This is a genomic window from Paenibacillus sp. CF095 (assembly GCF_900101225.1).
GTDB lineage: Bacteria > Bacillota > Bacilli > Paenibacillales > Paenibacillaceae > Paenibacillus.
Genome location: NZ_FMZN01000001.1, coordinates 1,614,800 through 2,537,545, shown reverse-complemented (window position 1 = coordinate 2,537,545; position 922,746 = coordinate 1,614,800). Strand labels below are relative to the sequence as shown.

General features: G+C 44.5%; 739 protein-coding genes, 3 pseudogenes, 3 riboswitches and 1 other annotated feature (2 of these 746 only partly in view). Of the genes and pseudogenes, 573 read left to right on the top strand and 169 right to left on the bottom strand.

Going from position 1 to position 922,746, the window contains the following annotated elements:
- From BLS69_RS10840 to BLS69_RS10815, 6 genes are all read left to right on the top strand, one after another.
- Positions 1 to 122: the end of a DUF11 domain-containing protein gene (locus tag BLS69_RS10840; protein WP_091031351.1), read on the top strand. 1,570 nt of this gene lie to the left of the window's left edge; the window shows 122 of its 1,692 coding nt (coding positions 1,571–1,692); its start codon lies off the left edge, out of view; its stop codon occupies positions 120 to 122.
- A gap of 155 nt (positions 123 to 277) precedes the next feature.
- Positions 278 to 535, top strand: coding sequence for a YolD-like family protein (locus BLS69_RS10835; RefSeq protein WP_036608707.1), 258 nt, complete (start codon positions 278 to 280; stop codon positions 533 to 535).
- Positions 536 to 635: 100 nt separating this feature from the next.
- Entirely contained in the window at positions 636 to 755 is a 120-nt protein-coding gene (locus tag BLS69_RS10830; protein WP_017688846.1) for a hypothetical protein, read from the top strand.
- Between the two features lie 156 nt (positions 756 to 911).
- The gene (locus BLS69_RS10825) at positions 912 to 1,415 is read left to right on the top strand and encodes a ferritin (protein WP_076217026.1); all 504 of its coding nucleotides are present in this window, start codon (positions 912 to 914) and stop codon (positions 1,413 to 1,415) included.
- 471 nt (positions 1,416 to 1,886) lie between these two features.
- Positions 1,887 to 2,627 (top strand): polysaccharide deacetylase family protein, encoded by a 741-nt coding sequence (locus BLS69_RS10820; RefSeq protein ID WP_091031349.1) that lies wholly within the window; start codon positions 1,887 to 1,889, stop codon positions 2,625 to 2,627.
- Positions 2,628 to 2,675: 48 nt separating this feature from the next.
- Complete coding sequence (locus BLS69_RS10815; RefSeq protein ID WP_091031346.1) at positions 2,676 to 3,587, top strand: hypothetical protein; 912 nt, start codon at positions 2,676 to 2,678, stop codon at positions 3,585 to 3,587.
- A gap of 179 nt (positions 3,588 to 3,766) precedes the next feature.
- Here BLS69_RS10815 and BLS69_RS10810 read toward each other — a convergent pair whose 3' ends face one another.
- The 3 genes from BLS69_RS10810 to BLS69_RS10800 form a co-directional block, all read right to left on the bottom strand.
- Positions 3,767 to 4,366 (bottom strand): response regulator transcription factor, encoded by a 600-nt coding sequence (locus BLS69_RS10810; protein ID WP_036608692.1) that lies wholly within the window; start codon positions 4,364 to 4,366, stop codon positions 3,767 to 3,769.
- A complete protein-coding gene (locus BLS69_RS10805) occupies positions 4,363 to 5,499 on the bottom strand; it encodes a sensor histidine kinase (protein WP_176872676.1) in 1,137 nt (378 codons plus the stop codon). Before BLS69_RS10805 ends, BLS69_RS10810 begins: the two co-directional genes overlap by 4 nt.
- Before the next feature lie 99 nt (positions 5,500 to 5,598).
- Positions 5,599 to 6,657, bottom strand: a complete 1,059-nt coding sequence (locus BLS69_RS10800; RefSeq protein WP_091016855.1) for a Delta(5) desaturase DesA — start codon at positions 6,655 to 6,657, stop codon at positions 5,599 to 5,601.
- A 373-nt stretch (positions 6,658 to 7,030) separates the two neighbouring features.
- On the opposite strand from BLS69_RS10800, the gene BLS69_RS10795 reads away from it, so the two are divergent.
- The 11 genes from BLS69_RS10795 to BLS69_RS10745 all read left to right on the top strand — a co-directional run bounded on the left by BLS69_RS10795 (position 7,031) and on the right by BLS69_RS10745 (position 21,951).
- Complete coding sequence (locus tag BLS69_RS10795) at positions 7,031 to 7,870, top strand: YitT family protein (protein ID WP_062834072.1); 840 nt, start codon at positions 7,031 to 7,033, stop codon at positions 7,868 to 7,870.
- 536 nt (positions 7,871 to 8,406) lie between these two features.
- Positions 8,407 to 9,645, top strand: coding sequence for an ROK family transcriptional regulator (locus BLS69_RS10790; RefSeq protein ID WP_091031340.1), 1,239 nt, complete (start codon positions 8,407 to 8,409; stop codon positions 9,643 to 9,645).
- Positions 9,646 to 9,681: 36 nt separating this feature from the next.
- The gene (locus BLS69_RS10785) at positions 9,682 to 10,734 is read left to right on the top strand and encodes an ROK family protein (protein WP_091031337.1); all 1,053 of its coding nucleotides are present in this window, start codon (positions 9,682 to 9,684) and stop codon (positions 10,732 to 10,734) included.
- Positions 10,735 to 10,783: 49 nt separating this feature from the next.
- Positions 10,784 to 12,007, top strand: a complete 1,224-nt coding sequence (locus BLS69_RS10780) for an MFS transporter (RefSeq protein ID WP_256332275.1) — start codon at positions 10,784 to 10,786, stop codon at positions 12,005 to 12,007.
- A 21-nt stretch (positions 12,008 to 12,028) separates the two neighbouring features.
- Positions 12,029 to 14,272, top strand: coding sequence for a helix-turn-helix domain-containing protein (locus BLS69_RS10775; RefSeq protein ID WP_091031333.1), 2,244 nt, complete (start codon positions 12,029 to 12,031; stop codon positions 14,270 to 14,272).
- Between the two features lie 236 nt (positions 14,273 to 14,508).
- On the top strand, positions 14,509 to 14,883 hold the full coding sequence (locus tag BLS69_RS10770) for a hypothetical protein (RefSeq protein WP_091031330.1): 375 nt from the start codon (positions 14,509 to 14,511) through the stop codon (positions 14,881 to 14,883).
- 395 nt (positions 14,884 to 15,278) lie between these two features.
- Positions 15,279 to 16,880 (top strand): extracellular solute-binding protein, encoded by a 1,602-nt coding sequence (locus BLS69_RS10765; RefSeq protein WP_091031327.1) that lies wholly within the window; start codon positions 15,279 to 15,281, stop codon positions 16,878 to 16,880.
- Positions 16,881 to 16,991: 111 nt separating this feature from the next.
- Entirely contained in the window at positions 16,992 to 17,894 is a 903-nt protein-coding gene (locus tag BLS69_RS10760) for an ABC transporter permease (protein ID WP_062834078.1), read from the top strand.
- A gap of 39 nt (positions 17,895 to 17,933) precedes the next feature.
- Positions 17,934 to 18,806: a carbohydrate ABC transporter permease gene (locus tag BLS69_RS10755; protein ID WP_062834079.1), complete on the top strand. Its 873-nt coding sequence runs from the start codon at positions 17,934 to 17,936 to the stop codon at positions 18,804 to 18,806.
- Between the two features lie 243 nt (positions 18,807 to 19,049).
- Positions 19,050 to 20,756, top strand: coding sequence for a hypothetical protein (locus BLS69_RS10750; RefSeq protein WP_091031325.1), 1,707 nt, complete (start codon positions 19,050 to 19,052; stop codon positions 20,754 to 20,756).
- Positions 20,757 to 20,985: 229 nt separating this feature from the next.
- The gene (locus BLS69_RS10745) at positions 20,986 to 21,951 is read left to right on the top strand and encodes a sugar phosphate isomerase/epimerase family protein (protein ID WP_091031322.1); all 966 of its coding nucleotides are present in this window, start codon (positions 20,986 to 20,988) and stop codon (positions 21,949 to 21,951) included.
- A gap of 133 nt (positions 21,952 to 22,084) precedes the next feature.
- On the opposite strand, the gene BLS69_RS10740 is transcribed toward BLS69_RS10745, so the two are convergent.
- The 4 genes from BLS69_RS10740 to BLS69_RS10725 form a co-directional block, all read right to left on the bottom strand.
- Complete coding sequence (locus BLS69_RS10740; RefSeq protein ID WP_091031320.1) at positions 22,085 to 22,720, bottom strand: response regulator; 636 nt, start codon at positions 22,718 to 22,720, stop codon at positions 22,085 to 22,087.
- A complete protein-coding gene (locus BLS69_RS10735; protein ID WP_176872675.1) occupies positions 22,717 to 25,020 on the bottom strand; it encodes a sensor histidine kinase in 2,304 nt (767 codons plus the stop codon). The genes BLS69_RS10740 and BLS69_RS10735 overlap by 4 nt, the downstream gene beginning before the upstream one ends.
- A 164-nt stretch (positions 25,021 to 25,184) precedes the next feature.
- Positions 25,185 to 27,221, bottom strand: a complete 2,037-nt coding sequence (locus tag BLS69_RS10730; protein WP_176872674.1) for a serine hydrolase domain-containing protein — start codon at positions 27,219 to 27,221, stop codon at positions 25,185 to 25,187.
- Between the two features lie 310 nt (positions 27,222 to 27,531).
- Entirely contained in the window at positions 27,532 to 28,116 is a 585-nt protein-coding gene (locus BLS69_RS10725) for a P-loop nucleotide/nucleoside kinase family protein (RefSeq protein WP_091031308.1), read from the bottom strand.
- Positions 28,117 to 28,399: 283 nt separating this feature from the next.
- Here BLS69_RS10725 and BLS69_RS10720 point away from each other — a divergent pair, with 283 nt between their 5' ends.
- Positions 28,400 to 28,735 (top strand): PadR family transcriptional regulator, encoded by a 336-nt coding sequence (locus BLS69_RS10720; protein WP_017688825.1) that lies wholly within the window; start codon positions 28,400 to 28,402, stop codon positions 28,733 to 28,735.
- Entirely contained in the window at positions 28,732 to 30,069 is a 1,338-nt protein-coding gene (locus BLS69_RS10715; protein WP_091031305.1) for an FtsW/RodA/SpoVE family cell cycle protein, read from the top strand. Before BLS69_RS10720 ends, BLS69_RS10715 begins: the two co-directional genes overlap by 4 nt.
- Positions 30,070 to 30,113: 44 nt before the next feature.
- On the opposite strand, the gene BLS69_RS10710 is transcribed toward BLS69_RS10715, so the two are convergent.
- Positions 30,114 to 31,925: an ABC transporter substrate-binding protein gene (locus BLS69_RS10710; RefSeq protein WP_091031303.1), complete on the bottom strand. Its 1,812-nt coding sequence runs from the start codon at positions 31,923 to 31,925 to the stop codon at positions 30,114 to 30,116.
- 134 nt (positions 31,926 to 32,059) lie between these two features.
- On the opposite strand from BLS69_RS10710, the gene BLS69_RS10705 reads away from it, so the two are divergent.
- The 6 genes from BLS69_RS10705 to BLS69_RS10680 all read left to right on the top strand — a co-directional run bounded on the left by BLS69_RS10705 (position 32,060) and on the right by BLS69_RS10680 (position 39,356).
- Positions 32,060 to 33,679 carry a DUF4153 domain-containing protein gene (locus BLS69_RS10705; protein WP_176872673.1) on the top strand — a complete coding sequence of 540 codons (1,620 nt, stop codon included), beginning with the start codon at positions 32,060 to 32,062 and terminating at the stop codon, positions 33,677 to 33,679.
- A gap of 92 nt (positions 33,680 to 33,771) precedes the next feature.
- Entirely contained in the window at positions 33,772 to 34,122 is a 351-nt protein-coding gene (locus BLS69_RS10700; protein ID WP_176872672.1) for a hypothetical protein, read from the top strand.
- Positions 34,059 to 34,946 (top strand): membrane protein insertase YidC, encoded by an 888-nt coding sequence (yidC, locus tag BLS69_RS10695; protein ID WP_091031298.1) that lies wholly within the window; start codon positions 34,059 to 34,061, stop codon positions 34,944 to 34,946. Before BLS69_RS10700 ends, yidC begins: the two co-directional genes overlap by 64 nt.
- A 289-nt stretch (positions 34,947 to 35,235) precedes the next feature.
- The gene (locus BLS69_RS10690) at positions 35,236 to 37,203 is read left to right on the top strand and encodes an AraC family transcriptional regulator (RefSeq protein ID WP_091031296.1); all 1,968 of its coding nucleotides are present in this window, start codon (positions 35,236 to 35,238) and stop codon (positions 37,201 to 37,203) included.
- Between the two features lie 117 nt (positions 37,204 to 37,320).
- Positions 37,321 to 38,346, top strand: coding sequence for a FecCD family ABC transporter permease (locus tag BLS69_RS10685; protein WP_091031293.1), 1,026 nt, complete (start codon positions 37,321 to 37,323; stop codon positions 38,344 to 38,346).
- Entirely contained in the window at positions 38,343 to 39,356 is a 1,014-nt protein-coding gene (locus tag BLS69_RS10680) for a FecCD family ABC transporter permease (protein ID WP_091031290.1), read from the top strand. The genes BLS69_RS10685 and BLS69_RS10680 overlap by 4 nt, the downstream gene beginning before the upstream one ends.
- 228 nt (positions 39,357 to 39,584) lie before the next feature.
- On the opposite strand, the gene BLS69_RS10675 is transcribed toward BLS69_RS10680, so the two are convergent.
- Positions 39,585 to 40,700, bottom strand: a complete 1,116-nt coding sequence (locus tag BLS69_RS10675; RefSeq protein WP_176872669.1) for a helix-turn-helix transcriptional regulator — start codon at positions 40,698 to 40,700, stop codon at positions 39,585 to 39,587.
- Between the two features lie 129 nt (positions 40,701 to 40,829).
- On the opposite strand from BLS69_RS10675, the gene BLS69_RS10670 reads away from it, so the two are divergent.
- The 13 genes from BLS69_RS10670 (at position 40,830) to BLS69_RS32115 (ending at position 56,033) form a co-directional block, all read left to right on the top strand.
- Positions 40,830 to 41,537 carry a class I SAM-dependent methyltransferase gene (locus tag BLS69_RS10670; RefSeq protein WP_091031286.1) on the top strand — a complete coding sequence of 236 codons (708 nt, stop codon included), beginning with the start codon at positions 40,830 to 40,832 and terminating at the stop codon, positions 41,535 to 41,537.
- Complete coding sequence (locus BLS69_RS10665; protein ID WP_091031284.1) at positions 41,521 to 42,618, top strand: saccharopine dehydrogenase family protein; 1,098 nt, start codon at positions 41,521 to 41,523, stop codon at positions 42,616 to 42,618. The genes BLS69_RS10670 and BLS69_RS10665 overlap by 17 nt, the downstream gene beginning before the upstream one ends.
- 74 nt (positions 42,619 to 42,692) lie before the next feature.
- Entirely contained in the window at positions 42,693 to 42,986 is a 294-nt protein-coding gene (locus BLS69_RS10660) for a hypothetical protein (RefSeq protein ID WP_076214685.1), read from the top strand.
- A 78-nt stretch (positions 42,987 to 43,064) separates the two neighbouring features.
- Positions 43,065 to 44,357, top strand: a complete 1,293-nt coding sequence (locus tag BLS69_RS10655; RefSeq protein ID WP_091031281.1) for an amidohydrolase — start codon at positions 43,065 to 43,067, stop codon at positions 44,355 to 44,357.
- Between the two features lie 192 nt (positions 44,358 to 44,549).
- Positions 44,550 to 45,581 (top strand): dockerin type I domain-containing protein, encoded by a 1,032-nt coding sequence (locus BLS69_RS10650; RefSeq protein ID WP_091031279.1) that lies wholly within the window; start codon positions 44,550 to 44,552, stop codon positions 45,579 to 45,581.
- Between the two features lie 72 nt (positions 45,582 to 45,653).
- The gene (locus BLS69_RS10645; protein ID WP_091031277.1) at positions 45,654 to 47,606 is read left to right on the top strand and encodes an S-layer homology domain-containing protein; all 1,953 of its coding nucleotides are present in this window, start codon (positions 45,654 to 45,656) and stop codon (positions 47,604 to 47,606) included.
- 194 nt (positions 47,607 to 47,800) lie between these two features.
- Positions 47,801 to 49,765, top strand: coding sequence for an ABC transporter ATP-binding protein/permease (locus BLS69_RS10640; protein ID WP_091031275.1), 1,965 nt, complete (start codon positions 47,801 to 47,803; stop codon positions 49,763 to 49,765).
- 29 nt (positions 49,766 to 49,794) lie between these two features.
- On the top strand, positions 49,795 to 50,463 hold the full coding sequence (locus BLS69_RS10635; RefSeq protein WP_091031272.1) for a response regulator transcription factor: 669 nt from the start codon (positions 49,795 to 49,797) through the stop codon (positions 50,461 to 50,463).
- A 2-nt stretch (positions 50,464 to 50,465) separates the two neighbouring features.
- Positions 50,466 to 51,797 carry a HAMP domain-containing sensor histidine kinase gene (locus BLS69_RS10630; protein WP_176872666.1) on the top strand — a complete coding sequence of 444 codons (1,332 nt, stop codon included), beginning with the start codon at positions 50,466 to 50,468 and terminating at the stop codon, positions 51,795 to 51,797.
- Between the two features lie 214 nt (positions 51,798 to 52,011).
- Entirely contained in the window at positions 52,012 to 53,847 is a 1,836-nt protein-coding gene (locus BLS69_RS10625) for a UbiD family decarboxylase (protein ID WP_091031267.1), read from the top strand.
- 284 nt (positions 53,848 to 54,131) lie between these two features.
- Complete coding sequence (locus BLS69_RS10620) at positions 54,132 to 55,223, top strand: HD-GYP domain-containing protein (RefSeq protein ID WP_091031264.1); 1,092 nt, start codon at positions 54,132 to 54,134, stop codon at positions 55,221 to 55,223.
- A gap of 160 nt (positions 55,224 to 55,383) precedes the next feature.
- Positions 55,384 to 55,839, top strand: a complete 456-nt coding sequence (locus BLS69_RS10615) for an SRPBCC family protein (protein WP_091031261.1) — start codon at positions 55,384 to 55,386, stop codon at positions 55,837 to 55,839.
- Positions 55,840 to 55,871: 32 nt separating this feature from the next.
- Positions 55,872 to 56,033 carry a hypothetical protein gene (locus tag BLS69_RS32115; RefSeq protein WP_155985038.1) on the top strand — a complete coding sequence of 54 codons (162 nt, stop codon included), beginning with the start codon at positions 55,872 to 55,874 and terminating at the stop codon, positions 56,031 to 56,033.
- Position 56,034: 1 nt separating this feature from the next.
- Here BLS69_RS32115 and BLS69_RS10610 read toward each other — a convergent pair whose 3' ends face one another.
- Entirely contained in the window at positions 56,035 to 57,255 is a 1,221-nt protein-coding gene (locus tag BLS69_RS10610; protein WP_091031259.1) for an MFS transporter, read from the bottom strand.
- Positions 57,256 to 57,494: 239 nt separating this feature from the next.
- Between BLS69_RS10610 and BLS69_RS10605 the strand changes: the two genes are divergently transcribed.
- Both BLS69_RS10605 and BLS69_RS10600 read left to right on the top strand, forming a co-directional pair.
- Positions 57,495 to 58,076, top strand: coding sequence for a TetR/AcrR family transcriptional regulator (locus BLS69_RS10605; protein WP_091031256.1), 582 nt, complete (start codon positions 57,495 to 57,497; stop codon positions 58,074 to 58,076).
- Between the two features lie 270 nt (positions 58,077 to 58,346).
- A complete protein-coding gene (locus tag BLS69_RS10600) occupies positions 58,347 to 59,315 on the top strand; it encodes a D-2-hydroxyacid dehydrogenase family protein (RefSeq protein ID WP_091031254.1) in 969 nt (322 codons plus the stop codon).
- A 134-nt stretch (positions 59,316 to 59,449) separates the two neighbouring features.
- Here the strand turns inward: BLS69_RS10600 and BLS69_RS10595 are convergent, their stop codons facing one another.
- Positions 59,450 to 60,487 (bottom strand): LacI family DNA-binding transcriptional regulator, encoded by a 1,038-nt coding sequence (locus BLS69_RS10595; protein WP_017688801.1) that lies wholly within the window; start codon positions 60,485 to 60,487, stop codon positions 59,450 to 59,452.
- A 376-nt stretch (positions 60,488 to 60,863) separates the two neighbouring features.
- Between BLS69_RS10595 and BLS69_RS10590 the strand changes: the two genes are divergently transcribed.
- The 13 genes from BLS69_RS10590 (at position 60,864) to BLS69_RS10530 (ending at position 76,827) form a co-directional block, all read left to right on the top strand.
- Complete coding sequence (locus BLS69_RS10590) at positions 60,864 to 61,913, top strand: 2,3-butanediol dehydrogenase (RefSeq protein ID WP_076249528.1); 1,050 nt, start codon at positions 60,864 to 60,866, stop codon at positions 61,911 to 61,913.
- A gap of 181 nt (positions 61,914 to 62,094) precedes the next feature.
- Complete coding sequence (locus tag BLS69_RS10585) at positions 62,095 to 63,408, top strand: hypothetical protein (RefSeq protein ID WP_091031252.1); 1,314 nt, start codon at positions 62,095 to 62,097, stop codon at positions 63,406 to 63,408.
- Between the two features lie 332 nt (positions 63,409 to 63,740).
- Positions 63,741 to 64,844: an NADH:flavin oxidoreductase gene (locus BLS69_RS10580; RefSeq protein WP_091031250.1), complete on the top strand. Its 1,104-nt coding sequence runs from the start codon at positions 63,741 to 63,743 to the stop codon at positions 64,842 to 64,844.
- 397 nt (positions 64,845 to 65,241) lie between these two features.
- Positions 65,242 to 66,585: a beta-N-acetylhexosaminidase gene (gene nagZ / locus BLS69_RS10575; RefSeq protein ID WP_256332274.1), complete on the top strand. Its 1,344-nt coding sequence runs from the start codon at positions 65,242 to 65,244 to the stop codon at positions 66,583 to 66,585.
- Between the two features lie 41 nt (positions 66,586 to 66,626).
- Complete coding sequence (locus BLS69_RS10570) at positions 66,627 to 67,331, top strand: response regulator transcription factor (protein WP_091031246.1); 705 nt, start codon at positions 66,627 to 66,629, stop codon at positions 67,329 to 67,331.
- The gene (locus BLS69_RS10565; protein ID WP_176872664.1) at positions 67,328 to 68,311 is read left to right on the top strand and encodes a sensor histidine kinase; all 984 of its coding nucleotides are present in this window, start codon (positions 67,328 to 67,330) and stop codon (positions 68,309 to 68,311) included. Before BLS69_RS10570 ends, BLS69_RS10565 begins: the two co-directional genes overlap by 4 nt.
- Positions 68,312 to 68,586: 275 nt before the next feature.
- Positions 68,587 to 69,357: an ABC transporter ATP-binding protein gene (locus BLS69_RS10560; protein WP_091031241.1), complete on the top strand. Its 771-nt coding sequence runs from the start codon at positions 68,587 to 68,589 to the stop codon at positions 69,355 to 69,357.
- A complete protein-coding gene (locus BLS69_RS10555) occupies positions 69,332 to 71,290 on the top strand; it encodes an FtsX-like permease family protein (RefSeq protein WP_091031239.1) in 1,959 nt (652 codons plus the stop codon). Before BLS69_RS10560 ends, BLS69_RS10555 begins: the two co-directional genes overlap by 26 nt.
- 173 nt (positions 71,291 to 71,463) lie before the next feature.
- Positions 71,464 to 72,909 carry a 4-hydroxyphenylacetate 3-hydroxylase family protein gene (locus BLS69_RS10550; RefSeq protein WP_091031237.1) on the top strand — a complete coding sequence of 482 codons (1,446 nt, stop codon included), beginning with the start codon at positions 71,464 to 71,466 and terminating at the stop codon, positions 72,907 to 72,909.
- 232 nt (positions 72,910 to 73,141) lie between these two features.
- Positions 73,142 to 73,849: a response regulator transcription factor gene (locus tag BLS69_RS10545; protein ID WP_091031234.1), complete on the top strand. Its 708-nt coding sequence runs from the start codon at positions 73,142 to 73,144 to the stop codon at positions 73,847 to 73,849.
- A complete protein-coding gene (locus BLS69_RS10540; protein WP_091031231.1) occupies positions 73,827 to 75,284 on the top strand; it encodes a sensor histidine kinase in 1,458 nt (485 codons plus the stop codon). Before BLS69_RS10545 ends, BLS69_RS10540 begins: the two co-directional genes overlap by 23 nt.
- A 35-nt stretch (positions 75,285 to 75,319) precedes the next feature.
- Positions 75,320 to 76,399 (top strand): AI-2E family transporter, encoded by a 1,080-nt coding sequence (locus tag BLS69_RS10535; RefSeq protein ID WP_091031174.1) that lies wholly within the window; start codon positions 75,320 to 75,322, stop codon positions 76,397 to 76,399.
- 29 nt (positions 76,400 to 76,428) lie between these two features.
- A complete protein-coding gene (locus BLS69_RS10530; RefSeq protein WP_047842725.1) occupies positions 76,429 to 76,827 on the top strand; it encodes an Asp23/Gls24 family envelope stress response protein in 399 nt (132 codons plus the stop codon).
- 69 nt (positions 76,828 to 76,896) lie between these two features.
- Here the strand turns inward: BLS69_RS10530 and BLS69_RS10525 are convergent, their stop codons facing one another.
- Complete coding sequence (locus tag BLS69_RS10525) at positions 76,897 to 77,742, bottom strand: AraC family transcriptional regulator (protein ID WP_091031172.1); 846 nt, start codon at positions 77,740 to 77,742, stop codon at positions 76,897 to 76,899.
- 201 nt (positions 77,743 to 77,943) lie between these two features.
- Here BLS69_RS10525 and BLS69_RS10520 point away from each other — a divergent pair, with 201 nt between their 5' ends.
- The 3 genes from BLS69_RS10520 (at position 77,944) to BLS69_RS10510 (ending at position 82,292) form a co-directional block, all read left to right on the top strand.
- Complete coding sequence (locus BLS69_RS10520; protein ID WP_091031170.1) at positions 77,944 to 78,948, top strand: aldo/keto reductase; 1,005 nt, start codon at positions 77,944 to 77,946, stop codon at positions 78,946 to 78,948.
- Between the two features lie 264 nt (positions 78,949 to 79,212).
- The gene (mbcS, locus tag BLS69_RS10515; RefSeq protein ID WP_176872662.1) at positions 79,213 to 80,805 is read left to right on the top strand and encodes an acyl-CoA synthetase MbcS; all 1,593 of its coding nucleotides are present in this window, start codon (positions 79,213 to 79,215) and stop codon (positions 80,803 to 80,805) included.
- Positions 80,806 to 81,047: 242 nt separating this feature from the next.
- The gene (locus BLS69_RS10510) at positions 81,048 to 82,292 is read left to right on the top strand and encodes an aminopeptidase (RefSeq protein WP_036608587.1); all 1,245 of its coding nucleotides are present in this window, start codon (positions 81,048 to 81,050) and stop codon (positions 82,290 to 82,292) included.
- Between the two features lie 318 nt (positions 82,293 to 82,610).
- Here BLS69_RS10510 and BLS69_RS10505 read toward each other — a convergent pair whose 3' ends face one another.
- Positions 82,611 to 83,069 (bottom strand): AraC family transcriptional regulator, encoded by a 459-nt coding sequence (locus tag BLS69_RS10505; RefSeq protein ID WP_091031167.1) that lies wholly within the window; start codon positions 83,067 to 83,069, stop codon positions 82,611 to 82,613.
- A 165-nt stretch (positions 83,070 to 83,234) separates the two neighbouring features.
- Here BLS69_RS10505 and BLS69_RS10500 point away from each other — a divergent pair, with 165 nt between their 5' ends.
- Positions 83,235 to 84,395 carry a leucine-rich repeat domain-containing protein gene (locus tag BLS69_RS10500; protein ID WP_091031166.1) on the top strand — a complete coding sequence of 387 codons (1,161 nt, stop codon included), beginning with the start codon at positions 83,235 to 83,237 and terminating at the stop codon, positions 84,393 to 84,395.
- Positions 84,396 to 84,443: 48 nt separating this feature from the next.
- Here BLS69_RS10500 and BLS69_RS10495 read toward each other — a convergent pair whose 3' ends face one another.
- Positions 84,444 to 85,076 carry a nitroreductase family protein gene (locus BLS69_RS10495; RefSeq protein WP_076214767.1) on the bottom strand — a complete coding sequence of 211 codons (633 nt, stop codon included), beginning with the start codon at positions 85,074 to 85,076 and terminating at the stop codon, positions 84,444 to 84,446.
- A 130-nt stretch (positions 85,077 to 85,206) separates the two neighbouring features.
- Here BLS69_RS10495 and BLS69_RS10490 point away from each other — a divergent pair, with 130 nt between their 5' ends.
- Positions 85,207 to 85,446 carry a hypothetical protein gene (locus tag BLS69_RS10490; protein ID WP_017688780.1) on the top strand — a complete coding sequence of 80 codons (240 nt, stop codon included), beginning with the start codon at positions 85,207 to 85,209 and terminating at the stop codon, positions 85,444 to 85,446.
- Between the two features lie 134 nt (positions 85,447 to 85,580).
- Here BLS69_RS10490 and BLS69_RS10485 read toward each other — a convergent pair whose 3' ends face one another.
- A complete protein-coding gene (locus BLS69_RS10485; protein ID WP_017688779.1) occupies positions 85,581 to 86,354 on the bottom strand; it encodes a M15 family metallopeptidase in 774 nt (257 codons plus the stop codon).
- Between the two features lie 461 nt (positions 86,355 to 86,815).
- On the bottom strand, positions 86,816 to 87,178 hold the full coding sequence (locus BLS69_RS10480) for an iron-sulfur cluster biosynthesis family protein (RefSeq protein ID WP_091031163.1): 363 nt from the start codon (positions 87,176 to 87,178) through the stop codon (positions 86,816 to 86,818).
- Between the two features lie 167 nt (positions 87,179 to 87,345).
- Here BLS69_RS10480 and BLS69_RS10475 point away from each other — a divergent pair, with 167 nt between their 5' ends.
- From BLS69_RS10475 to BLS69_RS10445, 7 genes are all read left to right on the top strand, one after another.
- On the top strand, positions 87,346 to 87,930 hold the full coding sequence (locus BLS69_RS10475) for a TetR/AcrR family transcriptional regulator (protein WP_076327883.1): 585 nt from the start codon (positions 87,346 to 87,348) through the stop codon (positions 87,928 to 87,930).
- A 132-nt stretch (positions 87,931 to 88,062) separates the two neighbouring features.
- Positions 88,063 to 88,512 carry a nuclear transport factor 2 family protein gene (locus BLS69_RS10470; protein WP_091031160.1) on the top strand — a complete coding sequence of 150 codons (450 nt, stop codon included), beginning with the start codon at positions 88,063 to 88,065 and terminating at the stop codon, positions 88,510 to 88,512.
- Complete coding sequence (locus BLS69_RS10465) at positions 88,499 to 89,359, top strand: ergot alkaloid biosynthesis protein (protein WP_176872660.1); 861 nt, start codon at positions 88,499 to 88,501, stop codon at positions 89,357 to 89,359. The genes BLS69_RS10470 and BLS69_RS10465 overlap by 14 nt, the downstream gene beginning before the upstream one ends.
- A gap of 221 nt (positions 89,360 to 89,580) precedes the next feature.
- Positions 89,581 to 90,555 carry an ABC transporter ATP-binding protein gene (locus BLS69_RS10460; protein ID WP_091031158.1) on the top strand — a complete coding sequence of 325 codons (975 nt, stop codon included), beginning with the start codon at positions 89,581 to 89,583 and terminating at the stop codon, positions 90,553 to 90,555.
- Positions 90,548 to 92,062: an osmoprotectant update ABC transporter permease/substrate-binding subunit OpuFB gene (gene opuFB, locus BLS69_RS10455; protein ID WP_091031156.1), complete on the top strand. Its 1,515-nt coding sequence runs from the start codon at positions 90,548 to 90,550 to the stop codon at positions 92,060 to 92,062. Before BLS69_RS10460 ends, opuFB begins: the two co-directional genes overlap by 8 nt.
- Positions 92,063 to 92,112: 50 nt before the next feature.
- Positions 92,113 to 93,459: a dihydrolipoyl dehydrogenase family protein gene (locus tag BLS69_RS10450; RefSeq protein WP_091031153.1), complete on the top strand. Its 1,347-nt coding sequence runs from the start codon at positions 92,113 to 92,115 to the stop codon at positions 93,457 to 93,459.
- A 45-nt stretch (positions 93,460 to 93,504) separates the two neighbouring features.
- Entirely contained in the window at positions 93,505 to 94,125 is a 621-nt protein-coding gene (locus BLS69_RS10445) for a DUF1349 domain-containing protein (RefSeq protein ID WP_235200736.1), read from the top strand.
- A 231-nt stretch (positions 94,126 to 94,356) separates the two neighbouring features.
- Here the strand turns inward: BLS69_RS10445 and BLS69_RS10440 are convergent, their stop codons facing one another.
- A complete protein-coding gene (locus BLS69_RS10440; RefSeq protein WP_091031152.1) occupies positions 94,357 to 94,830 on the bottom strand; it encodes an SET domain-containing protein in 474 nt (157 codons plus the stop codon).
- 197 nt (positions 94,831 to 95,027) lie between these two features.
- On the opposite strand from BLS69_RS10440, the gene BLS69_RS10435 reads away from it, so the two are divergent.
- Both BLS69_RS10435 and BLS69_RS10430 read left to right on the top strand, forming a co-directional pair.
- Positions 95,028 to 96,584 (top strand): ABC-F family ATP-binding cassette domain-containing protein, encoded by a 1,557-nt coding sequence (locus tag BLS69_RS10435; RefSeq protein WP_017688769.1) that lies wholly within the window; start codon positions 95,028 to 95,030, stop codon positions 96,582 to 96,584.
- Positions 96,585 to 97,037: 453 nt separating this feature from the next.
- Complete coding sequence (locus BLS69_RS10430; RefSeq protein ID WP_091031149.1) at positions 97,038 to 102,263, top strand: S-layer homology domain-containing protein; 5,226 nt, start codon at positions 97,038 to 97,040, stop codon at positions 102,261 to 102,263.
- Between the two features lie 191 nt (positions 102,264 to 102,454).
- On the opposite strand, the gene BLS69_RS10425 is transcribed toward BLS69_RS10430, so the two are convergent.
- The gene (locus tag BLS69_RS10425; RefSeq protein ID WP_036670680.1) at positions 102,455 to 103,015 is read right to left on the bottom strand and encodes an NAD(P)H oxidoreductase; all 561 of its coding nucleotides are present in this window, start codon (positions 103,013 to 103,015) and stop codon (positions 102,455 to 102,457) included.
- 177 nt (positions 103,016 to 103,192) lie between these two features.
- On the opposite strand from BLS69_RS10425, the gene BLS69_RS10420 reads away from it, so the two are divergent.
- The 4 genes from BLS69_RS10420 to BLS69_RS10405 all read left to right on the top strand — a co-directional run bounded on the left by BLS69_RS10420 (position 103,193) and on the right by BLS69_RS10405 (position 108,407).
- Positions 103,193 to 103,582, top strand: a complete 390-nt coding sequence (locus BLS69_RS10420; protein ID WP_280523071.1) for a winged helix-turn-helix transcriptional regulator — start codon at positions 103,193 to 103,195, stop codon at positions 103,580 to 103,582.
- A 219-nt stretch (positions 103,583 to 103,801) separates the two neighbouring features.
- Entirely contained in the window at positions 103,802 to 105,637 is a 1,836-nt protein-coding gene (locus BLS69_RS10415) for an assimilatory sulfite reductase (NADPH) flavoprotein subunit (protein WP_091031147.1), read from the top strand.
- Between the two features lie 53 nt (positions 105,638 to 105,690).
- Positions 105,691 to 107,412, top strand: a complete 1,722-nt coding sequence (gene cysI, locus BLS69_RS10410; RefSeq protein ID WP_091031144.1) for an assimilatory sulfite reductase (NADPH) hemoprotein subunit — start codon at positions 105,691 to 105,693, stop codon at positions 107,410 to 107,412.
- A gap of 278 nt (positions 107,413 to 107,690) precedes the next feature.
- Positions 107,691 to 108,407: a YebC/PmpR family DNA-binding transcriptional regulator gene (locus tag BLS69_RS10405; RefSeq protein ID WP_036608916.1), complete on the top strand. Its 717-nt coding sequence runs from the start codon at positions 107,691 to 107,693 to the stop codon at positions 108,405 to 108,407.
- 89 nt (positions 108,408 to 108,496) lie between these two features.
- Here BLS69_RS10405 and BLS69_RS10400 read toward each other — a convergent pair whose 3' ends face one another.
- The 4 genes from BLS69_RS10400 to BLS69_RS10385 form a co-directional block, all read right to left on the bottom strand.
- Positions 108,497 to 108,985 carry a DMT family transporter gene (locus tag BLS69_RS10400; RefSeq protein WP_091031142.1) on the bottom strand — a complete coding sequence of 163 codons (489 nt, stop codon included), beginning with the start codon at positions 108,983 to 108,985 and terminating at the stop codon, positions 108,497 to 108,499.
- 14 nt (positions 108,986 to 108,999) lie between these two features.
- Positions 109,000 to 109,698 (bottom strand): Crp/Fnr family transcriptional regulator, encoded by a 699-nt coding sequence (locus BLS69_RS10395; protein WP_091031139.1) that lies wholly within the window; start codon positions 109,696 to 109,698, stop codon positions 109,000 to 109,002.
- Between the two features lie 45 nt (positions 109,699 to 109,743).
- Positions 109,744 to 110,169 (bottom strand): DMT family transporter, encoded by a 426-nt coding sequence (locus BLS69_RS10390; protein WP_036608521.1) that lies wholly within the window; start codon positions 110,167 to 110,169, stop codon positions 109,744 to 109,746.
- Positions 110,170 to 110,692: 523 nt separating this feature from the next.
- Positions 110,693 to 111,490 (bottom strand): Nif3-like dinuclear metal center hexameric protein, encoded by a 798-nt coding sequence (locus BLS69_RS10385; RefSeq protein ID WP_091031137.1) that lies wholly within the window; start codon positions 111,488 to 111,490, stop codon positions 110,693 to 110,695.
- 349 nt (positions 111,491 to 111,839) lie between these two features.
- Here BLS69_RS10385 and BLS69_RS10380 point away from each other — a divergent pair, with 349 nt between their 5' ends.
- The 19 genes from BLS69_RS10380 (at position 111,840) to BLS69_RS10290 (ending at position 149,860) form a co-directional block, all read left to right on the top strand.
- Complete coding sequence (locus BLS69_RS10380) at positions 111,840 to 112,436, top strand: biliverdin-producing heme oxygenase (RefSeq protein ID WP_091031134.1); 597 nt, start codon at positions 111,840 to 111,842, stop codon at positions 112,434 to 112,436.
- Between the two features lie 282 nt (positions 112,437 to 112,718).
- Positions 112,719 to 115,259: a diguanylate cyclase domain-containing protein gene (locus tag BLS69_RS10375; protein WP_091031131.1), complete on the top strand. Its 2,541-nt coding sequence runs from the start codon at positions 112,719 to 112,721 to the stop codon at positions 115,257 to 115,259.
- A gap of 210 nt (positions 115,260 to 115,469) precedes the next feature.
- Positions 115,470 to 117,047, top strand: a complete 1,578-nt coding sequence (locus BLS69_RS10370) for a TerB N-terminal domain-containing protein (protein ID WP_091031128.1) — start codon at positions 115,470 to 115,472, stop codon at positions 117,045 to 117,047.
- Between the two features lie 6 nt (positions 117,048 to 117,053).
- Positions 117,054 to 118,397 carry an ATP-binding protein gene (locus tag BLS69_RS10365; RefSeq protein ID WP_091031127.1) on the top strand — a complete coding sequence of 448 codons (1,344 nt, stop codon included), beginning with the start codon at positions 117,054 to 117,056 and terminating at the stop codon, positions 118,395 to 118,397.
- Complete coding sequence (locus tag BLS69_RS10360; RefSeq protein WP_091031124.1) at positions 118,394 to 120,613, top strand: DEAD/DEAH box helicase; 2,220 nt, start codon at positions 118,394 to 118,396, stop codon at positions 120,611 to 120,613. The genes BLS69_RS10365 and BLS69_RS10360 overlap by 4 nt, the downstream gene beginning before the upstream one ends.
- 147 nt (positions 120,614 to 120,760) lie before the next feature.
- A riboswitch (purine riboswitch) is annotated at positions 120,761 to 120,871 on the top strand.
- Positions 120,872 to 120,978: 107 nt separating this feature from the next.
- Positions 120,979 to 121,932 carry an EamA family transporter gene (locus BLS69_RS10355; RefSeq protein ID WP_091031123.1) on the top strand — a complete coding sequence of 318 codons (954 nt, stop codon included), beginning with the start codon at positions 120,979 to 120,981 and terminating at the stop codon, positions 121,930 to 121,932.
- A gap of 205 nt (positions 121,933 to 122,137) precedes the next feature.
- Positions 122,138 to 122,563: a cupredoxin domain-containing protein gene (locus tag BLS69_RS10350; protein ID WP_165980157.1), complete on the top strand. Its 426-nt coding sequence runs from the start codon at positions 122,138 to 122,140 to the stop codon at positions 122,561 to 122,563.
- Between the two features lie 97 nt (positions 122,564 to 122,660).
- Positions 122,661 to 123,683 carry an SDR family oxidoreductase gene (locus BLS69_RS10345; protein WP_091031118.1) on the top strand — a complete coding sequence of 341 codons (1,023 nt, stop codon included), beginning with the start codon at positions 122,661 to 122,663 and terminating at the stop codon, positions 123,681 to 123,683.
- Positions 123,684 to 123,838: 155 nt separating this feature from the next.
- Positions 123,839 to 131,344, top strand: coding sequence for a fibronectin type III domain-containing protein (locus BLS69_RS10340; protein WP_091031116.1), 7,506 nt, complete (start codon positions 123,839 to 123,841; stop codon positions 131,342 to 131,344).
- Positions 131,345 to 131,471: 127 nt separating this feature from the next.
- Positions 131,472 to 132,182, top strand: coding sequence for a trehalose operon repressor (treR, locus tag BLS69_RS10335; protein ID WP_091031114.1), 711 nt, complete (start codon positions 131,472 to 131,474; stop codon positions 132,180 to 132,182).
- Between the two features lie 173 nt (positions 132,183 to 132,355).
- Entirely contained in the window at positions 132,356 to 135,694 is a 3,339-nt protein-coding gene (locus tag BLS69_RS10330) for a DUF5107 domain-containing protein (protein WP_091031111.1), read from the top strand.
- A gap of 51 nt (positions 135,695 to 135,745) precedes the next feature.
- On the top strand, positions 135,746 to 138,085 hold the full coding sequence (locus tag BLS69_RS10325) for a beta-galactosidase (RefSeq protein WP_091031109.1): 2,340 nt from the start codon (positions 135,746 to 135,748) through the stop codon (positions 138,083 to 138,085).
- A 410-nt stretch (positions 138,086 to 138,495) separates the two neighbouring features.
- A complete protein-coding gene (locus BLS69_RS10320) occupies positions 138,496 to 139,428 on the top strand; it encodes a glycoside hydrolase family 5 protein (protein WP_370739085.1) in 933 nt (310 codons plus the stop codon).
- Positions 139,429 to 139,607: 179 nt separating this feature from the next.
- Positions 139,608 to 141,677 carry a bifunctional aldolase/short-chain dehydrogenase gene (locus tag BLS69_RS10315; RefSeq protein WP_091016717.1) on the top strand — a complete coding sequence of 690 codons (2,070 nt, stop codon included), beginning with the start codon at positions 139,608 to 139,610 and terminating at the stop codon, positions 141,675 to 141,677.
- 19 nt (positions 141,678 to 141,696) lie between these two features.
- Entirely contained in the window at positions 141,697 to 142,968 is a 1,272-nt protein-coding gene (gene rhaA, locus BLS69_RS10310; protein ID WP_091031107.1) for an L-rhamnose isomerase, read from the top strand.
- A 158-nt stretch (positions 142,969 to 143,126) separates the two neighbouring features.
- Positions 143,127 to 144,800, top strand: a complete 1,674-nt coding sequence (locus BLS69_RS10305; RefSeq protein WP_091031104.1) for a ribonuclease J — start codon at positions 143,127 to 143,129, stop codon at positions 144,798 to 144,800.
- Positions 144,801 to 145,045: 245 nt separating this feature from the next.
- Positions 145,046 to 146,029 carry a LacI family DNA-binding transcriptional regulator gene (locus tag BLS69_RS10300; protein WP_091031102.1) on the top strand — a complete coding sequence of 328 codons (984 nt, stop codon included), beginning with the start codon at positions 145,046 to 145,048 and terminating at the stop codon, positions 146,027 to 146,029.
- 346 nt (positions 146,030 to 146,375) lie between these two features.
- Positions 146,376 to 147,851 (top strand): glycoside hydrolase family 32 protein, encoded by a 1,476-nt coding sequence (locus BLS69_RS10295; RefSeq protein WP_091031100.1) that lies wholly within the window; start codon positions 146,376 to 146,378, stop codon positions 147,849 to 147,851.
- 26 nt (positions 147,852 to 147,877) lie between these two features.
- Complete coding sequence (locus BLS69_RS10290; RefSeq protein ID WP_091031097.1) at positions 147,878 to 149,860, top strand: sucrose-specific PTS transporter subunit IIBC; 1,983 nt, start codon at positions 147,878 to 147,880, stop codon at positions 149,858 to 149,860.
- Between the two features lie 184 nt (positions 149,861 to 150,044).
- On the opposite strand, the gene BLS69_RS10285 is transcribed toward BLS69_RS10290, so the two are convergent.
- Positions 150,045 to 150,944 carry a manganese catalase family protein gene (locus BLS69_RS10285; protein WP_091031094.1) on the bottom strand — a complete coding sequence of 300 codons (900 nt, stop codon included), beginning with the start codon at positions 150,942 to 150,944 and terminating at the stop codon, positions 150,045 to 150,047.
- 127 nt (positions 150,945 to 151,071) lie between these two features.
- Positions 151,072 to 152,796 carry a cellulase family glycosylhydrolase gene (locus tag BLS69_RS10280; RefSeq protein ID WP_091031092.1) on the bottom strand — a complete coding sequence of 575 codons (1,725 nt, stop codon included), beginning with the start codon at positions 152,794 to 152,796 and terminating at the stop codon, positions 151,072 to 151,074.
- A gap of 322 nt (positions 152,797 to 153,118) precedes the next feature.
- Between BLS69_RS10280 and BLS69_RS10275 the strand changes: the two genes are divergently transcribed.
- From BLS69_RS10275 to BLS69_RS10255, 5 genes are all read left to right on the top strand, one after another.
- Complete coding sequence (locus tag BLS69_RS10275; protein WP_091031089.1) at positions 153,119 to 153,949, top strand: amidohydrolase family protein; 831 nt, start codon at positions 153,119 to 153,121, stop codon at positions 153,947 to 153,949.
- Positions 153,950 to 154,376: 427 nt separating this feature from the next.
- Positions 154,377 to 155,819: a 6-phospho-beta-glucosidase gene (locus BLS69_RS10270; RefSeq protein ID WP_091031086.1), complete on the top strand. Its 1,443-nt coding sequence runs from the start codon at positions 154,377 to 154,379 to the stop codon at positions 155,817 to 155,819.
- A 424-nt stretch (positions 155,820 to 156,243) separates the two neighbouring features.
- Positions 156,244 to 157,074: a BglG family transcription antiterminator LicT gene (gene licT, locus BLS69_RS10265; protein WP_091031084.1), complete on the top strand. Its 831-nt coding sequence runs from the start codon at positions 156,244 to 156,246 to the stop codon at positions 157,072 to 157,074.
- Between the two features lie 211 nt (positions 157,075 to 157,285).
- Complete coding sequence (locus BLS69_RS10260) at positions 157,286 to 159,175, top strand: beta-glucoside-specific PTS transporter subunit IIABC (RefSeq protein ID WP_091031081.1); 1,890 nt, start codon at positions 157,286 to 157,288, stop codon at positions 159,173 to 159,175.
- A 479-nt stretch (positions 159,176 to 159,654) separates the two neighbouring features.
- Entirely contained in the window at positions 159,655 to 161,124 is a 1,470-nt protein-coding gene (locus tag BLS69_RS10255) for an Msr family ABC-F type ribosomal protection protein (RefSeq protein WP_091031079.1), read from the top strand.
- A 142-nt stretch (positions 161,125 to 161,266) separates the two neighbouring features.
- On the opposite strand, the gene BLS69_RS10250 is transcribed toward BLS69_RS10255, so the two are convergent.
- Positions 161,267 to 161,857: a biotin transporter BioY gene (locus BLS69_RS10250; RefSeq protein WP_091031076.1), complete on the bottom strand. Its 591-nt coding sequence runs from the start codon at positions 161,855 to 161,857 to the stop codon at positions 161,267 to 161,269.
- 112 nt (positions 161,858 to 161,969) lie between these two features.
- Here BLS69_RS10250 and BLS69_RS10245 point away from each other — a divergent pair, with 112 nt between their 5' ends.
- The 5 genes from BLS69_RS10245 to BLS69_RS10225 all read left to right on the top strand — a co-directional run bounded on the left by BLS69_RS10245 (position 161,970) and on the right by BLS69_RS10225 (position 166,388).
- Positions 161,970 to 162,824, top strand: a complete 855-nt coding sequence (locus BLS69_RS10245) for an energy-coupling factor ABC transporter ATP-binding protein (RefSeq protein ID WP_091031074.1) — start codon at positions 161,970 to 161,972, stop codon at positions 162,822 to 162,824.
- Positions 162,809 to 164,572: an ATP-binding cassette domain-containing protein gene (locus tag BLS69_RS10240; RefSeq protein WP_091031071.1), complete on the top strand. Its 1,764-nt coding sequence runs from the start codon at positions 162,809 to 162,811 to the stop codon at positions 164,570 to 164,572. Before BLS69_RS10245 ends, BLS69_RS10240 begins: the two co-directional genes overlap by 16 nt.
- A 148-nt stretch (positions 164,573 to 164,720) precedes the next feature.
- Positions 164,721 to 165,020, top strand: coding sequence for a hypothetical protein (locus BLS69_RS10235; protein ID WP_091031068.1), 300 nt, complete (start codon positions 164,721 to 164,723; stop codon positions 165,018 to 165,020).
- A gap of 165 nt (positions 165,021 to 165,185) precedes the next feature.
- Positions 165,186 to 165,761 (top strand): GNAT family N-acetyltransferase, encoded by a 576-nt coding sequence (locus BLS69_RS10230; protein WP_091031066.1) that lies wholly within the window; start codon positions 165,186 to 165,188, stop codon positions 165,759 to 165,761.
- Positions 165,762 to 165,806: 45 nt separating this feature from the next.
- Positions 165,807 to 166,388 carry a GNAT family N-acetyltransferase gene (locus BLS69_RS10225; RefSeq protein WP_091031065.1) on the top strand — a complete coding sequence of 194 codons (582 nt, stop codon included), beginning with the start codon at positions 165,807 to 165,809 and terminating at the stop codon, positions 166,386 to 166,388.
- A 117-nt stretch (positions 166,389 to 166,505) separates the two neighbouring features.
- On the opposite strand, the gene BLS69_RS10220 is transcribed toward BLS69_RS10225, so the two are convergent.
- Positions 166,506 to 166,865 carry a MerR family transcriptional regulator gene (locus tag BLS69_RS10220; protein ID WP_091031062.1) on the bottom strand — a complete coding sequence of 120 codons (360 nt, stop codon included), beginning with the start codon at positions 166,863 to 166,865 and terminating at the stop codon, positions 166,506 to 166,508.
- A 102-nt stretch (positions 166,866 to 166,967) separates the two neighbouring features.
- Here BLS69_RS10220 and BLS69_RS10215 point away from each other — a divergent pair, with 102 nt between their 5' ends.
- A complete protein-coding gene (locus tag BLS69_RS10215) occupies positions 166,968 to 167,678 on the top strand; it encodes an SDR family NAD(P)-dependent oxidoreductase (protein ID WP_091031061.1) in 711 nt (236 codons plus the stop codon).
- A gap of 597 nt (positions 167,679 to 168,275) precedes the next feature.
- Here the strand turns inward: BLS69_RS10215 and BLS69_RS10210 are convergent.
- Both BLS69_RS10210 and BLS69_RS10205 read right to left on the bottom strand, forming a co-directional pair.
- Positions 168,276 to 169,793: a sensor histidine kinase gene (locus BLS69_RS10210; RefSeq protein ID WP_091031058.1), complete on the bottom strand. Its 1,518-nt coding sequence runs from the start codon at positions 169,791 to 169,793 to the stop codon at positions 168,276 to 168,278.
- The gene (locus BLS69_RS10205) at positions 169,793 to 170,476 is read right to left on the bottom strand and encodes a response regulator transcription factor (protein WP_091031055.1); all 684 of its coding nucleotides are present in this window, start codon (positions 170,474 to 170,476) and stop codon (positions 169,793 to 169,795) included. Before BLS69_RS10205 ends, BLS69_RS10210 begins: the two co-directional genes overlap by 1 nt.
- A gap of 224 nt (positions 170,477 to 170,700) precedes the next feature.
- Between BLS69_RS10205 and BLS69_RS10200 the strand changes: the two genes are divergently transcribed.
- From BLS69_RS10200 to asd, 6 genes are all read left to right on the top strand, one after another.
- On the top strand, positions 170,701 to 172,854 hold the full coding sequence (locus BLS69_RS10200) for a glycosyltransferase family 39 protein (protein WP_256332342.1): 2,154 nt from the start codon (positions 170,701 to 170,703) through the stop codon (positions 172,852 to 172,854).
- 278 nt (positions 172,855 to 173,132) lie between these two features.
- Positions 173,133 to 174,119 (top strand): glycosyltransferase family 2 protein, encoded by a 987-nt coding sequence (locus BLS69_RS10195; protein WP_091031047.1) that lies wholly within the window; start codon positions 173,133 to 173,135, stop codon positions 174,117 to 174,119.
- The gene (locus tag BLS69_RS10190; protein ID WP_091031044.1) at positions 174,112 to 174,504 is read left to right on the top strand and encodes a GtrA family protein; all 393 of its coding nucleotides are present in this window, start codon (positions 174,112 to 174,114) and stop codon (positions 174,502 to 174,504) included. The genes BLS69_RS10195 and BLS69_RS10190 overlap by 8 nt, the downstream gene beginning before the upstream one ends.
- 57 nt (positions 174,505 to 174,561) lie before the next feature.
- Positions 174,562 to 175,434 (top strand): UTP--glucose-1-phosphate uridylyltransferase GalU, encoded by an 873-nt coding sequence (gene galU, locus BLS69_RS10185; protein ID WP_036670734.1) that lies wholly within the window; start codon positions 174,562 to 174,564, stop codon positions 175,432 to 175,434.
- 149 nt (positions 175,435 to 175,583) lie between these two features.
- Positions 175,584 to 176,429, top strand: coding sequence for a class I SAM-dependent methyltransferase (locus BLS69_RS10180; protein WP_091031041.1), 846 nt, complete (start codon positions 175,584 to 175,586; stop codon positions 176,427 to 176,429).
- 189 nt (positions 176,430 to 176,618) lie between these two features.
- Positions 176,619 to 176,895 (top strand) — a binding site (T-box leader).
- A 169-nt stretch (positions 176,896 to 177,064) separates the two neighbouring features.
- On the top strand, positions 177,065 to 178,150 hold the full coding sequence (gene asd, locus BLS69_RS10175; RefSeq protein ID WP_091031038.1) for an aspartate-semialdehyde dehydrogenase: 1,086 nt from the start codon (positions 177,065 to 177,067) through the stop codon (positions 178,148 to 178,150).
- Between the two features lie 210 nt (positions 178,151 to 178,360).
- Here the strand turns inward: asd and BLS69_RS10170 are convergent, their stop codons facing one another.
- Positions 178,361 to 178,879 (bottom strand): MerR family transcriptional regulator, encoded by a 519-nt coding sequence (locus BLS69_RS10170; protein WP_047842784.1) that lies wholly within the window; start codon positions 178,877 to 178,879, stop codon positions 178,361 to 178,363.
- 172 nt (positions 178,880 to 179,051) lie between these two features.
- On the opposite strand from BLS69_RS10170, the gene BLS69_RS10165 reads away from it, so the two are divergent.
- Complete coding sequence (locus BLS69_RS10165; protein ID WP_091031035.1) at positions 179,052 to 179,903, top strand: aldo/keto reductase; 852 nt, start codon at positions 179,052 to 179,054, stop codon at positions 179,901 to 179,903.
- Positions 179,904 to 180,024: 121 nt separating this feature from the next.
- Here BLS69_RS10165 and BLS69_RS10160 read toward each other — a convergent pair whose 3' ends face one another.
- A complete protein-coding gene (locus tag BLS69_RS10160; RefSeq protein ID WP_047842786.1) occupies positions 180,025 to 180,993 on the bottom strand; it encodes a bile acid:sodium symporter family protein in 969 nt (322 codons plus the stop codon).
- A 141-nt stretch (positions 180,994 to 181,134) separates the two neighbouring features.
- Between BLS69_RS10160 and BLS69_RS10155 the strand changes: the two genes are divergently transcribed.
- The 5 genes from BLS69_RS10155 (at position 181,135) to BLS69_RS10130 (ending at position 189,451) form a co-directional block, all read left to right on the top strand.
- Positions 181,135 to 181,605, top strand: a complete 471-nt coding sequence (locus BLS69_RS10155; RefSeq protein WP_143023568.1) for a DUF6376 family protein — start codon at positions 181,135 to 181,137, stop codon at positions 181,603 to 181,605.
- Between the two features lie 324 nt (positions 181,606 to 181,929).
- Positions 181,930 to 182,685 (top strand): SDR family NAD(P)-dependent oxidoreductase, encoded by a 756-nt coding sequence (locus BLS69_RS10150; protein WP_091031030.1) that lies wholly within the window; start codon positions 181,930 to 181,932, stop codon positions 182,683 to 182,685.
- 499 nt (positions 182,686 to 183,184) lie between these two features.
- Complete coding sequence (locus BLS69_RS10140; protein WP_091031027.1) at positions 183,185 to 183,982, top strand: sulfite exporter TauE/SafE family protein; 798 nt, start codon at positions 183,185 to 183,187, stop codon at positions 183,980 to 183,982.
- Positions 183,983 to 185,819: 1,837 nt separating this feature from the next.
- Positions 185,820 to 186,551, top strand: a complete 732-nt coding sequence (locus BLS69_RS32925) for a polyprenyl synthetase family protein (protein WP_371129071.1) — start codon at positions 185,820 to 185,822, stop codon at positions 186,549 to 186,551.
- Between the two features lie 272 nt (positions 186,552 to 186,823).
- Positions 186,824 to 189,451: a PAS domain S-box protein gene (locus BLS69_RS10130; RefSeq protein ID WP_176872658.1), complete on the top strand. Its 2,628-nt coding sequence runs from the start codon at positions 186,824 to 186,826 to the stop codon at positions 189,449 to 189,451.
- A 130-nt stretch (positions 189,452 to 189,581) separates the two neighbouring features.
- On the opposite strand, the gene BLS69_RS10125 is transcribed toward BLS69_RS10130, so the two are convergent.
- On the bottom strand, positions 189,582 to 191,348 hold the full coding sequence (locus BLS69_RS10125) for an ABC transporter substrate-binding protein (protein WP_091031019.1): 1,767 nt from the start codon (positions 191,346 to 191,348) through the stop codon (positions 189,582 to 189,584).
- Positions 191,349 to 191,493: 145 nt separating this feature from the next.
- Between BLS69_RS10125 and BLS69_RS10120 the strand changes: the two genes are divergently transcribed.
- The 3 genes from BLS69_RS10120 to BLS69_RS10110 all read left to right on the top strand — a co-directional run bounded on the left by BLS69_RS10120 (position 191,494) and on the right by BLS69_RS10110 (position 196,858).
- Complete coding sequence (locus BLS69_RS10120) at positions 191,494 to 192,729, top strand: MDR family MFS transporter (RefSeq protein ID WP_091031016.1); 1,236 nt, start codon at positions 191,494 to 191,496, stop codon at positions 192,727 to 192,729.
- A gap of 617 nt (positions 192,730 to 193,346) precedes the next feature.
- The gene (locus BLS69_RS10115) at positions 193,347 to 195,092 is read left to right on the top strand and encodes an ABC transporter ATP-binding protein (protein WP_091031014.1); all 1,746 of its coding nucleotides are present in this window, start codon (positions 193,347 to 193,349) and stop codon (positions 195,090 to 195,092) included.
- Complete coding sequence (locus BLS69_RS10110) at positions 195,089 to 196,858, top strand: ABC transporter ATP-binding protein (RefSeq protein ID WP_091031011.1); 1,770 nt, start codon at positions 195,089 to 195,091, stop codon at positions 196,856 to 196,858. The genes BLS69_RS10115 and BLS69_RS10110 overlap by 4 nt, the downstream gene beginning before the upstream one ends.
- 116 nt (positions 196,859 to 196,974) lie before the next feature.
- Here the strand turns inward: BLS69_RS10110 and cyoE are convergent, their stop codons facing one another.
- Positions 196,975 to 197,904: a heme o synthase gene (cyoE, locus tag BLS69_RS10105; protein ID WP_036608378.1), complete on the bottom strand. Its 930-nt coding sequence runs from the start codon at positions 197,902 to 197,904 to the stop codon at positions 196,975 to 196,977.
- 462 nt (positions 197,905 to 198,366) lie between these two features.
- Between cyoE and BLS69_RS10100 the strand changes: the two genes are divergently transcribed.
- Positions 198,367 to 199,287, top strand: a complete 921-nt coding sequence (locus BLS69_RS10100) for an NAD(P)/FAD-dependent oxidoreductase (protein WP_091034934.1) — start codon at positions 198,367 to 198,369, stop codon at positions 199,285 to 199,287.
- Between the two features lie 297 nt (positions 199,288 to 199,584).
- Positions 199,585 to 202,827 (top strand): bifunctional cytochrome P450/NADPH--P450 reductase, encoded by a 3,243-nt coding sequence (locus tag BLS69_RS10095; protein WP_091031008.1) that lies wholly within the window; start codon positions 199,585 to 199,587, stop codon positions 202,825 to 202,827.
- Positions 202,828 to 203,302: 475 nt separating this feature from the next.
- Here the strand turns inward: BLS69_RS10095 and BLS69_RS10085 are convergent, their stop codons facing one another.
- Complete coding sequence (locus BLS69_RS10085) at positions 203,303 to 204,805, bottom strand: carboxypeptidase M32 (RefSeq protein WP_091031006.1); 1,503 nt, start codon at positions 204,803 to 204,805, stop codon at positions 203,303 to 203,305.
- A gap of 257 nt (positions 204,806 to 205,062) precedes the next feature.
- Here BLS69_RS10085 and BLS69_RS10080 point away from each other — a divergent pair, with 257 nt between their 5' ends.
- From BLS69_RS10080 to BLS69_RS10045, 8 genes are all read left to right on the top strand, one after another.
- A complete protein-coding gene (locus BLS69_RS10080; RefSeq protein ID WP_249910842.1) occupies positions 205,063 to 206,667 on the top strand; it encodes an ABC transporter substrate-binding protein in 1,605 nt (534 codons plus the stop codon).
- A gap of 92 nt (positions 206,668 to 206,759) precedes the next feature.
- Positions 206,760 to 207,710 carry an ABC transporter permease gene (locus BLS69_RS10075; RefSeq protein ID WP_091031001.1) on the top strand — a complete coding sequence of 317 codons (951 nt, stop codon included), beginning with the start codon at positions 206,760 to 206,762 and terminating at the stop codon, positions 207,708 to 207,710.
- Positions 207,711 to 207,728: 18 nt separating this feature from the next.
- Positions 207,729 to 208,655, top strand: a complete 927-nt coding sequence (locus BLS69_RS10070) for an ABC transporter permease (RefSeq protein WP_256332271.1) — start codon at positions 207,729 to 207,731, stop codon at positions 208,653 to 208,655.
- Complete coding sequence (locus BLS69_RS10065) at positions 208,633 to 209,649, top strand: ABC transporter ATP-binding protein (protein ID WP_091030999.1); 1,017 nt, start codon at positions 208,633 to 208,635, stop codon at positions 209,647 to 209,649. Before BLS69_RS10070 ends, BLS69_RS10065 begins: the two co-directional genes overlap by 23 nt.
- Positions 209,627 to 210,616, top strand: a complete 990-nt coding sequence (locus tag BLS69_RS10060; protein WP_091030996.1) for an ABC transporter ATP-binding protein — start codon at positions 209,627 to 209,629, stop codon at positions 210,614 to 210,616. Before BLS69_RS10065 ends, BLS69_RS10060 begins: the two co-directional genes overlap by 23 nt.
- Before the next feature lie 35 nt (positions 210,617 to 210,651).
- Complete coding sequence (locus BLS69_RS10055) at positions 210,652 to 211,905, top strand: M20 metallopeptidase family protein (RefSeq protein WP_176872656.1); 1,254 nt, start codon at positions 210,652 to 210,654, stop codon at positions 211,903 to 211,905.
- On the top strand, positions 211,898 to 213,604 hold the full coding sequence (locus tag BLS69_RS10050; protein ID WP_091030991.1) for a M28 family peptidase: 1,707 nt from the start codon (positions 211,898 to 211,900) through the stop codon (positions 213,602 to 213,604). Before BLS69_RS10055 ends, BLS69_RS10050 begins: the two co-directional genes overlap by 8 nt.
- 23 nt (positions 213,605 to 213,627) lie before the next feature.
- Positions 213,628 to 214,392 carry an SDR family NAD(P)-dependent oxidoreductase gene (locus BLS69_RS10045; protein ID WP_218133564.1) on the top strand — a complete coding sequence of 255 codons (765 nt, stop codon included), beginning with the start codon at positions 213,628 to 213,630 and terminating at the stop codon, positions 214,390 to 214,392.
- Positions 214,393 to 214,432: 40 nt separating this feature from the next.
- Here the strand turns inward: BLS69_RS10045 and BLS69_RS10040 are convergent, their stop codons facing one another.
- Positions 214,433 to 215,362, bottom strand: coding sequence for a LysR family transcriptional regulator (locus BLS69_RS10040; protein ID WP_091030987.1), 930 nt, complete (start codon positions 215,360 to 215,362; stop codon positions 214,433 to 214,435).
- 263 nt (positions 215,363 to 215,625) lie between these two features.
- Here BLS69_RS10040 and BLS69_RS10035 point away from each other — a divergent pair, with 263 nt between their 5' ends.
- The 3 genes from BLS69_RS10035 to BLS69_RS10025 all read left to right on the top strand — a co-directional run bounded on the left by BLS69_RS10035 (position 215,626) and on the right by BLS69_RS10025 (position 218,708).
- Positions 215,626 to 216,213: a TetR/AcrR family transcriptional regulator gene (locus BLS69_RS10035; RefSeq protein ID WP_091030984.1), complete on the top strand. Its 588-nt coding sequence runs from the start codon at positions 215,626 to 215,628 to the stop codon at positions 216,211 to 216,213.
- Positions 216,214 to 216,281: 68 nt separating this feature from the next.
- Positions 216,282 to 217,763, top strand: coding sequence for a DHA2 family efflux MFS transporter permease subunit (locus tag BLS69_RS10030; RefSeq protein ID WP_094030642.1), 1,482 nt, complete (start codon positions 216,282 to 216,284; stop codon positions 217,761 to 217,763).
- A gap of 297 nt (positions 217,764 to 218,060) precedes the next feature.
- On the top strand, positions 218,061 to 218,708 hold the full coding sequence (locus BLS69_RS10025) for a protein kinase family protein (RefSeq protein ID WP_091030980.1): 648 nt from the start codon (positions 218,061 to 218,063) through the stop codon (positions 218,706 to 218,708).
- A gap of 89 nt (positions 218,709 to 218,797) precedes the next feature.
- On the opposite strand, the gene BLS69_RS10020 is transcribed toward BLS69_RS10025, so the two are convergent.
- The gene (locus BLS69_RS10020) at positions 218,798 to 219,775 is read right to left on the bottom strand and encodes an alpha/beta fold hydrolase (RefSeq protein ID WP_091030979.1); all 978 of its coding nucleotides are present in this window, start codon (positions 219,773 to 219,775) and stop codon (positions 218,798 to 218,800) included.
- A gap of 460 nt (positions 219,776 to 220,235) precedes the next feature.
- Between BLS69_RS10020 and BLS69_RS10015 the strand changes: the two genes are divergently transcribed.
- Positions 220,236 to 221,216, top strand: a complete 981-nt coding sequence (locus tag BLS69_RS10015) for an MBL fold metallo-hydrolase (protein ID WP_371129070.1) — start codon at positions 220,236 to 220,238, stop codon at positions 221,214 to 221,216.
- Between the two features lie 51 nt (positions 221,217 to 221,267).
- Here the strand turns inward: BLS69_RS10015 and BLS69_RS10010 are convergent, their stop codons facing one another.
- Complete coding sequence (locus BLS69_RS10010) at positions 221,268 to 221,849, bottom strand: LysE family transporter (protein WP_091030974.1); 582 nt, start codon at positions 221,847 to 221,849, stop codon at positions 221,268 to 221,270.
- 129 nt (positions 221,850 to 221,978) lie between these two features.
- On the opposite strand from BLS69_RS10010, the gene BLS69_RS10005 reads away from it, so the two are divergent.
- Positions 221,979 to 222,533, top strand: a complete 555-nt coding sequence (locus tag BLS69_RS10005; RefSeq protein WP_091030971.1) for a helix-turn-helix domain-containing protein — start codon at positions 221,979 to 221,981, stop codon at positions 222,531 to 222,533.
- Positions 222,534 to 222,673: 140 nt separating this feature from the next.
- Here BLS69_RS10005 and BLS69_RS10000 read toward each other — a convergent pair whose 3' ends face one another.
- Positions 222,674 to 225,091, bottom strand: coding sequence for an arabinan endo-1,5-alpha-L-arabinosidase AbnB (locus BLS69_RS10000; protein ID WP_091030968.1), 2,418 nt, complete (start codon positions 225,089 to 225,091; stop codon positions 222,674 to 222,676).
- Positions 225,092 to 225,475: 384 nt separating this feature from the next.
- Between BLS69_RS10000 and BLS69_RS09995 the strand changes: the two genes are divergently transcribed.
- From BLS69_RS09995 to BLS69_RS09970, 6 genes are all read left to right on the top strand, one after another.
- Positions 225,476 to 229,216, top strand: coding sequence for an alpha-L-arabinofuranosidase C-terminal domain-containing protein (locus BLS69_RS09995; RefSeq protein ID WP_091030965.1), 3,741 nt, complete (start codon positions 225,476 to 225,478; stop codon positions 229,214 to 229,216).
- A gap of 147 nt (positions 229,217 to 229,363) precedes the next feature.
- Positions 229,364 to 230,269: an ABC transporter permease gene (locus BLS69_RS09990; protein WP_091030963.1), complete on the top strand. Its 906-nt coding sequence runs from the start codon at positions 229,364 to 229,366 to the stop codon at positions 230,267 to 230,269.
- A gap of 15 nt (positions 230,270 to 230,284) precedes the next feature.
- The gene (locus tag BLS69_RS09985) at positions 230,285 to 231,175 is read left to right on the top strand and encodes a carbohydrate ABC transporter permease (RefSeq protein WP_091030961.1); all 891 of its coding nucleotides are present in this window, start codon (positions 230,285 to 230,287) and stop codon (positions 231,173 to 231,175) included.
- A gap of 24 nt (positions 231,176 to 231,199) precedes the next feature.
- Positions 231,200 to 233,020, top strand: a complete 1,821-nt coding sequence (locus BLS69_RS09980) for a sensor histidine kinase (RefSeq protein ID WP_256332270.1) — start codon at positions 231,200 to 231,202, stop codon at positions 233,018 to 233,020.
- A gap of 4 nt (positions 233,021 to 233,024) precedes the next feature.
- On the top strand, positions 233,025 to 234,704 hold the full coding sequence (locus tag BLS69_RS09975) for a response regulator (protein ID WP_091030958.1): 1,680 nt from the start codon (positions 233,025 to 233,027) through the stop codon (positions 234,702 to 234,704).
- Positions 234,705 to 235,045: 341 nt separating this feature from the next.
- Positions 235,046 to 236,689 carry an extracellular solute-binding protein gene (locus BLS69_RS09970; protein WP_091030956.1) on the top strand — a complete coding sequence of 548 codons (1,644 nt, stop codon included), beginning with the start codon at positions 235,046 to 235,048 and terminating at the stop codon, positions 236,687 to 236,689.
- A gap of 81 nt (positions 236,690 to 236,770) precedes the next feature.
- On the opposite strand, the gene BLS69_RS09965 is transcribed toward BLS69_RS09970, so the two are convergent.
- Together BLS69_RS09965 and BLS69_RS09960 are read right to left on the bottom strand one after the other, a co-directional pair.
- Entirely contained in the window at positions 236,771 to 237,031 is a 261-nt protein-coding gene (locus tag BLS69_RS09965) for a hypothetical protein (RefSeq protein ID WP_091030953.1), read from the bottom strand.
- Between the two features lie 95 nt (positions 237,032 to 237,126).
- Complete coding sequence (locus BLS69_RS09960) at positions 237,127 to 237,255, bottom strand: DUF4023 family protein (RefSeq protein ID WP_076211791.1); 129 nt, start codon at positions 237,253 to 237,255, stop codon at positions 237,127 to 237,129.
- Between the two features lie 206 nt (positions 237,256 to 237,461).
- Here BLS69_RS09960 and BLS69_RS09955 point away from each other — a divergent pair, with 206 nt between their 5' ends.
- The 4 genes from BLS69_RS09955 to BLS69_RS09940 all read left to right on the top strand — a co-directional run bounded on the left by BLS69_RS09955 (position 237,462) and on the right by BLS69_RS09940 (position 240,931).
- Positions 237,462 to 238,214, top strand: coding sequence for a TrmB family transcriptional regulator (locus BLS69_RS09955; protein WP_091030952.1), 753 nt, complete (start codon positions 237,462 to 237,464; stop codon positions 238,212 to 238,214).
- Positions 238,215 to 238,341: 127 nt separating this feature from the next.
- Positions 238,342 to 239,505, top strand: coding sequence for an MFS transporter (locus tag BLS69_RS09950; protein WP_091030949.1), 1,164 nt, complete (start codon positions 238,342 to 238,344; stop codon positions 239,503 to 239,505).
- Between the two features lie 218 nt (positions 239,506 to 239,723).
- Positions 239,724 to 240,290, top strand: a complete 567-nt coding sequence (locus tag BLS69_RS09945; RefSeq protein ID WP_091034926.1) for a sugar O-acetyltransferase — start codon at positions 239,724 to 239,726, stop codon at positions 240,288 to 240,290.
- A gap of 38 nt (positions 240,291 to 240,328) precedes the next feature.
- Entirely contained in the window at positions 240,329 to 240,931 is a 603-nt protein-coding gene (locus BLS69_RS09940) for a sugar O-acetyltransferase (protein WP_091034923.1), read from the top strand.
- Between the two features lie 166 nt (positions 240,932 to 241,097).
- Here the strand turns inward: BLS69_RS09940 and BLS69_RS09935 are convergent, their stop codons facing one another.
- Positions 241,098 to 242,531, bottom strand: coding sequence for a glycoside hydrolase family 1 protein (locus tag BLS69_RS09935; RefSeq protein ID WP_091030946.1), 1,434 nt, complete (start codon positions 242,529 to 242,531; stop codon positions 241,098 to 241,100).
- A 379-nt stretch (positions 242,532 to 242,910) separates the two neighbouring features.
- Here BLS69_RS09935 and BLS69_RS09930 point away from each other — a divergent pair, with 379 nt between their 5' ends.
- Together BLS69_RS09930 and BLS69_RS09925 are read left to right on the top strand one after the other, a co-directional pair.
- Positions 242,911 to 243,879 (top strand): LacI family DNA-binding transcriptional regulator, encoded by a 969-nt coding sequence (locus BLS69_RS09930; protein ID WP_091030944.1) that lies wholly within the window; start codon positions 242,911 to 242,913, stop codon positions 243,877 to 243,879.
- A gap of 205 nt (positions 243,880 to 244,084) precedes the next feature.
- A complete protein-coding gene (locus BLS69_RS09925; protein WP_036608336.1) occupies positions 244,085 to 244,378 on the top strand; it encodes a DUF3817 domain-containing protein in 294 nt (97 codons plus the stop codon).
- Between the two features lie 79 nt (positions 244,379 to 244,457).
- Here BLS69_RS09925 and BLS69_RS32110 read toward each other — a convergent pair whose 3' ends face one another.
- Positions 244,458 to 244,595, bottom strand: coding sequence for a hypothetical protein (locus BLS69_RS32110; RefSeq protein WP_167350856.1), 138 nt, complete (start codon positions 244,593 to 244,595; stop codon positions 244,458 to 244,460).
- Between the two features lie 118 nt (positions 244,596 to 244,713).
- Between BLS69_RS32110 and BLS69_RS09920 the strand changes: the two genes are divergently transcribed.
- From BLS69_RS09920 to BLS69_RS09895, 6 genes are all read left to right on the top strand, one after another.
- Positions 244,714 to 245,058, top strand: a complete 345-nt coding sequence (locus BLS69_RS09920) for a thioredoxin family protein (protein WP_091030942.1) — start codon at positions 244,714 to 244,716, stop codon at positions 245,056 to 245,058.
- A 180-nt stretch (positions 245,059 to 245,238) separates the two neighbouring features.
- Entirely contained in the window at positions 245,239 to 246,261 is a 1,023-nt protein-coding gene (locus tag BLS69_RS09915; RefSeq protein ID WP_076330992.1) for a LacI family DNA-binding transcriptional regulator, read from the top strand.
- Between the two features lie 117 nt (positions 246,262 to 246,378).
- A complete protein-coding gene (locus BLS69_RS09910) occupies positions 246,379 to 247,368 on the top strand; it encodes an ABC transporter permease (RefSeq protein WP_206105737.1) in 990 nt (329 codons plus the stop codon).
- Positions 247,369 to 247,384: 16 nt separating this feature from the next.
- Positions 247,385 to 248,272 carry a carbohydrate ABC transporter permease gene (locus BLS69_RS09905; RefSeq protein WP_091030940.1) on the top strand — a complete coding sequence of 296 codons (888 nt, stop codon included), beginning with the start codon at positions 247,385 to 247,387 and terminating at the stop codon, positions 248,270 to 248,272.
- Positions 248,273 to 248,309: 37 nt separating this feature from the next.
- On the top strand, positions 248,310 to 249,953 hold the full coding sequence (locus tag BLS69_RS09900; RefSeq protein WP_176872652.1) for a type 2 periplasmic-binding domain-containing protein: 1,644 nt from the start codon (positions 248,310 to 248,312) through the stop codon (positions 249,951 to 249,953).
- A gap of 22 nt (positions 249,954 to 249,975) precedes the next feature.
- A complete protein-coding gene (locus tag BLS69_RS09895; protein ID WP_091030937.1) occupies positions 249,976 to 251,325 on the top strand; it encodes a glycoside hydrolase family 30 protein in 1,350 nt (449 codons plus the stop codon).
- Positions 251,326 to 251,435: 110 nt separating this feature from the next.
- Here the strand turns inward: BLS69_RS09895 and BLS69_RS09890 are convergent, their stop codons facing one another.
- The gene (locus BLS69_RS09890; RefSeq protein ID WP_240767997.1) at positions 251,436 to 251,843 is read right to left on the bottom strand and encodes a hypothetical protein; all 408 of its coding nucleotides are present in this window, start codon (positions 251,841 to 251,843) and stop codon (positions 251,436 to 251,438) included.
- 287 nt (positions 251,844 to 252,130) lie between these two features.
- On the opposite strand from BLS69_RS09890, the gene BLS69_RS09885 reads away from it, so the two are divergent.
- Together BLS69_RS09885 and BLS69_RS09880 are read left to right on the top strand one after the other, a co-directional pair.
- Positions 252,131 to 253,123, top strand: a complete 993-nt coding sequence (locus BLS69_RS09885; RefSeq protein ID WP_143023567.1) for a CgeB family protein — start codon at positions 252,131 to 252,133, stop codon at positions 253,121 to 253,123.
- A 61-nt stretch (positions 253,124 to 253,184) separates the two neighbouring features.
- Positions 253,185 to 254,270, top strand: coding sequence for a glycosyltransferase WbsX family protein (locus tag BLS69_RS09880; RefSeq protein WP_091030929.1), 1,086 nt, complete (start codon positions 253,185 to 253,187; stop codon positions 254,268 to 254,270).
- Positions 254,271 to 254,296: 26 nt separating this feature from the next.
- On the opposite strand, the gene BLS69_RS09875 is transcribed toward BLS69_RS09880, so the two are convergent.
- The gene (locus BLS69_RS09875; protein ID WP_091030928.1) at positions 254,297 to 255,142 is read right to left on the bottom strand and encodes an AraC family transcriptional regulator; all 846 of its coding nucleotides are present in this window, start codon (positions 255,140 to 255,142) and stop codon (positions 254,297 to 254,299) included.
- Between the two features lie 122 nt (positions 255,143 to 255,264).
- Between BLS69_RS09875 and BLS69_RS09870 the strand changes: the two genes are divergently transcribed.
- From BLS69_RS09870 to BLS69_RS09755, 24 genes are all read left to right on the top strand, one after another.
- The gene (locus BLS69_RS09870; protein ID WP_091030925.1) at positions 255,265 to 256,725 is read left to right on the top strand and encodes an alpha-L-fucosidase; all 1,461 of its coding nucleotides are present in this window, start codon (positions 255,265 to 255,267) and stop codon (positions 256,723 to 256,725) included.
- A 283-nt stretch (positions 256,726 to 257,008) separates the two neighbouring features.
- Positions 257,009 to 258,427, top strand: a complete 1,419-nt coding sequence (locus BLS69_RS09865; RefSeq protein ID WP_091030923.1) for an exosporium glycoprotein BclB-related protein — start codon at positions 257,009 to 257,011, stop codon at positions 258,425 to 258,427.
- A gap of 688 nt (positions 258,428 to 259,115) precedes the next feature.
- The gene (locus tag BLS69_RS09860; RefSeq protein ID WP_091030921.1) at positions 259,116 to 264,362 is read left to right on the top strand and encodes a S8 family peptidase; all 5,247 of its coding nucleotides are present in this window, start codon (positions 259,116 to 259,118) and stop codon (positions 264,360 to 264,362) included.
- Positions 264,363 to 264,849: 487 nt separating this feature from the next.
- Positions 264,850 to 266,022: a GntR family transcriptional regulator gene (locus BLS69_RS09855; RefSeq protein ID WP_339312842.1), complete on the top strand. Its 1,173-nt coding sequence runs from the start codon at positions 264,850 to 264,852 to the stop codon at positions 266,020 to 266,022.
- Between the two features lie 224 nt (positions 266,023 to 266,246).
- The gene (locus tag BLS69_RS09850) at positions 266,247 to 267,548 is read left to right on the top strand and encodes a glycoside hydrolase family 125 protein (RefSeq protein ID WP_091030917.1); all 1,302 of its coding nucleotides are present in this window, start codon (positions 266,247 to 266,249) and stop codon (positions 267,546 to 267,548) included.
- 78 nt (positions 267,549 to 267,626) lie between these two features.
- On the top strand, positions 267,627 to 269,006 hold the full coding sequence (locus BLS69_RS09845) for an extracellular solute-binding protein (protein WP_091030914.1): 1,380 nt from the start codon (positions 267,627 to 267,629) through the stop codon (positions 269,004 to 269,006).
- 67 nt (positions 269,007 to 269,073) lie between these two features.
- Entirely contained in the window at positions 269,074 to 269,940 is an 867-nt protein-coding gene (locus tag BLS69_RS09840) for a carbohydrate ABC transporter permease (protein WP_036608294.1), read from the top strand.
- Between the two features lie 22 nt (positions 269,941 to 269,962).
- Positions 269,963 to 270,787: a carbohydrate ABC transporter permease gene (locus BLS69_RS09835; protein ID WP_076211825.1), complete on the top strand. Its 825-nt coding sequence runs from the start codon at positions 269,963 to 269,965 to the stop codon at positions 270,785 to 270,787.
- Positions 270,788 to 270,805: 18 nt separating this feature from the next.
- Positions 270,806 to 273,598, top strand: coding sequence for an alpha-mannosidase (locus BLS69_RS09830; RefSeq protein ID WP_091030913.1), 2,793 nt, complete (start codon positions 270,806 to 270,808; stop codon positions 273,596 to 273,598).
- Positions 273,599 to 273,844: 246 nt separating this feature from the next.
- A complete protein-coding gene (locus tag BLS69_RS09825; RefSeq protein ID WP_091030911.1) occupies positions 273,845 to 274,849 on the top strand; it encodes a Gfo/Idh/MocA family protein in 1,005 nt (334 codons plus the stop codon).
- Positions 274,850 to 274,873: 24 nt separating this feature from the next.
- Entirely contained in the window at positions 274,874 to 275,797 is a 924-nt protein-coding gene (locus BLS69_RS09820) for a helix-turn-helix domain-containing protein (protein ID WP_240767998.1), read from the top strand.
- A 12-nt stretch (positions 275,798 to 275,809) separates the two neighbouring features.
- Positions 275,810 to 276,907 (top strand): Gfo/Idh/MocA family protein, encoded by a 1,098-nt coding sequence (locus BLS69_RS09815; protein WP_091030909.1) that lies wholly within the window; start codon positions 275,810 to 275,812, stop codon positions 276,905 to 276,907.
- Positions 276,908 to 277,059: 152 nt separating this feature from the next.
- Positions 277,060 to 277,773 (top strand): glycosyltransferase family 2 protein, encoded by a 714-nt coding sequence (locus BLS69_RS09810; RefSeq protein WP_091030906.1) that lies wholly within the window; start codon positions 277,060 to 277,062, stop codon positions 277,771 to 277,773.
- A 398-nt stretch (positions 277,774 to 278,171) separates the two neighbouring features.
- The gene (locus tag BLS69_RS09805; RefSeq protein ID WP_091030905.1) at positions 278,172 to 278,924 is read left to right on the top strand and encodes a FadR/GntR family transcriptional regulator; all 753 of its coding nucleotides are present in this window, start codon (positions 278,172 to 278,174) and stop codon (positions 278,922 to 278,924) included.
- Positions 278,921 to 280,132: a M20 metallopeptidase family protein gene (locus BLS69_RS09800; RefSeq protein WP_091030902.1), complete on the top strand. Its 1,212-nt coding sequence runs from the start codon at positions 278,921 to 278,923 to the stop codon at positions 280,130 to 280,132. Before BLS69_RS09805 ends, BLS69_RS09800 begins: the two co-directional genes overlap by 4 nt.
- A complete protein-coding gene (locus tag BLS69_RS09795; protein WP_091030899.1) occupies positions 280,129 to 281,694 on the top strand; it encodes an ABC transporter substrate-binding protein in 1,566 nt (521 codons plus the stop codon). Before BLS69_RS09800 ends, BLS69_RS09795 begins: the two co-directional genes overlap by 4 nt.
- 102 nt (positions 281,695 to 281,796) lie before the next feature.
- On the top strand, positions 281,797 to 282,714 hold the full coding sequence (locus BLS69_RS09790; RefSeq protein WP_017688654.1) for an ABC transporter permease: 918 nt from the start codon (positions 281,797 to 281,799) through the stop codon (positions 282,712 to 282,714).
- Positions 282,715 to 282,730: 16 nt separating this feature from the next.
- On the top strand, positions 282,731 to 283,660 hold the full coding sequence (locus tag BLS69_RS09785; protein ID WP_091030896.1) for an ABC transporter permease: 930 nt from the start codon (positions 282,731 to 282,733) through the stop codon (positions 283,658 to 283,660).
- A 21-nt stretch (positions 283,661 to 283,681) separates the two neighbouring features.
- Positions 283,682 to 285,703: a S9 family peptidase gene (locus BLS69_RS09780; RefSeq protein WP_091030894.1), complete on the top strand. Its 2,022-nt coding sequence runs from the start codon at positions 283,682 to 283,684 to the stop codon at positions 285,701 to 285,703.
- Complete coding sequence (locus tag BLS69_RS09775; RefSeq protein WP_091030890.1) at positions 285,700 to 286,176, top strand: hypothetical protein; 477 nt, start codon at positions 285,700 to 285,702, stop codon at positions 286,174 to 286,176. The genes BLS69_RS09780 and BLS69_RS09775 overlap by 4 nt, the downstream gene beginning before the upstream one ends.
- Positions 286,177 to 286,341: 165 nt before the next feature.
- Entirely contained in the window at positions 286,342 to 286,704 is a 363-nt protein-coding gene (locus BLS69_RS09770) for an Asp23/Gls24 family envelope stress response protein (protein ID WP_091030887.1), read from the top strand.
- Between the two features lie 32 nt (positions 286,705 to 286,736).
- Positions 286,737 to 287,345, top strand: coding sequence for a GNAT family N-acetyltransferase (locus BLS69_RS09765; RefSeq protein WP_091030886.1), 609 nt, complete (start codon positions 286,737 to 286,739; stop codon positions 287,343 to 287,345).
- 252 nt (positions 287,346 to 287,597) lie between these two features.
- A complete protein-coding gene (locus tag BLS69_RS09760) occupies positions 287,598 to 288,203 on the top strand; it encodes a pentapeptide repeat-containing protein (protein WP_036670794.1) in 606 nt (201 codons plus the stop codon).
- A gap of 143 nt (positions 288,204 to 288,346) precedes the next feature.
- Positions 288,347 to 288,730, top strand: coding sequence for a hypothetical protein (locus BLS69_RS09755; protein ID WP_091030883.1), 384 nt, complete (start codon positions 288,347 to 288,349; stop codon positions 288,728 to 288,730).
- A gap of 265 nt (positions 288,731 to 288,995) precedes the next feature.
- Here BLS69_RS09755 and BLS69_RS09750 read toward each other — a convergent pair whose 3' ends face one another.
- Entirely contained in the window at positions 288,996 to 290,501 is a 1,506-nt protein-coding gene (locus BLS69_RS09750) for an MFS transporter (RefSeq protein ID WP_091030881.1), read from the bottom strand.
- Positions 290,502 to 290,640: 139 nt separating this feature from the next.
- Between BLS69_RS09750 and BLS69_RS09745 the strand changes: the two genes are divergently transcribed.
- From BLS69_RS09745 to BLS69_RS09700, 10 genes are all read left to right on the top strand, one after another.
- Positions 290,641 to 291,498 carry a MerR family transcriptional regulator gene (locus BLS69_RS09745; RefSeq protein ID WP_176872650.1) on the top strand — a complete coding sequence of 286 codons (858 nt, stop codon included), beginning with the start codon at positions 290,641 to 290,643 and terminating at the stop codon, positions 291,496 to 291,498.
- Positions 291,499 to 291,533: 35 nt separating this feature from the next.
- Complete coding sequence (locus tag BLS69_RS09740; RefSeq protein ID WP_240767999.1) at positions 291,534 to 292,046, top strand: GNAT family N-acetyltransferase; 513 nt, start codon at positions 291,534 to 291,536, stop codon at positions 292,044 to 292,046.
- A gap of 376 nt (positions 292,047 to 292,422) precedes the next feature.
- A complete protein-coding gene (abc-f, locus tag BLS69_RS09735) occupies positions 292,423 to 293,901 on the top strand; it encodes a ribosomal protection-like ABC-F family protein (RefSeq protein WP_091030870.1) in 1,479 nt (492 codons plus the stop codon).
- A 152-nt stretch (positions 293,902 to 294,053) separates the two neighbouring features.
- Complete coding sequence (locus BLS69_RS09730; protein WP_091030867.1) at positions 294,054 to 294,620, top strand: TetR/AcrR family transcriptional regulator; 567 nt, start codon at positions 294,054 to 294,056, stop codon at positions 294,618 to 294,620.
- Between the two features lie 352 nt (positions 294,621 to 294,972).
- Positions 294,973 to 296,127 carry a glycosyltransferase family 2 protein gene (locus BLS69_RS09725; RefSeq protein WP_091030866.1) on the top strand — a complete coding sequence of 385 codons (1,155 nt, stop codon included), beginning with the start codon at positions 294,973 to 294,975 and terminating at the stop codon, positions 296,125 to 296,127.
- A gap of 37 nt (positions 296,128 to 296,164) precedes the next feature.
- The gene (locus BLS69_RS09720) at positions 296,165 to 297,472 is read left to right on the top strand and encodes an aminotransferase class III-fold pyridoxal phosphate-dependent enzyme (RefSeq protein ID WP_091030863.1); all 1,308 of its coding nucleotides are present in this window, start codon (positions 296,165 to 296,167) and stop codon (positions 297,470 to 297,472) included.
- A 40-nt stretch (positions 297,473 to 297,512) separates the two neighbouring features.
- Positions 297,513 to 298,544: a zinc-dependent alcohol dehydrogenase gene (locus tag BLS69_RS09715; RefSeq protein ID WP_017688645.1), complete on the top strand. Its 1,032-nt coding sequence runs from the start codon at positions 297,513 to 297,515 to the stop codon at positions 298,542 to 298,544.
- An 80-nt stretch (positions 298,545 to 298,624) separates the two neighbouring features.
- The gene (locus tag BLS69_RS09710; RefSeq protein WP_091030860.1) at positions 298,625 to 299,869 is read left to right on the top strand and encodes an MFS transporter; all 1,245 of its coding nucleotides are present in this window, start codon (positions 298,625 to 298,627) and stop codon (positions 299,867 to 299,869) included.
- 303 nt (positions 299,870 to 300,172) lie between these two features.
- Positions 300,173 to 300,766 (top strand): DUF1349 domain-containing protein, encoded by a 594-nt coding sequence (locus tag BLS69_RS09705; protein WP_091030857.1) that lies wholly within the window; start codon positions 300,173 to 300,175, stop codon positions 300,764 to 300,766.
- A 39-nt stretch (positions 300,767 to 300,805) separates the two neighbouring features.
- On the top strand, positions 300,806 to 301,447 hold the full coding sequence (locus tag BLS69_RS09700; protein ID WP_091030855.1) for an HAD family hydrolase: 642 nt from the start codon (positions 300,806 to 300,808) through the stop codon (positions 301,445 to 301,447).
- On the opposite strand, the gene BLS69_RS09695 is transcribed toward BLS69_RS09700, so the two are convergent.
- Entirely contained in the window at positions 301,444 to 302,259 is an 816-nt protein-coding gene (locus BLS69_RS09695; protein ID WP_091030852.1) for an AraC family transcriptional regulator, read from the bottom strand. The genes BLS69_RS09700 and BLS69_RS09695 overlap by 4 nt on opposite strands.
- Positions 302,260 to 302,552: 293 nt before the next feature.
- On the opposite strand from BLS69_RS09695, the gene BLS69_RS09690 reads away from it, so the two are divergent.
- From BLS69_RS09690 to BLS69_RS09680, 3 genes are all read left to right on the top strand, one after another.
- Positions 302,553 to 303,695 carry an NAD(P)/FAD-dependent oxidoreductase gene (locus BLS69_RS09690; RefSeq protein ID WP_091030849.1) on the top strand — a complete coding sequence of 381 codons (1,143 nt, stop codon included), beginning with the start codon at positions 302,553 to 302,555 and terminating at the stop codon, positions 303,693 to 303,695.
- Entirely contained in the window at positions 303,692 to 303,979 is a 288-nt protein-coding gene (locus tag BLS69_RS09685) for a hypothetical protein (protein WP_091030847.1), read from the top strand. The genes BLS69_RS09690 and BLS69_RS09685 overlap by 4 nt, the downstream gene beginning before the upstream one ends.
- Before the next feature lie 215 nt (positions 303,980 to 304,194).
- On the top strand, positions 304,195 to 305,430 hold the full coding sequence (locus BLS69_RS09680; protein WP_091030844.1) for a cytochrome P450: 1,236 nt from the start codon (positions 304,195 to 304,197) through the stop codon (positions 305,428 to 305,430).
- A gap of 98 nt (positions 305,431 to 305,528) precedes the next feature.
- On the opposite strand, the gene BLS69_RS09675 is transcribed toward BLS69_RS09680, so the two are convergent.
- Positions 305,529 to 306,968: a DHA2 family efflux MFS transporter permease subunit gene (locus BLS69_RS09675; RefSeq protein WP_091034919.1), complete on the bottom strand. Its 1,440-nt coding sequence runs from the start codon at positions 306,966 to 306,968 to the stop codon at positions 305,529 to 305,531.
- A 282-nt stretch (positions 306,969 to 307,250) separates the two neighbouring features.
- On the opposite strand from BLS69_RS09675, the gene BLS69_RS09670 reads away from it, so the two are divergent.
- From BLS69_RS09670 to BLS69_RS09615, 12 genes are all read left to right on the top strand, one after another.
- Positions 307,251 to 307,856, top strand: a complete 606-nt coding sequence (locus BLS69_RS09670) for a TetR/AcrR family transcriptional regulator (protein WP_091030841.1) — start codon at positions 307,251 to 307,253, stop codon at positions 307,854 to 307,856.
- Between the two features lie 90 nt (positions 307,857 to 307,946).
- On the top strand, positions 307,947 to 308,480 hold the full coding sequence (locus BLS69_RS09665) for a GNAT family N-acetyltransferase (protein ID WP_091030838.1): 534 nt from the start codon (positions 307,947 to 307,949) through the stop codon (positions 308,478 to 308,480).
- 73 nt (positions 308,481 to 308,553) lie between these two features.
- Positions 308,554 to 309,228 carry a response regulator transcription factor gene (locus tag BLS69_RS09660; RefSeq protein ID WP_091030836.1) on the top strand — a complete coding sequence of 225 codons (675 nt, stop codon included), beginning with the start codon at positions 308,554 to 308,556 and terminating at the stop codon, positions 309,226 to 309,228.
- Complete coding sequence (locus BLS69_RS09655; RefSeq protein ID WP_091030833.1) at positions 309,225 to 310,595, top strand: sensor histidine kinase; 1,371 nt, start codon at positions 309,225 to 309,227, stop codon at positions 310,593 to 310,595. Before BLS69_RS09660 ends, BLS69_RS09655 begins: the two co-directional genes overlap by 4 nt.
- Positions 310,596 to 310,812: 217 nt before the next feature.
- Positions 310,813 to 311,799, top strand: a complete 987-nt coding sequence (locus BLS69_RS09650) for an alpha/beta hydrolase (protein WP_091030831.1) — start codon at positions 310,813 to 310,815, stop codon at positions 311,797 to 311,799.
- Positions 311,800 to 311,925: 126 nt separating this feature from the next.
- A complete protein-coding gene (locus tag BLS69_RS09645; protein WP_091030829.1) occupies positions 311,926 to 312,909 on the top strand; it encodes an alpha/beta hydrolase in 984 nt (327 codons plus the stop codon).
- A gap of 45 nt (positions 312,910 to 312,954) precedes the next feature.
- On the top strand, positions 312,955 to 314,409 hold the full coding sequence (locus BLS69_RS09640) for an alpha/beta hydrolase family protein (protein ID WP_091030827.1): 1,455 nt from the start codon (positions 312,955 to 312,957) through the stop codon (positions 314,407 to 314,409).
- Between the two features lie 35 nt (positions 314,410 to 314,444).
- Positions 314,445 to 316,535: a serine hydrolase domain-containing protein gene (locus BLS69_RS09635; protein WP_091030824.1), complete on the top strand. Its 2,091-nt coding sequence runs from the start codon at positions 314,445 to 314,447 to the stop codon at positions 316,533 to 316,535.
- Positions 316,536 to 316,763: 228 nt separating this feature from the next.
- Positions 316,764 to 317,138 carry a hypothetical protein gene (locus tag BLS69_RS09630; RefSeq protein WP_256332267.1) on the top strand — a complete coding sequence of 125 codons (375 nt, stop codon included), beginning with the start codon at positions 316,764 to 316,766 and terminating at the stop codon, positions 317,136 to 317,138.
- Between the two features lie 2 nt (positions 317,139 to 317,140).
- Positions 317,141 to 318,859: an ABC transporter ATP-binding protein gene (locus BLS69_RS09625; RefSeq protein ID WP_091030823.1), complete on the top strand. Its 1,719-nt coding sequence runs from the start codon at positions 317,141 to 317,143 to the stop codon at positions 318,857 to 318,859.
- 229 nt (positions 318,860 to 319,088) lie between these two features.
- Positions 319,089 to 319,511: a MarR family winged helix-turn-helix transcriptional regulator gene (locus tag BLS69_RS09620; protein WP_036670809.1), complete on the top strand. Its 423-nt coding sequence runs from the start codon at positions 319,089 to 319,091 to the stop codon at positions 319,509 to 319,511.
- Positions 319,508 to 320,587 (top strand): threonine aldolase family protein, encoded by a 1,080-nt coding sequence (locus BLS69_RS09615; RefSeq protein ID WP_091030820.1) that lies wholly within the window; start codon positions 319,508 to 319,510, stop codon positions 320,585 to 320,587. Before BLS69_RS09620 ends, BLS69_RS09615 begins: the two co-directional genes overlap by 4 nt.
- A gap of 126 nt (positions 320,588 to 320,713) precedes the next feature.
- On the opposite strand, the gene BLS69_RS09610 is transcribed toward BLS69_RS09615, so the two are convergent.
- Positions 320,714 to 321,631: an AraC family transcriptional regulator gene (locus BLS69_RS09610; RefSeq protein ID WP_091030819.1), complete on the bottom strand. Its 918-nt coding sequence runs from the start codon at positions 321,629 to 321,631 to the stop codon at positions 320,714 to 320,716.
- A gap of 371 nt (positions 321,632 to 322,002) precedes the next feature.
- On the opposite strand from BLS69_RS09610, the pseudogene BLS69_RS09605 reads away from it, so the two are divergent.
- The 13 genes and pseudogenes from BLS69_RS09605 to BLS69_RS09545 all read left to right on the top strand — a co-directional run.
- A pseudogene (locus tag BLS69_RS09605) lies at positions 322,003 to 322,275 on the top strand (aldo/keto reductase); the annotation flags it as partial.
- 239 nt (positions 322,276 to 322,514) lie between these two features.
- Positions 322,515 to 323,279 (top strand): class I SAM-dependent methyltransferase, encoded by a 765-nt coding sequence (locus tag BLS69_RS09600; protein ID WP_091030816.1) that lies wholly within the window; start codon positions 322,515 to 322,517, stop codon positions 323,277 to 323,279.
- 11 nt (positions 323,280 to 323,290) lie between these two features.
- Positions 323,291 to 323,920, top strand: a complete 630-nt coding sequence (locus BLS69_RS09595) for a pentapeptide repeat-containing protein (protein ID WP_091030814.1) — start codon at positions 323,291 to 323,293, stop codon at positions 323,918 to 323,920.
- A gap of 70 nt (positions 323,921 to 323,990) precedes the next feature.
- Positions 323,991 to 324,089: riboswitch (guanidine-I (ykkC/yxkD leader) on the top strand.
- A gap of 101 nt (positions 324,090 to 324,190) precedes the next feature.
- Positions 324,191 to 324,529, top strand: a complete 339-nt coding sequence (locus BLS69_RS09590; protein WP_091030811.1) for a DMT family transporter — start codon at positions 324,191 to 324,193, stop codon at positions 324,527 to 324,529.
- Complete coding sequence (locus BLS69_RS09585) at positions 324,529 to 324,843, top strand: DMT family transporter (RefSeq protein ID WP_091030808.1); 315 nt, start codon at positions 324,529 to 324,531, stop codon at positions 324,841 to 324,843. Before BLS69_RS09590 ends, BLS69_RS09585 begins: the two co-directional genes overlap by 1 nt.
- A 117-nt stretch (positions 324,844 to 324,960) precedes the next feature.
- Entirely contained in the window at positions 324,961 to 326,361 is a 1,401-nt protein-coding gene (locus BLS69_RS09580; protein WP_091030807.1) for a DEAD/DEAH box helicase, read from the top strand.
- Positions 326,362 to 326,513: 152 nt separating this feature from the next.
- A complete protein-coding gene (locus BLS69_RS09575; RefSeq protein WP_091030804.1) occupies positions 326,514 to 326,870 on the top strand; it encodes an MmcQ/YjbR family DNA-binding protein in 357 nt (118 codons plus the stop codon).
- Between the two features lie 162 nt (positions 326,871 to 327,032).
- On the top strand, positions 327,033 to 327,707 hold the full coding sequence (locus BLS69_RS09570; protein WP_256332266.1) for a hypothetical protein: 675 nt from the start codon (positions 327,033 to 327,035) through the stop codon (positions 327,705 to 327,707).
- A gap of 163 nt (positions 327,708 to 327,870) precedes the next feature.
- Positions 327,871 to 328,752, top strand: coding sequence for an alpha/beta hydrolase (locus BLS69_RS09565; protein ID WP_091030801.1), 882 nt, complete (start codon positions 327,871 to 327,873; stop codon positions 328,750 to 328,752).
- A 257-nt stretch (positions 328,753 to 329,009) separates the two neighbouring features.
- Positions 329,010 to 330,167 carry a type III polyketide synthase gene (locus tag BLS69_RS09560; protein WP_091030798.1) on the top strand — a complete coding sequence of 386 codons (1,158 nt, stop codon included), beginning with the start codon at positions 329,010 to 329,012 and terminating at the stop codon, positions 330,165 to 330,167.
- Complete coding sequence (locus tag BLS69_RS09555) at positions 330,154 to 330,873, top strand: methyltransferase domain-containing protein (protein WP_047842870.1); 720 nt, start codon at positions 330,154 to 330,156, stop codon at positions 330,871 to 330,873. Before BLS69_RS09560 ends, BLS69_RS09555 begins: the two co-directional genes overlap by 14 nt.
- A 6-nt stretch (positions 330,874 to 330,879) precedes the next feature.
- Positions 330,880 to 332,028, top strand: coding sequence for an NAD(P)/FAD-dependent oxidoreductase (locus BLS69_RS09550; protein WP_091030795.1), 1,149 nt, complete (start codon positions 330,880 to 330,882; stop codon positions 332,026 to 332,028).
- Between the two features lie 179 nt (positions 332,029 to 332,207).
- A complete protein-coding gene (locus BLS69_RS09545; protein ID WP_091030792.1) occupies positions 332,208 to 333,398 on the top strand; it encodes an aminotransferase-like domain-containing protein in 1,191 nt (396 codons plus the stop codon).
- A gap of 67 nt (positions 333,399 to 333,465) precedes the next feature.
- On the opposite strand, the gene BLS69_RS09540 is transcribed toward BLS69_RS09545, so the two are convergent.
- Positions 333,466 to 333,891 (bottom strand): MaoC family dehydratase, encoded by a 426-nt coding sequence (locus BLS69_RS09540; protein ID WP_091016472.1) that lies wholly within the window; start codon positions 333,889 to 333,891, stop codon positions 333,466 to 333,468.
- 161 nt (positions 333,892 to 334,052) lie between these two features.
- On the opposite strand from BLS69_RS09540, the gene BLS69_RS09535 reads away from it, so the two are divergent.
- From BLS69_RS09535 to BLS69_RS09495, 9 genes are all read left to right on the top strand, one after another.
- Entirely contained in the window at positions 334,053 to 335,051 is a 999-nt protein-coding gene (locus tag BLS69_RS09535; protein WP_339309345.1) for a LacI family DNA-binding transcriptional regulator, read from the top strand.
- A gap of 117 nt (positions 335,052 to 335,168) precedes the next feature.
- Entirely contained in the window at positions 335,169 to 336,053 is an 885-nt protein-coding gene (locus BLS69_RS09530) for an AraC family transcriptional regulator (protein WP_176872649.1), read from the top strand.
- 85 nt (positions 336,054 to 336,138) lie between these two features.
- Positions 336,139 to 337,404 (top strand): ABC transporter substrate-binding protein, encoded by a 1,266-nt coding sequence (locus tag BLS69_RS09525; RefSeq protein WP_091030785.1) that lies wholly within the window; start codon positions 336,139 to 336,141, stop codon positions 337,402 to 337,404.
- Positions 337,405 to 337,458: 54 nt separating this feature from the next.
- Positions 337,459 to 338,349 carry a carbohydrate ABC transporter permease gene (locus tag BLS69_RS09520; RefSeq protein WP_036608160.1) on the top strand — a complete coding sequence of 297 codons (891 nt, stop codon included), beginning with the start codon at positions 337,459 to 337,461 and terminating at the stop codon, positions 338,347 to 338,349.
- A 15-nt stretch (positions 338,350 to 338,364) separates the two neighbouring features.
- On the top strand, positions 338,365 to 339,246 hold the full coding sequence (locus tag BLS69_RS09515; RefSeq protein ID WP_091030782.1) for a carbohydrate ABC transporter permease: 882 nt from the start codon (positions 338,365 to 338,367) through the stop codon (positions 339,244 to 339,246).
- Between the two features lie 200 nt (positions 339,247 to 339,446).
- Positions 339,447 to 340,856 carry a spore germination protein gene (locus BLS69_RS09510; RefSeq protein WP_091030780.1) on the top strand — a complete coding sequence of 470 codons (1,410 nt, stop codon included), beginning with the start codon at positions 339,447 to 339,449 and terminating at the stop codon, positions 340,854 to 340,856.
- Between the two features lie 41 nt (positions 340,857 to 340,897).
- Positions 340,898 to 342,013: a GerAB/ArcD/ProY family transporter gene (locus BLS69_RS09505; protein ID WP_176872648.1), complete on the top strand. Its 1,116-nt coding sequence runs from the start codon at positions 340,898 to 340,900 to the stop codon at positions 342,011 to 342,013.
- An 18-nt stretch (positions 342,014 to 342,031) separates the two neighbouring features.
- On the top strand, positions 342,032 to 343,207 hold the full coding sequence (locus tag BLS69_RS09500; protein ID WP_176872647.1) for a Ger(x)C family spore germination protein: 1,176 nt from the start codon (positions 342,032 to 342,034) through the stop codon (positions 343,205 to 343,207).
- Positions 343,208 to 343,251: 44 nt separating this feature from the next.
- Complete coding sequence (locus BLS69_RS09495) at positions 343,252 to 343,470, top strand: hypothetical protein (RefSeq protein ID WP_091030773.1); 219 nt, start codon at positions 343,252 to 343,254, stop codon at positions 343,468 to 343,470.
- 85 nt (positions 343,471 to 343,555) lie between these two features.
- Here BLS69_RS09495 and BLS69_RS09490 read toward each other — a convergent pair whose 3' ends face one another.
- A complete protein-coding gene (locus BLS69_RS09490; protein ID WP_091030771.1) occupies positions 343,556 to 344,830 on the bottom strand; it encodes a stalk domain-containing protein in 1,275 nt (424 codons plus the stop codon).
- 182 nt (positions 344,831 to 345,012) lie between these two features.
- On the opposite strand from BLS69_RS09490, the gene BLS69_RS09485 reads away from it, so the two are divergent.
- On the top strand, positions 345,013 to 345,381 hold the full coding sequence (locus BLS69_RS09485) for a hypothetical protein (RefSeq protein ID WP_091030768.1): 369 nt from the start codon (positions 345,013 to 345,015) through the stop codon (positions 345,379 to 345,381).
- Positions 345,382 to 345,399: 18 nt separating this feature from the next.
- Entirely contained in the window at positions 345,400 to 346,632 is a 1,233-nt protein-coding gene (locus BLS69_RS09480) for a sialidase family protein (RefSeq protein ID WP_091030766.1), read from the top strand.
- Positions 346,633 to 346,714: 82 nt separating this feature from the next.
- On the opposite strand, the gene BLS69_RS09475 is transcribed toward BLS69_RS09480, so the two are convergent.
- Together BLS69_RS09475 and BLS69_RS09470 are read right to left on the bottom strand one after the other, a co-directional pair.
- On the bottom strand, positions 346,715 to 347,140 hold the full coding sequence (locus tag BLS69_RS09475) for a hypothetical protein (RefSeq protein ID WP_091030763.1): 426 nt from the start codon (positions 347,138 to 347,140) through the stop codon (positions 346,715 to 346,717).
- Between the two features lie 46 nt (positions 347,141 to 347,186).
- The gene (locus tag BLS69_RS09470) at positions 347,187 to 348,419 is read right to left on the bottom strand and encodes a GAF domain-containing sensor histidine kinase (RefSeq protein WP_091030760.1); all 1,233 of its coding nucleotides are present in this window, start codon (positions 348,417 to 348,419) and stop codon (positions 347,187 to 347,189) included.
- A gap of 163 nt (positions 348,420 to 348,582) precedes the next feature.
- Here BLS69_RS09470 and BLS69_RS09465 point away from each other — a divergent pair, with 163 nt between their 5' ends.
- The 6 genes from BLS69_RS09465 (at position 348,583) to BLS69_RS09440 (ending at position 357,173) form a co-directional block, all read left to right on the top strand.
- The gene (locus BLS69_RS09465) at positions 348,583 to 348,891 is read left to right on the top strand and encodes a hypothetical protein (protein WP_091030756.1); all 309 of its coding nucleotides are present in this window, start codon (positions 348,583 to 348,585) and stop codon (positions 348,889 to 348,891) included.
- Between the two features lie 148 nt (positions 348,892 to 349,039).
- The gene (locus BLS69_RS09460) at positions 349,040 to 349,651 is read left to right on the top strand and encodes an esterase/lipase family protein (protein ID WP_176872830.1); all 612 of its coding nucleotides are present in this window, start codon (positions 349,040 to 349,042) and stop codon (positions 349,649 to 349,651) included.
- A 260-nt stretch (positions 349,652 to 349,911) separates the two neighbouring features.
- On the top strand, positions 349,912 to 352,086 hold the full coding sequence (locus tag BLS69_RS09455; RefSeq protein ID WP_091030751.1) for a stalk domain-containing protein: 2,175 nt from the start codon (positions 349,912 to 349,914) through the stop codon (positions 352,084 to 352,086).
- A 156-nt stretch (positions 352,087 to 352,242) separates the two neighbouring features.
- Positions 352,243 to 353,241, top strand: a complete 999-nt coding sequence (locus BLS69_RS09450; protein WP_091030748.1) for a helix-turn-helix transcriptional regulator — start codon at positions 352,243 to 352,245, stop codon at positions 353,239 to 353,241.
- 130 nt (positions 353,242 to 353,371) lie between these two features.
- Positions 353,372 to 354,166, top strand: a complete 795-nt coding sequence (locus BLS69_RS09445; RefSeq protein WP_091030745.1) for an SDR family NAD(P)-dependent oxidoreductase — start codon at positions 353,372 to 353,374, stop codon at positions 354,164 to 354,166.
- 187 nt (positions 354,167 to 354,353) lie between these two features.
- Positions 354,354 to 357,173, top strand: a complete 2,820-nt coding sequence (locus tag BLS69_RS09440) for a glycoside hydrolase family 2 TIM barrel-domain containing protein (protein WP_091030743.1) — start codon at positions 354,354 to 354,356, stop codon at positions 357,171 to 357,173.
- A gap of 105 nt (positions 357,174 to 357,278) precedes the next feature.
- Here BLS69_RS09440 and BLS69_RS09435 read toward each other — a convergent pair whose 3' ends face one another.
- Positions 357,279 to 358,652 carry a sugar phosphate nucleotidyltransferase gene (locus tag BLS69_RS09435; protein ID WP_091030741.1) on the bottom strand — a complete coding sequence of 458 codons (1,374 nt, stop codon included), beginning with the start codon at positions 358,650 to 358,652 and terminating at the stop codon, positions 357,279 to 357,281.
- Positions 358,653 to 358,669: 17 nt separating this feature from the next.
- On the bottom strand, positions 358,670 to 359,479 hold the full coding sequence (locus BLS69_RS09430; RefSeq protein WP_091030739.1) for a DUF6492 family protein: 810 nt from the start codon (positions 359,477 to 359,479) through the stop codon (positions 358,670 to 358,672).
- 201 nt (positions 359,480 to 359,680) lie between these two features.
- Here BLS69_RS09430 and BLS69_RS09425 point away from each other — a divergent pair, with 201 nt between their 5' ends.
- From BLS69_RS09425 to BLS69_RS09405, 5 genes are all read left to right on the top strand, one after another.
- Positions 359,681 to 360,445, top strand: a complete 765-nt coding sequence (locus BLS69_RS09425; protein WP_105598656.1) for a YheC/YheD family protein — start codon at positions 359,681 to 359,683, stop codon at positions 360,443 to 360,445.
- 196 nt (positions 360,446 to 360,641) lie between these two features.
- A complete protein-coding gene (locus BLS69_RS09420) occupies positions 360,642 to 361,382 on the top strand; it encodes a LytR/AlgR family response regulator transcription factor (RefSeq protein ID WP_091030735.1) in 741 nt (246 codons plus the stop codon).
- Position 361,383: 1 nt separating this feature from the next.
- Positions 361,384 to 362,682 (top strand): GHKL domain-containing protein, encoded by a 1,299-nt coding sequence (locus BLS69_RS09415; RefSeq protein WP_091030734.1) that lies wholly within the window; start codon positions 361,384 to 361,386, stop codon positions 362,680 to 362,682.
- 110 nt (positions 362,683 to 362,792) lie between these two features.
- Positions 362,793 to 364,844, top strand: a complete 2,052-nt coding sequence (locus BLS69_RS09410; protein WP_091030730.1) for a serine hydrolase domain-containing protein — start codon at positions 362,793 to 362,795, stop codon at positions 364,842 to 364,844.
- A gap of 197 nt (positions 364,845 to 365,041) precedes the next feature.
- Positions 365,042 to 366,445 (top strand): PQQ-binding-like beta-propeller repeat protein, encoded by a 1,404-nt coding sequence (locus BLS69_RS09405; protein ID WP_091030727.1) that lies wholly within the window; start codon positions 365,042 to 365,044, stop codon positions 366,443 to 366,445.
- Positions 366,446 to 366,514: 69 nt separating this feature from the next.
- Here BLS69_RS09405 and BLS69_RS09400 read toward each other — a convergent pair whose 3' ends face one another.
- A complete protein-coding gene (locus BLS69_RS09400; protein ID WP_091030724.1) occupies positions 366,515 to 367,189 on the bottom strand; it encodes a class I SAM-dependent methyltransferase in 675 nt (224 codons plus the stop codon).
- Between the two features lie 163 nt (positions 367,190 to 367,352).
- Between BLS69_RS09400 and BLS69_RS09395 the strand changes: the two genes are divergently transcribed.
- From BLS69_RS09395 to BLS69_RS09340, 12 genes are all read left to right on the top strand, one after another.
- Positions 367,353 to 368,015 (top strand): hypothetical protein, encoded by a 663-nt coding sequence (locus tag BLS69_RS09395; protein WP_091030722.1) that lies wholly within the window; start codon positions 367,353 to 367,355, stop codon positions 368,013 to 368,015.
- A 170-nt stretch (positions 368,016 to 368,185) separates the two neighbouring features.
- Complete coding sequence (locus BLS69_RS09390; RefSeq protein ID WP_091030720.1) at positions 368,186 to 369,169, top strand: SDR family NAD(P)-dependent oxidoreductase; 984 nt, start codon at positions 368,186 to 368,188, stop codon at positions 369,167 to 369,169.
- Between the two features lie 236 nt (positions 369,170 to 369,405).
- On the top strand, positions 369,406 to 370,314 hold the full coding sequence (gene murB, locus BLS69_RS09385; protein WP_371129069.1) for a UDP-N-acetylmuramate dehydrogenase: 909 nt from the start codon (positions 369,406 to 369,408) through the stop codon (positions 370,312 to 370,314).
- A 230-nt stretch (positions 370,315 to 370,544) separates the two neighbouring features.
- Entirely contained in the window at positions 370,545 to 371,504 is a 960-nt protein-coding gene (locus BLS69_RS09380) for an ABC transporter permease (protein WP_091016421.1), read from the top strand.
- A 2-nt stretch (positions 371,505 to 371,506) separates the two neighbouring features.
- Positions 371,507 to 372,376 (top strand): carbohydrate ABC transporter permease, encoded by an 870-nt coding sequence (locus BLS69_RS09375; RefSeq protein WP_083679484.1) that lies wholly within the window; start codon positions 371,507 to 371,509, stop codon positions 372,374 to 372,376.
- A gap of 23 nt (positions 372,377 to 372,399) precedes the next feature.
- A complete protein-coding gene (locus BLS69_RS09370; RefSeq protein ID WP_091030714.1) occupies positions 372,400 to 373,938 on the top strand; it encodes an extracellular solute-binding protein in 1,539 nt (512 codons plus the stop codon).
- Positions 373,935 to 375,263 carry a Gfo/Idh/MocA family protein gene (locus BLS69_RS09365; RefSeq protein ID WP_091030711.1) on the top strand — a complete coding sequence of 443 codons (1,329 nt, stop codon included), beginning with the start codon at positions 373,935 to 373,937 and terminating at the stop codon, positions 375,261 to 375,263. The genes BLS69_RS09370 and BLS69_RS09365 overlap by 4 nt, the downstream gene beginning before the upstream one ends.
- A 1-nt stretch (position 375,264) precedes the next feature.
- Positions 375,265 to 377,496, top strand: coding sequence for a glycoside hydrolase family 88/105 protein (locus BLS69_RS09360; RefSeq protein WP_091030708.1), 2,232 nt, complete (start codon positions 375,265 to 375,267; stop codon positions 377,494 to 377,496).
- A gap of 87 nt (positions 377,497 to 377,583) precedes the next feature.
- The gene (locus BLS69_RS09355; protein WP_091030707.1) at positions 377,584 to 379,878 is read left to right on the top strand and encodes an AraC family transcriptional regulator; all 2,295 of its coding nucleotides are present in this window, start codon (positions 377,584 to 377,586) and stop codon (positions 379,876 to 379,878) included.
- A 43-nt stretch (positions 379,879 to 379,921) separates the two neighbouring features.
- The gene (locus tag BLS69_RS09350) at positions 379,922 to 381,979 is read left to right on the top strand and encodes a glycoside hydrolase family 65 (RefSeq protein ID WP_091030704.1); all 2,058 of its coding nucleotides are present in this window, start codon (positions 379,922 to 379,924) and stop codon (positions 381,977 to 381,979) included.
- A 67-nt stretch (positions 381,980 to 382,046) separates the two neighbouring features.
- On the top strand, positions 382,047 to 383,192 hold the full coding sequence (locus tag BLS69_RS09345) for a glycoside hydrolase family 88/105 protein (protein WP_091030701.1): 1,146 nt from the start codon (positions 382,047 to 382,049) through the stop codon (positions 383,190 to 383,192).
- Positions 383,189 to 385,732 (top strand): glycosyl hydrolase family 95 catalytic domain-containing protein, encoded by a 2,544-nt coding sequence (locus tag BLS69_RS09340; protein WP_256332265.1) that lies wholly within the window; start codon positions 383,189 to 383,191, stop codon positions 385,730 to 385,732. Before BLS69_RS09345 ends, BLS69_RS09340 begins: the two co-directional genes overlap by 4 nt.
- 43 nt (positions 385,733 to 385,775) lie before the next feature.
- Here the strand turns inward: BLS69_RS09340 and BLS69_RS09335 are convergent, their stop codons facing one another.
- The 4 genes from BLS69_RS09335 to BLS69_RS09315 form a co-directional block, all read right to left on the bottom strand.
- Positions 385,776 to 388,025 (bottom strand): ABC transporter permease, encoded by a 2,250-nt coding sequence (locus tag BLS69_RS09335; RefSeq protein ID WP_091030695.1) that lies wholly within the window; start codon positions 388,023 to 388,025, stop codon positions 385,776 to 385,778.
- A 30-nt stretch (positions 388,026 to 388,055) separates the two neighbouring features.
- Positions 388,056 to 388,754 carry an ABC transporter ATP-binding protein gene (locus tag BLS69_RS09330; protein ID WP_091030692.1) on the bottom strand — a complete coding sequence of 233 codons (699 nt, stop codon included), beginning with the start codon at positions 388,752 to 388,754 and terminating at the stop codon, positions 388,056 to 388,058.
- Position 388,755: 1 nt separating this feature from the next.
- Positions 388,756 to 389,343 carry a TetR/AcrR family transcriptional regulator gene (locus BLS69_RS09325; RefSeq protein ID WP_091030689.1) on the bottom strand — a complete coding sequence of 196 codons (588 nt, stop codon included), beginning with the start codon at positions 389,341 to 389,343 and terminating at the stop codon, positions 388,756 to 388,758.
- Positions 389,344 to 389,568: 225 nt separating this feature from the next.
- Positions 389,569 to 390,354: a DUF817 domain-containing protein gene (locus BLS69_RS09315; RefSeq protein WP_091030684.1), complete on the bottom strand. Its 786-nt coding sequence runs from the start codon at positions 390,352 to 390,354 to the stop codon at positions 389,569 to 389,571.
- Between the two features lie 266 nt (positions 390,355 to 390,620).
- Between BLS69_RS09315 and BLS69_RS09310 the strand changes: the two genes are divergently transcribed.
- The 7 genes from BLS69_RS09310 (at position 390,621) to BLS69_RS09280 (ending at position 396,048) form a co-directional block, all read left to right on the top strand.
- Positions 390,621 to 390,965, top strand: a complete 345-nt coding sequence (locus BLS69_RS09310; protein WP_017688572.1) for a YojF family protein — start codon at positions 390,621 to 390,623, stop codon at positions 390,963 to 390,965.
- Between the two features lie 23 nt (positions 390,966 to 390,988).
- Complete coding sequence (bshB2, locus tag BLS69_RS09305) at positions 390,989 to 391,663, top strand: bacillithiol biosynthesis deacetylase BshB2 (RefSeq protein ID WP_036608086.1); 675 nt, start codon at positions 390,989 to 390,991, stop codon at positions 391,661 to 391,663.
- A gap of 308 nt (positions 391,664 to 391,971) precedes the next feature.
- A complete protein-coding gene (locus BLS69_RS09300) occupies positions 391,972 to 393,360 on the top strand; it encodes a right-handed parallel beta-helix repeat-containing protein (protein WP_256332264.1) in 1,389 nt (462 codons plus the stop codon).
- Positions 393,357 to 393,938, top strand: coding sequence for a nitrous oxide reductase accessory protein NosL (locus tag BLS69_RS09295; RefSeq protein ID WP_091030681.1), 582 nt, complete (start codon positions 393,357 to 393,359; stop codon positions 393,936 to 393,938). The genes BLS69_RS09300 and BLS69_RS09295 overlap by 4 nt, the downstream gene beginning before the upstream one ends.
- A 28-nt stretch (positions 393,939 to 393,966) precedes the next feature.
- Positions 393,967 to 394,788 (top strand): ABC transporter permease, encoded by an 822-nt coding sequence (locus BLS69_RS09290; RefSeq protein WP_091030678.1) that lies wholly within the window; start codon positions 393,967 to 393,969, stop codon positions 394,786 to 394,788.
- Positions 394,781 to 395,494, top strand: a complete 714-nt coding sequence (gene ccmA / locus BLS69_RS09285; protein ID WP_091030676.1) for a heme ABC exporter ATP-binding protein CcmA — start codon at positions 394,781 to 394,783, stop codon at positions 395,492 to 395,494. The genes BLS69_RS09290 and ccmA overlap by 8 nt, the downstream gene beginning before the upstream one ends.
- An 11-nt stretch (positions 395,495 to 395,505) precedes the next feature.
- Entirely contained in the window at positions 395,506 to 396,048 is a 543-nt protein-coding gene (locus BLS69_RS09280; protein ID WP_091030673.1) for a TlpA family protein disulfide reductase, read from the top strand.
- Between the two features lie 181 nt (positions 396,049 to 396,229).
- On the opposite strand, the gene metE is transcribed toward BLS69_RS09280, so the two are convergent.
- The gene (metE, locus tag BLS69_RS09275; RefSeq protein WP_091030670.1) at positions 396,230 to 398,524 is read right to left on the bottom strand and encodes a 5-methyltetrahydropteroyltriglutamate--homocysteine S-methyltransferase; all 2,295 of its coding nucleotides are present in this window, start codon (positions 398,522 to 398,524) and stop codon (positions 396,230 to 396,232) included.
- A gap of 274 nt (positions 398,525 to 398,798) precedes the next feature.
- Between metE and BLS69_RS32920 the strand changes: the two genes are divergently transcribed.
- Together BLS69_RS32920 and BLS69_RS09265 are read left to right on the top strand one after the other, a co-directional pair.
- Positions 398,799 to 399,041 carry a DUF3888 domain-containing protein gene (locus tag BLS69_RS32920; RefSeq protein WP_371129068.1) on the top strand — a complete coding sequence of 81 codons (243 nt, stop codon included), beginning with the start codon at positions 398,799 to 398,801 and terminating at the stop codon, positions 399,039 to 399,041.
- A 16-nt stretch (positions 399,042 to 399,057) separates the two neighbouring features.
- Entirely contained in the window at positions 399,058 to 399,681 is a 624-nt protein-coding gene (locus tag BLS69_RS09265; protein ID WP_091030664.1) for a hypothetical protein, read from the top strand.
- A 67-nt stretch (positions 399,682 to 399,748) separates the two neighbouring features.
- Here BLS69_RS09265 and BLS69_RS09260 read toward each other — a convergent pair whose 3' ends face one another.
- Complete coding sequence (locus tag BLS69_RS09260) at positions 399,749 to 400,414, bottom strand: MBL fold metallo-hydrolase (RefSeq protein ID WP_091030660.1); 666 nt, start codon at positions 400,412 to 400,414, stop codon at positions 399,749 to 399,751.
- 218 nt (positions 400,415 to 400,632) lie between these two features.
- Between BLS69_RS09260 and BLS69_RS09255 the strand changes: the two genes are divergently transcribed.
- On the top strand, positions 400,633 to 401,103 hold the full coding sequence (locus tag BLS69_RS09255) for a GNAT family N-acetyltransferase (RefSeq protein WP_074095010.1): 471 nt from the start codon (positions 400,633 to 400,635) through the stop codon (positions 401,101 to 401,103).
- A gap of 142 nt (positions 401,104 to 401,245) precedes the next feature.
- On the opposite strand, the gene BLS69_RS09250 is transcribed toward BLS69_RS09255, so the two are convergent.
- The gene (locus BLS69_RS09250) at positions 401,246 to 401,611 is read right to left on the bottom strand and encodes a winged helix-turn-helix transcriptional regulator (protein WP_026081085.1); all 366 of its coding nucleotides are present in this window, start codon (positions 401,609 to 401,611) and stop codon (positions 401,246 to 401,248) included.
- Positions 401,612 to 401,716: 105 nt separating this feature from the next.
- Here BLS69_RS09250 and BLS69_RS09245 point away from each other — a divergent pair, with 105 nt between their 5' ends.
- Together BLS69_RS09245 and BLS69_RS09240 are read left to right on the top strand one after the other, a co-directional pair.
- Positions 401,717 to 402,574 (top strand): arginase family protein, encoded by an 858-nt coding sequence (locus tag BLS69_RS09245; protein ID WP_091030658.1) that lies wholly within the window; start codon positions 401,717 to 401,719, stop codon positions 402,572 to 402,574.
- 138 nt (positions 402,575 to 402,712) lie between these two features.
- Positions 402,713 to 403,891 (top strand): MFS transporter, encoded by a 1,179-nt coding sequence (locus BLS69_RS09240; RefSeq protein ID WP_091030655.1) that lies wholly within the window; start codon positions 402,713 to 402,715, stop codon positions 403,889 to 403,891.
- 86 nt (positions 403,892 to 403,977) lie between these two features.
- On the opposite strand, the gene BLS69_RS09235 is transcribed toward BLS69_RS09240, so the two are convergent.
- Positions 403,978 to 404,790, bottom strand: a complete 813-nt coding sequence (locus BLS69_RS09235; RefSeq protein ID WP_036608062.1) for an undecaprenyl-diphosphate phosphatase — start codon at positions 404,788 to 404,790, stop codon at positions 403,978 to 403,980.
- Between the two features lie 211 nt (positions 404,791 to 405,001).
- Here BLS69_RS09235 and BLS69_RS09230 point away from each other — a divergent pair, with 211 nt between their 5' ends.
- From BLS69_RS09230 to BLS69_RS09210, 5 genes are all read left to right on the top strand, one after another.
- Positions 405,002 to 406,030, top strand: a complete 1,029-nt coding sequence (locus BLS69_RS09230) for an ABC transporter substrate-binding protein (protein WP_091030654.1) — start codon at positions 405,002 to 405,004, stop codon at positions 406,028 to 406,030.
- Positions 406,031 to 406,214: 184 nt separating this feature from the next.
- On the top strand, positions 406,215 to 406,640 hold the full coding sequence (locus tag BLS69_RS09225) for a MarR family winged helix-turn-helix transcriptional regulator (RefSeq protein ID WP_017688556.1): 426 nt from the start codon (positions 406,215 to 406,217) through the stop codon (positions 406,638 to 406,640).
- Between the two features lie 139 nt (positions 406,641 to 406,779).
- On the top strand, positions 406,780 to 407,424 hold the full coding sequence (locus BLS69_RS09220) for an SDR family oxidoreductase (protein ID WP_091030651.1): 645 nt from the start codon (positions 406,780 to 406,782) through the stop codon (positions 407,422 to 407,424).
- Between the two features lie 51 nt (positions 407,425 to 407,475).
- Positions 407,476 to 407,820, top strand: a complete 345-nt coding sequence (locus BLS69_RS09215; protein ID WP_091030648.1) for a rhodanese-like domain-containing protein — start codon at positions 407,476 to 407,478, stop codon at positions 407,818 to 407,820.
- 112 nt (positions 407,821 to 407,932) lie between these two features.
- On the top strand, positions 407,933 to 408,955 hold the full coding sequence (locus BLS69_RS09210; RefSeq protein ID WP_091030646.1) for an NADH:flavin oxidoreductase/NADH oxidase: 1,023 nt from the start codon (positions 407,933 to 407,935) through the stop codon (positions 408,953 to 408,955).
- 131 nt (positions 408,956 to 409,086) lie between these two features.
- Here BLS69_RS09210 and BLS69_RS09205 read toward each other — a convergent pair whose 3' ends face one another.
- The gene (locus tag BLS69_RS09205) at positions 409,087 to 410,010 is read right to left on the bottom strand and encodes an AraC family transcriptional regulator (protein WP_091030644.1); all 924 of its coding nucleotides are present in this window, start codon (positions 410,008 to 410,010) and stop codon (positions 409,087 to 409,089) included.
- Between the two features lie 290 nt (positions 410,011 to 410,300).
- Between BLS69_RS09205 and BLS69_RS09200 the strand changes: the two genes are divergently transcribed.
- Entirely contained in the window at positions 410,301 to 410,879 is a 579-nt protein-coding gene (locus BLS69_RS09200) for a TetR/AcrR family transcriptional regulator (protein WP_091030641.1), read from the top strand.
- A gap of 98 nt (positions 410,880 to 410,977) precedes the next feature.
- Here BLS69_RS09200 and BLS69_RS09195 read toward each other — a convergent pair whose 3' ends face one another.
- Positions 410,978 to 411,391: a MerR family transcriptional regulator gene (locus tag BLS69_RS09195; protein ID WP_091030638.1), complete on the bottom strand. Its 414-nt coding sequence runs from the start codon at positions 411,389 to 411,391 to the stop codon at positions 410,978 to 410,980.
- 192 nt (positions 411,392 to 411,583) lie between these two features.
- On the opposite strand from BLS69_RS09195, the gene BLS69_RS09190 reads away from it, so the two are divergent.
- The 3 genes from BLS69_RS09190 to BLS69_RS09180 all read left to right on the top strand — a co-directional run bounded on the left by BLS69_RS09190 (position 411,584) and on the right by BLS69_RS09180 (position 413,782).
- Complete coding sequence (locus BLS69_RS09190) at positions 411,584 to 412,624, top strand: NAD(P)-dependent alcohol dehydrogenase (protein WP_091030636.1); 1,041 nt, start codon at positions 411,584 to 411,586, stop codon at positions 412,622 to 412,624.
- A gap of 184 nt (positions 412,625 to 412,808) precedes the next feature.
- Positions 412,809 to 413,117 carry an HIT family protein gene (locus BLS69_RS09185; RefSeq protein WP_256332263.1) on the top strand — a complete coding sequence of 103 codons (309 nt, stop codon included), beginning with the start codon at positions 412,809 to 412,811 and terminating at the stop codon, positions 413,115 to 413,117.
- Between the two features lie 293 nt (positions 413,118 to 413,410).
- Positions 413,411 to 413,782, top strand: a complete 372-nt coding sequence (locus BLS69_RS09180) for an iron chaperone (RefSeq protein ID WP_091030634.1) — start codon at positions 413,411 to 413,413, stop codon at positions 413,780 to 413,782.
- A 72-nt stretch (positions 413,783 to 413,854) separates the two neighbouring features.
- On the opposite strand, the gene BLS69_RS09175 is transcribed toward BLS69_RS09180, so the two are convergent.
- Positions 413,855 to 414,835, bottom strand: coding sequence for an aldo/keto reductase (locus BLS69_RS09175; protein ID WP_091030631.1), 981 nt, complete (start codon positions 414,833 to 414,835; stop codon positions 413,855 to 413,857).
- A gap of 413 nt (positions 414,836 to 415,248) precedes the next feature.
- Between BLS69_RS09175 and helD the strand changes: the two genes are divergently transcribed.
- Together helD and BLS69_RS09165 are read left to right on the top strand one after the other, a co-directional pair.
- Positions 415,249 to 417,663, top strand: coding sequence for an RNA polymerase recycling motor HelD (helD, locus tag BLS69_RS09170; RefSeq protein ID WP_091030629.1), 2,415 nt, complete (start codon positions 415,249 to 415,251; stop codon positions 417,661 to 417,663).
- A gap of 221 nt (positions 417,664 to 417,884) precedes the next feature.
- The gene (locus BLS69_RS09165) at positions 417,885 to 418,589 is read left to right on the top strand and encodes an SDR family oxidoreductase (RefSeq protein WP_091030627.1); all 705 of its coding nucleotides are present in this window, start codon (positions 417,885 to 417,887) and stop codon (positions 418,587 to 418,589) included.
- Between the two features lie 116 nt (positions 418,590 to 418,705).
- Here BLS69_RS09165 and BLS69_RS09160 read toward each other — a convergent pair whose 3' ends face one another.
- The 3 genes from BLS69_RS09160 to BLS69_RS09150 form a co-directional block, all read right to left on the bottom strand.
- A complete protein-coding gene (locus tag BLS69_RS09160; protein WP_017688542.1) occupies positions 418,706 to 419,536 on the bottom strand; it encodes a carbohydrate ABC transporter permease in 831 nt (276 codons plus the stop codon).
- A gap of 1 nt (position 419,537) precedes the next feature.
- Positions 419,538 to 420,410: a carbohydrate ABC transporter permease gene (locus tag BLS69_RS09155; protein WP_036670879.1), complete on the bottom strand. Its 873-nt coding sequence runs from the start codon at positions 420,408 to 420,410 to the stop codon at positions 419,538 to 419,540.
- A gap of 67 nt (positions 420,411 to 420,477) precedes the next feature.
- Entirely contained in the window at positions 420,478 to 421,791 is a 1,314-nt protein-coding gene (locus tag BLS69_RS09150) for an ABC transporter substrate-binding protein (protein WP_091016368.1), read from the bottom strand.
- Between the two features lie 206 nt (positions 421,792 to 421,997).
- On the opposite strand from BLS69_RS09150, the gene BLS69_RS09145 reads away from it, so the two are divergent.
- From BLS69_RS09145 to BLS69_RS09135, 3 genes are all read left to right on the top strand, one after another.
- Positions 421,998 to 423,761, top strand: a complete 1,764-nt coding sequence (locus BLS69_RS09145; protein WP_091030625.1) for a sensor histidine kinase — start codon at positions 421,998 to 422,000, stop codon at positions 423,759 to 423,761.
- A gap of 16 nt (positions 423,762 to 423,777) precedes the next feature.
- Positions 423,778 to 425,304, top strand: coding sequence for a response regulator transcription factor (locus BLS69_RS09140; RefSeq protein WP_091030623.1), 1,527 nt, complete (start codon positions 423,778 to 423,780; stop codon positions 425,302 to 425,304).
- Positions 425,305 to 425,547: 243 nt separating this feature from the next.
- Complete coding sequence (locus BLS69_RS09135; RefSeq protein ID WP_256332262.1) at positions 425,548 to 427,533, top strand: methyl-accepting chemotaxis protein; 1,986 nt, start codon at positions 425,548 to 425,550, stop codon at positions 427,531 to 427,533.
- Positions 427,534 to 427,627: 94 nt separating this feature from the next.
- On the opposite strand, the gene BLS69_RS09130 is transcribed toward BLS69_RS09135, so the two are convergent.
- On the bottom strand, positions 427,628 to 428,500 hold the full coding sequence (locus BLS69_RS09130; RefSeq protein WP_091030619.1) for an AraC family transcriptional regulator: 873 nt from the start codon (positions 428,498 to 428,500) through the stop codon (positions 427,628 to 427,630).
- Positions 428,501 to 428,745: 245 nt separating this feature from the next.
- On the opposite strand from BLS69_RS09130, the gene BLS69_RS09125 reads away from it, so the two are divergent.
- On the top strand, positions 428,746 to 429,945 hold the full coding sequence (locus BLS69_RS09125; RefSeq protein WP_091030616.1) for an MFS transporter: 1,200 nt from the start codon (positions 428,746 to 428,748) through the stop codon (positions 429,943 to 429,945).
- 215 nt (positions 429,946 to 430,160) lie between these two features.
- The gene (locus BLS69_RS09120) at positions 430,161 to 430,916 is read left to right on the top strand and encodes a gamma-glutamyl-gamma-aminobutyrate hydrolase family protein (RefSeq protein WP_091034911.1); all 756 of its coding nucleotides are present in this window, start codon (positions 430,161 to 430,163) and stop codon (positions 430,914 to 430,916) included.
- Positions 430,917 to 431,023: 107 nt separating this feature from the next.
- On the opposite strand, the gene BLS69_RS09115 is transcribed toward BLS69_RS09120, so the two are convergent.
- A complete protein-coding gene (locus tag BLS69_RS09115) occupies positions 431,024 to 433,348 on the bottom strand; it encodes an MMPL family transporter (protein ID WP_091030614.1) in 2,325 nt (774 codons plus the stop codon).
- Positions 433,349 to 433,368: 20 nt separating this feature from the next.
- On the bottom strand, positions 433,369 to 434,016 hold the full coding sequence (locus BLS69_RS09110; protein WP_091030612.1) for a TetR/AcrR family transcriptional regulator: 648 nt from the start codon (positions 434,014 to 434,016) through the stop codon (positions 433,369 to 433,371).
- Positions 434,017 to 434,252: 236 nt separating this feature from the next.
- Between BLS69_RS09110 and BLS69_RS09105 the strand changes: the two genes are divergently transcribed.
- The 4 genes from BLS69_RS09105 to nspC all read left to right on the top strand — a co-directional run bounded on the left by BLS69_RS09105 (position 434,253) and on the right by nspC (position 439,929).
- Entirely contained in the window at positions 434,253 to 435,146 is an 894-nt protein-coding gene (locus BLS69_RS09105) for a TetR/AcrR family transcriptional regulator (protein WP_091030609.1), read from the top strand.
- 216 nt (positions 435,147 to 435,362) lie between these two features.
- Positions 435,363 to 436,622 carry a cytochrome P450 family protein gene (locus tag BLS69_RS09100; protein WP_091030607.1) on the top strand — a complete coding sequence of 420 codons (1,260 nt, stop codon included), beginning with the start codon at positions 435,363 to 435,365 and terminating at the stop codon, positions 436,620 to 436,622.
- A gap of 939 nt (positions 436,623 to 437,561) precedes the next feature.
- Positions 437,562 to 438,800 (top strand): saccharopine dehydrogenase family protein, encoded by a 1,239-nt coding sequence (locus tag BLS69_RS09090; protein WP_017688530.1) that lies wholly within the window; start codon positions 437,562 to 437,564, stop codon positions 438,798 to 438,800.
- A 1-nt stretch (position 438,801) separates the two neighbouring features.
- Entirely contained in the window at positions 438,802 to 439,929 is a 1,128-nt protein-coding gene (gene nspC / locus BLS69_RS09085; RefSeq protein ID WP_091030605.1) for a carboxynorspermidine decarboxylase, read from the top strand.
- 184 nt (positions 439,930 to 440,113) lie between these two features.
- On the opposite strand, the gene BLS69_RS09080 is transcribed toward nspC, so the two are convergent.
- Positions 440,114 to 440,887, bottom strand: a complete 774-nt coding sequence (locus BLS69_RS09080) for an SDR family NAD(P)-dependent oxidoreductase (RefSeq protein ID WP_091030602.1) — start codon at positions 440,885 to 440,887, stop codon at positions 440,114 to 440,116.
- Positions 440,888 to 440,998: 111 nt separating this feature from the next.
- Here BLS69_RS09080 and BLS69_RS09075 point away from each other — a divergent pair, with 111 nt between their 5' ends.
- Positions 440,999 to 441,355: a MerR family transcriptional regulator gene (locus BLS69_RS09075; protein WP_091030600.1), complete on the top strand. Its 357-nt coding sequence runs from the start codon at positions 440,999 to 441,001 to the stop codon at positions 441,353 to 441,355.
- A gap of 90 nt (positions 441,356 to 441,445) precedes the next feature.
- Positions 441,446 to 442,318, top strand: coding sequence for a YitT family protein (locus BLS69_RS09070; RefSeq protein WP_036670902.1), 873 nt, complete (start codon positions 441,446 to 441,448; stop codon positions 442,316 to 442,318).
- Between the two features lie 72 nt (positions 442,319 to 442,390).
- On the opposite strand, the gene BLS69_RS09065 is transcribed toward BLS69_RS09070, so the two are convergent.
- Positions 442,391 to 443,062 (bottom strand): cyclase family protein, encoded by a 672-nt coding sequence (locus BLS69_RS09065; RefSeq protein ID WP_091030598.1) that lies wholly within the window; start codon positions 443,060 to 443,062, stop codon positions 442,391 to 442,393.
- Between the two features lie 166 nt (positions 443,063 to 443,228).
- Between BLS69_RS09065 and BLS69_RS09060 the strand changes: the two genes are divergently transcribed.
- The 3 genes from BLS69_RS09060 (at position 443,229) to BLS69_RS09050 (ending at position 446,218) form a co-directional block, all read left to right on the top strand.
- Positions 443,229 to 443,423, top strand: coding sequence for a hypothetical protein (locus BLS69_RS09060; protein WP_017688524.1), 195 nt, complete (start codon positions 443,229 to 443,231; stop codon positions 443,421 to 443,423).
- Between the two features lie 216 nt (positions 443,424 to 443,639).
- Positions 443,640 to 444,773, top strand: coding sequence for a serine hydrolase domain-containing protein (locus BLS69_RS09055; protein ID WP_091030596.1), 1,134 nt, complete (start codon positions 443,640 to 443,642; stop codon positions 444,771 to 444,773).
- Positions 444,774 to 445,075: 302 nt separating this feature from the next.
- Positions 445,076 to 446,218 carry a DUF4309 domain-containing protein gene (locus tag BLS69_RS09050; protein WP_091030593.1) on the top strand — a complete coding sequence of 381 codons (1,143 nt, stop codon included), beginning with the start codon at positions 445,076 to 445,078 and terminating at the stop codon, positions 446,216 to 446,218.
- A gap of 98 nt (positions 446,219 to 446,316) precedes the next feature.
- Here BLS69_RS09050 and BLS69_RS09045 read toward each other — a convergent pair whose 3' ends face one another.
- Positions 446,317 to 447,285 carry a DMT family transporter gene (locus tag BLS69_RS09045; RefSeq protein ID WP_091030590.1) on the bottom strand — a complete coding sequence of 323 codons (969 nt, stop codon included), beginning with the start codon at positions 447,283 to 447,285 and terminating at the stop codon, positions 446,317 to 446,319.
- Between the two features lie 260 nt (positions 447,286 to 447,545).
- Between BLS69_RS09045 and BLS69_RS09040 the strand changes: the two genes are divergently transcribed.
- From BLS69_RS09040 to glyA, 9 genes are all read left to right on the top strand, one after another.
- Positions 447,546 to 448,535, top strand: a complete 990-nt coding sequence (locus BLS69_RS09040; protein WP_091030588.1) for a LacI family DNA-binding transcriptional regulator — start codon at positions 447,546 to 447,548, stop codon at positions 448,533 to 448,535.
- Positions 448,528 to 449,406 (top strand): ribokinase, encoded by an 879-nt coding sequence (gene rbsK, locus BLS69_RS09035; RefSeq protein WP_091030586.1) that lies wholly within the window; start codon positions 448,528 to 448,530, stop codon positions 449,404 to 449,406. The genes BLS69_RS09040 and rbsK overlap by 8 nt, the downstream gene beginning before the upstream one ends.
- Positions 449,406 to 449,807 (top strand): D-ribose pyranase, encoded by a 402-nt coding sequence (gene rbsD, locus BLS69_RS09030; RefSeq protein WP_091030583.1) that lies wholly within the window; start codon positions 449,406 to 449,408, stop codon positions 449,805 to 449,807. The genes rbsK and rbsD overlap by 1 nt, the downstream gene beginning before the upstream one ends.
- 14 nt (positions 449,808 to 449,821) lie before the next feature.
- Positions 449,822 to 451,303 carry a sugar ABC transporter ATP-binding protein gene (locus BLS69_RS09025; protein WP_091030581.1) on the top strand — a complete coding sequence of 494 codons (1,482 nt, stop codon included), beginning with the start codon at positions 449,822 to 449,824 and terminating at the stop codon, positions 451,301 to 451,303.
- Positions 451,304 to 451,313: 10 nt separating this feature from the next.
- Entirely contained in the window at positions 451,314 to 452,276 is a 963-nt protein-coding gene (gene rbsC / locus BLS69_RS09020) for an ABC transporter permease subunit (RefSeq protein ID WP_371129067.1), read from the top strand.
- A gap of 14 nt (positions 452,277 to 452,290) precedes the next feature.
- Entirely contained in the window at positions 452,291 to 453,223 is a 933-nt protein-coding gene (rbsB, locus tag BLS69_RS09015; protein WP_091030579.1) for a ribose ABC transporter substrate-binding protein RbsB, read from the top strand.
- Between the two features lie 325 nt (positions 453,224 to 453,548).
- On the top strand, positions 453,549 to 454,292 hold the full coding sequence (locus tag BLS69_RS09010) for a YggS family pyridoxal phosphate-dependent enzyme (protein ID WP_091030576.1): 744 nt from the start codon (positions 453,549 to 453,551) through the stop codon (positions 454,290 to 454,292).
- Between the two features lie 19 nt (positions 454,293 to 454,311).
- A complete protein-coding gene (locus BLS69_RS09005) occupies positions 454,312 to 455,517 on the top strand; it encodes a benzoate/H(+) symporter BenE family transporter (protein ID WP_091030574.1) in 1,206 nt (401 codons plus the stop codon).
- 25 nt (positions 455,518 to 455,542) lie between these two features.
- Positions 455,543 to 456,787 (top strand): serine hydroxymethyltransferase, encoded by a 1,245-nt coding sequence (gene glyA, locus BLS69_RS09000; protein ID WP_091030571.1) that lies wholly within the window; start codon positions 455,543 to 455,545, stop codon positions 456,785 to 456,787.
- 134 nt (positions 456,788 to 456,921) lie between these two features.
- Here glyA and BLS69_RS08995 read toward each other — a convergent pair whose 3' ends face one another.
- Positions 456,922 to 457,542 (bottom strand): NAD(P)-dependent oxidoreductase, encoded by a 621-nt coding sequence (locus tag BLS69_RS08995; RefSeq protein ID WP_091030568.1) that lies wholly within the window; start codon positions 457,540 to 457,542, stop codon positions 456,922 to 456,924.
- Between the two features lie 45 nt (positions 457,543 to 457,587).
- The gene (locus tag BLS69_RS08990) at positions 457,588 to 459,018 is read right to left on the bottom strand and encodes a MocR-like pyridoxine biosynthesis transcription factor PdxR (RefSeq protein WP_091030565.1); all 1,431 of its coding nucleotides are present in this window, start codon (positions 459,016 to 459,018) and stop codon (positions 457,588 to 457,590) included.
- Between the two features lie 284 nt (positions 459,019 to 459,302).
- Here BLS69_RS08990 and BLS69_RS08985 point away from each other — a divergent pair, with 284 nt between their 5' ends.
- The 7 genes from BLS69_RS08985 to BLS69_RS08955 all read left to right on the top strand — a co-directional run bounded on the left by BLS69_RS08985 (position 459,303) and on the right by BLS69_RS08955 (position 467,739).
- A complete protein-coding gene (locus BLS69_RS08985; RefSeq protein WP_091030563.1) occupies positions 459,303 to 461,408 on the top strand; it encodes a serine hydrolase domain-containing protein in 2,106 nt (701 codons plus the stop codon).
- A 344-nt stretch (positions 461,409 to 461,752) separates the two neighbouring features.
- Positions 461,753 to 463,201: an amino acid ABC transporter substrate-binding protein/permease gene (locus BLS69_RS08980; protein ID WP_076327609.1), complete on the top strand. Its 1,449-nt coding sequence runs from the start codon at positions 461,753 to 461,755 to the stop codon at positions 463,199 to 463,201.
- Positions 463,194 to 463,922, top strand: a complete 729-nt coding sequence (locus tag BLS69_RS08975; protein WP_091030560.1) for an amino acid ABC transporter ATP-binding protein — start codon at positions 463,194 to 463,196, stop codon at positions 463,920 to 463,922. Before BLS69_RS08980 ends, BLS69_RS08975 begins: the two co-directional genes overlap by 8 nt.
- 138 nt (positions 463,923 to 464,060) lie before the next feature.
- Complete coding sequence (locus BLS69_RS08970) at positions 464,061 to 464,423, top strand: hypothetical protein (RefSeq protein ID WP_091030558.1); 363 nt, start codon at positions 464,061 to 464,063, stop codon at positions 464,421 to 464,423.
- Between the two features lie 131 nt (positions 464,424 to 464,554).
- Positions 464,555 to 465,589 carry an NAD(P)-dependent alcohol dehydrogenase gene (locus BLS69_RS08965; protein WP_218133563.1) on the top strand — a complete coding sequence of 345 codons (1,035 nt, stop codon included), beginning with the start codon at positions 464,555 to 464,557 and terminating at the stop codon, positions 465,587 to 465,589.
- Between the two features lie 117 nt (positions 465,590 to 465,706).
- Positions 465,707 to 466,297, top strand: a complete 591-nt coding sequence (locus tag BLS69_RS08960; RefSeq protein WP_091030556.1) for a TetR/AcrR family transcriptional regulator — start codon at positions 465,707 to 465,709, stop codon at positions 466,295 to 466,297.
- Between the two features lie 68 nt (positions 466,298 to 466,365).
- Positions 466,366 to 467,739: an MFS transporter gene (locus BLS69_RS08955; protein ID WP_371129039.1), complete on the top strand. Its 1,374-nt coding sequence runs from the start codon at positions 466,366 to 466,368 to the stop codon at positions 467,737 to 467,739.
- A gap of 67 nt (positions 467,740 to 467,806) precedes the next feature.
- On the opposite strand, the gene BLS69_RS08950 is transcribed toward BLS69_RS08955, so the two are convergent.
- The 3 genes from BLS69_RS08950 to BLS69_RS08940 form a co-directional block, all read right to left on the bottom strand.
- Positions 467,807 to 469,087 (bottom strand): glycoside hydrolase family 27 protein, encoded by a 1,281-nt coding sequence (locus tag BLS69_RS08950; RefSeq protein WP_091030550.1) that lies wholly within the window; start codon positions 469,085 to 469,087, stop codon positions 467,807 to 467,809.
- A gap of 108 nt (positions 469,088 to 469,195) precedes the next feature.
- Complete coding sequence (locus tag BLS69_RS08945) at positions 469,196 to 470,077, bottom strand: AraC family transcriptional regulator (RefSeq protein WP_091030547.1); 882 nt, start codon at positions 470,075 to 470,077, stop codon at positions 469,196 to 469,198.
- A gap of 28 nt (positions 470,078 to 470,105) precedes the next feature.
- Positions 470,106 to 470,717, bottom strand: coding sequence for a TetR/AcrR family transcriptional regulator (locus BLS69_RS08940; RefSeq protein WP_091030546.1), 612 nt, complete (start codon positions 470,715 to 470,717; stop codon positions 470,106 to 470,108).
- Positions 470,718 to 470,855: 138 nt separating this feature from the next.
- Here BLS69_RS08940 and BLS69_RS08935 point away from each other — a divergent pair, with 138 nt between their 5' ends.
- From BLS69_RS08935 to BLS69_RS08920, 4 genes are all read left to right on the top strand, one after another.
- Positions 470,856 to 471,617 (top strand): alpha/beta hydrolase, encoded by a 762-nt coding sequence (locus tag BLS69_RS08935; protein ID WP_091030544.1) that lies wholly within the window; start codon positions 470,856 to 470,858, stop codon positions 471,615 to 471,617.
- A gap of 257 nt (positions 471,618 to 471,874) precedes the next feature.
- Entirely contained in the window at positions 471,875 to 472,309 is a 435-nt protein-coding gene (locus BLS69_RS08930; protein ID WP_091030542.1) for a ribonuclease domain-containing protein, read from the top strand.
- Between the two features lie 14 nt (positions 472,310 to 472,323).
- Positions 472,324 to 472,599: a barstar family protein gene (locus tag BLS69_RS08925; protein WP_091030540.1), complete on the top strand. Its 276-nt coding sequence runs from the start codon at positions 472,324 to 472,326 to the stop codon at positions 472,597 to 472,599.
- A 275-nt stretch (positions 472,600 to 472,874) separates the two neighbouring features.
- Positions 472,875 to 474,569, top strand: coding sequence for an ABC transporter substrate-binding protein (locus BLS69_RS08920; RefSeq protein WP_091030538.1), 1,695 nt, complete (start codon positions 472,875 to 472,877; stop codon positions 474,567 to 474,569).
- A gap of 121 nt (positions 474,570 to 474,690) precedes the next feature.
- Here BLS69_RS08920 and BLS69_RS08915 read toward each other — a convergent pair whose 3' ends face one another.
- Complete coding sequence (locus BLS69_RS08915; RefSeq protein WP_091030535.1) at positions 474,691 to 475,560, bottom strand: AraC family transcriptional regulator; 870 nt, start codon at positions 475,558 to 475,560, stop codon at positions 474,691 to 474,693.
- 148 nt (positions 475,561 to 475,708) lie between these two features.
- Here BLS69_RS08915 and BLS69_RS08910 point away from each other — a divergent pair, with 148 nt between their 5' ends.
- The 5 genes from BLS69_RS08910 to BLS69_RS08890 all read left to right on the top strand — a co-directional run bounded on the left by BLS69_RS08910 (position 475,709) and on the right by BLS69_RS08890 (position 484,014).
- Positions 475,709 to 477,226, top strand: a complete 1,518-nt coding sequence (locus BLS69_RS08910) for a glycoside hydrolase family 43 protein (protein WP_091030533.1) — start codon at positions 475,709 to 475,711, stop codon at positions 477,224 to 477,226.
- A gap of 7 nt (positions 477,227 to 477,233) precedes the next feature.
- Entirely contained in the window at positions 477,234 to 478,784 is a 1,551-nt protein-coding gene (locus tag BLS69_RS08905) for a glycoside hydrolase family 43 protein (RefSeq protein WP_091030530.1), read from the top strand.
- A gap of 125 nt (positions 478,785 to 478,909) precedes the next feature.
- Positions 478,910 to 480,589: an extracellular solute-binding protein gene (locus BLS69_RS08900; RefSeq protein WP_091030527.1), complete on the top strand. Its 1,680-nt coding sequence runs from the start codon at positions 478,910 to 478,912 to the stop codon at positions 480,587 to 480,589.
- A gap of 57 nt (positions 480,590 to 480,646) precedes the next feature.
- Entirely contained in the window at positions 480,647 to 482,404 is a 1,758-nt protein-coding gene (locus BLS69_RS08895; RefSeq protein ID WP_091030525.1) for a sensor histidine kinase, read from the top strand.
- Positions 482,389 to 484,014 carry a response regulator gene (locus BLS69_RS08890; protein ID WP_091030522.1) on the top strand — a complete coding sequence of 542 codons (1,626 nt, stop codon included), beginning with the start codon at positions 482,389 to 482,391 and terminating at the stop codon, positions 484,012 to 484,014. Before BLS69_RS08895 ends, BLS69_RS08890 begins: the two co-directional genes overlap by 16 nt.
- A gap of 124 nt (positions 484,015 to 484,138) precedes the next feature.
- Here BLS69_RS08890 and BLS69_RS08885 read toward each other — a convergent pair whose 3' ends face one another.
- Positions 484,139 to 484,906 carry a helix-turn-helix domain-containing protein gene (locus BLS69_RS08885; RefSeq protein ID WP_036670943.1) on the bottom strand — a complete coding sequence of 256 codons (768 nt, stop codon included), beginning with the start codon at positions 484,904 to 484,906 and terminating at the stop codon, positions 484,139 to 484,141.
- A 274-nt stretch (positions 484,907 to 485,180) separates the two neighbouring features.
- On the opposite strand from BLS69_RS08885, the gene BLS69_RS08880 reads away from it, so the two are divergent.
- From BLS69_RS08880 to BLS69_RS08815, 14 genes are all read left to right on the top strand, one after another.
- On the top strand, positions 485,181 to 486,536 hold the full coding sequence (locus tag BLS69_RS08880) for an extracellular solute-binding protein (RefSeq protein WP_036670945.1): 1,356 nt from the start codon (positions 485,181 to 485,183) through the stop codon (positions 486,534 to 486,536).
- 105 nt (positions 486,537 to 486,641) lie between these two features.
- Positions 486,642 to 489,539, top strand: coding sequence for an extracellular solute-binding protein (locus BLS69_RS08875; protein ID WP_091030520.1), 2,898 nt, complete (start codon positions 486,642 to 486,644; stop codon positions 489,537 to 489,539).
- Positions 489,540 to 489,558: 19 nt separating this feature from the next.
- Entirely contained in the window at positions 489,559 to 490,515 is a 957-nt protein-coding gene (locus BLS69_RS08870) for a carbohydrate ABC transporter permease (protein ID WP_091030518.1), read from the top strand.
- Between the two features lie 2 nt (positions 490,516 to 490,517).
- Positions 490,518 to 491,393, top strand: a complete 876-nt coding sequence (locus BLS69_RS08865) for a carbohydrate ABC transporter permease (protein WP_026081082.1) — start codon at positions 490,518 to 490,520, stop codon at positions 491,391 to 491,393.
- Positions 491,394 to 491,408: 15 nt separating this feature from the next.
- Complete coding sequence (locus BLS69_RS08860) at positions 491,409 to 492,872, top strand: NHL repeat-containing protein (RefSeq protein WP_091030516.1); 1,464 nt, start codon at positions 491,409 to 491,411, stop codon at positions 492,870 to 492,872.
- Positions 492,856 to 493,491 carry a YIP1 family protein gene (locus BLS69_RS08855; protein WP_091016287.1) on the top strand — a complete coding sequence of 212 codons (636 nt, stop codon included), beginning with the start codon at positions 492,856 to 492,858 and terminating at the stop codon, positions 493,489 to 493,491. Before BLS69_RS08860 ends, BLS69_RS08855 begins: the two co-directional genes overlap by 17 nt.
- Positions 493,492 to 493,508: 17 nt before the next feature.
- Positions 493,509 to 496,085 (top strand): DUF5696 domain-containing protein, encoded by a 2,577-nt coding sequence (locus BLS69_RS08850; protein WP_091030511.1) that lies wholly within the window; start codon positions 493,509 to 493,511, stop codon positions 496,083 to 496,085.
- Between the two features lie 53 nt (positions 496,086 to 496,138).
- Positions 496,139 to 496,984: a carbohydrate ABC transporter permease gene (locus BLS69_RS08845; protein ID WP_082219083.1), complete on the top strand. Its 846-nt coding sequence runs from the start codon at positions 496,139 to 496,141 to the stop codon at positions 496,982 to 496,984.
- A 17-nt stretch (positions 496,985 to 497,001) separates the two neighbouring features.
- Positions 497,002 to 497,949: a carbohydrate ABC transporter permease gene (locus BLS69_RS08840; RefSeq protein WP_091030510.1), complete on the top strand. Its 948-nt coding sequence runs from the start codon at positions 497,002 to 497,004 to the stop codon at positions 497,947 to 497,949.
- A 274-nt stretch (positions 497,950 to 498,223) separates the two neighbouring features.
- A complete protein-coding gene (locus tag BLS69_RS08835; protein WP_091030507.1) occupies positions 498,224 to 499,927 on the top strand; it encodes an RICIN domain-containing protein in 1,704 nt (567 codons plus the stop codon).
- A 292-nt stretch (positions 499,928 to 500,219) separates the two neighbouring features.
- Complete coding sequence (locus BLS69_RS08830; protein ID WP_091030504.1) at positions 500,220 to 502,571, top strand: helix-turn-helix domain-containing protein; 2,352 nt, start codon at positions 500,220 to 500,222, stop codon at positions 502,569 to 502,571.
- Between the two features lie 275 nt (positions 502,572 to 502,846).
- Positions 502,847 to 503,701 (top strand): ABC transporter permease, encoded by an 855-nt coding sequence (locus BLS69_RS08825; RefSeq protein WP_091034906.1) that lies wholly within the window; start codon positions 502,847 to 502,849, stop codon positions 503,699 to 503,701.
- A 27-nt stretch (positions 503,702 to 503,728) separates the two neighbouring features.
- Positions 503,729 to 504,658: a carbohydrate ABC transporter permease gene (locus tag BLS69_RS08820; protein WP_091030502.1), complete on the top strand. Its 930-nt coding sequence runs from the start codon at positions 503,729 to 503,731 to the stop codon at positions 504,656 to 504,658.
- Positions 504,659 to 504,730: 72 nt separating this feature from the next.
- Entirely contained in the window at positions 504,731 to 506,338 is a 1,608-nt protein-coding gene (locus BLS69_RS08815) for an ABC transporter substrate-binding protein (protein ID WP_371129066.1), read from the top strand.
- Positions 506,339 to 506,561: 223 nt separating this feature from the next.
- On the opposite strand, the gene BLS69_RS08810 is transcribed toward BLS69_RS08815, so the two are convergent.
- Positions 506,562 to 507,704, bottom strand: a complete 1,143-nt coding sequence (locus tag BLS69_RS08810) for a family 8 glycosyl hydrolase (protein ID WP_091030497.1) — start codon at positions 507,702 to 507,704, stop codon at positions 506,562 to 506,564.
- 290 nt (positions 507,705 to 507,994) lie between these two features.
- On the opposite strand from BLS69_RS08810, the gene BLS69_RS08805 reads away from it, so the two are divergent.
- From BLS69_RS08805 to BLS69_RS08745, 13 genes are all read left to right on the top strand, one after another.
- Positions 507,995 to 509,278, top strand: a complete 1,284-nt coding sequence (locus BLS69_RS08805; RefSeq protein ID WP_091030494.1) for an SGNH/GDSL hydrolase family protein — start codon at positions 507,995 to 507,997, stop codon at positions 509,276 to 509,278.
- A gap of 41 nt (positions 509,279 to 509,319) precedes the next feature.
- A complete protein-coding gene (locus BLS69_RS08800; protein WP_091030491.1) occupies positions 509,320 to 510,093 on the top strand; it encodes an alpha/beta hydrolase in 774 nt (257 codons plus the stop codon).
- A 71-nt stretch (positions 510,094 to 510,164) separates the two neighbouring features.
- On the top strand, positions 510,165 to 510,800 hold the full coding sequence (locus BLS69_RS08795; RefSeq protein ID WP_091030490.1) for a glycoside hydrolase family 11 protein: 636 nt from the start codon (positions 510,165 to 510,167) through the stop codon (positions 510,798 to 510,800).
- A 133-nt stretch (positions 510,801 to 510,933) separates the two neighbouring features.
- Positions 510,934 to 511,773, top strand: coding sequence for a formylglycine-generating enzyme family protein (locus BLS69_RS08790; RefSeq protein ID WP_091030487.1), 840 nt, complete (start codon positions 510,934 to 510,936; stop codon positions 511,771 to 511,773).
- A gap of 306 nt (positions 511,774 to 512,079) precedes the next feature.
- Entirely contained in the window at positions 512,080 to 513,195 is a 1,116-nt protein-coding gene (locus tag BLS69_RS08785) for a response regulator transcription factor (protein ID WP_091030486.1), read from the top strand.
- Between the two features lie 4 nt (positions 513,196 to 513,199).
- On the top strand, positions 513,200 to 514,981 hold the full coding sequence (locus BLS69_RS08780; RefSeq protein ID WP_091030483.1) for a sensor histidine kinase: 1,782 nt from the start codon (positions 513,200 to 513,202) through the stop codon (positions 514,979 to 514,981).
- A 13-nt stretch (positions 514,982 to 514,994) separates the two neighbouring features.
- Complete coding sequence (locus tag BLS69_RS08775; RefSeq protein WP_091030481.1) at positions 514,995 to 516,536, top strand: response regulator; 1,542 nt, start codon at positions 514,995 to 514,997, stop codon at positions 516,534 to 516,536.
- 139 nt (positions 516,537 to 516,675) lie between these two features.
- Positions 516,676 to 518,331 carry a type 2 periplasmic-binding domain-containing protein gene (locus BLS69_RS08770; protein ID WP_091030480.1) on the top strand — a complete coding sequence of 552 codons (1,656 nt, stop codon included), beginning with the start codon at positions 516,676 to 516,678 and terminating at the stop codon, positions 518,329 to 518,331.
- Between the two features lie 112 nt (positions 518,332 to 518,443).
- Complete coding sequence (locus tag BLS69_RS08765) at positions 518,444 to 519,409, top strand: ABC transporter permease (RefSeq protein ID WP_091030477.1); 966 nt, start codon at positions 518,444 to 518,446, stop codon at positions 519,407 to 519,409.
- A gap of 12 nt (positions 519,410 to 519,421) precedes the next feature.
- Positions 519,422 to 520,324, top strand: a complete 903-nt coding sequence (locus tag BLS69_RS08760) for a carbohydrate ABC transporter permease (RefSeq protein ID WP_017688457.1) — start codon at positions 519,422 to 519,424, stop codon at positions 520,322 to 520,324.
- Between the two features lie 282 nt (positions 520,325 to 520,606).
- Positions 520,607 to 520,981, top strand: a complete 375-nt coding sequence (locus tag BLS69_RS08755; RefSeq protein ID WP_091030475.1) for a response regulator transcription factor — start codon at positions 520,607 to 520,609, stop codon at positions 520,979 to 520,981.
- Positions 520,971 to 521,606 (top strand): chemotaxis protein CheC, encoded by a 636-nt coding sequence (locus BLS69_RS08750; RefSeq protein ID WP_074095083.1) that lies wholly within the window; start codon positions 520,971 to 520,973, stop codon positions 521,604 to 521,606. The genes BLS69_RS08755 and BLS69_RS08750 overlap by 11 nt, the downstream gene beginning before the upstream one ends.
- Positions 521,599 to 522,561: a sensor domain-containing diguanylate cyclase gene (locus BLS69_RS08745; protein WP_091030473.1), complete on the top strand. Its 963-nt coding sequence runs from the start codon at positions 521,599 to 521,601 to the stop codon at positions 522,559 to 522,561. Before BLS69_RS08750 ends, BLS69_RS08745 begins: the two co-directional genes overlap by 8 nt.
- Before the next feature lie 446 nt (positions 522,562 to 523,007).
- On the opposite strand, the gene BLS69_RS08735 is transcribed toward BLS69_RS08745, so the two are convergent.
- Positions 523,008 to 523,352: a winged helix-turn-helix transcriptional regulator gene (locus BLS69_RS08735; protein ID WP_074095086.1), complete on the bottom strand. Its 345-nt coding sequence runs from the start codon at positions 523,350 to 523,352 to the stop codon at positions 523,008 to 523,010.
- A 265-nt stretch (positions 523,353 to 523,617) separates the two neighbouring features.
- On the opposite strand from BLS69_RS08735, the gene BLS69_RS08730 reads away from it, so the two are divergent.
- The 12 genes from BLS69_RS08730 (at position 523,618) to BLS69_RS08675 (ending at position 541,916) form a co-directional block, all read left to right on the top strand.
- Positions 523,618 to 524,721: a Gfo/Idh/MocA family protein gene (locus BLS69_RS08730; RefSeq protein WP_091030467.1), complete on the top strand. Its 1,104-nt coding sequence runs from the start codon at positions 523,618 to 523,620 to the stop codon at positions 524,719 to 524,721.
- 115 nt (positions 524,722 to 524,836) lie between these two features.
- A complete protein-coding gene (locus BLS69_RS08725) occupies positions 524,837 to 526,183 on the top strand; it encodes an NtaA/DmoA family FMN-dependent monooxygenase (RefSeq protein WP_091030465.1) in 1,347 nt (448 codons plus the stop codon).
- Positions 526,184 to 526,197: 14 nt separating this feature from the next.
- A complete protein-coding gene (gene nfsA / locus BLS69_RS08720; protein ID WP_091030463.1) occupies positions 526,198 to 526,938 on the top strand; it encodes an oxygen-insensitive NADPH nitroreductase in 741 nt (246 codons plus the stop codon).
- 140 nt (positions 526,939 to 527,078) lie between these two features.
- Positions 527,079 to 527,504, top strand: a complete 426-nt coding sequence (locus BLS69_RS08715; protein WP_091030461.1) for a MarR family winged helix-turn-helix transcriptional regulator — start codon at positions 527,079 to 527,081, stop codon at positions 527,502 to 527,504.
- 287 nt (positions 527,505 to 527,791) lie between these two features.
- Positions 527,792 to 530,107 (top strand): glycoside hydrolase family 95 protein, encoded by a 2,316-nt coding sequence (locus tag BLS69_RS08710; protein ID WP_091030459.1) that lies wholly within the window; start codon positions 527,792 to 527,794, stop codon positions 530,105 to 530,107.
- 592 nt (positions 530,108 to 530,699) lie between these two features.
- A complete protein-coding gene (locus tag BLS69_RS08705; RefSeq protein WP_165980172.1) occupies positions 530,700 to 532,286 on the top strand; it encodes a response regulator in 1,587 nt (528 codons plus the stop codon).
- Positions 532,268 to 534,004, top strand: a complete 1,737-nt coding sequence (locus BLS69_RS08700) for a sensor histidine kinase (RefSeq protein WP_091030454.1) — start codon at positions 532,268 to 532,270, stop codon at positions 534,002 to 534,004. Before BLS69_RS08705 ends, BLS69_RS08700 begins: the two co-directional genes overlap by 19 nt.
- A gap of 121 nt (positions 534,005 to 534,125) precedes the next feature.
- The gene (locus BLS69_RS08695) at positions 534,126 to 535,787 is read left to right on the top strand and encodes an ABC transporter substrate-binding protein (RefSeq protein WP_091030452.1); all 1,662 of its coding nucleotides are present in this window, start codon (positions 534,126 to 534,128) and stop codon (positions 535,785 to 535,787) included.
- A gap of 41 nt (positions 535,788 to 535,828) precedes the next feature.
- The gene (locus tag BLS69_RS08690; protein WP_091030449.1) at positions 535,829 to 537,502 is read left to right on the top strand and encodes an ABC transporter substrate-binding protein; all 1,674 of its coding nucleotides are present in this window, start codon (positions 535,829 to 535,831) and stop codon (positions 537,500 to 537,502) included.
- Positions 537,503 to 537,678: 176 nt separating this feature from the next.
- The gene (locus BLS69_RS08685) at positions 537,679 to 538,620 is read left to right on the top strand and encodes an ABC transporter permease (protein WP_240768124.1); all 942 of its coding nucleotides are present in this window, start codon (positions 537,679 to 537,681) and stop codon (positions 538,618 to 538,620) included.
- Positions 538,621 to 538,635: 15 nt separating this feature from the next.
- On the top strand, positions 538,636 to 539,556 hold the full coding sequence (locus BLS69_RS08680) for a carbohydrate ABC transporter permease (RefSeq protein ID WP_091030445.1): 921 nt from the start codon (positions 538,636 to 538,638) through the stop codon (positions 539,554 to 539,556).
- 98 nt (positions 539,557 to 539,654) lie between these two features.
- Positions 539,655 to 541,916 (top strand): glycoside hydrolase family 3 N-terminal domain-containing protein, encoded by a 2,262-nt coding sequence (locus tag BLS69_RS08675; protein ID WP_091030443.1) that lies wholly within the window; start codon positions 539,655 to 539,657, stop codon positions 541,914 to 541,916.
- Between the two features lie 95 nt (positions 541,917 to 542,011).
- Here the strand turns inward: BLS69_RS08675 and BLS69_RS08670 are convergent, their stop codons facing one another.
- Positions 542,012 to 542,656: a TetR/AcrR family transcriptional regulator gene (locus BLS69_RS08670; protein ID WP_091030440.1), complete on the bottom strand. Its 645-nt coding sequence runs from the start codon at positions 542,654 to 542,656 to the stop codon at positions 542,012 to 542,014.
- Positions 542,649 to 543,851 (bottom strand): MFS transporter, encoded by a 1,203-nt coding sequence (locus BLS69_RS08665; protein WP_091030439.1) that lies wholly within the window; start codon positions 543,849 to 543,851, stop codon positions 542,649 to 542,651. The genes BLS69_RS08670 and BLS69_RS08665 overlap by 8 nt, the downstream gene beginning before the upstream one ends.
- Before the next feature lie 137 nt (positions 543,852 to 543,988).
- Between BLS69_RS08665 and BLS69_RS08660 the strand changes: the two genes are divergently transcribed.
- The 9 genes from BLS69_RS08660 to BLS69_RS08620 all read left to right on the top strand — a co-directional run bounded on the left by BLS69_RS08660 (position 543,989) and on the right by BLS69_RS08620 (position 554,685).
- On the top strand, positions 543,989 to 544,408 hold the full coding sequence (locus BLS69_RS08660) for a DUF3237 domain-containing protein (RefSeq protein ID WP_091030436.1): 420 nt from the start codon (positions 543,989 to 543,991) through the stop codon (positions 544,406 to 544,408).
- Positions 544,409 to 544,650: 242 nt separating this feature from the next.
- Positions 544,651 to 546,231 carry a histidine-type phosphatase gene (locus tag BLS69_RS08655; protein ID WP_091030435.1) on the top strand — a complete coding sequence of 527 codons (1,581 nt, stop codon included), beginning with the start codon at positions 544,651 to 544,653 and terminating at the stop codon, positions 546,229 to 546,231.
- 185 nt (positions 546,232 to 546,416) lie between these two features.
- A complete protein-coding gene (locus BLS69_RS08650) occupies positions 546,417 to 546,908 on the top strand; it encodes an RNA polymerase sigma factor (protein WP_036615805.1) in 492 nt (163 codons plus the stop codon).
- The gene (locus BLS69_RS08645; RefSeq protein WP_091030432.1) at positions 546,908 to 547,879 is read left to right on the top strand and encodes a hypothetical protein; all 972 of its coding nucleotides are present in this window, start codon (positions 546,908 to 546,910) and stop codon (positions 547,877 to 547,879) included. The genes BLS69_RS08650 and BLS69_RS08645 overlap by 1 nt, the downstream gene beginning before the upstream one ends.
- A 198-nt stretch (positions 547,880 to 548,077) precedes the next feature.
- Positions 548,078 to 548,833: a carboxymuconolactone decarboxylase family protein gene (locus BLS69_RS08640; RefSeq protein WP_091030431.1), complete on the top strand. Its 756-nt coding sequence runs from the start codon at positions 548,078 to 548,080 to the stop codon at positions 548,831 to 548,833.
- 128 nt (positions 548,834 to 548,961) lie between these two features.
- A complete protein-coding gene (locus BLS69_RS08635; RefSeq protein WP_091030429.1) occupies positions 548,962 to 549,843 on the top strand; it encodes a LysR family transcriptional regulator in 882 nt (293 codons plus the stop codon).
- 177 nt (positions 549,844 to 550,020) lie between these two features.
- Positions 550,021 to 551,910, top strand: a complete 1,890-nt coding sequence (locus tag BLS69_RS08630) for a beta-glucoside-specific PTS transporter subunit IIABC (protein WP_091030426.1) — start codon at positions 550,021 to 550,023, stop codon at positions 551,908 to 551,910.
- Positions 551,911 to 551,938: 28 nt separating this feature from the next.
- Positions 551,939 to 553,363, top strand: coding sequence for a 6-phospho-beta-glucosidase (locus BLS69_RS08625; RefSeq protein ID WP_091030423.1), 1,425 nt, complete (start codon positions 551,939 to 551,941; stop codon positions 553,361 to 553,363).
- Between the two features lie 131 nt (positions 553,364 to 553,494).
- Complete coding sequence (locus BLS69_RS08620) at positions 553,495 to 554,685, top strand: MFS transporter (protein WP_091030421.1); 1,191 nt, start codon at positions 553,495 to 553,497, stop codon at positions 554,683 to 554,685.
- 59 nt (positions 554,686 to 554,744) lie between these two features.
- Here BLS69_RS08620 and BLS69_RS08615 read toward each other — a convergent pair whose 3' ends face one another.
- Positions 554,745 to 555,311 (bottom strand): GNAT family N-acetyltransferase, encoded by a 567-nt coding sequence (locus tag BLS69_RS08615; protein WP_091030419.1) that lies wholly within the window; start codon positions 555,309 to 555,311, stop codon positions 554,745 to 554,747.
- Between the two features lie 24 nt (positions 555,312 to 555,335).
- The gene (locus BLS69_RS08610; protein ID WP_091034903.1) at positions 555,336 to 556,217 is read right to left on the bottom strand and encodes a LysR family transcriptional regulator; all 882 of its coding nucleotides are present in this window, start codon (positions 556,215 to 556,217) and stop codon (positions 555,336 to 555,338) included.
- Between the two features lie 113 nt (positions 556,218 to 556,330).
- Between BLS69_RS08610 and BLS69_RS08605 the strand changes: the two genes are divergently transcribed.
- From BLS69_RS08605 to BLS69_RS08580, 6 genes are all read left to right on the top strand, one after another.
- The gene (locus tag BLS69_RS08605) at positions 556,331 to 557,725 is read left to right on the top strand and encodes an MFS transporter (protein WP_091030417.1); all 1,395 of its coding nucleotides are present in this window, start codon (positions 556,331 to 556,333) and stop codon (positions 557,723 to 557,725) included.
- A gap of 399 nt (positions 557,726 to 558,124) precedes the next feature.
- Positions 558,125 to 559,489, top strand: a complete 1,365-nt coding sequence (locus BLS69_RS08600) for a cytochrome ubiquinol oxidase subunit I (RefSeq protein WP_091030414.1) — start codon at positions 558,125 to 558,127, stop codon at positions 559,487 to 559,489.
- Entirely contained in the window at positions 559,489 to 560,502 is a 1,014-nt protein-coding gene (locus BLS69_RS08595) for a cytochrome d ubiquinol oxidase subunit II (RefSeq protein ID WP_176872645.1), read from the top strand. Before BLS69_RS08600 ends, BLS69_RS08595 begins: the two co-directional genes overlap by 1 nt.
- Before the next feature lie 14 nt (positions 560,503 to 560,516).
- Positions 560,517 to 562,340 carry a thiol reductant ABC exporter subunit CydD gene (gene cydD / locus BLS69_RS08590; RefSeq protein ID WP_091030408.1) on the top strand — a complete coding sequence of 608 codons (1,824 nt, stop codon included), beginning with the start codon at positions 560,517 to 560,519 and terminating at the stop codon, positions 562,338 to 562,340.
- Positions 562,337 to 564,064: a thiol reductant ABC exporter subunit CydC gene (cydC, locus tag BLS69_RS08585; protein WP_091030405.1), complete on the top strand. Its 1,728-nt coding sequence runs from the start codon at positions 562,337 to 562,339 to the stop codon at positions 564,062 to 564,064. The genes cydD and cydC overlap by 4 nt, the downstream gene beginning before the upstream one ends.
- A 167-nt stretch (positions 564,065 to 564,231) precedes the next feature.
- Entirely contained in the window at positions 564,232 to 564,858 is a 627-nt protein-coding gene (locus BLS69_RS08580; RefSeq protein WP_143023566.1) for a hypothetical protein, read from the top strand.
- 304 nt (positions 564,859 to 565,162) lie between these two features.
- Here the strand turns inward: BLS69_RS08580 and BLS69_RS08575 are convergent, their stop codons facing one another.
- A complete protein-coding gene (locus tag BLS69_RS08575; protein WP_091030401.1) occupies positions 565,163 to 565,438 on the bottom strand; it encodes a hypothetical protein in 276 nt (91 codons plus the stop codon).
- Positions 565,439 to 565,624: 186 nt separating this feature from the next.
- On the opposite strand from BLS69_RS08575, the gene BLS69_RS08570 reads away from it, so the two are divergent.
- Positions 565,625 to 567,241 carry a helix-turn-helix domain-containing protein gene (locus BLS69_RS08570; protein ID WP_176872643.1) on the top strand — a complete coding sequence of 539 codons (1,617 nt, stop codon included), beginning with the start codon at positions 565,625 to 565,627 and terminating at the stop codon, positions 567,239 to 567,241.
- Between the two features lie 28 nt (positions 567,242 to 567,269).
- Positions 567,270 to 569,015: a cache domain-containing sensor histidine kinase gene (locus tag BLS69_RS08565; protein WP_091030395.1), complete on the top strand. Its 1,746-nt coding sequence runs from the start codon at positions 567,270 to 567,272 to the stop codon at positions 569,013 to 569,015.
- A 105-nt stretch (positions 569,016 to 569,120) separates the two neighbouring features.
- Here BLS69_RS08565 and BLS69_RS08560 read toward each other — a convergent pair whose 3' ends face one another.
- The 4 genes from BLS69_RS08560 to BLS69_RS08545 all read right to left on the bottom strand — a co-directional run bounded on the left by BLS69_RS08560 (position 569,121) and on the right by BLS69_RS08545 (position 573,813).
- The gene (locus tag BLS69_RS08560; protein ID WP_036615762.1) at positions 569,121 to 570,011 is read right to left on the bottom strand and encodes a carbohydrate ABC transporter permease; all 891 of its coding nucleotides are present in this window, start codon (positions 570,009 to 570,011) and stop codon (positions 569,121 to 569,123) included.
- Positions 570,012 to 570,029: 18 nt separating this feature from the next.
- The gene (locus BLS69_RS08555) at positions 570,030 to 570,920 is read right to left on the bottom strand and encodes an ABC transporter permease (RefSeq protein WP_036615758.1); all 891 of its coding nucleotides are present in this window, start codon (positions 570,918 to 570,920) and stop codon (positions 570,030 to 570,032) included.
- A 90-nt stretch (positions 570,921 to 571,010) separates the two neighbouring features.
- Positions 571,011 to 572,615: a type 2 periplasmic-binding domain-containing protein gene (locus BLS69_RS08550; protein WP_091030393.1), complete on the bottom strand. Its 1,605-nt coding sequence runs from the start codon at positions 572,613 to 572,615 to the stop codon at positions 571,011 to 571,013.
- 187 nt (positions 572,616 to 572,802) lie between these two features.
- Positions 572,803 to 573,813, bottom strand: coding sequence for an alpha/beta fold hydrolase (locus BLS69_RS08545; protein WP_091030390.1), 1,011 nt, complete (start codon positions 573,811 to 573,813; stop codon positions 572,803 to 572,805).
- A gap of 124 nt (positions 573,814 to 573,937) precedes the next feature.
- Between BLS69_RS08545 and BLS69_RS08540 the strand changes: the two genes are divergently transcribed.
- Entirely contained in the window at positions 573,938 to 574,822 is an 885-nt protein-coding gene (locus tag BLS69_RS08540; RefSeq protein WP_091030387.1) for a LysR family transcriptional regulator, read from the top strand.
- 111 nt (positions 574,823 to 574,933) lie between these two features.
- Positions 574,934 to 575,398: an NUDIX domain-containing protein gene (locus BLS69_RS08535; protein WP_165980276.1), complete on the top strand. Its 465-nt coding sequence runs from the start codon at positions 574,934 to 574,936 to the stop codon at positions 575,396 to 575,398.
- 161 nt (positions 575,399 to 575,559) lie between these two features.
- On the opposite strand, the gene BLS69_RS08530 is transcribed toward BLS69_RS08535, so the two are convergent.
- Positions 575,560 to 575,907: a winged helix-turn-helix transcriptional regulator gene (locus BLS69_RS08530; RefSeq protein ID WP_091030382.1), complete on the bottom strand. Its 348-nt coding sequence runs from the start codon at positions 575,905 to 575,907 to the stop codon at positions 575,560 to 575,562.
- 134 nt (positions 575,908 to 576,041) lie between these two features.
- On the opposite strand from BLS69_RS08530, the gene BLS69_RS08525 reads away from it, so the two are divergent.
- The 8 genes from BLS69_RS08525 to BLS69_RS08495 all read left to right on the top strand — a co-directional run bounded on the left by BLS69_RS08525 (position 576,042) and on the right by BLS69_RS08495 (position 582,677).
- Positions 576,042 to 576,956 (top strand): DsbA family oxidoreductase, encoded by a 915-nt coding sequence (locus tag BLS69_RS08525; RefSeq protein ID WP_091030379.1) that lies wholly within the window; start codon positions 576,042 to 576,044, stop codon positions 576,954 to 576,956.
- A 290-nt stretch (positions 576,957 to 577,246) separates the two neighbouring features.
- On the top strand, positions 577,247 to 578,089 hold the full coding sequence (locus BLS69_RS08520) for a CPBP family intramembrane glutamic endopeptidase (protein WP_091030376.1): 843 nt from the start codon (positions 577,247 to 577,249) through the stop codon (positions 578,087 to 578,089).
- A gap of 179 nt (positions 578,090 to 578,268) precedes the next feature.
- Positions 578,269 to 579,060 (top strand): helix-turn-helix domain-containing protein, encoded by a 792-nt coding sequence (locus tag BLS69_RS08515; RefSeq protein WP_256332341.1) that lies wholly within the window; start codon positions 578,269 to 578,271, stop codon positions 579,058 to 579,060.
- Positions 579,057 to 579,704: a GNAT family N-acetyltransferase gene (locus BLS69_RS08510; protein WP_091030372.1), complete on the top strand. Its 648-nt coding sequence runs from the start codon at positions 579,057 to 579,059 to the stop codon at positions 579,702 to 579,704. Before BLS69_RS08515 ends, BLS69_RS08510 begins: the two co-directional genes overlap by 4 nt.
- Positions 579,691 to 580,710, top strand: a complete 1,020-nt coding sequence (locus tag BLS69_RS08505) for an alpha/beta hydrolase family protein (protein ID WP_091030370.1) — start codon at positions 579,691 to 579,693, stop codon at positions 580,708 to 580,710. Before BLS69_RS08510 ends, BLS69_RS08505 begins: the two co-directional genes overlap by 14 nt.
- 214 nt (positions 580,711 to 580,924) lie before the next feature.
- Positions 580,925 to 581,488, top strand: coding sequence for a GNAT family N-acetyltransferase (locus BLS69_RS08500; protein WP_091030368.1), 564 nt, complete (start codon positions 580,925 to 580,927; stop codon positions 581,486 to 581,488).
- 61 nt (positions 581,489 to 581,549) lie between these two features.
- A complete protein-coding gene (locus BLS69_RS32105) occupies positions 581,550 to 581,693 on the top strand; it encodes a hypothetical protein (protein ID WP_176872642.1) in 144 nt (47 codons plus the stop codon).
- 414 nt (positions 581,694 to 582,107) lie between these two features.
- A complete protein-coding gene (locus BLS69_RS08495; RefSeq protein ID WP_091030364.1) occupies positions 582,108 to 582,677 on the top strand; it encodes a hypothetical protein in 570 nt (189 codons plus the stop codon).
- Between the two features lie 583 nt (positions 582,678 to 583,260).
- On the opposite strand, the gene BLS69_RS08490 is transcribed toward BLS69_RS08495, so the two are convergent.
- Positions 583,261 to 584,754, bottom strand: coding sequence for an arabinosylfuranosidase ArfA (locus BLS69_RS08490; RefSeq protein ID WP_176872824.1), 1,494 nt, complete (start codon positions 584,752 to 584,754; stop codon positions 583,261 to 583,263).
- A gap of 224 nt (positions 584,755 to 584,978) precedes the next feature.
- On the opposite strand from BLS69_RS08490, the gene BLS69_RS08485 reads away from it, so the two are divergent.
- From BLS69_RS08485 to BLS69_RS08465, 5 genes are all read left to right on the top strand, one after another.
- Positions 584,979 to 585,911, top strand: coding sequence for an ArsR/SmtB family transcription factor (locus BLS69_RS08485; protein ID WP_091030360.1), 933 nt, complete (start codon positions 584,979 to 584,981; stop codon positions 585,909 to 585,911).
- Positions 585,912 to 586,141: 230 nt separating this feature from the next.
- Complete coding sequence (licT, locus tag BLS69_RS08480) at positions 586,142 to 586,990, top strand: BglG family transcription antiterminator LicT (RefSeq protein ID WP_091030357.1); 849 nt, start codon at positions 586,142 to 586,144, stop codon at positions 586,988 to 586,990.
- 158 nt (positions 586,991 to 587,148) lie between these two features.
- Positions 587,149 to 589,086 carry a beta-glucoside-specific PTS transporter subunit IIABC gene (locus BLS69_RS08475; RefSeq protein ID WP_036615737.1) on the top strand — a complete coding sequence of 646 codons (1,938 nt, stop codon included), beginning with the start codon at positions 587,149 to 587,151 and terminating at the stop codon, positions 589,084 to 589,086.
- A gap of 43 nt (positions 589,087 to 589,129) precedes the next feature.
- A complete protein-coding gene (locus tag BLS69_RS08470; RefSeq protein ID WP_091030355.1) occupies positions 589,130 to 590,596 on the top strand; it encodes a glycoside hydrolase family 1 protein in 1,467 nt (488 codons plus the stop codon).
- A gap of 172 nt (positions 590,597 to 590,768) precedes the next feature.
- Positions 590,769 to 591,893 carry a phosphotransferase enzyme family protein gene (locus tag BLS69_RS08465; RefSeq protein ID WP_240768010.1) on the top strand — a complete coding sequence of 375 codons (1,125 nt, stop codon included), beginning with the start codon at positions 590,769 to 590,771 and terminating at the stop codon, positions 591,891 to 591,893.
- A 98-nt stretch (positions 591,894 to 591,991) separates the two neighbouring features.
- Here BLS69_RS08465 and BLS69_RS08460 read toward each other — a convergent pair whose 3' ends face one another.
- Complete coding sequence (locus BLS69_RS08460; protein WP_091030352.1) at positions 591,992 to 592,843, bottom strand: AraC family transcriptional regulator; 852 nt, start codon at positions 592,841 to 592,843, stop codon at positions 591,992 to 591,994.
- A 176-nt stretch (positions 592,844 to 593,019) separates the two neighbouring features.
- On the opposite strand from BLS69_RS08460, the gene BLS69_RS08455 reads away from it, so the two are divergent.
- The gene (locus BLS69_RS08455; RefSeq protein ID WP_091030351.1) at positions 593,020 to 594,426 is read left to right on the top strand and encodes a family 4 glycosyl hydrolase; all 1,407 of its coding nucleotides are present in this window, start codon (positions 593,020 to 593,022) and stop codon (positions 594,424 to 594,426) included.
- Between the two features lie 83 nt (positions 594,427 to 594,509).
- Here the strand turns inward: BLS69_RS08455 and BLS69_RS08450 are convergent, their stop codons facing one another.
- Positions 594,510 to 595,397, bottom strand: coding sequence for a LysR family transcriptional regulator (locus BLS69_RS08450; RefSeq protein ID WP_091030347.1), 888 nt, complete (start codon positions 595,395 to 595,397; stop codon positions 594,510 to 594,512).
- A gap of 152 nt (positions 595,398 to 595,549) precedes the next feature.
- On the opposite strand from BLS69_RS08450, the gene BLS69_RS08445 reads away from it, so the two are divergent.
- The 3 genes from BLS69_RS08445 (at position 595,550) to BLS69_RS08435 (ending at position 598,187) form a co-directional block, all read left to right on the top strand.
- Complete coding sequence (locus tag BLS69_RS08445) at positions 595,550 to 596,296, top strand: acetoacetate decarboxylase (protein WP_091030343.1); 747 nt, start codon at positions 595,550 to 595,552, stop codon at positions 596,294 to 596,296.
- Positions 596,297 to 596,310: 14 nt separating this feature from the next.
- A complete protein-coding gene (locus tag BLS69_RS08440; RefSeq protein WP_091030340.1) occupies positions 596,311 to 597,345 on the top strand; it encodes a ketopantoate reductase family protein in 1,035 nt (344 codons plus the stop codon).
- A gap of 191 nt (positions 597,346 to 597,536) precedes the next feature.
- Positions 597,537 to 598,187: a hypothetical protein gene (locus BLS69_RS08435; protein WP_143023565.1), complete on the top strand. Its 651-nt coding sequence runs from the start codon at positions 597,537 to 597,539 to the stop codon at positions 598,185 to 598,187.
- Between the two features lie 42 nt (positions 598,188 to 598,229).
- Here BLS69_RS08435 and BLS69_RS08430 read toward each other — a convergent pair whose 3' ends face one another.
- Positions 598,230 to 599,948 carry an AraC family transcriptional regulator gene (locus BLS69_RS08430; protein WP_091030334.1) on the bottom strand — a complete coding sequence of 573 codons (1,719 nt, stop codon included), beginning with the start codon at positions 599,946 to 599,948 and terminating at the stop codon, positions 598,230 to 598,232.
- A gap of 173 nt (positions 599,949 to 600,121) precedes the next feature.
- Entirely contained in the window at positions 600,122 to 601,075 is a 954-nt protein-coding gene (locus BLS69_RS08425; RefSeq protein ID WP_371129038.1) for an ABC transporter substrate-binding protein, read from the bottom strand.
- Between the two features lie 500 nt (positions 601,076 to 601,575).
- On the opposite strand from BLS69_RS08425, the gene codB reads away from it, so the two are divergent.
- Together codB and BLS69_RS08415 are read left to right on the top strand one after the other, a co-directional pair.
- On the top strand, positions 601,576 to 602,853 hold the full coding sequence (codB, locus tag BLS69_RS08420; RefSeq protein WP_091030329.1) for a cytosine permease: 1,278 nt from the start codon (positions 601,576 to 601,578) through the stop codon (positions 602,851 to 602,853).
- A complete protein-coding gene (locus BLS69_RS08415) occupies positions 602,822 to 604,090 on the top strand; it encodes a cytosine deaminase (protein ID WP_091030327.1) in 1,269 nt (422 codons plus the stop codon). The genes codB and BLS69_RS08415 overlap by 32 nt, the downstream gene beginning before the upstream one ends.
- Before the next feature lie 141 nt (positions 604,091 to 604,231).
- On the opposite strand, the gene BLS69_RS08410 is transcribed toward BLS69_RS08415, so the two are convergent.
- Entirely contained in the window at positions 604,232 to 605,356 is a 1,125-nt protein-coding gene (locus BLS69_RS08410) for a GerAB/ArcD/ProY family transporter (protein ID WP_091030324.1), read from the bottom strand.
- Between the two features lie 130 nt (positions 605,357 to 605,486).
- On the opposite strand from BLS69_RS08410, the gene BLS69_RS08405 reads away from it, so the two are divergent.
- Together BLS69_RS08405 and BLS69_RS08400 are read left to right on the top strand one after the other, a co-directional pair.
- Positions 605,487 to 606,449 (top strand): helix-turn-helix transcriptional regulator, encoded by a 963-nt coding sequence (locus BLS69_RS08405; RefSeq protein WP_091030319.1) that lies wholly within the window; start codon positions 605,487 to 605,489, stop codon positions 606,447 to 606,449.
- Positions 606,450 to 606,534: 85 nt separating this feature from the next.
- Positions 606,535 to 607,062, top strand: coding sequence for a VOC family protein (locus tag BLS69_RS08400; RefSeq protein WP_091030318.1), 528 nt, complete (start codon positions 606,535 to 606,537; stop codon positions 607,060 to 607,062).
- Here the strand turns inward: BLS69_RS08400 and BLS69_RS08395 are convergent.
- On the bottom strand, positions 607,059 to 607,958 hold the full coding sequence (locus tag BLS69_RS08395; RefSeq protein WP_256332258.1) for an AraC family transcriptional regulator: 900 nt from the start codon (positions 607,956 to 607,958) through the stop codon (positions 607,059 to 607,061). The genes BLS69_RS08400 and BLS69_RS08395 overlap by 4 nt on opposite strands.
- Positions 607,959 to 608,039: 81 nt before the next feature.
- On the opposite strand from BLS69_RS08395, the gene BLS69_RS08390 reads away from it, so the two are divergent.
- Positions 608,040 to 609,980: a glycoside hydrolase family 127 protein gene (locus BLS69_RS08390; protein ID WP_091030315.1), complete on the top strand. Its 1,941-nt coding sequence runs from the start codon at positions 608,040 to 608,042 to the stop codon at positions 609,978 to 609,980.
- On the opposite strand, the gene BLS69_RS08385 is transcribed toward BLS69_RS08390, so the two are convergent.
- On the bottom strand, positions 609,910 to 610,254 hold the full coding sequence (locus tag BLS69_RS08385) for a winged helix-turn-helix transcriptional regulator (protein ID WP_091030313.1): 345 nt from the start codon (positions 610,252 to 610,254) through the stop codon (positions 609,910 to 609,912). The two genes, BLS69_RS08390 and BLS69_RS08385, sit on opposite strands and share 71 nt — an antisense overlap.
- 74 nt (positions 610,255 to 610,328) lie before the next feature.
- Here BLS69_RS08385 and map point away from each other — a divergent pair, with 74 nt between their 5' ends.
- From map to BLS69_RS08355, 5 genes are all read left to right on the top strand, one after another.
- Positions 610,329 to 611,069 (top strand): type I methionyl aminopeptidase, encoded by a 741-nt coding sequence (gene map / locus BLS69_RS08380; protein WP_091030310.1) that lies wholly within the window; start codon positions 610,329 to 610,331, stop codon positions 611,067 to 611,069.
- A 170-nt stretch (positions 611,070 to 611,239) separates the two neighbouring features.
- Complete coding sequence (locus tag BLS69_RS08375) at positions 611,240 to 612,478, top strand: DUF418 domain-containing protein (protein WP_091030309.1); 1,239 nt, start codon at positions 611,240 to 611,242, stop codon at positions 612,476 to 612,478.
- Between the two features lie 545 nt (positions 612,479 to 613,023).
- A complete protein-coding gene (locus BLS69_RS08365; RefSeq protein WP_091030303.1) occupies positions 613,024 to 613,395 on the top strand; it encodes a DUF7674 family protein in 372 nt (123 codons plus the stop codon).
- Between the two features lie 81 nt (positions 613,396 to 613,476).
- Positions 613,477 to 614,358: a phosphotransferase family protein gene (locus BLS69_RS08360; RefSeq protein WP_091030301.1), complete on the top strand. Its 882-nt coding sequence runs from the start codon at positions 613,477 to 613,479 to the stop codon at positions 614,356 to 614,358.
- A 98-nt stretch (positions 614,359 to 614,456) separates the two neighbouring features.
- Positions 614,457 to 615,218: a class I SAM-dependent methyltransferase gene (locus tag BLS69_RS08355; protein WP_091030298.1), complete on the top strand. Its 762-nt coding sequence runs from the start codon at positions 614,457 to 614,459 to the stop codon at positions 615,216 to 615,218.
- 193 nt (positions 615,219 to 615,411) lie between these two features.
- Here the strand turns inward: BLS69_RS08355 and BLS69_RS31865 are convergent, their stop codons facing one another.
- Positions 615,412 to 615,630, bottom strand: a complete 219-nt coding sequence (locus BLS69_RS31865; RefSeq protein WP_143023564.1) for a hypothetical protein — start codon at positions 615,628 to 615,630, stop codon at positions 615,412 to 615,414.
- A 41-nt stretch (positions 615,631 to 615,671) separates the two neighbouring features.
- Here BLS69_RS31865 and BLS69_RS32915 point away from each other — a divergent pair, with 41 nt between their 5' ends.
- From BLS69_RS32915 to BLS69_RS08295, 12 genes are all read left to right on the top strand, one after another.
- Positions 615,672 to 615,971 (top strand): helix-turn-helix transcriptional regulator, encoded by a 300-nt coding sequence (locus BLS69_RS32915; protein ID WP_371129037.1) that lies wholly within the window; start codon positions 615,672 to 615,674, stop codon positions 615,969 to 615,971.
- A gap of 49 nt (positions 615,972 to 616,020) precedes the next feature.
- Positions 616,021 to 616,356 (top strand): GyrI-like domain-containing protein, encoded by a 336-nt coding sequence (locus BLS69_RS32910; protein WP_371129036.1) that lies wholly within the window; start codon positions 616,021 to 616,023, stop codon positions 616,354 to 616,356.
- Positions 616,357 to 616,542: 186 nt separating this feature from the next.
- On the top strand, positions 616,543 to 616,989 hold the full coding sequence (locus tag BLS69_RS08345; RefSeq protein ID WP_091030296.1) for a GNAT family N-acetyltransferase: 447 nt from the start codon (positions 616,543 to 616,545) through the stop codon (positions 616,987 to 616,989).
- A 201-nt stretch (positions 616,990 to 617,190) separates the two neighbouring features.
- A complete protein-coding gene (locus BLS69_RS08340) occupies positions 617,191 to 617,796 on the top strand; it encodes a TetR/AcrR family transcriptional regulator (protein ID WP_091030293.1) in 606 nt (201 codons plus the stop codon).
- 280 nt (positions 617,797 to 618,076) lie between these two features.
- Positions 618,077 to 618,844, top strand: coding sequence for an ABC transporter ATP-binding protein (locus BLS69_RS08335; protein ID WP_091030291.1), 768 nt, complete (start codon positions 618,077 to 618,079; stop codon positions 618,842 to 618,844).
- A 48-nt stretch (positions 618,845 to 618,892) separates the two neighbouring features.
- On the top strand, positions 618,893 to 619,924 hold the full coding sequence (locus BLS69_RS08330) for an aliphatic sulfonate ABC transporter substrate-binding protein (RefSeq protein ID WP_091030289.1): 1,032 nt from the start codon (positions 618,893 to 618,895) through the stop codon (positions 619,922 to 619,924).
- A 15-nt stretch (positions 619,925 to 619,939) separates the two neighbouring features.
- Positions 619,940 to 620,734, top strand: a complete 795-nt coding sequence (locus BLS69_RS08325; RefSeq protein WP_091030287.1) for an ABC transporter permease — start codon at positions 619,940 to 619,942, stop codon at positions 620,732 to 620,734.
- 5 nt (positions 620,735 to 620,739) lie between these two features.
- Complete coding sequence (locus BLS69_RS08320; protein WP_091030286.1) at positions 620,740 to 621,573, top strand: ABC transporter permease; 834 nt, start codon at positions 620,740 to 620,742, stop codon at positions 621,571 to 621,573.
- A 35-nt stretch (positions 621,574 to 621,608) separates the two neighbouring features.
- On the top strand, positions 621,609 to 622,955 hold the full coding sequence (locus BLS69_RS08315) for an LLM class flavin-dependent oxidoreductase (protein ID WP_091030284.1): 1,347 nt from the start codon (positions 621,609 to 621,611) through the stop codon (positions 622,953 to 622,955).
- A 200-nt stretch (positions 622,956 to 623,155) separates the two neighbouring features.
- On the top strand, positions 623,156 to 624,601 hold the full coding sequence (locus tag BLS69_RS08310) for a spore germination protein (RefSeq protein ID WP_091030282.1): 1,446 nt from the start codon (positions 623,156 to 623,158) through the stop codon (positions 624,599 to 624,601).
- Positions 624,602 to 624,606: 5 nt separating this feature from the next.
- Positions 624,607 to 625,809, top strand: a complete 1,203-nt coding sequence (locus BLS69_RS08305; RefSeq protein ID WP_091030279.1) for a Ger(x)C family spore germination protein — start codon at positions 624,607 to 624,609, stop codon at positions 625,807 to 625,809.
- 254 nt (positions 625,810 to 626,063) lie between these two features.
- Entirely contained in the window at positions 626,064 to 627,161 is a 1,098-nt protein-coding gene (locus tag BLS69_RS08295) for a GerAB/ArcD/ProY family transporter (RefSeq protein WP_091030274.1), read from the top strand.
- 112 nt (positions 627,162 to 627,273) lie between these two features.
- Here BLS69_RS08295 and BLS69_RS08290 read toward each other — a convergent pair whose 3' ends face one another.
- Positions 627,274 to 628,623 (bottom strand): response regulator transcription factor, encoded by a 1,350-nt coding sequence (locus BLS69_RS08290; RefSeq protein ID WP_091030272.1) that lies wholly within the window; start codon positions 628,621 to 628,623, stop codon positions 627,274 to 627,276.
- Complete coding sequence (locus BLS69_RS08285; RefSeq protein ID WP_091030270.1) at positions 628,623 to 630,332, bottom strand: sensor histidine kinase; 1,710 nt, start codon at positions 630,330 to 630,332, stop codon at positions 628,623 to 628,625. The genes BLS69_RS08290 and BLS69_RS08285 overlap by 1 nt, the downstream gene beginning before the upstream one ends.
- Before the next feature lie 407 nt (positions 630,333 to 630,739).
- Between BLS69_RS08285 and BLS69_RS08280 the strand changes: the two genes are divergently transcribed.
- The 5 genes from BLS69_RS08280 to BLS69_RS08260 all read left to right on the top strand — a co-directional run bounded on the left by BLS69_RS08280 (position 630,740) and on the right by BLS69_RS08260 (position 637,123).
- A complete protein-coding gene (locus BLS69_RS08280; RefSeq protein WP_260632754.1) occupies positions 630,740 to 631,534 on the top strand; it encodes an ABC transporter permease in 795 nt (264 codons plus the stop codon).
- Between the two features lie 18 nt (positions 631,535 to 631,552).
- A complete protein-coding gene (locus BLS69_RS08275; RefSeq protein WP_017688372.1) occupies positions 631,553 to 632,422 on the top strand; it encodes a carbohydrate ABC transporter permease in 870 nt (289 codons plus the stop codon).
- Positions 632,423 to 632,674: 252 nt separating this feature from the next.
- Positions 632,675 to 634,360 (top strand): type 2 periplasmic-binding domain-containing protein, encoded by a 1,686-nt coding sequence (locus BLS69_RS08270; protein WP_091030268.1) that lies wholly within the window; start codon positions 632,675 to 632,677, stop codon positions 634,358 to 634,360.
- A gap of 72 nt (positions 634,361 to 634,432) precedes the next feature.
- Positions 634,433 to 636,151: a discoidin domain-containing protein gene (locus tag BLS69_RS08265; RefSeq protein ID WP_091030265.1), complete on the top strand. Its 1,719-nt coding sequence runs from the start codon at positions 634,433 to 634,435 to the stop codon at positions 636,149 to 636,151.
- A 30-nt stretch (positions 636,152 to 636,181) separates the two neighbouring features.
- Positions 636,182 to 637,123, top strand: coding sequence for a family 43 glycosylhydrolase (locus BLS69_RS08260; protein ID WP_091030263.1), 942 nt, complete (start codon positions 636,182 to 636,184; stop codon positions 637,121 to 637,123).
- A gap of 68 nt (positions 637,124 to 637,191) precedes the next feature.
- Here BLS69_RS08260 and BLS69_RS08255 read toward each other — a convergent pair whose 3' ends face one another.
- The 3 genes from BLS69_RS08255 to BLS69_RS08245 form a co-directional block, all read right to left on the bottom strand.
- The gene (locus BLS69_RS08255; RefSeq protein WP_091030261.1) at positions 637,192 to 637,719 is read right to left on the bottom strand and encodes a DinB family protein; all 528 of its coding nucleotides are present in this window, start codon (positions 637,717 to 637,719) and stop codon (positions 637,192 to 637,194) included.
- Between the two features lie 143 nt (positions 637,720 to 637,862).
- Positions 637,863 to 639,884 (bottom strand): ATP-dependent DNA helicase, encoded by a 2,022-nt coding sequence (locus BLS69_RS08250; RefSeq protein ID WP_091030258.1) that lies wholly within the window; start codon positions 639,882 to 639,884, stop codon positions 637,863 to 637,865.
- Between the two features lie 59 nt (positions 639,885 to 639,943).
- Positions 639,944 to 641,434, bottom strand: coding sequence for a MocR-like pyridoxine biosynthesis transcription factor PdxR (locus BLS69_RS08245; RefSeq protein WP_091030255.1), 1,491 nt, complete (start codon positions 641,432 to 641,434; stop codon positions 639,944 to 639,946).
- Positions 641,435 to 641,581: 147 nt separating this feature from the next.
- On the opposite strand from BLS69_RS08245, the gene pdxS reads away from it, so the two are divergent.
- The 7 genes from pdxS to BLS69_RS08210 all read left to right on the top strand — a co-directional run bounded on the left by pdxS (position 641,582) and on the right by BLS69_RS08210 (position 652,227).
- Entirely contained in the window at positions 641,582 to 642,466 is an 885-nt protein-coding gene (gene pdxS / locus BLS69_RS08240) for a pyridoxal 5'-phosphate synthase lyase subunit PdxS (RefSeq protein WP_200869424.1), read from the top strand.
- Between the two features lie 205 nt (positions 642,467 to 642,671).
- Positions 642,672 to 645,131: a GH39 family glycosyl hydrolase gene (locus BLS69_RS08235; protein WP_256332256.1), complete on the top strand. Its 2,460-nt coding sequence runs from the start codon at positions 642,672 to 642,674 to the stop codon at positions 645,129 to 645,131.
- 203 nt (positions 645,132 to 645,334) lie between these two features.
- Positions 645,335 to 646,567, top strand: coding sequence for a PTS sugar transporter subunit IIC (locus tag BLS69_RS08230; RefSeq protein ID WP_062834547.1), 1,233 nt, complete (start codon positions 645,335 to 645,337; stop codon positions 646,565 to 646,567).
- Positions 646,568 to 646,586: 19 nt separating this feature from the next.
- The gene (locus BLS69_RS08225; RefSeq protein WP_091030252.1) at positions 646,587 to 648,860 is read left to right on the top strand and encodes a beta-glucosidase; all 2,274 of its coding nucleotides are present in this window, start codon (positions 646,587 to 646,589) and stop codon (positions 648,858 to 648,860) included.
- Between the two features lie 229 nt (positions 648,861 to 649,089).
- A complete protein-coding gene (locus BLS69_RS08220) occupies positions 649,090 to 650,172 on the top strand; it encodes an ABC transporter substrate-binding protein (RefSeq protein WP_091030249.1) in 1,083 nt (360 codons plus the stop codon).
- A gap of 262 nt (positions 650,173 to 650,434) precedes the next feature.
- Positions 650,435 to 651,094 carry a TetR/AcrR family transcriptional regulator gene (locus tag BLS69_RS08215; protein ID WP_091030247.1) on the top strand — a complete coding sequence of 220 codons (660 nt, stop codon included), beginning with the start codon at positions 650,435 to 650,437 and terminating at the stop codon, positions 651,092 to 651,094.
- On the top strand, positions 651,091 to 652,227 hold the full coding sequence (locus BLS69_RS08210; protein WP_091030245.1) for an alpha/beta hydrolase: 1,137 nt from the start codon (positions 651,091 to 651,093) through the stop codon (positions 652,225 to 652,227). The genes BLS69_RS08215 and BLS69_RS08210 overlap by 4 nt, the downstream gene beginning before the upstream one ends.
- A 150-nt stretch (positions 652,228 to 652,377) precedes the next feature.
- Here the strand turns inward: BLS69_RS08210 and BLS69_RS08205 are convergent, their stop codons facing one another.
- Positions 652,378 to 652,716, bottom strand: a complete 339-nt coding sequence (locus BLS69_RS08205) for a cupin domain-containing protein (protein WP_091030243.1) — start codon at positions 652,714 to 652,716, stop codon at positions 652,378 to 652,380.
- A gap of 79 nt (positions 652,717 to 652,795) precedes the next feature.
- Positions 652,796 to 653,623: a helix-turn-helix transcriptional regulator gene (locus tag BLS69_RS08200; RefSeq protein ID WP_091030241.1), complete on the bottom strand. Its 828-nt coding sequence runs from the start codon at positions 653,621 to 653,623 to the stop codon at positions 652,796 to 652,798.
- Between the two features lie 203 nt (positions 653,624 to 653,826).
- Between BLS69_RS08200 and BLS69_RS08195 the strand changes: the two genes are divergently transcribed.
- The 6 genes from BLS69_RS08195 to BLS69_RS08170 all read left to right on the top strand — a co-directional run bounded on the left by BLS69_RS08195 (position 653,827) and on the right by BLS69_RS08170 (position 661,238).
- Positions 653,827 to 655,296 carry a sensor histidine kinase gene (locus tag BLS69_RS08195; protein ID WP_091030238.1) on the top strand — a complete coding sequence of 490 codons (1,470 nt, stop codon included), beginning with the start codon at positions 653,827 to 653,829 and terminating at the stop codon, positions 655,294 to 655,296.
- A gap of 6 nt (positions 655,297 to 655,302) precedes the next feature.
- Positions 655,303 to 655,995 carry a response regulator transcription factor gene (locus BLS69_RS08190; RefSeq protein ID WP_047843050.1) on the top strand — a complete coding sequence of 231 codons (693 nt, stop codon included), beginning with the start codon at positions 655,303 to 655,305 and terminating at the stop codon, positions 655,993 to 655,995.
- Positions 655,996 to 656,114: 119 nt separating this feature from the next.
- Entirely contained in the window at positions 656,115 to 657,623 is a 1,509-nt protein-coding gene (locus tag BLS69_RS08185) for an S-layer homology domain-containing protein (protein ID WP_091030236.1), read from the top strand.
- Positions 657,624 to 657,633: 10 nt separating this feature from the next.
- Positions 657,634 to 658,338 carry an ankyrin repeat domain-containing protein gene (locus BLS69_RS08180; RefSeq protein WP_091030233.1) on the top strand — a complete coding sequence of 235 codons (705 nt, stop codon included), beginning with the start codon at positions 657,634 to 657,636 and terminating at the stop codon, positions 658,336 to 658,338.
- Between the two features lie 312 nt (positions 658,339 to 658,650).
- A complete protein-coding gene (locus BLS69_RS08175; protein ID WP_091030231.1) occupies positions 658,651 to 659,364 on the top strand; it encodes a beta-glucanase in 714 nt (237 codons plus the stop codon).
- Between the two features lie 227 nt (positions 659,365 to 659,591).
- Positions 659,592 to 661,238: an extracellular solute-binding protein gene (locus BLS69_RS08170; RefSeq protein WP_371129065.1), complete on the top strand. Its 1,647-nt coding sequence runs from the start codon at positions 659,592 to 659,594 to the stop codon at positions 661,236 to 661,238.
- A gap of 156 nt (positions 661,239 to 661,394) precedes the next feature.
- Here the strand turns inward: BLS69_RS08170 and BLS69_RS08165 are convergent, their stop codons facing one another.
- Positions 661,395 to 663,035: a response regulator gene (locus BLS69_RS08165; RefSeq protein ID WP_017688357.1), complete on the bottom strand. Its 1,641-nt coding sequence runs from the start codon at positions 663,033 to 663,035 to the stop codon at positions 661,395 to 661,397.
- Between the two features lie 11 nt (positions 663,036 to 663,046).
- Positions 663,047 to 664,756: a sensor histidine kinase gene (locus BLS69_RS08160; protein WP_091030226.1), complete on the bottom strand. Its 1,710-nt coding sequence runs from the start codon at positions 664,754 to 664,756 to the stop codon at positions 663,047 to 663,049.
- 146 nt (positions 664,757 to 664,902) lie between these two features.
- Between BLS69_RS08160 and BLS69_RS08155 the strand changes: the two genes are divergently transcribed.
- The 3 genes from BLS69_RS08155 to BLS69_RS08145 are packed head-to-tail and all read left to right on the top strand — an operon-like array spanning position 664,903 to position 671,247.
- Positions 664,903 to 665,853: an ABC transporter permease gene (locus BLS69_RS08155; RefSeq protein ID WP_017688355.1), complete on the top strand. Its 951-nt coding sequence runs from the start codon at positions 664,903 to 664,905 to the stop codon at positions 665,851 to 665,853.
- Between the two features lie 15 nt (positions 665,854 to 665,868).
- Positions 665,869 to 666,747 carry a carbohydrate ABC transporter permease gene (locus BLS69_RS08150; protein WP_076210648.1) on the top strand — a complete coding sequence of 293 codons (879 nt, stop codon included), beginning with the start codon at positions 665,869 to 665,871 and terminating at the stop codon, positions 666,745 to 666,747.
- Between the two features lie 42 nt (positions 666,748 to 666,789).
- Positions 666,790 to 671,247, top strand: a complete 4,458-nt coding sequence (locus BLS69_RS08145) for a carbohydrate binding domain-containing protein (protein WP_091030224.1) — start codon at positions 666,790 to 666,792, stop codon at positions 671,245 to 671,247.
- A 135-nt stretch (positions 671,248 to 671,382) separates the two neighbouring features.
- Here BLS69_RS08145 and BLS69_RS08140 read toward each other — a convergent pair whose 3' ends face one another.
- Positions 671,383 to 672,234: an aldo/keto reductase gene (locus tag BLS69_RS08140; protein ID WP_091030221.1), complete on the bottom strand. Its 852-nt coding sequence runs from the start codon at positions 672,232 to 672,234 to the stop codon at positions 671,383 to 671,385.
- 181 nt (positions 672,235 to 672,415) lie between these two features.
- Between BLS69_RS08140 and BLS69_RS32540 the strand changes: the two genes are divergently transcribed.
- From BLS69_RS32540 to BLS69_RS08120, 5 genes are all read left to right on the top strand, one after another.
- On the top strand, positions 672,416 to 672,544 hold the full coding sequence (locus BLS69_RS32540; RefSeq protein ID WP_240768016.1) for a DUF6254 family protein: 129 nt from the start codon (positions 672,416 to 672,418) through the stop codon (positions 672,542 to 672,544).
- 363 nt (positions 672,545 to 672,907) lie between these two features.
- Positions 672,908 to 674,206, top strand: coding sequence for an NCS2 family permease (locus tag BLS69_RS08135; RefSeq protein ID WP_091030219.1), 1,299 nt, complete (start codon positions 672,908 to 672,910; stop codon positions 674,204 to 674,206).
- Between the two features lie 218 nt (positions 674,207 to 674,424).
- A complete protein-coding gene (locus BLS69_RS08130) occupies positions 674,425 to 674,970 on the top strand; it encodes an RNA polymerase sigma factor (protein WP_091030217.1) in 546 nt (181 codons plus the stop codon).
- Positions 674,945 to 676,591: a DUF4179 domain-containing protein gene (locus BLS69_RS08125; RefSeq protein WP_091030214.1), complete on the top strand. Its 1,647-nt coding sequence runs from the start codon at positions 674,945 to 674,947 to the stop codon at positions 676,589 to 676,591. Before BLS69_RS08130 ends, BLS69_RS08125 begins: the two co-directional genes overlap by 26 nt.
- 164 nt (positions 676,592 to 676,755) lie before the next feature.
- Positions 676,756 to 677,733, top strand: a complete 978-nt coding sequence (locus tag BLS69_RS08120; protein ID WP_091030212.1) for an alpha/beta hydrolase — start codon at positions 676,756 to 676,758, stop codon at positions 677,731 to 677,733.
- A 111-nt stretch (positions 677,734 to 677,844) separates the two neighbouring features.
- Here the strand turns inward: BLS69_RS08120 and BLS69_RS08115 are convergent, their stop codons facing one another.
- Together BLS69_RS08115 and BLS69_RS08110 are read right to left on the bottom strand one after the other, a co-directional pair.
- Positions 677,845 to 678,996: a glycosyltransferase family 61 protein gene (locus BLS69_RS08115; protein WP_091030209.1), complete on the bottom strand. Its 1,152-nt coding sequence runs from the start codon at positions 678,994 to 678,996 to the stop codon at positions 677,845 to 677,847.
- A gap of 129 nt (positions 678,997 to 679,125) precedes the next feature.
- Positions 679,126 to 680,478, bottom strand: coding sequence for an MATE family efflux transporter (locus BLS69_RS08110; protein WP_091030207.1), 1,353 nt, complete (start codon positions 680,476 to 680,478; stop codon positions 679,126 to 679,128).
- 136 nt (positions 680,479 to 680,614) lie between these two features.
- On the opposite strand from BLS69_RS08110, the gene BLS69_RS08105 reads away from it, so the two are divergent.
- Positions 680,615 to 681,298 carry a TetR/AcrR family transcriptional regulator C-terminal domain-containing protein gene (locus BLS69_RS08105; protein ID WP_091030205.1) on the top strand — a complete coding sequence of 228 codons (684 nt, stop codon included), beginning with the start codon at positions 680,615 to 680,617 and terminating at the stop codon, positions 681,296 to 681,298.
- A gap of 36 nt (positions 681,299 to 681,334) precedes the next feature.
- On the opposite strand, the gene BLS69_RS08100 is transcribed toward BLS69_RS08105, so the two are convergent.
- Complete coding sequence (locus tag BLS69_RS08100; RefSeq protein ID WP_091030202.1) at positions 681,335 to 682,267, bottom strand: DMT family transporter; 933 nt, start codon at positions 682,265 to 682,267, stop codon at positions 681,335 to 681,337.
- A gap of 155 nt (positions 682,268 to 682,422) precedes the next feature.
- On the opposite strand from BLS69_RS08100, the gene BLS69_RS08095 reads away from it, so the two are divergent.
- Entirely contained in the window at positions 682,423 to 683,304 is an 882-nt protein-coding gene (locus BLS69_RS08095) for an AraC family transcriptional regulator (protein ID WP_091030199.1), read from the top strand.
- 64 nt (positions 683,305 to 683,368) lie between these two features.
- Here BLS69_RS08095 and BLS69_RS08090 read toward each other — a convergent pair whose 3' ends face one another.
- Positions 683,369 to 683,770: a VOC family protein gene (locus BLS69_RS08090; protein WP_091030196.1), complete on the bottom strand. Its 402-nt coding sequence runs from the start codon at positions 683,768 to 683,770 to the stop codon at positions 683,369 to 683,371.
- A 205-nt stretch (positions 683,771 to 683,975) separates the two neighbouring features.
- Complete coding sequence (locus BLS69_RS08085) at positions 683,976 to 684,635, bottom strand: helix-turn-helix transcriptional regulator (RefSeq protein ID WP_091030193.1); 660 nt, start codon at positions 684,633 to 684,635, stop codon at positions 683,976 to 683,978.
- Between the two features lie 166 nt (positions 684,636 to 684,801).
- Here BLS69_RS08085 and BLS69_RS08080 point away from each other — a divergent pair, with 166 nt between their 5' ends.
- The 7 genes from BLS69_RS08080 (at position 684,802) to BLS69_RS08050 (ending at position 691,400) form a co-directional block, all read left to right on the top strand.
- Entirely contained in the window at positions 684,802 to 686,160 is a 1,359-nt protein-coding gene (locus BLS69_RS08080; RefSeq protein WP_091030190.1) for an MFS transporter, read from the top strand.
- Positions 686,161 to 686,172: 12 nt separating this feature from the next.
- Positions 686,173 to 686,520: a winged helix-turn-helix transcriptional regulator gene (locus tag BLS69_RS32905; RefSeq protein ID WP_371129035.1), complete on the top strand. Its 348-nt coding sequence runs from the start codon at positions 686,173 to 686,175 to the stop codon at positions 686,518 to 686,520.
- On the top strand, positions 686,510 to 686,869 hold the full coding sequence (locus BLS69_RS08070) for a HesB/IscA family protein (RefSeq protein WP_017688344.1): 360 nt from the start codon (positions 686,510 to 686,512) through the stop codon (positions 686,867 to 686,869). The genes BLS69_RS32905 and BLS69_RS08070 overlap by 11 nt, the downstream gene beginning before the upstream one ends.
- 21 nt (positions 686,870 to 686,890) lie before the next feature.
- Positions 686,891 to 687,178 (top strand): HesB/YadR/YfhF family protein, encoded by a 288-nt coding sequence (locus BLS69_RS08065; protein WP_091030185.1) that lies wholly within the window; start codon positions 686,891 to 686,893, stop codon positions 687,176 to 687,178.
- Positions 687,179 to 687,373: 195 nt separating this feature from the next.
- A complete protein-coding gene (locus BLS69_RS08060) occupies positions 687,374 to 688,738 on the top strand; it encodes an MFS transporter (protein ID WP_091030184.1) in 1,365 nt (454 codons plus the stop codon).
- A 70-nt stretch (positions 688,739 to 688,808) separates the two neighbouring features.
- Positions 688,809 to 690,032, top strand: coding sequence for a macrolide family glycosyltransferase (locus BLS69_RS08055; RefSeq protein ID WP_091030182.1), 1,224 nt, complete (start codon positions 688,809 to 688,811; stop codon positions 690,030 to 690,032).
- Between the two features lie 138 nt (positions 690,033 to 690,170).
- Positions 690,171 to 691,400 (top strand): multidrug effflux MFS transporter, encoded by a 1,230-nt coding sequence (locus tag BLS69_RS08050; RefSeq protein WP_091030181.1) that lies wholly within the window; start codon positions 690,171 to 690,173, stop codon positions 691,398 to 691,400.
- A gap of 164 nt (positions 691,401 to 691,564) precedes the next feature.
- Here the strand turns inward: BLS69_RS08050 and BLS69_RS08045 are convergent, their stop codons facing one another.
- Positions 691,565 to 692,539, bottom strand: a complete 975-nt coding sequence (locus BLS69_RS08045) for a helix-turn-helix transcriptional regulator (RefSeq protein ID WP_091030178.1) — start codon at positions 692,537 to 692,539, stop codon at positions 691,565 to 691,567.
- Between the two features lie 105 nt (positions 692,540 to 692,644).
- Here BLS69_RS08045 and BLS69_RS08040 point away from each other — a divergent pair, with 105 nt between their 5' ends.
- Complete coding sequence (locus BLS69_RS08040; RefSeq protein ID WP_091030176.1) at positions 692,645 to 693,127, top strand: GyrI-like domain-containing protein; 483 nt, start codon at positions 692,645 to 692,647, stop codon at positions 693,125 to 693,127.
- A gap of 94 nt (positions 693,128 to 693,221) precedes the next feature.
- On the opposite strand, the gene BLS69_RS08035 is transcribed toward BLS69_RS08040, so the two are convergent.
- The 3 genes from BLS69_RS08035 to BLS69_RS08025 are packed head-to-tail and all read right to left on the bottom strand — an operon-like array spanning position 693,222 to position 696,884.
- On the bottom strand, positions 693,222 to 694,343 hold the full coding sequence (locus tag BLS69_RS08035; RefSeq protein WP_091030173.1) for a Ger(x)C family spore germination protein: 1,122 nt from the start codon (positions 694,341 to 694,343) through the stop codon (positions 693,222 to 693,224).
- Complete coding sequence (locus tag BLS69_RS08030) at positions 694,340 to 695,428, bottom strand: GerAB/ArcD/ProY family transporter (protein WP_091030169.1); 1,089 nt, start codon at positions 695,426 to 695,428, stop codon at positions 694,340 to 694,342. The genes BLS69_RS08035 and BLS69_RS08030 overlap by 4 nt, the downstream gene beginning before the upstream one ends.
- Positions 695,421 to 696,884, bottom strand: a complete 1,464-nt coding sequence (locus BLS69_RS08025) for a spore germination protein (protein ID WP_091030166.1) — start codon at positions 696,882 to 696,884, stop codon at positions 695,421 to 695,423. The genes BLS69_RS08030 and BLS69_RS08025 overlap by 8 nt, the downstream gene beginning before the upstream one ends.
- Positions 696,885 to 697,116: 232 nt before the next feature.
- Between BLS69_RS08025 and BLS69_RS08020 the strand changes: the two genes are divergently transcribed.
- The 12 genes from BLS69_RS08020 to BLS69_RS07965 all read left to right on the top strand — a co-directional run bounded on the left by BLS69_RS08020 (position 697,117) and on the right by BLS69_RS07965 (position 719,842).
- Positions 697,117 to 699,414, top strand: a complete 2,298-nt coding sequence (locus BLS69_RS08020; protein ID WP_091030161.1) for a copper amine oxidase N-terminal domain-containing protein — start codon at positions 697,117 to 697,119, stop codon at positions 699,412 to 699,414.
- Between the two features lie 117 nt (positions 699,415 to 699,531).
- Positions 699,532 to 701,817, top strand: coding sequence for a preprotein translocase subunit SecA (locus tag BLS69_RS08015; protein ID WP_091030158.1), 2,286 nt, complete (start codon positions 699,532 to 699,534; stop codon positions 701,815 to 701,817).
- Between the two features lie 20 nt (positions 701,818 to 701,837).
- The gene (locus BLS69_RS08010; RefSeq protein ID WP_091030157.1) at positions 701,838 to 702,593 is read left to right on the top strand and encodes a class I SAM-dependent methyltransferase; all 756 of its coding nucleotides are present in this window, start codon (positions 701,838 to 701,840) and stop codon (positions 702,591 to 702,593) included.
- Between the two features lie 199 nt (positions 702,594 to 702,792).
- A complete protein-coding gene (locus tag BLS69_RS08005) occupies positions 702,793 to 703,740 on the top strand; it encodes an ABC transporter permease (RefSeq protein WP_091030155.1) in 948 nt (315 codons plus the stop codon).
- Positions 703,741 to 703,753: 13 nt separating this feature from the next.
- Positions 703,754 to 704,623, top strand: coding sequence for a carbohydrate ABC transporter permease (locus BLS69_RS08000; RefSeq protein WP_091030152.1), 870 nt, complete (start codon positions 703,754 to 703,756; stop codon positions 704,621 to 704,623).
- Positions 704,624 to 704,688: 65 nt separating this feature from the next.
- Positions 704,689 to 706,275, top strand: coding sequence for an extracellular solute-binding protein (locus tag BLS69_RS07995; protein WP_091030150.1), 1,587 nt, complete (start codon positions 704,689 to 704,691; stop codon positions 706,273 to 706,275).
- A gap of 93 nt (positions 706,276 to 706,368) precedes the next feature.
- A complete protein-coding gene (locus BLS69_RS07990) occupies positions 706,369 to 708,108 on the top strand; it encodes a sensor histidine kinase (RefSeq protein ID WP_091030148.1) in 1,740 nt (579 codons plus the stop codon).
- Entirely contained in the window at positions 708,108 to 709,718 is a 1,611-nt protein-coding gene (locus BLS69_RS07985; protein ID WP_091030145.1) for a response regulator transcription factor, read from the top strand. The genes BLS69_RS07990 and BLS69_RS07985 overlap by 1 nt, the downstream gene beginning before the upstream one ends.
- A 96-nt stretch (positions 709,719 to 709,814) precedes the next feature.
- Positions 709,815 to 712,046, top strand: coding sequence for an FAD-dependent oxidoreductase (locus BLS69_RS07980; RefSeq protein ID WP_091030143.1), 2,232 nt, complete (start codon positions 709,815 to 709,817; stop codon positions 712,044 to 712,046).
- Between the two features lie 17 nt (positions 712,047 to 712,063).
- Positions 712,064 to 713,272, top strand: coding sequence for an SGNH/GDSL hydrolase family protein (locus BLS69_RS07975; protein WP_091030140.1), 1,209 nt, complete (start codon positions 712,064 to 712,066; stop codon positions 713,270 to 713,272).
- Between the two features lie 199 nt (positions 713,273 to 713,471).
- Entirely contained in the window at positions 713,472 to 718,613 is a 5,142-nt protein-coding gene (locus tag BLS69_RS07970; RefSeq protein WP_091030137.1) for a golvesin C-terminal-like domain-containing protein, read from the top strand.
- Positions 718,614 to 718,951: 338 nt separating this feature from the next.
- Complete coding sequence (locus BLS69_RS07965; protein ID WP_091030134.1) at positions 718,952 to 719,842, top strand: cation diffusion facilitator family transporter; 891 nt, start codon at positions 718,952 to 718,954, stop codon at positions 719,840 to 719,842.
- A gap of 124 nt (positions 719,843 to 719,966) precedes the next feature.
- On the opposite strand, the gene BLS69_RS07960 is transcribed toward BLS69_RS07965, so the two are convergent.
- From BLS69_RS07960 to BLS69_RS07945, 3 genes are all read right to left on the bottom strand, one after another.
- Positions 719,967 to 720,437 carry a ferritin-like domain-containing protein gene (locus BLS69_RS07960; protein ID WP_091030130.1) on the bottom strand — a complete coding sequence of 157 codons (471 nt, stop codon included), beginning with the start codon at positions 720,435 to 720,437 and terminating at the stop codon, positions 719,967 to 719,969.
- 106 nt (positions 720,438 to 720,543) lie between these two features.
- Positions 720,544 to 720,984 carry a CBO0543 family protein gene (locus BLS69_RS07955; RefSeq protein WP_091030127.1) on the bottom strand — a complete coding sequence of 147 codons (441 nt, stop codon included), beginning with the start codon at positions 720,982 to 720,984 and terminating at the stop codon, positions 720,544 to 720,546.
- A 511-nt stretch (positions 720,985 to 721,495) separates the two neighbouring features.
- On the bottom strand, positions 721,496 to 722,857 hold the full coding sequence (locus BLS69_RS07945; RefSeq protein ID WP_143023563.1) for an alkaline phosphatase: 1,362 nt from the start codon (positions 722,855 to 722,857) through the stop codon (positions 721,496 to 721,498).
- A 355-nt stretch (positions 722,858 to 723,212) separates the two neighbouring features.
- Here BLS69_RS07945 and BLS69_RS07940 point away from each other — a divergent pair, with 355 nt between their 5' ends.
- The 8 genes from BLS69_RS07940 (at position 723,213) to BLS69_RS07905 (ending at position 732,608) form a co-directional block, all read left to right on the top strand.
- On the top strand, positions 723,213 to 725,027 hold the full coding sequence (locus BLS69_RS07940; RefSeq protein WP_091030122.1) for a glycoside hydrolase family 43 protein: 1,815 nt from the start codon (positions 723,213 to 723,215) through the stop codon (positions 725,025 to 725,027).
- 237 nt (positions 725,028 to 725,264) lie between these two features.
- Entirely contained in the window at positions 725,265 to 725,579 is a 315-nt protein-coding gene (locus BLS69_RS07935) for an ArsR/SmtB family transcription factor (protein ID WP_091030120.1), read from the top strand.
- Positions 725,576 to 728,044 (top strand): FAD-dependent oxidoreductase, encoded by a 2,469-nt coding sequence (locus BLS69_RS07930; RefSeq protein ID WP_091030118.1) that lies wholly within the window; start codon positions 725,576 to 725,578, stop codon positions 728,042 to 728,044. The genes BLS69_RS07935 and BLS69_RS07930 overlap by 4 nt, the downstream gene beginning before the upstream one ends.
- Positions 728,045 to 728,185: 141 nt before the next feature.
- Positions 728,186 to 728,512: an ArsR/SmtB family transcription factor gene (locus BLS69_RS07925; protein ID WP_091030116.1), complete on the top strand. Its 327-nt coding sequence runs from the start codon at positions 728,186 to 728,188 to the stop codon at positions 728,510 to 728,512.
- 73 nt (positions 728,513 to 728,585) lie between these two features.
- On the top strand, positions 728,586 to 729,881 hold the full coding sequence (locus BLS69_RS07920; protein ID WP_091034885.1) for an arsenic transporter: 1,296 nt from the start codon (positions 728,586 to 728,588) through the stop codon (positions 729,879 to 729,881).
- Positions 729,882 to 729,919: 38 nt separating this feature from the next.
- Positions 729,920 to 730,339, top strand: coding sequence for an arsenate reductase (thioredoxin) (gene arsC / locus BLS69_RS07915; RefSeq protein ID WP_091030114.1), 420 nt, complete (start codon positions 729,920 to 729,922; stop codon positions 730,337 to 730,339).
- Between the two features lie 253 nt (positions 730,340 to 730,592).
- Positions 730,593 to 731,411 (top strand): MerR family transcriptional regulator, encoded by an 819-nt coding sequence (locus BLS69_RS07910; RefSeq protein WP_091030113.1) that lies wholly within the window; start codon positions 730,593 to 730,595, stop codon positions 731,409 to 731,411.
- 24 nt (positions 731,412 to 731,435) lie between these two features.
- Complete coding sequence (locus BLS69_RS07905) at positions 731,436 to 732,608, top strand: MFS transporter (protein WP_091030110.1); 1,173 nt, start codon at positions 731,436 to 731,438, stop codon at positions 732,606 to 732,608.
- Between the two features lie 165 nt (positions 732,609 to 732,773).
- On the opposite strand, the gene BLS69_RS07900 is transcribed toward BLS69_RS07905, so the two are convergent.
- Positions 732,774 to 733,259, bottom strand: coding sequence for a hypothetical protein (locus tag BLS69_RS07900; protein WP_091030109.1), 486 nt, complete (start codon positions 733,257 to 733,259; stop codon positions 732,774 to 732,776).
- Positions 733,260 to 733,412: 153 nt separating this feature from the next.
- Here BLS69_RS07900 and BLS69_RS07895 point away from each other — a divergent pair, with 153 nt between their 5' ends.
- The 5 genes from BLS69_RS07895 (at position 733,413) to BLS69_RS07875 (ending at position 738,348) form a co-directional block, all read left to right on the top strand.
- Positions 733,413 to 733,997: a TetR/AcrR family transcriptional regulator gene (locus BLS69_RS07895; protein ID WP_240768019.1), complete on the top strand. Its 585-nt coding sequence runs from the start codon at positions 733,413 to 733,415 to the stop codon at positions 733,995 to 733,997.
- Between the two features lie 160 nt (positions 733,998 to 734,157).
- On the top strand, positions 734,158 to 735,027 hold the full coding sequence (locus BLS69_RS07890; RefSeq protein ID WP_091030107.1) for an NAD(P)-dependent oxidoreductase: 870 nt from the start codon (positions 734,158 to 734,160) through the stop codon (positions 735,025 to 735,027).
- A gap of 29 nt (positions 735,028 to 735,056) precedes the next feature.
- Positions 735,057 to 736,109, top strand: a complete 1,053-nt coding sequence (locus tag BLS69_RS07885; RefSeq protein WP_091030105.1) for an LLM class flavin-dependent oxidoreductase — start codon at positions 735,057 to 735,059, stop codon at positions 736,107 to 736,109.
- Positions 736,110 to 736,166: 57 nt separating this feature from the next.
- Positions 736,167 to 737,120, top strand: a complete 954-nt coding sequence (locus BLS69_RS07880; RefSeq protein WP_091030103.1) for an alpha/beta hydrolase — start codon at positions 736,167 to 736,169, stop codon at positions 737,118 to 737,120.
- A gap of 259 nt (positions 737,121 to 737,379) precedes the next feature.
- A complete protein-coding gene (locus BLS69_RS07875; protein ID WP_091030101.1) occupies positions 737,380 to 738,348 on the top strand; it encodes an ROK family protein in 969 nt (322 codons plus the stop codon).
- Positions 738,349 to 738,545: 197 nt separating this feature from the next.
- Here BLS69_RS07875 and BLS69_RS07870 read toward each other — a convergent pair whose 3' ends face one another.
- Positions 738,546 to 739,319, bottom strand: a complete 774-nt coding sequence (locus BLS69_RS07870; protein WP_091030098.1) for a helix-turn-helix transcriptional regulator — start codon at positions 739,317 to 739,319, stop codon at positions 738,546 to 738,548.
- A gap of 135 nt (positions 739,320 to 739,454) precedes the next feature.
- Between BLS69_RS07870 and BLS69_RS07865 the strand changes: the two genes are divergently transcribed.
- Positions 739,455 to 740,876: a family 43 glycosylhydrolase gene (locus tag BLS69_RS07865; RefSeq protein WP_091030096.1), complete on the top strand. Its 1,422-nt coding sequence runs from the start codon at positions 739,455 to 739,457 to the stop codon at positions 740,874 to 740,876.
- 194 nt (positions 740,877 to 741,070) lie between these two features.
- Here BLS69_RS07865 and BLS69_RS07860 read toward each other — a convergent pair whose 3' ends face one another.
- Positions 741,071 to 741,982 (bottom strand): AraC family transcriptional regulator, encoded by a 912-nt coding sequence (locus tag BLS69_RS07860; RefSeq protein WP_091030093.1) that lies wholly within the window; start codon positions 741,980 to 741,982, stop codon positions 741,071 to 741,073.
- A 217-nt stretch (positions 741,983 to 742,199) separates the two neighbouring features.
- Here BLS69_RS07860 and BLS69_RS07855 point away from each other — a divergent pair, with 217 nt between their 5' ends.
- The 7 genes from BLS69_RS07855 to BLS69_RS07825 all read left to right on the top strand — a co-directional run bounded on the left by BLS69_RS07855 (position 742,200) and on the right by BLS69_RS07825 (position 751,803).
- A complete protein-coding gene (locus BLS69_RS07855; RefSeq protein WP_091030091.1) occupies positions 742,200 to 743,075 on the top strand; it encodes a fumarylacetoacetate hydrolase family protein in 876 nt (291 codons plus the stop codon).
- A 21-nt stretch (positions 743,076 to 743,096) separates the two neighbouring features.
- Entirely contained in the window at positions 743,097 to 744,563 is a 1,467-nt protein-coding gene (gene gucD / locus BLS69_RS07850) for an alpha-ketoglutaric semialdehyde dehydrogenase GucD (protein WP_091030088.1), read from the top strand.
- Positions 744,564 to 744,579: 16 nt separating this feature from the next.
- A complete protein-coding gene (locus BLS69_RS07845) occupies positions 744,580 to 746,556 on the top strand; it encodes a YjhG/YagF family D-xylonate dehydratase (protein ID WP_091030085.1) in 1,977 nt (658 codons plus the stop codon).
- 62 nt (positions 746,557 to 746,618) lie between these two features.
- Positions 746,619 to 748,235: a glycoside hydrolase family 43 protein gene (locus BLS69_RS07840; protein ID WP_091030082.1), complete on the top strand. Its 1,617-nt coding sequence runs from the start codon at positions 746,619 to 746,621 to the stop codon at positions 748,233 to 748,235.
- A 315-nt stretch (positions 748,236 to 748,550) separates the two neighbouring features.
- Positions 748,551 to 749,774 carry a sensor histidine kinase gene (locus BLS69_RS07835; RefSeq protein ID WP_091030079.1) on the top strand — a complete coding sequence of 408 codons (1,224 nt, stop codon included), beginning with the start codon at positions 748,551 to 748,553 and terminating at the stop codon, positions 749,772 to 749,774.
- Positions 749,771 to 750,418, top strand: coding sequence for a response regulator (locus tag BLS69_RS07830; protein ID WP_091030076.1), 648 nt, complete (start codon positions 749,771 to 749,773; stop codon positions 750,416 to 750,418). Before BLS69_RS07835 ends, BLS69_RS07830 begins: the two co-directional genes overlap by 4 nt.
- A gap of 89 nt (positions 750,419 to 750,507) precedes the next feature.
- Positions 750,508 to 751,803, top strand: coding sequence for an alpha/beta hydrolase (locus BLS69_RS07825; RefSeq protein ID WP_256332253.1), 1,296 nt, complete (start codon positions 750,508 to 750,510; stop codon positions 751,801 to 751,803).
- A 164-nt stretch (positions 751,804 to 751,967) separates the two neighbouring features.
- Here BLS69_RS07825 and BLS69_RS07820 read toward each other — a convergent pair whose 3' ends face one another.
- A complete protein-coding gene (locus BLS69_RS07820) occupies positions 751,968 to 752,324 on the bottom strand; it encodes a DUF3221 domain-containing protein (RefSeq protein ID WP_091030073.1) in 357 nt (118 codons plus the stop codon).
- 171 nt (positions 752,325 to 752,495) lie between these two features.
- Here BLS69_RS07820 and BLS69_RS07815 point away from each other — a divergent pair, with 171 nt between their 5' ends.
- Positions 752,496 to 752,798 carry an immunity 53 family protein gene (locus tag BLS69_RS07815; RefSeq protein WP_249910564.1) on the top strand — a complete coding sequence of 101 codons (303 nt, stop codon included), beginning with the start codon at positions 752,496 to 752,498 and terminating at the stop codon, positions 752,796 to 752,798.
- A gap of 41 nt (positions 752,799 to 752,839) precedes the next feature.
- A complete protein-coding gene (locus BLS69_RS07810) occupies positions 752,840 to 753,571 on the top strand; it encodes a hypothetical protein (protein WP_091030069.1) in 732 nt (243 codons plus the stop codon).
- Positions 753,572 to 753,683: 112 nt separating this feature from the next.
- Here BLS69_RS07810 and sdaAA read toward each other — a convergent pair whose 3' ends face one another.
- The 4 genes from sdaAA to BLS69_RS07790 all read right to left on the bottom strand — a co-directional run bounded on the left by sdaAA (position 753,684) and on the right by BLS69_RS07790 (position 758,058).
- The gene (gene sdaAA / locus BLS69_RS07805; RefSeq protein WP_091030067.1) at positions 753,684 to 754,559 is read right to left on the bottom strand and encodes an L-serine ammonia-lyase, iron-sulfur-dependent, subunit alpha; all 876 of its coding nucleotides are present in this window, start codon (positions 754,557 to 754,559) and stop codon (positions 753,684 to 753,686) included.
- A gap of 44 nt (positions 754,560 to 754,603) precedes the next feature.
- On the bottom strand, positions 754,604 to 755,272 hold the full coding sequence (sdaAB, locus tag BLS69_RS07800; RefSeq protein WP_091030065.1) for an L-serine ammonia-lyase, iron-sulfur-dependent subunit beta: 669 nt from the start codon (positions 755,270 to 755,272) through the stop codon (positions 754,604 to 754,606).
- A gap of 4 nt (positions 755,273 to 755,276) precedes the next feature.
- The gene (locus BLS69_RS07795) at positions 755,277 to 756,719 is read right to left on the bottom strand and encodes a M20 family metallopeptidase (protein WP_091030062.1); all 1,443 of its coding nucleotides are present in this window, start codon (positions 756,717 to 756,719) and stop codon (positions 755,277 to 755,279) included.
- Positions 756,720 to 756,813: 94 nt separating this feature from the next.
- Complete coding sequence (locus tag BLS69_RS07790) at positions 756,814 to 758,058, bottom strand: MFS transporter (protein WP_240768021.1); 1,245 nt, start codon at positions 758,056 to 758,058, stop codon at positions 756,814 to 756,816.
- Positions 758,059 to 758,204: 146 nt separating this feature from the next.
- On the opposite strand from BLS69_RS07790, the gene BLS69_RS07785 reads away from it, so the two are divergent.
- Entirely contained in the window at positions 758,205 to 760,274 is a 2,070-nt protein-coding gene (locus BLS69_RS07785) for a helix-turn-helix domain-containing protein (protein ID WP_091030060.1), read from the top strand.
- Positions 760,275 to 760,297: 23 nt separating this feature from the next.
- Here BLS69_RS07785 and BLS69_RS07780 read toward each other — a convergent pair whose 3' ends face one another.
- Positions 760,298 to 760,912, bottom strand: coding sequence for a TetR/AcrR family transcriptional regulator (locus BLS69_RS07780; RefSeq protein WP_076253168.1), 615 nt, complete (start codon positions 760,910 to 760,912; stop codon positions 760,298 to 760,300).
- A 176-nt stretch (positions 760,913 to 761,088) separates the two neighbouring features.
- On the opposite strand from BLS69_RS07780, the gene BLS69_RS07775 reads away from it, so the two are divergent.
- Complete coding sequence (locus BLS69_RS07775; RefSeq protein ID WP_074095227.1) at positions 761,089 to 761,826, top strand: SDR family NAD(P)-dependent oxidoreductase; 738 nt, start codon at positions 761,089 to 761,091, stop codon at positions 761,824 to 761,826.
- A 125-nt stretch (positions 761,827 to 761,951) separates the two neighbouring features.
- Here BLS69_RS07775 and BLS69_RS07770 read toward each other — a convergent pair whose 3' ends face one another.
- On the bottom strand, positions 761,952 to 762,824 hold the full coding sequence (locus BLS69_RS07770; protein ID WP_091030058.1) for a helix-turn-helix transcriptional regulator: 873 nt from the start codon (positions 762,822 to 762,824) through the stop codon (positions 761,952 to 761,954).
- Between the two features lie 208 nt (positions 762,825 to 763,032).
- Between BLS69_RS07770 and BLS69_RS07765 the strand changes: the two genes are divergently transcribed.
- From BLS69_RS07765 to BLS69_RS07725, 8 genes are all read left to right on the top strand, one after another.
- Entirely contained in the window at positions 763,033 to 769,419 is a 6,387-nt protein-coding gene (locus BLS69_RS07765) for a rhamnogalacturonan lyase family protein (RefSeq protein WP_091030057.1), read from the top strand.
- Positions 769,420 to 769,765: 346 nt separating this feature from the next.
- Positions 769,766 to 771,478, top strand: a complete 1,713-nt coding sequence (locus BLS69_RS07755) for a sensor histidine kinase (protein WP_091030055.1) — start codon at positions 769,766 to 769,768, stop codon at positions 771,476 to 771,478.
- Positions 771,475 to 772,881, top strand: coding sequence for a response regulator transcription factor (locus tag BLS69_RS07750; RefSeq protein WP_091030054.1), 1,407 nt, complete (start codon positions 771,475 to 771,477; stop codon positions 772,879 to 772,881). The genes BLS69_RS07755 and BLS69_RS07750 overlap by 4 nt, the downstream gene beginning before the upstream one ends.
- Positions 772,882 to 773,133: 252 nt before the next feature.
- Positions 773,134 to 774,870, top strand: coding sequence for a type 2 periplasmic-binding domain-containing protein (locus tag BLS69_RS07745; RefSeq protein WP_091030053.1), 1,737 nt, complete (start codon positions 773,134 to 773,136; stop codon positions 774,868 to 774,870).
- Between the two features lie 61 nt (positions 774,871 to 774,931).
- Positions 774,932 to 775,846, top strand: coding sequence for an ABC transporter permease (locus tag BLS69_RS07740; protein ID WP_091030051.1), 915 nt, complete (start codon positions 774,932 to 774,934; stop codon positions 775,844 to 775,846).
- A 13-nt stretch (positions 775,847 to 775,859) separates the two neighbouring features.
- On the top strand, positions 775,860 to 776,753 hold the full coding sequence (locus BLS69_RS07735) for a carbohydrate ABC transporter permease (RefSeq protein ID WP_091030048.1): 894 nt from the start codon (positions 775,860 to 775,862) through the stop codon (positions 776,751 to 776,753).
- A 22-nt stretch (positions 776,754 to 776,775) separates the two neighbouring features.
- The gene (locus BLS69_RS07730) at positions 776,776 to 778,404 is read left to right on the top strand and encodes a glycoside hydrolase family 13 protein (protein ID WP_091030046.1); all 1,629 of its coding nucleotides are present in this window, start codon (positions 776,776 to 776,778) and stop codon (positions 778,402 to 778,404) included.
- Between the two features lie 59 nt (positions 778,405 to 778,463).
- The gene (locus BLS69_RS07725) at positions 778,464 to 780,131 is read left to right on the top strand and encodes a glycoside hydrolase family 13 protein (protein ID WP_091030044.1); all 1,668 of its coding nucleotides are present in this window, start codon (positions 778,464 to 778,466) and stop codon (positions 780,129 to 780,131) included.
- 103 nt (positions 780,132 to 780,234) lie between these two features.
- Here the strand turns inward: BLS69_RS07725 and BLS69_RS07720 are convergent, their stop codons facing one another.
- The 4 genes from BLS69_RS07720 to BLS69_RS07705 all read right to left on the bottom strand — a co-directional run bounded on the left by BLS69_RS07720 (position 780,235) and on the right by BLS69_RS07705 (position 783,919).
- Entirely contained in the window at positions 780,235 to 780,516 is a 282-nt protein-coding gene (locus BLS69_RS07720) for a GNAT family N-acetyltransferase (RefSeq protein ID WP_036615433.1), read from the bottom strand.
- Positions 780,509 to 780,760, bottom strand: coding sequence for a (4Fe-4S)-binding protein (locus BLS69_RS07715; RefSeq protein WP_091030041.1), 252 nt, complete (start codon positions 780,758 to 780,760; stop codon positions 780,509 to 780,511). Before BLS69_RS07715 ends, BLS69_RS07720 begins: the two co-directional genes overlap by 8 nt.
- A 281-nt stretch (positions 780,761 to 781,041) precedes the next feature.
- Entirely contained in the window at positions 781,042 to 782,796 is a 1,755-nt protein-coding gene (locus BLS69_RS07710; RefSeq protein ID WP_091030038.1) for a methyl-accepting chemotaxis protein, read from the bottom strand.
- Between the two features lie 283 nt (positions 782,797 to 783,079).
- Positions 783,080 to 783,919: an alpha/beta fold hydrolase gene (locus tag BLS69_RS07705; RefSeq protein WP_091030036.1), complete on the bottom strand. Its 840-nt coding sequence runs from the start codon at positions 783,917 to 783,919 to the stop codon at positions 783,080 to 783,082.
- A gap of 152 nt (positions 783,920 to 784,071) precedes the next feature.
- Between BLS69_RS07705 and BLS69_RS07700 the strand changes: the two genes are divergently transcribed.
- Positions 784,072 to 784,935: a LysR family transcriptional regulator gene (locus BLS69_RS07700; RefSeq protein WP_091030033.1), complete on the top strand. Its 864-nt coding sequence runs from the start codon at positions 784,072 to 784,074 to the stop codon at positions 784,933 to 784,935.
- Between the two features lie 149 nt (positions 784,936 to 785,084).
- Here the strand turns inward: BLS69_RS07700 and BLS69_RS07695 are convergent, their stop codons facing one another.
- Positions 785,085 to 785,489, bottom strand: coding sequence for a VOC family protein (locus BLS69_RS07695; RefSeq protein ID WP_091030032.1), 405 nt, complete (start codon positions 785,487 to 785,489; stop codon positions 785,085 to 785,087).
- A gap of 418 nt (positions 785,490 to 785,907) precedes the next feature.
- Here BLS69_RS07695 and BLS69_RS07690 point away from each other — a divergent pair, with 418 nt between their 5' ends.
- The 5 genes from BLS69_RS07690 to BLS69_RS07670 all read left to right on the top strand — a co-directional run bounded on the left by BLS69_RS07690 (position 785,908) and on the right by BLS69_RS07670 (position 791,305).
- Complete coding sequence (locus tag BLS69_RS07690) at positions 785,908 to 786,282, top strand: GntR family transcriptional regulator (protein ID WP_062834670.1); 375 nt, start codon at positions 785,908 to 785,910, stop codon at positions 786,280 to 786,282.
- 5 nt (positions 786,283 to 786,287) lie between these two features.
- The gene (locus tag BLS69_RS07685; RefSeq protein WP_091034873.1) at positions 786,288 to 787,148 is read left to right on the top strand and encodes an ABC transporter ATP-binding protein; all 861 of its coding nucleotides are present in this window, start codon (positions 786,288 to 786,290) and stop codon (positions 787,146 to 787,148) included.
- Positions 787,145 to 787,771 carry an ABC-2 transporter permease gene (locus BLS69_RS07680; protein WP_091030029.1) on the top strand — a complete coding sequence of 209 codons (627 nt, stop codon included), beginning with the start codon at positions 787,145 to 787,147 and terminating at the stop codon, positions 787,769 to 787,771. Before BLS69_RS07685 ends, BLS69_RS07680 begins: the two co-directional genes overlap by 4 nt.
- A gap of 267 nt (positions 787,772 to 788,038) precedes the next feature.
- Positions 788,039 to 789,421 carry an erythromycin esterase family protein gene (locus tag BLS69_RS07675; RefSeq protein WP_091030027.1) on the top strand — a complete coding sequence of 461 codons (1,383 nt, stop codon included), beginning with the start codon at positions 788,039 to 788,041 and terminating at the stop codon, positions 789,419 to 789,421.
- Positions 789,422 to 789,565: 144 nt separating this feature from the next.
- Positions 789,566 to 791,305, top strand: a complete 1,740-nt coding sequence (locus BLS69_RS07670) for an ABC-F family ATP-binding cassette domain-containing protein (RefSeq protein WP_091030024.1) — start codon at positions 789,566 to 789,568, stop codon at positions 791,303 to 791,305.
- 139 nt (positions 791,306 to 791,444) lie between these two features.
- Here the strand turns inward: BLS69_RS07670 and BLS69_RS07665 are convergent, their stop codons facing one another.
- Entirely contained in the window at positions 791,445 to 792,209 is a 765-nt protein-coding gene (locus tag BLS69_RS07665; protein WP_091030022.1) for an SDR family NAD(P)-dependent oxidoreductase, read from the bottom strand.
- Positions 792,210 to 792,348: 139 nt separating this feature from the next.
- Between BLS69_RS07665 and BLS69_RS07660 the strand changes: the two genes are divergently transcribed.
- On the top strand, positions 792,349 to 792,921 hold the full coding sequence (locus tag BLS69_RS07660; protein WP_091030019.1) for a TetR/AcrR family transcriptional regulator: 573 nt from the start codon (positions 792,349 to 792,351) through the stop codon (positions 792,919 to 792,921).
- Between the two features lie 262 nt (positions 792,922 to 793,183).
- Here BLS69_RS07660 and BLS69_RS32100 read toward each other — a convergent pair whose 3' ends face one another.
- Positions 793,184 to 793,576 (bottom strand): hypothetical protein, encoded by a 393-nt coding sequence (locus BLS69_RS32100; RefSeq protein ID WP_036671465.1) that lies wholly within the window; start codon positions 793,574 to 793,576, stop codon positions 793,184 to 793,186.
- A 336-nt stretch (positions 793,577 to 793,912) separates the two neighbouring features.
- Between BLS69_RS32100 and BLS69_RS07650 the strand changes: the two genes are divergently transcribed.
- The 5 genes from BLS69_RS07650 to tenA all read left to right on the top strand — a co-directional run bounded on the left by BLS69_RS07650 (position 793,913) and on the right by tenA (position 802,289).
- Positions 793,913 to 795,871, top strand: a complete 1,959-nt coding sequence (locus BLS69_RS07650) for a beta-glucoside-specific PTS transporter subunit IIABC (protein WP_091030016.1) — start codon at positions 793,913 to 793,915, stop codon at positions 795,869 to 795,871.
- Positions 795,872 to 795,931: 60 nt separating this feature from the next.
- Positions 795,932 to 797,374 carry a glycoside hydrolase family 1 protein gene (locus BLS69_RS07645; RefSeq protein ID WP_091030014.1) on the top strand — a complete coding sequence of 481 codons (1,443 nt, stop codon included), beginning with the start codon at positions 795,932 to 795,934 and terminating at the stop codon, positions 797,372 to 797,374.
- Positions 797,375 to 797,391: 17 nt separating this feature from the next.
- Positions 797,392 to 798,351, top strand: coding sequence for a PRD domain-containing protein (locus BLS69_RS07640; protein ID WP_091034871.1), 960 nt, complete (start codon positions 797,392 to 797,394; stop codon positions 798,349 to 798,351).
- A 189-nt stretch (positions 798,352 to 798,540) separates the two neighbouring features.
- Entirely contained in the window at positions 798,541 to 801,213 is a 2,673-nt protein-coding gene (locus tag BLS69_RS07635; RefSeq protein WP_176872640.1) for an endo-1,4-beta-xylanase, read from the top strand.
- Between the two features lie 203 nt (positions 801,214 to 801,416).
- Positions 801,417 to 801,514, top strand: a riboswitch (TPP riboswitch).
- A 112-nt stretch (positions 801,515 to 801,626) separates the two neighbouring features.
- On the top strand, positions 801,627 to 802,289 hold the full coding sequence (tenA, locus tag BLS69_RS07630; RefSeq protein ID WP_091030008.1) for a thiaminase II: 663 nt from the start codon (positions 801,627 to 801,629) through the stop codon (positions 802,287 to 802,289).
- A gap of 221 nt (positions 802,290 to 802,510) precedes the next feature.
- Here tenA and BLS69_RS07625 read toward each other — a convergent pair whose 3' ends face one another.
- From BLS69_RS07625 to BLS69_RS07605, 5 genes are read right to left on the bottom strand one after another with little or no spacing between them, the layout of a single operon-like run.
- Entirely contained in the window at positions 802,511 to 802,807 is a 297-nt protein-coding gene (locus BLS69_RS07625) for a spore coat protein (protein WP_036615415.1), read from the bottom strand.
- A 10-nt stretch (positions 802,808 to 802,817) separates the two neighbouring features.
- The gene (locus tag BLS69_RS07620) at positions 802,818 to 803,018 is read right to left on the bottom strand and encodes a hypothetical protein (RefSeq protein WP_091030005.1); all 201 of its coding nucleotides are present in this window, start codon (positions 803,016 to 803,018) and stop codon (positions 802,818 to 802,820) included.
- Positions 803,019 to 803,049: 31 nt separating this feature from the next.
- Entirely contained in the window at positions 803,050 to 804,186 is a 1,137-nt protein-coding gene (locus BLS69_RS07615) for a zinc-dependent alcohol dehydrogenase (protein ID WP_036615410.1), read from the bottom strand.
- A complete protein-coding gene (locus BLS69_RS07610) occupies positions 804,183 to 804,569 on the bottom strand; it encodes a spore coat protein (RefSeq protein WP_076253189.1) in 387 nt (128 codons plus the stop codon). The genes BLS69_RS07615 and BLS69_RS07610 overlap by 4 nt, the downstream gene beginning before the upstream one ends.
- A gap of 11 nt (positions 804,570 to 804,580) precedes the next feature.
- Entirely contained in the window at positions 804,581 to 804,823 is a 243-nt protein-coding gene (locus BLS69_RS07605) for a spore gernimation protein GerQ (protein WP_076253190.1), read from the bottom strand.
- Between the two features lie 188 nt (positions 804,824 to 805,011).
- On the opposite strand from BLS69_RS07605, the gene BLS69_RS07600 reads away from it, so the two are divergent.
- The 4 genes from BLS69_RS07600 to BLS69_RS07585 all read left to right on the top strand — a co-directional run bounded on the left by BLS69_RS07600 (position 805,012) and on the right by BLS69_RS07585 (position 808,549).
- Positions 805,012 to 805,290 (top strand): hypothetical protein, encoded by a 279-nt coding sequence (locus BLS69_RS07600; protein WP_091030003.1) that lies wholly within the window; start codon positions 805,012 to 805,014, stop codon positions 805,288 to 805,290.
- A 303-nt stretch (positions 805,291 to 805,593) separates the two neighbouring features.
- Complete coding sequence (locus BLS69_RS07595; protein ID WP_176872639.1) at positions 805,594 to 806,679, top strand: L-dopachrome tautomerase-related protein; 1,086 nt, start codon at positions 805,594 to 805,596, stop codon at positions 806,677 to 806,679.
- 352 nt (positions 806,680 to 807,031) lie between these two features.
- Entirely contained in the window at positions 807,032 to 807,298 is a 267-nt protein-coding gene (locus BLS69_RS07590; RefSeq protein ID WP_091029997.1) for a CD3324 family protein, read from the top strand.
- Positions 807,299 to 807,466: 168 nt separating this feature from the next.
- Positions 807,467 to 808,549 (top strand): nucleotidyltransferase domain-containing protein, encoded by a 1,083-nt coding sequence (locus BLS69_RS07585; RefSeq protein WP_091029994.1) that lies wholly within the window; start codon positions 807,467 to 807,469, stop codon positions 808,547 to 808,549.
- A gap of 60 nt (positions 808,550 to 808,609) precedes the next feature.
- Here BLS69_RS07585 and BLS69_RS07580 read toward each other — a convergent pair whose 3' ends face one another.
- Positions 808,610 to 808,849 carry a nuclear transport factor 2-like protein gene (locus BLS69_RS07580; protein ID WP_256332252.1) on the bottom strand — a complete coding sequence of 80 codons (240 nt, stop codon included), beginning with the start codon at positions 808,847 to 808,849 and terminating at the stop codon, positions 808,610 to 808,612.
- A 130-nt stretch (positions 808,850 to 808,979) separates the two neighbouring features.
- Positions 808,980 to 809,774, bottom strand: a complete 795-nt coding sequence (locus BLS69_RS07575; protein ID WP_091029989.1) for an SDR family oxidoreductase — start codon at positions 809,772 to 809,774, stop codon at positions 808,980 to 808,982.
- A 176-nt stretch (positions 809,775 to 809,950) separates the two neighbouring features.
- On the opposite strand from BLS69_RS07575, the gene BLS69_RS07570 reads away from it, so the two are divergent.
- The 8 genes and pseudogenes from BLS69_RS07570 (at position 809,951) to BLS69_RS32090 (ending at position 820,917) form a co-directional block, all read left to right on the top strand.
- Positions 809,951 to 810,832, top strand: a complete 882-nt coding sequence (locus tag BLS69_RS07570) for a LysR family transcriptional regulator (protein WP_091029987.1) — start codon at positions 809,951 to 809,953, stop codon at positions 810,830 to 810,832.
- Between the two features lie 132 nt (positions 810,833 to 810,964).
- Positions 810,965 to 811,590 (top strand): annotated as a pseudogene (locus BLS69_RS07565) (flavin reductase family protein).
- A 323-nt stretch (positions 811,591 to 811,913) separates the two neighbouring features.
- On the top strand, positions 811,914 to 812,063 hold the full coding sequence (locus tag BLS69_RS32095; RefSeq protein ID WP_164783315.1) for a hypothetical protein: 150 nt from the start codon (positions 811,914 to 811,916) through the stop codon (positions 812,061 to 812,063).
- A 393-nt stretch (positions 812,064 to 812,456) separates the two neighbouring features.
- On the top strand, positions 812,457 to 814,052 hold the full coding sequence (locus tag BLS69_RS07560) for a glycoside hydrolase family 32 protein (RefSeq protein ID WP_091029985.1): 1,596 nt from the start codon (positions 812,457 to 812,459) through the stop codon (positions 814,050 to 814,052).
- A 127-nt stretch (positions 814,053 to 814,179) separates the two neighbouring features.
- A complete protein-coding gene (locus BLS69_RS07555) occupies positions 814,180 to 817,983 on the top strand; it encodes a GH32 C-terminal domain-containing protein (RefSeq protein WP_091029982.1) in 3,804 nt (1,267 codons plus the stop codon).
- A 454-nt stretch (positions 817,984 to 818,437) separates the two neighbouring features.
- Positions 818,438 to 819,565 (top strand): NtaA/DmoA family FMN-dependent monooxygenase, encoded by a 1,128-nt coding sequence (locus BLS69_RS07550; RefSeq protein WP_091029979.1) that lies wholly within the window; start codon positions 818,438 to 818,440, stop codon positions 819,563 to 819,565.
- A 37-nt stretch (positions 819,566 to 819,602) separates the two neighbouring features.
- Entirely contained in the window at positions 819,603 to 820,562 is a 960-nt protein-coding gene (locus BLS69_RS07545; RefSeq protein WP_091029977.1) for an NAD(P)H-dependent flavin oxidoreductase, read from the top strand.
- A 208-nt stretch (positions 820,563 to 820,770) separates the two neighbouring features.
- The gene (locus tag BLS69_RS32090) at positions 820,771 to 820,917 is read left to right on the top strand and encodes a hypothetical protein (protein ID WP_165980179.1); all 147 of its coding nucleotides are present in this window, start codon (positions 820,771 to 820,773) and stop codon (positions 820,915 to 820,917) included.
- Between the two features lie 438 nt (positions 820,918 to 821,355).
- Here BLS69_RS32090 and BLS69_RS07540 read toward each other — a convergent pair whose 3' ends face one another.
- Entirely contained in the window at positions 821,356 to 823,014 is a 1,659-nt protein-coding gene (locus BLS69_RS07540) for a PucR family transcriptional regulator (protein ID WP_176872638.1), read from the bottom strand.
- 202 nt (positions 823,015 to 823,216) lie between these two features.
- On the opposite strand from BLS69_RS07540, the gene BLS69_RS07535 reads away from it, so the two are divergent.
- From BLS69_RS07535 to BLS69_RS07510, 6 genes are all read left to right on the top strand, one after another.
- Positions 823,217 to 824,476, top strand: coding sequence for an amidohydrolase family protein (locus tag BLS69_RS07535; protein ID WP_091029972.1), 1,260 nt, complete (start codon positions 823,217 to 823,219; stop codon positions 824,474 to 824,476).
- A gap of 23 nt (positions 824,477 to 824,499) precedes the next feature.
- Positions 824,500 to 825,720 (top strand): amidohydrolase family protein, encoded by a 1,221-nt coding sequence (locus tag BLS69_RS07530; RefSeq protein WP_091029970.1) that lies wholly within the window; start codon positions 824,500 to 824,502, stop codon positions 825,718 to 825,720.
- Between the two features lie 333 nt (positions 825,721 to 826,053).
- Complete coding sequence (locus BLS69_RS07525) at positions 826,054 to 826,986, top strand: ABC transporter permease (RefSeq protein WP_240768022.1); 933 nt, start codon at positions 826,054 to 826,056, stop codon at positions 826,984 to 826,986.
- Between the two features lie 17 nt (positions 826,987 to 827,003).
- A complete protein-coding gene (locus BLS69_RS07520) occupies positions 827,004 to 827,885 on the top strand; it encodes a carbohydrate ABC transporter permease (RefSeq protein WP_091029967.1) in 882 nt (293 codons plus the stop codon).
- A 57-nt stretch (positions 827,886 to 827,942) separates the two neighbouring features.
- Positions 827,943 to 829,436, top strand: coding sequence for an ABC transporter substrate-binding protein (locus tag BLS69_RS07515; RefSeq protein WP_176872636.1), 1,494 nt, complete (start codon positions 827,943 to 827,945; stop codon positions 829,434 to 829,436).
- 16 nt (positions 829,437 to 829,452) lie between these two features.
- Positions 829,453 to 830,415, top strand: coding sequence for an amidohydrolase family protein (locus tag BLS69_RS07510; protein WP_091029963.1), 963 nt, complete (start codon positions 829,453 to 829,455; stop codon positions 830,413 to 830,415).
- A gap of 83 nt (positions 830,416 to 830,498) precedes the next feature.
- Here BLS69_RS07510 and arr read toward each other — a convergent pair whose 3' ends face one another.
- A complete protein-coding gene (arr, locus tag BLS69_RS07505; protein WP_047843187.1) occupies positions 830,499 to 830,915 on the bottom strand; it encodes an NAD(+)--rifampin ADP-ribosyltransferase in 417 nt (138 codons plus the stop codon).
- 387 nt (positions 830,916 to 831,302) lie between these two features.
- Here arr and BLS69_RS07500 point away from each other — a divergent pair, with 387 nt between their 5' ends.
- Genes BLS69_RS07500 through BLS69_RS07490 form a run of 3 tightly spaced genes read left to right on the top strand, consistent with a single transcriptional unit; the run spans position 831,303 to position 832,884 of the window.
- Positions 831,303 to 831,785 carry a MarR family transcriptional regulator gene (locus BLS69_RS07500; protein ID WP_017688279.1) on the top strand — a complete coding sequence of 161 codons (483 nt, stop codon included), beginning with the start codon at positions 831,303 to 831,305 and terminating at the stop codon, positions 831,783 to 831,785.
- 20 nt (positions 831,786 to 831,805) lie between these two features.
- Positions 831,806 to 832,381, top strand: coding sequence for a nitroreductase family protein (locus tag BLS69_RS07495; protein ID WP_091029962.1), 576 nt, complete (start codon positions 831,806 to 831,808; stop codon positions 832,379 to 832,381).
- Between the two features lie 17 nt (positions 832,382 to 832,398).
- Positions 832,399 to 832,884, top strand: coding sequence for a nitroreductase family protein (locus tag BLS69_RS07490; RefSeq protein ID WP_091029960.1), 486 nt, complete (start codon positions 832,399 to 832,401; stop codon positions 832,882 to 832,884).
- 31 nt (positions 832,885 to 832,915) lie between these two features.
- On the opposite strand, the gene BLS69_RS07485 is transcribed toward BLS69_RS07490, so the two are convergent.
- Complete coding sequence (locus BLS69_RS07485) at positions 832,916 to 833,860, bottom strand: NAD(P)-dependent oxidoreductase (RefSeq protein ID WP_091029957.1); 945 nt, start codon at positions 833,858 to 833,860, stop codon at positions 832,916 to 832,918.
- 180 nt (positions 833,861 to 834,040) lie between these two features.
- Here BLS69_RS07485 and BLS69_RS07480 point away from each other — a divergent pair, with 180 nt between their 5' ends.
- The 3 genes from BLS69_RS07480 to BLS69_RS07470 all read left to right on the top strand — a co-directional run bounded on the left by BLS69_RS07480 (position 834,041) and on the right by BLS69_RS07470 (position 836,486).
- Positions 834,041 to 834,601, top strand: coding sequence for a helix-turn-helix domain-containing protein (locus BLS69_RS07480; RefSeq protein ID WP_091021004.1), 561 nt, complete (start codon positions 834,041 to 834,043; stop codon positions 834,599 to 834,601).
- A gap of 215 nt (positions 834,602 to 834,816) precedes the next feature.
- On the top strand, positions 834,817 to 836,049 hold the full coding sequence (locus tag BLS69_RS07475; protein WP_091029955.1) for a CynX/NimT family MFS transporter: 1,233 nt from the start codon (positions 834,817 to 834,819) through the stop codon (positions 836,047 to 836,049).
- Positions 836,050 to 836,054: 5 nt separating this feature from the next.
- On the top strand, positions 836,055 to 836,486 hold the full coding sequence (locus BLS69_RS07470; protein ID WP_091029952.1) for a universal stress protein: 432 nt from the start codon (positions 836,055 to 836,057) through the stop codon (positions 836,484 to 836,486).
- Positions 836,487 to 836,726: 240 nt separating this feature from the next.
- Here the strand turns inward: BLS69_RS07470 and BLS69_RS07465 are convergent, their stop codons facing one another.
- Entirely contained in the window at positions 836,727 to 837,572 is an 846-nt protein-coding gene (locus tag BLS69_RS07465) for an MBL fold metallo-hydrolase (RefSeq protein WP_091029950.1), read from the bottom strand.
- A gap of 284 nt (positions 837,573 to 837,856) precedes the next feature.
- Here BLS69_RS07465 and BLS69_RS07460 point away from each other — a divergent pair, with 284 nt between their 5' ends.
- Positions 837,857 to 838,711, top strand: a complete 855-nt coding sequence (locus tag BLS69_RS07460) for a manganese catalase family protein (protein ID WP_091029948.1) — start codon at positions 837,857 to 837,859, stop codon at positions 838,709 to 838,711.
- A 94-nt stretch (positions 838,712 to 838,805) separates the two neighbouring features.
- Here BLS69_RS07460 and BLS69_RS07455 read toward each other — a convergent pair whose 3' ends face one another.
- On the bottom strand, positions 838,806 to 839,075 hold the full coding sequence (locus BLS69_RS07455) for a WGxxGxxG family protein (protein WP_091029945.1): 270 nt from the start codon (positions 839,073 to 839,075) through the stop codon (positions 838,806 to 838,808).
- A 148-nt stretch (positions 839,076 to 839,223) separates the two neighbouring features.
- On the opposite strand from BLS69_RS07455, the gene BLS69_RS07450 reads away from it, so the two are divergent.
- Positions 839,224 to 839,742, top strand: coding sequence for a DUF3231 family protein (locus BLS69_RS07450; protein ID WP_091034868.1), 519 nt, complete (start codon positions 839,224 to 839,226; stop codon positions 839,740 to 839,742).
- A gap of 428 nt (positions 839,743 to 840,170) precedes the next feature.
- Here BLS69_RS07450 and BLS69_RS07445 read toward each other — a convergent pair whose 3' ends face one another.
- Complete coding sequence (locus BLS69_RS07445; protein ID WP_091029944.1) at positions 840,171 to 841,205, bottom strand: zinc-binding alcohol dehydrogenase family protein; 1,035 nt, start codon at positions 841,203 to 841,205, stop codon at positions 840,171 to 840,173.
- 136 nt (positions 841,206 to 841,341) lie between these two features.
- Between BLS69_RS07445 and BLS69_RS07440 the strand changes: the two genes are divergently transcribed.
- Positions 841,342 to 841,740 carry a winged helix-turn-helix transcriptional regulator gene (locus tag BLS69_RS07440; protein WP_091029941.1) on the top strand — a complete coding sequence of 133 codons (399 nt, stop codon included), beginning with the start codon at positions 841,342 to 841,344 and terminating at the stop codon, positions 841,738 to 841,740.
- Between the two features lie 223 nt (positions 841,741 to 841,963).
- On the opposite strand, the gene BLS69_RS07435 is transcribed toward BLS69_RS07440, so the two are convergent.
- Positions 841,964 to 842,845: a LysR family transcriptional regulator gene (locus tag BLS69_RS07435; protein ID WP_091029940.1), complete on the bottom strand. Its 882-nt coding sequence runs from the start codon at positions 842,843 to 842,845 to the stop codon at positions 841,964 to 841,966.
- Between the two features lie 151 nt (positions 842,846 to 842,996).
- On the opposite strand from BLS69_RS07435, the gene BLS69_RS07430 reads away from it, so the two are divergent.
- Together BLS69_RS07430 and BLS69_RS07425 are read left to right on the top strand one after the other, a co-directional pair.
- Positions 842,997 to 844,049: an NAD(P)H-dependent flavin oxidoreductase gene (locus BLS69_RS07430; RefSeq protein WP_371129034.1), complete on the top strand. Its 1,053-nt coding sequence runs from the start codon at positions 842,997 to 842,999 to the stop codon at positions 844,047 to 844,049.
- Between the two features lie 92 nt (positions 844,050 to 844,141).
- On the top strand, positions 844,142 to 844,993 hold the full coding sequence (locus tag BLS69_RS07425; protein ID WP_091029935.1) for an alpha/beta fold hydrolase: 852 nt from the start codon (positions 844,142 to 844,144) through the stop codon (positions 844,991 to 844,993).
- Between the two features lie 202 nt (positions 844,994 to 845,195).
- Here BLS69_RS07425 and BLS69_RS07420 read toward each other — a convergent pair whose 3' ends face one another.
- Positions 845,196 to 846,752 (bottom strand): glycine betaine uptake BCCT transporter, encoded by a 1,557-nt coding sequence (locus tag BLS69_RS07420; protein ID WP_091029932.1) that lies wholly within the window; start codon positions 846,750 to 846,752, stop codon positions 845,196 to 845,198.
- 451 nt (positions 846,753 to 847,203) lie between these two features.
- Here BLS69_RS07420 and BLS69_RS32085 point away from each other — a divergent pair, with 451 nt between their 5' ends.
- The 4 genes from BLS69_RS32085 (at position 847,204) to BLS69_RS07405 (ending at position 850,524) form a co-directional block, all read left to right on the top strand.
- Positions 847,204 to 847,359: a hypothetical protein gene (locus BLS69_RS32085; RefSeq protein ID WP_176872634.1), complete on the top strand. Its 156-nt coding sequence runs from the start codon at positions 847,204 to 847,206 to the stop codon at positions 847,357 to 847,359.
- Positions 847,319 to 848,065, top strand: coding sequence for an ABC transporter ATP-binding protein (locus BLS69_RS07415; protein WP_091029931.1), 747 nt, complete (start codon positions 847,319 to 847,321; stop codon positions 848,063 to 848,065). Before BLS69_RS32085 ends, BLS69_RS07415 begins: the two co-directional genes overlap by 41 nt.
- Entirely contained in the window at positions 848,049 to 849,677 is a 1,629-nt protein-coding gene (locus tag BLS69_RS07410) for a hypothetical protein (protein WP_091029928.1), read from the top strand. Before BLS69_RS07415 ends, BLS69_RS07410 begins: the two co-directional genes overlap by 17 nt.
- Before the next feature lie 85 nt (positions 849,678 to 849,762).
- The gene (locus BLS69_RS07405) at positions 849,763 to 850,524 is read left to right on the top strand and encodes a pentapeptide repeat-containing protein (protein ID WP_091029926.1); all 762 of its coding nucleotides are present in this window, start codon (positions 849,763 to 849,765) and stop codon (positions 850,522 to 850,524) included.
- Between the two features lie 110 nt (positions 850,525 to 850,634).
- Here BLS69_RS07405 and BLS69_RS07400 read toward each other — a convergent pair whose 3' ends face one another.
- Positions 850,635 to 852,203 (bottom strand): FAD-dependent monooxygenase, encoded by a 1,569-nt coding sequence (locus BLS69_RS07400; protein WP_091029923.1) that lies wholly within the window; start codon positions 852,201 to 852,203, stop codon positions 850,635 to 850,637.
- A gap of 130 nt (positions 852,204 to 852,333) precedes the next feature.
- On the opposite strand from BLS69_RS07400, the gene BLS69_RS07395 reads away from it, so the two are divergent.
- Positions 852,334 to 852,969: a TetR/AcrR family transcriptional regulator gene (locus BLS69_RS07395; protein WP_091029920.1), complete on the top strand. Its 636-nt coding sequence runs from the start codon at positions 852,334 to 852,336 to the stop codon at positions 852,967 to 852,969.
- Between the two features lie 148 nt (positions 852,970 to 853,117).
- Here BLS69_RS07395 and BLS69_RS07390 read toward each other — a convergent pair whose 3' ends face one another.
- Complete coding sequence (locus tag BLS69_RS07390; protein WP_091029919.1) at positions 853,118 to 853,375, bottom strand: GlsB/YeaQ/YmgE family stress response membrane protein; 258 nt, start codon at positions 853,373 to 853,375, stop codon at positions 853,118 to 853,120.
- Positions 853,376 to 853,532: 157 nt separating this feature from the next.
- On the opposite strand from BLS69_RS07390, the gene BLS69_RS07385 reads away from it, so the two are divergent.
- The 3 genes from BLS69_RS07385 to BLS69_RS07375 all read left to right on the top strand — a co-directional run bounded on the left by BLS69_RS07385 (position 853,533) and on the right by BLS69_RS07375 (position 856,494).
- Positions 853,533 to 854,240, top strand: a complete 708-nt coding sequence (locus BLS69_RS07385) for a response regulator transcription factor (RefSeq protein ID WP_091029916.1) — start codon at positions 853,533 to 853,535, stop codon at positions 854,238 to 854,240.
- 71 nt (positions 854,241 to 854,311) lie between these two features.
- Entirely contained in the window at positions 854,312 to 855,664 is a 1,353-nt protein-coding gene (locus BLS69_RS07380; protein ID WP_240768025.1) for a sensor histidine kinase, read from the top strand.
- Positions 855,665 to 855,789: 125 nt separating this feature from the next.
- On the top strand, positions 855,790 to 856,494 hold the full coding sequence (locus BLS69_RS07375) for a hypothetical protein (protein ID WP_256332251.1): 705 nt from the start codon (positions 855,790 to 855,792) through the stop codon (positions 856,492 to 856,494).
- Between the two features lie 123 nt (positions 856,495 to 856,617).
- On the opposite strand, the gene BLS69_RS07370 is transcribed toward BLS69_RS07375, so the two are convergent.
- Genes BLS69_RS07370 through BLS69_RS07360 form a run of 3 tightly spaced genes read right to left on the bottom strand, consistent with a single transcriptional unit; the run spans position 856,618 to position 859,547 of the window.
- Positions 856,618 to 857,925 (bottom strand): sensor histidine kinase, encoded by a 1,308-nt coding sequence (locus BLS69_RS07370; protein ID WP_091029910.1) that lies wholly within the window; start codon positions 857,923 to 857,925, stop codon positions 856,618 to 856,620.
- Positions 857,900 to 858,598 (bottom strand): response regulator transcription factor, encoded by a 699-nt coding sequence (locus BLS69_RS07365; protein ID WP_091029908.1) that lies wholly within the window; start codon positions 858,596 to 858,598, stop codon positions 857,900 to 857,902. The genes BLS69_RS07370 and BLS69_RS07365 overlap by 26 nt, the downstream gene beginning before the upstream one ends.
- Positions 858,585 to 859,547 (bottom strand): phosphatidylinositol-specific phospholipase C/glycerophosphodiester phosphodiesterase family protein, encoded by a 963-nt coding sequence (locus tag BLS69_RS07360; protein WP_091029906.1) that lies wholly within the window; start codon positions 859,545 to 859,547, stop codon positions 858,585 to 858,587. Before BLS69_RS07360 ends, BLS69_RS07365 begins: the two co-directional genes overlap by 14 nt.
- 341 nt (positions 859,548 to 859,888) lie before the next feature.
- On the opposite strand from BLS69_RS07360, the gene BLS69_RS07355 reads away from it, so the two are divergent.
- The 15 genes and pseudogenes from BLS69_RS07355 to BLS69_RS07280 all read left to right on the top strand — a co-directional run bounded on the left by BLS69_RS07355 (position 859,889) and on the right by BLS69_RS07280 (position 875,784).
- Positions 859,889 to 860,317 carry a nuclear transport factor 2 family protein gene (locus BLS69_RS07355; RefSeq protein WP_091029903.1) on the top strand — a complete coding sequence of 143 codons (429 nt, stop codon included), beginning with the start codon at positions 859,889 to 859,891 and terminating at the stop codon, positions 860,315 to 860,317.
- A 1,172-nt stretch (positions 860,318 to 861,489) separates the two neighbouring features.
- A complete protein-coding gene (locus BLS69_RS07345; RefSeq protein WP_091029898.1) occupies positions 861,490 to 862,053 on the top strand; it encodes a GNAT family N-acetyltransferase in 564 nt (187 codons plus the stop codon).
- 96 nt (positions 862,054 to 862,149) lie between these two features.
- Positions 862,150 to 862,725: a TetR/AcrR family transcriptional regulator gene (locus BLS69_RS07340; protein ID WP_091029895.1), complete on the top strand. Its 576-nt coding sequence runs from the start codon at positions 862,150 to 862,152 to the stop codon at positions 862,723 to 862,725.
- A gap of 205 nt (positions 862,726 to 862,930) precedes the next feature.
- Positions 862,931 to 863,971, top strand: coding sequence for an NADH:flavin oxidoreductase (locus BLS69_RS07335; protein WP_176872632.1), 1,041 nt, complete (start codon positions 862,931 to 862,933; stop codon positions 863,969 to 863,971).
- Positions 863,972 to 864,161: 190 nt separating this feature from the next.
- Positions 864,162 to 864,593: pseudogene (locus tag BLS69_RS07330) on the top strand (substrate-binding domain-containing protein); the annotation flags it as partial.
- Positions 864,594 to 864,659: 66 nt separating this feature from the next.
- Positions 864,660 to 865,376: a class I SAM-dependent methyltransferase gene (locus BLS69_RS07325; RefSeq protein WP_091029893.1), complete on the top strand. Its 717-nt coding sequence runs from the start codon at positions 864,660 to 864,662 to the stop codon at positions 865,374 to 865,376.
- A gap of 272 nt (positions 865,377 to 865,648) precedes the next feature.
- Positions 865,649 to 867,580 carry a fructose-1,6-bisphosphatase gene (locus BLS69_RS07320; protein WP_091029890.1) on the top strand — a complete coding sequence of 644 codons (1,932 nt, stop codon included), beginning with the start codon at positions 865,649 to 865,651 and terminating at the stop codon, positions 867,578 to 867,580.
- A 194-nt stretch (positions 867,581 to 867,774) separates the two neighbouring features.
- Positions 867,775 to 868,662: an RCC1 domain-containing protein gene (locus tag BLS69_RS07315; protein ID WP_091029888.1), complete on the top strand. Its 888-nt coding sequence runs from the start codon at positions 867,775 to 867,777 to the stop codon at positions 868,660 to 868,662.
- Between the two features lie 367 nt (positions 868,663 to 869,029).
- Positions 869,030 to 870,247, top strand: coding sequence for a DNA polymerase IV (locus tag BLS69_RS07310; protein WP_176872812.1), 1,218 nt, complete (start codon positions 869,030 to 869,032; stop codon positions 870,245 to 870,247).
- The gene (locus BLS69_RS07305; protein WP_091029881.1) at positions 870,244 to 870,591 is read left to right on the top strand and encodes a YolD-like family protein; all 348 of its coding nucleotides are present in this window, start codon (positions 870,244 to 870,246) and stop codon (positions 870,589 to 870,591) included. Before BLS69_RS07310 ends, BLS69_RS07305 begins: the two co-directional genes overlap by 4 nt.
- 31 nt (positions 870,592 to 870,622) lie before the next feature.
- The gene (locus tag BLS69_RS07300; RefSeq protein WP_143023562.1) at positions 870,623 to 870,961 is read left to right on the top strand and encodes a YhjD family protein; all 339 of its coding nucleotides are present in this window, start codon (positions 870,623 to 870,625) and stop codon (positions 870,959 to 870,961) included.
- 119 nt (positions 870,962 to 871,080) lie between these two features.
- The gene (locus BLS69_RS07295) at positions 871,081 to 872,556 is read left to right on the top strand and encodes a spore germination protein (RefSeq protein ID WP_091034865.1); all 1,476 of its coding nucleotides are present in this window, start codon (positions 871,081 to 871,083) and stop codon (positions 872,554 to 872,556) included.
- Between the two features lie 3 nt (positions 872,557 to 872,559).
- Positions 872,560 to 873,654, top strand: coding sequence for a GerAB/ArcD/ProY family transporter (locus BLS69_RS07290; protein ID WP_091029876.1), 1,095 nt, complete (start codon positions 872,560 to 872,562; stop codon positions 873,652 to 873,654).
- Positions 873,651 to 874,778 (top strand): Ger(x)C family spore germination protein, encoded by a 1,128-nt coding sequence (locus tag BLS69_RS07285; RefSeq protein ID WP_091029873.1) that lies wholly within the window; start codon positions 873,651 to 873,653, stop codon positions 874,776 to 874,778. Before BLS69_RS07290 ends, BLS69_RS07285 begins: the two co-directional genes overlap by 4 nt.
- Positions 874,779 to 874,950: 172 nt before the next feature.
- Complete coding sequence (locus BLS69_RS07280; RefSeq protein WP_091029871.1) at positions 874,951 to 875,784, top strand: SPL family radical SAM protein; 834 nt, start codon at positions 874,951 to 874,953, stop codon at positions 875,782 to 875,784.
- A gap of 192 nt (positions 875,785 to 875,976) precedes the next feature.
- Here the strand turns inward: BLS69_RS07280 and BLS69_RS07275 are convergent, their stop codons facing one another.
- Positions 875,977 to 876,333 carry a winged helix-turn-helix transcriptional regulator gene (locus BLS69_RS07275; RefSeq protein ID WP_036613919.1) on the bottom strand — a complete coding sequence of 119 codons (357 nt, stop codon included), beginning with the start codon at positions 876,331 to 876,333 and terminating at the stop codon, positions 875,977 to 875,979.
- 507 nt (positions 876,334 to 876,840) lie between these two features.
- On the opposite strand from BLS69_RS07275, the gene BLS69_RS07270 reads away from it, so the two are divergent.
- Positions 876,841 to 877,260, top strand: a complete 420-nt coding sequence (locus BLS69_RS07270) for an ester cyclase (protein WP_091029868.1) — start codon at positions 876,841 to 876,843, stop codon at positions 877,258 to 877,260.
- A 134-nt stretch (positions 877,261 to 877,394) separates the two neighbouring features.
- Here the strand turns inward: BLS69_RS07270 and BLS69_RS07265 are convergent, their stop codons facing one another.
- A complete protein-coding gene (locus BLS69_RS07265; RefSeq protein ID WP_091029866.1) occupies positions 877,395 to 878,705 on the bottom strand; it encodes an amidohydrolase family protein in 1,311 nt (436 codons plus the stop codon).
- Positions 878,706 to 878,871: 166 nt separating this feature from the next.
- Between BLS69_RS07265 and BLS69_RS07260 the strand changes: the two genes are divergently transcribed.
- Both BLS69_RS07260 and BLS69_RS07255 read left to right on the top strand, forming a co-directional pair.
- Complete coding sequence (locus BLS69_RS07260) at positions 878,872 to 879,300, top strand: MarR family winged helix-turn-helix transcriptional regulator (RefSeq protein WP_091029863.1); 429 nt, start codon at positions 878,872 to 878,874, stop codon at positions 879,298 to 879,300.
- A gap of 262 nt (positions 879,301 to 879,562) precedes the next feature.
- On the top strand, positions 879,563 to 879,931 hold the full coding sequence (locus BLS69_RS07255) for a nuclear transport factor 2 family protein (protein ID WP_091029860.1): 369 nt from the start codon (positions 879,563 to 879,565) through the stop codon (positions 879,929 to 879,931).
- Between the two features lie 249 nt (positions 879,932 to 880,180).
- Here BLS69_RS07255 and BLS69_RS07250 read toward each other — a convergent pair whose 3' ends face one another.
- Entirely contained in the window at positions 880,181 to 880,438 is a 258-nt protein-coding gene (locus tag BLS69_RS07250; protein ID WP_091029857.1) for a GlsB/YeaQ/YmgE family stress response membrane protein, read from the bottom strand.
- A gap of 198 nt (positions 880,439 to 880,636) precedes the next feature.
- Here BLS69_RS07250 and BLS69_RS07245 point away from each other — a divergent pair, with 198 nt between their 5' ends.
- The 9 genes from BLS69_RS07245 (at position 880,637) to BLS69_RS07205 (ending at position 901,725) form a co-directional block, all read left to right on the top strand.
- Entirely contained in the window at positions 880,637 to 882,289 is a 1,653-nt protein-coding gene (locus BLS69_RS07245) for an extracellular solute-binding protein (RefSeq protein WP_256332337.1), read from the top strand.
- An 81-nt stretch (positions 882,290 to 882,370) separates the two neighbouring features.
- Entirely contained in the window at positions 882,371 to 884,209 is a 1,839-nt protein-coding gene (locus BLS69_RS07240) for a sensor histidine kinase (protein WP_091029852.1), read from the top strand.
- Between the two features lie 3 nt (positions 884,210 to 884,212).
- On the top strand, positions 884,213 to 885,784 hold the full coding sequence (locus BLS69_RS07235) for a response regulator (RefSeq protein WP_091029849.1): 1,572 nt from the start codon (positions 884,213 to 884,215) through the stop codon (positions 885,782 to 885,784).
- 201 nt (positions 885,785 to 885,985) lie between these two features.
- Positions 885,986 to 888,034, top strand: a complete 2,049-nt coding sequence (locus BLS69_RS07230; RefSeq protein WP_256332250.1) for a glycoside hydrolase family 16 protein — start codon at positions 885,986 to 885,988, stop codon at positions 888,032 to 888,034.
- Between the two features lie 370 nt (positions 888,035 to 888,404).
- Complete coding sequence (locus BLS69_RS07225) at positions 888,405 to 890,480, top strand: alpha-galactosidase (RefSeq protein WP_091029847.1); 2,076 nt, start codon at positions 888,405 to 888,407, stop codon at positions 890,478 to 890,480.
- Between the two features lie 100 nt (positions 890,481 to 890,580).
- Positions 890,581 to 892,914 (top strand): glycoside hydrolase family 95 protein, encoded by a 2,334-nt coding sequence (locus BLS69_RS07220; RefSeq protein WP_091029844.1) that lies wholly within the window; start codon positions 890,581 to 890,583, stop codon positions 892,912 to 892,914.
- Positions 892,915 to 893,014: 100 nt separating this feature from the next.
- Positions 893,015 to 894,547, top strand: a complete 1,533-nt coding sequence (locus tag BLS69_RS07215) for a response regulator (protein WP_091029841.1) — start codon at positions 893,015 to 893,017, stop codon at positions 894,545 to 894,547.
- A gap of 300 nt (positions 894,548 to 894,847) precedes the next feature.
- Entirely contained in the window at positions 894,848 to 899,434 is a 4,587-nt protein-coding gene (locus BLS69_RS07210) for an S-layer homology domain-containing protein (protein ID WP_091029839.1), read from the top strand.
- 179 nt (positions 899,435 to 899,613) lie between these two features.
- Complete coding sequence (locus tag BLS69_RS07205; protein WP_091029837.1) at positions 899,614 to 901,725, top strand: alpha-galactosidase; 2,112 nt, start codon at positions 899,614 to 899,616, stop codon at positions 901,723 to 901,725.
- Between the two features lie 68 nt (positions 901,726 to 901,793).
- On the opposite strand, the gene BLS69_RS07200 is transcribed toward BLS69_RS07205, so the two are convergent.
- Entirely contained in the window at positions 901,794 to 903,551 is a 1,758-nt protein-coding gene (locus BLS69_RS07200) for a cache domain-containing sensor histidine kinase (RefSeq protein ID WP_176872630.1), read from the bottom strand.
- A 223-nt stretch (positions 903,552 to 903,774) separates the two neighbouring features.
- Here BLS69_RS07200 and BLS69_RS07195 point away from each other — a divergent pair, with 223 nt between their 5' ends.
- From BLS69_RS07195 to ilvD, 5 genes are all read left to right on the top strand, one after another.
- Positions 903,775 to 904,731, top strand: coding sequence for an ABC transporter permease (locus BLS69_RS07195; RefSeq protein WP_062322050.1), 957 nt, complete (start codon positions 903,775 to 903,777; stop codon positions 904,729 to 904,731).
- Positions 904,732 to 904,759: 28 nt separating this feature from the next.
- Entirely contained in the window at positions 904,760 to 905,650 is an 891-nt protein-coding gene (locus BLS69_RS07190) for a carbohydrate ABC transporter permease (RefSeq protein WP_029880772.1), read from the top strand.
- Positions 905,651 to 905,782: 132 nt separating this feature from the next.
- Positions 905,783 to 907,387 carry an extracellular solute-binding protein gene (locus BLS69_RS07185; protein ID WP_091029833.1) on the top strand — a complete coding sequence of 535 codons (1,605 nt, stop codon included), beginning with the start codon at positions 905,783 to 905,785 and terminating at the stop codon, positions 907,385 to 907,387.
- 232 nt (positions 907,388 to 907,619) lie between these two features.
- Positions 907,620 to 908,285: a GntR family transcriptional regulator gene (locus BLS69_RS07180; protein ID WP_091029830.1), complete on the top strand. Its 666-nt coding sequence runs from the start codon at positions 907,620 to 907,622 to the stop codon at positions 908,283 to 908,285.
- Between the two features lie 15 nt (positions 908,286 to 908,300).
- Positions 908,301 to 909,992: a dihydroxy-acid dehydratase gene (ilvD, locus tag BLS69_RS07175; RefSeq protein ID WP_091029827.1), complete on the top strand. Its 1,692-nt coding sequence runs from the start codon at positions 908,301 to 908,303 to the stop codon at positions 909,990 to 909,992.
- Between the two features lie 453 nt (positions 909,993 to 910,445).
- Here the strand turns inward: ilvD and BLS69_RS07170 are convergent, their stop codons facing one another.
- From BLS69_RS07170 to BLS69_RS07160, 3 genes are all read right to left on the bottom strand, one after another.
- Positions 910,446 to 911,297, bottom strand: a complete 852-nt coding sequence (locus BLS69_RS07170; RefSeq protein WP_091029824.1) for an oxidoreductase — start codon at positions 911,295 to 911,297, stop codon at positions 910,446 to 910,448.
- Between the two features lie 90 nt (positions 911,298 to 911,387).
- A complete protein-coding gene (locus BLS69_RS07165; RefSeq protein ID WP_091029823.1) occupies positions 911,388 to 911,756 on the bottom strand; it encodes a MerR family transcriptional regulator in 369 nt (122 codons plus the stop codon).
- 209 nt (positions 911,757 to 911,965) lie between these two features.
- Positions 911,966 to 912,760, bottom strand: a complete 795-nt coding sequence (locus BLS69_RS07160) for an AraC family transcriptional regulator (RefSeq protein WP_091029820.1) — start codon at positions 912,758 to 912,760, stop codon at positions 911,966 to 911,968.
- A 218-nt stretch (positions 912,761 to 912,978) separates the two neighbouring features.
- Here BLS69_RS07160 and BLS69_RS07155 point away from each other — a divergent pair, with 218 nt between their 5' ends.
- Positions 912,979 to 915,219, top strand: a complete 2,241-nt coding sequence (locus BLS69_RS07155; RefSeq protein WP_091034864.1) for a helix-turn-helix domain-containing protein — start codon at positions 912,979 to 912,981, stop codon at positions 915,217 to 915,219.
- Positions 915,220 to 915,348: 129 nt separating this feature from the next.
- On the opposite strand, the gene BLS69_RS07150 is transcribed toward BLS69_RS07155, so the two are convergent.
- Positions 915,349 to 916,233 carry a carbohydrate ABC transporter permease gene (locus BLS69_RS07150; RefSeq protein WP_091029818.1) on the bottom strand — a complete coding sequence of 295 codons (885 nt, stop codon included), beginning with the start codon at positions 916,231 to 916,233 and terminating at the stop codon, positions 915,349 to 915,351.
- A gap of 420 nt (positions 916,234 to 916,653) precedes the next feature.
- Between BLS69_RS07150 and BLS69_RS07145 the strand changes: the two genes are divergently transcribed.
- The 4 genes from BLS69_RS07145 to BLS69_RS07130 form a co-directional block, all read left to right on the top strand.
- Positions 916,654 to 917,511 carry an ABC transporter permease gene (locus tag BLS69_RS07145; RefSeq protein ID WP_091034863.1) on the top strand — a complete coding sequence of 286 codons (858 nt, stop codon included), beginning with the start codon at positions 916,654 to 916,656 and terminating at the stop codon, positions 917,509 to 917,511.
- A gap of 122 nt (positions 917,512 to 917,633) precedes the next feature.
- A complete protein-coding gene (locus BLS69_RS07140) occupies positions 917,634 to 919,139 on the top strand; it encodes an extracellular solute-binding protein (RefSeq protein ID WP_091029816.1) in 1,506 nt (501 codons plus the stop codon).
- 33 nt (positions 919,140 to 919,172) lie between these two features.
- Positions 919,173 to 920,315, top strand: a complete 1,143-nt coding sequence (locus BLS69_RS07135; protein ID WP_091029813.1) for a glycoside hydrolase family 88/105 protein — start codon at positions 919,173 to 919,175, stop codon at positions 920,313 to 920,315.
- 233 nt (positions 920,316 to 920,548) lie between these two features.
- A protein-coding gene (locus tag BLS69_RS07130; RefSeq protein ID WP_256332336.1) for a pectinesterase family protein crosses the window boundary here: on the top strand, positions 920,549 to 922,746 show its 5' portion. The gene runs 2,887 nt beyond the window's last position; the window shows 2,198 of its 5,085 coding nt (coding positions 1–2,198); the start codon lies at positions 920,549 to 920,551; its stop codon lies off the right edge, out of view.

The window sequence follows — 922,746 nt, the reverse complement described above, 5'->3', positions numbered from 1 at the left end:
AGACGGGGACGCTGCAAGGAGCCTTGATTGCTAGGGACACGTATGAATGGAATGGACAAAAACGCGCTGGCGAAACCCGATCGAATGAGTACAGCATCATTGTGGAGTATGGAGAAGAATAGGGGGTATCACGGTTAACGGTAACTTGCGCCTGAGGAATTTGCTCATTCTGGATGCCATGAGATTACACGAACGTAAATGAATGGTATACTAATTGAATATGAACTCGGCAATCAACCCGTGGAATCGGGACGTCGGAGTAGAGGAGGCAGCCACATTGGCAAAAGCAAAAGTAGCAAAAAGACCTACACGGGATGAGTTTGAACTTGAAGAGTTGGGAAACCAGCTGGTTGAAGCCTTTCGGGAACGTTCGGAAGTACTGTTGACGGTATGGGGCAAAGAAGATCAGGTACAAGGAGTCATCGTCAAAATGGACTCCCGTACACGACTTGTGCATGTAGAGTATACCGAAGAAGAGTTCACAGCGAAGGTGCCTTTTCTGGATATCATGCGTGTGCAATCTCCCCGGTACTGAACGAAAAAAACAGCAATCTGAATAATTAGGGCATCCGCCCTGTCAAAGTCGTTCTTCCTGCATAAGATAACCCATACCTGTTGCAGAGGAGGTACGGTCAATGAGCGAAGTATTAGGTGGAGAAACAAGAGGCTACGGATACGGAGGTTTCACTTCTGTAGGTGCCATTCTGGTTCTGTTCATCCTGTTGGTTATCATCTCCAAAGCGTTCTTGGTATAATTGCATATCTCTAAAGAATGAAAGAAGCTCTGCCATCACGGCAGAGCTTTTTTGTTCGTTCAGTCATTGGCGAATTTTGTAGAAAATCGGTGTTAGTCCTGCTTACGTTATGTTAGAATATAACCATCCCTAGAGAAAGAAAGAGGTGTTTTGATTATGAGCCAAACGTTAACAGAATCTTTAAATGAACAGATGAACTTTGAGTTTTATTCCGCTCATGTATATCTGGCTATGGCAGCCTATTGTTCCAGCAAAAGTCTGGATGGATTTGCGAACTTCTTCATCGTGCAAGCGGAAGAAGAGCGATTCCATGGCATGAAAATATACAAATTCCTGAATGATCGTGGTCAACGTGCCACACTTGCGGCTTTGCCAGAACCGAAGAATGAATATGCTTCGATGCTGGATGTATTTGAACATGGTTATGCTCATGAACAGCAAAACACGAAAAAATTCTACAATCTGGCTGACATCGCTCTGAATGAACGTGAGCATGCAACGATGTATTTCCTGAAATGGTTCATTGATGAGCAGGTTGAAGAGGAAGCATTGTTTGACAACATTATTCAGAAGTTGCGCCGCATTGAAAAAGACAGCAATGCCTTCTACATGCTGGATGCCGAGTTTGGCAAACGTTCGTTCACTGCTCCTGCTGAATAACTTTTACGTAGGAGTCGATAAGATTCCAGCGTCAAAACACCATGTACATACAGCATAAGGTAATGATCCTGAATGCAATGGGGGCAATCTCCTTGCAAGGGATGATGGTTTGATGCCATATGCTGATTGAAGACATAGAAGCCTGCACTTGTGCAGGTTTTTTTGCATGCAACGATATTTAATGATTGTATTGATTTGCTTGAATTGGAGTAATAGTCTATCAAAATTCTGAATTTGGGTAATAGAGGATATGTCACAATTGATCTATCCTGGCGGGATCTTATTTTGCGCAAATCTATCAAATTCGTATTAAATTTTAGGTTTATCTGACAAAAGTGTAACTCTACCGTAGCCTTTGGAGCGAGAACAGGAGCCACTATCTTTGATAGTATTAGGATTAATCGCCAAGGGATGAAGGTAGAAAAACATGGACACCCGGGGAAATATAACACATAAGGGAGACTTTTAATTATGCTACATATTCGTAAATCTATCATGGTCACACTTGCTATTTTACTAATCATTCCACTCTTATTGCCGCAGTCGGTATCTGCCAAATCAGCTGCATCCAAGGATGGTGCAAGCAAAGTAAATTCCAAAATCATATACCTGACGTTTGATGATGGGCCAACCGCTCATACGGGTCAGTTACTGGATATTCTGGATCAGTATCATGCGAAGGCAACGTTTTTCATGCTGGGTCCTCAAATGGAGAAATTTCAGAAGGCTACCAAACGAATCGTAGCTGACGGGCATGGGTTGGGTCTGCATGGTGTGTCTCACGTTCCAAGCAAATTCTATAAATCTGCATATAGCGGATTAAAAGAGATGCAGCAGGCCAATGTAAGTCTGAACAAGGTTGCCGGAGTTAAAACAAGTCTCGTGCGAACGCCATATGGTAGTAAACCTTATCTCAAACCGGCATTCCGTAATGTACTGCTGGGCCAGGGTGGATTCCATCTATGGGATTGGAATGTCGATTCGGAAGACTGGAAATACAAGAAAGATCACCAGAAAGTCTATAACAGTGTAATGAAGCAAATCCACAATGTGCAAAAGAGCGGAACAACACCAGTTGTGCTTATGCACGACCAGGAAGCAACGCTGAAAGTATTACCGCAAGTGTTGAAAACATTGAAGGCAGAAGGGTATCGTTTTGAAGTATTAAGCAAAAAAGTGCAGCCGGTTAACTTCTGGAACGACAAGCGTTAATCTTTTTAATTTTTCTACAGATTGGCTACAACGAAGGAGGCACACATCATGAAGAAACAACCATTATGGATCACGATTCCAGTAACGACAGCCGTTTTACTTGCTCTGGCAGGATGTGGAGGACCGGATTCAAATGCAGCATCTTCAGAGAATAGTTCTTCACCAACGACAACAGTGGGTGAGCAGACCGAGACCGGCAGCGGTGGTGCTGATTTCTCTAATGAAAATGAAACAGGAACCAAAGAGAACACGGGCACAACAGATAATGAAGACACATCAGGATCGAAGGCAAATGACAACCAAGTTGCCACGGGTCAATCAGGTGTGAATGATGTGATCAAGCAAGTTCGCAACCAGTTGAAGATGAAGGATGCAGCGTTACCCACTTCATTCACATTGGACAAGGGTACATCTTTGGGTGCTGCAATACTGTCCAATACTGCTGATGCATTTAAGGTAAACTTCTACGCTACCACTCAGTCTGTTGCCATTAATGATCAATCTTTAACTGCATCCGACAGTAAGATACCTGTACTGGCTTCCTATGAAGTGAAGACCTATAAGGACCCGAATCAGTCAGAAATTTTCCCTGAGACGGACCTGAAAGATATTCCAGCAGATATGGCAGTGGATCTGGGACATGGCATCAAAGGCATCAGTGAAGGTGCCGCAGGCAGTCAATATCTGACTTGGCAAGAAGGTAGATGGACGCTGGAAATTCGTTCGGTTTCCGAAGATGAAATGAATAATCCGGGCATAGCGAAGAAAATGGTGGAGTACCTGGAGTCAAATACGTTGCCTGTACCCAAAGATAAAGGGTATATCAAGGTTGAATATCCAAATGGTGGAAAGTCTGTTCATGTAACGATCTCATGGCAGGACGGTAACCAAATTCATCAGCTTAAGACCGATCAAGTGCCATTAGAAGCTCTTGGCATGGTTGTATCTGTGAAATCCTAAGTGTTTTACGGATATTCTGCAATGTAGAAGAGATGAGTGTTGGATTGTTACGATACACATAAAAAAGCTTGGCCCAGGAAGAAATTGCTGGGCCAAGCTTTTTATTTTGAGTATGTTATCGCAGCTTATGCAGCCGGGACACATGTTTATTTTTGTTTCAATGGGTTAAAGCGGTACTTTCATTTGAACCACCCTTTTTCCTTGGAGCGAGTGATGGCCTCAATGCGGTTACTGGCATTTAACTTGTTGAGAATAATGGAGATGTAGTTACGCACTGTTCCCGTTGTGATGAAAAGATGCCCGGCGATTTCCTTGGTGTTCTTCCCATCTGCCATGAGGCCTAGTACGGCGTTCTCCCGTTCTGTCAGGGGGTTTTCTTCTACATAAGCTTCATCTACCAAGTCGGGAGCGAAGATGCGTCTGCCATTCATAACTTGGCGGATTGACTCGGCAAGTTCTTCAATTGGACTGTCTTTGAGCAGGTAACCACGGACACCGCCCTTCAGGGCACGTTCGAAATATCCAGTCCGGGCAAAAGTGGTCAGGATAATGACCTTACAGCTCATTCCTTTGAGTTCTTCTGCGGCTTCAAGGCCGCTTTTCACGGGCATTTCTATATCCATCAGACAGATGTCTGGTGCAAGCTCCTGGACAAGGGCAAGGGCTTCCTGGCCGTTGCTGGCACGTCCGACGACTTCCATATCTTCCTCCAGATTGAGGAGGGAGGACAAGGCGCCGAGCATCATGCGCTGATCTTCCGCGATTACAATTCTAATCATGATTCTGCCTCCTTTATCGGTTTGCGGACGAGTTTTGGAACATGAATAATGATCGCTGTACCCGGGATGTCTGTCGCAGAGCGAATATCCAGACAACCGTTCACAAATTCAAGTCGTTCCTTCATGCCCAAAATTCCTGTTCCGCGCCGATCCTGTTTGCGAGTTCGTTCTATTCCAACACCGTTATCTTGAACGGTTAATACATTATCCGCTAGGGTTTCCTTAATGATGATGGTACAGGTTGTTGCCTGACTGTGTTTGACGACATTGGTGACGGCTTCTTTCAAGCACATACCGAGCACATTTTCATTTAATTGTGATGTATCCTGTAACTTCGGATTACCTTCCAGCACAAATTCAATCGAAGCGGCCTTCAGAATCTGCTCCGCCCGGAACAGTTCATCGACCAATTGTGTACCACGCATGGTGGTTACCATTTCCCGGACTTCCTTCAGAGCTGTACTTGCCGTTTGTCTGAGGTCGTTCAATTCGATCTCGGCCTGATCGGGATTATTGCGGAGCAGCCGTCTCGCCAGATCGGTTTTCAGACCGATTAGAGAGAGCTTCTGTCCAAGTGTATCGTGCAGGTCACGAGCGATACGCTGGCGTTCTTCCATTTTTACGAGATCATCAAGTCGCTTGTTCGCATTCTCCAATTGGCCTTCCAAATGTTCAGTTTTGTTTTTGTTATACGTACTAATTGGGAGCAGGATGGAGGCCATTAAACTGATGAATACAAACGGAAACTGACTCACGAGCAATGAACTCTGATTGATAAAACCATAATTAATGGTTAGGAAGCTGGCTCCCAAATTCACCGAGTATAGGGTGAAGAAACCGGCTTTATTTTTAATATTCCCAATAAAAAAAGCAAGAAACAATGAGAAGTAGGCATAATCATAGGCGATCGTCATCGTAATGGATATGGCAATGAGCAATCCAATCCACATGTATACCTGCCAGCCTTTGGTGATGAAAGCGAGCAGATAACAGACGAAGAAAACGAGAATGATAATAATACCTGTTACCATCGTCCATAATTTGGAATATTGTGAAATGTAATAGAAGGGCAGGATGAAAAAGACGAGCCATACATAAGGATTTAACCCTGTATTTTTATAAAAAATCTGCATCCACTTTTGAATGTAATTCTCCTCCTTGCACTTGTACTCAACTTTAGCATGACTGTAGCATGACTATGGCTTGAACACAAGAAAACGAATCCGACAGAGTTAAGGCTTCTCTGTCAGACCCGCTGGATTCGTTACTCGGATAGGCGGTTGAACATACGGCTTGCGGGACAAGTTTTTGAGCTGTCTGAAGCTAATAAACTGTTTAGAATCTTCATCCCACAGACGGAAGCGAAGGGCAACCAGACTGGAACGTAGTGTAATAGTAGTTGCTTTTTGCAAGGGTGGTGTTGCGTTATGTGCTTCTTCCAAGAAATAGTTAGGTACACGTGGGCTCAAGTGATGCACATGGTGAAACCCGATATTACCACTGATCCATTGCAATAATTTTGGCAATTTGTAATAAGAACTGCCTTCAACAGCTGCTTTTACATAACTCCACTCATCTTCATGTTCAAAATACGTCTCTTCGAACTGATGTTGAACGTAGAACAGCCAGATACCAAAGAAACCGGAGAAGAAGAAGATAGGTGCCTGCACCATTACAAAAGCCTGCCATCCGACTAACCAGGACATGAATGCATAGAGCACTACGATTAATACTGTAGTCAGATGTGTGTTGATACGTTCTTTACGTCTTGCACCTTTGCGGTTAAAACGGTAAGCCAACAGAAACACGTAGATAGGTCCGATACAAAACAATACAAACGGGTTACGATAAATCCGATAGAAGAGGCGTCCCCAAGGAGAAGCTGCTTTGTATTCGTCAACCGTCATAACCCAGATATCACCTACACCACGTTTGTCAAGATTACTGCTTGTCGCGTGATGGATAGAATGCTCGTTTTTCCACTGCTGATAAGGTGTGACTGTTAATACACCCGTAATGGTACCGAGAATATCATTGGCGCGTTTGCTCTTGAAGAACGAACCATGACAGCAGTCATGGAAAATAATAAAGGTCCGAAGTACAAATCCGGATGCCACCAAAGCAATCGGGAAGGTCAGCCAGTAGGAAACCGATAAGCTAAAGTAAGCTGCAGCCCATAACAAGAAGAGCGGGAGCAATGTATTGATTAACTGACGGATACTTAATCTGAGATCATTTTTTTCGTAAGGGGTAACTTCTTTTTTTAAGGCCATTTCTTTTGATCTGTTCATAAAATTGTGTCCTCCTCAATCGTCATAACTGTAATCAGCTACAACTTGGCGTTTCCCGCTAGACTTTCCTGTAGGAAGCGTTTTTATCATTGTAAAACAATCCGAACATGACAGTAAGTCATAAACGTCAGCCTTCTGTAATGATGAATATCAATGACGGACCATGACATTTGTCATGGGTGTATGATGCTCAATAGCTCTGCAGAAGACGGAAGAGCAGGTTTTACAAATTCCTTTGCACAAATTACGCAACAATTTGTATTATGTATACAAATTTTGTTGAGAGCATGGTAAAATCTATCTTTGAGTGGTTATGACAACTTATGAGACGGGTCGATTAGGTTGATTTCTGATGGATTGGATGGAATGCATAATGAAGAAACGAATTACGGATATCCTATTTATTATGGCAGGTGCATTTCTGTTTGCACTGGCGGTGAACCTGTTTGTCATCCCGAACGATTTGGCTGAAGGCGGCGTCACGGGTATCACGATTATTTTGTATTACCTGTTTGAATGGTCCCCTGGACTGATGAACTTGATTCTGAACGGTATTTTGTTAATTGTGGGATATCGGTTTCTTGATAAAACGACTACGGTATATACGATTATTGCGGTGGTATTCAACTCGTTGTTCCTGCATCTGACGGAGAGTTGGACGATTGCATCGGATGAACTCTGGATCAATACCATTTTTGCTGGAGTATTTGCCGGTCTTGGTATTGGCTTAATTGTTAGAGTGGGAGGCACAACGGCGGGAACAGTGATCCTGGCCCGACTTGCCAACAAATATCTGGATTGGAATATCAGTTACGGACTTCTGTTCTTCGATCTGATTGTGGCTTTCTCCTCATACTTCATCATTGGGCCACAAGGATTAATGTGTACAATTGTCTTGCTGTTTGTCGGAACCAAAACAATGGAGTTCATTATTGAAGGGCTCAATCCGAAAAAAGCAGTCATGATTATCTCTTCCAAACAGGATGAAATCGCGAAGCAAGTTATTGAGAAGATGGATCGCGGAGTAACCGTCCTGTCTGGTCATGGCTATTACACGAAAAATAAGAAAGAAATTTTATACATTGTGATTAGCAAGCAGGAAGTTTCTATGCTGAAGAAGATTGTACGAGCAGAAGATGAGATTGCTTTTATCACCATTCATGATGTGCGTGATGTATTTGGTGAAGGATTTATTGAACTCTCCAAAACTTGATGAATATGTATATAAGGAAGAAAGGAGTTGCGGTGAAATATCACCGCAACTTTTTTGATAGGTTAATGGTATCCGGTATTAATCTAGTTCAAATAGAAAGAACCCTTCTCTATAGAGAAGGGCAAAAGAATATTAATAATGTTTTCTTTTTTTGACTGGACAATATTCAACAGTGACACAACAATGTTTTTTACACTTTGTAGGGACATATTTGATTTTGGTAACACAAGTTTTCGTAATTTTTTTGTAAAAACACTTTGGTCTTGGATGATGACATTTATGATGTTTTCTATACATATTAAAACCTCCCTGATCGTGATAAGGTATTCTATGACCGCGTCACTGTTTCGGAAATGTATAAACGTCTATTATTGTATAATAATCCCTTTATTAGGCTTTTGTGTTACAGGTGAAGGTTGGTTCTTTCTAGTAAGAGAGTGCAATGACAAAAAGCTGTACACCGACCAAGCACGATGATATATTGAATTTAATCAATTTGTTAATAAACCTAACTAACTATTAGAGGAGGCGATAACATGGCTGGCACACCGCAGTATATCCGCAATCTGAATGAAAATCTCATTATGGATGCCCTGATAACTCAGGGAACGATGTCGAGAGCGGATATCAGCCGTCAGACCGGACTTAGTAAACCAACGGTGTCTTTGGCGGTCGAACATCTGATTGACCGTAATCTGGTGAGGGAAATGGGGAGAGCTGACAACGCTCAGGGTCGCAAAGCAACCCTCATTCGTTTCAATGAAACGGCTTATTATGTCTGTGGTATAGATATCGGCGCAACACGTATTCGGATTGCATTATCCGATCTGAATGGAGAGATCATTGCCTATCGAACATATCCCATGGTTGTTCAAGAGGCTTATGAGCAAGCAGAAGCGACGATGCTGGAGCTTCTTCGAAGCCATATGAACGAATTGCTGGATGAGAATCATCTGAAATGGGATCAGATTCAGTGCATCGGGTTTGGTATACCAGGCGTAGTGCTGCCTGATTCAGGGCGTATCCATCGTATTGTGGACCCGTTAGCCGGTCTGGAACAAGCTTTCTCTCTTGAGTCGTTGTCAGGAGCTTTTCCCTGTGAAGTAATCCTGGAAAATGATGTGAATCTTGCAGCGCTTGGGGAGTATCGGAGTGGTGCAGCAGCAGGATATCCCTTGTTTGTTTTTTTCTCCATCGGTACAGGGACGGGCGCTGGCATCATGGTACATGGCCAACTGCTTCGAGGTTTAGGTGGCTTAACTGGAGAGATCGCAGAGATGCTGGTGGACGATGGCCGACGTCTGGAGGAAGTGCTGTCCGCAGATGGTCTGATGCAACTGGCGAATCTTCACCTTAATCCGCACGATGAACTAATGGAAGTAGCTGGTTCTGATATGGACGCGGATGTGAATGGAAAAGTACATATAGTTGCAGATGATCTTCACAGACACCTGACTCCCGAAAAGTTATTTGAAGCTGCACGCAGTGGAGAAGTTGAGGCGTTAGACATTTTACAACAATACAGCCAGAAGATTGCTTCAGCTCTGCGTCAGATTAGCGTTGTGCTTGCTCCAGATCTCATTGTGCTTGGCGGAGGCGTAGGAGGAAACGGTGATGTGTTATTGCCTTTACTGAGGCAGATCATATCTGAGCAATTCCCGGTGCAACCACAGTTAATCTGTTCCAAGCTTGGTGAGCAGGCTGTTGTCACTGGCGCGGTACAGGTAGCCATACAACAAACGATGCTGAACCTTCAGCAGGAAGCCATGGAATAAGAGATTGGATATACAACATGTGAGGAGGGGAAAGGGATGACAGAATCCGTGAAAAACGTAAGTAATGATGATCAGTCCAATCAGGATGGTACGGTTGGAGGTGATCGATCCGGCTGGATTGCAGGTATTGACATTGGAGGCACCAAAACATTAATGCTCTTGTCATCACAACAGGCTGGAAGTGAAGTTCATGAACGTATCTTGCCTACGCTTGCAAGTGATCAGCCGGATGAGTTCTTCCGATGGTTATTCGCTGAATTGGAAACGTTCTGCCGCGAAGTTGGATGCAGTCTGGATCAACTTAACGGTGCAGGCTTGGGATTCCCTGGTGTGATTCTGCAGGAGGAGGGGATACTGCGAAATACTCCAGCTTTTCAGTGGCCTGAGCTAGATATTCGCCCTGTGATTGCGCAGTATTACAGCGGGAATATCATGTTGGACAATGATGTGAATCTGGCCGCAATGGGAGAATATGATCGAGGGGCAGCGCAGGGACATCAACACTGTGTGATGGTCACGGTTGGAACAGGCATTGGAGCTGCTCTTATCCTGAACGGACAACTCTACAGCGGCCAGAATGGAGCAGCAGGTGAGATTGGGCATTTCATTGCAGGAGACGAAGGGCTTCATGCCGGTTACGTTGCTGATGCGGATTCCTTTGGCGTATTTGAGCAAGTGACTTCAGGTACGGGAATTACCGAACAGGCGAGGCGTTATTTTGCTGCTGGAAAGGGGAGTTCCTTATCCCTGATTATGAGTCTGGCAGGAGGGGAAGTGGAACAGATTGAAGCCAGACATGTATTCAGAGCAGCCGAATCAGGTGATGTTGCAGCACTTGAGATTCTGGAACTGCCTATGCGTTATATGGCTAGAGGTCTGGCGAATATTACGGCTTTACTCAATCCTTCCATTATAGTGATCGGTGGTGGCGTAGCTGCATCCAACCCATCCTATTATCTAAATGAAGTGCGCACACGCCTCCAACGTTACACCGTTCTGCCTACACTTTTAGCTGTAGCTGAACTGGGGAACAAAGCAGGAGCAATCGGGGCATTGGCTGCAATCAAGTCGAGTCTGACACGCACATAAAAATAGAGAATAGGCGAAGCAACTACAGAAATAAAGGATGGAGATCCGGATGAGAAGTAGACATATGAAGGCTTACACAGAGAAAACAAAAGCCAATTCCAATGATGCAAAACGTGTTTTACTCCAATTGCAGGGCCTATATCTGTTTATGGGGCTTGCCGGGGGGATGTTTAACCCGTACATTAATCCCATATTGGTAGCACAAGGGTTTTCCAGTAAAGAAACCGGATTTATCATGGCGTTTGGCACACTTGTATCTATTATTCTTCAACCTATATGGGGAATTCTGGTAGATAAGTTTAAAAAGACACGGTTCGTACTGGTCATAAGCCTGCTTGTTCCTGCATCGTTAGCGTACTTCTACAATATTCAAGTGTACATTATATTAATATTGATTTATACTTTATGCACTATATTCCAAGTGACTCAAATACCCGTGGCTGACTCTTATGCGGTTACCGCCGCGAGAGCAGCCAATACCTCATATGGCATGATCCGACTCTTCGGCAGCATAGGAACGGGAGTTGGTGGATTTGCCGCAGGGATGTATCTCTCCCAGTTTTCCATTCACATGTTATGGCTGCCATTTCTCCTGTTTAACGTTCTGAGCACCATACTGGCAAGTACACTTCCCCGGCAGACGAGCATATCCTCGTCCTCGGTAACCTTCTCCGTAGGTTTGGCAAGATTGCTCCGAAATCGGACATTCCTTCTATTTCTAACAGGCTGTTTCCTGGTTAACCAAACGCTCACTGCGTTTAACTCCTTTTTTGTTATTTCATTTCAAATGGCTGGCGGTTCTGTGACCATGACGGGTACAGCACTGTTGCTGGCGTCAATTACTAATGTTCCATCCATGTTGGCAGCGGCATTCATACTCCGAAAATGGGGACATGAACGGACGATGCTGCTTGCAGCGGGGGCGTATATGTTACGTTGGGGGATACAATGGCTATGGCCGACACCTGAGGTCATGATTGGCGTTCAGGTGCTGCATGGGTTATCCTTCGGATTCTTCTATATTGCAGCAGTGGAATATGTGGCTTCCGTTACGGGACGGGAGATGCAAGCCACAGGACAAAGTTTATTTAACATGGTGTTTGCTGGTCTGGGCGGAATTGTTGGTAATATGCTTAACGGATATTTACTCGATTCCGGCGGTCCATCACTGATGTATCTGGCTTGCACGATCAGTGCGGCACTAGGATCAGTGATTCTGTATATCGTCAGCAGGCAGGCCAAAGAACAGAGAAGAGCATACTCATTAGAATAGAGATGGAAGGAGTTGGAGCCTATGAAAGTAAATCTGAAGCGGAATTGGCACACCAAGTTGATGTATTCGTATTTTCCTATTTTTCTGCTTACGATTTCCATTCTGATCTTTCTCTCCTTCCTGATTGTCAACGAACTCTCACGTAACGAAACACAAAAAGCCGACATGATCTCCACCCGCTATATCGTGGATACACTGGAGCGATCGCTAAGTGACATTGAACTTCGCTTGCTTGAAGACATTGGTGCGAACAAAACATATAGTCGCTTTCTGGAAGCTGAACAGGGACAATTATCGAGTCAATTCATCTATGATGCAGCAAGTGGGCTGGGACGTATGCTGGATCAGCAGGATATGATTCAATCCATTTATCTCTATCGCATGTCCGATTCCCAGATTCTTACGCCCAGAGGCATGATGCGTTTGGAAGATTTTGAAGATCGCGCCTATATTGAGCAAGCTTTGAAAGATCGGGAGAATCTCGGTTGGAACTTGCCACGTGATTATAAGGAACGTTCCTTCGACGTACCTTCACAGGTGATTAGCATGAATAAGTGGCTTCCTTTGCCGTGGGGCGGGGAAGGACTGCTCGTCATTACCATCCGCATGTATGCAGTAGAACGGCAGATTGATAACATGACCAATGAAAAGTTATCTGTTCTTCAGGTTCGGGACAAGAGCGACAATCTGATCTATACCGCGCATCAAATGGACCCTTCTGCAGGTGAAATCCTTAATCGTGTGACTGCGGACAAGCTTGGTCTGGTCTTTGAGAGCGGCATTCAATCCGGACAGCTGTATTCATGGGTATCACTTGTCTCTTATGTGTGGATCGGTATTGGATTATTAACGATTGTTGGTGCAGTGGCGGGACTAATCTACATTACGCGCAGAAATACGCGGCCCATCCAGCTCATCATGAATCGAATTCAGGCGTTACAGCCACGTGCTGAGGAGGATGAAGCAGCACCATCCGTCAAGGATGAACTGGCACTCATCGACCGTGCGCTGGAACATCTGATTGCTCAGACGGTTGACTATGAGAAACAACATCATGAAAACTTGCTGATTCATCGCAGACAGTTGCTTGTTGACCTGATGGAAGGAGAGCGAATGGATTCGTTCCGTCAGCGACTTCGCCATCTGCAACCACTAGAGGAACGATTCATGGAACCGAAGAGTGTTGCTGTCCTCATTGCGGAGATGAATGGTGACGATCTCTCGACCAATCAGAATATTCTGAAGATTGCGCTCATGAACGTAGTGGAAGAACTTGTGCAGAATGAGACCCAGTTCGGCGGTTGGGCTGAATGGTTTGGGAACCGCAGGCTTATTGTGGTGATTGCGTCGGATGAGCAGGAAGGACTGGACCGTGAATTGCTTATGGATCTGGCTAAGCAGATGCATATGTGGATTGCGGAAAACTTCCGCCTCCGGTTTACGTTCGGGATTGGACGAACCGTATCGGGCTGGGAGGAGATTACTCGTTCCTATGCGAGTGCAGACGCGGGTTTGCAGCATAGACTTACCCTGGGTAAAGATGCCATCGTTCTCAGTGAGCAACTGCCCGATCGTATTGAGCTGCAATCGTACAAGTATTTGCAGATGCTCGCAGACTTTGTCCGTGAATTCAGACTAACCGGTGATGGTTGGCGGACGCAGCTGGACCAGATGTTTGTTGCGTTCAGCGAAGATCAGATTACAGATAACGATATTCGCATGTTGCTGCAGGCGTTAATCCAGATGTTGTCCCGTGAATTCGGGGAGCTGTCTGAGCGGTTGCAAAGCCAATTTGCCGAGGAAATCCTGACTCGTCTTCGCAGTGATATCCAGCAGGTGGATACACTGGAGGGAATTCAAGAGATTTTGCAAGAGTGGCTTAAAGAGGTTTATCGCAATTATGTATCTGTAAATGAAACGAAAAGTCATCGTGCGATGATCAATGAGCTGCGGATTTATATTGAAGAGCATTTTGATGATCCGGATCTGTCGCTGAAACATCTGAGTGATCGGTTCCAAATCTCGGGCAAATATGCAAGTTATTTGTTCAAGGAAGAGTTTGAGATGAAGTTTGTTGATTTTCTGGTGAAACTGAGGGTCGAAAAGGCCTGTCGTCTGTTGTCTGCATCCGATATGGCTGTTCAGGATATTGCTCTGCAAGTGGGTTATGCCAATGCCATCTCCTTTGGCAGAGTATTTAAACGGATTATGGGCGTGACACCAGGCGACTACCGCAAGCAGAGTGGAAAACAAGGGGATCAATAACGATATGGGTCGTGTTAGAGCATCCCGGTAATGGGTGAAATCCAATTAATCCTAGAGATATCTATGAAATCTCCTGTATGAAGGAATAAGGTCCGTACCTTATCGTCCTTTGCAGGGGATTTTTTGGATGTTGAATACAACATCTTAGGCCCATTAAGCTGGTGCGTTAAGGAATTTTACGAATGACCTATACTAGCATTATGACAATCCATTAATTCATAGGGAAGAAGTTGAAGATGATGTATACATACGGACAGCAAGTGTGGGGATCCGTAGATATCAATAGGCGGGTTACCATTACAGCAAGCAATAACACATTTACATTCCATGTAGATAACTTGTCATATACGATAACTATACCTGTGGGTACCTACACAACAAGTCAACAAAGGCATGAATCCGAACTTATTCAGGCCATTTCGAAGGCAGGGGCGGCTCAGAACATTCCTGTACGATTTATTTTGGGCGGAATGCATTATGATGAGAAGTATAATGTATTGATTTTGGAACATACGGATACGAACAACGAACATGTTATCGATCAATTTGCGGGAAATGCCATCGATACGTTGTTTGGTCAAGTGAAGTTTAATCTTCCACCGAGGAATTAGTGCGTCGAGTCGTTCTACACGTGTTGTTAAACAAGGAGATCACATAAGATGTGGTCTTTTTTTCATTTTTTGAAGAGAAATTCTATGGAAAAAGGATTATTGCAAGATGGGTGATGCCAGATTGGGTATGAGAAATCGACCTTAACACAACATATTATGTTAATATAGTTAACATTAGCGTCGTGAAAATTGTATATTGTCAGGAAATATGTTTATATATCGCGGTGTTTAACTTAAAAATCGTGAATTTTACATTTTGAAAATAGTTTATTGTCTAAATATCAGCTCATATGTAATGATTAGTGACATTCACAGGTGCAACAAAATGGGATGAACAAAGTGGAGTGGCAATCATGTGAATCCATTCAGAGAGTGTGCGAAAGGGGAAAGGTCAAATGAGATTATTTCAAAGACGTAAGGCAGGCAAGGCAAGTTCAATCCTCGCAGTGGTAACAGCATTCACTCTATTATTATCTGCATGTTCGTCGGGAAGCGAATCAACATCTTCATCTGGAGCGTCGGGTTCGGGGGAAAAAACAACTTTGAAAGTAGAAATCTTCGATCGGGGAAATACTCCGGCGGGCTACACCATTTCGGACAGTTATCTGACTCGCTTCATTCAAGAGAAGTTTGGTGATCCAAACAACATCGATGTTCAATTTGTTCCGGTACCACGCTCGGAGGAAGTACAGAAGCTTAACGTTCTGATGGCGAGTGGCTCTGAAGTGCCTGATATCGTCTTTACCTACGATTCGGGAACATTCAATCGGTATGCAGAGCAAGGAGGTCTGACCGAACTTACGGATCTGATCAATCAAAGCGGTCCTAACCTGAAGAAGTTCCTGGGAGATGAAACGCTGGCCTACGGTCAATACGATGGACAACAGTTTGCGGTTCCAGGTAAACGTCTTGTTCTAGGCAAGTACGCATCCTATGTTCGTCAGGACTGGCTGGATGCGCTCGGATTGCCTTCACCTGAGACAGCTGAGGAGCTGCATACAACACTGAAAGCCTTTAAGGAAAAAGATCCGGGTAAAGTCGGTACAGGACTTATCCCAATGGGGATGTCGATTGCCTCGGCTCAATATGAACCCCTGATCTGGTCATTCATTGAACCGCTAACGGAAGAACAAAAATATACATTAACGCAGCAACTGGGTTCCAATGACTATCCAACGTTGTTGCCTGGTTTCAAGGACGCTCTGAAATATATGAACACACTTTATAATGAAGGATTAATGAGCAAGGACTTTGGACTCGACAAAGACAAGAAAAAGCTGTGGGAAGATGTATCTAACGGCAAAGTTGGATTCTACACCGAAGATGCAGGGGAGGTTTACATCTCCGGTACGTACAAAAACTTGCAAACCAATAAACCTGGTGCAGTGATCACACCGATTGATGCATTCAAAAACTCCGAAGGCAAATTCGCCAAACCGGCATATGCTCCCAATGCGATGTATGTCATGATTCCAAAATCGAGCAAAAATGCGGAAGCAGCGATGAAGTATCTGGATTGGATGGCTTCGGGCAACAACCTGTTCGACCTGCAATTCGGTGTTGAAAATGAGAACTATGAGCTCGTGGATGGTGTACCACTGATCAAAGATGATGCTTCACCTGAAATCGCAGGTCGTATCTATAATTCCGGTGACATTGCCATTATCGTTAATGGTAAATACGTTGGGGATGACAAGAAAAATGAAGAGGCTTATGTCGTACAGGTAGAGTCGAAGTATCGGGATGACATGCGCAAGTCGGTAGCCATTTCCAACACGGACACGATTCAACCGGTACGCTTCTCCAAACCGATTGATGCAGAAGCGCGTTACGGTAACGGCCTGAAAGACAAGTTTATGGAGTTCTTCGTGAAAACAACCATTTCCAAACCCGCTGATTTTGAAGCCACGTATGACAGCATGATGAAAGACTACATGGCGAGCGGTGGTCAAGCGATCCTGGATGAACGTACAGAAGCTTACAAAGCGATGAAATAAGCAGAGTAGAGTTCACATCTAATGTGTATGACAACAAAGAACAGGGAATTCATTAGGGCGATGGCAACATCGCCTTGATGAAAAATCCTGAATGACATGGGGGGAAGGTTTATGAAAACAAGCATCTATTTCCGCAGAAACTGGCAACTATATGCGTTGCTCCTACTGCCCATGATCTACTTCATTATTTTCAAGTATGGGCCAATGTATGGCGTGCAGATTGCGTTCAAGGATTTTAACTTCTTTCAAGGGATCTCTGGTAGTGAGTGGATTGGCTTGGATGCATTCAGAGAAGTGTTTCAAAATCAGGGGTTTTACACTGCATTACGCAACACGTTAGTGCTAAACATGCTGGATCTACTGGTTTCTTTCCCGGCGCCACTAATACTGGCCATCTTATTGTTTGAGCTGAAAAAGGCTTGGTTCAAAAAGTTGGCACAGACTTTACTGTACATTCCTCACTTTATTTCGTGGGTCATTATTGGAGGGATCGTACTTCAGGTATTCGGTACACAATCTGGTTTCATTAACAATATCTTAATGAGCATGGGATTTGATCCATTACCTTTCCTTTCAGACAAAAACTATTGGCTCTTTACGTATCTTGCGGTAGGTGTGTGGCAGAGTGCAGGCTGGGGTACGATTCTGTATCTGGCATCTCTGACAGGGATTAACCGTGAGCTGTATGAAGCGGCAGAAGTGGATGGAGCAAGTCGGTTACGCAGAATCTGGCACATCTCCTTGCCAGGCATCAAAACAACGATTGTTACCTTATTGATCATCAATGTCGGCAACATGATCTCTATCGGGTTCGACCGACCATTTATTATCGGAAATGTGGCTGTACGTGAATACTCGGATGTGCTCAGCACGTTTGTCTATCGTGTCGGTTTACAATCCGGTCAGGTCACGCTCGCAACAGCTGTAGGTTTGTTCCAGGCATTAGTTGGACTTGTCTTCATACTCGGAGCAAACTATACGTCCAAGAAATTGACCGATGAGAGCATTATGTAGTGGATTTGATTCACATATGATCTGTAAGGAGTGAGTGAGATGTCTGAAAACACGGCGAATCGAATATTCAACACGGTAAACGTCATTCTTATTATCATTACGATGGTGCTGTGTCTTGCACCATTCATTCATATTATTGCGATTTCGCTCAGCTCAAACCGGGCGATCGGTTCAGGAGAAGTTTCTTTTTTCCCCAAAGAGTTATCCTTTGAGGCGTATACCAAAGTATTTGCAGATGGATCGATGATTCGTTCCCTGATCTATACGATCTGGCTGACCGTCCTGAGTACGGTGTTAAGCATGGCGATGACCATTGCAGCAGCTTATCCACTGGCGAAGAGTAATCTGAAAGGGCGTAAGTGGTTCATGCTTGTCATTGTGGTGACGATGTTCTTCAGTGGGGGCATTATTCCCGAGTACATTCTGATCAAAAATCTGCATCTACTCGACAGCACATGGGGACTTATTCTGCCTGGATTGATTAGTCCATTCTATATGATTATCCTCATCACCTTCTTCCGAGGGATTCCCGAAAGTCTCGAAGAAGCGGCGGGCATTGATGGAAGCAGCCACTTCGGAACACTTATGCGTATTATTTTGCCGCTATCCCTTCCGGTTATGGCAACACTGAGCCTGTTCTACGCCGTAGGACGGTGGAATGGTTTCCAGGATGCACTGATGTATATCACCAAGCCTGAACTATACCCTTTGCAATTGAAATTGTATCAGATGATTCAGCAAAACCAGATTACAGAACTGATGCAGAACGAAGGCATTGGTGCCGTTCAAGTCCTGCCTGAGAGTCTGAAAGCAGCCAGCGTTATTTTCTCAACCTTACCGATCTTGCTTGTGTATCCGTGGTTGCAGCGGTACTTTATCAGTGGCGTAATGGTAGGTGCTGTAAAAGGTTAATAGAGGTTGTTCAAAAAGTTCACTTTTGATTACGAATGATGCCTAGTGGCATCATCAGCATCGAATATGAAATTTAGCCGAAATAGGTTGATGCTTACGAAGTATGTTTCCTTCAGAAACATTGTAGTTGCTCACGTAGTTGTCCTACGCTCCGCTACTCCATTTCTAGCTTAATTCCATCTTCTTGGTACTGAAAACTGATCTTTTTGAACACGCACCTATAGTCTCGGGAGGGCGCATGACATGACACAACGAATGGTAGAAAAGATGTCAAAAGAGCAGCAGTATCTTGTGAATCAGTCCATGTTGATGATGGATAGCTTCTATGACAAGGAATTGGATCTGCTTCGGAGTTTTGAAGAAGAGGATTCATCGCAGCACAGCACACGAGCCAGCGCGCATTATGCGCTTGGGTTGTTGATTCGAAATGAGCCTGGTGATGTGGAACGCGCGATACAGGTGTTCCACAAGGTGTTCGATGTTCAATATGACGCTCCGGATGAGATCTATCACGGAACCTTCGCGACCCGACCAACTGATGTGCATCCACCAGCGGGTCACTATGCTTGGAAATCTTTTGCGCCAGGCACGGCCTATTTCCTGGAACGCACCTTTGAGAAGGTGTCTGCGCAGTTTATCCATAAACTACAGGAAGATGGCTCTCTGCTCACAGAGGCCGCAGATCCCAAACAACTGAAGCACCTGTTTCATTCAGCGGTGAATCAAGTTCTGCCACCGGTCTGGATCAGTTATGATCCCAACTGGCGCGAGTTTATCGCTTGTGTCTGTGTGGTCGTAACTGCCGAATTCGCCGAACTTATGCCGGAGACACTCATGAAACGGATGGACCATGCGATGGATTTGGCTGTACAAGGGTCAATAGAACGCAGGTTATCCGATGTAATCCCCATGAATACGAATATTGAGTTGATGCACATTTTCATCACCCACTACTATGGTCACCGCTTGAACCGGACAGAATGGATTCAGCATTCGGATGAACAGGCAGAAGGGTTGATGAAGGAGTTTGAACAATACGACGGTACATTCGCCGAGTTTAATACGACAACCTATTATGGAGTGGATCTGTCCGTGCTTGGCATGTATCGAAAGTATGGACTCACCGAACGTTTGGTTGATATTGGACATCGGATCGAACACGGGCTGTGGAATAACATTGCGCTATACTACAATGCCAATCTGGAGAATCTCTCCGGCCCGTTCTCTCGGGCGTACGACATGGAGATGCGAGAGCATAGTTCAATCGGTGTATTTATCTATCTTTTGCTTGGTGAAGGGTATGAGTATCTAACAGGAATCAACTGTGAGTCAGGTCATGATCCGCTGATTGCGCTCCTTGGGGTCGATGTGCCCGCAGAAGCCGTACCGTTTTTCAAGGCTCATCAAAAAGATCGGCTTGTGCAGAAACAGTTCATGGAGCTGTGTGAGCGCAATGATCCAACGTCCAATCGGAATCTGTGTACAGCCAAAGCTTGGATCGGTGAGGATCGGATGATCGGGGCCATGTCGGGAAGTGTGAATACCAACGGCCAAATGCATCCAGCCACGATCCACTGGCAGACAGAGACGGGTGAGCGTTATTATCTTCGCTTGATCCGCCGTGAGGTAGGCGAGGGTTGGAACAGTCATCTGCGTGGAGTAACGTTCGATGCGGATCTCACGCCAGATTCGTTAACGATTGATGTGGAATTGGATACAGAGGAAGAAATCGACGTTTATTTTGAAATCAGAGGGCCATCCCTTCGTCAGCAGGATATTACACCAGTGTTATGGCAGTTCCCGGGACTTACGTGTACCATGAAGGCTGAAGCACCTGAACCATCCGTGTTAATGTACGTGAATCATGTGGAGATCATCTATCGTTATGTGGCTGGGAAGACGGCAAACAAGATGAGATTTGAATTGACTCTCCGTGAAGACAACGGATAGAGGAATAAATAGGTATATAAGATGAACTGAACATTTACACGAGAACGAAGAGTGCAGAACGGATCTGAAGAAGCGGAGCGTTCGCCTGAAAGCTTTCTGCAAGAAAGCTGCATCGGAAGATGGTACTGCAATTGGAGTGATCTAGTGTAAAGTTTATTGGTTCAACTTATATAGATAGAGATAAATGGAATATGAATGGGAGATAGAATGAGAGACAGGAGGACCAATCATGTATACAGACAAACAGGAATATTCGTTCTCAACATGTTGGAACATCAAACGTCATACGACCGGACAAGGCATGATTGAAGAGATCAAGTCTCTTGGATTCAGACAGGTGGAGCTGAACTATAACGTTACGGAAGAGTTGCTGAAGACGATAGAACCGATGATTGAACGGGGAGAGATCGGTGTATCCAGTGTGCATAATACATTTCCGCATGTGCCTGATCCGGATTACGGGACGGATTCCGTCCTGCTCGGGTTCGATGATGAACCGCGCCGCAAACGGGCGATTGAGCTGTTACTTCGCTCAGCAGAGTACGCACATCGTTATGGGGCCAAGGCTGTTGTTGTACATCCTGGTGAGGTCCCGTTCGAATACAATATAGATGAAGCGTTGAAAAAGATATACCACGATCAAGGACCGGATTCAACGGCATATCAATCTTTATGGCAAGAGATGCTGGAGAAGCGGGAAGATGGCAGCGCACATTACCTGAGCCGGATTCAGGAGAGTCTGGAAGAGGTATGTAACTTGTCTGAGCAGCGAGGATACGGGGTGAATTTCGGTATTGAGACCCGTTCACGCTGTTATCAGATGCCGACTTTGCACGAAGCAGGAACGATTATTGGACAAATGAAGGGCGCGCCGCTTGGTCTTTGGTACGATATTGGTCATGGTATGATGATGGATCGAATGGGGCTGTACGATAATGTACGTGAGGCTAACGCGTTGATTGATCACGTGGTTGGCGTGCATATTCATGAAACCGTAGGGTTGGCAGATCATTGGTGTCCATACATCCATAGTAAAGACATGACATTTTTTGATTCGTTTTTGGATATTATCGACCGTTCTCCGGTGAAAGTATATGAATTAAAAGCCGCGTGTACACCGGACGAAATCAATGAGAGTCATGGAATAATCACGGCTCGTATTGCTGAACGTCATGCGGCGCGTCAGCGCGGATAGGGAGCACACGCATCAAGCATGAATGCACCTTATAGGAAAGTAAACCAACAGATAGAGCGCTTCAGAACAAACCTAAGGTTGCATTACAGGGTGTTCTAGCGCTCTTTTGTTGTTCTTTTAAGTGTGCATGCTTTTACCGTTTCTCAGGGAGTGTTAGGTCACCTAGAATACCTGCCTGATAGCCTTTGACTACAGCCCCGATTCTGGATTTCACACCAAATTTCTGTGTAATAGAGGTTATATGATACTCCACTGTACGTTGACTGATCGCCAGATCCAGTGCAATCTCCTTGTTGGTCATCTCCAGTGCAATACGGTTAAGCACTTCGCGTTCTGTTGCCGTGAGTGATTCCTCCAGATTAGAGGATAACATGGTCTCAGGAATAAGAACATGACCCAACATACTTTGGTGAATGGCGTTGATAATCTGTCCATACGTTGCTTGTTTCGACAAGTAGGCATGGACGCCCAGATCATAAGCTTTTAACTGGAATTCGTGATAGTTGTATCCGGATAACAATATAATTTTGACGGATAACCCGTATTGATCTTTCAATCTTCTCGCTACCTCGAACCCGTCAAGCTGGGGCATGCGGATATCCATCACAACAACATCTGGTCGCAACGCCTCTACTTCGGATAAAAAAAGCAATGGATCGCTGAATGTTTTCAGTACCTGTATACCGGGTTCGCGGTTTAAGCGGTTGTTGAGACCTTCCATGACCAGGGGGTGATCATCAAGCAGTACGACTGTAATGGGTTCGCTCATTGTTCAGTTGCTCCTTTGGTTAAAGGCAAACGGATGTTGATTGAGGTTCCTTTGCCAAGGCTGGAATGTATGGTGAATTCTCCACCGAGATGCTGAATGCTGCTTTGTATGGATATCAAACCGAAGTGCCCGGTTGCAGTATCAAATGTGGTATGAACATTAAACCCCAAGCCGTCATCCTCTACTTGGAGAATCAAGTCATTATCCCTTGTATGTACCTGAATAGAGCAGAACGACGCCTGTGCGTGCTTCATCACATTCATGATAAGTTCGCGGATCGTCCGAAAGACGGTGGACTTCAGAGGTTCGTGCTTTAACTCTTCAGAGATGACGTTGTAGTGTAGTTCCATTCTGATGCCACTTTGTATTTGAAGTGTACGGATGAGCCATTGCAACGCTTCCTCAAGATCACTTCGATCCATAATATGAGGGTAGAGATCATCACACAATTGGCGTATATCTCTCTGGGAAGCATACAGGCACTCCAGCCAAACAGCCGTTTGATCCTTATGCGTCTCTCCGGTATCGTGTAATTCCTCCAAATCACGAGACAGGAAAATCAGGTTTTGTAGCAGTTGGTCATGAAGGAAATAAGAGGTTTTCATACGCTCTGCCTGTTGGGCTTCCATCATAATATCATTGAACTGCCGATGACGGCGTATCTGGTGTTCATGAAAAGCTGTCTGGTCTACACGGTATTCATATCGCTTCTGCAGATCGGATAAGAGTTTGCCATTGACGAGCATTCGAATTGCTTCCAGCCTGCCTTTATCAATGATATCCTGTTCTTCCGCTGAAAAAAGGGTGCGATTTTCTTTGTGACCAATGCCCAGAAATCCTATCGTCTTCGTAGTGGGTTCACCTGACAGCTCCCAAACCTGTGCCAAATCATATTTCTGTCGTACAACTTCAATATCCAACGCCTCATTATCGATATTCTGAATGGAAGTAAAAATCCCTGTACCTTCCTGAGAATATCTGTGCTTATCATCAATCCATATGACAATCACACCTTCAATATCGAGCATCTTGTGGAACATCTCGGCAAACACGTGAATCATGTCCCGCATGTTTTGCTGCTCAGCCATTCGCACAGTCAACCGCAGTTGTTGGTGTTCCAACCAGTCTTTGTTAAGTTTGTTTTTCTTACGTGAGCGGGTGAGCATGTACTGATACACCCAAGTGATCATTAAAAACGAGACAAACAACAAGCTGGTATGAATGAACAAATGCAGGTGAGAAGCAGCCAGAAACAGTAAAAATACGATCAAAACATATAGTCCATGAATCATCAATCTTGGCATAACCAGTTTGAGGTCAAGCATACTCCGTTGTACAAGTACATAAGTGAACATCCATGATAAAGGCAGAAATCCAATTAATGTGTACTCTACAGGCAATAATGGTTCACCTTGAAGCAGGGTTGGAATAGCAAAACAGATGATGAAGGGAATCAGGCTGACAATAATTCCTGTTAACATGAGCAATAGCAGGTTCTGCTCCTTGCGATTGTAGCTTTTACGATTAACCCATGTCATCCAGATTAAGATCAGAAGGGTTGCACAAAGAATAAAGTTAAGCAGATTGGTTGGACCAGACGGTGCAACAGGAGTACTGACGGTAGTAATGCCTTGATTGAACTGAACATCGGTCATCATCCACTGCTTGATGTACAAAAATACTAGGCCTGCAGAATAAGCAACTGCAATACCTCTGCTGATAAATAGTAACCACCGGAAACGATGCAGGCGGGTACGGAATACAAAAGACACATAAAAAGCAGTTAGACAATAAGGTAACCATGCCGCACAAAAGGCTAGAATATAATTGGATAAAGGCAACTGGGATGTGTATATCGTCAGTATACATATGGCCATGGACAGGTTAAGGAGGTAGAACAGACGCATCACTCGTGAACCGGGTTGGCTAAACAAGGCATAGGTTCCGGTCAGCAACAGCAATAATTCTACAATGGATGAGAAGCCGATGTTGAACCATTCACGTGGTCCAGGCTTCATTGTATGTTCGGATGCCTGACCGCGAGAAGTCTCAACGCCGATGGTGTAGGCTTCAGTCACTAAGAATACACCTTTTTGATGGAGTAACTGGACTTCTCTTTTGGGTTCCAGCGAGATAATGGTGTCACCCGATCTTATTCCGGATGTATAAGCTAACCCTTGCGGATCTACATCATGTACTGCCCAAGAATTGGAGGCATTTGGCGTTAACGAAAGTCCGATATAAGGATTCATAAATGAAGAGATATGGATATACGTGGCAGTCAGTATAAAGCACAACATCGTTACAAACCACACGAAATTAAATTTAGTTTTCATGAATCTATGTAATGAGAGTCTCAGTCGCATGGTAAAATCATCCGTTCTTATAAAATGCATCATTGGTAAAATGAAGTGGAAAAACAAGCCATGTAGCAATGACATGGCTTGCCGAGCATCACTCTATGTTAATGTAGCAGAGTGCCTAACATTTTGTACATCAAAACTGATGATTCCTGCCTAAGCATAGGCTGCTTCGATCTATAATCCACAGCACCGGTGCTGGATACGGATACTTCAGGACCGTAGAGACCTAGAGCAACCACAAACTGAACACCTTCTTCAGCCCAACGATCCTGTGAACCGATGAGATCGGCAGTTACGGCAGGTGAGCCAAGTAGTTGTTGTGCCGTTCTTGATATGATCACCGCGGCCTCTTGCCTTGTTATGGCTTGGTCAGGATGGAACAATCCACGGGTATTACCTTGTACAATACCCAGTTCAAGCGCTGTTTGAATGTAGGCGGCATAGGGACTTGATTGGGTATCTTTAAATTTTGGTGATTGAGCTGAAATGGACATTCCGCTTATGCCCACAACCTGTGCTACAAACTCCCCACGACTAACAGGCTTCTCTGGTTCAAATAGAGATTGATCCTGTGGATACAGGCCAATCTGTGTTAAGCGATAGATGTACGGAGCATAGGGATGGTCTTCTGGCACATCTTCATAAGGTCTGGTTTCTGGCAATTTCTCGGACCAGCTATCTGACTTGTTGTAATAGAAATACGTGATTTCACCTAACTGATTTTTTTTGAAACCAGCAAGCTTGCCGTCCTCATCCATGAACAACATGTCCTTAACGGGGGTTAAGGTGTGAGTGCCATAAGCATCTATAACCTGAAGACCTGTCTCTGTTGCTGAAATATCATACAACCATGCGGGCAAGCGGATATCCCGATATAGTCCCTCATAGGTACGGAGTGAAGACTTGGGTACGCTATAATCACTATAATGCGTCTCGTTGTTTGGATAAAAATGATCCATAAATGCTTGAAAAAGCGCTTCTCGCACATCTGGGCCATCACTGTTGGAGACGATAAATAGTCCAGTCTTCTCGTTAGGTAACAGCCACAGATTCGAGTGGAATCCGTCAAGATCGCCTGCTTTACTCACGACTTTCCGTCCATGATTATACTGCGAATAGGTGGATTCGAATCCGTAACCTGTGCCAGGTATATCCTGGTGTATGGAGACATCCAACGTTTGCATCGCTTGGACGGATGACGGTTCTAGTATACGTGCACCCTGGTACGAACCTTGATTGAGCTGAGCAAGCATAAAGTGAGCCATATCCCGTCCAGTCGTAATTAATCCGCCCTCAGGGGAGCTGTCCGGTACATTGGGATATTGCGGAAGTTCCTGTCCTTCAGCGCCATAAGGAGTTGCGAGTTTACTCAGCGTGTCTTTGCTTAGTGTGAAATGGCTATCCGACATATCAAGAGGGTTGAATATATGCTGTTGTACATAAGTCTCAAACGGAAGTTTGGACTGTTTCTGAACGATGTAGCCCAAGAGTGCATAGCCGTAGTTGTCGTAACGGAAAACTTCTCCTGGATTGCGAACAACGGACGGTTTGTTGTCTTGGATGAATTGCTCAAGCGGATAAGAACTTTCCAGTTCTCTGTCGGAAGCTGCTGCATCTGTGAAATCAAACCCGCTGGTGTGGGTCATCAGATGTTCCAATGTTAACGCTGTTCCGGTATGGTTGGTCAGATGCAAAGCGTCTGTGTATGCGCTGATATCCTGATCAAGCTTTACGTTACCTTGCTCTGCCAATTGCATAATGGCAGTTGCTGTCAGCGTTTTGGAGATGGAGGCCACACGGAATAGAGTGGAGTCGGCGTCGACTGGGAGTTGTTTTGCCACATTGGCATAACCATATCCTTTATTCAACACAATCTGTTGATCGTGAACAACGGTGACTACCGCACCTTTCAGAGCAGACTTCACTTCAGGTTGGGCAAAGAATTGATTGATGAACGATTCAGTTTCCTGAGGGCTTACCTGAGGAAGAGGGAGACTGCTCTCTGCCGATACACTGGTTATTGTGGTGAAACTCAGAGATGCAACCAAGAGGATGTTAGCTACGGCACGTTTCCAATTAGGATTTGATTTGTAGCTGTGTTGTTGTTGAGTTGGACATGTTGCTACGTGAGATTTCATGAAATTCTCCTTTGAGTTGAGAGATGTTGGCTCTCTTACATTTAAGTACATCTATAATCTATCAGTTCGAATGTAATGGCGATTCCGTAGTACGCACTTATTACGGCAGGACTACCGCAAACCTTTTTGCGTGATTCCGCAATTGTTGAGGATGAAGAGTAAGTTTTGAATGATCTTGAATATATGAAAAGAGGTATTTGTCATGATGGACCCAACGGGGATCTCGACAAATACCTCTTTTTGTTTCGTCTTTTTATTTTCCATGCCAAGCGACATCGTGCAAAGGAATTGGGAAGTAGATTTTATAAAACTACTCGTACATCCGTCGTTCAAGTTCAGCATAGGCAATCGCAGGATCATCACTGGAATTATCAATATAAGCGATGGATGCAGAAGGGAGCGGCCAAGCTATTTCTTTTCGGACGAGAGAAGCTCTGAAGGCATCCCAGTTCGCTAACTTCCATTCATCTAATGGGGATTGTCTTGCTGAGATCCGTTTGTGATACAACGCTTCATTCTCAAGATAAATATAGGCAACCCGCACATCCGTATCTTTCAGAGAACGTCCAATCCGTGCGAGTTCCTGCTCGATCCAGTCAGGGGTACCGATTTCCTTGGTAAATGGCCCCACAACGATACTATCGATACCCAACTGAACGTTATCCAGAGCAGCATCCATCGTAATGCGGTACCCAAGATCACGGCATAACCTTTTGTATTCAGGTGAATCTCGGTCGGAGGGATCAAGTCCCTGAAGGGTCATGATCGCCTCAGCTGCAGGACGAAGCAATATATCCATATCAAAGAAAGCCGCTTTATGTTTACGGGAAAGGGCTTTAGCAAGGGTGGTCTTGCCACTTCCGGCCCCGCCGAGAAAGAAAATTAGTTTGCTCATGAATGTAATGTCTCCTTTAATTAGATTCAAAAAATAGGATATGTAATTGAAAAATACATGAGTATATAGATTCATCATTAGAGTTCGTGAATGAAAGGACTTGTTTATTTTAACATAAATAAAGAAGCTTGTTGGCTAGACAGAAAAGGAAGGATAAGGTAATATCATACCTAGTTGTTCTATGCATAGGTTTCCAATGTATATGAAAAGAAGAGCTTTAAAAGTGTATTTTTCGAAATCTAAAACTCTTGCTAAATGAATTGAAAAGGAAGGAGTGAGCGCGTTGCAGGTTAACAAACAAATGATTAAAGGCAGTACCGAAACATTGATTCTGACCCTACTTCAGGAACGACCGTTGTACGGATATGAATTAATTAAGGAATTACATCGTCAATCCGAGGGTGTGTTTAATCTGAAAGAGGGCACGTTATATCCTATTTTGCATGCCATGGAGATTGAAGGATGGGTAGAGTCGTACTGGATGGAGGTTGAAGGCCGTAAACGGAAATATTATTCAATTCGTGACAAGGGGATGGAGGCCTTACAAAGTAAAAAAGCAGAGTGGAATTTGTTCCGTAGAGCTGTGGATCGGGTGCTTGGGGAAGGAGGCCTGACATGACAAATCGAGATGAGCGGATTCAGCATTATCTTGATCACATGTGTGTTCAGGTTAAAGCTCGCGAAGTACATAACGACCTGCGTGATGAGTTGGGAAACCACATGGAAGAGATGATTCTGAATAAAGAACAAGAAGGTTATACAGAGGAAGAAGCAATTGCATATGCCATTGAACAGATGGGTGATCCAGCTGTCGTAGGCAAGAGTATGCACCGATTGCATCGGCATCGAATGCATTGGGGGTTGCTAACGGGACTTGCCAGTTTGCTAATCATTAGCCTGCTGCTGACATGGATTTATACGACAAATATCTCAGTTGAAAAGTTTCAGTTTTTGTATAAAAGTCATTTGCTCTACACTATTGTTGGTTTAGTGCTGATGGTGTTTTTGATGTATTTTGATTATCAAAAATGGAAAAAATCTGCCTGGTGGATCTATATTTTGTTAAGTGGGATGTTGTGGATTAATCCCCTGGTATCACCGTTTGATTATGGTGTACAACGGTTCTGGAGCATATTTGGGTTAACAATTGATCTTACGACGATATCCATGTGGGTATTGCCCCTTGCCATAGGTGCGATTATGATGGATAAGCTGCGTACTAAGTGCGATGTACAATCTGTCTCAACGTATATTCTTCTTGTGGCTTTGCCGTCTTTTAGCCTGTTTCAGGCTTCAGATTGGGTACGATTGTTTCCATTCGGAACGGCAACTATTATCTTGTTTGCCTGGATTACACGAAAATGGTTTTGTACGTTCGTGGGTGCTGCAATTACGGGAAGTGTCACTATGATACAGTTGTTTTTGAATGGTGAATACAGGCGGTTTGAGAGACTCTCTGTTGTGTTGGATCTCCAAAATGACCCGCTAGGACATGGCAGCTATAACCAATCAATTATGAATATTCTTCATTCTGCCGGATGGTGGGGAAACGGTTCTGACACGTCTTTGGACCACTTTACAGGATTTTATATGGACTATCCCGGTGTAATGCTTATTGATGTATTTGGTTGGTTAGCAGGCATAATGCTGTTGCTTGGAATCGTATGGTTTCTTACTAGTATGCTGAAAATGCTACCTCGTGTACTCGATGAATTTGGTCGTATGATCGTGTTTAGTATTACAATGATGTTTGCATTGCAAATGCTTTACTCGCTGGCGATGACTACCGGAAAGGTTCCGATTGTCAGCGTTACTTTCCCTTTTATTGGATTTGGTTCTCATGTGATCTTAGAATACGCCATGGTGGGTTTACTGCTTGGAGTATATCGACGTAAAGATACTATTTCATTGAGAAGCAAACAGGGAGAGCTGATCACGACCATGTCAAAATAAAAAAAGATACGTGATCGGATGGTATAAGTCATATAATACGATGTTTAACCAGACTGATGTGCTCGTGCGTCAGAAGGAAACCAGATATGACGCAGGTTCACCCAGCCCTGGCTGTTGAAAGATAGACCACGTACCGAAGGCAGATAAGCCGTCTCTACCGGTTTTTCAGATAAATGGAACAGTAGGTTCTGGCTTACCAAGAATTGTTCAATGCGGTCTAATTCAGAAGTTCGATCTACTGCGGTGGGAGAGGCGACGATGGTTTGCAAGATCTCATGGATCGTTATACGAGCAGAATCTTCCAGATGCTCAGATAACGTAGAGTAAAGATCATACCTTCGCAGTTCTTCGTCCCTGTCCCGAATGAGAGAGAAGAGAATCAGATCAGATTCCAGCCGCAGGTTTCCTTTGAACTGCTCCATCGTAGCGGTTCGGACGGTACAAGAGAAACCGCACTGCTCCAGTATGGACGCCAGATTTTTAGCATCCCTGCGATATTGTGGAATGGTTGCAATGTGCAGGGAGATGGGACTAGCCGAAGTGAGTCGTTTAGTAATATCTCTAAACCCTTCCGGGTCAACCATTCCGGCATTCACCGCACTAAAATCAGTCTCCACGATCTCAGAGTTATCTGCATGTCCGTCATCTCTATACATTCCAGCAAGGCATGACTGAAGGTGTGCTCTTACTTCCGGATCGTTTAACGGTCCGGTTTTTTGTGTATTACACGTGAGTAATTTATGAACCATTACACCTGCACTAATCTGTGTCCATTCTGCACCCGCAGACGAAGACGGATTATGAACAAGATGAAAGAACGGAGTTTCGATATCTTGGCTATCATCCATTTTTGCCGAGGCACTCCACGGAATCTGCAGGATATCTACCCGGTCCATATGTGCTCTACCCTGAAAATACGATGAAAAGGCTTCAAGTCTGCACAAGTGATCATCCCAGGCAGTGACCTTGAACGGTCCCGTCCCAACAGGTTTTTGCATCCCATGCTCATCACTCGAATGCTTCATCTTATGTTCGTTTGTTCCTGGTGAGGGTACAATCGCTGCACGACTTGTTGTCAGGAAGGACAAAAACAATTCATGAGGATCTTTAAGCTGGAAACACACGGTTAAGGGATCAACCGCTTCAATAGATAGAATCTGTTTACTCACATCACGGTACAATGTCCGGCGATCTGAGGATTGCAGTCGTTCAAACGTATGCACAATATCATGGGCCGTCAGCATCTGACCATCGTGAAATGTAATACCTTTCCGCAAATAAAAGATCCAGGTTTTTCGGTCTTCACTGACATCCCAGGTATGAGCGAGACATGGGAGAATCTCTCCCTGTTCACCCCGCTGAACTAACCCGTCAAAGACATGGCTGGTAACAAAGGATTCAGCTAATAGATTAATGTACAGCGGATCAAGCGCATGAAGCTGTTGGCGCAGGGGCAACCGAAGCGTATCAATTTGCTCATTATTGGTGCCGGCTTCCGTATGATGTCCTGAATACCCAAGCAACCACTGGTTTAGATGATCCTGCATGATTGTTGAACTGGAGAATGCGCTCACCTGCTCGGCAGCTTCCTGTAACTCCCGGCGATTCATGGCCTGCATCATATATTCTGCGGCGATTTGATCAGCCGGAACAAGCAATGTCAGTGAAGAACGCCGACCCCGGCCACGCTGGGAAACCCAACTAATCCAATCATGGGTAACCATCTTTTTGACAATCGTTAACGTATTGCGGTGCGTACAATTTAGCAACTCAGCGAGATCGGCGAGTGTAAGTTCATGTTCTGTTTGGTGGCCGTAATGACGATGCAACAGCAGATATTGCTGATGTAATTTCAAGTGTTGATTCCCTCCTGGAGGTGAACTCTGACGTATTCCTCTAAAATAAGAAGTTTTGTCGATTTTAATTTCTATTTATATTCCTATTTTATCATCTAGAATATAGCATAGAAAGGTTAATGGAGGTTATTCCCATGATTGATAAAATAATGGCTTCACCGCAACGTGCTCTAATCACGCTATTGTCTGCATGGATGCTGGCAATCATTCATCAGTATTTATTCTATGGTAATGAGATTGGAGTATCGTATCCTATTTTTGTAATTCTCTTTTATGTGTTCATGTATCTGTTTGCACGGGACCGCATGAGGTCTTTCAAGTTCATTGATGCTTTTGTAGCGGCTGTAGTGCTATTGTTGTCGCTAACGTTCCTGTTATACGACAATGAACTGCTGTATGTTCTTAATTTTCTGGTTATACCTGGCGTAGTTATCTTACATATGACGTATCTGATGGGCAGAAAACAGAAGCAGTGGTGGGAGATCGGTTTGATTGGTACGGCTATTGACCATTTGCTGCCTCAAGCCATACGTCATTGGGGGACTATTGCTGCCATTGCTGTGAGAGCAGGCGGGCGTGGCATGGGCAAATCACAGAAAACAGTTGTTTTCAAAGTGCTAATTGGTCTTGTGGCGTCCTTGCCTATCCTCATTGTAGTCGTTGCATTACTGTCCTCTGCTGACGGGGTCTTTGATCAATATTTAGCCGGTTTTCCGGAGTGGTTGAATCAGCTGGCTTTTACTCCAGGGATACCAAGAATCATCTGGATTGTCATTGTGGGTGTAGTGCTGTTCGGTTATGTATGGGGATTTGTACAGCCAATGCAATATGAGGCAGAGAAGAGAGAGAACGCACATTGGAAAAATGGAGCAGCATCCACGGTTGATAAGCGTGATCACACCTATATATTCTCTCCTGTGGACCCGGCCACTGAAGGTAAGGTTACAAATAAGATTACACCCGAGCCCGAACGCACTCCGGTTCATCGGGAACCATTCAGATTGGACCCCATCATTGTGGGGACGATGCTGATTGTCATTAACTGTGTGTACGTTTTGTTTGTACTTGTACAGTTTTCGTATCTGTTTGGTGCAGGAGAGGGGCATCTTCCGGTAGATCTGTCTTACGCAGACTATGCGAGAAGTGGATTCGCAGAGTTAATTCTCGTCACAGGTATTAACTTCTTTATTCTTATTGTTGCTTTGCAGTATACCCGTTCGAGTGGCAAAGCGGGTTCCATCGTGCATCAGGTACTTCTCCTGATTCTGGTCAGTTGTTCAGCAATTATGTTGTATTCCGCGTTTATGCGCCTTAATCTGTATGAGCAGGCATATGGATATACGTACATCCGCTTCCTGGTACACGCCTTCATGATCTTCCTCGCACTCCTGTTACTGATTGCTGGCCTTCGTATACGCTACACGTCAATACCGCTGATCCGCTGGTATATTGTGCTTGCGCTCACTGCATATGTTGCAGTCAACTATGTGGGCATGGATCATCGGATTGCCGCGCTGAATATTGAACGTTATCATCAGACTGGCAATATTGATGCAACCTATCTGGCAAGTCTGTCGGCAGATGCAGTTCCGTTACTTCGAGAGTTTGCTCAGGAGGAGTACCCGGATCTCAAGAGGGAAATGCTGGAACGTCAAGCATACCTGGACGTGGATTCATCAGATCGTTCTTGGCCTTCTTATAACGTGGCAAGACACCGAGCTGAGCTAGAAATGTCCAAATTGAGAACGGAATAGCTGAATAGTAGTTGTTTTCACGTACGGATTTATGCAAAAACAATATGTAAGTGTTATAATATAAAAACTAACCTATAAAGGGGGTGAATCCCTTGTTTGAACTGCAGGAGTTATTACCATATTTATTCTCGATTGGACTCATCTTCACCGTCAGTTATGCCTATATTGCCCATCTTCACTGTGGCATGACAGAGTACTGGATGGAAGGTGGCGCCGGTGGTGGACTTGAACCTGTACTTCCCGCCTTATGTTTGGACAGACAGCATAGACAGGAAGACTGGAGCCGCATGATTAGACGAAGAGAAGCGCCCGATGAAGATGAACCAGATTGTCATTCCTCGTTGAACGATTGGTCAACAAATCAACGAGGAGGATATATATGGAACATAAGACTAACAAGGGATTCACTTTTAGATCGGGCAAGGGACGGATCTATGGCCTGATTGCCATTTTGTTTGCAGTCATGCTGCTTGCCGGATGCAGCAACAACGTGTCGGAGATTACTTCATCGACACCGGGATTTTTTAACCACTATGTTGTATTTCCACTGTCGTATCTGATTCAGCATATTGCCACCATATTTAATGGAAGTTACGGGGTCGCAATTATTGTAATCACGCTGGTCATTCGATTAGCACTGTTGCCATTGATGATGCGTCAAGCCAAGTCCCAGCAAGGAACACGAGTCATCATGAACGCCATGAAACCTGAAATGGATGCGCTCAAGAAAAAGTATGAAGGCAAAAATGACCCTGCTGATAAGCAAAAGCTGTCTCAGGAAACGATGGAGCTATACAAGAAACATAAGTTCAATCCGCTGAACATTGGTTGCTTGCCAATGCTCATTCAGTTGCCTATCCTGTCCGGTATTTACACAGCCATCCGACTTACACCGGAGTTGTCCTCCCACTCGTTCCTGTGGTTCAAACTGGGAGCGCCGGACTATGTACTCGCTGTGGTGGTCGCGGTCATATATCTGATTCAAGCCAAGGTATCACAAGCCAATATGGCGCCTGAGCAGCGAAAACAGTTCGCCATCATGGGATATCTTTCCCCATTGATGATGGCATTCTTTTCTCTTACAGCTCCAGCAGCGATGCCGCTCTACTGGACAGTTGGGGGTTCATTCCTGGTACTACAGACATTATTGTTCCGCAAAATGTACCCGGTGGAACATCCACAGGAGCCAGTGGTTGTGGAAGTAAGTAAGAAAAAGAATAAAAAATCGAGTTCATCCAAACCTTCTAGGAAACCTGCAAAGTCTTAATAAAGTTGGTCGCAGTTGGCTGCGGAAACATGGTGATTACGGAAACTTGCTGAACACAAAGAACATAATGAAGAAGCCTGATCCATATGGATCAGGCTTCTTTTTGTACTCTCAGGTGTTCCTTTCTAGTTTTTTTTACGAAAGCGGATGAAAAGCATAACGTCTACTGCCTGTTCCCCAATATCACTTAATGATGATATACTTACCTGATCAAATATGATATTGATAATCAATATCAATTATTGAGTGATGTATACAATGGAAAAAGTGAAACGAGGAGCGCGGATAGATGCAAGAGGAAGAAGCAAGACAGGGATTTACACCGGAGATGATTGATATGATGGCCAGTATCTGGACACGCTCGATCATTACATTAATAGATGTACGCTTTCAGAATGTAGCGTCACAATACCCGTTGGAGCAATATAAAATGCCTAGTAGCATGTTTATCTATGCATATGGGGGAGAAGCGCAAATCCAACTGAATGAAACCACATTTGCAATGGAACGCTTTGGTTTAGTTCACGGCGGGAAGGGGAGCCTGCTCAGTATTACACCTAAAGAGGAGATGGTGAAGACCTTTATGGTGTTTTATAGAGCAGAATCACCTCTCTTTTTCAAGAAACATTTGCAACAATTACTGGAGCAAGTAAATCCATTTGTTCAACAGTTTGGTTATACGCCAAGTAATCCCATCTTGCTACGCGATTGGTTCCAACGGATGATGAATGGCTGGAAACGTGGCAAGGCGATGGATCAACTACAGGCCAAAAGTTTTCTATATCAATTGATTCATGAGGTATACAGGGATTTGGAGGGTGGTGAGATTCGGTATCTCCAGCCAGATCCAGCCTGTTCTGCCAAGATATATCTCGATAAACATTACAGGGAGCCGATTATGTTTCAACAAATTGCCGATATGTTTGGGATCAGTGGTGGACAATTAACGCGGTTGTTCAAAAAAAGGGAAGGGATGAACTTACAGGAGTATCTCATTCAGAGAAGGATTGAAGCTGCCTGTCATGACTTGAAACATACAGAAGCGACGGTTAAAGAAATCGCAACTGGAGCTGGTTTCGCAGATGAGAAAAACCTGTTCCGCATGTTTAAGAAACATTACAAGATGACACCAAGTGATTATCGGAAAATAAACGCACTATCCATGCAGGTTGATGGTATTGATAATGATTCTCATCTCCCTTACGATGAGAGGGAACTAGCGAGTCTAGTCAAGTCTTATAGAGATGGGGAATCAACGATGTTTGGATCATTAAGAAGTAAAGAAATGATTTTGGCGGCGGCGATAAGCATGATGCTCTTATTGACAGCATGTACGTCAGGGACGCCAGCGAATAATGGGGGAACGGCGAATACAACACCTGCTCAGACACAGCAGACGGCACAACAGGAAGGGTCGGAGACAAAAGCTTCGGAAGCAGTCTCGCAGACCAGAACGATAACCACAGTTAAGGGTGATGTTGAGGTGCCTAACAATCCTCAGCGAGTTGTAGTCGATTATTTGGTTGGTGATGTGGTAGCTCTAGGTGTAACTCCTTTAGGTGTGGCTAGAGCTGCACGGGGAGAGACAGAGCCTGTTTATGCTAACCAGATTACAGACTCCATAAAAGTAGCCATGGAGCCGGAAGATATCATGACGCTTGAGCCTGATCTTATCATTTTGGCATGGAGTGATGAGTCGTATGATGATTTATCCAAAATTGCCCCGACCATTTATGTTCCCTATGGTGATATGACTACAGAAGAGCGGATACAATTTATTAGCGATGTTTTGAACAAACAGGAAGAGGCTAAGGATGTTTTGAATGCTTATACCGGAAAAATCGAAGAAGCAAAGCTAGCCTTTCAGAATGCGGGCCTTTCCGATATGACGATTACGGTTGGAGAATTCAGTGATAAAAGTAACTACATAGCTGGAGCCAAGCATGCCGTTGGCGAGCTTGTTTACAATGAACTTCAATTGCAGGCACCTTCAAAAGTCCAAACGGATATTATCGATGCAGATAAATATTGGGGCGATGTCTCCATGGAAGTATTACCCGCTTACTCTGGGGATTATATGATCTTCTTAGGAGATGGAAACGTTGCTTCTGATAATGCAGTGTGGAATGCCATACCTGCTGTGCAACATGATCGGATCGTAAAGGTAGATTCTTCGCTATCTTGGTCCACCGACGTAATGACTTCCAGTGCATTGATTGATTATATTGTTAGTCAATTGCTGGCATTAGCTAAATAAGAGTTAGAACGAAATTTTAATTGAGCACTCCAAATTTTCAAACATGACCAGTCGAATTTATGGACGTTAATATCCATATTCGTTTGGATTGTCAATAGGTGATGAAAGGGAAACGAGATGAAAAGCAAGCCTGAACAAAAACGCCGTGGGGCGATGAACTTCACCATGTACATGGTAGTAGGGCTTGGATTAACGGTTCTCATGTCGGCGGCATCGATTATGTTTGGTGCTGCTGATATGAGGTTAGCAACGGTATGGGAGGCTATTTTCCGATTTGATCCAATGCGCACTGAACATCAAATTATTCAAACCATGCGTCTTCCGCGTACCGTAGCTGATCTGATCGTTGGGTGCAGCCTTGCGGTATGTGGCGCTATCATGCAGGGGACAACGCGCAATCCGCTGGCCGACTCCGGGCTCATGGGGATTAGCTCTGGCGCAGCATTTGCAATTGCACTATGCCTGGCCTTTCTGCCGGGTTATTCGTATTGGCAGATGATGTTGTTCGCTTGTCTGGGAGCAGCGATCGCCACCGGTATGACTTACTTTACCGCATCACTGGGCAATCGCGGAATGACGCCACAGCGGCTTGTACTGGCAGGTCTATCTATTTCAATGTTGTTTGGCGCACTCAGTCAGTATTTGGCGATCAATTATAACCTGGGCAGAGCATTGACATTCTGGACGGCGGGTAGTACAGCGGGTGTCAAATGGGGAGAATTGCTGATTATCTCACCGCTCTTTGTTGGTGGTATACTGCTGGCACTGGCCTTATCCCCTTCCGTTACATTGCTCAGTTTGGGAGATGATGTGGCAAGTGGACTCGGCATTCGTAGCGGACTGGTCAAGATTTTGTCGACCATTATTGTACTTGTGCTGACTGGATTGGCTGTTGTTGTGGTTGGCCCGGTTGGTTTTGTGGGTCTGATCACCCCGCATATTGTGCGATATATGGTAGGTGTCGACTATCGATACATTATTCCGGCAGCGGCAATATATGGTGCGTTGCTCACCGTATCGGCCGATTTGGCTGGACGCTTGATCAATAAACCGTTCGAAACGCCGATTGCCATTATATTTTCTATCATTGGTGTGCCGTATTTTCTCTTCTTGGCTCGAAGACAAAGGAGGGAATACGAATGACCAAGCGGCGTTATACGGTGAAACGAGGCATTAACATCAATGCAGTGCTTATGGTGCTCATCCTTGTGTTTGCTATCATTAGCATGAATTCTGGCAAGATGAATCTTTCACCGTTAGAAGTGCTGAACGTTCTCATAGGAAACGGTACCGATAAGCAAAATCTGATTGTGTTTGATTTTCGTTTGCCACGAATTGTACTTTCGATCTTGGTAGGTCTGGGGATGGGAGCGGCGGGGGTCGTGATGCAGAGTTTGCTGCGCAATGACATGGCTAGTCCGGGAACACTGGGAATTAGTTCGGGATCGGGTTTGTTTGTCCTGTTCTTCGTTGTATTCATTGCACCAACAGGGAAGAGTTCCTTCATTGCTCTGCCTCTGTTGGCTTTTGTTGGCGGACTATTGGCGGCGGGAATGATCTTCTTATTATCGTATCGCCGCGGACGAGACATCTCACCAATCGGTTTAATCTTGACCGGGGTCGCGCTAGGAAGCGGGTATGGGGCGCTGACGACTTTCTTGACACTCAAGCTGGATGATTCGCAGATGAATTTCATGCTGTATTGGCTCGCGGGGAGCCTATGGGGCGATGATTGGGGCTATATTTCCATACTGACACCATGGGTTTTGATCTTAATCGGTTATATTTTTTACAAGGCTCGCGTACTGAATGCCCTCCATCTGGGCAATCAGACAGCACAGGGGCTTGGTGTTTCCGTAAATCGGCAGTTTTTGGGATTGTCAATCGCTGCTGTTGCTTTATCCTCTGGAAGTGTAGCTGTGGGGGGAAGCTTCTTTTTTGTTGGCTTGATCGCTCCGCATATGGCCAGAAAACTGGTAGGTCCCGATCATAAATTGCTCATTCCGGCTGCCAGCTTGGCCGGGGGACTAGTCGTGGTGTTGGCTGACACGATTACGCGCACGGTTAGCCTGGTAGGAGATGTGCCGACAGGAATCGTCATTACAGTCATTAGTGTTCCATATTTTCTTTATTTACTAGCAAAAGCCAAATAACACAATCAATGAAATGGTCTTGATATTTTGTGGAAAAAGGGTTGGGATAACTGCACGCTGCGTTTAAAAGCAGAATGCACGATATGAAGTTCAACGTTCGTAGCTAGCCTGCTACCGCTATGCTTCTTAATCAATAGCATATAAAAAAAGATGCCATTACGAGGATATCGTAGTGGCATCTTTTGATTTTTTCTCATTTGATAGTCAAGTGGATTACTAGGAAATTACTCAGGATTTATATGGCAGGTTTTCCGACAGCTGAAAACGGGAAACGAAATACCAGATGAGCTCGCGACGTGAGGATACCTTGGTTTTGGCAAAAATGGATTTTAAATGATCCTGAACGGTGTAGACAGAAATATGCATCGCAGCAGCAATTTCTTTGGATGAATAGCTGCGGAGCACATATCCGAGCAATTCCCGCTCTCGACTGGATAATCCATGGCTCTCGGCGAGCAAGGGAAGCAAATCCTGCGGCATCGCCTGCTCCAAACGGATGGCAATCTGATCCGGTCCCGCGAGGTGTTGCATAAGACTGGCATGAAGTAGGAGGTAACGCCCATCCGGAAGTTGGATACAGACTTTGGAGGGCGAGTCAGGAGTGAGTTGAGTATTTTCAGCCCGTTCTGCCTGATTCTTGCGTTGCAAGTGGGAACTCACTGCACGTACCGGACGGGGCAGAACATCAGGCCCTACATGTTCCAGCATGCGCAATTGGGACAGCCAATATTGAGCGGAGGCGTTCAGGGATAAGAGCTGGAACGTGTCTGAGGTGATCAAAATTCCGGGTTCCTCGGGACTGTCACTCGTAATCTCATCGATCAGTGTCAGGCTCGTGGACCGCAGCATCGATGCAATAGAAGCGGTCCAGGTCTGAATCAGCAACCGTTCGTCTTCTGTAAAAAAAGAATTCTCACTCTTGCGATACAGCGTCAGGTATCCCCAACAAGCGTCTCCACTGACTAATACAGCGCGCAGTTCATCACCAAACCCAGCTGGCTGAAGAATGTTGATGTACCTTGAGCTTTGTTCAGGGTGTGCATTCACGGATGCATGAAGTAAAGCTGTATGTTCACCGCTTCGTATTAATTCAGCGTATTTATGTATATCTTCTTCCATGTATTCATTGACGAATAACCGATCATGAATGGCCTCAATGCCATCTTCTGTCACGGCTCCTGTGGAGAGAAGAGTCAGAGGATCAACGGTGGTAAAACAGTATGCGTCGTAAGGTACAACCGTATGGATCTGCTTGAGAACAGCTTCCCGATAGGTACGTGAGGTCCAGGTTCCTTTTTCAAGAGAAGTGATAAGTCTGTGGTTCCTATCAATACGTGATGTCAACAAAATTACTCCTCTCTCTGCGCGCATATCCCAATGTTCTGGGATTGTAGGCTCGCCGTATCCTTCTATAATGAAATTAGACGAACAACGAGTCAAGTCTAACTTCAATTCAAGAGGAGTGCGGTGTCCATGAATCACAATCCATCAACGATGAGCTGGGAAACGGCAGATGTTCATCGTTACGAACAATCGATAGCCCTGAAAATTCCGGGTTATTCTCATATGCATGATCTAATGGAACGGCTGCTCGCAGCATCTTTTGCGGATAACAACGATATTCATATACTTGTAGCCGGAGCGGGAGGGGGGAAAGAGATTGCTCTGCTTGGCTCACGCCATACGGAGTGGACAATGATCGGTGTTGATCCTTCACTGCCCATGCTGCAACTTGCTGAGAAACGAGTCGAGGAAGCAGGCATCGGTTCCAGAGTGAAGCTGCAACCCGTCACGGTTGAAGAATTGCCGGAGGATATCGTATATGATGGGGCGACAAGCATGCTCATGTTACATTTCCTTCAGGGGATGGAGGCCAAGAGAATGTTTCTTACCAGCCTCGCAGCGAGACTTAAACCGGGTGCACCATTGATTGTTGCGGCTGTAAATGCCGATCTTCGTTCACTTGCACATCCAATCATGATGCAAGCCTGGAAGGATCACATGTTGAGTGTGGGCGTGCATCCTGAAGAGTGGGAACGGTTTGCTGCTTCCTTGGGCCGTGAATCCGATCCGATATGCTCTGAAGAGATGACTCAGCTACTGACCGAATGCGGTTTCTCACATATTACACGTTACTTCGGGGCGTTCTGGGTGGAGGGGTATTATGCAATTCGAAACTAACGTGAAGCCTATGAAAGATCAGATCTGGGTGGTTGGTGGTTATGGTCAAGTGGGACAGATGATATGTACTCAACTGGGGAAATTGTTCCCGGGTAAAGTATGGGCTGCGGGTACACGCATGAACCGTGCGGAAGAGTTCAGCAGGTCTACAGGTGGCGCTGTACTACCGCTTCAACTGGATGTAACACGACCTGTAGAGCCATCTATGTTAAGGCCAGTGAAGCTGGTCATCATGTGTGTGGACCAAAGCGATACCCGGTTTGTTGAAGCCTGTGCACAAGCCGGAACCGATTATATTGATATTTCTGCAAAATATGATTTTCTCGCCCAGGTGGAACAACTGCACACCAAAATGCAACGTTCCAAATCGACTGCGATACTCAGCGTTGGATTATCCCCCGGAGTGACTAATTTGCTTGTACGTGAAGCGACCATGCATATGGATCAGGTGGAGGAAGCAGACATTACCGTAATGCTGGGACTTGGAGAGAAACACGGAAAAGCTGCCGTGGAGTGGACCGTTGATCAGATGAATGCCACCTACCAAGTGATGCAAAAGGGCAAATCTGCTGAGGTACAAAGTTTCGGAGATGGCAAATGTATTGATTTTGGAGCGGAACTGGGGAACCGAAAGGCCTATCGATTTAACTTTTCCGATCAGCACGTGGTTGCTCGGACGTTACGTATTCCAACCGTATCTACCAGACTCTGTCTGGACTCCCGCTGGATCACAAGATCCATGGCAATCTCCAAACGTGCAGGGTTGTTTTCGTTGCTGCGTATCCCGTCTATTCGGAGTGGAACGGTTAAGGCATTTGGCCTTATTCCTGGGGGAGAGCCGATGTATGCAGTCAAGGTTGATGCCGTAGGGTGGGAAAATGGTGAGCAAATCCGCGTCGAACAACTACTGGTCGGCGCAAAGGAAGCAGATGCAACAGCAGCAGTAGCTGCAGCCGTGGCAGAACGTGTGTATAAAACAGAGATGCCACATGGTGTATTTCATATTGAACAGTGTCTCTCTTTGCAGGACATTCAGGATGCACTTCATACGCCACTAAAGGTGACGACCAAGATCACCTAGTTACATGTTCTTTTGCTGGGAACCGCCGATCTGCTATGATGGAACAATAATCATGGCATGAATGGAGGGAGATCATGAACTGCGTTGCTGTATTACCTTATTACAAAGTACAGAGAGAAGTGACGGGTCTCGCCCAAGAGATTGAGATGAATGCCCGTTCCATGATTCTGTATTCAGATAAAATCGTGACCAAATACCGCGAGTTCAACATCACGGAAGTGTTTGATATGTCATTTCGCCGTATGGGTGACGAAGGTGGATTTTTCTATTTGCACACAAGCACAGGAGTATATCCATATATGGTCGAAATCGACCCCAAACCGTTTATACAAAGTTTCAGAAAGATGACAATTCAAAAATTAAAATGACTTGACCTTGCCGTTACGTGAAGGCTTACCCTCGGATATGGAAGGAACCATAACCAATTCAGAGGAGCTGTGAATGTAATGAGTATACTGATTCAGCAAGCTACGATCCTAACGATGAAAGATGCCGATGCCCCCTTTACGGGGGATATTCGTGTTGAGGGAGATCGCATTACGCAGATTACTGATCACATTTTGCCTCAACCGCAAGATGAGATTATCGATGGACGCAATAAGGTTGCCATGCCAGGACTGATTAATGCCCACCAACATACACCAATGAGTCTGCTCCGGGGATTCTCGGATGATCTGAAGCTGATGGACTGGCTTGAACGCAAAATGTTGCCTGCCGAGGCGCGGATGAACCCGGAAGACATCTATTGGGGTGCCAAGTTATCCATCGCCGAGATGATCCGTTCGGGTACCACTGCTTTTGCGGATATGTATATCCATATGAATGAGATTGCGGAAGTTGTTAAGCAAACAGGTATGCGGGCATCGCTTACACGCGGGATGGTATTCATGGAGGATGATGGGGGACGCAGGTTGCAGGAGGCGATCGATCTTGTACAACGCTGGTCTGGAGCGGCCGATGGGCGGATTACAACGATGTATGGACCCCACTCACCCTATACATGTCCTGTAGAGCCGCTTCGTGAAGTCATTGCCATGGCTGTCACGGAGAATATTCCGCTGCATATTCATCTGGCAGAGACAAAGGAAGAAGTTGTGAAGATTCGTGAGCGCTATGGCATGACACCGACTGAGTATTTGGAAGAGGCGGGTATGTTCGAACAGGCACATGTGTTGCTTGCGCACGGTGTACATCTCAATCGCAGGGACATCGGCAGATTGAATGGCATGCGAGGTGGTGTAGCACACAATCCGGTCAGCAATCTGAAGCTGGGATGTGGAATTGCACCAATTACCGAGATGTTGGCCCAGGGAATTAACGTAGGCATCGGAACGGATGGAGCGGGAAGTGCCACAACCGTAGATATGTTCGAGGAGATCAAAGCTGCCACCTGGCTGCAAAAGCTGGACTATGGCGATCCCACTCGCTTGCCAGCCAAGGTTGTACTAAGCATGGCTACACGCGGAAGTGCTAGTCTGCTTGGTCTACAGGATGAAGTGGGTATGCTTGAGGTGGGGCACAAAGCGGATCTGATCCTGATTGATCTGGCGAAACCACATCTTCAACCGGTACATGAGGTAGAATCGTTACTGGCTTACAGCGTAAATGGAGCGGACGTGGACACCACGATTGTGAATGGTCAGATTCTCATGCGAGGCAGAAAACTGCTGACGATTGATGAGGATGAACTTTACCGTGAGGTGAAGGTTAGAGCCAAACGGATTGTTGAAGGAATTTAATTTTAAGTGAATCTGATCCAAACTGGAAAAATATTTGTGCTCAAAACGCTATGGAGGCTTTCTCTATAGCGTTTTTTGTCGAATTACAACTGGAAATAGTTCTATGGTCCTGTTCAGAATCGGTTCAGAATGACTCGTTATACTGAGCATGTAGTTGTTCAAATTTGAAATGTACACGAGGAGGAACATGAATTGAAGGGGAAAACAAACAAAAAACGGCTTAAGCCGATATTGAAAAAAAGCATGTTGACTGCACTCGGTTTGGGCATTGCGTTGCCTATAGGTGGAGCGCTTCCACAGGTCAATGCGGGAGAACTTGGTCCAGAGATCAAGATTTCGCGACCTGTGCTCAACGAGGATATTCGATGGTTGAATCGTTCATCGGAAGATTCAAATCAGCATTCTCTCGTGTCGTATACACCAATCGAGGCACTGGATAAGACTGTTATCATTGATTTGAATACGCATTTTCCATTCAATGCATACGATTCGGTAGGCGCCAGTTCAGATGATGATAGTGTGGCTCGCGTATACGTAAACAATGAAAATGAATTGGTAATTATTCCCTATAAATGGGGTAAGATCAACATTGAATTGAAAGCCAATTATACTTTATCTGGTGAACCTGTTAAGGATAATTTCGAACTTTATATTAGTAAACAAGGTGATGTGAATAATGATGGCAAAGTGAATTCTGCGGATGCAGCAGCGCTATTGAAACATCTTCGTAACGAATTCAACCGTCGCTCCTATTCTGCTGTTGAGATGAATCGGATGGATGTCAACCGTGACGGTGAAGTTTTTTGGTCTGATCCTCAGGCTTTGCTGGAAGGCTATGCCGTTACAGAGCTTGGTGCCAAGGATAACCGTTATGTATTGACATTCAAGCAAGTGGACGATGCGCCTTATGCATTGAATGCTCAACTAATCGGTGACATGAAGACCGGAGTCAAGATAACAAGTACAGTCGAATACTTTGACGCAGATGGTGATTACCCTAATACAACGCTGTATCAATGGTACCAAGGTTCGGATGCAACGGGAGAAGGTAAGACAGAGATCGCGGAAGCAACAAGCTCTGAGTACACTATTACTGCGAGCGACTTGGGAAAATACCTTTTCCTTGAAATCACACCTCAATCTACTTCCGACGAGCAATTCCGAGGAAGAACAGTAACAATTGTTGGCAAACAAGCTGTTGAAGGACCTCCATCACCCCCTTGACATTAAGTAGGGGATAACAATCACGTTCATCAGTGCCATCTATCAAATAATACAGACTATGGAGGTTATTACATGCTTCAACCGAAAAAGAAACGTCCAAGAATCAGAAAAACAATGTCAGGTTTGATCGCACTGACGTTACTCTCGTCACTCGTATTGCCGAGTGTAGCAGGGGCGGAGCCGATGGAACCATCACAGGTACAGTTTACGGATGTCAGCTTACAGGCTGGGCAGAGTGTGCATGTTCCTGTGACGTTAAAACAACCGCATTATGCGGCAGTTACCGCTTATAATATGCAGATTGATTATGATTCGTCTGCACTGGAGATCGTTCGTATCACTCCTAAATATGTCGGCGGCAATTTTCCATCCATAGTAGAAAACAATGAATCAAATTTTCATTATAAGATTGATAATGAAGCTGGCTGGGTACGGATCATCTGGGCTGATTTGACTGCAGGTGAACATCCAGTACCTATGGAACAGCAACTGTTTGATATTGAGGTCAAAGCCAAAAATAATGCGGCTCCAGGAACGAAAAAACTCACGGTTAATCGGGAAGATGCAGAGCACTGGAGTTTCACAAACGTAGATTATGAAAATTACACTGAATTGTCTGGTGGAACAATCACAATTACAGCAGCAAACTCAGGTGGCGACAATTCTGGTTCGACACCTACACCGAATCCTGGTTCCTCTTCGGGTGGAGGAGGTAGTGTATCACCAACTTCACCCGTCGTTACCCCAGTTCCATCCACTCCAGCGGTAACCAAAGGTGTAGACATCTATGTGAACGGACAGAAACAGGAACAATCTGCGAGGGCTACCACATCAACGGTAAACAATCAGGTTACCACCACGGTTCATGTGGATAATGACAAAGTCATTAATCAGATTGGAAGTGGACTAAGAACACTTCTGCTGCCGATTACAGGTACAGGTAAGGGCGCGGTCGTTGGTGAACTGAACGGCAAGCTGGTCAAAACAATGGAAGGAAGTAATGCCGAAGTTGTCATTCAGACTGACAGTGGTACATACACCCTCCCAGCTAATCAGATTCAGGTGGATCAGATTCATAACCAATTTGGAGGAACGACTCCACTCGAAGATATCACAATTCAAATCGCTATTGCGCCTAGTGCCACATCTAAACAAACAGCAATTCAGGCCGCAGCGGATAAGATGCAGAACACTACGGTGATCGCAGCTCCAGTTGATTTCGAAGTAAAAGCGATCTGGAATGGACAGCAAGTTAATGTAGATCGTTTCAACTCTTATGTAGAGCGCTCCATTACTTTGCCAGAGGGTGTTGATGGTTCAAAGATCACGACAGGAGTTGTGCTTCAGCCAGATGGCAGCCTTCTGCATGTACCGACCAAGGTTATCAAAGGTAATGGACAAGATTCTGCTATTATTAACAGCTTGACAAACAGTACTTACGCCCTGATCTATCATCCGGCAACATTCAGCGATGTAACAAGTCACTGGAGTCGTGATGACGTACAGGATCTGGCATCCCGTCTGATCGTACAAGGTACCGGTGAGAACGTGTTTGCGCCAGACCGGAGTATTACACGGGCAGAGTTTACGGCTGTTCTGTTAAGAGGTTTGGGACTGCACGCACCGCGCAGTACAGAAGCGGCATCGTTCACAGATGTGAAGACTGGCAGCTGGTATGAGGATGAGGTTCAGACGGCTGTATCCTACGGCCTAATCTCAGGTTATGCTGACGACAGCTTCCGTCCGAATAGCGAAATTTCTCGTGCTGAAGCGTTGACTATTGTGTCACGTGCGATGAAACTGGTCGGTCTGGCACAGGCCGACGCGTCAGAGACAACAAGTCTGCTGAGCACATACAGCGATAGCGCTAAAGTACAGGCTTGGGCAGCAGAGCCGGTTGCATCGGCGATTAAACAAGAGCTGGTACAAGGTGCTGATGGCAAACTGATGTCAGATGCAGACATTAGTCGTGCGCAGTCGGCGGCGATTGTGAAAAGGTTACTTGCAAAAGCTGGACTAATCTAATCAAATTTTGGACACCTACACTTACTTGGAATGATTTATTTCAAGCAAGCTGTAGGTGTTTTTTGTATATAGTTCTTTTGAACAACCTCTTATAGGTGCAATGGTCCAGTTCATTATCAGTTCATACTGATTTGTTACGATATGAACATCAAATAGATAGATATTGTGCATGATCAGGAGAGGAAGAGATCCATATGAAAATACTAGAAGTTAAAAATGTGAAGAAATCATACACCTTATATGGAAAAGAAAAAGTTCCCGTACTCCACGGTTTGAACCTGAGTTTTGAGACAGGGGAATTTGTCTCGATCCTTGGCGAATCTGGCTGCGGTAAGTCAACACTGATGAATATCATTGGTGGCATGGACTCCGATTATGAAGGGGACGTCGTTGTTCGTGGCAAGAACTTAAGTGCCATGACAGAGAAGGAAATGGATGATTATCGGAAGAATAATATCGGTTTTGTCTTTCAAAATTTCAATCTGATCCCGCATCTGTCTGTCCTCGAAAATGTGACGATTGCGATGCAAATGACGGATACCAGTGAGAAGGAGCGGAACCAACGTGCTGTTGATATTTTGACAGAGGTCGGGCTGAAGGTTCATCTGAACAAACGTCCCAACCAGTTATCCGGCGGTCAGAAGCAACGGGTTTCCATTGCACGAGCGTTATCCAACAATCCCGATATTATTCTTGCAGATGAACCGACGGGTGCTCTGGATAGGGAAAACGGAGATCAAATCCTCGCTCTGCTCGACAGTATAGCCAAAAAGGGAATGCTGGTGATTGCCGTAACTCACTCGCAGAAAGTCGCTGACTCCGGTACACGTATTGTGAAGGTTGAAGAGGGGCGCATTAGTGACGATATTCACCTGAAAAATCCTTCTACAGCTGTTTACGAGAGTGGTCAGGATTCTTCCCGGAGCCTGAGCTTGCTTGCTTCATTCAAGATGGCACTTAAAAATATGAAACTCAACGGCAAGCGTAATGTACTGGTAGCATTGGGTGGATCTATAGGTATATTAAGTGTACTCCTGATGCTCTCCTTGGGGAATGGTATAACGACGTATATGAATGACGAAATCAATTCAAGTATGGACCCTTTGCTCGTGGATATAACAAAGCCGAGTGAAGAAGCCAAGGATATGCAAGGCCCCGAGGCCTTGATGGCACCAGGTGAACCGTTCACCGAAGCTGATATCGAGACGATCCGAAATTTCCCTAATGTAGATCACGTAGAGACAATTACGACCATTACAGGCCAATCGACTATGGTGAATGAAAAACAAAGTGTGGGACTCACGCAATTAACAACGTTAACGGATGCTTTTGATCCAGCATTGATAACAACGGGTGTTCTGCCGGTAGAAAATGAGATGTTGTTACCCCTCGATACGGCGAAACAATTAAGCGGAAATGTTCAAGCTGAAACCATGATCGGTAAGTCTGTGTTTCTATATATCAACGAGATGGATGGCAATAATAAACCAGTAACTTTGGAGAAAGAAGTAACGATCTCAGGTATCTATGAAGCCGCAGATCAACGATCTCCAATGCAACAATCCCCGGGATACATTTCATCAGGGACGCTAGAGCAAATGTATACGGACAAAGGAATAACAATCGGGCCGATTCAGGTTAACGCCTATGCAACCGACATGAAATATGTCAATGATATCAATGAAGCTGCTGTTGATGCTGGCTTCGCAGGCTCTCAAATGGCCAAAGTTATGGAGAATATCACCACATATGTAAGTATGGCTTCCATTGTACTCGCGGGTATTGCAGGCATTTCGTTAATCGTATCTGGTATTATGATATTGGTTGTACTCTATATTAGTGTCGTGGAACGGACGAAAGAGATCGGCATTCTTCGGGCCATTGGAGCAAGAAAGAAAGATATCAAGCGCATATTCTTCTCCGAATCTGCCTTATTAGGCGTATTTAGTGGTATTATTGCGGTGATCTTTGCAGTGATCATTAGTTATGTATTAAATATTCTATTGGACAATGCGTTTGGAGCAAAACTCATTAATCTCTCGGGATATTATATCTTGTTTGGTATCGTGGTAAGTACAGGAATTAGTATTGTGGCCGGTTTGATGCCATCATCAAAAGCGGCGAAGCTGGACCCGATGGAATCCTTACGATACGAATAAATATCAATTTTGGAAAGGATAATGGCTGCATGAACACAATTCTGGTGGTGGACGATGATTCCCATATCCGCAAATTAATCCGAATCTATCTTGAAAAGAATCATTTCTCCGTGCTGGAAGCACCAGACGGTCAAGAGGCTTTAGATATCCTCTCGCATACGAAAGTTGATCTGGCGATTGTGGATGTAATGATGCCGCGAATAGACGGCATTGAACTGACGGAAGATATTCGGTCCTATCTGGATATTCCAATCTTGATGGTGACGGCCAAGGGAGAATCCAAGGACAAAGTCAGAGGATTTAATGCCGGGTCAGACGATTACCTGGTTAAACCGTTTGATCCTGTGGAGTTAATCCTGCGTGTAAAATCGTTACTGAAACGATATAACAAAAATTCATCAAACATGATTCAGATCATCGGTGTGACGATTGATTTGGGCAATCTGATGGTCATTGCGGATGGACAAACTATCGAATTGAAAAAGAAGGAATGTGAATTGTTATTTTCTCTGGCGAGTTCGCCAGGGAAAATATTCACACGTACACAGCTTATAGATGATATATGGGGTATCGATTACGAAGGAGATGAGCGCACGGTTGATGTACATATCAAACGGTTAAGGGAACGGCTTGAACCTGTACCTGAGCTAGTGATCTCAACGATAAGAGGACTTGGATATCGTCTGGAGCGGACATGAACATGTTTAGGAAAAGCCTGCGACTTCGCATCGTAGCTACGTTTATCGGGATTGTTCTGGTGAGTTTGATTCTCTCCTTTATGTTAAATAACGGGTCCCAGGAGAAGACACCTAATCGGTTTATGGTTACTTTTGCTGAAGATCTCGCTACACTGATTAACCTGATTGATGATCCGGAAAAAGTGAAATCAAGCTTCGATATCTTTGCTCGCTACGGCTTGAATATCACTCCCGTGAATGAACAAAGTGAAGTGTTATCTTCCTTGCCAGAGGACAAAGTTCATTCGTTATTTGAAACGGGTACAACAGATGCCATTTTTTTGTCCAGTAAAGATGGAATTGCAACCATAGGTGTTCCCGGAACAAACGAGGGAATTGGCACATTTCTGATTCAAAGTGATTTTTCCTCTCTTTTTCATACACTGCGAAACACGCTCTTAACCTCACTGTTAACGGTTCTGGTGATTGGTAGCTTATTAATCCTGTTCATGTCCGGATACATTGTGAAACCGATTAAGAGATTAACGATGGCAGCGAAAGATATGTCATCAGGAGATCTATCGGTCCGCTTGAAACATAATAACAAGGATGAGTTTGGCGAACTAATGGAGAGCTTTAATCATATGGCGAGTGAGTTGCAAAAAATCGATTCGGTTCGTGATGACTTTGTCAGCAACGTCTCTCATGAAATGCAGTCTCCGCTCACTTCGATCAGGGGATTTACCAGAGCACTACAAGATGGTGTTATTCCTCTGGAAGAGCAGAAAGAGCATTTGGATATTATCTATGAGGAAACGCTGCGCTTATCGAGGCTCAGTGATAATCTGCTTCGGTTAGCCTCGCTGGATTCAGAGCATCATCCGGTTCATTTCACCGCGTTCCAGTTGGATGAACAATTAAGAAGGGCGATCTTACTGGCGGAGCCGCAGTGGGCGCAGAAGGATATCCAGATCGAGTTGGACTTGTTGCCCTGCGAAATCACAGTGGACAAAGACTTGTTTGATCAGGTCTGGCAGAATTTAATAAACAATGCGATCAAATACACCGGTCCTAAGGGTACCATTCATGTCGAAATTGAAACGTCATCTTCATTTGTGAAGGTATTGATTAGAGATTCTGGACAAGGCATTCCTGAGGAAGCTCTTCCGTATATCTTTGATCGATTCTATATGGTGGACAAAGCCCGAAGCAGCTCGCTTCGAGGCAATGGATTGGGGTTGTCCATTGTGATTAAAATTTTGAAATTGCATCAATGTACAATTGATGTAGAGAGCGAAGTCGGAAAAGGTACGCAGTTTATTGTCACGATTCCCAGATCGGTAATTACATCTTAAGGCAAGTCAAAATAGAGAGAAGCAATATGGAAACAATCGGTCCCTGTGCGTTCAGGATTCAGATTGCTGCCATATTGCTTTTTTTGATATCTGTATTCGCGACAAAATTTCACATATAGTTTTGTTTAGCAGAGGATCATTTGATAAAATAGAAGAGACGTTATGTGAATCTATGAACTTAATCAATTTATTATACACAGAATGGAGCCATCCAATGAAATATCGCAATATGGAAGATTGTATTAACGATCTGGAACAGCACGGTCATTTGATTCGGGTCAAAGAAGAGGTTGATCCTCATCTGGAGATGGCAGCGATCCACATGAAAGTGCACGAGGCTAAAGGCCCTGCGTTATTATTCGAAAATGTAAAAGGCTCAAAGTTCCAGGCTGTATCGAATCTGTTCGGCACGGTGGAACGAAGCAAATTCATGTTCCGCGGTACACTCGAAGGCGTACAACGGGTCATGGCTGTTCGTGACGATCCCATGAAGGCGCTTAAGACGCCATTTCAGCATGTCCGCACAGGTCTTGCTGCATGGCAGGCGCTGCCAAAGCAGAAGTCTATCAGCCTACCCGTGTCGGCACAAGAGATTCAAATCTCGGACCTGCCGCTCATCAAACACTGGCCTATGGACGGTGGGGCATTTGTAACGTTGCCACAGGTGTATTCCGAAGATCCAGATAAGCCAGGCATCATGAATTCCAATCTGGGGATGTACCGCGTTCAACTAAATGGCAATGATTTTGAATTAAACAAAGAAATTGGATTGCACTATCAGATTCATCGCGGAATTGGTATACATCAAGCCAAAGCGGTCAAAAAGGGAGAACCACTAAAAGTTAGTATTTTCATTGGTGGTCCACCAGCACATACACTCTCAGCGGTTATGCCTTTGCCTGAAGGACTAAGTGAGATGACATTTGCTGGTTTGCTCGCCGGACGTCGTTTCCGGTACAGTTACAAGGACGGGTATTGCATTAGCAATGATGCCGATTTTGTCATCACGGGTGATATCTACCCAGGCGAGACAAAGCCCGAAGGTCCGTTCGGGGATCATCTGGGCTACTACAGTCTGACGCATGAATTCCCGCTAATGCGTGTGCATAAAGTATATGCCAAACCTAATGCTATCTGGCCGTTTACGGTTGTTGGTCGTCCACCGCAAGAGGATACGGCTTTTGGGGATTTGATTCATGAGATTACTGGAGACGCGATCAAACAGGAGATTCCAGGTGTCAAAGAAGTGCATGCGGTCGATGCGGCAGGGGTCCATCCATTGCTATTTGCAATTGGCAGTGAACGTTACACGCCGTATCAGGCGGTGAAGCAGCCGACAGAGTTGCTTACGATTGCCAATCGTATTTTGGGTACGGGTCAGCTCAGTCTGGCGAAGTACCTGTTTATTACCGCTGAGGATCAGCAGCCTCTGGACACCCATAAGGAAGTTGAATTCCTGACCTATATCTTGGAGCGTATGGATATGCAGCGGGATATTCATTTCCATACCCATACGACCATTGATACATTGGATTACTCGGGTACAGGGCTGAACAGCGGTAGCAAAGTTGTTTTTGCAGCCTATGGCGACAAGATTCGGGATCTGTGCACGGAAGTTCCAGAGTCTTTGAAAAACATTCGTGGTTATGAGAATCCGCAGCTCATCATGCCGGGTATCGTTTCGATCCAGACATCGGCCTTCACGAGTTATGCGGATACAGCACAGGAGATGCAAGCATTCACTTCTCTATTGAAAGAACAAGGCGATCTGGACGCGTGTCCGATGATCATTCTATGTGACGACAGTTCGTTCCTGAGTGCTAACCTCAGCAACTTCTTATGGGCAACGTTTACTCGAAGCAACCCTTCACATGACATGTACGGGGTTAATAGCGGATATGACCACAAGCATTGGGGTTGTGATCAGGTCATTATTGATGCACGTACCAAACCTCACCAGGCACCGCCGCTGATTCCCGATGTTTCGGTCGAGAAGAGCATTGAACGTTTATTTGTTAAAGGGGCTAGTCTGGGTTCGATCAAAATCTAATTTGAGATGTCTTGAAGAAGTTCAAACGAAAGAGTTTGAACTTCTTTGGCTTACTCTGATACGGCAATGAGGCACAAAAGTGTGTAAAAGTTTAAAACCGGGACTAATTTGGATATTGGAGTGAGGATAAAGTCTTATACGTTCGTATTTACCATTGTGATTAAGGTCGTTTGAACTATGTATGAAATGAAGAATTATAACGATATAAAGAAGTATAGGTATTTTTGTGGCCCCGTTCCGTTGGGTGCTGTTACTATAATGAATTGTTCAGGGGGAATACCGATTTGAGAATCCATATTATGAACCTGCAAGACGGAGACCGTCTAACTGCGGATACATTCAGCGATGCAGGATTACACGTTCTCGGGAAGGGAACTGTGATCAAAGGTGAGGATATCTCCTTGCTTATGCAGCACCGTGTAGATTATGTAGATATTGAATCACGCGAAGAGGAAATCACTGAAGCAGAATTTTTTGCTGCAGCGGCAAAGCATGCTTCCGGGTTAAGTACTAGCACGAAGGAAGAAGTGCCTGAAGAAGAGATGAAGTCCCAATTTATTCAGACTGTACATAATTATCAAAATGCTTTTCTCGAAGCTCTGACCGTTGGCAAGTTCAACGCCACAATGGTGGATGATGCACTGCAACCGATGGTTGAGGGACTGGATGAGCAGAAAGATGTCGTTCATCTCCTGATGATGCTGGAGCGGGATGACGTCAATAACTATACACATTCAATCCAGGTAGGATTGTTGTCCTTCTACCTTGCGAACTGGCTTGGATATTCTCAGAAGGAGAGTTATCAGATTAGTCGCGGTGGTTATCTGCATGACATTGGAAAGTGCAAAGTATCCCACCGGATTCGGAACAAAACAGAACCGTTGACGGCTGATGAGCAGCTTGAAATGCAACGTCACACCATATATGGCCATGAAATTATCAAAAATTCGATGACGGATGAAGCGACAGCACTGGTTGCTCTGCAGCATCACGAACGGGAAGATGGGTCGGGTTATCCGATGCAACTTGAGAAAAGTGAAATTCATCCATATACACAAATTGTATCTGTAGCGGATATCTATATAGGCATGAGATCCGGGAATCACGGAGGAAGCAATCCAAACCTGATCAACAACCTTAGAGATATCTATGGAATGGGATTTGGTAAATTGAATGAAAAACCGGTTCAGGCATTGATGCAACATTTGCTTCCTAATTTCATCGGGAAACAGGTTCTGCTCAGCAATGGAGAAAAAGGTGTTATTGTCATGAACAATACATCTGATATTTTCAAACCACTCATCAAAGTGGAGTCTGAAGAATATCGCGATCTCTCCAAAGAGCGTACGCTTGCCATTGATGAATTGCTTATTTAATCTGAATATGATCTGTATTCCTTACTTATATTGAGAACGGGCCTCCTGTACTAAGACAGGGGACCCGTTTTTTGTTATATCATCCACGATGTGTTGTTCGACCAAGGAAGCAAGCGTATACTTGCAAAGACCTTATTTTTCCTGCCAAGGAGCGATCGCCATGATTGAAGTGACAACCGAGATTACGATACATGCCTCGATTGAACGGTGCTTTGACTATGCCCGGGATATTGATGTACATACTCAGACCGTCTGGCAACATACGCGAGAGCGAGCAGTTGCAGGAGTAACCACAGGAAGAATTGGAGCAGGGGATACAGTTACATTTCAGGCTACTCATTTTGGTGTCAGACAGAAGCTGAAGTCCCGAATTGTGCAGTTTGAACGACCTTTCCTCTTTGTGGATCAGATGGAGAAAGGGGCTTTCAAGAGCATGCGACATGAACATCATTTCAGCGTAATTGGGGATCAGATGACTTGCATGAGAGACACACTTCGATTCGAAGCTCCACTTGGATTGCTGGGATGGGCAACCGAACGACTTGTGCTGAAGAGATACATGCAGGCATTTCTGGAGAGTCGCAATCGTAAGCTCAAAGATATGCTTGAGCAGTAGTCATAATTGAAGGAATAGAGGAGAGAAGACGTTTGATGGATAATGAATATTTTGTAGGTTGGGGCACACTTGCCTTGATTAATGCCGGACTAGCTCAGGGAAAAAACAGAAGTGGTCGGAACTGGTTTCTGATTTCCCTGTTATTTGGTCCGTTAGCAACCCTCTTTATTGTGGTGTGGAATAAACTGGACTAATTCAACGATTGAGATTCCGATGCATATAACGATCGATCATCCAGAACACAAGGGCTGCTGCACTAACGCCAGCACCTAACCAGCATACGGCTGTCCAGCCCGCCCATGCATACACTTGGGTAGAAACGATGGAGCCGGTTGCACTGCCGATGGAATAAAAGATCATATAAGCTGCCGTCAAGCGGCTCTGTGCTTCGGGGCGAACTTCGTAGATTAGGCTCTGGTTGGTAACATGTACGGCCTGCACGGCGAGATCGAGCAGGATAACACCCAGGATCAGGAACCAGAGAGAATGATGGACATAACCGATGGGCAGCCAGGACAAGAGCAGAATGACAAGGGCGACACCGGTTGTTTTCTGCCCAAGGCCCTGATCGGCGAGTTTACCTGCACGGGCAGCGGCCAGTGCCCCAGCCGCTCCTGCCAGACCGAATGCACCTATGACCGTATGAGACAAGGACAGTGGAGGGCTACTTAGTGGCAGTACCATAGAAGTCCACAAGATGCTGAAGGCTGTAAAAATCAACATGGCCAGCACACCTCGTACTCGTAACACACGCAACTCACGGTACAGTTGCAAGACGGAACCGAGTAATTGGATATAGCTTTGTTTCACTTGTGGTGATTGCTGCCTTGGGAGAACAAAAAATAATGCGACAATTCCGAGTAATGTAAGGCTGGCAGAGAACAGATATACCGATCTCCACCCGAGCCAATCGTTCAGTGTACCTGCAACCGTTCGTGCAAGTAAAATGCCAATGACGATTCCGCTGGTTACCTGCCCGACAATGCGACCACGTTCGGACGGGGCTGCCAAGTGTGCAGCAAAGGCAACGAGCGTTTGCGTAATGACGGCTAATAAACCAACGACAGCCATGCCCGTGAATAAAAGTGAGCTGGATTGTGCGGTTCCTACGAGAACCAGTGCAAGCACAGATAAGAGCATTTGAATGATGATCAGCTTGCGGCGATTTAAGAGGTCACCAAGCGGAACGAGAAGGAACAGCCCCAAGGCATAACAGATTTGAGTCACTGTGATGACAATCCCTATGGATGATGGAGAGAGACTGAATTCTTGAGCAATGGAGTCCAGCAGAGGTTGAGCATAATAAATATTGGCGACCGCAAGTCCGCTGCACACGGCAAAGAGAAGAGCAACTAACCGTGACATGGCAGGACGATCCTTATTGGATAATTGTGCATCTGAAGAAGAAGTTTGCATGCGTATTTGTCACCTTTCTATTATGTACTGATCGGTATGTTATGTTTCGGGATAACCATACTTTATTTACGTGAATTCTGTCAACAGAGAATTGGATGAGATTTTCAATTTGGTTAAAAACGTTTTATGGAAGAGTTTTTTTAATTTTAATAATCTTTATTGAGTGATCTTTGACTTATCCATTGGTATGAGGTTAAAATATATAAACATACTGATCGATACATAAAGAGGTGAATTGTATGGTTAGACAACGGGAATTTGATACGGATAAAGCACTCGATGCAGCGATGCATACGTTTTGGGACAAGGGATTTGAAGCGGCATCTTTAAATGACTTGACGACCGCAATGGGCATACAACGTCCCAGTCTGTATGCGGCTTTTGGCGATAAAAAGGAATTATTTGAAACAGCACTTCGCAGGTATACCACTCAGCATGCTGCTCAAGTCAGAGCCAGACTTCAACAGAGCTCCTCCGTGCGAGAAGCCTTTCGTGGACTGTTTGAACATATAGGAGCAGAGGGGAGTGTGACCGAGCCTAGTCACGGCTGTTTTTGCATTAATACGATGGTTGAACTGGCTCCACATGATCCCAAATTCGCTGTCCTTACACGGGAGCATCAGATGTACCTGGGTGTTCTTTTCAAAGAAACGATAGAACGAGGGCAACAGAGCGGGGAATTGTCCCTCCAATTGAACGCGAGTGCGGTAGCACAGTCTTTGGTGGTATCCATGATTGGATTGACTGTTCTGATGAAATCAGGACCGGACCGCTTGTTTGTAGAGCAAAGCATCCAGGTTACACTATCTTTGTTGCAATAATAGGGATTTATTCTGTTTAAAGTGATGCGGAGTTGCTACAATATATACAAATTGAACTTAACATTTACACAAAACGGAGAGAACAGAAATAAGCTGAGGAAGCGCAGCGTTCGCCTTTATCCCCGGATTTTTCCTTTATAAAAAGGAATCGAAGAAAATCTGGGGATAACAGCGATCAGAAGGTTGTTCTGTCATTGGAGTGACCAGTGTAAAGATTCTTTAGACAATTTATACAGATAAGAATTGAGCAGATATAGGAGGAGATCAGAAATGAATACAAAGTTGCGCTGTGCTGTTTTGGATGACTATCAGAACGTTGCGCTGACGTCGGCGGACTGGAGTCCGTTGATGGATCAGGTAGAGATTCAGACATTCAACAACTATATGGGCTCGGAAGAAAAAGTCATTCAGGAATTGCAGGATTTCGATATTGTGGTTCTGATGCGGGAACGTACACCGTTTCCGGAGAAGGTCATTTCTCAGCTCCCTAAGCTAAAACTTCTGATTACAAGTGGTATGCGCAACGCGTCGATAGATCTCAAGGCTGCAGAGAAGAACGGGATCATTGTGTGTGGAACCGAGGGAAGCTCTAATCCGCCGACGGAGCTTACATGGGCACTGATTCTGGGGCTGTCCAGACAACTGGTTACGGAAAATAATGCACTTCGCTCCAATCGAAACTGGCAGAGCACTGTAGGGTTGGATTTGCATGGGAGAACACTTGGATTGCTCGGTTTGGGCAAGATAGGCACTCGCATGGCTGAGATCGCACAAGCATTTGGTATGAATGTGATGGCCTGGAGCGAGAATCTAACACAAGCGAAAGCCGAAAAACATGGTGTCATCTGGTCCGAGACCAAGGAGCAATTGCTTGCACAGAGCGACATCGTATCCATTCATCTGGTATTGAGTGATCGTACGCGGAATCTGATCGGACAAGCCGAGTTTCAACTAATGAAATCGAGTGCGCTACTCATCAATACGTCGCGAGCGGGCATTGTCGATCAGGAAGCTATGGTGGAGGCATTGCAGAGTGGTGTGATTGCTGGTGCAGGTCTGGATGTATATGAGCAGGAACCGCTGCCAGTTAACCATGTGATGCGAACATTGCCCAACGTTCTGGCCACACCGCATCTGGGTTATGTGACTCGTGGCAATTATGAAATCTATTATGATCATACCGTGGAGAATATAGCGATGTTCCTGAAGGGAACACCAATCAGGCAACTGCTTTCTTAGAATGAACGTATGCGGAGTATGACTCGGCTATAATTATATAGAATCAACGACAAATAAGGTGCTGCCAGGAAAGAGTTAGACCTGAGCAACACCTTTTTAGTATATCTGTGTAGCAGAACAAATGAAGGAATAGCTTAACTGTGTGGTCCTCGCTGGGAGGAATGAATCATGGCTACGCTTGATTCACGAACGATTAAGCGCGGTTCAAATTGGATATGTTCGTAATCGGTCGTATTCATCTCCCGAATTCGTTTTAACAACAGCTCGGTAGCAAGTCTGGCGACTTCTTCGCCCATTATGGAGACGGAACTAATCTGAGGAGACGTGACGGTCGTCCATTGATTGTTATCGACACCAACAACAGCCACATCTTCAGGTACACGAACCCCTAACTCCTTGAACCGATTAACCAATCCGATGGCAACCATATCATTAATGGCATAGACGGCATCTGGCATATGCGTAAGTCCATAGAAATAATCTGCAGCATTGGCACCTGTATTCAATGAAAAGTCCTCACCAAAGTAGACGAGAGAAATGTCCACGTGACCTACGGCTTGCTCATACGCACGAAAGCGTTCTTCTATAATGTCCTTCGGTGCTCCTGCATAAGCGATTCGAGTCCGGCCGATTTTGAACAGATGCTCCATCACCAATTTGCCTTCAGGTTGAGACAGAGAGACGATATCTGCCTTCATGCCCGGTTCCAGTTTTTTGCCGTAATTAATCATGGAGATAGGGAGCGGCGCTTTATCAATCAGCCCGGGTAACGTTTTGGGATACGCGAGAGGCATGAAGATCAGTCCGTCCACATGCAATTTTTTGACATTACGAATGGTTTCCAACTCGGTTCTGGCATTGCCTGCCGTATTGATCTGCACGACATGGTACCCATGCTGCTTCGCCGTTTGCTCTACAGACCAGGAGATTTCCGGAATGATGGCGTTACGTATGTCGGGTACCACGAGTGCAATCTGGTGCGTTTGCCGGATTTTCAGACTCTGTGCCGAGGTGTTGGGTACAAACCCCAGTTCTTCAATGGCCTGCATCACTTTATCCCGTGTTTTACTGCTGATGCCTTCTGAATTGTTGATGGCCCGGGATACGGTAGCGATGCCCACGCCGGCACGCTCTGCAACGTCCTTGATCGTAAGTTTCTGTTCTTTCCTCAATGTACGGTTACCTCACTTTATCGGAAACGATTCCGAATTATTAGGAATATGTATGAACTTCACGATAGTTATATAACTTGATTATAACATTTGAACAATGAAGTATCCCGTGAAAGGACCAGATTTATGGCGAGGTATGATTATATTTCATTCAGTCTGCAATATTATTTGCCATGATATATGTTAATAATAAGGATTACATCGTTTTAAGATCACTTGAATTAAAGTATATGCATTCTAAAGTAAACTCGATATGATCACGAAATAGACATATTAGTGGAGAAATATGTTTGACAGCGTATCTAAAATGTGACATATTTAATTTACGGAAACGTTTCCGATTATATCACACATTATGATCTGGGAGATGAAATGAATGAAAGCATTACGTTGGCATGGAGTCAAAGATTTACGTCTCGAAAATATTAATGAACCTCACCCTGAAGAAGGTAAGGTCAAAATAAAAGTGGAATGGTGCGGCATCTGCGGCAGTGACTTGCACGAGTACACAGCAGGTCCGATTTTCATTCCGGCTCAAGCGCCACATCCGCTAACAGGGGAACAAGCGCCTATAGTCATGGGGCATGAATTCTCAGGACAGGTGGTTGAAGTAGGGGAAGGTGTTACACGTTTCAAGGCGGGCGATCGTGTTGTGGTAGAACCCATCTATGCATGTGGACACTGCGAAGCTTGTAAACAGGGCAGATACAATCTTTGCGATCAGATGGGTTTCCTTGGACTCGCTGGAGGCGGAGGAGGATTCTCCGAGTATGTAACTGCTGCAGAAAACATGGTACATGCCATTCCGGATTCAATCTCGTATGAGCAAGGTGCGTTGGTTGAACCTTCAGCTGTAGCACTTCACGCTGTGCGCCAAAGCAAACTGAAAGTGGGAGATACGGCAGCCGTGTTTGGCGCAGGCCCAATCGGACTACTGGTCATCGAAGCGCTTAAAGCTTCGGGAGCGTCGGATATTTATGTGGTGGAGTTATCGGATGAACGGAAAGCAAAAGCCGAAGAGCTCGGTGCCATTGTGATTGATCCTATGCAGTTTAATGTAGTGGAAGAGATCCATCAACGTACACAAGGTGGCGTTAACGTAGCCTATGAAGTAACTGGTGTTCCACGTGTTCTGCAACAAGCCATCGATTCAACACGTATTGGTGGAGAGTTGATGATCGTCAGTATTTTTGAACAGGAAGCACCGATTCACCCGAACTCAATTGTCATGAAAGAACGTACAGTTAATGGCATTATTGGTTATCGCGATGTTTTCCCGGCGGTGATCAGTCTGATGGATAAAGGTTTCTTCCCGGCTGACAAGCTGGTGACCAAACGAATTTCGTTGGATGAAGTGGTAGAGCATGGATTTGAAGCACTGTTGAAAGAGAAAAATCAGGTTAAGATTTTGGTAAAAGCTGAATAGAAATCACAGACAATAAGAACAAGTAGACAGCACATCAACAGATGTGATTGTCTACTTTTTTTGTATAAATAGGGCGGAATTTGTTGCATGTGCGGGTGGTTTTACATAGTATAAAAAGATACAATTTGTATCATCTTGGTGTGAAGGTAATGATGATGAAAAAATGAAGGAGGAAGCGGACATGCAGAGACATACAAAATGGACAGCCGTAATTTTGACCATTGTCGCAGGAATGAGCTGGATGCTTATGGGGAACTCCAAACCGAAAAACACCACGTCAACGAGTCAACCCCCTGCGACGGAACGTGGGCTTGCCAAGGTGTCGAATGCACCGATCAGTTCAGCGGATGTAACATCGAAGATCGAACTGCTAGGAAGACCTTTTACCAAAACACCATATGCTAATAACGTCTGGGACATGCAACTGTACAACGGCAAAATATATTTGGGCCACGGAAATAGCAGCAATCTGGGCGTAGCTCCAAATTCAGGCCCTATTCCAGTCATTTATTATGATACAGCGAACGCGAAATTTAAGACCCAATCGGTGACTAACAGCAACCCGGGCATCTTGCCATCAACGAAGATGTATGTGGATGAGGAACAGATTGATATCTACAGAGTACTAAACGACAAGTTATATATTCCTGGCAATGATTCCGATAGTGAACAGTGGGAACTGGGTAACTTCTATCGTCTGGATGGAGAGGTGTGGACCAAATATCGCAATCTGCCGCTTGGTGTACACGTATACGATTTGGCATCTTATCAGGGTAAGATGTTTGCCGCGCTGGGGACAGATTCCAAACCAACGATATTAATCTCTCATAATGAAGGTGAAACTTGGCAGAAATATGCGACCATTAATACGTTTGGTTTCCGGGCTTATACCATGTTCCATCTTAATGGCAAGTTATATGCATCTGGCATGATGTATCCTGCCAATAAAATATGGAATGACAAAACTAATATTCTGGAGATTAACGAAAAGCTTGAGAAACGGGATGTTGTCATCTATGGCAGCAAAATGCTGCCTGGACTAACCTATCAAACGGGCACGATTCCTTATAATAAAATAGGCAAAAATGTTAACTTCAATAACAAGTTGCTCTATATAGCGGGAGGCGTGTTCAATGATGGGCAGCTGCTGCCCAAATCCTTAAATGTCATGACCGACATTAATCAGGCAAGGCGAGTTAATCTCCCAGATGCCAAGGCGCTTCCTACGGATGTGCTGTTACGAGACGGCAAGGTATATGTGCTTACGTACACTCGCCAAAGTGCCAATCTGTATATCAATCGGGTCTACCAATCCACGGATCTGACCACATGGAATGAGATTTTACGTTTTAATCAGGACACCTATGCCAAGTCTTTCGAAGAGAACGAGGGTGACTTCTACTTTGGTCTGGGTACCGATCCGGATGTGTTATCGACTTCATCAGGGAAATTGCTTCGAGTGAACCGCAGTGATATCCCTGTGAATGCTAATTAAATTCGAAGGAAGATTATGGATTATATACTATGCTACATCCACATTATTGGTGACCAGGAAAATACTTTAAGATGTAGTAGAGTGCATGTCAGACTGCTTCCGTAGTGTGATCAAACAGAGGCTGCCGTAAGGTAGCTTTCTTTTTTTTCTATAAGATACGTTTGAACGCCCAACTTCGAAAATTTGAAAATAAAATTAAGAAACTATAAAATGGATAGAGAAATAATCCTAAACCAGTCAACTGGAGTATACTTGTTACAATATACAAAAGCATGTCGCATTTCATGTGGATGCGGAGTTTCACACTTCCAATTGCAAAGGAGCAATGTACTATGAACGTACCTTCAGCATTATTCAAACCTTTCACCTCGGACAAGCTAACATTGTCTAATCGAATCGTTATGGCACCCATGACTCGCGGATTCTCACCAGAGGGTGTACCTGGACCAGAAGTTGCTGAATACTATCGTCGCAGAGCAGCAGGTGGAGTGGGGCTCATCATAACAGAAGGTACAGGCATTAATCATCCATCTTCGGTTAGTGGAGCCAGTATTCCATTATTCCATGGTGAAGATTCGTTGCAAGGATGGGCTAAAGTAGTGAAAGCAGTACATGAAGCGGGTGGCAAAATCATGCCACAATTGTGGCATGTGGGTACAGCACGTCGTTCCGGTGACTTGCCTAACGCAGAAGCTGAGCCTGTAAGTCCGTCAGGGGTTAGCATGGCAGGTGAACCATCACGTGAACCATTAACCGAAGAGGAGATTCAAGGTCTTGTACAGGCATATGCCCAAGCGGCAGCGGATGCACAGCGAATCGGGTTTGACGGCATTGAACTGCACGGAGCCCATGGGTACTTGATTGACCAATTCTTCTGGGAGCAGACGAATCGACGGACCGACAAATATGGTGGTGATTTGGTACGGCGAACTCAATTTGCAGTTGAAGTAATTGAAGCTTGTCGTGCGGCGGTTGGTCCTGATTTCCCAATTGTGCTCCGGTTCTCCCAATGGAAGATGGGGAATTATGAGGCACGTCTGGTGGAGACGCCAGAACAATTGGAGCAATTCTTGGCACCACTCAGTGCTGCTGGCGTGGATATATTCCATTGCTCTACACGCCGGTTCTGGTTACCGGAGTTCGAAGGTTCCGAGCTGAACCTTGCGGGTTGGACGCAGAAAATCACTGGCAAACCAGCCATTTCGGTTGGATCGGTAGGTCTTGAAGCTGAATTTGTGGACAGAGCAACCGAGAACCAGGGAACAGGGGATGCCCATCTGGATCTATTAAATGAGAAGCTGGAGAACAATGAATTTGACCTGATCGCCTTGGGTCGTGTTCTGCTTAGTGATCCCGAATGGCCTGCCAAAGTTCGTGAAGGTCGCATATCCGAAATCATTCCATTTACAACGGAAGTGTTGCAAACACTCCATTAATAGAAGCCTAGGAACGTTTGGTGAAAGGTGAACCAACGCTGAACGACAACGATTTACAACGAAAAGTAAATAAAACGAACAAATAGGCCGCCTTTGGGCGGCTTTTTGAGCCACCTATACTAATAATTTCAACATATGAAAAATTCACAATAGTAAAACACTTTCCTGCGCCGTTGCTCCTATTGATTATCCCCACACGTCCCGCACGCGCTTGGTCACAACACCATTAAGTTCCATATTTCAGGTTCTATAGCAACCATTTTTTTCGCTGCATATATGTCAGCACAACGATTCGATCCTCAGAAGCGCTCATTTTGAAAATCATTCACCTTGTGATAAGGTTAGGCCTGAACCTTTGAATTACCAAGATGACATTACATAAGGAGGATGAATATCCTTGCACAATTATAGGTACAACTCGAACAATAAATGGAGAAAACCACTGCATATGCTGTGTCTTCTGCTGGGAGTAGTCCTGCTTTTATCGGCATGTGGCCAAGCACAGAAACCTTCCTCCGCAACGGACTCGAATACCGGCGGCTCAAACGCTGGCTCCAACCCAGGGCAATCTTCCTCATCGCCGGAGCAGAATATCGCTCCACCGCAGGAAGAAGTACCAGAGGAACCGCAAGAAGAAGTCGATCCGGTGCAGGAGCAGCTCAGTTCATTAACGTTAGAAGAGAAGATTGGACAGATGATACTGGCCGGTGTTCAAGGGACAACGTTGGATGATCAAGCCAAACAGATGATTACCGATCAAAAGGTAGGGGGCATTATTTTCTATGCCAACAATGTATCGACACTCGAGGGAACAGCCAAGTTTGTACAATCCATCAAGGAAGCGAATCAATCCAATCCGGTACCGATCTTCATGAGTGTGGATCAGGAGGGTGGCAAAGTCAGTCGTATGCCAGAGACGGTGGAATCCATTCCTTCCAGTAGAAAAGTAGGCGAGACGAATGATAGCGCACTTGCTGAAACGATGGGCGAATTGCTGGCCAGACAAGTTCAGCTTGCAGGTTTTAATGTGGACTTTGCTCCTGTGCTGGATGTGAACAGTAACCCGAAGAACCCGGTGATTGGAGATCGTTCATTCGGCAGCTCGGCAGAACTGGTGTCACGTATGGGGATTGCAGAGATGAAGGGACTACGTAGTGAAGGCATTATTCCGGTAGTGAAACATTTTCCGGGTCATGGTGATACGTCCGTGGACTCCCATCTTGATCTGCCTGTTGTGAACAAAACTGAAAAACAACTGGCCGAACTTGAATGGATTCCATTCAAGGCCGCAGTGAAGGAGCAGGTAGAGGCGGTCATGGTTGCACACATTTTGTTCCCGAAGCTGGACCCAGATCATCCGGCTTCCTTATCGGATGTCATTATTGGTGAACATTTGCGTGGGAAGTTCAATTATGATGGTGTGGTCATCACAGATGACCTGAGTATGGGTGCAATCGCGAAGAACTTCAAGTTGGACCAGGCAGCCCTAGCAACTGTTAAAGCAGGAAGTGACATTCTGTTGGTAGCTCATAGTTATGAGAGTGCCAAGACGATTTTTGATACGCTAATAAGTGCAGTGAAGTCAGGCAAGATCACCGAGTCCCGAATTGATGAAAGTGTATATCGTATCCTGGCATTGAAGCAACAATACAAGTTATCGGATGATCAGAAAGCTTCGGGAGACCTGAAGCAATTGAATGCAGATATTATGAATTGGCGTAAGCAAATCGATGCTAGATAATAAATCCTGTGTTATGATTTTGCCAGAGGTGAGATCCAATAATGTATACCATTATGATAATAGAGGATGATCCCAAGATTGCGGGATTATTGAAATCACATATTGAACGCTACGGGGACCGGGCCGTTCTGGTTGAGGATTTTGAGATGATTGTGCAACAGTTTGAGCAGGTACAGCCACATGTGGTACTTCTGGATATCAACTTGCCCAGTTACGATGGTTTCTATTGGTGCCGCCAGATTCGTACGCTGTCCACATGCCCTATTTTGTTTATCTCCGCACGGAGTGGGAAGATGGATCAGGTCATGGCACTGGAGAACGGGGCGGATGATTATATTACGAAACCATTTGAACATGAGATTGTTATAGCGAAAATTCGCAGTCAGCTACGCCGGGTATATGGGGATTATGCTGCACGTGACGAAGAACGCAAGGTGGAACTGGACGGCTTGGTCGTGTACTTGGAAAGACTGGAGATTCAGCTTGGTGATCGCAAAGTGCAGCTGACGAAGAAGGAAACGATTCTGCTGGAAACGTTACTGCGCCGCAGTCCCAAGCTGGTGAGCAGAGAGACAATCTTGGAGAAGCTGTGGGATGACTCTTTTGTAGATGACAATACACTCAGCGTTAACGTTACTCGGGTGCGTAAGCGATTAGCCGAGCTTGGTATTACGGATGCACTGGAAACGGTCAGAGGTTCGGGTTACCGATTGAACAATAACTGGAAAGCTTCTTCTCCATCATGAGATTGTTTATACGAGAACATCTCGCTTTAACGTGCTGGGTTGTTGCCATCTTGTTCACCGTTGTTGCAGTGTTCTGGTATGACGGTTACAACGATTGGGTCACGGCTGCTTATGCCGTAACGCTGGGATTATTTTTGTACGTTGGATATTTGGTGTATCGTTATTATTCACATCGCTCCTTTTATACCCGGATGTCACGATCGATGGATTCGCTGAAGGAATTTGTACCATTGAACGAAACAAGTCCATTATCACTGGCGCTGGAGAAGTTGTTGGATTCACAATACGGCCAGTATCACGCACATCTGCATCGGCTGGAACAGCGACAGCAAGAATATCTGACATTCATGAACCAGTGGGTCCATCAGATGAAGACACCGTTATCCGTCATCGAGTTGACCGTGGAAGGTCAGGAAGATGACGACCCTAGGCTCATAAGCATTCGAGAGGAAGCAGACCAGATGAGGCGAGGTTTGGAGACTGTGCTGTATGTGGCGCGGTTGGATACCTTCGAGCAGGATTTCAGTGTGGAACCTGTGATACTGAAGACCGCTGGGGAAGAAGCGATCCATGAGCTCAAGCGATTCTTTATTCGCAATCACGTCTATCCAGAGATGCATATAGATTCTGCGCTGGTTGTACAATCCGATGCTAAGTGGATTCGTTTTGTCTTGGTACAGTTACTGTCGAACGCAATCAAGTACTCTGCGGGCAACGGACAAAAGATTCATCTGCGTGCGTATGAAGCGGAACGCTCTATCATGCTGGAAGTGCAGGATCAGGGCATCGGGATTCCGAAGTCTGATCTGAATCGGGTATTCCAACCTTTCTTCACCGGGGAGAACGGACGGCATTTCAAAGAGTCCACAGGCATGGGATTGTATATAGCAAAAGAAGTGTTAACGCGGATGAATCATCAGATTGATCTTGAATCCGTGTACGGCGAAGGAACGACTGTCCGAATTACATTCAACTCCTGAAGTGACAGGTTGAAGAAGTGTGAGTGGAGTATGAATTACAGTGTGAGTGTATGTATAGACGTCTATTGCCTGATCGGGGCGAAGGCGTCTTTTTGATTTTCATGATGCAACCTTACAACATTGTCATGTTGATGAAAGGTTAAACCATAGGAGAATGGCCGAAACTTCGATAGACTGTAGTCAGAAGAGTACAGGAAAGGCCACGCACAATACGCATGCACACAGCATGAAAGTAACTTAATTTTGAATTCATACATGACTAAGGAGTTGTAACTATGGAGATTTGTTCTGTCAAACAGATCAGCAAAATCTATAAAGGCGTTGTATCGTATGAAGCATTATCAGGTATTGACCTCAGTATTCAGGAAGGAGAGTTTGTCGGGATTATGGGACCATCGGGTAGTGGCAAAACGACACTTCTGAACATGATCTCTACAATCGATCATCCCACATCCGGAGAACTGCGGATTGCAGGCAAGAATCCGTTTGAACTTGAACCAGACGATCTTGCGCTGTTCCGGCGTAAAGAGCTGGGATTTGTTTTTCAGTCCTTCAATCTGTTGAACACACTGACGGTTAAGGAAAACATCGTATTACCCCTTACGCTTGACGGCGTTTCACTGACAGAGATGAACACACGTGTGGAACGACTTGCGGGCAAGCTGGGAATCGAAAGCATTTTGAACAAGCGGACCTATGAGATCTCAGGTGGACAGGCACAACGTACGGCTATTGCCAGAGCGCTAATTCATTCACCCAAGCTGATTCTGGCTGATGAACCAACAGGTAATCTGGATTCGAAGGCGGCAAGAGATGTGATGGAGATTCTGGAAACCCGCAATCAGGAAGACCGGGCTACGATGCTGCTGGTTACCCATGATGCAGTCGCCGCAAGTTATTGCAGCCGGGTCGTCTTTATCAAGGATGGCAAACTTTACAACGAAATTCACTACGGCGATAATCGTGCAGCCTTTTACCAGAAGATTATTAATGTATTATCCCTAATGGGAGGGTCCGGACATGAATTTTCGCCAGTTCGCCATTAATAACGTTGTTCGCAACAAACGAATTTATCTGGCTCATTTTCTGAGCAGTACATTTTCCGTCATGATCTTCTTTATCTACGCATTGCTCCTCTTCCATCCCGATTTGAAAGAAGGGTTAAAGGGTTCCAATGGAACGGTTACCTTGCTTGCCAACCAGGGGTTTATGATTGCGGAGATCATTATATTCATCTTTTCATTTCTGTTCCTGCTCTATTCGGTAGGTTCATTTCTGAAGACACGCAAGAAAGAGTTTGGTATTTTCCTGATCCTTGGCATGACACCCAAACAGATGAACCGGCTCCTGTTTATGGAGAATATGTGTATCGGATTAGCTTCGATCGTTACGGGCATCGGACTTGGGCTCATTTTCGGCAAATTGATTCTGCTGATCTGTGGCTCCATGCTGGCTGTTGAGAACAGTCTTCGATTCTATTTTCCACTGAAGGGTATTGCCCTGACGGTTGGCGCATTTCTGCTGTTGTTCGTTGTCATCGCGATGTGTTCATCCTTGCTCATACGCAAAGGTTCACTTATTGAACTTGTGAAATCGGAGGAAAAGCCAAAACCGGAACCGAAAGCATCGCGTCTGCTCGCCTTGTTATCCGTATTGTTCATTGGCGGGGGCTATGCTGGGGTATTCACCTTTGTCTGGGTAAGCTTCTCGTTTCCGCTATTATTTGCGAGTGTTATGGTCGTGATTGCAGGTACATACTTACTGTTCACACAGCTCAGTGTGTACGTTATCCGGGCACTCAAAGGCAATTCACGGTTATTTTTCCGTAAAACCAATATGCTCTTTCTATCAGAACTTACGTATCGAATGAAAGATAACGCCATTATGTTTTTCATGGTAAGTATCATTTCGGCTTCTTCATTTACGGGAATTGGCACCATGCTCGCGATTGCTGACCCGGGGTTGTCGTCGATGTCGAATCCGTACGCATTCAGTTATATGAATTCATGGGATACTCCTCAGTCAGACGAACATATTCAACAGATTGAAGAAGCGTTGATTGATCATCAAGTTCCCTACGTGAAGGGCAGTTATGCTCCTGTATCTGAAAATAATAATGGAGAGATTATCAAGTTAAGTGATTATAACCGTCTGGCGAAGGCACTTGGGTATGAAGAACGTACGTTGAAACAAGTCGATGAGTCATTTATGACACCAAGCAATTTGGCGGTTCGCAAGACGTACCGTAAACAGGCTGAACAAGGATTCTCGGGAGGAAAGGTCACTCTGGAGGTGACTAGTGAGCGCGTACCTGTTCAGCTATCGACACCTGGCACCGAGATTGTGATTCCTTTTGAAGGTGAAATTAATCTCTATATCGTAACTGACGAATTATTTAATCAGATGAGGCCTGCGTACAACGAGGAAGTTGGCATGCCTGAAGGTTTCTATTCGAGGCGAACGATCCAATTTATCGTGAAAGATTGGATGGGCACACGCAGTTTTGCTCCTGAATTGATCAAATCGATTGAAGATGATTATTCCGACAAAGGTTATTACGAGGTTAGCGCGCTTGTGGTGGATTGGCTTAATTCCAAGCAGACCAATGGCATCATTCTAATTTTGAGCGGCCTGATTGGCATTGTTTTCTTCACCTTTGCAGCAAGCTTCACCTATTTCAGACTCTACGCAGACCTTGAACGGGATGAAGCGCAGTATCGCATGATTGGCAAGATGGGACTCAGCCGTCCCGAACTCCGCCAGATCGTAACAAGGCAGCTATTACTTATGTTCTTCCTGCCGATTCTGATTGCCGTCATCCACAGTTCGGTGGCCTTTGTAGCGTTGCAGCAACTGGTTGATTTCTCGGTCTTTGGATACAGCCTGCGCATCTTCTTGGTGTTTGCTTCCATGCAGATTTTGTATTTTGCACTCGTTCGCTGGCGGTATCTGCGTCACATGTATTCCAAATTAGTATAAAATAGCATGGCCCAACAGACACCGGACTCTTCGCTCGGTGTCTGTTGACTTTTCTATCTCTGGCACAGTACTATTTTGTTAGATACAGAATGTATCATTACATAGTTTCTCAAGCAGTTAGAAGGATGGAGTTACAGAAATGTCAGGCCGGTGCCTGAGAGGGAGGACATATCATGAGTATCACGATGTCTCGTGGACAAGCTTACATTCAGCGTCTGAATGATGAGCGGAATGTATGGCTGGACGGAGAGCGTATCCAGGTAACTGGGCATCAGGCCTTTCAGGGAACACTTCAAACCATAGAAGGATTGTTCAATCTGGTGGATGACCCGGAGACAAGGGAAACCGTGGCCTATTGGGACGAACAGACGGGAAGTTACGTGCATCACTCTTTTCTTGTGCCTCGTTCACTTCCTGACGTGAACAGCAGGGCGGATGCTTTTCGGCTGTGGGCCGATCGGACGTATGGGGTGATGAGCCGATTGTCTGATTATGCCCGATCCAGGCTGACCGGTTGGTATGCAACACGACATGAGATGACAGCACATGATCCTGCATTTGCAGGTAAAATATCGGCTTATTTTGAACAAGCCAAACGAAACGATGCATTCCTGACCATTGTCCAGCGCGACCCGCAGATTAACCGTTCCTTGCCTGTTGGTGAAGATGAGGATGCCATGCTGCGAATTGTCAAAAGCAATACGGAGGGCGTAGTCATTCGCGGGGCCAAAATGGTGGCAACAGCAGCGCCTTATGCCGATGATATCATTGCTTATCCCGTTCAACGAATTCCAGGCCACCTGCCAGAGCTGGCCCATATGGTAATTGTAGCCGCGGACAGTCCGGGCTTGCACATGATGTGTCGTGAATCTTTTGCCACAAAAGATACAGATAAATCACATCCACTCAGTGCGCAGTATGATGAGATGGATGCTGTATTATTTTTTGACGATGTATTTGTGCCCTGGGAACGTGTATTACTGCACAATAACCCTGAAGCCGTATGGCAGATTCGCTGCAATACAGCTTCGGCCAGTCTGGCCTACCATCAGAGTGTCATTCGATTACACTCGAAACTGGAGTTTATTACAGCCGTGACCTCATCCATTGCCAAGGAGATTGGGGTGGACTCTTTCCTGAATGTGCAGGAACAACTTGGAGAGCTGATCAGTCAGATGCAGACTATCGAGGGACTGATTATTGCTGCTGAAGCACAGTCCAAACCAGACACATTTGGCAACTGGTTGCCGGAATTCAAATATATTGAAACCGCACGTAATCTGGGCAATCGCTATTATCCCCGTGCGGTGGAGATTTTGAAGACCATTGCTGCGGGTGGTCTGATTCAGATTCCTTCAGGTACGTTTGAAATAAATGAAATGATGGGTTCTATGGTAGGCAAATATCTTGGTGGAGTAACGATGCAAGCCCCGGAGAAGATTCGTCTCTTTCAACTCGCATGGGAGCTGACTGGAAGTCCACTCGGAGCAAGGCATGATCTATATGAACGTTTCTACGCGGGTGATCCCGTGCGCAATCGGGCGAACCAATATGTGCAGTATGACAAGGAACGTTTATTGGGAAAAGTTGAACCGTGGCTTCGTTCGCTTAAGGACTGATCTGATGATAAAACAAATGGTCCGAATGAAGATTGTAAAGCCTGAATGAAGAATGAAAAGCTTGAATGTAGGCTGAAAACAGCCCTATTTTAGTTGATGCCTTGGCTTGCGCCAGGGCTCTATTTCTATTTATTTAGATTATCTTTAGAAATGATTTAGGTTGAATTAAGAGACGTAGTATATAGTATTAATGTAGAGATAGGCATAGAGTATAGGAAATGAGAGGAATAACATGAGATACACCGTATTAATTGCAGATGACGAACCAGAAATTGTGGAACTGCTTCAGCTCTATCTGGAGAAGGACTATACGATTAAGACTGCGGTGAATGGAGCCGAGGCGTTACAATGTATACGTTCAACACAGATCGATCTGGTCATACTGGACATTATGATGCCTGTAATGGATGGATTGCAGTTGATCAAACAGATCAGGGCTACACATCACATGCCTGTACTGTTCCTGTCCGCCAAAAGTCAGGATCACGATAAAATCCTTGGACTCGGACTTGGGGCAGACGATTATATAGCGAAGCCGTTCAACCCGCTTGAGATTGTCGCCAGAGTAGAGGCGTTGCTCAGAAGAGTCAATCAATTTGATGCAGCGGAGATCCCCGCAGCGAAAGAACAGAATCTGGTATTAGGTGATCTGACCCTGGATCGATCCCAATGTATCCTTTTTCGTTCAGGAACGCCTGTAACATTGACCTCTACAGAGTATAAAATTATGGAATTGTTGCTTGATCAACCTGGCCGAGTGTTCACCCGTAAAAAAATATACGAAGCGGTCTGGGGCGATTATTATGCGCACGAGGACAGCACGATTATGGTACATATCAGCAACATTCGGGAGAAGATCGAGCGTGACTCCAGACAACCGGAATATCTCAAAACGATAAGGGGACTGGGATACAAAATTGAAGCGCCCATGGAAAGCTAGAGAAAAGCGACTGTTACAGACATCTCTGACACTGGACTTCTTGTTGTTCAACTTCTTTTTGCTGTTACTGGTACTGATCGTGTACCTTATGGTTTCACTTGATGTCGTGGATTTTCGCATTTCGGATCAGGTGGTTGATCCGGATCTGAATGTTGAAGCCCACGTGTATGTGGAAGAGCTGGAGAACGAATTTTATTCCGGTGGAGGTTCGGTGTCGAAAGGCAAAGACACAGAGATTCAACGTCTCAAGGACAGCGGTGGCTGGATTGAAATTCTGGATGCGAATCGCAATGTCATTCGTCATGTGGGAGACAAGCAAGATGTGTTCACACAATACAGTGAAGCCGATCTGTATGATGGACTGGAAAATCGGAGTGACCAGGAATACTATTATTCGATCACTCCTCTCTCGACAGAAGGAGCGGCAGCGTATGTGTTGCTGAAAATCCCGCGTGATCTGGTCAGCGTGCGAATTAATGATAATCAGTTGATTACCAATCTGAAACATCCATTATCCTTTTACATTATGATTGGCATCGGTTTGGTTTTATTATTGATCTTTGTCTATAGCTATTGGGTCGCACGGAGAATCAAAAAACCACTCAGCATCCTCTCCTCGGGTCTTACGCAGATGATACAAGGAAATTATAGTACACGGATGTCGATCTCAGCCGAGAGGGAATTTGTCCAGATAGGTGAGACCTTTAACTACATGGCGGACGTCATTGAGAACACCTCTGCGGAGAAACGTTACGCTGAAGAGAGCAAACAGCGACTGATTGTAGACTTATCACATGATCTGAAGACACCGATAACATCTATACAGGGTTATGCTCAGGCTTTGGTGGAAGGACGTGGAGAGGACAAGGACAGGCAGCAAAGATATCTGGGATACATCTATAACAAGTCGGTTCAAGTTGCACGCATGATACAGAATATGCTGGAGCTGCTCAAGGTGGATTCGCCCGATTTTCGCATGCATATTCAGAGAAGAGAGATTGGAGAATTCGTGCGCGAGATTATGGCAGATACCTATGGGGAGATTGAACAGAAACAGTTTGTCCTCCATGTACTTGTTCCTGATCAGGAGATCTACGCGAGGTATGATCCGGAGCTGTTATCCAGAGTCATTCAGAATCTGATCACCAATGCTCTGTCTTATAATCCACTCGGGACAGAACTGCGCGTCGAACTCATTCCGCTTCATACCCATGTGGTGATAGAGGTGGCAGATAACGGAGTGGGCATACCTCAAGAACTATGGTCAACGATCTTTGACCCATTTGTACGAGGGGATGAGGCGCGGACAGCGACCGGAGGCACCGGACTTGGTTTGTCCATCGCACGACGTAATACAGAGAAAATGGGCGGACGGTTGATCCTTTCCCGGCGTGGGCGAGAGACCACCGTGTTTACCATTGAGATTCCAAATTAAATAAGAGAAGAAATGTCCATGTGGAGGGAAATATTTTGTTCAAAGTAAATACGTTTGTCCGGTTCAGTATTGCACTGGCGCTGATATTGGTTAATATCTATTTATTATCACGTGTAAGCTTCATCTTTCAGCCGCTCGTCACCATGATCACGGTCATTACCGTGCCGATGATGTTGTCGGTGTTCTTTTATTATCTGCTCAGACCGCTTGTGAATTATATGGAGAAAAAGAAAATAAATCGCACGCTAAGTATTTTGCTAATCTATCTGGTTATTGCTATTCTGGGAGTGTTCTTCATCATTGGTTTATGGCCATCGTTACGTGAGCAACTGATCAATCTGGTTGATAACGCACCAAGTCTAATTAATTCATTAAGTGAACAGCTGAGAGAGCTGGAGCAAAATGGTGCCATACAGGCCTTGTTCCCTGAGGGCTCGACACCTTTCTCCCAGATCACGGAGTATATCAACAAAGGATTTAACTTTGTAACCAACTATGTAAGTGGATTCTTCTCACTCGTTTCCAGTTTTGCGATCATCTTGTTTACACTACCCATCCTTTTGTTCTATATGCTGTTACAAGGCGAGAAATTTGGTCGTAAACTGGCACATATCGCTCCAAAACGTTTCCAAAATGACAGCCGTGAAGTTGTACTTGAGATTGATCAGGCGCTGAGTGGTTTTATTGTAGGTCGAGTCTTGGTAAATCTGGCGCTGGGTGTACTGATGTATATCGGTTTCCTGATCATTGGACTGCCGTACGCATTACTGCTCACGGTAATCGCGGTCATCATGAACTTTGTTCCATTTATCGGAGCGATTGTGTCGTCCGTACCTATTGTGATCATGGGTCTCGTGGTATCACCATCGGTTGCCATCTGGTCTCTGATTATTATTCTTGTCGCTCAGCAGATTCAGGACAACCTGGTTGCACCGTACGTATTCGGCAAAAAGCTGGATATTCACCCGTTAACGACGATTATTCTGGTCTTGGGTGCAGGGGACCTGGGTGGAATTATTGCCATCCTGATTATTATCCCGGTTTATATGATCGTTAAAATTCTTCTGGTTCGAATCTATAACATGTTCTTCAAGGACAAATGGCAGAATGCATAGAATTTAAATTATTCGAAGGAGTGGAGCACATGTCTGAAATTATCGAAAAACAATACAATGAACCTGAATATATCGCACCTCAATCTGTTCAAATGGGTACCATTCACATCTCGAACGATGTGTTATCCAAGATCGTGGGGATGGCCGCTCAATCAACGGCTGGCGTATCCTCCATGTCGGTTGGACTGACTGAAGGGATTGCCAAGAGTATCAGCGGCAAGAGCCTGCAAAAAGGGATTGACGTACATGTCAAAGACGATCAGGCAACCATCCAGCTGCGCATCAACATTCAATATGGCAACAAGATGCACGAGGTCTGCCGTGAACTTCAACATAATGTTCAACAGGCTGTTGAACAATTAGCAGGCGTCATGGTCGATGAAATCAAAGTGCAAGTTGTTGGCATATCCATGCCGGAGACGGTATAAACCAATGAAAAGAATGTAAGGAATAACGATAGTAAGGTTAAGCGATTAACAAAAACAGCACCTTCCCAATTAACAACTTAACTGGGAGGGTGCTGTTTTATGTTTGCGGTAGTAGGTGGGCGCTTCACCCATCACTTTTTTGAACATTTTGGAGAAAAGCAATTGATCCGTATAGCCCACAGAACGGGCAATATCACCAATGGTCAGACCGGGATCAAGCGTCAGTTCGGCTGCCCTGCGCATCCGATAATGAACCAGATACGACTGGATGCTGCTTCCCATCTTGTCCTTGAAGAGAGAGCACAGGTAACTGCGCTGCAAACCGACATGGGCCGCGATGGATTGAACGGTAATGGCATTGGCATAGTTCATTTCAATGAAGTCGATTACCTGCGTTACGTACGTTTCCTTCGAATAATCCGGCATGGGTTGAAGATGATCTGAATTAGCCTGATCAATTAAAATGGAGAAGAATTGATACAGCAAACCAGTCATGCTAATCTCCCAGCCTTTGTGGGTATTGCGAGAATTGATCATTCGGTGCAGGCAGGATCGCATCTCGTCATCCTCATTACCCAGCTCAAAAATCGGGTGATGCTCGGACAGACAGGCCTGCTGTAAAAAGGAAGAACTATTGCTGCCTTGAAAAGCAACCCAGCTGTATTCCGATGGATCATCCTGATCTGCTTCGTAATGCACGACGGAATGCGGAACAATCAGAAAACCTTGACCTTTGTGCAGGGTATGCGTTTTGCCACCAACTTCGAAGGTGCCTTTGCCATTCAAAATATAATGAATTTTATAATAGTCTCGCATGGCAGGGCCAAAGTGGTGACCAGGTGTACAGGCTTCCGTGCCATAATGAAGGAGCTGAAGCTCCTGAAAATGATTGTTCTTGAACATATACGTAATCAAGGGTATTCACTCCTGTACGATTTCGTCTCATCTTGCATTTTAACATATTAATTAGTGTGAAAGATGAATAATTTAAGACTAGTTTATATAGATAACAATCATTATTACATATGTTCAAAGTGAAATGCCATATCGTTTTTCCAGGAAAATGTCTAAGATGAAAAGGAATTCAACAAACCTTACAGGAAAGTGAGAATAACGATGCCCTATACTGCGAGTGAACAACGATATGATGAGATGAAATATGTACGTTCCGGCAAATCCGGAATCAGACTGCCGCAAATTGCGCTGGGTTTATGGCAGAACTTTGGTGGCAACCGCACATTGGATATTCAGGAAGAAATGATTTTACGTGCCTTTGACCTCGGAATTAATCATTTCGATCTGGCGAATAACTATGGTCCACCTCCAGGATCAGCGGAAGAGAACTTTGGTGTGATTTACAAAAAACATCTGCGTCCTTACCGGGATGAACTGCTCATTTCGTCGAAGGCAGGTTACCATATGTGGAGTGGACCTTACGGCGAATGGGGTTCCCGCAAAAACCTGATTGCCAGTCTGGATCAAAGTCTTGGTCGGATGGGGCTGGACTATGTGGACATTTTCTATCATCACCGTCCAGATCCGGATACACCGTTGGAAGAAACGATGACGGCACTGGATCACATCGTGCGGCAAGGTAAAGCTCTGTATGTGGGCTTGTCCAATTATAATGCAGAACAGACGCAAGAAGCGGTAACCATTCTCCGTCGTCTGGGTACGCCGTGTCTGGTTCATCAGCCAAACTACTCGATGCTGAATCGCTGGATTGAAGACGGTTTGCAAGACGTACTGGATGAGCAGGGCGTAGGTTCCATTGCGTTCTGTCCACTCGGCCGCGGTCAGTTGACGAATAAATATGTCGATAAGATCAAGGAAGAACGCGCCAATCCAACAGGCAATTTGAAAAAAGAAGCATACACGGACGAACGGATTGCCAAGTTCGATGCGCTTCAGGCAGTTGCCGAGCGAAGAGGGCAGACGATCTCCCAACTGGCTCTGAACTGGATCTTGCGCGGTAACCGTGTAACCTCAGCACTGATTGGTGCAAGCCGTGTGTCCCAGATTGAAGAAAACGTGGCTGCCCTCCAGGCAGCGGATCTGACAACGGAAGAGTTGAATGAGATCGAAAGTATTTTGGACGGAATGGGTAATTATCCGTGGTAACATACACAGTATAGCTGTGTGAAAATTATAGTTAGGTAAAATTAATTTAATATAAATTAAGAATGAAATGGCGCCTACCTGATTATCAGGAGGGCGCCATTTTGTATATGTCATTTTCTTTATAGGATAAGATCTATTATAATAGTTCATTAATTGACCTATGTTTATTTTTTTGGAATGAGCCTAGTTCATAGCACCTGGTCCTAGGATTTAGGGTATAATATATAGAAGCTATACATTTGAACTACGAAGGAGAGGCTCCATTTGAACTTTGAACAGTGGATTTCGCCTGAAAGCTATAACCTGACATCCGAGATGGAGAATCATCCATCAGACCGGATTGCACTTAGATGGCTCAGCGATCAACGAGAATTGGAAGAGATTACGTATGGTGATTTATTCAAGCAGGCGAATCGTCTTGCTGGAGGTATGCGTGAACTTGGACTGGAGAAGGGTGACCGGGTGTTGGTCATGGTACCACGCCGGATAATTGCCTATGTCATTTACATTGCTTGTCTTAAATTGGGGATTGCCGTTATTCCTTCCTCCGAGATGTTACGGGCCAAAGATCTGGAATATCGTCTGCGTCACTCTGAGGCGCGGGCTGTTATTGTATGGTCCGAGACGACCTCGGAAGTGGAAAAGATGGACGCGGATCTGCCATCACTGGCACATCGAATTGTGGCATCACCTAATGGCGAAGTTGGCGTACCTGCTGAAGGCTGGGTTAATGTGCATGAGTTAATGCAGAATCAACCCGATGAGATGGCTACGGTGGAAACACACCGTGATGATACAGCTATTCTTGCTTATACTTCGGGCACAACTGGTAATCCCAAAGGAGTTGTACATAGCCACGGTTGGGGATATGCTCACCTGCGAATCGCTTCTTCATTATGGCTGGATATTCAACCTTCAGATACCGTGTGGGCAACGGCTGCACCTGGCTGGCAAAAATGGATCTGGAGCCCGTTCCTGTCGGTACTCGGAAGAGGCGCGACTGGCCTGGTCTACAATGGATCATTCCAGCCCAAGCGTTATCTGGAACTGATGCAGGAACATCAGATTAATGTCCTTTGCTGTACACCAACGGAATATCGGTTGATGGCCAAAGCCGATGATCTTGGACATTATGACCTGTCCCATCTGCGCAGTGCTGTTTCAGCGGGCGAACCGCTCAATCAGGAAGTCATTGAAATCTTCCAGCGTCACTTCGACCTGACTATTCGAGACGGATATGGACAGACCGAGAGCACGTTGTTAATCGGCAGTCTCAAGGATGCGCCTGTACGTATTGGCTCCATGGGTCAGTCGATTACACCTGGATTGATTGAAATTATTGATGAAGAGGGACAACCTGTTCCTGCGGGTGAAGTAGGAGATATCGCGGTACACAAAGAGATGCCAGCTTTGTTCAAGTCCTATTATCAGGATGAGGGACGGAAGGAAGCCAGTCAGCGTGGCGATTATTTTGTAACAGGGGACCGTGCACGCAAAGACGAAGAAGGATACTTCTGGTTTGAAGGGCGCAGTGACGATATCATCATCAGTTCGGGTTACACGATTGGACCATTTGAAGTGGAAGAAGCACTCATGAAACACGCCAGTGTGAAGGAATGCGCGGTGGTTGCAAGTCCGGATGAGATCCGTGGCAATGTGGTGAAAGCATTTGTCGTACTGCGAGATGTTTCGCTGGCTTCACCAGAACTGATGCGTGAATTGCAGCACCACGTCAAAGAAATCACAGCACCTTATAAATATCCACGTAAGATCGAATTTGTTACGGATCTGCCAAAGACCAACTCTGGTAAAATCCGCCGGATTGAGTTGCGCGAACAAGAAAAACGTAATGTATAAATGAGATTAGGTAACGAATGATTGAAAAATAATAGCATAAGTAGTGAAAGAGAAGGAATCGATTCTGCAGAAGCGATAGCGTTCGTATTTGTCTCCTAATTTTAACCTTTGAAAAATACGATGAAGAAAATTTGGAGACAACGACGATCTAAAGAACGATCCTTCGCTGTAACGGCCACTCAACAGAGTCCAAGTCAATTGCAATCCATGTCATAATATATGAAACAGGAGTGAATACAACCATGAGTCAATTTGAACAAACCTTTGAAAAATCATTGGAACAATACGCAGAACTAGTTGTTAAAGTTGGCGTGAATATTCAAAAAGGACAGGATCTGCTCGTCACTGCACCCATCGAAACGCTTGAATTCACACGTCTGATTGTGCAAAAAGCCTATGCGGCTGGTGCAAACTATGTACAAGTGGACTTCGATGACGACAACATTACCCGCAGTCGTTTTGAACATGGTTCCAATGACAGCTTTGACTATTATCCAGCGTGGAAAGCGGATATGATGGAGAAGTTTGCGGAAGCAGGCGGCGCTACCCTTACGATCAAAGTTCCAGATCCTGAACTGTATAACGGAATTGACTCCGACAGCGTTTCCCGTGCCACTAAGGCAGCTGCACACGCACGTCGGGGATATGCTAAGTATACACGTAATCATGAAATTAGCTGGTGTCTGATCAAAGCACCGACCAAGGCTTGGGCGAACAAAGTGTTTGCCGACATCCCGGAAGAAGACCGAATCAACGTGATGTGGGAAACCATCTTCAAAATGAACCGTGTAGATGGCGGAGACGCCGTACAAAATTGGAGAGAACATCTGGATACCCTGAATACCATGAGTGATCTCCTGAATAAAAAGAACTATAAGAGCCTGCATTACCGTGCGCCAGGTACAGACCTGAAAATTGAATTGGTCCACAACCACATCTGGGGTGGCGGTGGTAGCGAAAATAAACAAGGTGTATACACGGTCGCGAATATGCCAACTGAAGAAGTATTCACCATGCCTAAGCGCAGTGGAGTGAATGGATATGTCAGCAGTACCATGCCTTTGAACCTGAATGGACAGCTGGTAGACCAGATGAGAATCACATTCAAGGATGGACAGGTTGTAGCGTTTACGGCAGCATCCGGTGAAGAGCATTTGAAGAACCTGTTTGCCACCGATGAAGGAGCACGTTATCTGGGTGAAGTGGCACTCGTACCACATGACTCCCCGATCTCCAACCTGAATCGCATTTTCTACAATACGGGTATTGATGAAAATGCATCCTGCCATTTGGCTGTGGGCAGTGCATATCCATTCAACATGAAAGATGGCACAACGATGTCGAACGAAGAGTTGCTGAAGCATGAGTGCAATGTGAGCTTGACCCACGTTGATTTCATGATCGGTTCCGCAGAGCTGGATATCGATGGTGAGTTACAGGATGGTACAATCGAGCCGGTATTCCGTAAAGGCAACTGGGCATTTTAATTTCTAAACTAGTTATCTAAGTTGAACTAAAGATTATTTACACTGACACTACGATGACAGAATAACCTTCCAATCGCTGTTATCCCCAGATTTTTTTGATTCCCTTTTCTCCAGGGAAAAATCCGGGGATAGCATATGCTTCCGATGCAGCTTTCTTTCAGAAAGCTTTTAGGCGAACGCTTCGCTTTTTCAGGTTTTTTCTGTCCTCTCCGTTATCGTGTAAATGATTAGTTCAACTTAAATAGTAAAAGTAATAGTATTAAACAAGAAAGTGACTTCAATCTGAAGTCACTTTTTTTTGTTTCCTCGTAACGTGGATTACACGGGTCTTACAGGCACACATATTTCGCAATAATGCTGATTGAGCAGTGCCCAACGATATCGTTCTATAACCGGCTTGTTGTCCATCAGATAACCACTTGTTTGTAAATGAGGGATGATGATGTTCCATGTCTGCTTAATAGCTTCTGCCGTATGTCTCACCTTACAGATGAGATAATCTCCACCTGATAGCTCGCCAATCTCAACAAACTCATCTTCCAGACGTTCAGATTCAGTGATAAGAATACAGGCATCATATCTACATTTTTCGGGCGGTGTGGTAGTTGGGTCATCTTGGGGTATGCCCAGTAATGTTGCTGATTCATGAAGCAATTGGTTTTTGTCTGCCCATTGTTTCAGCGTATTCATCGCTTGAGCATTGGCTGGACCGTAAGGACCAACCTGTCGAACATAGGCGAGACGATATGACGGGAGGTTTTCGATATACATTTCCATGAAAATCTTCCTCTCTGTACGATTTCTCTTACATGTTGGATGCTAACATGGTATAAAAGAATTTGCTTAAGTAATTGTTGAATCCCGGCGACGAAACTCATAAAATAGGGATAATATGTTGGAAGACTGTTCCATAGAGCAAAACGAGAGGGGGAGGCGTTAGACATGGATATTACTTATGCCTTCACGGATGAACGTTTCAGGCAAGTTGTGTTGGATCGTTTTTGTGATCAGCGGGATTTCATTCAGGAGAGTGACGTTTGTGAGGTTGAGATATTGCAACTTTCCAATCACAATATTAGCAATCTTGATGGAATCGAGTATTTCAGGGGTCTTCAAGAGCTGGAATGTGCCTATAATCAATTGACCGGTCTGGATCTTACTCAGAATCACAAGCTGAGGACGTTACGTTGCAGAGAGAATCAGCTTCTTACACTGGACCTCCGTTCCAATTCGGAATTGCAAGTGCTGGATTGCAGTTTTAATCGACTTCGAAAATTAGATCTTTCTTATAATTCCAAACTTATAACAGTGGAGTGTCATTGGAATATGTTGTCGGAGCTGGCTTCGGAGCACCTTGAGCAGTTGGAGGAACTTAGTTGCAGTTATAACGCTCTTTTCTCACTTGAACTTGAACAGAATAAGCAACTGCGGCGACTTGATTGCGCCAACAATTACATGCTGGAACTTGATGTAACAGGTTGTCCAAACTTGATTGAACTTCGCTGTAATCACAATCATATCAAACAGTTGGATTTTCGTTCAAATATGGTTTTAGAAAGTGTCCGTTGTTTTAACAACCATATAAGGGAGCTGGATATTCGCAATAACGTACAACTAAGAGAGTTGTACTGTTCCGAGAACAAATTAACCAAGTTGGATTATAGCGCTATTCCCAAGCTGGAGAGACTGCAATATGCAGACAATCTGATTTTTGAATCCGATCATGAAGTTCAGGGGATGGGTGTGTTTCAGTATGACGCATCGATGTCCAACTATCAGATGCACTTACATATTCAGGATAAAGAACTGGTAGTCACTGCACAGGTTTCAACCAAGATAGAGATGGAAGCCCTATCCCCATATATGGAAGAGACGTGGAAACGGTGGGACATGCTTGGTGAGCAGGCGCTTAAAACTATTGCCGAGGCTCATCCGGACGAAGATATCAATGAATTGATTTTGGCTGATGTAGAATTTCAGGGAGATCAATACCTCCGATTGGGTTATGATGCGGGGGATACACCTGCTGGTCGACTATACATATATGCGGAGTTTGACGATGAATTTCACATGTTGGATACGTTGATCTATGAAACGTATTAAAGCCACGAGATCGTGGCTTTTTTGCTGTGTCATTTAACTACTTTTATGTTATTCAGCGTGCATTTTGTTGAAGCTAACATATTCGTTAATCGGTTTACGGTAACCGCGTGGGCGCTGTTTGGCTTCCGACTTTTTGCCAATGGTGATCAGCATAACCGGTACGTAATGGTTAGGGATTTCCAAACTCCGTTGCAGTTCTTCCGAGTCAAAACCAATCATTGGACAAGTGTCCCAACCGCGATCCTGAGCGATCAACATCAATTGCATGGCAGACAGGCTGGCATTGCGAATCGCATCCTCACGTTGGAAGAATCTGCCCCGAGATTCGTAAAATTCAGTGACACTTTGGGATTCTTGCTCGTATTGGAAAGGAGTGAGTGCGCCCAGGTTCAACAAGCCTTCGTTAATAGTTCGGATATGATGATGCGCGTTGACGTCGCCCAATACCACGATGACCGCAGAAGCTGTTTTTACCTTATATTGTTGGGAAGCTTCATAGACTTTCTCTTTCTGTTCCTCGTCTTTAATCACAAGATAGTGCGTGTGTTGCAGGTTAAAGGCAGATGGTGCAAATTTGTTCAGGGCAAACATTTCTTGCAGTTCCGAATCCGAAATTTCAATTCCTTCTTCAAAAATAACGGCCGATCTACGGTTTTTGACTAGATTCTCCAACTCACTCATGGTAGTTTCCCTCACTTATGTATGATTTATAAACTGACTATAACACACTTAGTTACTTTATGTAAGTATTATTTTAGAATAAGACAAGGATTGTCTGCCATACGCTAAAATAAAACACTAGAGGTGATTCATGAAAGCACTGATCGCAAGGTATATGGGAGGACATGACCCTCATGAATTTCGGGTATATGTGATCCAATCTTCGACGTTAAAACGTTTTGTAGTCGTGGAGATTATTCTAGGCCCTATCGTGTACAATGTCGCACTTTATTTGTGCCATAATGCAATACTTGCTGGAGTAGGCTCTTGGGCTGGAACAGAAGGTCTGAAGAGACTGCCACTGGTCTTTAGAAAAATCGTTGGGACATGATGAAGTGTGTAAATGAGAGATTGAAGCAGAAGAGGGCCAGTTGCGGCCCCATCTTCTCCTTCAGCCATGTTATCTATAGTCACGCATCTTTTATCTGATCTAATAACTGTCGAAGCTTTGGGTTCAAACCTGCCTTATTTGGCACGTTCCAAATACTGCTCGAGCGTAAGTTTCTGGTTGGTAATCTCACCAGCAATATATACCCCTACATAACGTACATGCCATGGCTCATAGGAGTAACCAGTCAATTTCTCCTGATCTTTGCCATAACGGATGATGAATCCGTACTTGTGGGCATTGGCTTTCAGCCATTTGCCTTCTTTGGTGTTGCCGAAGCTTTGTTGAAGATCATAACCAGCCGAAGCGCTGGAGATATCCATGGCTAGACCAGTCTGATGTTCGCTTTGTCCTGGCCGAGCACTTGTTTTATTGGCAACAGCTTCACCTTTGATGCTGGCATTACGGTCAAAGATCGATTTCTGTGTCGCATAAGAGCGATAGCCAGACACCGCTTTGATATCAATGCCGTCTTTTTTGGCAGCGGCAAATAATTTTTCAATAGCGGTTGCAGCTACTTTACGCATTTGTTTCTTCGGACTGGAACCTGAGAAGCTAAAAGGAATATTAGGTACAACCAAATCTTGTGGTGCATAAGTTGAAGGCAGATTTCTCTTTTTATTGACAAGTACAACTGTACTGGACACATTGGTCACGGTTGCCACATTTTTAATCGTTTTGATCGTACGACCAGGTGCATTATCATGCAGAAATTGAGTGAAGCTAGAGCTTGCAGCAGACGCGACGGGATTCAGACTTGAAGTGATAGGAAACGTAGTAAAAGCAGAACCTGCTACAACAGAGCCTACGAGAATTGTAGATATGATGGATTTACGAGTAAAAGATTTCATGATGTGTGTTCCTCCTCGGATTATATGAATCTATATACCGAGTATACTAGAGGATTATATCCATAGGTTCTCCAATTGTTTCCGAGTTGTAAACAAAGTTTGCTATAAAATCTAACTAGAGGGTATTTACCTTGCCACTTCGATGACAGAACAACCTTACGATCGCTGTTATCCCCAGATTTTACGAATTCCCCTTATAGGGGAAAATCCGGGGATAGCGTATGCTTACGAAGCAGCTTTCTTTCAGAAAGCTTTTAGGCGAACACTTCGCTTCTTCAGGTTTTTTCTGTCCTCTCCGTTTCGTGTAAATGTTTAGTTCATCTTTTATAGAGTCTTTTTTGCAACTCTGATAGAGGCATATAAAGAAAAGAACGTTAAAAAAAAACCGTTGCATTAGATGCAACGGCTTTTGATGTGAAGAGAGATACTGCTAGATTACTTCAAGTAAGCTGGAGACTGTATTACAACATGCAGGCGTCAGATCCACCGGAGCTTCCCACAGTTACGGCACGCGTGTCACGAACACGAACATTGCCGCTGAGCACACCGGAATCACTGCTTAATTTGAAAGAAGGATAATTTTCTTCCGTATCCAGCTTCATGTGTTGTTCTAGGTTCAGCTGCTGCTTCGGATCAACATAGAACGGAACCAGATTGGTTTCAATCTGCGCGTCGAGAGCCCCAAGTTCATCAACAATGATAATAGCGATAACTCCGTTACATCCGCAACCTTCCAAGTCATAGATCACTTTGAAATATCCGGGTTGGTCATTCAGGCTTTCTGTCAATCGTTTTGCAGCCAAATCTGTAATTTGAATATACATATAGGTACACTCCTTTATATGTGGTCATGGTTGTAAGTGGTAAAAGAATTCATTCAGCTTCTATTCACATTATACCACTTTGTCAAAAATCAAAGCATTTATTTTCTTGATTGATCAGTCTGGAAAAGGTATTCTTTATTTAATGAATAGGGAGGTGAGGTCTGCAATTGGGAAGAGCCAAGGAGTTTGACACGGAGACTGTGCTAAGAAAAGCAACGTCTGTATTTGGAGCGTACGGTTATGAAGGTACATCTCTGAGCTTACTGCTGAGTGAACTTGGCATTGCGCGGCAAAGCCTGTATGACACCTACGGAACTAAACATGATTTATTTGTCTCTGCTCTTAAATTCTATATTCAGCAGAAGACAGAGGCGGGGATCAAACTATTAAACGAATGCACAAGTGTGAGGCAAGGCGTGACCGAGTTGTTCAACGAAGCGGTTAACGTGTTGACAGACAACGAACGTCGTAATGAATGTTTCATCATTAATAGCGCGGTTGAACAGGCACCACAAAATCACGAAATCGCAGCTTTTATTCAAACCACTAACCAACAAATGGAAGATGTTTTTCATACTGCGCTGTTACGAGGCCAGAGGAGTGGCGAACTGAGGCACGCAGAGGAAGAATTGCCCGGGCTTGCCCGTTTTCTGAATTATTCCCGACTCTCATTGACCTTTACGGCGAAGAGCGGTGCAAGCGCAGAAGCCCTGCGAGATTTTGTACAGATGACCCTAAGGGCTATGGATTAATGTTTTACATGATTTGAGTAAGGATTCTTTATCTTTTTTTGAAAATGAACGCTTAGGGCGTTTATTTTTTGACTATTATAGACCGATTGGTCTGGAAAAAGAACGCGAAACAAACTGAAGGAGGAAATAAGGATGACACAATCTCAGCAGTTGGAAGCGGGCAATAGTATACCTCATCGGATCATGCATGGTTTTACTCAATTGCTACTGGAAGGAAAACTAAAACAGTGGTTGGAGTTATATACATCTGAAGCTATCTTCGAATTTCCATATGCACCAGCAGGATATCCTCAGAAACTGGAAGGAAAAGCTGCAATTACGAATCATCTTCATAATCTACTGGGGATGATTGAAATCCAGCAGTTTTCTGAACCGGTGATCTTGTCTGATTCCACGAAACAACAGTTTGTGGCTGAATTTACTTGTAAAGGGCGTTCATTAGTTACAGGTCAGCCATACAACCAAACTTACATCTCTGTAGTGAGCCACTCTAATGGGAAAATTACACATTATAAAGACTATTGGAATCCAATGGTCGTACTCGAATCGGACTTAGGAGGTAACAAGCATGATCAAAGATAAACCGTTGACACTTATTACAGGGGCTAATGGTAAGACAGGAAGCCGTGTTGCGGCCATACTTCAAAAGCATCATTATCCGGTGCGTTTGGCAGGAAGAACTAAACCATCTCTTTCTGGCTCTGATGATAACTATGTCTATTTTGATTGGTATGATTCCGAGACATATGCTCCGGCGCTGAAAAATGTGAATCAAGTGTATCTTGTCTTGCCAGTCATGGACATGACCCCAGAAGACGTCATGATTCCGTTCATCAAGGAAGCATTGTGGAGTGGGATTAAGCGATTTGTCTTGCTTGGCAGTGCTTCAATTGATGAAGATGGTCCTATTTTTGGCAAAGTACATCAGTATTTAAAAGCCCATGCTCCTGAGTGGACTGTATTGCAGCCATCCTATTTTATGGAGAACTTTACGGAGGGACCGCATCGGGAGACGACGAAACAACTCGGGAAAATATACAGTGCTACGGGTGACGGGAAAATTGGATTTGTTAGTGCAGATGATATCGCGGCAGTTGCGTTCCGTGCTCTGACAGATGTTGTTCCTCATAATACGGAGCATATCATTACAGGGCCGGAGTCGTTGTCCTATGGACAGGTTGCAGACGTCTTGAGCCGTGTACTGGGTCAGTCCATCCAGCATGAATCTTTGTCCGACGATGAATTGAGGAACAGCATGATTCGCGCAGGAATGTCAGAAGAATACGCTGCTGCCCTCGCAGGACTGGATGTGCCTATCCGGGAGGAGGGGAGAGAAGATCAAACGACAGATACGGTGACAAAAATAACGGGGAATAACCCGATTTCATTCGAGCAATTTATTCAAAATCATATGGAAGTATGGAAATAATGGAAGAAATATTTTCATATCATGAGAAGACGGTGCCTAGTGCCCGTCTTTTTGCATGTCTACCAGCTTGTTGACATCGTTGATTCAAATATGGATCTCTCCCTAACCAGGGACACCACGGAAAAGCAGTGATTATACGAACACACTTTTGGGGAAATAGATGAGGATGAATGTTAGGGCGTGTCTGAGACACGCCCTAGATAAAGGGGCGAAGAGAGCGAATGATTCAGTTCGAAAATGTATCGAAACAATATCCTGATGGAACAACGGCTTTACGTCAGGTTAACCTCAACATTAACAAGGGAGAACTGTTTGTCATGATTGGTCCGAGTGGATGTGGCAAAACCACCATGCTCAAAATGATCAATCGCCTGATTGAGCGAACAGATGGAACAGTGCGCATTAATGAACGCCCAATCGATGAATACAACATTCACGAATTGCGCTGGAATATCGGATATGTGCTGCAACAGATTGCACTATTCCCGCATATGACAATTGCCGAAAATATTGCGGTTGTTCCTGAACTGCGAAGATGGAAGTCAGATCAAATCAAGAAGCGCGTACATACGCTACTGGACATGGTTGGATTGAACGGAGATACGTACAGTGAGCGCAAACCTGCCGAACTATCGGGTGGACAACAGCAGAGAATTGGTGTGTTGCGTGCACTCGCTGCCGATCCCGAAATTGTTTTGATGGATGAACCGTTTAGTGCGCTCGATCCAATGAGTCGGGAGAAATTGCAGGACGATATTCTGGATATCCAGCGTCAGATGAAAAAAACAATTGTATTTGTTACCCATGATATTCAGGAAGCGCTGAAGCTGGGGGATCGCATCTGCATTATGAAGGATGGACAGGTTTTGCAGGTAGGCACCCCGGAAGAACTGATCCGACAGCCAGCTAATGATTTCGTACGTGAATTTGTTGGAGGTCCTAACACCGATACGAGTTCACAATCTGATTTTGATCTCGAATCCATCATGTCACCACTCTCACCGGGTCATGTACCAAAATCAGCCAAAACCGCCGTTCCCGTATCCATTACGTTAACAGAATTAGTTGATATCATGGCTTCCCATGACCATCTGTTGGTTGAACGTAACCGCCAGATTATTGGCGAGATCAGTCGAGTTGATCTGATGAAATACTGGTCTGGTCAGTTACAGGAACGAGGTGAAGGACATGAGTAGATTCGCGGAGGTGTTCAGTGAGCGCAAAGGTCAGTTGTTGTCTGCTCTGCTCGAACATATTCAGATCTCATTTATCGCATTGTTCTTTGCTGTCCTCATTGCTATTCCGCTTGGTATATACCTTACTCGCAAACCAAGAGTGGCTGAACCAATTATCGGGGTCACAGCTGTGTTGCAGACGATACCTTCCTTGGCGCTTCTCGGATTGCTAATCCCTTTATTCGGCATAGGTACCCTTCCTGCAATCATTGCACTGGTGGTGTATGCGCTGCTTCCGGTACTCCGGAACACGTACACAGGCATATCCGAAGTTGATCCTTCCATGGTGGAAGCGGCGAATGCGATGGGCATGAATAGTTGGCAACGTCTAACCAAAGTGGAACTGCCACTGGCGATGCCTGTCATTATGGCCGGAATTCGGACCGCGATGGTCCTGATCGTAGGAACGGCAACACTTGCTGCCTTGATCGGCGCAGGAGGCTTGGGTGCATTAATCTTGCTGGGCATTGATCGGAATGATACGGCACTGATCATCCTTGGAGCTATTCCGGCCGCATTGCTGGCTATTTTGTTTGATGTACTATTGCGTCAATTCCAGCGGTTATCCTTCAAGAAAACATTGGTTACCTTGGGTTCGCTGGCTCTTATCGCGGTACTTGTGATTACCATTCCCTTCGTGGCACGTGGTGGACAGAAGGATCTCGTGATTGCTGGCAAACTGGGAGCTGAACCGGAGATTCTAATTAACATGTATAAATTGCTGATTGAAAAAGATACAGACCTGACCGTTGAACTAAAACCCGGATTAGGCAAAACGCCATTCCTTTTCAATGCACTCAAGTCGGGTGATATTGACATCTATCCCGAATTCACCGGAACAGCCATCTCCGAATTCATGAAGGAAACGGCAGTGAGTACCGATCGGACAGAGGTGTATGAACAGGCAAGAGATGGAATGCTGAGCCAGTTCAACATGGTGCTGCTGAACCCTATGGATTACAACAATACGTATACGTTGGCCGTTCCAAAGAGCATCGCAGATCAATACAATCTCAAGACCATTTCGGATCTCAAACCGGTGGAACAGCAGATGAAGGCAGGATTTACGCTGGAATTCTCGGATCGGGAAGACGGTTACCTAGGCATTCAGAAGAAGTATGGGATTGAATTTCCAAACGTTGCGACAATGGAACCGAAGCTTCGCTATGGTGCTGTTCAACGTGGCGATATCAACCTCGTAGATGCCTACTCCACAGATAGTGAGTTGAGACAATATGAACTTGTTGTGCTGGAGGACGATCAGGAGTTATTCCCGCCGTATCAAGGCGCGCCGATGCTTCGTCAAGAAACGGCAGATCAATATCCACAACTGGTTGAGGTGCTGAATCAGCTTGCTGGCAAAATTACGGATGACGAGATGCGTCAGATGAACTATGACGTGAACGTAGAGGGAGCGAATCCTGAACAGGTTGCAGCAGAGTACCTTAAACAGGCTGGATTGCTGTAACTTCAGGCATCCCTGCAATAGATGTACCAAAAGGATGAGGAGGAACAATGATGACACAAGAAACTTATGACTTGATTGCGATTGGCACAGGAAGCGCGGCAAGTTCTGTAATCACCCGTTGCGCTGAAGCTGGCTGGAAAATCGCTGTAATTGATGAACGTGAGTTCGGCGGAACGTGTGCACTGCGTGGCTGTGATCCCAAGAAAGTGCTGGCTGGAGCGGCTGAGCTGATTGACTGGAATGAACGGATGCAAGGGAAAGGAATTCAGGGACAGGCGACCATCAACTGGTCTGAACTTATGGCCTTTAAACGCACCTTTACCGAAAGCATACCTAGAGCAAGTGAAGATCAATTCAAACAGGCCGGAATGGATACGTTCCATGGTAAAGCTTCATTTGTCGATGAAAATCATATTCAAGTGGGAGAAGAAGTGCTCCATGGCAAACACATCCTGATTGCTACCGGTGCAAGACCTGCGCCACTTGAGATTGATGGCTCAGAGCATCTGATATATAGTGATGACTTTCTGGATCTGGAACAGCTGCCGGATCGATTAGTTCTGGTAGGCGGTGGATACATTGCATTTGAGTTTGCGCATATTGCGGCCAGAGCCGGGACGGAAGTCCACATCCTGCATCGGAGTGAACAGCCTCTGAAGTCGTTTGATGCGGAGCTGGTAGAATCTTTGTTGCAAAAATCAAAAGAGATCGGCATTCATGTTCACTTGAACGCGGAGGTGAAGTCCATACGGCAAGAGGGGAACGCCTATGTCGTTCATGGCACACGTAATGGTGCAGATCACCAGTGGCAGTGCGGACTTGTCGTTCATGGAGCCGGGCGTGTTCCTAATGTGGATGGGCTGGAATTGGAGAGAGCCAACGTCAGCTACAGCAAAAAAGGGATTATGGTGAACGAGTACTTGCAAAGTGAAAGTAATCCGAGAGTGTATGCTGCTGGCGATGTAACTGATACAAAAGGGTTGCCTTTAACCCCGTTAGCAGGTCAGGAATCCCGGGCTGTATCGTTTAATTTGTTGGAGGGAAATCAACACAAACCTAATTATAAAGTGATGCCTTCCATTGTGTTTACTGTCCCTGCCCTTGGAGCTGTAGGTATGAGCACGGAACAAGCCAAGAAAGAGGGCTACGAGGTGCAGGTAAATGATATGTCGAAATGGTATACTTACAAGCGAACTCATGAAAAATTTGCCATGGCCAAAGTGGTGATCGATAAATCAACCGGACGTATTCTGGGTGCGCATGTGCTCGGGAGCAAAACAGAAGAATTGATCAACCTTTTTGCAATGGCGATTCAGTTCAATCTGACTATCGATCAGTTAAACACCATGAATTTTGCATATCCTACTGCTGCATCGGACCTGGGTTCTTTAATTTAGAAGTGATGAAGTGAGGATGAACTCCCCTTTGGGACGGAAGGAAGGATGAAAACAACGATGTCATCGGATTTTATTGGGCTTCATGAAGGCAAGTGGACTAAGGAACCCGTTGCTGCACGGATGGATGGGGATCGTTTCGTTGTGGAAGCTCGGGAAGGCAGTGACTTCTGGGAGAACACATTCTACGGGTTCTGTCATCGGGATGGACATGCCATGCTTGCTCCATGGGACGGAACGGAAGCGATTGAAGTATCGTTTGATCTAAGCTCATTCACCGAATTATATGATCAGGCGGGACTAATGTTATGGTACGGAGAAGACCAATGGATCAAGGCCGGAGTTGAGGTCAATGATGGCGTGGCACATGTTGGAGCCGTCGTGACGGATACGTATTCCGATTGGTCACTCTCTCCTGTGCCAGAGTGGGGTGGACGAATCGTAACAATTAGAGCCTCCTACAGTAACGAGGCCGTTGTCATTCGTGCTCGAACAGATGAGCATCCTTGGCGTACGATTCGGGTTGCACGGTTTGCCTATCCGACGAACAAACATGCAGGTCCATTTTTGTGTTCACCGAAGCGTGCAGGGTTCGAGGTAGCATTTACCAAGTGGAGATCCACGACACCCGATCAAGACTTGCATACAGATCCGCCGATTACGGATTAAAACAAGTTAAGATGCACGATAAACAATGAAACATGAACAGCTGCATCTGGCTTAGAAAGCAAGACAACACAAATAAGCAAGTTTTCCATTAACGGAGGACTTGCTTATTTTTTGTGTTTAAACTTTGGACTGTGAAGAGTCTTCAGTTACTCATTTCATTATTCACCGGGTTCAGCGAGTCCTTTTCGCACATACAACAGAGTGCTTGCGAACTTTATTTGAGTTTAACGTTTATTTACTCGTGTCCGTATCCAGGGACTGGGGTTCGGTCTCTTTTTCACCCTCATCATCATTGGACTTATTGAACTCAAGCATACGCTCCTCGTAATCATCCAGGAACCATAACGGGTCCATGCTGTCTTCCTCACCGTTATAATTGATCACGATTTCTTCGCCAGCTTTGATGTCTGTATAAGCGTAGAAGTCAAAGGTGTGGTTATCAAAATTGATATCGTAAGTAGCGTTAGGTTCATAGGAGTGGTTGATCAGACTGCCGTAACCGAGCAGAATGGCGGTATGATTCGCCCCATATTCGAACACGTAATCTTCCAAAATCGTTTTTTCGACATGCTCATGATCTTCATTTGGGTAAGGCACAACGGGTGCCTGATGGATAAGCGTTCCTTTGGCAATATCAACGGTAGCAAATACCCCGCGGTTAAACTCACCACCATCACCCAACTTGGATTGTTTCACTTCAATCATATTGTTCACCTGATGCTCTTCGAAGAGCTCCGTTCTATATAGTAGTAATTCGTTAAGGCAAAATTTTAACCCATACTTTCATATAAGGCAAATTTCAGACAAAAAGGTGCAATATTTTTTAATATGGCGTTGAGTTGTGCAGGATATAACGCTTATAATATACAAAGAATTAAGTCTATATAGAAAAGGTGTCATGAATGAGCATATTAAATGTAGAAAAATTAAGTCACGGTTTTGGTGACCGTGCTATCTTTAACGACGTTTCATTCCGCCTCTTGAAGGGCGAACACATTGGTCTGATCGGGGCTAATGGTGAAGGTAAATCCACCTTCATGAACATTATTACAGGAAAACTTCAGCCGGATGAAGGCAAGGTGGAGTGGTCCAAACGGATGCGTGTTGGTTATCTGGACCAGCATGCTGTATTGAATAAAGGCCAATCGATCCGTGACGTACTTCGCGGCGCGTTCCAGTATTTGTTCGACATGGAACAGGAAATGAATGATATGTATGGCAAAATGGGCGATGTTACCCCGGAGGAACTCGAACAACTTCTTGAAGATGTGGGTACGATTCAGGATACACTGACAAACCAAGATTTCTACATGATCGATGCCAAAGTGGATGAAACCGCACGTGGTCTGGGTCTGACGGATATAGGTCTGGATAAAGACGTCAATGACCTGAGTGGTGGACAGCGTACCAAAGTACTGCTTGCCAAGCTGCTGCTGGAAAAACCCGATATTTTGCTCCTCGATGAGCCTACGAACTATTTGGATGAATTGCATATCGAATGGCTGAAACGTTATTTGCAAGAATATGAGAATGCTTTTATTCTGATATCTCATGATATTCCGTTCCTGAACAGTGTAATCAACCTGATCTATCACATGGAGAACCAGAATCTAACTCGTTATGTGGGCGATTATGATCATTTCCAGGAAGTTCATGAGATGAGAAAACAGCAACTGGAATCGGCGTACAAACGCCAACAACAAGAGATTGCTGACCTCAAGGATTTTGTAGCGCGGAATAAAGCAAGTGTTGCTACACGTAATATGGCGATGTCCAGACAGAAGAAACTCGACAAGATGGATGTCATCGAGATCGCCAAGGAGAAACCGAAACCGCAGTTCAATTTCCGTGATGCAAGGACATCCGGCAAGCTCATTTTTGAAACCAAAGGTCTTGTAATTGGATACAACGAACCGTTATCCAGACCACTGGATCTGCGTATGGAGCGCGGACAGAAAATCGCCCTTGTTGGTGCGAACGGAATCGGTAAAACAACCCTGATGCGCAGTATTCTGGGTGAAATTCAGGCTCTGGAAGGAACCGTTCAACGCGGTGAACATCTGGAGATTGGTTACTTCCAGCAAGAGATGAAGGATGCCAACTACAATACGTGTATTGAAGAGATCTGGCAGGAGTTCCCTTCCTATACCCAATTCGAGGTGCGTGCTGCACTTGCAAAATGTGGTTTGACTACAAAACACATTGAGAGCAAGGTAGCTGTACTAAGTGGTGGCGAGAAAGCCAAAGTGCGTCTCTGTAAGCTGATCAATAACGAAACCAACCTGCTTGTACTCGATGAGCCGACGAACCATCTGGACGTTGATGCCAAGGAAGAGTTGAAACGTGCGCTCAAGGCTTACAAAGGCAGTATTCTTCTGATCTCCCATGAACCGGAATTCTACCGTGATGTAGTTACGGAGACTTGGAACTGTGAGTCGTGGACCACGAAAGTATTCTAATTAGAGGTTGTTCAATAAGTCCGCTTTTGATTACGAATCACGTGCGAGCTTGCGAACAAGCTCGTAGGGTGAGAAAAGGCGCGAATTTTGCTTGCAAAACAGGCAGAACTCGCGCTTTTTTTGCGTGGTTTTAACGAAAAATGTTTGAGCCCAATTCACAGTTGACAGCTTGAATAAGGCAATAATATAATTCAGGAAAGCGATTACATTTATATACTAAAAACCTGTTTCACTGCATAGGGGCAAAGAAAACACGGTATTCCGTATGGGTATCATTGCACTTAGAAGGGAAGACGGGTCTTTTTTTGCACTTCAATGAAACCGGTTTCATTAAAATAAGGAGGTGGACAAACGCTCGTTACTGACCACTGGTTGCTGAGGATAGGCTGAACAACAACACCGCGTATTCAAGAACCATGCTTTCATCTTTCACGTCAAAGGAGAGAATGAACATTGGATAAACTCAGGAAACCCATGATATTTATGTTATCTGCAACACTTGCGCTGTCTTCCGGACCGTTGTTGCTGCCGAGTAAGGCGTATGCCGATCTGAACAGTATACCCGCCACGTTGCTGCAGGACGATTTTTCGGATGGGGATTACACGGAATCACCTGCGTGGAACGTAAGCTCAGGCAACTGGGAAGTGATTTCTGACCCGACAGATGCGTCCAACTCCACGCTTTTCCAGAGCGATACCAATGAAGGCATCATTTCTACTGGAGACTCCATGTCGGACATGACCGTGTCCATGCGCTTTTACACGGGAGCCGGTCAGGGGTATCCGGGAATATTGCCGCGGTTTCAGGATAAGAGCAACTTTTACTATTTTCAAATGCAGGTTCCCAATAATAAACTCGTTTTCTCCAAAAGGGTGAACGGAACAGATACTACTTTGAAAACGGTGGATTATGCGTTTGCCAAAAATACATGGTACACACTTAAAGTGGTGTTATCAGGTACCACCATTCGCGGGTATATCGCAGAAAACGGCTCCGATCGGTTAGTATTTGATCTGGTCGATCCTACATACGGGTCAGGTACCGTGGGCATTCGGAATAAGTGGCAGTCGGTACATGCAGATGACGTGATCATTGCCGAGCAACCGCCTGGGAACGATATTCAGCTCTCCATTGCGGATCAGACGGCGTCTTCGGTTTCACTGCAATGGTCTGAAATCGCGGGTGCATCAACCTATAGCCTGTATCGGTCCTCTACGCCTGAAGGCGGTTATTCTCTGGTAACCAGTACCGGATCTTTGGAACATACGGATGTAGGGTTAAGCGGGGATACGGTTTATTATTACAAGCTCGCTTATGAATACGGAGGCCTAACCGAATCATTATGGACTGCTCCGCTGGAAGTTCGGACGACTGCGTCGGCACCACAGGCTCCTGGCGAATTAAAGGCCGAAGCACTTAATGCCACAAGGGTGAAGCTATCTTGGTCCGCCGTGGACAAGTCAACGGGTTATCGCGTGGTTCGGGCCGAAGCTGGCAGTGACCAGTATGAGCAGATTTATGAAGGGAAGGGGCTTACTTATACAGACCAGGAGCTTGAGCCCGGCGCTAGCTACAGCTATCGTGTGACGGCCTTTAATGCAGCTGGTGAGTCAGCGCCCACTGTTGCAGAAGCCACGACATACTCCATTGACTCTCCAGCAGAATTCGTTGCCACAGCTGTGACGGACACATCAATCTCTCTGGGGTGGAATGTCTTGCCTGGATCTGATGTAACGTATACACTCTCGAGGTCTACCAGTGCTACGGGTACGTATCAGCAGGTCTATAGTGGCAATGAAAACACGTTTAACGATAGCGGTCTGACGATGGGCACAGGATATTTTTACATCATCCAGGCGACCGTGGACGGCGTAACTTCTCCAGCATCCGCACCGTTGGGTGTTGCCACAGTTCGCACAAGCATTACACCAGGGCAATTGTGGCCAGATCTGGACGGGAAACCGATTGATGCGCATGGGGCTGGGTTTTTCTATGATGAACAGACGGAGACCTATTACTGGTATGGCGAATATCATAAGGGTGGCTGGCCAGCTGTTGGTGTGCGTGTGTATTCATCCAAGGACCTGATGAATTGGACGGATGAAGGCATGGCGCTATCAACACTTCAATCCATGGATGATTTTGACAATGACCCGTTGATCTCCAAATTGTATGCGGGGCGTGAAGACCGCGTGGATATCTGGGCAGATATTCGCAAAGGACGGATCATTGAACGACCGAAGGTCATCTACAACGACAAAACGAAGAAATACGTGATGTGGGCCCACATGGATGGAGACAAGGACCCTTATAACGATAATGCGAACTACGGTAAGGCGAGAGCCGGTTATGCGATCAGCGACTCTCCAACAGGGCCTTTTGTGTATCAGAAGAGTTACCGGATGGACAGAGCTCCGGAAGGGGAGAAAGATTATTTCCCAAGCGACCGGGGTATGGCACGTGACATGACGTTGTTTAAGGATGATGACGGTACCGGTTATCTGATCTACTCCAGTGAGGAAAACCTGACGCTCTATATCTCCAAACTGAATGAAGACTATAGTGACGTAACAGGGTGGCATAAGGAAGGACGAACGGATGACAAAGGTAATCCGGTACGAGATTCCACCTATCAGGCGGAATACGGCGTAGATTACGTGCGTGTGTTCCCGGGAGGGCAACGTGAAGCACCGGCGATGTTCAAGTATCAGGGGAAATATTATATTTTGACTTCCGGAGCTTCCGGCTGGGCCCCTAACGAAAACAAAGTGACGGTTGCGGACAACATCTTTGGCCCATGGTCAACGCAGACCAATCCGTTCGTGCGTACGTTGCCAACAGATCCCGATCCAGGCAAGGCATTTGGCACACAGACCACTTCCGTCATTCCGGTCGATCCTGAAAAAGGCAAGTTCATTTACGTGGGGGATACGTGGAATGGTGGCAACTTCTCGAATGATGCTGCAAAATACGTGTTCTTGCCAATTGAGTTTGGAATAGGCTCGGATATCGCGATCAAGTGGTATAACAGCTGGACACCTGATCTGCTGAATTCGATGGGAAAGGTAGATATTGCTGATCCGTTGCCAGAAGCCGTGGCGCTAGGCAAAGTACCATCCCTGCCAACAACATTGAATGTGCGCGAGGGTGGAGCACTGGTATCAACGCCAGCAGTATGGACGATTGATAACCGGGCCATGACGGCAGAAGATTTTGCTAAGCCAGGACCGCTTACGTTGCAGGTAACGACACCGGAATATAACAACAAAAAGCAGGCGGTTCGTGTAAACGTCATTCCAGAGAATGCACTATATTTTGTGAATAGCGGAGGTTACGAAACGGCTGATTACAATCTCATGGGTGCCTATATGAAAGGAACACTTGCCAACCCGGGAACGGCGGACCAGATGTACGCTCCGGCAGAGGGTCGCAATTGGGGGTATACCAGCGCAGATGCACTGTCATCCGGTTCAAATGGCGGAGATATATTCTCGACCGTACGTTATCTGAACGGTGGCAATGTCAGCAATTCACCTAAAGGCACGGACTTAACCTATAGATTTGATGTGCCAAACGGGACATACGATGTGTACGCCGGATTCAACGATCCGTGGACCAATACATCGCGCAGAGCAAATTTCATCATCAATGGCACCAATACCGGTGCAGTTACTTTTACGCCTGCCAGCGTTAGAGCCCACAAAGGCATCAGCGTGTCGGACAACAAGCTGGAGTTGACCGTGCGCAATACGGCATCGCAGGACCCGATGATTAGTTGGATTATGATCGTTAAACCTGACGCTGTACCACCTGCAAATGATAGTGCTGGCCTTAATGCTGATGCGTTGGATTCAACAAGCGCAACGCTTCACTGGGATGCTCATCTTGGTGCAGCAAGCTACAAGCTCTACCGCTCAGATCGTGAGCAAGGTGAGTACAAGGTGGTCTATAGCGGCAATGGACGGGAGTACACGGACAGTGAACTGGACCCCGGCACGGAATATTATTACAAAGTGGAAGCTTTTGATGCGACGGGACAATCCTTGAGAGGTGTATCTTCCGCTTATCAGGTGCACACGGCTCAGCAGAGCGCTGCCGATGTAGCAACAGGGATTACGGCACTGGAACAGCCTTCCGCAGGTGCAAAAAAACTGAAGTTACCATCCGTGCCACAAGGTTTCACGGTGAAGATCGCTTCCAGTTCGGTACCGTCCGTCATTCAAACCGATGGAACGATTATCCCACCATCTAAGGAAACAACAGTAACATTGGAGTTGGAAATTACTCGAACTTCTGACGATAGTAGAGCCCTGACTGTACCGTTGACGGTGAAGGTGCTTGCATCTGTTCCTTCCCCTGGAGGTACGGACCCTGGTTCGGGCGGTAATCCAGGCGGCAATTCCGGTGGGAATTCAGGAAATAGTTCTGGTTCAGGCAACAATGGCGGACAATCAGGAAGTGGAAGCCCAAGTGCAGAGAATGCTGCACCACAGCCTAAACCGGAGAAAGACCGTTCAGTTCTGGAGTTGCAGGGACAGTCTGACCAGAAGGGTGTAGTGCAGTCCAACGTGGATGTTTCAACGATTAAAGAGGCTTTTAGAGTTGCCCCTTCAATTGATGCGGGTCAGCGCTTGGTCGAACTCCGGCTGAAGCCGGTTTCGGGAGCAACAGCATATGAAGTATCTCTGCCTGCCTCTGCGTTAATAGATCAGGGTGAGTCACATGTGTTCAACATTGTTACAGAGCTGGGGATGTTGGAGCTTCCTGCGACACTATTAACGAAGGATGCCGTTGGTGATGAGGTTGCATCAATCCGATTGGTCAGAACGGAGTTACCAAGAACAGTCGCAGATCAGCTTGGCACGCAGTATGGAGTCCAGCTTGAACTTCAACTGGATGGTCAACCATGGCCATCGGAAAGCCAGTTAATACTTCGTCTGCCTTTCCGATCATCACAAAATGCTCAGCAGGATCGGATTGTAGCATTTGCCATCGGCGCGAACGGTGTGGCAACCCCATTGCCGCAAAGTTACTACGATTTAAACAGCGGGCAGCTTGTATTTTCTGTAACATCACTCACAGGAAATTATGCTGTTGTGCCTGTGGAGCAGACATTCGCAGATCTTGCAGAAGTGCAGTGGGCCAAGAAAGCAATGGAGGCTTTGGCTGTCCGAGGAGTAATTGATGCAGAGTTAAGCGGTGATTCCACGCAGTTACATCCAAAACAGGAGATGACCCGCGGCCAATACATGCAATGGTTGATGACTGCGCTGGGTTTGAATGTTTCTTCCGGGAATGCGTTTTCTGATGTAAACGAAAAGGCTCCGTACTACGAAGCAGTTACAGCTGCGCGTTCGCTAGGTATCACCAGTGGTACCGGTGACGGGCGCTTCTTGCCAGAGTCCACGATCACTCGTCAAGAGATGATGACGTTGACAGTGAGGGCACTTGCGGCTGCTGGACTGGTTGACTCCGAGACGGCTGCAACAGATAACCTTACTCGTTTCCGCGACGTTTCCGAAATTCGCTCCTATGCCAGGGATAGTGTGGCATTACTTGTGGATCTGGGCATCGCCCACGGGTACAACGGTGAGGTGAAACCTCTTGCCGAAGCGACCCGAGCCGAATCGGCTACGTTGTTATATGCGATGATGAGCAAACTGGTATGGAAGAAATGATGATACACCAGAATCGTAGCGTGTGAAAAAGAAGGCTTACTTTGACCTCGGACACAGGTTGGAGTAAGCCTTCTTCATTGTACGCCAGCCATGGGCGAAAAGTCATTTACACAACGAACGAGTATATTAATGTCGTTTTACAGTTGTTATCTGTGATTTAAATGAATGTTATCTGTAATTTTTGCGAATTGTTAATTGTAATGTTTGCCGATTTGGTATGCTTGCTCCAGCAAGCTTTCGATATGTTCTTTGGATTCTGAAATGGTTTCATAGAGGAATTCAACTCGGGATTCCTGCATTCTTGCATAACCCGCGATCCCATTATTCAGATAATTGGAAATCATGTTGTAATAGTCGTATTTATGGAACGAAGCCTCTGTCCCCCCAGCTAGTGCAATCCACAGTGCCTTTTTGGAGTTTGCCTTGTTCAGCAGCCCCATGTTCCATACCTTGTCCAGATAAGCTTTGAGCATGGAGGGAACGTTGTACCACCAGATCGGGAAAACAAATACAATGGCATCAGCCGCAAGCACACGATCCAGCTCTTTGCGAATCACAGGGGCATGCTGTTTGTCGGGATTTTGCCAGTCTCGCTCATCTTCTACACGATATAGGGGATCGAATCCGTCATGATATAGATCGAGGATATCGATTTCATGGGAATTCTCCTGCATACCTTCTATAAAACGATTCATCACGGCAAATGTTAGGGAATCCTGTCTTGGGTGAGTAACGACCAGTTTAACTTTCATGTAGGAGTAACCATCCTTTTTTCTTTTTATTTTGGTTAAACATTCTGACCAATGTTATTATAAGTTTCATGACATCTTCTTGAGAAGTACGCACCTGAGAGTGCTGTAGATACCTTGGGGTTCTTCGGTTACTTTTAATAACGAGTATACATATATGTGAATTATGGGGGAGTACAAGTGGAACAAGAAATGAAAAAATATGAGAGTGGTGTGCAGGCGATGCTGGAACTGGTCGGTGGAAAATGGAGGATTCTTATTCTGCATCAGCTGATATCAGGTAAAAAACGAACAAGTGAACTTCGCAGAGCCATTCCTGGCATTACCCAGAAGGTCCTAACCCAACAGCTGCGTGAACTGGAAAAGAATGAAATCATCCATCGGATCATTCATCCTCAGATTCCGCCCAAGGTAGAGTATGAGCTAACAGAGTACGGCTTGACTCTACAGGACATCATTGACCGCATATGTCTATGGGGAGAGAATCACTTGGACAGAGTATACGGAGATAAAAGCAGAGTGCTAGGAGATCATTTTAGTGACTATATTCCACTTTCAACTTCAACTTGAGCTGGCCGCCGAATTAAAAATAAAACAAAAACCGTCCTTGATTTAAAAAGGAGGTTTTTTGTTGTTTTTTGTCCTTTATCAGCGAAACTGATAAATGCTATAAAATCATTGAAATTGACCCTCAACACCCGGTGTGTTAGGTTTTAGAGAGAAGAAATTAAATTAATGTGATGATTTTAGTCGGAATTAAAATCGAAGCAATGCGCGAGGTGGCAAACAGTGGAACTTCAAGTGACAAACAGCCCTTTTAATCAAGAACAAGTTGAACTGCTTAATCGTCTTATTCCTACATTGACCGATGGACAACGGACTTGGTTGAGCGGATATATTGCAGCAATTCAGGCAAGCGCGAAAATAGCGGCTCCAGCTAACCTGGTACAGGCTGCACCAACAACAGGTATTGCACCTGTGAGTGCTCCGCCAGTATCCCGGGAAGTTACCGTGCTTTTTGGTTCACAAACCGGGAATTCCAGTGGCCTATCGAAAAAGCTGGCCAAGAAACTTGAAGAGCAAGGTCTTCAGGTAACGTTGTCATCGATGGGAGATTTCAAACCGAACGGACTCAAGAAAATTGAAAATCTCCTCATTATCGTCAGTACGCATGGCGAAGGCGAACCACCAGATAATGCGATTCCGCTACATGAATTCCTGAACAGCAAACGGGCTCCGAAGCTTGAAGGACTTCGTTACTCGGTGTTGGCTCTGGGAGATACCTCCTATGAGTTCTTTTGTCAGACAGGTAAGGACTTCGATAAACGATTGCAGGAGTTGGGTGGTACAGCCCTTGTACCACGCGTGGACTGTGATGTTGATTTTGATGAACCGGCTGCGGAGTGGATGAATGAAGTACTGGCTTCTTTAAGCAGTACTTCTGCTGCTGCGAGCACGGTAACCACTGAGGCTGTTACAGCTGCGGTGAGCGGCGGGGAGTCCGAATATGATCGCACGAACCCATTCAAAGCTGAAGTGTTGGAGAATCTCAATCTGAATGGCAGAGGATCGGACCGTGAAACACGCCACATTGAGTTGTCTTTGGAAGGCTCCAGCCTGGATTACGAGCCTGGTGACAGCCTTGGGGTATTCCCTGAGAATCACCCGCGCCTTGTTGATGAATTGATTGCAGCCATGGGATGGAATGCCGATGAGCGCGTGACCGTGAATAAAAACGGGGATCAGGCATCTGTGCATGAAGCGTTGCTGCGTTATTTTGAAATTACAGCTGTGACGAAACCGGTCGTGGAACAACTTGCGAAACTGAATCCTGAGAGTGGCCTGACAGCGTTACTCGCAGATGATTCCGAATTCCGCACAGTCATGAATAGCTGTGATCTGCTGGATCTGGTTCAGGATTATAATCTGAAAGGGATTCCTGCTGCAGAATTTGTAGCTGTTCTTCGCAAAATTCCGGCACGTCTGTATTCGATAGCGAGTAGTTCGAAGTCTTTCCCGGATGAAGTTCATCTTACCGTTCGCTCGGTACGTTATGAAGCGCGTGGCAGAGAACGTTATGGTGTATGCTCGGTACATCTGGCTGAACGAATCGAAGCTGGCGACACCTTGCCTGTATATATACAGCATAACCCGAATTTCAAGCTGCCTGAGAACCCGGATACACCGATCATCATGGTTGGCCCAGGTACAGGTGTAGCGCCGTTCAGATCTTTCCTTGGTGAGCGTGAAGAAACAGGAGCAGAGGGCAAGACATGGCTGTTCTACGGAGATCAGCATTTCGCCACTGACTTCTTGTACCAGACGGAGTGGCAACGTTGGCTCAAAGATGGTGTGCTCACTAAGATGGATGTAGCCTTCTCACGTGATACGGAACAGAAAGTGTATGTACAACATCGCATGCTGGAACACAGCAAAGAACTGTACCAGTGGCTTCAGGAAGGTGCAAGCGTATATATCTGTGGTGACGAGAAAAAAATGGCACATGATGTGCATGCTGCGCTCACCACGATTCTTGAACAAGAAGGCGGTTTATCGCCTGAGCAGGCATCGGAATATCTGACACGGTTACAGCAGGAGAAACGTTATCAGCGGGACGTCTATTAATTACCGGCCCAGCCGGATTGCACCATCCCGCAGAGACGAGAGGAGAAAGCAGCATGGTTTATAATAACTTACTTAACCCACAGCGCATGAATAGCGATGTGGAAGATATAAAGATCAAAAGTGATTACTTGCGCGGAAGTCTGACCGAAACGTTGGCTGATCGCATCACGGGTGCAATTCCAGAGGACGACAACCGTCTGATGAAACACCACGGCAGTTATATGCAGGACGATCGCGACCTGCGTAATGAGCGTCACAAATCCAAGCTGGAGCCTGCGTACCAATTCATGTTGCGTGTACGTGCTTCCGGTGGAATTGTAACCCCGGAGCAGTGGTTGATGATGGATAGGGTAGCGCATAAATATGCCAATGAGACGATTCGTCTGACCACACGTCAGTCTTTCCAACTGCATGGCGTACTGAAGTGGGATCTTAAGAACACCATTCGCGAAGTAAACGATTCGTTGTTAAGCACACTGGCTGCATGTGGTGACGTAAACCGTAACGTGATGTGTAACCCGAATCCGAATCAATCCGATGTGCATGCTGAAGTGTACGAGTGGGCATGTCAGGTGAGCAATCATCTGGACCCTCGCACCCGGGCTTATCATGAGCTGTGGCTTGACGGAGAGAAAGTGATTGATTCCCAGGACTCCGACGAAGAAGTTGAACCAATCTATGGCAAAGTGTATTTGCCACGGAAGTTCAAGATCGGTATTGCTGTACCACCATCCAATGATGTGGACGTCTATTCACAAGATCTTGGCTTTATTGCTATTGTGGAGAACGGCAAGCTGCAAGGCTTCAACGTTTCCGTTGGCGGTGGCATGGGGATGTCTCATGGTGACGCCAAAACCTATCCTCAGGTGTCCAAAGTCATTGGTTTCTGTACTCCGGAGCAAATGATTGATGTTGCAGAGAAAACAGTTATGATTCAGCGTGATTATGGAGATCGTGCAGTTCGTAAACATGCTCGTTTCAAATATACGCTGGACGACCGTGGTGTAGAGTGGTTTGTTGGTGAGCTGACCAGTCGTTTGGGATGGAAACTGGATGCGGCACGTCCGTATCATTTTGAGACGAACGGAGATCGATATGGTTGGGTAAAAGGTAATAATGGCAGATGGCATTACACGCTGTTCATTCAGAATGGTCGTGTAAAGGATGTTGATGGATATCCGCTCATGACTGGTTTACGTGAAATTGCCAAAGTGCACACGGGTGATTTCCGTCTGACTGCCAATCAAAATCTGATCATCGGTAATATTAGCAGCCAGAAGAAGAAAAAGATTGAAGCACTCATTCAGCAGTATAACCTGACGGATGGAGCACATTACTCTGCGCTGCGTAGAAGTTCGATGGCTTGTGTTGCGCTTCCAACCTGCGGTCTTGCGATGGCTGAGTCGGAACGTTACTTGCCGTCTCTGATCGACAAACTGGAGCCTGTACTTGACGAAGCCGGGCTGAGAGACGAAGAGATTGTCATTCGGATGACGGGTTGCCCGAACGGATGTGCTAGACCAATGCTGGCGGAGATTTCATTTATCGGTAAAGCACCTGGGAAATACAATATGTATCTCGGTGGCAGCTTCACCGGACATCGCTTGAATAAGCTGTATAAAGAAAACATTGGGGAAACAGAGATTCTGGACACGCTGACTCCAATGGTGAACCAGTATGCCAAAGAGCGCTATGAAGGTGAACATTTCGGAGACTTTGTCATTCGTGCGGGTTATGTTCCTGAAGTGTTGGATGGTCGACAATTTCACGCTTAATTGACCGGGTAAGATAACTGAAATTAGGACTGATTTAGGGCGGAAGCATTCCTTTGAGGGGTGCTTCTTGTCTGTTATATATGGAGATAATAGAGGTAACGTTAGTTGCTGCTGAGAGATTTATAAGAGGATAAACTGAGGCTAATCTTCAAATGGAGATGGATAATGACCGCAGTTACTCCCATATTTTCGTGGGTATTAACTTGTTGAAGTACGCTCAACAAGATATAATGGCATAGTAGAAAGCAGATTACATGTTGAAAGTGAGCGGAAACGATATGGGTCGTAAGTGGAATAATATCAAGGAAAAGAAAGCTTCAAAAGATGCAAACACGAGCCGGGTCTACGCTAAATTCGGGGTTGAGATCTATGTAGCTGCCAAGAAGGGCGAACCGGACCCGGAAGCGAACCGTGCACTGAAAGTTGTGCTGGAACGTGCCAAAACGTATAATGTACCCAAAGCCATTATTGATCGTGCGATGGAAAAAGCAAAAGGTAGCGGGGATGAGAACTATGAAGAGTTGCGTTATGAAGGCTTCGGACCGAATGGTGCGATGGTCATCGTTGATGCACTCACCAACAATGTAAATCGTACAGCGCCGGAAGTGCGCTCTGCGTTTAACAAAAATGCGGGCAACATGGGTGTCAGCGGTTCTGTTGCTTACATGTTTGACCCAACAGCGGTTATCGGTATAGAAGGCAAAAACTCCGAGGAAGTACTGGAACTTTTACTTGAAGCAGATGTAGATGTACGTGATATCGTGGACGAAGACGATGCTGTAATTGTATATGCAGAACCGGATCAATTCCACGCTGTACAAGAAGCATTCAAAGCTGCTGGTATTACTGAGTTCACAGTAGCCGAGCTGACCATGTTGGCTCAAAACCATATTGAACTTCCAGAGGATGCACAAGCTCAGTTCGAGAAACTGATCGATGCGCTTGAAGACCTTGAAGATGTTCAGCAGGTCTACCATAACGTAGAGTTCGTTTAAGAGAACGAGACGATATGTAGTGGTGTGATTGCATAAAAAGAGTGTCTGACCAATCTGCGGGATTGGACGGACACTCTTTTTTTGTTTGTTTACGAGTCTGACTGCAACGTTCCAGGGGTCTGATCTGATTTTTCCGATTTAGACCCACCGAACTTGAATAACACAATTCCGCCTACAATCACAAGTACTCCGAGCAGTTGATTCCACGAAAAAGGAATTTGCTCCAGACCGAGCCACCCCATGGAATCAAACAATAGAGCAAAACTCAGTTGGGATGTCAGCACGATCGAGATGGCATACGTGGGGCCAAGCAGCTTCATCCCTTGCACGAGACAGAAGACCACGCCAACGCCGATGGCTCCACTGAGCCAGTACCAGGGCTGCATATGCTGAAAGCTGAATGTATTCTTGCCCTCTACTAGAAGAGAGATGAGGAACGAAGCGATGAATCCGGTGAAAAGCACCAGGGTTGTTGTGGACCATGAACCGGTGCGTTCATTGACTTTGCTATTAAAAATCGTTTGCAGACTGACAAGTGCACCTGCCAGCAATGCAAGCGAAATTCCTGTAATTAACATGGTTGTTGAACTCCTTATTCATAAATATTGTGACCTGCTATTTCACGTAGACCCGCTCGATCCTTGATCATAATCAATCCTTGATGTCGTTCGATTAATCCGTCTGCACAGAGTTTCTGGATGACCCTGTTCAGGTGTCGGTAACTGGTGCCTATCAGATTCGCGATGTCAGTCAGATTGAATGCGTCCAGCTCTTCGTGAACGATACTGCCGGCTTCTTCTGTTGAGATGGAGAGCAGGTAGCTGGCTAGACGAACCTCCACAGGGTACATCAGGTTGAAATTGGAAAAGTTCGAGTCAATGTAGAATTTGTGTGAGATGATTTTGAGCAAAAATTTAAGCAAAGGTGCATAATCGCTGGCAAGCTCAGCGAGCCATTGATAATGAATGCGAAGCATCACTACAGGTGACACGGCCTGAACCGTATTAACAATATCGCTTTCACGGACATACTCTATGTCACCGACAACTTCAAGCGGTGTTTTGAAACAAAGCACCAGCGTTTTGTCCTGTGCGGAGGTGGTGAAAATCTTGATTTTACCTTCGACTAGCACGTACAAATATTCGGAAGTTTCCCCTTCACGACAGATCAGTTCACACTTCTCAAAGTGGCATAACGTCATATGTGTACGCAGGGGCTCGTGAAATACAGTTTCGAGTTGATATTGCTTCAGATATTGTATTAATTGTTGCTCGTTATGGATTTCTTGCACGCTGTTGTTCACCCCCGACGATATGTTCCAATCCTTCTTCAAAAACTATAGTTTCATAATAATGACACCAGTCACCATTAAGGCAATGCCTAGAAATTGCGGCAGTTTCATCTTTTGTTTTACCACGCCAAACCATCCGTTGCTATCCACCAGAAAAGTCAGGAACAGCTGCGCAATGAGCAAGGCCGAGATCGTGAATGTAACCCCAATTTGCTGAATGGCTGTCACTTCGCTGAAAATAATGACGGCACCAAAAGCACCTCCAGCCAGGTACATAGGTTTTACTTGTTTGAGTCCTTGAAGGTTGGTGTCTCTAACAAACATTAGGATCAGCGCTGCTAATATGAATCCTGTCAGTTGTGTAATCGTAGCGGCCTGCCATGTGCCCATGTCGGTGCTAATCCGAGTATTGGCAACACCTTGAAGCGTGATACACGCGCCGCCCAGTAATGCAAAAATAATTCCTCTCATATGTACGCTCCTTATCCAATCACTTCGACTTCTATTATTAAATGATAAATTAACTCTGAACGCCAAGGACAAATGTCCTGAGCTTTGAAGTCACAGCATTTAGAGTACTATAAAGAACTCGGTAAATCCAGAAGGGGCATGAAGAGATGCCGGCATATGTGCTCAGTACTCATTGTTCATCATAATCTAACGAACCAGTGACACCTTTTTTTATTGATTCGATTGAATTGATAAATCTAACGAATCTCAGCGACGTTAAATGGGTTATGTCGGGTAGAAATGGGCGGTAAAACAGGGGGGAATGGAGGAATAGGGTGTCTACGATTCGTTACTTTTGAAAATTGGAAAATATCCACTAAATAGAGTGTGTCAGGTTCGTTAGTTAGCTATCCAAGAACTGAAACGAGAGTCTGCCGAGCGTACCCCGGAGCATAGAAAGTATGCAAAGCTCCGGGATACGCTCGGCAACGAGATTAGATGCAATCAGCTAGAAGATCCTCTCCGTACAAATCCAATGATCCTACTAGATCACAGTGTACACAGGCTTCTCGTTTACAAAACGAACAGACAATTCGGGAAAACGTTCTGCCAACCTGTCTGCTAATAGCTTCATTCCCGAAGCCTCGCTCTCTGCATGCCCCATCATGATCAGTGCCTTGGACTTGCCTTGTTGCACAGCATCACGGATATATTCCGGTGTCTCCCATTCGAATCCTTCACCCGCGATGATGAGATCCAATTGCTCATTCTGAATCAAGGGAATCGTCACATGTCCATTACCACGAAAACCTACCAGTACCGCTGCGCGTCTACAGACTATTTCCGCATTGCCTGCTATGCGTACATATTCTATGCCCAGGGAACTTTTCATATGGTGAGCAATAGCTTCAACGGTGCTTCCTTCCGGAAAAGAAAGGATGTCTGCTTCTGGTATTCGTTGCTCCACATAAGAGGACCACCCCAAGGCCTGAATCAGTCCTTCGGTAATGCCATCCGGTTGGAAGCGGTGGATGATATCATGACATCGATAGATGGAAATGCTTGCTTCGTCGATCAACTTTCTTTTGTCCATATAAACCGAATCATTTGCAAGCCAATCGGTATGACTGTGATGGTTATAAAACGGAGATTCATGCGCAATGATTAAGTTAGCACCTTGCTGTATGGCTTGTTCAATCACATATTGTGTGGGCATAAAAGCTATGATAATTCCTGTGACCTTACGATCAAGTGAGCCAGTAATGAGCTGATCCACCGTGTTTTCCGGCAGTGCAATGTTATCTAGGAGATGAAGTACAACGTCTTGAACAGTAAGATCCATAGAATGCATTCCTCCAATGACAGGATATAAAAACAGTGTACCATGTTGACATCTGAAATCTACTGTCTTCCAGATTATAGGGGTCATTTTTATGGTTTTCGGTTAATACTAAAACATGCAGATAACAGTTAGGTAAGATAACAACGGAGAAAAGTGTTAACTATGTACAGATGTTGGATTCGTATAGTTTTCTCAAACAAGAATAAGTATACTTACATAGAGTCTGTATTGCATTTAAATGGAGCTGTTTGCAACAAACCGGTTTCTATTTCAAATATATACTGAGATTCAGTTGAGGATAAGCACTCATATGCAACAACAGAACAGATTGTGAAAGGGGATAACTACGATGACAGCAACAAATATTATGGAACGTCTGAAGAGCGAGACAGCTCATTACCACAGACAAGTAGAACAGAACCCTTATGCAAAAGCCATTATGAATCAAACTGTGACTATAGAAGAATATAAAACATATTTAGAAAAGTTTTATGGATTCCTCAAGCCGCTGGAGGATCAGGCTGTACAGCAGCCTTTCTGGGGAAGTACGGGATTGGATATCGAGATTAGAGGCAAGGCTGGACTACTGGAGAAAGATCTGCGCAATCTTGGTGCAAGTGAAGAAGAAATCAGCCAACTTTCACTTTGCAAAGAACTTCCGGATATTTCGACACCTGCCCGTTTGTTTGGATACCTGTATGTAATTGAGGGGTCCACGAACGGTGGACAGATCATGACCAAACGTTTGTCGCAGTTCCTGTCCATTGAAGCTGATCGTGGATTGGAATATTTCAATGCCTACGGTACAGAGACTAGAACAAGATGGAGCGAGTTTATGGGTTTGCTGCAGCAGTCCATCAGCACTCCAGAAGATCATGACAACATGGTACACAGTGCATCAGAGACATTCCGACTGCTGGATCAGTGGATTAATACGGACAAGTAACATCCCTTTTCATCAACCTGAACGCCTGTAGGGCGGACTTTTTTCATATTTTAAAAGGTATCTATATAAGTTGAACTTATACATTTACACCTAACGGAGAGGACAGAAAAAAACCTGAAAAAGCGAAGCGTGCGCCTTTATAACCGGATTTTTCCCTTTAGAAAAGGGAATCGATAAAATTTGGGGATAACAGCGATTGGAAGGTTATTCTGTCATCGTAGTGCAATGTAAATAATCATTAGTTCAACTTATATAACATCATGAGAGGGGATTTTCCTGGCCATGGCCGAACCGAAGTCCAAGAAAGAACAAAATTTGTTGAACCGCACGTTGCTTCATCAGGGAACATACACAAATGATCCGATAGATCTGAATAACTGTGATAAAGAACCAATTCATATCCCCGGCTTTATTCAACCTCATGGTGTTCTTTTGGCCATTAATACCAGTCTTACGCCAACCATTGTTCAGTGTAGCCAAAATACGGAGGACCATCTGGGTATTGCCTATGAGGATGTTCTGGGCATGCCTTTGGAAAATCTGATTGGTAAGGAAGAAGTAAGCAAACTGTTGGGTAGCAGCTTCAATGCGGATGTAACCTCTGATTTGCATTACATGGATCTGACCATTAAGGTATCCGGTGAGGACCGGGTCTTCTCCTCTGTTCTTCATGAAAGTGAAGGGCTGCTCATTCTGGAGATTGAGCCTTTTTATGAAAAAGAGGGCGTGGAGACTACCGACTTTGAGTGGATATCCCGATTCTTCGGTCGGATCAAAAGTACAGATAGTCGCGTGGAAGCAAGTCAGATTGCGGCTGAACAGGTGAAGGAAATGCTCGGTTATGACCGAGTGATGATCTATGAGTTTGACGAGCAATGGAATGGTAAAGTAATTGCTGAAGCGCGTGAACAAGAACTCGAACCATTCCTTGGCCATCACTATCCGGCTTCGGATATTCCCAAGCAGGCTCGGGAATTGTATCTTCGCAATTGGTTGCGAACCATTGTGAATGTCAATTATAAACCCGTGGAGATTGTGCCTACGCTTCAACCGCTCACTGGCAAACCGCTGAATTTGAGTCTTTCAGTTCTGCGCAGTGTATCTCCGCTTCATATCGAATATTTGCATAATATGGGTGTAGGTGCGACTGTAACGATCTCTCTCATTCATAACAATCAGCTGTGGGGACTCATTACATGCCATCATTATTCGGCTAGATATGTGCCCCATCGCGTACGGAATCTGTGCAATTTCCTGGGCGCGTTCTTCTCGAATGAATTGTTTCAGCGTCAGCAACTCGATGATTATCAATCGGAGATTCAATCACGTGAAGCCGCTTCACGAATTGCCAACATTTTTATCGGTAACACAAGTCCTGCCCGAGTACTTGAGGAATTACAGGGAGAAGAAGAGACGGTGCTGAATCTGATGGGTGCTGCCGGAGCAGCAATCTGTTACCAGGACAAGTTGTTATTGTATGGTGAAACGCCAAACAGTGGACAGATTCGTGAACTGGCAGGTTGGCTTGCAGGAAAGTCCGAGGATTATAGTTATCATACGTCGAAACTGAGTGCAGAGTATGAAACATCCAAAGCTTATCAGGATAAGGCTTCCGGGGTTATTTATGTTGCCATTTCGCCTGGACAGCATAACTACATGCTCTGGTTCCGACCTGAGGTCGTACAGGTTGTCGATTGGGCGGGTGACCCCGCGAAGGCAGTGCTAAAGACAGATGATGGCATGCGGTTATCTCCGCGTAAATCATTCGAGAAATGGCGTGAGGTTGTAAAATCAACTTCGTATCCTTGGACATCCAAAGAGCTTAGCGTGTTACCTTTACTCAAAACCATTGTACGTCGGCAGACAGAGAACCAGTTGGTTCAGGCCGAAGAACAGGCGCTGCAGAATGCTCGTATTTTGCGACAAAATGAACAGCGTTATTTGCAGTTAATGGATTACTCGCCCGTGGCATTTTTTACTTTGACTGACGGTCAGATTATCTACTGTAATACGAAGGCATCCGAGCTGCTCGGGTTCGAGAGTTCCAAAGACCTGATGGGCAAGGACTTCAGGGCGTTTGTACCTGAGCAAACGAGAGTGACGTTACAACAGAATTTTGAGGAATTAAAGCACAATAACACAAGTTTGATTACCAGCCAGTCCTATTTCACCACAGCGGCAGGTACCTCATTGTTGCTTGAAATTACACTTGCTTCTGTTACGCACGCGGGTAAGCCTTCTGTGATGGTCCTATTGCACAGCGGCGCGTCCCACCATGAACAGGACAATTACACTGAAACAACGAGCCAGCTTCAGAACTATCTGACGACAGATCCGTTAACTGATATGCCGATTCAGACGGTGTTCAAGTCACAGCTTCAAGCTGACTGGGATGACTGTTTACAGGAAAAATGCAGTCTGGGACTGCTCATTATAGATATTGATGATTTCCGTTCGTATAATGCTGCATATGGCCTTCAAGGAGGCGACCTGTGTCTGCAATGGATCGGTGAGGTGCTTACGGTGGTTAGCGAACAGCATCATGCCTTGATCTCTCGTCTTCGTGGAGGCACATTCATGTTAAAATTGAAGAGCACAACGTCTGATTATGCAGGAGAACTTGCTGAAGAGATTAGACAGCACGTGCTGGCTCTCCAGATTCAAAGGGAATCATCCGGTCCGAGTGGAATCGTCACAGTTAGTGTCGGTGGTGCAGTAATGGTGCCGGATGAGCATTCCAATGCATCGGATCTGATCGAAAAAGCCAGTCGGGCTTTGGTACAAGCCAAAAGTGAAGGGAAAAATCGGGCAATTGTCGTGTAATTACGCCTGTGCAACGTTCGATTTGAAACGATACTTTCATTATTTGTGAAAAAGTTAAAAATACATGATGAAAAGAGGGCAGAAATGCCTTCTTTTTTGTGTCCAAGAATGTCTAAATTTCGTCACCGCAGACACAGGACAAATGATATAATGATCCCTATGGATACACTTGTTCGTATTCTGTCTTGGAGGAGGGTGAGATAACGTTCTATGAAAGACAACTCAAGACAATTGGAATTTATGGAGATAGATCTGAGTGAAGAACCTGAAACAGCAGCAGTTCCGGTTCCTGATCGTTCAACCATTGTGCAGTCTGCACATGAACCGATGCAGCATCGTGGAGGCATATTATCCTCAGAGAAACGTTTTGTGGAGGAAGCAAAGCAGTGGGCAGAGATGGAGGGTGATGTATCCCCGTGGGTTCCCTTTATGAGTTACTGGCCAACGTATGGCGTGATGAATGAAGCCCAGCGCAAGTGGTATATGTTTTGGAGGAAGGAAGTACGTCAGGGGAGATACCCGGATACCGATCTGTCCTATCTATTTGTTCATATCTACGAGTTAATTAACGGCATTGGCTGGCAGAATCCTCAGGATGGTTATGATCAATTGAAGCAGCTATGGGTGAACTACCGTGAACGGTTGCCCCAATTAAATATATATATGCAAGAGTGGATGGTCGATTATGTGCTGGTCCATCAGATGGAGATGTCCTTATCCGAGGTTATGGGCCTTTCGGGCGGATACCTGCCAGCAGAGATGCTGGATAGGGAGCTGCAACGTATTTTACAGGATAAGGTATCGGATATCTCGCTGAATATGCTGCAAAGATATTATGATTACGATATTACACTTAGTAAGTTCTACAGAGATGGCGGCAAAGAAGTGATGGAGCATTACATCCCGCGCGTCATTGCCCTGGTTGTTTCGTACCTGGAACGTACGCGACAAGTTGGACTGTTGCCTGAGTGTGATCCTAACGATGAACGCACGGTGGAACGCATACTGTTTCGCAAAGCGGTCTATGATGATTCCATCTATGGAAGAGCGGTATCATTCAGCTATATGCCCATAGGTGAACAGGCTGAATTTGTGCAGATGGTTACGCGGATCTATCGATGTACTGAAAATAAACTTCGTGAACTGCTCGGATTCAGAGGCCGATTGCGAGGACAGACTCTTGAACCCGAACTTGCGAATCTGATTGAGCGTTACCTGGACAGAGCATATGCGATCGAGCAGGCGGAGTCTGTGGAACAACCGATGATTCGGATTGATACAGAGAAATTGGCATCGTTACAGCAAGAAAGTGAATACGTGCGATTGGCGCTTACAATTGAGGATGATCACCCTTCTGAAGTGAAGGGTGAAGAGGTTAACAGCGCAAATGTTGCAAGTATTTCAGTAGATGCGCTAGAAGCAAGGGATGAGATCACTCCAACTGAAGATTCCATAGAGCCAGATCCATCTGCAGTAGAGATTGCAACAAGAGTGTCAGCAGAATCGATTGAGTTGCAGTGGGACGAGTCTGCTGAGGCTGATCTGGATGAAGAATGGCTGCTTTTTGCCAAGGAACTATCCCCTCAGCAGGTACAAACGATTCATGTTCTACTTGGTGCAAGTCCAGATACGGAGCTGATGCGTCTGGCTGAGCAATATGGAACGATGCCTACGCTTCTGCTGGATGAAATTAATGATGTGGCTATGGAAACGATCGGTGATCTTCTGATTGATGCTGATCGGATTGCTCCTGATTATATAGATGTGTTCGAACATGTGAAGAGGTGATATTCAGTGACAGAACTTAAAATACCAAAGCGGCTGACCACTGCACTTGTAAATTCATTGACAGCTGGTGTTGTCCCGAGAATTGGACTGGAGCAGATTGCCGTTGGCCGGAAACCGGAAGTGGAAGCCATTTTGCGGGATATGGACAATATTGCGGAGGGTGGAGCAGCGTTTAAACTCATTACGGGTCGTTACGGCAGCGGTAAAAGTTTTCTTTTGCAGATGATTCGTAATTATGCGATGGATCGCGAATTTGTTGTGGCAGATGCCGATCTGTCACCAGAGCGACGATTGGTGGGTACCAAAGGTCAGGGACTTGCCACATACCGCGAACTGATGACTCGTCTGTCTACACGCACACGCCCGGATGGGGGAGCATTGGAGCCGATTTTGCAAAAATGGATCGCCGGGTTGCAACAATCCACGATGCAAAGTCAGAACCTGCGCCCGGATGATCCGGCTCTGCCGCTGGAAGTAGAGAAGCAGATCTATGCGGTGACGGGAGAGATGCAGAATCTGGTTCACGGCTTTGATTTTGCCAAGGTACTGGCTTCCTATTGGAATGGGTACAAGCTCGCTGATGATGATCGCAAACAGGCGGCACTTCGCTGGCTTCGAGGAGAATTTGCAACCAAAACGGAAGCAAAAAAAGAACTGGCTGTTGGTGTAATCATTGACGATGACAACTGGTATGACTACTTCAAATTATGGTCTGAATTCACAGCGCGCATTGGTTACAAAGGATTACTGTTGTTCATTGATGAAGCGGTGAATCTGTACAAAATTACAAACAGCGTCTCACGTCAAAGCAACTATGAGAAATTGCTGACGATGTTTAATGATACGATGCAGGGCAAGGCAGAGCACCTGGGCATATTTGTGGGCGGTACGCCGCAATTTGTGGAGGATGAACGGCGTGGACTATACAGCTATGAAGCGCTTCGCTCCAGGCTTATTGATGGTCGTTATGCAGCCAAAGCGTATGCAAATTATACGGGCCCGATCCTGAAGCTGGCGATGTTATCGCATGAAGAGATTCTAATTCTGCTCCAGAAGCTGCGGCAGATTCATGCCCTGCATTTTGGATACAGTGCAAGTCTGACGGATGAACAATTGGTTGATTTTATGCAAACGGCGGTGAATCGACTGGGGGCGGATGAATTGCTGACCACGCGTGAAGTGGTACGGGACTTTATGGATGTACTGCATACGCTCCACCAGAATCCCGAAGTGACATATACTCAATTACTTGGCGAGCGGGCTGTCAAACCTCAGGAAACGGATAAAGGGCCAGATGCTTCCGCAAATACGGATGATCTGGACGATTTCCTGGCGGAGTTTGAATTATGAGTGAGAATCCGTTCTATCGATTGGCACCATTCGTTCAGGAATTTATATATAAAAAAAGATGGGAATCGCTTCGGCCTGCTCAGATTGAGGCCTGCAATATCTGTTTTCATACTCCGCATCATATGCTGATTGCGGCAGGCACAGCCTCCGGCAAAACGGAGGCGGCTTTTTTTCCTGCATTGACCGAGCTGTATGAACGGCCTTCAAAATCGGTTGGCATTTTGTACATTGGACCGCTGAAAGCCCTGATTAACGACCAATTCGAACGTCTTAAGGATCTGTTATCCGAAGGAAATATTCCGGTTTGGCATTGGCACGGGGATGTGCCTCAGGCGGAGAAAACAAAACTGATGAAAAATCCGTCCGGTGTGCTCCAGATAACGCCAGAATCGCTGGAAGGTCTGCTCATGAATCGACCGAATGCAATCCCGGCGCTGTTTCATGACTTGCGATATGTCATCATCGATGAGGTGCATGCTTTCATGGGAGCGGATCGGGGCATTCAAGTACTCAGCGAACTTGCCAGAATCGAGCGTATGGCTGGCTGTGCACCGCGAAGAGTGGGCTTGTCCGCTACACTTAGTGACTATGATGCGGCTACATCTTGGCTTGCTGCCGGAACGCAGCAGGGGGTGGATGTAGTCTCTTCCCCGGGCGGTCGCAAGCTGCGACTGCGGGTGGAACATTTCTCTTTTCCAGATGCGCAGGACGAGGAGCAGGCGGAGCAGCTTCATAACGCACGCAAAGCCTACTACGACTTCATTTATGAGAGCACACATCGTAAAAAAGCGTTGATCTTCACCAACAGCCGTACCGATGCAGAAGTCACCATTCTTGAGATGCGGCGGGTCGCGGCTCGCAGGGAGGAACGTGATGTGTTCCATGTTCATCATGGAAGTATCTCCGCCATGCTGAGGGAAGAGACGGAAGCTGCCCTACGCACTGGATCAGGGCCCGCGGTTGCTGCGGCAACGGTCACGCTTGAACTGGGCATCGATCTGGGCGAACTGGAACGTGTGGTTCAGCTTGGTGCACCGTATAGTGCGTCCAGCTTTGTACAGCGTCTGGGACGTTCAGGAAGACGAGAGGACATGGCATCAGAGATGCTTTTTGTATGTCCGGAGGAAGAGGATGAGGAAGCGCAATTGCCAGCACGTATGCCGTGGACGTTGATGCGTGCGATTGCTGTTATCGAACTATATGTAAAAACCAAGTGGGTCGAGCCGCTTGAAGCCCGCAAAATGCCCATAGGTGTACTTTATCATCAGACGATGAGCATGTTGAAAAGTATGGGGGAGGCGGAGCCGAGAGATCTTGCAGAAGCCATCCTTTCGCTGGCTCCCTTTGCGTTGATAAGACCTGATCAATATCAGGTTTTCCTGAATTACCTCATTGAGACGGATCACCTGCAATGGACAGAAGATCGAACATTGATTATCGGTCTGACAGGTGAAAAAATCGTGAATAATTATCGCTTCTACGCGGTGTTTAAGGACGATGAGGAACATAAAGTGCTGAACGGCTCGGAAGAGATTGGTTCGATTACAACCGTACCCCCACCTGGCTATTGCTTCTCGCTCGCAGGTAAACTGTGGAAAGTGGAAGAGGTCGATCATAAGCACAAGGCTGTGTATGTGAAGTCTGCAAAAGGTAAAGTAGATACGCTATGGCTTGGAGCGGGAGGAGATATTCATACGTCGGTGGTACAGAAAATGCGTGAAGTGTTGTCCGACTCAGTGATCTATCCCTACCTGTCACCACAAGCCGTCAATCGACTTGAACGGGCACGCCGCTTAGCTCGTGAAAGTGGACTGTTGAAGCAGGTTGTCATTCCGGCAGGGGGAGATTCGATGTACGTTCTTCCTTGGGTGGGAAGTAAATCATTCCGTACATTGGAGCGCCTGATGAAGCATAATCTGTCCAAGAAACTTGCCTTGCGTTCGGTTGTGCCCATGGAGCCCTATTATTTTGTGGTGTCCGGCAAGATCGATGAACGAACATTGTTAGCCGAGATTATGAGTGAGTGTCGGACGGCCGAAGACGCATCTGCGTTACTGGCTGAAGATGAAGCGCCTTATCTGGGCAAGTATGATGAATTCGTCGCGCCGCCTTTGATCCGTGAGGCTTTTGCCGTGGATGGGCTGGATCTGGATGGATTGAAGGAAGGTTTACAGCAAACATTGGAGTGGGACTTCTCAAGCTCCAATCGGACATGATGTTTTTACGTAATCAGTGTGTGTGAAGAATGGTACAGCAATCGAAGCGACTCGGTGTAATAATGTAGTTTAACTTTTTATGCGGAATAGGGTTGACACCATCTCACCTCCCATGTAATATATGAAAAGTCGTCACACACGAATTACATCAAATTGCATATATCATTTCGTATAACCTCGCAGGCCGAAAGTGTACACAGGGCGAGGGTCTCTACGGGAAGCCTATACTTCCTAACTACGATGCCAAGGAATCAATGTATTCCTTGCTCGTAGTTAGGATTTTTTGCATTTAGATGGTGTCTGTGACCTTGGCATGAACCAACATGCGGGCGTATTTTTCTTATCATCAGGAGGTTTATTCACAAATGAAATATTATCTGTCCGTTCTCGCGGGAGCGATGAGTTATGGCATATTATCCACGATTGTGGTTCTGGCGTATGGCGAAGGATATAAACTTGGAGAGGTTGTCGGAACACAGCTGATCACGGGTTTTCTTCTTTCCTGGATGCTGGCGCTATACACAAGATTTAGAACCAAACGCAAGTCACAGGCAAATGGCAAAACATCAGGAGCCGTGGCACAGGTATTCAAACGGTTGACGTGGAAACAACGTCTGTTATTGATGGCTGCCGGAACACCAACGGTAATTACAGGTCTCGTGTATTATCAGTCTTTGCGTTATATCCCTGCTTCACTTGCTATTATCCTGTTGTTCCAGTTCACATGGATTAGCGTATTGATTCAGGCGATTAGCAAACGTCAACGTCCAGACAAAGTCACGTTCCTGACGTTGATCATTCTGTTTGGTGGAACCTTACTGGCAGCGGGTTTCCTGGAACAAGGATTGGGTGAGTTCAACGGTCTGGGTATTGCTCTTGGACTAATGGCAGCCGTAAGTTATTCCCTGTTTGTCTTGTTCAGCGGTAAAGCGGTTCCTTCAGCGCATCCAGCCTTCCGCAGTGCGTGGATGGTTACAGGCGGTTTGATCCTCCTGTGCATTTTGTTCCCGCCGACATTCCTCTTTAACGGATTGATCTGGAGCCAGTTGCTTGTATTTGGATTGCTGCTTGGATTCTTCGGGGCCTTCATTCCACCAGTATTGTTCGCTATCGGCGTTCCGCATATTGGTGGTGACATGGCCGGAATATTGGGTGCAGTGGAGCTTCCAATTGCAGTATTGTTATCCTCAATCGTGCTCCATGAGCATGTCAGCGGATTGCAATGGTTCGGAGTTATTATTGTGCTCATTGGTGTAGCCCTGCCAGAGTTGTATAAATTACGTATGAGACGAAGTCGGAATACACCGATCTATTCCTGAATTATACAAAAAGGGATATTGGGAAGCCTGAACGGGAATAACCGTAGTAAAGCCTGAGAAATCAGGCTTTTTTTATTGAAGGAATACGGCTCAACCACAATAGCCCAGAGGGGTCATTTTCATTGTCATGCGAATCAGGTATGCTTAAAGAATACATCCGTCTGTTGATTGAATATTGATGGGACATCGAATGAGGAGTGTTTATATGAAAAGCTGGTTTGGAAAAACATGGCCTTGGTTAACACTGGGTCTGACCGTTGTTGTACTGCTTGGATCATTTTTGGTTTATTTTATGGGCAAAGACTTATCCCCGGGATCTGGAAGTGCTGTAACTGCACAAGCCGAGACAGCGGAGGATTTGAAGGGATATGAAGTCATTGATGTGGACGTAAGTAACGATGGTTTTGGACCAGACGTTATCGAGGTGAAAGCTGGCGTACCGACCAAAATCAACTTTATTCTGACCCGGTCGGTGACACATGTCAAATCAGTCGGATCACAAAAGCTTGGCATGGATCTATACATGCAAAAGGGACCCAATTATTATACGGTCGACAAAGATCTGCCCAAGGGAGAATACGAGATCCATTGCGGCATGTACATGATATATGCAACGATTAAGGTCGTATAAGCAGAAGGAGCAAGGTTTCGGGTCACCGAGCTTTGCTCCTTTTTTTGGTGCGTGATATCATGGGAAAGTGGGTAAAATCGATCAGGAGGTGGCGAAAATGAAAGCGCTATTTATTGGAGGGACAGGCACCATCAGTACGGCCATTACGGAGATGCTTGCACAGCAAGGCTGTGAACTGTATTTAATTAATCGCGGCAATCATAACGATGACTTACCTAGTGAGGTCAACGTACTTCAAGCGGACATTAATGACGAGCCACGTGTAGCGGAACTGATAGCTGATCTGGAATTTGATGTTGTGGCAGATTTTATCGCTTTTGTACCGTCTCAATTGGAGCGAGATTACCGTTTGTTCAAGGATAAAACAAAGCAGTTTATTTTTATAAGTTCAGCATCGGCGTATCAGACACCCCTAGCTGATTACCGGATCACGGAAGGTACGCCATTATCAAATCCATATTGGGAGTATTCTCGCAACAAGATTGCCTGTGAAGACTATCTGATGAAACAATATCGCGAGCATGGATTCCCTGTGACCATCGTGCGTCCGAGCCATACGTATGGCGACAAATCGGTACCTCTCGGTGTTCATGGCGCTCAAGGCAGCTGGCAGGTTCTCAAGCGTATACGTGAAGGCAAACCCGTTATCATCCATGGAGATGGCACCTCACTGTGGACCATTACGCATAATACTGATTTTGCCAAAGGGTTTATCGGGCTTATGGGAAATATCCATGCCATTGGTGAATCGGTACATATCACCTCGGACGAATCTGTCACCTGGAATCAGATTCATGAGATTATAGCTGACGTGTTAGGTGTTAAACTTCATGCAGTACATGTACCCTCTGAGTTCTTGGCAGCATGCAGTGATCAGGATCTTCGCGGCGGATTGCTGGGTGACAAAGCCAATACCGTTGTGTTTGATAACAGCAAGCTGAAGCGTCTTGTTCCGGAATTTGTAGCAACGACAAGAGCTGATCAGGGCATTCGACGTACGATTGAGCACATTCTGGCACATCCTGAATTACAGACCGAAGATCCGGAATTTGATGTATGGTGTGACAAGGTCGTTGGCGCACTGGACGAAGCGTTATTAAAGATCAGAGATGAGAAATGAGAAGTAAGGCGTTCATGATCAAGTGTTTACATTCATGCGCTTAATCGTTATAATCAAGAAAAAATGACACTTGTTAGGGGAGGCACCCCAACTTAGGACATCGTTCCTTTGTTGGGGTGCTTCCCTTTTTTGTGTGCCAAAAAGGAGAGTAGACGTTGAAGAAATCAGGAAAACGTGTGAAGAAACAAGCGGAACAGCTAACCAAAGTGGTACTGGCATTTGCGTTATTATCACCTCAAGCCCTGTTGCTTGAATGGGGTACAGCCACGGTAATGGCTGAAACGGTTGAAACAATCGGGATTGTATCCGACACGTCCAGCATGAAGGCTGTACAGTCCTCCAAGGTGAAAGTAGAGATGAACAGTGATGGCAAATACAGAATTGTATTACTACCAAACACAAATGTATTTTACGGTGGCGATACAGGGAATGTATCTACGATTATCGACCATAATGGATCACCCGTGAACTTCAAAACATTGCCATTGAATTATTACCGAATTAACAATAATGTGATTGAAATGTCCCGGCAAAAGGACAATGTGGAATATATTTTGCGTGTATCTATCGTTAATGCTACCTCACAAGGTGGGTACATGAAGGTTGAACTGGAAGCTATCAATCGTAGTGGAACGGCACTGAATTTGGGTGGAACATTTTATTGGGATACGATGGTGAATGGCAATGATGCATCTCCGTTTGAAGTCATCGAGAATGGATGGCGCAATTACAGCGGCGGTGTTCAGGTCACGGCTTTTTATGCCAATACGTACAATGTTGTGAATGCAGATCGCATATATATGGGACAGTACAGCGGTCCGGACAATGCGCAGCTAACAGGGGGTTCTTCACCTTCAGCGTTCACTCCAGGCCAGACCGTTACGGCGAGTGATACAGCTGCACAATTTTGGTGGGACGCCAAGACAACAGCGAATCAGGCTTCACGTAAATTTTCAACCATTGTGGGGATTGGCCCCAAAAATGCTCCACCTTCATTTATCTTAACAGCACCCTCTTCAGGTCAAACCTATTACAAAGGCGAGCAACTTCAGATCTCTGGTACAACACGAGATACGGATGTAGGCGACCTGTTGACCGTGAAATGGTCCATTGATGGTGGGTCCGAGAATATTCTGACCCAGATGACCGCAACGGGTTCAAATCAGTCTTTCAACACCAATTACACTTTGCCTGATACCCTGCCAGATGGTACGCACACATTACAAGTATGGGTCATGGATGACAAAGGTGGGGTGTCCTCAGCAGGCACCGTTAACTTTACGGTAAGAAGTTTTGTTGTGCCCGGAACGCCGACATATACATTGGTTAATTCTAATAACATGACGGTGAATTGGGATAAGAAGGCGAATGATGCATCGGTTACGTACGAACTGAAAAATATGACGACAAATCAAATCGTGGATACAGGTGCGTCAAACAGTCGGCAGGTGACTGGGCTCACTCCGAATACCAGTTATTCTTTTGCCGTACGGGCCAAAAATTCAAGTGGTTCCTATACGGGTTACTCCAGTCCAGCTTCCAAGTATACACTGGCCAATCCACCCGCTGCTGCGGCAGTGACACAATCAGGCAACTCCGTTACAGCGAGTTGGAATAATAATGGAAATCCTGCAGGTACGCATTATAAAACGGAAATACGCAGTCCAGGCGGGCAAGTCCTTGCAACGGGAACAACAACTTCCACACGTACAGCGTTTGCCCTGACCGGACTCGCGGACGGAAAATATGAAGTGTTTGTGGCGGCACTGAATGGAGAAGGGATACAGACCCCATTTATATCCGCCGGAGAGATGATGAAAGATACGACGGGTCCAACTGCTCCGTCTGTTATAGTCACTCCATCCTCATGGACCAAGGAAGATGTTCTCGTTACGGTTGAAGAGGGAAAAGATGCCTTGAGCGGAACTCAAAAGACTGAAGTTAAAGTCGGTCTGACAGGAGAATGGCGTGAATACAGTACTCCGTTTACCGTAAGCAGTGAAGGCAACACAACTGTTATGGCACGCAGTATTGATGCGTTTGGTAATACAGGGCAGGAAACAGTTGTGACAGCCAGGGTAGATCGGACGGCACCAACGCCACCTGTTATCTCGTTGAATCCGCCCGAATGGACAAAAGCGGCGGTAATCGTGACATTAACGGAAGGTACCGACGAAGCAAGTGGCATTGGTCTGACACAGTATAAGCTGGGAAGCGAGGGAGAATGGATAGACTACAAGACCCCTCTTACACTCAGTGAAGAAGGAATAACCAAGATTTATGCACGAAGTGTTGATCGGGCCGCCAATGTCAGTGCTTCCACTTCGGCAACAGCCAGAATCGATAAGACTGGGCCTGAGCAACCAACGATTACGTTAAGTGAAGAGGATTGGACGAATCAGGATGTAACTTTTGCAATAAACAGTGGTGAAGATGCAGGCAGTGGGCTTGCCAAGAGCCAATATCGACTTAACAAAGAAGGTCCCTGGATCGATTACACGGGCGAAGTGACGGTTACCGATGAGGGAGAAACGATCGTATATGTACGCTCACTTGACCGTGTAGGTAATATAAGCACGTCCGCTCAGGCTACAGTTCGAATCGACACGACAGCTCCAACCGAGCCGGTGATTAGTTTAAGTCCTTCTGGATGGAGTAAAGAACATGTGCAATTCACTATCGCTGGAAGTGTTGATGAACAAGCGATTTCCTATGAATACAGCATGAATGATGCCTCGTATATGACAGGAAATAGCGGTACAGTTAGTACAAACGGCGCAACCACCATTCGAGCCCGAGCAAGAGATACCGTTGGTAATGTGAGCAAGGAAGTGAGTCGAATCGCCTATGTGGATCAGATGGCTCCAACGATTACATTTGCACCAAATGGACATGGCTGGACGGACATGGACATATCCACTACCATTCAGTATGCCGACGCCCAATCAGGCATTCAAGAACTGGAACGATTCTATCAAGTTACGAACAGTGCAGAATCACCGGAGCATTGGCTTGAAGCTCACTCTGACGAGCATAAAATATCCATCGAATCGGAAGGCATATGGTACATCCATGCGAAAACCATGGACAGAGCAGGTAATACATATGAGACAACATCATCACCTTACCATATTCAAAGCAAGCCCGAGCAACCGAGTCATGTGAGAATGACACAGATCGCTGAGACATCAGCTGAACTTACAGTGGATTTGCCAACAGGGGAAAGGTATACCAATGGATATCAGTATGAGATAACGAATAAAACAACAGGACAGTCATGGACACTGGATTATCCTAACCACAGTATAATCGATAACTCCCTAAGCGGTGGTCAGGTCTATGAATATGAAGTTAGAGTGAGAAACCATACCGGAGTAAGTGATGCAGTAAGTGTTCAAGTATTAACTATCCCGGCAGCTCCCGGAACGTTGCGCGTTCGAAAAGTAGATTCGCAACCCAATTTGGCCGAAATTCAATTTGATTCAGTACGAGGAGCAGATGCTTACCGCATCATCGCGACTACTTCGGACGGTGCCACCGTATTTGATCAGAAGCTATCTGATCCTGGCAGCCTTCCCTATGTCAGCAACCTCGTTCCAGGAACCATTCATAACATTTCGGTAACGGCAATGAATGAAAGTGGCGCAGGTGGTAGCAGTAGGACCGGATTTCTCACACTGCCGGCAATGCCCGGTGAGTTTATGGCCGTTCAGATTCGGGAGCATGATATTTCATTAACGTGGGATACGGTGACTTCTGCAACGTATTATGGTCTTTCGCGTGATGGAACAGCTATATATGAAGGAGAGCAGACGGAGTATCTGGATTCAGGTCTGGATAGTGGCACGGAGTACAGCTATGCGTTAATTGCCGGAAACGAGACAGGACCAGGGCCCTTGGCAGGATTACCTTTGCTCAAGACGTTACCTGGGCAGGTGACCAGCTTACAAGTATCGGATGCTTCCACAACGAGCCTTCGTCTGAATTGGGATGCAGTACGAGGAGCCGATCGTTATGAGTTATGGTTGAATGGAGAGAAGTCCGGAACGGTTCCTGTCGGAACCCAAGAATGGGTCTTTGCGGGCCTGGATTCGGGAACATCATATCAACTGGCTGTTCAAGCGGTGAACGGAAGTGGACAAGGGATGCGCAGTTCGATATCAGGAACAACGCTACCGGAGAGCCCATCGGGACTTCACGTTGTTCAAGTAACTGAACAGGGAGCGATCTTGAGCTGGGAGCCTGTCGTTGGGGCAACGAAATATCGGGTGGTCATCGATGGACAGAGCCATGAGATATCAGATACACAACTCGCAGTTCAGCATCTGTCAAGCAGTCGTGAGTTTACCTATGAAGTCCAGGCGGGCAATGCTGCCGGGTACGGTGCATCCACCAGTAGTACAATTCTTACGCTACCTAGCAGGCCGGAAGGACTGAATGTCACATGGACAGGTGAGACAAGTATGGGACTTGCATGGCAAGCTGTAGATACGGCGAATCTCTATATTGTGAAAATCAATGGAACAGAAGTAGGCAGAACATCAGAACTGACCTACACGGCTGAGGGATTGTTGCCAGGTACAGAGTACGTTTTGGAAGTTCAGGCTGCGAATGCTTCCGGTTCCGGTGAGAGAGCGCAGCTCATCCGATTGTCCAAACCGGTATCGCCTGCCGAAGTACTTGTTGATCCAGGAGTACATCGGGCAAAAGTTTCCTGGTCTGAGGTGGAAGGTGCCGCTGAATATGTGATTGAGCAGAATGGCAAGGAGATCTATAGGGGCATCGAGAATGAAGCAACGATTACCGGTCTACAGGATGGGACGTGGCATCATTATCAACTATGGGCGGTCAACAGACAGGAGACTCGTTCTGAAGCGAAGGATGTATCCTTGCTGACTTTGCCTCAGAAACCCGTTCAGGTTGCAGTATATGATGTGGCAAAAAACAGCCTTGGTCTGGATTTCAGCAACACAGGTGTCCAAGGTGCAGATCATTACGTCATTGAACGGGATGGAAGAGAGATCGCTCAGATGGATTCAAGTGAAACCCAATTCGTAGACAAGGAACTGACGCCAGGAACGAAATATACTTATGCGATTCGGGCAGTCAATGCGAGTGGAACGAGTGCGCCGCTTACTTTCAGTGTAATGACTCAAACGTTGCCATTGGTTGCAGAAAGTATCACAGTGAAAGCCGGAACACATGCGGTGGATCTGGCTTGGGATGTTGTTCAGGGAGCGGCTGTTTATGAAATTCGTAATCAGGTAACGGGAGATGTACAGAGCGTGTCTGAACCGTCTGTACATCTCAATAGTATGCTGGATGGCACAGCGTATGAATTCGAACTTGTTGCGATTAATGAAGATGGTTATCGGTCAGAGTCTATCCAGATTCAGGTTTTAACGAAGCCCATCTCACCTCAGACGGCAGGCATAACACACATCACAGATCAGACTGCGGTACTGGACCTGACTGGAAGCTCCACACGGGGAGCAGAGCAATTCGTCATTATGCGGGATGGCGTTGAAGTCGCTAAGGTTCCAGCAGATCAAGCTTCATTTGAAGATCATGGACTGACACCAGGAGAGCATTACACGTATACCATCAAAACATCAAATGCAACGGGAGAGAGTGATTCCGGTTTCGAAGTTCACTTGCGCACGTTGCCTGCGACCATTAACGAACCTTTACATGCAAGCATGATTGGGGAAAAGGAGGGATTGATCTCTTGGCCAAAGGTGCAAGGTGCGGAGGGATATACCATACGTATCGGAGATCAGATGTTCACCACGATTGAAGAAGGGGATATCACAGAGGTGAGATTAACTCATCTGGAGAGTGCAACCCGATATGATCAGGTACAGATTATTCCTTATAATACGGCTGGTTCAGGAAACCCAATGACCGTGACTCCATTTTACACCTTGCCTCATGTTGATTCACTGGAAATGAAGATATACCCCGAGACTGATCACGCCAAACTGGAATGGGACTTTCCTTATGGGAACGAAACATTCGTTGTATTGCTAAATGGTACTGAAGTATATAGAGGCAAAACAAAAGAGTTTATTGTTGAGCAACTAGATGCAGGCAAGCAGTACCCGATTCAAATCTACACAGAGAATGATCAGGGAGATGCATCGGAGAAGCTGGCGTATTCTGTCCTGACCAAGCCAGCAGCTCCTGTCAAAGTGGAGTATCATTCGGCGAAGGACCACATTCGTCTTCTATTGGAACAGAGCCGGGTCGAAGGTGCCGAGTTGTTCATCATTGAGCGTGACGGTGTGGAGGTTGCTCGTGTTCCTGCAGACGAACTGTTCTATGACGACAAGGGACTTGAACCGGGTGTGAACTATATCTATACAGTCAAGACCATGAATGTCTCGGGCAGTAGTGATGGTGGTTATTACCTTCATGCCATGACTTTGCCCGGTAGTGCTGCTTCACCTCCTGTAGTAGAGGGCCGTTCGATGTATGGTGTAGACATTGTATGGGAACTGATTCCTGGTGCTGCGGGTTATCGATTTTATCGAAATGAAGAGCTTGTGGGAACGACAGCAGAGACATCCATACATGTGACTGATTTAAACAGTGCAGAGCGTTATACTGACTTTGCAATCATTCCATTTAATGAGGCAGGGGAGGGTGAAGTGCTCCAGGTTCCGGAATTCGAGACGCTGCCATCCGAGGATCTGACAGTTGCAGCCGTAGCGCAAGGCACAAGTACGATTAAGCTAACTTGGGAACTGGATTCCATGAATGAGGTGATAGTGATCACCCATAAAGATCGTGAGATCTACCGTGGCACCGAGCGTAGTCATGTATGGTCAGGGCTGAATGCCGAGCAGCATTATGAGGTGGAAGTATGGACGGAGAATTCAACAGGTGAGAAAAGTGAAAGCAAACGGGCCGCAGCCATGACTTTTCCGTATCCACCATCCGCTTGGAGCGGTAGTGGTACAGCTTCAAATCCAGCAGGTACTTCGGTAAAAGCCGATGAGGTGAGTTCACAACCTGAACCTTCTGATGAGCAACCTGAGTTACCTGCGAAAAAAAATATCAAATTTATTGATATCAGCCAAACATTCAATAAAGACCAGATCACCTGGCTGGCGGAACAAAATATCATTCAAGGTGTAAGTGAAACTCGCTTCGAACCACGCCGTCCGATCACGCGTGCAGAGTTCACCGCATTGATCGTGCGTTTGATGGGTGTGGACACAATGGTTAATGAACACCATGGATTTCAGGATGTAAACGATGATGATTGGTTCGCTCCTGAGATTAAGGCAGCCGTTCATCATGAGATGGTTCAAGGGATGGGGAACGGCAAATTCGCTCCGTATGCACTGGTAACACGTGAACAGGCATCTAAGATTATAGCAAATGTTGTTCGTAAAATCAGACCGGAACCGCTTACTTCCCCAAGAGCGTTTACCGACCAGACTGATGTATCATATTGGGCCCAAGAAGAAGTGCAGGAACTTGCGGGTTTGTACATGATTACCGGATATGAAGATGGCAGCTTCCGTCCCATGCAGCATTTGAGCAGATCCGAAGCTGCAGCGCTGATCTTCCGCTTAAATAAGCTGATTCAAGTCATGGATGAGAACCGTACAGATCAAGTGAAGAAAGCGTCAGCGTTTGATCGTCATATCTAAATTGAATTGATTCTTACATGTGATACTGCAAGCATCGCTAGTAACGACATTACCGCTTGATTGGTTTTTAATGCTATAATGGTTGCCAATATGATAAAAAAAGGGTAATGAACAATGGTGATGAATAATGAATAATAAATTTATCCGGATATATGAAGATATTGCAGATCGTATTCGGACCGGAGAGATTGAGGCAGGGACGCTGCTTCAATCGGAACTGGATCTATCGGAAAGTTATCAAACGTCTCGAGAGACTATTCGCAAAGCATTGAAAATGTTGTACGAAGAAGGTTACATTCAGAAGATTCAAGGCAAGGGCTCGATTGTACTGGACATACGCAAGATCGATTTTCCCATCTCAGGTCTAGTTAGCTTCAAGGAATTAGCCAAAAAAATGGGACATCGCGCTCAAACGTATGTGAAGGTTTTCGAGGAGCAACAAGTGGATCAGGCGTTGCATAAGAATATTAACTTTGGTCTGAATGAACAGGTCTGGGCGATCAGACGTGTGCGCAAAGTGGATGGAGAGCATGTCATACTGGACAAAGATTACATTAGCCAGCGGCTTGTTCCTGGGCTCAGTAAAGAGATCTGTAATGATTCCATCTATGAGTACATTGAGCAAGAGCTGGGGCTTTCCATTTCGTTTGCCAAAAAAGAGATTTTGGTGGAAGAACCCACCGCTGAGGACAGGGAACTGCTTGACCTTGAAGGGTTCCATAATGTGGTTGTGGTGAGGAGCCAAGTGTACCTGGAGGATGCCAGTCAATTTCAGTATACGGAATCGAGGCATCGACCGGACAAGTTCAGATTTGTGGATTTTGCGCGTCGCAGATAAGTTAATCAAGAACGATCAGAGAGTACCTTTCACTGCATTATTCAGTGGATAGGTACTCTCTTTGGTTATGTGGGAATCCGAAGATCGTCCATCAAGAACCGCTTAATGTCAATGTTCTTCCTGCATGTCGGAGCGTATGATCACAATATATACGAGGCCGAGGAGTGAGCGAATTGAATCACGTGACAGCGACATCAAATGTTCGCATATGGGAAGAAACCAGAGATATTCCAACCTATCGTACAGGTAAACCGGACAAAAATCCGATGTTTCTTGAAAAGAGAATCTACCAAGGGAGTTCGGGGAAGGTGTACCCGCATCCCGTGATCGACAGCATTGAAGATGATGCCAAAATGAAATCTTATCGATTAGTTATTCTCGAAAATGAATATGTACGTATTGAGATGATGCCCGAACTGGGTGGACGGATCTATCGTGCGCTGGATCTGACCAATAACTACGATTTTGTATATTATAACCGGGTGATTAAACCTGCACTTGTGGGTCTGGCAGGGCCATGGATTTCCGGAGGAATTGAATTCAACTGGCCACAGCATCATCGGCCCAACACGTTTGGTCCAGTCGACTATACATTTAGCAGTAATGAAGATGGAAGCGCTACCGTGTGGGTGGGTGAGATTGATCGCATGTATGGTACCAAAATGACCGCTGGCTTCACATTACATCCCGGGAAAGCCTATCTTGAAATCCATGCCGAGGTATACAATCGCACCAGCGCACCTCAAACTTTTCTATGGTGGGCCAACCCGGCTGTAGCTGTCAACGATCATACGCAATCTGTGTTTCCACCTGATGTAACAGCTGTGCTGGACCACGGAAAACGTGACGTATCCCGCTTTCCCATCGCAACCGGAACCTATTACAAGATGGACTATTCCGAAGGTGTGGATATCTCGCGATATAAAAACATACCGGTTCCAACATCCTATATGGCGTATAAGTCGGATTATAATTTTGTAGGGGGTTATGATCACGGGGTTCAGGCAGGTTTGTTGCATGTGGCTAATCATCATTTTTCTCCGGGCAAGAAGCAATGGACCTGGGGGAATGGGGAATTCGGGCAAGCCTGGGATCGACAGTTAACGGACGAGGATGGACCATATATTGAATTAATGACAGGGATCTATACCGATAATCAGCCTGATTTTACATGGTTACAGCCTTATGAAGCGAAATCATTTTCACAGTATTTTATGCCGTATAAAGGAATTGGTATGGTCAAAAATGCATCGATTGATGCAGCGGCTAATCTGGAAAAGGATGAAACGACCGGAATGGTAACCGTGATGGTATATGCGACGTCGGTTTTTGAACAAGTGACCGTTGAAGTGATAGGTCCAACCACGGTATATCTCCATGAGAGATGTAATATCTCACCTACGGAACTATATAAATATTCGTTCCCGTGGAGCGGACAAGATGAATGGCATCAGTTGAAGTTAAGTGTTCGAAGTGCGGAAGGAAGAGTACTCGTGGCCTATCAGCCTGAACGTTCTGAGATTCAGGAAGTTCCAGATCCGGCCACACCACTCCCGTTACCATCCGAGATTCGTACGAATGAACAACTATATCTGGCTGGTCTTCATTTGGAGCAATATCGGCATGCCACGTATGAACCGGAACCTTATTATCTGGAAGGGTTGAAGCGTGATGCAACGGATATTCGTCTAAACATTGCGTATGGCACATTGCTGCTGCGCAGAGGGTTGTTTCAAGATGCAGAGAAGCATTTCAGACAGGCCGTTCAATCGCTGACGTGGAAAAATACGAATCCATATGATAGTGAAGCATTTTACCAACTCGGTCTGAGTTTGAAACTACAGGGGAAACAGGAAGAAGCCTACGCAGCACTGTATAAAGCCGTATGGTCTGCACAGTATCAGGATACGGGTTATTATATGCTTGCTCAGATCGATACAGCGTTACATCGGGAGCTGGAAGCGCTGGATCACATCGAACGTTCGCTGATTCGTAACAGTAGAAACTACAAGGCTCGGCATCTGAAGGTGTGTCTGCTGCGCAGGTTGGGTCAAGTTAAACGGGCCCTCCAATATGCGTATGAAACGTTGGAACTGGACCCGGTTGAATTTGGAGCTGCACATGAATTAGTCCTGATCTACAGCGGAGCAACTGCACCTTCAGAGAGAGAACAAGCGGAGCAAGCACGTGAACATTTCCATCGTCTGATGCGAGAAGACGTTTATAATTATCTGAATGTAGCCGCAGATTACGCGGATAGTGGGTTGTGGGAAGAAGCACTGACGGTACTCTCGTATGTTGAATCCGAAAATTCACAGCCGTATCCTTTGGTTGGTTATGCTAAGGCTTACTTGTATCGTCAGTTGGGGGATGTGGAGCAGGCCCGGGAATGTCAAAGACAAGGGAAAGCTGCTCCAACGGATTATTGTTTTCCTAATACGTTATTTGAATTCATGGTGCTTCAGGATGCATTGGCAGTGGATTCGAATGATGCGCGTGCTCAATATTACCTGGGAAATTGGTTATATGATCATAAACGATACAAGGAAGCAATCACCCATTGGGAAACTTCACGAGAGGTGGATGCTGCATATTCGACTGTACATCGGAATCTGGGACTGGCTTATTATAACAAGCTGAATCGCCACGATCTTGCACTGGCATCATTAGAGGAAGCTTTCCGGTTGGATACACAGGATGCCCGAATCTTCTACGAGTTGGATCAATTGCAAAAGAAGATAGGGTATTCCTGCGAGCATCGAATCAAATTGCTGGAACAACATATGGAGTTGATTCACCACCGTGATGATCTGTATATCGAGTGGGTGACTTTACTGAATATGCAAGGTAGCCATCAAGAAGCATGGAATGCCCTTCAGACCCGGCGGTTTCATCCATGGGAAGGTGGAGAAGGCAAGGTAACTGGACAATATGTTACGGCACTGACGGAACTGGCGAAGCAAAAACTGGAGAAACAACAACCTGAACTAGCATTGGAGCTGTTGCAGAAGGCATTAGTTTACCCGGAGAACTTAGGTGAAGGTAAGCTGGAGGGTGCCGGAGACAATCACGTTTACTTTTATCTTGGCTGTGCCTACCAGCAACTGAAGAAGAATCAGGCGGCAGAGGAGAATTTCCACAGAGCATCTATCGGTTTGAATGAACCGGCAAGCGCGATGTTTTATAATGACCAACCGCCGGAATCCATCTATTATCAGGGGCTGGCTTGGCAGAAACTTGGCAATGTGAAGGAAGCAAACCGACGATTTAACAAACTCATTGACTATGCGGAAAGACATATGCATGATCACATCCGAATGGATTATTTTGCGGTATCTCTGCCCGATTTTCTAGTATTCGACGACGACTTAGATCAGCGAAATGAAGAACATTGCCGGTATATGCGGGCACTAGGTCTTCTGGGACTGGGTCGGACGAGTGAAGCCAAACTTGAGTTGGAGCGGGTACTGGAGAAAAACCCGAATCATCAAGGGGCAATCCTCCATCGATAATTGATAATCGTTTCAACACATCCCATTTATATCGAAGGAGTTATATAATCCATGAATGATAGTATAGCAGGTAGCCATATTCGCTTTATATTGGATGCGGAAGATAAGGACATTCGTGCGGGTCGTATGACTGGCAGTGGCGGCAAAAGCCCACGAGGGGAATCGTATGATTTTACCAACTATTATATGACTCGTAATGCTAAACCCCATATTCCCCTGGTAGGTGAGTTTCATTTCTCCAGATTCGCTTACTTGCAGTGGGAAGAAGAATTACTGAAGATGAAGGCAGGCGGGGTGAACATCGTTGCTTCCTATGTCTTCTGGAATTTTCACGAGGAGCAGGAAGGGGGATTTAATTGGTCAGGAAACCTGAATTTGCGGCACTTTGTGGATCTGTGTGGCAAGCATGAGCTGCCGCTGATCGTGCGAATTGGTCCATTCTGTCATGGAGAAGTGCGTAATGGTGGAATGCCGGATTGGCTATTCAGTTATCCATTCGAAGTCAGGTCGAACGATGAAGGATATCTGTATTACGCCAAGCGATTATACCGGGAGATTGCCCGTCAGCTCAACGGCTGTTTTTATCAGGAGGGTGGCCCTGTTATCGGGGTACAGTTGGAAAATGAGTACATGCACGCTGGCGCACCCATGGATGCATGGGGGTATACCCGCGAAAAATACATTACCTCCGGCCGGGATGGACGAGAACATCTGAAGATGCTTCGCCATATTGCCGAAGAAGTCGGTATGAAGCCGATGTTCTATACTGCCACGGCCTGGGGTAATGCTGCGGTGCCTGATGAAGGAACATTACCGATGCTGGCGGGGTATGCGTACACACCATGGATTCCCAATCAGCCTCCAAGCCGGGAGTATTTGTTCCGGGATCTGCATATGAATCCTGTGGAAGAAGTGGATTATGACAGTCTGGAGTATCCTGCTGCGTATTGCGAGCTTGCTGGGGGCATGCAGGTCAGTTATCACGCTCGGCCGGTTGTTGATGCGGACAGTGTCGAGGCGATGACCATTGTGAAACTTGCGAACGGCAGCAATCTGGTTGGGTATTATATGTATCACGGGGGGACCAATCCGATAGGCAAAAATTCATATATGAACGAGCAGGCATTGCCGAAAATGACGTATGATTACCAATCGCCACTCGGGGAATTTGGACGTGTTGGTGAATCGTATGACCGCATTCGAAGCTTGTCCATGTTCCTGGAAGCATACGGTGAGTTGCTTGCGCCAATGGGCTGTGTTATACCTGATGGTCAACAATCTATAACCCCGGAGAACACGTTGGAGCTGCGTTGGTCTGTTCGGCAACAAGATGGCTCTGGATTTCTGTTCATAAATAATTATCAGGATCATGTGGCGTTGCCTGATCGAGATATACAATTGGAACTGCATACCAGCAAAGGGACTGCTTTTTATCCAAGAGAAGGAACGATGCAGCTGAAATCCGGCATGGCAGCCATTCTGCCTTTCCATATGAATCTGAATGGAATGAAGATCATTAGTGCTACCGTTCAGCCACTGACCCGATTTATGGTAAATCAGGAGCTCACGGTTGTGTTTTATGCCCATGAAGGTATGGCGCCTGAGTATGTTATTGATGCAACATCTGTTACAAATGTGGATATGCCCGAAGGTACAGTATCTGAGCAAGGAAATGAGGTTGTGATACACCCGATTGCCGGCAAGGACCATCATCTGAGAGTCACAACATCCGACGGTATGGTCATACGTATCATTACATTGACCCGTGAAGAGGCATTACATGCCTACCGTTTCCGTTTGGGCGGAGAAGAAAGGCTTGTAATTAGCAGCAGTCATCTGTATGTACAGAATGAGATGCTCATATGTACATCCGTGGAGCAACCAGAGATGGAAGTATCCTTTTATCCGGCTCCAGAGCATGTTTCAGCTTCTAAATATGCTGTGTCATCCCAGTCGAAGCAGGGAATATTCGGTACGTACACATTCCAAGTTTCGCCTTACGAGCCTGCTGTAGAGGTTGATTATCCCAAAGAGTATGCAGCAACACTGAGATTGGACACAGCGTGGCCGGAACAAGTAGATGACGTGTGGATCGAGATTGATTATGAAGGAGACGTCGCTGCAGCACATATTCATCATCAGATGTTAACAGATCATATTCACTATGGGCACAGCTGGATGCTTGGTTTGAAGCAATCCCGTCATTTGCTGGCTGATCACGCGCTTCGTCTGTCTATAACTCCAATTCGAAAAGGGACGACTGAGAGTTATGTTAATCAGGCTTATGTGGAGCGGTTTGAGGGCGTGGAGATCGGGAAGTTTAATGAGATTTGGGTGAGACCACAGTATCGGGTGGGGGTGGTATTGGCGGGAGTTAGGGAAGACACATAGTCTAAATCAGGGATTAAACAACAGATAAACAAGACTTAAACAAGAGTTAACTGACGTTAATAATACAGAGGGTTCTTTCTCCGAACGATTGTGAGGGGAGAGAGCCTTTTTTGCTGTGTTATGTAAAAACAAATGATTCCTAATCATGGTAAAAAGATCTTGACTAGTAAGCGTTTTCAATTTATTATAACTTCATAACCTTAACGATAAAGTTTATTTAGACTAAATAACGTAACTATAATAAAGTTATTAGTCGTTTATTTACTAACAAAAAAACTTCTATTACCAACGATTTTAGTTAACTTATTGCCTAGAGCAGGGTTAATTGAAATAAAAAAACAAATACAGGAGGTTCCAAACGAATGGTTAATCTGAAAAAGTGTACAATCTTCACGGTTATTGCTGCTCTTATGTTCATGGTATTAGGGAGTGCAGCACCCAAAGCATCTGCTGCCACAGGATTTTATGTAAGCGGTAACAAATTGTATGATTCCACAGGTAAAGCTTTTGTCATGAGAGGTGTTAATCACGGACATTCCTGGTTCAAGAATGATTTGAATACCGCTATCCCTGCAATCGCCAAAACAGGTGCCAATACGGTACGCATTGTTCTTTCGAATGGTAGCTTGTACACCAAAGATGATCTGAACGCTGTTAAAAATATTATTAATGTGGTTAACCAAAATAAAATGATAGCTGTACTTGAAGTACATGACGCCACAGGGAAAGATGATTATAATTCGTTGGATGCGGCAGTGAACTACTGGATTAGCATTAAGGAAGCTTTGATTGGCAAAGAAGATCGGGTCATCGTCAACATCGCCAACGAATGGTATGGAACGTGGAATGGAAGTGCGTGGGCTGATGGTTACAAAAAAGCCATTCCGAAACTCCGGAATGCGGGAATTAAAAATACGCTAATTGTGGATGCAGCCGGATGGGGACAGTTCCCTCAATCCATCGTGGATTATGGACAAAGTGTATTTGCAGCCGATTCACAGAAAAATACCGTCTTCTCCATTCATATGTATGAGTATGCTGGCAAAGATGCTGCAACGGTCAAAGCCAATATGGAGAATGTGCTGAACAAAGGATTGGCTCTGATCATTGGTGAATTCGGGGGATATCACACAAACGGTGATGTGGACGAGTATGCCATCATGAGATATGGTCAGGAAAAAGGGGTAGGCTGGCTTGCCTGGTCTTGGTACGGAAACAGTTCAGGTCTGAACTATCTGGACATGGCCACAGGTCCGAACGGAAGCTTAACGAGCTTTGGCAACACCGTAGTTAATGATACCTATGGTATTAAAAACACTTCCCAAAAAGCGGGGATTTTCTAATCCGCCGATGATACAGGAACACTCTGACGTTCACGTCAGGGTGTTTTTTTAATAATATACCTCAATCTATAATTACTTTTGAATATTTCCGTTTGGTTTTAAAATATTTTGTTTTCAAAATAAAACAAAGATGTTAAACTCGGATTAGGAATAAAACAAACATTATCGGAGGGAAACAAATGGTACAGAGTTTATGGAATGCATCGCAGGCATCTGAGAAAACAACAGGACTTGAGCAGTTGGTTTACCGATCTAATCTCATTGGTTCTGATCGCAGTGTATGTAACATCTACGGTGGTAATACGTCTACCAAAACGACAGTGAAGGATTTTCGTGGTCGTGATGTAGAAGTAATGTATGTGAAGGGAAGCGGCTCTGATCTGGGTTCCATGGAAGCGAAACATTTTACCGGACTTGGGCTCGAAGACATAAGGCCATTAATTGAACGTGAATCCATGTCGGATGAAGAGATGGTTGAATATCTGGGACATTGCATGATTGATGCCAAGCACCCGCGCGCCTCCATCGAGACTCTTCTGCATGCGTTCCTTCCATATAAACATGTGGATCATACGCACCCGGATGCGATTATCAGCCTGTGTTGTGCGCATAACGGCAAGGAATTGGCGAAAGAGATCTACGGTGATCGTTTTGTATGGGTGCCTTACGTACGCCCTGGGTTTACGTTATCTAAAATGATTGCTGAAAGCGTATTCTCGAATCCCAATGCCGAACTCGTACTGATGGAAAAACACGGACTTGTGACGTGGGGAGAAACATCCGAGGAATGTTACGCTCAAACGATCAAGATTATCAATGAAGCAGAAGCTTTCATCGAAGCACGGGTGAACGAAGAAAGTTTGTTTGGTGGTGTGAAACACCCGGCACTCGCCGCTGATGTTCGTCGTCAGATCGTATCACGTGTGATGCCAACGATTCGTGGAGCGGTATCGGATAGCAAAAAAATGATTTTGTCCTTTGATGATCAAGAGGACGTACTTGCTTTTGTGGGCGGAGCAGATTCCCCGGAATTGTCTCAGGTGGGTGCAGCTTGCCCGGATCATCTGGTACATACCAAAGTGGTACCTCTGTTCATCGATTGGACACCGGATGCAGAAGATATTGAAGGTTTAAAAGCCAAGCTGGTAGAAGGTGTGGCTGCCTACAAAGAGCAATATCAACAGTATTTTGAGAGCAACAAAAACGAAGGTGATGTCATGTTCGAAGCGGCACCTCGCGTTATCCTGATTCCTGGTGTGGGCATGATCAACACAGGCAAGAGCTGGGCGCTTTCCCAAGTAAGCGGAGCGTTGTATCACAGAGCCATTGCTGTTATGCGTGGAGCTACTAGCTTGGGTCAATTCGTATCGCTCAGTGCAAACGAGTCTTACAATGTGGAGTACTGGCCGCTGGAACTGTATAAATTGTCTCTGGCCCCGGCAGAAACTGAATTCTCCCGTAAAGTGGCGTTTATTACAGGCGGCGCAGGTGGTATCGGAAGTGAAACAGCGCGTAGATTGGTATCAGAAGGCGCGCATGTGGTGCTCGCTGATCTCAATCTGGAAGGCGCACAGAAGGTAGCACAGGAAATTAATGATCAGTACGGTGCGAATCGTGCTTATGCGCTGAAAATGGACGTGACCGATGAGGAAGCTGTTCAATCTGCTTATGCTGATGTTGCGGTGCAATATGGCGGAGTGGATATCATCGTGAACAATGCAGGATTGGCCACATCCAGCCCATTTGACGAAACTTCCCTGAAAGAATGGAACCTGAACATGAATGTACTGGGCACAGGGTATTTCCTCGTGGCTCGTGAAGCCTTCAAGCTGATGAAACAACAGGGCATTGGGGGAAGCATGGTATTTATCGGTTCCAAGAACTCGGTGTATGCAGGTAAAAGTGCTTCTGCTTACAGTTCAGCGAAAGCGCTGGAAGCGCATCTGGCACGCTGTATCGCAGCAGAAGGTGGAGAGTATGGCATTCGTGTCAACACGATTCTTCCGGATGCCATTCTACAGGGTTCAGCAATCTGGAACGGTTCCTGGAGAAACGAACGTGCAGCGGCATACGGAATTGAACCGGATCAATTGGAAGAGTATTATCGCAAACGGACGACATTGCTCGTGAATATCTATCCAAGAGATATTGCAGAAGGAATTGCATTCTTTGCTTCTTCGAAATCCGAAAAAACAACCGGTTGCATGATGACCATTGATGGCGGTGTACCGGCAGCATTTACACGTTAAAATAGGAGGGTTCTTGCGGATGGATAACCAAGTCAAGCAAGCGTATGAAGCAGCCAAGGCATTGTATGCCCAGCACGGAATTGATACGGACGTGGTACTGAACAAACTCGCGGAGATCAAAGTATCCGTACACTGCTGGCAAGGCGACGATGTCAAAGGCTTTCTGAATAAAGATGGGGAGTTAACAGGTGGCATTTCCGTTACAGGTCAATATCCGGGGGCTGCGACCACACCTGCAGAGCTTCGTAATGATCTGGAGCAAGCTTTTGCTCTGATTCCCGGCAAACATAAGGTCAATCTGCACGCGATTTACACGGATACAGACGAGCAGGTTGAACTGGATCGGATTGAGCCAAAGCATTATGACAACTGGGTGAAATGGGCCAAAGAACAAGGACTTGGTCTGGACTTCAACCCAACATGTTTTTCCCATGAAAAATCAAGTGACGGGTTCACGCTCAGTCATCCAGACCCTGAGATTCGCAAGTTCTGGATTGATCACTGCAAGGCGTCCCGCCGGATTGGTGCTTACTTCGGGGAACAGCTTGGTCAGACTTGTGTAACCAATGTATGGGTACCGGACGGATTCAAGGATAATCCGGTTGACCGGTTGACACCACGCAAACGTCTCAAAGAATCTCTGGATGAAGTATTCGGCGAACCACTTAACCCGGAGCACAACCTGGACGCGGTAGAGAGTAAGCTGTTTGGTCTGGGTTCGGAAGCATATGTGGTTGGTTCTCATGAATTCTATATGGGTTACGGATTGCAAAATGATACGTTGATCTGTCTTGATGCAGGTCATTTCCATCCAACTGAGGTTATTTCCAATAAACTGTCGTCCTTGTCTCTGTTTACAAGTGGCATTCTGCTTCACGTAAGTCGCCCGATGCGTTGGGACAGTGACCATGTGGTAATTATGGACGATGAGTTGCTGGAAATTGCCCGTGAACTGGTTCGACATGATCTGCTTGCGACCACACATATTGGATTGGATTTCTTTGATGCAAGCATTAACCGTGTAGCTGCATGGGTTGTGGGTACACGTAATACGATCAAAGCCCTTCTCCGAGCGATGCTCGAACCGGTGGATGCCTTGAAACAAGCCGAGTTGGAAGGAGATTACACCCTGCGTCTCGCGTTAACGGAAGAGTTCAAATCCTATCCGTTTGGCGCGATCTGGGACTACTATTGTGCTCAGCAAGGCGTTCCAGTTCGTGAAAAGTGGATCACCGATATCAAAACCTATGAACAAGACGTATTGCTACAGCGTGATAAATCATTGGTGTAACCGTATTTATTTTTCGTATAAACCACTGTGGAATGAATATTCCATGGTGGTTTTTTTAGCATAATCACTTTGAAATGCATAAGTAAGGCGATTGCTTCCATACTAGGAATATAGATCCGTATCGCATACGTTTGTCACGCAGAGGAGGAATAATAGAGTTGAATCTAGCCCACAACAAACTGTATATCGCTGCACTTGGCGGCGTAAATGAAATAGGAAAGAATATGTATTTCATCCAGTACAATCAGGACATCATCGTGATTGACTGTGGTTCGAAGTTTCCCGATGAGACATTGCCTGGTATTGATCTGATCATTCCGGATGCAGCGTATCTGCTGGAGAACCTGGATAAAGTAAGGGGTCTTGTGGTTACCCATGGACATGAAGATCACATTGGTGGCATTCCCTATTTGTTAAAACAAATGAACATCCCGGTGTATGCATCCAGGCTCACTCGCGGGCTGATCGAGCTTAAACTGAAAGAGCATGGGCTGCTGCGCAAGGCGGACCTGCACACGATCGATGCTCACTCCAGCATTACGCTGGGAGGGATCGAGGTTTCCTTTTTCGCCACCAGTCACAGTATACCGGATTGTCTTGGTATCTTTTTTCAGACCCCAGCAGGCAATGTTGTGCATACCGGAGATTTCAAATTTGATATGTCGCCTGTACATGGACCTTTCCCAGATCTGCACCGCATGGCCGAGATTGGCAAACAGGGTGTCCATATCTTGCTCTCCGAGAGTACCAATGCAGAGAGACCCGGATTTACACCTTCCGAGCGTGTTGTGGGAGACCACATTCTGGATGCCTTTATCCGTGCAAAACAAAAAGTATTTATCTCCACCTTTGCGTCGAATGTCAGCAGGGTACAGCAGATTGTGAATGCAGCATTTGAGACGGGTCGCAAACTGGCACTGTTGGGCAGAAGTATGGTGAATGTGGTATCGGTGGCCAGTGAATTGGGGTATTTGCAAGTTCCTGACGGATTGTTGATTGAAGCTATCGATTCGGATCAGTTTCCACCTGAACAAGTCGTTGTATTATGCACTGGTAGCCAGGGAGAAGCGATGGCAGCATTGTCACGTTTGGCATCCGGTAAACATCCTCACGTAAGAATTAATGCTGGCGATACTGTTATTATTGCTGCCGGAGCCATTCCGGGCAATGAACGAAATCTAGCACATGTAATTGATAACCTGTATGTTCTCGGAGCACGAGTGATATATGGTTCAAGTGGTGCAGCAGGAATGCATGTATCGGGACACGGCAGTCAGGAAGAACTCAAATTGATGCTTACTCTGATGAAACCGGATTATCTGATTCCGATCCACGGTGAGTTCCGTATGTTGTATCAGCACAGACTGCTTGCTGAATCCGTAGGTATAGAGCGTGATCATGTGTTTATCGTGAATAATGGGGATATGGTACAGTACAAAGACGGCATTGCTTCGCTAGGTCCCAAAATTGCGTCAGGAAACAGTCTCGTAGACGGTCTGATCATGGGTGATGTCGGCAATATTGTACTGCGTGACCGCAGGCAGCTGTCATCCGATGGCATGCTGGTGATTGTGACTACACTGAGCAAAACGGAAAAACAGATGGTCACGTCACCCGAAATTATCTCCAGAGGGTTTATATTCGTTAAGGATTCGGAAGAATTCATGCATGAGATCCATGAGCTTGTTCTAAACCGGATGGATGAGTTGACCGGGGCTGGGGTGAATCAGTGGAATGTGATCAAAAGAAAGCTGAAAGACGAGATCGGTCACTATATTTACGCTCAAACAAAGAGAAGACCTATGATCTTGCCAATTATTATTGAGGTCTGAGTCAGCAGGGATAGGTATTATCCTTGCCCTGATGGTCTGTGCAAACGTGTATATGAAAGTTAAACAGCCTGATGAATGTCGGATCATACTTCTGTATGAACGTCACATTGATATCGGGCTTTTGCTATTACATCGGGAATTTACCATAGACGTGCGATAAATGGAGTTGAATCAAATTCGCCATGGGTTTGTGATTCGAAGTATAATAAAAGGTAAACTAGCTAATAGAAATAAGAGGAGTCTTTATGAATAAAACGATTTCTGATATCGCTCAGATGGCAGGTGTGGCAAAAAGCACGGTCTCTCGCTACCTGAATGGCGGATCGGTTAGTGAGGATACACGCCAGAAGATTGAGCGTATTATCAAACAATACAATTATGTTCCCAACACATTTGCACAGAGTCTGAAGGCAAAGAAGACCAGTATCATCGGTACGGTTGTGCCACGCCTCGATTCTTTTGCGACATCCCAGACATTGATTGGAATTGATGAAGAACTGCGAAGTAATCAGTATCAGATGCTGATCGCTAATACGAGTCAGGACATGCAGCGCGAGATTGATGCCATCTATGATTTTGCACGACAGAAGGTGTCGGGTATTATTCTGCTGGCTGCTGAAGTGACTGAAGCACATCTGAAGGCCGTTGAGGATATACGGATTCCGGTGTTATTGGTGGGGCAGCAGCATGAGCAACTGCACAGTCTGGTTCACAATGATGATCAGGCAGGTTATGAGATGGGCAGATATGTCGTCGAACAAGGTCACCGCAAGATCGTGTATATGGGAGTTAGCGAGAAGGATCGGGCGGTAGGGTTCTATCGTAAACAAGGATTCCAGCGAGCAATCGCCGAGTGTGGTGGATGTGAAGTGAAGTATTATGAGACAAGCTTTAAGATGTCTGAAGCCATCGTTACCGCTGAAGCCATTCTGAAAGAAATCACACCAACGATCATTGTAGGGGCTACGGACAATATTGCACTGGGAGTGATGAAGATTGCGTTCTCCAATAAAATCCGCATACCGCAAGATTTGTCTGTTACCGGATTTGGCGGATATGATATTACGGAGATGATTCACCCCACGCTTACTACTGTGAAGTATCATTATTTGCAGGCAGGTAAAGTAGCCGCGAATCACATTATTCGTCTGGTCAAAGGCGAGTCGGTGGAGGAACGAACAACACTGGACGTAGAACTAATTCCTCGAGAAAGCGTTGACAAACTATAAAAACATCCTTTATGATAATTCCATCGAACCGGTTCCACTATGGATATCCAATTCGGATATGCGGAACGCGGGCAGGCATGAATGCCATATGGAATTATTTTTTTGCGTCCATTGGAACCGGTTCCTATAATTGATTTTCGTATAAGTTAAATAAGAATTAAACATTTACGGAGAGGGCAGAAAAAATCTGAAGAAACGTAGTGTTCGCCTTTATCCCCGGATTTCACCCTTTAGAAAAGGGATCAGGAAATCTGGGGATAACAGCGATCTGAGGATTGTTCTGCCATCGTAGTTTCAGTGTGAAATTTCTTGGTCTAACTTATATAAGCAAGAATGGAGAACAGCTATGAAAATGACTAGAGAGCAACGCTACAGACGAATTGAGCAAGCGGAGACTGGAGAGATTGCGAAGCTTGAAGCACAGATATCCGTATGTCCTTGGCGACAGAGTTATCACATTCAGCCGATAACAGGTCTGCTTAATGATCCTAACGGCTTTGCATATTATCAAGGCTATTATCATCTGTTCTATCAGTGGTTTCCACTTGGAACAGAACATGGCATGAAATACTGGTATCATACCCGCTCGAAGAATCTGGTGAACTGGGAAAATGTCGGGATTGGAATTGAACCGGGTGGCAGGTATGACTCACACGGATCTTATTCCGGCAGTGCGATTGAAAAAGACGGCAAGCTGCACTTGCTATACACGGGCAATACGAGGGATGAGGCTTGGGGCAGACATCCGTATCAATGCTTGGCAGTTATGGATGAAAGCGGTTCAGTAGCCAAACTGAATGATCCAGTGATCTCATCTGTGCCAGACGGATACACGGAACACTTCAGAGATCCCAAAGTGTGGCAACAAGGGGACACGTATTATTGTGTAATTGGTGCGCAGAGAACAGATGAGACGGGATGTACAGTGCTGTATCGCTCAACAGATCTGAAGAACTGGGAGTTTCTTGGTGAAATTCGTACGCAATTAACCTCCTTTGGCTACATGTGGGAGTGCCCGGATTATATGGAGATGGACGGGAGAGGTGTACTTGTCTTTTCCCCACAAGGGTTAGATGGTACGGGAGATCATTATCAGAATATTTTTCAGTCCGGTTATCTGATCGGTGAGCTGCTTAATCTCCAGACGAGAGAGTTCAATCATGGTGAATTTCAGGAGTTGGATCGTGGATTCGACTTCTATGCTCCGCAAACCATGCAGGGTCCGGACGGAAGACGTATTCTGGTTGGTTGGATGGGACTCCCCGACCTGGCGTATCCGACAGACGATAACGGTTGGGCACATTGCCTGACCATTCCTCGGCAATTGTCACTCCGAGACGGCAAGTTAATCCAACAACCTGTTACAGAGATGGTGCAATTGCGTCAGCAGGATAAAGACACACATATTCGCGCAACGATTGACAATGAGAGTCGATCTTTCACTGATTTTAATGGGATTGCCTATGAGCTGATATGTGAGATAAGCCATGTAGATGCACAGGTTGTAGGCATCGAATTCCGGGCCAATGGAGCTGAAAAAACGGTTCTTTTATATGATCGAATTCAGCAGAAAGTTGTCTTGGATCGGACGATGTCTGGTACCAAGCTGGCAGAGCAGAATGGCGTTGTACGACAGTGCACACTTACTGCGGACGTGATTAAGTTCCATCTGTTCGTAGATGCATCCTCGGTCGAGATCTTTGTGAACGATGGGGAAGAGGTCTTTACCAGCCGCATTTTCCCAAGCCGGGACAGCGTGGACATTTGTTTCTTTGCACGTGGAGGCAAAGCTGATTTTGAAGCAACAAAATGGGATTATTAAGTATTTCGTGAGAGGAATGAGATAACATGTCGGAGAATCAACGGATTGCCCAGGAAGTCATTCATGCCATCGGGGGCAAAGAGAATATCGCATCATTTGCACATTGTGCAACACGTCTTCGGATCATGGTGAAAGATAAAGAAAAAATTGATCAGAAAACGGTCGAGAACATCGAGAAGGTGAAAGGGGCTTTTTTCAACTCGGGTCAATATCAGATTATCTTTGGTACGGGAACGGTGAATCGAATCTTTGAAGAGGTCGAGAAGCTGGGAATCGAAGGATCGTCCAAGGATGATGTGAAGAGTCAGGGGAAAAAGGAAGGAAATGCTTTTCAGCGGGCTATCCGCACATTTGGTGACGTATTTGTACCCATCATTCCCGTACTGGTAGCTACAGGTTTGTTCATGGGATTACGCGGATTACTTACCCAGAATGAAATTCTGGCGTTGTTCGGTGCAACACCGGATGATATCTCGGCCAATTTCCTGTTGTTCACTCAGATTCTGACGGATACGGCCTTTGCATTTCTGCCTGCACTTGTAGCGTGGTCCGCGTTCCGTGTATTCGGCGGAAGTCCGGTGCTTGGTATCGTACTGGGGCTAATGCTGGTCAATCCGGCATTACCCAATGCTTACGCGGTGGCAGATGGATCAGCACAGCCGCTGCATATGTTCGGTTTTATACCTGTCGTGGGTTATCAAGGATCGGTTCTGCCTGCGTTCTTTGTAGGTTTGATTGGAGCCAAGTTTGAGAAGGTACTAAGAAGACGGGTACCTGAGGCACTGGACTTAATTCTGACTCCTTTTATTACGTTGACAGTCATGATTACGCTTGGACTATTCGCGATTGGTCCCGTATTCCATTCCCTAGAAGAGTGGGTGCTGCATGGTACAACTGCCGTATTGGATCTTCCATTTGGCATCGCAGGTATTATCATTGGTTTCTTCCATCAGATTATAGTCGTTACCGGTGTACATCACATCTTTAATTTCTTGGAGATTCAACTACTGGAGAAGACGGGATTCAATCCGTTCAACGCGATCATTACCTGTGCCATGGCAGCACAAGGAGCGGCTTGTCTCGCAGTCGGTCTGAAGACCAAAAATATGAAACTCAAAGCACTCGCATTACCTTCTTCCTTGTCCGCATTTCTGGGCATTACCGAACCAGCCATCTTCGGAGTTAACTTGCGTTATATGAAACCATTTATTATGGGACTGATTGGTGGTGGTGTGGGTGGTTTTATCGCTTCCTTGTTCCATCTGCAAGGTACAGGCATGGCTGTAACGGTTATTCCCGGTACACTGCTCTATCTGAACAGCCAACTGCCGTTGTATATCTTGTCTAACGTAGTTGCCATGGCGATTGCATTTGCACTTACCTGGTTCTTCGGATATAAGGATCAACCGGTTGCAGAAGAAGCGGTGAGCCATGAAAACAGTGGAGTAACATCAACTGAAGTTAAAGCAGAGGAATCTAATCCGCGTATTAGTTCAGTTACCGATGCCGTTACAAGCAATCGTCCTAAGGTAGATTTTCTCGAAATCGCTTCGCCAATGAACGGTACCGTCGTTGCTCTGGAGCAGGTTCCTGACCCGGCGTTCTCGGAAAAACACATGGGTGAGGGCATTGCCATTGAGCCATCAGAAGGTAAGGTGTATGCACCGTTTGATGGTGTCATCGCACATGTCATGAACAAGAGTAAACATGCGGTGATTCTGGAGCATGCGACAGGTGTACAGATGCTGGTTCATATCGGAATTAATACGGTTGGACTAAAAGGAAACGGTTTTACCGCACATGTGAATAGCGGAGATCGTGTAACTGCAGGACAATTGTTGATTGAATTTGACATGGATGTCATTCAGGCTGCGGGTCTGCCAGTGATTACACCTGTGTTGATCCCAAGTGGAAACGAAGCGATAGCAACTGTTACAGCGACTTCAACAGGTCATGTTCAAGCCAATGGGGAAGCGGTACTTGTAGTGAAATTTACTGAGCCACAATAGAGGCGTGTAAAGGGAAGCGGGTAGAGATTCATCTCACCCGTTTCCCTTTTTTGTGTGCGCCATAAGAAATCAAAGAAAACAGATCATCAATAATCTAATTAAATAAAGAGTTCCAGCACACAAGGTAACACCAGTTTACGGTTATCCAATCGACGCCCTATAAAAACAAGTGTTAATCGTGATCCTACAGACCAGCGTGACGTTTCAGTCGCTCTGCAATCTGCATTAGATCTTCCGCGGATATCCCTGGCGCAAATTCTTCCGGCAGATCAGGCAGCTCAGGTACTGGCCCTCCATAACCCGGCAAGCCGGCAAAAGCCTCCAGTTTGCCACCATCGGTTGGATGTGTTCCTTTCCAAATCTGAGCAATGCCCTGATAATCTTTGTCGCTGAACGTGTACAGCCTGCGATGTTCTCCCATCGCTTCCCATTTTCTTGTCGTTTCAAAAGCTTTGTTATCCAGTCGAGGAATAGGGAACATCTTCGTTACATCCACACCCGTTGCAATCTCCAATGCTTTGGCATACGCCAGAACGTGCACACCTCCACGTACAAGCAGATAACCAGTCATTTCTCGGGCTGTCTTGTTGTCCGTCATTTCGTAGACTCTCATTTTGTGAGTTCTGGCTCCGCATTCAAGAAAGAAATTATGCAACAGATCAAAGATCAGATTGCCACTGCTCACGACATACGAACCATTCCAGGGTCTTCCCATGGAGTCATAAGGGAGCGCTGTCTGAGCAGATTCGATAAAGTGTGACGTCATCCGTGCGTCTTTACCAACACGCAGTGGTGTGGAGTCTGGGTCACCTGGTGATGTTGAACCTTCAAGCATCAGGTTAATCGTATTGGCAACAAGTTCGACATGGCCGAATTCTTCGGCAGTTATACTGGCGACGATATCGTAGAAGGGACGTAGCTTGGACCTGCCTCTGAAATTGAAAGATTGAAACATATAATTGTTCAACGTTGACATTTCCCCGAACTTTCCACCCAGCAACTCCTGAACCGCGCTAGCTCCATTAGGGTCCGGATTATTCGATATGGGTAGTTCAATGGCAAGACGGTCTACACGTTTAAACATGACATTTCCCCCTCAGTCCTAGTTAGTGTAAAGGTATGAAGGGTTACTTGTACGTTATTCGGTCGTTTATAAAACAAAACGTTCTGCCAGAGCTTTGGCTCTGAACAGAACGTTAGTTAGAACAGTATTATGAAGCTACCCCAACAACACGGGTTCCATTTTTTGTGATTTTGTACGTAATCACATCTCCGTTCCAGAAGTGGAACTTGAGGGTGACTTCGCCATCATTGGTTTCTTTGAAGAAGTTTGGTTTCAGCTCAATCACATTACGTTCGTAATCTGGGCTAAATGTGTAGGAGAATTCTTTGAACGAAGTCCAGTTCTGTGGACCGGCGTTCTCTCCGTTTGCATACGTTGCTTCCATCGTGGCCAGTTGATTCCCGTTAAACGTAGTCGGAATGGCAAATGCACTGGTTGTACCAGTTGCATCGTTCAACTTAGGTGTGTCATATTTAATAATATTGAAGTTCCAGTCAGCACCTTGGTTGAATCCAGCTGTGAGTGTAGCATTTACGCCCAAATCACCAGAGGCTGTCAATTTGGTTAACAGATTGGATTTTAACGTAAGTATATCTTTTTTGACAGTATAGTCTTTACCTCTTACAAGAGGGGTATTGCCATTCTTCAACGAATTGAATTTGTTCCCATTCAGATTGAGTTTTACCTTTTTATCTTGAATAGCTTCATTTTGTTTAAGATATACGAGGTCCGTTTCGGCTGTGGATGAGCGACCTGTCCAGCTGGCTTTCATGGTATCAAATAGTTCCTGATCAGACCAGGTAAAGCTTGTGCGTCCGAAGTGCTGTCCGTTGTCCCATAACATCGTTGTCATCTGTTTTTGACGCAGATATTGTCCAACAAATTCGAAGAATTTCAGCTTTTCCCCTTGCTCAATGACACCTGTGTGCTGGTCAAAACCAAGCAAGCCATACTCACCGACGATAACTGGAGTGCCTTTCGCTGTAAAAGCATTGTATACCCGATCGAATGTGTCGGTAACGTCCTTCTGTACTTCCTCGTTATACTTGGTGTAACCTGCGATGTTCACACTGAATGGCCAAAACCCGTAGTAGTGAACGGTTGCAATAATATTGGTGTCATTCAATTTCTGAATGGTCTTATTCAGTTCATCCAGATCAGGTTGAGCGGAAGAGGTATGCATCGTTGGAAGGACAAGTGGACGTGTCTCGTTGTTTCCACCCGAAGTTCTTACGATCTTGTGAAAAGAAGTATTCAACTCGTCCAGCATGCGATATCCAATCGTTGCATCTGTTGTGCCGCCTTCAGAGAAACGTGGTTCGTTAACGCTTTCGAACATGAGTTTATCGGATGCATCTTTGAATTTGTCCGCAATCTGAGTCCAAGCAGAGTTATAACGTGCAAGCACGTTATCATGGTCTTTCTCCATGTAACTGATCCAGCGCCAGGAATCATGGTGAAGATTGATCATGACATAGAGATCGGCATCAAGAGCCCAGTTTACCACTTCTTGAACCCGGTTCATGTAAGCGGAATCAATTATGTAGTCGGGTGCGTCACCGATGTGGGCTTCCCAGGTCACAGGAATACGGATACTATTGTAGCCCTCAGCTGCGATCGATTGTATTAGTTCCTTCGTAATGCGCGGGTTGCCCCAGGCTGTTTCATCTTCACCAACGGAGTCCAGAGAGTTACCCAGATTCCAGCCAGGCTCCATGGCGTTTACATAGGTCTGCATTTTGCTTGGAGCGGGTGATGCACTGGCCTGTTCGCTGTTGTCAGTCGCAGCTGAAGCCATAGCGGAGGCGAATAGAGATAGAATCAGGGCAGTCACAAGCGTAAGAGATAGGACTGATTTGCGGTTTTTTTTCATTAATATAGTCTCCTTCGAATAGAGAATGGTTGAACGTGAATAGCGGTTAAGCAGGGTGAAAATAGAGCTCAACGCAAACAAAAATTCACTTGTTTAATACTAAAATCACCACCGATTTATGTTCTGAAAGCGTTTTCGTAATTTACTATATCATGATTTAATATTGGACAATACCTGCACAATTGGCATAAAAATCATGTAAAAATCAGTGATTTTGCCATATTTATAGATTGTGTAGTAAGCGTTTATTTCATTGGAAATAAAAATCATATGGTTGCTTTTTAATGATAATTAGATTTAAATACCCTGGGAGGGATCTAATATGAAGCTGGATGCACATCAACATTTCTGGGAATACAATGTCGCCGAGTACGGATGGATTGGCGAAGAGATGAAAACCATTCGTCAATCTTTTCTTCCGGAAAATCTTGAACCTTTATTGGTCCAATCAGGACTGGATGGATGTATTGCGGTACAAGCCAGACAATCACTGACAGAAACCGAGTGGCTTCTGCAGCTGGCAGATCGGCATGAATGTATAAAAGGTGTTGTCGGATGGGTAGATCTTTGTTCGGATGAAGTTCGGAATCAGCTTGAACTCTTCGCGTCCAATCCGTATCTGAAGGGCGTACGTCATGTCATACAGGATGAACCTGATCTGGATTATGTATTGAGAGAAGACTTTCAGCGCGGAATTTCATTGCTAAAAGAATATGATTTGGCCTATGATTTGTTGGTATCCAAGGAGCAACTGCCTTATGCCGTTGAATTGGTTAAGACGTTTCCTGAGCAGCGATTTGTACTTGATCATCTAGCCAAACCCGACATAAAATCAGGTATAATCTCACCCTGGAAAGAAGCACTTGAGTCATTGGCCGCACAACCTAATGCGTACTGTAAACTTTCAGGGATGGTGACGGAAGCAGATTGGGCAAATTGGACTCCAAAGGACTTTACAGCCTATCTGAATATCGCCATAGAAGCCTTTGGTGCGGAACGGTTAATGTTCGGGTCCGACTGGCCCGTGAGCAACGTTTCAGCTACGTATTCTGAAGTATACGGTCTCATTAATTCTCACATTAATGCCCTACCTATATTAGATCAACTGATGATTCTTGGCGGCACATGTGCTGCATTCTATCAAATATCGTAGTGGGCATTCCGAAGCTAAACCGGTTTCAAGAAGTTGACAACTGTTCTGATTCTTGCTAAAGTTTTATCCAATCCGCATAATTGTGATCTGGGAATGTTACCGATATGGGCATAACCTGAGCTGGCTTGTTTACACGTAATCGTGTACCAGGCTGGTTCGGGTTTTTTGTATTTAAGTTGAACAAACGATTTTACACGGGACGACTGCGCGGCCAGAACAATCTTCCAATCGCTGTTATCCCCAGATTTTTTGAATCCCTTTTTAAAGGGGAAATCCGGTGATAAAGGCGAACGCGCCGCTTCTCCAGATTTTTTCTGTCCTCTCCGTTTATGTGTAATCGTGTAGTTCAACTTAAATAGTTTGTCTTATTAATGTTTCTTGCTATTTGAGCGGGTAGCTGAATTACATATTTGGAAGGAGAATGATGATGACGAATTTTAAATTTCCTAAAGATTTTCTATGGGGTGGAGCCATTGCTGCGAATCAGGCGGAGGGCGCGTATCTGGAAGATGGCAAAGGGCTGAGTATCGTTGACTTGCTTCCGACAGGTGAGAACCGCAGAAGCATTATGAAAGGTCATGTTCCGGCTTTTACACCGATCGCTACCGAGTTCTATCCTTCACATGAAGCGATCGATTTTTATCACCGTTACCCCGAAGACATTGCTCTATTTGCCGAAATGGGATTCAAAGCACTGCGTGTCTCCATTGCTTGGGCACGGATTTTCCCGACAGGAGAAGATGCACAGCCAAATGAAGCCGGATTACAATTTTACGATAACCTATTTGATGAATTGTTGAAAAACGGCATTGAACCTGTAGTTACATTAGCTCACTTCGATGTGCCTGTACACCTGATCGAGAAGTATGGCAGCTGGAGAAGTCGTGAACTGGTAACGCTTTTCGAGACTTACGCTACAACGGTATTCACTCGGTACAAAGACAAGGTGAAATACTGGATGACATTTAATGAGATCAACATGTTGCTTCATCTTCCGTTCCTTGGAGCGGGGCTGGCGTTTAATGAAGGGGATAACATCAAGGAAATTCAATATCAGGCTGCTCACCACCAACTGGTTGCAAGTGCACTGGCAGTCAAGGCATGTCATGAGATTATTCCTGATGCCATGATTGGGTGTATGCTCGCCGCAGGAAGCTTCTATCCGTATACCTGTAATCCGGAAGATGTGTTCCAGGGCATGGAAAAAGATAGAGAGTCCTATTTCTTCATCGATGTGCAGTCACGTGGGGAATATCCGGGTTACGCCAAACGTTTCTTCAAAGATCACGGGTTGAACATTGTTATGCAGCCTGGTGATTCGGAAATCTTGAAAAATCATACGGTAGATTATATCGGGTTCAGCTATTATTCAAGTCGTACAACCAGCACCGATCCGGAAGTTGTCAAAAATATGACCAGTGGTAATGTATTTGGCTCGGTAGCCAATCCATATCTGGCGAAGTCCGAATGGGGCTGGACAATTGATCCCAAAGGATTCCGTATTACCGCCAATCAACTATATGATCGTTATCAGAAGCCGCTGTTTGTTGTTGAGAATGGATTTGGTGCCAATGACGTGGTTACACCGGAAGGTGAAGTGGATGATGCATACCGGATTGACTACTTGAAACGACATGTAGCTGAAATGGGTGAGGCTATTCAGGACGGTGTAAACATCATTGGTTACACTAGCTGGGGACCTATTGATATTGTAAGTGCATCCTCAGGTGAGATGAGAAAACGTTATGGCTACATTTACGTGGATCGTAATAATGAAGGTCAAGGTGAGCTGACACGGCTGAAGAAGAAGAGTTTTGAGTGGTACAAAAATGTGATCGAATCCAACGGAACAAACCTGGGTGACGCGTAGTTTATATTTTTCTGAATTAAAATGGTCTTGTACGGCAATAAAACATCGGAAGTTTCATCTATATAAATTGAACTAAACATTTACACAAACCGGAGAGGACAGAAAAAAGCTGGAGATAACAGCGATCGGAAGCTTGTTCTGTCATCGGAGTAGCTAGTGTAAATATTCTCTAGTTCAATTTATATAACCATGGGACTTCCGATTGTCCTCACATTGAAAGCGTTGACATATAGTCAGGTTCGCGCTATACTTGACGCAATTATATCGTTTCTGGGATTGTTACTACTCGAAGTAGGCAAAACCTAAGCACCAAAAAAAGCAGACCACCATGTCTTGTTTATTTTGTGATGCTTCAGGTTTTTTTTGTATGCCCAAAAGACGATGTATAACTGCCAAGAGAGTGGAACGTGACGGGGGGATTGAAGTGAAAATAGCAAAGGTTATCAACAATAACGTCATTAGCATCTATCAGGCGGATGGAGCAGAGCTTGTGGTGATGGGACGTGGGATTGCCTTTAAGAAAAAGCCGGGGGATAAAGTAGACGAGACCCGCATCCAGAAAGTATTTGCATTGAAAAACAAACAAACATCCGATAATTTCAAAATGCTGCTGCGCGAAGTTCCGATGGAACTGATTGAAATTGTGGAAGAGATCATCACGTATGCAAGTGAGAATCTGGGCCGAAAGCTGAATGAGAACATCTATGTATCTCTTACAGATCATATTAACTTCGCCATCGAACGTTATCGGGAAGGCGTGGAGATCAAGAACGCATTAATGTGGGAGATCAAACAGTTGTACAAGCCCGAATTCGAACTGGGCCTGAGGACGCTGGAACAGATCAATACCCGCATGAATATTGAGCTTCCGCCCGATGAAGCCGCTTTTATTGCCCTTCATATTGTCAACGCAGAGATGAACGAAGAAGTTATCACAACGATGAATATTACGAAGTTTATCCAGCAGATTATTAATATAGCGAAATATCATTTCAAAATGGAATTTGATGAGGACTCCCTCAGTTATTTTCGCTTTATCACACATCTGAAGTTCTTCTCCCAGCGTGTTCTCAGCGGTACGCATTACGACAACAACTATGATCATTTCTATGACATGATTAAGGAGAAGCATCCTGATGCCGCAGCATGTACGGAGAAAATTGAGATGTTTGTCAAAAAAGAGTACAACCATGAGCTGACCAATGAAGAAAAATTGTATCTGACGGTTCATATCGAACGAGTGGTTAATCGATAATATTTAAATGTTGACAAAAATGGTTTTATTATAATAATATGTGATTAACAGGAATTGAATACGATTTAACTGGGATTGTTACTGGTTATGCAGGCAAAACCTAAGTCATGAGAAGGTCAGGACCATTGTGTTCCCTTGCTCAAGGCTTAGGTTTTTTGCGTGCAAAAAAATCGGTAAAGGGCCTGTTTGAGAAAAAGTGGGGGTGCAGATCATGAGTCAAGAGAAACTGGCCAAAGAGATTGTAGAACTGGTCGGCGGTGAGAAAAATGTGGAATCGCTGGTTCATTGTGCAACACGGTTACGGTTTGTATTGAAGGACGATGCCAAGGCAGACAAAGCCAAACTGGAGAAAACAGAAGGAATCATCGCAGTCAAAGAAAATGGAGGACAGTTCCAGGTTGTTGTTGGTAACAAGGTGCCTGAAGTTTATAGTGCCATTGGACAGATCAGTAACATTCTGGACGATTCGTCAGATAAAGAAAAACCTCGCAAAGCAGCCAAAGGGCTCGGGGGTATTATCGATATCATATCCAGCATCTTTGCACCACTTCTGGGTGTTATGGCGGGAGCCGGTATTCTAAAAGGGTTATTGTTGATTGCAAGTAATATTGGATGGCTGGAAACGACAGAAACAACATATACAATCCTGTATGCAGCAGCAGATAGTCTCTTCTATTTCCTGCCTCTGTTGTTAGCGGTTACAACAGCACGTAAATTCCAGGGAAATATGTTTGTCGCGATGACGATTGCAGGAGCACTGATCTATCCGTCCATCGTCACGTTGAAATCAGAAGGAACACCAACGGATTTCTTCGGTATCCCTGTCATTTTGATGAACTATTCATCTACAGTTATTCCAATTATTTTAGCTGTCATTGTCATGAGCAAGTTGGAGAAGTTCTTTAATAAGACACTTCACGATAGTGTGAAAAACTTTGTTACACCATTGTTTTTGCTAGTGATTATGGTACCACTGACACTGTTGGTATTTGGACCATTTGGTGTCTACGTTGGTAATGCAATTGCAGCCGGGCTCGTTGCCGCATTTGGATTCAGTCCATTGCTCGCAGGAGCCGTTATGGGTGCAAGCTGGCAGCTGCTCGTTATCTTCGGAATACACTGGGGTCTTATTCCGGTATTTATCAACAACGTTGCAGTGTATGGACAGGATGGCGTTAAACCGGCTGCGACAGCTTCGATCTTTGCTCAAACGGGCGCTGCTTTTGGGGTTATGCTGAAAACCAAGAACAAAAAACTGAAAACGCTGGCGGGATCATCCACGTTGACGGCTTTGTTCGGTATTACGGAACCGGCCATCTATGGGGTAACATTACCACTAAAACGTCCATTTATTGCAGGGGTAATCGGTGGTGCAGTTGGTGGGGCTATCATTGGTCAAGCGGGCACATTGGCATTTGCATCCGGCGCACCGGGATTACTGACCTTGCCAATCTTCTACGGACCAGGTGGACAAGGCTTCCCAGGATTGATTCTGGGTATCGTAGTATCCTTTGTTGTTTCGGCTGTACTCACGTACATCATGGGCTTTAAAGATCCGGTTGAAGAAGAAACAAAAACCGAACCTGCTGCATCTGCCGAGCAACCTGTTCGTGCAGCGAATGCTTCGGACGAAATTGTATTTAGCCCAATCGAAGGAACGATTGTTGAATTGTCGGAAGTTCCAGATCCAGCCTTTGCATCGGGAGCAATGGGGAAAGGGATTGCGATTGAGCCAGCTGTGGGCAGAGTCGTAGCGCCTTTTGATGGTACAGTTACCGTTGCATTCAAGAAAAAACATGCCTTGGCTGTAGTATCAGACACCGGTGCTGAAATATTGGTTCACGTGGGAGTTGATACCGTTAAATTGGATGGGCAGCATTTTGTTTCCCATATCAAAGAAGGCGATCGGGTACAAGCGGGAGATCTGTTGCTTGAGTTCGATATTGCACAGATTAAGGCTGCTGGTTATCATACGGTAACGCCAATAATAGTAACCAACTCAGCCAACTACGAAGAAGTGATTCCACAGGCTACAGGTCAGGTTAGTAGCCAAGAGCTTCTATTAAAATTAAGTAGCGGTAATGGCCAGGAACAAAAATAGATTGATGTACTAATCTGATGGTGTCGTGTTTTCATCGTTCCGTTGACATGGTGGAATTGGAAAATTATAATTAGAATTGTACATCTATTACATGATAATGAAAGGTGGATTATTGAACATGACACATTCGATGAGACTGCGCTTCCTTCCTTTGAATCGGTAATCGAATACGTTCAAAGGCTCTGACTATTGGTTCAGAGTAAACGGGATCAGTCTGTCATTTTCAATCATCCTGACCTTAAAATAAGTGTTATACTCGCTTTCCCGTTTACGTTGAATCACAGGCCGCGGCCTGTGATTCTTTGTTTTTTATCTTAATCAGGTAAATAATTAGGTAAGGCGCTCAATACAGACTACTGGAGGTAACCGCTATGATGACGTTACTGTTCTATTGATACGAGCTGGCACGATAAGCTCGTATCGATAGAAGCGTGCTTCGCTATCGATACGAAATAAATCTTATTTCGGAGGTAGCGAATATGGAAAAGATATGTTTTGAATTAGAACAGGTTGAGATGACCTATATGGATAAAGTAATCCTGAACATTGAGCGACTGGCTGTGCATCAACTGGATCGTATTGGTGTAGTGGGTGGTAATGGTCAGGGTAAAAGTACGTTGTTGAAACTCATTGCGGGACAGATCCAGCCAACAGCCGGAAAGGTAAAACGTTTTGCAGAGTTTGGTTATTTGGAACAAGTGGAACCACCCCAGTCTAACGAAAGTATCGAAGTTGACGGGGCTTTGCTCAGTAAATTAGCCATACCTCAACACGACCAAGCATGGAGTGGCGGAGAACAGACCCGTCTAAAACTGGCTCAAATGTTCACTCATTATCATGAAGTACTGTTACTGGATGAACCAACAACACATCTGGATCAAGAGGGCATTACATTTTTGCTGGATGAATTGCGTTATTACTATGGGGCGCTTGTGATGATCAGTCATGATCGTGCGGTTCTGGATGAACTGGTGACCACGATCTGGGAAATCCATCAAAGTGAGGTTCGCGTATATTCCGGCAACTATAGTGATTATCAGGCACAGAAGAGGCTGGAGCGTGAACAGCAAAATCAGGCCCATGAACAGTTCTCGAAGGAGAAAAGACGATTGGAGCTGGCCGCCCGGGAAAAGATGAAGAAAGCCGAGAAAATAACGCAGGCCGGCAGCATGTCAAAAAAAGAATCCAAGGCAAAAACAAACCGTATGGTTGAAACCAAATCCAAAGGCACCAGTCAAAAAGCGGTGCACCGCGCAGCTAAAGCGATTGAACAGCGAATGCAACAACTTCACGAGGTAAAAGCGGTGCAAGAGGATCGGCCTATGATCTTCCGTCAGCCAAAGACACTGGAGCTGCACAACCGATTCCCGATTATGGCAGATCGCCTTACACTTGAAGTGGATGGAAATATATTGTTGGACGATGTAAGTTTTCAAATTCCATTAAAACAAAAAATAGCGATAACCGGAGCCAATGGCAGCGGGAAAAGCACATTGCTTAACCATGTTTTCCATGTCGGAGATCAGATCATAATGTCTCCAAAAGCAAAGCTCGGTTATTTTCAGCAAATGAGCTATCGTTTCACGACAAAAGAGACCGTATTACAATTCCTGAAAAATCGTTCGCAGTATGAGGAATCAGAGCTCAGAAGTGCGTTGCATGCGATGCAGTTTACAGGTAATGACTTGCTGAAGAAGGTTGGGACATTAAGTGGAGGAGAAGCGATTCGTCTTCAATTATGTCACTTGTTTCTGGGCCAATATAACATTCTATTGTTGGATGAGCCAACGAATTTTCTTGATATGCATGCACTGGAAGCGTTGGAGCGTTTTATCAAGGCGTATGAGGGGACGATTCTGTATGTATCTCATGATCAGAGGTTTATTGAAAATACAGCGGATCAACAATTTCAGATTACAGAGCGTCAATTAATTCAGGTGAATATATAAGTTGAACTAAAGAAGATTTACACGGATCACTTCGATGACAGAACAACCTTAGAAGAAGAGAAGTAACGAAAACCGCCAAAGTGATTTTGGCGGTTTCGTCGTTTTCAAAGATAGGCAGATCAGTTACCTTATGTAGCTTCTATTAAGAATCCGCTTTTATAACCGTTGAATGCATGTTACCTGTGAGACGTTGAGGTGGGAAAACTATGCGCACGGGCGCAATGATTATCGCAGCAAATACAGCCTTGATCAGATCCCCAATTATGTAAGGATAGAACCCTTGAATCATGGCCTCAGGTAAGTCCATTTTGTATGCATATGCAAGCCAAGGGACACCCGAGACATACACGAGCAGTGAACCAAATAGTTCAAATACAACAAAAGCGAGCATGAATCCTGTTACACCTTTGATGTTGATTCGTGCAAGCAACAGTCCAATTAATAATGCGGAGATCGGCCACATCATCACATATCCTCCGGTAGGTCCAAGAAGTACCGCAAGTCCTCCGGTCCCGTGTAGCAAGGGAAATCCAAGAGCGGTGAGCAGAACAACCATCGTGACACTTAGAAAACCATAGAGTGGACCAAGTAACCCTCCAGCCAGCATGACAGCCAAGGTCTGTAATGTTATCGGTACAGGGGAGAAGCCAATGGGAATGCTTATGTAACCAAATAGTACTAAAATTGCGGCCATAAGTGCGCTGAATACAATGCCTCGCAAAGATAATTTCATGTTTGAACAATCCTCTCCATTTTGGTAATATGATTGTTAACCAATTATATAAATGTGGTTAACGATTAGGATCGTACCACATAACAATAGAAAGGGAAAGGACTAATTTACGATGCAAGGCAACCTGCCTATAATTACATTAGAAGATGTTCGAGTGCATTATGCTTCCGAAGGTAGTCAGGTGAGAAAAGCACTGGATGGGGTTTCACTTACGCTGCACCAAGGAGAATGGATTAGTATTGTAGGGGCGAATGGCAGTGGAAAAAGCACACTCGCTGGACTACTGATTGGATTCATTCCACTATCGGGAGGGGTACGGAATATCTCGGATGAACTTACCGTTCGGGGTGTATTGCAGCAACCTGATGCTCAGGTACTTGGAGATACGATTGAAGAGGAGTTTCATTTTGCGCTGTCACCATTGATGGAATCTGTAGAAGAGCAATCGGAGCGCAGGCAGGATGCATTACATACGGTAGGACTTCAATATCCCCCGGAGAAGGCCATTTCACAATTATCCGGTGGACAGAAACAACTGCTTAATATTGCTGTAGCGCTCGCAGCCAAACCGGATATATTGATTCTGGATGAGCCAACAGCCATGCTTGATCCGGGAGCAAGGGACAGGATGGAAGCCATCGTTCAGAAGATTACCCAGCGGGGGACAACGGTGATCTGGATTACACACCATCTGGAGGAAGCAACCCTGTGTGATCGAATCATTGCTATGGAGAGGGGACGTTGTGTGTACGACGGGGAGCCCGAGTCCTTTTTCTATGAAACAGAGCTGAATGAGAAGGCTACTCGGGAAAATGTACAGCTATCTCCCTGTGAACGGTTAGGATTGGACCCTCCTTTTACTGTAAAAACTGCGTTATTGCTCAAGCAAAAAGGTATGATGCCAGAAGCCATGCCACTGCGACCTGAGCAACTGGCTAAGGAGGTCGCACGTTGGAGATCGAATTAACCAATATACGTATAGAAGCATCGGATTCGAGCAAACGTGCGCTGCTTGAAGATGTGAGTGTACAGTTGAACAGCGGGGAAATCACCTTGTTGCTGGGCTGTACGGGTTCAGGAAAAACAACTTTACTACAGACGTTGGCTGGTCTGAGACCGCCCGATGCAGGAAGTATCACATTGGGGAGCACATCTTTCTGGAAAGAAGGAAAAGTGCCGCAGTCGATTTTATTGCAAATGGGACTATTGTTTCAATTTCCGGAACAACAACTGTTTGCCCGAAGTATTCAGCGTGAATTCTCATATTCTCTGCGTCCATATCGACTTTCAGAGAAACAGCAACAAGAGCAGATCACAAACGCACTGAACCAATGGGACCCGCCAGTGTCCTCGGAGTTGGATCGACGTTTTCATCTGGACAGGTCGCCATTTGCTCTAAGTGGGGGAGAGAAGCGCAGGTTAGGTCTTGCTCTCGGAAGTGTGACCAATCCACACTGGCTTCTGCTGGATGAGCCGAGCGCAGGGTTGGAAGCGCAAAGTGTCGGGCTTTTGCTGGATGTATTGGAGCAACATCGTCTGGCAGGTGGTGGGGGCGTGGTAGCAACCCATGATCTGGATACATTCTTGCCTTGTGCGGATCGGGTATTGTTATTGCAAGAAGGTCGTTTAATCGCCGATCTTACGCCGAGAGAACTTCACAAAAGACCTGAACTGCTGGAGCAAACAGGGATCGGCCTGCCACCTTCGATGCGACTGGCACAGCAGTTAAGAGCAGCGGGTCTAGAGCTGCCTTTGACCGCAATGACGCCAGAAGAGATGGCTGAAAGCATTGTTCAGTCTACGTTAATTGAGGTGGGGATTCAGAACGAGTCGATAGAAACATTAGGGACGGTAATGATGGAAGTCAAGAGCGATGCAATGAAGGATGAAAAAGAAGCACTGATGCTGTCGTCCATTAAAACGGAAGATGATCCGAAGCTTCTTCCGAACACATTGACTCATTCAGGCGGATTATATGGTGTCATGGATCCGCGTCTGAAATGGATTTTGTATATTTTACTGGTCACTGCTGCGATGCTTCAACAGCGCTGGCAGGGATTGACTTTAACACTGGTGCCGGTAATAGCAGCACTTGCCGTGCTCCCGCGTCAGACTTTGGCTGGATGTATGAAGTTAATGAAGCCATTATTATTCTTTTTCATCATATCAACGGCGTTATCTGGGACAACTCTTTCAACAGAAGGAGGAGGTCTGCACTTTGGCTTTTCCCTGATGCAGGCGGAGGGCACTTTGCTGAATGTGTATCGTTTGTTTATCGTCACATTGGCAAGCCTTTGGTTTTCGTTGACGACACCTTATGGGCGAATGGTAGAAGGGCTTAACTGGGTACTCGGTATCGGTAAAAAGATCAGGTTGCCCGTAGCTTCGTTTGCTCTTGCTGTATCGTTAATCTTTCGGTTTATCCCGATGATCTGGAGTGAGTGGCAGCGATTCTCACTGATCGTGCGGGCACGTGGAAAGGCAGCTTTAAGACCAAATACCGTTCGAATTCGTGACCTGGGTCCGATGGTGATTCCCTTGTTGATGGCACTGTTCCAACGTGCAGAGGATATGACCATTGCGATGGAAATGCGTAAAGTTAGAGAGCACTCTACGCTCGGAGGACGTTCATCTTTATTGGTATGGTCCAAACGTGATACCTGGATTAGCATGGCTGGCCTCATTGTTTTTGTACTTTTAATATGGATTCGCTAATTGTGATGGCGATGACTAACGTGATTAATCCGGTGATGAATAAGACGATGGATTAGAACCATAAACGCAGTGTTTTCAATAATCATGCATAAATGCGTTTGTCCTCGCTCACAATAAGTCATCTGAAGTGGATCAGGAGGGATAAACGATGAAAGATAAGTTTTTGCGTGAAGAACGGCAAGAATATACCGATGTGCCTACGGTGGAGTCGCAGCGAAATGATATCACACTCGAAGAATTCCCGGAGGGTCCTTACGGTTCATCTCTCTTATCCGAGTCTCTCGGGAAAAGTTCGCCGTGGCGAGTGGATCAGAGGTCTGCACATCGTTTTGATTTTGAAAATCATGAGCTTCACGAGGGAGATGTGCGGGATTATCCAGGTCAGGATGTTTTTGACGAAACGGTACCGGATAACGTGTCCAAGCCTCAATATACGGAAGAATCGTAATGAGATTTTGATATAAAGTAGAGCGTAACCTCCGGCAGGTTTGTCCTGTTCGGGGGTTATTTTCGTTGTGTTTAATGAAAACAAATCTCCACCAATTCCACATTATGGGTTATTATGTTTTTAGCTCGAAGTAAAAATTTGGTTGAATATGCGGGGGGACTTGGAATGAGAGAGATCGATTATAGTCAATATTTCTGGCAGGATGATAAGATCAGATTACGTGCTTTGCGTGAAGAAGATTGGGAGGATCATTATTATAACCGCTTTGATACACCTGCCCGTCGGTTATTGGAGTGTGCAGTAGAGTTGCCGCCAACCCATGTTGAAGCGAAGAGTTTTACGGAAAACTTCTCTGATTTTTCTTTAACCAAAGGAAGGATCATGTTTACAATTGTAAATATGGATGGTGAAAATGTCGGAGGTGTGAATCTGAACAGCATTGATGAAAGGAACGGTACCTTTAGCATTGGCATTCAAATTGACAGGGATCATCGAGGAAAAGGATACGGAACCAGAGCCGTACGAATTTTGCTGAAGTATGCCTTCTTCGAGCGTAGGCTCAACAAATTCAATGATTCTGTACTCGAAGGAAATGAACCTTCCGCAGCGATGATGAGAAAACTTGGATGTATTCAGGAAGGTGTACGTCGCCAGGTGATCTATACGGATGGAAAATACCAGGATCTGATCCTCTTTGGATTAACCAAAGACGAGTTTATGGAAAAAGAGGGGCTTGTTTGAAGTAAAAGCTAATAAGCTGAAGTTAAGTGTGTAGTAGGAGGAATTATGAATCAACCCATACAAACCGATGAATTAATCATCGATTGCAAGGATATTTATTTGCGTGAGTATAGAATTGAGGATTTGGAAAAACTGCAAGAAATTACGTGGCAACCTGAGGTGTATGAATTCCTACCGGGATGGAACGCTACAATTGAAGAGAGGACCCTGTGGCTGACTGAATATGAAATCCCTGAGAATCAGCGTTTTAAACAAGCAGTGATGGCGGGAGGGGATATTGGAGAGTTATGTTTACGTATGGCTATCGTACACAAAGAAAATGATGAGTTCATAGGATGGTGCTGCTCAGGGATCAAGGACGAATTGCCAGCACCCAATCGGGAGATTATGTACGGTATATCGAAACACTTCAGAAATCGTGGTTACACAACGCAGGCACTCAAAGGAATGACGGAGTATTTGTTTGAACATACAAACGTGGAAGTGTTAAATGCCATTGCTTTGACTACCAATCAAGCATCCAATAAGGTGATACAGAAATGTAATTTTGAACGGGTCAGCTTGATCGAGATCGAGGATGAACCCTATATCCATTATCAACTATGTAAGCGCCAAGGTCATTTTTGATTGAACTTTTATCCTCATTGAAAATCGCTATAGGTTCAACATTTCGGATCAGGTTAGACATTTATTGCTGGCTGCCTGATCTTTTTCTGTCATTTAGTTTATTGGACAAGACTTATGTTAATAATTTTCTCCACGATAATAGCGCTCCAGTTTGTTATCCAGATGAACAAGCTGCGCTTTTTTCTCCTCGATATCATTCAGCAACTTTTGCTTTTGATCCTCAATCAGCTTGGTTCTTTCCTTCAGCGTGGAGGTTCCTTCATTGACCTGATCATAATACTTTTTGATGTCTTCTACACTCATCCCGGTTTCACGAAGACATTTGATAAAAACCAGCCAGTTCAGATCCTCCTCCAAATAAAGACGGTTATTCTGCTCATTTCTTGCAGCAGGTTTCAGCAGTCCCTTTCTTTCATAAAAGCGAATCGCTCCAATGGAAATTTCAACTTTTTTCGCTACTTCTCCAATCGTTAACATGTTAATCCCTCTTTTTATAAAAATAATTTGACCTACACTAAGTGTAGCATAGTAACTTATTCATTGTTAAATATAAATCAAATTACGGAAAGAAGGATTCGCATGAAAAAGATTGTTTTTGTAACCGGGGCAAATAAAGGAATTGGATATGAAATCGTAAAGCAGTTGGGTGAAGCAGGTTGGAAAGTTATCCTCGGCGCACGTAGTGTTGAACGGGGTGAAGCAGCTATTTCAGAGTTAACTTCCAAGGGGTTAGATGTAGAATTTGTACAGATCGACATGTGCGACCTGAAGAGCATTGAGCAGGCAGCCGATACGATTCAGAAGACTTATCCATCAATAAACCTTTTGATCAATAACGCGGGTATGCCGGGTGCTTTCTCTCATTCATTCACGGATACAAAAGAGGAAGATCTGCGGAATGCCTTCGAAGTGAACTTTTTCGGCACCTTCCGTTTGAATCAGCGATTGTTCCCGTTAATCAAAGATAATGAAGGCACAATCATTAATGTATCAACCGACATGGCTTCTCTGGACCATATGCAAAATGCGGAATTTACTTTAAATGCCTTCGATTATAATTCATCCAAAACGGCCAACAGTGCCATGACACTTTCGATGGCTTATGAAGTGAAAAACAGCAGGGCGCAAGTCTTTGCAGTAACGCCCGGATTTACATCAACAGATCTTAATGGCAATGCCGAAGGCGGTAAATCAAAAGAAGCCGGCGCTGCGATTATCGTGCGCTATGCGACGGATGGTAAACGCCATAACGGAGAATTCCTAGATGAGAATGGCGTGTACCCTTGGTAATCCACCGTTGCCAAAAGCAGCGATAGAACGGGATGAATTATAGCGTGTATCTTAAAACTCAAACCTAGGCAAGCTATGCGGTGATGGATACCAAGGCCTCAAAAGTCTTGAGGTCCAAGATGGCTGATCCTGACGAATACCTAGACGATTATCTAACGAACACAGAACGTCTTATTCTGCCTTTAGGTACATTTCTTAAATTGTAAGGAACATCAGACACGCTATTTCCCGAAATCCCCTTAGAAAAACGCAGTAAACGGCTGTTTATTCTAATATAACGTGGCTCAGGTTCATTAGATTTCTGCGCGCGCTCCAAATCCTTGAATAAGACGTCTCAGATTCGTTAGCCTGAAAGCGCGAAAGGCTGAAACCAACTGGGTTACTACTCTATACTCTATCAATCAGATACAAAAAGAATCCCCCTTTCATTCCTCAACCGAAATGAGTGGGGGATTCGTCATGCAATGAGAAAGCCGAAATTAAAATAGAAGAAAAGCATCGTTTGGAGAGTTTGACTAGAGCATGAGTAATAATCAAGTAGATCTTACGTAGAGCTGCTTATAACCAAATTATACCTACTTGCAGCCGACGCTCTATTTAGACATCTGCCTTATACAGTGGGATCAAAATCATAAATTCAGTTCCTGAGCCTACCTGACTTCGTACAGTAATTTTCCCACCATACGACTCCACAATCGAGCGGGTAATGGCTAGACCGAGACCTGCGCCACCTTGTTTGCGCGAACGAGAACTGCTTGTGCGGTAAAATCGCTCAAAGATATGGGGCAGATGTTCAGGTTCAATGCCTGTGCCGTTATCTTTTACTGACAATTCAGCCTTATGGTGCGTGGCATACAACGTTATGGAGATGGCTCCATGCTCTGGATCGGTGTGCTGCACCGCGTTATGGAACAGATTCAGTACAACCTGCTTCAGCTTGTAAGGGTCAGCAAGTACATGTACCTCAGCCGTCAGGTCGAGATGAACGGATCTTTGCTGAGCCATCATAGCAAGTTGTGGTTGCATTTCGAGTAGGAGACTGTCCAGCTGAATGACCTCCCGCTCCTGCTTTGGAGCCTGATCGAGCTTGGTTAGTAACAGCAAATCTTCAACCAGCTTGTTAATGCGTACGGATTCGCCGTGCATGCTGTCCAGTGCTTTATACAATTGATCTTGATTGGTCGCTGCACCCCGCTGTAGAACTTCAATGAAGCCGTGTATGGAGGTAAGCGGTGTACGCAGCTCATGAGAAGCATCGGACAAGAAACGCTGCATCTGTTCTTTCGATTCCCGCTCCGCTTCAAATGAGTTCTCCAGCCTTTCAAGCATGCCATTGAATGAAAGCGCGAGCTGATCCACTTCCTCTTGTCCCTGAACGACGGGAAGGCGTTCTGCGAGGCTGCCTGCATCGATCTGCTGTACTTTATTCACCATGTTAGATAGGGGAACCAGCGTCCGGCGTAATACCTTAGTGTATAGAATAAGACCGGCTACCATGGCCAACAGCGATAACATCACAAAGATCAGAAGTTGTTTAATAATCAAGTCTCTCAGTGGCTTTGTAGCCGTGCCCATCTGGACCATAGGTAAACCGCGATTGCGTGGACCGGGTGAAGCGAATACAATCAATTGCTCATTGCCTTGGCTATCCGTGACGATCCGGTAGGGAATGTGTTTTTGTTCTTTCAACTCTGTTGTAATGTCTTGATATTCAACGGTTGATAGATGAGGGGCCTTCAGACCGTCTTCCCCAAAAACATCCTCGAACGTACCTTGGTTATCAAACAGGGCCAGTGAACGGTCAGGAATAAACAGCACCCGATTACCAGACCCGTTTCCTGCCTGTCCACCAAAAGGATTGTTGGAAGATCCGCTACGTGACTGGATTCCAAGCCAAACAGGGGGCATGGACATGAGCTGTTCTTCCATGGTTTTTGCCTGATTCCGGTAGAGAAAGCTTTCCATGATCCAGAATTGCAGGATACCGATTAACAATAACAGCCCAGCAAGCACGAACAGAGAACGTGAGAGCAATTGAGATCGTAATGAACGAGGCCAGATCCATTGGTGCAGACGTCTTAAACGAAGTTTATTTTTCTTACGCAGCGAGTACATCAGAGGTCCACCCTGTATCCGACACCCCGAAGCGTGCGAATGAGTTTATGCTCTTTATCCCCGAGTTTGTCACGCAAGGAACGAACGTATACCTCCACAATATTTTCTTCCCCGCCAAAATCATACCCCCACACCCGGCTCAGAATGGTCGCTTTACTCAGCACAATTCCATGATTAAGCACAATGAATTTTAGCAATTCGTATTCGGTAGGAGATAACTCCAGGACCTGATTCTGATAGGTGATTTCTTTGCGCTGATCATCAATTCGGAAGGGACCGTGGGTGACGGCTCCTATTAATAAAGGAAATTGATTGCGCAGTCTGGCCTGAATTCGGGCGAGCAGCTCGTCAAAGGCAAAGGGTTTGATCATGTAATCGTCAGCACCTAACCAAAGGCCCTTAACCCGATTCTCGACTTCGTCCTTCGCTGTCAGCATAATTACGCCAACCTCGGCACCGGTCTTACGCAGACGCTCGACCACTTCGAATCCATCCATCTCTGGCATCATGACATCCAAAATAGCCATATGTGGCTTGAATTCAAGCGCCAACTCAAGCGCAGCCGCTCCATCCGGTGCGGTGCGCACATCGAAGCCCTCATTGCTTAATCCAAGATCTAGAAATTGTAAAATATGTGGTTCATCATCAGCCAATAGTATTTTAATTCCGCTGCTAAGCTTCATAATGTGCTTCTCTCCTTGCCTGATCCATCTAGATTTTTCCCTCACTTCGGAGGGACTGTATGTTGTATTATCGCTTGCCAAACTGAAATTTAGCTGAAAGGATTGTGAATTATCCTCAGACAACATTCAGCGGGCACTCATCCCAGCTTTATTTTGGCATGTCACAATACTAGACATGAAGAACTTTGAAGGAGTGATTAACATTGAATAACACCAAAAGAAGGATGGATCTTGTCCTTCTGCCGATTGTATTACTGGCGGCATTTCTGAATGGGTACGGTATCTGGAATGATCAATATGCCAATTCCTATTATACGACTGCCGTTGGGAGTATGCTCAGCAACTTCCATAACTTTTTCTATGCTTCACTAGACTCAGCAGGCTCGGTCACTGTAGATAAGCCACCTGTTGTCTTCTGGATCCAGACGGCCTTTGCCTATGTCTTTGGATTGCACGGATGGAGCGTTATTTTGCCGCAGGTATTAGCGGGAATCGGTTCGGTGCTCCTGATCTATTTCATGGTGAAACCTACATATGGACTTGCAGCAGCACGAATCTCGGCACTTGCGATGGCGACTGTGCCTGTTGTGGCGGCAGTCAGCCGGACCAACAATATTGACAGCATGCTGGTGTTTACACTACTGCTGGGTTCATGGTTTTTGTTCAAAGGCAGCAAACAAGGCAGTACTTGGCGCATTCTGGTTGCTTTTGGGTTAATAGGCGTAGCCTTTAATATGAAAATGCTTCAAGCCTACATGATTCTCCCAGCTTTTTACTTGATCTATCTGCTCGCATTTCAGGCGAAATGGAGAAGGAAAATCATCCTGCTGATCGGCAGCACAGCAGTTCTGGCGGTGGTTTCCTTATCCTGGGCGGTCACTGTGGACTCCATACCCGAAGACGAGCGGCCTTATATCGGCAGCAGTGAAACGAACTCGGTCATGGAACTGGCATTTGGATACAACGGTCTGGCACGGCTAACCGGTCAGCAGAATACTTCAGGTAACGCAGGTATGCCAAATGCTATCGGACAGGGCAATAATCGTGGCAATCGTGGGGAAATGTCTGCTGGCAATAATCAGACGGATAGTGGTTCCCTGGGCGCTGGGCAAGATGTCAATGCACCGTATAACGGTAATTCAAATGCTTCAAAAGGCATGAATGCCATGGGCGGCATGAATGGGCCGAATGGCAATTTCCCGAACGGGCAGATGCCAAATGATATGGAAATGCCAAACGGCAGAAATTTCGGCGGAGGCATGGGCGGAATGTTTGGTACAGGGGAGAAAGGTCCTCTGCGTCTGTTCCAGACTGAACTGTCAGGTCAAGCTAGCTGGCTGTTGCCAGTTGTGCTGCTTGGGTGCATTGCCCTATTTGCAGGGTTAAGACGGAGAAATATAACCAGCAAGCACAAGGAGGCCTTGTTCTGGCTGGCATGGCTGCTTCCCGTTGCTGCCTTTTTCAGTGTGGCAGGTTTCTTCCATCAATATTATCTGATTATGCTTGCACCTCCAATTGCGGCGCTGACTGGCGCAGGATTTGTAGCGATGTGGAAGTCATATCGTGATCGCAATGGCTGGCAGGCATGGTTGCTTCCGGTGTCCGTGCTGCTGACGACTCTGTTCGGCTGGTTTATCATGCAGGTGTATAACGATACGATTGGTGCAGGCTGGTCCATTAGTGAATTGATCGCAGGCATTCTGATTACGGTCATCCTAATCGTTATGCTTCATCGCACACATCGATGGAAACAGAGCTTCATTATCGCGGGATTCATGGTGATGCTGATTGGTCCAATCTACTGGGCATTCACCCCAATTACTTATGGCGGCAACAGCATGATTCCGGCAGCAGGCCCTACTGGTTCCAATGGCATGTTTGGTGGGGCAGGAATGGGCATGCCGATGGGTAACGTTGCAGGAGACACAGAAATGCCTGCAATGGGTGGCCGTGGCGGAATGGGTAACCGTAACGAAGAAGTGGATACAGTCACACTGAATTATCTGAAAGAGCACAATACAGGTGAAACGTATCTCTTTGCCACTACGGACTATAATCAGGCAGCACCTTATATCATCGATGAAAGAGCAGGGGTCATTACACTTGGAGGTTTCTCCGGCTCAGACCCGGTGTACACAACAGAGGAACTTGAGCAACTTGTCAAGAGCGGGCAAGTGAAATACTTCATGGTTGGTGGCATGGGGGGCCGCGGAGGGAACTCGGATATTAGCGATTGGATCAAAGAGCACGGAACCGAGATTCCAACGTCAGAATGGAAGATAGGCACAGACAGCGGAGATACGGATAACGGAGACACCGGGAACAGAGCCGGATTTGGATTCGGCGGACAGTCCACCTTGTACGAAGTGAAATTGTAGCTATATAAATTGAACTTACCATTTACACGATAACGGAGAGGATAGAAAAAACCTGAAAAAGCGAAGCGTTCGCCTACAAGCTTTCTGCAAGAAAGCTACATCGGAAGCATACGCTATCCCCGGATTTTCCCTTTAGTAAAGGAATCAAAAAAATCGGGGGATAACAGCGATTGGAAGGTTGTTCTGTCATCGAAGTATGCAGTGTAAATAATCTTTAGTCCAATTTGTATAGAATGAAAATCTCGAACGAAGTCCATTGGAAAAGGGAGGGGACAAACATGGCTCACGCGTACCGATACAGCATTATTATTCCCATGTATAACGAGGAAGCGGTGATCGAGGAGACTTATCGGCGTCTGAAAAAGGTCATGGGCAGTACAGGAGAGAGCTATGAACTGTTGTTTGTCAATGATGGCAGCGTGGATCGAAGTGCACAGATGATCCGTGATTACGCCCGTTGGGACGAGAGTGTGAAGCTGATTGATTTTGCCCGTAACTTCGGACATCAGATCGCGATAACAGCGGGTATGGATTATGCAGTGGGGGATGCGGTGGTTATTATTGATGCGGATCTGCAGGACCCTCCCGAACTGATACTCGATATGATCGCCAAATGGAAAGAGGGTTATGAAGTCGTATATGCCCGTCGCACCAGACGAAGCGGGGAAACTCGCTTCAAGAAATGGTCGGCGAGTCTGTTCTATCGTGTACTTCGTGCCTCAACGGATACGGATATCCCGGTAGACACCGGAGATTTTCGCCTGATTGACCGCAAAGTATGTGATGAGATGAAACGTCTTCCCGAGAAAAACCGGTTCGTGCGCGGGTTGGTCAGTTGGGTCGGGTTTCGTCAGACTGCTATTGAATATGAACGTGATGAACGTCTGGCAGGCGAAACAAAATATCCGCTGAAACGCATGCTGAAGCTAAGCCTGGATGGCATTACGTCATTTTCACATAAACCGCTTAAACTTGCAGGTTATGTAGGTGCGATCCTGTCGGTTGGCGGATTCATCTATATGTTAACGGTTATTGGTTCGGCCATATTTACGGATTCAACGATTAAGGGATGGCCATCCATTGTGAGTATCATGCTGATGTTTAACGGATTCATCCTGATCATGCTGGGCATTCTGGGCGAGTACGTTGGCCGTATCTATGATGAGACTAAGGCACGTCCGCTATACATTGTGAGAGATGTGGTTCAGGCCGAGAGCCTGCAAGCGCCATCCCGATTGACAGCCCGAGTTGCTCATCATGACTAATCGTCTGGTCACACTCTTCAAGTTCGGAATTGTGGGTGTTGCAAATACGGCAGTGGATGCGGTGGTGTTTGCTTTGCTTGCAGTGGTCGGTGTACCGGTTCTGATGGCTCAAGTAATCTCGTACAGCTGCGGTGTTGCGAACAGTTATTGGCTGAACGGCAGGTGGACTTTTCGAGATGCGGTACGAGGGGGTGGCGATAGAACAAAACTTATTCGTTTTCTAATCACCAATCTCATTGTTCTCGCGTTATCCGCCCTCATTCTGATGACTTTGCACGACATGCTGGGTTGGAGTCTCGTGATGAGCAAGATACTGGCGACCTTGATGGGGATGGTTCTGAACTATATGGCCAGCAGATATTGGGTGTTTCGTATCGCTACTTAGCTGACTACAGCGTGCAATATTGGTTATAAAAAGCAAATGAAAGGAGTGTATGATGAAATGCGAATTAAAAAAGCAGTTATTCCGGCAGCGGGTCTCGGAACCCGTTTCCTGCCAGCAACCAAAGCACAGCCTAAAGAGATGTTACCGATTGTAGACAAACCAGCTATCCAATACATTGTTGAAGAAGCAGTACAATCAGGCATTGAGAATATCCTCATTGTGACCGGACGCAACAAAAAATCCATAGAGGACCATTTTGATAAATCGGTTGAACTTGAACATTCTTTGTATGCCAAGGGCAAACAGTCTTTACTGGAAGAGGTGCAGGCGATCAGCGAGATGGCAAATATTCATTTTATTCGTCAAAAAGAACCGCTGGGTCTGGGGCATGCCATTGGGTGTGCACGGCAATTTGTAGGGGATGATGCCTTCGCTGTACTGCTGGGAGATGATATTATGGTGTCTGATCCGCCTGCACTTGCACAGATGGTCCATCTCTATGAAAAAACAGGCAACCAGATCATCGGTGTCCGTCAGGTAGACGCGGCAAATGTGAGCAAATATGGCATCATTGATTCGAATGGTGCTGAGGACCGGGTTCACCGGGTCACCAATTTGGTCGAAAAACCTTCCCTTGCGGAAGCACCATCCCGGACAGCTGTAATGGGACGATATATTCTGAAACCTTCCATCTTTCCAATCCTTGATCAGATCGAGAGAGGGGCTGGAGGGGAATATCAGTTAACGGATGCTTTGAAAGAAGTGAGTCAGGTGGAGGAGCTGTTGGCCCTTGAACTAGAGGGACGTCGCTACGATATTGGTGATCAATTCGGATATATTCAGGCGATCTTGGAGATCGGACTGATGCGCAAAGAATTACAGCCCATGCTGACACCCTATCTTCAGAAGCTTGCAACCCAGTGGGCATAGGGATTGATATGTAGCAGAGGTTTATATCTGCTGTAGGACGGGTTCTCCTCCGTGCCATGGTTCTGCCATAGACTCTAGCATTGTACAATTCTTCCAGTAACGCTACAATGAGCAAGAAGTTCAAGTTGCTCTTTGAGGAGTGAGGAATCATGAATGAATCTATCATCAGGGACCTTATTAAGTATATGGACGTGGAGGACAACGCCGCCACTCAGTACATTCAGACTGAGCATCGGATGAAACTGGGACTCTTTTGGGGGATACAGGAAGGCAGCCGCGTTCTGGAAATCGGTTGTGGTCAGGGAGATACAACGGCCGTGCTTGCACATCTGGTAGGGGAGAAGGGATACGTTCATGGTGTAGATATTGCACCTGAGGATTATGGTGCACCGCTGACCGTAGGCGAAGCGGCAGCCAAGCTACGGAGATCTCCACTGGGTAACCGAATTCGAATGGATTATGATTACGACATTTTAAGTGATCAGGCCCAATTCGCCGAGAATGAGTTTGATGTTATCGTACTTTCCCATTGTTCTTGGTACTTGAAATCGTTTGACGAACTTGCCCAGATTGTTAGCAAGGTTAGGACGTGGGGACATCAGTTATGCTTCGCCGAATGGGATGCACGAGTAACAGATGTGAGCCAGCTCTCACATTGGTTATCCGTTCTGATTCAGTCCCAGGTCGAATGTTACAAGGAGAACAGCTTCTCCAATGTGCGCACGCTTTTTACACCGGAGGACATCCAAGAGCTTGTCTCTGCGGCGGGCTGGACGATTAAGGAAGAGACTTCGATCCATTCTCCTGAGCTGCAGGATGGTCGCTGGGAAACCGAAATGACACTGGCAGAAGCGCCTGTGGAACTGAAACTGCTTCCGATCCCGGACAAAGTAAAAACACTTCTTCTTTCTGAACTGAAATTACTTAGGACACATCATGCCTCGGGGCCTGGGAGCCCACTGGGAACGTATGCGATTATTGCCAAAAAGCAATAATGAAATAGTTATTAGCAGCAATTTATAAGAAAAAAGTCTATCACGCACTTTTCACAGAAGACTGACCATTTAGCTGAAGTTTTTCTTGCGATAATTGAATGGTTCAGCTCCGCTGGAAACATATAAATTCCATGATTTTAAAAAATGTGTTTACTTCATCACGGTAATTTTGATATTATAATCGCAATATCAAATGCGACGAAGAGACGAGTAGATAAAAATCATTCTTTCAAAGAGAGCTCCGGCAGCTGAAAAGGAGTAAAGAACTTTTTATTGAATAAAGACTCAGAGCAGCACATCGGAACTTAGCGTTAAGGGATGGTGTGACAGGAGCTCCTGTTACAGAGCTAGAGTATGAACGGTCTACAGCTAGCAACATGGTTGTAAACCTTTACTTGAAGAGGCGGATATGGTGACATATTGGCGAATCTGGGTGGTACCACGAGAGTTCAATCTCGTCCCTGAGACTATTGTCTTGGGGATGGGATTTTTTGGTTTTTTCGGGGCTGTGACTACACGCTTTGGAATTGCCTGAATAGTGTTAATTAGGAAGTCCATTTCATAATACGTTTTTAGTGAGTTATGAAATTGATCAATGAGAAGAATCACTTAAACCGAAAGGAAATGATGATTGAATGTCAGCAAAATTGAAAGTTGGTATCGTCGGAGGAACGGGAATGGTAGGTCAGCGTTTTGTGGACCTGCTCGATCAACATCCATGGTTTGAAGTAACAGCTATTTCTGCAAGCGCCAATTCGGCAGGTAAAACATATGAAGAATCCGTACAAGGCAGATGGAAACTCGCAGTTCCTATTCCGGAAGCTGTGAAGAAAATCGTTGTTCAGGATGCTTCCCAGGTCGAAGCTTTTGCCAGCCAGGTTGATTTTATTTTCTGCGCGGTTGATATGAAAAAGAATGAGATTCAAGCGCTCGAAGAGGCTTATGCCAAAACAGGAACACCTGTCGTGTCCAACAACTCCGCTCACCGCTGGACAGCAGATGTACCAATGGTAATCCCTGAGATTAACCCGGGACATCTGGATGTGATTGAAGCACAGAGAAAACGTCTGGGTACCAAAACCGGATTTATTGCTGTAAAACCAAACTGCTCGATTCAGAGCTATGTGCCAGCACTGCACGCCTTGCGTGAGTTCAACCCGACTCAGGTTGTTGCTTCCACGTATCAAGCAATCTCAGGAGCAGGTAAAAACTTTACGGACTGGCCAGATATGCTTGATAATGTCATTCCATACATCGGTGGCGAAGAAGAGAAGAGTGAGCAGGAACCACTGCGGATCTGGGGCAGCATTGAAAATAATGAGATCGTCAAAGCATCGGCTCCATTAATTACAACACAATGTATTCGTGTACCGGTAACGGATGGGCATCTGGCGACCGTGTTTGTAAACTTCGAGAAAAAACCAAGCAAAGACGAAATTCTGGAGCGTTGGTTGCAGTTCAAAGGTCGTCCGCAGGAACTGGCTTTGCCAAGTGCACCAAAACAATTCATTACGTATTTTGAAGAAGAGAACAGACCGCAGACAAAACTGGATCGTGACATCGAACGCGGAATGGGTGTCTCCACAGGCCGACTGCGCGAAGACTCACTCTATGATTACAAATTCGTGGGATTGTCCCACAACACGCTCCGCGGAGCGGCAGGTGGTGCGGTTCTGATCGCAGAACTACTCAAAGCTGAAGGATATATTCAGCCGAAATAAGCATAAAGGCATCATGAGCAGCAGATTTCTGAACAGGATATTTCATGAAAAACCATCACTTGTTGATGGTTTTTTTGTTCCAGCAGAGGGTTGTAGTGGCGAAAAACGCCGACAATGTTGTCGGCGTTTTTACTCAGGCTCATTTAGATATATATAATGTAAGAGATAGCCTATATGTTTAGAACATACGTGAGCTATATCATGTGAAGTTTAAGATACTATGCTAGTTTGCTGCTTCATAGCAGCTGCTGGGCACTGAGCCGAAACCTCGGCTTCAGGAAGACTGCGACTTTTTAAACGGGATGCAGGACAACTCCCTTCTTCGTCACGCTTGGTTTCCCAATTGACCGGGTTGGTCATATCCGGGATGCGCTGCTCCAAAATGGCCTGATATTGACGTGCTTTCTCTTCCAAATGGGCTACGCGGCTCTTGGCCTCTTCAAGCTGAATCAGCGCCGCTTCCTTATACTCCATCATAAGTGCGAATCGCTGCGAAACGGTTGAATCACCTTCGAGGCAGAGATCGACGTATGTTTTAATATTTTCAATCGGTAAACCTGTCTGCTTGAGGCATTTAACGCCATGTAGCCAATTGATGGATTCTTCATCAAACACCCGAATATTATTTTTATTGCGTTGAATGCTCGGAACCAAGCCTTTATCCGTGTAAAAGCGAACAGCGTGCTCTGTGAGTCCCGTAAGCTGGGCAGCATCCTGGACAGTATACATATGTACTCCTCCTTCTAAAAAAATATTGGAGACCGCTTGACTTCGTGTAAGACGAAGGAGCTAGGGTTATTGTAACGCAAGTCGGCCGGAAGTGGAATCCTCGCTTCGTTGCTGAATTTCAGGAATACGTGACCACTTGCGATTCACAATTGAACCATAGGAGGAATTGAATATGCAAACTGTAACCTTGAACAATGGAGTGAAAATGCCGATTATTGGCTTTGGTGTCTACCAGGTTCCCGATGCTGATGAATGTGAGAACACGGTATATGAGGCGCCGAAGGCCGGTTACCGCCTAATTGATACCGCTGCCGGTTACCTAAACGAAGAAGCGGTTGGACGTGCAATTAAACGCAGTGGCATAGCGCGGGAAGAACTTTTCATCACGACCAAGCTTTGGATTCAGGATGCAGGATACGAAAGTGCCAAACGGGCGTTAGCCAAATCGTTAAGTAAGCTGCAGCTCGATTATCTGGATATGTACCTCATTCACATGCCGTTTGGTGATTACTACGGCGCATGGCGTGCGATGGAAGAACTATACCGTGAGGGCAAGATCAGGGCTATCGGTGTCAGTAACTTCCTACCTGACCGCCTGATGGACCTCATCGTCCACAACGAAGTTGTGCCTGTCATCAATCAGATCGAAACTCATCCGTTTCAACAGCAGGTCGACAGCGCTGTTTTCATGAAAGAACAGGGGATACAGCACCAGTCATGGTCCCCGTTCGCCGAAGGTCGCAACAATTTGTTCAGCAACGAAATCTTGGTTTCCATTGCCGAGAAACATAACAAATCCGTCGCCCAGGTTGTACTGCGCTGGCTTGTGCAGCGGGATGTTGTTGTTATTCCAAAATCAGTACGCAAAGAGCGGCTTATCGAGAACTTCGATATTTTCGACTTTGTACTAAGCCCGGAAGAGATTGCAACCATTTCCACACTGGATACCAAGGAAAGTCTATTCATGAAGATTGATAATCCTGAAGTTGCCAAGATGCTGGGCAATATGAAAGTGGATTTGTAGCCAGGAACTGATTGCTAGGTTTACGAAACGTAGCAGTATCTTGGCAATAATAGTAACAATAGCAACTCAATGCAAAACGCCGACTAATATGTCGGCGTTTTTAAACATTCCAATATTTTTGTTATGCTGCAGATGTCTTATCTGACTTATGCAGAAGCTGAGAGCGACGACCGAGCAGATAACCTGTCAGGGAAGCGAGCATCTGTTGAAATACCATGCCAAGCACAACCGGGACAGCAACAGGTGGCGGAAAATACGAAACAGCGAGTACTGCGCCTGCGCTGATATTGCGCATGCCTCCATTGAATACGAGAGCGACCTGATCGGCCTCGTTCCAGCCCAGCAATCGGGCGATGAAGTAACTTAGCGCATAACCGAATGATGCCAGAAAAATAATGATGACCGCAAGTCCAGCGAGCTTCCAGTTGAAATCGGCCAAGTAGGGCGCAACGACAGATCCGTTAATAGCAACAACTGATGCCATAAACAATTTGGATAACGGATTCAACCTTGGTCCCCAGACCGGGACAATGGCGCCTTTGGTCCACTCATTCAGCAGCATACCGAGAAGGGATGGTACAACAATCATCCAGAACAGACTGCTCATCATGGCTGCCGTGTCCAGTGTAACACTGGTGCCGATTAACAGGGATAACACCCCGGGCACTACGAAAGGAGCAAGCATGGTATCAATCAGGATGATAGATAGCGTAAGTGCGATATTGCCCCGATAGATGCTGACCCAGATGAAGCTGCTTATTCCTGTCGGAATCACGGCTGCCAGAACAAGGCCCGTTATGGTGTACGCATCTGTAGGGAAGACCAGATGACCCATACCGAGAGCAATTAGAGGCATCGCCAAATGCAAAATAAACAGACATACAAACAGGGGGAACGGCTTCTTCAGCACGTTCACAAAATCCCGTATCCCAAGACTGATACTTCCAGCGAACGTCATGAACGCAAAAAGCCAAGGAGATAAAAAGGTATAAGAAGAAAGAAAACTCCCGCATAACACGCCAATAATAATACTGATTGGGGTAATCAGTGGCATGATGCGGTTCAAGCGTTGGTTCAAGGCTTGAAGCATAATCATGACATCCCTTTACCGTTTGATTTTACTATTATACATGTTAATAACGTTGGCTGCAGACCCATTTGCAATGAAGCAGTCTGAACAGGTATCATGGACTTGGAACAAGGATTCCGATTAGGAGAAGGGGAGATGATCATGTCTATAAGAAAAAGAAAGCACACATTAATGATGACAGGGCTTATTGCATCAAGTATTCTTTTGATTTCGGCCTGTTCAGTCGTGGAACAAGCTAATCAAAGTTTAGATTATGTGAGTGGGGCTACTGATTATATAGAACAGGTATCAAACGCCGGGGCTGATCTGCAAGAGCTTGTATCGGGTGCGGTGAATAATCCGGAGATTACAACGCAGATTCAGGAGAAAATCGATCTGATCCAAGCAGAAGCAAGTGAATTTTCTCAGTTGACTGCTCCTGCAATAGGAGAGAGCATTCATGAGAATCTGGTTAGTTACAATACTCAATTAACAGAAGTAGTGGACAATTTCGAAAATACAATTGCAGAGCAAGGTTTTACGGCAGAAAATTGGGAGAAGACAGGCATTCCTGAACTGATCACCAATATCAATAATTTGAAAGATCCGCTTAGCGGACTTCAGGGTGAATAAATTGAATTGTTCTTAGCACCTTAAGACAATCCAGTTTGTAATCGAATACTTGAGAAGGGCGAGATATCGGAATGATTGAATTACCGTTATGCTCGCTTTTTTATTTTCCGAAAACGGATGCATATTTAATATCACAGGAGCTAGACTATATCATGTAAATAGGAGATGTATATGACATTTATCTCATATTTATGTGAAGATGATCTATGTTTTGACAAGGTTGGGACAGAGGCGTATGATAAGTTTATAAGTTAATAAAATATAGTTACTTACTATAAGTTTTCAACTGTACCTAAATATATTTTGCCAAAGGAGAGCTGAGTCATGACGGAGCACAATGGAAAAGTAATCATTATTACAGGTGGAGCCAGTGGTATTGGTAAAGAGACAGCACTTCAACTTTCGGATCAAGGTGCGACTATTGTTGTCGCTGACTATAATGAAGACGGAGCGAAGAAGCTTGCGGCAGAGATTGAAGCAGCAGGCGGAACAGCGGGCGCGTACAAAGTGGATGTATCCAAAGGGGACGAGATCAAAGCCCTGATTGACTGGACCGTAGAGAAATATGGTACGTTAAGCGGTATTTTCAATAACGCAGGCATTGGACTTGTGAAGCCATTTCTGGAGATGGACCCGGAATCCTATCACAGAGTCATTGATGTAGATCAGCACAGTGTATACTACGGCATGTATTATGGCGCGAAAAAAATGGTTGAATTAAATGTACAAGGTACCATTGTAAATACAGCTTCGATCTATGGAAGTGTTGCTGCAGTAGGCAGCTTCAACTACAACGCAGCCAAGGCTGCTGTTGTTATGATGTCGAAATCCGGTGCATTGGAACTTGCTGAGCATGGAATTCGTGTAGTTGGTGTAGCACCTGGCTTTATCGAAACACCGATTCTGGGTGATGACAAAGCCATGAAAGATGCACTTGCTACTCAACATATGCGTGGAGAGCTCATTCAACCGGAGAAAGTAGCCAGTGTGGTTACATTCCTGTTCAGTGATGCAGCAAGCGCAGTGAACGGAACAACCGTAGCCGTAGATGATGGATTCCTCAGCTTCAAAACCAAATAAAATAAAGTAAGCAACCCTTTTAAGATGAAGAGAACTCATCTCAAAAAACAGAAAAAAACGGTGCAGAACGATTTATTCGTTTTGCACCGTTTTTGTATTTTCATTATAAAGTAATCGTAGCATGTGAGATGGAAATAAGTTTGTCGAATCATCCCGAAAATTCAGAGATCGTGATACAATTAGCAAGGTTGTATCTTTTTATCATTTTGTGGTGTGTCATATACAATTCGAACGCCGAGAGAGCCATAGCTCTCTTCTTTGTAATGACATTGAGAACAGGTTTTGGTCGAGCACAACGCATCGTTATGAACTTGTAATTTTTCGTTGCACTGTGGACATTTATTTTCAAAAAGAGTCTTCAACACGTTAAACATGCTTAATCACTCATTTCGGATTAATTTACTTGGTTTTCATTATAACGGATTATATTCACCTTGTATAGCACTTTTGAGTGGTATCGAGATGAGATTTAAATTGCACGAAAGGAAGCGCATAACCGATGGATCTTCTGCTTTTTATCATCATGTTTATACTGGGTCTGGTCGGTTCATTCTTCTCCGGTTTGTTGGGTATTGGTGGGGCCATTATCAATTATCCGCTACTGTTATATGTTCCATCCTGGATGGGACTGGAGCCATTCTCAGCACATCAGGTATCTTCGATTAGTATGTTTCAAGTGTTTTTCGCTTCACTTGCCGGTGTGATTGCATTCCGCAGAAAAGTAAAAACGGGTAGAAGTGGTGGGGCGATCGTTCACCGCGGTTTGGTGTTGTACATGGGCTCCAGCATTCTTGCTGGCAGTCTGATCGGCGGGTTCATATCCGGTCACCTGGACGGAAGGGTTATTAATCTGATCTATGGCATTCTGGCGATCATGGCGATTGTGCTTATGCTGATTCCCGGAAAGGGAAAGCTTGATACCTCAGCTCCACTGGTGTTTAACCGATGGATTGCAGCAGGTACTGCTTTTGCAGTAGGCATTGTATCAGGAATTGTTGGTGCGGGTGGTGCCTTTATCCTTATTCCCATCATGCTGACGATTCTCAACATCCCCGTACGAACAACGATTGCTTCTTCACTGGCAATTGTATTTATCTCCGCCATTGGCGGCGTTATAGGTAAAATTACGGGCGGGGACATTCCGCTAGAACCCATTATCTATACGGTGATCGGAAGTCTGCTCGGGGCATCCCTTGGTTCACGGGTTAGTTCGATGATCAATGTGAGGGTACTTCGATATGCATTAATCGTACTTATCGCCATCACAGCGGTCAAAGTCTGGTCATCTATTCTGTAAAATCACGTATATGGGAATGAACAGTGACGATTTCGTAACCAAACGGTTGGATCGCCGTATAAAGGTTATGAACATGAGCTGAAGCGTTGGATACACGATCAAATGAGTTCAGTTTTCGTCCATGGAGCACCTCATCTCCTTTCATGGATACATGTTTAACATTAATAGAAGTTGAGGTATCCACCCTATGAATAACGTACTTACAGAACAGGCTGATGCAGGATATCGGCTAGCTGAGCAGAAAGCATCTCAGTATTTTACTTCTCTTAGGCAGCAACTTATGGATAATACGTATACAACAGCACTTACCCAAGATATTCATGTATGGCAAAAGAAACATATTCATCGTTTTGCCTGGCTTTCTCTTCTATCACCTAGCAAAAGAAAACCGGATCCCCGGGATGTTCATAGATATATCCACTGGCTGAATACTACAGGAAAGCTGGATGATTACCTGGATCGGAGTATCTCCTATATTTATATGAGGGATCTGGGGCAAGCCCTTGATTCTCCGGATACGCAGGCCCGAATTCAGCACATTGTCCAGAATACCAAAAAATACTTTATGGGCTCTGCCACTGGGCGCAAAGGACAGCCCGATTATATCAGTCTGGCTGCGTTGTACCGATGGGGACAGAAGGAGCACATTGAAACAGCTGTCATCTGGGTGATGAACAAATTAAAGAATGTAGCATCGAACATCCCGAAGGAGCTGGATGCAGAGCAGGCGCAGCGGAAGCTGATCAAGATTATTCTCGGCGTGGTCCTTCATGTGGACGATGAGATGAATAAGCAGACACCACCTGAAGAACGTGCCCGGAGATTTGATGCGGCGATTCGACTTGGTTATTCTTACGGTTTGACATATCCATTCGTGGATGACTTGCTGGATTCACAGGCTTTGACTGTTCAGGAAAAAGAACAATATTCCCTGATGATACGTGATGCACTTCTTACCGGTGTCGTACCTGATCTGGGGGAGTGGAAAGGCAGCAACCTTGAAGTGATTGAATATGTACATTCCGAGCTTCGGGAAGCATTTGAGTACATTAAGAACTACCAGCATCCAGAGAAACAGCGCACGTTCTTAGAGCAATCCTATGTGTTCTTTCAGTCTCAGGAGATCGATCGCAACAAGAAATTAGCCAATGCAAATTATACCAATGAAGAATTGTACATTCCGATTATTATCAAATCTTCTTCTTCCCGATTAATCGTCCGGTCTGTTCTCAGTGCACAGGTGGATGAAGGATTTGATCTGCGGACGTTTTATTACGGGATATATAATCAGTTGGCCGATGATTTTGCCGATATGTTTGACGATATGGAAGAAGGGGCAGTAACTCCTTATACGTACTATTTGAAGTATCGAGATTTGCGCCCTGATCTGATTAATCCATATGAATTGTATTGGGCAGTCATCTCTCATCTAATCCATGATGTGTACAACTCGGATGCCAAGACCCGTGAGGTCATACTGGATCGTGCGATCAACGGGCTGAAACGTTGTAAAGAACGGTTGGGGCAGCAGAAATATGATGAAGTGATGACGATCTTTGCTTCTGGGCAGCCTGAATTCAATCAACTGGTTCAACAGATGGTGCGAAAAGCGGATGACGTTGATTTTCTTGATAAATTGTTACGGGATCAGGTCGTGCTTCAATTGAAAAATGACAAGCAGGAGAAAGAGGAGTTCAAACAGACCATTCGAACGGTTCGCGAACAGATTAATGTGGAGTTGCAGATTGCCAAGCCCGGTGGTCTTCATGAGATGAAAGAAACGCTGATCGATGCAGCCAATTACAGTTTGCAAGGCGACGGAAAAAGGCTACGTCCGATATTAACTTGGGTTATGGGCGTGCGCGAGTATGGTCTACCTGAGTCATCCATCGTTCCGCTGCTAAGATCGCTGGAGTACATGCACACCGCTTCCCTGATCTTTGATGATCTGCCTACGCAGGATAATGCTTCGACAAGACGTGGACGTTCCACGCTGCACCAGGTACACAATAGCGCCACAGCAGAGCTTACCGGTCTGTTTCTCATTCAGAAGGCGATAGGAGAGCAATCCTCATTGAATCGCTTTGAGGCGGCAACCGTGCTAACGCTCATTCAGTATTCGGCTGAAAAAGCAGAGGATATGTGTATGGGGCAGGCGATGGATCTGAACTCCAAAGGCAAAGTGTTAACTCTTGAGCAGTTGAACATGATCTGTTTTTACAAAACAGGCATTGCCTTCGAAGCTGCCCTGGTCATGCCAGCGATACTTGCCCAAGTGAAGGAACCGGAGATGGCTACACTGAAGAAGTTCGCTTATCATGCGGGGATCGCCTTCCAGATCAAGGACGACTTGCTGGATTTCGAGGGCAATCACCTCATTCTTGGGAAACCTGCAGGTCAGGATGAGCGGAACAACAATTCAACCTTTGTGTCCATTCTTGGTGATGAAGGCGCGAAAAAAGAGATGTGGGAGCATTATTGTCTTGCGACAGATGCATTGAACGAGATGGCGAAACCTATTCCCTTCTTGAGACATTTATTGGATTATCTTGTTGGTCGCGAGCGCTAACCTGTTTTACTAACGATTCCGTGTTGCGTATGACTTATTATGATATATAATGACAAAGGTCGGGATTCCATATGAATGGATTCCGGACCTTGTTTGGTTTTAAAGACACAAATCTCTTAAAAAGATTTGTTTCAATAACTGAAATTCTGGGTATTAAGCAGGTACTGTTGTTTTAAATCTGACTAATTTTTATAGAACATCTTATATCAGTAAAAACTTTAGATTTCGACAATCTTTATATGGAGTCTATATGCCAAAAAGGAGAACTTACAATGCAGGTTCAAAAGGTCGATCATCATGAATTGTTCGAGCAGATATATAACCAAGCGCCTATTGGGATTGCACTCGTTGCTCCAACAGGGCAATGGATGAAAGTGAACCCTGCTTTTTGCTGTATGCTAGGTTATACAAGTGATGAATTAATGAATCTCACGTATCAGGATATTACACATCCGGATGATTCGTCACAAGATATGATCTGTAGTTATGAGTTATTTGAAGGTAAATCAAAAGAAAATCAATACGAAAAACGTTACATTAATAAAAATGGTGACATCTTATGGTGTTCAATACATGTTTCCTTGGTTCGAAGCGAAATTACGGATGAACCTCTTTATTCCGTTTGCCATATTGTTGATATTTCCAATCGTAAACTGTCTGAACAAAAACTTCTCCATAGTGAAGAAATGTTCAAACTTATTACGGATCATGCTCAGGAGATCATCTATATTGCCGATTCAGAGGGAGTTTGTCGGTTCTGCTCACCGTCAGTCCAACAAATATTGGGTTATTCCCCGGACGAAGTCATTGGCCGAAACAATAATGCTTCCTTTCACCCACAAGATCTGGAACGGATCTCACAGATGGATTTGACTAAAGGTAATCTGTTGAATATCAGAGTCCGCCATAAAGACGGGCATTATCTTTGGTTTGAAACCACATACAAGGTCTTTGGTGATGCGGATCATGAACAGCAGATTTTTACAATTGGACGAGATATATCAGAGCGAAAAAAACAAAAGGATATCAGTGCAGAGGCTGAACGTATTGCCTTAATTGGTAGTTGGGAATGGGATATGGTCAAAGACCATATTACATTTTCAGATCAGATCTTTGAGATTTTTGAACTTGAACGCACCTGCAAACCATATCGTATAAGTGATGTTTTTAATGTTATGGATGCCGAAGATATAGCCTCTTTACAAAAACATATTACAGGGGTAAAACAGGGTGAACCGCTCGATTTTGAATACAAACACATCAGCTCTGATGGAAATGAGAAGTATCTTCACCTGCGTGGATTGATTACGCTTGATGAGCATCGTCAGCCAGTCCAGCTAAACGGAACACTACAGGATATCACTGAACGCAAACGCATCGAATTTAAATTGCAGGAATCTGTGGAGCGATACACTTCGCTTAAGAAATACAATCATGACGCCATTATCTCGTTTAACATGGATGGTAATATTATGAATGCAAATCCAGTAGCGGTGAAAATGACGGGTTGTCCCGTGGCTGAAATGATCGGTACAAGCATAAGCAGATTTATCGGAGCCAGTAATCTGGGTCTGATTCTGGGCAGTGATTATGAGATGGCTGAAAAGGAGATCAACGCTGTTCGGCACACGGATGGATCTGAGACAGAAGTCTTGGCTACGCTTGCTCCAATCATTGTTAATAAGTCCAATGTCGGGTTTTACCTGATAGCGAAGGATATTACGGAGCAGAAAAAACTGCTGGTAGCCAAAGAGACAGCGGAGAGAATGAATAAGGCCAAAAGTGAATTTTTGGCGATGATGAGCCATGAAATCCGTACACCTATGAACGGTGTAATTGGGATGACGGATTTGCTCCTGGATACTCCTGGACTTAGCGGGGAGCAAAAGGAATATATTGAAATCATCCAGAAGAGTGGAGATTCCTTGCTTGCCATCATTAATGATATTCTTGATTTCTCCAAAATCGAGTCGGGAAAAACCGATCTGGTAGAAGATCCTTTTGATCTCGTTGAGATCGTGACCGAGACGGTGCAAATCGTAAAACCGCTGGCTCGTGAAAAGAAGCTGGATGTTCGTATGTGCGTAGAAGATGCTATTCCAACTCCGGTGTATGGTGATGCTTATCGTCTTAAACAGGTACTTACCAATATCATTGGCAACGCGGTCAAATTCACTTCAGAAGGCGGCGTGGAAGTTAAAGTTGGGGTTAAGGAGCACTCCGGCAATAACGTGCAGCTTTATTTTCAGGTAAAGGATTCGGGCATTGGGATTCCGGTTGAGAGGAAACAACAATTATTTGAACCTTTCTACCAACTGGACAATTTTATGACCCGCAAACCTCAAGGTACCGGTCTTGGCCTTGCCATTAGCAAGAAACTGGTGGAGCTTATGCAGGGGAAGATCTGGATCGAGGAATCGGATGAACCGGGTACAATATTTATATTTACCGCCCAATTTAAATTAAATAACGGTGAAGAGAGCAAAAGGTTAGATCAACAGCAGAAGAAGAGCAGAACATCAGCCTTGCGGATTTTAATTGCAGAAGACAATGAGGTGAATCAGCTCGTCCTTAGCAGAATCGTTGAGAAAAAAGGGCACTTCGTGGATCATGTGGCGGACGGTGTTGAGGCAGTCGAGGCGGTCAAACACAATTCATATGATATCGTCTTCATGGATGTGCATATGCCAAGGCTTAATGGATTCGAAGCGACAAAAGCGATTAAAAATTCTCTGCACCCCGAGAGTTGTCCATACATTATTGCGGTAACTGCAAATGCGGTAAGAGGAGACATGGAAAACTGCTTGAAGGCAGGCATGGATGCGTATATCAGCAAACCGATCAAAATCGAGTCCATTATGCAAGCATTGGAGACCTATTACATCAAAAATAATCTCTGAGTGTTCTAAAAATCGATTCATGAGCAAAAAAGCTGTTAGCTTATTGTAAATAGGCTAGCAGCTTTTTTTTGCTGTTCCATGATTTTGTCCTCCACCCCTGTATCCCACAGATGCGACTATGGACAAATTCCTAAAGATTTTTGATCCACAGTTTGGAGATGTCCATATATCCGAATTCTGCTGTCTGCATGCCGAAGATGCTCTGATCCAGTTCAGCCTGCTTGTTCATGTGACAGCCATGCAAGATCCAGCAGTGATCACGTAGCAAGGCTTCAGCTTCATCCAGGAGCGCAGTACGTTCTGCCCGATGAAGCTTAGCGAAATGATCCAGTTTGTCATCCAGTAGAGACTGGAATGCAGGAGACATACATATATGAAAATGGTTGGACAGGTTTTTGAAAAAATGAATCATGCCGTACTGCCAATCTTCCTCCAGTATCTCTTCAGCGAGGATCAATTGTGCGTTCGTGGTTTCCTCTGAGTTGAAATAATCCACAACGGCCTGCATGCTGATGTTCAGACCGATGGACGCTGCACGACGTTGGAACCACTCCGCAACGTCTGCATCCTTATTATGCTTGTACGATAATGTTATCTTCTCACCTTGGTACCCGCAGTTATGCAGTAATTCACGAGCATGTCCAAGAGAAGCAACGGTCCAGTCTTGGGCTGCACTTTTCCAGGGAAGGAAGCTGTTGGCCGGTGTGATCCGATTCCCGCCGAGATCTCGGACAAGCGCGACCGAATCATAGACGATACGCAGGGCTTGTCGAAATAGGGGATGATGATGGATGCCTTCCTTGTGAAAATTGAACAGCATATACTGACAACCCAGCGCCGGATAATTGATACTATTCGTCTGATCACAGCCTGTTGTGAGACTCAATCGATCTGTACCCGGTAGCTCATAATAGCGATCATTCGGACTCAGGTCAGGCACAAACCAGAAATGGACTTGATCCAGATGTGGCCGGATGCCGTAGTACGCATCAAAAGCGGTAAGCTTCAGCACATCTTCATTCAGCTCAGAGATCTGAAAAGGACCGGTACCTATTAATGTATTGGTTACATTGTAATCGTAGGGCAGGATTGTCATCCGAATACAACTGAACAGATGCAAGAAAAACCGATTAGGACGATGTAGAACAAACTTGATGCAGTAATCGCCAGCTACTTCCGCTCGTTCAATATCCCGATACAACCAGATGGACGGACTATGCACATCAACCAATCGTTGCAACGTCGCTTGGACATCCCGGGATGTCATGACACGACCATTGTGGAAACGTACACCTTTTCGGAGATAGAAGGTCCATAATCGATGGTCCTCGCTGCATTCCCACATGTGAGCTAGTGCTGGCAGGAATGATTCTGTCTTGGCATCATAGGTGATCAACGTATTACAGACCTGGCTTAATAGGTAGGTTTCAAATGCAGTATAAACAAAGGCTGGGTCAAGATCACCTAACTGGCGTGACCTCATGATGCGCAAAATATCCTGACCTGAGGCAGTTTCATCGTGGCTGTGAAATCCCATCTGTTGATGGAGGGAGAGCATGAGCTGTTCTCGCAGTGAATCATGCATCTGAACGGTTCCGATGAGTTCAATGGCGTCTTTCATTTTGCCTTTAGCCAGAAGTTCGGTAAAACTCGCTTCCAGCGCTTCATTCATGCTTCGCAGCATCGTTAACTCCGAATGATGTCCACGACCACGCCCGGGTTGCCAATGGATGAAGCCTTGTTCCTCCAATTTTCTGAGAATGAATTTCACATTACGTGGGGTGCAGCACAAGGCAACGGACAGGCTATCAATCGTTACCGCTACAGGTTCATGAAGCTTAAATGAAAGCTGTTCGGCCCCGGCGAGCCTTATAAAGTGTGTATGTAGGGTATCCATGGTCATGACTCCTCTATTAAAGGTGAAAAGTATGGTCATATGTTTACACTTTTCTTTCCCCCTTTTATCCTTACAATTATACATTAGAAGAGGTAGTTCAAAAAGTCCGCTTTTGAAGCACTTAGAAAGAATAGGAGAAGTTCGCATGAAGCAATATTTAAGGCAAATTCACCCCTTGGCATGGACCATCATTATCGGAACCATGTTTGGACGTCTTGTGACGTCAATGAGTATCCCGTTTCTTTCCATCTATCTGACACGTGTACTAGAGGCTACACCGACCCAGACCGGTATTACTGTGGCCGTTAGCTCGCTGGCAGGTGTAATGGTCAGCTTTTATGGAGGTTATATTTCGGACCGGATCGGTCGCAAAATCGTGATGTTAATCTCGGTATTTAGCTGGGCAGGTGTATTTTTCATTTTTTCAGCAGCAGAGCATCTATGGGTGTTCTTTGTTGCCAATACGTTAAACGGATTATGCCGCGCAGTATTTGAGCCCACCTCCAGAGCCATGTTATCGGATATTACTTCTCCGGAGAACAAATTGCTGGTGTTCAACCTCAGATATGCTGCAGTTAATCTTGGTGTGGTGTTTGGGCCAATTATCGGATTTCAGCTGGGATCATCTGAATCAACGTTCCCATTTGTGATTTCCGGCTTGATATACATAGCATATGGACTTGTATTATTTCTGCAATTCAAGCTACAGCATGCCAATCTGCCAGAGCGGCATCAGGCAACCGCACCACGTTTGCGTGAAGCACTCATAACCACTGGTCGCGACCGGGTGTTTCTGCCAGTATTAATCGGTACCACATTTTGTGTTCTGGGTTACGGGCACTTTAGTTCTACGTTGGCACAGTACTTGGCGAGGAGCCCGATCTTTGAAAATGGAAGTCAGATGTTCTCGTACATGCTTTCCCTGAATGCGGTGACAGTACTGATTATTCAGTATCCGCTTGTGCGAACCTTTCGAAACTTTCCACCGCTTGTTCCTCTGATTGTGGGTAACCTGCTGGTCGCAACCAGTCTGATGATGGTTGGAATCGCTGAAGGTGTAATCATGATGATGATGAGTGTCATACTATTTACCATTGGGGAAGTATTGTTGTTCACGATGATGGATATGCTCATCGACCGGATTGCAAAGCCGGAATGGAAAGGGACGTATTTCGGTACCATCGGATTCAATAATATCGGTAGTGTCATTGCTCCTGTCATGGGAGGGTTGTTGCTAAGTCAATTTGGAGCGGAGAATGGGCTGGCCGTTTTTGTACCTATTGCGCTGACGACTGCACTGGGAGTACCTTTTCTTCTGATCGCACATAGACGTCTTGTTGTTAGAGAGAAGCAAGCCGAATCCACATCATTGAGTATGTAGCAGGAATTGAAAAGATTAATGACATGAATTAAATAACAATTGAGTTAAAATTATCTTGACGGATGTTAATCCAGCGAATACAATAAACAACAAATATGTGAAACGGGTGGGATGATGATTATGTTTATGCCTATACAGATTTCGAATCGATAACTGAATACGCATGAGCATAGTGACATTAATCCAATTTTTTTGCAATGATCGCGTTGGGACAGTCATGTTTGTGCACCCCTGTCGTGAACGCTCATCATTATTGCGATGCAGAGGAGATACGGGAAATGCTTTGCATTTCATCCGGTCTCTTTTGGCTACAAGCTGTAGATGAACATTAGTTCATCTATGGCTTTTTTGCATGCATTCCACCAATCCGTTCACATGGAAAGGAGCGTTTGGAGCGTTATTTTATAAAAAACTAACTTGTTAAAAAGGAGAGTGTACAATGGTCAACATGCGTTCTACATATCAATTATGGGCGGGAAATCCCGATTTTAATGTCATTATGTATGACTCATCCTAGTGTAGATAACAACGACCAAAAGGTTATTCTGTCATCGTAGTTACAGTGTAATGTTCTTTAGTTCATTTTATATAAATAAACCAATAAAGAGGTGGGACCTGTGCCCAAAACAGAGAAAAGCTCCATGTCATGGCTGCTGCGCTATCTAAAACCAGTCAAAGGACGGCTGGCCTTACTTTTATTCATGTTGCTCACATCAACGGGGCTTCAGCTCTTGAATCCACAGATTATCAAACGATTTATCGATACAGCAGCAAGTGGGGGAGTCCTCACCAATCTTGTTCAGCTCGCAGGAATATTTCTGGTTGTTGCCGTGTTTAATCAACTCATCACGGTAGCGGTCAGTTATTTGGGGAACGACGTGGCCTGGCGGGCCACGAATCAACTGCGCGGAGATCTGCTGAAGCACTGCCTGCGTCTTGATATGCGTTTTCATAATGTGAAAACACCTGGAGAGATGATTGAACGTGTAGATGGTGACGTAACGAGTATCTCCAATTTTTTCGCGATGTTCATTGTGCAAGTGATCGGTAGTTTTGTACTGCTGGCCGGAATTCTCGGGTTCATGTTCAGTGTCAATGTGCCTATTGCTTTGGTTATGACCGTGTTCACATTATTATCGATCCTGTTCATGGTCTTCATCCGAAATCTGGGCGTGGACTCTTCCAAAAATGAACGGGCGGCAAGTGCCTCTCTGTTCGGATTAATTGAAGAACGCATTGCCGGGATTGAAGATGTGCAAGCGAATGGTCATGTGCCGTATGTGATGAACCGCTTTTACCGCACGATGCGCACGGTATTCCTTAAGGGGAGAAAAGCCTGGCTGCTACGGGTTATTCCGTGGAATACCACGGTAGTTCTGTTCGCTCTGGCGGTCACTGCGGTGCTTTTGCTGGGTGTGCATTATTATATGGAAGGTCTAATTAGTATCGGAACATTATTTCTGATCTACCAATATACGCAGATGCTGAATGATCCGATTGAGATGCTTGGAGATCAGGTGCAGGAGTTCCAAAAAGCAAAATCAGGCATGCTGCGCTCCAGAGAGCTGTTGTCCATGCAGAGTGTGATTCAAGAGGGTACAGAGGAGCAATTGCCTGAAGGACCGCTTGGATTGGAATTCAGTCAGGTACATTTCAGTTATAACCAGGATAAACCGGTATTGCAGGATATTACTTTTGCTATTAAACCTGGTGAACGTCTGGGAATCATCGGTCGCACAGGTAGCGGCAAATCGAGTCTTAGTCGTGTTCTTCTCCGCCTGTACAATCTGGATCGGGGCACGATCCGTGTAGGTGGAACGGATATCACAAAGCTTTCATTAAAAGCGCTCTATCGCCGGGTGGGAATGGTGACACAGGATGTGCAGTTGTTTGATGGCACGCTGCGTGATAACCTGACCCTGTTTAATGGAGATGTATCGGATCAGATGATCAAGGAGACGACGGATCGCCTTGGACTTAGCCAATGGATTAATTCACAACCAGAAGGACTTGATACGTATCTGGCTGCAGGTGGAGCTTCATTGTCGGCAGGGGAAGCACAGTTATTTGCCTTAACCCGCGTATTCCTGACCGAACCAAGTCTGGTTATTCTGGATGAGCCTTCGTCACGTCTGGATGCCGCGACCGAAGGTATGCTGCAATCTGCAATTGACCAGTTAATGAAACAATCCACCGGAGTCATTATTGCTCACCGATTGGCTACGCTGGAGAAAGTTGACCGGATTATGGTGCTCGGTGATGGGAAGGTACTGGAATTTGGAGCGAGAGAAGAACTTGCCAGTAACCCGGCATCTCACTATGCCAGACTGCTCATTACAGGCCGAGAGGAGGAATTGGCATGACTGTAGCAGGATTTATAGGCCGTTTATTTCGATTCAGGCCTTTGTTATTTGTAATCAACGGATTGTTATGGTGTATATTTCATTCCTTGCCGCTAGCCATTGGTATTGGAATGCAATGGTTTTTTGATCGCACAACAGTGGGGTCAAATGACTACATGTGGCTTGCTGTGCCGCTTATCTTTATTGCTTTGGTCCGAATGGCACGGGTGGGCACATTTTTTGTAGCCTTCTATGCATGGGTTACGTATCTGTATCATGTTCAGGCGATTTTGCGAACCAACATGCTTGCAGCGATCATGCGCTGGCCGGGGCGTAATCTTCCGGCTTCACCAGGGGAGGCAATGAGTCGCTTTCGGGATGATGTCGATGAAGTCGTCGAGTATGTAGAATCATGGGTGGACTTCTGGGGACGGCTTGTATTTGCTGTTGTATCCATCGTCATTATGGCGAACATTAATTGGCAGATCACATTGGTTGCCGTGCTGCCATTGGTGGTCGTGACCTTACTTAACAACCTGTCCGGAAATCGGGCTCGGAAGTATGCGCAGGTTAATCGTGAAGCGACTGGCCGAATTACCAGTTTTATTGCGGAAACGTTTGGAGCTGTGCAAGCCCTGAAACTGGGTCAGGCGGAAGAGAACGTCTCTTCACGTTTTAACCAGTTGAATGAAGATCGTCGCCAGGCTGCACTGCGAGACAATCTGTTCAAGCAGTGGATGAGATCGATGAATCAGCATGTGTTAAGTATCTGTACCGGACTGATTCTACTGATGTGTGCAGCTGAGATGAAATCAGGGAACTTTACCGTAGGTGATTTTGCCTTATTCACCAGTTATCTGGCTAATATCGGATTTAGCATTTCACTGTTTGGCTATATGGTGTTTCAGCACAAAAGGCTCAAGGTATCCTATGATCGTATGCGTAAGCTATTCCGCCCAGGGGAAGAAGACCAGGTCATGGATTCGAGAGAAATCTACCTGTATGAAGATCCCCCGGAGCTTGTAAGTGAACAGAGAGACCCTACGGAGAAGTTGCAATCTCTTGAGGTGAATAAGCTGACTTATCAATATCCGAATTCTTCAAATGGCATAGAAGAGATCAGTTTCCGTCTGAAACGCGGACAATTTCTTGTGATTACAGGACGGATCGGGTCAGGTAAATCAACGCTCGTACGAACACTTCTTGGACTGTTACCCAAGCAAAAAGGGGACATTCACTGGAATGGAGCAGCTGTTGATCCAGCCACCTTCCTGATGCCGCCTAGAGCAGCGTATACTCCACAAGTACCTAGACTGTTTAGTGATACGTTGAAAGAAAATATCGTTCAGGGGAAACAGGGTAACATGGAGCAAGCGCTTGAAAAAGCCATTCGTCTGGCTGTGATGGAGAAGGATATCAAACATCTGGATCAGGGGCTTGAGACCCCGGTTGGTCCAAGAGGGGTGATGCTGTCAGGCGGGCAGATTCAGCGCGCGGCCACAGGACGCATGTTAATGACGGAGGCGGACCTGTTTATCTTTGATGACCTGTCCAGTGCACTGGATGTGGAGACAGAACAACAAGTATGGGAAGGGCTGTTCCAAGAGCCGGATGTCACCTGCATCGCAGTTTCTCACCGCAGGGCAGCACTTTCCAAAGCAGATCACATTATCGTGATGAAAGATGGACGCATTGAAGCCGAGGGAAGTTTGGCCGAATTGCTTGCCACCAATGAAGAGATGCAGTTGCTGTGGCAAGGGGAGCAAACTCCCGCCAAAGTTGGTTAGCTTTAAAAATTTAGAAAAGATAATAAGAAAACAAAAAAGCCTTACAGACGACTCCTTGAAAGAGTACAGTCTGTAAGGCTTTTTATCGTTATAACGAGTGGAACGATGGAATATTTTTATCTCATCATTTGAGCAATCAGGGAATACGCAATGATCACCAGGAAGATAATAGTGATATGGTTAATGGAGAAGATAAACATCCGTTTGGACCATTTCTCTGTTTCTTTCTTATCAAAGGTAGCCACACTAAGAATGAGCCAGGCCAAGCTGACCAGAAATGCCACAATAGCGACAAATGGGCTCATCGGCCAGAACAAAAAGCTGGAGATCAGTAAAAGTACCAGATACACATTCGTCTGAATGTATGTCCGTCTGATGCCTTTAACGACGGGCAGCATGGGAACACCAGCAGCTTTGTATTCGTCAAAACGACGAATCGCAATCCCGTAGAAGTGAGGCATTTGCCATAAGAGCATTGTAACGACCAATGCCCAGATCTCGAAATGACCCAGTTCCGGTGAAATGGCTGCCCAACCGATGAGCGGAGGCACAGCACCCGAAAGACTTCCCACTTCCGTGTTGTAGATCGTTGTACGTTTGGTCCACATTGTGTAAGGGAACACGTACAGCAACAGACCCAAAATACCAAATACAGCAGCGGATGGGGAAGCGATGTACAACATGATGCCCCCGATGATGGTGATTGCAATACCGAGAATTAGACCCGACTTGGTATCTACGCGTCCCGTAACGGTAGGACGTTTCTTCGTACGTTCCATGATCGCATCAATATCACGATCATACAAGTTGTTAAACACCCCTGCAGCTCCAATAATGAGAGAAGACCCAATAAAGGAAAGGATGATTGGTACAATATTAGCTAAGATTGAAGCATCAAATACATATAAAGCCAAACTTAAACCCGCAAACATGGCGATCAGGTTGGACTTGATGATTCCGATTTTGATCGTATCGAAGAATACTTTCGGAATCGAGCTATACTCCAGGCTGATATTGGTCTGTGAACCATTGTTCAATGTTTTCAAGAACTCACTTCCTATATCTATACTTATATATTATGTCGCTATTATACCATTCAATACACTATGTGATTTAATTAACGTTTTAGTATTTAAAATAATGTCATTTGATTGTGAACAATTTAAAAACAAGGTTTTTTTTAATTGTTAAATAATTATTTCTGTGTTACAGGAGAGAATCGAAAAATCAGGGTATAACAGTGATTTAAAGTTTGTTCTGTCATTGTAGTGTAAGTGTAAATAATCTTTTATTCAACTCACACAGGCTGGATTGAAGAAAGTAGTTAAAGATATATGTTGCAAAATGGTTAGGTTTTGTTTATTGTGGATATAAGATATCTTTAATGGTCTTTTTTTAAAATAGTTCTTGTAATCTCCGAATTATCTTTTTTAAGAGAAAGCGGAGGTTATTTTTAAAACTTTATTAGGGATATTAAATGTCTGGAAAGGGTGAATAATATGAGTAGTATGAATCAACTCTTGGATGTACTTATTATTGGTGGAGGACCAGCGGGGCTTAATGCGGCGCTTGTACTCGGCAGGGCACGTAAGAACGTTGTGGTCATTGATGATGAGACACCGCGTAACTGGGTTACAAGGGAGACTCATGGGTTTGTGACAAGAGATGGGGCAAGTCCACGTGAATTCCGGAAAGCTGCCAAAGAACAGATTGAAGCGTATCCCTCAGTCCAATTTGCATCCGATACGGCAACAGCGATAACAGGTAGCGATGGTGATTTTGTAGTTAAGACTACACAGGGGGCAAGTTATCACACGAAAAAGATTTTGTTTGCGGTAGGTAAGAAAGACCTTCCCTTGGATATTAACGGATTAACAGAGGTCTACGGTAAAAGTGCGTTTGTGTGTCCATATTGTGATGGATGGGAGTTAAGAGACCAATCGCTGGTCATCATCGTTAGTGGAGATAAGGCATTACATATGGCAAAAGTCATATCCGGCTGGACAGAACGTTATACGATCTGTACGAATGGATCAGATTCCTTAACTGATGAGCAGCGTGAAGAGCTGAAGCAGCATCATGTTACTGTATTCGGTGCACCGATTCAATCTATTAACTCTGAAGAAGGGATGGTACAGCAAGTTGTACTAAATGACGGTACAGCGATTCCATGCACAGGAGTTTTCTTCCAACCGAAACTGTTTACCGGATCAGAACTGCCAAAGGCCATCGGTTGTGAAATTACAGAATCGGGAACGGTTATCGTTGATGCTTCAGGAAAAACATCAGTAGCAGGTGTATACAGTGCTGGTGATGCAGCTTCCGAGATGTATCAGGCAATCACGGCTGCATCTCTGGGGGCATTGTCTGCGGTAAGCATTAATAATGAATTGAATTTCGAGAAGTGGGATGAGCCAAGTCATCATTAGAATAAATTAAAACGTCATTGAATCATAACGTCATTGGTTCATACAGTAGGGGATTGCATATGCAATCCTCTATTTGTTGTTATTCAATTTAAACGTTGAACGGTTCAATTGAAAGTAATTCAGCCGGAAGAAAATTTGATATTAAATCAATTTTGGTTTATTGTATTATCAAATGATACAAATTACTATCATTTATAAAATCATCAAAGGAGAGATCACTTATGAATGAAAGCAGAACAGCCATCATATGGCTAACGAATACCTTGCTCCACGGCGCACAGTTAGTAGGTGATCATCATGAGTGATGCAACTTACATTCCACAGCCCAAAATGTATGGACCACTTGGCAATCTGCCTTTGATTGATAAAGATAAACCAACGTTGTCGCTAGGTGTTCTGGCTGAACAGCATGGACCAATATATCGACTTACGGTTCCCGGTTATTCCGGTTTAATCGTATCTGGGCCAGATCTTGTCGCTGAGTTGTGCGATGTGTCCCGTTTTGACAAATATGTATACAATGAACTCGAAAATGTACGTGCCTTTGGAGGCGATGGTTTATTTACAAGCAGAACATCGGAGCCCAACTGGAAAAAGGCCCATAACATTCTGCTTCCCACCTTCAGCAAACAGGCCATGAAAGGTTATCATCCCATGATGGTTGATATTGCCGAACAGCTGATCAACAAATGGGCACGCCTCAATTCCAACGATACGATTGATGTGGCGGATGATATGACACGCCTTACGTTGGATACCATTGGACTATGTGGATTCAATTATCGGTTTAACAGTTTTTACAGACAGGACCACAGTCCTTTTATTGAAAGCATGGTTCGGGCATTAAATGAAGCTATGCAGAAGAGTTCACGTTTGAAAATTCAGAATCTGCTTATGGTGAAAACCAAACGACAGTTCCAGGAGGATATTCAGACGATGTTCTCTCTGGTAGATCAGATTATAGAGGAACGTAAAGCGAGTTCAGCACCAGGAGAGGTCGACTTGCTCGCACGTATGCTGAATGGCAAAGATCCGGAGACAGGAGAAATGCTGGATGATGAGAACATCCGTTATCAGATTATTACATTTCTTATTGCCGGACATGAAACGACGAGTGGTTTGTTATCCTTTGCCCTATATTTTTTATTGAAAAATCCGGAATCACTTCAAAAGGCGTATGACGAGGTAGATCAGATATTGGTCAGTGACTCACCACAGTACGAGGAAATTCTTCAGCTTCCATACATTCGCATGATTCTCAGTGAATCGCTACGTCTCTGGCCAACCGCTCCGGGATTTGACGTATATGCCAAAGAAGACACGGTTATAGGTGGCAAATATCCCTTGAAGAAAGGGGAAAGTTGCAGTATTCTTCTGCCTCAGCTTCACCGTGACAAAGAGGCATGGGGAGAGGATGCGGAACTTTTCCGTCCAGAGCGATTTGAAGATACGACGAAAGTACCTCACCATGCATATAAACCTTTTGGTAATGGGGAGAGAGCGTGTATCGGCATGCAGTTTGCTTTATATGAAGCAACACTTGTGCTTGGTATGGTCCTCAAACATTTTGAGCTGATCGATTACAGCAATTATGAATTGGATGTTAAACAGACGCTGACGTTGAAGCCGGGAGACTTCAGAATCCAGGTGAAAGCGCGCGCCGCTTCGCAAACGATGAATAAGGCTACTTTATATGTAGACGAGAAACCTGCTCCTGTTTTTCATAAAAAAATAGCAAGTGACACCCAGACGGGAGATACCCTGGCCGTTGAAGCAGATACTAACTCATCGCTCCTGGTGTTATATGGTTCCAATCTGGGAACGGCAGAAGGCATTGCCAGAGAGCTTGTGGAGAAAGGTCGTTCGTATGGAATTCCAAGTGAAGAAGCCACTCTGAATGAGTGGGTTGGCCGCATACCCCGCCAGGGAGTAGTTCTCATCGTCACTGCTTCCTATAACGGTAAACCACCGCAAAATGCAGCGGCATTTGTTGACTGGTTGAAGGGAGCGGAGTCAGAGGAAGCGCGGGATGTGAACTATGCCGTTCTGGGCTGTGGAGATCGGAGTTGGTCCGGGACGTATCAGAGCATTCCGCGATTAATCGATGAGAGGCTTGAAGAACTGGGAGGTAAAAGACTGTTATCCCGCGGTGAAGCTGATGCCGGAGGTGATATGGAGAAACAAGTTGAAGCGTGGCAGCATACGTTGTGGCCTCAGATATTGAGTGTCTTGGGGATCAACACGGAAGTAGTGAAGCCAACCCTACCAAGCACAAGCAGACTTCAAATGGAGATTGTCCACGAGAAAACGGATATGCCACTTGCACGAACTTATGATGCCAGCTATGCCACGGTGGTAGTCAATAAAGAGCTTCAGGCGCCGGGAAGTGGAAGAAGCACGCGTCACATCGAAGTATTACTGCCAGAAGGCATGAGTTATAGAGAAGGGGACCATCTCGGTGTGTTGCCTAGCAATCAGAAGCAGAATGTGGATCGGATACTCAGTCGGTTCGGACTACGTGGGGATATTCAGATCCAATTAACTTCGGACGTCAGCCACCTTACACACCTCCCACTGAACCGTCCCGTTAAGGTACATGAGTTGCTCACTCACTGTGTGGAATTGCAGACACCTGTTACCAGAGCGCAGTTGCAGGAGTTAGCTAATCATACGGTATGTCCACCTCATAAGCGTGAACTGGAAGGCATGTTGGACGAAAACAGCTACAGGGATTATATTCTTGCCAATCGAATCACCATGTTGGACCTGTTAGAAAAATATGAGGCGTGTGAGTTGCCTTTCGAAAAGTTCCTTGAACTATTGCCTCCGCTTAAGCCCAGATACTATTCAATATCCAGCTCGCCAAGCCTGAATTCCGAGCAAGCGAGCATAACTGTATCGGTAGTAAAAGAGCCTGCATGGAGTGGCAGGGGCGAATACCTTGGAGTTGCTTCTTCGTATCTCGCCGGTTGCTCATCCGGAGAACGTATACTGACGTTTGCGCGCACACCTGAATCCGAATTTGTTCTCCCGGAAGAGGCTGACGTTCCGATAATCATGGTGGGACCGGGAACGGGGGTTGCACCATTCAGAGGTTTCCTCCAGGCGAGAGCTGCCATGAAACAGAGAGGTTTGCCGCTGAGTGAGGCTCATTTGTTCTTTGGGTGCAGGAATGATTCAGATTTCATATATCGTCAGGAGCTTGAGCAATACGAAAGGGAAGGGATCGTGAAGCTACACACTGCTTTTTCTCGTGCTGATGGCAAGCCAAAAACGTATGTACAGCATCTGATGAAGGGGAATTCCGAACAGTTGATTCACATGCTGATGAACAAAGGAAAACTCTACGTATGCGGGGATGGAAGCCAGATGGCTCCTGCGGTGGAAGAGACTTTGCAGCAGGCGTATCAGGAGGTGCAGGGAGCAACGATGCAGCAAGCAAAAGACTGGCTCATTCAGCTTCAGGCCGAAGGACGCTATGTGCAGGACGTGTGGGCAGGTAATAAACGAACGGTTGAATCCTCCCAACTTATTTATTAAAACTTAAAAATGAAAGAGTAGTTCACATAAATTACATCAAATATTTTCACCATATTATAAATATTACATTTTAATAGAATGATATCCTATATGATTTACCTTCAACTTCAATCAATAGTTTACCCGAAAGTACACAAGTCGTTCCTTACGCACAAAAGTATATAACTTGGCAAACCATTTTACCTAAGTCTCAATTTCCAACGCTTGGTGATATTCCGATGACAGCAAGTTATAATGTAGATCCATATCGGGGACAACTTACACTTCAATCAGTTGATGGTCAGACAGGTTATACATGGACCGTGACCTACGCAGGTTATGTAACCTATTAATTAATAATGGAATAATGCTATTCATCCAAAAACAGCCGCTCGATCTGGAGTTTCACATCCCAAAACGGCGGCTGTTTTGATTGGATTTGTAAAGAGAAGTATGCTGAATAGATAGAACTTATTTGGTTAAATAGGGTCTTAGATCATAGCTCATAGAGTTGCTCGTATTTGTTAGTCAAATATTGGATCAATGGAGCGGAGTCAATTCCCTTCCCAGTGATGGACTGAATTAGCTCATCCGCCGATTTAGATTTACCAAATTGATGAACATGAGTCGTTAGCCATCCGGTAATCGTCTCAATATTGTCCGATTCAATCAAATGATCATAATCGGGAAGATCGCGGCGAATCGCTTCATGTAACTGTGCTGCATACACAAAACCGAGCGTATAGGATGGGAACAAACCAAACCCGGCACTCCAATGTCCATCCTGTAAAACTCCATCCAGATGGGTAGGGGGACGAACCCCCAGATATTCCTCATATTTATCATTCCACGCGTCAGGTAACCCTTCATAATCCACTTCTCCAGCGATAATTGCCTGTTCCAGCTCATACCGAATAATGAGATGCAGGTTGTAGGTAAGCTCATCTGCTTCAAAGCGGTTAAACGTTGGTTTCACTGCATTTAATGCAAAATAAAAGTCATCCAGGTTCACATGGCCGAACGATTCCGGTTTGATTTTTTGCAAGCTGAGATAATTATTTTCCCAGAATCCTTTATGCCTGCCAATGAATTTCTCATAGAAGATCGATTGTGATTCATGAATGCCATACGAAGTGAAGATGCCCAGTCCGGTATGAATCAAGTCGGGATTAATATTCTGCGTATAGAGCGAGTGCCCGCCTTCATGCAATGCACTCCACAGGGAAACACGAACATCATTCTCTACAAACTTGGCTGCAAGCCTTGCATCATATGGATTAATGGCAGAACTGAATGGATGGACAGTGGCACCGAATTGCCCGGCATCAAAATCGTACCGAATGGCATCTAACAGTTCAATTCCAAGCTGTCGTTGCTCTTCTAACGGGAAAGGACGAGTGAATATGGATGTATCCGGTTGCTTGGAGGAAGCCACGACACGGCGGATCAGAGGTAACAGGGCAGATTTCAATTCACTGAAAATGCGGTTTAATGTGACGGTATCCAGATCGGGGTCAAATTGCTGCACGAGTGGATCATATACATGTTTCTCGTACCCCCAATAACCAGCGAACTTCAGGCTTGCATCAAAGATTTGCTTCAAATGCGGGGCGAAAATGGAGAAATGATTGGCGGCTCTCGCTTCGAGCCAAGCGGCATTAGCTAGGCCCTGTTGATGAACAAAAGTCTGATATTCTTCTATGGGAATCGCGCTCCATCGTTTATATGCTTTCAAGTGCTCCGCAACGATTCTACCGGTTAATTCATCAACGTTTTTATTCTGTGTTTCTTCCTCCAGTCTTAAACCAAAATCTGAATCCGTCTGTAAACGAAATAACTCTCCCGCTAAGGTCGCTTTGGCACGTGCAGCGTATGAAGCGCCTTTTTTGGGTGCTCCTGTGCGGGCATCCCAGGCGAGCAGGGTTTGAACCTGCTTATAATGCTCTATTTTTTCGATGTGCTGCTTAAGCGTAGGGTCCAGACGTTCGAGTGTGATCATGAATGATGACTCCTTCCAGATAAAGGATGAAATTTAAGTTGAATATTACCATCGGAATACTTGGATGTATATAATTTTACGCTTTTTTCATAGTTTACAAAAAATGAATTAACACATTAATATTGCTTATTTTACAAAAACACGCCTTTCCCTTAGCCTGAGAATACCAAATTTCACTAATCCGACATGAACACTTGCATATTATTCAGGATCGTGAAAACGGATTAACCATTATGCATGAGAGCGAGAGGGGTTACATGATGAGAAATCGAACCAAACCTGCATTAATCATGATTCTGGCATTCCTGCTTCTGGCAGGTTGCGCATCGGGTGGACAAGATCAGAACACACAAGCCTCTTCAGCAACGGGGGAGAATCCATCCCAACAAACGAGTACTGAAGTCAAGGCGGGCGGAACGTTGAACGTTGGTTATCCAACACAACCGGTCACGCTGGATGCACACGTTTCTTCCAATACAGCGGTCAAGGATATTTCACGTGAGATCTATGAGCAACTGGTGACGTTGGATAAAGACGCACAGGTTATTCCACTCCTGGCTGAATCCTATGAGATCAGTGAAGACAAATTATCATATACATTCCATCTCCGCCAAGGAGTGAAGTTTCACAATGGCAAGCAGCTACAGGCAGAGGACGTAGTGGCTTCTCTGAATCGCTGGATCAAGCTGTCCAGTCACGGGAAGGCGAATTTTGTAGGTGCCGAGGCGAAAGAAACCGATCCATCTACCGTCGTCCTGCAATTAAAGACACCATTTCTATTAACTCTGCAACTCCTTGCCGATCCGATTCCGGCAGCAGCCATTTATCCGAAGGAAGTCGTGGATGAGGCAGATGACAAGGGCATCAAATCCTTCATCGGTACAGGTCCGTTTCAATTGGAGGAGTGGAAGCAGGATCAGTACATTCATTTGAAAAAATATGAGGATTATTCTGCCCGTACGGAGCCAAGTAATGGCGCAGGCGGCAAAAAGGAAGCGCTGGTCGATGACTTGTACTTCCGCTTTGTCACAGACGAGTCGACCAGATTGGCCGGAATTACGTCTGGGGAATATGACATTGCCTTAAATATCTCAGTGGATAATGAACAGCAAATAGCGGGCAATCCGGAGCTGCAGACTTTCCTCAGTCCAGGAGGAATGATTGGCTACTTCTACAACAGCAATGATGGCTTGTTCAAAAACGTCAAGCTTCGTCAGGCTGTTAATGCCATTCAGAATGCGGATGACATTCTGACGTCAGCATTCCGTGATCCACAATTCTATGTGAAGACGTCCTCTCTGGTCCTTCCGGAATATCCGAACTGGTACTCGGAAGCGGGCAAGGAAGCGTACAGCCAGGCTAATGCGGACAAAGCAAAACAATTGCTTCAGGAGGCAGGTTATAACGGTGAAGAGATCAAAATTTTCACAACGAGAGATTATGTGGACCAATATAATGTAGCTGTTGTTTTGCAGCAGGAGTTGGAGTCGATTGGTATCAAGGTCAAACTGGATGTTTATGATTGGCCAACGTTGCAGGAGAAGCTCGGGACAGGTACAGGATGGGATATCTATCCAATGAGTTATGCATTCCGGCCCACGTTCTATCAATACTCGTTCTGGGGAGGCGGAGCGGGGCTGTTAAAAAGCGAGAAGCTAAACGAGCTGCTTCAGGGAATTCGCACGTCAGAATCGGTAGAAGCCGCAAGGCCGCTGATTGACGAATTGCAGCAATTTGTATGGACCGAAGTTCCATTCTCTCAGATCGGACATACGAAGCAGGTTACCGCACTATCGAAAAATATTATTGGATTCCAAAATATTTTGGGTCCTATATTCTGGAATACAACCAATAACAAGTAGCTGAAGCAAAGGGCAACAGGTGAAAAGGCGTAGCATCGCTTTTACAGGAATACGCCTTTCCGTTTGCTAACACGAGAGTGAGGTGCCCTCTTATGGGTGGATATATCGTTCGGCGATTATTATCCTTGATTCCGGTTTTGTTCGTCGTCGCTATTGTCGTGTTCTCCATCATTCATGTCACACCGGGAGATCCGGCTGCCATTCTGCTGGGGGAAGAGGCGACAAAAGCCGACATTGATGAGTTAAGAAGCAAATTGGGGCTGGACAGACCCATCTATGAGCAATTTGGTATTTGGATGCTAGGGTTATTATCAGGGAATCTGGGGGAGTCCATCTTTCTGGACAAACCTGTTACAGAGGCATTTTTTGAACGGCTGGCTCCCACATTATCCCTCGCCATCATTGCACAGGTGATCGGTGTTTTTCTTGCCTTGTTTCTTGGTATTACAGCGGTCAAGCGAAGAGGGACAATCGTGGATCAATCGGTGATGGGATTCTCGATGCTTGGTATTTCAATTCCGAGTTTTCTGCTGGGATCACTATTGGTCATGTTCTTTAGTGTAAAACTACGTTGGTTACCCGTTGCAGGATACCAGCCGCTAAGCGAGGGGCTGTGGCAGCATATCAAATACCTCCTGTTACCAGGCATCGTGCTCGGCATCATTCAGGCAGCGCTCATTACCCGAATGACGAGATCATCCATTCTCGATGTGATGTCCGGCAATTTTATCAAGACCGCGAAAGCCAAGGGAGTCAAAGAAAAAACGATTGTGTATACGCATGCGTTACGTGTTGCGTTCATCCCGATTCTAACGGTGATTGGGGAATCATTCGGTGGGCTGGTTACAGGCGCTGCGGTCATTGAAACGTTATTCAATATTCCGGGCGTCGGGCAACTCATCGTCAATTCGATTAGTCGAAGAGATTATTCTGTTATTCAGGGGTCGGTGCTGCTGGTTACAGTGGCTTATGTGTTCGTGAATCTGATTGTTGACTTGTTGTACGGTTTGGTCGATCCACGGGTTCGATTAAGCAAGAAATAAACGGGAGGTGGAGATCACTTGATAACCAATCCGGGAACTACCATCGCTCCGTCAGGACTTCACAAGAAGGGAAAGAGAAGACGCATCGCATTCAGGCGTTTTATGAATAATCCCTTGTTAACTACAGGGGTGGGAATTTTGTTGGTTGTTGTTCTGCTGGTAATTGTCGGGCCTTTAATTACACCGTACGGCCCGTTACAGATTGATCCGGTGAATCGCCTTAAAGGTCCAAGCGGGCAGCATGTTTTTGGTACGGATAACTTTGGTCGTGATGTATTCACTCGTGCCGTATACGGTTTGCGTATTTCGGTTGCGGTTGGTTTCGCTGTTACGGCATTGGCATCTTTGATCGGTATGATTGTGGGGCTATTATCCGCAAGTTACTCGGTGCTGGACCACATATTTATGCGTATCTGTGATGGCTTGTTTGCTTTTCCATCCATTCTGCTCGCTATTTCCATCATGGCTGCACTCGGTCCGAATCCGGGTAATGTCATTATTGCCTTGAGTATTATCTTCATTCCATCGATGGCTCGAATCATTCGTTCCAAAGCGCTGGTGATTCGTGAGTTGACTTATATCGAAGCGTTGCATGCACAGGGAGCCAGCAGTTGGCGGATTATCTGGATTCATATGGCGCCCAATACAATGTCCCCGCTTATTATTCAATCCAGTTTTATATTTGCCGTATCGATCCTGACGGAAGCGTCGTTAAGTTTCCTTGGCGCGGGTATACCTTCACCGTCCCCAAGTCTTGGGAATATGCTCTTTGACGGGAAAACGGTGATCTATAACGCTTGGTGGATGACAGTCTTTCCTGGCATTTTCCTGGTACTGGTTGTGTTGGGACTTAATCTGTTCGGTGATGGTCTAAGAGATCTGCTCGACCCGCATGCTAATAAGGTGAAAAGGGGGAGACGACGTGGGAAAACAACCGCTTCTTGAGGTGAAGGATCTGAAAGTATCCATCTCAACCGAAAAGGGAACGATTCACCCGGTGGAAGGTGTATCCTTCCACGTCCTTGCTGGTGAGACGCTGGGTATCGTTGGTGAGTCTGGGTGTGGAAAAAGCGTAACCGCCGAATCCATCCTCAGATTGTTTGATGAAGACTACGTAGATTACTCCGGTGAAGTCCTCTACGAGGGAACCGATCTTTTAAGCTTATCGAAAAGACAAATGGAACGCATACGTGGCAATGAACTCTCCATGATCTTTCAAGACCCCATGTCTTCCCTGAATCCAGTACAGACCATCGGTAAACAAATTGCCGAGAGCTTGAAGCTGCATCAGGGCATGAAGGGCAAACAGGCGCGCCTTGCTGCTGTGGACCTGCTGCGAATGACGGGAATCCCTTCACCGGAAAAGAGGGTAGATGAGCATCCGCATGAAATCTCAGGAGGGATGCGACAACGGGTCATGATTGCGATGGCGTTGGCCTGTAATCCCAAACTGCTTATCGCGGATGAACCAACGACAGCACTGGACGTAACGATTCAGGCTCAGATTCTGGAACTGATCGAGAGTCTGCAATCGAAGACGGGGCTGGGTGTCATCCTGATCACACATGATCTGGGTGTCGTCGCAGAGACGTGCACAAGGGTGGCAGTTATGTATCTGGGCCAAGTCGTGGAGGAGGCGAGTGTGGACGATTTATTTTTCAGTCCGCAGCATCCGTACACGTCAGGTTTAATGAAATCCATTCCACGAATAGATGGCGAACAGCATAGTAAACTGCACGTCATAGAGGGAACCGTTCCGGCGCTGCATCAGATTCCTCCGGGCTGCAGGTTTGCTCCAAGATGCGCTTATGCAGATGAACAGTGCCTGCGAGCAGCACCTCCACTGAAACAGGTGGACGAGAAACATTCGGTACGCTGCTGGTATCCCGGAATAGCAACGATTCAGGAGGAGACACATGAACTCGAAATCATTGGTTGAGTCGAAGCCGCTATTGCAGGTGAGCAATCTGAACAAACATTTCCCAGTTCGATCTTCTTTTGGCCGAACCAAGGGACAAGTCAAGGCAGTCAATGGTGTGTCCTTCGACATTCATACCAGGCAAACCTTCGGACTGGTCGGGGAGTCCGGTTGTGGAAAGAGCACACTTGGTCGATCCATTCTAAGACTTGTTGAACCGACGTCAGGGGAAGCATTATATGAGGGTATAGACATTCTCGGATTAAGCAAAAAAGAATTGCGATATTACAGACAACATATGCAGATGGTCTTCCAAGACCCGTATACGTCGCTGGACCCTCGTAAACGTGTGGGATATTCGATTGAAGAACCGCTATTAATCCATAAGAAGGGCAATAAACAGGACAGAATGGAGACAGCTCTGTCATTGCTGCGCAAAGTTGGATTCAGTGAAGAGCATTATGAGCGCTTTCCTCATGAATTTTCCGGTGGTCAACGGCAGCGACTGGGGATAGCCAAAGCGCTGGCCCTTGGGCCAAAGCTGATCATATGTGACGAACCGGTATCGGCGCTGGATGTATCGATCCAATCACAGGTCATCAATCTTTTGGAAGAGGTTCAGGAGGAACTGGGGATTTCCTATTTGTTTATTGCCCATGACCTTAGTGTGGTACGACATATCGCGGATCGCATTGGGGTCATGTATTTGGGCGAAATGGTAGAGCAGGGACCTGCAGAAGCATTGTTCGCCGATCCGCTCCATCCGTATACCAAATCCCTGTTGTCAGCGGTACCCATTCCTAATCCGCGTGTGAAACGGGAGAGAGTGGTATTAAGCGGGGAAATTCCCTCTCCACTGAATCCTCCCTCGGGCTGTGTTTTTCATACCCGTTGTCCTTATGTGATGGAGACATGCCGTCAGGTCGTTCCGCAAAAACGCTTCGTCACACCAGAGCGCGAAGTGCAGTGTCATTTATATAACGAATAATGGTCAACTCAACAAGGAAGAGGGGGAATGAATCGATGAGTTTTCGTGATACAGCCGAAAAGTGGAAGGACGAGGCGATTCGGCTCCGCCGCCATATTCATCAGAATCCTGAACTGGGTCACCAGGAATTTGAAACAGCCAAGCTGGTTGCGCAATTTTTATTGGAGGCTGGCCTCGAAGTACAGACCGGTGTAGGTGGAACAGGGGTGGTTGGACTTCTGAAAGGCGGACGTGACGGCAGAACAATTGGGATTCGCGCCGATATGGATGCCTTGCCTATTGAGGAGAGGACCGGATTGCCGTATGCCAGCACTCGCGAAGGTGTCATGCACGCTTGCGGGCACGATGTGCATACAGCGATATTACTCGGTACAGCAGCGGCCTTAAGTGAGCACAGGGATGAACTTCAGGGAACGGTGAAATTTATTTTCCAGCCTGCAGAGGAAGTACGAGGAGGGGCTACGGATCTGATTAAGGCAGGTGTATTGCAGAGCCCTGAGTTGGATGCGATTATTGCCCTGCATGTATGGCCGGATTTGCCCGCAGGTAAGATTGGATTGCGGAAAGGGGCCATGCTGGCTGCGGCAGATGCTTTTGATATTCGGGTGACGGGAAAAGGAGGGCATGCTGCATATCCGCATCGAACAGTTGATCCGGTTATTATTGCTGCCCAGATCATAACTGCATTACAAACGGTCGTATCCCGCAACCTGTCTCCACTGGATTCTTCCGTCATCTCGATCACGAAGCTGCAAAGCAATAGCAATGCCTATAACGTTATCGCAGGTGAAGTGCAACTCAGAGGTACGATCCGTACGCACAATCCCGAGACGCGTGAAAGCGTGCCAGTATATATGAAGCGTCTCATTGAGACGATTGCGGAAGGTTTTGGCGGACAAGCGGAATTTGATTATTATCGCGGCGGTTCACCCGTTATTAACGATGATCACGTAGTCGACGTGATTGAACAAGCAGCGGAATCTGTGATTGGCAGGGAATCGGTCGTTTATCTGAAAGAACCATCCATGGGCGCCGAAGATTTTGGTGCTTATCTTGAATATGTGCCTGGAGCCATATTCCGGCTCGGAACGGTGGCAGAGGAAGATGCCCGCTCACAGCTTCCCCTTCATAGTGATTCGATTATCTTTAATGAGCAAGCCATTGTCACAGGCATATCGGTTCTTGGCGAAACGGCCATTCATTATTTGAACCAGAGCAGTGATGATGAATCAAGGGTTGCATTGGGCGTTGCAACAGGCAAAGAGGAAAGGGGGAATCCAAATGGCTGAGTTGCAGCAACAAACGGAGTTGAATCTCGTTCTGCATGAGATCAATCGCGATCTGCTGCTTGAATACAATAAAGAGATCGCAAAGGAGATTCGTTTGTCCGGATCTGAAGAAGAACTGCGGGCATTTCGTTATATCCAAGAGCAATTGGAAAGCTTCGGTTTGACCACGGAGCTTACGTTTAACGAGGCCTACATCAGTATCCCGCTCCGAGCAGAACTTTGGGTTGGTGGCAGTTCTTTCAAGGCTATTACACATTCGATGTCAGCCCAGGTGGAACAGTTGAACACAGAATTGAGATTCCTGGATCTGGAACAGGTAGATGAGAACTTCAAGGAAGGACAGCGGATCAACAGCGCGGTGATCGTGCACGGATTAGCCAATTGGACAACCATTCACCGTTTGCAACAGCAGGGTGTCAAGGCAATCATTTTTATCAATAGTGGTGCGTATACGCATGAGATGATCGTTTCTTCCGTTTGGGGCAATCCGACACCGGAGGATGATGGCTATCCTGCCATTCCGGTGCTATCGGTCAATAAGGCTGACGGAGAGCAGATTAAGTCGCTGATATCCGTGTGTGATGGTGATTCCGTAGAGGTTACGCTGCATGCCGAGGTGAGAACTGGTTGGGTCAAGATCCCTACACTGATTGCAGAGATACGAGGCACGGTGGAGCCGGAGTCCTTTATACTTTTCAGCGGACATGTGGATTCCTGGCATTATGGCGCAATGGATAATGGCTCCGCCAATGCGGTCATGGTGGAAGTGGCACGTGTATTATCTCTGCACCGTCATTCTCTGCGGCGTTCTGTTCGTTTCGCTTTTTGGTCCGGGCATTCTCATGGCAGATATGCGGGTTCTGCGTTATATAGTGATCTTCATTGGGAGGATTTGCAAGAGAATGGCGTGCTCCATATCAATATTGACTCTGTGGGCGCCAAGGGTGCCAGTGATCTGGCTGCGGCGAACACAATGGCAGAGACTAAGGGGTTATGTGAGCAGGCAATCCGAACTGTAACGTATGAGCCTTTCCGTGGTTCGCCTTTTGGCAGGTCGGGAGATCAGTCCTTTTGGGGCGCCGGACTTCCGTCGGCTTTCATGGGTTTATCCTATCAGCCTCAAGGCTGGTTTGGCTGGTGGTGGCATACGACGGAGGATACGTTGGACAAAATTGACGGAGATGTTCTGGCACGGGATTGCAAAGTGTATGCAGCAGCAGTCTACCATGCGGCTTCATCTCCGATCATTCCCATTGATCAGAGATCAGCCGTCCAGACTTTATCGGACAGAATCGGCTATTACGCTGACCTTGCCGGGGAGCATATAGACTTTTCACATATAACAAGCAGGGTGCAACATCTTCAGGCTGTTACGGATCGTTTCTATGAACGAGTTGAACGTGGTTTCTTGCCGAATACGTCGGTTAGAGAGGTAAATCGTACGATATTGGCACTCAGCAGATGGCTTGTTCCCATCAATTACGTTCAAGGCAGCCGTTATGATCATGATCTCGCTGGCAGTCATGTGCTGGTACCCGCTCTTGCGGAAGCCGAACAGTTGGCTGCGGCCACAGAGGGCAGTGAAGCCTTCTACAGGTTAAGAACATCACTTGTACGTCAGGTGAATCGTATAGGTTATGAGATTAAACAGGCGATTCTTCTTGTGGCCGAAAGCGAGAGGCATGCCCATTCCAACTGAATTGTATATAAGGAGAGAACATCATGACTGAACGAAGATTTATTGGTAAAAAGGTAGTCATTACTGGGGCTGCAGGTGTATTTGGACGTTGGATTGCTAGAGCCTATGCAGTCGAAGGGGCGAAACTTTATCTGTCCGATATTCGAGAAGACGCCTTAAGGGTTGTAGCGGATGAACTGAAGCAGGAGGGTGTGGAGGTGCACTGGCATGTGACCAACCTTGTTGACGAAGACTCCGTCAATGAATTGGTTCAAGTGGTTGAACACCAATGGAATGCGCCAGATATTGTGATCAATAATGCAGGAATATATCCGTATCGCACACTGATGAACATGACGCTTCAGGACTGGAATGATACGATGGATCTGAATCTGGCGGCGCCGTTTATACTCACACAGCAGTTTGCCAATCAGATGATTGTAAGTGGGGTGGAAGGCTCCTTCATTAATATAAGCTCCGGAGCAGCTTCCACCGCCGGTGTTGGTATGGGGAATTATTCCGTTTCCAAAGTAGGGATTGAGATGCTTACCAAAACCTTCGCACTGGAATTGTCACCATATCGCATTCGGGTTAATGCCGTTGTACCGGGATATGCACCGGGTAGTGAGGTTAGTGTGATGACACAGGCACATACGGAACATATGATTAAAATCACACCGTTAGGTCGGACGTCAGGTCCTGACGATGCTCCTCAAGCCATTTTGTATCTGACCTCGGAAAAGGCTTCATTTATAACGGGCAGCATACTAACGGTAGATGGCGGACGCACGGCAGGCAGACTGAAGTAGCGAATAGGTCCTATACTATAATTGCAGCTGGCAAGTCATTTTATGGCAATGCCAGCTTGGAAGGAAGCTCGAACTCTGGAACATACAGATTACTTTGGAGTAGTGCGGTTCGAATATCCAGCATTAGTTTCTCGCTCGCAGTACCAAGCGGAGTATTTCGTTTACGCAAAACGCCCACGATGGGGCCAACCTTCAAATCGGCAATGGCTTGGATAACCGTTCCCGGAATGGCAGGAGAGATGGTTGCAATGGGAGCAATCGTTATGCCCAATTTGGCTTGTACATAATATTTGTGAGATCGGATATTACTTATTTCGATACCTTGATAATCACTGTCAATTTTCTCGGCCAACAGCTGCTCAATTCGAATTCGAATCGGGCAATTGGGAGGTGTGAACAGAAATGATTGACCCTTCAGATCCTGCAAATGTATTTCAGTAGCTTGAGCGAACGGATGCGTGTTGTACAATAATAAGGCCATGGGTTCAAAAAGTAGAGGGTGAAACTCGGTATCCAGACTGGTTTCTGGAGAAGGGCAGACGGCAAAATCAAGCTGTTCATCCACGACCAGCTCATTTAGCAACTTGCTGTCCCCAATACGGATGCTAAGTCTGATCTTTGGATTTTTCTCCACAAATGAAGACAGAATCGCCGGAAGTCTGTGGCTCGCTGTTGGCTCGGATACTCCGATTCGAACATAACCGGCTTGTCCTTGTTGGATATCCGAGATCGTATTCGTTAAGTACTCATATTCTTTAAGAAGCTGATCGGCTCTGGCGTAAAAAATTTTCCCCGCTTCCGTCAATTTAATCTTCTTTCCTCTGTCAATTAATTTCACACCGAGATCACCTTCAAGCTTCTGAATGTGTTGTGTGATGGCTGGTTGTGAATACTGCAATGCTTCTGCTGCCTGCTGAAAGCTTCCAAGCTTTACAATGGTTTGAAAGGTCTTAATCATTCGCATTTCCATGGCAAACACCTTTCTATAAGTATATGTTTTGAATAATGATTTACAATTTCTCGATTAGTATAGCACGATTAATACATACTATTCCAATTGGATTTTAAATATTTTAATGACCTGACCAAGAGCAGCCGCTTGGTTTATTTTCTTACTTCTGAACTGTTAACGTTTACATTAAAATTTGAAATAAAAATGATTGACAGTGTCGATCTGAGCGAGTTTAATTATATAGACCGATTGTTATAATTATTTGAAGGAAGTGGCTTTCGTTGAGTGAAAAGTCTAATGCTAGAGAGTCCATTGTCAGCACAGCAGCGAGACTGTTTTTTTCACAAGGATATCATGCGACCGGTCTGAATCAGATCATCAAAGAGAGTAGTACGCCGAAAGGGTCGTTGTATCATTATTTCCCGCATGGCAAGGAAGAGCTAGCGCACGAGTGTATTCAAAAAGCCAATGAACATATCCTGCAGACATTTGAGAAAACATTTGCAGCCCATGACAATACGGGGGACGCCATTCAGAGATTTATTCATGATTTGGCTCATGAAACAGAAGCAGCCGGGTTTACCGGATTTCTGCCATTCAGCTTCTGGGCAGCTGTGGAGACATCGTGTATTAGTCAGCAGTTGCGTATTGCATGTCAGGGTGTATTTTCAGATTGGCAGGATGTCATTAAGAAACATCTGATTCTGGATGGCGTTGGTGAAGAGAAGGCGCGGGAGACGGCACTTCTGATCATTTCTTTGATGGAGGGAGCACTGATTATCAGCCTGACAAATCAGGATAAACAGCCTCTGCTGACGGCTGCTGAGTATTTGTCGGTTGTGACGAAGAACGCCAAACAGATTCAATAAGTTATACCAAGAGATAGAGAAAAAGAAAGTTCGATACGTTTGAGGAGGATGGGATCGTGGAGGTTTCCATGAAGGCTGATTCTGCACAGAATCAACAAGAAACTAAGCAATACAAGGTTTTTCCGATTTTGTTCGCAATGCTGCTGAGCGGCTTTATTGGCCTGTTTGGGGAAACGGCATTAAACGTGGCTTTGACACCACTTATGGGTCTGCTTGAAGTTGGACCTACAACGATTCAATGGTTAACCACAGGTTACCTGCTTGTGTTGGGAATCCTGGTGCCGGTATCCGGTATGCTGTTGCAATGGTTTTCAACTAGACAGCTGTTCACAACGTCCCTGATTTTCTCCATTGCAGGCACATTTGTTGCTGCGCTTGCACCTAGCTTCGAAATTCTGTTGGTGGCACGGGTATTACAGGCTGTAGGTACAGCGCTGTTGCTGCCACTGATGTTTAACACGATATTGGTTATTTTCCCGATTGAAAAACGTGGTGCTGCCATGGGATTGATCGGTTTGGTTATCATGTTTGCGCCAGCAAGCGGTCCGAGTATCTCCGGTCTGATCCTGGCTAATCTGAGCTGGCACTGGATCTTCTGGATCTCCTTGCCGTTCTTCATTATCTCACTGGTATGTGGCTTGCTGTTCTTGCCGAATATTTCGAAATTGACCAAGCCCAAAATTGACGTACTGTCCATTATCCTTTCTACCCTTGGTTTTGGTGGTATCGTATACGGCTTCAGTAGCGCAGGGGGACACGGGGAAACTGGCGGAGGCTGGACTAGTCCGGTTGTTGTTGCCACTCTCGTTATTGGTGTGTTGTCCTTGCTGTTATTCAGTATCCGTCAGCTAAGAATGAAGCAGCCAATGATGGATCTGCGTGCATTCCGATATCCGATGTTCACGATTGGTCTGATCCTGATCTTCATCTCGATGATGATGATGCTGTCTTCGATGTTGATTCTGCCGATGTACTTGCAACAAGGTATGGCGGTTACAGCGTTGACTGCTGGACTAGTCCTGTTGCCAGGTAGCTTGCTGAATGGATTCTTGTCTCCAATCATGGGACGTCTGTTCGACAAGTTTGGTCCAAAATGGCTGGTTATTATCGGGATGGCTATCGTATCCGTTGTTTTGTTCCTGTATACAGGCATCGAAGCAACAACTTCCCTTGGCACGATCATTACATTGCACGTATTCATGATGGTTGGTATTTCCATGATCATGATGCCTGCACAAACGAACGGTTTGAACCAATTGCCTCCTGAGTTCTACCCTCACGGCACTGCGATTATGAATACACTGCAACAAGTCTCCGGTGCTATTGGTACGGCTGTGGCAGTAAGTATCCTGAGCGCAGGACAGACTCGATTCTTGAGCAGTGTGGCGAACCCTGAGACCCCGGAGAACCAGTTGGCTGGTTTCACGTCAGGTGTACAAAATGCATTTGTCTTTGCATTGGTTCTTGCCGTAATCGGACTGATCATTTCACTCTTTGTGAAACGGGTCAAAGTGGGAGCGCAAGCTGGACAACAAGGTCCAATGCATTAATTAATGTAAACTACGTAAAATGAAGAGCGATGCGTCCTTACCCATAAGGATGCATCGCTTTTTTCGTTATTTATTCTATCTTTTTTGGTGTTGACGTGAAACGGGTTACAGCCTTTAGAGTAAAAATGTAGCCGGAATACGGCGGTTTAAAGAATGAATTTCAGAGCAAATACTTCATGTTCCGGCAAAATTGTATATGTTCATACTAATATAAAAGGGTAATATAGAATGTATTAGTACAATTTTTAACCAATTCGAAAACGGTTTATATTTTAATTTACTCAAGGAGACATCGTTATGATCATCATCAATCCCATTGGCAATAACATCGAAAAGATGCTATTGCACTACGAAAAAAATGGCCATCTCACTCTACAGGCTTCGCTTATTAGTAATAGCTCGGTTGTATATAGATTGCAAGACTATTGTCTCAAGGTATACGCTTCACGTGCAAGATTGGATGGGGAGATGGAATGTGAAGCACTTAGGTCATTGCAGAGTAATCCTTATGCACCTAAATTGTATGCGTATTCACCAGGTGAGTACACCCTGACGGAGTGGATTGAAGCATTCAATCTGAAACAGTACCGTGAGAGATATGGACACATTCCTCCCAACTTGATATACGATATGTTTACGACGGAACTTCAGCAGATTCATGCTGGATATTGGGACTGGGATGTCATCCGATATGAGAATTTGCTCTGGACCGAGACAGGTGATGTAAAAAGAACGAACTTTTGGCTGTGTGAGCCTGTGAAATCCAGACGTGAGAGCTTATTTAACCAGATCATTCGGAGAATTGATAACATCTACAATGGGGATCGAACCGAAATGGAGGCGATGGAGCACTACTTTTATCGTCATCAGTTGACTTCATCAGAGATCGAACAAGCTTTCAATGATTTCAGGACTCAACGGCCAAGACTGGCGATAGCACAATAAATCTCATACTTAAAACCCCAAAGATATTAGAGATACCTTTGGGGTTTCTTTCATGATATAACATAGCCTTAACTTTAGCAGAGTGTACGTTACTTCTTCACTAGGGCCAATATTTCATCCGCAACGAGGTCAGGGCGATATTGATGGATGTAATGATCGGTATCTTTAATGGTTACCTGTTTTGAATCATCTGACCAAGATTTGAATTCTAATTGTGATTTATCCCATTCGGGTTCACTTGCACCAAGGTAATCAGCCGTCAGTATGGTGAGTGGAAACGCTAAGATTTGCTTGTGATCTACAACCACTTTGGCATTGGCAGCTATTTCACGTAATTCATCCAACGTGTTAGCATTACCATAGTTGTGCAACAGCGCAGTTGTATCCAATTTTTTCAGATCTTCGGGTACAAGTTTCAGTTCATTACGATTGGCATTGGAAGTTTCGACAACCAAGTCAGATTGCATTGAGAGGCGGAATAGTCCGGTTTGGATACGTAATTTATTCGCAAAACCACCAATTGTGTCTGCCAAAGAGTCATCGTCATTTGAATAATATTCGGGGCTTCCGCCATCAATCATGACGATACCCTTGACGAGATCCGGATATTTTTGTGCGAAACGGATGGTTTCCAGTGAGCCGAGTGAATGTCCAACTAATACATAAGGTGGCTTCTGTCCAGATACCTGCAACAACTCGTGTAATTCTTCAGCTACGGTATCGACATCACGTTTCTTATCGGTCTGATCACTGTATCCATAGCCAAATCGATCATATACAGCGAATTTTGTGTTGGGAGCAAGCTTTTCATATAATGGATAATAATCTACATAGGGATTAGCGGTCCCCCAGCCAGAAGCGAGCACTACTGTTACATCGCCTTCTCCACCAGTATATAGATGCATATTGTCTCCATGGACTTCGTACAGCTTTCCAGGGGGTACGAGTATTTTGGCATCCTGCCTTAAACCCACTTGTTGGTAGATCACGCCTGTACCCAGAAGCAACAGAATTACCGCGAGGTCAAATATCAAAAACTTAACTAATCTCTTACGCCATTTCTTCATGTTCTATCACATACTCTCCATGTATTTTCCCTATCATATAACTTCAATCTTATACGAGAGAAAACAGAGTCTTAATTCTATCTTAATTCAGTTTATTTTCGATCATGCGGGGAGGACGTGTTCTGCCGAAAATTGAATATCAACGGCCAATGAATTAATATATAGCTACGGTATAAGTTGAACTAAAGAATATTTACACTGCTCACTCCGATGACAGAATAACCTTCCGATCGCTGTTATCCCCAGATTTTTTTGATTCACTTTTATAACGGTGAAAATCTGGTGATAAAGGCGAGTTTATGCTTACGAACCAGCTTTCCCCAGAAAGCTTTTAGCTCCGCTTCTTCAGGTTATTTCTGTCCTCTACGTTCTAGTGTTAATGTGTAGTTCAACTGATATAGTTGAATATATCTCATCCAAATATTGAACCTAGATTGATTATATAGAACAGAAGGTATGTATAATGACAAAATACGAAAATCAGCTCCCGACATCAGCAGGCATGAACTTCAAGTCCCTGATCAGCATATTGAGAGATTCCATGCGTGGCAATGTAGAGCGGAGGCCATCGGGCACGATGCCAATGGAGATATGTGAACCCGCTGAAACCTTCAGTGCGTCGGATAATCCACAGGTTACATGGTTCGGACATTCGGCTTTTTTGCTTGAGATTGAAGGGCACAGGTTGCTCTTTGATCCGATGCTGGGTAATCGTCCATCCCCAGTATCCTGGGTGGGTACCAAACGTTACAGCACCAATTTACCGATTCAACCGGAGGATTTCCCAACGCTAGATGCAATCATTATATCGCATGACCATTATGATCATCTGGATTATGACTCCATTCGCAGATTAAAGGATAAAACAAAGCGATTTATCGTACCGCTTGGCGTCCGTCGTCGGTTGATTCAACTGGGTGTGCCTTCGGAACAGATTACCGAGCACAACTGGTGGGATGAGTTATCGTTCAAAGGTCTAACATTGGCTTGCACGCCAGCAAGACATTTCTCGGGCAGAGGATTATTCGACCGTAATTCTACTTTATGGTGTTCGTGGGTTATCGCTGGACAACATACTAAGGTGTTCTTTAGTGGTGACAGCGGATACGGTCCTCATTTCAAGGAAATTGGCAGTAAATACGGTCCATTTGACCTGACGTTGATGGAATGTGGGCAATATGACGAGCGGTGGTCCAACATTCATATGATGCCGGAAGAAACAGTGCAAGCACACTTGGATGTGGAGGGTAAGTTGCTTATCCCGATTCATTGGGCAGCATTTACGCTGGCCTACCATGCGTGGAATGAACCAGTTGAACGGATTACGAAGGCTGCACATGCTTTGAACGTTAAGATTGCAACTCCCAAAATCGGCGAGAAGGTTGTGCTTCATACGGAGGATTATCCTACACATCCATGGTGGAGACTGGAATTAGGATAAAAATAAAAGCGTTCAGCTCATCAAATGAGTGGACGCTTTTTCTGTTGCTTTTTACATCAGGATTGATAGTGCACTGTAAATTAACAACATACCCATGACGATATTAACAGGACGCTCGTATCTTAATAAAAAGCTCTGGAATAACATGCCACCGAACGCCCAGGTCATATTGGCACTAATACCGATGAAGGTGAGCAGTAAGGAAAATACAATTAATTGAATATGGGACTGCCCCAGAGGCAGAACAAAAACGGATATGGCAGTAAGCCCATACAGAATAACTTTGGGATTGATGAATTGCAGGGTGAACCCATATAGAAATGAATAATGATTGACCTTGTTTTCTTGCGAATCTGCAGGTTTACTTCGCATGATTTTGAGCGCCAGATAGAGCATGTACACACATCCTAACACGTTTAAAACGGGTGTGATCCTAGGAATATATTGATGAAGAATAAGGTTGAAATAACTGGACAGAAACATAATTAGCAGGCAGCCGGCTGCAACTCCACTGATAAACGGAAGGGTATTGCGGAACCCCCGATTTTTGGCATGCGTCATGGAAATGATATTGTTGGGTCCGGGTGTAAATGAAGCGATGATTGCATAGGTCACTAAAGGTATGATGTTCATGGTTCCTCCACGTTTTCTTAGTTGTATGATATAATGACCTGAAATGTACGTTATAGCGTACGGTCTTTATTATTGTACAACATGTGCGTTATATAGCACAACATAATTATAAAATGAGGAGGGTGGATTTTGAAAAACATTAATAGTATTCTTGCTCAGAACCTGAAACAGCTTAGGGAACAAAGAAAACTTAGTCTGGACAAGGTCGCCGAAATGTCTGGTATTAGCAAGACCATGCTTGGTCAGATTGAACGTGGTGAATCCAATCCATCCATTGCAACCGTATGGAAGATTGCTAATGGCCTGAAAACCTCCTTCACTGCTTTGATCCACGAGCCGAAGTCAGATACTACCGTTGTAACGGGAGATGATATTCAAGTATTGATGGAAGATGAGGGCAGGGTTCGAATATATCCGCATTTTCCTTTTGAAGAAGGACGTCGCTTTGAAATGTACATGATGGAGATGGATGTGGAATCTTCTTTAAGTGCTGAATCGCACATCGAAGGAACTGAAGAATTTATTACTGTTTTTGAGGGTGAAGTTACGATTCGGGTGGGGACGGAAGAATATATGGTGAGTTCAGGGGAGTCGATCCGTTTCCGAGCAGACAAGCCCCATGCCTATATTAATCCCGGAGCTTCGGCTATCAAGTTAAGCATGGTTATTTATTATTCGAAGTGAAGTGACAATAAAGCAGCCTGATGTAACGAACTGCAACTCCCTTGTTAGTCATGTCTAACAAAGGGTTCAGTTCAAAACATTGGCTGCTTTATTGATGTGTGCACTATAGAGCCCAACCGCTTGCGATAGTGGACTCTAAGTTAAGGCTTTTCTTTGGCCTGACGCTGGATTTCCTTGGCTGTTAATGCTTTATCATATACTCTTACGTTATCCAAGCTGCCTTTGTAGAACGGATCAGCCGCATAACGACTCTTGCCTACATAAGCTTCCGTTACCTGCAGATCTTTCGGGTTAAAAGTAATCTCAGAGCTACTAGCAACCGATGTACCATTTACATATAGAGTACCCACATCACCCTGAAGGGTTACAGCCACATGAACCCACTCTTTGGAAGGCAGTGGATTTGCTGCAATCAGGCTCTGATCCCGTCCCTCATTATGAATGGTGAATTGCAATGCCCCATTATGTTGGGAGGGAGTAAGGAACATATGCCTCGTCAAGCCATTTCCAAAGTCGAAAATACGTTGCCAAGACCCGCCGCCGTCCCAATTGACCCAGGCGCTAAACGTGAAATCCGTTGTATCTGTAATGAGTCCAGGTAACTGGATGTAACTGTCAGTCCCATTGAATGCAGCAGCCTGATTTTTGCCACTTGCAGCAGAACTGACCACGTTAAAGGCTTGTCCGTGATATTCGTTTTTGCTGTAATCCTGTGCGACTTTGCCAATTTTCTTGTGTTCAAAAGTATACTCCCCGAGCAATGGGCTTACCGCTTGCTGTGGAATGATAACGTTAAACGTTTTGGAGCTTACCGCAGTTCCTTTACGAATCGTTGCGGTTAATTTCACTTTGGCATCGCCCTTACCAGCGCGTGGTCGCTGCACTACACCTGTAGTGGATAGAGCCGAAGCATTGGAGCTTTTCCACGTAATGTCTGCATCACTTGTTCCCTTGGTAGGCAGAGACAGATTAAAGAACACTTGATCCGTATTGCTAATGCTCAGGTCCTTTTTCACCGCATCTACAATGTCCTGATCACTCCGTTCAACACCTTGACTTCCCCAGATGGCTATCCCGGAGGAGGAGAGGGCGCTAAAGGTCAGAACCGTACTTTGAGATTCAGAATTCCATTCATGTGTGAAAGTGCCTTTGTACACAATGTTATTCGAAGTGATCTGAACCTTGTTGTCTGCACCAAGACTCCATGTTCCTGTCACGGCACCATGAATCTGCCCATCTGCTGTGAACTGTACGGTCTGGGATGGCTTGATGTCCGCCGTGATGTCCTTGCCATGATTCACCCATTGGTACTGACCAGCGATCTCCTGAGTTGTCAGTTGCGTTGTATCTTCTCCCAAGGCCGCATAGCGATACGGAGAAACAACGGGCCAACCATCTGCATTCATATGCATCTCGTGTACGCGAACTTCATGCTCTTCGCCACGCCCTGGAAAGCGAGTATGGAAGATGAGAAATTGTTTGCCAGTCTCCGGATCAACATAAGCAGAGTTGTGTCCTGGCGATACATACCCGCTACCTAGGCCTGTGCCCGGATCACCGATCTGTCTCTCAAACAGGAAGTTCCCCATTAATTTGACTCCAAAAGGCTCAATAGAACGATCGTCAAACAACGGTTTATCCTTGTCCGCTTTAACGTTGATCATATCGTTTCCTTCAGCATCTAGGAAAGGTCCATCCGGTGTTTGGGAGCGAGCAACACGGATGTTGTATCCTCCGTCAGCACCTAGTCCACCGTAAGACAGGTATAGATAATAATAATCGGTTTCCGGACTATAGAGCATGTAAGGGGCTTCAATACGACTATGATTGCCTCCGGTCAGCTTTTTGCCATAACCTTGATTTGGCAGTGGTTTGCCTGTCGTCGCGTCCATCTCCAGAATGAAAATCCCTCCGGAATACGAGCCATACACCATCCATAACTTGCCGTTTTTATCATAGAAGACATCAGGATCAACCACATTGGGATGAATCGTTGCATCGTAAATGGTACCATCTTCACTGATCTGATCCCACATGCCGGATTTCAACAGAATGCCTTGATCCTTATAAGGCCCTTCGATATTGTCTGCGACAGCAATGCCGAGAGCTGATCGGGGAGAGTCGCCTTTACAAGCATTGTAGTACATATAAAATTTACCGTCGGCGAGCTGAATGACATCTGCCGCCCATAACGTATCCGTCTGCGCCCATTCCAGCGCTTCAGCGAATTCCTGGGTTACATTGGGGACAACAGGGTTGTTATCCGTAACACCCGATGCGACCAAATCCCAGTTCAGAAAGTCTTTGGACTTAGCCACTTGCAGGTGTGAACCAAAAATATAAAACGTATCATCCACCTTAATGACAGAAGGGTCATGAACGGAAACATTTTTGAATGATGGAGAAGGATTTGCGAAAGGTGTGGTGGAAGTCTGCGAGTTACCCACGGTTGCCCCTGAATCATTTGCGAACACCGAGACCGGTGCCAAAGTTGTTGCAGTAAGTAAAGTGGTGCTTAGTACAGAAATGTTAAGTACGCGAACCCAATAACGTTTCATACGTTTCCCCTTTCCTATTCCCCGGAATGAAAAATCAACCGATACTTGGCAACACACGATATAAGGTTCGGCAGACCTCCTTTGAGTATTTCGTCATATCAAGCGCTTTCATTTGTTATATTATCAATTGATTTATATGTTTGTAAACCATAAATCTAATGTTTCTAACAGTAAAATGAAAAATAAATAAGAGACGGAAAGAGCCGATAAAGGTCATTACATTCAAATAAACCAGTTGTCTTTCTCAAATTTAGGATTGAAATGGGGATCGATGATGCGATATTATTACGTTTAAGAAATGTGTTTAACTATTTATCAATCATTTTATATTAATACGAATTAAAATGTGAACCGACAATTCCCAACTACATAGGAGGTAAGAACATGAGCACATATCAAAATCAATTAATCGCACAATACACGTTCGAAGATGCCGTTCAGATCGGGAAGGACAGCTCCGGTAAGGGACATGATGGTATAGCCAAAGGTGAGATCCTACCTGTGGTATCCGAGTTGAAAGGTAGAACGGCGGTGACTTTCAACGGGGGAGCGAATGGAACCTCTTATCTGCAATTACCTTCGAATCTGCTTCGAGATGTAAGCGATAACACAGGAGTTACGATTGCCACTTGGGTGTTTCTGGGCAAGGGGTCCAATGTGTGGGAGCGCATTTTTGACTTTGGCAAAGGGGAGAAGGGACCATATTTATTTTTGACACGTCAGCTTCTGGGTACGTTATACGCCGGAGATAATCTGGTTGTCCACCCAAGTCGAGGAGTTGCAAGCGGAGAATGGTTGCATATTGCACTCTCCGTAGCAGGCAGCCAAGGGGGAACGTTGAGCAGTGCGGGTCCAATTGTATATGTGAATGGGGAGAAGGCCGCAGACGGCTCGATCAGTCAGACATCTAGTGGCAATTATGCCAAATTGCGCGAATGGTTTGATTCTTTCACCGATCCCGAAAATTATAGCCAGAATTATATTGGACGTTCCCAGTATGCAGCGGATGTGGATTTTGCAGGTTCGTTATCCGACTTTCGGATCTATGGGTCAGCGCTCACCATGGATGAAGTCATTGAAGTGATGTGTGAGTCACTGACAGATGAAGCGATTGTGAAGCTTGCGGCGGACAAGTACTTGTCCTTCTCCAACCGAATCATCACGAAGGATGTATCATTACCCGCAGACTTGCTGGGTGGTAAAGTGTCTGTTGAATGGAGCTCCAGTAAGCCGGAAGTCTTATCCGAGAGCGGAGAAGTTCAGGTGATCACATCAGCACAAGAGGTTACGCTCCGTGCGCTTCTGAACAGAGGTGATCGTAAGCTGAGCCAAAGCTTTGACGTGTCTGTTGTGCCAGCACATGTCGCTCCCTATACCGTCACCATCCATGGAGATCAGAAGGTGGCTGATATCAGTGAAGTCATGTATGGGCTTTTCTATGAGGATATTAACAACGCGGCAGATGGCGGAATCTATGCAGAGCTTGTTCAGAATCGATCATTTGAATCTTTTGCATTTGATACATACTCGCATGACTCTGGAGAATGTGGTTGTTCGACAGGTCGAAATCGTGAACCTTTGTTTGCCTGGTCAGGCGATACGGAGAAAATGCTCGTGCAGCATACGAATGGACTGAATGTTCACTTTAATGTGGAAGACCCTGAAGTAAATGCTTATTATGTCACGGTTCAGGATGGGGCAACGATTCGAAATCGTGGATTCTCAGACTCCAACCAGCATTGTGCCATGTCCATCAAGCAGGATGAATCATATAACTTTACCGTATGGGCAAAAGCAGAATTGGCAGGAACGATCACTATTCAATTGCAGGATGGAAGTGACACTTCCATCAGTGATTCGGTAACGCTGCATGTTGAAGGCGGGAACACATGGAAGAAATACGGTTTGTCTCTGATCGGAACGGAGACTGTACTTGGTCAACTGGCACTTACGTTTGCAGGTGACATCTCCATCGATATGGTGTCCTTAGTCCCTCAGAATGTATGGGGAGCTGATCCGGCAGAAGAAGGAATATCGTCTACAGCACATGCCAACTACACAGGTAATCCGAACTATCGATTGAGAAAAGATCTAATCCAGGCACTCGCAGATCTGCATCCGAAGTTCTTGCGTTTTCCGGGAGGATGTATCTCGGAGGGGTCATTTATCTGGGATAACGTATATGACTGGAAGGATTCTGTGGGTCCGGTTGAGCTCCGCAAAGAAAATTATAATGTCTGGGGTTACATGATGACGATGGGCCTCGGTTATATGGAGTACTTCCAACTGGCGGAAGATCTGAATGCTGCTCCAGTTCCAGTCATGGCTTGCGGTGTATTGTGTCAGGCACGCTCGGATTATGCTCACCCTGCGGGTGGCGCTTTAAGGGATTATTATATCCGGAACTTTACAGACCTGATCGACTTTGCGCTCAGTACAGACTTTGAACACAACGAATGGGCAGCCGTACGAAGCCAGATGGGCCATCCTGAACCGTTTGATCTTCGTTATCTGGGCGTAGGCAATGAGAACTGGGGCACTGAATTTTTTGCCAACTTCGAAGTATTCAAACGTTCGATAGATGATTACATGAAACAGAACTATCCTGATCATGAGCTGCACATTATCTCGACGGTTGGTGCTCAGGCGGATGATGATGCGTACCAAGAAGGATGGAAATTCCTCAGCGGGAATCTGACCGGATCAGCTCAGGTTGCTTTTGCAGATGGTACTGAGGTGATTGAAGAGACCGTAACCTGGTATGAGAACCAGGAGAATTACATGGATACCATCGCGGATGAGCACTATTATCGATCCAATGAATATCTGCTGAATAACGTAGATCGGTACAACTACTATGACCGGGCCTTTCATGAAGACGGAAGTATCGATTGGAAAGAAACATCCAAAGTATTTGTGGGAGAATATGCTTCCACGGACAAAAACACGCTGGCAGGTGCGGTTGCGGAAGCTGCGATCATGACTGGATTTGAAAAAAACGCGGACGTTGTTCGTTTGGCTGCCTATGCGCCATTGTTCAACAAAGTACTAACGGATGGTACTTACCGCTGGACGCCAGACTGCATCTGGTTTGATGATGAAACAGTATGGTATACACCGAATTATTATGTACAGCAGCTTTTTGCAAAATATGTAGGGGATCAGGTGCTTGAGACTTCATTCTCCACCTATAGCAAAGGCAAACCGCTGAATCTTATTCCTCGTGGGGGCATCGAGATTGCAACAGGTCATGCAGACATCGTGGTGAAGCGAGTCACGGTCACGTCCAATGTGGATGGCACCATACTGCTAGATGAAGATTTCAGGGAACGTACAGAGCCTAGTGAGGCATGGAGACAGATTCCAGGATCGGAAGGATATACGTTAACCGCAGGAAAAGGACTCATCTTGAACGCACAAGCAAGTGGATTAAATGGATTGTACCTGCTGAATGACGAATGGTCCAACTACAAGGTGCATGTTGAGGCTGAAAGAATCTCGGGTGAGGATGGTTTTTACATCGGTGTGGGACTGACGGATATCTCGCCGGAGAACAAGGATGTCATCGAGTACGCAATCAGTTACGGCGGGAACGCAACAGGCGTGAAGGTGTACAAACAAGGGATTGAGGGTTATACACTAGGAGACTATTCATCCAGCTCGGCAGCAGGTAACCTGAGAGCGGCCAATTATGAACCACTCGAGAATGGGACCGACTATACAATCACGGTTAACTATGGTGGGGATACAGGGAAAAATCTGATTTGTTCCTATACAGACGGACGTAATATCAGCAAGGTTCTGGATTACAAGCTGGAAGCTTACAACCGGGAAGTATTCCACTCTGTTACGAAAGATGAACGTCATGTGTATGTGAAACTGGTCAATGCAGATGGTGTAGATAAATCAACCCGGATTTGCCTTCAGGATCTGAAGGTTGATGATTCAGCCAGACTGATTACACTTACTGGAGAAGATCATTTGGTGGATATTCCGAATGTGAATCAGAAGAATGATGAGAAAGTGGTTCCCCAAGAACAGGAGATCACACTGTCCGAGACATCGGTGGTCGTTAACTTAACAGCTCATTCAGTGAATGTATTAGTTATGGATATTCTGAATTAAATTCATATCATGAACAAGAGACCGCGATTATCGCGGTTTTTTGGCGTTCCAGTGCAGAGGGTCAACAAAAGATACCCAAAGTAAATAGCCCACACTATTGCGGTGATCTGGCTGCTCCTATAATTAACGTTGAAGGAGGAGTCAGCTATGCGTTCCAACTACAAACAATTTATCCGAAACGTTCCGCTTCATCTCATGATTCTGCCTGGACTGCTCATTATTATTGTATTCGGTTACATTCCGATGGCGGGGCTCTCTATTGCCTTTCAGAATTTCTCTCCCATTGCCGGATTCAAAAATATGAATTGGGTGGGTTTGGACAATTTCAGGTATCTGTTCGATCTGCCGGGGTTCTCGCAGGTTGTATGGAATACGGTATTTATATCAACGATGAAAATTGTGTCCGGCTTGGTGATCCCGGTGCTTGTAGCCTTATTGCTCAACGAGGTTCGCAAGACAGGATTTAAGCGAACGATTCAGACGGTAATCTATATGCCTCACTTTTTCTCCTGGGTTATTCTGGCGGGAATCATCGTGGATGTGTTATCTCCAAGCACCGGGATCGTTAATATGTTGTTAAAAGCCGTGGGCATTGACCCAATTCAATTCCTGGCCAGTAATGAGTGGTTCCCTTACATACTTGTCATTACAGACCAATGGAAAGAATTCGGATTCGGGACCATTATCTATCTGGCTGCCCTCACGAATATTGATAAATCTCTGTATGAGGCCTCTGTTATGGATGGTGCGGGAAGATGGAAACAGACATGGCATATTACACTGCCAGGCATTCGCCCGATCGTAATTTTGATGGTAACGCTTAGTCTGGGAAACGTACTTAATGGTGGCTTTGACCAAGTGTTCAACCTCTATAATCCATTGGTATATCAATCAGGTGATATTCTGGATACGATGATCTACCGGATCGGATTGCAAGATGCACAGTATTCCGTCTCGACAGCGTTGGGTCTGATCAAATCTGTCGTGTCCTTCATATTTATCGGACTTGGTTATTTCTTGGCCTATCGGTTTGCGAATTATCGGATATTCTAGAAAGGAGGCAGAATCATGCACCACGCTTCAAGATCCTATCGGTGGTTTCTAGGGTTTAACTACGTCATCCTGACGATTCTTGCCTTGTTATGCCTGTTCCCGATTGTGAATATATTAGCGATTTCATTTAGTTCGAGTGATGCGGTCAAAGCAGGCAGTGTCACATTCTGGCCTGTGGATTTTACGTTGTCCTCCTATCAATACATTCTGGAAAATCAGCAATTCCTGAACTCATTCGGCACAAGCCTTCTTCGTGTCGTACTAGGAGTTACGACCAATCTGATCTTCACGATTCTGGTAGCTTATCCGCTCTCCAAAGAGGCTGCCAAATTCCGTTCAAGAACGTTCTATGCCTGGATATTCGTATTCACCATGTTATTCAGTGGAGGATTGATCCCTGGTTATCTGGTGGTTAAGGAAGCGGGGCTGCTGGATTCCATCTGGGCGTTGATTTTGCCAGGCGCTGTTCCGATCTTTAATGTACTTTTAATGCTTAATTTCTTCCGGGGATTACCGAAGGAGCTTGAAGAAGCTTCCTGGATGGATGGGGCAGGACATTTCCGCACCTTATGGAGCATTTATCTTCCAATCTCTCTGCCAAGTATCGCGACCATTACACTGTTCGCCATGGTGGGACACTGGAACGCCTGGTTCGATGGCATGATCTATATGAAGAGTCCGGAAGGTTATCCGCTTGCTACATATCTTCAGTCCATGTTGCAGCAGGTGACGATGATTCAGAGCGAGATGATGACGCTGGAGGATGCAACGCTCTTAAGTCAGGTATCGGATAGAACCACCCAAGCTTCCCAGATCTTTTTGTCCGTTATTCCGATCCTGCTCGTGTATCCGTTCCTGCAGAGGTATTTCGTTCATGGGCTTGTTGTCGGAAGTGTAAAGGGATAAGATCGATAGGAGGAAAACCGATGGATGGAAGGAGCCGATTTCTGGCTCCTTTTTTTGCTATTGATGAGAGAGCGTGAGGAGAGGAGGAGGGAAACATTGCGATTCATCCGGGGGAGATGGAGAGAATCATCCATTGTCGTCAAACTGATGATTGCTTTTGTACTGGTCATTTTGCCCTTGTATGGGATAAGCATTATGATTACGCAAGTCAGCTCCAATCAAATGCAGACGGAGGTGGAGAAGGCGCATGAATCCAAATTGTACTTCTACCATAATCATCTGCAATTCGAATTGGAGCGAATGAGTGCGCTGGTTACCGAATTTTCATTTGATGAAACCATGTCCACACTAAGTACACGAGCCGCAATTATGAGCAGATATGAAGTCACGTCCAGTCTGAACAATATCCACAATAAGCTGGCTCAGATCATGGTGACAAGTCCCTACATTAGTGATGTGGTGTACTATGTTCCTGCTCTACACAAACGGGTCAGTGCCGCGGACGGGATTCGCGACGTGGAGGATAACGAATGGCAGAATCTGCTCGCCTCGATGGGGAATCTGAATGGCGAATTATCATATTCCAATAACGATCTCTATTTCCTGAAAAGTAATCCATATAACATGAATCATGAGGAACCACCCAATTTCATATTAGGGATACGCTTGTCTGCTGAAGAATTGAAGCATCGTTTGCAGCAGCTGTCGGAAACGGGCGAAAGTGAGATTACACTGAGTTTTGGTGAACAGCAACATGTAGTGATCTCTTCTTCAGAACAGCCAGCACCTGTTAACCCGATTCGAACAGTTTCGCCTGAACCGTCCGAGTCCATGCAAGTTACGAAGTTTCAATCTGATCCATATCTCTATTATTCGTTACATGATAAGGATCACTCGTTCACCCTGACAGCCACTATACCGCAAGATGTGCTGAGGGCACCGCTGGAACAATACAACGTATGGTTATGGATGGTCACCTTCATGTCGGTTGTGATTATTATTGTCTTCTCGTTTTCGATCTACAGATCGATTCACCAACCGCTAGCGGTGCTCATTCGAGGATTCCGGATGGCAGAGCAGGGCCAGACAAGTGTACATATTCCTTCATCCAGAAGGGATGAATTCGGCTATTTGTACTCTCGATTCAACCATATGATAGAGCGCTTACATATTTTGATCGATGAGAATTATGTTGCACGGATTCGAACAAGTGAAGCGGAACTTAAACATCTGCAGTCCCAGATTCAACCTCACTTTTTATACAACAGTCTGTTCAGCATCAAGCAGATGGCTGAGGTGGAGAATGTGGAGCTCATTCAGGAATTCACTGACTATCTGGGTCAATATTTCAAGTACATGTCTCGGGATTCTCATACAGAGGTGTCGTTGGGGGCTGAAATTGACCATGCGCTGGTCTATGCATCCATTCAGAAAATCCGGTTTGGTTCGAGGATTCAATTGGAATTGGAGGATCTGGATGTGAGGTACAAAATGATTTCGATTCCCAGAGTTATTATCCAGCCGATCGTGGAAAATGTGTTTGAGCATGCACTAGCCAAACGTAGCCAAGGAGGAATTCTACAACTTTCGTACCAACAGGATCAGGACAAACTGTCCATTCGCATTGAGGATGATGGGGATCAGTTAACCGACGAAACGTTGAATTACCTGCAATCTGCCTTTGAGGAAATAGAGCGGAAACATGGAAACGAAGAGATAACCGGGCTCTTGAATGTGAATCAGCGATTAAGAATCAAATTCGGGGCTGCCTATGGTCTTACAGCGCAGCGAAGTGAGCTCGGTGGGTTGTGCATTATAGTGAAGATTCCATGGAAAGGGGAGTAGCGTTATGCAACGGATGCTTATTGTAGATGATGAACCCGTTATTTTGGATGGATTGTATGCTTTCTTTCAAAAGGCGAACTTTCAGGATATGGAGATTATTAAAGCATACTCTGCCTTTGAAGCCATCGATTGGCTGAACTCGGTCAAGATTGATATTGTACTCAGTGATATCTGTATGCCTGGCATGGATGGCATGCAGTTGATTGAGCAGATTATGGACCGGTGGCCACGATGCAAAGTTCTCTTGCTGACAGGTCATAACGAATTCGATTATGCACACCAAGCCATTCGCAATCCTTGCGTTGTTGATTATCTGTTAAAGACAGAGGGCATGAATCACATTCGGGCTGCGGTAGAACGGGCATTAACACAGATCTCGGAAGAGAATGATTTTCGCTACCAAGCTGCCTGGTTTCGCAGTAAATTGCCACGAGCGCTGCCCCAGTTACAGCGTCAATTGCTGCTGGATGTGCTAAAGCGAACGGATAGACATGATATTGTTTCACTTCAAGAAGAACTGGATGCTGTGCAGCTACCTTTCGAATCCGATCAACTCGTTATTCCAGTGATCATCCGGGTAGAGGAGTGGAACAACTATCAGTCTCAGGCGGATCGCAGTCTCATCCGCTATGCCGTTGCCAATGTTGCAGAAGAGCTACTGCAGGACAAAGCCAAGGTGAAAGCGATTGATCTGGACGCTCAGGTCATCGCGTGTTTTATTCAACCGCAGGAAGAGCTTCATTCACATGTGTCTACTACACAAGTGGAACGAGGGAGTCAGCTGGATAGCTGGGTACAGACCCTTCGTTTTGTCTATGGCACATTGGAGTCTGTGCAGCAATCCTGTGCGGACTGCTTGAACCTGTCTGTATCCATTATGGTCAGCGAGCAGGCGGTAGAGTGGAGCAGGGTTAATCAGGCAATCGGGCAGTTACGCCTGTCGATTCATGAGAGTCCGGGGCTTGGGATGGAGAAGCTACTGCGTGTAAATATCCAGGATGAATTACCTTACGCCCCTAGCATTATGAATCAACAGGGTGTTGTAACACTGCATCTGGATCAGATCAAACAGCGAATAACCGCCGGGGATCGGGAATGGATAGAGTCCTTCCATAAATGGACCGAGGCAGCGAAGGAGGGACTTCCGGATCCGTTCTTTCGCATGAAAACGTATACGGGTGCAGCGAGTGTACTCATTGAAGTCCTGCATGAACTGGGGTTATATGAATCGGCAATGGAAGAAATATCGCTGTCCCGAATGTTACATTTTGATATTCATACCGCATGGACCGATCTGGTCATCTTTTATCAATCGGCATACGAATGGATGATCTCCAAACGAAGCGATGCCCGCCTGAACGACCAATCACAGATTCTGATCACGATCCATCATTATATCAAGCACCATCTGGAGGATGACCTCTCACTCACACGGATCGCACAGGAAGTTTCTCTTAACCCTTCTTATCTGTCGCGTTGGTACAAACGAATTACAGGCAAAGGCATATCCGACTACATCCATGACCGCAGAGTGGAGCGAAGCAAAGAGTTGCTTCTGGGTTCTTCCTGCAAGATGCATGAAATATCCGCGAAAGTTGGATTTAGTGATCAGCATTATTTTTATCGTTTCTTCAAAAAAGCAACAGGCTGCACCCCTCAAGAGTATCGGGATCAGAAAAGTTAGATGATGTCTCAAATGGTAAATCAAAGATACCAGATGTCAACGGGATACACTCGAAGTGATAGCGCTTTCTTTATAAAATAAAAATATATATAAGATGAATACAATTAAACCATGAACGGAGAGAGCAAAAAGAACCTGAAGAAGCGGAGCTAAAAGCTTTCTGTGGAAAGCTACTTCGTAAGCATAAACTCGCCTTTATCAACAGATTTCTCCCTTGGAAAAAGGGATAAAGGAAATCTGGGGATAACAGTGATCGGAAGGTTATTCTGCTATCGGAGTGGTGTTTAATATTTATAGTTCATCTTATATACCTCACGGGAGGAGAAAAAAGGGGGATTCGCATGAATATATCATTCAAGAAGTTCTCATTATTAACATTAACCATGGTACTGGCCACCACACTTGCTGCCTGTTCGTCTGGTGCGGGAAGTGCCGAGAAGGAAGCTGAGTCGAACACACAGCAGGATGCGGGAGGACCACTTACGAAATATGACCCACCCATTAAATTGACTTCCACCATGAATGAAACGGGGAAAGAATCGCTCGCCCAAGGAGATACACACGCCAATAACATCTGGACCAGAGGGTACAAGGATGAACTCGGTATTGATGTAACGTACGAATGGATTGTTCCAGATGCCAATTATAACGATAAGATGAATGTCACGCTGGCGAGTGGTGATCTGCCGGATGTACTGAAAGTGAGTGCTGTTCAATTCGAACAACTGCATGAAGCGGGAATGCTGGAGGATCTGACCGAAGTATATGACAAGTATGCATCCGAACTGGTGAAGGAGTTCATGTCTGCTGAGGATGGAGCAGGTTTGAAACCGGTAACGAAGGATGGCAAAATATACGCCATGGTGAGTTTTCCAGGCTCGCTGGATTCCTCGGATATGATCTGGATTCGTCAGGATTGGCTGAAAAAGGTCGGTCTTGAAGCGCCCAAATCCATGCAGGATGTTATCCAGATTGCAGAAGCTTTTACCTTCGAAGATCCAGACGGAAATGGCAAAGATGATACGTACGGCATTGCGTTGAACAAAGATTTACCTATAAACGCGTTCTTGCTTGGTTATCATGGTTATCTCGAAACCTGGATTGAGGATGCTTCAGGTCAAGTCGTGAATGGGACGATCCAACCCGAAGTGAAAGAAGGATTACGTGAGCTTCAGACTCTGTATCAGAAGGGTGTGCTTGATCCCGAATTTGGCGTTAAGGATTTTGCTAAAATGATGGAGGATGTGAATGCAGGCAAGTCAGGCATGTTCTTCCTGCCACAATGGGCACCTTTTCAGGTTAGCAGCATGATCAAAAAAGACAAAAACATCGACTGGATGGCTTACCCGGTTCAATCGATTGATGATCAACCAGCAAAAACACAGAATCATCTTAGTCTGGGCGGTATATTTGCCGTTCGCAAAGGCTACGAGCATCCGGAAGCGTTAATCAAGTTGCTCAATTTCCAGGCTGAAAAAATGTTCGGTGAGTCTGCCAAGGAAGAACGGGCTGCTTACTTAAATGGACTGACAGGTCTTGGTTTTCATAATGCAACGGTCTCCAACCTGCCAGCCAACAAAAATGTGAAGGCACAGGATGAAGTGGAGCAGGCGCTCAAAACAGGAGATACGTCCGGATTGGAACTGGAAGCGAAGCTATTCTATGACGATATTATGGATTATCGGAATGGGAATCTCGACAAGTGGCATATGGAGCGCATCTTTGGCCCAGAGAGTTCACAAGGTGTGATTAAATATTATCGGGATAACGACCTTATTGTCATGAATGAATTCATCTATGCACCGACGAGAACAATGAATACGAAGCAAGCAACACTGGATAAACTGAGAGCCGAGACGTTTCTGAAAATCATCTATGGTAACTTGTCAATTGACGAGTTTGATAACTTTGTAGCCAATTGGAAGAAACTTGGCGGGGATCAGATCACACAAGAAGTAAATGATACCATCGCAGCTAACCAATAGAAGGACTAATTGATATAATCCAAGAATGAAAAATGAAAAAATGGTGCGCTCCTAAAGGGAGGCACCATTTTTTGATGCTGATCATTTGCGTTTCAATAACAGAACTCCACTGATCGCTGACGTTTTCTGGCGGTACACCACTTTGAATCCAATATCATTGTCCAACAAACAGTTTAATGCATTAATCAGTAATGCACCGGGAACCAGTGTGAATGTACATGGAGACGTATTACCAATCACGCGTACACTTTGGATTCTGCGCGCAGAACCGGGAATGAGCGGATTTCTAGACCAATAAATTAATACCAGATCCGGTTGTGGAACAGCATTGACACGAGCCATACTAATCATCTCTTTTCTATTAAAGGTTCTTAATAGTAGATGAAAAGTAGAGAAAAGGGTGTTAGACGGAAGACATGATGTTTAATAAATAGACTCTACTTATTCGTTGAGTGCTGTTTGGATGGCAACTTGTCCCCTGGCGTTCCCTTGCCGTTGTTTTTATTGTGACGCGCTTTTTCGGCATTTTCGTTAATTTTCTTCACAAAATCTTGAGTACTTTCCATTTAAAATTACAGCTCCTTCCACAAGCAAAATGTGTATTCCCGATTGTTAATATAACCACTGGAAAGTGATTTTATTTTGGTGACATCGCTAAATTTAATTTTGATTCCACATGCTTAGGTCAGTTGGGACATACTGGACATGGGAAGTTCATGCGTCTAAACTAGATAGATCAGACACACTAAGAAGGGATGCGCCGATCCAAACCATGTTGCAGAAATTCGGGTTTACACAATATGAAAGTCAGGTATACGAGGCTATATTTGCGCAGGATGAACCGCTTGATGCCACATCGATTGTAAATTACTCCAACGTTCCCAAAGCTAAAATTTATGAAGTACTTAATCGCCTGATCGACAAGGGAACGGTGCTGACAACGATGGATGGGAAGAAAAAACTATATATGGCTGTGGATTTACAGTCCATTATTCATAAGATCAAGGCTGATTTTGAGAAAGATATTGAGGAATTGAAGAGTTACAAAATCAAACGTACATTTACGGATGAACATATCTGGACGTTAAAAGATGAGTCGTCCATCGCATCGAATATCGAACAGCTTATCGAGGAAGCAGATTCATCGATACTTTTTCTGGCCTGGAATGAGCGAATGGAGAAATATCGTGAACTGCTGGAGCAGAAGGAAAGGCAGGGCGTGTACGTTGAAGTGCTTGCCGTTGGGGGAATGGAGACATCCTTAAACCGGATATACTCGTTGATTCCATTGCTTGATGCACCGGAACCTTCACAGCTGCTTATTGTGGATCATGCGTATTTGCTGTTTGCCGGTGTGGAGCACGATTCATGGCGAGCTATCAAGACGATGTCCAAACCGATTGTTAAAGCAATGACTGATTATTTCTACCATGATGTTGCCCTTACTCAGATTACCAAAAAATACGGTGACCAACTGTTACAGGATGCTGAAATCGAGAAACTGCTCACCAGATTGATTTATTAAAACTATTCTCTTGGAGGGTAGTTTTTTTTGTTATATTTTTGTTTGAAAACAATTATGAAAATAACTATTGAAACTTTCAATATTATGGGTTACTATCGTAGTTGTAACTTTTGAGGAGGATTCAAAAATGAATAAGAAAGTATATGTGCTTGCTATCGCAGCATTTGTGGTCGGAACCGTTGAACTGATCTTGGGCGGAATTCTGGACCTGATTGCTACTGATCTTCATCTTTCCCTGGCGAAAGCCGGGTATTTAATCTCTATTTTCTCACTTGTCTATGCGTTGTCTGCGCCGATTTTATTAAATATGACGGCCAGATTCGAGCGTAAAAAAGTATATATGTGTACGCTGCTTGTATTTCTAATCAGTAATCTGATCTCTGCGTTCAGTACCAGCTTTTATATGCTGATGGCAGGTAGAGCACTCGGAGCCGCAACAGGTTCCCTTATTTTTGTGCTCTCCCTGACCCTTGCAGCGCGCATTGTGGAACCACAGTATAAAGGACGCGCCGTGGGGATTATTACGATGGGAGGCAGTGCATCACTTATCCTGGGTGTACCACTTGGTATCTTTGTAGGTAACTTGGCAGGTTGGCGTGAGGTGTTTATGCTGATTGCTATTCTGACTGCAGTGGTTATGGTAGCCATCTGGATTGCAATGGACCGTGTGCAGCCTATTCCTGCTGTATCCTTGAAGAAACAGCTTACGGCTCTGTGGAATCCAAAAATGTTGGCGATCCATGCTACGACTTTGCTTGTACTTGCTGGTCACTTGACTTTATATGCGTATTTCACACCATTTCTGCAAGAAACACTGGGTGCCAGCGCGACGATGGTTACCTTTATCTATATGATGTTTGGGATCGCCGCTGTTGCAGGTGGAGGCATAGGGGGCATGTTATCCGATCGTCTGCACCCTGCTAAAGCAATAGTCATTGTGCTGATTCCCTTTATCGTGAGTATGGCTGTCATTCCGTTCAGTGTGGGCTTGCCTTTGATCGTCTTCTTACTGCTGTTAAGCATCTGGAGTGCACTGAGCTGGACGGTTACACCTGTACAGAATAGTCTCATTATCAAAACGTCGCCGGAAACAGCTGAAACTCTAATCAGCACCAACTCAGGTATTGCACATGCAGGTATTGCACTGGGTACCTATATCGGCGGCATGGTGATTGATCATTCATCGATTCTGAACACCGGATGGGTTGGTGCTGTTCTGATTTTGCTTGGTTTGGTGTCTGCCATCTATGCCATTAGCGTTAAGGAAAAAACCGTTCAGGCGGTTGCTTAGAATAAAGAAATTAGACAAAAAGCTTGAACCTCTGCATTCCCATAGTTTAATGGGTGTAGAGGTTTTTTGCTGTTTCGCTAGAGTACGCGTCAGTAGATTAAACCATTTTCATATCGAGCAAAACTTGCTTAATTCATGGTAATCTATATAATTAAAAGAGTTTTTAAAAGTATTATTTAATGTTGAATTACATGATGTGTATTGAGGGAGCGGTGATCATGACTACGAAAACAGAAAAACAAAAAATGCTGGATGGCGAGCTGTACTTGGCTTCGGATCTTCAATTGACTGAGGACAGAGAGTATGCAAGGAAAATGACGCGGACGTTCAATCAAACGACGGAAACGGACGGTGAGCTACGCACCAAGTTATTGAAGGAACTGTTGGGATCTACAGGTGAATACCTGAGTATGGAACCTAATATTCATGTGGATTATGGATATAACATTCATGTAGGCAATCATTTTTATACCAATTTTAACTGTACGATATTAGATGTGTGTGAAGTTCGTATTGGAGACTATTGCTTAATGGGGCCAGATGTACATATCTATACGGCTACTCATCCACTCCATCCGCATGAACGCAATACGGGTGCAGAATATGGCAAGCCAGTCACGATTGGCAATAATGTATGGATTGGTGGTAGAGCCGTTATTAATCCGGGGGTTACCATTGGAGACAACGTGGTCATTGCTTCCGGGTCTGTGGTTACAAAGGATGTTCCGGATAATATGATCGTTGGCGGTAATCCTGCTAGAATCATTAGAGAGATTGAGCTTTAATTTATTTTAGACAGAAGATGGGAAGTGCTTACGAAATGATGACTGAAAAAGAAAAATCCCAATTAGGGATTTTGTATAACGCCAATTATGATCAAGAGTTAATTGAAGAGCGTTTACATGCCAAAGGACTTTGTTACGATTATAACCAGCTCCATCCCGCCAAGATCAATGAAAGAGAAGCGTTAATCAAGAAACTGCTGGGGAAAACGACAGACCGTTTCCTGATTGAACAGCCATTTGTATGTGATTACGGCTATAATATTGAAATTGGTGAGAACTTCTATAGCAATCATAATATTGTCATGCTGGATGGAGGAAAAATAAGTTTTGGAGATAACGTTTTTGTTGCTCCCAATTGCGGATTTTATACTGCAGGCCACCCTTATGATGTTGAGCAGCGCAATGAAGGTCTGGAGATCGTTGGACCCATCACGGTGGGCAATAATGTATGGATCGGTGGCGGTGTGACAGTTCTTGCCGGAGTGACGATTGGAGATAATACGATCATCGGCGCAGGGAGCGTAGTCACCAAGAGTATACCGTCTGGCGTGATTGCTGCGGGTAATCCTTGCAGGGTCATTCGCAAGATAACGGAAGAAGACAAAACAAAGTACAGCAGGGATGTAGTGAAGAACATATAGTGAAAATATCATATTAGCCATTGAGAATGCCCGATGTTTATCATCGGGTGTTTTTTAATAAAATCCCCCAGACAGAAAACATGCCAAGGTATCGTATAACCGACACTTTTTCATGTGATTTGCTGGGGGATAGAATAATGTATCTGTTACATTTGCTTAAAAAACCTTAACGCTGCAAACTTTTCCCGTTACTGCTGATCACTTCTTTGTACCAATGGAAGGATTTCTTGCGATAACGTTCGAGTGTTCCTGATCCATCATCATGACGATCCACATAGATATAGCCATAACGTTTTTTCAACTGGGCAGAAGACGCACTGACAACATCAATGCAACCCCATGATGTATAACCCATAATTTCAACGCCATCTTCAATGGCTTCGCCAACCTGAACCAGATGATCATTTAGATACTGGATTCGGTAGTCATCTTCAACTGTTTTCTCGCCGTCAGCACCCGTGATCAACTCATCAACAGCACCAAGACCATTTTCTACAATAAACAGTGGTTTTTGATAGCGGTCATAGAACATGTTAAGGACATAACGCAATCCTTGCGGGTCAATCTGCCATCCCCATTCACTTGCTGGCAGATAAGGGTTAGGTACACCCCCAAGCAGATTACCTTCACCTGCGATTTGTTTCTCCGGGTCTGCTGTCTGACAGATACTCATGTAATAACTGAAAGAGATAAAGTCTACCGTATTCAGCAACATTTCCTCGTCGCCAGCTTCCATCTGAATCTCAATTCCATTTTCACGGAAGTAACGTTTCATATAACCAGGGTAGCGACCTCTTACGTGTACATCACCGAAGAAATAGTTGCTGTGCTCGAATTCCATGACTTTGATCATATCGTCTGGATTTGGTGTCAGCGGGTAGGTCGGCATACTGAGCATCATACAACCAATCTGTGCTGTAGGAATGATCTCATGACAGAGCTTCACAGCGGAGGCACTGGCTACAAACTCATGATGGATCGCTTGATACAGATCTTGTTTGCTAAGTTTCTCCTTCGACGTATAGATACCACCGCTCATGAAGGGTGCTTCAAGGATCGAATTGATTTCGTTAAAAGTAAGCCAATATTTTACTTTGTTTTTATAACGTTTAAATACGGCAGTTACATAACGCTCATAGAATCCAACCATTTTTCGGTTAACCCAGCCGTCGTATTCTTTGGACAAGTGAAGAGGTGTCTCATAGTGGGATAGTGTAACCAGTGGTTCGATCCCATATTTGTGACACTCGTCAAACAGATCGTCGTAGAACTGCAATCCTTCTTCATTTGGTTCCAGCTCGTCCCCTTTTGGGAAAATCCGGGACCAGGCGATGGAAGTACGGAATACTTTGAAGCCCATCTCGGCAAACAGTTTCACATCTTCCTTGTAGCGATGATACAGATCGATACCGATCAGTTTCATGTTATCTTCGGTTGGTTCTTCCGTGATTGGGCCCATGATACCTTTGGGAGCTACATCTTGAGTAGATAATCCTTTGCCGCCTTGATTGTATGCACCTTCAGCCTGATTGGCTGCAATTGCGCCACCCCACAGGAAATTTTCCGGGAATTGATAGGTTTGATTTTGAGAGTTAATCATGTGTATCGCTCCATTCATCAAATTGATTTTAAGAGGTTGTTCGAAAAGCCCGCTTTTGATTACAAAGGATGCCTAACGGCATCATCTGCATCGAATATGGCATTCAGCCGAAATAAGTGGGGGCTTACGAAGTGTGTTTCCTTCGGAAACATTGCGGTTGCTCACGTAGTTTTCCCTACGCTCTGCTACTCCATTTCTAGCTTCATCCCATCTTCTCGGTACTGAAAACCGGTCTTTTTGAACACGCACTTTAAGATGATTCATATATGACATAAAAAAAGCTTAAACGTTGTAACGGGTTACACGTCAAGTTTTACTTTTGACCCAGATCTGAGGCATACTATTATTCTATAGTTCGTTAGCAAGAAGGGAGTCTCCGATGTCCAAGTTTGATGAAATTATGAAGCGGTCGGGTTACTCAAAAGCGACAGTGTCACGCGTGATTAATCATTCTCCGCATGTTAGTGATGAAGCAAGACAGATCATAACGGATATTATGAAACAGTTGAATTATATTCCCAACCGGAATGCAATATCGTTATCTACAGGGCAAACAAAACAGATTGGAATTGTGACCTCTACCACAGGTGAGATCATTCTTACATTCATGAATCAATTCATTGATACAGCCATGGATTTTGGGTTTCAGACGATTATCTATACATCCCGTGGAGATCCGGAGATTGAATTGCAGGCGTTCGAAGATCTGCGCAGTAAACGAGTTGATGGTCTAGTTATTATTGCTTGTGTCAATGATCCTCGGAAATTAAAAGCTTATATGGAGTATGGGCCCATTGTCTCCTGGCAGCGAATGGGGAACGACGAGATTCCGTCTGTCGCGATGGATCAGGCAGAAGGGTATAAGTTAGCTCTGGAGCATCTGGTATCAAGAGGATACACCCGAATTGCCAATGCATTTGGCAGGGCTGAAAGTTTGAATACCCAGAGCCGCCGTAAAGCCTATGAATCTTTCATGAAGAGCAGAGGGTTGCATGTGTGGACGGAAGCATATCAATATTCCGTATTTAGCTCCTCCGACGGCGAAGAAGCGATGCGAAGAATGGCTGAGGGACCAGAACTTCCACAGGCCGTATTATGTTCGAATGATTATGCAGCCATCGGTATTCTGAGTGAAGCACGCAGACGAAATATTCAGGTACCGGAACAACTCGCCATTGTGGGGTTTGATGATATCGAGCTTTCCCGTGTTCTTGGAATCACGACCATACACAATCCGATTGCGGAGCAAGCCACCCAGGCTTTCCATCACTTGTGGGCTGTATTGGGTAAAACAGCGTTGAAGACAGAGCAGCTGACATACCAGCTGATTGAGCGTGAGACAACTTGAATCCATAAGACCTGATGTGGAAATCTGGTTTTATGGATTCAATAATTATTCAAATTTGAAGCATCTTCGAATCGGACACATACGATATACTGAATATGAGCTTCAGAACGACATATCTGTACGGAGATGTGGCGTGAAGTTTTTGTATCATGTTACAAGTTACATATTTCACAAACGATTAGCAGGAAAGGTGAGAATGGACTTTATGAAGACAGTGACAGGCCGATTCAGAATTGCGGGCATATGGGAGGGTGTATCCTTACTTCTGTTGATTTTTATTGCTATGCCTCTGAAATATTTTGCAGATATCTCTTCCGCTGTAGCCGTAATGGGCATGATTCATGGTATTTTGTTTCCTTTGTACCTAATTGCGCTAGTTCACTTGGCTCTGGTCAAAAAGTGGAAGATAACGCGTTGGCTGATGGGTGGACTAGCCGGTCTACTGCCGTTTGGAACTTTTGTATTTGAATCTTATCTTCGGAAGAGAGATTGGAAATAAAAATCAATATGACTAAATGAAAGCAGGCGACTAATTCAGATGTTATCCGAATTGTCGCCTGTTACTTTCTGTACAAGTACTACTTTACTGTACCTTGTTGACGATCAGACAATAAGCTGACTCCAATATCGCCAGAGGCATTCGACACAGGTGCATACGCCGAGAAGGAAGTAACAACTACCAGCGCAGTGAACAGAAACAAGAATGATTTTTTCATACCATAACCTCTTTCATATGGGGATATATTCCATTTGATTCTAACGCACATAGGCTATACTTGAAAAGAGAAAGTTTAAATGAGCAAGCTATTGAATGACTGAAAGGGTTGAGGTTCTATGAAAGATATTCATGAGTTAACTTCCATAGAAATGGTTGAAGAAACTATTCAACAACATGAATTGGTTTTTTTGTATGTATCTCGGCCAGAGTGCAGCGTGTGCCACGCTTTACTTCCTAAGATCAGGACGTTGCTTGAACCTTATCCATCAATATACCTCGGTCACATTAATGCGAACGAAGTGGAAGAGGTTGCATCCAAGTTTCTTATTTTTACCGTTCCAACAATGATCATGCTTGTGGAGCAGAAGGAATATATTCGAGCGGATCGTTTTGTGCGCTTGGAACGTCTGGAAGAGCAGCTGCAACAGATTCACTCCATGTATACCCAAGATGAGGAATAGATAGCTAAAACTTCATGCACGGCGGCTCATACATGAGCCGTTTTTTTGCGCCAGCAGTGGCATATAGCTATGAATAAAGTGCATGATGCCTGAACTCGCAAATTAAAGTGTTGCCATGAAAACGGTTTTATGATAATTTAAACATTATAAAAACGTTTTTATAGTAAAGGAACAAAACTTATGGCAAAGATAACGATTAAAGATGTAGCAAGGGAAGCGGGCGTATCCATATCTACGGTCTCCAACGCCTTGAATGGTGTGGATGTCTTGAACCCGGAGACAAAATCACATGTTCTTAAGGTGGCAGAGCGTTTAAATTATGTGCCCAATCTGAATGGCAAGCTGTTGAAGTCCGGTCAAACCAAAATGCTCGGTTTTTTCACTACAAGTGTATCGGGTCCGTATTTCTATAAGCTGGTAGAGTCGATGTCTCGCGAATGTGATCGTCTTGGGTATGGTTTGAATGTATTTGTGACCAAGGATAAACACGTTATTATGAGTAATATTCTGGGTCGGCGGGTGGATGGTGTCATTATCTACGAAGAGCTTCGGATTGATGAGCAAGATATTATCGCCATGGAGAAAGACAAGATCAAGGCTGTTTTTCTGGATCGGGTCTATCAGAGCGATACGATGGGAAGTGTCATTTTTGACTCGTATGTGGCGGCTTATGAAGCAACCAAGTATTTAATTGGGCTGGGGCACAAGAAAATTGCTTATATTTCGGGTGTGGACACGATGTTTGACAGTGTACAGCGTAGGGATGGCTATCTGGCTGCCTTGCGTGAATACCAGCTTCCAATCGATGAAGATTACATTATACAAGGGTACTTTGAGGAGGAGAGCACGTATAGTGCGATAAAATCTTTTCTTCATTTACACCCCGGCAAGCGGCCTGATGCATTTCTTGCAGGGAATGACTTGAGTGCAATTGGCTGTATGCATGCGTTGAAGTCTGAGGGCTTTGAAGTGCCTCAAGATGTTAGTGTCGTGGGTTTTGACGATATTGATATCGCACAGTATTTTTCTCCACCGCTTACAACGGTAAGAAATCAAATTGCAAGACAGGGTATCCTGGCAATCAATCAACTGGTGGGTATGATCAAGGAGAAAGAACAAGGGGCTGCACAGAAATTGGCGGGTGAGCTGGTGGTTAGAGGTTCAAGCCATGTGAAGATCGACCGGAAAGATTATCGTACATAAGCTGACTCATCTTCTCCGGTCTTTTTTTTACATAAATATAAACAAAGGGGGTTTTTATGTCGAAAAATAAAAACGTTTTTATAAACATACATGCATGATGGAGGGGAGTAAAAAAACGTGGATAAATTAGCCGTAGAGACATCAACCGGTAAAAATACGATCAGTCCCAACGGGAAGAAACCCATTGGACAACGGATTAAAGAATTCATAGTCGATTATCGGAGACAATGGGAGATTCAATCGATGATTATCCCGGGCATTATCTTTATGATTATTTTCTGTTATATCCCGATTTACGGTTTGACGATTGCCTTCAAAAATTACACGGTCATTGATACGCTGGCTACCGCTCCTTGGGTAGGGCTGGATAATTTCAGAATCATTTTATCAGACAAATACTTCTGGGATGCAGTTGTGAATACGCTGGGGATCAGTTTCTTGAAATTAGGTATCGGGTTTGTCATTCCGATCATTCTCGCGATCATGATCTACGAGTTAAACAGCGGACGATTCAAGAAGTTTGTGCAAACGGTTTCATATTTACCTCACTTTTTGTCCTGGATTGTACTTGGGGGAATGCTGATCACCTGGTTTTCAACCACGGGGTTATTTAATCAATTATTGCTTAGTCTGGGAGTGATCTCGCAACCGCAGAACATCTTGCTGGATGCAGGCAAGTACTGGTGGATTGCTACGTTATCGGATATTTGGAAAGAAGCAGGTTGGGGAACGATTCTGTATCTGGCGATCATGGCAAAGATTGACCCAACATACTATGAAGCTGCCAAAATTGATGGTGCAAGCCGTCTCAGACAGATCTGGAATATCACATTGCCTAATATGAGATCAATCATCAGCCTAAATCTGATTCTAACTGTAAGCGGTTTATTAGGGTCGAATCTGGATCAGACGCTGGTGCTCATGAACTCCCAGAACCGCGACAAAGCGGAAGTCATCAATTCGTACGTCTATCGTATGGGGATGTCTCAGGGTGACTTTTCATATGCAACGGCCGTTGGCTTGGGTGTCTCAATCATTTCTGTCATTCTACTCGTCACGGCAAACAAAATCACAAGCAAATTAAACGATAATCAATCTGTGTTGTAAGAAGGAGGCATCCCGCGTGAATGGAAAGGTGGCAAAAGAAGATCTAGATAGTCGGATCTTTGATACGTTAAACATGATTTTGTTAGTCATCTGTACGGTCGTTATTCTGGTTCCACTCTGGAATGTCATCATCTCTTCCTTTAGTTCAGGCAAGGCACTGGCGGAAGGTGGATTCATCTTCTGGTCACCGGAATTCTCGCTGGAGAATTACAGAGCGGTATTCAATGATCAGGGTATCTGGCAGGCATTCTTCATATCAGTTTCCAAAACAACGATTGGCGTTGTTACACATGTGTTCTTCTGTGCCATGGTTGGTTACGGTCTGAGCAAAAAGTACATAAGAGGCCGTAAATTATACGTTGCCATGGGTGTTATTACAATGTTCTTCTCGGGCGGCATGATCCCGACATACCTGTTAATCAAATCACTTGGCCTGCTTAACAGCTTCTGGGTGTACATTATCCCGGCGTTATTCAGCTTCTATGATGTCGTGATTCTGATGAATTTCTTCCGGAATGTCCCGGATTCTCTGGAAGAATCGGCCAAGATTGACGGTGCTGGGGATTGGCATATTTTCCTGAAAATCTTTATTCCACTCTCCATGCCTGCCATGGCTACAATTGCGCTATTTAATGGGGTGGGGCAATGGAACGACTTCATGACAACCAAGTTATACATTACTGATCAGTCACTGTATCCACTCCAGATGATGTTGTATGAGATTATCGTTCAGTCACAGACACAATCCATGCAAAATGTCGGGGGTTCGGCTGTTATTGAAACAACGACCAAAGGTGTGCAGCTAGCCACTATTGTCATAACAACACTCCCTATCGTGCTGATCTATCCCATCGTTCAGAGATACTTTATCTCGGGAATGATGCTCGGAGCGGTCAAGGAATAGGAGCAACAAATACCCCATTTTGAGGAGGAACAAAAATATGTTGAAGTTGAACAAGGCATCAGGCAAAAAAGGGATAAAATTGCTCGCAACACTGCTCACAGCCGTACTTATGATTACAGGTTGCAGTGGTGGATCGGGGGGCTCCAGTGAAGGGAACTGGGTATCCATTGAAGATCGTTATACGGTTGACCCGGAAAAGCCGGCTTGGCAGTTGGATAAAAAGGAAGAGGCTACCGACCTGACATGGTACGTCAATGCTGACTGGTGGAACACTGATTTTGGCAAGGACATTGTTACCAAGAAAATCAAAGAGGATCTGAACATTAATATTAAATTCATCACGGGTGATGATACCAAGTTAAACACCTTTTTCGCGGGTGGAGATATGCCTGACTTGTTGACGGTGTTTGACTCGAATTCTCCAGTGGTGCAAAAAGCTGCAACCTGGGCTATGCCGCTGAATGATCTGGCGGAGAAATACGATCCTTACTTCAATAAAGTTGCGGCTGCCGATACGTTGAACTGGTTCCAATTGGCGGATGGTAAAACCTATGGTTACCCGAACTATTCCAATACACAAGAGGATTATGATAGCGGAAACATTCCTGCCAAAACGGCATTTATCATTCGTAAAGATGTGTACGAAGCTTTGGGTAGTCCGGTCATTGGAACGCCAGAAGAATTCCAGAGTGTGATGAAACGAATTAAGCAAGAGTTCCCTGCGCTGATTCCGTTTGGATTCAACTCTATAGGTGAAGGAACAGGTTCACTCGGGGATACTTTGCAAGATTTCATCGGCGTTCCATTGGAGACCGAATCAGGAGAATTCTACGATCGCAATCTGGATGAAGATTACCTCACGTGGTTGAAAACATTGAACACCGTGTACAGAGACGGCAATATCAGTGATGACAGTTTTGCCGATGATGGAACCGCTTTTGAGGAAAAAGTGAAGTCCGGTAAATATGCGACCATGCTGCTTGACGGTACACCTCAACAAGGAGGAAACCTGCAAATCTACATGAGTGCCAATCCAGGCAAAGAATATGTTGCTATCGATGGACCGCAGAGCACCAAAGGTAATGCACCAACATTGAATCAATCCGGAATAACCGGGTGGATGATCAATTTCATCTCCAAGGATTGTAAAGATCCGGCCAAGGCCATTCAGATTTTCACATACTTATTAAGTGAAGAAGGCCAGACACTCATGAATTACGGGATCGAGGGGGAAACCTACCAAACCAAAGCCGACGGTAGTGTAGAATTGCTGCCAGCGGTGAAAGACCTGCAACTCAATAACGCAGATCAATTCAAAAAGGATTATCGGATGGGTGAATTTATGTTCTTTGGTCATGACCGCCACAAAGCACTCAGTGCAGATGCTTTTCCGGAAGCGATTAAACAGATGCAGGAGTGGGGCCAAGGCAAGCTGAAACCACATTTCATTCTGGAGAATATTAGCCCGGATCAAGGTACACCTGAAGCTCGTGCATTGTCGGCGATTAACACCAAATGGAATACAACACTGGTCAGTATGGTACGTTCCAAGGATGATGCCTCGTATGACAATGCACTGGCTTCTTACAAGTCATTTTTAGGTGAGAACCGTTGGGAAGAGATTGTGAAGGTACGCAGTGAAAAGATGAAATTGAACAAAGAGAAACTAGGTATTCAATAATAGAAATATGAAGGAGAATCCTATGACTACATTCAAAATGTACAAATCTACGGGTGAAGGAGATTTATTCGTGTCTCTATCCCAAGAGCAATTGAAACCACTGGATGCTGATAAGGAGACAACGACCATCCATCTGGATGATCAGCTAACGTATCAGGAGATGGACGGATTTGGTGCTTCTTTTACCGATTCATCTGCCTATTTGATCAACCAGATCTTGAGTGAGGAGCAACGGGATGAGGTCATGACCCGACTGTTCCATCCGGAGAAAGGGATCGGGCTGTCGGTCATCCGTAATCCGATGGGCGCTTCGGACTATGCGAGAACGGTATACAGTTATAACGATATGCCAGAACAGCAGACAGACCCGGAATTGACCCAATTCAGCATTGCACATGATGAAGGGGACGTTATTCCTTTAACGCAAAAGGCGTTGGCATTGAATCCTGAACTGAAACTTTTTGCATCACCATGGAGTGCACCCGGCTGGATGAAAACGAGCGGATCAATGATCACCGGACAGCTGAAGGTTGAATGGTATCCCGTTTATGCTGAATATTTCGTGAAATACATTCAAGCGTATGCAGAGCATGGATTACCGATCCATGCCATCACACCACAGAATGAGGCGCTTTATGAACCAGGGCACTATCCTGGTATGTTGATGCCAGCCGAAGCCCAAGCAGATTTTATCAAAAACCATCTTAAACCAGCCTTTGTGCAAAACGATATTCAAACTAAGATTCTCTGTTACGATCACAACTGGGATCAACCGGACTATCCCCTAACCGTACTGGAACAAGCGGGAGAGGAAGTTGACGGAGTGGCCTGGCACTGGTACGGGGGCGATGCATCTGCTCAAACGAAGGTATATGAAGCTTTTGCAGGTCAAGAAGTGCATTTCACTGAAGGTTCGGGTGGAGAGTGGATTCCGCCATTTGAGCAAGCCTTCTCTAATGTGATGCGAACGGGAATTCAGATTCTTCGTAATTACAGCAAGTCCTTTGTACTTTGGAATATGGCACTTGATGAGAACAACGGGCCAACCGTTCCGGGATTTGGCCGCAGTACGTGTCGTGGGATCGTTCAGGTGAATCAGCAAACAAAGGAACTTACGTATACACTTGATTATTATGCCTTGGCACATTTTAGTGCCTTGATCCGCCCCAAGGCTGTTCGGATCGAATCAACTTCCAGTGATAATGGAATTTGTTCTGTGGCTTTTAAAAATGCCGATGGTTCCGTAGCTTTAGTCCTCTTTAATGATGGGGAGGAGACGGGCAACATACAGGTTAAGCTGCGCGACGATGTATTGATGAAGTTCCAGCTGGAAAGCAAGAGTGTCTTGTCCGTATTAATCACAGATTTATAAATGAACGGAGTTATACCAGGCTTCATCAGAAAAGAAACCAAAAGAAGCGATATCCGGAGTGTACACGGATATCGCTTCTTTTGGTGAATTTCATCTGATTCAGGGCTATATTATACGGGTTGAATGGCGAGATGGGGTGTCCCACTACTTTCATCAACGAACAGTATATATTGATTGCCAGCAGTCCCTGTTAAGACCAGACCGGGTTGACCTGCAACACCAGGATTGTAATATCTGAGTTGTTGCAAAACAGGTAGGGAGACTGGAAGAGTAGGTTGATTAAGTGCCATTAATTGTGTAGCGGCCTTAACGCTATCTCCAGCTTCAATTACTCCGCCTACACCCAAATGGTTGACAATCGAGGAGCTGGCGTTGATTTGAAGGCTGCCTGCTACGGTCTGACTACCATTGACTTGTAGATCGACACCAACGGTTTGATTACCATTAACGTGCAGATTTTGATTTATCGTCTGATTGCCGGTGACAAGGATACTATCAAATGTTGGCAAAGATATCATCTCCTATACAGTATTCATATATTCTATGAGGACAAGATCTGGAATGATCCGGGTGGCCACACATTATATACTTGGGATAAAGCCCCTTTTGCAAAAAAAGAGTTAGCGAAACACTATTTCGTGCATATTGTAGGCAGAGAATGTTTTCGCATGGAACAGGAGGGTTTGTTATCCGAAAGAAGTCAAGAACGCAGGTTAAGTCCACGAAAAAGAAACGTTCAGTTCATGATGCGAACCGGTTATTCCTGAGACAGATGAATGTGGTTCTGAACAGGAAACTCAAATCCATGCGTAAACATATGGAAGTACAACAATTGGAACTGAATCAGCAATGGCTGAAAATGATGCAGGTGGGAAGCATACCTGCCCGAGAAGTGCCAAAAGTGATCTATAAAGAGTTAAATGTGCTTCTTATTACTCCTTGTAATGACCGAGAAATGTCATCACATTGCGTCCTGATTGAACAGAGTCTGAAACATCTCGTGAGAAATGTGAATGAGATTAAATATATCGAATCCGTGTCAGCCTGTTTATCTTCTTATGATGTTGACCTGATTATGGTCATCGGAAGCGAAGAAAACTTGCCGGATGAGAATATCACAGCATTAAGGACATCAACCGTGAAGAAGGCAATCTGGTTGTCTGCCGATCAACAGGTGAATCAAAGCGAAACTATTCTACCGATTTTTGATCACGTGTTTACACAACATTCAACGCAAATAAGCGATGATCAGCAGCATATGCGAAGCACTGGTAGTCATGAACTGTTCATGCCGCCTGATCCACATATATTCTGTCCGCAAGCTGTTCCCCCGGAGTATGAATCGGATGTTTATATCATCGGGGATGCAGAACCGGATGGCATCGTCACCGCAATTGCCAAATCAGGTCTTATGGATAACAAAAAGGTTCGGGTGGATGGAAAGGGTTGGGCACAGATCGGGGATTTCAAGCCTGTTCATACGAATGAAGCTCGTCAGATGTTATATAACGGAAGCAAACTGGTTATTCATAGTGGGGAATCAATCAAAAACGTGATGGAAATTGCCGCATGTGGGACGTTTCAGCTCATAGGCCCATCTGTGAATCAGAGCAACGGGATTGACCTTAGTAACTTTCAACAATACAACTCTTGTGAAGAACTCACTCAGAAGTTTGAACATTACTGGCAGAGTGTTGATGCAAGGAGACTGGCCGCTAGCCATGCTCTGGCATACATGAAATATAATCAATCCCATCTACAAAAAACATTGCGACTGCTGGATATCATTTTCATATAAATCATCCCAAAAATCACAGGAGCGTAGGCTGCATCATGTTGCTGCATTGGAGGAGTTCTGATTGAAGGTAATTGCTCTGCATCTGCCCCAATTTCACCGGATTGAGGAGAACGACCGATGGTGGGGGGTCGGTTTTACTGAATGGACAAATGTAAAAAAAGCCACGTCTTTATATTCGGGTCATTATCAGCCTAAGCAGCCGTTTCAGGGGAACTATTATGATCTTTCCGATCCAGATGTACGAAAGTGGCAAGCGGAAACGGCTAAACAGCATGGCATTTATGGATTTTGTTATTATCATTATTGGTTCAAAGGCAAGCGTTTGCTGGAAAAACCAGTGAATGAAATTCTGGAAAGTGGGGAGCCTGATTTTCCCTTTTGTTTGTCTTGGGCCAATGAGACATGGACAAGAAAATGGGATGGGCAAGAATCCGATATTCTCATGGCCCAGAACTATGGGGATCGAGATGATTGGGAAGAACATTTTAATTATCTGGTAAAAGTATTTAAGGACAAACGATATATTCGAGTGCAAGGTAAGCCTTTATTTCTGATCTATCGACCAGCGAGTATTCCGCAATGTGAGGAAATGATTCAGTTTTGGCGTGAATTGGCTTTGAAGCATGGCCTGAAAGGGATCCATTTTGTGCAGACCATTGGTGGATTCCCTACATTTAATCGTCAGATCTTTGATGCGAGTATGGAATTTGAACCGCATTATACGTTTGCACATGGACATATGAATGGAATCTGGATCGGAATGAACATCAAGGGACAGCAGCATATTGCTGTGAATTACGACAAGGTATGGTCCTCCATTCTCGAACGAACACCACACCGTAACGGAGAAATTGTCTATCCAGGTGCTTTTGTCAATTGGGATAATACACCGCGGAGAGGTGTTGACGGACAGAGTACGCTTGGGGCCACCCCAGAGAAGTTTGGGCTGTATCTGTCCAGACAGATGGAACGAGCGAGGACGCTGTACAAAAGTGAATATCTTTTTGTTAATGCCTGGAATGAGTGGGCGGAAGGGGCATATCTTGAGCCGGATCAAAACTATGGTTATGCTTATTTAAGAGAACTCAAGAAAGTAACTCAGCATGAATCGAACAGAAACAAGTCTATAGGAGGGAGTTCCGAATGAGGGAACTCTCTCTGCTTTGAGCTTATTTATAGACTATGTTTGGTTGTCAGTACTGTTTTTTGTTTGCGGTACTCCGTTGGAGTTAGCCCTGTATGCTTTTTGAACTGTCTGGAGAAATAGTACAAATCACTGAAACCGAGATGTTCGGCGATGGCAGTTATTGTGTTCGGGGTGCAGGCCAGCAACTCTTTGGCCTTATCAATTTTTTTGCCAGTAATATAGAGGATCGGAGGAACTCCGATCTGCTGCTTGAAGAATCGAATGAAATAATTTGGATGCATGTAGGCGATCTGGGCCAGATCCTGAACCGAAATATTCTCTTCGATGTTGGAATCAATATAAGCCAGAATGGTGGACAGTTTCTCCATGACAGGAACGTTAATAAAAGAGATCTGATCCAGATCCAGATTCATTAGATAGTGAGATAGTAACTCGGTCAGTTTGCTCTTGGCCATCATATGGGCATAGACTTCATCGGATTTTGCATATGTAAGGATACTGCTGAAGATTGCTTGAATCAACTCAGGTTGATCTATCGTACAGATGTGTGGGAATTTCAGAATTTGGAACAAATTGATTCCCCCAACCTTTGCGCTAAAGTGACACCAATATTTGAGAAAAGGACTGTCATTAATGGCAGAGTAAGACTGTTTGATCCCCTCTGGCATTAAAATAAGCTGATTAGGCGCAGGATAATATTCTTCATCCCCAATCTTGAGCCAACCTTCACCTTCACATATGAAATAAAACTTGCTGTAATCGGGTGTGTAATCAAGATCCCGCCAATCCGTATCGCACCGATTGTAGTTGACCATGAATAATTCGACTTGTAGATTAGACAGGTAGTTCGTAAGCAAAGTTTGGTGATTCATACTTTTCATCTCCATACAAGGTTATTATTGTCCATCTAAAAGTTAGTGTTCTGCATGTCTATCCTTCGGCCGTAGCACTACAATACAACTACAGACAATAACAGAAGGGATGAGAACATCTCATGGACAAAAACGAATATTTGCAACAGATTGAAGCAACGATTGAGAGTGGTAAATTCAAGGACAACTGGAGTTCGCTTAGCGCCTTTCAAGTACCCGAATGGTACCCAAAAGCGAAATTCGGCATATTCATTCACTGGGGGCTATATTCTGTACCGGCCTATGATAGCGAATGGTATTCGCGAAATATGTACATACAAGGCACCAAAGCTTATGAACATCACCTTGAGGTGTATGGACCTCATAAGGACTTTGGATATAAAGACTTCATTCCGATGTTTCGTGCAGAGAAGTTCGATGCAGATGAATGGGCAACGTTATTCAAACAGGCTGGAGCCAGATATGTTATGCCTGTGGCTGAGCACCATGATGGTTTTCAGATGTACAAAAGCTCTATCTCTCACTATAACACATATGAAATGGGCCCCAAACGGGATCTTCTGGGCGAGATGAAGGTTGCATACGAGAAGCAGGGGCTGACCTTATGTGTGTCGTCTCACCGCGCCGAGCACTGGTTCTTCATGTCTCACGGGAAGGAGTTTGATTCAGATATTAAGGAACCCCTTGAGCGTGGGGATTTCTATTGGCCTGCCATGCCTGAACCCAAGGATCACTTCGACTTGTATGACTCACCTCCAACTGAGGAGTATCTGGAGGACTGGTTGATTCGCTGCTGTGAACTGGTCGATCAATATCAGCCAAAGGTCTTCTATTTCGATTGGTGGATTCAAACGGTTGCGTTCAAACCCTATCTTAAAAAATTTGCTGCCTATTATTATAACAAAGGCGAAGAGTGGGGTGTGCCTGTAGCTATCAATTATAAACATGAGGCCTACATGTTTGGTAGTGCCGTTCCGGATGTGGAGCGGGGACAGTTCGCTGAGCTCAAGCCCTATTTTTGGCAAACGGATACAGCTGTCGCTAAAAACTCATGGTGTTATACGGAAAATAATAACTATAAAACGGCTGAGGAGATCATTCGGGATCTCGTCGATATTGTAAGCAAAAACGGAAATTTACTGCTGAACATTGGACCTAAGGCAGACGGCAGCATACCGGATGAAGATCGCGACATTTTGCTGAGCATTGGCAAGTGGCTGGAAGTGAATGGGGAAGCGATCTATGACACGTCATTCTGGCGTACGTTTGGCGAGGGTCCGACAGAGGTGAAGGAAGGGCAATTCACGGATGGGGATACGAAGATATTTACGAGTGAAGATATACGTTTTACGTTAAAAGAAAGCAGTCTGTATGCCACGGTTCTTGCCTATCCAGATAATGGGGTGGTGCAGATTAAATCCCTGAAGGAAAATTCTCACCATTTTCAAGGGGTCATTCAAGATATTCAGGTACTTGGCTATGAAGAACAGCCGCAATGGGAGAGAACAGCGGACGCACTGACGATCACAACAACAACTGTGAAAAGTAATGCGCCAATTGTTTTCAAAATTAAATTGGACTAATCAACAAAGATAAATTAACTACTGTAAATATAAAAAGGGCGCATCCAGGAGTATTGTACTCATAGGATAGCGCTCTTTAGGTTGGGCTATACACAGGGCTGACTTCCATGCAAAATCCTCTCCATGATAATGGATGCTGCTCCAAGCTGAAAACGGTAATTCGGAAACTTACTTATATAATAATCACGAAATTCTTTCTTGCTAATATACTGATATCATCAAACCAGTGATGTTCGCCTGTAATGGAATGATTGAGACTCACTAAGGAGGATCTGCAAAAAAGATGAAACCAAAGAAACGCATCAGATATGGTTGGAGCGGATTTAAGAAAAAAAAAGCTGAGGACTGTGACCATCCCCAAGAGCAGCACAAAGAACACCATCACGAGCACAATCATCACCACCACAATAACCACCACAATCACCACCATCATAAGTGTTTTGACAAAGAAGCCGAATTGCTTCTCAAATTAATTGGTGAGTTGAAGGGAGCAATTGTACAGGTTTTTGCCAATCCCACGCCTCACAATGTTTCACTTCTGATTGAGGTACTGCGTAAATTACTGGCTCTGGTTCATCATTCGGATTTGAAAAAGGGAACCAAGGCAGATCTCGAAGCGGTCTTGGAGCTTACCATTGTATCTGCAGAGGCCGTTCCATTTTCTCCGATCAGTGTGGGAACCAATTTGCAGCAATTGCTGGATGTGCTCCTATCTGTCGTTTTACAGGGGAATATCGATTCGGCTGAGAAAGATCAACTGGTCATTTTGATCCGGGCGACCGAATTGGCTATCACATCAGGGCTTAGAAACATAGGGAGTCAAGGTCCGGCAGGACCTGCAGGACCAGCGGGTCCTCAGGGCGTACCTGGTCCACAAGGCCCGGCAGGCGTTGCTGGTTCTCAGGGTGGTGTAGGTCCAGCTGGTACACCGGGAGCTGCTGGTGCCCAGGGACCAGCAGGTGCGACAGGTGTTACTGGAGCAACGGGTGCGGCAGGCCCAGCAGGTGGCGCAACAGGAGCGACAGGGGCAACGGGGAGTACAGGAGCTGTTGGGGCAGCTGGACTTGCGGGAGTCACCGGGGCAACGGGTGCAGCCGGAATTGCTGGGGTAACCGGGGCTACCGGCGCAACTGGGATTGCGGGAGTAACTGGCAGCACTGGTGTTACAGGAGCTACGGGTTCGGGCGCCATCATACCGTTTGCTTCTGGCGGACCTGCCATATTAACAACGGTTCTTGGTGGACTGGTCGGAACGACAAGCCTTATCGGTTTCGGCAGCTCGGCAACAGGAGTCAGCATTCTGGGTGGCACCATTGATTTAACGGGAACGATTGTCGGACCACTCATTAACTTTGCGTTCTCTGTCCCACGGGATGGCGTTATAACTTCCATTGCTGCCTATTTTAGTACAACAGCAGCCTTGGCCTTGGTCGGTTCAACGGTGACCATCACTGCGCAATTATTCAGTTCACCTACACCTGATAATGCATTTACTGCGGTTCCAGGGGCCGTCGTTACACTGGCACCTCCACTCACCGGTATTATTGCATTGGGTAGTATCTCCAATGGCATAACAACCGGATTGGCTATACCTGTGACTGCACAGACACGTCTTCTGCTTGTATTCTCCGCAACGGCAACTGGACTTAGTCTTGTGAATACCGTTGTTGGCTATGCAAGTGGCGGCGTGAACATTACATGATGAGATATAAATTTTGATATGAACGACATGAGAGTTCTCATGTCGTTCTTTTTCTTGATTTGAAATTTTGAGTATCAGGTCTTGGTTATATAGAACTACTACAAACTATTATTCATCAAAAACATGCAGGAATACGAAAAATAAGCTGAAATGTGTAAGCGACATGAGACACATAAAAGCATTAAATAGACTTATTTTCTATATTTTTCAATAAAGTGCTTGTATATATCGAATAATGATTTTATACTATACCAATAAAATCCAATTAAATTCCTAATCGACTATTATATGTAATTAAAATGTTTAACTACTCACTCGAATCACGATCGAAAGTCATATCCACCACTCCTTAGCAAGCGTTCTGCTAACGCTCCAGATTACCCTTCCACATGAATGCTTATCGACATTCACTCTCATTGCATTATTCAAACACCCAAACTATTCACTCACATGGTTTAATCCGATTCATTCAATCTCCTAAACTTCCAAGTAAAAAAACATAGACTGATCTGTTATCTCTTCTGACTCATATTGATCCCTAACCAGACCTGTAAAGGAGGTGAGGCTTTATGTGAAATCCAGGGCATCTATTTCGTCCGCAATAAAGGTTATTTTACCGTTTTATTCTGCAGAGAAGGGCATATGTACCAGACTAAATTAAAAAACCGGGTAAAAGGAGTGGAAAAGTTTGATAAAGATTAATCGGTTACGCAAGCCCATCTCCATGGGGCTCTCGCTTCTCCTTGCATTTTCGATCATTCATCCGGTTTCAGCTGAAAACTCCACATCATCCAAATTGGATATGAAATCTGGACTTGCCAAAGTTACGGAGTCCAAAGTAAACGCCAAATTGACCAAAGAATTCGAAGGTAGTGAATATGTTACCTATCTGGTGAAAATGAAGGAACAGGTGGATACAGCAGCAGTCTCCAAACAGGCCCTGGAAAAGGCGACCATCGCCAAACAAACGGCTTCAGCCACAAAGCTGTCCGTTCGTAATTCGGTCGTCAGCTCTCTGCGAGAAACAGCCTCGCGTACACAATATCCATTGGAAACTTATCTGGAAAAGGAAGTTGACCTGGGTAAGGTCAAAGAATATAAAAGCTATTTTATTGTCAATTCATTGGCAGTAACGAGTACCAAAGAAGTCATGGAACAGATTGCGCTGCTGCCTGAGGTGGAGAAGATTCTACCGAATGAGACACGATACTTACAGAAAGCCGAAGTGAGTAAAGAACCGGCGAATGCGGCATCAGGCAAAGATGCTGTCCAAACGCCAGCTAAAGACTCTTCAGTCGGAGTCAAAGACAAGGAGCCTGCTGCCAAGGACAAGCTTGCGACTGAAAACGTGGAATGGAACCTGGATTACATCAATGCGCCAGCCGTGTGGGATCGGGGCATCGATGGAACAGGGATTGTTGTTGCTAATCTGGACAGTGGTGTGGATTATACCCACCCGGCACTTCGCAGCAAATGGCGGGGACTGGATGCTTCGGGCAATATTGTTGATCCCGAACTGAGCTGGTATGATCCGCACAGTAATGCTTCCCTCCCTGCGGACGAAGACGGACATGGTACTCACACGATGGGTACGATGGTTGGCTCTGAAGCAGATGGCACCAATCAGATCGGGGTTGCTCCCGGTGCGAAATGGATTGGTGTACGGATATTCAATCCGGAAACAACGGATGCCATTATTCTGGATGGCGGACAGTGGTTGATCGCTCCAGTCGATGCGGAAGGCAATCTGCATCCTGAACTTGCACCGGATGTGGTAAACAACTCGTGGGGCGGAGGCGCAGGACTGGATGAATGGTTCCGACCGATGGTGCAAGCCTGGCGAGATGCTCAGATTTTCCCGGAATTCTCCGCAGGAAATGTGAGACTGGGTAACCCTGGCGGACCTGGTTCTGTTGCTAACCCGGCCAACTATCCTGAAAGTTTTGCTACAGGAGCAACCGATATCAACGGAAATCTGGCTTCGTTCTCCCTGCTGGGTCCATCCCCGTATGATGAGATCAAACCGGAAGTATCTGCCCCTGGTGTGAATATCCGTTCAGCAGTTCCGGGCGGTGTATATGAGGGAGGCTGGAACGGAACGTCTATGGCAGGCCCACATACAACTGCGCTTGCTGCACTGCTGCTTCAGGCCAATCATTCCCTTACAGTGGATCAGCTGGAGCAGATCATTACAGATACAGCCACGCCGAGAACGGATAGTCAGTATCCGACATCTCCTAATAACGGCTACGGTCACGGCATTATTAATGCCCTTGATGCTGTGGGTTCTGTACTCGAAGGAATCGGCACGGTATCCGGCAGAGTGGTTACAGCCGGAGATGATCTGGAAGAGCCAGTCCTGGCACATACCCCTGTCAATTCAGCCTTTACAGGCATTGATATACCATTAACCGCTCATGTGACAGATAACGTCGCGGTAGTCTCCGTCGAGGCTTTTGCCAAAACGACAGGTACCAACCAGTACGTCTATCTGCCGATGAATCGAATTGCTGGAGATAACAAAGATGGGACGTATACAGCGACAATCCCTGCTTTTCTTATTGAACCGCAAGGTGTGGAGTATTATATCCGCGTGAATGATTACGGCAACAACGGATTCGAAAGTCAGGTATATAAAGTGGCTGTCTCTAATGGTGTTCAGCCAGGATATCTTCAGGATTTTGAAGAAGATCAGCTGGGCTTCACGACTGGCGGAACCGGAAGTACCTGGGTATGGGGAGCACCAAGCAGTGGTCCTGGAAGTGCATACTCCGGTGACAAGGTGATTGCAACCAATCTGCAAGGAACTTATGTGGCGAATAGCAATGCATATCTGCTTGCGCCGCCTATTGATCTAACCGAGAGTCCAGAAGGTGCGTTATTATCCTTCAAGCACTGGTATGACCTGGAGAATAACATCGACTTCGGCAAGGTATACATCGCTTCCGAGGATAGCGATTATGTGTTCGAAGAGCTGTTAACCTTCACGGGTACAGGTGGCAATTGGAAGACACAATATGTGGATCTTCGCGAATACGCGGGACAGCAGGTGTTCATCAAGTTCAATCTGACGAGTGATAATTCAGTGCAAAAGGCTGGCTGGTACATTGATGATTTCGCTGTAGAAGAACTGGATGAGATTGCTCCGGGCGCTCCTGCCGGATTGTCTGCGACGGCCGATATTCTTGGTAATGTAGCCTTGAGCTGGACTGGTCCGAGCGATGAGGATCTCGAATCCTATGTGGTATATCGCTCCACAACCGCAGGTACAGGTTATGAATCCATTGGAACTGCAACAGGAACAACGTTTACAGATACGGCTACGGTGACAGATTCGACGTATTACTATACCGTTGCCGCACTTGATTATAGTGGCAATGAAAGTGACAAATCGAACGAGGTCTCCATTACAGTAGAAGTGCCACAAGATATCTACATCGATCATTTCGATGGTAGTGATGATAATGGTTGGACTCATTCAGGAACCAAAGATGAGTGGGAACGCGGCATTCCGGTAACGGGACCTGCCAGCGCGGTTTCTCCACCGAATGTCTGGGCGACCGATCTAGACAATACGTACGAGAATGGCTCCAACTATTCACTCGTATCTCCGGTTATTGATTTGACGGATGTATCCGAAGGAACACTCACGTTTAATCATTGGTACGAGATTGAGAGCGGATACGACTATGGGTATGTGGAAGTCACCAAGGATGGTGGAACCACATGGTCAGAACTGGGCAAATTCTCACATAGTACAAACGGTAAACAATGGACACCCGTATTTTATGATCTGGATGCACTTACCGGTAATGAAGTTCAATTCCGGTTCCGTCTGACCTCAGACAACAGTGTTGTGAAGACAGGCTGGTTCATTGATGATTTCCGTGTACTGGGTGTTGCTGCGGAGACGGTAACGGAGGACAGTGCGGTTGTGCTTAACAGTGACAAACCGAAACCGTCCTATGATAATCCATGGTACAAAATTTCGCGGACAGACAAAGCGGAATTCAACAAAACGAAACAGCAACAACCGGAAGTTGAAAAACCAGGAACAGGTTCGGTTAATCCACAAAGCCTGCCTGCAAGTGCAACGGTTACCGTACTGGAAACCGGACGTTCGGTGAAGACAGATTCAGCTACAGGCAAGTATAGCTTCACACACGTTGCAGGTGATTACACGTTAAAAGCGGAGGCATATGGATATTATCCTCGAACTCAGCAGGTAACGATCACCGATGGCAGTGGAGCCAAAGCCAACTTTAATCTGGAGGCAATCCCGCATGGACAGATTGAAGGTGTTGTAACAGATGAGCGGACAGGACAACCACTGGCTGATGCTTCCGTTCTCGTGGTGGAAGATGCCAAGGTAGGTGAAGTTCGCACAGGTTCAGATGGCAGCTTTGTTATTCAGGTATTGGAAGGAAGCTATACCCTGTCCATCCGGGCTGCTGATTATTACAGTAAAACGGTTACTGTGACTGTCCCTGGTAATGGTACGGCTGAGGCAAATGTTGCCTTGAAACCATTCATCGGTTTCCCTGGGGAAATTGCTTATGATGATGGAACAGCAGAAAATGCAAGAGCTTTTGTAGCTGCGGATAATGCTTGGGCGGTTCGAATGACACCTGAGCTGGAAACTGCACAGCTTACGGGTGCATCGTTCCGTTTCTGGAACACCGAATGGCCCGTACCAGGAGGTACAGCGTTCCAATATGCCGTCTATGATGCATCAGGTGCCGGTGGAGCTCCGGGACGACAGCTGGCTGGACCATTCGATGGTACTGCACTTCGTAACGATCAATGGACATCCGTTGAATTCCCGGAACCAGTGATCGTAACGGGTGATTTCTATATCGTGTATGTACAGAGTGTAGCCGGAACTGGTGCTCCGGGATTGGCTACCGATGAGAATGGTACGAATGCAGGTCGAAGCTGGCAGCGTGTAGGTGGGGCCTGGAGCACTGCACCTGCAGAAGAAGGCAACTACATGATTCGAGCAGTCGTGAGATATCCGGTAAATGCACCTGTGCTCACAGTACCTGCAAACACGTATACGAATCAATCGACTTTCACTGTGTCGGGAACGTCTCCAGCATCTGGAGCTCAAATCAAGATCTACAACGGCAAGGATCTAGCTGGCACCACAACGGTGGCAAATGGGAAGTTCTCATACGGTGTGAAACTCCGTTCTGGCATTAATGCGATTACTGCGGAGGCAGTGGTGGACGGAAAAACGACCGACCGTTCACTCCCCGTTGTCATTATTCTGGATCAGACAAAACCACAATTGACGATTCTTACGCCAGCTCAGGGGGATCGCATCAATGCAGAAGTTGTTCACGTAACGGGTAATGTCGTGGAACAATTCCTCGATAAGGTAACCGTTAACGGACAAACCGTACAAGTGGGTAAAGACAGAAGTTTCAGTCACCGTGTATTGGTCAATGAAGGCGAGAACACAATTACCATTACAGCAACCGATATCGCTGGTAACAAAACAACCGTAACACGCACCGTCTATGTGGAAACGGCGTTGCCAGAACTTACGAATATTACTCCGGCTGAGGATGTTCGAATCACATCAGGAGAGAGTGTTACCGTTTCATTTGACAGTAAACCTGGTCTGCAAGCCTCTTTCCGGATTCAGCTTCCTTTGAATCTGAATGCCCAAGGGGCAGGAGAGATTCCATTGGTGGAGACTGAACCTGGTCGTTACACAGGTACGTACACAACACCTTCATCCCTTGTTCTGGATGCTGGAGTCATTGTGATTCGAGCTCAGGATGCAGCAGGCAACAAAGTAGAGGCTGAAGCAGCTGGACGATTGTTCGTCAGCGCAGCACAAGAACAATCCGTTCCAGAACCAGATTTGAGCCCTGAAGAGACTGAAACAGAAGTAGATCCACCGTCTGCTGAGGGTCTGCAACCTTAATTATGCAAAGTGTGAAATGGATGATAACTACGTTTTGACCATCTAAGCAAGAAGCCGATAAGCCGAGGTATCAGCGTTTATCGGCTTCTTTTTGTATCAATTCATATCTGACGCCTAAGATTACTCGGCTATCAAATCATTTATCCCTGATACACAGCGAAGTTTGATATGCGACCTAAATGCATCAAAGACGTATAATATCCCTTAAGTCATTATTAGATGGTTAGGGAGATGAACGATGAGAACACAAGTGAGAATATTTGAAAATACAAGTACTGTAGAGTTGGAGAAAGAAATGAATGAATTTTTAAATGGGATATCTACGCCAAATAAATTTAATAATGAACTTTAGAAAATGAAGCATCCATTGGGATGCTTTTTCTTTTGCTCTCACATGACAGCAGGTGAGTTGTCTCCTTTCTTCACATTAATGATATAACATGATATATTAGGATGTAGAACATGAGAAGTATGGGTATTTATGGAGGTGCTTGTATTGGGGAAAGATTCGGCATCCAAGCCGATGTATGAACAGATTTTTGAATCCTTGCGCGAACGGATACAGCTTCATCAATATCAAGTGGGTGAACGTGTTCCTTCGGAGAAGGAATTATGTGATGAATTCGGAGTTAGCCGGATTACAACTAAAAAAGCGCTTGAGATGCTGGCGAGTGAACAATTAATTGTTCGTCAGCCGGGACGAGGTTCTTTTGTAGCCGACACGGCAGATGTGTTGCAAGAAAGACCTAACAGACCTGCTCCGCGTGCTGCGGTTAAAGATCCGGAGAAGAAGCTGCTCATTGGTCTGGTCATTACTAACTTCAGTGATATGTACGGTACAGAACTGTTGTATGGTATGGAAGAAGCTTCGCGAGAGCATGATTGTTTTCTTGTACTTAGACGATCCTTCGGGATTCCCGAGCAGGAGGAACAGAGTATTCAGGAACTGCTGGAACTGGGAGTGGATGGATTGATTATCTTCCCGGCACAGGGTGAATATTTCAGCGATGAAATTCTTAAACTGGTTGTTAACAAATTCCCGTTTGTCCTGATTGACCGTTACCTCAAAGGTATTCCGGCTTCATCTGTAAGTACGGATAACGTAGGCGCGGCGCGAGAAGGGATGAATTATTTGTTCGATCTCGGTCACCGACATATCGCTTTTCTGACACAGCCTCCGGCGAACACGACACCGATTGAAGAACGAATTGAAGGCATCATTGAGGCTCATCATGATCAAGGAGTGCTGGTGAACAGGGAACTGTGGTTAGAATCTTTTCTTTCGACACTGCCAAGTGTGTTTGATCCTCAAGTCGAGGTCCGTGATGTGGAGACACTGGTGGAACATTTACAGAAATACCCCCAGATTACTGCACTCTTTGCTGCGGAGTACCATATTGCTTTACTTGCAGAACAGGCGGCCGATCAGCTTGGTCTGAAGATCCCGGAAGATATGTCCATCATTTGTTTTGACAGTCCAAACGCTGCCGAAGGAAGCCGTGTAACACACATGCGACAAAGCCAGTTTGATATGGGGAAACAAGCATTCGAGATGGTGCTTCAAAGTATGCAGAACAACGAAATGGCAGTGAACAGAGTTGTTTTGCCTGCCCGCTTGGTGAAGGGTAAATCAACAAGTATGGTGAAACAAAAGGGTTAGTTTTAGCGGCTTTATAATCATTGTGTTCAAAGAGGGACTTCGTGGAAACGAGGTCTCTTTTTGTTGTGGATAAAAAAGGGGAACATTAACTTAATTGGTATACTATTTAGTGCGACGAAATGAGAATAACATGCTAATATACAAATAAATATATTGACATAACATTATATTCGTTTTAGGATGATGAAAGCGGTTAACAAACTGGATTACATAAGGAGGACAACATGCTGACACCCAGAAATAATCAAGAAATTTCCCCCTCGATATACGACATGGTTGATCAGGTTAACAAACGTATGCCGGACCATCCGGAACTTAACCAAATGTTCAAAAACTGTTTTACCAATACGATGGCGACCACAATTCAGCGCAAAGAAGATGGAACAACTTTTGTGATTACAGGAGATATCCCTGCCATGTGGTTACGTGATTCTGCTGCTCAGGTCAGACCTTATCTGGTTCTCGCTTCAGAGGATGAAGATATCGCCGACATGATCGCTGGACTGGTTGAACGTCAACTGAATTATATTCTCCTGGACCCTTATGCAAACGCTTTTAATGAGACGGAGAGTGGAAAAGGACATCAGGAAGACCTGACGCAGATGAATGATTGGATCTGGGAACGGAAGTATGAGATCGACTCACTGGCTTATCCGATTCAGCTCAGTTATCTCTTATGGAAGAACACGGGAAGAACAACTCAATTCAATGATACGTTCCGTAAAGCAGCCCAGATCATCATGCAGTTATGGCAAGTGGAACAGCATCATGAGACGAAATCACCCTACACGTTCCAACGTCTGGATGCTCCCGAAACCGATACGCTCACCCGAGAGGGACGAGGTACTGAAACAGCCTACACAGGCATGACCTGGTCGGGATTCCGTCCCAGCGACGATCGTTGTGAATATGGTTATCTGATTCCATCCAATATGTTCGCTGTTGTGGCGCTTCGATATCTTCAGGAAATTGCTGAAGCGGTGTTCGAGGATGAAACGCTGGCAGCGACTGCTCAGCAGTTGGAGGAACAGATCAACAAAGGTATTCAGGATTATGGCACCGTTGAACATCCGGAATATGGAACCATATATGCGTACGAAACGGATGGGAAAGGCAATCACAATCTGATGGATGATGCCAATGTGCCAAGTCTGCTGTCTTTGCCTTATCTCGGATATGTGGAGGAGAACGACGAGGTGTATCAGAATACACGCCGTTTCATTCTTTCCTCGCACAACCCATATTTTTATGAGGGAACAGCAGCAGCGGGAATCGGTAGTCCGCATACACCGGAAGGGTACATCTGGCATATCGCTTTATCGATGCAGGGGCTAACTACAGAGGATCGCAATGAAAAACTACGATTGCTTCAGCTTATCCATAAGACGGATGCGGATACCGGACTGACCCATGAAGGCTTTTCGGCCAACAATCCACATGAATATACACGTCCATGGTTTTCATGGTCCAACATGCTCTTTAGTGAGCTAATTATGGATTATTGCGGCTTCCTCGTACAGAAATAGATAGGAAAGCAAGAGAGAACCTGCGAGTACATCATAACGTTCGGAGTTCGTTGAATTCCGACAAGAGGAGAGCGAATCATGAGAAAAATATCATTGAAAATACCGGTAGCAGCAGTTATGACATCCTTGCTCATTCTAACTACAGCCTGTTCAGGCGGAAGTTCAAGTACAGGCACAACCAGTGATGGCAAGAAGGAAGTAACCGTATCGTTCCGTTCTTCAGGATCGGAAGATACACTTACGAAGTTCTTCCAATCAGGTTTGGTGGATCAATTCGAGAAAGAAAATCCGGATATCAAAATCAACATCGCGCCTGTATTGGCAAGTGAGGGTGATTATACGTCCAAAATGGTTTTGCAGATGAAATCGCCTGACACGGCGCCAGATGTCATTGCCGAAGATACATCCATCATCAAATCCGATGCTGCTGCCGGATATCTGGAGCCGCTGGATACACAGGTTCAGGGATGGCCCGATTGGAAAGAACATATCATCGACAACCTGAAGGCGGGGGTTACCGGAGAAGACGGCAAAGTGTATGGCGTTCCGGCTACCTCGGATACACGCGGAATCTGGTACAACAAGGAACTGTTTCAACAGGCTGGTCTGGAAGTTCCATTCAAACCTGCAAGCTGGGCAGAAGTACTCGAAGCAGCACGTACCATCAAGCAAAAACTGCCAGGTGTGACACCGCTTAATATGATCGTGGGCAAAGCAAACGGTGAAGGTGTCACCATGCAAACACTGGAAATGCTGCTCTATGGTACGGCGGATACGCTGTACGACGACACCACCAAGAAATGGGTAGTTAACAGCCCGGGCCTTCTGGATTCTTTCAAATTCATAGATCAAGTGTTTAACACGGATAAAACAGGTCCGACCATGCAGGTAGCCTTGAATGGACAAGCTGGCAGTATTGCATTCCAGCAACAGTTCCCACAAGACAAACTGGCGATGGCTGTAGATGGTAGCTGGGCAGGTTCGACATGGGCCGAGAACGGTGCTGCTCCAATTGCCAACGTCGAAGAGAAAATAGGCTTTGCACCATTCCCAACACAAAATGGGGAAGAGCCTGGAGCAACTACGATGTCCGGAGGGTGGGCTTGGTCTGTTCCTGCACAAGCGAAGAACAAGGAAGAGGCTTGGAAATTTATCGAGTTCCTGATGAATAAGGAAAATGCGACTGCTCGTGTTGTAGCGGAAGGCAGCCTCAGTCCGCGTAATGATTCCACTGAAGTTGAAGGTTATACGGATCGTCCATATACCAAAGAAGCACAGGAACTCTTGAATGTGGCCCACTTCCGTCCAGCGAACGATCAATATGCAGCGGTATCCGCACAATTGCAAAGCATTGTTGAGAGTATTGCCTCTGGCAAGCTGACGCCGGAACAGGGAATTACGCAATTGAAGGACAACGTATCCCGTTCCCTTGGCGCGGACAGCATCGAAGAGAAATAAGGATATCGATATATTCGGAGGGGGAGGCACAATCTCCCCTTTTTCCGGTTCGAATGGAGAGTGACTTATGAAAAGGAAAGCACCAGGTTCATTTCTGTTTCTCATGCCTTCCGTACTGTTATTACTTGTGTTTTTCATTGTTCCCATCATTCTGACGATCTGCTTTGCCTTTACGAACATGGCTTTGACCGGGGCGGCAGCCAAGAGTTTGGAGTTTGTTGGATTCCAGAATTTCATTAATATGTTCCATGATCCTGACTTTCGCATTAGTGTCTGGCGCACGCTGGTCTTTCTCATCTTCTCCGCAGTGATTGGTCAGGTATTGCTTGGTTTCATTCTGGCTCTTCTAATGAAGGAGAAAAATGTGACGTTCCGTCGGGTCATCGGCATCATCGTCATTGCCGGTTGGGTGACACCCGAGATTGTCGTGGCATTCTGTATGGTGGCTTTTTTCAGTGACAATGGTTCATTGAATCAGATCCTCGGCTGGTTTGGGGCAAATCCAGTCTCCTGGTTGTTCAGTTTCCCTATGGTGAGTGTCATTATCGCAAATATCTGGCACGGAACGGCCTTTTCGATGATGGTCTATCAGTCGGCACTGGATGATATCCCGAAGGAAGTTGAAGAAGCTGCGATTATTGACAGTGCCACTGGGTTCCAGATTGTCAGACACATTACGATTCCAATGGTAAAAGGGTCCATCGTGACCAACATGATGTTGGTTACACTACAGACACTGGGTGTGTTCACGCTGATCTATACGATGACCGGTGGTGGCCCGGGTACTTCAACACAAACCTTACCGATTTTCATGTATAACCAGGCCTTTGTGAACTATCAGTTTGGATACGGCACAGCCATCTCGTTGGTTCTGTTGTTCATTGGTATTATCGCCAGCCTGTTCTACATGCGATCCATGAAAGTGAAAGTGTAACCATGAAGGAGGTTCGATCCCTATGGTCAAACATGGGCTTCAACGCAAAATCCAGTACGGGATTTTAGTTTTTCTAGGGCTCTGTTTTTTATTGCCGCTGCTCTGGATCATTCTGGCTTCATTTGACCCGAACGCGCAGCAGGGCATCAAAATGCCCAGTACCTGGACCATTCAAAATTTCAAGGATGTACTTGGGGATTCGAGCAATCTTCGTTCATTCGGTGTAGGCCTTATTCTGTCGGGAGGGCAAGCGATATTGGTTGTTCTGGTATCGGTGCTTGCTGCGTATCCTTTATCCCGTTACGAAATGAGATTCAAAAAAAGCTTCTTGTTATCCATTCTGTTCATGACAGCTCTTCCGATTACTGCCGTGATGGTTCCGGTATTTCAGATGTTTCTGTTCTTCAAAATGCAAAATAGCATCATTGCCACGATGCTGTTCCTGACGGCATCCTCACTTCCGTACGGCATCTGGATGATGAAAAACTTCATGGATTCGGTGCCGATTGATCTGGAAGAATCGGCATGGATTGACGGTGCGTCCGTATGGAACGGATTGAGACGAATTGTAGCGCCATTGATGTTGCCCGGTATTGCAACGATAGCGATATTTACCTTTTCGGGAAGTTGGGGCAACTTCTTCGTGCCATATATCCTGCTCCAGACACCGGAGAAACTTCCGGCATCGGTCACGATCTATCAATTCTTCGGCAGCCACGGCATGGTTGAATACGGCAGATTGGCTGCATTCTCACTACTTTATACGATGCCTTCGGTTGTGCTGTACATCTTCTCCCAGCGCTACATGTCCAAGGGCTTCAGCATGGGCGGGGCAACCAAAGGTTAATGACAGGAGGTACGCAACATGACAACCAAAAAGACGGCACATCTCATCTCGCATACCCATTGGGACCGTGAATGGTATATGCCTTATGAACATCATCATGTTCTTCTTATTGAGCTGATGGATAAACTGCTGGACACACTTGATCAGGACCCGGAATATCGTTATTTCCATCTGGATGGGCAAACGATTATTCGTGAAGATTATTTGCAGGTTCGGCCCGAACAACAGGAGAGGCTCGACCGTTATATCCGCGAAGGACGTATACATTTTGGGCCATGGTATGTGTTACAGGATGAGTTTCTGACCAGCAGCGAGGCCAACTTGCGTAATCTGCTCATCGGTCATCGTGATGCTCGACCTTTAGGTGTGATATCCAAGACGGGATATTTTCCAGACTCGTTCGGAAATATGGGGCAGGCACCGCAGATTTTGCAACAGGCGGATATCCATAACGCGATCTTTGGGCGTGGGGTGAAGCCCACCGGATTTAATAATGCGGTGGTTGATGCGGATAGTTACGAATCTCCCTATTCCGAGATGATCTGGCGTTCGCCGGATGGTTCGGAGGTGCTCGGCATTTTGTTCGCGAATTGGTACTGCAATGGAATGGAGGTTCCGGTTGATTCGGAGAAAGCCCGAGCATATTGGGATAAAAATCTGGAAGATGCCGAGAAATTCGCCTCGACCCCACATCTGTTGTTCATGAATGGTTGTGATCATCAGCCGATCCAGACGGATCTGCCAGAGGCTTTACGCACAGCAGCTGCCTTGTATCCTGATGTGGAATTTATCCACTCCAATTTTGACGATTACATTGAGGCGGTTACGAAGGATGTTCCTGAGCATCTGGCGACTATTGAGGGCGAGCTTCGCAGTCAGCACACGGATGGTTGGGGAACACTGGTGAATACGGCATCCGCAAGGGTTTATCTGAAACAGTTGAATCAGCAGGGGCAGACGTTGCTTGAAAAAGTAGCCGAACCTCTGGTCGCGATGGCCCATATTGCCGGAGTAAAAGATTATCCGCACCATCTGTTGACGCATGCATGGAAGATGCTAATGCAGAACCACCCGCATGATAGCATCTGCGGATGCAGTGTCGATGAGGTTCACCGTGAGATGGTGACCCGCTTCGCCAAGAGCAGACAGCTTGCAGAGAAACTGGTTTCCCAGAGCGCGCAGGCGATTGCTGAGTCTATACATGTGCAATCTGCTGAGACTTGGGGAGAGGAAGCTGTGCCGTTCACTGTGTTCAACACGAGTGGATGGAATCGAAATGGAATCATTGAGATGGACCTGATTGTGGACAAAGCATTTTTCCCGGAAGGCCCTAATCCTCAGGCACTTGCGCAGAAGGTGGAAAAAGATGCATTGCCAGTGTATCAGCTGGTTGATTCGGATGGACGCACGTATTCGGCGGAAATCAAGGATCTGGGTGCACATTTCGGCTATGAACTTCCGAAAGATCGCTTCCGACAGCCTTATATGGCTCGTAAAGTAAGAGTTACTTTCCAGGCGGTGGATGTACCTTCGCTGGGTTATAAGACATATGCTCTCATTCCCGTTCAGGAGCAAACAGAGATTGCTGAAATGCCCTATACGAGCGACGTCATCGAGGTGCAGGGAATGATGATGGAGAACGGTCAATTGCGGGTGACGGTTGAAGAGAATGGTACGGCAACAATTGAAGATAAAGTCTCTGGTGCTATATACAGGGGGTTGAACTCATATGAGAATACCGGTGATATCGGCAATGAATATGTCTACCGTCAACCGGAGGGAGAGACGACACTGACCACGGAGCATCTGAAGGCAGACCTGCGGATCGTAGAGCAATCTCCGTATCGTGCAGTCATGGAGAGTGTATTACGCTGGGATATTCCTGCTGGAGCAGATGAACTGTTTGAACTGGAGAAACGCCAAATGGTTCCTTTTACAGAACGGAAGGCGCAGCGAGTTAAGAACACCGTTCCGTTGGTGATCACAACAACGTATACATTGGAAGCAGGCGGTAATATGGTCAAGGTAAAGTCTGACTTTAACAATCAGGCCAAGGATCATCGGTTGCGTGCACTCTTTCCATCCGGACTGGTCACAGAGGATCATTATGCAGATTCCATCTTTGAAATTGCCAAACGTTCCAATACACCGGCCAAAGAATGGGTGAATCCGAGTAATGCGCAGCATCAGCAAGCGTTTGTACATGTGACTGATGGTGATCATGGCTTGATGATTGCAAATAAAGGGCTGAATGAATACGAGATTTTACAGCATGCAGAGGGCAGTACGATTGCGGTTACGCTACTGCGCGCCTCTTCGGAACTGGGAGATTGGGGTGTGTTTGAAACACCGGAAGCCCAATGTCTAGGACCTCAGAGCGTGGAATATGCGATTATTCCATTTGCAGGTGATGCCGCACAGTCAGGTGCATGTGCATCCGCCTATGCGTATCCGATTCCGTGGACGACTGTACAGCTAGGGGCATTAGCACGCACGTTTGAGCGGGAAGGTCATGCTGGAGTTGATGGGCAGAAGGTGGAACTGCCTCTGTCCAAGCAATGGCTGGCATGGAATGCACAAGGTTCGTCACTAGCCTTCTCCACATTGAAAATTGCAGAGGAAACCGGAGATTTGATTGCTCGCTGGTATAATCTGAACTCCGAACCGGTTGAGTTGAACGTGCAAACGGGGTTCGAATGTGCCTCCGTATATGAGAGCGATGTGCTGGAACGGGTTAAGGACACGTTGCAGGGTCAAAGCCAAACGGTATCGGGGTACAAGATTGTTACACAAGGGTACGCGTTACGTTAAGTTGATTTTGGAACATCATAGCTATAAGAAACCTCCTGTTCACAGCGCCGTGGACAGGAGGTTTTGTCATGTGCTCCTTTATGTGCACTCACACCAAAGTGTTATGGCAGACTGTATAAATACCTAATGATATTCATGTCGCAATTTTATACATTTATTGTCGTGAGTTTCTATTAAAAATAGATTAAGTCTGTGATAACTTATAGATAAATGTCAGAATATTATATAGTATGGAGGTAAGACACATTGACCATTCGAATTGGAAAAATTAGCTTGTGGCATGTACACGCATGGGATTACATCAAGCAGGCACAGGAACATGAGGATACAGTCATCGCCGCTGTGTGGGATGAAGATGCCAAGCGGGGGCAGGAAGCGGCTGAACGCTTAAACGTACCATTCTATGCTTCGCTTGAAGATATGCTGGCCAAGGATGACATCGATGCCGTTATTGTAGATGCGCCAACCCGCATCCATGAAGAAGTGATCACCGCTGCTGCAAAAGCAGGTAAACATATCTTCACGGAGAAGGTTATTGCGTCGACACAGGCAGGATCCAACAGAATCCTTGATGAGGTGAAGGCAAACAAGGTCAAGATGACAGTTTCCTTACCACGTCTGAATGCAGGATACACACTAACCATTCAGGATGTACTTGACCAAGGATTACTTGGCAAAGTGACGTATGTTAGAGCGCGTTTATCGCATGATGGAGCGATCTCGAACTGGTTGCCTGAACACTTCTATGATCTGAAGGATTGTCAGGGCGGTGCACTGATTGATCTGGGCTGCCATCCAATGTATCTGGCCAAACTGTTTTTGGGTCAGGAAGTAACAGCGGTTAATGCGAACTTCGGATACATTACAGGCAAAGAAGTGGAAGATAATGCAGTTGCAACCTTGTTTACGGATTCCGGAGCAGTTGGCGTTGTTGAAGCTGGTTTTGTGAACAGCCATTCTCCGTTTACGATTGAGGTTCATGGTACGGAAGGTACACTTCTGTATGGAACACCTGATGACAAGTTATTGATTCGTACAAAAGCAGCACAGGGGAAATATAATGACTGGACTGAACTTCCTTTGGCAGACAAAAGAGAAAGCGCATTCAATCAGTGGGTTGCACATATACAGAATGATACGGATGCAACTGAAAACGTGCAGATCGCTATGGAGCTGACCCGTTTGATGGAAGCTGCGAATCTCTCTGCCAAGGAAGAACGTAGAATAGCTCTCAATGAGTTGAAGGGTTAGGTTTTATTAAGGAGGTATGCAATCTTGAGCCTGTATCCTTATGAGAAAATGCTTGAACGGCAGGATCTCCTGGAGAGACTGGATATTCTAATGGTTTGGGGACATTATGAGATTCGCGTGATGCGATTTCATCTGACTTCTTTTCCAGCGGGCCGAGTTGTGGATTTCCATAATCATGCGGAGTTTGAGTTTCATTTTATCCCGAGAGGTAAAGGTAAAGTTATACTCGATGATCAGACACATGCTCTCTCTGAAGGAATGCTGTATTTGACTGGACCGGGTGTCGTTCATTATCAGGAGGCGGATGCCAAAGAGGACATGGATGAACTATGTCTTCATGTGGATATCGTTCACAAGCCAAGAGAACATGTCGATCCCTGGGAAGCAGCAGAATCCGAGGAAACGATTGAAAAGCTGAGAACGCTTCCGCTTACTCCGGTGAATGATTATCATCGGGCGATGCATTGTTTTTTGGAAGCCTATGAGGCATGTGATCAGAAATTGTTAGGTTATTATACGTCGATCAAGCAACTGGTTATCAGCATATTACTCAAAACCGTGCGAGCATACGACACCGGGGGGAATCGACCAGAAGCCCCTGTGCGGGATATGTCGGTGTATCGTTATGAGTATGCAGTGCAATATATGGAGGCGAATCACCCTACAGTGGTCACGCTGGAACATGTAGCAGAGAAACTTCATATCAGCAGCAGACAATTGCAGCGAATCTTCTACCAAGTACAGCCGGAGATGCCGTTCAGCCGTGTGCTGGAGGATATTCGTCTGCGCGCCGTGTGCCGCAATCTGGAAGAAAGTAACGTATCCATTGAACAGATCGCTCTTGCTTCAGGATTCAATAATGCCAACTATTTGCATGCTGTATTTCGCAAACGTCTGGGGATGACCCCGTCGGCTTTTCGTAAAATGAAACAACCAATACTTAAGTGAGGGTGAATATATATGAGTAAAGTATATCGTATCGGAATTATTGGCTGTGGGGGAATCGCGAATGGTAAACATCTGCCAAGTCTGAGTAAACTGGATAATGTTGAACTGGTGGCTTTCTGTGATATTGTTCAGGAACGTGCAGATGAAGCGAAGCAGAAATATGGCTCAACGGATGCCGAAGTCTATACCGATTATCAGGAATTGCTCAAGGATGAGTCTTTGGACATTGTGCATGTGCTTACGCCGAATATTTCTCATGCCGAGATTTCCATTGCTGCCCTGGAAGCAGGCAAACACGTGATGTGTGAGAAGCCAATGGCGAAGACATCTGCTGAAGCACAGCTCATGCTGGAAGCTGCAGAGCGTACCGGCAAGAAATTGACCATAGGATACAATAACCGTTTCAGAGAAGACAGTCAGTATTTGAAGAAGGTGTGCGAAGCTGGTGACCTGGGTAATATTTATTTTGCCAAAGCACATGCGATCAGACGTAGAGCAGTACCAACCTGGGGTGTTTTCCTGGATGAGGAGAAACAAGGTGGCGGTCCACTGATTGATATTGGTACGCACGCACTTGATCTGACACTCTGGATGATGGATAACTATCAACCAAAGGTTGTGCTGGGCACGACTTATCATGAGCTTTCACAACGTGAAAATGCGGCCAATGCCTGGGGCCCATGGGACCCGAAACAATTCTCCGTCGAAGACTCGGCCTTTGGCATGATTGTGATGGAGAATGGGGCAACGATCATGCTGGAATCCAGTTGGGCACTGAACTCACTAGACGTGGATGAAGCGAAATGTAGCTTGAGCGGCAGCGAAGCGGGTGCGGATATGAAGAACGGACTGCGCATCAATGGCGAGAAATTCAGCCGTCTATATACCAATGAGATTGAACTGAGTGCAGGCGGGGTAGCTTTCTACGATGGTAAGAGCGAGAGCGCACCGGATGTGGAGATGAGAAAGTGGATTGAAGCGATTGAGAACGATCAGGAGCCAGTCGTTACACCAAAACAAGCGCTGGTTGTATCTCAAATCCTGGAAGCACTTTATGAATCTGCTCGCACAGGCAAGGCTGTATATTTGAATAACAATAACGAAGCTTAGAACAGACAGAAAACAATAGATTACCAAACCCTTTGTCCCGTTATTTTGTGGGCAGAGGGTTTTTGGTGTTTTGATCACTAGCTATTGGTCCATACCAGACTCTATTTCGGCACATATGATGAGAGAAAACTGAGCTGAAAAGAGGGTATGTCTTGACTAAACACAAAACGAGTCATGGTGTTTCCATTGTGGTATGTACCAATCGGCCGCAATTTTTTGACAACATCCTGCAAAATTACAGTCGGCAGCATTATAAAAGTAAAGAACTGATCATTGTCCTGAATCATGACAGTATGAATCTGGCATTATACCAAAACCGCGTTCGAAATCTTGCCAATGTTCATGTATATCAAATTCCGGAGAGGATTTCATTAGGACAAAGCCTGAACGCCGGCATGACAAGGGCACGCTTTTCGTTGATTGCCAAATTTGATGATGATGACTACTATTCGCCGTATTATTTAACAGAGCAGGTGAGAGAACTTAAACGGACCAAAAGTGATATTGTTGGAAAACATTCGTGTCTCGTTTATTTGGGCGCATCCAAAACATTGTTGGTCAGATCTCCGGCTGAAAAAAATAAACCGGTTGAATTTGTTCAAGGGGGAACTATTCTATTTAAAAGAGAGATCTTGAAAAAAGTCCGCTTCACAGACCGTTCAATAGGGGAAGATGTAACCTTCCTGAGACAATGCAGGAAAAGAGGATTCAAAGCGTACGCGACCTCTCCTTACAATTATGTCTATCACCGTAGACAGAACAAAAAAAGTCATACCTGGAGAGCGGATGATAGCTTTTACCTGGAGGGAAGCAAGAAACTTGCGGTTACAGAGGATTTCAGACCCTATGCTAATAAAAAGTTATAGAGGACAGAGTTAGATATATTAAACTAAACATTTACACAAAACGGAGAGGACAGAAATAACCTGAAGAAGCGGAGCGTTCGCCTACAAGCTTTCTGAAAGAAAGCTACATCGGAAGCATACGCTATCTCCGGATTTACCCCTTTCAAAAAGGGATTCAATGAAATCCGGGGATAACAGCGATCGGAAGGTTATTCTGTCATCGTAGTGGCTCGTGTAAATAACGAAGGGAAGATGCATCTGCTGCGTGTAGATGCGTCTTTTTTGTGCCAAAATGCTTTAATTTGGAGGTGGTGAGAAAAAAAATATGAATTTACTTGAAAAAAAGTATTGCATATAAGTTTAGTCGGAATTATATTAATGGTATAAGGTCTAGACCATATACAGATCGGAGTGTTTAGATGTCCAGTACGTTTTCATTTCGTTTTGAGAAAGTATCCACCAAAAAGGTAAGTGAATTCATTAGGGAACAACTGGAAGAAGCCATTATTTTGAAAGAATTAATGAGTGAAGAACAGCTTCCAGCCGAGCGAGATCTGGCAGAGATTTTTAACGTAAGCCGCATTACCGTTCGCGAGGCACTCTCTTCATTGGAAGAGAAAGGCTTGATTGAGAAAAGGGTGGGTGCCAAAGGCGGAACATTTGTACTGCCTCTGACAGCCAATTCGCATAAACGGACCAGAGAAGAAATTAAACGGGATTGGTCACAAATGCTGAAGGTGTTTGAATATCGAACCATTATCGAGCCGGAGGGAGCTTTTCTCGCTGCTGAGCGGATCACCGCAGGCGAACTGGAGCTGCTTGAGGGCTATATGGAACAAAGTATAGAGCCAGACTGCACAAGGGAATGGTTCAGGGCGCTGGATGTGAAATTTCATCTGACCATCGCCAAGGCTTCGGGGAATCCATACTGCGAGAGAGCCGTCAGACAGATCCGGACGAAAATTAATCCGGCGCTCGACTTGATGCCTTATGATGACCGGATACGTACCGTCAATCACGGTGTACATATGGAGATTCTTGAAGCATTGAAAGCCCATGATAGCATCAAGTCTAAGGAGACGATGAAAAGGCATATCGAATTCTCGGCGGATGCAATCTATGCCCGTTTGGTTTCTGAATCAGATGAAAATGAAGGGAATGACAGCGAATGAATCGTTCAGAACTAATACAGCTGGCTCAGCCACTACAAGCCCAGTTAAGTGCTTGGCGCAGAGATTTACATCAGCATCCGGAAATCGGCTATGAGGAGCATCGCACATCCGCAATCGTAGCCGAGCATCTGGAAAGACTGGGGCTGGAAGTTACACGCAATGTCGGAAAGACCGGGGTTACAGGCCTGCTTCGCGGAGAGACCGATGGACCAACCTTCGCCTTGCGCGCAGACATGGATGCTCTGCCAATCCAGGATCAGAAAGCGGTGGAATACCGCTCGCAAGTGGAAGGCAAAGCGCATCTGTGTGGACATGACGCTCACACCTCCATCCTGATGGGAGCCGCCCAATTGCTTACTGGCCTTGGAAGACCGAAATCAGGTAACATCAAATTTATTTTCCAGCCAGCAGAAGAGGGACTTGCAGGAGCAAGAGCCATGATCCAGGACGGTGTTCTGGAGAATCCGAAGGTTGATGCCATCGCAGGATTACACATGACACCTGGACAGTACACGGGAACCTTGGGTGTGAGTCAGGGCGTTGCGTTCGCTTCAGCTGATCCCTTGATTATCAAGGTGTTTGGCAAGGGTGGCCACGCAGCTCGTCCGCATGAGGGCATTGACGCGATTGCGGTATCCGCTCAGGTCATCACCGCATTGCAAAATATCGTTAGTCGGATGGTTGATCCACTTGAACCGGCAGTAGTCACGATTGGCAAAATCACCGGAGGTTATATGGGAACAGCCATCGCCCCGGAAGTGGAGATGATCGGTACGGTTCGTACACTCTCACCTGCCATTCGTGAGCGGATGCCAGCTTTGATCGAGCAGGTTGTTAAAGGGGTCTGCGATTCTTTTGGAGCAGGATGCGAAGTTGTCTACGGCGATGGATACCCTGTTGTCGTGAATGATCTCGGCATGGTTGACCTGCTAACAGAGACTTGTGATCAGGTTAATGCGGAGAAGGGATGGACTTATATCAAACCCTCCACAGGGGGCGAGGACTTTGCGTTTTATTGTGAACAGATTCCGGGTGTGTTTTTCAGACTAGGATCTGGGAATGATGAGGAACGTACTCGCTATCCACTCCACCATCCCATGTTTGATCTTGATGAGACAGCGATGCCTTATGGTGTGGGCATGTTGTCTGCAGTAGCACTTGAATTTTTGGCACGGAATACAACTTCTGAGGGGGAGCAATCACAATGAAAAAAAGACAATGGACAGGCTTGTGGATCACGTTACTGGCAGTCGTAATGGTACTCAGCGCTTGCGGAGGAAAATCGACAAGCACGAATGACAATGCCTCAACAGGAGGAACGGGCAGTGAAAGCGCAAGTACAACACTGACCGTTGCTGCTGCAACAGATATTGAGAGTTTCGATCCGCACAACAACAACAACACCTCCAGTGAGGCGGTTCTGGTCAACGTTTTTGATTATCTGATCAAAAATGACAGTGAACAGAAAAAAGTTGCGGGACTTGCGACATCATGGGATCAGGTTGATGATACAACGTGGAGATTCAAGCTGCGTGAAGGTGTGACCTTCCACAACGGCGATCCATTCACTTCAGCAGATGTAAAATACACGCTGGAGCGCGTAGCCAAGGACGAGACACTGAAACAAAACAGTTATTTTAAAAATATCGTAGAAGTTAAAGCGGTGGATGACTATACCGTAGATATTATCACGGATGGTCCAGATCCGTTGCTCCTGAATCGTTTGTCCAAAATGGGAGCAGGGATTCTGCCAGCAAAATATATTGCAGACAAAGGATTCGATGCTTTCCTGAAACAACCGGTAGGCACAGGCCCTTACAAGTTCAGTAAATGGACCAAAGATGATCGTGTGGAACTTGTGAAAAACGAGAGCTACTTCGATGGTGAACCAAAATGGAATGAAGTGGTATTCCGCGTTATTCCTGAAGCCTCCACACGGGTATCCGAATTGCTTGCTGGTGGTGTAGATGTGGCGTCTTCCATTCCGTCCACTGATATTGCCCGCATCGAAGGCGAAGCAGACAAAAAGATTGTCAAAGCACCAATCCAACGTGTGCTTCAGTTGATCTTCCGTCAGACAGAAGGCAGCATCACGGCTGATCCGAAAGTACGTGAAGCCATTGACCTGGCTATCGACAAACAAGGAATCGTGGACAGCATTGCCGGAGGAGCAGGTATCGTAACCCGCACATCCGTAACACCAGGCAACTTCGGTGCTGATCCTTCATTGTACAAAACGTCACTTTATGATCAAGAAAAAGCGAAACAGTTGCTGCAAGAAGCTGGCTATGCGGAAGGTGAAGCCGAGATGACCATCTCCGTTTCTGCACAGTACAAAGAACAGGCTGAAGTTGTTGCAGCGATGCTGGAACAAGCCGGATTCAAAATCAACCTGGATGTCCTGGAAGCAAGTGCATTCAGTGAACGTTACAGCTCCAAATCATTCAAAGAAATCTTCATGATTGGTATTGGTAACTCCTTGTTCGATGCTTCGAACAACTACAATCGTTATATGCTGGAAGAAGCAAAAGGCGAGTCGGATTACAACAATCCTGAAGTAGAGAAACTGCTTCAATCTGCATTGGTGAACATGGACCCTGCGTCTCGTGAGAAAGAGTATCAGCAAGTACAACAGATCTTCTCTGAAGAACGCCCAGCCGTATATCTGTACCAAATGGAAGGTGTCTACGGAACAAATGCTAAAGTGAACTTCGCGCCGCGCAGTGACGAGATGTTCTATGCTGACGAGATTACACCTGTTGCACAGTAACATCGGGTATAACAACCGGTCATTGAAAAGATAGGCCGTGAACGGCAGGGACTGGATAACCATGTTCCTGCCGTTCTTTTTTAAAAGGGAGGTGAACAAGGAATGGGCAAATACGTACTTAAGTCATTACTACAGATCATTCCGGTGCTGTTCATTGTTTCATTAATTGTGTTCATTTTGGTTCGAGTCACTGGTGATCCGGTTGCGCTAATGTTGCCTGAAACGGCTACCGCTGAAGATCGTGCTGTCTTGACGCAGGCACTTGGTTTGGACCAGCCTTTATATACGCAATACGTGAAGTTTCTGGGCAGTGCGATACAGGGAGACTTTGGTCAGTCTTTTCGCTACAATCAGCCTGCGTTAGAGCTGGTGCTGGAGAGATTGCCTGCCAGCTTTGAATTGGCGGTAGCCGCCATGTTTTTTGCCGTACTTATGGCAGTGCCACTTGGCGTCATCTCAGCTGTCAAACGCAATACGTTTACCGATCTCATTATTTCAGGAATATCCGTCATTGGTAAGGCGATGCCAAACTTCTGGATGGGGATTATGCTTATCCTCTTGTTCTCCGTCATGCTGGGCGTATTGCCGGTATCCGGTCGCGGAGGATTGTCACATCTGATCTTGCCGGCATTTACACTTGGCGTTGGACTGGCTGCGCAGATGACCCGACTGATTCGCTCCAGCATGCTGGAGATTCTCAACCAGGACTATATTCGAACAGCCCGCAGCAAAGGGCTAGGCCGAATGGTTGTCATTGTGAAACATGCGTTTCGGAATGGACTAATTCCGGTCGTGACGATTATGAGTTTGCAGTTTACAAGTCTGATCGGGGGAACCTTGATTACGGAAACGGTATTCTCCTGGCCTGGACTGGGTCAATTGCTGGTCGTTGCAGTCAACACACATGATATGGCGATTGTACAGGCCGCGGTGTTTGTCATTGCCTTTATCGTTGTAGTAATTAACATCTTGACGGATGTAGCTTACAGGCTACTCGATCCGCGCATCAAATACGACTAGAAGGAGGTGCAATCATATGACAGGCAGCAATGAAATGCCAATTCCGGGTACAGAACAGGAACAAGACAATGGGCGTGCACCAACGGGATTTCGTTATATCTGGCAACAACTGATCATCAGCAAGACCGGAATGTTTGGTGCTGTGCTTGTATTGTTGGTTGTGTTAATTGCCATAGGTGCACCTCTATTGACGAGTCATGATCCGGCAGCGGTGAATCCGCTAAACCGACTAAAACCACCAGCATGGCTTGAGGGTGGAACGGCCGAATACTGGCTGGGTACCGATAATCTCGGCAGAGACATGTGGAGCCGTATTGTATACGGTGCCCGGGTTTCCTTAATCGTGGGTATGGGTGCCGTGATTGTGTCAGGAATCATTGGCGCGATTCTGGGGCTGGTATCCGGATTCTACGGGAAATGGCTGGATGCCGTCATCATGCGTGTAGGTGATGCATTCATGGCGATTCCAACCATCCTGTTCATGCTTGTTGTGATGGCGATTGTTGGCCCGGGTATTACAACGTTGATCTTTGTCATCGGGGTGACGAACTGGGTTCCATTCACCCGTGTGGTAAGAAGTGAAGTACTAAGTATCAAAGAGCGGGATTTTGTTCATGCGGCCAGATCGATTGGCGCTAAGAATGGAAGATTGATTCTCAAACACATTCTGCCGAATATTCTTTCATCCTTTATCGTCATCTGCGGTATGAATGTGGGCACGACCATTATTATGGAAGCTTCACTCAGTTTCCTGGGTCTGGGTATCAAACCACCCGATGTATCCTGGGGAGGTATGCTCAGTGATGGCAGACAATACGTTGCAACAAGCTGGTGGGTCGCTACATTCCCGGGACTAGCCATTACATTTACCGTACTCGGTGTTATTTTCCTTGGAGATTGGCTGCGTGATGTGCTTGATCCACGTACGGAGACAACCCATAAATAAACGGAGAAGGGAGCCATCATTATGAATCAAAGACCAATTCTGCCGGAGGATCTGAGTCACTATCGTTGGATCAGTCAGCCAGTAATCAGTCTGAACGGACAAGTGGCTTATGTGGAACAGACCATAGATCAGGATAAAAACGAATATAACACGCAAATTCGAGGGATTTCCCTCGATGGTGATGAAGATATTGCACTTTCGGATGGAACAAAAGATTCCTCACCTGCTTGGTCGCCGGATGGCACACAGCTCACATTTATTCGCTCAGTGGATGGGGGGAAAGGACTATGGGCGCTTCATTCAGATCAAAAAGAGCCGATCATGCTGATATCTCCCGCACGTAAAATATTGAGTTATATCTGGTCACCGAACGGGCAGTACATTGCGTTTACCAGCAAGGTGCAACCGGAGGACCAACAGAAGAAAGCAGATGTCCAACAGGAGCCAGCACCTGTGTTGCGAGGTAAAGTCTTCGAGCGCACAACGCCGAAGGCGGAAGGATCTGGCTGGTGGGATGGTCAATACAGCCATTTGTTTGTATATGAGCTCAAAAGCGGGGAAATCACGCAGGTGACTTCCGGGCTATGGAATATCAGTGCTCCCGCATGGTCGCCAGATAGCCTGCAGCTTTCTTTCATTTCGAAGCAAGTAGAGGATGAGGAACTTGATGCGGATCTGCTGTACTTTACGGATATATACAGCATTCGATTGGGAGAGAGTGATCTCTTCAAAGTGACGGATTCCAGTCTGGCGATAAACCAGTTCTCCTATTCATCTGATGGGCAACAGCTGATCCTGATCGCCAGTGATCGTGAGTATGGAAGTGGGAGCCACAACAGCTTATACGCTGTCCCAGTTCAGCGGGGTGTACCCAGGATAATTGCACCTCAATTAGATATGCAGATGGGTAACGCAGCACTGGGGGATATGAAGTCGGCAGGTGCATCACCTTCTCCTATCTCGGATGCCCATCATCCGGAACGTGGTGTATATGTACTCGGAACGCACAATGGAAATGTGGACGTGTATCGCATTCAAGATGATGGGAATTGTCAACTCGTAACGGGCGCTGGTGAAAAGGATGTGTATCAGTATACCTTAACGCCGGATGGAACGTCGCTGGTTATCGCTGCGTTGACGGATGGACATCCTGGAGAATTATATCGCGTGAATATCGACAGTGGTGAAATGTTCAGACTCACCCGGCGAAATGATGAATTCATGGCTGAATTGGCTGTAAATGTGCCAGTTCGTGTAGAGTTTACATCCTCCGATGGATGGCCGCTTCAAGGTTGGTTAGCCACACCGGCAATACGTAAGTCCAATGGGAAGCTGCCATTAATTTTGCAGATTCATGGTGGACCCCACGCGATGTATACAGGAACGTACAGTCATGAGATGCAGACACTCGTTGCGCAAGGTTACGCTGTGCTGTGGATCAATCCTCGCGGAAGTATGGGATACGGGCAAGAATTTGCCAGAGCTTGCCGTGGTGACTTTGCCGGAGGGGATTACCGGGATCTGATGGAAGCTGTTGATTATGCCTTGGCTACATACGATTTCCTTGATGCATCACGTCTGGGTGTAGCGGGTGGCAGTTATGGCGGAGTGATGACCAACTGGATCGTGGCGCATACGCACCGTTTCAAGGCGGCTGTAACCCAGCGTTGCATCTCCAACTGGTTATCCATGTATGGAACGAGTGATATCGGTATTTCCTATGTCGAGGGAGTCATCGGTGGTAATCCGGCGGAAAACGCTGAATTCCTGTGGTCCCGCTCACCTCTTGCTCATGCACACCACATTGAGACGCCACTTCTGATCATGCACGGAGAGCAGGACTATCGGACACCGATTGCACAAGCGGAGGAATTATATACTACGCTAAAACGATATGGTAAAAAGACTAAACTGATTCGTTATCCAGGTTCCAACCACAGTTTGCTCAAAAGCGGTAAACCTTCACTTCGGATCGATAGCTTCGAACAGGTGAATGCCTGGTTCAATCAGTACCTCGGGAATGATGAGGAGGGCGAGCAATGAGTCGAACTCAGCTGTCCATTCCTGTAGGGCTTCTTGTAGAGAATGTTCTGACAAGTGGGGAATCAAAAGAAGTGATTATTGAATGTTTACAACGTCGAGACTATTCCCGGTTGTTGCCTCTGGTTAAGGAATCCGCGATGGATTTTGATGAAAGACTACAGACAGCAGCTGATATCGGAGACGATTGGGAAAAGGCGATACGTCAAGGTTATGAGTTCAAGTTTTTGCATATTAACGGGTTGAAACGATTGCTCGATTTCCGGTTTGACCGTAAGGTGGATCGGGACTATGTTCAAGATGAACTGTCACTGAAGCATATTCAACTGACCGCAGAAGAGATTGAATTGCTACAATCGTTAATTGGCAGGCAGTGGATCGTGCAACTAGAAGAAACAGAGGCAGCAGAAGAAGGCAGCAAAGAGAGTGGGTTATCCTCCCGCATTCCTGTCCATATTCAATTGAAGTTCCCTTAATATGGACCAAGAAGAAACCGCGACGATCGCGGTTTTTTTGCTATGTACAGGTAGAAATGTGAGTGAATGAATTCAAAAGTTGAAATCGGACTCCGAATGATTTATATTTTTATTAAATGATACTTTAATATATCAAAAATGCAGGTATAAAGAGGGGGACCTAGGATGTCCATTCAAAATGTTTTGGGAAAAATTCAAATATCGGATGATGTGATCTCCAAAATTGTCGGCAAGATCGCAAATACCACCAGTGAGATTTCCTCCATGTCGACAGGACTTGTAGAAGGCATCACCAAAAAATGGAGTGGGAAAAGTCTGCAAAATGGCATTGTCATTCGCAAGATAGATTCCAGACTGGAGATTAACTTAAAGGTTGTGGTTCGTTATGGAACGAAAGTACATGAAGTCTGCAGGGAATTGCAAAACAATGTGAGATTACATGTGGAACAGCTGACCGGGTTAACCATTGATACGGTGAATGTGATCGTCGAGGGGGTTTCATTCAACCAACCTGCTGCCAAGCTTTAGTCCAACTTCAACTACCTAGAGGAGTGACAGCGATGAATAAGATTTCCATAACAAAAGCCAGTCCACAGTCTTTAGTCGGCGGGCAACTAAATCAGATGGCACTTGAATATATGGCATATTCGCTTGCAGGTACCAAGGATAAAGGCATTATAGAAAAAACATTCAACAAGTTATGGCGCTCGAAACAGAACCGATTCAGTCACCAGTACGCTTATGAAGCCAAAATGGGTAACCAAACGCTGGGCATGATCATGTGTTATCCAACCACTTTAATGAACAAACTCGCTTTGCCAACGTTCTCCAAACTGTTTGAACTTCGTAAATGGGGCCTGATTAAGTATAATCTCCAACATTGGAAAGAGTTTTACTCCATGGTGACATTAAAAGAAGCGGAGAACGACGAGTACCACATCGGAACATTGGCTACGTTGCCTGAAAGCAGAGGACTAGGTGTAGGGACACACCTCATTCATTTTGCTGAGGAGCAAGCTATAACACAAGGTCTGTCCAAATCTTCACTTACGGTTAAAAAGGAAAATCTACTAGCTATTAAACTCTACGAGCGTTTGGGATACCAGAGAGTAGGGGAAATCAATAAACCGTCGTTATCCCTGTACCGAATGTCCAAAATACTGGTGTAGTGCATTCTAATACGAATAGAAAAAAGCAGCTAACTGAGAGTTTCACATAAATAAGCCCACATTGGAACAGTTAAAAGTGTGTGCTGGAGGGACGCTTTATGCGTCCCTTTTTTAGTTTTCAGATTTTTCTCATAAAAAAAGTAACTTGACTTTTGTATGGGTTTAAGCAGGTACTTGACAGGGGTGTGGTATAGTATAAAAAGTTCTTTTAATGAAGAAAGACGGAGAAATATACAATGTGGGGTGTAACCAGTGTATCAATATAAAGATCAGGAATATGAAGCAGTACATTTTGAGGGACGTGATCTGCGCTATGGAGAACTCATAAGTTGTGTTTTCAAGCAGTGTACATTTATGAACGCTTCTATGGAAGAGATTGAGACAAGTAACTGCCGTTTTATCGAGTGTGACTTCAAAGGGGCTTCCATGAATGGTTCGATTCATACGGAATCAGCTTTTGAAAACTGCACCTTTGGTGGTGCGAATCTATTTGCTTCCAAATTCAGTTCTTGCAAGATGACGGGATCGGACTTTTCAGGTGCGCAAATGGATGGGATTACACTAAGCCAGGGCGATTGGTCTTATACGAATCTGAGACATACACGTTTGGGGAAACAGGATCTGCGAGGAATTCGTTTCTTTGAGGCTGACTTTACGGACACGGATTTCACCAAAGCGGATTTGAGAGACTGTGATCTTACTCGAGTTGTATTAAGCAGAGCTAAGCTGCAAGGGGCGGATCTAAGAGGGGCTAATCTGGAAGGCATCGATCTGAAATCACTGGATATCAAAGGCGTACGTTTGGATCGCGAACAAGCCGTTCTGTTTGTACGCTCGTATGGTGCGAAAGTAGACTAAGTTGAGTTGAACATACACAGCATGAAGCCGCCCTTAAGGCGGCTTTTTTGAGTTTGAAGCTTTCCGATTCAGAGAGAATAGGCAGGAAAAAGAGATCTAAACAAGAAGTAGTTAACATAAGTTTCAACTAAAAGGAGGTTATCATGTCCGTCACATTAATTATTTTTGTTGCTGTTATTGTCTTTGGGCTTACAACAGGCACGATCACTACGATTATGGCATTTAAACTGTTACGTAACAATAAAGAGAAACATCACCTTCGCAAGAGCATTCTGATGGACGGAATTCCAACAGAAGCAATAATTCATGATATTGTACAGACATCATCCAGTATGGATGGAAGGCCTGGCGTGCGATTGGATTTGACTGTAACCCAAGTTGATGGCCGCACCTTCCCAACAATTGTAGAGACTTATATTCCAATCACACATATTCCCCACTTTCAGAAAGGAAATGTCATTAACGTAAGATACATTGCGTTGGGGAATGAACGCAAAGTTGAGGTACAGGATGCCTACCTTCCGTGAGGTGCCGCAGGGTGGTAAGCTTCTGTTATCAGGCATATCAAAAACCACTACCTGAAACAACTCAGGTAGTGGTTTTTGATGTTATTTAATTGAAAATGGTAACAAGCTATTTAAGTTATCGACAGTCAGCAGTTAATCCTCTTCTTTTGACATATTTCTAACGATCAGAAAAATCGCAAATATACCTAATAAAATAATAAATCCATTGGTTATCGGAAACCACATGATTCTATATACCTCGCTTTGTTTCATGAAGTGAATTTCATTACGTTTTAACGCTGTGCTTTTGGGCTCTTTTCAAGCGCACGGCAACCCAGCTCATAATCAGAGCAGCAATGAACAGAAATACGGTCACACCTGCAATGACAACAAAGAAAGATTGGTCAAATGCAGCAAAGGCGGCATTTTTGAGCAATTCAGCAGACGCAGCAGGCAAGCTTTCGGCAGCGATAAGCGCTTCATCCAGACTGTCCTTCGCATTGGCTGGCACATGAACTCCCGCAGGAATCTTCATTGCCAGTGTGTAGAACAAGGTCGACATGCTGCCGATAATCGCAATACCGGATGCTCCGCCCAGCTCATAACCTACTTCCTCAATGGATGCTGCCATACCCGCTTTGTGAGGTGGGGCATAACTCATAATGGAATGTGATGCAGCGGTCATGCCTGATCCAAGACCTGCACCAAGCAGTGCCAAACCGATAATTTGCCCAGTGAACCCAGCATTGAAATACATCAGATACGTCCCCATGCCAAGGGCAGCGATGAAGAGAGTGAAGCTTTTGATATATACAACATCCACACGGTGCATAATGGCCCCCGTAACAGGTCCGGCAATGAGTGCTGCAACAGGTATGGATACGGTGAATAGTCCAGCCTGAAGAGGTGACATGCCTTCCACCAGCTGAAGTCGCTGAGTGACCATATATTGCACACCCATTTGTGCAAATAAGCCAACCAGTGCGGTAATAAAGCCGGTACTGAATCTTGGAATTTTGAACAAGGACAGATCCAGCAGTGGAGTCGTACTGTTATTCTGACGGCGAATAAAGATGATCAGGGACAGAAGACCGATCACAGCAGCAATGATAGCGAGTGTGAGGGATCCTTCGCGTCTTGTGAATTCCTTAATGGAATAGATAATTCCAACCATGGCAATCATGATCTGAATGGAACTGGTGAAGTCCCACTTTTTCGACGCATCCCCATGGTGTTTAGGAATCATTTTCAAGGCGAATACAAACGCAAGAATAGCGATAGGCAGGTTAATTAGAAACACAGAGCCCCACCAGAAATGTTGAAGAAGCAGTCCACCAACAATCGGTCCCAGTCCAGCACCACCTGATGCAATGGAACCCCATATGCCGATCGCCAGTGCGAGTTCTCGCTCATTCGTAAACGTAACTCTGATAATCGACAATGTCGCTGGCATCATCATGGATGCACCTACGGCTAGAAGAATTCTGCTCATGACTAGTACAGCCGGTACTGGAGAAAAGGCAGCAGCAAGAGAAGCAGCAGAAAAGACGAGCAAGCCCAGGGTAAATATTTTTTTATGACCAACACGGTCCCCGAGTGTTCCCATTGCAGGAAGAAGACCCGCCATGACAAGGGAGTAACCGTTCAGAATCCATAATTTCTCCGAAGCAGATGCACCGAGATCATGGGTCAAGCTGGGTAAAGCGGTGTACAGGATGGTCATATCCATCACAATGAGTAATAGTGCACTTGAGACAATAACAAGAATCATCCAACGTTTGAATTTTGACATGTTTCCCTCCGACGATATGAATAACTTACAATTTTAGACTAAACTATCGGGTAACCCTATAGTCAAATCTTTATTTACACACTATAATGCATTTATACTTTTATAACTTAGACCACATATGTACACGGAGGGCCCTAAGATGGCTGGACATCACGCACAACACTTTACCACCAGTGAATTTGCCAAGATCTGCGGAGTGACCAAACATACCTTGTTTCATTATGACGAGATTGGGCTGTTAAAGCCTGAATATATCAATGCCAAGGGCTACCGCTACTACGGTATGCAACAAACGTATGTGCTGGATGTCATACATGTGCTGAAGAAGGCAGGAAGCTCACTCCAAGAGATTAAGTCATTTATTCAAAATCAGAATACACCATTGTTAATTGAGCTATTTGAACAGAAATTAAAGGCACTTGAGTTGGAGCAACAACGAATCAAACGTATGCAAAAGCTGCTAAGTGGTGCCATTGAAATGACGAAACAAGCCACGGATGCTTCTCCTGAAGGGCTGCATATTGAACAATGTGAGCTGGAGTATTTTATTGCTGTTCAACTGGAGCAAGGGGATGGAGATAAGGAATTCTTCCGTAAGTTCATTGAATACAGGACCCATTGTGATGAACAGATGATCGACTATGAATTTCCGGTATGGACGATCTTACGTCAGGAGCACTATGAGGCAGGAGAATACTATCCGGATTACTTTGGCAACAAAATAAAAGCTCCCATTTCAGGGGAAACGATATGGATTAAGCCCAAAGGGATGTATGCCGTCATGAATCATCGAGGTTCATACGAAAGCATGCCGGAGACGTATTCCCTCATGAAAGAGGAGATAGAAAAAGAGGGACTGCAAGTCTGTGGACATGTGTATGCACTGGACCTGCTCACTTATTTTGCAGAAAGTAATCCCGATGAGTACATCATCAAAATTTACGTAGAGGTGTGTACGGCTGATAACACAAGCAAAAAACAGAATGGCTTGATTTAGGAGGATTTTTTCTGAAATTAATTAAAACATATGATGTGGATCTAAGTGAAGCATGGTCAGCTCTTCTTCAAGAATTACTTGTTGCCAGTTTTCCAGAGGTTTATCCAAAAGACAGATTGTTCTTTAAGCAAATACCACATGGCAGAGTGTTGGCATTTACCCCTGATAACCAATTAGTTGGGCATGTCGGACTAGATTACAGGATGATGAATTTGAATGGAACACCGATAAGAGTGTTGGGGATAATCGATTTGTGTGTTTCTCCGGCTATTCGCTCTCAAGGAATCGCTTCTTTGTTAATATCCGAAGTGGAAAGGTTGGCCAAAGGGCGTGTTGATTTTGTCCTATTATTTGCGGATCATGAGGAATTGTACATCAAAAATGGATTCAAAACGGTGAGCAACACATGTAAGTGGTTGAAAATTGATCATGAAACCTTAACCACAGTTGGAGTTGGGACTCAAAAGGTAGAGGGGTTAATGATTAAAGAAGTGGGAAGCATGCCATGGGGTGAAGGGGAACTCGACTTTTTAGGATATTTATATTAATCCCTACGCGCCAATATGGGAGAAGGGTGCCTTGACCCATGTTGTATTCCATGTTAAGTTTTCTGTATTCAAATTGTGAGCTTGTAAAGGGGTGATGGAGTGATGACGGAATTAGAGGTTGTAGATGTTTATGTGGACCTGTCAACGAACATGAACAGTGGCATGGTTCACAATATTACTAATCAGAATCCGACACTTTGTCCTCCTATGCATAGATCTACTCGGCGCTAAATGATATATCGCCAGGTTTCTTTATTGTATAAGCGAATCTAAATTCTGATTATGTTCAAATATTAAAGTGAGGGAATCCATGCCATGTTTAATGGTGAAATCCCGTCAGTTTACTTTTATATTTCACATAAGAAGGATGATCTGTATGTCTTTAATTAACGTTACCAACCTGACCTTTGCCTATGATGGCAGTTACGATAATATATTTGAAAATGTTAGTTTTCAGTTGGACTCGGATTGGAAATTGGGTTTTACCGGAAGGAACGGCAGAGGCAAAACAACCTTCCTCAATCTGTTACTCGGCAAATATGAATACAGCGGACATATCTCTGCGAATGTTAGCTTTGAATTTTTTCCTTTCCAAGTAGAGAATAAGGGAGCTATGACCGTCGATGTCATCGGCGAGATTCATCCTGAATATCTGCACTGGCAAGTTGTGCGCGAGCTTAACCTGTTGAAAGTGTCAGAAGATGTGTTGTATCGGCCTTTCGATACGTTATCCAACGGAGAACAAACAAAGGTGATGCTGGCTGCTTTGTTCCTGAAGGATAATCGGTTTCTGCTCATTGATGAACCTACCAATCATCTTGATCTTCATGCGAGACAAATTGTAGGTGATTATCTCCGCAGCAAGAGTGGATTTATTTTGGTATCTCACGATCGATCCTTTCTGGATCACAGCGTGGACCATATCCTTTCCATCAATAAGAGTAACATCGAGATTCAGAAAGGCAATTTTTCCGCTTGGTGGGAAAATAAAAGAAGGCAAGATCAGTTTGAACTTGCGAGTAATGAGAAATTAATAAAGGATATCAAACGTTTATCCGATTCAGCCAAACGGACCGGTGGATGGTCACATGAAGTTGAAAAAACCAAAAATGGTACGAGAAATTCCGGTTCCAAGGTGGATAAAGGATATATTGGGCACAAGGCTGCCAAAATGATGAAACGTTCCAAAAATATCGAACAAAGGCAGCAATCTGCAATTCAGGAGAAGTCCAAACTTCTCAAAAATATCGAGAGTGCAGAACGTCTACAGATTCATCAGCTGGATTTTCACAAGCATGAACTTGTTGAATTGGAACATGTGTCGATCTCATACGGCTCCAATACGGTGTGTAAGGATGTCAGTATCACGGTTGAACAAGGGGATCGTATTGCCCTGTACGGTAAAAATGGATCTGGCAAATCAAGCATTCTTAAACTGATCTGCGGTGAAGATATTGCTTATACAGGTCTTTTCCGAAAGGATCATCAGCTTAAAATCTCGTATGTGTCGCAGGACACGTCCGATCTCGGAGGGCATTTATCTGAGTATGCGGCCATACAGGGGATTGATGAGAGCCTGTTTAAATCGATACTTCGAAAGTTGGATTTTTCCAGACTGCAATTGGAGAAAGATATCTCAACGTTTAGTGCAGGTCAAAAAAAGAAAGTGCTCATTGCCAAAAGTCTTAGTGAGAAAGCTCATCTGCACATTTGGGATGAACCACTCAACTTTGTAGATGTCATTTCACGTATGCAGATCGAAGACTTATTGCTGGAATACTCGCCAACCCTGCTTTTTGTAGAGCATGATCGTGAATTTTGTACAAATATTGCAACGAGAATCATCGAACTGTAAGTAACGGGAAAGATAACGATGCTAAGAGCCGCCAAATGGCGGCTTTTAGTTTTACTCGTGAGGAAGTATGCTATAATTTTATAGTCTAATCCAATCATATGATGGATGATTAGATCAATTGTTGAACTATACTCGCCAAGAGGTGTAATAGAATGAAAAAAGAAATGACTACAATCAAACAAACCAGGCTTCATTCCATTTTGGACGAGGCCACCAAGTTGCTGATTGAAAAACCGAATGCTTCCATGAATGAAATTGCAGAATCTGCAAAAATCGGGATTGCGACGTTGCATCGATATGTGGAAAGCCGCGAACAGCTCATGGTTCATCTGGGATTACGCGCAATCGAGGTGGTCAGTGAGACCATGCAACAAATTCAACTGGATGAGGAGCACTGTGAAAAATACATACCTGAGCTGATCGAGGCGCTGATTCCATTAGGCGACAAAATATATTTTCTGGCTCATGACACCACCGTTAACTATAATCCCGAGATTGAGGGAGCAGATATGAAACTGAGACAACCTGTACTGCATGCGGTCGGTCTGTTACAACAGAAAGGTTACTTCCGCTCCGATCTTGATAAAACCTGGATTGTCGATGTGCTGTATTCCATCATGTTCCTGACGTGGCAGCAGGTTGTAAGTGGTCATATCGCGAGAAAAGCAGCCCCTGCGCTTGTAATAGACACGTTTTATCATGGATTTAAGCAACACTAGGTCAGCGCCAATTGAAGTAAAAAACAATAGATCTAAATACGAAAACACCCCTAAACAGTCAATCGTATCGTTAGATACGCAGACTCTTTGAGGGTGTTTTTTTGCGTTCACAACAGCGTTTCTCAGTGCGCAAGCTTCAAAGACTTGATTTTTACTGAGATTCAAATATTAACAGGGTTCAGAATTTAAGATTTCCAGTTTACAAAAAATGATATAAATTTCTAGTAGATTCAAATCATTACCAAATAAATACAAAATATTCAAACGAGGGGGCCGGACAGAACTACCTGCAATTGTGCAGTTCGAATCAGCTTATGTACTCATTCCATCAACCCAAATCAGGAGGGATTCCATGCTTTACACCATTATTGTGCCAGTCAACCAGGACTATAACATTTTGAACCTGTTCACAGATTCGTTACTCCGGACGGTAAGCCCATCCACTCAGATTATTTTCATCAACGATGGTTCCGGATCAGCAGTCTTTCAACATCTGGATAAACTGAAGCAAGAAGTAAGTGAAGGTGTGACCATCGAGATTCTTCAGCATGATTTTCCACTCGGTTGCGCCGTGTCGATTAATAGCGCACTGAGTCTTGCCAAGGGGGAGTACATTTTCTTCCTGGATTCTGACACCATTCTTCAACCGAACTGGCAACCGATGATGAAAGAGACACTGGATAGCGATATTACGATTGGCATGATTGGAGGGGTTCTGTTGTATCCGCAAACAGGAGGCGTGCAGCATTGCGGCATTGCTTTTGCGGACACCATCGGACGACACCTGTTCCTGAACGCATCTCCTGATGATATACCAAAAGAAACCTTCTCTGTTCAACTGGTGGTGTTCGCCATGTTTGGCATGAAGCGGGAGGTGTATGAGACCATCGGCAACCTCGATGAGAAGTTCTTTAACGGATACGAGGACTTTGATTATCAGATGCGGGCACGAGCTGCGGGATACGATACGGTCATTAACCCGAATATTCAGGCGTATCACTGGGAACGCAGCAGCGGCATTCACCGCAACTTCAACCGCAAGAACAATCTGGCACGCTTCTGGAAAAAGTGGGGCGGTCAAATCGAGGCTGATGTGTGGCCATTCGTTTTCAGTCATTTGAAAACACAGCTGGAAAGCCAAGGGGAATACCAGCATCTGCCGATTGTTGGCATTGACCTTGCCGAGGTTCGAAGTGATGCCGATACATTCTGGACCAAGCTGGAGGAAGCCGAATTTGCAAATGTAGCCGAAGTACGTGACTATTCAAACCGCTTTAATTCCAATGGGGCCATCTGGCTGCCACAGGTACTGGGCAAGGAACTGATTCATAGTGAGAACCGGTTACTGTTTTTGGTGGACAATTTCGCCCGTTTGCTGGAGAACCGCTATTGGATTGAGATGAGACATGCTCATCGAGCCAAGGATCTGATCATTGACCTGTATGGCAATGTGATCACAATGGATCGCATATACGATGGATGCTGGCCTGGAACCAAAGTTCGGTAATTCACTCACAACGAAAATAAACAGGGAGGTACTTAAGGTGAAAGAAAAAGAGAGCACGCTCGATCGTGCCGTAAGATTTACCCGGAATCTGGAGTGGTTGGAACAAGTCGAAAAGGTAATTCCGAGCGGATGCAGCACTTTAGCCAAAGCACCTGAACGTTTATTTCCCGGGCATACACCCGTATGTTGTGCAGAGGCTTACAAATCCCGATTTACAGATATCGACGGGAATGAATGGCTGGATTGCGAGATGGCCATGGGTACGGCGCCATGGGGCCATGCCAGACATGAAGTCCAATTAACCGTCATTCACCAGTTGAAAAAAGGGACAAGCTTTTCTTTGCCTGCCGACATTGAGCTTGAATGCGCCGAGTTGATTCTGGAGCGGTTCGAGGGTCGTTATCCATCGCTTCGCTTTACCAAGAGTGGGGCCGATGCAGTGAGTGGAGCTGTACGACTTGCCCGTGCCGCAAGTGGCAAAAGCAAGGTTATTGCGACGGCTTATCACGGGTGGCATGATTGGTCTGCCTACGGCTATTATGGTGGCCAGACGAAAGAACGGGGCATTCCAGTAGATATCGAGCGTTCAACGATCTGGGTCAACAAACCTACTGCGGAGCGAATTGAGACCCAGATTACCTCATCTCCCGAGGATATCGCATGTATTGTTCTGTGTCCCAACGAGTGGAAAAGGGACGCGCTGGAGGAAACTGTAAACCTATGTCGCTCTCTGGACATCATTATCATATTTGATGAGGTCACTTCCGGTATTCGAATGGGCAAGCAGGCTACAGCAGGAGAATATGACATCTGGCCTGATCTGCTCTGTATCTCTAAAGGTATGGCCAACGGTTTACCGCTCGCAGCGGTTATGGGGCCTGAGCACCTGATGTCTTTGTCAGGACAGGTCAGATTCAGTAATGCCCATTCCAGCGAAACAACAGCGCTCGCGGCAGCCATTGCCTGTGAACGATTAATGAAAAATGCGAAAGTATGGCCGACCTGGCGTGAACCGGCAACCCGGATCATGGATCGTCTGGAATCTGAACTTGTGTTACTCGGATTAACGGATCAATTGGAAGTGAAGGGGACGTATGCAAGCTTCTGCATTCAATCCTTGGCCGAGGATAACTTCCAAACAGATCCTTTCCGCGAGTTCATGGTGAAGGGAATGGCTCACTTCGGCATCTTCACCAAAGGTTACTTTATTTTCTCAGATGCCCATACACGGGAAGAATTGCTGTGGGTCGAGGAAGCGCTGATGCAGATCCTGTCAGACTGGAAAGAGATTCAGAAGCAGGAACATCTTCATGCGATGCAACTTTCGAAAACGTTTGAAGCTTAATCCATAGATTATAATCGACATCGACTAGGAGGAATATTCAATGAAAGCACTCGTATATCAGGATCTCAAACAGGTGACTTACCAGGAGATTGAGGAGCCAACCATTCAAAAGCCAAACCAGGTAAAAATTAAAATCTATGGTTCCGGCATCTGCGGTACAGATCTGAATATTGTCAAAGGCAAAGTGCCGGCGAATAAAGGAACGATCATTGGTCATGAAGGCGTAGGCACCGTGGTTGAGGTGGGCGACGAAGTTCGTGGTTTCAAGATCGGTGATCGGGTATTGGTTGATCCCACGCAATCTTGCGGTACCTGCTCATACTGCCGTGAGGGTCTGTTCATCTACTGCGAGAATTTTGATGACTATCAAGTAGGGATGACGACACACGGAACCTTTGCTGAATATTTTGTTGGGGACGAAAAGTATATCTATGCCATCCCGGATTCCATGAGTTGGGAAACGGCCATGATGATCGAACCACTAGGATGTGTACTTCAGACGTTCATGAAAGCAGGGACTAAGCCAAGCGACTCTGTGCTGGTCCTCGGTTCTGGTGCAATCGGTTCCCTGTGTCAGCTTGTGAGCAAACGGTTAGCAAGGCTTACTGTAGGCACGGAAGTTGATCCATACCGCAAAGAGTTCGCTTCAGGGATCGCGGATCATGTGTTCTATCCTCAGGATCTGACACTGGATAAAGTATACGAGATCAATAATAACAAAAAGTTTGATATTGTAGTGGATGCGGTTGGTAACCAGCTTCATGTAGGGTTTGAGCTGATTGCCAAAGGCGGCAAAATTATTCCTATGGGATATGACGACAGCTATGAGGTGACGTTCAAATCAACAGCCGTGATTAATGATGGCATTAGTATCATTGGCGCGGTTGCTAATCACTCGATGATCAGTACGGCACTGAAATTTGCCCAAAGTATCCCGGAACTGGAACAGATGGTGACAGCCAAGGAACTGCTGAGTGATTATGAACAGGCCTTTAATGGAACGATTGGTTATGACATGCACACTGGAGAGAAATTGCCGATGAATTCAGTCAAAACAGCTCTTATCCTATAAGCATGTAGACATTGGCTGGTTTGCCGCTGCGAAAAGTTGGAATTCGCAGCGGTGAAAACCGCAGAAGGAAGGGATATCGATTGAAATTGCTTCAAGATTTGCCGAAGAATCCACGCTACTCCATTTTACTCGAACCGGTATGGGCCATTCCGGGCACGATCGTTCTCTTCTACGCTCCTTTATATATGAAGGAAGCCGGACTTTCGGACATTGAAATCGGTTTAATCAATTCGGTGAATCTTTATTTTGCCTTTATCTTTCAATTGTTTGCGGGTTCCATCACAAATAAGCTGGGACGGAAACGAACAACGCTGATCTTTGATCTGCTTGCCTGGAGCGTTCCGATGTTCATCTGGGCTTTCTCCCAGAACTTCTGGCTGTTTCTAATCGCCTACTTGCTGAACGCAACCTCCAAGTTTGTAACGGTCGCTTTTAACTGTCTGATCATAGAGGATGTGGAGGAACACAAACGATCCAAAGTGTTTGCCATTCTCAACATGATTATTACAGGGGCTGGGGTACTTACGCCGATTGCCGGAGTTGTCATTGCTGATTTTGGTATTGTACCAACACTGGCCAGCATTTACTTTGTCGGGGGCATCCTCATGACCGCCATGTTTTTCATTCGTAACCGATACACGGATGAGACCGAGGTCGGCAAGGAACTTATGGGACTGCATAGTAAAACCCGCGTACTTCAGAGCTTGGGTTCCAGTCTGCGCCTGTTCGGCAAATCGTTCTACAAACGGAGACTTTTTCCGATTATTCTGATCACGGTGTTGTCCAATCTGATCTTGCAGCTGAACTTCTTTCAGGTCATTTTCTTCAAGGAACAGTTGAAATTTGATGACCGTGTCATTTCGTTTATCCCAGTAGTGACTGCGGTAACCGTCATGCTGCTCTATCTGGTCATCATTCCGCGACTGAAACGGCGTTCGGAAGAAAAGTATGTTGGTTTTTCCATCGTGCTTAGCACGGCCGGAGCCATTCTGTTTCTATTGATCCCTGTGGGGAATATAGGCATGCTGTTTCTCACGTTAATCGTGCTCGCTGCGGGTAACTTCATTTTGCAGACGTACCGGGACTCCCTATTGATGAACCGATTGGGTACGCACGAGAAAGCCGACATGTTCTCGGCTGTGCAGACGGTCATGACGCTGACAGCCATTCCATCCGGTTACCTGACGGGCCTGCTCTATCATCACAATCCAACCCTGTTGTTCAGTGTCATTCTTGGTCTATACATCGTACTCATGGTCATTATGTTCTTCCTGCCAGATCCGCAAAAGCACTCCCAAGTGCTGGAACCTTACAAAAATATGTAGAAAAAGGGGTTTACTGTATTTGGAGCGAATATGTAGTACAGAAAAAATGAGTAAATGCATGTTCAAAAAGAGCGGTTTTCAGTACCGAGAAGATGGGATGAAGCTAGAAATGGAGTAGCGGAGCGTAGGAAAACTACGTGAGCAACCGCAATGTTTCCGAAGGAAACATACTTCGTAAGCCCACACTTATTTCGGCTGAATGCCATATTCGATGCTGATGATGCCACTAGGCATCCTTAGTAATCAAAAGCGTACTTTTTGAACTACCGCTAGAACATATTTTAACTTGGGAGGCTACTAAAAATGACTAACGTAATGACAACAGAAGCGCGGAAGCAATGGAGTTGGATGAACGAGCCCGAAAGCTGGTCCTTTACAGATCAGGGAGGTGTGCTGGTGGAGGCAAATGCGGACACCGACTTTTTCCAGGACCCTGCGGGCAAGCACATTCGTGCAACTGCTCCTTTCTTGTTCATGCCTGTGCCTGGCGATTTTGAAATTACAACCCAATTAACCGTTGATATGAAAAATCAATACGATTCCGGATGTCTGATGGTGATGGCGGATGATCTTAACTGGTGCAAAATTTGTTTTGAGTATGATGGAAAAGTGCCTACCATCGTGTCGGTGGTGACACGTGATGGTTCATCCGATGATTGCAATTCGGTTGAAGTCTCCGTACCTAATCCTTATCTGCGTATACGCAAAGTAGAGGACTGCATATCATTCTTTTATTCACCCGATGGGGATGAGTGGAAACTAATTCGTTATTTCGGCATGCCGATACAAGGGGAACTTCGAGCTGGATTAGTTGTACAATCGCCAACTGGAACGGGCTGTACGTGTCACTTTTTATCTGTGAACGTTACTCATCCGGACTTGACCGCACGTTTCTAATCCGCTCCCCTGGCCGATCATTGGAGGGAGAACAGGTTCATGGTAAAAGCATTTATATTTGATTTTGATGGACTCATTGTGGATACAGAGACGCCCTGGTATTATGCATTTCGCGATATTTATGAAGAGCACGGCGTTGAACTTGGTCTGGAGCTTTGGTCGAAAAATGTGGGGACATCTTTTGAGGAGTTTCATCCATTTCTATATCTGGAGCAGGCGCTCCAAAAAAAGATAGATCATGATCATATAAAACTTCTCTCTGAACAGAAATACGAAGTCTATTTGGGACAGGCCGCCATTCTTCCGGGGGTGTATGAATTGCTTCAGTCTGCGAGGCAGAAGGGGATTCAGCTTGCGGTTGCTTCCAGCTCCACACGGGACTGGGTGCATGGTTACTTGCAGAAATTAGGCATTTTTGATTATTTCACAGTCGTTCATACATCCGAGGATGTGAAGCGAGTGAAACCGGACCCTGAACTGTACCTTCTTGCTCTCCAGAGTCTTGGGATCGAGGCTTCCGAAGCGATTGTGTTCGAAGACTCACCTAATGGCTTGAAGGCAGCCAATGCAGCAGGTATTCGTTGTATCATCGTGCCTAACGAGGTAACGCGTGGTCTGGAATTCGCCATGCATGAACTGCGGTTATCCTCGCTGGCCGAGATCGATATGGAGGCGCTTTAATCCAGATACTGCTTGCGTAGCTCGATAGGGGAGATCCCTTCGTATTTTTTGAACACTGATCCAAAGTAACTGGCACTGTTGAAACCAACAGCTTTGGCTATTTCATGAGCGGTTGTAGCGTCATTTTCGATGAGCATTTCCTTGGCTTTCAACAACCGATATCGCATCAGATACTCCAATGGAGTCATTTGAAATTCTTTTTTGAATATTCGATTGAGGTGCTGCTCGGTAACGTCCATCTGCTCAGCCAACATGGGGAGAGAAATATCCTGATGATAATTTTGTTTGATAAAAGTAATGAGTTCATCCAATCTTAATCGGGCATCAGAACGTTCGTAAGCACTATAGCGTTCACCTTCAATGGTTAATCTGACCAAAAGCATGTACAGTAATGCGGAGACGTGCCAGATTCGATCCTTGTGCCGGGACTGCAGCGCCAACGTAATTTCACGCAACAGGATATGAAGCATTCCATCCGGCTTGAAGGCGCGCAGCTCCCCGATCTGCAAGGTATGCAAGAACCGTGGCAACAAATAGCCATTGAAAGACAGACAATCAAATCGTAATGAATCACTCAGATTGTGGTAACGGTAGGTTACCTCCGGGAACAAAATGAGAGCGGTCCCTTTTTTGATCGAAAATTCATGATTCTTTGCTGCGATTCGCCCTGTTCCTCCGATGCACTGTACAATGCTGTAATCCCGTGAATGGTCGCTCCAATTCATCAATTCATCAACGGTCAACTGGTTTTGCCCTGTAATCATGAGCGGCATATCGGTATCCAGCGGATTCCCCATGCTAGGTTTCGGCATCGTCGTGTTATTCCTCTTTTCGTTAAAGGATCATGTGCGTAAGTGGCGTGGTTACAGAGTTAAAAGAAACCTAGAAAGAATTATATTACATAAATGGAATAATTTTAATTGAATGACGGACGATATATAAAACGTTTTCATATAAATGCTTCAACAATTATTTATTGGATGAATGAGTATGAACTGTAGTCTGATCAGCCTCTATATGGACCTTAAAGTACGCCTGCCTTGCCAACAGAATGCGAAACGTTATACGCTATAACGAATGAGTGATTAAAGAAAGGAATGCAAACATGAAGAAAGTCATCGTAGTTGGATCGGGTATTCTGGGGGCATCAACAGCCTATCAATTAGCCAAACATGGCGCAGAGGTCATCATCATAGACCGAAAAGATATAGGACAGGCAACGGATGCAGCTGCTGGGATCATCTGTCCATGGCTGTCACAGCGACGTAATCAGGACTGGTATCAGCTCGCCAAGGCTGGTGCGCGGTTCTATCCTGGCATCATAGCGGAGCTTGAAGGCGAAGGAGAAACGGAAACCGGTTATGCTCAAGTGGGCGCGCTTAGTATTCATACGGATGTGGACAAAATCAACAAGATGGAAGAACGGGCCCATCTTCGCAAAGCAGATGCACCGGAGATTGGCGACATTACACCTTTTGATGCCAAAGGAACCCGTGATCGTTTTCCTCTACTGGATGAACGTTATCAATCGGTACATATTAGCGGTGCTGCACGTATAGATGGACGCGCGCTGCGCGATGCATTAATCCGGTCTGCACAGCGAAATGGAGCGGAAGTGATCCATGGAGACGCCACACTTCAATTCGAAGCGGATCGGGTCATTGGTGTGGCTGTTAATGATCAAAGCTTTCTGGCAGATGAAGTCATTGTCTGTGCAGGTGCATGGGCCAATGCACTGCTGAAGCCACTTGGCATACACTTTAAAGTGCACTATCAAAAGGCTCAAATTATGCATCTACGTGTTACGGATGGGGAAGATACAGGCCGCTGGCCTGTGATTATGCCCCCGTCTGACCAATATCTACTGGCCTTTGATCAACAGAAGATTGTCATTGGAGCCACTCATGAAAATGATGTGGAAGGTTATGATACAAGAGTAACCGCAGGAGGTATGCAGGAGGTTTTGAATAAAGGCCTGGAACTGGCACCAGGTCTTGCAGACAGTACATTCAAGGAAGTACGAGTTGGGTTCCGTCCGTTCACACCTGGCTTTCTGCCAGTAATGGGGGCTGTCCCAGGCTGGCAAGGTCTGATTACAGCGAACGGACTTGGAGCCTCTGGATTGACCATGGGTCCTTTTATCGGGAGTCAACTGGCGAAACTAGCTATCGGCATGGAGCTGGATATCGATATTGAGCCCTATGCTGTTAGCAAAGCAATGGATGAAATTGAAAGAGGTGAACTATGACATATTCACAACGTTTATCCGATGGGGCGAATTCGTCCGACATCATATATCTGGAACATCAGATCGGTACAACGAAAGAAGAACTGCGCATAGCTTTGGAGAAACAAGAAACATACAAACGCGAATTGTCGGAATTGAAGTCAACACCAATCGGTAATGCATCGGAAGACAGTTCTGAAGAGCAAATTTTAATGGAGAAGGCACGCCACACGCAGAACTTGATTGAAACCTTGTCTGCACAGCTGGATCAGCTACAGGAAGCATTGGCGAAACTAGGCGATTGATCGGTATATATCGCTGATCTCTCTGAAACACCGACAGAAATAATATACGATACGTATAAAACGAAAACTCCTTATATTAAGGGGTTTTTCTGATTTAGTTCAAATGGTTTATATCAATAAATGAACGTATCGTATAAAATGGAATCGGGTGCTGAACTGTCAATTCAGGTACCCATGTAACCAATCACGAAACTATGCTGAGAGGTGGGTTCCAAATGTATAAAGAAGTGATACGCGTTGAGGACATCACGGGGTTTCAGTCCAGATCTGAAGAGTTTTTCCCACTTCACTGGTTTCGAAAAATGCTGTCCGAGCATCCTGTGTACTATCACGAAGATACAGACACCTGGAATGTGTTCAGATACGATGATGTGAAGCAGGTTCTGAGTAATCATGAGTATTTTTCAGCCGAAGGAACCCGGACAACCATTGCCGTTGGAGCAAAGAACAATGAAGGCACGCCTCCAGACAAATTAAACATATCAAGTATCGATCCTCCTCGTCATCAAAAAAGTCGTTCGTTGTTATCGGCTGCTTTTACACCGCGTAGCCTGAAGAACTGGGAGCCCCGCATTCGCAACATTGCAGAGCAGCTGGTAGCCGATATTGAGCCAAATACGACCATTGATATTGTTCAAGCGTTGGCTGCTCCGCTGCCTTCGATGGTTATGGCTGATCTGCTCGGTATCCCTCTCACAGACAGTCATCGCTTCAAGAACTGGGTAGATATTCTGTTTCAACCTACCAATCCGAAGACTGCTGAAGAGAGTGAACTGAAAAAACAAACTGCAGCGCAAGAGTACTATCAATTCCTGTACCCCATTGTGGTACACAAACGGACCCATCCTGGTGAGGATATCATTACCGATCTGTTAAACGTTGATGTTGAGGGGGAGAAGTTCACGGAGGATGAGGTTGTTCGCACGACCATGCTTCTGCTTGGAGCCGGTATAGAGACAACAAGCCATATGGTTTCAAATACGTTCTATTCCTTCCTCTACGATGACCCGAGCTTGTATGGCCAACTCAGGCAGAACCCCGAATGGGTTCCGCTCGCAGTGGAAGAAATGCTTCGTTATCGGTTCCATAATGCCAAGCGACATCGGACAGTGAAGCAGGATAATCAACTGCTCGGAGTGGATTTGAAAAAAGGAGATGTTGTCATCTCCTGGATGAGTGCAGCCAATATGGATGAACAGATATTTGAAGAGCCCTTTGAGCTGAATATTCATCGTCGTAATAACAAAAGACATCTTACCTTTGGTAATGGCCCACACTTTTGTCTAGGTGCCCCACTGGCAAGAATGGAACTCAGCATTGCCTTGACAGCATTTGTGGAGAAGATTGCTCGGATTGAACCGGTAGACTCCTTTGATTTGGAGAATAATCTGGCCACTTCAGCTCCGGGGCAGTCGTTGACCCATCTGCCAGTGAAGATCGTTGCGGAGTGAGAAGGAATCATACGGGATACGATCTAAAAAGCGGCAGATCAGACGTAGACGTCTTGATCTGCCGCTTTGTTATGCAAGCAAGTATGAAACTGGACACCTTAATTTGAATTCATAGAAACTTTTTGTCTTACCACCTGTTTGATTTCTTCCTCTTTGGCTTGTTTGGTACGTTTGATAAAGAAGGAAAGAACCAATCCCACAACAGCGATACCGATGATAACAACATAAGCATCATTGATACCCTGGATCATGGATTCTGTAGCAAGCTGTTTTTGACTGAGACCATTGGCTGCACCAGTCGCCATCATATCCTGTACATGTGCAGTTGTACGGGAGGTCATGACACTTACAAGCAATGAAGTACCTACAGCGCCAGCCACTTGTCTGACGGTGTTGGAGATAGCAGTACCGTGTGCACCAAGTCTTGGTGGCAGTTGGTTAAGCCCCGCAGTCTGAATCGGCATCATGAGCAGAGCCATACCAATTCGGCGGCCGGTTGACATTAATACCAGGTAACCATAACTGGTTGAATCCGTTAAGTCGATGAAACCAATTGTCGTCACGATGGTGATCACCATCCCGATTACAGCGAGCCATTTCGCTCCAAATCGGTCAAACAATTTTCCGGCTACTGGCATCAGGAAGCCCATGACAAGCGCACCCGGAAGGAGTAATAATCCGGACTCCAGTGCAGTGTAACCACGTGCGTTCTGGAGATACAAGGGAAGCAACATCATGTCAGCATACATGATCATTGTAATCGCGATACTGATGACCGTGGTCAGGGAGAACATGTTGTATTTGAAAGCCCGCAGATCAAGCAGCGGAGTTTCAGAAACGAGCTGACGCCATGTAAACAGAGCAAGGGCAACAATACCAGCCGCAATGCAGATAAGAACTTCTGCACTTGACCATCCCAGACTTCCTGCTCTGCTGAACCCGTAGAGCAATGCGCCAAATCCGATCGTGGACAGCACCACACTGATTGTGTCGAACTTTGTGTTGACCCGTTCGGATACATTCTTCAGGTATACAAACGCAAAGGCAATGACAATAAGAGTTAATGGAATCATGCCGTAGAACATCGTTTGCCAAGAGTAGTTCTCAAGGATATAACCGGCAAGGGTAGGCCCGATTGCAGGGGCAAAAATGATGGCAAAGCCAACCATACCCATCGCAGATCCTCGTTTTTCAGGAGCAAACAAAGTCAAAATAACGTGCATCAAGAGCGGCATGATAATGCCGGCGCCAGCTGCCTGAATCATACGTCCTGTCAGCAGTGTGCCAAAGTTATTTGCAAGAGCGGATACGATGGTACCAATCAGGAAAATAAACATGGAAGCTTGGAATAATTGCTTGGTTGAAAAGCGTTGCATGAAGTAGGCCGTAATGGGGATCAGCACTCCGTTCACCAGCATGTAACCTGTCGTTAACCATTGTGCTGTTGCGGCGGAGATATTAAAATCACCCATCAGTTCCGGTGTAGCGACACTCATAATCGTTTGATTCAACGTTGCAAGGAAGGCTCCCAAAATCATGATAAACAGGATGGGGCCTTTCTTTACGGATAATTCTTCTTGTACTCTAGCCTGACTCAATCCTTTTCATCCTTTCAATCCACGCGTGACTAAATTTACAACGTGTTGTATAGTTTACATTGTATTTATTGAATTATATACATATTCGGACAGATTACAATTTACGTTATGACGTGTTTTCGTCGTTTATTTTACAAATAAAATGAATTTGTTGTGTAAATCAAAAATAAACGACTGATCGTTTAAAATTGTAATGTTTAAAATTTGATAGGAGGGATACACGTGAAAGACGAGAAGAAATCAGCCGTGGACCCAAGAATATTGCGAACACGTCAGTTAATTCGAGGTGCATTTGTTGAATTGCTGCAGGAAATGGAAATTGAGAAGTTGTCAGTCAACAAAATTGCCGAACGAGCGACGATCAATCGGGTAACCTTCTACCTGCACTATCGTGATATTACGGATATGATGGAGAAGATGGCCGACGAGATGATTGAGCATATTGAACGTATCGTGGATGAATATGCCCCTCATTTTGAGAAGCATAGGACGGAAGAGGCTTGGCCTGTTTTGGTCAAGTTACTGGAGCATTTTGCAGAGAACGCCTCGTTTTATCAGGTCGTACTTGCTACAAAGCGCACACCGATTTTTACCGAACGACTGCTCAAATTGTTGAGTACGCTGGTCAAAGCCAAGATTGATCGGGTGGAGATGGAGGATGAACTGGAAGAGTCCGGCATTCACAAAGAAATCGCAATCTGGTACGGTTCTTCGGCCCTGATTGGTACCATTGTCGCCTGGCTGCGTAATGATATGCCTTATTCCCCGCATTTTCTGGCGAAACAATTCTCGTTGATTCGCTCGTACTCCTATAATGACCTGATATAATCAAAGTACAATCCGCTGACGGCAAACGGGGGGATATGACAGGGAAATTGCAGCCCATTTCACCTAATGTAATAGAGGAGGAATAATGTAATGAAATATAGTGCAGAACGTATCTATGTAAGATTTTGGAATGTGGAAGATGCCTCTTTGCTTCTGGATCTACAGATTCGTAACCGTACGGAAATCGAGAAAATCACAGCGAGTAATCGGGATGATTCTTTCTACAGCCTGGAAGGGCAAAGGTCACTTATTGAGAGCTGGAACAAGAAGAGAGAAGAAGGAAATCGCTATTCTTTTGGACTTTTTCTACATACAACGGATGAACTCGTCGGTGAAATTTCTTTGTTCAAGATCATATTGGATTCTACCCCAAAATGGATCGTTGGTTATGTGACGGATATTCTACATCAAGGAAAAGGGTATATGAGCGAAGCCCTGCAATGTGTGCTGGAGTTTGCCAAACACGAAACTGAAATTACTCGAATCGAAGCTGGCGCTGTACCTGATAATACAGGCTCCATCCGTGTCCTTCAAAAAGCAGGATTCAAGGAGAATGGGTCACAGCCTGTGCCAATCCAGGGAATGTTGAAAGAACATACGATGTTTGCTGTGGACTTACTATAAGCACGATGTTTTACTATTTACTATAGAAGTTGAACTATATATTTAAACGTAACGGAGAGGACAGAAAAAAACTATGGCTACTATACTCGTTGCAGACGACGATGCGAACATTCGCGAACTCGTTTGTTTATTTCTAAAAAACGATGGATTCACAACGGTGGAAGCTGCCGACGGTAAGGAAGCTCTCACCGTGTATGGCGAAACTCCAGTGGATCTGGTTGTGCTTGATATTATGATGCCTGTTATGGACGGTTGGGCACTGTGCAAGGAACTCCGAAGAGCCAATCCCGACCTCCCGCTACTCATGTTGACCGCGAGAGGAGAGACTTGGGAGAAAGTGAAAGGATTCGAATTGGGGACGGATGATTATTTGACCAAACCGTTTGATCCATTGGAGCTAACCGCTCGTGTCCGAGCATTGCTGAAACGATACAAAATTGGTTCTACACACACAATCCAGTTTGGCAACGTCATTCTGGATCGTCAGACGTATAAGGTGACAAGAGGTACGGAGTCGCTTACGTTACCACTTAAGGAGTTTGAATTATTGTATAAACTTGCTGGAACACCGGGACAAGTCTACACACGTGAGCAGTTGATTGATCAGATATGGGGTATTGATTACGCCGGAGATGATCGAACGATAGACGTACATATTAAGCGCCTGCGCGAACGATTCGCGACTACACCTGATTTTCGGATTGAAACGGTGCGTGGGCTAGGATACAGACTTGAGGTCCATGAATGATCCGATCCATATATATTCGTGTGGTCCTGACCTTTCTGGGGTCTGTCATCGCTGGTACGGTCATTTCATTTTTTGTGTCTACCTGGATATTTGAGGACAAATTGAACCAAAACGCTCAAATTAACTTGCGTAATTTTGGCCAAGACGTTGTGCAGATTTATAAGACCCTGCCTTTACGTGAAGCGGACTTGTATGTAAGTGGAATGAAGCAGCTCAATTCCTATCATATCCGAATTTACGAAGCTTCCGGTCAGTTCGAGTCTTACGGAAAACTTAACGGACATAAGTCTGCTGCTGTGACGAGTGAGCAACTAAAGAAAGTATTAGCTGGGGGCGTTGTTCAAGATACGAGGGATGGGATCGCTACGGTGATTTTAGGGTTGCCTTTGAAAACGGAGATGGGAACCAAAGCGATGTTTTTGGAAACACTCTCACCTCCCTCAGCCACGTTTGTGGTCAAGTGGGGCTTGATCTTTGCAATCAGTTCGTTGATGACAGGAAGTTTGTTAATCCTGGTTGCTTCTGTATATCTGGTGAGACCGATCAAGAAGTTGACCCAAGCAACCAAACGAATTGCAGCTGGAGATTTCAACGTCAAGTTGAACATTAAGCAAACGACTGAGATTGGTACGTTGGCTCGCAGCTTTGAAGAAATGATGCATGATCTGAAGCAGTTGGAGCAGATGCGCAGGGAATTTGTTACAAATGTTTCACACGAGGTTCAGTCTCCGCTCACCTCGATATCCGGTTACGCTTCGGCACTGAAGCAAGTAAACCTCTCAGAACAAGAGCGAAACCGTTACCTGGATATTATCATCTCTGAAGCAAAACGAATGTCCAAAATGAGCGATAGCCTGCTCAAGCTGAGTTTGCTTGAATCGCAGTCACAGCAACTAAGGCTCAATTCCTTAAGCCTTGATGAACAGATCCGGCGGGTCATTGTGGCACTTCAGCCGCAATGGTCTGCGCGCAACATTCATTTCGAGCTTGATTTGGAGAACGTGAAGGTAACGGCTGATCACGACCAGTTAAATCAGGTATGGACAAACATCATAGGAAATAGCATCAAGTTTTCCAAGGATGGCGGTATGATTAAAGTCCGTATCGAAGAGGATTTCAAAAATGTGACTGTTCGAATATCCGACACGGGCATTGGAATTCCCCTGGAAGACCAGAAACGTATATTCGACCGCTTTTTCAAGGCAGATCGTTCCCACAGTCGTAAATACGACGGGAGTGGTATGGGACTAGCAATCGTTAAACAGATCGTATCGCTTCATCAGGGTGACATCGGAGTGGAAAGCGAACCTGGTCAAGGTACGACCTTTATTATCACGTTGCCCATCCATCCACCAACGGATAGTTAGGCTCACAGGATAGGTGAATGAATTAGAATATCCACGGAGTATTTAAACCGAATTTTTATGCCATGTGTAACATGCAAGCTTCCTTGTATGTTACTACATGGCATTTTTTTTGCTTGTTCATATTCCGTTCATATTAAGGTCATTGGGAGTACATTTTTGTTAGTTAGGCTTGAATTAGCGGCCTGTTAGGCCAATATACAGATGAGGATAGGAGCAGATGAATGTGAATCAACATGTAGAGAAAGAAGTACAGAGTAAAAGCAAAATAAAGAAAGTGTTAAACATCTTGTTTAAAGTGTTTGCCGCAATCGTTATCGTAATCCTACTTTTTGTAGCTACCGTGTATACCGTTAACAAAATCAGCAGTTATTCGGAGCAAAAAAGAATGGAACCATATGGTCAACATGTATCCGTAGACGGGAAAAATATGAATGTGTTTATTCAAGGCAAAGGCGAGGAAACGATTGTGCTTCTGCCGGGTTTTGGAACAGCGTCACCTGCACTTGATTTTAAGCCACTTATTTCAGAACTATCCCCCTATTATAAAGTCGTTGTGGTTGAACCTTTTGGTTATGGATTGAGTGATCAGACTGACAAGGAACGCAGCACAGCAAATATCGTCAGTGAAATCCACGAAGCGCTGCAAAGTCTACATATTGATCGGTATATCTTAATGGGTCATTCCATTTCAGGGCTCTATAGTCTGGACTATGTGAACAAATATGCAGATGAAGTAAGTGCATATGTTGGGCTGGACACCAGTGTTCCAGCGATTAGTGAACAGAAGGTTGAAGCATCAGAAATCGTACCGATTACATGGTACCGTAACTTGGGTTTCCCGCGTTTGCAATTAAAAATGAGTGATGATCCATATGCTGGGCTACCGTATGATGAACAAACCAAAGAACAATTGAACATTTTGATACAAAAGAACATGTTTAATTCAACTCAATTAAACGAGATTGTAAGCATGTATTCCAACTTTAAAGCAGCTGAACAGCAAACGTTGCCTGTTAATCTCCCGGTTCTTTTCTTTGTTCAAAAGAATCATCCGGTAGCGGAGAATTGGGTTCCTGAACATGAGAAGTTAATAGAGAATTCTGTGCGTGGTGAAGTGATGCTACTCGAAGCAAATCATTATTTATACCGTTCCCATGCCAAAGAAATCGCTGAAAAATTCAGGAGTTTTATGACACAGCAATAAATATTGATTGACTTATTCATATTCAGTTCATATTGACGTCACGGGGAGTACATTTTCATTGGATAAGATTTCATTAGCAGCAAAGAAGACAACCGAACAAACAGTTCAAGACAGGAGAAGATCAGAGTGACACTACCAGAAGGAAAAAAAGCCAAGAACAGAACCAGGCTCAAGAAGGTACGAAATATTATACTTAAAGTACTGGGCGCAATCTTAATTGCCATTATTCTATTTCTAGGTATTGTTTATATCACAAATGTGATTAGTAGTAATTCAGAGGCGAAAAAGATAGAGCCCTACGGTCAGCATGTATCTGTAGACGGGAAAAATATGAATGTGCTCATTCAAGGTGAAGGCAAGGAAACGATTGTGCTTCTGCCCGGTTATGGAACAGCAACACCAGCGCTTGATTTCAAGCTGCTTATTGATGAATTATCTCCATATTACAAAGTGGTCGCTGTTGAGCCATTCGGTTATGGATTAAGTGATGAAACTGAAAAAGAAAGAACCACAGAGAATATCGTAAGTGAAATTCATGAAGCTCTGCAACAACTTGATATTCATCAGTATATGCTTATGGGTCACTCTATTGCAGGCATTTACGGCATTGATTATGTGAACAAATATCCGGGTGAGGTGACTGCTTTTGTCGGTATCGACAGTAGTGTTTCCACCCAACCTAGTATTACAGATGCGAAGTTCCCATTAAAAACGTTTGCGCTTCTCAGAAATACAGGTCTCTTAAGATTAATGATGAAAGTAAATGCAGACCCCTATGAGGGACTGGCATTTGACGATCACACAGTTGAGCAGATGAAAATGATCTCAAATAAAAACATGTATAATCCCACGTCATTAAATGAGATGGATCATATTTATTCCAATTTCAAAGGTGCTCGAGGTTTAACCTTCCCTAAAGACCTTCCACTTCTTCTCTTTGTACAAGCAAATAATGAAGGTGTTGAAGGATGGATTCCGTTGCATGAAGGGCAGATCAAAGATTCAGTACATGGGAAAGTCATCACTATGGATGGTTCACATTATTTACATCATACTCAATTCAAAAAAATTGCTGAAGATGTAAGAGCATTTATGAACGAAGCAAAATAAATATGGTTTCGGCCGTTGCCGTGATGAAAGAGAGAGGAATTCAACATGAGATTATTTGAGATACTGTTAGTTCTATCCTGTTTTGCTTTACTCGTAGACCTACTATTTATTAAAAGAAGTGCAAAGAAAACAGGATTGGGTTTGGGGATAGGAAGTAGCGTTATACTCGTAGTTCAATTGTTAGTTGAGGGATACAGATGGCAGTTGCTTTTGGTATATATCATGACGGCTCTATTCATAATTATTGTTTTACTCAGACATTCCGAAAAGATGATGAATCTAAAAATAGGGAAGTTCTTGAAATATAGTTTATCTTCCCTGATTGTCATTCTGCTGGTTGCTTCTACTGCCTTGTCTGTATACTTACCTGTCTTTAATTTGCCGAAGCCGGATGGTCCAGAGAAAGTGGGAACTCAAACATTTCATTTAACGGACCAGAACAGAGACGAAAGCTTCACTGAAGATCAAAGCGATAAGAGGGAACTAATGGTTCAAGTTTGGTACCCTACTGAAAATAGGAATAATATCAAGCGTGACACGCTGTTTCCAAATAATAAAGAAATGTTCAAAAAGTATATTCAGAGCTTCTCTGCTTCTTTAAAAATGCCCGAATTTGTACTCGACTACTTGAAGTATAGTCACACCAACTCTTATGAAAATGTAGAAATATTACCTTCCACAAGTCCTTATCCCGTGGTACTGCTATCTCATGGTATGGGAACCAGTAGAGTTCTACAAGCATCACAGGCGGAGAATCTGGCCAGTCATGGGTTTATCGTGGTCACCATCGATCATACGTATAGCACCTTTGCTACGCTTTTTCCAGATGGCCGTGTAACGGATTATAAAAAAAGTACGACTACACTAGATGAACGTACAAAAACAGGGAATATATGGACGAAAGACGTGGAGTTTGTAATCGATCAAATCGAAAAGCTGAATTCAGGTGCAATCGAAAGTCAGTTTAAAGGAAAGATCGATTTAAATAACATAGGCGCGATGGGGCATTCTTTTGGGGGTGCAACCGCGTTTAATGCAACGTATTTAGATCAGAGAATCAAGGCCGGGGTTAATATGGATGGGTCACTATATGAAGTGGAAAATAGAGATGATATAAACAAGCCGTTTATGTTCATCCGATCAGGAAGTTTTGAAGACTGGTTAGCCAATTTTGAAGTGGATAGAAATTCGGATGATGAAGTAACTAAATTTCTTTCAGATGAGCTGCACATCATGAAAAATGTTATCAATCATGGGGGAAATGTGATCTATGTAGAAGGAACCCAGCACTTTAATTTCACGGACCTTCAATTCTATTCGGAGCTGGTTAAACTGTCCGGGATCACAGGAGACATCAATGGTAAAAGAGGATCAAATATCATAAATCAATATGTACTCGATTTCTTTAACAAGCAGCTGAAAGAAACGGGTGGAGATCTGATTCAGGGACCGAGCGATTTGTATCCAGAGGTGAAATTTGTAGACCCAGAAGAACTCTAATAAACAAAACATTTAAAATTCAGGAGATGATGTGAATGGGACGACAAAAGGGAAAACGAACTTCAATCGCTGTGTTAACTCTGGTGTTAACGATGTTAGCTCCAATGTCAGTCATGGCCGCATCAACTGCCGTTAACAGCAGTGACCTGACGTATGAACCAACCAAGAAAATAGTAGCGGAGAAAGCCAAATTACTGACCGAGAAACATGGAATAACTAGCCTGCAATATGCCCTCATTGATGGTGGAGAGATTGTGGTGTCCGGTCAGACGGGTAAAAACGATAAAAACAACAAGGTGCCGCTTACTTCAAATACGATCTATGGTATAGGTTCAACTAGTAAAATGTTCCTCACAGCTTCTGTTATGAAGTTAGTTGACGAAGGCAAGATTGATTTGGATCTGCCTGTTGTGAACTATATACCTGATTTTCAGATGAAGGATCATCGCTACAAACAAATCACACCACGCATGCTGTTGAATCATTCTTCCGGTCTGCTGGGCAGTACTGGCAGCAATGCCACATTGTACGGGGATAATGACACGTATTCACACGATACGTTTCTGGAGCAATTGGCGAATCAAAACCTGAAGGCAGATCCTGGCGCATACTCGGTGTATAGTAACGACGGTTTTACGTTGGCCGAGATTATGGTTGAACGTGTTAGCGGCATGAGTTTTACGGCTTTCATACACCACTATTTTACGGAACCTTTGGACATGAAACATACCAAAACACCACAGGATGTGGTTGACCCGGCAGCAATGGCGGGAATCTATTCTCCTTTGGTTGAGGGTCAGCTTCCACAAGAGAATTATAATGTCATCGCTACTGGAGGCATTTATTCCACCGCTGAAGATCTTGTGAAGTTTTCACAAATCTTCACGGGAGAGGTCCAAGACATTCTTTCCAGTAAGTCAGTCGAAGCCATGGCGCAAGAAGAATACAAAAGAGGCATGTGGCCGGAGGGTGGCGACACGTCTATATCTTACGGGCTAGGGTGGGATAGTGTAAATCTGTACCCATTCAGTGAATACGGCATCAAAGCAGTAACCAAAGGTGGAGATACCATATCTTATCACTCATCATTAATCGTATTGCCGGAATACAATCTGGCTGCAGCCGTTACTTCATCTGGTGGGACAAGTGCCAAAGATCAGTTCATTGCGAGTGAATTATTGCTCAGCGCACTTGAGGAAAAGGGGATTATTACAGAACGGAAGCCGGAAAAATCATTTGGCGTGCCAGTGAAGGCCGATATGCCTGAAGAAATATCTACGTATGCTGGTATATATGGTGCCAATAATTCGGTTAAGAAGATCGAAATGAATCATGCTGGACAACTGACTGTATCCACACTCACAGCTCCAAGTAATCCGGCTCAAACATACACCTATACAGCGGATGGTACTTTTGTTAACGATGAAGGCACGGAAAAGTTGAAATTTGTTAAGGAGAAGAATGGAAGAATTTATCTGTGGTCTCGATCTTTTGTATCCTTGCCAGGACTTGGTCAGTTGGCTTTCTCAGAATATAAAGCGGAGAAGCTGGAAGTCAATGAATTATCCCAGGATATTACGGCCTCATGGGGGCAGCGTGAAGGTAAAAAATATTACCTGGTGAATGAGAAATACACATCAACGGTTTATCTCAATTCAGCACCAATTCTCCCGATTCATTTGGACAAAGAGACCCCGGGGTATATATCCAACACTAAGATTATTGGAGCAAACGAAGCAGTCACGGAGCTGCAAATCCCTGGCCTGGCTGGACGTGATACCAAGGAGATTTATTTCACCGAAAAGAACGGAGTAGAGTACATTACAGCCGTTGGTAGCATATACGCCAGTGAGGAAATGGTACAACCACTATATTCGGGTAAACAATCTCTAGCAACAATTCAAGCAGACGGATATGCCAGATGGTTTTCGATACCAGCAACGGTGAAAGGAAAAGTCATGACGGTTAAAATGCCTGCAACTGGCGCCTTTGCCGTATATGATCAAAAGGGTATTTGTATTAATCACACCGTAGTCAGCGGTCAGAATGAGGTTGTTTTACCAGAAAACGGCCGCATTGTATTTGCAGGTGACGTGGATTCCACATTTGAAATTTCATTGAAATAGTAACAATAGATTTGGTGCAGTGAATGATGATGATTTTTGTAGGAGTAAAAATAGTGAAAAACAAAAGAAGTCGCGAAATCGCGGCTTTTTTCTGTTCAAGAGATGATGAACATACGAGCGCAGTTACTTTATTGGAAAATTTAGGTTGACACTTCTTTTTATCGCGTATACAATCGTATACATAAATGCGTTGTATACATATGTATACACGTAATGGGGGTGGCAAAAATGAGAGATCGTGATCTGAATGAAATCAATGGAAGTGTACGTCAAGGTGAGCGTCCGAAACGTGATGTGAGTGACAATGAGCAACGTGGAGAGCGTTCCAGACGTGGCAGAGGACATGGTGAACATCAGGGAAAACGGGGCCATGGTGCGCAAACATTCCGCCGCGGCCGGATTCTTGTATTTCTGGAGCAGATGCAGAATCGAAGAACAACGCTCGCCAGACAACTTGGTCAGAAGGAGTATGAACATATTCGCCCGATGATCAGTGGAGAGTTGAAAGCTATTGATCAGGTCATCGACGAGTATATCCATCTTTTCGAGCTGCAAAATGAAGATGTAAGTCCCAATAAGGATCTGGAGAGTGAGAGTGAATAAGTATGATTCGTCGTTTTTTTTCGTATTATCGTCCCTATAAAAAACTGTTTTTGATTGATTTTGGATGCGCTGTACTCGCAGGTCTTCTGGAGTTGGCTTTCCCCCTTGCCGTCAGCAAATTCATTAATGAATTGTTGCCAGGTCAGGATTGGCCTCTCATTATGCTTGCCTGTGTTGTGCTGTTATCCATCTATGCACTTAATACGGTATTGAACTATGTCGTTACATACTGGGGACATATGCTGGGCATTAACATTGAGACCAACATGCGTGAGAAGATGTTCGCTCACTTGCAGAAGCTGTCCTTCCGGTTCTTTGATAATCGTAAAACAGGCCACTTAATTGGTCATCTTACGAATGATCTGAATGATATCGGCGAGGTTGCTCACCATGGACCTGAAGATGTATTCATCGCAGTTATGACATTAATCGGATCGTTCTGGCTGATGGCTAACATTAATCTGGAGCTTGCGCTGCTTACCTTTATCATTATCCCAATTATGGCTTGGGTCATTATCGTATTTGGCGGGCGGATGACGAAAACGTATCGGCGACTTTTCGGAGACGTCGGCAATTTCAATGCACGCATTGAAGATAACGTTGGTGGCATGCGTGTTGTGCAATCGTTCGCCAACGAAGAACATGAGAAAGAACTTTTTGCGCTGGATAATCAGAATTTCCGTAAAACCAAACTGCTTGCCTACAAAACGATGGCGAAAAGTATCTCGGTCAGTTATATGATGATGCGACTGGTTACGGTGTTTGTCATGATCAGCGGGGCTTGGTTTTATATCGATGGCAGAATCAATATGGGTGACTTTATGGCCTTCCTGCTGTTATCCAATATCTTCTTCCGTCCGATTGAGAAAATCAATGCCGTCATTGAAAGTTATCCAAAGGGCATCGCTGGTTTCAAGCGGTATCTGGAGATCATTGATACAGAACCTGAAATTGCGGATAGCAAAAACGCCGTTGAATTCGAAAGTGTGAAAGGTGATATTCGCTTTGAGAACGTCTCGTTCGGATATGAATCCAGTCGGCGTATTCTGAGTGATATCAGTCTGTCTGTTCGACCAGGGGAAACCGTTGCTTTTGTTGGTCCTTCGGGTGCAGGCAAGACGACGATCTGCAGCCTGCTTCCCCGATTCTATGAGGTAGAAGAGGGACGTATCACTGTAGATGGCGTCGACATTCGTAACGTTAAGCTTCAATCCTTGCGCAAGCATATCGGAATCGTTCAACAGGATGTATTTTTGTTCTCGGGTACCATTAAGGAGAATATTGCTTATGGTGATCTGAGTGCAACGGATGAACAAATCTGGGATGCCGCCCGTCGTGCCTCATTGGAGGAACTGATCCTCACGTTGCCTGATGGCATGGATACCATTATTGGTGAACGTGGTGTTAAACTGTCGGGAGGGCAAAAACAGCGTTTGTCCATCGCACGGATGTTTTTGAAAAACCCACCCATTCTTATTCTGGATGAGGCAACCTCTGCGCTGGATACGGAAACGGAAGCACTGATCCAGCAATCACTCGCTGAATTGTCGGTGGGCAGAACAACACTTGTTATTGCGCACAGACTGACAACTATCAAGAATGCAGATCGAATTATCGTAGTGAACACAGATGGTATCGCTGAGCAGGGTAACCACGAGGAATTGGTCGCCGCTGGAGGGATATACAGCCGTCTTCATCAGGTGCAATATAGTCACTCTTAATCCATATAAATTGAATTTACATTGGCCACTCCGATGACAGAACAACCTTGCCGCGCATATGCGCGGCTTTTTTTATTGATAGGATAATAAAAATGAAGTTATCAAATTCTATGCAAAAGATAATGTTGACAACGTCCACTAACGTGATTATTATAATGTTGACAATGTCCACTAAAAAGGAGGGTTTGACATCAACTCTCAGTACATAAATCCAGATATACTGGCTGACATGCGACGTTTTAACCGTTTTTATACCAACATACTTGGTGTACTCGACAAGCATATTCTCGGAACAGGGTATTCCTTTGCGGAAGTACGAGTAATTATTGAGATTGGAATTCGGGGAGAGAGCATTGCGAACAATCTGGTAGATACACTGACCATTGATCGCAGTTACATGAGCCGAATTGTGAACAAGCTGTCCAAGGAAGGACTGCTGGTGAAAGTGGATTCTGCTGCCGACAGCCGGGTCAGTCTGATTCGTCTGACAGCCAAGGGTGAGGAACTGTATGCCCAATTGAATGATCGATCCGATCAACAGATCCTGAAGCTGATGCAAGAATTGAATGAAGAAGAGATTCAAGAGGTATACACCTCCATGATGAACATACAAGAGAAGTTGAACAAGAAGGCAGGAGAGACAACACGATGATACGATTTGAATGTGATTATAACGAAGGTGCGCACGAACGAATTTTACAAAGACTGATGGAAACCAACATGGAACAGACGAGCGGGTATGGCACGGATGAGCATTGTGAACGGGCGAGAATGCTTATTCGTCAGGCATGTGACAATGAGCACGCTGATGTTCATTTCTTGGTTGGCGGTACACAGACAAATACAACGGTGATTGCATCTATTTTGCGTCCATATCAAGGAGTGATTGCTGCGACATCGGGACACATTGCGGTTCATGAGACGGGAGCTATTGAAGCTACGGGACATAAGGTGCTCACAGTTCCAAGCGAGGACGGAAAGATCACGCCTGAGCAGGTTAGAGCAGTCTATGATGCGCACATGAATGAATCGTCGCCGGAACACTGTGTTCAACCAGGAATGGTCTACATTTCCCAACCAACGGAGAATGGAACGATGTACAGCAAGGCAGAACTGCAAGCATTGCATACAGTGAGCAGAGCATGTGGTCTTCCGTTTTTCGTGGATGGAGCACGTCTTGGATATGCACTCGCTTCACGCGATTGCGATATGACACTTGCTGACCTTGCACGCTTGTGTGATGTATTTTACATTGGGGGAACCAAGATTGGCGCATTGATGGGAGAGGCAGTTGTCATCCTGAATGATGCACTGAAACCGGATTTTCGTTATATGATCAAACAAAAAGGTGGCCTGCTTGCCAAAGGCAGATTGCTGGGAATCCAATTTGAAACGTTGTTCGAAGATGGTCTTTACCTCGACATTTCTCGTCATGCCGTAGATATGGCCTTGAGAATTCATGACTCACTTGAACAGCAGGGGGTACGCTTCCTGTACGATTCACCAACCAACCAGCAGTTTCCGATTCTGCCTGATCGTTTGCTTGAGAAATTACGCAGCGGTTATACCTTCTCTTTCTGGGAAAAGGTTGACGGTACACACAGTGCGGTGCGGTTCTGCACCAGCTGGGCAACTCGTCAAGAGAATGTGGATGCACTGACTCGTGATATCACTCAATTATTGTACGAAGAGATCCACGTGCCAGAACGGGTCGAAGCATTGGTCTAATCTTGTTCAAAAATGAAGGAATAATCCAAAAGCAATTACGCAGAATTCTGATACTGAAAAAGGACAACCCGTTGTGGTTGTCCTTTTTTGGTTTGTCTTTTTGTGAGATAGGCAGTATATACTCGGTTACTCACTCAAGGCCATATCGTATTTCTCTTTCAGCCGTCGGATATCGGCTCTTGGCGGCGCACCGAACATGCGTGCATATTCGCGGCTAAATTGGGAAGCACTCTCGTAACCAACCCGGAACGCTACATCTGCCGCATCTGCAGATTCGGCCATCAGAAGTCGCCGGGCTTCCTGTAATCTTAATTGTTTCTGGAATTGTAATGGGCTCATAGCTGTAATCTCTTTGAAGTGACGATGGAATGAAGAGACGCTCATACTGGCGGTCTCAGCCAGATCTTCAATGCGAAATGGCTGTTCCCAATGATGAACGATGTACTCAATCGCTTCTCTGATCCGATAAGTGCTGCTACCTTCAACCGCAATCTGCGCCAGTTCTCCTCCGTAAGGCCCTTGAAGGAGGCGGAACAGGATTTCTTTAACGTACAACGGAACCAGAAACGGAATCTCTTCCGGCGTATCCAGCAAACGAACAAGTCGGAGTACAGCGTCCTGAATGGACGATTCCATCTGACCTACAAACATGGCTCGTCTGGCGTTTTCGTTGAATGTTACCTTGATATTGTATTCGTTAAGTACTTCGAGAATTTGGTTCGGTGTGAATTCGAGCTTGAGACTTAAGTAGGGTGCATCAGCGGATGCCTTGATAATCTGCCCGATGACCGGGAGATTCATGGAAGCAATCAGGTAATTGGAAGGTCCATATTCATAACGCTCCTGTGCGAGCAATACTTCTTTCAACCCTTGAACAATCACACAAAATGAAGGTTTATACACTCTGTATGCGGGTTCACTAATCTTGGAATGGTGATAGACAAACAGGGAAGGAACCGCCGTTTCCATTGCACCGTTATGATTGGAATGGCGTTCGATCAGGTCACTCAATTCCTGTTTTGGTAGAAATAATTCTTCGGTCATACGTATCCTCCTCACGGATTTAACCTACTTAAATTATAAAGCTTACCGTACAGAACCAAAAGGGGGCCTGAGAGGATCAGGCAATCAATTAAGACGATTGATATACCGCTTGCAGCCCATGACTCGGCATACTAAGAGTATGTTAACAGAGCCAAGCGATTAAAGTTTATTCGAAAAGTTGGGTGAGTAAGGTGATGAAGTGGTTATCAAACCATGTGAGGCAAATATTGATTGACAGGCTCGAATCACAGATCAAGTTCGAAGAAAATTCCGTACATCGAGAGATATACTTCACATGCTGGTTAGAGCTAGTTACCGAAGAGGTCGAGACAACATCCATTCACAGAACAAATTGAAGGAGAGTGTGAAATATGGAATATGTGAAATTAGGACGTACCGGTCTGGATGTCTCCAGATTATGTCTAGGTTGCATGAGTTACGGTGTACCGGAACGCGGAATGGCTCCATGGTCCCTGAATGAAGAGCAGAGTCGACCGTTCATCCAGAAGGCGTTGGATGCTGGTATTAATTTCTTCGATACGGCCAATATCTATTCGGATGGAACCAGTGAGGAAATTGTTGGACGTGCATTGAAGGACTTTGCGCGTCGGGATGAGATTGTCCTGGCGACCAAAATTCACCATCTGGAGGATGCAATGGCAGCCCTTACGGTGAAGCTGACTGTGGAAGAGATCGGTTTCCTCGAAGAAGTGTATGTACCGCATCCGGTAACAGGCATTCTCAGTTGATCCGAATTCTTAATGTTAAAGTCGCCATTCGGCGGCTTTTTTTATAGTTATCTGATGAGTGAATTGACAGTTCTCTTATATTAAAGTTATTATAGATACATTAGATCCTTAATTGAAAAAGGAGATTATATTCTATGAATAACGGACATTCATCCGGTCAAGCGAACGAATCATGGAGTGGTCATTCCGCTCCTTTTGCAACGTTACAGGAAACACCTATCTTATCCCTGCTCCAGCCATCCCAAGGTGAACGTATTCTTGATGTGGGTTGTGGCAATGGGGATCTGACAGCCAAAATTGCAGCCGCAGGAGCGCTGCCAATAGGTATAGATTTTTCAGAAGAGACGATTAGGCAAGCTAAACAGAAATACCCTGATATGAATATTCAAGTCGAAAATGCTTGTCATTATCGGACAGAAGAAACGTTTGATGCGGTCTTCTCTCATGCCGTTCTGCATTGGATCAAGGATGCTTCAGCTGTAGTACAATCCATACAGTTAGCGCTCAAGACGGGAGGACGATTCGTGGCTGAGTTTGCTGGAAGTGGCAACACGGCTATATTAATAACAGCGGTAAGGGAAGAACTGAATGCCCGTGGATACAAATGGGAAGGACGGAATCCATGGTATCACCCGACCATTGGCGAATATGCTAATCTACTAGAACAACACGGATTTCGAGTTCGTCTGGCGCAGCACGTTGACCAATTTACCCCGTTTAAGCCAGGTGTCAGAAAGTGGTTGACCAGCTTCGCGGAGTATTTATTCAGTGGTATCACGCCTGCGGAACAGGATGTTATTATGGAAGCTGTCGAGAAAAGAGTGCGGCCACAACTGATGCGGGATGGACAGTGGTATCTGGACAGAAGCCGACTGCGAGTTGTAGCTATTAAAGAATAGGGGAATACGGGATGAAAATGGACAAACCCAAGATTCAGGAGCAGTTGCTCGAACCGGAAACGATTGCATTCCTGGAATCCAAAGTGGAGTACAAACACAAACTGATCGAGAACATTACATTGGATCAACAGGAAGCGAGTAAGGTTTCCTTTGAAAATGTTGTATTTAGACATGTGACAATCTCGGAGTCTGCCTTGGAACAATTTGAATTCACCGATGTCCGGTTTGAACACTGCGACTTCTCCAATGTCAATCTCTCTGGTGCCTTCATGCACCGGATCGAATGGCATAACTGCAAGTTTGTCGGAACTGATTTTTCCAATAGCCGATTGCAAAATGTCAATTTCCTTCATGGTCTAGGCGACTATAGCAATTTCCGTTTTGCCCATCTGAAACAGGTCTCTTTCTCGGAATGTACCTTGATTGGTGCGGACTTTGCCTATCTGGCACTGCAAAAAATGGAGTTCAGTCAATGTAACATCGACCAAGCTTCCTTAACGGGGACCAAAATGAAGGATTTGGATCTTAGCGATTGCGAATTTGACTCCTTGGTGCTGACCATGGAAGATCTCAACGGTTGTGTGATTTCACCACATCAAGCCGCCACATTTGTAGGATTAATGGGTTTGATTATCAAATAAATAACATGATCATAATATCAGGGTTGCCAAGATAGTGGAAGTGTGTATAATTGGAGACACATTAGAATAAAAACAGGTTTTCTAGGGTTCCGCGATGTATGTCGGTCTGGTCCGAGAGAAAACCCACAACCTGTTGGTTGTGCCACGGAGGGATAAAAGCCTGGGAGATGAACTGCTACATGCAGTTTGTTTCCCGGGCTTTTTTTGTTTTTACGCTAATGTACCCATACTAGGTGTAAAAAAATGAATCAGAGAAAGGGAGTAGCAGGAATGAATAAAACGTGGATGTCAGTTGTGATTGCTGTATTGTTTGAAGTGGGTTGGGTCATTGGATTGAAACATGCCAGTGGTCTGCTGGAATGGGGGTTTACGTTGGTTGCAATTATCATTAGTTTCTCCTTGATGATTGCAGCTTCGCGGACACTGCCTGTGGGAACCGTGTATGCAGTATTTGTTGGCCTGGGTACCGCAGGTACAGTGCTTGCAGAGATTTTTCTGTTTAATGCACCTATCCAAACCGGAAAAATGGTACTCATTGGTGTACTTTTACTCGGCGTAATCGGGCTTAAAATGCTGAGCAAAGAGAAGAATAAGGAGGTGCAGCTATAATGAACTGGGTATTTCTTATCTTGGCAGGGGTATTTGAGATGATCGGAGTGCTGATGATAAACAAGTTGCACAAAGACCGTAATCTCATTTCACTGGTTCTATTGGTAGCCGGGTTTGGATTGAGTTTCCTGTTCCTGTCCCTTGCGATGGAAACTCTTCCGATGGGGACAGCATATGCGGTATGGACGGGAATCGGAGCTTCCGGCGGTGCTATTCTTGGCATGGTGTTTTACGGAGAACCTCGAAATGCCCTAAGAATTCTGTTTATCGCTATGGTGCTTGGATCGGCAGTCGGTCTTAAATTGGTCAGTTAAACAAAGTGATATTAAAAAGATAATGTACAGATTACGTTTTTAATGGTATCCTTATACGTTACGTGTGAAATAAAAGATGCGTCTTATTGATAGATGTGCGTAAATGAAGGAGACAACATGACATTTAAGGACTTAAATATTATCCCCTCTATTATGGAAGGGTTAAGCAAAGCAAATTATACTAATCCTACCCCTATACAGGAACAGGCCATACCAGCTGTATTAGCTGGCAGAGATCTGCTGGGATGTGCACAGACAGGAACAGGCAAGACGGCAGCATTTTCGGTGCCGATCATTCAATTATTAAGCGAAAGATCCAAAGGACCCAAGTCCGCACGACATATTCGCTCATTAATTTTGACACCAACACGAGAACTGGCTATTCAGATCGCGGATAACATCAAGGTATATAGCCGGTATACGGACATTCGTTGTACGGCAATCGTTGGCGGCGTTTCGCAAAAAGTACAAGAGCGTGCGCTGAATCAAGGTGCAGATATTATTATCGCAACACCTGGCAGATTGAACGATCTGATTAATCAGAAACGTATTGATCTGAAGATGGTTGAGATTCTTGTTCTGGATGAAGCAGACCGGATGTTGGACATGGGCTTCATTCATGATGTGAAAAGAATTATTGCCAAAATGCCGAACAAAAAGCAGACGCTGTTCTTCTCAGCTACAATGCCTCCTGAAATCACCAAAATGGTTAAAACCCTGCTGGTTGATCCAGTCAAAGTAGAAATCACACCGGTATCTTCAACAGTAGACCGCATTGAGCAGTCTATATATTTGCTGGAGAACGGCAAGAAGCAACATATGTTGAACCAAATTTTGGAGGATAAATCCATCGTCACGGCATTGGTGTTCACACGCACGAAGCGCGGCGCTGACCGGGTTACACGTGATTTGGCCAAAGTGAACGTTACGGCACAGGCTATTCATGGCAACAAGTCTCAGAACGAGAGACAACGGGCACTGAACAACTTCAAGAGTGGTGCAACACGTGTATTAGTTGCGACGGATATCGCGGCAAGAGGAATTGACGTGGAGGAACTGTCACATGTCATTAACTTTAACCTGCCTAACATCCCGGAAACGTATGTTCACCGTATTGGCCGTACAGGTCGAGCTGGCAAAAGCGGGATGGCAATTTCGTTCTGTGAGAAGGATGAACTTCCATTCCTGAAGGATATCGAGAAAGTAATCAAAAAGACGATTCCTGAAGTGAAAGGTCATCCGTATCCAATGACAGGTGTACCTGTGTTTGATAAAACCAGCAAAGCAGCAGGCAGTAAACCTTCGTTCAACAAATCGGCTGCTGGCAAACCGGCGAAGTCCAAAGCTAACCCGGCGCGCAAGCCCAAATCCGAATGGTTTGCCAAGAGTGGTAAATCAAACAGTAGTCGTTCAAACGACGGTAGACCGAATAGCAGTAGATCAAACAGCAGTAGCAGTAAATCAAACCATGGCTCCTTCAGCCGCAGCAGCAAAACTAGGAATGATAGAGCCAATTAAGATCTAAATAAATCCAGATAAAACCTTCTCCATTGATATGGAGGAGGTTTTATTATGTGCTTTTATGTGCTTTTATGTGCAACAAGCTTATTTACATACGAACTTACATTCGGTATCATTATATCGTCCACTGGTGAAAGGGAGGTACTGACTTGAAGGATACGATGATTGAATACAGTTTGAAGAAGAAAGGCGCGACCAAGGATTATCCATTTGGTCCTGATCCAGTCGCGATTAAAGTTGCGGGTAAGATGTTCGCGCTTATTTTTGAAAACAAAGAAAAGCACTGTCGCTTGAACTTAAAATGTGATCCCGTTATTGCAGAGAACCTGAGAGAGCAGCATGAAGCAGTTCAACCGGGGTATCATATGAACAAAAAACACTGGAATACCATTACGCTGGATGGTTCATTGTCCGATGAGGATGTCTACGTCATGATCGATCACTCTTATGATATGGTTGTCCAATCTCTTCCGAAAAGGATTCGGGAATCTCTGGCCGAATCGTGAGACATTTCTATTTGATTTAACACACATTTATGTATCGTATAAAGGACGTGCCGAGCTTCGCTAATAAGGTAAGAAAGAAGAAATATATATTATGAGGTATGTAAAAAAGCCACTGGTCTGCTGGCCAAGTAGATTGAATATCATATGGAAATGAAGACATACATGAAGTCCGTGTGGGACCGTTACCTTGGAAATAAACAAGATCGAACAGCCATGATCAACGTTGTATCCCTTGTTATCAATGCTTTGATCGGAATAGGCAAGTTAATCCTGGGAATATATCTGCTTTCCGGATGGTTCATTACAAATGCGGTATATTATCTGATTCTGTGTGTAGCCAAAGGACAGGTGCTTCAAAAATATAAAGTTGCCAAAAGGATGAAGTCTCCAAAGGAAAGATATACATTAGAGCTTACGGTCTATAAGCGCGGTGGTCTTTTCCTGTGTTTTCTGGGCATGTCCTATTCACTGGTCTGCCTGCGAATGTATCTAATCGGCGATGCCTTCATATATGAGGGTAACATCGTGTATATCGTATCTACAGTGGCTTTTACCAAGCTGGTTTTTGCCGTGTATGGTACCTGGGCGAACCGTCATCTCCATAACCCGATCATATCTACATTAAAAATGATTAACTTCACCGATGCGATGGTATCCATCGTGGTGACCCAAGCGACATTACTTACCATGCAAGGCTCACCTCTTGCATTAAAAACCAGTAGCTTGTTTGGCATGGGGTGCAGCGTTTTATTTTGTTTGATGGGGGTCTGGATGATGTTCCACAAAAAACAGGAAACAAGCACGGACCCAAACCGATCTCCTGGCACTGAATGTTAACATTGAAGCATTATGAGCAGGGGAAGGTAATTTTGGTCCACGTTTGAGCATGTTGATCAATACATATCGAATGAATTGCACATGACGGAATAGACGAATGTCATCTATACTTAAGTGACAACGGAAGTAGGCGTATTGGCAATCCACTAAAGGAGTGATATCTATGGATCAACAACAACTGTCAATGGTACAACGTATGCGTCAAAATGTCGTCGGTACAGGTTCAGCTCTTCAACCCAGTTCCACGTATGCTGTCACAGTAGAAGAAGTCATGATTCCTACAACTAAAGGTGATACACGTGTTCTTGTGTATACACCGGATAGGGACCATTCCGCTCCTCTGCCGGTCTTCTTTAATATGCATGGGGGTGGTTTCATCTTGGGACAAGCAGAGATGGATGATCCATGGTGTCGCCTGATCGCTGATCGATCTGATTGTGTAGTCGTTAATATCGATTACAGTCTTGCACCGGAGCACAAGTTCCCAACGGCGGTCCATGAATGTTACGACGTTGTACAGTGGGTCCACGCCAATCCGCAATCCTTATCGGTTAACCCGTCTCTATTTGCTATCGGGGGGCATAGTGCTGGTGGTAATCTTGCTGCAGCAGTGTGTTTACTGAATCAGCAACGAGGAAGCGAGCTGCCAATTGTTCTGCAAGTTATGGATTATGCCGTATTGGATGTGGCTACAGATCCGGCCGAGAAACCGAGTTTTGAAGAAGCCATTCCAGCCGAGATCGCCAGAACGTTTAATGCCATGTACCTTGAAACGCCAGAAGATGCGCAAGACCCGTTGGCTTCACCTGTGCTCGCAACATCATTGCAGGGTCTCCCGGAAGCATTGATTATTACCGCGGAGAAAGATTCACTGGCCCAAGAAGCAAGAACATATGCAGCAAGGCTGGAAGCAAGCGGTGTTAAGGTGACTCTTAAGGAGTACGAGGGAGCCGCTCATGGATTTACGCATTTTGGGGATCTCCAGATGGCTGAGGATGCCTGGTACCGGATGAGTGACAAGATCAGAGAAGCATTTTCCAAATAACGTACATCAGAACGACGTTGAGAAGTGGTTAGAAATTATTTGAGAAAGTTATTTAAAAAGATACCTTGAAGTCGCCTAATGGCGGCTTTTTTTCATTCATTGGTGTGACTGCTTCAATGGCTTGATGAAACCAAGCTTCTGAGCTTGAGGATGTATTAATAAACTGGATTAGGAGCCTTATTGAGATTATAACGATATCGTTAAGGGTAAGAGTTGTTAAATTAGAGGAAATAATGACCAATACCAGGAGGTTTATTATGAACCAATATAACAGTCCATCCGATATCGCGATTCTTGGCATGGGAACGGCTCTACCTGCTCACCCCGTAGCGCAGTCAGATATTGCAGAACTAATCGCTTCTTCTCTTCAGGATCGGCCAGATTTGGCCCGTTTTGCCAGACGAATATTCAAGTCCTGTGGTGTTGAAACACGATATACCGTGGAACCGAGCTATCTGGGTTCACTGGAAGAATGCCGTTATCTGCCCTCTGGTGAGCGTTCAGACATCCCGACAACCGAAGAACGAATGAATACATACAAGCGAGAGGCGCTTCCACTCGGGATTGAGGCGGCAGAGAAAGCCCTGGAGGATTCAGGCGTATCTCCAAAGAGTATCACGCATATCATCACGGTCAGCTGCACCGGTCAATATCTGCCGGGTCTTGATGTTATGCTCATCCGTCATTTGGGTTTGTCTGCCCGAGTTAATCGACTGCCGCTGATCTTTCAGGGGTGTGCGGCAGGGTTGAAAGCCATTCAGATGGCACGAGATGTTGTGCAGGGAGCTCCCGGATCACAGGTCCTTGTGGTCTGTGTAGAGTTGTGCACCATTCATTTTCAGCCCGTACAAGATCGGGAAGCGCTGTTTGCAGCTTCATTCTTCGGAGACGCTGCTTCTTCCTGTGTAGTGGGTACACCAGAACCTCAGCACAAGAATGTTCTGAGTCTGGGCACGGGTTATTCTGTGCTTCTTCCGGATTCGACTGAAGATATGACCTGGGAGGTAGGGAATCTGGGGTATGACCTGTATCTATCCCCTCGTATTCCAAAGCTGTTAGGTGTTCACCTGGAAGAGGAACTGCGTCTCTTATTGCAAAGTGAACAGCTTCCTGAACTGTGGGCCATTCATCCGGGAGGACGTGGGATTGTGGACTCTGTACAGAATGTAATGAAACTGCGAGACGAGCAAACAAAGTATAGCAGGGATGTCCTCAGAACGTATGGTAACTTATCTTCCAATACCATTCTGTTTGTACTGAACGCGATGCGTGAGGACATGAAGGCACAGGTTCAATCCTCTACAGATGGTGTAGCCATGGCATTTGGACCAGGACTCACCGCAGAGTTGATGAAATTCACTTATGTACCCTCATTATCTTCAGTGATGGAGGAGCACGATCATGTCCTTTTTTAGAACATTGTCCATTCGAGCCAAGGAAGATGAACTGATGGATGATTTCTCTCTGGGAGGGGAGGAGCTGCGTGAAGCGCTTAGACATCTGAGACGTCTTAACAAAATATTTGCAGCACCTGGCCCAACTCTGGCTGGTGTAGAGAAGTTGTGGAACTCTGTCGGCAGGCCGGATAAGCTGACTCTACTGGATGTGGGGGCAGGTTCAGGAGATGTGAACCAGAAACTACTGCAATGGGCAGATCGTCAGGGTGTTCAGTTGGAAATTACGCTGGTTGATCTGACGGAAGAAGCGTGTGAGGAAGCGAGACAACTATTCCGTGACGAACCCCGAGTCCGGGTACAACGTGCCGATCTTACACAACTGCCGGATGCTTCAGCAGATATTGTGACAGGTTCCCAGTTCGTGCATCATTTTGACGGAGATCAGCTGGTTGATATGGTTTCTCATATGCTGCGAGCATCCAGATACGGTGTCGTCATTAATGATATTCACCGCCACCCCGTATCCTATAAGGCGGTCTGGATTACTACACGGATGATCTCGCGCAATCGTTATATTCGTCATGATGGGCCTCTTTCCGTAGCCAAAGGTTTTACAGGGAGGGATTGGAAGGAACTTAAACAACGGCTCAATCATGATACGATGACCTATGAATGGAAGCCGTTATTCCGTTACTCTGTTGTTATTCCCACGAAAGGCAGGTGATCTTACGTGTCGAAATCGATAGATGTGATTGTCATCGGAGCCGGAATTGCCGGCAGTACATGTGCAATGCAACTGGCAGGGAAAGGACATCGGACCCTTTTGCTGGATCGCCAGGAGTTCCCGCGGCACAAAACCTGCGGTGAGTTCATGTCACCCGAAACCAAGGAGATGTTAGAAGTTCTGGATATTCACCTTCTGGACCGGTCGAAGAAACCCAGCACCATGGATCATGCCAAAATCGTTATGCCACAAGGCGGAGTGATCGAAGCACCGCTGCCGGGATTTGCATATGGAATAAGTCGATATGAGCTGGACCAGATTTTGCATCAGAAGGCTCTGGAGGCCGGAGCCCAGATTGTGACCAAAGCGACCATAACGAGCATCGAGCAGCTTGAGGATGCCAGTTATGAGGTTCAGGTGAAACAGGGAGATGAGCGGATCAGTTACAGAGCCAAAGCCGTCATCGGAGCACATGGGACCAAGAAACCGCGTGGGATGGCTTCCGCACCTGATCTGCGGGATCAAACCGTATATGTTGGTATTAAATCTCACTTCAGCGGTATCCAGATTCCAGCACGGGTAGAGTTATATTTTTGCGAGGGAGGTTATGTGGGGATTTCCCCGATTGAGGACGGCAATGTGAATGTCGCTGCATTGTTGACACTGGATACCGTTCAGGGAAGTGGCAAGTCTGTCAACGATATTTTACAGGCGGCTTCCCTGACAAACGTGAGTTTGGCAGCCCGTTTAGCCGAAGGAGAGCCTGTAGATGGAACGCAAGTGTCGATTGCGCCGCTGCATCTATCCAATGTTCCTGAACCATGGTCCCAATATCCGCATATTGGGGATGCCATGCTGATGATACCGCCCTTATGTGGAGACGGAATGTCCATTGCCCTTCGCTCTTCACTCCTGTGTGCAAGGTGGACTGACAAGTACCTGCAAGGCGACATTGAACATGCCGATTGGCAGAGTAATTACACACTGGAAGCAAGCCGCGAATTCACCCTACTGCTCAGACGCGCAAGAAGAATTCAAAAGCTGGCTTTTGCCAAAACCAATAAATTCTATCCTGGTCTGGCCCGTATGATCCCCGGTCTAGCCGCTTATGTTGTGAAGGCCACACGGTTATCCGAGATGAACGCAGCGCGCTAATAGGCTGAAATTTTGCTCAATACTTATGCGGAAGAGGTTGCTGACGGCGGCCTCTTTTTTGGTGTATAAACATTAATTTTGTCGAGACAGTTTGGAAATTTGGGAAATGCTCGTATAATAGAATCTAATGTAATGATAGAGAACTAAGTCAGATGAAATGTCGGGAGGCACTATTTAAGATGAATTATTCATTTTCCAATCGTATCGCTGCACTGCAACCATCCATTATTCGAGAGATTCTGAAGGCTTCTTCGGGTCAAAATGTAATTCCATTCGCTGCGGGTAATCCCGCTCCGGAAACCTTTCCTATTGAGGCGATTCGCACGTTCACCCAAACCATTCTGGAGCATGACCCGGTCACGGCTCTGCAATATGGAATTACGGAAGGATATGTTCCCCTCAGGGAAGCATTGACTCAACATTTGAAGACAGGGTTTGATACAGGGACTGCAGCCGATCAATTGTTCATTGTATCTGGAGCGCAGCAGGGGATTGAACTTGCCTGTAAAGTGTTCTGTAATGAAGGGGATACAATTATCTGTGAGAGTCCGAGCTTTATCGGTTCCTTGAACTCCTTCCGGGCATCCGGTGCAAAGCTTGCTGGCGTTCCGATGGAGATGGACGGTATGGATATCGAGAAGTTGGAAGAGGCGCTGCAAACGGAGAAAAATGTGAAACTGATCTACGTGATCCCAAGTTTTCAGAATCCGACGGGTGTAACAACAAGTCTTGCGAAACGTAAGGCCATATACGAGCTGGCTAAGAAGTATGGCGTTATGATTTTGGAAGATAACCCGTACGGAGAACTTCGATTCAATGGAGAAGATGTGCCAACCATCAAATCTATGGATGATGAGGGGCTGGTCATCTATGTTGGATCATTCTCTAAAATTCTGTCGGCGGGACTGCGTGTTGGTTTTGTACAAGCACCACATGAAGTCGTGGAGAAGATGGTTGTTGCCAAACAGGGAGAAGATGTACATACGGCCATGCTTCCACAGATCCTGGCGTACAAGTTCATGACAGAGTATGACTATGCAGGGCATATTAACAGTATTCGTGAGGTCTATCGGAGAAAAGCAACATTGATGATGGACAAGCTGCAAGAGCATATGGGTGAGTCCATTACCTATACCCAACCGGATGGTGGACTGTTCCTCTGGTGTGATCTGCCAGCACATGTGCCAATGCTTGATTATGCCAAGACAGCGGCAGCTCAAGGGGTTGCGGTTGTACCGGGAAATGCATTCCTGGTGAACGAGCAAGACCCTTGTAATGCCATCAGACTTAATTTCTCAACCCCGTCAGACGAACAGATTGTCAAGGGCGTAGAGATTTTGGGGCAGGTATTGAAAGGTTATAACGCTTAAAAATGCTTCAATGTGATACATCTACGAAAAGCCGCCAATTTGCGGCTTTTTTGGCTTTTTCTCAGCCTTAATTATCGATTAATGCACTTAATTCTGCCTGAAATACCTTTTGATTCTTTTGATTGAAAGTACTCAGCAGCACCGTAACAATCCCATTTCCTTTTCGTCTGGGAGACAGTCCAATGACTTCTGCAATGACATGAAGTTCATCATCCGGAAAGACAGGTTTCAGGAATTGAATGTTATTCATCCCGGTGCCCGCCACAACATGCTCTCCATAGACCCCAACCTCAATCCATAATTTAAAGGAGATATTCATCGTTTGCATGCCAGAAGCAATTAAACTGCCGAAGCGGCCTTGCTTGGCCTTTTCCTCATCCAAATGCATGTACTGTGGGTCATAGATTGTGGCAAACTCAATAATATCACTCTTGGATAATGCCAAGGATGTGGTTTCGTAGCGCTGACCTATTACATATTCACTAAATCTCATGAAGGCACCTCGGTTTCTTTAATATGTTTTTTCGTAGTTGATGTTTTGCTAAGAGACATGACTGGACTGACGTGTTAAAATGCTAGTGAACTATCCCGTGTGTATTGCTGTGTTACTGCCATAATTGACTAAACAGATGAAACTGTCTTTGAGGAGTATATATGATGACAACGATTAAAGATGTAGCCAAGATGGCTGGTGTAGCCAGTTCGACCGTATCTTGTGTACTCAACGATAAAGGGAATGTAAGTGAGCCAACAAGACTTCGAGTACTTGAGGCAGCGACTCAACTCAATTACGTTAGGCATGGTCCTGCATCGGAATTAAAACGAAATAGTACACAAACCATTGGTGTTATTGTCCATGACATGTCCAGTCCGTATTTCTCGGATTTGGTGAACGGAATAGAAACCGTCGTCATGAGTCATGGATACGATATGATCGTATGTAGTTCGTTGGGTGGAGAGAAGTCGACAGCCCATCGTTACATTCGTGAAAGAAGAATTGACGGAGCTATTGTTATCGCTCAGAATATTCAAGATCAGTTGCTTGTTGAAGCATCTGAAGCAGGCTTTCCGATTGTTGTCATGGATCGGGATCTGGATGCTCAACATATTGTAAAGGTTTTGATGAGTGATACGCAAGGTGGTTACTTGGCTACCCGTTATCTGATCGATAAAGGGCATCGGACAATAGCTTATATTAGTGGCCCGTCACAATCGGAATGTAATCTCCATCGTTATCAAGGTTATTTGAAAGCCTTGAAGGAGGCAGGCATCGAAGAGAACCCCGAATGGAAAATTGGCGGACAATACATGAAGCAAGATGGCTACAATGCAGCCAAGAAACTGCTTGAAGGAGAGTTGCCATCCGCTGTATTTTTTGCAAATGATGAAATGGCGATCGGCGGCTTGGAAGCCTTCAGGGAGCATGATATCTCAATACCTGAGCAGTTATCCGTAATTGGCTTTGACAATATACCTGCATCTCAGTATATGAATCCACCTCTAACCACATTTCGTCAGCCGAAGAGGGATGCAGGCCAGCTCGCAGGTCATGTTCTCTTCCAACTGCTGAACGGAGAGATCGTAGAGACGTTATATACACTGGACATCCAATGCGTGGAACGTGATTCTGTTCGGCTCCTCAACCTGAGTTGAGGAGTTTTTTGCATTCTATAGAATTTTAAATACTTAAAAAGAAAGGAGAGTAGCCATTCATGCATAATATAAAGACGAGGAGTTTTTTTGCGTTGGAAATAAATGGAGGTTGATACGATGGGCGTACCCACTTTTTTGGAGACAGGCCATATGCAAGAAGGTTTTCCCATTCGGGTAATTCATACAGGAAATCAGTTCAATTATGCTGCACACTGGCATGATGAGGTTGAACTGGTTCTCGTCAATGGAAAGAGCGCCAGAATTGGCGTGAACGACCACGTGTGTGAGTTGGAAAAAGGGGATGTGCTGCTGATCAAACCAGGTGATGTGCACTGCTTTTTGCCGGGGACCGAACATTTGATCATTATCTTGTTCCGACTCGAATTGTTAACCGGCAGTTTCACCACCGAAGCCGAAATTCAGGATCTCGGACAACTTTTCAACAAAACAACAGTTATTCCCTCGGATACAGGAAGTCAGAGCAATCTGACTCAATATATAGATGACATCATTACCGAGAAGAAAAATCAGAAGCCAGGATACCGATGGTTAATGGTATCCAGGTTGTATGATCTCATCATACTTTTATTACGTACAAGATTACCGGTTACCACCGATGAATCTTCATCTTCAGGATGGGCATGTACTTCCTCCAAAAAATTTGAATTCCTTGAATCGGTCTGTGAATACCTGGAGGAGCACTATGCTGAGCCCATTAAGCTGGAACAGGTAGCGGAACATATTAAATTCAGCAAGTTCCATGTCTGCAAACTGTTCAAAGAGATCAAGGGAGTAACACTGATGGAATACTTGAATCATTTTCGAATTATCAAATCCGAGTGGGCCTTATTGTTCCGTCAGGATACGATTCTGGAAATTGCGATCGGACATGGATTTAACAATGTTAACTCCTATAACCGTCTTTTCAAAAAATATAATGACTGTACACCCTCCGAGTTTCGTAAGAAACATCGTACGAATATGACAAAATATGGAGGATAATGCACAATATTTGTGGAGAAAGCCCTCTCCAAAATCAATATACTCTAATAAATTGTAAGCGTTTCCTTTTTGAAGGAGGGGGCCTATGAAGAAGTGGTTTAAGCCAACTATTGTATTTGTATGTGCAGCGATGTTGTTAGCTGGTTGTCAGTTCAGTCCATCGAATCAAACCAAACAACAGGAGATTACCGTGTGGAGTTTTACAGATGAAGCAGGGTACGCCATCGAGAAATTCGAACAGAAATATCCTGACATCAAAGTGAACTTTGTCAACATCCCCGGTAATTTCTATATCACCAAGCTGAAATCTGCGCTACAGACAACCTCGAAGGCTCCAGATGTATTTATGATTGAAAATGCGAATATTCGAGAGCTGATTGACGTTCCATATCTGGAGAATTTATCAGCTTCGCCGTATAACGCCAATGAACTTATCCAAGAACAATATGCTTTTGTTCAGGCCAATGAACAGGACAGTGAAGGAAATGTCAGAGCGATAGGTTATCAGGGAACACCAGGGGGCATCTACTATCGTCGGGATTTGGCGAAAAAATATCTGGGCACCGATGATCCTGAGCAGGTGGGTTCACAGATCGATACATGGGAGAAGATCTTCGAGATTGGAGAGAAGGTACAGCAACTTAGCGGGAATAAAGTACATGCATTGGCGAATTGGAACGCTATATCGAATTCATATGATGGTATACCTTGGGTGAAGGACGGCAAACTTGTCATCGATCCAACTTACTTGGAAGTGCTCGATCTTGTACGTGAAGCACGTGAGCGGAATGTACTTGCCGAGTATGAAGATGGAAGTGCAGGTTACGCTGCATCCATGCAAAAAGGAGAGGTCATGTTCTATCCCGGGGCAACCTGGGCACTGCAATATACGTTCAAGGCCAACGCCCCGGATACCGAAGGCATGTGGGGCTTGGCTCAGGGACCGTCAGCGTTTAGTGCAGGCGGAACTTATATAGCGATGTATAGTAAAAGTGACAAAAAGGATCTCGCCTGGAAGTTTATTGAGTTTTATAACTTTGACCACGACTTCCTGTCCGAGTTAGCGAAAGAACAGGATTATTTCACCAGCAACATGGTTGTGAATGATGAACTTGCCCCGTCTCTCTCATCGTCTTATTTGGGAGGACAGAAGCATTTCGAGTTTTTCTCGGAGGCTGCAAAACGGGTACCTGTATACGAACGCACCAAATATGATGCCACGATTAACAATGATATCTACAAGATTGTACTCCAGTTATATCTCAATAAGGACATTCAGACCAAGGAAGAAGTCGTAAAGCGAATCAAACGTGATGTTACCTTGAGATTTCCGGAGCTGGAAGTGGATTAGCTTATAAGCGAGCGAATGATTATACACATCCGATGATAACTGGGGGGATAGAACATGTTTGCCAAAACGATTCGCAAGGACCATTACGGCTACTACTTCATTGCTCCGTTTTTTATTATTTTCACCACTTTTGGGCTGTATCCCATTTTATATTCGCTTTACATCAGTTTTACCAACTTTGATGGGATCACGACACCTGACTTTGTAGGGATCGGTAACTACGTCGCCGTATTACAAGACCCGTTGTTCTACAAAACCTTGTTTAATACGTTATTCATCTGGGGCGTATCTGTAGTTCCGCAGCTCACAATCTCACTTGTGTTGGCTTTTATCTTGAATGATAAGCTGCTCAAAGGACGGGACTTTTTCAGAGCCGTATACTTTTTTCCCAACATCGTTACGGCGGCATCACTTGGACTACTTGTCAGCTTGATTTTTGACTGGCAGTCTGGTGGACTAAATCATTTTTTGGTGCAGACCGGCATAATACAAGATCCAATTAACTGGAAAAATGATCCCTGGTTTATGCGTCTGATTGTATCATCCATTTTGTTTTTTCAATACTTTGGCTATTCCATGGTCATCTACTTAGCTGGTCTTCAGGGCATTGATCCTTCTCTGCTGGAGGCTGCCCAGATGGATGGCGCGAAAAAGAAACATATTTTCATCCATATTATCGTGCCAATGCTCCGTCCAATTATTTTGTTTCAGATGATTACATCTATTATTGGGGGCATCCAGATTTTCGATCAGCCATTTACACTAACCAACGGCAATGGCGGTCCTGACCGGGCAGCCATGACCAGTATTATGTATCTCTATAATGTAGCATTTCAGAGCACGCGTTTTGGTTACGGCGCTGCCATCGCATTTTGCCTGTTCATCATTATCATATTGTTGTCTGTTGCATCCTTCATCATGACCAAGCGCAAGAGCCGTTCATAGGGAGGGGAGTTCTTCATGCAAACTGCGAAATCAATGGAACAACCAAATGCAGCAATTCAACATTATGCCAACACAAGGCGACTAACGGCGGGTAAGATCATCATATATCTGTTGCTGATTGGTCTAGCCGTACTCTGTATTATTCCATTCTATCTGATGCTCATCTATTCCACACACAATAATGCAACGATTGCTTCGACGTTTACATTTCTCCCTGGATCATTCTTGATTGATAATTATATGAACATGGTATCCAAAATCAACATATGGCGTGGGTTTGCCAACAGCATATTTATTGCTGGAACATCGACCGTATTATCTCTGTATATTGGGGCTTTAACTGCCTATGGATTTGCCAAATTTAAATTCAAAGGACGAAACGGGTTGTTCCTGTTTCTGTTAGCAACCATGATGGTGCCGGGTCAACTGGCTTTGATTGGCGTATATCGACTATTCAGCATGATGGGACTTCTGGATAGCTACGCCGCAATTATTTTGCCTGCTGCGGCTAACGCATTTAATGTATTTTTTATCAAGCAGTTCATGGAGAGCAGCATCCCGGATGAGATTATAGAATCTGCGCGTGTGGACAGTGCTGGTGAGTTCCGGACGTTTAATCAGATTGTACTGCCTATTCTGGGGCCGGCAATCGCCGCCCTTGGCATATTCACGTTTATTGGATCATGGAATAATTTCCTGACACCGCTGGTGCTATTTTTCTCCCTGGATAAATATCCGCTTCCGGTATTGGTTGCGCTAGTGCAGGGGTACTATGGGATGGATTATGGACTCTTGTATTTGGGTGTAGCGATCTCAATCCTGCCTATTATTATTGTATTCTCTGTATTTTCCAAACAGATTATTGGGAGTGTTGCTTTGGGTGCTGTGAAAGGATAGTGATAAATAGAAAATAGGGAATTTCAAAGATCAAGATCAACGAATTCATAGGAATGCAATAGCGTTCTATATCATCAGAGTCGCTCATGAGGGCGGCTTTTTTGGCATTCTATATTTTGCGTATATATCCCATCTGATAAGTAAAGGATACCTTTAACTGAGAATATCTGGACGGAGCGTTTACGGAAAGGGGAGGCGTCATGGACACATCAGCGATAACACAACAGGACCTGCCATTAACCGGACAACTTGTTATTGATCAAGAAATGTTACGCTCCGTTTTTGCGGCTTGCTCGGACGTTATATTTCATACATTCCAAACCGCGTGTCTTACATCAGCGTTATGCGTATATTGTGTTGGTGTATGCGATACGGAGCGGTTGGAACGACAGGTACTAACGCCCCTTCAGGAAACGGGGATCAAAGCTGCGCAAGTTCCCCTGGCTTCTGTTAAGCAAGTTGAAACGACTACTCAGGCAGTACAGGCCATATTTGAAGGAGAAGCTCTGTTACTGCTGGACGGTTCAATAGGAGGAACTACATACCCTCTATACCAAGCTGCAAATCGTTCAACGGAAGAACCGTTAGCTGAATCGACCGTGCGTGGTGCACGGGATGGGTTCACAGAATCGTTGACCATGAATATGTCTTTACTGCGCAAACGTCTCAAGACACCTGTATTGAAGATTCATACACGTAATATGGGAGATCGTACAAACACCAGTATTTCACTTGTATACATGGAGGGGATTATTGACCCCAAACTTGTTAAGGAAGTGGAGACACGACTTGGCGATTTAAAACTCCGAGACGTACTGGAGAGTCAGTACATTGAAGAAGGCATTGTTGATCAGCGATATTCACCATTTCCACAGATGATTGCGACGGAGCGCCCGGATGTCGTTGTTTCCAACTTGCTGGAAGGTCGTTTTGCTATTCTCGTTGACGGAACGCCGTTTACCCTTATCGCGCCAGTGACCATTTTTTCCATGTTACAATCCCCCGAAGATTATTATCAAAATGTGTTCATGAGTGTTTTTGTACGCTGGCTGCGATACATTTTTTTTGTTTTATCCATGCTGCTTCCATCGGCTTATGTAGCGATTACGACGTTTCATCAGGAGATGATTCCTACCGTATTACTTCTCAGTATTGCTCGGGCGAGAGAAGAGATCCCTTTTCCTGCACTGGTGGAAGCACTCATTATGGAAATTGCCTTTGAAGCATTGCGTGAGGCTGGCGTCCGATTGCCCAAGCAGGTCGGATCAGCGGTCAGTATCGTGGGAGCCTTAATTATTGGGCAAGCGGCGACGAGTGCCGGAATTGTCTCAGCCCCCATGATTATCATTGTCGCGATTACCGGTATCGCTTCTTTCATGATCCCTCGCTATGCTGCCAGCATCGCGACCCGTCTACTACGTTTTCCCATGATGTTTCTGGCAGGAACGCTGGGACTCACGGGTGTCATGTTGGGAGTCATCTTGGTTGTCATTCATCTAAGCAGTCTTCGTTCATTTGGAACCCCTTATCTCTCACCGGTAGCACCTACGATGGCTAAGGAACTTAAGGATGTATGGTGGCGTCCATCCCCAAGGAACAAACCACACTAGAACAATCTACATTTCGAGCAAACAAGGGAGCGGGATTACATATGTTGACTGACAAAGGGAAAATATCGGTGACTCAATTGGCATTTATGGTCTTTCCCGCCATTCTCGCAACGGCTATCCTGTCCGTGCCTGGAATTACAATGCACTATGCAGGACATGACATGTGGATGACTCCAATTATAGGTTCTATTGTTGGATTGGCTGCTATTGGTATTTCCGTTGGACTTGATCGTCTGTACCCTGGAAAAACACTCATTCAATCCAGTGTATTGATTATTGGTCGGATTCCGGGCAAGTTATTCGGTCTGATATATATCGCTTTCTTGCCCCACCTGACGGGCTTGATTATTCGGGAATACGGTGAATTCATTGTCAATAATGCACTTCCGCGTACACCTTTGTTTGTTGTGATGGGTACCATGGTTGTTGTATGTGCGATTAATGTCAGACTCGGGATCGAAGTTGTCGGACGAACCTCTCAAGTATTTGTTACCCTGCTGATCGTACTGCTGGCTTTGATCTTTATATTATTGATTGGTGAACTGAATCCTGCCGAGCTGTTTCCTTTTATGGAGAAAGGTCCAATTCCCATTATTACGGGGGCTGCTGCACCTGCTGCATGGTTTAGTGAATATATCGTGTTGGCTTTTCTGCTACCTTATGTGAATGAAAAAAAACGAATAACCCGGGTCATGCTGGGTTCCCTTGTGTTTACAACAACTGCAATGACAGTTACCAATCTGTTTTGCCTGTTTTTAATTGGTGATTTGACGGATACATTTGTATTTCCGGTCATGATCGCAGCAAGATACATAACCATTGCGGACTTTCTGCAGCATATCGAATCCCTTATTATAGCCATCTGGATTTTCGGTATTTTCGTTAAAATTTCCGTTTTTCTATATATCTTTGCTACATCAACCGCGGAATGGTTTGGTTTGCGAGACTACAAACCTGTCGTTGGTCCACTTTCGTTCCTGTGTATGGTATTTGCTTACTGGGTTGTGTCCGGTGGATCCGGTATTTCCAGTTTGGTTAGCGCTTCAGCCAACTTGTATACGATCAGCATTTTATTTATCCTTCCGGCTATGATCTACGGTGTCGCATGGCTGAAGAAAGGGTGGGCACATTTTCGGAAGAATCGAGCGAACACCTGATTGATGGGGGAGGAGCACTTGCGAATATATAGAGTACTACTAATGCCAATATTGTGTTCTGTGCTTTTAAGTGGATGCTGGGATCGTATCGAGATTAACGATTTGGCTATCGTGCTGGCTACAGGGATAGATTATGAAGATGGCAAAGTACAATTGACTTCACAGATTTTCATTCCGCGAAAGGCGAGTGCAGGAGATAGCAGTGGGAGTGGAGGTAGTCCAAGCGGGGTTACAATGATTCGAACAGCGGAAGGACGTACAATTGCGGAGGCATTGAATCGGTTACAACGTAAAGTTCCCCGGAATATGTTCTGGGGCCACTGCGAAGTCATAATCATTAGTGAGCAAGCCGGCAAACGCGGTATTCGCGAGTATATCGATTTCTTCCTGCGTTACCCTCAGTTCAGGGAGCATGCATATGTCTTTTCCAGCGAAAAGGCTGCGAAAGATATCCTTGCGTTACTTGATCCACTGGAGCGAAGTTCTGCCGAATCATTGCGTGAGATGGCCAATCTGAAGTTAGGTACACGTGTTACTGCGCTTGAGCTGGCTAAATCTATTGAAGGTCCGAGCAGTTCCGCCATTTTGTCTCGCATGTTAATCTTACCCCCGGAGCCCGATCAGGATAAACTGACAACTACGCCATATGTGAAAGGTCTGAGTATGTATAAGAAGGATCGTTATGTCAAGACGGTCAAAGAACCACTAAGCGTAGGTGTATTACTACTTGCAAAAGAACTGAACAACATTATCATGCCTGTTGAGTTTGAGCCGTTAGAGGGTTCTTTTTCGATAAGACTCATTGAAAATAAAACCTCCTTGAAGCCGCGAATTGTAAACCAACAGTGGAGTATGAAGGTCGACATCCAAACCAGGGGAGAAGTGGTGTTAAATACGACGGATGCCAATCTGACTGATCCCGCTGTATTAACTAAACTGGAAAAGGAATGGTCGGCTAAGCTCACATCTTTGGCTCATGATGCTTTAGTCATGTCCCAGAAAGAGCTGCGCTCCGATTTCTTCAAATTCGCAGTTGAATTCCGCAGATATTATCCGAATCAATGGAAAGCGCAGGAGAAGAACTGGGAAACCATCTATCCTGATATGGACGTGGAAGTCAAAGTAGATGCACATGTAGTACGTACCGGAAAATCAACAGGACCACAGGGGATACCTAATGAGGACGAAAGTTGAACGTAATTTGCTCCTGTTAAAAGCCTGAGAAGAGAGGTGATTGCATGAAACTAGGCTCAATCCTTGGAATTTTGATGCTGGCGACTGCAATAGTGTATGGAGAGTGGAAGAGCAGCAAAGAAAAGCGAGCCAGAATATTGAGCGCAGGAATTACTACTGTGGCGGCAGTAATTGGGATCATGCTTCTCTTTGAGCCCCGTTTGCCTGGTCCTACCCAGTTTGTGAAGCTTGTATTTGGAAGTGTGGATAAATTTATAAAGTAGGATGATGGGAAAAGAAGGACCAAGCTCTGAGTACCAGAGGCGAGGTCCTTCTTTTATTTAAGTGAGCTGTATCCAGTCAGAATGTTTACTCTTTGATTACAGAAGCATTCACGGCATCTTCCATCTTGGTATTGTAGGAACGGAACAGACCCAGACGCCAGAACGCGGCTCCTTTGAGGTCATAACGTTTGGCGAGACCCAGCTTATCATCAACAGAGGACGGAGTTTCACTGCTTAGACTGATACCGAGCAGAAGTTTATTCTTCGGGACACCGGCCTGTATGGCTAATTGAATTGCCTGATCTACAAGACTATTTGGCTCAGGTACCTGAGATTTGGTGCCAACCGGATTATACTGATAGGCCATAATAATAAGATCATCTGCAATAGAGGCAAGTGTCTTGTAATCATAACCTTTATAAGCACTATTTAGCGGCGGTACCGCCAGAGATAAAGCTGTCTCCTGAGGCAAGGAACTCTTTAGTTGTTTCACGTAAGCATTGAGCAGCTTCTGTTGTTCTACCACATCCAGTTTAAAGCCCAGTCCTTCAAAATCCAGAACAACTCCGCCAAAACCATGCTCTGCGACAGCAGCAGTTATGCCTTCAATCGATTTCTGCCGCAGGCTGCTGTCGCTCAGAACTTTGGTCAGTTCGCCATTTCCATCCAATGCATACACCATGAGCTGCGGTTGGATCTGCTGATCTGCTGCGTCAGCAACGATGGACTGCGGTGTAATATCACCCGCAGCAGCAGGGAGACGGTATTCATCCCCTTGGAGCGTAAACTGACCTTCACGATCAATGCGGCTCCAGCCAAAGGCTACGGAATTCATGGAAGTAATAAGATCCTTTTCTTGAAAGGATTGCAATGCATAAAAGGCTCTCAGGTGCATCTCGCGTTGTGGGGAGATGAGGGAGACCGTCTTGGTTGCCTGATTCCAGCTTACTTGTACACCGAATTGGTTACTGAATGAATTTAGTGGAATAAGTACGCGTCCCTCCCGCTGGACAGGTGCTGCTGCGAGCGTAACTTTTTTTCCATTTACGGTCGCTGTGGTGCTGCCAACTTGTAATAGTACCTCGGTAGTTTGTCCTTTCACAGTGTTCGTTGCTTTTACAGTCTGTGATTTGCTGTTCCAGGTAATATCGATACCTAGGGCTTCCCCGACCGTCCGAAACGGAACGTAAGTGACACCTCTATCAATACGTGGAGCTGCATCAAATTTCAGGGGCACATCATCCAATTGAACTGAGATGGCCGGGGCAGCATAGGCTCCACCGATATTGGGGGTACTTCCAAGGATAGAGAGAGCAATTACAGTAACCGCAGCGATTTTTCCTGCTCTTTTAATAAGCATCGTTTGTGTCCTCCAACTCCGTACATAATAGTAGAATTATATTTTGAACAGAATCTAGTAATCTAACATATGTAGCATAACAAAATTTTCATATCGTTCCAATATAAGAGTCTGGGATATAGTCATACTGGCTGCAGGAATCGTAATATACTTTACTATATATTGCGGAAGGAGTGTGCTTTTTGCCAAACTCTACAGGCTTTATTTACAATCCAACTTCGGGTGAGACCCAATCCACTCAGCTCATCGTGACTTGCATTAATGATTCCCTTAATGTGCCTGTCAGTATTGAGCTGGAAATTTTCAGATGGGACACCACCCAAGCTGCACGCATACCAATTGGTCATGATCTTTTTGAATTACTTCCCCAAGCGACGAGAAGTTTAATCTATCCACTGATCAATGCGGCGTTTTACGAGGTGCAAAGTGATTATTTTAGTGCTACAAGTACGGTCATCCATGTATACGGTGTTAATTCTACAGGTCAGATCATCCAGCGTGTGCTTCAATCGGAGATGACATTAATTGACCGATTCACAAATATCCCTTAAAGGAATCGAGGTGAGCAGATGGTAGTTGTGAATATTACCGGGGCTTTGGCAGGCAGTCAATTTGAACCCTCAATTGCAGTTAATACGCTGAACCCGAATATCATGTGCGTGGTAGCTGTGGATACCAGTACTGGGCCAACATTGACTGGTTTCTATCGTTCCATTAATGGAGGCAGTACCTGGACCACCACTGTGCTTCCTCAACCGGCAGGGTATGCAGGAGCAGAGGCGCCTACGATAGACTATACGTTTCCGAATACCTTTATCGTTACCGTACATTTGTTTAACGGGATCAATGATGGGACGATTGCGAGTTATACTTCTTTTGATGATGGACTCACGTGGCAGCCACCGGTTATCGTCCAAGCGGGGTTCGGTACTATTGTTCATAACGATGAGCCTTTCATAGCTGTTGATCGTTCTCCAGGTAGCCCTTATCGAGGCCATGCATATGTCGGATATACTCCGCTTGCTACCGCATCTTCCGCTATATTTACGCAAAGATCGCTCACTCAGGGGATAACCTGGGAGCCACCTGACCGACAGTCGAATCCGCGAGGAATTCATGACCGGGCTGCGTTGGCTGTTGGATTCTCGGGTCAAGTCTATGCAGGATATATCATTACGGGTCCTGCCAGTCCGTCCGCTTTATTGCGTATTTCGTACGATGGGGGCATTACCTATCAACCTCCTCTGGAAAGACAGGCAACGTTTATTTCATCCGTTGTACCTGCACCTTCGCCTTTACCCGTACCTAATTATGCTTTTCGAGTACAGACCAACTTAAGTTTGGGAGCGGATATATCAAATGGACCTAACAGTGGGACGTTATACGGGGTTTGGAATGATGCACGTGCCGGATATACCGATGTTTTACTCTGCGAATCTCCGGATGGCCTTTTATGGTCAGACCCCATCAGTATCACAGGCGCGCCACCGGGTACACAGAATTTTTTCCCGTCGATAACCGTATCACCTTTTGCAGGGACGATCAGAGTTATTTATTACTCCAATCGAATTGACGGATTCCTGCTGGACGTTTTTGTTGCAGAATCGTTTAATGGAGGTGCGAGCTTCACTAATCGTCGCATCACAACTACATCTTTTAATCCGAATGGCAACTCTCCGATGCCCACAGTACTCATTGGAGACTATATTACTGCGGCTACAGTTAGTCCAGATAATTTGGCAGCTGTCTGGATGGCGACAACGCCGCCTACAGGTAAACTGGATGTTTATTTTGGGAACTAATTCGACTTAAATAAAACACCCCCATACTTTAATCCTATGAACAAACAACAGGATAAATGGTATGGGGGTGAAGGCAATATGCTTAATCCGAAACGATAAATCCGTCGAAACTCTCAGGGCCGACACGAACTGTTCCTAACAAGTTAGTACTGATAAATGCAGTGTACGTGATCTGTGGAGTTATCGGGGGATTATAGTCGTTGGCAGAAAAAACGATAACTTCGGGGACGAGGAGACCGCTCAGACCGTATGTGAAGTTTGCAGAGTATACAATCGGATCGGTAGCCACTGTCCCTCTAACAATAGTAATTCTTACTTGAAAAAGGGCGAGCGGTAATTGCACAGTAATGGTTCCTTTTAACGAAACCCTTGGATTGGATCCAGCTCCAGCCGTTAGCAGACCAATCTGGGCGAATAATTGAGGCGTGTTAATCACTGGAATCGGTATGGAAATGGAATTAAACAACGCAGCATTTTGTGATGATCTTGCATCCAGAAATTTCGTCATCGAATATACCTCCTATCTGTTCCAGATAGAATAATATATTCATCATTCAGATATTCGCATGGACTGTGGGTGCAGTGCTAGAAATATTAAAGACAAACTGACTGCCCAAATCACTGGAATCTTTAAGCCATACAACGCCACCCATTAATTCAGCGAGTTGTTTACAGATGGACAGGCCCAGCCCTGCTCCGCCATACTTTCCTGAATTACCATGAATCTGGGAGTAGGATTTAAATAACAGATCCTGGCGATCCTGCGGGATGCCGATGCCCGTATCCTTTATTTCGTAGGACGCATGGAGGGTACCTTCGGTATCAGCAGTTACCTGAGTAGAGATACATACTTCACCTTTCTCCGTAAATTTAAGTGCATTCCCAACAAGATTGATTAGAATCTGACGAACTTTGTGCTGATCGCCCATAAGCATCAGATGATCATTAATATTATATTCTGCGTACAACCTAATTCCTTTTTTCTGTGCTTCAGAAGAGAATAATTGTAATACATGTTCAACTGTTTCAGTGACACTATAGGGCTTGATCTCCAGAGAGATCGCACCAGCTTCTGCTTTGGAGTAGTCCAGAATCTGATCCATCATCGACAGAAGGCTGGCGCCACTTGACTCAATGACATTAACATATAACGATTGATCCTCACTCAGCCTGGTCGATTGCAACAGATTGGCCATTGCAAGAACACCATTCATTGGCGTCCGGATTTCGTGGCTGAGAACGGCCAGCAAATTTTTCTTTTCTTCAAGCACTTTTGCAGCGGTCTCTTCCGCCTGTTTTAACTGTTGCAGAGTTGTTTCCATCTCAAGAAGACTCGTGAAAAATGAAGATAAGGAGAGTAGTAAATCCACGTCCTTTTGTTGATAGGAATAGAAATCCTGATCAAATGAGCAAAGGGAGCCGTAAATTTCTCCGTTCTCATTATGTATGGGCACACCGACAAATGAGCAGCCACCTACGAATTCGGTTGCGTCCATATGTCTGGTTAATGGATGAGTCAGATTATTATTGATCACCAACGGACCTTGGGAATGTTCAGTCACAAGTGCACAGTATGACTCGGCGTTATCAACGACCAGCCCTTCACCCAGGATTAGTTTGTCGCGATTATATACGTTCAGAACTTTGGTGGATAGATGATCCAACTGGGCAATACAAAACGTATTTGCAGGAATTAACCTGCTTGCCGTGTCCATGACATTAGCAGCCGAATCATATAATTTATGTGAGACTATGGATAGTACATCAATGAATTCTGTTTTCAACATATTGATTTGACTCCTCCTGATTGTAGAAATTCGTTGTGCACTGTATTCAGTATATATGAATTCGAAGAATCGATCATGTATGGTTTTGACAGTGGAAGACGGAAATGAGAAAATATAATGCTGTGCAACATGTATATATTAATAAAGTTTTGGAGGCAAATCAATGAATCAGCGTTTTCGAATTACCCGATCCATGCAAGAAAGCAATGCGGAACAATCCATCTCACTGGAAGAGTGCAAACTCTACTTCGAAACCCAACCCGATTTTACCTATTCACCGGTTCTTAACATAGTCGGAGCAGAGAGCACCATGACCATCGAGGGGGACTTTTTTATGTGGGACCTTGAGGGTGCACAGATTGCTTTTCGTTTGTTTATGGGGGATCTGTATGTAGCTATTTCTAACGAAGCTATTGTACCCAAAATGATTGAGATTGCAACGGAACTACGTGCAGATATCGTTGAAGGATAAGAAGTAGAGAACTAGAGTTTGATAAAAATATAATCATGTTAGTTGTAGTATGCTTTAGACATTCCTGTAAAAATGAGACTAAAGATTCATTTATATTCCATATGTTAGATTGTAATATATGGAATATAAAACATTTTACAGGAGAGTGATTGAAGTGAAAAAGACCAAATTAATACTTGTTGTATTCATGAGTATGATCCTTGCCTTATCAATAACTGGAATAGGATCGAGTTCAAAGGCTTCTGCAGCTACGGCGCGTACACCCATTGTATTGGTACATGGATTGACCGGTTCAGATAGCAATTTTACAGCAATTGAGAGTTATTTGCGTAGCCAAGGGTGGACAAGAGACGAATTATTCGCGATTGACCTTCCTAGCAAACAAGGAAACCAGCTGTTGAACTCCGCAGCAATTAGTCGATTCGTAGATGATGTTCTAAACCAAACGGGTCAAACGAAAGTGAATATTATAGCTCATAGCATGGGTGGAGCTAATAGTCTCTATTACATACTTAACCGTGGAGGCGCTTCCAAAGTGGACAAGTTGATTACCCTTGGCGGGGCTAATCGATTGACCACAACGACAGCTCCGAGTGGAATAAAGGTGACTTCGATCTATTCCACCAGTGACACGATTGTGTCCCCGGTACTTTCCCGGTTGAACGGGGCGAACAACGTTTCGGTTTCCCTCGTATCCCATATCGGTCTGCTGTTTAACTCACGGGTGAATGCTCTGATCAAAACTGCGTTGAACGAGTAGCTCTGAACATACAAAATGTGCATTCTTTCATACTATATTAATGATTGACTTGAACACGACTGACCATTTATGGGCAGTCGTGTTTTCGTATTACCCGGAACTTTAATGAAGTCTTGTTCCCAGCGTTCCACTCGAACTCCATGATCATCCGATATATGTAAATAAAAACAATATAATACCAGAGGAAGTATAGGAAGAATTACTGTAAACTGTCAAAGGCAACAGCCTATCATCTGACATCATGAGGAGACAGCAAGAATATGATGAAACGCACACTTGTTTTAATGTTAACTATTATTTTGGGTTTATCATGTACACCTGTTACAGGGTACGCTGAAGAAGATTCGTTTGATTTTAACGCCACATTCCAAGGGGCTATCATTCTCTCGCTTGGCAGCCCAAACGCAGTCGTTGATAATACGGACACGTTGATTGACCAAACCAATTTTAATATCGTTCCTCTGGTTAAAAATAACCGGACACTGCTGCCTCTGCGTTTCATAAGCGAGAGTCTGGGAGCACAAGTGGCATGGGACTCGAAAACGTCCACAGCTACCATTAAAGCCACAGGTAAATCCATCAAAGTGACATTAGGCAGCAGCAAGATGTTCATTAACGGCAAATCTTTTGCATTGGACGCTCCGGCACAATACAAAGAAGGCAGAGTGTTCATCCCGTTAAGGGCCGTAAGCGAAGCGTTTGGTAAAAAGGTGTTTTTTGACCGCGGCATTATCGTCGTAAGTAATTCCACTATTCTTAATGCAAAACGGGATAGGGAAATCGTTGATTACTTAAAGTTTGTACTTGCTCCTTATTCGAAAGATCCATACACAGGTAAAACATTGTCCACAGAACAAGTTGCCCGTCTGGAACAGAGTGTAGTCATGCTGGAGTCGTATGACAAGGATGATAATTATCTCGGATTCGGTAGTGCCATATCGATCGGATACGGATTATTTTTAACCAATTATCACGTCATTGCTGATTCCAGCAGTTATATGATCCAGACGAGTCAGGACCAATATTATGAAGTACAAGGAGTCGTTGCAGCGGATGAGAATCTCGATTTGGCCATAGTGAAAACATCCATGCGTACAAATATTCCTCCACTTCATGTAGGACTAACGACTAAAATTACTACAGGGCAGCCTGTAGTAGCGATAGGTAATCCTGAAGGACTTCAAAACACGATTTCGACAGGGATCATTAGTGGTATCCGAAACTACGGAGGTGAGAGGCTAATACAGACTACGACTCCCATCACCAATGGCAGTTCCGGGGGCCCATTGCTTAATATGAAAGGTGAAGTCATTGGGGTAAATACAATGGGTATAGAAAAAGGGGATTTGAACTTTGCTATTCCAATTGATTATGCATCCCGTTGGATCAAGAAATACACGGCATTATCCTTTTCGTCTATTCCTGTGCTTAACCAAGATCAATTCAGGGAAACAGCAGTGACGGAACAAGATCCAACTGTAGAACAGCCATCAACTGTTAGCCAGAATGTTCATCTTATGGGGCGAACGGTTCGTGAAGCTACTTTAGATCCTGCTCAATCCGTTATCTTTGCAATTGATGAAAATCAATCGACTATTTTTGCTTATCGTTACGCCGACAACAAGGTTCTGGGAGAGTCCACTGCGTTCAGTACTCCTCCAAGAAAGCTTCTGTATGCAAATGGTGAGATCTATGTCATCTTCAGCAATGCTGATTACAGTTCATACCGCTTTGAAGAGCAGCAGGGAGGACAGATCGTTGTACTTGAAGCTGACACTCTTAAAATCAAAGATCAGTGGGATACCCGTATCGATCCATATGAAATTGAGGTAGATCATTCCGGTCATGTCTACGTTAATTCGGGCTCCGGGCAATGGACCTCTATCATTAGTTATGACCGGGCGACAAAGAAGGAGATCTCCAGTGCAACCATACGAGAAGGAAGTCACATGGTCCTGCATCCATCGGAAGATCGGATCTATGCTGTTGACTCAGACACTTCGCCAAGAGATATTGAGATGTTTCGGTTAATGGATGGCAAGTTTAGTAGCAACCAAGATTCTCCTTATCACGGTGAATACAAGTTCTCAACGGTTATTGGCATTACACCTGATGGTAAGTATGTATTAAACGGAGCCGGAACGGTTTTGTCCGCTACCAATAACTCTGCAAGTAACATGCAATATGCGACTGCAATCGATCCGTTTGACTATGTAGCTGTACATTCAGCGCATAAGGAAACCTTTTTCACAGGAAAAGATCGCATGATTAAACAGTATGATACGAAAACACTTAAAGTGACGGGGACACTAACGACCAAAGGAACAATCCTAAAGCTGTTCATGTCAGATAAACAACTGATTGCAATCACAAAAATAACCTTACCTGGCAATCCTCTGCCGCAATATGCGGTTGAAACGGTTAAAGATTTCTAGAAGAGTAGAAGAGGTCCCTGCTGAACAGCAAGGGCCTCTTCGATTTATGTTATTGTGATGAAAGTGGCTCGCTGAGGTAAGATTCAAAAATAGGTACATCCATTCTATAATTAGAAATCAGAATAAAAATGGAACAAGTTAAAGGAGTCTGTATACATGCAACCTCAACCGAATGATCGAATTAAGGTTCACCCAGGATTTTGGGCTGGATTACATCAATTAGGGATTGGTGCTGATGACATCGCTCGCACAGCACAACTATCTCTTGAGACAATAAATAAACCAGTAGTGACCCAATCTCAATACTTTGCAATCTGGCAGGCGTACTCTGATCTCATTGGGGACACCGCCGAGGGCATCATCAAACTTGCAACCGGATATGAGATATCGAAGTATCCTCCGCCTGTACTGGCAATGTATCATGCTCGTGATTATCGTGATGCGTTGAATCGCATGGTGCGTTACAAGCAAATGTGTCCTCCCGAGAGTTTGCAGATTACCGAAGCAAGGGAGGAATGTATCATTGAACTCGAATGGTTATATAAGGGGCAACCAGGTCCGCCATTACTGGTCGGTATTACGCTGGCATTTCTGATCGAACTTGGACGGAGGGGCACAGGACAGCCTTTGATTGCCAAACGGGTTGAGTTCTCCCAACCGATGGGTGACGTAGCCACCCTTGAGGCCTACTTCGGCTGCCGAGTCGATACGAATTCCAACTATAATCGGCTGACGCTAGAACGGAAAGATCTGAGACTTCCATTTCTATCGTATAACGAGGAGTTACTGGAGATTCTGACCCCGGCTCTGGATCGGTCGCTGGACGAACAAGAGAGCAATCGTTCCGTTACTGAAGTGGTCAAATGGATTATGAAACGCAGCCTCACAGGAAAGCGCCCTGACATCCAGACGGTCGCCAAAGAGCTTCGCATGAGTGATCGTACTTTGCAGCGGCGACTGACGGAGGAGAACACAAACTTCAAGCAATTATTAACCGAGGCCAGACGTGAGCAGGCCCGAGAGTACCTTGCAGATCCTTCACTTGATATCAAAGAAGTGGCATTCCTGGTTGGATATGAAGATCAGAATTCATTCTATCGTGCTTTCAAGACCTGGGAAGGGGATACACCTTCAAGTTGGCGTGTGAGGCAATAATTCTGGCGCAAAGTGCTAGTTACTAGGCCCTTCAGACTGCGTAATATTATATCTATCCGGTGCATGAAGCTGTTGGCAATGTTCAAGAAGCACCTGCCGGATAGTTGTAATCAAGAAGGAGAAATGCAGGATGGATATGGGACTAAAAGAGAAAACAGCATTAGTTACAGGATCAACAAAAGGAATCGGTAAAGCAATTGCCATGGAGCTCGCCCGAGAAGGTGTTCACGTTTTGATTAATGGACGCAATGATGAAGAGGTGGAACAAACCGTTCGCGAAATCAAGTCTACTTTTCCGGAGACCTCTCCGCAAAAGGCCACGGCTGATCTTGTGGATCTGGAGCAAAGACAAGCTTTATTTGAGAAGTTCCCTGAGGTTGATATTTTAGTGAATAGCATGGGCATATATGAGATCATGAGTTATGAAGACGTGAACGATGAAGTGTGGGAGAAATATTTCCGTACCAATGTATTGGCTGCCAATGGCTTATCCCAATTTTATTTACCTAAAATGGTGAAGAATAATGACGGACGTATTATATTTATCGCGAGTGAAGAAGCTCTTATGCCCTCAGGCCAGATGCCCCAATATTGCATGACCAAATCAATGTTGCTGTCATTATCCAAAAGTTTGTCCAAACTGACAGCAGGAACTGAAGTTACGATCAATACGATCCTGCCAGGTCCAACACTGTCCGAGAATGTGCGTGATATCATTGAGAGCATATACCCTGATGAGGCGCTGACTTTCGAGGAAAAAGAGAAAGATTTTATGAAGAGCAATCTGCCTCAGTCTGAATTGCAGCGATTCATCAAGCCAAGTGAAATAGGCAGACTCGCGGCATTTGTATGCAGTCCGTATGCTTCAGCTTTTAGAGGCTCTCCCATCCGTATGGACGGGGGAATGGTTCCCACCATATTTTAAATTTGTTGAGGATTCAGCATATGTATCCATAAGAAGTCGCCAGCATTGGCGACTTTTTTATTTGTAAATGATCTATGCGAGGGGCGTCAATCGAGTTTATAATACAGGTATGTTTTTCGAAAACGGTTTCTGTTCATTGGAAGCGATTACTTTTATCGATTATATGAATCTAAAAGGGGACACTATCATGATAGCTGCAATAAATCTGGAAGGCATATGGAAACTCCAACTCGATGAACATAAGGTGGAACGTGGTCTGAATTTCTCAGACGCTATTACATTGCCAAATACTACATCTCATGCGGCCAAGGGCAAGAAAAACGAGAATGTGTTAATTGGTGCGCTGACGGATGAGTACTTATTTGAGGGTTATGCCTGGTTTTCACGAGAGATTGAAATTCCCGAGCACTTGGCTGGCAAATGTTGCTTCTTGCATCTGGAACGAACACGAGTAACCACAGTTTGGATCGATGGGGTGGAATGCGGAACACAAAACAGTCTGAACACACCTCACCGTTACGAGATTGAGGCAGGGCTATCCGCTGGGACTCATACAATTACCATTCGAGTGGACAATACCAATTATCCAACCAAAGGTGGTCACCTTACATCCGAAGACACGCAGACGAATTGGAACGGCATCACCGGGAAATTGGAACTTCAATTTTCCGAGCGTGTTTTCCTGGATAATGTTCAGGTCTATCCCGATCTTGCGACTCGATCTTTCGAGATCAAGGCAGCACTTGTTGGTGACCTGCAAGAAGTACGAATCGTGGTTTCGGCTGTTGCAGTCAGTGCAGATCCGGTGTATACGACCGAGGAACAGATTTTCGCCCCGGATTCGCAGGAAATACAGCTGACGTACAAGATTGGCGAAGATGCGATGTTATGGAGTGATGATGAACCTAACCTGTACCAACTTCATATTCATCTGCAAGATCAGGACGGCGAAGTGCTGGATTCCACCGAAGTATGGACGGGATTACGGGAATTCCGGGCTGGTGGAGACAAATTCACCATTAATGGTCGCAAAACGTTTCTTCGAGGCAAACATGACGGGCTGATCTTTCCGCTCACGGGATACGCGCCAACAGATGTGGATGAATGGGTTCGCATTCTCGCTATCTCCAAGTCCTACGGTATCAATCACTACCGTTTCCATACCTGTTGTCCTCCGGAGGCTGCTTTTATTGCAGCGGATCTGCTCGGCATCTACATGGAGCCTGAGCTTCCGTTCTGGGGAACCATTACGGATGAATCTTCGGATGGGCATAATCAAGCCGAGCAGGATTACTTGATTAGCGAAGGATTTGCCATGCTGCGTGCTTTTGGTAATCATCCTTCGTTTGTCATGATGTCCATGGGGAATGAACTATGGGGAAGCAAGGACAGATTGAATTCAATCCTGAAGGCATACAAAGCATATGATCATCGTCATCTATACACCGAAGGTTCGAATAACTTTCAGTTTGTGCCGGACATTTTGGAGGAAAGTGAATTCTTCTGCGGGGTTCGTTTCTCTAAAGAGCGCCTGTTCAGAGGTTCGTATGCGATGTGTGATGCTCCGCTTGGTCACGTGCAGACCGACTTGCCAAACACGTTGAAAGATTACGATTCAAACATTGTACCTGAGCAAGGCAGCGATGCTGACCCTTCCGGTCAGACTGGGGACAAAGAGATTCAGATTCAGTATGGGACAGGTTCCAAAACAGTGCAGGCCGAAGCTGGAAGTGACCAACTTGTCTCACACGTACCAATCATCTCGCATGAAATTGGACAGTACGCCACGTTTCCTAATTTCGAGGAGATCAACAAGTATACGGGTTCTCTCAAAGCCAAGAATTTCGAAGTGTTTCGAGAGCGTCTGAATGCCAAAGGGCTGGGACATCTGGCGGAAGCATACTTCAGAGCTTCTGGTAAACTCGCGGTCGCATGTTACAAGGAAGAACTGGAAGCTGCTTTTCGTTCGCAGCAACTAGCCGGGTTCCAGCTGCTGGATCTTCAGGATTTCAGTGGTCAGGGAACAGCGCTTGTGGGTGTACTGGACGCATTCATGGATTCCAAAGGCATGATTACACCTGAGGAGTGGAGAACGTTTTGTTCCGACGCTGTGTTGTTGGCGAGATTCCCCAAATATAATTATCAAGCGGGTGAATTGTTCGAAGCACGCATTGAACTAAGTTACTTCCGGAGACAAGCATTGGATGGACTTCAATTGAAGTGGGAAATTCAAAGCGAGCGGATCGAAGGAAGCGTCCTATTGGAAGGGAAAGCAGACCTGCCAGCGACCCATGGAGAAAATTATGTGAATATCGCGGATCTCAGCATTCGCATTCCTGAAGTCTCCAATATGACCAAAGTGGAGCTTAGACTGTCCATTCCAGGCACGGATATCCGTAAGTCTTACGACCTGTGGATCTACCCGAGTCAACTGGACGTGGAATTGACCGGATTAAATCTCTTTACCGAACTCTCCGAAGCGGCGCTGGTGTTGCTAGAGCAGGGAGAGGATATTATGCTTTTCCCAAATCCCGACCAGATTCAACATGCGATTCAAGGTTTCTATAGCACCGATTTCTGGTCTTACCCTATGTTCCGATCCATCTCGGAGAATATGAAAAGAGAAGTTCCTGTGGGCACAATGGGCTTGTTAATTCAACAGGATCATCCGGCCTTCGAACATTTTGTCACAGAGGAGCACTCAACTTATCCGTGGTGGAGCATCGTGTCCGAGTCGTCATCGATCATCTTGGATGAGTTGGATAAAGACTTGAATCCGATCGTGCAGACCATTGACAATTTTGAGCGAAACCACAAGCTCGGCCTGTTGATGGAGTGTCGGGTCCGGAAGGGGAGAGTGCTGATGGGAGCGCTGAATCTGGAGCGTCTGATGACTACATTGGAGGGCAGACAGTTGTTATACAGCTTCCGGCGTTATGTACAGAGTTCCGCTTACCAGCCAGTTGCACGTCTGGAAGTAGAGGAACTTCGCAAGTTGTTTAACTAAGATATAGGGGAAGAAGCGTCAGGTTTCCCTTAATTATGCCAATGAGCCCCTTCCGCGAATGGAAGGGGCTATAAGACATGCAGATTGAATCGGTTCATTCGCCCATTAAGCGTTAGATGAACCTGCACTTTTTAGGATAACATTCCAATCTTCTTCTTCAAAAAGTATGTTGTCTTTATCCTCTGCTACTCCGATCCGGACCTCAAGGATCACCATCCTGGTTTCAGCCAGAATAGAAAAGAGACTCTCCTTGGTAATTGCGAACTGATTGCCCATACTCACTTGCATGACCTTTCCGTTGACAAGCACTTGCCCACTGCCTGCAAGCACGGTCCATGCTCTACACCCAGTTCTATGCCAGTTCAACCCGATATGTTTGCCCGGTAGAACCGTTATGTTTAATGTGGTTACAGTTGTATTCTCATCTTCTAACGAACCTTCAATGACACGATAACTGCCCCAGGTTGATTCACCATACATCGGTTTTAGTGGCAAGCTACCCAATTGCGCTTTAATTTCATTTGAATTATTTTTGTTGGCAATGAGAATGCCATCCGGACTTGCGGCAGCGATAATACCTGGCACGCCAATGACTTGGATGGGGTAGGGAAGCTCGTTAATAATATAGGAATCGGAGGAAGAACCCGAGATTCCACCGTGTCCGATTACATGGGTATCTAACTGTGCGCACAGCGTATCCCAGCTTCCGATATCCTGCCATACTCCCTTATAAGGCAGGACTACGGCCCGCTGTGCCTTTTCTGCAACATGCTTGTCAAAACTGCGTTCAGGCAACGCTTCATACAGGGACGACAATTGATCATAATGAATCGGCAGCCCCATTTTTTTAATATGGGATATCATAAACGCGACGGTGAATGCGTACACACCGCAGTTCCATAGTGCCCCACGTTGTAGCAGAGTCTCAGCAATGGTGGCTTCGGGTTTTTCTATAAATTGTGTTATGGGCGCATAAGCATTACGTTCTTCCCCACCCGGCATGATGTATCCATACTGTTCTGAAGCATGTGTAGGCCTTGTCCCAATTAAAGCGATATCGGCTTGAGAATGTTTCAATATATCCGGCAGTAATTGGAAGTTGCTGAAAAAATCTTCACCTGCGAACACATCAGCTGGCGCGATACAGATCACATCGTCATCTTTGGCCATTCGGAAGGATTGCAGATATAACGTTGCTAAGGCCGCCGCAGTAAAAGTGCCTCGTTTATAAGGTTCCCCGATGACTGGTATTTTGCCTTGAGTATGTCGAGCCGTAATATTAGCCTGGTCCTGATGTGAAATAATGAGCGTTGAATCGGTTAGGGATGAACCATCAAGCTGGCGGCATACTCTGCTGATCATGGATTCCTTACCTCCAGCGGGTGATGGAAGTATATCTATGAACAGCTTGGAGCGAAGCTCATTGGATAACGGCCAGAGCCTTTTGCCAGAGCCGCCGCACAGCAGTACGATATGCATGGGCTTCCTCCTTAAGCTCAGGGAGCTTTACTATAAATTTTCCGTTTATGAAAGGAAAGAGAACGATATTTAAGAGCCAGCTTGCGGATTTGTTGCTCTTTTAACGAAGAAGCGTTCACATTCAGACTTTTATTTTTGGAACTTCTAAGGACCATGCTGCCTGGGTTTTTCGTATACATAAAATTGGCATACGTTTCATACTCGGAGAAACCAAACTGCTTTTTCTTATTGATATTGGAGATGACCGCTTTGTACCATGGCAGCTTATGAACCGCTTCAATTTTCTGTTTTAAGGCAGCGAGTTTTGATTTGTCGAACAGCATATAATGGGTGACAAAAGAGCGGGGACGCGGAGCTTTCATGCCTAACAACTTGCGGTAGGTATTAAAATATTCCGGCTGGCTCCAGTCACGGCAGTAAAAGACTGTTTTGCCTTCTACAAGAAATGAATGAGGTTTAATCAGTACGGTATCCGCATCCATGACTAGAAAGTACTTTGCCTTCACAATGGAATCTCCGTTCATTTTGAGCAACTGCTGATATAACCAGCCTGACCGATTCCATCGGGAGGACTGGTAGTGTATGTCGTTTTTGGTTATAGGCAGGACGGATCGCTCATTAACAAAAATGCAGTTTTTAAGGGAACAAAGTTTTCTGATTTTGGTGCTGACCGGAGAAACAATATATATGCTTCCAATGGGATGTTTTACATAACGGCGAATGTTATCAATGACGAGGGGAAGGGTAGCCAAATCTTTCTCGATCGCTGGTATAAGAACATCAATCTTAGGTGCATTATTCAACCGGATTCCAGGCTGGACGGACATCTTCTCACTCCTTGCACAAATCGTGATGACTCAGTATATGGTATGTGTGCAAAAGTGTTTTGGTCAGGGCATGTGCAAATATACATTTTTACGAATAGGGGCTTTTGTTGAGGGCTCCTTTATCGGTATTACATATAATGCATGCAGGATCTTGATCAAACAGCGGGCTACGATGCGGTTGCTGAAGGGAGAGTTTACGACATGGGAGTTGATAAATTGCAGCCGTTAAGAAGCAAGTGGTTAAAAACAAAATTGATCATTAATAATGAATTAATTAAACCGTTTATACCCGACACACAGAAATATAATAAAACGAATCTGAAATCCATGATCAGCAAATATGGAATGGTCTATGTCAAACCCGAGAGAGGTACTTTCGGGATGGGTGTTATTAAGGCCGAGATGGAAAGTCATCAACATTTTGTCTATCAGATAGAGCAAAAACGCCTGACGTTTGACAGCTTTGAATCGTTTTATAACAGTCTGACTCGTTTGGTGAATAAAAGAAGTTATCTGATACAGAGAGGAATCCATCTTCTTAAGCACAATAACAGACGTTTTGACATCCGAGTCATGATACAGCTAAGCCCGACCAAACATTGGGAAGCTACCGGAATCATCGGCCGACTGGGTCATCCAAAGAAAATCGTAACCAATTATCATAGTGGTGGTACACCGATGGATATTCACAAGCTGTTACAATCACATGCATCAACAAAACGCAGGAATGAACTGGTTCATGAGATGAATGAGCTTAGCCTGCGCATAGCTCGTCATATGAAAAAAAAGTACCCGTATCTAAAGCAAATTGGTGTAGATATCGGCCTTGACCACAGTCTGAAACCCTGGATTATTGAAGTGAATGTCAAACCTGACCCATATATATTCAATCAATTAAAGGACAAGACGATGTATCGCAAGGTAATACGATATTACCGCCATGCTATGCCCAAAAAAACAGAATAACAGACCGGACTTTTCATAGGAATGGCTGGAAAGGTTTCAAGCTCAAGAGTCGCCAATGTGGCGACTTTTTTTGTTGATCTGCGTTTTAGGGTCGGAATATTGCATTTCATCCCAATTCGACTCCGAAACCTATGCTAAAATAGTATATTCGAGAGTGAAATTCAGAGTCGATGTCGATGAAAGGCGGATGTTCCCCATGTTCAATATTGCAATCTGTGATGATGAGGAGCAGCAACGAGAACGTGTGAAATCCATGCTGGTCTCCTTATCTCTAAAAACCAATTTTGATTTTCAAATTAGCCTATTCACATCTGGTGAACAACTGCTCTCACACTACAGAGAGGTTGGGGATACATTCAATATCCTCATCTTGGATGTGGAGATGGGCGGAATGAACGGGATTCAGACCGCTAAAGAGATCAGAAACATGAAGTTTCTGGATGTACAGATTATGTTTCTGACGAGTTACCCGGAATATATGGTGGAGAGCTTTGATGTCATCACCTTTCAATATCTGATCAAGCCAATCCAGCCGCAAGTTTTCGAGGAAAAGATGATTAAGCTGTGTCAATATTTTCAGGCATTGGACAAAAAGTATGTACTAATCAAATCAGACTATGATGAACTGCTGCTGAAATATGATGATATTCTCTGGATTGAGGTCGTCAAAAGTTTAACAATCAAGAACAAGTTGAATTTTGTGACACAGGAAAATGTACATGAGACCAAAGGCATTTTATCCAGCTATGCTACTGGTTTGAAAGACCATGGTTTCTTACAGATTCATCGCTCGATTATTATCAACCTGATGCATGTTCAGAAGTTTTCCGGTACCCAAGTCGTTATGTTGAATGGAACGGAACTGCCCATAGGTCGATCCAAGGTCAAAGAAATCAAGGATGCCTACACCAAATATATGATCATGAGGATTCAGTGATATGGATAGCTATATGATCTTTTCCATCATCTTTGTGACCTTACTTATGGCATTTCAGGCGAATTTTTATTTTGATTCTGTGTTGGGCAAGTCCAGGCGAAAGCCGCGCAGAGCGATCTATTTCATCGTTTTTATCTTATTGGATTATTTTTATTTGGTTTCTTCCTTCTCTGACATCGTTTCTACTGCTGTTGCTCTGTTATTAATCTTCAGTCTGGCACAATCCTATGAAGTGGAGTTCAAAATCAAGCTTGTTTTTACCATCCTGTATGCGGTTCTGATTACAATGGCAAATACGATAGCTGTATATATTCTCGGAGTTTTGGAATCCACAGAATTCATTTCATGGGAACAGTTCAACGGAGAAAACCACTGGATTCTCTCCAAGGTGATGCTGGTTGGTTGCAGTATTATGTTCATTGTTATTCAAATTGTGCGTTTAGTGGCTAAACGCAGAAGTTTTGCCGTGCATTATCGTTATTATTTGCTGTTTCTTATCGTACCCATTATTACAATCTATCAGATCAATGTGGCCTCCATATATAGTGAAAAAAACATATTCTACGTCTTTTCTGTACTAGGCTCTCTATTTCTCAACGTGTTCATTGTATATGTATTCGATAATATGGTGGAAAAGGTACAGCTTGCGCATGAAAACACCCAGTTACAGCGTCAGATGGACTACCAGGATGCTAACTATGAGAAGACCGTTCACAGTTTCAAAAACATTAAATCCATCATCCATGATATCAATCAGCAGTTTCTGTATATTGATGAATGTATCCAACGTAACGAACTGGCGGCGGCAGGTGACCATATCAAGTCTACATTAAATACCATTGAAGGTGCGTATCAGCGGGTGAACTCCGGCAATCTGGTCATTGATGCACTCGTTACAAATACCTTGGCTATGGGGCAGGCAAACGGGATCAAAATTGACACCAAAATCCAGCTCCACTCGCAACATATCCAGATCGATCGATATGATCTGTGTGTGGTGCTGGGTAACATGCTTGATAACGCAATTGAAGCCTCCAAGAAGGTTAGACAGGCCGAGGATCGATATATCCTCATTGCCATTCACTCCACATCATCTGCACTTGTCATCCAGATTATGAATCATGTGGAGCAGCCGATAGTTGACTTGAAAAGTGAAAAGCCTAATCCGGAGTACCATGGAATCGGTCTAACCAATATATCGAGAATGTGCGAGAAATATGGTGGACATATGAGTATTGAGCATCAACATCGGAAGTTTAACAACATGGTCGTGCTTCCGTTCCACACCGACAATCCCTGAACCTGCCGTTCAGGGGTTGTTTTTTTCCATTCAGGGTCCGTTTACGTTCGAACAGTCTCTTCCCGGATATGATGAATTCATTCATAAGAACATTTGAGGGAGGACATGGGATGAAAAAATTAATTAGTCTTTTATGTACAGCGGTGCTTGTAATTACACCGCTGGCAGATGTCAGCGCAGAGGCGAATAACAGTACAACGATTGAGGCACGGGCGGAGCAGATCGCCAAGGAGATGGTGCAAACGTACGGTGTCACCAGTGTGCAATATGCGATCATGGATGAAGGAGAATACATTTTATCAGATAGTGTAGGACTGCACGATAAGGCATCACAGAAGTCAGTAGACAAGGATAGCATGTATGGCATAGGCTCGGTTAGCAAAATGGTTGTTACGGCAGCCGCCATGAAGCTTGTCGATTCCGGTAAAGTAGATCTGGATGAGCCGCTTACTTCGTATATCAAGGACTTTAAAATGGCAGATGCGCGCTATACTCAAATCACACCGCGCATGTTGATGAATCATTCATCCGGTCTTTACGGTACACATTATGGAAACAGCATGTTGTTTGACGATAATGACACCCGCAATCATGATGAGTTATTGCTTGAACTTCAGTCCGAAAAACTGAAATCCAAACCTGGCGAATACTCCGTCTACGCCAATGACGGTTTTCAATTGCTTGAAATCCTGGTTGAACGGGTGAGTGGATTAAGCTACAGCGAATATATCGCCAAGTACATCAGTGAGCCGTTGAAGTTGGAATCAACGAAGACACCACTAGATTCCTTTGACAGAGCGCAATTATCCGAAACCTATTGGCCTACACTTGAGATGAAGATGCCTACCGAAAATGCAAACATTATCGGCACAGGCGGAGTGTACTCTACCGCAGAAGAATTGAGTCAATTCGGAGAGGTTTTAATGGGGAACAGACCGGATATTCTGTCCGAATCTGCTGTGAAGGCTATGCAATCTCATGAATATCGTAATGGCATATGGGTATCTGATGAGCAAAATACGATCAATTATGGCTTGGGGTGGGATTCGGTTGACCTTGCACCTTTCAGCGATTATGGGATTACCGCGCTTGCCAAAGGCGGGGATACCATGTTGTACCACGCCGTGTTAATCACTATACCCGAACATGATATTTCAATGGCGGTTCTATCATCTGGCGGATCTTCCGTCTACAATCAGATGTTTGCCAGCAAAGTGCTGCTGGACGTTCTCGAGGATCAAGGCATCATCGACGATGTTCAGCCTGATCAGAAATTCTCACCACCTGTCAAAGTGAAGATGCCAACAGAATTAAATTCGTACTCCGGTCTCTATGGTACGGTAGGAGAGACATTGGATATAGCGATTAAGGATGGTGAGATGCAACTGCCTGCTTTGCTGGGAGGAATTATTCCTGAGCAGAACTATGTGTACACAGGCGACGAACATTTTACAACTGCGGATGGCAGTGTGAAAGCTAGTTTTGTGAAGGAACGTAATGACAAGGTATATGTTAAAATTCAGGGTATGATTACGTTACCCGGCATAGGTCAAACGGTAATGAACACGTATGATTATCAAAAACTGGATCATAATGCGCTTGACGCAGCAACGAAAGAGAAATGGACAGCTCGTGACGGCTCGAAGTATTATGCACTGGATGAAAAAATAACGTCGATCTTTTATCTGCTTCCATCGATGCTGATTAAGAACCTGTCTGTTGATACCAAAAATGGCTATGCTAATGGCACGCAAATCATGGATGCAAACAACGCAGAGAATATCGCCCAAATTCCTGTGATGAACGGAAGAGACGCGTTTGATCTGCAATTTTACACGAAGAATGGCGCCGAGATTTTGATCCAGGATGGGCAAGAATACATTGCCGAGGATGCGATTACTCCAATCTTTGGTGGGAAAAAAGGAATTACAACTATTCCGGCAAACGGTCAAGCCCGGTGGTATGCGATCGACGACCGATCGAGTAACAAATCCATCACGGTGGATTCTCCGAAGACCGGAGGTTACGCAGTGTATAATGATAAAGGGGAAATGGTTGACTTCTCTGTAGCAACCAATCAGGAATCGACGAATCTTCCGAAAAGTGGTTTTATCGTTTTTGGTGGGGATGCCGGTGATGTATTCCAGATTGAATTAAAGTAAAGCAGGGACTGCGTTACAAAGTCACATTCTCAACTTGTCACATAAATAATGTCGTATTCAGAAAGTCGCCTTATGGCGGCTTTTTTTGATTTACTTATTAGAATAATTTAACAATCTGGTAACAATTCGACCTCACTGCTCGTTATATTTATGTAGTTATATATCAGGCTCATTTTTAACAGGAGGAATTACTATCTATGATCAATAGACATAAACGTCAAACAACGAAACAATGGAAAATAAGAGCAGGCAGGCCCATCGTTGCAGGCCTTACTGCCGGAATATTAATGGTTCACGGAGTCATCGGCGTATTGCCATCTCAGGCACATGCTGAAGCATCGGATGTATCTATTCGTAACTGGTATTCGTATCAGCAAATCACTGTACCAGAACTGAAACCTTCTTGGACAGCAAAAGTAGATAACTATTTGAATATGAACGAGACGTACATCGGAGCTAATGCCATTGCAGAAGAAGGCAAAGTATTCACGTTTGCTGGATCGAAGTTGGTTGCACTTGATGCGACAACAGGTAAACGGTTGTGGACTTACGGCAAAGAATTGACACCTTATATTACCTATCAAGGCGGCGTCCTCTACGGACTGACCAGTGATCACAAGCCATATGCCTTGAATGCGAAGACAGGCAAAGCAAAATGGCGGTCAGGGGCATCCACCTGGATTGATACGGTTCAACGTACAGAAGCTCTGATTCCAAGCGCGGATACCCTCTATGTTATTAAAGGAAGTACAACGTTTGCACTGGATATCCAGTCAGGCAAACTGCGCTGGAAGGCAGATGAGCCATTAGGCGAAGGTCACGGTACTGAATATCTTGAAGAGTCTAATGGTATTGTACTGAGAACCTTTTTTGTCCAAGGGGCACTTACATCCACTCAGCTTAATGCGTATGACAAGAAAACGGGCAAGAAGTTATGGGGTCATTTTGGTCAGGGGGAAGCTATTCAGATCAAAGACGGACTTGTGTATTCGGTGGATTTTTATTCTCCAATGTTGGAAGATGATGAGTCTTCACCTGAACGCAAATGGAAAGTTAATGCGTACAACCTGAAGACCGGTGTGTTGAAAGGAAGTCAGGAGTATAGGTGGACCATGCCGGGTGACCCACCGTATATGAATGGTAGAGGAGGTATACTTGTCAATAAAGACAAACTGTACATTGCGCAGGGGGACAACATAGCGGAGTACTCGTTGAATACAACCAAGTCGAAAACTACGCCAATTCGAACGTTTCACCAACCTTACGGGGACAAAACGGAGTTACTTGGCATTGTACAGGAACGGGTGGTGTACAAAAACCTCGAGACAGGTGAACTAAAAGGCATTAAGCTGGCTAATGGTCAGGAGGTTCAGTGGCATGGTGATGCCCCGGTTTCTCAGATTGATGTTTACGGTAAAGGAATGTATCGAGCGCAACGTAACGGCACCCTGCTTGCCCTCAACATGATGACGGGTCAGCCAGCTTTTCGAGTCGCTACCGGGGGAGATCTGCATAATAAGACATTGAAGACAAATGGAATGATCATCATCCAAGCCGAAGGCAAACTTCTCGGCGTTAAGCTGCCAGCATCGCTGAAATAAGTGATTCAGAATGAAAAATATGTATGAAGACCGGATCAAGGCATAACTTGCTCATAATCCGGTCTTTTTTTATTTTTGCGCATAAAACACTGCAAAGTCCAAGTATTTGTACATGCAATCTGCCACACGAAACCCCGCTTCCTCCAACCACATCAATTGATCCTCCAGTGTGGCATTGATATCCACCTTGCGTCTTTTGATCGAAGCCGAGATGGCTTCCTTAGACAAACCACTTTGATGAATCGATTCTAACCAGCGCTGGCGGTAATAGGTGTCCGTATCGAGGGTTCTTCCCTGAACCTGATCTGCGTTGATGAAGCATCCACCTGGTTCTAACAGCTTATGTACAGTTTCAAACACCTTTTTCTTGTCAGCGTGGGTCAGATGGTGAATAGACAGGGAGGAAATAATCATATCGTAGGAACTGGTGAAATCGTACTTGGAGTAATCCCCGATCACATACTGTACTTGGTTTGCATCAGCAAATCTTCGACGTGCTGCTTCAAGCATTTGATCACTAATATCGATCAGGGTTAATCGCGCGTTGGGATACTTTTGCAGGACCAATCCGGAGAGCAGTCCCGTTCCTGCACCCAGATCAAGAATACGTGGAGAATCGAGCGGGCTTTCCATTAGATCCAGGGCCATTCCATAAAAATCATCAAAACAAGGGATAAGTTGCTTTCGCTGCACATCATAATCTTGGGCTACCTTATCAAACAGCTGCTTTACTGAGAATTCCATGTGCTCATCACTCCTTGAGGTTTTCTCCATATTTTACAAACTGGAAGGGATCAAGGGAAATACTGATTATGGATAAACTCATAGGTTGGACCTATGGGTTCCGAGTCTCTGCCATGGGTAATAACATGTAAGCGCAGAATATAGACAGGGAGGAATGAACCTGATGTTTCAACCACGTTCTATTATGATGAGTATCTCGTTAATCGTTATAGTTCTAACACTTGCAGCTTGCTCTGGTAGTAATGGACCTTTGCCTAGCCCTCAACCATCAATGCCAGTAGGTGAATCTGCTCCAGCACCTTCAACAGGAAATGAACAACCATCTGAAACAGATGGAACAGAAGAAGCGAATGAAACAGAGCGCCCACAGTCCGAAAGTTTTGAAATGTTGACCGCAGATGGCAATCAATCACTAGAAGCGACCTTGCAACAAGGAAAAGGATTTTCCTTGTACGTATTTGAGAAATTCACATTTGATGCTGCTCAAGGCCGTCTGTCACTGACTAGTAACGCTGACTATTATGTGGATATTGAACCACTGCCTTCGAAGTATAATCTGGCAGAACTGGAGACAGCGGGTAAAGAAGAATTAGAAAAAGCCGGTAAGGTATCCGATTATAGTGGAGAACTGGTAGAACACCCGCTTGGTTATGCCGAGCTCTATCTTCAGGCCTCTGGTGAAAAAGGCATTAGCGATTATATGGTCTGGAAATCAGAAGAAGGGGATGCATTTCTATTCCGTCTTCATAATCCAAAAGGAGAAGAGGCTTCTGATTTCGCCAGCCCGGTCCTTGTTTCGTTATCCACCGTTCAGGGTGATTCGTAACTTAGATGACCATAATCTTTTCAACGAAAGTCGCCAACTGGCGGCTTTTTTTACTTTTGCAGATTGCACGGAGAAGTTGCGAGGTGATGTATTCACTTCCATTTGACTTAGAGTACGCTCTAGGGTGTAGACTTTGAATAAGAAGAAATATTGCCAAGGAGATGAATAGAATGACACAGGAAAATAATATTAGAACTTTACAACATAAAATGGACTCTGGCTTCAATCATAACAGTACAGCGGAGGATGTATTGAGAGATCTGGACTTGTCAGGACAGCTTGCTATTGTAACGGGTGGATATTCGGGTCTCGGGTTGGAGACGACACGTGCGCTTGTTAATGCGGGGGCCCGTGTAGTGGTGGTGACTGCACGTCGTCCAGCGGTTGCGAAGGAAGCACTTTCTGGTCTGGAAGGTGTTGAAATAGATGCATTGGACCTCGCTGATTTATCCAGCGTTCGTACTTTTGCCGAGCGATTTCTGGCGAGTGATCGGAACATTGACATGCTGATTCTTAATGCGGGCATCATGGCTTGCCCGGAGACGCGGGTTGGTCCTGGCTGGGAAGCACAATTTGCAACCAATCATCTGGGCCACTTTGCCCTGACTAATCTGTTATGGCCAGCACTGGCAAGTCAGGGGGGAGCACGTGTTGTTTCCTTGGCATCAGCGGGACATCATTTCTCACCGATTCGTTGGGATGACATCCAATTTGAACATGGCTATGAGAAATTCCCTGCCTATGGACAGTCCAAAACAGCAACGATTTTATTCAGCGTTGAGCTGGATCGTCGAGGTGCAGAGCACGGAGTACGGGCTTTCTCAGTTCATCCAGGCGGAATTATGACACCACTACAGCGTCATATGCCAAAAGAGGAAATGATTGCTCTGGGCTGGATTGATGAATCTGGACAAGTGGCCAATCCTGCTTTCAAAACACCTGAGCAGGGGGCAGCGACGCAAGTCTGGGCAGCAACTTCACCTCAGCTTGAGGGAAAAGGCGGTGTCTACTGTGAGGATTGTGACATCAGTGAATTGGCTCCAGAGGATGGAGGTTTCTATGGGGTCAAGAAGTATGCTATCGACCCTGAGCAAGCTCTTCGTTTATGGGATCTATCGGTCAAGCTGACTCAAACAGACATAGAACTCTCATAATCATGTAGTTGCGGCAACAGAGTAACAGCTTGCTTTCATGCAGGAGCTCAGCTCATCGTCTTATTATCTGGCCCGCATGGCATCACGTCTTCAGGAACTCACGGAAAAGTACAAAATCTAAAGAGAATGCGATTAATTATAATGAAAACAACATAATTTCAAACAAAATCTCCTATTTAGCATATAATAAAGAAGGAGCATCTCATTTTCGCGATGGTGCAATCATTTCTTTATGAATTCAGGGAGAGAAAATCATGAATATTTTTGAGCATCAGATACCTTTGGAAAAAGTGAAATTCAATGAACCACTAAAAAATCACACGTTTATTAAAATAGGTGGCAACGCAGATATTCTCATCCATCCAACAACGATAGACGAAATCACTAAAATCGTGGAAATTGCCAACTTACATCAGTTACCTCTGACGGTCATTGGAAAAGGCTCAAACGTCATTATTAAAGACGGGGGCATCCGGGGAGTAACGATTTCTCTTAGCCACTTCGATCAAATTAAAGTGAATGAGGACAGCATGATTGCGCAAAGCGGCGTTGATATCATTGATGTATCCAGACTTGCTTTGGAGCACAGCTTGACCGGTTTGGAGTTTGCTTGTGGCATTCCCGGCAGCACGGGGGGCGCACTATACATGAATGCTGGTGCTTATGGCGGTCAGATCGCTGATGTAGTTGAACGTGCAACTGTGATCACCAAAGACGGCACAGTGTTGGAGATCCCACGAGAAGAGATGAAGTTTGGTTATCGAAATAGTCTCTTCAAGATGGATCACTATATCATACTGGAGGCCGAATTCGGGCTCCAAAAAGGAAACAAGGATGATATTGCAGGTAAAATGAAGGAATTAACGTTCCTGAGAGAATCCAAGCAGCCGCTTGAGTTCCCCTCTTGTGGAAGTGTATTTAAACGACCCGAAGGACATTTTGCCGGTAAACTGATTCAGGATTGCAACTTGCAGGGCACTCGCATTGGAGGGGCTGAAATCTCCATGAAGCACGCAGGTTTTATCGTAAATGTGGATCACGCCACTGCCCAGGATTATATGGATCTGATCCAATTTATTCAGCAGAAAGTTTATGATACGTTCCAAGTTGAATTGGAAACCGAAGTAATCTTTCTGGGAGAGTAACTTCATTGGAATCATTAGGAGGTCGCCTATGGCGGCTTTTTTTGTTGCCAATGTAGTACCAACCATTCCGCCAGTGAATGAACCGATCCTGCAAACCCGCGTCACGCAAGCGATTGGCTCATGCTATGGCTGATTGAACGATTGTTGCTGACCCCGCTCTCCCTTAACATGTGAATAGAGGAGCCTGCTCGTCATTCACCATCATTCTGTCAAAGGGGGCCCGCGATCATATGGCTGAGCTGTCGGAAACATCAACGTTACAACCCGGGGTTACAGTCAACAAACCCGTCAAACCAAGTTATCTGCGTAACATTCGAAAACACTGGATGTTGTATGTCATGATCCTGCCCGGCATTTTGTTCTATATTATTTTCAAGTACATTCCACTGGGCGGAAGCGTGATTGCATTTCAGAACTTTCAGATTATGAAAGGCATATGGAGTAGTCCATGGGTTGGCCTGGATAACTTCAAATTTATTTTTACGTATCAGGATTTCTATCACGTGCTTCGGAATACAGCTCTGATTGCCTTATACAAACTGGTGATCGGATTTCCTGCTCCCATCCTGCTAGCGCTATTGTTTAACGAAGTGAGAAAAATGCTTGCCAAACGCTTTTTGCAGAGTCTGTTTTATCTGCCTCATTTTCTCTCCTGGGTTGTTGTCGGGGGGATCGTGTTTGAGGTGCTAGCCTCGGGTGGTTTTGTAAACGCTGTCCGTGGATGGTTCGGGTTCGAGCCGATCCTGTATATGCAGCAGGAGCAATATTTCCGACCTATTGTTGTCCTGTCCTCCATCTGGAAAGAGGTAGGGTGGGGAACGATTATATATCTCGCTGCGGTAAGTGGCATTGATCCCACGCAATATGAAGCGGCAGTGATGGACGGAGCGAACCGCTGGAAGCAAACGATCTACATTACATTGCCTGCGTTGTTCCCGACGATCTTAACCCTGTTCCTGCTGAATATCGGCAATTTCCTGGAACTTGGCTTTGATCAGATCTATAACCTGCTGACACCGATGACCTACTCGGTAGGGGATATCATTGAAACGTACGTATACCGCTCTGGTGTCCTGCAAGGGCAATATAGCGTAACAACAGCGATTGGTCTATTTCAGTCGGTGATTGGCTTTATTCTGCTCTGGGTCTTCAATCGGCTAGCGAGAAAATCAGGAGAGGGGTTGTGGTAATGATCAAGCAGACGATTGGAGAAAAGCTGTTCCAAACCGCCAACTACATTTTCCTGACGCTTGCGGCCTTTACGATGCTCCTTCCATTGCTACATCTGCTTGCCGTTTCCCTGAGTTCGCCGGTTGCGGCAGACTCCAAAGAAGTATTTCTGTGGCCCGTCGGCTTTACTTTCGCGTCATGGAAACACATTCTACAAAGCTCAGGCTTATGGCAATCGTTCGGTGTAACCGTATTCATTACGGTAGTGGGTACTGCGCTTAGTATGTTGTTTTCAGTGTTGACCGCTTTTCCGTTATCGCGCAGAGAATTCATGATTCGCAAACAAGTGATGCTGGGCATCGTAATTACGATGATTTTCAATGCCCCGATGATTCCATTCTTTCTGACGGTAAGGGAGCTGGGCATGATGAATTCCATCTGGTCCCTGATTATTCCTGGTGTAATTGGCACATTTAATATGGTCATTCTGCGTACCTTTTTCATGAGCTTGCCCAAAGAACTTGATGACACGGCCCGAATCGACGGTTGCCATGACTTCCGGATCCTGTTTCAGATTTATTTGCCGCTATCCAAGCCGGTTCTGGCTACGGTCAGTCTGTTCTATGCGGTGGGATACTGGAACACGTTCCAGCGGGCGGTACTGTTTCTACGTGATCCAGGGCTCTGGCCTTTGCAGATGAAGCTACGAGCGTATTTAACCAGCCCGGAGGAACTGGCCCAGGTAAATATGTTTCTTGGGGATTACAACTTCAATACAACCACGTTAAAGGCAGCGACGATACTTTTTGCAAGCGTTCCCATTATTTTGGTGTATCCTTATCTACAGAAGTATTTTGTGAAAGGTTCATTGCTCGGATCACTGAAAGAATAAACCATGTTCAGGGGGATGATTCCATGAGAAAACAACTGAGTCGCAAGATGATGCCGCTAATGCTCAGTCTAGCCATGCTGTTGGTCGCTGGTTGTGGCTCTGCTACTACAAGTTCCGGAAATGACGTTGGTAACGGCGAAGGCAGTGGTGGAGCTGTAAAAGTCAAAGTATTCAAAAGCCATATGGGCGTTGGCAGCTTGCCAACTGCGGATAATCCACATGTGAAATACATTGCTGAAAAGACGGGAGTCCAGTATGAACTCATTACAACGCCTCCCGGTTCGGAGCCATCCGAATACTTAAACCTGATGATTGCCTCGGATGAACTGCCAGATATCCTGCGTCCGATTGGAGGCATTGAGCAGACACTGATTCAGCAGGGAGGCGCGTTACCACTGGATGAACTGCTACCTGAATATGCACCGCATGTGTGGGAAAGTATTCCTCAGGAAGCTTGGGATATCGTACGCTCTGCTTCCCCTGACGGCAAAATCTATTATGTGCCCAAGGTATTCCTTGTGCCTGAACGTGCACCATTAATTCGTCAGGATTGGGTGGATAAGGTGGGCATGGAGATGCCAAAGACCACTGATGAATATGTCGAGCTGCTCACAGCTTTCCGTGACAAGGACCCGAATGGCAACGGCAAACCGGATGAACTGCCAACAAGCGGGAGGGAATTCGGCAGATGGATGGACCATCTGTTTGCGATGTACGGGGTAGCGATGTGGGAAGGGTATCCCGAATGGGATGAATACGATGGAAAAATCCAGTACGCAGGGACTACCGACAATATGCGGGAAGCAATCAAGTTCATTCGCATGTTATATGTGGAAAAACTGCTGGACAATGAAACCTTCCTGAACAAAGGGGAAGTGTGGCAGGCCAAAATCAATAATAACCTCGTAGGCAGCTGGTACCATTTGCCTGCAAATGTGCGAGATCGGTACAATGCGATGCTGACCCAGGCTCCAGATGCCTACATTGCAGCAATGCCGTTGCCCAAAGCCGAAGGGTTTGAAGCTTTTGTCACCCAGAAAAGCATGGGTGAACCGGAATGGATGATCCCAGCCACCAAACAGGATAATGCGCCAAATGCGCTGAAACTGCTGGATTTCTTCTACAATCCTGAAAATGATGAGTTCGGTCGCTTTGGTCTTGAAGGTGAGCAGCATGAAGTCAAGGATGGACGCAAAGTCATTCTTCCACCTGCTGACAACAAACCGCTTGCCTTGGGTATGAAGAATCTGACCACAGCAGAAGACATGAACAAGCGGATTGAAGAGACATATCCGGAAGATCAGCAGCAAATGGTCAAAGACATGTTCGAAGTCAGCACTGCTGATGCGCGGCAAATTGCCGGTGACGGTCTGCCAGCCTCTGTGTATGAAGGTTTTCCTGATATCCAGTCTCACAAGTTGTTTCAAGAGGTATTGACCAAGATTGTCATCGGCGAGCTGCCGATCGAGGCTTATGATGAATATGTGAAGAAATGGAATGCTTCCGGGGGCGAAGTGGTCACCCAGCGTGTACAGGAATGGTATGAGAAGGTGAGAAAATGAAAAAGAGATATGCCCTATGCGGGGTCAGCGGCAGAGCATTGGGACAATTTGCAAAACCAATTCATGAGCTATTCTCTCATAATTCAGAGGTTGTCGCCCTGCTGGATAGCGATCCTGCACGGTTTGAAGTCTATCGCGACCGTTTTCCTGAGCACACAGAAGTAGCGGTATATGGCGCTTCGGATTTTGGGGTCATGGTCGATGAGACTCGGCCTGACTGTATCATCGTGGCTGGCAGGGACGATACTCATGCCCACTATATTGTCGCCGCGTTGGAGCGGGATCTCGATGTTATCACCGAAAAGCCGATGACGACTACAGGCGCTGATGCCAGACGCATTCTGGAAGCAGAAGCAAGGAGTAAGGGCAACGTTACCGTAACGTTCAATTATCGGTATATGCCGATCCACATGCGTATCAAGGAATTAATTCAGGAGGGGAAACTCGGTCGCGTCACTTCCATCGACCTTAACTGGTATATCGATACCCATCACGGCTCCAGTTATTTTAAACGGTGGAACCGTGAACGGGCATTCTCGGGCGGTCTGTCGGTCCATAAAAGTACCCACCACTTTGATCTGGTCCAGTGGTGGATCAATCAAAAGCCAGTTGAAGTTTTTGCCTATGGAGCACTGAACTATTACGGGGCTGAAGGTGAATGGAATCCGGCACAGGAGGACGGAAGACATTGCCGAACATGTCATGTCTCAGAAGATTGTGCCTATTATTCCCGCTGGACGTCCCGCAGTCGTCAGATCCGGGTACCGGATGACCATCTGAACCAGCTCGGTACAACAAGCCAGCAGGAGTTTCCGTACACTTCATACCGTCCCGACCAGTGTATCTTCGATTCCACGATTGAGATTGAAGACACGTATGCCGCAACCGTGAAATATAGCGGCGGCGCGCTGATGAGTTATTCGGTCAATTTCTCACTTCCTTACGAAGGGTACCGTTTGGCGATAAATGGTACGAAGGGCAGGCTAGAAACATTGGAGTATCATATGCCGGCCCGGACGCCTTTTCCCACACCCGTCCAGACGATCGATTACTTTCCGCTCTTTGGTTCAAAAGAAACGATCCATGTTGTTCATCGTGAAGGCGGACATGGAGGAGGAGATCCACTGCTGCTGGAGGATATTTTCCTCGGCGAAGATAAGAAACGCCCTTACCGAATTCTGTCTGGCGCTGAAGACGGCGCTTATTCCGTTGCCGCTGGAGAAGCAGTGTGGCGATCTGTGGAAGAGCATCGGCCTATTTCCATAGATGAAGTGCTGGGTGGTTGGAACAGCAGAGTGCCCACACACAAAGGGAGGGAGAAGTGACATGAGCAGACCTGTGTATTTTGAACCGGAGGAGAGTATGGCTTATCACAGTGGTGAAGACGATATGCACGCCCTGATGAGCATTGCGGGAAGGTATATTGGCGCCAATCCTCCGCATCCCCCGGTCTACAGAGTGAGTAGGCCAGGACTTGTGCGCAAGTCCGATGATCACCGCTACGTCTTCCCGCTGGGCGATTTATTTCCCCACATGAGCAAAGGACAACAGGTCTATGCATGGGCCAAACTGTGGAGTGACAGTGATCAGGAATTTGTTTTTCATATCACCTGCTTCGGACCTGTTAGGTTGTTTCATAATGGCGTGCTGATCTATGGTTCTGCACCTGAAGAGGAATATCCAGCGATACCTGTTCTGAAACTGAAATGTGGGCTGGTCAGAGGCTGGAATCACTTCGTTCTTGAATTCAAATCAGGCGAAAATGGGGGAGGTGGCCAGTTTGGCACTGGCTCCCGGAAGAACAAACCACTTCACTTCATTGTACCTTCGCTCGAACGAGATGGGGAAGAAGGCTGGCTCTACAGCGAGCCGTTGGATTTTCCGTTGCAGGAAATTCCTTCTGGCCCCATGCGAGAGAAGGCCACTGGCGTTAACTGGTTGCCTCAGGAGGAAGACCCCGAGAAGGCATCGCCTTATGGGCAGTTGGCACGGATGTATGGACTGACCAGCGGCATGTCTGCGTATGCATGGACGAAGATAAATGGTACCAATTGTGGCAAGGAGACTGTGCTGATCTCCGGTGAGGCCTACAGCCCGATTGAATTCTGGGTGGAGGGTAAGGTAGTATTCCATCAAGAGCAAGCCGGACTTTTCCGTTTCGAACTGCCATTATCTGCTGCTGTGCAAGATCTGACAGCGAACTGTGTATGTGGAGACCGGGATTGGGGATTCCGTATGGATGCAACTACAGATGAGATGTTGACACCCGCACTGGATGTGAAAGGGCATAGAGGCAAGTGGCTGTACCTGGGTCCTTTTCAAGCGGAACAGGAGATTGATCTGGCTTCCTGCCAGAAGATGAAGCGGACTACTCGTAGCGGAACAGGTGAAGACGTATACTGGCGAACAGAGCTGCCATACGGAGAGGTACGTCCATTTCTGGAAAATGAATGGTTCGGCCGATGGAACTATCCCCTGGGCGTCACGTTATACGGATTGCTTCAGCTTGGCAAAGTGGGTCAACGATCGGATATTCGAGATTACGTGCTGAATCACATTGAATTTGCCTCTTCACGTTTCAGCTACTCCTTATGGGACAGAGAACGTTATGGTGCAGCTGGGCTGAATAATCAGCTCTCCCATATCGACAGCCTGGACGACTGTGGATCTTTCGGCGCCACCATGCTGCTTGCCGATCGGGAACGCAAGTTGGACGGCGTTTCAGAGACGGCAGCTCATATCGCTGACTATATTTTGCATCAACAGTCCCGTCTGGAAGATGGCACTTTATACCGCAAGATTGGTGTCTCCAGATCAATGGATAACACGATGTGGTGTGATGATCTGTATATGAGCATCCCGTTCCTGTGTAGATACGCCGAATGGTCGGGTGACGATAAGCTGCTGGATGAAGCGGCAAGACAGGTTCTTTTGTATAAAAAGTATCTGTACATTCCAGAGCTGCAAATTATGTCACATGTATTCGATGTGGAGCGAGGTGAGCCAACACGGACCCCTTGGGGCCGAGGCAACGGCTGGGTGCTGTTCTCCATATCGGAGCTGCTGACGGCCCTTCCTCATGAGCATCCATCCTATACAGTTCTCATTCAGTTCTACAGGGAATTGTGTGAAGGGTACTTGCCATTGCAGGGCAGAAACGGATTGTGGCATCAGGTATTAACGGACCCCGAATCATATGAGGAAACATCCTGTACCTCCATGTTCATCTATGCGTATGCCCGGGGTGTTCGAATGGGCTGGCTGTTAGATCCGAAACCCTATGCACAAGCGGTGGAGCGAGGGTGGAAGGGGCTTTCAGAGCGCACAATTGATAAAAGAGGCAATGTATACGGCGTATGTCGTGGCTCCAGCTACTCCTTCACGAATCACTATTATAAGCATGAACTGGGTTGGAATCTGAATGATACCCATGGGATCGGCATTGTACTTCTTGCTGGGCTTGAAACTATTGCCATGCAAGAATGGCAGACAAACACGCCGGTTTTCGCTACGGAAAGGGTCGGAACACCGGAGAAATTGGAGAAATCATCTTTTTAGAGGGAGAAAATAGGCTATTGGACCGGGTCGTATTGGGCATATGGGAACGGTATAATATCGGTATATTGCATATGAGGTGGGATAATTGTGACCCTTTCCTTCTTAAAGTGGCTAAAATTCAATGTCACCAATACCCAGACCCGGCTGCTGCTGATTCTGACTGTTGTTGTCTTCATGATTATTATTGGGGTGGGGATGACGACGTATTATTCTTCCAAATCGGTGTTACAGCAGGAATTAAGTGAGCCGCAACACCAGATGCTGCGTATCAGCATGAATGATATTGATGAAGTGATCCGGGAAAGTGATCAGATTGCGGTGAAAATTGCACTGAACAGTAATGTATACCGATTTCTCACCAATGAAGTACAGGGATCATACCGCAATATTACGGAACTGGTACAATTTCTGGAAACCTTAATCAGTAGTACGTCCTTTATTAAGAGCGCTTACATTTTTGATATGAATCGGGAGAGCATTGTTGCGTTCCCACAAGGCTACAGCTCCAGCAAAGTTAATTTCCCGGATTCGGATTGGGTTAGCGTTGCCGATGAACTTGAAGATCGTCCCATGCTGGTCAAGCAACGTGAGATTTCCACATCGTCTGGTGTGTCCATGCCGCAAATTACACTTTACCGAAAAATAATGATCGCTGGCGAGTTGAAAGGGATTATCGCAGTTAATTTCAAGACAGAGAAGATGTTCGAGCACATGCTGCTCTCATCAGTCTCCGACCTTGACAGCCATCGGTTCATCCTCGACACCAACAACCAGCCTTTATATGATCTCGGCAATTATGCCGTCGGAGAGGAAGCGGTCAGTCATGTAATCACCCAACTGGATGGTGAAAAACTTGGTGAGTTTAAACATGAAGGTAAGCTTTTACTGGCTTCACAGACTATTTCACCGTACACCGGATGGCGTTATCTGTCCGTGATATCACAAGACAGTCTCCTCGCTAATGCACAGAAGATCCGCAATATTGTTTTTATCGTATCTTTGTTAGCTCTTGTAGCAGGAGCGGTTACGATCACAGTCTACAATGCAGCTGCTTTTAGACCGGTAAGACGCATGAGACAATTGCTCAGCGGGTACGACCAGGAGAGAATCCATCCGGAGCAGATTGATCTGGAGAAAATAACGGGGCAACTGTTAACGGATCATGCTCAGCAGGCCATCAATCTCAGGCAGACCCTTCCGGAAGCTTCATCCAAATTTCTGACGGATATCTATAACGGACATATGACAGGAAGTCGGGAAATTAGCGAGAAATGGTGCCGTTATTTCAAGGATTGGAGCGATGAGCCACTCTATATTGCCATGTTGTCGATTGATAATTATAAGGCCTGGTGTGAGCGTTTTACGAAGTCAGATCACTCCCTGCTGAAATTTGCCATTGGTAATATCATAGCTGAACTGTTGTCTGGACAATGGCGGGTGTTATCAGCTGATCTGGGCAGAGACCGGATGCTCGTGATGCTTCAACCGATTCATTCTGGCGGTAGCAAGAGCGTAGCGACAGCAATACGAGAGACGATTGGCATGATTCCTCGCTTGCTCAAGTTTCAGGTGTCGAGCGGCATAAGCGGGGGGCACGACGGATTCATGCGACTTCAGCGAGCCATGCATGAGGCGGAGAGTGCGCTGGATTACAGATTCTACTTGGGGTATGAACGAGTTATTTCGTTTGAAGAGATCTCGGGTCTGCAACCGACCGAGAATACATTGGAAGAACTTGAATTCATGACTCAACTGACGGAGACCGTCGAAGCAGGCAGGGGTGAAGAAGCCCTGAGGACTTTTGACAAGATAGTTGGTCGAATGACGCACGAGCAATGGCACCCTTCATCAGCGCTGGCCTTTCTTGAAGCTGTTGCAGCTACACTTGAACGAACTCGCCTGAAGCGCGAGACAGAAGGTTGCGGACTCGAAATGGTGGATATGCAGACCATGCATCTGGAGGCTGTCTGTGAAGTGCTGCGAAGCCAGATCGAAGGTTTGGCTGATTGGTTCGGTAGCCTTATGCTTAGCAAGGATTTCATACTGTGCCAACAGATGATTGCATTTATGAACAACCATCTGGAAGACTCGGTAAGCATTCAGGAGATTGCCGAGCATGCCGGGATCGGAAGCAGTTTGGCAAGTCAGTTGTTCAAGCAGGAAATGGGCGATACCATCCACGGATATTTCACTAAGCTTCGCATGGAACGTGCCTGTGAACTATTGCTGGATACGGATTATAGAATTTCCGAGATCGCAACGATGGTGGGTTATCAGCATGAGAACAGTTTTATTCGTGTGTATCGAAAATACAAAGACATTACACCGGGCAAGTACAGGGAGATAATGCGAAGCCGCAGGGGTGTGCTACAGGAATCTTGATCCATACTTGAACCCATAGAATGACAAGGAGGCAGAGCCATTGATGGATCGACAATCGGTCGTCACCAGGAATCATCCGGTATTAACACAGCTTGAGCCCAGATCGCCTTTATCTGTAGGTAATGGAGAATTTGCATTCAGTGCTGATTTTACGGGACTTCAAACGTATCCAGATCTGTATGAAATACCTCTTGGTACACAATCCAACTGGGGTTGGCATTATACGGGCGGTCATCATGTATTCGGAGATGAGGATATTGTCTATCAGGCATTTGAGACGTATGGCCGCAAAGTGCCATACCCCATGAAGCCCGAAGACAAGGAAGAAGCCTATCACTGGCTTAGGCAGAACCCGCATCGACTTCAGCTTGGACGCATTTCATTTCGTTTGCTAGGAGAAGATGGTCAGGAGACGGACGTCACCCATGTCGTCCCAGTACGTCAGGAATTGAATCTATGGACCGGAATTCTGCACAGTGAATTTACCGTGCAGGGGGAAGAAGTACGTGTAGAGACAGCCTGTGACCCACGGCTCGATTGTATCGCCATTTGTGTACAATCCGAATTAATCCGTAAGCAGCGTCTGCAACTGTTTGTTGTATTTCCAGCGCCCGATATGACACACCGGAGCTGGTCAAAATCAGTATTCCCCGACTGGAAGCAACATGACAGACATTCTACTGTGCTGACATCGGCCACTTCGACTTCCGCATCATTAAAACGTGTGCTGGATGAAGATGAGTATACATTGGAATGGATCTGGGACGCAGGCCAACTGGAACAGACGGGAACTCATGAATTCACACTATCTCCCAAGGCCGTACCAGACTCGGACATCTGGTCGTGCAGTGTATCTTTTGCTGCACATAAGCCGGAAACCTTGCCAGCAGATACAGTATTGCGATCAAGCTCGGTCCACTGGAATCAGTTCTGGAATGATGGCGGAGTGATTGATTTTGAAGGCAGTTCAGATCCGCGTGCCGCTGAACTGGAGCGTAGAGTGGTCCTATCCCAGTTTCTGAGTGCGGTGCACAGTGGTGGGTCCATGCCACCACAAGAGACTGGATATATGTACAACAGCTGGTTCGGAAAAATGCATCTGGAGATGCATTGGTGGCATGCAGCGCATTTTCCGCTCTGGAATCGGACCGATCTGTTGTGCAAGAGTATGGACTGGTACCTGACCATCCTGCCAGAAGCACGCGAACTGGCACGCTCTCAAGGTTATGTCGGTGCGCGATGGCCCAAAATGGTGGGCTATAACGGGCATCAGACTCCGTCGCCAGTAGCTCCGGGATTGATCTGGCAGCAACCACATCCCATGGCACTAGCTGAGATGTGTTATCTGTCGCGGCCTGATCCTGCCATGTTAACACGGTATAAGGATATCGTATTTGAAGCGGCTGACTTTATGGTGTCCTATGCCCATTGGGATGGGAAAAGGCAAGTGTATGTGTTAGGTCCGCCGCTTATTCCTGCGCAGGAGAATCACGCCATGAACGATAGTTTGAATCCGCCCTATGAACTGGAGTACTGGAAATTCGGTTTGGAGATAGCCATCCTTTGGGCAGAGCGTTTGAATCATCCAGCCAATCCAGACTGGCGAAGAGTGGCTTCGCACATGGCTAAACCTCGACATGAGAACGGAGTTTATCTCGCACACGAGAATTGTCCGGACACTTACACCGTTAAAAACCATGATCATCCCTCGATGGTTGGAGCACTTGGACTATTGCCAGGTTCATTAATCGATCCGGAGATCATGAGAAATACGTTGCTCAAGGTCAAAGAATGCTGGGACTGGGAATCCGCCTGGGGGTGGGATTTTCCGATGTGCGCGATGACAGCGGCCAGATTGAATGAACCAGAGCTTGCAGTGGATTTCCTGATGATGGATGCCACGAAGAACACGTATTTGCCTAATGGACACAACTATCAGAGAGCAGGGTTGTGGGCATATCTTCCCGGGAACGGTGGTCTCCTAACCGCTGTCGCCATGATGGCCGCCGGCTGGGCAGGAGCGGGAGAACAAGTAAATCCGGGATTTCCACGGGATGGTAGCTGGACTGTGAAGTGGGAAGGTCTTAATCCTTTGATGTAATCATCAGAACGTTGAACCTCGAATGAACGGTACAGATGGCATAATCCATCAGAAGGAGGATTTCGATATGGTTGGAACTTCGACAAAGTCAGTGACACAAGAACGGAAAATGTCTGTCAAAATAGCAGATACCTTGCTTTCCGAATGCCAGAATGGCAATCATCCCAAGATTGCAGGCAAATGGGGCTATGTGGGCGGGATGACGCTGATGGCACTGGAACGCGCCGCCGAATGGAATCAAGAATCCCGCTACGCGGAACTTGTCCAGCGTCACATGGATGACCTCATCGAGAATGACGGCACCATTCGGACCTACCGGTTGAATGATTACAACCTGGATATGATCAATGAAGGCAAAAATCTGTTCAACCAGTGGAAGAATTCCGGCAATGAAAAATATGCTAAAGCAATTTTGCACCTGGTTGACCAGCTTAAAGGACAGCCACGGACAAGTGAAGGTGGATTCTGGCATAAGAAAATATATCCATTTCAGATGTGGTTGGATGGCATTTATATGTCTTCACCTTTTTTGGCGGAATATGCGAGCACCTTCGATCATCCCGAGAGCTTCGATGAAGTGGCACGACAGATTTTGTTGATCGAGCGGAAGACCCGTAATCCGCGTAATGGCTTACTCCACCATGCCTGGGATGAGAGCAGGGAACAACGCTGGTGCGCTCAAGATACTGGTCGATCCGTTCATGTTTGGGGCCGGGCCATGGGATGGTATGCAATGGCCGTGGTAGATGCACTGGAGCACTTTCCCGTGGATCACCCACAGCGCGGACAGATTATGGGCATATTTGAACGAATGGCATACGCGATTGCCCATGCTCAGGATCATGATAGTGGACTCTGGTACCAAGTGATGGATCAGAACGGAAGAGCCGGCAATTATCTGGAAGCCTCTGCTTCCTGTATGTTGACCTATGCACTCGCGAAAGGCCTCAGGTTACATTATCTGGCTGAACTGGACCGTGAAGTCGTTGATCATGCCTATGCTGGAATATTGAAGCAGTTAGTCACTGAAGATGAAAAAGGGGTGCATCTTCACCACATCTGTCATGGTGCCGGACTCGGTGGGAAGAAGTATCGGGACGGTTCTTATGAATATTACATCAGTGAACAGGTTGTTAGCGATGTGCAGATGGGCGTAGCCCCGTTCTTGCTAGCCAGTATTGAGATGGAGAGACTTGGGGCGGAAAAAGCGTGAACCAACACACTGATCACACAGACACTACAGGCATACGGCCGGACAGGAACAAGATGTTGCTGAAATATCCTTCTTCCTGGTGGCAAGGGTTGTGGCGAGAAGCGCTTCCTTCCGGAAACGGTAAGCTTGGTGCTTCAGTGCAAGGTGGAATTCAGACTGAAACTGTGCTCTTGCAGCACAGTGAATTATGGCATTGGGGGCGCAAAGATGAGCTGCCCGATGTCAGTCATACCTTATTAGAAACTCGTAAGTTAATGGATGAGGAACGATATTTAGAGGCAAGCTGGCATCTGACCCGTACACTGCAAGCAGAAGGTTACGCGTCCAAGTTGTCTTCCCGATATCCACTGGCTACAATGACGGTGAAAATGAAGTGTAATAACGCTTTTCGCAAATACCGGCGGCAACTGGATATGGACACAGGGGAAGTTCATGTGCGCTGGCAGGACGGAAGTGACAACTATACAAGAAGTCTGTTCGTCTCGCGTGCAGACGATTGTGTTGTCTATGAGATCGAGACTCATAGATTGAAAGATGGAGCAAGTGCGCAGGGGACAGGTTCGACTGAGCATTCATTGCTGTCGGGGACGATAGGCCTGCAATTCCCGCAGGGCGACCGGGTAAGAGAAGATGATGAGTTCAACGTACTAAAGTCGTCTATAACGATAAGAATTGATCGGGATGATAGTGGAGACTACCTGTGCTATGGGGGGCGAAATGACGATGGGCAGGACTACGGAGCGGTGCTGCGACTGATCCAATTGAACGAAATACCTGGTGCGAGTCATGATCAACAAAAGGAAAGCGAAACTAACAAAGACATGCTTAGCAGGCAACTTCATTTCCAGACCTCTGGAAAAGTGCTTGTGCTTGTTAAAATGTTTACTACGGGCAGACGAGCGCAGGAATGGACACGGTTGAAGCAGGAACTCGCATCGCTTGAGAGCGACTACAATACGTTGCTGGATCGGCATATCTCACTGCATCAACCGCTGTTTCGGTCCGCTGAGCTTGATCTGGATGATAAAACAGATGACGGACGCTGTAATGAAGACTTGCTTCTGGAAGCCTATGAAGGTGAAGCACCTACAGGGTTCGTGCGCAAGATGTGGGCCTATGGTCGGTATCTGTTTATCAGCGGAACCTCTGAACATAGCGGATTGCCATTTGGATTATACGGCTTGTGGGGTGGTGATTATCGCTTGATCTGGGGCCACAATATGGCTAATGAGAATGTGCAAATGATGTATTGGCACACTGACCTAGGTGGTTTATCCAATCTGAATCGTTCGTTGTTCCGCTATTACAACGGATTAATGGATGACTTTCGGGACAATGCTCGCAAGTTATATGGCTGCCGAGGAATTTACATTCCCGCTGGAACAACACCGGGTATCGGGGTGCCTAACCAGATTGTTCCCGTAATCATGAACTGGACGGGAGCAGCGGGATGGATCGCCAGACATTATTATGCACATTATCAGTTCACTGGGGATAAGCAGTTTCTGCTGGAGGAAGCTTTGCCCTTCATGAAGGAGGCCCTTCAGTTCTATGAAGATTTTCTGGTGCTGGGTGAAGACGGCAAATATAAGATATACCCGTCTGTTTCGCCAGAGAATACACCTGAGAATTTTATGCCTAAGCATGGACAGCCACTGGCCCACCCTATGCCTACAGCCATTAACGCCACCATGGACATTGCCATTATTAAAGAACTGCTACAGCATGTCATTGCAGCCAGTCGACTAACTGGAGTGCATGCGACTAAGATTCCGTGCTGGGAAGCCATGCTGGAGCATATGCCCGACTATCTAATTGAAGCGGAGGGAGCTGTGAAAGAATGGCTGCATCCTGCGTTTGAAGATCGACGTGATCATCGTCATCTTTCACACCTGTATCCTGTTTTTCCAGGACAGGAGGTCACCCGTGAAGAACAGCCAGAACTTTTCCAAGCGTTCGAGACAGCAGTTGATCAGAGAAGGCTTGGTGCTCAGAGTGGTTGGTCCCTTGCACATATGTCGTCTATATATGCTCGACTTGGCAATGGTGAGCGGGCGCTGGAAAGTCTCGATATTCTTGCGCGCTCCTGTGTACTGAGTAATGGGTATACCTTGCATAATGACTGGCGTAATATGGGGGTATGTATGTCCATGCCCGCTGCTCCGATTCAGCTGGATGCCAATATGGGCTGGGTTAATGCAGTACAGGAAATGCTGCTCTATGTGTCAGAACAGTGGATCAAGTTACTGCCGGCATTGCCAGAACGGTGGGTACGGGGTTCCATTCATGACTGGTGCATACCAGGAGGTCGAATGTCTTGTACATGGAACCGGAGCTCGGGCTTCTTCCGGGCAGAACTTGTCGCGGACCGGCGGATCAATACGAAGCTTCATATTCCTGAATGGGTGAACGGATGCGAGATGATCAGCAGAAGTGCCTGCTTATGTGAACTTGATGATAATGGCATCTATGAGCTTGAAATTGAAGTTGGTGGGGAACTCACTCTGGAGAGAAAAATGTTTGGGATAAATAATGAATAAAATGCCGCCATCTGGCGGCATTTTTCATAGGGATCTAACCAATCTAATAACTGCCAAGGCTATCGGCGAACTCCATGACTCGCGACTGCTGGAACATTTTTCTTTTAAATAAGGAGACGACCAACTGATATTGAAGCAATATCAGTATGAGGATCAGGATAAGAATCCACCAGTGAATCTGGAACGGGATATAATCCCCGGTCTGTAATGAGATCATGCGCAAGATTGCACGTGCTGCCAGGATCGCAACGGGTACAGTAATCAGATACAGCAGGACAAATAGCGGTTTGTATACATCAATGAGCATACGATTAATGTCTCGATGGTTGTATCCAAGCAATCGAAGGATATGCATATCCTTATGGCTATCCTGAACGTTAAGCAGAATGACTAGATATATCAGCAGGAAACCGACAAGAATCCCTGCCACTTGATTAATGACAGCACTGGATTGGCTCGATACTGCATCGCTACGCAGAGCAGCTAACTTGTCCTCGGCAGTGACCACTCGTGCATTTAAATCCTGAGAACTATCGTTACTGTATTCCCCGTTATGCATGGAGGGGCTAACGTTCATCCACCTCGCTAATTGTGTTTTGGATGTATAGATCGTATCTGCTTCACCATTTCGGCTAATCTCACGGACTGAGACGTTATGGGGGTGATGATTAATAATCAGTTGAACGGTATCTCCGGATTGGATGTCATACAACGAACTGGTCGCCTCACTCACCACGATACCATCCAGCTCAGCAGGCAGAATGTGGGTGCTGTCATGATTCATTAGTTGCACCTGTGTTCCCTGATCATCCATGCCGACCAACTCTCCTGAGAGTTTTTGTCCATCAACTTCCACGAGCTGTACGGACTGTCTGAGGTAGTACATGCTGGACCTATGCGATGTTACTTCATCTTCCTTCAGATTGGGATAACGGATATCGTACCTGTAGTGCATGCCTGTCGTCTGTGATTCCAGGGCGGCACCACTTGATTGATACAACGAAGAACTCATGATAAATAACAAGGTCATCAGAAAAATTGCTGCTGCACTTAAGAAAATGGCGTTCCATTTGCGAAGCACGACGCGCAGAGGAAGCCTTAATCGTTCCGGCAAAAGGCTAATTACGGATTGAAGAGCTGTGGTTAATCTTCCATTCGGAAGAGGCTTAATCGTGTTATGCATGACATGAAAGGTCTCTTGGCGCAAAAAAGGAACGATAGACATCCAGGTGACCAGCACCGTTCCGATGATAGGAATCAAAAGCCCAAACAAGATAGAACGGAGTTCAAGGCCTCGTTCCCAGAAGGGGAAGGAGTACATTTGAGCATACATATGGATTAGGACAGAGGAACCGAAGAAAGCCAAAACCATCCCGACGAGTCCTCCTGCTGTCGATAGGATCAGTGAATAAACGAGTGATGCGTGGCTGATCTGTCTTGCCGTATATCCCATTGCCTTGAAGCAACCGAAATCTTGACGGTGAAGACGGACGAAACGGGTGTAGAACATGTAGAAGATAAACAAAGTAATGAGTGTAAACAAGAAGAGAAAGCTCTGGGCCAGACTTTGATTGGAATCGATTGCGGTCAGTGGTTCGGTGCTGCTCTCAAGTCCAGAATCGAAAGCCAAATATGAGAAGGCGGGATCACTACTTATACGCACTTCAGCTGAGCCGGAGTCCACATCTGGTTTGAACTGAGCTGCATAATAGCGCTCTTCCTGTCCGTTTATCTCATGGTACACATCAGGAGTAACGACTCCAAATGTCGCTTGATTGTAATCCTGTTTCAGGTCATTAAAAGGAATAAACGATTGATAGTCTGGCAAAAACATGGAACCAACAATAGTGAAATCACGGTTTTTAATGGTAATCGAATCTCCTATAGTCAGGGCATGCTTATCCATATACTGCGGCATTAGGGCAATTTCCGTAGAAGCTACCGGTAGTCGGCCTTCCGATAGATAAGGTACATTAAGCTTCTTGGGTGGAGATAGTAGATAATAATTTGTACTGTCTTGTGTAACTTTTTTGAATCTTTTTTCTTCGATAATAGCTTCTGTATGTATCTCCTCTAAAACATGTAAACGATCTGCATCTTCTTGCAATTGGAAGCGGAAATCCTCCAAATGTTGTGTCTCAGCGTATTCTTGAATATGAACCTGATTACGATCCACCGAGAATTCCACAAAAAAATACATAAACGAAGTCAGCACTACCATGAGAAACAAGAGGATGGTGTATCCACGGTTTTGCTTCAATACACGGTACACATGCTTGTTAAGATAGCGCATTAGTCTTCCGCCTTCCCATTGTGAGTATATCTATGCCCAATGCATCTGCGCAGCAGTAATTGGGTGCTCGTTCAATCGATCCTGATAGACGGAGCCGTTCTTGATTGTAATTACACGCTGAGCAGTCTTGGCAATTTCAGGGTTATGGGTGATGAACACAATGGTCACTCCATATTGCTGCCGAGCAAGATGAAGAAGGGTTATCACATTTTTGCTGTTCGCCTCATCCAATGCACCCGTGGCTTCGTCGCAGAACAAGATACGAGGACTCTTAATTAATGCACGTGCGATGGCTACCCGCTGCTGTTGCCCACCAGACAGTTGACCGGGAAACTGATTCAGTATGCCCTCAATCCCCAGAAGTGCAGCAAGCTCCTCAACCGTGTGGTGTTCACTAGTTCCAGAGAGCCCAATGTATATATTTTCTCGAACCGTAAGATGAGAGAGTAGGTGGTAGTGTTGAAAAATGTGCCCCAGATGCAGTCTGCGAAAGTCGGCAAGTGCATCCTCGTTCAGTTCAGTAATGTCCTGGTTATTGATGAAGACGTGACCGTTCGAGGGTCTGAGCAGTCCTGACATTAGATTTAGCAGCGTGGATTTTCCGGAGCCACTTGGGCCAATGATGGCTGTAAATTCACCTTCAGCGAGATCCAGACTGATTTCGCGGAGTATGATTTCATTTTTCTTAAAATGTTTCGTTACGTTCTGAACGGAGATGGCAATGTTCATCTTACACACTTCTTTCATAAAGATGAATTTGGATGAAATCAAGCTGTTCGCGAATAAAATCTTCAGTTAGATCGGTAGACAGGGCAAGCACTCTTAGTCCCTCCAGGAAAATAACAATATGAGCAGCAGCCGTGCGGCTTGCCTCAACCTGTATTTCACCACGTTGGACCCCATAGTCGATCAGTCGACTGAGCTCCGTGATGTTATGATCCTGTTGGCGGTGCAGCAACTCACGATCCTCTGCATTGCGGTGTGACAAGAAAAACTCGTACGCAGCGGTCATAATACTGTCATGGATTTCAGTTAGCTCGATCCGTTGACTTGTCCAGAATGCATCCATGATCTGCTGAAATGGCATATGTGCTTTCATCTGAGCTGAGAAAGCTTCTTGCGTCTGTTTGTTGTTCTCCATCAGTAAGGCTCTGAATATCTCCTCTGTAGAGTTGAAATATCGGTAGAGACCGCCGCGGCTAATTCCGCATTGCTCCACAATATCTGTCATCGTGACAGCATGGAATCCTTTTCGCACAAATACCTGATGTGCACCTGCAAGGATCATCATTTTTTTGGACAACGATTTCTGAGTCATAGCTTCCTCCCAATGTAATAAAATCGAAAAGTGACACTAATGTCGCTTTTTGATCATTTTATGACACCAATGTCGCTTTTGTCAAATGAAAGTGTCACCGATCAGGTGGGGGACATATGTAATGTATATCTCGAGGTGTATTGGCACAGTAAAAAAACAGCGGCATTCGAAGACTTTAGGTACGAGTCTAAGATTGCTGCTGTTTTACGGTTAGAGAATAAATAGTTAACTGGACTTTGAATCATCTGCGGTTCGATTGGCTTTCACATATTTGAGCTGCGCAACGATGATGACACTGATGATGACCAGCAGGAACCATGAACTAATTTTGCTAAAGCTAACCAGTTGCCAGGCATCATGCTGATCAGGGTATTTCCAGGCATTGAAAAATGTAGCGATATTCTCGGCAGTCCAGATGAAGAAACCGACAATGATAAAAGCGAGTGATAACGGCATTCGATAGGTCGTTGCTCGTACCCGGTAGATAATCCAGGTTTTCCAGAAGACAATAAATACAAGCGCCGTCAGCCACCAGCGAAAATCGGGAATAAAATGATGAGTGAAAAAGTTAATATAGATGGCTGCTCCCAGCAGCATGGAAGGTGCAAAACCAGGCCATCCGGTCATGTCCATTCGCAGTCTTCGCCACACTTGACACATAAAACTGGCTACACTTGCATACATGAATCCACTATACAGAGGGACACCCAGGATTTTGGTGTATGCTGGCTCAGGGTAAGACCAAGATCCCATCCATACTTTATAAATCTCCAGAACCAGGCCTATAATGTGAAATACACAGATGACCTTGATTTCATCCCGGGTTTCCAAGCCGCTTCGATACATCAGGTACTGCACAGCAAGTAATACGAGCAGAATGGCATCATACCGATGAAGGAAAGGAATAGGAATTACGCTGGACAGGGCCAGTGTTCCAAAGATCGCTACGGGAAATATACAGCTCATGGCCTGATGATAGCCAAAATGAAGTAGTTGTATTAGAGATTTCAAGTTGAGTTAAACTCCTTTCCAAACATGTTGGAGCAAGATTCATTTAAGATTAAAGGTTCTTCATCACGGACGTTTTTGCCTACACTTCATAATATAGATATGGTCCATGAATAAAAAGAGAAAAAAACGCGCAAATCTGTTCTTGTTTTCAAACTGGAATCATCATGAGAACACTATATAAGAGGCGATAGGGCCACTCCATGTATATTCTCTTCTGGTTATGTTAAAATGAAATTCGTACAATTACATTAGACAAGGAGGCCGCTATGCAACCGATTAAACCTCAAGATATTCAGCTCCGGATCAATAATCTTGCTGATCAGGACTTATACGTACATCTAGAACTTACGTCAGGTGCTTACGCACAACACATGGACAGTACAAAACATCCAGCATCGGCATTCATTACTAATGCGGCCATACGATATACGCAGGGGTCCATTTCAGGTACAGGTCCATACCGTGTTGGTCTGAAAACAACGCAGGGATGGCTTTACGCCGAAGGTCTTACACATATTGATGAGCAGGAACAAGAAAGACTGATTCTTGCCGGTCACGACAGCCAAGGTAAACTAGTTGTGGCGTTACAATTAAGCCGAGAGATGTTCTGATGAAAGCGGAGGGTTGAATAACCATGAATACTACACACAACGAGCATGAGCGCATCTTGGTGGTGTATCCACATCCAGATGATGAAGCTTTCTCTGTATCGGGAACGTTAGCCAAATACATAGATGGCGGTGCCCATGTAACCTATGCTTGTCTAACCCTTGGCGAGATGGGGCGCAACATGGGGATTCCTCCATTTGCCAACCGAGTGACGTTGCCTGCCATCCGTAAACAGGAACTCATCGAAGCTTCTGAAGCGATTGGTATTCAGGACCTGAGAATGCTGGGTTTCCACGATAAAATGCTGGAGTTCGAAGACCCACAGTTACTGGAAGACACCATCATGTCGCTACTTAAAGAATTAAACCCCACGCTGGTCATTACGTTCTATCCGGGGTACAGTGTTCATCCCGATCATGACGCAACGGGAGCCGCTGTTATACGTACAATCGCTAAACTTCCTGTGGATGAACGTCCGATTGTTCACTGTGTTGCGTTCGCAAATAATCAGGAACAGTATATTGGCAAACCGGACGTATTTGTTGACGTATCCGAATTTTTGGATCGGAAAATGGCGTCCATTCGTGCCCATCGTTCACAATTCCAGGCAGCAGAGCTTGTAGGAAATCGTGAGCTGAATAATGAAGAAATCAAGAAACGTTTTGGCAGAGAAACATTTTGGACCTATCCATTTGAATAATATGTTACTTAGAAGTCGCCTATATGGCGGCTTTTTTTGTTTTACATCACAATATCGACACAAAAATGTAGCGTCTATAGCCTAATTGAGCTATATGGAATAAATATCATTTTAAGTACACTGTGATCAGGATTGTGATAACGCTTCATTTATTACGTTGCTTCAATGGATGAGGAACAGATTTTAAGTGGAATGGAGGGATGGTGTGTACAACCAACGTATATTTTGGATTAACGTAAGACCCGTTGAATACATTGTCACAGCAATAAGCAACTTGAACAAGAAGCCAGAATTGCATGGTTTGAATTATGAGTAATCCTTGGGCAGGATTGGGTGCATTCAACAGTTGTAAGAAGAGTCGGGTTAGGGGGTTAATTTTTCTAATCGGAATGATGATGCTCCTACTATCCCTTCCGCACGGTGCAATCATGGCCGCCTCTGGACATCGTGAGCTCATTCCCCTTCAGCCTATGATTGACCGTTCTGCACCTGGAGAAGTCATTGAACTTACATCAGGTCGTTATTCTGGACCCGTGACGATTGACAAGAACATCATCATTCAGGGTGATCCTACGGTCATAGTTGTTAATGCGGAAGCCACCTCTACGATAATGATTCGCTCGGATGGGGTGAAATTGAGCGGTTTTACAATTGAACATGATACGAATGAACAGACTGCAGCGATTCAGGTTGAAGGGAAAAACAGTGAAATAACGGATCTGCATATTCAGACTCAGGGGTACGGGATGATCATTCGGAATTCGAGTCATGCAACGATTCAACGGAACAACATTACATGGATGGGGGCTGATTCTGCTTCCAGTGGCCAGAAGGGCAATGGGATTGATCTGTACAACTCCCATGATAGCTACATTGAAGCCAATGAGATCACCGGCATGAGGGATGGAATCTATCTGGAGAACAGTCGCAAGTCTATCGTGCAAAATAACAGGCTGTTACATACAAGGTATGGCATCCACTGTATGTACATTGACGGCTCTTCTGTCATGGATAATACCGGAGAAGAGAACATGACAGGTGCCATGATTATGGGCGTCAAGAATACGGTAATCTCGGGCAATTCTTTTCGCAAACAAAGTACCAATGTTCATTCCCAAGGGATTCTGTTGTATGACGTACATCAATCCTTTGTTCACAACAATGTAGTGGAAGGTAATCGTGTCGGCATGAATATTGCAGAATCCTCAGGCAATGAGATACATGACAATGCGGTGCTTCGGAATTTTGTTGGCATCCAGCTTGTTCTGGCAGAAGCTAATGAGTTTACACGTAACCGAATGGTGTCTAATGTCATTGAAGCTTCGGCGCTGGATAGCCCTAATAATGTCCTGATTGAGAATTACTGGGACTCTTTTCAGGGGCTCGATCTGAATCAGGATGGAATCAGTGAAATTTCTTATGCGATCAATCCTTTTTATGAGCAACTGGTCAGTCGAAACTCTGCGTATCAGCTCTTTTTCCAATCACCGGGTATGGTCTTTCTGAGTGAGTTGTTTACAGAAGGCAGAGAACAATGGACTACCGACAAGTCGCCACGAATGAGCATGGATACGGAATCTGATCTGCACATGTCAGTGGAAAGGGTAGCAGCTTCCAATCTGGTGTGGATGTTCGGGTTAGTTCTGTTGGGTATGGCAACTTTTATAATCATCTATATGGGGGTATTACGAAAATGAACAAAAGCTTGAACAGAAGATGGTCCATGGTCATGGTACTTATGTTTGGCATGGTGCTGTTAACCGCTTGCGGAACTAAATACGCGGCATTGCCGATCAATGAAGACGTGGATATCTGTGCGATCTGTAAAATGCAGGTGAAGGACGATGCATATGCAACACAGCTCACTACGAAAGACGGCCAAAATTACAAGTTCGATGACATCGGTTGCATGAACCAGTGGAAAACAGAAAATGGCACAGATAACATCGGCATGGACTATGTACGTGATTACAATGACAAGGAATGGATTGAATACAGCAAAGCCACGTATGTATACGACGCTTCATTGCGTACGCCTATGGCCTATGGAATTCTTAACTTTAAGGACAAGCCCTCCGCTGAAGCTTTCATTGCAGAGCAAGGTGTCGGAACCATTATGACCGCTGAGAATCTTGCCTCTCATGACTGGAAACAGAATACAGAGAATATGGACATGATGGGTGAACATGGGCATGGTGAGCACGGACATGGTGAAGAAGGAGACGGTAATGAGATGCATCAGGAAGGTGAGATAGAAGAAGAGTCAGGCCACTAGGAATGACAATAGAAAATGGTGATTAATGATGTCAGATATGATACAGATTGCAAGACGAGAAGTGAAAATGGGATTTCGCAATCCTTGGGCGTATTCGTTTCTGATCCTTTTTTGTACCTTTAGCTTAAGCTTGTTACTTCTGAATTCACAGAATCTGGTTGAAGGATATTCGGGCACCACAGGTTCCATGTTGAATCTCATTCTCTACCTTTTGCCATTAATGACGCTGTTCCTCGGTTCCTTCTCACTAACATCCGAAAAGGAAGACGGTAGCTGGCAACTGCTGTCCACGTATCCCATTGGCACGATGTCTTTTATTGTGGGCAAGTATCTCGGGCTGTCGATTGTTTTGATCACCATTGTTGCGCTTGGATACGGCCTGATGGGGGTCATTAGCGGAGTAATCGGGAATCCACTGGATGTCATGACATATCTTCTCTTTCTGGCATTCTCGTGTGGACTGGTGTTGTTATTTCTGACGCTGGCTCTATTTATCGGTTCGTTGTCGCGCAATCGGTGGCAGGCGTTAACCATATCCGTGACCGTATGGTTCTTCGCTGTCATTGGATGGCCGACGTTATTGCTCTCTGTGCTGGGATTAATGCCTTATCTTTGGGTCAAACCGCTGTTGATTATACTAACACTTATCAATCCGGCCGAGCTGGTACGTTTGTATGTCGTGATCAAACTTGGAGGCGGCTCCATTCTGGGACCAGAATATTATCGATGGGTGGAGTGGGTGCAGCAACCAAGTGGCAGTTGGATCTTCATCGGGATATGCCTGTTCTGGATCACCTGCTCTGTCCTGGCGGTATACGCGATCTGGGAGAGGGGGCGTTCTCATGGATAAAGCGGGGCTCGAAGTGATGGGATTGTGCAAATCCATTAAAAAGCAACCGATTGTTGAGGATATCTCCTTTCACATGAATTCTGGCCAAGTGCTTGCCCTCTGTGGAGGGAATGGCGCAGGGAAAAGCACGGTTCTGCGAATGATCGCAGGAATTCTTCGGCCTACCTCCGGTGAGGTTGCGGTGAACAATGTGCGATGGTTGAAGGAGCGCAAGCGTTATTCAGAGCAGATTGGATATATGCCGGATGATTATCAATTTAATCAGGGACTGAGTGCGGAGGAAATGCTTCTGTTCTGGGCTTCTCTGAGGAAAGTTCCCAAGGAGAGAGTACAGGAAGTACTGACCATGGTAGGTTTGGAAAATCAAAAGAAAAACCGGGTTACGACTTTCTCCAAAGGCATGCGCCAACGTGTGTTATTTGCCCAGGCTGTACTGTCCAAACCACCACTGCTCATCATGGATGAGCCAACAAATGGATTGGACCCATTTTGGATGCAGGAATTAGCTCAGCTGCTCAAGGGAATAAAACAGGATGGTCACATGGTCGTGTTCTCGACTCATCAGCTGGAGATTGCAGACGATATTGCGGATCAGGTGATATTCATGAACCATGGACGTAATGTTGGAGAGGGCTCCACTCATGACTTTTGTGATCAATTCGGTTCGCTCCATGCAGCATTTCATCAAAGTCTTGGTTTAAAGTGAAGGTGAGTTAATTGCAGAAAAAGAGTTTTAAAAGTAGACGTACACTTACAATTTTGATTGGTGTGATCGCATTGTTAGCAGGTACATGGGCCATTTTCGAAAATGTATCGACACCCGAATCTCGGCGAGGTAACGCCATTGAAGCTGGTGCGGTGGCTCCTGAGTTCACAGCGGTTAATTCAGCAGGCGAACAAGTCAAGCTGTCGGATTATCGGGGCAAAGCCGTGATGATTAACTTTTGGGCTTCATGGTGCACACCTTGTGTAAGGGAGATGCCACTCGTTCACCAGATCGCTCAGGACTATCAGAACGACGTGGAAACCCTGTTTGTTAACGTGGGGGAATCGAAGGGCACGATCCGTGAGTTTATGGATAAGCAAGCGTTTGATTTTCCGGTGATCATTGATGTGACGGGCAATATATCAGGTATGTATCGTATTACGGGTTTGCCCGCAACGATGGTAATTGATAAGGAAGGGGAGTTCCGTCATATATTGCTTGGTGAACTGACCGAAGATACACCATTGCAGCAATGGCTGGAAGAGAGTATCTAGTCGTAAGCTTTGGATGGTGATAAAAGGGGCAGGAACGCCAGAGATCGCCATGTTACAAGTGAAATGAATGTATGTTAAAAGTAACTACAAAAATATAACATAAAAAGGCGGACACCCATCTAACGAAGGGGTGTCCGCCTTTGCTACTTTTGCTTTTGAAGATATGCTGCTTCGCAGCCGATTACAATACAGCAGCTGAAGCGTGATTGGTACGAGCGATTCTGGTTGCATCAACCATGTTGCGCAGAGAAGCAACCGTTTCTTCTTGTCCACGGGTTTTCAATCCGCAGTCCGGGTTAATCCAGAACAGCTTCGGATCAAGAACACGCAGGGCACGTTCAATCATGCTGCTCATTTCATCTACACTCGGAACACGTGGACTATGGATATCATATACGCCAAGACCGATACCGAGCTCATACGTATTTTCTTCAAAACTATGAATCAGTTCACCGTGACTACGGGATGTCTCAATGGAGATAACATCCGCATCCATAGCTTCAATGGAATCAATCATGTCATGGAATTCGCAATAGCACATATGTGTATGAATTTGAGTCGTTTCATGCACCGTGCACGTGGAGATACGGAACGCTTTGACTGCCCAAGCCAGGTAGTCGGCTTGTTCATTTTCTTTCAACGGAAGCCCTTCACGAACAGCCGGCTCGTCAACCTGGATCATGCCAATGCCTGCCTGTTCAAGTGCTTCGACTTCCTGTCTCAACGCATACGCCAATTGATAGGCAATCTGCTCACGAGCAATGTCTTCGCGTACGAATGACCAGTTCATGATGGTAATCGGGCCAGTGAGCATGCCTTTGACAGGACGCTCAGTCTGCGATTGGGCATATTTCGTTTCTTCAACCGTCATTTCACCAGTAAACGCAACATCTCCGAAGATGATAGGTGGCTTCACGCAACGGGAACCATATGATTGTACCCAGCCGAACTGTGTAAAGGCAAAACCGGCAAGTTTCTCGCCAAAGAATTCAACCATGTCGGTACGCTCAAACTCACCATGCACCAGTACGTCAATTCCGATCTCTTCTTGAATCTTGATCCAGATATCAATCTGATCCCGGATGAAGGCAGCATACTGTTCGTTGTTCAACTCACCCTTGCGCCACAACTGACGTGCTTTTCTGACTTCAGCAGATTGTGGGAAACTACCTATCGTTGTTGTCGGGAAGAGTGGCAATTGCCATTTGGCCTGTTGGGCTTCATGACGCTCTGCAAAAGGACGGGAGCGCTCTGGCTGTTGAACACTGATGGAAGCAACGGCTTTCTGTACAGCGGTACGGTTCCGATCTTCGGATTGCTGAAGCGCTTGAAGGGTAAGCTCAGCTTCGTCTATTTTGGCGGTAATCTCTGCACTTGGTGAAGATAAGGCTGTAGTCAAAAGAACAATCTCATCCAGCTTTTCATCTGCAAATGCAAGAGCATTTTTCAGTTCGGGTGTAAGTTTTACCTCACGTTCTGTTGTAACTGGCACATGCAGCAGGCTGCAAGATGATTGCACGATGATACGTTCAGGTGTCACGAACTCAGTTAATTCATTCAGCAAGTTCAGTTTTGCTTGAAGGGAAGCTTTCCAGATCCCACGTCCATCAATAATACCTGCACCGAGCACTTTGTCTGCCGGGAAACCGGATGTCCGAATGGATTGTGTGTTACCAGAGAGTCCGTGTACAAAATCAAGTCCTACACCTTGAACTGGCAGTGCAACAATATCGTTGTAGTTTTCGACAGATTCAAAGTACGTTTGCAACATAATATTCAGGCCTGGAACGGCTGCGGCAAATGTTTTATATATTTTATTCAGACGCTGTACGTCTTCATTGCTTAATTTGGTTACCAGGATAGGTTCATCGATCTGCACCCACTGAACGCCTTCGCTTGCAAGTTCTTGAAGCAATTGAGTGTAAAGTGGCAGCAAGCGGTCCAACCAAGCATCTGTCTCGGATTTATCATAACCTTTGGAGAGCTTCAGGAAGGTTAGCGGTCCAACAATAACCGGTTTACCTTCAATGCCGAGTTTTTCTTTTGCTTCACGATAAGCGAGAAGTGGTTTGTTTTCCGTCAGAGTTGGGGAAGCCCCGTCCAGTTCAGGTACTATGTAGTGGTAGTTGGTGTTAAACCATTTTGTCATTTCACTTGCTGCGGCATCTTTTGTTCCCCGGGCAATGCCATAATATACGGACAACGGAACGGAACCACCATCATAAGCAAAACGTTTAGGAATAATGCCAAACATCACGGCCGTATCCAGGATATGATCATAATAGCTAAAGTCATTAACCGGAATGATGTCGATGCCTTTCGCTTGTTGCTTGCGCAAATGATCGATACGAATCTCCTGCAAACGTGCGTGAAATTCTGTTTCCTCCAGCTTACCTGCCCAGAACGCTTCCAACGCTTTCTTCCATTCCCGATCAGCACCAATACGCGGATATCCCAATACACTGCTTTTTGTCATCGTTTAAAACCCCTCTGCTTTTATGTTACACAAAATTTATCACAGATTCAGAGTTATAATGTAATTCCATTAAATTATACCTAGTTATAGCCTGAGGCTATATCCAAAGGTGTATGCTTCATAAGTTGAATTAACGAGTATTTACACTTGCCACTCCGATGACAGAATAACCTTCCAACTCAGCTAAGGATAAATAATAGATCGTAATCATATTTTGTATGCTTTTGCATTCGCTCGGGATAATAGAAAGTAAAAAGGTGGATGAGTATGGTAAATTGCCTGTGAGATTACCAACTATTATCAGGAAAATCATATGCCGGTACCTAGCTACGGGCTATATGATATCCACGTATTGGAACTTAAAAGGTGCACACAAGGTGGTTATAATTTTCGAACGGTTCTGGAAATCAGTACGTTCTACGGTCCACATAACCCGCCAAATGCGAAAGAGATCATTACGTTTGAAATAGACCCCACTAATGTTACAATGATTAACTATGTTCATACGAATGATTGAAAGGAAGGCGGTACGCATGAATCTGTATCACATCCAGTCCACCGTACACGGAGTCAACAGAGTAGCATCATTTCTGGAAGACAATTATATTGGTATTGCTTGGTCAGGTACAGGGGATCTGGAGCAAACGCCCCCGGAGTTATGGAAGGAACAGTTAGTTCAACACTATAGCTTGGATGAAGCAGAATTGGCGAGCACACACGCGACACTACATATGTTTGCTAACCTCATGCAGGATGGAGATTATGTATTAATTAGCGATGATGAATGGACGTATGTTGGGGATATCGGGGATTATTATTACGACGATTCCGCTGGCACAGAAAACGACTTGATCTGTCACCGTCGGGGAATTACATGGTTGGGTCGTATTCCTCTCGCTGAGCTGAATGACAAAGTGCAGGCACTGCAAAATGATTCAGCCATCCTTGCGAAGTTTGAGTATCCCATATCACAAGCACAGCTGGATCGAGGTCTTGCAGTCAGTATAACAGCCGAAGCAACCAACTCTCTCTCAACAGGGGTAGATGAAGCCACGATTCAAACAGCTCTCCAGGTGCTGAGAGAAGCGTTACACAGTGAAGAAGAAGAGCTTCGAATTCGTGCGGCTACAGCCATTTTGCAGTATGCCAAACAATAGGAAGACTATGCTAAGAATGGTTTCTGGGTTTAGACGGTAACCATTCGCGGATCAGCAAATTTACTATTTATAACCCTTGAGTAAGTTCTGAGATCTGTTCATTTACATTCACATGACTTCGTCCACCGTGGTAACAAATCACAGATGAAATGTCGAGTTCCATATACTTTTTCAAGGAGCAACGAGCCGTTTCGATATCCAGCGTAGTAGGTTCATGAATGCCTCCAAGCCTGCCGTCTACACTATACATTGAATCTCCGGCGATGAGCGTCTTGCTGCCCATCAAATATAGACTGATATGACCTGGCGTATGACCAGGTGTATGAATCACGTGAATTCCGCCGCAAAACGGCAGTTCCTGACCATCAATTAGAGTTTCATCTACTTTGCCCTTTGGAGGATGCTCAAGCTGACTGTCTTTCAGAAGAGGGAGCTGTCCCTCAATATATGGCTTATCCAGCTCATGCGCATATATCTTGACTTGTGAGTAACACTCCTGCAAAATCTCGGGAAGACACCCGATATGGTCCACATCCTGATGCGTCAATATCACTGCTTTGAGTCGGCTGATCGGCACACCAATCTTTTCGAGTGCGATACGCAAATCGTCATATTGTCCAGGGAATCCGGTATCAATTAACACGGCCGTTTCTTCATCCCATATTAGAACAGGGTGAATCAAATTCCCCTCAAAATCAAGCTGAAGCATCGTTATTCCCTTTGAAATTTCCATAATATCAGACCTCCGAGAGTTGAAATTCATATACATCGTTGCTTGTTATATTTCTTATGTAAACGAATAAAGACGGCAATAAGATACGTTCGGGTATTTATAGGGTGTACTTATAGAAATATTCAATGAATTGGGGAATTGACGCTTGCTGTTGGGAATGATAATTTAGATATATCATTTAAACCAATAAGTCCAATAAGATAAAGGGGGTATGTGGGATGACACATATCGTGCATGCAGCAGCTGAAGATATTCGGAGCGAAGATTCGCTGTTATTGATCAAGGAACTGAGTGAAGAACTCGGTTTGTTATATGGCGGTGATGGAACGGCGGGATTTCAACTGTCAGACGTTGAGGTGCCACGTGCGGCTTTTATCGTTGCCAGGATCGACGGGTATCCGGTCGGTTGCGGAGCACTTAGACCCCTTGATGATACATCTGTAGAAGTTAAACGCATGTATACACGCAGTGGTTACCGCCGTAAGGGGATTGCCCAGGCGATATTGGCCGAGGCAGAGCGTCTTGCGAACGAACTTGGTTATACCAATCTGAAACTGCAAACAGGGCCCTTGCAGCCAGAAGCTGCAGCGCTGTATGAGCGTGTAGGGTATTACCGAATTCCTGTTTTCAGTGGCAATTGGGACAGAGTGTTGGCCTACCAGAAAGATCTGGTACACGAAAAAGTATAATTCTACGAATTACAGCTTTTATTTCCTGAACGGACAGAGGAACACAAGATAAAAGTAAAAAAGTCGCCGATTGGCGACTTTTTGCATTTTAACATACTGCATTTACTCCAATTATCTCATCTGAAAATACAGACAAAAGCGTTTAATCCGTTGCGCTATTATTGATCGAAGGTTCTTGGTGTTGGACACCCCATTCGCATAGTCCTTCCAAAACGGGCAATAACGTTTCAGCTTTGGCTGTCAGACGGTACTCGACTTTAGGAGGGACTTGGGGATATTCTTTCCGCTCCACCATACCATCTGCTTCCAATTCTTTGAGCTGTGAACTCAGCGTTTTATACGTGATGGCGCCGATCTGTCTTTTAAGTTCATTGAAGCGGACAGGCTGGTTATCAGCCAGAAGATACATAATCACCATTTTCCATTTGCCACCAATAACGGACAACGTGTATCCAAAAGGGGTATCTTGAATATTTTTAACTTTACCGTGGTATTCAGCCATACTCATCATTCACACTATCCTTCCGGGTAGTACCTATCCTAAAAGACCGTACTATTTATTTGTTTGGGCTCAGTTTATACTAACCTTACTTTGAAGTAAAGGGGATTTACGATGACTCAAAAAACAATACGTTTACTTATGCCACAATGGCAAGGTGGAGATAATCCTAACTACTCTTTTGGAGCGGAGCTGCTTGCATGGCTTGCACCTGACAATGATCAACCTCTCATTCATGTTCCTGTTGAGGCTTATGATGGAACATCTCTGGTAAGCGAGAACGGGATAAAAGGCAGAACACAGCTACTTCAGCAATTGCAGGCTGCCCAGCATATTATTCAAGCTCACCAGCCGGATCGCATTGTCATGTTTGGCGGTGACTGTTTGGTTGAACAAGCCCCGTTTGCTTATTTAAATGAACGATATGGCGGAGAACTTGGTTTGATATGGATTGATGCACATGGTGATTTGGTTAGATACGAGGGCTATGACAACGGTCATACTTTACCGCTTGGGAACCTTCTTGGGGAAGGCGATCCGGAGTTTGCCAAACATGTGAGTGTCCCCTTGAAGCCTGAACATGTCTTCATGGCCGGGTTGACAACCCCTACGGAACAGGAAACCGAAGTAATTCAAAGATTGGGTATCCGAACGGCTGGAACTGAAGAATTAACCCATGGCATGGATTCGATTAAGAAGTGGATTAAAGAGACTGGGTTCAAACATCTGGCAATTCACCTTGATCTGGATGTGCTTGATCCCAACATGTTCCGTTCATTGTTATTCGCCAAACCAGGGGAACCTTATGTGTTTTCACCGGCGGGAACCATGCAATTACCTCACTTGCTTCATCTGATCAAAGAACTGTCTAAAGAATCAGATGTGGTGGGATTAGGGATAACTGAGCATATGCCGTGGGATGCCATTAACTTGAAGAATTTGCTTGGAGAAATTCCTATTTTGAACCAGTGATGTAGGATAACAAAAATATATCAGAATACTGATATAACGAGTCAAAATATAGGAAGATTACAGATAAAAATATCAATATTATTATATGGGTGGTTCAAAGCGAATCAGAAATTAAACAAACTGAGGAGAGACACCCAGATGGTCACGTTATTGTTAATCATTATTTATCTCGCATTTATAGGGCTGGGATTACCTGATGCTTTACTTGGCAGTGCCTGGTCCGTTATGAAAAACGATATACATGCGACAACAGAAATGGCTGGTTACATATCGCTAATCATTTCATTTAGTACAGTAGTGTCCAGTCTGTCCGCCAGCCGATTGTTACACCGGTTCGGAACGGGTAAAGTCACATTATTCAGTATCCTCTCAACAACGATCGCGCTGTTGGGATTCTCATTCTCTGAGAATTTTGTGTTTTTACTGATTCTGGCGGTCCCTCTCGGCTTAGGTGCAGGTTCGGTGGATGCGGCACTAAGTAATTATGTAGCCTTGCATTTCAAGGCCAAGCATATGAACTGGTTGCATTGTTTCTGGGGAATTGGCGCAGTGACAGGCCCACTCGTTATGGCATATTGGCTGAATCAAGCAAACAACTGGCGTGCAGGATACGTTACTGTGGGATTGATTTTGCTTGGGATCGTGGTGATCTTATTATCAACATTGTCTCTATGGAAGATTTTTGAGAAGGGAAGAGTAGAGGGGTCAGGCGATGAGAAGAAACGCGTAAGCAACCGTGAGGCCATACGTATCCCCGGCGTGAAAATGTCGATGCTTGCGATGCTCTGTTACAACGGTTCCGAAACTGCTGCCGGTCTGTGGATGGCTTCTTTCTTCATTGTTAGCAAAGGAGTTTCTCCAGGTACTGCCGCAGCACTATCCTCTCTATTTTTCATTGGCATTATCTTGGGACGCATAATCTCAGGTTTTCTTTCGACTCATGTATCCAGCAAAAATCTCATCAGGTATGGTGGAATCATTGGATGCTTCGGATTGGTTATCCTGGTTATGCCCATTCCTTACTGGATTGCCGCTGGGGCTTTATTTATCGTGGGATTGGGAGGAGCACCGATCTATCCGAGTATTGTTCATGCGACACCGGAACGCTTCGGCGAGAAGGCATCCCCAAGTGTAATAGGACTCGAAATGGCCAGTGCCTACACAGGTTCAACACTCATCCCGTTAGGTATGGGGCTCATTGCAAGCGAATGGGGAATGTCAATGGTACCCCTGATTCTGCTGATTCTGTTCAGTGTCATGTACGCGGCAACAGAGCTGGTTAACAGAAGCAACAAGGCTACGCGTCTGACCGTCTAACTCTTGCTATAGGTCATTAAGGTTCTGCCACTATACAACAAAGGAACAACCATCGCTGGTTGTTCCTTTTGGTGTGTGGACTTTTTTTATAAGAAAATCAGCAACAATGTTCCTGCGGCAAAACAGTAATACGAAAAGTATTTCAGGTTGCCTTTGGCCATAATGCCCATAAACCATCTCATGGAGAAATACGTGACAAAAAGTGTCGTGATGAATGCGATCAGATAAGGAATAGCCAGTTGTGATCGATTCGGATCATTGGCAATGTCGGATACACCCATAATGAGTCCACCGATACTTATGGGAATGTACAGCATAAAGGAGAACTTCAAAGCGGTTTCCTGTTTCATGCCGACAGCGATGGACGCAATTACAGTTGCCCCTGAGCGGCTAATGCCCGGAATAAGAGCGACCGCCTGAGCCAGACCTACCAACAGTGCATCTTTCGTAGACAGATCACCGTCTTGCTTGCGCCCACGAAGATTACGAATAAGCCACAAGGCAACCCCGGTGATTAATAACGCGATGGAAACGGTATAAACGGACGAGAAAATTTCTTCAATCCGGTCTTTGAACAGGACTGCAACGACAGCAGCAGGGATCGTACCAATAATTATGTATAAGCAAAACATGAAGTCAGCTCGATATTCTTCTTTACGAGTACGCAGGTAACCCAATGCACCAATAATCAACTTTTTGATATCTTCCCGGAAAATAAAAATAATAGCGATAAGTGATGCTGTGTTTGTTAAAATCTCAAATGACAATCCATTCTGCTTGATGCCCATCAGTTTCTGGGCGATGATCAGATGACCGCTTGAGGACACGGGAATCGGCTCCGTTGCACCTTGAACAATACCTAAAAATAAATACTTTAACCACAATATAATCTCTTCCATGTTGTCCTCCTTGAATACGTTTCATTGGCTTTCCAATGATCTCTCTTTTTAATAAAAGTGACTTGTCTACTCTATTGATGATAGCTGTTTAACTTGGTGACTTGCAAGTTAGAGTTCATAGAGAGAGGGAAATAAACATAGCTTGTCAAATCCTGCATAGCATGATATCGTTGATAACGATTATCAATATCAACGAAAAGGTGGGTTTATTTTGTGTAAACAGATAAAATCAATATGGATCATGATGGCACTCATCTTCCTGATTGTACTTAGTGCATGTGGTCAGTCTGCGACGACCAATAGTACAACCGGTGATAGCGCGAATGCAGCTGCGGAGACAGAAACCAAGACGAACTCGGATTCAGCTTCTTCAGCTGATAAAGCGGCAACTGCCGAAGAGGAACTTGTTACATATCAATCGGATGCAGGAGAAGTACAGGTACCGAAGAATCCTAAGCGCATTATTGATTTGACATCATTTTCGACAGGGTACTTTGTTGCCCTGGATGCACCAGTAGTCGGCGCTTTATCAGGAGCGATGAACAACAAATATATCAAGGATCAACTTGTAGCAGCGGGCACCAGTGATCTGGGTCAAGAGCCTACACCAGAGAAACTAATCAGTTTAAAACCGGACTTATTTATCGTGTACACTGGAACAGAGGGCATCGACAAGCTGGAGCAGATTGCGCCTGTTGTACAGATTGCATATGGTAAGCGCAATTTCAAGGATCTGATGCTTGAAATTGGCAAGCTCACCAATAGAGAAGACGCAGCTAAAGCTTGGAATGCTAAATGGGAAGCGAAGATCAACGAACTGAAGCCCAAGGTTCAGGAAGCTGTAGGCGATCGCACCGTTTCCATACTGAATCCATACGCCAAAGGATTATTTGTATTCGGTCATAACTATGGTCGAGGCGGTGAAATTATTTACGGGGAGTTTGGTCTCAAGGCACCAGCCAAGGCCCAAGCTGAAGCGATTGACAGCGGAACTGGATGGGCTTCAATCTCCATGGAACTATTACCGGAGTATGCAGGTGATATCATCTTTACCAGCCCGTGGTCGGGAGATAAAACTGATCCCAAGATTGTATATGACAATACATTATGGAAGAACTTGCCTGCGGTGAAGGCAAATCATGTGTTCCAGCTTGACCCGACCTCAGACTCATACAACGATCCATTAACGTTGGAAGGTCAGCTGCAATTTATTTCCGATAGCCTGCTTACCGCGAAGTAAGATTACTGCATAAATGGTAATACTGGAGCATTTCCAAAAATCGTTACAAGATGGGGAAATGCTCTTCTTATGAGATTAGAATGTTATATACGTCGATCTTGGATGGATTTTGACCAATGTAATTAAGCTTGATACAATAGGATAACAGCTGATGAACATTAAATATCAAGTGGGGTGATCCAGATTGCAGCAAAAGAGTGAACGTTTGAATGTTTGGTTGGCTTTCTCTAACATTCATACCCATCTGAACGAGAAGCTGGAACAAGCTCTGCTTCAACAATATGACTTATCTTTGAAGGAATTTTATGTGTTAAACTTCATATATAATGCGGAGGGTAAGGAATTACGCCTACAGCAACTTCAAGAACTAGTGGGGTTGAGCCAAAGTGCTACTTCCAGGCTCGTCGTTAGGATGGAAGCCAAAGACTGTGGGGCTCTGGAAAGACATGCATGTGAAGATGACCGGCGTGGCATTTACACTCGTATTACGGAGCTTGGAGAGAATAAATACAAGAAAGCACTTCAAACGTTTAATCAGGTCTTGCAAACTGAATTGGAACAGGATGGATTTGAGACTCGATTAGAGAACCTCACTAAAGAATTGTTCTAAGGCTAGGGTGAATATAGGGTAATGTAATCATTTACCCTATAAGAAGACTTGACACTCATTAAAATATCCATTAAATTAAATGCATGCGCATGAATTTAATGTGGATGCGGTGATTCATGTATAAAGGGGGTATTTGAACATGAAGGTATTCGTCGTTGGATCAAATGGACAGATTGGTCAACAGCTTATTCATCTTTTGAAGAATAGTGAAGAACACACCGTTCTTGCCATGGTACGAAAACAAGAACAGGTAGATTCATTTGCAGCACAGGGTGTGGAAACGGTGCTTGCCAACTTGGAAGGTAAGGTTGACTCACTTGTAGCTGCTGCAACGGGTTGTGACGCAATTGTATTTGCAGCTGGCTCTGGTGGTACAACGGGATATGATAAAACACTCCTCATTGATCTGGATGGTGCCGGGAAAACTATTGAAGCGGCTCAAAAAGCGGGTATTGATCGATTTATTATGGTGAGTGCGATCCAAGCCAATAATCGTGAGAACTGGCATGATAACACCCTTCCATATTATGCAGCGAAGCACTATGCTGATAAATTGTTAGAGATCAGTGGATTAACATATACCATTATACGTCCAGGGATTCTAATGAATGAACCAGGAACAGGTAAAATTTCTGCTGCCGAGAATATCACAACCGGTAACATTGCTCGTGAAGATGTAGCTCATGTGATTTTGGCCAGTTTGAGTGAGAAGAATACCTACAAGCGTTCATTTGATCTAATCGCTGGTGAGGATACAATATCTGAGGCATTGATTAGGCTTTGATGCAAAACAAAATTTTCGACGATATGAGAAGAGTTAAGAGAGGGCTTTACAATGATTATGTTGATGCTTTTGACCTTCATATTAGGTATCTTCATCGTTGTACGTCAAATTTGGCCATTGCGCAATCTTGAATATATAGATTATGAAGTATTTCTCAGACATGAGCGTGATTTTCGGCAGTATAAAGTGATTGATATTCGAGATGCGACGGATTATATGGCTAATCCTACTCCGGATACGATTAACATCTCATTGGGACGGCTTGCTTTCACATGGGAAAAATACCTTCTTCGAGAAGATAACGTAATTATAATGTCACCTGGTATGCTTCAATCCAAAAAGGCTGTCCGTATTTTGCGAAAGCATGGATTTGAATGTCTTTATGTGATGAAGTAAAAGTTAAATGTGAGTTCTAAATCATACGGAGTTATTAATTGTAGGCATTGATTCGATGCTTGCGCATGCATTTTTATTATACGTGATTCATGAAAAGGGGAGTTTTATTTTGATGACAGATTTGTTTAGTCCATATTCTTTTAAAAGCCTAGAGCTTAAAAACCGTGTCGTAATGGCTCCAATGCGCCAATATTCAGTTGAGCAAAAAGATGGTATTGCAACAGATTGGCATTATATGCACTACGTTAGTCGTGCCGTGGGAGGAACAGGTCTCATTATCATTGAAATGACAGATGTGGAACCGGATGGCCGGATCTCAGATTATGATCTTGGACTGTGGTCGGATGAACAGATCCCAGCTCTGAAGCGGATCGTCGATGCGTGTCACAGTTATGGTGCCAAGGTCGGTATTCAGATTGCTCATGCGGGCCGCAAAGCAGAAGATGCCGAAGTTCCAGTTGCTCCATCCGCGATCGCCTTTGATGAGAATTCCAAGCAACCTAGAGCGCTCACAACGGATGAAGTTAAAGGAATGGTTGAAAAATTCCGGAGTGCTGTAGCTCGTGCTGTAAAAGCGGGCTTTGATACAATTGAGATTCATGGTGCACATGGTTACTTAATTCATCAATTCCATTCTCCACTAACAAACAAGCGAGAAGATGAATATGGTCAAGATTTAACTTTATTCGGCCGGGAGATTATTCAGGCTGCGAAGGCAGAGATGCCCGAGGATATGCCCTTGATGATGCGTATTTCAGCCAAAGAATATGTAGAAGGTGGTTATGGCATTAACGAAAGTTCCGAGTTTGCCAAAGCATATAAACAGGCAGGCGTTGACGTATTTGACATCTCATCTGGTGGCGAGGGACCTATTGCTGCATGGGGCAGACCAGGAACTCACGCGGCTTATCAAGTACCTCTCGCTAAAGCAATCAAAGAGGCTCTTGATGTGCCTGTGATTGCTGTTGGAAGACTCGATGATCCTACGTTGGCAAATGCAGTCATCGGCAATGAAGAAGCTGATCTCGTTGCAGTTGGCAGAGGTCTGTTAAGAAATCCTTACTGGGCCTTGGAAGCTGCGACTGCTTTGCGCAAGACAACGGAAGTTCCAAAACAATATACGACTGGTTTTTAATTATTGATAATTTAACGATTAATGATCTTCATTAATACATGAATAAGAAAGGACTCCTCTGACAAAACAGAAGGAGTCCTTTCTGCGGTTAACCCAAGCAAGATGAAGGAACGATACTAACCAGTAACCAGTCAAGAGATGGTAGTCGTTTCATCGGCTCTGCCTCTCAAGCGTTTAATATCTTCTCTGGGCGGATATCCGAACATACGAGAATATTCACGACTGAATTGGGAAGGACTCTCGTAACCTACCTGAAATGCTACATCTGCTGCATCGGTGGATTTGGATAATAACAAGCGGCGAGCTTCTTGCAGCCTCAGTTGTTTTTGAAACTGAATCGGGCTCATGGCAGTCACTTCTTTAAAGTGTCTGTGCAGCGAAGCAGTACTCATATTCGCCAAATCCGCCAGATCCTCGACCCGAAAATTTTTATCAGAGTGATTCATAATATATTCAATAACGTCTCTGATTCGATAGGTATGGCTGCCCTCCATGGTAGCTTGCTCCAGGGCAATCCCATGTGGGCCCTTCAGAACTTTATAGAGAATTTCCTTTTTGAACAAAGGAGCGAGTAGTGGAATATCTTCCGAATGATCTTCCAACAAACGGGCTAACCTGATGACTGCATCCAGCAGAGATGGCTCGGCTTGGCTGACAAACATCGCACGTCTCGTCGTTTTCCGCGGTCTTGCTGGGAAATCAGAATGGTTCAATACTTCCAGAATCTCACTGGATGTGAATTCAAGTTTCAGCGCCAGATAGGGAGCCTCAGACGAGGCTTGAATCACTTGTCCACTAACCGGCAAGTCAACGGTTGCCACGATATAACTTCCTGGACCATACCGGAAACGATCCTGTCCCAGCAGGACCTCTTTTTCACCCTGAACGATAATGCAAAAGGATGGTTCATTAACTCTAAATATAGGTTCAGTAACGACCGATTCACGGATTAGAAATAATGAGGGGATAGCCGTAGGGTGCACCCCGTCCTTGTCAGACAAACGGTCAATGAGTGTGGCTAATTCGTTTTGTTGTTCGTGTATTTGATCAGACATACGTAGTTCTCCTTTTTCGACACAACATAATAAGTTACATTCTATCGTATATAGACCCTGGGCGGTAGAAAACGGATAGGAATAGGCAAACATTTGATGTGAATGGATAAGACATGCTGATTGTTGGTTACATATTCACAAGTACACAGGTCATGATATACAACAAGTACAGAAGATATACACTTACGGATCAGCTAATACATGATCAGATGAGAATGAAAAGAGGTATCTGCATCTTTTATTTACTGATCGTTCCCGATGTGTTAGATTGATTTTAGGAGGGAAGTCGAATGGCTAGAAGTAAAGAGTTTGAAGTGAACGAAGTGTTGGATAAAGCAATGAAGATCTTCTGGGAACAAGGTTACGAGAAAACGTCGATGAGTGACCTGGTTGAGCATATGGGAATTCATCGCAGAAGTATATATGATACATTTGACGACAAACATTCGCTGTTCTTGCAGGCAATGGATCGTTACAGCGGTAAGGTCAGCACCACATTACTTGCAGAAATCAAGGCATCCAAGACGGCAGTGGAAGCACTGCATAAAATTTTCGATGTTATGATCAGTGAAGCAGAGGATACACCATCGGGTTGCTTGATCGTGAACTCGGCGGTAGAGTTAGGCACACGTGATCCGGACGTGGACATCCGATCTCTTGAATCTTTTAGCGAAGCTGAGCGAATGTTCGAGCAGATTATTCAATGGGGACAGCGGGAGGGAGAATTCTCCTCTGATCATGATGCGAAGGAAATGGCAGAGTACCTGCACAATATTTCCGTTGGCATCAGAGCCATGGCGAGAACCTCGACCGATAAGGAAAAATTAAACCGGATTATCGATGTATCGATGAAACTTTTGGAGAAATGATGAGCAGAGACGTACCCATAAAAGTAGCTTGAAATCCGTTAGAGGACTTCAAGCTACTTTTTTTGACGCTAATTTTAGAAAAGAGAAAGCTTAATCCATCAATTGGTGATGGCATTTTCTATCGGTTTAATTTTATGAATCTCTTCGGTCCCAGCCTCCAAAGCTGTTTCATAGTAGGAGCGTTTGTGCTCGATGACTTCCATGGTTTTTCTTAGTTCCTCCATTTGTGCTTCCACAATAGCTTTTCGCTCCGTAAACATGTCATATCTTTGCTTCAGTGTGGAGTCCCCTTCAGAGCACCATACAATGAAGTCCTTAATGTCTTTAATAGGCATCCCGGTCAGCTTCAGACATTGAATGATCTTTAAAAAGTCGATGTCTGAATCTTTGAACAACCGTGTTCCGCTCGTAGTACGTTCTACAAAAGGCATGAGTCCTTCCTTATCATAGTAACGCAATGTATATACCGTAAGGTCTAATTTTTTGGCAACTTCACCGATTGAATAGGGCATTTAGAATGAATTCCTTTCTACTTGGGGTAGACCTCGAGTTAACTCTAGGATTGATCCGAGTGAATTCTAACATGTTGGATAACTGGATGTCAAAGTACGTTGGAGATAAAAAAATAAGATAAACATTTGACCTAGAGTTAACTAGAGGGGGTAAGATAACTTTGAACTTTAAATTACTAGGAGGTTATCCCATTGATTATAGCTAAAGCCAGAGCCGTTGACGGACCAGACCAACAATTCAGAAGTGCTGAAATTAAACGACGTGATCTGGATACCAATGATGTATTAATCGAGATTAAATATGCCGGTATCTGCCATTCTGACATCCATACTGCCCACGGTGAATGGGGTCCTGTGAATTATCCACTCGTTCCTGGACACGAGATTGCCGGGATTGTAACCGATGTAGGAACCGGAGTCTCCAAATATAAGGTTGGTGACCGAGTAGGGGTCGGATGTATGGTGGACTCTTGTGGTGAATGTGTTAACTGTCGCAAAGGTGAAGAGCAATACTGTCTCAAAGGAAATATTCAAACTTACGCTGGAGTAGACAAATACGGTGAGCCTACGCAAGGTGGATATTCAACTCATATTGTTGTCGTAGAGGATTTCGTCGTTCGCATCCCTGATAACATTGCACTTGATGCTGCTGCACCTTTGCTGTGTGCCGGTATTACGACGTATTCACCACTTCATCACTGGGGAGCTGGCCCAGGTAAGAAGGTTGCCGTTGTAGGTATGGGTGGTCTAGGTCATATGGCTGTCAAAATTGCACATGCGATGGGCGCGGAAGTAACGGTTCTCTCCCAATCATTGAGCAAAAAAGAAGATGGACTGCAATTTGGTGCAGATCACTACTATGCTACAAGCGAACCGGAAACATTCGAGAAACTTGCAGGCACATTTGATCTGATGATTAACACGGTGAGTGCGAATATTGACATTAACGCTTATTTCTCATTGCTCACGCTGGATGGTACACTCGTGAACGTGGGTGCTCCTGCAGAGCCTTTAGCTGTTAATGTATTTTCTCTTATTGGTCATCGCCGTTCATTCGCAGGATCCATGATTGGTGGCATTCGTGAGACGCAGGAAATGCTCGATTTCTGTGCAGAACATGATATTGCACCTAACATTGAGGTCATCTCCGCTAACCAGATTGACGAAGCTTACAAGCGTGTACTGGCTTCCGACGTGAAATATCGCTTTGTTATTGATATTAGCACTATGTAAGTGTGAACTGTGTAATAGTGATAGTTAAAGATAGAAGAAAGCAGCTGCCGTCAAGGTCAGCTGCTTTTTGCTTTTCAGTTTGTTAATTGCTGATCATTCTACAACCCGCGCCCTTTTCGCAACGAACAGAAGTGGCATACGTCTAATAACTAGATGAAAAAATGAAAGGAGTGGAATGAGAAAGATGAAAGCATCATTTTCACATCAGCCTGAAGGGTACGAATGTCCATTTTGTCGTATTTGGGGTATCGAGCGACCTGATCAGGGAACTAAACAAATGGATATCATCTATCAGAATGAAAAGGTAACGGCATTTATAGCAGGCAAATGGTGGCCAAACAATAAAGGACATGTTCTTATTATTCCGAATCAACATTTCGAAAACATCTTTGAACTCCCTGCGGATTACGCTGTTGAAATTCACCGCGCGGCTCAGCTTACAGCATTTGCAATGAAAAGTACATATGGATGTGATGGGATTTCGACACGGTAACATAATGAACCTGCTGGCAATCAAGACGTGTGGCATTATCATCTGCATGTTTACCCTAGATACGTGAATGATCAACTGTATCTGTCAAATGGTTCTCAGTCCGATCCAGATGAACGCGCTTTCTATGCGAATAAGTTGCGTTCTTGGATAAAGGAAAACATTTAAAGTCTAGCAGGCTGCTCATTTTTTGTTGAGTTATCGGGCAGATAAGGGTTTTTGAATTTGATATTCATGATAGAATGAGTTTGAATGGGGCAAATTAAATAGTATATTTCATGATATAGGGGGAACCAATGGAGACCTTTGCAGAATTTATAGCACGCATCGATAACCCGGAACAACAGGCACGAACGGAAGAAGTCTTGAACTGGGTCACTGAAAAATTCCCGAATTTAAAACAAAAAATAGCCTGGAACCAACCGATGTTTACCGACCATGAGACCTTCATCATTGGTTTTAGTGTATCCAAGCAACATTTGGCTGTTGCTCCCGAGAAGGCAGGAATTAATCGTTTTTCGGAAGAGATCACGCAGGCGGGTTACGATCATACCAAAGAATTGATACGGATGAAGTGGAAACAGGAGATTGATTTTGAGTTACTTGAGAGAATGATTGAGTTCAATATAGCGGATAAGGCAGAATGTTCAACATTTTGGCGTAAATAAATCGCGATAAAAAGAAGACCCCAACTTCCGGATACGGAAAGATGAGGTCTTCTATATTTTAAGCAAAAGCGATTATTGAGCACCTACAACAGGGTGAGGTACATAGGGCTCTTCAAGGAACGTAACATCTTCTGAGGTCAACTTAACGGAAAGAGCGCCTACCGCATTTTCCAAATGCGATATTTTGGTGGCACCGATAATTGGAGCCGCTACAGTGTCTTTTTGTAGCAACCACGCAAGTGCAATGTGTGTGCGAGGGACACCGTATTTTTCCGCAATGGATGCAACTCGTTCAACAACAATTCGATCTGCATCACTGGTCGCATTGTACTTGGATTTCTGAATTTGGTCTGTCTCGGATCGAAGCGTGGATACGGACCAGTCACGGGTTAATCTGCCTGAAGCAAGAGGACTGTAGGGAGTTACACCAATCTTTTCTTCCTTGCATAAAGGCAACATTTCACGTTCCTCTTCACGGTAGATGAGGTTCAAGTGGTTTTGCATGGAGACAAACTTGGTCCAACCGTGTTTCTCTGCTACATGTAATGCTTTTTGGAACTGCCATGCAAACATGGCTGAAGCGCCAATATATCTCACTTTACCCGACTTCACCACATCATGTAAGGCTTCCATGGTTTCTTCAATAGGCGTATTGTAGTCCCAACGATGAATGATATAGAGATCCACATAATCGGTTTCCAATCGTTTAAGGCTTTTATCAATCTCACTCAGGATGGCTTTTCTGGAAAGGCCAGAACCGTTGGGTCCTTTATGCATTTGTCCGTGTACTTTGGTAGCAATGACAACCTCATCCCGATTTGCATAATCTTTTAACGCCCGACCAAGATACTCCTCGCTTGTACCCAGAGAATATATATTCGCTGTATCAAAGAAATTAATGCCTAGATCCAACGCTTTTTTGATCACGGGGCGAGAATTTTCTTCATTCAATACCCATTCATGAACCCATTTACTGGCGTCCCCAAATCCCATACATCCCAAGCAAAATCGAGATACGTCCAAGCCTGTGTTACCAAGTTTCGTATATTCCATGTTATGTTCAAATCCTTTCTAATGTTTATTATTGCCACCTGTATGGTGATCTATTTACACATTATTATGTCATAACGAATGAACCAGCGTGTACCACATTTCTATCAAAGTTTTGCCTAATCCTATCAGAATCCAATCCTAGAATCTGTTAGATAGAGGACATAAAAAAAGATGCCCCCAGTGTAGCTCAAGGGACATCTATTTAATATAAATTATTTTTCAACTCAGACAGAACAGAAAAAAAGCATTGAACGTGAAAAAAAGCCATGATATAATCTATAGCGCAATTGACATTTCTATTGAATATAAAGGGTGAATCATTATTTCTCCTAATTTAATTTTACATCCGACATTCCGATTTGTCAATGCTCTTTTTTTGGTCCTAATAAATGGAAAAGGGAGTGGACTTATTCATGGATAAAACAAACGATTGGAAGTTGGAAGAGGAAAGATTAGTACAGGTGAGGAACAAGCTTCAGGCAAGACTCGACGAGTTAGAACCGAAGGTTGCCGGACTGCATGAACAGGCTGCCGAAATTCGTAAACGGTTCTGGGAAGAAGTGACGATCAATACGAGTTCGTACAGTGATTTTGAAGATGCATTCTATACCATTAATCAGCAGTCCAGAGTGTTGGCCGAGAGGGAGCGCGGGCACAAGCTGTTAACACAACAATGGAAAAATACAAAGAGACTGCTTCCAACGCCGTATTTTGGCCGTTTCGACTATAAGGAAAAAGGCATGACATTGACTGAACAGATCTACATCGGCGTATCATCCTTCATGGATGAAGATGGATTGAACTTTCTAATCTATGACTGGCGTACGCCAATTGCGAGTCTGTACTATGATCACTCTCCCGGGCCAGCAAGTTATGACACACCTTCAGGACGAATTGAAGGAAAGATGGAGCTCAAGCGTCAATTTCAGATTCAACATGGGCAGCTTCATAGCATGTTTGATTCAACTGAGACGATTGGTGACGAATTGTTGCAGCAAGTGCTCGCCAAGGGTGCAGACTCACAAATGAAGAGCATTGTAGCAACGATCCAGAAGGAACAAAACGCCATTATTCGTGATGACCGAAGCCGAATGCTTATCGTTCAAGGGGCAGCTGGCAGTGGCAAGACGTCCGCTGCGTTACAGCGAGTGGCCTACTTACTATACAAACATCGCCAGACCGTCAAAGCAGATCAGATTGTACTTTTCTCCCCGAATCCGATGTTTACCAGTTATACTTCCACCGTGCTCCCGGAACTTGGCGAAGAAAATATGCAGCAGACGACTTTCCAGGAATATCTGAATTATTGGCTGGATTCCTCCTTACGACCAGAGGATGCCTTTGATCAGATTGAATATGTGCTGACAGCCCAAGAAGATCCGGGATATGAAGCTCGTCTGGAGGCGATTAAGTACAAAGCTTCCGAGACATTCCTGCAAGTGCTCCAAAACTACGGTAAGTGGCTGGGGCGGGAGGGCATGCGGTTCAACGGCATTCAATTTCGGGGACGTGAATTCATCACTTCAGATCGAATCAAGACCCAATTTTACAGTTTGGATCAAAATCTTACCTTGTCCAACCGCATACTTCTTTTGCAGGAATGGTTGCTGAGAGAACTTGTTTCGCTGGAACGTCTGGAACGGGAAGCAGACTGGGTTCTGGAGGAGTTGAATTATCTGGACACAGAAGAGTACGTGGAAGCTTTCCGCATGTTGCACAAAGAAAAGCCTGTGTTTGATGTGGCGGAAAAATACGCAGCACGAGATAACGGGAATAACAGTGCAATGCAAGATGAGGGTGCCTTTAACTTTGCAGTGCAGGAAGAGGAGTTGCTTCGTCAGAAACTGGTGAAAGACATGTTTAAACCTTTAAGGAAGAGTGTGCGGAAATTCCAGTTCGTGGATGTGAAAGGCATATACGAACAACTATTTGTAGATGAAGCCGCTTATCGAGAACAAACGAATGGGGCAATCCCCCCACAGCACTGGCCTGAGATTTGTAAACAGACCAAGGCCATGATCCTTCAGAACAAGCTGTTCCATGAGGATGCTACTCCGTATTTATATGTAAAAGAGATGATCGAAGGCGTCCGGACAAACACAGAGATTCGTTATGTCTTTGTTGATGAAGGCCAGGATTATTCGGCGTTTCAATATGAATATCTTAAAAAGCTGTTTCCTCGTGCCCGCATGACGGTGCTGGGGGATTTCGGGCAAGCGATCTTTATGCAGGCTACGGATTTGGCAGCATCCAACTCGCCACTGGTTCACCTTTACGGAGAAGGCGAAACTACATTGATACGCCTTGTACGCAGTTATCGTTCAACCAAAGAGATTGTTGAATTCACGAGACAGATGTTACCAGGGGGAGAAGAGATAAGACCGTTTGAAAGGGGAGATCAGAAGCCTCTTTTAACAAAATTGAAGGACGAAAATCTGCGTGGTACACAGATTCTCGCAGACATCGCCGCGCTTAAGGCGGAGGGGTTTGATTCCATCGCTGTGATTACAAAGACCGCGGCTGAAAGTCGTGATGCCTATGAAAGGTTGCAAAGTCAAGGCGGCGAAGGGTTACAGCTCATAACAAAGGATACACAGATTTTCGAAAAAGGAATCATGGTTATTCCTGTGTATCTCGCCAAAGGCGTTGAGTTCGATGCTGTCCTGGTCTATGATGCTTCACCCGTTGCTTACAGCCAGGAATATGATCGCAAGCTTCTGTATACGGCCTGCACACGAGCCATGCACCGACTTCATCTATATACAGTGAGTGACTGGTCACCATTTGTGCAGGCGTTACCTGCGAATCTGTATGACATAAAATCATAATCCATATGTAAATCCGTTCTCAATGAAGGACCAAAGAAAGATGCTCGGAGCCTTTTTTCAAAGGTTATCGGGCATCTTCTTTTTATAAAGACATGAATCATAAAAGTTATTCTTTACTGATCGTTCCCGATGTGATAGATTGTTATTGGGAGTTATGAGAATGATCATTCCCATAACAGCTCAAAAATGAATACATTCTCAATGAGAGGGAGTAATAATAAATGAATATTTCCAAACAAGTTGCTATTGTAAGTGGGGCTAATCGAGGGTTGGGCAAGGAACTTGCTCTTGAACTGCTGGCGAGGGGAACCAAAGTGTATGCTGGCGCACGAAACCCTGAATCTATTGATCTGCCGGGGGTTATTCCACTGCAACTCGATATTACGGATCCACAATCTGTCATGGCTGCAGCTGAGGTAGCTAGTGATGTAACCCTTCTAATCAATAATGCTGGTTCCGCTACGGGTGCTTCTCTGCTCACGGGTGAGCTGAACGATATTCACTTGGAATTCAATACACATGTATTCGGGACGCTTTCAATGATTCGTGCGTTTGCACCGGTGATAGAGAAGAATGGGGGAGGGTCGATACTGAATATCCTGTCCGCTCTATCTTGGCTCAGCCTTGGTAACTCAGGTGCATATTCAGCTGCAAAATCCGCTCAGTGGGGAATTACGAATGCATTACGTCTGGAGTTAGCCCCTAAGAACGTTAGCGTTGCCGGATTGCACGTAGCGTTCATGGATACGGATATGACGGCAGGTATCGACGCACCGAAAACGAACCCAACTGATATTGCCAAAATTGCAATAGATTCCATCGAAGCGGATCTCTACGAGATTCTTGCTGATGATACCAGTCGGAATGTACAACAGGGTCTTGCTGGTGGTGTTGCAGCCCTTTACCCACAATTGTTTCAAAAATAGAGAGGTGTAGATACATTTTCTCGCTATAAATAAACAACCCCCACCAGATATGGTGGGGGTTGAGTACGTCATGAATACTCCAATTCTATTCCTTGAGAGCCGTGAGAATATAAGGCTTAACCTTTAACCGCACCGGCAGTGAGGCCGCTGACAATATATTTTTGCCCAAATAGATACAGAATGAATACAGGCAACGAAGTGAGCACGAGATTGGCAAAGATCAGGTTCCAGTCCCGGCTATATTTGCCGTAGAAATTGTAGATCGACAGTGGCATCGTCCATGTGGAACTGTCTGTCAGGAAGTATACCGGAATCGTGATGTCATTCCAGACGGACATGAACACCATGATGGCTACCGTTGCGTTAACGGGCAGAATGAGCGGTGTGACGATGCGGAAGAACACCCCGAACACACTTGCTCCTTCCAGAAATGCCACTTCGTCCAGTGCTCGTGGAATGGTTTTGATGAATCCACTATACAAGAATACACTGAAGGCTGTATTTAACGCGGCGTAGATTAGGATAACACTTGTGATGCTGCCGTAGAATCCCAATCCCTGTACAACACGTATGGTCGTAATAATCGACATTGGCGCAATCAATCCCATGAAGAAATACATGTAGATCGTGCCGGATAGTTTGGTTTCCCGACGTGCCAGAATGAATGCCGCTGCCGAAGAAGCAACGATATTAATGATGGAAGATACGCCAGTAATCAAAATGCTGTTGAAGAACGCTCGCGACAGTCCGCCTTCCTGGAAGACACGAACATAGTTCGAGAACTGCCATGTTTCCGGAAAACTCAAGGAGAAGCTAAGTACTTCAGCACTGGTTTTGAATGAACCAAAGATCAGAATGACAAGCGGCAACAGAACGATAAGGGAGGCCAGAATCAGGAAACCTTCCACGATATAGTTGCGGATGGCGAGTTTGCGTGTATAGCCCATGTTATTCCGTAACCTCCTTACGCCGCATGAAGATCAATAGCGGTATAGCAATAATGGTAACGACCACGAAGAGAAGTGTGTTGACCGCGGTACCGAGTCCCCAGTTGCCTTCGCCGAAAGATCGCAGAATGATCGTACCTACGACCTGGGAAGCGTTACCCGGGCCACCACCGGTCATGACATATACTTCAGAGAATACTTTGAGTCCACCAATCAATGTCAGCATCAGGTTAATATTAATCGCGGGCAGCAAGAGTGGTAGTGTGATTTTGAAAAAACTTCTCCACGAACTTGCGCCATCGATCTTGGCTGCCTCGTAATACTCTTGAGAAATGGACTGCAGACCAGCCAGATAGATAGCCATCTGGAACCCGGCACTCTGCCAGATAGATACGATGGCAATTGTCCAGATAACAATCGATGGGTTAGTAAGCCAAGCTTGGCTTAATGAATGTAACCCTACAGATTCCAACAAATTGTTGATTGTACCTTCGGTACGCAACATGGGAGTGAACAGAATGCTGATCACAAGGATGCTGAGAATGGAAGGGGAGTAGAAGATCGCGCGCAGCAGGTTCTTTGTTCTTAATCGCATGTTAAGTCCTACAGCCAGTAACAAACCGATGACATTTTTGCCAACAACGGTGACGATTGCAAATATCGCCGTGTTTTTCAGCGCCAGAATAAGCGTTTTGTCCGAAAAAATTTTCTGGAAATTATCCCACCCAATGAACTTCAGCTCCAGCCGATCCAGCCGCCAATCCGTGAATGAATAATAGAAAGCGGCGAGAGCAGGCACAACAAAAAAGATGGAGTAGATAATCAGTGCGGGAAATATCATATAATACGAGTACAGATTTTTAGTCCTTTTCATGTCTCACACTCCGTTATAGCCAGGCAGCATAACGGTCGATCTGTTATGCTGCCTTATATTTCACTCTTTAGAAACCTTCTACGCCTTTATCCTGCATCAGCTGACTGAACTTCTCATCCCAGGATTTCAGCACTTCTTCCGGTGACAATCCACCTGCAAATTGATCCTGCAACAATCGGTACAGTTCGCTGCGATCAACCAGCATGTATGCATCCGTTGTCAGCACGGTTTTCTTCGGCGTAATATAGTTGTCTACAATATCCTGCTTGTAAGCCGGCAATTCTGGTGTGGTGACGTCACTGAAATTGGATACGTATCCTTTGGAATCGACGATCTGTTGTGCGACATCCTTGGAAGCAATATAGTCCAGGAACTGTTTGGCTTCATCCAGATGTTTGGATTTCTTCGGAATGAACAGTTGTCCGCCCAGTGGACTTGCACCCAGACTGGCATTATCCGACGATGGAATCGGGAATACGCCCAGTTCCATATTTGGATCTTGCTCGGCAACGCCTTCAATTAACCAATCGCCCATAAACATCATGGCAACTTCCTTGTTCAGGAATTTACCTACGGCCATGTCATAGCTGTCGCTAAGCACATCCGTGTTGGTGTACCCTTTGGTGTAAATCTCATATTGTTGTTCCAGGAATGTTTTGAATTCCGGGATATCAGACCATTTTTTCTTATTACTGTTCAGCTCATCAAAAAAAGTCGGTTCATTTTTGGCTACAAAATCGGCAAAAGCTGCAGCAGGCCAGATATTGGCAGCCCAGGCATCTTTGTAAGGCATGAAGACAGGCGTAATGCCACTTGCTTTGATTTTTTCACAGATCGCCAGAAATTCTTCGTAGTTGGTTGGAATCGACAATCCGAGTTCTTCAAAGATTTGTTTGTTATAAACGACCCCTTGCATCCCCGTATCTTGGCTGACATGGAAGCTGTAGAGATGACCACCAGAAGAGAGGACGTCTTTGTTCACAATTCTGCTCGCCCAAGGCTCGTTATCCAGAATCTCGAAGTTACGTTCAAGGTTCAGGTCCGTGACTGCGCTCGCCAGATTGTACTGAATAATGTCAGGCGTTTCATCCACAGCCAGTTTGGTTTGCAGTACAGTTGTCGTTTGTTCCGCTGGAATCAGCTGCAAATTGACACGAATGTTCGTTTGTTTTTCGAATGCATCGAGAATGTCCTGCTGGATGAAGGCAGAGTCCTGAGAACTTTTAGAGATTGCCAGCTCCAATGTGACTTTGCCACTCTTGCTGTCCCCGCCAGCAGCTGTGCCGGAATCCGTACCTCCTGATCCACAAGCCGTTAATGAGACCGATAATAAACTGGCCAGAATAATAGAAAACGCCTTTTTTCTTTTTATTGTTTTCAATACAAATCCCCCTCTAAAACGTTTAGTGAATCCGTTTACAAGTCCGATTATAGATTCTTTTCTCGCCCCGGTACATGTCTGTGCTTGAACGTTGATGTGTAAAATCCTGAACTTGAAATCGCTATCATTTCATGAAGTACCGTGATAGAGTAGACATGAATGTAAGGGATTTCACATCATGTCAGAACAGGAGGGCATCTCTGAGAATGGCAAAGCTCATACATAAAGCAACTCAATTCAGTTTGCAGACAAAGGTGTTTTTGACATTTCTGGCTCTGCTTTTGTTCGTGCTGGGCTGTTTTATCGTTTATGTGAATGTGATCGTTGTCCGCCCGCTCAAACTGAAAACAGAGCAGGATACGCTCGTGACAGCTACGAAGGTAAGAGAGCAAGTTGATCTCTACGTAGAACAACAGAACCAGATGTCACAGCGAATATTATCCAGCAAAAATATATTTGCAGCCATGGACAAGAGCTCCTCAGCGCATAGTAATTATGAAAGGCTGAAGCAGATTCGGATCATCAAAGACATCATGTTTCAGGCCATCGGGCCGAGTATGAATATCAAGGACATGTCCATCTACGACAATCACGGGGTTCTCCTGACATCATATCTGGGTTTGGACAATCCTCCCGCAATCCTGAACACCATGATGGAGAGTAGTCAGATCGGACGAGATTGGACGGAAAGTGGTTTTGTTCTGCTGCGTCAAGACGATACGATCTCCTTTGTGCGCACGATCAATGATCAGAACGGCAAGGTGTACGGTTATCTTAGCATTCAGATGGAACAGGCCTATATACAGAATCTAACGGAGGGTATTACCGCTGGCGATGTCTATATTCTGAATCAACAAGGGGAGCAGATGACGAGCTCGGAAGCGGGGGTGACATTTACCAATTGGACAAAGCCTTCAGCAGACGAGGGGCTGGATGTGGATAAAAACGACAATTATATCACGCATTCCACTTCACCAAGTACAGGTTGGATCACGTATATCATAACGCCCAAAAAATCTGTCCTGGGTTCGATCCATTCGGTTCAGACGATGTCCATTCTGCTGATTACAGCACTGATGCTGGTTTCATTTGTGTATATATTCCTGTCGACGCGTAACCTGCTGCTGCCTATCCGCAAGCTCCGCGGTCAGATCTGGCGCATGAACTACAGCAATATGAATCTGAAAGTGGATGAAACGCCGAAGAATAATGATCTCTTATTGCTGAATGAAGCTTTTCAGGACCTGATGGAAAGACTGCAGCAATCCATTGACCGGGAAAAATCGGCGCTTCATGAGGAAGTAAAGGCTCGTAATTCGGCGCTGCAAGCCCAGATTGCTCCTCATTTTATTCATAACGTTCTATATCTGATCAGTATTGCTGCCCAAGAGGGGAAGACCAAAGTTGTATCGGATATGTGCAAACATCTTTCGGACAGTCTGCGTTATATTGTCTCTTCACCATACGCGCATGTGACTTTGGCTGAGGAGCTTCAACATACGAGACATTATCTGTCCCTTGTACAACAAAAGTACGAAGAGGATCTGGAGTGGGACATCCGTACAGACGAGCTGGCGAACGAAATCCGATTGCCACGGTTGGTCATTCAGCCGTTTGTGGAAAACTGCATTGAACATGCCTTTGCCAACACCGCGCCGCCTTGGCGTATCCAGATTACCGTGAAGCAATATAACGGATTATGGGCTTTGGAGATCAAAGATAATGGAGAGGGTTTTCCACCGGATAAGATCCAGGAGATTTTAGCCAATATTCAGGCATCGGGTTCTGGAATGAACCAGACTGCCGATGGTGGAACAGCCCTTGGTAACATGGGGATTATCAATAGTGTCAATCGACTCAAACTAATGTATAACAACCGGCTCTTCATTAATATATTTAACAATCATGCGGAAGAGCAACATGGAGCAACGATTCAAATCATCGGCTCACTGACAAAGGATTTTTACTAACTAGGAGGCATAGGCGATGTATAACGTTATGATCGTTGAGGATAGCAAACCGATATTACGTAATATTAAAATGCTCTTGGAAACGCTCAAATTCCCGATTCGTGTATCGGCTACGGCAACGAATGGAGAGGAAGCCTTGGCAGCGTTAAAGCAGGAACCGATTGATCTGCTGTTGACCGATATACGAATGCCGAAAATGGACGGACTGTCCCTGATTGAGCAAGCCAAGCTTGCCAACCCGGATCTGAAGGTCATTCTAATTAGCGGGTACAGCGATTTTGAATACACAAGAAAAGCATTGAACCTGCAAGTGTTTGACTATTTGTTAAAACCTGTCGAACGAGAGGCGCTTGAAGAAGTCATGGGTCGGGTAATTGACCAACTTGATCAACAGATGTCCAAGGAACTGCTGGATTTGCAGGAAATCATTCATCCCCAATGTGAGACTACGCCGAAACAGGGGGAGGAGTTTCCGCCTTTATTCAGCCAGATGATGATCATTATGAGCAAACAGCCTTTTACCGCAGGGCATGAACGATGGGTGGAGGTGGAACTTGAGGGTATAGTGCAGGATTTTTTTGCATTCCATCCTTGTCGTGTGTACACCAGTCAAACCCCATATCAATTTGTTGCTTTTGTTAACAAGAGTGCACTTGAGGTGTACTCTTCCGTACATGAATGTCTTGAATCGTTGCGACGGCATTTGGTTGCGCATGACATCGATGCGATCATTGGAGGACAACTTCTATTCGCTGAGTCTGGTAATCTGCCGGAGCTCTATCACCGCATGTCGTCCATTTTGTCTGAGCAGCAACGGTTGAAACAAGGAATAGTGTTGGATACCGGGAATCCGGTGTCGATGGCCAGATCCGAGACAGGCTGTCTGGATCCGGTGCAGGAATCTGCTTTTGTACGGATGATACAGGCTCGGCAGAAAGAACGGTTTGCTTTCAAGTTATCCCAATTGATGAATCGATGGGCAGAGGAAAATGTACATATGACCGAGGTGGAGCGGTTTATCGGATTGATTGTAGACACGTTTGCTCATCTGTACGAGGAACAGGGCTCGGGCATGAGATTGGGTCTGGAGCTTCGGTCAAGACAATTCGCCCATGCACAGTCCTATGCCGATTTTTGCCGGGGAATGACGGAATGGACGGGACAGTGCTTCGATATGCTGCAATCCCACGTTCGAAAAAGCAAGGCGATCCTGTTCGAACAGATTGACGATTACGTAAAACTAAATAAATACTCTCAATTGTCTATCAACGACATTGCCATGAAGTTTCACGTTAGCCCGTCGTATGTCAGCAGAGTGATCAAAAATGCAACGCAAATTACGTTTGTTCAGTATTACACCCAGCTTCGCATTCAGGAAGCCTGCAGACTGATGGAAAGTCAACCGGACATGAAGTTTAAGGAAGTTTCCGATTTGCTGTCGTTTAGCGATCAGCACTATTTCTCGAAGGTGTTCAAAGAGTATACGGGGCTAAGTCCTACGGATTATAAACAACAGATGTCTGGTATAAAGACCCAATCATAGTTAACAAACCCTTTTTACTTATGCTATAATACTAAACAAATACGGCTTGTTACTGAATTCATTCAGGCAATACCTATGTATATACATGCTCAAAGTTTCTTTGGGTGTGCATATATATGGGTTTTTTTGCGTTTACTGGCCGATTGATTCTACCAAAAATGAATAAAGAGAGGAAGATTGAAATTGAAAAAGGAAAAGAAAAAAAGGTCATTTTATAAGAGAGGAGGAGCCGGTTTACGATTAATGAGCACTAGACTCATTGCAGCTTTCCTCGCGGTACTTATTATCCCGACTGCACTTATCGGATACTTTTCGTATAATAGTGCCAAAGATCAGGTACAACAAAAAATGACAGATCCCATCAATACCATTTTAACCATGACAGGACAGCATATTAACAATCTGATAGGGGAAAAAGCAGCATTATTGAGTTATATAGACAGTATGTATGGCTCCACTCCCAGTCAGGCGAACAACGAAACAGTACAAGTAGGAATCGACCAATTAGCTGATACATATCCTGATCTTCTTGCCATCACTGTGGGCAGCGACCAAGGTGGTGTTATATCATCTCCAGCAATAGAAGATGTAACATATGATCCACGCAGCACAACATGGTACACCAATGGTATGAGTAACAATGGAGCACTCTTTTTTTCGAGTATTATGACAGATCCGGTATCCGGGAAGATTTATGTAGAAATTTCAAAGGCTCTTTCAAATCAACAAGGTGTAGCAAGTATTAAACTTGATCTGGAGCGATTAGCAAAAGAAATATCTTATGTGGATGTAGGAGGTAATGGGAGCCTGATTGTGGTTGACTCCAATCGAACCATCGCAGCTTGGTCTGGTGCCATTGTAAAAGGTGGGGGAGGAGAACTCGGCGGGGCGCTCATCGAGGGAATTCCAGTTCATCCAAATACGGCTTCAAGTTCCGATGAGCCGATGGCATTTTCTCAATTTGTCAGAACGGATCTGGCGTATGATCTAGAGGTATATAACGGTGTTAATGCTTTGACGGGGTGGAATGTCATTGCTTTGATGGGCCATGAAGACTTTATCGCCGCAGCGAAACCCATCATGGTATCGAGTCTAACCGTCATTGCTGTATCTGTATTAATTGCTGGAGTTATTATTTTCTTCATTCTGAGATCTTTTATTGTACCTATGCAAAAACTGAGAAAGGCAACCCGCAGCGTAAGCGAAGGGAATCTGTCCGAACGTGTTAATCTTAAAACCGAGAACGAATTCGGTATATTGGCAAATGATTTTGACCAAATGACCAGTTCCCTTCAATCGGTGGTTGCTGAACTTCATCAGACGTCATCGTTGTTAAGCCGCTCTTCCCAAATGATTCAGGAAAGTACACAACAAACCACCCAATCGGTTCAACATGTGGCTGAAACCATGCAGCAGACTGCGGAATCAGCTATCGTTGGGGCGGAAAATTCGGAACAAACCGCAAATGCCGTAGAAGAGATGGCGAGAGGCATCAGTACAATTGCAGAATCTGCGAGTGCCATCGTTGATTCGGCTGAAGAGACGGAGCGCGCTGTTGCTAATGGTGGGAAAACCATAAACCAGGTCGGAGAACAAATGGAACATATTCTCGGAGCTGTTGAAGAAACCTCAGCATTGATTAATGAGCTGTCCAGTCTGTCCGCCGAAGCCAATCGAATGAATGAAGCGATTGCGGATATCTCTCGGCAAACCAACCTTCTATCACTGAATGCCTCTATTGAAGCATCAAGAGCAGGAGAACACGGTAAAGGTTTTGCTGTCGTTGCTGGTGAGGTGCGCACGTTATCCATGCAATCCAAACAGAGTGCGGACGACATTGGTGCTACCATTGGCAAAATGCTCGATCTGATTGCAAAATCCACGTCCCTTATGAATGATAAAGTTCGCAATCAAGTTGGTGAGGGAATGCGGATCAGCCAAGAAGCTTCCGCAACCATATCCAACATTGAACAATATACAGCTCATATCGTGGATCAAATTCAGGATATTTCCGCTGTCTCCGAACAGTTGTCAGCCAGTACGGAAGAAGTTTCGGCTACAGTTGCCGCGATGAGTCATATCTCTAAAGTGTCGGCTGACAGTGCTCAGACAACTTCAGCAGCAGCCCAACAGCAAATGGCGGCAATGGAGGAGATATCGGCATCATCTGCACAGCTATCCAAAACAGCTGAGAACATGCAAGAATTGGTTCGCCGCTTTAAGCTCTAGAGTAGAAGTGAGGAAATGTGTAAAGAAATATGTAAAGAGATATGTAAAGCACCAGGCGCTCCCCTAATGGAGCGCCTTTTTGCATGTAGTAAGATTAGTAAGAATGTGACGCCTCATCCCCGAACATATCCTTTTGATTCTTTTTTCGGAAACTTCGTGGTGATTCACCAACCGTTTTGCTAAATAAAATTGTAAAGTAATTGGGGTTATCGTAACCGACCAGTTTGGCGATTTCCCATATTTTTTTGTTAGTTGAAACTAATAATCGGGTGGCTTCACCCATTCTTCGTTGAATCAGGTAATGATAAGGAGAAGTGCCATAGTGATTTTTATACATATGAATTAAGTAATAGAAATCGATATGAAATTGATCTGCCAATTCTTTGAGTTTAATGTTCTGCCGATAGTTAGTATCCAAATAGTCTTTAATGCTCTCAGCAAGGGTATTGCTCCCAACGCTCTCCCCACTAGGAAGCTGTTGACGGGACTGCCGATCGATGATTAGAAGTATTGCTTTCAGCACATGCCCAGAGATAGACTCATAACCATGTTCCCGGATTGAAAATTCATTGAAGAGGGTCTGCATTAACGAATGGAGCTCATCGGAATATCGGTTTGCTCGAATGATCGGATTGTTAGAGGGAGGAATGACCCAATCCTGAAGGGTCTGGGTGCCTTCTGTAAAACGAAAGCCACAATAAAAAGTGGATAACGGGAATTCAGGATTGGACTTCTCCTCGTGAAGAGTACCCTTGTTATATATGAGCATGTCCCCTTTTTGAGCCCAGTGTTTGATGCCGTCAATGGTGAACAATCCTTTGCCTTCAGTTACGTAGATAATCTCATGCAGATCGTCATGTTTATGCGTCGGAAAACTCCAATGGGGATTGTCGGCCAGTTTTCCTACATAAATAATGGTGCAATCTCGATTTGGATGCAGTTGGCCGAATTCGTGGTGTGTATTCATCTATGTCTTCCCTTCAGAATCTGTATTGAAAGTCTGTGTTGAAATGACAACATATATAATGTTTTGCAATAAAACCACAACAACCTTGATTGTCGCCATGGTATATCTGACAGTACAATTTCACTATCCAAAATGTACTATATATCGAAAGTGAAGGGATGGGAAAGCAGAAAATACATGAATTAATGATCGTAGACAGAATTGAAGCGCTTGCAACAATAGAAAGGATTAGTGAGTATTGATTTATGACTAGAAATAGAGAGAACCTACTTATTTTAACGCTTACGCTCGTTAGTTTTGTACTGGGAACAACCGAGTATGTCATCGTGGGTGTGTTGAAGGAAATTGAAAGTTACATGAAAGTATCACTTGCTGCCGCGGGTATGCTTGTCTCCGGTTTTGCGATTGCATACGCAGTGGGTACACCATTTGCCGTGGCCTTCTTGGCCAAAATATCCAGAAGAAGTTCCATATTGATTGGATTTGCAATCGTGTTGGCATTAAATCTATTGACCGTGTTCTCAACAACGTTCTCTTCTCTGATGGCCATTCGCATCGTTTCGGCCGTTGCTTGTGGACTTACGATATCACTTTCGATCTCAATCGTAAGTGACGCAGTGAACCGGGAGCGAAGAGGGGAAGCTATCGCTTGGATTTTGGGCGGATTTTCAATCGCTAATGTGTTAGGTGTTCCGCTCGGTACATTTATCGGACAACATCTGAGCTGGTCCATGACGTTTGTTGTTACGGCGTGTATAGGTGTTGTACCGCTGCTGTTCATGTTCCGTATTCTGCCACGCCAAACAACTACGATTGTCGGTTCGTTCAGTGATCAGATGTCTCTCTTTGTGAAGCCGCGCATATTGCTTGCCTGTCTGATCCCTGTACTGGGAAACAGTTGTATTTTCGTGATTTTTACATACATTACACCACTCCTAAGTGAGACAATGGGTGTGCCTGTACAATGGATAAGTGCCATACTTCTGATCTATGGTGCCTGCAGCATCCTGAGTAACTGGATTGGTGCCAAAATAGCGAAGGGTGACTTCCTGCCCAAGCTCAAGCGGCTTTTTGTAATTCAAGCCATCCTCTTCCTAGGAATGAGTTTTACCGTTTCTAATGTGTGGATGGGCTTGGCATTCCTGTTCCTGATTGGATGTCTGTCATCCTCCATGAGCGCGGCATCCCAGCTATATTTGTTTGATGTGTCAGGATCGATCGCGCCGGGGTCCAAAGCATTTGCATCTACACTCCTGCCTGTGGCGGCCAATGTAGGTATAGCGCTAGGCTCTGGTGTCGGGGGAATTGCCGTCAATATGGGTGGTGTCCAGTGGGTGCCTCCAGTTGCTGTGATGCTTGCCTTGCTGGCTTTTGTCGTTACCCTGATATGCCAGCGTTCCATCCAAGTAAATTCAGACGAAACAACCACTGTAAAAGCAGCCTAGATGAGATGATGTTTAAACCAAACGGATGAATGCATATATATGGGATTGGAACTACAAACAAAGTTGCTGTTATGCGGCTTTGTTTGTTTTTTTAGTTTTCCAGCATTCGGGATGAAACGGGTTCGTAGATGATAGAGGTAGGATAATGCAATAATTCAGTGAATTTATAAATGAAGAGATCTGATAAAATGAATGAAAAGCTGGGAGGTAAAGCCATGAAAAAGCCCATGATCGGTGTACTGCCTTTATATGATACTGACAAAAAAAGTTACTGGATGCTTCCAGAATATATGAACGCGATAGAAGGAGCAGGTGGGATTCCAATTATGCTGCCTTTGACAACGGATACCGAGATCATAGCAACGCTGGCTAATCAGTTCGATGGGTTCCTGTTCACGGGGGGACATGATCTCAATCCTGAGCTGTATCATGAGCATGCAGAGGTTACCTGTGGAGAGTTGTGTATTGAGCGCGATATGATGGAATCGATATTATTACAAAAGGTAATTGAGCTTGATAAGCCTGCCTTTGGCATATGCCGTGGACTACAGCTATTTAACGTTATTTTGGGTGGAACGTTGTATCAAGACATTCCGACTAGTCTTCAACTTCATGGGAACAAGTTCGTTAATCATAAGCAAAGTCCGCCGTATACGAATCTTGTACATAATGTACATATTGAGAAAAATAATATCCTATACGATATTTTGCTAACAGATACGATAAAAGTGAACAGTTATCACCATCAGGGAATCAAGGTGTTGTCGGATAAGTTAACTGCCGTGGCAGTCGCTGAAGATGGACTCGTAGAATCCGTGGTCATGCCAAACCGTTCATTTGTTTTGGCAGTGCAGTGGCATCCAGAGTACAGCTACAAAGTAGATGACTATAGTCAAACGTTATTTGCGGCGTTTGTTAATGCTTCTAAATCCCCGTCCTATACTATCCATATTGAAGACATAACCGCATAAAATGTGAAAAAGAAAAAAGACCTCCTGTTTATAAAAACAGAGGAGGTCTTTGTATTGGTGAATGTAGTCGTGATATTAATCGTGGTATCACCATTCTATTGGAATGATTATTTTAATCCAGACTTCGTGTTGGCATGCTCTTCAGCATTCAGGGAAGCAATCAGCTTCTCGCCTTCAACATCCAGGTTTGGCAGAATGCGATCCAGCCATTTTGGAAGTGCCCAAGCTTTGTCTCCGAAAATAGCCATGATGGCAGGGACCAAGCCCATACGGATGATGAAAGCATCAATCAGAATGCCTACAGCCAAAGTGAAACCAATCTGCTTGATCATGACATCATCAGTGAAGATAAATCCTGCAAATACAGAGACCATAATCACTGCTGCGGCAACAACCACGCGACTTACCTGATTGTATCCATGAACAACGGATTCGGTCCCGCGATGACCATGCACATAGGATTCCCGCATGGAGCTAACAAGGAAGACTTGATAGTCCATCGCCAGGCCATACAGGATACCTGTCACGATGATCGGCATAAAGCTCAGCAGCGGGCCGCCTGTATCGAAACCAAAGAGCGAATGCAGCCAGCCCCATTGGAATACAGCAGTTGTGATCCCGAATGTAGCCAGGATACTAAGCAGGAAACCAATCGTTGCTTTGATGGGAACGATGATCGAACGGAAAACGAGTAACAGGATGATCAGCGAGAGCAAGATTATGATACCTACATAAATAGGGAACACCTGCGCCAGTTTGGCTGACATATCGATGTTTACAGCTGTAAGTCCAGTAACTCCAAGTTTCACATCATAGGTCTGTGCGATGCTGGAATCAGCCGCGCGTAGATCAGTGACCAGTGTTTTAGTGAGATTATCGTTAGGACCCGTTTTTGGAATGAGACTGAAAATAGCTAAATCTTCTGTCATACCAAGCGGTGTGACTTGTGCAACGTTATTCTGTCCTTGGAGTTCCATCACCAGACCGCCCAAGAGTTCCGGTGTAACTTTTGCGGATGATTGATTAGGCTCTGCGACCAGAATAAGTGGCCCGTTAAATCCTTCTCCGAAGCCTTCGGAGATGGCATCATAGCTTTGTCTTGCTGTTGTATCCAGATTCGCTGAGGAAGCGCCAGGGATACCCATTTCCATTTTGGTAATCGGCGTCGCGGCAAAACCAAGAATGACGATGATGGCGATAATGGTAGCCCAACGATTTTTGATAACGAATTTCACCCATCTGTCCGCGACTCCGCGGCTAGTGGATTTAGGATGTTTCGTGCTTTTCTCACGAGCTTTGGCGGAACAGATGCGTTCTCCTACCAATCCGAGTAAAGCTGGCAACAGGGTTAAAGCAACGAATACGTTGATGAGTACGGTGGCAGCTGCGACCAAAGCCATCGTAGACAAGAATGTGAGACCGATGACAAGCATACCGCACAGTGCAATAATGACGGTTAATCCGGCAAAAAACACTGCGCTGCCTGATGTGCCAATGGCTCTTGCTGTTGCTTCTTTTGCACTCAAGCCCTGATCAATAATCATTCGACGTTGACGATTAACAATGAAGAGAGCGTAATCGATTCCGACAGCCAATCCAACCATGAGAGCTAGGACGGAAGTGACACTAGGCATTTCGATGAATTTGGAGATGGAGAACGCACCACCAACTCCAATGGCAACACCGAGGAGTGCAGTGATCAGAGGTAGACCTGCTGCAACAACGGAGCCAAGGGTGATCAGCAATACAATGACAGCAATGACCAGTCCGACAATCTCTGCCGAGCCGACTCCAATCGATACCGTTTTGAGCGTTTCGCCCGGTAGCACCTTAATATTGGTTCCTTGCTCTACCGTCATAACAGATTGAATAACGGAATCAAATACATCCTGTGTTATGGCAGACTGCTCAATTGTAAATTGGAACTGGAACAGTGCAATGCTGCCGTCCGAAGAGATCAGCATTCCAGGTACAGGAACACCATCCACCATTAAAGGTCCATAGGGAGGAGGCGTGGTTGTTGCGGATTGCGCCATATCAGTAGCCTGAGCATTCTGAGCCATTTCCGCCTGAGCACCCGAATTACCTGCTTCAGCTGCATAGTCCGCAGGGTTAATGACTTTGTCTAATCCGTAAACTTCATTAACACCTTTCATCATGGCCGCCAAACGTTCAGGCGTATCCAAACGCTCGTTGTCTGGAGCTTTGAACACAACACTTCCTTGACCGCCGGAGGCGGCTGGCAGTTCTTTTGCCAATTGATCCAAAACCTTCTGTGACTCTGTGCCTTCAATCTTCATTTCAGAACTGATGTGAATACCATTGATGCTGATCATGGAGATGACAATTCCCAGAATTAAAACCCAGCCAATGATGAAGTAGGCAGGTTTGCTAAAAGCGGTTTTCCCCACTCTGTATAATAATGTAGACATTTCTCTATTTTACACTCCCTCTATGATGAATGTGGATGGTTGGCATGTTCGAATCCTGCCCGTAAATGATTAAACGTGGTTTCCAAAAATTGATCGAAGGTTAAAGCGCCGGGCTTGGTATCTTCAGTAATGACTTGTCCGGGCAGCAACACATTGAGTCTTCCATCAATTAATGGCAGTATCGATCCATATAGTGCGTTAATCAGAAGATAAGTATAGATCTCGTCATATTTCCCGTTAGATAAGTCTAATAAGGTATCTTGTGCCTGCGTCTGCATCCGGTGCATGGCTCCAAGGTAATGCGGTTCAAGCACAGGATAAGTCTGGGATAGTGAGAGCAGCTGATGAAGCCTTCCAATTAGTTCTGTTGTAAGCTGCATCTTGATCAGGTTATACAGTACGTCAAGCAAGGAGACGTTGTCGGGCATTTCGGTAAGTAACTCTTCGAGTTCCGTTGTATTCTGAACGGATATTGCACCTCTTGCTACGGCTTCCTCTTTACATGTGAAGTAGTTTGCAAATGTTCTACGTGAACAACCCACCTGATGCACGATATCTTCGACCGTAAAGCCATCAAGCCCATGTTCAAGGGTAAGTTCAAATGCAGCACCAGCAAGTGCTTTTTCAGTGGCTTCTTTCTTCAAATGTCGCAAGTTTCTTTTAATCATTATTCTCCGCTTATGCGTTCACCTCCAACACCAATGACTATGGTTTAATTCTTTTTAAGAAGAGCACACTTACTGAATATGCACTTTGTGAGGTTTATCATATCAACAAGTTGCCCATTGTGCAAATTTACTCATTGTGCAATTATTTTATATGACGGCTATAGTGCGAATCAATACTTCAACTCCTGAGGAATGAGTGTTAAAATCAATAGAAAAACTTGGGGCGATAACGAGACATGAGTAGTCGTAAACAAAGTTTATTGGAAACAGCACTTGCACTATTTTTAGAGCATAGCTATGCAAATACAACAATCCAGATGATCCTGGATCAATCAGGTGTATCCAAAGGCACATTCTACAAATTCTTCAGTTCCAAAGAAGACTGTTTATATTCGATTATTGATCAGCGCATGCAAGAGGATGTTTTCATTCGCAAAGAACTTGAACAAAATCACTATACATCGGATTATGATCTGCTCGTAGACCAGATTGCAATTCCTATGTCTGTACCTAATAAAGAGCGAGTATGGGAATTATATTGGACGGGCTTTTATTCCGGGGAGATCAACTCAGCCAAACTGGCTACAGTTCACCTAAAATGGCTGTCCACACGCCTGATTCAGGTGTACGGGAACGACATTAGCTTATATGCCAACGAAGGGGCAATATTGTGCTATGGCATATTACATCAGATTGCCAACACATCAAGAAGTCTAAATACGCAAAAACCGGTATGGAGCGAAGTGGTTCCAAAAGTACTAACGTACATTGAAGTGATCCTAAGAACAATGCACCAGAGAAATGAACATATTTTCGACTTTCAGTCTCTCTATTTCCTGAATGCCGATGAGCGTAACCATGATATGGGTCTGGACATCGATAATGTATTGATCGAATTTGATGAGTTCAACAACCGTGTTCAAAAATCCAAGGAATCTGCAGCATTGAAGCAACTTTCGAAGGGGCTTTTAGCGTTATTACAGGATCAAGAGGATTTAAATATTCCTGTAATCGAAGTGGTACTTCAAGCGTTTCACAAAGAGTACAAGTCCAGTGCGTTTCAATCGGAAGCCAATAGAGTGACCGAAGCCTGTTGGTGGTATTTGGAACTGGTGAAACAACGTAATTAATATGGGGGTTGGCTAATAGCCGACCTCTTTTTTATACTTTTTATGCTTGTAATTATCAATATTATACTAATCGTATATAAATGAAATATTGTTATAACAGTTGTTTACTGCCGTTAAATTTATGATATTTGAAAATAAATAGACGATTAGTATATAATCGAAATGAACATATATTTCCATAGATTTGAATAACTTCACTTCGAAAGGAAGATTATAATGAATCATTCGAATAACCAGACCTCAGAAAAAGTAGAATTTAATTTATTTAGCGAAGAAAATAGTAAAGATCCATTTGCCATGTTTGCACAGATGCGTGCCAAAGGTTCCGTTGTTCCTATACCTAATCCAATGGGTGGAGCAGGGCGAACCTGGATTGTAACTCGGATGGACGTTGCCATGGAAGTGCTGAAAGATCACTCTCGATTTACGGTAGATATGAACTCTATTGATAGTGGCAATGATATTCGAAAGAATCTCTCAGGCGAGCTTGGTTCGTCGGAACCCCAGACTTTTTTTACCGGAAAGTCGATGCTCTTTGTTGATGAACCGGATCATCGTAGACTGCGTAGCCTGGTTTCCAAAGCGTTCACTCCAAGATATATGGAAAGCCTGCGTCCACGCGTCCAGGAAATTGCCGATGAGTTGATTGACCAATTCGAAGGAAAAGGAGAGATGGATCTTGTAAAAGACTATGCCTATCCTTTCCCAATCAACGTTATTTCCGAGATGTTGGGTATACCTCAGGAAGACCGACCTCAGATCCATGTATGGTCTGAAGCCATTGCAAAAGGTCTTGGTTTTGGTAAACAGGACCCTGCAGTAGCGCAGCACTTGCGATCATTTGCAGAGTACACCTCACAGCTTGTGGCGAACAAACGAGTAGAACCTTCAGATGACCTCATCAGTCAATTAATTGCGATTGAGGAGGAGGGGGATCGATTGAATGAAGATGAATTAATATCCATGATCACGTTATTAATATTTGCTGGACATGAGACAACGTCCAATCTGATTGCAACCGGCTCTTATCTTCTTCTGACACATCCCGAACAACTGAAACAACTGAAACAAGATCTGAATCTGGTTCCTTCTGCGGTGGAGGAGTTGTTACGATATAACGGACCCGCCACTTCTTCAGGTCCTCGTTATGCAACACAGGACACGGAGTTGGATGGACAATTGATTCAAAAAGGAGATGTTGTGATTCCCCTCCTGAAATCAGCAAATCGGGACGAACAGCAATTCACTGATCCGGAAGAATTGGATATTGAACGCAAAATAAAACGGCATTTGGCCTTTGGACACGGCATCCATATGTGTCTTGGCGCTCCTCTTGCTCGTGTGGAGGGGGACGTGGCGTTTACTACGCTTTTACGTCGACTACCGGATCTTCAGCTCAGCATTCCTCAGGAAGAGATTCATTGGCACTCTGCTTTGTCATCACAAGGATTGGCATCGTTGCCTGTTGAATTTTAATAGATAAACTTAGTGTGACTCACTGGAGTATGACGAAATGTCGTCATACTCTTTATTTGTATTGATGATAGAATGGAACGAATAGAGGTTAGCCGTGTCATTGAACGATCCTTAATGTGAAGGATAAAATGAGTACATAATTTTTTGTTGTAGAGGTAACTATATGAATAAAGATGAGTTTTTTATGCATAAAGCCATTGAGATTGCTCTGCAAGCTCGCAAAGAAGGAAACGAACCATTCGGCCCATGATCAATTAGCGGAAATTGCTGGTGGCAACATCATGATCGCGTGTGAAGGAGTATTTGACAAAAGTCCTCAAAAGCCTGAAGTAACAGGGGAATTACTTAATACAGAGGGCTTGAAAGTCTTCGAGGGATATCAATTTCATTCCAAGTCGTAATCTGCTCAAAAAAATAATTTTTGATAATTGCTTGATTTTTTTTTCAACGTCTGATAGTGTAAGACCTGTGATTTTGGGAAGTTAATTTATCAATATGAATTAGAGCTTTCCAGCAGATAATTTTGACCACTTCACCAGGAAGTTAAGGCCATACGGACAGCCGGGTCAAACGCCGATTGGCAACTTACGTTGCTTTATTGATTGAGTTCAAAGCTCAAATTTTATAAGTTGGTTACTTTACAACCAGTGCAATTGCACATCAACTTGTGAAACGGTCAATAAGAGTGGTAAAGGCGAATTATTTGCTATATAGACTCTGATCCAATATTGATATACATGAAGGAGCTTTCCGCCAAAGGAGTTCTTGTGAACTTTTTTGGTCATGGAGACTTCACGTCTTTTTTATGATGTATATCGATAAGCAAGTGTGATGATGCGCGATTGCGGGCATTTTTCACCTTGCTTTTTTTGTTGTCTTGTTGTTGTCATCGTATTAAACCAATAAAAAAAAATACATATTGGGATAGGAGAATGTAAAATGGGAAAAGCACTAATCATCGGCGCCGGCGGCGTTGCTTCCGTGGCAGTACACAAATGCGTTCAAAACAGCGAAGTTTTTGAGGAAATCTGCATCGCGAGTCGTACAAAATCCAAATGTGATGAGCTCAAAGCCAAGCTGGACGGCGGAAAAACAAAAATCACGACAGCACAAGTAGATGCTGATAATGTTGACGAACTGATCGCTCTGATCAACGAAGTTAAACCGGATATCGTAATGAACCTTGCTTTGCCGTATCAAGATCTGACAATCATGGATGCTTGCCTTGCAACTAAAACAAATTACATGGACACAGCAAACTATGAGCCACATGATACAGCGAAGTTTGAATACAGCTGGCAATGGGATTACAAAGAGCGTTTTGAACAAGCAGGCATCACTGCATTGCTCGGTAGTGGATTTGACCCAGGCGTGACAGGCGTATTCTCCGCTTATGCCCTGAAGCACTACTTTGACGAAATTGAGTACATCGACATTTTGGACTGCAATGGCGGCGACCATGGTTATCCGTTCGCAACCAACTTCAACCCTGAGATCAACATTCGCGAAGTATCTGCGAATGGAAGATACTGGGAGAATGGTGAATGGATCGAAACGAAACCGATGGAAATCAAACGTGTCTACGACTTCAAAGAAGTTGGCGAGAAAGACATGTACCTGTTGTACCATGAGGAACTGGAATCTTTGGCAAAAAACATGCCAGGTCTTAAACGTATCCGTTTCTTCATGACATTTGGTCAAAGCTACCTGACTCACTTGAAAGCTCTTGAAAATGTAGGCATGACTTCAATCGAGCCTATTGAATATGAAGGTAAACAAATTATTCCACTGCAATTCCTGAAAGCAGTACTGCCTGATCCAGCATCCCTTGGACCACGTACTGTAGGTAAAACAAACATCGGTTGTATTTTCAAAGGTAAAAAAGATGGTCAAGACAAAACATATTATGTATACAATATCTGTGATCACCAAGAGTGTTACAAAGAAGTGGGTTCCCAAGCGATCTCTTACACAACAGGCGTTCCAGCTATGATCGGTGCAGCAATGGTCATGACAGGCAAATGGAACAAACCAGGCGTATACAATGTAGAAGAGTTCAACCCAGATCCATTCATGGAAGAGTTGAACAAATGGGGTCTCCCATGGGTAGAAGACTTCAACCCGGTACTCGTTGATGAGCTGCCAGAAGAAGTTAAAGAATCGGAGCTTGTTCGTTAAAATGCGGTTCGAGCAATTACCGACCCCATGTTTTGTTGTTGACGAGGCGCTTATCGAGAGAAACCTGGAAATCCTGAACGGTGTTATGCAGCGTACAGGTGCCAAAATCGTACTCGCTCAAAAAGCATTCTCCATGACTGCGATGTATCCACTGATTGGAGAATACCTGAGCGGCGCTACGGCGAGTGGTTTGTATGAAGCACGCCTGGGCCACGAGGAAATGGGCAAAGAGAACCATGTCTTTGCTCCGGCATATCGCGCAGAAGAGATCGACGAGATTCTCTCCATCTGCGACCATATTATTTTTAATTCTTTTTCACAGCTTGCAAAATTCAAGGATAAGGCGCTTCAAGCTGGCCGTAAGGTCGGCTTGCGCGTTAATCCTGAATGCTCTACTCAAGAAGGACACGAGATCTACGATCCGTGTTCTCCGGGTTCGCGTTTTGGCGCGAAACAAGAGGATTTCCAAGCAGATCTGTTGGAAGGTGTCTCCGGACTGCACTTCCACACACTGTGTCAGCAAAATTCCGACGATCTGGAGACTACGTTGAACGCAGTAGTTGAGAAGTTCGGACAATGGCTGCCGCAAATGGAATGGATCAACTTCGGTGGTGGACACCATATCACACGTGAAGATTATGATATTCCAAGGTTGGAAGCTTGCATCAAACGTATGCAGAACGACTATGGCCTGGAAGTATATCTGGAGCCGGGAGAAGCTGTTGCGCTGAACGCGGGTTATCTGGTAACTTCTGTACTGGACTTCCATAAAAACGGTATGGACATCGCCATTCTGGATACTTCAGCTACATGCCATATGCCGGATGTGCTTGAAATGCCATATCGCCCGCCGCTGATCGGTTCGGGAGAAGTGGGCGAGAAGGCCCATCTGTATCGCCTTGGTGGACAAACCTGTCTATCCGGTGACGTGATTGGGGATTATTCATTCGATCAGCCTTTGCAAGAAGGCGACCGTCTGGTATTCGAGGACATGGCGATTTACTCCATGGTGAAAACCAATACGTTCAACGGCATGCCGCTACCAGCGATTGCAGTCAAAAGAAAAGACGGCGATTGCGAAGTTGTCCGTGAATTCGGATATCAGGATTTCAAAATGAGGCTGGCATAATTACTTCATTATATAGTAAACATTAATATAGAATTGAAAATAAAACAAAGAAGGGAACCTGGAGACAGGTTCCCTTTTTTACGTTAACTGATGTTTAATGATTAGATTTAATGATGTTTATCAGTGAGGTTAGATGAATGTTTACCGGTATTGAGCCGACTTAGCTTCGACTTCAGTTTTCGGGTTAATTTTGTGGTTTCGAGGCTGCTCTTGCTGCATATGGAAAGATCGGTTCTCTGAGCTTAAAGTCATACGTCAACCCATCCACAATGCCGACTACACTTTCACTGTCATACAACTCCAGCAAAAAACCAGCCATTTGTTCTGCCGTATGGAATTTGGGAACTCTGCCCTCATATTCAAACTCCTCTACATTAAAGGAATGTTTCGCAAATTCCGTCTCGGTTGCAGCCGGAGCGAGCACTTTGGCTTGCATTGCTGCGTTCTTGCCTTTCAACTCTTGCGCAAGCCCTTCCGTAAACGCACTTACATAGAACTTAGTTGCACAGTAGGTTACTGCATCGGCTACAATCGTATATCCACCACCAGAGGAGATATTAATGATCTGTGTGCCATCAACATTTGCATAATCACGTACATACAGGGAAGAAAGAATCGTAAGAGCTTCTATATTTAGATGAAGCATCTGCTCAATTTTGGGCAGGTGTTGTTCGCCCACGGAAGCAAAATTCCCGAATCCGGCGTTGTTAATCCACGTCTCAATGGAGTAAGCTTGAAGACTCTCATAGAAATCATGCACATTAGTTGCAATGGACAGATCCACTGTACGAATGACAACATCCAGATCAGGATTGATTTCAGCTACTTTTGCTTTTAATTTGTCTAATTCATCGGTTCTGCGTGCTGCCAGGATCATATTTTTGCCACGAGCTGCAAAAGCTAAAGCCGCTTCATATCCAATGCCCGAACTGGCACCGGTAATCACTGTGTATTTCATGGGAATTCCTCCTGGATCTGATTTCATTTTTTATTGTGATGTGACCACGAGTTGATTATACTGATTAGAGCTTACTCTAAGTCAAGCGGGAAAATGGAGGGGAGGTTAACCATGCATACCATTGGTGAAGTGGCAGAATTACTCCATATCAGTGCACATACGTTGCGTTATTATGAGAAGGAACAGATTGTAACTCCTCTCCGAGATGCGAGTGGAGACAGGCGGTACAACGAGTCACACCTGAAATGGCTGCAATTTGTAATTAAATTAAAAGAGACTCAGATGCCCATTGCTACCATTAAGAAGTATGCGTCCTTGTTTCAGGAAGGGGAGCATACGGCGGCGGATCGTTTGAAGTTACTGGAGGAGCATAAAGAGTCGATTCAAAAACAGATGCACATACTTAACACAGCAGATGAGATGCTTGAGCATAAAATTTCGTCGTATCGGACGCTCATCGGACAATGAACTAACACACACAAATGACGATCTATTGCCAAAACAGTGATTTTTATTATAGACTGTTTTTTATCGGTTGTTCATCAAGGGGGAAATGCAATGCATCAAAACAGAAAACAAAAGTCAAACAAGTTAAAGATTCTCTCCAAAGTATTATTGATTATCATTGGGGGATTTATAACGGCATATGGTCTCGAAGCCATATTGATCCCGAATAATGTCTCAGATGGTGGTGTCACAGGTCTGAGTATCGTAGGATCACAGCTGTTCGGATTACCACTGGGGATGCTCATCGGGATTATTAACATTCCATTTGTGTGGCTCGGGTACAAGCAAATCGGAAAAAGCTTTGCGTTATATTCGATCATCGGTATTGCTTCACTCGCAATCAGCACCAGTCTGATGCACCATGTACCAACCATCATTGAAGGTGATACCTTGCTTGTTACGGTTGTCGGCGGGATTATTATCGGTTTTGGTATGGGACTTGCATTACGTAATGGTGGCGCATTGGATGGCATAGATATGCTGGCTGTACTCCTTTCGCGAAAAGTACCTTTTGGAACCAGTGATCTCATTCTGTTCCTCAACATGTTTGTATTTATTGTCGTTTCTACCGTGTTTGGTCTGCAAGGCGCGATCTTGTCAGGACTTGCGTATTTCATTGCTTCTAAAGTAATACATATTGTTGAAGAGGGCTTGAGCGGCTCCAAAACGTTTAAAATTATTACGAATCAACCTGAGATTATGGTTGAAACTATTCGTGACCGTCTAGGTCGTGGTGCAACGTACACTGAGGCGTACGGTGGCTATTCTAATGAACAGTTCAAGGAAATCACTTGTGTCATTAACCGGATGGAAGAGAGTAAAATTAAAGATATCATTCACGAAATTGACCCAACTGCCTTTGTAGTCGTATATGATGTAGCTGAAGTCAGAGGTGGTAATTTCAAAAAGAAAGATATTCACTAACATACAAAAACGCGCTGACAGGAGAAATACTCTTGCCAGCGCGTTTTTGTTTAACTTGTGTAAATAAATAAATCAAGCTTCCGTAAAAACTGTACTGAAGCTACTGTCAACACCTTCAATATACAATGGCACAGCATAGATCTTTTCAATTTCAGATAAATCATGGTTTAAATTCATATCCTCAATAAGCAGAATAAACTTGCCATCCACCCGCCCTTTCCCGAGCATAATCTGATGAAAAGTGATAGCTTCATCCACATGAATCACAGAGCCCGAAGAGATCATATCCATCCCAACTGCTCGCAATGAATCAAAAACCATCAGGTAATTTGCAGCATCCGCTGCAAACCCTGGGTTATGATCACTGTAACGAACAGGGTCAGATGACCGAAAATTTCCAAAACCTGTACGTATAAGCAGTAGATCAGAGCCAGCGATCTGGTGTTCATACGGCTCCAGGTCCGCTTTGGTAATAAGTTCATCATCATCTTTGGGAATATCCAGGATGGTTGGATGAGTAAAGATAAAGTAGTCTATTGGAATCTCGCTTATTTTTAGACCTTGCGGATTGAAATGCCAAGGCCCGTCAATATGAGTTCCATTATGGTCGAGAGATGTGATGATAAATTGGTTATACAGATCTCCTTGATCTATGCTGGACTGCTGCTGAATCTCAACAGGAGGGTTATCTTTATAAACGGGAGTATTTACACTAAGAGGATAGGACAAGAGGATCCGCTTCATCTGTTGTTCTCTCCTTTATGTCACACAGTTTCTATATAACGTTTGGTGAATGTATGGACTCATATTATGAAAGGAATCGGTATTTCATGCATAAGTACAGCTCTCTTATGGAAAACTTCTATAGTGCGAATACAGTGCATGATTTCATGTATGGGAGGTTAGCATAGTGACAAAACAAGACCCGCAAGAGCTTTTGAAGCAAAAACACGAGCTGGATGAACAAAAAAGACAGTTCACTAATTTTTCGCGGAATATTTCTGGTCATGGTGAGGTTGAAGCTGGTCAAGAGTTCAGTGTTGACCGGGTACCAGATGATCAAAACCGTATGAAATCGGTTGAGAACAGACGCGGCGAAGTCTAAAACGTTACAACTTAAGCCGATCCTTTCATGGATCGGTTTATTCGTGTGGAGCAGTGTGATGAACAAAGAATATGTATTGTAATTGCACATAGTAGAGTATATAGGTGGTGGTCAATCGTTGTAAAAGGTCGTATATTATTAATATGTCGATTGTGGGATTGAATATGGACCACATCGCAATATGATAAACGATTTTACATAGAAGGACGGGAAAAAATGGATTTTAAACCGCTTGCTTCATTTATTGACCGCATTACATCCTGGCGTATACCGTGGGCAGAGGTGCTGGTGATGCATCGAAATGATACCGTTTTCCATTATCGTAATGGTTACGCCAATCTGGAGGAGAAAACGCCCATTGGTGATGGAGCGATCTTCAATCTATACTCCATGACCAAAATCATGACCTGCGTTGCAGGCTTGCAACTGGTGGAAAGAGGCGAAATGCTGTTAAGTGATCCACTGTCCGATTATCTGCCAGAGTATGCTGATATGACCGTGAAGAAAACGATGGCGAACGGAGAGATTCGGCTGGAAAAGGCGACAAGAGCCATTACAGTGCGCGATTTGTTCACCATGACCGCCGGGTTCTCCTATGACGTGGGTAGTCCAAGCATACAGGAAGCTGTCAAAAGAACCGACGGAACATTGCCGACACGTGACTTCGCGAGAGCGCTTGCAAAAGAACCGTTGCTGTTTGAACCAGGAACACACTGGAATTACAGCATGTGCCATGATGTGCTGGGAGCCTTGATTGAAGTGGTCAGTGGTAAAAGCTTTGGTACGTATCTCCGGGACGAAATCACCGGACCACTGGGTATGAGTGATACAGCGTTTAATCTGAACGATGAGCAGCAGAAGCGCCTGATTCCGCAGTATGCTTATAATGATGAGCTTGAAAAGGCTGTACGTATGGATGGTAATGGATTCCGTGTGGGTACCGAGCTGGAGAGCGGCGGTGCTGGGTTATTGTCAACCGTTAGTGATTATGCACGTTTTCTGAACGCACTTACTGGGCTTGGTACAAGTCCTGAAGGTGTACGCATTTTGTCACAAGCTTCAGTGGAACTGATGCGAACGGATCACCTGAACGAGATGACTCGCGGTGATTATTCGTGGGATCATATGTATGGATACGGCTATGGACTAGGTGTTCGTACACATATCTCCAAAGCAGGCAGTGGTTCGCTGAGCCCACTGGGTGAATTTGGATGGAGTGGTGCTGCTGGTTGTATGGCCATTATTGATCCGGATTCAGAGCTTACGGTCATGTATGCCCAGCATCTGCTCAACAGTCAGGAACCATATGTTCAACGACGCTTACGTAATGTGGTATACTCCTGCCTATAACTCATATCGTATTCGTAGTTACTTGAAGAGCCGCTATATTAGCGGCTTTTTTATGTTATATAGATCGAAAACTATTGATTTAGATTGTTATATATTTCTTTATTAGAAAGGGTATGTTATCATTCTTAGGAAAATAGTACTAGTAGGAGGATATGCTTATTGAACATTAACTTATATTAATTACATAGCTTGATCAAGATTAGGACTCTAGCAAGTACCTGTTTGAAAGTTGAGATTGTATACGATTTAAAATTAGAAAAGAGCTGCTAGATTTTATTTTTTTACTAAAAGGAGAGTCAACGATGATACACCCTAAACACAACGCAAAATGGGCTTCTCTGGCCTTACTTACCTTAATCGGCTATGTTCTGAGCGCATTGCTCCTGCTACCAACTAATGCCGCTGCCAAAGGAGAGCAAATCTCTGCCAAACAGCTCGCAAGTATGAGCCGGCTTTCATTTACACTTCGTGATGCCAAGCAAACGGCTTACACCGTTTATATTTTCGCTTATGATGAACAGAAGAGCACGCTGACCGAAGAAAATGGTTGGACAAACAATAAAAAAGGCGACAAGAGTTATTCAGGAACGTATCGTGCAGCCTTGCTGAAAAAAGGTGCAGCATACGGAACAGTCCAAGCAGCAAAACTGGATCTGAATACGATTATTTTGCCTCAAACCTGGAACTTCGTTGTGAAGAGTAAAGAGGCTAGTACACCAGACATGCTGATGATTACCGATTGGGGAACTTCTAATTTTAATGAAGTGAAAACCTATATTGTTCGTTCCGGGGAATTGCGCCGTGTAACATATGTTGATAATAAGGGTAAAAAAATCGACGATTCCTACTCTGCAAGCAGAGATGATGGAATTCGTACTCTTTCAGGTGCCCGTGTACAGTTCAAAAATTACAACAACCTGCAATTTGTCTATGGAGTTAATACGTTTAAGCTGAATGTGAACAAATTGGAATTGCGTTTGGAAGATACGCGTAACCTCCGTTCAAAAGCTTGGCCGAACTCGGGTGTTGGCGATCGCGCTTACCTGAAAAGCTTGAAGGATGCTGCTTTAAAGGGTGCATTACCAGGCCGGACGGACATCAAGATTGGCATGACGCTTCAAAATGCGCAAAAAAAGCTGGGGAAACCAACCTCTCGTTCAAATGAGGAATGGGGAGCGTTCTATTATTATTCTAAATTCGGCGTCGGATTTGATTCATACATGCACGAGCTTACCAATAAATCACGTATTGCCGTTTTTGATTTGTACAATGAGAAGCAGAATCTGTCACCATGGAATGTGAAAATATGGATGGGGAAACCTTCCTCAGAGTATTACAATGAAGTCGTTGGTGGTTATGAGATGGTATACCAATTGGGTAATCACGCCATTGTATTCAATTATGAGGAAGAAGAGGACTTGATTGACTTTACGAGTATATATTAAGCTATAACATCGCAAGAAACAAAAGTGTGTCGTATTCTTATTTACAAAAAAAGCCGCTAAATAGCGGCTTTTTTGATTTCCATGAGATGGACTGTAGTCTATTTTATTGGAGTGTTATTAGAGCTTTGCACAGAACGCACACGATTGACTAAATAAATGCCGACCGACACGAACAGTAATGCAGCCAGGTTTTTTAGCTCGAAAATCGTTTCGCCTAAGAATAAAGCCGATAATAATGCTCCAAACACAGGGATAAGGAAGTTGTATACAGACACTCTTCCGACCTTATTGTATTTGAGAAGCAGATTCCATAGACAAAATGCAACGGATGACAGCAAGGCCAAGTAAATCAAGTTACTGGTGGATTCCAAGGTGAAATGGGTAACCCGACCACCGAGTAAGAGACCTAATAGCGTAAGTACCAATCCCCCGACGAATAAGCTGACACCTGTGATAATCAGAACATCGATCGTAGCAGTGAGACGTTTTGCGTAAAGGGCCGTAACGGAAAAAACAAGTGCAGCTATAATAACAAACCCTTCACCTGTGAACGAAAAGGAAAAAGCAAGCAGATCCGTATGGAAGTTTACGATGATCACACCGACAAATCCAAGCAAGCAGCCAACGATTTTATTTCTGCTTAACTTGTCGTTTTTATAGATGAAATGGGCCAGAACAACACTAAAAAAGGTCGTCGTTGCATTCATAATGGAGCCTTTGACACCCGTTGTATTGGCTACACCAACGTAAAAAAACATATATTGCAAACCGGTTTGCAATATACCTAGCATGATGAGGCTTGTCCACTGTGGTCTGGACAATTGGAGCTTCTCTTTTCTAACGATACGAGACAGGAGCAAGAGCAGCAAGCCCGCCAGTGTAAATCGGTATCCTGCAAATACATACTTGGAAGCAATATCTTCCGGAAGAATGTTAAATGCGATATATCCAAGTTTGATGGATGGGTACGCACTTCCCCATAACAAACAACACAGGCTTGCCACGAGCATGACAAAAATAGGATCACTAAATTTACTCGGTTTCTCAAGGGTATTTCTCTCTATCACTTTCGATCTTCTCCTCACATTTCATGTACATATGTATGTATGAATCTAATATCTTCACTGACCATATCACATAACGCCAATGTTTGTAATGATAATTAATAAACCGCTTCTCCAGGACAGGAAGAAACCATGATACAGATGAATTCTAGTGCACTTTCGTGTGTACTTGGATAAATTTCCAGTACGAAAACGCTTGTCAAATTGAAAATAATATGATAATTTAATGTCTGTAACCGGTTACACATAGAGGAGAGCAACTTATGACAACAATTAAAGACGTAGCTCAACTGGCTGGCGTATCTGTTGCCACCGTATCCAGAGTCATTAATGATAGAGGTTATGTTCATGCCGACACACGCAAGAAAGTGGAAGATGCTGTGAAGGCGCTTAATTTTTCGCCAAATGAAGTGGCACGCTCATTATATAAACGTAAGTCCAAACTGATTGGCCTGTTGTTGCCGGATATTGCCAACCCTTACTTCCCGCAGTTGGCCCGCGGGGTAGAGGACCGGATGCAGGAACAGGATTACAGACTGATATTCGGAAATAGTGATGAGGATGAACGGAAGGAGCAAGATTACATCCAGACGTTTATCCAGAACAATGTGGTCGGTGTGATCTCTTCAACGAACTACCCTCATTCTTCAATATATGAAAAACTGAAGATTCCCGTCGTGTTTCTGGACAGAACTTCATTGGATCGTCCATCCGTGTATGCGGATGGCAGGGAAGGTGGAAGACTAGCTGCAAGGGAGATTATCAAACGTGGCAGTCGCCGGATCACGGTTATGCAAGGACCGTCACAGATCAGACCGGCTCAGGATCGCTTTGAAGGAGCGATTGAAATCATCCGTGATGCTGGGCTAGACTACCGGGTAATCAAGACAACCTCATTTTCAATTAACGAGGCGGGTGTATGGGCTGAAGAATTATTCAGGAAGTACGCGGACACAGACGGGGTCATTGCCAGCAATGACATCGCAGCCATGGCAGTACTGCATGAGGCATCACGAATCGGAAAAAAAGTTCCTGATGACGTACAAGTGATTGGTTTCGATGATATTCCGATGAGCAGCCTGTTATCGCCGGCATTGTCCACCATCCATCAGCCAGCATACGAGATGGGAAGAGAAGCGGCGGGATTACTTATCCAGCTTGTCGAACAAGCTGCAATAGAGAACAAAAACATACAGTTGCCCGTAAGTTTCATCGAACGGGGCACTACTAGAAAGGTGAAATCAGATGGCTAAAATATGTGTAATAGGAAGCAGTTCAATGGATCTGGTTGTTACTTCGTCAAGACGGCCGGGGGCGGGTGAAACCGTTCTTGGCGACAGCTTCAAAACGGTCCCTGGCGGTAAGGGAGCCAATCAGGCTGTTGCCGCTGCACGACTGGGTGCCGAGGTTGCGATGATCGGCCGGGTAGGCGACGATGCTTTTGGCAAAGATATTTTAGAGAACTTCAGAGCAAATGCTGTAAATACGCAAAATGTGAAACCGGTTACACATTTAGAAAGCGGAACGGCTCATATCATTCTGGCAGAAGGTGATAATAGTATCGTAGTGGTTGAAGCGGCCAATCGAGAAGTCACTCCTGCATATGTCGATGAGGCAGCTGAAGTAATTCGAAACGCAGATATCGTGCTGATTCAGCAGGAAATTCCGGAGGAAACGGTTGTTCATGTAAGTACATTATGTGCAGAATTCGGAACACCGCTGTTGCTTAATCCCGCACCGGCGAGAACATTACCGCAAGAAGTGATCGACAATGCCGCATATATCACGCCGAACGAGCATGAAGCCGAGATTTTGTTTCAGGGTATGAGTCCGGCACAGGCATTACGTCAGTATCCTAACAAGTTGTTCATCACGGAGGGCAGTAAAGGTGTACGTTACTTTGATGGCACTGAGGAAATTCTAGTCCCAACTTATAAAGTTGAGGCTGTCGATACTACTGGGGCAGGAGATACGTTCAACGCCGCATTTGCAGTTGCTTTGGCTGAAGGAAAAGCGTTGCAAGAGAGTATACGCTTCGCCAATCGGGCTGCATCGTTGTCCGTCACCAAGTTCGGAGCGCAGGGCGGTATGCCAACGCGTGATGAAGTAGAGGAGAGCTTGTAATGAAAAGAAATGGCATGTTGAATAGTCACATTTCCAAGATTTTGTCTGATCTGGGCCATACGGACATGATTGCGATTGCGGATGCAGGTCTGCCAGTACCGGACGGGGTACTCAAAATTGATCTGGCCCTCAAACTGGGAACACCAAGTTTTCGCGAAGTGGTGGAAGTGATTGCAGAAGATATGGTCATTGAGAAAGTCATTGTGGCTGAAGAGATTCGCGAAGGTAATCCCGTAGCCATTCAATTCATCACAGAGAAATTCGGGGTAGAAGCAATCGATGCTTCCGTCAGCCATGAACAATTCAAAGCATTAACTCGGCAGGTGAAAGCGGTCATCCGCACAGGTGAAGCCACACCCTATGCCAATTGCATTTTACAATCGGGAGTCCATTTCGGTTAAAAGGAGGTTACGTAATGCACATTCAGATGCAAGACATTCATAAAGCGTTTGGAACGAATCAGGTGCTGAGCGGAGTGGATTTTGAACTAAAAGATGGTGAGGTTCATGCCCTGATGGGGGAGAATGGAGCCGGCAAATCCACGCTGATGAACATTCTGATTGGTCTTCATCAGCGTGATCAGGGAACCATCACCATAGACGGAGAAGAAAACTATTTTGCAAGTCCAAAGGAAGCCGAGAAACTGGGTATCACATTCATACATCAGGAGCTGAACGTATGGCCTGAAATGACGGTGCTGGATAATCTCTTTATCGGTAAGGAACTGACATCATCCATCGGGTTGCTTAATACAAGACAAATGAAAGCGCTCGCCAAAGAACAGTTCGCTAAACTTTCTGTAGACATACCACTGGAACGTCCTGCCGGAGAGTGCTCTGTCGGGCAGCAACAGATGATCGAGATTGCCAAAGCACTAATGACTGATGCCAAGGTCATCATTATGGACGAGCCAACAGCAGCACTTACGGAGCGCGAGATCCAGAAGTTGTTTGGTGTAATCAGCTCGCTGAAGAAGGAAGGCGTATCCATCGTGTATATTTCTCACCGAATGGAGGAGATATTCACGATCTGTGACCGGATTACCATCATGCGTGACGGAAGAACGGTAGACACCCAAGCCATTCCACAGACAAGCTTTGATGAAGTCGTTCGGAAAATGGTAGGTCGTGAACTTACCGAGCGTTACCCTGTCCGGAATCCTTCTTATGGTGAAGTTGTCCTGGAAGTAAGGAATGCAAGCAGCAAAGGGTTATTCGAGAATATTAACTTCACCGTGAGAGCGGGGGAGATCCTCGGATTCTCAGGACTTATGGGTTCTGGACGAACAGAGATCATGAGAACCATCTTTGGCTTGGATACGTTGGATAGCGGTGAAATCTTCATCCGCGGGAAAAAAGTAAACATTCGTAAACCGGCAGATGCCGTGAAACATGGAATCGGGTTTATTACAGAAGACCGCAAGGATGAGGGGCTGGTGTTAGACTTTTCTATTCGAGAAAATATGGCGTTGACGAATCTGTTCAGTTTCTCAAACAAAGGTTTCATTTCAGCTTCGAAAGAACAAGACTTCGTAGATACATTGATCAAACGTCTACAGATCAAAACACAATCCTCCGAAACGGCAGCAAGGAATCTATCCGGGGGTAACCAGCAAAAGGTGGTTATCGCGAAATGGGTTGGTATCGGTCCAAGCGTACTTATCCTGGATGAACCCACACGCGGAGTGGATGTTGGAGCGAAGCGCGAAATCTATGAATTGATGAATGAACTGACAGACCGCGGTGTTGCAATCATCATGGTATCGTCGGAGCTACCTGAAGTGCTTGGCATGAGCGACCGAATCGCAGTTGTGCATGAAGGACACATCAGTGGCGAGGTTGCAAGGGAAGTAGCAACACAAGAACACATTATGACATTGGCCACAGGGGGACAGTGATATGACAACAATGCAGGAAAACAAAACGGCTAAAAGCGGCTTCCGTTTCTCAAGTGTGATACAAAAATTAGGACCGCTGCTCGGTTTAATCATTCTTATTCTCATCGTATCGGTGTTGAATCCAAGTTTCTTGGAACCGCTTAATATCTTAAATTTATTGCGTCAAGTCTCGATTAATGCGCTGATTGCTTTCGGTATGACGTTTGTTATCCTGACGGGTGGAATCGATCTGTCGGTCGGCTCGATCCTGGCTTTATCCAGTGCTTTTGTAGCAAACATGATGTTGTCCGGACTGGACCCGATCTTGTCCATCATTATCGGTGTAGCGCTCGGTGGTGTCATGGGTATGGTGAACGGACTGATGATTACCAAAGGCAGAATGGCTCCGTTTATCGCTACATTGGCAACGATGACCATATTCAGAGGACTGACGTTGGTGTACACGAACGGTAATCCAATTACAGGACTTGGGGATAACCTGTTATTCCAACTGTTCGGCCGTGGTTACCTGCTTGGCATTCCCGTACCTGCAATTACGATGCTGATTACCTTCATGATTCTATGGATTGTTTTGCATAAAACGGCTTTTGGCCGCAAAACGTACGCTATCGGCGGTAATGAGAAAGCTTCCATTATCTCAGGTATCAAAGTGAATCGCGTGAAAATTATGATCTACTCCCTGACAGGTATGCTCGCTGCTCTGGCAGGTGCAATTCTGACATCGCGTTTGAATTCAGCGCAACCAACGGCAGGTACATCCTACGAGCTGGATGCGATCGCAGCGGTTGTATTGGGTGGTACAAGTCTTGCTGGAGGACGAGGACGCATCGTTGGTACACTGATCGGTGTTCTGATTATCGGCGTGTTGAATAATGGATTGAACTTGCTTGAAGTAAACTCATTTTATCAAATGGTTGTAAAAGGTATCGTCATCGCCATTGCCGTCCTGCTGGACCGCAAGAAAACAGCATAAGGAGAGAAGCGAATATGAAAAAGTGGACTGTAACACTCATAAGTATGCTGATGATCATCGTTCTGGCCGGGTGCTCTCTGGAGCCACCGGAATGGGCCAAACCTAACCCAAACAAAAGTAACGGACAGAAGAAAATAGGTTTGTCGATATCTACACTTAACAATCCATTCTTTGTATCACTGAAGGATGGAGTCATGGCTGAAGCCAAAAAACAGGGAGTACAGGTCATCGTGGTGGATGCGCAGAATGATTCGGCCAAACAAACCAATGATGTGGATGATCTCATTCAGCAAGGCGTTAGTGCACTTCTGATTAACCCTGCGGACTCTGCAGCGATCTCCACAGCGGTTCAATCCGCTAATAGTGTGGGCATTCCTGTAATCACGCTGGATCGCTCCGCAGATAAAGGCGAAGTGGCGGCACTAGTGGCATCGGATAACGTTAAAGGCGGACGCATGGCAGCTGAATACTTTGTTGAACAACTGGGTGAGGGAGCAAAAGTCATTGAACTTGAGGGTGTACCTGGCGCTTCCGCAACAAGAGAACGAGGTAAAGGTTTCCATGAAGTGGCTGACAAGCAACTCGATGTAGTTTCCAAACAATCTGCTGATTTCGATCGGTCCAAAGGATTAAATGTCATGGAGAATCTGCTTCAGGGTAATCCTGACGTGCAGGCAGTATTTGCCCATAATGATGAGATGGCACTTGGTGCGATTGAAGCGATTCAAAGCTCAGGTAAAGACATTCCGGTCATCGGATTCGATGGCAATGATGATGCAATCAAATCCATTCAGGATGGGAAATTGACGGCAACAGTCGCTCAGCAGCCTATACTGATTGGCCAACTGGCGCTGCAAGCAGCTCTGGATGTGCTCAGTGGCAAGCAGGTGGAGTCATCGATTCCTGCTGAATTGAAGCTGGTAACCAAGGAAAATGTGAACGAGTAAATCATCATAAAACATGTTTTTCGTTTTGGACATGAACATAGGACTAAACCAAGCCGCTAAATTAGCGGCTTTTTTCATTTCAGAAGAAGCGTGCGGGCATCACATCAATCAGATTATTGACTTTTAAAAGCATATTAAAGGAACCCCAATTGAATTAATGTCCACTTTGTCGTTTTGGACTGCTCAAAAGTAGCATTTTTGGATATGTATATCCAATCCATGCGTTGCTATACTAGCATGAGTTTCCACACAGTCTTCACAATACATAAGGAGGAGCTAATCTCATTGATTCATTCCTGTTTGGAATAGAAAGAAGGTGGCTGACATGAAACATCTAGTAGAAGAAAATCTTCAAGCTGTAAGACAGCAAATGGCATTGGCCTGCCAGGCTTCAGGTCGCAACATAGAGGACATCAAGTTGTTGCTCGCGACCAAGACGGTTCCGTTAGAGAAATTACAAATAGCTATTCAAGCAGGTGAGGTCCTGTTTGGAGAAAACAAAGCTCAAGAACTCCGAGACAAATTCCCACTCATGGAACAAAGCAAGCAGGTGGAATGGCATTTTATCGGACATCTGCAAACAAATAAAGTAAAGGACGTTGTTAAATATGTTACGCTCATCCATTCCGTAGATCGTCTGAAACTGGGTCAAGCGTTACATAACCAGCTTCTCAAAGAGAATAAGACCTTAGACATTCTTGTGCAAATTAATACGTCCTACGAAGAAAGTAAATTTGGTGCCTCTCCAGAAACAGCCGCCAAGCTTGTAGAACAGTTGTCTCAATTCGAGACATTAAATGTGAAAGGTTTAATGACCATTGGAAAACTGAATGCGACAAACGAAGAAACACGACATTGTTTTCGATTGTTAAACCAGATCCGTACACAGATTAAAGAGAAAAATATTCCACGCGTAGAAATGGATATTTTATCGATGGGTATGTCTGGTGACTTCCAAGTCGCTATTGAAGAAGGAGCTACAATGATACGTGTAGGGACAAGTGTATTTGGTCAACGCTATTTACCGGACGAGTATTACTGGAATGAAAACACACGCATCGATGATTAAGTGAGAGGTAGTGTTAAATATGAAGACAGCATCCCCTTCGTTACGTGGCCGTGATTTGATATCGCCGGTGATCGCCGCTTTAATATCCGTAATTGTTAATTACGGGGGTACGTTTATCCTTGTTTTTCAAGCTGCAAAAGTGGCTGGTTTAAGCCCGGAAATGACCGCTTCCTGGATTTGGTCCATCTCGATTGGGGTAGGAGTAACAGGAATCTGGCTCAGTTATCGATATAAGGAACCGATTATTACAGCCTGGTCTACACCGGGTGTGGCGTTTCTCGTTTCAGCATTAGCGGTAACCCCTTATCCAGAAGCTATTGGTGCTTATATGATTTCAGCAGTCGGATTTATTATTTTAGGTTTGTCAGGCATGTTTGAACGTTTCGTTCGACTTATTCCCCCAGGCATCGCCTCCGGATTGTTAGCAGGTATTTTGCTACAGTTTGGAATATCGGCCTTTGGAGGGGCGAAGGTAGATCCTTTGCTTGTGATTGTACTGTTTGCAGGCTATATCGTGCTAAGAAGGTTTACTTCCCGTTACGCCATTGTTGGCATATTGGCAATCGGTTTGATTTATTTGATATGCATGGGGAAAACAGATTTCAGTACAATCCAATTGGCTGTAGCATCGCCTGTATTTGTTGTTCCAGCATTTTCGTTAAATGCTTTACTTGGCGTTGCGCTACCGCTGTTCATTATTACCTTGACAGGGCAGTATATGCCCGGAATGCTTGTTCTGCGTAATGATGGATTCAAGACAAGTGCCAATCCCATTTTAGCTGTAACAGGTTTGGGTTCGCTTCTAGCAGCCCCATTCGGATCACATGCTTTTAATGTGGCAGCTATTACAGCAGCGATTTGTACAGGGAAAGATGCACATGAGGATTCAACGAAGCGGTATATTGCAGGTATTGCCTGTGGTGTTTTTTATATTTTTGTCGGTATTTTTGGCGTAACATTGGCTGCTCTGTTTTTGATTCTTCCTGCTACCTTTATTGCAACATTAGCGGGATTGGCCTTACTTGGAACCATCGGTGGCAGTCTTGCCAATGCATTAACGGACCCTAAGGGACGTGAAACTGCATTGATTACTTTTTTGGCGACAGCAGCGAATGTGACTTTGCTTGGTGTTGGTGGTGCATTTTGGGGACTGTTTGCAGGAATGATGGCACATCTACTGATGAATAGTAAATTTCCCAAAAAACAATTTGGAACGAATAGATAACCGTAATATTGAGAGGAAGATGTTCATGAAACATTTGGGGAAGCAAGATAAAGTCGTAGGAAATGCTATCCAGCAAGAGCTTGCAAGGCAGCGGGATAGGATAGAACTGATTGCTTCAGAGAATTTTGTAAGTCAAGCTGTGATGGAAGCAACAGGTTCGGTATTGACCAATAAATATGCGGAGGGGTATCCTGGCCGAAGATATTATGGCGGGTGTGAGCATGTCGATACAGTCGAAGAGATAGCAAATAGCCGCCTTAAATCACTTTTTGGCGCTGAACATGCGAATGTGCAGCCTCACTCCGGTTCTCAGGCCAACATGGCAGTATATTTTGCCTCGGTTGAGATTGGGGACACAATACTTGGCATGAATCTATCCCAAGGTGGTCATCTAACACACGGAAGTACTGTTAATTTTTCAGGTAGGTTTTACAATTTTGTTCCATATGGTGTCGATGCACAGACGGGCCGCATTGACTTTGACGAAGTACGTAAACTTGCTTATAAATATCGTCCACGCATGATTGTTGCAGGTGGAAGTGCATACCCGCGGACCATTGAGTTTGAATTATTTGCCCAGATTGCCGCCGAAGTGGGAGCTCTTTTCTTTGTAGATATGGCGCATATAGCAGGAATTGTTGCGGCAGGTTTGCATCCTAACCCGGTACCACATGCCCATTTTGTCTCAACTACCACACACAAGACCTTACGAGGACCACGAGGGGGAGCCATTTTGTGCCGTGACTCTTGGGCAAAGGCGATCGACAAAGCTGTATTCCCGGGAACCCAGGGTGGGCCATTCATGCACGTTATCGCGGGGAAAGCGGTGGCATTAGGCGAGGCATTGCAATCCGATTTCACAACATATATTGAAGGTGTTCTGAATAACGCCAATGTATTGGCAGAAACTTTGATGAATGAAGGGCTCACTCTTGTATCTGGAGGAACAGATAATCATATCGTGTTGGTTGACTTACGAACTATGGGCCTTACAGGCAAAGAAGCCGAAGCTTTACTGGATGAAGTAGGGATTACGGCGAATAAAAATGCAATCCCTCACGATACGGCAAGTCCTTTGGTTACAAGCGGTATTCGTTTTGGAACTCCGGCTATGACTTCAAGAGGGCTTGGATCCAGGGAAATGAAAGAAATTGCTCAGCTGATAGGGCTTGCTTTTAAAAATCCAAAGAACTCGGATGTAAAAAATCAAATATCAGGTAATGTCCGTGAAATCACTTCGCAATTTCCTCTATATGAAGGACTTAAATAGCTCAACAGCAGACACAAATAGAGCCTGCAATTGTTCCTAATGGATAACAATTGCAGGCTCGTAATTTGCTTGTTTATATTGAAACTTACTTTTTTGAACGAAGAGATATACCTTAATTGAGATTTAGAGACGCCCTAGTAGGCTATACCTACACGAGACTGTACATAGTCATCAGACATTAATTGCTGATAAGCAAACTCCGCAGTATCGATTACAGATATAGAAGTTCCGCCGTCAGGCAAATAGTCACGCTCAACCCGGTATTTACCGAGAGATTCTCCATCAAATAAGTAGGTAGGACACACGATGGTCCATTCTAACTCTGAAGCCTTGAGAATGTTGTACATCTCCAGATGCTCCTCAGCGCCTCGCGTGGACTTACGTTTGGACTCAGGGGATTGAAAACGTAGCAAGCCAGAATCCGTTCGACTTTCCAATATTCCTGCTGTACCAATGGTAATGATTCTTTTGATACGCTCCTGAGCCATAACCTCAACAATATGTCCCATGGATTGCGATAATGTAGTCGTTCCGTCGGTACTTAAGGAACTAACAACGAGATCCACACCCTGTATGGCGTGATGAATATCCTCTTTGACTAAAGCGTTTCCTTGATGCAGAACAAAATTGTCATCGCTGATTTGTACCTTTTCCGGGCTTCTAACCAGTGCAGTTACATGGTGATTGGAACGTAGGGCATTAGAGACGAAATGACTTCCAACCCGTCCGGTGGCTCCTAACACTAAAATTTTCATTACAAAAAACATCCTTTCGAATCCGATTGGAGAGCATCTTCTCCATCATAATACAATCTTTGCAAGCCGATATATGCCTTCCTCAATCTGATCCTCATCCACTTTTGCAAAACCTAATATCCATCCCTTTCGATGACTCTCCAAGCAATATCTGCTAAGCGGATACACGCGTACACCTTGATCAAGGGCAGCATTCGTCAGCGCTTCTTCGTCAAATGACGTTTCAGATTCTAGAAGCATATGTAATCCCGTTTCCACACCACTTAATGTAAATCGTGAGCCTAGCCCAGAAGCAACAATGGCTTTGGTCATGACTTCGTGTCTGCGTCGATATATGTTCCGAACTCTTCTCATATGGCGCATGAAATGACCACGTTCAATAAAGTGAGTAAGCGTTAATTGTTCCATAATCGGCAGATGACGATACGTTAGTTCGTGTACTTGGGTAAGGCGATCGATGGCTATTTTGGGGCCAATGATAGCGGATAGTCGAATGCCTGGTGCAACCATTTTGGAAAAACTCATCATATAAAGCGTATTCTGAGGTTGCTGACTAAATATAGTCGGAAGCGGATCTCCACGGTACCTAAATTCGCTATCGTAGTCATCCTCAACAATCCAATATCGATGATGAGCTGCCAAGTGCATCAATTGTTGCCTGCGTGGCTCCGACATAATAACACCAACGGCGCATTGATGAGAAGGTGTGACAAATACGAGTTTTGTCTGTGGGTGAATACGATCTACACATAATCCATACTCATCAACCGGAACGGGGTCGACTTGCATCCCTCGGTATTTCATCGCCATCCAAGCGGCAGGGAAGCCGGGATCTTCTACGGAAACTCTGTCTCCCTCACTTAAGAGTGCCTGGGCAATTAAATCAATACTATGTTGTGCACCTGAGGTTAACAAGATTTGATTAACATCGATATGAATGCCTCGTTCAAGTGACAAATAACGCTGAATCTGTCCTCTTAACGCCAGTAACCCTCTGGCATCACCATAAGCCCAAAGATCCAGATTAGGTTCAGTGGAAGCTTGTAAAAAGGATTGCCTCCAGGCTTTTGTGAAACTTTCATCCAGATAAGGCTCGTGGGGATTAAAATCAATTTCTATTTTGCGATTGTCTCTATTGCCAAACCAACTATGCAGATGACCAATCGATTCGTTTAGTGTAGGCAGTTCGGGCGGAATAGGCCCTTGCATCGTGACGTCTTCTGATGAACGAGGTGCATATGTCCAATCACTAACTCTTGTCCCGGCTCGTCGGGAGGTTACCGTATACCCTCGACTGAATAATTCCTCGTACACAATCTGTATGGTTGAGCGTGAAACACCAATTAATTGAGCAAGTTCGCGTGAGGGGAGTAGCAATTCGCCTGGTTGCCATTTCCCGGTTGTGATATTATGAATCGCTTGATCCAAAAGTTGCTGCCAGATCGGGCGTTGGTCATTCCGATTAACTTTTAGCATTGCTTCAACTCCATTACTCATGCTGAATTATGGACTGCATTTATTTATGTACTTAGCCATGTTATTGGCACTCCATTGATTGATATACCATTATAGCAAAAGTTTAATTTGCAAACAAAAAAAGCTGGACTAAAGCGATTTTTACCGTGTGTCCAACCTATTTGGGTTGGTCCTGCTTGGTTCATACTCGATTCATATTCAAGCCACAGACAGTTCATCTTCTTCGGTTACACTACGGGAGTACGAACACAGAGATTCCTAATCCATAGACTAGACAGGAGAAGATGAGATTGACACGAAAGAAACGAACTTCTATCGCCGCCATAACTTTGGTGTTTGCAATGATGTCCCCAATGTCGGCCATGGCCACACCCGCTACCAGTAACGGTAGTAGCCCTACGTATGATCTAACTAAAAAAGCAGTAAGTGCAAAGGCCAAGGTACTCACTGAATCATACGCTACGACAAGTGTGCAGTACGCGCTGATGGATGATGGCGAGATTGTGATCTCCGGTCAGGCAGGCAAAAATGATCTGAAAAACAACATCCCGCTTTCTTCAGATACCATGTATGGCATTGGTTCAACCAGTAAAATGGTGCTCACCACCGCCGTAATGAAGCTCGTTGATCAGGGCAAGATCGATCTTGATGAGCCTGTCGTGAAGTATATTCCAGACTTTAAAATGAAAGACAAGCGTTACCAACAGATTACACCACGCATGTTACTGAATCATTCATCCGGACTTCTCGGAACGTCAAGTAACAGTGCAATACTGTTTGGAGATAATGATACCTACGCGCATGATACGTTACTGGAACAATTGGCGACGCAACATTTGAAGGCCGATCCTGGCGCATACTCGGTGTATAGTAATGACGGTTTTACATTAGCTGAGATTCTGGTTGAGCGGGTTAGTGACATGAGCTTCACAACTTTCATGCACCGGTACATAACCGAACCTCTTGGTATGGCGCATACCAAAACACCGCAGGATATTGTGGACCTTAGCCAGATGGCAGCAACATATGCCCCTTTGCATGAGGAGCAACTCCCATTAGAGACTACAAATATGATTGCCTCGGGAGGCATCTATTCCACTGCTGAAGATCTGGTTCAGTTCTCGAAAATCTTTACAGGTGAGGTTAAAGGTGTTCTTTCGGAGGAATCCGTAGAGGCCATGGAGCAAGAAGAATACAAGAGAGGTATGTGGCCGGAAGAAGGCGATTCGTCTATTGGTTACGGCCTGGGCTGGGATAGCGTGAACCTGTTTCCTTTTAATGATTACGGCATCCAGGCAGTAAGCAAAGGCGGCAATACCATAACCTATCATTCCTCCTTGATTGTACTTCCGGAGTATAATATGGCTGCTGCGGTAACCTCTTCGGGTGGTCATAGCTCAACGGATCAATTGCTGGCAACTGAGCTGTTGCTTGGCGCGCTTGAGGAGAAAAATATCATTCCAGAGCGTAAGCCGGAGAAGTCTTATGATGCACCGGTGAAAACAACCATGCCGAAGGAACTTACACAGCACACTGGCATATACGCTGGTGGGGCAAACATGTTAATGAAGATGGACGTAAAAGATGATGGGCAATTAACGCTATCTAATCTGTCCTCTCCTAACAGTCCTGATCAGACCTATACGTACACCAATGATGGCTCATTTGTTAATGATGCGGCTACGGAAAAGCTGAAGTTCGTTCAGGAAGTCAATGGGAACACATATTTGTGGTCTCGCTTGTATCAGTCTATTCCTGGACTTGGACAAGTTGCTTCGTCGGAATATAAAGCAGAAAAGCTTGAAACCAATGAATTGTCTGCAGAAGTAAAGGCCGCATGGCAGAAACGGGAAGGCAAAGCCTACGTGTTGGTCAATGAAAAATACACATCAACACTGTACAACGCAGCGATGCCGATGATTCCCATTCATACTTTTAATGAGCTGCCTGGTTATATCTACACCAACAAAATTGTTGGAGCTAACCAAGCCGTGAACCAATTGCAAATTCCTGGATTAGCGGGCCGTGACACGATGGAGTTTAATTTCTATGAGGAAAATGGCGTGGAATATGTTACAGCTGGAGGCAACGTTTATGCTGCTCAAGACATCATCAAACCGATCTATGCGGGAAAACAATCGAAGACAACGATTCAGGCGAATGGTCATGCCACATGGTATTCGATTCCAGCATCAGCTGCAGGTAAAGAAATGACCGTCAAGATGCCTGCAAACAGCGCATTTTCTGTATACAACCAAGCGGGTGTAGGGATGAATCATACAGTGGTCAGTGGACAAAACGAAATTGTACTGCCTGAGAACGGAACCATTGTGTTCGCGGGTGAAGTGGGTTCGAAGTTCGAGATTGTATTGACAACCAGATCAAATTAATAGATGATAAAAAACTGTACAATAAAAAGTCGCGGAAATCGCGGCTTTTTTTGAGTTTTAAATTTTAAATAATACGTTTTAAAGTAAATGTACCTTTTTTCAGATTCACAATGTAATATTGGGTTTCGTAAAGCTTACCTAAAGGGTAAGTATTAAGAGGACTTTTACTGGTTGGAAAAAAATGATGGAGGAAAATGTTGCAAGTGGAAAGGCAAAGCATTGATTGTTAATATACAGTAAATAATAACAATCAAATGGGCAGAAGAACGACAAAAAGCATAACAGTAATACCGATTCCAAAGAAAATAATGATTATTCGGACAACACCGAGACGGGGAGGACACATGAAAACAACGAAGATCTCATTTTTTATACTTTCACTGATGCTGCTCCTGGTGAGCGGTCTATCAGGATGGGTAGGGAACGCTGCAGCAGCGTCCGATTCCGGTAAAACCTATGTTATCGGAACTGATGTCACATTTGCTCCATTCGAATATGAAGATGAGAATGGTGATTTTGTTGGTATCGACATGGATTTGCTGGATGCCATCGCCAAAGATCAAAATTTCAAGTATCAAATCAAATCCCTGGGATTTAACGCAGCTGTACAGGCACTTGAGGCGAATCAAGTCGATGGTGTGATCGCAGGGATGAGTATTACGGATGAGCGAAAAGCAAAATTTGATTTTTCTGATACTTATTTTGAATCAGGTGTCGTTATGGGTGTTAGTGCCAACAATGACACAATTAAGAGTTATGAAGACCTTCGTGGGCAGAAGGTAGCCGTGAAAACCGGAACAGAAGGGTTTAGTTTTGCAGAGTCCATTGCTTCAGAGTATGGATTTACGATCGTTCCGTTCGATGAGTCATACCAAATGTATGAGGATGTAAAAACCGGTAATTCCGTAGCCTGTTTTGAAGATTATCCTGTACTGGCCTATGGGGTTAATCAGAACAACGGTTTGAAAATTGTTACCGACAAAGAAGATGGCGCTCCTTATGGTTTTGCAGTAAGCAAGGGGAAAAACCAGGAGCTTCTGGAGATGTTTAATACAGGTCTCGCCAATATCAAAGCTAACGGTGAGTATAAACGCATTACCGAGACATATCTTGGTGAGAACGCTCCGACTGTTGCTAATCAAGGTCGCTGGGAGCTAATCCAGAAATCTCTTCCTGCACTTTTTAAAGGTCTGGGAAACACACTTTTATACACGATTGTGTCCCTGTTCTTTGCGTTTATCATTGGTCTGATTTTCGGATTTATGAAGGTGGGACAGAACAAATTCCTTCGTGGTGTTGCCACTGTATTTGTAGATATCTTCCGCGGCATTCCGCTGATTGTCCTGGCATTCTTTATTTATTTCGGGATTCCACAGGCGATGGGCTTCACGATGCCATTGTTCCTGGCGGCTATTCTGACACTTAGTCTGAATGCAGGGGCGTACGTAACCGAGATTATCCGAGGCGGGATTCAATCGATTGATCGTGGTCAGATGGAAGCTGCTCGTTCATTGGGCCTTCCTTATCGCAAAGCGATGATAAAGATCGTCATTCCGCAGGCAGTGCGGGTTATGATTCCGTCCTTCATTAACCAGATGGTTATCACGTTGAAGGATACGTCAATCTTGTCCGTTATTGGTCTCGTAGAGTTGACACAATCGGGTAAAATTGTTATTGCAAGAACGTTCTCCTCTTTTGATATTTGGTTAACGGTTGCGGTTATGTACCTGATTGTTATCATCACATTGACCAAAATTGCTGATTATCTGGAGGTGAAGGTTCGTCGTGGCTAAAATAAAAGTTGAAGGTTTGAAGAAAAGTTTCGGCACAAATCAGGTTCTCAAGGGAATTGATGTGGCGGTCAACGAAGGAGAAGTTGTCTGTGTCATCGGGCCTTCCGGTTCGGGAAAAAGTACCTTCTTGCGCTGTATCAATCAATTAGATGCCATTACGGCAGGCCGGGTTATCGTGGATGATCAGGATCTGAATGACCCTAAAACCAACCTGAACAAGGCTCGTGAAAATATTGGCATGGTATTTCAACATTTTAACTTGTTCCCTCATTTTAGTGTACTTAAAAACATCATGTTTGCGCCCAGAGAACTCGGGATATTAAATGCCCAGCAGGCGCGTGATACAGCACTCAAATTACTTGAGCGTGTGGGTCTGTCTGATAAAGCAGAGAGCTTCCCAACACAACTGTCAGGTGGACAAAAACAACGTGTAGCTATCGCTCGTGCGCTTGCTATGAATCCGGACGTTATGTTATTTGATGAACCAACTTCGGCGCTCGACCCTGAGATGGTAGGAGAAGTGCTTGGTGTTATGAAAGACCTCGCGAGCGAAGGCATGACGATGATGATCGTTACCCATGAGATGGGTTTTGCCCGCGAAGTAGCTGATCGTGTGATCTTCATGGACGGTGGTTATATCGTCGAGCAGGGCACTCCGGAAGAGATATTTGGAAATCCGAAGAATGAACGGACGATCAGCTTTTTGGAGAAGGTACTCTAGAACTGAATCGAGAATGAACACATTGAAAGTCGCTATTTTAAGCGGCTTTTTTTGTTATATTTATGAGGTGATATTATAGGTAGCGCTCCTTTCTTAAAAGATCAACCAAATAAGCGAAGAAAGCGAGGTCTGTACTCCATGGAAAATGTGTCACAAGAAGTTCAACTGGAATCCATCAAAGCCTTTCAATCAACCATCCGCAAATCGGAAAATGCTCTAGCAAATATGATCCAGAAAAGTTCAAATACTACCTTATTACAAAAACGCCTCAAAGCTCTGCATATCGGCGCAGCGTTATTGGAAAATGTCTGGAATCAAAAAGCTCATTCATACACCAAGGAAGATATAGCAGAAGCCCGCCTTGTCTTGATTGGATTGTTTCCATCCCTTGAGAGCATGTATCTCAAGTCCAAAGAAGGTAGCCCTCAAAAGACTCTACTGGAGAGAAGGATTAAAGCCTTCCGGCTAGCTGTTCAAGCCATGGATGATCTCGCAATTTAATCATTTCAACATTCTAAATCTTCAACAAATGAAACCGCTGAATATATTCAACGTATCCATTGTTTGACAGGAAGATTGGGTATGCGTAATGGACCATGGATACACATATGTCTATCGAATGGAGACTGATCATGGGCGAAAAAACGAATAATGCTGGATTACCCCAAGAACGGGGAAATAACACCATGAATGCATTGGTATATGATACCTACGGAACACCAGAAATCCTTCGATTAGAAAAACTAGCCATCCCTATGCCCAAGGATCATGAAGTGTTAATTGAGGTCCATGCCACTTCGGTAAACTCCTGGGACTGGGATCTCCTTCATGGGAAGCCATTCGTTAACCGCATCGGCGCGGTCCGACAGCCTCGTTATCGAATTCTTGGCGCAGATGTCACAGGGCGTGTAATCGCCGTTGGAGCTTCAGCTACACGGTTCAAACCAGGAGACAAGGTGTTCGGAGATCTTTCCGGTTGCGGCTGGGGTGGATTCGCGGAATATGTATGTGCGGCTGAGAATGCCTTGACACCCAAACCTGCGGGTATCAACTATGTGCAGGCAGCAGCTATTCCTCAGGCAGCCGTTCTGGCTTTGCAAGGTCTACGTGATCGGGGGGAGCTGCAAAAGGGACAGCGTGTTCTGATTAATGGCGCCGGTGGCGGAGTCGGAACATTTGCCATCCAATATGCCAAATTGCTTGGGGCTGAGGTGACTGGCGTTGACAGTGCTGAAAAGCTCGATATGTTACTCGCTGTGGGAGCTGACTATGTGTTGGATTATAGGAAAGCTGATTTCACTGCAAAAGGAGTGCAATACGACCTGATTCTGGATGTTATTGGCAAGCATTCGGTTTTTGCTGTGAAACGTGCATTAGTTAAGGGGGGCAGATATGTGATGATTGGAGGTCCAATGTGGCAAATTCTTCTCAATCTGATGTCAGCTCCTATTGTTGCCAGGCTTAATTATAAGCAAATAATACTTCTCATTCATAAACCGAATCATGAGGATCAAGAGGTATGGAAAGAACTTGTTGAATCAGGCCAAGTCGTGCCGATTGTTTATCGGGAGTACGCATTAAGTGAAGCGGCTCAAGCCATTCGGGATATTGGAGAAGGTCGTGTGAAAGGAAAAGCCGTCGTCTCCATCAAGAAAACGGAAGTATGAACAGAAGGGCATCATGAAGGTAGCTTGTCGATTCGTACCTTGACAACAAAAAACTCTTTAGTTATTATTGCATCAATGACAGTGGTTACTGACATTCAGGAAGGAGGGGATATAGACATGTCCATTAGCAGCAATCTAAGCAGTAAAGAAAAATTAATGTTGACGGCCATCGATTTAATTTCAAAAAAAGGCTATAAAAGTGTGACGACACAGGAAATAGCTACAACAGCCGGACTAAGTGAAAAAACCTTGTTTCGGCACTTTGGAACCAAACAAAACTTGTTAGAGACTGCCTTTGACCAATATCATTATGCAGAAGAGATGACAAGGATCTTCAATGAAAAACTCGTATGGGATCTGTATACAGATTTGTTGCTGATCAGCAAGACATATCATACTATCATGAACCGTAACCGCAAATTGTTTATGATTAGCCTGAAGGAAGTAGAGCATCTACCCGGTTATAGAGAGAGAACGGTAAAGCATCCTCAACAACTTTTGGAGATTCTAACCAATTACTTTAATATCATGTTTGATAAAGGAAAGTTGGTTCAAATCAATCCTGAACTGCAAGCTTTTTCATTCATGTCATTGAATTATGGCGTATTCATAAATAATCTCGAAGAAGATGTGCTTTTTCCAGGGCTCTCATTGGAAGGCATCATTACAGAGAGTGTGTGGACGTTTACTAGGGCATTAACTCCCTAGTTTTTTTAAAGTTTTTAATGACAGTAAGTACTGACAGACAATTTATTTTCAAAAGAATTGAGGAGAGTATGATGAACACCAATAAAGAAGCGTTATTGCTCCGTGTTCTTGTTTTCACACTGATCATATCAGTCATGAATGGAATGATGTTTAATGTTGTATTACCTGTGATTGGCAAAGAGTTCCAACTTACTGCTTCTCAAGCGAGTTGGATCGTTACAGGGTATTTGATTGTATATGCGATAGGTACAGTTACTTACGGGAAACTTACCGATAAATACAGCATAAAGGGTCTAATTTCATTTGGTCTTTGGATATTGGCAGCAGGCTCTCTTCTGGGGATTGTGGCTACAGAGTATTGGATGGTTATTGTTGCACGGATCGTACAAGCTGCTGGTGCAGCGGTCATACCTGCATTGGCCATGATTATTCCCGTTCGATACTTCGCACCGGAGAAACGCGGGCAAGCGTTGGGTACCTCCGCCATTGGTATCGCTCTTGGAAATGCTCTTGCTCCAATCGTAGCCGGATTTGTATCGAGTGCTTTAAGTTGGCAATTTCTTTTTGTAATCCCATTGCTTTCTCTTGCTGCGCTACCTTTTTATCGAAAATACATGGATGATGAAAGAGGCGGCAGTGAAAAAATGGATTATTTGGGCGGAGCGTTATTAGCAGGAACGGTTGCTACACTTTTGCTCGCATTAACCCAATCTAATGCATGGTTCCTATTAATCGGGATGGTCTTATTAATACTGTTCATCATGCGCATTCGTTATGCGGAAGAGCCGTTTGTGAAACCCGCTGTTTTTCAAAACAAAGCATATTCAGCTGGAATGGGAATTGCATTCCTTCTGATCGCAATCAGTCCTGCTATTCCATTTACTACGCCACAATTGCTCTCGGAAGTACATGGTCTATCCCCAGCATTGACAGGTGTCATTATGCTACCTTCTGCGCTCGTAGCTGCATTCCTCGGACGCAAAGGTGGAAGGCTTGCGGATGAAAAAGGGAATCCTTTTCTACTTTATACGGCATCTTCACTACTTGTTGTTGGTTTCATAAGCCTATCATTAGTTGTAGGTGCTACACCTGTCTTGATTTCCTTTTTTCTTGTTTTTGGTGTTCTGGGTCAGTCTTATATGCAAATTGCGATCTCAAATACCATTGCTCAGACGCTTCCCAAAGAGCAAATTGGAATCGGGATGGGGTTGCTATCCATGTTTAACTTCATTGCAGTGTCTGTGTCTACTGCTGCCCTAGGAAAGGTGCTTGACGGGGGAAAAACCACGCTTCAACTGAACCCTTTGATTCAAGATAAGACAGCTTTTGTGTACAGTAATATTTTTATTGTGCTCGCTTTGTTTGTTATTGCGATGACCATGTTATATATGCTGCAATTTGGGCGTAAGTCCAAAACTGTTCATCATTCGAGTGCATCTTAACGATGAACATGAAATGAGAGAGAGGCCTGTCTAATGAACGACAGACCTCTCTTTTTCTTTTGCAAACTTAGGAAAACCGATAGAGACGCACGCCGTGCGCAGGTACAGTAGTAACTAAGGAATTCTCTGTAAATTCAGCTGCTTCTCGGCTCCACAATTCGGTACCTTCGGTAATGCTGGATAGTCCGACCTCATCAATGGATAGATCCACAGGTAGAGAATTCTCACCGATGTTGAATACAGCGACGTAAGAGGAACCATCCGCATGCTGGGCAGTCCACACAATAAGATCTTCTTTACGTAAGGCTTCTTTGGCTCCATAACTCTCGCGATGCATTCGCAGAACCTCACGATTGGTCAACAGGGATAGTGTCCAGTCATCATTATCTCGCAGTTCACCACCAAAAATGAGCGGGGAGCGGAAGATACTCCACAGTGACATCATCGTTAATTGCTCATCAGGCGTGAACCGAGTCCAACGATCTGCTCCACCACCGTCTACAGAACGGATACCGATATGACCCAAAGGCAACATATCACAGTCTGGCCAGCAACCTGCTTGGGGAACGCCCTGCCACGTCCGGCAGCGGTCGAACATATCCAATAACAGCGGCCAAAGGTCCCAGAAATCGTCGGTGACACGCCACATGTTGGCATGATCAGCTAAGAATTCTGAGTATTCCACCGGGGCAGGGCCAGGAGAGAGACTTAGTACCATGGGCCGACCGGAGCGCTCAATCGCTTTGGATATCATTTCGATCTCAGGCTGATGGGTGTCATAGAGCCTTGAAGCAGCAATATCGTCCACCTTCACCAAGTCAACGCCCCATTGTGCATACAGTTCAAAAAGCGAATCGTAGTAGGCTTGTGCGCCTTCTTTTGAGCTATCAACACCATACATATCCGTATTCCACGGACAGATGGAATTTGGATGAGCAATATCGCGCGCAGTGGCAGTTGTACCCAGAATCGGAGTAGCCGCATGTGCAGCTTGACGTGGAATACCGCGCATGATGTGAATGCCAAATTGCAGCCCAAGACTATGAACGTAGTCGGCTAATGGCTTAAATCCCTGTCCACCTGCAGCGGAGGGAAACCGATTCTCGGCAGGCATAAGCCGCGAATATTCATCCATGATGAGTGGAACGAACGGACGATATTGCGAAGAATTGGCCAAAGGCTCGTACCATTGAATGTCGACCGTAATATAACTCCAGCCGAAGTCTTTAAGATGTTCTGCCATGTACTCGGCGTTGCCACGAATTTCGTCTTCCGTAACGGCCGCGCCGTAACAATCCCAGCTGTTCCAGCCAAGCGGTGGAGTTGATGCTGCAAGCGTATGATTCATGGGAATGCTCCTTTATGGATTAATTATTGCTCTCGCTCAATTCATCATAATAAAGGATTTTATTAATATCTACAGTAATGTTGAGTATGAAATAGCAAAATATTGCGGTTAGTCGAAGAACAATTTACGGTACACAAGGCTTTCTCCGCCACTACGAAATTCACCTGGCGTAACGCCGGTTATGCTGCGAAAGGCTTTGATAAAATAACTTCCGCTGGAATAACCGACTTGCTCGGCGATGACTTCAATGCTAAGCGTAGTTCCGCGCAGCAGTTCCATTGCTTTCTCGGTACGTACACGGGTCAGATAAGCACCAGGCGTCAAACCTGTACTGGAGGAAAAGCGACGTATAAAGTGATATTTGGAAAGGGAAACATGCTCCGCAAGGTGATCGATACTGATCATCTTGGAGTAGTTGTTTTCTATGTATTCAACGGCTATTTGAATGTTTTCAGACCAATTCTCCCTGTTGCGCAACGTTGTTTTCTGTAATCGAGTCAATTCTGTCATGAACTGATATACGCTGGATGATGCGATCAGAGGATCGGTGATTCTGCCTGCCGCCGCATCAGTCACGATCATCCGCAACAGTCGGATAGGTGTACAATCAGCGGGAAGATAGGGAACTTCTTCAGCTTCCCGAAGAAATTTTCGCCAATGGGGCAGAATAAGAGTGGGCCTGAACAGCAGGAACAGAAACGCCCAAGGTTCTTTTGATGCTGAATGGTAGTAATAGCGATGAACTCCTGGAATTTCTGCCAAAAAAGCTTGTCCTGCGGTAACATGATGAATGCGATTGTTCGACTCAAATACACCTTCACCCGAGATTGTATATTGGAATAACAGGAGAGGCCCGTCCGAACGTTCGAGTCCATCCCAATGATAAGAAGGATCGGTTATTGAATCACATCCTGCCGCATACAGTACACACAATTGGAGCTCCTTGTCTTCGGCGAATCGAAACCCATAGGTTCCTCTAGGGATATTCATGTCAGCTCTCCTTGTTGCCCTGAAATTTTTACTGCGCTCCGCGAATGAAAATATCTACTAGCTTCTGGCCAAGCGAAAAGTTGGAACCATATTTATGAAGGTTATCTTCCCGATTACCCATTAACATCATAGTCGAGAAGGTCTCTGCCAGGAAAAACGGATCGTCCGTCCGCAGTCTGTTTTCATCCATTGCCCGTTGGAAATGGGAGGCTAACACTTCGTGAATCTGATGCTCCGCGTTGCGTATATCCTGAATTTGAGCTGGTTCAAGAAAAGGCTCAGCTTCTCTGAGCATGGTTTCAATCTCCGCATGTGGATTGCCCAGTCTGGCCTCTGCCAATCGCACAAGCCCCGACTCCAGATTCTCGGCGTGATCAAGGATATGCGAGGTTAACCGGCTCACATTCTGTAGCATTGTTGTAAAAGCAACCTTAAAAAGCTCTGGTTTGCTGGTGAAATGATAATAAATGGTTGGTTTTGATACGCTACATGTTTTGCCAATCTGCTGAAGCGTGACTGTTTCGTAGCCATACTCCATGAATAACTGTGAAGCAGTTTGAATAATGGTTTGCTGAATTGAGATATCGTCGTTGCCATGTTTGGGTCTTCCAGGCAATCGTTTGTGTGTTTTTTCTGTCATTGGACTTCCCTCCATGAATATTTTATGACAAATAACGATAGTAAGCAAAATCAACTTGTAATTATACTTACCGGTAAGTATAATTACGAAGAGTTAAAAAAGACATATCATTATCCTCATACTAAGGTGGTTTTAAGGTTGAAAACAGCACAACGTACAAACAAATGGAAAAAGATAATCATGTGGACGATCCTGTCCATCGTTATCATCGTGGCCGGCGTTTTCGTATATCTCAATTCGGTTACGTATAGTCCTTCTGAACGAGCGGAAACGGCGATGAGAAGTGATGCTCAGGTTAATGTCACTAAGATTAAGGACGGTTACCGATTTGAACCCGTGGGTACAGAGATAACCAAACCGAATATTATTTTTTATCCAGGTGGTCTGGTTGAACCTGAAAGTTATTCTCCACTTGCCAGAGAAATGGCAGAACAGGGTCACCGCGTATATATCGCAAACATGCCAATAAACTTGGCGATTTTCGGTAAAAACAAGGCTGATTCCTTTATCGAGGAACATCCTAACGAAGCGTTTGTTATTGGTGGCCATTCGTTGGGAGGGTCATTTGCATCACGGTATGCTGCGGAGCACAATGAGAAGTTGGAAGGCGTCTTTTTCTTGGCTTCTTATGCAGATGAAGGAGGTAGCTTGAAGAATACGGACTTGTCTATCTTACAGATTACAGGCTCGGATGACGGAGTGCTTAACAGGGAAGACTGGGAGAACTCCAAAGCAAATCTTCCGGAAGACACGACATATGTGAGTATTGAGGGTGGAAATCACGGTCAATTTGGCTCATATGGCATGCAAAAAGGAGATAATCAACCTGCAATTACGGAAGAAAAGCAGTTGGAAGAGGTAGTTATAGCCCTTGAGAACTGGATGGGCAAATTAAAATAATGTATTAAATGAATGTATTGAATGGTAATGATCGTGGTACGATTAAAGTCGCTATTTTAGCGACTTTTTTTGTTGTAGAATAAGAGTAATGCTTCAATGGAGCAGGGTAACAGCCTTTAATGATTGAATTTCAACTCCATAATAGACTTATAGAATTGCTTTAATTACCACAAATCGTTAACATTAGAAGCGTTGTCATCGAAATAGCAGCAAAACGGAAGGCAGCAAGAGCAGGAACATCAAAAGGAGAAAAGATTATGTTTTTCAGAAAATTTGCTTACACATTAGTGATCATCCTCGCTGCATTATTGTTCTCGGGTTGTACGTCAGAGTCTGTGCTTGATCTCGGATCACCTCAAGTTTCGGAGGATATGGGATTTGATGAGGTTGCCAATTATATCTCGGAGCACAATGAACTCCCGCCAAATTACATTACCAAGAAAGAGGCCAGAGAATTGGGCTGGGAACCAAGTGAAGGGAATTTACATGAAGTCGCTCCAGGCAAAAGCATCGGCGGCGACGTGTTCAGGAACCGGGAAGGATTACTCCCCAACAAAAAAGGCCGGATATGGTACGAAGCGGATATAAATTACTCAGGAGGACGGCGCGGAAGCGACCGAATTCTATACTCGAATGACGGTTTAATCTACCAGACGACAGATCATTACAAGTCATTTGAACAGTTAAAATAAACGGAGGAAATGATATGAGCATCATTCAGATTAACGGAAACGACTTTCACAGTAAGGAAGAGCTTCATCAAATTTTGCAGAACCAGCTTGAGTTAGACGAGAGCTATGGAGGCAATTTGGACGCACTATGGGATGTCTTGACTGGGGCTGTAAGTATGCCGCTTACTGTTCAATGGATTGGTTTTGAGAAAAGCAAAGAGATTCTTGGAGATTACGCTGACCAACTCATGGAATTGTTGCGGGATGTGGAAGGTGAGATCCAAGGATTTACGTTGGAATTATATTATTGAAATGTAGGTTTGGCTTTATGAGGCGATGGGCAACCATCGCTTTTTTGGTCTTCACATTTTTACTGAGACTTATGTCTAGATCATGCTATTTTCATGGCTTAATAATCAAGGTTGGGGTTATTAGACTTCCTTATACTTTAAACATGGAATAGGGTAGGCAGGATTGTAATCGTTTATTAACGGTTGAATATGTAAGCGTATACTATTTCAAAGTGAACCATCGTAATGTCTGGATTGGTTATTACGACTAACACCATTTAGGGGGCAGAAAAATAATGAGAGCCGTTTCAAAAATGCTAGGAGCATGTCTCGTAACAATTGTTGTGTTAGTTTCCGCCGGTTGCGGAAACGCTGGAGAGAATTCCGAATCAAATACGAGTGACCCCAACAGCCCGATCACATTTACATTCTTCGGCGCAGATGCAAGTCCGAACTGGAACAAAATGCAGGATGCTGTAGGGAAGAAAATTACGGAAGAAACCGGTGTAAGTATTGATGCAGAATTCGATATTTCGAGCGGAGGAGGAAACGACCGCATTTCCCTGATGGCTGCCAGCGGCGATTATCCGGATTTGATCTTCCCAAAAGGTAACTTGACCAGACTCGTTGATGCCGGGGCAATGATTGATTTGACGGATCTGATCGAAGAACACGCCCCCAATTTGAAAAAGATTTACGGTGAGCACTTCAATCGGTTGAAATACAGCAATGACGATCCTTCAATCTATTGGATTCCAACGAATGGTGCGATTGATCAAGTCAGCTTCGATGCGACGAATGGTACTGCCATTCAACATCGTGTAGTCAAGGAACTCGGGTATCCTGAGATCAAAACCTTAAACGATTTCGAAAAAGTGCTACGTGAATATTACAAGAAACATCCGACCACAGATGATGGCCAACCCACAATTCCGCTGACGCTTAGTGCAGATGGCTGGCGGCGAATGATCACAGTTACTGATCCCGCTGTCATGTCTACTGGAGGACCTGGAGATGGTGAATATTTCATCAATCCGGATACCTACGAAGCCGTTCTGCATTACAAACGTCCCGAGGAGAAGGAATATTTCCGGTGGTTGAACAAGATGTACAATGAAGGCTTGCTGGACAAGGACAGTTTTGTTCAGAAGGATGACCAGTATAAGTCCAAAATCGCCAGTGGTCGCGTGTTATCCTTGCTTGATCCAAGCTGGGGATTCAGTGATGCGGAAAATGCTTTGAAAAGCGCAGGAAAAGACGATATGACCTACGGATTCTATCCGGTAACGTTAGATGAGAGTTTTCAGCGGAAAGATTTCCAAAATATCGGCTTTGATGGTTATGGCATTGGCATAACAGTCGATTGTGAAGATCCTGTCCGTGCCATCAAATTTTTGGATTGGATGTCTTCTGAAGAAGGGCAATTATTGAGAAACTGGGGCGTTGAAGGCGAGCAATATAACGTGGAAGACGGTGTTCGCACCATCCCGGCCGATGTACAGGAACGTAAAAACAAAGACAATAACACATTCACCAAAGAAACCGGAGTAGGCTTGTATTACATTTTTGGTGCTCACTACGGGGATGGCGTTAAAGATTCAACGGATAATTACTATACAACGAATTATCCAGAACAGATTCAGCAAAGTTATTCTGATGAGGAGAAAGAAGCTTTGAAAGGTTATGGCATCACGACATGGAAGGACTTGTTCCCTTCCGAAGAGGAGTTCCCGGTGAAAGAGTGGGGCGCTGCTTACAATATGCCGATTCCTTCGGATAGCGGCGATTATAACGTTGTGTACCAGAAAACGCAGGATATTATTCAGAAACGGATCGCCGAAGCGATTACATCCTCTCCAAGTGCCTTTGAAGGCATATACGACAATATGATTACCGAACTTGATAATGCAGGTGCAGTAGGCATGGAACAGCAGTATACGGAGTGGATTAAAGATCGCGTTCGATTGTGGACAGGTAAAGAGATCAATTAACTTGCGGATATAATCACAGTAATGCACTGTTTGCAGATCTGAAGTATATCAAGAACTTAAAAAACATCGAGCCATGCAGGATGGCTTGATGTTTTTTAGTTTACATTGAATGAGCTTGTCATTATTGTGGCAAAGCTTCCATTGCATCACGTCTTTGTTTGATATATCTACCGGGGGAGATGCCGACCATTTTGGTAAAACTGCGAATAAAATTGGCATAGTCACTAAAGCCCGATTGAAAGCATGCATCCGTAATACTCATTCCTTCTGACAGGTGGAATTTGGCCCGTTCAATACGTCGACCCAAAATGTAGGAACGGATTGTCAATCCAGTATGCTTTTTGAACTGGCGGCTGATATAAGTACTATTCATGTAGAACACTTCGGCAAGTTTGCGAAGCGTAATGTCTTGATTTAGATGTGTTTCAATATAATCCATGGTTTCACGAACAAGTTCAGGCATAATGTCATTGGGAACAAAGGAATTGTTATGGAACCAGACGTTAATCATGACCAACAATTGGGCTACGGCTGCATTTATTTTGATATCGGTGCCATAAGCATCGGAAGCAAGCAATCCTTCCAGTTCGTTCGTACATTGCAGCATCTGCTTCATGTTATAGTCGTCTAAATGTACGATGTTGCCTGTTCCTTTGGGGCGATGATCAAAACATGACGATAGATTGGTTGATGCTGTGGAAAGCTGAAACAGATATGTTTTTTTGAGATTGATTGTAATTCGCTCATACTCAGATTCATCCAGAATAAAGGCTCGGTGCATCTCCTCGGGTGACATCACAAGCAAATCGCCAGGCTGTACATGGTAACATCGATTTTCTACATAAAAGTGAACGTTGCCACGAAGAAACAGGTAGATCTCGTATGCATTATGGCGATGATAGATCGTTTCCAGCTTATACGTCGTTACGCTGTGTAGATATAAGAGCTCAGGCTGGATGGGATCATAAAAACACTCAGAGGATCCACTCATAAAGTACCTCCCGTCATTTGACGCAATAAATAGAGCGGTTAACGCAATGAAATTGTACTCAGCTTACCTTAAAATGTAATCATCCTATCATGTTACCTTTTGTATTGCAAACGCTTTCTCTAAAAACGATTATAGGGGGATTCTTTTGATGAATCATCATTCCACACCACAAGCTGGTGAGCAAAAGCAAGATCAAGCTGCCAATCTGGAGAGTATTCCAGGGGAGATTGGAAAGCTTCGTCCCAACGGTAACCCTTTGGTGGCCCACAAATTCGGAGCCGATCCCTATGCTTTGGTATTTAACAATCGAGTCTACTTATATATGACTAGTGATAAGCTGGAATATGATAAAGACGGTCTTCCTCAGAAAAACAGCTACAGTTCAATCAACCGGATTACGGTCATTTCTTCGGATGACTTAATCAACTGGACCGATCATGGGGAGATCAGAGTTGCTGGACCTCAAGGCGCAGCAACATGGGCTTCACAATCCTGGGCCCCGGCAGCTGCTCATCGAATACTGGATGGCAAGGACTGTTTCTTTCTTTATTTCGCCAACAATGCCAGTGGAATAGGTGTACTGTCTGCACCGACACCTGTAGGTCCATGGATAGACCCTATAGGAAAAGCACTTATTACAAGAGAAACACCGGGAGTGGAGGAAGTAACCTGGTTATTCGATCCGGCTGTCATTGTAGATGATGATCATCAGGCCTACATATACTTTGGTGGTGGTATTCCGCAGGGAAAAGCAGAAAGACCTGATACGGCAAGAGTGATGAGATTGGGAGACGATATGATCAGCGTTGTTGGCATAGCAAAGGTGATTCAGGCGCCTTATATGTTTGAAGATGCTGGGATACATAAATATAATAATAGTTACTACTTTACGTATTGCTCCAATTTTGTGGAAGGTAATCGGCCAGAGGGCAGCCCACCACCTGGTGAAATTGCATATATGACCAGTGTTCAGCCGATGGGGCCATGGACATATCAGGGGACGTTGCTCCAGAATCCAGGCCACTTTTTTGATGTTGGCGGCAATAACCATCATGCTATATTCCAACTGGCCGATCAGTGGTACATTGCCTATCATGCTCAGACATTAAGTCAGGCCATGAATATTCCCGATGGTTACCGTTCAACACATCTGAATCGAGTTGAGCATGATGAGGCCACGGGTAGGATTCAGAAGGTACATGCAGATTATCAGGGCGTAGATCAGATCAAGTGCTTCAATCCCTATGAGCGGGTAAGTGGTTCGACGATTGGCTGGAGCAGCAGAGTAACAACAGAGCAATATCTTGACTCTGCTGAGAGTTCTGCATCCGATTCGAATATCATGTCCGCTAAGCTGCAGAATGACAGTTGGATAGCTATATCCAAGGTGGACTTTGAAAGTGAAGGACCCACAACCTTCACAGCCACGATTGCGAATCAAGGAACCGAAGGTACGTTAGAACTTCGACTTGATCGTGCAGACGGACTGTTAATTGGAGAAATCATTGTTCCGCCTGCGACCGAATCCCTTCAATGGATGGAACTAACAACTAATGTTACGGGTGCGAAAGGTGTGCAAGACTTGTATATTAAGCTTAAAAGTTCAACAGACAGCCCAACCATCCTTTTAAGAGAATGGAAGTTTAATAGAAAAAATGAGGTGTAATTAAAGCATGTATCCGAATCCGATTATTTGGGCCGATTACCCGGATCTTGACGTTATTCGTGTAGAGGACACATATTATATGGTCAGTACAACCATGCACATGATGCCGGGATGTGTCATCCTGCGTTCATATGACCTGATCCATTGGGAAGTAGCCACATATGTATACGACACATTGGACGATACGCCTGCACAACGGCTGGTGGATGGTCATCACGTTTACAGTAAAGGCATGTGGGCTGCATCGCTCCGCTATCATCATGGGATGTTCTATGTGATCTTTGTTGCGAATGATACTCGTAAGACATACTTGTATACATCGACCTCCATCTCGGGAGTTTGGAAGAAGCAGATCGTGGAAGGGTTCTACCATGATTGCTCCTTATTCTTTGACGATGATGAACGAGCATATCTCGTGTACGGTAATACCGAGATCTATCTGACCGAATTAAGCTCTGATCTGTCCGGGCCCAAACCTGGTGGAGTGCATCGCTTGATCGTAAAAGACGAGCAGCCTCATCACCTTGGTTATGAAGGAGCACATTTTTACAAGATCAATGGTAAATATATTGTGTTCCTAATTCATATAACGAAAGCTTCCGGACGGAGAACACAGGCGTTTTATATGGCAGACTCTCTGGAAGATGTCTTCACTGGTGGAGAAGTATTTAATGACGATATGGATTATTTCAATTCAGGTGTTGCTCAGGGCGGGATCGTAGATACGCCGGATGGAGACTGGTATGCCATGCTGTTTCAGGATCATGGGGCTGTTGGCCGGGTTCCTGTTTTGGTTCCGCTACACTTTGATCAAGGTAAACCGGTCTTTGCAAACAAAGCGCCGAAACAGATTGATATCCCAAGCACAAGACCAGAGCACCGTTATAACCCGTTAGTAGGTAGCGACAGTTTCAATTATCAACCCGAAGAAGATGGAAACATCCGACTCCGTGATTTTTGGCAATGGAATCATACACCTAATCATGAACTCTGGTCCGTTACAGAGAAACCGGGGGTGTATCGTGTTCGAACGGGACAGATCAGCCCAAATCTGACATTTGCGGTAAACACACTAACCCAGCGTTCAATGGGGCCCGCTTGCGAAGCAATGGTTACGCTTGACGGCAGTCGTCTGAATGATGGGGATTATGCCGGCTTGTGCTTTCTAATCGGTTCGTACGGTATGATCGCTCTTACGAAGCAGGATAGCAAGTTTTACTTGGTCATGCATGCCAGAGATAGTGAAGATTCAACCATATTTGGCAATCTGATCGACCAGAAGCCAGCCACTGAACATGAACGTATCCCGGTATCAGATCCAGTAGTTAAACTGAAAGCATTTGGAAATTTTGAGAATAATCTGGATGAGTGCTCTTTTGCCTATTTCGATGGGATGGAATGGAGAGATATAGGGATTGTCCATAAAATGGTATATAAACTCGATCATTTTATGGGTTGCCGAACGGGGTTGTTTGTATATTCAACCCAAATAGCTGGAGGAACAGCTGACTTTTCGAATTTCGAATATCGTGTGATTCATCCTGATGAGAAGCAATGAAATATGTAAAAGCCGCCCAACGGCGGCTTTTCGTATTCAATGAGTACAAGTTGTTGTACAATGATATGGATTCATAATTGACAGAGAGAAGAGAGTTGTTCAAACCGAACTGGGGGCATGTCGTCATGTATAAGAGATGTCTGGACATAACAAGATGGACCTTCATTCTGTTCCTTGCTGTGTCCATACCAGCAGGTCATACCGAAGGTAATACCAAACAACATCAACCGCAGCAAGAGGGTCAGCAGATTCAACTTCCCGCTACGTATGAAAAGTATTCTCCTCCCATCGTAGTCTCTTTTGTCAGGGAAACCGGAGATGACCTTGAGCGCATGATTAGTCAGTTACCCGGTGAGACGATACTGGATAATCGCTGGACTCGTTTGTACGAGAAAGAGCTAGGTATTCAAATTCACTATGACTGGATTGCTAATGGAGATGTATACAATCAGAAGTTGGGTGTCTCCCTTGCTGCAGGACGTTTTCCAGATGTAGTGAAAGTTAATCCATATCAACTTAGACAACTGAGCAACGCTGGAATGATCGAAGATTTAACCCATGTGTACCAAGAGTATGCTTCCCCACTTACAAAGAGTATATTGGAGGCGGAGGGAAGAGGAGCATTTGATGCGGCAACCATTGATGGCAAACTCATGGCTATTCCCGAATCATCTTCCTCGATTGAGACTGCGCAGTACCTGTGGATTAGAACCGATTGGTTGGAGCATTTGGGGCTACGGCCGCCTGAAACGATGGAAGAACTTCTCCAGGTTTCGAAAGCGTTTACAGAAGGGGATCCCGACGGGAACGGAGAGCAGGATACGTACGGACTTGCGCTAACGAACCATCTTTGGGATCCAGTTATGGGAGCTGCAGGCTTGATGTCAGGCTACGGTGCCTACCCTAATATATGGGTTAAAGATGCAGAAGGAAACCTCACTTATGGAGGTATACAGCCTGAAGTTCGAGAGGCTCTGAAAGCACTGCAAACGTTGTATCGTGAAGGCCAACTTGATCCGGATTTTGGCTATAAAAGTGGAAGCAAGGCGTTTCGTTTAGTTCAGGATGGAAAAATAGGGATGCTCTACGGCGAACAGTGGACATCCTTTATGCTTCAGAGCACCCGTGATACAGGTATAGATGTAGAATGGCAGGCATATCCCATTGTTGCCAAGTCGGACCGGAGTCTGTTCGTACCGCTACGTTCCAACACGGGGCAATATTTTGCTGTAAAAAAGGGCTTCTCTAATCCGGAAGTTGTTGTAAAGCTCATGAATCTGCATCTGGACATCAACTGGGGGGATCAGGCACAGTATGAAACATACTACAATGACGACTCCCGAGCTGTGTGGATGCTTTCACCAGTAACTCCTTTTCCCGGTAATAAAAATATAGATGCATACAAACAAATTCGGGATGCCAGAAATACAGGAGACTTCTCGGCTCTGCAGAATGAAGCTCTCGCCATTCACAAACGCATTGTGGCCTATGAATTGGAAGATGTAGAGAGCGGATGGGGCTGGGAACAAACCTATGGGCCTTCGGGTGCTTTTAGCATTGCAGATTCTTACGAGAAGAACGGCCAACTACTCTATGATCAGTTCACGGGCGGAATTACGGACACGATGGTTGATCGACAAATTATTCTTCGGGATCTTCAGCTTGAAGCCTATATGAACATTATTCTAGGCAGGTCGATAGATGAGTTTGATCAATTCGTTGAGAATTGGCGCAAGCTGGGGGGAGATCAGATCACATCGGAGGTTAACGCGTGGTTTCGCACCAGCAAGCCAAAGGAGCGCTAATGTTCACTTTATTCTTACAAGGAACCCACTCAGCCTTTGGCATTGGAGGTGAATGCATTGATCAAGATCCCTGCTAAATCATGGTTTAACAGTATATTTGCGCGATTAATAATCACCTATCTGGTATTTGTGCTCCCCCTTATTCTTCTTGGCGTGTATCTGTATCATTGGAGTTATGACAATGCAAGCCAGGAAATATCATTGTCAACGGAAAGACGTTTGAACCAATATGTGGTGGAATTAAACAGAGAGATAGAATGGATGGAATTACAGCAGTTTGATATCGTTGAGGATCGAAAACTCAATCGTCTGGCCATTCTCTGGGACATGATGGATCAGGTTGAGCGGCGTGATACATTAAATTACCTGACTGAACGACTCGCTTCATTTAAGAATAGCACTGCTTATATCAAAAACGTTCATGTACATATCCCTTCTGTTGGCAAGAGTATATCCGCGATCCAAGGCATCGATGATTTCAATAAAAGTTCATATCTATATTTCAGTTCAGGCATGCAAGGAAAAGGTACACGTTTCACTGTGAAAGAGGACGCCTTGAACTTAAGTGCCGTCAGATTGACAGGCACGAGAGGAGAACCCCCGCTTTTTGTCATTCAGGTGGAGCTGGATACATACCATTTTCAGAATGAACTCACACGGCTTAATTTGTACCCGGAGAGTTCAACTTTTCTGATTGAGGACAAAACGGGGCATGCCATCACAGATAAACATCAAGCTAGTGTTATTCTCGCGAATTACCGCGAGCACAGTGTAAAGGGTACACTTGATGGCTTTCGGATGAAAGTCGGGGACACCATGTACCATGTTAGTCAGTTGCATATGGACTCCCTGGGCTTATCCGTAGCTACATATCTACCTGAGGCAATTGTTACCAAGCCACTTAGCAAGTTCTATCATTGGGCTTGGCTGTTTGCAATTACATCATTTGTTGCCATCACGGCGTATCTCTATTCAAGTTACAAGTTGATTCATATCCCGTTACTGTTGTTGGTGAAAAGGTTCAAAAAAATGGAGGGAGGCATGCTTGATGTCCCCATTGCGCATAACCGAAAGGATGAATTTGGCTTCCTCTACACCCGTTTCAATCTAATGATTGAAAATCTTCAATCCCTTATCGACCGTGATTTTAAGAAAACACTGATGATGCAGCGGGCCGAGTTGAAACAGCTCCAATCGCAGATTAATCCTCATTTTCTGTACAATAGCTTCTTTATTCTGAATTCACTCGCAAGGACAGGAGAAACCGAACGTATTGAGCAATTCACGAATATGCTCGGAGAGTATTTCAGGTTCATTACCCGGAATGAAACCGATCATGTGAAGTTGAAAGTGGAAGTTGAGCATTCACGAATCTATACAGAGATTCAACAATTACGATTCTCCAGACGAATCAAAGTTGATTTTGGGTCACTACCTGCGGAGATGGAACATATTAAAGTTCCCAGACTCATTATTCAACCCATTATTGAGAATGCCTACGAACACAGCCTTGAAAAGAATACGGACTCCGGACTTCTAATTATTGGGTTTAATATGGAAGGTTCATATGCCGAGATCACCGTAGAGGATAATGGTAATGAGTTGGAAGAGCAACACATTCAAACTCTTCAACAACGCTTGCATAAGGACGGAGGTACAGACGAAATGACCGCGTTAATAAATATTCATCGGCGTCTGATCCTGACGTATGGAGAAGGAAGTGGCCTTTTCCTATCCAGAAGTGAACTGCAAGGGTTAAAAGTCACAATTCGAATCCAGTGGAAAGAGGGAGAAAACGAATGTATCGACTTTTGATTGTAGATGACGAGGAGATTATTACGGATAGTCTCTATGAAACGTTTGCCAGACATATACCCGACCAGCTTGACGTATGTAAAGCCTACTCTGCTACAGAAGCATTGTCCTGGATGCAGCGTTCGAGAATTGACATTGTTCTAACGGACATCCGCATGCCGGGCATGAGTGGCTTGGAACTGACAGAGCTGATTCAAGCCAGTTGGCCGAATTGTCGCGTCATTTTTCTGACAGGACACAGCGATTTTGATTATGCATATCAAGCTTTTCAGATGGCTAACGTGCGTTACTTGCTCAAAACGGAAGGTTATGACAAGGTGATGTCTGTTGTAGAAGATGTGATGGAAGAGATCCGGCGAAGTCACAGCATGGTTGAGTTGTTGGAACATTCTCATAAAGTCAACTCACAGCTTGCACTGATTCAGCAAAAAGAGTATTTGCGGAAGTTACTTCAAGATTGTACAGCGGTTATAGATTCTACTATGGATATGCAGGACGAATTATCCAAACGAGATATAAGATTACAGATCAACTCGCCTGTTTATCTCATACTGGGTCGGTTCAATAATCTGCCAGAAAAAGGTTCGGACCTCTCACAAGTTCAAGAATCTGTGCGCATTATCGGCTCTTCTCTGATGAATGAACGTACAGTGAGCGCAAGTGTAACGGACCATTATGGGGATACGATCTGGCTGCTTCAGCCGAAGCAGGAGGAAGAGATGACTAATGATAAACTTGTGCGATTTCTAGAAGGAACACTGGAACTGGTACAGGAAGCATGCATGGTATCACTCGGCGTATCCATTGCTTTTTCATTAAGTAGTCGCAGCTGCAATTGGTCCGAGTTAACCAAACAATATGAACGTCTGCGATTACTCCAGTGGATGAAAATTGGGGATGGTGTATCCATGGTACTCACGGATCATCGTAATGATCTCTCATCTGATGTACCCAAAGAATCCATGCGGATCTCAAACCGGATCGAGATTATGTCAGGATATTTGGAAACGGGAAGAATTCAGCCATTTTACGATATATTTGAGGAGCTTGCAGGCGAACTGCTGCAACAGGAAATTACGATGGAACGTGCCATGGAGACATACTACAATCTGGCCTTATTATTGCATTCAACGATCAATCGCTGGGGTCTTCAACAGAAGATCCCGGATCAACGAAGCTTGTTGCACTTAGGGGAGTATACATGCATGAAGGATGCAGTACAATTTCTATATCGTGCTGCCGATGAACTGGTACGCTACAAAAGATCAAATGAACAGGAACGCGCTAACGTTGTAATTCATTCCTTATGCAGTTATGTCAAGGAGAACCTGGAGAAAGATCTTTCTCTGGTGAGATTGGCAGAACTTCATCATTTTAATCCATCCTATCTGTCACGATTTTTTAAGCAGGAAATGGGAATAAATGTGTCAGAGTTCATTGACGACTGCCGAATACGGAAAGCCAAAGAATTGCTTCAGAACACAAATCTTATGGTACGTGAGGTCGCACTTCAAGTGGGGTATGAGGCTGCACATTCGTTTACCCGACTTTTTAAGAAAATAACGGGAATGACTCCCCAAGAATACCGGGAATCCCTTTTGGTACGTTAATGGTGAATACTCTGGAATTGACCAAACCCAAACAACCACAAAAAAACGCAGGAAGAAGAATACATCCTGCGTTTTTTTGTGGTTATTATCTAATTGATAAACAAACCGATTTGGCAATCCACCTTTAGGCCGTGTGGATTTTTTGTCTTCTATAAGCATTGGGACTCGATCCGGCATACGCTTTGAACTTTTTATAGAACCAGTCAATATCCTTATAACCTACCTCAATAGCAATCTCATATATTCGCAAATTCGTAGAAGACAACAACTGCTGGGCCTTTTCCATACGTTGCTGGAGCATATAATCATTGAAAGACATCTTCTCTTCCAGCTTGAACTTCTGTCCAAGGTACGCACAGTTAAAATGAAGCATGTCAGAGATCTTCTTCAGCGTGATTTCATCACTCAAATGATCCCGTACATAGGCCTTGACGATACGAATAACATGACTGGAGTGCATGGGTTTACCATTCATTTGAACGGGTGTTTTGAAGAACGACGACGTTTTGTGTGCCGGGTCGGTTTCAAGGTGAGATCTAAGTGCATGCAGACTGTTAAGTAAAGAAGAGGGACTAACAGGATACGGGAGATAATCATTTACCTGATACGTCAAGGCTTTGCGTACGAACCTGAAGTGATCTCTTCCACCCATAAGGAGAATAGGTATCTGACTTTTTTTTCGAATGTCGTTGCATAACCAGAGCCCCGCGGTATCAAACCTCTCTGTATGTACCATAACAAGGGAAAAGTCTCGTTCTGACAATGCGGTCAAAGCCTCGGCCGATGAGAACACACAATTTGCGATAGTATATTGAGCTTTGCTCCGTAGCAACATCTGTTGCAACTCCCCGCACAAACGACGGCTGAAATCCACAAGTAAAATATCATACATGAAGCAATACCTCACCTTCTGCTGAATTGTAATGCGCTAGGTTAACTGAAATTTGACTTAATTTCATTATGGTAATAAAAGAAAGCGCATACAATGTGCATATTTTTGTAGACAGTGCATTTCTTTACCAATTAAAACCTATAATGCAATTTGCTTGAGTAAAATTACGCAAATCTATATTCAGCCCGGGTAAACATCTGTATTCTGGCAGGTTGTTTGCGCTTTCATTTGGACGATACACTGTGATAGCAAACGACAATCAGGGGGGAAGACGATGAGAAAAAACAAGTTCATGCTACTAAGCCTGGTATTTGCGGTCTTGTTGGTGATTGCTGCATGTAGTTCTGCACCTACCGCTCAACCCGAGCCGGAAAAGACAACACCACAGGAGGAACAAAAACCCGCGGAAACCGAGCCAAAGAATGAAAACTCCACGCCAGAAATGGACTTTGACATGGGCGGCAGAACCATCAAGGTTGTTGCTTGGTGGGACATGGAAATACAGGGGAACAACCCGGACAACATTCAACGCCTTGAGAATCTCGAAGCGCTGAAGAAAAAACACAACTTTAATATTGAATATGTTTCCATCGATTTCGGTGAATATCAGGAAAAAGTAGTTGCTTCCCTGATGGCCGGTGAACCGCTTGGCGATCTGGTGAGACTGGGCAAAAACTATGCGATTCCGGCATTGACCAAACAGGATCTGTTATGGCCGGTGGATGATTATATTAAAAACGACAAGGTATTCAACCAGAAAACAACCAAGGAATACATGCAGTATGAAGGTAAAGGTTACGGCTTTACTGAGGACCAGTCCTCGTTTATCAACGGAATTTTCTATAATCGCACACTCATGCAAGAGCTCGGCTTGAAGCCACTTCAAGAGTATGTGGATGCCGATGAATGGAACTGGGATACGTTCATCAGTGTTGCCAAGCAAGCGAACAAGGATCGAAACAATGATGGCAAGCTGGATACTTGGGGACTCGCTCAAACGGGCTTGCTGGAACCGATTCTGTATTCCAACGAGGCTTCTCTGACCAAAGAAGATAAGCAGAACCTGGAAGATCCAAAAACAAAAGAAGCGTTGAACTTCCTGTCCAAACTGGCTACCGAGAAGGTCGGCAGAGCTTCTGAGGGCGGCGATTGGACAGAGCCATCCACGTTCTTCCGTCAAGGCAACACCTTGATGTATTCAGGTGCTATGTACGAAGTCGAAGGTATTATGACGGATATGCAGGACTACGATATTGGTTTTGTACCGTTTCCAAAAGGTCCAAGTGCAACAGCGTATCACTCCGGTGAGTCACGTTACCAGGCTATAACAATTCCAAAAGCGGTCGAGAATCCGGAACAACTGATGTACATCTGGGAGAAAATTAACGAGATCGATTCGATCTATGAGTATCCGGGACAATCCACACTGGAGACACATCTGACCGATGAAGCAGATATCAACAACGCCAGAGAGGTCGCGGAAGGTATGTTGGTTCTCGACCATAACACATTCCCGTCCTTGCCGTTCTGGGACTTTGATGGGGAGCTCAAAGAAGGGGTGTCCGTATCTACGCTGATCGAGAAATACAAGGCTCCTTTCCAGGCTGCGATTGATGAGGTTTACAAATAAGTATTACTTTACACGGGCAGAACGCACCAGTGAAGGTGCGGTCTGTCCGGGTTAGTCAATCGTTCAGTTCTCTCAACGCTTACAGGAAAGGGGATACATTCAAACATGCGGTCACGTAAGAAAAAGGGACTAATCCTGGTGCTTGTCCTGGCCTTGGTGCTCTCCATATGGACACTATATCCATCGCGGGATCGTAATCCGGGAACCGTACATGCGCTTGAGGACTTTGAGGCGGTATCGGGAACCGAGGATTCATTCAGTTATGAGCATTATCTGACTGCTCATGACAATACGGCCAAACCGGATGAAATTGTACGCATCGAAGGCGAATCTTATGTTCAGGCAGAGGATGGGGAATTTGAAATTGTGCAAGGGTACGCCGGATTAGACGGAAGTGCCGTAATTACGCCGGAAACTGGAACCATTCGCTGGGATGTTCCCGTTCAAGTGAGCGGTTTGTACAACATTCGCATTCACTATTATCCCGTAGAAGGCAAAAGCTCCGGGATCGAACGCAGGCTTGAGCTTAACGGTAAGGTCCCGTTCAGAGGGGCCGATATTCTTCTGTTTGACAGGGTATGGGGGAATCGCGAGGATAACGTCCGGCAGGACGATCGTGGCAACGAGCTTAGACCAAGACAAGTGGAACAGCCCGAATGGCAACTGACTTCCTTCAAGGACAGTGCAGGGTACTTCGAGGAACCGTTTCAGTTTTATTTTGAAAAAGGCAGTCAGCAGTTATCGCTCACTTCATTAAGAGAGAGCATGGCGATTGATTATATCGAGCTGTACCAAGAAGGCGAAGTTCCTTCCTATGCAGAGTTGGAGCAGACCTATGCCTCACTTGGCTTGAAACAAGCGGCTCCTGTCATGCTGAAAGTACAGGGGGAGGAAGCTGTCAGCAAATCATCCCCTACACTGGCACCAATCTCGGACCGATCAAGTCCTTCACTGGAGCCTTATAATGTATCGAAAATTCGGATGAACGCCATCGGGGGCATTAACTGGAAACTGCCGGGCGAATGGATTGAATGGGAAATTGACGTGCCTGAAGACGGACTGTATCAACTGGCGCTTAAGGTGAAGCAGGATCAATTGCGTGGCATCTATGCCACCCGCAGTCTGACGATTAACGGCGAAGTTCCGTTTAAGGAAATGAAACGCATTCGATTTAACTACAGCCCTGCCTGGCAAACTCAGGTGTTGGGATCGGGAGAAGATCAGCCATATCAGTTTCATCTGGAAAAAGGAAAACACCGAATCCGAATGACGGTTACACTTGGCGACATCGCTCCGCTACTGCGGACCGTGGAATCCAGCGTGCTGGAACTGAATGAGATGTATCGCAAAATATTAATGATCACCTCCAACAGTCCGGACCCACTGCGGGATTACCAGCTGGAACGGCGTATTCCGGAGATGACGGAGGTGTTTGAACGACAAGCTGACACCTTGCGCTCCGTTGCAGATTACCTGGAAAAGGCCACGGGTGAGCAAAGTGACAAAGTGGCCGTACTGCACGCCATGGTATTGCAGCTTGAAGATATGGCGGCCAGACCAGAGACGGTTCCCAAACGGCTGGATACGTTCAAAATTAACGTAGGCGGTCTCGGCACATGGATTCTATCGGTACGTGAACAGCCGATTACGTTGGATTACCTTGTCGTATCTCCGCCGGGTGAATCGCTGCCAAAAGCGGAAGCGAGCACTGTCCAGCAGGTGAAGCACGAACTGGGCGCATATGTTGCCTCGTATACCGAAGATTACGACAGCATTGGGAACGTGGAACAAAAGAAGGATACCATCACCGTATGGATCACAACCGGACGAGATCAGGCCCAAGTACTGAAAGGTATGATCGACGATTCGTTTACCCCGGATACGGATGTGTCCGTGCAGTTACGTCTCGTTCCGCCTAATATTTTGCTGCCCGCAACACTTTCGGGGGAAGGACCGGATGTTGCCATGCAGATGGGCGAAGACATTCCGGTGAACTATGCGATGAGGAATGCAACAGCGGATCTGAGCCAGTTCCCCGATTTCGAGGAAATTTCGGGCAGGTTCCGTGAAAGCGGATTGACGCCTTACCGCTACAACGACGGGGTATATGCCCTTCCGGAGCAGCAGCATTTTCCAATGCTCTTTTACCGCAAAGATATTCTGAATGAACTGGGCCTCGAACCGCCGAAAACGTGGCAAGACGTATATAACGCCATCGCCGTGCTGCAGAAGCATAACATGGAGTTTTATCTGCCGATAGAGGATACGCTGAACAATGCCAACCTGGTTCCGAATTCAACCTTTGCGATGTTGTTATATCAGAATGACGGAACGTTCTACACCGAAGACCAGAAGAAAAGTGCGCTGGATTCGGAGATTTCAATGGACGCGTTCAAGCGCTGGACGCAATTTTATACCAATTACAAGTTTCCGCTCAAAGCCGACTTTCCGAACCGCTTCCGTACCGGGGAAATGCCGATCGGGATTGCTGATTACACCACGTATAACATGCTGACGGTTATGGCTCCGGAAATCCGCAATCTCTGGGACTTTACGATTGTTCCGGGTACACAGCTTCCGGATGGGTCCATACGGCATGAAGTGGCCAGCGCTACGAGTGCGGTGATGATGCTCGAAAATGCCGACAACAAGGAAGCGGCGTGGAAGTTCATGAAGTGGTGGACTGATGATCAGACCCAGATTGAATACGGGAGAGAAATGGAAGGTCTTATGGGAGCGGCTGCCCGTTACCCGACGGCCAATATCGAAGCCTTGAAGCAATTGCCTTGGCCTGTGAAGGATTATCAAAATCTGGAGAAACAATGGGAATGGGTGCAGGGAATCCCGCAGCTTCCTGGAGGTTATTTCACGGGACGACATCTGGACAACGCCTTCCGCAAGGTGGTCAATGCAAATGAAAATCCGCGTGAAGCCTTATCGGACTATGTGTTGTACATTGATGATGAAATTGAGTTAAAACGCAAGGAATTTAATCTGAAATAGAGGAAAGGGAGGGTAACGGTTGCAAGCTAAAACTACCAAGACAGCCGCCGCTCCTGCCGTCCATACCCGCCAGGTCGGCTGGTGGTCCCTATTGAAGCGGGATCTGTATCTCAGCAGGCATTATTATGTATTGATGGCACCGTTTATGCTGATTTTTTTCATGTTTACTGTCATTCCGGTCGGCATTTCACTCGGGCTCAGCTTTTTTCACTTCAATATGCTGGAGCTGCCGCGATTTGTCGGCTGGCAGAACTATTCCCGGCTTTTCCTGAACGATGACGTATTTCTGATCGCGCTCAAAAACACGCTCCTTTTTGCCGTAATTACAGGCCCTATCAGTTATATTGCCTGCTTTTTGTTTGCGTGGATCATCAATGAGCTGTCTCCTAAAATTCGGGCGGTCATGACGTTGGTTTTCTATGCTCCATCCATATCGGGCAACGTCTTTTTCATCTGGCTGATCATCTTCTCTGGTGACAGCTACGGGTATATGAACGGCTTCCTGATGCGCCTTGGCGTCGTACTGGAACCGATCCAATGGCTCGCAGATGAGAAGTATGTACTGGCAATCGTCATTATTGTACAGCTGTGGCTGAGCCTGGGAACCAGCTTCCTGGCCTTTATTGCAGGACTGCAAACCATTGATCGTTCTCTGGTTGAAGCAGGAACCGTAGACGGGATCAAAAACCGCTGGCAGGAGCTCTGGTACATCACCTTGCCTTCGATGAGACCGCAGCTGATGTTTGGTGCGGTAATGCAGATTACTGCTTCCTTCGCCGTAGCTGAGATCTCCATCGCACTGGCAGGTTTCCCGAGCGTAAACTATGCGGCACACACAGTTGTCACGCATCTGATGGATTTCGGAACCATTCGTTTCGAGATGGGGTATGCCTCGGCCATTGCAACGGTCCTGTTTGCCCTGATGCTGGGTACAAACGTTCTCACGCAAAAAATGCTTAGAAAGATAGGTGAATGACGATGACCAGCAAAGTACGTGCCGTGTTTGGCATGCCAAAAAGGCTTAATCGGTCATTTACCGTCAGCCTGATGTTATTTGCATTGCTGGGCGTGTTCGGCTCCTTTATGGTGCTTCCGCTCATCTATGCTGTCAACAATGCATTCAAGCCGCTGGATGAGCTGTTTATTTTCCCGCCGCGCTTCTGGGTGAACAATCCGACAACGGAGAATTTTGCCGATCTGATCAACCTCATGGGCAATTCTTGGGTGCCGTTATCCCGCTATATTGCCAACACATTGCTCATTACGATACTTGGCACAGCGGGGCATATCCTTCTTGCATCTGCAGCAGCTTATCCGCTGGCGAAGTATCGTTTTCCGGGTTCCAAAGTGTTGTTCACCATTGTCATTCTGTCCCTGATGTTCTCGCCGCATGTTACGGCGATTCCGAACTACATGGTCATGTCCTGGCTTGGCTGGATTAACACTCATGCGTCCATTATTGTGCCATCACTTGCGTTCTCGCTGGGACTTTTTCTGATGAAACAGTTCATGGAGCAGATTCCCGATGCTTTGCTGGAGGCAGCCAAAATCGACGGAGCCAATGAATACCGGATATTCTGGAGCATTGTGATGCCCAATGTGAAGCCGGCATGGCTCACGCTCATGATCCTGCAATTTCCAGCGTTATGGGGAACGGATGGCGGGAGTTTCATTTACAGTGAAAATCTCAAAACGCTGCATTATGCGCTCAGTCAGATTGTGCAGGGAGGGATTGCAAGAGCCGGTGTAGGTGCGGCTGTTGCCTTGCTGCTGATGATCGTACCGATCACCCTGTTTATCATCTCTCAGAGCAGTGTTATGCAGACGATGGCCACTTCGGGCATGAAAGAGTAGAAAGGAGGCAGCGAGGTGCGGAGAAGCACATGGAAAAAACGTAAATCGATCATCATGGGCATGATCTGCCTCCTGTTGTTCGTTCAAGAGGCGCCCTACGTGAGTGCAGACGGTAAAACGGATGCGTATCATTATTCATTCTGGGGTGACGCAGTTCCGGCACCGGCGGCATATGAGGCAACAACCATTATCACCGGTAAGAAGCTGAACACAACTCCCATGAAAGAGCCAAGCGACATGCATGTTACCTCCAATCAGCACGTCTTTGTGCTCGATTCGGGCAATGGCCGCATCATTGAGATGGATCGCAACTTCAAGCTGGTACGGACGATTGATTCATTTGAGCAGGAAGGCAAGGAAGATCATTTTAAAAATCCACAGGGATTGTACGTCACGGAAAAAGGCCATCTGCTGGTCGCTGATTCGGATAATCACCGGGTGGTACATCTGGATGAACAGGGGAAGCTGGTCAAGATCGTGTCTGAACCGAAATCGGATCTGTTAAAAGCAGACTTCCAGTTTAAACCGATGCGGATTGTTATGGACAAAGGGGAGCGTATCTACGTCATGGCCGAAGGCGTATTTGATGGATTCATGGAGTTCAGCGCCGACGGTACGTTCTCTTCCTTCATTGGAGCGAACAGAGTTCAGGTGGACCCGGTGGAATATCTGTGGAAACGGTTTGCAACACGGGAGCAGCGCAGTCAGATGGTGATGTTCACTCCAACGGAATTTACCAATCTGGATATGGATGAAGAGGGCTTTATCTACGCCACTAGCGGGGATCGCGGTAAAGATCCGGTCAAGAAGCTGAATGCCCAGGGTACAGACATTTTGCGCAGAGAAGGCTATCAGACTCCGCAGGGGGATTTGCTGTATACCCAGGAAGCAGGACCATCCCGCCTGATTGATGTCGATGTGGGTGACAGTGACATGTATTCCGTACTGGATTCCAGCAAGGGCCGAATCTTCACCTACAATGGAGACGGATACCTGCTCCATATTTATGGCGGCATCGGGAACCGGCTGGGCCAATTTAATACACCTGTTGCTCTGGAACGTGCGGGAGACCGGATGTTAGTTCTGGATAAAGCGCTGGGTGAAATCACCGTCTTTCAAACAACTGAATACGGACGTACGCTCCACGAAGCGGTGCGCAGCTACTATAACGGTGATGAAGATCAGTCTTCGGTGCTGTTTGCCCAAGCTGCCGAGATGAACGCTAACTTGGAATATGCGTATGCGGGAATTGGCAAAGCATTGCTTCGTCAGAAGGAATACGCCGAGTCTGCGAAATATTTCAAGCGCAGCATGGAGCCCAAAGGGTATTCCAAAGCTTTTCTTTTGTACCGCAAAGAGCTGATGCGTGAGCATTTTTCATGGATGATGTCCGGTATATTCCTGGCTGTCGCTGCGATTGTCACCGTCGTCATCGTTCGCAGGCAGAAAAGGAGGACTACGAATGCAGGCATCAAGTAAGCAACTATACCAGTACCCGCTGCATCTGATTTTTCATCCGTTTGACGGATACTGGGAATTGAAATATGAACGGAACCAGAGAAACTCACTGCTGATTGCTTTCATGATCCTGGTGCTTCTGGTCATCACCAAAATTTTGCATGCCCAGTACAGCGGTTTTCTCATTAATCTCAGTAATCCAAAGTACCTGAACAGTCTGCTCGAAATGCTATATGTCATTATACCGGTACTGTTTTGGTGTGTGGCTAACTGGTCGTTAACCACATTGATGGACGGGGAAGGCAAGTTCTCCGAAATTTTCATGTCAACGTGTTTTGCACTGGTACCGTTGTTCCTCATTCATTTCCCATGGATCTGGCTGAGTCTTGTGATCTCTGCGCAGGAAACTGCCTTTTATTATTTCTCTAATGCACTCGCCGTTGCGTGGACAGTATATCTGTTATTTGTGGGGAATATGACGGTTCATCAGTACACACCAGCCAAAACGGTGCTCACGATGCTGCTGACACTTGTAGCAATGGCATTTATGGCATTTCTGTGCCTGTTATTCTTCAGTCTTGTACAGCAGATTGTATCGTTTGTCGTAACCATCTATCAGGAATTAGTGCTTCGGGGCTAAGGGAGGAGGAAATTGTTATGAATTATACCGTAGCCAAAAAAATAACAGGAATGCTGCTCGCGGGCAGTCTGCTTCTTGGCGGTTGTCAATTCTCGCCAACACCGCTCGCTCACGAGACAGTGACTGCCGCTGATCCGACGGACTTTCCCTCCCTGCCTCCCGGAGAGAAACTGAAATCATCTTTCAGCGATGTCCGCCTTCCCGGCATGGTAGGCATTGCGCAGAATGCTGCGCTGCAGTTGTTCATTAACGAAGAGACTGCCGAGATTGCAGTGATTCACACGCAGAGCGGCCCGATCTGGCGCAGCAATCCTGCAGATCGTGAGCAGGATGGGGTTGCGGCCGGGATAAACAAAGACCTTTTGTCATCACAAACGAAGCTCAGCTTCTTCAACAGCCTTGGACAGAGCAGCACCGTGAATTCCTTCACGGATAGTGTTGCACACAAGCAGATAAGCTACGAGGTGCTGCCAAGCGGCGTGCGGGTCCACTACCAGTTTGGAAGCACTGAGCGATCCATAGAAGACTTGCCGATGAAGATCAGCAAGGAGCGATTTGAACAAAAGCTGCTTGCACAGCTAGATAAGGCCGGGCAGCGGGCCTTGAAGGTCGGTTATGCGGAAGATAAGGATGAAGGCGCTTACGTCCGGATTGATAAGGCGATGCAAGGATTGCAATTGTCACGGGCCTTGAAGGCTTTTGACACAGCCGGTTACACATCGGAGGATCTGGATCAGGATCATGCCGAGTTTGGCATTGAAGAGGAACGAAGTGGACCACGGCTGTTTATGCTTACGATGGAATATGAGCTGGATGGAGAGGATCTGCTCGTGCGTGTTCCGTCCTCAGGCATTCATTTTCCGGAGGAATATCCGATCAACAGCATATCTGTAATGGATTACTTCGGGGCCGGGGGTTCAGAAGAAGAGGGCTCCATACTGGTGCCGGACGGTTCGGGAGCGCTGATCCATTTTAACAATGGCAAGCTGCAGTATCCTGCCTATCAACAAGATATATACGGACCGGATATGACCATGAAACTACGGGAAGCAAGTTCGAATGAAGCCAGAGCCAGGTTGCCGGTATTTGGACTGATTCGGAAAGAGGGAGCTTTCCTGGGCATTATTGAAGAAGGGGATGCCGTTGCAGTTGTGAATGCCGATATCAGCGGCAAGCTGAACAGCTACAACAACGTATATCCCAGCTTCTATGTGGTGAACAAGAGCGATGTGACGCTTCAGGCAAGTGATATGGTTCGTACACTTCCGAAATTCCAGAAGAAACCGACCGTGTCTGATTTCGTCGTTCGATATGCTTTTGTCGGGGCGGATAAGGCCTCGTACTCGGGGCTTGCATCTCTCTATCGGGATTATCTGATGCAAAACGGCGGACTTCCCGAGTTGAACGCCAGCAAGGAGCAGAGTAACGTTCCCTTTTATCTGCAACTGTTCGGTGGCATGACAACAAGACAGCATATGTTGGGCATACCGTATGATTCAACGGAGGCTTTGACCACATTTGATGAAGCCAAAAACATTCTCTCCGCCTTGACGGAGAAGAATGTATCCAATATTCAGGTGCGCTATGCAGGATGGCTTAACGGCGGACTTCATCATCGACTGCCGGATTCCATCCAAGTAGACGGCGCGGTAGGCGGGAAAAAGGGATTGCGGGAATTCAGCGCATACACACAAGAAGCGGGCATCGGTTTCTATCCCGATATTGCTCTGCTGAATGTGCAATCCAAAAAAGGGTTTAAACCGTCCAAAGAAGCTTCACGCACATTAACTCAGGAACCGGCAGTCTTGTATCCGATGAACCAGGCCATCCAGAGGCGGGACCGGGATCGTTCACCATCCTATGTGCTTTCGCCCAACATGCTGGAGGACGTGACGGCAGACATGTTAGATGAGCTGAGGTCCCTTCAAAAGGATGGACTGTCGCTAAGCCTGAATGATCTGGCAGCTCAGTTAAACAGCGATATGAATCCGAAAAAGCTGGTGGACCGAACACAAGCGCTCGGCTCCGTGAAGAAGGCACTGGAACAGATCGGGCAGCAGGCTGGCTCGCTTGTTGCTGAAGGCGGGAACGCTTATGCCCTGCCGTATGTAACTGGTCTGACAGATGCACCGATGACCAGCAGTCGTTTCAAGCTGGAGGATGAAGAGATTCCGTTCTATCAGCTCGTTGTACACGGCAGCATCGGTTATACGGGGACGCCATACAATCTCTCCACATATACCAATGCAAGGCAATATGTGCTGAAGCTGATTGAATATGGAGCCAGCCCTTACTTTGCATGGTTCAATGCGCCAAACCATGTTGTGAAAGAAACGGATTATGATGATCTCTACGCGGCGAATTATGAACAATGGATCGATCTGGCTGCCGAAATCTACAACGAGGTGAACCAGGTGAACCAACCGTTTGCCGGACGTTCCATGATATCTCATGAATCCCTGGAGGAGGGCGTCTTCCGGACAACATATGAAGGTGGCGGGTTCGTAATCGTCAATTATAACGACTTCCCTGTAGAAGTTAACAACGATACAGTGGAAGCCCAAAGCTATGTGACTGGTGGTGAGCAGCTCTGAAGACGCTCCTGAAATGGAAATGGGGAAGTCGTACGTATGCTCAGCAGAAAGCCATGTGGGGCGTAATCTACGTGCTTCCCTGGCTCATTGGTTTTGTGTTGTTTTTCTTCATTCCGCTGTTAGCCTCTCTGCGATACAGCATGAGTACAATTCAGGCTAACGCGGAAGGCATAGCGATTCAGTTCAACGGTGTTGCCAATTACATTCAGGCGCTGACCGTCAATACAAGCTTTAACCGTGCGTTAATTGAGGCGATCACAGACGTGCTCATCAACGTACCGCTTATCGTAATATTCAGTCTGTTCCTTGCCGTCATCCTGAATCAGAAGTTCAGGGGCCGGGCTGTAGCGCGGTCGATCTTTTTCCTGCCCGTTATTCTGGCATCGGGAGTGATTATGACACTGGAGAGCACCAGCCTGATTGAAGCGGTTAATCAGAGCAGCACAGGTGGAAGCTCACTCGGGACATTTGAACTCGAAAATCTGATGGTTAACGCCGGAGTGAGCGATTGGATCGTTACGTATCTGAGCAGCGCCGTAGATCGGATCTATCAGATCGTCAGTCAATCCGGTGTACAGATTTTGATCTTTTTGGCAGGGATCCAGACGATTTCCCCTCAACTGTATGAGGCTTCGAAGATGGAAGGGGCAACGGGTTATGAAGCCTTTTGGAAAATTACGTTCCCAATGGTCAGCCCGCTTATTTTTGTCAATGCGATCTATACAATCATTGATTCGTTTGCCAATAACGCCATGACGGAACTGATCAGGGATACCGGCTTCGTCAAATTTGACTTTGGATTAAGTTCTGCCATGGCATGGGTCTACTTTCTGGCCATTGCCATCATTCTGGTTATCGTAAACATCATTTTCTCGAAGCGAGTCTTCTATCAAGATTAGAAAGGAGGGTGTCCCACGTGACAACATCACGATTATTATCGCTGGAGCATTGGAAAGGCTGGCTGTGGGCCATGATCCGATTCGTTCTGATTACCGGGCTTTCCTTCGTTATCCTGTTTCCCATATTTCAGAAGGTTTCCACATCCATCAAAGCTAAAGGTGATCTATATTCGGCAGTGGTGGTATGGATTCCACAGAACTTCTCCATCGACAATTTCAAAGAGGCGATACGCGTAATGGATTACTGGGCAACGCTGTTTAATACGTTTGCCCTTTCTGCAACGACTACACTGCTGACTACAGCGTCCTGTGCACTTGCAGGATACGGATTCGCCAGACTGAAATTCAGGGGAAGCAACTTGCTGTTTGCTGGTGTAATTCTGACGATTCTTGTACCGCCAACGACCATTCTCATTCCGGTATACCTGAATCTGAAAAGCTTTGATCTCATGGGGCTTATGACGCTTATAGCCGGCAAACCCGTTAATTTGCTAAACACCTATTGGCCGTTTATTCTGACGGCGATTACGGCCAATTCACTTAAGGCCGGCTTGTACATCTTTATCTTCCGGCAATTCTTCAGAGGTATTCCGAAGGAAGTGGAGGAGGCGGCCTATGTGGACGGCGCGGGCATCGGGCGAACATTTTCAAGAATCATGCTGCCCAATGCCATTCCGTCCATGGTAACAGTCATGCTGTTTTCCTTCGTATGGCAGTGGAACGACAGCTTCTATACGACGACTTATCTGACTTCAAGTAAAGTCATGTCGACCCAGTTATCGTCCCTTCCGTATAATCTGGCCCAGCAGGTTACTGACGGTGCAGCTTCCCAGGCCGATCCGTTCTATCTGAGCATGATCCAGGATACAGGAATCCTTCTTGCCATTCTGCCTTTGATCGTCATCTATTTGTTTGTACAACGATATTTCGTAGAGAGTGTAGAGCGTACGGGAATCGTGGGTTAAGTTAATTTCTCCTGTACGTTTGGAGTGGGATCAGTCTGGAAGAGGAAGGAGGAACTTCATGCAACATTCCATCTGTGAAAAGGGGGCATGTAACGACCTCATGAGCGTCTGCTCACAGCAGAACCGCGATCCTTCCCTGCGTAGGATACCCTGCTAGTGTGGAACGGGCTGCGGGAGCGGGCGCCGACCTGAGCGATCTGTTTGATCAGAGATATTCTGACGGAGCTTACCTCGCATTATTGCAAGGCAATATATCAGATCAGGAGGAATTAAAGTGAAGAAGTTCATGACATCTTGTAAACTTTTACTCATTCTGGCTTTATTGATCACAATTGCTCCATTGGGAGGCAGCCGTGCCGAAGCATGGGTGGGCATGCCGATGGGCAAGCTTCACGTAAACGGCAAAAACCTGGTGAACAGCAACAACCAGCCTGTGCTACTGAACGGTTGGCATCAACCCTCAGGTGCCTACTGGACATATCAGGACAGCAATTATTATCTCAATCTGCATGGCAATAACCGTCATGCAGCTACGCTGGCTTATCTGAAAGACATTACCGATACTTTTGCTGACACCAGCGCGAAGTATGGAAGCAATCATGGCTGGAATATGAATCAAGTACGTCTGTTCATCGATCGTCAGGACATGGGAGATGTGGCTGCTGGTACATATAACTTTGCCGGTGTGCAGACCGTTACGCAAAATGTAATTATTCCGTACATTCAATATGCCAAAACAAAAGGTGTCTATGTTGTCCTGGGACTGGACTTCACATTGAAGGATGATCAGGCGACAACACCTGCCAACCTGCAAAAATTCAACGAAATCTGGGGTTATCTCGCTTCACGCCCGGAGATCAAAAGTGCAGACAACGTTCACTTCGAACTGATCAACGAACCGGTGAAATCCTATGCCAATGGACATTGGGGTGGATACAACGGGGAAAATGACTTTGTGGATCACTGGAATGACTTGCGTAATTTCCAAAATTCCATGATTTCAACAATTCGCAGCAAAGGTGCGGACAATGTCATCTGGGCGGCAGGTCTGGGATACAACCAATTTTACAGCTTGACGGCAAGCCATCCATTGACTGATCCGCTCAATAACTATGGATATGCGGTTCACTGGTACCCTGGTTATGGCGCATATGACAACTTCTCTATCCTGCAAGACCAGTGGAATACCAACGTGAAGGCAGCCGCTGACAAATATCCGATTAACATTACCGAGGTAACCTGGTTCAAAAACAAACCTGGCGATTCGGCCTATTGGAACTTGTTTAATGGCAGCAATGAAGGTTTTGGTACCAATACCAAAACAATCTTCAACGCCGCAGGCAATGTCAGCATTGCAGCTCATATGAACGGATTCATTCTAAGTGAAGGACCACGAAGCTCCTTTGCCGACCCAACGGCTGGACTGAAATGGGATGGAGATGCTTCACGGAGTGCCATGGGACGATTCCTGTTTAACTGGTACCATGAACGTGCTCAGACTTACCCGGGCAGTGGAACAGGTGGACCAACAACAGGTCTTGTATCCGGAGCAACCTATAAAATTGTAGCCCGGCATTCCAACAAGGTTATTGATGTCCCAGGTGGTCTAAACGAAAACAATCTTCAGCTCCAGCAATGGAGCGATCTGGGCGGTAACCCCCAGAAGTGGGTTCTGACTTCGATCGGTAACGGCAACTATACACTGACAAGTGTGAACTCACCGGACAAAGTTATCGACATTCGCAACGGTACCAACACCAATGGGGAAGTGGTCCAGCTCATGAGCAATCTGAACACAACCGCTCAGCATTTTAAGGTCAACGATCTTGGTAACGGGTACTGGAGTATCATCAACGTGAACAGCAACAAAGCGATTGAAGTGGCAAACGCTTCTACTTCGGATGGTGCCAAGCTGCAGCAGAACACCTACACAGGTGCTACAAACCAACAATGGAAATTTGTTGCCGTTAGCAATTAATAAGCACAATGTTAAACAAAACCTCCCCAAGTCATTTCATGTCTTGGGGAGGTTTTTTGCGTTTATTTTTGATACTTTGGGATGGATGTCATGCGAAGGTAAAATACAACTATATTTGTGCGCTAACCCGCAGAGTGACAATTATTTTCATGCAAGCATTGTACGCTGCAGTATGTAAATGTACCATAAGGAAGAAGTTGTACCTTCACCAGGAAGAAATGCCCGGTGTATCATTGAACAGCTACCTTATCACAGAGAAATGTAAGCGCTTGATAAAAAAGGGAGGGTACATATGCAGCTCCTATGGTCCAAATTTTCACCCGTGTTCCGCCGATTCCTTATTTCGTATCTCATCATCCTGATGATTCCTCAAATCGCGGGATATGCCTCTTACCAAGCTTCCATTGAAGCGGCTCGTTCCAGCTCCATTGAGAACAGCTTGAAGTCACTGAGTCTTGGCAAAGAGATCATTGAGCGAAATCTTCTTCAAGTCGAAGCTTTTACCAGACAGCTTGCCGCCAATCCCGATTTGCAAAATTTAATTGCTGGCCCAAAGCCGCATGATCTCTACAATGTCTACGGTATGAACCGTATGCAGCGGAGCCTCTCCATGTACAGCAGTACCAATGATTACTTGTCCCATTTCTTCATTCACATTCCCAACTACAATGCCATCATCACACCAAGAACTGTGTATTATCGTCCAGAGCATTATTATGCTGCTAATCAGTTGGATGGTATGTCGTTTGAACAATGGTATGACCAAATTCTCAAACAACCACACTTTAATGAAATCATACCGCTTCGAAACTATAAACGTGAAATACTCGGCACAGTGCTTGCAGACGTTCCCGCCATTACGTTTCTGCAATCTCTGCCTTTGAACAGCTTTAACAAACCGCAAGCGACGATTGGTGTCATGATTGATCAGAATCAGATGGCCAGTCTTACTCAAAATATTGTGGATCAATATGGCGGCTGGACTCTCGTCACCGATGCGGAAGGGCGGATCATTTTCTCCCTTGGCATTGAACAAGCCGAAGCCGAGCAAATGGCACAGAGTCGCCAGAGAGAAGCTAACGCTGCGGAAACGGAGCTGAACGTGCAGAATGTACAGCCTGGAAGTGATGGTCGGCTGCTGATATCGATACAGTCCAGTCAAAATGGATGGAATTACATGGCAGGGATTCCGGAGAAAGCACTCATGACAAAAGCGGAGCAAATCAAACAAGTCACGCTGGTCTTTACTTTGGCAACCATTGCCTTGGGTCTGTTAATTGGGCTGGTTCTGGCCTATCGAAATAGTGCACCCGTTTACAGATTGTTGGCCTCTTTTCGGGAACAAATCACCGATTCGCCAGGCAGACGGGGCAATGAATATGATTTTTTGGCAAGCCATATTAACAATCTGATTGCAAATAATGACTCACTTAAAAGCGCCATGAATGAGCAGATTCCGTTATTGAGAGACGGTTTTATCAAACGTTTGTTAACCGGAGAAGTTTATACCTCACTTGAGCTGGAGGTTATCTCATCTCAGGCGCACATTTCTCTTCATAGCAGCCAGGGCTTGGCAGGCTTAGTGAAGGTAAACGGATATGCCAATCCAGACAGTGAAGAAATTATTCATGAACTAGGTGTTGCAAGGCTGCTCGTCAAACAAGTACTTACAGAGTGGAATGGGCAACTGCTGATCACGGATTGGGGAACTGACCAGATCGCTTTTGCCTGTCCATTGGATGAGAACCCATTGAATGAAGCTGTTGGGAGATGTGAAAAAGAGCTGAACACGTTGATGGAAGTGATCTACCGGGAGCATCGGATATCCACAACAATTGGCACAGGTGCAGCTTACGAGGTCTGGAATGATGCAGGGCGTTCCTTTGACGAAGCCAAACAAGCTCTGGATTATGCCATTCATATGGGAACAGATCATCTGGTGAGATTTGAAGATACGATGAAGGAAAATGAAATGTTCTATTATCCAATAGAGTCTGAACAGCGCCTGCTGAACACGATCAAAGTCGGTGAGCCTGAAGAGGCGATACGCATTCTGGAGCAATTGTTTCTTCGTAATTTAGAGGAGCGGGAACTGTCCTACGAGATGACACAGCAGTTCATCATGGAGCTGAAGGGGACTTTTCTGAAGCTGGACGAACCAAAATTCAAGCTGGATGCCTCACTGCTGGAGGAATATAAATCTCGTGTGACATCCATTCAGATGACAGAAACGATTACTTCGCTGCGTGCAAAATTCAAACAGTTAACCGAAGACATCTGCGGTGATTTCCAGAGAAGAAGAGCAGGAGCACATGCGGATACTGTAAGCGAAATGATTTGTTTTATCCAACATAATTATGGGGATGCAAACTTGACGATCTACCGGATTGCCGAGCACATGAGCAAGTCCGAGAAGTTTATATCCCAACTGTTCAAAGAACATACGGGAGAGAATCTTTCCGATTATGTAGAACGGGTACGCATTGATGCTGCCTCAAACTTGTTGCACTCCACCTGTCAGACCATTGACGAGATCGCGGAGGCCACCGGGTATAATAGTGCACATTCATTCCGCCGAGCTTTCAAACGAGTGCGCGGCATTTCTCCGAGTGTGTTTCGGAAAATGGACGTTCATAGCGGTTAATGTAGGTTGTTTCTCGGGAACTATATTCGCCTTTTGTACTTTCTCAGCGTAACTGTACCTTTACGCATCCCCAGCGCAATCTTATGATTACTCAAAAAGTAAGCGCTACCAAGTCAAGTTGCAGTTCAGCACGATTTGGAGCCAAGAATGGGGGGATGATTCTGAGAACCACAATGACCAGTGAATCAAAGTCCGTGGAGAAACCAAGTAAACCGTTTGCCTTGAAGCAAGCATTATCCAGAAGCTGGAGGCGACATTGGCAGCTGTATCTGCTGATCCTGCCACCGATTGCTTACTTTATTATTTTCAAGTATGTACCCATGGTGAATGCGGTCCTGGCATTTAAAGATTACAACGTCATCAAGGGGATCTGGGGCAGTCCGTGGGCCGGAACCAAGTATTTCGAATTACTTTTTCAGAATCCGGCGTTTGTCATGCTGATCAAGAACACGCTCTACATTTCGTTTTACAGCCTGATCGTTGGTTTCCCGATTCCTATATTACTGGCGCTGGCGCTGAACGAAATCAAAAACATACGATTCAAAAAAACAGTACAAATGGTGACGTATGCTCCATATTTCATCTCTACGGTTGTTATGGTCTCCATCATTATGCTCTTTCTGTCTCCTAGGCTGGGTATTGTCAACACGATTGCCGGTGCCCTTGGGTTCGAAGCGGTGAATTTTCTCGGTGAGCCCGGACTGTTTAGATCCATCTACGTATTCTCCGATGTATGGCAGGGGATGGGGTACTCCGCTGTGATATACCTGGCTGCTCTGGCAGGTGTTGATCCCTCCCTATATGAAGCGGCCAAAGTGGACGGAGCCAACCGTATACAGAAAATCATTAATGTTGATCTGCCTGGACTACTTCCGGCAGCCGTCATCATTCTGATCTTGAGTGTAGGGAATATCATGGCTGTTGGGTTCGAAAAAATATATTTGCTGCAAAATCCGCTCAACCTGTCTGCTTCGGAGATCATCTCCACGTATGTCTATAAAATAGGATTGCTGAATGCCAATTACAGCTTCGCTACTGCGGTTGGCCTGTTCAACTCGGTGATTAACCTGATTCTGCTATTAATCGTAAACGCGGTCGCCAAGCGACTGTCCAATACAAGCTTATGGTAACGGGAGCGAAAGGAGGAGAACCAACCCATGCCTAACACACAGACAAATGCAGGTCGTTCGCGGATCAAGAGCAGCAGTACAATTCGTGAATCATGGGGAGACCGCGTATTTATAACAGTTGTTTATTTCATGTTGACAGTGGTGCTCATTGCCGTGCTGTATCCCTTGATCTATATTGTGAGTTCTTCGCTTAGCAGCCCTGCTGCCGTCTCCTCGGGAAAAGTCTGGTTGTGGCCCATTGACCTGACGTTTGACGGTTACAAGTCTGTATTGCGGAATGATCAAGTCCTTACCGGTTATGCCAATTCCCTTTTCTATACAGCCTGCGGCACCTTCATCAGCGTGGCACTGACCATTATGATTGCTTATCCATTATCCAAAAAAACGTTTGTTGGTCGCAGCTCGTTAATGATGTTTATTACCTTCACCATGTTGTTCTCGGGAGGTTTGATCCCTACCTATCTAGTGGTGAAAACCATGGGACTGATTGATACCCGCTGGGCGTTGCTGATTCCCAATGCCGTCTGGGTATGGCAAGTCATCATTGCCCGTACCTTTTTTCAGAATTCGATACCGGAAGAATTGTCCGAAGCAGCAGACATCGATGGCTGCAGTGACATCCGGTTTATCTTCAGTATTATCCTGCCACTCGCCAAACCGATTATCGCCGTGTTGTCACTTATGTACGCTGTCGGTCAGTGGAATGCATACTTTGATGCCCTCATCTACCTGAAATCACAGTCGCTCTATCCGCTACAGCTGATATTGCGCAGTATTCTTATTCTGAACAGCAGTACGGGGAACATGGATGCATCGGAAATGATCAAACAGCAGCAGATGGCTGAACTCATGAAGTACTCGTTAATTGTGATGGCCAGCTTGCCGGTGCTAATCATCTATCCTTTTGTTCAACGGTATTTTGTGCAAGGCATGTTGATTGGCTCAGTTAAAGGATAAGTTCATTTTTTCTATCTATTCATGAGGGAGAGGATTGTATTGAAAAAAGCGGGATTCATCATTCTTACCTTTATGCTGTTTACCTCGTTGGTACTTGCCGGATGTTCAAGTTCTGATAAGGGGAACGGGGAAGGCAGCGACCCGTCAGGCAAGACAGCCATTAATGTGTTTGCTCACCAGGGTTCGGATACCAACCTGTCCACTAACAAATTCACGAAGAAAATGGAAGAGAAGTTTGATATTCAGTTCAACTGGACTACTGTTCCATTCGACGGTGCAGCGGAGAAAAGACAGATTTCACTGGCTTCCGGTGATTATCCGGACTTGTATCTGCTCATCCCTTGGGTAGATCGATTCTCCCAGACAGACTTGTTGAAGTTTGGTCAGCAGGGGGTTATTTTGCCGCTGAATGATCTGATTGAGGAGCATGCTCCTAATATTAAAAAAGTGCTTGAAAGCAATGACTATTATCGGGCCATGAACACTGCTCCCGACGGAAATATCTATGGTTTGACGGGTCTAAATGAATGTTTTCACTGTTCATACCCGAACAAGATGTGGGTCAACACCAAATGGATGGAACAACTGGGCCTGACCGAACCCACGACGACAGAAGAATTTAAGGAAATGCTTCGGGCATTTAAAACGAAAGACCCGAACGGGAACGGCAAAGCCGACGAAGTACCGCTAAGCGGTTCGACTGAAAATTTCGGTGTGCACATTATTCCGTACTTGATGAACGGTTTTATCTATGACGACGATCGGAATTATCTGATTGTCAATCAGGGGAAAGTGGAGACGGTAGTGAACAAACCGGAGTGGAAAGAAGGACTTGCCTATATTAAATCCCTGTACGATGAAGGGTTGATTGATCCAGGGGCTTTTACCCAAAATGTCGGGGCCTTCAAAAAAATTGGCGATAACGCCGACGCACAGCTTCTGGGTGCCGGGGCAGCCATGCATCCATCGTTATTCGTAACGACTGCCGAAGGTTCACCTTACGGGAATGATTACAATCCCATCCCTCCATTGAAGGGACCCAATGCTGCTTATGCTACGTACAACTATCCGATTGATCCCGGAGCGTCCTTTGTACTGACAAACAAAGCCAGTGAGGAAACGCAGATCGCGGCCATAAAGCTGCTGGATTATTTCTATACCCAAGAAGGGACCATGGCATCATATCTGGGAGAAGAGGGCGTAAGCTGGCGCAAACCACAAGAAGGAGAAGTGGCGCTCAATGATCAGATTGAGCCGTTATATAAAGCCATTCCGCTTCCTTCTGGAGAAGAACCTCGTAATGACAGTTGGGCTGCATTAAGTCAGTACAATCATCACCGTGCATATCGGGACGCCGAAGTACAGGGGACAGACATCTATGCCAATGATGGTTATGAGCGACGGCTCTATGAGGCGACATTGTTAATGGAGGGCAAGGAACCGAAAGAGGTTTTCCCTCATTGGGCATTGTGGGTAGATCCGTCCCTTGCTGATGAAGCCAGCATGATGCAGACCAATCTCAAGGATTACATCGATCAGAACGCCCTGCAATTTATTACAGGCGCCAAAAATCTGGATAAGGATTGGGATGAATATGTGAAAGGGCTGGAGGGACTGAACATTAATCGATATCTGGAGATTATGCAGTCTTCCTATGATACTTCTTCTGTTTCCAAATAATTAAAGTATCTGAATCATACAGAGCGGGAAAAGTTAATGTCTGTATTTGCACACCCAAACGTTCCCGGTTCGCAATCAATATATGCGAGCCGGGAACGTTTTTTATTGATATAGATTAAATCGTAAATTTCAATGCATCCTTCTTAAAATTCTATGATTGAACCTGTCCTGCAAGCCAAATATTCACAGCACAGATTCAACGGTTCGCGCACATTCCCTTGGTTTAGTACATGCGATATCTTCCGCTTAGAGCCAGCATGCTGAAAAAATACAAGCAATTGTCGTAATAACGTCGCTCTCCCTGACGCAGAGGGTTGTTCCAGAACTTGCGAACGAATGTGTCAGCATGTGGACCGTGCGCAGCCAGTGAAGCCATGGCATTGGTAGCCAGCAAACCTACAGGATGCAGTGAAGGTTCGTCGAAAGGTTCACCTTCTATTGTATAACGACGATAATCGGACATTTCAATATCACTGAAGAAGGACTGAATCCGATTGGATTGTTCGATCTGCCAGTGATCCTTGCGGAACCATTCCCAGTCCAGCGCTACATTTGCAGCAACACGGTAGGCATCACTGTAAAAATGTCTGAAATCACCATGCGGCTGTATAGGAGCCGGAGAGCCGTCATAGTTCGCATATTCAGGTGATAGTCCGGTTACGGGATGGCAGGCTGTATGAAGGTAAGCACGACTAGCGGCCGCCGCTTCTTTCCAGAAGCTCTGATCTTCTTCATCCGCATATTTCGCGAATAGTTCATAAAAATGAGGCAGATGGTAGGAGGGGTCGCTAAACGGTGTTTCTGGTATGAATTTGATCAGTTTTGTTTCCGGGTCCCACATGGGATCGCCTTCGCCGTCTTCGCCCTGATGTATACATGCACGAAGGATCTTGCGGGCTTGTGCCTTGTAATCATAAGGTTCAGCGCCATCGCCCCAGCGGTTGGAGGCAAAAAAAAGCGCCATGGCAAAAAACTCCTCACCATCAGGAGTAGGACCTTGCGAGAGTCGGGTTCCGTCAGGCTTGCAATGCCAGGCAAAATAATCTTTATAACGTCCCGCTTTATGTTGCATAAACGTGTGTGAGAAATTCCAGAGTCGATCAAATTCTTCCTTTCTGTCCATCTGAACAGCCATCATCATGCCATAAGACATACCTTCAGAGCGAACATCGAGATTACCGGTATCCAGCAAATATCCTTTGTCCTCACCCATGGGGTAATATATTCGAGTATTTTCATCGCCATAAAACAGCTCGTTCCATGTTTCTTCCAATCTGTTCGTGATCTCATTCTCATCGTAACCTAGCTTCAAAAACAGATTTGTATATGTACCCGTATCCCACGCGCCTTGACCCGTGATATTCATGAGTATCCTCCTTCATCAATGCGGTTTTTCAAAATTATAACATGGAAATAGTATACAAATTAAAGCGTTTACATGAAAAATTATAGGTGTTCTGATCTGCATGTCATTGTACTCAACTTAAAATGATATATTGGTTAAAATCCTATACTTTGTCAGGTTGTTGTAAAATTATGTAAGGGATACACTTTGGGAGAAGGATCACATCTGATCTAATAATAATACAAGCTGTGATCCTTTAAATGTTGTTTGAGGATGGTCAGAATCTAACCGGAAGGATGTGATGGTGATTTATGCTCCCGGATTCAGGAGATGCAGGTGAAAACACGGAATTCACTGCACCGCGCGATCCAGTTGGAGTGAAAGCGTCGGCAGTCAAGCCCGCAATTGATTTTGAGTCACATAGATATCGCGACATGATTGGCCGATCTCTTCTGAACAAAGGAAATAATGTCAGATTAAAACGAGCCATTGAGAAGGCAAAAAACGGCGAACCTGTCGTTATCGCTTATATTGGAGGCTCCATTACCCATGGTGCTGGTGCAGTACCTATTCATCTCCAAAGTTACGCTTATCGGTCGTATGAGTCGTTCAAATTTATGTTTGCGCTTTCAAAGGATAGTCCGATTCATCTGATTAAAGCAGGTGTGGGTGGAACTCCATCAGAACTGGGGATTGTACGTTATGATCGTGATGTGCTGAGGGGAGGTGCCGTTCAGCCGGATATTGTCATAATCGAATTCGCAGTCAATGACGCAGATGATGAAACCCAAGGTAAATGTTACGAGAGTCTGGTACTCAAAGCACTTACTGCCGATAACAAGCCAGCGGTCATCTTGTTATTCAGTGTATTCGAAAATGACTGGAATCTACAGGATCGTCTCGCTCCGGTAGGCTGGCATTATGATCTGCCAATGGTAAGTGTGAAAGATGCTGTCGTAGATCAGTTCAACAAGACAAAAGGTGAAGGCAACGTTATTTCCAAAAACCAATTTTTCCATGATATATATCATCCAACTAACATAGGGCATCGAATTATGGCCGATTGTTTGGAATATTTGTTCGACGTGACGAATCGTTCTGAGTGGGATGAGAAAGATCATGATATTGAAAAAGCTCCGCTAATTGGAAATGAATTTGTTAATGTGAAGCTGTTGGATCGGAAAAACGGCAATCACATTGCCCGAATCGATGCAGGCTCTTTTTGTAAAACAGACACGGATTTGCAGATGGCTGAGATGGATGCTCATGACTATGGTACACCTCAGTTCCCCAATAACTGGATGCGTACAGGAGAGGAAAAAGAGGATCAGAGCAGCTTTCGGATAAGTTTGCAGTGCAAAAGCCTCATTCTGATCTTCAAGGATTCTGGTAACGACGAATTCGGAACTGCACATATCAAGGTAGATGGGGTATTCGTCCAAAAAGTCGATCCGCGTCAAGTGAACTGGACCCATTGCCATGCCATACTTCTGCTTAACGAAGAGCATGTGGGGGAGCACTCCATCGAGATCGAAATGGCGGAAGGTCATGAACATAAATGCTTCACCATTCTGGGTTTTGGCTATGTGGATTAACTGAAGACTGATAGTCACTCATATGTTCGGAGGAAAAGAGAATGGAATTGATCTCACCAGCAGTAACGGGATATGACCAGTATCGGGAGAATATACCACGTGGAGTCATGGAGACGGTAGAGTATCCTTCCACCACGGTTGGCACTTCCCGTAAAGCGATGGTGTACACCCCACCAGAATTTTCTTCGACAACGATGTATCCTGTACTTTTTCTTTTGCATGGTATTGGTGGAGACGAAACCGAATGGCATACTCATGGTTCTCCCCAAATTATTCTCGATAATCTGTACAACGATAACTTGCTTGAGCCAATGGTTATTGTTTTCCCCAACGGTCGTGCAATGTCGAATGACCGAGCTGAAGGAGACCTGTTTGAACCTGAGAAAATCAAAGCATTTAAACGGTTTGAATCCGATCTGCTCAACGATTTGATACCTTACATGGAGTCGAACTACCCTTTGCATAAAAGCCGGGATAAAAGGGCGATTGCTGGTTTATCCATGGGTGGAGGTCAATCCTTAAATATCGGATTAAGTAATCTAGACCATTTTGCATGGATCGGTGCTTTCTCCGCAGCCCCAAACACCAGAAGTCCGGAGCTACTTGTCCCTGATCTTTCGAAAGCGCCTTCATTACTCTCGCTGTTATGGATCTCTTGCGGTGAACAGGACAATCTTATAGAGATTAGTCTTGGGGTTCACCAATATTTGGCGCAACACGGAGTCCCTCACATTTGGCATGAGGAAAGTGGAGGACATGATTGGCCCGTATGGAAGAACGATCTGTATCTGTTTTCGCAACGTCTTTTCAAGTGAATTTGCTGAAGAACATTCATATCGGATTGTAGCATCAACCTAATCTATTAAAATATCAGGAGGTATTATCTATGTTCAAATTTAGCAAAAAATTGTTAACCGTTGTTCTTGCAGCTTCCATGAGTTTTGGTGTCTTCGCAGCAACATCGAGCGCAGCAACAGATTATTGGCAAAATTGGACAGATGGCGGAGGAACGGTCAACGCCGTGAATGGATCGGGCGGGAATTACAGCGTGAATTGGCAAAATACCGGGAACTTTGTTGTCGGGAAAGGGTGGACATACGGTACACCTAATCGAGTAGTCAATTACAATGCTGGTGTATTTTCTCCATCAGGTAACGGATATCTGACCTTCTATGGTTGGACAAGAGGCGCACTCATTGAATACTACGTGGTGGATAGCTGGGGAACATATCGTCCGACTGGCACGTACAAGGGCTCAATGACTAGTGATGGTGGCACATACGACATTTATACAACGATGAGATATAATGCACCTTCCATTGATGGTACGCAGACTTTCCCTCAATATTGGAGTGTAAGACAGTCCAAGAGACCGATCGGAGTCAATTCTACCATCACGTTCAGTAATCATGTGAATGCATGGGCGAGCAAAGGGATGTACTTAGGCAACAGCTGGTCCTATCAGGTGATGGCAACAGAAGGTTATCAAAGCAGCGGAAGCGCAAACGTGACGGTTTGGTAAAAATGATGTGATGCAGTTCAACGTCTGCACCTGCATTTGAATTCAATTTTCCGGTAGCGTTGAGTAACGTTATTCTCTAGACTAACCGACCTCGACGTTGCCGGATTTAAGCTTAGTAAAGGAGAATAATTGAATGAGGAAGCTGGTATGGTTAATTTTAATCGCTATAGTTGTTAGTCTAAGTGCTTGTTCAGCAAGTAATACCAAATTAAACGATGACTTGGTATTTGTCGAAGGGGGAGCCTTCAAGAGTAGTAAGCCGAGTCAGATTGATAAAAATGAAACGCTGGATTCCTTCTATATTGGCAAATACGAAGTAACTCAAAAAGAATGGATGGAGGTTATGGGGGAAAACCCTTCTGGCTTCAAGGGAGATGACCTGCCTGTTGAAATGGTCAGCTGGTATGACGCAGTGGAATACTGTAATCAAAAAAGTATAAAAGAAAACCTGAAACCTTATTACAATATAGACAAAGACAATCAGGACACGAATAACCACAACGAAAACGACAATATAAAATGGACTGTAACGATCAACGAGGACGCCAACGGTTACCGTTTACCCACAGAGGCGGAATGGGAATACGCTGCAAGCGGGGGTCAAAAGAGCTTAAATTACACATACAGCGGAAGTAATAATCCTGATGAAGTTGCTTGGTACTGGGTAAATGCCGGCGAGAAGATTCTGACGGGTGACTGGAGCTGGCCCGCTATTGAGAGCAACCGTAATCAAACCAAAAAAGTCGGAACTCAGAAGGCAAATGAGTTAGGAATCTATGATATGTCTGGGAATGTGAGAGAATGGTGCTGGGACTGGTACAGTGATTCGGAAAGTCCCAATCAATCCTGGCGAGTTGTAAAAGGCGGAGGCTGGATTGGCGGTGTCAATAACAATGAAATATCATTTCGAGGCAAATTTGATGCAAATGGTTTTGGTCCCGATCAAGGATTCCGTATTGTACGTGGAGAATGAAAAGTCTTTTTCCTGACAATAGATTACTTCTGAGCTAAACCTATACTTTGTCGGGTGAAAACCTATAGTTCAACAGGTTGTTGTGCCAAAATGTAAGCGTTACACTTGAATTGTTATCCCGACGCTTCGCTACAATCAGAGCGTTCTTATAGTACGGTCTGGTGGAAATTTTGTACTCCAAGTTGTGCGAGCAGACAACAATCCTGCTGTTGTTCTGCTGTTTAGCGTTTCTAGAACAACTGGAATCTACCTTAAGATATAGATAAAATACATGCAACTGATCAAGGATAAAAGAGAGGTGAGCTAATGTACAAGGTCATTGTCGCGGATGATGAACCGTTTATGCTAGAAGGATGGAGAACGATGATTGACTGGCGAGCTTGCGGATATGAACTATGCGGAACGGCAACGGATGGGGAGGAAGCACTTGCTTTATTCAACTCGGTTGAACCGGATCTTGTCGTCACTGATATTCAAATGCCTGTTATGGATGGTCTTGGTTTGATTCACACCTTGCGAGAAGATCTCGCCTATACCTCTAAAATTGTTATCGTTACAGGATACTCGGATTTTAATTATGCGAAGCAAGCCATACGGTATCAGGTCGATCAGTATGTGCTTAAACCTCTTGTTCCCGAGGAAATTCACCAAATCCTTATGGAAATGATTGAACCTCTGGACAAACGCAGAAATGAGCAAAAACAGCAAAATGGAGTCATGGTTACAGATGAAACCGATGAGAATCATCTTAATGAATATCGGATAAGCGAAGAATATGATTTAGAGCAAATGATGAACATCTCCAAAGAGATCTTGGCGTTGATTGAATCAGAAAATACGTATTCTATCGATATTGCAGTGAGTGCACTGTTAGAGAAGAGTGAGAAAGCAGAGGTTTCGTTGGAATGGATACATCATGTCATTCGATATATCCATGGGGAGTTGCTACGTAAATATGGAAAAAGAGAGGGTTGCAGAGAAATACTCTGTGAAAAAGAATGGCATGAGGCTGCGAGTTGGTCTTCCGGCACATTGCAAGACCTGTGTTTTCGACTGTCCAAGCAACTTTCACAGTCTGAATTGAAGCAAAAGACGGGTACGGGAGGGCTGGTTGCAGAAGCAGTGAATGAATTGAAGCAACACTATCGAAGTAAAATTAAATTACAAGATGTAGCTAATCGTATTCACGTGAATTCTGCCTATCTGGGTCAACAGTTCAAGCGGGAGATGGGGGTCAGTTTCAGTGACTATGTACACCAGCTTCGTGTTGAGGAGGCCCGTAAACTCCTGCGACGAACCAATATGAAGATCACTGACATTGCATTCAGGCTAGGATATCATGATGCTGAATATTTCACCCAAAAGTTCAGAGCGCATACAGGGGAGCTTCCGTCAGTCTATAAAAACAAAAACCAAGGGTGATCATATGCGTCATAAATTCTGGATGTTCAGTAAGGTTAATGATATTCCTCTCCGATCCAAATTTCTGCTTATTTATGTACTTAGTATTCTCCTTCCTGTAATAACGATTAATATCTTCTTTTATCAACGCACCTCTGCGGATATCAAGATTAGAGAACAGGAAAATCTGCGTAAATCCATCGACAGGGCTGCGGGGGAACTGCTTGGCATGATTGATGAGAGCGTTGCCCTGAGTCGAATTATTGCAGCAGACGATTCGCTCTATGAGGCACTGGATCGGACCTATCACTCCCCCGTTGATTATTACAACGTCTACCATGCATTCCTGCGTGACAAATTAACACGGTATATGTCAGCGAATATTCTGGAGGTGCGTATTTATACGGACAACGATACCATTCAGACGGGCAGTCATTATATTGTAATGAAAGACAAGAATGTACTCCCTGGATTGAAACAGCTGAAATCCACCAGTGGAGGCATTCTTGTCGTTGATTATATTGAGCCATCCGGATTTAACGCGGGAAGAAGAATCAGTGTGATTGGCAAAATGGACACCTATACTTCCTATGCCAATTACAACAAGTATTCCAAGATTGATCTGGAACTTAGCCGGGTGTATAGCATTTTAAATCGTGAATCAGACAGTCTTCAGCTGCGTCTGGTGGACAGCAACAATCGAACTGTCGTTTCAAGTGGAGAGTTCAGCGAAACCGACTTATCCCCCCCTGATAATGAATCAATGCTCAAGGAATCTGGGGATTCTGCTTACACGCTCGAAAAATCGTTGGGGAATCTAGCCTACCTAAAGGGTTGGAAATTGATTGGAGTTGCTGATACGCGTCACCTTGACCACCTGCTGCAAGAAGCCTTTAAATCAATTTTGGGGTTACTCGCATTAAGTATCGTGGTCCCCTCTGTATTGATCTATATTATTTTGCGTTCCTACCACTATCGGATTCGCAAGCTATCCAGACATATGGAGAAGGTTCGTAACGAACGATTCGATCTGATTGAAATTCACGAAGGCCGCGACGAAATTGGCGGGCTTATTCGTACATTTAACATCATGATTGGTAAAATTCATACGCTGATTAATGACGTATATAAACTGGAAATCCGTCAAAAAGATCTGGAGCTGGATCAAGTGAGGACTGAATTGTCCATGCTCCAGAGTCAGATGAATCCCCATTTTTTATTTAACACATTAAATGCCTTGCTGGTCGTTAGTACGAAGAATGGATATACAGAAGTAATTGAGATTATTAAAAGTCTGTCCAAACTGATGAGACAATTGCTCAGTCATTCTGACAATCTGATTCCTTTGCAAGAAGAGCTGCAATTTACGAATCTTTATCTCCAGATTGAGAAGTTTCGCTTTGGAGAGCTGTTTGATTACACCTTCGAGGTTGATCCTGATGCAGCTTCGTTGCTTATTCCACGAATGAGTATTCAACCGCTCGTCGAAAATGCCTGCAAACACGGCTTGCAGGCGCGGAAAAATGGAAGGGAGATCAAGATAACGGCGAGACGAAACACGTCTGAACTGGTTATTCAAGTGATCGATAATGGAATCGGTATGGATGCAGGGAGACTAACCGAGCTCCTGCGAGATATCCGTTCTGAAAGACCCAGGAACGGCGAGCATGTAGGACTCCGCAATGTCTACCGCAGGTTGGAACTCTTTTATGAAGGAAATGCGATATTTGATCTAAGCAGTGTACCTGGAAAGGAAACTATTGCAGGGTACCGGATACCGATCTCCAAGCTGGAACAGAGGAAATAGGAGGTAAACTCTCATGTATAAAGTACTGTTAGTCGATGATGAACCTTATGCCATTGAAGGGTTACAGCTTCTGATCAATTGGGAAAAGTATGGTTTTGAAATCAGAGGCGTGTGCGCCAACGGTGAGGAAGCCATTCGGATGATGGAACAAGATCAACCTGATCTCGTGGTGACAGACATTCGTATGCCTGTGATGAATGGGCTGGAACTTGTCGAAGAAGCAAGGCGATTGGAACATGAGTCTGTGCTGTTTGTCATCACGAGTGGATACAGTGACTTTAATTATGCCAGACAAGCTATTCGATTAGGTGTCTCCAACTATCTAACCAAACCGGTTGACAGTACAGAAGCAGAGGATATGTTGGTCCGTCTGCGTATGCAATTACAGGAGCGTGAAAACCAGGAGCGTATTCGGGAACAGGCAAACGAGCAAAGGATCAAAGCGTTTTTGTCTGCATTGATTAAGGATAAGCAAAATATATCGGAGCAAGAGATGTCAGAGATCCTTCCTCGTTTAAACAAGTCCCATTGGGCATACCTGCGGATAGCCTTTCAGGGAGATATTCAGGAAGTCTGTTTAGTAGCCGAACAAACGGCTGAAGAAACAACTTGCTGTTATGTGATAGACAGAACAAGAGACTCATTGGGACTTGTATGGGGGGAGGAAACGAATGATAGGAATGAGACATTTGAAGCAGTTAAAGCTTTTACCCAGCGTTTGATGAACAACATGCAACATAACGGCTGCGAAGATATTCATATCGCGGTTGGATTAACGGTCAACAAACTGGAGCATTTATCTGAATCCTTCCGCTCCGCTCAGGAAGTTGGGCGTTATTTGTTTTTTAATCAAGAGCGTCTTTTGTTTGCCGAAGATATTCAGCTGGAGAATTGGCAGTTTGATCCGGAAACACTATCAGAAGTGGACCACATTTGCGATTTGCTTGAAAACGGTTCTGTAGAGGAACTCTCGTCTGCGATTCGGAGTGCTTTTGAACTGTTTATACAGATGAAGGCTGCGCCAGAGATTGTACATATTTTCTCTACCCATATTATATTCCGCGGATTGTCCCTGTGTAGAGAATTAGGAGGAGAACCTAATGCTCTAATGAACGAATTGGCGAGTGGAATTCTGGAGAAGGGCCATCGAAATATAGAAGAGGTTGCTAACAATCTGGAACATTTCTGTTTGCAATGCAAGTCAGAACTCGCTATTTTCCGGGAGAGGCAAATGGGCGGCATCCAGGCAACGGTTGCTGAATATGTGCAGATGCATTATAGGGAGACATTTACGATCCAGGAGCTCGCAGAACGATTCTACGTGAATCCTGTCCATTTAGGGCAATCCTTTTTGCGAAAGTATGGTAAGGGTGTAATCGAGGTAGTACATGATCTAAGAATGGAAGAAGCGAAGCGTCTGCTCCAGCAGACGAATCAAACATCCAGTGCGATTGCAGAGCAGGTAGGGTACCGCAGTTACCAGCATTTTCTTAGACACTTCGAAAGACGAACAGCCATGAAACCTGTAGAATACAGGCAAAAGTATGCGAATTGATCCATGAAAAAGAAGAACCCCTCCTGAATAAGACCTACAATTACAGGGGGGTAGACCTTAAATGTATATATTTTGTAACCGCATACATTTCTTCATACTAAAAACAGTAAGACATACCACTTCCAAGGAGGGCAAGTACATGGGGGGACTTAAGAAAAAGAAGCTTTGGGGTTCCGTATCACTCGTTCTGGCTTTGAGTTTGGCACTTGCAGGATGCAGCGGTGACAATGAGAAAACGACTACAAAGGATGGGAAAGAGGTACTGAACATCACGGCCTTTATCGGAACGCCAAATCAGGCGCCAGCTAAAGATAACCGAATCTACAAGAAGATCCAGGATGAACTCGGCGTCAATCTTGAGATGGAGTTTCTTGTGGGTGATCTTCAACAGAAGCTCGGCGTTATGATTGCCGGTGGCGATTTCCCTGACTTGATCACAGCAGATACCAAATTGGTATCAGCCGGTGCGGTTATTCCGCTCGAAGATCTCATTGAAGAGCATGCACCTAATCTGAAGAAACATTTCGGTAAAGACTGGAACCGGATGAAAGACTCCAGTGATGGACATATTTACTGGTTGCCTAACTATGGTGTGTATACAGGGGAGTTCATTAGTAACTATTATTCTGGTCCTGCATTCTGGATTCAAAAGTCCATACTGAAGGATGCCGGGTACCCGACTCCTAAAACGTTGGATGATTTCACAAAGTTGATCCGTGATTATGCAGCCAAGAATCCGACTATTGATGGTCAACCGACGATTGGTTTCACTACATTGGCTTCAGACTGGCGGACGTTCCCTTTGCTTAACCCACCTGAACATCTTACGGGTCACCCCAATGACGGGGGCGTAGTCGTAGATGATAGTGGAGTCGCAACCGTTTTTGCCGACAAAGATATCTCCAAACGGTATTATAAAGAACTAAACAATCTGTATAACGAGGGATTGCTGGATAAAGAAGCCTTTGTTCAGAACTATGATCAATATTTGGCTAAAATTTCTTCGGGACGTGTGCTTAGTATGTTCGACCAGCACTGGAATTTCCAAGCCGGCGAAGACCCACTCGTAGCACAGGGGAAAATTGGCCAGACATACGTAGGCTTCCCGCTTGTCTATGATACAAGTATCACAGATCATTATCTGGATCGTCCGGTCATTAACTTGAACAATGGTTTTGGTATCAGTAAAGATGCCGAAGACCCAGTCGCACTCATCAAATTCCTCGATAAGCTTATGGACGAGAAGTACCAGAAGCTCTTGTCATGGGGTGAAGAGGGTGTAGACTATCAAGTGAATGAAGAGGGAAGATTCTATCGTACACCAGAGCAACGGACAGAGCAGGATGATCCGGCATGGAGATTGGTTAACAAAGCTGAAGGTTTCTACGCTGCTGCACCAAAGCTCGAAGGAACATTTGAAGATGGCAATGCAATTGGAGCGATCAACCAACCTGAGGAATTCTATGACAACCTCAAACCGGAAGATAAAGAACTTCTGGATGCATATGGCTTCAAAACGTGGAGCGACTTCTTCTCTCCTGCACCAGAAAATCCAGTGTACTATCCAGCATGGCAGGTCGATCTGAAAGAAGGCTCTGATGCTGCGGTAGCGAACAAACAAATGACAGACACTTCGTTGAAATTCTTGCCTAAGGCGATCATGTCAAAACCGGATGAGTTCGATAACATTTGGACTGAATATGTAGACGCTTACAAGAAAATTGATGTCAAATCCTATGAAGACCGGATTAATGAACAACTGAAATGGAGAATCGAGAACTGGTCTGTTAAATAAAAAAATGCGGCAATGATTCTCTCGGAAGGTATCAACCAAAGGATTACTCAGGTGAGTGCCTTCCGAGGACATCATGCATAAAGTCGCTGCAAGCCAATAGGAGGAGTGAAAGATGGCGAACACGCCTGGAGCCATACCAGAGCAAACCACCCGTACAGTCGTTACCAAAGCACCACTGTTAAAACGATTGCGCGGACAAAGACAACTCATGTTCATGTCATTGCCCATCGTTGCGTACATTCTCGTATTCTCGTATTATCCCATTTGGGGCTGGGTTATGGCCTTTCAGAATTACAGTCCTGCGAAGAGTTTCGCCCAGCAGGAATGGGTCGGGCTCAAACACTTTAAGTTTTTGCTAACAGACGATGCATTTCTTAACGTGCTTCGTAATACCATTGCGATGAGCGTAATCAATATGGTACTCGGATTTGCGACAGCAATTATATTTGCCATTTTACTTAATGAGATCAAACATAAGTTATATAAACGAACCATTCAAACAATATCGTATTTACCTCACTTTCTCTCATGGATTATTGTGACAGGTATCGTAGCAAGTTCACTATCTGTAGATGGTGGGATTGTGAATGTGGTACTCATGAAGCTGAATATCATTCAAGAACCTATCATGTGGCTTAGCGTTCCGGAATACTTCTGGGGCATTGTAGGCGCATCCCATGTATGGAAAGAAGTTGGCTGGAATGCCATTATTTATTTGGCGGCCATCACGTCTATCGATCCTTCCCTCTATGAAGCGGCAGAGATTGATGGTGCGAACCGATATAAGAAAATGCTGTATGTGACCTTACCCGGAATCAAATCCATTGTTATCATTTTGCTGATCATGAATATGGGCTGGATTTTGGAAGCTGGATTCGAGGTTCAGTATCTGTTAGGTAATGGTGTGGTTGTCGACTGGTCACAGACGATAGATATATTTGTCCTGAAATATGGACTACAGATCGGGAATTATTCTTTGGCTACTGCGGCAGGTATCTTCAAAACAGTAGTTAGTATCACGCTGATCTTTGCGGCGAATTCAATTTCCAAACGGCTCGGGGAAGACCGATTAATATAAGGGGGACTAGAGATGGGAATCAATAAATCTCGGCTTGAACCGATTGTCTTCCATACGTTAAATGGTATACTGATGATCGCAATCGCGATTGTTACCCTGTATCCGTTTGTGAATACACTCGCCGTATCTTTCAATGCCGGTAATGACACCATTCGGGGTGGGATTTATCTGTGGCCTCGGGTATGGACAGATCAGAACTACAGAGCAGTATTTGCAGGAGGGACCATCTTCAGCGCCTTTGGTATATCTGTGGCGAGAACGGTTTTGGGGACAGTGTTAAGTCTATTCTTAACCTCCATGCTGGCTTACACACTAAGCCGAAAAGATTATATATTACGAAAGCCCATTACCATTACAGTTGTTCTTACGATGTATTTTAGTGCAGGTCTTATTCCAACTTACTTCCTAATGAAAGATTTGCATTTGTTAAACAACTTCCTGGTGTACATTATTCCTGGGCTGATCAGTGCCTTTAATATGATTGTTATTCGAACCTATATCCAGACACTACCCGAGGGATTGATCGAATCCGCCAAAATTGATGGTGCTGGAGATTTCAGAACATTCATTTCCATTATTCTACCGCTGTGCCAACCGGTTCTGGCTACTGTTGCACTGTTCATTGCAGTGGGTCAATGGAATTCTTGGTTTGATACGTTTCTGTATGCATCTTCCAAACAAAACCTAAGCACGCTGCAATATGAGTTGATGAAACTATTATCATCTTCTATGAATTCCAACAGCAGTGCAGCCGTCGCCAATGGAGCAGATCTTGGCGCTGCGCGCAACATGGTCACACCTGTATCTATTCGGGCAGCGATTACGATTGTTGCCGCATTACCCATCTTAGTCGTATATCCATTTTTGCAGAAGTATTTCGTTCATGGCTTGCAGCTTGGAGGGGTAAAAGAGTAAACTTAATGCAGTTCCAGATAACCGATCAAAAACGGTCACTAGGTGACCGTTTTTTCATGTTTTTTAAACGGCGGACCGTAGTATGTCAATTGTACACGAATCTAACTTATTCAATAATGTTGTTGACAATTAAATTAAAGTTACTATAATTTATATTTACTTGATTCACCAGTCAGTCTCTTTTCAGGGTGCCACTGCGCGCGAAAGCCCTATATCAAGAACTGTCCACAGCGCCTGACCATCCCGAGCTCTTACCATTTTATCAAGGAGACTGAAGAGAAAATGAAAGTATTAATTGTGGAAGACTCCATTTTCGTACAGAAATTACTTACAAAGCTGATTGTTGATCATATTCCAGAATGCGAGATTCAGATTGCTAACAATGGAGAGCAAGGATACAACCTATTCAAGGAATTTCAACCTGATTTTATAACCACCGACCTGCTAATGCCTGGTTTGAACGGACAAGAAATGCTGCGAACGATTCGAGAAACGGATAGCAATGTCAAAATTATTATCTTATCTGCAGATATTCAGAAGACAACTAGGGATGAAGTTGAAATGTTAGGCATTTCTGGTTTTTTGAATAAACCTTTAACCGCCGAGAAGGCAACTACCATGATTCAACTGATTCAGGCGGCCTATCATGCTGAATGATTTACAGAAGGATTTGCTAACTGAACTAGTGAACGTTTACGTGGGACAAGCGGCTAACATGTTGTCAGAGATTGTAGACAAGCGTATCGTTTTGAATATTCCAGAAGTGGAACTAATCTCTATATCCGATGTTGATCCTGGAGATCGAAGATACAACATTTTCTTTAGTGAAGGTCACCTGTTTAGGTCATCCTTACAGTTTGGATATGAATTTCAGGGAAAAGCATTTCTGATGTTTCCTGTTGAGCAGGCTAAAGTATTGGCAAACATCTGTCTTGGAGAACTGGGTGAGAGCGTTATACCGAACGATCCGAACCTGATGGACACGGACTTGGACGTTTTGAAGGAAGTTAGCAATGTCCTGCTTAACGCCATTATTGGAGAATTCGGTAATTTCCTGGAGATGAAACTGGAATACGTCCTGCCTGATATTGAACTGATCTATGTCACCAATTCCGATCAACAAATATTGCTTCAAAATGAAGTTTATGTCCTGGTTTTACATACCTCGTTTTTACTTGCCGATACGGATGTGACAGGTATCATTGTCATAGCATTAAGTATGAACTCCATATCGAGCCTGCTGGCCAAAATGGACGCTTTGTTGGAGGCGGACAATGGATAATCTTATTTCACAAGCTTTGAACAAAGCCCATATGGGAATAATGATCGTGGACAGGCATTTGAAAGTTGTTGTGTGGAATGCCTGGTTGGAGCGCTTTACTGGCAAGAATGTAGAAGAGGTAATAGGCTTGAATCTGCTTGAGGTCTGCCCGCGGTTTAAGTCGAACATGTATCTAAATATTTTGCAAAATGCGCTGTATCATGGACAGAGCAGATTTTGCTCAAGCGCTTTACATAAGGCATTCATTCTTCCTAATGACGGAGAGGATGGGCAACTATACAGACAAAATATGCATGTTGAACCACTCTATCATGAAGATCGCAGTTATGCCCTTATTCAGATTACTGACATGACAAACACAAACACCCGGGTATATAAACTTAAAAATCTGATTAAAGAACTGGAGACGGAGTACGCCAAAATCAAAATCTCCGAGAAAATCAGCAAACATTTGTCTTTGCATGATCCACTTACAGGTCTGCCTAATCGTCTTGCTTATAATGACCGTCTTGCCTGGGCTATCAGTCATGCTCAAAGAAACCATAATAAACTTGCCATTATGTTTGTGGATGCTGATGGGTTTAAACAAGTGAATGATACATATGGACACCATGTTGGCGATCAAGTGTTGCTGGAGATGGCAAAGCGATTAAGCGAAACGATTCCAAGTACGGACACAGTAGCACGGCTTGGCGGGGACGAATTCATCATTTTAAGCCACCTGAAAGATGATCACGATGCTGAAATTATCGCTAAAAGATTGGAAGCTGCATTCAGTACCCATTTCAAAATTGCCGGAAACTATATCAACCTTTCGATGAGTATTGGTATCAGCCTATTTCCCAAACATGGACAGGAGCCTTCCGAACTTCTGAGACATGCGGATGGAGCCATGTACAAGATTAAAAAGAATGGCAAGAATGGTTACGGAATTTATGAACCTGAAAATGTTTAAGAAATCTAAAAATGCCTTTTAATAAAGTTGCTACAATAGCAACTTTATTTGTCTATACGATTAACATAAGAAAAAATACGTTTTTTCCTCTATTACTGTACGGGATGTCGATTATCTTAATCATAGTGGGGTATTTTATATTCGATTGAGAGCCGCTATATTAGCGGCTTTTTTTGGATTTTATTAAATAAGTAGAAGTCTGAAAGAGGCGATAGTCAGAACAGTGCCAAAAGCAAGGAGAAAAATACCTCTAAACTTGATGCCAATCCTATCGTATTCATGGAGTTCATCCTTCGTACGATTAAAAGGCCATGAATTCGGTCGTCTCAGTGCTCTAACCCCAAAGGAAAAACCAACCATCCCAAGCAACAGAAAGAAAAAGAAGAAAAACATATTATCCCTCCTTTAAACAAAGATAAGTAATATGGAAGCCTAGTTTAAGTTGCTTAGCCGTATTCTTTGCCAAAGTCCTCCATCTTTTCAAGGATCGGTAGTAACTTCATTCCCTTGTCTGTTAACGAATACTCAACTCGCGGAGGAACTTCCGGATATACATCGCGTTGAATAACACCATCATTCTCTAACTCTTTAAGCTGCTTTGTAAGGGAGCCTTGAGACAGATCTCCAAGGAATTTTTTGATATCCGTATATCGCCGTGTTTCGTCTTTTAGGTACCATAAGATAAAATATTTCCAACGCCCAGAAAGGACATTCTGAGTAAAAGCTATGGCGTACATGTCACTTTTCCCATCTATAAACTCTTGTTCAAATCCTTCATTGCAAACTCTCATTCATATCACTCCTGATCCAAAGGTACAAAAAGATGTACTATGTTCATTTAAATTGCCCTCTTTGCTAACAAAACAAATACACCTATGATGGTGTCAACACCAAAACAATTTTAGTTTACCTAAAATGTGAAAGAATAAGAATGTTATCTCGATTAAATAGTTAGCAAGCTAAATAAATATATCATAGAAATGAGTGACTGATAAGGGTTGGAGACAAACCGATATTCGATCATACTGTAAATTTTAACAAGGGAGATGTTTAACAATGAATAAAAAAATTCGTACAGGTATCATAGGTGCTTCAATTAATAACGGATGGGCGAGTGGCACACATATTCCAGCTATTGAGCACCTGGATGAGTTCGAGCTTACAGCGGTTGGGACAAGTAATATGGTGAGTGCAAAGAAAAGCGCAGAAGCTTTCTATGCAGATCACGGCTTTGATAATATGGAGGAGTTGGCTCAGCATCCTGATGTGGATATGGTCGTTGTCAGTATTAACGTCAAGGAACATTATAATGCCGTTAAAATCATCGTACCTGCTGGCAAACCAATCTATTGTGAATGGCCACTGGGGTCGAATACAGAGGAAGCGCTTGAAATGCAGGAATGGGTATCCTCTGCCCAATTGCCAAATGCGATTGGATTACAGGCAAGACAAGCCCCAGCTGTTCAATATGTAAAAGATTTATTGGCAGAAGGTTATGTGGGTAAAGTGTTATCTGCCAACCTGAAGATCTCCATTGATGGCATGGGTGGCGTTGGTGACAAGTCGAGTGCGTACTTGTATGACCGGAAAGTTGGAGGGAACTTGCTGACCATTGTAGGGGGCCATAATCTGGATGCATTTACCTACATGCTTGGGGACTTTACAGAATTGTCTGCCACCACAGCTCAACAGTTTCCAGAAGTAGAATTGGTAGATATTCAGAAAGTCATCAAGAAAACAACGGATGATCAGATCATGATTACAGGAAAATTGACTAATGGGGCAGCAGCCAGTGTTCATATTCAAGGTGGAGTCAAACATCAGACAGGACTCACACTTGAAATTTTCGGAGACAACGGCACGATTGTGCTGAGCGCCCCTGCATCCATTCAATTCGGATCACATCAATTACGCGGTGCAGGATCTACGGACAACGAGCTTCGTGAACTAACCATTCCCGATGCCTATTACTCGGCTCCACATTCTCTATATAACGACTCCGGATTTGTTCTGAACATGGCGCAGGCTTATCGTAAGTTTGCCAAAGATATTCAAGAAGGCACTACCTTAGCACCTACTTTCGCGGATGCGGTGAAACTTCATCAGTTACTGGATGCCGTCGAGAAATCAGCTCAGACAGGTGAACGTCAATATCTATAACCCTCACTAAACGGAACAAATTGATCCATAAATATATTTAGCAAGCTAAATTTTTTTCACACTATAGAAAGGTCACACATATCTGTGCCTGTCCAGAACGAAGGAGAAAATCGTTATGAAAAAAAGAAGTGAAATGCAACTGGCTTTACAGATGGTTTCGGGTTATGGAGCCGAATTTAGCGCATGGAGAATGCCTGGCACGGATCCTGCAGCTTACACCAATATGGATAGTTATGTAGAACGGGCTAAATTAGCTGAACAAGGAAAATTTCAAATGATTTTCATCGCTGACACTCCAGGATTATCCAACAATTTAGGCCCACAGACGCCTATGTCCCCTATGGACCCCATGTTGGCACTGATGGCAGTAGCAAGAGAGACACAACACATCGGGCTTGTTGCTACCCTCTCTACAACATTTAATTATCCCTACAACATTGCACGTCAGTTCAAAGCACTGGATGTTATCAGTCATGGACGTGTGGGATGGAATGCAGTTACCACATCCGACCCCCTAGCGGCGGCTAATTTCGGTGCCCGGGTTGAAAATCGCCAAGAACGCTATGACAAGGCACATGAAAGCATACAAATTGTTCAGGCCTTGTGGGGGAGTTGGGAACAAGACGCTTGGACGTTAAATGTAGAAGGAGGGGAATTTGCGGATATGGACAAAATCCAGCCTATAAACCTTCAGGGTCATTATTATGCATCTCGTGGTCCTTTGCCCATTCCGCCCTCTGAGCAAGGGCAGCCAGTGATTTTCCAGGCAGGGGGAGGAGGTGAAGGATTAGAATTAGCTGGGAAATATGCTTCGGGAGTGTACGCTAATCCTTATGATATTACGTCTGCCCGTGAACACAGACAAGCCATAAGGAAAAGTGCTGCACGTTTCGGTCGAAACCCCGATGATATCAAAATGTTTGCAGGTTTTATGTTTTCTCTGGCTTCAACGGAGGAAGAAGCTCTGGATCGTCGGAAACAGCTTATGAGCTTCAATCCTCAGGAAATCCCCAGCAGGGTAAGTTACCTCGGATCCATGGTTGGTTTACCCTTATCGGTAAACTCCGTAGATATAGATCAACCTTTAGCGGGAGATTTGTTGAAAAATGCATATGCCAATCCCATGGACCCACGTTCTCCGAGAGCCTTAAAGTTATTAAAAGAAGGACTCTCTGTAAGGGATGTTCTCGCTCACGGGGTCATCAATTATCATCCGGTCGTTGCAGGCACCCCGACACAGGTTGCTGACTTCTTGGAAGAATGGTTTTTGGCTGAAGCATGTGACGGATTCTCAGTCGTGCCCGATGTATCTTTTGATGGCGTTGCAGATTTTGTGAATCAGGTAGTACCTATCTTGCAGGAACGCGGTTTGTTTCATAAGGAATATGAAGGAAAAACACTACGCGAGAATATGGGCGTTCCTTACGAATACGGATTGCAGGCAAATGGAATCAACGAATAAAGGAGAGGTTTTTAATGAATAACACACTCGAATTGCTTCATAACCATACATCGTTTCGTTCTTACACATCTCAACCCCTAACTGAGGAACAAATAGATGCAATATTTCAGGCAGCGAATCAAACTTCATCGTTCAGTCTTCTTCAGGCGGTATCTATTATTCGCATCACAGATCCAGTACTTCGAAAAAAACTCAGACATCTCTGTGTCGATCAACCCTATATTGAAGAAGCGGCAGAATTCTGGGTCTTCTGTGCTGATTTCAACCGAAATCATGAAATCGCTCCGAATGTGGATATTGAATATATTGAATTTCTGTTGATTGGTTCATTCGATGCCGGCCTGATGGCACAAAATGCGTTAACTGCGGCTGAATCGATGGGACTTGGCGGAGTGTTCATTGGTGGGGTCAGAGCCAATATAAGCGAACTATCTGACGTATTGAATTTACCTAAATATGTTATCCCTCTGGTGGGATTATGTATCGGGAATCCAGCTGGAGATAAGCCGGAACTGAAACCTCGGCTCCCTCAATCCATGGTATTGCTTGATAATCAATACCAACCAATGGATCAAGAGAAATTAGCAATCTATGATGAGACCATGCTGAAGTATTATGAGAATCGTCCGACGAGAGCTCCTTTCACCGTAAAAAAAGTAAAAGGATGGAGTGACCATATCCAGGATCACCTCGAGAGAAGTATTCAACCGCAAATGATGGCCTATTTGAACAAGCAAGGTTTTGCCAAAAAATAAGGACTAAACCAATCTTTTGGGTGAAACTTGGATAGGAAAAGCCCCTTTTAAAGACGAAACTAAGATGAATTGACACCTATATATCTCCATGATACATTTAGTCTGCTAAATATAATTCGGATGTTAGGGAGGGATCGTTCATGACAGATACAGTAGATTGTGAAATTCGACAGTCTTTAGACCGAATTTCCTCCCAAATGCGACGAAATTATAGTGAATCTCTTCGGGAACTTAATCTCTATGTAGGACAAGATAATTTGTTGTATCGGCTGTGGTTGGGTGATGGGGTAACACAGATGCAACTAAGTGAACATATGAAATGTGAACCACCAACGGTTACAAACATGGTCAAATCACTGGAACAGAACGGATTTATATATCGCAAACGTGATGTACAGGATGCAAGGATCATGCGTATCTTTCTAACCGATAAGGGCAAAGAATTAGAAAAACCGGTTGAGTATAAATGGAAAGAGCAGCAAGAGAAACTCCTTCAATCCATTTCTTCGGAAGATCGGCTGATATTGAGGCAATTCATGCAACAAATGGAGCGAAATATCTTATAACTTATGCCAAGCTTCACGTAAACTAAATGAAATGAACGAAGCAGAGCCGCTATTATAGCGGCTTTTTTTATTGCCAATAGCTATACTTCGTTGCCCAGTACAAGAATTTGTACTGTCAGTTTCGGAATTTACGATTACATCTCTAATGCTGGGATAAGATTGTGATAATTCAAGTTAATTTTGTTCATTTAGATGCTTAAGAGATTACAGTACACTGAAAGAACATACAAACGGAACACACTAAACATGAAAAATGTGAGGAATTATAATTCGTTGGAGGTTTTAACGTGAAGACCAAAAATATCTGGTTTAATCAACCTGCTGGAAGATGGGAAGAGGCATTACCTATCGGAAATGGAACTCTTGGAGGCATGATTTTTGGGAAAACACAGATCGAGAGAATTCAGCTTAATGAAGATAGTCTGTGGTATGGTGGACCGATGCTGCGGAATAATCCTCAAGCACTTGAATCTTTATCTCAGATCAGAAGCCTGATTTTTGACGGTAAGATTAGGGAAGCAGAAGAACTCGCAGCAGATACGCTGGTGGGTGTTCCTGACGGGCAAAGGCATTATGAGCCATTAGGGGACTTCTATATCGCTATGGATCACAGTGAACATGAACCGAACGGATATCAAAGACATCTCGATCTGGAACAAGGCAAGATAAACGTGAATTATACCGCAGATCAATCCATGTACAGCCGTGATTATTTTTCTAGCTACCCGGATCAAGTGCTCGTTGTTCATCTCAAATCTAGCGTGCCTGGAAAGTTATCTTTCTCCACTATTTTTGGCAGGGGAACCGTTCTGGAATCAACACCCTATTCCGATATTCTTAAGCATCCTGTTGGTTTCCAATCCTATCTGGACCGGATCGAGAAGCGTGGAACGCATGACTTGATCATCCGGGGAAGAAGTGGGGGAGAAGAAGGAATTCGATTTTGTTGCGGGATTCGCCTTATATCTGAAGGGGGGCAGGTTCATTATTCAAGCGGTCAGCTTTCTCTGAAGGATGGTAATTCAGCGACTATTCTAATCACGGCTTGCACGGATTTCCGAGTACCCAAGGAACAACTCGAAGTGGAGTGCCTCCGCAGAATTGATGCTGCTTCCGCAAAACCATATAGCGAACTGCTCGCTGATCATGTCTTGGACTATCAATCCTTATTCGAAAAGATGGATATACATCTCGAAGATGAAAATAAAGATGTGATATGTTCCGAACTTCCAATCGATCAGCGCCTTGAGCGGCTTAGAGCTGGTAAGCATGATCCGGAACTGATGAGTCTATACTTTCAATTTGGTCGCTATCTGCTTATCTCAAGCAGCCGTCCAGGTTCTTTACCGGCAAACCTTCAAGGGATCTGGAATAAAGACATGCTTCCTGTATGGGATAGCAAATATACGATTAATATTAATACACAGATGAACTACTGGCCTGCAGAAAGCTGCAATCTGTCTGAATGTCACGTTCCATTGTTTGATTTTATAGATCGACTGCAAGTCCGGGGAAAGGAAACCGCTAGAACCATGTACGGATGCAAGGGGTTTGTTGCTCATCACAACTCGGATATCTGGGCAGACGCTGCTCCGCAGGATGTATGCATGACATCGACGTTTTGGACCATGGGAGGAGCATGGCTTTCATTACATCTATGGGACCACTACGAATACAATAAGGATGTTCAGTTTCTCAAAAAAGTCTACTCCACGATGAAAGATGCGGCTATGTTTATTCTGGATTATCTAATAGAGGATCCTTCCGGTAATTGGGTGATATGTCCTTCATCCTCACCGGAAAATCGCTATATATTAGATAATGGAGAGTCGGGAGCTTTATGTTTTGGTGCTTCAATGGACAATCAGATTATTAGAGAACTCTTCACGCGTTGCATTGAAAGTAACCGGATCTTGCAAGAAGATCAGGAATTTGGAGATGTGCTCCGTAGTGCTTTAACCAAAATACCGGAGACCTCCATTGGCAAACATGGCCAGATCCAAGAGTGGAGTAACGATTATGATGAAATGGAACCTGGACACAGACATATTTCCCATTTATTCGCTTTGCATCCTGGCACGCAAATTACGTTGCAATCAACGCCTGATCTGGCCAAGGCAGCTCGTGTAACACTCGACAGAAGACTGGAACACGGTGGTGGACACACAGGATGGAGCAGGGCGTGGATTCTCAACATGTGGGCACGATTAGAGGAGTCGGAACTTGCACACGATAACATCGTGGAACTTCTACGTTCCTCCACATTACCCAATCTGTTTTGTGACCATCCTCCATTTCAAATTGATGGGAACTTTGGAGGTACTGCAGGTATAGCAGAGATGCTTCTCCAGAGTCATAACGAAGTAATCAGATTGTTACCTGCTTTGCCGGCAGCGTGGCCAAAAGGATATATTCGTGGTATTCGGGCTCGTGGCGGATTTGAAATAGATCTGGAATGGGAAAATGGTCGTCTATTCAATACCAGAATTCGCTCTATTGCAGAATCAAGAGTAACCGTATCCTATCTGGACCAAAAGATAGAATTAACCTTTCCAGGCCCCAATACTTTGATTGAATTAAAAGGAAATAACTGGAATAATTAATAGGGCGTTAACGTTTACCTGAGCGAAGACCGACTGACAAAATTGCCGGTCTTCGCTCTTTTTCTTGGCTGAGATAAGATATAGGCAAGAGTTGGCGTGTTTTTGCTCAATGCAAATAAAATTTATCAAACAGGTATTCTGAAGTCTCATTCATATCAGATATATGACCTCCTTGTCGTTTCGCGCAATAAATATAGCCGTTTATGCAATGAAATTGCAGACGTGAACCTATAAAATGTAACCATCCTAGCATGATGGATACATAATTGCAAGCGTTTACAATCGGGTGTGTGCAACGCGATTGGAGGAAAAGATGGATCTGATTTTCACGGCGCCAAGTAGAACGCTTCTGTCATTCGGAAGGACCGGTCACTGAAAAATATGCGGATGGTACGCCAGCCAGCACCTGGTTTTGCCTGATGCCATGGGCCAGTGGATCGATCATTGAAGGCCTCGTTGGCGACTATTGGGATTATGCGCGCAATGAATGAATTTATTATGCAATAACTACAACAGTCACCATATTAGATGCCGCCGATAGGGAGACATGCTAGCGACGGTTTATTTTCGTTGGAGGAAAGGGGACACACGGATGTTAAAAGTATTACTGGTAGATGACGAGATGTATGTACGAAAGGGGCTGTATGAACTCATAAATTGGATGGATCTTAATATGGAGATTATCGGAGAGGCAGAGAACGGTGTAGAAGCATTAAATCTGATTGAACGCTTGCAACCAGACGTGATTATAACAGATATCCGCATGCCGATCCTGGATGGACTGGAACTTATACGTGCCGTAGAGAAAATGCCACATCTGGAACCTGTGTTCATTATCATCAGTGGTTATCATGACTTCAAATATGCACAGCAGGCAATCCGGTACGGTGTTCATGACTATATCCTGAAGCCTATTGATGATGAAGAACTGACGGCGACGTTGCAGAAGTCAGCTAAACTCATTTGCAATAAAAGAAAACATATCCTCTTGGATGAGGGACAAGCCAGTAACATCATGCTGGAGGATATGATCAAAGGCCATGTACAGAAGGAGGATGAACATCGATATGCCGAGATGCTCGGGATGAATCCTAGCTCCAGTCTGCTCATGACTTTGATTGAACTTCAGACCGGATTAGATGAAATTAAAATCACCATTGAACAGCTACGTGAAGCAGTACATTCTCTGGAAAGTAATTTATGCAAAATGTTCATCAGTGAGCAACAACGCGGCATGTTTGCATTATTACTGTTGTGGCCTAAACACGATCAAGGGGGTTCGGCGTTACAGGATAAACTGCATAGTATTCATATAACACTGAGCAAAAGGCTTAATCTGGACATCGGCCTTTACGCAGGAACACTCGTCAAAGAAATTGGTGATGTCCCACAATCCCTTATGGCGGCTGAAGAAGCAGCCAAGCATAAATATGCTGAAACTGGTGGTGTCGTGCGGTATACGGAGATCAAGGACAAACCGCTGTTTGTTTTCAATGTGTACCAGGACGAGGTGGATCACTTAATTTTGAGCCTGGAAGAAGGGAATAGGTCAGCTTATCACAAGGTCGTAGAAGAGAAATTCAAATTGTTTCATATGAATCGATTTTCTCCTCAAGCTGTATCGGGTTCTCTTTTGCGTTATATAACGGGTATTCTCGCTGTAGTCAACGAAATGGGTGGTAATGATGAAGGGTTGCAGCAGCTGAAGGAGCTGGCACAACAAAGTCATGAAGGTTGGAATTTACGACTATTGAACAATGCTTTTCTCACTGCGCTGGAGGAAGCCGAGGATTATATCTCTCAACTGCGGATGGAGCGATCCAAAGGGGATATCAGCAAGATCAAACGATATATTGATGCAAATTATACCGAGAACATCAATCTCAAAAGCATCGCTGCACTCTTCTATATGAATCCCGTTTATCTTGGGCGGTTATTCCGCAAAAGCTACAATCAATATTTCAATGACTATCTGCTGAACCTGCGGATACATGAGGCGAAGAAGTTATTACGCCAGACGGATCTGAGAATGTACGAGGTCGCTGCACGTGTAGGATTTCAGAATGCGGATTATTTTGTAACCCAGTTTGAGAAACTTGTTAAGTTATCGCCTACAGAGTATCGCAATCTCCTTATGGGAAATGATCAGCGAGGTGCACAATGCCAAGATGGAACCTGAACTACATGAAGCTTCGAGATAAGCTACTGCTGATGTATGTCTTATCTGTGTTTATTCCCATCGTTGTCACCAATGTGGTGTTCTATAATGTCACATCCGCCAATATCCGTAGTCAGAAAACTCGTGATGCCGGCATGGCCTTGAACAATCTGAAGAACGACCTGCGGGTAACCATTGATCAGGGTGTCGGCCTCTCTTATTCGTTATATACTGACCCTGTATTCAACGACACCATCTCCCGTTCATTTCAAAGTCATTTTGAGTACATTGACGCTTATAATTCCTATCTAAAAGGGCAATTCTCCGGTCAAATGAATCAGGGGATTCGCTGGTATCAAGTGTATACCGATAATTCTACCATTTTATCTTCCGGTTATATTGATCGTTTAACTGACGATGTCCGCAACTCGGACTGGTACGTTCAATTTCAGGCATACTCCGCCCCTTATCCGGCACTGATCTCATCGGATCAGATGTTAAGTCTGGTTCAAAGGCTCGACAATCTGGACACTGGGGGGAGAGAGCAGTTACTTAAAATTGACCTGAATATGGATATGATCAAGCAGTATTTTCACAACAGCGGATTTGATGGAAAAGTGTATCTTCTTGATCCGGGGGGACACATCCAATTTTCAAATGATCCTACAGCAGAAGCTCAGATAGGGAAACGTTACAGCGAGATCCAGTTTCCGAACAAAATGATTCCCTTTGAACTTACGTATACAGGCATTAACTATCTGGAAGGGTGGTCCCTGCAGGGAGTGATGGATGAAGAAATTGTGTTGAAGGAGGTGCGGAAATCGCGTTCCTTCGTCGTTTGGCTGGCTTGCATTAATTTTGTCCTGCCTTCTATTATCATCGCGGCGATGTCCAGAACCATCCATGTCAGACTGGTGCGCATTCTGAAACATATGAAAAAAGTAAAAACACAGAATTTCCAGACGATTCCGCCTGAAGATGCAAGAGATGAAATAGGTCAACTTACGATGGAATTTAATCGAATGACCGAGACGATCCGTAACCTGATTCATGAAGTATATCTCGCCGACATCCAAAAGAAAGACCTGGAGTTAAAGCAGCAGCAAGCACAACTTCATGCGCTCCATAGTCAGATCAACCCACATTTTTTGTTTAATACCCTGGAGTCGGTACGTATGCGGAGCCTCATCAAAGGCGAGAAAGAGACTGCCAAAATCGTGCATAACATGGCCAAGATGTTTCGCAAGTCGATTAGTTGGAATCAGAATGATGTGACAGTACAAGAAGAATTGGAACTCATTGAGAGTTTTTTACAAATTCAAAAATACCGCTTTGGAGAAAAACTCCAATATACCATTGAGGCAGATCCTGCGGTACTGATGTACCGAATCCCCAAGATGGTTATCCTTCCCTTTGTTGAGAATGCAAGTATTCATGGAATTGAGTCATCTCCGGGTGTAGGTATCATTCAACTCTTTGTTTCAATGGAAAATGACCAGCTCCATATCAGACTAACGGATAACGGTATAGGGATGTCACAAGCAAAATTGGAAGAGTTGCTAAGTTACCTGGATCAAAACACCGATATGGGAGAGCATGTTGGCATGAAAAATGCGTATAGTCGCTTAAAACTCTGTTATAAAAATCACTTTACATTCGACATCCAGACATGGGAAGGAGAAGGTACACGTATCCAAATTAAGCTTCCACTTGATCCATCAGCCATGCCAGGCGACTAAATATGAAGGATATACTTTTCAAAGTAGGAGGTACACTTTCATGGGTAACTTTGAAAGCGCTATCTTGATATATTGAGAAGGCTTAAAGACAAAAACATTACTTTAAGGGGGCATTTGCTACATGTTTAGAAAAAGAAACATGATAACAGGTCTGGCCATTTTACTGGCTGTAACCCTGGCAGGTTGTAATAAAGCCAGCCCGGAAGCCTCTTATCCTGACAGTAATGACAACACCCCGGTCACCTTTAAATATTTCACGTTTGGTGGTGGCAAGAAGGACATTCTGGCAAGTAGCACGACTATTGGCAAGAAGCTACAGGAACAAACGGGCGTTGACTGGAAGATGGAATATCTGGTCGGCGACGGTGCAACCAAGGCAGGTGTAATGATTGCGAGTGGGGATTACCCCGACATCATCGACTCCAGTGGTGAAATGGCCAAATTGATGGATGCGGGCTCTTTTATCCCGCTGGATGAACTGATCGATCAATACGGGCCTAACATCAAGCGGGTATACGGGCCTTATATGGACAAATTCAGACAGGAGGATGGAAAGATATATTTCTTGCCATATACTGCCAACATCGGTTATGTGTCAGAGCCTAACTTCCAGACCGGCTTTTATATTCAGCGTGCTGTGTTAAAAGAGTTCAACTATCCCAAGATCAAAACGCTGGACGAATATTTTGACTTGATTGAGCAATACAAGCAAAAGCATCCGCAGATCGATGGAAAAGAAACCATCGGCTTCGCCACACTTGCGGGTGAGTCGGGCAGCTTCTTCACCCTGCTAAATCCGGCCATGCATCTTGCAGGTTATCCAAACGATGGCAGTGTGATGGTGGATATGCAGAGTCATGAAGCCAAACTGGTAGCCGGATCTGATTATCAAAAACAATGGATTCAGAAGCTGAACGAGGTTAACGCACAGGGGATGTTTGATCCCGAATCCTTCACAATGAACCAGGATCAGTATCTCGCCAAGCTGACATCCGGTCGGGTGCTGGGATACTTCAGTTACTCCTGGCAGGTTGGAGACGCAACGAATAACCTCAAGAAGGCTGGTATTGACGATAAACGATATGTATCTCTACCGATCGTATTTGATGACAGTGTCAAAGACCAGTATGTGGACCCACCAGGTTTTGTGAACAACTATGGTGTCGGAATTACGGTAAATGCCAAAGATCCCGTGCGAATTATTAAATATTTTGATAATTTGCTCAAGGAAGAAAACCAGATTCTGGTTCAATGGGGTGTTGAGAACGAGACGTATAGTGTGAATGATGAGGGCCGCTTTTACTTTAAAAATGATGACCAACGCAAGGCACATGAAGATCCGGAATTAAGTCGTAAGTTCGGCTTTGACTATTTTAATTACAGCTGGCCTCGTTACGGTAATAACTCCGTACTGGAGGATGGCAACGCCTATGGACCAGGCAATCAACCAGAAGTGGCTACCTTTAGTTACACGGACGGTGACAAGCTGTTGTTAGAGAAATATGGTGTGGAGACATTCACAGAACTATTCAGCACACCGGATGAGCGTCCTTGGTCTCCTGCTTGGTCCATTGCATTGGAGCAAGGCTCTCCTGAACAGATTTTTATCACCAAGGCAGAAGACCTCCAGAAGAAATATTTACCCAAAATGATTATGGATTCGCCTTCCACATTCGAGAACACATGGAATGAATATATGAGTCAATTGAATCAACTGGATAAGAAAACATACGAAGCTACGATAACGCAGGCAGTTAAGGATCGTGTAGCTGGTAAATGGTGAGTGTAATCCATAGAGACCATACGGAACGGGGGAATATTCACATGTTAAAAGCGAAATTTAGAACAGCAAGTTTGGCTGTATTACTGACCGTTTTGCTGGCTGGATGCAGTCAGAACAGTTCGTCATCACCTTCAGCCACAGGTGATGATGAGAACAGTCCAGTCACGTTCTCATATTACATGTTCTCTCCAGGCAAGAAGGATGCTCTGGCAAGCGAAACAACAATCGGTAAAGCGTTGCAAGAGCAAACGGGTGTGGACTGGAAGATGGAATATCTGGTAGGTGATAGTGCTACAAAAGCCGGTGTCATGATTGCCAGTGGAGACTATCCTGATGTCATTAGCTCCAGTGGTGAGATGTCCAAGTTACTGGATGCCGGGGCCTATATTCCGCTGGATGATCTGATTGAGGAATACGGCCCTAATATCAAAAGGGTGTATGGACCATATTTCGATAAAATGAAAAATGCCGAAGACGGAAAAATCTATGCGCTGCCTTATACGGCTAATCAGGGTGAGTATTCAGGTAGTCCAAATGTGGGCGGAGGCGCTTTCTGGATTCAACGATCTGTGCTCAAAGAGTTTGATTATCCCAAGATCACTACATTGGATGAATATTTTGATCTGATTCAGGATTACAAGGAAAAACATCCAACTGTCGACGGTGCAGACACAATCGGATTTGTGTCACTTGCGGGTGTGGCTAATAACTTCTTCACGCTGCAAAATCCAGCGATGCATCTTGCCGGTTATCCGAACGATGGCAGTGTTATGGTGGACATGACTACCCATGAGGCAAAAGTTGTCGCCGGAACAGATGCCCAGAAAAAATGGATTCAGAAGTTGAATGAGATCAATGCTCAAGGCATGCTTGATCCGGAATCCTTTACGATGAACAAAGACCAGTATTTGGCCAAGCTGACTTCGGGTCGTGTGCTGGGATACTTCAATTATGGCTGGCAGGTTGGAGATGCGTCGAAAAACCTGCTCTCGGCAGGCATTGATGAGAAACGTTATGCACCACTTCCGATTGTGTTTGATGAAGGAATTAAGGATCAGTACGTTGATCCTCCCGGCTTCGTCAACAACTATGCAACAGGTATCTCGGTGAATGCCAAAGACCCTGTTCGTATCATCAAATATTTCGATAATTTGCTGAAGGAAGAGAATCAGGTTCTGGTGCAATGGGGAATCAAGGACGAGACGTACAGTGTGGATGATAAGGGCAGATTTTATTTTGCAAATGAGGATCAACGCAAAGCCCATGATGATCTGGAGCTGAGCCGTAAATTCGGTTTCACCTACTTCGGATCAGACTGGCCGCGATATGGCGGTGAATCTACACTTACCGATGGTAACGCTTATAGCCCTGGCAACCAGCCAGAAGTAGCCGCTGCATCTTACACCGAGGGAGACAACAAGTTCCTTGAAGCCTACGGTATCCAAACCTTTAGTGAATTATTTAATAAACCGGAAGAGCGGCCATGGTTCCCCGCATGGTCCATCGCATTGGAGCAAGGATCACCTGAACAGATCTTCACTACCAAATCGGATGATCTGCAACGTAAATACTTACCGGAAATGATCTTGGGAGCACCAGCGAATTTTGATAAGCTGTGGGATGCCTACATTGCTGAATTAAACAAATTGGACAAAGCTGGTTATGAAGCGACCATTACCAAAGTTGTGAAGGATCGTGTAGCAGGAAAATGGTAATACGAACACTTTAAATGCGTGTTCAAAAGCGGACTTTTTGAACAATCTCTTTAAATCAAACTGTTACGTGCGCAGGAGAGACGAAAGAGAATAAACTCCGATTTCTCCTCGCATGATTAACAGCATAGGAAAGGAGCAGGTTCACCGTGGAGAAACCAAATGTCTCCCTTAACTCGATGCCTCCAGCCTCGAGTCCGAAGGGAACCAGAGCACACTCGTTCTTTAAGCGACTTGTGCAGCAACGAACACTTGCCTGGATGTGTATTCCTTTTGTCATCTGGGCTTTTATCTTCAAGTACCTGCCGTTATGGGGATGGACCATGGCTTTTCAGAATTTCAAACCGGCGAGGTCCTTCTCCGATCAGCAGTGGGTCGGCTGGCATCATTTTAGTATCTTGTTTGAGGACAATACCTTCTACCGGGTGCTGCGAAATACACTTGTCATGAGTTCCATTAAACTTGTGTTGGGATTTGTGACAGCAATTACACTGGCCCTTTTGCTGAATGAGCTGAAAAATGTCATATTTAAACGTTTTGTGCAAACCGTCAGTTATCTGCCTCACTTTATCTCGTGGGTTGTTGCTTCCAGCATTGTATTAACAGTCCTGTCACCAGACGGAATTATCAATCTGCTGCTGATGAAGCTTCACCTGATTGACAGTCCGGTACTATGGATGGGGAAAGGAGAGTACTTCTGGGGGATTCTGGGGGCAACTGAGGTCTGGAAAGATGTCGGTTGGAACACCATTATCTATCTGGCGGCAATTACGGCGATTGATCCTGCGCAATATGAGGCTGCCGAGATTGATGGAGCCAGTCGCTTCAAACGTATGTTATATATCACCCTGCCTGGCTTGAAACCGGTTATTGTGATCTTGTTGATCATGAACATGGGAAGTATTCTGGAATCCGGATTCGAACCACAATATCTGCTGGGTAACGGGATGAATCTGGACTATTCGGAGAATCTGGACATCTTTGTACTGAAATATGGATTAGGGATGGGGAACTTTTCCTTAGGTACAGCAGCCGGCATATTCAAAACTGTGGTCAGCTTCATCTTCCTTTTCTCCGCGAACTATATAGCGAAAAAAATGGGAGAGAGCAGACTATTCTAAAAGGAGGCCTATGCCATGCAAAAAGGAAAGACATCCCGCTTGCGAAATAGCAGCACCGGGGATCGAGCGTTTGACACCATTAACATTATCTTCATGGTATGTCTGATGATTGTGACGATCTATCCCTTTGTTAATATGATTGCCGTATCCTTCAATAATGCAAATGATGCCATTCGTGGTGGAATATATCTATGGCCTCGTGTATGGACACTGGACAATTACAAATACATTTTTGGCGAATCCGATATTTATCACGCAACTTTGATCTCGGCCCTGCGAACGGTCATTGGAACCGTGGTGTCCGTTTTCTGTACAGCCATGCTCGCGTATACGGTTAGTCGTCAGGAATTTGTGCTACGCAAGTTTGTTACGATGTTTTTTGTATTCACCATGTATTTCAGTGGGGGGTTGATCCCCGGTTATCTGTTGATTCGAGACCTTGGATTGATCGGTTCCTTCTGGGTATATATCATTCCGGGTGTAATTGGTGTCTTCAATATGATTGTCATCCGTTCATTTATTGAAGGTCTTCCTGAAGGCATTCTGGAGTCAGCCCGTATTGACGGGGCAGGGGAGTTCACGACATTTATCCGAGTTGTCTTGCCGTTAACGATTCCCGCAATGGCAACCGTATCACTCTTTGTAGCTGTGGGACAATGGAATTCATGGTTCGATGTATTCCTGTACAACTCTTCCAATAAAGAATTAAGCACGTTGCAATACGAATTGATGAAGATTCTGCAAACTTCAACGACCTCAGCGACTTCATCAGCAAGTGATGCTTATCAATCTGCCGAGAGCAATGCAACGGCGGTCACACCAACCTCGATTCGAGCGACCATGACCATTATTGCAAGTGTTCCTATTCTGATGGTGTATCCGTTCTTACAGAAATACTTTGTACAGGGTATGACGATTGGCGGTGTAAAGGGTTAGTCATGAACTGCATATAACTTCATTGAATTTGTGAAAACGCAACAAACTGTACCGTAGCAGCGTCTATTCATCCATAGAACACAACAGGAGTGAAACAAATGCATGTAAAATGGATGACAATTATTGGTGCCGTTGTTGGCTCTATGCTTATAGGGGTGGGAACGGCAGCTGCAGAAGAAACGTTTGTTGATCTCAAACATTCAAAGTGGGCAGAGGATGGCATCACGTATATGGCGAAACGGGGAACAGTAGCCGGATATGGCAATGGGATCTTCAAGCCAGAGGCACTTGTGACAAGGGCACAAGCCGTCACTTTTATGGTGCGCGAGCTTTATCCAGATCAGCTTCAAAGAGCAGTGGAAGGCACAACCTATTCGGATGTTCCAACTACACACCCTTTCCATCGAGAAATCATGATAGCTGCTAAAAATGGACTTGCGAGTGGTTTTCCTAACGGAACCTTCCGTCCGGACGCACCGCTTAGCCGCGCAGAGACTGCGGCCTTCCTTACACGGGCCTATTCACTAGCGGAAGGTAAGAACTCCGCAGAATGGACAGATACGGACAGGCATTGGGCAGCAGCACCGATTCTTATTATGAGTTCAAACGGCTTGGTCGGCGGTTATTCAGATGCCACCTTCCGTCCGAATCAAGCTGTAACGCGCGCTGAATATGCCGTATTTATGGCGAGAGTAATTCGCTTCGAACGTGAAGCGGCCATTCGGTCACAAGATTGGGACAAGCTGATATCCTATATGACGGTAAGTGAGCAAGTTGGTCAGATGCTTATGCCCGATATTAGGCAATGGAATGGTAAAGCGACAACGACCGTTAATGAGGGGCTGAAACGCAGTATCCATGATCAAGACTTGGGCGGACTCATACTTTTTGACAAAAATATTGTCGACGTGAGGCAGCTTACAACGTTCACACATGATATGCAAAGAGAAGCAGGTGACATTCCTCTATTTCTTAGCATCGACCAAGAAGGAGGCGTTATTAAGCGAATACCAGGCGGTACGAACCTGCCAGGTCAAATGGCGCTTGGCGCAACTGGAGATGCAACACTAGCCGAAGCAGCCGGTCAGCTGACTGGGGAGGAGCTGAAGGCACTGGGATTGCAGATCAATTTTGCGCCAGTGCTGGACATCAACAGTAATCCAGATAACCCCATCATTGGTATACGGTCGTTTGGCTCGGATGCGGATTTGGTGACACGGCTTGGTCTGGCAACGATAAAAGGGCTACAGCAATCAGGGGTGATGGCGGCAGTGAAGCATTTTCCGGGACATGGAGATACAACGGTAGATTCCCATCTTGGTATGCCTGTGCTTGCCCATAACCGAGAACGGCTTGATGCGGTAGAATTAAAACCGTTTCGAGCTGCAATCAATAATGGTGTAGAGATGATTATGACCGCGCATATTGCTTTCCCTGCCATAGACAACGAACATGTCACTTCGCTCAAAGACGGTGAACGAGTGCCGATTCCTGCTACCTTATCAAAAAAGGTACTGACAGGACTTCTTCGCGGAGAGCTGGGATATGAAGGACTCATCGTGTCGGATGCCTTTACCATGAATGCAATTGCGGAGCATTTTGGGGAGAGTCAATCGGTGGAACGCGCCGTTTCCGCAGGTGTTGATATCATCCTTATGCCAAAAGATTCAGCAGCGGCCCATCAAACGCTGGTGAACGCGGTGAACAATGGAACGATCAAGGATGAAACCATACATGCATCTGTGAAACGAATCTTGAAGATGAAAGCGAAATATGGTTTGTTTGAAGACAGTCAAACTCTTGCCCAAAAGCTAACTCAGCTTAAAGGTATCATCGGATCGAAGGCACACCGAGCAGTGGAGCAGACAATCGCAGAGCGAGCGGTCACTGTACTCAGCAGTCGCGAAGGTGTGCTTCCTGATCCAATTAAACAAGGCGACCGGGTTGTTATTGTTGCAGCCGAGCAGGAACAGGCGAAACAGCTTGAGAAGCAACTGTTGCAAGCCGCTAATAATCTGTCGTTAAAAACTGAAATATCACTTGTTGGTCAAGGCAAAATGAATGAAACGCTCCAGGCAATTGGCAAGGCGAATTATGTCATTCTTGCTTCTTACCAATTCCGTAACGTGGCCAGCCAGTTCGGTTGGAGTGATTATCAAACCTTGATTAATGCGATGAACAAGAGTAATCAGCGATACACGCTATTGTCACTGGGTAACCCTTACGAGATGATCTATCTTCAGAACGTGCGCTCAGGGCTTGCTGTGTATGGTAAGCAGGAGCCCAATACGTCTGCCGGGATCAAAGTTTTACTGGGTCAACTGAAAGCTGGAGGACAGTTGCCCGTACAAACGGATTAAAGCTTAATTCATGAAGAACAAAAAGACGGATTCCAGCATACGGAATCCGTCTTTTTGTTTTAAACTTTGATTTCACCGATCCATCTACCGTGCCATCACTCGGGTAGTTCTTCGCTGCAAACAAATTGGAGTAGCATCTTCACAAATTGCTCCGTCATCCGCATATCCAGTGAATTATCCTGAGCAGCACGAATAGTTACCATGCGCTGGAGCATGCCCATCATCGTTGTGAAGATAAACTGAGCGAGATCCAACGGAGGGGACGGATTCTTAATACTACCGTCAACAACGCCTTGGGATAAAGCGCCCATCAGGAAATGCTTTTCTTTCCCATTATGGTTGAACTTATCATACTCTTCTCTTAGTTCAGAACTAAAATCATACATCTGATAGTTGATATCAAATAATTGAATAAACCGGATGTAGTCTGGATGATCCTGGGCATAAACAACCCATGCATTCAACATGACCGTGAGTTGTTCTCGCCCGTTCATTTCCTTCATTGATGCACGGCTAACCTCATCCGTTAAATGTTCGATCAGTTGCATCTGAATGGCTAGAAGAAGCTCATCCATAGACTGAAAATGTTTATAAAAGGTTACTCTACTAAGTTCAGCCTTCGTGCAGACATCCTTAATCTTCACCTGGAGCAATCCATATTTCAAAAAAAGCTCCTTACCTGCTGCAATCAAATCATCACGATGTTTATTTCCCAATTGTTGATGCCAGTTTTCATTCACTTGTATACCGTTGTCCTTTCTTCGAACGAAATGCGTTCAAGGTAAGTCCGAGAGACGCGAGCAGCATAATTGCACCAAAAATATACGGGAAGTTTATGTTTTTGTCAAACAATAGCCCTGCAATCAGCGGGCCAATCACCGTTCCGAGACTGGAAAATGTAGTATTCAGACCCGATGCATAACCTTGCCGATCTCCTGCATTTTTGGATATTAACGTGCTGACCGAAGGTCGCAAAAACGAATTAAAGGCAAAGAATAAGGCAGAAGCGAACAGCAGAAAAACTAGGTTGACCTTAATTAACATTAACAATAAAGCTATGGGTGTGACTATTAAGGAGAGACGGATCAACTTAACTTCACCGATTCTCTGTACGAACCAATCTAAAAGCCAGATCTGCACAATGATACCGATAATCGCACCCAAGGTAATAATGATGGAGATCGTAGCTGCGTCGAATCCGTATTTTTGCTCTGCAAAAAGAGCGAATACCGTCTCATAACTCATAAGGCCAAAGGTCATAACGAGCAGCACAATCAAGTATTTGAAATAGGGGACTTTAAATGAACTCCAGATTTTCTTGCCCAAGTGATCTCCTTTTTGAAGACGGATGGAGACCGTTCGTTTCTCCGGGGGAAGTGTCTCGGGCAATAGCAGCGTCATTAGGGCCGCAATCAGTCCCAGACCCGCTGCGAAGAAATAGGGCATGCGAATGCCCATCTCGGCGATGAGACCGCCCAGACCAGGTCCGAGAACCATCCCCAAGTTCATAGCTGCGCCGAAATAGCCCATGCCTTTTGCACGTGTCTCTGGCGTTGTAATATCGGCGACATATGCGAGGTTGGCAGGAACCATTAAACCGAGACTGATTCCACCGATAAACCGTGCGACATAGAGGAACGGCAATGACGTCGACAGCGCAAATATGATATCTGAAATGACAGACAGAAACATACCTGCGATGATCAACTTTTTGCGTCCAAATCGATCAGACAGTTGTCCCCCGAGAGGTGAAAAGAAGAATTGAGCAGCACCAAAGGCTGCAACTAAAAATCCTGCTACTGTGCCTCCCGCATGAAAAAGCTTTAAATACTCGGGCAATATGGGGATGAGCATCCCTTGCCCCAATAAAGCGATAAACAGATTTAACATCAGAATGAACAGTGGTAAGCGAACTGATTTTGGTAATGTACTCATGTACGTCATTAACCCCTTCATTTACATCTTGTTAACCTTTAGATTGTGTAAATCATTTTAAATGATTTGAAGGAAATATGTAAATCTTTTTTTTAGTGAGTAGAGTTATAATTGAATCCATATGGAGGTGGGAACACGTGAAATTAGAGGAATTGTTTACGGTACATGTGAACATTGAGAAATCATTTGATTTACAGAATAGCGAAGATGATTCGGTTGTTATGATTACTTTTACAGGCAGCGTAACCGGAAAGTACTTTGAGGGAACTGTGCTGGGTGGAGGAGTGGATACGCAGATCATCGGGAAGGATGCTGGTCCGCATACTCTGTCGGCAAGATACATGCTCCAAGGAACCGACAACTCAGGGCGTTCCTGCAAAATTTATATCGAAAATAACGGAAATATTGATAAAACGCTGAAAACTGCTTTATTTCGTACTTCCCCCAAAATGATTACAGACAGCAAAGCCTTATCCTTCTTGAACCGTGAGACACTTATTGGAGAAGGTCATCCGACGGAGTCAGGGATAGATATAAAAATATACAGGGCGCTATGATAATGCGAGACATGTGATGACTATTTTGTTCATGTGTCTCGGAGCAAGATAGCCTGTGATGTTGATTCAGAGTCGCTAAATAAGCGGCTCTTTTTTGTCGTATGAGACTTTGCGTCAATATTTATATGTATTCTTTTACAATCAATTAACATAGGATGGATACTGCGCAGACACTTCTCACCTATAGTATGATGAGCGAAAATAAACCAATATCAGGCGAAATAAGGAGAAGACTATTCATTATGATGATCAAAAAAATCGGGATTTCAGTAGCATCACTCGCCATTTTAACGTCTGTAAGTGTGTTTGACGTATATGGCGCAGGCTCCAAACGCATGATCGAAGTGTCCGAACAATCGGCTAACGTGGTTGTGAACGGTCAAAGGGTGGAAGGCGAATCGTTTCTCTACAATGGAGTCACTTATGTACCTGCAAGAGCGATTGGGGAAGCCTTGGGGCAAGAGGTAGACTGGGATAACAACACCCAATCGGTGTTTGTTGGACAAAAAATGAACGATCAGCAGGGATACCGCGGTACCAAAACGCCATATCCTTTTAAGGAAACAAGTTATACAAAAGCTCCTAGTGGATATGAACCCATATTTATTAACTACATAGGGAGACATGGTTCCAGACATCTATCCAGTTCCAAGTACGACAAGACGTTATTTGAACTGCTCGACATCGCTGAAAAGGACGGGCAGATCACTAATCTGGGCAAAGAGCTGAAGAAGGAAATTGGCAATCTGATGAAGGTTGAAAAAGATCATTATGGATTGTTATCCACTACGGGTGGAGAAGAACTGAAAGGAATAGGGGCCAGAGTTGGGCAGAATTTCAAAGAACTATTTACATCGGATAAAAAAGTGATTGCTCAGGCAACCTTCAAAGATCGAACGCCGCAGAGCAGAGATCAGTTTATAGACGGGTTAAAGGAAAGCTTGGGAGATAACAAGGTAGACATTCTGGCTTCAGCCTTTGAAGAAGGGAAAGACCCCTATCTACGGCCCTACGACTTGGCTACGAAGTATAACGAGTACGTAGAAGATGGAGACTGGGTTAAGTTATACGAAGATTATGTCACACAGAAAACTGGAACGCGTTATGCAAAAGAGGTCCTTCTGCAATTTTTCTCTGAAGACTTTTATCAGAGATTGAATTCTGGAGAGTTTGAATTGAAGGATGAGAAAGGAAAAGTGAAGCTCAGCAACCCAACCGAGGCTGCTTCTAATCTATATGAACTCTACATCATTTCTTCGAATATTAAAGGAGAAGGTGACTTCGAATTCGGGCGGTATTTCACGGCTAATCAGTTGAAATGGTACGAGAGCGTTGATAATATCAATGACTTTTATGAAAAAGGTCCATCTTTAACGTCAACGGATCTGCCGCAAAATATCATTGCACCTCTGGTCAAAGAGTTGATCGTGTCTACCGACCAGTCCATTCAGCAGAAAGACACGGCTGGTGTATTTCGTTTTGCTCATGCAGAAACCATTATTCCACTATCTTCATTTCTGGATATCGCCGGAGCTAATGTTAGTATCGACAAACCGCAGGATGTAACCAAAAACTGGAACGGCTCGGTCATCTCACCGATGGGAGCAAACATCCAATGGATTCTGTATTCCAATGGTAAGGATGTTCTTGTAAAGATGCTTAGAAATGAAGAAGAAATTGCGTTCCCGATTGAAACAAAGACCTATCCGTACTATAAATGGGATGATGTGAAGACATATTACCAAAACAAACTGCAGAAGGTAGGCGTAGAGCTAGATAGCAGCTTGGAAGATAATATCGAGCTTTTACAGAAGAAATTCTAGTTGGGGATACGATATGCATTTTATATGAAAATAAAGACGAAGATGAAGAAAGCAACTCCGCTCCATGGAGCTGCTTTCTTTTTTTGCATTTTGAATGAAATGGATCAATAAAAAAATCCTAAAACAAAATGTGACCAAATGCCGTCCGTAAGAGTGTTAGAGGTATAAAGGAGGGCATAACAACCATGCAGCGATCAGTGCCCCAGCTGGGCGATCATGTGATGAAAGTTTATGAGACATACGCAGATACGCTGTTCCGGATTGCCATGGTGCACCTCGGCAGACGGGAAGACGCGGAGGAAGCCACTCAGGATACCTTCATCAAACTAATAGAAAAAGCCCCTACGTTCAACGATGCGGAGCATCAAAAAGCATGGTTGATTCGGGTCATCACCAATCATTGCAAATCCTTATTAGGCAGAGGCTGGCGCAAACGGGAGGTCAAGCTGGAGGGAGTAGATCCTCTGACAACGGACAACCCGGAAGATCACGCGCTGATCGAACTTGTGCTGTCACTGCCCGTCAAGTATAGATCGGTGGTTCATCTGTATTATTACGAAGATTATCCAATCCGAGAAATCAGCGAGATCCTGGAGATTAGCGAGTCAGCAGTAAAAATGAGATTAAAGCGAGGAAGACAGCTGTTAAAACTGGAGCTGGAAGGAGAGGAACTGTAATGAACGAAGAACAATTCAAACAAAACTATAAGAAAGCGGTGGATCATATGAAAACAAACGAGCAAATGAAAAAACGGGTAGAGCAATCCTTAAACACGCAACATCAGGGACCAAGACGTCAACGTAAACCACTATACATTGCAGCAAGTGTTGTTATCGCTGCCAGCATTGGATTGGCTGCGCCAAGTGTATGGCAACAATTCAATGGACCAGCCGCACCAACACCACAGGTGGCAGCGGTGACTCCAGGCGCGTCGTTTGACCCGGTCGTGATTCCGAAGATGGAGTTGCCGAATTCACAGGGCAAAGGCGCGATGGCTGATATGATGCAACTGGTTGTGTATGGAGGAAACGTATATACACAGTCCCCAACATTGCTTGAAGGCGTAAATGCACTCAACCTGCGTGGTGAGAAGCTTGGCACTACAACAGGTGGCATCAATGAACTGAGCGGCCAGGAAAAATATACGGAACTTGCTTCCAACATTGGCGAAGCAGACATCTATGCGGTCAATGGCTACGACAAGGACTTCCGCATCATGTCCTACACCGAGATCGATGGTCAGGTGTATGCTCAACTATTTGACAAGAACAACGGGATCACCATTGGTACTGGTGCCGACCTGATCGGCAAGCTTCATCTCGAAGGCAACATCGCCTCGGCGCAATGGGAGACGTTTAATAGCTGGAATAATGGATTGCAGCAGCTTAAACCGTTAGCAGCGGATGAAGCACTGGACAGCTTTATCTCATCACTAAATGCTGCCAAACCGATTGCAACGAGTCCAGAATTGGAAGAGAACCTCTACGGCAAAGAAGATCGCAAGATCATCTATCTCACACTGGAAGACAAAACGCAGGTCCCACTGGTTCTGTTTGGTGATGGTCTGGTGCGTTACGGTAATGTTCCGGCATTCCTGGAAGTGGAGAAAGGCGCGTTCCAATCATTCTGGAACAGCTTGGGCGAGTAAGGCGAAGACAGCAATCTGGCTGCACCAAAAGAGCGAACAGGGCACGCAAGTGCTTTGTTCGCTTTTTTCATCAACAAACAATCATTTGATAGGATTAGGCAATAAAATGATATGAATAGGATATAGATTCTTTTCTTTTTCAATGTAAAATGGGTACACCTAGTTTTAACAAAAAAAGAAACAGGAGGTTTGATGAATATGAATCGAATCGAAAAGAGCCAGGAAACATATAAAAAACTATTCGGCGTTGGGGTTCCAGCGGCATATGCTACACATCCTGAATTTCAGGACATATTGAGTCGCTTCATATTTGGTGAAATTTTCGATCAAGGTGTTCTTGACGATAAGCAACGTGAGCTTATTACTTTGGTCGTACTGGCTACTAATCAAACGTTACCCCAGCTCAAAGCTCATACTCGTGCAGCGCTAAATGTTGGGTTGACACCAGTGGAGATCCAAGAAGCAATCTATCAATGCGCACCTTATTTGGGATTCCCCAAAACCTTAAATGCTATATCGGAAATGAATGAAGTTTTCAAAGAAAGAAATGTTGCACTGCCTCTTGAAAGTCAAAAACGGGTTGAAGAAGATAATCGCTTTGACAAAGGACTCAGTATTCAAAAAGAGATTTTTGGCGATATTATTGAGAAAAACCGGGAAAATGCCCCGTCAAATCAGAAGCATATACAGGACTATCTTTCAGCATTTTGTTTTGGTGACTTCTATACCCGCGGAGGTCTGGATCTGAAAACACGAGAACTTCTTACTCTTTGTATACTAAGTGCACTCGGAGGTGCGGATAGTCAAGTCAAAGCACACGTTCAGGGTAACATCAATGTTGGCAATAATAAAGAAACCATGATCACCGCTCTAACTCACTGCCTTCCCTACATGGGATTTCCCAGAACACTAAATGCTTTAAGCTGCGTTAATGAAATCATTCCAGAGAAATAGTCTTCTTTATTTACAGCAACAGGCAGTTGATTATCCCAATCAACTGTCTTCTTCTGGTTAACAGGAAGGTACAGTAAAGAAATTCATGATTCAGGAGACACTTAAATGAATGTAAATCAGGAGGAATTATGGAGTTAAGAGTACTTCGATATTTTTTGACAGTAGCTCGAGTAGAAAATATCACACATGCTGCAACGATCTTACATGTGACACAGCCAACGTTAAGCAGGCAGTTGGCTGATCTGGAAAAAAATTTAGAAACCCAATTGTTTATACGTGGGAAAAGTAAAATAACACTTACAGATGCAGGCATGCTTCTACGTCAAAGAGCAGAAGAAATTCTCACACTTGCGGATAAAACAGAGAAAGAGTTTAAAGATCAGAACAACCTGGTTGGAGGAACCATATCGATCGGGAGTGTTGAATCATTAACATCCAATGTTATTTTACAATTATTAAAAGACTTCAATATGGAGTATCCGCAGGTTAAATATCACATCTATAGTGGAACGGGGGATGACATAAAGGAGCGCATCGATAAAGGACTGCTCGATGTGGGCATTTTGTTAGAGCCCATTCACATTGAGAAATACGATTTTATCAGACTGCCCCAGAAGGAACGCTGGGGAGTCCTTATGAAGACCTCATCACCTCTTGCCCAGAAAGAATATGTCACTTCAACCGATTTAGCCGGAGTACCTCTGCTCATATCCAGCCGATCTGTCTTACAGAATGAGATTGCAAGCTGGTTTGCCGATGAGTATGCACATTTAAACTTTGTTGCGACCTATAATTTAATATCTAACGTACTAAACCTCGTAGAGGAGGGGTTAGGGACGGCAATTTGTATTGAGGGTTCGCTTGCAATGAAGCAGTCTGACACATTATGCTTTAGACCTTTTCAACCGGAACTTCAGTTTCCAACGGTGATTGTCTGGAAAAAACACAAGGTATTCAGTCAAACGGAGGTACGTTTTTTGGAACATATTAGGCATGCCTTTCAGGCATAATAAAGTATAAATTATAGGTATTGGCTATAGCTGTTTATCAGATGATATTTTAAAGGTGTAATGAATGCTGCCTTTATGTATTACAGATAAATAGCTTTTTTATTGCAAAGAGAAGTTATTTAGAGCGCTTTTGGTCTCATTCATTTAGATGGTAACAACAAGAGGGGGCATTATTGGATGAGCAAGAAATACGAGAAGTTGGCTCAGGATATTGTAGAGAAAGTGGGCGGTAGTGAGAATGTATCCACTCTGACTCACTGTATGACTAGGCTTAGATTTGCACTGAATGATACTAATAAAGCAGATCAAAAAGCGCTTAAATCGTTTGACGGTGTTATTGATGCAGTTGAGAGCGGCGGACAATTTCAAGTTGTCATCGGCACACATGTTGAAGACGTTTACAAAGAAGTGATCAAGCATCTTCAACCTAACGCGAGTTCATCGGGTGAAACAACTGATGTTAAGAAAGTTAGTATTTTGGGGAAATTAATCGATTTCGTCTCGGGGACATTTAGTCCGATTGTTCCTGCTATAGCTGGGGCTGGTATGATCAAGGCATTACTCGCTCTACTTATTTTATTCAACTGGATTTCAAAAGATTCCCAAACCTACTATGTTGTAAGTCTTATGTCAGATGCTATTTTCTACTTTTTACCATTCTTGTTGGCGTTTTCAGCTGCAAACAAACTAAAATGCAGTCCCGTCTTAGCACTCGTTTTAGCCGGTGTTTTACTCCATCCCAACTTGACACAATTGCGTTTGGATGGGACTGATGTAAGTGTTTTTGGAATTCCGCTAACTCTTGTTTCTTATAGTTCTTCTGTAGTTCCAATTCTCTTAATAGTTTGGTCTCAATCATATATTGAATCGTTGTTTAAAAGGATCATTCCGAATGCAGTGAAAGTTATTTTTGTTCCCATGTGCACTATTTTAGTAACGGGAATTCTGGCCTTAACCGTATTGGGCCCACTGGGGTCATTTTTTGGAACGTATTTAGCGATGGGCTTTGACTTCTTGGCCGCACATGGTAGCTGGCTGGTTATTTTCCTGGTTGCAACCTTCTGGCCAATACTGGTTATGTTTGGGCTGCACCATAATATTGTGCCTCTATCCATTGCTCAAATCACCACATCAGGTTATGAGAATATCCTCGGTCCTGGAGCGATGATCAATTGTATAGGTCAAGGTGTTGCGGCATTAGTTGTAGGGATGAGAACCAAGGATAAAGCATTAAAACAAATTTCAGCTTCCAGTGGGATCACAGCATTGATGGGCATCACGGAACCAGCTCTTTACGGCGTAAACTTACCGAAGAGATACCCACTTGTCGCGGGTATGATTGGAGCTGCCAGTGGGGGGCTCTTTGCAGGGCTAATGGATGTTTCTCGTTATGCAACAGGCGCTTCAGGAATCCCGGCGATTCCGCTGTACATTGGTGAAAATATCTGGAATCTATATAACATTTTGATCGCACTTGTTATAACAACTGTCGTAACTGCTGTGCTTACCTATTTGCTCAGTTTGAAATATGAAAAAGACGCACCTTCACAGAACACTATTTCAAATGCGAACGAAGTGAGTGGGGTTGCGGATGAAGTCATTACAATTAAAGATTCCGTTATTGCAACTCCACTTAAAGGTCAGCTTATTCAACTTCAGGATGTACAAGATGTAGCGTTTGCCTCAGAGGCAATGGGTAAAGGAATTGCTATTGAACCCAGCGAGGGGAAAGTCATTGCTCCATTTGATGGCATGATTGTATCCCTATTTCCTAAGAAACATGCTATTGGACTATTATCCGATGAAGGAGTCGAAATTCTTATTCATGTCGGCTTAAATACGGTTAAGCTGAACGGAAAATATTTTGAGGCTTTTGTTGAAGAAGGTCAGAGAATCACAAAAGGACAGACCTTGCTGACATTTGATCTGGACAAAATCAGACAAGAAGGATATGTCACTCAAACGCCCGTTATTGTAACCAATTCGTATAGTTACTCGGATGTGATCGCAGAGACTAGTCCCCAAAATATTGATTTTAACAATACATTACTGGTTGTCAAAGCTTAACAAAACTACAGGTTAGGAGTGTGTTTTAATGACTTTAAGAAAAGACTTTTTGTGGGGTGGGGCAGTTGCTGCTAACCAATGTGAAGGTGGATATGCAGAAGGCAACAAGGGACTATCCACAGTTGATGTAATCCCGGCAGGGAAAGATCGTGTTCCTGTCATGCGAGGACAGTTAAAAATGTTGGAGTGTGATCAAGAGCATTTTTATCCGAGTCATGAAGCTATTGATTTTTATCATCGGTATAAAGAAGACATTGCTTTATTTGCAGAAATGGGCTTTACGTGTTTCCGGTTATCTTTGGCATGGACTCGGATCTACCCTAATGGAGATGACGAGTTACCCAACGAAGAGGGTTTGAAATTCTATGAAAATGTATTTGATGAATGTTTGAAGTATGGCATTGAGCCGTTAGTCACCATTACCCATTTTGATGTCCCTATTCATTTGGTGAAAACAATTGGATCGTGGAGAAGCCGAAAAATGGTGGATTATTATGAGAGACTGTGTGAAACGATCTTCACCCGTTATAAAGATAAAGTGAAGTATTGGCTTACCTTTAATGAAATCAACATGCTGTTGCATTTACCTTTTGGAAGCTCAGGTCTAGTGTTTGAAGAAGGTGAGAATGAGGATGCTGTGAAATATCAGGCGGCTCATCATCAATTGATCGCAAGTGCAAAAGCAACTGAAATTGCACGTAGAATTAACCCGGAAATTAAGATTGGCTGTATGTTAGCAGGTGCCAACACTTACCCGTATACATGTGCACCAGATGATGTCTGGAAAGCCATGACAAGGGATCGTGAGCATTACTTTTTCGTCGATGTACAATCCCGAGGAGAATACCCAAACTATGCCAAGAAAATGTTAGAACGAATGAATATTAACATAGCCATGGAAGACGGGGACGAGGAATGCTTGAAAAATAATACGGTTGATTTCGTTTCGTTCAGTTATTATGGTTCACGATTGACCAGTGCAGACCCGGAAGTAAACACACAAACGGCAGCTAACCTGTTTCCGACACTGCGCAATCCACATCTGAAAACGAGTGAATGGGGATGGCAAATCGATCCTGAAGGACTAAGAATTACAATGAACTCCTTGTATGACCGATATCAAAAGCCACTATTCATCGTTGAGAATGGATTAGGAGCGATAGATACTCCTGATGAGACGGGATATATTGCGGATGACTATAGAATCGAGTATTTGCGTCAACACATCCAAGCCTTCATAAAAGGAGTGGAGGAAGATGGCGTAGAGTTGTTGGGGTACACGTCCTGGGGTTGCATTGATTTAGTAAGCTCAAGTTCTGGAGAGATGAGTAAACGATACGGTTTCATACATGTCGACAAAGATGACGCTGGAAATGGTACGTTGAAACGCAGCAAGAAAAAATCCTTTGAATGGTTCAAAAAAGTTATTCAAAGTAACGGCAAAGAACTCTAATCGACTGAGCAGTAACGTATGAAGTCATCGACTTATGCGTTACTGCTTTATCCATTTATCGCAGCATCAAGGCTAACTACCGGCCATATGGAGCAAAAACAAACATTAGGAGTTGGTTTTTTATAATATCCATGGAGAAGCTTAGAACATATTCGTTATTGTCCGTTGCGTTATTAATTTCTTCAGGTCCAGTGATTGCCGCTAACATTCCTGCGATAGCCAATGATTTTCCAGAGATATCAGCAACACACATAGGATTATTAACGACCATACCTTCATTATTTGTCATTCTTGGTGTGTTAATTGCTAATCGACTTGAACTTCATATTGGCAAGAAAGCAACTATACTAATTGGATTAGGGCTTGTTCTCATTGCGGGAGTATTCCCTGCATTGTATCATGACCTTTTTTCGTTGCTGTTCATTTCTCGCTGTTTGTTTGGGTTAGGTGTAGGATTGTTTAACCGGCTCATCATTCAGATGATCAGTGACATGTATCATAACAATCCAGGTAAACAAGCAACCGTAATTGGCTTAGAAAGTGCCTTTGAGGGATTAGGCGGCATTTGTCTGACACTACTCGTTGGTCAACTATTGAAAATGGGCTGGCACACATCATTTTATGTCTACGCCCTGGCACTTCCTATTTTCATCGCGTTTCTGATTTTCGTTCCTTCTGATAAAAAAGAGCTTAATAGAAGAGAACAGATCACAACGAAATCAAGCCACACAAATAATAAAAAGGCCCTTCAATTTATGATCGGCTACGGTCTCTTATTATTTGTGATTGTAGCTATCTTCATCAATTATAATTTACAGATTACTCCTTTGATTTTGGAAAAAAATATCGGAACTGCGACAAACGGAAGCAACATGATTGCATTTATAGGTTTAGGAGCTTTTGTTGCCGGCTTTTCTTTTGGGAAAGTATACAAAACACTCGGTAACTATATCGTTCCATTATCAATTCTGTTACTTGGAAGCTCGATGTTCGTTACGACGATCTCGCAAAGTATCAAGCTTACTACCGCTTGCTCAATGATCATCGGTTTTTCATTCCGCTGTATAATGCCCTATTTATTGCATACTTTTGCTCAACAAATCGCCAAAATGGCTAAGTTGGGTACCACCATTGTTCTGGTCGCGTATAACTTGGGAGCCACACTTTCACCGTATGAAGGAAGGTTAATTACGCAATTATTACAACTAGATACAGTGCAATCATTAGTCTCGAGTAATGCAATAATCCTATTATGGATTTCAGCAGTAAGTTTGGGAGTAGCAACCCTTCATCGCAAAAAGAAGAATATTCAACAAACATAAAAAACAGGGAACTTCTTGATATGGAGTTCCCTTGTTTTAGATTGAGTTGTATGAACTTTTTAAATAGAATTTTTGTAATACACCAAGTGATCGGTCCATTCATTATTTTCGTGTATAAACCCTTTACGTAGGCATTCAAATTCCATACCAACACTCTCTGCTAGTTTCATGGAAGGGGTATTATCCACATTAATATGAGCTTCTATGCGGTGGAATTTTAGATGTTCAAATGCAATATGAAGAGCCTCATTCACTGCTTCTTTCCCATAACCTTTTCGCCAATACTGATTATGGATCGTGTATCCGAAGCTTCCCCATTGAAAATCATCTCTTGCCAAGGTCGCAATATCAATCATACCCAGATGTGTACCATCATGCTTTCTAAATACTCCAAATACATAAACCGCATCTGTACGCGCTAACTCCTGGTGTCGATCTACGAGATCATGAAACCAATCCAGTGTACATTCACTCATATCCATTTTCCCTTTATCATGGCGGTGTTGGGAGGGCAAGCGGTTTTCAAACTCATATAACCAATTTTCATAGTCGTCTTTCTGTAATGGTCGGATGACTAGCCGTTCTGTCTCTGAAATATGATCAAATTTTTCTGGTTTTAATATCAAAATGACATCTCCTCTGGATTGAATTTATGCTCGTGGCATAGCATTGAAATAGTCCATAACTACGCTGCGAAACTCTAAAGCGGCTTTGGAAATATACCTGTTTTTGTGCGAAAGTAGAGCGATTTCCCGAACGAGTTGATGTTCCTCTACCTGAAGATATCTAATGCGCTCATGCGGGTTTCTGGCTGTGCTAGGTATAAACGCGAGACCGATCTCCGCTTCAACAAGGGCTGTTAATCTTGCAGGCTCATCACCTTCATACACATACTTCGGTACAAAACCAACGGATTGACATACGGAATCTACCATATCACGAACCCCATACCCTTGCTTCACCCCAACAAACCACTCGTCCTTAAGCTCGGTTAATTGAATGCTGGTTCGGTCTGCATATCGATGACCCATAGGAACAGCGACTACAATCGGATCGTCATATAATAACTGACATTCGATATCGTCACCTTGAATCGGAGGGGAGGAGAGACAAAAGTCCACCTCGCCTCGATGTAGAAGTCTGGACATGTTTTCTAACGAAACCATTTGCACATGGAACTGAATATCCGGCTTGTTTTTTCGGAATTCCCGCAGTATGCCTGGCAATGTGCTTGCCGTAGTCACCGCCAATTGCAGTGTACCCTGATCCGGGTTGGAGAGGTCAGCGATTTCCCGCTTTCCTTGTTCCAATTCAAATAAGGCTTTTTCAGTTCGTTGAAGAAATGTTCTTCCAAAGTCGTTTAGTCGCAGCTTTCTCCCGATTCGATCAAATAAAGGGACTCCAAGGTCGTCCTCTAATCGTTGTATCGTTTTGCTCAGGGAGGATTGCGTGACATGAAGCTTTCCCGCAGCTTCCGTAACATGTTCGCATCGGGCCACCGTCAGGAAATATTTTAGTTGAAGAAGTTCCATTTGCACCATTCCTTCATTCCTTCTAGTTCATCAAATCATAACATATAATGCGTTGGAATAAATGAATACGTTCAAGTAAGATAACAGCAGAAGAGAGAGAGAGAGGTGCACCAATGAACGTTCGAAATAAAGGATTGATGTTAGCTGTTGGACTTGGAATTATGTTGAATCCGTTGAATTCCTCCATGATTTCGGTGGCAATCTCCAGGCTACAACAAGTGTATCAACTTAATTTTACAGCCGTTTCGTGGATTATTTTATCATTTTACATTGCCAGTGCTGTCGCTCAACCCGTTATGGGCAAGTGTAGTGATTTGTTTGGCCGCAGGAAGATCTTCCTCATGGGTCTTGTTATTGTTTTTGTATCGTCCATGCTAGCTCCGTGGTCTCCCAGTTTTTCGTGGCTCATCGTATTCCGGATCGTTCAATCGATTGGCACAAGCATGATGGTGGCCGTTGGAATGGCGATTGTCAGAATGAACGTGACTGAAAAACAAGCCTCCGCCTTGTCCGCCTTGGCTATATTCCTTTCAGGAGCGGCTGCAGTTGGACCTTTTATTGGTGGAGTATTGATTCATTGGTGGGACTGGCAGAGCATATTCTTCGTTAATATTCCGTTTGTCATGGCAAGCTTTTGGTTCGCCTGGAAAACAATCCCGAAGGACGAGCAATCTCCGTCTATCTCTGGTCACATGTCCATTCGGCAATGGCTTGCGTTAATTGACGCACCAGGTATCCTGATGTTTACGGTAGCTTTGGTGACTCTGCTCATCGGTTTACTTTCAGTAAGTTCCACAGGAGATATTTCAACATGGCATCTGCTGACAGGGGGGATCGGGTTAATCGCACTCGTCATGTTCATCCGACATGAATTAAAAGCAGGCACGCCTTTTATCCCTCTGCGAACGTTTGCCTCATATCCCGAGATGACTTGGGTGAATGTGCAATACATGCTGGTGAACATCCTGTTTTACGCACTTTTTTTTGGAGTTCCTACGTTTTTGAAGCAGGTACGTCATCTCAACGAAGTTCATACAGGAATGAGCATGCTAGCTTTGGGGTTATGTTCAGTCATTATTGCACCGATCGCAGGGCGCTGGATTGACAAATCAGGATCACGGCCAGCTCTGATTGTATCCGCTTCTTTAATGACATTTGGCTCTATATTGATCGTTATTATGAACGAAACTTCTCCAATCTTCATTGTCATTGTTGCCTTAGCTTTATTTGGAATAAGTAACGGCCTAAACGCGGTCGGCATGCAAGCAGCTCTGTTCAAAAGCACACCCAAAGAAATGATCGGTGTCGCATCGGGTATTTTTAATACATCACGCTACCTGGGAACCATCTTATCGTCGTTATTGATTGGAATTGTTATGGGAGATACATTTAATGTGACAGGATTTCAGATGCTTGGAATCATCCTTACGGTATTAGCTGCATCACTGATCATCATGAGCGTACGTCGCGAGTCAGGTGCGGTGAGTCCGGAGCAAGTAAGCAAGTAAAATAGCGAATCTGCCGTGCAATAGCACGTTTACACCCAATGAATCAATAGCTCCATTGGGTGTATTTTTTGTTTTTCACCAAGTTGTCAGAAAGAGTTGATCCTTTCTTGAACGTTTAGGGTAGAAGACGTGTCTTTGATTGAATTAGGTAAAAATAAAGATATAATAATTTTGATTAATAGGCTTGGTTAGTACTTTAAGTGCATCAATATCAGATTTTAATAGGCATCCAATGCGTGTTATTATCGGGGGCCTACAGGAGTAAACGCATTATAGGTGTGGCAAGATATCGTCATACCTAACTTTGTGAAATTTTTCGCAACTCTGCATTGAGCTTGGCCGAAGCTGATATTGAATGTTACAAAAATGAACAGAGTTTGAAAGGAGGCAACACAAAGAATGGCTATTGATACGGTGTTATGGAGCAGGCTAGTGACTGGTTTGACGCTGGGATTCCACGTGATTTTTGCAACGCTGGGTGTCGGTGTACCTTTGATGATTGCTATTGCAGAGTTCATCGGCATTCGGAAGAAGGATCACCATTACATACTTATGGCAAAGAGGTGGTCCAGAGGGTTTGTCATATCTGTCGCGGTTGGCGTCGTGACAGGCACAGCGATATCACTGCAGTTGGCCTTGGTATGGCCGAATTTTATGAAGCTGGCCGGGAATGTCATTGCACTGCCACTATTTATGGAAGTGTTCGCGTTCTTTTTTGAAGCCATCTTCCTGGGAATTTACTTGTATACGTGGGATCGGTTCAAAAATCCGTATATCCACTGGTTGCTGACTATTCCGATTGTCGCCGGGGCAGGCATGTCTGCTGTTTTTATTACAACAGTGAACGGATTCATGAACCAGCCTGAAGGTTTTGTCATGGAAGCAGGTCAATTCATGGCAGTGAACCCCGTGCAAGCGATGTTGAACACGGCGACGTTCTCCAAAGTATTCCATGTATTAAGCTCGGCTTATCTGACAGGAGCTGCTCTGTTAGCCGGAATAGCAGCCTTTGCGATGCTGAGAAAAGGAGTGTCGGCCTACCACAAAAAAGGCTTGAATCTCATGATGGCCGTTGTGCTGGTATTCAGTTTATTAAATTCTTTAGCTGGAGATGTGTCTGCCAAGTTTTTGGCTGAGCATCAGCCTGAGAAGCTCGCAGCTGCCGAGTGGCATTTCGAGACGGAAAGCGGAGCGGATTTGATTTTTTTGGGATGGCTGAATGCAGAACATGAAATTATAGGCGCTCTTCATTTGCCGAAACTGCTCAGTTTCCTTGCCTTTGGAGACTTTAACGCTCAGGTTACCGGGCTGAATGAATTTCCACCAGATGAACACCCGCCCTTACTTGTGCATTATTTGTTTGATCTAATGGCTGGAATTGGATTTGCTCTACTTGCTATATCAAGTCTGTACTTCCTGTTTGTGTTTTGGAAGAAACGTAATCAGTTTAACAAGTGGATGCTTCGTATGGTTGCACTTAGTGCACCGCTTGCTTTTCTGGCTGTTGAAATGGGCTGGTTCTATGCAGAGATCGGGCGGCAGCCATGGATCATCCGAGGTTATATGCGAGTGGAAGAGGCTGCTACTTCTTCACCGAGTGTAAGAATTTTATTTTTCGTCTTCTTGCTTCTATACATCGTGCTCGGCGTCATCTGTGTTCTCGTATTGAGACGTCTGTTCAATAATAATCCTGCGGAGCTTGAGATGGAGAAATGGTTGGAACAGAAGCATGATCAACCAGCCAAGAAAGGGGATCAGGCCTGATGAGTTATGAATTGATTGGTATATCCGTACTCTGGCTGTTCTTGTACGGCTATCTTATTGTAGCTTCTATTGATTTTGGAGCAGGTTTCTTCGCCTTTTATGCACGCCTGACAAAGCAGGATCACCTGATTAATCGTCTGATCTCCCGTTATCTATCACCTGTCTGGGAGATCACCAATGTATTTTTTGTCTTTTTCTATATTGGCATCGTTGGATTCTTTCCGGATACTGCTTACTATTATGGCTCCGCGCTGCTTGTTCCGGGAAGTATTGCCGTCATTTTACTTGCTATTCGTGGGTCGTTCTATGCTTTCGAGAATTATGGTTCCAAAAATAACGTCGTATATCTGTTTTTATACGGGGCTACCGGGTTGCTTATTCCAGCGTCATTGTCAGTGGCACTGACCCTCTCAGAAGGTGGCTTTATTTTGAAGCAAGGGGATACCGTTTCCCTGGATTACTGGGCGCTGTTTACGAATCCATTATCGTGGAGCATCGTTGGTCTAGCCATCGTGTCCGTATTGTTCATTAGCGGATCATTTCTCACATTTTACGCTTCTCGCGCAGAGGACCATTCGGCATTGAAGCTGATGCGGAACTATGCTTTGTTCTGGAGCACACCGACCATTATTCTCGCGCTGACTGCATTTATATATTTAGGTCAACACAATGAGCGTCATTTTCAAAATATGATGGATTTATGGTGGCTGCTGGCGCTTTCCGTTGCATTTTTCATGATTGCCATGTGGCTGTTATATAACGGACGCCGTTACGGTTTAGCTTTTATATGCATCATGCTGCAATTTTTCACAGCCTTTTTTGCTTACGGGATTGGGCAATATCCTTACATTCTTGATCCATACATCACCATTCAGAGCAGCGCCACACCGCCAACGATGGGTTTTGCACTAGTCGTTGTGTTTATCGGGGGGCTGTGCCTGTTAATTCCTTCTCTGATTCTGGTCTTCAAACTGTTCCTGTTTGATGCGGATTATGTGAAAGGGAAAAAATAAAGGAGGAGCGTTCAATGAAGAGGAGAGCCAAATCCAATCTGATCTCGCAGCAAATGTCTTTACAACGAAAAAACAGGCTTCTCCTTGCGATCATATCGCTGGCGCTTGGTGTAGCTATAATAAGTCAGGCCACCTTGGTGGCTGAAGCAGTCCAGCGAATCTTTGTAGAGAAAGCTTCCTTTTCATCCGTGGTTCTGTTACTGGGCCTATTGCTGGCTGTCATGGCTGTACGTGCACTATTGTCGTATGGAAACGGGAAAGTGGGCTTGCATATGGCAGCACGCGCCAAGACGAATATGCGAGCATCTGTATTGCAGAAGCTGACCCGCGCTTCCATGCCTTCAACCCTGAGTGGACAGACGGGAGGAAAGGTCAGTGTTGCTTTGGATGCTGTGGATGAAGCCGACAGTTATTTCAGTCAGTACATGCCGCGAATGATGGAAGCTGCGATGATCCCGATTCTGATTCTGGTTGTTACGTTTACGCAGCACGCCAACACAGGCTGGATTATGCTGTTTACGGCACCGTTTATCCCGCTGTTCATGATCTTGGTTGGGCTCCAAACGAAAAACAAATCAGAAGAAAAATACGCGCAACTGGCTGAGTTTTCCGGTACATTTCTGGATTCACTTCAGGGACTGGTTACGTTAAAAATATTCGGACGGGCTAAACGTCAGCAACAGGAAATTGAACGCAGCAGTCTGGGGTATCGTGATGCTACCATGGGCATTTTGAAGATTGCATTTACAAATACGTTTATGCTGGAATCGATCGTGATGTTAAGCATTGGTATTGTCGCGCTTGAACTGGCTATTCAATTACTGGTTTTCAAATCGATGAGCTTCCACACGGCCTTTCTCGTGTTGTTACTCGTCCCTGAGTTTTACAGTTTGTTGAAGAATACGGGAACGGCTTTTCACAGCGGGCGAACCAGCATGGGGGCCATTCGCAAGGTGGAACAAATGCTTGAAGAAACAAATATCAAGAGCACACAAACGGAGCCTGAAGATGGATCGGATCAAAGCGAATTAACCGATGTCGATGAAATTGCAAAGACGGAAGAGCTTCGTACAGCTCGTGCCAAGTTGATCACTATGCCACCAACCATTGAACTGAATGATGTCCGATTCCAGTACACACCTGATTCCTTTGGACTTGAGACAGGACAGATCTCGATTGGACCGGGAGAACAGATCGCTATTGTAGGCAAAAGTGGATCAGGTAAAACCACGCTGCTCCATCTCATTGCTGGTTTGCTGAAACCAGATTCGGGAGCAGTTCTGGTTAACGGAAGCCAGCTTTTGCAACATGATGAGGCTGCATGGTTTGAACGTGTTAGCTACATTACACAGCATCCGTATATTTTTACAGGTACTTTTGCCGAAAATATCGCGATTGGCGCGGGTCGGAACGTCTCCAGAGTTGAAATTGAGCAGGCAGCAGAGGAAGCAGGACTTGCTGGCGTTGTTGCACAATTGGAGCAGGGGTTGGATACGTTTGTTGGTGAAGGTGGCCGGGGATTATCTGGTGGGGAAAAGCAGCGACTTGCCTTAGCACGTGCTTTTCTGAAGCGACCAGCTGTCATTTTGTTCGATGAACCCACCGTAGGACTGGATCTGCACACCGAGCGGGTATTGCAACAATCCATTGCGGCATTAGCCAAAACGGCAACGATGATTACGGTGGCGCACCGTTTATATACAATTCAACATGCAGACAACATTTTGTTTATGGACAATGGGGTGTTGGTGGATTCAGGACATCATGAAGCGCTTCTGGCGCGCCTGCCTCAATATGCGGAGATGGTGGATGTACAACGGAAAGGAGGGTTAGCATGAATGAGCTGACGATTCTGTCAAAAGCGATGATTCAGGAGCGCAAGGATATTCTGCTTTCGATATTGGGCGGATTTATCGCCGGCATAGCAGGTGTAGCTCTCTTTTCCGCGAGTGGTTACATGATATCGCAAACGGTATTTGCGCCACCGTTGTACACCTTAATTGTACTCACCTCCATGGTCAAACTGCTTGGTTTCCTTCGAGCGGCGAGCCGCTACGGAGAACGCTTGTATTCCCACAGGGCAACATTCTCCATGCTGAGCCGTTTGCGGACGTCCTTTTTTGCCAAACTGATCCCGATAACCCCAGGTATATTGAACAAAAACAGAAGCGGGGATCTGCTTGCGCGGATCGTGGGTGATGTGGAAAGCTTGCAAAATTACTTTTTGCGGGTCGCGTATCCACCCATCATGGTCGTTATGGTGTTTTTGGCTACCATGCTGTTCACTTCGGCCTTTTCGATCTGGATTGCGTGTTTGTTAGTACTAGGTATGCTGATCACGGCATTTGTTGTACCAGGTATTGTCTTGTTAGGTCAGCGAAAAATACACGGACGTGTCCGCCAGCAACGTGCCTTGCTGTCCACGGAAGTAACCGAAGTATTGTATGGTTTCAGGGATTTGAAAGTATACGGCCAATTGGAACAGCGTGAGCAGCAGCTTCAGCGGGCTTCCGCTGCATTGGCAACGGAACAGAGGCAAGCCGCTTCGCACTTGCTGCGCGGGCAATCCATGCACGTTTTTGTGACGTATCTTGTTACATGGGGAGTGCTGGCACTGAGCGCCTTTTTAATTGTGAATGGAGCATTTGCCGGTGTATTTCTCGCCATGCTGATCCTGGCCACGCAGACCGTGTTCGAAGAAGCTGCGGCAATGGCTATATTACCTCTATATAAGCAGGACAGTGAACACGCCGCTCAGCGACTGGCGGAAACGGTGCCAAGCTCCGATGTGCAACCTGTACAGCCAAGCGGTGAAGTGTCAGCCGATCAGGCGGTTTCGATTGAACTATCCGGTGTTAACTTCCAATATGAAGGGGAATGGAGACCGGCGCTGAGGGAGCTCTCCCTGCAACTTGCAGCAGGCTCCAAAACAGCGATTGTCGGGCCGAGCGGGTCAGGCAAGTCAACGATTATCGATCTGTTACTCAAGTTGCGTGCACCAACGTCTGGCGATATACGATTAAACGATGTTTCGGTGAAGTACCTGAATGAAGAGAGCATTTGGCAAAGAGCGAATGTAGTGTTGCAGCAAAGTCATTTCTTCCGGGGAACCATCCGGGATAATCTGCTGCTGAATGGAGAAGAACATTCGGATGAACAAATATCGGCTGTGCTGGAGAAAGTGCAACTGCCGAATAAGTTGTTGACCGATATGGTGTATGAAAAAGGGGAGAACCTGTCAGATGGCGAGAAGCAGCGGCTGGCTCTGGCACGAGCCATGCTGCGCAAAGGACGGTTATGGCTTCTGGACGAACCGACGTCCTCACTGGATTACGTCACAGAACAACGTGTGCTCCAGCATCTTTTTGCACAGGCCTCCGAAGATACACTTCTCCTGATATGCCATCGGCTTACGGGATTGGAAGAGATGGATCGGATTGTGGTCATGGACCAAGGCATGATTGTGGAATCGGGTTCCTTCTCCGAGCTGATGGAGCAAAAAGGCTATTTTTATGAAATGAAACAAATTGAAAGACAAATGATTGGAGACGCCGGGGCGTGAAAGGAATTTCAGTCTATTGAGTAGACAATGCTGTCGGTTGTCGTTAATGAAGAAAATTTCAATAAATCAATTTTTATAAATTTAACTAAACCCCAAAGGATGCAGTACATATACTCCTTGGGGTTTGTTTTGATATAATAGTTTTTTTATGTCTATGAAGGAGATGGATGATGGGGAAATATAAGTGGGATATTGTTTTTTATTTGGCCGTATTTTTAATTGTTGTGTACATGAAGATGAATGACCAATCTCTGTTTTGGATACTTGGGGTCGTTCTCACCGCTACTCTGATCATGTTTACCATTCGTATTTTTTATCCTCTTGGTTGGGAAACACGCATGGAGCGCGTGGAGGCTTTTCTACGCAGACAGGAGAATACCCCAAAGCTTTATATCTATTACGCTCTTGCAAACAGACTTGATGATGAATTGGAACACACAATAGAGCGCATCAGAAATGAGGACACGAATAAAAGGACACAAGCAGTATATAATGCAGCTTACGGCTCCTATCACAACGACTTGGTAGCTGTTCGTACTGCGGTGCAGAATATGCGTAGATCGGATTATCGTACATATTATGAAACGTATTTGCTTATGGAAGAAGGAAGAAGCGAGCAGGCGAGGGAACACTTGAAATCCATTAACAAGGTCTGGATGAGATCTTCGCTTCTTGCAGCGATCGAACTAAAAGCGGGACAACGCGAGACTGCGATTCAGCAATTACACGAAGCAATGCATGCTGTCAGAGGTGTCCATCGTTATATGATATTTAAGGAATTAGAGAGATACTAGGGCGTGTCTCAAAACTCGCTGAAGTGCATCTTTTATCGCCTTTTCGCCCCCTGCTGCGTCACTTTCCCTTGACGTGCCCCGGCACGCCTGCGGAAAACTTTCTGGCTTGGAACGAAAATTCGGCAAAATCTGCTTCCTTCGGAGTTTTCAGACACGCCCTAAACGTTGAACAAAAATCTTTCTTGGCATTATAGTACAACTGACACGGATAAAAGCTTGTTCCACATAGGAGCAGGCTTTTATCTTTAGTCTTGAAGGATAGGAAGGACAAGAGTATGAGAATCTTAAAGTCGTTTAGTCCCCTTTACATAACAACAGATGATTCAGCCGTTTTATTTTTCTTCGCAAGCGGCTTTTTCCTTAGTGTCCTATCATACAGATATGGCTTTCCATGATAATCCCGTGCATGCTTTTGTTTCTGCTTTTTATGTATATCAACCTTGATCTCCAGATTGGCAACGTTATTCTGGAATTCAGAAGCAACTCGTTTGCACCATTTCAACCCACTTTCTTCAGATGCACTGAAATGAACACGTAATAGATATCCGTTCACCGTTAATTCAAACTTGTATAAATTCATGATATGTATCCTTTCCATACGGTCATTTTATGCTACATCAAATACGATAATCTGATTATAACAGGAACATACGTTCTGTAAAAGTGATATTTATGATACCCGCAATGCAATAAGGTTCGCTAGACATCTTTGCAAGAGTTCGTTTAATGGTAAAATATCTAAAAATGGTTCATGTTGGGGGATATCATGTATAAACTGATGATCGTAGATGATGAATTGCTCATGCGGGTTGGAATTCGTTCCATGCTGAATTGGGAAGAGTACAATTTCTATGTTGTTGGTGAAGCGGGAAATGGGAAAGAGGCATTAAGCCTTGCGCTTGAAGTGATGCCTGATCTAATTATTACTGATATCAAAATGCCGATTATGGATGGGCTGCAGCTTATACAAGAGGCCTCCTGCGTACTGAAAACCTGTAAGTATGTCATCCTGAGTAATTTTGACGAATTTCATTATGTGAAAGAGGCGCTAAAACTTGGCGCTTCAGATTACTTGATTAAAAGCGAGATCACCGAATCCTCCCTTATTGACCTCCTGAGCACTGTTGGACAGAAACTGCAAAGTAAACATGTTCACCCAACCAACACACCCTCTATAACACAGGACTATTCCAAGAGCCTAAGATATCTAAAGGATAGTTTCTTCCAAGATGTTGTAAGCGGATTCATTAGTGAGGAAGATATCGTCACCAAAGCGGAAGAACTGCATTTTCGTATACGTTCGGACCAGTTGGTCGTCATGAAGTTCATCGTGAACTATTACGAGGATGCAAAGCGGAAATATGTTGAGAAGGGGGAAAAGCTGCTCCGATTTTCGATTCTTAATATTATGGAAGAGATCATTCCATCGAAGTGGGAGAAAGAGATTTTTGTTGAAAGTTCCTCTGAATATTGGGTGATCGTCAATGTACTTCCTGAGAGCCAATCTGTACACGCCGACTTGAATAAACTATGTAATAAATTGCTGTCTTCGATCAAGGATTTTATGAATCTGTCGCTCACGGCTGGGGTAAGTAGAATGACTTCCGGTTTCCTTCACATCAGGAAGGCCTGCCAAGAGGCAGAAACGGCTCTAGAACAGGGGTTCTTCACAGGAAGCAACCAGGTGCTGTATTACGATGATATGGTTCAATCCCCAGATCGACATGAAGTTAAGGGGGCTTTAAGCCCGCAACAAGAACGAGATTTGTTGAAGTTGTGGGTAAGCAAAGACAACCAAAAGGCGGAAGAGTTCCTTGAAGGAATCCGATCCAATCTGGAACGGCTACGAGCAGATGAGAATAGCATTCGCAAGCAATATATCATGGTAATGGAAACGATACATTCCCATCTATCCCGAGCTACGGAAAGAGGTGCACCTTCTTTAACAGAGAAATCACCCTATGAAATTGTTCTAAAGGGGGAGTATTGGGAGGATATCCACCAAGATATGCTTGCTCATATTGCGTATTACTTCCAAACCGATTCCCAAATCAAACAGGAGAGCACTTACACCGATCTCGCCACTGAATTGATCGACAAGTATTATGCGGAAGATATCTCGCTGCAAAGTATCGCTAGCCAAATCAGTGTGAATCCGTCGTATCTCAGCCGTGTGTTCAAACAGGAACGAGGAGAGAACTTTATCACGTACTTGACCCGAGTTCGAATTGAACATGCCAAGGCGTATCTATTGAGCAGAGGAATGAGAGTGTATGAAATCGCAGAAAAGGTGGGCTACCATAATTACACGTACTTCAGTAAGATTTTCAAAAAATCGGTAGGGGTCACTCCGGAGGAATATCGAGAATTACAGCAGGGATGAATGTAATCGGTGAATAGAGGTGCAGCATATGAAGCATGTTCGGCCCTTCCGAATCAAGTACAAAATTATGGTGATCTGTATGACGGTCATTATCCTTCCGGTATTGGTGATGACAATCAATTCGTATTACTCCTCAGAGCGGTTGTTGGCACAGAACTATACAACGTTGCTAAACGATCTGGCCAAACAGACGAATATTCGCATTGACGAGTTCCTCAAGGAGATTGAGAAAATTTCGCTGCTAGCCAGCAATGGGCTTAGTGACAATCTGTCTGCGACTCATGAAGGGAGTTTTCCGATCCAGGATTTCCTGCGAGAGGGTGATGAACAACATGAGATTGCCGCATACAATATTCTGATGAATTATATCATGATGAAAGATCGCGTATTCTCCATTTACCTCTACAATATGAACGGGGGGCAAGACCTTTTTGTCAGTCCACATCAACCCATTGATCCAAACTTCAAAGTAGCAAACGAATTGTGGTTTAAAAAGTTCATGCATGATAAGGATCGAACCATTACCCTCACAACACGAATCGATGAGCAATTGGAGAATAAAATACTGGCAGTGTCACACGCTCGCAAAATTCATGATGTGACTAGTGGAAAACTGCTTGGCGTTATCGTTGTCAGCATTGATATCAAATTCATCGAAATCGTCAATCGAAACTTGCAGGAAGGGCTGCGCTCCAGATTCATGATCGTTGATGAGGATGACAAGATCGTATATAACGTGAACGAACGACTAATCGGGACACTGTTCCGGGACAACGTTCGTCCGCCTGAATCACTAAATGTTGTGGTGACCAGTCCCCTTAGTCAGCAAAAATGGACAACTTACTTATATATGCCTTTGGATGAGCTGACTGCTGATGGCAAAATATTAGGCCGTAATCTGGTGACGCTTGCCATTGTCATTGTTCTTTTTGCTGCCGTCATATCCATCTTTTTATCTCACGTGATCACAACTCCCATTAAAAAACTGCTACGGAATATTGCTCTAGTCGAGAAAGGTCAGTTTGAACAAGTTGAACCTATTGGCTCAAAAGACGAGATTGGCCATTTATCCATTCGATTTAACAGAATGTCGCATGAATTGAAGCTGTTGGTCGAACGGATGCAGCAGGAAGAAATAGAGAAAGCCAAGGCCGAGATGCGTGCGCTCCATGACCAGATCAAGCCTCATTTTCTGTATAACACACTTGGGTCAGTGAAATGGATCGCCTCGATGCAGCAGGCTGACAAAATCGTGGAAATGACCGATGCACTAATCTCGATGCTTCGCTATGCAACAAAATCCGATGGAACGCTCGTAACCATTCGTGAAGAACTCGATAATATTACGAATTACGTAACGATTCAAAATGTCAGGTACTATGATTGTATTCAAATGCGATATGAGGTTGAGGATAGACTGCTGGATTATCGCATGCCCAAAATGATCCTGCAGCCCATTGTGGAGAATGCGATATTTCATGGACTCGCTGAACTCGAAGAAGACGGAATCATTACCATTCGGATTCAATCACAGCTGGATGAAGTTGTGATCCAAGTCTGCGATAATGGCGTTGGTATGGATCATCATACGATGCAGAATCTATTGGAAGAGAAGTCCGGTGCAGGTACGGGAACGAATGGGATTGGATTGCATAATGTGCAGCGGCGGATTCAACTCCATTTTGGGAAACCCTATGGAATACAGGTGGAGAGTAAAATAGGTGAAGGTACCATTTTCTCCATTTTGCTGCCTGCCATCATAAAAGCCAAATAGTCATTCATGCTTTCATTTAAGCATCTCATAATGCGGTACAACGATCATAAAAATAAGTTTAGATATAAACAAAGGGCTCGCAGTATGAACTGCAAGCCCTTTTGTTCACCCTTTGACGCTACCTAGCACCAAACCTTTGGTAAAATATTTTTGTAAAAACGGATACACGAGTAAAATCGGAATGGCACCCAAGAACATCTGAGCGGCGCGCCCCGTTCTGGCGTTCATCATGGACAACAGCTGCGTATAATCTGACCCAGATTTCAGCATGATTTGCTCAAAACTTTGCAGGAGGGTCTGGAGGTAGCTTTGCAATGGATAATTGTCTGGATTGTTCATATAGATAATGCCATCGAACCACGAATTCCAGTGGGCAACGATACTGAACAAACCAACCGTAGCGAGAGCGGGCTTGAGAAGTGGGAGTAGAATACGAAGCAATACCTGTACAGGCCCAGCACCATCGATAATTGCTGATTCTTCAATTTCCTCGGGCAGCCCCCGAATGAAATTCATGAGGATAATCATACTGAATACGGGGAGGGCCCCAGGCAGGATCAGAGACCAGATGGAATCGATTAGTCCCATTTTGACAACCACGAGATAGGTTGGAATTAGTCCTCCACTGAATAACATGGTTATTATGAAAAATCCCATATAGATATTACGCCCCATCAATTTTTGTTTGGATTTGGAGAGGGGATAAGCTGTGAGTACGATCAGAACCAGATTCACCAACGTTCCGATAACGGTTCGTTGAATGGCTACCCAGAGAGAGGAGAAAAATGATCCTCCAGTTAATGCAAATTCATAGGCTTTTGTCGTAAATTCCACAGGCCAGAACGTAACACTCCCCGCAGATACAGCCGCGCTGCTGCTGAATGAAACAGCCAGCAGGTTGATAAACGGCAGGATACATAGGAGAGAGATTAGAAGCAATATGGTGTAGTTTATGATAAGAAATACACGCCTGCTCATACTTTTATCATAGATCATAATGTGAGTCCCTCCTTTTTAGAAGATACGATAACCAGCCACTCTGTAAGCCAGGATGTACGATACGGCAACCAGAACACTGGAAATGATCGATTTGAATAACCCGACAGCGGTACCAATTGAATACTGTGCCTGCTGAATTCCCAGACGGTAGACATAGGTATCAATAATATCACCGGTCTGATAGACAACAGGGGAGTAGAGATTATAGATTTGGTCAAAGCCAGCATTGAGTACGTTTCCAAGTGAAAGCACGGTCATTAAAACAATGGTTGGCATGAGGAGAGGCAATGTAATGTAGATAGTTTGCTTCCAGCGTTTGGCTCCGTCGATCACCGCGGCTTCGTAAAGTCCCGGATCAATACTGGTCAGGGCTGCCAAATAAACAACCGTGCCAAACCCAAAGCCTTTCCATATGTCACTCACAATCATCGTCCAAGGAAAAATAGAAGGTGTGCCAAGAAAGGAGATCGGTGCAATACCAAATACACTTAGAAATGTATTGATAATGCCGTCGGAGCTAAGGATATCCAGCATGATGCCGGCCATAATGACCCAAGAGAGGAAGTTCGGAATGTAGACAAGGGTTTGAAATGTACGTTTAATTCCACTGTGGAGTACCTCGTTAAGCAGTAATGCAAAAATAACGGGCACGATTATACCACCGATAATCTTAAAGACAGACATGTACAATGTATTCCAGATCGTTCTTACGAAGTTCGGCTGATTAAATATGTGGGTAAAATTATCCCATCCTACCCATGGCGAGTTGAAGCCTAGGCCCGGATTGTACTTCTGAAATGCAATAATAAGTCCGTAGAAAGGGATGTAACAAAAGATGAAGACCAAGACCAGGCTTGGAATCAACATGAGATGGTAAGGACTCTGCTGCTTCCATTTTCTCAACATACATATTCCTCCGTTCATTGTACGCCAAATGTAATCGCTATCAAATAAAGGGGAGAGATGACCCTCATCCCCTCTTTGTGACAAACGAGATTATTTCTTCCCGTAGGCTTCATTAACTGCCTGGGTTGCATTATCGCCCCCGGCTGCGCGCCAATTCTGGACAATAACATCGAAATAATCGATACTTTCGCTACCCATAATGATCTTGGTGAAACCTTCGGTCAGGATATCATCCAAGGTTGTGCCGTAGCTTGAAAGTATTTCTGGCGTAACACCCCATAAGGCCGTCTTTGTATAGTTCTCGCTGTCCAGTACTTTCTTGGCAAGACCATACGCATTCTTTGGAGCCCCTTGTTGCAAATAATCACCAACTGCTCCTGGGGTTGCATTCTCCATGAATTCCACACTGTTGTTATATTTTTGCCACATTCCCGAAGTCGTGAGTCCACTGGTATCCTTGGATTGGAGGGCAGCGGAGACCGCCTCAAATTGCTCGTAATCGGAATTCGGATTAAGTACACGGAACGCTCCAACAACATGGGCAATATCGTTGTCCAGTAAGGCGGATAACGTTTCTGTGGATTCCTTGCCATTGCCTTCATCCACAATATAAGCATAGTCGTTCAAAATTTTGATTACTTCTTCAGGGCTTTTAAATCCCTTTTTCATAACGATATAATTGTTGTTGGCGAAGAAAATGGATTGTTTGGCTTCTTTTCCATCAACGGTAGGGATGATATAAGGGTAGAAGATAGCGTCCTTACCCAGATTGGATACTGTGTCGACACCCGGATTATAACCCCACCACTGGTAATAAGGCTGCATGCCCACTTTGCCGGCTACAATGTCCGCGTTCATCGCATTAAAGTCTTTGATTGCAAATTCCGGATCAATGATGCCTCGCTTGTACCATTCTGACCACTCAGCCAGCGCATTTTTCATCTCAGGCTGCACGGATCCGTACACGAGTTTTCCATTGCTATCCTCCATCCACATATCCGGATGCGCATTCCATGCAATGGCGAGCAGGTTGAGGTAATCCAACGATTGGTCTACCGCTATACCATAACCACCGTGCTTTTCCATGAATTTTAGTGCGATATTTTTGATGTCTTCCACAGATTTCGGATCTTGGAGTCCCAATTCTTCTTTCCAGTCGTTCCGAATCCAGATGAAGTCTGGTTGTTCAATTAATCCCCAGTGCATCTGTGGTATCCCGTACAGCTTACCGTCCTTCTTTCCAGATTCGTAACTGTCTGCATCTGCTTCCATGTAACCTTTGAGACGATCTGAAGCGTATTGATCAAAGACCTCGGAAAGGTCCATGACCATATCTGCTTCGACTAACTGTCTCAGTTGTGATGGATTAACTCTGAATACGTCAGGAAGATCGTTCGATGCGATAGCCAAATTGAGTTTTGTATCGTACTCATCGCTAACCCAGTCTGTTTTGACGTTGATATTAAACTTCTCTTTGTATCGCTTAATCCATACATTGTTGGTGATATCGTCGCCCTTTGGATATTTTGCTGAAGTGTATTCTGATGTTACGGTGTGAATGGTTGTCGTTCCAGCCTCGTTGGAATCCGTGTCCGTTGTTGAACCTTTATCAGCACCGCTTCCATTGCTACAGGCTGCGAGTAATAAGGTTGACATGCACACAGACAAGACTAAGGCTTTCGTTTTCTTGTTCATTTCTTTTCCCCCTTATCAGTCATATTTCAATAACGCTTTCTTGAAAATATTCTAAACGAGAAAGGGGGGAACGGGATATAAAGGTTATTGACGAGAACCGGTATCTTTTTTTACTTTTGAGTCGTAGCGGAGAAAAGATAAATGAGCTTTGTGCACTTTTTTTACTTTGTACTCCTTCTTTTTTTACTCATGTCTCCAAAAATTGCTTTAGATGACGATCGATAACGATTGAATCCTCTTCGTTTGCTCCGATTCCAAAGCAGTGTCCCCACTTGGACTCTATAGGTTGATACACAGCGTTTGGCATATGCTGAGCATCATACGCACTATCTTCTGGCGTGAAGAACAAGTCACTTGATCCTGGCATAACGAGTGCAGGAGAAGTGATCTTGCTTAATGCCTGTTCGAAGTTGCCGTCATCTACGGGATTATCGCTAATGTCTCCATATATTCCTGTACGCAACATGGTAATCAAGTCGTTAGCATCGAAGGGAAGAAATACCTGATCCCAGTAATCTTCTACATAAGATTTCAAGGTGTCGTAACCCTCAGATTGGTACAATTTCTCCAAATAATACGCTTGCGAGAACCCCCATGGAGCATAAGCTCTTCCCATCGCTGCGAGACCGGCAACCGGAGGGCGCTCATATCTACCATTTTCATAATTTGAATCTGCCTGTAACGCCGCGATCATTGCTTCGAATACCAACTGTGTATGCGGTCTGCTCTTTGCCGTTCCTCCGAAGGGGGCAATACGTTCGACCATCTCAGGATAACTGGTTGCCCATTGATAAACCTGCATGGCTCCCAGAGACCAGCCCACAACAAGTTTAATTTTGGAGATACCAAATTTTTGAGTGATGAGTTGATGTTGGGCGCGCACATTGTCATACATGGAGATGAGGGGAAAGTTGTCCTTATCGTATGGGGCAGGGGTATTACTTGGAGAGGACGATAATCCGTTACCCAACATATTGGGCACAACGATAAAATGACGACTGGGGTCCAGTGCCTTGTCTGTTCCAATTAACCATTCATTATCTGTGTGAATTCCAGCAAACCATGTTGGGACAACAATAACATTGTCCTTTGCCGCATTTAAGTTTCCATAGGTCTTGTAAGCGATAAAAGCTTGAGGGAGCTGTTGTCCCGATAGAAGTAATGTATCTCCAAGATTATATGTTTCATAATTGTTCATAGATTGATTCTCCTTATAAAATAGTAATAACTTGATTTCACTCTACAATACGTCTATTATCAATTCAACGAAACGTTATCGAACATATCATTCATTTATTTTGAACTTAGGAGGTGCCTGATTCATGGAAATACGCCAGCTAAAAACCTTTTGGACACTTGCATCGACCTGCAGCTTTAGTCAAACTGCTGAATTATTGAGCTATGTACCCTCTACCATAACCATGCAAATCAAATCGCTGGAAGAAGAGCTTGGGGTGAAATTGCTGGATCGATTAGGCAAAAAGGTCGTGTTAACGGATGCTGGCCAACAGTTTCTGCCTTACGCCACTAAGATATTAAACGATGTAGAGGAAGCAAAGTGCATATCCAGTCAGCACGGAGAATTGGCGGGAACGGTTGTGATCGGAGCAGATGAAGTGCTGTGTGCATATCTTCTTCCAGCCTTGTTCAAACGCTTCCGAGCGGACTATCCTGGTGTGCGGTTATTGTTCCGCCCCCTGTCTGGGCAAGAGCTTAAATCGAGTCTGAGAGAAGGGCATGCCGATGTCGTTTTTGTATTGGATGAGCCTATGAATTCCAAAGACCTTCAGTCAGAGTTTTTAAAGGATGAGACCTTTCAAATGGTGGTTTCTCCCGATCATATGTTAGCATCGCGTTCCGCGTTGGTCATTGATGACTTCCACAAACAGCATTTTTTACTGACCGAAAAGAACTGTTCGTATCGCACTCATTTTGACCAATCCATAACGAAGAAAGGTGCGGATGCTCTGACAGAGCTGGAGTTTCATAGTGTAGAAGCCATTAAACAATGTGTTGTGGCTGGTCTAGGGATCGCTTTATTACCTGAAATGGCTTTGAAGAAAGAGTTGAGCGATGGGGAAGTGGTTGCTCTGCCGTGGGATTTATCAGATGTATCTTTTTCTGCGCAAATGCTCTGGCATCGGGAAAAATGGATCTCTCCGTCCATGGCTGCTTTCATGGAGGTCGCCAAGAGTGAGTTGATTTGATTGTTCAGAATTTGTTTAGATGTATGTGTTAAAATATTCTTCATGGAGATCGAGGAGTTAAATGGAATCAACCTTCAACAACATGATACAGATATATATGGGGGATTAGCAATGGAAAGAAAGATTAGAAATTCTGCAAAAGCATTGATCATTAAAGACGGGAGAATGCTTGCAATGAAGCAGGATGATAATGATGAAGTCATCTACATCCTGCCTGGTGGGAGCCAGAATGCAGGTGAAACGCTGACGGATGCTGTGAAGCGTGAAGTTGCGGAAGAAATCGGAATAGATGTAGAACCGTTATCACTGGAATTCGTCATTGAAGGGGTATACGGTGAAGCTCTTCATCGTGTAGATTTTGTTTTTTTATGCGAGTACATAGGTTTGATGGACCAAGATAGTTCTATTCTGCCAAGTGACGAAAATCAAGTGGAATATGAATGGCTCGAAATTAAAAATATAAACGAACTACCTTTATTTCCTTCAAAATTACGAAAGCAGATCATTAGATTGGTTGAGGGAGAAAAAACGGTTATGTATTTAGGAAATGAGGAAGATGACGACCTGAATAGTTAGATGTGTACACGTCGTAAACAAGCGGCCGTCTTGTATTTATAAAGGAAAGGCTATTTCAAAGGACATGATAGTCCAGTGAAATAGCCTTTTTACCGTTGAACAAAGTGTACAGAGCGATTCAAAATGAGCATCTATGATAAGGGGTTACATTAGGCCAGGAGTTATATTTCTTGTTGCTTCACACCTGCTGTCATATTTTTCTGACCCCATATTACCATGGATTCAATTAAAGGAACCAATTCCTTGCCTGATTCTGTGAGCGAATACTCCACTCTCGGTGGCACCTCGTTATATTGCTCCCGATGCACGATGCCGTAATGAATCAAATCCTTCAAACAGTTCGTTAACATCGTTCCGGTAATGCCAGGCAGTCTTCTTTTTAATTCATTGTAACGTATACAGTCATTTTCACTGAGGATTGCCAGGATCGGAAGATTCCACTTGCCTCCAATGACCTGAAATGCATAAGTCGCTGGACATAACTGATCGAAATTAAACTCGTATTTCACTTGATACCCTCCAATAGTATACTTTTTGATACTAAGTCAGAAAAAGAATCGTACTTGTTCAGAAGATTGTAGACATTATAATCAAACTAACACAAGAAAATCAATTCATAAGACAAGATAAAGGCGGGATACACGTGAGTAACGAATCTATGATGTGTGATCTGGAAACAGGCGTATGTGGTGTGAGCGAGGAAGAGGCTATGCAAGAAATCAATCTGAATCACGTTGAGAAAAAGATAACTCTTTATTACGCAACAGATCCGATTTGCTCTCACTGCTGGGCGCTTGAGCCTGTGCTTCATCGGTTTATTGAGGAATACGGCCATTATTTTACGCTGCAAATCAAAATGGGTGGGCTACTGGCTAACTGGAATGGTTTCTCGGATGGCGCTAACGGGATTCAGAAACCTTCGGACGTTGCAGAGCATTGGAAGGAAGTGGGTGAGCATTCACGCATGCCCATCGACGGTTCCTTATGGCACGATAATCCAATACTTTCTTCCTATCCGCCATCTCGCGTATTTAAGGTGATTCAGAGTACACACCCTGGTAAAGAGCAGGACTTTTTAAGACGTGCGCGTGAAGCCGTGTTTGCATTTAATCGAAATATTGGAGAAGATGATGTGCTGACGGATATCGTCAATCAACTGGGCTTGAATGGTAAAGAAGTGGTTGAGGCGGCTGCACAGCAATCTGCACAAGAGTTATTAGAGGAAGACTTTGAGAGTGTCGCTAGTTTGGGAGTTAGAGGTTTCCCATCAATTATCATTGTGAATGAAGAGAACCAAGGGTTGAAAATTGTCGGAGCGCGTTCTCTTGAAACATATGTGCAAGCACTTCAGCAGGTGCTGGATGTTGATCTGAAACCAAAACAGATAACCTCGTTGGAGCAGAAAATCAATGAGGGACACCTTCTTTTTTCTAGAGAAATGGAGGTCATGTACAATATCGAAAAGACTGATGTTGAATCATATGTGAAATCTGAATTGGCAGAGCACACATATCGTGTGGGTCATATTTTGAATGAGATGTATATTGAGCATATCTGAGGAAATAACAAGAAATTGAATTAGCACATTTTTACGGAAAGAGTATTATCAATATTGAGATGAGCCTTGATCCAGTGCGATTTAAATATTCGCAGGCTATATGGAGTGAATCTAACGGGCAGGTCACATATGTGGCTTGCCCGTTTTGTGTATCATTGAGTAATAAATAAGTTTAAACAAAACTTACTTTTGACCTAGACCAGAGCTGATAATAATAAGCACATCATAAGCTATAGGGAGACTTGATCACGGGACTTCAAACCATTCAAGTAAGGAGTGTTGGGCCTCAGATGAGGAAAATTATTCAGTTTCCGTTGGTATGGATGTTTGCAGGAGTATTTATTTTGGTAGTGTTTGGCTCAATGTTTAGCAGAATATTTATTGGTTCGGATGGCTTCATATCTATTGTGCTGGCCCTGGCTGGAGGTGTTCTTTCCATCGCTATATACTGGCTTATCATGAGATTTCTGGCAGATCAGCGCAACGTTGAAGAGATAAATAGAAAAAGGGCAGGAACCGAGACCATTTTTGGTGGGTTTGTTGGACTGATTTTTATTGGGGTTTCTGTTGGTGTCATCGTTTTGTTTGGGGGATATACGTTCACATGGTCTACCGAACATTCCATCACGCCCATATTCGCTTTGGCGATTAGTGCGGCTATTGTAGAAGAGTTGGTGTTCCGTGGTTTGTTCCTGCAAGCGATGGAAAGACTGATCGGAAGCTGGATCGCGTTGGCCGTAACTTCGCTCTTTTTTGGTTTAGCCCATCTCGCTAACCCTGGAGCCACTATCTGGAGCTCTATCGCGATATTCATAGAAGCAGGTGTGTTACTGGGGGCAGGATTTCTGTGGCGGCGAAACCTGTGGTTTGTCATGGGACTCCATTTTGCCTGGAATGCGTTTGAGGGCATGTTAGGTATTCCAGTTTCGGGCATGGCATTGGACGGTTTATTTGAAGTTCAAATGACAGGTTCAACACTTCTGACTGGAGGAAGCTTCGGGCTTGAAGCCTCCATCGTACCGATGATCGTCAGTTTACTGATTGCAATCCCTATGCTGATTAACGCTTACAGGAACGGCAATATTATAAGTAAGAAGAGAAAATCTTCTAATTCACTTCATCCCCCCCAATAATATGATTACATTCATTGTAATACCGCCTCGAAAATAGAAATCAAATCCAAAGCAGGTCAGCGATATGACTTGCTTTTTTTGTACATCTGCGAAAAAACTGATTTGAATTGAAAACGAGGCTTGACCTTGGGTCGGACCTAAGGTTTATGCTATGTACAGGAAGAACAGCGAAGGTGGAGATGACAGTGAATGCTGAAATTACAATTAGCGAATTGGCCAAGCTGATGCACGTATCGGTACATCAAATTCGTTATTTTGAGGAAAAGGGAGTGTTGCATCCAGCTTACACAGCTGATAATCAGTACCGAATGTATGGCATGGATGAAGTGTACAGGCTTGCCCATATTTTATTGCTGCGTAAGATGGGGCTGTCCGTTCAAGTGATCAAAGAATGTCTTACACGTCTGACTCCCGAAGAGATCACACTGCTCTTTCATCAGGCATTGACCGATACCGAAGCCGAGATTAAGAAACTTCAGGAGACCAAGCATTTTATGGAGAAGTTATTGGAGGAAAAAGCACATCTTGCAGATCCGGTGGAGACAGCATATAACATCATTCAGCGCGAAGCCACGCCGCTATCGCTATGGTTTGAGATGGAGGCTACTGCCACGCTGAATGCGCAGACACTTGTACAGCACAAAGGCAAGATCACCAATCTGTTTGAAGCAGATCTCCATTATGTCTACGATTCGTCCGGCCTCGTAGGCATGTACACTCCCACTCAGGAAGGAATGCATCATCTGATGCTGCCAGCGGGTACGTATCTCTCCTGTCATCTTTTTGTGGAAAATGAAGAACAACTGGTTGCTCACATTCAGCATTTTTATGCTAACGCCGAAGAGGTGGGATATGTCTGTCAGGGGCCACTACTCATGGTGGAAAAATCGTATTTATCGTTGTTCACACCCGACAAGCTTCATTATGAATTACTGTCACAGATCACAACAGAACAGGAGGTTGCCTTATGACACATCTCGTTCAGATTGAACGCATCCAGCCTGATCGTTACAAAATAGCCAGCGAACTAATGGCTTATGGATTTGGACATAAATTCCAGAGGTCCACTTCAATGTCTTTGTCAGATCTGGCCACAGCCTTTGAGCAGATGCTGCATCATGTTCCCCAAGATACTGGAAATCTGCGCGTGGTCGCACGAGAAGACGATGTTATTGTGGGCACGATGTCGTTGAAGTGGAAGCCAGACTCTCATGAACAGATCGCTGGAAAGGTGAGAGCTTCCCAGGTGTGGTACGCTTGCAATCACATCGGCGCTTGGAGACGCCTTCTGATGTTAACGGGAATTCATTTGCTGAAACACGAACCTGTGACGCAGGAATGTTACATCGAGGATATCGTTGTGCATCCACAACATCAGAGCAAGGGAATCGGCAGACAATTACTCGCATGGGCGCAGCAATACATGCTGCAATCCCCGCAGATGTCGTATCTCAGTCTGCATGTGGCAAGTCACAACCTGAAAGCCATTCAGATGTGCGAACGTCTGCAGTTTCACACACAAAACAGTACAAAAAGCTGGATGACCGGCATGCTTCTCGGTGAACAACAGTGGAATTATATGACCCGCAAAGGAGAATATCATGCTTCAACGTAAAAGAATCTGGATTTCACTACTCGTCTTCATTTTATTAATTGTTGGTACAGGAACGTACATTATTGTGCAACAGGACTACAGTATGGTCGAACAACACATCGAAATTCAAACCCCACAAGGCAAACTGACAGGTACACTGTCTCTGCCTGAGAACGAATCAGGCAAGTTGGGACTCGTGCTTTTCATCCATGGTGATGGTCCGATTGATTCGACACATAGTGATGGATATAAGCCATTGTGGGAGCGCCTTGCTTCCATAGGATACGCTTCGTTGTCGCTGGACAAACGCGGCATAGGTGGTTCCGAAGGCAACTGGCTGAATCAAAGCATCGATGATCGCGTAGTTGAAGCCGAGCAGGCTATCGCTTGGGCGAAAGAGCAACCGATGATTGATGCTTCCAAAATTGGTGTATGGGGAGCGAGTCAGGCGGGGTGGGTCATTCCCAAGCTTGCAGGCAAGGAAAATCTCGCATTTAGTATTCTTGTTTCTCCAGCGATCAATTGGCTGAGACAGGGAGAATACAACACACGGAGTCAAATGGCCCAGGATGGATTTTCGGCCAATGAGATACAAGCACAGGTGGATTACGATAACAAGATCAATGATGTGTTGAAACGTCATGGTTCTTATGAGGAATACATTAGGCTTGCACGTCAAGGTGAGGAGCAGATGATCAAGGATCGTTGGAACTTTGTGAGTAAAAACTTCACAGTGGATGCAACGGAGGATTTGCACAATTTCAAAACACCAGTCCTGCTATTGCTTGGAGAAGATGACGTCAATGTCGATATCAAGGATACCGAGCGTGCATATCGTCAGGAAGTCAAGCCGTCGTATTTGCTTCACAAGAAGATTTTTCAAAATACGGAGCATTCGATGCTTCCTACATCCATTGCAGGCTCGGAATGGAGAATAGGGCTGAGATTCCTGTATGCTCCAAGAAGTATTACCACCGCTGGGTATATGGACGAGATTGAACAATTCCTGACCAAATTGGCGTTATAAAGAGAACAGGTTGAGCACCGATTTTATATTCAAATCGCTATTATTGCGTTCTTTTATTCATTTCATTCGATGTTAAAGGTTTGGTTGGCGATGATATCGGTATTCCTTCCAATGGAACGACTGAAATTCTGTTCTTGCCACATCCGATTCAATCGGAAGGAATATCTCTTACATGTCTTGAAGTCAGTATAATAAAATTCTGGAGGCGAACGAGATGCTGGAATTAGAGTTTACTACTATAGAGGAGTGGGATGAAGCAATGTGGGCACGGATGGAGCGGATCTATCATGAGGCCTTTCAAAGCGGTGCGAAGACAAAAGTGATTCTGCGCAGTATGCTGGACCGAGGGGTTGGTTATTTACACACGGGCGTGCATCAGGGAAAAGTGGTTGCAATGGCTGTTACTGGACTGGAGGGGAAGGCTGTGGACCGCATTCTGATCATTGACTACCTCGCAGTTGATCAGAAGCTGCGCGGGTTGGGCATAGGAACCTGGATGCTGGAGCAGCTCAGAGCCTGGGCATTAAGGGAACATGAGATCAAAGGGATAATTATCGAGGCGGAGTCCGGGACAACGGGGGCTCATCAGGAACGCATTCAGTTCTGGCAACGCAACGGATTCATCCTGACCTCCTATGTCCATCAATATAGAATGGTGCCAGAACCATATCAGGCAATGATGCTGCCACTGGACAGAAGCACGCATGTGCCTGATGATGGTGAGGCACTGTTTCGTTATATCAATGCTTTTCACAAGGTTGCTTACCGAAAGAGTTAGGCCGCTCAAATTATTTCACAATGAAGACGGGCAGAGTGAACAGGCCAGGGAACAACTGCTTTTGATTAAAAAGCAATGGATGCGATATGCGCTGCTTGCAGAAATTGAACGCAGATTGGGTCATCGCGAGCGAGCAATTCAGTATGCTCAGGAAGCTGTGAATGCCTCGAACGACGTCGAGCGTAATATGCTGGTTAAAGAGTAGGAAAGATATAACGCCGCACCTGAACTTATCATACATACGTCACCGGATCACGATGAATGAAGATAGAATACATTTGAATCACACATTGTGGCTTGTGGAGAAACGATTTGGACTCAAAAAACAAAGCGAAGTCTGCACCGGCTAAATTACGTGCGACTGAATTAAATGAAATAATGAGAGAACGGAGCATATACGGAGGTTGAGGTAGGAGATGGCAAAGGTTCCACAAAGCAATCTTTCCATCAATAATTACTCCAATCTAAAAATTTCCAGCATTATCTCGTTGCTGTGTATTTCTATCCAATGAAGCGCTGGTCATTTTTCAATTTCGGCACACGGATGTACTATTCGCACAGGCAAGTCGTCCACCCATTGCGTAGACTGAAGTAGATCAAGTCAAGTGAGGTGAATTCCATGGCTAAAACCAGTGAAATACACGTCCGGGTGAAACGGCTCAAGGATCGCCCAGTCTGCGTGACTCTTCATAATGGCGAAACGTACGTCGGGTACATCTCTGGCGTTAACAGCGAAGGCGTACTGCTTACCGGGGGCGGAAAGCTTACTCAGGCCGCAATCACAGCACCCTCATCTGAAGGCAGTGCTCGCAAAACCAAACCTAAAGCAGGGGCTACGAGAAAAACAGCATCCTCTCGGAACCGTAAACGGGGGAACAGCACTCGTAAGTCGCAGGTGCGATCCCGGTCGATGTCTCGTTCAACGTCTAGGCAAGCCCAGGTATCATCTTTCATGCCTATGCTAGGTTCATTGTTAGGTGGCTTTGGCGGTGCAGGCTCGATTGGAGGTATGTTAGGCGGTGGTATGCGGTTGTTTGGCATGATCCAGAAATTTACACCTGTGGTCAAAATGGGGTATGGCATGATTAAGCAGATTCAGCCATTTATGGGGGCAGTTCAAGGGTTGATGACTCCAGCAAGCCAAGCTGCGGCAGAAGCCGAAGGTGAAGAGGAAGCACAACAAGGTTAATACTTGAAATGAATTCGTGAAATAGAAAACAACCTTCGTTGCATTTGGGAAGGAAGGATTGCTAGTGTAATGGGTGATCTGATCTCTTTCTGTTCTGTTCTGTTCCTTATCTTCTTCTCTGTTCTGTTTCAGCTTCTTCGCTAGATGCTTTACTGCAAGCTGCTCTCCGTACGGCAAACGGAGGGTGGCTTATTTGCTTATGCTGTATATGAGGTTCGAACCAGCTCGATTTCGCATGCTTGCTCAGTGCTAACGAACCTCAGAAACCTTATTCGGGTCAATATCAAGCCATTAAAATTCTAACGAACATGACAAACCCTATTCGCTGCAAAATGTAAGATATAGTGTGAAAAAGGGGCTGATTCTGCAGCATAGCTTCTCCTGTTTTCGTTAAATTCGTTCGTTGCGAGGAATAAAAACTGAGGTTTCCAATACGCGCCAAACGTCTAACTTTGCAACTATGTAGTTGGGCCGACTACCCTCATGCAGCAAAAAGCACCGCGCGCAGGGAGCTGCACGCGGTGCGAAAAGAAATGCTGTATTGCAGAGTGGAAACCGATTCTATTCCGATGTTATTAAGCCTTTATGCCTGTTTGGTTTTGAGGCGAATCACGTTCCATGATGCTTTGTTCAAGACTGCTTGCACTTTACCCTGGTCAACCGTTGTATATCCGCCGTTGTGAGGAACAACGTTACGTGGGTTTTCTTTGGTATTAGTGGCTTTCAAGTCGTTGTTCTCCAGTACGATATGCTCCACAAATGTTGTTTCTCCGAAGGAACGCAGGTCCACATTCAGTTCCATTTGCTCATCCAGATGTCTATTCACCGCAAAGATTGTGATTGCGCCGTTCTCTTCATCATGCACACTGATTGCTTCGAGATAAGGCACATCTGTAAAGTCTTTGGAATCATATTTAGGTGAAGTTGTGATGGATCGCAACACCGTACCACGTCCGAAGTTGGATGCATGCATGAACGGGAAATAGGTCGTCTGGAACCAGATCGCTCCGTTGTTCTCGGTCATGATTGGTGCGATGGTGTTAATCAACTGAGCAAGGCAAGCCATTTTTACACGGTCGGCGTGCTTGAGTATGGTAATCAGGTAACAGCCCACAGCTAGTGCATCTTCATGTGTATACACATCTTCAAACTCTGGAGGCGCAATCTGCCACCGTTCTTCCATACGGCTTGTGCCGATGGATTTCCAGACATTCCATTCATCCAGAGACAGCATTAATTTCTTTTTGCTGCGTTTCTTGGCTTGTACAAAATCACAGATTGAAGCAACACTATCAATAAATTGATCCAGATCCAGCGATGTCGCCAGGAAGTCATACGTGTTGTCTTTGTTGTTGTTGTAATACTGATGCAGGGACAAGTAGTCCACATTTTCATAGGTGAGATCCAGCACGGTTGCTTCCCAATCTGCAAATGTACTCATGTCACGGCTGGAACTGCCGCAAGCCACAAGCTCAATTTCCGGGTCTACCCATTTCATCGCTTTAGCGGTCTCATTGGCAATACGGCCATATTCATATGCAGTCATTGCACCAATCTGCCAAGGGCCGTCCATTTCGTTGCCTAGACACCAGGTTTTGAATTTATGGGGGTCCTTGTAACCGTGAGAGATACGCAGATCACTCCAGTATGTGCCAGATGGGTGGTTGCAGTATTCGATCAGGTTTCTGGCCGCATCAATGCCGCGAGTACCCAGGTTTACAGCCATCATCACTTCGGTGCCAACCAGTTTGGCCCAATCTGCAAATTCGTTTGTTCCTACCGCATTTGTTTCAATCGTCCACCATGCCAGTTCAAGTCTGCGTTTACGCTCCGCTACCGGACCGACGCCGTCCTCCCAATTGTAACCGGATACGAAATTGCCGCCCGGATACCGAACGATGGGTACGTTCAGAGCCTTGATCGCTTCAATGGCGTCCTGACGGAAACCTTGAGCATCTGCCGTGGGATGACCTGGATCATAAATACCGCCGTATACGGCCCGTCCCAGATGTTCTATAAATGAACCATAGACACGTGGATCTACTTCAGCAATCTGAAAGTCTTTATCAATAAGCATTTTGGATGTAAGCAATGGGAAAACCTCCATAGAATTAAATTTAGGTGTGTAATAAACTTTATTTCGAGATGAGTTCGCATAAAAGCAAAATCAACGGATTGATTTGTTATCTAATGTGTATCATAATGCTATTATATTGAGCAAGTTCATTTCGCAGGGTTCGCTAAAAAACGAATCCTAAATCAATAATATATGGATTCTATAGAGATAGGGAAGTGAAGTTCATGATGCTTGGCACGGATGCCACATCCTTAATCATATATGAGGCGCTCGCCAGCGAGGCCCGTTTAAATATCGTTCGTTTATTATTGCAAAACAGGGAGATGCATATTAATGCGCTTGCCAAAGAGCTGTACCTGAGCAAAGCCATCGTTAGTACACATGTAAGCAAATTGCAGAAAGCGGGCATCGTAGGCAGCCGCATGAAGCGCGAGAACGGTGGAACGTATAAATACTGCTTTATTCTGCAAGAATTTATGACTATCAATCTTTCTCCTGACCCAGTAGATGCTCCTTACCATGAAGTCTCTATTCCGGTTGGTCAGTATACGGATTACGAAGCTTGGCCCACCTGTGGCATTGCAACAAGAACGCAAATGATTGGACAATATGACACACCAGCCTGCTTCATGGATCCGGATCGGGTGAACGCGGGAATCCTTTGGATGGCACGAGGTTTTCTGGAATATAAGATTCCCAATTATCTCAATACAGAACAGCATCTCCAGGAAATTGAAATTTCACTCGAACTCAGTTCGGAAGCACCCCAAGTCAATGAAAACTGGCCTTCCGACATTCGCTTTTCACTTAATGGCAATCACTTGGGAACATGGACAAGCCCAGGGGACTTTGGGGATCGGAAAGGCAAGCATACACCGCTATGGTGGAAATTGGACGTCAACCAGTATGGTGTACTGAAAGTACTGCGCATTAACGGAGAAGGGACGTTTATGGATGGCCAGCGCATCTCGGATGTGCGTATCCATGATCTGCAACTGGATTCTTCCACCTACTGGACGTTTGGATTGAAGCCGGAAGAGGGAGTAGCTGGCCGAGGTGGGCTTACCCTGTTTGGCAAAGGTTTTGGCAACTATGATCAGGATATTTTGATTCGGTACTATTATAATGCTCAGGAAAACCAAACTTCGGATGAATAGGATATGCGATTTCATGTTAGTTTATATAGAGGTAATCTCCATATGAACGAAGTGCATAACAATTCCAGAGTAATGGTATTGACAACGATTACATGGCTGGTATAGAATACAGCTAAATAAGGAGTGTCACTGATTCGATCAGGCACCACCACAATCTGGATTTCACAAGTTTGTTTGACTTGTGTTCTGGATCATGGTGGTGCTTTTTGTATATTGGGGGTGAGAACATCATGAGGTTCAAAAAATCGTTAAACAATAACATCGCCCTGGCGGAAGACACGGAAGGTTGCGAAGTCATTGTCATCGGAACGGGTGTTGGCTTCAAAAAAGTGAAAGGACAGCCGATTGAGCAGAGCCAGATCCAGAAAATGTTCAGAATCGGCTCGAATGACAAATATCAGCGAGTCGAGCAATTTCTCAGCGATATCCCTCTGCAAGTCATCGACATTACGGATCAGATTATTGAAGAAGGCAAGACGCTGATTGGAAAAAAGCTGAATGACTCGATCCTGTTAACACTGGCGGACCATATTCATTTTGCGCTGGATCGTTTCAAAAAAGGCGTGGATGTGCAAAATCCGCTTCACTGGGACATTCGCCATCTATATCCTGCCGAATACCGTGCCGGAGAATGGGCAGTTCAAAAAATCAATGAAGCTTTTCTGGTCTCACTGCCATCTGGTGAATCAAGCTCTATTGCCCTTCATTTCGTGAACTCTCAATTCGACTCGGGCAGCATGAACCAAACAATTAAAATTACACAGATGATTAACGACATTATAGGGATCATGACGGAACATTTCGGAATGGTACTGAATCAGGAATCTGCTGATTTTTCCAGGTTCATCACCCATCTGAGATACTTCATTGTACGTCAGTTGAACCGGGAAGTGCTCTCTTTTAAAGATCAGCAATTTCTATATGATGTGTTGTCGGAGCGATATCCTATCAGCTTCCAATGCGCAGTCAAAATAAAGGAGGCGATGGAGAGGCAACGCGGATTCGTGATTACTCCCGATGAGATGGTATATCTCATGATACACATCGAGAGAGTGACATCCCGTACCGATATGGATTAATCTCAATACAACCTGTTTGAAGTTATACCATCATCAATATGAATTGAATATGGAGTGTTACTGATTCGATCAGGCACCACCAAATGTTTCCGACTCCGCATCTGCGGCGGGCCGGTAATACATTTGGTTTTTTTTTCGCCAAAAAAGGAGGAAGCATCATGAATCACCGGGAGTTGTCCAAAGAAATTATTCGATTAACGGGCGGACAGGAAAATATTACGCAAGCTTGGCATTGTATCACACGACTTCGCTTCAATGTTCGAGAGCAAAACAAAGTTCAATTGGAACAGATCAAAGCACTCGATGGCGTGCTCGGTGCACAGTTTCAGAACGATCAGTTTCAAGTGGTAATTGGTAACCAGGTTGCAGCCGTATATGAGCAGATCGAGGATCAGATGAAGCATAGTGGCATATCAAAGCCTGAAACAGACGCGCCGCGCTCTAAAGGGATTAATGCTGTTTTGGATACAATCTCCGGCATTTTCACTCCGATTCTGCCTGCTATCGTAGGTACCGGGATGTTAAAGGGGATTCTGGCACTGCTCGTTACACTTGGCGCGATACAGGAGAAAAGCGGTGAGTATCAAGTTCTGTCCTCAATCGCTAATGCGGCCTTTTATTTCTTGCCTTTCCTTCTGGCTCTATCATCTGCCCGCAAGTTCAAAGTGAATGAATATATCGCCCTGACGCTTGCAGGTACTTTATTGTATCCAACGATTCTGAATGCGTATCTGGCAAACCAGCTTGAACCAATTCGTTTTCTCTCGCTGCCCGTGTCGATTGTGAATTATACCCAGTCCGTTATTCCCATTATTCTGGGTGTGTGGCTTCTGAGTTATGTACATCGCTGGGTCGATCGTTTTATTCCCGGTCCTGTCAAAGTGATCTTTACCTCGATGATTGTGCTAGTCATCACGGTGCCGATTCTATTAATTGCGATTGGCCCCCTAGGGAATTACATGGGCATCTATCTGGAAATGGGTACTTCCTGGCTCTTTGCCCATTCAGGTCCGTTAACCGGCATTATTCTCGGCGGCCTCATGCCTCTGATTGTTATGACGGGTATGCATTATGCGTTCTTCCCAGGCACATTGCAGAATCTGAGCAAACTTGGATATGACGTGCTTTTGCTACCGATCAACCTGATAACCAATATGAGTCAGGCTGGTGCAGTCACGGCTGTTTTCCTCAAGACCAAAGATAAAAAAATGAAATCCATTGCTTTATCCAGTGGCATATCAGCCTTGCTTGGTATTACTGAACCCGCACTGTATGGTGTCACCTTGAAGCTGAAAAAACCGTTTTACGCTTCACTCATTGGTGGGGCAGCAGGAGGTGGCTTTATTACCGCAGTGGGTCTGAAATGCTTCGGTTTTGCTGTACCAGGATTGCTTTCACTTCCGTTATATATTGGCCCGAATGGTGGCATGTCTAATTTCTGGTATGCATTAATCGGAATTGGCATCAGCTTTAGCGTTTCTTTCGTAGTGACTTTGCTGCTCAAGTGGGAAGAGCCAAATACACGCAATTCCGCCATGTCCGACTCAGCACAAACATTAACCGAACAGGAACTGAATACAACTACTGCCTTTTCTCAAGAAACGGTGACACCTGTCACAGTACATTCCATCGAGGAAAAGAAGGGGGAGGTGTTCAGCCCGCTCACTGGTGAATTGGTGCCGCTCGCAGAGCTTCCAGATCAAACGTTTGCTGAGGAAATGACCGGGAAAGGTATTGCAATTCGTCCGCAGGATGGACGTGTTACAGCTCCTTTTGACGGAACCGTCACGTTGGTTGCCAAAAGTAAACATGCGATTATGCTGACCTCATCCAGTGGAATTGACATTCTCATTCATGTTGGACTAAACAGTGTATCGCTCAAAGGGAAATTTTTTGACGTGAAGGTTGTTGCCGGACAAGAAGTGAAGAAGGGTGATTTACTTCTGGAATTTGATATGGATGGCATTCAGGGTGCGGGTATTGACCTTGTGACACCAGTCATCGTAACCAATACGCCGGATTACCTCGATGTAGTACCTGTTCAGGTGAAGGGGGTGATTCCAATGAATGAATTGCTTCTCCTCACCGTTCGTTAACAGCTTCATGAATACCATTTACAAAAAAAAGGAGAGAAACAACATGACAAAAACAATTAAACACTCATTTCCTAAAGGATTTTTATGGGGCGGAGCTACCGCTGCCAATCAGCTGGAAGGTGCATATGACGCAGACGGCAAAGGACTCTCTACCTCAGACATGGCTCCATTCGTTCCTCATGAGGAGCGCAATGGCAAGGATTTCACCTTCGACGTGGATTCTGTTCAATTAGAAGAATATCTGAGCGGTAACACCAACGTATATTTCCCGAAACGGAACGGCGTGGATTTCTACCACCGCTACAAAGAAGACATTGCCTTGTTTGCGGAGATGGGCTTCAAAGTGTTTCGTCTTTCGATCGCCTGGACACGGATCTTCCCTACAGGAGAAGAAGCCGTTCCCAATGAAGCTGGTCTTGCCTTCTATGATAACGTGCTTGACGAACTCTTGAAATACGGCATTGAGCCGCTTGTAACGATCTCTCACTACGAGATGCCCGTAGAGTTAACCCGCAAGTACAACGGCTGGGAAAGCCGCGAGATGATCGATCTGTATCTGAAATTTGCCAATACGCTGTTTGACCGTTACAAAGACAAAGTGAAATACTGGATTACCTTCAATGAAATGAATATGATGCTGACAAGTCTGTATACTGGCGGCGGCATTCTGGAAGATAAAATTAAGGGTACACCAGAGCAAGTAGCCTATCAGGCAACTCATCATCAATTTGTAGCAAGCTCACTGGCTGTCAAAAGTGGTAAAGAGAAGATGCCAAATGCTCAGATTGGTTGCATGATCTGCCGTCTGGAAACGTATGCTGCTTCTAGCAAACCGGAAGATGTGTTGCAGACGATGAAGGAAGATCAGATGAACCTGTTCTACCCAGAGGTGCAGGCACGAGGCGAATACCCATCCTATATGCAAAGATATTTTGAGGAAAACGGCATTGAACTGGTTAAAGCTCCTAACGACGATGCCATTATTCGGGATAATACCGTGGACTTTATTGCTTTCAGTTATTACATGACGTATATCGGAAAATATGACCCCAATGACAACAGCAACTCTGGTATGCTGGTAAGTCAGATCAAAAACCCTCATCTGAAAGCTACCGAATGGGGATGGCCTATTGATCCGATTGGTCTTCGCGTCGCCCTGAACCGATTGTATGATCGTTACCGTATGCCGCTCTTCATCGTTGAGAACGGGCTGGGTGCTATCGACACACCGGAAGAGGACGGGGCAGTCCATGACCCTTATCGCATCAATTACTTGCGCAGCCACATTGAGCAGATGAAAGAAGCTGTCGCGGACGGCGTGGAATTGATGGGTTTCACTAGCTGGGGGCCTATCGATATCATTAGCTGCTCGACTTCTGAAATGGGCAAACGTTATGGTTTCATATATGTAGATCAAGACAATGCTGGCAAAGGTTCGCTTGAAAGAACTCGCAAAGACTCCTTCCACTGGTACAAACAAGTTATTGAAACAAACGGAGAAACGCTGTAATTATAAAAAAATTTTACACGCCGCCCATATGGGCGGTCTTTATTTTGTACTAGTCAAATAAGGGATAATTATGTAAAATTGTTTTATTCAAACAAGAGGAGTGAATTCAATGTCTAACAAGGTGATTATGCTTTAGGTTCACAAAAGGATATTTGCGTTACAGAGATTCCTTTTGTGGACATTGCAGTGCGGGAAACCGTCCAAACAATGTTTACTGGAGGAGATTATTATTAATTTTAACGAAGCTGTTATCATCAGCAATACGCATGTACTGGCATTGGTATCCGAGTTGTTTGACCTGGAGGGTTACAATATTCAGCTTATTCCGCCTCATGAAGGTGGACGTAATGTCGTTTACACATGCGAGCAAGAGGGGCGTGAATCGCTAATTCTACGGGTGTCTTTTTTGCCTGACAGAAAGCGGGAAGATTACATTGCCGAACTGGAGTATGTCCGGTATCTCTTTGAGCACGGTGCAAGTGTCTCGAATGTAGTTAGCTCGAAAAAGGGCTTTTTGTTAGAAGAGATCACTTATGATGAGCATACATTCTTTGTCTGTATGTTTGTGAAGGCCAAGGGAAAGTTGCTGGTAGAGAACCATTATCAGTATCGTGAAGGGGTCCCACTTACCGAATACTATTATAATAGCGGTAAAGTTCTGGGGAAAATGCATCAGCTATCGAAAGGGTACACTCCCGTTCATCGCCGGCATCATTTGATTGACAATTACAGCGGTGAATATATCGATAACCTGGTACCTGAATCATTCCCTCTGCTTAAGGAGAAGATGGTTGAGCTCCTGAATACCTTACAAGGTTTGGATACAAACCAAGAGACATTTGGCATGATCCATTTTGATTATAACGATGGAAATTACTCGATCGATTTTGATACCGGTCAGATCACCGTGTATGATTTTGATAATTCATGCTTTGGTTGGTATATGTATGATCTGGCCGATCTATGGACACACGGAGTCGGCTGGGTTCAATTTGAGCCGGATGCGGATAAACGCAGACAGTTCATGGATGACTATTTTCAAAATGCCCTCGCTGGATATACTTCCGAGACCAAGATCGAAGATTCGATGTTGGAGAAGCTGCCTTTATTTATTCAAGTTACTCTCTTGGAGAATATTCTAGGTCAATTTGAGGAAATGCAGCGTGCTGGCGAAGAACCGGAAGCTGACGAAGCACTGTTGTATCTCATTAAATGTCTGGAAGAGGATATACCGTATAAAGGATTTTTCCATGAGATGTATTCCACTGAAGCTCCTTTTGAGTATGAGGGACGCTGAAGGGACCTGTACGTAAACTAAACCCTGAATAACCAATGATTCATCAAGTATGGAGGCAGCCGGATCGACCGGTTGCCTCTTTGTTTGTCTGCGGCATGTTATTCAAATTTGGAAGGAGGCACGTTGTAGAATTTTTTGAATGCTTTGGAGAACGTAAAGGGATCGGGATAACCCAGAAATCCGGCAATTTGCTGGATCGTATATTTTTTCTCGTACAGATAGTCTCTGGCCCGGTTCATTTTGATCTGATTGATATACTGCCCAGGTGTTATACCGAGAATTTTTTTGAACAAAGAAATAAAATATTTCTCAGAGACGCCGGCAATATCTGCAAGTTCGTTAACTCGGATGGCACGATGCAGATTCTCATCCACGTATGAGAACACATTCTGTAGAACCTCCAGACTTCCTTCGATTTTCCTCAGTTTCCGGTCTTTCAGAAACTCACCGTGATATAAGCCTTGCCCGTGTAATTCCAAAATTTTGGCGATGACGAGAAGCAGAGAGGCTTTCAAGTAAAGTGGACTGGCGGAAGCGCCGCTGCTCTGTTTGAATCTTCGATAGGACGAGGTGAACAGCGTTGATTCCTCTTGAATCAGATTACCAGGTACAATGCCCGGGAGCTGAAACTCGCCGAGAATTCTTTTTTGCTCAGCGATGCTGAAATCAAAGTGCATGTAAACGAATCGGCAAAACTCTCCGGTCGTGGAAGCCATATAGGGCATATCCGGATAAAAAAACACTACGTCACCCGGGTTCGCCATATGCTCGATTCCATCGATGGTAATCTGGACGGAGCCTGCTGTAATGAACCACAGATCATAATCGGAATGAGACTTGTGCTCCGTCCAATTACTGTCGTGCGTTTGTTCCAAATAAGAGCTCATGCGAAGTGTGATATACTCTGAAAGTTCGTCGATTACACTCATATTTACAGTTCCGGCATGCATCTAACCCAACTCATTCCTCTCTACTTTATGACATCCTTTATTTTTCACTATCATATCAAAGGAATTATCTCTTGTTAACTACCGTACGATATGACATGTATTGAAAACTATCACACATTCCGATTCCAGCCCACTCACCTATAATGAACTTATATCGTTACGAGGAGGGGTTATTGATGAATGCTTCAAGCACACAGCATCCAAAGGTAGTTGTTATTGGGGCGGGCAGCCTGTTTTTTGGTCGGCAGTCCATCTGGCAGATGGTAAACTCCCCATATTTGAATCAGGGAACGTTGGCTTTGGTGGATACGGACGAGGAACGGCTCTCGAAAATGGTAAAACTAGCGGAAATGGTCGCCAAGGAGAACAACGTCTCCCTAAAAATTGAGGGTTCAGTGGACCGAAGACAGGTGCTTCCGGGAGCCGACTTCGTTGTGCTCAGCTTTGCGGAAGAATCGGTGAAATATCGAGGCATCGACTGCCAGGTTTCTCTAAAGTATGGGATTCGCATGTGTTCTGGCGATACGATTGGCCCGGGCGGAATCTTTCGCGCGATGCGGGAACTGCCGGTTATTATGGAATGCGCCAAAGACATTGAGGAGTTGTGTCCGGATGCTTGGGTGATCAATTATATTAACCCGTCTACCGTTCATGGCATCGCATTACATCGATATGCTCCGAAGCTTAAATCGTTTGCGCTGTGCGATAGTCATCACATGCCGCATAAGAAAGCCTATTACGCCGTAAGAGCGGGTATCATTGGAGACAATAGCCAGTTCACTGAGGAGATCAACCAGAAATTCGATTTTCGAATCGCGGGTGTCAATCATTTTACTTGGCTGCTCAAAGCCGAGTATGAAGGAAAAAATGTGATGCCCACGATCGCAGAAGCCATGCGCAAGATGGCAGATAACGAGAATAACGGCGGTGATCGCGGCGCAAAAGCTCTTTTTAACGATGCGATCACCTATGAACTGTATGATATTTTTGGAATCATTCCCACTTGTACGGCGCATACGAAGGAATACGTTCGGTATTGGCAGGGTCTTGGCAAAACTGCGGACACCATCCCGCCATTATCGATCTGGGAGACAGAGGACAGATATGAACGTCACGATGAAATGTGGCAGCAAGTCGATGACTTCCTTACAGGGAACATCCCGATTGCCGATTACATGAGCACCTTCGGACCAGATCATGCGACTGACATCATTGAGAATATGGTGGGGAACTTGGGCAAAAAGTTCTTCATCAATACGCTCAATCAAGGCGCGGTAACCAATATGAATAACGATTCGTTCCTAGAACTACTATGCGATGTAGATATGGATGGAGTGAAGCCACTCCATGTAGGCGAGATGCCACGCGGAATTAGAGGTATGCAAGAACTTGTACTGGATACGCATGAGCTTACGGTTGAAGCTGTTCTGGAACAGAGCTACGAGAAGCTGAGAAGGGCGATGCTCACCGACCCGCTCGTGAGTTCCATCAGCGACGCGGACAAGATCATTCATGAATTGTTGGAGCTGGAGCGTAGGATGATTCCGGACGTTTGGTATAAGGACAGACTGCAGTATAGCTAAGAACGATAACGACAAAAGACCAGGTTCCTTCCAAGGAACTAACCTGGTCTTTGTTTTTATCGTTTGTCATGTATAAAGAAATCCTATTCCACTTTAAACAAGCCAGCATGGTCTTCATAATACGAAGTAATAAAATTACGAAATTCTCTTACAGCAGGAGATAACCATTTTTGTTTGACCCAGGATAGGCTAATGGGATATATAGCTGAATCATCTGCAATTTTTACATAACGTAACCCTAGTGTTCTACATACGGAGATCGGAATTAATGCAACACCCTGATTAAGGCTGATAATTTCAAGCAGCGTATGAGAATCGACCTCAAATGCATGATTGGGGAGGAAGCCTGCTTTTTCACAGAGCATGGTGGTAAATCGGCTGTACTCCTTATTATCGGCAAGGGAAATAAAGGGATCATTTGCAACAACACTTAATGAAATGCTTGTCTCTCCACCGTATGCATGGTCCGTGGGCACAACCAAAACAATATCCTCCTCAACCAGGACAACACTATCAATCTCCTCATCCTGAATCGGATGCCCCGTAATCCCCAGATGCATGTCCCCTTTCTTCAAACCTGTAATAATTTCACTGCGGGTCCCAATACCCTGATGAAGCTTGGTTTCGGGGGAAGCGTTAATATAGTCACTAATGAGACCTGTGAGGAACCGAGTATTCGTAATCGAGATCCTGATCGTATTGGAAATTTGCTGTTCCTCCGCTTTAATCTCCATCTCTGCATTTTCAATTTCAATAAAAATCCGGTTTACATGTTTCAATAAAATCTCACCTGAGGAATTCAATTGAATGTTTCGTCCTCTCCTATGAAATAGTGGGGTACCCAGTTCATCCTCAAGTCTTTTAATCGTCAAGCTTAGGGAAGGTTGAGCAATATTCAATTGTGCAGCTGCCTTGGAGATATGTTCAGTATAGGCAACGGTCTGAAAGTATTTGAGCTGAAGCAATTCCATTCACATGCACTCCTTATTTATTCTGATAAATATATATAGTACTTATTATGTATTATATTAAATTTAAATATTGATGTAGAATTTTTTTATGAGATACAGTTCAAATTTTTATATAACAAAACTTAACTAAATTTATGAGGTAGGTGTCTTTGATGAAAATTGATGTGAATAACATAGCTAAAAATCTGAATACACCCTTAACGGCCCCGGCATACCCGATGCCACCATACAAATTTGTGAATCGTGAATACTTGAATATTATTTACCGAACCGATGAAAAAGCCTTGCGGGCAGCCGTACCAGAACCTCTCGAAATTACTGAACCATTGGTTAAATTCGAAGTGATGTGGATGCCGGATGTTTCTGGATTGGGTGCCTATACCGAAGCTGGACAAGTTATCCCTGTGCAATTCAATGGGGAGGAAGGCGATTATTTGCATTCGATGTATGTAGACAATTTCCCTGCGATTGCGAGTGGTCGAGAGCTCACCGCCTATCCGAAAAAGCTGGGTGCACCCAAGTTGTATACCGATTCAGATACACTTGTTGGCACACTTGATTATGGAACGTTACGTGTAGCCACGGCAACGATGGGCTATAAACATGTGGAGATGGATAAAGAGTTGGCTAAACGCGAAATATGCCGGCCTAATTTTATGATTAAGATTGCTACGGACTATACCGGGAATTTAAGAATATGTGATCTGATCCGAACTCAAATTACGGATATCGAAGTGAAAGAGGCCTGGACAGGACCTGCCCGGCTTCAACTGTTCGAACATGCATTGGCACCTCTTGCAGATCTGCCTGTGTTGGAAGTTGTGTCCGCTTCTCATATTCTTACCAACTTAACCTTAAACGCTGCACAACCTGTATACAACTACCTGGAAGAGAAATAAGGAGAAAAAATATAATGAGAATTGCAATTGTAGGAGCAGGATCTTTGGGAACCATCGTAGGCGCATACCTTGCGGATGGCGGAATGGACGTTGAGTTAATTGATGCATATCAGGAACATGTAGATGCTTTAAATCAGACGGGTGCTAAAGTGACGGGTACCACAGAGTTTCAGGCCAAAGTAAAAGCCATTACTCCTGATCAGAAATCAGGAAAGTATGACCTTGTTTTACTTTTAACCAAACAACTCTACAACGATTCCATTCTTCAGGAATTACTTCCATTCTTGAAAGAAGACAGTATGGTGTGTTCTTTGCAGAACGGGATTCCGGAAGAAAAAGTGGCGTCCATTGTGGGTGAAAAACGTGTCATTGCTGGCTCCGTTGAATTTGGCGCTACGCTCATTGAACCGGGTGTGTCGAGCCTGACCATCGAGTACACTCAATTTAAGCAGTATGCTTTTCAGATTGGTGAATTAAATGGTGAAATCACCGAACGAATTCAGCGCGTGAAATCGGTGTTGGACCTTGTAGGTGGAACACACATTTCCGATAACCTGGTTGGAACCAAATGGTCCAAATTGCTGATCAACAATGCATTTAGTGGTTTATCAGCTGCTTTGAATGGGGAATATGGGGACATTCTTGATCAAGAAGCCGGCATTGTGAGTGCAGCTCATATTGCGGACGAGACGATTAAAGTTGCTCGCGCCAATGGGGTCACCCTAGTTAAAATGAATGGATTCGACATCAGTTCACTCGAACTGAACAACGAAGAAGATATCCCTGAACGGGTGAAAACATTACGTTACGTGATGGAGCCCTCCAGATTGCTCAAAGCAAGTATGCTTCAAGATCTGGAGAAGAACCGCAAAACGGAAATTGATTATATTAACGGGGTTGTTTCAAGCAGAGCAGAAGGCACCGGAATTGCGACGCCTTATAATGATTTGGTTGTAAAACTGGTCAAATCTGCTGAAGAAACTCAAACCGTTCCTGATTTTGACACGAACATAAAAGCTTTTGAAGAACTATTAAGTGTTCAAAAATAAATTCAATTATTTCAACTGAAAGTCGCTAATACAGCGGCTTTTTTGTTGTATCAGTAAATCTAGTCAGGCTTGATTTTGCGACAGATAGAATATTCTTCGTGTTTTATGTTTCCTAAGATTATACAAAAAGGGGAATTAAATTTGATATAATATAGACTTGCTGGTTATTTTTCTATTCGAAGGAGATACATATGATGAAATCTTGGGGGGAATTCGTCTTTTATTTGGTGGTGTTTGTCTTTGTTTTATTTATGACCTGGAATGACTATTCACTATTTTGGACAATAGGGGGTGTAGTCGTTACCATTCTTATCGCGTTTATTAAGCATGTTTTTTATCCTTTAGTATTTGATAAGCGTATAGATCGTTTAGAGTCCTTTTTATCCAAGCAGCAAAATACACCTGGGACATACATTATTTATGTTCTTGCAAACAGACTTGATGATGAGGTAGAACTAGTTATGGAGCAAATTATGCAGAAATATAAGCGAAGAACAACACAAGCACAGTTCAAGGCAGCTTACGGATTATATCGCAAGGATATGTTTGCCATTCGGCAAGCTGTACCTCATATCGGCTTATCGGACTACCGTACATATTACGAAACCATTCTACTCTTGGAAGACGGGAAAAGTGAAGATGCGCGTGAAAGACTTCAATCCATTAAAAAACAGTGGATGCGATCAACATTGCTCGCGGGTATTGAACTCAAAGCAGAAAACCGTGATACCGCTATTCAGCACGCGCATGAAGCACTTAACTCTTCCAGAGGTGTTAATCGTTATGTTTTATATAAGGAATACGAAAGAGTATTACCAGAGGTTGTTGGACACATATCGTAAGATGGAGAAAATGTTTTGAAAAAATAAACCGTGCTTCACGGTTTATTTTTTTTCATTTACTAGCATAGGTGTGAGTCCATCCTTAGCAAAAATAGAGGGTAGAATCGTCAATAACCTCTCACGGGTAAGGGGATCATCGTAGTTCCAGCCAGCTTCTACTATATGTACTTTACTGGGTGCCAACATGCCAACCAAACTTTGTAGCGGAGAAGGTATATTTACATTCATCTCCTCCTGAGGTACCATCACGAAGTTTCGGTCTCCACCGTATTGTGTGATTTTATTGTAATCAATTTGTATCCAAGGTCTGCCATTAATGATCAGTTGATTTACGGATTCAGTGGGTCGAAAGCCAAGTGATTCATACACGGTAGCGGCAAATCCCGTCTGTCCCATAACATATATGTTTTTACCCAGCACCAGATAGACAGTTGCTCGTTCTCCTGCAATATAATCATCCGCCAATTGTCGCCGTATCCTCCTGACACTTTCCTCATAGCGGTCGATCCACTGTTCAGCCGTTCTGCTTCGATCGAAAAGATCCGCAATATAACGAAGACGCTCAAAAGTGCTGGTTGTTTCGCGATAGACGATGGTAGGGGCAATGGCGTCCAGTTGAGGTAACTGCTGCTCACTATAGTTGCCAAGCAGTATAAGATCAGGCTTAAGTAAGGAGACTTGCTCCGGTGCACCTTGCAGTCCAATGTCCGGCATGTGAAGCAGTTTGCTTCGATATATGACTTGTGATCTCATTGTTGTTATTCCCGCGCCGACTGGACGGATACCAATAGCAAGCAACTCCCCAAGGGTATGGGTACCTGTGGCCACAATACGAATAGCCGCATCAGGGAGGGAAATCTGCCTGCCGAGGGAATCGGTTATCGTTCTTTGCCTGGTACGTCTTTGTATATTCGCGTATTCCCGTGGAGGGTGTCCTGTGAGCTGGTGAAAACGCCGACTGAAATAATACTCATCCTTAAAACCGACTTGTCTGGATATCTCACGCAAGGTATCGGTAGAACTGGACAGTAGCTTTTTGGCATGCTGGACTCTAAGCTCTGCCAGGTAATCCGTTGGTTTCTTACCAGTAATCACCTTAAACAATTTGCTATATTGCCATCGAACCATGCCGGCCATTTCGGCCAAGAACTCTACGGTTAGATCTTCGTTGTAGTGCTGCTCCATATAGCTGAGTGTAAGCTGTACCGCTTGATCATTTTGCACTGGCGGAGCAGCGCTTTCTAGCTGAGCCATCAGGCTAAGTATCAGTTGCAGCCGGGCCTGAGTAACTGCTGATTTTGAATGATACGTAGGCGTAAATTTCTTCTCCTGCAACCGATTTTGCTTGTTGGATTGCAAAGGCAGCGGAGAAATCCAGTCTTCACTTGCCAACGCAAGTTTTATAGTAGAAAGAGACAGCGTGTAAGGAAAGCCCAGAATAAGAGGAGGGCAAGCCGGAAGCAGAGTCAACTGATCCACTTGAAAAGAAAGAAAGGTCAACCGGGCTACATGCGCTTGCTCTTTTATCGTTTTGAGAATGTAGGATTGCTGAGTAGGGAGCAGAATACAACTTCCTTGGCTCAGATCTTGGGAGATGTTGTTTGTTAACAGCCGAATTCCATGATCCAGAGCAATAAGCAATGTATATTCATTGGCAGCCTTGCTCTTGGTTGATGGATTATGATGATTGGTTTCCTGCAGTGGTGTGAGCTGAAGCAGATCATGCTGCTGCAGTTGGATGTATAGGGAAGCCATTTGCATTCTGGAGCACTCCGATCTAGTGATAATAATTCTCAATTACTAGTTTACCACATTTTACACGTTTGAGAATGTTCCGTTGCAGCCTTATTGCAAGCAGTATAAGTTTACAGAATCAAAAAATCCTCCACAGCCCAAAGGGTTTGGAGGATTTTGACGCCATCATCAATGCGTTATTATCGATTCATCCATTTTGGCAATTCATCAAGCAATTGCTCCAGTGCCAGCAGGTTGTCGGTATTCCAATCGGCAGATGCTGTATAGACACGTCCTTGCTGAACGGCAGGCAACGTTTTCCACAAAGTGCTTTGTAACAAGCGCTCAGATTCAGCTCGGCTTTCGTCATTATCCAGCGTAAGGACAAAGAGGTGATCTCCTGCATAGTCCGGCATTAGTTCTTCCGAAAGTTCGACGAATGTTAGGTCCTTGTCGATAATGTTTTGCTGAATTGCTGGCGGAATTGCAAATCCGTGCTCGCGATACATGACTACACCCAAGGAACGATTCCCCATCACATAAAGCTGTTTACCCAACTGCAAGAAGATGGTCGCTGTCTCGCCCTCTGCCACATTCAGCTTGTCCCACATCGCTTCCGCTTTTGTATCAAATCTGCTGATCCATTGCTCTGCCTCATCCTGTTTGCCAAAAATGTTGCCAAGCTCGCGTACGCGTTCTGTAAATGGTAACGCCGAGTTGAACGGAATCGTAGGCGCAATCTTTGAAAAAGCGGCGTTCCGGTCAGCATCTTGGTTATAACCATTCAAAATCAAGTCAGGCTGCAAAGCCGTTATTGCCTCCAAATCACCAGGGTTCCCGACATCCTCAATACCTTCTAATCGGTCTACAATATAGCTTTTTGAAGCATGAATCAGATTGGCTCCAACGATGGGGATGTCCATTGCAAGGAGATCTCCAAGTGTTGAACCAAGATAGATAACTCGTTGTGGTTGAGTGGGTATTTCAATCACTTCGTCTGTTTGGGTTGTATAGCTTTTTGTCGTTTGTTCGTTGGTCTTCACAGGTTCTTGTGAAGGAGCGCTTTCCGAACGGCTGCATGCTGCAAGGACGGATAGAAGAAGAAAGCATGCTCCCCATATCAATAGGTGTTTCTTAATTGCACTGTTCATCATTGTTTCCCCCTGAGTTCTCTTTTTCTCATTGATAACCATTATCAATTACATGTAATTATAGGTGCCATTTCCGGGGCTTACAATGAAAAAAACGCAGTGAATTTATTTGTACAAATGTCAATGCGTGCATCTATTTGTTCGTTGCATTATTTTCAATCCGCAGGTGTGCTGTCATCGGAGTATGCGTGATCAAAAACAGCTTGCTGTATAAGGAATTAATAATCGTTGGATAATAATGACATTGACAACTGCAGAGTTTTCCAAAATAATAGTATGTAATTGAATACTGGTACCTTTAATTCAGTCCAGAGAGGCTGGCAAGGGCAGCGGATTTCATAATCACGCGAGAATCAAGGGCTTATTCCGTCATGGGATGCTCTGTGTCTTCGCGCGGGTTATGATGCAAAAAGAGGCTACTTGTCAGTGTATATAACTTGACGAGTAGCCTCTTTTTTCTGCTTTTTTTGGTATCAGATACACTTTATGTTGGGGGTATTCTGATGAGCAAACAAGATCAAGAGTTTTCATGGCAAGCTGTGCCGAAATCGCAAAGAAACCACTTTTGGAAGACATTATCGGTCATGCTCGGGTTCACTTTCTTCTCTGCAAGCATGCTGGCAGGAGGCACATTGGGCGTCAGCTTGACGTTCATGGAGTTTATTGGCATCGTACTTGCAGGCAATCTGGTGCTCGGTATCTACACAGGGGCACTGGCACATATCGCTGCCAAAACGGGGCTGTCCACACATTTGCTCGCTAAATATGCGTTCGGTGCAAAAGGGTCGTATCTACCTTCGTTCCTGCTAGGCTTCACACAGGTCGGATGGTTCGGAGTAGGCGTAGCCATGTTCGCGATTCCGGTCGCCAAAGCCATGGACTGGAACGTGTACCTGTTGATTATCGTGTTCGGACTTGCCATGACAGCATCAGCCATCTTCGGTATGAAGTCACTCGTCATTCTCGGATATATCGCGGTTCCTGCGATTGCCATTCTCGGTGGTTACTCCATGTTCGAAGGTGCGGGTTCGCTGGGTGGTCTGCAAGGGTTGCTTGATTACACGCCGACTCAGTCGCTTACCGCGGCGGCGGCATTGACGATCTGTATTGGATCATTCATAAGCGGCGGAACGCTGACACCCGATTTTGCCCGGTTTTCCCGAACATCGAAACAGGCAGTTACCGCAACAGTGATTGCATTCTTCCTGGGTAACTCACTCATGTTTCTGTTCGGTGCAGTTGGTGCGATGGCCTATAACCTGGCTGATATCTCGGAGGTCATGTTCCTGCAAGGATTGATCATCCCGGCAATCATCGTTCTGGGCTTGAATATCTGGACGACCAACGATAATGCACTGTACGCTTCAGGTCTTGGTTTTGCCAACATCACCAAAATTTCGAAGAAATTTTTCGTCATCGTAAACGGCATTGTGGGTACCGTATTCGCCATGTGGATGTACAACAACTTCGTCAGTTTCCTGAACGTACTGGGCGCGGCGGTACCATCCATCGGGGCTATTATTATCGCAGATTACTTCATTGTAAAACGTAGAAACTATAAGCCATTTGCTGACATGTCATTCAAAAATGTAAACTGGGTAGCGATGGTCGCATGGGCCATCGGCGTGGCATTCGCCCAACTGGCTCCTGGCGTAACACCATTGAACGCACTGCTTGGTACAGCAGTGGCCTATATCGTCTTGATGCTGATTGTTCCAGCCAAAGAATCCAAAGAAATGGGGAAAATAAATGATTATACAGAACGCAAAATTGCGGGGTAAAGAAGGACTATGGAATATTGTTGTGAAAGACGGGAAGTTTGAGCGAATCACACAATCGCTGGAAGTGACCGACAATGAGGAAGTCCTGGATGTCAACGGATCGCTTGTCCTGCCACCGTTCATTGAGCCGCATATTCATCTCGATACAACGCTCACCGCAGGCGAGCCGGAATGGAACCTAAGCGGAACGCTGTTCGAAGGCATTCAACGCTGGTCAGAGCGTAAGGCTTTCTTGACACATGAAGATGTCAAAACACGCTCCAAAACAGCACTCAAGTGGCAGTTGGCACAAGGTATCCAGCATGTACGGACTCATGTGGACGTTACCGATCCAAGCTTGATCGCCGTTAAAGCGATGCTTGAAGTAAAAGAAGAAATGGCTCCATATATGGACATCCAGCTTGTTGCTTTTCCACAGGAAGGCATTCACTCTTATCCAAACGGGGCAGAATTGCTGGAAGAGTCACTGAAAATGGGCGTTGACGTGGTCGGGGGTATTCCACACTTCGAATTCACACGGGAATATGGCGTTGATTCAATGAAAGTTGCGTTTGATCTGGCTGAAAAATACGATCGTCTCATTGATATCCATTGCGATGAAATTGATGACGAGCAATCCCGTTTCGTTGAAGTTGTAGCCAAGGAAGCTTATGAACGTGGACTGGGTTCACGAACAACGGCAAGTCACACGACAGCAATGGGGTCATATAATGACGCTTATACGTACAAGTTGTTCCGTTTGCTGAAGATGGCAGATCTGAACTTTGTCTCCAATCCGTTGGTTAACATTCACCTGCAAGGACGCTTCGACACGTATCCGAAGAGAAGAGGGCTGACGCGTGTCAAAGAGTTGCAGGAAGCAGGTCTGAATGTGTGCTTTGGTCACGATGACATCTTCGATCCATGGTATCCGCTCGGTACAGGCAACATGCTGCAAGTACTGCACATGGGGATTCATGCTTCGCAGTTGCTTGGTTACGACCAGATCGTAAATTCAATCGACCTCATTACGAAAAACAGCGCAAGAACGTTACACATTGAGGATGTATACGGTATTGAAGAAGGTAAACCTGCTAACTTCATCGTACTTGAAGCAGAGAACGAATATGAGGCTGTTCGCAAACAAGCCGGCGTACTTTATTCCTACAGAGGCGGCCGTAAAGTTGCGGAATCGAAGCCGCGAGACACATCCATCATTTTTGAAGGCGGAACAGAAAAGGTTACTTTTAATAAATAATGTAGAAAATATACTCCCACTAAAAGTCGCTATTTTAGCGGCTTTTTTGCTTTTTTGTATTGTATACAGAATGCATTTTGCTAATGGAGAGCCAGAAGAACGAAAAGATGCTCCTGAGCACATACAATAAAAACCAAACATTCAGCTTGCCTTAAGTGCTTCACTAGAAGCCTGCTTCCCGCCTTTTTTACGAACAAAACTAATGATCAGCAGTAGCAGTGGTAACAAGCCAAATAAAAAAATGGACATATTGCCAAGAAAATCACCCAAGGCTAACGTTTCCTCCAGGTTTTTAGGCAAGTAAGCAATTACATACAAGACTGGCAACATCGCGAATTGTATGCTCGTAATATTTTTGAGACGAAACAAATCTCGGATTCCGATTGCCGCAAAATAGTGTTTAAAAGCATAGGTTGCAAAGATCTGCATCAGCCAAAACACAATGAACAGCGATTCATAACGCTCAAAAAGAAACCCCTCAATTTCAAAACTTCGAACCATGTCGAACGTCGGCCACATTCGTGTTTGAATTCCTGGCAAAGATAAGTTCCCTACAACGGTAACAATCGTGACCAAATATATGATCGTACAACTAAGTATGCTGTATATAGCAGCTTTATTGCTTGCTTTCACGTCCACCATGTAAGCTGTGATGATGAGTAAAACTTCATATCCAGAATAGGACAGACACGAAGGTTTAAGACCCTTCAACACAGGCATGAATCCATCGCCCAGGAGTGGTCTGAGGTTATTAAGTTCAAACATCTTGGTGCTTAAAAGGAAAACCAGCGCTAGCAACACAAGCGTAACGGGCAACACGATTGAGAAGACCCGGATGATAACCTTAAGACCACCCGTTAACATATAAATACCAATCCACAAACTGACCATAATAGTGACCCAAGTAGGCGTGCGCTCAAGGATGTACATACTTGTAATTTCGGCCATGACTCTAACTTCGAATGAACAAAGAACAACAAAATACACGATAATTAAAAGTCCCAATAGATAAGCAATCCACTGACCTGTGATTTCGGGTATAAATTCGAATACCGTTTTACCGGGGAATCTACGACACAAGGTTACAAGGAGGATGCTGATTGTGGTAACAATTAATCCTGATAAAATGACAGAAATCCATACATCTGGTGTTCCTACTGCTTTACTAATTGTGCGAGGGAGTGTTAGAATTCCAGCTCCGAGTATTGAATTGATAACTACAATAATAACCTCGGAGGTATTAATATTAGATGTGGATTGCTTCATTAGCCTTCGCTCCAAACCGGAGAATATATTTCTAGGTAGTATCGCCCAAGGAAGTTGTTTTATGTAAAATATGCTGTACTGATATAATGTGGAGATATCCAATAATGAACTGAAGATGAGGATGCAGGTTATGCCAAAGAACGATAATATGTTAGCCATTCTATGGATGCTGAATTCAGGCACCAAAGTAACTGCAAAACAAATGTCCGAAAAGTTAGAAATCAATATAAGAACCGTATATCGATATATTGATGCATTATGTGCCAGTGGAGTACCGATCATTTCCGATACAGGTCACAACGGCGGGTATAGCTTGCTGAATCAGCATATCAAAGCACCTCTTTTATTTGATATTGAAGAAAAAAAGGCACTCCTCCAAGCTGCTGTGTTTGCAAAAGAAGCTGGATACCCTTTGAGTGAGGCATTGGACAATGCAACATCCAAATTGAAAATGTATTCAAATCAGGATCAGGAAAACACACTTCGTCGTCATTTAGCCGAATTTAACGTTATCAATCGTATGGGAGACCCATCCATTCAGCCGATCTTGGCGGAATTGGAGCAAGCCGTGGCTAATGATTGGTCTGTCGAAATTGATTATCGCAGAAGCCGTGATGAACAACCCAAGAATAGAGTAATAGACCCGTATGGAATGGTTTACTGGAATAATAAATGGTATACCATTGCGTTTTGCCACTTGAGAAATGAGTTCCGCAGCTTTCGGGCAGATCGTATTCTGCGAATCAAGCTTACTCCGATCCGCTTTAAGCGTTCGCAAGCTTTTTCAGCCCGTGAATTTTTTCTGCAAAATTTGTTACCTGATGTAGGGGGAAAAGAGGGGTTAATTTCCTTGGTTATCAAAGGCCGATCAGAGGCATTGGATGACTTGGGGCTGCATTGGTTTATGGGACATTATCTGAAAGAGCGGACTTCTAATCAAGCCATCTTTTTATTTGATGAAAAATCAATTGATACATACGTCCCCTATTTTCTCCTATCCTATGGGAAATCCATTCAAGTCATCGAACCACAGCGTGTGAAGGACCGACTTGTTGCTGTTGTATCCGAGTTAATGGAATACTATCAACTTTAACAACTTCACTGACAGTAGATGTCAGTGAAGTTGTTTTATAATGATGACAATCTCGGATTACTGAGAAGGAAGGCGGAGTAGACATATGAGTGAACAGACAAAACACAAGGCAGTTTCAGGAAAATATACAAAGAAGGGTACACCTAAGGGAGTTACATCGATTACCCCATTTATAACAGTGAAGGATCCTTCTGAAGCAATTCATTTCTATAAAATTGTTTTCAATGCAAGGGTGAAGGATATCACTGAGCATCCAGATGGAAATGGTGATACGTTTATTGTTCATGCCGAATTAGATTTTGGAAATGGTTTTTTACAGCTGGGAGCAGCGAACCCGGCATATCAATTGGCTTTGCCCCCAGATCAAGATCATGCATGTTATTCTTTAGGGGTTTACGTCATGAATGTGGATGAAACCATTGCAACCGCCGTATCCAGAGGGGCGAAAGTAAGAGAAGAGATTGTTAACTTTGCGTCTGGTGATCGATTCGGAAGTATACTAGACCCTTTTGGTGTACGCTGGTCTATTCTGACCCGGATTGAAGATTTATCGGAAGAAGAAAGTAGTCGGCGAGTCGCTGAGTGGGCCAAAAGCGTCTCCATGAACAGCTAGTTCAGATATTTCTTGCGAAACTGGAGGGGAGATATTCCAACACTTCGCTTGAAGCAGGTAGAAAAGTAAGGGGAATATTGAAAACCCACTTCAGCGGCTATACGATCTATCGACCATTCCGTCGAAACCATAAGCTGCTTGGCCCGCTCAATCCTAAATTGTAATAAGTAATGAACCGGTGTGACATCGTATTTCATTTTCATACAGCGAACGATGTAGCTAGGGTGGAAGTGTAGCGCTGATGAGAGTGTTTCATTGGTGATCTCTTCTTGGTAGTGTTGCTGGATGAAAACAGCTACGTTCTCGGCAAGCCGTGAAGCAGGTGTTTTGGCCATATCTGAGATGCCATTTTCAAGTGTAGCCAGAAAGCGGAATAACAGTTGCTGCTTCTCCCAGAAGGAATCACCTACCGGCAGTTCCAACAGCTTCTGCATTAGATCGAATACGAGTTGGGGACTTAGCACCGTAGTTTTCTTAGGAATCCGTATTGATTTTGGCTTATCGAATGGCGATAACGGAATTACCGCTTCCCATTCTTCGATTAAGGGAATCTGATGCCAGTTCCCATGCTCAAAATGAACCCAGTAAAATGTTGTTTCCTGTTCGCAGGGCCTAAACGAGTAATGCTCACCTTCAGGTAGTAATACCAGTGCATCACCTGTACCAAGTGTCCATTCCGTCCCATTCTCACCGATATGTAGTTCCCCATCAACCACGAGCAATACATCAAACAGACCGAAATTTCTTCGATTAGGATGACGGTCGCCTACACGGAACGTTGAACGACCAGATTCCCAGTAATATGGAAGAGGTGGGGTTTGTAAGGCAACAATTAATTCTTCATTCAATGAATCAACCTCATTTTTTAGTGTCATTTTGTATAGAAAAATGCTCATTCCATTCCTATCCTCACTTTAAGAAAAAGCATATACTCGACTTTGAAAAGAGTCAAATTTTATACTTTTGAGGTGTGTATAATGGGACAGAACCAGATCCAAATTCAAGACCAATTTTGGAATACATATTCCGATCTTGTACGAGAAACGGTTATTCCCTATCAATGGGAAGCTCTGAACGATAGGGTAGAGGACGCTGAGCCTAGTCATGCTATTCGAAATTTCCGTATTGCTGCTGGCTTGGAGCAAGGAGAGTTTGGCGGATGGGTATTTCAGGACAGTGATCTCTACAAGTGGTTAGAGGCCGTTGCTTATTCGCTCCGTCATCATCCAGATCAGAGGTTAGAGAAGATCGCTGATGAATCCATCGAATTGATTGGCCAAGCCCAACATGACGATGGTTATCTGAATACCTACTTCACGATCCAAGAACCTGGGAAGCAATGGACCAATCTTTATGAAGCTCATGAGCTGTATTGTGCGGGTCATTTAATTGAAGCGGCAGTTGCGTATTACCAGGCTACGGGGAAGCGTAAGTTACTAGACATCTCATGCCGATTCGCTGATCTGATTGATCGTATGTTCGGAACCAAGCCGGGACAGATAAGGGCTTACTGCGGTCATCAGGAAATTGAATTGGCTCTGGTTAAGCTATATGGTGTTACGGGAGAAGAACGTTATTTGAATCTAAGCCAATACTTCATAGATGAACGGGGTAAGCAGCCCAACTATTTTATCGAGGAATGGGAACGCGGAAGCCGAACAAATATCTGGTCCCAGGGAGCACCTAATCTTGAGGTCTATCAATCTCATCTTCCTGTTCGTGAGCAAAAGGTAGCTGTTGGACACTCCGTTCGGGCAGTTTACATGTACACGGCGATGGCTGATCTTGCGCGACTAACAGGTGACGAGGGACTGAAGGCGGCGTGTGAACGACTTTGGTCGAACACAACAGGCAAACAAATGTATATTACCGGAGGCATTGGTTCTACACACCTCGGGGAAGCCTTTACGTTTGACTACGATCTTCCGAATGATTCCGTTTATGCGGAGACCTGTGCTTCAATTGGTTTGATTTTCTGGGCACGACGCATGCTTCAATTGGAAGTTAAAAGTGAATATGCGGATGTGTTGGAGAGAGCGCTATACAACAATGTGCTGGGTAGCATGTCTATGGATGGGAAACACTTCTTTTATGTCAATCCACTTGAAGTTTGGCCAGAAGCAAGTCTCAAAAATCCAGATAAACATCACGTAAAGCCCGTCCGACAAAAATGGTTTGGTTGCTCCTGTTGTCCTCCAAATGTTGCACGGTTGCTAGGTTCGTTAGACGATTATATTTACGACGTGTCTGAGGATGGCAGAACGATCTATACCCATTTGTATATTGGAAGTAAAGCCTCGTTCGAGCTTGCCGACACCACAATAACATTGCATCAACGCTCCGAGCTGCCTTGGAACGGCCGCGTTGAATTTTCGGTTCAGCTTCCCAAGGATAGCGAATGTGCGGAGTTCGAGCTTGCACTGCGTATACCGGATTGGTTCCAGAACGGACAGCCCACCTTGAAAGTGAATGGTGAAAAGCAAGATATTCATGTTGAGAATGGTTACGCGAAAATAAATCGCAGCTGGTCAGATGGAAATACAGTGGAGTGGCTGCTTCCGATTGAGCCGAAGTTAGTTGCTGCGCACCCTTTAATTCGGGCAGATGCAGGCAAGGTGGCGATTCAACGCGGCCCGCTCGTTTATTGCGTAGAAGAAGCAGACAACGGGGCACCGCTCACTTCGCTCGTGTTGGCTTCGGAGCCACAATTAACCGCGTATGCTGATCCAGATTTGCTAGGTGGTTGTATCGTGGTAGAAGGGGATGGTTTCGTGACTGACGACAGCTCTTCATGGTCAGATGAGAAGCCGTACCGTTCTTATATTAATCAAAAAAAGGAAGTACGTTTCAAGGCCATACCCTATTATCTGTGGGGTAATCGGCTGGCTGGTGAGATGAGCGTGTGGCTACGCTATTAAAGAGGAAGTAAGGACGCACTTTTACAATTCCACAAAAGGAACCACCAAAAAAACGAGTGCACCCTGAACATGGATGCGCCCGTTTTCTACTATCCGTAATCCTATTCGTCTGTATCGGTTTCGAAGTATCCTCATTGAGCTTCTTATAATCCATTCCCCATGTTTCCATCACACTAATGATGGGTCTCTGCGTATTACCTAAATCTCTCAAGCTGTATTCGACTCTGGCCGGTACCTCCGCATAAAAAAGTTGCGAAGCTTTGCAGCTTTGGATATGATTATCTAAAGTTCAATCAAAAAAATACTTATGTAATCAATTAATGATAAAAGATAGTGAGGTAAGAAAAAATGATCGCAAGAACAGAAGAAGATTTTAATGGCTTGAAGGAAATTGGCAAAATTGTTGCTTCTATTAGAGATGAATTGGTTCAAAGAACTATCCCAGGCATAACCACTAAAGAGCTTGATGATTTGGCAGGAGAGCTTTTTGAGAAAGCTGGCGCAGTTTCTGCTCCAAAAAGTGAATATAATTTCCCGGGATTTACTTGTATTAGTGTTAATGAAGAAGTGGCACATGGTATTCCGGGAGAGCGGGTTATTCAAGAAGGGGACATCGTCAATATTGATGTGTCTGGCTCCAAAAACAGTTATTTTGCAGATACGGGACTCTCGTTTGTCGTAGGCGAAGGTGAAGAAGTATTAACGAAAATATGCGACGTTGTTAAACTGGCATTTGAAGCAGGTCTTAAAAAAGCAAAACCAGGCTCCAAAAAAAGCGGAATCGGTAAAGCCGTATTCCAAACTGCCAGACAGCATGAATTAACGGTTATTAAAAACCTTACCGGACATGGTGTTGGACGTGGAATACACGAAGCACCTGACCACATCTACAATTATAATGATCCATCGGATGATGAATTGTTAAAAGAAGGTATGGTTATTGCATTCGAGCCGTTTATCTCAACTTCAGAAGAAGAAGTAGAACAAACAGGTGATGGCTGGACCTTTGTTACTAAAAACAGCTATGTAGCTCAAATAGAACATACCATTATTCTTACTAAAAATGGTCCGATTATTGTCACTCTTTAAGGTGTTCAAACTGAAAGTCGCTAAATTTAGCGACTTTTTTTGTTTTTGTTTTATTGGTACGTCAAAGTAAATCAAAATATAAACGTTCGCTTATTAATTTATGTTGAAATTATGGAAGGATTTAACGTATATTTAGATCTGATCTTTATGTTATAGACAGAGGTGATTGATTGAGCACATCAAAAAAGCGCGTTCAAGTCATTGATGGACTGCGTGGATTCAGTCTGGCCGGCATTGTGCTGGCGAATATGCTGGCTTTCCAATATGGAATGTATGGCCAGAGTAAACCCCAACTGTTCGGGATTGGCGGAGCAGATCAGGCTTTCCTCTCATTCCTGCTGATCACTGTAGTGGGCAGTTTTATGCCGATTTTTGCATTTATGTTTGGCTTTGGAATGGTTAAGCTCTCAGAAAGCCTAAAATCACGAGATTTACGACCAAAGTGTCATCTGGCACGCCGTTTTCTACTACTGTTTGGAATCGGTTTACTGCACATCATCTATCTGTGGGAAGGGGATATCCTGACATTTTATGGTGTACTCGGTTTCTTCTTGCTCATGTTCCTTAATCGGAAGCCCAAAACGCTGCTCATTTGGTCGGTACTGCTACTCATGGGAGCGGGCATACTTGGCCTCCCGGCATCTAATCCGATGAACCCGCTGGCGATTGAGTCCATTCATATGGAGAACTACATCATTCAAAGTCAGGATGTATACGGTAGCGGCACATACGCGGAAATCAGGAATTTCAGTAATAACGTCGATCCATTCGGCGGGGATTTGGAGGTGTCATTTGCCCTATTGATCCTGCTGTTAGCCCCACTCATGACAGTACCGATGTTCTTGCTCGGCATGCACGCTGCCAGAAGCGGCACGTTTAGCGATCCCCAAACGAAGCGGACTATGTATCTTCGCCGTGCCTCGTTATTAATTCCAGTAGGTTTGATACTCAAAGCATACGGTGTATTGGCGCCACAATTGGGTGCGGAAGGTTGGCTCGGTATCGGAATCGGGGGGACGCTTGGAGGAACGTTGCTTGCACTCGGATACATTTATGCATTTGCACTGTTGTATGCGGGAAGTCGCCGTTCCAGCCTGATGTACAGATTTGAGGCGGTTGGCCGTCTCTCGTTGACGAATTACCTGATGCAGAGCGTAATCTGTACGACAATTTTCTATGGATACGGCCTGGGACTGTTTGGTCGTGCTGGTGTGTTTATCGGAGCAATTATTGCGCTTGCTGTCTACGGCATTCAATTGTGGCTCAGTCCGCTATATCTCAAGAAATTTAGCAATGGTCCTGTCGAGTACCTTCTGCGGATTTGGACATATCTGTCCTGGAAAGGGCAGCCAAGAAAGAAGAAAAGATCGAACTTAGTTACGCATGAAAACGCGCCTGGTGTCCAGTAAGCATAAAGTGTTATCGTGAAACGCAAAAAGAAGCTCGTTCTACCAAAAGAGAGGGCTTCTTTATGCCGTAACGATCATCTTCCTAAAATTAAATCAAGACAGGAATTATACACTTAACGTTGGACTGAAGAATAAGCTATCCCCCTAATGTTTCCTGTTATAATTAGTAATTATTTATAGATCCAACATATCAACCCTAATACATAAGCTAACTAATATAGTGCGGACAGTGGTAAGGTAATGCGAAATGAAATATGAAGCATATACATTCAACTGTTTCCACTCAAGCTTGAAAGGATCATTATTGTGCTAAAAATAATTAATTTTCTTCTTTTCTTGCTGATCATTTGGGTAGTCATCTTTTATCCTTTTCGTTTTGCATGGTTTGAAGGTTTAAAACAGATTCCCGCAGATCTTCATGGTGTTTATTTACTTTTCTTGTTCTTTGGATATCTGATCTGTTCAACTGCTATGGGACTTATGGTTGGCAAGATGTTTTTTAAACCAAAAGAACAGTGATTACGGGTAAGTATGGAGGTTGGAGAATGGACAGTGACAATTTAATCAATCAATTCTTAAAACTTTTTCCTGAATTCCACAATTGTTATATAGAACATTTGGAATTAAATCAAGAGTTTCTAGGACATGTGTTTTTTGGTGATGAAGTGGCTACTTATGTTGATGGATTACTTCGTGAAAATGATGATACAGAACAAATTGAGAAGTTTTTCAATTTTTTTGAATGGATGGCAACTCAAACAAGCCTTTATATTGTACAAGTGTTATCTACTACAATTTTGTATGATTTAGGTGGGCATACAGATATTTTGCAAAAAGCTCAATGTTATATGAAGTTACATACTAAAAGACTTTCTCAAAAAATAGAAGACTTACACTCAGGAAAATATTTTTCATAGAATAATTTGCCTTGATCCATGTATTCTTTTCGCGATCTCGTAATAAAATCGGAAGAAATCTTCCAAAACAGGAGGCGACATATGAATACCATTTTAAAAGTTATAGAAAAGCTAAAGTTGAATGTCTTAAATATCGAAGATGTTCCAGAGTCATTTAGTTCTGATGTATACAAACTTACTCTCGTCAGTGGAGAAAACGTGTTTGTGAAAATCCCTTTTAATAAGGATAAACTATTCCGTGAATTTCAGATGCTTGAACAATTAAAGGGTGTAATACCGGTTCCTAAGGTATTGGACATATGGTACGGGGATGAAAGTGCTGCTGGAGCTTTGCTCCTTTCAGCAATTCAAGGTAAGCCTTGTACAGGAGAGATTGATGAGAAACTTTCTTTTCAGATTGGCGTATATCATGCTATGCTCCATGAGGTTAATACTCCTGGGTATGGTTACCATGTAACCGATGGTTTTAAGTTACTTGACCAAAATAATTGGAGATTACATATCAAAAGTAATTTTGAAAAGTGGAAAGAGCCATGTAAAGAAATTCTCGACTCTGAATTGTATGAGAGATGTATTCATCACTTTGATGGAGTTTTCTCAGCTTTACCGCATCCTGATGGGCCATGCATTGTTCACATGGATTTTAGACCAGGTAATATATTGGTGAATGGTAACGAGGTTGCTGGCATTATTGATTTCGAGAGTGCTCGTAGTGGTTCCTCGGAAATAGATTTCACAAAAGTTAATCGATATATTTGGAAAGTTAATCCGAGAACAAAGACACCGTTCATTAAAGGTTATCAATCGATTCGACCTATGTTGGATCTGGAGAGTGTGCTGCTATTTTACGATTTTTACGATGCTTTCAGCGCAGTTGTTTGGTGTAAAAAAAGAGGGATTGAAAAAAATCATACGTTCCTTCAAGAGAATATTCTTATTTTAAGGAATTCGGTGGAGTGTTGAGTATAGTTGTTTATATAGGATAGGGCGGCAGCCCATATTTTACTATAGAATTGTATGCGCTCTCATAACAGGGTAATAGAAGGGAGATTTGACTTAGTATGAATGAACAAAGTGCTAAGAATAAGGTAGCTTGGGAACATCGGGCATATGAGTTTTGGAACAAACGAGATGGTTCACCTAAGGAAAAAGCACAACAAATATTAGCTAATCCCCTAGCACAGCTTAAAAAACATAAGCAGTATTTTGAACAGATTGCAGGAAAAAGGATTGCTAACCTATGTGGTTCAAACGGAAGAAAAGCAGTCCCAATAGCTTTGTTAGGCGCAGATGTAACCGTATTTGATATATCTGAAGAAAACAAAAAATATGCTCTAGAACTGGCAGATTCCGCTAATGTGTCTATACAATATGTTGTTACTGATATTTATGATATAGACATAGAGAAGTATAGTGGTCATTTTGACATGTTATATTTGGAAGGCGGAATTTTACACTATTTCAATGACATTGAAAAATTCATGTCTCTATTGTTCTCATTACTTAAAGATGATGGTGTAATGATTTTGAGTGACTTTCACCCTTTAAGAAGATGTTTCGTTTCTTCTAATTCTAAAATCGAATACTCAATCCAACAAAACTACTTTGACGAAGAATTACATAGTGGGGATGTAGCATATAAACATTATTTCGATCAGGATGAACAACAAGACTTTCCAGATGTTTCGATTAGGCTGTATACCCTTAGCGATATAATAAATTCCGTTATTACATCTGGCTTTAATATAAAGAAATTTGATGAGCATCGTGGTTGGGAAAATGAGAACATTCCATGGGAATTTACAATTGTCGCTAGTAAATAAACTGAATGTTCTATCCCTAATTAGAACCACTCCTTTGACTGTCGGAGTGGATTCTTTTTTATCATTGGGAATAAGGGAATCAGCACAAAGTTAAAAAACAAAAATGGTTCGTTTAGACACCTTAGCCCGGAAGACACGCACGTAAAAAGTTCTATTATTTTCTACCTGAATACTGTAATGAATGGATACTTTTTTAGGTGAAATCCAACTTATATGTCGATATACTTCGCAACATGGATTGCGCTAGCCTCCGGTTAAGATACGCTGGCAAAACAAGTCCCATCGTCGTACTTCCAGATGATTCGCTCATATCTACTCTTTTTTTGATTACTCCAGTGATGACCCGGTGAACCGTATCATCAATAAGAGCAGTTTTACTGACTTTTTCGTGCAGAAATTGCAAGGTATTCATTATTTATTTCCCATAAAATTACCTTGAAGGGAGGGAATACGATGGATTGGTTGGTCCGGATGAATAGTGCCATGGAATATATCGAAACAAATCTAGCGGACACTATTTCATTTGATAAAATCGCACAGAGAGCCTGTTGCTCTACCTATCATTTTCAAAGGATGTTTCCATTTATTACTGGCGTATCGTTATCGGAGTATATTCGACGTCGACGGTTGACGTTGGCGGCATTCGAACTGCAGACAACAGATTCAAAGGTTATTGATGTAGCAATGAAATATGGATATGATTCGCCGGAGGCGTTTGCACGGGCCTTTAAAAATCTTCATGGCATTATGTGAAGTACCTCAATTTCGTATAAAATGTGATGATGATGGCAGCGTTGATCATATGAACGACTTATTGGGACGTTTTGGTGATACCATGTTACATGCCGCCCTTTATGATCACACTAAAGAATCTTTCAAATACATGATCTGTTATCATGTACCTAAGGGGCTTGAGATTCCGGAGAGATTCACAAAACTTGCTGTCCCAGCATTAACGTGGGCGATTTTCCCGGAGCCGCAGTGTGATATGCAAAAACTATGGGTACGAATCTATTCTGAGTGGTTTCCGACATCTGAATACGAACAGGTTGAAGGCCCTACTTTCGAAATGTATTATGGAATGGCACGGCATGGGAATGTTTCAGGAGAAATCTGGATACCCGTGAAGAAAAAATAATGCTTCCATACGAGTGGAATGCAGGCGTTAACAAAGAAGACAACTGAAAAAATTTAGATTATAATATAAGGTCATCCCCACAAAGGATGGCCCTAAAACTTGCCGTTACAGACAGCGTGGAGAACCTTATCACCAATAGGGTATAGGGGAGATTGTCCGATTTATTTTATCTTGAGGGGGTTTAGTATGAATATTAAAATACGAGAAATTATATCAGATGATTATGCTGAAGTTGTTTTTTTATGGAATGATGTACTTGAAATTCGTAATGTTAATGATGCAGACTTCCGAGTGACTATGGAAGAGATGAATAAGGCCGGGAATTACAAAACATTTGTTGCACTAATAGATAATGATGTCGTGGGTTTTGTAACTATTGTACAGTCATTATCTGTAGGAGTTCCAATAGGTTATCTACATATTCAAGCTCTTGCTGTTAAAAGAGAGCTGCAAAATAGAGGGATAGGCACAAAACTACTAAGACAGACTGAAAATTATGCTAAAGAACGGGGAATATCAAGTATTATTTTATGTAGCGGAATGAAGCGAACCAACGCTCATGCTTTTTATGAGCATAACGGCTATGACAGAGATTCATATTGCTTTGATAAAGTGATTGACTTAACCCATTAATTGCGCTAAAAAGACCCAACACACTCTGTGAACTAAGAGTGGAAGTTGGGTTTTTTCATTGACGGATCACATTTCTGCGGTCCTGAGTGATCGGACATATCTTCGACAACACGACCGAAGATGCTCTGAAAGCTTCCCGGATGAATCCAGCCTGTAAAACGGCTATGCTATAATGAAATTCAGAAAGGGGTTGCAACGTTAATGTCACCTAGAAACATAGAGAAAGACCAACAACAACGGGAAAAAAGAATCAATCACATCCTTGATTCCGCTTTGGAAATCATTGCATTCAAAGGAATCGGTTCAGTAAGCATCAACCACATCGCAGCGGCAGCAGACATGAGCATTGGGAACATGTATCACTACTTTAAGTCCAAAGACGAGATTATCAGCGAAATTCTCAGAAGAGGTCAGACGCGTTACGGCGAACATGTCTCCCAACTCGCTGAGCAATCAGGTGATGCTCTAAATAAACTTTTACTATTGTCTGAGTCATGGCTCGCGCTGGAAAACAATTGGGCTTACACGATTCTTATCCACACAGCGCGGCTTTCGGAATCTTCCTCCGAAGAGATTCGAAGAGAAGTTACAGAACGTTTCACGAATAACCTTGGTCCTGTCGCGAACATAATGGAACAGGGGCAAAAGGAAGGGCTTATCGTCAGTGGTGTCCCCTTGGAGCTTGCCTATTATTTTGTAAGTTTAATTCAAGGACTGACGCTGCAAAAAATGCCCGGCGCTGAAGTTCCGATTCGTGCGCAAGCGCGTTCCATCGTCTCTTTATTTACTGCAAGACATGAGGGGTAAAGGGTTCGGGATCACAAGCGAACAAGGTTTCGAATATGAAAATATGCGTGATCTCTACATAATTCCAAAAGTCTCCAAAAGAAATGATTGACAACAGATACAGGCCACTGCTACAATTTCCCCAACAAACCGAATGATTGCTCGGTTTGTGAACGAGAGTTCGACTGGATAACCAGAGATCGTTCGTGGGGAAAGATATACAAGCAGAAGGCCTTTTTTTATAACCATAAAACCAAGTAAATAGATCTGAAAAATTATTTTAAATTGGAGGTTTCATCTGATGCTGAATATTGAGCGGTTGAACAAAACGTTCGCTGCTCCTACCGGGCCGATTCTAGCACTTAGCAATATAGGGTTGCAGGTTGAGCGGGGACAATTTATTACTTTTATCGGACCCAGTGGCTGCGGCAAAAGTACATTGCTCAAGATTGTGGCCGGGTTGGATACGACATATGAGGGAAAAGTGGAACTGAATGGAATGGCCATTACGGGACCAAGCGTTGATAAAGGGTTTATTTTTCAGGAGCCACGTTTGTTCCCTTGGATGACGGTCGAGAAGAATATCGCGGCCAATCTCTCGCTTCGCAATGCTCAGGTTCGCCATCGAGTTCAAGAGCTAATTGAATTGGTTCGTCTAAAGGGATTCGAGAAAGCATATCCGAAGGAGTTGTCCGGAGGAATGGCTCAACGGGTGGCTATTGCAAGGGCTTTGTTGCGCAAACCGGAGATTCTGCTGCTCGACGAGCCTTTTGGAGCACTCGATGCCTTCACTCGCACACACATGCAAGAAGCGCTGCTGGATATCTGGCAGAACAGCCGGACGACAATGTTGTTCGTTACGCATGACTTGGACGAAGCGGTATTTCTTGGAGAGAAAGTCGTCATTATGAACCCTCGCCCAGGTCATATCCGCAATGTAATTCATGTAGACCTTCCCTATCCGCGTAAACGCAGTGGGAGTTCATTCCAGGAACTTCGCTCCCGCGTTCTAGGCGAGTTCGAAAAAGTGGAACATTCTCCCTTGATAGACAAGGGCGCTGGCATTTAATTGGATACGTATTAACGAATCTACTTTCATAAAAGGGGATGCGAATAGATGATTAAAAAATTGGGTTGGTTTGCAGCCATACTTGTTCTGATACTGGTTGTATCGGGATGCGGCAATGAAAATAACAACGCCAGCAATGGCAAGAATGCCAAGCCAGTAGAAGATAATTCGAATCCGAATGCATCCGATGATGATGTCACGGTGAAGATTGGTGTACAGGGCAAGGGTGGCTTGTTCGGTAAAGCACAAGAACAGAAGTGGTTTGAGGATGCATTTGGAGAGCTGGGGGTAAAAGTGGAGTGGTTGGAGTTCCAGAGCGGTCCTCCAATGATTGAAGCGATGGCCTCTAATCATCTGGACTTTGCTGGCATGGGCAATATGCCCCCAATCTCTGCACAAGCAGCTGGTATTGACTTCAAAATCATCTCACAGCTACTTGATGGCAAGAACAATGTAGCGATCATTGTGCCGAAGGATAGTCCGATCAAAAGCATTGCGGATCTCAAGGGCAAGAAGGTCGCCGTCACGAAGGGCAGCAACGCCTACAACTTCCTTTATCTAGTACTCGAAAAGGCTGGTTTAGGAAACTCCGATATTCAAGAAATTCAATTACAACCTGATGAAACCCAGCCTTCCTTCGAAAGTGGAAAAGTGGATGCCTGGGCCGTCTGGGACCCATACATTACCCTGAATGCACTAAGCGGCAAAGGAAAAGTGCTGGCTGATGGGGAGAGCGAAGGTGTACTATCTCCATCTTTCCAATTGGTTCGTTCGGATTTTGCGAATGAGCATCCGGAGCTTGTTACGCTTTATTTAAAAACATTCGAGAAGGCCCGCCAGTGGGAAGCTAATCATCAAGAGGAAGCGTTTCAGCGCTATGCCGACGAACGAAACATTCCGATTGAGCTGGTGAAGGGCATGCAATCACGGGCGGCAATGATCAATATCCCGGTAAGTGACGAAATAATCGCGGATCAGCAGAACACTGCAAACTTTCAACTTGAATTAGGTACAATCCGCAAGGAAATCAACGTGGCTGACGTGTTCGACAACCAATACATTGAAAAAGCTCTTAAATAAAGTAGGGGTGCGGTTATGCAAATATCGGAAAACAAGCTTATTTTTCGGACTATTCATCTCCTGATCGGGATGTCGGTACCCGCAGCGATATTAATCATTTGGCAGATTGCATCCTCGAGTGGGTGGGTAAATACGGTGTTAATTCCGCCTCCGAAGGACATCGTAGCTGAGTTCGGACGCATGATCTCGTCGGGAGAACTGCTGACCAATCTGCGCAGCTCGACGGGTAGAGCGGCACTAGGGTTCTTGTTTGGCGGTGGCCTGGGATTAGCCGCAGGATTATGGGTCGGGTTTTCGTTAAAGGCGGAACGATTGCTAGATCCGTCGCTTCAGCTGCTTCGGACACTGCCTCACTTGGCTGTTGCGCCATTGTTCATTCTGTGGTTCGGATTTGGCGAGACTTCAAAGATCGTACTCATTGCCAAGGGAGCATTCTTTCCTTTATATGTGAATGCCTTTTTGGGTGTTCGCTCGGTGGATCGTCAATTGTTCGAAGTAGCACGTGTGTTGGAATTCACGAAATTTCAAACCATTACCAAGCTGATTATTCCTGCCTCACTTCCTTCACTGTTTTTAGGCGTACGTCTTTCGATTGCAGTTAGCTGGCTCGGGCTGGTTGTCGCAGAAATGATGGGTTCAAGCTCCGGGATCGGCTACATCATCAATGACGCACGCTCCTTCTCGCTAACGTCTGTCATCTTTGTCGGCATTATTGTTTTTGCGATTGTTGGCAAAGTGACCGATTCACTGGTCAGGTTGGCAGAGAAAAAATCGTTGCGTTGGCAGGATTCCATAGAGGGAGATGGATAACAGTTATGAGTTTGAACGATGTGACATTACAATCGAAGGCTAATGAGAAAGAAATGGGGATGGGAAGGGAACGCCACTGGAGAATGCCGAATTGGCTGTATGGTTGGGTGTTACCGGTTATTATATTAGCTTTATGGGAGGTGGGATCTGCTCTTGGACTGTTGTCTGACTCGGCACTACCAGCTCCATCCCGCATTGCGCGGACATTTTGGCAACTGTGCGTAACCGGCGATATGACACAGCATCTCACAACCAGCACTATTCGGGCAAGCGGAGGATTCTTACTTGGAGCCGCTACAGGATTAATACTTGGTGTGTTCACTGGTCTAGGCAAATGGGCTGAACAGACGCTTGACCCGACGATACAGATGCTTCGGACAGTTCCGTTGTTAGCTGTTATTCCGTTGTTCATTCTTTGGTTTGGCGTAGGGGAATTATCCAAAGTACTGCTCATTGCAATCGGATCGTTTTTTCCGCTCTATTTCCATACACATTTGGGGGTCCGCAGTGCGGACCGAAAGCTTTATGAGGTTACCCGCATCTTGCAATATTCTAAGTTCAGGCTATTAAGCAGGCTAATTATTCCCTCGGCGTTGCCAAACATTCTGCTTGGCATTCGGTTATCTGTTGGTGCCTCCTGGTTATTGCTTGCCGTGGCAGAGATGATGGGTGCAAGCGCAGGAGTCGGCTATATGATACAAGACGCACGTGTATATGCACAGACGGATGTTGTCTTCGTGGGTATAATTCTGTTCGCCTTGGTTGGTAAACTCTCGGATTCGGCAGTCAGACTAGTAGAAAGAAGATTCCTTCGATGGAATAACACATATAAAGGCTGATTATAGATATCTAGAATGAAAGCGGAGGAACGGATATGACGAAAAAACGACAGGGCCAGCTTCATCTTGGTGCATTTATATATTTTACTGGGCATCATCATGCCGGATGGCGTCATCCGGAATCAGGGGTAGAGAAGATGTTCGATATCGATTGGTATAAGCGGATTGCCCAGACAGCTGAGAAAGGCAAGTTTGATATGATTTTTTTTGCGGACTTGCTGCACTTGATCTACCCCAGCCGGGCTGCTGCAGGCATGCTGGACCCGGTGTCTCTACTCTCCGCACTTTCCATGGTAACCGATAAAATCGGGTTGACAGCAACCCTGTCGACGACCTATAACGAGCCGTTCAATGCCGCGCGCCGTTTATCTACGCTCGACCACATAAGCGGGGGAAGGACTGGCTGGAATATCGTCACGTCCCAAGTTGACACCGAAGCTCGGAACTTCGGACGAGATAAGCATCCTGAACACGGAACACGTTACGAGATGGCGCAGGAATTTGTTGACGTCGTTACGGCATTATGGGACAGCTGGCCACAGGATTCAATCGTTATGAATCGGGCATCAGGTACGTTCGTCGATGAATCCAAGCTGCGTATCGCAGATTATCAAGGGAAATGGTACTCGACGCAAGGGCTTTTGAACGTGCCAAGTCCACCGCAAGGTTACCCCGTCCTTATTCAGGCCGGTTCCTCGGATCCAGGTCAGGATTTCGCTGCAAAAGTTGGAGAGGTGATCTTCACGGCACAGACGTCACTCACAGCTGCGCAAGATTTCTATCGCACGGTGAACGAGAAGCTTCTGGCTGTTGGACGTGAGCGTGGCAGCTTGCTCATCATGCCGGGGTTGTCGCCGATCCTCGGTTCAACTGTAGAGGAGGCCCGACGCAAGGAACGGGAGTTGCTAGATCTCATCGATCCCCAAGAAGCGGTAATGATGCTGTCTGGCATACTTCAAACAGACCTCAGCGGATATCCTGCCGACGGTTCACTACCGGACATTTCAGATCTGGTCGAAGCAAGCAACGGAATGAAAAGTCGCGTCCAACTCATTATGGACCTTGCACGTGAAGAGCAGTTATCCATTGCCGAACTCGGACGGAGGCTTCTCGGTGCCCGTGGTCATATGCAATTCGTAGGAACGCCGGAGCAGCTTGCCGACCTCATGGAAGAGTGGTTCAATGGATACGGCTGCGATGGCTTCAATATCATGCCGCCGGTTCTGCCAGGTGATCTCGATGACTTTGTTGAGCACGTCGTTCCTGAGCTTCAGCGTCGCGGCTTGTTCCGTGAAGAGTATGAGGGGATGACGCTGCGAGAGCATCTGGGACTTTCTGAGCCAACTGTTTTAGTAAGCCATAAACAGCAAGTCCACCGTTAATCCATTAAGAAGAACCAATTTTATAGTCGCTTATTTGCTTTTGCCATCTGTGGCAATCAAATAATGTTTAGTAAGAGAAGTCGTAAAATTTGCGACTTCTTTTTCGGTTTTAATTCAGTCAGAGAAGGACATTGCACTTACAACTCAATGATTATATTTCGAATTAGTACCAATACTACATAATCAAGGGGGATTGTGAAATGAAGTTGCAACCCAATTTTTCCAAACAAATCGTTCGCAATATCGATCTTATCTGTGACTTCATGGGAAACAGTTCTGATTTTGTTGTTCGTGAGATCACTATTGGAAGGAATCACGCCGCTCTGTTTTATTTGGATGGCATGGTTGACATGCAGAAGGTACAAGACAATGTGATTCGTCCATTGCATGAATTCGCCTATTCTGATAGCGATGAGATGTCTTTACCATTTTTGAAAAATAGCATTCTGGATGTCGGCGAAGCAAGTTTGGTTCAGAGCTTTGAAGATGCGTTGGATCAAATCCTTTCAGGCGGAGTTCTATTGTTACTGGACGGGATCGATGAAGGATTAGTTATTTCTTTGCCAGGATGGGAAGAACGCAGCATTACAGAATCGAAGGCACAGCCTGTTATCAGAGGTCCGCAAGAATCGTTTACGGAAACGTTACGCACAAATACAACAATGGTTCGCCGCAGGGTTAAAGATACAAGAGTGCGACTAACCAACGTCAAAGTTGGTGAAAAAACCAAGACGGACATATCGGTCATGTATATGGACGGGATCGCTGATCAGGACATGGTTCTGAACTTGATATCCAGATTAAAAAGCATGAGCGTAGATCGTGTGCTTGAAGGTGAATATCTCGAAGAATCCCTCACAGAGAAGAAACAGTTTACTATATTTCCGATTTTCTATAATTCGGATCGTCCAGATTCTATTGCAGCAGGAGTCATGGATGGCAAAATTGCGATATTTGTAGATGGAACTCCCTTCGTTATCCTTGCCCCTGCGGTGTTTGTTGATTTCATTCAATCTGCAGAGGATTATTATCAATCTTATATTTACAGCAGTATTATTCGAATATTAAGATACATCTCCCTGGGAATATGTATGTTGGCTCCAGCCATATATGTTGCGTTGACAACGTTCCATCAGGATATGATTCCAACGGTACTGTTATTAAGTTTATCCGCGCAGCGTGAAGGAGTACCTTTTCCGGCATTTGTAGAGGCAATAATCATGGAAGTGATTTTTGAAATTCTGAGAGAGGCAGGCCTGCGAATGCCAAGAACAGTCGGGCAGGCAGTTTCCATTGTCGGTTCCATCGTTATTGGCCAAGCTGCCGTAGAAGCAAACATTGTTTCACCTGTTATGGTCATTGTCGTTGCCATTACAGCTATTTCAAGCTTTGTCATACCCTCTTACACCATGGCCATTCCAATCCGGATATTGCGATTTGTGTTTATCGGGTTAGCCGCGATCTATGGAGTATATGGTTTGACTGTGGGCATGCTCATACTCTTTGTACATCTGAATAGCCTTCATTCATTAGGTGTGCCGTATATGAGTCCTTCGGCGAATTACAATTCGTTAAAGCAAAGTGATGCCGTATTACGTTTTCCATTCAGGAATAAAACAAAGCAACACAAAAAACAAAAGGAGTAGGCCCCATGATCTCGTACCGATCCAGAATTTTAAAACCTCTTATTTACATATTGCTGATGGTCGTTGTTACGGGTTGTTGGAACAGTAAGGAGCTGAACGAAATTTCCGTCGTGATAGCTTTGGGTATTGATACAGTGGATGATCAATATGAGATCAGTCTGCAAGTTGTTGACCCTTCTCAAATGTCTCGTAATCGGGCTATGGAACGGTCGCCAACAATCGTTTTTTCCAGCCGTGCTGACACGCTATTTGAAGCCCTTCGCAAACTCACAACCGAATCATCTCGGAAAATGTACATGTCACACTTGAAGTTTGTAATCTTTGACGAGAACACAGCAAGAAAAGGCATTAAGAAGCCATTGGATTTTCTGTTCCGGGATCATGAAGTTCGGCCTGATTTCCATTTGGCTATTGTCAGGGGAAGTTCAGCGAAGGATGCCGTTTCTTTTGTAGCTCCAACCGAGGTTTTACCTGCAATGGATATGTATAAAGCTTTGAAAGTATCTGAGAAAACATGGGCACCCACCTCCGCGGTCGATGTCAAAGATCTTCTTCAGCGTTTAACGAAAGAGGGCATCGAGCCTGTTCTTACAGGCATTCGATTGAACAATCTGAATAAAGGTCTTACCATCGATAACGTGAAAAAATCACCTCAACATGTGAATTATTTATTTACCGGAATTGGCGTTTTTCAGGGTGACCGTTTGACTGGCTGGATAGAAGAATCCAAGAGTAAGGCTTTTACTTACATATCCAATCGAGTTTCCAGTACAGTTGCTTCCGTTGGCTGTCCGAATTCCAAAGGGAAGTTTGCTTTTGAAGTCATTCATAACAACGTAAAAATCATTCCAAAAATAAAAAACAATGAGCCACACATTACTCTTGTAGTGGATACAGAAGCGAACATCGGAGAGGTTACATGTAATGCTGACCTGAAGGATGAAAAGACGTTTAATGAGTTTCAAGTGGCAGGCAGAGAAGAACAGGAAAAAATCTTAAAGGAAGGCATTCAAAATGCACAGCATATCGGTTCCGATATATTCGGGTTCGGGGAGGCTTTTCATCGAAAGTACCCATCTGAGTGGCATAAATGGAAAGAGGACTGGACCAGAAAATTTCAACATCTCCAGGTCGATGTTAATCTTCGTTATCGTTTGAACCGTGTCGGAAAAATTACCAATTCCGTCGATTCCTATCAGAACAATTAGGAGTGGATGTATATGTTATATGTAATACTTGTAGGATCTTTTGTCGCAATGGTTATTGAATTTCGAGCATTGAAGGAGAAGCACTACATACGTGAAATCGTATGTGGCATGGTACTCTTTGCTGTTGGAGTTATATTAAACGTTCTGAGGATAGCGCATATTGAACTGCCGAGTCCACTGGTAGGAATTCGGATTCTATTCCAACCATTAAGCGAGTTCATTACAACAATATTATCATAGAAGGGGACTTCGGAGTGAATACCAAGCTGACTGTTCGCCAGGCCATTACATGGTTTGCTCTGTATCAAATAGGAAGTGCATACTTAGTGCTGCCAGCGGCTATTACCTCTGTTGCTAAACAGGATGCTTGGCTTTCCATTCCCATTTCCTTGGCCTTTCATCTGATGTTGATACCTTTGTATACCTCTATCGCCAGGCACATGAAAGGGAGAACTTTTGTGGAGTATCTACGTTGCCTCTTCGGCCCTCTGGGCGGTACTATTGCCATAGTTTTCATTTTTTCCTTTCCCTTTCTTGAGTGTATCATGACACTTCGAAATCTAGGCGACTTTGTGACGACATCTATAATGCCCGAAACACCTTATGACGCCATATATTTCATTATGCTCATAGCCGTATATCTCGCTGTCCGCTCGGGTCCAATCGTTATTGGGCGGTGTGCAGAAGTTTTGTTCTTTTTCTTTCTAGTCCTGTATCTATTGGTCAGAATCACTCTTCTTCCTGAGGCCGAGCTAAACAATCTTCTTCCTATTTTGGAAAACGGTTTGAAACCTGTCGTTCTTGCATCCATCAATTTATTTGCTTTTCCTTATGCAGAAGCGATCCTCTATCTTTTTTTTGCTCATCACTTCTCGGATACAAAACAATGGAGAAAGTCGGTCATTGTGAGTGCTCTGATTAGCGGCAGTATGTACTTTTTCATGATGCTGCAAATCATCACAGTCATCAGCGCTGGTGTAATAGCGGATTTGACATTCCCTACATTTTTTATTGACCGAACCATTAATATTGGCGAGTTTCTTCAGCGATTCGAAATCATCCTGGCAATCGTCTGGTTCGTTACTATTTTTTTCCGCCTTGCGCTACTTCTGTATATTTCCGCACAAGGGCTCGCGGATGCTTTTCGTCTTCGTAACGCTAACTCTCTGTTGATTCCCCTGATCCTGATCATATTAGCCATGACCAATTTCATATGGCCAAACATTTCATTCATAATCGAGTTAAATCAAGTATGGCCTTATTATGCCATGATTTTCGGCATTATGTTTCCTGCTGTGCTTTGGTTGACTGGCAAGATTAAAGGATCGTTAGAATCGATCAAGGAGTACTAATTCTTGTCCTCTGCTGAAGACAAGAATTAGTTTCGCCCTGGTGAATGACCACATCTGCTCTTGAAGAACAGAGCAGACAGTATAGCAAAATCATATCAGCATCTATAGAGTTTCATTGATGGAACATATTTCTGCGGTACTGATAGGGCGTAACTCCGTATTCCACTTTGAACAACTGGATAAAATATTGATTTTTTCGGTAACCAACCATCTGCGCTATATCGTGGACACGGAGTTCCGAATCTTGAAGCAGTTGAGAAGCCTTCTCCAACCTTTTCCTGGATATGTAGTTTGACACATTTTCGCCCGTCTCCTGTTTAAACAGTTTGGAAAAGTAGACGGGATGGAGATGTGCAACTTTCCCCAGTTCATCCAGGCTAAGGCCATGTGACAGATGCTCTTCGATATACGTTTGCACTTTGTCAACGATGGTTTGAATGGACATCTGTTTGTTGTTTCTGATCCGACTGACCCGATCCATGAGAGTTGACGATAGTTCATCAGGATGCCGTAACTGGTTGAACATCCAATTCACGGTCTCATAGGTATCGCGATCCTTATCCGTCAGATATACATATCGAATGGTCTCCATCAGAAAGATTACCTTTTGTTTTCGGAGACGGATTTGATCATATTTTTTAATGATATTTCCGGCTGACTCCCAATCACCGCATGATGGAGAATGGTTGAATATGCCTATGAAGTCTTCTGAGTGTACATCCTCATTAAGGAAGAACCTGTAGAACATCTGACGGGTCACGTTGCGATCAGTCAATGAAAAGGGAGGGGACACGACCGAGTGCTCCAGTTTGATGGTCAGTTCCCCAGCAGCTTCTTCCGGAACAAGACCGAACAGTCGCGTTCCCGCATTCCAAACGAGACGATCCAATTTGTCTCCGACAGCATGTTTTATAACCTCCTCATGTTCCTGTGTAAAACCCTCCAGCTTAAAGCAGCAAAAACGGCGTTTCTCTAAAAATTTGGTATAAGCCTCATATTCCTTACTTAATGTCTCGTTATGACCAAGCAACGATAGCAGAAACGCCAATCCATCAAAGTTCTCCCATGCGATCGATTGAGCGGGATGTGTCTTTGTAATATTATTGATGGCTTTGGACATGGCTTTCTCCACATCATCTTTGTCGACAGGTTTGAGCAGGTAATCGAGCGCACCTAAACGAATTCCTTGTTGCGCATATTCGAACTCGGAGTAGCCCGAAAGGATGATGACTTTGGTTGGCAAGTTATGTTGGTGGATATGTTGAAGCAGATCGATTCCTGAAACCTCGGGCATTCGGATGTCAGTGATCAGAATGTCGATGTGGTTTTGAGTCAACATGTCCCTTGCTTCAATCGAATTGGTCATCGTCTCGATCTGATCAATGCCAAAGGTGTTCCAATCGAGCAAGTGCTTCATATACTCAACGACATAATGACCGTCATCCACAATTAATAATCGCATTAGTTATCTCCTTTCACCTCGGGAACGCTGATGAGCAGCAGGACGGACAAGCCGCCCCAATCATTGGTAGTAAAATGTAACCCGCTAAGTTCGCCATACGTATTTTTCAGACGTCGATTTACATTCCAGAGCCCTACGCCTTTAATTCCTTCAGGCGGGGTATCACTCTCAAGCCGAGCCTCCAGGCTGCGGATATTATCGAGCGAAAGACCTTTTCCGTCATCGGAGACCTTGATCGTTATTGCAGTCTCTGTCTGTTTGACATCAATTGTTACCCGATGCGCACCTTGTTGTCCTTCAATTCCATGTTGAATCGCATTTTCCACCACTGGCTGGATGATCAACGGCATAAGGGGAAGCGAGGCCAGTTCTGGTGGCAGATCAATGCTGTACTCCATTTTTTTGCTGAGAGCCATAATGATCAGGAAATGTTCCGCAAACTGAAGCTCGCTTTCCAGCGTGACTTCATGCCGGTCCAACTTCGTTAAATAACGATAATATTCAGCCAGATGTTTGCTCATGCGCATGACAGAATCAGGTGAAAACTGAGCCACCGACATGATGAAAAACAAACTGTTGTACAAAAAATGAGGATTGATCTGAGCTTGGAGTTGTTGAAGTTCCGCACTTCGTCTTAGTTCCGTTTCAGTCTTCAAGGATACGAACAGATCCTGGATCTCGGTAACCATATGATTAAAACTTCTGAACAGGCTGTAGAACTCTCTATCCGTATTTTCGGTAATACGGGTGTTGTGATTGCCTTGTTCGACCTGTGAAAACTTCCGTTCCAACAAACGAATATTACGGTAATAGTTCCTATAAAACGTAAAGATCACAACCAAACCAAGCGTGAAAACGGCTAAAATGCTGGCAAAAAATACTTTGCGGTTACGGTCAATCGGTTGCAGAAAATCATTCGTCTGTGTATATGTAATCAGGTAGGCGTCGATTGATTCAATATATCGGGAAAGAACATAATAATCGTCCGAATTGGTATGATAATCATATTTCAAAGTGATCTCTGGCTGGGGCGTAAGCATTTCAGTAACCGCTTTCAAAAGATCATTATCGACTTCTTTCTCACTCCATAACTGATGGGAATTAAACCAAAAAAAAGCGTTTGAGCTGTCGTTGTTCACAGCCTTTTTCAGCAGATTTCTCAAATAATCGGTATTCAGCTTTACACCAACGACGTACTGAGTCGGTTCATTTTGTCCGGATTTTTGGATGTAAGGGTAGAGGGCAAAGTAATACAAGCTATTGCCGACAATTTGCCATCCCCGTTGATGAACATCCTTGAACGGAAGTCTCGCTTCCGGTGTATTGTTCGTGGACAGAAACGTTTCTTCAGACTTCCAGTAAATGCCGATCGATTCAATCGATCGACTGGATAGGAGCGTTTGCCGCAAGCGATCAACGATATCGTTTTTCTTCATTTGGGAATCGTAATTGTTCAGCTCGTTAACATGCCTCTGGTAAAACCGGACATCACTGTCTGCCGCATACTGAACCCCGTACATGTTAGCTTCGTATATAATCCCGTCAAGAATGCCTTTCACATAATCAAGCTGGTTTTTGGAAGCGCCAATCAGATTTTCTTCAAGTGTCTTGGAGCTCAATCGGTTCATCACGAAAAACAAACTTAACGTCAGCAGCAGAAAAAAAACAAAGAAATAGATGAATCGCTTCATATACATTTTTCTGATCATATGTGTTTCCTTTCATATCGCCAAACGTAGAAGTTCAAACTCCAGATCGGATTAACTTTAATATAAGCCAAACCTTCGAAAAGCGGAAGGGTAGCATCCGCGATAAATGAAAGCGGTTTTAAAATGGTTCAGGGCGGGGTGATGATCTTGAAATTTTGGCATTTTGGAGTGAGAGCGCTTTTGTTAAGCTTATCTTCAAGGATCGCTTTCGAAAAGCCAACATAGAGGAGGTATGCAACATTAACGAGATTGTGCCCGCCAGATCCGCGAAAAAAACAAAAACAAAGATTCCCCAGCGAATTTCATTCAAAAAGGAACTTAAGAAAAGCTGGCCTTTGTACGTACTGTGTATTCCCGCTTTTGTGTTTGTCTGCATCTTTTCTTATGGCCCCATGGTAGGTCTGCTCATGGCATTTCAGGATTACAAACCATGGCTTGGCATCACAGGTTCACGGTGGATCGGGTTAGATAATTTCGAACGAATTTTCCAGTACAAAGAAGCCACACAAGCGATTGTTAATACACTGATTATCGCCGTTTCTAAAATTATCGTTGGTATTATCGTTCCGATCGTCATGGCTATTCTACTGAGCGAGATCCGAAATATGGGCATTAAGAAAAGTGTACAGACACTGGTGTATCTGCCGCATTTCTTGTCCTGGGTAACGGTCGCGGGGTTGATGATCGACATTCTCGGATTAGACGGAGGAATCAATCACATCTTAACCCGAATTTTCGGGAACGATCCCATTTACTTCTTGGGTGACCCTGATCTGTTTCGGTTCACGGTTGTGATCAGCGATGTGTGGAAGAGCTTTGGTTTTGGCATGATTGTTTATCTGGCGACCATTGCCGGGATTAATCCATCTTATTACGAAGCGGCCGAGATCGATGGGGCCACACGCCGGCAGCAAATTCGATACGTCACGTTACCTAGCATGTTGCCCATGATTATCGTCATTTCTACGCTGAGTCTGGGCAATATTCTGGACGCGGGCTTTGATCAAGTCTTCAATCTGTACAATCCGCTTGTCTACAGTACGGGAGATATCATTGACACCTATGTCTACCGTTCATCCTTGTTAAACGGGCAATACGGCTTCGGAACCGCTGTAGGACTGTTCAAATCGGGGATTAGCTTGATCTTGATCGTTGTCTCTTACAGGCTGGCCTATAAGTATGCCAATTACAAAATATTCTAACAAGGAGGGAGATGGATCATGTACCATAAAACGACGGGCTATAGAGTATTCTCCTATTTTAATTACGCGTTCATGATACTGGCGGGGCTGGCGTGTTTTCTACCACTGCTTCATCTGTTGGCACAATCGCTCAGTAGCAAAGCGGCCATTAGCGGTAATATGGTTTCATTTTGGCCGGTCGGGTTCAATGTGGACGCCTATGTAAAAACGTTCAACAATTCTAATTTCAACGGTGCCATGCTAACATCCATCACTCGAACCGTATTGGGTACAACCATCAGCATGTTTATTCTTACCTGTGCAGGATATGCCCTGTCTAAGGAATTCCGGGGACGCAACGTGCTCATGTGGTTTTTTATCTTTACCATGCTCTTCTCGGGGGGATTGATACCTTCTTACATATTGATCACCGCCCTTGGATTAAAGGACACCATATGGGCGCTTGTACTTCCAGGCGCTTTTGGTGCTTATAATTTGATTCTTCTCGTCAATTTTTTCAAAACGATTCCCAAAGCCTTGGAAGAAGCAGCTTTCATTGATGGAGCGTCCTTCTTTGTAATTCTCAGCAAAATATATTTACCATTATCTCTACCTGGCATCGCGACCGTATCCTTGTTCATTATGGTAGGGCACTGGAACTCCTGGTTTGACGGGATATTGTACATGTCGGATGCAAGTAAGTATCCGTTGGCTTCGTTCTTACAGACGGTCGTTGTGCAGAGCAATATGCAGAATATGGCGATGAGCCAGTCTGAAGTCGCTGCCATGTCGGAACAAAGTATCAAAGCAGCTCAAATTTTCGTCAGCACACTACCGATCATTTTGGTCTATCCTTTTTTACAACGATATTTCGTGAAGGGAATTGTACTAGGTGCCGTCAAAGAATAGTTAGGATGACGAAAAATTGGATCGCTATATAAATTCAACTAAAATTTACACGATAACGGAGAGGACAGAAATAATCTGAAGAAGCGGAGCGTTCGCCTTTATCCCCGGATTTTCCCCATATAAGGGGGATTCATAAAATCTGGGGATAACAGCGATCGGAAGGTTATTCTGTCATCGGAGTGTCAGTGTAAATATGAAATTAGTTGAGCTTATATAGAAAACAAATTGAGTGAGTGAAGGGGGCATGTTTCCATGAAGAAAAGAACTGATTTATGGAAAATGGTAAGTATGGTTATGCTGTCGGCTATTCTTATGGCTGGCTGTAGCAAAGGGGAGAGTGCTTCCGAGACCGCACCGGCATCGGTGCTTAAGGACGGAAAATATGATCCACCGTTTACGATCACCATCGCCAAACAACAGGATGAAAATGCTGGAAAGTACATCAACGGTGAGACGTTAAATGACAATGTATTGACCCGCTGGGGCGAACAAAACCTGGGTATCAAAATCCAAACCACCCTGCTGGGAGGTGATGCTTCACAATACAATACCAAGCTGCGGCTGGCGTTGACGGGTTCCGAGAAGCTGCCAGACGTTCTGCCCGTCTATGACACCATGCTGGTCAATGATCTGATTGAGTCGGGGCAAGTCAAGGAGATTACAGAAGACATCTCAACCTACATGCCTGACCGGATAAAAGAAATATACAAACAATACCCGACCACCTTCAATCCAGTGGTTAGGGAGGGCAAGGTCTACGGGATGGCCATTGCGCCGAATTTGACGGAAGGTGAAGTCATGTTGATCCGCCAGGACTGGTTGGACAGTTTAAACTTGAGAGCGCCAACAACGATTGAGGAGTTTGAACAAGTCATCGCGGCGTTCACTAATGAGGACCCCGATGGGAACGGCAAGAAAGACACATACGGCTTTACTTTTTCAGGTAAAGATTCCTACAATACGGGCTGGGTCAGCGATCCGGTCATGATATTCAGCGCATACACGGGCAAACATCTTCCAAGGCAATGGTATAACGACAATGGCAAACTCACGTATGGATCTGTGACTCCTGGCAACAAAGAGGCACTTGCCAAGTTACGCGATTGGTATGCAAAAGGGTACTTGAACAAAGAATTAGCCACCCAAGGTGCATGGGATGCACTGTCCGATTTTACGGAGGGGAAAGCTGGTATCATCATTGGTCGTCCTTGGCTTTACGACAGTGTGAAGGACGTAGAGAAAAATGTGGAGGGTGCAAAAATCAGTGCTTATCCGACCATTCAAGGTGTGAACGGTGATAAGACCTATCAATCCGCCCAGTTGAACGATGGTGTGTTCATGTTTAACAAGGATTTTCAGAACATGGAAGCCTTCTTCTTGTACTACGATAAAATGTACGACGCGGCGTTCAGCACGGGAGATTTTAAATACGGCTACGCGCAGGGATACGATTACGATATCGTCAACGACGAAGTCACTTTTGATCCAACAAAATTTAATACGCCATTAGAGGCTGTGCAGGGCGTTGGGAAAATGGCATTTACCAAGAATACACCGAGTGTTGATGGTCCTGGCCAATCGTACTACGATCTGGCGAATGGAGTTAAAGCCGACACGGGCGTCCTCATTCAAAGCGCTTCAAAAGATCAAACGACACAGGATGGATATCGGATTTCGTATGAAAACAGAGATGTTTTACTGCCAAATGAGTTTAACGGTCCACCAACACCAACGATGCAAAATGTGTGGGAACAGTTGACTACCATGGAACAAGAGACGTTCACCAAAATCATATATGGCAATGAGCCGCTTGAAGCATTTGATACCTTTGTGAAACAGTGGCATGAAAAAGGTGGAGACACCGTTATCGAAGAAGTTAACGAATGGTACAACCAAGCCAGCGAGACGGATGTAATGACACTGATGAATTTGAAATAAAGTCTAGTTTCACCTGAACCAGCCTTCCGGCAACAGGGAGGTTGGTCTTCTAAAAAAAGGAGATGATGAGACATGATCAAAGGTAAATCGTGGATGGCTATCGTCATTGCATTGATGTTGTTAACAGTACATTTAACGTCCTCAACTCAAACCGTTCACGCTACTGCTGGTGAAGAGACCAAGATCGCTGCAACACTGTTTGTCCTGAAGAATGAATCCAAAGTATCCAATGCCAAAATTCATTGGGCACCTGTCCAGGGAGCGACTGCATACGAGTTATACAGATCCGAGAACAATGCGCCTTATACGTTTTTACAGACCTTAACCGGTACAACGACGGATGATTATGAACTCAATATAGGTAACACATACAAGTATCAAGTGAAGGCATATGGCGGAACTTCCTTGTTAACCTCCGCTGTCTCGCCAGAATATACCCCTTACAGCCTTCCAGAAGACCTCACAACTTTTGATAACACAACGCAATCAACGCTTATGCTCCCGAATGAACTTAAAGTTGGGGATACCTACTACAGGTTTAATTTTGTTCAAAAGCCATCAGGTGGATTTGGAGAAATGATTCAACAGACATCAACAGATGATATCACCTACGGTAACGACAAAGTGGTCCTGTCCTACACGGATCATCCCGATCTGGCGAACTCCAAATTTGAGGGGATTAATATTCTATACCATGCGCCCACAAACAAATTCGTTTTTTGGGCTCACTATGAAAATAGTACAGATTACACGCTTGCCAGAGTATCTGTGGCTTCAGCTACACCTGGAGAAGACTTTACATTTCACAAAAGCTTTCGGCCGGAAGGGAACCAATCCCGGGATATCTCCATTTTCAAAGATGACGATGATTCGGCGTATCTGATCTCTACGGCCAATAATAATTCGGACACCATCTTATATAAGTTAACCTCCGATTGGCTGGATGTGGATCACCAAGTTTCTGTTATTTATCAAAATCAACACAGGGAACTGCCCAAGATGATCAAAAAAGATGGCATTTATTATTTGTTCTCTTCCCAAGCGGCAGGTTGGTACCCGAGTATACCCTTGTATTCATCAGCAAATAGCATAGACGGAAATTGGTCTGAATTACGGACAATTGGCAACACGTCAACCTTCTCGGCGCAGTCGGGTTCCGTCATGCGGGTGAAGCCAGATACGGGTAACAACGTGGTTATGGTTGCGTATCGCTGGATGTTCGGCTGGGCAGGCACGCAAAATGGAACAACGGAGGAACGTTTGCTTCCCGTTTGGTTCTCCGATGGTTACGCATTTTATGATTATTTTGATCAAGTCCTGTACAACACAAGTGATGATGTCGTCGTTCCCGTTCAAAATGGGAAACTGCTGTCACAAGGTAAACCGGCAACAGCCCAAACGGCTACTGGCACAAACCCGGCAAGTTATGCTAATGATGGTAACTATCAAACCGAATGGATCGGCACAGGCAGCTCCTGGCCACATTGGTGGAAGGTCGACCTTGGTTCCGTTCAGCAATTGAATAATGTTCAAATCTCCTGGTGGATGCAAAAAGGCTCCGAAGGTTATTACAAATATAAAATCGAGACTAGTACGGATAATGTAAACTGGACCGTGGCATTGGATAGAACCAACAATACATCTTACGGTTTCACATCAGATACGCTATCGAGCACTGCTGCCAGGTATGTACGAATTAATATGCAAAATGCGGCACTTCATAACAATCCCAACAATTGGTACACGCCAAGACTTTGGGAAGTGAAGGTATTTGGATCGGACACCAATTAACGATGTTCTTAAAAGAAGAGAGGTAACGGTGTGAATAATCAACTAACCAATGGTGGCATCTGGAATGATTCAAGTGGTAATCCAATCCATGCTCATGGTGGACATATGTTGTTTCATGACGATTATTATTACTGGTATGGTGAAGATCGTAGAGAAGATATATATGTGAGTTGTTACCGTTCCAAAGATCTATTCAACTGGGAGTTTCGGAACCATATCTTGACGACCTCTACGCCAGCTGCACCCATTCGAGTTCGGACGAATCTGAGATTAGTGAACGATAAAGGTGGAAAAGTAAATCTCGAACGGCCTAAAGTGCTGTTCAACGCGGTGACAAAAAAGTTTGTCCTCTGGGTTCACTATGAGAATGGTGACAATTACAATGATGCTGCATGTGCCATAGTCACATCTGATTATCCGGATAGCCATTTCGTGTATCATGGCAGCTTTAATCCGTACGGGTATATGTCGCGTGACTGCACGCTCTTTCAGGACGATGACGGGACAGCATATTTTATTTCGGCTGCCAGAGACAATGCGGACCTGCACATCTATCGCCTGCAGGAAGATTACCTTAATGTTGAAAGTCTTGTCGGAAAGCTGTGGCAGGGGGAATATCGAGAGGCGCCAGCCGTCTTCAAGCGGAACGGTAAATATTATATGCTGACCTCATTTTGCACAGGCTGGGACCCCAATCAAGGGAAATACGCGATGGCGGATACGATGGATGGACCATGGGGGATGCTAAGCGATTTTGGCGATGAAACGACGTACCAAACGCAACCAGCATTTGTGCTGAAGCGATCAGAAGAGGAGTATCTATACTTTGCAGATCGCTGGAACGGATCGGATTACTTCCAATCCAGCTATGTGGTCCTGCCCATTGAATTCAATGGAGACATTCCTATTCTGAATCATTATTCCACATTATCTTTGGGAGAGGATACACATCTGATTCATTTTGAACGATAAAACGACTGATGAGAAAAGACTTTGATCCTACTGAGAATGCAGGTTCAAAGTCTCTTTTTGAATGAATTTTATAATTTCAAATCTAACGAATAGCGATCGCGAAGTACGGATAAATGATGGAGCTCATGTCCAGCCATAACAAATGCAATCGATCGAGCTGAAGCAGTGTTATCACTGACGATCCCTTTACAGAGCCATGCTTCCGGGGTGAGGCGACGGAGCATAAGAATGGTTGAGCGACGTGTGACGGTATATTCTTCGCTCAAATCGGCCAGGGTATATGCATTGAAAGGGTGGGTCTGCATAAGCACGTCCTGATCGTAACCGGGATGATTTGCTTGGTCACCTCTGGCGATGCGAAGCAATCGACTGCTCATGATGCGTTCGTTATCCAAAAGGTGGCCGATGACCTCTTTTACGCTCCATTTGTCTTCGGCGTACCGATAATTTGCTTGCTCCTCTGTCAATGAAGAGAGCAAATTTTGTAAGATGTTGGCCTGCTGCTCCAACATTTCAATGATGTTTCCTTCAGGAACAAGCTGGATGTACCCTTCATAATAAGCTGCATATTCATCTGTAGTTGGTCTTTCAACCATGGTAATGCCTCCTTTGTGATCGTAGATCTGGAATATATTGTAGCATATATCCTACAGCATGAAATTAGCCCCTCCGCGTTATGAGCGGAAGGGCTGTTTCATGTTATTTAGGCAGCTTTTCAAGGTTACGTGTTATTCCACTTCTAATCCGTTCGTCGTATCCTCTTATTTTGAACAAACTTCTCTAAAACCGCAAAATCTTCCGTCACTTTTTTGAACGGCAACGTGTCCAGCACTTGTTCCCGGTAACTCTTTTTAGCCGCTGCGCTGAGACGGGAGTCAAGTATGCTGAGTATGCCAAGGTCCGTTTCACTACGGATCAAGCGACCCGTTCCTTGCCGTAACCGAAGAAGCATGTCCGGTACAAACACCTCCATGAACGGATTCTCCGTTACAGATGCCTTATATTCATAAACAGGATCAGAAGGAACAGGGAAGGGCAGACGGAAAATAATGACCTGTGACAGGTCAGACCCCTCGATATTCACACCTTCCCAGAATACACCGGTACCCAGCAGTACACCTTTGCTTTTCCTGAATTCGGCGATGACACTGTCCTGTGATGATCCCTCTTTTTGAACATGGACTGCCCATGTGTATTCATTAGCCCTTGAGATCAACTTTTTGTGAATGTACTTCATGTCCTCTTTTGCTGAAAAAAGGACGATTGTTCTTCCCTGAGTTAGATTACAGAGTTGAACCACTTCGTTGTACGCTGCTTCAAGATAGTTTTCGCGCTGATCGTGGTGGTAATAGGGAACTTTGTTCGAAATATACATCATGGCATGGTTGGTGTAGTCAAAAGGGGAGGGTTGGCGCTCTAGGAAATCTCCCTTATAACCGAGGGAGTGCGTCATATAAGAATATTGTTCCTCCAGCGTATCCCCGCCTTGGCACAGCGTTGCTGATGTTAGGATTACAGGTACCTTGCCATTAAATAAAGCGTATTTCAGAAATTGGCTTATATCTTTGGGACAGATGCTGATTGTGGTTACTCCCAGGGGACTGCTTGCCCATCTGAGATAGTTGTCCTCTATTTCAGCCAAGACATGGATGAGCGTAATGAGCCCATTTATGGCTTCAAAAGCGTCATCGATCTCCCGCTCGTGGCGTGAGGTCAAAATGGAAAGACGTAGACTGAGATCTTTTAATTCGTTCGAGACCTGGTTCAACGGTATTCCTTTGATCTTTGACACTTTGATTCGGTCGTTATCCTGCTTGGCATGGTCGAGAAGATCCGCGTTTACCTGTTTGAAGATGCGCTCAGCGCAGTTTTTGATGAACTTGGATTGTGAGAAGAGACTTTTATCCCCGGACTGTTTCGTTAGAAGCTGCACCGTGGTATCCAGAATGCGGCAAATTCCTCGATAAGTGAACTCAAGTGTTCTGGCATCCCGAACTTTTGCTTCCAGATTATGCGCTTCATCAATGACGATCAGAGCAGGCTGTTCCGAGATGATGCTTTTGGTTCCTTCTTTTTTCTTCATCAAATCCCGTATGAGCAAGTCCTGGTTCACGATAATAAAATCAATCTCGTGAGCTTTTGCATTTAATTTCGCTCTCATATCGTAAAACAAACATGCAGTTTTATGATGACAACGTTCAAATTTGCAATCATTCACGGAAACGTGGGACCATTCAGCATCACTAATTCCAGCTTTAATATCGGCTCTTTCATCAATTTCATAATCTAATATGCGCTGCGCAAGGGTAGACACGGAGGAGTTAGCATCATCAAGACTGATCCATTCCGCTGCTCTACTTCGGCAGGCATACTGACCCATGCCTTTTCCCACGACGGAGCGAACCGTTGAGAATCCCAACCGACTACCAATGATCCTTAAATCTTTATGTATCTGTTCCGAGAGCTGAATGGAGGAGGTAGCTATAATGACTGGTTTCTGAGACATTTGATTCGTGAGCAGGCTTGGGATCAGGTACGCAAAAGACTTACCAATTCCGACACCAGCTTCAATCATGGCATTATGTCCATGGATATAAGCATCGGCGATATCGAGAGACATTTCTTGCTGTCCGATCCGCTCTCTAAGGCCGATTCGGGGGAACCGGTCATATATTCGGAAGATGGCGTTAACCAAAGAACGTTCGATTTCCTTGTCCGGTTCCTGCTTATTAATTTTGTAAAGTTCATTTAACCAATTCATAATGATCGCCCCTCTTCCGAATGATGATCTTCTTGTACTCACTTTGGAGACGATTTACCTCACAATGCAGTTGTAACGGCATTTTTTAATCTGGATACGCCTTCCTGTAATTGTTCATCTGACAAATGTGCAAAAGACAAATAGATACCATACTTCGTACCAACAGACGTTGAACTGCTGACTTCTGAGTATACCACACCTTGTGACCTAGCTGATTCCCGAAAGGCTTCATAAGTGGTCACATTACCTCGCCACCAACCAAACACGTGTAGACCCGCTTCATTCTCCACCCAATCAAACCATGTAGAGAGGTGTTTGTTCAAAAGTTTGAGTAACAGATGGAATTTGCGACTGTATAATCGATTCATTCTGCGCAGATGACGCTCATATTGACCGCTTGTCATGAATGCAGCTAATGCCCGTTGTTCGATCAGGTTGACGGGTCTTGGCTCATATAATGCCTGTGCCTTTCTAAAGGTGTCAGCCAAGGTAGGGGGAAGAACCACATAACCAAGTCGTACTTCTAAAGGCAAGGTTTTTGTAAAGCTACCCAGGTAGATTACACGTCCAGCTTTATCGAGTGTTTTCAGTGGTTCAACATGCATTCCGCGATATCGGAATTCACTATCATAATCATCCTCAACAATCATGGCATCATTTCGCTGTGCCCAGTCCAGCAAGGTTTGTCTGCGTTCCAGACTGAGCATTTCACCAGTAGGAAATTGTCGTGACGGCGTGACAAACAACATACGTGCTTCCCAGTCTTGAGGCACAACGCCCTGACCATCGAGATTAGCTTCAATCAACTTTGCACCCGCAGCCAATATGGCTTTAGAAATTCCGACATAACAAGGACTTTCTGTCACTACATAATCCCCAGGATCTGCAAGTAATTGAGTGAGTAGAGCTATAGCTTGCATGGAGCCTGCAGTTACTGCAATATGATCCGGATCGACTTGAATGCCCCGCATCCTTCGAAGATAGGCAGCAATGGCTTCTCTCAATTTTGGATCCCCGGTTGAACTAACCATGGCAGAAGTTGTTTTCAGGTGATGCTCACGCTGCCTTATCTCTGCATACAATCGATTATTCCATTCATCGTAAGGAAACTTGGAGAAATCAGGTTGATATTTGCTAAAGTCGATCACTTCGTCGCTATTCATTCTGAAATCATGTGTATGAGCATTGGCTGGTGCATTTCTTTGAATCGAATGCTGTTCAAACTGCTGAATACGATTTCCCCAGGCGGATAAGTGATGCGTACAAGCTTTCACGGTGGACGCATTATTGTTCAAATCCAACTGGTAAGCAACAAAGGTTCCTCTTCCATGCTCTGAATGAATGTAACCTTGAGCAGTCAACGTATCATAGACCTGATTCACAGTTCCTCTGGAAATGTGATACGTCGCAGCTAACTCTCTAGTAGAGGGTAACTTCTCACCATGTATAAGATTACCTTCATGAATTGCATCACGAATGGCATGATATAGAGCTTTCATCTTTGTATATTTTCGGTTCAAATATGAACTGTAAGCTACATGAAATTGCATAGGACCTCCAGAGTTATCATTGAAGTGGTACAATAAAAACCAAAAATATTGGATCTTTTTATATGACCATTCTCATTCTATACTAAATCATAGATTAGAGCGATGCCTTTATTGAAAACCACCCAAAAGTTAATTAGGAGGACTACAATCATGCAAACAGGTACAGATCGTGTAAAAAGAGGAATGGCTGAGATGCAAAAAGGTGGCGTCATCATGGACGTTATGAATGCAGAGCAAGCTAAAATTGCTGAGGCGGCAGGGGCAACAGCTGTTATGGCTCTTGAGCGGGTACCATCTGATATTCGTGCAGCAGGCGGTGTAGCTCGCATGGCAGATCCTACCATCGTTGAAGAGGTTATGAAGGTTGTATCTATCCCAGTTATGGCCAAAGCACGTATCGGTCATTACATAGAAGCCAAAGTGCTTGAATCCCTAGGTGTGGACTATCTCGATGAAAGTGAAGTTCTTACTCCTGCAGACGAAGTGTTCCATATCGATAAACATGAGTTTACTGTACCATTTGTATGTGGAGCCAAAGATTTGGGAGAAGCTCTTCGCCGTATTGGTGAGGGAGCATCGATGATTCGTACAAAAGGTGAGCCTGGAACGGGCAACATTGTTGAGGCAGTTCGTCATATGCGTCTAATTAACAGCCAGCTCCGCAAAGTGCAAAACATGTCCAAGGACGAGCTGTACGCTGAAGCGAAAAATCTCGGTGTAGCTTATGAGTTACTGCGCGAAGTTCATGAAAACGGCAAACTTCCTGTCGTTAACTTTGCAGCAGGCGGTGTAGCTACTCCGGCAGACGCAGCATTAATGATGCACCTGGGAGCAGACGGTGTGTTTGTAGGATCAGGTATTTTCAAATCCGATAGCCCTGAGAAATTCGCTCGTGCAATCGTTGAAGCTACAACACATTACACAGATTACAAACTGATTGCGGAAGTATCCAAAAACTTGGGCGCCCCGATGAAAGGGATCGAAATTTCTAAATTGGCTCCAGAAGAGCGCATGTCCAACCGCGGTTGGTAAGATAGCAATCCATCTAGTTGAATAGGTAGTTTGAACATTTATATAGAAGAGCCGATCAATTGAACCTTAATTGATCGGCTTTTTTGTTCTTACTGTTTAGCTTGTTGATATCTTCAAAATGCTGTGGCTATAATAATCGGTATGAAGGAAGGTGCAGACAATTCGCTATCTATATGAGTTTATTCAACATCAGGACGATCTGCCTATGAAACTCTTCGTGAACTCGGTAAAACATATTGATTTCCATTGGCACAAGGAAGTGGAAGTTGTATATGTTCTCCACGGTTCAATCATCATGTATCTGGACCAACAGCAATATACACTGCATGAAGATGATGTGATTGTGGTTAACAGTATGTCCGTCCACAAGATCGAACGAACCAATCAGGACAATGTGTTATTAACATTGCAGTTCGGTCCCGAGTTGATGAACAATAATGCGTTTATCTCCTGTAACTCTGCTATGAACGTGGAACAAAACGCTCCTCGCCTGCAAAGTATTAAACAATATCTTGCGCAAATGGTATGGGAGATCAACAAAAAAACGCCGGGTTATCAAAATTTCACAATGGGCAGATTACAGATGTTATGCGGATGCCTGCAGAGGTATTTTTCCAGTGGAACAAATTCCGCATTGGAAGACGGTAGCAGGGATTATGACTATAAAAGACTGAACAGGGTCCTCACATATATTGATTTACACTACAATGAGAAGATTACACTGCAGGATATGGCGCATTCCGAACATTTAAGTTTGCATTATTTCTCCCACTTCTTCACCGACAAAATCGGGATACCTTTCCAAAAGTATTTGACGCTCATTCGCTTGGAGAAGGCTCAGGCTCAGCTGGCAGCAAACGATAAAAATATCTCGGAGATTGCGCTGGATTGCGGATTTGCCAATGTGAAGCTGTTTAACAAATACTTTAAGGAAAAGTACGGCTGTACGCCCGGTTCCTATCGGGAAGCTTCTCGTACACCGGAACTCCATCAGTTGAATGTGAACCGCAAACCCAAAACATATGAGGAGTCTTCAAGCGGAGATTATTACGAGATGGAAACGTTGAATGCGATTGGTTTACTGTATCGATATCTGGATGTTAAGGTTGACGCTGATCAAGACACGCTTCCTATACCGTCTGTACATCTGTCAGACCAAACTTATATTGAAATTCGTGCGGATCAGACGTCGTCTGTTTACGAAAAGCACTGGAATATCACCATGACGGCAGGGAGAGCCATTGAAGGTTTACGTGAAGATTGGCGGAAGCAGCTCTCCGCGCTGAAAGGAAAAGTACCTTTTCAATATATTCGATTTCACGGCATCTTCAATGACGAGATGATGGTGTACAGCGAGAACGAGCAGGGCACTCCCCTCTATAATTGGTCTTATGTGGACAAGTTGTATGATTTCCTGCTGGATCAGGGTGTTCGGCCATTTGTGGAATTAAGCTTTATGCCGAGCCAGTTGGCGAGATCCAAAGAAACGCTGTTTTGGTGGAGAGGGAATATTAGCCCGCCATCCGACCCTGCCAAGTGGCAGGCGCTTGTTGGTGAATTCGTTCGCCATTGTTTGAATCGTTATGGGGCGGAAGAAGTGAGGCAGTGGTATTTCGAAGTATGGAACGAGCCTGACCTGGCGGGTGTTTGTTGGGCAGGAAGCAAGGAAGAATACTTTACGTTTTACGAATCGACCGTTCATGCCATCAAATCGATTTTGCCGGAACTGAAGGTGGGGGGGCCAGCTATGGGTTACGGATCTCTCTGGAACGATACCTGGGCTGAGGAATTTTTGTCCTATTGCCGCAAGCGGGAAGTGGCTCTCGACTTTTATTCGTTTCACATCTATTCGGAGTATCCAAAGCTAAAAGTTGAAGACGATCGTTTAACGCAAATCATGCCGCCTGCTTTTTATAAAGAGAGTATTGCACTTATGCGGCAAAAAATGAATGCGTCATCGTACGGTCATGTTGAACTTCATGTCACCGAATGGAACTTTTCACTTTATGACCGTAACTTGCTGCACGATACCATGTTCATGGCTCCGTTTGTCATTTACCACACCATGAACACGCTCGGTGACGTGAAAGCGATGGCTTTCTGGTCCTTTACCGATGTATTCGAAGAAAGTATCGTTCCAGCTTCTCCTTTCTACGGAGGTTTTGGCCTGATTAACCGCGATGGGCTGAAGAAACCCAGCTATTATGCATTTGAGCTTATGCAAAAGCTTGGGGATGAGCTGATGGTCAAGGGAGACGGTTATGTCGGAACCCGAAAAAGGGATGGAAGCATGCAATTTTTGTTCTATCACTATGTGCATGTAGACCAGCTGTTTGCAAGTGGGGATTGGTCGGAATTATCCAGCTCAACCCGCTATGACGTATTTGAGGAAAAAGGTAGCAAAGCTTATGGACTTACCCTGAGCAATCTCGAGGGACCTTATAAATGCACCAGTTATCAACTGGATCGGGACCATGGATCGGTATTTGATGAGTGGACCCGCATGGGATCGTCCTATTCCTTGACGGAAGAAGAAATCCTCTTTTTAAACGGGAGGAGTGGACCCGTGATGGGGACAGAGATGATTAGAGATGAAAGTTGGCACAGAGAAATTTTGCTTCCACCGCATGGGGTAATGCTGCTCATTTTGGATAGACAATATTAAAAAAAAGTGCTTTTAAGACATCCTTTCAGTAGTGAAGGGATGTTTTTTGTTGTTTATTTCTTGTTCAGGCTGGCAAGCTAGAACTATAGCGATGGATTGGGCAAAAAACGAACCATGATGCGGCAAGTTCCAACAAGAAAGCGTTAACACAAATCGATATACTATGGTTGTGGCAGCTTAGAGGAAGACAGGGGGAGTTTTGGATGAAGCGTTTCATGAAATGGATGACAGATTCGTTTGCGCCAAGATTGGAGGCGTTTACGAATAATATTTGGGTTTCTTCGATTCAAGAAGCCATCATGGTCGCCATTCCGATGATTTTCATCGGTTCGATTATTACATTGATTTCGATTTTGCAGGATTTCATTCCGGGAATGCCGGACCTGACACCTATCACGACATTCAGTTTCGGTTTGCTTGGGTTGTTTATTGCTTTTTTGACGCCTTATGTCGTGATGGAAAAAAGAGAACGCCACAAAATCAAGTTGCTTGCGGGAATGACGGGGATATCTCTGTTCGTTATGCTGCTTAACCCGACAGTAAACGAAGACGGTACCATTCAGTTCATCCTTGAACGATTTGGTCCCTCGGGGATGATTACAGCACTCTTGGTAGGTGTATTTGTCGCTCTTGTAATGATTATGTGCAACAAATTTTCGTTCTTCAAAAAGGGGTCTTCACTTCCCGAATTCATTATGGACTGGTTCGATTTTCTCGTCCCGATCGCCCTGGTATTAACAACAGGATGGTTGCTTGTATATCAGCTTCATTTTGATATTTTTGGACTGATCGTGAACGTATTTGAGCCGATCAATGCCGTAGGGCAAAGTTTAACCGGATTTTTATTGTTCAACTTTATTGGCGTAGTGCTGTATTCCTTCGGCGTAAGCCCGTGGGTCATGACACCGATCTGGTACGCAATCTGGATACCTGCAATCGAAGAAAATGCAGCTCTTGTGGCAGCGGGACAAGATCCCGTCAATATCAACACATTTGAAACCTTTTTCTCCGGCTGGCTGGGTATTGGCGGTATGGGTGCGACTTTGCCGTTAGTTGTTTGGTTCCTGATGGCACGTTCGAAAAAACTGAAATCTGTCGGCAAGGCGACGATTATCCCGTCCTTGTTCAACATTAATGAACCTGTCGTGTACGGAGCACCGATTGCCTTTAATCCGTTACTCATGGTGCCGATGTGGATTAACTCACTTATCACGCCGGTGATTGTGTACTTGGCTCTCGACTGGGGTTGGGTACGGATCCCGAGCCAGATCTTCCAGCTATGGTACACGCCAATCGGCCTGTCCACCTACATTATGTCCGGACTCAATGGGCTTATCTTGCTGGCGGTCGTCCTGGTGATTGTATTTATTGTCTGGTTTCCGTTTTTCAAACTGTATGATGCACAGGAACTGAAGAAAGAACAGGAACAAAATTGATATTAGAAGGGTGAGTACTATGGATAAATCAATCAATGAATTGTTGACGGCATTAACGCTGGCCGAGAAAGCTTCACTCTGCGCAGGATTGAATATGTGGATGACAAAAGGAATCGAGCGGTTAAACATTCCGCCAGTTCATATGTACGATGGGACAAACGGCATCCGTAAAACAAACAGCGATGAAGAAATGGGGATTACAACGGAAAATGTACCCGCAACCTGTTACCCTACGGGTTCAGCCATCGGTTCTTCGTGGAATACGGATTTATTGTATGAAGTCGGTGTGGCACTGGGACGTGAATCCAAAACCATGGACGTTGAGCTGCTGCTTGGACCTGGTGTCAATATGAAAAGAACGCCGCTTGGCGGAAGAAACTTCGAATACTACTCGGAAGACCCATACTTGACGGGGGAACTTGGAGCGGCGTTTATAAACGGGATCCAAAGCGAAGGCGTGGGCGCTTCTGTCAAACACTTTGCGGGTAACAACCAGGAGTTCGAGAAGATGGTAACCAGTTCGGAAATCGATGAGCGAACGCTCCGCGAGATTTACCTGAGCGCCTTTGAACGTATTATTAAGAAATCCGATCCTTGGACGGTTATGTGTTCTTATAATTTATTGAATGGAACGTATACAAGTGAGAACGAACATTTGCTGAATGACATTTTGAGAGAAGAGTGGGGTTATGAAGGTGTTGTTCTATCCGACTGGACAGCTGTCAATGATCGGATACGCGGACTGAAGGCCGGGCTTGATCTGGAGATGCCGGGTCCCGCCCATTACAATGCCAAAGCGATCATTGAAGCGGTTCAGAACGGAAGCCTTTCTCAAGAACAGTTGGATCGCAGCGTGGGCCGGATTTTGAAACTGGTTGAGCGAGTAACGGGTAAGAAAGACTTGGATTCTTCTCCAGATTCGGACTATCATGCACTCGCGCGTAAAGCGGCGGCCGAGAGTATTGTGCTTCTGAAAAATGAGAACGCGATTCTCCCGCTAGGGCAGGAGTCCATTTCGTCAGTTGCCGTGATCGGACGGTTTGCCAAAAAACCGAGAATTCAGGGAGCGGGCAGTGCGAAGGTAACGCCTACAAAAGTCGATATTCCTTGGGACGAGATAAAAAATCTGGCTGGCGATGCCATGACCATGAATTATGCAGAAGGGTACCCGGAGGATGACTCCATCAATGATGAGCTAATCAAGGAAAGCGTGTCATTAGCCATGAATTCCGATGTTGCTGTATTATTTGTTGGCCAACCAGAATATGCGGAATCGGAGATGCATGATTTGCAAGGCATTGATCTTCCCGAGCATCAAGTGAAATTGATTCTTGCGGTAGCCGCGGTTCAACCCAAGTGTATTGTCGTAACGAGCAGCGGTTCCGCACTGGCGATGCGCCCATGGGTACAGCATGTACCTGGTGTGATTCATTCTTGGTTGTCGGGTCAAGGCATGGGTAAAGTGATTGCAGATGTATTATTCGGACAGACAAATCCTTCGGGCAAACTCTCTGAGACATTCCCTGTCAAACTGTCGGACAACCCTTCACACATGCGAATTCGCGGGGAGAACGGCAAGCTGTATTATCGCGAAGGCCTGTTCGTGGGTTATCGATATTATGACCGGAAAGAACTGGCACCTCAATTCCCGTTTGGACACGGATTGTCTTACACATCGTTCTCCTATACGGATCTGGAAGTGGCTCAGACTCATAACGGTGTTACTGTGTCCTTCCAATTGAAAAATACCGGAAAGCGCAAGGGAAAAGAAGTTGTTCAATTGTATGTTCACGATGAAGAGTGCACATGGACCCGTCCAGAGAAAGAATTGAAAGCTTTTGCCAAAGTTGAACTAGAGCCGGGTGAAAAACGCAAGATTACTTTTGAACTGGAAGAGAGAGATTTCTCATATTACAACACCAAGTATAACCGTTGGGTGGCAGAGACCGGGTTTTTCCAAATTTCACTTGGCAGCTCGTCTAAAGATCTCCGAATTACGGAACGTCTACATTGTGACTTTGGTAAGGAAGAAATCACGTTCCACAAATTCAGTCTGCTCAGTGAGTGGATGAGTGATCCTGTGGCAAAAAAGGAATTGGAGCATTGCCTGAATGAAATGAACGAGCACGTTACGGACAAGGTATATCTTAACGAGGAGTTTGTGGGATTCTGGGCAGATTTCCCGATGATCAAAGTGTTCCAAATGTTCGGCCAACAATGGATGAATGAGCGTTCACCTGATGAAATTATTAATGAACTTATCGCCAAGGTTAACCAGGCACGTAATGAATAGTTAAGTAAAAGAGGAACCAAGTTCAATCCCGTACAGGGGAGATGAACTTGGTTTTTCTGTGAGCCCAAAATAAGAGGCACCATATGAGGGTCTCTTTTAATTCATCAGACGAATGATATTGATTATTGTTCTCATTTACATGCTTCGACATTTACTGTATACTGACAATAGTTATTTTACATATTGGTCTAAACGACAAGAGAGAATTCAAAAGGGAGAGATTATTTACATGTTGGTATCCGTTAAAAAAGGGATGTTTCTTTGTTTGATTACTGCAATTATTCTGGTGCTCGCAGCGTGTTCAAGCAACAATGGTGGAAGCGAAGATGCAAATGGAAGCTCACAGCAAGCTGCGGAGAGCAACGCCACGAATGATGTAACAAATGGGGAACAAACCGATGCAGACGCTTCTGCACCTGCTGAAACAACTTACCCGGTAACCGTTTCAAATTATACAACAGAGAACGGCACATGGGTGAAGAAGGATCAAACGTTTGACAAGGCACCCGAACGAGTGGTTGCCAATACACAAGGTGCAGCCGAGCTGATGATTCGCCTTGGTTTGACAGACAAACTTGTAGGTGTAGCTGCGTTGTTTGGTAGTGTACCTGAAGATATTGCTGACGAGTTTAAACAAATTCCTGTGCTTGCTGAAGGCTATGTAGGTAAGGAAGTGACAATAGGGGCTACGCCTGACCTGGTTGTAGGGCGTGGTGGATTGTTTGAGGATGCGGACTGGGGTGTTGGTACAGTAAGCAGCTTGAATGATATGGGGATTAAAACGTACGTACAAAGCACCAGTGTTCCTGATGCATCGTTAGATAGTCTGTATCAGGATATTACTGAATTAGGTGAGATATTCAACGTACAAGCCAATGCAGCGGCATATATTGAGACGCTTAAAGCACGCGAGAATGCCTTGTCGGCCCGAGCTAGCTCTGAAACGATCAACTATGCATCTTTTTCGGATAATGGTGATGGAACTATTGGAATCTACAACGGAAATGGTGATACGTTTATTGAAAGTGCAATGTCATTAATCAATATGCATAATATGCTTATTAATGAAACTGGCACACTCAGTCTGGAGAAGTTAATCGAGATTAATCCGGATGCGATGATTATTTCGAGGTATGCAGGTGGTATTGATCCTGAGCAGACGATTGAAAAGCTGCTTGCCAACAAACAGGTACAAAACATTAACGCAGTTAAAAACAAAAAAATCTACATTATCGATTTCAACAACTTCTGGGGTTACGGGGATTCCATCTTCACAGGCGTTGAAGGACTTGCTGATGATCTCGGGTTATAAATGAGTACCATTAAAAGTCGCTATTTTAGCGGCTTTTTTTGTTATCAGGGACCCAATTCTTGTTCCAAGCTGTTCCCGGTCAGTCCGCTGAATGATAGTGAGAATGGAGTATATGAATACATGCAACACTTAATATAACGGCGGGTATTTCACATAAATCATTTTATGAGTTTCTGAACACTCTATATTAATACGACTTGACTTGTGAATGTATTATCAGTATAGTGTGAATCAGTTCACGCTTCACATTAAGGAGTAATCTATGCCAAAAAATTCTTTCTTTCGTTTAGATGAAACAAGGCGCGAGGAAATATCGAATAGCGCTATGCATCTTTTTGTTAATAACCTTTACGAGGATATAACTATGAAGATGGTTTTGGATAGTTTGTCCATGCACCCCGGAACATTTTATCGATATTTTGAAGACAAAGATGACCTTTATTGTCAATTAATACGTAATGTGACCCAGAAAAGAGCTGCATATTTTAGTAACAGTAATGAAGATTCCCTTTACAGCTATTTCCTTACTGGCTTATTTGGTAACGTTAATGGCATGGTGACCGAGCCGCTGAATGAGTTGGAAATCAAACTGACTAAAACATTTTCATATATTCCTGAGGACATTTTACTGAAAGTATATGTGAATGTGTTAAAGGGCGAGTCATTCCCCATGATCAAGGACATTTTACGCCGAATGAGGGTTGATGGATATCTCCGACCGGATGTTGACGACGACCTGATTTCTTTTATGTTTGAGTCAATGCAGCTTAATTTAATCTTGTTTTTTAGAGAATTCGATATTAAGGACTCTAAGCTGCAACATAAGATCAGCAAATACTTTGCTGAATTTATGGGCCATGGACTGCTTGAAGATCATAAATATTCTGAAATGGTTAACGATCTCAAGGGGGAAAGAAAATGAAAACCTATGACGTATTTCCAGAACCAATTGGCGGCTATACTGTCGGTCGAACCCAGATGGATTTTGAGTACACGGCATCAGATTACTCCAAAAGAGAACTGACCGCTTTTGTGTATTATCCGTCTGACAGTAGCGAAGGTAAAACTACATCAACGTACATGTTTCCTGAAGTCTACGAGATGTTTAATGAGCAGCCACTTGTCACTGCGTTGAAGGATGTTTTCTCTATAGATATCAAGACCCAGTGTTACGACGACCTTGCTCTCTCCGGGAAGGAAAAGCGCTATCCAGTGTTATTCTATGTTTGCGGTGGAGGCGGTTCTCCAGAATGGGGTACAGTGCTCTGTACAGACTTGGCAAGTATGGGGTATGTTGTGGTAAGCATCGGCCATCAGAATAGCACGATGTATAAACGTAAAGATGGGCGCCTGTTTAATGTATCCAAGGATTTTTCGGATGTCATTACAGCGTTTGGTGAAGATCCGGAGATGCTGGCGTTGGCTGGTAAGATGGAGATGCGTCCTGACGATGAAACTGCCATTGAGATGTGCCGTAACGTGCTTGCACTACCGATACTTTCCAAGATAACAGAGTATAGTGAATCACAGGCAGAAGATGTAAGGTATGTAGCCGATTATCTTTACAAACTGGACTCTGGAGAGCTGAATTCCATCTTTAAGGGCAGATTGCTGCTTGACATCGGCATGGGTATAGTCGGACATTCTTATGGAGGGCCTACGACGGCGATGGTTTGCCGGGATGACGACCGGTTCGCCTGCGGGATTGGCTTGGATAGCGGTGCGTTTGGACTTCTTGACAGCGATCTTAAGAAACCCTTCTTGCTACTGTTTTGTGAACCTAACTATAATATGAATGCGATTATTGGCGCTAACAATAGCATGGAGACCTGTTATTTCTCAGTTGATCGTGTTGCACATTTGGATTACTGTGACATCGTGTTTACCAGTTTTAATGAGGAACTCAGAGGTGAACGGGATGCTATGGAGATGCGAAATATTGTTACAGACTATGCGAAGAACTTTTTTGATCATTACATACTGCAGAAGGCAGCAAGTGTGGAAAGCCTGGCATACGATGGTGTGGAATTGATCAGGAAGACCAGCAACAAGTGACATAACCGAGAGACTACTGATTAATATATGTCAATTAATACATGTCAAAGAACTAGCCGTACAGACGCAGAGCCGATAACCCTATTACGCGGTTATCGGCTCTCTGACTCTGATATTGCAAATTGACATCCTGGTTCCAATAACTGACGCTTATTCGGCCTCAGTTCCGCCAATGTCTACTTCGCTCCCAGGCTCCATTAACATGATATGACATTCCTTTTCGGCAGAAGGCTTGATCTCGACTCCTTTAGGGACAATAAACATCTCATCTTTAGAAAGTTTCACTTGACCATCGCGAAAATCAATTATCATTTCCCCTTCGAGCACAAAAAATAACTTATCTGTCTCTTCATGAACATGCCACTCAAAATCTCCAGCAATCTTAACGATCTTAAATTGATAGTCATTCATCTCACCAATGAGTTTGGGAGACCAAAGATCGTTTAATTTCGCAAATTCCTCATTCAATTGAATAGATTGATAGTGCATCGTCATTCCTCCTGTGTATTAATCCTATATGTTCAGTATACTGATCTAAGCTTTTGTATAACATGGATGCCTATTGAAATCAGGATGGATTATTGATGAACTTCAGACGATACTCCGTAGGAGAAATACCACATTGTTTCTTAAACACTCTGCTAAAATAAAAGGGGTCAGCAATGCCAACGGTCTCAGCAATCTGTTGTACAGACGCATCACTTGCCAATAACATTTGCTGTGCCATGTTTATACGATATTTCAATACATATTCTGCCGGACCCATACCCGCATGTCTTCTAAACACGTAGGAAAGTCGATTTCGATTAACGTTATTTTGTTCTGCAAGCGATGCGACAGTCAGACTTTGATCATAGTATTCTTGGATATAGGTAGAGACCCGTTCGAATAAAACATCTGATTCACCACTATTTTGCCTATGATCAACACATATTAAAGTCTCATTCAGTACATCGCGAAACAGCATCTCGGTCTGAAACTTTGAAATACCTCCACGCTGATTATACACATGCCAAAGACGCGTGATTAATTCGATCAGACGTGGGGACTGACCCGTTGATAATTCAAAATGCTGATGGGAAAAGCTTGTCTCTTCGAGGTCCGAACTACATATCCGGTATAAAACGAGGATGTATTCCCAGTCCGTTCTATGAAACACGGTTTGATCCAGTTTCATTTTCGCGCCCCCATGTACAACTTTTCCTGGTGAAAAGATATAGGGCGTACCATCAAATTGAAATTGTATTTTTCCTGTAAGAGGAAATACAAATCCAGGAAAAGAATCGGTATAGTCAGCCGGGGGAACCCCTGGATTTCTAGCATATCGATATACTCCTTCTACTTGAAAAGGAATGTGTGCAAAATGCGCTGCTAACTGATTAACGTCTACTTTCACATTACGTACCTCATTTCAAAAGTGTTTGCCGGTCATTCTAAGATAAATCGTTGTGCACCTTACTCCAACATTATTGATAACGATTATCACTGTCAACATATATAATGAAAAAGAAAGCTCTTTTTTACATATGGGCAATAGAATCCATCTTGTGTTAACATGTGCACTAACTAATCCAATTGCTTGCTTGAAAAGGGGAAACCATGTCAATTCGAATAAAAATGCTGCTGTCTTTCACGGGCATGCTCGTTATAAGTCTACTGTTCATCCTGCTTACGGCAAGTCTGTATACGATTGCGGCCACAGGGGATCTACAGAGTTTCCGTGATATATACAAGGTACATTATCAGATCAACCCCCTGACTGAACAGGGAGAATCGATCTTTCAAGAGATGAAGTTCCTGGCCAAAAATGACCCGGACGACCTGCAAAACAAGGTTTTGCTGCGTGAATATGATATGAAGCTTCGAGCTGAGAAGTCAGGGCTCTACGTCAGACGGGAGAATAGCCAGATCTTCGAATCGCTGACCTTCAACCAGCCAGAGCTGAAGCAAGCACTGCCTGCCTATGATCTTAACAATTACCAGATTCGGAGCACCTTCAATATTGGTGAGCGATTTTACGCGTATGCAAAATTTGATTTTCAGTATTCAGACGGGGAACGAGGGAGTATCTTTGTCATTCGCGAGAGAAGCCCCTTTGCGGAGCTTACTCGCAAACTGCTACCTGTGATGTCATTCCTGCTTATTGGCGTCCTCATCATTGCAAATCTACTCCTGTTCCGCTGGATCACGCGCAGCTTCATTAAGCCATTGAATCAACTACGAAGTTCAGCCGAACATATTAAAGATGGCAATCTATCCTTTAAGCTTCAGCTAAACTCCAATGACGAGGTTGGTCAACTCAGCGAAGCGTTTGAGAGCATGCGGAATCAATTACAGCTCTCCTATGCATTACGAGAGCAGGACGAAGTAAACCGCAAAGAGCTCATCTCCAACATTTCGCATGATCTCCGTACGCCGATTACCAATATCAAAGGGTATATTGAGGGTATTCGTGACGGAGTGGCTAATACTCCGGAGAAAATGGAGAGTTACGTTAATATCATTCACTCCAAAGCAGTTAGCATGGATAAGCTGGTGGATGAACTGTTTTTGTATTCCAAGCTCGACTTGAACCAAGAACCTTTCCTGTTCAAGACAGTTGATCTCGCCGATTTCCTTGAAGATAGCATCGAAGAGCTGAGATATGATCTGGAGGATAAAGGTGTTGCCCTGGATTGGATTAACCAGGTGTCTGGTCCCGCCATGGCTGCTGTGGATCCAGAGAAGTTAAAACGTACCGTTGTTAATGTGGTGGATAATGCACTCAAATACATGGAGAATGAACACAAACGGTTCGAGATTACACTTCAAGCTGATGAGAAATGGATTACAATGGCCTTTAAAGATAATGGCAGGGGAATACCCGAAGAGGCACTGCCTTATATATTTGAACGCTTTTATCGTGCAGAACAATCCCGCAATTCCTCAACGGGCGGAAGTGGACTTGGACTGGCAATAGCCCGCCAAATCATTGATGGACATGGGGGCTTCATCTGGGCAGAAAGCCAGCCCAATGATGGCACGAGCATATATATCAAGCTGAAACGGCTGAATGAAGAGAGGGACTAATGAGTAATGGCAAACATTTTGATCATTGAAGATGAAACAACGATCGCGGAACTGGAACGGGATTATTTTGAGCTCAACGGATTTTCTGTGGATCTCTGCCATACTGGAGATGAAGGCCTGAAACAGGCACTGGAGGGGGACTATAATCTGATCATTGTTGATCTGATGCTTCCGGGACTCGACGGCTTCGAATGTTGCAGGCGCATTCGCGAGGTGAAGGAGGTGCCCATCCTTGTCGTTTCCGCGAAAAAGGAAGAAATCGATAAGATCAGGACATTTAATCTGGGAGTTGATGACTTTATTACAAAACCGTTCAGCCCAAGTGAATTAGTTGCGCGAGCAAAGGCTCATTTGACCCGATACGAGAGACTACTTGGTAAAAACAAACCAGCTGAGCAGGATGAAATCCACATTCGCGGGCTTCACATTGATAAAGGATCACGCCGCGTTTTTGTTAATGGAGAAGAGGTGGCGATTACAACCAAGGAATTCGAGTTACTTGTATTTCTTGCGAGTCATCCCAATCGTGTATTCAGCAAATCTGATCTGTTCGAGCGGATCTGGGGCATGGATTCCACCGGAGACATTGCAACGGTAACCGTCCATATTCGCAAACTGCGTGGGAAGCTGGAGACAGACCCCAAAAATCCGGAGTATATCGAAACCGTCTGGGGCGCGGGCTATCGGTTTACTGCATAAGTTTCGTGAAAATTTAGACCCAGTTTATATTTTGTTAATAACTTTGTCCTTGGGAGTTTCTTTTTGTCCTCTATTCTATAGATACAGGCAACTACAACCTATAGAGGAGGAATTCAACTATGAATTCTACAACCCGCAAAATCGCTACATTTCTAACCATAACTGCATTAGGTACAGCAGTGTTCCCGTTAACTGCGAATCAAGTACATGCAGCTACATACGTTACTAACATTGCGGCAACAACCACAGAGCTTACCCAACAACAGATTGAAGCTGCTATCAAGGATCTGAATAGCTTGGGGATCATGAACGGATATGCAGATCAATCTATGGGTGAACATCGAGCAATTACCCGTGCGGAGTTAGCTTCATTGGTTTTCAAAACATTTAATTTGGAGAGCAAGACGGGAGAAACCGTAGAATTAACGGATGTAAATCCCAATGCATGGTATGCGCCATATGCGTCAAAGCTTGTTGAACTCGGCATCATGCAAGCTAACGATGGACAATTCAATCCGCAGACTCAAGTGTCGGATGCTGAACTCGAACAAGTCGTATCTAAAGCAATGCAACGTGATGTAAAGTCCGTTCACCATTGGATGAGCGTGTTCTACTCCGAGAACGGTTCAGCAACGCGTGGCGAAACAGCAGTGTTGTTACAAACCGCACACCAAGCTATTCCTTCAGAGCAAGCTCAAATCAAGAGCGTTAGATCACTGAATGCCATTACGTTAATTGTAACTTTTGACAAACCGCTGACAGCAGCGAATGAAGCTTTTGCCAAGGCACAAACGGACTTTGCGTTTAGTGGCGGGATGACATTAACCAATATGCCCCGTTTGAAAACAGGGTCAATTGCGACTTACATCGTTCCAACGTCCGTACAAGATGCTGGTGAAGTGTACAACCTGACTTACAAAGGGCAAAACGCTGGGTCCTTTGAAGGTAGTGGCACGAAAATAAACATGACAACGGCTAGTCAAGTAACGAATGATACATTCGAGATTGAAGCACTGCAAGTGAACGGTGTAGTGGATTACGGTTACATCATTTCGGCTTACAGCGGTGGCCGAGGAGCTAATGCATTTGTGCTGAATGATCAAGAGCAAGCAGGAGGCAAAACGTATCAAATCATCTCTTCCATGCAAGCAAGACAAGTTGTAATTACGCCAGAAGGTGGCGAGCCTATCGTTGCCAGATATGTTCCGTTCACACAATCCACAGATGGTAAACAAGAACCGAAGTTCCGTTTGCCTGAGGGTCAAACGCTGAAATCAGGTGTCACATATACGGTTACTTCGGATTGGGCGAACCTAGAAAATGCTTCATTTACAGCGAAATCGTTTGATTCGTTGGTGGTTGCAAGTGCTCAAGCAGTGAGCGAAACCTCCATTGAAGTTACGCTTGACCAGGACCCTGGGGATGAACTGTTCTCTGGTCGAAGTGTAACGTTAACTTCACCTAGCGGGGATGTTCTGACGGCCACTTATAAATATTCAAGTCGAAAAGGTGCGACGGGTGTATTCGACCTAACAAATGATGGGAAGTTAACTCCGGGTACTACGTATACAATAAACCCAGTTGGGGATTGGAGTATCGCTTCTTCGGTCACCTTAACACTGGAGTAAAGGAGGCAGTATGAGTAAATCGCTGATCATCGTTGTCCTGATAAGCAGTATGTTGATCGTCCAGGGCTGCGTGCCTGAAATGAGAAACGACTCTAACGTGGAGGAAAAGGCCATGACTTCAGCAGATGAACAGCTGTTCAAGGCAGTAGAGGACAGTGATACTGAACGCATCGAACAAATGATTCAAGCAGGTGCCAATATCAATGCTCAAGATCAGAGTGGACGAACCGCTATAATGATTGCAACCTACAATAATGATTCAACATCGGCTAAAGTGTTAATTGAAGCGGGGGCAGATGTGAATATACAGGACGATATGAAAAATACTCCGTTTCTGTATGCTGGGGCTGAAGGATACTTGGATATTTTGAAGCTGACAATCGAGGCGGGAGCGGACCCAGCGATAACGAATCGATATGGAGGGACAGCACTTATTCCAGCTTCGGAGCATGGATATGTAGATGTAGTGCGAGAACTCCTGACTCAAACTTCGGTGGATGTGGACCATGTGAATCAATTGGGATGGACAGCGCTACTCGAAGCGATCATTCTTAACGATGGCAATGCTCAGCAGCAGGAGACGATACAATTACTCATTGATCACGGAGCAGACGTGAACATACCGGATCGTGATGGCTTATCACCACTCAGTCATGCGAAGAATAAAGGCTTTAAAGAAATTGAAGACATTTTGGTACAAGCTGGTGCGAAATAAAACCCTTTTAGGGTGAATAAATTAACAAACATGTTGAGATATATGTAAAAATGGTTTTCATGGAGCGCCTGATTCCTTCTATGCTGAAGGGCAGGCGCTTCATTCAATTAATCTTACGTGTATGAAACTGGCGTACTCTTAACATGACATGATTAGATACAAGAACGAAGATCTTAAAAATTGAATATCTCTGCTTTAAAGTTTACTATAGTGTACCACTATGCTTCCAGATAAAATGGAAATACCAACCATGTAAGCGCTATCTATTATTATACTGCTTTTACATGTTGGAATCATTCATGGAGGTGTATGATGAAGAGGAAGTCTTGGTATACTTTGGCGGTAACTGGTATCATCTCTTTGTTTTTTTCGGTAAGCGCTTTCGCGGGTTATGTTTTCTGGGAACCTCTAACCTATTTTAACGCAAGTACGTGGCAAAAAGCGGATGGGTATTCCAATGGGAGCATGTTTAACTGTACGTGGAGGGCTAACAATGTTAATTTCACAAGTGATGGTAAGCTTAAGCTTGGTTTGACCAGCTCTGCGAATAACAAGTATGATTGTGGAGAGTACCGTTCCACGAATACGTATGGGTACGGCTTGTATGAAGTCAGTATGAAACCTGCCAAGAACACAGGTATAGTTTCGTCTTTTTTCACATACACAGGGCCCGCACATGGCACCCAATGGGATGAGATTGATATCGAATTTTTAGGAAAAGACACAACCAAAGTGCAGTTTAATTATTACACCAATGGGGTTGGTAATCATGAGAAGATTATCAATCTAGGTTTTGATGCATCCCAAGGTTTCCATACGTACGCATTTGACTGGCAGCCGGGACATATCAAATGGTATGTTGATGGGGTATTGAAGCATACGGCAACCAGCAATATTCCTAAAACACCCGGAAAAATCATGATGAACCTCTGGAATGGAACAGGAGTAGATAGCTGGCTCGGTCCTTATAACGGTGCCAATCCGCTCTATGCAGAGTACGATTGGGTCAAATATACGAGTAATTAAGCAGACTGAAGCAGCCGTTAGTGGCTGCTTTTTTCTATATTCTGGAATTGTATTTATTCAATATATGTATTCAATATCCAATATCCTAAATTAATGCAATAAATGTTGCAATATTAGTATGGGCATAAATATCAAACATTCATTATGATTAACCTGTAAGCAACATTACATAGACTGGGGGAACGAAGTTGGACACAAGTAAAAAGAGACGAGTAGGCAGTTTGGTCATGATCGGTGTATTGGCCCTATCTGCAGCCTTGAGTGGGTGTAGTAACGGGAGCGACAAGAAAACAGAATCGAGTACACCAGCGACAACGTTGGAGCTCAAAAATGGGAAGTATGATCCACCAGTATCCATTACGTATTTACGACCATGGGGTCCAGACGTGAAGTTTAAGCCAGGCGAGGATCAGGATAACAACGTCCATACCAAATGGGCTAAGGAGAAACTCGGGATTGAGTTGAAAAACCAGTGGATATCTCCTTCTACCAATAATGCATTTGAGACGAAACTGCGCCTGTCACTGGCTTCTAATGCAGACATGCCAGACATTATTTCGTATCGCGGCGAATTCAATCTGGTGCGTGAATTGATTGAGTCCGGAAAATTTGTCGATGCGGGCGAGTTGTTTGACAAATATGCCAGCGACACATGGAAAGCAGCCGTAAACGAAGATCCTTCCGTATGGTATCCATACATGCAAGATGGCAAAAAGATCGGTATTCCGATTCTGGACTATTCCTATAATGGTGATCCTGTCATGTGGATCCGCGAAGACTGGATGAAGAAATTCAATCTGGAAGCACCTAAAACGATAGATGATCTTGAAGTCATTATGGAAACGTTTACGAATCAAGATCCTGATGGCAATGGGAAGCAGGATACCTACGGACTCACCGTTGGCTTCAAGAACTGGCTGAACACATGGATGTCAGAAGCTGGTTGGGTATTTGGTGCTTATGGTACAATGCCAAACCAATGGAATCTGACGGCAGACGGAAAACTTGAATACGGTTCCGTTACACCTGGTGCAAAACAGGCTTTGGCCAAATTACAGAGTTGGATGAGCAAAGGTTATATCCCGGAAGAAGCCGGTGTGTATGACGAGACGAAAGCAGCTGAAGAATTTACTGCTGGAAAAGCAGGTATTGTGGTAGGTCCTCACTGGATGCCATCCTGGCCGTTGGAGGATGTGAAGAAGAACAACCCTGAGGCTGAATACAAAGCCTATCCGATTCCTTCCGGTCCAAACGGTCAAGCAGGAAGACATGGTACGTCGAATGGAAATGGCGTAATTCTGATTAACAAAGACATGAAAAATCCGGAAGCCTTTTTCACCTATCAGAACTATCTCTTTGATCACTATGCAAATCCTAAAGAGGGCGATGAGTTCGAACATGGATTTGCCGAAGGGTACGATTGGGTAATGGTCGATGGGAAACCATCAACTGATGCAAGTCTTACGGGTGGTTATGCTCCAGAGAAGTACACCTTAACGTTTGATGGAGCGCGTATTCCAAATCTAAGCATGACAACACTTGCCAAGCTCGCGAGCGGTGAAGAAGCAACTACACCGTTTGAGAAGAAAATCAAATCAGGTGTACCAGTACCTATGCTTGATGCAGCCAAGATTGTTTTGGATCAAAAAGATATCGTGTTCAATCAGATGTTTACTGGAGCACCTTCAATGACAATGCAGATGAACAATGATATTTTGACAAAGATGGAGAAAGATACATTCTCTCAAATTGTATATGGCAAAACCTCTGTTGATGCGTTCGACTCATTTGTTGAGAAATGGAAATCTTCAGGCGGAGATCAGATTACGAAAGAAGTTAACGAGTGGTATGATTCCGTGAAAAGCGGAAAATAGTATGACGCAGGGCTGGCTGAATTGATTCATCGCGGCCCCATAAGCACCAAAAAGGCATTGCAGGAGATGAACTCCGGCAATGCCTTTTTGTATTCGATGTAGAGTAGGGGAAACCGGAGAGATTACTAGAACGTCAATTCTGGCCTGAGTACTCTCTTAAACCGGCAGATTTTCCCGATATTCTTGCGGTGTAAGATCATAAAATTTCTTGAAAACTCGAATGAAATATGCGGTATTGTTGTAACCGACAAGTTCTGCAATCTCAAACACTTTGGCGGTTGATGTTCGCAAATGATAGGCTGCTTTCTCCATTCTTAATCGGTACACATAGGCAGTAAGTGCTTCACCTGTCTCCGCCTTGTATACCTTGGACAAGTACACTGGATGCAGATGCACATGGTCGGCAATTGCAGGCAGCGATACATCTCCAGCCAGATGAAGATCGACAAAACTTTTGACGCTGCGCACAATGGTGCTGTGATTGTCTCTAAGCTCTTGTTCAGCATCATCTCGTATGTAATGAAGTGTACGCACGGACCAGTCCTGTAGCTGCTGCGCAGTGGAATAGCTGGGAGCTTGAAAGTAACGATAGGACTCTGCTGGAATCAAAGAAGAGATTTGTTTGCCATTTTTATGAATGATGTACGCAAACGCACCCGCAATAGCAAAATACACCTCAAAGGTTGACTCGGCAATATCATGATGTTCATTGGAATGCAGCAGTTCCTCAAAAATGTGCTCGATTTTCTGTTCGACATCCTCAAAGCGACCAGCTTCGAGCAGGCTAATCAACGTTGGTGGCTGATACAGCGACCTGATCGTATGTAGAGGGTTGGCATCCGTTTCATCGGAAGCGGTGACAAACAAACCTTGCACCTGACCCATCCGTTTACGCATGGACATAACCGTTCGCTCATAGAGTTCTCCAATTTCGTGGGGAAACTTGCCCCAACTGGAGACGGAAATGGAGATTGCACCTTTCAGGTATAACTGAACATTGGTTTGAATCTGGGCAGCATACTGCTCAAGCAATGTCTGAGGCGTCTCACTCCTGCTATAACTCATCGTTGTGGAATGTTTCATGCTTACCAGAACAACAATGTAATCATGAACGTCTCGTGTGTGCCAGATATGAAAATGATTATGCATCACTTCACTTATGATATTACATATCGCATATTCCATTAGGGCCAGGTCGCCGTGTGCCATATCGGATAGATGTTTCTCCATACGGATAATCAGCATGCCGAGATCTTCTCCTACGGAGTAGGGAAGCTCCAGCAGATCAAGCTTGTCTGCCAGCGTCTTCTGATCATAGACTTTTCCAGTCAGCAACTCATGCAGCATCGTGGATTGAAGCAATGGCAGATGATCCTGAAAGGCGTGTAAGGCTCTTTGATGAGATGCTGCGGTTTCCCACTTTTCTTTAATTCGATGAACAAGACGTTGCACGGATTCGATGAGATCTTCATCACTAACAGGTTTCAGCAAGTAATCAAAGCTTTCCTGTGCAATGGCCTGTTTCGCATATTCAAAGTCGGCATGACCTGATAACAGAATCGTCTGCACATGCGGCCACTTTTCATGAATCGCTGTAATCAGTGCAATGCCTGACATTTCGGGCATACGTATATCCGTAATTACAATGTCAATGTCGTGGTTGTCCATAATTTCCAGCGCCACTGCACCGGACAAGGCTTCATGAACTGTACCGATCCCGCAGCTTTCCCACGGAATGGTCTCTGCCAGCGTTTCCACGACGGAACGTTCATCGTCAACTAGTAATATTTGCAGCATGGGTCGTTCACCTACTTGTCTGTATTGTCGTGCCATGTGATGTTAACTTTAATTCCACCCATTGAAGACTGTTCATAGGATAGTCCAGATCCTTCACCGTACAGAAAAGACAAACGCTGATGGACATTCCATGTACCACATCCCATATTCTCATCCAGCGGTTTAAGAAGATTATCCCTCAGATGATCAAGCTGTTTCTCAGACATGCCCAGCCCGCTGTCCTCCACGATAATCGTGTACACATCATCCTCGCAGTCCGCATAGATTTTAATCTGACCATCCACCGATTTGGGCTCCAGACCATGAATAATAGCGTTCTCAATAATAGGCTGAAGGGTTAGTCTGGGAACTGTTTTATCTAAAATATCATGGGGCACGTCGATTGTAAAATGCATTCGTTCCAGACGAAGTGACTGGATTTCCAAATAATTTTTGACCATCGTCAGCTCTTCACGAAGTGTGGCTTGATCCTTTTCGGACCTGGTTATGTATCGGTAATACTCCCCCAGATTCAGTGCCATGGCTACCACGGCCTTTTCATTTTTCATTCGGGCCATGTTCTTGATATAGAACAGACAGTTATATAGAAAATGCGGATTAATCTGCGATTGCAACTGTTTGAGTGTGGCTTCCCGACTTCGTAATTTCTCCTCATATACATTCTCGATTAATTCTTGAATTCGTTGAGCCATGATGTTGAAACGTGCAAATAACAGGCTGAACTCATTGCGTGCAGAATGATGAAGCCGAACGGAAAAGTCCCCGGCGGACAAGCGATTCGTCCCTTTCACTAACTGTAAGAGTGGAAGCTGCACACTTCGGTAGAGTGTATATAATACAACAACGCTCATCACGATCAGAACGGCAATTGAAGCGTAAAAGAGATTCCGGCTGCTCGTAATCGGTTTCAAAATCTGCTGCATTGGCACATAGTCAACATAATACCAGCCCAGGCTCTTGGATTGAATATAGGAGACGTAATATTCCGTTTTGTTTAACGTTGTGGTGAATCCACCGCTGGCTTGCAGTTTTGCTGCTTTCAGGGAAGGCAGGATCGCGTTCAAGGTTTCCTTTCCAGAACTATTGCTGATTAATCCATAATCGGGATGGAACATGAACGGGTCACCTTTATTATTTAATTTGTTTTGATTAAGAAGTGCAGTTAAGTGATGAACTGGAAAACTGATTTTGGTAATCAATCTGGCTTTGCCAGGTCTCGCCATCGCTGTCGTTGGATCGGTAGTGTACCAGATAAATTGATTGTCGGCATAGGTCCAGGATTGGGAGAGAGGCTCCTTAAACTCATCATCCCTGTACGGAATGTAAGCATAATAATCCGTTGATATCACTTTTTGCATCCTTGGGAAGTATAGTGTGATGGTCGAATGCCATTTGCTTGCTGCGTTGTACAGATTCATCTTTTCCAGAATAGCACTTCCAACTTTCACACGTTCATAGGGAATGTCCTTGTAGTCGGGGCGTTGATACTCCTGAATACTCGAATCTTGCCCAATAGACATCCCATACAACGACAATTGGTAAATGTTGGATTCTACTGAATCAGCAAATGTTGAGAGGTGATTCATCGTATTGTTCTGAATCTCGTGTTCGATAACACGCACGCTTTCCCGGTTCGAGTATGTATAGAGAAACAACACCAGAATAAGCAGCATCACAAACAACAGAGTAATTTTGGTAAAGACATTCAAGCGTGTGAACAAAGTCCAACCTCCTTAATCTTATTAAAATATTGATATCGTTGTTGCAATATTAGGATATAGATCACAAATTTCCATTGCTATAATTTTAATATACAAGTTCACGATGACTTGTAAAATACAAAATTTAGAACATGGGGGATGCAGGAGTGAAGGAACATACGTTAGAAACGCCGCATAAACGGCGCTCCACCAGGGTTAAACAGCGCTGGAATATGCAACGGAACTGGACCTTGCATATGATGCTCATTCCAGCCGTATTGCTGGCACTGGTGTTTCAGTACATACCGATGGGTGGCATTGTAATTGCTTTTCAGGATTTCAAACCATACTTGGGATTTTCTGAATCCAAATGGGTGGGTTGGGACAATTTCCGATATTTATTCTTATATCCGGACGTAGGTCAGGTGATCTGGAATACGCTGGTCATTGCATTTTTCAAAATCATCGCAGGACTGTTCGCTCCATTCCTGTTTGCCATTTTGCTCAATGAAGTGCGCTTGACGGCATTCAAGAGAGTAAGTCAAACGCTTGTGTATCTACCGCATTTCCTATCTTGGGTTATTCTCGGTGGTATTCTGCTCGATATCCTGTCTCCTCAGGGCGGCATGGTCAACCAGCTTGTCGTAGCCTTTGGAGGAGAACCGATCTTCTTCCTGGGAGACGGTACATGGTTCCGAATAACGCTGATCCTCAGTGATGTGTGGAAAGAATTTGGTTTTGGTACGATCGTATTTCTGGCTTCTCTCTCAGGAATTAATCCTGCACTCTACGAGGCTGCCGAGGTGGATGGGGCCAACCGGTTTAAACAGACGCTGCACATTACGATTCCGGCATTAATGCCGATTACAATCGTACTGATGACACTCTCTATCGGCAATATCCTGAACGCCGGTTTTGATCAGGTATTCAACTTGTACAATCCGCTTGTGTATGACAAAGGCGACATCATTGATACCTTTGTATATCGACTCGGGATTCTGAACGGGAAGATGAGTTTTGCCACAGCAGTAGGGTTGTTCAAATCTGTGGTTGCTACCATTTTGATTGTTATATCGTACAGAATGGCTTACAAACTGGCTAATTATCGAGTTTTCTAGAGAGGAGAAAAGGGCTTGTATTATAAAACAAAAGGATACCGCATATTCAGCATCGCTAACTATACTTTTCTTGGGATATTATCGATACTCTGCATTTTACCAATTATTCATATATTGGCTGTTTCATTCAGCAGTATGGCGCCAGCATCATCAAACCTGGTTACCTTCTGGCCCATCGGGTTCACAACCGACGCTTATGTAAAAACATTCGGGAATTCAAACTTCATCAACTCCTTGATCGTATCACTTAAACGGACTGTAATTGCAACGATCATTGGTATGGTCATCATGCTCATAACCGCATTTCCGTTATCGAAAGAAGATATCAGTTTTAAAGGTCGTTCGTTGTATACATGGTTCTTTGTTTTCACCATATTGTTCAGTGGCGGTTTGATTCCAAGTTACATTCTGATCCAGAAGCTTGGCTTGATGAATACCATCTGGGCACTTATTCTGCCTGGAGCACTGTCCGTGTGGAACGTTATTCTCATGATGAACTTCTTCCGTGGTCTGCCCAAAGAGCTTGAAGAAGCCGCCTATTTGGATGGAGCAGGTCATATCAAAACGTTGATTCTGGTCTACGTACCACTGTCGCTCCCAGCGATCGCAACCTTGTCCTTATTTACGATGGTGTATCAGTGGAACTCCTGGTTCGACGGCATGATCTATATGTCTGATATTAAAAATTATCCACTTGCTTCTCTGTTACAGACCATTATCGTTCAGCAAGATCTCAGCAAAATCAATGTGGACCCTTCCATGTTGGAGAATATCTCGCAGCGAACCGTACGCGCAGCACAGATCTTTATTGGTGCACTTCCAATTTTGATGGTATACCCGTTTTTACAACGTTTCTTCGTAAAGGGAATTGTTATTGGAGCAGTCAAGGAATAGGCTATGCAACGCAAGGATAACCGAGCTGAGGGAGGAAGTAAGATGAGAAGAGGATTGGCATGTATGGTGGCATGGAGTTTAATGGCTACCCTCGTTTATCCAGCAACTGCTGGGGCAGAAAGTGTACAGGGTCAAGCGGAGGTAGGAAATGTGCAGGCGAAAAGCCTGCACTTCTCTGTTCCCTATACAGACCTGACCGGGCATTGGTCACAATCCGCAGTTACACATATGCAGGACTTGAATCTATTGAAAGGTTATACGGACGGCACATTTAAGCCCAATCAGGTCATTAGCCGAGCTGAATTCGTTATGATTCTGGATCGGGCGTTTGGTTTCACCGGTAATACGGAAACGGCTTCTTTTGCTGATCTGTCTTCAGACGATTGGTACCAGGATGTGATGGTTCGGGCCCATGGTTCGGGCATTATTGAAGGCACAGACCGTGAACATCTGTCACCGAAACAACCGATTAGCCGGCAAGATGCAGCGGTTATGGTGGATCGAGCTTTTCAACTTTCTACGACTGCGAACGAAGATAGTGAACCATTGAACTTTCAGGATGCTGATGATATTTCCAGTTATTCTAAGAAAGCGCTTACCTATCTAGTGAACGAGAACATCATCAAAGGTTTCCAAGGTAAATTAAATCCCAAAGCCCCGATTACACGAGCAGAGACGGCAGAGTTACTGTCAGCGATGATTGCAGATGTGAAAAACGCTCCTGGTGTATACGAGTCCCGGGTGGATGGCAACTTCATTGTTAACTCGACAGATGTCACGCTGAAAAATACCGTTATCAACGGAAATCTGCTGCTGGCAGAAGGCATTGGCGAGGGGACTGTTGTTCTTCAGGGCGTAACGGTTACAGGAAGTGTCATTATTAAAGGCGGAGGAAGTCATTCCATCAACATTAGCAACTCCAAGCTGAATCGAGTAGTCGTTGACAAACGTGGGGAACCCGTCAGAGTTGCCATCACAGAAGAAAGTAACATTCAGGAGATGCATGTAAAGCAGAAATCCATTCTGGAGATCTCTTCAAACAGCCTGATTGATTCCATGAATATCCATGCAGAAGCGGGTCAGACTCGAATGGATACCAAAGGTACAATCCTAAAATTGAGTGTAGATGCCGATGATGTTGTGATCAACGGAGAGAAAGTAAAACAAGGGTTGCGCACATCCATGTTGGGTGAAGCCCAACAACCTGTTTCATCGCAGCCTGATGGTTCAACAAATGTGACAAGCACACCCACACCATCTTCTCCAGACGGGCAATCACCGTCTACACCATCAACACCAAGCAATCCTGCGGGCGAAAAACCAGTTCCTGCAACAACGATTCCGCATGATCAATGGGAGCTGGTCTGGAATGATGAGTTTAACGGGCCTTCGATTGATTCTTCCAAATGGACCGTGCAGGATACAGGACTCGTTTATAACAATGAAATGCAATATTACAGCCCGGACAACACTCGGATTACGAAAGATCAGAATCGAAGCGTGTTGCAGATTGAAGCAAAAAAGGGTCCGAAAAATGGTAAGGATTACAGCTCTGGCAAACTGATCTCCATGGGAAAGGGCGACTGGACCTACGGTAAAGTAGTTGTACGTGCGAAGCTTCCTATTGAAAAAGGCATGTGGCCTGCCATATGGATGATGCCAACAGATGAAGCACATTATGGCGGATGGCCTGCCTCTGGAGAAATCGATATTATGGAGCTAATTGGTGGCAAAGAGAGTAATAACAAGGTATATAGCACATTACATTATGACAGTGTGAAGCCTGACGGCTCCCATGGACACGATCAGGGAAGCCTTACTCTTCCGAAGGGAGAAACTTTCGCTGACGATTATCATGATTTCCAGGTGGAATGGTTGCCGGGTATGATTCGCTTCTATGTGGATGGAAAGCTGCATCATGAAGTGACTAACTGGCAAACGAAGGCCGCGGGCCAACCCGAGTATTATACGTTCCCTGCACCATTTGATCGTCCATTCTATCTGATTCTGAATCTGGCAGTTGGCGGAGACTGGCCGGGCTCACCTGAGAGCGATTTCACTTCTGAAAAGATGAATGTTGATTTTGTGCGTGTGTACTCTTATAAAAATCTCAACACATGGCCTGATGTAACAACAAACCCCATCGAGCCCACACAACAGCGTGAACCACAAACCGATGGCAATCAAATCTACAATGATCGTTTTACGGAAGGGTCTGAAGAAAATGGAGTACCTCAGCAGTGGAAATTCATTACAAATGCTGATGGAGCTGGCAGTGTCAAAGTTGTAACGGATGAGCAGAAAGGGAAAGCAGCAGAAGTTACCATTGATGCATCGGGTACTGAAAACTACTCGGTTCAACTGACTCAGATGCCGATGTACATCAAGAAAAACAAAAAGTACAAGATACTATTTGATGCGAAAGCATCTGCTAACCGTACAATCATGTCCAAACTGAACCAATTTGAAAAAAGTTGGACCAATTATTCGGGTGATAACACCTTTGCACTCACGCCAGATTGGCAATCCTATGACTATACCTTCAATATGCGGGATGGATCGGATAACAATGCCAGATTCGAATTTAATCTGGGGCTGGATGATACAACCGTTTGGTTTGCCAATGTCAGGCTGATCGAGGTGGGTGAGGCTGATCCGCTAACGGTTGAACGCAACGCGTTACCTGATGGCAACTTCATTTACAATGGAACGTTTGATCAAGGTAAAGAACGTCTGGGATTCTGGTCAAGCAGCATTCAAGAAGGTGCAAAGGCTCAGATCAGCGTAAACAACTTTTTGAAATTCCCAATTATGGAACGCCAACTCGTTGTTGATGTTACTCAAACGAATGGTGAGCCACAGCAGGTGTCTGTGAACCAGCCGGAGTTGAAGCTGGAAGCGAATACAACGTACGGCTTCTCCTTAGAAGCCAAGGCAGATACTCCGCGAAGTATGGATATTGATCTGGTCAGCAGCAATGGACATTCCGTGCAGATTCATCAGGGGAAAAACCTTTCCTTGGGCCAAGAAATGAAGACATATACTGGAGAGATTGTTATTGGAGATGGGACCTCCATAGCCCAGTCCGAGCTACAACTGTTATTCGGCAGTTCAGAAGGTAAGGTATATGTAGACAATGTTCGACTGACAAAACGCGGAAAACCTCTTTCGGTGAATGGCTACGCACATGTCCCTGCAACCGAAGCCTGGGAGATGCAGGGCTTACAACTGGAGGACTCCGCAGAAGGCGGAAAACATGTCAGTTACATGGATCAGGGAGATCTGCTGCAATATAAAATCGATGTAGCCCAAGAGGGAGAATATGTTCTGTCTGCCCGAATGGCTAGTGGGAAAAGTGATTCTGAGGTACGGTTCAGTATTCAGGATGAACAAGGGACAATCGTTGCTCAATCCGAACTGAGTCTGGGAGACACGGGGGGATGGCAAACATACAAAACCGTGTATTTCCCAGGGGTCAACTTGGCAGCAGGCAAATCCTATTATGTGAATTTTGAAGGAGCAGATTATAATACACGCTGGGTGGATATTTCACGAAACAAAGTTCAGAACAGCCAGCTTGCAACGGATCTGAATCATTGGGAGCTGATTCCTGATCATCTGACAGCTTCACATGACGAGGGCGAAGGATTAACGATCAACTTGCCAGGTACAAGTGAACATTGGTGGGATGCTTTGTTGCAACAAGGTCAGATCAAACTGGATGCAAATAAATCATACCGACTTACCTTCGAGGCATCTGCTTCAAGTCCTAAATCCATGCAAGCGGTTCTTTCTCAGAATGCAGGGGATTTTGTGAAGTATTTGGAAGAAGAAGTGAAATTAAGCACAGATCCACAGTCGTATAGTTATACAATCACCATGGGGGATACCTCGGATTCGGCAGCCGTACTTGCATTCGGACTAGGATATCCACTATCTACAGGTGAACACGCGATTAACATCCATAACATTCAGTTATATGAAGTTAATCCGAATGCAGATCAAGGAGGGCAACCAGCTCATGTTAATCTTATTTCCAATGGAGACTTCTCCAAAGGTAAAGACAGCTGGTTTACCTACGCGGATGGCAATGCGGCTGATCTTGAGATGCAAGTTAGCAATCAACAGCTTCAAGCAAAGATTGGTCATGCAGGACAGCATCCATGGGATCGTCAAGTCATCAATGAAGGATTTGGCATACAGCAAGGTTTTAAATATAAATTAACGTTTAAAGCCAAAGCGGAGAAGTCCAGGAAATTGGGTTTGGGGATTGGATGGGTCGATGCAGCTGCCAACTATGAATGGCATGGTTTCTTTGGGGCACGAGTTGATTTGACTCCAGAAGAACAGGAGTTCACGTTTACATTTGATGCAACAGAAGACAGCTATGCGAATACTCGAATTTCATTTGATCTGGGTAACATTGATGGTGCGCAAGATGGCAACACAACCGTCTCATTATCCGAGGTCAGCTTGATTAATCTGGGTCCTGTCAATTAGCTTCTAGTCTCTATATCTCTAGCTTCTAAATAATGAAGAATCCGATTCCAGTATGTTGGAATCGGATTCTTTTTACAATCTTTCCGTGAAGAGAAAGGCTAGCCTTCAAGATTTTTATGAAGATACAGATTGGAATTAAATATCCAGCTTGCGATTACTGATCCATTTCACCATTTCAGGATCGTTGTGTGAGAAGAATAGGCTCTGTTTGGTGTCTAGCGCAGTAATCGACTCAATATCTGCTTGGCTTAATTCAAAATCAAAAATATTGAAGTTTTCAATAATTCTTTCTTTACGCACCGATTTTGGAATAACAACGACTTCACGTTGTGTCAACCAACGCAAAACCACTTGAGCAACCGATTTGTTGTACTTTTCACCTATAGATAGCAATACCTCATTTTGGAACAAGTCATTTTTCCCTTCAGCAAATGGTGCCCAAGACTCGATCTGAACATTATTTTCTTTCATGAATTGTCCAGTTAAGATCTGCTGGTTGAAGGGATGAGTTTCGACCTGGTTTACAGCAGGGGTTACTTCGTTTTGCAGAATCAAATCGATCAGACGATCCGGCTGGAAGTTACTCACTCCGATTGCACGTACTTTTCCTTCACGATACAACTCCTCCATTGCACGCCAAGAACCATGTACATCTCCAAAAGGTTGATGAATTAAATATAAATCCAAATAGTCCAATTGCAATCGTTCCAAGGATTTTTCAAATGCTTGATTGGTACGTTCATAACCCGTATCCTGAACCCAAAGTTTTGTCGTGACAAATAATTCTTCTCTAGCCACGGCACTGCGTTTAATCGCTCTGCCTACAGCTTCCTCGTTTAGATAAGAGGCAGCTGTATCAATGAGACGATACCCAGCCGATATGGCATCCATAACACTTTGTTCACATTCGTTTGCATCTGCAATCTGAAACACACCAAAGCCGAGAATAGGCATCTCAACACCATTATTTAAAATTACTTTTTGCATATATTAACCTCCAGTTGTGGCATGTCTATATTATTGCATTCCTGCTCTAAAAACCGATATCTAATTTGTCTTATATGCTTGCCTAATTCTCTTATTAGCTATGCATGCAGAATAAAGTTGTCCAGGAATGACATCATAAAGAAGTAGTATACATCTCAGTTTCCAGAGGAGGATATCTTGTATGGCTGACCAGAAGAAACGAAAAGAAGCTGCCTGGAAGTCACGAAAGCAAGAACAGCATCCCCATGGCAAAATCAAATCGCTCAAAGAATTATCCAGCGAATATGAAGAGAAACCTACTACAAAATAAGCAAGAGACTGTCAGTGAACATTGCTGACAGTCTTTCTTTATATATTGCAGACATTGAGCAATACGTACATACTCTATCCTAAAAACGAATGAACACAAGATATAATGCCTGCATAGTTCGTAAATAACTGTGAACAAATCGTTAATTCATTGACATTGCATGTGATTTTAATTAGAATACGAAATGGACTTCAGGTTGAAAACAGATATGAGTATCTTTATGTTTAGTTTAGAGCTTAGCTGTTGAATCTTTAAATCCTAACAACGAATATAGGAGCTACAATATTACAATCCTATATGAAGATTAGGATTTTTTGTTTTTAGCTTTGGAGTATAATTTGAAAGTTGGAGGCTGGCTTTACCATGGACAAATGGTTCAAACTTAAAGAACGAGGCACGAGCATCCCCACAGAAATTATCGCAGGGGTCACAACATTTTTCACAATGGTATACATAGTTATCGTAAACCCAGGAATACTCAGCAGCACAGGCATGGACTTTAACGGAGTATTCATAGCAACGGTACTGGCAAGTATTGTGGGAACTCTGATTATGGGAATATGGTCCAATTATCCAATCGTCATTGCGCCGGGTATGGGCCTGAATGCATTCTTTGCCTATAGCGTAGTTGCCGGATATGGCGTGTCTTGGCAGGTTGCACTGGGAGCCGTATTTATAGCAGGGCTTTTGTTTATTATTTTATCACTGACTTCATTCCGTTACATGTTGCTTGATGCAATTCCTGCTAGCTTAAAACATGCCATAACCGCAGGGATTGGATTGTTTATTACAACGGTAGGTCTGCAAAATGCCGGCATTATTGCCGATTCAGAATCGAATTTGATTACGATCGGAAACTTGGCTGAGCCGATGGCTTATCTGACCATTATCGGATTGATTATTACCGTTGTGCTGATGGCTTATAATGTGAAAGGTTACCTTTTCATCGGAATGGTGGTAACAGCGATACTTGCCTGGATCATGGGACTATTCCAAATGCCGGAATCGATTGTATCCATGCCGCAAGGCCTCGCGTCAACGGCTTTGCAACTGGATCTGGCAGGTGTATTCTCGAATGGTTTGTATACGATCATATTTACGTTCCTCCTGATCACGCTGTTTGATACGACGGGCACGATGCTCGGCGTTGCTGAACAAGCAGGATTGCTTAAGGATGGTAAATTTCCACGCTCGCGTGGCGCATTATTGGCAGATGCCGTAGGAACAACCTCAGGCGCTTTGCTCGGAACAAGTCCAACATCGGCTTACATCGAATCCAGCACAGGGGTAGCTGCAGGAGGAAGAACGGGACTGACAGCGGTAACGGTAAGTGTACTGCTTGCGCTGACCTTGTTCTTCACACCGATCGTAAGTGTAATATCAAGCATTCCGGCGATCACTTCTCCGGCACTGATCATTGTTGGATACTTTATGATTAACGTTATCAGCAAAATCAAATGGGATGATCTCGAAGAAGCATTTCCTGCCTTCCTGATTATCATCCTTACTCCATTGACGCATAGTATCGCGACAGGCATCGGCGTAGGTTTCATCTTTTATCCGGTACTTAAGCTGCTTCGTGGAAAAGGTAAAGATGTTCATCCAATCTTCTACATTTTTGCGGTATTGTTCTTCATTCAGCTTGTGTTCCTGGACCACTAAGAAACTGTCTTATCCTAAGGAGAACTGCTTGTGTAATGGCAGTTCTCCTTTTTTGTATCAAAAACCGCTATGAAAGGAGCAGTTGCCGAGTGGCAGCTGCTTTATTTCCGTTAAACAGATGATTATTGTAATCAAAGTACAACTACTCAAAGAAAAAGTGAATAAATTCCGACTCTGCTTTGTCTATATTATATCCCAACAAGAAAGGAGTGCAGGAAGTGACCGAGCATGAACTATTCCATACGTACAACAAAGACGTATATCGCACATGTCTGTATATGCTCAAAAACGTGCAGGATGCAGAAGATGTATGCCATGATGTTTTTGTTGTCGTGTTCCGCCAAGACTGGAGAAATGTGTCACATCTAAGGACCTGGATCATGCGTATTGCCATGAATCAATGTCTGAATATTATTAGAAGAAACAAAGTTAAGGGCGAGAAGCAAAACAAAATGCAGTTACTGCATAAACAAGAAGTGTTATCTAATGATCCGGTTGACACTACAGTTATGGCTAAGCTTTCCTTTGCTGAACTCGAGCAGCAGCTCCAGAAATTGCCGGACAAGCTTCTCAGTGTCGTGACTCTCCGATATATTGGTGATCTTTCCGTAGCTGAAATTGCAGAGACTTTAAACATTCGACAAGGGACAGTTCGAACGAGATTATACAAAGCTCTAAAGCTAATGCGAAAAAAAATTGAATTCTACGAAAAAGTTAACATGAGAGGAGATAACACTTATGAAGTCAGTAGAATACAAGGTTAAGAATCATTTGATACACTCAGAACAGGTGGAGTATCCAGACTTTGAAAAGATGTTTAATAGCATTCAAACGGGAGAATTGCGAGTAGTTAATGATGTTCATAACAGACCCCAAAGGCAGAAAACGAAGGCAGCTATTGTCCTGGGTATTTCCTTAGCCGTCATGGCCACTCCTGTATATGCAGCCTTACAATATGATTGGAGCGATGTCTTGTCCAATAAATCAGGGATTGAGTCGGCCCTTAAAGCTGGTTATGGCCAGCTCATTGAACAAAGCGTAACAGCCCACGGAGTTACATTAACGGTGCATAATGCATTTGTGGATGACAACCGGACCGTGTTACTATACACAATCAAGCCAGAATTGGAAACTGAGAAACAAGAAATCAGATATAATCAAATGCTCTTAAAAGACAGTAATGGGCAACCTATTGAAGGGCACTATTATCAGAAATGGAATGCTGAACAAGGCGTTTATCAGGGGTATTTTGAGACAGACTGGGTTATGCAAGAGAAACAATCAGATCTTCAGTTCTCCATTTCTGATGTTCTTTACTTAGAAGACCTTGAGCAAGAGATTCGTCTTGATCCTAAAGATTCAAGTACGCAGCAGTTTAATATACAAAAGAATGGGATCGACAAAATAGAAGTACAGTCCTTCAAATATGCTAAAGGCGAGATCATGATTAATTCTGAGGTTACCTTCTCTGATTCAGAGGTGAAGGAACAATCTTGGGCTGGAATCAGAGCTTATGATACTCAACAAGAGGTCATTAAAGAAACGGAGAATCCTGAGTATGGCATGAAGGGAGTATCCGGTGACTATTTCAGCAGACAAATGTATAACGAGCAGCAGTTCAAAGAAGGGGATCGCTTCACCTTCACATACACTCATGAAAAACAACGGACAGAAGGCACATGGAACCTGAATCTACTCTTATCTCGTCAAGAAATGGATACGGGCACCTTTAAGAAAGAACTGAATATTCCAATACATTCTTTAGCTGATGAGGCAAGCATAAGTGGTATGGTAGTAACACCAACACAAATTCGCTTAACGATCGATCATGATGAAGAATATTTCAGATTGCCGTACCGGACTTATCAACTTCAAGTGGACGGCAAGGTCATGGATGGCTTGATATCGCTTGATGGAAAAATGAATGCAAATCAAACAGAATTGCGCTTTGAACAATCCAATTTTCTCATGGATGTTAAGTCATTAGTAGACAAACCAATGACTTTAATCGCAAAGAAAAGGGTAGATGAACATGCAGGTAGTCGTGCATCCATTCATCTAACTGATATATCCACTGAACCAAAAACTATTGCGAGCGATTACGAAGGGTTTCCTATCATCTGGACCTATTATATCAAGGACGGTAATCTGTACGTAGAGTCAGAAAGCCCGGATAATACATTTGGAGGGGTTAACCAAACCTACTTCCTTGAAGGAGAAGAAAAACATTACTTAGTACCCCACTTTTTCTCAGAGTTAGGGAACAAACATATGGACGTGTATAAAGATTTTAAGAAATCAGATTTAGAGCTATACGTTTGGAACTATACAACCAGGTCACAGGAGAAGGAACTTCGAGTATCACTTACTGGTAAATCGTTATAAAATCATGAAATGTGACATCCACAGTAGTCTATGCGCCTCAACATAATTTTTGCTTGTTCATACTCCGTTCATATTCCCGTCATGAAGGGGACATCTTCCATGGTTACACTATATCTATGTCGCAAGAGCGGCTCTGCAGATATATAGGACAGGAGAAGATTGATTTGGAAAAAACAGTGGAAGTAACAACAACGGGGACTAAGGGCCGTAAAAAACGGAACTTATGGTTAAAAATTATAGGTGGTATAGTCGGCGCGCTGGTGCTGTTCATGGGCATCACGTTTGTCGTTCATACGATAAGTAATGGGGCCGAGAAAAAGAAAATCGAATCGTACGGCCAATATGTCAATGTTGATGGGAAGAATATGAATGTATCCATTCAAGGCAGCGGCGAACAAACCATCGTGCTACTTCCCGGACAAGGGACCCCGTCGCCAGTACTTGATTTCAAATTGTTAATCGATGAATTGACGCCTGATTACAAAGTTGTGGCAATTGAGCCTTTCGGTTATGGGTTAAGTGACCAAACCGAAACGGAGAGAACCACCGAGAATATTGTTAGTGAAATTCATGAAGCTGTACTGCAGCTCGGTATAGATCGTTATATTCTGATGGGGCATTCCATCACGGGACTCTACGCGGCGACTTATGTGAACACGTATCCGGATGAAGTTTCTGCTTTTGTGGGGATCGATAGCAGTGTTCCGAATCAACCTGGCATGGATGTTAAATTACCTTTGAACTTAATGAAATTCCTTCAAAAATCAGGCTTAATGAGAGTACTCAATAAAGTGAGTGGTGATTCATATGCATCACTTGCATACGATGAACATACCAAAGAACAGATGAAATTGATTTCGAATCAAGTTTCGACAAATCCGACATTAGTAGATGAGCTTAAACATCTGGGTTCCAATTTCAAAAATGGAGAAAAACTCACGTATCCTCGTGATCTGCCAGTACTTCTCTTTGTTCTTTCCAATAACGAGAAAAATCCGCAGTGGATTCCGCTGCATGAGGAGCAAGTGAAACAATCCGCGCAGGGCAAAATGATCCCAATGGAAGGTTCACATTACCTGCATCATACGAAATACAAAGAAATCGCCGAGGAATTCAAATCTTACATGAAACAAATCCAATAGCATAATGATCCTTATACTGCGGTGCCAAACTTGGTGCCGTGGTTTTTTTGTTATCAGAACAGCCAACAAGTTAAAACACATATGATCATCCTTTAGCTTTGGTGTAGAAACTTAGCTATGTTCAGTTAGTCCAGCTAAACGAAGCGTCTGTTCCAGCCGATCCAGATCCACGTAGAAGTCCTCCAACCCCGGAAAACGCTCCTGTGTTGTCCCGTCTTCTTGCCCATACATCATGTAATAATCAAGTTGATTATGGTTACTGATCATCCAGTAAGTAGGTACAACATGCCGGATATGAAAAATTTCGACAACACGAGTTCCCTTCGTACAAAAAGCAAGATTGGCCAGTCCGGCTCCATGGGGTGAAACGATTGCTTTTGCGGAAGCAAAAAGCTGGACTTGTTGGGATATGGTCCAATCCTCCAGGCAAACTGGAATAAATCCGTACGCCTCTAAACGGCGGATGACTTCATCTTCATTAGCTATTCGTCGGGCAGAGGCTTTGCACCGAGATATGAAAATGCGAACGGGGGAATGGAGTGTTGTGTCGCGTCCGGGTAGCATAAATGTCCGAAGGATAGTTGTGGCCCAAGGCGGATAGTGGGAATTCATCATCAGGGAAGGCACAACCAACCGATCAGCCTGAATTTCCAGATCATCTCTAGTACGAATCACGGCCGAATCCGAGACGCCAAACATTGCTAACGTTTCTTTCACAAAAGAACCATGAGGATTCGGATTCATGACCAGAGATTCAAAAGGAATATTCAGCATCCGAAGCATACCCAGTCGTGGCAAAACATCATATAACCAATGAAAATAATTATGACTTCCGCAAAAAGTTAAAACGGCAGAAGTCCCCTGGATATGTCGAGGTTCTGGAGAAATCTCGCGATGCAAAGCGGGGTGTTCTTCCAATGTCATCATTCTATTTTTTCGTGCATCATATTCCGGGGAAAGGTCAAAGATCAGTTTTCCGTCGGATGCCAGGATAGCACCTGATGTTCCCCAAACATGCCCATTCGATATATATGCAATATACCCATCTTGGGGTTGCAGGGTATAAGGCATCAAATAACGGTGAATCTCCGGTTCAAGGGTTTTGGGGAGCTTGAATTCAGCGGCTCCGCCAAAATCAAAAGGGTCAAGTTTTTCTTCGCCGCCGGGAGAAACGGAAGTAATCCATTCCATAATGTCTCTATAAAAACCGAACTTATTCGGATTGGTGTCTGTCGATTTAACATTTTTGCATATTTCATTCATTGTTTGTCCCTCCAAGACCCTTGTTACTTATGATGCTAATTTATGCAAACAGCGATCAAAGGAGACGAAGATGGGAAAATAGGTAGCAAACTTGGGGCAGTGTTATTTTTCTAAAAACCATTTGCGAAATTACTGTGCCAAATGTTCCAGATCCGGCTGCAATTTTGTCCGCAAAGCATATAACATGATGGCCCCAACTAGGAACGCCACGGCATCCGCAATAACGAGCGACCAGATCACTCCATGAAAGCCGTTCATTTGATTAGCAATATACAAGACAGGAATTAGTGTAATCCCTTGAATGATGGACATAACAAACGCCGCGGTTCCTTGGGCTGTTGCTTGGAAGATCCCCATAAACAAAGAAGTCATTCCTGTAATAAACAAGGATAAGAAGGTCACATGGAGAATGTAGCTACCCATTTCAATTAATTGCGGGTCAGTCGTAAATAAACCAATCAAGTGGTCAGAGATCAGATAGACGACAACCCCAAACAGGACGGCTAACGCCAAAATAGATTTGATCGTGAATCCAATGGTTTGTTTCATGCGTAATTTATTCGCTGTGAATGAGAAGGCAATCAACGGCACAACTCCCTCGCACAAACCCATCAGAATAAACTCAGGAAATTGCAATAAACGTGATGAGATTCCATACCCCGCAACAGCCTGATCTCCATATTCAACAAGAAAAAGATTAAGAATAAGCGACATTGCACCCAAGAAGACACTCATAACAAAGACGGGAACTCCAATTTTCAATACATTGCTCAGGATGTCCTTGGTCACCTTGAACCATTTCAAGGAGATGGTTAAGAATTGACTCTTATAACTCATATGTAAAGCGTAAAATGTACTCGCAACCAAGTTGGAGATAACAGTAGCAGATGCAACCCCGATCACACCCCAATGGAAGACAAAAATGAATAGCGCATCGAGGATAATATTTATAACAACACTGAGAATCATACCAATCATTGAGGTGATTGCTGAACCTTCTGAGCGCACGATATTCTCCAGCGTGAAGAATAAGATGACGAAGGGTGAACCAATAAGCATAATCGTGACATACTCTTTCGTAAATCCAAAGGACTCTGGCGTTGCCCCCAGCCCATGAACAATTGGTTCGATCAGCGGGAGCCCAACGGCCATCACAATAATTCCGAGAACTAAACTACTGTAAAAGGCGAATGAAGATACATGCTTCAAATCATCGACTTTTTTCTCTCCCAGCAAACGAGAGATGAATGTACCGCTACCTATACCAATTAAGTTGCCTAACGCCATAATAACCGCAAATAACGGTAAAGTTAGTGCGAGTGCAGTTAACATTGCCGTATTACCCAATGTGCCAAGGAAATAGGCATTCAAGATGGAGTAAATAACACTCATTGACGTGCCTAGCATCATTGGGACAGCAAAGTGAGCTACGGCTTTGGCGATTGGTGCTTTTTCAAAGTAATGGAGGTTTTCTGCATCCATGTGGGTCACTACTTTCTTCGTTAATATTGATCCAATCTAACACCGTTAGATTGAACCTTACAGTGTTAGATGTTATCATGAACTTATGAACCTGTAAAGCATAAACTTACACTGTTAGATAAAAGGGCGGATACCGATGAAAAAACAACAGCCTCAGATTTCGGAAGATAAGATTTTGGAAATTTCGTGGGAGCTTCTTGGAGAAGAGGGCATCGAGAAATTCAGCATGAGACGATTGGCAGACAAACTGGGGATTCAGGCTCCATCTCTATACTGGTACTTTAAGAGCAAGCAGACACTGTACCAGCGTCTCGCCAACCAGATATCTAAAATTATTCTGGACGAGTTTCACTCTGAAGGGGACTGGAAGGAGCAGATGGAGGGGCTTGCGGTGACGGTACGGAGTGTGCTCAGCAGATACCCGTGCTCCACACAGCTCATGATGATGACGCTGCCCCACGAGCCGGACATGATCCGCTTCACCAACCGCATGTTGCTCTGCATGGAATCAACACCATTAGAGCAAGAGCAGAAATTACAGGCCGTTCTTACACTGGTCAACTATGTATTTTATTTCGTACTGGACGATTATCAGCATCAGCGCAATATATCAGCCGTCCTTAAGGACCAGGAAGCACTTCAGGGTGAAGAGATGATACATCTTCTGGATTCTATGAGTGAGAAGGAAGCTGGTCTGTTCAGCAGGATGTATAAGAACGGTATGTTTGAGGTGATGGGAACCGACGGAGCTTTCGAGTTTGGCTTGAAGCTGATTTTGTTGGGAATTGAACAAGTGATAAAGAAACCCACCGAGAATTAAACTCCGGTGGGTTTCTTCTTAATCAGCACGTTCATTTTATCCTAATTTCCTGAATCGATTGAAGCGAAGGAACTTAGGCCGTTGGATATTGTAGGATTTCAGGGCAAAGTACATCAGCATGCCTGACAACGTAATTAATCCGCCTATAAATTGAAAAGCAGAGATGGTTTCTCCCAACAATAGATAAGCCAGCATAATGGCCAAAACGGGTTCACCGATAATGCCTACAGAAACCGTTGTTGCACCAATGGATTTGAGCAGCAGATTGAAAATGTACTGACCAAAAATGGTGGGTATAATCGCAAGTAGGAGGAAATACAGCCAATCGGATGATTCGTAATTGATTAAAGAAAAGTTATTCAATAAACTGTAGACCAAAAGGACACTTCCGCCAATAATAAAAACAACAACACTATATATATTCGCGTCGATTTTCCGACTCACTTTCTGTCCCACCAGCATATACGCCGACACCAGAATGGTTCCTACCAGTGACAGCGCGTCACCGATCAGAGCCTCTCTTGAAACGCCTATATCACCCCAGGCGATAATCACCGAACCGAATAGGGCGGTAATCAAACATAGAATGGTACGTATACTCGCTCTTTCCTTAAACATAAAGTATGACCCGATCATCACAAACAAAGGTTGCAGCGCCAGAATGACCATGGAACTGGCCACTGAAGTATACACCAGCGATTCCATCCAAAACAAGAAATATAGACCTAGTAGGAGGCCAGCCAGAAAAACGGTGCTCCAATCCTTTGAATTCATTTTTAAGAATCGGATCGTTTTCCACGGGATAAACGGAAGCATAATAATGGCTGATATATACAACCTGTACATACCGGCTATGGCGGTGGGAGTATCCGAAGATTTAATCATGATTGAAGAGACGGATACCGACAAAATGGCAATAAACAGCAATACATAAGGATGAAAAAGCAGCGATGATTTAGTTTCTTTCACATATAAGCCTCCAAAAGTTCTTATCCGGTCGTCTGTGCACAGGCTCTTGTGATAAGTCAAAGATTTGATATAATAATATCATTATTTTTGTGGGTTTCGTGCAATTAAATCGCTCTATAATATAGAAATATCGTCAAAGAAAGGAACATCATAACATGGTGAAACAGCTTTATGAGGATATTTTGTATTCCGATCTTTCGTTTCCTTATATCATGTACACACATACACGTCATACAAGCATCCCCGAAGGCAGAGGGTTCAACGATTTGCATTGGCACGAAGATCTACAGATCACTTTAGTCTCAAAAGGGAAACTGGTTATTCAAATTAACGGAATTGATCATACATTGGAAACGGGTCAGGCGATCCTGATCAACAAGAGAATTCTTCATATCACAACAGAGCTGACACATGATGGTCAATATGTTAGTTTCAATTTTCCCGAAAAGCTATTAGCGTTTCATATAGACAGTGCAATGGAAAAAAATTATGTACTGCCTTATACCAATTCTTCATTGGTTTCAATTGTGATTACAAGAGATTCGGAGTGGGAAACGCAGATATTAGACATGCTTTGGGGAATGAGGGAGATGTTTAATTCAGAAAAAACATGGGGGTGGCAATATGAAATTTCAATTAAAACGGTACAACTATGGTTTGTATTGATATCCAACATTTCGATCCCTTCCGAGGAAACCCCAAGAAGCGAGAAGCGTCAGCAGGAAAGACTACAGTTGATGCTCAGCTTCATCCATCAAAATTACACTCATCCGGTTACACTTCGTGAGATTGCTGATGTCGCGCATTTGAGCATTTCAGAGTGCACCAGATGTTTTAAAAAAACGGCTCATATGACGCCATACGACTATCTAATCAAATATCGGATTAAGAAGAGTAAAGTTCTCTTAACATCAACAAATGATTCAATAACCGAGATTGCTCAGAAAGTAGGCTTTAATCACGTGAACCACTTTATTCAGTCTTTTAAAAAGCACGAGGAAAAAACACCAAAAGAGTTTCGTAACTCAAGAAGATGATACTGAGATAACAGAGACTATAGAAAAACGCCAGTGACCTTAGACAAGGACCGGCGTTTTCATATTAGTTCTTAGGCATTTTGCTCTCATCCATATACAACAGGTTCCAGCGGTGACCGTCCAGGTCGGCAAATCCCGCACCGTACATCCAGCCGTCTATTTCACCCGGCTTGCCAAAGATGGTTCCTCCAGCTAACTCGACTTTTTCAATAAAAGTATCAACTTCTTCTCTGCTGTCAGCACCAATGGAAAATATCACTTCTGCGCTATGGGAAGTATCTGCGGTTTTGGCACCTGTAAATTTCTCAAATGTTGCGTCCGGAAAAAGGAGAATCGTTGTTGATCCTATGACAAGCTGAGGTCTCTCGATGCCAACATGCTCCCCATGGAATCCAATCTCATTGAAAAAGGTAGTGGATTTCACAACATCTTTCACCGGCAGGTTCATCCAGATTTTTTGTGACATGGCAGTAGCCTCCTAGAGTATATTTTCGACACTCTTACTATACTCTACCTAAATTCAAAATTACATAATCGGGTATATACGATTATGTGAGAGTTAGAAATAACTAATATAATGAAGGATGTTTTAGAGAAATGAAATCCGAATCGTTCTAATCAGTTCAGAATCCAAAACAAAAGAGCAATCTCCAATGAGGTTGCTCTTTTGGTCATGGCTTATTTTGCCTAACGCTGTATACGCAGTTTCTTCCTCCGGCTAGAATGTATTCTCCCCGTTCAATATGAACATTATCGCCTAGAACCGTTTTGAATAAATGTAACTCATTCTTGCATAACCCGGTACATACTGCGGCAGCTTCACAGATCGGACAATGCTTCTCGATGAATAGGAGACTGCCATCATCCTGCTCCTTAACCTCGGCCATATAACCTTCATTTGTACGAATTTCGGCCAATTTCTCCAATTTCTCTCTGACTCCGGATGCATCACCAAGATGCTGAAGATATTGTTCTTGCATATTTTTATTTCGAACATCCAGCAGCTTGTCCAGCCCTTCATTACCAAAAGCTTCTTTCATCGAATTGATGAGGCTGACGGATAAATCCGAATATCCACTTGGAAAAAAACGATTAGCCGCGGGAGTTAATATCCATAGCTTGGTGGGTCGACCCATGGGACGGGCCTCTTCCACAGTGGTAACCAATCCTTCTCCTTTTAGCGCATTCAGATGTTGACGAATAGCCATTCCGGATAACGAAAACTGGGAGGATAGTGCGACAACATCCATTCCCCCGCGCTCTTTTAACAGATTAATAATTGCTCTCCGGGTACTGGTCGAGACATCCTTTTTAGTTTGATTTCCGCTCATGGTGCACCTCCTTGTGACGCAACTGAATCTACATGACTAACTACATTTTAAACAAAAATGTTGACAAAGTCAAAGCCGAACTGTAGCTTAGACATTATAAACAAAAATGTTTACTAAGTATCCGGATACGATGTATACATACCAATTTTCTTGGAGGTCACATTTCATGTCGTCTAATCATCAGAGTATTTTCAGCCCGCGTTATTTTGCATTGTCCATAGGAATTATTTTGTCAGTGATGGCCGTTGGATTCGAAGGTCTATCCGTAACCACCATTGCTCCTTCAATTGCTGGAGACTTGAACGGCCTAAGCCTGTTCGGGTGGATATTCAGTACGTATCTGCTTGCGCAGATTATCGGGACGCTGGTCGTCGGTCGGATCATTGATAAAAGAGGACCTGCAGCACCGTTCACTTTTGCACTTCTATTGTTTATCGTAGGGCTGATCGCTGCCGCAACCGCAGGCGACATGTATACCATGATAGGATCACGGGCCCTGCAGGGTTTGGGTGCCGGAGCTATGATGACTTGTGTGTATACGGCTATATCCTTAAGTTACCCGGATGAGTTACGTGCCAAAATACTTGGAGCATTTGGTACAGCCTATGTTCTTCCGTCCATGCTCGGTCCATATGTAGCCGGTCTTATCGCAGATCAGTGGTCCTGGCGCTTTGTTTTCTGGGGGATCTTACCCGTGCTGGTGGTTTCAGCGTTGCTCAGTTTACCTGCCTTCAGGAAATTAAAAGTGCAGAAGACGGGAGGGGAGAGCGGATCTTCATCCACTTGGATGGCGTTACTCTTAACGTTAGGTACAGGGATTTTCCTGGTTGGTCTAAGTATGTTACCGAGCATTATGGGATTTGTTTTAGTCGTGATTGGCCTGGTATTGATGTTATTTCCGCTCCGTAAATTGCTTCCGAAGGGAACACTTACGTTGCGAAGAGGTATGCCAGCAATTCTGGCAACACGTGGGTTGTTCTTTGCTGCCTATACCAGCACACAAAATTTCCTGGTATTAGCTCTAATCGACGTGAAAGGAATTACACCTTCACAGGCCGGATTAATTGTCGCGAGTGCTGCATTAAGTTGGTGTATCATTGCGTATCTGCAAGGACGATGGGATGCGGCAGATCAGGGCAGTGGACGTCATATGAGAATCATTCTGGGGGTATTGCTGCTTGCGATAGGGATTGCCATCGTATTTTGGGTACCTGTTGTGACCGTAACCATTGCAGTTATTGGTCAGATCATTGCAGGAGTTGGTATTGGATTGGCGCATCCGATTAGCGGTGTTGTCGCATTTTCTCAAACGGGGGAAGAAGGTGTGGGCCAAACCTCAGCCAATCTGCAATTTGCAGATTCTTTTACACCTGGCGTAGTGATTGGCATTGGTGGTTCCATTCTTGTCGTGTGTCAGGCAGGCGGGATGTCACTTCAATCCGGCTTAATTGTAGCCATGGGTTTCCATCTCTTGTTGATCGTCATGAGTATCATTGCCAGCACTCGGATCTCACCACGCGGATGAATAAGAAAGTGGGTGTACAGACCATTGCTCACTGAAGATCCGAATAAACTATTTACGGCTTATCGTATCATCGGAACGAAATGGACGATCCATATTTTATGTGCTCTGTCTCAAGGCCCGAAGAGATTCGGTGAAATATTCGAAAGTATTCCTTCCATTTCCGAAATGATCCTCTCCAGACGTTTAAAGGGTCTTCAACATGATCATTTGGTCAAAAGAACAATACTGACACTCCCTACACAAATTATTTATGAACTTACGCCAAAAGGAGCTGCTCTTGCGACATTCATACCCTGTCTAATGGACTGGGATACCAAATTTCAAAATGATACCACCGGGAGGAATAAAGATGATCATTGAGGTCAGTGATACAGCATCGGACAAAATCGTCGAGATCTTATCAAGTGCGGATATCCAAAATGCCTTCCTTAGAGTAGGCGTTGATGAAGGGGGATGCAGTGGTTTATCTTATACCCTTATCGTGGATGAACAGCAGGCAGAAGAAGACATTGTGTTAAATAAAAAGCAATTTAAGATATTGGTTCACGCGAACAGTATTCCATATATTGATGGTCTTGAGATTGACTATGAAGAGAGCGGAATGTTAGGGGGATTCACCATGAATAATCCAAATGCCAAAGTTTCGTGTGGATGCGGGGCCAGTTTCAGAATGGCCAATTATCGTGGCGAAGTGAAAAAATGTGATTAATGAAGGAAGGAGTGCAGAGCAATGATCTCATTTGTAGTATCTGATCAAGCAATCGATTCATTTAAGAATGAATGGGAATTGGAAGAGGACCAATATGTAAGAATTTATGCAAAATATGTTGGAGGAGGCTCCGACGCTTTTACGATTGGCATAAATGCGAGTGCTACACCGGTCGATCCCGCATTGGTTCAATCCATTGGAGGATTCCATTTCTTTGTTGAAAAAACAGATGCCTGGATCCTGCAGGATGAACTTCTCCAAATTGACTGTAATGAAAATGGCATATTTTCAAGCAAAATTTCCTATTAAACATGGGATCATAATCCAGACTATGATTCCACTTTTTAAACATTTAACTTTACAAAGTAGAACAGTTCATGTATATTCAGGGAGTTAAAAGGTTTAATTTACCATAATAACCATCAAATTACGGAGGTGTAGAAGACAAATAACAATCAGATTGGGATTTTTGATGCTCAGTACAGGGCGGCTACAATTGGCATTATGCTGGTTCTGGCAACCGTAGCTTTCGAAGGACTGGCTATCACAACGATTGCTGCGAAGATGGCACAAAGTTTAGAGGGCATTCATTTATACGGTTGGATCTTCAGCGCATTTTTGTTATCTCAGCTTATTGGAACTTTGGTTATGGGTCAGCAGATTGACAAGCGCGGTGTTTTTACATCCATGCTGATATCTTTTAGTGTTTTTGTGTTAGGAACTGTGGTCTCCGCGATCTCTTTTGATATGCATATGCTTATTGCAGGAAGAGCCCTTCAAGGTTTTGGAGCGGGGGCCCTGATCACATGCATTTATACCTGTGTGACATTGCATTATCCAGATGCACTTCGCACTCAAATCCTGGCAGCATTCTCCATGGCATTTGTGCTGCCTACCTTAATCGGACCTTATGCAGCAGGCCTTATTGCTTCCTACATCTCGTGGCGATATGTTTTCTGGATCGTTTTACCCTTGATTGGAATAGCGCTCAGTCTCACATTCCGTTCTTTCCGTAATTTGCAGCTTCAGCAAGATCTGACAGGTCCAGTGCGAGCAACCGACTCGAAGATTATGTATGCGATTCTGCTTGCCGTTGGAACGGGGCTGTTACTCACAGGACTTGGTATGATAACCGATTGGAAAGGTATAGTACTCACTTTGGGTGGATTAGTCGTCATGATCCCACCAATGCGTAAACTGCTGCCTGTCGGCACTTTTTCGGTAAAAAAAGGATTGCCTGCTACCTTGGTATCGAGGGGTCTATATGTTGCTTGTTATTTTACAACGGAAAGTTTTGTGATCTTGGCACTAACCGAAGTGAAGGGGTTATCAGCTGATCTTGCTGGCCTCATTGTAGCAGCAGGTTCTCTGAGTTGGTCCGCCGCAGCGTGGTTGCAAGCCAAGCTTGATGCACGAGATCAAGGTCGTGCCCGAAAGGGCAGAGTCATGACCGGCATTGGGATTATGATCGTTGGAACTGTACTCGTGATCCTGGCTCTTATTTTGACGGACGGCGGGATTTTACTCATCCTTCTCTCGCAAATGATTACAGGGTTCGGTGTTGGATTGGCCAACCCTACAACGGCAGCCATTGCTTTACAACATGCCTTGCCCAGAAAAGAGGGAGAAATGTCCGCAAATCTGCAATTTGTGGATTCCTTCTATATGGGAGTAAGCATTGGAGTTGGTGGCGCATTGATTGCCTTGTCTGAAACGTTACAGTGGGGTATATCGACAGGTGTTTTGATCGTGTTAACACTGCAATTACTATGGGTCTTGTTAAGTTTCCTGGCATCACTACGAATTACCAAACTCGTTCATCAAGAACATCATCCAATCAGCCAGGTGAAAGACAACATATCTATGTAACGGATGACTACCGCGTCGCTAAATACATCACGAAGAACGGGGGGACTAATTGCATTGGGAGGTAGTTAAGATGGCACGTGTATTAGTAGTCATTACTCCAGCTGAAGGACATGTGAATCCATCCTTAGGATTAGTTACTCAGTTGACAAACAATGGTGAGGAAGTCATCTATGTGTGCACGGAGGAGTACCGTTCCCGAATTGAACAAACCGGTGCCCAGATCATTACTTATCCGTTTCCACAAGATGCCTTCTCTCATGATCCGGTGTTGAAACCCCAGGAATACAGGCATTCTTATCAGTTCATTTATATGATGGTAAGCGGTATAATCCGGAGGATCATCCCCAATGTACTGCAGGTGATAGGGGATCAAAAGTTCGATTATATGATCTTTGATTCCCTGATGGGATGGGGAGGGACTATTCTTGCAGAAAAACTGGGAATTCCTGCGGTGTGCTCGATTGCGTCCTTTGCTTTTGTGGAGCCTCTGGGGTCTAACTCAGTTCTGAATGATACGGAGACGAAGGAGCTTTATGAGGCTACGATGAAGATCACAACGGAGTTAGCCGAAGAGTTTCAAGTGAGTATTCCAGCCATCGAAGAAATTCCGGCACATGCAGGTCAGTTAAAGCTCGTGTACACCAGCCGTTATTTTCAGCCGCAGGCAGAAAAGCTGGATGATCGTTTTATTTTCACGGGTCCTTCCATCATAACACGTCAAGATGCTCCAACCTTCTCGTTTGAGTTGCTTCGTGAACGGTACCCGCAAACCGTGTACATTGCTATGGGTACGATTTTAAATAAAAATTTGGATTTCTATCAGCTTTGCTTTGAAGCATTAGGGGATCTACCCGTGAATGTTGTTCTATCATCAGGAAAGTACACGGACATGACGCCGCTGGCGGATCAAATACCTCCTAATTTTATCGTCAAGCCATACATTGCCCAGTTGGACATGTTGCAGCATACCGATGTTTTTATTACACATGCTGGAATGAACAGCACGAGTGAGGCGTTATATTACAACGTTCCGATGGTGATGATTCCATTAACATCGGATCAGCCTCTTGTCGCCAATCGGGTACAGGAGTTGGGCGCGGGTATTACTTTAGATAAACATAATCTCAGTGCAACTAATTTGAGAGAGGCATTAACAGAAGTACTACACAATTCACTTTATACACGGCAGGCTTACCTCATTGGTGAATCTTTAAGGCAGGCTGGCGGTTACAAGCGAGCTGCCGAAATGATTATGAGTCATATGGGTTCAGGCCGGAGAAGTTACACAATATAATGGTTTTCCATTCAAAGTCGCTTAATAAGCGGCTTTTTTTGGTTTTAATGGTCTCAAGACTTGACCTACAGTTAACTCTATGTCTTATACTCCGATTAGGCTTGCAAATTATATGAGGAATTGGAGATTTTATTTATCATGGCAAAGAGCACGAATTGGAATGTTTTTGGACTTGCAGTACTACTAGGTTTATTTTCTACATTAGGTCCATTTACGATTGATATGTATTTACCGGCTTTCCCGGAGATTGCACAAAATATGAATACAACGGCATCACTTGTACAATTTAGTCTTACTGCTTGTTTATTAGGACTCGGTGTAGGACAACTTGTTATGGGTCCTTTGAGTGACGCGTACGGTAGACGTAGACCATTGTTGATCTGTATGGCAGCCTATATTATTTGTTCCTTGGCATGTGCTTTTGCTCCGAATATCGGACTATTGATTTTGTTTCGTTTCACGCAAGGATTTGCGGCATCAGCTGGAATTGTCATTTCCCGTGCGATAGCTAGAGATCTGTATAGTGGACATGAACTCACTAAATTTTTCTCTTTGCTGTTGCTTGTAGGGAATTTGGGGCCTTTGGCAGCACCGATCGCGGGAAGTGGAATTCTTTCCTTCACAACATGGATTGGCGTATTTATCTCTCTTTCATTTCTGGGGATTTTCTTATTAATCATGACAAAGTGGAGTTTAAAAGAAACACACCCTGTCGAAAGACGTATGGTTCCCGACTTCAAACAGCAATTGGGTAATTACAGAATGCTTCTGCGTGACCGCAAGTTTGTAGGTTACATGCTGGCACAGGGAATCATGACGGCAGGGGTCTTTGCTTATGTGGCTGGAACACCATTTATTTACCAAAATATATATGGCGTCACACCTACGGTATTTGCTATATTGTTTGCTTCGAACGGCATCAGCTTGATCATTGGATCTCAAATCGTGGGTCGATTGGCCAAACGTATCCCTGAGCAGACGCTTCTATTATCTGGGCTATGGCTTGCTTTAATAGCAAGTGTTGCTGCTTTGGTGGTGACTCTGATTCATGGTCCACTTTTTGCTTTGGTCATTCCATTGTTCTTCTTCGTTTGCTCGATCGGCATTACGTCTACAGCGGCATTCCCGCTGGCCATGGAGAGTCAAGCTAAGATGGCCGGAAGTGCTGCAGCACTACTCGGCGTTGTTCCTTTTCTTCTGGGTGCATTGGTTGCTCCTCTGGTGGGTATCGCAGGTGAGGACACTGCCGTCCCGTTGGGACTCACTTTATTAATGACCAGTATCATTGCCATTGTTACTTATTTTCTACTCGTTAAAAAAATCTCGCAGCATACACCTAATCATGCCCATTCTAATGCTGACTTTTAGTATAGAAGGAACAGCTCGCATAGCATTGGCGTGAGACATAATGAATATGATTCCATCACAAGTCGCTCAAATTAGCGGCTTTTTTGGTTTTTCTTACTGAACGCTCAGCCTGAATTCCGGTAAGGCATTGTTAGATAATGGAGAGACTAGGTAGGAGGGGCTGCTCACTGCTTCATTTGATATAAGCTTAATCTCTCTTGTACAGCATCCAGGACTTCTTTCGGAATCTCCTTCACCTTGATATCTTCTCCTAGAAAAAGCAACCAATTAGTGATTTCGGTTAACTCTTCTGAGTTATGAACATTCATAAATGCCTTTAGGAGAGCCGTAGTCTGGTATGGATTCGTATAGGCCATTGAAAATTTTAAAGGATGGTATTTTTTGAATTGCGCAATTGCCTTTGGACCAAGTTCCAGGACAAGGTTGATCACTTCTTCCTGTGTATTTCGTTTGAGTTGTTCTACAATCTTTTTTGTACTCAGTCTTTTTTTCGCCGGGTATGCTTCGACATGGATGATGTTGTCAACTGATACGATTCGTCTTTTTTCTTCCTCCAAGTCAAAACCTTCAATGATCCAATGTCCTTTTTGATGATGAAGGTGCAAGAGAACGATAGGATAGGACTTTGTTTTCTTCTCTTCTTGGACAGTAACTAACAAATAACGTTCTATAAGCAGAATTTGGATGAGTTTTTCCAAGGTAGGGTGAGGCAGGTCTGACAGATCAAGCAAGTCTGGATTATGGGGATTGGTCCCTTCAAATAGCAATATTTGATTCAAATGCACAAGGTCATCTTGCTGATTTTCTGAGATAAGGCCCAATAATTTTTCAGCCAAAGATTGACGACTCTTCAGATAAGGAAGTTGTTGATTTCTAGTCGCCATAAAGGCAATGAATAACGCTTTGATTTCATTATCGGTAAACCGGACCGTGGGCAGGAGGGAGTTGTTCATAACAAAATAACCCCCGTCCCGCCCAACTTCAGCGACAAGTGGCATTCCCATGGCTTCAATTTCTCTGATATCTCGAATGGCTGTTGAACGAGAAATGTTAAATTCTCGCATGATTTCAGAGATGGTAAAATGTGCACGGTTATTGATATACCGCGTGATGATATTTATGCGTTCAACTTTCTTCATTGGGCCCCCTAAACAGTATCATATTCTGACATGATTTAAGGTTATTATAAACCTATCAAGTGAAAACACAAATCAATTGAAAATTTAAAGAGGACGGTGTAAACCATGAGTAATTATCATTTCGAAGAAAAAGACAGTTTTATCGTTTTAGGTATTGGAACAGAGCTTAAAAGCGACTACACAGACTATGCTGGCATCAGCAAGGAGAAGGCGGATTTTTGGTCCACTATGAAAGAGGATGGAAGCCTGGACACATTAAAGTCCCTAGCTACTAATGACTACATTTTTGCTGTAAACGAAGCAGTGAATAACAAGATGATGCATTATGCTGGCGTTATGACAGAACAATCTCTGCCAGAAGCAACGAGAGTAATCCAATTTCCTAAGGGAGAATACCTTGTTGTGAAGGGTGAAGCAGAGACGGCTGATGCGCTCAGTAATATGCTTACTGGCGTTGCCTTTGGTCAAGCCCTCCCCGTAGAAAAGGATTATGCCTATGTTGGCGGTCCGAATACAACAGTTGAAATGGGAGAGAAAAACGGTTTGGTATATGGTGAAATGTGGATTCCTGTTGTAAGGAATGGATAAGACGTGAAGATCTGAAGACTTTTGAGTTGAATATGAAGGATAAAGCTCTCTTCCAAATGGAAGAGAGCTTTTCCAATTGCACGACAGCATGTTATTAATTTAAAACGCCGCTGCCGACTATTGTAACCTTTATTTCCGGGTGAAAACGAACTTGCGCATACTGTTGATTCCAGTCTAAGCTTTTCCACAAGTCCGGGTGATGGGCTATTAAATGTCTGCCAATACCGAAGGAATCACAACCACTTTGCTGAAGTGTCTTGATAATTAGTTCTGCGTCCTGAGTCATGACATCGGATAACTTGCGGTTCAGACGTTCAATCGTTTCCTTTTCCTGAAGGTGATTCATTGCATACTCAACAATAGTTACTGGAAGTTCGATATGGAGATTCACATCAATTTGGCTATCATGTGCAACCTTTACCGCGAGTTTACGTTTGATTTTTTTGGTATTCGCTTCGTAAGTGATATAGTTCCGTGGATTATTGGAAGGACCAGGATGAATCTTTTTGACAAATCGCGCTGTTTTATTCCATTTACCACTCATAATAACGTAAAGGGGAGCCTGTTCGATATTAAGACTCCCACTGAACCTTTGCCCGTGAAAAAGAGCGATTCCTCGCGCATCAATTTCCTCTTCATTCTTAAATAGATAAGGCAACGTAAAGTCCTGTCCCGGATCCAGCATGGGTGGGAGAAGGGTTTCCAGCGTCATTTCAGGAAAAATGCATAATTCCTCCAAACTCTTAATTTTTTTCGTTATAAACTCACCAATCAATATGCTGCCCACTCTTTTTTGGTGTAACAAATCGCCGGCCTCTCCATCCACAATCGCAATTTTCACATGTGAGGTCGGGTAATCAGGTTCCCGATATAAGACATCCAAGTAGGGGTAGATATCATTTTGTGCGAGTTTGTTGCCGTATAAGATCATCCCATATTTGAAGAAACGGATATCACCCGTCACTTTAGCGCGAATTCTATCCGTGCTTTGTCGGACGGATCTCCCGGTACCTGAGTGGACTTCATTACCGCTGGTCCCTTGTTGACTCTCAGAATCATCGACAATTTCAAGCGTCTGTTTAATTTCACCCTCTGAAGTGATATCATACGCTGAAGCATTAGCCAGTCTGGCATCTTTCAAACTATCCTGATCCCAGCATCCCGTCATCACCATAAGCAGGATTGGCAGGACAAAGATTTTTCCTCGTTTACTCATAACATCTTCTCTTTTCGTTTCATTATATAAGATAGAACCAACAGTAGCAGAGGCAGGATTATGAGAAAAAAGTAAGCCGATCTGTTGGCTATCGTACTAATCAACTCCAGTTTTTCCCGCTGTTGTGGCAGATAGGCAATTACACAAGAAGCAAGAACGACATAAGGCACAGCTTTTTTATGGTGTTTTTGTTTGAAGAGATAACTTATACCATAGGATGCCGTATAGTAGTAACCGCAGATCGCCCCAAAAATTGAAATTAACCAGATGGGGAGGAACAGAAAATCTGCCCGATCCATAGTCCCGAGTGGGATCGAACGGAGCAAATAAATGACAGGTTCAGGCATTAAGTCAAGTTGCTGCGGACTAAAAGCCGTTGAACAAATAAACACGGTAAATGCATACAACATCACAACTACAGCACTTGCCGAAGCAATAGACTTGAGTTTTCCACCGCTGCTACCTTCAACCATGGGAAACACAACGAGAAAAAACTCGAATCCGAACATGGCCATTAATGTTTCGGTTGATCCACTAATGATATTGGACCATCCTGCTTCGGTTAAAGGCAAAAGATATAACAGATTGATCTCCTTGAGTCCATAACTGATCAATACCATCATGGGCAAGACCAAAAAGGAGATGAGTACAAGTACTCGGGCAATGATTCGTAATTTTTGCCGAACCAAATAGATACTGCTGAACAAAAAGAGGGCTAATATAGCCCACCGAGGCGTATCCTGCAGCATCCAACGGTTAATCACACCGTAAGCGTTCACCAGAACAGAAGTGCCCATCAAGAGGAAATATCCAACATAGGCAATGATCAGCAACTTGCCAATCCATTTACCCGTAATCAGCGTTACAATATGATAAATGGACGAACTTGGGAATCTTCGCATCAAAAGCCAGCACAACAGTATGACAAGTTGGATCAGGAACCCTCCAAGGAAAACAGAGATCCACCCACCGCCTTTAGAGAGAAGATGTATCCGGTAAGGGAGAGACAAAATATCTACACCAATTTCAAATTTCAAAATGAGCAAGAATAATTGTCCCTGAGTGATTGTCGTTTCCTTATTCACGTTTTTTCCAACTCCTAGAGAACTTCTGCTGATTCAGCCGCCGTGGGCGGGCATCATGAGGACGCCCGCGAAGCGCCCAAATGGGAAAGCGAATCCATACATCCTTCATGTCAGCTAATCGGAAAGGGGCCACTGGAGCAAAATAAGGCGATCCGAAGTTTTCCATCTTACAGAGGTGAATGGTTAGAATCACCAGACCAAATGCGATGCCGATATATCCAAAAAGCGCCGCTCCAATCATCATTGGAAAGCGGAGAATACGGACTGCCGAACTCATCTCATGCGAAGGCACCAAAAACGACGAGATAGCAGTTAGCGATACCACAATAATCATTGTATAGGATACAAGCCCCGCACGAACGATAGCATCTCCGATAACCAAACCGCCAACGATGCCGATGGTCTGGCCCACTCGGCTGGGAAGTCGGACCCCGGCTTCTCTTAATACTTCAAAGATCAGTTCAAGCAACATTGCCTCTACAAGTGCAGGAAAGGGGATGTTCTGCAATGATTTCTTGATTGTGTGTGCCAGCTCGATCGGTAAAATGGCGGAGTGAAAAGAGATCGTTGCAATATAAACAGCAGGTAATGTAAAAGCAATGACAAAACTCATCATGCGAATTAACCGTAAAAAAGAACTGACAATCCAGCGACCATGATAATCATCCGGACTTTGATAAAAAGCAAAAAACGTAACTGGAGCAATAAGAGCTGACGGACTTCCTTCGGCAAGTATGGCGACGCGTCCTTCCATCAAGTTGGCAATAACCCGGTCAGGTCTTTCTGTATTGAGCTGCTGGGGAAACAGAGAGAAGGGGTTATCCTCCACAAATTCTTCAATAAAACCTGGAGCGAGCACCATATCTGAAGATATGGATGTGATTCGCTCTTTGACTTCGTTCACCAACTCCGGATTGGCCAAGTCCTGAAGATATACAACTGCAATTTTGGTATGTGTCTTCTCGCCGACGTTAAAATATCGAACGATTAAGGATGGACTGATAATTTGTCTGCGGATCAGATTCAAATTAACCGAAAGCTGCTCTACGAATCCATTGTGCGGACCTCGAATAACACCTTCGTTTTCCGGTTCGGTTGTGCTACGGACATACATTTTCTCGGTAGAGAGAATGTAAAACTCCGGGTACCCGTCGATTATGTAAAGACATTTCCCTTGAATAAGTGAGACTATTCCACGTTGCAGATCCGTATCTTTTCGACTTTCTAATGTGGTGAACGATGGGTAGATTTCCGAATGGGCTTGCTCATTTAGTGCGGTTAAGACATGTGTTTGAATGATCTCCTGATCTACAAGTGAATCGATATAGAGAAGCACACTGTGTACACCATTAAGTAGAAGCAATTGTTGTTTCAAATCGTCAGTACAGTAGAGGGACTGTTCCACATAAGAAATATTCATTTTTAATTCAGAGAAAGCCTGATTGGTTGGGGTCATTGATCCACCTCTTTATAAAATGCGACATGGATTATCTTGTGCAAAATCAAGACTATTATTCAATAGGCGCTTCTTATTCAAAGAACTTATAACCAAACATTGAAAAAATAGCTGTACTAAAATCCATAATTTACAATTCAATTAGAAACTTTTTCCTAAAACTAGCGTCTAATATTATGACTTTTTGAGGGGTTATAAATTACTAGAGAGTAGAAGGAGCCAAAGACAACGCATGAATATGAAAAAGAAATTATCTATCTTTACCGCTTTAGCCGTTTTTCAAGCATTTGCAGTCGGTTCTGTGAATGCGCAATCAGCACCGCAAGGTGACACCGCGTCAGTAAACACGGCCAATGTAGAATCAGTTGAGGTGTTAAAGCAAGAGCAGCCGATTGCAGAGCGTGAAGTGAAGACGGAGAGCAATAACAAATCTACCAATACTCCGCCCGCTGAAGCCAAGGACACTCAAACCTCGACCGGCACTGAGGCAACACCTAAAACAGATAGCGAAAAACCTGCATTGGATGGGGGAGAGAGCACTGCAAACGAAACGGGTACGAAACCTGTAGTTCAAGAGGAAACACCTGAGGAGGAAACGCCAGCTACACCTGCTCAAATAGAGCAACCATCCATTGATGGAACGTCTCCTGTAGCAGCAGGTGGGAATCTGACGTTGTACATGAATAGCAACAAAATGGAGCAGGATGGAAAAACGTATCTTGCGGGCCAGCCAATGGCTGTAAAAAACGGTGTATCCTATGTTGCAATCCGTGCGCTGGTTGACCGTGTGGGATACGGCGTCAAATACGATAACAAAACCAAGGAAACCATCATTATTAGTGGTGAGGATGAACTCCGATTCAAGACTAACAGCAAAGACTATACGGTAAATGGAGAGACCAGAACGATGAAAGGCCCTGCGTATCAGCAAAAAAGTACATTCATGGTGCCGTTAACTTCCATTACTCAAGCTCTGAACATCACCTATAAAGTGAATCAGTCGGCTAAAACGGTTGTGTTGAATCTAAATACAAAACCTGTTGCAAGTTTCACCATTTCCCAAAAGGAAATCTTTGCGGGTGATCAAGTGGACTACGTGACTTCTAACAGTTCACCCAATGGAATGGATATCGTTGACGAACGCTGGACTGGTCGCCAGGATTCATTTGATCAAGCAGGTACATATACGATTTCATATCAAGTACAGGATTCCAACGGCCAATGGAGTGATCCCTATTCCGTTACCATTGAAGTATTGAGTCCTAATCTTCCTCCTGTAGCCATGTTCGCCACAGATAAAGAACAGTATAAAATGGGCGAAAAAATAACATACACAGACCAAAGTACAGATGATGAAAATAATATTGTTAAAGCGGTATGGGAGAACAATTCACTTGCGTTCTTTGAACCGGGTCCAAAAACGGTGACACTTACGGTTACTGACAATCACGGCGCTACGAACACGTATTCCAAAGTCATTACCATAACGAATGAGACCTTATATTCATTTACCGACTTCAATTTACTTTTCACGCCGGTAGGACAGAAATTCACCTTTAACGGCGGCGAAGTGACTACGATGGAGAAAGTCCCGTATACCTACATGGATGAGCCAAGTTTGCTGATCCGCAGTAACAGTCCGGAAACTGTGAATACGGAAGGCATTGTATATAAAGAATCATCTTCGGGGCAGACCCGTTTCATGATTCACCACGTGAACAATACAGGCAAAAGAGTAAAAATGTATGTGATTGCAACCAATAACAATCCAAATCCGGCAGTATTTGAACAACAGAATATGGGCTTTGCTGGCCCTACACCGTATGCTACCGTAGCTGGGAAATTGTCTATTGATAAATGGTTCAAGTCAATTCAGACTGGAGCGGATCAAAAGAAAGAGTACCTTCAACCTGGGGAAAGCAAACTGATTTTGACAGAACTTAATAAAACGCCAATGAAAGAAGGACAAGTCATTTCTCTCTATTCGGACGCTTATAGTGATTATTCCCTAGACTATAACGTTATCCTGGTGGAAGAAAATAAAGATCCGTTTGAGGCTCTGCCATTGTTACCTGTGCTTGATCGTGACGGAGTACACAACCGTGGTACGTACCCGAATGCGACTCGCATTATAAAGTACGATGAGCACGTGGGAATCAAACCTGCCCGTCTGCCACTTGGTGACAATTCAAGCGATCCCAATCTGGTAGGAACAGATCCGATGGCTTACACAGACGCATCCAATGCGGGTAATTTCGGCGTATTGTACAAAATCACGCTGACCAATGTTGCACCGCGTACACTTATCTCCTTTAACCCTCGTGGAGGGAAGTACTCCGGAGTAGCTCTGGTGAACAATCAGTTGGTATCGATTGCCGAAGGTAACGTTGCGGTTGCCAATTCAAGTGAACAAAGCGTGCTTTACCGCACCGGTTCAACTGGAGAGAGCGTAACCATTCTATTCTCTGCCGCACCAGGAAGCAACCTGCCGGTGAATCTGCTCTTTACACCACTCCCATCGGAGAAGTAATCTAGTTGTCTCTTATAACGAATAGTTTGAGTGGCGCGTTAATCATCGACAGAAAAGACTCCGTATGGAGTCTTTTCTTTTCATTACTTATTTCTACTAAGGAGGAATCAAATTCCGATGAATGTAGTCGTCAAGTTGATACGTGAATTCAAAGAGCGGGATACCCGGCGTTTGTTGAAAGATTATCGAGACAGAGTGGGGCTTATCAGGAAACGGAATTTGGAAGTTTGGGATGATCAGCGCCTGCAAGCAGAATCTCTTCGACTGCAAGAAGAAGCAAGATCAGGCACGCCTTTGGATGATCTGCTTGTTGATGCTTATGCTCTAGTCTGCGAGGTTGCGAAGAGAACACTCGGATTACAGCCTTACGATGTGCAAATTATGGCTGCGATTGCTTTGCACGAGAGATTCTTGATCGAGCAGCATACCGGTGAAGGAAAAACACTCTCTGCTGTTATGCCTGTTTATCTCAACGCGTTGACAGGCAAAGGCGTTCATGTGCTTACTTTTAACGACTACTTGGCAAATCGAGATGCCGAGTGGATGGGCCCGATCTATCGCTTTCTTGGGTTAACGGTAAGCTCGGTTCAAGCGGGCATGAGCCTGTTCGAGAAACGGGAAGCTTACGCCAAGGATATAACCTATGTTACGGCTAAAGAAGCAGGGTTCGATTATTTGCGTGACACAATAGCATTCAATGAGGCTGATACCGTACACCGTCCTTTCCACTACGTCATCGTTGACGAAGCGGATTCATTGCTTCTTGATGAAGCGCGGGTGCCGCTAGTCATTAGTGGCGATTCGAGTGCTTCCAAGAGTGATGGCAATCTTTTCGCAGAAGTGGCCCGGCAGCTGCAGCCAGGTGAGCATTACGATTTTGACGAGTTCCAACGGAACGTTTACTTGAATGAAGCCGGTGCTGCAAAAGCGGAGTTGCTGCTGGGATGCGGCAATTTGTACGATAGCCATAACAGTCATTGGTTAACGTCATTGAATTGTGCGCTGCATGTGGAATCGTTATTAAAAAAAGACGTCGATTACATCGTCCGGGACGGTGTAATTGAGCTAATCGAAGAACACACCGGCCGTGTGGCCGAGAACAGATATTTGCCGGACGGCCTGCAAGCTGCGCTGGTGGCAAAAGAAGGGTTGCAGTGGAAGGCCGGTGGTAGAATTCTCGGCACGATCACGATTCAGCACTTTATTAGCCTGTATTCGGGAATTTGCGGAATGACGGCTACGGCGCACGCTTCAGCAATGGAATTTGAGGATATCTATGCGTTACAGGTCGTGCAAATACCGCCAAACCAGCCAAACATACGGATCGACCACAAGCACCGAATTTACACCCATAAAGAAGCCAAATATAAGGCGCTTGTACAAGAAATCTCTTCCGTCCATAGGGTGGGACGCCCCATTCTTATTGGTACGTCAAGCGTCGAGGAATCTGATATGCTAGCGGAGGAGCTTGCCGCTGCTGGCGTACCTTGCCAGGTTCTGAATGCAAAAAACGATGCAAAAGAAGCCGAAATCATCGCTAAAGCGGGAGAAATAGGCGCGGTAACGGTATCTACGAATATGGCAGGGCGCGGCGTCGACATTCGTCTCGGCGGCGGTAATCCCGCGCAGGCAGAAGTAATTGCCAAGCTTGGCGGATTATACGTAATAGGTACATATGTGAACGAAAGTATGCGGATTGATGACCAGCTGCGCGGACGTTGCGGCCGCCAAGGTGACCCTGGAGCATCCGTATTTTATATTAGCCTGGAAGACGAGTTGATGCTTCGGTTTGGCATTCATAAACTGTTTCGCGCTCCCAATCAGGACGAGGTTCTTGATGATCCGGCGCTCCACAGCAAAATCGAGCACATTCAGCGCGTTATTATAGGCCAAAACTTCGATATTCAGCGGGAATTGAACTGTTATTCGGATATGGTGGAAGATCAGAGGCGAATTCTATACGAGGAGCGGCTCGGAATTTTGAAAGCTGAGAGACCGATGAGCCCATCGGAGCAGCGGGTACGGCTTTTTTATATCGACGAGTTCTGGGCTGACCATCTGGCATTCGTTTCTTACATTCGTGAAAGCATTCATCTCGAGAGCATTACCAGTCGCAACCCGATCGACGAGTTTCATACGCAAATCACCCAAGCATTCGAGCAAATTCCGACTAAAATAGATCATGAATCGGCGAATATGCTTAGAAAACTCGGAGGTTCGAATGATCCCGAGAAATGGGAACAGTTCGGTCTGAAGAGTCCTATTTCGACTCGGACTTATATGATCAACGATCAATACAGCCAAGATAAGCGCAGCTCATGGACCGGAACGACGGTATTTGCTTTTTGGGGCAGTAAGATTTTGAAGCTGTTACTGAAGCCAGTATATAGGATGTCAAAATAGTAATGGGAGCGTGACAATCGATGAACAATAGAGAACGGTTTTCGAGCCGGGTCGATTCGTATTTGAAATACCGCCCGAGTTATCCAAAAGAGGCTATTGACTATTTGTACGACGTCGTTGGTTTACATGTGAACAGTAATATAGCAGACATCGGTTCAGGTACTGGCATCATCTCAAAACTACTTCTGGAACGCGGAAGTTATGTAGCCGCAGTCGAGCCAAATCAGGCAATGCGGGAGGCCGCCGAGCAAATGTTAGAAAGTAATCCGCAATTCCAGAGTATAGCAGGTTCCGCAGAATCTACTGGATTACCTGATCAGTCGGTTGATTTTATTGTCTGCGCTCAGGCATTTAACTGGTTTGATCGCTCTGCAGCCCAAATCGAGTTTCGCAGAATTCTGCGGCCAGGTGGGAGAGTAATACTCATCTGGAATTCACGTCTTACAGACGGTACTCCATTTCGTGAAGAGTACAATCAACTGCTCCATACATATGGAACCGACTATGAAAAAGTTAATCATAAAAATATTTCTCAGACGATGTTGCTCTCTTTTTTCAAGGAAGGTTCAATGCATGAAATGCGATTCAGAATGAGTCAGGAGTTCGATTTCGAAGGATTGAAAGGCCGTTTGTTATCATCTTCTTACAGCCCTGTACCCGGGCATGCAAATTACGATCCAATGATGACGGAACTGCGGAATTTATTTGATAAAAATAATCAAGAGGGTACTGTTCATTTCGATTATGAAACTGAGATTTTTTGGGGAGAAGTATAAATACGGCATTGAAAGTCGCTACTATAGCGGCTTTTTTTTATTTTAGTGGAACAAGTTCTTGTCTCACTTGCCGGGATTAGCTGTTGGAACGAGCCCAGGCACACTTCCTTAAAATCTTATAAGAAATTCTTGATATTTCAGAAATTTATCCGAAAGGCGGGTGCTATTATACAAATACAAACAAAGACGAGGTGATGAAATGCAAGCAAAGTTGGCAGCGGACGCCATTCCCATCTCCAAAAAGCGAAAGACATGGATAAGGACGATACAAAAGTATAAAGTGATGTATGCTCTCTTATTACCAGCCTTAATTTACTTTGCGGTATTCAAATACATTCCTATGGCGGGAATCATGATTGCTTTTAAAAACTACAACCTGGCTTTGGGACTATGGGATAGCCCATGGGTAGGATTCAAGAATTTTACGGATTTTATGAACGGCGTTTATTTCTGGGACATCATGAAAAATACGATCATCATATCGCTTTATAAGCTATTGTTCGGTTTCTCCGCTCCCATCGTACTAGCTTTACTCCTCAATGAAGTGTATAGCCAATGGTTTAAAAAAATCGTACAGACAATCACTTATTTGCCTCATTTTCTGTCATGGGTCATCGTTTATGGAATTATGGTAGCATTACTAGCCCCAGGCGACGGTCTCTTTAACATGATTTTAAAGGATTTTGGTGTTGAACCCATCTCGTTTCTAACGGAACCTGCCTGGGGCAGAATGCTGATCATCTTATCTGAAGTATGGAAGGATATTGGATGGGGGGCGATTTTGTACCTTGCCGCCTTGGCAGGAATCGATCCAAGCTTATATGAAGCGGCTCGAATAGATGGCGCTTCCAAATGGAGACAGCTCTGGCATATCACGTTACCTGGCATTCGAGGAGTCATTATTCTGATGCTGATTCTGAAATTAAGTCATATCCTGGATGCAGGTTTTGACCAAATATTCATGTTTGCCAACACCTTTAACCAGGAAAAGATCGATATTATCGACACATGGGTATACCGGGAAGGGTTGGAGCGTCTTAAGATTGGCTTGGCTACTGCTGTAGGATTGTTTAAAGCTGTCATCGGATTTGCTTTAGTGTTGGCAGCGAATAAGCTCGCCAAAAAATTCGATGGGCAAATTTGGTGAGGTGGTCTTAAGTATGATCCATTTGACAATCGGGGAAAAAGTCTGGCAAACCGTCGTTTATGTAATTCTTATTTTTTTATCCCTACTTTGTGTGCTGCCCTTTCTATACGTGGTTGCTGTCTCCGTAACGCCAGAATCGGAAGTACTGAGAAGAGGAATTGTGATTATACCAGAATCCTTTACCTTTCTGGCCTATAAAGAAGTATTCATTTCTCATGGGATCTGGCAGGCGTATAAAATTACGTTGTTTCGAACGATTGTAGGCACGGCGTTAAATGTGTTTTTTACGGTAATCGCGGCCTATCCGTTATCCAAAAAATATTTGCCCGGAAGAAGTCCGTTTTTACTCTTCATTGTGTTTACCATGATGTTCAGTGGAGGGTTAATTCCGACATATTTACTAATCCGCTCTCTGGGATTGTTAAACAGTCCTTGGGTATTGATCATTCCAAATCTCATTAGTGCATTTAATCTGGTGATCATCAAAGGCTTTTTTGAGCAATTACCTGGTGAAATCGAGGAATCAGCGAGGGTAGACGGTGCCAGTGAGCTTCAGACGTTATGGCGGATCATTTTACCCCTGTCCTTACCCGTTCTGTCCACCATTTCTTTATTTTACGCAGTCGGGCATTGGAACAGTTATTTTGATGCCATTGTATATATCAATGATTCCAATTACATGCCACTTCAAGTGATTTTGCGCAACATCCTGCTTAACGTTGCAACTCAAAGCGCTGATTCGCTCGCCAATTCCGGGGCTGTCAGTACGTTCGCTGTGCAGATGGCTACAGTTGTTGTAACTACAGTCCCGATATTAATCGTTTATCCATTTTTGCAAAAACATTTTACCAAAGGTGTACTCCTGGGATCCGTTAAAGGTTAAAAAGTGTTCCAACCTAACTTATTACGGGGAAACCGTGATAATATACAATCAAAGGAGAGGTCAATATGCAGCGTAAAAAGATTTCATTTGCTATTCTGTCGACAATTTTAGGGCTTGGAACGCTATTGTCAGGATGTGGGGGAAATGAAGAAATTACATCGACAACTTCGGGTAATTCGCAAGGCCAGTCTGGCCAGTTTGCAAACAAAATGAAAATCTCAATGTTTAACCAAGGTACTTTTAATGCTGCTGCTCCGGTACCTCCACGTGATGAAGATATTCAACGCCAAATGTTGGAAGAAGAGATGAACATCGACTTGGATATGATGATTCCTCAAGCGGGTCAAGCAACAACCAAACTGAATACACTCATTGCAGGCGGGGATATTCCAGACTTGATCTTCTTAAAGAGTCGTGCTGATCTCGCGCAATATTACGACCAAGGTGTTCTTGCGGATTTGACACCGTATATGGATCAGTTTCCTGAACTACAGAAACGATTTGGCACCGACTCATGGGAGGCAATGTCCTATCAAGGAAAAACCATTGGAGTTCCAGGTTATGATAATGTAAACGGTATCAGTCGAAGCTTCTTCATCCGTAACGATTGGCTGAAAAAGCTAAATATGGAGGTACCAACGACACCTGACGAGTTGTTCAAAGTTATGAAAGCCTTTACAGAGAAAGATCCGGACGGTAATGGCAAAAATGATACGTACGGATTCATTGGCGGTATGAATAAAGAAGGTAATCTGCAAACCTACGGCTTTGATAGCTTGATGTGGATGTTTGGCGTCAATCCTCCTTCAGCCGTTGAGATAAAAGATAATGAACCGGTATTTCTGTTTATCGATCCCAAAATGAAAGAGGCTCTTGCTTACATTAATAAAATGATGGCAGCCAAGGTGGTTGACCCGGACTGGGTAACGATGAATTCGCCTGATCTGTTGGACCAAAAGATGTTTAAGGGTAAAGTTGGCTTCATGATCAGAGATGCTCGTAGACTGGAACCGGATTATCAACAGAAAATGAAAGAAATTAGTGGAGAAGTTCCGGAATGGATTGTCATCCCTCCGATGAAAGGTCCTTACGGGGATCAAATTGTAGAGAGAAAATCATTCCAGGGCAATTCATGGGCCATATCCGCAAAAGCGGACGAGGACAAAATCATTCGGATCTTGTCCATGCTGAATTATCTCTTTACGGATGAAGAAGCCTATCCGAACTTTGCATACGGAATTAAAGGCATCCATTGGGATGTCGTAGACGGCAAGATCAAGAATAAAACCTCCGAGTTATCAAAGGAAATGAAAGAGAAGTACCTATGGGTCGATCATTATAGAATGCCGCGCCGTGGTGATGATGCGGAGTACTTCAGTTTCCAAAATCCGAAGACAGCGGAAGCTTTCAAGGACAATCAGCAATATGTGGGGCCAACGTTGCCCGGAAATTTATTGACCCCTGACCCAAGCGATACCTTGGATGCTGACCGCACACGTTTCATTAATGAAAGCTTGGTTAAGTTTATGACGGGCAAAGAGCCTCTTTCCAACTGGGACAATTTCCTCCAGACGCTGGATACCAAGTTTGACATGCAGAAATATAAGGAAGCAGCAATCCAGCAATTTAAAGAAGCCGGCCTTATCAAGTAAAAATAAACGAAGAGAGAGTGGCTATTCGTAGCCCCTCTCTTTATTAGCATATGCTATTCTTAGTTTAAAACGGAACTAAAAGGAAGATGATCGATGCGAAGAAGAATCAGCTTGCCTTTAAAATTATTTTTAATTGTGTTTGCCTTTGTATTAGGCTGCATCATCTTGATAAGCCAATTGTCTTATCGCTATGTGCAAAAGGAAATAAGAACCAATGACATTTTTTACACCAATCAAATACTAGACAAGGTAGACCAGTATTTCACCGTTAACTTTTCCTCCTTCCAGACGATTCTCTTCTCAGTTGAAACATCAGTGAAAGCCAACATTAACAATACCGAAGTGATTAAAAAGCAATTAAGAGAGCTGTATGAACTCAACAGTATTTATGTCAGTAATATTTATTTGATCAAAAACGATTTATCGATTCTGGGTGGAAGTACACCTACTCGAATATTCGATGAACCTTTATCTGAAAGAGCACCTTTATTTGATGCGGCTGACAAGAATAGAAGGACTACCTTTGTTAGTGAACCTTACAAATCGAAGTATTCCGGCTGGACCGTTACGATGGTTCGATATCTGAACGGTGCTCCGTTTCCTATGGCCATTGCGGTTGATTTGGATCTAAATGCCATTGAAGAAACCTTGTTCAAGATTAATAAACAGGAACAAATGAATCTGGCTCTGATCACTGCGTCAGGTAAGATCATTGCCGGATTTTCTGAAAATAAAGGACCTCTGAATATTCAAGATCATTCTTTTTCGATCGGAGAGACGTCAGCGGAAGAAATTCTGGATACAACAGAAACAAACCTTCAACTGTATACCAACGATGGTACTCCGGTTTCCCTTTTAAAAAAACCAACGGAGAAATTCAACTGGACCATCATCTCGATTAACGATGAATCACGCTTAAAAGCAGCATTGTCCAGATTGGAAACCTATTATATTGAGCTTCTTGCTGCGGGTCTTCTCTTAAGTTTGTTCATTTCTTTTTTGGTTGCCAAATATATAAGAAAACCACTTTATACGCTCAAAACAAAAATGAAGCAGGTGGAACAAGGTATCCTCACAACGACAATAACGATTAATCGAAACGATGAGTTTGGTGATCTTTCACGAGCATTCGATCGTATGCTTCAGCAGATTGTTGAACTGATTCGCCGAGCCGAGCTTCATAATGAACTTGAGCGGAAGCTGGAAATCCAGGTGTTACAGTCTCAAATTAACCCACATTTTCTGTATAACACACTTGGTTCGATCAGCAATGTGATACGTCTCGGACAAATAGAGAAAGTAGATGTGGTGATCGGGTCGCTTATTTCATTATTGGAGTACGGGATAGACGATGCTTCTGAGAAGGTTTCCCTACGCCAGGAATTACGCAATGTAGCGGACTATATCGAGATCCAGAACATTCGGTATAACCGAAACTTCAACTTGATTGAAAATATCGAAGCAGGACTGATGGATTTCCCAGTTTTCCGAATGCTGTTACAGCCCCTTGTGGAGAATAGTATCTTCCATGGATATAACGGAGGGGAAATTGAGGGGCCAATTACGATTCATGCGTACAGGGAGGACGGCATCGTCATCATCGAAGTTGTTGATCAAGGTGAGGGAATTCCAGCTGATAAAATAAAGCATATTTTAATCTCAGAACCGAGTGAAGAGGAAGTGAAAAGAAAAAGAATCGGGCTGAATAATATTCAGGGTCGAATAAGACTTCACTACGGAGATCAATTCGGACTGGATATTATTAGCATACCTAAGGAAATAACCCGTATACGTGCTTTATTCCCGGCAGAATTGCAAAAAGGAGATGCATAATGGGGAAAGAATATACCTGCTTCATTGTTGACGATGAAGACCTGATTATTCAACGATTGGAATTGTTTTTTAGTGAGCTCTCCCATAGAGATAAACGATTTGTTCTGGTGGGAAAAGCGAATAATGGGCTGAATGGGATCGAGGAAATCATAAAACTTAAGCCGGATATCGTCATATCCGATATTGTAATGCCGCGAATGGATGGCATCTCCATGATTGAGCAGCTCAAGGCGGAACTCCCCCATACTCAATACATACTTTTGACCGCCTATTCATCCTTCGAATACGCTCAGCGAGCGATTCAAGCCAACGTATTAGAGTACATTGTAAAGGTTCCGCTGAGGGAAGCCGATTTGAATCGAGCGTTGGATAAGGCAGCCGGAATTTTAAATGAGTTTGAGAAAAAAGAAGCGGAATTTCACTCATTAAACGTATCCGTACTTGAAAATAAATATAGAGTCCGCAAACAATTTTTTAACGAATTGATTCGAGGTGAAATTCCTTCTCATCGGGCATCGGATTTTGCCAATCGTATGCAGTTTCATTTTTTTCAAGCCAACTATTGCTGCTTCATCGTTGAGATGAATACGTATGAAAGTTTCCGCAACGAATACGCAGCGGCAGATCAAAACATCTTGAAATATGCGATTACAAATATCATTGAAGAAACGGTGATGAGTGGTGGCAGCGGCGTAGCTGCGGATCTGTCGGATAATCGTTTTATTGGCTTTTTATCCTGGGAAAATAACCGCAGTGATATGGAAACGGAATATGCTTGCCTATCCTTGGGAGGGCAGATTGTCTCTCATTTGCATCAATATTTGAATAAAAAGGTATCGGTTGCTTTTGGAAGTCCGCACAGGGGCTGGGAATCGATCAAACAGGCGTATACGGAAGCTAAAAATGTGAGTGAGGATTTCTATTATCATACCGAGAAAGTCGTAAAAACACCGATGCATCGGTTCCAATACCATAATGACAAAAAAGCAGACTTTCAGCAGAAGCTGGCTGATTTTCTTATACGGCTTAAAAGGAAGATTTCCAAGGAAGAGCTGGATAATGCACTTGCCGATCTGTCGCAATTTGTTACGGACCATAAAATCCACAAGTCCATCATGGTGCCAATGATTAGAGACTTGTACAGAGACATTACCGTGAAATTTAAGTCGGGGAATAAGATGGCCACGGAAGTTCCAGACTTCCCCATGGAATTTATGGCTTTTCAGGAGCAGCTCGCCTATATTGGCGACTTCACATTCGAATATGTGCATGCGGGCCAACTGTTACATCGTGCAGAAATTATGAGTGCTATGCATTTTATAGAGAAAAACTTGAAACAACGTTTAACGTTGGAGACCATTGCGGAGGAAGTGAATTTAGCGCCATCGTATTTTAGCAGCTTATTCAAAAAAACAATGAATGAAGGCGTGATCAGCTACATCAACCGTAAAAAAATCCATCTCGCCCTCGAGTTGTTAAACGTTCGGGATTATTCTTTATTGGAATTGTGCGAGGAAGTAGGCATCGTCAATGAAGGGTATTTTTGCAAACTGTTTAAAGAATATACGGGGGATACACCTAAACAATATCGGATAAAAATGACACGGTAGGAATCCTAATAAGGATGCAAAAAATGTATGATTTTTTCGCGAAATCCTGTAAAAAAAAACGGACCAAAACCATTACCATGATAGGAGTATCTAATCATGGAGGTTATCAAAATGGAGCTTATGAAAGCAGATGTAACCGTCATAGGTGGAGGAATTGCCGGGATATGTGCTGCCATTGCTGCCGCACGCCAAGGGCTACAGGTTTCACTTATCAACGATCGGCCAGTGCTTGGGGGAAATGCGAGCAGCGAGGTCAGAGTTCATATCAACGGGTCGGCATATCTTGGAAACAGTCCATCCTATTATGCTCGCGAAGGCGGGTTGGTAGAAGAACTGAAGCTGAAGATCTTTCATTATAATCCGTTATACAACAAAAAACTTATGCTTTCGCTTTCGGATACGGTTTTGCTCGACATGGTGTATGATGAGCCTAACATTTCTCTATTCCTGAATACATGTGTGCATGAAACGGGCATGGAGAACGGCAGAATCAAATGGGTGGAGGGCCTTCAATTGGCTTCAGAGAGAAAATTTCGTTTTGAAAGCCCTACCTATATCGATTGCTCCGGGGATGGAATTGTTGGGTACCAAGCAGGTGCTCACTTCCGATGGGGAAGAGAGGCGAAGCATGAATACCAGGAGGAGCTCGCTCCAGAAGTGGCGGATCATTACACCATGGGTGATACGATTCTGTTTCAAGCCCGTGACGTAGACTATGCCGTTCCTTACAAAAGGCCAGGCTTTGCGTATGATATTACGAAGCTGGAGTTTTTTGATAGTATCAGAAAAGGATTAAACCATCGGTCTTTTCCAAGGAAAATCAACGGGCTTGGCGGATTGTGGTGGCTGGAATACGGCGGACATATGGATATTATCAAGAATAATGAAGACATCGCCTTGGAACTGCGGAAATTGGTGTACGGGATATGGGATTATATCAAAAATAGCGGTGAGTTTGATGATGTAGACAATCTCATCCTGGATTATGTATGCCCGATTCCGGGAAAGCGAGAGTCGAGACGTTTTATAGGGGAGCACATGCTGTCTCAGAACGATCTTACAGCAAAGCCTCATTTCGAAGATGCGGTATCCGTCGGAGGCTGGTATATGGATCTGCATGCGAATAAAGGCATCTACGATGAGGGTCCGGCTACAGCGTGGAATTTTGTGCCGGGATTGTATAATATCCCGTTCCGCAGCTTATTTTCACGCAATATTCCTAATCTCATGTTCGCTGGCCGTAATATAAGCGCTACTCATGTGGCTTTTGGGTCTACAAGGGTCATGGCAACCTGTGGTTGTATGGGGCAGGCGGTAGGAACGGCTGCTGTATTATGCGCAAAATATGAGACAGACCCCGCATCCATAGTCAAAGCGCATATGGGTGAGCTTCAGGCGCAGCTGCTTCGAGACGGGCAAACGATTGTAGGCCTTCAAGAGCCGTTGGACCCTTATTTCGCAGACGGATTAACGATTCGTGCCTCGTCCCAGCGAAGCTATGAACAACTTCATCCAACCGAAGAGGTCTCCTTGGACAAAGCACTATGTTTGGTCTTGCCGATTCAGACATCTGTGGTTGAGAGTGTGCAGATCAAAATTAAAAATAGATCCGAGCATTCCGAAACGTTGCAAGTGAAGCTGTATGGCGGTGATCGGAAGGAAAACTATATTCCCACCAGCGAGCTGAAGGGCTACAACTTGGTGATTTCAGCGGGTCACGATGACTGGATTACACTGGACCTCAGCTGCAAGAAGCCAGAAGACGACAAAATCTACATCGTATTGGAAGGTACGGCGGACCTCACTGTACACAGCAATGAAGAGAAAATGACTGGAGCGGTTAGCTTCCTTTATAGACCGGAAGAGCCATCCAGGCTGAAGAAACTTAATAAGAGCATTTGCTTCAAAGACCTGATACCATCCCAGGATATGTATAATCCCGCAAATGTCGTCAACGGTTTTTCCAGACCTTATGGTTTGCCGAACAGCTGGATTTCGGAACGTACGGAAGGACAGGAATGGTTGGAATTTGGTTTTGCAAGCCCCAAGAATCTGGATGAAATCCATCTTGTTTTTAATTCGCAGCTGAATTTGGAGCATTTCGACGATCCAATCGAGTCGTTGATTCAAGATTATGATGTGACTTTAACTTTGGAAGACGGAACCGAGAGTGAAATTAAAGTCCGTGGGAATTATCTTTCGTTGAACAAACATCAGGTGTTTGCAAAAGGTGTAACTCAAATCCGGTTTGATTTCTGTGCAACGTATAGTTCGCCATATTATGAAGTGTTTGCTGTAAAACTTTTTGCTTCTAAAAACGCTAAGTGAGGGCGGGTGAAGTCGTGATGAAGGAATTTTTCCCACGAAGAGGGCTGCCTAATGTCATTCAGAAGTTGGAAAATGGAGAAACCGTGACCATCGTCTATTTTGGCGGCAGTAATACACGTTCGAAAGGATACAGGGTCATGACGGCGGATTGGCTGCGAGGGCAATATCCCCATGCCGATATCCGCGCTGTGAACGCAGGCATTGATGGGACAGGATCGGACCTCGGCTGCGCCCGTTTGGAGACAGATGTGCTTCGTCATCAGCCTGATCTCGTGTTTGTTGAATTTGTTGGCAACGATGGCGGAGTTCCCGAATCCAAGGCGCGGATCGAAGGCATTGTCCGACAGATTCGCAAGCGGAACCGGTTTACCGATATCCTGTTTGTATATACGGTTAAGGAGCGGGATTTGACCTCATTTCAATCCGGCGAATACCAGAAGGGCGCTCTTATGCAAGAGGAAATCGCCGACTATTACGGTATTCCTTCGATTCATCTGGGCGTGGCGGTCAGTCAATTGGTTTTGGATGGAAAGCTCATTTTCACCTCAAGTGCAGATGTGGCCATTCCCGGAGCTGTTATTTTCACGCATGATTCGATCCATCCAACGATTCCCGAAGGACATCAGATTTACACAGATACAATCATTCGGTCTTTTGAGAAAATGAGAGAGCTTCGAGATCACGTGGGAAAGGTCGAACATCACTTGCCGCAGGACCCCTTGGTCCCGGCCAATCCTTGGGAGTATGCAACCATGCTGCCACTGGATCGTCTTACTCATTTTTCCGCTGGGTGGTCTTACATGACCCCTGATGATTTTCCTTTAGTGCGTGAGTATGATTGGTTGTTCCCCGGTCTATGGCGAGCAGTTGATCCCGGAGAAGCGATCACAGTGGAGTTTGAGGGAACCCACATCGGCTTATTTGATATCGGGGGGCCGGATTCTGGCCGATTGAAGGTGTCGGTGGATGGAAGGGAACCCTTCCTTGTTGATCGGTTCACACCATATAACGATCATAATCGAAATCAATATGTTTTCTTGCCAGAGCTACCAAATGGGAAACATACCGTTCGCTTCGAGATCGATCACGAGAAAACTGACAAAGCGGCCGTGTTTGAGGCAAGTGGCAATGAACGAAGTATGGAACATGTTCGGCAGCATCCTGCTTGGTATGATCAAACGGTCATTCAGCTTGGAAAGTTGTTATTGGTGCAGCCGCCATTATAATTGATTGGTTCACTTGGGAACACTTGGAAGACCTATATTCTATTTGGCTGCAACTGAGCAATCAATTAGGATGTAGGTCTCTTTTTTTACTTTACTTAAAATCGTATAAGAAATTCTTAAAATGAAAGAAATTTCACCGTGACGTAACATGCTAAGATGAAAACGACAGAACGGGATTTAGGCAGAAGGATAAGGTTAAGTGCTTTTCACGATCATTCGAGCAAAAGGCAATGCATTTATGGAAGCGTTATCATTACGAGGAGAGGCTGTGAATTGTATGGTCAAAAGGAAGCTGTTTTTCTTCATTGTTTTCATGTTGACGATCGTAGTCCCTTTCAGCCTGATCGGAATAAGGACCGCTTATGCGGAGACCTTACCTTATCAGACAATTATTATCGATGACGGGAGTATCAAGATCAATGATGATGTGACACCTGATGCAGGTAACGAGAACAATGGATATTCGGCTCCTAATTGGACCACAAGCACAGGGGTGAGAGGGTATGATCTTTCCAGCACCAAATATACAAGTACAGCAGGCAGGACGATAACATGGAATCCACGCTTGGAAGAAGGAACGGCGAAAATATCGTTCTATAAGCTGGACTGGGCAGATAAAGCAGATAGCAATGTGAAAATTGAGATCGTTCATAATGGAACAACGGATGTAGTCTTTATGGATCTAAGACCCTCATCTGGTGCTCCAGCAGGGTGGGTTGATTTGGGAGAGTACTATTTTTCTGGAGTTGGCGAAGAATTTGTTCAATTGACCCGGTCTACCGGCACCACAAACACGATCCTTACGCGCGCGGATGCGGTCAAGTTCGAAGGGAATATAAAGCAGAAAGAGCCACATAAGACAATTATCATTGATGATGGGAGCCTCACAATTGATAATGTCGTCACTGTTGATTCAGGAAACGTCAGTAACGGGTTCTCCGCTCCTTATTGGACGACAAGTGCAGGAGTGAAGGGATACAATAATTCCAGTTCCAAATTTACAGACGCTGTAGGTAGAAGCATCACCTGGAATCCACGCTTGGAAGCAGGGACGGCGAGAATATCGTTCTATAAGCTGGATTGGGCGGATAAAGCAGATAGTAATGTGAAAATTGAGATTGTTCATAACGGGGTTACGGATGTTAAGTTTATGGATCTTAGACCTTCGTCAGGTCCATCGGTTGGATGGGTGGATCTGGGGGAGTATGAGTTTAGTGGTGATGATAGCGAATTTGTCAGGCTGACTCGAACGCAGCCTTCTACGGGTACAATTATTACGCGGGCTGATGCAGTCAAGTTCGAGGGGAATATCCGTCAACAAGCACCACCGCTCCCCCCGCTAAGAAGCCGTACCTTAGCGAATCTCAGTTACACAGAGAAAGGCAGCATCGAAAATGCTAATTACAAGGCAACCTTTTATGAGGCAGCATGGGATGAAGGTAAATCTATCGTTCGTGACATGTTCTACAAAAACACGGAGACAGGGAACTGGGTTCTAATCAATAATGAATCGGAAAGACTTGAGGAGCAATGGGTTTTATTGGATGGGAATGCGGGGAGCCGAACCAATTACTATGATACGATGAACAAACGCTGGATTACATTCGACGGAATTCATTTTCCCGACAGCCATACAGCGGTATTAACTGATTCTACGCATGGCAGTGATTACGATTTTGAAGTGAACTGGTCCATGGCAGGGGATAAACCCGATGTTTCCTTTGCCTTTACACCTCGCCGCGACGGCAATTATGTGATTGGATATCAGTCCTTCACGACAGAGTCCGCCTCGGGCATCAATGAAGTGTTAAATGGATTCAGGTCACATGCCAAAATGGTAGGTACAGTGGAATCAACAAGCTTGAGAGAGCTGAGCGCTCCGATGAGTCTGGTTGAGAAGAATGATAGTGCGGGAAATCCATTGACGTATGGGGTATTTGTACCTTCGGAAGAGTTACCAGTTGAATTTGAGCCGACGGGAGGCGTTACAAAACAACGGCTGGGTATGAGCCTTGTTAACAACGAAGGCAGCGTACAGCCAATCCTTTACGCCCCTCAGTTGGGGACTTACTCGCAGATGACCGCAGAAAACACCTATCAATTTCATATGGGGCTAATCGCTCAAAAAAGCAATCTGTATGAGTCCTACGTGGATATTCTTCGCAATGAATACGATTATTCAGCATACCGGGAAAATGTTTCAAATAAATCGCTTACTGACGCGATGTTTAATATGATTGATCTACTTAAAATTGAGCCGCAAGGGGACGACTCTGTGAATTATGTCCCATCACCCAGCGGGTGGTGGAGCCGTGCCAAGGGTTTTATCGATATCGAAAACGAAGATAGCGTCCGAACAAGCTCAAATGCGGTTCTTTTGGGAGCTTACTATTTGACTGGAGATGACCAGCTATACGATACGAGAGCACTGCCGTCCGTCCAGTATGGCGTATCGCGAAATGGTATCGGTTGGTCGCCAACGCAGAAAAAAGTATACGGTGTGCCTTCGTTATGGAAAATGGCTACTCTGCCGTTCGATGTTTCAAGCGTAGCCGCTGTCAATCAGATGATGGGCACTTCGGCAGGAATTGGTGCACTCGCTCAAGAAGAGTACCTTGTGCGTGACCCGGATCAGAAAGACAGGGGGCCTGTCATTCAACCCCTGATGATGTATCGGATGACGGGAGATGCGAAGTATTTGCAAGCTGCGAAGGATGCAGCCGAAAGCTATATCACGCAACATATCGATACGCCTGCATCTGTCGATGTGAGTAAAAATGAGTTCATTTATTATTATAGCAAGCTGTGGATGGAGATCTTGGAGCTATATGAGGAAACGCAGGATCCCAAATACTTGGATGCCGCCTATAAGGAAGCCAAACGGTATGCAACCATGTTTGTTGCTCGTCCAGTTCCTGAAGGTAACGTTACGATTCCTCAGCCGGAGACATATAATTACGCGGAGTCGTTCCATTGGCCGGAAAGTGGTAAATTTCAATATCCTAGGCTTAAGCTTCCCGAAGATATTGCCGGAGGCGTTCAAGCGGAGCGTTGGCTTGTTTCACCGAGCGGACTGACGTTTGAAGCAGGAAGTACAACCGGTTATTATCGGATGAATGCTCAGGAAGCTCCATTCATGCTGAGATTGTCGCTTTATACAGGGGATGAACTGCTGCAGGATATTGCTCATAATGCAGTTATTGGACGATATTCCAGTTATCCAGGTTATTATTATAAAGGCTTCGCCGTTAGCCAACTTGAACCGGACTTTCCTCTGGAAGGCCCAAGCGGGGCTACATCCATCTATTATCACCATATTCCGGGGCAGCTCGGGCAAACGATGGATTATTTGATCAGCGAACAATCATTGAAATCAAACGGGAGCATTACGTTTCCTTCCGTTTTTGAAACGAATTTTTTATGGTTCAAATATCACCTTTATGGGAATAAACCAGGTCAATTTTATGGTAACTCCGACGTTTGGCTATGGATGCCCAAGGGTATTATTAAGACCAACCATCCTCAATTGAATTGGATAACGGGTGAGAGCGGGGATAAATTCTACATCGGGTTAAGCAACGCATCTTCAGATGAAGTTCAGACTCCAATTGAATTAAATGAACAAATCATTGGTTTCAACCCGGCACAGGATTATACCGTATCGATCATCCGCGACAATGGTACACCAGAGCAAGCAGTTATGAGTGGCGGAATCATTCAAGCTACGGTTTCAGGCAAGGGAATCACTGCGATCATTGTAGAGGGACTTGATATTGATGTACCGCTGCATCAGGTCAGAACGGCAGATACATCGGATGCAAGTTATTTCTTTGATACACACAGTCCAATTGATGCGGTTAAAGGCATGCTGATCGTTAAGCCTGACGAAACGGTTTATGATGCTTATGTGCAGGCCAAAACGACAAAACCAGCGACAATCCATTATTCCTTGGATGGCGGGGCCACGTATACGAGCGTCCCAGATACGATCTATCCGATGGAATGGTCGATACGGGTGAATGATTTATCCCAAACCTTTACGTATTACGTGGAATCGGAGGGGAAACAGACCCGTAAGCGGACACTCTATCTGCCGGATCAGGTATCGGAAACTCCAGTCCAACCCGATGGGCAGGATAGTTCAACCATCATTGTGGATAATACGGAGGCGGAGACAGAAGGCGTCTGGATAAGGGATACGACGGCTAACGATTATTATTATGATAACTATGTGTATGCCAAATCTACGACCGGCACAGCGACTAGCAAAATGAGATGGCGGCCTGAGCTGCCGGAAAGTGTCACTTACAGTGTGTATTACAAGCTTCCACAGATAACTGCAACGAGTGAAAATTGGGCAACAAATGCCTCATTTACCGTATATCACAGCGGAGGCTCCCAGACCGTTACTGTTGATGAGACAACGGCGAATGGTACTTGGGTGCACCTGGGGGATTATCCTTTTGCTGCAGGCGATAGCGGGTACGTGGAACTAACCAATAAGGCCAACAAATCGAGAGTCGTAGCCGATGCGATTATGTGGGTGGACCCAAACAGGGTACCGCAATTGGAGTCTGCGGTGATCCTGTCCGATCGGAACGAGCTGCAGATGACTCAAACCGCACAACTGAGCGTAACCGGTTATTTGGATAACGGTTTGGTCGGTGATCTTACACAGGCCGATGTGCAGTATTTCGTTGATCGTACGGATCTGGCTGAAGTGAATAGCAGTGGGTTGTTGACTCTTCTTAATCTCGATGGGGACACGGATCACATTGAGGTATGGGCTACTGTCACGATTGACGGATTGACCTTAACCACACCGCCTTTGAACATCACGATCAGGGACCTAACGGTTATCGTCGATAGTACAAATACAACAGGGTTATACACGACAGAAGGGTCTTGGAGCCAAAGCAATTTAGCAGGTTACAAAATTGGGGTTAAATCCCGCTATTCAACAGTTCAAGGATCATCAGCAACGTGGAAAGGCGAGTTTCCAGAGGGGAAATATACCGTCTCGATCTATAAACTCGTCCATACGACCGCAAACGATAACAATGTCAAAGTGGAAGTGAAACATAAAACGGGTACCGAGGTCACCTATATGGATGCAACGGTCGGCTCATCAGGTTGGGTTAATCTGGGGACGTTCGACTTTACAGGTGACGGCAGCGAGTATGTCCGGTTAACCAGAGTTACGCCTACAACGGTAGACCCGCCAACGCTTCCTGCGGATATGATCTATACGAGAGTTGACGCTGTTATGTTCGAACGGCATTCTGATGATTCGGAGCTGCTTGCAAATGAGACACCAGATGAACCGACACTTTCTGAATAAGGGCAGTGATTTATGAATGGAAGTGGAACAACGGTAAGTGATGTTATACAAATTATTGCAAAATAACGCTAAGAGCCGAGTGGATCAAAACGATCCATTCGGCTCTTTATGTCTAAGTGCAAGAAAGTGTGGTTACAAGGGAAGGCAGTCGGCCAACTTCCTCTTACCACCCATTGATCACTTAAGTTTGCCAAATCCAACTTTTTTGGATGCTCGTAAAAAAATTGCCGCTTTCAGATTATGTTTCGTCACACTCAAAACGTTTCTCTAGACCCACACAAATCTTCAATGGTACCATCATACACGTGCTTGAATTGAAGATTGCAGGAGGATATCATGTGGATCAACTTAAATACGATAATCTAAAGCTGGGGGAGCGCGGAGCTATCATCAGCATTATCTCCTACATATGTTTGACCGTATTAAAACTGATCGTTGGCAATATGGCCGGATCAGAAGCGCTCAAGGCGGATGGATTAAACAATGCCACCGATATTGTGGCCTCAATAGCTGTACTGATCGGTTTGAAGCTTGCCCAACGCCCAGCCGACACAGATCATACTTATGGTCACTGGAGAGCAGAGACCGTCGCGTCACTTGTTGCTTCTTTCATTATGATGGCAGTAGGTTTACAAGTACTGTTTCAAGCCATTCGTTCTGTGTTTCAGGGTACACATGAATCTCCGGATATCATCGCTGCGTACACAGGCATTTTCTGCGCAGTTATCATGTATGTGGTCTATCGCTATAACAAAAGACTTGCTACTCGTATTAAAAGTCAGGCAGTCATGGCTGCGGCTCGTGATAACATTTCCGATGCCTGGGTGAGCACCGGTACGGTCATTGGGATCGTGGGTTCCCAGTTCGGCCTCCCATGGCTGGACCCTGTAACGGCTGTCATTGTAGGTTTCCTGATCTGCAAGACCGCTTGGGACATTTTCAAGGAAGCCACACATCATCTGACGGACGGTTTTGATGTTGAACTGATTCAGGAGTACAAAAAAACGATTGCCGGAATTGATAGCGTAGAGACAGTTAAAGACGTGAGAGCGCGGAACTATGGCAATAACGTTGTAGTAGACGTTGTCATAACAGTCCATGCTGAGCTGGATCTTCAACAAGCACACGATATCTGTACAGACGTGGAGAACGAGTTGATGGAGGAGCATGACGTGTACACTGTTCACGTTCATGTGGAACCTGATATTTTGAAAGAGTGCATTGGATAGCAAGCTTCTATTAAGAGAGACTCGGCAAAACAAAAAAACCAGTGAGCTTTACTTATTCACTGGTTTTTGTTGATTTCAATTTTCATCTTAAAAAGAATCCGCGCTTTATATATCCCATACATGACTATCTTGGCAAATTATAGGTAATCAGATTGTTATATTTATCCGCATGTTTCTGTTCGTCCAGGATGATTCCCCACACCGTGTCTTTATATATGCCATAAGGGAGACCAAACCATATTTTTCTATACTTTTCCACGGCCGCCAATTCACCCTGAAACGCCTTTTGCAATCCGGCAAGGTAAGAGGGGAGCGTCTCAACTGGCTCACTGCTTACACCTGAAATCTCCTGGCCTGTCAGATCCTTGTACATTTGGCGAAACATTTGATTATGTCCGCGTTCATCATTGCGGATGCTCGTGATGATGGCAGCCTGAGTAGCATCGGGTGACAACTGAATCAGTGAATCATAGAACATCTCATCGTTTCGTTCTCCCTGTACAGCCGTTTTGATTAATTCAAGTGCTTCGACTGATGATGTTGCCCATACCGGAGTAAAAGTGTACCTGTAACCATAAGGATATGCCACATACATTACGAATCCCTCCAAGACAAATATGAGTTAAGATATGCACGTATGCCCATCAGCGTTAACCCATATACTCTGTCCCGTCTTATTAATCGAAAGCTTCAGTGGAACTTTACTTGGTATACCTCAATATTTTACTGTAACCATAGGCAAGAACAAATGGCAGGAGGTATGACAAAAAGGTCCAAAGAATGTTCCATCCATTAAAATAAATGACATGCCCCATTATTTTGGCAAGCCATTCGATTAATGTCAGCGACAAGGATGCAACAAGGATCGCCAACCATGGCTTGGCGCCTTTTTCTAAAATCGTATACATCATCAGACAGCCGGCGATCGGATAGACTCCAAGATCCATTGGAAGAGCAGCAAAGGATTGATTATGAGTATTCGGAAGAATATTCCAGAAGTAATTAAACCCGATATTGTTAATGCATGCTGCTACAGCCACACCAAGTGGATAATATAGAATAAGGATTGTAAAGTTCCGACGCAGAATCCATACACCCAATATAATGGGAATGACCATACCCAGCAGAATGTTTCCTAACATGCAATTCTCCTCCAAAGCTTTGTTACTTCTGTAGTTTAACCATAAGCCGCATCACTCCGTTGTCTTCTCTTCCAGAAGGCGATCCACCTTATCTGTAAGTGCATCCAATTTTTTATCATAATGCTTGTACGTATAGAATCCAATGACTGCTTTGACTGCAAAAAAGAGCACCGCAGCAATGACAATGAGAATATAATTGTGGGCAAGCTGCCTTAACCAATCGTTAACTGCATTAATCGGATTTCTCTCCCTTCAATGCAAGTGGTTTTGTATAAGGTAACCAAATCCATGGGATATAATGCATATCAGCAAATTCGGAATAGGCATACGCCTTACTCGAAGTGAATGGACAAGTTTCGGTCATGAAAAAAGCCAAGTATAGAACAGCTACGGTTGAGGATGTTCATAAAAAGGTAGAGTGGCATATCAATAAGGATTTTATGAAAAAAATCCCTTCTCTTCGGATGAAAGAAGAGAAGGGATGATCGTAAACTACTGAATTATTGTCGAATTATTGATGCTTGCTGAGAATATCAAATATGATCTTAGCATTATCTGTGTTATCGATCAAACCGGCGAAGCGATGACTTGCCGGACCGTAGGCATAGACCGGAACATCTTCACCTGTATGTCCACCTGTTGTCCAACCCGTAAATGAACGGTTATCAATAATTGTTTCAATGGCATTATCAATCTTTGTTACGTCCGCACTTTTAGCTGCTTCTTTCACCGATTGAATCTCTTCCGGCTTCAACTCCAGTCTCAGATAACTTTTGAGTGTTTCTTCAACCGAAGCACCTTTTGCAATTTGTGCTGCCATGAAGTCAGGCGTACGCAGTGCAGCTTTGATCGGGTCTACGAAGAAGTTATACTCTCCGTCTTTTCCAAGCGTAAGTCCACCCGTGGAGTGGTCAGCAGTAGCTACGACAAGTGTTTCACCGTCTTTTTTGGCAAAATCAATAGCTGCCTGAAATGCTGCTGCGAAATCTTCCATTTCACTCATCGCACCAACGATATCATTATCATGTCCTGCCCAGTCGATCTGGCTGCCTTCGACCATTAGAAAGAATCCTTTGTCGTTCGAACTGAGACGATCAATCGCTGTATTGGTCATCTCAGCCAATGATGGAGTGTCAGCAGTACGATCAATCAACTTGTCCAGACCTCCGTCCGCAAACAGTCCAAGAACTTGTTGATTCTTATCCGCAAGGAGAGAGGAACGATCCGTGACATAGCTAAATCCGGCCTTCTGGAACTCCTTCGTCAGGTCACGACCCTCGCGTACAAAATTGGATTTCCCTCCACCAAGAAGTACATCCACCTTATGCTTGCCATTAATCAGCTCATCATAATAATCGTCCGCAATTGCATCCATATTTTTTCGACTGATATCATGGGCACCAAATGCAGCTGGTGTGGCATGAGTGATCTCCGATGTAGCCACGAGTCCGGTGGACTTGCCGTTTTCTTTGGCCTGCTCAAGTACGGTTTTGACTTCCTTCTGCTCAGGGTCAACCGCAATGGCCGCATTGTAGGTTTTCACACCTGCCGACATGGCTGTTGCTGCCGAAGCGGAATCCGTCACATTTTGTTTATCATCATCCGGATAGGTCATTTGTGCCCCAACCAGATAAGGGTCAAATACAGTTTTGTCCATGCCCTTCGTTGAAGGATCATCTTTCATGTAACGGTAGGCGGAAGTATAAGAGGTCCCCATGCCATCCCCAATGAGGAAGATGATGTTCTTAATTTGTTTTTTCTCCACACTTACAGCTTGAACAGCACTTGCTTGTCCGGCAGACAAGAGAGTGGAAGCCGATACAGCCAGAGTCAGCGCTACCGCTGGTAATACTCTTTTGGATAATTTCACAATGATTCCTCCTCATAATATCTCAACAACAAAAATGAATGCATGAATCTATATTCATTTGTTCATCATTAAGAAGATTAGCATTTATTTGTAAATGAAAACCAAGAATTTTGTATACCTGAGGTAAAATAAACAAATACGGCGATAACTTTAATTTCTTTGCATGAGGAGCAAGTCAAACATCGCAATCAGAACAATATGGTTCCGGCGAAAAATTCACATGATCTGCAACATGCGAATTTACAAAAATATACTCATCCCGCTGTTTTTGAAGTATGATACAACATAAGTAGAACGCTTTCATTTTTATATTACTGTTAATATAAAATCAATTTCATTTTCAGGAGGCTCTTTACCATTGACCAAAACAACTCCAAATTATGATGGGTATCTCTTTGTACATTTTATTGGCGAACAACCAGATGGAGAGCAGGTTTATTTCTCTTATAGCGAGGATGGTCTTCACTGGAAGGACCTTAATGGCGGCTCACCTGTGCTGTTTTCCGACCTTGGAGAAAAGGGGGTACGGGACCCGTTTCTGGTTCGTTCAGTCAAGGATAATAAATTTTATCTGATTGCTACGGATCTCCGCATCGCAAGCGGCAAAGGATGGTCTCAAGCCGTTAATGCCGGGAGCCGTGACGTAATTGTATGGGAATCCAGCGATCTCGTATACTGGTCATCCCCATGGAACGTTACACTAGGTGTCGAGGGCGCTGGATGTGTCTGGGCACCAGAAGCTGTGTATGATGAAATGGCAGATGAGTTTCTTGTATTCTGGGCTTCTGCGACGCAGGAACCTCAAGAGCAAGAAAGAAAACAAAAAATATACAGCGCTCGTACAAAAGACTTTCGTACGTTTTCTGCATCGAAAAAATACATTGAGCGGGATAATCACATTATAGATACAACGATTCTTCCTGCGGATGGAGCTTATTATCGATACTCCAAGGATGAAACAACCAAAAACATACGGGTAGAAAAAGGAGACTCTCTCGACAAAGAGGCGTTTGTTACGCTGCAAGCCCCGGTACTGGAGGCTGTGGCAGGTGTGGAGGGACCTCAAATCTTTAAATTCAATGACCGGGAGGAATGGTGCCTGATTGTTGATCGATTTGCTGAAGGCAAGGGTTATCTTCCTCTGTTGACTACAGATCTGGGAAGCGGAGAATTCCGAATTGTCCCTGATGATGATTTTGATATGGGAACGAATCAAAAGCGTCATGGAAGTGTCCTGCCAATCACAGCTGAGGAGTGCAGCCGGCTTCTCGTGGCTTTCGGAGATGGTCATCAGGTGCTTCCTGGACAATATGCCGATCCTGATGTCGCACAGTTTGGGGATCGTTACTATATGTATCCAACAACAGATGGGTTTGAGGGGTGGTCGGGAACACAATTCAAGGTGTTTTCTTCTTCAGACCTGAAGCATTGGCAAGACGAAGGCATGATCCTTGATCTGGGAACAGAGGATGTCGCCTGGGCAACCGGTAATGCCTGGGCACCGGCAATTGCCAGCCGAAGCGGAAAGTTCTATTTTTATTTCTGTGGCAAAATGCGGAATGGAGAGAGTGCCATCGGCGTTGCTGTTGCAGATACACCAATTGGTCCATTCCTGGCCGAGCCACAGCCTTTAATCACAATGGAGCAGTTGAAACGCCTGGGCATTACCATGGGCCAAGCTATTGATCCCTCCGTCTATGTCGAAGATGATGGAAAACCGTATCTGCTATTTGGCAATGGACATGCTGCCATTGTGGAGCTTGGTGAAGACATGATAAGTGTAGTGGAGGACACAATGAGCAATCTGGCAGGCTTGCATGATTTTCGTGAGGCGGTAACCGTGTTAAAGCAGGGCGGACTATACCACTTTACGTGGTCCTGTGATGATACAGGCAGCGAAGACTATCATGTGAATTACGGTACGTCAGAGCAATTATACGGTCCTATTACCTATCAATACCCGATTCTGAGCAAAAATGTCGAGAAGGGCATGCTGGGCACAGGTCATCACTGTATATTTAATGATTCCGAAACGGGTCAATATCAGATTGCCTATCACCGTTTTGTCACGCCACTATCCAGATTTTCCTCTGGAAAGGGTTATCACCGCGAAATATGTATGGACCCGCTTCTGTTTGGTAAGGACGGACTGATTCAGCTTGTTATACTCTAATATAAGACGTTTAATTAAATCGCTATCTATAAAGGCCTGATACAACATGAATGTCTGTCAAATGTCGCTTTTAGCGGTTTTGGCAGGCATTTTATCATTTTTATCTTCCACCTGGAACAAGCAAAACCTTAGGTTTGAGCGCGTATGCGACTAATTGAATACATTAATCCAGAGTACATTTGACATACAAATCAATAAATCGTATTATTACGATATAACGATTTAGGAGGAATACTTGTGAACACTCCCGCTTTTGACAGCAATAACATTAAACAGTTCGATGAACCTGCTAATCTGCTGAAAGCTTTGTCTCACCCCATTCGTTTATGCATTGTGCGGGGATTGATGCAAAAAAAGAAATGTAATGTTTCTTACATGCAGGAATGTCTGGATCTTCCCCAATCTACAGTGTCACAACACCTCCAGAAGCTTCGTAGTGCAGGTATTGTTGCTACGGAGCGGAATGGTCTTGAAGTGAACTATGTGCTTGCCGATCAACGGGTTGAACAGATTATAAAAACTTTGTTTGAAAAGGATGATTGTGAATCATGAGCAAAAAAGTACTTATTGTTGGCGGTGTAGCTGGAGGTGCATCTGCAGCTGCACGTCTTCGCCGTCTGGATGAACATGCCGAAATTATTATCTTCGAGAAGGGACCCTATATCTCATTTGCCAATTGTGGTTTACCTTATTATATAGGTGGCACAATCGATGATCGAGAGCGTCTGCTGGTGCAAACGCCAAAAGGGATGGCAGATCGCTTTTGTATCGATGTGCGTACAAGAAGTGAGGTCGTATCTATTGATTCGCAGAAGCGAGTGGTTAAGATACAATCTCAGGAGCGCGGTGCATATGAAGAAAGCTATGACGAGTTGATATTGTCACCAGGTGCAAAACCGATCATTCCCGATCTGCCGGGTAAGGACAATCCACTAATTTATACCGTACGAAGTATTCCGGATATTGATCGGATCAAAGAACAGGTAAGTTCTTCTAACAACAAGACTTCGATCGTCATAGGCGGTGGATTTATAGGCGTAGAAATGGCTGAGAATCTAAAGGAAGCTGGTCTGGATGTAACGCTTATTGAGGGGAACGCACAAGTACTCACACCATATGATCCCGAGTTAGGAGCCGCATTGGCACAGGAAATGGAGAATCATGGTGTAAACCTGCTGTTTTCCAAGCGTGTTCAGGGATTCCATTCCCTAGAGCAGGGCATAGGGGTTGAACTTGCGGATGGTCATACGCTGACTGCTGACATGGTTATTCTTGCGATAGGCGTAACGCCGGACACCTATTTTTTGAAAGATAGCGGCGTTTCGCTGGGTGCACGTGGACATATTATCGTAAATGAAGCTTTAGAAAGCAGTGTGCCACATATCTATGCTGTTGGGGATGCCATCGAAGTTACGGAAACCATTCATGGTACGAAGGCAACGATTCCACTTGCCGGACCTGCCAACAAACAAGGCCGTATTGTTGCTGACCGTATCGCAGGCCTTCCTTCTACCTATAAAGGAACACAAGGTACCTCCATTATCAAAGTCTTTGGAATGACCGCAGCCACGACAGGCAGTAATGAGAAAACACTGCAGCGTCTCGGCGTGGAATATCAAACCGTTATCGTACACCCTGCTTCTCATGCATCGTATTATCCGGGTTCGAGCGCAATTACTCTTAAACTGCTGTTTACTCCGGAAGGTAAAATTTTAGGCGCACAAGCAGTCGGTTATGATGGAGTCGATAAACGAATTGATGATATTGCTGTAGCCATTCATTTTGGAGGACATGTCAGGGATTTGACAGAACTTGAACTGAGTTACGCGCCACCATATTCTTCTGCCAAAGATCCCGTAAATATGGCTGGATATGCAGCAGAGAATATGATCACTGGACGTGTTCAGACGTTCACCTATAAACAGCTGGCTGATCGTCAGCCGGAGCAGTCGATACTTCTGGATGTTCGCAGTGAAATCGAGCATCAAAATGGTCATATACCGGGTTCACTCTCCATTCCAGTTGATGAGCTTCGTCAACGTTTAGATGAATTAGACCCATCCAAAGAAATCTGGCTATACTGTCAAGTCGGCTTACGTGGTTACACTGCTTCGCAAATTTTGCGCCAGCATGGTTTTAGCGTAAAAAACTTGAGTGGTGGTTATAAAACATACCGTCAAGCCCAGTTTAAGCCTGCTCCCTTTACTGCTGCAAAACAAGATCATCATGATCCTACGGTGAACGTTAAGGAAAAAAAGTCTATTCCCACTGACTCAACACAGCCGCAACGTATTGATCATGAGTTGAACGTATGCGGATTAAGTTGTCCTGGTCCGCTAATACAAGTGAAGCAGAAAATGGATCAACTCTCGAACGGGGAAACCCTTCGCGTGAAAGCTTCCGATCCAGGCTTCTATGAAGATGTCAAAGCATGGGCCACAATGTCGGGTTCCACAATCTTGCAGTTGGAAAGAATGAAAGGCGGTACCATTGAGTCCGTCATTGTTAAAAATACAGCACAACCCGTATCAGATTCCCCCATCAGCGATCCTGCCAGCACGATGGTTGTTTTCAGTGGTGATCTGGATAAAGCGATCGCCTCACTCATTATTGCAAATGGGGCAGCAGCGAGTGGACGGAAAGTAACCCTTTTTTTCACATTTTGGGGATTGAGTATTATTCGTAAGCCGCAACCGCAGAAGTTATCCAAAACCATGATCGGTCGTATGTTTGATATGATGTTACCTCGCGGCAGCCAGAAGCTTGGCATGTCCAAAATGAATATGCTCGGAGCAGGCCCGAAGATGATCCGTGGTTTGATGAAAAAACATCATGTACCTTCGTTGGAAGAATTGATAGAGAGCGCAATTGCTCAAGGAGTAGAGATTGTTGCCTGCCAGATGTCCATGGATTTAATGGGTATCCAACGTGAAGAATTAATAGACCAAGTCAAAATTGGTGGTGTAGGTTATTATCTTGGACAAGCATCACAAGCAAATCATAATCTGTTTATTTAAAAAATGATCATAAATTCCAAAAAGCGTTGATTCGAATTCGAACCAACGCTTTTTGGGCTTAATCATCAAGTAAACATTGACTTCATTTTTTTGCTATTATAATATAAGCATACACTTATATGGATTGAAGGAGGAAGTGCTATGGATTCTATGCAAGAGGTAGCGGATAAGCTTAAATTGCTGGGTGATAAAACACGCCTTACGATCCTTACACTCCTCAAAGAACGTGAATGGTGCGTGTGTGAATTTGTAGAGATTTTAGACATGTCACAACCTGGAATTAGTCAACATTTGCGCAAGTTGAAGGATCAAGGCTTGGTTAAAGAGAATAAACGTGGTCAGTGGGTATACTACTCTCTAAATGTAGAGAATACACCCTATATTACATCTGTCCTGGAATTGATGCCAGATACAGCAACTATTCTTAAATCGTTAAATAAAGAAAACTTTACTTCAGTATGTAATTAATTTTTGATTAATATATAAGCATATCATTATATACAAATATAAATTAAGTCGAACTGGAAAGGGGTGTATGGTTTTGTTTTCTACGCTGTTAGCCTGCATCATCTTTTTGATTACACTTGTACTCGTTATTTGGCAGCCTAAAAACCTGTCCATTGGTTGGTCTGCTTGCGGAGGAGCAATCCTTGCTTTACTTGTGGGTGTGGTCAATTTGGAAGATGTATGGGATGTGACACAAATCGTATGGAATGCCACGCTTGCTTTTGTCGCAATCATTCTGATCTCATTAATTCTGGATCGTATCGGCTTTTTTGAATGGGCTGCCTTACATATGGCCAAAGCCGCTCATGGCAATGGTGTACGGATGTTTGTTTACGTCTCCATCCTGGGAGCGGTGGTTTCTGCCTTCTTTGCCAATGACGGGGGCGCACTGATTCTGACACCGATTGTTCTAGCCATGGTACGTGCACTGAATTTCGATGAGAAAAAAGTATTTCCATTCATTATCGCCAGCGGATTTATTGCGGATACAACTTCATTGCCGCTGGTTGTAAGTAACCTGGTCAACATTGTGTCTGCCGATTTCTTTGGTATTACGTTTATGGAGTACGCAGGAAGGATGTTTGTTCCAAATCTGTTCTCACTGGCGGCGAGTATCGGTGTACTGTATCTCTTTTTCCGCAAGAGTATTCCCAAACGATTTGATGCCAGTGAATTAAAACCTCCGGTAACTGCCATTAAGGATATGAAGATGTTTCGGTTGTCATGGGTGGTATTAGGGGTTCTTCTCATTGGATACTTTACCAGTGAATTTATCGGAATTCCCGTATCTCTTGTGGCAGGTATCGTCGCGATATTCTTCCTGATCATGGCTTCCCGGAGTTCTGCTGTACCGACTGCATTAGTTGTCAAAGAAGCACCTTGGGCCATCGTATTTTTCTCCATCGGTATGTATGTCGTGATTTATGGTCTACGTAACGTAGGTTTGACCGATCTGCTGGCCGTAGTCATTCAGGCTGTGGCTGATCAAGGATTGTTTGCTGCAACAATGGGTATGGGCTTTATCGCGGCAATCATTTCATCCCTGATGAACAATATGCCTACCGTGTTAATTGATGCGCTTGCCATTGATGCAACAACGGCTACAGGAACGGTTCGGGAGGCGCTCATTTACGCCAATATTATTGGATCAGACTTGGGTCCCAAGATTACCCCGATTGGTTCACTGGCGACGCTGCTCTGGCTTCATGTGCTTAGCACGAAAGGTGTCAAAATCTCATGGGGTACTTACTTCAAGACAGGTATCATAATCACGATTCCGACTCTGTTTATTACGCTAGTGGGTCTGTATCTGTGGTTAAGCATTTTATAAAAGCAATCTATAATTCAAGTAACGAGGAGACGATGAACATGAGTAAAAAAACAATGTACTTCCTATGCACAGGTAATTCTTGCCGGAGTCAAATGGCCGAAGGCTGGGCCAAGAAATATCTGAGTGAGGACTGGAATATCTATAGTGCAGGAATTGAGGCGCACGGTCTGAATCCAAAAGCGGTTGCAGCCATGAACGAAGTTGATCTGGATATTTCGACTCAAACCTCGGACATCATTGATTCAGAGTTGTTGAACAATGCTGATTTCGTAGTCACGTTGTGTGGGGATGCCGCAGATAAATGTCCAATGACGCCTCCACATGTGAAGCGGGAACACTGGGGATTTGATGATCCTGCCAAAGCGCAAGGGTCAGATGAAGAGAAATGGGCCGTATTCCAAAGGGTTCGTGACCAGATCGGGGAACGCATTAAAACATTTGCTGAAACTGGAAAATAGTACAAACCTGCCTGAGCAGGACAATTTAATGAATACCGAGAGAATGCCACGATGAGTGGTATTTTTTTTGTTCAAAAAAAATGAACGTTTCATTCAAAAACGGTTCTTTGACTTACCCATAACAGCAACATAGAGTGATGACAAGGACGGTATTTGATTTTACCTATAAAAGTGAGAAGCATATATACCCTTGACTTTCCCCTGTACGGGAAACTATATACTCGCATTATGTTAATTGATTGGAGATGATATATTGTTCAAAATCAGTGCGTTTTCCAGGTTAAGCAGGGTCTCATTAAAAACACTGCGTTATTATGACCAGATTGGCATACTTAAGCCGAGAAAGGTAGATCAAGATACGGGTTACCGTTACTATTCCGCAGATCAGCTTCTCGAGCTCAACCGAATCTTCATTTATAAAGAATTGGGGTTTACGTTGCCACAAATCACACAGCTGTTACAGGAACATATTACATTGGAGAATATTCAAGGCATGTTTAAGCTTAAAAGAAGCGAAATTCAGCAGATTATCGATACGGAACAAGCTAAACTCGTCCGAATTGAGGAACGCATGCAGCTTATAGAGGAAGAGGGGCATGTCGAAACCGAGCAAGAAATACGAATCAAAGAGGAAGGTGCTCGGCAGTTTCTTTTTCAGACAGGGTGCGGGAGGGAAGAGGAGATCCCGAGTTTATTTCATCAGTTTGATCAGTCATTAACAAAAGAAATGCGCCAACTAATCCACGGACCACAGGTTGTTTTGTGGAGAGAAATCGCTGGACAAGAGGAAGAGTTCGAGTTTGAGATAGGTTACTTCTTAACCAGTGAGCTGCGATCACCTCCCGACCCATTTCAATTGCGGACTCTTCCTGCTGAACCCATGATGGCCACCATAGCTTATCGTTCCAATGCCACATTTGCCTGTAAAGCCTGTGTTCATCTAGCTACATGGATTGAGAAGAATAACTATCAGATCAAGGAGAACGGAGCTGGTAGGGAACTATATTTACCCTTATCACAAGAACAAGATGCACAATTCATAGAAATACAAATTCCAATACTAAATAGATAACTGAAGAAGATGGAGTGGAGTAAAGTGAAAAATAAATGGATCATATATATCTTGGCATTGGCTGTTTTTCTGATCGGAACCATTGAATACATTATTACAGGAGTCATTGAAATGATCGCAGCAGACTTAAGCGTATCTACTTCCGAAGTGGGTTTGCTGGTGACTGTGTTTGCTCTAGCAGCGGCCATTATCGCCCCGATTCTCATTGCATTTACAATAAATATAGAACGCAAGAAGTTACTGGTGTCCACCCTCAGTGTGTTTATAGCCAGTAACGGACTTATGCTTGTAAACCTTTCTTACGAAACATTACTATGGGTGCGAATTATTCAAGGGGCGAGCGGAGGAATCGCTACCGTAGTAGCGATGGCCGTATCGACACGACTGGTTGAAAAAGAAAAAAGGGGCAATGCCATCGGCATCATTTTGATGGGGCTAAGCAGTTCGCTAGTGCTCGGTGTCCCATTGGGCACATTTTTTAGTGAAATGTTTGGATGGAGAGTTCTATTTGTAATCATTGGATTGTTAAGTGTTCTTCCATTACTTATTATCTACAAAAAGGTTCCGGCAATCAAAGAGGAAGAAAAGATCACCCTCAGAATGCAGCTCTCCATTTTGAAAAATCCACTCATTCTGACTGCCTTGCTTATTACGTTATTGTATATCGGCGGCTATTCGACACTGTTCACGTACATTACGCCTTTCTTACAAGCTACGTCTTCTCTTTCCATGACCGAGATAAGCGGTGTTCTGTTTCTCGCGGGAATTTGCAGCTTTGTCGGATCAAAAGTGGGGGGACAATTGGCAGATGCAAAGGGATCAAAGTTTACAATTTGTCTAGGCCTTCTGTTACAAGGCGTAACTCTTCTTTTGTTTGCTCTAGCGGGTATCAATCTTATGATTTTAATCTTCATTTTAATGATTTTTATGTTAGCAACGTGGAGTATATCTCCGGCCCAGCAACTATATCTGGTTACACTGGCACCTCGTAATCCTGACATTGCCCTTAGCGTAAATACGTCGTTTATCCAATTTGGTTTTGCATTGGGATCTGGATTAGGTGGACTTGTGATCAGTCGTACATCTGTCCTGTATTTGAATTGGTTGGGTTTTGCCGCTGTAAGCATTGCTTTACTTCTTGCCATCTTACTATTTAAGAAATCGAGAATCAGGATTGGAACGCCAGATCCAGTTTAATTTTTGAGTTGCAATTGACCGTTATATGTAAAATAAAAAAAGATCTCTTCAGCATTCACTGCAGAAGAGATCTTTTTGGCGTTTAACAAAGTAATAATGAGAATCACATTACATCATCATGACAGAATAGAGTATGAATCCATTAACAAATTACTGTTATATGTTTTAATGTCCACCTGTATTCGAAGCCCAGACAGGATACCAGCCCAAGGCCGGATTTTCATTGTTGTACAGCACCAGATTGCCGTCAGTTTGCATGATCAGCACATTGCCTCTAAGATTGGCTGGCACATTGTCTGCTCCGTACCATTCCTTAGCCCACGCCAGGTTATCCGATGTCCAATAAGGTGTGTTTTGCGGATCTGATATGACCAACTTTCCGCTGAAATAATTAATCTGGAGTTTATGTATTCTTGTGTCTTTAGTGTTGCTGTGCCATATCATTTTACGTGACTTGACGTCCCAGATCTGTGCATCCCCATAATTATCAAATTGAAACGAGAACCTGTTATTGTTTGACACTAACCCTCCACCTGCGACATTATACATAATGTCATAAATCAGTCGATCTCCACTGGCAGCGGAAGTTGCGGGTGAAAATGAAATCAAAAACATAAACATGGCAAGGCAAGATAAAAAGACTTTTTTCATAGAACATCCTCTTTTCCTCAATATGTTTTAAGTTACCTGTCAAATATATCATATATATTTCTTTAATGGATAAATTTTCAATAAGGATCGACGATCTGCGAAATTCTTTTCTGGACTGATCGGTTCAGATATGTTATATTTCTGAAACGGGAGGTGTTACTTATCGCCAGGACTAAAGAATTTGACAAAAATCAAGCGTTACACGAAGCAATGCTGTTGTTTTGGAAAAAAGGATACGAGGCTGCTAGCATACCGGATTTACTGGAAGTGATGGGCATTAGCCGATCCAGCCTTTATGATACGTTTTCCGACAAGCAAACCTTGTACAGAGATGCCCTGGAGCATTATAAAAAAGGGAGTTCCAATAAGCAGACCATTCTTGAACAAGCATCAAACGTAAGAGATGGAATTCTTCAATTTTTTGAATATCATATTGCTTCAGCATACGATACGAGCCTACCGGGCGGATGTTTTGTAACGAATACAGCTACAACATTGGAGTCACCAGATGAACAGATAAATGTCTTGATACAGACTAGTTTTTCGGATTTGGAACAAGCATTTTGCGAGCTTTTGGAGAAGGGCCAACAATCGGGAGAGATAGATAAAACAACAGATATCAAAACATTGTCTTATTTATTGCTGAATTTACATCAAAGCATAAATATTATGGCCAAAACAGGTCAAAATCCAGAACGTGCAAAAGAGATGATTAGCTTTGTAATTGCAGGGATATAATTTTTTTTGGCAATATTGGAATGATTGTTCCGTTATTATAGTCCTCATATTTTGAAGGTTCCATTTGAAGAGTATCTGTAAGACCATAATTTTTTTTGATCATTCTGGAACATTCATTCCGTTATCGAAACAATCCATCAACAATAAGGAGATGCAACCAATGAAGGTATCGTTTATTGGACTTGGAAATATGGGCCTTCCAATGGCACAAAACCTGTTGAAAGCGGGTTATGACGTAGTCATCTTTAATCGGACCCCTGAAAAAGCTGAACCATTAATAAAACAGGGAGCACGGTATGTCCAAACACCACTAGAGGCAGCGAAAGAAAGCAATCTTGTAATTACCATGTTATCTGATGATGCTGCTTTGAGAGAGATTGTTGAGGGACCAACTGGCGTTCTGAACGGATTATCTGAAAATGGAATTCACGTATCTGCCAGTACGATCAGCGTAGATCTGGCTCGGAAATTATCCGCTTTGCATGCGGAGAGACACCAGCACTTTGTGTCTGCCACCGTAATGGGTCGTCCGGATGCCGCGAAAGCAGCTACATTGCGCATTATTTTAGCTGGTCCGGAACATGCAAGACAACGAGTACTTCCCATGTTAACAGCACTAAGTCAAGAGATATTTGAGATTGGAGATCATGGCGAAGAAGGTAACATTGTCAAAATAGGCGTTAACTTTCTGATTGCTTCAATGCTGGAAGCTTTGTCGGAAGCGCAGCTCATGGTTGAAAAGCACGGCATTAAGCCGTCCCGATATATGGATGTTGTGAATGCTCTTTTTCAATCTCCGGTATATCAGAACTATGGCGCGATCATGACTGAACAGCGCTTTGAACCAGCCGGTTTTAAAATGAAGCTTGGGTTAAAGGAGGTTGCATTAGCTATCGAGGCAGCCAAGTCAGTTCAAGCTCCACTTCCTTTAGGTCAGCTTATTCATCAACACCTCTCTGAAGGAATTACCCATGGTTATGGTGAGTTGGATTGGACGGCTTTAATCCGTTGTCTTGAGCATTCCTCTTAAAGAAAGAAAAATATAAGGAGAGATTAATTATGGAAATAGGTGTTACTTCATTCGTAGAAACAAAACCTGATACGAAGACCGGAGTTGTGATGAGTCACGCTCAGCGATTGCGAGAAGTTGTGGAAGAAATTGTCCTTGCAGATCAGGTAGGACTTGATGTGTTTGGCATAGGTGAACATCATCGTGATGATTATGCAGCATCTTCACCAGCAATGGTGTTGTCCGCTGCGGCGCCCCTCACAAAACGGATTCGATTGACAAGTGCTGTGACGGTGCTTTCTTCAGCAGATCCTGTCCGTGTGTTTCAGGATTTTGCCACGCTTGACGGTCTCTCCAATGGACGTGCCGAGATTATAGCGGGTCGGGGTTCCTTCATTGAGTCCTTTCCACTGTTTGGTTATGACCTGCATGACTACGAGGATTTATTTAATGAAAATATTGAACTGCTTCTTAAATTACGGGAATCCGAGAAAGTAACTTGGAGTGGAGGCCATCGACCAGCGATACATAATCTGGGGGTATACCCGCGTCCTGTTCAGGATTCCATCCCTGTATGGATTGGTAGCGGAGGTACTCAGGAGTCTGCCATACGTGCTGGAATTCTAGGTCTGCCACTAGTTCTGGCAATTATCGGGGGTAATCCAACGAAATTCGCGCCACTTGTAGAACTGTATAAAAAGGCGGCAACTCATGCTGGTCATGATGTATCACAGCTTCGGGTAGGTTCACATTCAATCGGATTTGTTGCAGAAGATACGGAAAAAGCCGCAGAACTCTTTTTCCCGTCCACTCAGTACGGCATGAATAAACTCGGCAAAGAGCGGGGGTGGGCATATTACGATCGTTCCAGCTATGACGCTGCCCGCAGCTCTGATGGTGCGTTGTATGTAGGGGATCCAGAAACTGTTGCTCAAAAAATCATTCATCTGCGCAAGCATGTAGGAATTACACGTTTCATGATGTATGTTCCCTTAAGCACGATGCCACATGAGTTGGTAATGCGGGCTATAGAATTGCTCGGTAAAGAGGTTGCACCGCGAGTACGAGAGGAAATTTCCAAGTGGGAAGCTGAAATGAGATAAGAATTAACTGAAAAAACGTACACGATCGAATTCATTATTATATTTGGAGGAATTATCATGAGTATTGAGAAACGTATATTACCAGAATTAAGAGAGGTTTATTCACAATTTCCAGGGTTTGAGTTGGAGAAAAATTTAGAGTGGAGCAGAAACTTAGTATCGGCTGCATCGGTGAAAAATTCAGAGCATGTAAACACAACTAGTCGGAAAATTCCGAGGGATGGAGGTGAGATGCTGGTCAAAATTTATGAGCCGGCCGAACGAACGAATGATTTACTACCAGCCATGTTATGGATTCATGGGGGTGGGTACGTGTTAGGACATCCCGATATGGACGACAAATTGTGCGAACGTTTTGTTCAGACAGCAGAATGTATTGTCGTATCAGTCGATTATAGGCTCGCTCCTGAGCATCCTTATCCTGCGGGGATTGAAGATTGTTATGCTGGATTGGTATGGATGACGGAGGAAGCAGAAATGCTTGGTATTGATGTGAATCGGGTTGCAATTGCCGGTGCTAGCGGTGGTGGAGGACTGACAGCAGCACTCGCGCTGATGGCACGTGATAAAGGAGGTCCGTCTATTATCTTCCAAATGCCATTGTACCCGATGTTAGATAATCGCAACATCACGCCATCTAGTCATGAGATTACAGAAGAGGGTTCAATCTGGAACCGAACGGACAACGTGGCTGCTTGGAAAATGTACCTTGGTGAGGAGAACGATGTCAATGGAAGTTCTTCTTATGCAGTACCTTCGAGAGCAGAGAACTTGGCCGGATTGCCGCCAGCCTATACTTGTGTAGGTCAGCTCGATCTATTCCGGGACGAGACGATGGAGTATGTGGCAAGACTAGCACAAGCAGGTGTGGATGTAGAATTTAATCTCTATCCAGGTTGCTTCCACCTTTTCGAAATTCTTGCTCCAGAAACAGAAGTGAGTCAGCGCGCTGTTCAGGGTTATATGGATGCAATGGCTCGTTCACTTCATCCCAATAGAACCCTTGAATAAGGAGTAGTGCATCGGAACCTTACACTTAAAGTAAATTGATAATTGTAAACTTTATGTCCCAAGAAGTCACTAATGTAGTGGCTTCTTTTTGTCTGGAGGCGCTTGTTCAATTTCGAGCTCTGAACCTATACTATAGTGAGTCACTCTGACAAGATGATTGAGTTATGGAGCAGCTTGAGCATATGTAGAGTTGGATGATCCAGTGAATCAAGTAGGGTAACGTTCCTCGGTATCCAAATAAATGAGAGCGGAGATTATTATGCGAAAATACATAATTGGAATTGACTTGGGTGGAACCAATATTAAGTCCTCCATTTTCAACCTGGAGTTTCAAAAAATTCACGAAAGAAGCGACCTAACAGAGGCAGCAAAAGGACCGTTTCATGTATTAAACCGAATCGTAGACATTATTCAAGAGATGCTATCTTCCGAGGGAATCCAGCCAGCTTCTATTCTGTGCATGGGTATGGGCATTCCTGGATTATTAGATCCGGAGCAGGGACTATCCATATTTTCACCTAATTTTTCAGACTGGGAAAACATCCATGTCGTGAACTATATGAAAAATCATTTTGAATTTCCCGTTTACATCGACAATGATGTTCGTGTAAATCTGTATGGTGAATGGCAGTTTGGTGCAGGCACCGACTATAAAAACCTGATATTGATTACGTTAGGTACCGGTCTGGGATCTGGTATTGTTAATAACGGAAAGGTTCTCTACGGTACTACATCAAGTGCAGGCGAACTCGGTCATATGAATATGTACCGGGAGGGCCGGCCTTGTCGTTGTGGAAGTTCGGGCTGTCTGGGGAGATACGTGTCTGCGATAGGAATCGTCAAAACCTTTACAGACAAGCTGGAGGAAGGCCGATCAAGTATGATTCTGGAATGGGTAGGGGAGGATTGCACGACAATTACTGCACGTATGATCTCGGAAGCATATGATCTTGGGGATTCACTTGCTATTGAGGTTATGCATGAGACCGGAAAGATTCTCGGGTTTGGTCTTTCCAATGTAATCAATATGTTCAATCCAGAAGTAATTATTGTTGGTGGAGGAATGTCGGCAGCGGGTGATCGATTACTGAATACAGTACGTGAGACTGTTGAGAAACATGCGTTAAAGCTTTCATCCCGTGCATGTAAAATAGTGCAAGCGAAATTAGGTGGGCAAGCAGGAATGATTGGTGCGGCTGCATATGCCAAAAACAAAATATCATTATAAAGTATCACAATATGATAATTGATCAATTATGCTTGAGAATATGTCATTGCAACATACAGTCTAAAACCTTAACTTAAAATGACAGCAGAGAACGCTAACAAGCTCGATGACGTTTATATCAATTGGACGACTAGGTTATGTGTAAACGCCCATTGGACAGAGTGGATGAGTGAGATTTATCTCTCCATTCTGTTATGTCAGCCGGGCTCTTCATGTCGTTTATGAAACTGTTTAGGCGAGGAACCGGTCATTTTTTTGAATTGCCTGCAAAAATGCTCGACATTACGGTAACCGCATCGATCGGCAATCTCTGCAACCGTATATGTGTGATGTCTGAGATATTCTTTGGCCAAACGTATTCGGCTATGAATAACATCCTCCATACACGAGAGACCAAAGGATTTCTTGTACATCAATTGCAGGTATCCCGGACTGACGTTTATGGTCTTCGCCATTTCTGTTATTGTCCAAGGATGGCTTGGATGGTTATGAATTGCCGTTCGAAGCTTCAACAAGGGATAGTGCTGAGGACTAATATCCACTTGGACACAAGACTCAAGCAATTTATTGAACAAGGTTCGCAGCAGGCAATTGATGGTCGATTCCCGGTAATCGTTCTGAAAAGAATGCTCTGCAACAAGCAATTGGAACAGCTTATGACAATATTCCGGATCATCCAGCGGGAAAGGTGTGCCTGACGGAAGGGAGGTATCGGTTACAAACGTTTCATCACTTTCAAAACGAATCCAATCATTAATATAGCGTTCTGAACAAGCCCGATAATATATTTTTTGATACGGTTTGAAAAGTACGGCACAATGAGCCGGGTAATCCTTAAGTTGTCCATCAACCCAAAACTGGGCAGGGGTCTTTGTAATGACCAATAGCCAGGCATCATGCCCTTCAGGGATATCAAAAACAAAATGGTTCTGATGTACCGCGTCACATTCCACGTAAAAAATAGAGGTCATGGTTCTTCTCCTTTCTCTTTAATTTGTAGAAATGAATAGTCACTACACTACTTAAGCTATTTTCTATTATACGAGAGTTATCTTTATTTCATAGAACGAATGTACTATTACGATTGTATGAGGAGTGTACGTTGAATGAATAAACAAGGTTTGAATCCATACCTTCCATCCTGGGAATATGTCCCTGACGGCGAGCCTTACGTATTTAATGACAGAGTATATGTGTACGGTTCACATGACCGTTTTAACGGACATGCCTTCTGTCTGAACGATTATGTATGCTGGTCTGCACCCGTAAATGACCTTGGGAATTGGAGAAATGAGGGCGTGATCTACCGGAAAACAGATGATCCACTGAATCCGGATGGCGATATGTGTCTGTATGCACCAGATGTTACGCTAGGTCCCGATGGACGGTATTATCTGTATTACGTGCTGGATAAAGTACCCGTAGTTTCGGTGGCTGTATGTGACACACCTGCTGGCAAATTTGAATTCCATGGGTATGTACAATATGCCGACGGCACTCGTCTGGGCGAAAGAGATGGGGATGAGCCGCAGTTCGATCCCGGCGTGATGACTGAAGGACAACATACCTATCTGTATACCGGTTTTTGTGCACCTGGAGACCAATCCAGACATGGCGCGATGGCTACGATACTCAGTTCAGACATGCTGACGATTGTGGAAGAACCCGTATTCGTAGCACCTAGCGAGCCTTACAGTGAGGGCAGCGGTTATGAGGGCCATGCATTTTTTGAGGCGCCTTCCATCCGGAAGAGAGGTGATACCTACTACCTGGTGTATTCCTCCATCGTTATGCATGAATTAAGTTATGCCACAAGTCAGTTTCCAAACAAAGGATTTACATATCAGGGCGTCATCGTAAGCAACTGTGATCTCCATATCGACTCCTACAAACCTGCTGACAAACCCATGTATTATGGAGGCAATAACCATGGCAGCATTGTGGAGATCAATGGAGACTGGTATATCTTTTATCACCGTCATACCAATGGGGACGCATTCAACCGACAGGGCTGTATTGAGAAGATATCTTTTAAAGAGGACGGCAGCATTCCTCAGGTGGAAATGACCTCCTCTGGTCCAAGTGGGAGACCGCTAGAAGGAAAAGGCGAGTACCCCGCATATCTTGCATGTAATCTTTTGACCAAAGATGATCAGAAGTACACTGGAGGTTTCGGAGCAGGAGCCTGGCTGGACAGCCGCTTTCCGAAGATAACCCAGGATGGCAGAGACGGTGATGAAGAGACTGGTTATATTGCCAATATGGTTGAATCCGCAACTGCAGGATTTAAGTATTTTGATTGCAGAGGAATTCGCGAAGTCTCAATCAAGGTGCGCGGATATTGTAACGGGGTATTCGAGGTCAAAACAGCATGGGACGGCCCAGCACTGGGTACAATCCCGGTGCATTTTACAAATCATTGGAAACCCTATACAGCCGAGATTATTATTCCTGATGGCGTACAGGCGTTGTATTTTACATATCGGGGTTCGGGAAGTGCGAGCCTCGCTGCATTTATTTTAGCGTAAGTATAACAGAGGAACATAGTCCCCCTGAGAAAGATAGAGCAGCTACTGGACATCCAGCAGCTGCTTTTTGTATTGGTTAGCTTCCTGCGGCTCAGAGATTGCTGCATCTCATGGTCGTAACACTCTTACTGCAATGGTCAGGTGGCTCTGGGATTACAGAGATTCTCTCAGGAATCTCAAAAAGTTAAGTATAGTCAATCTGAATGTGTGGCTTCTCCGGCCTGCTGTGAATGACTGCGAAATTCACTTGGCGCGATGCCTGTCCACCGCTTGAACTGGCGGCTAAAATGCGCATTGGTCTTATACCCCAGCATCATCGCAATATGGTCTATGTTCAGGTCCGTTTGTTTTAACAAGCGCTGCGCTTCGTTCAGAAGAGTTTCGGATAGAAACTTGCGTGGGGCGATGCCGTATACCTGCCGAAAAATACGATTAACCTGTGACGGGCTAATGCTCAGCGATTTGGCAATGTCCTGAATCCAGGTTCGCTCACTCTCTTGAATTTCCCCGTGAAGATGGATATATCTTACCGAATCCTCAATGTGCTCGGCAATCTGATGGGCAATGGTTTCTTTTCTCGACAATGTAACGGAGGCTTGCTGAGATAACTGGCCGACCAATGAACCAAGCAGTTCAAACACAGCGGCATGTACCTTCATTTGTTTGGAAGAAGATAGCGAACTCGACAAATTCTCTGTGGCCAGATTATACAAGGTAGACAGGGAAGAGGACAGCCCCAGAGCCAAATTCGAATTTGCCGGATAATAGATGTCTTTGCAACGGTTAAGTTCCCTGCAAAAGGACGTATCGTGTATGCTGAAATGCACCGAGAAATAAGTGAAACCCTCTGGTCCGGCACCCGTGCAAGAATGGGTCATACCAGGCCGGATGAACAGAAGGTCGCCAACCGACTGATGATAAGACTGCCCGTTGACAACCATGTTCATCTGCCCGTCCATCATCCAGTGGACTTCATACATTGAATGTTCGTGAGACGGATAAGTCCAGCTGGAATCTACTTTTCTTGCGTGCAGCCCCAATAGTTGAAAAGACATGCGAACATCGGGCAGACGACCTAAATACACAGCATCCGAAAGCTTGGTCACAGCAAGCCAACCCCCTTGTACTATTCTATATACCAACATCCTGTCATCGGAGTGTCCTCGTAAATCATCTTTAGTTCAACGGATCTAACCTCATCTTAACAGAAAAAAAATGCGTGAAAAGGGTAAATCGTCGGAGTGATTAGAACATCGTCATGAACCATAGCGGGTGCTATGGTAGTATTATCAACCCGATGGGGGAAAATGGAGGCAAGCTTGAATGAGAATTATTCGATTTCTGGACGGACAACAGAAGTGGCTGGCAGCCGTTACGGATGATGAACAAGCGTATCGTTTGCCGCAAGCAGATTTTATGACTTTGATCTATCAAGCAAGAAAGCAGGGGATTTCTCCAGTTCACCTTGTTGAAAGCGCTTTTAAACCGTTGAACAAGTTAACTGACGATTGGACTTCCTTGCATCTAATCACTCCATTGGAAGCTCCGGAAGTATGGGCGGCGGGTGTGACTTATCAGCGCAGCCGCGAAGCGCGAAATTATGAAGCAACGGAAGGCAAGCTGGATGCAAAGACCTTTTACGATAAAGTTTATGATGCCGAAAGACCGGAGATCTTCTTTAAATCCACAGCAGCCCGCACTATAGGACCGCTTGAGGCAGTCACGCTTCGCAGCGATTCCAATTGGCAGATCCCGGAGCCTGAGCTGGGGTTGGTGCTTGCCGCGGATGGCAGCATTGTGGGATACATCGTTGGCAATGACATGAGTTGCCGCGATATTGAAGGGGAAAACCCGCTGTATCTGCCGCAAGCAAAAATGTGGCGCAATTCCTGCTCCATAGGTCCGGCCATTCGTCTAGCGGAAACGGTGCAGAATCCATATGCGTTCAGCATCGTCTGCGAAATATATCGTGAAGGAGATTTGGTCGTCAAAAGCGAGGCAAGCACGAGTGAGTTAAACCGAAAACTCGATGAGCTGGTTTCTTTTCTGGCCAGAGATAACGATCTGTTTGACGGTACGGTGTTATTGACAGGCACTAGCATCGTGCCACCCAATGATTTTACACTTGCACCCGGGGACCGCATTGAAATATCCATTAGCGATATCGGGACACTTATTAATCCAGTCATTTCAAACTAATGTACAAGGAGGATGAATGTGATGACCACATTTCAGGTAGAGCAGACATACAGCAATTACATTAACGGAGAATGGGTGAAGGCGACATCCGGTGAAACCGAACCGAGCATCAACCCGGCGAAGCGGAAGGAGGTAGTTGGCTATGTACCCACCTCCGGCGTAGAGGATCTGAACCGGGCTGTCGCAGCGGCGAAGGAAGCAGCAAAAGATTGGCGGAGGTTATCGGGTGCGGAACGCGGCAACTATCTATTTCAGGCAGCCAATGTGCTGGAACGCCGGGCCGATGAAGTTGCAGAGGCGATGACCAGGGAAATGGGCAAAACACTCCCTGAAGCCAAAGGAGAGACACTGCGCGGTGTCGCAATCTTAAGGTATTACGCTGGAGAAGGCATGCGAAAAACCGGTGATGTCATTCCATCAACGGACAGCGAAGCACTGATGTTTACAACCCGTGTACCCCTTGGCGTTGTAGGGGTTATTGCTCCTTGGAATTTCCCAGTAGCCATTCCGATTTGGAAAACGGCTCCGGCCTTGATCTACGGCAATACGGTTGTGTTAAAGCCTGCTCAGGAAACCGCGGTCACTGCGGCTAAAGTAATGGAGTGTTTTGCAGAGGCGGGCATTCCGGCAGGCGTTCTTAATCTGGTATGCGGCAGAGGCTCAGTGATCGGATCTGCACTTGCTGAGCATCCGGATGTGGGCGGAATAACGTTCACAGGCTCCAATGAAGTGGGCAAACGGGTCGGCAGCGCAGCACTGGCACGTGGGGCCAAGTATCAACTTGAAATGGGTGGGAAAAACCCGATTATTATCGCGGCTGACGCTGACCTGGATTTGGCTGTGGAAGCCACGATCAGCGGTGGGTTGAAATCGACCGGGCAAAAATGTACGGCCACCAGCAAGGTCATTATTGAACGAAAAGTATACGATGCCTTCAAAGAAAAGCTGCTCTCGCAAATCCAGGAAATCCGGCTCGGTGACGGCATGTCTTCTGGAAGCTGGATGGGTCCATGTGCAAGCGAAGGACAGCTCAATACCGTGCTGAGTTATATTCAAAAAGGTCAGGATGAAGGTGCCGTTCTGCTCGCTGGCGGAAAAAGAGGGGACGGTCCGGGACTCGAAGAGGGATTCTATGTGCAGCCGACCGTATTTGAAGGGGTCGAATCCCATATGTCCATCGCCCGAGAAGAAATCTTTGGCCCGGTTCTGGCCTTGATTGCGGTAGATTCCCTGGAGGAAGCGATCGAAGCGGCTAATGACAGCGATTACGGCTTAAGTGCTTCCATCTATACACAGAACGTCGGAGCCATGTTGTCTTTCATCCGGGACATGGATGCGGGACTGGTCAGAATTAATGCAGAAACGGCTGGCGTAGAGCTGCAGGCTCCGTTCGGCGGAATGAAGATGTCAAGTTCACATTCAAGAGAACAGGGGCAAGCGGCTATCGAGTTTTTCACGGCCATCAAAACGGTCTTTGTGAAGTCATAAACTGTGGGAGGCTATCATGTACGAACAGATTACGTCGATTATGGGAGAGACCGCGTCCAACTGCTTCGATATCATAGCACATGCTCCCGGGGCTGACGGACGTCTGCCTTTAACGGATGATTTGCTGCGGAATGCTCCAAGCGGCGACTTGTTTGGCATGTCCCAGAATGTTGGAATGGGCTGGAAGCCCGGGGAATTGAACGGAAAACAATATCTGATCTTGAGTACGCAAGGTGGCATACGCAATGAAGATGGCAGCCCGGCAGCACTCGGTTACCATACGGGTCACTGGGAGGTCGGCCTGCTGATGAAGGCTGCCGCAGAAGAACTGTCAAGCCGGGGGGGAATCCCGTTTGCTGGATATGTCAGCGATCCGTGTGACGGCAGATCTCAGGGGACAACCGGCATGTTTGACTCGCTTCCGTACCGGAACGATGCCGCTATGGTATTTCGCAGACTGATTCGCTCGCTGCCAACACGTAAAGGCGTGCTTGGTGTCGCCACTTGTGACAAAGGCCTTCCGGCGATGATGCTCGCGCTTGCCGGCATGCCGCAATTGCCTGGTGTAATCGTTCCCGGTGGCGTCACACTTCCGCCTACGGATGGAGAGGATGCCGGTAAAATTCAGACCATCGGTGCACGGTACGTCAACGGGGAACTTTCTCTGGAAATGGCGTCGGATTTAGGATGCCGAGCTTGTGCTACACCGGGAGGAGGCTGTCAGTTTCTAGGTACCGCGGCTACAGCCCAGGTTGTAGCCGAGGCAATGGGTATGACAGTGCCACATGCCGCGCTTGCACCTTCCGGGCAGCCGATCTGGTTTGAAATGGCGCGCCAATCGTCACGTGCACTCATCCATATGGAATCACAGGGGATGAGGATGGCAGACATTGTCACGGATGCATCCATTCGCAATGCGATGACCGTCCATGCTGCGTTTGGCGGATCGACCAATCTGCTTCTTCACATACCGGCAATTGCCCATGCGGCTGGTTTAACCGTGCCTACGGTACAGGACTGGATACAAGTCAACAAGAATGTTCCAAGACTGGTGAGTGCCCTGCCAAACGGACCGATCTTTTATCCGACCATACGCGTCTTTCAGGCTGGAGGGGTACCAGAGGTCATGCTTCACCTCAGACAGCTGGGTCTGTTGGATGAGTCTGTACCAACGGTTACAGGTACTTCACTGGGTCAGGTATTGGACTGGTGGGAATCGTCGGAACGCCGTCATCTCATGCGGAAGCAGTTAAAAGAGAAGGACGGCATTGATCCGGACAGTGTCATCATGAGTGTAGAACACGCTCAGCGGCTTGGAATCTCATCGACCGTAACATTTCCAACCGGGAATATCGCTCCGGAAGGTTCTGTCATCAAATCCACCTCTATTGATCCTGCTGTGCTGGATGAGCATGGCGTATACCGTCATCGTGGCAGAGCAAAGGTGTTTACCACCGAACGTGAGGCGATCCATGCGATTAAGACCGGAGGAATTCTGGCTGGCGACGTTGTTGTGCTTCTCGGGCGAGGTCCATCGGGAACCGGAATGGAGGAAACGTACCAGCTTACATCTGCGCTTAAACATTTGCCTTTTGGCAAATACGTGTCTCTGATTACGGATGCCCGGTTCTCCGGTGTTTCCACCGGAGCGTGTATTGGTCATGTTGGCCCCGAAGCGCTGGCAGGCGGACCGATTGGCAAACTGCGGAACGGAGACCTGATTGACATCGCGGTTGATCGTAACACGCTGGAGGGCAGCATTAACTTTGTCGGAGAAGGAGAGCTGGAGTTTTCGCCGGAAGAAGGTGCACTCATCCTGGCACAAAGGGCCTTTCATCCAGATATGAGGCCTGATGAAGCTTTGCCGGATGATACAAAGCTCTGGGCTGCATTGCAATCGGTCAGCGGTGGGACTTGGAGAGGGAATGTATATGATGTAGAGCGGATCATAACCGCCCTGGAAGCCGGCAAAAAAGCGCTGGGCTGGTACTGATATCTACCTTTTGTGTATCTGTTGTTGTACAGATCATTACTTTCATACCGGAGGTTTCTTCCATGAATAAGATCAAGAAAATGATCACCAATCCCATCCTTCCCGGTTTCCATCCCGATCCGTCCATATGCCGAGCAGGAGAGGATTATTATATCGCTACTTCCACCTTTGAATGGTTCCCTGGTGTACGGATTCACCATTCCCGGGATCTGGTTCATTGGCGGCCAATTGCTTCTCCGCTGACTCGTGTAACGCAGTTGAACATGGAGGGCAACATTAATTCCGGAGGCGTATGGGCACCCTGTCTTAGTTACGACAACGGTGTGTTTTACCTGATCTACACCGATGTCAAAAGCCGGGTAGGCGCTTTTAAAGATACCCACAATTACCTTGTGACAGCAACGGATATCGAGGGCCCTTGGTCCGAGCCGGTGTATCTGAACAGCAGTGGTTTTGATCCTTCCCTGTTTCATGATGAAGACGGGCGCAAGTGGCTGGTCAATATGATATGGGATCACCGTAAGGACAAAAATCGGTTTGCAGGCATCGTTCTTCAGGAATATTCCGTCCAGGAACATAAGCTGATCGGACCGGCCGTTAACATTTTTAAGGGAACAGAATTAGGGTTGACCGAAGCACCCCACCTTTATAAACACAAGGGTTATTATTATCTGATTACTGCTGAAGGAGGAACCGGTTATGAGCATGCGGTTACAGCAGCACGTTCTCGTACGTTACAAGGCCCTTACGAGGTCGATCCTGCCAATCCGATCCTCACTTCATACGGCAGACCAGATTTAGCTCTACAAAAAGCGGGTCACGGCAGTCTCGTCGAAACGCACACCGGCGAGTGGTATATGGCTCATCTGGTCGGACGACCCGTTCATCACAAATATTGCATTCTTGGACGTGAGACCGCACTTCAGCCATGTACATGGAGCGAGGACGGCTGGTTGAGACTTGCGAGCGGTGACCGATATCCGGAGGTTCAGGTGCCTGCACCAATGATCCCGTCCCATCCGTTTGAACCGTTAGCGGAAATGGATCACTTTGATCACTTCGAGCTACGGCAGGATTGGAATACACTTCGCATTCCACCCGACTCGACTTGGCTCAGCTTGACGGAACGTTCAGGTTACTTGCGTTTGCGCGGAATGGAATCAATGAGTTCAACACACAGACAAAGCATGATCGCACGTAGACTCCAAGCCTTGGAATGTGAAGTCGAGACTTCTCTGGAATTTGCGCCGGACCATCCACAGCAAATGGCAGGATTGATTTTGTACTACGATACCCAGGACTATCTCTACTTACGTGTAACTTATCATGAAGAGAAGGGACCTTGCTTGGGGATTATTCAGTCCAAATACGGGGTATACGACGAACTGCTTCAGGATATTCCGCTAGAGTCGGTGAGCACGCTCCGTTTAAAGGCTGTGGTGAATCAAGATCGCGCCCGCTTTTACTATGTGATAAATAGTGATTCATCCTGGAATACAGCAGGCGAGTGGGTTGATATCACACATCTGTCCGATGAATCTCCGGAGTATATCCGGTTTACGGGAACCTATATCGGTCTTTGTGTACAGGATCTTGGCGGAACCCGCAAACATGCCGATTTTGATTACTTTATGTATAGAGAAAGAAAGCATGCAGCAGGTGTATTGGAAAACATGTGACGGTCTTTGAAAAGGAACATTATTCCATATAAATCAGTTGATATCGTTAGGGACAATAATGGAAACCAGCATGAAATGAACATGGAAAGTAAAGCAGCAAGAATAGAGGAATATATGCTCGCAGAAGTAAAGGAACAGGGCATAGTGCGGAGCAGGAAGGCTGAGTGTGATCATGACGATTCTGCTGGGGCTGGACTTCGAGACACTTCGTACATTAACATAGATGGAGTGAGATAATGATCGGTACAGTAATGTACCGTTTTTTTGTGTTTAGGAAGATTGTTTTGAGATAGTACCTGATAGAGGTGATCAAGCATGAGTAATTATTCGATAAACCAACCGTATACAAGCTCCCGATCTGATATTCAAAATGTTCTGCGTGATTCTCGTTTGCCTGCTTTGATCTGGGGCATTCTGATTTATTTTTCTGCATTGTATTCCCAGCTACCGATGTTGCCCACATGGTTTGAATTTATGATGTTTACAGCTCTCATTCTGGTTCACATTCTGCTGCATTGGTATGCCGGATACGTTGTCGATCGAAGACCCTGGATTTATTTTGTGACACAAGGATGTATTGTCTGGGGGTGTGCGTTATTCATGCCTAATGCTCATTCTCTCATCTTTGTAAGTCTATTGACGGCTTTGGCCGGTCAGAGTATTGGCGTATACGCTCAACGGATGAAGGTGCTTCTGGTATGTACCTTTTACTGTACCTTGTTTTCTGTCTCCCTGGTTTGGCTCGGGACTACCGAGGATTTGCCATCTACAGTACCATCGCTCTTCTTTATCATGTTTTTCGTAATCGGCTATGCTGCTTTGTTCTATAAACAAGTTCGTGCCAAATTACGGACCCAGTCGTTTTTACGTGAGTTGGAACGAGCGCACAGGAAAGTTGAGGAGCTAACGATTGCCAATGAACGTCAAAGGATGGCCCGTGATTTACATGATACCTTGGCACAAGGGCTGGCAGGTCTCATCATGCAGCTTGATGCCGTAGATGCGCATTTAGAAAATGATAATAACCACCGTGCCCACGAGATTGTTCAGTTGTCAAAAGCCCAAGCCAAGCGCACGCTTTCAGAAGCAAGAAGCGCAATTGACGACTTGCGTTCGTACTCTGCAGAGGTCATAAATATTTCTAAAGCGGTGAAAGAAGAGGCTGAACATTTCTCACATATGACAGGGATTCGTATTGTCACTCGGTTATCGATGCCCCATCTGGTGGTGCCGAAGTTGATCTTCGAACATAGCTTACATATCATCCGAGAATGCTTGGCCAATACAGCTAAATATGCTAATGCTACGAATGTAGAAGTCGTGGTTGCTGCGCAGGAAAACGAAATCGAGCTAAGCATAACGGATGACGGAATAGGGTTCGATACCAACCTTATCGAGAAACAATCCGGTAGTTATGGTCTAATTGGCTTATATGAACGAACCCGAATTATGGGCGGGGAGATCGAAATTGAAAGCGGAAAGCAAGGAACCCAAGTTTCTGTTCGCATCCCATTACAACAGGAGGACACCAACGTATGACAATCAAGATTCTTATCGTGGACGACCATTTCGTCGTTCGGGAGGGACTTAAGCTGATCCTGGAAACCAATCACAGGTACGAGGTAGTTGCAGAAGCATCTAACGGTATGGAAGCGATTCGACGGGTAGATACTTACAAGCCGGACATTATTCTATTGGATCTAAACATGCCTGAAATGGGTGGCCTTGATACCATGACAGCGCTCAGAGCTAAAGGAATGGATATACCGATCATTATTTTGACTACATATAACGAGGATGAAATGATGATCCGCGGGCTGGCTTTAGGTGCTAAAGGGTATTTGCTAAAGGACACGGGAAGAGAGATGATATTTCGTTCGATTGATGCAGCGATGCGGGGAGAAACGTTGCTACTTCCGGAGATCAGCGAGAAAGTATTTGCTCACAAGACATCAGAAAAGGCGAAAGAATCATCCTCGACGAGGATATCTCTCACAGACAAAGAGCTAATCGTGCTTCAAGCAATTGCCCGTGGCTCTCGAAGTAAAGAAATCGGCTTTGATATGGGCATATCGGAACGGACTGTAAAGACTCATTTAACGAGTATCTACAATAAATTGGGTGTGGATTCGAGACCGCAGGCCGTCGCCGTCGCGGTGGAGCGTGGAATATTGCATTTATAATAGAATTTTTATAGAGTTGCCCGATCGTACATGTGGGGATTGCCCTTTTGTACGATTTTTTATTTTTTTCCTCCGTTTATGATAGTTGCATGAATACAAATTGGAGGAAAAATGATGAAAAAAGACTGACAACGATTCTGGCAACTGTTATCTCACTGACCATGCTATCCGCCTGCAGCAGCACTAGTAGCGGGACTTCCACACAGGAGGAAATTCCGAAACCTGAAAATAGCGTTGCTTCCGCACAGAATGAGTTTCCGAAACCGATGGGAAGTTATACGGTCGGGCGTACACAGATGGACTTCAAGTACACAGCATCAGACCATTCAGAAAGAGAACTGACGGCATTATTTTTCTATCCGTCCGACAGTAATGAGGGCAAGCCGACGGCAGAATATGCATTTCCGGAGTTTCATTCACTGAGGGATAAGCTTTTGGTTAGATTAGGGGGCACAGCGGGTGGTGAGCAGCTTTTTGATTCCAATTTCAAGACGTGGTCTTACGACGATCTGGCCTTGTCTGAAAAGGAAAAACAATATCCGGTTTTATTCTTTGTTCATGGCGCAGGCGCTTACCCACAGCAAGGTACTTTGTTCGCTCAAGACCTGGCAAGCGCTGGCTATATTGTGGTATCCATTGGCCATGCCGAAAGTGGTGTGTACAAACTTAAAGATGGACGAACGGTTGGGTTGTCAGAGAAATTTATGGACGAAGTAACGAAATACGGAATGGAAGCGGCCACCCTAACACCACCTGAAATTGTGACTGAGAAGCTTGAGGAAGAAGAAGCTATTGAGATTGCTCGCAAATTAACTTCCGCGCCTGAAGCAGTCAAGTTTGCAAAATATGCCGTTTTACAGAGCGAGGATATTCTATATGTTGCAGATAACTTGTACAAAATGAATACAGGTGACATGGAATCCATATTTAAAGGCAGATTACAGCTTGATCTCGGTATGGGTGTGTTCGGACATTCTTTTGGAGGAACGACAGCGGCAATTGTTAGCCGTGACGATGACCGATTTGTCGGCGCTGTAAACCTTGACGGTAATATGTTAGGTGCCTTGGATAGCGATTTTAAGAAACCTTTCATGCAGCTTAGCACCGTGCTAGCCTATAATACAAATGCATTTCTTCTTGAATCCAACAGTAAGGACACCTACTTTGCCATTATTGATAATGTAGTCCATGGTGACTTCTCCGATTCCTTGTTTACAACTACGGATAAAAAATCCAGAGGAACCCGAGACGCGATGGAACAGCGCAACATCATCACTTCTTATACAAAGGCGTTCTTTGATAAATATATGTTGAAAAAGGATACGGATATTGACAGCCTTACCTTTGACGGCGTAGAGATGATTAAGAAACCTCAAAAGCCTTAGTATTGATTTGCCTGGAGTTTTCAGAAGGGGTAACGAGAGAAGAGGGCGGACGGATTTAACCGCATGAGATTTAACTCCGAACTCTTGAAACCAAAATGGTAAAAAGACCATACGTTCGTGGAAACGTTAAGGTCTTTTTATCGTTTTGAACAATCGAAGAATTCTTAGCCTATTTGTTCAATACTCACAACCGTTCTAATGGGTGGCGAGGGTTCTAGTTGGTCAAAGCCAGCAGTGATTCTTACTCTTTGCCCTACTTCAAATGTTTCATATGTTTCTCTATCGACCAAATAATACGAAGCTTCCTGGTCTTGTGCTAGTTCTATAAAATCCTCAAGATTTCCATTCTCCAGGTCTTCCTTACTTATATTTTGTAGTACAAGAAATTTGTACTTGTCATTTTCATCTGTTTTAAATACTACAGTGCCCTCGAAAACTGGATAATTCTCTTTCTCATCCTTGTTAGAACAGCCCGCAAGTATAATCATACTAATGAAGATAAATAATATTATTTTTTTCATAATAACCTCCTTGATTTGAAATAAAGTTATCCCCTTGCTTTTAAGTATACCCTACGTAAAAAAGTAAATTATTACTAAAAAGTAATTGATACGAAAAAAGTATGACATATGGCATGAGGATTCCTTTAAATTATAAGTTCCTAGAGTAGAAAAAACTAAAAAGAGGTCACAATGATGGATACCCTAAAATGGATTCAAAGCTGGTATTATGAAAACTGTGACGGTGATTGGGAACATTCATACGGTGTGCGAATTGATACTGTAGATAATCCTGGTTGGTCTGTCGAAATCGATTTGACGGATACATATTTAGAAGATCTGCCATTTGATTCAATTGAAGAAGAGAGAAATGAACAAGATTGGTTCTACTGTATCGTGAGAGATGGGGTGTTTCACAGTGCAGGGGGAGCAAAAAATTTAGAAGAGATGCTTCATTGCTTTAAAGATTGGGCTTCAAGTTTGGATAGAAGTTAATAGTGCACTAACCATCGGGAGTAATCTAAGGAGAGAACCATATGTATCTAAAAGAATTTAATTTGGATTTACCGTATGTTTTAGATGATGAAAATATTGAATCCATAATGAAAAAGCAAAAATGCGAGCGGAACGAAGCAATAAAATTAGATTATGCGTTGAATTGGAAATGGAAAAGACGCTCTTTTAGTTTGGAAACTCGCTGTATTACAGCGATGTATGAACGTCTATTTGGGAAATACAAAACGAAAGAGTGTTGGAAAGTCCTAATAGAATGTGTAGAAAACATTACGGATGAACGGATTGTTAACGTTTCTGGTGTGTGTTCGGTACCAATCCAATTTAGTTTGAATGACTTTAATGAAAAAAATGAGTTGGAGAAAAAAAAGACTACACTTCGACTGCTAATGGAAGGTATAGAGAAACTTGCTCTACGTAATAATTGGGAGGTTGATCCATTTAGGGAGATAGCTTTGCAAATAGAGGCGTTAGATTATGTAAATGAATGGACTTGGAAAAAAGACTTGAAGAGCCCTAATAAGAAGCACAATGCTAGAGTCATTTGCCACCATAATGTAGATAGCATGGACATATTCCTATCTATTTTACAACGAGATGGTACGCAAGTACTTTTAGAGAAGGTCATATCAGAACAACCAGATGAATTTGCCTATGATAGACATCTAGGTGAACTTACATGGGTATCTGATTTTGAAGTTGCTTTAATTAATAAAACAGGCACTGAAAAATTTTCTGCAACCCTAGAACATTAATTATTTTGCCTCTAGAAAACATTGTCCAGCTGGTGTCATGGTCTCTTTTATTATTAGGCATGCATTTACCTTGAGGTTTTTATTCCTCTCGTATAAATGACATGCCTGTTTTTTATTTGTACTGTAAATCCCTTGTAATTTTACGTCCCGTTGGTGTCTGGGCGAGGCCGCCGCCGGCTGTTTCGCGAAGAGATTCAGGCATGGCTGATCCAACCTCCAACATGACCTGCACTACCTCATCCGAAGGGATGATGCTGCGTACGCCAGCAAGAGCCATATCGGCGGCTCCCAGAGCAGTAATTGCACCAAAGCCATTGCGTACGATGCATGGTATCTCGACCAATCCGGCTACCGGATCACAGATCAGGCCCAGGGTGTTTTTCAGAGCAAGTCCAACGGCATGAATCGCCTGAGAAGGGGACCCGCCCCGGATATCCACCAACGCTCCGGCTGCCATCCCGATGGCAGAACCCACTTCGGCTTGACAACCTCCTTCCGCACCAGAGATGAACGAATTGTTGGCGATGACGTAACCAATGGCTCCAGACGCGAACAGGCCGTAAACCATTTGTTCATCGGACCACCCAAACCGTTCCTGGCTGCTAATAAATACACCGGGAATGATGCCGCAGGAACCCGCCGTCGGTGTAGCAATAATTCGACCCATCGAGGCGTTGACCTCAGAAACTGCAAGGGCGTAACTCATCGACAGACTGGCATGGTCGCCAAGTAAGGATTGTCCATCTGCGCGGTAACCCATCATTTTGCGGGCATCTCCGCCAGTCAAGCCGCTTTTGGAAGTAGTATCGGTATGCAGACCTTGATGCACCGCACTTTTCATAATTTCATAGTATTCTTGCATTTGTTTGAAGACAGCATCCTTGTCTTCGCCCGATTCATGACATTGCTCTTCCAGCATGAGCTGGCCGAGGGTGAGATTACGGGTCTCCGCCAGTTCAGCAAGTTGTTTTAACGTTTGAAAATTCATTGGCGAAACTCCTTTTTTAAGAAAGCTGAAGTCAGATATTTAAGCTATAGACAGAGTAGAGTGACATCATGGACTTCCGGGAGCACCTCAATCTGGTGGACCACGACAGGATCCATCTTGCCATCACATTCTAGTACCATCATAGCTTCACCGCGCCGATTCTTTCGATCCACGGACATGTGTCCAATATTAATGTGATTATCCACGAGCAACCGAGTGACGATGGCAATGACGCCCGGTTCATCGCTGTGACGGATGATGAGTGTAGGATAGAGCGACGTCAATTTCAGGTTATAGCCGTTGATCCGGACGATTTCGATATTTCCTCCGCCGATCGATGTGCCTACCATATTCAATGTACGATTTCCCGCAGCGTTGGTTAATGCAATCTCGGCCGTGTTCGGATGAGGGTACAGCCCCGTCCCCGGACGGATGATGGTTTCCATACCAGCAGTGTCTGCATGGGCAAATGCATCAGGCAGTCCGGGGTCATCCGTGTCCATGTCCAGCAGACCACCCACGATGGCGGTGTCGGTTCCATGTCCTTTGTACGTTGCGGCAAAAGAACCAAACATGAGGATCTCAGCATGTGAGGGACACTCCCCGAACAGATGTCTAGCTGTACGTCCAATCCGTGCTGCTCCAGCGGTATGGGAGCTTGAAGGTCCAACCATGGCTGGACCAATAATAGAAAATACGTCTTTGAACCTCACGGTCTTATTCTCCCCGTTTCGGAGGTTGCACATCTGCCGGAACGAGACAGTCGTAGGATTCCCCACCGAGTCTGTCCAGTAATTCCTGCTGCGCTTCCTTGACGATCTCTGGATGTAAAATGGATTCAATGGCCGTAGCCGCCATCGCTTTAGCTGCGAGCAACATGCCTTTGTGAGCAAAGCTGCTCTTGCCCTGAGCAACGGTTTGCCATGCGTGAAGCGGCGTGCCAAAGGCCATCGTGGTCGTGATACATTGTGCTGTCGGCACATTCCAGCTAACATCTGCTACATCGGTTGAACCACCCATGAACGTTTCCCGCTCATCCGAATACGGAGCAATAAAATTTGGTAGGGGGCGTTCAGCCAAAAGCGGCGCAAGCTCAGGGCCAACTAACGCGCCAGCTTCCTGTTGGTTCTGTAGGGGCAGCGTCTCATAGATCGCTTTGGCATAATTGTATTCATCCTCTTCATACTCAGGTGCGCCGAAGGCAACGAGATGTTGATGCATTATTTTTTCAAGCGTACTGTTCGGAATCAGGTTGGCGCAGGCGCCTTCATATTTGAAGTTCATCGTTGTTTCGGTCATCAGAGCAGCCCCTTCGGCCACTTTCACCAGACGTTCAAACAGACTACGTACCTGTGCGCTCTTGGGAGCTCGAACGAGATAAGTGACCTCGGCTTCCGCTTGCACTACATTGGGAGCCAAGCCGCCTGAGTTCGTGATCGCATAATGAATTCTGGCCTGATCAATCATATGTTCACGCATATAGTTCGAACCGATATTCATCAGCTCAACCGCATCGAGAGCACTACGTCCCAGGTGAGGAGCGGCAGCGGCATGAGCACTAATGCCTTTAAAGGTAAATGTGCCGTGAATGACAGCATTGGAGCTTCCATGCATAACGGCATTCAAGGAATGAGGATGCCAGGAGAGAGCGGCATCTACATCTTTAAAATAACCTTCGCGAGCCAGATAGGTTTTACCATATCCACTTTCCTCGGCAGGACATCCGTAAAAGCGCACCGTTCCTGGGTTTTCCGGATGTTCCTGAAGATAGTCTTTGACCGCAACTGCAGCAGCCAATGCACCAATGCCGAGCAGATTATGCCCGCATCCATGACCGTTTCCACGCGGCTGAACAGGTTGATATGTGCTGATTCCGGCTTCCTGGCTGAGATCAGCCAGGGCATCGTATTCGCCCAATAGAGCAATAACGGGCAACCCCGAGCCATAGGAAGCGATAAACCCGGTTTCCAATCCTGCCACTCCTTTCTTAATCGTGAAGCCTTCGGATTCCAGCATCCCCATAAGCAGCTCTGCTGATTGAAATTCATCGAAACGTGTCTCTGCAAAGCCCCAGACTCGGTCACTGGCATTGGTGAACATATCGCGTTTTCCTTCAATGGCTTCCGAGATAAATTGAGTCAAATCTACAGTTGTAGTCATAATTCATAGCACCTCTTATTCATTAAAATGGTTGTATTGTCGTATAGAACATGAACTAAATGTCGAAGTAACATGTGGCGGCGAACTCTTGTGTTTATACAGCTTTTGCTTGCATCTCAGTTGTGTTATCCTGATCCGAATTCGAACGACGAGAGAACATCAAGGTAATGGAGCAGATCAGAGCGAAAGCAATCAGCATCATAAAGGCGGTGGCATAAGATCCCCCGGAAGCTTCAACCAGGAATCCGATCAGCATCGGAGTCAGAAAACCTGCAAGCTGAGCTCCTGTGTTAATGAATCCATTGGCTGTTGCGACGACAGATTCGGGCATCGTTTTAAGGGACTTCGAAATGATCAGTGTTGAGATAAATCCGGCCATTGCCGTAACGATTGTCATGTACGTAATGAATGTGGTGATGCTGCCCGCGGAGCCCATCAGATACAGGAACAAGGCCACAAGTACACCGAACACTGAAGCGATAATTCGATCTTTACCTGCCGGGATACGGTCAAGCACATATCCGCTGAGAATCATGGTGAAAATGCTGACCAAAGCCGGAATGGCGGCGAGCAATCCCATTTGAGTCATATCCAATCCCCGGACATTGACCATGTACGTCGGCATCCAGGATTGAAGCCCCCAGTTCACTGCATAAATGCTGAAGTAGCTGATGAACAAATTCCAGATCATGGGCGTCTTCAGGACGGTTTTCAGTGATGTTTTGGGTTGTTGGCCCGAGCCGGAGGTCGCAAGTGCAGGCTTGGCGGGTTCTTTTAATAAAAAGAACATCAAGGCTGTGATGAGGATCCCTACCGCACCAATGATATAGAACAGGTTGCGCCAGCCAATGGTCACAAGGGCGTGTCCGGTAAGAATCGGAGTAATTACCCCCATAATGGCTGCGGATGACAGCATAATGGACATGGCTCCACTGCGCTGATTAATGGGAAAGTTTGTGGCAATCGCTTTGGAACCGGAAGGGAAGAAGCTGCCTTCTCCGATCCCAAACAGGAAACGAACAAAGATGAGAGAGAACAGCGACCAGGCTGAACCCGTCAGAATAGTGAACACAGACCAGGAGAATAAGGAAACGAGAATAACTTTCCGATAACCGAAACGGTCGGCGAGTGCTCCGCCTGGAATTTGCATAATGGCATATCCGAGAAAAAAGCTGCTGAGGATAATTCCTTGTGCGGAAGCACCTAGGCCCAGATCCTGAGTAATGCCTACAATGGCATAGTTGATGACGAAACGATCCAGGTTGCCAAGACACCAGCCGAGAAACAAGAGAGTGAGAACAATGTACTTGAAGTGTTTACTGTGCATGATTTTAGACATCGCGTTACCTTCTTTCTCATCGAATGTTAACTAAATTTCTGTGTTGCTTTAAAGTTACATGATGTAGGGGTTCCAAGACAATGTATATCTCTGTATAATTATCTGAATCATGATGTGAAAACCTACATTGACAGGAGGCGGCTGCGTTGAATGGAATCTTACATAAAATCCTGCAAGAACGCTTGGGGAACTGTGGTTATGAGGTGTGGATCAGCAGTAACTGGGCGGATTGGGTACTGATCGAAGCGATAGGCAGAAGAGAAAGTACACCGCCTTGTTTTGCGGAACAGCTTCCACTGCAACATCCCAAAGTAGAACGGGAATCAGAAGAAAAGATGTTAGTTTTTCTTCCATACAATAACAATATATGTGTGGCTATCCGGGTATTTAAGAATTGGGAGTTTTCTGCGGAAGATTTAGTTACACTGTCGTCTTTGCTTTACCCATACTATACGGAAGCTGTGGCAAGCAAGAATGAACGAGCCTTGAATGAAATCATGAACAGCATTAGGGTTGTGACTCAACTTCTGGATCTGAACGAGTTGCTTGGACGGATTTTGGTAAGTGCACTATCGGTTATCCCTTATGAGTGCATAGGTGTGTTGTGGAGGTATGACCCTGCAATCGACGCGTTAACGGTCAAGGCAAGAGCAGGGGAGATGGGTGAAGGCATGCTGAGGATGAAACTGAAACCAGGTGAAGGGATCATTGGGAACACCTTTAAGCGAGGTACACCAAAGCTCTACAACGGTTTATCTACAGTAGAAGACGACTTTGGCAATATGACATCGGACAACAAATATCATCTGAATTCAGCGTACAATTTTCAAAATATAGGTTCAATTATTTCGGTGCCTATCAAGGTAGAAGGTCAATCGGATTGTGTGTTAATCGTTTATCAAAAAGGAAGGGTCCCGCTATTCACGGAGTCGGATGTGCGACTGCTGCAAAGCTTTGCAGATCAGGTTTCGATTGCGATCACAAATGCCAAACTGTACGAGAATCTGAGCAAACAGAACGAGACACTCATGAAACGGGATGAGATTCACTCCTCGCTTATGCGGCTTTCGCTGCAAAATAAGGGCGTGGTATCTATTGTTAACGAACTGACACGTGTTATTGGCGTACCGATGACCTTTGTGGATTTTATCGACAACGAATGGATTCCGAAACGCAGCAAAATCATGAATGGCTGGAATACAGAAAGTCTTCGCAGCTTATACGAATCCTTGCATCATCCAGATTATCTGACGTGTATCGAGGGAGAAGCCGACCGATCGTATCAATATCTGTATCCAATCGCTTCAGCCAATCAGTGCCTTGGTTATCTCATTATCCAGATGAACACAAAGCTTGAACCATTGCAGTTGATTGCGCTGGAGCAGGGAAGCTCCATTTTGGCCCTGGAATTGATGCGCAAACAGTCCCTGGCCGAATTTTATTTTAAAAAAACACAGCAATTTTTCAACGATTTGAGGCTCAGTCAGGATTCTGAGGATTATTGGCAGAAGTCCGGGGAGATCGGAATCGTTCCTTCAACCTCCATCGTGGTGGGACTGCTGGAGTTTGCGGAGTGGGTCAACCCTTCTACGCTTAGCGCGTTGTCTGTTCAATTGGTAGCTTATCTAAGAGACAAAATGCCAGCAGGAGCGCTGCCCATTGCGTTTGGCAATGAAAGACGAATTACAATACTGCTTATGCTAAACGAGTCGCACAAGCCAGGCAAACTGGAACAACAGTTCAGCGCATTACTGCCGGAGTGGGAACATCGTAATCATGTGAAATTGTTGGGAGGATTAAGTTCAGTGCGATCTGGGGTCGATGCCATTAATACGGGATACCAGGAAGCGGACAAGGCGCTTGCATACCAGAAGACAAGAGGAGAACAGGGGACGATCCGATATACGGATATTGGTGTTAACCGGTTGTTTATCCGACAACCGGCTGAGGATTTAAATGCATTTATGGCAGAGATATTTGAGCCGCTTCGGCCTGGCAAAGGGCAGACCAGCGGACTAGAGGAAACTCTCATGACGTATATGGCGTGCGGAAGTTCTGCGGTCCAAGCTGCGGCAGCACTTCATATTCATATCAATACTTTGTATCAGCGTATTCATAAAATCGAAGAGATTCTGGGCATGTCCCTGAGTAATCAGGAGCATCTGCTCCATCTGCAACTGGCCTGTTATCTAAAGCAGACATATCGTTCATCGTGATGTTCAAATCAACTTACTTGAGATCAAGATTCAAACGTGTTACCGACATAATGAAAAGAGTGAATATGCGTTTTGGTGAGTTCAATCACGTTTTTGATAAATGCCTCGCGTGATTCACGATATCCGCTTAATATCCAATTGTTCAACAGTCCAAAAAAACCGTAGGCGGTATAGTATTTGAAATAGTCCATGTTAACTGGCGAGTTGTTGATCGTCTCAAAGACAAATTGCTCCTGATAGATTTTGAGTATGGTTTGTGGAAAGCCTGTATGTAAACCAGGTAACGTATCATCGTATTGAATCAGTTCGAAGAAGTCACGGTGTTCGTAGATATAATCCACAATTTGAAAAGATTCGGCATCCAGCTTGTTTGTTGAAACCTTTTGACCGTGCCAATAGGGTTTACCTACTGCGCCCCTCAATCCTTCGAGTGTCATACTCAACAACTCTTCGGCGAGAATATACTTATCCTGGTAGTGTAAATAAAACGTGCTGCGATTATAACCGGCCTGATCAACGATGTCTTTGACAGAAACACCATGGAATCCTTTTTTCTTAATGAGCTGAATCAGAGCAGTTTTCAGGTGCTCCTTGGTTCGATTACGATGTTGAGATGTCACAATAAGTTCATTATTCATTCAAAAAAACTCCTATAAATATAGACATAGTTTTATAAAGTGTCTACGAGGTAGACACTTGGTCACATCTTAATGATTGGATTGTTACAATTTTAAGCATAGAATTAGTTTTGTAAACATCATATAGCACTATTTATATAGGCGCTATTCAAAATATTATACTGGGGGATTTATTCATGGGCAAACTTCAAGATAAAGTTGCAGTCATCACAGGAGGAGCATCCGGGATTGGTGCAGCGACAGCTCGCTTATTCGTTTCCGAGGGAGCTAAAGTGGTCTTGGTGGATCTGAATGAGGAAAAAGGCAAGGCGTTTGAGCAGGAACTGAAAGCGCTTAAAGCAGAAGCTCTCTTTATTAAAGCAAACATAACAAGTGAAGAAGAGGTTTCTGAGATTTTCAAACAAACCGTAGAAACATTTGGTCAAGTGGATATCGTATTTAACAATGCGGGAATCGGACGTGTTCATCCGACGCATGAGCTTGATTATGCCGAATGGCGCAATACAGTCAATGTTGATCTGGACGGCGTTTTCTTGGTCGCACGAGAATCGATTCGCGAAATGCTCAAAATTGGCGGAGGTACAATCGTCAACACGGCTTCCATGTACGGATGGGTTGGTTCGCCTGGTTCAGCAGCCTACAATGCAGCTAAAGGCGGCGTTGTGAATCTGACTCGTTCCCTCGCGCTGGAGTATGCTGAGCAGAATATTCGGGTGAACTCCCTTTGCCCAGGCTTCATCGATACACCAATTATCCCGGAAGAGAGCAAACAAGCACTTTCAGCGGCAACACCAATGAAACGTCTGGGTCAAGCAGAAGAGATGGCGAAAGCCGTTCTGTTCCTAGCTAGTGACGATTCTTCATATATGACAGGAAATAGCCTGATCATAGACGGAGGATACACCGCTCAATAATTGCAGCAATTATCGAAGCACACAAAGAACATAGTTCCATTAAAAGTCGCTATTCTAGCGGCTTTTTTTGTATTGGTATAAGAGCTGTTCCCAAGCCAAGGACAACTAGCCAACAGCGAGTTTAGCTACTCATAATAGATGGCCTCATAAGGAAACTCTAACTTATTCAAGCGATATTCTTTGGGAGACATGGACATATATTGACGAAAAACTTTGCCGAAGTAGCTGGGACTCTCAAAGCCGCAATGTTGGCCAATTTGAGAAATCGGAAGTTCCGTTGTGCGGAGTAGCCGGATTGCAACCTCAATGCGTCTGTCTTTGAGATAGGCTAGGGGTGATGTTTTTTCGGATTTCTGAAATAACCTGCACAAGTAGTGTTTATTGATATCACAATGACTGGCCAGCAGATCCAGTGTCAAAGGGGAGGCATAATTCTCTCGAATGAACTTTTTACATTTCTCAATCGTTGTTATGGATAGGGCACCGATATCCTTCTCCGCATCCCGACTCGTCTGTACCAAGATAAGCAACCACCGATAGACTTGCATGGACAAGCGATACTTGTCCGTAACTTTCTCTTGATGAATCAAATGGATAATTTGCCATAACTCTTGAATCAAGGGAGAGTCCGCGTTTCGTCGAATGACATGTCCCTCATTATCATGGATCATATCCCAAATTCGGTTGGCTTCATCCCCGCGAATATTGATCCATATAAATTCCCACGGTTCGTTGTTCTCTTGTTTATAGTAATAGCAATGTTCTCCGGAGATTTTAACAAGTAGGGCATGCCCCTTTGGTAAAGGAATCGTTTGATTTTCAATATCCAGATAACCCTGACCATTAAGTGTGTATTGAAAAACAACGTGCCCCGGGTCCGGTCTATCATCACTTGGACAACGATATTCCTCGCTTGAAACGATCTGCCATCCAATAGAGTCAAGTGTCATGATTGATGTATCGTCATTACGAAAAGCATAAGAAACCGTATGAACCATCGTTTCATCTCCTTCCTAAAAAAGTCAATTATTTTATATAATACGTCACATTTTTTAGATTGTCTGTCTTTTTTTAGACCTGTAAGATGAATGTAAGCGGTAACATAAAGAGGAGGTGGCTGTAAATTGTGTTCATTTGACAACAAACAGGGCAGGATCGAACTGATGATTCTAAAAATGAATTCTTAGATAAGGAGGAGTTAATCGAATGATCCGAAGAACTGTTTCCATCCAGAAATCGATGTTTGTATGTTTTTTAGCACTCCTTATGGTTATTTCACTGGCTGTTCCTCCGGCACCGATGCGTGCAGATTCATCATCAAACGGCCTGCCGGGTCGCCAAGCAGAATACTTGAACCGGGGTTTGGTTGCGGTTCTTGTAGACAACGGCGTTTTTTTAAGCTGGAGGTATTTAAACAACGACCCAGATGATATCGCTTTCAATATATATAAAAATGGAACCAAAGTGAACGCATCACCCATAAGCGATGTGACGAACTATGTGGACACGACTGGTTTCGACAGCTCGCAATATCAGATCTCCACCGTTATTGCAGGCAAAGAGCAAATGCAACCGGAGGTTGTATCGGTCTGGCATAACGATTATTTGCCTATTCCGCTCGATAAACCAGCCGACGGACGGACTAAGGACGGTGGAACCTACTCCTATTATGCAGGTGACGCTTCCGTAGCTGATTTGGACGGGGATGGCGAATATGAAATCGTCTTCCTGTGGAGTCCGAGCAACTCCAAGGACAATTCGCAGGCCGGTTATACGGGAAATGTCTATATCGACGCCATCAAACTGGATGGCACAAAGCTGTGGAGGATTGACCTGGGAGTCAACATCCGCGCCGGAGCGCATTATACGCAGTTAATGGTGTATGACCTCGATGGCAACGGAAAGGCCGAGGTTGTTGTCAAGACGGCGGACGGCACAAAGGATGGCCAAGGCACGGTCATTGGTGACGGTACGAAAGATTATCGCAACGACGGCGGATACATACTGTCAGGACCGGAATATCTCACACTGTTTAACGGTGAGACTGGCGCGGCTGTATCCACCGTGAATTATGATCCGCCAAGAGGAAACGTCAGTGATTGGGGTGACGGCTATGGCAATCGTGTAGACCGTTTCCTTGGCGCCATCGCTTATCTGGACGGCACGAAGCCAAGTGTCGTGATGAGCCGGGGTTATTATACCCGCACAGTGCTTGTTGCTTATGATTATGTTGGCGGGGAACTCGTTAAGCGCTGGACGTTCGACACAAACGAAGCAGGATCACAATATCAATCACAGGGCAACCATAATCTAAGTGTGCTGGATGTCGACAAGGACGGCAAGGACGAAATTATGTTTGGCGCCTTGGCCATTGACGATGACGGCAGCTTGCTGTACAGCACCGGACTCGGACACGGTGATGCTATGCATGCCGGCCAGCTCAATCCGAACCGGGAGGGCTATCAGGTCGTAAGTGTGCATGAGCATTCGGATGCGGCATACGGACTGGAGATGCGCGATGCGGCAACAGGTGAAATCCTTTGGGGTGAGAAAACAGGTTTTGACACCGGTCGCGGGATGTCGGCGGACATTGATCCGAACTATCCGGGTTACGAATCATGGGCCACGACCGTTACCAACGGGCAAAGTGTCCCAGTAACCAATACTTATTCAGCTGCCGGAGAGGCTATCTACACTGTGGACGAAGGGCCCAAAACCGCCAATTTCGCCATCTGGTGGGATGGAGATCTTCAGCGGGAGCTATTGGACCATGAGTGGGATAATAGCACAGCCAAAGGAATTCCGCTCATCTATAAGTGGGATTACCAAAACAAAAAACTGAATGAAATCTTCCGGGCAACCGGTACGTTAACGAACAACCATACCAAAGGCAATCCGGCACTTCAGGCGGACATTCTGGGCGACTGGCGTGAGGAGCTTCTGCTGCGGAGCGAAGATAGTTCGGAGTATCGTCTCTACACAACGACCATTCCTTCAGACTATCGCATCCCTACGCTGATGCAGGACCCTGTGTATCGACTTGGCGTAGCCTGGCAAAATGTAGCCTACAACCAGCCGCCTCATACCGGCTTTTATCTTGGAGCGGAAGCTACAGCATTCCCTAAAGCCGATCTGGCGCTGACTCGCGAAGCTGAAATGCCGGAGCCGGTCTACCGCTTTAATTTCGGTACAGAGACTGCGTCAGGAAGTACGAACATACAGGATACGCTCTACGCACAAGATCCGGGATACGGCTTCAAGGATACAAGTGGTGTTACGGTAGGGGCAAACCAGGTTTCGGTCGCGGCAGGCACGACATTTGCCGTTGATCTGCCCAATACAAACTATAAGGTGACGCTGCGATTGGGCAATGATGCAAATGACTCGAACGTTGGAGTCAAATCCGAATTCGTCCAGAAGCTCGCCGTAACCAATGTGACAGCAGGAGCACCACTGGAGTATTCCTATGATATTGCTGTGGTGGATGGACAGCTCGATCTTATATTCACGGGTACAGCCATAGACATCCAAGACGTCATCATCGAGAAATATCCAGAGAAAGCGGCTGGTGCGGCAACAACGATCTATATGGCTGGTGATTCAACCATGCAATCTTATAGTGAAGCGCAGGCTCCTCAAGAAGGATGGGGCCAGCAGTTCGGACGTTATTTCTCCAATGGGGCAGTCGTCGTGAACGATGCGATCGGTGGCCGAAGCAGTAAATCCTTTATGGTAGACGGTCGTTTGGATACAATCCTGCAACGAATTAAGCCGGGGGACTTCTTTTTCATTTCCTTTGGTCATAACGACGCTAGTGCAGGGATACCGGACCGGTATGCATCCCCTGAGGATTATAAGATCTACTTAACTCGTTATGTAAACGGTGCCAAACAGCGCGGCGCTACACCCGTATTGCTCACTCCGGTTGGACGCAGAGATTTCAACACGGTGACTCAGGAGTTCAACGTCAGCTTCCCAGCATACGTGCAGGCTGCCAAAGAAGTGGCAGAAGAGCTTGACGTGCCGCTGATTGATCTGAGCAAGTTAAGTATTGCGTACTACGACAAAATTGGTAATACAGCTACGGAAAAAGTATTCCTATACGCTAATCCGGGTGAATATCCGAAATACCCGAATGGAATCAACGATAATACCCATTTCAGCAGCTATGGTGCACAGAAAATTGCCGGACTCGTTGCTGGTGCAGTCAAAGACATGGAGCTGAGTATCTCATCACTGGTCATTGACCCAGATATTACCGAGCCAGAACCAGAGCCAGAAACCCAGCTCTATGAGGAGGATTTTGAAGGCGACGCTGCCAACTACCAGTATGCGATGGTCAATGCTACGGGTATCGCAGGAACCATGGCGGGAACGGTAGTTGAACAGTCCGGAAATAAGGTACTGTCCGTCACAGGGTCCGGATCGGGCAATCGAGCCAAGGTGTTCCGTCTGTTTGATGCAGTAAACGGCGATCAGGTGAATGTGAACTTTGACTGGCAATCCGGTAATGTAAGTGCCTATCCGTCAGAAGGTCATCTCACGGTCCAGGATTCGAACGAAAATGCCCTTTTCACGCTGTTTACCAAAACCGGAAGCACCAAAATTCATTATTATGTCGGTGCATATAATCCGGACTACGGCGCGGGTGATACAGCCATACCTGAAGGGGGAACGGCTACAGATATTTCCAAGAACCAGTGGGTCAATGTGGATGCTACCGTTAATTTTGCCGAGAAAACACTTGATCTGACATTAACGAACCTAGCGAATCCGACACTTACACAAACGATTCAAGATATCCCACTGAGTTCCGCCGCATATGCGGACAACGTCAGATCCATGCGGTTCCTGGGCACGAGAAAAGGTGGTGGAGGCACGTTGAACTGGACTACCCAGATCGACAACGTGCGAATTGAAGGCACTCAGCTCTCTTCAGAGGGTGGCGATCAGACTGCATTGATCGCTCTGTATGATGAGATCAAAGCACTAGATCTGTCAGATTATACAGATGCGTCGAAGGCCGTGGTGAACCGGGCTTTGGTAGCTGCGGAAGCCATTTTCAATACGGAAGCTACCCAAGCTCAAGTTGACCATACGTTTAACATGTTAACTGTTGCGAAGGATTCTTTGACAAGTGAAGCGAGCGAAGAGATAAACGAATACAAATTTGACTTTGGTTCTGGTGGCGCAGCCGACGGATACATCAAAGTAGATGCCAAAAGAGCATACATCGAAGGCAACGGGTACGGCTTTGCTGATACTGCACTGACCAAAGATGAGAACCGGGAAACCGGAGATTTGCTTAAGGAAGATTTCACACGAGTAAATGGTACCTCTTTCCTGGTGGAAATGGAGCCGGCGAATTACCGGGTAACGATGACCATCGGGGATGCGGAGGAATCAACCAGCGCAAATGTCGTTGTAGAGCAGATGACAAAGCTGCCGCTGACAAGCATTGCCAAGGGCGAATTCAAAGAAATCACGTATGACATTGCCCTGATCGATGGGGTGTTTAACTTCAACTTTACCGGAAATGCACCGAAGATCAATGCGATGAAGCTGGAGCGCCTGCCAGATCACAGTGCAAGCGATAAACCGGTTATTTATCTGGCCAGCGATTCGACTGTGGCCAATTACGCGGAGAACTATCGTCCGCAAGCAGGCTGGGGAGAAACATTGGGTGGATATTTTGATCCAAATGAAGTCAGTATTGATAACCGGGCAGTTGGAGGTTTGAGCAGCAAAACCTTCCTGGTAGGTGGATATCTCAACGATATTTTACTCGACATTCAAGAAGGCGATTATCTGTTCATGCAGTGGTCTCATAATGATTCCACACCTTCACGCCCAGAGCGTTATCTTACACCAGAGCAGTTTAAGGTATATCTAAAAGAATACATTAACGGTGCTCTTCAGAGAGGGGCAATTCCGGTTCTGGTCACGCCAGTGAATCGTCGTGATTTTACCGGCGAGGTGCTGAACAAGAGCTTCCCGGAATACGTACAGGCGATGAAAGAAACGGCGCAGGAAACGGAAACGCTTATCATCGATCTGAACCAAGCTAGTTGGGAGCATTTCCAGGAGCTTGGCACAGAAGGAACCAAATCGATATTCATGTGGGTAGGTACAGCGGAAGACAATACACATTTGCAGATGAATGGCGCAATCAAGGTGTCTGAACTCGTGGCACGTCTTGTGAAGGAATTGAATATACCTTTATCTGATTTTGTTACGTTGGAAGGAGAAACTCCGGAGCAGGAAGCCCCGCATACTAAGGCAACTGTGGAAGGAGAATTGCAGAACGGCTGGTATACTTCTCCGGCACAAGTAACCTTCACAGCAAGCGATGAAGATTCCGAAATCGAAGGGACTTATTATCAAATCAATGGTGGCGAAACGGTGAGTGGCACACAGTTGACCCTAACTGAAGAAGGTACACATACTATCACCTACTGGAGCGTCGATGTTGACGGTAACAAAGAGAGCGAACAATCTTTGTCCATATCCATTGATCTCGTACCTCCAACCATTGAAATTCATGGTCAAACCGAATACACCATTGATCAGCACGTGGAAATTGGCTATACAGCTTCCGATACGGTATCCGGTGTGGCAGAACCGGAAGGTGTGCTCCTGGACACTCCGGCGTATGCACTGGAACCCGGCCTGAACCAGGTTACGGCAACGGTCTCCGATTTGGCAGGCTGGGAACAGACGGTAGAATATAATTTTGGCGTTATTGCCACATTCGACAGCCTGATCAATCTGACCAACGCCTTTGCTGATGAATCGACCGATCCTAATGCCGGCGCTCTTACTGATCAGCTTACAAACACGTTAAAGCAGGCCAAACAGGCAGCAAACGATCGTGAAGGAGCAAAAGCGCGTCAATTGCTTGCATCCTACGGTAATGACATTCAAGCAGCTAGAGGAACCGTATTTACGGATGAGCAGGTAAGTGTTCTGATTAAGTGGGAGGAATGGCTCCATAAGACAACGCCACTAGCAAACGGTGCCCCTGGCACTCCGGTGTTATCTGATAATAATGGTTACGACACAGGGCTCAAGGACGGAGACTATACAATCACGATGAATCTGTGGTGGGGGAATAACGGCAATCAGTTCAAGCTGTATGAGAATGGTGAATTGATTAAGGAAATTTCTCTGGTCGATCAATCCCCGTCCGCCCAATCTGTTCAAGTTGATATTACTGGAAAGAAAAATGGCACCTATATCTATACTGGAGAATTGATCAATGCACTGGGTTCAACCATGAGTGTTCCGCTGACAGTCATCGTCATGGATGCTTCCCCGGGGCAAGCTGTTCTGTCGAACGACAACTGGGACGGTGACGGCAACTATAATATCACCATGAATCTGTGGTGGGGAACAAACGCAACCGAATACGAACTTTACGAAAATGGTGTATTGATTGACACACAATCACTGCAATCTCATTCGCCTGGTGCACAGTCTGCGGTTACCGCAATCTCTGGAAGGGTACCTGGAATCTACGAGTATGAAGCTGTACTTCGTAATTCTTCAGGGGAAACCAGATCACACAAATTAAATGTGACGGTACGAGAGTAGATTGAAATTTTTGAGCATTCCATTAACAAGAAATGATTACAACTGAAGTAAGGTACGCATATAAAAGTGCTATTCCTCATCATTTTGAGGAGTAGCACTTTTTATATGCGCACAGTATGAAAGCGTTTGACTTATTTGAATATCAATCTATAATGATGAAAGGAAATTGGACTTGGACAGGATACAGACAGCGTGTCCGCTTGAATGAATTAGAAATGCCGACGAGCTTCAAAATGGGCCGAGGCCTATGGAAAAACAATAATCGGCATACCTATATGTTTATTCAGAGCAAGCTTCCATACGCAGGAGGCTTGCTGTTTCATTTTCAGAAGGAGAATAGGTTCCCATGACACTTAAAAAAAGAATCTTTTTACTGTTCTTTCTCAGTGCGTTTATCCCCTTTATCAGTATATTTGCGATTTCTTATTATACGATCGACTCCATTTTCGCAAATAAGATCGATGATGGCATCCGTAGCAATTTACAACAGGTGACATCCTCATTGGAGAACTCGATCACCAATCTGAATCATGTTACGCAACAATTATCTTACAGGGGTACTTTAGGCAAAAGATTAGATGAATTCTTGAATCCGTCCTCCGATATCTTCGAACTGATTGAGGCCAGGGACGAATTAAAGAACGAGTTAAGTGTTGTCACCTTCACCAATCCTAATATCGGATTGACCCTGTATTACTTTCAAAAAGAAGGTACTACTCAGTTCGGCAACTTTCCAATCAAGGATCGTTTCTCTCCTGAGTCTCTGCCTGTGCTCTTCCAAACCTATGGCATTAAGTACTATGGCCCCCATATGAGTATGAACCGATTTGATGATCAACTCGTTCTGTCTGCTATGCGAAAAGTACAACTTTCCGAGAGGAACGACGTGTTCATTTACGTAGAATCAGGCTTTCGCCTTACACAGGATATCTTGGGTTACAATCAATACAACGGCGCATTATCTCATCTCATCCTGGATGGTGAAGGAAACATTGTGTACAGCGAAATACCGGAAGCCATGAAGTTAGGGGAGAATTTCACCAGCTTAACGGCCGATCATGCCAAGGACGGAATATCCCGCGGGTATCACTGGTTCAAGGAGGATTCCTCACAGAAATGGAGTGTCGTATCGGTCATTTCGCAGTCTCAATATCAACAGGAGAAAAACCAGTGGTTGCTTCAAATTTTGCTGGTCGCTTTATTTTTCCTCGGCTTTACCGTGTTTCTCGCTTGGCTCCTGTGGAAGATGGTCTACAAACCACTCGGTTTGTTTCATTCGGAGATCAATGGAATGTCCAAGAATCCACAAACGAAAGGAAGCCGAGCTCGCACTCAGATTCCTGAATTTGATTTTCTGCTCAGTGAATTTTCGAATATGCAGCATCAGATTGGTGACCTCTTCAAGGAAGTTCAGCAGAAAGAGAAGATACGTGCAGACCTGGAAGTAGAAAAGCTGCTTTATCAGATCAATCCGCACTTTCTGATGAATACGCTCGATACGGTGCACTGGCTGGCCGTCATGAACGGACAAGGGGAGATCGACAAGCTGGTGCAGTCATTGAACAAGCTGCTCTATTACAATCTAGGCAAATTAGGGCAAGTATCCACCATGGAAGAAGAGATTGATGCGTTAAGACAGTATCTGATTTTGCAGCAAATTCGATATGACTTTGAATTTGACGTTCGCATTACTGCAGATGAACAAGTGCTTCAAATTCCTGTGCCCCGCTTTATTCTGCAACCGCTGGTTGAAAATTCGTTATATCATGGATTGAGTGACGAAGGTTTTATTCAGATTGAAGTGACATGCACTTCAACGTTGAACATTATGATACAAGATAATGGCGCAGGTATGACTGAGGAAACCATTCATAATCTGCTGAACAATCGTGAAGCTGAACAACAAAAAGTAGGGATGGGCATCGGACTCAATTACGTTCACCGCATGTTGAAAGCACAGTACGGGGACCAAGCACAACTGGTGATCGAGAGTGCATTGGGAACAGGGACAAGCATACTGCTTGTATTGCCTATTAAAGGAGAAGATATCTCGGCATGATTAAGGTATTGATTGTAGATGATGATAAGTTGGTACGCAAAGGCATTAGCTCTGCGATGCCATGGAACGAGTTCAACATGGAGGTTGTAGGAGAGGCCAGCAACGGGGCGAAAGCGCTGGATTTCCTACAAATCCAACCGGTCGATCTGATGCTAACGGATCTTGCGATGCCCGTCATGTCAGGAATTGAACTGATGCGAGCTGCGAGGCAGCTCTATCCCGAACTTCATATCGTTGTGTTAACACTGCATCAGGATTTCGATTATATCCAGGAAGCGCTAAGACTCGGAGCCATCGATTATATAGCCAAAGTGCAGCTGGAGAAAGAGCAATTCGAACATGTTCTGCAACGGATACATACCCGAATTAGCGGGTTGACAAACACGACAAGAAAGATGCCTTCGCAGGATGAAATCAATGTCCATTATCCAAATGTGTATGCACTTGTTTCACAGGATCGTAAATCAGAGCAGAAGTGGCCAATAGAGTTAACTGCGCATGAAGATCTGATAAGGTGGGAGGTTGAGCGTAATAGCTGCATGTGGGCTGCACCCCCTTCCAAAGAGGATCAACTATTTCATCAATTGAAGGAAGGCCTGCATCAAGTTCCCCATAGTACGTTGTTGGTTTTGTCTGATGTACAAGAGCGAACATGGTCGCAAATCAAAAACTGGATTAGGAATTATACAGAGACGACTTTATTCTATGCGTACAATCCCAATAACCAAGTCATTACCATTTCCTTGAATGAGGAAGATACATTTTCAAAAGAACCGCAGGATGAGGACCTTGATCGGATTAAACAAAGTTGGTTCCAAACCCCATGGACCCACCACGATAGTTACTACAACCAACTTGTTGACCAGTTCAAATCATTACGATTACATAAAGGTCAGTTGATGGGATTGCTGTACTCGATCGTAATGGAGTGGAACCGTATTTTTGCCCAAACTACGCTTGGAAGAATCTCGATGATCCATTCTTTCGAGTCTTGGTACGAGGTTGAAGAATGGATCAAACAGACTGCTGCAAGCATTCGAAAGGCTGATGAACAGACTTCATATTCACAGGAAATCATCGATGCCGTGAAAAAAGCAGTGATGATCGTGCAGCATGATTTGGAGCAGGCCTATACAGCTTCAGGTCTCTCCCAACAACTCAACATCAGCCGAAGTTATTTCAGTCAATGTTTCAAAGATCTGATGGGGAAAACCTTTAATGAGTACTCCCGGTTCATACGGGTAGAGAAATCCAAAGAGTACTTGCTCAATACAAACAACACAATTTTCTGGATTGCGGAGCGAGTGGGTTATACGGATGAAAAATATTTCAGCCGGATTTTCCGCGAACTGACAGGTCTTCTGCCAAGCGAATATCGGCAGCTAGGTAGAGGAAATAAATAGCCGACAGCTTCCTGTTTTAGGAGCTGCCGGCTTTTGTTTTTGATCGAGAATAGGGGTAGATAGACGAATGTTGGTCAGTAGGTAGGGTAAATGATCACAAGTTAACCATACTTCATACTACGGACTGAAAATTGTAACCATTTCTCTATCCAAACGGACGTGTAATCCCTATCTCGATTGGCCTTCACTTCATTTTATAATGAAAGCGCAAACAAATATATTGAACATCAGAATAAAGGGGAATCGAACTAGATGAGAACAAAATGGTCTATGAAAAGCAAACGGGTGACAAAGCGTCTGGCCGTGCTGTCCATGTCCGCCTTGATGGTTGCAGCCCTAGCGGCATGTGGAGACTCTTCCAATCCTCCTACTGCAGAGGAAGCAGGCAAATATGAGGTAACGCCTGGAGATCCGTTCAGTGCCTATAAAGACGAAATCACCGTAACCATGGGACGGGTAACCACAGCCAACCCAAAACTGCCGGCTGGTGATACCTATGAGAACAACGCATATACTCGGCTGGTCAAAGACACGTTTAACGCTCAGATTACAGATCAATTTGAAGCCAATGGCGAAGATTATAGCCGTCAAGTATCGCTTGCCATCGCATCGGGGGAATTGCCCGACATGATGCGTGTTGATTCCAAAGATGAACTGAAAGAACTGGTGGATAACGATCTGATTGAGGATCTGACCGCCATTTATGATCAATATGCTACGGATAACATCAAGCAGATGTACGATTCCTATGATGGACGTGCATTAGAAAATGCAACGATTGATGGACGTTTGATGGGACTTCCGGCGACTTCTCTGGATTCCGCACCAACGATGGTTTGGGTCCGTCAAGATTGGCTGGATCTGCTGGGGATTCAACTTGATGCAGATGGTGACGGCGCCATTTCACTGGATGAAGTGGAGAAGACCACACAGGAATTCCTGAAAAGAGATCCTGGCCAATCCGGGAACCCGGTAGGTATTCCATTTGTGAACACGATGAACACAACAGATTATAATGGCTCTGCTTATACGATGCTGGGTGTGGCCTCAACCGAGGGAGCCTTCCCGCAATATTGGATGAATGGTGAAGACGGCAAAATCGTGTATGGTTCCACGACAGAAGAAACGAAGCAGATGCTGGGCATCATGGCCGATTGGTTCAAGAATGGTATCATTGACCCGCAATTTGGAACCCGCACGTTTGACGATATTACTGCACTCTACGCCAATGGCCAAAGCGGCATCGCCTTTGGACCGTGGCATATCCCTGACTGGGGACTGATCAGTGCAAAACAGATGGATAAAAACGCGAAATTCTCGGCTTATACACTGGAGGATGCAGACGGCAAGGTCAACGTAGCGCATGCCAATCCATCCAATCAGTTTATCGTGGTAAGAAAGGGATATGAACACCCTGAACTGGCCGTTAAGATTCTTAACCTGTTCTACGATAAACTGGCCAATGATAAAGATGCCGCAACAACCATGCCGGAAGCTGCCAAGTATCAGGAGACCGGGGTAGACGGATCTACGAGACCTTTTAATATCGAAGTTAACTCGGCTACATCGCTGCTGGATGATTACTCTGACGTTGTTCGCGGGATTAAGGGAGAGATCGGCCTCGACGAGGTTCGCACAACCGAATCGAAGAACAATATCGGAAGCATCAAAACCTATTTAAGCGACATGGATACGGATGATGTGACTGCTTGGTCAAAATATCATTCACGGATCAACGGAGTGGGACTGATCGACAAACTGACACAGGAAAACAAATTTGTATGGATGACACCTGCCTTTTCTGGCACTACACCAAGCATGAAACAGACGTGGGCCAATCTGACAAAGTTGGAGCAGGAGTCGTTTATCAAAATCATAACGGGTTCAGAACCGCTTGATTACTTCGATACATTCGTCAGCAACTGGAAGAAACAGGGTGGTGATCAAGTCATTCAGGAAATTCAAGACGAGATCGCATCGAAACAATAATATTCATGAACAGTAGCAGGGCTGCGATACGCAGCCTTTCTTCAACGAAAGGGGTTCATCCATGAAACAGGGGAATTTGAAAGCGAGAGGGCGGCTCGGCCCAGGTGCCATGTACCATATGATGATGCTGCCGGGCATTTTGTTTTTGCTTGTATTCAGCTATATCCCAATGGTCGGCGTCATCACAGCTTTTCAGGACTATGTACCGGCGAAGGGGATGTTTGGCTCCGAATTTGTAGGGCTGAAGCATTTTGTTTATATGTTCAAGCTGCCGGATATCGCGCAGGTCGTCAGCAATACGCTGGTGATTGCGATTGGCAAGATTTTGCTTGGAACGATGATGGCCATCATTTTTTCCGTTTTATTAAATGAAATTCGTATCAAATACGTTAAAAAGTCCGTGCAGACGATTGTTTATCTGCCGCACTTTCTATCTTGGGTTGTACTCGCATCCGTCGTTGTCAACATGTTCAGTTTGGACGGCATAGTGAACCAAATGCTCGCGTTCTTTGGCCTGGAGAATATTAATTTCCTTGGCAGCAACACCTGGTTCCAGCCACTGATTATAGGTACAGACGTATGGAAAGAGTTTGGCTACAGCTCTATCGTCTATTTGGCGGCGATTACGTCGATTGATCCCGGTCTATATGAAGCGGCAGGAATGGATGGAGCCAGTTGGTGGAGAAAAGTGTGGCATATTACATTGCCAGGCATGCTGCCTATTATACTGCTCATGGGCGTAATGAGCCTGACCAACATTTTGAGCGCTGGTTTTGATCAAATCTATAACTTGTATAACCCGGTTGTCTATGAGTCGGGCGATATTCTGGATACATACGTCTATCGGATCGGTCTCGTTGGGCGACAGTATAGCTTCGGTACGGCTGTTGGTTTGTTCAAGTCCGTAATCGGCATTGTATTGCTTATGTCTGCCAACCAGTTGGCCAAAAAATATACGGATCGAAAAATATTCTAAGGAGGCCAAACCTGTGTCCTATTCTGCAAACTTCAAAGAACGAATTGGCCGGTTTGTCATCTATGCCATCGTCATTCTGCTGGCTTTGGTCTGCCTTCTTCCGTTATGGAATATCGTTGCCATATCATTCAGCAGCAGCGAGGCGGTATCCGCAAATGCAGTAGGTCTCGTTCCGGTCAATTTTACAACAGCAGCGTATACCAAAATTATCGATGATGCACAGTTCTGGCGTTCCTTTGGCATCTCCATTCTACGTGTTGCGCTTACCCTTGCGCTTAATATGATTCTGATTATTTTGATGGCTTATCCGTTATCCAAATCAAAGAGGGATTTTAAAGGCAGAAACATTTATATGAATATCATGATTTTTGCCATGTTGTTCAGTGGAGGCATGATTCCGAGTTACCTGCTGATCAAAAACCTGGATATGCTAAATACGATTTGGGCACTGGTTCTGCCAGGCGCTGTCCCGATATTCAGTGTCATCCTCGTGATGAATTTCTTCTCTGCTGTACCTAAAGCGCTTGAAGAGGCAGCATTCATCGATGGAGCAAATCCCATTCAGGTTTTGTTCAAAGTGTATGTTCCCGTGTCCATTCCTGCGCTGGCGACAGTTGCCTTATTCAGTATCGTGGGTACATGGAATGACTTCTTCAGCGGTTTGATCTATATGACCAAAGTCAGCAATTATCCGCTAATGACCTATATTCAGTCTCTTAACGTGAATATTGCTGACTTGCTTCAAGCCGGCACAAATTCCAGCGAACTCAGCAACCTGACTGAAATTTCGAACAAAAACCTGAATGCAGCCAAAATCGTAGTTGCTGTTATCCCGCTATTGCTGATTTATCCGCTGCTGCAAAAATACTTTGTGACTGGCATTGTTGTAGGATCGGTCAAAGAATAACATTAGAAAGGTTGAATGGAACATGGAAAATAAAAAATGGTGGAAAGAAACCGTTGTATATCAAATATATCCACGGAGCTTTCAAGATCGTAACGGAGATGGCATCGGCGACTTAAAGGGCATTGTATCCCGATTGGATTATTTGAAGGAACTCGGCATTGGTGCGATCTGGTTATCCCCTGTTTGCAAGTCTCCTCAAGATGATTACGGATATGATATTTCAGATTATCAGGATATCGATCCGATGTTTGGGTCTTTGGAAGATATGGAAACGTTAATACTTGAAGCCAAGAAAAGAGACATTCGGATCATCATGGATTTGGTGTTGAACCATACATCGGATGAACACCCCTGGTTTCAAGAAGCCAAAAAAGGCAAAGACAATCCGTACCATGACTACTACGTTTGGAGAGATGGTGTTGAAGGAACACCTCCGAACGACTTGGGTTCCACCTTTGGTGGTTCAGCCTGGGAATGGGTGCCTGAGATCGGGCAATATTATTTGCATCTCTTTTCCATAAAACAGCCCGATCTCAACTGGGAAAACCCCAAAGTCCGGCAGGAGATATACAACATGATCAATTGGTGGATCGACAAGGGTGTTGGTGGTTTTCGACTTGACGTGATCGACTTAATCGGTAAAGAACCGGATTCGAAGATTACGGGAAATGGATCTAATCTGCATCAATATATCAGGGAACTGAGCATGGAGACGTTTCAAAAAGCGGAAGACTTGCTTACGGTTGGAGAAACATGGGGCGCCACTCCGGAAATCGCCAAACTGTACAGCAATCCAGACGGCAGTGAGTTTTCAATGGTCTTCCAATTTGAACACATCAGTTTGGATGAACAAGAAGGCAAAGGAAAGTGGGATCTTAAACCTTTGGATGTGATGGCATTAAAAAAAGTGCTGTCCAAGTGGCAAACGGAGCTCAAAGGTGATGCTTGGAACAGTCTGTTCTGGAACAACCATGACTTGCCTCGAATCGTGTCACGTTGGGGAAATGACGGAGAATTCAGAGTTGAATCGGCTAAAATGTTGGCTACCCTTCTTCATGGCATGCAAGGTACGCCTTACATATATCAGGGTGAAGAGCTGGGTATGACGAATGTTCAATATGCGATCGAGGATTATCGGGATATTGAATTGCTCAACTTTTATAAGGAAAGAATGGGGAATGGTTATCCTGAACAAAGCGTGATGGAGTCGATCTACGCCAAGGGCCGTGATAACGCACGAACACCTATGCAATGGGATACTTCCGATAACGCAGGTTTTACACAAGGGGAACCTTGGATTAAGGTGAATCCGAATTATAAGCATATCCATGCCGAGGAAAGTTTGAATAATCCCGAATCCATATTCCATTATTACCGGAAGTTGATTCAACTTAGAAAAGATCATGAAGTCATTGTATATGGTGATTATGAGCTGATCTTTCCAGAGAACCCAGACGTGTTTGCATATACCCGAACGCTGAATGGTTCTACGATTCTTGTGGTATGCAATTTCCAAGGATATACGACCGAACTCCCGCTTCAGGAGCAATTAACAGGGTCGAACCAGCTATTGATATCCAATTATACAGGTGAACTCTCCGAGAGCAAATTACGTCCATATGAAGCAAGAATGTACCTTATTCATAATTAAAGCATAATACGTAATATGTTATATCATGTTCAGTTCTCAAGAAAGAAGGATTATATTCAATGAAAAGAGTATGGTGGAAAGAAGCAGTAGCCTATCAAATCTATCCGAGAAGTTTCATGGATTCCAACGGAGATGGGGTTGGTGACATCAAAGGGATTCTATCCAAACTGGATTATATTCAAGATCTCGGTATTGATCTGATATGGATCTGTCCGATGTATAAGTCACCCAACGATGATAATGGTTATGACATCAGTGATTACTGTTCCATTATGGATGAATTCGGCACGATGGCGGACTTTGATCAATTACTGCATGAAGTGCATCACCGCGGCATGAAACTTATTATGGACTTGGTGATCAATCATACAAGTGACGAGCACCCGTGGTTTATTGAATCCAGAGCTTCGCTGGATAACCCCAAACGAGATTGGTACATCTGGAGAGATGGGAAGAACGGAGACGAACCGAATAACTGGGAAAGCATATTTGGCGGTTCTGCTTGGGAATATGATGAAGTCTCCGGACAATACTATCTCCACCTGTTCTCCAAGAAACAACCAGACTTGAATTGGGCAAATCAGGAGGTTCGGAAATCCATATATGAAATGATGAATTGGTGGCTGGATAAAGGGATTGATGGTTTCCGTGTGGATGCAATCAGCCATATTCACAAAGAAGAGGGCCTCTTGGACATGCCAATCAGAGAAGGTGTCAAGTACATCTCTTCTTTTGAAAAGCATATGAATGTCAAGGGAATCCAGAGTTATCTGCAAGAAATGAAAGAGAACACATTATCCAGATATGACGTCGTGACTGTTGGGGAAGCGAATGGAGTTAAAGTAGAGGACCAAGAAGATCTGCTGGATTGGATCTGTGAAGTCAGAGGGAAATTTAATATGGTCTTTCAATTCGAACACCTGGACCTTTGGAAAAACAGTACAGACAGGCAACTGGATGTTCCCAAATTGAAAAACGTCTTGACCAAGTGGCAAAAATCATTGGAAGGCATAGGCTGGAATGCTTTGTTTATTGAAAATCATGATCAGCCTCGCAAAGTTTCATCTTGGGGAAATGATACAGAGTATTGGTATGAAAGTGCCACAGCACTTGGAGCCATGTACTTTTTCATGCAAGGCACACCTTTTATATATCAGGGGCAAGAGATAGGCATGACAAATGTGGCTTACCCTTCCATAGCGGATTATAACGACATAGCCGATCGGAATTTATATCAGATCAAACGCGAAGAGGGGATGTCGCATGAGGAGATCATGAACATCATTTGGGCTTCGAGTCGCGATAACTCCAGAACGCCGATGCATTGGTCTTCGGCCAAAGAGGCCGGGTTTACCACGGGTACGCCATGGTTAAAGGTGAATGACAATTACGTCCATATTAATGTAGAGAAACAACTTCAGGAACCTGGTTCCATTCTTCAATTTTATAAACAAATGATTCAGCTGCGAAAAGAGCACGATACGCTGACTTATGGGATCTATGAGCTCTTTATGCCGGATCATCCGAGTGTATATGCATATACACGTACACTGGCAGACGAACAGGTGCTGGTAGTAATCAATCTTACTGAACACATGGTGGAGCTTGAGGAAGATGAGCTTGGCCTCAACTTCTCAGAGATCTGGCTTACCAATTATGAGAATGGCATGCTGCCACTGGTGTTGCGACCGTTTGAAACCATTGTTGGATTAAGCGATAAAGTTTGAGTAGGATACGTAAAAAAAGGAAAAAGGCGTCTATATCATGGTAAGAATGATATAGGCGCCTTTTATTGTTGTGCAACCACATGAAATCAGCTGCGAATATTAGTTATTGATGGAGAACATCCGCGTATTCAGAGATACGTTCGAAACGTCCCTTGGCAAACGGGCATAAAGGTAGAATCTTAATACCGTTTTCCCGCGCATATTCCACCATAGCTTTGATAAGTTCATCGCCAAGCCCTTGTCCTCGGTAAGCATTTTCCACTAAAGTGTGATCAATTATGTATAGCTCTGGACTCGAGATTACATAGGTCATCACCGCAGCAATATCACCGTTATCTTGGATAAGGAATCTTTTATTGGCAGGTTCATGTTCTACATTATGCATGTTCATCCTCTTTCTTTGTTAAAAATTCACCGTCCAGAAGCTTATAAGTCAATGCTCCGCTTGGACATGTGTCAATATGTCGGGAAATGGCCTCCGAAGTGTCACCATCAGGATCAACCCAAGGACGCTTGCTTAAATCAAAAACAGCAGGGAGGCCCTTTACACAAATACCGGAATGAATGCAGACATCCGAATTAAACATAACCTCGATATCTTTACCGTAGTATAATTTCTCTTTACTCATAATTCCTCACATCTTTCACTGTTGAGTTTGTTTACAGGTCCATATTCCAGGCTTGCATGGCAAGCCATGTCTGGCAGGCTCTTAATGTCCGAATTATAAATGAGGAATCGTTAATAAGTCAACGTGACGAATCTCCTAATTCGTTGGTGGAAGCTGTCTTTTACAAGAGAATATGAGAGAATGGATACCCTGGGCCCTCCGAAACATTAACGCTCCAAGAAAGTTATGTTTCCGGCGATTCTAAGTTGTCATCTAACACCAGTCTTAATGAGATTGGGCACTTATTTAGTGATTTCGATCTGAAATTGATCGGAATATGATTTGAGGTTGCCTGCAAGACCGGCGAGTTCCCCGGAGATGTTCGACAGTTCGCTCGCCGAACGCTGCTGCTCCACAGCACTAGCCGTGACTTCTTCGGCCATGGCTGAAGTTTCCTCGGTTGCGGAAGCAATATAACTGAGGTTTTGTTCCAACTCCTGACGAATAGAGTGCATATCCATCGTCCGGCTGTCTAAACTCTGAGCCAACTCATGCACTTCGGTCGATAAGCGGCTAACCTGTCCAAATGCCTGGAGACAATCAGCGATCTGTTTCTCCTGTTCCTTAACAGCTACCATATTCGCATCAAAATGACTGCCCATCCGATGTATCTCTTGAACAAATGAACCCAGGATCTCATCAATCTCCTGGATCGAACGTTCGGATTGTTGAGCGAGCTGTCCCATTTCCCCAGCAACGACTGCAAAGCCTTTACCCGCTTCTCCAGCTCGGGCTGCTTCAATTGAAGCATTCAGGGATAGAATTTGAGTTTGTTTTAAAATGTTGTGAATTTGACCGCTAATAGAGGAAGCGAGTTCGGATTGAGTCGTCAGAGACCTGGAAATATCCTGTTGATGCTCAACACGCTTGGCATTCTCTCGGCCCTTCTCAAGCAGAACCTCATGTTCACGTGTAACTTGTACTTGAACAGAAGATAGCTGCTCTGAAGTATAAGTAAACTGTTTCACATATGAACCTACTTCATCCATTATTTTGCCGAGATTCTCTGAATGCTGGACGGAGTGTTCTGTCTCTTCAGCCTGTTTCATTGAACCTATGGCAATTTCCTCAATCGCTCTGGAAAGTTCTTCGCTCTGACGCTGGTTCGTCTGAGCGGTTTCCGAAATATCTTTTGATGACTGCTGTAACGTATTTGATCCTTGCTGTATTCCCATCAGAATGTTCGTCAATTGCGCAACCATGATGTTAATCAAATCACTGATGTCACCGAGTTGATCATTGGTCATATGTGTGGATACGACTTTAAGATTCCCATCAGCAACCTGCTCGAGGCTTGACTTAATATCGCGTACTTGTCTAAGAATACCTCGTACTACGAATAACATCATGACCAAAGAAAGAATCAGTACAACCACAAAAATCGGGATAATGGTCTGATAGGCATTATTCACAGATGTCGCGGAGACTTGATTCACTGCTCCAGCAGAAATATCAATGCCCAGATAACCAATAACAACGCCTTGCGAATCCTTGATTGGTGTAAAGGAGGACAATAGCTGGCCCCAGGTCGGATCGTCTACAATGCCTGTTGTGACGACTTCACCGCGTAACAAGCGTTCCTGAATCTGGGGATTGAATTCCATTGCAGTCCCGTAAGGGCTATATTCCGTATCACTCCAATCCGCTCCATCTACGGTGTAGAACCACCCGTCCGAAGTTTTGTTATACATATAAACATACAAGGCTCCCGATTGAAGCCTAACTTTAACGAGTTCGTCCCTAAGACTTTTATATTCGTTGCTCTCCTCTGAAGCAGTAGAAGATAATGTCTTAATTAATTCCGATTCCTGACCTAGTTGAGAGGCGGTATTCACAGCCAGCTGCTGATTGTTATGCTGCATGGTCATTAATGATGCATTTTCACTGGAGTCGATAGTGGCCCACATGATTAGACCGCCCATGGCCAGTAGCGGAACCAGAATAATCAAATACAGTTTGAACCTTAAATCCATCTTCTTTTTGAGAGTCTGTCTCACGTTCGGTTCCCCCTTGGATGTAATAAAGTAAATATGGTTATTCGTATAACCCCATACTATTTATCGTAATATTGAAGGGGGAAATGAAGACTAACACTAAATTTGTATATACATATACGTTGGGGAATGTGATCATTTGTGGTGCCAGTGCATTCAAACCGAATGTTGAAGTTACGTCTTGCATCAAGAAACGTTGTCATTAACCAAAAAAGGCTCCACCAGCTTTATGCCAGTGGAGCACTTAATTTTTCTCTAAGACATTCTGTTCAATATACATACATACTCACGGATGTTTATTGCAGAAACGGTCGATATAATCAGAACATTGCCCAGGTTCATCTTCCATAACGAAATGACCAGCTTTGGGAATGACATGTAGGCAGGCATGGGGAATATCCTGGACAAGCCTCTTTGCATAATCGAGGGGCTGCCATTCATCTTCTTCCCCCCATATAATTTGAACGGGGACTTTCAGCTTGGGTAAATCTGTTCCATAGGATTCAGTATATTTTGCATTATAGTGAGCTACCTGATGGGAGAAAAAAGAGGCTTTCCCCAGTGAACCTGCATGGGGTTCCAGATATGCATCCAGTGTATCTCCAGTCATCAGCTCTTTATTATACACTGCCATGGGTAATTGTTTCTTTAGCATGGTATCAAAATCAGCACTTGGCATTTGTTCAACCTGTTCGAGCTGTTCTTCGATAATTTTCTTCCAGGTTGGTGAGGGCCACGAATCATAGCTGGGCATGTTGAGTAACGTAAGCGATTGTACACGCTCAGGTTGTTCCTGAGCCAGTTGGAGGCCAACTATTCCACCCAGATCGTGGGCTGCGACATGTAAACGATCCATTCCAAGTTCGTCTAAAAGCTGACTGAACAGCGTATATTGTGCTGCCACAGAAGTATCTGCTTCGATTGGTCTTTCTGATGCTCCATATCCAAGAAGGTCATGAACGTAGACTTTATACCCTTTTTGAACCAGAGAGGGTATTACTTTTCTCCATTCATAGCTATAAGACGGTGTTCCATGAAGGAGCCATATGGGAGAGCCTTCTCCATATTGTTCATAAGCGATTCGATATCCATTAATCAAGATGGATGACGTTGCTGCCGTTTGCATAGTGATTACTCCCTTCCATAAACGATTGAGATTAAAAATGAAATGGGCTCTTAATGAGCTAGATTGAATATAAACGATTGCTTTCCATTAGTGAAATTGATAGTTTATATGTAAACGATCAGTTTTAATGATGTTAAAAAAGAAGGGAGCCAATGATGGAAATACGTCATTTGGTCACATTTATTACAATTGTGGAACACGAGGGATTTACCAAAGCTGCTGAGCATCTTGGATACGCGCAATCTACAATTACATTGCATATCAAGGCGTTGGAAGAGGAGATTAACTACCCTTTATTTGATCGAATTGGTAAGCGGGTTATTTTAACGGAGACTGGGAAAAAATTGTTGCCACATGCCAAAAAAATGCTTGACCTGTATCACATGATTAAGGAAGTGACTGCTGCACAAGGTGAATTAACGGGTAATATCGTGATCAGTATTGGGGAAACGTTGTTGATCTATCGTTTTCCACCTATTATTGAAGAGTTCAAAAAATTGCATCCTCATGTCAATATCGAATGGCACCAATTAGATTCCGTACATTATAAAGAGAATTTGATGCAAGGTAAAAGTGATATTTCCTTCATGCTGGGGACAGAGGTACATGATCCCAATCTGTACAGTGAGAAATTGGCTGAGGAGCCCATGATGCTGCTGTACCCCAATTCATTTGAGCTACAACGAGACATTGTGAGAAGCAATTTACTTTTTACCGAAAGAGGTTGTGGTTATCGCACATTGTTTGAACAATGCATTGAAGAGTATCAGATTGGGATTACTTCCAATATTGAATTCTGGAGTATTGAAGCTGTGAAACAGTCGATATTGAGCGGTATGGGCATATCCTTGTTACCTCGAATTACGGTAGAGAAGGAGCTGAAGGAAGAAAAACTTTCAGGTCAGCAGTACAAACAAAATCTAGCTACGCAGTTGCTGTATCCCAAAAACAAGTGGATCTCTCCCCAAGTAGAAGCATTTATTGAGATCGTTAGAAAGCATGCCTCCCTATGGTAAGAAATGAGAAGAGTGTCTTCTGTTAATTTCCCGTTAAAATACTTCTTCCGTTTTATACAAAAATGAAGAGACTATAGCTCATCGCTATGGTCTCTTTCTGCTGGTCATAAAAATTAATAAAAAATTGCCTTACTTATTTCAACTGTCCTTTATAACCTACCACTGAACCGTTGGATTGCTTCCTCGGTCACCGGCGTGAAGAGATTAACCAGATTACCGTCAGGATCGCGAAACAGCAAAGCACGATTCCCCCACGGCATTGTGGTAGGTTCCTTTACCCACTCATCGACAAACGGCTTCAAGCGCTCGTATTCGGCATCAACATCGTGGACGTGGAACTCAATAATGACAGTACGATTGTTGGCCGCCACAGCGGAACCAGCACCAAACAGTTGCACCGTCTGGGAGTGGCCGATCGCTAGAGTGCACGACGGCATAACGAGTTCGGCAAAGACAGGTGCAGGGCGTTCTGCTGAAACACCCGTAATTTTCTCATAGAATTCGACGAGACGATTCACGTCATCAGTAATGATGCGCACAGAAGCAAAATTCACGAGATATCATCCTTCCTATAATAAGTATTACGATTACTTACTCCGACTATACAAAAACACTACTGACAACGGTATGTCAGTAGTATTTTATGAATTAACCATAGAATAAAATTGATCGGATTGAACTAACGAGAAACGATAACGCGGGGAGGGATCTCACAGTGGCCGGTTATAGCATTGATGGGGAAGCACTAAAGACTTTATAAGAATAATTGACAATTGTACTCCTGTGTACTATATTGTACTTGTCGAATAAGTACAATATAGTACACAGGCATCGCTGAATTTTTAACAGAAAAACGGTGTTTAAACGAAAAGCAAGGAGGAGAATGATGAAAAAAAGAAACCAGATTTGGAGTGCAGCATATTTCAAAAGGGCAAACCTTTACTAAAAAAATAATCTAATTGGAGTACTAATATGGAGATTATCATAAGCAGCAATACAAGTAAGCCCATCTATGAACAAATAACATCACAGATCAAAGCGATGATTATGAGCGGTGAATTAAAGACTGGCGACCCCATTCCATCGATGCGATCTATGGCAAAATCGATTCATGTCAGTGTGATTACTGTTCAAAAGGCCTATGAGGATTTGCAGAGGGACGGTTTTATAGAGACTACCGTAGGACGGGGAAGTTTTGTATCCGCGCAAAACAAAAATTTCTATCAAGAAGAAATCCAGCGCAAAGCTGAGGGACTTTTGCAGGAAGCCGCAGATATTGGGCGCACAAATGGTATTCCTGTCGAAAAACTCATCGAGTTATTAAAGCTGTTCTATGAGGAGGAGTAATGATCATGAATCATGCTTTGACTGTAAATGGACTGACAAAGGCGTATCACGACTTTGTTCTGGACAATGTATCATTTCATGTACCGCGCGGGTCGATTGTGGGGTTGATTGGCCAAAACGGTGCAGGAAAGAGCACAACCATCAATTCGATTCTTGGATTGAAAAACAAGGATTCCGGCACGGTGACGATTTTGGGCAAGCAGGATCAGGAAATTGATAATGCTGTTCGCAATCAGATTGGTGTTGTGTTTGACGGTAGTAATTTCCCGGAAGGATTATCACCCAAAAAACTAAACCGTGTCTTCCAAAATATCTTTGCAGCTTGGGATGAAGAAAAATACTATTCTTTGCTAAATGAACTATCCTTACCTGCAAACAAAAAAATCAAAGAGTTTTCTAAAGGGATGAAAATGAAGCTGTCTATCGCTGTCGCACTTTCTCACGGTTCCAAACTTCTGATCCTGGATGAAGCGACGAGCGGGCTTGATCCTGTTGTTCGTGATGATATTTTAGATATGTTTTTGGATTTTGTTCAGGACGAAAGCAACTCTATCCTGGTATCCTCACATATCACAAGTGATTTGGAAAAAGTTGCTGATTATATCGTATTCATTCATAACGGTAAGGTTATTTTTAACAAACCAAAGGATGAATTGCGGTATAAGTACGGGATCATTAAATGTGGTACAGCACAGTATGATGCCCTTGACGAACAAGATATAATCGCTTACCGGAAGCAGGATTATGCTTGGGAAGTATTAGTTGCCGATAAAGATTTGGCGCAAAAAAAATACCCGAATGCAGTAATTGATCCTGCCACAATTGATGATATTATGCTGTTGTATATAAAGGGGGAGAGAACATGAGAGGGCTTATGCTGAAAGATTTCTATGCTATTAAGGATGCGTTGCTTATCCCCCTAATATTAATGTTCGTCATTGGAGTCGTTTTGTCCGTCGTAAGCTCTCCTTGGCTTTTGATTGTGATCGCAGGAACCTCATTTGGAATGATGGCGGTAATGAGCATTCAAAGTGACAAAACAGCGCAGTGGGATAAATTTTGCGCTACGCTTCCCGTCTCAAGGATTCAAAGTGCTTCAAGCAAATACGGTTTGTATGTGCTCCTTAGCCTGTTTGGAATTTTGGTTGCGACTGTAATTTGTATTATTGCTTCAATGATATTATCGAGCTTTGAGTTATCTGCTGTATATGTGAATGTATCCTTTGCGCTTATTCTTGCATTTCTGCCAGCTAGTGTGAATATCCCTAGTTCTTTTTTACTCGATGGAGAAAAAAGTATTGCCGGAATAATCCTTTCTTATGTAGTTACTGCCCTTGCCATTGCAGGATTAAGAACATTGCTAGGCTACTATATGAATATAGAAGAAAATCTACTTTTATTGTACGGAGTAGTAGCTGCGTTTAGTGTTGTCGTATATATACTCTCATGGATCATATGCCCTAGATGGCTAAGCCGTAAAGAATTATGAGGCATAACCAGCGGTGGAAAACTTCAATTATCTCAGAGCCAGACGTAAAGTGCAGAGCCGATGACCGCGAGCAGAATCGCAGTTGTCGGCTTTTTTCGGAATCGTTGCAGAAATGCAGACGATTTTTTGTATACATTTACAGAGCGTTATAGAGCTAAATCCTATAGTACTAGATACATTTTTAAACAAATCTTAAACGCAACGTGCATTGGTTTTAAACTCCAGATGTTAAGCTGATATACATAAAAACAGAGGAGTGTCAGCCTAATGAATCAGTTGTTCAGAAAAGTGTTATTGTCTACAGTGGTGTGCAGTTTCAGTGTGATGTCCATTGGTCAGGTGGCATATATGTCTGGATCAACTTTAGTAGACAAGAAGAATAGGATATCTTCAGAATTAATTTGGAAAGAGAGCGTTCGCTCAAATGCAAATACGATTACATCCATTAAAGCAGAAAAAAATGATCAGTACTCTGATTTGATGTTTCTAAAGCCTATTTTAACGCATAAACGAATCGTTAGCTTGGGAGAAGCATCGCATGGAACGTCAGAATACAATTCAATGAAAGTAAGACTCGTAAAATTTTTGCATGAAGAACTCGGATATGATGTCATTGCATTTGAATCCAATCTAGCCGATACTACTGCTGCATATGCTCAAATACATAATACAACACCAGAGGAATTGATGAAAAGCTCCGTCTATGGCGTGTGGCAGGTTGAAGAGAACTTACCTTTATTTGAATACATTGCACAACAAAGCAACACAGATCATCCGCTTATATTAACTGGATTTGATTCACAAGGCACGTCGGAGTCTTTTATTAAATTCGTTGAGGCGTGGTTTGCTAAGGTCGACAAGAATAAAGCTACAGCATTTGCACAAACGGAACGCTGGTATTTAAAGCTTAACATGGTTAACAAAGTAGACGATTTTAATATTCAAAAGAAGAAAATAAAAGAAAAATATATTACTCTCCAAAAGTTTGTAAGAGACAACAAAGCTGAATTAAGTAGGAATCAGAAGGAGCAACTCAATCTGATATCTCTGGTAGATCGCGTCTTACAAAATAGGTTAGACATGTTGGATAACTACCATCCTCATATTGTAAATCTGCTAGCAGGAGTAGACCCTGAGAAGCATTTGAAATTGGGAAGTTATGAACGAGATCGCGTGATGGCGGATAATGTAGAATGGCTTGCAGAAACAGTTTATCCTGAGGAAAAAATTATTTTATGGGGACACAATTATCATATACGTAAGAATAATTCCACAATGATCACAGAGCATAACGGATACGATTATGATAATAATCCATATCCAACCATGGGTGAGATGCTTCCATACTCACTCAAGCAAGCTGGTTATGTTATAGGTTTGTATGCATATGAAGGAAGCGCCTATAAAAACAATGGAGAGGAAGAGCAAGTCCAGCCTCATAAAAAAGGTAGTCTTGAAGATATTGTGGGAACTGAAATGGGCCCAGCCCGGTTCATCAATATGAAGGACGAGGAGTTAAGTCCAACAACGGAGTGGATGTATACACCTCGAATTGCCAAAGCATGGGGAGTTTTAGACGAAAAGATGATACCTCGCGATCAGTATGATGGAATATTACTTATTCATAAAATCCATCCCTCTAATCACTAGGAAAGCAACGTACTAAAATTTCGAAGTGAGGGTAAGGGCTAAAAATCGATTGTACTTGGTGGTAAACAGTGTTACTCTAAAAGTCTGTGTTCGACAATATATTTAATACTAGCCACCAATTTAGCTATAAAGAAAGGTAACACTATGATAAAAGTTGAAAACCTATCCTTCTCATTTCCACAAAAGGAATTATATAAAAACATTTCATTTACGTTTGAAGAGGCACAACACTGTGCTTTTATCGGAACAAGCGGAAGTGGAAAAAGTACATTGATCGATATCCTGATGGATCCGGAACGATATTTGTTCGAGGGCAAGTTAGAGATAGACCCCGATTGCAGAATCGGGTATGTGAGTCAGTTTTTGCAAGTAGACAAAACAAAAGAAGTGACCGTTTTTGAATATATCGCAGAAGAATTCATCAAGATACAAGATGAAATTACAGCGATTTATGCGGAGATGGCCACCACATCGGATATGGATTCCCTGATGGAAAAGCTTCAATTGGCTTTGGATGCCTTCGAAGCGATGGATGGGGATAATTACGAAAAAAACATCAATAAACAGTTAAACCTTGCCAACCTCATGAAGCTCAAAGATCTTAGTATATCCGCCGTAAGCGGCGGGGAATTCAAACTTATTCAAGTGATGAAGGAAATGCTGAATCGTCCAGACTTCATGATTATGGATGAACCTGATGTATTTTTAGACTTTGAAAACCTGAACGCGCTTAAAAAATTGATTAACACACACAAGGGAATGCTGCTCGTTGTTACGCACAACCGATATCTGTTGAACCATTGTTTCAACAAAATCATACACCTCGAAAACACAGAGCTCCAAGAGTTTGACGGGCGATATATCGATTACAACTTCTCGCTGCTTCAGACGAAGATTGAGCTGCAAGAAATCGCGGTTGCTGAAGCTGAAGAAATTGAGAGATACGATCACATCATCGACAATCTTAGAGAGATCGCCACGTATAATTCGGAAGCCTCCAGAGGCAGAGCGTTAAAAGCCAGAGTCAAGTTTCAAGAGAGATTGGAAGCACGTCGAATAAAAGAGCCATTTGTCGATATCAAACAGCCGAATATCCGTTTTGGGATCGATAAGGAAATGGAAGACAGCGTTGTGGTTAACGTCAATAACTATAGCGTTTCCTTTGACGAGTTGCTTTTGGAAAATGTGAACTTTGAGATCAAATCGACAGATAAAGTAGCCCTGATCGGTCCTAACGGTACCGGGAAAACGACTTTACTCCGAGAAATCTTTAAAAACAATCAGGATTCCATTGAAATCAATGCTGATGTTAATGTGGCTTATTTATCTCAGGTTCAAGGCGAAATGCTAAAAGATTCGAATACCATACTAAATGAATTCATTGATTCAGGGTTTCAAACGTATGACGAGATTAGATCGTATCTTCCAAACTATGGCTTTGAAGGAGAAATCCTTGATCAAAAGATTGAATCGTTATCTGGCGGAGAAAAAAATATGCTTCAATTGGCTAAAGTGTCTGCCAGTCAAGCCAACGTATTGCTTCTGGATGAACCGACAAGCCATTTAGACATCTATAGCCAAATCGCATTGGAGAAAGCTATTGAGGACTACAAAGGTGCGATTCTCATGATTTCTCATGATTTCTATTCGGTTGTAAATGGTATGGATTATGTTTTAATTATTGGGGACAAAACGATTAGTAAAATGAGTATAGAAGAATTTAGAGAGATGATTTATACGAGTCATTTTGATGAAAACTATCTAGAAAATGAACAAAAGAAAAAGTCTGTTGAAATGAGAATCGAATTGGCTTTAAAAGATACTAATTTTGAACTTGCAAAGAGTTTGGTTGATGAGCTAGAAAAGCTGATTAAGTTGCTTTAAGTTACAACGCTTTGATTGAAATGATAGACCAGAAAAAAGTCGCTATCTCAGCGACTTTTTTTGTTTAGTAGTCCAATCGAAGGTCAATCATGTTTATGCTTAATGCATCGCAACTGTATCTAATAAGAATCGGATCAGATCACATTGCTTGATCCGTTGGACGAACTAAAATCTCGTTGACCGCAACGCGACGTGGGCGAGTTACAATAAATTCAATCGTTTCTGCAATATCTTCTGCTTCAAGAACTTCAATATGGCTCAGAATATTGGAAAGTTGCTCACGCACGTCTTCACGTAAGTGATTGCCTAGTTCCGTTCCCACTGCACCTGGCTCTAAAACAGCCACACGAACGTTAAGCCCGGCCGTCTCTTGCCGCAGTGCTTCAGTAAACGCTGCAACACCAGATTTCGTGAGACTATATACCGCTTGCCCTGCCGATGGTCTGCGTCCAGATACTGAACTAATATTAATTAAATCAGTAACTTTCCGGTCGGAAGTCAAGGCTGATTGGATTAGATACGGTAGTGCAGCATGGGATATGTATAACAACCCATTTATATTCACGGATATCATTCGTTCCCATTCGATTGAGGGCGCCTCTGCCACACCCCCGATTAACATGAGTCCTGCATTATTTATAACGGTGTCCAAACGTCCATATTTATCTATAACCTGCTGAACTGCATGTTCCGCTTGCTTCTTATCTGTTATATCTGTTTCTATTACAAGAACCTCACCTCCAAGGTTTTTTAGCTCGGAAGCCAGATTCTCCAATCGATCTTTACGACGTGCGACAAGGACAACGATTGCTCCTTGAGCAGCGAGCCTTTTGGCAGTGGCTTCACCGATTCCACTACTTGCTCCAGTTACCAACGCCACCGTATCTTGCAATTTTTTAAACATGTTATATTCCTCCTCAAATTTTATTCGCTAAACGCTAAGATGTTACTGTTGTAACGTCTTGTTGAGCTCAGTATAATGTGTATAACATAAAGTTATCAATGCATTTCAAGGCAAGTGTGACATAAAAGGAGATGTTGTAATGTCAAACCCATCTAATCAAGTCAGAAGTGCACTGACGAAAGAATGGATCTTCAATGCACTCATGATATTAATGCAAACCAAAAATCTAAATAACATATCTATTACTGAGGTGTGTACAAAAGCTGGTGTTTCACGCATGGGGTTCTATAGAAATTACAACATCATTGAGGATGTAATCGTGGAACGCATTGATCAAGTGTTTACTGACTTTTTTGATCAGGCATTGGCAGGGGAGAACTTTGATAATTATTATTCAACACTATTATTTTTCAGATGTTTCAGGAATGAGAAAATCTTAGTAGAAAATCTGGTAAAGTCCAACGTTAGTTACTTATTGCTAGCCAAGTGTAATGAATACCTACACAAATTAGCCACAAGAATTGTAGTTAAAACCTACGACGATTCTGTCAAAGAAAACTATATTGCTAAGTTTTATGTAGGTGGATTTTATTGCGTTTTAATCGAATGGGCTTTAAATGGCATGAAAGAAAGTGATACGTACATGGCTGATATTTTGTATGAGTTCTGTGGGGTCACTATTCCGAAGGGAAATGCTGAAAAAATAGTGTGATATCAGGTGGAGAACAGCTCCTGGTGAAGCTCCTAATAATCCACTTTGGGTTTATTTATTGATTCCTCTTGGCGCTATTGTAATTACGTCTTTTTTTGATTATGTGATCAAGTTCGATTTTCAAAAAAAAGTAGTAACAGGTTGAAAATATATGGCCTATTTTCGATCCTCAATGTTTGATTAGCTAACGTCTATTTATTCTTATAAGATACATCTAAATCCCCCTGTATGCGGATTGATCCGCATACAGGGGAGATTACTTCTAGAAACAGCTAAACGAGCTGATTCGCTGCAGATCAATGCCGGTGTATAGCCAGAAGAAGCCATTCCAACGGAAGCCAGCTACCGAATTTCTACCTACAAATACCGGATACATCCAGAAGCCGGGACCACGATCCGGCCAAATATATGTGTAGCGAAACAGACAGCCGGATATGGCTCTTGGATCTACCGCATATAACGAAGCGGGTTGCTGTGGAATGAATGATGGTGGCGGCCCTGTAGGTGCCTGCACGCCTTGTGGTCCGCCGCCTCCACCCCCGGGGAACGATGGCGGACCAGGAAATCCGCCGGGTCCACCGGGTCCACCGGGTCCTCCGGGACCCCCAGGTCCGCCAAACCCTCCACCAGGTCCAAAAGGAGGTAAAAATGTCATATCACATCACTCCTGTTCATTAGTCTAATGTATTGTATGTAGGCAATTGAGAAGGGGAATGGGTGGAAGCCTATAGAAGGCCGCTAATAATCAAGTCGAATCAAGCAAATTAAATTGCAGAAAAATGTCGAATGAAGTGATTGCTAACTAATTTATTGTGTGATATTATGATCCAGTAAACGTTTACATCTATAACGAATTGAATATTAGCAGTGTTTGGCTGTTACTGGTAAAGCAGGCATGACCAAAATGATTTTGCATTTTCCTTATGTGAGTAGGAGAAGGCATATCGTTTTGGTCTTTTTTTATATCCAAATTCAGAAATGAGGCAAAGGTATGGATTATCGCAAGTTGGGACAAGAGATTACGGAATTGGTTGGAAAGAAGGATAACATCGCTCGGCTTACGCACTGCGCAACCCGACTTCGGTTCGAACTGCACGATATCTCCAAAGCGGAGACAGAAAAACTCAAAGCACTTCCAGGTGTCATTACTGTTGTGAACAATGGTGGACAATACCAGGTCGTTGTAGGCAATGAGGTGCAGCAGGTCTACCGAGTTATCACTCAGCAGATGGGTTCGACTCCCCGAAGTGCTGAATCCAAATCGGATTCTGCCAAAAATAAAGGACCAAAGCAAAAACAGAGCTGGATCTCCAGATTCATCAGCGTGATCTCAACAACATTTACTCCGGTAATTCCGGCAATCATTGGCGCAGGTATGATCAAAGCGATATTAGCCGTACTTGTGCTGACAGGCCTTGTAACGACGGAAAGCCAAAACTACTATATCCTTAATACCATTGCGGACGCGGCTTTTTATTTCATGCCTATTCTGCTGGCTTATGGAGCTTCCATTAAATTTGAAACTAGTCCCATTCTGGCGATGACAGTTGCCGGCGTGTTGTTACACCCGGGATGGAGCGCCCTGATGGCGGAAGGAAAAGACGTGTTTTTCATCGGTGTTCCAGTTCGACTAACCGATTACGCGGGCTCCGTGCTGCCGATTATTATCGTCGTTTGGCTCATGTCCTATATTGAACGTTTCGCGGATCGGGTATCGCCTTCCATGATCAAATTTTTCACGAAACCGATGATTGTGCTGTTGATTACAGCACCACTTGCATTAGTGGCAATCGGGCCTTTCGGAACATACCTCAATGATCTGGTTGCGATGGGTGCAGAAGCAATTAATGCCAGAGCCAGTTGGCTGATTCCTTTATTAATGGGAACTTTGCAACCCTTCCTGATCGTGACAGGCACTGCTTGGGCGATGACGCCGATTGCAACTAGCCAACTGACCAAAAATGGATATGAAATGATCAACGGTCCGGGAATGCTCGCGTCCAATATTGCTCAAGGTGGAGCCACGCTTGCTGTAGCATTAAAAACAAAAAACAAAAAACTGAAACAGCTCGCTGCTTCATCCGGTTTCACCGCCGTACTGGGCATCACGGAACCATCCTTGTACGGTGTAACACTGAAACTGAAGAAACCCTTAATAGCCGCAATGATCGGTGGTGGTGTAGCAGGGATATACGCAGGTCTGACCGGATTAGTACGTTATGCCTTCGTGTCACCAGGGCTTGCCGCGTTACCTGCCTTCATTGGCAGCAATCCGATGAACATCGTTCATGCCATTGTGACTTGTCTGATCGCTTTTGTCGTTACCTTTGCTCTGACATGGATCATTGGTTTTGAAGATCCAGTAGACGATGAAGAAGAAGGAAATACCAACGTTAACGATGACAAGACAATTTCCGGGCAGCCTGTTCAAGACAACAGCACAGACACTAAGTCTTCTACAACAACAAATGCAAATGGGCCGAGCCAAAATGAATTACGCCCACTTACAATCGCCAGCCCGATGCAAGGAGAATTAGTCCACCTTGACCGTGTACCAGACGATGTCTTCTCTTTGGGATTGCTGGGTAAGGGCGCTGCAATCATTCCTTCAAAAGGAGAACTGTATGCACCAATCGCAGGTGAAGTTACGGCTTTCATGGACTCCAAACATGCGGTCAAATTAAATGGTTATGATGGAGAAGAGGTGCTCATTCATATTGGAGTGGATACCGTCAACCTGAAGGGGCGACATTTCGACTCTTCCATTAAAGTAGGGGATCGCGTAAAACAGGGTGACTTGTTGATCCACTTTGATATCGATGCCATAAAGGCGGAAGGGTATGAAGTCATAACCCCGATCATTATCGCCAATTCGGATCGTTTCCCGGACATTAAGCTGGAGAAGCAGAGCCCTGTGGAGGTTGGAGCGACGATTATCCAACTTTCGTAACAACCGTAATATGGTCCGTCACATATCTTGATCAACATTTAAAATGAAGGAGTGTTTGAGATGTTATATCAACACATCAAACCATTCCCCAATGAATTTCTGTGGGGAGGCTCTACCTCGGCCTATCAAGTGGAGGGAGCTTGGAACGAAGATGGCAAAGGCCTGTCCGTCATCGATATGTGTGATCATCCGGCTGGAACCGCCGATTTCACAGTTGCGAGCGATCACTATCACCGATTCAGAGATGACGTGAAGCTTTTTGCAGAGCTGGGCCTCAAAGCATATCGTTTTTCAATTGCATGGACTCGAATCTTGCCTTCAGGCACAGGGGCTGTTAATGAGAAGGGACTCGATTTTTATCACCAATTAATTGACGAATTGCTGCTCCATGGTATTGAACCCGTTGTGACCATGTACCATTTCGACTTACCCTACGAGCTTGAGAAAACCGGAGGATGGAACAACCGGGGGACGATCGATGCCTTTGTCGAGTATGGGCGTATCTTGTTTGAGCATTACGGGCATAAAGTGAAATATTGGTTGACCATTAATGAGCAAAATACGATGATTCTCCATCCAGGTGCCATTGGTACACCAAAAGACGGACGTCTGCCTTCCAGTAAGGAACTGTATCAGCAAAATCATCACATGTTTGTAGCTCAAGGCAGAACGATGCGACTATTTCATGATATGCTCCCGCAAGGCAAGATTGGTCCTGCATTAAACATGACATCCATGTACCAGGCAACCTCCAGACCAGCCGATGCAATCGCTGCACATAACTGGGAGACGATTCGCGGATGGGGTTTTCTCGACTTATCGGTGTGGGGACGGTATAATCCATTATTCTGGAGTTATTTACAGGAACGCGGCATCGAGCCGGTTATTGAGCAGGGTGACATGGAAGATATCCAGTCTGGCCGCCCCGATCTGGTAGCAATCAACTACTACTCGACGGCAACCATTGCCGCCAGTATGGGCGATGCGTCGGATGTTACAGCTCGTGCGGGTGATCAGCAAATTATGCTTGGCGAGCAGGGAGTATACCGGGCCGCGGAGAATCCTTATACGGAAAAAACGAAATATGGCTGGGTCATTGACCCGGTTGGCCTAAGGCTGACATTGCGTAAGGTATGTGAACGATATGGTCTCCCGATTTTAATTACGGAAAATGGTATAGGAGCCCCAGATGTACTGGAGGCAGATTACACGATTAACGATACGTACCGGATTGATTTTATCGAGAAACATCTGGAACAGATCAGACTGGCTCTAACGGATGGAGTAGATGTGATTGGTTATTGCCCTTGGTCCGTTATTGACGTGGTAAGCACACATCAGGGGTATGGGAAACGTTATGGAATGATCTATGTAAACCGCGGTGAACAGGATCTGAAAGACTTGAAGCGTTTGAAGAAGAAAAGCTTCTCGTGGTATCAAGAGGTCATTAAACAGAATGGCAGATGTATCGGAAATTCGGATCAGGCGGTCACGAAAGAATAAAGGATCGTGATGAATTCATGAGAGTAATCAAAATATTAAATAACAGCTTGCTTCTGACCAAAGATGAACAGGGACAAGAGATGATTGTCATGGGAAAAGGGTTGGCATTCAAAGGCAGAGTCGGCGAGCGACTCGATGAGGAGCATATCCAGAAACGATTCATTCTGCAAAATAATCCGTCTGCCCAGGCTTACGTACGAACCATCGAAAGCATGCCAGAAAAACATGTGAATGTCATAAACAAACTGATTACCAATGCAAAAGAAAAGCTGTCTCTTGACGACCAAATCTTCTTTACGCTTATGGATCACTTGTCGTTTGCCATTGAACGATGGAAAAAAGGTGTAGCATTACAGAATCGCATGTTATGGGAGATACAGAGGTTTCATCCTGTCGAATTCGAACTGGGCCTTGAAGCCGTTCAGATGCTGAATCTAGAATTGGGTATTGAACTGCCGGAAGAAGAAGCAGGGAATATCGCTTTTCATTTCGTGAATGCCCAAACGCATGAACAGAATATGGAGCGCACGATGCAATCCGTTAAGATGTTAAAAGATATTTTTAACCTGATTCAATACACCTTTGATATGCAATTGAACAAAAATTCTATCCATTATGTGAGACTCGTCACACATCTGCAATTCTTCATCCAGCGTTTACAAGAAGGGCGTCTGGGCAATTCGGCGAAAGATTTTATATTTCAACACATGGTGAAGGAGCATCCGCTTGAATACAAATGCGCGGAGATGATCAAAACCTACGTGCAGAATATGCTGGACATCTCCATATCAAACGAGGAATTATTATATTTGATGATTCACATTGCACGAATTGTGCAGGAGGAACAGGGTGACGAGGGACGATTAAAAAACAAAGTTTATATGCCTGTTAGCAGACAGGAAAAAAGATACTTTTTAACTATGACCGTTTTCTCGTATTTTATCGGGAAACGGTCTTTTATTTTTGCAAATATGTAGCGGCTTTTTTGATATTCCACGCGAACGAACTCCAGCTTCCTAAGCTCACATGAGATTACCAAATGATAACTTTTTATTATAATTATTGGGAATTTGTTATATGTAAGCGCTATCGAAAGAACTATAATCTATTTATCTGGATGTTAATCCGTTCAGAAATACTTAGACCAAATCATGAGGAGGAATTGTATGAAACGGTTAGGTCAATGGAATATAACAGCCTTGGTTCTTGTGCTGGTACTCGCCATGCTTCCATTTTCGAATGTCTCACATGCAGCCAAGGCAGTTACGGAAGTGGAGGGAAGTCATTTAAGCACAAACTTTGAAGACGGTACACTTCAAGGATGGACTCCACGTGTCGGTAGTGAAAATCTGACAGTGACACAGCAGGAAGCACACGAAGGCCAGTCTAGTATGCTAGTTTCCAACCGTGATCGTTCCTACCATGGACCGATGTTATCCATGAAGGATCTGCTTGAGCGTAACCAAGAGTATGAAATTACGGCATATGTAAGACTTACCCAGGAGCCCACCACGGATCAAACACTACAGCTCACCACATATAAAAAAACAACGGCCGAAAGCTGGAACCCGATCGGTAGCGTGAAGATTGCCAAAACAGAATGGAACACATGGCACAAGATCACCGGAAAATTTCAGTATAGCGATGATCCCACTGAATTGAATTTGTTCATCGAAACACCCTACATCTCTGAAGATAGCGTAGATACGTTATCGTTCTATGTGGATGATGTATCATTTACTCTGGCCGAGCAACTGGAGATTGAAGCAGGGATTCTGTCTCTGGAGGACCTGTATCAAGATGATTTCCCCATTGGTGCAGCGGTGTATCGCTGGCAGTTGGAAGGCGCATACGGACAACTGCTCACAAAGCATTTTAACAGCTTGACCGCAACCTATGAGATGAAACCGAAGTACATGTCTCCTTCCGAAGGTGTTTATGAGTTCGAGGCAGCCGATCAATATGTTCAGTTCGCTGAGGAGCATGGTATGGGCGTACGCGCACATGCGTTGTTGTGGCATATTGATGCTGCAGAGTGGATGTTCACGGATCCTCAGGGTAACCCTGCGAGTCGAGAATTACTGCTTGCCCGGATTCAGGATTATGTCGAAACCGTCATGACCCGATACAAAGGTAAGATCTATGCCTGGGATGTGGTAAACGAGGCGATTGCGGATAGCAATGGTGATGCCAACGGTTTACGTAAAAGTCCCTTTTATGAACTAATCGGTCCGGATTACATTGAAAAAACCTATGAATTCGCTCGTGCAGCCGATCCGGATGCCAAATTATACTACAACGAATACTTCACGGAAATCCCTGAGAAAAGAGAGCATATGTTTCAGTTGGTCAAACGACTGAAAGAGAAGGGACTCATCGATGGTGTGGGTTTGCAATCCCACTATAACCTGGAATCCCCGCCCATCGAGGAAATTGAAAAAACGATCAACATGTTCGTCGAACTTGGATTGGATATTCAGATCACGGAACTGGATGTGGATAGCGGAATTCCATTTGGTGAAGAGATGTCGGATGAAGTTGCGGTAAAACAGGCGTATCGATATAAGGAACTGTTGGATTTGTACAAAAAACACAAAGATCACATTTCTTCAGTTACCTTATGGGGACTCCAAGATGAGAAGTCTTACAACAACCAGGCGATGCTGTTTGATTCAGCCCTGAAGGCCAAAAAAGCATACTGGGGACTCGTGGATGAATCCAGCTTGCCTGTGTTGACACAGAGAGCCGTCTCACTTTCGGGTAAACCGGATATCAAAAAACAGTCACAAGATCCGCTCTGGAACAAAGCGGTGTCTACTCCACTGAAGGGTGACTCTTCGGGATCAGCCAGTTTCAGAACCTTATGGGATCAAAGTAACCTGTATATCCTCGTGGATGTTCAGGATGCGAAGTCAGATGTGAATGACAGAGTAGAACTCTTTGTTGACCTCAATAATGGCAAGACCACCTCATATGAAGCAGATGACCGACACGTAATTATTAAGCGGTCGGGCAAAGCTGAGGGCGCGGAGCGGCGTTCATATCGTGTACGCGAGACAAAAGCTGGATATCAGGTTGAATTGTCCATTCCATGGGATGGTATCCAAGCCGGTTCAGAATATGAAGTTGGCTTGGATATCCGTGTGACTGATGGCGGTGCAAGTGGGACAGAGCCTCATAATCCACTATACTGGAATGATCGAACACAATCTCAGGAACAAGATACAAGCAAATACGGCGTGATTCAGCTTGCCCCTATGCCCAAATCTGCACAAGCTGTGCAAGGGATTGTTCAGATTGATGGGAAGAAAGACGCCCTATGGAATAAGGCTGTACCATTTGAAGTAAAAAGGTTGAATGAGACCGAAGGTGCAGAGGCAGTGGCTCGCGCAATGTGGTCAGGGGAGTATCTATATCTGCTGATTGACGTCACTGATCCAAACATCATCACAGATAGCATCAACCCATGGGATCAGGATTCGGTTGAGATTTTCCTGGACGAGAATCACCAGCGCACACCGTATTTTCAATATGATGATGCCCAGTTCAGAATCAGTGCAGACAATGTAGGAACCTTTGCAGGGGGTGCCTCACCCGGACGCCTTGTAAGTGCTGTGAAGAAAACAAATAAAGGATATCTCGTAGAAGCCCGAATCCAGTTACATTCACTGACGCCCAAAGCAGGAAATGTTCTCGGTTTCGATCTTCAAATTAACGACAATCAGGGCGGAGGTAAACAGAACGTAGCTAAGTGGAATGATACGACCAATGAGAGCTGGAGAAACACTTCCCAGTACGGAATACTCACTTTTGTCGGAAAGAACAAACTCGGGCATTAAATCATTGGCAGTAGTTCAAAGAATAGAAACCATCATAACAGTAGCTAAAACTCAACCATTGTTGTGATGGTTTCCGTCGTTTAAATACGTCTCTCAAGCTGATGAGGGGGATACAATCTGCCTTGACTATATTTAACAGCCCTTGATATACTAAATGAATGTTGTTTTTTTTTATGCGGATAAGAAAGTAATCAACTACATACAACCGTTTGCAAGGGAGCCTTAACCGGCTGAGAGGGTGTTAAACCGACCTTACCTGATTTGGATAATGCCAACGTAGGGATGCAACGATGAAACACTGTACTTGGGTAGCTCATGCGCCCCCCTTGTTTTAGTGTATTTGTCTGCGAAACATCCTATGGATGTTTCGTTTTTTTGTTTTTAAATACGTACATTATGAATTGGAGGAACACATGTTGACTATTTCAGAGAGACTATATCAGGCAGCACAGCCTGTGTGGAAGGAATGCCTTGAGCATCCTTTTGTTAAAGGGATCGGAGATGGTTCTTTACAGGTTGAACAATTTCGTTATTATTTGCTGCAAGACTACTTGTACCTGTACGATTATGCCCGTGTATTTGCACTAGGTATTGTCAAGTCGCACGACCCCAAATTGATGCAGTTTTTTAGTAAAAACGTAGATAACATCCTGAATGGTGAAATGAAAATTCATCGTTCTTATATGGAGCGATTAGGAATTACAGAGGATCATGTTTTTCAGGTAAAACCTGCACTGAAGAATGCAGCGTATACTAACTATATGCTCTCTGTTTCCCATGCGGGCGGCATAGCAGAAGTACTTGTATCCATTCTGGCCTGCTCATGGAGCTATGCAGAGATTGGTCAAGTTCTTTCCCAAAAGCCAGGTGCAGCTGATCATCCCTTTTATGGAGAATGGATCACAGGATATGCTTCCTCTGAATACAACAGCAACAACCAATCCCTTGTCGCGTTAACGGATAAGCTATTAGAAGGCTGTAGCGAGGTAACGTACCAACGGATGGAAGATATTTTCGTGATGTGCAGTCGCTTTGAACTTGATTTTTGGGAGATGTCATGGAGGCTGGAGGCTTGAGCTCACTGGTAGTTGATTAAAGGTCTCGGTCGTGGAGCTGCAAAGGGTAATCAGTCTCAGAATGGAAAATAAGTAGATTTACGTAAAGGAACGCTAGTATAAGCGTGTTTCGTGACGATGCCAAAAAAAGGGCGGAGTGTATCCGCCTTTTTTCATTGTTGAAATTCTTGACACAGGAGCATTTTATACTCTGAAGTCTCTGGCTAAAATCAAAAAGGGCGTCAGGACGGAATGTTCATAGCAGTCTGAATGTTTTTCAGATCGAGCTGAATTTGCTCTGCAATATGGTAAGGGTGGTATAAGCCATGCTGCACCATGTAATTTGATATCTTTTCATGAGAGTCTATGGCTTCATCGAGCTGTTTCATCAAAATTTGTTTGATTTCGGGGGTAGCACATTCGGTCACAGCCATGGCGTAGTTTCTGACGCCGCTCTTGGCGTTCATCAAAAAATCCATTGCGATCACGTCATCGGTCAGCGTATTAAGACCAGTCATGTGTTCTAATATTGGGTTCATTTTTTATCTCCTATACAGTCGCTTTAGACAGCACTCCACCGAGCTCCTGAAGCTGCTGTTGTGATAATGTCGCATCTTGTTGCAAAATTTGCTTGAGCTCCGGGTCGTTTACCAGAGCTTGCATGGTCTTGGATTTTGTCATGCAAACCGTCTTGAACGCAGCTATTTCATGCACCTCGAGCATCTCATGCAAAGCGTATGTGGAATCCATTCAGATTGTCCTCCCATGTATCAATTCATATTTAAGGCTTTAAGATGACTTTAATGCAATCGTCCGTTTTTGTATCGAACACTTCATAGCCACGCTTGGCCTCGCTGAGCGGAATGACGTGCGTAACAATGTCCCCAGGGTCCACTTTGCCAGACGTAACCAACTCGTACATGTATGGCATGTAGTGAATGACCGGAGCTTGTCCGGAACGGATATTCACGTTTCGCTGCATGATGTCACCGAGCGGGAATCCGTTATAACGTCCGCCGTATACACCAGTGACTTGAATGGTGCCACCTTTGCGGACAGCCTGAGATGCAATGATAAATGCACTCATGGTGCCGCCTTGCAGTTTCATACCGCTGGCTAGAAATTCAAGATCGCTCATCTTGCCGTCCATTCCTACCGCATCAATCACGACATCGGCGCCGCCTTTGGTCATTTCTTTGAGAGTGTTCCCAATATTCTTATCCTGTTCGAAGTTTACGATTTCCACATTGTTTGTTCGCTTTGCATGCTTTAAGCGGTAATCGACATAGTCGACGGCTATGACCCGCTTAGCACCTTTCAGCCAGCAGAACTTCTGGGCCAGGAGTCCGACCGGACCGCAGCCGAGCACGATGACTGTATCACCATTCTTAACGCCGGCGTTATCTACGCTCCAGAATGCCGTCGTCATGGCATCGGCGATCAAGCTTAGCTTTTCGTCCGGTTGTTCGCAGTTTTCAGGGATCTTAAAGTGGGTAAAATTGGCAAATGGGACCCGTAAATATTCGGCTTGCCCGCCGGGATATCCGCCGGTCGTTCCGGAGTAGCCGAAATATGCGCCCATATCCCCGTGTTCGTTTGAATTGTCACATTGGCTTTCCAGCTGATTTTTGCAAAAAAAGCATTCTCCGCATGCGATGTTAAACGGAATGATCACACGGTCACCTTTTTTTACCTTGGTCACGCCAGGACCTACTTCTTCTACGATCCCCATCGGCTCATGCCCGATGACATAGTTCTCCTGAAGGTTAGGGATCATCCCGTGAATAAGATGAAGGTCAGAACCGCAAATGGCGGTACTGGTGATCTTTACGATCATATCGTCCGGTTTCACAATCTTCGCATCCGGCACCTCTTTGACCACGACATTTTTAACCCCTTGATACGTTACCGCCTTCATGCTTTATGTCCTCCAATATGTTCATCTGGGGTCCGATCAAACATCCCTTTACGTGACGTATCACCCGGGAACAGATTCATCTGCCCGATCATCACCGTATTTTTCGCCGAAAGCTGATCGAGTTGGTACTGTTCGTTCAACTCATAAGGATGAAACCACTTTTTGCGCATCATGAGCTCCGAGATTTCTTGGTGCATTGCAATCCCCTGCTTAAGATGAGTATGCAGCAGGGCTCTTACATCCGGTGAAGCCGTTTCCGTCAGGGCGATGGACAAATTACGTACACCCTCCTTGGCACGAAGAAGGAAGTCCATGGCAAAAGTCATATCTGCCATTTCCGGCATATTCAATGAATTAATCGGATCTAAATAATCGGTATTCATCTGAGTTCCCCTTAATGTGTTATAGGTGTCGGATTATTTGGAACGGGTGCTTGGAAAGGAGCTCTTGCGTAGATTGCTTGCAGCTCAGCGATCTGTTGTATGGATTGAGTTACGTCTTTCTGCATTAAGGCTTTTAGCTCTTGGTCAAAGACCAGGCCTTGCATAAGTTTCGACTTAGCGATGCAGAGCGTTTTGAAGTTTAACGCTTCATGCAGTTCCATCGATTCGTGCGGCGCTAGCGTTGGATTAGCCATTCAGAAATGATCACCTCCTTTTTCATCAAGATTAGATTTTCCAATGCATCGGATCTTATACTAATATGGATCACCGGAGAGGTAAGATCCGAATATTCCCATGTACTCGTAGGGATATAAACAAAATCTCAATCCCATACTTATTTCTGTTTAAATGAATGATCTTACTCAAGGAAGGAGGAGTCACGGTGCCCAATAAAAACAAAATTGATCTAGCCACCGAAAATGCAAGAAAACCGGCAGAAGGTGCACTTAACTCGAGTGGTAATACGCTGGAGCAGCATGCATCTAACGCGGTTTCTGAGGTGCAGACGGCTTTAAATCAGGCAATAAACTCGTTAAATGAATCTAATGCAACAAATTCACAAGCGTTGGAGATTGCCCGGCAGCAATTGACCCGAGCAGATGAATTTTTAGATCAAGCGCAAACTTCAGCCAACGCATTACGTCTGCCGGACCAACAATAAAACGGTTTTGGTACTGATAAGCTTGGCAGAGTTTTTCCTTCTTTTCCGAATTTTCTCCGATACTCTCTGCATGGGGGAATTACCCTGCGTTGACGATCGGAGGAAGCATTTTTCCTAGAACACATATAGTTACAGTCAACATGCTTCGGCTTACGCCGAAGTTTTTTGTATTTTTAGATGTATCGGACATTTTCAAAATCGAGGTTGAAAAAGAATGATTAAGGGCCAGGCATTAGAAAAAGTCTCGAACATAATTATAGGTAATATCTATTCAACTATGTTGAGGAGGACATCATACAGCCTATGTTACCTATGGAAGAATATTTTGGTAAGTTAGAACTCGTTCATTCCTTTTACGGGGCTATGCCTACAGGCGTTAGTGTATCCGAAACCGGGCGTATCTTTATTTGCTTTCCAAAATGGGGAGATGACGTTAGATTTACGGTAGCGGAAATTGTTGAGGGTCAGATGCAACCTTATCCTAATGTAGAAACGAATTTGATCAACCCATTGAATATCGTTATGTCCTTCATCAGTGTCCAAAGTGTTGTTGCAGATGGAAGGGGAACCTTGTGGGTACTGGACACGGCTGCACCAAATTTTTCTGAGCCAATTAAAGGAGGGGCAAAATTAGTCGCGGTAGATTTAGAAACAAATACAATAAGAAAAGTATATACATTTGCTGATGATGTAGTCTTGCCGACAACGTATCTGAATGATGTCCGATTTGACTTTCGTGTAGGAAAAGCAGGTTTCGCATATATAACGGATTCTTCTTCCAATGGTCCAGGCGCTATTATCGTCGTAAATTTAGAAAACGGAAATGCGTATAGACGGTTGCATGGAGCAAGCTCGACCTCACCCGATCCATATTTTGTGCCGAAAGTGGAAGGTAAAATTTTGATGAATCGAAACGCGGATGGTTCAACATCGCCCTTTCGATTGGCCTCTGATGGTATAGCCATTTCCCCTGATGGAAAAATGTTATTCTATTGTCCATTAACCAGTCGCCAGCTATACTCGATCTCAACAGAATCGTTAAGAGACAGAACGATACCGGATTTTAAGTTAAGTGATCTTGTGCAGTATTGGGGAGAGAAGGGTGCATCTGATGGGATGATCACGGACGCAAAAGGAAACGTTTATGCTGGAGATTATGAAAACGATAGTATTCGAAAGATATTGCCAAATGGAATCATGGAAACCATCGCCCATGATCCCCGAATTTTATGGCCAGATACGTTTTCTATTGGTCCGGATCAATACTTATATGTAATTGTGAACCAATTACATAGGCAGGCGAGATTTCATTATGGAAGAGACCTGCGACAAAAACCCTATAGTTTACTACGCATGAAAATTGATGAATTACCTGCTCCTACCTTTTGATATACATCCCACTTTACAAAGCGGATTTTTATTTACGTAGAAATGTATTTTATTTTTCTATACATGATCCAGTAAGCGTACAATCGTGTCAGCCCCAAAAGACATGATTATACATTTCAACAACAAGCCCTGATATAATAAGCAAATAGCAACTATCTATTTTCTATGGAGGTGAGGCTATTGAAAACAATCGGGGTAGGATTCTTACATGCACGGCTCTATGCAAAGCCAGTGAAGGATATGGCAATGCTTTGCATAGAGCCTGGGAAGAATCACATTGCCAACGACGAATCGTAATATTCTACTAACTGGCTTTGCACCTTATTGATCTATTAAATAAGGAGTGAGGCCCATGAAATATTCAAAAGCCGAGTCTATTTTTCCGGAAGAATTGCTACGTATCATTCAAGAATACGTTCAAGGCGAATTGGTTTATATCCCCAAACCCAAAGAGGTGCACCTAAAATGGGGCGAGAAAACAGAGAGCAAGAGTAAGGTCTCTGCTCGAAACGCTGAGATTAAATCCTTATTCCGCAATGGAGTCAGGATAGAGGAGTTGGCGGGTCGGTATTTCTTGTCCTGCGAAAGCATAAAGAAAATAGTCTATACAAAGAACTAATCAAGGAACTAATGAAATCCGCTAACTCGTCGTTTCGACGGTTTAGCGGATTTTGTGCAAAGATGACTTAAATGAACTTATACATAGTAACCGTACCTCTAAATCGATAGACTCAAGTTAAGGTTGTTGTGATGAAGGACGGCCGGATCATACAAAGAGGTGTAACGAATGAACGAAATCATAAAGAAGAAGCTGCTGGACAAAAATGAACTGCTAATTAATATGGTGATTGAACGCGTAAAAAGAGATTTTCTAGATGATATCGCCATTATTGGGCTTACTGGTTCATTTAGCACCGATGACTTTCACGAGAAGAGCGATCTTGATTTAATTATCATTAATAATACAGAAAAGGGATGGGAAATATCCGATTGCTTCATCTTGGACGACGTTGGATATGATATCTATTGCACGCCATGGGATTCAAGAATACAAGAGCAATCCAACTTGGAGAGTCCCAACGTATCGAGCCTAACCGAGCTCAAAATACTCTACTATGCAAAGCCTGATGATTTGGAGAAATTGAACGTCTTCCGGCAAAAAGCTCTTGATGCACTTGCAAAACCGATAGGAGAAGCGTGTCTTAATCGAGCAAATAAATGGATCGACCTAGCTAAGCAAGCATACAGCGATACGATGCTTAGTGAAGATATCGGTTCAGTGCGATATGCATCTGCTGAGGTTCTGTACAATCTAGTCAATGCCTTGGTGAGTATGAATAACACGTGCATCAAACGAGGGATCAAGCGATATTTGGAAGAGATACGTTCGTTTCGCTATGTTCCGGATAATCTCGAATCCTTATACATGTCAATCATCGAAGCTCATACCATTGAAGATATTCGAATAACATCCTTTAATATGTTGAATAGCGTTACGAGGTTACATAACACAATGTGTGATAACTTCATTGTTAAACCGGCTCCGACCTTTGATAATCTGAGAGGGACATACGAAGAATTGTGGTGCAACTACCGTAATAAAATTTTGAAGAGTGTTGCAACGAACGATCCTTCCTACGTCTTTCTTTCGGCCTTTGGAGCACATGGATATCTTGATGAAATGGCCATGGAGAAAGGAACCAAGAAATTTGATCTTATGCAGTACTTTGATGCAAGTAATTTACCAGTTATGAAAGAGAAGCTCCTTGAAGTGATGGATGATTATCTAGAAGAGTATGATAAGGTCGGTAGAAAAGTCGAACATTTTACAACCTTCGAGCAACTATATACCCATTATATGAATCATTGACCTTACTATCCCAGTTGGTAATAAGCCCACGGAAAACATTGTTTTTACATTTAGATACGTTTAGAAAATGGAAAGTCTGACGATTTTATCGTCAACAATAACAAAATGATAATCCAATAATAGTGGATCGGGTAGACCAGTCTTGTCGTAGGTACCATCCAGCTTGCATGTTAACACAATTTCATCACCTATTTTTTTTGCTTTTGTTGGCTCTAACGTTACATTCGCCGCGAAATGGTTTTGATCACTCCATTCCCGAATCGCCTGTTTGCCATTTCGCTTTTTCCCTTCATCCAACACGACAGCATTTTCTGAGAAACAATCTACAAATACTACTGGGTCTGGCTTGTTAGATGCAGTAATGTATTTGCCAATTACAGACGGTAAATGACTGAGATCAATATTGTTCTCTCCCTTTATTAATTAATTTTTAGACGGTAGGGATCGTTCCCCCATCTATGACATATTCACTACCTGTAATAGATGCTGCTCGGTCTGAGACCAGAAATGCGACCAGCTCAGCGACTTCTTCAGGAAATCCTGGCCGGCCAATTGGAATACCTCCGAGTGAAGTCATAAGTTGTTCGAGCGCACTTTCTCGACTTCCGGTTTCCGTTGCGATCCGATCAATTAATGCGTCAGCTGCTGCTGTCTGAATAAATCCGGGAGACAATGTATTGATGCGAATTCCTTGAGGGGAAAATTCATTCGATAATCCCTTGCTATAATTAGTCAGCGCGGCTTTGGCAGATGCATAAGCCAGTGTAGTTTCATATAAAGGCAAACGTCTCTGGATGGAAGTGAAATGAAGAATAACGCCTGAATTATTCTCTAACATAAGTGGAATTAAGCCACGATCAAGTCGAACTGCTGCGAGTAAATTCCAATTTAATGTATGAAGCCAATCCTCATCACTCAATACAAGTGCGCCTCCTGGTGGTGTCGTTGATCCACCTACGCAATGGACAATAATATCGATACCTCCAAGTTGCTCTTTTACTGCTGTAATTATTTGCTCTACACCTTCAGGTGTGGCGACATCTGCTTGCACAAATTTGACCGAATTGGGCAAGTCAGTAGATAGAGAACGGGCAGTAGTAAGGACTGTAGCTCCGCCTTTTGCAAGTCTTTTTACAACTGCTTGTCCCATTCCCTTTGTCCCTCCGGTTACAAGCACCTTTTTACCTTCAAATTCTGATACAGAGAACTCAAATTCTTTATGCATAACTATTCCTCCTAGTGATGGTATTCAATGATTAATTTGAAAGTGCTCTGTCTCTAAACCTTAATGTGTAGTTCGAGAGGAGCTAGAACTAATACTACACTTGCTACTTTCATAACGTCCAATTTATTATAATAATAAAAATGATGAATATTATTAATATATGGAGGGGTGTTTTAATGGAACTTACACAATTGGAATACTTTATGACCGTTGCACAGCTTGAACATATGACCTTAGCCTCCAAAAAACTCGGTATTACTCAGCCAGCATTAAGTCATGCAATTGCCAAGCTTGAAAACGAAATAGGAGCTCCTTTATTTGAGCGAAATGGACGAAATATAAAGCTCAACCGAAACGGTACTATGTTCTTTAAATGGATTGGTAGAGCCCTACATAATATTGAAAATGGCCTAAGGGAAATTGAAGAGTGGTCCAATCCGGATACTGGTGTGATTACGTTGTCTTATCTAAACATTCTCGGGGTTGAATTGATCCCTAGCCTAATTCGAAGTTATCAATCGAAGTATCCCAAAGTTCGGTTCGAATTGACACAAGGGAACTTAGGGGATATTGATGAACATCTGGAGCAAGGATTTTCGGATGTTATGATTACATCGAGGGAATCTACTATGGATAATCATCACTGGAAGACTATTCAAAATGTTCCTTTATACATTGTTGTTCCCTCCCAACATCGTTATGCAGATTGCAGCGCTCTTAGTTTGGCAGAGCTGTCTGGAGAGCCATTTATTGGATTGAAAAACAACTGTGGGTTAAAAGCAACGATTATATCCCGTTTCCGAAATACCGGATTTTTTCTTGCTTCGGCTTATGAAGCGGAGGACCTGATCACTGTAGCCGGTTTTATAAAGTCGGGTCTAGGTGTATCAGTGCTGCCTAAGACGCTGGGGTTGATGTTAGATGAATTGGTCTGGATCCCTATCATTGATGAAGGATGGTACTGGGAAATAGGATTAAAGTGGAGAGATGATCATAATATTTCCCCAGCAGCGAAAAGGTTTATTGAATATGTGGATACTTTACATCAAGGAGAATGACCGCCAAATTTTTTAGTTTTGAAAAGAATCTGAGAATACAATCCCTAAAGTTTTTTAAATAAGACAACAAGATTTCGAAATTGCTCCCTTGTTATAATCAATGAGTAAAATTGAATGCGAAGGAGCATATCTATGCATAAAATTGTAGAACCGAAAATTTTCTATTTTGGAACTCCAGTCGTACTTATCAGCACTCTAAACGAGGATCATTCGGTAAATTTAGCTCCTATTTCATCTGCATGGTCGCTAAATCAGTCATTTATGCTTGGAATAAGTAACCGATCTCAAACCGTGCAAAATATTCTGCGTGAACGTGAGTGTGTCTTAAACCTGGCTTCGGTAGATCTTGTTCACGCTGTGGATCGACTGGCTCTTCTCACTGGACGTAACCCTGTTCCTGATTACAAAGTACGACAGGGGTATAGGTACGAACCAGACAAATTTGGTGCCGCCCAATTAACTCAAACACCATCAGATATAGTAAAACCTTCCTGTTTAAGGAGTGCCCCGTGCAACTTGAAGCAATTGTCAAACATGTTCATGATTTTGGAGAGGATCCAAGTACACTAGCTGCTATCGAAGTTAACATTGTGAAGTCGCACATTAACGAGCAGATATTGATGGATGGAGAAGAAAATTATATCGATCCAGATAAGTGGAATCCGCTAATAATGAACTTTTGTGAGTTTTATGGTATCGGGGAAAAGGTACATCCGTCTAGATTGGCTCCAGTCTTTGCACCACCTGTTCGTCAGTGACAATGTTCCTGCCAAGAATCCTCATTTAACAAGAACAGTAACTCAATAGCACGTTTAGCTATATAGACGTGCGGATATGGAATGGATGCGATAGCTCCCCGTTCGGGAAACTCGCTTCTGATGACCCAATGCTGCCAGTCATACTTTATTTAATTTGAAAACAAGGAAAAAAACCTTTTACAATGATTGGCAGTACGTTATAATACAATCACCAGGTAGATTACCCAACAAAAAAGTGAAATATTGTAATATCCAGTCACACTCGGCTCGTCATAGTTCTTTGAGTCGCTTATTACAACATAATAGATATCGGAGGTATGATTATGGTCAAGAAGAAAATTTCCACAGCCCTCAGCGCAGCTTTAATCGTTTCTATGCTGGCTACTGGTCTAATAGTCACTATCCAAGGTAACACAACGTTAGAGGTAGCGAAGTCAGCAGGGGATAAAAAGGTTGAAGTGGTTAAAGCATAAGAGACGTTAATTTGTTTAGAACATTTCAAGAGACAAGAACATATTCCTATTGAAGTCGCTATTTTAGCGGCTTTTTTTGTTTTATCGGTAAAATTGGGTTTAATACTAACGATATTTTGTTGAACAAGTAAAGAGAAGTTTAGATGTAACCTTTTTTACATTTGTAAACCATTAGGTTTGAAACAATAAAAAAATGATTAGATCGACTTAAATAAAAATTGTTATTTTATATAATCAGGCATAAAATGTGCAAATGTAAACTAAAACAGGTATATACATAAAAAATAATGTTCATTTATACAAAAATACTTTGACAAATGAAAACGAGTGGATTATTTTGTTAATAAGGAATGCATATTTCTTCTTTTAGATTCTAAATAGCCTTAAAGGAGCGTGAATAAAATCAAAAAAATACTTCTATCAGCTGAAGAAAATAGTATCAGCAAAGGTCCGGAAAACTTTATTTATAAAAATGAATACAGACCGCAAATACATTATTCCCCTAAGGGAAACTGGATTAACGATCCTAACGGAATGGTTTATTATGAAGGAGAATATCACCTTTTCTACCAGTATACTCCTCATGATACGCAGCCTGACTTCGGCAGAATGCATTGGGGGCATGCAGTAAGTAACGATTTAGTACATTGGGATGAACTTACACCAGCCATCTCACCTGGGGAAGATGGAGCGATCTTTTCGGGAAGTGCGGTAGTCGATAAGAACAATACAAGCGGATTCTTCAACGAAGCAGGATCAGGATTGGTTGCAATTTATACCAATAATGGTAACAGCGCTCAACCCGGTAAACCGCAGGTTCAAAGCATCGCTTACAGCAAGGACAAAGGTAGAACCTGGACAAAATATGAAGGTAACCCTGTTTTATTCCCCATGGAGACGCTAGACTTTCGAGACCCAAAGGTATTCTGGCATGAAGAATCTTCAAACTGGGTAATGGTTCTTGCTGTAAGCGATCGTGTAGAATTTTACACATCTTTGAATCTTAAGGATTGGTCTTTTGCAAGCGGTTTCGGTTCTGATATTCCGGGCATCCATCGTGGAATATTTGAATGTCCTGATGTTTTTAAACTCCAAGTGGATGAGGACCCTAATACCACTAAATGGATTCTGACACTAAGTGTCGGAGATAGAAATGGTGTAAATCCAAACGATTCAGAACCACCCGCAGGCGGTTCTGGCATGATGTATTTTATAGGTCACTTTGATGGTAAGGTTTTTACACTAGATGAACCATTGGAATCATTCGATACAATCCAATGGATAGATTACGGATCTGACTTTTACGCGGCCGTGACTTGGGATGGTATCCCGAATGAGGATGGGCGAAAGATTTGGGTCGGCTGGATGAATAATTGGCGTTATGCTTCCACTCTTCCTTCTAAAGAATGGCGTGGCCATATGTCAATCCCACGAGAGATTCAGCTTAGGACGCATTCGGAAGGACTTCGCTTAATTCAAGCACCCATAACTGAGTTAAATCAACTTAGAAGATCAATTCTATCTCTACAAGACATTACGATTAAACCAGATATGAACGTTTTGTCTGCTATTTCTGCTGCAAAGATGGAAATTATTGCGGAATTTGAAATCGGTAATGCAATAGAATTGGGGTTCAAGATGCATAAGTCTTCCTCTTCCAACCAGGAGACAGTCATCGGATATAATGTCTTGAATGAGGAGTTATTTGTCGATCGGACGAAGTCGAACGCTGTTGATTTTCATCCCGATTTTGCTGCAAAACACAAGGCCCCCATGAAGCCAGAGCATAAACGGATACAGTTGAGCATCTATGTTGATTGGTCAAGTGTAGAGATCTTTGGCAACAATGGAACTACTATCATTTCAGACACGATTTTCCCTGACTTGGGAAGTAGAGGACTAGAACTCTATGCCATTGGCGGAGAACTAAAGGTCGTGTCGCTTCAAATCAATGATCTCGTAAGCATTTGGGGAAATGAGAGTGTTTAGACTTTAGCAATGGCTGGATTCGACATAATGGCTACTGCGCGGTTTTGGGCAACCGAACTGAACTGGGTGTCCAAAACCAATTAAATTTGAACCGACTTTACAATTCCATTAGAAAAGAGGGTAAGGAATGAACGATAAATCTAAATTCGCAATATGTCTTCTGATGGCAACGGGATTAGCTCTGACTTCAAACGGTATTTTTACATCTAACTCAGTTGCGGCTAGTGCTGTGCTCGCTGATCAGGAAACAAATAAACAGGCAAAGGAGGAGCTTGATATTTTTGAAAGCGCATCCAAACCAAACACCAATCTGATAGGCTGGCAAGTGAAAGGAAAAGGGGGATTAGAGGATACTTCAGAAGGAATCTTGCTAACTTCACAACCTAAAGAAAATGTAATGGCCATCTCAGAGACAGTGTCCGATGATTTTATTTATGAAGCTGATGTCATGATCAGGGATACGAAGGCAGACGCAACATTGTTATTTCGTTCTAATGAGGACGGCTTTAGCTCGTACATGCTGCAAATCGTTCCGGACGCAGGTCTGATTCGGTTAAGAGATGCAAAAAATGGAGATGGGAAATTAAAGGAGGAGCGTAAAGTTTCTGTTGAAATGGGGCAAATCTATCATCTCAAAGTGAAGGCAGTGGGTTCCTCGCTAAAAGTATATTGGGGCAATCAATATAAACCATTAATTGATGTTCAAGACATTTCGTATCAAAGCGGAAGGCTTGGACTCCATGTATGGGATGGATCCGCCTTGTTTTCGAACATCGTAGTGAGCGATCTGAAGGGTAATCTGGGTACGTTGCTTTCTAGCAAGGGAAAATGGCAGCCTGATATCAACGGCAAAAGAGGGATAGTAGAACAGGAGAGCAAAGCACAGCAAATCTATACTAAAGAGGCGACTGACATGGTGTATGAAGGGAATATTACCCTTCATCCCGATTCTATTGCAGCTCTCGCATTTCGATCTTCATCCGATGGAGCGGAAGGATATGAAGCTACTCTTACGAAGGAAGGGGATCAGGTTCGTGTAAGTTTGACGAATACAAAAGGAACAGTAATTGCAAGTTCGCAACGTTCTTATCCGAGTCAGATGGGAGCCAAACATCATGTGGAAATCAAGGCAAAGGGAGATCGAATTCAGGTCTTCCTGGACGGATACACTACGGCCGCGATTGACGTGAAAGATACAACCTACAGGAGTGGAAGTACCGGAATCGTCGTAAAAAAGGGGACGGCTTACTTCAATGATACTTATGTGACGGAATTGAGCCAATATTACAATGAGATATATCGTCCACAATATCACTACACGCCAATACGTGGTTCAGCGAGTGATCCGAATGGACTTGTCTACTTCGAAGGAGAATATCATCTCTTTCATCAGGATGGAGGAACATGGGCGCATGCTGTAAGTAAAGATATGCTGAACTGGAAACGGCTTCCGATTGCACTTCCCTGGAATGATCACGGACATGTCTGGTCTGGGTCGGCTGTTGCGGATATGACAAATGCATCTGGTTTATTCGGAGATTCAGGAGGCAAGGGCCTTATTGCATACTACACTTCCTTTAATCCGGATAGCCCAAATGGGAACCAGCGTATAGGTCTGGCTTACAGTAAAGACCAAGGTCGTACTTGGGAGTATTCGAAGGAACGCCCGATTGTGATCGAGAACCCAGGTAAGAGCGGAAATGAAGTTGGGAATTGGGATTTCCGCGATCCGAAAGTGATCCGTGATGATGAGAATAACCGATGGGTTATGGTTGTGTCCGGAGGAGATCATATTCGTTTCTATACGTCAACGAATTTACTTGACTGGACATTGACAGATAATTGGGGATATGGGGATTACGTCCGCGGAGGCGTATGGGAATGCCCTGATTTGTTCCAGCTTCCGGTAGACGGAACGTCACAGAAGAAGTGGGTTATGATGATCAGTACAGGAGCGAATCCCAAAACAGGCGGATCAGATGCCGAGTATTTTATCGGTCATTTAACAGCTGATGGTAAATTCGTGAACGATAATCCGGCGGGTAAGGTGTTAAGAACAGATTTTGGTAAAGAATTTTACGCTTCGATGTCTTTTGCTAACATGCCTGATCATCGCACAGTGATGATGGCGTGGATGACGAATTGGGATTATCCGTTCGCTTTCCCAACGTCCAATTGGAAAGGTGAACTAACCATTCCGAGAGAAGTATCATTGGTAACGACCGAAGATGGAATTCGAATGGTGCAAAGTCCAATCAAAGAATTGGAATCACTGCGTAAACCTTTGTATTCTGCTTCCAACAAGTCGGTGAGTCCTTCTTCCGGGAATCTGCTAAAAGGTATTATTTCAGGTGCTTACGAAATTGAAGCTGAAATTGAAATCCCTGAAGCCAGCACAGTAACCGAGTTTGGCTTTAACATTCGTGAGGGTGCAAATCAGAAGACGGTCGTGGGTTATAAGGCAAGTGATAGTCGTATGTTTGTGGACCGAACTGCATCCGGTGAAACGGATTTTTCTAACCTTTTCAGTAAGAAACATGAAGCGTCTACGCAAATGGAGAATAATCGGATCAAGATGCGTATTCTTGTGGATGAGTCTTCTGTTGAAGCCTTTGGTAACGACGGCAAAGTTGTCTTTTCAGATGTTATATTTCCTGATCCTGCTAGTAGAGCGATGAGTTTTTACGTGAAAGGTGGGAAGGTGAACGTTGTTTCCTTGAAAGTGCATCAACTTCAATCTGTCTGGAACGAGGACATTCCTTCAAAAGTTCAAATAAAGATGGATACGAGCGTTCGGGAACTGGGGGTAGGCGAGTCGGATACACTGCAGGCCATGGTCGAGTATGGACCAGGTCCAGGCGTTCAACCACTTAAGTGGAATTCCAGTAATAACGAAGTCATAACCATAGAGTTGGTAGACAATTCACATGCAGTTATTAAGGCAAAAAAAGAAGGGGAGTCCACAGTCACTGTATCTACACCGAATGGTAAAGCTTCCAGTAGTGTGCTCGTTAAAGTCTCAGGTGGCGAGTTCCGGACAAACCTGAGTGGATGGACTAAAGATCTGTCTGCTGCTTCATGGTTAGTTAGTGAACATGGGATTCGTGGTAAATATTTTAGCGATTCGAATTATATTGCCAAAGAGAAGGCTGGGAATTTTACGTATGAAGCAGACATGATGCTTGGTGAAACAGGAGGGGCAGGTTCTATTTTGTTCAGGGCTAGCGAAGATGGTCGCAGTGGTTATTATCTGAATCTAGACCCTAACATGAAGGCAATCCGTCTGTTCTATAAAATCAATGGAGGATTTGAAGAACGGCAGGTTCTTGCAAAAGTACCCACTTTCATTCAGCCAGGCCATACGTATAAGGTGAAAATAGAAGCGAATGGTCCGCATATTGTCGTTCACGTGGACAGTCAAAAAGTCATAGATATCATGGATGGTACTTTTGCAGAAGGCCACTTTGGACTCCATGTATTTGGCGGCTCCGCATCTTATCAGAACGTCAATATGAGCAACAGCGAACCTGCGAACCTCATTAAGTCCAGCCTTGTAAATGCCACAACACAGAAATCCATTTATACAGTTAACCTTGTCAACGGGGAGCCGGTTACCTTGCAAGATGCAAGTGCAGCTTCCGTACAGAAGTGGATATTTGTTCCGACAGGCGACGAAGCAGGTTCGTATTCGATTCGTACTACGGCCGGTCAGACGCTTGATCTGGATATAGGGCAAAATAAACTTCAGCTATATCATTACTTAGGGTACAATAACCAGCGTTGGGTCCTTCACCAGAACAAAGACGGATCAGTTCATATTACTTCAGCTCATCATCAAAAAGCATTAGAAGTATCGGAAGATGGGACCGAACTCTTGCTAAGTGAACTGGATCCATCACTTGATCGACAAAAATGGATATTAACGAAATAATCAAAATTTATTCCATGACGGCGTATCTCATAGATATTCCAATTATATTGGTTGGGATAGACTCAAAGGGGACGACAACTGGAGGTTTATATCAAAGCACACACGGCCATCCAAAAAAGGATGGCCTTTTGGGTTTGAAAGACAGACTCATTATTTAAAATAGAGTCTAATCTTCAAACCACTCCCTTCTATACGTACAAAAAGATGTACTATGTTCATTTAAATTGCCCTCTTTGCAAACGAAACGATTACGCTTAAGATTGGCTCACAACCAAATATTTTCACTCCTAATAGTTAGCAAGCTAAATAATAAACTTAAGAGGGCAAGGAGTAACGGATTGCTGACTTCTATCCAAATCAAGAGAGTCGGAAAAAAGGGCATAAATTATTGGCTAAGGAATTAGGTGTATTACAAGGAAAGTAAGTGAACTCATGAAAAGGGGATCTTTCAATTATGGAAGAAAGAAAGCTTAAACTAGGAGGAATTATTGATGGCGTGGGATGGAATTACACGGGTTGGAGACACCCACATATTCCAGCAGATGCCAGTGAAAATATTGAGTATTACGTACAGAAAGCTATACAACTTGAACAGGGGAAGTTCGATCTCATCTTTTTAGCAGACGTAAGTCATATCGGACCTGGCATGATCCCGCACTATCTAAGCATGTTTGAGGGTGTATCCATTTTATCTGCATTGAGTATGGTAACTCATTCTATTGGTTTAACCGCTACGATAGCGACTTCATATGCTGATCCCTTTACGGTTGCTAGGCAAATTGCTTCCCTTGATAAGATTAGCAAGGGCAGAGCAGGGTGGAATGCAATCACCTCCAATCCTGGAGGGTTAGCCAATTACAGTCGGTCCCATCTGAAGAAAGCAGATCTTTATCCCATGAAAAAAGAGTTTTTGGAGATTGTTGAAGGACTTTGGGACTCGTATGAAGATGATGCCTTTATACGTGATAAGGAACGTGGGGTATTTTATGACCCGCGTAAAATGCATCCACTAGATTATACCGGGAATTACTTTTCCGTGGAGGGACCCTTAAACATCAGTCGATCGAGGCAAGGAAGACCAGTGGTCTTTCAAGCGGGCACTTCACCGGAGTTCATGGATATTGCTGCAGAGCATGCCGAAGTCATCATGGCACCTGGACATGATTTGGAATATCTCAAGGCATTTACTAATGAACTTAAACGTAAAGTTCAAAATCAAGGGCGTTCACCATATGACCTGTTGATGATGCCTTCTCATAACCCGATCGTTGGTAGAACGGAAAAAGAAGCCCTTGAAAAGCTAAGGGAAATTGAATCATGGATGCCTAAAGGTTATCGAATGCCGAAACCTGGATTGATAGGATCGGCAGAGCAGGTTGCCGAACAAATTGAACATTGGTATCGAGAAGGCGTCATGGATATCTTGCTGATTAGACAAGATCATCCTGCAGGATTTAAGGACTTTATCCAATTGGTTGTTCCTATCTTGCAAGATAGAGGCATATTCCGTAATGAATATGAGGACGACACACTTCGGGGAAATTTAGGTTTACCTTACCCAGAAAATAATTATACGAAGTAATAATATAAAATTCATTTAACAAGGGGAAACAAATAAAATGACTAACAGAGTATGTGAAATATTAGATATTAAAAAGCCAATTATACAAGGACCAATGTCTTGGGTTACTAATGCCGAATTTGTTGCAGCAATAAGCAATGCAGGTGGATTAGGATTTCTAGGTCCAAATGCCGGTCAGGTTGAAATAACTCGCTCACCAGAAATAAGTGCGGAAAGAATGAGAACTGAAATACAAAAAACAAAAACTTTAACGAATAAGCCATTTGGAATTCCAGTGATCGTGAATCGTGATTTAGCTTACACATGGCCACTTATAGAAACAGTTATTGACGAGAAAGTTCCTGTTGTTCTGGTGAATGATACACTGGATGAAAGGATCTTTAAACCATTAAAAGAAAACAACATTAAAATTGTTTATAGACCCCTTACGCCTACTATTGAAAATGCAAAAGCTGCAGAAAAATTTGGAATAGATGTTTATGTAGCGACTGGATTTGATGAAGGTGGTACAGTTCCAGAACGAGTTATTGGAACATTTTCGATTGTTCCAATGATTGTTGATGCTATAAATATTCCTGTAATGGCAGCTGGTGGTATTGGAGACGTTAGAGGAGTGCGTGCCGCATTTGCTTTAGGTGCTGAAGGTGTGTTTGCTGGCAGTGTCTTTATTCCGACAAAAGAAAATCCGACAGCTCAAAATGTAAAGCAAATGATTGTTGATGCCACAGCAGAAGACTTACAAATGTTTCGTACTTTACCAGCATACTATCGTTCTTTACCTACTAAATTGGCGAATAAACTAGTCGAAATGGATAAACAAGGTGCCAGTCGTGAAGAAACAGCAAAATTGATGCGTGGATCAATTGGAATGCGTATCGGAATGCTAGAAGGCAATACAGATGATGGCTATGTCACTGTTGGCACAGGAATCACACCAATTAAAGAGATTAGAACTGTAGAAACAGTCATCCATGATTTAATGCAAGATTTTAAATAATTGCCTTGGTAGACTTACCTTCATATCGAATGGTCAAAAAGCTAAACACTGCGCAAATTCCAAGCCGCTAACTTAGCTGCACAAGGAAAAACCTTTTACAATCATTGTCAGTACGTTATAATACAATCACCAGGTGGATTACCCATCAAAAAAGTTAAATATTTCAATTTATCAGCGAGTCTAAGCAAACGATATCGGAGGTATGCTTATGGTGAAGAAGAAAACTTCCACAGCCCTCAGCGCAGCTTTAATCGTTTCTATGCTGGCTACTGGCGTGATAGTCGCTATCCAAGGTAACACAACGTTAGAGGTAGCGAAATCAGCAGGGGATAAAAAGGTTGAAGTTATTAAATGAAGAAGCTAGATGCGACTCAAGTATTCAACAGAATCAAATAAAGAAAACACAAAAATATTAAATTTTTTAACCTCAGCTCGGTTAACTCAGCTGAGGTTTTTTATATTATCATGATGTATTGAAAAAATGTAGCTAAAGTCCGAACTCAAGAAGAATTTGATGAGTCGCTAAAACAAATAGGTTTTTCGAAAATTGAAACATACGGCGAATATTGGATGTACAATGTCAGCCTGCTTATGATGCGTCGAGTATGCTGAATGGCCTGTCGCTCGCGATTATACTCCCCATGTTTCTGCAGAACGGACAAGGACGCTCTACTGATAACCGTGATCATATTGCTGATAACAGTACTTTTGTTCCGGTGATGTAAGGTAGATTAAACGCTCGGAATAACTTTGTGTGGGAATAGAGCCTTACAAGAAGATTTCTCACTTAGTCTTATTGCAGTAGCAGAGGTTCGATGGCTATCGCTATGCGGATTCGTAAGCTTTCAGTTGGATCTTTGAGTTTCACACCCAAGAGTTTTTCACACTTTTCCAGTCTATAGACCACCGTATTTCGATGAACGAAAAGTTGCTTGGATGTTTCGACAAGCTGGCATTGGGTATCGTAAAAAGCGTTCAAGGTGCGCAGCAACTCTTTTTTTTCATGTTCGTCTGCAATGTACAGCAATCCGTTTAAGGTCGCGTCGTAAAATTGTTTCAGTTCGTTGTGGGGAAGCATGTGGAATAAATATCCGATGTCCTTGGCTTGGTAAGATTGGACAAATTGCTTTCGTTTTAGCCAGTAGCCGAATTGCAATGCATTAACCGCTTCTGTATAAGAATGACGAACGCCAAGTACATTTGTTGCAGGTTTGCCCATGCCGATAGACAGACTCAGTCCAGTCTCATGATGCAGCACTTTCAGCATTCCTGACAGCTGCTCGGTGATTTTCGCCTCATCCCACCCCGACTCAGGGATAGATAGCAGAAGACAGTAGGTATCATGTTTGGTAAACATGACGAAGGAATGATCTAACCCACCAAAAACACGTTTGATGTGCTCGTATTGCTCCTCTTGCTCCGTGATATTATCTCCTTTCGGAAACGCCGAACCTTCGTGATTAGGAAATCTTTGATGCATGTGATGCACCTCGTTATTACGCATGGTCAGCACGACACTTGCACGCCCCTTGATAAGCCCGCATCTCTTGCCACGGTTCAGCGCCTCCTGCTCAGAAGTGATATATCCCTCAATCAGATCGGAAAAGAATTCGTTTTTGTGCCTGCGAGAGCGCTCTTTGACAGCCTGTGATTTGGTCAGCTCCATTCCAATGACGTTGGAGGCCTGCTCAAGCGTCAGACCAAAAAGGCCAGTCCATTCATCCGGAGAATGAAAGGATAGCAAATAGCCTTCGTGGCGGTAAGTTTTCACCGGATATATTAACATGCAGTAACGCTCTCGGACTGATGTGTTGATGAAGCACAACGAAGTAGGACTAGAAATATCGGACAAGTCTTGAAGTGTATTCACAGCGGCTGCAGTGAGTTCAGCAATACTTGTATTCTGGCTGGAAGCGGAGATGGTTTGCCATTTGTAGTTTAACAGGATGACTGGGGATGAGAACAGTTTGGATAGAGAATCGATAATGCTGGAAATTCCTTTGCCGCGCATGATCATCTCGGAGAACTTTTTGTGGATGCTGAGTGCATATTGCAGTTCGTCGCTCTTGTTATTCAGAATCACACTGGTCGATCGCTGCAAAATTTCGCCGAGGGATAGACGCACATCGGAAATTTCGATGATGGGAAATTCGTTCTGATCCGCTTCCCAAAGTATTTCATCAGGGATCGGCAATTCAAAGCGCTTGGTTTTGATGGCCAATCCCGAGCAATGAAGCCGCTGCATGTCCCTGATGAGATGAATAAACATATCTGGCTGCTGCTTCATGAAAAAGCCGTTGGTCAGCAAGAGCTCATTTGGCCTTAGAAACCGAATGATATCTGGACAGTCCATAATATTGACCGTTTGAACCTCACGTACTAGACCCTTATGCCCCGTAATCACTCTGGCATCATCGTAAATGCCGTTTTTCAGCAAATCTGTCAGCAGCACATCGACCCATCCCTTTCTGGAACAAGTTATTTTATTGTTAAGTAATATAACACTACGATCATGTAGAGTAAATATCTTTGGTTTGATCATCCAATAATGCTAATTATTTTTATCCTTTTCATCCAATGATTTCTCGTAAGGAGTGAATTATGCTTAAAGTGTTTCTTGTGTGTAATAAAAGCGTACATGAACGGAGGATGTAATGATTGATCTACTTATCACAGATACGGTGATTTCCGGGGATGAAAGGCGAATGGATGTCGGGATATCCTCAGGCAAGATTGCATTTGTCACGCCATGCGGGGAAAGGAAAACCGAAGCGTCTCGTGTAGTGCAGGGCAAAGGGGGTTTATTGCTGCCCGGATTGGTCGAGCCGCATATTCATTTGGAAAAAGCATATTTGCTGGATTCCATGGATCGGGAGGCGGAGTCTATCCAGGACGCGATTCGGATAACATCCAAACTTAAAAGTTCGTTCACGAGGGAGGACATGTATCGTCGCTCGCTGGTTGTCATTCGAAAAGCCGTCAGGAATGGTGTAACCCATATGCGTTGCCATGCAGAGGTTGATCCGGTCCTTGGACTCAAAGCTGTCGAATCTGCTCTTCGTCTCAAACAATCCTTAAAACATCAACTGAATTTACAGGTAGTTGCCTTTCCGCAAGAAGGGGTCTTTAAGAGTCCTGGGACTGCTGAGCTGATGGAAGAGGCCATTCGTATGGGAGCCGATGTGATTGGAGGAATCACTTATCAGGATGCAAACCTGGGGGAACACTTGGATTTTGCATTTGGTCTGGCCGGGAAGTACGGAAAACCGTTGGATTTCCACGCGGATTTCTCGGTCGATTCCAACGACCGTGCCGTTGTGGAAATTGCAAAAAGGACAATTGCTGCAGGAATGCAGGGGCATGTAGCCGCGGGACATGTAACCTCGCTCGGTTCCCTCATTGAACACGAAGCTTCGGCTATCGGAGAGCTTCTGTGTCTTGCCGGAATCAGCGTCATTACGCTGCCGATGACCGACCTCTTTTTGAATGGAAGGGAAGGCTCCGAAGGTTATCATAGAGGTCTGACTCCTGTGAAACTGCTGCAGGATTGTGGAGTGAATGTGGTGATTGGCGTCAATAATGTGCGCAACCCATTCACGCCGTTTGGCAAGGCAGACCCGATTGAGGCTGCCTGGCTATTGGCGATTACTTCGTACATGGGCGGCAAACGGGATGCGCTCATCTTGACCAACATGCTGACGCATAACGCGGCACAGGCGTTAGGCATTGATAATTATGGAGTTAAGGTTGGCGCTCCGGCTGATATGGTATTGTTCGAAGAGCGGTCGGAAAGGGAAGTGCTGCTTAATAAACCGGAGGCCCGTACGGTCTGGAAATCGGGATTACAGGTAGCTTGTACCGACTCAAAACTTTTGGAATTACCGTGGTTGACGGATGGGATGGAAACAATCTAATTATGAAGTAAGGGGATGGAGTTATGGAGAAAGGATTAACACTCGTAAAAAATGTCAAATGGTCGGAAAACCTGTTTGATCTAACGATTGATCAAGCAACTGGACTTATTGTCAGCATTGAGACTGCCGGAACTGATGCGGATCTCACATCTGTAAATATTGCCGGTAGGGCGACAACCGTCATTGACGCGGATGGGCTCCACTATGTACCACCAATGGCAGATATGCATACCCATCTGGACAAGCATTTTATTGGAGAGCCGTGGAAGTCTTTGCAGCCGTTTGTCACGCTGCCCGGACAGTTGGAATTTGAGAAAAGTATGTTGGGAGAACTACCAACCGGGGCGGGAGAACGTGCGAAACGAATGTTGGATTTAATGCTAGCCCAAGGTACAACGGCAATCCGCACACACGTTGACGTGGATCCGCAAATTGGTCTCTCTCATCTTGAGGAGGTCTTGGAAGTGCGTAAGATGTACCAAGGACGCATCGATATGGAAATTGTGGCGTTTCCCCAGCAAGGCCTGCTTCGGTCTGACTCCATTTCCGTCATGCGGCAAGCGCTTCGTGCTGGAGCCAACTATGTTGGTGGTGTGGATCCGGCCGGACTGGACCGCCGGGTGGATGCCAGTCTGGAAGCCATGTTTGAACTTGCGACAGAATTCTCTGCGGGCATCGACTTACATCTGCATGACCCGAGTCATCTCGGAATATACACGATCAGCCGTTTCGCCGAACTGACAGAACAAGCCGGTATGTCCGGCCGTACCGCGGTAAGCCATGCCTACTGTTTGGGCCAGGTTGGGGAAACAGAGGTGCGCTCACTCGCGGAAAGGTTGTGTGCGACCGGCGTAGCCATCATGACGAGCGTGCCCATTGACAGACCCATGCCCCCCATCAAACTGTTGATGGAAACGGGAGTGTCCGTGCATATCGGTTCCGATAACATTTTGGATTCGTGGAGCCCATTTGGTAATGGCGATATGCTCTCCCGTGGTTCACGTCTCGCTGAAGCATCCGGTTGGGTGGAAGACTTCTGGTTGTTAGAAACGTACAAGCTTATTTCCAATGCGCCATTAACTCCAAAAGTGGGTGAACGAGGCGCTTTCTCTTTGGTAAATGCCATAAATGCGATGCATGCGTTGGCTGCAGCACCTCCACGCGAAGCTGTATTTTCGGGTGGTGTGCTTGTTGGTGGTCGAATGTTTCCGAACAGCAGACAGATGGCAGCCATCCATTCGTAACAATCTTTAATCATACATGAAGCAGCGCATCCTTTTTCAGGTGCGTTGCTTTTTGGCATGAAAAGGCTGATCACATGACGTATAAAACGTTGCTTAATTCAGTGAATGTCATAATACATGACGCTTTAATTTAAACAGGCTTTTCTTTTGGTGTAATAATCCAAATGAAATCATTTTTTTTAGTGAATCACACCAATGACTGAGGCTTCCTTACATCGTATTATTCATATAAGAACATTTTTGAGTCATATAAACTGACATTAACAGAATAGGAGGGATATTGGAGGAGTTACACAAACCAAACATCATTGTTAAGAACAGGGGGAGAGAGACATGCGTCGAGGTTTCCATGCAAACCGCATCCAAAACATCAGAAAGCATGGGCTGTTATTGGTCATGATTTTGCCAGGCATCGTCTATCTGTTCATCAACAATTACTTGCCCATGTTCGGCATTGTGATTGCGTTCAAAGATATCAATTTTGCAAAAGGAATCTGGGGAAGTGACTGGGTAGGCTTCGATAATTTCGCCTATCTGTTCCAAACGCAGGATGCTTGGGTGATTACCCGAAACACATTACTCTACAACGGCGCATTTATCGTGCTTGGAACAGTGCTCTCCATAGCTGTGGCCGTATTGTTGAACGAGGTAAAAAAGCGATTTGCCTCCCAACTGTACCAAAGCATCATTTTGCTGCCCTATCTGATCTCGATGGTCATTGTCGCTTACTTGGTTCTGGCATTGCTCAACGAGGAAAACGGATTCGTCAACCATTACGTGCTTCCTTTACTGGGAATTGATCCCGTGTCGTGGTATGCGGATTCCGGTAAATGGCCCTTTATATTAAGTGTCGTATATCTGTGGAAAAACGTCGGTTATACATGCATTGTTTATCTGGCCTCAATCGTAGGCATCAGCCAAGAATATTATGAATCCGCTACGCTGGACGGAGCATCCAAGTGGAGGCAAGTTTGGAGCATTACCCTTCCTCTGCTTAAACCCACGATAGTCATTATGGTGCTTCTTGCAGTGGGACGCATTTTCAATTCCGATTTCGGATTGTTCTATCAGGTTCCGCTGAATTCGGGTGCACTGCAAACGACTACCGATGTCATTGACACATACGTTTATCGTGGATTGATGACTTTTGGGGATTTCGGAATGTCATCCGCTGCCGGACTTTATCAGTCCATAGTCGGTTTTCTGTTAGTATTGACGACCAATGCGATTGTTCGTCGCAAAAACCGGGATTTGGCGCTGTTTTAGCTAAGGGGGAGGACAACATGTATTCAAATAGGATATATCAAATGGCTGTTCACCTCGTGCTCATCATGATGGGAATCGCTGCAGTGTTTCCGTTTATACTTCTGATATCCGCTTCCCTAACCGAGGAACAAGCCATTATCAGGGATGGTTATCGTTTGTTACCGACTCAATTCAGCTTCGATGCTTATGTGTATCTGTTTAATCAGTATTCGTTGATTCTGCGGTCGTATGGAATTACGACGTTCATCACGGTCGTGGGCACGATCGTTGGGTTGTTGATCACAACCCTGGTCGCTTATCCGCTATCCAGAAATGTGCTTCCATTTCGTTCGTTCCTGTCATTCTTCGTATTTTTCACCCTGCTTTTCAATGGGGGGCTGGTGCCGATGTACTTGGTTTATACGGACCTCTTCCATTTGAAAGATACCATTTGGTCGCTAATCATCCCGAATTTATTGACCAACGGGTTCTACATTTTGTTGATGCGCAGTTTCTTTTCCACATCAATTCCCGGCGAAGTCGTGGAGTCAGCCTATCTGGATGGAGCCAACGAATGGATTATTTATTGCAAAATCGTTCTCCCGCTTGCTCTCCCAAGCCTGGCAACCATTGGTCTGATGCTCATGATTTCGTATTGGAACGATTGGTTTAACGGTCTAATCTTCATCAATGACGGAAGCCTCTACAGCATTCAAAACCTGCTTAATCGAATGTTGTCTGATGTCCAGTACTTACAGCAAAACAGTTTGTCTGGCCAGACGGCTGTTGTCTCATCCGTACCTCTTGGCAGTGTGAGAATGGCTATTGCCGTAATCGGCGTGTTGCCACTGATCGCAGCGTATCCGTTTTTCCAGAAGTTCTTCGTCAAGGGATTGACCATTGGTGCCGTAAAAGGTTAGTCATTGCTTCGTATCCAAGATGTCTCATCCAAAAGCAAACACGGGGAGTGAATGAAGATGTTCAGAAAAAGATTACCTGCGGGTTTCATAACGGTAATGTCCTTAATTTGTGCGGCCCCTCTATTGTTGACGGCATGCGGAAATCCAGACAGTAAGGAGGGAGCAGAACCTGGGAAAGCTTCAGCAACAGATATGTATGAAGTGGTCATGACGTATCCGGCTTTTGGGGATGTAACGGATGTTAAGGAAATTCAGGAAGCCATCAGCGATATTACAGCGGAGAAGGTTGGCGCCACCGTGAAGCTCTTGCCTGTTAATGGATCGAACTATGCCAATCAAATGAACTTGATGTTGGCGGGCAGCGAGAAACTGGATCTGGTGTATACCAGCGTTTGGTTCGGCCTTGAATCCCAAATCGGCAGGGGACAGTTACTGCCCATGGACGAATCGTTGAATGAATTTGGTAAAAAGATACTGGAGGCTGTTCCGGAGGAAGCCGCAGAAGCCGGTAAGATGAATGGTGAAACATATGGCGTTCCCAGCATTAAAGCTTGGGCACTTTCCCCTAGTTTTGTGATGGACAAAGAGCTTGCCGATAAGCATGATATTGACCTTAACGCCATAAAAACCTGGAATGATATCTCTGCTGTATTGCAGCTTATCAAGGACAATGAGCCGGGTGTCACGCCGATTGTCAGCTATACCTCGCAGGAAACACCCGGACAAGCCATGCTGAATTATGATCCATTGGGAACAGCACCTGGCGTACTGGATTTTGGCGGGGAGGACTTCACCGTGCAGAATCTTTTTGCGACTTCTCGGTTCTCCACAATGGCTGACCTGATGCGTGATTGGTATCAAAAAGGTTATTTCAGCAAAGACGTCGCAACGTCACAGGAAACGGGGTCCAATCTGATCAAGGCAGGCAAAGCCTTCTCGTATATCCGGAATATCAATGAGTGTTACTCGGAATCACTTGCGGCTGGGACTGAACTTGTATGCGTACCCCTTGAGGACTCTTATATGACGCGTAATAGCGTAGCTTCGAACATGATGTCTTTGGCAAGGAACAGTGAGCAGCCGGATAAGGCGATTCAAGTATTGGAACTGTTTTACTCGGACAAAGCAGTCATTAATCTGTTTACCAACGGAATTGAGGGCAAGCATTATGTTAAGCAGGATAATGACCTGATCGGCAAGCCGGAAGGTGTCACTGCAACAGGATACGATTCAAACCAATATGCCGTGGGCAACAATTTCCTGTCCTATATATGGGAAGGGAATGATCCTGACATGTGGAAGCAGTTGAGGGGCGAAAACGAGAGTGCCGTAAAATCAAGGGCGATGGGTTTCAGCTTCGACATCAATCCGGTCAAAACACAAATTACCTCGGTGGCCAACGTCCAAAACCAATATGATGCAGGCTTTCAGACAGGAACTTTTGACCCGTCAGAACTGGGTGCTTATCTCGACAAACTAAAGAATGCAGGCGTAGAGAAAATATTGACTGAGAAGCAAAACCAGTTAAACCAATGGCTTGAAAATAAATAGAAGGAGCTGATCACGCATGTTTAATCCTGTCATTGATGTTCACCACCATATCATCTCTAAAGAAATGCAACGAAAGCAGCGGGAGCTAGGAATGGAGATTCCAAGTTTTATGCCGAAGTGGACGCCCGAGATTGGGATGCAAAAAATGGATGTATGTGACATCTCGTTTTCATTCCTTTCAGCCCCGTCAGACCTGACGTTCATCGACCAATCTTCTGCCAACACATTGGCACGTAAAATGAATGAAGAGCTCGCATCGTATGCTCAACTTCATCCTGAGCGGTATGGTGCGTTTGCAACGCTTCCACTCCCGGATCCCGCAGCAGCCATGGAAGAAACCTTGTATGCACTTGATGTTCTCGGGATGGATGGTGTTGCAATGCTGACAAGTTATCAGGGGAAATATTTAAGCCATCCGGATTACACCGAATTGTTAACCGAATTGGACCGACGCAGTGCTGTTGTGTTTCTGCATCCCATCCTCATACCGCAAAAAATCGCTGGACTTAGTCCTGCGCTGCTTGAGGGCACCTTCGATACGACGCGGGCCGTCACTACGATGGCTGTTCATCGCATTTTCGACCAATATCCATCCATTCAGTTCATTCTTCCCCATACCGGGGGCATGGTTCCTTATATCAAATGGAGAATTGCGCTTGCCGCCATCGGGCAAGATTCGATTCAGGTTGAAACAACACCGGAACAATTTCAAGCTGAAATAGCCAAACTGGACCACCTTTATTATGATTCCACGTTGAACCTCGGCACAATCCAAAAGTTGATTGCGCCTGATCGGATTCTGTTCGGAGCGGACATACCTTGGCCAGCGGACAGCGTCCTTCGTATACAGCGGGAGTCAGTATTCCATGAAGCACAGCAGATCAGCGAAGAAAACGCGAAGGCGATCGCTTATGGTAATGCCTTTCGTCTATTTCCCCGCATTTCTAAGCTTTTTGATATACAGAAAAAGTTAATTTAAAGTGACAGGAAACGATAAATCAATCATTTTAAGAAAGCAGCTGATCCAATGATCGGCTGCTTTTATTCAGCTAACGAGAGGAATCAATCATATATTATATTTTTTCCTTCTTCACTTAATTTTCTCAAAGATGTAATCATGTGATTAATCTCTTCTTCAGAGTGTCTTTCCCATGAAGCTAATTCAGCTATTATTTTAAGTGGCGATTTAGATCGATATGAACGTGTTGGATTTCCAGGAAACTTTTTATCAGTTACGTTTGGATCACTTTCAAAATCTCCTAATGGTTCTACAATGTAGATTCTTTCTTTTGCATTAGATCTTGCCAATTCAGCACCCCATTTGGCAGCATTTAATGTTGCAGTAAAGTATATATGGTTAGAATTTTTCTCTTGATAATTTGATAAGAACTGTGGTTCTAATAAATCACCAATTTGCAGTTCTGCTTTTGTACCATGAAAAAAAGGACCTTGATCTATGATCACTTTTTTGTCATCCATACTGATCCACCTCTTCTTTTTTAGTTTTGTATCTAGCAGTATAGTGTAGGAATTCTAAAAAAAACAGTCTATAAAAAAATAAAAAATAACGGTATAATTTAAGTAGAGAGAATGATACTGAGTCCAATAACCCAAGTTTAAGAAAGCAGCTGATCAGCGTGATCGGCTGCTTTTGTTTAACTAACGAGCAGGTTAAAAGATAATCCGTTCAAGGCAGGTCTCTGGCCTGGATTATAGAGTAATGTTGTAATGCCAGAGAATATAGTTGATAAGCATTATCATTCATGTTATATTGTTCACTAGTAAACTAAATATAAGAAATTATTTAGAAAAACCCCATTATTTAAATGATATTTTTGTTTATAAGTAAATAAGGAGCGATCCAGGATGATCTCAAAAGATCGAACAAAACAGTTGCTTTATGACCAATTTATCCGTTTTTTACATGTGTATGAGAACCACAAGGATACAGAAATCGAGCATTTCCTAAGTATCGCCCAGCGAGAAAGCATCGAGAAAATCCCTCAGCATTTGACCGCGGTTCATATGATAGACTGCATAGGCAAGCATGAGCCTATTAACAACACGGGTATTGCCGAGGCGATGAATTTGTCCAAAGCAAGTATCACCAAAATTGGAAACAAACTGCTGGAGGAAGGATTCGTCAAACGTACAAAAATGAACGACAACAAAAAGGAGAGCTATTTCCGGTTGTCACCGCAAGGCAAAAAGATCTTTGAACTGCATGAACGTTTGCATATACATGAGGCTGAGCGCTTCTATCGTACTCTCGACAAATATTCGGAAACGGAGCTAAAAGTAATCCATCAATTTCTTCAAGACAGCAGTATAAATATTGAATCCAGATAGAACAAAGGAGAGTGAGGCATTTGAGTCTGGCGGAATTGATCAGGGAGCGCAGGAGTATTCGTAAATGTAACTCTACGCCGGTGGACCAAGAGTTAATTGTAGAATTACTGCGTAAGGCTATAGGGCTTCAACCATCTGTCGAGTCTGGCTCGTGGCGTGTAGTATATGCCGGAACGCCAGAAGCACGCAAACGGTTGGTGGACTGCATGCTGGAACAGATGTCACAAAGCAAGCTCGGCAAGCTGATTCCAGGGAAACTTCTGGATGTTTTTAAAAAGAGATTTACCGATATTCCTGCCCACGTCATTGTTATGTCGACTGTAGGACCGAATCGTCTGACCAATGACCGTAATTATGCGGCTGCCTGCGGGGTGATGCAGAGCTTCCAACTGCTGGGCTGGGAACGAGGGTTAGGAATGTTGTGGGATACAGAGTCCATGATTCAGCATGAAGGGTTCTTCAATGGAATTGGCTTACGTGAGAATGAAAGATTTGTTGGTATTCTTCATATAGGATATTACGACAAAGCGCCAAGAAGTCGGAAAAGGACACCAGCTGAGCAGAAGTGGACCGTATTGCGAGGACAGTCTACATAGAAGAGGAGGATGTAAAAATGAAATTGTCAGATCTGGAAGGAGACATGGCCGGTCCGAGTGAGTTTTTGGAACAATCGGTATCGCAGGATCTAATCCTTGAATTGCTTAATCATGCCGTATGGGCGCCAAATGATGGCCTCCGAGAGCCGTGGCGATTCATCTTCGCCGATAACCGGTATGGGGACATCATGCAGGGATTACAGGAGCCTGCCCCTGCATATCTTCTGGTCTTGGTGAAGGAAGAGGCGGATCAACATAAGCGAGAAGAGGACTTTGCGGCTGTCTGCTGCCTAATTCAGAATTTTCGCTTGCTGGCTCATGAGCAAAGTCTGGGTGTGCGCTGTACCTTGCATGACTGGATGTACGACCCGAGCCGTACTGAAATGTTTGGTGTACAGAGTAACGAGCGCATTGCTGCGGTTCTGGAATTGGGATACGGTGCAAATCAGTGGAAAGGGAATACTGAGTTACCTGAGACTCAACTTCATTTTGAACTGCTGTAGGGTGGCGATCAATTTTTATTGCACCAAAACATCATAACTGATTGAGCTTGCTTTCAGGCTCCTCACCATTTTCTACACGTTTTATATTCTTGATAAAGAAATCATATCTTGTTTTATGAAATTTCCGACCATCAGGCATTCCCGCTGTATGGGGAGTAAGTATCACATTACCCAGATTCCGGAGCTCACTGTCAATCGGAAGCGGTTCAGATTCAAACACATCCAGGCATGCGCCTGAAATATCTCCGTTTTTTAATGCATCAATCAAGTCTCTTTCGTTGATAATGCCGCCGCGGGCTGTATTGATAAAAAGAGAGGTATTTTTCATTTTTTTGAATGCCGTTTTGTTGATCAGCTGTTTGGTTTGCTCATTCAAGGGTACATGTACACTGACTATATCCGATGTGCTTACAAGAGTATCGAAATCCGTCATTTTCACAAAACCGTCCGATTGGACAGTGACATTTCTCGCATACGCCAGCACATTCATATCAAAAACCCTGCAAAACGCAGCAACTTTTTTTCCAATAGCACCCAAACCGATAATCCCAATCGTTTTGCCCTTTAATTCACTCCCTGTATAGTCCAATTGATTTTCATCCATCTTGTTTTTCATGAAAGTATCAAGAAACGGTATGTTTTTATAATAAGACAATATCAGTGCCATTACGTGCTCGGCCACTGCCTGTGCATTCACCCCTGCAGCATTGGCCACCCAAATGCCGAGCTGTGTACAGGCAGGGACATCCACATTATCAAATCCTGCACCCGTCTGTACCAATTTTAATTTTTTTGCATTAGAAAGCAGGCTGTGGTCCACTTTAATATGTTCAGGAATGATTACCTGGCAATCTTCAATATGATGCAGCATTTCTTTTCCGGGCGGAACAATTACAACGTTCCAGTCTTGCGGAAAACACCTTGCAATATTTGATTTTGAGGTTTCGCTAAAATAGCCAACGATGAGAATTTTCATTGCTAAACCACCTTTCATAAGCTACCATTCTTCGAATAAAACCGTTTGATGCTCGTCATTGTATCCTTTTAATTCAATTTTATCAAGAAAATCTCATCACGTTCTATTGAACCGGAATGGAAAAGAATCTAGATAAACAATATACTAGCTATATAGTTTTTTTGTTGAGGTGAATATCAAATGGATGAAATCGATGAGTCAAAACAAATTGTATTACAAATCGGCGGTGCATTAAAAAAGTATAGAAAAGAAAAAAACATGACCTTAGACGACTTATCAGAATTAACGGGCGTAAGCAAACTTACTCTGGGGAATATCGAACGTGGCGAAACAAATCCAACTTTAGCAATTATATGGAAAATTTCAAAAGGAATATCCTTACCGCTATTGGCTTTGTTCACATCAGAGAAACCTGTTAGTTTGTATCGAGCAGGGGAGGGATTGCGGTTTTCTAATGATGAAAAAAATTGGATCATTGAACCCGTCTTTAAAAGCAACGATATTGAAATGTGTCGGGCATACTTACAGCCTAATAGCTCGTATTACCCTGAAGGTCATCATGTGAATACAACTGAAATTGCGACAGTAATGACGGGTTCCATTGAGTTACAAGTCAATGGAGAGATTTACACATTGAATCAATATGATACGATCAGTTTTCGTGCAGATTATCCTCACGCTTATACCAATCATACGAATAACGAAACAGTGCTCCATATATCCTTAAAGTATGGCTTCTAAAAGCCGAAAATCCACTTATTAAATACAACTCCGAATTTCATGACGGGAATTCAGAGTTGTATTTTTTTAATCAATTTTAGTATGTTATAAAATAATTATTGTTTATAAAAGTATATTATACTATACTTTTATTATTCGCGCGGATGTTATAGCAAAGTTTTTCAGCCAACAAGAAGCAAATATTAGACTTAAGAATCAGGAAGGAGAAATGAAGAATGCCGAATAAACAAAATAATAAATTCGTGCCATCCTCTGTAGCGCTGATCATTCTCGGCATTATTGTTATTGCAGCTAATTTACGTACTCCCTTAACCTCAGTTGGTCCTTTAGTGGGTTTTATAAGGGATGACGTTCATATTTCAAATACATTAGCAGGCCTGATCACAACGGTACCCTTGCTTGCCTTTGCTTTATTATCGCCTCTTGTACCAAAATTAGGACGGAGGTATGGGGTTGAGCGTATCATTTTGATTGCCCTAATCTTTTTGACTGTTGGTATTGTAATACGATCTTTATCTGGCGCAGTTAATCTGTTTATTGGAACAGCAGTTCTTGGATTCGCCATTGCCATATGTAATGTATTATTGCCAAGTATAATCAAAAGGGATTTCCCAAATAAAATTGGCTCCATGACAGGAGTTTACTCCATTTCGATGAATTTATGTGGAGCAATCGCATCGGGAATCAGTGTACCGCTAGCCATGAACGCAGGGCTAAAATGGCAGGGAGCATTGGGAGTATGGGGGATTCTAAGCTTTGTATCGATCCTCTGTTGGTTACCCCAATTAAGAAATCAAACGAAACAAACAGCCAAGACAAGTCAACAAATGGTCAGTAATGATGTGAATGTATGGCGATCCCCGCTTGCCTGGCAAGTAACCTTGTTCATGGGTATACAGTCTATGGTTTTCTATGTATTGATCGCATGGTTGCCTGAAATTTTAAAGCAGCAAGGAATTGACTCCAACCAATCTGGATGGTACCTCTCGATCATGCAGTTAGCGATGCTTCCATTTACCTTTATTGTTCCTGTTATTGCTGGGCGTATGTCTAACCAACGTTTGTTAGTGGTCATCACAACCATTTTGCTTTTGACGGGGACGCTCGGACTTCTTTACGGAAGTTCTAATGTCATTCTGTTGTGGATCGTCATACTCGGAATTGGTGGAGGCTTCGCCTTTAGTTTGGCTATGATGTTTTTCGGGTTACGCACTGAAAATGCGCATCAAGCAGCGGAACTATCTGGCATGGCCCAATCGATCGGATATCTTCTTGCCGCAATCGGTCCAGCCCTTATAGGATATCTGCACGATGCAACAAATAGTTGGAACCTGCCACTTTTCATTCTACTTGGGGCTTCCGTGTTACTCTTTATAGTTGGTATCGGAGCAGCAAGTAATCGTGTTGTAGGTAGTCGAAATGGTTACGAATTGCCACGGAAAGGGTGATAACTATGTTTGACAAAATTATGGTGGCCATTGATAAATCTGAAATAACGAACAAACTCCTTGATGCAACCGTTGAAATAGCCCAAAATAAACAAACTCAAGTTACCTTGGTTAATGTCAGCCAGGATTATGTGTCAAATGGCATGACGTATGTACCAGAGAATTTTTTGGAAGACATACTGAACGAAATGGAGAAAGAGAGTTTGGAACAGTTGCATCAAGCGAAATCTAAATTAAAGTCTGCGGGGATTAACCCGGAAACTGTTCATCTTAAGGGAGATCCTGCGCATGAACTATTGAATTATGCAAGGGATACCGAGCAGCAACTTATTATTATCGGAAGCCGTGGGCTAAGGGGCATTAAAGAAATGATGCTTGGAAGTGTCAGCCACAAGGTTTCACAGCTATCAAGTTGCCCAGTCCTCATTGTACATTAACTCCTCCAGGAACTGGGGAACGTTTGTAGTATGAATCAAACAGCGGCATTCCAGGATATTAGTGTCCTACAATGCCGCTGTTTCTATATTCCTATAGTTGCTCACATGCTGACGCTAAAGATGAAAAACCATATTCTATAATAACGCAAAAAAAAACGGCTAAACCTAAGTAAAGCCCTTCTTATGCAACTAGAAGGGCTTTGATCGGATGTTCAACCACTATGCTCGAAGGGAACAAAATTAGTTAACATACTTTCCATAATCCGGTACGGCAATTTGGTCAAACTCATCAACCAGTTTTTTCAGGCTTGTTGTCAGCAAGTTCCCCGACATGGGTAATCCATGGCCAGTTACAGCAACCAAGGGCTTTAAATTCTCAAGTTTAACAACAGAATGCTTTGCAGCTTCCCAATCTGTTGTTAAATAGCGAGGGGGGCCACTTATCTCCAATTCCTGAGTAAATACTTTATACATATACTCCTGTTTTACAGTAGCGAAAGCATCACCTGCGATTAACGCTCCATCACTTTCCCGAAACAAAGAAATATGCCCTGGAGAATGTCCTGGCGTATGAATCCATCTAAATCCTGGCATGTGGGGTACAGTTCCGTCAGGAGGTAACGTTTGTACATGGCTTCCAAGGTTTATTGGTTCATTCGGAAACGATGGGGACATCTTCGCTACCAAACCACCTTCAACTGTAGGATCTGGTTCCGGGTAGTTTTTCACCCCTGTGAGGAAGGGGAGCTCCAACGGATGTGCATAAACCGGAATTCCCCAGTGTTTGACAAGTTCGATCACCCCTCCGACATGATCAAAGTGTCCATGGGTCAAGATTACCGCTTTGGGGCGGCTGTTTACACCGAAACGCTCCTCAATGACAGAGATTATTTCATTTGCTGACTTTGGCATTCCCGCATCTACTAAAACGAACTCGTCAGATTCCGGTTTACCCACTAGACAGATATTGACGATTTGGATAGTGTAGCAAAATAAATCAGGTAATATTTCAATCCCCACACCATTTCCTACTGAAGTTACGGGGACGAACTTGTAATCTGTACCGTAATTCAATTCTTGATTCATTACTCATCCTCCTTGATTTGTTGAATTGACTTGCTGTAGTATACCCAGAAGTTAAAAATTATCCGACTTCCACAGACTCCACAGGTTGATTTGTAAAAAACAGTCGATTGACAAGAATAGAGGCGCATTTTGCATTCATGTCGCTATACAAGCGGCTTATTGGGAGAAAATCAAAGGAACACTACAAATGATAGAATACCAACAATTGGTTAATCACACATTTACATAAAATCAAGGGTGAATTAAATACTAAAAGTTGTAATTTACTTGAATGGAGGACAACCATGTTTTTTTATCGAGAAGATCTGATCAACATGATCGTCCCGGACAAGCCCGATCCGGCTGCCGCAAAAGTGTTACAGGAAACCCTTGGCGGACAATTTGGTGAAATGCGAACTATGATGCAGTATTTTTTTCAGAGTAGTAATTTCCGTGGGAAAGAGAAGCAGTATAGAGACTTAATTCGTGGTGTATTTATGGAGGAATTAAGTCATGTTGAACTGGTACAACAAACAATAAATCAATTGCTGACCGGAGCTGGAGCCGAGGGAGTAGGAAATGCAGGCATTGATGGGGCTCCGCTGGACGAAGCTATTAAACATGCCAACCCACATCATTATATTATGGGCGCTCAAAGTTCCCTACCTGTAGATGCTGCCGGTAATCCATGGCTCGGGAACTATGTATATGATCATGGCAACTTGGTAAGCAATCTGCTTGATAACGTTGTACTGGAATCAACCGGGGTATTACAAAAAACACGAATCTATGAAATGAGTAACAACAAAGCGTTCCGTGAAACTTTGGCATTTCTAATCGTTCGTGACAACGCTCACCAAAATGCATTCGCGAAGGCGCTGGAGACATTAGGCGTAAATTGGGGCAAAGCATTTCCTGTTCCCAATTACGATATCAACAAATATCCAGAGTGTCAGAAATATGTTGACCTCGGCTTCCACAATGCCCAATTTAACTTCCGTTTGGATAATACACGAATCGCTGAAGTATTCAGCGGTCAAACACCTAGTCGTAATGGTGGTGAGCTACAAGTCACGGAACCTCCTCAGGGATTCCCACTCCCGTATATGCCGGAGCTTCCAAATGAGCATAGCCCAGGCTTACATGATTTAAATACTTAAATAAAACGTAAAAAGGTAAGAAACAAAAAAGGAACCCATAAAACCAGGGTTCCTTTTTCCATCAAAGACGTAGGGAGATCAAAAACATAACCTGTTATCGAGTGGAATGATCGGATACTCTTTTACGCATTCCCGCTAAACCTAATAATCCAAGTAGACCCAGCCATCCCCAGTCCATATCATTATCGTTATCGGTCGCATTTGCCCTTACATTGTTTGCTTGATAATTAGAACTATTGTTTTGGTAGGTGTTAATGCCTCGTCCATCTTGGGCTGCTTCATTTACACCTTGAGCAGATGCAGGAACAGCCAAGGCACCTAATAGACAAATGGATACAACAACAGTTGTTATTTTTTTCTTCATAAGAGTTCCCTCCTGTATGTGTGATGAAGTTAATTTCTCCAAAAATCAGTTCCTTATTCCATTGGTATTTTATTACTTTTGAATATGTTGTTCATGAATATGGAACTATACTTTTGGTGGGAAATAAAATAAAAAAGGAGCTGTTATGGTGGGAATATTAAGTGGTAATCCAAAAAATGAACCTATGCATTATGGTGAAATCTTCAGCGTATGGCAATGTTCAACGGTTGCAAAGGGAGCTCTTTCCTTCTACCAAGCCTTTTTGAATCACGCAGGAGATAAGGATCTGAAAAAAATACTCGAAGCACTAATTGATCAAGCTAAATTAGAAATTAAAGAGTGCGATACCCTGCTGACAGATAACGGAATTGCTTCAACACCAGTATTACCAGAAAGACCTCCAGTAAAGCTTGAAGACATTCCTGTTGGTGCAAGATTTACGGATCCGGAAATAGCAGCAAGTATTGCTTCTGATACTTCAATGGGATTAGTGGCGTGTAGTCAAGTTATGGGCCAATCCATTAGAGAGGATATTGGCGCCTTATTTGCGAAATATCACGTTACTAAAACGGCTTTAGGCCTTCGTATTCTTCAAATGAGCAAAGAAAAAGGGTGGCTTATTCCTCCCCCTCTTCAGGTGAAGAGACCAGAAGCAGTTGAGGCTTAAATCTCTACTGACTCTGACATTCAATGGGACAAGTCGTTAGATAATTTGTAGTGCAGAAGTATGTATTTGTATTTGTATTTGCATTTGTATAAAGGAACCCCTCGTATACAGGTTTTGTTGTGCCCCCGCTGTGGTAAGCGGGGGCAATATAATGTTTAAGTAAGTATGATAATAATTCTTACTATAAGGTCAAAGATCATAAGAGATTACATAGAACAAATTGTCAGGTTAGAAAAGATAGTAGCTCAATTTTAGGGACGATCAACGTAGTCGGCTGTTTTTGGGCAGCAATTCGAAGGGATAAGATCTCGACGCGAGGTGAAGACATATAATCCATTTGCGAAGACTTCTTATGAGGTAAATTAGTCTCGAAAAAAAACGTTCCCACCCTTATTAGCAATTCAGCAGGGCAGGAACAAATATAGCTATTACTCGAAATTCTCAATTACAATCTTACCTGTCATACGTCCTTCTTCCAGTATCGCATGTGCTTTACGCAAATTGGCAGCATTGATGGGAGAGAGGATCTGGGCAACCGTAGTGCGTAAGCGACCTTCATCGATCATACGGGAAACTTCATTTAACAGGTTGTGTTGTTCAATCATATCCGCAGTCTGGAACAAAGGTCTGGTGAACATCAGCTCCCAGGCAAAAGTTACGCTTTTGTTTTTCAGCAAGGTCAGATCGAGCAGCTCATCCGTCTCCACAATGGAACAGATTTTCCCTTGGGGAGCAATGGCCTCGGCCATATTGACCCAATGTTTCTCCGTACTATTCAGGCAGAAAATATAATCAACATGCTCTAAACCCAGCGCTTTCAGCTGAGGGAGAAATGCTTCGTAATGATTGATGATGTGGTCAGCACCCATGTTTTTAGCCCACTCAGCCGATTTCGGTCGGGAAGCCGTGCCTATGACGGTCATACCAGCGTGTTTGGCCAGTTGTGTCGCAATGGAACCAACACCGCCCGCAGCGCCGATGATCAAAATCGTCTTGCCTTCGTTGCGCTCTGTGGCAGCAGACACGCCCAAACGATCAAATAATCCTTCCCAAGCGGTGATAGCGGTTAATGGCAGAGCTGCTGCATGCGCAAAATCCAGTGTTGCCGGTTTAAAACCGACGATTCTCTCATCGACGAGATGAAGTTCGCTGTTCCCCCCAGGACGGGCAATGCTACCGGCATAATACACTTCATCGCCGGGTTTGAACAGCGAAGATTCCGGTCCAACTTGTTCGACGACACCTGCAACGTCCCAACCGAGAACCTTTGGCGTGTTTTCGGTCCGATCTTTGGGAGCGCGCACTTTGACGTCGACGGGATTGACTGAAATGGCTTTGACTCGGATCAGCAAGTCTCTCCCTGTAGGTTCAGGTATATCCATCATAACGTCCAGCAAGCTCTCAGGTTGATTAATGGGTAAATACTTCAGCAAGCCGATGGCTTTCATTTGTCGGTTTGACATTGTCGATTCCTCCTTGAATGTACATCACTTATTGCTTTCTGGTTGTAATATAACGTATATTAACAATCATGAATAGTACGCACAATAGTGTGATGTAGTATCAATTTGTATACTGTTAAATAAGGAGGATAAATACATGCGTGACCGCAAATCGGGATATGGCCAATGCCCGAATGAAGAAGGTTGTCCCGTCGAGTATACGTTGGATGTCATTGGCGGCAAGTGGAAGGGTCTACTTCTGTATCATATGATCGAAGGTCCCGTACGATTTAATGAGTTTCGCAGAATATGTCCGACCATTACGCAGAGGATGCTGACTCTACAGCTTCGAGAGCTTGAAGAAGACGGGATCGTGCACCGTGAAGTGTACCCGCAAGTTCCTCCCAAAGTGGAATATTCGCTATCGGAATTCGGACGCACATTAGTGCCGATCATTATGGAAATGAAAATCTGGGGAGAAAAACACAAAAATTTATCAAGTGCTGCTTCTAGACAGACAGAAAACGTGGTTGAATCCATGATGGATTCAATGTGAAGTAACAGTAGAGTATTTCTTATAGTCTTTAATTAGTTAACTGCAATCTGTAACTCTCATTTAACTAACGGAAAACGATATCCTAATCAAAATAACAAGCAGCCAATCATTTAAGATTGGTTGCTTTTGTTTTAAATAACGGGCAGTATAGTTTAATTGGCGCAATAGACAGCCGGTTTAGCGACTTTTTTCGATACAAGTTGTGAAAAAAACTTGGTTAAGATTAGTGAAGTTTTTCGGAGAGATTATTATTCACTTCGACTAAAAAAGCAGATAATGCCGGTGTAGTTAAGGTGTCTTTACGCTTTACAAACATGGTTGTTACAGAAGAAAGCTTAGCGGGAAGTGGATGACTGATTACCTTTCCTCGATCCTCATAATCGGCAATTATTGAGTATGGGAGTAAAGTAATCCCTAACCCTGCACTTACACAAGCAAGAATTGTTTCAAGAGTTCCGAATTCCATTAGTTTGGCGGGTAGTAAACCTTCATCTTGTAAAACAGAATTAAGCTTGGCACGATATGTACATCCTTTAGGGAATACCAACATGGTATGATTTTGTAATTCATGGATAGAATCAACCCAAGGATGTGTAGGGGATGTTACGAGTACAAGTGTCTCTTCAAAAACTTTTTCCTGTGATAAATCAGGATGTTGTATAGGTCCAGAGACAAATGCTCCATGAAGTTCATAATGAAGAACTGCCTGAACCAGCTTTTCTGTTGGTCCGGTAATAAGAGAAAAGTCTACAGCAGGATATTTTAAATGATATTTAGCAATAACTGTGGGTAACCGAACCGCTGCTGTGGTTTCCATAGAACCAATAGTAAGAGGACCGGAAGGAATAGAAGCATTCCCGACTGCCGCTCTTGCTTCATCCATCATGTTTAAAATCTTTTCGGTATAAGATACCAAAACTTCTCCAGAAGGAGTAAGGGTAATTCCTTTTTTATGGCGATAAAACAATGTTGTCTGAAGCTCAGCTTCCAATTGCTGTACCTTGTTTGTGACATTGGACTGAGCATAGTTTAACTTTTTGGCTGTTTTGGAAATGCTGCCTTCACGAGCTGCTTGAATAAAAATCTCTAACAAATGAATGTCCATAAATCCTCCACTAAAATTAAAGTATCTGAAATCAAGATAGATAAGATCATGTTTTCGAATTATACATGATGGAAAGAACGGATGTAAACTAAACAATGAAGCAAGATAAATAAAGGAGGGAATAGCCATTTCTATACAACTAACCAACAAATTGTGTGAACTTTTAGATATTCGTTATCCCATTGTACTTGCAGGTATGGCCGGGATTCCTCATATGGTTCAGCTTGTGTCCGCAGTTTCTAATGCAGGCGGTCTTGGAACCTTGGGAGCTGCTTACATGACACCTGAGGAAATAAAGGATGCTATACAAGCCATTAGGAAGCTAACGGATGCCCCTTTTGCCGTGAATATTTTTTCTAACGTAGGTTCAGATAATTATGAAAACTTTGATGCGGTTAACAAAGAATTGAACATCATTCGTGAATCATTAGGGATACTATCTCCTGATAAACAAGAGATATGGACACCTGATCGCTTTGAAGAACAATTTCATGTTCTATTAGAGGAAAGGATCCCAGTTATTAGTTCAACTTTCGGCCTATTATCTGATTATCAAGTGCAACAAGCCAAATCATTAGGAATCAAGATTATAAATAAAGTAACTACTGTAGATGAGGCGATCCAGGCCGAAAGCCGGGGATGTGACGTTATCGTTGCTCAGGGTAGTGAAGCTGGAGGACATCGCGGGTCATTTGATACGTCATCTCGACCCTCCGGAGCTAATATTGGAACAATGGCACTTGTGCCACAGATTGTCGATCACGTAGAGACTCCGGTTCTTGCTGCTGGTGGAATTATGGATGGTAGGGGTCTCGTAGCCTCACTTGCTTTAGGCGCACAAGGTGTACAAATGGGAACAAGATTCCTAACGTCGACAGAGTCGGGCGCACATCCAGTCTATAAACGTGCATTGCTTGAAAGTACTGAGGAAAGTACAGTGATCACAAACGCATTTTCGGGAAGACCAGCACGAGTAATTCGAAATACATTTGTACAACACTGGGAAACGAGTCGGATTGAGCCTCTTCGGTTTCCTACACAGAATACTTTAACACGAGAAATTAGAAATGTTTCTGCTCGTCAGAATAATGCTGAATATATGGCACTTTGGGCAGGACAAGGAACAAGAATGCTTACAGCTGATCAAGCAGCAGGCGATATTATTAACCAAATAGTTACAGATGCTAGAAAAATCTTGATTTAATACACTAATTTCATGAGCACCGTCCGTATCAAACAGTTTTTGAATAAAAAATTATAAGATATTTTTTTAGAAATAGGAGATGATTACTACACGTGACAACTTACCATATAGTTGATGTAGATGGGATTGAAATCTTTTATCGTCAATCGGGATCAGCAGACAAACCGGTACTTATTTTACTGCATGGTTTTCCAAGCGCGAGTCACATCTTTAGGGAACTAATTCCTGTATTAGAAGAGCACTTTCATTTAATTGCTCCGGATTACCCAGGGTTTGGAAACTCATCATCACCTGAACGTACTGATTTTGAATATACATTTAATAATATTACGAATATCATCGAACGTTTTATCGCTAAGCTAAACCTTACTAAGTATGCATTATTTGTTTTTGACTACGGAGCACCCATTGGTTTCCGGATTGCAATGCGTAATCCAGAACATATCACAGCGATCATAAGTCAAAATGGTAACGTGTACCGTGAGGGCTTGGGGACAAAGTGGGCTGCAAGAGAAGAGTATTGGCAGAATCCAACATTGGAGAAGAGAGACAGTTATAGAACAGCCTTTGCACAAGATACGATTAAACATCAATATGTGGACGGAACGAAAAATAATTTGGTTTCTCCCGATGGCTACACTCTAGATCATGCTTATATGAATCGACCAGGAAACGATGAAAAGCAGTTGGATTTAATATACGATTACCAAACAAATGTGAGAATGTATCCACTGTTTCAGCAATATCTTCAGCAATATCAACCTCCTTTATTAGCTGTTTGGGGGAGAAATGATGTATCTTTTATACCTGCAGGTGCTGAGGCTTTTAAAAGGGATCTTCCCAATGCAGAGATTCACTTATTGGATACGGGTCATTTTGCATTAGAAACACACGCTAAGGAAATAGGAAAAATGATGGTTCAATTCCTTAAAAAACATAATTAATAACTGGGTATTGAACAGCGAATTAAACTAACGTGAAACAATAACTGAATAAACGACGAAAATGAAGCTGCCTGTATTGGACCGGCAGCTTCATTACGTTAAAAGGCTTAGTTCAAAAACATGAAAGCTGCAAACTACATAATCAGCTTTTGTGTATAAAGATGTCATATTACAGAAGTATTTCTATAGAGAAAAGTATACATTACCTGCCAGAAATTTCATTCAGCGAGATTTCTTGTTCCTCCAGCAGTCGTTTCAGCTTTTGGCGCTGCCGTTTTTCCTTCTGACGGCGCTCTTTGTCCTCAGCCTTTAGAGCCTTGAGCAGGGAGAAACACATACCGATAAGGACAATAGCGAACGGCAATGCGGTTACAATGGATGCCGTCTGGAGGCCAGTTAACCCCCCGCTGATTAGCAGTACTACCGCAATGGAGGACTGCATGATTCCCCAGGTTAATTTCACTCTTGTACTAGGGTCCAACTTGCCATCTGAAGTGAGCATGCCCAGTACAAAGGTAGCTGAATCAGCCGACGTAATAAAGAAGATCATGATCAGCATTGTGGCGATGAATGCCACGATCGTGCCCAAAGGCAGCTGCTCCAGCATAAGGAATAAAGCAGTTGTCGTATCTTCCTTGACAGCCTCCGCCAGATGAGCGGCATTGAACAATTCCATGTGAAGTCCTGTTCCGCCAAAGACGGAGAACCAGATAAATCCGAAAAGACTTGGAATAACCATGACGTAAATTACAAATTCCTTTATGGTTCTTCCTCTGGATACCCTTGCGATAAAAGTGCCGACAAAAGGAGCCCACGAGATCCACCATGCCCAGTAAAATAACGTCCATGCTCCAATCCAGGTTTCTCTTGAGAACGGCGTCAGTCTCAAACTCATGTTAATAATATTCTGCATGTAACTGCCCAAGGTTGTTGTGAATGTGTCAAATATAAAAGAAGTCGGTCCAGTCACCAATACAAACAACATCAATAATAAAGCTATAACGAGGTTGACGTTGCTCAGAATCTTAATACCTTTATCCAGACCGGAGGTTGCCGAGATTAAAAACAGTACGGTTACAACTATGATAATGACAACCTGAGACAGTGTCGAGTTAGGAATACCGAATAAGTGATTCAGACCCCCGCCGATCTGAAGAGCACCCAATCCAAGCGAGGTAGCAACACCAAAGATGGTGGATATGACCGCCAGAATATCAATAACCTTACCAAGCCAGCCTGAAGCAAGACGCTCACCTATCAGAGGAATAAAGGTGGAACTGATCAGTCCTTTGTATCCTTTCCGGAACTGGAAGTAAGCAAGCGCTAAGCCGATGACGGTATAGATAGCCCAAGGATGCAGCCCCCAGTGGAAAAAGGAATAACGCATTGAAAGTATGGCTGCTTGCGTTGTTTCGGGTACCGCCCCCTCAGGTGCAGATAAATAGTGGGACAGCGGTTCAGCAACTCCCCAGAAAACCAGCCCAATGCCCATACCCGCGCTAAACAGCATGGACAGCCAGGAAACCGTAGAATATTCCGGCTCATCTTCGTCATCCCCGAGCCTAATGCCGCCAAATCGGCTGAACGCCAGATAGAAAGCAAAGATCAGGAAGAACAGTGTCGCTAGCAAATAAAACCAGCCAAAATTCTGAATAGAGAAGTTGTAGGCAACATTAGCCACATCCGCCAGCTGATCAGGAGCGACGGCTCCCCATATTGCAAACAGTGCAACGATGATAATTGTGATTGTAAATACCATGATGAGACCTCCGTTATGTAAGCTTCAGCCAACTATGTCTTAGTATGTGCTAGTCCGACCTGTAATATTTCGGAAAGCTAGCTGTTGATAAATTAAAACAAACCGCCATGTAATGAAACACCCTTCGGTTTTTTCGTTCCCTTTTTTAGTGGGGAATTAGCGACAAAGATTCAAGATTTATTAGGATATTTGTATTAATCCGGAATCTGAGCATAATTATCTATGTAAAGAACGAATTCCTATGGAAAGTCGCTATTATAGCGGCTTTTTTGTTGTATCAACTAGACTTTTATATGTAAATACAAGGAATTATAACGTTCAAAATAGAATACCAGTTTAGAGGCATTGTCTATTTCCAAGATCAGTTATATTGGTCAAGTGAGACGATTCACCTATTAAAGGGATATTAATTCTTATCCTTTTATCAAAAAAATTGAAGGGATTGATACGGATGAAAACTAAACAATTATTAGATATGAATAAAAACGTGAAAAATGGCATGCATGTAACTATTGAAATTTCAGGTAAACAAAAAATGAATTGGTTTGAAAGCGAGGAACAAATAAATGAAATTGGTCTTACAAAATGTAGAGAAGAGTTTTGGTGAAAAAAAAGTATTAGCCAATTTAAGTTTTCAATTTGAAAAGGGAAAGATCTATGGTCTTCTTGGGCGCAATGGCGCCGGAAAAACAACGTTATTCAATTGTTTAGGTGGCGAGATCCAAGTAGATGGCGGCAAAATGAAACTCGTCAACGGATCAAAATCGCGTGACTTGGAAATGGATGATGTAGGATACGTTTATTCACTGCCACTGTTACCAGAATTTCTGACGGGATATGAATTTGTACGTTTTTTCATCGATGTTAACGTAGATGTAATTGAAGGACGAGGTAACAATATTGATGCTCTCTTTGATATGATGCACATTGCGCAGGATGACCGACATAAGCTCATTAAACATTACTCGCATGGAATGAAAAATAAAGTTCAAATGTTGTTATTTTTACTCATAAAACCTGCAGTGATTCTGTTGGACGAACCTTTAACTTCGTTTGATGTCATCGTTGCGAGTGAGATGAAACAATTGTTACGTGATTTAAAAAAAGATCATATCCTAATTTTCTCGACCCATATATTGCAATTGGCAACGGATCTTTGTGATGAGTTAATTATTTTAAATCATGGAAGTTTAACACAGATTTCACCCGAAATTCTTACTCAGCCCGACTTTGAAGAGCAGGTAATTGAATTATTACGGAATGAAAGCCAAAATGGAAGTACGAAGGAGAACGCCTATGACGGGAATCTTTAGTACAATTTCTCGCATGTGGCAGTTACAGATGATTACGCTGGTCAACCGTTTAATCTATTTCACGCAAAAGTTACCGTTTGCAGGCAATTTAATCAGTGCACAAACTTATGCTGCTTTTCGGACTAAACGTACCATCGGTGCAATTGCGGTTATTTTATTATTTGTCGCTGGTTTATTGGAAAGCTTATTATATTTCGGGGGAATGTTTGCATTGCCCATGCTCTTATGGACGGAAAATGTTAATCGTACGGAGCATTTTAACCTTCTTCTTCACATGTATTTTTGCATAAGTGGTGTAATGGCTGGGGTAACGAGTACAAAAGTGTTGGAATCAAACAAAATGAAGTATACATCTATCCGACTTATGCGGATAAACCCAACCAAATATATGCGAGCTACGCTATTTTATCGGTATACGACATTTTTCATCTATCAAGGGATTGCTATGACTCTGGTTGCGGTACTTTTTAAATTTTCAATTCCTCATGCATTGCTGATTGTGGGAATGATGACTTTTTGGCGATTGATATGTGAATTTTTACATTTGGCATTATTTAAATGGAAGGGGATTGTTCTTGTACAGAAAACATGGGCTACGAGTTTGAGCATGTTGCTGGCACTTACTTTTGCATACCTTCCCTTCACAAAACTAAACCTTCCTCTATTTGGGTCTGTGATATTGGATCAACCATGGCTTATGACACTGATATCGTTGTCCGGGGTTATGTGTGGTTATGTTTTACTAAAATATACAGATTTCACATCTGCAGTGTGCGCAGTAACAAACCATGCCGATCCATTGTTAAATCCAGAAATACGGATTGCTGATCTTCAACAGAGAATGGTTCAGTCAAAGGATCATGATCTTGCCAGGCCTTCCTCATCTAACCTTCATGTCAACGAGCAGAGCGCATTTGAAAAAAAGGGATACGAACAATTACACGAAATTTTTGTTACCAGGCATACCACTCTCCTCCGTGCACCGTTCCACAGACGTTTATTGGCTATTATGATCATGGGCATACTCCTACCTTTGTTGGTACTCATTTTCAAAGATCATCTTTCACTAAATTCAATTGATAGATTCTCACCTTTTATCATTATGGTCATGCTAAATCTGACAGTAGGTAGCCAGATTTGTAAGGCTCTATTTTGCCATTGTGATAAGCCGCTGATGCGCTATCCATTTTATCGCCAGCATGCAAAGAAGCATTTTCTGTTAAGATTTAGAAGTATATTAAGCATAAATCTAAAGTTAGGTTCTTGTTTAGCAGCTGTGCTAAGTGTATCTATACTTGTATTAACTGGAGGAGAGGATATAAGTTTGCTACTTCCTATCTGGGTTATAACCATTGCACTTGCTGTATTTTTCTCAATACATCATCTGTTGTTATACTATGTAATTCAACCCTACACAACGGAGTTTGAAACCAATAGTCCTCTTTTCTCATTCGTAAACGGCCTTATTTCATTGAGTTTTATTGTGGCGATGTTTCTAGGTCCTACACTATGGGGATTAACCGCTGTTATCATGGTGTTGACTTTAGCCTATCTATCCAGTGCTGTCCTTCTCGTAACCAAATATGCTCAAAACCATTTTAGAGTGAAATGAGAAGTAGATTCCAAAGAGAATTCAACTCCAACATAAGGTTATTATAAATTGAAAAAGATTCTGAAGAAATGATAGGGTGATAGGGATGAGAAGACTTGAGTCTGGTATGTCAGTAAACAACGAATTATTTTCTGATATTGTCAGGTATGAACACGAAACGATAAGTGGAACGACCATAATCAACTCAAATGTTGGTTCACCCATATTTTGGAACTGTGACCTGCAGCATCTTATATTTGATACCTGCGATCTTACAAATGTGAGATTTTTTGCCGGTAGTACAATTGATCGTTGTACATTTATTCGTTCCGACTTGCGCTCTGTTGGTATTGCCAGAGACGAGGCTGTTTTCACCAATTGCGAATTTTCCTCCTGTGATATGAGAGGGATGACATTGGAGAACGCTACGTTTATCGACTGTACTTTTGTTAAATGTAGATTCAATGACCGGATTTTACGAGCGGCGAATATCGTCAATTGTTCCTTTACCGGCAAGCTAGTGGATATTACGTTTGAGGGAAATGGCAAACAAAAGCTAATCGCCAATTTTGAAAACTGCATCCTTGACGGTGTTCGTTTTGTAAGCTGTGACCTGACGCAATGTATTCCGCCAAAATCCAAAAACCATGTGTATGTTGAACAGGTATCCGCTCGTGTGAAAAATGCTCTGACGAAGATAGACGATGACCCTAATCTATCTGATGATGATCGGAAAGTACTGGTACGCAGTCTGCGCAGGCTTGAGCCTATGGAACAATATATTTTTAACACAGCGCATATGAAGAAAATATACGGTGATGTTTTTGTTGAACGATTTTTCAGTAGTCTGGATTGTAACATTGCGTAGATTTAAAAAATGGATTGAAGTAAAAGGAGAGGGGCCGCTTTTGGTGACAAAAGTTGCCCTTCTTTGATTTCCTCTTGAATTTATCTTATTTCCCGCTGACCTTGTCCAAATCAGTTCGCCCGATAAATGGAATTCAAGTAATTCGAAATCGATGAAGTATCATCAATCGAGGTACGCATTGCAATGTATCCGTCGGGACGAATCAATACAAGTTCTTTACTTGTTACATCGTAAATTCGATAGGCATTACCTGCTGTATCTATTAAACCTTCCGCCGCCCCCTCCACGTTGGATGGCAGGATATAATGTATATGGAGTTCGTTGTTGGTGAAGTTCTTCAGCGAAGGATGGATGCTGTTTGCAAAAGCCAAAAGCGTCCAGTGTGGGCCTCGCAATAGGTCAAAGAGACTTCCTGCAAATCCGGTGCCTTGCAAGCCCGTAGCATTAGGAGCACGATCCCCAGGAAATGAACGGGTAGCATTGGTTCGAGCAGAACGACGGGTAAGCGAACTTGAGCGATAGGAAATGAGAAGCCCACTCGTTAGATCGTCGGATATGGTGCTCAAGGATTGGGACAATCCTCCGCCTTCAGTCGCCGTTCCTATGACCACTCCCATCTTCTTCGTGCTGTCCTCAAGCACGGCTTGAGCCACTGGGCGGCGCTCCTCATCGTACGTGTCGAGTAAGGAGGTGTCCGCTCCCCGTATCACAGCCGCCAGCTTCCAGCCGAGATTGTACGCGTCCTGCATCCCCGTATTCATGCCTTGACCACCGGCCGGCGAATGAACATGAGCAGCATCGCCGGCAAGGAAGACCCGGCCGTTGCGGTAACATTCAACCATACGAACGTTGACCCGGTAGATGGACAGCCAGGAAGCATCCGTCAGCCGAACACGTCCGGCCCCGGCGCGGCGGTCAAACATGGCTTGATACGCCTCTAACGACGGTTTCTCTGGTTCTTCGATCTCTTGCGGAATTGTAGCCTGCAGTTGCCAAATATCGGATTTTGGCAGCGGGGTCACCCCAACCATCCCCTCCGAAGATGTCCAGATATGGATATGGTCACGATCTAACCCTTCCAATCGTACATCGCCAAGATACCAACGCTCATGATCATGTGTTTCCCCAACCAGCGGTAAGTGAATAAACTTGCGGATATTGCTTTTGCCCCCGTCAGCGCCGACGACATAACGCGCGCGAATTTTCTCTTCTCCTTGTGGTGAATTTACGGTTACCGTTACACCATCCACATCCTGAACAAGCTCTACAGCTTCCATGCCCAACTCAACTTGACCGCCAAGCACTGCATATTGGTCGCGCAAAGCTTTTTCTACATCATATTGAGCAATCCAGACCGGATCACGATAGGGTGTTTCAAGTTCGGGGCTGGCTGCAACGGTAATAGCCGGTTTGTCCACACTCCTTCCATCTGCGGTATAATAACGAACAGGCAAATCCACAACACCTGTGTCAATAATGTAGTGGACGGCCTCCAAATCATCGACGACTTCAAGCGAGCGAGGCTGGATGCCTTTGGCGCGAGAAGCAACGTGATATAAGGAGCTTCGTTCAATAATACGATGGTCGACGTTTCGACGAGCCAGATCACAGGCAAGTGTAAGCCCTGTAGGTCCGGCCCCAACAATGAGAACATCAACAAAAGACGGCTTGGTATTCATGAATAGAATCCTCCTTGATCATTGATTTGATATGCTACATTCGTTATACTACACCGTGCAGTGTAGTTTGTAAACAGAACAGAACTCTAATCAATTTCTGATGGTATACCTATAAGGGGGCAACGTAAGAATGGATCATACGGAAAACAAGAAAATCCGCAAAGGCTCTTCAGACAAAAGAGCTAAAATTATTGCGGCAGCACGAGACCTGTTTCTTTCCGATGGGTTTGATCGATCTAGCGTCGATGCGGTCGCAGCTAAAGCGGGAGTTTCCAAACGGACAGTTTATGATTATTATGGCGACAAACAGAACCTACTGCTTGCCGTTGTTGAAGAATCCAGTTTGGCGGTTCTAGACATGATTGAGCAAGGAATTTCAGATCACCTCTTGGAATTCGAGGATCTGAAACAGGCGCTCATCTTATTTTGCGAACAAATCGTAGCTTCTGCGAACGGTTCGTCCGATTACATGGCTTTGATCCGTCTGGTTATGGTGGAAGCCGCCAATCTGCCAGACTCGTTTTTTGAAAGGCTGGATAACGCAACGGAAGAGGGGATTATCAGGAGGTTTACAGAGTTTGGACATACCGGATTGCTCCATGTGCCCGATCCTGAAATGGCTACAAAGCACTTCGCTGCATTAACGTTTTTATTGGTATTTAATCAACCTAGAAAAACAGAGGCATTGGAAGAGCAACAAATCAAACGTATCATCACTGAAGGCGTACGCGTCTTTCTTTGTGCTTATGCACCTCGTACCAATTAAAACGAAAATCAACCATCATACGGATTGCGTTTTTGTTCAAAAATAAAAAAAGGACCGTAAATGTTCATCTTCCATCGATGAATGCTTTCGGTCCTTTTATGTTTATCCTGTACTAATGAACGACGGTATCGGTTTCCGCCTCTCTTGGTTAACGTCTTCGGAAGGCTCCGCCGCGTGCCAGAGCGAAGAAGATTAGTAGGGCAATAATCGAGCCAACAATGGCTGGAATAATATGAAATCCGCCAATCACCGGTCCCCTTGGTCCCAGCAATTCCGTTCCTAACCAAGAACCGATAAAACCCGCAATAACATTCCCAAGTACACCGCCCGGTACGTCCCGCCCAATCAAGTTGCCGCTTAACCAACCAATAAGTCCACCAACAATGAGTACCCAGAGCAGATCCATGGATTGTTCTCCTTTCTTCGAGTTTATTACAAGTTATGTTGGGCTGAGTGGAATATACCTCACCTTCCAGTTGGTGGAGGAAACTAAAGCGCCTGTGCTAAGATGGGTTAATAATTGATTAAAGCTGGTGAAAACAAGGCTAGATAGGGGTGTACAGTTGAAGAAAATCCTAGTCATTGATGATGAAATCGCAATTCGAGATTTAATTGAGCTGGTGCTAAGGCGAGAAAAATACGATGTGCAGACCGCAGAGGACGGCAAAACGGGCTTGCAGCTGCTTGACTCTTTTCAACCCGATTTAGTCGTACTTGATCTGATGCTGCCAGACTGCTCTGGATATGACTTGTGTAAGGAAATAACCGGAAAGCGTGCCATTCCAGTGATCATGCTCTCTGCCAAAAATGAGGTAATCGACAAGGTGTTGGGACTAGAGCTAGGGGCGGAAGATTACATGACCAAACCCTTTGACAATCGTGAATTGCTCGCTCGGATCAAGGTTATTCTGAGAAGAAATGAGAGCAGGGAGGACACAAGTGAAGGGACAGAAGTGCAATCGACACGTATCATTCATGAAGAGCTGACTTTTGACCTGGAGAGCCGAAGAGTGCTGAAAAACGGTGTACCCGTGTCTTTAACGGCCAAAGAGTTTAAAATTCTGGAAACGTTACTGAAAAGGCCAGAAAAAATCTTTACCCGGGACGAACTGCTGCAGATCGGATGGGGATATGACTTTATGGGAGACAGTCGCAGTGTGGATATGACCATCATGAGATTACGGAAGAAGCTCGAGGATAACGCGGACGAACCGAAGTATGTCAGGACGATCTATGGATTTGGCTATCAACTTGGAGGTGGCGAGGCCTGAAGTATGCAACCCGGTTACTGCTGAATTATTTATTTTTCTCCGTGCTCTCCTTTGGCATCATCATTTTTGCGGTGAATAAAGCCATCGATTACTACAGCTTCATTACCATTGAGAAACAGATGATGGAGAAGGCAGATCTGTCGGAGTTGTCCTTCCGTGAGGTGTTGGCACAGCATAGGTCATCGTCAGGAGAGCCCCAGACGAAGGAAATTGCCAGACTTGCTCTGGAGAAACTGAAAGCTTCAGGCAAGGAAGTACGTATCTATGACAGCTCCAAGCAATTGCTGGGCCTGGCTGTGGATGGCATCATCATTAATGATGGCAAACCGCTTATTTTTGACAAAAATATTGAGAAAGCACTGAGCGGCAGTTATGCCTACACCGTTACGGAAAATCATCTGCTTTATTTTGCGACACCCATTCAGGATCAATTCTACGAGAACGCTTATGTGTATGAGTTCGTGGAGGACATTTCCTACTTTTATGCAATTATGGATCAAATCCGTTATATCCTGTTTGTCGGTGCAGGCGGATTTATTATACTGATTACATTATCCAGTCTGTGGATTGCCCGCAACACAACCAAGCCGATTAAACTGTTGCTTGGCGCTGCGCAAAGTTTCTCTAGACAGGAGTTTCGGAGAGTCCAACTAAACCGGAAGGATGAGCTGGGCATGCTGGCAGATGGGCTGGATTCCATGGGGCGGCAGCTTCATGATTACATTCAGTACCAGAAACAATTTGTCTCCAACGTATCTCACGAGTTAAAAACACCCTTGGCAGCCATTCGTGGTTTCTCTCAATACTTGGTTGAAGGGGAGACTGAGAACAAGGAACTGCAAAAAATCTATGCTCATCTGTTGCAGGAATCAGATCGGCTGACGCGCTTGATTAATGAACTGTTATTGCTATCCCGATTCGACAAAGCTGGTTCCAGCGAACTGGAAGTTGAAAAGACGGAAATGAATGAACTGATTCAGGAAGTCACAATGAATATGGGAGCCAAGGCTAAGGATAAAGGGATCGAGATCAAAGTTAGTAAAGTGGAGGGAGGATCGGCAGATGGAGGTCTGACAAGAGTCTACGCCGAGGTCAATCCAATGTTGATGTCCCATGCAATCGCCAACCTTGTGGACAATGCCATCAAATACTCAGGAAGTCACTCACAGATTAAAGTAGAGATGGAGCATACGCCAAGTGAGGTGGTTATACGGATACGTGATCAAGGGATCGGCATCGCGGGCGATGAGCTGGAGAGAGTGCAGGAACGTTTTTACCGGGCGAAAAATGCAAGCACAGCGAACGGTTCAGGTCTTGGACTTTCCATTTGCAAGGAGATTGTAGAGCGGTTTAATGGATATATCGACATGGAAAGTCAAATCGGGGAAGGTACAACCGTTACGATTGTTTTGCCTCGTGCGTAGACCTGCATCTAAACCCAAGCCTAAATAGGTAACGTTACAAGATTGGTACATTTCTGTTATGAGACTAACAAATGTTTTATTTATAATCACTTCATAAGAACAAATCACACATTTATGGAGGGATCATGATGAAGTTAACAAAGAAAGCTGCAGGTTTTATCGTACTAGGTGCTTTACTAACGGTGGCATTAACAGGCTGTCAGTCCAGTGATGCTACATCTCCAGCAACCGGACAGAACACAGCGAATGAACAAAGCAAAGGTGAAGGAGCAACAAATGCTAGTGCGCCTGCTTCAGAAAATTCGGAAGAAAAGGGTACTGAAGCTATTAAAGAAGGTTCGATGGAAAAGGAAGGAAATGTGGTGCTGAAAGAGCTTGCTTTTGTCTATAATGAGCACACCATTGCTATTTCGGATACAGCGAATGAAGATCAGATGGAACAGATGCTGGGTAAACCGGATAACCTGAAATCTCATACGTACAGTGCCGACGATGGAACAAACATGGATACGTTAATCGGTTTTACAGAAAAAGTGTACACGTATCCTGGTCTGGAGATTAAAACAATCAGTATACCGGAGGGGAAACAAGACTCCATCTTTCATATTGAAATCACAGACCCCAAGTATGCGACAGTCCGAAACATTAAAGCAGGAGACAGCCTGGATACACTCAAAAACGCCTACCCTGAGGGGAAACTGCTTGGTGATGGAGCTCCAGATGAGGAGGATGACTTCCGTTACGAGCCATCCAATTATGTGGATGTGATGTCGTTTCATATCAAGGATGCCAAGGTGGAGAGCATTCAGATCTACAGCCTTCTGGACTAATATTTAGGAATCGATGTTGGTAAGCCATTCATACGATTCACCTTTAACACCTGAATAACAATGAAAAGTTAACCCTCATACTCCTGAAAAGGAGCATTGAGGGTTAACGTAGTTTTAGGACCTTTAAATTAAGCGCTGCTTGGGCAAATGCATAATAACGTTGAATTGATCACCATGAATTTCGATTTTGATCTCCCCGCCGTGCAGCTCAACGATACTTTTCACAATGGACATCCCTAGGCCGGAGCCTTCTGTCTGGCGAGATTCATCTGCTCTTTTGAAACGTTCGAACAACTCTTCCGCAGCAAAATCAATCTCATAAGCAGCAGTATTTTGTATTTTGAATAATACCAGATCATCAGACTGGTCCAAATAAATATAGATTCTGGTTCCTGGAAGCGAATATTTCTGCGCATTGCCAATTAAATTTTCGAATACACGCCAAATTTTATTGCCATCCAAATGTGCATGGATCGGGAATTTCGCAATCCTCTCCCGAATCACAGGCGACGCTTGTCCCATACTGGTGTTGGACTCAGCAATCGCCTGTGTCAACAAGGTCGCGACATCGACGTACTCAATATCCAGCTCTACTGTACCGCTGGCCATCTTTGAGATTTCGAACAGGTCTTCTATCAACAGCTTCATCCGTAGCGCCTTCCGGTCCAGGGTTTCAATATAGGCTCGGGTGGTCTCACTAGACAGATCTTCTTTTTTTAATAAATCAACATAGTTGATAATAGAAGTAAGCGGGGTTTTCAAATCATGTGATACGTTGGTAATCAGCTCTGTTTTTAACCGTTCGCTCTTCATCTGATTCTCCAGCGCGCTTTGATACCCGGCTTTCATATTGTTAATATAGCCAGCAAGCTTGGATAGATCATCCTTGCCGGTATCCTGAATTGTGTTCTGAATGTTCCCTTCGGCAATCTCTTTGCTCCCGTTGATAATGGCGATGAATCTTCTAAGCTTGGAAAGTATATATGGAACCAAGAACAACACGTAGAGCAACAAATAAAGTAGAAGCCACCCCTGTCCGTAATATGTGACTGCCTGCCAAATACAAATGCCGGCTATCGCGGTTAGCAAAAGCATCATGATGAGGCCAAACGTTAGTCTCCAGTTTTGTAAACTGGCTCTAAGACCGGTTCTCCAAATATGAAAGTAATCCATCAGCAGACTGCCATGCCAGAAGGAACGCATACTATGGGGTGCCTTAAAATAAAGAAACAGTCTGCTTGCCAGCAGGCAAAGAATAATTAAGGCAAGCAGTGTCTGGAGGTAACTTGAGGTTGAATAGCTCAGACTCAACCCCGTGTATGAATACCTGTTTATGAGTACGAGGCTCCATAAAATCGCGGCGACAATGATGACAATAAGGTCGATTGGAACCTTCCGATCGGCTTTATTTTTTCTCGATTTTGTATCCAATTCCCCATACCACCTTTAAATATTTTGGGTCTTTGGGATTGATTTCAATTTTTTCACGAATGTTTCTCACATGTACGGCAACCGTATTGTCTGAAGTGAAGATCAGTTCATTCCACACGCGCTCATAAATCTCTTCGATTGAGAAAACCCTACCCTTATTCTCCATCAGCAGCTCCAAAATTTTGTATTCTTTCGGGGTCAATCTGACGTCCTCTCCATCTATCTCAACAGTCTTCGAGCTTTTGTTCAGCACGAGTCCTCTTACTTGAATGAGCTCATCCCCGTTTGACTGGAAGGAACCTAAATTCGTAAACCGGCGCAGCTGAGATCGGACTCTAGCGATCAGCTCTAGAGGATTGAACGGCTTCGTAATATAGTCATCAGCCCCAACGTTGAGTCCCAAAATCTTGTCGTTATCTTCTGACTTGGCGGAAAGCATAATGATCGGTATATTTTTGTTTTCACGAATTTTAAATGTCGTTTTAATTCCATCGAGCTGTGGCATCATGTTGTCCATGATAATAAGATGAATGGTTTCTTGTTCAAGAATTTCCAGCGCCTCCAATCCGTTAGAGGCAGTTAATACATCCACATCTTCGCTTTTCAAATAAATAACGAGCGCTTCTCGAATTTCCGGTTCATCGTCTACAACAAGAATGTTATTTATAGCCATTATTTCTCACCTTCATCACGATATTTCTTATACTTACTAATCCGGAACTCATGTATCCAGAAAATTCAACATGGCCGGGGAGAGCGTCTGCAAGCATCAGCTCCTCTGGTGATTCTTCCTGATCCGTGTAAAATCCATGCACCCCGAACCTGGACAGAATCTGCATAACCGGTCTGCTGTTGACGGTGTGAACATAACTTTTCACCCCAAACTTATGTAGTGTTGGAACTAAATTGGGGTTTAGATACACGCGGTATACAGGCATGGCAACCGCTGTCAGTTGTTTGTCCCTAACGAATTCTACAATACTTTCGGCGGAGGCGCCAGTTTTGTAAAGTGAATATATTTTGTTTGGAAAGGGGTGGATTCCCATAACCGTGTCATACATTTCCGGGCTGAAAATTTCAGGTATAATCCGGTTGAGCAGTGCAGGATCCGTACGTCGAACCTCATTGACTAGATGCACAAACTGCTGCTGAATTTGCTCTTTGCTGCCTGCTTTCGTATCCACAATTAAGTCAAAATCAGGATATTGCTGCATCAGCTGCAGTATGTCTGGCAGTGTAAGAGGGTGGAATCTTCCCATGATAAGCGACTTTGCAAATTGAATCCTTGTTACGTTTCGTCCGCGATGAGCCGCCAAATCCGGCTGTAGCCTCTGCGACCAATCATGTCTGGCTACAAGCTTCCCGTCCGTCGTCTGCACAAGATCAACCTCGAACAAACGGTACCCTCTATTGTAATTGGTTATAAATGCCTCATAAGAATTGGTGTAACTAGCCCCGTTAACTCCACCAAATGCATGTGCAATAAGCCTATTTTCCTGCCAGTCGCTGGTGCCAGCTGTAGATTCCAGCTGATTCTGACCTGTCCTAACAAGCCCCCAGTTGCACCAGATCATTCCTGCCGTAATGACTATGAGTAAGCTTAACATCATCGTTTTCTTCATTCGTTCTGCTCCTTTGTTATCCCGATGTAAGTCATACTACAGGACTCAAATGAAGAAGGAGTGGTATAAAAACGAAGGAATTTATGAAGTTTGTACAATTCACTACCAAACGAGATTTCTTCTCTGAAGACCTCTCTCCGAACCTGTAGGGATTCTTAAAGTTCTCATAAGATAGATACTAGCATTTTCAACCTCTTTTTTATTGTTCGAAAATTTTCGAATTATGTATTGCAGCTATGTGGGAAGTGTGATATATTTCTTTTCAGGCCAAACAGTTCGAAAATATTCGAACTGAAAACTATACTACGTAAGACAGTATAGAAAATACAGGAGGTAATAACATGTCCAATACAGCAACCGCTGGCAATACTACTAACTCTCTGAAAACCGATGCAAACATCACGATGTTAAATAATTATTTTCGCTTGTTTGATGCATCTCGCACTGACGATCGGGCTATGAAGGACTTGTTATCCTTATTTACGGAGGATGTCGAAGTTATTTCGAACGGTAGCAGCCGAACAGGATTCGAAGTAGTTATTAAGACTATTTATGAATACAACAAAGACATTAAACATATGTGGGATGCATGGGTACTTCAGCCCGACGGCAGTTATCGAACTAACTGGGCAGTATGCGGTCAAGCAGTAGATGGCACGGTTTTCACCAAAGAAGGTATAGATATTATGCGTTTAAATGAAGAGGGAAAGATTATGTATATGAAGAACGTGCAGACGACTGAAGATGCTTACAATGAATATTTCTCGTAAGGGTAGTTGTTACTTAGGTCTTTGGTAAGAAACAATTGCTGGTTTGCTACATAGTAACCCATTTTTTTGATCAGTAGGCATAATTTTATCGACTTATATTTTAGATTCACAGCATTTGTGGCCTTCAACCGAACTATCCTAAAACTAAAGAAACCGATGGAACTTTACATTTGTAAATGCCCATCGGTTTTTATTTTATCTCAACAATAAGATACCTTCTTATTCTGGTGAAAATAGGTCAGGCTGGATAACTTGGCTAGGTGTGTAGCGTAGAGTGAGCTTCGTGCTAATCTAACATGATTTTCTCGTTAACCATCTGATAGTAATACTCATCCATCTGTTCTGCCGTAACATCTTCTTCAAGATGATATATCCACCACTTTTGCATTGAAGTCGATTGCCAAACTGTTAGAGCTAGATATTAAAAAAGTGATTACGTATCATGGTAACGAAGTTACAAATCAGATTAATGACAGTCTCCAGAAGATTGTAAATATGAAATCTATCATTGACCACGAGTGAGGAGCAATCAACCTGGAAGCAAGCAAAACTCTTTTAATGGAATAACTTATCATGATGAAGTCGTCATTTTCGCGGCTTTGTTTATTTTGTTGACTATTGTCAGGTTAGTGTAATTTCCCGTTTTAGTTAACGTTATAATATAAACAGAGTTCAAGACATGAATACAATAAATGGAGGGGTAGGATTGAACAAGTATGTGTTACATATAGTTGCAAGTGTAATTTGCATATTGTTACCTGCTGTTGGTCTCTTATATGTTTTGTGGGATAGCCACCAACCCAAAATAGGACCTGTAGGAGACGGAAAACCGAATTATCCTTCAATATCTCAATGGATATCCATTAGCTCTTCTTTTATTCTTGGAGTAGTTAATTTACCTCTTTCCATAATTCGATATAGACAAAAGACTAAAGAAGATATTAAAAGTTAATGCTTATTACGCTGACGGGCAGGATAGATGAATTTTGTGAATATACGCCAGGTATGCGAACGATAAAAACATAAACTTTTAAGATTAAAGACATGCTACAGTCTTCAGAATCGCAGAATTCGTCAAAGGAAGTATAAAAGAACTAGGCAGTAGAGTGCCTATCGTCAGGCAAGAGAAGGGTGATCACGATAAATCTGAATTAAAGCTGGAGGCGAATGAAATGCTGGAATTAGAGTTTACGACTATAGAGGAGTGGGATGAAGCATTGTGGGCGCGGATGGAGCGAATCTATCATGAGGCTTTTCAACGCGGTGCTAAGACAAAAGCGATTCTGCGCAGTATGCTGGACCGGAAAATTGGTTATTTACACACGGGCGTGCATCATGGAGAAGTGGTTGCGATGGCTGTTACTGGACTGGAGGGGAAGGTTGCGGACCGCATTCTGATCATCGATTACCTCGCGGTTGAACAGAAGCTGCGCGGGTTGGGCTTAGGGACCTGGATGCTGGAGCAGCTCAGAGCCTGGGCGTTAAGGGAACACCGGATCAAAGGTATGATTATCGAGGCGGAGTTCGGGACAACGGAGGCTCATCAGGAACGCATTCAGTTCTGGCAACGCAACGGGTTCATCCTAACCTCCTATGTCCATCAATATAGAATGGTGCCAGAGCCGTATCAGGCAATGATGCTGCCAATGGATACAAGTACGCATGTGCCTGATGATGGTGAAGCACTGTTTCGTTATATCAATGCTTTTCACAAGGTTGCTTACCGGAAGAGTTAGACCGCATTCAATGGACCTGCAGGAAATTACCGTAGAGATTAGGATGAAAAATGATCAATTCTTGACTGCATGGTCAATAACTGATACATTAATCCCATGAGCAGACCAAGAGAATTTGATGTCGATCGTGTATTACACCAGTCTATGGAAGTATTCTGGAATCAAGGCTTCAAAGCAACTTCTTATGAGGACCTTACGCGTACTACAGGAGTCAAAAAGCAAAGTTTGTACTGTGTTTTTAAAGACAAGCGATCGTTGTTCCTGAAGGCGTTGGCACTTTACCGTGAACAGGTTATAGCGAAACTGAAAGAGATTGAAACCCTGGATTCGTCTCCCGTTGATAAACTGGATACCTTACGATATTCCCTTTTAGACGATGAAACTGGCTGCCAAGGGTGTCTAATTGTGAATGCATCACTCGAATTCGGAACAGATGACGAGCAGGTCACCCGCGAAGCTGAGCTCATGGCAGAAGAGATTCAACTGGTATTAGAGAAGATCATAAGTAGTGGCCAGAAACAACAGTTAATTTCCAACCGGTATACGAGTATAGAGCTTGCATCTTATCTAAATAACACCATCCTTGGTGTGAGAGTTATGGAGAAATCTGGTTCATCCCGTGAACAGATCGAGACGGTTCTGCGTACTTCATTTGGCATGATCATGTCTTGATCTTTTTTTTGTGAAATTCTTGACTACGAAGTCAAAAATAAATGAAGGCGGATCAATACACCACGAAACCTTGAAGGAGGTGGGGCTTTTCGATAAAGATCGTGTATTGATTCATTTGGAAGTAACATCTAGTTGTTAACCAGGCTGGTTGCTGTTTAACATCTCCTAGGTCAATTTATATAAAACGAAATATGTGGAGGTTATTATGAATTATTCTCAATCCGTAGAAGCATTGTTCCAACCTATAGAGTTAGGTCACTTGAAGTTATCCAATCGGATCGTGATGGCGCCAATGACGCGTCAATTTTCTCCGGACGGTATCCCGGGTTCGAATGTTGCGGGCTATTACCGCCGTAGAGCAGAGAACGCAGTGGGGCTGATTGTGACGGAAGGGACAATAATTAATCATCCGGATGCATCCAATCAAGCCAATGTGCCGCACTTTTATGGCGAAGCTGCAATGAATGGCTGGGCACATGTTGTATCTGAAGTACATGAAGCTGGCGGTCGAATTATTCCACAGATCTGGCATATGGGAGCCAAAGGTCATGTTAATGATTATTCGGAAGCTGAGATTGCTACAATCGTTCAAGAATTCGCAAAAGCAGCCTCAGAAGCGAAACGCGTTGGGTTCGATGGTGTTGAAATCCATGGAGCACACGGCTATCTAATCGACCAATTCCTGTATAAGAAAACCAACTCTCGTACGGATCGTTATGGTGGAGATATGATGGCTCGCACACGTTTTGCAGTTGAAGTGATTGAGGCTTGCCGTAAAGTAGTGGGATCGGAATTCCCTATTGTACTGCGTTTATCTCAGTGGAAGACAGATGATTATCAGGCTAAATTGGCTGAAACACCGGAATTACTGGAGCAGCTTCTCGCACCGTTGGTTCAAGCTGGAGTCGATATCTTCCACTGCTCCACACGCCGTTTCTGGGAGCCGGAATTCGAAGGGTCTGATCTGAATTTTGCTGGTTGGACCAAAAAACTGACTGGTAAACCGACAATCACTGTTGGATCGATTGGTCTTGATGGTGACTTTACAAGTCTGTTCACAGAAGGTAAAGGCGCAAGTAACGTCGGTATAGAGGGATTGGTACAACGACTTCAGAATGATGAGTTTGATCTGGTTGCTGTAGGCCGTGCTCTTCTAGTCGACCCTGAATGGGCTAAGAAAATTCAAGAAGGACGTACTGGTGATCTGGTTCCATTCACAAGAGAGGCGATGACTGTACTTACTTAATTGTAGTTATAATCATTAGGAATATGTATTAATCAAACACACCTTCAAGAGAATGAAACCTTGTCGTAAGATAGGGGAGATCATCTTGGAGGTGTGTTTGTAATGGCAACCAGAGTGAGTTATCCGGTAGAATTAAAGATGAAAGCCATAGAAATGAGACTGGCAGAGGTTTCAGTTTCGGAATTGAGAATTGCTGGAAGAACATTTCCGATTGTTAACTGCTCCAGATCACCCACTCGCCAAACGAACTGTGCTGCAATTGGAAGATTCTCATGATGAAGTGTTCCTGACAAATGAGAAGGGGTGTCCATATCGAACGATGTTTGATCGGTCATTTGAGAAAGAGGGCATTGATAACATTACATATTTAGAGTTTCAAAGTGCTGAAGCCATTAAACAATGTGCAATTTCAGGAATCGGTATTGCCTTTCTTCCTGAGATCGTCGCTGAATCTGAAGTTGAACGTGGAGAACTTGTTGTCCTCCCATGGCAGATTCCGGACTTGCAGGTATATACACAGATGTTGTGGCATAAAGACAAGTGGCTTTCACCAATCATGTTATCTTTTATAGAAGCAACCAGGGAAGTTTTTGGTTCACAGAATGAAAATAAAACCGTATAGCTTATGTATGAGACATCAAACTGTTGAGCACAGTAAAACGCTGTTGAAAGTGGGGAGACATTATTTATGATTCCATTAGTATACGACCAGATTAACCATTGGGGAAAAGACGATGAATTTTTCCTTGCATTGTTAAAGAGATTAAAAGTAGAATTCATAGCTGACCTGGGCTGTGGAACAGGAAGATGGACTACTCATCTTGTTCAGTGCGGTTATAAAATTACCGCTATAGATCCCAATGAAGAAGCGATTGAATTGGCGAGAAGTAAAGATAATTCTGGAAATGTGAATTGGATTATAGGTGATAGTGCAGATTTACAAACCAATACCTATGATGCGGTAATTATGACAGCTAATGTTGCACAGGTATTTCTTACAGATGATAGTTGGAAGCGAGTAATCTCAGACGTATTCCGATCCCTAAAAATTGGGGGTCACTTTATTTTTGATACAAGAAACCCTTTGGTAAAAGTATGGGAAGAATGGGAGAAGGACAAAACTCCTGACTTAGCTAAAGATAAACTAAGCGGAGATCCTTTAGAAATTTATACAGAATATGAAGGGTTTGAGGGAGATATTTACACTTTCTATGAAATTGTAAAAAATACAAAAACAGACGAAGTGTTAGTTCATGAAAAAATGCAGCTAAGGTTTCGAAATCAAGACGAATTCGATGAATCGCTGAAACAAATCGGTTTTTCGAAAATTAAAACATATGGTGATTGGGAATTCAAACAAGCAAATTCTGAGAATAGATCGTTTATTTTTCATTGTGTAAAATAGCAGTTAGTTAAAAAATGTCGAGGGACAAAAACATGATCCCATTGAAAGTCGCTATTTTAGCGGCTTTTTTATTTTATAACTACAAAACATTGTTTCGTTCAAAATCCATTCAATGAAATTTGTTCATATATGATGAACTGGAGTATGATGGGGGAAGGCGATGCTGATAATTACCATATAATCAATGCCAAGTATAGAGTAATTTTATGTAGGTCTAAAGCTTTTGGACCCGGCTATACAACACCATACTTCCTTGAAGGGGGACATCTGTTTTGGATGAGCAGTTTCTAGATTTATTGGCCGAGAAATATGATACGGAAGAAAAAATCATAACAGAGATCATCAACCTTGAAGCGATCTCCAATCTCCCGAAGGGAACCGAGCATTTTGTCAGTGATTTGCATGGGGAGTTCCAGGCTTTTCAGCATGTACTAAGAAACGGTTCGGGTACCGTCAAAGAGAAAATCAAAGAATTATTCCGGAAGGTTTGGACGGATCAAGAAATCAATGATTTTGCGGCATTGGTTTATTACCCGGAAGAAAAAATACAGCTGGTTATAGGGGAACTGAGCAATAAACAGGCTTTGAACCAGTGGTATAGACTAACGATTGAACACATGCTTAAGCTTATTTCTTATGCCTCTTCAAAATATACGCGCTCGAAATTGCGTAAAGCTCTGCCGGAGCAATATGTATATATTGTAGAAGAGCTTTTATACAAGACGGATTCGACCAACAATAAGGATCCTTATTACGAGGAAATATATCGGCAAATTATATCCTTGGGCCAGGCGGACAATCTCATTATCGGCCTTGCTTATACGACTCAACGCCTGGTGGTTGACCATCTTCATGTGGTTGGAGATATCTATGACCGGGGGCCGTACCCCGATAAAATTATGGATACACTGATCAACTACCATTCTGTAGACATTCAGTGGGGTAACCATGATGTCCTCTGGATCGGAGCCTACGCGGGTTCTCTGGCCTGCCTTGCGAATATTATTCGGATCTGCGCCAGATACGACAATCTGGATATCATCGAAGATGTATACGGAATCAATCTGCGCCCACTGCTAAACCTGGCGGAGAAATACTATGAGGACAATCCATCTTTCAGACCTAAGCTACAGGCTGGTCATAACCTAACGGAGCAGGAAATTCTGCAGATCACGAAAATTCACCAAGCCATTGCCATGATTCAGTTTAAACTTGAAATCCCGATTATCAAGAGACGCCCATACTTTAATATGTCTGAAAGACTTTTGCTGGAGCAGATTGATTACGACAAAAATGAAATCAACATCTGCGGTAAAACATACCTGCTGGAAAACACCTGTTTTGCAACCATAAATCCGCAGAAGCCTGAACAATTGCTGGAGGAAGAACGCCAGGTGATGGAAAAGCTGCTGTTTTCCGTTCAGCATTCCGAAAAGATGGCCAGACATATGAATTTTCTTATGAAAAAGGGTAGCCTTTATTTAAAATACAACGGGAATTTGTTAATCCACGGCTGTATTCCTTTGGATGAAGAAGGAAATATGGAAGAAATGCAGATTGAAGACAAGACATATGCCGGCCGTCAATTGCTTGATGTTTTTGAGGATTATTTACGTTACGCCTTTGCGCATCCGGAAGAGACAGAAGATCTGGCGACGGATATGGTATGGTACATCTGGACAGGGGAATGTTCCTCGCTCTTTGGAAAGAGAGAAATGACCACTTTTGAACGGTATTTTATCCAGGATAAAGACGCACATAAGGAGAGAAAGAACCCTTACTACCATTTACGTGAAAATGAAGAGATCACTCGAAAAATTTTGCAGGAGTTTGATTTGAATCCAGATCACGGACATGTCATTAACGGTCACACGCCAGTCAAAGAAAGTCGTGGAGAGAGCCCTGTTAAAGCAAACGGAAAAATGATCGTGATTGACGGCGGTTTTTCCAAAGCCTATCAGTCCACAACGGGCATTGCCGGATATACCTTGCTGTACAATTCCTTTGGTATGCAGCTCGTCGCCCATCAGAAATTTAATTCAAAAGAAGATGTGTTATGTAACGGAACGGACGTGTTATCTCTAAAAAGATTGGTGGACAAAGAACTGGCGCGGAAGCTGGTGAGGGAAACCAATGTAGGCGAAAAGCTGCTGTGGAAAATCTCAAATCTGAAGGATCTTCTAGAATATCGCTACATGAAATGAAACGATTGCTAAAAGTACACACCCGGATCAACTGTTTGAGTGCAATTTGACGTAGACGCTCGTATTGGCAAGGGAAGTAATAATACCCTGTCTGTGCGAGCCTTTTTTACAGTGCGATGTAACAACAAACAACAAACTTTATGACTTACAGTTGAACTAACCGAGGATTTTCAATTGGTGGAGAGGAGGAAGATATGGGCTACAATTCACGGAAGGAAGCAGTGTTTGAGGCGAAACGGGTCCGTAACTGTACCATAGCGGCAGGTCGTCGTCATACCGTTGCTCTTAAATCTGATGGAACAGTAATAGCTGTGGGTGATAATAAATACGGTCAATGTAAGGTAAGCGATTGGTGCCATATCGTCGCAGTTGCGGCTGGTAATGTTCATATGGCTACGAACACCGGTAATGCACATACAGTTGGTCTTAAATCCGATGGTACGGTAACAGCTATCGGTTGGAATAAGCATGACCTATGCAATGTAAGCGAATGGCGCGATATAGTAACCGTTTCGGCAGGTTGGTGCCGTACTGTCGGGGTTAGATCAGATGGCACCGTGGTTGCGGTGGGGCGAAATAATGAAGGGGAATGCAACGTGAGCAGCTGGCATGATATTGTATCGGTCACGACGGGTGACTGGCATACAGTTGGTCTAAAAATAGACGGAACGGTAACAGCCGTTGGTAACAATAAGTATAACCAATGTAGCGTAAACGACTGGGGCGACATATTAGCTGTTTCGGCGGGGTATCTTCATACTGTTGGGCTTAGATGGGATGGCACGGTAGTGGCTGTGGGTAGAAATAATGAAGGGGAATGCGACGTAAGCGCTTGGCGCGATATTGTAGCAGTTGCAGCGGGGAGTTATCATACCGTTGGTCTTAAGTCTGACGGGACGATTGTTGCTGTGGGTTCGAATAAACATCACCAATGTGATGTAAGTGGCTGGCACGAAATTAGATCTATTTCTGCGGGGTGTGCCTATACAATTGGACTGAAATCGGATGGTACGATGGTTGCTGTGGGTGATAATGATTATGGACAATGTGATGTAAGCGGATGGAGTAGCATCCAACAATAAAATACTAAAAAAGCAGCAGCTGATGTCGGCTGCTTTTATTTATTTGTCGCGGGACAAGAACATGGTCCAATTGAAGTCGCTAATTTAGCGGCTTTTTGTGCATTGGCTTTTGAATAGCACCCTTAATTACATATTCAAGTATTTTCGCATTTAAGTCAGGAAAATGAAAACTGTGTTTACAGGTGGGAGTTCAAATGATGGAGAAGCTGGTGTGACTTAGTATGATTTGAATCCATCACTTCGTCGTAGCCTAAATATAAATATTTACCTCTTGCATAAAGAACATGTGTTCGGTTTATAATATATACAAACATACGTTCTTAAAAGTACAGGAGTGATTTCAGTGTTGACTAAGCAACGAACCATTATGCTCATTGATATGCAGAGCTTTTATGCTTCAGTCGAAAAGGCAAAAATGCCTCAATACAAAAATAGACCATTAGCTGTCGCGGGAGACCCCGCAAGACGTTCTGGAATTATCCTTGCCGCTTGTCCACTAGCCAAAGCGAAGGGTGTATCTACCGCGGAACCACTCTGGCAGTCTCTTCAGAAGTGCCCTGAACTGATCATTGTGAGACCACACATGCAAGAATACATCGAAGTATCCACTCAAATCATGTCCATTATTGAGGAGTTCACCGATCTGGTCGAACCTTACAGTATAGACGAATTATTCGCTGATTTTACAGGGTCTATGCATCTATTTGGTAATGATCCAGTCGATTTGGCCAAGCAAATTCAAGACAAAATCTATAATGAAACAGGCGTATACGCGAGAGCTGGCATTGGTGAAAACAAAATCATCAGTAAATTATGCTGCGATATGATCGCTAAAAAAGCAGAGGGGGGCATTTTCCACTTAAAGAAAGAGGAGTTACACCTCCATATTGGAGATAAGCCCATCCGCGATATGTGGGGGATAGGCTCAAGAATGGAAAAACATCTGTGGAAGATGGGCATCCGAACCATTAGAGACCTGGCGAATACGCCTCTTTCCAAATTAAGAAGTAAGTGGGGTGTTAATGGAGAAGTCATCTGGAGAGTCGCAAATGGACTCGACAATTCGCCGGTAACCGTGAACACGCACAGTACACAAAAGGATATCGGAAACGGAATGACCCTGCCTAGAGATTTCACAGAGGCATGGGAGATCGAAGTGGTTATTCTCGATATCTGTACAGAAGTATGCAGAAGAGCCCGCCAAAAGGGATTGATGGGTAGTGTTGTTTCTGTGAGTGTGTCTGGTGCGGATTTTGACCACCCCACTGGTTTTCACAGGCAGGTTAAACTGTCTGATCCTACAAACATAACCGTTGATGTATGCAAGATAGCCAAACGCATATTCCATCAACACTGGGATGGGCAACCTGTGCGCCGTGTAGGCGTATCCCTGTCTCAATTATCCAACGCGGATACATATCAACTATCTTTTTTTGATGATCAAGAGCAGAAACGGGCCATTGATCAGGTGATGGACGACATTAAGGATCGATTTGGCGACATTGCCATTCTACGAGCGAGCTCCATTACGGCTGCGGGTCAAGCGATCGATCGAGCATCTAAAATTGGGGGGCATTATAAATGAGTAAAAAACTGGAGGCCAATGGATTATGGGAATCGAGCCGCATGATGCTTCCTCAACATAAAGAACGAATTATACAGCATCGAACTCAAATTCATTATCAAGCGAAACCACTGATCCATGAAGATGAGTGGGAGATTATTACTCAGAATATAGATATGTCGCTCAATTATACATTGCAAGCCACCTTTGAAATATTTACTGAGTCAGGCAATCGGTATATACACGGGATCGTCACTTCAGTCAGTACCTTTGGGAAGAAAATCAAAATTGAAATGGAGAATGGATTTGAATGGGTCGATTTTGATCAATTGGTCGCTGTAAAACTTGAAGAAGGAGGCGTGTAAATTGCGACAGACTTTCGAGGAACTTTCACTCGTGAAGAGGGTGGTGGAGCTCCCTTATCTGTTAGGTGCTCTGGAGGTAGATAAGCATAAAATATACGCTTCAAACTTTAAGATGAAATCTGTGTATGTTGACTACCTGGACGGTACCCAAAAGAAAATTGCTTTAGAGATGTACAAATCAAAACAAAGGCTAAAGGAACATCATATTAAAATCATAGATGAAGTGAGATCTGAGCTGAGTTTAACGGTAGATTATTCGGTGAGAGGTTACATTCATAAAATGACATTATTATGGAGCAAAGTGAAAGTGGATGTAACCTTAATGCTTACTGAACATATGAACGTTGATATTACTGATTTGCTCAAATGAACATAGAAAATAAGATGTACCTGCGAACAAGCCGCGATGTATATCAAGAAGAATAATCGTCATAATAAGGAAATGTTGCTGTAAGAAGGGAGGTAAGGCTAGTGGATGATCAATCTGCCATGAACACAAAAGAGGAAAATATCACCAAAAGTTTGAACGAATCCTTGGGTAGAATTGAAGAAATCTTTACGAATACTCCCGACTTAATCATCCGAAAGTTAAGCATAAAACAGACCGGAGAACTAGCCGCTATAATCTATATGGAAGAATTGACAGATAAAGCGTCACTTAATCAAAATGTTCTTGCTCCGCTTCAACTAGAAACCGGAAATCCTTCCGGAGATTTCATTACAACAGTGGGTTATGTAAAACCTCACTCCATGTGGGAAGAACTCAGACTTTCCATTATACTCGGCTACAGCGTGTTATTTATTGAAGGAAGAAGTACTGCATACGCATTAGATACAAAAGGATTCCCGCAACGCGCTGTTGAGGATCCTCAGCAGGAGCCCTCACTGAAAGGGGCTCATCAAGGATTTATAGAGACAGGTTCTCAAAATATAGCCATGATCCGTCGTTATATTGCGGACAAAGAGTTAAAGGTGAAGCGGTATATTGTTGGGCAGCGGGGACAAACGCCAGTATCTTTGCTTTATTTGGAAGATGTGATCCAGCCGGACATCATTAAAGCACTGGAAGAACGGATTCAATCCATTGATGTGGATGCCATCATTAACACCGGAGAATTGGCTGAATTTATTGAGGACCAACCACTTGCGTTGCTTCCCCAAATGATTACGACAGAAAGACCGGATACGGCAGCTTCTCAAATACTGCAAGGCCGTTGTGTCGTTGTAGTCGATGGTTCGCCAAGTGTTCTGGTTGCGCCAGCTACGTTCATGTCTTTTTTTCAGACGGTTGATGATTACAGTTCCCGATGGTCCATTTCGTCATTCCTCAGAATATTGCGCATCTTTGCCTTTTTCATTGCTATTTTTTTGCCTGGAATTTTTATAGCCGTCATTTCGTTTCATTTTGAGATTATACCTTTGAAGCTCCTATTAACGCTTGGTGAGTCACGGGGGCAAGTTCCGTTCCCGCCATTTGTAGAGGCGATTATTATGGAAATAACACTTGAGATGTTAAGGGAAGCGGGAGTTCGCCTTCCAGCTCCAGTAGGACAAACGGTAGGAATCGTTGGCGGTATTGTCATTGGTCAGGCAGTTGTGGAGGCAGGGTTGATCAGCAATGTAATGGTTATCGTAGTGGCTTTTACAGCTATTTCATCTTTTATTATTCCCAATCAAGACATGATGGCAGCTGTACGCATCATGCGGTTCATGATGATGATACTAGCTACCTGGTTCGGGTTTGTTGGACTGGTGGTGGGCATGATGAGCTTCATCGGTCGACTAATAACATTAAACTCGCTCGGTGCCTCCTATAGCACACCTATAGCTCCATTTAGGGCCATGGATTGGAAGGATACCTTACTGCGGGTACCGTTGTGGATGATGAACAACCGCCCCGCAAGCACGAATTCACGCCAGTCAAAAAGACAGGGTAAAAGCAGAGGATGGAAGGAGAATAAATAGAACATGAAGTCATTACGCCCGGTAACGATGCTTCAATTCATTCTTATTATTTCTTCTTTCCAAATCAGCGTTGCTTTTTTGTCTATTCCCAGAGAGCTGGCGAGGCATGCGGGAACAGATGGCTGGATGGTCATTTTCTTAGGCTGGGGGCTGGCAACGTTAGCCTCCATAGCGATCGTCAAGTTGATGAAATATAGTCCAAACAGTTCAATACTCGATTTGATTCAGCGTTATATCGGCGTATGGGCAGCAAAATTAGCTGCTTTAATATTTATGTCCTATTATTTGCTTCTGGCGTATGACGGTTATATGATTGCTTCACTTGTCATTAAATTATGGTTATTGCCAAGTACGTATATTTATATTCTAGTCCTGCTGCTGCTCATCCCCACATTTCAGATTGCGCAGCATGGCTTTCAGGCCATCGGGCGATACAGCGAAATAGTCACCATACTCTCCATATGGATTCCGTTCATTTATGTGTCTACGTTAAGTCGTGCCCATTGGCTCTATTTATTGCCCATCTTTAAAGAGGGATGGTTCCCAGTTCTTTCATCCATCCAATTTATGATCTATCCGATGCTCGGCATCGGCCTGGTTTTGTTCCTCTATCCCCAACTAGTAAACAAAAAAAGAGCATTGCCTGCCATGATCATCTCCAACACGCTCACTTGCATCGTTTACTTGGGAATCACCCTGATTTGTTACGTGTACTTTAGTCCTGATGAGATCGGGGAGTATAATGACCCCGTGATTAGCATTATGAAGTCCATTGAATTTCAGTTTATTGAGCGCGTAGAAGTGGTATTTATCGCATTTTATCTGTTCGTTTTCTCTTGCATATGGATTCCCTCCATGTATCTTGTCTCGAGGTGCTCCGCGTCGCTGGTAGGAAAAGGTCAGGAAAGATACCATCTTGCAGTGTGGTGTATTGTCATTGAGATTAGCTTTTTCCTCTATCGGCCCAGCTTTATCGAATCTGCCCAAGTAAACTACGCACTCAATTACATTGGATTTATGATGGAGTTTGTTCTGCCCGCAGGCGTTCTTCTGTATGTAGCAATCCGCAAAAAGATGGGAGGGGGGCAACGCACATGAGATGGGTCGGGAAATTCATTATCTCGGGTGTGTCCTGTATTTTATTGGCTGCGCTCGTAGGTTGCGCCAATGACAAAACCAATTTAGAAGACGCAACGGTTCCTTTGGCTCTTGGATTGGATGTCAAAGATAAAAAGCTCCATTATTATATATCTGCCCCTGTATTCAGTAAAGACATTCAAAAGAAAAGCCGCGAAGGGGGAGGGATAGCAGAAGGTTTAAGACAGTCGAGAAATCACCAGGATGCCCAATTTCCCGGTTCGCTTGCGGGACGTAATTTTCAAGTCATCATTGTAGGGAAACAATTGCTTCAATATAAGGATTGGTTTAAAGTACTTGATGTCATGTTCCGCGATCCTCGCAATACGATTACCGACCGCATCATTGCTTTTGACGGTCCTATGGCGGATATTTTCAATTTTCAAGCCAAAGATCAACCGCCGTTACCTTTATTTATAAAAGCGATTGTCGATTCAGGAAGCAAAAGTTCAGCTACGGTAAAAACAACCGCGCAGGAGCTACATAGACAATTGTATGATCGAGCGATGACGCCTTCCATCTCGGAAATCAAGATTGAAAATAATAAAATCATGTTAAAAGGAACAACTCTTTTATCCCGAAAAGGGGAGTACAAAACTTCCCTGACCTATCAGGAGACATCACTTCTTCACATTTTGAAAAATGAAGCTGAACCAGGGGTCAGTCTCACTTTTCCTGTTGATGATTTACAACAATCACTGCCATTTAACATCGACAAAGTGAGTTTTTCTTTAGGTGACATATCGGTAAAAACGAAATCTTCTCATGAAAATGGCAGATTTCAATTCAACATTAAAGTGAAGTCGATCGTCAGCATAACTGAAAAGTTTCTTGAATTTGAACTTTTGGGAAATTCCGAGGAAATGGCAAATAAATTAAGCAAGGAAATGAAAAAAAGCATGGAGGCGCTTATTAAAAAGTGCCAAAACTATAATATCGATCCTTTCGGGTATGGGTTTTATGCCAGGGCATATCAGTATCCCTTATACAAGGAAGCACAGGCCGACTGGGGGAAAGAACTATCCCGAGCACATTTTGATGTGGAAGTTGATCTTCGAATCGGCGCCACTGGAGCAGTAGAGTAATCGAGTTGAAACGGTTGTTTTGTTGTTAACACCCAATAGTTACATTCTGGTTCCTATCTAATAAAAATGTGCCTACTTTTCAAGTAGCATGAGAAATTTTAAGATAAAACTCAAGAGGAGAAGTGATCGCCAAGATGATAGATTGAAAAGTAATTGAGGGGATGGTAGCGTCATGCCAATTGAAATTAAAGACATTGTGTCTAAGAAAATATTAAGTGAAGTAAAAGGTTATCTAGATATTGGTTTTACTCATTCACTAAATCCCTATACGGGTTGTGCATTTGCTTGCGAATACTGTTACGTCAGAGAAATGCCTATTCAAAAGTTTAAGGATATCCCTTGGGGATCGTGGGTGGATGTCAAGAAAAATGCAGCAGAAAACTATCTAAAGGAAGTCTCTCTTCTAAGACGTAAAAATAAACCCATAAGTATATTCATGTCATCAGCCACAGATCCTTATCAACCTGTAGAGCAGAGGGCAAGCATTACAAGAAGCCTCTTGGAAGAAATGGATAAAAACCCACCAGATTCACTTCAAATTCAAACTAGAAGCCCGCTGGTTGCCAGAGACCTTGATATACTACTGAAATTAAAGGAAAAATGTAGAATTATGGTTTCCATGACAATCGAGACAGATCGCGAAGACGTGAAACGAATTTTTTCGCCCTATGCTCCTGGAATAAATTTAAGAGTTAAAGCCTTGAAAAAGATAAATGATGCAGGGATACATACACAAGTATCTATCTCCCCTGTGCTACCTTTTTCACCTAATTTCGCTAACATGTTACAAGGCATAACTGATCGAATTTGGATTGATACGCTACTGATTGGTGATGGTCAAATGGGAATGAGATCTGAGCGGTTAGGGATGCCACAATTATTTGATGTGAACGGCTGGGACAGATGGTACGAGAAAAGTATTCATCTGAAAGTCGAAAAATATTTTAAGGCGAGGTTTCCATCTGAAATAATTCATGTATCCAAAAACAGCGCATATCCATTTTGATTTTAACTAGCCATTCATTTTATGAGGATCGTGCCCATTTTTCTTCATGCAATAGAAATATTGCAACTGGTGTTCGAAGATCAACTTTCTCTTACGAATCAATGGAGGACGCATGAGTCCTCCATTGACTTAACTTGAAGATGTAGAGGAATTTATTCTATTTTGAAATGACCGTGGAGTAACAATTTGACATCATTCACTCTGATGAATATCGTTTGGAAGTTCATCATTGAGTTTCTGGTACCCGAGTCCCCATGTTTCCATAGAGAATATAATTGGTTTCAGTGAATTTCCTAAATCACTTAAGCTGTATTCGACTCTCGGAGGGACTTCTGCAAAAACAGTACGAATGACAATTCCATCCTCTTCCATAGAACGTAAATTTTCAGTGAGAACCTTTTGACTGATCTCAGGTATACTTTTACGAAGTTCTCCGAATCGATGAGTTCCCTTCAAAAGATCCCTCATAACCAATAACTTCCACTTGTTACCTATCAATCCAACTGTCGTAGCGACGGGACACAACGGCAACTCTTTTTTTGAAATCACTACATTATCACCTCCAATAGTTACTATTAGGTTCCTATATAACAAAAAGGTGCCTACTTTCAAAACAATACATTGCTTATATTATAATTCTGTCGATGAAAAATCAAATGAGAATGAATGAAGGGAGGAGGGAGTTTGCAAGAGAGTTTATGGATGCAACTGAGTGAATATTTTTGAATCATATGTTAACGTTCTTGAATTCTTGGAGACAGCATTTAAAGATCAGTTTATTGGCATTGATGGGTTCTACACTTATCGGAGTTACATTAGGTACCTTATCAACTACATACGGTCGTTCCGAGAAATGGGACCTAATGAATACAGTATCCGGGTTACAAGGTGTGTCCATGTCTTTACTTGAATCTGTACAAGGGATAACTTCTCTGCAACCTAAAAGTTACAAAAAGGTTCCTATGCAACATTAAGGTGCCTACTTACCAATTATCTAAAGTAGAGATAAAATTTAAGTGAAGGCATATGCTCACGAAAATAGAAAGGGGTTTAAATATGACGATTACAGAAAACAAACAATTGATGTATCGTTTCACGAACTTCATTAATACGGCAAGCAAAGAACTTGCTGAAGAGTTGATTGCTCCAGATGCTGTTTTTTATGTACCTATGCAAAAAGAACCAATGAATGGTCCAAGTGGTTATCTCTCCATAATTCATATGATGAGATCTGGTTTTTCCGATATACAATGGACTGTTAAGGAGCTGGTAGCAGAAGAGGATCTAATAGCAGCTCATTTTGTCATGAAGGGCACACAAGACGGAGAGTTTCTCGGGTTTCCACCAACGAGCAAAAAAATCGAAGTAAATGCAATGAATTTTTATCGGATCTCTAATGGCCAAATTATTGAAGAGTATGGTCAACCCGATATGCTTGGCTTGCTTCAACAAATAGGGGCAATTCCAAAAGCATAATTACATCTCATTGATCTGGGCATCGTTCCTAAAAAATTGGGAGTTGGATAAATAGATTAAAGTCGAAGAGGGAATGCATTTTGCACTCCCTCTTCTTAGTGATTTTACAATTAGGAAGATATAATCTTCTAGTTTTAGCCTAGTTTTCGCGAACCATTGAACCACACGGATTGGATTGACAAGGTATCTGAAATATTAGTGATCGGATCACCGTTTATGAGAATAAGATCAGCACGTGCACCCTCGGTAATCCGACCACGATCATGTAGACCAAAGCAACGGGCCGGTTTGGAAGTAGCCGACTGAAGAGCTTCGATCGGAGTGAACCCAGCCTTCACCAGCAGCTGCATTTCGTGGTGAACACTGGCCCCATGAGCAAGGCCGCCAAGGTTCGGAACTGGAACCGGTGCGACATCCGTCCCTACAAGAATATCAACTCCGGCACGGTGAAGATCCATCACATTTTTAAAGCTGTTCTCCATATTGCCTTGTGGGAATGTATTGAAGCTTGAGTTCAAAATATCGATCCAATCCGGACTTAATTTGGAATGAACTCGTGGATCATTAGCCAATTCCGATGCCGGATTACCAATAATTGATGAATTCAAAACCAAGCACGGTGTAACAAAAGCTCCAGAATCAGCTATGGATTTAACCAATTCGGACGTGTACTCGGGTCTGTCGATAAACAAGTGGCCCAAACCGTCGACTCCAAAATCGATGGCTGCTTTCGATGAAAGAGCCGTCAAAACGTGGGCAATGACCAACTTATCGAACTTGTGGGCTTCAGTAACGGCTGTTTTTAGAATCTCATCACTTAGAACAGGCAGGCCGGGTGCACCCATAACCGTTCCCTCTTCAATCATGATCTTAATATAGTCAGATCCATTCTCCAATTGGGTATGCACATGTTTGATCGCTTCTTCAACCGTCATCACTTGAGGTATTTCGTCGTGATCGTGAGCGTAAGCGGCCAACATTGCTTCCCGGTCTTCCTCCGATAACTGCTCTAGTTCCTTTAATACGAATTCAGGTATTTCATCTCCATCAGGCAGTAATTCATCTGGGTGCCCACCAGGAGCGGTAATCGCTGTACCAGCAGATCGGACGTCTGCGATGTCATCGACATTTTTTAGCTGAATTTCGCGCCCTCTTTTAGTAAAATCGCCGTTCATTTCGAGTTCTGTTGTAACACCGAATTTTAATGCATCTCGTAATCCGCCAATTGAGGTATGAACATGTGCATCAATTAGACCAGGTATTAATGTCGCATTTTCTCCATCGATAATTGTTGCGTCGCTTGGGATGTCTCCGCCCACTGAAATAATGGACACCCCTTTAATGACAATATGTCTGGGAACAATAATTTGATATCCATCAAAGATTCGTACATTTGTAATCGCCGTAATTTTTTCTAACCCAGCATTCTGATTTAATTTCTCCATCATAACTCCTCCTAATGTGTTTGTGATTCAACACTTCGGAGTATAACTGTTAGATATCTAACAGTCAATAGTCTAACTTTTTTTTGACAAGCCTACTGGGATCACTGTATATTTTAGCTACTTACAATTAGATTCCTAACAATTACAGAGGGGACGATGGACGGTCATGCATTCCCGAGAAGATACGCCTTATATGGATTTGTTTCAAATTATCGGTCTTAAGTTAAAGAAAAGAGCGGATGAGAGTATAAAAGAGCTAGGATTAAGTTCTCAACAAGGAAAAGTAATCGATTATATTTATGAGAATCAAGACAATCATATTATTCAAAAGGATCTTGCAGATCGGTTTCATTTGCGTGGGGCAAGCGTTACAAGCATGCTTCAAGGTTTAGAGCAAAAAGGTTTCATCGAACGTAAAATCCCGGCCAATAATGAACGGCAAAAAAATATTTATGTATTACCAAAAGCGGTTGACTTAATTGAAGACTTCAATAACTCATTTCAAAAAGTGGAGGATGAAATCGTTCAAGCCCTTAATGACGAGGAGAAGCAAATCTTAAAGAAATTACTGATCAAAATTAATGAACGCATATAACAGACGGGCAGGCAGAGGTAATCGGTGGCGTACTGGTTGGCTTTTTTTGTGGTTGTTTTACGATAGGGTGGAGCTGGCTGAACGTGGCGGCTTATGTTTATTTTGCCATGCACAGGATGAACGATTATCATTAATTAGTTTATAGTCGTTCGTTTTTTTCTTGTTTATTCATTCTCTTTTTTTCTGAATTAATTCATTTAATATAATAGATTCAAAACACTCGTCAAGAACTTCGCTTTATTAAAAAATAGAGGAGTAACTTATGAAAGAAGAAATTATAAAAAAATATTTCTCTATGTGGGTAACTAGAGATTTTACGTTTTTAGATATGTATTTTTCTGATGATATTATCTACCGCGAATGTTATGGAGCAATGTATGTGGGTATAGAGGAAGTCCATTTCTGGATCAAAAAAATGTTACTCAAGCAAGTTGTTTTAAAATGGAAGATTAAAAATATTCATCAAGTAAATGAAACCTTATTTTTTGTAGAATGGTATTTTAAAGCAAAAGAAAAACAACTTTATTCATTTGATGGGATATCAATGATTAGATTTGATGGAAATAAAATCCGATTAATAGAAGAGTATGAAGCTACACATGAAACTTTTAGACCATGTAAGATTGATTAAAGATGTCGAGGGACAAGAACATGTTCCTATTACCGAATAGGTGTATTCGTTATTTTGCACTTTAATTCATCAAGCTAACGGGAAACAATGTTCCATAAAACCAAAGGAGGCCGCCGATCAATAGGATCGGCGGCTTTATTCGACTACCGGGTGAAAATTATGCTTTGTGAAGAAGATTATACAAAGGTGGCGAAAGAAGCTTTACGTCAATATCTAATCAATTGGCTAAAAACTTGTCGTCTCCGCCTTTTAACGTTTTCGGAACGCTCCACCGCGCGCCAGAGCATAGAAAATCAAGAGAGCAATGATCGACCCGACGATCGCGGGTATGATATGAAATCCACCCACCACCGGCCCCCTCGGTCCCAACAGTTCATACCCTAACCACGATCCAACAAAGCCAGCAATGATATTTCCGAGTATGCCTCCCGGCACGTCCCGTCCAATCAGATTTCCGCTTAACCAGCCAATTAACCCACCGACAATAAGTATCCAGATTAGATACACGAATTGGTCTCCCTTCCATTGATTTATTACAAGTTATGTTTCGTTAGGGGGAATGTTGCGGATCATCTGAGAATCGACCACTAAACCATTTCCATTTTAATCCAAGGGTAGTAAAATCGGTTGTACCACCACTAGTATGAATGCTGGTGCAGATGGGGATGGAGATGGCCAGTATAGAAAGGAGGCGCTCAGGTGTTCATGTTTCGAAGTCCTTTTATTTTAGCCTTGTTGATGATGTGTCTGATGTCAGGCTTGACTGCTTGTTCTGAGTCAGAGCAATCGGAAGATAAGGGTGCTTCGACAAAGGCTGACTTCACGGAGCAGATACAGAGCCTTAATCTGAATCTGGAAGAACCGGCATGGAGGATGGATACCACCCCCGTGAATCTAACGTGGTTCGTTGGAGCCGAATGGTACGGGCACACTTGGGGTGAGAGCCTGACTTCCAAATATGTCACTCAAAAAACAGGAGTCAATATCGAATTTGAAGTATCCACTGGTGAACCAAACGAGATCTTATCACGGATGTTGACGACCGGTAGTCTGCCGGATTTGATAACCATCGGCTCCTGGGAGAGTGCGGTTAACAAACTTCGGGAGAGTAATAACATCTATGCCCTGGATGAGCTAGCCAAACAGTATGATCCTTACTTTTACAAGGTAGCAGGTGATGGTGCTCTACAATGGTATCGGCAGGAAGACGGCCATACCTATGTCATCCCCAATGATGCGTACAGTCCCGAACAGATGCGTTCAACCGGCTTGACGGGAGCGAACCAAACCTTTCTCGTACGTAAAGATCTGTATGAGTCGATGGGCAAACCGGACCTTACCACACCGAAAGGTTTTCTAAATGCATTGCAATTGCTGAAGAATCAATATTCTGTTTATAAAGGCCAGCTGATCAGTCCGTTTTGGGCACAGGGGAATGCATCCTATGGGATGACCGAATATTTGCAAAATCTGCTTGCGATCCCCCATGAACAGAATGGTAAAGTATACGACCGAATGACAGATCCCGATTATATTGAGTGGCTGAAAACATTTCGTATCGCTTACGAGCAGGGCCTGATTAATGTTGATTTTCTGGTCGACTCCAGTGCACAGGTGCAGGAAAAAACCAACCATGCCCAATATTTTATGATGATTCGGGAATGGACAGACATATCGGACCTCAATTCGAAATTGGAAGTCCTTACGAATCAGAGTTCATACTATATTGCTGTAGATGGACCCCGGAGCAGCAGGGGAGAATCCGCGAAACTGTTTCCTGGCAGCATGGATGGCTGGATGGTTACGATGATTAGCAGATCCACGGAAAACCCTGAACGGGCCATCCGATTTTTGACCTATCTGGCCAGCGAAGAAGGCCAAAGGGATTTATTTTTGGGCAAAGAAGGTGAAACCTGGACGATGAAGAACGGCAAACCGCAGTTGACGGCGGCAATGGTTCAGTTGCATGACACGGATAGGGAGAGGCTGGAAAAGGAATATGGCATTATGGATACCTACTGGATGCTGCGAAACCCTGCTTTCGTTAACAAGTGGAGACCAGAGAATGCCCCATCCATTAAGCAAATGGAGGAGTTCGCCAACCAACAGGCCGATCTCGATAGCAGCATCTATAAGGGACTAGATCCTATAGGGGATTCCGATATCGCGTTAGCCTGGTCACGTATTTCTCAGAATTGGGAAGAAGTGCTGCCAGAACTGATTACAGCGAAGGATGAAGCTGCCTTTGACAAAATTTTCGAAAATTTTCTGATACGTCGTGTGAACTACGGCTTTAACCAGGTGATGGAATATCGCCAGGCTGAACTGGAACTGCGAAAAGCCAAGATAGCCAGATAACCATTCCCTACTACATTGTTAACTATCAGCTAACTGGTGATATATGGTATATGGTATAACAAAGGTGGTGAATACATCAGAATGAAATACCTACTAACGAGATTGAGGAAGCTTTATCGCAATGCCCGTATATCCCAAAAGCTGTTTCTGGCATTTAGCCTGATGATTGCCATACCTGTTATTTTGATATCCTTTGTGTATATCCGCATGCAAGAAACCCAGCTATATAAGGATGCTATGGCAACGGGCAACAGCCACGTTTCATGGTTGAATGAACAATTGCGCAGAAGAATGGACATGATTGAGAACGCTTCCAATACAGCCCTCACTCAAAAGTCATTTGTGGATTTTATTCATTCCAATATGCTTGTAGATGGATTACGTCTGGTGAAGTTTAAGCAAAACCAGTTTGAGCAAATGCTTAATATCATTCAAAGCAATGCGATGATCAGTGAGCTTAGCTTTTACGTCGATAACCCAAACTTGTATGAAATCTGGCCTGAAATCTATCATTATAAGAAATTTTGGCCGCAGGATTATTGGGTAAAGCTTCGGGACGAAGGTGGTGCGGCTTACCGTTTATTTTCTTTTAGGGATGGTGAACACACATTATCCTACTATCGTCTGGTTCGCCTTCAAGGGCAGGAACAAAAACGTCCTAGTATTATGGAAGTGCGAGTCCCGCACAGCATGTTTTTCAGCGACTTGCTCCAGGAGAGCAAGGGAGACTTCTTTTCGGTGTTGATGAATGCAAGCGATCCTCCCGAGTATGTTTACAATCCCCAGCATGAGTTTTCTGAGAAGTACGGGCAGGGGATGGAGGAGATCCTTGGCAGTATTCATCGCCAGCTGGATATATTGCCGCAGGAAAGCCCGCTTCAGGTTAAGGTGGGAGATCAGAGCTTCTATGCATTGTATCGATACATCGCCCCGTTGAACACTTATGTGGTTGATATTGCTTCCCATCAGGTATTGATGAAGGGGCCGCGCAGTTGGTATGCATTTGTGGTAACGATTACATTATGTGTATTGCTGCTGATTATGCTACTCGTATCCCAAACGACGCGGCGTATTTTCCGGCGGTTGGACAGCGTACTGGTATCCATGCGTCAGGTACGGAAAGGCGAGCTGGATGCAATGATTGATACAGGCCTTGATGAGAACGAAAGAGGGGATGAAATCGATGAGGTGGCGGTGAATTACAATAAAATGTTACAAGAGGTCAAACGTCTAATGACACAGGTCGTGGATAAGCAGTTAATTGCCAAAAACGCACAATTGCACTCCTTGCATTCGCAGATTAATTCTCATTTTTTATATAACGCCCTGGAATCGATCCGTATGGTGGCAGAGGTACAGAGGCAGCCTGCTATAGCCAATTCATTGGTGTCGTTGGGCTCCCAACTACGTTACAGCATGCAGTGGCGTAGCGATACCGTTGCTTTTCGTGAGGAGCTTGCCAATATCCAAAGTTATATTGAATTTATCAACTTTATGGAAGGCGGCAGTATCGTTATGACGGCGGATCTTCCTCAGGAGATACTTCGCTACGCCATTCCCAAGATGTGTATGCAGCCCATCGTTGAAAATGCAGTTCATCACGGGGCGCCTTCAGGCGGCAGGGTAACTATAGAGATTACCTTTTCTGTGGAGAATGACAGTCTGCTTTTCATTAACATAAGAGATGACGGAAAGGGGTTAGAGCCTGAGATGTTACACCGTCTTCAGGCAGTACTGCGGAGCGAATCGGATACACCGATGGTTACTAGCAGGAGCGGACTTGGTTTGGAAAACGTGAATAAGCGGTTGCAGCTTCATTATGGCAAGAATTGTGGTCTTTGGATTGATAGTGTGCAAGGTGCATATACCTGCGTAACGATACGCTTGCCTTGGGAAAATGTAAATCTTGGAGGGTGGTAGAGCATGATTAATATCCTGATTGTGGACGATCAAAAACACATTCGTGACGGCCTGCAGGCCATGCTGCATCAATTTCCTCTGGAGCTGAGCAACATATACTGTGCCGCGAGCGGGATTGAGGCGCTGTGCCTATTGCGGCAGCATTGCATTCACATCGTTATTACCGATATTATGATGCCGGATATGGATGGGTTGGCACTCATGGCTCAAACCAAAGAGGAATACATGGATGTGGAATACCTCATTATCAGCGGTTATAGTGATTTTACATATGCCCAAAAAGCTATCGGGCTTGGGGCAAAGGGCTACTTGCTAAAACCACTGAAGCGAGAGGATCTGCAACATTCCCTGGAGCATGTATGGCAAGAGATCCAGACACGGCAGGCACTTACGCATAATATGCAGCGTGTATCCCGTCTCGCCCAAGAGACCAATCGTAAAGAATTAAGAATGTTTATGCAGGGTGCGTTAAGTGATGACGCATGGATTCTTCAGATTGAGGAACAAAATGATGCGTTATGGCGTAATTATCGCCTAGCCCTGCTGCGGGAAGAAGTTTGCATGAACCAGCCCGGAGCCAGCAGCGCCCATAGCATGGAAGCCATTGCTTATCGTGTGTTTGGCAAACAAGGTTGTATTTGCCTGCAACATCGCCCATACCTGATCCTTGCGGTGGATGCGTCCATAGATCCAAATGTTTTGCCTGCAGCGCTCAAGGAAGGAAAGATCGATGCCATAACGGCCATGTCTAACCCGATTCAGGGGTTGAAAGAACTACCCGACAGCTATACCCAAGTGCTTGAGCTCTATCGCCACAGTTACCTGTTTCCTGATCAGTACAGTATCTTCCCAGCACATATTGAGCATATGGAACAGCAGTGGCAACTTCCCTATGAAGACTTATATGAACTGTTCCAGTCGGTTGGAACAGATAACAGCGGAACAATTACTCAAGGTATTTCTGCAATATTTCACAAAAAGGTGCTGCAACGTTATCCCATTCGCTATACTCAACAGCTCTGCGCCGCCACTATTCAGATGATGGAGGAATACGAACGGGTTATCCGCCCTTATATGGGGGAAGAAAAGCTTGACCTTGAATCATTGCGTAACCTCTTTGATTATCCAGGGATGCGTGAGTATATACAAGCACTGCAACAGCAGCTGCTTCGGCTAAATCAGTTATATTATGACTATAAGTGCAGCTATCGCCATTCGCAGGATCTAAATGAAGCCATTCGTTTTATACACGAGAGTTACCACAAACCGCTGGACCTCGCGATGGTATCCAATCATATATCGCTTAATTATGCTTATTTTTCAAATCTGTTTAAGAAGAATATTGGTAAAGGTTTTGCTGAATACCTACGAGATGTGCGTCTGGATAAAGCGCGGCGGCTTCTCGCCGAAACCGACCATAAAATTGTGGAGGTGGCTGCTATGGTTGGCTATGAAAGCTACAAAAGCTTTACACGCGCGTTCCGACTTGTGATGCAGATCCAACCCACAGAGTACCGACAGATGATGCGGCAGAAGGCAGAGCACAAAGCTCATTCCTATAACGCTATACCATGAAACAGCATAATCAAACGGACCATCTCCCTTGTTAAATATGCCAATTGAATCAAAAGCCAAAAAAATGGGATACCACAAAAACAATTGTACCTTTTCAGCAAATTAACCTATTCGATAGAATAAAGATATTCCCACTTGTAAGCGATTTCCTTAATGCGCATGGATTGGGAGAAGCTATTATTCTATTAAAGGAGGGCAATTATGAAACCATCTCACTTTACGGCAAAAAAGTTTATGCAAAAGGTACTCGGTATGTTTCTTGTGGTTGTGATGCTAGCTAGTATTGGCATACTGCCAGCTTCAAAGGTTCAGGCAGCGGGAACTACCGTAACCTCAATGGAGTACTTCTCACCAGCAGACGGGCCTGTTATTTCAAAATCAGGGGTTGGCAAGGCCAGCTACGGATTTGTTATGCCTAAGTTCAATGGAGGCTCCGCGACATGGAATGATGTTTACAGTGATGTAGGCGTTAATGTAAAAGTGGGCAACAACTGGGTTGATATCGACCAGGCAGGCGGTTATATCTATAACCAAAACTGGGGGCACTGGAGCGATGGCGGCTTCAATGGCTATTGGTTCACCCTCTCCGCAACAACCGAGATTCAACTGTACTCCAAAGCGAATGGTGTTAAGTTGGAGTATCAACTTGTATTCCAAAACATCAACAAAACAACCATCACAGCGATGAATCCGACACAAGGTCCACAAATCACAGCAAGTTTCACAGGCGGTGCAGGCTTTACATATCCAACGTTCAACAATAATCCTGCGGTCACTTATGAAGCTGTTGCGGATGATTTGAAGGTGTATGTCAAACCTGTAAACAGTAACACCTGGATTGATATTGACAATAACGCAGCCAGCGGCTGGATCTACGATCACAATTTTGGTCAATTCACCGATGGCGGCGGTGGGTACTGGTTTAACGTAACGGAGTCGATCAATGTCAAATTGGAATCAAAGACTTCTTCGGCTAATCTTGTTTATACCATTACGTTTAATGAACCTACAAGAAATTCATATGTCATTACGCCATACGAAGGAACAACTTTCACAGCAGATGCGAATGGTTCCATTGGGGTTCCGCTTCCCAAAATTGATGGAGGGGCGCCAATCGCCAAGGAACTGGGCAATTTTGTATACCAAATTAACATCAATGGGCAGTGGGTTGATTTGAGTAACTCCAGCCAGAGCAAATTTGTATACTCCGGTAATGGGTATAACAATATGTCCGATGCCAACCAGTGGGGTTACTGGGCCGATTATGTCTATGGTCTTTGGTTCCAGCCAATCCAAGAAAATATGCAGATCCGTATTGGATATCCGCTGAATGGACAGACGGGTGGAAATATTGGCAACAACTTCGTCAACTATACCTTCATCGGCAATCCAAATGCCCCGCGTCCGGATGTATCCGATCAAGAGGATATCTCAATCGGAACGCCAACCGACCCGGCAATCGCGGGCATGAACCTCATTTGGCAAGATGAATTTAACGGAACTACGCTGGATACAAGCAAATGGAACTATGAAACAGGATATTATCTCAACAACGATCCCGCTACTTGGGGATGGGGAAATGCAGAACTGCAGCACTACACAAACAGCACTCAAAATGTATATGTACAGGACGGAAAGCTGAATATCAAAGCCATGAACGACAGCAAATCTTTCCCACAAGACCCGAATCGGTATGCACAGTATTCTTCAGGAAAGATTAACACCAAGGATAAACTGTCCTTGAAGTACGGCAGAGTAGATTTTCGTGCCAAGCTTCCTACAGGTGATGGTGTATGGCCAGCACTATGGATGCTTCCAAAAGATTCGGTATACGGCACTTGGGCTGCATCAGGAGAGATTGATGTTATGGAAGCGAGAGGCCGTCTGCCTGGATCAGTAAGTGGTACCATACACTTTGGTGGACAATGGCCAGGGAACCAGTATTCGGGCGGTGATTATCACTTCCCGGCGGGGCAAACTTTTGCCAATGATTATCATGTATACTCAGTAGTCTGGGAAGAGGACAACATTAAATGGTATGTAGACGGCAAGTTTTTCTATAAAGTCACTAACGAGCAGTGGTATTCCGCAGCTGCACCGAATAATCCGAATGCACCTTTCGATGAGCCGTTCTACCTTATTATGAACTTGGCAATCGGCGGAAACTTTGACGGTGGTCGTACTCCGAACGCCTCCGATATCCCTGCGACTATGCAAGTGGATTATGTACGCGTGTATAAAGAACAGTAATTTGCGATTTCGCGTAGAGCGAATGAAGAGCAGATGGAACAGATGCTGGGTAAACCGGAGAACCTGAAATCTCATACTCTAAAATTGGCTTACGACCGATTCCCGATATTTCTACCTGGGAATCGGTTGTTTAAATTTATACTTGATAATTTGGTTCATCGGAGCATAAATTCCGGACAGCGGAAGGCGTAACAGCGGTCAGTCCGGGTTCAACCATCCCTAGAAGGTTAAATTGAATTAAATCGCGTTATGGATCGGAAGATCGTTGCATGGAAAATGCTCTATTCGGTCTTTATAATGAGGGCAGACTTGGGCAGGAGAGACATAACCAGCTCCGCTCAGGGCACAGCATGCAACAATAAGGAGGCATATGATGCTAACTAGCGATACAGCCGTACAAGTGCAGCAACAGAATGTTAATCTTGTAAGCGTTACAAATGGGCACGTGAGCCTGGAGATCAATCTTGAAAATGGTGAAGTGTCCTGCATCGGCAAGCATTCTTCCCATGTGAAGGGCATTCGAAGTGCTTTTCGCTGGCAGGGCCGGGAATACAGCACGGATCATTATCAGAACCATGAGCTGAAGGAACAGGAAGATATTGTTCGAGAAGGATTTGGAAAAGGCATCCGCTTGGTTGTTCTGCATACAGCTTCGTTGCTGCCGCAACTGGAGCAGCATTTCTATATATATGAATCCTCACCAGTTGTACTGGTGCAGACCGCTATAATCGGGGATGAAGAGCTTAAGGCGAACCGGATGGCTGTGATCCAATCCAAAACCATATCAATCGGTGGAGAATCCGGCCAGGATGAACCGAGCATTCTGCGCGTACCGTTTGATAACGACAAATGGGTCAGATATACGGTGGTCAAGCCGCCACTGGATGTGGAGAGTTACGAGGTGACTGCCTTGTTCGCGCCCGACAGCCGCATGGGAATTGTGATGGGTTCCCTTACGCATAAGGTTTGGAAAACAGGGATCCGTATGCAAAGCGAACAAAGTGGACATATCGAGGGACTTGATCTGTACGGCGGTGCCGTAAGTGAACTGACTCGCGATTCCCAGCCTCATGGTTATGTGAAGGGAACGAGAGTTGAATCCCCCCTGGTATTCGTCGGGTTCTATGAAGACTACCGTGAAGGTCTTGAAGCTTACGGTCAGGCGAATACCTGGATTGAGGCTCAGTTACCGTGGGAGGGCGGTGTCCCAGTTGGATGGAACAGCTGGTCCGCAGCCATGAGTGATCTGGACTATGATTTGTATACAGCGACCAGCGATTTTCTGAAAAATGAAGTACAACCGCTTGGATTCGAGAATGAGGAAACGTTATACATCAACTTTGATGCGTTCTGGGACAACTTTACGCCGGAAGAAATGAAGAATGCGCTGGATCGGGTGCAGCAAAACGGGCATAGAGCCGGAACGTACTGGACTCCATTTGCCTTCTGGGGAGGGCCCGATCAGTTCGGTCAGGCGGTCGAAGGAACGAACGGCAAATACACCTATGCAGATATTCTGCTGCGTGACAGTGAGGGCGAAATTCTGCCAGATGTAGACGGTGGTCTGGCGATAGACCCGACACATCCTGGCAACCTGCAAAGAATCGACTGGTTCACGAACAAATTCATCTCCGAAGGTTTCGAATATATCAAACTGGATTTCTTGGCGCATGGCTCGTTGGAAGGACAGCACCACAATTCGGATATTACAACAGGGATCGCGGCTTATCACTATGGCATGTCTTATTTGCAGCATAAGCTCTCGCCAGAAGTAATCGGACGGTCATTTTTCATTAACTTGTCCATCGCTCCATTATTTCCATATGCATTTGCCCACAGCCGCCGTATTTCCTGTGATGTCTTCGGTACACTTGCGGATACGGAATATCTGTTGAACTCGTTGACACACGGCTGGTGGATGAGCAATACGCTCTATCGCTACAATGATCCGGATCATTCGGTGTTATACAAGAGCTTCAACCAGGAAGCTACAGGCTGGCATGAAGGACGTAGCCGCCTGACTGCTTCAGTCATTGCCGGTACGGTGCTTTTACTCGGGGATGACTTCCGTAAAGAGGAAGCTGCCGAACGAGCAAAAGAATGGCTAGGTAACAAGGAGATTTTGAACGTTGCTCGTATGGGCAAAACCTTCCGTCCAGTTGAAAGCGATTTTGGAAAGCTGTCTTCTGACGTGTTTGTCCTGGAATCGCCGGAAGAAAAGAGTTCCTATCTCGCCGTCTTCAATTTTGATTCTGCACAGGCTGCGGAGAAATCCATCTCGCTTGAGCGGGCCGGGCTAAACGCCAATGCCCTATACAATGTGCAAGATCTGTGGGAAGGCTCACAAGGGGAAACGTCTGGAGAGCTTATTGTCTCGCTGGAACCGGCGGAATCCAAAATCTTCAGATTGACCGTGAAGGAAAACGGATCGGAGTCAAATAATTAAGCGGAACCATGATCGATTTTAAAATAAAAACAAAGTCAAACGCGCGCTTTTGTATCTCACAGATCGCGCGTTTATTTGTTTGGGGACTGGAGGACATGATATGAACGATTTTACTTTATGGTATTCAACTCCTGCTACGGATTGGTCTCAAGGCCTGCCGCTGGGCAATGGTAGAATAGGAGCAGTGGTTATGGCGTCTTCGCATCGTGAGGTGTGGAGTATGAGCGAGGTTACCTACTGGTCAGGACAGATTGACCCGGAGTATCCTCCGGCGGGAGGCAAGGCTGCTTTGGAAGAGATGCGCAGCTATTTTTTCTCGGGTGATTATGATGAAGGGGATCGTCTTGCCAAACAGCATCTGCAGCCAAAGAAGCGTAATTTCGGCACCCATCTTGGATTATGTGAAGTTGTTATTGATTTTGAGAAGAGGAATCCGGGTTCTGATGAAGCTGGAAGCTTCCAACGTGAGCTGGATCTGACTCATGCACTGGCTGGGGCGTTCTGGAAAGATGACGACACCACGATTCGACGTGAAGTTTTCGCTTCTCACGCCGATGATATACTGGCCTCCCGAATTTGGAGTGAAGCTCCTGGTGGCGTATCCTTTACGCTAGGTTTGGAAGGGGGAACGGAATCATTCAAGGTTGCAGCCTTAGATGACAACACGCTTGAATTCCAAGGACAGGCAACGGAAAATGTACATAGTGATGGAACTTGCGGCGTATGGGCCAAGGGCCTGTTGAAGTTGATTGTATCCGGGGGGACAATCGCTAGGAAAGATGGAAACCGATTGACCGTGACCGGAGCGGATGAGGCTTGGATTTATTTTAGTGTAAGCACGGATTATCGTCGTACAGATTCGGATTGGAAAACAGAGAGCAATTATACGCTAGTGAAAGCTTTAAATAAAGGTTATACCTCACTGAGAGAGGATCATATCCGCGATTACTGTGAGCAATTTGACAAGATAGATATTCAGCTCGGGGTCACGGGGAAATCCGGCCTCACTACAGATCAGCGTATTCGTTTGTTGGAACAGAGTGGTGGAGATGAAGATCCGCAGCTGTTCGCCTTGTTTTTCCAATATGGACGGTATCTGACCATCGCGGGGTCTCGCGAGAACTCTCCATTGCCACTCCATCTCCAGGGAATCTGGAATGATGGTGAAGCGTGCCGAATGGGCTGGAGCTGTGACTATCACCTTGATGTGAATACTCAGATGAATTATTTCCCTACAGAGATTACAAACCTGGGGAAGAGTCATCTTCCGTTGTTTCGGTATGTTGAGGATCTGGCACAGGCGGGCAGGGAAACGGCTCGTCATGTGTATGGATGCGACGGATGGGTCGCTCATGTCTTCTCCAATGTATGGGGCTTTACGCTGCCTGGATGGGAAACCTCGTGGGGGCTGAACGTTACAGGCGGATTATGGCTGGCTGCACACCTGATTGAGCATTATGAGTACAGTCAGGATCGTGTTTTCCTTGAGAATGTGGCTTATCCCGTACTTAAAGAATCCGCGGCCTTCTATCTGGATTACATGTGTGAGCATCCTCGGAACGGTTGGCTGGTGACGGGTCCTTCCAATTCGCCGGAGAATCATTTTTATCCCGATAATTCGAGAGAGGGGGTACAGCAGCTGTCTATGGGAACAACAATGGACCAGATGCTGGTGCGCAGGCTCTTTGAATTTTGTCTTAATTCAGTTGAACTTTTGAACAAAGACAAAGAACTCGGACGCAAGCTGGAAGAAGCAATTGGCAAGCTTCCACCTCTACAGATCGGCAAGAAAGGGCAGTTACAAGAGTGGCTTGAGGATTATGAGGAGGCGCAGCCGGAGCATCGGCATTTGTCTCATATGTATGCGCTATATCCAGACAATCAGATTACACCTGACCATACACCGGAACTCAGTGCGGCAGTACGGATAACGTTGGAGAACCGCATGGTCCAGGAAGAGTTGGAGGATGTTGAATTTACAGCTGCTTTGTTGGGACTGGGTTTTGCGAGATTGCATGATGGGGAGACGGCTTATAAACACCTCTCACATTTGATTGGCGGCCTGTGCTTCGATAATCTGTTCACCTATTCCAAATCCGGAATTGCTGGAGCAGAGAGTAATATTTTTGTCGTTGATGGAAATTTCGGCGGTACAGCTGTCGTAGCGGAGATGCTGCTGCAAAGTTATGCGGGCGAGATTCACCTTCTCCCAGCGCTGCCACAGGCATGGAGCACAGGCTCGATAACCGGGCTGAGAGCAAAAGGGAATGCCGAGGTTGACATCGTCTGGGAGAACGGACAGTTAATTTCTACGAACATTCATACTTGCTCTGCAGGAACATTCACCATTTGTTGGGGCAAACATAGAACGATCCTTCATGCTGAAGCAGGCGAAAGTTACTATTTCAATAGCGAGCTGCAGTTGGTAAAATAACGATCTATACTTGAAAATAACTTTCATTTATATGGACCATGGTCCCACGGAGGGAAAAACATATAATAGAGACAGAAAGATACAAAGGGAGGGGACGTTGATGTACAGTATTTTTTTGGTAGACGATGAAGAACTGGGACTTGAGATGATGAGGGATTATATCCGTTGGGAAGAGATGGGTATCTATATCATGGGAACGGCGAGTAACGGCAGGGAGGCCTTGGAGAAAATTGAGGCCACCCAGCCTGATATCGTTCTTACCGATGTTCAAATGCCGATCATGAACGGTATTGATCTGGCGAGAAAGATACATGAGAGCTACGACTCGATCCAGGTGATGTTTCTGACCGGACACGATGAATTTCAATATGTAAAATCAGCTATCAACGTAGGCGCCGTGGGATATATGCTAAAACCTCTGGATTTAAACGAAATTGAAAGCGTTGTCAGTAAAGTTAAACAGCGCTGTGACGAAGTTGGAATTAAGAACCGTTCCATGGAGGCGGCCAAAGCCAATATCCTGAAGGAGTTATCTTACGAAAAAAATGAGGATCGTGCTATGGATCTCGCTTTTAGTTTCAGCCGTCTAACCCGGCAACCTGAGACCACCCGATATGCAATGGCCTTGTTTAGTATCGATCCCAAGGAGGCCGAAGGAGAACAGCAAAGTATGGAGGAATGTACAGGTCGTCTGGTGTCTTTTCTCGATCATTTCTTCAAGGCGAAGAACCTGAAAGCGATCTTTGTGGATTACAAGGAAGGAGAGACCGGTGTATTTATGGAAGCGGCCCAGCAGCCGGGACATTATGCGTGGGAGGACTTGGCTGAGGCTATCCGTAGTGCCCTGGATTTTACGGTGACGGCTGCTGTAGGCGGACAAGAGACCGCGTTATCCCATATTCACTGTCTGTACGAAGAGACACGAACCATCTTGAATGAGCGTTTCTATGAAGGTACAGGCACAATTATTCATGCTGGGACCGTTTCGAATCAGTTTTATACAGAGCATATGCCCCCTTTTGACCAAAAGGAATGGTTCGATTCCATTAACCGACTGGATTTTGAATGGGCGGCACAGAAGCTGCACGGGTATATTGAGGGATTGCCAACACTGAGAGTCAAGAAAAAAATCATCTGCGACTGGTCGATAGATCTCGTGAATGAACTGCTGGAGCAGCTTCACAAACCTGTTCCGAAGCGGGCTGAGCTGTATCATTCCATCTATAATGCGCTGACTCTGCATGAGATCGAGGATCTGATTCTCGGTACTGCGGAAGATGCGGTGAGCATGCTGGGTGAGCGGTTTATGGACAAAAATGCAAAATTGATTCACAAGGTCCGTACCCTTATTGATCAGAATTACAATCAGCCAATTACCATCAACAGCCTGTCTGATCAGGTCTATTTGTCGCCGAACTATTTGAGATCCATCTTTAAGGACAAAACAGGGATGACAATTCACGATTATCTGACACGCATCAGATTGGATAAAGCCAGGGAACTACTGGCAGACGGCTCGCTCAAGATTCACGATATCGCGCAGACCGTGGGCTATGAGAGTACATCCTATTTTATTTCTCTATTCCTGAAGACACAGGGCGTAACACCCAACGAATACAGGAAAAGTATGTGACGATAGAGACTGTCTGGTAATGATGATATTGATGCTCTGTTTTCCTTGAACATGATTTGAATAGTCTCCCTCTTACTAACCTGTGATATGGCAAATGAAAGAGGCTTTCCTGTATGAATAGTAACATTGTGGTATGGAACATCCCCCTCCTCCTTTTTACAATTAGCCATATAGGAAAGAAAGGAGGAGAGAGGGGATTTAACAGCTCTTTATGAAAGCGATTACAGACAATGGCTGTGAACCACTGCAGGAATAGGCATAGGGAGATCTAACTCAATTATTAGAAAATGGAGGCATGTTATGTTGGGACGGATGATGAAAAAAGGATTTGTGTTCTTTATCATTTTTTGCTTGGTAGTTGGCGGAGGCCAGTTCGCCCGAACAGCTCACGCCGATGATATGAATACCTATGAAGCCGAGGCCGCGGGGAATATTTTGCTTGGCAACGCGCAAATCTCTGATAGCCCGGCAGCTTCAGGCGGCAAAAAGGTCGGAGGCATGTACCAAGGCAGTTCCTTGCAATTTAACAATGTCACTGTAAGTGAAACAGGATATTATAAAATTTCCGTTTACTACATTTCAGGTGATTCGCGGCCATTCAATATTAGTGCGAACGGCGGGGAGAAACAATTTGAAGAACCGTCCAAGACAGTCGACTGGGATACGGTGGGAACATATGATGTGACCCTTCCGTTGAATGCTGGAACCAACACAATCCTGATTGATGACAACAACTGGTATTCTCCCGACATCGACAAGATCGTGATCCGCGGTTTGGACAGTAGTCCTCCAGAGGAAGGAGGCGGAGACGACTGGAAGAAAGATTTGCATGGTGCAATTATTGAGGCAGAAGCGGCCGACAATATTTTGAAAGGCAATGCCAAGGTGGTGGACAGCAGCATTAGTTCGGGTGGGAAGAAAGTAACCGATCTGAACAAAAACAGTTCACTGCAATTTACGAATATCAACGTACCAGCAGATGGTACATATTTGATCCGAATATCTTATATTTCTGGTGATCAGCGACCTGTATATATGCAGGTGAACAATGACACGGACGAGATGATTGATCTGCCCAAAACGGCAAGCTGGGACACGATTGGCACGTATGATGTGGAGGTATCTCTTCATAAGGGTGTCAATACCATCACGTTCTCGGATCATGACTGGTACTCCCCTGATTTGGACCGAATTGAAGTGATTCCGTATACAATTAGTTATGAAGCCGAAGATTCGGACAATACGCTGACTGGTGAAGCGCGTGTAACGGACAGCCCCTCAGCATCAGGTGGCAAAAAGGTCGGATATCTGAATGGCGGGAGCTCCTTAACATTCAATAAGATTATAGCCCCGATGACAGGTAATTACCGTGTTACGGTTGCCTATTTTTCCGGTGATCCGCGCAGTTTCTATGTCCGCGCAAATAACGGGGAAGAGCAGTTTCACGACCTGCCCAAAACACCGGATTGGGATACGGTAGGTACGTATGATCTTACACTCCCATTAACTGAAGGCGAGAATACGATTACCTTTTCAGACAACAATGGCTATTCTCCCGATCTGGACCGGATTATCGTAGAGCCTGCGATAGAGACAGAACCCGAAAATCCAGGTGAAGGAGATGACGATCTGGGAACACCGGGTGACTCGCAACGATACGGGGATATTACGGTGACTGATTACACTCATGGTCTTTTGGTATCGAACGGACAATACGAAGTGTCTTATAATACCCAGACTGGATTCGTCGGCTATAGCTGGGCAGAAGGACAGAAGATGCGGGGGATTTTCAGCAGCATTAAACTTGGTGAGAGTCTTGTGGAAACCAAAGGTTATGAGAGTCATGCGAGCGGTGGAGCACCGCTGGAGATTCAGGATGGATTCGGCAAAGGCATTGAGTTGAGCTTTGTTCATACGTCAACTGGCAAACCAACCATGAAGCAGGTCTATCGGTTTTATGAAGATAAATCGTATTTCCTCAACCGTCTGGACGCCATCAGTAATACAGAGATCCAGAGTAATTACATGTCACCAATTACGGTTAAAAATACGGGCGGTGTGGATATCGGCGTCAGCTCGGATAATCGTGTACTGACAGTGCCATTTGACAATGACGCTTGGATTCGCTACAAATCTCAAACGATGAACCGGGCGGATACCAGCTATGAGATGACAACGGTATTCAATAACTCGACACGTAACGGTCTGGTGATCGGTTCAGTAACCCATGACACCTGGAAGACCGGTATTGACTGGAAAGGCTCAGCTAATCGTCTGAATGAATTTGCTGTGTATGGTGGTGCAGCGAGTGACGTTACTCGCGATACTCAGCCACATGGCAGCCTGACTGGTACTGAACTGTCCTCACCACTGATTATGGTAGGTGGTTTCAGTGACTACCGTACAGGACTTGAAGAATACGGTAAAGCCAATGCGATTATTACACCTCCGCTGGCGTTGAATCCGGAGCTACCACAAGGTGTTCCAGTAGGTTGGAATAGCTGGGGAGCTTATGATAGCGGGCTTTCGTATCAGAATATAGTAGATGTGTCCAATTATTTCAAGAACAATCTTAAGAAGTTCAACAATAACGGCAATGTATTCATTAATATGGATTCCTACTGGGACAATCTAAGTGATGCTGAGCTTGCCCAAGCCGTATCTGTCATTAAGGATAATGGTCAGCATGCAGGCATCTATTGGGGACCATTTGTGTATTGGGGCAACGATATGAGCCAAAAAGTAGATGGCACCAACGGGCAATATACGTATGGTGATATTGTGCTCAAGGATGCTGAGGGTAAACCTCTGCCGACACTGGATGGAGCATATGCACTGGATGTGACACATCCGGGGAGTCAAATGCGCATGAATTATTTTCTGGATAAGTTTAAATCACTTGGATTCACTTTCATCAAACTGGATTTCCTAACCCACGGCTCACTGGAAGGTCAGCATTATGATACAACCGTGACGACAGGAATCCAGGCTTACAATGAAGGGATGCGTTATGTCGAAGAGCGATTGGATGGGAAAATGTTTATTAGTGCGTCCATTGCACCGATCTTTCCAAGTCAATATGCGCATAGCAGACGGATCTCTTGTGACACCTATGGCAAAATCAATGAGACGGAGTACATGCTCAATTCATTGACATATGGTTTCTGGCAAAATGGAACGATCTATTCTTATACAGACCCAGATCATTTGGCATTAAGCCGTGCTTCAAGCTTGGAGGAAGCCCGCAGCCGGGTGAATTCCGGTGTAATTGCCGGCACGGTGATGATGGATTCCGATGATGTGAACGATCCCAAGGCACAGGAATACATGACAGCATTGTACAATAACACGGATGTTCTTCAGGTGGCGCTGAAAGGCAAAGTATTCAAGCCGCTTGAAGGAAATACGAATGCAAATGCCGCAGATACGTTTGTTCTGAAAGACGGCAATGATTATTACCTCGCCGTATTTAATTACAGCGCCAATAGTTCAGCGAACAAAACGATTAATCTGGGTCGTGCCGGATTGAATGAATCCAAAACCTACACGTTAAAAGACTTGTGGACAGGTGAATCTTCGTCAGCCACGGGTGCATGGTCCATCTCGCTGGGACCGGCTGAATCGAAATTGGTTAAAGTGACCGAAAAACCAGTCAATCCAGAAAATCCAGGCAACCCAAGTAATCCAAGCAATCCAGGTAATCCTGGCAACAATGGTAATAACAGTAATACTAGCGGGAGTGGGAACTCGGGCAACAGCGCGACTCCGCAGAACGATACAGCAACACGGGTCATCACAGCCGATATGCTGAAGGTGGACAGTGGGGCAGGGAAAGTCGTTATAGACATCGAGGCTGGTACTCAGGAGCTGCAACTGTCATCGGCTGTCTTACGCCAACTCGGCAACCATACACTGGAAGTAAAATCAGTAAAGCTAACCCTACAAATACCTGCAAGTTTGTTCCAACAGCTATTGAGCAAGCTACCAGCTGGGCAACGGGAAGATAGTACGATTTCCTTGAAAATGCTTGCCCTTGGCAGCAAGGCCCAGGAGGTCATTGCTGCAGTGAAATCATCCTCCTGGTCAACGGTTTCCCTTAAGGGAGAAATCGTTGAATTCAGCCTTTCGGCAACAACCAAATCAGGTACAACCGAAATACTTTCTTCGTTCAATCACCCGGTTACGCTGAGCCTGGCAGCGGCTGAAGGCTTCAACGTTAAGCAGGGAGGAATATATTATATTAACGAAAATGGGACATTGGAATTTCTCAAATCAGATAACGTGAATGGCGTATTAACGACTAAAGTGAGCCACTTCAGCAAGTATGCCGTTCTGGAACTGGATCGGACGTTTACCGATGTTCCGGCCAATCATTGGGCCAGCACTGTAATCAAGGAGTTGGCAGCAAAGGGCTATGTTGAAGGCACACATGTAGATCAATTTGAGCCAGGACGCGCTGTCACCCGCGCTGAATTCACCACTATGCTCGTTCATTCCCTGGGACTGACTGTAGCAGGGGAAGTACACTTTACAGATGTAGCGACAGATGCCTGGTACGCGGAACCCATCTCGATTGCGATCCAAGCTGGTATTGTAAACGGCCGAAGCGCAGCCCGTTTCCAACCGGACGCACAGATTACTCGTGAAGAAATTACGGTGATGCTGATGAAAGCTTATGAGCGGAATGTTGGGAAAGTACCGCCTGTTGGTTCTACAGACATCTTGTTTACAGATATGGCTCAGGTTTCTTCATGGGCAACGGCTTCGGTGAAGGATGCAGCCCGATTGGGACTGGTTCAAGGCCAAAGACAGGGACAGTTTGTGCCTAAAGGGATTGCTTCCCGGGCAGAAGCGGCTCAGGTCATTTATAACCTGATTTTGAAGTAAGCTTTAAGGCTGCGAATTATATCGCAGCCTTATTTTCATAACTTTGAGATGACAGATGATTTCCCCTATGGATTGTAAGATTGCGATATGGCTAATCCGCCTGCTGCTTCCTACAATAATATGTATGTTCACAACACACAGCATATAGGTACCATAACCGGAACCTGAAAGGGGTAAACATGACGATTCAATATCATGAACAATTGCGTATATTTGCAATACAGACACAACATTCATCCTATATTTTCGGAATTAATGAGAGAGAGCACCTTCAGCATCTGTATTGGGGAGATCCAGTGAGTATCGAGGACAGTGTCCCTTTGCTCCATCTACAATCCCACAGCTCTTTTGACGCGGAAGTGGAAGGAGAGGTGGAGGAGTACAGCTTCTGGGGAGGCGCATCTTATACAGAGCCATCTCTGAAACTGCGCATGTCTGATGGTGTCCGCGATCTTCAGGTTAGATATGACTGTCACGAGATCATTGAACAGGATGGCAGACAGACGCTGATTATTACGTTGAAGGATCAGGTGTATGCACTTGAAACACAGCTGGTATATCGGGTCATCCCGGAATTCGACCTGGTGGAGCGGTACGCTAATATCGTAAATAAGGGACAGGAGGATATCGTGCTGGAAAGCATGCAATCCGCAGCCTGGACCTTGCCATATCTCCAGGATTACCGCCTGACCCATGTTACGGGGAAATGGTCAGGTGAATTCCAACTGCGCAATACCATTTTGACAGAGGGAAAAAAGGTACTTGAATCGCGGAGAGGTTTCACTGACGGTCATGCCAACCCATGGTTTGCGATTGATGATGGTCTTTCAACCGAAACAGGTGGCGGAGTATGGTTTGGGGCACTGGCTTGGAGCGGTAACTGGAAGATTGTTGCAGAGAAGACGCCATTCACACATGTGAGGGTGACAGGTGGCATCCATGATTTTGACAATGAATGGTTGCTGGGTGCGGGCGAGACGTTTGAGACGCCTGTCTTTGTCGGCGGATTCAGCCCTGAGGGCTTTGGCGGCATGAGCCATCGCTTGCATCAGTACCAATACAATTACATACTGCCGCGCAGTGAAATCGGAAAAGTGCTGTACAACTCCTGGGAAGCTACTTATTTCGATGTTAACGCCCAGGACCAAATGGCACTTGCCGAAAGGGCAGCCAAAATGGGTGTGGAACTATTCGTTGTGGATGATGGCTGGTTTGGGCAGCGGCATTCCGACCGTGCGGGGCTGGGCGACTGGAACGTGAACAAAGAGAAGTTCCCGAACGGACTTGTTGAGCTGATTGATCGGGTTCACGGACTTGGGATGGAATTCGGCATATGGGTGGAGCCGGAGTCGGTTAACCCGGATAGTGATCTCTATAGAGCACATCCGGACTGGGTATATCATTTTGAGACCCGGGGACGGACGGAGCTTCGCAATCAGCTGCTGCTGAACATTTCCAAGCCGGAGGTCAAGCAATACATTATCGATTTTATGACCGAACTGCTTGGTAATCATGAGATTAAGTTCATTAAATGGGACATGAACCGGACGATCACGGAGCCGGGCATGAAGGGTCACCCCAATAACCGCCAGAAAGAAGTATGGGTAAGGCATGTCCAGAGTCTCTATGATATCTGGGCACGGCTCCGAGCCAAGTTCCCGGATGTAGAGTTTGAGACATGCGCAGGAGGCGGCTCAAGGATTGATCTGGGCATCTTCCGTTATGCCGATCAGTCCTGGCCGAGTGATAACACGGATGCGTTCGACCGCCTAAGCATTCAGGAAGGTTTCTCGTATACGTACGCACCACGTATGATGACCTGTTGGGTAACCGAGTCACCTACAGGAATGAACGGTCGAAACGTCTCGCTGAAGTATCGTTTCCACAGTGCAATGATGGGCACGCTTGGTGTCGGCTCCAATCTGAACGAGTGGAGTGATGAATGGATTGAACAGTCCGGGGAATTCATCTGTCAGTACAAATCCATTCGCCACCTGGTGCAATTCGGCAGACAATTCCGCCTGACTTCGCTTCGCCATAAGGGGGTTACTGCTGTCCAGTACAGTGATGCCGCCGCAAGTGACCATGTGCTGTTCGCTTTTCTTCACTCGCAGAAGCTGGGTGAACCGTTGCCTAGACTCCGTTTGGCAGGCCTTCAAGCTGACAAGACCTATCTCATTGAAGAACTGGGATTAACGGTCAGTGGCCGTGCGCTGATGAACATCGGGGTGGAGCTGCCTCTGCGCGGCGATTTCGACAGCCTGGTGTATCGTATTCGTGAGCAGGTATAATAGGATGTTGTAGAACGGTTTAAAAGGAGCGCTTTGCAGGCCGATAACGGCTGCATCGCACTCCTTTTTTATTGGATCTCTTTTTGTGGCAAACGGATCTGTACGGTAGTTCCCATACCAAGTTTGCTATACACTTTAACACCGTAGTATTCACCAAATTTCAGCTTAATCCGCCGATCCACATTTGAAATGCCATAACCCCGTCCTTCTTTCTCTTCAAACAAAGCCTCAAGCTTCTCTCGCCGCATGCCCATTCCGTCGTCTATAACCGATAAGATGATACTATTGTTCTCGATGACACCCTTGATATGGATATTTAGAGGCCGATCCTGATTCCAAAGAGCGTGAATCACTGCATTCTCCACAAAAGGCTGCAGCGCAAGCTTCACGGTCGAGTAAGGCAGAATCGATTGATCTATCGTGTAGATGATGTTCAGCTTGCCCTTAAACCGTATAAGTTGAATGGCATTATAACTCTTGGTCAGTTTCAGCTCCTCATTGATGGTCAGGATGCTCTTTCCTTTGTTCAGGGATATCCGATAAAACTTGGCCAGATGAAGAACCATATCCTGAATCTGTGGATCCTGATGCTTCACGGCCAGAGAAGAGATCGAACCGAGTGTATTATACAGAAAGTGAGGATTGATCTGAGCTTGAAGCAGGTCCAGTTCGGCTTCCTTGCTCTGCAGCTCTTTCTGGTAGACTTCTGTAACCAGACTTTTCAACCGAGTTGTCATCTGTTCGAATGCAAAGTGAAGCTGTCCGATCTCATCACTGCCCATTTGCTCCTCATGAGTAGGGTTGAAATCCCCCCGCTCAATCCGCCGAATCATCCGAATTAACGTCCTGATGCGATTGCTAAACAGCGAAGCAGTAATATAGATGAGCAGCAGCGCCACGCCGATGAAGCCCAGAGAAATTTTGATAATGAGCTGAGAGAGGGATTTAGCATCCTTGATAATACTGTCATACGGAAAAATGGACACCGTTCTCCAGCCATTTTTGAGCGTGTTATAGACGGCTAGAGCCTTCACGCCTTGATATGTTGTATCAAATCTGCCTGAAGGCGTCTCTTCCAAATTCTGATGAAGCAATTCGGGCAGACTTGTATTGATTAACTGTTTGTCCGCTGAAGACAGAATCATACCCTTGTCATTGATAATAAAAATATCTTTGCCACCTGCTTCTTTTTCCATGAGAGAATAGATGACCGACTCGGAAATTTGAAAGACCAGCATCCCGTAGGGGTACTGATTACTATTGTTGTTCAGCAGCCGGGCGAGTGTAAACATGGCAGGTCCGTTCTCTGTCTGCGGCGTGGAGAGATGAATAATGTTTCCATAGGATTGCTGCAGCTTGTGAAACAGTTCCGTGTCCTGAACTTCCGGTGTGATCGGCCGGATATAATAATTGTCTTTGGGCAGCGACGGATTATCCGAATAAATGAATGCGCTATCAAAATCAGGGTAGGCAGCCATCACGGTGTCGATTCGATTGCCAATATAATTATAGACATCCAGATAAGATGGATCATCCTGATACTCGTTTGTGAGGTAATTGGCAAGGCGGTTATCCAAATAAATGGAGGCGGAAATGTGTTCGTAGCTATCCAGTTTGTTCTCCAGATTTTTAGTGATCTGAGCCGTTGAGTTTGTCATGTTGATGTAGATCTGCTCAGTAAGCTTCGTTTTGGTGAGCTCATAGGAAAAATAAACCAACAGCATCATCGGAATGATCGTGACCAGAACAAATACCATAAACAGTTTGGAACGAAAACTCAGGTTTACAAAAGGCATGTACATAAATTTTCTATAAAATTGGCGCATCCGGAAGCCCTCTCTTGACTGAATATTCGTTGCACAGTTCATCATAGCAGAGTGAATATGGAAATCCAATCCTCTCTTTGCACAAAAACATCTTTAAAAAGCGGTATCTTTCGGAGAATTCAACTATGGCGAGTAATCCGTGTCAAATTTATGATGAATAGGAGAGAAGTTGAATCAAGATATGGCTGACCATGCTGCTGTATAGAAAAAGGGAGGGTACTTAATGCATAAGGTAAGCGCTATCAAAACAGTCAGGAGCAATAATCTGATAAGCAGACTAAAAGAGCAAAAATGGTTATTCGTGCTTATGCTTCCTGCCTTCATTGCGACATTGCTATTTTCCTATGGTCCGATGTTTGGACTATATATGGCGTTTACAAACTATCAGCCGGGTGGGGGATCGTTCTTACATCAGTTCTTCCATGCCGAATTTGTAGGTTTCCAGTGGTTTGAGTATTTCTTTACTACAGGGGATTTCTATCGGGTTATGCGTAATACGCTAGCGACAAGCTTGCTGACACTGTTCTTCGGATTTCCTGCGCCAATCATCCTCGCGCTTGTACTGAATGAAGCGAGACAGGGATTTTTCAAACGTTTTGTACAGACGGTTTCTTATCTGCCGCATTTTATCTCATGGGTTATTGCAGCCAACATTGTGATTACGCTGCTGGCTTCGGATGGAATGCTTAACAATATTCTGGTTCTGCTGGGCATTGTCAAAGAACCAGTTGCATTTTTGCAAAACGGGCCTCTGTTCTGGTGGATTATCGCATTGTCGAACATGTGGAAAGAGATGGGATTCAGTGCCATTATGTATCTGGCCGCAATCGCTTCCATTAATCCGGAGCTCTACGAAGCGGCCAGGGTAGACGGAGCCAGCCGATTCAAGCAAATGTGGCATATAACACTGCCGTCCATGCGCCCTACAATTGTCATATTGGCTATTCTCGCGGTCGGAGGCATTTTGAATGCAGGATTTGAACAGCAATACCTGCTGCAAAATAATACCGTGCTTGAATACTCCGAAGTTATTGATATTTACGCCTACAAATACGGACTACAAAACAGCATGTTCTCTTACGGGGCTGCTGTGGGAATGTTCAAATCCGTTGTTGCCTTCATTCTTGTCCTTATCGTGAACCGGATTTCCAGAAAAGTGAACGACCAGGCGTTGTTCTAACTACAAAAGACAGAGGGGAGCGCTTGTAATGATTCTGAACCGATTCGGGGATCGTATTTTCAAAATTATTGTATATTTCATTCTTATTCTCGTATTACTGGTTACATTTCTTCCGTTTTGGAATATACTCGTTCTTTCATTGAACAGCGCGGAGGATACGGTGCGAGGCGGCGTTTATCTGTGGCCCAGAGATCTGACCTTGGACAGCTATCAGCAGATTTTGAAAGATAGCGAGATTTTAAACGGGTTGTGGGTAACCGTCAAACGAACGCTGATTGGGGCACCGCTATCGGTTCTCGTCATTACGATGCTTGCGTATCCGCTAAGTCGGCGGAATCTAATTGGTCGCAAAGGCTGGAACCTGTACTTTATCTTTACCATGTATTTCAGTGGCGGCTTGATTCCGTTCTACATGGTGCTTAAGGCGCTGAATATGATCGATACCTTTTCGGTGTTCATCTTGCCAAGTCTGATGAATGTCTTCTATATGATCATTGTCCGTACTTTCATGGAACAGCTACCCCATGAGATTGAAGAATCGGCGAGAGTAGACGGGGCTAACGATCTGACCATTTTCTTCCGAATTGTGATGCCGCTGACAACACCTGTACTTGCAACAGTGGGACTTTTTCAAGCGATCGGGCATTGGAATGCGTGGTTTGATTCCTATGCGTTCACCTATAGTTCGGATCTGAAGACTCTGCAAGCCGTGCTCGTGAAAATATTAAATCAGTTTCAGACCGGTGGCATGATTTCACAAACGCAAATGCTGGCCAACTCGGCCAAACGAAATGCCGTTTCCAGCGATACCATTCGAATGGCTGCTACGATGGTAGCCACATTACCAATCGTGATGGTGTATCCGTTCCTGCAAAAGTACTTTGTTAAAGGTATGACTTTGGGAGCGGTAAAGAGTTAAGCAATTCCATGATCCGGTTGTGGGACGGACTCGTCCTGCGACCTCTCCTGAAAGGGGGTGGGCCAAGATTGTTTTGTAATTGCTCGATCATGCACTTTAGGAATTTATTCATTGGGAGGAATCAGGGTGTCAATGATAAAGACAAAAAAATGGATTACGATGGGTATGACTGCTGCATTAGTCGTTGGTTTGTTAGCGGGCTGCTCCTCTAACGATGGAGAGAACAAAACAGCAGGTAAAGATGGGGAACAAGGCCCGATTACGCTGACCTGGTTTGATGGCAATACCAAAGGAGAACCATTTACCGATGCAGTTGCCCAGGAAATTACCAAAAAGACGGGCATAGAGATCTCCATCCAGCAGCCAACAGGTAATCCAACGGAAAAACTGAGCCTGATGCTCGCCAGTGGGGACTATCCGGATGTGGTAGTCATGAGCCGGGGAGATGCTTCCCTCGACAAATACATTTCAAGCGGGGCATTCATTCCACTGGATGAGTTAATTGAGAAATATGGTTCTGATCTGAAAGAAATGTACGGAGACACCTTGACCAAAACACGCAATACTGACGGCAAGAACTACTATCTGGCAAACTGGTATGGACTCGACAGTGATCCGGTCTTCGGTATGTTGATGAGACAAAGCCTGTTGGAAGAGTTTCTTCCGGACAAAGCAGATGGTTCAAAGCCTCTCACAACAGACGAATTCGAAGCACTCCTGAAAAATTTTAAAGAGAAATACAATACGATTGATGGCAAAGAATCCATTCCGATGACAATGAACGGGGAGAACATGGGCGCAAATCTGGGCACATTCAAAGGCATGTGGGGCTTAAAGACGTATTATGACAACAACGGACGTCTGCAATATGATGTCAAGGACCCCAAATATCGCGAGATGCTGTTATACATGAATCGCTTATATAGAGAAGGTCTGATCGAAAAGGAATTTGCGATCAGCAAAACACAGACATGGATTCAAAAGCTGACGACTGGAGCGGTATTCGCTACCCCAGGTGCATATTGGGACCCGGGGAACGGGAATGCGGCCCTGAAGAAGGACGGCGGGGAAAAGAATCAACTCTTTGCTTACAAAGTTGTTGCTCCAGGTGTAGATCCGGCTCAAACGACGTTTGGCCCAAGAAGTTCGCTTGGATGGGATGCGATCGCAATTACCAAAAACAACAAACACCCGGAAGAAACGATAAAGCTGTTTAATTATCTGGCGAGTGATGAAGGACAGCATTTGCTGCTGTGGGGCAAGGAAGGCGAACAGTACACCATGGTGGATGGCAAGCGGCAACCGAAACCTGAATTCCTGCAAAGCTTCAAGGATAATTGGGATGATACGGTGAAGAAAAGCGGCGTTCGCAAATGGTTATGGTTTATCAAAAATGGTCTGGACCCGAACGGACAGCCGTATGACATGGCGGTTAAATTCCAGCGCAGTGAAGTGGATGAACTGGCCATTAAGAGTCTGGGCGATTCCGTATGGGATACAGCACAGTATGACAACCTGAATCCGGATGGGGGAACACCTCAAGCGCTGACGGCCCAGAAAGTGAAGGATATTATGGATCAGAGCATTACGAGAGCCATTATTGCCCCAAGTGAGGCCGAAGCCAATTCCGTATTCGACAAGATGTTGGAAGATATGAAAAAAGCCGGTGATGAGAAAGTGGAAGAGATCATCAACGAGAAATATGCTCAGCGTATGGAGCTGTGGTCTTCGAAATAATTGGAAATCAACTTATAAATAAACGCTTATATCAAAAACCTAAGTTTTCTTAAACCCGTTAATCTGTGATTTGATGAGATTAACGGGTTTTTATCGGGATAAAATAGATGGGGTACGGCAAAGCAATGTTTTTTGTCCTTAATGGAGCGAGTAAAAAATGAAATAATAATTGCTTCTCGATTGTGTATGCGATATATTGCATATAAGAATAATTGTAATGAGGATGAAAACAATGCCAATTCCTAAAGATTTTTCCTTACCAGTCCGTATGTCCGCAAAAGAAAGAGCGTTTTCTCAGATTCAGCGATGGATCATTGATGGAACACTGCAACCAGGTGAAAAGCTTATTGATGCGGAAATGGCTGAATCGCTTGGAGTCAGCCGGACACCGATTCGGGAGGCATTTCAGTTACTCGAAGTTCAAGGCCTCGTGTCCATGCATCCAGGAAAAGAAACAAAAGTAACGAATATTGAGAAAAACGATATTTTTAAGATGTATTCAACGATGGCTGCTCTTCAGGCCTTAGCTGCTGAAATCACCGCCCAAACTATTGTTCCAGAACAGATCGAGAAACTAAGATCCATAAATTTGGAATTCGCAAGTTCTATTAAAAATGGACAAGTTTATCAGGCTATGGAGGTGGATGAGCAATTTCATAATCATATTGTGGAGCTCTCAGATAATCCTTATGTAGCTACATTTAATACATCTCTTCAGATTCACATTAGGCGATTTAAATACGTATTTTTAAAACAACCTATTACGGCTACACTAGCTTCAGTTGAAGAACATGATCAGATTATTAAAGCTTTTGAAGGCAAAAATAGCAACGATGCCCATAATTTAATGAAACAAAATTTTATTCGACCGATGCAGGAACTGAACGAAATACTTTGAAATGAGGGAAGAAACATGGAAAATAAAAAAGATCTTCGCATTCGAAGCAAGGTAATCAGTGAAGGTGCTAACCGGGTACCGAACAGAGCGATGCTGCGTGCAGTTGGATTTCAAGATGAGGATTTTAAAAAGCCAATGATCGGAATAGCAAGTACGTGGAGTGAAGTAACACCGTGTAATATGCACATCAATGATTTAGCGGTGCAAGCTAAGCAGGGCGCACGTAATAACGGCGGTGCTCCACTAATTTTTAATACGATTACCGTTTCTGATGGGATCTCGATGGGGCATGGCGGGATGTTGTTCTCGCTACCAAGTCGGGAAGCTATAGCTGATTCAATTGAAATAGTGACCGGAGCCGAGCGTTTTGACGGCGTGGTTGCGATCGGTGGGTGTGACAAGAATACGCCTGCATGTCTGATGGCTATTGGACGGATGAACATTCCTTCCGTTTATGTATATGGAGGAACCATTCAACCGGGTAATCTCGATGGTAAAAATGTAGATATCGTTTCGGCTTTTGAAGCCGTGGGTCAATATCAAGATGGGAAAATAACAGATGAACAGCTGCATAAGGTCGAATGCAGCGTTTGTCCAGGTCCAGGGGCTTGTGGCGGGATGTATACCGCTAATACGATGGCGGCAGCTGCGGAAGCAATGGGCATGTGTTTACCTGGTTCTTCTTCAACATCAGCCATTTCAGCCGATAAAGCATTGGAATGCGAAGCAGCCGGTAAGCAGGTCATCTCACTTCTTGAACAGGAAATCTACCCAAGAGACATTATGACGAAGAAAGCATTTGAGAATGCAATCACGGTTGTTATGGCTCTAGGCGGGTCAACCAATGCATTTCTCCATCTGCTAGCGATTGCGCACTCGGTTGAAGTAGATCTAACCCTGGATGATTTTGAGCGTATTCGTTTGCGTGTTCCTCATTTGGCGGATCTGAAGCCAAGTGGTCAATATGTCATGCAGGACTTGAATGATATTGGTGGTGTTTCCGGGGTAATGAAGCTATTGCTTGCTGAGGGTTTACTTCATGGGGATTGCCTCACCGTAACAGGTAAAACGTTAGCGGAAAATTTAGCGGAATCTGCTCCACTTGAAAATGATCAAGAGATTATACGACCGCTCAATAATCCACTTAAGCCAAATGGACCACTGGTTGTACTTCGAGGAAATCTCGCCCCTGAAGGCGCTGTTGCGAAAATGTCAGGCATGAAGATCCAACAGTTCTCTGGCCCGACTAAGGTGTACGATAGCGAAGATGAAGCGACAGAAGCGATCATGAATGATGAAATTCAAGAAGGGGACGTATTGGTCATACGCTATTGTGGACCGAAGGGTGGACCAGGTATGCCTGAGATGCTTTCCGTTACAGCACTCATTGTAGGGAAAGGTCTCGGTGGGAAAGTTGCTCTCATAACAGATGGTAGGTTCTCGGGTGGCTCGCATGGATTTGTAGTCGGCCATGTATCCCCTGAGGCACAAGTAGGTGGACCGATCTCTTTGCTCCAAAATGGAGATATTATCACCATTGATAGCGACATTCAGGAAATTAAGGTTGAAGTGCCAGAAGAAGAGTTGGCCGCTCGAGCGCAAGCTTGGGTACAACCGCCACTGAAAGTGAAATCCGGTGTACTTGCCAAATATGCTAAATTAGTTTCCTCTGCTTCTAAAGGGGCAGTAACAGATTTGATGGAATAAACAAATAAAGTATACTTTTTGTAAAGATTAAATTTTTATACCCCCGTTAGTTTCATTATTTAAAATTAACGGGGGTTTTTTTTGTTTAATAATGGGCTGTGTACTGAGTTTATTAGACGATTTCGAGGGATAAGACATGTTCCCATTAAATTCGCTATATTAGCGGCTTTTTTTGTTTTATCGGTACAAGTTCTTGTTGCCGGTGACTATACTCATATTAACTGAGGAACGGAATATAGATACATTCCATGCCATATGAATTTTGATTATACGCTGGCTGTTTTTTCTTAGTACATGTTTATTGTTATACTATGTGTTCCAGCCTTACACAGTCAAGATACTTGTTCAGTATAAAAAAAATTTTTGAGCATTCTGAATTTTCCAGCTGACTCCAGTGAGTGTTGATACACATCAAAGGGCAGAAGACACAATTCGTCAGCCACTCTTTCAAACCTATACATTTATTTTTTTGTGATCAGCGTTTAACGTTGTTTCTTTCCATTTTTCTATGCTCTCAAGCATGTTATTAAATTTATAGATTGCTGCATCATAGGCTTGTTGTCCAAGTAACAAACGAAGAGGTGGTTCTGCAGTTTCTACAACTTTAATAACGGCTTCAGCAGCCTTTAGAGGATCTCCAGCTTCTTGACCAGCGCCTAGTTGAATACCTTGCAGCATTTGTCCAACAATGGATTCTTTAAGCTCAGGTATGCTTGTCTCTGTTTTGGCAGAAGAACGGCCACCCCAATCCGTACGGAAGCTACTTGGCTCCATTAAAGTCACGTGAATATTAAAAGGCGCTAATTCTTGAGAGAGGCTCTCAGATATTCCCTCAACAGCATATTTCGTAGCATGATAATACCCGAGAGTTGGGAAGGAGGTTAAGCCGCCAATGGATGAGAAGTTTATAATGTGTCCGCTTTTTTGAGAACGCATATGAGGGAGTACCGCATTCGTAACATGCATGAGCCCCCAGAAGTTAATCTCGAACATTTTACGCGTTTCTTCCTCTACACTTTCCTCAACAGAGCTGAAATAACCGATACCTGCATTGTTTACGAGCACATCAATACGATTAAACTTCTCTATTGTACGGTCAACCGCATTACGAATCTGCTCCGAATTAGTAACGTCGAGTGGGAGAGCAAGCACCCGATCTTCATGCCCCGCCGTAAGATAGGTTATCTGATCAACATTACGGGCAGTTACTACGACCTTATAACCTGCATCAATCGCTTGCTCCGCAATGTGTCGACCAAATCCTGTTGAACATCCTGTGATAAGCCATACTTTTGGTTCTGACAATGTAATCACTCCTTCAAGGTAATAACTTTACTTTAATTCTTAAAGTTAACTTGAAGTCAATACTAATTTTGAATACTTGATTTCAGGAGTTTACTTCATCTTCTTATACATCAAAACATCGTAGATCGCTATCTTGCGAATGATCTTCTCCAGATGGAATTGCGTCTGAGCCACGGTACGTTCCACTCTGGTTTTATGCATAAGCAAAAATTCTTTTCTGGCATCCAGAGAAGGATCGCCTTGTCGAATCAGCTCCGTGTAAGCCTTAATATCTTCAATGGACATTCCCGTATCTTTTAAAGCGATAACCAGTTCAAGCCACTCTAAAACCTCGTTCGAATATTCTCTTCTACCTGAAGCATTCCGTTCAACGTTTGGTAAGATGCCTTCTTGTTCATAATAGCGCAGAGTGGAGGGGCGTAAACCTGTGATCTTCTCAATTTCGCTAATACTGTACATACTAAGATCCCCTTTCTCAGTTAAAGTTAACTTGAAGTAAATTGTATCTTTTTCATGAAGCAAAAGCGAATTCCCCGTCACTTGGTATAGTCTATTTATTGTTCTCTGTCGCATCGATCTCTTGAAATTCCCCATGCTTCAATCCAAACTTCTCCATCATATCCAAAATGGGCAGGAAATCTTTCAAAAACCAGATGATTGTTCTTCATTCATTTTAGATAATTACTTACATTGTTCTTAAAATCTCGTGGTGTCATGCCGTAAATCGCTTGGAACACCCGATTGAATGTACGCTGGCTATCGAATCCTGCATTCATCCATACTGTTGTCAGAGGTGCATCTGTTGTACGAATTAACATGGAAGCATATTCTACCCGAAGCATCGATAGATAGTTTCGCAGGTTCATTTTGAATCGCTTGGAGAAGATGCGAGAAATATAATATTTGCTTACGTTAAACTCGAAGGCAAGAGTGTCTAGGGTGATGGGTTCGGTGAAATGTGTTGCTAAGTATTCCATCAGCTTCTTGGATAAATCCTGTACGGGAAGTTGCTGTACTTGTTCAAATTCAATTTCGCGTATTAGATGCGCGATGATGATGTGAGTCCAACCAAGCTTAATGGCATAATCATCATCCCGCTTCACGTTCTCAAAAGCGACAGCAACGTCTTCATGAACATATGGTTTAGTGATGATGGGATTCTTGGGATGGAAGCGAGTCAGATCAGGAAACAGACCGCCTAAGAGCTTGGGATGGACAATAATTAATACCTCCCTCGTAGAGGAATGCCCAGTTGTTTCGTAACGGTGAACCATATCAGGGAATATCATTGCTGCATCACCTTCGTGCAAATCATACGTTTGATCATTCACTTCAATCCGTTGAGACCCTGAAATGACATATAGAATCTCAAGATACCCATGCATATGTGGAGGGAAAGAAATCTCCTTCAAATTCCGGATAACCGATAATTCATCCTTACGAATCTCATAAAAAGGTAACATCCGTCTTAACCTCCAGTGCAATTTTTGGCTAGTTTTAAATTCTTTATGTCTATATTCTTGTTAGATGCCATGATAAACTTCTAGTGTGACGAGTTATACAAAGGCGCAGAATTTTTATAACAGGGTAAAATGCAAGCGATTACATGGTTGCCATGGGGATTATTAGAGAATTGGATGCAGATCTGATGTACCAATTCAAACAGATGGAGGAGCTGGACATGCGAAAAAGTAAAACGTTTACGAATATCTTTGTCTCGATCCTACTCCTTAGCATCGGACTCGTTGTAGGCTTTGGAAGTTATATCTATATTGCAACTACAAAATCGGTAATAGAGCGTGTAAGCGAAGGGCACCAAAGCTTAATTCTGCAGGTGAGAAATACACTGGAACAAAAAATTCAAACCATTGAATATGCATTTGCCACGTACAGCACGACGCCATCGTTTCGTAAGGTCATTAACAGTCCATTAAGCGGGCAAGATTATGAAGCTTACCGAGAACTCAATTCCCAGTTAGGGTATATTGCGACGATGGGGCTTGATGGCGTGCAGTATTCGCTTGTGAGTCTGAAGCAGAATTGGAGCCTGTCTAACGGATCGTTAACACGAATAACAGATGAAGAGAAGCAACAGATGCAAGCCTTATTCGCTGACCCGGAAGGCAATAACCTCTATTGGACCAAAACAAAGGAAGGTCTTCGATTGCTGCATGCTTTACCGATGTATTCGAAGGACAAAGAAGCCATTGCGATGTCGGATATTTCTTTGCGAACACTGAATCAATCCCTACAGACGCAATCAGATGCTCCTATCTACATTTTGAACAAACAGGGTGAATTGCTTTATGCAGCTCTAACCGAACAAAGCCCTATATCTGCTGAGCAAATGAGCTTAATCAGCAAACAAATAGTTAATGAGCCTCCTTCAGGACAGATTACAATTCCTGCTGCATCGGGTGATTCAATTATGGGCTTGTACGCCCGTTCTACTTATAATGGATGGACTTATATCACACTTCCGAATCAAAAAGAAGTCAGCCAAGCCCTATCATCGACCCGTTTGGGTTTAATTGTAATGGGTGCCGTCATTATGGCTCTGATGATCATTCTTGCATACATTATAGCTTTAAGGCTTGCCAAGCCCGTTCTTCAAATTCAGCATAGTCTTGGCGGACGTGCTGAGAGAACGGTCAGGGACGAGGTCGGTTGGATCATTCAGTCGATCCATTCTATTGTTTCAGAGAAACAACATCTCGAACAGCTTATCCATCTTGAAAAGCCTAAACTTGAAACACAATTTGTTCTAAATGTACTACAGAATAGGTTAACCAGGGAAGAGATCCATAGCTATCTCGAACGATTCGCGTATACGAAGATGCACAACGAGAAATATGCGACCATGTTGATTCAGATTGACCGTCCCGGGAAAGGCCCGCTGGCTGATAAAGATACACTGCTGTTGGCCGTTAATCAGTTAGTGCAGGAGATCATCCCCCCGTCCCAACGGATGTTACCCGTCGTGTTGAATGAACGGACACAAGCAACGATATTATCCTTTGCTTCCAGTTCTTCCGACAATCGAGAAGTGATGATGCAATATGCCAAAAGGGTCATCCAATTGTCGCGTGAGTATTGGTCTGCTTCAGTCAGCGTGGGCTTTAGTGGTCTATATGAGGACCTTATGAATACACGGGAAGCCTGTGATATGAGTCTTGAAGCATTGTACCAGCGCCTTAAGTTAGGTAAAGAGTCAGTTATTTTCTATGAGGATATCTTACGTGTTGGCAACGGGCCAACCTTACTTCACTACCCTACAGAACTGGAGAGCCGGTTGTTCGATGCCATACGTCTTGGAGACAGAGAAGAGGTGACGCGCACGTTATACCCGCTGTTAGCGGATATGATGAAGCATAGCCTTAATCCAATGAATCTGGAGATCACATTGATTCGATTCGTGAACAATTTGATTCAGTTGGAGCAGCTGATTGGTACGGACGTGTTGCTTACACAGAGTAACGGCACATTGTATCATCGACTGCTGCATACGCTGAATCCGGAAGAAGTTGAGCACATTCTTGTTCACGAAGTCATTTATCCTATGGTAGATAGTATGCAGGAGAGAGCCAGCCAACAGTTTCGCACACTTGCAGATCGAATGGCGTCTATTGTACGCACGGAATACGATCAGGACTTGTCACTGGAATCCATAAGTGAACGATTGCATTATACGCCGAACTATCTAAGTAGCATTTTCCGTAAAGAATACAATATGACTTTTAGCGAGTACTTAATGAATATCAGACTAGATGTAGCAAGGAAATGGTTGGTGGACACGAACATGCCCATTAAAGATATAGCCGAACGACTGGGATATCAGAATTCCCAGAACTTTATACGTACTTTTCGAAAAAAAGAGAATCTCACCCCTGGTGCATATCGAAGGTTGCGGATGGATAGCTGAGCATCCCCGTACATGTTAGCAGTATCAGATAATCCGTAAGCAGCATCGCAATTCAACTCCATCTCATGTAAGCATAAATCCCCTCAGGTTGATCCCGAGGGGATTGTTATTTTCAATATGTGCCTCATCTCAACCTTTCACTGAACCAAGTAAAGCCCCTTTGGTAAAGTGCTTCTGCACGAAAGGATACGCAAGCAGCATCGGTACAGTAGCTACAACGATGACACTCATCTTAATGGTCTGAGATGGAGGGACAATGTCTACAACTGAGCTGTTGCCATCCATGCCACTGGATACAATTACAATCTGGCGGAGCAATACTTGTAGCGGCCACATCGTGGATTCGTTGAGGTACAGGATCGCATTCATATACGTGTTCCAATAGGATACGCCATAGAACAGGGATAAGGTAGCAATGGAAGGTAGAGCCAGTGGGATCATAATTTGTAGCAGAATCCGAAAGTCGTTGGCACCATCAATTTTGGCAGACTCCTCTAGGCTATCCGGTAACGCCTGGAAGAAATTGCGCATGATGATCAGATTGAATGCATTGATCGCAGTAGGGATAATCATGGACCAGTACGAGTCGATTAATCCAACCGCTTTCACAACTAGGAAGGTAGGAATCATACCACCGCTGAACAACATCGAGAAGACGACCAAGAAATTGATAAAGTTCCGTCCTAAGAGATATCTTCTTGATAACCCATAAGCCATAAGTGCCGTCAGCGTCATACTGACAATGGTTCCTGCCAGCGTGATGAAGATGGATACGCCGAGTCCTTTGAAGATGGTAGGTGTGGAGAAGATGTAACGATAGGCATCAAGCGAGAAGGATGTCGGAAACAGAATAAACTTCTTCTGCACAATCTCCTGCGTGGAAGCGAAGGAACTGGCAACGACGTTTACGAAGGGTAATAGGCAGGCCAGAGAGAAAAGAAGCAAGAACGTATAATTCATTACATTGAATATGACGCCACCGAGTTGTTCCTTTTTAACATTGTGTTTGGACATCTGATATGTTCCTCCTTGTTAAGTAGTGATTCTCCCTTACCATAACAAGCGAAGAATATTACGTACATAATCCTGACCTACTGACTTGAAATGGAACGTTGTAGTGATGCAAAAGCATTGAAATACCATGATAATCCATAGTACCAATAATAATCATGATCTACGATCTGCATCTGTTCATCTGGCCTTAAGCCGCGCTGGACGGGGAATCCTTCAACTACAATAGCTAATGATTATGTACGGAATCTCTTTCATCTAATATGCTTAGGAAGCATTCAACTACACCATCCCAAACAAGGAGGTCAGCAAGCAGTGAGAGAATCTGAGCCCTCAGTCGTTTCGTTGCAACACAAAGCATATCGGAATACAGGATTAGGTCACTATTTGAGAAACGCTGCATCCAACAAGCTTCTTTATTTAATGATTCTTCCCGGTTTTATCTACTTTGTGATCTTCAAGTATTTTCCGATGGGCGGACTTATTATTTCATTTCAGGATTATCAGCCGTATCTAGGGATTAGAGATAGTCCATGGGTGGGCTTCAAACATTTTGTCCGTCTGTTCACGGAACCAACCTTCGCCATGTTACTTAGTAATACATTGATCTTGTTCGCGCTTGAATTAGTGATCTTCTTCCCGATTCCGATCATCCTTGCACTCATGATGAATGAAGTACGACACAGATTATTCCGAAACTCCATTCAAACGATCGTATATATTCCACATTTCATGTCATGGGTGATTATTGTCTCCATTACGTACGTGTTTCTTAGTGTGGATGGGGGCGTCGTCAATGAAATTATAGCTGCATTGGGTGGTAGCAAGATCAGCTTCTTAACCTCTCCAGAATGGCTTCGTCCGATGTACATTTTGCAGATTATATGGAAGGAAGCCGGTTGGTCAACCATCATCTACCTCGCAGCCATTACCGTTGTAGATACCCAGCTGTATGAAGCTGCCGAGATGGACGGTGCGTCTAGATTGCGCAAAATGTGGCACGTAACTTTACCCGCAATTCGCCCGGTCATTATTACATTGTTGATTCTCAAAATCGGAAACACGCTAGAACTTGGCTTTGAACATATGTATCTGCTACTGAATTCGCTTAACCGGGAGGTCGGTGAGATATTTGATACGTATATCTTCACGGCAGGTTTGAAAAATGGACAATTGAGCTTTAGTACAACGGTTGGGTTGTTCAAAGGTCTGGTAGGTTTGGTGCTGGTTATGTTCGCTAATCGTCTCGCCAAAAAATTAGGAGAAGACGGCGTATACTAGCAGCAATCCCGAATGACAACAAGGACGTACTGGTAGAATCTAATCGTTGTTACGCTTCAATAGTTCGTATGGTGTGGGAGCAAGCCGGATTGACGATAAATTGGTGAAAAGGGGATTGAACGATGAAATATAGAACTTCCAAATTGTTAGCGCTTACGTTAAGTGGAGCCTTACTGTTATCTGCCTGTGCGGGAGGAAGTGGGGATTCAGGAACCAATGCTGATGGCAAAACAACGATCAGTTGGTTGAATATTATGCATACCGCTTCACCGCCTACGGATACCGTGCTTAACAAAATTGAAGAGATTACGGATGTGGATATACAGTTTTCCTGGATTCCGGATGCTTCTAAGGAAGAACGACTTAATACTTCACTTGCTTCCGGTTCTCTCGCTGACATCGTATCCTTGACGATTCTGGAGAATTCTTCGGTTCGCAATGCGCTCAAAGCAGGCGTCTTCTGGGAGGTTGGGCCGTATCTCGACGAATTCCCGAACCTGAAAGGCATATCTCAGGATATGCGCAATTCGGCATCCATTGAAGGAAAGTTATACGGTATTCCGATGCAAAAGCAGGTAGCGCGCAATGGTGTTATTTTACGTAAAGACTGGCTCGACAAGGTTGGTTTGCCTGTGCCCAAAACAACGGCAAAACTCATGGAAGTGGCAAAGGCATTTACAGAACAAGATCCCGATGGCAATGGCGTGAAAGACACAACCGGATTCATTGATCGCAGTGATTTGGTGTTTGGTGCTTTTAAGACCCTGGGATCATACTTTGGTACACCAAGTGGTTGGGCGATTAGTGAGGATGGCAAAGTGACACCTGAGTTTGAGTCGGAAGGTTACATTCAGGCGATGGATTATATGAAAGAGTTGTATACCAATGGATACATTAATCAGGATTTTGCAGTAACAGCCAAGAAGGATCAGCAGGAAGGCTTCGCACAGGGCAAGGCAGGGATCTATGTGGGAGCTCTATTTGATAGCAAGGGTCTGTTTAATCTTGCCCAAGGTGTTCAAGATGATATGGAGCTTGTCATGGTCAATGATATTACGTCCACAGGAAATGAAAGTGATCGAGCAATCTGGTCGACATCCAATGGCGTAGGTGGGTTGCTTGCTTTTCCTAAATCGGAGGTTAAGGACGAAGCTGAATTGAAACGTATTCTGAAGTTTATGGATGATCTGATGAGTGAAGAGGTATTTACCTTGATGACATATGGAATCAAAGATGTGCACTATAGCCTCGACGAGAACAATGGTGCCACCATAATTGATACCAAGTTATGGGAGCAAGAGGTACAGCCATTTTCTTCCTCGCGCCCTAACGAGAACGGGTATGCCATTGTGGATGCTGACCCACTACGTATTGAATCGACACGATTAATTGAAGAAAATACAACCTTTGCCGTGCTGAACCCAGTGTATTCGCTGGAATCACCAACGTTCTCAGAACAAGGCTCTGAGTTGCAGAAGATCATCACGGATGCAACATACAAGTATATTCTGGGCAAGATGGATCGGGCGGGTTTCCAGAATGCTATTGATACTTGGAGAAAATCAGGTGGAGACAAAATCATTTCCGAATATGAGGCAGCTCATCAAACCGTTTTAAACAATAAATAAACAGCAAATACGTGCGGAGGAGGAAATCTACAGATGCTTGAAACAAAATCTGCTAAAGATCTATGGGCAGCCAAAACAGCCGCATCCATCATGGAGCGAACCCCTAAGCTGTATGAAGAGAACGGGCATCACGGTAAGTGGTCTTATGATTATGGAGTAGTGCTAAAAGGATTTGAACGGTTATGGCAAGCGACTGGATATGAGCAATATGCACAATACATCCAGGATAATATGGATTATTTTATTCAAGGTGATGGATCGATTCGGGGATACCGGATGGAAGAACATAATATTGATCATTTGAATAACGGCAAGCTGATGTTCGGCCTGTATGACAGGACAGGGAAAATAAAATATAAGCTTGCGGCAGGTCTGTTACGTGAACAATTTGAGACTCACCCGCGCACGTCTGAGGGAGCTTTCTGGCACAAGCAAGTATATCCCTATCAGATCTGGTTGGACGGTCTCTATATGGGTGCGCCGTTCTATCTGGAATACTTGCTTCGTTGGGAGCCCGAAGAGGGCTTGTTGAACGATGTGACTAGACAATTTATACTGTGTGCCCATCATACCCGAGACGATGCTACAGGATTGCTATATCATGCTTGGGATGAACAGCGTAATCAGTCTTGGAGCCATCCGGTAACAGGACAATCACCAAACTTCTGGGGCAGATCTATCGGCTGGTTTGTTATGGCTTTAGTCGATGTCCTGGAGTTATTACCAAGCCATCATCCCGATTATAGCAAGTTGGTTGATATTTTCACAGATACGATGACTGCGCTGCGCACCTATCAGGATACAGCTAGCGGGGTATGGTATCAAGTGGTAAATGAGGGAGATCGCAAAGGAAATTATCTGGAGGCTTCAGCATCCAGCATGATTGTCTACGCCATGGCCAAAGGGATTCGGCTAGGATGGTTACCGCGGGAATGGGAACTGATATTGAATCATGCTTATGCAGGATTAATCTCTGAATTCGTAATGGAGACCAATCAGGGTTGGGTGAATCTCTACAAAAACTGCCAGGTTGCAGGGCTCGGTGGAGATGCAAGGCGTGACGGAAGTTACGCGTATTATATAAGTGAACCGATTATAACGAATGATCAAAAAGGAATGGGAGCTTTCTTGCTCGCATGTACCGAATACGAGTACTTGCTGCATGCCAAAGTTTAACAATCTATGACGAGGCCCGTTGGATAGGAAATCTAGAACGTGATCGCAGAAAGAGTACGGATAGGTTTCAGATTACAACGGGTTTTCGCATCCTTTTACTGATAACGCTTACATTATGTTGTGGAGGTGATGTCAGATCAGAGAAAGGTTTATCGCATGAGCATCTGGCTCTCAGTGAGGTAACATTCTGTACAATTACATGTAAACCGGAGGAGGAAGATTCGTTGAAAAGAATGGTATCATTCGTATTGGTCGTTGCGATGTTATTCAGTTTGCTACCAGGTATGGTTGCTGCAGAAGATGAAGCTACTCCATTATTGCCCGCATTTCCCGGTGCTGAAGGCGGCGGTAAGTACGTGACAGGTGGTAGGGGAGGGTCAGTGTATGAAGTGACCACCCTCGCCGATTCCGGCCCTGGATCCCTTCGAGATGCTGTTAGTCAGAGTGATACCACCGTAGTATTCAGAGTGGGAGGAACGATTCATCTAGAATCCCCTCTGCCGATTACCGGTTCTAATATCACGATTGCTGGACAGACAGCTCCAGGAGAAGGAATCACTGTATCCGATTATTGGACCACATTCCAAGCGGACAACATTATCGTCAGGCATATGCGCTTCCGGCTTGGGGATAAGCACCCTAGTGAGGATGACGTATTTGGTGGACGATACCACAATAACATTATGATCGACCACTCGTCGTTTACCTGGTCTGTTGACGAAGTACTGAGTATGTACGCCAACGAGAATACAACTGTGCAGTGGTCTGTCATCGCTGAGAGCATGCTGATGACTACGCATCAGAAGGGGCGGCATGGATATGCAGGTATCTGGGGAGGGAACAACACCTCCTTCCATCACAACATCATTGCTCATAACGTGAGCCGTAACCCGAGATTTGCAGGGGCTCCTGGTTTTAATACCGAGTCTTACAACAATATTGTCTACAATTGGGGGTTCTTCTCTGCTTATGGCGGTGAGGAGGGCAACTATAACCTGATGAATAACTACTATAAATACGGACCAAATACGTATCGAAATGCCCGGGATCAGATTTTCCTTGATGTTGCACCTGATACACGATTACATGTGAGTGGCAATGTCGTGGACAGTTATCCCGATGTCACAGCGGACAACTGGTTAGGTGTGGGAGAACTTGCGAATCCAGATTCCAAACTACTCGCTCCTGTGCAGATGGCTAATCCCACATCCATGGACGATGCAGAAACAGCCTATGAGCAAGTTCTTGCAAAAGCAGGTGCAAGTCTGCCTAGACGGGACGCCATCGATGCTCGAATTGTAAATGATGTGAAAAACCGCACGGGACAACATATTAATTCACAAAAGGAAGTTGGCGGTTACCTTGAGTTTGAGGAGATGGCTTCAGCTCTGGTTGACTCGGATCATGACGGTACGCCCGACGAATGGGAGATCAGTATGGGACTCGATCCGAATGATCCTGCTGACCGTAACGAGATACATGAATCAGGTTATACCTATCTGGAGACATACCTGAACAGCATTGCTGGCAACGGATCTATGAATCCCACGGTTACCCTTCAGTCACCAGCCAATCATACCGTTCAGACTGAAGGGTCTTCCGTTGAGATCACGGCTTCTGCGTCAGATATAGACGGCAGCATTGCCAAAGTGGAATTTTATCAAAATGATGTGAAACTGGGGGAAGATGATACAGCGCCTTACACGTTTACATGGGAAGATGTGCAGGATGGCACTCATTATCTCACCGTCCGAGCGATTGATGACTCAGGTACTTCAACGCAGTCCAACAATGTCACGGTACATGTTCACAAGCAGAACAGTATTGCCCCTTGGTCATCAACCGATATTGGAGAACCGGGCATTACGGGTCATACCCAATTGGGAGCTAGTGATACTGACGTTACGGTAAAATCAGCTGGAGATATCCATGGAGAGACGGATCATTTCCACTATGCTTACCAAATCTTAGAAGGAAATGGTGAGATTGTAGCTAGAGTTGATCAGGTGACAGCTACCGACGATGGAGCCGAAGCAGGTATCATGATTCGTAAAAGTCTGGATGCGTCATCCCCGTTTATTGCCGCCATGGTCACTTATGTGAAGGGTGGACAACAAGCCGTTAGCCTTGTTCGTGATGGAGCGGGCACCGAAGTTGTGCATCAGGAAAAAGGCAGCATGGTCACACTCCCGTATTGGGTTAAGCTTGTGCGACTTGGGGATCAAGTGACTTCACTTGTATCCAAAGACGGTAACAATTGGTTTGTTATCGATTCACAATCATTCCCAGCAGACGAAACGGTCTACATCGGATTGGCAGCCGATGCTTCCAAACCGGATGATGAAGTTGATAAGCTCAATGCATCTGTTTTCTCCAATGCATCCGTTCAGGAGTTGCCTGCTGATTTCCCGACAGCACCTACTGAACTTGT

Bases quoted from the DNA above. Each gene is read 5' to 3' on its own strand.
- BLS69_RS09640 (WP_091030827.1), top strand. From the start codon at position 312,955: ATGAGATTATTTGAGATACTGTTAGTTCTATCCTGTTTTGCTTTACTC.
- BLS69_RS07550 (WP_091029979.1), top strand. From the start codon at position 818,438: ATGGAAGAAAGAAAGCTTAAACTAGGAGGAATTATTGATGGCGTGGGA.
- BLS69_RS08885 (WP_036670943.1), bottom strand. From the start codon at position 484,906: ATGTATGATATTTTACTTGTGGATTTCAGCCGTCGTTTGTGCGGGGAG.
- BLS69_RS09795 (WP_091030899.1), top strand. From the start codon at position 280,129: ATGAAAAAAAGACAATGGACAGGCTTGTGGATCACGTTACTGGCAGTC.
- BLS69_RS09410 (WP_091030730.1), top strand. From the start codon at position 362,793: ATGAAAAAATTAATTAGTCTTTTATGTACAGCGGTGCTTGTAATTACA.
- BLS69_RS08620 (WP_091030421.1), top strand. From the start codon at position 553,495: ATGGAGAAGCTTAGAACATATTCGTTATTGTCCGTTGCGTTATTAATT.
- BLS69_RS08275 (WP_017688372.1), top strand. From the start codon at position 631,553: ATGTACCATAAAACGACGGGCTATAGAGTATTCTCCTATTTTAATTAC.
- BLS69_RS08665 (WP_091030439.1), bottom strand. From the start codon at position 543,851: ATGAGTACATTACCAAAATCAGTTCGCTTACCACTGTTCATTCTGATG.
- BLS69_RS10585 (WP_091031252.1), top strand. From the start codon at position 62,095: ATGCAGAGACATACAAAATGGACAGCCGTAATTTTGACCATTGTCGCA.
- BLS69_RS07230 (WP_256332250.1), top strand. From the start codon at position 885,986: ATGAAACCATCTCACTTTACGGCAAAAAAGTTTATGCAAAAGGTACTC.
- BLS69_RS08785 (WP_091030486.1), top strand. From the start codon at position 512,080: ATGTACAAGGTCATTGTCGCGGATGATGAACCGTTTATGCTAGAAGGA.
- BLS69_RS09845 (WP_091030914.1), top strand. From the start codon at position 267,627: ATGAGAAAAATATCATTGAAAATACCGGTAGCAGCAGTTATGACATCC.
- BLS69_RS10560 (WP_091031241.1), top strand. From the start codon at position 68,587: ATGGAGATTTGTTCTGTCAAACAGATCAGCAAAATCTATAAAGGCGTT.
- BLS69_RS10610 (WP_091031259.1), bottom strand. From the start codon at position 57,255: ATGCAAACTTCTTCTTCAGATGCACAATTATCCAATAAGGATCGTCCT.
- BLS69_RS08315 (WP_091030284.1), top strand. From the start codon at position 621,609: ATGACGAAAAAACGACAGGGCCAGCTTCATCTTGGTGCATTTATATAT.
- BLS69_RS09665 (WP_091030838.1), top strand. From the start codon at position 307,947: ATGAAATATAGTGCAGAACGTATCTATGTAAGATTTTGGAATGTGGAA.
- BLS69_RS08125 (WP_091030214.1), top strand. From the start codon at position 674,945: ATGAAGTCAGTAGAATACAAGGTTAAGAATCATTTGATACACTCAGAA.
- BLS69_RS10500 (WP_091031166.1), top strand. From the start codon at position 83,235: ATGGATATTACTTATGCCTTCACGGATGAACGTTTCAGGCAAGTTGTG.
- cydD (WP_091030408.1), top strand. From the start codon at position 560,517: ATGAAGAGGAGAGCCAAATCCAATCTGATCTCGCAGCAAATGTCTTTA.
- BLS69_RS09365 (WP_091030711.1), top strand. From the start codon at position 373,935: ATGAAAAAGAGATATGCCCTATGCGGGGTCAGCGGCAGAGCATTGGGA.
- BLS69_RS09525 (WP_091030785.1), top strand. From the start codon at position 336,139: ATGAAGAAGTGGTTTAAGCCAACTATTGTATTTGTATGTGCAGCGATG.
- BLS69_RS09445 (WP_091030745.1), top strand. From the start codon at position 353,372: ATGGATATGGGACTAAAAGAGAAAACAGCATTAGTTACAGGATCAACA.
- BLS69_RS09940 (WP_091034923.1), top strand. From the start codon at position 240,329: ATGACTGAAAAAGAAAAATCCCAATTAGGGATTTTGTATAACGCCAAT.
- BLS69_RS09680 (WP_091030844.1), top strand. From the start codon at position 304,195: ATGTATAAAGAAGTGATACGCGTTGAGGACATCACGGGGTTTCAGTCC.
- BLS69_RS08685 (WP_240768124.1), top strand. From the start codon at position 537,679: ATGCCTCCAGCCTCGAGTCCGAAGGGAACCAGAGCACACTCGTTCTTT.
- BLS69_RS09400 (WP_091030724.1), bottom strand. From the start codon at position 367,189: ATGGAATTCTCAGTAAAGCAGCTGTTTGATAAGGTAGCCCAAGATTAT.
- BLS69_RS08635 (WP_091030429.1), top strand. From the start codon at position 548,962: ATGGAGTTAAGAGTACTTCGATATTTTTTGACAGTAGCTCGAGTAGAA.
- BLS69_RS10355 (WP_091031123.1), top strand. From the start codon at position 120,979: ATGAAATATTATCTGTCCGTTCTCGCGGGAGCGATGAGTTATGGCATA.
- BLS69_RS07400 (WP_091029923.1), bottom strand. From the start codon at position 852,203: ATGAATACCAAGCCGTCTTTTGTTGATGTTCTCATTGTTGGGGCCGGA.
- BLS69_RS08330 (WP_091030289.1), top strand. From the start codon at position 618,893: ATGATTAAAAAATTGGGTTGGTTTGCAGCCATACTTGTTCTGATACTG.
- metE (WP_091030670.1), bottom strand. From the start codon at position 398,524: ATGACAAAAAGCAGTGTATTGGGATATCCGCGTATTGGTGCTGATCGG.
- BLS69_RS07180 (WP_091029830.1), top strand. From the start codon at position 907,620: ATGCCAATTCCTAAAGATTTTTCCTTACCAGTCCGTATGTCCGCAAAA.
- BLS69_RS08550 (WP_091030393.1), bottom strand. From the start codon at position 572,615: ATGAACAAGAAAACGAAAGCCTTAGTCTTGTCTGTGTGCATGTCAACC.
- BLS69_RS08700 (WP_091030454.1), top strand. From the start codon at position 532,268: ATGCCAAGATGGAACCTGAACTACATGAAGCTTCGAGATAAGCTACTG.
- BLS69_RS09570 (WP_256332266.1), top strand. From the start codon at position 327,033: ATGAAGTCCGTGTGGGACCGTTACCTTGGAAATAAACAAGATCGAACA.
- BLS69_RS07535 (WP_091029972.1), top strand. From the start codon at position 823,217: ATGATTGATCTACTTATCACAGATACGGTGATTTCCGGGGATGAAAGG.
- BLS69_RS08415 (WP_091030327.1), top strand. From the start codon at position 602,822: ATGATTATACAGAACGCAAAATTGCGGGGTAAAGAAGGACTATGGAAT.
- BLS69_RS09975 (WP_091030958.1), top strand. From the start codon at position 233,025: ATGCAACGGATGCTTATTGTAGATGATGAACCCGTTATTTTGGATGGA.
- BLS69_RS09205 (WP_091030644.1), bottom strand. From the start codon at position 410,010: ATGTCTGATCAAATACACGAACAACAAAACGAATTAGCCACACTCATT.
- BLS69_RS10775 (WP_091031333.1), top strand. From the start codon at position 12,029: ATGAAAGTAAATCTGAAGCGGAATTGGCACACCAAGTTGATGTATTCG.
- helD (WP_091030629.1), top strand. From the start codon at position 415,249: ATGGATAAAACAAACGATTGGAAGTTGGAAGAGGAAAGATTAGTACAG.
- BLS69_RS07730 (WP_091030046.1), top strand. From the start codon at position 776,776: ATGGAAAATAAAAAATGGTGGAAAGAAACCGTTGTATATCAAATATAT.
- treR (WP_091031114.1), top strand. From the start codon at position 131,472: ATGAATAATAAATTTATCCGGATATATGAAGATATTGCAGATCGTATT.
- BLS69_RS08450 (WP_091030347.1), bottom strand. From the start codon at position 595,397: ATGGAATTGCTTCAGCTCAAATACTTTCAGACCGTTGCCTATACTGAA.
- BLS69_RS10580 (WP_091031250.1), top strand. From the start codon at position 63,741: ATGAACGTACCTTCAGCATTATTCAAACCTTTCACCTCGGACAAGCTA.
- BLS69_RS07410 (WP_091029928.1), top strand. From the start codon at position 848,049: ATGACGGGAATCTTTAGTACAATTTCTCGCATGTGGCAGTTACAGATG.
- BLS69_RS08850 (WP_091030511.1), top strand. From the start codon at position 493,509: ATGAATTATACCGTAGCCAAAAAAATAACAGGAATGCTGCTCGCGGGC.
- BLS69_RS08040 (WP_091030176.1), top strand. From the start codon at position 692,645: ATGAGTAATTATCATTTCGAAGAAAAAGACAGTTTTATCGTTTTAGGT.
- BLS69_RS09070 (WP_036670902.1), top strand. From the start codon at position 441,446: ATGCATCAAAACAGAAAACAAAAGTCAAACAAGTTAAAGATTCTCTCC.
- BLS69_RS10565 (WP_176872664.1), top strand. From the start codon at position 67,328: ATGAGATTGTTTATACGAGAACATCTCGCTTTAACGTGCTGGGTTGTT.
- BLS69_RS32110 (WP_167350856.1), bottom strand. From the start codon at position 244,595: ATGAAAAAATCATTCTTGTTTCTGTTCACTGCGCTGGTAGTTGTTACT.
- BLS69_RS09895 (WP_091030937.1), top strand. From the start codon at position 249,976: ATGACTACATTCAAAATGTACAAATCTACGGGTGAAGGAGATTTATTC.
- BLS69_RS08495 (WP_091030364.1), top strand. From the start codon at position 582,108: ATGGCTAAAACCAGTGAAATACACGTCCGGGTGAAACGGCTCAAGGAT.
- BLS69_RS08365 (WP_091030303.1), top strand. From the start codon at position 613,024: ATGGACAGTGACAATTTAATCAATCAATTCTTAAAACTTTTTCCTGAA.
- BLS69_RS07725 (WP_091030044.1), top strand. From the start codon at position 778,464: ATGAAAAGAGTATGGTGGAAAGAAGCAGTAGCCTATCAAATCTATCCG.
- BLS69_RS08110 (WP_091030207.1), bottom strand. From the start codon at position 680,478: ATGGATGCAGAAAACCTCCATTACTTTGAAAAAGCACCAATCGCCAAA.
- BLS69_RS32540 (WP_240768016.1), top strand. From the start codon at position 672,416: ATGGCTGACCAGAAGAAACGAAAAGAAGCTGCCTGGAAGTCACGAAAG.
- BLS69_RS09075 (WP_091030600.1), top strand. From the start codon at position 440,999: ATGCATACCATTGGTGAAGTGGCAGAATTACTCCATATCAGTGCACAT.
- BLS69_RS08905 (WP_091030530.1), top strand. From the start codon at position 477,234: ATGTATCCGAATCCGATTATTTGGGCCGATTACCCGGATCTTGACGTT.
- BLS69_RS08820 (WP_091030502.1), top strand. From the start codon at position 503,729: ATGCCTAACACACAGACAAATGCAGGTCGTTCGCGGATCAAGAGCAGC.
- BLS69_RS07830 (WP_091030076.1), top strand. From the start codon at position 749,771: ATGACAATCAAGATTCTTATCGTGGACGACCATTTCGTCGTTCGGGAG.
- BLS69_RS08115 (WP_091030209.1), bottom strand. From the start codon at position 678,996: ATGAATGAAATATGCAAAAATGTTAAATCGACAGACACCAATCCGAAT.
- map (WP_091030310.1), top strand. From the start codon at position 610,329: ATGATCGCAAGAACAGAAGAAGATTTTAATGGCTTGAAGGAAATTGGC.
- BLS69_RS07955 (WP_091030127.1), bottom strand. From the start codon at position 720,984: ATGTTAGGAAACATTCTGCTGGGTATGGTCATTCCCATTATATTGGGT.
- BLS69_RS10300 (WP_091031102.1), top strand. From the start codon at position 145,046: ATGAATAAAACGATTTCTGATATCGCTCAGATGGCAGGTGTGGCAAAA.
- BLS69_RS09185 (WP_256332263.1), top strand. From the start codon at position 412,809: ATGAAAGCATCATTTTCACATCAGCCTGAAGGGTACGAATGTCCATTT.
- BLS69_RS09440 (WP_091030743.1), top strand. From the start codon at position 354,354: ATGATAGCTGCAATAAATCTGGAAGGCATATGGAAACTCCAACTCGAT.
- BLS69_RS07545 (WP_091029977.1), top strand. From the start codon at position 819,603: ATGACTAACAGAGTATGTGAAATATTAGATATTAAAAAGCCAATTATA.
- BLS69_RS09465 (WP_091030756.1), top strand. From the start codon at position 348,583: ATGAATCAGCGTTTTCGAATTACCCGATCCATGCAAGAAAGCAATGCG.
- BLS69_RS10020 (WP_091030979.1), bottom strand. From the start codon at position 219,775: ATGAAGAAATGGCGTAAGAGATTAGTTAAGTTTTTGATATTTGACCTC.
- BLS69_RS09560 (WP_091030798.1), top strand. From the start codon at position 329,010: ATGAACCAATATAACAGTCCATCCGATATCGCGATTCTTGGCATGGGA.
- BLS69_RS07610 (WP_076253189.1), bottom strand. From the start codon at position 804,569: ATGAATACCGATTATTTAGATCCGATTAATTCATTGAATATGCCGGAA.
- BLS69_RS10045 (WP_218133564.1), top strand. From the start codon at position 213,628: ATGACTGAACGAAGATTTATTGGTAAAAAGGTAGTCATTACTGGGGCT.
- BLS69_RS09120 (WP_091034911.1), top strand. From the start codon at position 430,161: ATGAAAAAGCCCATGATCGGTGTACTGCCTTTATATGATACTGACAAA.
- BLS69_RS09505 (WP_176872648.1), top strand. From the start codon at position 340,898: ATGTTGACTGACAAAGGGAAAATATCGGTGACTCAATTGGCATTTATG.
- BLS69_RS08280 (WP_260632754.1), top strand. From the start codon at position 630,740: ATGGCATTTCAGGATTACAAACCATGGCTTGGCATCACAGGTTCACGG.
- BLS69_RS07480 (WP_091021004.1), top strand. From the start codon at position 834,041: ATGGATGAAATCGATGAGTCAAAACAAATTGTATTACAAATCGGCGGT.
- BLS69_RS07620 (WP_091030005.1), bottom strand. From the start codon at position 803,018: ATGGATTCCACATACGCTTTGCATGAGATGCTCGAGGTGCATGAAATA.
- BLS69_RS09925 (WP_036608336.1), top strand. From the start codon at position 244,085: ATGAAGACAGTGACAGGCCGATTCAGAATTGCGGGCATATGGGAGGGT.
- BLS69_RS08065 (WP_091030185.1), top strand. From the start codon at position 686,891: ATGATCTCATTTGTAGTATCTGATCAAGCAATCGATTCATTTAAGAAT.
- BLS69_RS07165 (WP_091029823.1), bottom strand. From the start codon at position 911,756: ATGTACAGTATTAGCGAAATTGAGAAGATCACAGGTTTACGCCCCTCC.
- BLS69_RS09725 (WP_091030866.1), top strand. From the start codon at position 294,973: ATGCTTTACACCATTATTGTGCCAGTCAACCAGGACTATAACATTTTG.
- BLS69_RS10280 (WP_091031092.1), bottom strand. From the start codon at position 152,796: ATGAAAAAAAACCGCAAATCAGTCCTATCTCTTACGCTTGTGACTGCC.
- BLS69_RS08980 (WP_076327609.1), top strand. From the start codon at position 461,753: ATGAAAACAACGAAGATCTCATTTTTTATACTTTCACTGATGCTGCTC.
- BLS69_RS08555 (WP_036615758.1), bottom strand. From the start codon at position 570,920: ATGTTGAGAAAATGGAAGCAGCAGAGTCCTTACCATCTCATGTTGATT.
- BLS69_RS09915 (WP_076330992.1), top strand. From the start codon at position 245,239: ATGGCAAAGATAACGATTAAAGATGTAGCAAGGGAAGCGGGCGTATCC.
- BLS69_RS07825 (WP_256332253.1), top strand. From the start codon at position 750,508: ATGAATACAAATTGGAGGAAAAATGATGAAAAAAGACTGACAACGATT.
- BLS69_RS08055 (WP_091030182.1), top strand. From the start codon at position 688,809: ATGGCACGTGTATTAGTAGTCATTACTCCAGCTGAAGGACATGTGAAT.
- BLS69_RS07740 (WP_091030051.1), top strand. From the start codon at position 774,932: ATGAAACAGGGGAATTTGAAAGCGAGAGGGCGGCTCGGCCCAGGTGCC.
- BLS69_RS07215 (WP_091029841.1), top strand. From the start codon at position 893,015: ATGTACAGTATTTTTTTGGTAGACGATGAAGAACTGGGACTTGAGATG.
- BLS69_RS10285 (WP_091031094.1), bottom strand. From the start codon at position 150,944: ATGTTTAAACGTGTAGACCGTCTTGCCATTGAACTACCCATATCGAAT.
- ccmA (WP_091030676.1), top strand. From the start codon at position 394,781: ATGGATAAAGCGGGGCTCGAAGTGATGGGATTGTGCAAATCCATTAAA.
- BLS69_RS10110 (WP_091031011.1), top strand. From the start codon at position 195,089: ATGACTGTAGCAGGATTTATAGGCCGTTTATTTCGATTCAGGCCTTTG.
- BLS69_RS10165 (WP_091031035.1), top strand. From the start codon at position 179,052: ATGCAAACTGTAACCTTGAACAATGGAGTGAAAATGCCGATTATTGGC.
- BLS69_RS09950 (WP_091030949.1), top strand. From the start codon at position 238,342: ATGAATAAGAAAGTATATGTGCTTGCTATCGCAGCATTTGTGGTCGGA.
- BLS69_RS08875 (WP_091030520.1), top strand. From the start codon at position 486,642: ATGCGGTCACGTAAGAAAAAGGGACTAATCCTGGTGCTTGTCCTGGCC.
- BLS69_RS09495 (WP_091030773.1), top strand. From the start codon at position 343,252: ATGAAACTAGGCTCAATCCTTGGAATTTTGATGCTGGCGACTGCAATA.
- BLS69_RS10480 (WP_091031163.1), bottom strand. From the start codon at position 87,178: ATGTATATTCAAATTACAGATTTGGCTGCAAAACGATTGACAGAAAGC.
- BLS69_RS08060 (WP_091030184.1), top strand. From the start codon at position 687,374: ATGCTGGTTCTGGCAACCGTAGCTTTCGAAGGACTGGCTATCACAACG.
- BLS69_RS08780 (WP_091030483.1), top strand. From the start codon at position 513,200: ATGCGTCATAAATTCTGGATGTTCAGTAAGGTTAATGATATTCCTCTC.
- BLS69_RS07285 (WP_091029873.1), top strand. From the start codon at position 873,651: ATGAGATGGGTCGGGAAATTCATTATCTCGGGTGTGTCCTGTATTTTA.
- BLS69_RS09065 (WP_091030598.1), bottom strand. From the start codon at position 443,062: ATGAAGCGGATCCTCTTGTCCTATCCTCTTAGTGTAAATACTCCCGTT.
- BLS69_RS08195 (WP_091030238.1), top strand. From the start codon at position 653,827: ATGTCAATTCGAATAAAAATGCTGCTGTCTTTCACGGGCATGCTCGTT.
- BLS69_RS10400 (WP_091031142.1), bottom strand. From the start codon at position 108,985: ATGTTAATTACAGGAATTTCGCTTGCATTGCTGGCAGGTGCACTTGTC.
- BLS69_RS07205 (WP_091029837.1), top strand. From the start codon at position 899,614: ATGACGATTCAATATCATGAACAATTGCGTATATTTGCAATACAGACA.
- BLS69_RS10725 (WP_091031308.1), bottom strand. From the start codon at position 28,116: ATGAGCAAACTAATTTTCTTTCTCGGCGGGGCCGGAAGTGGCAAGACC.
- BLS69_RS10375 (WP_091031131.1), top strand. From the start codon at position 112,719: ATGGCCGAACCGAAGTCCAAGAAAGAACAAAATTTGTTGAACCGCACG.
- BLS69_RS10250 (WP_091031076.1), bottom strand. From the start codon at position 161,857: ATGAAATTATCTTTGCGAGGCATTGTATTCAGCGCACTTATGGCCGCA.
- BLS69_RS10080 (WP_249910842.1), top strand. From the start codon at position 205,063: ATGATGAGAAATCGAACCAAACCTGCATTAATCATGATTCTGGCATTC.
- BLS69_RS07865 (WP_091030096.1), top strand. From the start codon at position 739,455: ATGAATAAACAAGGTTTGAATCCATACCTTCCATCCTGGGAATATGTC.
- BLS69_RS08570 (WP_176872643.1), top strand. From the start codon at position 565,625: ATGTATAAACTGATGATCGTAGATGATGAATTGCTCATGCGGGTTGGA.
- BLS69_RS09245 (WP_091030658.1), top strand. From the start codon at position 401,717: ATGACTCAAAAAACAATACGTTTACTTATGCCACAATGGCAAGGTGGA.
- BLS69_RS10465 (WP_176872660.1), top strand. From the start codon at position 88,499: ATGATCAAAGATAAACCGTTGACACTTATTACAGGGGCTAATGGTAAG.
- BLS69_RS07650 (WP_091030016.1), top strand. From the start codon at position 793,913: ATGGATTATCGCAAGTTGGGACAAGAGATTACGGAATTGGTTGGAAAG.
- BLS69_RS08025 (WP_091030166.1), bottom strand. From the start codon at position 696,884: ATGACCCCAACCAATCAGGCTTTCTCTGAATTAAAAATGAATATTTCT.
- BLS69_RS08745 (WP_091030473.1), top strand. From the start codon at position 521,599: ATGGATAATCTTATTTCACAAGCTTTGAACAAAGCCCATATGGGAATA.
- BLS69_RS09850 (WP_091030917.1), top strand. From the start codon at position 266,247: ATGCTGACACCCAGAAATAATCAAGAAATTTCCCCCTCGATATACGAC.
- BLS69_RS07185 (WP_091029833.1), top strand. From the start codon at position 905,783: ATGATAAAGACAAAAAAATGGATTACGATGGGTATGACTGCTGCATTA.
- BLS69_RS10705 (WP_176872673.1), top strand. From the start codon at position 32,060: ATGATTGATAAAATAATGGCTTCACCGCAACGTGCTCTAATCACGCTA.
- BLS69_RS07515 (WP_176872636.1), top strand. From the start codon at position 827,943: ATGTTCAGAAAAAGATTACCTGCGGGTTTCATAACGGTAATGTCCTTA.
- BLS69_RS09300 (WP_256332264.1), top strand. From the start codon at position 391,972: ATGAGTAATCCTTGGGCAGGATTGGGTGCATTCAACAGTTGTAAGAAG.
- BLS69_RS10800 (WP_091016855.1), bottom strand. From the start codon at position 6,657: ATGAACAGATCAAAAGAAATGGCCTTAAAAAAAGAAGTTACCCCTTAC.
- BLS69_RS07680 (WP_091030029.1), top strand. From the start codon at position 787,145: ATGAGAGGGCTTATGCTGAAAGATTTCTATGCTATTAAGGATGCGTTG.
- rhaA (WP_091031107.1), top strand. From the start codon at position 141,697: ATGGATAACCAAGTCAAGCAAGCGTATGAAGCAGCCAAGGCATTGTAT.
- BLS69_RS10740 (WP_091031320.1), bottom strand. From the start codon at position 22,720: ATGAGCGAACCCATTACAGTCGTACTGCTTGATGATCACCCCCTGGTC.
- BLS69_RS07145 (WP_091034863.1), top strand. From the start codon at position 916,654: ATGATTCTTCCCGGTTTTATCTACTTTGTGATCTTCAAGTATTTTCCG.
- BLS69_RS09590 (WP_091030811.1), top strand. From the start codon at position 324,191: ATGAATAAAACGTGGATGTCAGTTGTGATTGCTGTATTGTTTGAAGTG.
- BLS69_RS08390 (WP_091030315.1), top strand. From the start codon at position 608,040: ATGGGACAGAACCAGATCCAAATTCAAGACCAATTTTGGAATACATAT.
- BLS69_RS08540 (WP_091030387.1), top strand. From the start codon at position 573,938: ATGGAAATACGCCAGCTAAAAACCTTTTGGACACTTGCATCGACCTGC.
- BLS69_RS07845 (WP_091030085.1), top strand. From the start codon at position 744,580: ATGTACGAACAGATTACGTCGATTATGGGAGAGACCGCGTCCAACTGC.
- BLS69_RS09730 (WP_091030867.1), top strand. From the start codon at position 294,054: ATGAAAAAAGAAATGACTACAATCAAACAAACCAGGCTTCATTCCATT.
- BLS69_RS09970 (WP_091030956.1), top strand. From the start codon at position 235,046: ATGAATATATCATTCAAGAAGTTCTCATTATTAACATTAACCATGGTA.
- BLS69_RS08015 (WP_091030158.1), top strand. From the start codon at position 699,532: ATGAATGTAGTCGTCAAGTTGATACGTGAATTCAAAGAGCGGGATACC.
- BLS69_RS09995 (WP_091030965.1), top strand. From the start codon at position 225,476: ATGAGCACATATCAAAATCAATTAATCGCACAATACACGTTCGAAGAT.
- BLS69_RS07310 (WP_176872812.1), top strand. From the start codon at position 869,030: ATGCTCATTGATATGCAGAGCTTTTATGCTTCAGTCGAAAAGGCAAAA.
- BLS69_RS10485 (WP_017688779.1), bottom strand. From the start codon at position 86,354: ATGAAATCTTTTACTCGTAAATCCATCATATCTACAATTCTCGTAGGC.
- BLS69_RS08605 (WP_091030417.1), top strand. From the start codon at position 556,331: ATGAACGTTCGAAATAAAGGATTGATGTTAGCTGTTGGACTTGGAATT.
- BLS69_RS09260 (WP_091030660.1), bottom strand. From the start codon at position 400,414: ATGGAAATTTCAAAGGGAATAACGATGCTTCAGCTTGATTTTGAGGGG.
- BLS69_RS09565 (WP_091030801.1), top strand. From the start codon at position 327,871: ATGGATCAACAACAACTGTCAATGGTACAACGTATGCGTCAAAATGTC.
- BLS69_RS10010 (WP_091030974.1), bottom strand. From the start codon at position 221,849: ATGAACATCATACCTTTAGTGACCTATGCAATCATCGCTTCATTTACA.
- BLS69_RS08470 (WP_091030355.1), top strand. From the start codon at position 589,130: ATGACAAAAACAATTAAACACTCATTTCCTAAAGGATTTTTATGGGGC.
- BLS69_RS09510 (WP_091030780.1), top strand. From the start codon at position 339,447: ATGGACACATCAGCGATAACACAACAGGACCTGCCATTAACCGGACAA.
- BLS69_RS07465 (WP_091029950.1), bottom strand. From the start codon at position 837,572: ATGAATCAAGAATTGAATTACGGTACAGATTACAAGTTCGTCCCCGTA.
- BLS69_RS07765 (WP_091030057.1), top strand. From the start codon at position 763,033: ATGATCCGAAGAACTGTTTCCATCCAGAAATCGATGTTTGTATGTTTT.
- BLS69_RS10155 (WP_143023568.1), top strand. From the start codon at position 181,135: ATGTCTATAAGAAAAAGAAAGCACACATTAATGATGACAGGGCTTATT.
- BLS69_RS10345 (WP_091031118.1), top strand. From the start codon at position 122,661: ATGAAAGCGCTATTTATTGGAGGGACAGGCACCATCAGTACGGCCATT.
- BLS69_RS08020 (WP_091030161.1), top strand. From the start codon at position 697,117: ATGAATATGAAAAAGAAATTATCTATCTTTACCGCTTTAGCCGTTTTT.
- BLS69_RS07855 (WP_091030091.1), top strand. From the start codon at position 742,200: ATGAGAATTATTCGATTTCTGGACGGACAACAGAAGTGGCTGGCAGCC.
- BLS69_RS10220 (WP_091031062.1), bottom strand. From the start codon at position 166,865: ATGTTAACGATTGGAGAAGTAGCGAAAAAAGTTGAAATTTCCATTGGA.
- BLS69_RS09005 (WP_091030574.1), top strand. From the start codon at position 454,312: ATGAAGACAGCATCCCCTTCGTTACGTGGCCGTGATTTGATATCGCCG.
- gucD (WP_091030088.1), top strand. From the start codon at position 743,097: ATGACCACATTTCAGGTAGAGCAGACATACAGCAATTACATTAACGGA.
- BLS69_RS09250 (WP_026081085.1), bottom strand. From the start codon at position 401,611: ATGAGTATGGCTGAATACCACGGTAAAGTTAAAAATATTCAAGATACC.
- BLS69_RS08815 (WP_371129066.1), top strand. From the start codon at position 504,731: ATGCTGTTTACCTCGTTGGTACTTGCCGGATGTTCAAGTTCTGATAAG.
- BLS69_RS08600 (WP_091030414.1), top strand. From the start codon at position 558,125: ATGGCTATTGATACGGTGTTATGGAGCAGGCTAGTGACTGGTTTGACG.
- BLS69_RS32095 (WP_164783315.1), top strand. From the start codon at position 811,914: ATGGTCAAGAAGAAAATTTCCACAGCCCTCAGCGCAGCTTTAATCGTT.
- BLS69_RS09985 (WP_091030961.1), top strand. From the start codon at position 230,285: ATGCACCACGCTTCAAGATCCTATCGGTGGTTTCTAGGGTTTAACTAC.
- BLS69_RS09345 (WP_091030701.1), top strand. From the start codon at position 382,047: ATGGTTGGAACTTCGACAAAGTCAGTGACACAAGAACGGAAAATGTCT.
- BLS69_RS10170 (WP_047842784.1), bottom strand. From the start codon at position 178,879: ATGTATACTGTCCAGGATGCTGCCCAGCTTACGGGACTCACAGAGCAC.
- BLS69_RS08435 (WP_143023565.1), top strand. From the start codon at position 597,537: ATGATGAAATCTTGGGGGGAATTCGTCTTTTATTTGGTGGTGTTTGTC.
- BLS69_RS08865 (WP_026081082.1), top strand. From the start codon at position 490,518: ATGACCAGCAAAGTACGTGCCGTGTTTGGCATGCCAAAAAGGCTTAAT.
- BLS69_RS09480 (WP_091030766.1), top strand. From the start codon at position 345,400: ATGGTAGTTGTGAATATTACCGGGGCTTTGGCAGGCAGTCAATTTGAA.
- BLS69_RS08880 (WP_036670945.1), top strand. From the start codon at position 485,181: ATGAGAAAAAACAAGTTCATGCTACTAAGCCTGGTATTTGCGGTCTTG.
- BLS69_RS32090 (WP_165980179.1), top strand. From the start codon at position 820,771: ATGGTGAAGAAGAAAACTTCCACAGCCCTCAGCGCAGCTTTAATCGTT.
- BLS69_RS09930 (WP_091030944.1), top strand. From the start codon at position 242,911: ATGTCCAAGTTTGATGAAATTATGAAGCGGTCGGGTTACTCAAAAGCG.
- BLS69_RS07435 (WP_091029940.1), bottom strand. From the start codon at position 842,845: ATGGACATTCATTTGTTAGAGATTTTTATTCAAGCAGCTCGTGAAGGC.
- BLS69_RS10690 (WP_091031296.1), top strand. From the start codon at position 35,236: ATGCAAGAGGAAGAAGCAAGACAGGGATTTACACCGGAGATGATTGAT.
- BLS69_RS09130 (WP_091030619.1), bottom strand. From the start codon at position 428,500: ATGAATACACACCACGAATTCGGCCAACTGCATCCAAATCGAGATTGC.
- BLS69_RS08595 (WP_176872645.1), top strand. From the start codon at position 559,489: ATGAGTTATGAATTGATTGGTATATCCGTACTCTGGCTGTTCTTGTAC.
- BLS69_RS08360 (WP_091030301.1), top strand. From the start codon at position 613,477: ATGAATACCATTTTAAAAGTTATAGAAAAGCTAAAGTTGAATGTCTTA.
- BLS69_RS08005 (WP_091030155.1), top strand. From the start codon at position 702,793: ATGCAAGCAAAGTTGGCAGCGGACGCCATTCCCATCTCCAAAAAGCGA.
- BLS69_RS10470 (WP_091031160.1), top strand. From the start codon at position 88,063: ATGACACAATCTCAGCAGTTGGAAGCGGGCAATAGTATACCTCATCGG.
- BLS69_RS07770 (WP_091030058.1), bottom strand. From the start codon at position 762,824: ATGGTTCATACGGTTTCTTATGCTTTTCGTAATGACGATACATCAATC.
- BLS69_RS08970 (WP_091030558.1), top strand. From the start codon at position 464,061: ATGGAAAATGTGTCACAAGAAGTTCAACTGGAATCCATCAAAGCCTTT.
- BLS69_RS07930 (WP_091030118.1), top strand. From the start codon at position 725,576: ATGAGCAAAAAAGTACTTATTGTTGGCGGTGTAGCTGGAGGTGCATCT.
- BLS69_RS08505 (WP_091030370.1), top strand. From the start codon at position 579,691: ATGCTTCAACGTAAAAGAATCTGGATTTCACTACTCGTCTTCATTTTA.
- BLS69_RS09125 (WP_091030616.1), top strand. From the start codon at position 428,746: ATGACTAGAAATAGAGAGAACCTACTTATTTTAACGCTTACGCTCGTT.
- BLS69_RS08565 (WP_091030395.1), top strand. From the start codon at position 567,270: ATGAAGCATGTTCGGCCCTTCCGAATCAAGTACAAAATTATGGTGATC.
- BLS69_RS09395 (WP_091030722.1), top strand. From the start codon at position 367,353: ATGTTTCAACCACGTTCTATTATGATGAGTATCTCGTTAATCGTTATA.
- BLS69_RS10270 (WP_091031086.1), top strand. From the start codon at position 154,377: ATGACGAATTTTAAATTTCCTAAAGATTTTCTATGGGGTGGAGCCATT.
- BLS69_RS07210 (WP_091029839.1), top strand. From the start codon at position 894,848: ATGTTGGGACGGATGATGAAAAAAGGATTTGTGTTCTTTATCATTTTT.
- BLS69_RS08035 (WP_091030173.1), bottom strand. From the start codon at position 694,343: ATGAGTAAACGAGGAAAAATCTTTGTCCTGCCAATCCTGCTTATGGTG.
- BLS69_RS10425 (WP_036670680.1), bottom strand. From the start codon at position 103,015: ATGAAAGTTAAACTGGTCGTTACTCACCCAAGACAGGATTCCCTAACA.
- BLS69_RS09695 (WP_091030852.1), bottom strand. From the start codon at position 302,259: ATGCCGAAACCTAGCATGGGGAATCCGCTGGATACCGATATGCCGCTC.
- BLS69_RS07815 (WP_249910564.1), top strand. From the start codon at position 752,496: ATGATGGATACCCTAAAATGGATTCAAAGCTGGTATTATGAAAACTGT.
- BLS69_RS10600 (WP_091031254.1), top strand. From the start codon at position 58,347: ATGAATACAAAGTTGCGCTGTGCTGTTTTGGATGACTATCAGAACGTT.
- BLS69_RS08790 (WP_091030487.1), top strand. From the start codon at position 510,934: ATGAGGAAGCTGGTATGGTTAATTTTAATCGCTATAGTTGTTAGTCTA.
- BLS69_RS10085 (WP_091031006.1), bottom strand. From the start codon at position 204,805: ATGATCACACTCGAACGTCTGGACCCTACGCTTAAGCAGCACATCGAA.
- BLS69_RS09025 (WP_091030581.1), top strand. From the start codon at position 449,822: ATGCACATTCAGATGCAAGACATTCATAAAGCGTTTGGAACGAATCAG.
- BLS69_RS09240 (WP_091030655.1), top strand. From the start codon at position 402,713: ATGGTCACGTTATTGTTAATCATTATTTATCTCGCATTTATAGGGCTG.
- BLS69_RS09310 (WP_017688572.1), top strand. From the start codon at position 390,621: ATGCAACCGATTAAACCTCAAGATATTCAGCTCCGGATCAATAATCTT.
- BLS69_RS07880 (WP_091030103.1), top strand. From the start codon at position 736,167: ATGAGTATTGAGAAACGTATATTACCAGAATTAAGAGAGGTTTATTCA.
- BLS69_RS10050 (WP_091030991.1), top strand. From the start codon at position 211,898: ATGGCTGAGTTGCAGCAACAAACGGAGTTGAATCTCGTTCTGCATGAG.
- BLS69_RS09420 (WP_091030735.1), top strand. From the start codon at position 360,642: ATGTTCAATATTGCAATCTGTGATGATGAGGAGCAGCAACGAGAACGT.
- BLS69_RS08205 (WP_091030243.1), bottom strand. From the start codon at position 652,716: ATGCACTATCAATCTATTCAATTGAATGAGGAATTTGCGAAATTAAAC.
- BLS69_RS08050 (WP_091030181.1), top strand. From the start codon at position 690,171: ATGGCAAAGAGCACGAATTGGAATGTTTTTGGACTTGCAGTACTACTA.
- BLS69_RS10225 (WP_091031065.1), top strand. From the start codon at position 165,807: ATGAATCAACCCATACAAACCGATGAATTAATCATCGATTGCAAGGAT.
- BLS69_RS07415 (WP_091029931.1), top strand. From the start codon at position 847,319: ATGAAATTGGTCTTACAAAATGTAGAGAAGAGTTTTGGTGAAAAAAAA.
- BLS69_RS09960 (WP_076211791.1), bottom strand. From the start codon at position 237,255: ATGGAAAGTACTCAAGATTTTGTGAAGAAAATTAACGAAAATGCCGAA.
- BLS69_RS09235 (WP_036608062.1), bottom strand. From the start codon at position 404,790: ATGGAAGAGATTATATTGTGGTTAAAGTATTTATTTTTAGGTATTGTT.
- rbsD (WP_091030583.1), top strand. From the start codon at position 449,406: ATGAAAAGAAATGGCATGTTGAATAGTCACATTTCCAAGATTTTGTCT.
- BLS69_RS09145 (WP_091030625.1), top strand. From the start codon at position 421,998: ATGGCAAAGCTCATACATAAAGCAACTCAATTCAGTTTGCAGACAAAG.
- BLS69_RS07340 (WP_091029895.1), top strand. From the start codon at position 862,150: ATGAGCAGACCAAGAGAATTTGATGTCGATCGTGTATTACACCAGTCT.
- BLS69_RS07455 (WP_091029945.1), bottom strand. From the start codon at position 839,075: ATGAAGAAAAAAATAACAACTGTTGTTGTATCCATTTGTCTATTAGGT.
- BLS69_RS08175 (WP_091030231.1), top strand. From the start codon at position 658,651: ATGAAGAGGAAGTCTTGGTATACTTTGGCGGTAACTGGTATCATCTCT.
- BLS69_RS07305 (WP_091029881.1), top strand. From the start codon at position 870,244: ATGAGTAAAAAACTGGAGGCCAATGGATTATGGGAATCGAGCCGCATG.
- BLS69_RS08405 (WP_091030319.1), top strand. From the start codon at position 605,487: ATGCCAAAGAACGATAATATGTTAGCCATTCTATGGATGCTGAATTCA.
- BLS69_RS07245 (WP_256332337.1), top strand. From the start codon at position 880,637: ATGTTTCGAAGTCCTTTTATTTTAGCCTTGTTGATGATGTGTCTGATG.
- BLS69_RS09415 (WP_091030734.1), top strand. From the start codon at position 361,384: ATGGATAGCTATATGATCTTTTCCATCATCTTTGTGACCTTACTTATG.
- BLS69_RS07700 (WP_091030033.1), top strand. From the start codon at position 784,072: ATGATGGAAATACGTCATTTGGTCACATTTATTACAATTGTGGAACAC.
- rbsC (WP_371129067.1), top strand. From the start codon at position 451,314: ATGCAGGAAAACAAAACGGCTAAAAGCGGCTTCCGTTTCTCAAGTGTG.
- BLS69_RS09955 (WP_091030952.1), top strand. From the start codon at position 237,462: ATGTTGCAGAAATTCGGGTTTACACAATATGAAAGTCAGGTATACGAG.
- BLS69_RS09325 (WP_091030689.1), bottom strand. From the start codon at position 389,343: ATGACTCAGAAATCGTTGTCCAAAAAAATGATGATCCTTGCAGGTGCA.
- yidC (WP_091031298.1), top strand. From the start codon at position 34,059: ATGGAACATAAGACTAACAAGGGATTCACTTTTAGATCGGGCAAGGGA.
- BLS69_RS07795 (WP_091030062.1), bottom strand. From the start codon at position 756,719: ATGACTACAACTGTAGATTTGACTCAATTTATCTCGGAAGCCATTGAA.
- BLS69_RS08545 (WP_091030390.1), bottom strand. From the start codon at position 573,813: ATGAACAATTATGAAACATATAATCTTGGAGATACATTACTTCTATCG.
- BLS69_RS09080 (WP_091030602.1), bottom strand. From the start codon at position 440,887: ATGAAATACACAGTGATTACCGGTGCCAGTTCGGGCATTGGATATGAA.
- BLS69_RS08080 (WP_091030190.1), top strand. From the start codon at position 684,802: ATGTCGTCTAATCATCAGAGTATTTTCAGCCCGCGTTATTTTGCATTG.
- BLS69_RS09865 (WP_091030923.1), top strand. From the start codon at position 257,009: ATGAAACCAAAGAAACGCATCAGATATGGTTGGAGCGGATTTAAGAAA.
- BLS69_RS09705 (WP_091030857.1), top strand. From the start codon at position 300,173: ATGACTAACGTAATGACAACAGAAGCGCGGAAGCAATGGAGTTGGATG.
- BLS69_RS08760 (WP_017688457.1), top strand. From the start codon at position 519,422: ATGGGAATCAATAAATCTCGGCTTGAACCGATTGTCTTCCATACGTTA.
- opuFB (WP_091031156.1), top strand. From the start codon at position 90,548: ATGAGTAGATTCGCGGAGGTGTTCAGTGAGCGCAAAGGTCAGTTGTTG.
- BLS69_RS10360 (WP_091031124.1), top strand. From the start codon at position 118,394: ATGAGTGAGAATCCGTTCTATCGATTGGCACCATTCGTTCAGGAATTT.
- BLS69_RS09115 (WP_091030614.1), bottom strand. From the start codon at position 433,348: ATGTCTACATTATTATACAGAGTGGGGAAAACCGCTTTTAGCAAACCT.
- BLS69_RS09350 (WP_091030704.1), top strand. From the start codon at position 379,922: ATGGATCGACAATCGGTCGTCACCAGGAATCATCCGGTATTAACACAG.
- BLS69_RS07155 (WP_091034864.1), top strand. From the start codon at position 912,979: ATGCGAAAAAGTAAAACGTTTACGAATATCTTTGTCTCGATCCTACTC.
- BLS69_RS07720 (WP_036615433.1), bottom strand. From the start codon at position 780,516: ATGCATAATGTAGAACATGAACCTGCCAATAAAAGATTCCTTATCCAA.
- BLS69_RS32910 (WP_371129036.1), top strand. From the start codon at position 616,021: ATGAACGACTTATTGGGACGTTTTGGTGATACCATGTTACATGCCGCC.
- BLS69_RS09520 (WP_036608160.1), top strand. From the start codon at position 337,459: ATGTTTGCCAAAACGATTCGCAAGGACCATTACGGCTACTACTTCATT.
- BLS69_RS10380 (WP_091031134.1), top strand. From the start codon at position 111,840: ATGACAGCAACAAATATTATGGAACGTCTGAAGAGCGAGACAGCTCAT.
- BLS69_RS07335 (WP_176872632.1), top strand. From the start codon at position 862,931: ATGAATTATTCTCAATCCGTAGAAGCATTGTTCCAACCTATAGAGTTA.
- BLS69_RS10790 (WP_091031340.1), top strand. From the start codon at position 8,407: ATGGCTGGCACACCGCAGTATATCCGCAATCTGAATGAAAATCTCATT.
- BLS69_RS07640 (WP_091034871.1), top strand. From the start codon at position 797,392: ATGAGAGTAATCAAAATATTAAATAACAGCTTGCTTCTGACCAAAGAT.
- BLS69_RS08675 (WP_091030443.1), top strand. From the start codon at position 539,655: ATGCATGTAAAATGGATGACAATTATTGGTGCCGTTGTTGGCTCTATG.
- BLS69_RS10180 (WP_091031041.1), top strand. From the start codon at position 175,584: ATGAATGAATCTATCATCAGGGACCTTATTAAGTATATGGACGTGGAG.
- BLS69_RS08230 (WP_062834547.1), top strand. From the start codon at position 645,335: ATGAAGCGTTTCATGAAATGGATGACAGATTCGTTTGCGCCAAGATTG.
- BLS69_RS09595 (WP_091030814.1), top strand. From the start codon at position 323,291: ATGAAAATGGACAAACCCAAGATTCAGGAGCAGTTGCTCGAACCGGAA.
- BLS69_RS09470 (WP_091030760.1), bottom strand. From the start codon at position 348,419: ATGTTGAAAACAGAATTCATTGATGTACTATCCATAGTCTCACATAAA.
- BLS69_RS09140 (WP_091030623.1), top strand. From the start codon at position 423,778: ATGTATAACGTTATGATCGTTGAGGATAGCAAACCGATATTACGTAAT.
- BLS69_RS08845 (WP_082219083.1), top strand. From the start codon at position 496,139: ATGTGGGGCGTAATCTACGTGCTTCCCTGGCTCATTGGTTTTGTGTTG.
- BLS69_RS10055 (WP_176872656.1), top strand. From the start codon at position 210,652: ATGAGTTTTCGTGATACAGCCGAAAAGTGGAAGGACGAGGCGATTCGG.
- BLS69_RS08235 (WP_256332256.1), top strand. From the start codon at position 642,672: ATGAAACTCTTCGTGAACTCGGTAAAACATATTGATTTCCATTGGCAC.
- arr (WP_047843187.1), bottom strand. From the start codon at position 830,915: ATGGATGACAAAAAAGTGATCATAGATCAAGGTCCTTTTTTTCATGGT.
- BLS69_RS10120 (WP_091031016.1), top strand. From the start codon at position 191,494: ATGAAGCAATATTTAAGGCAAATTCACCCCTTGGCATGGACCATCATT.
- BLS69_RS10680 (WP_091031290.1), top strand. From the start codon at position 38,343: ATGACCAAGCGGCGTTATACGGTGAAACGAGGCATTAACATCAATGCA.
- BLS69_RS09090 (WP_017688530.1), top strand. From the start codon at position 437,562: ATGGGAAAAGCACTAATCATCGGCGCCGGCGGCGTTGCTTCCGTGGCA.
- BLS69_RS08680 (WP_091030445.1), top strand. From the start codon at position 538,636: ATGCAAAAAGGAAAGACATCCCGCTTGCGAAATAGCAGCACCGGGGAT.
- BLS69_RS08775 (WP_091030481.1), top strand. From the start codon at position 514,995: ATGTATAAAGTACTGTTAGTCGATGATGAACCTTATGCCATTGAAGGG.
- galU (WP_036670734.1), top strand. From the start codon at position 174,562: ATGCGAATTAAAAAAGCAGTTATTCCGGCAGCGGGTCTCGGAACCCGT.
- BLS69_RS10370 (WP_091031128.1), top strand. From the start codon at position 115,470: ATGAAAGACAACTCAAGACAATTGGAATTTATGGAGATAGATCTGAGT.
- BLS69_RS07885 (WP_091030105.1), top strand. From the start codon at position 735,057: ATGGAAATAGGTGTTACTTCATTCGTAGAAACAAAACCTGATACGAAG.
- BLS69_RS10245 (WP_091031074.1), top strand. From the start codon at position 161,970: ATGCAAGGCAACCTGCCTATAATTACATTAGAAGATGTTCGAGTGCAT.
- BLS69_RS07990 (WP_091030148.1), top strand. From the start codon at position 706,369: ATGCGAAGAAGAATCAGCTTGCCTTTAAAATTATTTTTAATTGTGTTT.
- BLS69_RS09815 (WP_091030909.1), top strand. From the start codon at position 275,810: ATGAGTAAAGTATATCGTATCGGAATTATTGGCTGTGGGGGAATCGCG.
- BLS69_RS07190 (WP_029880772.1), top strand. From the start codon at position 904,760: ATGATTCTGAACCGATTCGGGGATCGTATTTTCAAAATTATTGTATAT.
- BLS69_RS10025 (WP_091030980.1), top strand. From the start codon at position 218,061: ATGATCATCATCAATCCCATTGGCAATAACATCGAAAAGATGCTATTG.
- BLS69_RS08070 (WP_017688344.1), top strand. From the start codon at position 686,510: ATGATCATTGAGGTCAGTGATACAGCATCGGACAAAATCGTCGAGATC.
- BLS69_RS07265 (WP_091029866.1), bottom strand. From the start codon at position 878,705: ATGGAGAAATTAAATCAGAATGCTGGGTTAGAAAAAATTACGGCGATT.
- BLS69_RS10505 (WP_091031167.1), bottom strand. From the start codon at position 83,069: ATGGAAATGTATATCGAAAACCTCCCGTCATATCGTCTCGCCTATGTT.
- BLS69_RS07200 (WP_176872630.1), bottom strand. From the start codon at position 903,551: ATGCGCCAATTTTATAGAAAATTTATGTACATGCCTTTTGTAAACCTG.
- BLS69_RS08140 (WP_091030221.1), bottom strand. From the start codon at position 672,234: ATGCAAAAAGTAATTTTAAATAATGGTGTTGAGATGCCTATTCTCGGC.
- BLS69_RS07615 (WP_036615410.1), bottom strand. From the start codon at position 804,186: ATGAAGGCGGTAACGTATCAAGGGGTTAAAAATGTCGTGGTCAAAGAG.
- BLS69_RS09515 (WP_091030782.1), top strand. From the start codon at position 338,365: ATGCAAACTGCGAAATCAATGGAACAACCAAATGCAGCAATTCAACAT.
- BLS69_RS09600 (WP_091030816.1), top strand. From the start codon at position 322,515: ATGAATAACGGACATTCATCCGGTCAAGCGAACGAATCATGGAGTGGT.
- BLS69_RS08170 (WP_371129065.1), top strand. From the start codon at position 659,592: ATGATCGGTGTATTGGCCCTATCTGCAGCCTTGAGTGGGTGTAGTAAC.
- BLS69_RS07665 (WP_091030022.1), bottom strand. From the start codon at position 792,209: ATGTTTAAAAAATTGCAAGATACGGTGGCGTTGGTAACTGGAGCAAGT.
- BLS69_RS08285 (WP_091030270.1), bottom strand. From the start codon at position 630,332: ATGATCAGAAAAATGTATATGAAGCGATTCATCTATTTCTTTGTTTTT.
- BLS69_RS09920 (WP_091030942.1), top strand. From the start codon at position 244,714: ATGAAAGATATTCATGAGTTAACTTCCATAGAAATGGTTGAAGAAACT.
- BLS69_RS09555 (WP_047842870.1), top strand. From the start codon at position 330,154: ATGTCCTTTTTTAGAACATTGTCCATTCGAGCCAAGGAAGATGAACTG.
- BLS69_RS09215 (WP_091030648.1), top strand. From the start codon at position 407,476: ATGATTATGTTGATGCTTTTGACCTTCATATTAGGTATCTTCATCGTT.
- BLS69_RS08655 (WP_091030435.1), top strand. From the start codon at position 544,651: ATGATGATCAAAAAAATCGGGATTTCAGTAGCATCACTCGCCATTTTA.
- BLS69_RS09490 (WP_091030771.1), bottom strand. From the start codon at position 344,830: ATGCTTATTAAAAGAGCAGGAAAAATCGCTGCGGTTACTGTAATTGCT.
- BLS69_RS09160 (WP_017688542.1), bottom strand. From the start codon at position 419,536: ATGGGCTATACACGCAAACTCGCCATCCGCAACTATATCGTGGAAGGT.
- BLS69_RS07260 (WP_091029863.1), top strand. From the start codon at position 878,872: ATGCATTCCCGAGAAGATACGCCTTATATGGATTTGTTTCAAATTATC.
- BLS69_RS09755 (WP_091030883.1), top strand. From the start codon at position 288,347: ATGTCCGTCACATTAATTATTTTTGTTGCTGTTATTGTCTTTGGGCTT.
- BLS69_RS07975 (WP_091030140.1), top strand. From the start codon at position 712,064: ATGAAGGAATTTTTCCCACGAAGAGGGCTGCCTAATGTCATTCAGAAG.
- BLS69_RS08735 (WP_074095086.1), bottom strand. From the start codon at position 523,352: ATGAGAGTTTGCAATGAAGGATTTGAACAAGAGTTTATAGATGGGAAA.
- BLS69_RS10195 (WP_091031047.1), top strand. From the start codon at position 173,133: ATGGCTCACGCGTACCGATACAGCATTATTATTCCCATGTATAACGAG.
- BLS69_RS09775 (WP_091030890.1), top strand. From the start codon at position 285,700: ATGAGTCGAACTCAGCTGTCCATTCCTGTAGGGCTTCTTGTAGAGAAT.
- BLS69_RS08185 (WP_091030236.1), top strand. From the start codon at position 656,115: ATGAATTCTACAACCCGCAAAATCGCTACATTTCTAACCATAACTGCA.
- BLS69_RS09580 (WP_091030807.1), top strand. From the start codon at position 324,961: ATGACATTTAAGGACTTAAATATTATCCCCTCTATTATGGAAGGGTTA.
- BLS69_RS09765 (WP_091030886.1), top strand. From the start codon at position 286,737: ATGAATAAGATTTCCATAACAAAAGCCAGTCCACAGTCTTTAGTCGGC.
- BLS69_RS09990 (WP_091030963.1), top strand. From the start codon at position 229,364: ATGCGTTCCAACTACAAACAATTTATCCGAAACGTTCCGCTTCATCTC.
- BLS69_RS08485 (WP_091030360.1), top strand. From the start codon at position 584,979: ATGATGCTTGGCACGGATGCCACATCCTTAATCATATATGAGGCGCTC.
- BLS69_RS09195 (WP_091030638.1), bottom strand. From the start codon at position 411,391: ATGCCCTATTCAATCGGTGAAGTTGCCAAAAAATTAGACCTTACGGTA.
- BLS69_RS09010 (WP_091030576.1), top strand. From the start codon at position 453,549: ATGAAACATCTAGTAGAAGAAAATCTTCAAGCTGTAAGACAGCAAATG.
- BLS69_RS07685 (WP_091034873.1), top strand. From the start codon at position 786,288: ATGAATCATGCTTTGACTGTAAATGGACTGACAAAGGCGTATCACGAC.
- BLS69_RS07445 (WP_091029944.1), bottom strand. From the start codon at position 841,205: ATGTCAAACCGACAAATGAAAGCCATCGGCTTGCTGAAGTATTTACCC.
- BLS69_RS10000 (WP_091030968.1), bottom strand. From the start codon at position 225,091: ATGAAACGTTATTGGGTTCGCGTACTTAACATTTCTGTACTAAGCACC.
- BLS69_RS10275 (WP_091031089.1), top strand. From the start codon at position 153,119: ATGAAGCTGGATGCACATCAACATTTCTGGGAATACAATGTCGCCGAG.
- BLS69_RS10150 (WP_091031030.1), top strand. From the start codon at position 181,930: ATGACGGAGCACAATGGAAAAGTAATCATTATTACAGGTGGAGCCAGT.
- BLS69_RS08455 (WP_091030351.1), top strand. From the start codon at position 593,020: ATGAATGCTTCAAGCACACAGCATCCAAAGGTAGTTGTTATTGGGGCG.
- BLS69_RS10315 (WP_091016717.1), top strand. From the start codon at position 139,608: ATGGTACAGAGTTTATGGAATGCATCGCAGGCATCTGAGAAAACAACA.
- BLS69_RS10645 (WP_091031277.1), top strand. From the start codon at position 45,654: ATGCTTCAACCGAAAAAGAAACGTCCAAGAATCAGAAAAACAATGTCA.
- BLS69_RS10780 (WP_256332275.1), top strand. From the start codon at position 10,784: ATGAGAAGTAGACATATGAAGGCTTACACAGAGAAAACAAAAGCCAAT.
- cydC (WP_091030405.1), top strand. From the start codon at position 562,337: ATGAATGAGCTGACGATTCTGTCAAAAGCGATGATTCAGGAGCGCAAG.
- BLS69_RS08755 (WP_091030475.1), top strand. From the start codon at position 520,607: ATGAAAGTATTAATTGTGGAAGACTCCATTTTCGTACAGAAATTACTT.
- BLS69_RS08245 (WP_091030255.1), bottom strand. From the start codon at position 641,434: ATGCAATTTCATGTAGCTTACAGTTCATATTTGAACCGAAAATATACA.
- BLS69_RS08210 (WP_091030245.1), top strand. From the start codon at position 651,091: ATGAAAACCTATGACGTATTTCCAGAACCAATTGGCGGCTATACTGTC.
- BLS69_RS08000 (WP_091030152.1), top strand. From the start codon at position 703,754: ATGATCCATTTGACAATCGGGGAAAAAGTCTGGCAAACCGTCGTTTAT.
- BLS69_RS10030 (WP_094030642.1), top strand. From the start codon at position 216,282: ATGAAGGCTGATTCTGCACAGAATCAACAAGAAACTAAGCAATACAAG.
- BLS69_RS09620 (WP_036670809.1), top strand. From the start codon at position 319,089: ATGCGACGTTTTAACCGTTTTTATACCAACATACTTGGTGTACTCGAC.
- BLS69_RS07820 (WP_091030073.1), bottom strand. From the start codon at position 752,324: ATGAAAAAAATAATATTATTTATCTTCATTAGTATGATTATACTTGCG.
- BLS69_RS09175 (WP_091030631.1), bottom strand. From the start codon at position 414,835: ATGGAATATACGAAACTTGGTAACACAGGCTTGGACGTATCTCGATTT.
- BLS69_RS07225 (WP_091029847.1), top strand. From the start codon at position 888,405: ATGATGCTAACTAGCGATACAGCCGTACAAGTGCAGCAACAGAATGTT.
- BLS69_RS07595 (WP_176872639.1), top strand. From the start codon at position 805,594: ATGTTACCTATGGAAGAATATTTTGGTAAGTTAGAACTCGTTCATTCC.
- BLS69_RS10830 (WP_017688846.1), top strand. From the start codon at position 636: ATGAGCGAAGTATTAGGTGGAGAAACAAGAGGCTACGGATACGGAGGT.
- BLS69_RS09100 (WP_091030607.1), top strand. From the start codon at position 435,363: ATGAATCATTCGAATAACCAGACCTCAGAAAAAGTAGAATTTAATTTA.
- BLS69_RS09405 (WP_091030727.1), top strand. From the start codon at position 365,042: ATGATCAATAGACATAAACGTCAAACAACGAAACAATGGAAAATAAGA.
- BLS69_RS09380 (WP_091016421.1), top strand. From the start codon at position 370,545: ATGGCTGAGCTGTCGGAAACATCAACGTTACAACCCGGGGTTACAGTC.
- BLS69_RS08955 (WP_371129039.1), top strand. From the start codon at position 466,366: ATGATGAACACCAATAAAGAAGCGTTATTGCTCCGTGTTCTTGTTTTC.
- BLS69_RS10460 (WP_091031158.1), top strand. From the start codon at position 89,581: ATGATTCAGTTCGAAAATGTATCGAAACAATATCCTGATGGAACAACG.
- BLS69_RS08855 (WP_091016287.1), top strand. From the start codon at position 492,856: ATGCAGGCATCAAGTAAGCAACTATACCAGTACCCGCTGCATCTGATT.
- BLS69_RS07530 (WP_091029970.1), top strand. From the start codon at position 824,500: ATGGAGAAAGGATTAACACTCGTAAAAAATGTCAAATGGTCGGAAAAC.
- BLS69_RS07315 (WP_091029888.1), top strand. From the start codon at position 867,775: ATGGGCTACAATTCACGGAAGGAAGCAGTGTTTGAGGCGAAACGGGTC.
- BLS69_RS10510 (WP_036608587.1), top strand. From the start codon at position 81,048: ATGAGTCAATTTGAACAAACCTTTGAAAAATCATTGGAACAATACGCA.
- BLS69_RS32100 (WP_036671465.1), bottom strand. From the start codon at position 793,576: ATGACATTTTTACCTCCTTTTGGACCTGGTGGAGGGTTTGGCGGACCT.
- BLS69_RS07525 (WP_240768022.1), top strand. From the start codon at position 826,054: ATGCGTCGAGGTTTCCATGCAAACCGCATCCAAAACATCAGAAAGCAT.
- BLS69_RS10625 (WP_091031267.1), top strand. From the start codon at position 52,012: ATGAAATATCGCAATATGGAAGATTGTATTAACGATCTGGAACAGCAC.
- BLS69_RS07270 (WP_091029868.1), top strand. From the start codon at position 876,841: ATGACGATTACAGAAAACAAACAATTGATGTATCGTTTCACGAACTTC.
- BLS69_RS10520 (WP_091031170.1), top strand. From the start codon at position 77,944: ATGCCCTATACTGCGAGTGAACAACGATATGATGAGATGAAATATGTA.
- BLS69_RS07405 (WP_091029926.1), top strand. From the start codon at position 849,763: ATGAGAAGACTTGAGTCTGGTATGTCAGTAAACAACGAATTATTTTCT.
- nspC (WP_091030605.1), top strand. From the start codon at position 438,802: ATGCGGTTCGAGCAATTACCGACCCCATGTTTTGTTGTTGACGAGGCG.
- BLS69_RS07675 (WP_091030027.1), top strand. From the start codon at position 788,039: ATGAATCAGTTGTTCAGAAAAGTGTTATTGTCTACAGTGGTGTGCAGT.
- licT (WP_091030357.1), top strand. From the start codon at position 586,142: ATGAGGTTCAAAAAATCGTTAAACAATAACATCGCCCTGGCGGAAGAC.
- BLS69_RS07625 (WP_036615415.1), bottom strand. From the start codon at position 802,807: ATGAACCCAATATTAGAACACATGACTGGTCTTAATACGCTGACCGAT.
- BLS69_RS08625 (WP_091030423.1), top strand. From the start codon at position 551,939: ATGACTTTAAGAAAAGACTTTTTGTGGGGTGGGGCAGTTGCTGCTAAC.
- BLS69_RS07290 (WP_091029876.1), top strand. From the start codon at position 872,560: ATGAAGTCATTACGCCCGGTAACGATGCTTCAATTCATTCTTATTATT.
- BLS69_RS08305 (WP_091030279.1), top strand. From the start codon at position 624,607: ATGATCTCGTACCGATCCAGAATTTTAAAACCTCTTATTTACATATTG.
- BLS69_RS09690 (WP_091030849.1), top strand. From the start codon at position 302,553: ATGAAGAAAGTCATCGTAGTTGGATCGGGTATTCTGGGGGCATCAACA.
- BLS69_RS08560 (WP_036615762.1), bottom strand. From the start codon at position 570,011: ATGATCTATGATAAAAGTATGAGCAGGCGTGTATTTCTTATCATAAAC.
- BLS69_RS07510 (WP_091029963.1), top strand. From the start codon at position 829,453: ATGTTTAATCCTGTCATTGATGTTCACCACCATATCATCTCTAAAGAA.
- BLS69_RS10130 (WP_176872658.1), top strand. From the start codon at position 186,824: ATGCAGGTTCAAAAGGTCGATCATCATGAATTGTTCGAGCAGATATAT.
- BLS69_RS08165 (WP_017688357.1), bottom strand. From the start codon at position 663,035: ATGCTGCAAATATTACTAGTTGACGATGAACGTTCCGTCGTGGAAACG.
- BLS69_RS07645 (WP_091030014.1), top strand. From the start codon at position 795,932: ATGTTATATCAACACATCAAACCATTCCCCAATGAATTTCTGTGGGGA.
- BLS69_RS09180 (WP_091030634.1), top strand. From the start codon at position 413,411: ATGGAGACCTTTGCAGAATTTATAGCACGCATCGATAACCCGGAACAA.
- BLS69_RS09535 (WP_339309345.1), top strand. From the start codon at position 334,053: ATGATGACAACGATTAAAGATGTAGCCAAGATGGCTGGTGTAGCCAGT.
- BLS69_RS07420 (WP_091029932.1), bottom strand. From the start codon at position 846,752: ATGGTATTTACAATCACAATTATCATCGTTGCACTGTTTGCAATATGG.
- BLS69_RS07705 (WP_091030036.1), bottom strand. From the start codon at position 783,919: ATGCAAACGGCAGCAACGTCATCCATCTTGATTAATGGATATCGAATC.
- BLS69_RS09625 (WP_091030823.1), top strand. From the start codon at position 317,141: ATGATTCGTCGTTTTTTTTCGTATTATCGTCCCTATAAAAAACTGTTT.
- BLS69_RS09435 (WP_091030741.1), bottom strand. From the start codon at position 358,652: ATGCATATCGTACTGCTGTGCGGCGGCTCTGGCAAAAGGCTCTGGCCG.
- BLS69_RS08765 (WP_091030477.1), top strand. From the start codon at position 518,444: ATGGCGAACACGCCTGGAGCCATACCAGAGCAAACCACCCGTACAGTC.
- BLS69_RS07460 (WP_091029948.1), top strand. From the start codon at position 837,857: ATGTTTTTTTATCGAGAAGATCTGATCAACATGATCGTCCCGGACAAG.
- BLS69_RS10060 (WP_091030996.1), top strand. From the start codon at position 209,627: ATGAACTCGAAATCATTGGTTGAGTCGAAGCCGCTATTGCAGGTGAGC.
- BLS69_RS07235 (WP_091029849.1), top strand. From the start codon at position 884,213: ATGATTAATATCCTGATTGTGGACGATCAAAAACACATTCGTGACGGC.
- BLS69_RS08180 (WP_091030233.1), top strand. From the start codon at position 657,634: ATGAGTAAATCGCTGATCATCGTTGTCCTGATAAGCAGTATGTTGATC.
- BLS69_RS08930 (WP_091030542.1), top strand. From the start codon at position 471,875: ATGTTTTTCAGAAAATTTGCTTACACATTAGTGATCATCCTCGCTGCA.
- BLS69_RS07750 (WP_091030054.1), top strand. From the start codon at position 771,475: ATGATTAAGGTATTGATTGTAGATGATGATAAGTTGGTACGCAAAGGC.
- BLS69_RS10440 (WP_091031152.1), bottom strand. From the start codon at position 94,830: ATGATTGAAGTGAAACAATCCAAGTTGGGTGATGGTGGTGAGTTTAAC.
- rbsK (WP_091030586.1), top strand. From the start codon at position 448,528: ATGGCTAAAATATGTGTAATAGGAAGCAGTTCAATGGATCTGGTTGTT.
- BLS69_RS09455 (WP_091030751.1), top strand. From the start codon at position 349,912: ATGATGAAACGCACACTTGTTTTAATGTTAACTATTATTTTGGGTTTA.
- BLS69_RS07360 (WP_091029906.1), bottom strand. From the start codon at position 859,547: ATGAAGAAAACGATGATGTTAAGCTTACTCATAGTCATTACGGCAGGA.
- BLS69_RS07195 (WP_062322050.1), top strand. From the start codon at position 903,775: ATGCATAAGGTAAGCGCTATCAAAACAGTCAGGAGCAATAATCTGATA.
- BLS69_RS10230 (WP_091031066.1), top strand. From the start codon at position 165,186: ATGAGAGAGATCGATTATAGTCAATATTTCTGGCAGGATGATAAGATC.
- BLS69_RS07775 (WP_074095227.1), top strand. From the start codon at position 761,089: ATGGGCAAACTTCAAGATAAAGTTGCAGTCATCACAGGAGGAGCATCC.
- BLS69_RS10255 (WP_091031079.1), top strand. From the start codon at position 159,655: ATGGAAAAGATATGTTTTGAATTAGAACAGGTTGAGATGACCTATATG.
- BLS69_RS07870 (WP_091030098.1), bottom strand. From the start codon at position 739,319: ATGACCTCTATTTTTTACGTGGAATGTGACGCGGTACATCAGAACCAT.
- BLS69_RS10405 (WP_036608916.1), top strand. From the start codon at position 107,691: ATGGGTCGTAAGTGGAATAATATCAAGGAAAAGAAAGCTTCAAAAGAT.
- BLS69_RS10490 (WP_017688780.1), top strand. From the start codon at position 85,207: ATGAAAGCACTGATCGCAAGGTATATGGGAGGACATGACCCTCATGAA.
- BLS69_RS09050 (WP_091030593.1), top strand. From the start codon at position 445,076: ATGATACACCCTAAACACAACGCAAAATGGGCTTCTCTGGCCTTACTT.
- BLS69_RS07140 (WP_091029816.1), top strand. From the start codon at position 917,634: ATGAAATATAGAACTTCCAAATTGTTAGCGCTTACGTTAAGTGGAGCC.
- BLS69_RS07160 (WP_091029820.1), bottom strand. From the start codon at position 912,760: ATGTTACCTTTTTATGAGATTCGTAAGGATGAATTATCGGTTATCCGG.
- asd (WP_091031038.1), top strand. From the start codon at position 177,065: ATGTCAGCAAAATTGAAAGTTGGTATCGTCGGAGGAACGGGAATGGTA.
- BLS69_RS07570 (WP_091029987.1), top strand. From the start codon at position 809,951: ATGGAACTTACACAATTGGAATACTTTATGACCGTTGCACAGCTTGAA.
- BLS69_RS08095 (WP_091030199.1), top strand. From the start codon at position 682,423: ATGGTGAAACAGCTTTATGAGGATATTTTGTATTCCGATCTTTCGTTT.
- BLS69_RS07660 (WP_091030019.1), top strand. From the start codon at position 792,349: ATGTCAAACCCATCTAATCAAGTCAGAAGTGCACTGACGAAAGAATGG.
- BLS69_RS08135 (WP_091030219.1), top strand. From the start codon at position 672,908: ATGGACAAATGGTTCAAACTTAAAGAACGAGGCACGAGCATCCCCACA.
- BLS69_RS08580 (WP_143023566.1), top strand. From the start codon at position 564,232: ATGATGGGGAAATATAAGTGGGATATTGTTTTTTATTTGGCCGTATTT.
- BLS69_RS09675 (WP_091034919.1), bottom strand. From the start codon at position 306,968: ATGATTTTGGGAGCCTTCCTTGCAACGTTGAATCAAACGATTATGAGT.
- BLS69_RS09040 (WP_091030588.1), top strand. From the start codon at position 447,546: ATGACAACAATTAAAGACGTAGCTCAACTGGCTGGCGTATCTGTTGCC.
- BLS69_RS10190 (WP_091031044.1), top strand. From the start codon at position 174,112: ATGACTAATCGTCTGGTCACACTCTTCAAGTTCGGAATTGTGGGTGTT.
- BLS69_RS07475 (WP_091029955.1), top strand. From the start codon at position 834,817: ATGCCGAATAAACAAAATAATAAATTCGTGCCATCCTCTGTAGCGCTG.
- BLS69_RS08010 (WP_091030157.1), top strand. From the start codon at position 701,838: ATGAACAATAGAGAACGGTTTTCGAGCCGGGTCGATTCGTATTTGAAA.
- BLS69_RS31865 (WP_143023564.1), bottom strand. From the start codon at position 615,630: ATGAATACCTTGCAATTTCTGCACGAAAAAGTCAGTAAAACTGCTCTT.
- BLS69_RS07485 (WP_091029957.1), bottom strand. From the start codon at position 833,860: ATGAAAATTCTCATCGTTGGCTATTTTAGCGAAACCTCAAAATCAAAT.
- abc-f (WP_091030870.1), top strand. From the start codon at position 292,423: ATGTCTTTAATTAACGTTACCAACCTGACCTTTGCCTATGATGGCAGT.
- BLS69_RS09650 (WP_091030831.1), top strand. From the start codon at position 310,813: ATGAATGTGAATCAACATGTAGAGAAAGAAGTACAGAGTAAAAGCAAA.
- BLS69_RS09135 (WP_256332262.1), top strand. From the start codon at position 425,548: ATGAGCACTAGACTCATTGCAGCTTTCCTCGCGGTACTTATTATCCCG.
- BLS69_RS10555 (WP_091031239.1), top strand. From the start codon at position 69,332: ATGAATTTTCGCCAGTTCGCCATTAATAACGTTGTTCGCAACAAACGA.
- BLS69_RS09210 (WP_091030646.1), top strand. From the start codon at position 407,933: ATGACAGATTTGTTTAGTCCATATTCTTTTAAAAGCCTAGAGCTTAAA.
- BLS69_RS09200 (WP_091030641.1), top strand. From the start codon at position 410,301: ATGGCTAGAAGTAAAGAGTTTGAAGTGAACGAAGTGTTGGATAAAGCA.
- BLS69_RS09875 (WP_091030928.1), bottom strand. From the start codon at position 255,142: ATGAATCACCAAACTTTGCTTACGAACTACCTGTCTAATCTACAAGTC.
- BLS69_RS09545 (WP_091030792.1), top strand. From the start codon at position 332,208: ATGAATTATTCATTTTCCAATCGTATCGCTGCACTGCAACCATCCATT.
- bshB2 (WP_036608086.1), top strand. From the start codon at position 390,989: ATGAATACTACACACAACGAGCATGAGCGCATCTTGGTGGTGTATCCA.
- BLS69_RS07440 (WP_091029941.1), top strand. From the start codon at position 841,342: ATGCGTGACCGCAAATCGGGATATGGCCAATGCCCGAATGAAGAAGGT.
- BLS69_RS09805 (WP_091030905.1), top strand. From the start codon at position 278,172: ATGTCCAGTACGTTTTCATTTCGTTTTGAGAAAGTATCCACCAAAAAG.
- BLS69_RS08945 (WP_091030547.1), bottom strand. From the start codon at position 470,077: ATGAATATCCCTAGAGGAACCTATGGGTTTCGATTCGCCGAAGACAAG.
- BLS69_RS07635 (WP_176872640.1), top strand. From the start codon at position 798,541: ATGAAACGGTTAGGTCAATGGAATATAACAGCCTTGGTTCTTGTGCTG.
- BLS69_RS09935 (WP_091030946.1), bottom strand. From the start codon at position 242,531: ATGATTAACTCTCAAAATCAAACCTATCAATTCCCGGAAAATTTCCTG.
- BLS69_RS07780 (WP_076253168.1), bottom strand. From the start codon at position 760,912: ATGAATAATGAACTTATTGTGACATCTCAACATCGTAATCGAACCAAG.
- BLS69_RS10750 (WP_091031325.1), top strand. From the start codon at position 19,050: ATGACACAACGAATGGTAGAAAAGATGTCAAAAGAGCAGCAGTATCTT.
- BLS69_RS09330 (WP_091030692.1), bottom strand. From the start codon at position 388,754: ATGAACATTGCCATCTCCGTTCAGAACGTAACGAAACATTTTAAGAAA.
- BLS69_RS07255 (WP_091029860.1), top strand. From the start codon at position 879,563: ATGAAAGAAGAAATTATAAAAAAATATTTCTCTATGTGGGTAACTAGA.
- BLS69_RS10100 (WP_091034934.1), top strand. From the start codon at position 198,367: ATGAATCAACTCTTGGATGTACTTATTATTGGTGGAGGACCAGCGGGG.
- BLS69_RS09390 (WP_091030720.1), top strand. From the start codon at position 368,186: ATGACACAGGAAAATAATATTAGAACTTTACAACATAAAATGGACTCT.
- BLS69_RS10760 (WP_062834078.1), top strand. From the start codon at position 16,992: ATGAAAACAAGCATCTATTTCCGCAGAAACTGGCAACTATATGCGTTG.
- BLS69_RS07345 (WP_091029898.1), top strand. From the start codon at position 861,490: ATGCTGGAATTAGAGTTTACGACTATAGAGGAGTGGGATGAAGCATTG.
- BLS69_RS10810 (WP_036608692.1), bottom strand. From the start codon at position 4,366: ATGATTAGAATTGTAATCGCGGAAGATCAGCGCATGATGCTCGGCGCC.
- BLS69_RS07925 (WP_091030116.1), top strand. From the start codon at position 728,186: ATGGATTCTATGCAAGAGGTAGCGGATAAGCTTAAATTGCTGGGTGAT.
- tenA (WP_091030008.1), top strand. From the start codon at position 801,627: ATGTTGACTATTTCAGAGAGACTATATCAGGCAGCACAGCCTGTGTGG.
- BLS69_RS08795 (WP_091030490.1), top strand. From the start codon at position 510,165: ATGTTCAAATTTAGCAAAAAATTGTTAACCGTTGTTCTTGCAGCTTCC.
- cysI (WP_091031144.1), top strand. From the start codon at position 105,691: ATGGTTTATAATAACTTACTTAACCCACAGCGCATGAATAGCGATGTG.
- BLS69_RS08345 (WP_091030296.1), top strand. From the start codon at position 616,543: ATGAATATTAAAATACGAGAAATTATATCAGATGATTATGCTGAAGTT.
- BLS69_RS07810 (WP_091030069.1), top strand. From the start codon at position 752,840: ATGTATCTAAAAGAATTTAATTTGGATTTACCGTATGTTTTAGATGAT.
- BLS69_RS08395 (WP_256332258.1), bottom strand. From the start codon at position 607,958: ATGAGCATTTTTCTATACAAAATGACACTAAAAAATGAGGTTGATTCA.
- BLS69_RS07840 (WP_091030082.1), top strand. From the start codon at position 746,619: ATGAATAAGATCAAGAAAATGATCACCAATCCCATCCTTCCCGGTTTC.
- BLS69_RS09635 (WP_091030824.1), top strand. From the start codon at position 314,445: ATGGGACGACAAAAGGGAAAACGAACTTCAATCGCTGTGTTAACTCTG.
- BLS69_RS10125 (WP_091031019.1), bottom strand. From the start codon at position 191,348: ATGGATACCCTACATACACACTTTATAAGGCTCGCCGGGGCCGAACAG.
- BLS69_RS10320 (WP_370739085.1), top strand. From the start codon at position 138,496: ATGTTCATGGTATTAGGGAGTGCAGCACCCAAAGCATCTGCTGCCACA.
- BLS69_RS10655 (WP_091031281.1), top strand. From the start codon at position 43,065: ATGAGTATACTGATTCAGCAAGCTACGATCCTAACGATGAAAGATGCC.
- BLS69_RS09835 (WP_076211825.1), top strand. From the start codon at position 269,963: ATGGTCAAACATGGGCTTCAACGCAAAATCCAGTACGGGATTTTAGTT.
- BLS69_RS09110 (WP_091030612.1), bottom strand. From the start codon at position 434,016: ATGATTAAAAGAAACTTGCGACATTTGAAGAAAGAAGCCACTGAAAAA.
- BLS69_RS10755 (WP_062834079.1), top strand. From the start codon at position 17,934: ATGTCTGAAAACACGGCGAATCGAATATTCAACACGGTAAACGTCATT.
- BLS69_RS10670 (WP_091031286.1), top strand. From the start codon at position 40,830: ATGAATCACAATCCATCAACGATGAGCTGGGAAACGGCAGATGTTCAT.
- BLS69_RS07585 (WP_091029994.1), top strand. From the start codon at position 807,467: ATGAACGAAATCATAAAGAAGAAGCTGCTGGACAAAAATGAACTGCTA.
- BLS69_RS10450 (WP_091031153.1), top strand. From the start codon at position 92,113: ATGACACAAGAAACTTATGACTTGATTGCGATTGGCACAGGAAGCGCG.
- BLS69_RS07745 (WP_091030053.1), top strand. From the start codon at position 773,134: ATGAGAACAAAATGGTCTATGAAAAGCAAACGGGTGACAAAGCGTCTG.
- BLS69_RS08425 (WP_371129038.1), bottom strand. From the start codon at position 601,075: ATGATGAACAGTGCAATTAAGAAACACCTATTGATATGGGGAGCATGC.
- BLS69_RS08250 (WP_091030258.1), bottom strand. From the start codon at position 639,884: ATGAATTGGTTAAATGAACTTTACAAAATTAATAAGCAGGAACCGGAC.
- BLS69_RS07900 (WP_091030109.1), bottom strand. From the start codon at position 733,259: ATGAAAAAAGTCTTTTTATCTTGCCTTGCCATGTTTATGTTTTTGATT.
- BLS69_RS08145 (WP_091030224.1), top strand. From the start codon at position 666,790: ATGAGAAGAGGATTGGCATGTATGGTGGCATGGAGTTTAATGGCTACC.
- BLS69_RS08105 (WP_091030205.1), top strand. From the start codon at position 680,615: ATGAAAAAACAACAGCCTCAGATTTCGGAAGATAAGATTTTGGAAATT.
- BLS69_RS10805 (WP_176872676.1), bottom strand. From the start codon at position 5,499: ATGCAGATTTTTTATAAAAATACAGGGTTAAATCCTTATGTATGGCTC.
- BLS69_RS09745 (WP_176872650.1), top strand. From the start codon at position 290,641: ATGGCTGGACATCACGCACAACACTTTACCACCAGTGAATTTGCCAAG.
- arsC (WP_091030114.1), top strand. From the start codon at position 729,920: ATGAGTAAAAAAACAATGTACTTCCTATGCACAGGTAATTCTTGCCGG.
- nfsA (WP_091030463.1), top strand. From the start codon at position 526,198: ATGAATAACACACTCGAATTGCTTCATAACCATACATCGTTTCGTTCT.
- BLS69_RS07295 (WP_091034865.1), top strand. From the start codon at position 871,081: ATGAACACAAAAGAGGAAAATATCACCAAAAGTTTGAACGAATCCTTG.
- BLS69_RS08475 (WP_036615737.1), top strand. From the start codon at position 587,149: ATGAATCACCGGGAGTTGTCCAAAGAAATTATTCGATTAACGGGCGGA.
- BLS69_RS07365 (WP_091029908.1), bottom strand. From the start codon at position 858,598: ATGGCTATAAATAACATTCTTGTTGTAGACGATGAACCGGAAATTCGA.
- BLS69_RS10350 (WP_165980157.1), top strand. From the start codon at position 122,138: ATGAAAAGCTGGTTTGGAAAAACATGGCCTTGGTTAACACTGGGTCTG.
- BLS69_RS08340 (WP_091030293.1), top strand. From the start codon at position 617,191: ATGTCACCTAGAAACATAGAGAAAGACCAACAACAACGGGAAAAAAGA.
- BLS69_RS08890 (WP_091030522.1), top strand. From the start codon at position 482,389: ATGTATCGACTTTTGATTGTAGATGACGAGGAGATTATTACGGATAGT.
- BLS69_RS09840 (WP_036608294.1), top strand. From the start codon at position 269,074: ATGAAAAGGAAAGCACCAGGTTCATTTCTGTTTCTCATGCCTTCCGTA.
- BLS69_RS07980 (WP_091030143.1), top strand. From the start codon at position 709,815: ATGGAGGTTATCAAAATGGAGCTTATGAAAGCAGATGTAACCGTCATA.
- BLS69_RS07890 (WP_091030107.1), top strand. From the start codon at position 734,158: ATGAAGGTATCGTTTATTGGACTTGGAAATATGGGCCTTCCAATGGCA.
- BLS69_RS09685 (WP_091030847.1), top strand. From the start codon at position 303,692: ATGACATATTCACAACGTTTATCCGATGGGGCGAATTCGTCCGACATC.
- ilvD (WP_091029827.1), top strand. From the start codon at position 908,301: ATGGAAAATAAAAAAGATCTTCGCATTCGAAGCAAGGTAATCAGTGAA.
- BLS69_RS07590 (WP_091029997.1), top strand. From the start codon at position 807,032: ATGAAATATTCAAAAGCCGAGTCTATTTTTCCGGAAGAATTGCTACGT.
- BLS69_RS07150 (WP_091029818.1), bottom strand. From the start codon at position 916,233: ATGTCCAAACACAATGTTAAAAAGGAACAACTCGGTGGCGTCATATTC.
- BLS69_RS07520 (WP_091029967.1), top strand. From the start codon at position 827,004: ATGTATTCAAATAGGATATATCAAATGGCTGTTCACCTCGTGCTCATC.
- BLS69_RS10545 (WP_091031234.1), top strand. From the start codon at position 73,142: ATGAGATACACCGTATTAATTGCAGATGACGAACCAGAAATTGTGGAA.
- BLS69_RS08705 (WP_165980172.1), top strand. From the start codon at position 530,700: ATGTTAAAAGTATTACTGGTAGATGACGAGATGTATGTACGAAAGGGG.
- BLS69_RS07220 (WP_091029844.1), top strand. From the start codon at position 890,581: ATGAACGATTTTACTTTATGGTATTCAACTCCTGCTACGGATTGGTCT.
- BLS69_RS08220 (WP_091030249.1), top strand. From the start codon at position 649,090: ATGTTGGTATCCGTTAAAAAAGGGATGTTTCTTTGTTTGATTACTGCA.
- BLS69_RS10745 (WP_091031322.1), top strand. From the start codon at position 20,986: ATGTATACAGACAAACAGGAATATTCGTTCTCAACATGTTGGAACATC.
- BLS69_RS09530 (WP_176872649.1), top strand. From the start codon at position 335,169: ATGGGCGTACCCACTTTTTTGGAGACAGGCCATATGCAAGAAGGTTTT.
- BLS69_RS09335 (WP_091030695.1), bottom strand. From the start codon at position 388,025: ATGCGCTATCTTAACAAGCATGTGTACCGTGTATTGAAGCAAAACCGT.
- BLS69_RS09610 (WP_091030819.1), bottom strand. From the start codon at position 321,631: ATGACCGAAGAATTATTTCTACCAAAACAGGAATTGAGTGACCTGATC.
- BLS69_RS08270 (WP_091030268.1), top strand. From the start codon at position 632,675: ATGAAGAAAAGAACTGATTTATGGAAAATGGTAAGTATGGTTATGCTG.
- BLS69_RS08515 (WP_256332341.1), top strand. From the start codon at position 578,269: ATGACAGTGAATGCTGAAATTACAATTAGCGAATTGGCCAAGCTGATG.
- BLS69_RS08490 (WP_176872824.1), bottom strand. From the start codon at position 584,754: ATGCTTATTGATAAAGACTTTCAGATTGCTGAAGTAGATCCACGTGTC.
- BLS69_RS08940 (WP_091030546.1), bottom strand. From the start codon at position 470,717: ATGACAGAAAAAACACACAAACGATTGCCTGGAAGACCCAAACATGGC.
- BLS69_RS10715 (WP_091031305.1), top strand. From the start codon at position 28,732: ATGACAAATCGAGATGAGCGGATTCAGCATTATCTTGATCACATGTGT.
- BLS69_RS08085 (WP_091030193.1), bottom strand. From the start codon at position 684,635: ATGAGCGGAAATCAAACTAAAAAGGATGTCTCGACCAGTACCCGGAGA.
- BLS69_RS09450 (WP_091030748.1), top strand. From the start codon at position 352,243: ATGCAACCTCAACCGAATGATCGAATTAAGGTTCACCCAGGATTTTGG.
- BLS69_RS08730 (WP_091030467.1), top strand. From the start codon at position 523,618: ATGAATAAAAAAATTCGTACAGGTATCATAGGTGCTTCAATTAATAAC.
- BLS69_RS08900 (WP_091030527.1), top strand. From the start codon at position 478,910: ATGTATAAGAGATGTCTGGACATAACAAGATGGACCTTCATTCTGTTC.
- BLS69_RS09980 (WP_256332270.1), top strand. From the start codon at position 231,200: ATGGAAGGAGCCGATTTCTGGCTCCTTTTTTTGCTATTGATGAGAGAG.
- BLS69_RS08690 (WP_091030449.1), top strand. From the start codon at position 535,829: ATGTTAAAAGCGAAATTTAGAACAGCAAGTTTGGCTGTATTACTGACC.
- BLS69_RS09830 (WP_091030913.1), top strand. From the start codon at position 270,806: ATGACAACCAAAAAGACGGCACATCTCATCTCGCATACCCATTGGGAC.
- BLS69_RS09295 (WP_091030681.1), top strand. From the start codon at position 393,357: ATGAACAAAAGCTTGAACAGAAGATGGTCCATGGTCATGGTACTTATG.
- BLS69_RS10570 (WP_091031246.1), top strand. From the start codon at position 66,627: ATGTATACCATTATGATAATAGAGGATGATCCCAAGATTGCGGGATTA.
- BLS69_RS09475 (WP_091030763.1), bottom strand. From the start codon at position 347,140: ATGACGAAATTTCTGGATGCAAGATCATCACAAAATGCTGCGTTGTTT.
- BLS69_RS09155 (WP_036670879.1), bottom strand. From the start codon at position 420,410: ATGAAAAGGACTAAAAATCTGTACTCGTATTATATGATATTTCCCGCA.
- BLS69_RS08950 (WP_091030550.1), bottom strand. From the start codon at position 469,087: ATGAATCATACGCTTGCAGCATCAACTCCACCGCTTGGCTGGAACAGC.
- BLS69_RS10685 (WP_091031293.1), top strand. From the start codon at position 37,321: ATGAAAAGCAAGCCTGAACAAAAACGCCGTGGGGCGATGAACTTCACC.
- BLS69_RS09360 (WP_091030708.1), top strand. From the start codon at position 375,265: ATGAGCAGACCTGTGTATTTTGAACCGGAGGAGAGTATGGCTTATCAC.
- BLS69_RS08630 (WP_091030426.1), top strand. From the start codon at position 550,021: ATGAGCAAGAAATACGAGAAGTTGGCTCAGGATATTGTAGAGAAAGTG.
- BLS69_RS10200 (WP_256332342.1), top strand. From the start codon at position 170,701: ATGGATCTTGTCCTTCTGCCGATTGTATTACTGGCGGCATTTCTGAAT.
- BLS69_RS10385 (WP_091031137.1), bottom strand. From the start codon at position 111,490: ATGGATCTTACTGTTCAAGACGTTGTACTTCATCTCCTAGATAACATT.
- BLS69_RS09430 (WP_091030739.1), bottom strand. From the start codon at position 359,479: ATGTCCGTCCAGCCTGGAATCCGGTTGAATAATGCACCTAAGATTGAT.
- BLS69_RS10210 (WP_091031058.1), bottom strand. From the start codon at position 169,793: ATGTACTCGCTGCGTAAGAAAAATAAACTTCGTTTAAGACGTCTGCAC.
- BLS69_RS10590 (WP_076249528.1), top strand. From the start codon at position 60,864: ATGAAAGCATTACGTTGGCATGGAGTCAAAGATTTACGTCTCGAAAAT.
- BLS69_RS09770 (WP_091030887.1), top strand. From the start codon at position 286,342: ATGTCCATTCAAAATGTTTTGGGAAAAATTCAAATATCGGATGATGTG.
- BLS69_RS10730 (WP_176872674.1), bottom strand. From the start codon at position 27,221: ATGAAATCTCACGTAGCAACATGTCCAACTCAACAACAACACAGCTAC.
- BLS69_RS08925 (WP_091030540.1), top strand. From the start codon at position 472,324: ATGAGCATCATTCAGATTAACGGAAACGACTTTCACAGTAAGGAAGAG.
- BLS69_RS08910 (WP_091030533.1), top strand. From the start codon at position 475,709: ATGAATCATCATTCCACACCACAAGCTGGTGAGCAAAAGCAAGATCAA.
- BLS69_RS08920 (WP_091030538.1), top strand. From the start codon at position 472,875: ATGAGAGCCGTTTCAAAAATGCTAGGAGCATGTCTCGTAACAATTGTT.
- BLS69_RS07690 (WP_062834670.1), top strand. From the start codon at position 785,908: ATGGAGATTATCATAAGCAGCAATACAAGTAAGCCCATCTATGAACAA.
- BLS69_RS08715 (WP_091030461.1), top strand. From the start codon at position 527,079: ATGACAGATACAGTAGATTGTGAAATTCGACAGTCTTTAGACCGAATT.
- BLS69_RS09615 (WP_091030820.1), top strand. From the start codon at position 319,508: ATGATACGATTTGAATGTGATTATAACGAAGGTGCGCACGAACGAATT.
- BLS69_RS07280 (WP_091029871.1), top strand. From the start codon at position 874,951: ATGCCAATTGAAATTAAAGACATTGTGTCTAAGAAAATATTAAGTGAA.
- BLS69_RS08520 (WP_091030376.1), top strand. From the start codon at position 577,247: ATGAGGAAAATTATTCAGTTTCCGTTGGTATGGATGTTTGCAGGAGTA.
- BLS69_RS08290 (WP_091030272.1), bottom strand. From the start codon at position 628,623: ATGCGATTATTAATTGTGGATGACGGTCATTATGTCGTTGAGTATATG.
- BLS69_RS10205 (WP_091031055.1), bottom strand. From the start codon at position 170,476: ATGAAGCTTAGCAGCGGAATTAAAATACTATTGGCTGATGATGAACCA.
- BLS69_RS08830 (WP_091030504.1), top strand. From the start codon at position 500,220: ATGCAGCTCCTATGGTCCAAATTTTCACCCGTGTTCCGCCGATTCCTT.
- BLS69_RS09425 (WP_105598656.1), top strand. From the start codon at position 359,681: ATGGGAGTTGATAAATTGCAGCCGTTAAGAAGCAAGTGGTTAAAAACA.
- BLS69_RS08640 (WP_091030431.1), top strand. From the start codon at position 548,078: ATGAATCGAATCGAAAAGAGCCAGGAAACATATAAAAAACTATTCGGC.
- BLS69_RS08430 (WP_091030334.1), bottom strand. From the start codon at position 599,948: ATGCAAATGGCTTCCCTATACATCCAACTGCAGCAGCATGATCTGCTT.
- BLS69_RS07325 (WP_091029893.1), top strand. From the start codon at position 864,660: ATGATTCCATTAGTATACGACCAGATTAACCATTGGGGAAAAGACGAT.
- BLS69_RS07375 (WP_256332251.1), top strand. From the start codon at position 855,790: ATGATGAAGTTAACAAAGAAAGCTGCAGGTTTTATCGTACTAGGTGCT.
- BLS69_RS08310 (WP_091030282.1), top strand. From the start codon at position 623,156: ATGAAGTTGCAACCCAATTTTTCCAAACAAATCGTTCGCAATATCGAT.
- BLS69_RS08535 (WP_165980276.1), top strand. From the start codon at position 574,934: ATGGAAAGAAAGATTAGAAATTCTGCAAAAGCATTGATCATTAAAGAC.
- BLS69_RS08320 (WP_091030286.1), top strand. From the start codon at position 620,740: ATGAGTTTGAACGATGTGACATTACAATCGAAGGCTAATGAGAAAGAA.
- BLS69_RS10075 (WP_091031001.1), top strand. From the start codon at position 206,760: ATGGGTGGATATATCGTTCGGCGATTATTATCCTTGATTCCGGTTTTG.
- BLS69_RS10445 (WP_235200736.1), top strand. From the start codon at position 93,505: ATGAAAACAACGATGTCATCGGATTTTATTGGGCTTCATGAAGGCAAG.
- BLS69_RS32915 (WP_371129037.1), top strand. From the start codon at position 615,672: ATGGATTGGTTGGTCCGGATGAATAGTGCCATGGAATATATCGAAACA.
- BLS69_RS07715 (WP_091030041.1), bottom strand. From the start codon at position 780,760: ATGAGTAAAGAGAAATTATACTACGGTAAAGATATCGAGGTTATGTTT.
- BLS69_RS08190 (WP_047843050.1), top strand. From the start codon at position 655,303: ATGGCAAACATTTTGATCATTGAAGATGAAACAACGATCGCGGAACTG.
- BLS69_RS08645 (WP_091030432.1), top strand. From the start codon at position 546,908: ATGAACGAAGAACAATTCAAACAAAACTATAAGAAAGCGGTGGATCAT.
- BLS69_RS08575 (WP_091030401.1), bottom strand. From the start codon at position 565,438: ATGAATTTATACAAGTTTGAATTAACGGTGAACGGATATCTATTACGT.
- BLS69_RS08410 (WP_091030324.1), bottom strand. From the start codon at position 605,356: ATGAAGCAATCCACATCTAATATTAATACCTCCGAGGTTATTATTGTA.
- BLS69_RS08510 (WP_091030372.1), top strand. From the start codon at position 579,057: ATGACACATCTCGTTCAGATTGAACGCATCCAGCCTGATCGTTACAAA.
- BLS69_RS08750 (WP_074095083.1), top strand. From the start codon at position 520,971: ATGCTGAATGATTTACAGAAGGATTTGCTAACTGAACTAGTGAACGTT.
- BLS69_RS07135 (WP_091029813.1), top strand. From the start codon at position 919,173: ATGCTTGAAACAAAATCTGCTAAAGATCTATGGGCAGCCAAAACAGCC.
- BLS69_RS10795 (WP_062834072.1), top strand. From the start codon at position 7,031: ATGAAGAAACGAATTACGGATATCCTATTTATTATGGCAGGTGCATTT.
- glyA (WP_091030571.1), top strand. From the start codon at position 455,543: ATGAAACATTTGGGGAAGCAAGATAAAGTCGTAGGAAATGCTATCCAG.
- BLS69_RS10390 (WP_036608521.1), bottom strand. From the start codon at position 110,169: ATGAGAGGAATTATTTTTGCATTACTGGGCGGCGCGTGTATCACGCTT.
- BLS69_RS09220 (WP_091030651.1), top strand. From the start codon at position 406,780: ATGAAGGTATTCGTCGTTGGATCAAATGGACAGATTGGTCAACAGCTT.
- BLS69_RS09660 (WP_091030836.1), top strand. From the start codon at position 308,554: ATGGCTACTATACTCGTTGCAGACGACGATGCGAACATTCGCGAACTC.
- BLS69_RS10495 (WP_076214767.1), bottom strand. From the start codon at position 85,076: ATGAGTGAGTTGGAGAATCTAGTCAAAAACCGTAGATCGGCCGTTATT.
- BLS69_RS07500 (WP_017688279.1), top strand. From the start codon at position 831,303: ATGATCTCAAAAGATCGAACAAAACAGTTGCTTTATGACCAATTTATC.
- BLS69_RS08215 (WP_091030247.1), top strand. From the start codon at position 650,435: ATGCCAAAAAATTCTTTCTTTCGTTTAGATGAAACAAGGCGCGAGGAA.
- codB (WP_091030329.1), top strand. From the start codon at position 601,576: ATGAGCAAACAAGATCAAGAGTTTTCATGGCAAGCTGTGCCGAAATCG.
- BLS69_RS07985 (WP_091030145.1), top strand. From the start codon at position 708,108: ATGGGGAAAGAATATACCTGCTTCATTGTTGACGATGAAGACCTGATT.
- BLS69_RS08810 (WP_091030497.1), bottom strand. From the start codon at position 507,704: ATGAATATCACGGGTCAAGGCGCGTGGGATACGGGTACATATACAAAT.
- BLS69_RS10825 (WP_076217026.1), top strand. From the start codon at position 912: ATGAGCCAAACGTTAACAGAATCTTTAAATGAACAGATGAACTTTGAG.
- BLS69_RS08460 (WP_091030352.1), bottom strand. From the start codon at position 592,843: ATGCATGCCGGAACTGTAAATATGAGTGTAATCGACGAACTTTCAGAG.
- BLS69_RS07575 (WP_091029989.1), bottom strand. From the start codon at position 809,774: ATGCATAAAGAATTTGAGTTCTCTGTATCAGAATTTGAAGGTAAAAAG.
- BLS69_RS09750 (WP_091030881.1), bottom strand. From the start codon at position 290,501: ATGTCAAAATTCAAACGTTGGATGATTCTTGTTATTGTCTCAAGTGCA.
- BLS69_RS09055 (WP_091030596.1), top strand. From the start codon at position 443,640: ATGGATTTTAAACCGCTTGCTTCATTTATTGACCGCATTACATCCTGG.
- BLS69_RS09105 (WP_091030609.1), top strand. From the start codon at position 434,253: ATGAGTAGTCGTAAACAAAGTTTATTGGAAACAGCACTTGCACTATTT.
- BLS69_RS07240 (WP_091029852.1), top strand. From the start codon at position 882,371: ATGAAATACCTACTAACGAGATTGAGGAAGCTTTATCGCAATGCCCGT.
- BLS69_RS10295 (WP_091031100.1), top strand. From the start codon at position 146,376: ATGAAAATGACTAGAGAGCAACGCTACAGACGAATTGAGCAAGCGGAG.
- BLS69_RS10435 (WP_017688769.1), top strand. From the start codon at position 95,028: ATGAGCATATTAAATGTAGAAAAATTAAGTCACGGTTTTGGTGACCGT.
- BLS69_RS07470 (WP_091029952.1), top strand. From the start codon at position 836,055: ATGTTTGACAAAATTATGGTGGCCATTGATAAATCTGAAATAACGAAC.
- BLS69_RS10260 (WP_091031081.1), top strand. From the start codon at position 157,286: ATGAGTCAAGAGAAACTGGCCAAAGAGATTGTAGAACTGGTCGGCGGT.
- BLS69_RS10640 (WP_091031275.1), top strand. From the start codon at position 47,801: ATGAAAATACTAGAAGTTAAAAATGTGAAGAAATCATACACCTTATAT.
- BLS69_RS10605 (WP_091031256.1), top strand. From the start codon at position 57,495: ATGGTTAGACAACGGGAATTTGATACGGATAAAGCACTCGATGCAGCG.
- BLS69_RS09870 (WP_091030925.1), top strand. From the start codon at position 255,265: ATGGACAAAAACGAATATTTGCAACAGATTGAAGCAACGATTGAGAGT.
- BLS69_RS09585 (WP_091030808.1), top strand. From the start codon at position 324,529: ATGAACTGGGTATTTCTTATCTTGGCAGGGGTATTTGAGATGATCGGA.
- BLS69_RS08995 (WP_091030568.1), bottom strand. From the start codon at position 457,542: ATGAAAATTTTAGTGTTAGGAGCCACCGGACGGGTTGGAAGTCATTTC.
- BLS69_RS08610 (WP_091034903.1), bottom strand. From the start codon at position 556,217: ATGGAACTTCTTCAACTAAAATATTTCCTGACGGTGGCCCGATGCGAA.
- BLS69_RS07670 (WP_091030024.1), top strand. From the start codon at position 789,566: ATGATAAAAGTTGAAAACCTATCCTTCTCATTTCCACAAAAGGAATTA.
- BLS69_RS08090 (WP_091030196.1), bottom strand. From the start codon at position 683,770: ATGTCACAAAAAATCTGGATGAACCTGCCGGTGAAAGATGTTGTGAAA.
- BLS69_RS09780 (WP_091030894.1), top strand. From the start codon at position 283,682: ATGAATCAAAGACCAATTCTGCCGGAGGATCTGAGTCACTATCGTTGG.
- BLS69_RS09790 (WP_017688654.1), top strand. From the start codon at position 281,797: ATGGGCAAATACGTACTTAAGTCATTACTACAGATCATTCCGGTGCTG.
- BLS69_RS08265 (WP_091030265.1), top strand. From the start codon at position 634,433: ATGATCAAAGGTAAATCGTGGATGGCTATCGTCATTGCATTGATGTTG.
- BLS69_RS08650 (WP_036615805.1), top strand. From the start codon at position 546,417: ATGCAGCGATCAGTGCCCCAGCTGGGCGATCATGTGATGAAAGTTTAT.
- BLS69_RS08440 (WP_091030340.1), top strand. From the start codon at position 596,311: ATGAGAATTGCAATTGTAGGAGCAGGATCTTTGGGAACCATCGTAGGC.
- BLS69_RS08225 (WP_091030252.1), top strand. From the start codon at position 646,587: ATGGATAAATCAATCAATGAATTGTTGACGGCATTAACGCTGGCCGAG.
- rbsB (WP_091030579.1), top strand. From the start codon at position 452,291: ATGAAAAAGTGGACTGTAACACTCATAAGTATGCTGATGATCATCGTT.
- BLS69_RS07755 (WP_091030055.1), top strand. From the start codon at position 769,766: ATGACACTTAAAAAAAGAATCTTTTTACTGTTCTTTCTCAGTGCGTTT.
- BLS69_RS10550 (WP_091031237.1), top strand. From the start codon at position 71,464: ATGAGTATCACGATGTCTCGTGGACAAGCTTACATTCAGCGTCTGAAT.
- BLS69_RS09945 (WP_091034926.1), top strand. From the start codon at position 239,724: ATGACTACGAAAACAGAAAAACAAAAAATGCTGGATGGCGAGCTGTAC.
- BLS69_RS09965 (WP_091030953.1), bottom strand. From the start codon at position 237,031: ATGGCTCGTGTCAATGCTGTTCCACAACCGGATCTGGTATTAATTTAT.
- BLS69_RS09715 (WP_017688645.1), top strand. From the start codon at position 297,513: ATGAAAGCACTCGTATATCAGGATCTCAAACAGGTGACTTACCAGGAG.
- BLS69_RS08255 (WP_091030261.1), bottom strand. From the start codon at position 637,719: ATGGTTGAAAGACCAACTACAGATGAATATGCAGCTTATTATGAAGGG.
- BLS69_RS08355 (WP_091030298.1), top strand. From the start codon at position 614,457: ATGAATGAACAAAGTGCTAAGAATAAGGTAGCTTGGGAACATCGGGCA.
- BLS69_RS10140 (WP_091031027.1), top strand. From the start codon at position 183,185: ATGGATCTTCTGCTTTTTATCATCATGTTTATACTGGGTCTGGTCGGT.
- BLS69_RS32085 (WP_176872634.1), top strand. From the start codon at position 847,204: ATGAAAACTAAACAATTATTAGATATGAATAAAAACGTGAAAAATGGC.
- BLS69_RS07960 (WP_091030130.1), bottom strand. From the start codon at position 720,437: ATGTATGTGGCATATCCTTATGGTTACAGGTACACTTTTACTCCGGTA.
- BLS69_RS08915 (WP_091030535.1), bottom strand. From the start codon at position 475,560: ATGAGTGGATCCTCTGAGTGTTTTTATGATCCCATCCAGCCTGAGCTC.
- BLS69_RS07395 (WP_091029920.1), top strand. From the start codon at position 852,334: ATGGATCATACGGAAAACAAGAAAATCCGCAAAGGCTCTTCAGACAAA.
- BLS69_RS07390 (WP_091029919.1), bottom strand. From the start codon at position 853,375: ATGGATCTGCTCTGGGTACTCATTGTTGGTGGACTTATTGGTTGGTTA.
- BLS69_RS10235 (WP_091031068.1), top strand. From the start codon at position 164,721: ATGAAAGATAAGTTTTTGCGTGAAGAACGGCAAGAATATACCGATGTG.
- BLS69_RS10660 (WP_076214685.1), top strand. From the start codon at position 42,693: ATGAACTGCGTTGCTGTATTACCTTATTACAAAGTACAGAGAGAAGTG.
- BLS69_RS08965 (WP_218133563.1), top strand. From the start codon at position 464,555: ATGGGCGAAAAAACGAATAATGCTGGATTACCCCAAGAACGGGGAAAT.
- BLS69_RS09165 (WP_091030627.1), top strand. From the start codon at position 417,885: ATGAATATTTCCAAACAAGTTGCTATTGTAAGTGGGGCTAATCGAGGG.
- BLS69_RS07555 (WP_091029982.1), top strand. From the start codon at position 814,180: ATGAACGATAAATCTAAATTCGCAATATGTCTTCTGATGGCAACGGGA.
- BLS69_RS08500 (WP_091030368.1), top strand. From the start codon at position 580,925: ATGCTGGAATTAGAGTTTACTACTATAGAGGAGTGGGATGAAGCAATG.
- BLS69_RS10630 (WP_176872666.1), top strand. From the start codon at position 50,466: ATGTTTAGGAAAAGCCTGCGACTTCGCATCGTAGCTACGTTTATCGGG.
- sdaAA (WP_091030067.1), bottom strand. From the start codon at position 754,559: ATGAATTTTCAAACGTTAAAACAACTTGCTGAACTGGCGGAGACCCGT.
- BLS69_RS07790 (WP_240768021.1), bottom strand. From the start codon at position 758,058: ATGTCTAAAATCATGCACAGTAAACACTTCAAGTACATTGTTCTCACT.
- BLS69_RS10325 (WP_091031109.1), top strand. From the start codon at position 135,746: ATGAATGATAGTATAGCAGGTAGCCATATTCGCTTTATATTGGATGCG.
- BLS69_RS10215 (WP_091031061.1), top strand. From the start codon at position 166,968: ATGAAAAAGATTGTTTTTGTAACCGGGGCAAATAAAGGAATTGGATAT.
- BLS69_RS09255 (WP_074095010.1), top strand. From the start codon at position 400,633: ATGACACATATCGTGCATGCAGCAGCTGAAGATATTCGGAGCGAAGAT.
- BLS69_RS10665 (WP_091031284.1), top strand. From the start codon at position 41,521: ATGCAATTCGAAACTAACGTGAAGCCTATGAAAGATCAGATCTGGGTG.
- BLS69_RS09630 (WP_256332267.1), top strand. From the start codon at position 316,764: ATGAGAGATCGTGATCTGAATGAAATCAATGGAAGTGTACGTCAAGGT.
- BLS69_RS08695 (WP_091030452.1), top strand. From the start codon at position 534,126: ATGTTTAGAAAAAGAAACATGATAACAGGTCTGGCCATTTTACTGGCT.
- BLS69_RS09655 (WP_091030833.1), top strand. From the start codon at position 309,225: ATGATCCGATCCATATATATTCGTGTGGTCCTGACCTTTCTGGGGTCT.
- BLS69_RS10530 (WP_047842725.1), top strand. From the start codon at position 76,429: ATGTCTGAAATTATCGAAAAACAATACAATGAACCTGAATATATCGCA.
- BLS69_RS07875 (WP_091030101.1), top strand. From the start codon at position 737,380: ATGCGAAAATACATAATTGGAATTGACTTGGGTGGAACCAATATTAAG.
- BLS69_RS08770 (WP_091030480.1), top strand. From the start codon at position 516,676: ATGGGGGGACTTAAGAAAAAGAAGCTTTGGGGTTCCGTATCACTCGTT.
- BLS69_RS10635 (WP_091031272.1), top strand. From the start codon at position 49,795: ATGAACACAATTCTGGTGGTGGACGATGATTCCCATATCCGCAAATTA.
- BLS69_RS08445 (WP_091030343.1), top strand. From the start codon at position 595,550: ATGAAAATTGATGTGAATAACATAGCTAAAAATCTGAATACACCCTTA.
- BLS69_RS09290 (WP_091030678.1), top strand. From the start codon at position 393,967: ATGTCAGATATGATACAGATTGCAAGACGAGAAGTGAAAATGGGATTT.
- BLS69_RS07995 (WP_091030150.1), top strand. From the start codon at position 704,689: ATGCAGCGTAAAAAGATTTCATTTGCTATTCTGTCGACAATTTTAGGG.
- BLS69_RS10815 (WP_091031346.1), top strand. From the start codon at position 2,676: ATGAAGAAACAACCATTATGGATCACGATTCCAGTAACGACAGCCGTT.
- BLS69_RS07605 (WP_076253190.1), bottom strand. From the start codon at position 804,823: ATGGCTAATCCAACGCTAGCGCCGCACGAATCGATGGAACTGCATGAA.
- BLS69_RS08400 (WP_091030318.1), top strand. From the start codon at position 606,535: ATGAGTGAACAGACAAAACACAAGGCAGTTTCAGGAAAATATACAAAG.
- BLS69_RS09800 (WP_091030902.1), top strand. From the start codon at position 278,921: ATGAATCGTTCAGAACTAATACAGCTGGCTCAGCCACTACAAGCCCAG.
- BLS69_RS10095 (WP_091031008.1), top strand. From the start codon at position 199,585: ATGAGTGATGCAACTTACATTCCACAGCCCAAAATGTATGGACCACTT.
- BLS69_RS08805 (WP_091030494.1), top strand. From the start codon at position 507,995: ATGCTCCCGGATTCAGGAGATGCAGGTGAAAACACGGAATTCACTGCA.
- BLS69_RS09370 (WP_091030714.1), top strand. From the start codon at position 372,400: ATGAGAAAACAACTGAGTCGCAAGATGATGCCGCTAATGCTCAGTCTA.
- BLS69_RS08325 (WP_091030287.1), top strand. From the start codon at position 619,940: ATGCAAATATCGGAAAACAAGCTTATTTTTCGGACTATTCATCTCCTG.
- BLS69_RS09265 (WP_091030664.1), top strand. From the start codon at position 399,058: ATGAATCTGTATCACATCCAGTCCACCGTACACGGAGTCAACAGAGTA.
- BLS69_RS10785 (WP_091031337.1), top strand. From the start codon at position 9,682: ATGACAGAATCCGTGAAAAACGTAAGTAATGATGATCAGTCCAATCAG.
- BLS69_RS10735 (WP_176872675.1), bottom strand. From the start codon at position 25,020: ATGTTGTGCTTTATACTGACTGCCACGTATATCCATATCTCTTCATTT.
- BLS69_RS08045 (WP_091030178.1), bottom strand. From the start codon at position 692,539: ATGAAGAAAGTTGAACGCATAAATATCATCACGCGGTATATCAATAAC.
- BLS69_RS10765 (WP_091031327.1), top strand. From the start codon at position 15,279: ATGAGATTATTTCAAAGACGTAAGGCAGGCAAGGCAAGTTCAATCCTC.
- BLS69_RS07355 (WP_091029903.1), top strand. From the start codon at position 859,889: ATGTCCAATACAGCAACCGCTGGCAATACTACTAACTCTCTGAAAACC.
- BLS69_RS09900 (WP_176872652.1), top strand. From the start codon at position 248,310: ATGTTGAAGTTGAACAAGGCATCAGGCAAAAAAGGGATAAAATTGCTC.
- BLS69_RS10160 (WP_047842786.1), bottom strand. From the start codon at position 180,993: ATGCTTCAAGCCTTGAACCAACGCTTGAACCGCATCATGCCACTGATT.
- BLS69_RS10040 (WP_091030987.1), bottom strand. From the start codon at position 215,362: ATGGAAATGCGAATGATTAAGACCTTTCAAACCATTGTAAAGCTTGGA.
- BLS69_RS09700 (WP_091030855.1), top strand. From the start codon at position 300,806: ATGGTAAAAGCATTTATATTTGATTTTGATGGACTCATTGTGGATACA.
- BLS69_RS10290 (WP_091031097.1), top strand. From the start codon at position 147,878: ATGTCGGAGAATCAACGGATTGCCCAGGAAGTCATTCATGCCATCGGG.
- BLS69_RS08960 (WP_091030556.1), top strand. From the start codon at position 465,707: ATGTCCATTAGCAGCAATCTAAGCAGTAAAGAAAAATTAATGTTGACG.
- BLS69_RS10770 (WP_091031330.1), top strand. From the start codon at position 14,509: ATGATGTATACATACGGACAGCAAGTGTGGGGATCCGTAGATATCAAT.
- BLS69_RS08990 (WP_091030565.1), bottom strand. From the start codon at position 459,018: ATGCTAAAAGTTAATCGGAATGACCAACGCCCGATCTGGCAGCAACTT.
- BLS69_RS09885 (WP_143023567.1), top strand. From the start codon at position 252,131: ATGCGTAAACATATGGAAGTACAACAATTGGAACTGAATCAGCAATGG.
- BLS69_RS08725 (WP_091030465.1), top strand. From the start codon at position 524,837: ATGAAAAAAAGAAGTGAAATGCAACTGGCTTTACAGATGGTTTCGGGT.
- BLS69_RS09890 (WP_240767997.1), bottom strand. From the start codon at position 251,843: ATGATATCTTTGCCAACATTTGATAGTATCCTTGTCACCGGCAATCAG.
- BLS69_RS08800 (WP_091030491.1), top strand. From the start codon at position 509,320: ATGGAATTGATCTCACCAGCAGTAACGGGATATGACCAGTATCGGGAG.
- BLS69_RS10820 (WP_091031349.1), top strand. From the start codon at position 1,887: ATGCTACATATTCGTAAATCTATCATGGTCACACTTGCTATTTTACTA.
- BLS69_RS07490 (WP_091029960.1), top strand. From the start codon at position 832,399: ATGAAATTGTCAGATCTGGAAGGAGACATGGCCGGTCCGAGTGAGTTT.
- BLS69_RS08335 (WP_091030291.1), top strand. From the start codon at position 618,077: ATGCTGAATATTGAGCGGTTGAACAAAACGTTCGCTGCTCCTACCGGG.
- BLS69_RS08985 (WP_091030563.1), top strand. From the start codon at position 459,303: ATGAGATTGACACGAAAGAAACGAACTTCTATCGCCGCCATAACTTTG.
- BLS69_RS07835 (WP_091030079.1), top strand. From the start codon at position 748,551: ATGAGTAATTATTCGATAAACCAACCGTATACAAGCTCCCGATCTGAT.
- BLS69_RS09540 (WP_091016472.1), bottom strand. From the start codon at position 333,891: ATGAGATTTAGTGAATATGTAATAGGTCAGCGCTACGAAACCACATCC.
- BLS69_RS10615 (WP_091031261.1), top strand. From the start codon at position 55,384: ATGATTGAAGTGACAACCGAGATTACGATACATGCCTCGATTGAACGG.
- BLS69_RS09785 (WP_091030896.1), top strand. From the start codon at position 282,731: ATGACAGGCAGCAATGAAATGCCAATTCCGGGTACAGAACAGGAACAA.